The sequence below is a fragment of the Bifidobacterium eulemuris genome (assembly GCF_014898155.1).
GTDB classification, from domain to species: Bacteria; Actinomycetota; Actinomycetes; order Actinomycetales; family Bifidobacteriaceae; genus Bifidobacterium; species Bifidobacterium eulemuris.
In genome coordinates this window covers 865,074-1,787,819 of record NZ_CP062938.1, presented here as the reverse complement: position 1 = coordinate 1,787,819, position 922,746 = coordinate 865,074, and the positions used below count along the sequence as shown (strand labels likewise).

The 922,746-nt window shown below is 62.9% G+C and carries 748 protein-coding genes, 24 tRNA genes and 13 pseudogenes (2 of these 785 running past the window's edge); 518 read left to right on the top strand and 267 right to left on the bottom strand.

The annotated features are described in order from the left end of the window. A protein-coding gene (locus BE0216_RS07685) for a CCA tRNA nucleotidyltransferase (RefSeq protein WP_094637487.1) crosses the window boundary here: on the bottom strand, positions 1 to 465 show its 5' end (the start). 954 nt of this gene lie to the left of the window's left edge; 465 of the gene's 1,419 nt are visible here — the first part of the coding sequence; the start codon lies at positions 463 to 465; its stop codon lies beyond the left edge, outside the window. Positions 466 to 550: 85 nt separating this feature from the next. On the opposite strand from BE0216_RS07685, the gene BE0216_RS07680 reads away from it, so the two are divergent. The 3 genes from BE0216_RS07680 to BE0216_RS07670 are packed head-to-tail and all read left to right on the top strand — an operon-like array spanning position 551 to position 7,400. Next, positions 551 to 1,282 carry an NUDIX hydrolase gene (locus tag BE0216_RS07680; protein WP_094637488.1) on the top strand — a complete coding sequence of 244 codons (732 nt, stop codon included), beginning with the start codon at positions 551 to 553 and terminating at the stop codon, positions 1,280 to 1,282. A 56-nt stretch (positions 1,283 to 1,338) separates the two neighbouring features. Beyond that, the gene (locus tag BE0216_RS07675; protein ID WP_404801828.1) at positions 1,339 to 3,501 is read left to right on the top strand and encodes a DUF6049 family protein; all 2,163 of its coding nucleotides are present in this window, start codon (positions 1,339 to 1,341) and stop codon (positions 3,499 to 3,501) included. Further along, the gene (locus BE0216_RS07670; RefSeq protein WP_094637489.1) at positions 3,498 to 7,400 is read left to right on the top strand and encodes a murein biosynthesis integral membrane protein MurJ; all 3,903 of its coding nucleotides are present in this window, start codon (positions 3,498 to 3,500) and stop codon (positions 7,398 to 7,400) included. Before BE0216_RS07675 ends, BE0216_RS07670 begins: the two co-directional genes overlap by 4 nt. A gap of 238 nt (positions 7,401 to 7,638) precedes the next feature. Here BE0216_RS07670 and BE0216_RS07665 read toward each other — a convergent pair whose 3' ends face one another. The 8 genes from BE0216_RS07665 to rpmH form a co-directional block, all read right to left on the bottom strand. Beyond that, the gene (locus BE0216_RS07665) at positions 7,639 to 9,027 is read right to left on the bottom strand and encodes a ParB/RepB/Spo0J family partition protein (protein WP_094637490.1); all 1,389 of its coding nucleotides are present in this window, start codon (positions 9,025 to 9,027) and stop codon (positions 7,639 to 7,641) included. Continuing rightward, a complete protein-coding gene (locus tag BE0216_RS07660) occupies positions 9,024 to 9,968 on the bottom strand; it encodes a ParA family protein (RefSeq protein WP_169714295.1) in 945 nt (314 codons plus the stop codon). Before BE0216_RS07660 ends, BE0216_RS07665 begins: the two co-directional genes overlap by 4 nt. Positions 9,969 to 10,236: 268 nt before the next feature. Next, the gene (rsmG, locus tag BE0216_RS07655) at positions 10,237 to 10,902 is read right to left on the bottom strand and encodes a 16S rRNA (guanine(527)-N(7))-methyltransferase RsmG (protein WP_094637492.1); all 666 of its coding nucleotides are present in this window, start codon (positions 10,900 to 10,902) and stop codon (positions 10,237 to 10,239) included. A gap of 67 nt (positions 10,903 to 10,969) precedes the next feature. After that, positions 10,970 to 11,527 (bottom strand): Jag family protein, encoded by a 558-nt coding sequence (locus BE0216_RS07650; protein WP_094637493.1) that lies wholly within the window; start codon positions 11,525 to 11,527, stop codon positions 10,970 to 10,972. A gap of 171 nt (positions 11,528 to 11,698) precedes the next feature. After that, positions 11,699 to 12,703 carry a membrane protein insertase YidC gene (yidC, locus tag BE0216_RS07645; RefSeq protein WP_094637494.1) on the bottom strand — a complete coding sequence of 335 codons (1,005 nt, stop codon included), beginning with the start codon at positions 12,701 to 12,703 and terminating at the stop codon, positions 11,699 to 11,701. A gap of 11 nt (positions 12,704 to 12,714) precedes the next feature. Further along, the gene (yidD, locus tag BE0216_RS07640) at positions 12,715 to 12,996 is read right to left on the bottom strand and encodes a membrane protein insertion efficiency factor YidD (protein ID WP_404801827.1); all 282 of its coding nucleotides are present in this window, start codon (positions 12,994 to 12,996) and stop codon (positions 12,715 to 12,717) included. A 17-nt stretch (positions 12,997 to 13,013) separates the two neighbouring features. Then, complete coding sequence (rnpA, locus tag BE0216_RS07635; protein WP_094637496.1) at positions 13,014 to 13,364, bottom strand: ribonuclease P protein component; 351 nt, start codon at positions 13,362 to 13,364, stop codon at positions 13,014 to 13,016. Between the two features lie 23 nt (positions 13,365 to 13,387). Next, positions 13,388 to 13,522, bottom strand: a complete 135-nt coding sequence (gene rpmH, locus BE0216_RS07630) for a 50S ribosomal protein L34 (RefSeq protein ID WP_007054596.1) — start codon at positions 13,520 to 13,522, stop codon at positions 13,388 to 13,390. 328 nt (positions 13,523 to 13,850) lie between these two features. On the opposite strand from rpmH, the gene dnaA reads away from it, so the two are divergent. From dnaA to BE0216_RS07595, 7 genes are all read left to right on the top strand, one after another. Next, positions 13,851 to 15,341: a chromosomal replication initiator protein DnaA gene (dnaA, locus tag BE0216_RS07625; RefSeq protein ID WP_094637497.1), complete on the top strand. Its 1,491-nt coding sequence runs from the start codon at positions 13,851 to 13,853 to the stop codon at positions 15,339 to 15,341. A 695-nt stretch (positions 15,342 to 16,036) separates the two neighbouring features. Then, complete coding sequence (gene dnaN, locus BE0216_RS07620; RefSeq protein ID WP_094637498.1) at positions 16,037 to 17,161, top strand: DNA polymerase III subunit beta; 1,125 nt, start codon at positions 16,037 to 16,039, stop codon at positions 17,159 to 17,161. 5 nt (positions 17,162 to 17,166) lie between these two features. Then, complete coding sequence (recF, locus tag BE0216_RS07615; protein ID WP_094637499.1) at positions 17,167 to 18,429, top strand: DNA replication/repair protein RecF; 1,263 nt, start codon at positions 17,167 to 17,169, stop codon at positions 18,427 to 18,429. After that, entirely contained in the window at positions 18,426 to 18,893 is a 468-nt protein-coding gene (locus tag BE0216_RS07610; protein WP_094637500.1) for a DUF721 domain-containing protein, read from the top strand. Before recF ends, BE0216_RS07610 begins: the two co-directional genes overlap by 4 nt. Before the next feature lie 313 nt (positions 18,894 to 19,206). After that, entirely contained in the window at positions 19,207 to 21,237 is a 2,031-nt protein-coding gene (gyrB, locus tag BE0216_RS07605) for a DNA topoisomerase (ATP-hydrolyzing) subunit B (RefSeq protein ID WP_094637536.1), read from the top strand. 236 nt (positions 21,238 to 21,473) lie between these two features. Continuing rightward, complete coding sequence (gyrA, locus tag BE0216_RS07600) at positions 21,474 to 24,179, top strand: DNA gyrase subunit A (protein ID WP_094637501.1); 2,706 nt, start codon at positions 21,474 to 21,476, stop codon at positions 24,177 to 24,179. 66 nt (positions 24,180 to 24,245) lie between these two features. Next, positions 24,246 to 24,833 carry a DUF3566 domain-containing protein gene (locus BE0216_RS07595; RefSeq protein ID WP_169714294.1) on the top strand — a complete coding sequence of 196 codons (588 nt, stop codon included), beginning with the start codon at positions 24,246 to 24,248 and terminating at the stop codon, positions 24,831 to 24,833. 295 nt (positions 24,834 to 25,128) lie between these two features. Here the strand turns inward: BE0216_RS07595 and BE0216_RS07590 are convergent, their stop codons facing one another. After that, positions 25,129 to 26,778 carry an RNA-binding domain-containing protein gene (locus BE0216_RS07590; RefSeq protein ID WP_094637502.1) on the bottom strand — a complete coding sequence of 550 codons (1,650 nt, stop codon included), beginning with the start codon at positions 26,776 to 26,778 and terminating at the stop codon, positions 25,129 to 25,131. 127 nt (positions 26,779 to 26,905) lie between these two features. On the opposite strand from BE0216_RS07590, the gene BE0216_RS11970 reads away from it, so the two are divergent. The 6 genes from BE0216_RS11970 (at position 26,906) to BE0216_RS07560 (ending at position 32,203) form a co-directional block, all read left to right on the top strand. Next, a complete protein-coding gene (locus tag BE0216_RS11970) occupies positions 26,906 to 27,127 on the top strand; it encodes a hypothetical protein (protein ID WP_226805737.1) in 222 nt (73 codons plus the stop codon). Positions 27,128 to 27,261: 134 nt separating this feature from the next. After that, positions 27,262 to 27,750 carry a MarR family winged helix-turn-helix transcriptional regulator gene (locus BE0216_RS07580; RefSeq protein WP_094637503.1) on the top strand — a complete coding sequence of 163 codons (489 nt, stop codon included), beginning with the start codon at positions 27,262 to 27,264 and terminating at the stop codon, positions 27,748 to 27,750. Positions 27,751 to 27,825: 75 nt separating this feature from the next. Further along, positions 27,826 to 29,610: an ABC transporter ATP-binding protein gene (locus BE0216_RS07575; protein WP_094637504.1), complete on the top strand. Its 1,785-nt coding sequence runs from the start codon at positions 27,826 to 27,828 to the stop codon at positions 29,608 to 29,610. After that, a complete protein-coding gene (locus tag BE0216_RS07570; protein WP_094637505.1) occupies positions 29,607 to 31,463 on the top strand; it encodes an ABC transporter ATP-binding protein in 1,857 nt (618 codons plus the stop codon). Before BE0216_RS07575 ends, BE0216_RS07570 begins: the two co-directional genes overlap by 4 nt. A gap of 141 nt (positions 31,464 to 31,604) precedes the next feature. Next, complete coding sequence (locus BE0216_RS07565; protein WP_072724418.1) at positions 31,605 to 31,868, top strand: AbrB/MazE/SpoVT family DNA-binding domain-containing protein; 264 nt, start codon at positions 31,605 to 31,607, stop codon at positions 31,866 to 31,868. Then, positions 31,865 to 32,203: a type II toxin-antitoxin system PemK/MazF family toxin gene (locus BE0216_RS07560; protein ID WP_094637506.1), complete on the top strand. Its 339-nt coding sequence runs from the start codon at positions 31,865 to 31,867 to the stop codon at positions 32,201 to 32,203. Before BE0216_RS07565 ends, BE0216_RS07560 begins: the two co-directional genes overlap by 4 nt. Positions 32,204 to 32,569: 366 nt before the next feature. Here BE0216_RS07560 and gdhA read toward each other — a convergent pair whose 3' ends face one another. Beyond that, positions 32,570 to 33,916 carry an NADP-specific glutamate dehydrogenase gene (gene gdhA, locus BE0216_RS07555; RefSeq protein WP_072724414.1) on the bottom strand — a complete coding sequence of 449 codons (1,347 nt, stop codon included), beginning with the start codon at positions 33,914 to 33,916 and terminating at the stop codon, positions 32,570 to 32,572. A 148-nt stretch (positions 33,917 to 34,064) separates the two neighbouring features. Between gdhA and BE0216_RS07550 the strand changes: the two genes are divergently transcribed. The 6 genes from BE0216_RS07550 (at position 34,065) to BE0216_RS07525 (ending at position 43,178) form a co-directional block, all read left to right on the top strand. After that, the gene (locus BE0216_RS07550) at positions 34,065 to 34,781 is read left to right on the top strand and encodes a LytR/AlgR family response regulator transcription factor (protein ID WP_094637507.1); all 717 of its coding nucleotides are present in this window, start codon (positions 34,065 to 34,067) and stop codon (positions 34,779 to 34,781) included. Between the two features lie 11 nt (positions 34,782 to 34,792). Then, on the top strand, positions 34,793 to 36,115 hold the full coding sequence (locus tag BE0216_RS07545; RefSeq protein ID WP_226805736.1) for a sensor histidine kinase: 1,323 nt from the start codon (positions 34,793 to 34,795) through the stop codon (positions 36,113 to 36,115). Between the two features lie 183 nt (positions 36,116 to 36,298). After that, positions 36,299 to 39,442 (top strand): glycoside hydrolase family 3 protein, encoded by a 3,144-nt coding sequence (locus BE0216_RS07540; RefSeq protein WP_094637508.1) that lies wholly within the window; start codon positions 36,299 to 36,301, stop codon positions 39,440 to 39,442. Between the two features lie 10 nt (positions 39,443 to 39,452). Then, positions 39,453 to 39,926 carry a hypothetical protein gene (locus BE0216_RS07535; RefSeq protein ID WP_094637509.1) on the top strand — a complete coding sequence of 158 codons (474 nt, stop codon included), beginning with the start codon at positions 39,453 to 39,455 and terminating at the stop codon, positions 39,924 to 39,926. Positions 39,927 to 40,092: 166 nt separating this feature from the next. Next, on the top strand, positions 40,093 to 42,546 hold the full coding sequence (locus BE0216_RS07530; protein ID WP_094637510.1) for a glycoside hydrolase family 2 TIM barrel-domain containing protein: 2,454 nt from the start codon (positions 40,093 to 40,095) through the stop codon (positions 42,544 to 42,546). A 14-nt stretch (positions 42,547 to 42,560) separates the two neighbouring features. Next, entirely contained in the window at positions 42,561 to 43,178 is a 618-nt protein-coding gene (locus BE0216_RS07525; RefSeq protein ID WP_094637511.1) for a hypothetical protein, read from the top strand. A gap of 231 nt (positions 43,179 to 43,409) precedes the next feature. On the opposite strand, the gene BE0216_RS07520 is transcribed toward BE0216_RS07525, so the two are convergent. After that, positions 43,410 to 46,328, bottom strand: a complete 2,919-nt coding sequence (locus tag BE0216_RS07520; RefSeq protein WP_094637512.1) for a glycoside hydrolase family 3 C-terminal domain-containing protein — start codon at positions 46,326 to 46,328, stop codon at positions 43,410 to 43,412. 204 nt (positions 46,329 to 46,532) lie between these two features. On the opposite strand from BE0216_RS07520, the gene BE0216_RS07515 reads away from it, so the two are divergent. The 4 genes from BE0216_RS07515 to BE0216_RS07500 all read left to right on the top strand — a co-directional run bounded on the left by BE0216_RS07515 (position 46,533) and on the right by BE0216_RS07500 (position 50,528). Continuing rightward, the gene (locus BE0216_RS07515) at positions 46,533 to 47,255 is read left to right on the top strand and encodes a LytR/AlgR family response regulator transcription factor (RefSeq protein ID WP_226805735.1); all 723 of its coding nucleotides are present in this window, start codon (positions 46,533 to 46,535) and stop codon (positions 47,253 to 47,255) included. After that, on the top strand, positions 47,252 to 48,652 hold the full coding sequence (locus BE0216_RS07510; protein WP_094637514.1) for an ATP-binding protein: 1,401 nt from the start codon (positions 47,252 to 47,254) through the stop codon (positions 48,650 to 48,652). Before BE0216_RS07515 ends, BE0216_RS07510 begins: the two co-directional genes overlap by 4 nt. Positions 48,653 to 48,936: 284 nt before the next feature. Beyond that, a complete protein-coding gene (locus BE0216_RS07505; RefSeq protein WP_094637515.1) occupies positions 48,937 to 49,278 on the top strand; it encodes a helix-turn-helix transcriptional regulator in 342 nt (113 codons plus the stop codon). Then, the gene (locus tag BE0216_RS07500) at positions 49,275 to 50,528 is read left to right on the top strand and encodes a type II toxin-antitoxin system HipA family toxin (RefSeq protein WP_094637516.1); all 1,254 of its coding nucleotides are present in this window, start codon (positions 49,275 to 49,277) and stop codon (positions 50,526 to 50,528) included. The genes BE0216_RS07505 and BE0216_RS07500 overlap by 4 nt, the downstream gene beginning before the upstream one ends. Before the next feature lie 115 nt (positions 50,529 to 50,643). Here BE0216_RS07500 and BE0216_RS07495 read toward each other — a convergent pair whose 3' ends face one another. Further along, complete coding sequence (locus tag BE0216_RS07495; protein WP_094637517.1) at positions 50,644 to 53,568, bottom strand: glycoside hydrolase family 3 C-terminal domain-containing protein; 2,925 nt, start codon at positions 53,566 to 53,568, stop codon at positions 50,644 to 50,646. A gap of 201 nt (positions 53,569 to 53,769) precedes the next feature. Here BE0216_RS07495 and BE0216_RS07490 point away from each other — a divergent pair, with 201 nt between their 5' ends. Beyond that, on the top strand, positions 53,770 to 54,492 hold the full coding sequence (locus BE0216_RS07490; RefSeq protein ID WP_226805734.1) for a LytR/AlgR family response regulator transcription factor: 723 nt from the start codon (positions 53,770 to 53,772) through the stop codon (positions 54,490 to 54,492). Next, a complete protein-coding gene (locus BE0216_RS07485) occupies positions 54,489 to 55,889 on the top strand; it encodes a GHKL domain-containing protein (RefSeq protein ID WP_094637518.1) in 1,401 nt (466 codons plus the stop codon). Before BE0216_RS07490 ends, BE0216_RS07485 begins: the two co-directional genes overlap by 4 nt. A gap of 223 nt (positions 55,890 to 56,112) precedes the next feature. Here BE0216_RS07485 and BE0216_RS07480 read toward each other — a convergent pair whose 3' ends face one another. Beyond that, positions 56,113 to 57,303 (bottom strand): ATP-binding protein, encoded by a 1,191-nt coding sequence (locus tag BE0216_RS07480; protein ID WP_226805733.1) that lies wholly within the window; start codon positions 57,301 to 57,303, stop codon positions 56,113 to 56,115. Positions 57,304 to 57,602: 299 nt separating this feature from the next. On the opposite strand from BE0216_RS07480, the gene BE0216_RS07475 reads away from it, so the two are divergent. From BE0216_RS07475 to BE0216_RS07450, 6 genes are all read left to right on the top strand, one after another. Beyond that, on the top strand, positions 57,603 to 58,322 hold the full coding sequence (locus BE0216_RS07475; RefSeq protein WP_094637520.1) for a LytR/AlgR family response regulator transcription factor: 720 nt from the start codon (positions 57,603 to 57,605) through the stop codon (positions 58,320 to 58,322). After that, positions 58,312 to 59,706: an ATP-binding protein gene (locus BE0216_RS07470; protein ID WP_094637521.1), complete on the top strand. Its 1,395-nt coding sequence runs from the start codon at positions 58,312 to 58,314 to the stop codon at positions 59,704 to 59,706. Before BE0216_RS07475 ends, BE0216_RS07470 begins: the two co-directional genes overlap by 11 nt. A 215-nt stretch (positions 59,707 to 59,921) precedes the next feature. Continuing rightward, a complete protein-coding gene (locus BE0216_RS07465) occupies positions 59,922 to 63,041 on the top strand; it encodes a glycoside hydrolase family 3 N-terminal domain-containing protein (RefSeq protein ID WP_094637522.1) in 3,120 nt (1,039 codons plus the stop codon). Positions 63,042 to 63,377: 336 nt separating this feature from the next. After that, a complete protein-coding gene (locus BE0216_RS07460; RefSeq protein WP_094637523.1) occupies positions 63,378 to 64,085 on the top strand; it encodes a LytR/AlgR family response regulator transcription factor in 708 nt (235 codons plus the stop codon). Continuing rightward, positions 64,082 to 65,365, top strand: a complete 1,284-nt coding sequence (locus tag BE0216_RS07455; RefSeq protein ID WP_158217243.1) for an ATP-binding protein — start codon at positions 64,082 to 64,084, stop codon at positions 65,363 to 65,365. Before BE0216_RS07460 ends, BE0216_RS07455 begins: the two co-directional genes overlap by 4 nt. A gap of 206 nt (positions 65,366 to 65,571) precedes the next feature. Continuing rightward, positions 65,572 to 68,502, top strand: a complete 2,931-nt coding sequence (locus tag BE0216_RS07450) for a glycoside hydrolase family 3 C-terminal domain-containing protein (RefSeq protein ID WP_226805732.1) — start codon at positions 65,572 to 65,574, stop codon at positions 68,500 to 68,502. A gap of 435 nt (positions 68,503 to 68,937) precedes the next feature. Here BE0216_RS07450 and BE0216_RS07445 read toward each other — a convergent pair whose 3' ends face one another. Both BE0216_RS07445 and BE0216_RS07440 read right to left on the bottom strand, forming a co-directional pair. Further along, complete coding sequence (locus BE0216_RS07445) at positions 68,938 to 69,912, bottom strand: DUF5692 family protein (protein ID WP_072724383.1); 975 nt, start codon at positions 69,910 to 69,912, stop codon at positions 68,938 to 68,940. A gap of 171 nt (positions 69,913 to 70,083) precedes the next feature. After that, complete coding sequence (locus BE0216_RS07440; protein WP_094637526.1) at positions 70,084 to 71,013, bottom strand: AraC family transcriptional regulator; 930 nt, start codon at positions 71,011 to 71,013, stop codon at positions 70,084 to 70,086. 280 nt (positions 71,014 to 71,293) lie between these two features. Between BE0216_RS07440 and BE0216_RS07435 the strand changes: the two genes are divergently transcribed. From BE0216_RS07435 to mscL, 3 genes are all read left to right on the top strand, one after another. Further along, the gene (locus tag BE0216_RS07435) at positions 71,294 to 72,769 is read left to right on the top strand and encodes a sugar porter family MFS transporter (RefSeq protein WP_094637527.1); all 1,476 of its coding nucleotides are present in this window, start codon (positions 71,294 to 71,296) and stop codon (positions 72,767 to 72,769) included. 8 nt (positions 72,770 to 72,777) lie between these two features. After that, a complete protein-coding gene (locus BE0216_RS07430) occupies positions 72,778 to 73,893 on the top strand; it encodes an alpha/beta hydrolase (RefSeq protein ID WP_226805731.1) in 1,116 nt (371 codons plus the stop codon). A gap of 194 nt (positions 73,894 to 74,087) precedes the next feature. Next, positions 74,088 to 74,531 (top strand): large conductance mechanosensitive channel protein MscL, encoded by a 444-nt coding sequence (gene mscL, locus BE0216_RS07425; protein WP_094637529.1) that lies wholly within the window; start codon positions 74,088 to 74,090, stop codon positions 74,529 to 74,531. A gap of 423 nt (positions 74,532 to 74,954) precedes the next feature. Here the strand turns inward: mscL and BE0216_RS07420 are convergent. Both BE0216_RS07420 and BE0216_RS07415 read right to left on the bottom strand, forming a co-directional pair. Then, positions 74,955 to 75,027, bottom strand: a tRNA-Ala gene (locus tag BE0216_RS07420). 68 nt (positions 75,028 to 75,095) lie between these two features. After that, positions 75,096 to 75,169 (bottom strand) — tRNA-Ile (locus tag BE0216_RS07415). A gap of 115 nt (positions 75,170 to 75,284) precedes the next feature. On the opposite strand from BE0216_RS07415, the gene BE0216_RS07410 reads away from it, so the two are divergent. Further along, on the top strand, positions 75,285 to 75,968 hold the full coding sequence (locus tag BE0216_RS07410; RefSeq protein WP_226805820.1) for a YgjP family zinc-dependent metalloprotease: 684 nt from the start codon (positions 75,285 to 75,287) through the stop codon (positions 75,966 to 75,968). 493 nt (positions 75,969 to 76,461) lie between these two features. Here BE0216_RS07410 and BE0216_RS07405 read toward each other — a convergent pair whose 3' ends face one another. From BE0216_RS07405 to BE0216_RS07375, 7 genes are all read right to left on the bottom strand, one after another. Beyond that, positions 76,462 to 76,941 (bottom strand): Dps family protein, encoded by a 480-nt coding sequence (locus tag BE0216_RS07405; RefSeq protein WP_094637530.1) that lies wholly within the window; start codon positions 76,939 to 76,941, stop codon positions 76,462 to 76,464. Positions 76,942 to 77,037: 96 nt separating this feature from the next. Next, complete coding sequence (locus BE0216_RS07400; protein WP_094637531.1) at positions 77,038 to 78,342, bottom strand: hemolysin family protein; 1,305 nt, start codon at positions 78,340 to 78,342, stop codon at positions 77,038 to 77,040. 455 nt (positions 78,343 to 78,797) lie between these two features. Further along, entirely contained in the window at positions 78,798 to 79,490 is a 693-nt protein-coding gene (locus BE0216_RS07395) for a carbonic anhydrase (RefSeq protein WP_226805730.1), read from the bottom strand. A gap of 172 nt (positions 79,491 to 79,662) precedes the next feature. Continuing rightward, positions 79,663 to 80,199 (bottom strand): 3'-5' exonuclease, encoded by a 537-nt coding sequence (locus BE0216_RS07390; protein WP_094637532.1) that lies wholly within the window; start codon positions 80,197 to 80,199, stop codon positions 79,663 to 79,665. Positions 80,200 to 80,402: 203 nt separating this feature from the next. Beyond that, positions 80,403 to 82,196, bottom strand: a complete 1,794-nt coding sequence (locus BE0216_RS07385; protein ID WP_193042846.1) for an AIPR family protein — start codon at positions 82,194 to 82,196, stop codon at positions 80,403 to 80,405. Positions 82,197 to 82,457: 261 nt separating this feature from the next. Next, positions 82,458 to 83,747, bottom strand: a complete 1,290-nt coding sequence (dcm, locus tag BE0216_RS07380; RefSeq protein ID WP_094635773.1) for a DNA (cytosine-5-)-methyltransferase — start codon at positions 83,745 to 83,747, stop codon at positions 82,458 to 82,460. A gap of 93 nt (positions 83,748 to 83,840) precedes the next feature. Then, positions 83,841 to 85,826 (bottom strand): Sau3AI family type II restriction endonuclease, encoded by a 1,986-nt coding sequence (locus BE0216_RS07375; RefSeq protein ID WP_094635774.1) that lies wholly within the window; start codon positions 85,824 to 85,826, stop codon positions 83,841 to 83,843. Positions 85,827 to 86,199: 373 nt separating this feature from the next. Here BE0216_RS07375 and BE0216_RS07370 point away from each other — a divergent pair, with 373 nt between their 5' ends. Further along, the gene (locus BE0216_RS07370) at positions 86,200 to 86,811 is read left to right on the top strand and encodes a sugar O-acetyltransferase (protein ID WP_094635775.1); all 612 of its coding nucleotides are present in this window, start codon (positions 86,200 to 86,202) and stop codon (positions 86,809 to 86,811) included. A gap of 433 nt (positions 86,812 to 87,244) precedes the next feature. Here BE0216_RS07370 and BE0216_RS07365 read toward each other — a convergent pair whose 3' ends face one another. Further along, entirely contained in the window at positions 87,245 to 89,980 is a 2,736-nt protein-coding gene (locus BE0216_RS07365; protein WP_094635776.1) for a phosphoenolpyruvate carboxylase, read from the bottom strand. 436 nt (positions 89,981 to 90,416) lie between these two features. Between BE0216_RS07365 and BE0216_RS07360 the strand changes: the two genes are divergently transcribed. The 5 genes from BE0216_RS07360 (at position 90,417) to BE0216_RS07340 (ending at position 99,585) form a co-directional block, all read left to right on the top strand. After that, positions 90,417 to 91,988, top strand: coding sequence for a threonine/serine exporter family protein (locus BE0216_RS07360; protein WP_169714224.1), 1,572 nt, complete (start codon positions 90,417 to 90,419; stop codon positions 91,986 to 91,988). Between the two features lie 207 nt (positions 91,989 to 92,195). Beyond that, the gene (locus BE0216_RS07355; protein ID WP_226805729.1) at positions 92,196 to 92,918 is read left to right on the top strand and encodes a LytR/AlgR family response regulator transcription factor; all 723 of its coding nucleotides are present in this window, start codon (positions 92,196 to 92,198) and stop codon (positions 92,916 to 92,918) included. Then, on the top strand, positions 92,911 to 94,278 hold the full coding sequence (locus BE0216_RS07350) for a sensor histidine kinase (RefSeq protein ID WP_158217158.1): 1,368 nt from the start codon (positions 92,911 to 92,913) through the stop codon (positions 94,276 to 94,278). Before BE0216_RS07355 ends, BE0216_RS07350 begins: the two co-directional genes overlap by 8 nt. A 218-nt stretch (positions 94,279 to 94,496) precedes the next feature. Next, complete coding sequence (locus tag BE0216_RS07345) at positions 94,497 to 97,778, top strand: glycoside hydrolase family 3 C-terminal domain-containing protein (RefSeq protein WP_193042845.1); 3,282 nt, start codon at positions 94,497 to 94,499, stop codon at positions 97,776 to 97,778. Positions 97,779 to 98,034: 256 nt separating this feature from the next. Next, complete coding sequence (locus BE0216_RS07340; RefSeq protein WP_094635781.1) at positions 98,035 to 99,585, top strand: hypothetical protein; 1,551 nt, start codon at positions 98,035 to 98,037, stop codon at positions 99,583 to 99,585. A 448-nt stretch (positions 99,586 to 100,033) separates the two neighbouring features. Here BE0216_RS07340 and BE0216_RS07335 read toward each other — a convergent pair whose 3' ends face one another. From BE0216_RS07335 to trpS, 3 genes are all read right to left on the bottom strand, one after another. After that, positions 100,034 to 100,210, bottom strand: coding sequence for a hypothetical protein (locus tag BE0216_RS07335; protein ID WP_158217159.1), 177 nt, complete (start codon positions 100,208 to 100,210; stop codon positions 100,034 to 100,036). A gap of 224 nt (positions 100,211 to 100,434) precedes the next feature. Then, a complete protein-coding gene (locus BE0216_RS07330) occupies positions 100,435 to 101,547 on the bottom strand; it encodes a hypothetical protein (RefSeq protein WP_193042844.1) in 1,113 nt (370 codons plus the stop codon). A 314-nt stretch (positions 101,548 to 101,861) separates the two neighbouring features. After that, positions 101,862 to 102,962 (bottom strand): tryptophan--tRNA ligase, encoded by a 1,101-nt coding sequence (gene trpS, locus BE0216_RS07325; RefSeq protein ID WP_094635782.1) that lies wholly within the window; start codon positions 102,960 to 102,962, stop codon positions 101,862 to 101,864. Between the two features lie 147 nt (positions 102,963 to 103,109). Between trpS and BE0216_RS07320 the strand changes: the two genes are divergently transcribed. Next, positions 103,110 to 103,490, top strand: coding sequence for a DUF3073 domain-containing protein (locus tag BE0216_RS07320; RefSeq protein ID WP_094635783.1), 381 nt, complete (start codon positions 103,110 to 103,112; stop codon positions 103,488 to 103,490). Between the two features lie 96 nt (positions 103,491 to 103,586). Here BE0216_RS07320 and BE0216_RS07315 read toward each other — a convergent pair whose 3' ends face one another. The 3 genes from BE0216_RS07315 to BE0216_RS07305 form a co-directional block, all read right to left on the bottom strand. Then, on the bottom strand, positions 103,587 to 104,012 hold the full coding sequence (locus tag BE0216_RS07315) for a sterol carrier family protein (protein WP_094635842.1): 426 nt from the start codon (positions 104,010 to 104,012) through the stop codon (positions 103,587 to 103,589). A 144-nt stretch (positions 104,013 to 104,156) separates the two neighbouring features. Continuing rightward, positions 104,157 to 105,005 carry a zeta toxin family protein gene (locus BE0216_RS07310; RefSeq protein WP_094635784.1) on the bottom strand — a complete coding sequence of 283 codons (849 nt, stop codon included), beginning with the start codon at positions 105,003 to 105,005 and terminating at the stop codon, positions 104,157 to 104,159. Continuing rightward, on the bottom strand, positions 105,002 to 105,334 hold the full coding sequence (locus BE0216_RS07305) for a hypothetical protein (protein WP_143249249.1): 333 nt from the start codon (positions 105,332 to 105,334) through the stop codon (positions 105,002 to 105,004). The genes BE0216_RS07310 and BE0216_RS07305 overlap by 4 nt, the downstream gene beginning before the upstream one ends. A gap of 580 nt (positions 105,335 to 105,914) precedes the next feature. Between BE0216_RS07305 and BE0216_RS07300 the strand changes: the two genes are divergently transcribed. The 6 genes from BE0216_RS07300 to BE0216_RS07275 all read left to right on the top strand — a co-directional run bounded on the left by BE0216_RS07300 (position 105,915) and on the right by BE0216_RS07275 (position 119,955). Further along, complete coding sequence (locus BE0216_RS07300) at positions 105,915 to 108,359, top strand: glycogen/starch/alpha-glucan phosphorylase (RefSeq protein WP_094635786.1); 2,445 nt, start codon at positions 105,915 to 105,917, stop codon at positions 108,357 to 108,359. Positions 108,360 to 108,825: 466 nt separating this feature from the next. Continuing rightward, complete coding sequence (locus BE0216_RS07295) at positions 108,826 to 110,400, top strand: class C sortase (protein WP_094635787.1); 1,575 nt, start codon at positions 108,826 to 108,828, stop codon at positions 110,398 to 110,400. Between the two features lie 208 nt (positions 110,401 to 110,608). Continuing rightward, complete coding sequence (locus BE0216_RS07290; protein ID WP_094635788.1) at positions 110,609 to 112,615, top strand: SpaA isopeptide-forming pilin-related protein; 2,007 nt, start codon at positions 110,609 to 110,611, stop codon at positions 112,613 to 112,615. A gap of 839 nt (positions 112,616 to 113,454) precedes the next feature. Beyond that, positions 113,455 to 117,924, top strand: a complete 4,470-nt coding sequence (locus BE0216_RS07285) for a hypothetical protein (RefSeq protein ID WP_193042843.1) — start codon at positions 113,455 to 113,457, stop codon at positions 117,922 to 117,924. A 180-nt stretch (positions 117,925 to 118,104) separates the two neighbouring features. Beyond that, positions 118,105 to 118,656, top strand: a complete 552-nt coding sequence (locus BE0216_RS07280) for an HTH domain-containing protein (protein WP_193042842.1) — start codon at positions 118,105 to 118,107, stop codon at positions 118,654 to 118,656. A gap of 435 nt (positions 118,657 to 119,091) precedes the next feature. Next, positions 119,092 to 119,955: a tyrosine-type recombinase/integrase gene (locus BE0216_RS07275; RefSeq protein WP_072727083.1), complete on the top strand. Its 864-nt coding sequence runs from the start codon at positions 119,092 to 119,094 to the stop codon at positions 119,953 to 119,955. A 16-nt stretch (positions 119,956 to 119,971) separates the two neighbouring features. On the opposite strand, the gene BE0216_RS07270 is transcribed toward BE0216_RS07275, so the two are convergent. From BE0216_RS07270 to BE0216_RS07255, 4 genes are all read right to left on the bottom strand, one after another. Continuing rightward, positions 119,972 to 120,382, bottom strand: a complete 411-nt coding sequence (locus tag BE0216_RS07270) for a hypothetical protein (protein ID WP_072727084.1) — start codon at positions 120,380 to 120,382, stop codon at positions 119,972 to 119,974. An 18-nt stretch (positions 120,383 to 120,400) separates the two neighbouring features. Further along, positions 120,401 to 120,820, bottom strand: coding sequence for a helix-turn-helix domain-containing protein (locus BE0216_RS07265; RefSeq protein ID WP_072727085.1), 420 nt, complete (start codon positions 120,818 to 120,820; stop codon positions 120,401 to 120,403). A gap of 102 nt (positions 120,821 to 120,922) precedes the next feature. Then, positions 120,923 to 121,891, bottom strand: coding sequence for a hypothetical protein (locus BE0216_RS07260; protein WP_072727086.1), 969 nt, complete (start codon positions 121,889 to 121,891; stop codon positions 120,923 to 120,925). Between the two features lie 2 nt (positions 121,892 to 121,893). After that, on the bottom strand, positions 121,894 to 122,265 hold the full coding sequence (locus BE0216_RS07255) for a hypothetical protein (RefSeq protein ID WP_143148022.1): 372 nt from the start codon (positions 122,263 to 122,265) through the stop codon (positions 121,894 to 121,896). 358 nt (positions 122,266 to 122,623) lie between these two features. Between BE0216_RS07255 and mobC the strand changes: the two genes are divergently transcribed. The 7 genes from mobC to BE0216_RS07220 are packed head-to-tail and all read left to right on the top strand — an operon-like array spanning position 122,624 to position 129,687. Further along, entirely contained in the window at positions 122,624 to 122,998 is a 375-nt protein-coding gene (gene mobC, locus BE0216_RS07250; protein WP_072727088.1) for a plasmid mobilization relaxosome protein MobC, read from the top strand. Next, positions 122,998 to 124,476 (top strand): relaxase/mobilization nuclease domain-containing protein, encoded by a 1,479-nt coding sequence (locus tag BE0216_RS07245; protein WP_072727089.1) that lies wholly within the window; start codon positions 122,998 to 123,000, stop codon positions 124,474 to 124,476. The genes mobC and BE0216_RS07245 overlap by 1 nt, the downstream gene beginning before the upstream one ends. 28 nt (positions 124,477 to 124,504) lie before the next feature. Further along, positions 124,505 to 125,218, top strand: coding sequence for a PcfB family protein (locus BE0216_RS07240; protein ID WP_072727090.1), 714 nt, complete (start codon positions 124,505 to 124,507; stop codon positions 125,216 to 125,218). A gap of 11 nt (positions 125,219 to 125,229) precedes the next feature. Continuing rightward, complete coding sequence (locus tag BE0216_RS07235; protein WP_072727091.1) at positions 125,230 to 127,164, top strand: hypothetical protein; 1,935 nt, start codon at positions 125,230 to 125,232, stop codon at positions 127,162 to 127,164. An 8-nt stretch (positions 127,165 to 127,172) separates the two neighbouring features. Continuing rightward, complete coding sequence (locus BE0216_RS07230) at positions 127,173 to 127,457, top strand: hypothetical protein (protein WP_072727092.1); 285 nt, start codon at positions 127,173 to 127,175, stop codon at positions 127,455 to 127,457. Continuing rightward, the gene (locus tag BE0216_RS07225) at positions 127,454 to 127,921 is read left to right on the top strand and encodes a hypothetical protein (protein WP_072727093.1); all 468 of its coding nucleotides are present in this window, start codon (positions 127,454 to 127,456) and stop codon (positions 127,919 to 127,921) included. The genes BE0216_RS07230 and BE0216_RS07225 overlap by 4 nt, the downstream gene beginning before the upstream one ends. Beyond that, positions 127,915 to 129,687, top strand: a complete 1,773-nt coding sequence (locus tag BE0216_RS07220; protein ID WP_072727094.1) for a VirD4-like conjugal transfer protein, CD1115 family — start codon at positions 127,915 to 127,917, stop codon at positions 129,685 to 129,687. The genes BE0216_RS07225 and BE0216_RS07220 overlap by 7 nt, the downstream gene beginning before the upstream one ends. 32 nt (positions 129,688 to 129,719) lie before the next feature. Here BE0216_RS07220 and BE0216_RS07215 read toward each other — a convergent pair whose 3' ends face one another. The 22 genes from BE0216_RS07215 to BE0216_RS07115 all read right to left on the bottom strand — a co-directional run bounded on the left by BE0216_RS07215 (position 129,720) and on the right by BE0216_RS07115 (position 149,942). Further along, positions 129,720 to 130,778: a HipA domain-containing protein gene (locus BE0216_RS07215; protein ID WP_072727095.1), complete on the bottom strand. Its 1,059-nt coding sequence runs from the start codon at positions 130,776 to 130,778 to the stop codon at positions 129,720 to 129,722. Next, positions 130,771 to 130,992 (bottom strand): hypothetical protein, encoded by a 222-nt coding sequence (locus BE0216_RS07210; protein ID WP_072727096.1) that lies wholly within the window; start codon positions 130,990 to 130,992, stop codon positions 130,771 to 130,773. Before BE0216_RS07210 ends, BE0216_RS07215 begins: the two co-directional genes overlap by 8 nt. Positions 130,993 to 131,080: 88 nt before the next feature. Continuing rightward, positions 131,081 to 132,256: a hypothetical protein gene (locus BE0216_RS07205; RefSeq protein WP_072727097.1), complete on the bottom strand. Its 1,176-nt coding sequence runs from the start codon at positions 132,254 to 132,256 to the stop codon at positions 131,081 to 131,083. Positions 132,257 to 132,299: 43 nt separating this feature from the next. Beyond that, positions 132,300 to 132,833, bottom strand: a complete 534-nt coding sequence (locus tag BE0216_RS07200) for a hypothetical protein (protein ID WP_072727098.1) — start codon at positions 132,831 to 132,833, stop codon at positions 132,300 to 132,302. 11 nt (positions 132,834 to 132,844) lie between these two features. Beyond that, positions 132,845 to 134,551 (bottom strand): lytic transglycosylase domain-containing protein, encoded by a 1,707-nt coding sequence (locus BE0216_RS07195; protein WP_083570385.1) that lies wholly within the window; start codon positions 134,549 to 134,551, stop codon positions 132,845 to 132,847. Positions 134,552 to 134,553: 2 nt separating this feature from the next. Continuing rightward, positions 134,554 to 136,899, bottom strand: a complete 2,346-nt coding sequence (locus BE0216_RS07190; RefSeq protein ID WP_072727099.1) for a VirB4-like conjugal transfer ATPase, CD1110 family — start codon at positions 136,897 to 136,899, stop codon at positions 134,554 to 134,556. Further along, complete coding sequence (locus BE0216_RS07185; RefSeq protein WP_072727100.1) at positions 136,896 to 137,252, bottom strand: PrgI family protein; 357 nt, start codon at positions 137,250 to 137,252, stop codon at positions 136,896 to 136,898. Before BE0216_RS07185 ends, BE0216_RS07190 begins: the two co-directional genes overlap by 4 nt. A gap of 14 nt (positions 137,253 to 137,266) precedes the next feature. Continuing rightward, positions 137,267 to 138,112, bottom strand: coding sequence for a type IV secretion system protein (locus BE0216_RS07180; protein WP_072727101.1), 846 nt, complete (start codon positions 138,110 to 138,112; stop codon positions 137,267 to 137,269). A gap of 12 nt (positions 138,113 to 138,124) precedes the next feature. Continuing rightward, positions 138,125 to 138,334 (bottom strand): hypothetical protein, encoded by a 210-nt coding sequence (locus tag BE0216_RS07175; protein WP_072727102.1) that lies wholly within the window; start codon positions 138,332 to 138,334, stop codon positions 138,125 to 138,127. A 231-nt stretch (positions 138,335 to 138,565) separates the two neighbouring features. Continuing rightward, entirely contained in the window at positions 138,566 to 143,917 is a 5,352-nt protein-coding gene (locus BE0216_RS07170) for an LPXTG cell wall anchor domain-containing protein (protein WP_094635790.1), read from the bottom strand. Between the two features lie 189 nt (positions 143,918 to 144,106). Beyond that, on the bottom strand, positions 144,107 to 145,084 hold the full coding sequence (locus tag BE0216_RS07165; RefSeq protein ID WP_094635791.1) for a hypothetical protein: 978 nt from the start codon (positions 145,082 to 145,084) through the stop codon (positions 144,107 to 144,109). A gap of 107 nt (positions 145,085 to 145,191) precedes the next feature. Beyond that, positions 145,192 to 145,461 carry a hypothetical protein gene (locus BE0216_RS07160; protein WP_072727103.1) on the bottom strand — a complete coding sequence of 90 codons (270 nt, stop codon included), beginning with the start codon at positions 145,459 to 145,461 and terminating at the stop codon, positions 145,192 to 145,194. Between the two features lie 55 nt (positions 145,462 to 145,516). Next, entirely contained in the window at positions 145,517 to 145,729 is a 213-nt protein-coding gene (locus BE0216_RS07155) for a hypothetical protein (protein ID WP_072727104.1), read from the bottom strand. Continuing rightward, the gene (locus BE0216_RS07150) at positions 145,726 to 146,340 is read right to left on the bottom strand and encodes a ParA family protein (protein WP_072727105.1); all 615 of its coding nucleotides are present in this window, start codon (positions 146,338 to 146,340) and stop codon (positions 145,726 to 145,728) included. The genes BE0216_RS07155 and BE0216_RS07150 overlap by 4 nt, the downstream gene beginning before the upstream one ends. Positions 146,341 to 146,395: 55 nt before the next feature. Next, a complete protein-coding gene (locus BE0216_RS07145; RefSeq protein ID WP_072727106.1) occupies positions 146,396 to 146,734 on the bottom strand; it encodes a hypothetical protein in 339 nt (112 codons plus the stop codon). Between the two features lie 9 nt (positions 146,735 to 146,743). Next, positions 146,744 to 147,175: a WhiB family transcriptional regulator gene (locus BE0216_RS07140; RefSeq protein ID WP_072727107.1), complete on the bottom strand. Its 432-nt coding sequence runs from the start codon at positions 147,173 to 147,175 to the stop codon at positions 146,744 to 146,746. Next, positions 147,172 to 148,518 carry a helix-turn-helix domain-containing protein gene (locus BE0216_RS07135; protein WP_072727108.1) on the bottom strand — a complete coding sequence of 449 codons (1,347 nt, stop codon included), beginning with the start codon at positions 148,516 to 148,518 and terminating at the stop codon, positions 147,172 to 147,174. Before BE0216_RS07135 ends, BE0216_RS07140 begins: the two co-directional genes overlap by 4 nt. Beyond that, the gene (locus BE0216_RS07130; protein WP_072727109.1) at positions 148,515 to 148,838 is read right to left on the bottom strand and encodes a hypothetical protein; all 324 of its coding nucleotides are present in this window, start codon (positions 148,836 to 148,838) and stop codon (positions 148,515 to 148,517) included. The genes BE0216_RS07135 and BE0216_RS07130 overlap by 4 nt, the downstream gene beginning before the upstream one ends. After that, entirely contained in the window at positions 148,828 to 148,962 is a 135-nt protein-coding gene (locus BE0216_RS12090; protein WP_264298334.1) for a hypothetical protein, read from the bottom strand. The genes BE0216_RS07130 and BE0216_RS12090 overlap by 11 nt, the downstream gene beginning before the upstream one ends. Continuing rightward, complete coding sequence (locus tag BE0216_RS07125; protein ID WP_143148024.1) at positions 148,959 to 149,258, bottom strand: hypothetical protein; 300 nt, start codon at positions 149,256 to 149,258, stop codon at positions 148,959 to 148,961. The genes BE0216_RS12090 and BE0216_RS07125 overlap by 4 nt, the downstream gene beginning before the upstream one ends. Then, a complete protein-coding gene (locus BE0216_RS07120) occupies positions 149,255 to 149,602 on the bottom strand; it encodes a hypothetical protein (RefSeq protein WP_143148025.1) in 348 nt (115 codons plus the stop codon). The genes BE0216_RS07125 and BE0216_RS07120 overlap by 4 nt, the downstream gene beginning before the upstream one ends. A 130-nt stretch (positions 149,603 to 149,732) precedes the next feature. Beyond that, positions 149,733 to 149,942, bottom strand: coding sequence for a hypothetical protein (locus tag BE0216_RS07115; protein ID WP_083570382.1), 210 nt, complete (start codon positions 149,940 to 149,942; stop codon positions 149,733 to 149,735). Positions 149,943 to 150,062: 120 nt separating this feature from the next. Here BE0216_RS07115 and BE0216_RS07110 point away from each other — a divergent pair, with 120 nt between their 5' ends. Then, positions 150,063 to 150,512, top strand: coding sequence for a hypothetical protein (locus BE0216_RS07110; RefSeq protein ID WP_143249251.1), 450 nt, complete (start codon positions 150,063 to 150,065; stop codon positions 150,510 to 150,512). Positions 150,513 to 150,677: 165 nt separating this feature from the next. Here the strand turns inward: BE0216_RS07110 and BE0216_RS07105 are convergent, their stop codons facing one another. Further along, positions 150,678 to 150,896: a hypothetical protein gene (locus tag BE0216_RS07105; protein WP_094635793.1), complete on the bottom strand. Its 219-nt coding sequence runs from the start codon at positions 150,894 to 150,896 to the stop codon at positions 150,678 to 150,680. Between the two features lie 279 nt (positions 150,897 to 151,175). Between BE0216_RS07105 and BE0216_RS07100 the strand changes: the two genes are divergently transcribed. After that, on the top strand, positions 151,176 to 151,922 hold the full coding sequence (locus BE0216_RS07100) for a rhomboid family intramembrane serine protease (protein ID WP_094635794.1): 747 nt from the start codon (positions 151,176 to 151,178) through the stop codon (positions 151,920 to 151,922). 913 nt (positions 151,923 to 152,835) lie between these two features. On the opposite strand, the gene BE0216_RS07095 is transcribed toward BE0216_RS07100, so the two are convergent. From BE0216_RS07095 to crgA, 3 genes are all read right to left on the bottom strand, one after another. Further along, on the bottom strand, positions 152,836 to 153,816 hold the full coding sequence (locus BE0216_RS07095) for an ROK family protein (RefSeq protein ID WP_158217160.1): 981 nt from the start codon (positions 153,814 to 153,816) through the stop codon (positions 152,836 to 152,838). 77 nt (positions 153,817 to 153,893) lie between these two features. Then, positions 153,894 to 155,000: an ROK family protein gene (locus BE0216_RS07090; RefSeq protein ID WP_094635796.1), complete on the bottom strand. Its 1,107-nt coding sequence runs from the start codon at positions 154,998 to 155,000 to the stop codon at positions 153,894 to 153,896. Between the two features lie 640 nt (positions 155,001 to 155,640). After that, a complete protein-coding gene (gene crgA / locus BE0216_RS07085; protein WP_169714223.1) occupies positions 155,641 to 156,237 on the bottom strand; it encodes a cell division protein CrgA in 597 nt (198 codons plus the stop codon). Positions 156,238 to 156,319: 82 nt separating this feature from the next. Between crgA and BE0216_RS07080 the strand changes: the two genes are divergently transcribed. The 3 genes from BE0216_RS07080 (at position 156,320) to BE0216_RS07070 (ending at position 159,079) form a co-directional block, all read left to right on the top strand. Then, positions 156,320 to 157,078: a DUF881 domain-containing protein gene (locus BE0216_RS07080; RefSeq protein WP_094635797.1), complete on the top strand. Its 759-nt coding sequence runs from the start codon at positions 156,320 to 156,322 to the stop codon at positions 157,076 to 157,078. Positions 157,079 to 157,082: 4 nt separating this feature from the next. Further along, positions 157,083 to 158,198 (top strand): class E sortase, encoded by a 1,116-nt coding sequence (locus BE0216_RS07075; RefSeq protein WP_094635798.1) that lies wholly within the window; start codon positions 157,083 to 157,085, stop codon positions 158,196 to 158,198. 236 nt (positions 158,199 to 158,434) lie between these two features. Further along, on the top strand, positions 158,435 to 159,079 hold the full coding sequence (locus BE0216_RS07070) for an anthranilate synthase component II (RefSeq protein ID WP_094635799.1): 645 nt from the start codon (positions 158,435 to 158,437) through the stop codon (positions 159,077 to 159,079). Between the two features lie 293 nt (positions 159,080 to 159,372). On the opposite strand, the gene pknB is transcribed toward BE0216_RS07070, so the two are convergent. The 7 genes from pknB to BE0216_RS07035 are packed head-to-tail and all read right to left on the bottom strand — an operon-like array spanning position 159,373 to position 168,132. Then, on the bottom strand, positions 159,373 to 161,421 hold the full coding sequence (gene pknB / locus BE0216_RS07065) for a Stk1 family PASTA domain-containing Ser/Thr kinase (RefSeq protein WP_420835643.1): 2,049 nt from the start codon (positions 161,419 to 161,421) through the stop codon (positions 159,373 to 159,375). Further along, positions 161,418 to 162,380, bottom strand: coding sequence for a serine/threonine-protein kinase (locus BE0216_RS07060; RefSeq protein WP_094635800.1), 963 nt, complete (start codon positions 162,378 to 162,380; stop codon positions 161,418 to 161,420). The genes pknB and BE0216_RS07060 overlap by 4 nt, the downstream gene beginning before the upstream one ends. Further along, entirely contained in the window at positions 162,377 to 163,843 is a 1,467-nt protein-coding gene (locus tag BE0216_RS07055) for a peptidoglycan D,D-transpeptidase FtsI family protein (protein WP_094635801.1), read from the bottom strand. The genes BE0216_RS07060 and BE0216_RS07055 overlap by 4 nt, the downstream gene beginning before the upstream one ends. Continuing rightward, positions 163,840 to 165,267, bottom strand: a complete 1,428-nt coding sequence (locus BE0216_RS07050; RefSeq protein WP_094635802.1) for an FtsW/RodA/SpoVE family cell cycle protein — start codon at positions 165,265 to 165,267, stop codon at positions 163,840 to 163,842. The genes BE0216_RS07055 and BE0216_RS07050 overlap by 4 nt, the downstream gene beginning before the upstream one ends. Then, positions 165,267 to 166,892: a BofC C-terminal domain-containing protein gene (locus BE0216_RS07045; RefSeq protein WP_094635803.1), complete on the bottom strand. Its 1,626-nt coding sequence runs from the start codon at positions 166,890 to 166,892 to the stop codon at positions 165,267 to 165,269. Before BE0216_RS07045 ends, BE0216_RS07050 begins: the two co-directional genes overlap by 1 nt. Before the next feature lie 4 nt (positions 166,893 to 166,896). After that, positions 166,897 to 167,418 carry an FHA domain-containing protein FhaB/FipA gene (locus tag BE0216_RS07040; RefSeq protein WP_094635804.1) on the bottom strand — a complete coding sequence of 174 codons (522 nt, stop codon included), beginning with the start codon at positions 167,416 to 167,418 and terminating at the stop codon, positions 166,897 to 166,899. Between the two features lie 12 nt (positions 167,419 to 167,430). Further along, positions 167,431 to 168,132, bottom strand: coding sequence for an FhaA domain-containing protein (locus tag BE0216_RS07035; RefSeq protein ID WP_094635805.1), 702 nt, complete (start codon positions 168,130 to 168,132; stop codon positions 167,431 to 167,433). Positions 168,133 to 168,808: 676 nt separating this feature from the next. On the opposite strand from BE0216_RS07035, the gene BE0216_RS07030 reads away from it, so the two are divergent. Further along, positions 168,809 to 169,918, top strand: a complete 1,110-nt coding sequence (locus BE0216_RS07030; RefSeq protein WP_094635807.1) for an alpha/beta fold hydrolase — start codon at positions 168,809 to 168,811, stop codon at positions 169,916 to 169,918. A 147-nt stretch (positions 169,919 to 170,065) separates the two neighbouring features. Next, complete coding sequence (locus BE0216_RS07025; protein ID WP_169714225.1) at positions 170,066 to 170,974, top strand: DMT family transporter; 909 nt, start codon at positions 170,066 to 170,068, stop codon at positions 170,972 to 170,974. A gap of 90 nt (positions 170,975 to 171,064) precedes the next feature. Here BE0216_RS07025 and BE0216_RS07020 read toward each other — a convergent pair whose 3' ends face one another. The 11 genes from BE0216_RS07020 to tgt all read right to left on the bottom strand — a co-directional run bounded on the left by BE0216_RS07020 (position 171,065) and on the right by tgt (position 182,362). Then, positions 171,065 to 171,793: a nitronate monooxygenase family protein gene (locus BE0216_RS07020; RefSeq protein WP_404801826.1), complete on the bottom strand. Its 729-nt coding sequence runs from the start codon at positions 171,791 to 171,793 to the stop codon at positions 171,065 to 171,067. Between the two features lie 83 nt (positions 171,794 to 171,876). Further along, on the bottom strand, positions 171,877 to 172,641 hold the full coding sequence (locus BE0216_RS07015) for a MarR family winged helix-turn-helix transcriptional regulator (RefSeq protein ID WP_094635808.1): 765 nt from the start codon (positions 172,639 to 172,641) through the stop codon (positions 171,877 to 171,879). Between the two features lie 133 nt (positions 172,642 to 172,774). Beyond that, positions 172,775 to 173,623, bottom strand: coding sequence for an ABC transporter ATP-binding protein (locus tag BE0216_RS07010; RefSeq protein ID WP_211279888.1), 849 nt, complete (start codon positions 173,621 to 173,623; stop codon positions 172,775 to 172,777). Positions 173,624 to 173,667: 44 nt separating this feature from the next. Then, positions 173,668 to 174,768 carry a taurine ABC transporter substrate-binding protein gene (locus tag BE0216_RS07005; RefSeq protein WP_211279889.1) on the bottom strand — a complete coding sequence of 367 codons (1,101 nt, stop codon included), beginning with the start codon at positions 174,766 to 174,768 and terminating at the stop codon, positions 173,668 to 173,670. A 62-nt stretch (positions 174,769 to 174,830) separates the two neighbouring features. Further along, a complete protein-coding gene (locus tag BE0216_RS07000; RefSeq protein WP_094635809.1) occupies positions 174,831 to 175,658 on the bottom strand; it encodes an ABC transporter permease in 828 nt (275 codons plus the stop codon). Between the two features lie 45 nt (positions 175,659 to 175,703). Continuing rightward, positions 175,704 to 176,831 (bottom strand): iron-containing alcohol dehydrogenase family protein, encoded by a 1,128-nt coding sequence (locus BE0216_RS06995; protein WP_094635810.1) that lies wholly within the window; start codon positions 176,829 to 176,831, stop codon positions 175,704 to 175,706. A gap of 12 nt (positions 176,832 to 176,843) precedes the next feature. After that, a complete protein-coding gene (locus BE0216_RS06990; protein WP_094635811.1) occupies positions 176,844 to 178,187 on the bottom strand; it encodes an aminotransferase class III-fold pyridoxal phosphate-dependent enzyme in 1,344 nt (447 codons plus the stop codon). A 241-nt stretch (positions 178,188 to 178,428) separates the two neighbouring features. Beyond that, entirely contained in the window at positions 178,429 to 179,655 is a 1,227-nt protein-coding gene (locus BE0216_RS06985; protein ID WP_094635812.1) for a PucR family transcriptional regulator, read from the bottom strand. 22 nt (positions 179,656 to 179,677) lie between these two features. Further along, on the bottom strand, positions 179,678 to 180,397 hold the full coding sequence (locus BE0216_RS06980) for a sulfite exporter TauE/SafE family protein (RefSeq protein ID WP_094635813.1): 720 nt from the start codon (positions 180,395 to 180,397) through the stop codon (positions 179,678 to 179,680). A gap of 212 nt (positions 180,398 to 180,609) precedes the next feature. After that, positions 180,610 to 180,692 (bottom strand) — tRNA-Leu (locus BE0216_RS06975). 380 nt (positions 180,693 to 181,072) lie between these two features. Beyond that, positions 181,073 to 182,362, bottom strand: coding sequence for a tRNA guanosine(34) transglycosylase Tgt (gene tgt, locus BE0216_RS06970; protein ID WP_094635814.1), 1,290 nt, complete (start codon positions 182,360 to 182,362; stop codon positions 181,073 to 181,075). Positions 182,363 to 182,712: 350 nt separating this feature from the next. On the opposite strand from tgt, the gene BE0216_RS06965 reads away from it, so the two are divergent. The 4 genes from BE0216_RS06965 (at position 182,713) to htpX (ending at position 190,184) form a co-directional block, all read left to right on the top strand. Further along, positions 182,713 to 184,587, top strand: a complete 1,875-nt coding sequence (locus tag BE0216_RS06965) for a S1C family serine protease (RefSeq protein ID WP_094635815.1) — start codon at positions 182,713 to 182,715, stop codon at positions 184,585 to 184,587. 289 nt (positions 184,588 to 184,876) lie between these two features. Continuing rightward, positions 184,877 to 187,294 carry an HAD-IC family P-type ATPase gene (locus BE0216_RS06960; protein WP_094635816.1) on the top strand — a complete coding sequence of 806 codons (2,418 nt, stop codon included), beginning with the start codon at positions 184,877 to 184,879 and terminating at the stop codon, positions 187,292 to 187,294. A gap of 270 nt (positions 187,295 to 187,564) precedes the next feature. Further along, positions 187,565 to 189,010, top strand: coding sequence for an FAD-dependent oxidoreductase (locus BE0216_RS06955; protein ID WP_072724280.1), 1,446 nt, complete (start codon positions 187,565 to 187,567; stop codon positions 189,008 to 189,010). Positions 189,011 to 189,245: 235 nt separating this feature from the next. Continuing rightward, complete coding sequence (gene htpX / locus BE0216_RS06950; protein ID WP_094635817.1) at positions 189,246 to 190,184, top strand: zinc metalloprotease HtpX; 939 nt, start codon at positions 189,246 to 189,248, stop codon at positions 190,182 to 190,184. Positions 190,185 to 190,511: 327 nt separating this feature from the next. Here htpX and BE0216_RS06945 read toward each other — a convergent pair whose 3' ends face one another. Further along, the gene (locus BE0216_RS06945; RefSeq protein ID WP_094635818.1) at positions 190,512 to 191,525 is read right to left on the bottom strand and encodes an aldo/keto reductase; all 1,014 of its coding nucleotides are present in this window, start codon (positions 191,523 to 191,525) and stop codon (positions 190,512 to 190,514) included. Between the two features lie 639 nt (positions 191,526 to 192,164). Here BE0216_RS06945 and BE0216_RS06940 point away from each other — a divergent pair. Continuing rightward, positions 192,165 to 192,238 (top strand) — tRNA-Gly (locus BE0216_RS06940). Between the two features lie 242 nt (positions 192,239 to 192,480). Here the strand turns inward: BE0216_RS06940 and BE0216_RS06935 are convergent. From BE0216_RS06935 to BE0216_RS12220, 3 genes and pseudogenes are all read right to left on the bottom strand, one after another. Next, the gene (locus BE0216_RS06935) at positions 192,481 to 192,894 is read right to left on the bottom strand and encodes a helix-turn-helix domain-containing protein (RefSeq protein ID WP_094635819.1); all 414 of its coding nucleotides are present in this window, start codon (positions 192,892 to 192,894) and stop codon (positions 192,481 to 192,483) included. 152 nt (positions 192,895 to 193,046) lie between these two features. After that, positions 193,047 to 193,319, bottom strand: a complete 273-nt coding sequence (gene brnA, locus BE0216_RS06930; protein WP_094635820.1) for a type II toxin-antitoxin system BrnA family antitoxin — start codon at positions 193,317 to 193,319, stop codon at positions 193,047 to 193,049. Further along, positions 193,303 to 193,416 (bottom strand): annotated as a pseudogene (locus tag BE0216_RS12220) (BrnT family toxin); the annotation flags it as partial. The gene brnA and the pseudogene BE0216_RS12220, both read right to left, overlap by 17 nt. Before the next feature lie 177 nt (positions 193,417 to 193,593). Here BE0216_RS12220 and BE0216_RS06920 point away from each other — a divergent pair. The 12 genes from BE0216_RS06920 to BE0216_RS06865 all read left to right on the top strand — a co-directional run bounded on the left by BE0216_RS06920 (position 193,594) and on the right by BE0216_RS06865 (position 210,952). Continuing rightward, complete coding sequence (locus BE0216_RS06920; RefSeq protein WP_094635849.1) at positions 193,594 to 194,595, top strand: drug/metabolite transporter permease; 1,002 nt, start codon at positions 193,594 to 193,596, stop codon at positions 194,593 to 194,595. A gap of 719 nt (positions 194,596 to 195,314) precedes the next feature. Next, positions 195,315 to 196,988 carry a potassium-transporting ATPase subunit KdpA gene (gene kdpA / locus BE0216_RS06915; protein ID WP_094635822.1) on the top strand — a complete coding sequence of 558 codons (1,674 nt, stop codon included), beginning with the start codon at positions 195,315 to 195,317 and terminating at the stop codon, positions 196,986 to 196,988. Beyond that, positions 196,988 to 199,102: a potassium-transporting ATPase subunit KdpB gene (kdpB, locus tag BE0216_RS06910; protein WP_094635823.1), complete on the top strand. Its 2,115-nt coding sequence runs from the start codon at positions 196,988 to 196,990 to the stop codon at positions 199,100 to 199,102. The genes kdpA and kdpB overlap by 1 nt, the downstream gene beginning before the upstream one ends. 29 nt (positions 199,103 to 199,131) lie before the next feature. Further along, on the top strand, positions 199,132 to 199,740 hold the full coding sequence (kdpC, locus tag BE0216_RS06905) for a K(+)-transporting ATPase subunit C (protein WP_094635824.1): 609 nt from the start codon (positions 199,132 to 199,134) through the stop codon (positions 199,738 to 199,740). 346 nt (positions 199,741 to 200,086) lie between these two features. After that, complete coding sequence (locus tag BE0216_RS06900) at positions 200,087 to 203,149, top strand: ATP-binding protein (RefSeq protein ID WP_094635825.1); 3,063 nt, start codon at positions 200,087 to 200,089, stop codon at positions 203,147 to 203,149. Next, positions 203,146 to 204,102 (top strand): response regulator transcription factor, encoded by a 957-nt coding sequence (locus tag BE0216_RS06895; RefSeq protein ID WP_094635826.1) that lies wholly within the window; start codon positions 203,146 to 203,148, stop codon positions 204,100 to 204,102. The genes BE0216_RS06900 and BE0216_RS06895 overlap by 4 nt, the downstream gene beginning before the upstream one ends. 484 nt (positions 204,103 to 204,586) lie before the next feature. Next, positions 204,587 to 205,675, top strand: coding sequence for a class II fructose-bisphosphate aldolase (fbaA, locus tag BE0216_RS06890; protein WP_094635827.1), 1,089 nt, complete (start codon positions 204,587 to 204,589; stop codon positions 205,673 to 205,675). Between the two features lie 95 nt (positions 205,676 to 205,770). After that, a complete protein-coding gene (locus BE0216_RS06885; protein WP_094635828.1) occupies positions 205,771 to 207,057 on the top strand; it encodes an adenylosuccinate synthase in 1,287 nt (428 codons plus the stop codon). Positions 207,058 to 207,234: 177 nt separating this feature from the next. Continuing rightward, positions 207,235 to 208,179 (top strand): fluoride efflux transporter FluC, encoded by a 945-nt coding sequence (locus tag BE0216_RS06880; protein WP_143249252.1) that lies wholly within the window; start codon positions 207,235 to 207,237, stop codon positions 208,177 to 208,179. Next, positions 208,176 to 208,547 (top strand): fluoride efflux transporter FluC, encoded by a 372-nt coding sequence (locus tag BE0216_RS06875; protein ID WP_094635829.1) that lies wholly within the window; start codon positions 208,176 to 208,178, stop codon positions 208,545 to 208,547. Before BE0216_RS06880 ends, BE0216_RS06875 begins: the two co-directional genes overlap by 4 nt. 129 nt (positions 208,548 to 208,676) lie before the next feature. Beyond that, on the top strand, positions 208,677 to 210,191 hold the full coding sequence (gene gtfA / locus BE0216_RS06870) for a sucrose phosphorylase (RefSeq protein ID WP_094635830.1): 1,515 nt from the start codon (positions 208,677 to 208,679) through the stop codon (positions 210,189 to 210,191). A gap of 104 nt (positions 210,192 to 210,295) precedes the next feature. Next, positions 210,296 to 210,952, top strand: coding sequence for a YesL family protein (locus BE0216_RS06865; RefSeq protein WP_094635831.1), 657 nt, complete (start codon positions 210,296 to 210,298; stop codon positions 210,950 to 210,952). A 38-nt stretch (positions 210,953 to 210,990) separates the two neighbouring features. Here the strand turns inward: BE0216_RS06865 and BE0216_RS06860 are convergent, their stop codons facing one another. Continuing rightward, positions 210,991 to 212,544, bottom strand: a complete 1,554-nt coding sequence (locus tag BE0216_RS06860) for an alpha-amylase family glycosyl hydrolase (RefSeq protein ID WP_094635832.1) — start codon at positions 212,542 to 212,544, stop codon at positions 210,991 to 210,993. 287 nt (positions 212,545 to 212,831) lie between these two features. On the opposite strand from BE0216_RS06860, the gene BE0216_RS06855 reads away from it, so the two are divergent. From BE0216_RS06855 to ilvC, 8 genes are all read left to right on the top strand, one after another. After that, positions 212,832 to 214,106, top strand: coding sequence for an ABC transporter substrate-binding protein (locus tag BE0216_RS06855; RefSeq protein WP_094635833.1), 1,275 nt, complete (start codon positions 212,832 to 212,834; stop codon positions 214,104 to 214,106). A gap of 85 nt (positions 214,107 to 214,191) precedes the next feature. After that, a complete protein-coding gene (locus BE0216_RS06850; RefSeq protein ID WP_094635834.1) occupies positions 214,192 to 215,070 on the top strand; it encodes a carbohydrate ABC transporter permease in 879 nt (292 codons plus the stop codon). Continuing rightward, positions 215,067 to 215,951 carry a carbohydrate ABC transporter permease gene (locus BE0216_RS06845; protein ID WP_226805727.1) on the top strand — a complete coding sequence of 295 codons (885 nt, stop codon included), beginning with the start codon at positions 215,067 to 215,069 and terminating at the stop codon, positions 215,949 to 215,951. The genes BE0216_RS06850 and BE0216_RS06845 overlap by 4 nt, the downstream gene beginning before the upstream one ends. 158 nt (positions 215,952 to 216,109) lie before the next feature. Further along, positions 216,110 to 217,126: a LacI family DNA-binding transcriptional regulator gene (locus BE0216_RS06840; RefSeq protein WP_094635836.1), complete on the top strand. Its 1,017-nt coding sequence runs from the start codon at positions 216,110 to 216,112 to the stop codon at positions 217,124 to 217,126. A 132-nt stretch (positions 217,127 to 217,258) separates the two neighbouring features. Next, on the top strand, positions 217,259 to 218,875 hold the full coding sequence (locus tag BE0216_RS06835; protein ID WP_094635837.1) for an MFS transporter: 1,617 nt from the start codon (positions 217,259 to 217,261) through the stop codon (positions 218,873 to 218,875). A gap of 85 nt (positions 218,876 to 218,960) precedes the next feature. Continuing rightward, positions 218,961 to 219,998, top strand: a complete 1,038-nt coding sequence (locus BE0216_RS06830; RefSeq protein ID WP_094635838.1) for a LacI family DNA-binding transcriptional regulator — start codon at positions 218,961 to 218,963, stop codon at positions 219,996 to 219,998. A gap of 507 nt (positions 219,999 to 220,505) precedes the next feature. Continuing rightward, positions 220,506 to 221,858, top strand: a complete 1,353-nt coding sequence (locus BE0216_RS06825) for an MFS transporter (RefSeq protein WP_094635839.1) — start codon at positions 220,506 to 220,508, stop codon at positions 221,856 to 221,858. 397 nt (positions 221,859 to 222,255) lie between these two features. Beyond that, a complete protein-coding gene (gene ilvC, locus BE0216_RS06820; RefSeq protein ID WP_094635840.1) occupies positions 222,256 to 223,308 on the top strand; it encodes a ketol-acid reductoisomerase in 1,053 nt (350 codons plus the stop codon). Positions 223,309 to 223,522: 214 nt separating this feature from the next. Here the strand turns inward: ilvC and BE0216_RS06815 are convergent, their stop codons facing one another. The 5 genes and pseudogenes from BE0216_RS06815 to BE0216_RS06795 all read right to left on the bottom strand — a co-directional run bounded on the left by BE0216_RS06815 (position 223,523) and on the right by BE0216_RS06795 (position 231,517). Continuing rightward, positions 223,523 to 227,140, bottom strand: coding sequence for a glycoside hydrolase family 2 TIM barrel-domain containing protein (locus BE0216_RS06815; RefSeq protein ID WP_094635841.1), 3,618 nt, complete (start codon positions 227,138 to 227,140; stop codon positions 223,523 to 223,525). Positions 227,141 to 227,827: 687 nt separating this feature from the next. After that, positions 227,828 to 228,607 (bottom strand): annotated as a pseudogene (locus tag BE0216_RS06810) (amino acid permease); the annotation flags it as partial. 79 nt (positions 228,608 to 228,686) lie between these two features. Next, entirely contained in the window at positions 228,687 to 229,961 is a 1,275-nt protein-coding gene (locus BE0216_RS06805) for an integrase catalytic domain-containing protein (RefSeq protein ID WP_226805655.1), read from the bottom strand. Positions 229,962 to 230,084: 123 nt separating this feature from the next. Continuing rightward, positions 230,085 to 230,837 (bottom strand): annotated as a pseudogene (locus BE0216_RS06800) (amino acid permease); the annotation flags it as partial. Between the two features lie 107 nt (positions 230,838 to 230,944). Next, positions 230,945 to 231,517: a TetR/AcrR family transcriptional regulator gene (locus BE0216_RS06795; RefSeq protein WP_094635900.1), complete on the bottom strand. Its 573-nt coding sequence runs from the start codon at positions 231,515 to 231,517 to the stop codon at positions 230,945 to 230,947. 219 nt (positions 231,518 to 231,736) lie between these two features. Between BE0216_RS06795 and BE0216_RS06790 the strand changes: the two genes are divergently transcribed. After that, complete coding sequence (locus tag BE0216_RS06790; RefSeq protein WP_094635901.1) at positions 231,737 to 232,438, top strand: ABC transporter ATP-binding protein; 702 nt, start codon at positions 231,737 to 231,739, stop codon at positions 232,436 to 232,438. Between the two features lie 195 nt (positions 232,439 to 232,633). Next, a complete protein-coding gene (locus BE0216_RS06785) occupies positions 232,634 to 236,146 on the top strand; it encodes an FtsX-like permease family protein (RefSeq protein WP_094635902.1) in 3,513 nt (1,170 codons plus the stop codon). Between the two features lie 12 nt (positions 236,147 to 236,158). Here BE0216_RS06785 and BE0216_RS06780 read toward each other — a convergent pair whose 3' ends face one another. After that, positions 236,159 to 237,382 (bottom strand): cation:proton antiporter, encoded by a 1,224-nt coding sequence (locus BE0216_RS06780; RefSeq protein WP_094635903.1) that lies wholly within the window; start codon positions 237,380 to 237,382, stop codon positions 236,159 to 236,161. Positions 237,383 to 237,613: 231 nt separating this feature from the next. On the opposite strand from BE0216_RS06780, the gene BE0216_RS06775 reads away from it, so the two are divergent. From BE0216_RS06775 to BE0216_RS06760, 4 genes are all read left to right on the top strand, one after another. After that, entirely contained in the window at positions 237,614 to 239,131 is a 1,518-nt protein-coding gene (locus tag BE0216_RS06775; RefSeq protein ID WP_094635904.1) for an amino acid permease, read from the top strand. Positions 239,132 to 239,286: 155 nt separating this feature from the next. After that, the gene (locus tag BE0216_RS06770; protein WP_094635905.1) at positions 239,287 to 239,778 is read left to right on the top strand and encodes a MarR family winged helix-turn-helix transcriptional regulator; all 492 of its coding nucleotides are present in this window, start codon (positions 239,287 to 239,289) and stop codon (positions 239,776 to 239,778) included. A gap of 116 nt (positions 239,779 to 239,894) precedes the next feature. Beyond that, complete coding sequence (locus tag BE0216_RS06765; protein ID WP_094635906.1) at positions 239,895 to 241,727, top strand: ABC transporter ATP-binding protein; 1,833 nt, start codon at positions 239,895 to 239,897, stop codon at positions 241,725 to 241,727. Between the two features lie 71 nt (positions 241,728 to 241,798). Then, entirely contained in the window at positions 241,799 to 243,625 is a 1,827-nt protein-coding gene (locus BE0216_RS06760) for an ABC transporter ATP-binding protein (RefSeq protein ID WP_094635968.1), read from the top strand. A gap of 497 nt (positions 243,626 to 244,122) precedes the next feature. Here the strand turns inward: BE0216_RS06760 and BE0216_RS06755 are convergent, their stop codons facing one another. Further along, positions 244,123 to 245,148 carry an FAD:protein FMN transferase gene (locus BE0216_RS06755; RefSeq protein WP_094635969.1) on the bottom strand — a complete coding sequence of 342 codons (1,026 nt, stop codon included), beginning with the start codon at positions 245,146 to 245,148 and terminating at the stop codon, positions 244,123 to 244,125. Between the two features lie 77 nt (positions 245,149 to 245,225). On the opposite strand from BE0216_RS06755, the gene BE0216_RS06750 reads away from it, so the two are divergent. Both BE0216_RS06750 and BE0216_RS06745 read left to right on the top strand, forming a co-directional pair. Then, positions 245,226 to 246,614, top strand: coding sequence for an MFS transporter (locus tag BE0216_RS06750; protein WP_226805819.1), 1,389 nt, complete (start codon positions 245,226 to 245,228; stop codon positions 246,612 to 246,614). A gap of 635 nt (positions 246,615 to 247,249) precedes the next feature. Then, positions 247,250 to 248,752, top strand: coding sequence for an ATP-binding protein (locus BE0216_RS06745; protein ID WP_094635908.1), 1,503 nt, complete (start codon positions 247,250 to 247,252; stop codon positions 248,750 to 248,752). A gap of 262 nt (positions 248,753 to 249,014) precedes the next feature. On the opposite strand, the gene BE0216_RS06740 is transcribed toward BE0216_RS06745, so the two are convergent. Together BE0216_RS06740 and BE0216_RS06735 are read right to left on the bottom strand one after the other, a co-directional pair. Then, positions 249,015 to 249,102 (bottom strand) — tRNA-Ser (locus BE0216_RS06740). Positions 249,103 to 249,275: 173 nt separating this feature from the next. Continuing rightward, positions 249,276 to 249,941 carry a YesL family protein gene (locus BE0216_RS06735; RefSeq protein ID WP_094635909.1) on the bottom strand — a complete coding sequence of 222 codons (666 nt, stop codon included), beginning with the start codon at positions 249,939 to 249,941 and terminating at the stop codon, positions 249,276 to 249,278. A gap of 195 nt (positions 249,942 to 250,136) precedes the next feature. Here BE0216_RS06735 and BE0216_RS06730 point away from each other — a divergent pair, with 195 nt between their 5' ends. From BE0216_RS06730 to BE0216_RS06675, 12 genes are all read left to right on the top strand, one after another. Further along, positions 250,137 to 251,177, top strand: coding sequence for an ABC transporter permease (locus BE0216_RS06730; RefSeq protein WP_226805726.1), 1,041 nt, complete (start codon positions 250,137 to 250,139; stop codon positions 251,175 to 251,177). A 27-nt stretch (positions 251,178 to 251,204) separates the two neighbouring features. After that, a complete protein-coding gene (locus tag BE0216_RS06725) occupies positions 251,205 to 252,137 on the top strand; it encodes a carbohydrate ABC transporter permease (protein WP_094635911.1) in 933 nt (310 codons plus the stop codon). A gap of 74 nt (positions 252,138 to 252,211) precedes the next feature. Further along, entirely contained in the window at positions 252,212 to 253,969 is a 1,758-nt protein-coding gene (locus BE0216_RS06720) for an ABC transporter substrate-binding protein (protein WP_094635912.1), read from the top strand. Positions 253,970 to 254,137: 168 nt separating this feature from the next. Continuing rightward, positions 254,138 to 254,815 carry an SGNH/GDSL hydrolase family protein gene (locus tag BE0216_RS06715; protein ID WP_094635913.1) on the top strand — a complete coding sequence of 226 codons (678 nt, stop codon included), beginning with the start codon at positions 254,138 to 254,140 and terminating at the stop codon, positions 254,813 to 254,815. Further along, entirely contained in the window at positions 254,808 to 256,277 is a 1,470-nt protein-coding gene (locus BE0216_RS06710) for an alpha-L-fucosidase (RefSeq protein ID WP_094635914.1), read from the top strand. The genes BE0216_RS06715 and BE0216_RS06710 overlap by 8 nt, the downstream gene beginning before the upstream one ends. Before the next feature lie 93 nt (positions 256,278 to 256,370). After that, positions 256,371 to 258,512, top strand: a complete 2,142-nt coding sequence (locus BE0216_RS06705) for a beta-glucosidase family protein (protein WP_094635915.1) — start codon at positions 256,371 to 256,373, stop codon at positions 258,510 to 258,512. A gap of 80 nt (positions 258,513 to 258,592) precedes the next feature. Continuing rightward, positions 258,593 to 260,632, top strand: a complete 2,040-nt coding sequence (gene yicI, locus BE0216_RS06700) for an alpha-xylosidase (protein ID WP_094635916.1) — start codon at positions 258,593 to 258,595, stop codon at positions 260,630 to 260,632. Between the two features lie 128 nt (positions 260,633 to 260,760). Next, complete coding sequence (locus BE0216_RS06695; protein ID WP_094635917.1) at positions 260,761 to 262,296, top strand: glycoside hydrolase family 43 protein; 1,536 nt, start codon at positions 260,761 to 260,763, stop codon at positions 262,294 to 262,296. A gap of 53 nt (positions 262,297 to 262,349) precedes the next feature. Next, complete coding sequence (locus BE0216_RS06690) at positions 262,350 to 264,410, top strand: beta-galactosidase (protein ID WP_094635918.1); 2,061 nt, start codon at positions 262,350 to 262,352, stop codon at positions 264,408 to 264,410. Then, positions 264,398 to 265,432 (top strand): LacI family DNA-binding transcriptional regulator, encoded by a 1,035-nt coding sequence (locus BE0216_RS06685; protein ID WP_094635919.1) that lies wholly within the window; start codon positions 264,398 to 264,400, stop codon positions 265,430 to 265,432. Before BE0216_RS06690 ends, BE0216_RS06685 begins: the two co-directional genes overlap by 13 nt. Positions 265,433 to 265,606: 174 nt before the next feature. Next, positions 265,607 to 267,367 carry an extracellular solute-binding protein gene (locus BE0216_RS06680; protein ID WP_094635920.1) on the top strand — a complete coding sequence of 587 codons (1,761 nt, stop codon included), beginning with the start codon at positions 265,607 to 265,609 and terminating at the stop codon, positions 267,365 to 267,367. A 150-nt stretch (positions 267,368 to 267,517) separates the two neighbouring features. Further along, positions 267,518 to 268,420: an ROK family protein gene (locus BE0216_RS06675; RefSeq protein ID WP_094635921.1), complete on the top strand. Its 903-nt coding sequence runs from the start codon at positions 267,518 to 267,520 to the stop codon at positions 268,418 to 268,420. Here the strand turns inward: BE0216_RS06675 and BE0216_RS06670 are convergent. Genes BE0216_RS06670 through BE0216_RS06660 form a run of 3 tightly spaced genes read right to left on the bottom strand, consistent with a single transcriptional unit; the run spans position 268,398 to position 272,611 of the window. Further along, complete coding sequence (locus BE0216_RS06670) at positions 268,398 to 269,192, bottom strand: TetR/AcrR family transcriptional regulator (protein ID WP_094635922.1); 795 nt, start codon at positions 269,190 to 269,192, stop codon at positions 268,398 to 268,400. The two genes, BE0216_RS06675 and BE0216_RS06670, sit on opposite strands and share 23 nt — an antisense overlap. Positions 269,193 to 269,225: 33 nt before the next feature. Next, complete coding sequence (locus tag BE0216_RS06665; RefSeq protein ID WP_094635923.1) at positions 269,226 to 270,056, bottom strand: alpha/beta hydrolase; 831 nt, start codon at positions 270,054 to 270,056, stop codon at positions 269,226 to 269,228. A 47-nt stretch (positions 270,057 to 270,103) separates the two neighbouring features. Beyond that, a complete protein-coding gene (locus tag BE0216_RS06660) occupies positions 270,104 to 272,611 on the bottom strand; it encodes a GH36-type glycosyl hydrolase domain-containing protein (RefSeq protein WP_094635924.1) in 2,508 nt (835 codons plus the stop codon). Between the two features lie 330 nt (positions 272,612 to 272,941). Here BE0216_RS06660 and rsmI point away from each other — a divergent pair, with 330 nt between their 5' ends. Next, complete coding sequence (gene rsmI, locus BE0216_RS06655; protein WP_226805725.1) at positions 272,942 to 273,856, top strand: 16S rRNA (cytidine(1402)-2'-O)-methyltransferase; 915 nt, start codon at positions 272,942 to 272,944, stop codon at positions 273,854 to 273,856. Between the two features lie 20 nt (positions 273,857 to 273,876). Here the strand turns inward: rsmI and BE0216_RS06650 are convergent, their stop codons facing one another. Together BE0216_RS06650 and BE0216_RS06645 are read right to left on the bottom strand one after the other, a co-directional pair. After that, positions 273,877 to 274,242, bottom strand: coding sequence for a variant leucine-rich repeat-containing protein (locus BE0216_RS06650; protein ID WP_193042841.1), 366 nt, complete (start codon positions 274,240 to 274,242; stop codon positions 273,877 to 273,879). Beyond that, complete coding sequence (locus BE0216_RS06645; RefSeq protein WP_226805724.1) at positions 274,239 to 275,039, bottom strand: hypothetical protein; 801 nt, start codon at positions 275,037 to 275,039, stop codon at positions 274,239 to 274,241. The genes BE0216_RS06650 and BE0216_RS06645 overlap by 4 nt, the downstream gene beginning before the upstream one ends. 292 nt (positions 275,040 to 275,331) lie before the next feature. Between BE0216_RS06645 and metG the strand changes: the two genes are divergently transcribed. Next, positions 275,332 to 277,191 (top strand): methionine--tRNA ligase, encoded by a 1,860-nt coding sequence (gene metG / locus BE0216_RS06640; protein ID WP_094635926.1) that lies wholly within the window; start codon positions 275,332 to 275,334, stop codon positions 277,189 to 277,191. A 386-nt stretch (positions 277,192 to 277,577) separates the two neighbouring features. Further along, complete coding sequence (locus BE0216_RS06635) at positions 277,578 to 279,764, top strand: right-handed parallel beta-helix repeat-containing protein (RefSeq protein WP_211279891.1); 2,187 nt, start codon at positions 277,578 to 277,580, stop codon at positions 279,762 to 279,764. Positions 279,765 to 279,865: 101 nt separating this feature from the next. On the opposite strand, the gene BE0216_RS06630 is transcribed toward BE0216_RS06635, so the two are convergent. Beyond that, positions 279,866 to 280,933, bottom strand: a complete 1,068-nt coding sequence (locus tag BE0216_RS06630) for a LacI family DNA-binding transcriptional regulator (RefSeq protein WP_094635927.1) — start codon at positions 280,931 to 280,933, stop codon at positions 279,866 to 279,868. A 55-nt stretch (positions 280,934 to 280,988) separates the two neighbouring features. Between BE0216_RS06630 and BE0216_RS06625 the strand changes: the two genes are divergently transcribed. The 4 genes from BE0216_RS06625 (at position 280,989) to BE0216_RS06610 (ending at position 286,397) form a co-directional block, all read left to right on the top strand. After that, complete coding sequence (locus BE0216_RS06625) at positions 280,989 to 281,948, top strand: TatD family hydrolase (protein WP_094635928.1); 960 nt, start codon at positions 280,989 to 280,991, stop codon at positions 281,946 to 281,948. Between the two features lie 314 nt (positions 281,949 to 282,262). Further along, positions 282,263 to 284,560, top strand: coding sequence for a KUP/HAK/KT family potassium transporter (locus BE0216_RS06620; RefSeq protein ID WP_094635929.1), 2,298 nt, complete (start codon positions 282,263 to 282,265; stop codon positions 284,558 to 284,560). A gap of 232 nt (positions 284,561 to 284,792) precedes the next feature. After that, positions 284,793 to 285,662 (top strand): class II glutamine amidotransferase, encoded by an 870-nt coding sequence (locus BE0216_RS06615; protein WP_094635930.1) that lies wholly within the window; start codon positions 284,793 to 284,795, stop codon positions 285,660 to 285,662. Between the two features lie 30 nt (positions 285,663 to 285,692). Beyond that, entirely contained in the window at positions 285,693 to 286,397 is a 705-nt protein-coding gene (locus BE0216_RS06610; protein ID WP_094635931.1) for an HD domain-containing protein, read from the top strand. Positions 286,398 to 286,480: 83 nt separating this feature from the next. On the opposite strand, the gene BE0216_RS06605 is transcribed toward BE0216_RS06610, so the two are convergent. Further along, positions 286,481 to 287,824 carry an ATP-binding cassette domain-containing protein gene (locus tag BE0216_RS06605; protein ID WP_226805723.1) on the bottom strand — a complete coding sequence of 448 codons (1,344 nt, stop codon included), beginning with the start codon at positions 287,822 to 287,824 and terminating at the stop codon, positions 286,481 to 286,483. Then, positions 287,821 to 289,203, bottom strand: a complete 1,383-nt coding sequence (locus BE0216_RS06600) for an ABC transporter permease (protein ID WP_094635932.1) — start codon at positions 289,201 to 289,203, stop codon at positions 287,821 to 287,823. Before BE0216_RS06600 ends, BE0216_RS06605 begins: the two co-directional genes overlap by 4 nt. Positions 289,204 to 289,847: 644 nt before the next feature. Between BE0216_RS06600 and BE0216_RS06595 the strand changes: the two genes are divergently transcribed. The 7 genes from BE0216_RS06595 (at position 289,848) to BE0216_RS06565 (ending at position 297,854) form a co-directional block, all read left to right on the top strand. Beyond that, entirely contained in the window at positions 289,848 to 291,584 is a 1,737-nt protein-coding gene (locus BE0216_RS06595; protein ID WP_404801825.1) for an FTR1 family iron permease, read from the top strand. A 53-nt stretch (positions 291,585 to 291,637) separates the two neighbouring features. Then, positions 291,638 to 292,273, top strand: coding sequence for an iron transporter (locus BE0216_RS06590; protein WP_094635934.1), 636 nt, complete (start codon positions 291,638 to 291,640; stop codon positions 292,271 to 292,273). A gap of 272 nt (positions 292,274 to 292,545) precedes the next feature. Beyond that, positions 292,546 to 293,817, top strand: coding sequence for a Fe-S-containing protein (locus BE0216_RS06585; RefSeq protein ID WP_094635935.1), 1,272 nt, complete (start codon positions 292,546 to 292,548; stop codon positions 293,815 to 293,817). Positions 293,818 to 293,826: 9 nt separating this feature from the next. After that, positions 293,827 to 295,125: an ABC transporter permease gene (locus BE0216_RS06580; RefSeq protein ID WP_094635936.1), complete on the top strand. Its 1,299-nt coding sequence runs from the start codon at positions 293,827 to 293,829 to the stop codon at positions 295,123 to 295,125. A 98-nt stretch (positions 295,126 to 295,223) separates the two neighbouring features. Next, on the top strand, positions 295,224 to 296,480 hold the full coding sequence (locus BE0216_RS06575; protein ID WP_094635937.1) for an ABC transporter permease: 1,257 nt from the start codon (positions 295,224 to 295,226) through the stop codon (positions 296,478 to 296,480). 2 nt (positions 296,481 to 296,482) lie between these two features. Then, entirely contained in the window at positions 296,483 to 297,283 is an 801-nt protein-coding gene (locus tag BE0216_RS06570) for an ABC transporter ATP-binding protein (RefSeq protein WP_094635938.1), read from the top strand. A gap of 10 nt (positions 297,284 to 297,293) precedes the next feature. After that, the gene (locus BE0216_RS06565) at positions 297,294 to 297,854 is read left to right on the top strand and encodes an FMN-binding protein (RefSeq protein ID WP_094635939.1); all 561 of its coding nucleotides are present in this window, start codon (positions 297,294 to 297,296) and stop codon (positions 297,852 to 297,854) included. 162 nt (positions 297,855 to 298,016) lie between these two features. On the opposite strand, the gene BE0216_RS06560 is transcribed toward BE0216_RS06565, so the two are convergent. From BE0216_RS06560 to BE0216_RS06550, 3 genes are all read right to left on the bottom strand, one after another. Further along, a complete protein-coding gene (locus BE0216_RS06560) occupies positions 298,017 to 298,610 on the bottom strand; it encodes a TetR/AcrR family transcriptional regulator (protein WP_094635940.1) in 594 nt (197 codons plus the stop codon). A gap of 67 nt (positions 298,611 to 298,677) precedes the next feature. Continuing rightward, a complete protein-coding gene (locus BE0216_RS06555; RefSeq protein WP_094635941.1) occupies positions 298,678 to 300,840 on the bottom strand; it encodes a YhgE/Pip domain-containing protein in 2,163 nt (720 codons plus the stop codon). Further along, on the bottom strand, positions 300,837 to 303,590 hold the full coding sequence (locus BE0216_RS06550) for a YhgE/Pip domain-containing protein (RefSeq protein ID WP_094635942.1): 2,754 nt from the start codon (positions 303,588 to 303,590) through the stop codon (positions 300,837 to 300,839). The genes BE0216_RS06555 and BE0216_RS06550 overlap by 4 nt, the downstream gene beginning before the upstream one ends. A 255-nt stretch (positions 303,591 to 303,845) precedes the next feature. On the opposite strand from BE0216_RS06550, the gene BE0216_RS06545 reads away from it, so the two are divergent. The 7 genes from BE0216_RS06545 (at position 303,846) to BE0216_RS06515 (ending at position 314,390) form a co-directional block, all read left to right on the top strand. After that, a complete protein-coding gene (locus tag BE0216_RS06545; RefSeq protein WP_094635943.1) occupies positions 303,846 to 304,568 on the top strand; it encodes a LytR/AlgR family response regulator transcription factor in 723 nt (240 codons plus the stop codon). After that, a complete protein-coding gene (locus BE0216_RS06540; protein WP_094635944.1) occupies positions 304,565 to 305,950 on the top strand; it encodes a GHKL domain-containing protein in 1,386 nt (461 codons plus the stop codon). Before BE0216_RS06545 ends, BE0216_RS06540 begins: the two co-directional genes overlap by 4 nt. Before the next feature lie 157 nt (positions 305,951 to 306,107). Next, positions 306,108 to 307,652, top strand: coding sequence for a family 43 glycosylhydrolase (locus BE0216_RS06535; RefSeq protein ID WP_094635945.1), 1,545 nt, complete (start codon positions 306,108 to 306,110; stop codon positions 307,650 to 307,652). Continuing rightward, a complete protein-coding gene (locus BE0216_RS06530) occupies positions 307,649 to 308,347 on the top strand; it encodes a hypothetical protein (RefSeq protein ID WP_226805722.1) in 699 nt (232 codons plus the stop codon). Before BE0216_RS06535 ends, BE0216_RS06530 begins: the two co-directional genes overlap by 4 nt. Positions 308,348 to 308,393: 46 nt before the next feature. Next, the gene (locus BE0216_RS06525; RefSeq protein WP_094635946.1) at positions 308,394 to 311,288 is read left to right on the top strand and encodes a glycoside hydrolase family 3 protein; all 2,895 of its coding nucleotides are present in this window, start codon (positions 308,394 to 308,396) and stop codon (positions 311,286 to 311,288) included. A 489-nt stretch (positions 311,289 to 311,777) separates the two neighbouring features. Continuing rightward, on the top strand, positions 311,778 to 312,701 hold the full coding sequence (locus BE0216_RS06520; protein WP_094635947.1) for an alpha/beta hydrolase: 924 nt from the start codon (positions 311,778 to 311,780) through the stop codon (positions 312,699 to 312,701). 378 nt (positions 312,702 to 313,079) lie between these two features. Then, the gene (locus BE0216_RS06515; RefSeq protein ID WP_094635948.1) at positions 313,080 to 314,390 is read left to right on the top strand and encodes an ATP-binding protein; all 1,311 of its coding nucleotides are present in this window, start codon (positions 313,080 to 313,082) and stop codon (positions 314,388 to 314,390) included. Positions 314,391 to 314,798: 408 nt separating this feature from the next. Here BE0216_RS06515 and BE0216_RS06510 read toward each other — a convergent pair whose 3' ends face one another. Next, the gene (locus BE0216_RS06510; RefSeq protein WP_094635949.1) at positions 314,799 to 315,425 is read right to left on the bottom strand and encodes a hypothetical protein; all 627 of its coding nucleotides are present in this window, start codon (positions 315,423 to 315,425) and stop codon (positions 314,799 to 314,801) included. Positions 315,426 to 315,626: 201 nt separating this feature from the next. Next, positions 315,627 to 317,279: an adhesin gene (locus tag BE0216_RS06505; protein ID WP_226805721.1), complete on the bottom strand. Its 1,653-nt coding sequence runs from the start codon at positions 317,277 to 317,279 to the stop codon at positions 315,627 to 315,629. Positions 317,280 to 317,650: 371 nt separating this feature from the next. On the opposite strand from BE0216_RS06505, the gene BE0216_RS06500 reads away from it, so the two are divergent. The 4 genes from BE0216_RS06500 (at position 317,651) to BE0216_RS06485 (ending at position 320,576) form a co-directional block, all read left to right on the top strand. After that, a complete protein-coding gene (locus tag BE0216_RS06500) occupies positions 317,651 to 318,088 on the top strand; it encodes a hypothetical protein (protein WP_094635950.1) in 438 nt (145 codons plus the stop codon). A gap of 377 nt (positions 318,089 to 318,465) precedes the next feature. Continuing rightward, a complete protein-coding gene (locus tag BE0216_RS06495; protein WP_094635951.1) occupies positions 318,466 to 319,689 on the top strand; it encodes a putative ABC transporter permease in 1,224 nt (407 codons plus the stop codon). Positions 319,690 to 320,043: 354 nt separating this feature from the next. Beyond that, complete coding sequence (locus BE0216_RS06490) at positions 320,044 to 320,322, top strand: Lrp/AsnC family transcriptional regulator (protein ID WP_094635952.1); 279 nt, start codon at positions 320,044 to 320,046, stop codon at positions 320,320 to 320,322. Between the two features lie 181 nt (positions 320,323 to 320,503). After that, positions 320,504 to 320,576 (top strand) — tRNA-Lys (locus BE0216_RS06485). Between the two features lie 339 nt (positions 320,577 to 320,915). On the opposite strand, the gene BE0216_RS11965 is transcribed toward BE0216_RS06485, so the two are convergent. The 5 genes from BE0216_RS11965 to BE0216_RS06460 form a co-directional block, all read right to left on the bottom strand. After that, positions 320,916 to 321,179, bottom strand: coding sequence for a toxin (locus BE0216_RS11965; protein ID WP_094635953.1), 264 nt, complete (start codon positions 321,177 to 321,179; stop codon positions 320,916 to 320,918). Positions 321,180 to 321,181: 2 nt separating this feature from the next. Then, positions 321,182 to 322,132, bottom strand: coding sequence for a hypothetical protein (locus BE0216_RS06475; protein WP_226805720.1), 951 nt, complete (start codon positions 322,130 to 322,132; stop codon positions 321,182 to 321,184). A 15-nt stretch (positions 322,133 to 322,147) separates the two neighbouring features. Further along, entirely contained in the window at positions 322,148 to 322,738 is a 591-nt protein-coding gene (locus BE0216_RS06470; protein ID WP_143249254.1) for a hypothetical protein, read from the bottom strand. Between the two features lie 535 nt (positions 322,739 to 323,273). Continuing rightward, entirely contained in the window at positions 323,274 to 324,308 is a 1,035-nt protein-coding gene (locus BE0216_RS06465; RefSeq protein WP_094635955.1) for a glycosyltransferase family 2 protein, read from the bottom strand. Positions 324,309 to 324,497: 189 nt separating this feature from the next. Continuing rightward, entirely contained in the window at positions 324,498 to 325,286 is a 789-nt protein-coding gene (locus BE0216_RS06460; protein ID WP_169714232.1) for a TetR/AcrR family transcriptional regulator, read from the bottom strand. 61 nt (positions 325,287 to 325,347) lie between these two features. Between BE0216_RS06460 and ftsY the strand changes: the two genes are divergently transcribed. The 4 genes from ftsY to BE0216_RS06440 all read left to right on the top strand — a co-directional run bounded on the left by ftsY (position 325,348) and on the right by BE0216_RS06440 (position 330,973). Continuing rightward, positions 325,348 to 326,655, top strand: coding sequence for a signal recognition particle-docking protein FtsY (gene ftsY / locus BE0216_RS06455; protein ID WP_169714233.1), 1,308 nt, complete (start codon positions 325,348 to 325,350; stop codon positions 326,653 to 326,655). A gap of 317 nt (positions 326,656 to 326,972) precedes the next feature. Further along, on the top strand, positions 326,973 to 328,262 hold the full coding sequence (locus BE0216_RS06450) for an ammonium transporter (RefSeq protein WP_072727118.1): 1,290 nt from the start codon (positions 326,973 to 326,975) through the stop codon (positions 328,260 to 328,262). Between the two features lies 1 nt (position 328,263). Beyond that, positions 328,264 to 328,602: a P-II family nitrogen regulator gene (locus tag BE0216_RS06445; protein ID WP_072727117.1), complete on the top strand. Its 339-nt coding sequence runs from the start codon at positions 328,264 to 328,266 to the stop codon at positions 328,600 to 328,602. A 397-nt stretch (positions 328,603 to 328,999) separates the two neighbouring features. Beyond that, complete coding sequence (locus BE0216_RS06440) at positions 329,000 to 330,973, top strand: [protein-PII] uridylyltransferase family protein (RefSeq protein WP_226805719.1); 1,974 nt, start codon at positions 329,000 to 329,002, stop codon at positions 330,971 to 330,973. A 292-nt stretch (positions 330,974 to 331,265) separates the two neighbouring features. Here the strand turns inward: BE0216_RS06440 and BE0216_RS06430 are convergent, their stop codons facing one another. Continuing rightward, complete coding sequence (locus BE0216_RS06430) at positions 331,266 to 332,654, bottom strand: MATE family efflux transporter (RefSeq protein WP_094635957.1); 1,389 nt, start codon at positions 332,652 to 332,654, stop codon at positions 331,266 to 331,268. A 585-nt stretch (positions 332,655 to 333,239) separates the two neighbouring features. Between BE0216_RS06430 and dnaB the strand changes: the two genes are divergently transcribed. The 5 genes from dnaB to BE0216_RS06405 all read left to right on the top strand — a co-directional run bounded on the left by dnaB (position 333,240) and on the right by BE0216_RS06405 (position 341,171). Beyond that, positions 333,240 to 334,601, top strand: coding sequence for a replicative DNA helicase (gene dnaB, locus BE0216_RS06425; RefSeq protein WP_094635958.1), 1,362 nt, complete (start codon positions 333,240 to 333,242; stop codon positions 334,599 to 334,601). A 3-nt stretch (positions 334,602 to 334,604) separates the two neighbouring features. Next, on the top strand, positions 334,605 to 336,008 hold the full coding sequence (locus BE0216_RS06420; RefSeq protein ID WP_094635959.1) for a Mur ligase family protein: 1,404 nt from the start codon (positions 334,605 to 334,607) through the stop codon (positions 336,006 to 336,008). Between the two features lie 5 nt (positions 336,009 to 336,013). Then, complete coding sequence (locus BE0216_RS06415; RefSeq protein ID WP_094635960.1) at positions 336,014 to 336,763, top strand: type 1 glutamine amidotransferase; 750 nt, start codon at positions 336,014 to 336,016, stop codon at positions 336,761 to 336,763. 302 nt (positions 336,764 to 337,065) lie between these two features. Beyond that, a complete protein-coding gene (locus BE0216_RS06410) occupies positions 337,066 to 337,911 on the top strand; it encodes a transporter substrate-binding domain-containing protein (protein WP_094635961.1) in 846 nt (281 codons plus the stop codon). Between the two features lie 35 nt (positions 337,912 to 337,946). Further along, a complete protein-coding gene (locus tag BE0216_RS06405; protein WP_211279894.1) occupies positions 337,947 to 341,171 on the top strand; it encodes a mechanosensitive ion channel domain-containing protein in 3,225 nt (1,074 codons plus the stop codon). 86 nt (positions 341,172 to 341,257) lie between these two features. On the opposite strand, the gene BE0216_RS06400 is transcribed toward BE0216_RS06405, so the two are convergent. Continuing rightward, positions 341,258 to 342,499 carry an AGE family epimerase/isomerase gene (locus BE0216_RS06400; RefSeq protein ID WP_094635962.1) on the bottom strand — a complete coding sequence of 414 codons (1,242 nt, stop codon included), beginning with the start codon at positions 342,497 to 342,499 and terminating at the stop codon, positions 341,258 to 341,260. Between the two features lie 133 nt (positions 342,500 to 342,632). Further along, positions 342,633 to 343,859, bottom strand: coding sequence for an ROK family transcriptional regulator (locus BE0216_RS06395; RefSeq protein WP_158217164.1), 1,227 nt, complete (start codon positions 343,857 to 343,859; stop codon positions 342,633 to 342,635). A 161-nt stretch (positions 343,860 to 344,020) separates the two neighbouring features. Here BE0216_RS06395 and BE0216_RS06390 point away from each other — a divergent pair, with 161 nt between their 5' ends. The 6 genes from BE0216_RS06390 to BE0216_RS06365 all read left to right on the top strand — a co-directional run bounded on the left by BE0216_RS06390 (position 344,021) and on the right by BE0216_RS06365 (position 351,002). Further along, positions 344,021 to 344,272 carry a phasin family protein gene (locus BE0216_RS06390; protein WP_094635964.1) on the top strand — a complete coding sequence of 84 codons (252 nt, stop codon included), beginning with the start codon at positions 344,021 to 344,023 and terminating at the stop codon, positions 344,270 to 344,272. After that, positions 344,269 to 346,029, top strand: a complete 1,761-nt coding sequence (locus BE0216_RS06385; protein WP_169714234.1) for an ABC1 kinase family protein — start codon at positions 344,269 to 344,271, stop codon at positions 346,027 to 346,029. The genes BE0216_RS06390 and BE0216_RS06385 overlap by 4 nt, the downstream gene beginning before the upstream one ends. Positions 346,030 to 346,627: 598 nt before the next feature. Next, a complete protein-coding gene (locus BE0216_RS06380; RefSeq protein ID WP_094635965.1) occupies positions 346,628 to 347,443 on the top strand; it encodes a YggS family pyridoxal phosphate-dependent enzyme in 816 nt (271 codons plus the stop codon). Positions 347,444 to 347,518: 75 nt separating this feature from the next. Further along, on the top strand, positions 347,519 to 348,667 hold the full coding sequence (locus BE0216_RS06375; RefSeq protein ID WP_404801810.1) for a class C sortase: 1,149 nt from the start codon (positions 347,519 to 347,521) through the stop codon (positions 348,665 to 348,667). A gap of 276 nt (positions 348,668 to 348,943) precedes the next feature. After that, positions 348,944 to 350,221 carry a hypothetical protein gene (locus tag BE0216_RS06370; RefSeq protein WP_193042840.1) on the top strand — a complete coding sequence of 426 codons (1,278 nt, stop codon included), beginning with the start codon at positions 348,944 to 348,946 and terminating at the stop codon, positions 350,219 to 350,221. Next, positions 350,199 to 351,002, top strand: a complete 804-nt coding sequence (locus tag BE0216_RS06365) for a DUF5979 domain-containing protein (RefSeq protein WP_143249255.1) — start codon at positions 350,199 to 350,201, stop codon at positions 351,000 to 351,002. The genes BE0216_RS06370 and BE0216_RS06365 overlap by 23 nt, the downstream gene beginning before the upstream one ends. A 28-nt stretch (positions 351,003 to 351,030) precedes the next feature. Here the strand turns inward: BE0216_RS06365 and BE0216_RS06360 are convergent, their stop codons facing one another. After that, entirely contained in the window at positions 351,031 to 352,305 is a 1,275-nt protein-coding gene (locus tag BE0216_RS06360; protein WP_226805655.1) for an integrase catalytic domain-containing protein, read from the bottom strand. Positions 352,306 to 352,440: 135 nt separating this feature from the next. Here BE0216_RS06360 and BE0216_RS06355 point away from each other — a divergent pair, with 135 nt between their 5' ends. The 8 genes and pseudogenes from BE0216_RS06355 (at position 352,441) to BE0216_RS06320 (ending at position 362,223) form a co-directional block, all read left to right on the top strand. Next, positions 352,441 to 353,397 carry a Spy0128 family protein gene (locus BE0216_RS06355; RefSeq protein ID WP_094635894.1) on the top strand — a complete coding sequence of 319 codons (957 nt, stop codon included), beginning with the start codon at positions 352,441 to 352,443 and terminating at the stop codon, positions 353,395 to 353,397. Positions 353,398 to 353,556: 159 nt separating this feature from the next. Beyond that, entirely contained in the window at positions 353,557 to 355,188 is a 1,632-nt protein-coding gene (locus tag BE0216_RS06350; RefSeq protein WP_094635893.1) for a SpaH/EbpB family LPXTG-anchored major pilin, read from the top strand. 157 nt (positions 355,189 to 355,345) lie between these two features. Beyond that, positions 355,346 to 355,583 (top strand): annotated as a pseudogene (locus tag BE0216_RS12215) (HTH domain-containing protein); the annotation flags it as partial. Between the two features lie 238 nt (positions 355,584 to 355,821). Beyond that, on the top strand, positions 355,822 to 356,001 hold the full coding sequence (locus BE0216_RS06340) for a hypothetical protein (RefSeq protein ID WP_193042839.1): 180 nt from the start codon (positions 355,822 to 355,824) through the stop codon (positions 355,999 to 356,001). Positions 356,002 to 356,064: 63 nt separating this feature from the next. Then, entirely contained in the window at positions 356,065 to 356,886 is an 822-nt protein-coding gene (locus tag BE0216_RS06335) for a fumarylacetoacetate hydrolase family protein (protein WP_094635892.1), read from the top strand. A 150-nt stretch (positions 356,887 to 357,036) separates the two neighbouring features. Continuing rightward, positions 357,037 to 359,718 (top strand): ATP-dependent chaperone ClpB, encoded by a 2,682-nt coding sequence (gene clpB, locus BE0216_RS06330; protein ID WP_094635891.1) that lies wholly within the window; start codon positions 357,037 to 357,039, stop codon positions 359,716 to 359,718. Positions 359,719 to 359,971: 253 nt separating this feature from the next. Then, positions 359,972 to 361,129 (top strand): glutamyl-Q tRNA(Asp) synthetase, encoded by a 1,158-nt coding sequence (locus tag BE0216_RS06325; protein WP_094635890.1) that lies wholly within the window; start codon positions 359,972 to 359,974, stop codon positions 361,127 to 361,129. 47 nt (positions 361,130 to 361,176) lie between these two features. Next, positions 361,177 to 362,223, top strand: a complete 1,047-nt coding sequence (locus BE0216_RS06320; RefSeq protein ID WP_094635889.1) for a glycerophosphodiester phosphodiesterase family protein — start codon at positions 361,177 to 361,179, stop codon at positions 362,221 to 362,223. Positions 362,224 to 362,394: 171 nt separating this feature from the next. Here BE0216_RS06320 and rlmH read toward each other — a convergent pair whose 3' ends face one another. The 13 genes from rlmH to BE0216_RS06255 all read right to left on the bottom strand — a co-directional run bounded on the left by rlmH (position 362,395) and on the right by BE0216_RS06255 (position 378,687). After that, complete coding sequence (gene rlmH / locus BE0216_RS06315; RefSeq protein ID WP_094635888.1) at positions 362,395 to 362,874, bottom strand: 23S rRNA (pseudouridine(1915)-N(3))-methyltransferase RlmH; 480 nt, start codon at positions 362,872 to 362,874, stop codon at positions 362,395 to 362,397. After that, positions 362,874 to 363,515 (bottom strand): uracil phosphoribosyltransferase, encoded by a 642-nt coding sequence (upp, locus tag BE0216_RS06310; RefSeq protein ID WP_094635899.1) that lies wholly within the window; start codon positions 363,513 to 363,515, stop codon positions 362,874 to 362,876. The genes rlmH and upp overlap by 1 nt, the downstream gene beginning before the upstream one ends. Before the next feature lie 64 nt (positions 363,516 to 363,579). Then, the gene (locus BE0216_RS06305; protein ID WP_094635887.1) at positions 363,580 to 364,641 is read right to left on the bottom strand and encodes a LacI family DNA-binding transcriptional regulator; all 1,062 of its coding nucleotides are present in this window, start codon (positions 364,639 to 364,641) and stop codon (positions 363,580 to 363,582) included. A 138-nt stretch (positions 364,642 to 364,779) separates the two neighbouring features. Next, positions 364,780 to 366,843, bottom strand: a complete 2,064-nt coding sequence (locus tag BE0216_RS06300; RefSeq protein ID WP_094635886.1) for a glycoside hydrolase family 31 protein — start codon at positions 366,841 to 366,843, stop codon at positions 364,780 to 364,782. 375 nt (positions 366,844 to 367,218) lie between these two features. Continuing rightward, positions 367,219 to 367,377, bottom strand: coding sequence for a hypothetical protein (locus BE0216_RS06295; protein ID WP_169714230.1), 159 nt, complete (start codon positions 367,375 to 367,377; stop codon positions 367,219 to 367,221). A gap of 604 nt (positions 367,378 to 367,981) precedes the next feature. Next, positions 367,982 to 370,054 carry a glycoside hydrolase family 31 protein gene (locus BE0216_RS06290; RefSeq protein ID WP_094635885.1) on the bottom strand — a complete coding sequence of 691 codons (2,073 nt, stop codon included), beginning with the start codon at positions 370,052 to 370,054 and terminating at the stop codon, positions 367,982 to 367,984. 86 nt (positions 370,055 to 370,140) lie between these two features. Further along, positions 370,141 to 370,956, bottom strand: coding sequence for a carbohydrate ABC transporter permease (locus BE0216_RS06285; RefSeq protein ID WP_094635884.1), 816 nt, complete (start codon positions 370,954 to 370,956; stop codon positions 370,141 to 370,143). Between the two features lies 1 nt (position 370,957). Further along, positions 370,958 to 371,881: a carbohydrate ABC transporter permease gene (locus tag BE0216_RS06280; RefSeq protein ID WP_094635883.1), complete on the bottom strand. Its 924-nt coding sequence runs from the start codon at positions 371,879 to 371,881 to the stop codon at positions 370,958 to 370,960. Between the two features lie 143 nt (positions 371,882 to 372,024). Then, positions 372,025 to 373,200: an ABC transporter substrate-binding protein gene (locus BE0216_RS06275; RefSeq protein ID WP_094635882.1), complete on the bottom strand. Its 1,176-nt coding sequence runs from the start codon at positions 373,198 to 373,200 to the stop codon at positions 372,025 to 372,027. A gap of 183 nt (positions 373,201 to 373,383) precedes the next feature. Beyond that, positions 373,384 to 374,379: a LacI family DNA-binding transcriptional regulator gene (locus tag BE0216_RS06270; RefSeq protein WP_094635881.1), complete on the bottom strand. Its 996-nt coding sequence runs from the start codon at positions 374,377 to 374,379 to the stop codon at positions 373,384 to 373,386. Positions 374,380 to 374,496: 117 nt separating this feature from the next. Beyond that, complete coding sequence (locus BE0216_RS06265; RefSeq protein WP_094635898.1) at positions 374,497 to 375,171, bottom strand: hypothetical protein; 675 nt, start codon at positions 375,169 to 375,171, stop codon at positions 374,497 to 374,499. A 67-nt stretch (positions 375,172 to 375,238) separates the two neighbouring features. Beyond that, a complete protein-coding gene (locus BE0216_RS06260) occupies positions 375,239 to 376,291 on the bottom strand; it encodes an NUDIX hydrolase (RefSeq protein WP_094635880.1) in 1,053 nt (350 codons plus the stop codon). A gap of 158 nt (positions 376,292 to 376,449) precedes the next feature. Next, positions 376,450 to 378,687 (bottom strand): RNA degradosome polyphosphate kinase, encoded by a 2,238-nt coding sequence (locus BE0216_RS06255; RefSeq protein WP_094635879.1) that lies wholly within the window; start codon positions 378,685 to 378,687, stop codon positions 376,450 to 376,452. 627 nt (positions 378,688 to 379,314) lie between these two features. Here BE0216_RS06255 and BE0216_RS06250 point away from each other — a divergent pair. Then, positions 379,315 to 380,745, top strand: coding sequence for an MATE family efflux transporter (locus BE0216_RS06250; RefSeq protein ID WP_094635878.1), 1,431 nt, complete (start codon positions 379,315 to 379,317; stop codon positions 380,743 to 380,745). 57 nt (positions 380,746 to 380,802) lie between these two features. Here BE0216_RS06250 and BE0216_RS06245 read toward each other — a convergent pair whose 3' ends face one another. Both BE0216_RS06245 and BE0216_RS06240 read right to left on the bottom strand, forming a co-directional pair. Next, complete coding sequence (locus BE0216_RS06245; protein WP_094635877.1) at positions 380,803 to 381,666, bottom strand: ABC transporter substrate-binding protein; 864 nt, start codon at positions 381,664 to 381,666, stop codon at positions 380,803 to 380,805. Between the two features lie 341 nt (positions 381,667 to 382,007). After that, positions 382,008 to 383,021, bottom strand: a complete 1,014-nt coding sequence (locus BE0216_RS06240; protein ID WP_094635876.1) for a ribose-phosphate diphosphokinase — start codon at positions 383,019 to 383,021, stop codon at positions 382,008 to 382,010. Positions 383,022 to 383,259: 238 nt separating this feature from the next. On the opposite strand from BE0216_RS06240, the gene rpsF reads away from it, so the two are divergent. From rpsF to BE0216_RS06185, 11 genes are all read left to right on the top strand, one after another. Further along, a complete protein-coding gene (gene rpsF / locus BE0216_RS06235) occupies positions 383,260 to 383,553 on the top strand; it encodes a 30S ribosomal protein S6 (RefSeq protein WP_072724607.1) in 294 nt (97 codons plus the stop codon). A 55-nt stretch (positions 383,554 to 383,608) separates the two neighbouring features. Further along, complete coding sequence (locus BE0216_RS06230) at positions 383,609 to 384,229, top strand: single-stranded DNA-binding protein (RefSeq protein WP_094635875.1); 621 nt, start codon at positions 383,609 to 383,611, stop codon at positions 384,227 to 384,229. A 54-nt stretch (positions 384,230 to 384,283) separates the two neighbouring features. Beyond that, positions 384,284 to 384,532 (top strand): 30S ribosomal protein S18, encoded by a 249-nt coding sequence (gene rpsR, locus BE0216_RS06225; RefSeq protein ID WP_072724610.1) that lies wholly within the window; start codon positions 384,284 to 384,286, stop codon positions 384,530 to 384,532. Between the two features lie 18 nt (positions 384,533 to 384,550). Further along, positions 384,551 to 384,997: a 50S ribosomal protein L9 gene (rplI, locus tag BE0216_RS06220; RefSeq protein WP_094635874.1), complete on the top strand. Its 447-nt coding sequence runs from the start codon at positions 384,551 to 384,553 to the stop codon at positions 384,995 to 384,997. A 359-nt stretch (positions 384,998 to 385,356) separates the two neighbouring features. Then, a tRNA-Lys gene (locus BE0216_RS06215) sits at positions 385,357 to 385,433 on the top strand. Positions 385,434 to 386,304: 871 nt separating this feature from the next. Continuing rightward, positions 386,305 to 387,036, top strand: coding sequence for an MIP/aquaporin family protein (locus tag BE0216_RS06210; RefSeq protein WP_094635873.1), 732 nt, complete (start codon positions 386,305 to 386,307; stop codon positions 387,034 to 387,036). A 211-nt stretch (positions 387,037 to 387,247) separates the two neighbouring features. Then, on the top strand, positions 387,248 to 388,096 hold the full coding sequence (locus tag BE0216_RS06205; protein ID WP_158217163.1) for a DUF3152 domain-containing protein: 849 nt from the start codon (positions 387,248 to 387,250) through the stop codon (positions 388,094 to 388,096). 206 nt (positions 388,097 to 388,302) lie between these two features. Continuing rightward, positions 388,303 to 389,343 (top strand): LacI family DNA-binding transcriptional regulator, encoded by a 1,041-nt coding sequence (locus tag BE0216_RS06200; protein ID WP_094635871.1) that lies wholly within the window; start codon positions 388,303 to 388,305, stop codon positions 389,341 to 389,343. 234 nt (positions 389,344 to 389,577) lie between these two features. Next, the gene (locus BE0216_RS06195) at positions 389,578 to 390,534 is read left to right on the top strand and encodes a nucleoside hydrolase (protein ID WP_094635870.1); all 957 of its coding nucleotides are present in this window, start codon (positions 389,578 to 389,580) and stop codon (positions 390,532 to 390,534) included. Between the two features lie 86 nt (positions 390,535 to 390,620). Beyond that, the gene (locus BE0216_RS06190; protein WP_094635869.1) at positions 390,621 to 392,030 is read left to right on the top strand and encodes an MFS transporter; all 1,410 of its coding nucleotides are present in this window, start codon (positions 390,621 to 390,623) and stop codon (positions 392,028 to 392,030) included. 174 nt (positions 392,031 to 392,204) lie between these two features. After that, complete coding sequence (locus BE0216_RS06185; protein ID WP_094635868.1) at positions 392,205 to 393,176, top strand: ribokinase; 972 nt, start codon at positions 392,205 to 392,207, stop codon at positions 393,174 to 393,176. A 213-nt stretch (positions 393,177 to 393,389) separates the two neighbouring features. On the opposite strand, the gene BE0216_RS12210 is transcribed toward BE0216_RS06185, so the two are convergent. Beyond that, complete coding sequence (locus BE0216_RS12210) at positions 393,390 to 396,491, bottom strand: HAD-IC family P-type ATPase (protein ID WP_226805717.1); 3,102 nt, start codon at positions 396,489 to 396,491, stop codon at positions 393,390 to 393,392. Positions 396,492 to 396,658: 167 nt separating this feature from the next. On the opposite strand from BE0216_RS12210, the gene rmuC reads away from it, so the two are divergent. The 5 genes and pseudogenes from rmuC to BE0216_RS06155 all read left to right on the top strand — a co-directional run bounded on the left by rmuC (position 396,659) and on the right by BE0216_RS06155 (position 402,040). Further along, on the top strand, positions 396,659 to 398,050 hold the full coding sequence (gene rmuC / locus BE0216_RS06170) for a DNA recombination protein RmuC (RefSeq protein WP_169714228.1): 1,392 nt from the start codon (positions 396,659 to 396,661) through the stop codon (positions 398,048 to 398,050). A gap of 49 nt (positions 398,051 to 398,099) precedes the next feature. After that, a complete protein-coding gene (locus BE0216_RS06165) occupies positions 398,100 to 398,795 on the top strand; it encodes a type I phosphoribosyltransferase (protein WP_169714227.1) in 696 nt (231 codons plus the stop codon). 155 nt (positions 398,796 to 398,950) lie between these two features. Then, a pseudogene (locus BE0216_RS12205) lies at positions 398,951 to 399,461 on the top strand (TrmH family RNA methyltransferase); the annotation flags it as partial. Positions 399,462 to 399,520: 59 nt separating this feature from the next. Beyond that, positions 399,521 to 399,802, top strand: a pseudogene (locus BE0216_RS12200) (TrmH family RNA methyltransferase); the annotation flags it as partial. 372 nt (positions 399,803 to 400,174) lie between these two features. After that, positions 400,175 to 402,040 carry a YDG domain-containing protein gene (locus tag BE0216_RS06155; protein ID WP_094635865.1) on the top strand — a complete coding sequence of 622 codons (1,866 nt, stop codon included), beginning with the start codon at positions 400,175 to 400,177 and terminating at the stop codon, positions 402,038 to 402,040. 283 nt (positions 402,041 to 402,323) lie between these two features. On the opposite strand, the gene BE0216_RS06150 is transcribed toward BE0216_RS06155, so the two are convergent. Further along, positions 402,324 to 403,598, bottom strand: a complete 1,275-nt coding sequence (locus tag BE0216_RS06150; protein WP_094635864.1) for an ATP-binding protein — start codon at positions 403,596 to 403,598, stop codon at positions 402,324 to 402,326. Between the two features lie 551 nt (positions 403,599 to 404,149). Between BE0216_RS06150 and BE0216_RS06145 the strand changes: the two genes are divergently transcribed. The 5 genes from BE0216_RS06145 to gatB are packed head-to-tail and all read left to right on the top strand — an operon-like array spanning position 404,150 to position 409,671. Continuing rightward, a complete protein-coding gene (locus BE0216_RS06145) occupies positions 404,150 to 405,271 on the top strand; it encodes an ATP-binding cassette domain-containing protein (RefSeq protein WP_094635863.1) in 1,122 nt (373 codons plus the stop codon). A 59-nt stretch (positions 405,272 to 405,330) separates the two neighbouring features. Further along, positions 405,331 to 406,254 carry an ABC transporter permease gene (locus tag BE0216_RS06140; protein WP_226805716.1) on the top strand — a complete coding sequence of 308 codons (924 nt, stop codon included), beginning with the start codon at positions 405,331 to 405,333 and terminating at the stop codon, positions 406,252 to 406,254. 54 nt (positions 406,255 to 406,308) lie between these two features. After that, the gene (gene gatC / locus BE0216_RS06135; protein ID WP_094635862.1) at positions 406,309 to 406,605 is read left to right on the top strand and encodes an Asp-tRNA(Asn)/Glu-tRNA(Gln) amidotransferase subunit GatC; all 297 of its coding nucleotides are present in this window, start codon (positions 406,309 to 406,311) and stop codon (positions 406,603 to 406,605) included. Between the two features lies 1 nt (position 406,606). Further along, complete coding sequence (gatA, locus tag BE0216_RS06130; RefSeq protein ID WP_094635861.1) at positions 406,607 to 408,139, top strand: Asp-tRNA(Asn)/Glu-tRNA(Gln) amidotransferase subunit GatA; 1,533 nt, start codon at positions 406,607 to 406,609, stop codon at positions 408,137 to 408,139. Positions 408,140 to 408,174: 35 nt separating this feature from the next. Next, positions 408,175 to 409,671 (top strand): Asp-tRNA(Asn)/Glu-tRNA(Gln) amidotransferase subunit GatB, encoded by a 1,497-nt coding sequence (gene gatB, locus BE0216_RS06125; protein WP_072724635.1) that lies wholly within the window; start codon positions 408,175 to 408,177, stop codon positions 409,669 to 409,671. Between the two features lie 315 nt (positions 409,672 to 409,986). On the opposite strand, the gene BE0216_RS06120 is transcribed toward gatB, so the two are convergent. Beyond that, the gene (locus BE0216_RS06120; protein WP_169714226.1) at positions 409,987 to 410,145 is read right to left on the bottom strand and encodes a hypothetical protein; all 159 of its coding nucleotides are present in this window, start codon (positions 410,143 to 410,145) and stop codon (positions 409,987 to 409,989) included. Positions 410,146 to 410,981: 836 nt separating this feature from the next. Between BE0216_RS06120 and BE0216_RS06115 the strand changes: the two genes are divergently transcribed. From BE0216_RS06115 to rho, 8 genes are all read left to right on the top strand, one after another. Beyond that, positions 410,982 to 412,337 (top strand): class C sortase, encoded by a 1,356-nt coding sequence (locus BE0216_RS06115; RefSeq protein WP_094635860.1) that lies wholly within the window; start codon positions 410,982 to 410,984, stop codon positions 412,335 to 412,337. A 417-nt stretch (positions 412,338 to 412,754) separates the two neighbouring features. Next, positions 412,755 to 414,764, top strand: coding sequence for a SpaA isopeptide-forming pilin-related protein (locus BE0216_RS06110; RefSeq protein WP_094635859.1), 2,010 nt, complete (start codon positions 412,755 to 412,757; stop codon positions 414,762 to 414,764). An 874-nt stretch (positions 414,765 to 415,638) separates the two neighbouring features. Beyond that, entirely contained in the window at positions 415,639 to 420,339 is a 4,701-nt protein-coding gene (locus tag BE0216_RS06105) for a hypothetical protein (RefSeq protein ID WP_193042838.1), read from the top strand. Between the two features lie 154 nt (positions 420,340 to 420,493). Further along, a complete protein-coding gene (locus BE0216_RS06100) occupies positions 420,494 to 420,982 on the top strand; it encodes an HTH domain-containing protein (RefSeq protein ID WP_193042837.1) in 489 nt (162 codons plus the stop codon). A 204-nt stretch (positions 420,983 to 421,186) separates the two neighbouring features. Further along, positions 421,187 to 422,251, top strand: a complete 1,065-nt coding sequence (locus BE0216_RS06095) for a GNAT family N-acetyltransferase (protein ID WP_094635857.1) — start codon at positions 421,187 to 421,189, stop codon at positions 422,249 to 422,251. 11 nt (positions 422,252 to 422,262) lie between these two features. Then, on the top strand, positions 422,263 to 422,577 hold the full coding sequence (locus tag BE0216_RS06090; RefSeq protein ID WP_003828150.1) for a DUF2469 domain-containing protein: 315 nt from the start codon (positions 422,263 to 422,265) through the stop codon (positions 422,575 to 422,577). Positions 422,578 to 422,746: 169 nt separating this feature from the next. Next, the gene (locus BE0216_RS06085; RefSeq protein ID WP_094635856.1) at positions 422,747 to 424,357 is read left to right on the top strand and encodes an NAD(P)/FAD-dependent oxidoreductase; all 1,611 of its coding nucleotides are present in this window, start codon (positions 422,747 to 422,749) and stop codon (positions 424,355 to 424,357) included. Positions 424,358 to 424,734: 377 nt separating this feature from the next. Further along, positions 424,735 to 426,810 (top strand): transcription termination factor Rho, encoded by a 2,076-nt coding sequence (gene rho / locus BE0216_RS06080; RefSeq protein WP_094635855.1) that lies wholly within the window; start codon positions 424,735 to 424,737, stop codon positions 426,808 to 426,810. Positions 426,811 to 427,185: 375 nt separating this feature from the next. On the opposite strand, the gene BE0216_RS06075 is transcribed toward rho, so the two are convergent. Together BE0216_RS06075 and BE0216_RS06070 are read right to left on the bottom strand one after the other, a co-directional pair. Beyond that, positions 427,186 to 427,494, bottom strand: coding sequence for a helix-turn-helix domain-containing protein (locus BE0216_RS06075; RefSeq protein ID WP_072724643.1), 309 nt, complete (start codon positions 427,492 to 427,494; stop codon positions 427,186 to 427,188). A gap of 1 nt (position 427,495) precedes the next feature. Further along, the gene (locus tag BE0216_RS06070) at positions 427,496 to 427,843 is read right to left on the bottom strand and encodes a type II toxin-antitoxin system RelE/ParE family toxin (RefSeq protein WP_226805715.1); all 348 of its coding nucleotides are present in this window, start codon (positions 427,841 to 427,843) and stop codon (positions 427,496 to 427,498) included. Between the two features lie 623 nt (positions 427,844 to 428,466). Here BE0216_RS06070 and BE0216_RS06065 point away from each other — a divergent pair. The 9 genes from BE0216_RS06065 to BE0216_RS06025 all read left to right on the top strand — a co-directional run bounded on the left by BE0216_RS06065 (position 428,467) and on the right by BE0216_RS06025 (position 440,616). After that, positions 428,467 to 428,856 (top strand): chorismate mutase, encoded by a 390-nt coding sequence (locus tag BE0216_RS06065; protein WP_094635853.1) that lies wholly within the window; start codon positions 428,467 to 428,469, stop codon positions 428,854 to 428,856. Positions 428,857 to 429,197: 341 nt separating this feature from the next. Next, positions 429,198 to 429,443: a hypothetical protein gene (locus BE0216_RS06060; protein WP_094635852.1), complete on the top strand. Its 246-nt coding sequence runs from the start codon at positions 429,198 to 429,200 to the stop codon at positions 429,441 to 429,443. 443 nt (positions 429,444 to 429,886) lie between these two features. After that, entirely contained in the window at positions 429,887 to 430,579 is a 693-nt protein-coding gene (locus BE0216_RS06055) for a hypothetical protein (protein ID WP_094635851.1), read from the top strand. Between the two features lie 107 nt (positions 430,580 to 430,686). Next, complete coding sequence (locus tag BE0216_RS06050) at positions 430,687 to 431,961, top strand: integrase catalytic domain-containing protein (RefSeq protein WP_226805655.1); 1,275 nt, start codon at positions 430,687 to 430,689, stop codon at positions 431,959 to 431,961. Positions 431,962 to 432,143: 182 nt separating this feature from the next. Beyond that, positions 432,144 to 435,647 carry a SpaA isopeptide-forming pilin-related protein gene (locus BE0216_RS06045; RefSeq protein WP_094637420.1) on the top strand — a complete coding sequence of 1,168 codons (3,504 nt, stop codon included), beginning with the start codon at positions 432,144 to 432,146 and terminating at the stop codon, positions 435,645 to 435,647. 172 nt (positions 435,648 to 435,819) lie between these two features. After that, positions 435,820 to 437,541 (top strand): SpaA isopeptide-forming pilin-related protein, encoded by a 1,722-nt coding sequence (locus tag BE0216_RS06040; protein ID WP_094637419.1) that lies wholly within the window; start codon positions 435,820 to 435,822, stop codon positions 437,539 to 437,541. A gap of 88 nt (positions 437,542 to 437,629) precedes the next feature. Continuing rightward, positions 437,630 to 438,097: an HTH domain-containing protein gene (locus tag BE0216_RS06035; RefSeq protein WP_094637418.1), complete on the top strand. Its 468-nt coding sequence runs from the start codon at positions 437,630 to 437,632 to the stop codon at positions 438,095 to 438,097. Then, entirely contained in the window at positions 438,094 to 439,059 is a 966-nt protein-coding gene (locus BE0216_RS06030) for a class C sortase (protein ID WP_094637417.1), read from the top strand. Before BE0216_RS06035 ends, BE0216_RS06030 begins: the two co-directional genes overlap by 4 nt. Before the next feature lie 243 nt (positions 439,060 to 439,302). Beyond that, on the top strand, positions 439,303 to 440,616 hold the full coding sequence (locus tag BE0216_RS06025; protein ID WP_094637416.1) for an ATP-binding protein: 1,314 nt from the start codon (positions 439,303 to 439,305) through the stop codon (positions 440,614 to 440,616). 402 nt (positions 440,617 to 441,018) lie between these two features. Here BE0216_RS06025 and valS read toward each other — a convergent pair whose 3' ends face one another. The 4 genes from valS to BE0216_RS06005 all read right to left on the bottom strand — a co-directional run bounded on the left by valS (position 441,019) and on the right by BE0216_RS06005 (position 447,104). Then, positions 441,019 to 443,787 (bottom strand): valine--tRNA ligase, encoded by a 2,769-nt coding sequence (valS, locus tag BE0216_RS06020; RefSeq protein ID WP_094637415.1) that lies wholly within the window; start codon positions 443,785 to 443,787, stop codon positions 441,019 to 441,021. 62 nt (positions 443,788 to 443,849) lie between these two features. Further along, positions 443,850 to 445,382: an ABC transporter substrate-binding protein gene (locus BE0216_RS06015; RefSeq protein WP_094637414.1), complete on the bottom strand. Its 1,533-nt coding sequence runs from the start codon at positions 445,380 to 445,382 to the stop codon at positions 443,850 to 443,852. Between the two features lie 129 nt (positions 445,383 to 445,511). After that, a complete protein-coding gene (gene nth, locus BE0216_RS06010) occupies positions 445,512 to 446,135 on the bottom strand; it encodes an endonuclease III (RefSeq protein ID WP_094637436.1) in 624 nt (207 codons plus the stop codon). Positions 446,136 to 446,369: 234 nt separating this feature from the next. Next, complete coding sequence (locus BE0216_RS06005) at positions 446,370 to 447,104, bottom strand: winged helix-turn-helix transcriptional regulator (RefSeq protein ID WP_169714291.1); 735 nt, start codon at positions 447,102 to 447,104, stop codon at positions 446,370 to 446,372. Positions 447,105 to 447,401: 297 nt separating this feature from the next. On the opposite strand from BE0216_RS06005, the gene BE0216_RS06000 reads away from it, so the two are divergent. Beyond that, positions 447,402 to 448,118 (top strand): hypothetical protein, encoded by a 717-nt coding sequence (locus tag BE0216_RS06000; RefSeq protein WP_094637413.1) that lies wholly within the window; start codon positions 447,402 to 447,404, stop codon positions 448,116 to 448,118. 50 nt (positions 448,119 to 448,168) lie between these two features. Here BE0216_RS06000 and BE0216_RS05995 read toward each other — a convergent pair whose 3' ends face one another. From BE0216_RS05995 to BE0216_RS05985, 3 genes are all read right to left on the bottom strand, one after another. Continuing rightward, positions 448,169 to 448,735: a manganese efflux pump MntP gene (locus BE0216_RS05995; RefSeq protein WP_094637412.1), complete on the bottom strand. Its 567-nt coding sequence runs from the start codon at positions 448,733 to 448,735 to the stop codon at positions 448,169 to 448,171. 242 nt (positions 448,736 to 448,977) lie between these two features. Further along, positions 448,978 to 449,472, bottom strand: coding sequence for an inorganic diphosphatase (locus BE0216_RS05990; protein WP_094637411.1), 495 nt, complete (start codon positions 449,470 to 449,472; stop codon positions 448,978 to 448,980). 712 nt (positions 449,473 to 450,184) lie between these two features. Then, entirely contained in the window at positions 450,185 to 452,428 is a 2,244-nt protein-coding gene (locus tag BE0216_RS05985; protein ID WP_094637410.1) for an alpha-1,4-glucan--maltose-1-phosphate maltosyltransferase, read from the bottom strand. 269 nt (positions 452,429 to 452,697) lie between these two features. Here BE0216_RS05985 and BE0216_RS05980 point away from each other — a divergent pair, with 269 nt between their 5' ends. From BE0216_RS05980 to BE0216_RS05970, 3 genes are all read left to right on the top strand, one after another. Continuing rightward, positions 452,698 to 454,674 (top strand): cell surface protein, encoded by a 1,977-nt coding sequence (locus BE0216_RS05980; RefSeq protein ID WP_143249330.1) that lies wholly within the window; start codon positions 452,698 to 452,700, stop codon positions 454,672 to 454,674. 142 nt (positions 454,675 to 454,816) lie between these two features. Then, positions 454,817 to 461,938: an SdrD B-like domain-containing protein gene (locus BE0216_RS05975; RefSeq protein WP_143249329.1), complete on the top strand. Its 7,122-nt coding sequence runs from the start codon at positions 454,817 to 454,819 to the stop codon at positions 461,936 to 461,938. Continuing rightward, a complete protein-coding gene (locus BE0216_RS05970) occupies positions 461,938 to 463,149 on the top strand; it encodes a sortase (protein WP_094637408.1) in 1,212 nt (403 codons plus the stop codon). The genes BE0216_RS05975 and BE0216_RS05970 overlap by 1 nt, the downstream gene beginning before the upstream one ends. Before the next feature lie 108 nt (positions 463,150 to 463,257). On the opposite strand, the gene BE0216_RS05965 is transcribed toward BE0216_RS05970, so the two are convergent. Further along, a tRNA-Met gene (locus BE0216_RS05965) sits at positions 463,258 to 463,334 on the bottom strand. A 131-nt stretch (positions 463,335 to 463,465) separates the two neighbouring features. Between BE0216_RS05965 and BE0216_RS05960 the strand changes: the two genes are divergently transcribed. The 10 genes from BE0216_RS05960 to nucS all read left to right on the top strand — a co-directional run bounded on the left by BE0216_RS05960 (position 463,466) and on the right by nucS (position 472,925). Further along, positions 463,466 to 464,509 (top strand): homoserine O-succinyltransferase, encoded by a 1,044-nt coding sequence (locus BE0216_RS05960; protein WP_094637407.1) that lies wholly within the window; start codon positions 463,466 to 463,468, stop codon positions 464,507 to 464,509. Between the two features lie 561 nt (positions 464,510 to 465,070). Next, positions 465,071 to 465,880, top strand: coding sequence for a F0F1 ATP synthase subunit A (atpB, locus tag BE0216_RS05955; protein WP_094637406.1), 810 nt, complete (start codon positions 465,071 to 465,073; stop codon positions 465,878 to 465,880). A gap of 70 nt (positions 465,881 to 465,950) precedes the next feature. Beyond that, positions 465,951 to 466,181: an ATP synthase F0 subunit C gene (gene atpE, locus BE0216_RS05950; protein ID WP_072724687.1), complete on the top strand. Its 231-nt coding sequence runs from the start codon at positions 465,951 to 465,953 to the stop codon at positions 466,179 to 466,181. 89 nt (positions 466,182 to 466,270) lie between these two features. After that, on the top strand, positions 466,271 to 466,789 hold the full coding sequence (locus BE0216_RS05945; protein WP_094637405.1) for a F0F1 ATP synthase subunit B: 519 nt from the start codon (positions 466,271 to 466,273) through the stop codon (positions 466,787 to 466,789). Between the two features lie 41 nt (positions 466,790 to 466,830). Further along, positions 466,831 to 467,652, top strand: coding sequence for a F0F1 ATP synthase subunit delta (locus BE0216_RS05940; protein WP_094637404.1), 822 nt, complete (start codon positions 466,831 to 466,833; stop codon positions 467,650 to 467,652). 48 nt (positions 467,653 to 467,700) lie between these two features. Then, positions 467,701 to 469,329 carry a F0F1 ATP synthase subunit alpha gene (gene atpA, locus BE0216_RS05935; RefSeq protein ID WP_094637403.1) on the top strand — a complete coding sequence of 543 codons (1,629 nt, stop codon included), beginning with the start codon at positions 467,701 to 467,703 and terminating at the stop codon, positions 469,327 to 469,329. A gap of 3 nt (positions 469,330 to 469,332) precedes the next feature. Next, a complete protein-coding gene (locus BE0216_RS05930) occupies positions 469,333 to 470,253 on the top strand; it encodes a F0F1 ATP synthase subunit gamma (protein ID WP_072724692.1) in 921 nt (306 codons plus the stop codon). Positions 470,254 to 470,261: 8 nt separating this feature from the next. Then, entirely contained in the window at positions 470,262 to 471,743 is a 1,482-nt protein-coding gene (gene atpD, locus BE0216_RS05925; RefSeq protein WP_094637402.1) for a F0F1 ATP synthase subunit beta, read from the top strand. After that, a complete protein-coding gene (locus tag BE0216_RS05920) occupies positions 471,743 to 472,054 on the top strand; it encodes a F0F1 ATP synthase subunit epsilon (protein WP_072724695.1) in 312 nt (103 codons plus the stop codon). Before atpD ends, BE0216_RS05920 begins: the two co-directional genes overlap by 1 nt. Positions 472,055 to 472,220: 166 nt before the next feature. Beyond that, positions 472,221 to 472,925 carry an endonuclease NucS gene (gene nucS / locus BE0216_RS05915; protein WP_094637434.1) on the top strand — a complete coding sequence of 235 codons (705 nt, stop codon included), beginning with the start codon at positions 472,221 to 472,223 and terminating at the stop codon, positions 472,923 to 472,925. A gap of 100 nt (positions 472,926 to 473,025) precedes the next feature. Here the strand turns inward: nucS and BE0216_RS05910 are convergent, their stop codons facing one another. After that, positions 473,026 to 473,985, bottom strand: coding sequence for an FKBP-type peptidyl-prolyl cis-trans isomerase (locus BE0216_RS05910; RefSeq protein ID WP_094637401.1), 960 nt, complete (start codon positions 473,983 to 473,985; stop codon positions 473,026 to 473,028). Between the two features lie 80 nt (positions 473,986 to 474,065). On the opposite strand from BE0216_RS05910, the gene BE0216_RS05905 reads away from it, so the two are divergent. The 3 genes from BE0216_RS05905 (at position 474,066) to BE0216_RS05895 (ending at position 477,370) form a co-directional block, all read left to right on the top strand. Then, the gene (locus BE0216_RS05905; protein WP_226805714.1) at positions 474,066 to 475,319 is read left to right on the top strand and encodes a hypothetical protein; all 1,254 of its coding nucleotides are present in this window, start codon (positions 474,066 to 474,068) and stop codon (positions 475,317 to 475,319) included. Between the two features lie 50 nt (positions 475,320 to 475,369). Then, on the top strand, positions 475,370 to 476,323 hold the full coding sequence (locus BE0216_RS05900; protein ID WP_094637433.1) for a hypothetical protein: 954 nt from the start codon (positions 475,370 to 475,372) through the stop codon (positions 476,321 to 476,323). A 75-nt stretch (positions 476,324 to 476,398) separates the two neighbouring features. After that, entirely contained in the window at positions 476,399 to 477,370 is a 972-nt protein-coding gene (locus BE0216_RS05895) for a tetratricopeptide repeat protein (RefSeq protein WP_094637400.1), read from the top strand. 17 nt (positions 477,371 to 477,387) lie between these two features. Here the strand turns inward: BE0216_RS05895 and BE0216_RS05890 are convergent, their stop codons facing one another. Then, a complete protein-coding gene (locus tag BE0216_RS05890; protein WP_094637399.1) occupies positions 477,388 to 478,014 on the bottom strand; it encodes a CYTH domain-containing protein in 627 nt (208 codons plus the stop codon). 242 nt (positions 478,015 to 478,256) lie between these two features. Here BE0216_RS05890 and BE0216_RS05885 point away from each other — a divergent pair. The 12 genes from BE0216_RS05885 to BE0216_RS05830 all read left to right on the top strand — a co-directional run bounded on the left by BE0216_RS05885 (position 478,257) and on the right by BE0216_RS05830 (position 490,172). Continuing rightward, positions 478,257 to 478,332: transfer RNA gene (locus tag BE0216_RS05885), tRNA-Arg, on the top strand. A 218-nt stretch (positions 478,333 to 478,550) separates the two neighbouring features. Beyond that, positions 478,551 to 478,985 (top strand): hypothetical protein, encoded by a 435-nt coding sequence (locus tag BE0216_RS05880; protein WP_143249328.1) that lies wholly within the window; start codon positions 478,551 to 478,553, stop codon positions 478,983 to 478,985. A 418-nt stretch (positions 478,986 to 479,403) separates the two neighbouring features. Then, positions 479,404 to 480,072 carry an ECF transporter S component gene (locus BE0216_RS05875; protein WP_094637397.1) on the top strand — a complete coding sequence of 223 codons (669 nt, stop codon included), beginning with the start codon at positions 479,404 to 479,406 and terminating at the stop codon, positions 480,070 to 480,072. A gap of 113 nt (positions 480,073 to 480,185) precedes the next feature. Continuing rightward, on the top strand, positions 480,186 to 480,575 hold the full coding sequence (locus BE0216_RS05870; RefSeq protein WP_072724702.1) for a Rid family detoxifying hydrolase: 390 nt from the start codon (positions 480,186 to 480,188) through the stop codon (positions 480,573 to 480,575). A gap of 155 nt (positions 480,576 to 480,730) precedes the next feature. Then, positions 480,731 to 481,612 (top strand): lysophospholipid acyltransferase family protein, encoded by an 882-nt coding sequence (locus tag BE0216_RS05865; RefSeq protein ID WP_094637396.1) that lies wholly within the window; start codon positions 480,731 to 480,733, stop codon positions 481,610 to 481,612. Between the two features lie 301 nt (positions 481,613 to 481,913). Continuing rightward, complete coding sequence (locus BE0216_RS05860; protein WP_094637395.1) at positions 481,914 to 482,912, top strand: NAD(P)H-dependent glycerol-3-phosphate dehydrogenase; 999 nt, start codon at positions 481,914 to 481,916, stop codon at positions 482,910 to 482,912. Between the two features lie 329 nt (positions 482,913 to 483,241). Beyond that, entirely contained in the window at positions 483,242 to 484,330 is a 1,089-nt protein-coding gene (locus tag BE0216_RS05855; protein WP_094637394.1) for a D-alanine--D-alanine ligase family protein, read from the top strand. A 309-nt stretch (positions 484,331 to 484,639) separates the two neighbouring features. Further along, positions 484,640 to 485,782 (top strand): ABC transporter substrate-binding protein, encoded by a 1,143-nt coding sequence (locus BE0216_RS05850; RefSeq protein WP_094637393.1) that lies wholly within the window; start codon positions 484,640 to 484,642, stop codon positions 485,780 to 485,782. A 185-nt stretch (positions 485,783 to 485,967) separates the two neighbouring features. Further along, a complete protein-coding gene (locus BE0216_RS05845; protein WP_094637392.1) occupies positions 485,968 to 486,909 on the top strand; it encodes an ABC transporter permease in 942 nt (313 codons plus the stop codon). A gap of 26 nt (positions 486,910 to 486,935) precedes the next feature. After that, positions 486,936 to 487,790: an ABC transporter permease gene (locus BE0216_RS05840; protein ID WP_094637432.1), complete on the top strand. Its 855-nt coding sequence runs from the start codon at positions 486,936 to 486,938 to the stop codon at positions 487,788 to 487,790. Positions 487,791 to 487,807: 17 nt separating this feature from the next. Next, positions 487,808 to 488,977, top strand: coding sequence for an ABC transporter ATP-binding protein (locus tag BE0216_RS05835; RefSeq protein WP_094637391.1), 1,170 nt, complete (start codon positions 487,808 to 487,810; stop codon positions 488,975 to 488,977). A 190-nt stretch (positions 488,978 to 489,167) separates the two neighbouring features. Next, complete coding sequence (locus tag BE0216_RS05830) at positions 489,168 to 490,172, top strand: CPBP family intramembrane glutamic endopeptidase (protein WP_094637390.1); 1,005 nt, start codon at positions 489,168 to 489,170, stop codon at positions 490,170 to 490,172. A gap of 16 nt (positions 490,173 to 490,188) precedes the next feature. On the opposite strand, the gene BE0216_RS05825 is transcribed toward BE0216_RS05830, so the two are convergent. The 4 genes from BE0216_RS05825 to BE0216_RS05810 all read right to left on the bottom strand — a co-directional run bounded on the left by BE0216_RS05825 (position 490,189) and on the right by BE0216_RS05810 (position 493,952). After that, positions 490,189 to 490,962 carry a mechanosensitive ion channel family protein gene (locus BE0216_RS05825; RefSeq protein WP_226805712.1) on the bottom strand — a complete coding sequence of 258 codons (774 nt, stop codon included), beginning with the start codon at positions 490,960 to 490,962 and terminating at the stop codon, positions 490,189 to 490,191. Between the two features lie 31 nt (positions 490,963 to 490,993). Continuing rightward, on the bottom strand, positions 490,994 to 491,668 hold the full coding sequence (locus BE0216_RS05820; protein ID WP_094637389.1) for a TetR/AcrR family transcriptional regulator: 675 nt from the start codon (positions 491,666 to 491,668) through the stop codon (positions 490,994 to 490,996). 92 nt (positions 491,669 to 491,760) lie between these two features. Further along, positions 491,761 to 492,966, bottom strand: coding sequence for a DUF2974 domain-containing protein (locus BE0216_RS05815; protein ID WP_094637388.1), 1,206 nt, complete (start codon positions 492,964 to 492,966; stop codon positions 491,761 to 491,763). A gap of 260 nt (positions 492,967 to 493,226) precedes the next feature. Beyond that, on the bottom strand, positions 493,227 to 493,952 hold the full coding sequence (locus BE0216_RS05810) for an NADPH-dependent F420 reductase (protein ID WP_094637387.1): 726 nt from the start codon (positions 493,950 to 493,952) through the stop codon (positions 493,227 to 493,229). A 68-nt stretch (positions 493,953 to 494,020) separates the two neighbouring features. Between BE0216_RS05810 and BE0216_RS05805 the strand changes: the two genes are divergently transcribed. Next, positions 494,021 to 494,545, top strand: a complete 525-nt coding sequence (locus BE0216_RS05805; RefSeq protein ID WP_094637386.1) for a PadR family transcriptional regulator — start codon at positions 494,021 to 494,023, stop codon at positions 494,543 to 494,545. Between the two features lie 143 nt (positions 494,546 to 494,688). Here BE0216_RS05805 and BE0216_RS05800 read toward each other — a convergent pair whose 3' ends face one another. Then, positions 494,689 to 496,128 carry a DHA2 family efflux MFS transporter permease subunit gene (locus BE0216_RS05800; protein WP_226805711.1) on the bottom strand — a complete coding sequence of 480 codons (1,440 nt, stop codon included), beginning with the start codon at positions 496,126 to 496,128 and terminating at the stop codon, positions 494,689 to 494,691. Between the two features lie 639 nt (positions 496,129 to 496,767). Between BE0216_RS05800 and BE0216_RS05795 the strand changes: the two genes are divergently transcribed. Beyond that, positions 496,768 to 498,303 carry an MFS transporter gene (locus BE0216_RS05795; RefSeq protein ID WP_094637429.1) on the top strand — a complete coding sequence of 512 codons (1,536 nt, stop codon included), beginning with the start codon at positions 496,768 to 496,770 and terminating at the stop codon, positions 498,301 to 498,303. A gap of 45 nt (positions 498,304 to 498,348) precedes the next feature. Here the strand turns inward: BE0216_RS05795 and BE0216_RS05790 are convergent, their stop codons facing one another. Next, positions 498,349 to 499,713, bottom strand: coding sequence for an MFS transporter (locus tag BE0216_RS05790; protein WP_404801824.1), 1,365 nt, complete (start codon positions 499,711 to 499,713; stop codon positions 498,349 to 498,351). A gap of 161 nt (positions 499,714 to 499,874) precedes the next feature. Then, positions 499,875 to 501,197 carry a PfkB family carbohydrate kinase gene (locus tag BE0216_RS05785; RefSeq protein WP_226805709.1) on the bottom strand — a complete coding sequence of 441 codons (1,323 nt, stop codon included), beginning with the start codon at positions 501,195 to 501,197 and terminating at the stop codon, positions 499,875 to 499,877. 444 nt (positions 501,198 to 501,641) lie between these two features. Here BE0216_RS05785 and rpmB point away from each other — a divergent pair, with 444 nt between their 5' ends. From rpmB to rsmD, 4 genes and pseudogenes are all read left to right on the top strand, one after another. Beyond that, positions 501,642 to 501,836: a 50S ribosomal protein L28 gene (gene rpmB, locus BE0216_RS05780; RefSeq protein WP_072724715.1), complete on the top strand. Its 195-nt coding sequence runs from the start codon at positions 501,642 to 501,644 to the stop codon at positions 501,834 to 501,836. Between the two features lie 92 nt (positions 501,837 to 501,928). After that, positions 501,929 to 502,388 (top strand): annotated as a pseudogene (locus tag BE0216_RS12195) (ATP-dependent DNA helicase RecG); the annotation flags it as partial. A 98-nt stretch (positions 502,389 to 502,486) separates the two neighbouring features. Beyond that, positions 502,487 to 504,661: pseudogene (locus BE0216_RS05775) on the top strand (ATP-dependent DNA helicase RecG); the annotation flags it as partial. 196 nt (positions 504,662 to 504,857) lie between these two features. Next, complete coding sequence (gene rsmD / locus BE0216_RS05770) at positions 504,858 to 505,433, top strand: 16S rRNA (guanine(966)-N(2))-methyltransferase RsmD (protein ID WP_094637384.1); 576 nt, start codon at positions 504,858 to 504,860, stop codon at positions 505,431 to 505,433. 103 nt (positions 505,434 to 505,536) lie between these two features. Here rsmD and trmD read toward each other — a convergent pair whose 3' ends face one another. Then, positions 505,537 to 506,487: a tRNA (guanosine(37)-N1)-methyltransferase TrmD gene (gene trmD / locus BE0216_RS05765; protein ID WP_094637383.1), complete on the bottom strand. Its 951-nt coding sequence runs from the start codon at positions 506,485 to 506,487 to the stop codon at positions 505,537 to 505,539. 67 nt (positions 506,488 to 506,554) lie between these two features. Between trmD and BE0216_RS05760 the strand changes: the two genes are divergently transcribed. The 6 genes from BE0216_RS05760 (at position 506,555) to BE0216_RS05735 (ending at position 514,012) form a co-directional block, all read left to right on the top strand. Next, positions 506,555 to 508,168: a peptidase U32 family protein gene (locus tag BE0216_RS05760; RefSeq protein WP_169714287.1), complete on the top strand. Its 1,614-nt coding sequence runs from the start codon at positions 506,555 to 506,557 to the stop codon at positions 508,166 to 508,168. A gap of 18 nt (positions 508,169 to 508,186) precedes the next feature. Beyond that, positions 508,187 to 509,170 (top strand): polyphenol oxidase family protein, encoded by a 984-nt coding sequence (locus BE0216_RS05755; RefSeq protein ID WP_094637382.1) that lies wholly within the window; start codon positions 508,187 to 508,189, stop codon positions 509,168 to 509,170. Positions 509,171 to 509,239: 69 nt separating this feature from the next. Then, entirely contained in the window at positions 509,240 to 510,109 is an 870-nt protein-coding gene (locus BE0216_RS05750; protein ID WP_094637381.1) for an IspD/TarI family cytidylyltransferase, read from the top strand. Positions 510,110 to 510,145: 36 nt separating this feature from the next. Beyond that, complete coding sequence (locus BE0216_RS05745; protein WP_094637380.1) at positions 510,146 to 510,820, top strand: pyroglutamyl-peptidase I; 675 nt, start codon at positions 510,146 to 510,148, stop codon at positions 510,818 to 510,820. A 152-nt stretch (positions 510,821 to 510,972) separates the two neighbouring features. Next, positions 510,973 to 512,427 (top strand): cell division protein, encoded by a 1,455-nt coding sequence (locus BE0216_RS05740; protein WP_094637379.1) that lies wholly within the window; start codon positions 510,973 to 510,975, stop codon positions 512,425 to 512,427. A gap of 247 nt (positions 512,428 to 512,674) precedes the next feature. After that, entirely contained in the window at positions 512,675 to 514,012 is a 1,338-nt protein-coding gene (locus BE0216_RS05735; RefSeq protein ID WP_094637378.1) for a C1 family peptidase, read from the top strand. Between the two features lie 180 nt (positions 514,013 to 514,192). Here BE0216_RS05735 and fucO (BE0216_RS05730) read toward each other — a convergent pair whose 3' ends face one another. Further along, positions 514,193 to 515,344 (bottom strand): lactaldehyde reductase, encoded by a 1,152-nt coding sequence (gene fucO, locus BE0216_RS05730; protein WP_094637377.1) that lies wholly within the window; start codon positions 515,342 to 515,344, stop codon positions 514,193 to 514,195. 105 nt (positions 515,345 to 515,449) lie between these two features. Continuing rightward, positions 515,450 to 516,463, bottom strand: a complete 1,014-nt coding sequence (locus BE0216_RS05725; RefSeq protein WP_094637376.1) for a LacI family DNA-binding transcriptional regulator — start codon at positions 516,461 to 516,463, stop codon at positions 515,450 to 515,452. Positions 516,464 to 516,739: 276 nt separating this feature from the next. On the opposite strand from BE0216_RS05725, the gene BE0216_RS05720 reads away from it, so the two are divergent. The 12 genes from BE0216_RS05720 (at position 516,740) to mtnN (ending at position 528,690) form a co-directional block, all read left to right on the top strand. After that, on the top strand, positions 516,740 to 517,762 hold the full coding sequence (locus tag BE0216_RS05720; protein WP_094637375.1) for an L-rhamnose/proton symporter RhaT: 1,023 nt from the start codon (positions 516,740 to 516,742) through the stop codon (positions 517,760 to 517,762). 61 nt (positions 517,763 to 517,823) lie between these two features. Further along, positions 517,824 to 518,921 carry a Gfo/Idh/MocA family protein gene (locus tag BE0216_RS05715; protein WP_094637374.1) on the top strand — a complete coding sequence of 366 codons (1,098 nt, stop codon included), beginning with the start codon at positions 517,824 to 517,826 and terminating at the stop codon, positions 518,919 to 518,921. Positions 518,922 to 518,951: 30 nt separating this feature from the next. Continuing rightward, positions 518,952 to 519,833, top strand: coding sequence for an amidohydrolase family protein (locus tag BE0216_RS05710; protein WP_094637373.1), 882 nt, complete (start codon positions 518,952 to 518,954; stop codon positions 519,831 to 519,833). Positions 519,834 to 519,892: 59 nt separating this feature from the next. Further along, a complete protein-coding gene (locus BE0216_RS05705; protein ID WP_094637372.1) occupies positions 519,893 to 520,225 on the top strand; it encodes an L-rhamnose mutarotase in 333 nt (110 codons plus the stop codon). A 55-nt stretch (positions 520,226 to 520,280) separates the two neighbouring features. Further along, on the top strand, positions 520,281 to 521,153 hold the full coding sequence (locus tag BE0216_RS05700) for a dihydrodipicolinate synthase family protein (RefSeq protein ID WP_094637371.1): 873 nt from the start codon (positions 520,281 to 520,283) through the stop codon (positions 521,151 to 521,153). Between the two features lie 88 nt (positions 521,154 to 521,241). Next, positions 521,242 to 522,381 (top strand): extracellular solute-binding protein, encoded by a 1,140-nt coding sequence (locus BE0216_RS05695; RefSeq protein ID WP_094637370.1) that lies wholly within the window; start codon positions 521,242 to 521,244, stop codon positions 522,379 to 522,381. 9 nt (positions 522,382 to 522,390) lie between these two features. After that, a complete protein-coding gene (locus BE0216_RS05690; RefSeq protein ID WP_094637369.1) occupies positions 522,391 to 523,563 on the top strand; it encodes a CaiB/BaiF CoA transferase family protein in 1,173 nt (390 codons plus the stop codon). Then, positions 523,560 to 524,687, top strand: coding sequence for a CaiB/BaiF CoA transferase family protein (locus tag BE0216_RS05685; protein ID WP_094637368.1), 1,128 nt, complete (start codon positions 523,560 to 523,562; stop codon positions 524,685 to 524,687). The genes BE0216_RS05690 and BE0216_RS05685 overlap by 4 nt, the downstream gene beginning before the upstream one ends. A 114-nt stretch (positions 524,688 to 524,801) precedes the next feature. Then, positions 524,802 to 525,251: a MaoC/PaaZ C-terminal domain-containing protein gene (locus BE0216_RS05680; protein WP_094637367.1), complete on the top strand. Its 450-nt coding sequence runs from the start codon at positions 524,802 to 524,804 to the stop codon at positions 525,249 to 525,251. A 180-nt stretch (positions 525,252 to 525,431) separates the two neighbouring features. Beyond that, positions 525,432 to 526,562 (top strand): 3-deoxy-7-phosphoheptulonate synthase, encoded by a 1,131-nt coding sequence (locus BE0216_RS05675; protein ID WP_094637366.1) that lies wholly within the window; start codon positions 525,432 to 525,434, stop codon positions 526,560 to 526,562. A 196-nt stretch (positions 526,563 to 526,758) separates the two neighbouring features. Beyond that, the gene (locus BE0216_RS05670) at positions 526,759 to 527,952 is read left to right on the top strand and encodes a 3-deoxy-7-phosphoheptulonate synthase (RefSeq protein WP_094637365.1); all 1,194 of its coding nucleotides are present in this window, start codon (positions 526,759 to 526,761) and stop codon (positions 527,950 to 527,952) included. 30 nt (positions 527,953 to 527,982) lie between these two features. Then, on the top strand, positions 527,983 to 528,690 hold the full coding sequence (gene mtnN, locus BE0216_RS05665; RefSeq protein WP_094637364.1) for a 5'-methylthioadenosine/S-adenosylhomocysteine nucleosidase: 708 nt from the start codon (positions 527,983 to 527,985) through the stop codon (positions 528,688 to 528,690). Between the two features lie 510 nt (positions 528,691 to 529,200). Here the strand turns inward: mtnN and BE0216_RS05660 are convergent. Genes BE0216_RS05660 through BE0216_RS05650 form a run of 3 tightly spaced genes read right to left on the bottom strand, consistent with a single transcriptional unit; the run spans position 529,201 to position 531,833 of the window. Further along, positions 529,201 to 529,821, bottom strand: a complete 621-nt coding sequence (locus BE0216_RS05660; protein WP_094637363.1) for a response regulator transcription factor — start codon at positions 529,819 to 529,821, stop codon at positions 529,201 to 529,203. Positions 529,822 to 529,823: 2 nt separating this feature from the next. Beyond that, positions 529,824 to 531,059, bottom strand: a complete 1,236-nt coding sequence (locus tag BE0216_RS05655; RefSeq protein ID WP_094637362.1) for a sensor histidine kinase — start codon at positions 531,057 to 531,059, stop codon at positions 529,824 to 529,826. Between the two features lie 39 nt (positions 531,060 to 531,098). Continuing rightward, positions 531,099 to 531,833, bottom strand: coding sequence for a hypothetical protein (locus BE0216_RS05650; RefSeq protein WP_143249327.1), 735 nt, complete (start codon positions 531,831 to 531,833; stop codon positions 531,099 to 531,101). Here BE0216_RS05650 and BE0216_RS05645 point away from each other — a divergent pair. The 6 genes from BE0216_RS05645 (at position 531,812) to pstB (ending at position 538,121) form a co-directional block, all read left to right on the top strand. Next, positions 531,812 to 533,281, top strand: a complete 1,470-nt coding sequence (locus BE0216_RS05645) for a sensor histidine kinase (protein WP_094637360.1) — start codon at positions 531,812 to 531,814, stop codon at positions 533,279 to 533,281. The two genes, BE0216_RS05650 and BE0216_RS05645, sit on opposite strands and share 22 nt — an antisense overlap. Then, the gene (locus tag BE0216_RS05640; RefSeq protein ID WP_094637359.1) at positions 533,278 to 533,991 is read left to right on the top strand and encodes a response regulator transcription factor; all 714 of its coding nucleotides are present in this window, start codon (positions 533,278 to 533,280) and stop codon (positions 533,989 to 533,991) included. Before BE0216_RS05645 ends, BE0216_RS05640 begins: the two co-directional genes overlap by 4 nt. Before the next feature lie 102 nt (positions 533,992 to 534,093). Next, positions 534,094 to 535,215 carry a phosphate ABC transporter substrate-binding protein PstS gene (pstS, locus tag BE0216_RS05635; protein WP_094637358.1) on the top strand — a complete coding sequence of 374 codons (1,122 nt, stop codon included), beginning with the start codon at positions 534,094 to 534,096 and terminating at the stop codon, positions 535,213 to 535,215. A 150-nt stretch (positions 535,216 to 535,365) separates the two neighbouring features. After that, positions 535,366 to 536,319 carry a phosphate ABC transporter permease subunit PstC gene (pstC, locus tag BE0216_RS05630; RefSeq protein ID WP_094637357.1) on the top strand — a complete coding sequence of 318 codons (954 nt, stop codon included), beginning with the start codon at positions 535,366 to 535,368 and terminating at the stop codon, positions 536,317 to 536,319. After that, a complete protein-coding gene (gene pstA, locus BE0216_RS05625; RefSeq protein ID WP_072724752.1) occupies positions 536,319 to 537,308 on the top strand; it encodes a phosphate ABC transporter permease PstA in 990 nt (329 codons plus the stop codon). The genes pstC and pstA overlap by 1 nt, the downstream gene beginning before the upstream one ends. Before the next feature lie 33 nt (positions 537,309 to 537,341). Continuing rightward, the gene (gene pstB, locus BE0216_RS05620; protein WP_072724754.1) at positions 537,342 to 538,121 is read left to right on the top strand and encodes a phosphate ABC transporter ATP-binding protein PstB; all 780 of its coding nucleotides are present in this window, start codon (positions 537,342 to 537,344) and stop codon (positions 538,119 to 538,121) included. 732 nt (positions 538,122 to 538,853) lie between these two features. On the opposite strand, the pseudogene BE0216_RS05615 reads toward pstB, so the two are convergent. Next, positions 538,854 to 540,235, bottom strand: a pseudogene (locus tag BE0216_RS05615) (NCS2 family permease). A 234-nt stretch (positions 540,236 to 540,469) separates the two neighbouring features. Here BE0216_RS05615 and BE0216_RS05610 point away from each other — a divergent pair. Beyond that, a complete protein-coding gene (locus BE0216_RS05610; protein WP_094637356.1) occupies positions 540,470 to 541,438 on the top strand; it encodes an aldo/keto reductase in 969 nt (322 codons plus the stop codon). Between the two features lie 15 nt (positions 541,439 to 541,453). On the opposite strand, the gene BE0216_RS05605 is transcribed toward BE0216_RS05610, so the two are convergent. Further along, positions 541,454 to 542,698 (bottom strand): ATP-binding protein, encoded by a 1,245-nt coding sequence (locus BE0216_RS05605; protein WP_094637355.1) that lies wholly within the window; start codon positions 542,696 to 542,698, stop codon positions 541,454 to 541,456. A 292-nt stretch (positions 542,699 to 542,990) separates the two neighbouring features. Continuing rightward, positions 542,991 to 544,574 carry a family 43 glycosylhydrolase gene (locus BE0216_RS05600; protein ID WP_094637354.1) on the bottom strand — a complete coding sequence of 528 codons (1,584 nt, stop codon included), beginning with the start codon at positions 544,572 to 544,574 and terminating at the stop codon, positions 542,991 to 542,993. 218 nt (positions 544,575 to 544,792) lie between these two features. Here BE0216_RS05600 and BE0216_RS05595 point away from each other — a divergent pair, with 218 nt between their 5' ends. The 6 genes from BE0216_RS05595 (at position 544,793) to BE0216_RS05570 (ending at position 553,524) form a co-directional block, all read left to right on the top strand. After that, positions 544,793 to 545,953, top strand: coding sequence for a glycoside hydrolase family 43 protein (locus BE0216_RS05595; protein WP_094637353.1), 1,161 nt, complete (start codon positions 544,793 to 544,795; stop codon positions 545,951 to 545,953). Between the two features lie 161 nt (positions 545,954 to 546,114). Further along, positions 546,115 to 547,134 (top strand): LacI family DNA-binding transcriptional regulator, encoded by a 1,020-nt coding sequence (locus BE0216_RS05590; RefSeq protein WP_094637352.1) that lies wholly within the window; start codon positions 546,115 to 546,117, stop codon positions 547,132 to 547,134. Positions 547,135 to 547,339: 205 nt separating this feature from the next. After that, positions 547,340 to 548,935 (top strand): type 2 periplasmic-binding domain-containing protein, encoded by a 1,596-nt coding sequence (locus BE0216_RS05585; RefSeq protein WP_158217240.1) that lies wholly within the window; start codon positions 547,340 to 547,342, stop codon positions 548,933 to 548,935. A gap of 208 nt (positions 548,936 to 549,143) precedes the next feature. After that, positions 549,144 to 550,136 (top strand): ABC transporter permease, encoded by a 993-nt coding sequence (locus tag BE0216_RS05580; RefSeq protein ID WP_226805708.1) that lies wholly within the window; start codon positions 549,144 to 549,146, stop codon positions 550,134 to 550,136. A 49-nt stretch (positions 550,137 to 550,185) separates the two neighbouring features. Further along, the gene (locus BE0216_RS05575; protein ID WP_094637350.1) at positions 550,186 to 551,148 is read left to right on the top strand and encodes a carbohydrate ABC transporter permease; all 963 of its coding nucleotides are present in this window, start codon (positions 550,186 to 550,188) and stop codon (positions 551,146 to 551,148) included. 3 nt (positions 551,149 to 551,151) lie between these two features. Next, positions 551,152 to 553,524: an alpha-L-arabinofuranosidase C-terminal domain-containing protein gene (locus BE0216_RS05570; protein ID WP_094637349.1), complete on the top strand. Its 2,373-nt coding sequence runs from the start codon at positions 551,152 to 551,154 to the stop codon at positions 553,522 to 553,524. 297 nt (positions 553,525 to 553,821) lie between these two features. Here BE0216_RS05570 and BE0216_RS05565 read toward each other — a convergent pair whose 3' ends face one another. Genes BE0216_RS05565 through BE0216_RS05555 form a run of 3 tightly spaced genes read right to left on the bottom strand, consistent with a single transcriptional unit; the run spans position 553,822 to position 554,752 of the window. Further along, positions 553,822 to 554,079 carry a hypothetical protein gene (locus tag BE0216_RS05565; RefSeq protein ID WP_094637348.1) on the bottom strand — a complete coding sequence of 86 codons (258 nt, stop codon included), beginning with the start codon at positions 554,077 to 554,079 and terminating at the stop codon, positions 553,822 to 553,824. Beyond that, positions 554,076 to 554,459, bottom strand: a complete 384-nt coding sequence (locus BE0216_RS05560; protein WP_211279949.1) for an addiction module antidote protein — start codon at positions 554,457 to 554,459, stop codon at positions 554,076 to 554,078. The genes BE0216_RS05565 and BE0216_RS05560 overlap by 4 nt, the downstream gene beginning before the upstream one ends. Next, on the bottom strand, positions 554,459 to 554,752 hold the full coding sequence (locus tag BE0216_RS05555; protein ID WP_158217239.1) for a type II toxin-antitoxin system RelE/ParE family toxin: 294 nt from the start codon (positions 554,750 to 554,752) through the stop codon (positions 554,459 to 554,461). The genes BE0216_RS05560 and BE0216_RS05555 overlap by 1 nt, the downstream gene beginning before the upstream one ends. Positions 554,753 to 555,233: 481 nt before the next feature. Between BE0216_RS05555 and rplJ the strand changes: the two genes are divergently transcribed. The 5 genes from rplJ to BE0216_RS05530 all read left to right on the top strand — a co-directional run bounded on the left by rplJ (position 555,234) and on the right by BE0216_RS05530 (position 561,816). After that, positions 555,234 to 555,755, top strand: coding sequence for a 50S ribosomal protein L10 (rplJ, locus tag BE0216_RS05550; RefSeq protein ID WP_072724771.1), 522 nt, complete (start codon positions 555,234 to 555,236; stop codon positions 555,753 to 555,755). A gap of 111 nt (positions 555,756 to 555,866) precedes the next feature. Continuing rightward, complete coding sequence (gene rplL / locus BE0216_RS05545; RefSeq protein ID WP_072724773.1) at positions 555,867 to 556,250, top strand: 50S ribosomal protein L7/L12; 384 nt, start codon at positions 555,867 to 555,869, stop codon at positions 556,248 to 556,250. 177 nt (positions 556,251 to 556,427) lie between these two features. After that, on the top strand, positions 556,428 to 557,978 hold the full coding sequence (locus BE0216_RS05540; RefSeq protein WP_094637345.1) for an FHA domain-containing protein: 1,551 nt from the start codon (positions 556,428 to 556,430) through the stop codon (positions 557,976 to 557,978). Positions 557,979 to 557,986: 8 nt separating this feature from the next. Beyond that, positions 557,987 to 561,601 carry a helicase gene (locus tag BE0216_RS05535; protein WP_404801809.1) on the top strand — a complete coding sequence of 1,205 codons (3,615 nt, stop codon included), beginning with the start codon at positions 557,987 to 557,989 and terminating at the stop codon, positions 561,599 to 561,601. 2 nt (positions 561,602 to 561,603) lie between these two features. Next, complete coding sequence (locus tag BE0216_RS05530) at positions 561,604 to 561,816, top strand: hypothetical protein (protein WP_094637343.1); 213 nt, start codon at positions 561,604 to 561,606, stop codon at positions 561,814 to 561,816. Positions 561,817 to 561,900: 84 nt separating this feature from the next. On the opposite strand, the gene BE0216_RS05525 is transcribed toward BE0216_RS05530, so the two are convergent. From BE0216_RS05525 to BE0216_RS05515, 3 genes are all read right to left on the bottom strand, one after another. Continuing rightward, positions 561,901 to 562,500, bottom strand: coding sequence for an SAF domain-containing protein (locus tag BE0216_RS05525; RefSeq protein ID WP_158217238.1), 600 nt, complete (start codon positions 562,498 to 562,500; stop codon positions 561,901 to 561,903). A 287-nt stretch (positions 562,501 to 562,787) separates the two neighbouring features. After that, positions 562,788 to 562,985 (bottom strand): FmdB family zinc ribbon protein, encoded by a 198-nt coding sequence (locus BE0216_RS05520; RefSeq protein WP_094637341.1) that lies wholly within the window; start codon positions 562,983 to 562,985, stop codon positions 562,788 to 562,790. A 49-nt stretch (positions 562,986 to 563,034) separates the two neighbouring features. Beyond that, a complete protein-coding gene (locus BE0216_RS05515) occupies positions 563,035 to 563,778 on the bottom strand; it encodes a 5-formyltetrahydrofolate cyclo-ligase (RefSeq protein ID WP_094637340.1) in 744 nt (247 codons plus the stop codon). Between the two features lie 72 nt (positions 563,779 to 563,850). Between BE0216_RS05515 and BE0216_RS05510 the strand changes: the two genes are divergently transcribed. The 5 genes from BE0216_RS05510 to BE0216_RS05490 all read left to right on the top strand — a co-directional run bounded on the left by BE0216_RS05510 (position 563,851) and on the right by BE0216_RS05490 (position 572,005). Next, positions 563,851 to 564,525: a GNAT family N-acetyltransferase gene (locus BE0216_RS05510; RefSeq protein ID WP_169714286.1), complete on the top strand. Its 675-nt coding sequence runs from the start codon at positions 563,851 to 563,853 to the stop codon at positions 564,523 to 564,525. Positions 564,526 to 564,617: 92 nt separating this feature from the next. Further along, positions 564,618 to 565,790: a hypothetical protein gene (locus BE0216_RS05505; protein WP_094637338.1), complete on the top strand. Its 1,173-nt coding sequence runs from the start codon at positions 564,618 to 564,620 to the stop codon at positions 565,788 to 565,790. Positions 565,791 to 565,976: 186 nt separating this feature from the next. Continuing rightward, on the top strand, positions 565,977 to 566,270 hold the full coding sequence (groES, locus tag BE0216_RS05500) for a co-chaperone GroES (protein ID WP_072724791.1): 294 nt from the start codon (positions 565,977 to 565,979) through the stop codon (positions 566,268 to 566,270). 173 nt (positions 566,271 to 566,443) lie between these two features. Next, positions 566,444 to 567,403: an AAA family ATPase gene (locus BE0216_RS05495; protein WP_094637337.1), complete on the top strand. Its 960-nt coding sequence runs from the start codon at positions 566,444 to 566,446 to the stop codon at positions 567,401 to 567,403. 141 nt (positions 567,404 to 567,544) lie between these two features. Beyond that, positions 567,545 to 572,005: a transglutaminaseTgpA domain-containing protein gene (locus tag BE0216_RS05490; RefSeq protein WP_158217237.1), complete on the top strand. Its 4,461-nt coding sequence runs from the start codon at positions 567,545 to 567,547 to the stop codon at positions 572,003 to 572,005. 87 nt (positions 572,006 to 572,092) lie between these two features. Here the strand turns inward: BE0216_RS05490 and BE0216_RS05485 are convergent, their stop codons facing one another. Further along, positions 572,093 to 573,346, bottom strand: coding sequence for a trans-sulfuration enzyme family protein (locus BE0216_RS05485; protein WP_094637423.1), 1,254 nt, complete (start codon positions 573,344 to 573,346; stop codon positions 572,093 to 572,095). A gap of 116 nt (positions 573,347 to 573,462) precedes the next feature. Here BE0216_RS05485 and BE0216_RS05480 point away from each other — a divergent pair, with 116 nt between their 5' ends. From BE0216_RS05480 to dapC, 9 genes are all read left to right on the top strand, one after another. Continuing rightward, positions 573,463 to 574,542 (top strand): histidinol-phosphate transaminase, encoded by a 1,080-nt coding sequence (locus BE0216_RS05480; RefSeq protein WP_094637335.1) that lies wholly within the window; start codon positions 573,463 to 573,465, stop codon positions 574,540 to 574,542. Between the two features lie 101 nt (positions 574,543 to 574,643). Continuing rightward, positions 574,644 to 574,725, top strand: a tRNA-Tyr gene (locus BE0216_RS05475). Between the two features lies 1 nt (position 574,726). Next, positions 574,727 to 574,798, top strand: a tRNA-Thr gene (locus BE0216_RS05470). 4 nt (positions 574,799 to 574,802) lie between these two features. Next, a tRNA-Met gene (locus tag BE0216_RS05465) sits at positions 574,803 to 574,876 on the top strand. A gap of 52 nt (positions 574,877 to 574,928) precedes the next feature. Next, positions 574,929 to 575,096 carry a 50S ribosomal protein L33 gene (gene rpmG, locus BE0216_RS05460; protein ID WP_072724800.1) on the top strand — a complete coding sequence of 56 codons (168 nt, stop codon included), beginning with the start codon at positions 574,929 to 574,931 and terminating at the stop codon, positions 575,094 to 575,096. A gap of 225 nt (positions 575,097 to 575,321) precedes the next feature. Beyond that, entirely contained in the window at positions 575,322 to 576,566 is a 1,245-nt protein-coding gene (locus BE0216_RS05455) for a UDP-N-acetylmuramate dehydrogenase (RefSeq protein ID WP_094637334.1), read from the top strand. A 37-nt stretch (positions 576,567 to 576,603) separates the two neighbouring features. Beyond that, complete coding sequence (locus BE0216_RS05450; RefSeq protein ID WP_094637333.1) at positions 576,604 to 578,106, top strand: amino acid permease; 1,503 nt, start codon at positions 576,604 to 576,606, stop codon at positions 578,104 to 578,106. 18 nt (positions 578,107 to 578,124) lie between these two features. Continuing rightward, entirely contained in the window at positions 578,125 to 578,445 is a 321-nt protein-coding gene (gene fdxA / locus BE0216_RS05445; protein ID WP_072724806.1) for a ferredoxin, read from the top strand. 3 nt (positions 578,446 to 578,448) lie between these two features. Continuing rightward, a complete protein-coding gene (gene dapC / locus BE0216_RS05440) occupies positions 578,449 to 579,573 on the top strand; it encodes a succinyldiaminopimelate transaminase (protein WP_094637332.1) in 1,125 nt (374 codons plus the stop codon). A 52-nt stretch (positions 579,574 to 579,625) separates the two neighbouring features. Here dapC and dinB read toward each other — a convergent pair whose 3' ends face one another. Further along, positions 579,626 to 580,900: a DNA polymerase IV gene (dinB, locus tag BE0216_RS05435; RefSeq protein ID WP_094637331.1), complete on the bottom strand. Its 1,275-nt coding sequence runs from the start codon at positions 580,898 to 580,900 to the stop codon at positions 579,626 to 579,628. Positions 580,901 to 581,053: 153 nt separating this feature from the next. Between dinB and BE0216_RS05430 the strand changes: the two genes are divergently transcribed. Further along, positions 581,054 to 581,992, top strand: a complete 939-nt coding sequence (locus tag BE0216_RS05430) for an EamA family transporter (RefSeq protein ID WP_094637330.1) — start codon at positions 581,054 to 581,056, stop codon at positions 581,990 to 581,992. A gap of 278 nt (positions 581,993 to 582,270) precedes the next feature. On the opposite strand, the gene BE0216_RS05425 is transcribed toward BE0216_RS05430, so the two are convergent. Next, a tRNA-Ser gene (locus BE0216_RS05425) sits at positions 582,271 to 582,358 on the bottom strand. Between the two features lie 490 nt (positions 582,359 to 582,848). Between BE0216_RS05425 and BE0216_RS05420 the strand changes: the two genes are divergently transcribed. From BE0216_RS05420 to rpsI, 7 genes are all read left to right on the top strand, one after another. Continuing rightward, on the top strand, positions 582,849 to 584,207 hold the full coding sequence (locus BE0216_RS05420) for a CapA family protein (protein ID WP_094637329.1): 1,359 nt from the start codon (positions 582,849 to 582,851) through the stop codon (positions 584,205 to 584,207). A gap of 42 nt (positions 584,208 to 584,249) precedes the next feature. Further along, positions 584,250 to 585,272 (top strand): NAD(P)-dependent oxidoreductase, encoded by a 1,023-nt coding sequence (locus tag BE0216_RS05415; protein ID WP_094637328.1) that lies wholly within the window; start codon positions 584,250 to 584,252, stop codon positions 585,270 to 585,272. Beyond that, positions 585,272 to 585,946, top strand: coding sequence for an IMPACT family protein (locus tag BE0216_RS05410; RefSeq protein WP_094637327.1), 675 nt, complete (start codon positions 585,272 to 585,274; stop codon positions 585,944 to 585,946). The genes BE0216_RS05415 and BE0216_RS05410 overlap by 1 nt, the downstream gene beginning before the upstream one ends. Positions 585,947 to 586,227: 281 nt before the next feature. After that, entirely contained in the window at positions 586,228 to 586,848 is a 621-nt protein-coding gene (locus BE0216_RS05405) for an AbrB family transcriptional regulator (protein ID WP_094637326.1), read from the top strand. A gap of 201 nt (positions 586,849 to 587,049) precedes the next feature. Then, the gene (malQ, locus tag BE0216_RS05400) at positions 587,050 to 589,215 is read left to right on the top strand and encodes a 4-alpha-glucanotransferase (protein ID WP_094637325.1); all 2,166 of its coding nucleotides are present in this window, start codon (positions 587,050 to 587,052) and stop codon (positions 589,213 to 589,215) included. 215 nt (positions 589,216 to 589,430) lie between these two features. After that, complete coding sequence (rplM, locus tag BE0216_RS05395; protein ID WP_094637324.1) at positions 589,431 to 589,880, top strand: 50S ribosomal protein L13; 450 nt, start codon at positions 589,431 to 589,433, stop codon at positions 589,878 to 589,880. Between the two features lie 22 nt (positions 589,881 to 589,902). Then, positions 589,903 to 590,391: a 30S ribosomal protein S9 gene (gene rpsI / locus BE0216_RS05390; RefSeq protein ID WP_094637323.1), complete on the top strand. Its 489-nt coding sequence runs from the start codon at positions 589,903 to 589,905 to the stop codon at positions 590,389 to 590,391. 620 nt (positions 590,392 to 591,011) lie between these two features. On the opposite strand, the pseudogene glgX reads toward rpsI, so the two are convergent. Continuing rightward, a pseudogene (gene glgX / locus BE0216_RS05385) lies at positions 591,012 to 593,246 on the bottom strand (glycogen debranching protein GlgX); the annotation flags it as partial. Positions 593,247 to 593,410: 164 nt separating this feature from the next. Here glgX and BE0216_RS05380 point away from each other — a divergent pair. The 3 genes from BE0216_RS05380 (at position 593,411) to BE0216_RS05370 (ending at position 595,890) form a co-directional block, all read left to right on the top strand. Next, the gene (locus tag BE0216_RS05380) at positions 593,411 to 594,415 is read left to right on the top strand and encodes a zinc-dependent alcohol dehydrogenase family protein (protein ID WP_094637321.1); all 1,005 of its coding nucleotides are present in this window, start codon (positions 593,411 to 593,413) and stop codon (positions 594,413 to 594,415) included. Between the two features lie 92 nt (positions 594,416 to 594,507). After that, the gene (locus BE0216_RS05375) at positions 594,508 to 595,359 is read left to right on the top strand and encodes a hypothetical protein (RefSeq protein ID WP_211279945.1); all 852 of its coding nucleotides are present in this window, start codon (positions 594,508 to 594,510) and stop codon (positions 595,357 to 595,359) included. Positions 595,360 to 595,491: 132 nt separating this feature from the next. Beyond that, complete coding sequence (locus tag BE0216_RS05370) at positions 595,492 to 595,890, top strand: VOC family protein (RefSeq protein ID WP_094637421.1); 399 nt, start codon at positions 595,492 to 595,494, stop codon at positions 595,888 to 595,890. 268 nt (positions 595,891 to 596,158) lie between these two features. Here BE0216_RS05370 and BE0216_RS05365 read toward each other — a convergent pair whose 3' ends face one another. Further along, the gene (locus BE0216_RS05365; protein WP_094637320.1) at positions 596,159 to 597,169 is read right to left on the bottom strand and encodes a LacI family DNA-binding transcriptional regulator; all 1,011 of its coding nucleotides are present in this window, start codon (positions 597,167 to 597,169) and stop codon (positions 596,159 to 596,161) included. A 170-nt stretch (positions 597,170 to 597,339) separates the two neighbouring features. Here BE0216_RS05365 and BE0216_RS05360 point away from each other — a divergent pair, with 170 nt between their 5' ends. The 5 genes from BE0216_RS05360 (at position 597,340) to BE0216_RS05340 (ending at position 605,357) form a co-directional block, all read left to right on the top strand. After that, positions 597,340 to 598,977 (top strand): type 2 periplasmic-binding domain-containing protein, encoded by a 1,638-nt coding sequence (locus tag BE0216_RS05360; protein WP_094637319.1) that lies wholly within the window; start codon positions 597,340 to 597,342, stop codon positions 598,975 to 598,977. 85 nt (positions 598,978 to 599,062) lie between these two features. Then, positions 599,063 to 600,886, top strand: coding sequence for a glycoside hydrolase family 13 protein (locus BE0216_RS05355; RefSeq protein ID WP_094637318.1), 1,824 nt, complete (start codon positions 599,063 to 599,065; stop codon positions 600,884 to 600,886). Positions 600,887 to 600,896: 10 nt separating this feature from the next. Beyond that, positions 600,897 to 601,859, top strand: coding sequence for an ABC transporter permease (locus BE0216_RS05350; protein WP_094637317.1), 963 nt, complete (start codon positions 600,897 to 600,899; stop codon positions 601,857 to 601,859). A gap of 13 nt (positions 601,860 to 601,872) precedes the next feature. Further along, a complete protein-coding gene (locus BE0216_RS05345) occupies positions 601,873 to 602,817 on the top strand; it encodes a carbohydrate ABC transporter permease (RefSeq protein ID WP_094637316.1) in 945 nt (314 codons plus the stop codon). Positions 602,818 to 602,846: 29 nt separating this feature from the next. After that, a complete protein-coding gene (locus BE0216_RS05340; RefSeq protein WP_094637315.1) occupies positions 602,847 to 605,357 on the top strand; it encodes a glycoside hydrolase family 31 protein in 2,511 nt (836 codons plus the stop codon). Here BE0216_RS05340 and BE0216_RS05335 read toward each other — a convergent pair. Then, the gene (locus BE0216_RS05335; protein ID WP_094637314.1) at positions 605,330 to 606,460 is read right to left on the bottom strand and encodes an ROK family transcriptional regulator; all 1,131 of its coding nucleotides are present in this window, start codon (positions 606,458 to 606,460) and stop codon (positions 605,330 to 605,332) included. The two genes, BE0216_RS05340 and BE0216_RS05335, sit on opposite strands and share 28 nt — an antisense overlap. 488 nt (positions 606,461 to 606,948) lie before the next feature. On the opposite strand from BE0216_RS05335, the gene adhE reads away from it, so the two are divergent. The 34 genes from adhE (at position 606,949) to BE0216_RS05165 (ending at position 629,488) form a co-directional block, all read left to right on the top strand. Next, on the top strand, positions 606,949 to 609,678 hold the full coding sequence (adhE, locus tag BE0216_RS05330; protein WP_094637313.1) for a bifunctional acetaldehyde-CoA/alcohol dehydrogenase: 2,730 nt from the start codon (positions 606,949 to 606,951) through the stop codon (positions 609,676 to 609,678). A gap of 461 nt (positions 609,679 to 610,139) precedes the next feature. Then, positions 610,140 to 610,448, top strand: coding sequence for a 30S ribosomal protein S10 (gene rpsJ, locus BE0216_RS05325; protein ID WP_003827292.1), 309 nt, complete (start codon positions 610,140 to 610,142; stop codon positions 610,446 to 610,448). Positions 610,449 to 610,465: 17 nt separating this feature from the next. Next, the gene (rplC, locus tag BE0216_RS05320; protein WP_072724839.1) at positions 610,466 to 611,116 is read left to right on the top strand and encodes a 50S ribosomal protein L3; all 651 of its coding nucleotides are present in this window, start codon (positions 610,466 to 610,468) and stop codon (positions 611,114 to 611,116) included. A 6-nt stretch (positions 611,117 to 611,122) separates the two neighbouring features. Further along, on the top strand, positions 611,123 to 611,779 hold the full coding sequence (gene rplD, locus BE0216_RS05315) for a 50S ribosomal protein L4 (protein ID WP_072724841.1): 657 nt from the start codon (positions 611,123 to 611,125) through the stop codon (positions 611,777 to 611,779). A gap of 5 nt (positions 611,780 to 611,784) precedes the next feature. Continuing rightward, the gene (gene rplW / locus BE0216_RS05310) at positions 611,785 to 612,081 is read left to right on the top strand and encodes a 50S ribosomal protein L23 (protein WP_094637312.1); all 297 of its coding nucleotides are present in this window, start codon (positions 611,785 to 611,787) and stop codon (positions 612,079 to 612,081) included. A 35-nt stretch (positions 612,082 to 612,116) separates the two neighbouring features. Continuing rightward, positions 612,117 to 612,947 (top strand): 50S ribosomal protein L2, encoded by an 831-nt coding sequence (gene rplB / locus BE0216_RS05305; RefSeq protein WP_094637311.1) that lies wholly within the window; start codon positions 612,117 to 612,119, stop codon positions 612,945 to 612,947. A 15-nt stretch (positions 612,948 to 612,962) separates the two neighbouring features. After that, positions 612,963 to 613,241: a 30S ribosomal protein S19 gene (rpsS, locus tag BE0216_RS05300; RefSeq protein ID WP_072724847.1), complete on the top strand. Its 279-nt coding sequence runs from the start codon at positions 612,963 to 612,965 to the stop codon at positions 613,239 to 613,241. A gap of 15 nt (positions 613,242 to 613,256) precedes the next feature. Beyond that, positions 613,257 to 613,616 carry a 50S ribosomal protein L22 gene (gene rplV / locus BE0216_RS05295; RefSeq protein ID WP_072724849.1) on the top strand — a complete coding sequence of 120 codons (360 nt, stop codon included), beginning with the start codon at positions 613,257 to 613,259 and terminating at the stop codon, positions 613,614 to 613,616. 2 nt (positions 613,617 to 613,618) lie between these two features. After that, on the top strand, positions 613,619 to 614,425 hold the full coding sequence (gene rpsC, locus BE0216_RS05290; RefSeq protein WP_094637310.1) for a 30S ribosomal protein S3: 807 nt from the start codon (positions 613,619 to 613,621) through the stop codon (positions 614,423 to 614,425). 6 nt (positions 614,426 to 614,431) lie between these two features. Further along, positions 614,432 to 614,851, top strand: coding sequence for a 50S ribosomal protein L16 (rplP, locus tag BE0216_RS05285; protein ID WP_072724853.1), 420 nt, complete (start codon positions 614,432 to 614,434; stop codon positions 614,849 to 614,851). Next, positions 614,851 to 615,102 (top strand): 50S ribosomal protein L29, encoded by a 252-nt coding sequence (rpmC, locus tag BE0216_RS05280; protein ID WP_072724855.1) that lies wholly within the window; start codon positions 614,851 to 614,853, stop codon positions 615,100 to 615,102. Before rplP ends, rpmC begins: the two co-directional genes overlap by 1 nt. 2 nt (positions 615,103 to 615,104) lie before the next feature. Further along, positions 615,105 to 615,365: a 30S ribosomal protein S17 gene (rpsQ, locus tag BE0216_RS05275; protein ID WP_072724857.1), complete on the top strand. Its 261-nt coding sequence runs from the start codon at positions 615,105 to 615,107 to the stop codon at positions 615,363 to 615,365. A gap of 101 nt (positions 615,366 to 615,466) precedes the next feature. Beyond that, complete coding sequence (gene rplN, locus BE0216_RS05270; protein WP_072724859.1) at positions 615,467 to 615,835, top strand: 50S ribosomal protein L14; 369 nt, start codon at positions 615,467 to 615,469, stop codon at positions 615,833 to 615,835. A 1-nt stretch (position 615,836) separates the two neighbouring features. Continuing rightward, positions 615,837 to 616,172, top strand: coding sequence for a 50S ribosomal protein L24 (gene rplX / locus BE0216_RS05265; protein ID WP_072724861.1), 336 nt, complete (start codon positions 615,837 to 615,839; stop codon positions 616,170 to 616,172). Next, entirely contained in the window at positions 616,169 to 616,744 is a 576-nt protein-coding gene (gene rplE / locus BE0216_RS05260) for a 50S ribosomal protein L5 (RefSeq protein ID WP_094637309.1), read from the top strand. Before rplX ends, rplE begins: the two co-directional genes overlap by 4 nt. A gap of 1 nt (position 616,745) precedes the next feature. Beyond that, the gene (locus BE0216_RS05255) at positions 616,746 to 616,931 is read left to right on the top strand and encodes a type Z 30S ribosomal protein S14 (RefSeq protein WP_094637308.1); all 186 of its coding nucleotides are present in this window, start codon (positions 616,746 to 616,748) and stop codon (positions 616,929 to 616,931) included. A gap of 85 nt (positions 616,932 to 617,016) precedes the next feature. Next, on the top strand, positions 617,017 to 617,415 hold the full coding sequence (gene rpsH / locus BE0216_RS05250) for a 30S ribosomal protein S8 (protein ID WP_072724867.1): 399 nt from the start codon (positions 617,017 to 617,019) through the stop codon (positions 617,413 to 617,415). A 17-nt stretch (positions 617,416 to 617,432) separates the two neighbouring features. Next, a complete protein-coding gene (gene rplF, locus BE0216_RS05245) occupies positions 617,433 to 617,972 on the top strand; it encodes a 50S ribosomal protein L6 (RefSeq protein ID WP_094637307.1) in 540 nt (179 codons plus the stop codon). Between the two features lies 1 nt (position 617,973). Next, a complete protein-coding gene (rplR, locus tag BE0216_RS05240; protein WP_072724871.1) occupies positions 617,974 to 618,345 on the top strand; it encodes a 50S ribosomal protein L18 in 372 nt (123 codons plus the stop codon). Continuing rightward, the gene (rpsE, locus tag BE0216_RS05235; protein ID WP_094637306.1) at positions 618,342 to 619,076 is read left to right on the top strand and encodes a 30S ribosomal protein S5; all 735 of its coding nucleotides are present in this window, start codon (positions 618,342 to 618,344) and stop codon (positions 619,074 to 619,076) included. The genes rplR and rpsE overlap by 4 nt, the downstream gene beginning before the upstream one ends. 2 nt (positions 619,077 to 619,078) lie before the next feature. Further along, positions 619,079 to 619,261, top strand: a complete 183-nt coding sequence (rpmD, locus tag BE0216_RS05230; RefSeq protein ID WP_072724875.1) for a 50S ribosomal protein L30 — start codon at positions 619,079 to 619,081, stop codon at positions 619,259 to 619,261. Positions 619,262 to 619,263: 2 nt separating this feature from the next. Beyond that, positions 619,264 to 619,716 (top strand): 50S ribosomal protein L15, encoded by a 453-nt coding sequence (gene rplO / locus BE0216_RS05225; RefSeq protein ID WP_094637305.1) that lies wholly within the window; start codon positions 619,264 to 619,266, stop codon positions 619,714 to 619,716. A gap of 191 nt (positions 619,717 to 619,907) precedes the next feature. Further along, the gene (gene secY / locus BE0216_RS05220; RefSeq protein ID WP_094637304.1) at positions 619,908 to 621,242 is read left to right on the top strand and encodes a preprotein translocase subunit SecY; all 1,335 of its coding nucleotides are present in this window, start codon (positions 619,908 to 619,910) and stop codon (positions 621,240 to 621,242) included. An 84-nt stretch (positions 621,243 to 621,326) separates the two neighbouring features. Next, positions 621,327 to 621,899 carry an adenylate kinase gene (locus BE0216_RS05215; protein ID WP_094637303.1) on the top strand — a complete coding sequence of 191 codons (573 nt, stop codon included), beginning with the start codon at positions 621,327 to 621,329 and terminating at the stop codon, positions 621,897 to 621,899. Between the two features lie 137 nt (positions 621,900 to 622,036). Further along, complete coding sequence (infA, locus tag BE0216_RS05210) at positions 622,037 to 622,255, top strand: translation initiation factor IF-1 (protein WP_003808114.1); 219 nt, start codon at positions 622,037 to 622,039, stop codon at positions 622,253 to 622,255. Positions 622,256 to 622,276: 21 nt separating this feature from the next. Next, positions 622,277 to 622,390 carry a 50S ribosomal protein L36 gene (rpmJ, locus tag BE0216_RS05205; RefSeq protein WP_003842636.1) on the top strand — a complete coding sequence of 38 codons (114 nt, stop codon included), beginning with the start codon at positions 622,277 to 622,279 and terminating at the stop codon, positions 622,388 to 622,390. 133 nt (positions 622,391 to 622,523) lie between these two features. Then, positions 622,524 to 622,901, top strand: coding sequence for a 30S ribosomal protein S13 (rpsM, locus tag BE0216_RS05200; protein WP_014484255.1), 378 nt, complete (start codon positions 622,524 to 622,526; stop codon positions 622,899 to 622,901). A gap of 86 nt (positions 622,902 to 622,987) precedes the next feature. After that, positions 622,988 to 623,386: a 30S ribosomal protein S11 gene (gene rpsK / locus BE0216_RS05195; protein ID WP_072724886.1), complete on the top strand. Its 399-nt coding sequence runs from the start codon at positions 622,988 to 622,990 to the stop codon at positions 623,384 to 623,386. 77 nt (positions 623,387 to 623,463) lie between these two features. Next, positions 623,464 to 624,459, top strand: a complete 996-nt coding sequence (locus BE0216_RS05190) for a DNA-directed RNA polymerase subunit alpha (RefSeq protein ID WP_072724889.1) — start codon at positions 623,464 to 623,466, stop codon at positions 624,457 to 624,459. Positions 624,460 to 624,554: 95 nt separating this feature from the next. Next, positions 624,555 to 625,085 (top strand): 50S ribosomal protein L17, encoded by a 531-nt coding sequence (gene rplQ, locus BE0216_RS05185; RefSeq protein ID WP_094637302.1) that lies wholly within the window; start codon positions 624,555 to 624,557, stop codon positions 625,083 to 625,085. Between the two features lie 104 nt (positions 625,086 to 625,189). After that, positions 625,190 to 626,101 carry a tRNA pseudouridine synthase A gene (locus BE0216_RS05180; RefSeq protein ID WP_094637301.1) on the top strand — a complete coding sequence of 304 codons (912 nt, stop codon included), beginning with the start codon at positions 625,190 to 625,192 and terminating at the stop codon, positions 626,099 to 626,101. Positions 626,102 to 626,265: 164 nt separating this feature from the next. Beyond that, complete coding sequence (locus tag BE0216_RS05175) at positions 626,266 to 628,452, top strand: circularly permuted type 2 ATP-grasp protein (protein ID WP_094637300.1); 2,187 nt, start codon at positions 626,266 to 626,268, stop codon at positions 628,450 to 628,452. Between the two features lie 62 nt (positions 628,453 to 628,514). Beyond that, complete coding sequence (locus tag BE0216_RS05170) at positions 628,515 to 629,315, top strand: transglutaminase family protein (protein WP_094637299.1); 801 nt, start codon at positions 628,515 to 628,517, stop codon at positions 629,313 to 629,315. Between the two features lie 84 nt (positions 629,316 to 629,399). Continuing rightward, positions 629,400 to 629,488: transfer RNA gene (locus BE0216_RS05165), tRNA-Ser, on the top strand. A 279-nt stretch (positions 629,489 to 629,767) separates the two neighbouring features. Here BE0216_RS05165 and BE0216_RS05160 read toward each other — a convergent pair. Next, complete coding sequence (locus BE0216_RS05160; protein ID WP_094637298.1) at positions 629,768 to 630,877, bottom strand: ATP-binding protein; 1,110 nt, start codon at positions 630,875 to 630,877, stop codon at positions 629,768 to 629,770. 617 nt (positions 630,878 to 631,494) lie between these two features. On the opposite strand from BE0216_RS05160, the pseudogene BE0216_RS12190 reads away from it, so the two are divergent. From BE0216_RS12190 to BE0216_RS05145, 3 genes and pseudogenes are all read left to right on the top strand, one after another. Continuing rightward, positions 631,495 to 633,246: pseudogene (locus BE0216_RS12190) on the top strand (hypothetical protein); the annotation flags it as partial. Between the two features lie 174 nt (positions 633,247 to 633,420). Next, positions 633,421 to 640,431, top strand: a complete 7,011-nt coding sequence (locus tag BE0216_RS05150; protein ID WP_193042835.1) for a YDG domain-containing protein — start codon at positions 633,421 to 633,423, stop codon at positions 640,429 to 640,431. A gap of 165 nt (positions 640,432 to 640,596) precedes the next feature. Then, positions 640,597 to 647,226 carry a YDG domain-containing protein gene (locus BE0216_RS05145; RefSeq protein WP_193042834.1) on the top strand — a complete coding sequence of 2,210 codons (6,630 nt, stop codon included), beginning with the start codon at positions 640,597 to 640,599 and terminating at the stop codon, positions 647,224 to 647,226. A 182-nt stretch (positions 647,227 to 647,408) separates the two neighbouring features. On the opposite strand, the gene BE0216_RS05140 is transcribed toward BE0216_RS05145, so the two are convergent. Continuing rightward, on the bottom strand, positions 647,409 to 648,260 hold the full coding sequence (locus tag BE0216_RS05140; RefSeq protein WP_226805707.1) for a hypothetical protein: 852 nt from the start codon (positions 648,258 to 648,260) through the stop codon (positions 647,409 to 647,411). A gap of 76 nt (positions 648,261 to 648,336) precedes the next feature. Between BE0216_RS05140 and nusA the strand changes: the two genes are divergently transcribed. From nusA to ribF, 5 genes are all read left to right on the top strand, one after another. Beyond that, entirely contained in the window at positions 648,337 to 649,383 is a 1,047-nt protein-coding gene (gene nusA / locus BE0216_RS05135) for a transcription termination factor NusA (protein WP_094636637.1), read from the top strand. A 229-nt stretch (positions 649,384 to 649,612) separates the two neighbouring features. Continuing rightward, positions 649,613 to 652,492, top strand: coding sequence for a translation initiation factor IF-2 (infB, locus tag BE0216_RS05130; protein ID WP_094636638.1), 2,880 nt, complete (start codon positions 649,613 to 649,615; stop codon positions 652,490 to 652,492). Positions 652,493 to 652,708: 216 nt separating this feature from the next. Further along, positions 652,709 to 653,308 (top strand): 30S ribosome-binding factor RbfA, encoded by a 600-nt coding sequence (gene rbfA, locus BE0216_RS05125; RefSeq protein WP_094636639.1) that lies wholly within the window; start codon positions 652,709 to 652,711, stop codon positions 653,306 to 653,308. A gap of 5 nt (positions 653,309 to 653,313) precedes the next feature. Next, positions 653,314 to 654,387, top strand: coding sequence for a tRNA pseudouridine(55) synthase TruB (gene truB / locus BE0216_RS05120; RefSeq protein WP_094636640.1), 1,074 nt, complete (start codon positions 653,314 to 653,316; stop codon positions 654,385 to 654,387). Positions 654,388 to 654,464: 77 nt separating this feature from the next. Next, entirely contained in the window at positions 654,465 to 655,589 is a 1,125-nt protein-coding gene (gene ribF, locus BE0216_RS05115) for a bifunctional riboflavin kinase/FMN adenylyltransferase (protein WP_094636641.1), read from the top strand. A gap of 143 nt (positions 655,590 to 655,732) precedes the next feature. On the opposite strand, the gene BE0216_RS05110 is transcribed toward ribF, so the two are convergent. The 6 genes from BE0216_RS05110 to radA all read right to left on the bottom strand — a co-directional run bounded on the left by BE0216_RS05110 (position 655,733) and on the right by radA (position 662,631). After that, positions 655,733 to 656,518: an amino acid ABC transporter ATP-binding protein gene (locus BE0216_RS05110; protein WP_094636921.1), complete on the bottom strand. Its 786-nt coding sequence runs from the start codon at positions 656,516 to 656,518 to the stop codon at positions 655,733 to 655,735. Between the two features lie 17 nt (positions 656,519 to 656,535). Then, positions 656,536 to 657,426 (bottom strand): amino acid ABC transporter permease, encoded by an 891-nt coding sequence (locus BE0216_RS05105; RefSeq protein WP_226805706.1) that lies wholly within the window; start codon positions 657,424 to 657,426, stop codon positions 656,536 to 656,538. Between the two features lie 237 nt (positions 657,427 to 657,663). Further along, positions 657,664 to 658,161: a cupin domain-containing protein gene (locus BE0216_RS05100; RefSeq protein WP_094636643.1), complete on the bottom strand. Its 498-nt coding sequence runs from the start codon at positions 658,159 to 658,161 to the stop codon at positions 657,664 to 657,666. A gap of 22 nt (positions 658,162 to 658,183) precedes the next feature. Continuing rightward, on the bottom strand, positions 658,184 to 659,572 hold the full coding sequence (locus tag BE0216_RS05095) for an amidohydrolase family protein (protein WP_094636644.1): 1,389 nt from the start codon (positions 659,570 to 659,572) through the stop codon (positions 658,184 to 658,186). Then, the gene (locus BE0216_RS05090; protein WP_094636645.1) at positions 659,569 to 660,990 is read right to left on the bottom strand and encodes an adenosylhomocysteinase; all 1,422 of its coding nucleotides are present in this window, start codon (positions 660,988 to 660,990) and stop codon (positions 659,569 to 659,571) included. Before BE0216_RS05090 ends, BE0216_RS05095 begins: the two co-directional genes overlap by 4 nt. 213 nt (positions 660,991 to 661,203) lie before the next feature. Beyond that, positions 661,204 to 662,631, bottom strand: a complete 1,428-nt coding sequence (gene radA / locus BE0216_RS05085) for a DNA repair protein RadA (protein ID WP_094636922.1) — start codon at positions 662,629 to 662,631, stop codon at positions 661,204 to 661,206. A 296-nt stretch (positions 662,632 to 662,927) separates the two neighbouring features. Here radA and BE0216_RS05080 point away from each other — a divergent pair, with 296 nt between their 5' ends. Continuing rightward, the gene (locus tag BE0216_RS05080; protein ID WP_094636646.1) at positions 662,928 to 663,536 is read left to right on the top strand and encodes a hypothetical protein; all 609 of its coding nucleotides are present in this window, start codon (positions 662,928 to 662,930) and stop codon (positions 663,534 to 663,536) included. Positions 663,537 to 663,743: 207 nt separating this feature from the next. Then, positions 663,744 to 663,833 (top strand): 30S ribosomal protein bS22, encoded by a 90-nt coding sequence (locus BE0216_RS05075; RefSeq protein WP_004268639.1) that lies wholly within the window; start codon positions 663,744 to 663,746, stop codon positions 663,831 to 663,833. A gap of 256 nt (positions 663,834 to 664,089) precedes the next feature. Here BE0216_RS05075 and rpiA read toward each other — a convergent pair whose 3' ends face one another. The 3 genes from rpiA to BE0216_RS05060 form a co-directional block, all read right to left on the bottom strand. Next, complete coding sequence (gene rpiA / locus BE0216_RS05070) at positions 664,090 to 664,788, bottom strand: ribose-5-phosphate isomerase RpiA (RefSeq protein WP_094636647.1); 699 nt, start codon at positions 664,786 to 664,788, stop codon at positions 664,090 to 664,092. A gap of 181 nt (positions 664,789 to 664,969) precedes the next feature. Further along, positions 664,970 to 665,986, bottom strand: coding sequence for a ribonuclease H family protein (locus tag BE0216_RS05065; protein WP_094636648.1), 1,017 nt, complete (start codon positions 665,984 to 665,986; stop codon positions 664,970 to 664,972). Between the two features lie 59 nt (positions 665,987 to 666,045). Next, the gene (locus BE0216_RS05060) at positions 666,046 to 667,065 is read right to left on the bottom strand and encodes a LacI family DNA-binding transcriptional regulator (protein ID WP_094636649.1); all 1,020 of its coding nucleotides are present in this window, start codon (positions 667,063 to 667,065) and stop codon (positions 666,046 to 666,048) included. A gap of 113 nt (positions 667,066 to 667,178) precedes the next feature. Between BE0216_RS05060 and BE0216_RS05055 the strand changes: the two genes are divergently transcribed. From BE0216_RS05055 to uxaC, 5 genes are all read left to right on the top strand, one after another. Further along, on the top strand, positions 667,179 to 668,819 hold the full coding sequence (locus tag BE0216_RS05055) for a mannitol dehydrogenase family protein (protein ID WP_094636650.1): 1,641 nt from the start codon (positions 667,179 to 667,181) through the stop codon (positions 668,817 to 668,819). A 39-nt stretch (positions 668,820 to 668,858) separates the two neighbouring features. Then, positions 668,859 to 669,995, top strand: a complete 1,137-nt coding sequence (gene uxuA, locus BE0216_RS05050; protein ID WP_094636651.1) for a mannonate dehydratase — start codon at positions 668,859 to 668,861, stop codon at positions 669,993 to 669,995. After that, a complete protein-coding gene (locus BE0216_RS05045; RefSeq protein WP_094636652.1) occupies positions 669,992 to 670,972 on the top strand; it encodes a sugar kinase in 981 nt (326 codons plus the stop codon). The genes uxuA and BE0216_RS05045 overlap by 4 nt, the downstream gene beginning before the upstream one ends. Before the next feature lie 133 nt (positions 670,973 to 671,105). Next, the gene (gene eda / locus BE0216_RS05040; protein WP_094636653.1) at positions 671,106 to 671,771 is read left to right on the top strand and encodes a bifunctional 4-hydroxy-2-oxoglutarate aldolase/2-dehydro-3-deoxy-phosphogluconate aldolase; all 666 of its coding nucleotides are present in this window, start codon (positions 671,106 to 671,108) and stop codon (positions 671,769 to 671,771) included. 109 nt (positions 671,772 to 671,880) lie between these two features. Beyond that, positions 671,881 to 673,290, top strand: a complete 1,410-nt coding sequence (uxaC, locus tag BE0216_RS05035; RefSeq protein WP_094636654.1) for a glucuronate isomerase — start codon at positions 671,881 to 671,883, stop codon at positions 673,288 to 673,290. Between the two features lie 117 nt (positions 673,291 to 673,407). Here the strand turns inward: uxaC and pgm are convergent, their stop codons facing one another. Both pgm and BE0216_RS05025 read right to left on the bottom strand, forming a co-directional pair. Then, positions 673,408 to 675,084 (bottom strand): phosphoglucomutase (alpha-D-glucose-1,6-bisphosphate-dependent), encoded by a 1,677-nt coding sequence (gene pgm, locus BE0216_RS05030; RefSeq protein WP_094636655.1) that lies wholly within the window; start codon positions 675,082 to 675,084, stop codon positions 673,408 to 673,410. Positions 675,085 to 675,201: 117 nt separating this feature from the next. After that, complete coding sequence (locus BE0216_RS05025) at positions 675,202 to 676,380, bottom strand: diacylglycerol/lipid kinase family protein (protein WP_094636656.1); 1,179 nt, start codon at positions 676,378 to 676,380, stop codon at positions 675,202 to 675,204. A 417-nt stretch (positions 676,381 to 676,797) separates the two neighbouring features. Between BE0216_RS05025 and BE0216_RS05020 the strand changes: the two genes are divergently transcribed. The 13 genes from BE0216_RS05020 to galE (BE0216_RS04960) all read left to right on the top strand — a co-directional run bounded on the left by BE0216_RS05020 (position 676,798) and on the right by galE (BE0216_RS04960) (position 693,554). Then, on the top strand, positions 676,798 to 678,180 hold the full coding sequence (locus BE0216_RS05020) for a sugar porter family MFS transporter (protein WP_226805705.1): 1,383 nt from the start codon (positions 676,798 to 676,800) through the stop codon (positions 678,178 to 678,180). A gap of 86 nt (positions 678,181 to 678,266) precedes the next feature. Further along, positions 678,267 to 680,453, top strand: a complete 2,187-nt coding sequence (locus BE0216_RS05015) for a glucose PTS transporter subunit IIA (protein WP_094636658.1) — start codon at positions 678,267 to 678,269, stop codon at positions 680,451 to 680,453. Positions 680,454 to 680,477: 24 nt separating this feature from the next. Continuing rightward, positions 680,478 to 681,341 carry a PRD domain-containing protein gene (locus BE0216_RS05010; protein ID WP_094636659.1) on the top strand — a complete coding sequence of 288 codons (864 nt, stop codon included), beginning with the start codon at positions 680,478 to 680,480 and terminating at the stop codon, positions 681,339 to 681,341. 11 nt (positions 681,342 to 681,352) lie between these two features. After that, positions 681,353 to 682,639 (top strand): serine--tRNA ligase, encoded by a 1,287-nt coding sequence (serS, locus tag BE0216_RS05005; protein WP_094636660.1) that lies wholly within the window; start codon positions 681,353 to 681,355, stop codon positions 682,637 to 682,639. A 147-nt stretch (positions 682,640 to 682,786) separates the two neighbouring features. Beyond that, a tRNA-Ser gene (locus BE0216_RS05000) sits at positions 682,787 to 682,871 on the top strand. Positions 682,872 to 683,076: 205 nt separating this feature from the next. Further along, entirely contained in the window at positions 683,077 to 683,706 is a 630-nt protein-coding gene (locus BE0216_RS04995) for an HAD family hydrolase (protein ID WP_094636661.1), read from the top strand. A gap of 160 nt (positions 683,707 to 683,866) precedes the next feature. Next, complete coding sequence (locus tag BE0216_RS04990; protein WP_094636662.1) at positions 683,867 to 685,186, top strand: ABC transporter substrate-binding protein; 1,320 nt, start codon at positions 683,867 to 683,869, stop codon at positions 685,184 to 685,186. A gap of 152 nt (positions 685,187 to 685,338) precedes the next feature. Continuing rightward, positions 685,339 to 686,310, top strand: a complete 972-nt coding sequence (locus tag BE0216_RS04985; RefSeq protein ID WP_094636663.1) for a carbohydrate ABC transporter permease — start codon at positions 685,339 to 685,341, stop codon at positions 686,308 to 686,310. Then, positions 686,307 to 687,245: a carbohydrate ABC transporter permease gene (locus BE0216_RS04980; RefSeq protein WP_094636664.1), complete on the top strand. Its 939-nt coding sequence runs from the start codon at positions 686,307 to 686,309 to the stop codon at positions 687,243 to 687,245. Before BE0216_RS04985 ends, BE0216_RS04980 begins: the two co-directional genes overlap by 4 nt. Before the next feature lie 126 nt (positions 687,246 to 687,371). Further along, complete coding sequence (gene gnpA / locus BE0216_RS04975) at positions 687,372 to 689,621, top strand: 1,3-beta-galactosyl-N-acetylhexosamine phosphorylase (RefSeq protein ID WP_094636665.1); 2,250 nt, start codon at positions 687,372 to 687,374, stop codon at positions 689,619 to 689,621. A 150-nt stretch (positions 689,622 to 689,771) separates the two neighbouring features. Continuing rightward, entirely contained in the window at positions 689,772 to 690,851 is a 1,080-nt protein-coding gene (locus BE0216_RS04970; RefSeq protein ID WP_094636666.1) for a phosphotransferase enzyme family protein, read from the top strand. A 1-nt stretch (position 690,852) separates the two neighbouring features. Then, entirely contained in the window at positions 690,853 to 692,340 is a 1,488-nt protein-coding gene (locus tag BE0216_RS04965; RefSeq protein ID WP_094636667.1) for a UDP-glucose--hexose-1-phosphate uridylyltransferase, read from the top strand. Positions 692,341 to 692,534: 194 nt separating this feature from the next. Next, positions 692,535 to 693,554: a UDP-glucose 4-epimerase GalE gene (gene galE, locus BE0216_RS04960; RefSeq protein ID WP_072724968.1), complete on the top strand. Its 1,020-nt coding sequence runs from the start codon at positions 692,535 to 692,537 to the stop codon at positions 693,552 to 693,554. Between the two features lie 202 nt (positions 693,555 to 693,756). On the opposite strand, the gene BE0216_RS04955 is transcribed toward galE (BE0216_RS04960), so the two are convergent. Together BE0216_RS04955 and BE0216_RS04950 are read right to left on the bottom strand one after the other, a co-directional pair. Further along, positions 693,757 to 694,419 carry a LuxR C-terminal-related transcriptional regulator gene (locus BE0216_RS04955; RefSeq protein ID WP_094636923.1) on the bottom strand — a complete coding sequence of 221 codons (663 nt, stop codon included), beginning with the start codon at positions 694,417 to 694,419 and terminating at the stop codon, positions 693,757 to 693,759. A gap of 132 nt (positions 694,420 to 694,551) precedes the next feature. After that, the gene (locus tag BE0216_RS04950) at positions 694,552 to 695,910 is read right to left on the bottom strand and encodes an ATP-binding protein (RefSeq protein WP_226805815.1); all 1,359 of its coding nucleotides are present in this window, start codon (positions 695,908 to 695,910) and stop codon (positions 694,552 to 694,554) included. 317 nt (positions 695,911 to 696,227) lie between these two features. On the opposite strand from BE0216_RS04950, the gene BE0216_RS04945 reads away from it, so the two are divergent. Beyond that, positions 696,228 to 698,117 (top strand): PspC domain-containing protein, encoded by a 1,890-nt coding sequence (locus tag BE0216_RS04945; protein WP_094636669.1) that lies wholly within the window; start codon positions 696,228 to 696,230, stop codon positions 698,115 to 698,117. A gap of 2 nt (positions 698,118 to 698,119) precedes the next feature. Continuing rightward, positions 698,120 to 698,749, top strand: coding sequence for a DUF308 domain-containing protein (locus BE0216_RS04940; RefSeq protein WP_094636670.1), 630 nt, complete (start codon positions 698,120 to 698,122; stop codon positions 698,747 to 698,749). Positions 698,750 to 698,752: 3 nt separating this feature from the next. Here BE0216_RS04940 and BE0216_RS04935 read toward each other — a convergent pair whose 3' ends face one another. The 4 genes from BE0216_RS04935 to BE0216_RS04920 all read right to left on the bottom strand — a co-directional run bounded on the left by BE0216_RS04935 (position 698,753) and on the right by BE0216_RS04920 (position 703,114). Then, complete coding sequence (locus tag BE0216_RS04935) at positions 698,753 to 699,358, bottom strand: DUF4125 family protein (RefSeq protein ID WP_094636671.1); 606 nt, start codon at positions 699,356 to 699,358, stop codon at positions 698,753 to 698,755. Positions 699,359 to 699,508: 150 nt separating this feature from the next. Further along, the gene (locus BE0216_RS04930) at positions 699,509 to 701,665 is read right to left on the bottom strand and encodes a DUF4037 domain-containing protein (RefSeq protein WP_094636672.1); all 2,157 of its coding nucleotides are present in this window, start codon (positions 701,663 to 701,665) and stop codon (positions 699,509 to 699,511) included. A 95-nt stretch (positions 701,666 to 701,760) separates the two neighbouring features. Continuing rightward, the gene (locus tag BE0216_RS04925) at positions 701,761 to 702,948 is read right to left on the bottom strand and encodes an MFS transporter (RefSeq protein ID WP_094636673.1); all 1,188 of its coding nucleotides are present in this window, start codon (positions 702,946 to 702,948) and stop codon (positions 701,761 to 701,763) included. Positions 702,949 to 703,040: 92 nt separating this feature from the next. Then, positions 703,041 to 703,114 (bottom strand) — tRNA-Pro (locus BE0216_RS04920). A 118-nt stretch (positions 703,115 to 703,232) separates the two neighbouring features. Between BE0216_RS04920 and lysS the strand changes: the two genes are divergently transcribed. The 4 genes from lysS to BE0216_RS04900 all read left to right on the top strand — a co-directional run bounded on the left by lysS (position 703,233) and on the right by BE0216_RS04900 (position 708,453). After that, positions 703,233 to 704,945, top strand: coding sequence for a lysine--tRNA ligase (gene lysS, locus BE0216_RS04915; protein WP_094636674.1), 1,713 nt, complete (start codon positions 703,233 to 703,235; stop codon positions 704,943 to 704,945). A gap of 104 nt (positions 704,946 to 705,049) precedes the next feature. Further along, on the top strand, positions 705,050 to 706,171 hold the full coding sequence (locus BE0216_RS04910) for a hypothetical protein (RefSeq protein WP_094636675.1): 1,122 nt from the start codon (positions 705,050 to 705,052) through the stop codon (positions 706,169 to 706,171). A gap of 352 nt (positions 706,172 to 706,523) precedes the next feature. Further along, on the top strand, positions 706,524 to 707,639 hold the full coding sequence (gene menA, locus BE0216_RS04905) for a 1,4-dihydroxy-2-naphthoate octaprenyltransferase (RefSeq protein WP_094636676.1): 1,116 nt from the start codon (positions 706,524 to 706,526) through the stop codon (positions 707,637 to 707,639). Positions 707,640 to 707,712: 73 nt separating this feature from the next. Further along, positions 707,713 to 708,453 carry a phosphoglyceromutase gene (locus BE0216_RS04900; protein ID WP_072724996.1) on the top strand — a complete coding sequence of 247 codons (741 nt, stop codon included), beginning with the start codon at positions 707,713 to 707,715 and terminating at the stop codon, positions 708,451 to 708,453. Positions 708,454 to 708,533: 80 nt separating this feature from the next. On the opposite strand, the gene phoU is transcribed toward BE0216_RS04900, so the two are convergent. Further along, positions 708,534 to 709,214 carry a phosphate signaling complex protein PhoU gene (gene phoU / locus BE0216_RS04895; protein WP_094636677.1) on the bottom strand — a complete coding sequence of 227 codons (681 nt, stop codon included), beginning with the start codon at positions 709,212 to 709,214 and terminating at the stop codon, positions 708,534 to 708,536. 377 nt (positions 709,215 to 709,591) lie between these two features. Between phoU and BE0216_RS04890 the strand changes: the two genes are divergently transcribed. Continuing rightward, positions 709,592 to 710,704: a sensor histidine kinase gene (locus BE0216_RS04890; RefSeq protein ID WP_226805814.1), complete on the top strand. Its 1,113-nt coding sequence runs from the start codon at positions 709,592 to 709,594 to the stop codon at positions 710,702 to 710,704. An 88-nt stretch (positions 710,705 to 710,792) separates the two neighbouring features. Here the strand turns inward: BE0216_RS04890 and BE0216_RS04885 are convergent, their stop codons facing one another. After that, on the bottom strand, positions 710,793 to 711,047 hold the full coding sequence (locus BE0216_RS04885; protein WP_094636679.1) for a DUF2530 domain-containing protein: 255 nt from the start codon (positions 711,045 to 711,047) through the stop codon (positions 710,793 to 710,795). 40 nt (positions 711,048 to 711,087) lie between these two features. After that, the gene (serC, locus tag BE0216_RS04880) at positions 711,088 to 712,233 is read right to left on the bottom strand and encodes a phosphoserine transaminase (RefSeq protein WP_094636680.1); all 1,146 of its coding nucleotides are present in this window, start codon (positions 712,231 to 712,233) and stop codon (positions 711,088 to 711,090) included. A 202-nt stretch (positions 712,234 to 712,435) separates the two neighbouring features. On the opposite strand from serC, the gene BE0216_RS04875 reads away from it, so the two are divergent. The 4 genes from BE0216_RS04875 (at position 712,436) to BE0216_RS04860 (ending at position 716,276) form a co-directional block, all read left to right on the top strand. Next, on the top strand, positions 712,436 to 713,386 hold the full coding sequence (locus BE0216_RS04875; RefSeq protein WP_094636681.1) for a CHAP domain-containing protein: 951 nt from the start codon (positions 712,436 to 712,438) through the stop codon (positions 713,384 to 713,386). Positions 713,387 to 713,511: 125 nt separating this feature from the next. Further along, positions 713,512 to 714,258, top strand: a complete 747-nt coding sequence (locus tag BE0216_RS04870) for an NlpC/P60 family protein (protein WP_094636682.1) — start codon at positions 713,512 to 713,514, stop codon at positions 714,256 to 714,258. A gap of 85 nt (positions 714,259 to 714,343) precedes the next feature. After that, entirely contained in the window at positions 714,344 to 715,066 is a 723-nt protein-coding gene (locus BE0216_RS04865; protein WP_226805704.1) for a C40 family peptidase, read from the top strand. A gap of 169 nt (positions 715,067 to 715,235) precedes the next feature. Next, entirely contained in the window at positions 715,236 to 716,276 is a 1,041-nt protein-coding gene (locus tag BE0216_RS04860) for a universal stress protein (protein ID WP_094636684.1), read from the top strand. 191 nt (positions 716,277 to 716,467) lie between these two features. On the opposite strand, the gene BE0216_RS04855 is transcribed toward BE0216_RS04860, so the two are convergent. Further along, positions 716,468 to 716,881 (bottom strand): OsmC family protein, encoded by a 414-nt coding sequence (locus BE0216_RS04855; protein ID WP_072725009.1) that lies wholly within the window; start codon positions 716,879 to 716,881, stop codon positions 716,468 to 716,470. 287 nt (positions 716,882 to 717,168) lie between these two features. Here BE0216_RS04855 and BE0216_RS04850 point away from each other — a divergent pair, with 287 nt between their 5' ends. The 13 genes from BE0216_RS04850 to BE0216_RS04790 all read left to right on the top strand — a co-directional run bounded on the left by BE0216_RS04850 (position 717,169) and on the right by BE0216_RS04790 (position 734,945). Further along, entirely contained in the window at positions 717,169 to 717,969 is an 801-nt protein-coding gene (locus BE0216_RS04850; protein ID WP_193042872.1) for a thymidylate synthase, read from the top strand. A gap of 72 nt (positions 717,970 to 718,041) precedes the next feature. Next, positions 718,042 to 718,701 (top strand): dihydrofolate reductase, encoded by a 660-nt coding sequence (locus tag BE0216_RS04845; RefSeq protein ID WP_094636686.1) that lies wholly within the window; start codon positions 718,042 to 718,044, stop codon positions 718,699 to 718,701. An 85-nt stretch (positions 718,702 to 718,786) separates the two neighbouring features. Beyond that, complete coding sequence (locus tag BE0216_RS04840) at positions 718,787 to 719,311, top strand: low molecular weight protein-tyrosine-phosphatase (protein ID WP_094636687.1); 525 nt, start codon at positions 718,787 to 718,789, stop codon at positions 719,309 to 719,311. A 412-nt stretch (positions 719,312 to 719,723) separates the two neighbouring features. Next, positions 719,724 to 720,995, top strand: a complete 1,272-nt coding sequence (locus tag BE0216_RS04835) for an ABC transporter substrate-binding protein (protein WP_094636688.1) — start codon at positions 719,724 to 719,726, stop codon at positions 720,993 to 720,995. Position 720,996: 1 nt separating this feature from the next. Continuing rightward, a complete protein-coding gene (locus tag BE0216_RS04830) occupies positions 720,997 to 722,001 on the top strand; it encodes a carbohydrate ABC transporter permease (RefSeq protein ID WP_094636689.1) in 1,005 nt (334 codons plus the stop codon). Further along, positions 721,994 to 722,821, top strand: a complete 828-nt coding sequence (locus BE0216_RS04825) for a carbohydrate ABC transporter permease (protein ID WP_094636690.1) — start codon at positions 721,994 to 721,996, stop codon at positions 722,819 to 722,821. The genes BE0216_RS04830 and BE0216_RS04825 overlap by 8 nt, the downstream gene beginning before the upstream one ends. Positions 722,822 to 722,836: 15 nt before the next feature. Then, a complete protein-coding gene (locus BE0216_RS04820) occupies positions 722,837 to 724,132 on the top strand; it encodes a glycoside hydrolase 5 family protein (RefSeq protein WP_094636691.1) in 1,296 nt (431 codons plus the stop codon). Between the two features lie 299 nt (positions 724,133 to 724,431). Continuing rightward, entirely contained in the window at positions 724,432 to 725,526 is a 1,095-nt protein-coding gene (locus tag BE0216_RS04815; protein ID WP_094636692.1) for a LacI family DNA-binding transcriptional regulator, read from the top strand. A 224-nt stretch (positions 725,527 to 725,750) separates the two neighbouring features. Next, on the top strand, positions 725,751 to 728,885 hold the full coding sequence (locus BE0216_RS04810) for an alpha-mannosidase (RefSeq protein ID WP_094636693.1): 3,135 nt from the start codon (positions 725,751 to 725,753) through the stop codon (positions 728,883 to 728,885). A 159-nt stretch (positions 728,886 to 729,044) separates the two neighbouring features. Beyond that, positions 729,045 to 732,200: an alpha-mannosidase gene (locus tag BE0216_RS04805; RefSeq protein ID WP_094636694.1), complete on the top strand. Its 3,156-nt coding sequence runs from the start codon at positions 729,045 to 729,047 to the stop codon at positions 732,198 to 732,200. A 10-nt stretch (positions 732,201 to 732,210) separates the two neighbouring features. Further along, on the top strand, positions 732,211 to 733,509 hold the full coding sequence (locus BE0216_RS04800) for a glycoside hydrolase family 125 protein (RefSeq protein WP_094636695.1): 1,299 nt from the start codon (positions 732,211 to 732,213) through the stop codon (positions 733,507 to 733,509). A 402-nt stretch (positions 733,510 to 733,911) separates the two neighbouring features. Next, positions 733,912 to 734,283 carry a PadR family transcriptional regulator gene (locus BE0216_RS04795; RefSeq protein ID WP_211279918.1) on the top strand — a complete coding sequence of 124 codons (372 nt, stop codon included), beginning with the start codon at positions 733,912 to 733,914 and terminating at the stop codon, positions 734,281 to 734,283. 119 nt (positions 734,284 to 734,402) lie between these two features. Beyond that, complete coding sequence (locus BE0216_RS04790; RefSeq protein ID WP_143249287.1) at positions 734,403 to 734,945, top strand: hypothetical protein; 543 nt, start codon at positions 734,403 to 734,405, stop codon at positions 734,943 to 734,945. Positions 734,946 to 736,288: 1,343 nt separating this feature from the next. On the opposite strand, the gene BE0216_RS04785 is transcribed toward BE0216_RS04790, so the two are convergent. The 4 genes from BE0216_RS04785 to galE (BE0216_RS04770) all read right to left on the bottom strand — a co-directional run bounded on the left by BE0216_RS04785 (position 736,289) and on the right by galE (BE0216_RS04770) (position 738,763). After that, a tRNA-Phe gene (locus tag BE0216_RS04785) sits at positions 736,289 to 736,364 on the bottom strand. 46 nt (positions 736,365 to 736,410) lie between these two features. Then, positions 736,411 to 736,484 (bottom strand) — tRNA-Asp (locus BE0216_RS04780). A 152-nt stretch (positions 736,485 to 736,636) separates the two neighbouring features. Beyond that, entirely contained in the window at positions 736,637 to 737,365 is a 729-nt protein-coding gene (locus BE0216_RS04775; protein ID WP_226805703.1) for a DUF4190 domain-containing protein, read from the bottom strand. Positions 737,366 to 737,752: 387 nt separating this feature from the next. After that, positions 737,753 to 738,763, bottom strand: coding sequence for a UDP-glucose 4-epimerase GalE (gene galE / locus BE0216_RS04770; protein ID WP_094636697.1), 1,011 nt, complete (start codon positions 738,761 to 738,763; stop codon positions 737,753 to 737,755). A 251-nt stretch (positions 738,764 to 739,014) separates the two neighbouring features. Here galE (BE0216_RS04770) and trmB point away from each other — a divergent pair, with 251 nt between their 5' ends. The 17 genes and pseudogenes from trmB (at position 739,015) to BE0216_RS04690 (ending at position 757,832) form a co-directional block, all read left to right on the top strand. After that, positions 739,015 to 739,872 carry a tRNA (guanosine(46)-N7)-methyltransferase TrmB gene (gene trmB / locus BE0216_RS04765; protein ID WP_094636698.1) on the top strand — a complete coding sequence of 286 codons (858 nt, stop codon included), beginning with the start codon at positions 739,015 to 739,017 and terminating at the stop codon, positions 739,870 to 739,872. Positions 739,873 to 739,931: 59 nt separating this feature from the next. Continuing rightward, positions 739,932 to 740,006, top strand: a tRNA-Glu gene (locus BE0216_RS04760). Between the two features lie 668 nt (positions 740,007 to 740,674). Continuing rightward, a complete protein-coding gene (gene fucO, locus BE0216_RS04755) occupies positions 740,675 to 741,826 on the top strand; it encodes a lactaldehyde reductase (RefSeq protein ID WP_094636699.1) in 1,152 nt (383 codons plus the stop codon). Positions 741,827 to 742,277: 451 nt separating this feature from the next. Beyond that, entirely contained in the window at positions 742,278 to 743,663 is a 1,386-nt protein-coding gene (gene glmM / locus BE0216_RS04750) for a phosphoglucosamine mutase (protein ID WP_094636700.1), read from the top strand. Positions 743,664 to 743,733: 70 nt separating this feature from the next. After that, positions 743,734 to 744,390, top strand: a complete 657-nt coding sequence (locus tag BE0216_RS04745; protein WP_094636701.1) for a peptide deformylase — start codon at positions 743,734 to 743,736, stop codon at positions 744,388 to 744,390. 176 nt (positions 744,391 to 744,566) lie between these two features. Continuing rightward, entirely contained in the window at positions 744,567 to 746,024 is a 1,458-nt protein-coding gene (locus BE0216_RS04740) for a 3'-5' exonuclease family protein (RefSeq protein ID WP_226805702.1), read from the top strand. A gap of 32 nt (positions 746,025 to 746,056) precedes the next feature. After that, positions 746,057 to 746,188, top strand: coding sequence for a hypothetical protein (locus tag BE0216_RS12080; RefSeq protein WP_264299045.1), 132 nt, complete (start codon positions 746,057 to 746,059; stop codon positions 746,186 to 746,188). 176 nt (positions 746,189 to 746,364) lie between these two features. Beyond that, entirely contained in the window at positions 746,365 to 747,483 is a 1,119-nt protein-coding gene (gene prfB, locus BE0216_RS04735) for a peptide chain release factor 2 (protein WP_094636702.1), read from the top strand. Between the two features lie 48 nt (positions 747,484 to 747,531). Continuing rightward, positions 747,532 to 748,818: a cell division ATP-binding protein FtsE gene (gene ftsE, locus BE0216_RS04730; RefSeq protein WP_094636703.1), complete on the top strand. Its 1,287-nt coding sequence runs from the start codon at positions 747,532 to 747,534 to the stop codon at positions 748,816 to 748,818. Then, positions 748,815 to 749,738, top strand: a complete 924-nt coding sequence (gene ftsX / locus BE0216_RS04725; RefSeq protein WP_094636704.1) for a permease-like cell division protein FtsX — start codon at positions 748,815 to 748,817, stop codon at positions 749,736 to 749,738. Before ftsE ends, ftsX begins: the two co-directional genes overlap by 4 nt. A 63-nt stretch (positions 749,739 to 749,801) precedes the next feature. Beyond that, complete coding sequence (locus tag BE0216_RS04720; RefSeq protein WP_143249307.1) at positions 749,802 to 751,205, top strand: CHAP domain-containing protein; 1,404 nt, start codon at positions 749,802 to 749,804, stop codon at positions 751,203 to 751,205. 118 nt (positions 751,206 to 751,323) lie between these two features. Further along, positions 751,324 to 751,803, top strand: coding sequence for an SsrA-binding protein SmpB (smpB, locus tag BE0216_RS04715; protein ID WP_072725048.1), 480 nt, complete (start codon positions 751,324 to 751,326; stop codon positions 751,801 to 751,803). A 190-nt stretch (positions 751,804 to 751,993) separates the two neighbouring features. Continuing rightward, complete coding sequence (locus BE0216_RS04710; protein ID WP_094636927.1) at positions 751,994 to 752,926, top strand: ABC transporter substrate-binding protein; 933 nt, start codon at positions 751,994 to 751,996, stop codon at positions 752,924 to 752,926. 62 nt (positions 752,927 to 752,988) lie between these two features. Then, positions 752,989 to 753,973 (top strand): annotated as a pseudogene (locus BE0216_RS04705) (amino acid ABC transporter permease). 7 nt (positions 753,974 to 753,980) lie between these two features. Then, positions 753,981 to 754,763: an amino acid ABC transporter ATP-binding protein gene (locus BE0216_RS04700; protein ID WP_094636705.1), complete on the top strand. Its 783-nt coding sequence runs from the start codon at positions 753,981 to 753,983 to the stop codon at positions 754,761 to 754,763. 71 nt (positions 754,764 to 754,834) lie between these two features. Then, complete coding sequence (gene glmS / locus BE0216_RS04695; protein ID WP_094636706.1) at positions 754,835 to 756,727, top strand: glutamine--fructose-6-phosphate transaminase (isomerizing); 1,893 nt, start codon at positions 754,835 to 754,837, stop codon at positions 756,725 to 756,727. A gap of 232 nt (positions 756,728 to 756,959) precedes the next feature. After that, positions 756,960 to 757,832, top strand: coding sequence for a pseudouridine synthase (locus BE0216_RS04690; protein ID WP_193042832.1), 873 nt, complete (start codon positions 756,960 to 756,962; stop codon positions 757,830 to 757,832). 115 nt (positions 757,833 to 757,947) lie between these two features. Here BE0216_RS04690 and BE0216_RS04685 read toward each other — a convergent pair whose 3' ends face one another. Then, entirely contained in the window at positions 757,948 to 758,961 is a 1,014-nt protein-coding gene (locus tag BE0216_RS04685; RefSeq protein WP_094636708.1) for a LacI family DNA-binding transcriptional regulator, read from the bottom strand. Positions 758,962 to 759,178: 217 nt separating this feature from the next. Between BE0216_RS04685 and BE0216_RS04680 the strand changes: the two genes are divergently transcribed. The 5 genes from BE0216_RS04680 to BE0216_RS04660 all read left to right on the top strand — a co-directional run bounded on the left by BE0216_RS04680 (position 759,179) and on the right by BE0216_RS04660 (position 767,525). Next, the gene (locus tag BE0216_RS04680) at positions 759,179 to 761,254 is read left to right on the top strand and encodes a beta-galactosidase (protein WP_094636709.1); all 2,076 of its coding nucleotides are present in this window, start codon (positions 759,179 to 759,181) and stop codon (positions 761,252 to 761,254) included. 240 nt (positions 761,255 to 761,494) lie between these two features. Further along, positions 761,495 to 762,688, top strand: a complete 1,194-nt coding sequence (locus BE0216_RS04675; RefSeq protein ID WP_094636710.1) for a glycoside hydrolase family 88 protein — start codon at positions 761,495 to 761,497, stop codon at positions 762,686 to 762,688. 294 nt (positions 762,689 to 762,982) lie between these two features. Beyond that, a complete protein-coding gene (locus BE0216_RS04670; RefSeq protein WP_094636711.1) occupies positions 762,983 to 764,344 on the top strand; it encodes an ATP-binding protein in 1,362 nt (453 codons plus the stop codon). A gap of 335 nt (positions 764,345 to 764,679) precedes the next feature. Further along, positions 764,680 to 766,104: an ABC transporter substrate-binding protein gene (locus BE0216_RS04665; RefSeq protein ID WP_094636712.1), complete on the top strand. Its 1,425-nt coding sequence runs from the start codon at positions 764,680 to 764,682 to the stop codon at positions 766,102 to 766,104. A 248-nt stretch (positions 766,105 to 766,352) separates the two neighbouring features. Continuing rightward, positions 766,353 to 767,525 carry an ATP-binding protein gene (locus BE0216_RS04660; protein ID WP_094636928.1) on the top strand — a complete coding sequence of 391 codons (1,173 nt, stop codon included), beginning with the start codon at positions 766,353 to 766,355 and terminating at the stop codon, positions 767,523 to 767,525. Positions 767,526 to 767,546: 21 nt separating this feature from the next. Here the strand turns inward: BE0216_RS04660 and BE0216_RS04655 are convergent, their stop codons facing one another. After that, entirely contained in the window at positions 767,547 to 768,311 is a 765-nt protein-coding gene (locus BE0216_RS04655; protein ID WP_094636713.1) for a type III pantothenate kinase, read from the bottom strand. Positions 768,312 to 768,613: 302 nt separating this feature from the next. Here BE0216_RS04655 and BE0216_RS04650 point away from each other — a divergent pair, with 302 nt between their 5' ends. The 10 genes from BE0216_RS04650 (at position 768,614) to BE0216_RS04605 (ending at position 779,429) form a co-directional block, all read left to right on the top strand. After that, entirely contained in the window at positions 768,614 to 770,263 is a 1,650-nt protein-coding gene (locus BE0216_RS04650) for an ABC transporter substrate-binding protein (protein ID WP_094636714.1), read from the top strand. Positions 770,264 to 770,545: 282 nt separating this feature from the next. Beyond that, a complete protein-coding gene (locus tag BE0216_RS04645; RefSeq protein ID WP_094636715.1) occupies positions 770,546 to 771,520 on the top strand; it encodes an ABC transporter permease in 975 nt (324 codons plus the stop codon). A gap of 104 nt (positions 771,521 to 771,624) precedes the next feature. Continuing rightward, positions 771,625 to 772,488, top strand: a complete 864-nt coding sequence (locus BE0216_RS04640; RefSeq protein ID WP_404801808.1) for an ABC transporter permease — start codon at positions 771,625 to 771,627, stop codon at positions 772,486 to 772,488. Further along, the gene (locus tag BE0216_RS04635; RefSeq protein WP_094636717.1) at positions 772,478 to 773,302 is read left to right on the top strand and encodes an ATP-binding cassette domain-containing protein; all 825 of its coding nucleotides are present in this window, start codon (positions 772,478 to 772,480) and stop codon (positions 773,300 to 773,302) included. Before BE0216_RS04640 ends, BE0216_RS04635 begins: the two co-directional genes overlap by 11 nt. Next, positions 773,299 to 774,174 carry an ABC transporter ATP-binding protein gene (locus tag BE0216_RS04630; protein WP_404801823.1) on the top strand — a complete coding sequence of 292 codons (876 nt, stop codon included), beginning with the start codon at positions 773,299 to 773,301 and terminating at the stop codon, positions 774,172 to 774,174. Before BE0216_RS04635 ends, BE0216_RS04630 begins: the two co-directional genes overlap by 4 nt. Before the next feature lie 362 nt (positions 774,175 to 774,536). Then, positions 774,537 to 774,908 carry a GntR family transcriptional regulator gene (locus BE0216_RS04625; protein WP_094636929.1) on the top strand — a complete coding sequence of 124 codons (372 nt, stop codon included), beginning with the start codon at positions 774,537 to 774,539 and terminating at the stop codon, positions 774,906 to 774,908. Positions 774,909 to 774,921: 13 nt separating this feature from the next. Continuing rightward, positions 774,922 to 775,824 (top strand): ATP-binding cassette domain-containing protein, encoded by a 903-nt coding sequence (locus tag BE0216_RS04620; RefSeq protein ID WP_094636719.1) that lies wholly within the window; start codon positions 774,922 to 774,924, stop codon positions 775,822 to 775,824. Position 775,825: 1 nt separating this feature from the next. After that, positions 775,826 to 776,740, top strand: coding sequence for a hypothetical protein (locus tag BE0216_RS04615; RefSeq protein ID WP_143249288.1), 915 nt, complete (start codon positions 775,826 to 775,828; stop codon positions 776,738 to 776,740). A gap of 404 nt (positions 776,741 to 777,144) precedes the next feature. Next, positions 777,145 to 778,161: a pyridoxal-phosphate dependent enzyme gene (locus BE0216_RS04610; protein ID WP_094636721.1), complete on the top strand. Its 1,017-nt coding sequence runs from the start codon at positions 777,145 to 777,147 to the stop codon at positions 778,159 to 778,161. An 83-nt stretch (positions 778,162 to 778,244) separates the two neighbouring features. Then, positions 778,245 to 779,429: a cystathionine gamma-synthase gene (locus BE0216_RS04605; RefSeq protein ID WP_094636722.1), complete on the top strand. Its 1,185-nt coding sequence runs from the start codon at positions 778,245 to 778,247 to the stop codon at positions 779,427 to 779,429. Between the two features lie 218 nt (positions 779,430 to 779,647). Here the strand turns inward: BE0216_RS04605 and BE0216_RS04600 are convergent, their stop codons facing one another. From BE0216_RS04600 to BE0216_RS04590, 3 genes are read right to left on the bottom strand one after another with little or no spacing between them, the layout of a single operon-like run. Further along, the gene (locus BE0216_RS04600) at positions 779,648 to 781,207 is read right to left on the bottom strand and encodes an ABC transporter permease subunit (protein ID WP_094636723.1); all 1,560 of its coding nucleotides are present in this window, start codon (positions 781,205 to 781,207) and stop codon (positions 779,648 to 779,650) included. 39 nt (positions 781,208 to 781,246) lie between these two features. Beyond that, positions 781,247 to 782,248 carry an ABC transporter ATP-binding protein gene (locus BE0216_RS04595; RefSeq protein ID WP_094636724.1) on the bottom strand — a complete coding sequence of 334 codons (1,002 nt, stop codon included), beginning with the start codon at positions 782,246 to 782,248 and terminating at the stop codon, positions 781,247 to 781,249. Further along, positions 782,232 to 783,173 carry an ABC transporter ATP-binding protein gene (locus tag BE0216_RS04590; protein WP_072726619.1) on the bottom strand — a complete coding sequence of 314 codons (942 nt, stop codon included), beginning with the start codon at positions 783,171 to 783,173 and terminating at the stop codon, positions 782,232 to 782,234. Before BE0216_RS04590 ends, BE0216_RS04595 begins: the two co-directional genes overlap by 17 nt. Before the next feature lie 187 nt (positions 783,174 to 783,360). On the opposite strand from BE0216_RS04590, the gene BE0216_RS04585 reads away from it, so the two are divergent. From BE0216_RS04585 to BE0216_RS04540, 10 genes are all read left to right on the top strand, one after another. After that, positions 783,361 to 784,032, top strand: a complete 672-nt coding sequence (locus tag BE0216_RS04585) for a TetR/AcrR family transcriptional regulator C-terminal domain-containing protein (protein ID WP_094636725.1) — start codon at positions 783,361 to 783,363, stop codon at positions 784,030 to 784,032. Beyond that, positions 784,029 to 785,189, top strand: coding sequence for a LacI family DNA-binding transcriptional regulator (locus tag BE0216_RS04580; RefSeq protein ID WP_226805701.1), 1,161 nt, complete (start codon positions 784,029 to 784,031; stop codon positions 785,187 to 785,189). Before BE0216_RS04585 ends, BE0216_RS04580 begins: the two co-directional genes overlap by 4 nt. A 388-nt stretch (positions 785,190 to 785,577) precedes the next feature. Beyond that, complete coding sequence (locus BE0216_RS04575; protein ID WP_094636727.1) at positions 785,578 to 786,903, top strand: gluconate:proton symporter; 1,326 nt, start codon at positions 785,578 to 785,580, stop codon at positions 786,901 to 786,903. Between the two features lie 108 nt (positions 786,904 to 787,011). Continuing rightward, positions 787,012 to 787,755 (top strand): sugar phosphate isomerase/epimerase family protein, encoded by a 744-nt coding sequence (locus tag BE0216_RS04570; protein ID WP_094636728.1) that lies wholly within the window; start codon positions 787,012 to 787,014, stop codon positions 787,753 to 787,755. Between the two features lie 123 nt (positions 787,756 to 787,878). After that, positions 787,879 to 788,847: a sugar kinase gene (locus tag BE0216_RS04565; protein WP_094636930.1), complete on the top strand. Its 969-nt coding sequence runs from the start codon at positions 787,879 to 787,881 to the stop codon at positions 788,845 to 788,847. After that, positions 788,844 to 789,455, top strand: coding sequence for an orotidine 5'-phosphate decarboxylase / HUMPS family protein (locus tag BE0216_RS04560; protein WP_094636729.1), 612 nt, complete (start codon positions 788,844 to 788,846; stop codon positions 789,453 to 789,455). The genes BE0216_RS04565 and BE0216_RS04560 overlap by 4 nt, the downstream gene beginning before the upstream one ends. After that, positions 789,452 to 790,015 (top strand): 6-phospho-3-hexuloisomerase, encoded by a 564-nt coding sequence (hxlB, locus tag BE0216_RS04555; RefSeq protein WP_094636730.1) that lies wholly within the window; start codon positions 789,452 to 789,454, stop codon positions 790,013 to 790,015. Before BE0216_RS04560 ends, hxlB begins: the two co-directional genes overlap by 4 nt. Positions 790,016 to 790,051: 36 nt before the next feature. Further along, a complete protein-coding gene (gene recQ / locus BE0216_RS04550; protein ID WP_094636931.1) occupies positions 790,052 to 792,022 on the top strand; it encodes a DNA helicase RecQ in 1,971 nt (656 codons plus the stop codon). A 138-nt stretch (positions 792,023 to 792,160) separates the two neighbouring features. After that, positions 792,161 to 792,649 (top strand): S-ribosylhomocysteine lyase, encoded by a 489-nt coding sequence (locus BE0216_RS04545; protein WP_094636731.1) that lies wholly within the window; start codon positions 792,161 to 792,163, stop codon positions 792,647 to 792,649. Positions 792,650 to 792,769: 120 nt separating this feature from the next. Next, positions 792,770 to 793,273, top strand: coding sequence for a GNAT family N-acetyltransferase (locus BE0216_RS04540; RefSeq protein ID WP_226805812.1), 504 nt, complete (start codon positions 792,770 to 792,772; stop codon positions 793,271 to 793,273). A gap of 202 nt (positions 793,274 to 793,475) precedes the next feature. Here BE0216_RS04540 and BE0216_RS04535 read toward each other — a convergent pair whose 3' ends face one another. Then, entirely contained in the window at positions 793,476 to 794,186 is a 711-nt protein-coding gene (locus BE0216_RS04535; RefSeq protein WP_094636932.1) for a FadR/GntR family transcriptional regulator, read from the bottom strand. Between the two features lie 167 nt (positions 794,187 to 794,353). On the opposite strand from BE0216_RS04535, the gene BE0216_RS04530 reads away from it, so the two are divergent. The 3 genes from BE0216_RS04530 (at position 794,354) to gnd (ending at position 797,364) form a co-directional block, all read left to right on the top strand. Next, positions 794,354 to 794,893 (top strand): gluconokinase, encoded by a 540-nt coding sequence (locus BE0216_RS04530; RefSeq protein ID WP_094636733.1) that lies wholly within the window; start codon positions 794,354 to 794,356, stop codon positions 794,891 to 794,893. A 111-nt stretch (positions 794,894 to 795,004) separates the two neighbouring features. Beyond that, entirely contained in the window at positions 795,005 to 796,273 is a 1,269-nt protein-coding gene (locus BE0216_RS04525; protein ID WP_226805700.1) for a GntP family permease, read from the top strand. 197 nt (positions 796,274 to 796,470) lie between these two features. Further along, entirely contained in the window at positions 796,471 to 797,364 is an 894-nt protein-coding gene (gene gnd, locus BE0216_RS04520; protein ID WP_072726606.1) for a phosphogluconate dehydrogenase (NAD(+)-dependent, decarboxylating), read from the top strand. Between the two features lie 108 nt (positions 797,365 to 797,472). Here gnd and BE0216_RS04515 read toward each other — a convergent pair whose 3' ends face one another. Beyond that, complete coding sequence (locus BE0216_RS04515; protein WP_094636734.1) at positions 797,473 to 798,483, bottom strand: LacI family DNA-binding transcriptional regulator; 1,011 nt, start codon at positions 798,481 to 798,483, stop codon at positions 797,473 to 797,475. A gap of 257 nt (positions 798,484 to 798,740) precedes the next feature. On the opposite strand from BE0216_RS04515, the gene BE0216_RS04510 reads away from it, so the two are divergent. Next, the gene (locus BE0216_RS04510; RefSeq protein WP_094636735.1) at positions 798,741 to 799,514 is read left to right on the top strand and encodes an SDR family oxidoreductase; all 774 of its coding nucleotides are present in this window, start codon (positions 798,741 to 798,743) and stop codon (positions 799,512 to 799,514) included. A gap of 30 nt (positions 799,515 to 799,544) precedes the next feature. Then, complete coding sequence (locus tag BE0216_RS04505; RefSeq protein WP_094636736.1) at positions 799,545 to 800,879, top strand: gluconate:H+ symporter; 1,335 nt, start codon at positions 799,545 to 799,547, stop codon at positions 800,877 to 800,879. Between the two features lie 72 nt (positions 800,880 to 800,951). On the opposite strand, the pseudogene BE0216_RS04500 reads toward BE0216_RS04505, so the two are convergent. Beyond that, positions 800,952 to 802,370 (bottom strand): annotated as a pseudogene (locus BE0216_RS04500) (amino acid permease). 227 nt (positions 802,371 to 802,597) lie between these two features. Between BE0216_RS04500 and alr the strand changes: the two are divergent. Next, positions 802,598 to 803,956 carry an alanine racemase gene (gene alr, locus BE0216_RS04495; RefSeq protein ID WP_094636737.1) on the top strand — a complete coding sequence of 453 codons (1,359 nt, stop codon included), beginning with the start codon at positions 802,598 to 802,600 and terminating at the stop codon, positions 803,954 to 803,956. 52 nt (positions 803,957 to 804,008) lie between these two features. Here alr and BE0216_RS04490 read toward each other — a convergent pair whose 3' ends face one another. After that, a complete protein-coding gene (locus BE0216_RS04490) occupies positions 804,009 to 805,094 on the bottom strand; it encodes a LacI family DNA-binding transcriptional regulator (protein WP_094636738.1) in 1,086 nt (361 codons plus the stop codon). A 338-nt stretch (positions 805,095 to 805,432) separates the two neighbouring features. Between BE0216_RS04490 and BE0216_RS04485 the strand changes: the two genes are divergently transcribed. The 7 genes from BE0216_RS04485 (at position 805,433) to BE0216_RS04455 (ending at position 812,193) form a co-directional block, all read left to right on the top strand. Beyond that, positions 805,433 to 807,031, top strand: a complete 1,599-nt coding sequence (locus BE0216_RS04485) for a type 2 periplasmic-binding domain-containing protein (protein ID WP_158217195.1) — start codon at positions 805,433 to 805,435, stop codon at positions 807,029 to 807,031. Positions 807,032 to 807,122: 91 nt separating this feature from the next. Then, positions 807,123 to 808,112, top strand: coding sequence for an ABC transporter permease (locus BE0216_RS04480; RefSeq protein WP_094636740.1), 990 nt, complete (start codon positions 807,123 to 807,125; stop codon positions 808,110 to 808,112). A gap of 10 nt (positions 808,113 to 808,122) precedes the next feature. After that, positions 808,123 to 809,082, top strand: a complete 960-nt coding sequence (locus tag BE0216_RS04475; protein ID WP_094636741.1) for a carbohydrate ABC transporter permease — start codon at positions 808,123 to 808,125, stop codon at positions 809,080 to 809,082. 102 nt (positions 809,083 to 809,184) lie between these two features. Beyond that, positions 809,185 to 810,273 carry a glycoside hydrolase family 43 protein gene (locus tag BE0216_RS04470; protein WP_094636742.1) on the top strand — a complete coding sequence of 363 codons (1,089 nt, stop codon included), beginning with the start codon at positions 809,185 to 809,187 and terminating at the stop codon, positions 810,271 to 810,273. Positions 810,274 to 810,343: 70 nt separating this feature from the next. Then, on the top strand, positions 810,344 to 811,021 hold the full coding sequence (locus BE0216_RS04465; protein WP_143249289.1) for a glycoside hydrolase family 43 protein: 678 nt from the start codon (positions 810,344 to 810,346) through the stop codon (positions 811,019 to 811,021). Next, positions 810,993 to 811,499 carry a glycoside hydrolase family protein gene (locus BE0216_RS04460; protein ID WP_094636744.1) on the top strand — a complete coding sequence of 169 codons (507 nt, stop codon included), beginning with the start codon at positions 810,993 to 810,995 and terminating at the stop codon, positions 811,497 to 811,499. The genes BE0216_RS04465 and BE0216_RS04460 overlap by 29 nt, the downstream gene beginning before the upstream one ends. Before the next feature lie 19 nt (positions 811,500 to 811,518). Next, the gene (locus tag BE0216_RS04455; protein WP_094636745.1) at positions 811,519 to 812,193 is read left to right on the top strand and encodes a YesL family protein; all 675 of its coding nucleotides are present in this window, start codon (positions 811,519 to 811,521) and stop codon (positions 812,191 to 812,193) included. A 283-nt stretch (positions 812,194 to 812,476) separates the two neighbouring features. On the opposite strand, the gene BE0216_RS04450 is transcribed toward BE0216_RS04455, so the two are convergent. From BE0216_RS04450 to BE0216_RS04435, 4 genes are all read right to left on the bottom strand, one after another. Next, entirely contained in the window at positions 812,477 to 812,872 is a 396-nt protein-coding gene (locus BE0216_RS04450) for a putative toxin-antitoxin system toxin component, PIN family (protein WP_158217196.1), read from the bottom strand. After that, positions 812,865 to 813,236, bottom strand: a complete 372-nt coding sequence (locus BE0216_RS04445; RefSeq protein ID WP_143249290.1) for a hypothetical protein — start codon at positions 813,234 to 813,236, stop codon at positions 812,865 to 812,867. Before BE0216_RS04445 ends, BE0216_RS04450 begins: the two co-directional genes overlap by 8 nt. Positions 813,237 to 813,426: 190 nt before the next feature. After that, positions 813,427 to 813,900, bottom strand: coding sequence for a DUF2178 domain-containing protein (locus BE0216_RS04440; protein WP_094636748.1), 474 nt, complete (start codon positions 813,898 to 813,900; stop codon positions 813,427 to 813,429). Between the two features lie 4 nt (positions 813,901 to 813,904). Further along, the gene (locus tag BE0216_RS04435; protein WP_094636749.1) at positions 813,905 to 814,129 is read right to left on the bottom strand and encodes a helix-turn-helix transcriptional regulator; all 225 of its coding nucleotides are present in this window, start codon (positions 814,127 to 814,129) and stop codon (positions 813,905 to 813,907) included. Positions 814,130 to 814,439: 310 nt separating this feature from the next. Here BE0216_RS04435 and BE0216_RS04430 point away from each other — a divergent pair, with 310 nt between their 5' ends. The 10 genes from BE0216_RS04430 (at position 814,440) to dnaG (ending at position 828,091) form a co-directional block, all read left to right on the top strand. Further along, positions 814,440 to 815,849 carry an ATP-binding protein gene (locus tag BE0216_RS04430; RefSeq protein ID WP_226805699.1) on the top strand — a complete coding sequence of 470 codons (1,410 nt, stop codon included), beginning with the start codon at positions 814,440 to 814,442 and terminating at the stop codon, positions 815,847 to 815,849. Between the two features lie 125 nt (positions 815,850 to 815,974). Beyond that, complete coding sequence (locus BE0216_RS04425; protein ID WP_094636750.1) at positions 815,975 to 818,176, top strand: glycoside hydrolase family 127 protein; 2,202 nt, start codon at positions 815,975 to 815,977, stop codon at positions 818,174 to 818,176. A 272-nt stretch (positions 818,177 to 818,448) separates the two neighbouring features. Next, on the top strand, positions 818,449 to 819,420 hold the full coding sequence (locus BE0216_RS04420; protein WP_094636751.1) for an AraC family transcriptional regulator: 972 nt from the start codon (positions 818,449 to 818,451) through the stop codon (positions 819,418 to 819,420). A 242-nt stretch (positions 819,421 to 819,662) separates the two neighbouring features. Next, positions 819,663 to 820,370 carry a GntR family transcriptional regulator gene (locus BE0216_RS04415; RefSeq protein WP_158217197.1) on the top strand — a complete coding sequence of 236 codons (708 nt, stop codon included), beginning with the start codon at positions 819,663 to 819,665 and terminating at the stop codon, positions 820,368 to 820,370. After that, positions 820,370 to 821,401 (top strand): ADP-ribosylglycohydrolase family protein, encoded by a 1,032-nt coding sequence (locus tag BE0216_RS04410; RefSeq protein ID WP_094636753.1) that lies wholly within the window; start codon positions 820,370 to 820,372, stop codon positions 821,399 to 821,401. The genes BE0216_RS04415 and BE0216_RS04410 overlap by 1 nt, the downstream gene beginning before the upstream one ends. After that, positions 821,401 to 822,387 (top strand): PfkB family carbohydrate kinase, encoded by a 987-nt coding sequence (locus BE0216_RS04405; protein WP_094636754.1) that lies wholly within the window; start codon positions 821,401 to 821,403, stop codon positions 822,385 to 822,387. The genes BE0216_RS04410 and BE0216_RS04405 overlap by 1 nt, the downstream gene beginning before the upstream one ends. A gap of 73 nt (positions 822,388 to 822,460) precedes the next feature. Further along, entirely contained in the window at positions 822,461 to 823,927 is a 1,467-nt protein-coding gene (locus BE0216_RS04400; protein ID WP_094636755.1) for a purine-cytosine permease family protein, read from the top strand. A gap of 53 nt (positions 823,928 to 823,980) precedes the next feature. Then, positions 823,981 to 824,541, top strand: coding sequence for a cysteine hydrolase (locus BE0216_RS04395; RefSeq protein WP_094636756.1), 561 nt, complete (start codon positions 823,981 to 823,983; stop codon positions 824,539 to 824,541). A 140-nt stretch (positions 824,542 to 824,681) separates the two neighbouring features. Further along, positions 824,682 to 825,953: a deoxyguanosinetriphosphate triphosphohydrolase gene (locus BE0216_RS04390; protein ID WP_193042831.1), complete on the top strand. Its 1,272-nt coding sequence runs from the start codon at positions 824,682 to 824,684 to the stop codon at positions 825,951 to 825,953. Between the two features lie 17 nt (positions 825,954 to 825,970). Continuing rightward, positions 825,971 to 828,091: a DNA primase gene (gene dnaG, locus BE0216_RS04385; protein WP_094636758.1), complete on the top strand. Its 2,121-nt coding sequence runs from the start codon at positions 825,971 to 825,973 to the stop codon at positions 828,089 to 828,091. 172 nt (positions 828,092 to 828,263) lie between these two features. Here dnaG and phnX read toward each other — a convergent pair whose 3' ends face one another. The 5 genes from phnX to BE0216_RS04360 form a co-directional block, all read right to left on the bottom strand. After that, positions 828,264 to 829,049, bottom strand: a complete 786-nt coding sequence (gene phnX, locus BE0216_RS04380) for a phosphonoacetaldehyde hydrolase (RefSeq protein WP_094636759.1) — start codon at positions 829,047 to 829,049, stop codon at positions 828,264 to 828,266. Positions 829,050 to 829,105: 56 nt separating this feature from the next. Continuing rightward, complete coding sequence (gene phnW, locus BE0216_RS04375; RefSeq protein WP_094636760.1) at positions 829,106 to 830,311, bottom strand: 2-aminoethylphosphonate--pyruvate transaminase; 1,206 nt, start codon at positions 830,309 to 830,311, stop codon at positions 829,106 to 829,108. Positions 830,312 to 830,397: 86 nt separating this feature from the next. Then, complete coding sequence (locus tag BE0216_RS04370; protein WP_169714261.1) at positions 830,398 to 833,211, bottom strand: extracellular solute-binding protein; 2,814 nt, start codon at positions 833,209 to 833,211, stop codon at positions 830,398 to 830,400. 1 nt (position 833,212) lies between these two features. Further along, positions 833,213 to 833,995, bottom strand: a complete 783-nt coding sequence (locus tag BE0216_RS04365; RefSeq protein ID WP_094636761.1) for an ABC transporter ATP-binding protein — start codon at positions 833,993 to 833,995, stop codon at positions 833,213 to 833,215. A gap of 256 nt (positions 833,996 to 834,251) precedes the next feature. Beyond that, positions 834,252 to 835,121, bottom strand: a complete 870-nt coding sequence (locus BE0216_RS04360; RefSeq protein ID WP_094636762.1) for a MurR/RpiR family transcriptional regulator — start codon at positions 835,119 to 835,121, stop codon at positions 834,252 to 834,254. 168 nt (positions 835,122 to 835,289) lie between these two features. Between BE0216_RS04360 and BE0216_RS04355 the strand changes: the two genes are divergently transcribed. The 5 genes from BE0216_RS04355 to BE0216_RS04335 all read left to right on the top strand — a co-directional run bounded on the left by BE0216_RS04355 (position 835,290) and on the right by BE0216_RS04335 (position 841,077). Next, positions 835,290 to 837,716 carry an alpha-L-arabinofuranosidase C-terminal domain-containing protein gene (locus BE0216_RS04355; RefSeq protein ID WP_094636763.1) on the top strand — a complete coding sequence of 809 codons (2,427 nt, stop codon included), beginning with the start codon at positions 835,290 to 835,292 and terminating at the stop codon, positions 837,714 to 837,716. 157 nt (positions 837,717 to 837,873) lie between these two features. Continuing rightward, positions 837,874 to 839,067: an SLC13 family permease gene (locus BE0216_RS04350; RefSeq protein ID WP_094636764.1), complete on the top strand. Its 1,194-nt coding sequence runs from the start codon at positions 837,874 to 837,876 to the stop codon at positions 839,065 to 839,067. 99 nt (positions 839,068 to 839,166) lie between these two features. Beyond that, entirely contained in the window at positions 839,167 to 839,553 is a 387-nt protein-coding gene (locus BE0216_RS04345) for a hypothetical protein (RefSeq protein WP_094636765.1), read from the top strand. Beyond that, positions 839,526 to 840,293: a LytR/AlgR family response regulator transcription factor gene (locus BE0216_RS04340; RefSeq protein ID WP_226805811.1), complete on the top strand. Its 768-nt coding sequence runs from the start codon at positions 839,526 to 839,528 to the stop codon at positions 840,291 to 840,293. The genes BE0216_RS04345 and BE0216_RS04340 overlap by 28 nt, the downstream gene beginning before the upstream one ends. 238 nt (positions 840,294 to 840,531) lie before the next feature. After that, the gene (locus tag BE0216_RS04335; RefSeq protein WP_094636767.1) at positions 840,532 to 841,077 is read left to right on the top strand and encodes a DUF805 domain-containing protein; all 546 of its coding nucleotides are present in this window, start codon (positions 840,532 to 840,534) and stop codon (positions 841,075 to 841,077) included. 35 nt (positions 841,078 to 841,112) lie between these two features. Here BE0216_RS04335 and BE0216_RS04330 read toward each other — a convergent pair whose 3' ends face one another. Further along, positions 841,113 to 841,823: a hypothetical protein gene (locus tag BE0216_RS04330; RefSeq protein WP_094636768.1), complete on the bottom strand. Its 711-nt coding sequence runs from the start codon at positions 841,821 to 841,823 to the stop codon at positions 841,113 to 841,115. 166 nt (positions 841,824 to 841,989) lie between these two features. Here BE0216_RS04330 and BE0216_RS04325 point away from each other — a divergent pair, with 166 nt between their 5' ends. Together BE0216_RS04325 and BE0216_RS04320 are read left to right on the top strand one after the other, a co-directional pair. Further along, positions 841,990 to 842,889, top strand: a complete 900-nt coding sequence (locus BE0216_RS04325) for an N-acyl homoserine lactonase family protein (protein ID WP_226805698.1) — start codon at positions 841,990 to 841,992, stop codon at positions 842,887 to 842,889. 76 nt (positions 842,890 to 842,965) lie between these two features. Continuing rightward, positions 842,966 to 843,754 carry an SDR family NAD(P)-dependent oxidoreductase gene (locus BE0216_RS04320; protein ID WP_094636769.1) on the top strand — a complete coding sequence of 263 codons (789 nt, stop codon included), beginning with the start codon at positions 842,966 to 842,968 and terminating at the stop codon, positions 843,752 to 843,754. A 65-nt stretch (positions 843,755 to 843,819) separates the two neighbouring features. Here the strand turns inward: BE0216_RS04320 and BE0216_RS04315 are convergent. The 4 genes from BE0216_RS04315 to BE0216_RS04300 form a co-directional block, all read right to left on the bottom strand. Continuing rightward, positions 843,820 to 843,893 (bottom strand) — tRNA-Arg (locus tag BE0216_RS04315). A 117-nt stretch (positions 843,894 to 844,010) separates the two neighbouring features. Next, a complete protein-coding gene (locus tag BE0216_RS04310) occupies positions 844,011 to 844,973 on the bottom strand; it encodes an SIR2 family NAD-dependent protein deacylase (RefSeq protein ID WP_094636770.1) in 963 nt (320 codons plus the stop codon). Then, positions 844,954 to 845,757 carry a protein-ADP-ribose hydrolase gene (locus tag BE0216_RS04305; protein WP_094636771.1) on the bottom strand — a complete coding sequence of 268 codons (804 nt, stop codon included), beginning with the start codon at positions 845,755 to 845,757 and terminating at the stop codon, positions 844,954 to 844,956. The genes BE0216_RS04310 and BE0216_RS04305 overlap by 20 nt, the downstream gene beginning before the upstream one ends. A gap of 295 nt (positions 845,758 to 846,052) precedes the next feature. After that, a complete protein-coding gene (locus BE0216_RS04300) occupies positions 846,053 to 846,679 on the bottom strand; it encodes an SDR family oxidoreductase (RefSeq protein ID WP_072726567.1) in 627 nt (208 codons plus the stop codon). A gap of 143 nt (positions 846,680 to 846,822) precedes the next feature. Between BE0216_RS04300 and BE0216_RS04295 the strand changes: the two genes are divergently transcribed. From BE0216_RS04295 to BE0216_RS04280, 4 genes are all read left to right on the top strand, one after another. After that, entirely contained in the window at positions 846,823 to 847,155 is a 333-nt protein-coding gene (locus BE0216_RS04295) for a winged helix-turn-helix transcriptional regulator (RefSeq protein ID WP_094636772.1), read from the top strand. Positions 847,156 to 847,309: 154 nt separating this feature from the next. Further along, positions 847,310 to 848,116 carry an ABC transporter ATP-binding protein gene (locus tag BE0216_RS04290; RefSeq protein WP_226805697.1) on the top strand — a complete coding sequence of 269 codons (807 nt, stop codon included), beginning with the start codon at positions 847,310 to 847,312 and terminating at the stop codon, positions 848,114 to 848,116. Positions 848,117 to 848,173: 57 nt separating this feature from the next. Further along, the gene (locus tag BE0216_RS04285; protein ID WP_226805696.1) at positions 848,174 to 849,451 is read left to right on the top strand and encodes a COG1361 S-layer family protein; all 1,278 of its coding nucleotides are present in this window, start codon (positions 848,174 to 848,176) and stop codon (positions 849,449 to 849,451) included. A 1-nt stretch (position 849,452) separates the two neighbouring features. Then, positions 849,453 to 850,901, top strand: a complete 1,449-nt coding sequence (locus BE0216_RS04280) for an ABC transporter permease (RefSeq protein ID WP_094636773.1) — start codon at positions 849,453 to 849,455, stop codon at positions 850,899 to 850,901. A 16-nt stretch (positions 850,902 to 850,917) separates the two neighbouring features. On the opposite strand, the gene BE0216_RS04275 is transcribed toward BE0216_RS04280, so the two are convergent. Beyond that, on the bottom strand, positions 850,918 to 852,876 hold the full coding sequence (locus BE0216_RS04275; protein WP_169714262.1) for a 1-deoxy-D-xylulose-5-phosphate synthase: 1,959 nt from the start codon (positions 852,874 to 852,876) through the stop codon (positions 850,918 to 850,920). Positions 852,877 to 853,213: 337 nt separating this feature from the next. Between BE0216_RS04275 and BE0216_RS04270 the strand changes: the two genes are divergently transcribed. The 9 genes from BE0216_RS04270 to BE0216_RS04230 all read left to right on the top strand — a co-directional run bounded on the left by BE0216_RS04270 (position 853,214) and on the right by BE0216_RS04230 (position 865,750). Beyond that, the gene (locus BE0216_RS04270) at positions 853,214 to 854,209 is read left to right on the top strand and encodes a zinc-binding dehydrogenase (RefSeq protein WP_094636775.1); all 996 of its coding nucleotides are present in this window, start codon (positions 853,214 to 853,216) and stop codon (positions 854,207 to 854,209) included. Positions 854,210 to 854,323: 114 nt separating this feature from the next. Then, positions 854,324 to 854,827: a 5-(carboxyamino)imidazole ribonucleotide mutase gene (gene purE, locus BE0216_RS04265; protein WP_169714263.1), complete on the top strand. Its 504-nt coding sequence runs from the start codon at positions 854,324 to 854,326 to the stop codon at positions 854,825 to 854,827. Then, positions 854,811 to 855,968: a 5-(carboxyamino)imidazole ribonucleotide synthase gene (gene purK / locus BE0216_RS04260; RefSeq protein ID WP_094636777.1), complete on the top strand. Its 1,158-nt coding sequence runs from the start codon at positions 854,811 to 854,813 to the stop codon at positions 855,966 to 855,968. The genes purE and purK overlap by 17 nt, the downstream gene beginning before the upstream one ends. Before the next feature lie 65 nt (positions 855,969 to 856,033). After that, on the top strand, positions 856,034 to 856,420 hold the full coding sequence (locus tag BE0216_RS04255) for a Fur family transcriptional regulator (RefSeq protein WP_094636938.1): 387 nt from the start codon (positions 856,034 to 856,036) through the stop codon (positions 856,418 to 856,420). Between the two features lie 164 nt (positions 856,421 to 856,584). Then, complete coding sequence (locus BE0216_RS04250) at positions 856,585 to 857,490, top strand: metal ABC transporter solute-binding protein, Zn/Mn family (protein ID WP_094636778.1); 906 nt, start codon at positions 856,585 to 856,587, stop codon at positions 857,488 to 857,490. Between the two features lie 88 nt (positions 857,491 to 857,578). Next, positions 857,579 to 860,926, top strand: a complete 3,348-nt coding sequence (locus BE0216_RS04245; RefSeq protein ID WP_094636779.1) for an immunoglobulin-like domain-containing protein — start codon at positions 857,579 to 857,581, stop codon at positions 860,924 to 860,926. A gap of 142 nt (positions 860,927 to 861,068) precedes the next feature. Next, positions 861,069 to 863,300, top strand: coding sequence for an LTA synthase family protein (locus BE0216_RS04240; protein WP_226805695.1), 2,232 nt, complete (start codon positions 861,069 to 861,071; stop codon positions 863,298 to 863,300). 183 nt (positions 863,301 to 863,483) lie between these two features. Continuing rightward, positions 863,484 to 864,335: an SDR family NAD(P)-dependent oxidoreductase gene (locus tag BE0216_RS04235; RefSeq protein WP_094636780.1), complete on the top strand. Its 852-nt coding sequence runs from the start codon at positions 863,484 to 863,486 to the stop codon at positions 864,333 to 864,335. 35 nt (positions 864,336 to 864,370) lie between these two features. Continuing rightward, complete coding sequence (locus BE0216_RS04230) at positions 864,371 to 865,750, top strand: aldehyde dehydrogenase family protein (protein WP_094636781.1); 1,380 nt, start codon at positions 864,371 to 864,373, stop codon at positions 865,748 to 865,750. Positions 865,751 to 865,946: 196 nt separating this feature from the next. Here BE0216_RS04230 and purD read toward each other — a convergent pair whose 3' ends face one another. From purD to purF, 3 genes are read right to left on the bottom strand one after another with little or no spacing between them, the layout of a single operon-like run. Next, entirely contained in the window at positions 865,947 to 867,209 is a 1,263-nt protein-coding gene (gene purD, locus BE0216_RS04225) for a phosphoribosylamine--glycine ligase (RefSeq protein WP_094636782.1), read from the bottom strand. A gap of 25 nt (positions 867,210 to 867,234) precedes the next feature. After that, complete coding sequence (gene purM / locus BE0216_RS04220; protein ID WP_094636783.1) at positions 867,235 to 868,269, bottom strand: phosphoribosylformylglycinamidine cyclo-ligase; 1,035 nt, start codon at positions 868,267 to 868,269, stop codon at positions 867,235 to 867,237. Between the two features lie 54 nt (positions 868,270 to 868,323). Further along, entirely contained in the window at positions 868,324 to 869,856 is a 1,533-nt protein-coding gene (gene purF, locus BE0216_RS04215; protein WP_094636784.1) for an amidophosphoribosyltransferase, read from the bottom strand. A gap of 235 nt (positions 869,857 to 870,091) precedes the next feature. Here purF and BE0216_RS04210 point away from each other — a divergent pair, with 235 nt between their 5' ends. Together BE0216_RS04210 and BE0216_RS04205 are read left to right on the top strand one after the other, a co-directional pair. Then, positions 870,092 to 871,846, top strand: coding sequence for a Y-family DNA polymerase (locus BE0216_RS04210; protein ID WP_094636940.1), 1,755 nt, complete (start codon positions 870,092 to 870,094; stop codon positions 871,844 to 871,846). Continuing rightward, positions 871,843 to 872,061: a hypothetical protein gene (locus BE0216_RS04205; protein WP_094636785.1), complete on the top strand. Its 219-nt coding sequence runs from the start codon at positions 871,843 to 871,845 to the stop codon at positions 872,059 to 872,061. Before BE0216_RS04210 ends, BE0216_RS04205 begins: the two co-directional genes overlap by 4 nt. A 3-nt stretch (positions 872,062 to 872,064) precedes the next feature. Here the strand turns inward: BE0216_RS04205 and BE0216_RS04200 are convergent, their stop codons facing one another. The 5 genes from BE0216_RS04200 to purC form a co-directional block, all read right to left on the bottom strand. After that, positions 872,065 to 873,300: an ATP-binding protein gene (locus BE0216_RS04200; RefSeq protein WP_094636786.1), complete on the bottom strand. Its 1,236-nt coding sequence runs from the start codon at positions 873,298 to 873,300 to the stop codon at positions 872,065 to 872,067. 235 nt (positions 873,301 to 873,535) lie between these two features. Further along, complete coding sequence (locus BE0216_RS04195; protein WP_094636787.1) at positions 873,536 to 873,976, bottom strand: type II toxin-antitoxin system VapC family toxin; 441 nt, start codon at positions 873,974 to 873,976, stop codon at positions 873,536 to 873,538. Then, a complete protein-coding gene (locus BE0216_RS04190; RefSeq protein WP_094636788.1) occupies positions 873,973 to 874,245 on the bottom strand; it encodes a FitA-like ribbon-helix-helix domain-containing protein in 273 nt (90 codons plus the stop codon). Before BE0216_RS04190 ends, BE0216_RS04195 begins: the two co-directional genes overlap by 4 nt. Positions 874,246 to 874,482: 237 nt before the next feature. Continuing rightward, complete coding sequence (locus BE0216_RS04185; RefSeq protein WP_094636789.1) at positions 874,483 to 878,220, bottom strand: phosphoribosylformylglycinamidine synthase; 3,738 nt, start codon at positions 878,218 to 878,220, stop codon at positions 874,483 to 874,485. 105 nt (positions 878,221 to 878,325) lie between these two features. Beyond that, entirely contained in the window at positions 878,326 to 879,078 is a 753-nt protein-coding gene (gene purC / locus BE0216_RS04180) for a phosphoribosylaminoimidazolesuccinocarboxamide synthase (protein ID WP_094636790.1), read from the bottom strand. Between the two features lie 153 nt (positions 879,079 to 879,231). Here purC and zwf point away from each other — a divergent pair, with 153 nt between their 5' ends. From zwf to pgl, 3 genes are read left to right on the top strand one after another with little or no spacing between them, the layout of a single operon-like run. Further along, entirely contained in the window at positions 879,232 to 880,794 is a 1,563-nt protein-coding gene (zwf, locus tag BE0216_RS04175) for a glucose-6-phosphate dehydrogenase (protein ID WP_094636791.1), read from the top strand. After that, positions 880,791 to 881,852 carry a glucose-6-phosphate dehydrogenase assembly protein OpcA gene (locus BE0216_RS04170; protein ID WP_094636792.1) on the top strand — a complete coding sequence of 354 codons (1,062 nt, stop codon included), beginning with the start codon at positions 880,791 to 880,793 and terminating at the stop codon, positions 881,850 to 881,852. Before zwf ends, BE0216_RS04170 begins: the two co-directional genes overlap by 4 nt. Before the next feature lie 19 nt (positions 881,853 to 881,871). Then, positions 881,872 to 882,666: a 6-phosphogluconolactonase gene (pgl, locus tag BE0216_RS04165; RefSeq protein ID WP_094636793.1), complete on the top strand. Its 795-nt coding sequence runs from the start codon at positions 881,872 to 881,874 to the stop codon at positions 882,664 to 882,666. Between the two features lie 156 nt (positions 882,667 to 882,822). On the opposite strand, the gene BE0216_RS04160 is transcribed toward pgl, so the two are convergent. The 8 genes from BE0216_RS04160 to purT form a co-directional block, all read right to left on the bottom strand. Then, the gene (locus BE0216_RS04160; protein WP_143249292.1) at positions 882,823 to 883,365 is read right to left on the bottom strand and encodes a hypothetical protein; all 543 of its coding nucleotides are present in this window, start codon (positions 883,363 to 883,365) and stop codon (positions 882,823 to 882,825) included. A 44-nt stretch (positions 883,366 to 883,409) separates the two neighbouring features. Beyond that, positions 883,410 to 884,594 carry an ABC transporter permease gene (locus tag BE0216_RS04155; RefSeq protein ID WP_094636795.1) on the bottom strand — a complete coding sequence of 395 codons (1,185 nt, stop codon included), beginning with the start codon at positions 884,592 to 884,594 and terminating at the stop codon, positions 883,410 to 883,412. Beyond that, complete coding sequence (locus BE0216_RS04150; protein WP_158217198.1) at positions 884,588 to 885,265, bottom strand: ABC transporter ATP-binding protein; 678 nt, start codon at positions 885,263 to 885,265, stop codon at positions 884,588 to 884,590. Before BE0216_RS04150 ends, BE0216_RS04155 begins: the two co-directional genes overlap by 7 nt. An 18-nt stretch (positions 885,266 to 885,283) precedes the next feature. Then, a complete protein-coding gene (locus BE0216_RS04145; protein ID WP_143249294.1) occupies positions 885,284 to 886,453 on the bottom strand; it encodes a hypothetical protein in 1,170 nt (389 codons plus the stop codon). Positions 886,454 to 886,670: 217 nt separating this feature from the next. Beyond that, positions 886,671 to 887,879 carry a sensor histidine kinase gene (locus BE0216_RS04140; protein WP_226805693.1) on the bottom strand — a complete coding sequence of 403 codons (1,209 nt, stop codon included), beginning with the start codon at positions 887,877 to 887,879 and terminating at the stop codon, positions 886,671 to 886,673. Further along, positions 887,869 to 888,528 (bottom strand): response regulator transcription factor, encoded by a 660-nt coding sequence (locus BE0216_RS04135; RefSeq protein WP_094636799.1) that lies wholly within the window; start codon positions 888,526 to 888,528, stop codon positions 887,869 to 887,871. The genes BE0216_RS04140 and BE0216_RS04135 overlap by 11 nt, the downstream gene beginning before the upstream one ends. A 293-nt stretch (positions 888,529 to 888,821) precedes the next feature. Further along, positions 888,822 to 890,270, bottom strand: a complete 1,449-nt coding sequence (gene gndA, locus BE0216_RS04130; protein WP_094636800.1) for an NADP-dependent phosphogluconate dehydrogenase — start codon at positions 890,268 to 890,270, stop codon at positions 888,822 to 888,824. A gap of 288 nt (positions 890,271 to 890,558) precedes the next feature. Continuing rightward, on the bottom strand, positions 890,559 to 891,812 hold the full coding sequence (gene purT, locus BE0216_RS04125; RefSeq protein ID WP_094636801.1) for a formate-dependent phosphoribosylglycinamide formyltransferase: 1,254 nt from the start codon (positions 891,810 to 891,812) through the stop codon (positions 890,559 to 890,561). 196 nt (positions 891,813 to 892,008) lie between these two features. Between purT and BE0216_RS04120 the strand changes: the two genes are divergently transcribed. Continuing rightward, a tRNA-His gene (locus tag BE0216_RS04120) sits at positions 892,009 to 892,084 on the top strand. Positions 892,085 to 892,256: 172 nt separating this feature from the next. On the opposite strand, the gene BE0216_RS04115 is transcribed toward BE0216_RS04120, so the two are convergent. The 4 genes from BE0216_RS04115 to BE0216_RS04100 form a co-directional block, all read right to left on the bottom strand. Beyond that, the gene (locus BE0216_RS04115) at positions 892,257 to 892,763 is read right to left on the bottom strand and encodes a hypothetical protein (RefSeq protein WP_094636802.1); all 507 of its coding nucleotides are present in this window, start codon (positions 892,761 to 892,763) and stop codon (positions 892,257 to 892,259) included. Then, complete coding sequence (locus tag BE0216_RS04110) at positions 892,760 to 892,942, bottom strand: hypothetical protein (protein ID WP_094636803.1); 183 nt, start codon at positions 892,940 to 892,942, stop codon at positions 892,760 to 892,762. Before BE0216_RS04110 ends, BE0216_RS04115 begins: the two co-directional genes overlap by 4 nt. 62 nt (positions 892,943 to 893,004) lie before the next feature. Next, complete coding sequence (locus BE0216_RS04105) at positions 893,005 to 893,355, bottom strand: ImmA/IrrE family metallo-endopeptidase (protein WP_143249296.1); 351 nt, start codon at positions 893,353 to 893,355, stop codon at positions 893,005 to 893,007. 30 nt (positions 893,356 to 893,385) lie between these two features. After that, complete coding sequence (locus tag BE0216_RS04100; RefSeq protein ID WP_094636805.1) at positions 893,386 to 893,853, bottom strand: helix-turn-helix domain-containing protein; 468 nt, start codon at positions 893,851 to 893,853, stop codon at positions 893,386 to 893,388. 151 nt (positions 893,854 to 894,004) lie between these two features. On the opposite strand from BE0216_RS04100, the gene BE0216_RS04095 reads away from it, so the two are divergent. From BE0216_RS04095 to BE0216_RS03905, 39 genes are all read left to right on the top strand, one after another. Then, positions 894,005 to 894,268: a hypothetical protein gene (locus BE0216_RS04095; RefSeq protein WP_094636806.1), complete on the top strand. Its 264-nt coding sequence runs from the start codon at positions 894,005 to 894,007 to the stop codon at positions 894,266 to 894,268. Continuing rightward, the gene (locus tag BE0216_RS04090) at positions 894,265 to 894,726 is read left to right on the top strand and encodes a hypothetical protein (RefSeq protein ID WP_094636807.1); all 462 of its coding nucleotides are present in this window, start codon (positions 894,265 to 894,267) and stop codon (positions 894,724 to 894,726) included. Before BE0216_RS04095 ends, BE0216_RS04090 begins: the two co-directional genes overlap by 4 nt. Further along, on the top strand, positions 894,723 to 895,520 hold the full coding sequence (locus BE0216_RS04085; protein ID WP_158217200.1) for a phage antirepressor KilAC domain-containing protein: 798 nt from the start codon (positions 894,723 to 894,725) through the stop codon (positions 895,518 to 895,520). The genes BE0216_RS04090 and BE0216_RS04085 overlap by 4 nt, the downstream gene beginning before the upstream one ends. Before the next feature lie 463 nt (positions 895,521 to 895,983). Further along, on the top strand, positions 895,984 to 896,382 hold the full coding sequence (locus tag BE0216_RS04080; protein ID WP_094636808.1) for a hypothetical protein: 399 nt from the start codon (positions 895,984 to 895,986) through the stop codon (positions 896,380 to 896,382). Then, a complete protein-coding gene (locus BE0216_RS04075; protein ID WP_094636809.1) occupies positions 896,379 to 896,594 on the top strand; it encodes a hypothetical protein in 216 nt (71 codons plus the stop codon). Before BE0216_RS04080 ends, BE0216_RS04075 begins: the two co-directional genes overlap by 4 nt. A gap of 20 nt (positions 896,595 to 896,614) precedes the next feature. Beyond that, positions 896,615 to 897,010, top strand: coding sequence for a hypothetical protein (locus BE0216_RS04070; protein ID WP_094636810.1), 396 nt, complete (start codon positions 896,615 to 896,617; stop codon positions 897,008 to 897,010). Then, positions 896,988 to 897,128 (top strand): hypothetical protein, encoded by a 141-nt coding sequence (locus BE0216_RS04065; RefSeq protein ID WP_158217201.1) that lies wholly within the window; start codon positions 896,988 to 896,990, stop codon positions 897,126 to 897,128. The genes BE0216_RS04070 and BE0216_RS04065 overlap by 23 nt, the downstream gene beginning before the upstream one ends. A 150-nt stretch (positions 897,129 to 897,278) precedes the next feature. Then, a complete protein-coding gene (locus BE0216_RS04060) occupies positions 897,279 to 897,812 on the top strand; it encodes a hypothetical protein (protein ID WP_094636811.1) in 534 nt (177 codons plus the stop codon). Further along, positions 897,812 to 898,459, top strand: a complete 648-nt coding sequence (locus tag BE0216_RS04055) for an ERF family protein (RefSeq protein WP_094636812.1) — start codon at positions 897,812 to 897,814, stop codon at positions 898,457 to 898,459. Before BE0216_RS04060 ends, BE0216_RS04055 begins: the two co-directional genes overlap by 1 nt. Further along, the gene (locus tag BE0216_RS04050) at positions 898,443 to 899,162 is read left to right on the top strand and encodes a hypothetical protein (protein WP_143249297.1); all 720 of its coding nucleotides are present in this window, start codon (positions 898,443 to 898,445) and stop codon (positions 899,160 to 899,162) included. The genes BE0216_RS04055 and BE0216_RS04050 overlap by 17 nt, the downstream gene beginning before the upstream one ends. A gap of 160 nt (positions 899,163 to 899,322) precedes the next feature. Next, a complete protein-coding gene (locus tag BE0216_RS04045; protein WP_094636814.1) occupies positions 899,323 to 899,907 on the top strand; it encodes a hypothetical protein in 585 nt (194 codons plus the stop codon). Between the two features lie 14 nt (positions 899,908 to 899,921). Continuing rightward, a complete protein-coding gene (locus BE0216_RS04040) occupies positions 899,922 to 900,557 on the top strand; it encodes a single-stranded DNA-binding protein (RefSeq protein ID WP_094636815.1) in 636 nt (211 codons plus the stop codon). Positions 900,558 to 900,570: 13 nt separating this feature from the next. Beyond that, positions 900,571 to 900,732 carry a ferredoxin gene (locus BE0216_RS04035; RefSeq protein ID WP_143249298.1) on the top strand — a complete coding sequence of 54 codons (162 nt, stop codon included), beginning with the start codon at positions 900,571 to 900,573 and terminating at the stop codon, positions 900,730 to 900,732. Continuing rightward, a complete protein-coding gene (locus BE0216_RS04030) occupies positions 900,732 to 900,974 on the top strand; it encodes a hypothetical protein (RefSeq protein ID WP_094636816.1) in 243 nt (80 codons plus the stop codon). Before BE0216_RS04035 ends, BE0216_RS04030 begins: the two co-directional genes overlap by 1 nt. Beyond that, the gene (locus BE0216_RS04025; RefSeq protein ID WP_094636817.1) at positions 900,971 to 901,471 is read left to right on the top strand and encodes a hypothetical protein; all 501 of its coding nucleotides are present in this window, start codon (positions 900,971 to 900,973) and stop codon (positions 901,469 to 901,471) included. The genes BE0216_RS04030 and BE0216_RS04025 overlap by 4 nt, the downstream gene beginning before the upstream one ends. After that, positions 901,468 to 901,812, top strand: coding sequence for a hypothetical protein (locus tag BE0216_RS04020; protein ID WP_094636818.1), 345 nt, complete (start codon positions 901,468 to 901,470; stop codon positions 901,810 to 901,812). Before BE0216_RS04025 ends, BE0216_RS04020 begins: the two co-directional genes overlap by 4 nt. A 67-nt stretch (positions 901,813 to 901,879) precedes the next feature. Continuing rightward, positions 901,880 to 902,089: a hypothetical protein gene (locus tag BE0216_RS04015; protein ID WP_094636819.1), complete on the top strand. Its 210-nt coding sequence runs from the start codon at positions 901,880 to 901,882 to the stop codon at positions 902,087 to 902,089. An 11-nt stretch (positions 902,090 to 902,100) separates the two neighbouring features. Further along, complete coding sequence (locus tag BE0216_RS04010; protein WP_158217202.1) at positions 902,101 to 902,415, top strand: hypothetical protein; 315 nt, start codon at positions 902,101 to 902,103, stop codon at positions 902,413 to 902,415. Beyond that, positions 902,298 to 902,990, top strand: coding sequence for an HNH endonuclease (locus tag BE0216_RS04005; protein ID WP_319020626.1), 693 nt, complete (start codon positions 902,298 to 902,300; stop codon positions 902,988 to 902,990). Before BE0216_RS04010 ends, BE0216_RS04005 begins: the two co-directional genes overlap by 118 nt. 7 nt (positions 902,991 to 902,997) lie before the next feature. Then, the gene (locus tag BE0216_RS04000; RefSeq protein ID WP_094636821.1) at positions 902,998 to 903,942 is read left to right on the top strand and encodes a hypothetical protein; all 945 of its coding nucleotides are present in this window, start codon (positions 902,998 to 903,000) and stop codon (positions 903,940 to 903,942) included. Then, positions 903,926 to 904,438 (top strand): hypothetical protein, encoded by a 513-nt coding sequence (locus tag BE0216_RS03995; RefSeq protein ID WP_158217204.1) that lies wholly within the window; start codon positions 903,926 to 903,928, stop codon positions 904,436 to 904,438. The genes BE0216_RS04000 and BE0216_RS03995 overlap by 17 nt, the downstream gene beginning before the upstream one ends. Then, complete coding sequence (locus BE0216_RS03990; RefSeq protein ID WP_158217205.1) at positions 904,435 to 904,737, top strand: hypothetical protein; 303 nt, start codon at positions 904,435 to 904,437, stop codon at positions 904,735 to 904,737. Before BE0216_RS03995 ends, BE0216_RS03990 begins: the two co-directional genes overlap by 4 nt. Positions 904,738 to 904,853: 116 nt before the next feature. Further along, entirely contained in the window at positions 904,854 to 905,117 is a 264-nt protein-coding gene (locus BE0216_RS03985; RefSeq protein ID WP_158217206.1) for a WhiB family transcriptional regulator, read from the top strand. Then, the gene (locus BE0216_RS03980) at positions 905,110 to 905,373 is read left to right on the top strand and encodes a hypothetical protein (RefSeq protein WP_094636822.1); all 264 of its coding nucleotides are present in this window, start codon (positions 905,110 to 905,112) and stop codon (positions 905,371 to 905,373) included. Before BE0216_RS03985 ends, BE0216_RS03980 begins: the two co-directional genes overlap by 8 nt. Next, positions 905,370 to 905,519: a hypothetical protein gene (locus BE0216_RS03975; protein ID WP_158217207.1), complete on the top strand. Its 150-nt coding sequence runs from the start codon at positions 905,370 to 905,372 to the stop codon at positions 905,517 to 905,519. The genes BE0216_RS03980 and BE0216_RS03975 overlap by 4 nt, the downstream gene beginning before the upstream one ends. Next, positions 905,516 to 905,884, top strand: a complete 369-nt coding sequence (locus BE0216_RS03970) for a hypothetical protein (RefSeq protein WP_094636823.1) — start codon at positions 905,516 to 905,518, stop codon at positions 905,882 to 905,884. The genes BE0216_RS03975 and BE0216_RS03970 overlap by 4 nt, the downstream gene beginning before the upstream one ends. Further along, positions 905,881 to 906,099, top strand: coding sequence for a hypothetical protein (locus tag BE0216_RS03965; RefSeq protein ID WP_094636824.1), 219 nt, complete (start codon positions 905,881 to 905,883; stop codon positions 906,097 to 906,099). Before BE0216_RS03970 ends, BE0216_RS03965 begins: the two co-directional genes overlap by 4 nt. Beyond that, on the top strand, positions 906,096 to 906,371 hold the full coding sequence (locus tag BE0216_RS03960; RefSeq protein ID WP_094636825.1) for a hypothetical protein: 276 nt from the start codon (positions 906,096 to 906,098) through the stop codon (positions 906,369 to 906,371). Before BE0216_RS03965 ends, BE0216_RS03960 begins: the two co-directional genes overlap by 4 nt. Then, positions 906,368 to 906,736 (top strand): DUF3310 domain-containing protein, encoded by a 369-nt coding sequence (locus BE0216_RS03955; RefSeq protein WP_211279922.1) that lies wholly within the window; start codon positions 906,368 to 906,370, stop codon positions 906,734 to 906,736. The genes BE0216_RS03960 and BE0216_RS03955 overlap by 4 nt, the downstream gene beginning before the upstream one ends. Further along, positions 906,733 to 907,098, top strand: coding sequence for a hypothetical protein (locus BE0216_RS03950; protein WP_094636827.1), 366 nt, complete (start codon positions 906,733 to 906,735; stop codon positions 907,096 to 907,098). The genes BE0216_RS03955 and BE0216_RS03950 overlap by 4 nt, the downstream gene beginning before the upstream one ends. Continuing rightward, the gene (locus BE0216_RS03945) at positions 907,095 to 907,403 is read left to right on the top strand and encodes a hypothetical protein (protein WP_094636828.1); all 309 of its coding nucleotides are present in this window, start codon (positions 907,095 to 907,097) and stop codon (positions 907,401 to 907,403) included. The genes BE0216_RS03950 and BE0216_RS03945 overlap by 4 nt, the downstream gene beginning before the upstream one ends. Then, entirely contained in the window at positions 907,400 to 907,642 is a 243-nt protein-coding gene (locus BE0216_RS03940) for a hypothetical protein (RefSeq protein WP_094636829.1), read from the top strand. Before BE0216_RS03945 ends, BE0216_RS03940 begins: the two co-directional genes overlap by 4 nt. After that, on the top strand, positions 907,639 to 908,001 hold the full coding sequence (locus tag BE0216_RS03935; protein WP_143249299.1) for a hypothetical protein: 363 nt from the start codon (positions 907,639 to 907,641) through the stop codon (positions 907,999 to 908,001). Before BE0216_RS03940 ends, BE0216_RS03935 begins: the two co-directional genes overlap by 4 nt. Before the next feature lie 2 nt (positions 908,002 to 908,003). Next, positions 908,004 to 908,567: a 3'-5' exonuclease family protein gene (locus BE0216_RS03930; protein ID WP_094636831.1), complete on the top strand. Its 564-nt coding sequence runs from the start codon at positions 908,004 to 908,006 to the stop codon at positions 908,565 to 908,567. Positions 908,568 to 908,682: 115 nt separating this feature from the next. Beyond that, entirely contained in the window at positions 908,683 to 909,618 is a 936-nt protein-coding gene (locus BE0216_RS03925; RefSeq protein ID WP_094636832.1) for an MJ0042-type zinc finger domain-containing protein, read from the top strand. Continuing rightward, the gene (locus BE0216_RS03920; protein ID WP_094636833.1) at positions 909,590 to 910,222 is read left to right on the top strand and encodes a hypothetical protein; all 633 of its coding nucleotides are present in this window, start codon (positions 909,590 to 909,592) and stop codon (positions 910,220 to 910,222) included. The genes BE0216_RS03925 and BE0216_RS03920 overlap by 29 nt, the downstream gene beginning before the upstream one ends. Then, a complete protein-coding gene (locus BE0216_RS03915) occupies positions 910,219 to 910,881 on the top strand; it encodes a hypothetical protein (protein ID WP_094636834.1) in 663 nt (220 codons plus the stop codon). The genes BE0216_RS03920 and BE0216_RS03915 overlap by 4 nt, the downstream gene beginning before the upstream one ends. Beyond that, positions 910,878 to 911,387 carry a hypothetical protein gene (locus BE0216_RS03910; protein WP_094636835.1) on the top strand — a complete coding sequence of 170 codons (510 nt, stop codon included), beginning with the start codon at positions 910,878 to 910,880 and terminating at the stop codon, positions 911,385 to 911,387. The genes BE0216_RS03915 and BE0216_RS03910 overlap by 4 nt, the downstream gene beginning before the upstream one ends. Before the next feature lie 68 nt (positions 911,388 to 911,455). Beyond that, a complete protein-coding gene (locus BE0216_RS03905; protein ID WP_143249301.1) occupies positions 911,456 to 911,737 on the top strand; it encodes a hypothetical protein in 282 nt (93 codons plus the stop codon). Positions 911,738 to 911,818: 81 nt separating this feature from the next. Here the strand turns inward: BE0216_RS03905 and BE0216_RS03900 are convergent, their stop codons facing one another. The 21 genes from BE0216_RS03900 to BE0216_RS03805 form a co-directional block, all read right to left on the bottom strand. Beyond that, a complete protein-coding gene (locus BE0216_RS03900) occupies positions 911,819 to 912,010 on the bottom strand; it encodes a hypothetical protein (protein ID WP_143249302.1) in 192 nt (63 codons plus the stop codon). Between the two features lie 79 nt (positions 912,011 to 912,089). Next, positions 912,090 to 912,671, bottom strand: coding sequence for a hypothetical protein (locus BE0216_RS03895; RefSeq protein ID WP_094636837.1), 582 nt, complete (start codon positions 912,669 to 912,671; stop codon positions 912,090 to 912,092). Positions 912,672 to 913,392: 721 nt separating this feature from the next. After that, on the bottom strand, positions 913,393 to 913,707 hold the full coding sequence (locus BE0216_RS03890; protein WP_094636838.1) for a hypothetical protein: 315 nt from the start codon (positions 913,705 to 913,707) through the stop codon (positions 913,393 to 913,395). Positions 913,708 to 913,719: 12 nt separating this feature from the next. Then, entirely contained in the window at positions 913,720 to 914,052 is a 333-nt protein-coding gene (locus BE0216_RS03885) for a hypothetical protein (protein ID WP_143249303.1), read from the bottom strand. Continuing rightward, positions 914,030 to 914,395, bottom strand: a complete 366-nt coding sequence (locus BE0216_RS03880) for a hypothetical protein (protein ID WP_094636839.1) — start codon at positions 914,393 to 914,395, stop codon at positions 914,030 to 914,032. Before BE0216_RS03880 ends, BE0216_RS03885 begins: the two co-directional genes overlap by 23 nt. 173 nt (positions 914,396 to 914,568) lie before the next feature. After that, entirely contained in the window at positions 914,569 to 914,967 is a 399-nt protein-coding gene (locus tag BE0216_RS03875; RefSeq protein WP_094636840.1) for a hypothetical protein, read from the bottom strand. A gap of 348 nt (positions 914,968 to 915,315) precedes the next feature. Beyond that, a complete protein-coding gene (locus tag BE0216_RS03870; RefSeq protein ID WP_158217208.1) occupies positions 915,316 to 915,489 on the bottom strand; it encodes a hypothetical protein in 174 nt (57 codons plus the stop codon). An 8-nt stretch (positions 915,490 to 915,497) separates the two neighbouring features. After that, positions 915,498 to 915,818, bottom strand: a complete 321-nt coding sequence (locus tag BE0216_RS03865) for a hypothetical protein (protein WP_094636841.1) — start codon at positions 915,816 to 915,818, stop codon at positions 915,498 to 915,500. Between the two features lie 20 nt (positions 915,819 to 915,838). Next, positions 915,839 to 916,069, bottom strand: a complete 231-nt coding sequence (locus BE0216_RS03860; protein ID WP_094636842.1) for a hypothetical protein — start codon at positions 916,067 to 916,069, stop codon at positions 915,839 to 915,841. A 243-nt stretch (positions 916,070 to 916,312) separates the two neighbouring features. Beyond that, positions 916,313 to 916,633 carry a hypothetical protein gene (locus tag BE0216_RS03855; protein ID WP_094636843.1) on the bottom strand — a complete coding sequence of 107 codons (321 nt, stop codon included), beginning with the start codon at positions 916,631 to 916,633 and terminating at the stop codon, positions 916,313 to 916,315. Positions 916,634 to 916,646: 13 nt separating this feature from the next. Continuing rightward, positions 916,647 to 916,832 (bottom strand): hypothetical protein, encoded by a 186-nt coding sequence (locus BE0216_RS03850; protein ID WP_094636844.1) that lies wholly within the window; start codon positions 916,830 to 916,832, stop codon positions 916,647 to 916,649. Between the two features lie 2 nt (positions 916,833 to 916,834). After that, positions 916,835 to 917,200 carry a hypothetical protein gene (locus BE0216_RS03845; protein WP_143249304.1) on the bottom strand — a complete coding sequence of 122 codons (366 nt, stop codon included), beginning with the start codon at positions 917,198 to 917,200 and terminating at the stop codon, positions 916,835 to 916,837. 3 nt (positions 917,201 to 917,203) lie between these two features. After that, on the bottom strand, positions 917,204 to 917,965 hold the full coding sequence (locus BE0216_RS03840; protein WP_094636846.1) for a hypothetical protein: 762 nt from the start codon (positions 917,963 to 917,965) through the stop codon (positions 917,204 to 917,206). Further along, positions 917,965 to 918,282 (bottom strand): hypothetical protein, encoded by a 318-nt coding sequence (locus BE0216_RS03835; RefSeq protein WP_226805692.1) that lies wholly within the window; start codon positions 918,280 to 918,282, stop codon positions 917,965 to 917,967. The genes BE0216_RS03840 and BE0216_RS03835 overlap by 1 nt, the downstream gene beginning before the upstream one ends. Positions 918,283 to 918,324: 42 nt before the next feature. Beyond that, the gene (locus tag BE0216_RS12075; protein ID WP_264299044.1) at positions 918,325 to 918,459 is read right to left on the bottom strand and encodes a hypothetical protein; all 135 of its coding nucleotides are present in this window, start codon (positions 918,457 to 918,459) and stop codon (positions 918,325 to 918,327) included. Next, positions 918,456 to 918,737 (bottom strand): hypothetical protein, encoded by a 282-nt coding sequence (locus BE0216_RS03830; protein ID WP_094636848.1) that lies wholly within the window; start codon positions 918,735 to 918,737, stop codon positions 918,456 to 918,458. The genes BE0216_RS12075 and BE0216_RS03830 overlap by 4 nt, the downstream gene beginning before the upstream one ends. Next, positions 918,724 to 919,050 carry a hypothetical protein gene (locus BE0216_RS03825; protein ID WP_094636849.1) on the bottom strand — a complete coding sequence of 109 codons (327 nt, stop codon included), beginning with the start codon at positions 919,048 to 919,050 and terminating at the stop codon, positions 918,724 to 918,726. Before BE0216_RS03825 ends, BE0216_RS03830 begins: the two co-directional genes overlap by 14 nt. A gap of 1 nt (position 919,051) precedes the next feature. Continuing rightward, a complete protein-coding gene (locus tag BE0216_RS03820) occupies positions 919,052 to 919,228 on the bottom strand; it encodes a hypothetical protein (protein ID WP_158217209.1) in 177 nt (58 codons plus the stop codon). A gap of 2 nt (positions 919,229 to 919,230) precedes the next feature. Continuing rightward, positions 919,231 to 919,821 (bottom strand): hypothetical protein, encoded by a 591-nt coding sequence (locus BE0216_RS12185; protein WP_094636851.1) that lies wholly within the window; start codon positions 919,819 to 919,821, stop codon positions 919,231 to 919,233. A 107-nt stretch (positions 919,822 to 919,928) separates the two neighbouring features. Next, the gene (locus tag BE0216_RS03810) at positions 919,929 to 920,093 is read right to left on the bottom strand and encodes a hypothetical protein (protein ID WP_158217210.1); all 165 of its coding nucleotides are present in this window, start codon (positions 920,091 to 920,093) and stop codon (positions 919,929 to 919,931) included. A gap of 184 nt (positions 920,094 to 920,277) precedes the next feature. Further along, positions 920,278 to 920,508, bottom strand: coding sequence for a helix-turn-helix transcriptional regulator (locus tag BE0216_RS03805; protein WP_094636852.1), 231 nt, complete (start codon positions 920,506 to 920,508; stop codon positions 920,278 to 920,280). 1,097 nt (positions 920,509 to 921,605) lie between these two features. On the opposite strand from BE0216_RS03805, the gene BE0216_RS03800 reads away from it, so the two are divergent. The 4 genes from BE0216_RS03800 to BE0216_RS03785 all read left to right on the top strand — a co-directional run bounded on the left by BE0216_RS03800 (position 921,606) and on the right by BE0216_RS03785 (position 922,449). Continuing rightward, positions 921,606 to 921,676, top strand: a tRNA-Gly gene (locus BE0216_RS03800). Positions 921,677 to 921,793: 117 nt separating this feature from the next. Then, positions 921,794 to 921,864 (top strand) — tRNA-Trp (locus BE0216_RS03795). 5 nt (positions 921,865 to 921,869) lie between these two features. Beyond that, positions 921,870 to 921,954 (top strand) — tRNA-Ser (locus BE0216_RS03790). Positions 921,955 to 922,116: 162 nt separating this feature from the next. After that, positions 922,117 to 922,449, top strand: coding sequence for an HNH endonuclease (locus tag BE0216_RS03785; protein WP_094636853.1), 333 nt, complete (start codon positions 922,117 to 922,119; stop codon positions 922,447 to 922,449). A 127-nt stretch (positions 922,450 to 922,576) separates the two neighbouring features. Here the strand turns inward: BE0216_RS03785 and BE0216_RS03780 are convergent, their stop codons facing one another. Further along, positions 922,577 to 922,746, bottom strand: the 3' portion of a protein-coding gene (locus BE0216_RS03780) for a hypothetical protein (RefSeq protein ID WP_094636854.1). The gene runs 19 nt beyond the window's last position; 170 of the gene's 189 nt are visible here — the last part of the coding sequence; its start codon lies beyond the right edge, outside the window — the gene reads right to left on this strand; it ends in the stop codon at positions 922,577 to 922,579.

Here is a 922,746-nt window from a genome sequence, read left to right as displayed (position 1 = left end):
CGGCGTGCGCAACACGCCCTTGGCCAGATCGCCGGCGCCTCCAAAGGGATCGACGAATTCCAAGTCGGGCACGCGCAGCGCCATCGCGTTGACGGTGAAGTCGCGACGCGACAGGTCGCCTTCGAGCGTGTCGCCGTAATTGACCTCGGGTTTGCGCGAGTCGGGATCGTAGGTGTCGGATCGGTAGGTGGTGACCTCCACCTGCACTTCGGTGCCGTCGGCGCGTCGGCGCATGGCGCCCAGCGTGCCGAATTTGCGGCCCATATCCCAAAAGCCGTCATGGCCCCAACGGCGCAGGATCGGTTCGAATTCCTCGGGTTTGGCCGAGGTGCAGAAATCCAGATCATGGCTGGGGCGGCGCAGCAGCACATCACGCACCGGCCCGCCGACCAACGCCAGCTCATACCCCTGTTCAGCGAACAGTCGACCAAGTTCGATGGCTTCGGGCCATACTTCGAAATCCAATTGGCACCCTTCCTGGCTGTCTTTTTTCTGCCCTACCAGCATACCGTTACCCCACCTGCACACACAGTTGAGTAAGGTGGGTAGCATGATTACGCCCGCCGACCTCGCCCGCATGCTCGCACATGCCGCCGATGCCGCGGACAACTATACCCAAGATCGCCTGCTGTACACCTCGCAATCCGCGGATGGGACGACGTTCGCCGCCTCCATCACCGTGCGTGGGTCCGGCGACACTCCGGACGCGACGCAAGCCGCGCAAGACGAGACGCAGGCCTCCAGCTCGACGCCCACGCCATCCGGTCCCACACCGAAGATGATGCCGCGCCGCCGATCGTCGGACGGCCCCACCACCTTCGCCTCGTTGGATGCGCAGGAACTGCCGGTGGTCCGCGAATACTCCGCCGGCGGGCTGGTGTTCGACGATCAGGGCCGCGTGGCGATCATCGCCAGGCATTCGCGCAGCGGGCATCTCGAATGGTGCCTGCCGAAAGGTCATATCGAAAAGGGCGAGACGCCCCAGCAGACCGCCGTGCGCGAAGTGCATGAGGAGACGGGGATCCTCGGCGAGGTGATCGACTCCATCGCCACCATCGACTACTGGTTCACCGGCACCACGCAACGCGTGCACAAACTCGTGCACCATTTCGCGCTCAAACGCATCGGCGGCGAACTCACCGTCGAAGGCGATCCGGACCATGAGGCCGAGGATGCGATCTGGGTGGATTTCAAGGATCTGGACGACGTGCTGAGCTACCCCAACGAGCGCCGCATCGCGTGGCTGTACGCACGCAAAATGAACAGGCAGGCTGACGAGTGACCCTACCAGCTTTCCCCACGCACGGACGAAACCGCAACGCGTCACGATTCCACCGGCTGGGTGCCGCCGCATGCGCGTTCGTCTGCGCCGCCATGCTGTCCATCGGCATGCTCGGCGCCCCGCCCGCATACGGCGATGAAGGCGAAACCTCGCAGGCGGAATCCACGCAGACCACGCAGACCACGCAAACCGATGTCGCCGATGCCAGCACCATCACCATCGACCAGTCCACCGCCGTGGTCAGCTCGACATCCGGCTACCATCTCGTCGCCACCGTCACCAACCGTACGGAACAGGACCTGCCGGCGGGCACGCTCACCGTCTCCACCAACGCGGCGTACACCTTCGTTTCGCGCACGGATATTCAGGATTGGGCGGACGGACAGGCGAACATCCCCACCCCCAACGAGTTGGGCACGGTTCAGGTCCCGACCCTCGCGATCGGAGAGTCCGCCACGGTGAGTCTCGACGTGGACAGCGCGCAGACCGCGCTCAGCTCCATCGCCACCTGGGGACCCAAGCCCTTGCGCATCACCTATCAGACGCAGGAGTCGACCGAGTTCCTCCACACCTTTCTGACGCGTTCGTCGGACGGACTGTCCATGCAGCAGACGCCCGCCATGGGACTGACCGTGGCCATGCCGCTGACCAGCGACCAATGGCAGACCGACGACGAAGCGATCGACGATCTCATCTCCGGCGATATCGACGGCGCGGATGACGAGGAGACGGCGTCCGCCGCGCGTGACAAGGCCGCGCAGGCCGTCGTGACGCTCGGCACCGAAGACAGCAAAGCCGTCAAAGCCCGCGAACAGGCCTTCGCCAATCATCCGATGCTGCAGATCGTCGCCGACCCGTCGTATCTCAACGCGGTGCAGATGCCGCCGCAGGTCGCGGGCATCACCCAACCCGGCACATTCGACATCACCGACTACGCCGCCTACGACGACGCCGACGCCTACACGCAGGCGGGCGTCTCCACCGATCAGTGGAACGCGCAGGCGGCGCAGGCCCTCTACCGAACGGCTTTGGGCGATGAGAACGCCTCGGCCGCCACCTACGCCTGGCAAGGCGAACGCGACTGGAGCGCGCAGGCGCTCAACCAGGCGGCGCAGCAGGGATACGACACGGTGATCGCCACGGCCTCCTTCGACCAGGACGAAACCGACACCGTGCACACCGGCACCTATACGGTGCACACCAACGCCGGCGACGTGACCGTGCTCAGCGAACAGCGCGAACTGGGCAAACTGGCCAAGGGACAGGCCCTCAGCGAGACGACCACGGCCGAGACCACCGACGCCGGCCTGCTCGCGCGGTTCATGGCGCAAAGCGCGTTCTACCAGATGGAGCAGCCCTACACGTCGCGCAACCTGCTGGTCACCTTGGACGCCGACGCCGACGCCGAATGGATCAACCAGCTGATGAGCGCCGTGGAGCAGGCCTCATGGCTGTCCCTCACCGATCTGAGCACGATGGCGGCCGCCGAAGCGTATGACGAGTTGGATATGGATCAGGTCGGCAATAGCGATCAAAGCGCCACGGACGCGCTGGCCGGCACACTGGCCACGCTGGGGGCGACGCGCAGCGACATCACCCGCCTGCGCACGGCCATTCTGGACGACGCCGACACCACCGACGGCAACGATTCAGGCTCGCGGTCCAGGGAGTCGACCAGCGCCGACGAATGGATCGCCATGCTGTTAAGCGCGCATGACATCATGGCCCTGCACGCGCTGGGCGCCGCGGACGGCAGCGCCGCGCGCACGCAGATGACCGAAGGGCTGCAGCTGCTGTCGAACACACTGTACGATTCGGTGACCATCACACCCTCCGAATCGGTGACCGTGGTGAGCGAATCCGCGCAGATGCCGGTGACCGTCAGCAACACGCTGCCGTACGCCGTGCGCGTGCGCGTCTCGTCCCTGACCGATTCCATGCAGATCGTCACCTCACGCATCGCGGACGTCACCGTGCCTGCGAAGGGCGAGGAGCAGGTCACCTTCACCATCCGCGTCTCCACCTCCGGATCCGCCACCGCGACCATCGCCTTGCAGGACCGCGATGGCAACGCCTTCGGTGCCACCCAGAACACGCCCATCACCAGCGTGCTGCGCATCAGCGACATGAGCGGATTCGTGATCATCGGTTTCGCCGTGCTGCTGGGCGCGCTCGGACTGTGGCGCCAATTTCATCGCAAGAAGGATGCGAACGCATGAGTTCTTCCGTCGGACGTAATTCGCTGATCATGGCCAGCGGCACCGCGGCCTCGCGCGTGACCGGGCAGATCCGCACGATTCTGCTGGCGGCGGCCATGGGCACCACCGGCCTCGCCGCCAACGCCTACCAGGCCGGCACCATGATCCCCCAAGCGGTGTTCACGCTGATCTCCGGCGGCATCTTCAACGCCGTGCTGGTGCCGCAGATCGTGCGCACCTTGAAGGAGCGCGACGCCGAGGAACGGCTGAACAAGCTCATCACCCTGGCCATCACCCTGCTGTTGGGCATCACGCTGCTGATGGCCGCCGCCACCCCGCTGCTGACCAGACTGTACGTCAGCGGCGGCGAGGATATGCTGGCGCTGACGACCGCCTTCACCCTGTGGTGCATGCCGCAGATCTTCTTCTACGGCCTCTATACGGTGCTGGGCCAGATTCTGGCCGCAAAGAACCATTTCGCCACCTATGCGTGGAGTTCGGTGGGCGCCAATGTGATCAGCTGCGCCGGATTCACCGCCTTCATCCTGCTGTTCGGCAAAGCCAACGAACAGCCCCTGGATTTCTGGACCGCCGACAAGGTGACGATGACCGCGGGCGTATGGACGCTGGGCGTGGCTTTTCAGGCGCTGATACTCTTCATCCCCCTGCGTCGCGTCGGCATCCGGTACCGACCCAGCTGGGGCGTCCATGGCATCGGTCTGCGTGCGATGGGACCGGTTGCGGTGTGGAGCTGCGCCATCGTGGTCGTCGACCAGATCACCACGATGGTGAACACGCGTATCATGTCCAGCGCGCCGGCCGCGGCCCATGAGGCCACCGGCATTTCGCTGTACGACGTGGCCGGCAACGCCACCTATCAGAACGCCTTCACCATCTACGTCCTGCCATATTCGCTGATCGCCGTTTCGGTGGGCACGGCCGTGTTTCCGAAGATCTCGGCAGCCATCGCCGAACGCCGTCTGGATTTGGCACGCAACGATCTGAGTTATTCGCTGCGCACCGTGGGCGTGCTGATGCTGTTCTTCACCACGGCCTTCGCGGTGATGCCGGCGCCGATCACGCTGGTGCTGCTGCCCTCCATCAGCGTCAAGGAGGCGCTGCTGATCGCCTCGCCGTTGATGACGCTGGGATTCGCGTTGCCCATCACCGGCGCGTTCATCATCATCCAGCGCACGTTCTACGCCTTTGAGGACGGACGCTCGCCATTCCTGTTCCAGACGTTGTATTCCGTCATTCAGCTGACGATCATCCTGCTCGCCACGGTTTTCGTCGATCCCACCCGCTGGGTGTGGTGCTTCGCCCTTTCCGCGGTCATCGCCTATCTGGTGTCCTTCCCACTGCTGGTGATCCGTTTGCGGAAGCGCTTCGAGGGAACCATGGATGGCAGGCGCATCGCCACAACCTATGGCAAGGCGATACTCGCGGCGGCCGCCGCGATCGCCGCCGGACGTCTGCTCAGCGGCCCCGCGCAATCGCTGCTGGGCATCAGTCTCGACGCGGACGACGGCACCATGAACTGGTTCCAGGCCGTGGGCCTGTGCGTGCTGCTCACCATCGTGATCACCGTGGTGTATGTGGGCGTGCTCTGGCTGACGCGTTCCGAGGAGCTGCTGGGCATCGTCGATATGGTGATGGGCAAGCTGGGCCTGCGCGCGTCGGGCACCCGCGGGGCCGATGACGGCGACATTACCCCTGACGAGTCACATTCCGGCGATTTTCCGCCCCAAACGGCCAGTCCCATGGATAGAATGACACCAGCGATGCCGCACGAACCGGCAGACCATCATGTAACGGAGTCGAAGGGTACTATGAAACCGCAGCTGGGAGATACCATCATCAGCCGCTACACCTTGGTGTCGCTGTTGCGCGACGAGCCTGGTGTGCAGGCCTGGCGAGCCAATGACCGTATGCTGGCTCAGGATTGCCAGCTGTTCATCATCACCGACGGCACATCGCTGCAGACCGTCAACAGCATCGCCTCGACCATGGCTCTGACGCCGCAACGCCAGCATGTGCAGGTGCTGCAGCTGCACCAGAACGATGAGACCTCGCTGATCGTCACCAAACTGGACGAAGGCATCTCGCTGAGCGAATATATGAGGCTGGGGCACCAGCCGCTCGGCAACGCCGCGATCCGTTCCATTCTGGGCGAGGTGCTGCAGGTCGCGCGCACGCTGATCGACGCCGGCGTGCCTGCGGTGCGTCTGACCACCGATACGATTCGTCTCACCTCTTCGGGTATTCAGCTGGCCGACGCTCCGCTGGGACCGATGATTGTGAATCCTTCCGTCACGCTGGTACCGGCCGCCGAAACCGACCGGCAGGGTGCCGACGTGCCCAGCACCACGGCCATCCGCCAGATCGCGGCGCTGTTGCTGGCGTTGCTGACGCGCACGCCCAGCGACCAGTGCACCGCCGAGATGGCGCGGGACCTCTCCGATGACATCCCCGGCGAATTCCGTCTGATCGTGCGCCGTGGTCTGGCCGTGCGGGATGCCGACGGGGGCGAATTGGCGATGGAATCCTTCGCCGAGCTGGATGCGCTGCTGGGCGAATGGACCGCGTTGCGCGAGCTGGGTGACCAGGATATCGTGCTGCCGCTGAGCGATGGCGGATGCTCCATCCAACAGGTGCCGCTGATGCCCGTTGACCCCGGTTCCGTCCATGAGCTGCCGGCTTCCATGATCAGCGCGGAGCATATGCCCGATCTCTCAATTGACACTTCGTCAAATTCTGTCACCATGCCTAGGGGCACCGAATCCAGGCCCGACGTTCTGGCCAAGCCAGGCGCTTTCGCCCAGAACCATAACTTCAGATCATGGGATTTCACCCTCGGAGGTGGCGACGCCGCCGACGACTGGTATCCCGCCTTCGATGAGGGGACCTCGCCCGCCACCGCCACGGACGGCGCGCAATTGACCGTGCCGATCTCCGTCGGATCGCTGGACGACACCGCGTTGATCACGCCGCAATCCGAAATCGAAGCCACCAGCCGCATTCCGGTGATCGGCGAGGATGGACAGCCGAAGCCGATGGTGCCGATGTCCACGGCTCAGCTGGAATTGGAGGAGGAACAGCGCCGAAGCCAAGCGGCGATCACCCCCGCTCCCCCGAGTTTCACCCCGACCCAGCAGCCGGAACAGAACGACGACGCGCCGGATGACGAGCCACTTGCCGACGAGCGTCTGTTCGGACGTCTCACCACCAAATTGGTGGTGGTGATCGTGGCCGCGGTGATCACCGTCCTCGCAGCCGTTCTGGCCGTGTACGCCTTGCGGCCGAATTCGAACACCGATGGCATCGTCGACGACACGTCGAACAGCACCTCCAACTGGCCGCAGATGGATCTTGAGAAGGTTCCGTTCGGCAATAGCGACACCACGCAGGATTCGAGCGATTCGAGCGATTCGACGTCGAACGGCGAGACGGACGGTGATGGCTCCGATAGCGCCAACACCGATACGGATACCGACGGGGGTGAGGGAGCTGATGACTCCACCGGCTCCGATACCGAGCCGATCACCGCCGACCGCGAGGTGAGCGCCGTGCCGGAACCGCGACATGAGAACGATACGGCCTTCACCATCGTCAGCCAGAACTTCCTGACGAACCCCGCCGGACAGCAGGGCTACGCCTTCCATATGCGACTCGACCAGCCGCAGGACACCTATCGTATGACGATCACCATCCGTTCCTCGGGCGGTAGGGGCTACATCATCGCCAACAGCGATTCGGATCCCACCCAAGGCGAACAGGTGGCCGATTTCACCTTCGCGGAGGGCGGCACCACCGAAGTGCGTTTCACCCGTGTGGTGAACACGCAGGATCTGCTGCTCTGGGTGCCGATCGACAGCCTGCCGAATAACCAGCTCTACATCGAGCGCGTGGAGGTGTTCTAAACCCGTATACGGGGAGGTGTTTCCAACGCCTCCCTATAGATCCCTCTCCTGTTGTTCCATGAGGCGAGTTTTCCGTATCTCTTAGGCGAAGCATATCTTGCTGTCATCCTGAGCGGAACGCAGTGGAGTCAAAAGATCTCCGATTGACGAGATTGGAGATCCTTCGACTTCGTTCGCTTCGCTCAGGATGACGGAAAAGGCGCGTTTAACCGACAGGAACGGGCGTGGTCCGTAAAGACTACACCCACTGGGATTCGGTGGAGACGGTGGCTTCACTTCCGGGGACAAGAAGCGAGAGGATGCGGTCCATATCCTCCGGAGAGGAGAACACAATTTCGATGCGACCATGCTTGGCGGTGCCTTTGATGGCCACCTTGGTGTCGAAATGGTTCTCCAGGCTCTGTTGGATCGCCGAGCCGACCCACGGATTGGTTTTGCTGGTTTTGACCTTCTTGGGCTGCTCCCCCGCGGCGACCTTCATCGCCACGATCTCTTCGGTGCTCCGCACCGACAGTCCTTCGGCGATGATGCGCGTTGCCAGCTTATCCATCTCGTCGACGTCGGTCAGGCCGAGCAACGCGCGTGCGTGGCCCGCGCTGAGCACGCCCGCGGCGACTTTTTTCTGCACCAATGCCGGCAGATTCAGCAGACGTAGCGTGTTGGCGATCTGCGGACGGGATTTGGACACCGATTTCGACAACTGCGCCTGCGTCAGACCGAACTCCTCGATCATCTGCTGATAGGCCGCGGCCTCTTCCAAAGGGTTCAGCGCCACGCGATGCAGATTCTCCAGCAACGCGTCACGGAGCATATCGTCATCGGATGTGGTTTTCACAATGGCCGGGATGGTCTCCAAACCCGCCAGCTGCGAAGCCCTCCAACGACGCTCGCCCATAATCAGCTCGTATGGACTGTCCATCGCGCCGACGGAATGGTTGCCGGATTCGGCCTGAGCGCCGGACTGTTGCGCGGCGGCGATTTGCTCGGCGGGACGCCGGCGCACCACAATGGGCTGGAGCACACCGACTTCGGTGATCGAGGCGGCCAGCTCGTTCAGATCGTCCTCATCGAATACCGTTCGCGGCTGATGTGCATTGGGGCCGATCTCGTTGAGGCTTAATTCCGCCAGATAGCCCCCCTCAACGGGATTGAGCTCAGGTTCGGCCGCGTTATCGGCTGTATCCTGCTTCAATGTTTCACGTGAAACATCCTTCTCCGTTGTTTTCGCCGCGCTATCGGCGGTCGTTTTTGTCGATCGCTTGGAGGTTTTCGAGCCGATTGAAGACGTCGACGCTGTGGGTTTCCCATCATCGGAGGCCGTATCGGACGCCGTCGCGACATCGGCGCCACCAAAGAACAGATCGCTGGGATGGGTTATCTCATCGAGTGCCGGCATCGAGGCGCGCTTGGAACGCGCGGATTTGGCGGAGACTGATTCCTTCGCCGAGTTGTTCGCGGTGGAATCCGCTGTTTTGTTCCGCACTTTCGCCGTCGTACTCGTCATAGGCGCAGGCTGTTGCGTGACGGGCTGTTCGGTAGGCGTCGCTGTGGCCTCCACCGGATTTTCTCCGGGCAATGCCGGGAACAGCGCGCCCAATCCTTTGCCAAGTCGGGATTTCGAAGTCATGCGTTATTCCTCCTCGCATCAATCGCTTCCAACACGCTCGGGGAACGACGTGCAATTTCCAATGCCGCCTCGCCGTAGGCGATGGCGCCCATGCCTTTGGGATCGTAGGTCACCACGCTTTGGGAAAAGCTCGGCGCCTCGGATATCTTCACCGTCCGCGGTATCGTCGCGTCGAGCACGATGTTGGGGTAATGTCCCTTCACCTCGCCGAACACCTCACGGCTGAGCAAGGTTCGTTTATCGAACATCGTGATCAGCATGGTGGATACCAACAGCACGGGATTGAAATGCTGCTGCACCAAACCGATGGTGTTGATCAGCTGCCCCAATCCTTCCAAGGCATAATATTCCGCCTGAATGGGGATCATCATCTCGGTGACCGCGCACATCGCGTTGATCACCAGAAGTCCCAGACTGGGTGGGCAATCGATGAACACATAATCGTAATGGATGTCGGGATCGTCAAGGTAGACATCCAACGCCTCTTTAAGCAGCGTATTGCGATTCGGCAGTTCAGCCACTTCCAATTCCGCGCCACTGAGGTCGATGGAGGCGGGCACCACATCCAAAGTGGGTAGCTGCGGGCATGTGGACACCACCTCCGCCATAGGGAGTCGTCCTTCCAGAACCTCATATACCGACGGTTTACCCGACGTATGGTCGATTCCCAATGCGGTGGAGGCGTTGCCCTGCGGATCCATATCGATCACCAACACATGGGCTCCGTTATCGGCAAGTGCGGCGGCGACATTCACCGTGGATGTGGTTTTGCCGACACCGCCTTTCTGATTGGCGACGGCGATGCGGCGGGTACGGGCCGGACGCGGGAACCGGGCATGTTTCAATGCGTCATAACGCGAGGACTCCTCCGCCATCTGCATCCCCACCGACGACGAGTCGCTGTCAAAGATACGCTGCAACGTATCCGACGCTGATTCCATCGGCTGCGACGTATCATGCGAGCCAGTCATCGTACCTCCTTGACCATGGGACTTGTTCCAAGTGTTCCTATGCGTATGGACATGGCGAACCACTATCCACAGTTATCCACATAAATGTGGATAACTGTGGATAACTGTGGATTCACGCACGGAAATTCCGAACACCCCTTCTTGTAATCGTTGATATTGCAATGTTTTCTAGATCGTGGACAACGCTGTGCAATATTGTGGATAACTTTTTGAACTCGACAAAATGTGGATAACTCGGCTACCGCTTATCCACCAGCACCACGTGGGTGGGTTCCAGCCCATCCCCCACAGGCGCCTCCACAACCCGCGGACGCTGACCACCATATCGTGCGATCTCCTGTGACGCCTTGGTGAGCTCCGCCTGAGCGGAACGTCCTTTCAACGCCACCAGTCGGCCATGCGGTTTCAGCAATGGCAACGTCCATCCGGAGAGTTTCGTCATCGGTGCCACGGCGCGACAGGTCACCACATCAAACGGTCGAACGCGGTGTTTACGGATATCGGCGATCACTTCCTCCGAACGGGCACGCACCACGGTCACATTGCGCAGTCCGCATTCCTCCACACATTCCTTCAGCCATTCCACACGGCGTTCCATTGGTTCGACCAACGTGAATCGACATTCCGGCAGACAGGACGCAGCGACGATACCGGGAAATCCACCACCGCTGCCGATATCAGCCACAGTGGCATTGGCTCGGTCACCGATCGACTCTCGTATGAACGGCACGATAGCGGCGGAATTGAGAATATGCCGCTCCCAGAGAATATCGACATCCCGCGGACCGATCAATCCTCGTGGCTCACCTTCATTGGTGAGTTTCACGTGAAACATCGTCATCGCAGGCAATGCGTCACCCAGCACATCGACAAGTATGGATGAGCCATCAAGCTGATCGGTCATAGATCCCCTTCCGACGTTCAGCAAAAGAGGGAGTCATTGACTCCCTCGATGTTTCACGTGAAACCTCTTACTCGTCGATGGCATCCTCAATGGAATCATCAACGATTTCGTCGATCATCTCAGCGGATTCAGCAGAGTTCTTGAGATACACCGTGACGTAACGACGCGGTTCCTCACCATGGGAGCGGGACTTCAATCCCTCCTCACGCACCACATCATGTACGACCTTGCGCTCAAAGGAGTTCATCGGCTTCAGGTCGACCGGCTCACCGGTCTCCTTCACATCGTCGATGGCATCCAAAGCGATATCGCGCAGACGCTGGCGCTTGCGCTTCAGGAATCCGTCGACATCCACGATCAGATGCGAACGCTCACCGGTTTTCTGCTGCACGGCAAGTCGGGTGAGCTGCTGCAGAGCGTCGACCACTTCACCATTGCTACCGATCAGATGCTTGATATCGGTATCGTCATCCGCGACGATCTGCACCATCGGACGACCGTTGCGCACACCCATCTCGATGTCGCCTTCATAATCGGCGATATCAAGCAAACCCTCCAGATAATCCGCGGCGATATCAGCTTCATCGTTGAGCTGATCCATCGTCCTCTCGTCGTCTTGAGCCATATCAATACTCCTTTATGCGGCGGTCAAGTCCATAGCTTTTCAGTCTAGTCGTGTTCCGGTTCGACGATGCCGACGGTTATGGAACACTTGGTGTTTCACGTGAAACACCATCACGATCGATGTTCAGTTATAGAGTCATGGCCGCCGAAGAACTCGGCGGCCATATCACGGTCATTTCTTCTTGCGCTTACGCTGGGGCTGCTGGCGCTGATAGCCCTGGACCTGCTTGCGCTCCGCCTCTTCCTTGGCCTTGATCAGCGCCTCCTCTTCAAGGGAGGGCTCTCCGGCACGGGCGCGCTTCTCGTTCTCATGCTTGTGGTCGCGAATCTTCTTCGCCTCCGCAGCGGGCGAGCCGGGAGTCGGGAAAGCGTAGACCTGCCACATGGAACGCAGCAAATTGCAGATGTTGTTGGTCAGCCAGTAGACCAACACGGCGAACGGCATGACAACGCCGGAGAAGATGTACATCACCGGGAACACCCACAGCATCATCTTCTGCATGGTCTCGGCCTGCTTGTTGCCGGCGTTCGGCGCCATATTGCGCTTCATGTTGTTGTACTGCATGAACCACATGCAGGCGCACATCAGGAACACGAAGATACCGATGATGATTTTGCCGTGCGTGGCGGAGCTGTTGAAGGTGTCGGTGACGTTCACGCCGAACACCGTGGTCTGGGAGAATTGCTGGGCGGTCTCGACATCGAAGGCGCCCAACGCGTCGCGCTTGCCCTCGGCGATGTAGGGAATGGCCGAAAGCGTGTAGAACATGCACATGAACACAGGGCCCTGCACCAACATCGGCAGGCAGGAGCCGGCCGGATTGGCGTTGTTGTCCTGGTACAGCTTCATCATCTCACGGCTCATGGCCTCTTTACTGGCCTGGTCCGTCTTGCCTTTGTACTTGTTCTGAATGCGCTGCATCTTCGGCTGGATCGCCTGCATATTGCGCATCGACAACATCTGCTTGTAATAGATGGGGAAGATGCACGCATGCACCACCAGCACCAGGAAGATGATCGACAGCACCCACGAGAAGCCGATCGGATTCATACCGATGGCGACCAGCAGATTATGGAAGATATCCATGATCTGGGTCATCAGCCACTCGACCGGCGTCAAAATCTTGTACAGCCAGCCCCAAAAGCCGCTATCCAGAAGGAATTGATCTGTATTCATGATGGAATCCTCTACTTGTCAACCGGTAACGGCGTCAATCGTGGCTCTTCGTGGGCTTTCGACCAACGGAACCGGTACAGCACGGAATACCGTTGGGGAACATCGTCGATGCCGCCTCGGCTCCACGGCCTGCATCGCAGCAAACGCAGCACCGCCAACACGCCACCCCGCCATGCGCCGTAACGCCGCAAGGCTTCGATCGCGTAGTTGGAGCAGCTGGGGTAATAGCGACAGCACGGCACGGCACGGTTGACCGACCAGTGGCGCTGATACCAACGCACCGCCCGGATCATTCCTCGTGCCGCCATACTCATCGCGCATCCACCGTCTTCCTGGCGATGGCGCCAAACGAGGAGCGAACCTGCTCATCCAACGATTGGAAGGAGGCGGTGGCGGCTGAAGGCTTGGCCCTCATCACCACATCGCATCGTTCAGGCAGCTCATCTTCGTATTGGCGGGCCAATACGCGGAACCGACGTTTCACCGCATTGCGGGCGACCGCATTGCCAACCGATTTGGACACCGCAAGTCCCAAACGACGCTCCCGCAACGAACTGGAATCGTCGCGCACCACAAAGTGCACGACGATATCGTTCCGGGATACTTTACGACGCCGTTTCAGTACGGTGACAAAGTCACGATGGCTTTTCAGCCGCTCCACTTGCGTGTGCCGAGCCGAATGGATCAGGCGGAGAGGGACTTGCGGCCCTTGGCGCGACGACGGTTGATCACAGCGCGGCCGGAGCGGGTGCGCATGCGCAGGCGGAAGCCGTGCTTCATGTGACGACGACGGTTGTTCGGCTGGAAGGTCCTCTTCATGGTTCTTAGTCTCCTAGGTCATTCAGCCACGCTTACGCGCGGCTCTCACGTGAGTCAAGCTCTACCAAGGTACTCTTACCCCTGCCCCGAAGTCAAAATCCCAGACGGGTCGTTCACATTTCCTCAGGGGCCCCTAAAAGGGTATAGGGCGTGGTTTCGTTGGAAAATAGCCCCAACAGGCTCGAAAGTTATCCACAAATTACACGAATGTTATTCACATTTGGGCTATTCCAACACGCGCGCCGGTGGATAACTCGACGAAAAAAGAGTAAACATAGCCTACTGTATTACTTCGTGTGTTAGTTCTGCTTCGAGAGGAAGGGCCACTATGGCAGATCAGCCGAATGACCCCGCCATCGAAGCGGCGCGAATATGGTCGGATGTTCTGGCAATTATGAAAGCCAAGCCTTCGCTTACCCCCCGCCATCGTGGATGGTTGGAGGGGGTGGTGGCCGAAGGCGTGTTCGGACCGACCATCGTGTTGTGCGTGGAGAACAACGCCACATTATCCGCGTTGCAGGGCGAATTGAACGATCCTCTGCTCAGCGCGTTGAAGCTGGCCACCGGACAGGATATGTTCCCCGCCTTCAAAGTGGCGCCGCCCAAAGTGGAGCATGAGCCCCGGCTCGACACGCCTTTCCCCGTCAGCGCCCCGCCCTCCATCGACGATATGGGCCACGATCCCTTCGGATCGGCGCAACCCCTGCCCGAGCCGACCGCCGCGCCCGAGCCGCAACCGCGGTATTCGGTGGGGCATAAGGTGGAGCGTGATCCGGAAACCCACCTCAATAAGAACTTCACCTTCGATTCCTTCGTGCCGGGCGATTCCAACCGCTTCGCAAGAACCGTGGCGTTGGCGGTGGCCGAGGGATCGGGGCAGGATTTCAATCCTTTGTGTATCTATGGCGGATCCGGATTGGGCAAAACCCATCTGTTGAACGCCATCGGCAACTACGCGCTAGTCAAGGACCCCTCGTTGAAGGTGAGATACGTCACCAGCGAGGAGTTCACCAACGAATTCATCGAAGCGTTGCAGGATCCCAGCAAGAACCAGGGCCAGATCAACGAATTCAATCGTCGGTATCGCCAGGTCGACGTGCTGCTGATCGACGACATCCAGTTCCTGGGCAATAAGGAAGCCACGCTCGACCAGTTCTTCCACACTTTCAACGCGCTTCATCAGGCGAACAAACGCATCGTGATTGCCTCCGACGTGGCGCCGAAGAATCTTAAGGGTTTCGAGGCCCGCCTGATCTCGCGCTTCGAATCCGGCTTGACCGTGGACGTCAAGCCGCCGGATCTGGAGACGCGTATCGCGATTCTGCGTATGATCGCCTCGATCAACGGGTCGAAAATCCCCAGCGACGTGCTCGATCTGATCGCGGAACGCTTCACCGAGAACATCCGCGAACTCGAGGGCGCGCTCACCCGCGTCACCGCGGTCGCCTCCTTAAGCAACCAGCCCGTCACCCGGCCATTGGCCGAGCAGACGCTGCAGGATTTCTTCACCACCGATGTGGAAATCAAGCCGGCAGACATCATCGGCCAGGTCGCCAAATACTTCCACCTCACCTTCGACGATCTGGTCGGGCGCGCGCGTACGAAGAATGTGGCGCTGGCCAGACAGATCGCCATGTATCTCTCCCGCGAGATGACCAGCATGAGCCTGTTCGATATCGGCCAGGTGTTCGGCGGCAAGGACCACACCACGGTGATGCACGCCTATAACCGCATCAGCACGGATATGCAGGAGAAACCCGAGGTCTATAACTACGTTATGGAGCTCACCATGCGCTTGAAGCAGCATTCCGGCGAATAGTCGTTTTCTTTTCTGATCAAAACCCGGTAGAGCAATATTCACGAAACTCAGAGGGATTGTTGTCTTTTGAGATCCTTCGACTCCACTTCGTTCCGCTCAGGATGACGAAGAAAGTCACGTTCCGCTCAGGATGACGAAAATGGTCGCTCAGAGCGACGGAGAAATTCGTTCGGACACGAAATCTCTTAGAATCCGTTTCACAGACGAAAAACGGGCTTTTTTCGTTTCCTGGATCGATTGTGCTCGACAAGGGCCTTTCGGGCTCCCCGTTTTCGACGCAACACGCCGATGATCCGCCCCTTTATAGGCCTAAGTTATCCACATACTTATTCACAAATGTGGGTAAACTCGGCGGATAACTCGTGGGATAACCCCTAAATTTCGGTGGATAACTCGTGTATTACTGCATTCCGATTGTGGATAACTTCAAATCCGAAAATCCCCGGTGGATAACTCGGCGACTTATCCACATTCTATACAGGGGTTATCCACATTGCCGAGCCTCTTCTGAGCCCTTGCAAACAGCCGCCGGCACCCACTTATTCACATTATCCACAGCCCTTATTGTTGTGACTACTTACTGTTCTTCTGAATTCATCATCATCGTCACAATAGGGCCCGCCTATCGCACGTTCCTGACTTGCCCAACCCATGGCTAGAATGTTCACAGCACCATCGAAGCGAAACGAGGCATCATGAAAGTCGAAATCGATTCCGCGGCACTGGCCGAAGCCGTAGCCTGGACCACCCGCGTCATCGACTCCCGTCCGTCGAACCCGATTCTCGCGGGCATCCGCATCGAGGCCGCCGATGGCACTCTGCGCCTGAACGCCTTCAACTACGAGATCTCCGCACGCGACCATATCGAGGCCGGTATCGATGAGGCCGGTTCCGTGCTCGTCCAGGGCAAACTGCTCGCGGATATCACCAAGGCGCTGGCCGGCGAGAAAACCTATCTCGAAACCTCCGACGCCACGATGACCATCAGCTCCGGCAAGTCGACGTTCACGCTGCAGCTGATGCCCGACTCGGAATACCCCGATCTGCCGGCCGTGCCGGACAAGCTCGGCCAGGTCGACGCCCCCACCTTCGTGCAGGCCATCGCCCAGGCGTCCGTCGCCGTCTCACGTGAGGAGAACCGCCCGGTGCTCACCGGCGTGCGTGTGGAATTCCAGGGCGACAAAGTCGTGATGACCTCCACCGACCGCTTCCGCCTGTCCCGCGCCAGCTTCTCGTGGACCCCGCAGAACATCGACACGACCACCACCACGCTGGTGCGCGGCTCGCTGCTGCGCGACGTGGCCCGTTCGCTCAACGAACACCAGAACGTGGTCATCGATTTCAACACGGAGAATCCGTCGCTGCTCGGTTTCGAGAACGCCGGCCGCGTCTCGACCTCGCAGCTGATCGATGGCGAATTCCCGGCCGTCGACCGCCTGTTCGCCGACGAATACCCGATTCACGCCATCATCGACAAGCAGTCGCTGATCGGCGCGATCAAGCGTGTGGCCCTGGTGGCCGAGCGCAACGCCCCGATCCGCATGGTCTTCTCCGGTCAGGAGCTCACCCTGTCGGCCGGCGCGGTCGATGAGGCGCAGGCCACCGAAACGCTGGACATCGATATGGACGGCGAGGACATCACCGTGGCGTTCAACCCCTCCTATCTGATCGAAGGTCTGAACGCGATCACCGAACCCTTCGTGCGCATGAAGATGACCACCGCGGTCAAGCCCGTCGAATTCAACGGCCAGCAGGAGGCCGATTCCGAGGAATCCATGGACTACCGCTACCTGCTGGTGCCGATGCGCTTCAACAACTAGTCCCCATGCATGTCTCCCGTCTCGCCCTTGACCGCTTCCGCTCCTGGCACCAGTGCGTGCTGGATCTGAACCCCGGAGTGAACGTGCTGCAAGGGCGGAACGGATTGGGAAAAACGAATATCGTCGAAGCGGTGGAAGTGCTGTCCACAGGCGGCAGCCACCGCGCCTCGTCCTCGCTGCCGCTGATCGAACGGGGGCAGACCAGCGCGGTGATCCGCGCGAACGTCGAGGATGGGGATCGCACCACCACCTATGAGGTGACCATCGCCTCGCGCGGTGCGAACCGCGGACGCGTCAACGGTGGTGCCAGCGTGTATATGCGCGATATCGTCGGCCGCGTGCCATGCGTCACCTTCACCCCGGAGGACCAACGCATGGTGGCGGGGGATCCGGCCACACGACGTGGCTTTCTCGACCAGGCGGGCGTCTTGCTGACGCCGGGATACGCGGCCTTGACGCAGAATTTCGCGAAAATCGGCCGCCAGCGGGCCGCCCTGCTCAAGCAGTTGGGCGACCGCGGCGCGAACGGGGCTTCCGGCGCGGTCGCCAGCATGAACGACGCCGTGCTGTCCGGATTGGAGATCTGGACCGGGCAGTTCATCGAAGCCGGCGTGGAACTGACGAAACGGCGTCATGCGGTGGTGGAGCAACTGGCCGAACCGTTCGCGCGCATCTACGCCGAACTGGCCGGCGAAACCGAACAGGTCGAACTGCGTTACGCCCCCTCCTTCGACGAGGTGATGGCCTTCGACGATCCGGCCCCCCATATATCCCAGCATTTCCAACGCATCTACCCCGGTGAGGTGGCGCGCGGCGTGAACCTCATCGGCCCCCAGCGCGACGATCTGGCGCTGGAGCTCAACGGCATGGCCGCGCGCGAATACGCCTCCAACGGGGAGATGTGGACCATGGCGTTGGCGCTGAAAATGGCGCTGTTCGAAACCGTGGCGCGGGTCACCGACGTCACGCCGATCGTCATCCTCGACGATGTGTTCGCCCAGCTCGACGAGCATCGGCGCAACCAGATCATGGCATTCGCCGCAGGGCAGCCGCAGGTGCTGATCACCGTCGCCGCGGCTAGCGATATGCCCGAGCTGCCCGGAGCCAAAGTGATCGATGTGGCGTCGCTGGTCGGTGGCGATGCGGATGAGACGGCGGTCGTGGAGGATCCCGGTCGGGTCGCTGATGACGCCGATGCCCGCGCCCGCGAAGTTCGGTCCGCCGAGGCTGGAATCGAACGGACAGTCGATGGGCAGGCCGCGCGATGAAACCGCCGGTGGCGAAAAGCCTGCATCTCGACGAACGCAAACTCCCCGCGCAGGTGTTCGAACGGCTGGTCAAACGCGGCGAACTGCTGCGCGACCGCCAACGCAGACGCGAGGAGGCCTGGGAGAATTTCGGCAAGGCTGGGCGCGATCCCAAAGGCTTGGGCGACGTGCTCACGCAGATCTCGGGCGACCCCACCTGGAATACGAATCTGATGGTCGCCAAACTGCGCAACCATTGGGATCAGGTGGTCGGCGAGAATATCGCCCGTCATTCGCAGGTCGCCAGTTTCGTCGACGGCGTGCTCGTCATCCGCGCCGAAACCGGCGTATGGGCCACCCAACTGACCTATCTCATCCCACAGCTCACCGATGTGGTGCGCGAACGTCTCGCCGGACTCGAAGTGCGCGAGATCAGGGTCACCGGGCCTGCCAGCGCACAGTTCAAGCGGCGGTGGGTGCGTTAAGCCTCCGGCGGATTTCCGCCGCGTCTTCCCGCGCCATCATGCGATCGGAGGGCGCCACGAATCGGCCGAAAAGGCTTTGTATACCGGGCTTACGATGAAAACGGGCCTGTAATGGCAACGTCCCCACGGACGAGTAGAATATCGCACAGTATGGGTAAAACGCTCTGAGGGCCGATTTTGTGCGTTCTGGGGCGAGATGCCTTGGCGATAACCCTTCGTACGAAGGCAGGAAGGACAACCTGTGGCGGATTCGCAGGAACAAGCGGCAAGCAAAGAAGACGAACTGAACGCTGCCACCGAACACATCAACACCATGGAACTCAAAGAGGGGGAACTCGACGAGTCCATGACTCCCGAACACTACGACGCCTCCGATCTGCGCGTGCTCGAAGGTCTTGAGGCCGTGCGCATCCGTCCGGGCATGTATATCGGCTCCACCGGCCCGCGCGGCCTGCACCATCTGGTGTACGAGATCGTCGACAACTCCGTCGACGAGGCGCTGGCCGGATACGCCAGCCATATCGAGGTGTCGATTCTGCCCGACAACGGCATCCGCGTGGTCGACGACGGCCGCGGCATCCCCGTCGACGAGGTGCCCGGCGAAGGCATCTCCGGCGTGGAGACCGTGATGACGAAGCTGCACGCCGGCGGCAAGTTCGGCGGCGGCGGATACGCGGTGTCCGGCGGCCTGCACGGCGTGGGCATCTCCGTGGTGAACGCCCTCTCCACCCGCGTGGACATCGAGGTGCGCCGCCAAGGCTTCCACTGGACGCAGACCTATATCGACCAGAAGCCCACCGCCCGCCTGAAGAAGGGCGAGCCGATGGCCGAGGGCGAGTCCACCGGCACCACCGTGACCTTCTGGGCCGATCCGAAGATCTTCGAAACCACCGTCTACGATTTCGAGACGCTGCGTTCGCGCTTCCAGCAGATGGCCTTCCTCAACAAGGGGCTGAAGCTCAGCCTCACCGATGAGCGCCAGGCCGACCAGGCCGGAGACGAGGTAACCGGCGACGGCGAGAACGTCATCGAGGAACTGCACCAGTCCGTGACCTACCAGTACATGAACGGCATCCAGGATTATGTGGACTATCTGGTCAAGTCGCGCAAATCCAATCCGGTGGAGGCCGAGGTCATCAGCTTCGAGGCTGAGGACCTGAAGCTCGGCATCTCCGCCGAGATCGCCATGCAGTGGACCACCGCCTACTCCGAGGCCGTGCACACCTTCGCGAACACCATCTCCACCACCGAAGGCGGCACCCACGAGGAGGGCTTCCGCGCGGCGCTCACCTCGCTGGTCAACCGCTACGCCCGTGAGAAGGGCATCTTGAAGGAGAAGGACGAGAACCTCTCCGGCGACGACGTGCGCGAAGGCCTGACCGCCGTGGTGTCCGTCAAGCTCACCACCCCGCAGTTCGAAGGCCAGACCAAGACGAAACTCGGCAACTCCGAGGCGAAGACCTTCGTGCAGCGCGTGATGACCGACAAGCTCGGCGATTGGTTCGACGCCCACCCCGGCGAGGCGAAGAACATCATCCAGAAGGCCATCGAGGCTTCCCGCGCTCGACTGGCCGCCAAGAAGGCTCGCGAGAACACGCGCCGCAAGTCGATTTTCGAATCCGCCGGCATGCCCGACAAGCTCAAGGACTGCCAGTCGAGCAATCCGGAGGAGTGCGAGCTGTTCATCGTGGAGGGTGATTCCGCAGGCGGCTCCGCCATCCAGGGCCGCAACCCGATCACCCAGGCCATCCTGCCGCTTCGAGGCAAGATCCTCAACACCGAGCGCGCGAGCCTGGACCGCATGATGAAGTCCGACACCATCGAATCGCTGATCACCGCGGTCGGCGGCGGCTATGGCGAGGATTTCGACATCTCCAAGGTGCGCTACCACAAGGTCATCATCATGGCTGATGCCGACGTGGACGGCGCCCATATCGCCACGCTGAACCTGACCCTGTTCTTCCGCTACATGCGGCCGATGATCACCGCCGGCTATGTGTATGTGGCCATGCCGCCGCTCTACCGCCTCAAATGGACCAAGGGCGCGCACGATTTCGTCTACACCGACAAGGAGCGCGACCGCGTGCTCGCCGAAGGCAAGGCCGCCGGCCGCCAGCTGCCCAAGGGCGAAGGCATCCAGCGCTACAAGGGTCTGGGCGAGATGAGCTACCAGGAGCTGTGGGAGACGACCATGGATCCCGAACGCCGCATCCTGAAGCAGATCCACATCGAGGACGCCGCCGCGGCCGACGAGACCTTCTCCATGCTGATGGGCGACGAAGTGGAGCCGCGCCGCCTGTTCATCCAGCGCAACGCCCACGACGCAAGGTTCATTGACGCATGATCGCAATCTTTCCTTCGGAAAGATATAAGCGATCACGCGCGAGTCGGCCGAAGAGGGAGTCCAGTGGACTCCCGTGCCGACGGAGCCAGCCTTATAACAAAACGCAACCACCCGCAGCCCAACCCGTCATCCTGAGCGGAACGCAGTGGAGCCGAAGGATCCCTCGACTTCGCTCGGGATGACGAGAAGAGGCTCGGGATGACGAGCGCGAATAACCACTTGAGTAAGGAATGACTTTGGCAGACGAAAACATGAACAATGAGGCCGCCGAACAGCCCGTGCCGGACGGTTCGCTGGAACCGCTGAGCCCGCAGGAGGCGGACGATACCGACTACGGTCTGATGAGCGGTGAGCGCATCCAGCCCACCGACCTGCAGAAGGAGATGCGCGAATCCTATCTGGCATACGCGCTTTCCGTCATCGTCGAACGCGCCCTGCCGGACGTGCGCGACGGTATGAAGCCCGTGCACCGGCGCGTGGTGTACGCGATGTACGACGGCGGCTACCGTCCCGACCGCGGCTACAACAAGTGCTCGCGCGTCGTGGGCGACGTGATGGGCAAGTACCATCCGCACGGCGACTCCGCCATCTACGACACCCTGGTGCGTATGGCCCAAAGCTGGTCGATGCGCAACATGCTGGTCGACGGCCAGGGCAACTTCGGCTCCCCCGGCGACGACCCGGCCGCCGCCATGCGATACACGGAATGCCGTATGGCGCCGCTGTCCATGGAGATGGTACGCGACATCGACAAGGACACCGTCGACTTCGTGCCCAACTACGACGGCAAAACGCAGGAGCCGACCGTGCTGCCCGCACGCTTCCCGAACCTGCTGGTCAACGGCTCGTCCGGCATCGCCGTCGGCATGGCCACCAACATCCCGCCGCACAACATGCGCGAGGTGGCGGACGGCGTGCATTGGGCGCTCGACCATCCGGAAGCCTCCCGTGAGGAGCTGCTCGAGGCGCTGATCGCCCGCATCAAGGGACCGGACTTCCCCACCGGCGCGACCATCCTGGGCCATAAGGGCATCGAACAGGCCTACCGCACCGGTCGCGGCCTGATCACCATGCGCGCCGTGGTCAATACGGAGGAGATCAAGGGCCGCATGTGCCTGGTGGTCACCGAACTGCCCTACCAGGTGAACCCCGACCGACTGGTCGTCTCCATCCGCGAGGCCGTGCGCGACGGCAAGATCCAAGGCATCGCCGACATGCGCGACGAGACCTCCGGCCGCACCGGCCAGCGCCTCGTGCTCGTGCTCAAGCGCGACGCCGTGCCGAAGGTCGTGCTCAACAACCTGTACAAGCATTCCCAGCTGCAGCAGACCTTCGGCGCGAATATGCTCGCGCTTGTCGACGGCGTGCCGCGCACCCTGAGTTTGGACGCGTTCATCCGCCACTGGGTGAACCACCAACTCGACGTGATCGCCCGCCGTACCGCGTATCTGAAGCGCGAGGCCGAGGAGCGCGACCATATTCTGCAGGGCTACCTGAAGGCCCTCGACATGATCGAAGAGGTCATCGCGCTGATCCGCGCCTCCAAGGATGTGGAGACCGCACGCACCGGCCTGATGGAGCTGCTCGGCGTGGACGAGATCCAGGCCGACGCGATTCTGTCCATGCAGCTGCGCCGCCTCGCCGCGCTCGAACGCGAGAAGATCGAGGACGAGCACAACGAGCTGATGCGCAAAATCGCCGACTATATCGACATCCTCGCCAAGCCGGAACGCCAGCGCAAGATCATCGGCGACGAGCTCGACGAGATCGTGGCCAAGTATTCCGACGAGCGCCGCACCAAGATCCTGCCGTTCAGCGGCGAGATGAACGTCGAGGATCTGATCGCCGAGGAGAACGTGGTGGTCACCGTCACGCACTCCGGCTTCATCAAGCGCACCAAGGCCGACGAATACCGCGCCCAGCATCGCGGCGGCAAGGGCATCAAGGGCACGCGCCTGCGCGAGGACGATGTGGTGGACCACTTCTTCCTCACCTCCACGCACAACTGGCTGCTGTTCTTCACCAACAAGGGCCGCGTGTACCGCATCAAGGCGTACGAGCTGCCCGAGGGATCGCGCGACTCCAAGGGCCAGCATGTGGCGAATCTGCTGCAGTTCGCCTCTGACGAGACGATCCAGACCGTGCTGTCCATCCCGGATTACGAGGTGACGAAGTATCTGGTGCTCGCCACCCGCAGCGGCAAGATCAAGAAGACCGCGTTGGCCGAATACGATTCGCCGCGTCAGGGCGGTCTGATCGCCGTGCGTCTGATGGCCGACGAGAACGGCGAGAACGCCGACGAGCTGATCGGCGCCCGGCTGTGCAACGCCGAGGATGACATCATCCTCGTCTCCAAGCTCGGCATGAGCCTCAAATTCCGCGCCGACGACGACCAGCTGCGCCCGATGGGCCGCCAGACCGCCGGCGTGCAGGGCATGAAGTTCCGCGAAGGCGACGAGCTGCTGGCCATGGATGTGGTCTGGGGCGACACCGACAAGGATCTGCTTGTGGTGACGAACGAGGGCTTCGCCAAGCGTTCGGCCATCAGCGAGTATCGTCTGCAGGGCCGCAACGGCTTCGGCGTCAAGGCCGTGCAGCTGGCCGAGGGGCGCGGCTCCCTGGTCGGCGCGCTGGTCGTCTCCGAGGACGATCAGGTGATGGCCATCATGAAGTCCGGCAAGGTGATCCGCTCCGATGTGGCCGAGGTCAAGCGCACCGGCCGCAACACCCAGGGCGTGACGCTGGCCAAGCCCGACAAGGGCGACGAGATCATCTCCATCGCGCTGAACGCGGAGAAGGACGATGAGGACGAGGCCAAGGACGCCGCCGATGCGACGGCAGCGGACGCGCAGTCGGCGGAATCCGCCGCACCTGCCGCTTCCGAGCCGAGCGAGTCTGCTGAGTCTGCTGAGAATGTGAACAACCCGGAAAGCGCCGAATAATCGTCGCGAAACACTGGTAGCCTCGGCTTGAGGAGCTTCAGGTACAGCGCGAGAAGGAGTCCGACGATGAGCGAGAACATCGTAGACAACGAGTCCGAGATCGAGCATCCGTTCATGGACGATCAGAACGATCAGGAAGGTCACGGAGAGCACGGCGACCATGGCGAGCGTGAGCGGGCCGGCGCGGACGAGAAGCACGAGCCCGTCGCCCGTGTCGCCCGGTCGGCCTCCAAAAGCGCGTCCGCGTCCCCGTCCGCCAGCCGTCCGCGTCCGGTGCGTCGCGGCACTCCGCGAGCCCGCCGCATGAACCTGTCGCTGACCCGCCTCGACGCGTGGTCGGTGGCCAAGGTCACGTTCATGATGTCGATCGCGGGCGGCATCATCCAGGTCGTCGCCACGGCGATCATCTGGCTGATGCTGAACGTCGTGGGCGTGTTCGACCAGATCACGCAGATGGTGTCGTCCACCGGTCTGGACGCCGGCGGACTCGATCTGGAGAACGTGTTCACCCTGAGCACCGTGCTCAGCGCGGTGACGATCTTCTCGATTATCGAAGTCGTGGTGATCACTTTGCTGATGAGCATCGTCGCGCTGATCTACAACGTGGTCAGCTCTTTGGTCGGCGGCATCCACGTCACCCTCGGCGACGACTGATCCGACGACTAAGCATTGTGATGTTGTGATATAGGGCTCCTTCCCAAGGAAGGGGCCCTTCGCATACTGCCGGGCGCGATGGTTGGTTCGCGCGGAGGAGTCTCATACGGCAGGTCGAACACGTCAGGTTGCGACGCCGTCGTTGAGATATTCGCCGATGCGGGATGGCAAAGGCCACCTATCATTCAATCTTGCGTCAATCTATCTTTCAATCTTTCATTTGATAGATTGAAAGATAGATTGACATGTGCCTATTCGTCTGTGACGATTGTGGTTAGGGGGCCGTCACTATGGTTCAGGCATGCAACAGGAACCTCGAATATCGTCCTTTGCCATCGTGGGTGAGTATCCCATCGTCCTGCAGGTTTTTGAGTAGGCGATATGCAGTGAGATAGTTGATGTCGAACAGTTCCATCACCTGCCGTGTGGTGATGATGCCGTTATTGGATTTTGCCAATGAGAGGATTTGGTTCCGGTCCCGATCGGTAGAGGGACTGGCGTTGTTGCTTGTGACGACGATGTCGACTGCCGTATCTGGGCTGTCTGCCAAAGAGTATAGGTCGGCGTCGCATGTCACGGTGCCATCGGCGACCAGCGCTTCGAGCGCGGCGGTGATACGACCTAAATCCAGTGTGGTCGCCTGTCGTATTTCAGTGATGTTGATTTGCCCAGTGGCGCGTATCGCCGCCATGACAAGGAAATCCTCGGTGTTGAGACGGGTGCCTCGCCGTTGTTGAGCTTGATCGAGCATGTCCATGAATCGCGCATCTGGTGTACTCTTGCGCAGGAAGACCACTACGCGCTCATTGGTGGATTGTGAATAATCGGGGAACGGACGTCCTGTTGCTGCGGATCCCGCATAGATTCTGTCCACTCCTCGCCCGGTGCGTTCGACATATCCGCAACGCTTCAATGCATCGGTGAGGGCTCGATTGCGGGGGGTGGGCGTCACGGTTAACAGATTGCTCGCGTCGATGCCGCGCATGAACCCGCCGGGACTTGAGATGGTAAGCCCTATTTCGTCAAGTTGAATATGCACAGGTGCGAGCATAGAGTAATCGCGGTGGCATAGGGCGTTAAGCATCGCTTCCCGCAACGCGTCGCGGTTGTAATCCATGATGTCTTGCTGGGTCATGCCTACCATGCGCTCAGTGGCGTGATTCCATGGTTGCATCAGCTCGTTGAGGCGTGGGATGGCCCGTGTCAGCGGCAGTTGAAGCGTTTCGTCCACGGCGGGTGCGCCGTCCCGCATTACTTGGAATACGACGGTTGCGGTTGGTATGCAACGTTTCAGCGCTTGTTGTTCGCCAATCATCAATAAGCCGGTTATGGTGGGTGTGCTTTCGCCGGTTTGCGAATTGTTGGTGCGGAACCCCAGTGCGCCGTCGAATGTCGCGTCATCCAGTTCAAGCAAGCTTGTGTCGGCGCCCGATGAAAGGATTTGCTCGCGAAGTGCATCCCGGGCGTATGCGTCGAGGTCGTCCAGTCGGGCGCCCGGCGCTGGTTGCGCACTGTAATCGTACTGCCCGATTGATGACAGCCGCGATACGAACTCATATGGATACATGGTCACGACTTCGGGAGTACCGTCCATCTTGATGACGCGATGTGTGACCCTGCCTGCGTTGGAGCATATCAGTTGGGTGCTAGCATCCACGCTGATTCGTACGATGGTCTTGTCATCCGCTTGGATTAGCGAAGGGCGTACCTGTATGGGCGGAACGGTGTGGTTGAACAAGTATGCCGCCAATTGGTCGATGTTGCGATGTTGGTGTGCGACTCCTGTGGGTGTTCCGTCATCCTCGATGCCGAGAAACAAATCGCCGCCGTCCGTGTTTGATAGCGCCACTACGTTATCCACAATTTCGGTGTTAGAGATTGCTCGGGAGGTTTCGCTTTTGAATTCGATGGTCAGGCTTTCCTGTGTTGGTAGCGACATGTTCATCCGATCTGCGGTTGGTTGCCTAATCTATCTTTATTCTATCATTCAATCTATCATATAGGGGGTGGAATGATAGATTGAAAGATAGATTGTGGTGAACGCTGCATTCGGGAAGCGTGGGCGCTTCGTTATGTCAAATCGTTGCGGATGGGCGGCGCGCTACAGTGGGAGGGTGATCGCATATCTGGGTCTGTTCTCCACCTCGTTCATCATCGCCATGGTGTTGTGGCCGTTCGCGGCGGCTGTGCTGGCGCTGCCGATTCTCGCGGGACTGTACCACCGTCATCATCGCCTGCGGCTCACCGCCGATTCCTTCGGCGGAGCCGGTGGGAATCCGGAAACGGGCGAGTGAGCCTCCAATTCGAGTCCGAACCGGGTTCGGTGTGTCGGATGTCGGTTCCGGTTGCATTTGTCTGAAATCGGACTATGATGGCGGTTTGTCCGAGTTCGGACAAATGGATGTCGCATATGGACGGGAGGCGAGATATGGCGGGCGATACGTCGGCTCAACCGGAGCATGATAGGTCGGTTGTGCCGGAACGCGGCATACCGGCGTTGCTGGAGCGGTTCAACCAGATGTGGAAGGAGATCGACCACGCCTATCATGAGGCCGCCCGGCGGTCGGGTCTGTCCGACTGCGGATTCTGCGTGATGTACGGACTGATGTGCTCCGCCGCGCCGATGCCGCAGAAGGAGCTGTCAAGCGATTGGCAGTACAGCAAGCAGACCGTCACCTCAGCGGTACAGCAACTGGAGCGTCGTGGACTGATCATGATCCGTCTGGCCGACGGCAGCCGACGCGACAAGGTGCTCGAACTAACCGAGGACGGACGAAGCTTCGTCGAACGCAATGTGCGGCCCATCGCCGTGGCCGAGCAGACGGCCTTGGAGGAGATCGGCGAAGACAACGCCGAATTGCTCATCGACCTGATGCGGCGGTACACGTCGCTGCTCGACCAGACCATCCGTCAGTAGACGGCAACCACCAGCCGCCATGGGGCGGCGTCAACCATGTATCGAATGCGGATACGAAAAGGAGTGAATACCCGCATGAGAGTACTGTTCCGATTTCTGAAACCCTATAAGGGCCTGATCGCCGCGACGTTGTTCGCGCTGCTGCTCGACGTGGCGGGCGCGCTGCTCGTGCCCACGATTCTGGCCGAGATGATCAATGTCGGTGCGGACGGAGGCACCGAACACATCCTGCCCATGGGCGTGGCCATGCTCGCCATCACCGTGGTCTCCGGCGCCGGGGCGCTGGGCGGCAGCTACCTGTGCGCCAAACTGTGCGCCAACGTCGGCCGCGATATGCGCGACGCGATCTACGATTCGACGCTGCGGTTCTCCGACGGCGACTTCAAGCGCTTCGGCACCGGTTCGATGATCACGCGCACGCTGAACGACATCAACGTGGTGCAGCAGACCCTGATGATGAGCTTCCAGATGCTCATCCCCGTGCCCATCATGTGCGTGATGGGCATCGCGTTGTCGTTCTCGATCGATGCGATGATGGGATGGGTGCTGCTCGTCGTGGTGCTGGTGGTCGTGGCGCTCACCGCCGCGGCCGTGCTCAAGGCGGCGCCGATTTTCGAGCGTCTGCAGCGCTTCATCGACCGCATGAACACCGTGCTGCGCGAGAACATCACCGGCGTGCGCGTGATCCGCGCCTTCGGCCGCGACCGCCACGAACGCCAGCGGCTCGATACGGCGTTCTCCGACTATGCGACCAGCGCGATCCGGGTGAACACCCTGTTCGCCGGACTCGACAGCTTCTCGTTCTTCCTGATCAATATCGTGATCGTCGCGGTGATGTGGCTCGGCGGCGACCGTGTGGGTGCGCATGCCATGCAGATCGGCGACATCACGGCGTTGATCGAATACGCGGTGCTGATTCTGTTCTACGTCATGATGGCGGGATTCGTGATGTTCATGGTGCCGCGCGCCTTCGTGTGTCTGAATCGCGCCCGCGAGGTCATCGACACCACGCCCGATATCACCGACCCGGAAACCTCCCGCCAGGAGCGGAATGCCGCCGTCGATCCCGCCGTCGAAGCCAAGTCGGACCTTGACCTGGCGCATCCCAAGGTGGCGTGCTTCGACCACCTCACCTTCCGTTTCGCAGACGGTGCCGAAGACACCCTACAGGACCTCACCTTCTCCTGCCGGCGCGGCCAGACCACCGCGATCATCGGCCCCACCGGCTCCGGCAAGTCGACCATCGCCCGCCTGATGTTGCGTCTGATCGACGCGACCGACGGCCGGGTGCTGATCGGCGGACGCGACGTGCGCGACGTGACCCAGCGCGAGCTGCGCGACCGCATCGCCTACGTGCCGCAGAAGGCGTGGCTGTTCTCCGGTACCATCGCCGACAATCTGCGCTACGGCGACGCGAACGCCACCGACGAGGAGCTGTGGCATGCGCTTGATGTGGCGCAGGCCGGATTCGTGCGCGAACTGCCGGACGGGCTGAACACCCGCGTGGCGCAAGGCGGCACGAACTTCTCCGGCGGCCAGCGCCAGCGTCTCGCCATCGCCCGCGCCCTGACCAAAAAAGCCGACCTGACCATCTTCGACGATTCGTTCTCCGCGTTGGACTTCGCCACCGACGCCGCCCTGCGCAAGGCCTTGGCGAGCGAGATGGACGATGCGGCCATGCTGATCATCGCCCAACGTGTGAGCACCATCGTGCACGCCGACCAGATCGTCGTATTGGAGGACGGCAAGGTGCAGGGTCGCGGCACCCACGAGGAACTGATGCGCGACTGCCCGACATACCGCGAAATCGCCTATTCGCAGATGCGTGTCGCCGAGGCGGGAAAGGAGACGGACCGATGAGCCAGACGCAACAGCAGGATATGACGCAGGAATCGCAGATCAACGCCGTCGCGGGCGCCGCGGACGATGAGGAGCTGGAGGTTCCTCGCGACATCAAAGCCACCATCGTCCGCCTGTGGGATGTGGCCAAGGAACAGCATTGGCGCATCTTCGTCGTCTCCGCGTCCATCGTGTGCTATGTGGTGGCCGCGCTGGCCGGACCGATGTACACCGCCTATCTGCTCGACCTGCTGTGGGAGAAGATCCAGGCGGCGTTCACACGCGGCGAAAACTTCCGTATCGGTTGGCACGACGGCGGTATGCAGATCGCCATACTGCTGCTGATCTACACGCTGGAATGGGCGTTCTACTCCACGCAGACCCTCATTATGGCCAGCTTCGCCGAACGCATCAACCTGAAGCTGCGCAACGCCGTGGGCGACAAGCTCACCCGACTGCCGCTGCGCTACTATGACGCGAACCAGCCCGGACGCATCATCAGCCGCGTGACCAACGATCTCGACAAGATGAGCGAGGTCATGCAGACCGGTCTGCTGCGCCTGCTGGTGGCCGTCGGGCAGGTGACCGGCGCCGTGGTGATGATGGTGGTCATCAATGTGTGGCTGGCGTTGGTGTTCGTGGTGTTTGCCGCGTTCTCGATGCTGGTGACGCGTCTGGTCTCGCGCAAGACGCTGGTGCTGGCCGCCGAACGTCAGCGCGCGGTGGGAGTGCTCACCGGCCATGTCGAGGAGGCCTACAGCGGTCGTGCCATCATCCGCTCCTTCAACCAGGAGGGATCGAGCGCCGCGCGCATCCACGAGGCGACGCGCGACGTGGCCGACGCGACGCGACGGGCCGACTTCATGACCAACGCGATCAGCCCCGCCATCCGCCTGATCGTGCGCCTCTCGCAGGTGGCCATCGCGGTGATGGCCGGTCTGATGCTGGCCGCCGGGCAGCTCACCGTGGGTGTGTTCCAGGCGTTCTTCCAATACATCAACCAGGCGAGCGAGCCGCTCACGCAGATGTCGTTCACCATCAACAGCCTGCAATCCGCGCTGGCTTCGGTGGAGCGTGTGTTCGACATCCTCGACGCCGACGAGATCGAGCCTGAGCCGGACGAGCCGGAGACGGTGAGCGAGCCGGTGAGCGGCCGCGTGGACTTCGAGCACGTGCGCTTCGGCTATGACGCGGACCGCCCGCTGATGAAGGACGTGACCTTCACCGCCGAACCCGGCCATCGCACGGCCATCGTGGGCGCGACCGGCGCCGGCAAAACCACGCTGATCAACCTGCTCATGCGCTTCTACGAGATCGACGGCGGGCACATCCGCCTTGACGGTGCGGACACGCACCGCATGAACCGCGCCGACCTGCGTGCCAACTTCGGCATGGTGCTGCAGGACGCGTGGCTGTTCGACGGCACCATCGCCGAGAACATCGCCTACGGGCGGCCCGAGGCGACGCGCGAGGAGATCGTCGCCGCCGCGAAGATGGCGCGCGTGGACTACTTCGTGCGCACGCTGCCCGAGGGCTATGACACCCGCCTGGCGAATGACGCGGAGAACATCAGCCAAGGCCAACGCCAGCTGCTCACCATCGCGCGCGTGATCCTATGCGATCCGAAGATCCTGATCCTCGATGAGGCGACCTCGTCGGTGGACACGCACACCGAGCAGGAGATCGGCAAGGCGATGGACGCGCTGATGCACGGGCGCACGAGCTTCGTGATCGCGCACCGCCTGTCGACCATCGTGGACGCGGACCTGATTCTGGTGATGGACCACGGCACCATCATCGAACAGGGCACGCACCGCGAGCTGTTGGCCGCCGACGGCGCCTACGCCCGCCTCTACAACAGCCAGTTCGCGTAGCGGAAAACGGTTGATAACGACACTTTTTCGCATTTATGGTGCGCGACGCTGTTAGATGTGGAAGAGTCCTTCGCCGTTCTTGACCGTTTGCCCCTCGGAGGTATATCCTTAAGTAGATACATTCGGAAAGGTGGTGGGGATATGGCGACCATTGCGAAGTGGGGCAATAGCGAGGCGATTCGCATTCCTAAAGAGATCCGCGACCAGACCGGATTGCGCGAAGGCAGTGAGGTCACCATCGAAGCCGACGGAGGCAATATCGTCATCAAACCTAAAACCGTCCGTATCACGCGGATTGGCCGATATGCGGTGCCGAATCTCGCAGATCTGTTTGCTGATTACCACGGTGGTTACCAGGCGAAGGAAGACGGATTCGGCGACCCTGTCGGAGCGGAGACGATATGAACGGCTTTCGCAGAGGCGACGTGGTCGCGGCCGATCTTGATCCGTCGTCCGGTCATGAGCAACGCAAACGACGGTATCTGCTCGTGGTGAGCAATGAAAGCTACAATCGAGTATGCAACCTCACCATGGTCTGTCCGATCACTTCAACGGATAATGGATATCCGCTGCATGCGGAAGTCCATCCGATTTCTCCGGATTTGCAGATTGAGGGCTTTGCTCAAGCCGAGCAGTTGAAGGCTCTTGATTTGAAATCCCGTAACGCGCAACTGGTTGGCTATGTGCCGCAGGATGAGTTGGACGTCGTGCTGGAACTGGTGATGGCTTGCTTGGTGTGATTGCCCTGCAGGTTTGGCCTGTCGAACTTCGGAATCGACAACGGCATCCGCTCCATCCCCCTCTATGCGGCCTTCTGCATCCAACCCTGATAGGCATTACGAGCTTCCTCCTGGATTTCATGGATGGTTTGTCTGGTCCTGCGGTGACGGGGGTATAAAATCCGAATCCAAAATGGTGTAAAATCCGAATTGAAAAAGGTGTAAAAACACAAATGGAGACAGTATCGCGGCTGCTGTGCGCGCAATTACAGGCGTGACAGACGATAGATAAACGATGGTGGGGGCAACGGAATGAGTCCGTTGCCCCCACCATCGTTGAGGCGTTATGCGCCAGAGTCCTATGCGTCTGGCGGCAGGATACGTCGATCAGAGCACGCCCTGGGCGACCATCGCGTTGGCGACCTTGACGAAGCCTGCGATGTTGGCGCCAGCCATCAGGTCGCCCTCTTCGCCGTACTCCTTGGCGGCGGCCAGCGACTCGGCCACGATGGACTCCATAATGCCCTTGAGCTTGGCGTCGGTCTCTTCGAAGGTCCAGCTCAGTCGGTAGCTGTTCTGGCTCATCTCCAGACCGGAGACGGCCACGCCGCCGGCGTTCGCGGCCTTGGCCGGGCCATACAGCACGCCGTTCTTCTGATAGACGGCGATGGCCTCCGGAGTGGAGGGCATGTTCGCGCCCTCACACACCACGGTGCAGCCGTTGGCGACCAGCGCCTCGGCGGAGGCCTCATCGATCTCGTTCTGGGTGGCGCAGGGCAGGGCGATGTCACACTTGACGGTCCACACGCCGGCGCAGCCCTCGTGGTACTCGGAGCCGGGCACGCGGTCGGCGTACTCCTTGATGCGGCCGCGGTGGCCAAGCTTGATGTCCTTGACCACATCGAGCTGGATGCCGTTCGGATCGTAGATGTAGCCGTTGGAATCGGAGGCGGTCACGACCTTCGCGCCGAGCTCGGTGGCCTTCTCGGTGGCGAAGATGGCCACGTTGCCGGAGCCGGAGATGGCCACGGTCTTGCCCTCGAAGGAGTCGTTCTTCAGAACGCGCAGGGCCTCCTGCGTGTAATAGCACAGGCCGTAACCGGTGGCTTCGGTGCGGGCGAGCGAGCCGCCGAACTCCAGGCCCTTGCCGGTGAGCACGCCGGAGTACTCGTCGCGGATGCGCTTGTACTGGCCGAAGAGGTAGCCGATCTCGCGGGCGCCCACGTTGATGTCGCCGGCCGGCACGTCGGTGAACTGGCCGATGTGGCGCTGCAGCTCGGTCATGAAGGCCTGGCAGAAGCGCATGACCTCGGCGTCGGACTTACCCTTCGGGTCGAAGTCGGAGCCGCCCTTGCCGCCGCCCATCGGCAGTGTGGTCAGGGAGTTCTTGAGGATCTGCTCGAAACCGAGGAACTTGATGACGCCCTCGTTCACGGTCGGATGGAAGCGCAGGCCGCCCTTGTACGGGCCGATCGCGGAGTTGAACTGCACGCGGTAGCCGCGGTTCACCTGCACCTTGCCGGAGTCGTCGACCCAGGCCACGCGGAACTTCACCACGCGCTCGGGCTCCACGATGCGCTCCAGCACGCCGTTCGCCTCGTACTCCGGATGCTTCTCGATCACGGGCTGCAAGGTGTCCAACACCTCGTACACGGCCTGCAGGAATTCGGGCTGATCGCCGTCGCGCTTGGTGACCTGGTCATACACGCGCTTGACGTACTCGTTGGTAAGCATGCTTGCTCCCTTGGGTTCGGGTTATCAATAAGACGGTTCCGATTGTAAGCGCGCGTGTTCCGCCCGACAAGACCCCGCCCAAATTACGGTATGAGCCTCGCCTTCGGGCCGTGTACAGTGGTCAGCGAGACGGATAAGGAGTTCATCGATGCTGACTGTCGCCATTGTCGAAGATGATGATGCCGCCGCGGACAAGCTGCGCGCCTGCCTCGATATGTTCGCGCAACGCACCGGCAACACATTCGATGTGCGCCGTTTCGTCGAGCCCACTTCGTTCCTGGAAGGCTACAAACCCAGCTGGGACATCGTGTTCATGGACATCGAAATGCCCAATATGGACGGACTGGTCGCCGCCCACCGGCTGCGCGAATTGGACGGCGGGACGGTGCTGATCTTCGTGACGAATATGGCCCAGTTCGCGGCCAAAGGCTATGAGGTGGACGCGCTCGACTACATCATCAAGCCCTTCTCCTATGCCGATTTCGAACGTAAGATCGCCCGCGCGGTCAAATTATGCGACAGCGAATCCGACGATTCGGTCATCATCTCCCAGCGCGGCGGCTCGCAGCGCATCCGCCTGCGCGACGTGTCGTACGTCGAGGTGCGCGGGCACAGCCTGGAATTCCATACGGAGAACGGCGTGGTCGCCGGCACCGGGTCTTTGCAGGAGGCGGAAGCGAAGCTGAAACCCCACGGCTTCCTGCGCTGCGGCAAGCCGTATCTGGTCAACCAGCGCCATATCGACGCCATCAAAGGCAACGAGGTGCGCCTTTCGGACGGCGGATCGCTGCCCATCGGCCGCGCCTTCCGCAAATCCTTCCTGCAGGATCTCGCCGACAACCTCGGCGATGATCGGTGGATGTGAGGCAGGACGCGATGATGCATGATACGGCCGCGCTGTTCGGCACCGGAGATGTGTGGGCACCGCTTGTGGGATTCTTCAACACCGTCGGATTCCTGTTGGAGCTCGTCACGGCGTTGGTGATGTTCGTCTGGCCGCTCGAGCGCCGCCCGCGGTTCGTCTGGCGTGCGGCCGCCGCAATGCTGGTCATGATGGCGGTGTGCATGGTGTGGGATTCCCTAGCGTCCGAAGGCACATGGTGGCTGATTGCACGGTGCTTCCTCATCTACGCGATGTGCTGTGCCGCCTCGCGCGTCTGCTGGCGCGTCAGTTTCACGCAGGCGCTGTTCTATATGGCCGCCGCGGCCGCGCTGCAGCATGCGGTGTACCGTGGCGCGCGCGTGCTCTCCACCAGACTGCACATGGTGTGGGAGGATGCGGCCTGGATCGACACCATCGTGTATGCGGCGCTGGTGGTGCCGTTGTTCGCGCTGGGGTATTGGCTGTTCGCGCGCCCGCTGGTCGGCAAATCCATCGAAGGCGTGGCGAGCGGCCGTATGCTGCTGTTGTTCACCGGCATGGCGATCTGTCTGAACATCTTCACCAACCTGTATCACCATTACGGATCCGGAAGCGTGGCGTTCACGATTTTCTCGCTGTTCGACCTGCTGACATGCGTGTTCATGCTGATGTTGCTGCGCGAAATCGTGGAACATGAGAACGCCGAACGGGACGGCGCGATGCTGCGTCAGCTGATGAACCAGCAGAAGGCGAAACTCGACAGCGACAAGGCGACCATCGACCTGATCAACGTCAAAACGCATGACCTGAAAAGGCAACTCAACCTGCTGGAGAACCGCATTCCGCAGGAGGAGATCGACGATCTGAAATCGCTGGCCGGCATCTACGACGCCACGGTGCGCACCGGCAACGAGACGCTGGATGTGCTGCTGTCGAACCGTTCGCTTGTATGCGAGCAGCGCGGCATCCAATTCGACCGCATCATCGACGGCGAACGATTGGAATTCATGAAGCCCGGCGACATCTATTCGCTGTTCGGCAACGCCGTCGACAACGCGATGGAGGCGGTGGAGCATATCGCCGATGACGGCCGTCGGTGGATCCGCATGACGGTCCGCGCCAACAAGGGCATGGTGGTGATGCATATCGAGAACCCTTATGACGGCGCCTTGACCTTTCGGGACGGATTGCCACAGACGGTCAAAGCCGACAGGCACTACCACGGTTTCGGGCTCAAATCGATGCGCATGGTCGCCGAACAATACGGCGGCGCGCTTTCGGTCAAGGCCGATGAGGGAATCTTCGCGGTGAACGTGGTGCTGCCGATTGAACGATGACATGCGATCGGTGCCGTAAGGCCGGTGGCGTTCGGATCCGACGCATTCTCGATGCAGTTCGTGACTCGAAAAACGTCGGTTGCGCATCGGGCGTTGAGCATGGGGCCGGACTCGGAGAATCTAAGACTACGGCGTGTTTTCGCAGAGGAAAGCACCGTCGCAACGAGATTCAAGGAGGATGAGATGTTCAAACGAACGAACCTATGGCGCGGTCTGACCGCCATCGGTGCGTTGCTTCTCGCGATCGCCATCATGGCGGGATCGATTATGGAGACCTACCGTGTGTCGCTGGACGCGTTCGTCGGCACCCGCAGCCAGCGCACCGTCACCGACCAGTCCGCTGACGAGGGCGACAGCTGGACCTACCAGTCCGAGTTCACCTCGGCCGAGGAGGCTTACAACGGTTGGCGCGACTTCGCTATCGAGGAATCGCAGGAGACGATGGCGCTGCTCAAGAACAGCGACGACGCGCTGCCGATCGCCTCGGACGCGAAGATCACCATGTTCGGCGTGCGCAGCTACGCGCCTGTCTACGGCGGATCCGGCGGTTCCGTCACCGACGGCAACTCCACCGTCGAGATCACGCAGGCCTTCCAGGAGCGCGGCTTCCAGATCAACCCCTCCATGCTGCAGGCCTATGAGACGTATTTCGCGGACAAGGAGTGGACCACCCCGCAGTTCGGTGGCGGCGTCCTGCCGGAATACGCGGAGATCACCAAATACGACGATCCCAGTGAACTCAGCCTGGACGAACTCGCCCAACTGAACCCCGACTACAACTCGCAGTACGGCGAATACAACGACGCCGCCATCGTGGTCGTCGGCCGCCCCGCCGGCGAGAACGGCGACGGCTACTATCCGGGCGAGGAGGGACTCGCGGAGGGCGTGAACACCGTGACCGGCAACATCCTGTCGCTGTCCGACGAGGAGATGGCGCTGGTCGACGAGGCCAAGGCCAACTTCGACAAGGTCATCGTGCTCGTCAACTCCACCAATCCGATGGAGATCGCCAACCTCGAGGACGACCCCGACATCGACGCGATCATGTGGATCGGCTTCCCCGGCGCGTACGGCTTCTACGGCGTGGCCGACATCCTCAACGGCACCGTCTCCCCCTCGGCCCATCTGGGCGACGTGATGGCCAAGAACACGGCCCTCGCGCCGGCGATGGCGAACTACGGCGACATCGCCTGGTCGAACGCCTCCGACTTCTCCGAAGACGCCGCCGTGAACTCCTACCTCATCGAATCCGAAGGCATCTACACCGGCTACCGCTATTACGAAACCCGCTATGCGGATATCGTGATGGGCAACGGCGGCGAGGAGGCCTCGGCGGGCACCTACGCGAACGCGGACGGCACCGTCTCCACCACGGATGGCACGTGGGAGTACGGCAACGAAGTGGTGTACTCCTTCGGACACGGCCTGAGCTACACCACCTTCGAGCAGACGCTCGATTCGGTGGAGATCGCGGGCGATAAGAAGACCGCCACCGTGACCGTGACCGTCGCCAACACCGGCGACGTGGCCGGCAAGTCCGTCGCGCAGGTCTACGCCTCTGTGCCGTACACCGACTACGACAAGGAGAACGGCGTGGAGAAGTCCGCGATCCAGCTTATGGATTTCGAGAAGACCGAAACCCTTGAGCCGGGCGAATCGCAGACGATCACCATGGAGGTGGACCTCGCCAACCTCGCCAGCTACGACGCCTATGGCGCCGAAACCTACATCGTCGATCCGGGCGACTACTACTTCGCCCTCGGCGACGACGCCCACGACGCCCTCAACAACGTGCTTGCTGCCCAGGGCTACACCGAATCCGACGGCATGACCGCCGCGGGCGACGAGTCCAAAACCTACCAGTGGACGTGGGACGGCGACGTCGACGCCGACACCTTCTCGGTGTCCGACAACGGCACGGCCATCACCAACCAGCTCACCGAGGGCGACTACGCGATGGACTACAACGCTTTCGAGGAGGGCATCGTCACCTACCTGACCCGTTCCGACTGGGACGGCACCTTCCCGACCACGTACTCCGGCCTGACTGCCAACGAGCAGGTCTCCGAGCTGCTCAACAACGACTTCATCGAACTGAAGTCCGGCGACGACGTCTCCGACATCACCGTGGGCGACACGTCCAGCGAGCTGACCCTCAACGATATGAAGGGGGCCGACTTCGACGACGAGCGTTGGGACGAACTGGTGGGCAAGGTCTCCGTCGAGGAGTTCATGAGCTTCGCCGAGAACGCCTTCCATGCCATCGGCGCCATCCCCTCCGTCGGCCTGCAGGACATGCTTTCCGACGACGGTCCCGGCGGCTCCGACTCGCACTACCTCAACGAAGGCCAGTATCAGGGCGAGGCGTTCGCGGACGCCAATGACGAGGCCTACGCCGACAAGAGCTCCCGTGTGGCGCCCTCCCCCGTCAACCTCGCCTACAGCTGGAACAAGGAACTCTCCTACCGCAACGGCGAGCTGATCATCGGCGAATCCAGCCTCGTGTTCAACCTGCCGATCATCATCGGACCGGGCATGAACCTGCATCGCCACGCCTACAACACCCGCGGCCACGAGTACTACTCCGAAGATCCGGTGCTTTCCGGCTATGTCGGTTCGGCCGTGGTGCAGGGCGCCCAGTCCAAGGGCACGCTGGTGAACGTCAAGCACGCCGCGTTCAACGACCAGGAGATCAACAGGTCCGGCGTGGCCGTGTTCATGAGCGAGCAGAAGGCCCGCGAGATGGAGCTGCGCAACCTGCAGCAGGCGTTCGAAGCCAAGGGCAAGCCCGCCTCCTTCGAAGCGGACGAGTCCAAGGCCGACACCTACACGCAGGGCGCGCTCGGCGTGATGACCTCCTACAACCGCATCGGCGCGGTCGCGTCCAGTGCGAACGCCGCCGTGATGGTGAACATCATGCGTGGCGAGTGGGGCTTCACCGGCTACAACGTCACCGACTTCACCTCCGTCTCGCCGCATGCCGCCCCCAAGGAGTCGATCCTGGCCGGAACCACCGCGTTCTGCGGCTTCGGCAACCAGGGCGTGAGCTATTGGGACGCCGAAACGCTCAGCGGCGACCGCGATGTGCTGCTCGCCATCCAGCAGGATGTGAAGTACGCCCTGTGGGCGCTGGCCAACTCGAACGCCATGAACGGCGTGAACTCCACCACCCACACCGAAAACGTCATGACCTGGTGGCGCGCGGCCTATATCGCCGCAATCGCCGTGACCGGCGTCGTGACCGCCGCAGGTGTCATCGGCTACACGGTCGTGCGCGTCCGTGGCGCCAAGTCCGTCGCCGCTCCCGCCGGCGCCTCATCCAAGTGAAGGAACTGATATGGCAAAGTCAATCGCATCCCGTGTTCCCGAACTCATCGCGGCTGTCGCGGCGGTGGTCGGACTGGTCGTCTACCTCATCACCTCAACCACCGGCTATCTGGCCGGCAAGGAGATGAACGTGCTGCCCATCGTGTGCACCGTGCTCGCCGTGGTGGCGCTGCTCGCCATGGTCGCGGCCGGCCCCCGCCTGGGTGAGCTGGCCAACGACGCGCTGCTCATCGCCTCCGAGGTGCTGCTGGTCGTCTCGTTCGCGCTGTTCACGCTGGACCGTGTGAGTCTGGCGGCGGATATCTACTTCATCCCCGTCAACTATCCGGCCAGCGAGCAGAGCGCGCTGAACATCTCGCTTGTGGGCGTGGTGGCGTATCTGGTGGCGATCGTGCTGCTGATCGTCAAGGCGTTCACCGCCAAGACCGCGCGCGGCACGGCCTCGATCACCATCGAAGACGGCACGGCGCCTGCCGTGGCCTGACGCGAACACATAACCGAATAGCACGGAGATTCCTCGACTCCGCTTCGCTCCGCTCGGAATGACGAAAGTTGTCCCGAGCGGGCCTTCCTCCTGTCATCCTGAGCGGAGGCGGAGCCGGAGTCGAAGGATCTCCCGTCCCGTCCCTCACTACGAAAGACATACGACCATGAAGCATCTTGATTTCAACGCCGACTGGGCCTGGCGGCATCTCGACACCGACGAGCCGCTTGCTCCGGTCACGCTGCCGCATGACGCGATGATCGGCGAAAAGCGGCACGAACTCGCCCCCAGCGGCCTGAATTCGGGCTGGTTCGAGGGACGCGACTACGAATACGTCAAACGGTTCACGCCCGACGCGAGCCTCGCGGGCCAGACGATAATCCTCGAATTCGAGGGCGTCTACCATAACGCCGAAGTGTGGGTGAACGGCGAACAGGCCATGTTCCGCCCCTACGGCTATACGAACTTCCATGTCGACCTGACCGACCGCGTGCGCGTCGGTGAGGAGAACGAAATCCGCGTCATCGCACGCAATAGCGACCAACCCAACAGCCGCTGGTATTCCGGCGCGGGCATCTACCGCCCGGTCGTGCTGTGGACCGCCCCGCGCGAGCATATCGCCCTGGACGGCGTGAGCGTGCGCACCCTATCCATCGACCCCAAAAACGATTCCGCACGCATCGAAATCACCGTGGAGACCACCGCGCCCGGCGAGGTGCGTGTTCACTGCCAGCCGTTGGGCGAGTCCGATGCGGCCGCCGGCTGCGCAGCGGAGTCGACCTGCGTCACGCGGGAATGCCGCATGACGTTGGACGTGCCCCAAGCGCGCCTGTGGTCGCCCGAACATCCGAACCTGTACGCCGCGCACGTGAGCTATACCGCCGATTCGGGCGCGGCCGACGAACTGGGCGTGACCTTCGGCATCCGCACGGTCGAGTGGGGGGCGAACGGCTTCCTCATCAACGGCGAGCGGGTGATCCTCCAGGGCGCGTGCGTGCACCACGACAACGGCGTGATCGGCGCGTGCTGCTATGCGGACGCCGAGGAGCGCAAGGTGGCGCTGATGAAGGCGCAAGGCTACAACGCCCTGCGATCGGCCCACAACCCCTGCTCCAAGGCCATGCTCGACGCGTGCGACCGGCAGGGCATGCTGATGATGGACGAATACATCGACCACTGGTACATCCACAAAACCCAGCACGACTATGTGGAACATTTCGACCAGTGGTGGCGGCGGGATCTCGCGGACATGGTGACGAAGGACCGCAACCATCCCAGCGTCATCATGTACTCCACCGGCAACGAGGTGTCGGAGACCGCGCAGAAACGCGGCATCGCGCTCACCCAGGCGATGACCGACCATCTGCATGAGCTCGACCCCACGCGCCCCGTGACCTGCGGTGTGAACATCTTCTTCAATTTCCTGAGCTCCGTGGGTTTCGGCCAGTATTCCGACAAGAAGGCCGCCAAGGAGGCCGAGGCCGCAGAAAAGCAGCTCGCCGCAGGTGTCGCGCCCAAGAAGCACAAGGCGGTCGGCTCCGAATTCTTCAACAATATGGCCGGACTGTTCGGCGCGGACTTCATGAAAACCGGCGCGACCCTGCCGTTCTGCGACTGGGTGACGCGCGACGCCTACGCCGCCATGGACGTGGCCGGCTACAACTACGGCATCAAGCGTTACCGTCACGATTTGAAGAAGTATCCCGAACGGCTGATCCTCGGTTCGGAAACCTTCTGCTCGGACGCCTACCGGTTCCGTGAGATGGCGAAGCGCAACCCGCGCCTCGTCGGCGATTTCGTGTGGGCCGGCATGGACTATATGGGCGAAACCGGCGTCGGCGCGTGGGAATACGAGGATTACGCGACGCTCGACATCGGATTCGGCTGGCTCACCGCCGGATCGGGGCGTGTGGATCTGACCGGCAAGCCGCTGGGCGAGGCGCTGTACACGCGCGTGGCGTTGGAGGCCGAGCCTGGGCCGTATCTGGCCGTCTGCCCCGTGAACCACACAGGCGACAAGCATTCCCCTAGCGCGTGGAAGATGAGTAACGCCACCGATTCGTGGAGCTGGAACGGGTGCGAAGGCCGTGCCGCGAACGTCGAAGTGTATGCGCGCGCCGCCTCGGTGGCGCTGGTGCTCAACGGGCGTGAAGTTGGGCGCAAGGCTTTGCGGGACGATTGCGTGGCCCGCTTCTCGTGCACGTACGAGCCCGGCACGCTCGAAGCGGTGAGCTATGACGCCTCCGGGCGCGAGATCGGCCGTCGCGCGCTGACCAGTGCCTCGGCCGCCACCGAACTGCGCGCCGATGTCGAATACGCGGGGCGCGAGCTGACCTTCGTGCGTGTGAGGTATACCGACGAGCACGGCATCGTCAAGCCGCTCGAACGCGGCACCCTGCGCGCCAGCGTCGCCGGAGGCGAACTGCTCGGCTTCGGTTGCGCGGCGCCGTTCAATAAGGGCAGCTTCGTCACCGGAGAAACCGGCACCTACTACGGCGAGGCGCTGGCCGTGGTGCGCGCGGACCATGCCGACCGTGCCGGAGAGGCGGCCGGAGCACCCGCCGTCCTCACCATCACCGACGGCACCCACACCGCCGAACTCACCATCGCAGGCGAATAACGAAAGGACCCATCATGTCGGTGCATGAATCGACCGATTCCCAGCAGAGCGTCGCCACGCGGCCGACCAATCCACTCGCCGCATGGTGGGAGCGGTTCGGCGCGAAACACAAGCTCGTCGCGCAGTTCGTGATGTTCTACGCGTTCTCGATGTTCGTCACCGTGCTGCAATACGTGATGCTCACATTCCTGCCCGACCTGTTCTACCGGTTCACCGACTGGTGCGAGATTCCCGCGCAGCTCATTCACTTGCAGCTCGGACCGGTTGACACGTATGTGTTCGACTATCCGGTGACCGGCGACGCGACCGGCGGCATGGGGTATTTCGCGGCGTTCGCGATCACGCTGTTCGTCGCGCAATGCGTGAACTTCCCGATGCAGCGCAACATCACTTTCAAATCGAAGGGCAATGTGTGGTATCAGATCGCCTGGTATGTGGTGGCGTTCGTGCTCATCACCATCGTGTGCAGCTTCCTGATGGGGCTGTATGTGCCGCTGTGCAAGCAGTTCTTCCCGCCCGCCGTCTACAACATCCTCATCACCGTGATCAACGGCGGCGTGCAGATGGTCATCTACTTCCCCATCTACAAAATCATCTTCCCCGAAGGCGATGCGAAAGGCGAGGCGAAATAACGCTGGATTCTCGACTCATCCGCGCGCCATTCGACCCGGTTTCGAGTTTGGTGTGGCGGGGTGTTGGGCCGGGCTTGAGTAGAACGATTGATTTTTGAGTTTGGTGTGCGAAATCGGCATTGCCTGGCGAATCCGACACACCAAACTCGATTTCGCTCTGTTGAAGACGGGATTGAATGAGAAAGGGACGCCCCTTCTGGGGCGTCCCTGATTGCAATGAGAGAGAAGGAGTTACTGTTTGTCGGCGTAGTCGTCTGACTGTACGGTGACCACCGCCTGCTTGCGGCGACGCAGTATGCTGATCGTGGCGGCAGCGCACAAGGCCACCACGCCGATCGTCACCACGCCGTCAAGCGCGTACACGCCCCAGCGCCACAACGGAGTCACCTTGACGATTGTGGAGTTGGCAGACAAGCCGTTCATCGCGTTCGAGCGAGACAGCGCGTAGCTGATGTTCTTCGCAGCGTGCTGCATGTTGGCCACCACGCCGTCGGTCATCTCCGCGTCCGACAGCTTCCACAGCTCGTTGTCGGTGTTGAGCCACAGATCCGTGCCGGCCTCCAGACCTTCGCGCAGATCTTCATAGGCGAACACTGAATACGAGGCCTGGTCGGTGACCACGAAGCCCTTGAAGCCCCACTCGTCACGCAGTGTGTTGGTCAGCAGGCCCTTATGGCCGCCGGTCCAACGTGAGCCGATGCGGTTCATCGAAGCCATCATCGCAGAAGCACCACCGTTGCGGACGGACATCTCAAACGGCTTCAGATACAGCTGGCGCACAGTCTGCTCGTTGGCGAACACCGCCAGTCCCATACGGTTGATTTCCTGGTCGTTGAGTGCGAAATGCTTCACCGTGGAGACCACGCCCTTCGAAGCCGCCCCGGCCACGACCTGCGCGCACAGGTCGCCTGAAAGGAACGAATCCTCGGAGAAGTACTCGAACGCTCGTCCGCCGTAGGGGGAACGGTGGATGTTGCAGGCCGGGCCATACCACACAGCCACGTTGAGGGCGATGCTGTCCTCGCCGATCGCGGCACCGAATCGTTCGGCCAAGTCGGCGTTCCAAGTCGCGGCGATCACCACTTCGGGCGGATATCCCATGCCGTTTTCGCCGCCGACCAGCGTGGAGGAGATGCCGGCGGGGCCGTCCTTGTCCACTGTGGCCGGGAGCTGGGTGGAATCCACAGACTTGGTGGCGTAGCCACCGACGCGCACCAGCTCGTCGAGCTCGTCGACGCTCATCTGCTCGATCAGTGCGTTCCAAGCATCGTCGTCATAGTCGGTGTCCATCAGCATGGACACGTTGAGTTCTCCGTACGAAGAATTCTCCGCGTCGGTGACAGGCTCGGATTCCGGTTCGGTGGTGGTTGTGTCGACGGCCAGTGCGTTCACGAACTCCTGCGGCGCCTGCCAAGTGCCGTCGGCATAGGTTTCGGGCCAAGTGCCGGTCCAATCGGAACGGCTCAAATAGGTGAAGGAGTCGTCGTAGGCGGTGAGGTCCACATCTTCAAACTGGTTGGTAATCGCATTGCCTGTGGCCGCGGAGGTGGCGTAGGTGGTGTTGTCCTGCGTGCGCACGGTGGTCGAGGCGGCGAACGAGGCATCGCCTTCGGCATCCATGCCATCTTCGGTGTCGAAGCCCTTGGCCGCCAGAATGTTGTTCAGCGCCTCATGCACGTCGCTGCCGGCCGCGAAGTAGTAGTCGCCCGCATCGACGATGTAGGTGCCTTCGCCTTCGGCGTCGTAGACCTTCATCGACTCCTTGTCGACATGCACGGTGACGGTTTCGCTTTCACCGGGCTCGATTTCACCAGTTTTGGCGTAGCCGACCAGTTCGGCCGAGGCTTTCTCGATGCCGTTGGACTTGTCGTAATCGGTGTAGGGCGACTGCATATAGACCTGCACCACATCCTTGCCGGCCACGTCACCGGTGTTCGTGACCGTCACGGATATATCGAAGCCATCATCGGTTTCGCTCATCTTGTAGTCGCTCCACTCGAAATCGGTATAGCTCAGGCCGTAGCCGAATGGATACGCCACCTGCGTGGTGTAGTCATAGTTCGCGGCATCCTCGTTGCCGAGCACCACATCCTCATAGCGGGTCTCGTAGTACCGGTAGCCCACGTAGATGCTTTCGGCATAGGTCATGTAGTTGGTGGAGAAAGCTTCGGAGCTGTTGGCGATGGTATACGATCCGGAGTTCGCCATAGACGGCGCGGATGCCAGATCGGTCGCGTAGGTGTCGGGCAGATGTCCGGAGGGATTCACGGTGCCGTTGAGCACCTCGCCCACCGCAGTGGCACCGGTCTGGCCGAGCGCGCCGATCCACAGCACCGCGTCGACATCGTCGCTTTCCAGCGCCTCCAGTTCCATCGGGTTGGACGTGTTCAACAGCACCACCACGGTGTCAAAATGGTCAGCAGCCATCTCAAGCATCGCGCGCTCGTCGTCGTCCAACTGCAGGTAGGTGTAGCCCGACGTCAACGGCTCGGAAGGCAGATCCTGGCTTTCGCTGCCGGAACGGCCGATCACCACCACGGCGGCATCGTTGTAGGAGGCGAAGGAATCGAGCACCTCATCCGTATACACGTCGACCGGCACCTCGTTCACCGCAAACTCGCCCTCGCCATACGAATTGGTGGCGGTTTTGCGGTAGTCCTTGCCCGCACCATTCTCGTAGAAATCAGCCAACGTCTGGTTCACATCGAAACCGGCATCCTCGAAGGACTGCAACAACGTACCTGCCTTGGAAGCATCGATGGAACCGGCACCGCCGCCTCCGTACACCGGATCGACGGAATTCTGCCCCAGGACGGAGATCTTCGCGCCATTGGCCAGCGGTAGCGCGTCGTTCTCGTTCTTCAGCAGCGTCGCGCCCTCGCGTGTGATATCCGTGCCGATTTCACCCAACGCAGCCTCGCGCTCCTCGTCGGAGGCGTAATCGGACGTGAAATGCTCGGTGGTCTCATCCTCCGCCGACACCACTTTGGAGGTCGGCTGGTTGAAATATACCGAAATCAGATCTGAGTATTTGTTGGCGTACACATTGCCGATGGCCGTCGCTACCGCCAGAATGACCGCGATGACGATCATGCTTATGGAAACCGGCAACGGCAGTGGCTTCCTGCTTTTATGCTGCGAATCGTTCATGATTCACTCCTTGCTCTCATAGCGGCTTCCTTCATTGGAAGCGGACGATGTCATCGTAAAAACAAGCGCGGCAAGTAATGTCCGCCTTGTCGCGAACAACCGTTTTTGGGCGTGAACACCCTATCTGGAGCATGATTCGCACAGCTGGCAGCCGCTACGATGGTTGGTGTTGACATTGACTCATGCCAAAGGAGGTGGGAGACGGTGCCGGAGAGCATGCGCGTCGCCATTGCGGACGATGAGGAACGGATGCGGGAGACTCTGCGCGACTATTGCGCGCGTTATGCGGATGAGCACGCCCTGCGACTGGAAGTCGACGATTTTTCCAGCGGCGACGCGCTGCTGCTCGACTACCAGCGCGGGCGGTACGACATGCTGCTGTTGGACGTGGAGATGCCGGGGGCCGACGGACTGGACACCGCGCGTCGAATCCGCATGCAGGACGGGGATGTGACCATCGTGTTCGTCACCAACATGGCGCAGTATGCGATCAACGGCTATGAGGTGGCGGCCGCGGACTATGTGCTCAAGCCGCTGTCGTACTACGATTTTGCGCTGAAATTCACCAAAGCGAGGCGTTTGTCGCAAGGCAGGGCCGATACGGTGATCGCCATCGATACCGTCGACGGCATGCGTTCGGTTTCGGTGGGCGATATTCATTACGTCGAAGTGTTGGGGCATTACCTGCTGTTCCATACGGCCGAAGGCGTGCATAAGGCGCGGGGCGTGATCACCGGCCAGACGGAGACACTGACACCCTACGGTTTCTATCGCATCCACAAAAGCTTTCTTGTGAATCTGCGGCATATCGATACCCTCACCGCCTCGACCGTCACATGCGCGGGAGCGACGCTTCCGGTCGGCAGAACCTATAAAGCCGGACTGATGCAGGCCTATCTCACGGTGATGAGCGGCAGGTCGCTATGAGTGATTTGTCCGTTTTGAATCTGGACACTGTATGCACGTTCTTCAGTTCGTTCCGCTTCGTGTTCACCGTACTGATCGCAGGATGGATTTTCGTGCGAGATATACCGAAACGTCGCTGGTACTGGTGGCGTTTGGCGGCCTGTGTGATGCCGGGAGTCGCCTTATCCATGATTCATCCGATTGGATTGGTCTACACTTCCGCTGACGGTTGGACAGGCATCAGTCCATTCTTGTTCGCGCGTCTGTGGATATTCCTGACTTTCCTGTGGGCGTTGCTGACCATCGTGTGCTGCCGTGACATCTCTTGGACGAATGCGATGTCACGTTGGCTGCTTGGCGTGTGTGTGGAGCGTTTCGTCACCGCATTTGTGCATAACTGGCTGTTCGTGGTGCTGTTGCCGCAGTTCAGCGACCAGCATCCGCTGGCCTATATGGCGATTTGCGTAGTTATCTACGCGCTGTTCTTCGCATTGGCCAGCCGGTTCGTCGCACCGGTTTTCAATCGCGATATCGTTCCCTCTGGGCAGGAGGATTGGCGCCTGTGCGTGCTGTATGTGGTGAACTACACCATACTCAGCGCCATATCCGGCATTTCCATGAGCGTCAACGAGCGGCATGTGCCGAATCTGCTCGCACGAATCGGTTCCGATGAGGGATTGGCTGTCATCCAGCGGTTCAGCGCCACTACAGCCGGTGTGATCGCCATTGTGATCCTCGTGTTCCAGTACACGATCTATCACATTACGGAATTGCAACAGGAAAGCGCCATGCTCAATCTGCTGGCCGAACAAAAGACGAAGCAATATCGCACGCTTAGCGAGAACATCGATTTCATCAACCACAAAACGCATGACCTCAAACACCAAGTGGCAGCATTGGAATTCGCCGGCGATGAGCGACGCACGCAGATGGTGCGCGAGGTGCAACAGGCGTTGAATCTTTATGATTCGATTGCTAATACGGGTAGCGAGGCGTTGGATGCGTTGGTCACCGAGCGGAACTTTTTCTGCACACAGCACGACGTTCGACTTTCCTGCATGCTTGGTGGCTGCGATTGGGATGCTGTCGATGTGGTGGATCTGTACACCATCATCGGCAACGCACTTGATAACGCCATCGATTATGTGATGCGGTTCGACGATGCCGACAAGCGTGTGGTGTCCGCCAGCGCGCGGCAGCGTGGCGATCTTATCGTCATATCCGTCGACAACCACTTCGAGGGAACTGTCGAGATGCGGGACGGTCTGCCCGTAACCACCAAGGCCGATGCCGCTTCGCATGGCCTCGGTCTCAAAAGCATCCGCCATATCGCCCGGCGTTACGGCGGTGACATCCTGGTTGCCGCCGAACCGCCGGTGTTCACTGTGCAGATTTCTCTTGTTGCCTCGCGATCGTGATTCCGCCGTTGCGGACTGGGTTGTTCGGCTTCGTTCGTGCTGATGGGGGCGTTTTGGGAGCGGATTTCGAGTTTGGTGTGTCGGGGTGTTGGGCCGGGCTTGGGTAGAACGATTGATTTTTGAGTTTGGTGTGCGAAATTGGCCTTGTCTGGCGAATCCGACACACCAAACTCGATTTCGCCTTCTTTGAGGCGACGTGAAACCGTAGTTTATGGGGTGCTTCGTCTCACAACGGCGATGTCACTTTAAATATACATTCTAAAATGTAATGTTAAACTTACATTATGGATATCGGGACAGCACGTAATGCCGGTGAGGCGCTGAAACAAGCTCGTTTGGCGGCCGCGATGACGCAGGCCGAACTTGCCGAGCGCATTCATGTCTCCCGTAAATGGGTTATCGACGTCGAGTCCGGTGCGAATACGTCTTTCCATTTCGACATGTATCTCAAAGCCATCCAAGTTCTGGGCGGCTCTATGACAATCGGTGGCGCAAGCGAGTCGACGGATGGCCAGAGGCGGTCCGCTGCAGGCGATGATGATCGAGACGCCGCCATCGCGGATTACTTCAATCGCCTAAGAAATCGTGAATCCCGTTACGAATCAGTGCTGGGTGGTGTGCGATGACCATGTCGTATTTGAACGTATATGTGGAGAACGAATACGCGGGGCGTCTGACTCAAGACGCGTCAGGGCGGAGAACATTCGCATACGATGCGAGTTATGCCGGTTCGCCTGTATCGCTGTCGATGCCTTTGCGCAACGATGCCTACCGTCAGAGAATCGTCGATTCCTTTCTATGGGGCTTGCTTCCCGACAGTGAAGAGGTGCGCAATGATATGGGTCGGCGATGGGGTGTAAGCGGTGCCAATCCGTTCGCGCTTTTGGAACATATGGGGCTCGATTGTCCTGGAGCGGTGCAGTTCGCCGCTCCAGGAGGTGACGCGATGACCATGCCGGAGCATTTGGTGCCGGTGAGCCGTGCGGATATTGCGACCAAACTCAAGGCGCTGCGCACACGAATCTCAAGGGACTGGGGCAGTGGTCGGGAACATTGGAGCCTTGGCGGGCAGCAATCCAAGTTCGCATTACGTAAGCAAGATGACCGGTGGTTTATTTGCGAGGGAGCCGCGGCGACCACTCATCTGCTGAAACCAGGAATCCCCGATCTGCGATTGCAGGCGTTGAATGAATTCGCATGCCTTTGCGTGGCGCGTGTCTTGCAGTTGGATGCCGCACATGTGGAATACGAGGAGTTCGAGGGCGAACCGGCCATTGTGGTTGAGCGGTATGATCGGCTGATTGATGCGCATGGTCGGGTGCTGCGAGTCCATCAGGAGGATTTGTGCCAAGCCTTGGGCATTCCGCCCTATAAGAAATATCAGAGCGAAGGCGGTCCCACGGCTGTTGACGTCATCTCGTTGTTCAGACGAATCGGTGGAGCTGATGTTGGGTATAACATCACGCAGTTTTTGCTTCTGCTGTTCTTCAACTATCTGATGGGCGCGCCTGACGCGCATGCGAAAAACTATTCCGTACTGCTGCATGACGGCGAGGTGCTTTTGGCTCCCGCATATGACATCGCATCAGGGCTGATGTATGGCGAGGATTATCGTTTCGCCATGAGCATTGGTGGCGAAAACCGTTTTGGATGGGTGGGTAGACGAGAGTTGCTCAAATTCGCGCAGCAGGCCGATGTTGATTCTGATGCATGTCTGCTGCTCATGCGGGATTTGGGCGAGAGGATTCCTGATGCGATGAGCGATGTGTTTCGTGCGCATCGGGACATCCCGGGTATGGATGAATTGCGGCAAGCGTTGGAACCAAAAGTCGTCGCCTTGTGCGAGTTGACGCTAGCCAATCTCTCGTACCGATAGGTGTCGGAGATCCTTGCGCCGCCGCTCAGGACGACGAAGCAGGCGGCTCTTGAAGTAACACAAAAAGGGACGCCCTTGGTGGGGCGTCCCTGGTGCAATGAGAGGAGAAGGATGGTTACTGCTTGTCGGCGGAGTCGGCGTCGTCTGACTGGACGGTGAGCGTCGCCTGCTTGCGGCGGCGCAGGATGCTGATCGTGGCGGCGGCGCACAGGGCCACCACGCCGATCGTCACCACGCCGTCAAGCGCGTACACGCCCCAGCGCCACAGCGGCGTCACCTTGACGATGGTGGAGTTGGCGGACAAGCCGTTCATCGCGTTCGAGCGGGACAGCGCGTAGCTGATATTCTTCGCGGCGCGCTGCATGTTGGCCACCACGCCGTCGGTCATCTCCGCGTCCGACAGCTTCCACAGCTCGTTGTCGGTGTTGAGCCACAGATCAGTGCCTGCCTCCAGGCCTTCGCGCAGATCCTCGTAGGCGAACACGGAATACGAGGCCTGGTCGGTGACCACGAAGCCCTTGAATCCCCACTCGTCGCGCAGCGTGTTGGTCAGCAGGCCCTTATGGCCGCCGGTCCAGCGCGAGCCGATGCGGTTCATCGAGGCCATCATCGCGGAGGCGCCGCCCTCGCGCACCGACATCTCGAACGGCTTCAGGTACAGCTGGCGCACGGTCTGCTCGTTGGCGAACACCGCCAGTCCCATACGGTTGGTCTCCTGGTCGTTGAGCGCGAAATGCTTCACCGTGGAGACCACGCCCTTCGAGGCCGCTCCGGCCACGACCTGCGCGCACAGGTCGCCTGAAAGGAACGAATCCTCGGAGAAGTACTCGAACGCTCGTCCGCCGTAGGGGGAACGGTGGATGTTGCAGGCCGGACCGTACCACACGGCCACGCCGAGGGCGATGCTGTCCTCGCCGATCGCGGCACCGAAGCGTTCGGCCAGATCGGCGTTCCAAGTCGCGGCGATCACCACTTCAGGCGGGTATCCCATGCCGTTTTCACCGCCGACCAGTGTGGAGGAGATGCCGGCGGGGCCGTCCTTATCCACCGTGGCCGGAAGCTGGGTGGAGTCCACCGACTTGGTGGCGTAGCCGCCGACGCGCACCAGCTCGTCGAGCTCGTCGACGCTCATCTGCTCGATCAGCGCGTCCCAGGCCTCGTCGTCATAGTCGGTGTCCATCAGCATGGACACGTTGAGCTCCCCGTAGGAGGAATTCTGCGTATCGGTGACCGGCGTGGACTCCGGTTCGGTGGTGGTCGTGTCGACGGCCAGCGCGTCCACGAACTCCTGCGGCGCGGTCCAGGTGCCGTCGGCGTAGGTGTCGGGCCAGGTGCCGGTCCAGTCGGAACGGCTCAGGTAGGTGAAGGAGTCGTCGTAGGTGGTCAGATCCACGTCCTCGAACTGGTTGGTGATCTCGTTGCCACTGGCCGCGGAGGTGGCGTACGTGCGGTTGTCCTGCGTATGCACTGTGGTTTTCGCCGCGAACGAGGCGTCGCCTTCGGCGTCCATGCCGTCGTCCACGCCATAGCCCTTGGCCGCCAGAATGTTGTTCAGCGCCTCGTGCACGTCGCTGCCGGCCGCGAAGTAGTAGTCGCCCGCGTCGACGATGTAGGTGCCTTCGCCCTCGGCGTCGTAGACCTTCATCGACTCCTTGTCGACATGCACGGTGACGGTTTCGCTTTCGCCGGGCTCGATCTCGCCGGTTTTGGCGTAGCCGACCAGCTCGGCCGAAGCCTTCTCGATGCCGTTGTCCTTGTCGTAGTCGGTGTAGGGCGACTGCATGTAGACCTGCACCACATCCTTGCCCGCCACGTCGCCGGTGTTCGCGACCGTCACAGACACGTCGAAGCCGTCGCTGGTTTCGTTCATCTCATAGTCGCTCCACTCGAAGTCGGTGTAGCTCAGGCCGTATCCGAACGGGTACGCCACCTGCGTGGTGTAGTCGTAGTTCGCGGCGTCCTCGTTGCCGAGCACCACATCCTCATAGCGGGTCTCGTAGTAGCGGTAGCCCACGTAGATGCTTTCGGCGTAGGCCATGTAGTTGGTGGAGAAGGCCTCCGTGCTGTTGGTGATGGTATAGGATCCGGAATTCGCCATGGACGGCGCCGACGCCAGGTCGGTCGCGTAGGTGTCGGGCAGATGTCCGGAGGGATTCACGGTGCCGTTGAGCACCTCGCCCACCGCCGTGGCGCCGGTCTGGCCGAGCGCGCCGATCCACAGCACCGCGTCGACGTCGTCGCTTTCCAGGGCCTCCAGCTCCATCGGGTTCTGCGTGTTCAACAGCACCACCACGGTGTCGAAATGCTCGGCGGCCATCTCAAGCATCGCGCGCTCGTCATCATCCAACTGCAGATAGGTGTAGCCCGACGCCAGCGGTTCGGAGGGCAGATCCTGGCTTTCGCTGCCGGAGCGGCCGATCACCACCACGGCGGCGTCATCATACGACGAGAAGGAGTCCAGCACCTCATCCGTATACACGTCGACCGGCACCTCGTTCACCGCGAACTCGCCCTCGCCATACGAATTGGTGGCGGTTTTGCGATAGTCCTTGCCCGCGCCGTTCTCGTAGAAATCGACCAGCGTCTGGTTCACATCGAAACCGGCGTCCTCGAAGGACTGCAGCAGTGTTCCCGCCTGGGAGGCATCGATGGAGCCGGCACCGCCGCCTCCGTACACCGTGTCGACGGAGTTCTGTCCCAGAACGGAGATCCTCGCGCCGGTGGCCAGCGGCAGCGCGTCGTTTTCGTTCTTCAGCAGCGTCGCGCCCTCACGCGTGATATCCGTGCCGATCTCTCCCAGCGCGGCCTCGCGCTCCTCGTCGGAGGCGTAATCCGATGTGAAATGTTCGGTGGTCTCATTCTCCGCCGACACCACTTTGGAGGTCGGCTGGTTGAAATACACCGAGATCAGATCCGAGTATTTGTTGGCGTACACGTTGCCGATGGCCGTGGCCACCGCCAGAATGACCGCGATGACGATCATGCCTATGGAAACCGGCAACGGCAGCGGTTTCTTGCCTGTGCGCTGCGAATCGTTCATGATTCACTCCTTGCTCTCATAGCGTCTTCCTTCATTGGAAGCGGGTGGTGCCATCGTAAAAAATCCGGACGCGGGCGAACGCCGCTTTGTCGCGAACAACCGATTTTGGACGTGAACACCCCGTGCGGGCCAGCGCATGCGGGGAACGGACGCTACCATGGTGGGTGGTGGCATAGGCCACGCCAAAGGAGGTGAGCGGGCATGCGGGAGGCCATGCGCATCGCCATCGCGGACGATGAGACGCGGATGCGCGAGACCCTGCGCGACTATTGCCGGCGGTATGCGCACGAGCATACGCTGGAACTGGATGTCGACGATTTTCCCAGCGGGGACGCGCTGCTGCTCGACTACGAACGCGGGCGCTACGACATGCTGCTGTTGGATGTGGAGATGCCCGGCGCCGACGGATTGGACACCGCCCGTCGGATCCGCGCTCTGGACGAGGATGTGACCATCGTGTTCGTCACCAATATGGCGCAGTACTCGATCAACGGATATGAGGTGGCGGCCGCGGACTATGTGCTCAAACCGCTGTCGTACTACGATTTCGCGCTGAAATTCACCAAGGCGAGGCGTCTGGCTCACGGCCGCGCCGACGCCGTGGTCGCCATCGACACCGTCGACGGCATGCGTTCGGTGTCGGTGGGCGACATCCATTACGTCGAGGTGCTCGACCACTATCTGCTGTTCCATACGGTCGAAGGCGTGCACAAGGCGCGCGGCAGCATCAACGGGCAGGCGGAGGCGTTGGCGCCGCACGGCTTCTACCGCATCCACAAAAGCTTCCTCGTCAATCTGCGGCATATCGACACCCTCGCCGCATCGACCGTCACCTGCGCCGGCGCGACGCTTCCGGTCGGCAGAACCTACAAGGCCGGACTGATGCAGGCCTATCTCACGGCGATGAGCGGCAGGCCGCTATGAGTGGTCTGTTCCCCTGGAATCTGAGCACCGTGTGCACGTTCTTCAGCGCGTTCCGCTTCGTGTTCACCGTATTGGCCGCCGTGTGGATCTTCTCGCGCGGCGCGCCGAAACGGCGCTGGTATCGGGGCCGCCTGGCCGTCTGTCTGCTGCTGGGCGTCGGGCTGTCCGTGATCCAGCCGATCGGGTTGGTCGCCACCTCCGGCGGAGGCTGGGGCGGCGTCAGTCCGTTCCTGTTCGCGCGCGTCTGGATCTTCCTGACGTTCCTGTGGGCGCTGCTCGTCGTGGTCTGCTGCCGCGACATCTCCTGGACGAATGCGATGTCGCGTTGGCTGCTGGGCGTATGCGTGGAACGGTTCGTCACCGCCTTCGTGCACAACTGGCTGTTCGTGGTGCTGCTGCCGCAGTTCAGCGACCGGCATCCGTTGGCCTATATGGCGATCTGCGTGGTCATCTACGCGCTGTTCCTCGCATTGGCCGCCCGGTTCATCGCACCGGTGTTCGATCGCGACATCATCCCCTCCGGTCAGGAGGATTGGCGTCTGTGCGCGCTGTATGTGGTGAACTACACCATACTCAGCGCCATCTCCGGCATATCGATGAGCATCAACGAACGGCATGTGCCGAATCTGCTCGCGCGCATCGGCCCCGACGAGGGATTGGACGTCATCCAGCGGTTCAGCGCCACCACCGCCGGCGTGATCGCCATCGTCATCCTCGTGTTCCAATACACGATCTACCGCACCGCCACACTGCAGCAGGAAAGCGCCATGCTCAATCTGCTGGCCGAACAGAAGACGAGGCAGTACCGCACGCTCACCGAGAACATCGACTTCATCAACCACAAAACGCACGACCTCAAACATCAGGTGGCGGCGCTGGAATTCGCCGGCGACGAGCGGCGCAGACAGATGGTGCGCGAGGTGCAGCAGGCGTTGAATCTGTACGATTCGATCGCCAATACCGGCAACGAGGCGTTGGACACGCTGATCACCGAACGGAATTTCTTCTGCACGCAGCACGGGGTGCGTCTCTCCTGCATGCTCGGCGGCTGCGATTGGGATGCGATCGACGTGGTGGATCTGTACACCATGCTCGGCAACGCGTTGGATAACGCCATCGACTATGTGATGCGGTTCGACGATCCCGACAAGCGCGTGGTGTCGGCCAGCGCGCGCCAGCACGGCGATCTTATCGTCATCTCCGTCGACAACCATTTCGAGGGGGCGGTCGAGATGAGAGGCGGTCTGCCGGTCACCACCAAGGCCGATGCCGCCTCGCATGGTCTCGGCCTCAAAAGCATCCGCCATATCGCCCGTCGATACGGCGGCGACATCCTGGTCACCGCCGAACCGCCGGTGTTCACCGTCCAGATTTCCCTCGTCGCCTCGCGGTCGTGAATCCACCGTTGCGGACTGGGTTGTGCGGCTTCGTTTGTGATGATGAGGGGCATACAGGCCGGGTTCTCGAGTTTGGTGTGGCGGGGTGTCGAGCCGGATTCGGGTAGAACGATTGATTCTCGAGTTTGGTGTGGAAAATTGGCTTCGTCTGGCAAATCCGACACACCAAACTCAATCTCGTTTGGTGACTGGATCGTCTGCAAGGTGCCCGCATTTATGGTTGCTACGCCTCCAAAAGCCAATCCACGGCGTTGACGATGCGAATGCCTTGTTCGGTCGTTCCGGCGCTGAATCTGTCTAGAGTGAGCACCATGCGGGGGTACGCGTCGGACAGCCCAAGCAGCGGCCGCAGTTCGCGCGCGCGGGTCGATTCCTCGAGCATGCTGAGCGTGACCTGTATGTAGATGCGCTCGTCGGCCCGTTGCGCGACGAAGTCGATTTCGCCATCCGATGTTTTGCCGATGCTGACGTCATAGCCGCGGCGCTTCAGTTCCATGAACACGATGCCCTCAAGCTGGGCGCCGTGGTCGGAATCGGCGAAATGATTGACGAGGTTCCGCAGTCCGTTGTCCACCGGGTAGAACTTGCGCTGGGGGCGGAGCAGCGCCTTGCCTCTGACCGCGGTTTGCTCGGCGTCGTAGATGGCGAACGCGTTTTTCAAAGCCTCGATCTGGTTTTCCATGGTGGTGAACGTCGTGCTCACACCGGAGGATTTGAGCGCGTTGTACACATTCCATGATGAGAACAGATTGCCGGATGTGGAGAACAGATAGCGCGCGATTTTCCTCACGGTGGCGGCGTCCCGGAAACCGTATCGCTGGATGACGTCCTTGTTGACGATGGACTCGTAGACGTCGTTGAGGGCGCTGATGATGCGCGGCTGATCCTGGATGTCGTCGTTCACGAACACGGGCATGCCGCCATATCTCATATAGCGCTGGAACAGGTCGTCGTCGGTCGTGCCCCACCCGGTTTCGCGAAACTCCTTGAACGATAGTGGGTATACATGGATCTGCACATACCGTCCGGTCAGATGGGTCGCCAGTTCGCCGGAAAGCAGCGTCGAATTCGAGCCGGTGATGTAGATGTCCGTGTTGGGGCGTGCCTGCAGTTTTCTGACCACGAGTTCCCAGCGGGGGATCTCCTGCACCTCGTCGAGCAACACGTAGAACGGTCGGCTGTCATCGCTGGCGGTGATGGCCTTGCGCGCCTCATCCAACAGGGTTTCGGCGTCATAGTCGATGGGCAGCCAGATATCGTCGAGTTTTCTGGAGAAGATGTTGTGTTGCGGAACGCCGTCGTCGAGAAGGGTTTGTTCCAGCATGGCGAGCAATGTGGATTTGCCGCATCGCCGCACGCCTGCCAGTATTTTGACGAAACTGGTGTCCCGATACGACAACACTTGCCGGAGCAAGTCGTTCCTTGCGATGCGCATGGTCCTCGTACCTCCTCCATACTGGAGTTTTCGCTACTTTCAGCTCAATAACTTCAGTATACTGTAGTTTCTTATAAAGATACAGCCCAAACTTTAGTATGCTGAAGTTTTGATTTGTCTCCAGAAGCGGCAAACGTGGAGATGCGCGCCACGGTGGTCTACTACAGGACAGACGGCGCGTGGAAGGTATGAAGCCAGTCTCACGGAGGCGATCGCCATCTTGGGCGCGGTATTGTGGAGGGAGGGCGAACGACGCGTGCGAGGGAGCGGAGGCCGGGATGTTCAGAGTCGCTGTGGTCGAGGATGAGGATGATGCCGCCGACAAGCTGCTTGCCTGCCTGCGCCGGTACGCCGACGAGCATGACGGAATCGCGTTCGATACGGCGGTGTTCGAGGATCCGGTCGGGTTTCTGAAAACGTTGAGGGCCGGCGAGTGGGACGTTGTGTTCATGGATATCGAGATGCCGCATATGGATGGTATGGAAGCGGCCCACCGTTTTCGTGAGATCGACCATGACGCGGTGCTGATCTTCGTGACGAATATGGCCCAGTTCGCGGCCCAAGGCTATGAGGTGGATGCGTTGAGCTACATCCTCAAACCCTTCTCCGCGGCTGAAGTGGACCGTAGGATTGAGCGCGCCGTCCAGCTGCGCAACCGTGATGCGGAGTCGGTTCTTGTGGCGCACCGCGGCGGCACGCAGCGCCTGCTGCTGCGCGACATCACGTATGTGGAGGTGCATGGCAGAAGTCTGGCGTACCACACATCCGCCGGTGTGGTCACGGTGAACGGCAGTATGAAATCAGTGGAGGGCGAGCTTGGCGGGCGCGGATTCCTGCGGTGCGCCAACCCGTATCTGGTCAACCAGCGGCATATCGCCTCGGTGGGCGCCTCCGCAGTCACGCTCGCCGACGGCACGGAACTGCCGATCGGTCGCTCCTTCCGTCAGACGTTCCTGGAAGCGCTGGCCAAGGGTTATGGGAGGGGCCATGCTTCCTGACGCGCTGGCTGCGGTGACTGACATCGGATTGAACGTGGTGATGCCGTTCCTCAACGGCTTCATTTTCGAGTTGCTGCTGTGTGCCGGACTGTTCGTGTGGAAGTCCCAGAAGCGTCCGGGATTCGCGCTGCGGGCATGTGCGATGGTATCGGCGACCGTCGCGGTGGCGGCGGGCACGTACGTGTGGTTCCATTTCCCCTCCTATATGCAGTTGTATCGGGCCGCCGCGTCGTTGCCTGCGGCGGCTTCGGATATGTCCGCGTCGCATCGGTACGCATCCGTGATGCTGCCCATCGTGCGTTTCATCGTGCTGTATGCGCTGTGCTATCTGACGATTCGCATGTGTTTCGTCATCGGCAGGAGACTGGCGGTTTTCTATACCGCGGCCGCCGTGGCGATGCAGCATTTCGTGTACTGCCTGGCGTTGATCGTTGCTCGGATGCTGCCCGATCCATGGTCGGATGCGCAGCAATGGCAGGGTAAAGTCGCGTTCTTCGTATTGTCTATGATGACGACGTTCTTGGGATACCGGGTGTTCGTCCGTCCTTTGGAGCGGCTTCCCGAGCAGATGGCTGGTCACGGCGTGCTATTGCTGTTCGTGGGATTGCTGCTGTGCGTCAATGTGTTCTCCTGTCTGTTCGCCACATTCCAAGGACTCCCCGACGGGGTGACCACGCTGATCATGCTCACCCGATTGGTGACCTGCGCGTTCGTGCTGGCGCTGCTGGCCGTAATCGCCGGGCGGGAATCGGCCGAACGCGACGGCGCGGTGCTGCGCAGTCTGCTCAGCCAACAGCAATCGCAGCTCGCCGCCGACAAGGAGACCATCGACCTGATCAACATCAAAACGCATGACCTCAAAAAACAGCTCACCATGTTGGGCGGGCGAATCTCCCAAGAGGAGATCGACGAACTGAACGGGCTGGTCGGCATCTATGATTCCGCGGTGCGCACCGGCAACGAGGCTCTGGACGTGCTGCTGGCCAATAGGTCGCGGATCTGCGAACAGCGCGGCATCCGGTTCGAGCGTATGATCGACGGCTCCCGAATCGGCTTTATGAAGCCCGCCGATATCTACGCGCTGTTCGGCAACGCTCTCGACAACGCCATGGAGGCCGTCAGCGCGATCGACGACCCGGACCGCCGGTATATCGACATGTCCGTATGCGAGCAGAAGGGCATGCTGCTGATCCATGTCGAGAATCCGTATGAGGCCGACCTGCTGTTCGACGACGGCCTGCCGCGAACCACCAAATCGGACCATCGCTACCACGGGTTCGGCATGCGTTCGATGCGGATGATCGCCCAACAGTATGATGGCGTGCTGACGGTTGACGCCGCCGATGGGGTGTTCTCCGTGGACATACTGCTTCCGCTGCAATAGGAGGTCGACGCTGCCCCGCCGGGTGTCTCTGCGTCATCCATAACGCGAAATCTACAGGTTATTCGAAAACCGCTTCCGCCTGTTTTCACGCTCGCACAATGGAGTCATCAGCCTGATGCGAGGTGGCATGCGGATTCTCCGACGAATGGTACGTCGCCGAACGCGGGCGTTTCCGGCCGAAGTTGGTCGGAAGACCATGAGACAAGGAGACGAACATGAACGGGAAAACGCTCGCTCTGGTCGGCCGCATCGTCAAAACCGTGGTAAGCGTGCTTTTGGCGGTGGTGCTGGCCATAGCCATGATGCTGGTGAATTCGCTGGTGCCGCAGTACAGCAAGATGGGCAACTCATTCATCGGAGGCATCAACCAGCATTTCGACAACTCCGCCGTGGATACGACGAACGTCGATCTGGACTACAACAAGGCCGACTACGACAGCGAGTCCATCAAAGCCGCCGAAGACGAGATGGCCGAGCAGATCGCCGGCGAAGGCACCGTGCTGCTGAAGAACGACGACCAGACGCTGCCGATCGAACGCAGCCGCACGCTCAGCTTCTTCGGCGCCAGCAGCGCGGGCGGTCCCAGCACGATGTCCAGCGCGGGCTTCGGTGGAGGCGCCACGGTGACCTCCGTGTTCTCTGAAGATGGGTTCTCCGTCAACCAGACGTTGGCGGACTATTACGAAAACGGCAACGGCAAGGACTACGGCCTCGCCTCAGGTTCCATCAGCTTCGGCGACGACGAGGACTTCAGCATCAACGAGGCGCCGCTGTCCGCGCTGGAAAGCGAAGCCGGCCTGCTCGACTCCGCCGAGGGCACCCTGCCCGTTTTCGTGTTCAGCCGCGTCGCCGGCGAGGGCCGCGACATGCCGCGTTCCATGGTCAACCATGCCGACAATCCGGAGGATCAGGCGAAAACCTATCTGGAACCCGACTCCACCGAGCTGGAACTGCTGGACTATCTCAACTCCAACTTCGACGAGGTGGTGCTGCTGGTCAAATCCAACGCCACGCTGGATCTGGACTGGGTGGCGGACTATCCGAACATCAAAGCCATCGTCTATTCGCAGGAATTCACCACCGCGCTGCCGAAGATCTTCGCCGGCGACATCAACCCCTCCGGTCGCACCGTCGATACCTACGCCACGGACGCGCTCGCCTCACCGGCCGCACAGAATTTCGGCGACTACCAGTACGTCGATGAGAACGGCGAGCTGACCAAGTACAACTATGTGACCTACGAAGAGGGCATCTACGTGGGCTACAAATACTATGAGACCCGTTACGAGGACGCGGTGCTGGGCCAAGGCAACGCAGGCGACTACGACTATGCCACTGAGGTGCTCTACCCCTTCGGATACGGCCTGAGCTACACCGAATTCGAGTGGAGCGACTATGAGCTGACCCGCGACGGCGACGAGTTCACCGCCGAAGTCACCGTGACCAACACGGGCGACGTGGCCGGCAAAGACGTGGTGGAACTCTACACGCAAAGCCCGTACACGGGCTACGACAAGGCGAACAAGGTGGAGAAGCCCTCGGTCGCGCTGGTCGGCTACGGCAAGACGGACGAGCTCGCCCCCGGCGAAAGCCAGACGGTCACCGTCACCTTCGATAAGGAGCAGCTCAAGTCCTACGACTACACCACGGCGAAAACCTACATCTTCGACGCGGGCGACTACCGCATCACCGCCGCCTCCGACGCGCATGCGGCCATCAACAACATCCTGGCCGACAAGGGCATGACCGCGGCGGACGGCGTGGTCGGCGAGGTCGGCGATCCCGCTTTCGTGGAGACCTACACCGCCGAGAACACCGATGTGGACGTGACCACCTACGCGAACGATTCCGACACTGACGCCGAAGTGACGAACCTCTTCGACGACGCCGCGGGCGACGCCACGTACCTCACGCGCAACGACTGGGTCGGCACCTTCCCCACCCACGACGGCGAAGCATCCGACGTGGTGAGCACGTGGGGCAACGAGGTCAACGGCGAGAACGCCGACGGCACGCCCGCGTCATACCTGTGGGTGAAAACCGCCAGCGACGAGCTTCTCGCCCAATTGGACGGCACCGACTCCGGCACGCCCATCGACCGCGATTCCATCACCGACACCCCCGTGTACGGCGAAGAGAACGGTCTGAGCCTGATCGACATGCGTGGACTCGACTTCGACGACGCGCAATGGGACGATCTGCTGGATCAGCTGAGCGAAGAGGATTACGAATCGCTGCTGCTGGACGCGGGCTACGGCGTCAACGCCATCGAATCCGTGGGCAAGCCGTTCAACATCGACGCCGACAGCGCGGCGGGTCTGGTGTACGGAGGCACCGGCAAAACCTTCCCCGTCGTCATGATGCTTGCGCAGACCTGGAACCAGGAGCTGGCCGAGGACTACGGCGAGATGATCGGCAATGAGGCGCTGCTGGGCGGCGCGGACGGCTGGTACGCGCCCTCCATGAACATCCACCGCACCCCGTTCTCCGGGCGCAACGGCGAGTACTACTCGGAGGACGCGTTCCTCTCCGGCACCGTCGCTTCGCGCGAGGTCTACGGCGCCGCGACCAAGGGTGTGTACGCCTATATCAAGCACTACGCGCTCAACGACCAGGAGAACCACCGCGGCGACCGCGAAGGGCAGTACGGCCTGGCCACCTGGTCCAACGAGCAGGCGATCCGCGAGATCTACTTGAAGCCCTTCGAAATGTGCATGAAGGTCGATGACGTCGAGCTCAATTATGTTCAGCGCAACGCGGACGGCACCTATGAGAACGCCACCCGCACCACCCCCGCCAGCAAGGCCGTGATGTCGGCGTTCAACCGCATCGGCGCCACCTGGACGGGCGGCTCCTACTCGCTGATCGGCGGCGTGCTGCGCAACGAATGGGGATTCCAGGGCATGGTGATCACCGACAACGCGAACACCGGCGTGTTCATGAACGGTTACCAGATGTGGGAGGCGGGTGCCGACACCAAGCTCACCCAGCAGGTGATCGACCCCACGGGATACGAGCCCGACTGGACCGATTCGGCCACCTACAAGTACGCCCGTGACGCCGCGCACCGCGTGCTGTACACCGTCGCGAACTCCAAGGCGATGAACGGCGCCATGCCGGGCAGCGAACTCAAGCAAGGCATGTACACGATCACCGTGGTCCAGATTGTGATCAACGTGGTGCTGGCGCTGCTGATCGCCCTGCTGCTCTTCTTCTCCGTGTGGCGTTGGCTGCCGAAGACGATTGCCCGCAAGGCCGCGCGCAAGCAGGCCCGCCGCGACCGCAAGGCCGCGAAGAAGGCCGCGCGTCTCGCCAAGGCGGAGGCCGCGCAGTAAGTAAACGTACCTTTCCGTTTCTCTCCGCAAGGGGCGGGGCGCCCACAAGGAACCCGCCTCTTGCGCATCATATTCAGTGGGTAGATTCCCCATCCCGGATGGAACCTATCCTGTCATTCCGAGCGGAGTCGAGGAATCTCTTGTTCATGGAGATCCTTCGACTCCGCTCCGCTTCGCTCAGGATGACGAGTGGAGGGAGGCTTTGCTTCACTGGAGATGACGGGCGGGAAGGAGGCTTTGCTTCGCTGAAGATGGCGAAGGAAACCTCCCAATCGCCGCATATAATGCGAACATGCCGACAATCGTGGGTCGGCGGCGGAGCGGAGAGGAGCGCCTGTGGTCACTATCGCGATCGTGGATGACGAGGCCGCCGACGCCGCGCAGACCACGGAACTCGTGGACCGGTACTACGAGCGTGACTCCTCGCGCTACGCCATCACGCGTTACGCCGACGGCGAGTCCTTCCTCAACCAATATTCCGCGCAATTCGACGTGATCTTCCTGGACGTCGACATGCCCGGCATGGACGGCATGGAGGTCGCGACGCGCCTGCGCGAGCTCGACGCGCATGTGGTGCTGGTCTTCACCACAAAAGTGGTGCGCTACGCCGCCACCGGCTATGACGTGGACGCCATCGGCTACCTGCTCAAACCGTTGAAATACTTCCCCTTCGCGCTCAAAATGCGCAAAATCGAGGAACTGGTCGCCCAACGACGGAACGTGACCGTCACCCTCTCCATCGAAGGCGAGACGCACTTCCTCTCGTCGCACGATATTCAGTACGTGGAGGTTATGCGCCATGAGGTGACCTACCACACGGCCGACGGCGCATGGAAGGTGTGGAGTAGCCTCAAGGAGGCGACGGAATCGCTCGCCGAGGCGAACTTCGCACCCTGCAACCGCTACTGCCTGGTCAACCTCGAATGGGTCAAAGCCGTGGTCGGCGACGAGGTGATCGTCGGCGGGAACAGACTGCCTATCAGCCGCGCGAAGAAGAAGCCCCTCATGCAGGCGCTCGCCGACTATTACGGAGGGCGGGGATGATGTGGAATTCTTTCGTCATTGAGTTACTTTGCGCCACTGCCGTGTTCTCCGGCGGAATCGGCTGGCGCAGGTCTTGGCGGCTGCTTGCGATTCCCATGGCGGCTGTGGCGTGCGCGGCGTCGATGCCGCTGTTTCTCACTCCATCGGAGGGCTTCTATGCGTGGAATCCTGACCGTGTGGTGACATATCACATATTGTGCGCGATTGTGGTTGTCGTGCTTATTCGCTGTTGCGCGCGTGCAACTTGGCTGGAATCGATAATTGTGGTGGTGCTGGGCTATGCGGTGCAGCACATCGTTTCCGATGTGGTGATGGTGGCGTGTTTCGCCGCAGGCTGGAGCGTTGAAGAAAGTTACTCCTGGGGTTGGGGAGTTCCCAGACTGCTGGTGTTCGCTTTCGCGTATGCGCTGGCGTATATGTTTATCGGGCGGCGGTTCCGCGTCAGTCATGACAGAATCCGCGACGGCAAAGTGTGGGTTTTGGCGAGCGTTTTGGTGCTGCTGCTGATCATTGTTCTGAATCAAGTGTTGATTCAATCGTTGCCCGCGTCGGTATCCGCCGCAATGTTCTTCTATGATCTGCTGTGCTCTCTGCTGAGTTTGCTGGTGCTGCTGCTGGTGTCGGCCAACGATCGTCTGCAAGCCGACCTGCTGTTGCTGCGTCAGATGGATAGGCTGAAGCGAGAGCACTACGAACTTTCCAAAGAAACCATCGATCTGATTAACGTCAAATGCCACGATTTTCGTAAATCAGTGGCTTCGTTGTACGCGCGCGATGGTGTGCCTCCTTCTGCGGCGGCGGTGCGTAAGGCGGAGGATAGCCTGCGCGTGTATGATGCGATCTTCCAGACGGGTAACGAGGCGTTGGATGTGATTCTCACTGAAAAAAGTCTGTACTGTTCCGCACATGGCATCACATTGAGTTGCATGGCGGATGGCCGTGCTTTAGGATTCCTTGACGACTCGGACCAGTACTCCTTGTTCGGCAATATTCTCGACAATGCCATCGAAGCGGTGGAACATCTGGATGATGTCGATCAACGAGTTGTTGATATAACGGTGAAAACCGCGGGTGGAATGTTATCGATTGAGGAACGGAATTTCTATCAAGGAGAGCTGTCGTTCGAAGACGGTCTTCCGGTCACCACCAAAGGCGACCGACGCTACCACGGTTTTGGCATGCGTTCCATTGCCGACCAGGTGCGACGCCATCAAGGTCAGATGACGGTGCGCGCGCAAGACGGGGTGTTCGAGTTGTCGATTGTTCTGCCCTTGCCGTAGACGTTGTATGCGCGGCGAGCAGTCCGTGCGTGATTGCCTGCAGTTCGTGCGTTCTTCCAAGAGTCGCCCTGCTTATGGCCCATACAGTAAAGCTGTGTCGAAACACAGGACGGAATCTTGCGATTCGACTTCCATATCAGCGATGAGGCCGATTCATGAGCAGAAGGAGATCGATTGTGGCGGCGTCGAAAACAATGAGGAAGAAAATGTCGAACAAGGTGTTCCTCGCCTTGTGGATTCCACTGGTGGTGGTGCTTACCGTATTCACATTGGTGGCCAACATCGTCATCGGTACATTCCACAGCACTCTTGAGAACTATGCGGGTTCCGGTGCGTATGTCCCCCAAAGCACAAGCGAGAAGGACGATTGGGACACCACATACTACGAGCGGAAATATGACACCATTGAGGAGGCTATGGCGGCCTCCACGGGCGTGATCAATGAGATCTCCGATGAAGGTATGGTGCTGTTGAAGAACGACGGCACATTGCCGTTGAATTCAGGCAAAGTCACGCTACTGGGCCGTGGCGCCGCAGATCCGATTTATGGTGGCACAGGTTCCGGTCATACGGAAACGGACGAGGTCATCGATATTAAAACGGGCCTGGAAAATGCGGGATATGAGGTGAATCCGGTTCCTTACGACGAGCTTTACGCGTATGCGCAGGAGCATTCCACCGAAAACGGCGGCCGTATCTCCATCTCCTTCCTGTCCGGACAGGACGAGTCCACGTACTATATCGGCGAGATGCCGGTGGACCAGTATTCGCAGGAGTCGCTGAATTCCTTCGAGGAATACTCCGACGCGGGCATTGTGGTGATCGGACGTGTGGGCGGCGAAGGCGGCGATCTGCCCCGCGATATGGAAGGCTGGGACGAGAACTACGTCGAAGGACAGCATATTCTCGAACTCAACCAAGACGAGAAGGATCAGATCGCCCTTGCCAAGCAGCATTTCGACAAGGTGATCGTGCTGGTGAACGCCTCCACGTCGCTGGAACTCGGCGAATTGGAGGATGATCCGGAGATCAACGCGATCGTGCAGACCGGTGCCCCGGGTGCCACCGGTTTCAGCGCCATCGGCAAAATCCTGTCCGGCGAGGTGAATCCGTCCGGCCACACCGTCGACCTGTTCGCCGCGGACTTCACGCAGGATCCGACATTCGTGAACTTCGGCAATAACGAGTACACGAACGATTCCGAGGATTCCGAAGGGTATTTCGTGAATTACGAGGAAGGAATCTACTACGGCTACCGCTATTACGAAACGGCCGCAGAAGAAGGGTTCATCGACTATGACACGGCCGTCGTGTACCCGTTCGGATACGGCCTGAGCTACACCACCTTCGACTGGGAAGTGGTGGGCCAGGAGCTCGGTGACGTGGACGGTGACATCGAATTGCAAGTCAAAGTGACCAATACCGGCGATGTCGCAGGCAAAGATGTGGTGCAGATGTATTACACCGCGCCCTACACCGTTGGCGGAATCGAAAAAGCGCATGTGGTGCTCGCGGATTTCGTCAAGACGGACGAATTGGAACCGGACGAGTCTGAAACCGTGGAATTGTCGATGCCGGTCGAGCAGATGGCCTCCTATGACTATCGTGATGCGCGATCCTATGTGCTCGAAGCCGGTGCCTATCAAATCAAGCTGCAAACCGACTCCCACCATCTCAAGGATGGCGTTCCGGCAATCGATTACACGGTTGAGCAGACCGTGGTTTATGGGGAAGGCAATGCGCGCGGCAGCGATGAAACGGCGGCCGTCAACCTGTTCGACGATGTGTCCGAACCTTTTCTGGAGGGAAGCAAGACCGTGCTTTCCCGCGCCGACTTCGCCGGAACGTTCCCGCAGTTTCCCGATGAGGCGGATATGACCGCCTCTGAGGAGACGCTTGCCGCATTGCAAGGCTACGATGCCATCAGCGTCAACGCCGAATCGAGTGCGGAAATGCCCACCACAGGTGCCGACAACGATGTGCAGTTGTCTTCGCTGAGAGGCAAGGATTACGACGACGAGTTATGGGATCAGCTTCTGGACCAGCTCACGGTCGATGAGATGAAGGATGTGATTCTTGACGGAGCATATCGTACGGGCGGCGTCACCAGCGTCGGCAAACCGGGAGCCGTCGATTTCGATGGGCCTGCGGGTTTCAGCTCATTCATCAACCCGGACAGACACGGCAGTGCATTTCCGACGGCCGCGCTGATCGGTCAGACATGGAACACCCAGATTGCCCATAAGCTCGGCCAGGCCGCAGGAGACGAGGCTCTGACGTTGGGAATCAACGGATGGTATGCGCCGGCTGTGAATCTCCATCGTTCGCCTTTCGCGGGGCGTAATTTCGAGTACTACTCAGAGGATCCGGTTTTGTCTGGCGTGCTTGCCACGGAAGTGACCAATGGCGCTGGGGAAAAGGGACTGTACACGTATACCAAGCATTTTGCGCTTAACGATCAGGAGACCAATCGTGACCGAAACGGCATCCTGACTTGGGCGGATGAGCAAACCATTCGTGAAATCTATCTCAAGCCGTTTGAAATCGTGGTCAAAAACGCGGAGGTTTCGGTGCCTTATCTCACCGAAAGCGGCCAGCGTGAGACCGCCACCATGGGCACGCTCGGCATCATGAGTTCGTTCAACCGAATCGGCAATACGTGGACCGGTGGTTCGCATGCGTTGTGTACCGACGTATTGCGCGGCGAATGGGGCTTCGCGGGCACCGTTATCACTGATTTCTCGTTGAGCGATTACATGTCTCCCGATCAGGCCATAGCGAGCGGTACGGATCTGCAGCTGACTTGGAAGGCTCTGAAGCCTATGTCCGACACCACCAGCGCGGCCTCAGTGCGGAATATGCGCAATGCCATGCACAACATCCTGTACACCACCGTGAATTCCAATGCGATGAACGGAATCGCTCCTGGCGATTCGTTGAAATATGAGCCGGCTTTGTGGGAGTGGCTCGTCTGGATCGTGACGGGCGTGCTGGTGCTGCTTATCGCAGCCTCGATTGCATGGATGGTGATCCGCGTGCGTCGCAATCGCAAGCCCAAAGCGGTGCTGAGCGTGACATCCGCCGGGGCGGGCGAATCGCTCGGTGTGTCGGATGCTCCGAACCAATCGGCCGAATAAGGAGGTGCCTGTCATCTAATCAAACGTTTCTCTCGCATTGCATAACGAGAAGCGGGGATGCCTTGCCGGCATCCCCGCTTCTTCAATACGAGCGATGCGTTCCGCCATTCTTGGACTGACGGCGCATCGCAATCAAACGCGGCTACTCGGCTACTCGGCTACTCGGCGCGGGCGATCGCCTGCTCGTAGTCGCGCGTGCTGCGCAGTAAGTAAACGTGTTCTCCCGTTTCTCTGTAGGGGGCGTCCACAAGGTGACCGCCCCTTTTCGTTATCCATCAGTGGGGGCTTCTGTCTTTTACCGCCAATGGCGGTAAAAAGTGGCGGTAAAACATTCGCGTTGAGACGCGTGTGGGGGCTTCCGTCATTCCTGACGAAAGCCCCCACCCATGAATCATGTGGCGCGGCGATCCACCGCAATCAAATGCGACTACTTGGCTACTCGGCGCGGGCGATGGCCTGCTCGTAGTCGCGCGTGCCCTTGAAGACCTCCTTGAGCCAGGGGTTGACGCCCTGCTTCTTGGCGCGCACCAGAATGTAGGTGAGCGCGGCGATGTTGGCGACCAGCGCGACGATCGAAACCGCGAGGTTCACGTTCGGGTCGTTCACGGACTGGGTGGAGAACACGGAGTAATCCTGGAACATCGGGAACACCTGCGCGAACATGCACCACATGGCGAGCGTGTTGGCGCGGTTCTGGATCCATCCACCCTTGTTCCACAGCGCGTTCGCCACGGTGGGCGCGAGCAGTAGCGCCAGGCCGCAATACCAGGCGTGGGTGGGCAGGCAGTTGTAGGTGTAGCAGAAGTTCCACAGATCGTAGGCGACGATGAACACCCAGGTCATGTCGGGCCAGAGCATATCCTGCTTCTTCTTGCTCACGTAGATGCCGAACCAGCCGGTCATGCAGGCGATGTTGATGAGGCCTGCGACGCCGTTGAACACGTTGTGCCAGCCGCCCATCAGGGTCACGCCTTCGGTGGAGACCCAGGTGGTGCCCCATGCGCGGATGGCGGACTCGAAGTCGGAGACGACGGCGATGAGGATGTTGATGGCCACGATCACGAACGGGAAGCATTTGAACCATTCGGACTTGCCGATGCTGCCCCACTTGTATTTGAGGGCCATGAAGCCGATGCAGCCGGCGGTGGCCGCGTAGAGCTTGGCGTAGTGGAACCAGCTGGTCATATGCACGTAGGTCGGGTTGGTCAGCGCCCACTCGGCGCCGGCCGCGGCGGCCACATAGATAGTGATGAAGTATACGGTGAGGATCGCCGGAATCACCACGAAGGCGACGATACCGCCGGTTTTGGTGCGGCGGGCCAGTTCGTTGGCGCCGAGCAGACAGCAGAACACGAGGATCCAGCCGATCCATTGGAACACGGCGTTGTCGCCGTAGACCTGGAACAACATAGCGTTGACCTTTCTTCAATCTCTTGGGTTCCCGCCCATCGTCGGGCGGGGCGTTGGCAGTTCCGTCGGCAACACGCTGTTGACAGACTGTCAATTCCTAACGCACAGCAGTATATCCCCGTATTGACGAACTGTCAAAAACAGTGCGGCAAGGCATTGATGACGCTCCTGCTATGCCTCCCCCTGCCAGGCGTGACGTCGGTATTCGGCAGGACCACAGTGGAACTCATCCATAAACGCGTTGCGGAAGCTCTGCGCGTTTGCAAACCCGGACCGCTTGCGGATGTTCGAAACGCTGCTCTCGGTGTTGACCAGCAGATCGCACGCCACATGCAGGCGCACCTGGGTCAGGTAATCCTTGAACGTCGTGTTGGAATACCGTTTGAACATGCGGGAGAAATGCTCACGCGAATAGCCGAACTGCTCCGCCACCATGGCCACGGTGAGATGCTCCTGATAGTGGGTTCTCGCGTATTTCCAGATTTTATGAATCACGCGCGCGTCCGACAGCTCCCGCACGGCCTCGGCATCGCCGGTAGGCGCACCCGGAGTCTCGCCCGGAGTCTCGCTCGGAGTCCCGCCCGGCGCCCCGCCTGCCCCAGTTGAGGATTCGAAGATGCGGGCCAGCAGCGAAAAGAACAACGCGTTGGCGGTGAGGTAGCGTTCCGGTCCTCCGCCGGTGATGGCGAGATAGATTCGGTCGCAATACTCGGCGATGGCCCCGCCGCTCTCCCGCTCGATCGCCACGTAATCAAGCGCGTCCTGCATCCGGTTCACAAACGGCATGATCGCGATCAGCTCCTCCGGGGCGAGCGTGACGGACAGCGCCTGCGGCGCCACGTCCGGTCGCGCCGGGTCTTCGAGCAGCTCCACCTCGTGCAGGCAACGCGGCGGAATGAGTTTGACCTCCCCTTGCCGCACCAGATGTCGGCGGTGGTTGAGGGTGAGACTGGCGCGTCCGCGTCGTGCGTAGATGATCTCGAAACCGTCGTGCCAGTGCAATCTGGCTTTGTCGAACCCCTGATGCGCGAGCACTCGCGCCGGAAACTGCGGCGAAGCGAGCATCAGTTCATGGCGGGTCTCGTCGTCGATGTACTTCATGGCCGTCTCCTTCGACGCGCGCCCGTATGCCGTTCGCAAGTCCGTTCGGCAAGCGTCGGCGGTCGGGCCGTCGCATCGCCCGTCCTTGTAGCCAAGGGTAGACGCTGCGGCGTGAAGGTTCGGTCCGCAAAGGGCAGCCGGTCACAAAAGCGACTTTTCTCCTCACAAAGTCGCCCGTTCGCCGCTGTCCGATTCATTGCCGCTCTCTTACGATGATGAGCGTCGCGGCCGAGCCGGTAAAGACGCCGGTGGCGCGGACCGCGCATGTTAGGAGGACACCATGGGTGAATCTCGTGCGAACATCGCACGTCCAAACGAATCGTCCGGACCGGTCGAACCGGCCCCGCGCTCGCCGCAGAACCGGGTGCCGGGCAAATTGGTTGCGGTGTGCGCCATCGGCGCCGTCGGAGGATTCCTCTTCGGCTACGACACTTCGGTGATCAACGGCGCGGTCGACGCCATCGCGAGCCCGGATTCCGGATTCGCGCTGACCAGCGTGATGAGCGGCCTGTCGGTTTCCACCGCGCTGCTCGGCTGCGTGTTCGGGGCCTGGTTCGCCGGCGCGGTCGCGGATCGCCTCGGCCGCATCCGCGTGCTGGAACTCGCCGCCCTGCTCTTCGTCGTCTCGTCCCTGGTGGTGGGATTGACCTCGAGTTTCCCCGTATTCGTGCTGTTCCGCATCGTCGGCGGCCTCGGTGTGGGATTCACCTCCGCCATAGGCCCCGCGTACATCGCCGAAATCTCACCGGCCGCCAAACGCGGCTTCTTCACCAGCTTCCAGCAGATGGCGATCGCGCTGGGCATCATCGCCTCGCTGATCGTCAACGACGCCTACGCCATCTCATCAGGCGGTGCCGCCCAGCCCTTCTGGCTCGGTCTGGATGCATGGCGTTGGATGCTGATCACCACGGCGGTGCCGGGCGTCATCATGTTCTTCCTGTGCCTTACCCTGCCGGAGACGCCGCGCTATCTGGTGATGAAAGGCCGGATCGACGAAGCACGGAAGATTTTGACCGACGTGTGCGGCGACCAGGACGCAGACGCCACCATCACCAAAATCGACTCCTCCTTCCAAGGCGCGGACAACGCTGGCTTCGGCGAGCTGCGCGGCAAGACCTTCGGTCTGAAAAAAGTCATGTGGATCGCCATCGTTTTCGTGCTGCTGGCCCAAGCCAACGGACAGAACATCATCATGCTGTACGATTCCAGCCTGTGGCGCATGCTCGGCTTCTCCGAACAAGCGTCGCTGAGCATCGCGGTCATCCGCGCCGTGCTGGCGGCCGTCGCCACGGCCGTGGGCATGCTGCTCATCGACCGCGTGGGCCGACGCGCGCTGATGAAATACGGCACCATCGGCATGACGGCGTTCCTGGCTATCGTGGCGGTCGGCTTCTCGCAAGGCCAACTCATGCCCGACGGCACTCTGACGCTGCCCGTCTCGTGGGCGTGGATCTCCATCATATGCACGTACGCGTTCTTCCTGGTGTGCTGCGCCACCACCAACGTGGCGGTGTGGGTCATCATCAGCGAAATCTTCCCCAACCGCATCCGTGCGAAAGGCGAGGCTGTGGCCACCGCCGCGAACTGGATGTTCAACTTCGCCATCACCACCATGTACCCGCCGATGCGCGACGGCATCGGACTGGGCGCAACCTACGGCTTCTACGCGCTGATGGCGCTGCTGGGCGTGGTGTTCGTCATCAAGTTCCTCCCCGAAACCGGCGGCGTCGAGCTCGAAGACATGAAGGCGGAATAATGGAGACCATGATGAACAACGCTATCGGGCGCGGTCCGGCCGACCTGTACGAGAAAGCCCCCGGCGGAGGCCTGACGGACGCGCAGGAACGCTTGGCGCGAACGTGGACGTTTCTGGATGAGGATCTGCCGGACGACTCCTCGCCAATGTACGAGCGGCATCCGGAGTACATCGACTACATCCGCGAGCATCGGCTGAGCTATGCGGGCGGCGATGTGCGCCGGTATGATCTGCGCCAACAGCTGCCGAACGACGTCGTGGCCTTCACCGACATCCCCTACATCGGCGACGGCGCGCGGGCGCACCTGCTGGACGTGTACCTTCCCAAGGAGGCGTACCTGCGCGGCGACGCGGACATCCCCACGATATTCGACATTCACGGCGGAGCGTTCTTCTACAGCTTCAAAGAGATTATGAGCGTGTATGTGGCGCAGCTCGCCAGCCGTGGATTCGCGGTGGTTTGCCCGAACTACACGCTTGCGCCAGGCGGCGATTTTCTCGACATGCTGGCCGACGTGTCGGCGGCGCTGAGCTGGGTGGGGGAGCATGAAGGCGAATACCAGCTGAACCGCTCCCAACTGTTCCTGTCGTGCGATTCGGCCGGCGCGCTGCTCGGGCTGTTCCTGCTGGCCACGCAAGGAGACGAGGAGCTCGCGCGGCTGCTGGGGCTGGATCGGCGGAGTGCGCCCATGGCCTTCCGTTCCGCGGGATTCTGTTCCGGCATGTTGAATTACGACCATCTGTTCGACACGGCCGTGCCGGACAGCAAAGGACTGTTCGACAGTCTGTTGCCCATGTTCGACCGACTGAGGGAACGGCTCGACGGCACCGCGTTCGAGCGGACCGAGAATCTGCTGGAGACGCTCGACAGGGTGCCGCCCATGTGGTTGTGCACCAGCACGGACGACTTCCTTGAAGAGGACAGTCTGCGCATGGCTATCACGCTGCGGCGGTTGGGGGTTGACCACCAGCTGGTCGATCTGCGCTCGAGCAACGGGCGACGGCTGCCGCACGACTATCCGCTGATGACATGGGATGACGGCGCCGCGCCCTGCATGGATTCCATACTGACGTTCTTCCGGGAACACATGTCTCCTCGGATCGACATCGGCGACAGCATGTAGCGGGACGTTCGGCGGGGCCTCATCGAGTATGTGGCCCCGCCGTGGTTGTGAGCTGTGGGGCTGTCCGTCGCCGCACCGTGTTCTAGGATCGGTTCCGTCGACGGTGCTTATTCGGTCATGCCGATAGTGTGGCTGGTGCGGCTCGGACATACCGGTGAATCGCCGGAGGGCGGCCGCCATTTCAAGGAGCAATCATGATCGAAGGTTTTAAGAAATTCATCGCCCGCGGCAATATGATCGACATGGCGGTCGGCGTGGTCATGGGCGGCGCGGTGACCACCGTGGTCAACAGCATCGTCAACAATCTGATCAACCCGCTGATCGCCATGATCTTCGGCAAACCCAATATGGACGGCCTGCTGGCCTTCACCTTCAACAACGCCACCATCTCGTTCGGCGCGGTGCTGGGCGCGGCGCTCAACTTCCTGATCATCGCCGTGGCCGTCTACTTCTTCGTGCTCGTGCCGATCAATAAGATCCGCGACATGTCCGCGGCGATGCTCGCCTCCAAGAAGGCCGCCGGCGACAGCGAAGCGGCTGAGGAGCAGCAGAAGACGCTGAGCCCCGAAGAACAGACCGTGATCCTGCTTGAGCAGATTCGCGACCAGCTGGCCGCCGCCCAAAAACCGCAGAGGTGACGTTGAGGGCTGGGGCTGAAGCTGAGGACGCGGAGTCTGGTTGAATTGCGTCTAACTGCGTTACGGGTAGTGGATTTAGGCCTCTGCAAAACTCAATCTGCGTTAGCGGTAGTGGCCTTATGGCCTACCGCCGAGTATGCGTGGCGGAATATCAACGACGATAGCGGCTATGACGCTGATATGGCACTACCGGTAACGCAGATAGATGTTCGCAGGAGCCTGAATCCACTACCGGTAACGCAGATATCTCTCTGCCTGATCACTTGGGGAGGCGTTGGACCGGAAACCATGGCTCAGTCATGTCTACAGATGTCTACTGAATGCACGTCAAGGCATTCCGGCCTTTACCGAGACATTCGTGTGGGAAAACGGAAAACCCGCAGAATCGTTGAGATTCTGCGGGTTTGCACTGTGTGCTGCGAGTGGAGCTAGCCGGGTTCGAACCGGCGACCCTCTGCTTGCAAAGCAGATGCGCTACCAGCTGCGCTATAGCCCCGTATATTGGCCGGAGCCGCAGCACATAGAGAAAAAAAGAGCGGCCGAAAAGCCGCTGCAGTTTTTCTGTGGGCCCGGGAGGACTTGAACCTCCGACCTCATCCTTATCAGGGATGCGCTCTAACCACCTGAGCTACGGGCCCGTTTTCGCGCACTTCAAAAGCGCACAAGAAGCTAGGATACCAGCCGAGGCGGATATGTCAAACGCGTCGTGTCGTGCCGTGTCGCGGCGTGTTCGACCTGGCGGAGAATAGGAGTATGAGATTGAACGTGGATGGGCTGGAAATTGAAGTGACCAGGAAATCCATCAAAAACATGTATGTGCGGGTCCGCCCGCCGGATGGGCGCGTGACCATATCCGCGCCATACCGCATGCCGCAGCGGCAGATCGAGGATTTCATTCGGCAGCATCGCCTGTGGGTCGATCGCCAGCGGCGAAAGATCATCGACGCGCATAGGGAGGGGTTGGCTCGGATCGGCGCGGTGCCGGAAGCTTCTCGCGACCCGGCGGCAGGCAAATCCGCAATGTCTGGGGGAGCTGGCGCTCCATATCATTCGCAATCCGTCGAGGACGGCGAACGCCCCACCGACCCGGCCCTGATATGGACCGAACAAAGACGGCGTGAAGCTGCGGCCGTCATCGAATCGGCGTTGCCCGCGTTGCTTGGCTACTGGGGGCCGATTATCGGACGTACCCCCACCCATGTCACGCTGCGTCTGATGACGTCGCGATGGGGGTCATGCACGCCGAGCACTGGGCGCATCCGCCTCAACCTGCAGTTGGGACTGATGGAGCCGCGGTTTTTGGAGTATGTGCTGGTGCATGAGATGACGCATCTGTGGGCGCGCGGGCATGGCGCGGAGTTTCAACGGAGGATGGATGAATATCTGCCCAACTGGCGGCGGACCCGGCGTGAGCTCAACCGCCAGGCGATCGTCTGACCTGCACCGAGTTGGCACTTGGGGCCTCCAGTTGGCACCCGCCTTGCGCATCCGGCAGATAGAATCGTTGATATTCCAACGACTCTCTTCCATCGTGTTTGCAGACGGGTGCCAACTGGAGGCCCCAAGTGCCAACTCGTTGCAGACCGGTTACTAGCTGAGTGGGAGTTGCCTGTCATCCTGAACGGAAGTAGGTTTTCCTGCCATCCCGCGGAGATGCTTCGACTCCGCTCCGCTTCGCTCAGCATGACGAGGAAAATCACCGTTATCCTGAACAGGATGGCGCGTTTCTTTCACCGTCATCCTGAGCGGAGCGCAGCGGAGTCGAAGGATCGCATATCGCCAGTTGGTCAAGGGATCCCTCGGTTCCGCCTCTCGGGGCTTCGCTCGGGATGACGGGAAAGGAAAGGCCTCCCATCCAAGTTCACACGAGGAGGGGAGGCCTTGGTGTCCGCGATGTCCGCGACGTTCGCGATGTCCGCGAATCGCCCGCTTACGCGAGGTGCGAACGCATGAACCACTGGAACTTCTCAAGCTCCTGCACGTGGTCCTGGATGATGTTGGAGGAGACGAGATCCAGCTCGTCGAGCTCGGCGATGGCCTTGCGGTCGTCGGCGATGAAGGCGTCGTAGTAGTCGATCAGCGCCTTGAGATAATCCTCGGTGGAATTGCGGCCGTCGAGATCGAAGGCCTTCCACGTGCGGTTGCGGGTGATGGCATCGGCGCGGCCGTCCGGCGTGCCGCCCATCGTGGCGATACGCTCGGCGGTCTCGTCGGCCTGAGCCAGCACGGCCTCCACTTCGGGGTCGAGCATCTCATGCACGGCGATGAAGTTCGGTCCGGTCACGTTCCAGTGGGCGTGCTTCAGGACGAGCGCGGCCTCCTGCTCCTGGCTGAGCCTGTTCTGCAGGATGGCGATGGCCTTTTCCGAAGCGGCCTCATCGAGCCCGGGAACCACGAATGCAAGTGTCATGATGACTTCCTTTCTTTCCTCGTGGGAAATGGGTAGTACCGATTCTACGGCCATTGGACCGCCGATGTGTGGACCGGAGGCGAAATGAGAGAAAAGTCACTCGCCGTGTTCGTCGCGCTTGCGCACCTCGATGGTTTCGATGCGGCGGCCGTCCACCTTGGTCACCACCATGTCGTAGCCGTCGTCGGAGTGCAGCACATCGCCCTCCTCGCCCATCTTGCCGGTGTGCGCGAGCATATAGCCCGCCACCGTCTCGTACGGTCCGTCCTCCAGCTCGATGCCGGTGAGGTCCTCGAAATCCTCCAACGTGGTGCCGCCCTCGATGGTGGCCACGCCGTCGACGAAGGCCTTGCTGCTGCGGCGCTCGCCACCCTTCTCGTCGGGCAGGTCGTATTCGTCGCGGATATCGCCCACCAGCTCCTCGGTCATATCCTCCAGCGTGACGATGCCGTCGGTGCCGCCGTATTCGTCGATGACGACGGCCAGATGGATGCCGCGCTTGCGCAGCAGCTCCAGGCTGGGCAGCAGGCGGGATGTGCCGGGCAGGGAGATGCCTTCGCGGGTCACGTCGCGCACCAGCGCGGCGTTCGGGTCGCGCACATCGAGCAGGTCGCGCACGTGCACGAAGCCGACCACATCATCGAAATCCTTACCGGTGACCGGATAGCGCGAATACGGCTGGTCTCGCACGAACGCGGCGGCCTGCTCGATCGGCTGGTCGGCCTCAATGAACACCACGTCGGCGCGCGGGCGCATCACCTCGGCCACGATGGTTTCGGACGCGTCGAACACGTCGTCGAGGATCGTGCGTTCGTCTTTGCTCAGCGAGCTGTTCGAGTTGACAAGCACGCGCAGCTCCTCGTCGGAGACTTCGGATTCGGTTTCGTTCGGGTCGAAGCCCAGCAGGCGCACGATGCCGTTGGTGTTCTTGCCGATCAGCCAGATGATGGGCTTGCATACGGTGGCGAACGCGTCGATCGCCGGCACCACGGCGCGGGAGATCGACTCAGCCTTCTGCATGGCGATGCGCTTGGGCACCATCTCGGAGATGACGATGGAGCAGTACGAGATCACCAGCGTGAGCACCACGGTGACCAAGGGGCTCGCGACCGCGCTCGGCACGCCCCAGCCGGTGAGGACCGGCACGATGAACGGCGCGATCGACGAGGCGCCGAACGAGGCGGACAGGAAGCCGGACAGCGTCACGCCGATCTGCACGGTGGACAGGAAGGTGTTCGGATCGCGGGCGATTTTCGCCACGCGCGCGCCGCGGGCGTCCTCTTGCTCCATCTGCTCGATCTGCGAGCCTCGCAGGGAGACCAGCGCCAGCTCAGTACCGGCGAACACGGCGCCAATCAGGAGGAAAACGAATATCAGTACGATGTTCAATCCAAGTGACATGTCTCCACACTAGGGCGTGGGCACGTCATTGCGCTGCGGGCCTCAAAACAAGTTAATGTAACGCAATCACACGGAGGGCTAGGTATAGGGCAGTTTTCGAGAGGTCATAGAGGCCATATGCGTCCAGTGAATTGGACGGGATTGTGGGAATTGCGAATCCGTCCAGTTTGTTGGACGGAATCGCTGAAAATGTGAATTCGTCCAGTTTATTGGACGGATTTGCAATTTCTGCGGGTTCTTCCAGTTATTTGGACGCGATAAGGCGGTGGGTGGTGGGTTGAGGCAGTCTAGCGACAATGAGTTGGCACTTGGCCCCTCGAGTTGGCACCCAGCCTTGTCGGGAATGCCCAGCGCTTGGCGTCATTTCGCCAATCCGCGCAACGAACTTATGAAGCCGGGTGCCAACTCGAGGGGCCAAGTGCCAACTCGATGATTCATGCGTTTGCCGGATCGGATCAGAAGCTCAGCACTTCGACCTTGCCGGTGGTGAGCAGGTAGCGTGCGCCGGCGATCATCAGCCGCCCTTCGCCCAAGGCGCGCTGGATCACTTCGGAACGCTCGACCAGCAGTTCGATGGTGCGGGCCACATGAGCGCGCTCGAAATCCTCCGCCGTTTCCAGGTCGGCCTGCTGCGCCTCGAACACCGACTGGCCCACCTCGCGGATAATGGGCGAATCCTGGGCGGCGAGCATGGCTTCCAAATGGAGGATATGGGACTCCGGGTCGGCGTGTGCGGCGGCATCGGCGGCGTGGAAGCAGTCGCAATCGTCGAATTCGCGGGCCATCGCGTCGACGCCGTCGATGGCGGCCTTCACCGCGCCGCAACCCTCATGCCCGAGCACCACCAGCAGGCTCACATGCAGCTGCTCTATGGCGAACTCCAGCGAGGCGATCACCGCATCGTCCAGCACCTCGCCTGCGGTGCGCACGGTGAACAGGTCGCCGAGGCCTTGGTCGAAGATGATCTCCGGAGGCACGCGCGAGTCGGCGCAGGCGATGACGGCCGCGTCGGGATGCTGGCCATGGATGAGGCTGTCGCGCGTGACGCGATCCTGCCATGGGTGCTCCGGATTGCCCTCCGCGAAACGGCGGTTGCCCTGCAGCATGCGGCTCCAAGTTGCGCTGGCGGTCGATTCCTTGTCTTCCATGGCGTCCTCCTGTGGTGCGTTCGCGCACGGGCGGGTTTGAGAGCGATGCCCGTGCGACTTTTCCGAACATGGATGATGTTCGGTTAGTGCTCGACTTTCTTGAGTTTTCAACGTTTTTGGCGCTGTGAAGCGAACATGGTCATGTTCGAAAAGGTCGCACGTCGACGTCGCGTCAGCAGCCGCGTGCGAACCGCTTCATATATTCATAGCACTGCGCGGTCTGAATCGCGTCGGAAAGACCACGGTGTTCCTCCACGTCGGCGATGTCGAAACGCCGGATCAGCGCCTCCAGCTTATGCGTGCGCTCCTGCGGGAACAGTTTACGGCTCAGGCGCATGGTGTCCATATAGTCGTTGGGCAGAGGATGGCCCACCACCAGTTGCGCGTTATGGTTCAGAAAGCCAAGGTCGAAGCTGATGTTGTGGCCGAGCAGCACGTTGGAGCCGAGGCGGTCGAGGAACTCGGGCAGCACGGTTTCGATGGACGGCTGGCCGTCGAGCATCTCGTTGGTGATGCCGGTCAGCTGCGTGATGCGTCGCGAGACGGGACGGTCGGGGTTGATGAGCTGGGAGAATTCCTCAACCACCCGGCCTTCGACGATGCGCGCCGCGCCGATATCGATGATCGCATCGCGTGCAGCCGAGAATCCGGTCGTCTCCAGATCCAGCACCACGTACTCGTCCAGCCAGCAATCCAAATATCTGCCCATATCGCTCCGCTCTTTCGTCTATTGTTGTATCATGCGAATTATATATTTAGTGGTGTCTGAATCCGGAATTTTCGGAATCCAGACACCACTTGGTGCGATTCAGATGCAGATGCATTTAGTACTCTGCCAGACGTGTGCAACCCGTTGATTTAGGCTCACATATCGCATGTATACTTGCTTTGGTTTATGAGGCTGAAATAGAACTATTGTTCGGCTAGTTCATTATCAGCTTGCCATGATATATCGATAGTTTCTAAATCTTCGTTTAACATTTGGTTTTTGTAATAATTATCGAAATCAAATCGTATACGTTCATTTTCCGTTTTTGTGTGCTTTGTAAGCACACTATCTTCAAATTCAGACCAATGACTTAGCACCATGTCGCAAACTGCTTCCGCTTTTTCTGCGGTATTCTCTGGAGGTAGGTTGAAAGGATAAAATTGGTCGCAGACCTTGACGACTGCGTATTTACCGTAGCGCACAGCGTTCCCATAAGTCTCTTCATTTTTATTCTTTTTTGAAAGATTTTTCATTCTTTGTAAGACAAAATATCCAAACATGTATCGTCGGCAGTTTTGTCTTAATGTTTCTTCAGACGCATTTTGTTCATTTTCGAAGAATCTCTGGGAAAATAATTTGCTATTAGCAGTGGATCTTGTTGAGGCCACATCACCGTTTATCGCAATTGATAATTTCAGAAAATCTGTCCGATTAATTTTCTGGCTGTTGTCCACAAACTTATGCTTCAATCCTTCGTGAAATTCGCCAATTTTGTGTTCATAGAGTAATCCATAATCGGCGAAAATCTGGCGTTTGAAGAATTCTTGAAGCGGATCGTTAGCATGTCGATCTTCTTCTTTAACAGGCGTTTGTCCGTTGGTTGCCTTAGACAGCTCCCGAATGACCCTGTCATAATTATCGTTATGTCCATCAAACGTGATGATGCGTACGAGCACTTCTTTATCTTCGAGCTTGCTCTTTTCTTCGCTGTTATAGATTTCAGCTAATGTTGCAGCGGTCTGACCGCCATTGATGATTTGAGGATTGACTAAAGTCAATGTCGCCTGATCGACGACACCATAATTCTCATGGAAGTCAGATTGTGATGTCACGATTGTGATACCGTTGTTGTAAAGAGCGAACTCGTTCGTGCTACTGTTAATAATAGTTTGTTTAATTGCAGTATTAATTGATTTGTTACGTAACCCTAAGAAAGAGCGCGGGTTGTATTTTAATAATGCATTTTTGTATTGATGCATCATTTTTGCGATTTCAAGTGTGGAAACAAACAAAATCGACATTCGGCAATTTCCGGCAGAAGTTTTAATTCTATTTGTTGCTTGAGGTCGATGGTCTTTGTCTTCTAGGGATAATGGGACTTGTATTTCGCTGGGTCTTGAGCAAGTTCCCATGATTGAAGGAAGCAAAAGTTCGTCATATGTTTTTTTGTAATCGATTATTTCATAGTCGAAGTTTTGTAGTAGTCGTCCGATGACTTCTTTGCTCTTGTTGGAATGAGATTCTTTCAAATTCGCCAATATGATTACCTTGTATTCATATAGTTGTGGATTTTTGATTAATGAAAGAGCCGACTGCATTTTCTGAATTTTCCCATTAAATTTGGGCCCATCGGACTTTGGGGCAATGATTTCGCGAATGCTCATGGATGCAAGGTCTTCGTAAGAGATGTCCTTTCCTCCATCGAAATTCTTTTCTGTATTGCGAAATTTTGATTGAATCAGATAAATTACACGTTCTTCATGACTAATGTAGTAAGCGTCAATGCCTCCGTCCTGCGTTCCGTCTGTGATGCACTTTTCTCGGTCCTCAAATGTTTGGATGCCGAAACGAGCCTTAAGCAGTAAATGTATGTAGGCAAGGCTTCGTGCCTTTGGGTATTCTTCCGGTTTGCATGGATGGTATTTTTTATTCTCTGACGGAGCTTGATCGCACAAGTCATCAAGGACGCTTAAAAGGATTTCGTATTTGCTTTTCATAAAGTACCTTTTGTGAAGTTGTGGGTTTGTGTTCTTTTCGCCGAGGCACTATAGACCGCTTGCTTGTCTCATCTGCGAGAAGACACTCAAGAATAATTATAAACTTCACTTTGTCTGAGAGACTATTCTTATCTGTAAGTTGGACTCTCTTCTCGCGTGAAGAGACAGGTCAGCGGTTCTGCCAGATATTGCGTATCTGTTCTGAGTTGCCAATCGTGTGTCAATATCTGTGACGTAAGGTTGATGATGCGTGAATAGACCTTATTGTTTGGGGCAGTCCCTTATGCCGAGGTCGTCGGCGGCAATGACTTTGCCGATGCGATGGGGGATATCGGTAACCAGCGCATTGCCCATGCAGAAGGCCCGGTGGCCATCGGTCATGCCGTCTGCAGTCCAGCCTTTGGGGAACATCTGCAGTTGATCGAGCTCGTCGGGGACGAGACGACGCAGGCGGCCATCTTGTTCGACGACATGTTTGGTGCGGCTGGCTCCGGCTCCGCCTTCGCCGGTCAGGATAGTGCGGCTTGGGAGTTCGGGATTGTCGGGGAACGCGACTGGGCCTTCTGAATAGGTGTACTGGAATCCGTTGGATGCGGTGCGTAGTTCTTTCTTGCCGCCTTTAAGATAACGCCATGATTCCATCTTGGTGTCGTCAATCCAATACTGCGGCGGTACTTCAGAAGAGGGAACAAGCACCTCTCCTAAGGTTCGTTGGGGGCCGCTATACACTGAATCCACCCGGGCTGTGAGGATTTCGCCGTTGATCATTACGCCAGCGTTGGCGAAGACGCTGACTTTATCGCCTTTGCCAAACGTCTGAGTGATTTCATAAGGATCAGCGCCAATTTCAAAGTATCGGTGCGCGCGATTCCGTTCAGAGATTTGAATGGGGAATGCTCTCGCCAATACCCCGTTCTCAAACAAGCGGGAGTCGAGCTCTCCCCAATCGCTGTTGTATTCGGCGTAGATGTATACACGGCGGCGGCGTTGGGGCATGCCGTAATCGGCTGCATTCACCACATGCCACTCCACGTTGTATCCCAGTCGATTCAGACAGCATAGGATGATGGCGAAATCACGGCCGCGCTGGCTTGCCGGAGATTTCAACAGTCGGTCGACGTTTTCCAGCAACACATATTTGGGTTGGCGCATCTCCAATAAACGGTTGATGCTCCACCAGAGCACGCCTTTGTGTCCTTCAATGCCAGCGGATAGAGCCAGAGGCTTCGCCACGCTGTAATCTTGGCAGGGGAAGCCTCCGACCAGCATGTCGAAGTCTGGAATGGTCATTTCGCCGGCGTCGACTTTGTCTAGAGCCTTGGCGATATCCTCGTTGACGCAAGATCCCTCGCCGAATCGTTTCTCGTAGCAACGCCAAGCGAACTGCTTGCTTTCCTGCCCCATAGGCTCCCATTGATTGGCCCATACCGTCATAAAAGGACCCGCAGGTTCTTTGTAGAACTCTTCTCCCGGTTTGCCGTAGCCGTCTAGGCCAAGACGAAAACCTCCGACGCCGGCGAATAGCTCAGCGACCTTTATCGTCTTGGACATGGCAATCCTTTCGATCCGAACATACGTTCTACTTCAACTGTCAAATTATATGCGTTTCTCGCCCAAAGATCAACATGCGCGAGTCGGCTGAGATTACAGCAATTCTTGAATCTGCTGGAACATATAGTCCATGTTGAGCCACCAAGCTTGCTTTGTCATATAGTCATCAGCATATAGATGAAGTTTATCTAAGGGTCGATTCGTCCATTTTGCCGGTACGGGGAGCTGCCTGGCGTTATTCATGGTCACATGTTTTGTTTTGCCGTCTTTCATTTCGGTTGTTCGGTAAGGCGCGCAATATTGTGATTTGCCGGCATCAGGACGAAGATGAAGAATTCTTCCGCTGGATGCTTTGACAAAATTGTTGTGAACACGTTTGCCGCGGTATTCCAATTCGACGCCGTTACGGATTTTATTGACATCCTCTTCCCATACGGATTTGATGTCACCATCTAAATCGGCGGCGGGAACGCTCCAGAACTTTGCTCCTAAAAACCGCATCCCCATCGGGTTTTTGTCGTCCTTATCGGCGTTTTCGTTATCAAACACGAGCAATAAGAATCGCTGCGACTCAAGGTGCTCATATAATCTCGAATCCTCCCAGTCTTCAGCTGCCAATTCCTTGAAGGAAGGGATTGCTTGTACTTTGAAATTTTCCTGAGGTTTGCCGTGGAACAATGTAATGGTCTTGACGCGCACCTGCCCGTTGCCGAGTTCTTCCGCGTTCAGGTTGGTGTAGTCGTCGTCACTGCCAGATCCGATATCTGCTCCATTGAGGTTAAGCATGCGTCGAACCAGCATGTACGCAAGATTCTTCGGCGCTTTATTGGATTGCCAAACGAGGTCAAAATGTTCGGCAATCCGTTGCATGGTCTGATGTTCGTACGGGCGAAAATAGTCAAGAATGATATCTTCGACAGAGCGATTGCTCAGCATCCCCGCGTCGCGAATCAGACTTTGCGATTGCTCCTTTTTGAGTATGTACTCCTGAAGAATCGTTGTCATGAAGCCTTGCTTGAAGCAAAAGGCGCGGCTTTTTGCGTGAGCGCCATTGGCCTGCGTTGTGTAACGATAGTCGGAAGTGCCTTTAGTGCATGTTCCGAGGGTCGTGGTTAGTGACTCAGTCAGTTCATGTGCTCTGTTTTCCGCGATGAGAGTATGGATTGTATTCCAATCCTGCCGAATGCGCGCCATATGCGTATCGGAAAACTGAACAAGCCCTTCCTCAGGGAAGTCTGGTTCGTCGAGATCGTCGAGGGCGAAGAGATTAGCGTATTTGATCTGATATTTGCGACGGTCTTCCTCAAGGCCTTTCTGAGTAATATTCCTTCGCAGGTAGTGAATGACTTCGAGAAAGCGGTTTTTGTTCCAGAAAGAGCTTTCCTCAAACGAGACATTATGTTCGTCTCGGTAGTTGATGATGTTGAGCACAAGACGTTCCCCGGCCTTGTACTCCATGTGGTCTTCGGCCTGTTTGTAATCGATGGGCGTCACTTTGAGCTCGACGCCGGCCTCCGGGAAATCGGGGGCGGAGATATTGTCTGCAGGATGCTCGAACCAAACCTGTTCGACGACGTTTCCGGGATAGCCTTTGTTGTTGGGGTTCTTTGTGTTGTCCGCATCGATTTCGCCGAGCCTCATACCCACGGCATCGAGCGCATGGTTATGCACGGCTTTCTTGGTCTTGTAGATGCTTTTCCCGAACGTTGGAAACGTGACTTTGTCTATGGCTTTCTGATCGTGTGGATCCCCTTGGTATTGGGCCATTTCGCTGGTGTTGAGCCATGCCAGGGCTCGTCCGTCCTGCAATGTTTCACCGTGTTTGTCCGGGTAACACAGGAATGAGTCGATGACGTATTTCTGCCCGTCGTGTCGGCATTCAGTGCGGCAGAGTTTTGAGCCGACCGCTAACTCTTTATCGAAGAACCCCGTCAGCAGTCGTTCAAGCGCGTCGTAATCGCTTTCGTCGTCACGCCGTTCTGTTCCGGGGAAGGCGCATATTTGTCCATTGCGCTTTGGGTTGAGACAGAGAAAGGTCCCGTCCTCCCCCATGCAGATGGCTTTAACGATTCGTATCATTACCTGACTCCTTACGTGTGCTAGATGCAATAGTATCGCTGAAATGCCAACGTTTAGAGAGGACCATGTAACAAATAGAGCTGGTTTCGGGGGTGAATTGTCACATTACAGATTCGTTTTGGAAGGTGGCTTGTCACGTTATAGAGCCCGATTGGCGATCGATTTGTCACAATGAGGCCTGCGCACGGGGTGGTGGCTGAGAGTGGGGCGTGCGACTTTTCCGAACATGGGCCATGTTTGATTTTCGTGGTGTTTCGTTGAAATTCCAACGTTTGTGGGATGGTTATAGTGAACATGAGATGTTTGAAAAGGTCGCACGGATGAGTTGCGCAACGGTGCCCGTGCGACCCCGACCCGCAAAGGAGTTTCGACGATGACCGTCCCGCAAGAGATCCTGGACATTATGCGCACGCCGGGCGTGTATTCCTGCGATTACCCCGGCATGGCCGAGGCGCAGCGCGAGCAGCTGCAGCTGCTGTACGATTTCAACAACTCGCGGCCGGACGATCCCGAACGCCGTCAGGCGCTGATGAAAGCCTTGTTCGCCGAAATCGGCGACGACACCTACCTCGAACCGCCCGTCCACGCCAACTGGGGTTGCGGCACGCATTGGGGTAATTACTGCTACGCGAACTTCAACCTCACGCTGGTCGACGACGCCGACATCACCATCGGCGACCACACGATGATAGGCCCCAACGTCACGCTGGTGACCACCGGCCATCCGATCCGCCCCGATCTGCGCGAAAAGCTGGGGCAGTATTCCGAGCCCGTCGTCATCGGCCGCAACGTATGGATCGGCGCGGGAGTGACCGTACTGCCCGGCGTGACCATCGGCGACAACAGTGTGATCGGCGCGCACAGTCTGGTCACCAAGGACATCCCCGCGAATGTGGTCGCGTATGGGAGTCCCTGCGAGGTGGTGCGCCCGATCGGCGAGCGGGATTATGAGTTCTATTGGCGTGACCGGCGGTATGGTGCGTAGGGTGGACGTTACGGACAGGAGCGCTGTCGCACGGGTGGGCTGGGGATTGGCGTCCGTGCGAGGATTCCGAACAGGAAAGATGTTCGATTTCGTGGGTGGTTTCGTTGGAATTTCAGCGTTTTGTGGGTGGTGATGGTGAACATAAAATGTTCGGAAAGGTCGCACGGGTGGGAGAGGTGGGAGCGGTCGTGCGTTGACGAAGAGGGAATCTGGCGGGAGTGTTTGACGTGACAAGGGTTTGGCGGGTGGCGCGCTGCGCGCGGCGGGAAATGGAATGGCCGCGCGATGTGCGCGGCCATGCTGTGCTGCGAGGGTGATGCGCGGGAGCTTTGCTCCCCTTAAGCGCATCACCCTCGCTACGTTTGCGGCTGGGAAGCCCACTGGGCTTCCCAGCGGGTGAATCGCGCGCAGGCGCGATTCACCTACGCAAACGTCACCCCGTATTCTGCAGGCCGGCGGCCACACCCGAAACGGTGCACAGGATCAGATAGATGAACCCGGCCTGCTGGCTCTGGCTCAGCTCCTCCTTGTCCACCTTCTTACGCAGCGACTTCAAGGCCAGCACCTGCGTGACGGACAGCGCGTCGACGTACGGCGAGCGGATGCGAATCGCCTGGCCCAGCACATGGCGGTGCTGCAGCGGCCACTCGTCGCCCACGATCTTCAGCACCCACTGGCGGGTGAGCTTCATCTCATGCAGCACCTTGTCGCGCAGATCGTCGCGGTCGCCCAGCGCGAGGTACATCTTGGCGATGCGCTCGTCCGTCTTGGCGATCGACATCTCGATATTGTCGATGAACGTCGAGAACAGCGGCCACTCCTTGTACGCCTGACGCAGCGTCTCCAGATCGCCGAACTGCTCGCACGCCGAACCCAGGCCGTACCAGGCGGCCAGGTTCACGCGGGCCTGCGCCCACGCGAAGATCCATGGGATCGTGCGCAGATCGTCCAGCGACTTGGCTCCCAGACCGCGCTTCGCCGGACGCGAGCCGATCGGCAACAGGCCGATTTCGGTCAGCGGCGTGACCGTGGAGAACCACGGCGCGAAATCCTCGGTGTTGAGCAGGTCGAGATAGCGCTCATGCGAGACCTCGTCGAGCGCCGCGGCCATATCCGCGTACTTCTCGGTCATCTCGGTGTTCGTCTTCTCCACGCTCGGCGCGGACTGCAGCAGCGTGGCCGCCGCGACCGACTCGACGTGGCGTATGGCCAGCACCGGGTTGCCGTAGCGCGCGAAGATGACCTCGCCCTGTTCGGTGAGCTTGAAACGGCACTTGACCGAGCCGACCGGCTGCGCGAGCACCGCGCGGTTGGCCGGACCGCCGCCGCGGCCGACGGCACCGCCGCGTCCGTGGAACAGCGTCAGGTCGATGTCGTGCGATTCGGCCCAGCGGGCGATGCGTTCCTGCGCGGAGTGCAGGGCCAGCGTGGCGGAGGTGGGGCCGGCGTCCTTCGAGGAGTCGGAGTAGCCGAGCATGACCTCCATCTTGCCGCCGGTGACCTTCAGTCGGTTCTGCACCTCGGGGATCTTGATCATTTCCTCAAGCACATTCACCGAGTTCTCGAGATCCTCCAGCTGCTCGAACAGCGGGATCACGTCAAGGGTCGGCACATCCTGCGGGTTCGCGAAGGCGAGACGGTTGAGCTCGTACACGTCGCGCACATTCTGCGCGCTTTTGGTGAACGAGATGATGTAGCGGCGCGCGGCCTTCATGCCGTTGCGCTTCTGGATCGCGCCCAGCGCGCGGAAGGTGTCGAGCACCTCGTGCGTCATCGGCTGCAGTTCGCCGCGTTCGCCGTGCAGGCCGTGCTCGCGGATGTCGTCGAGCGCGCGGGCGTGCACCACGGAATGCTGGCGGAACTCCATCTCCACCATGTGGAAGCCGAAGGTCTCAGCCTGCCAGATGAGGTCCTGCAGCGGGCCGTAGGCGGAGCGCTTCGCGTTGGCCTCGGCCAGCGAACGCTGCACGACGCGCAGATCGGAGAGGAACTCGTCGCAGGAGTGGTACATGAGGTCCGCGTCGCGTTCGATGGTGTAGTGCAGGCGGTCGGCCATCACCAGCATCACCGCGCGGTGCGTCTCCTTGGTGGAGATCACCGACGCGCGCGAGGTCAGGCGTTCGCTCATCTCGCGCTGGCGGCTCCACAGGTTCTTGAGCTCCTGGCTGGCCGGCGTGGTCTCGGACTCCATGGTGAGGTTCTTGCCGACGGTGCGCGTGGCCTCCTCAAGCGCGCCGATCACGTGGTCGGAGAACTTGCGGGCCACCTGGCGGCTCACCTTGGCGGTGACGTTCGGGTTGCCGTCGCGGTCGGAGCCGATCCAGCTGCCGGGGCGGAAGAACGCGGGGCATGCGGGCGGCACGAGGCCGGCCTTGTCGCCCAGCATCCAGTCGTCGAAACGGCGGTAGACCTGCGGAATCGTGTGGAACAGCGTGTTGTCGAAGATGTCGAGGATGGTGTCGGCCTCCTCGACGGGCGTCGGCTTCTTCAGCGCGATCGGCGAGGTGCGGAACAGCGCGTCGATCTCGTTGAACAGGCGGCGGTAGTTCTCCTTCTTATCGGAGCCGCCGAGCAGCTTGTGCACCTCGAGCAGCTGGGCGATGCGGCGGATCTTGCCCTCCACGGCCTTGCGTCGCGCCTCGGTGGGGTGGGCGGTGAACACCGGATGGAACTCCAGATTGTCCAGCAGCTCCTTGGCCTTCGCCGGGCCGAGCTCGCCGATCAGCTGATGGTAGGCGAGGGTCATCTCGTTGACCGGATCGACCGCCTGGCTGTCGTTGACCTCGGCCTCGCGCTGGTGCAGCACGGAGACGCGGTAGTTCTCCTCGCTCAGGTTGGCCAGATGGAAGTAGGTGGCGAACGCGCGCGCCAACAGCTGGGCGTCGTGCAGGTTCATATTGTCGATGACCTCGACCGCCTTGGCCAGGCCGTCCTCATCCGGGTGCGGATCGGTCATGCCGCCGAAATGTTCGGCGCTGGCCTCAACGGCGTATTCGCGCACCTGATCGAAGGTGGCGAGCAGCTGCGGATCGTATTCGCCGAGCACCTCGCGAAGGATGCTCAGGCACAGCTCCATATCGTTGCCGAGGGATTCGGGAAGCTGCTGCTCATCGTGGGGCGTCGCGGCCGACGCCTCGGTGAGCGCGGATTGTTCTTGTGATTGTGACATATACTCTCCTTTGCCGAACCTCCGGTTGCTCGGTCTGGCGGTCGTCCGTGGCTCCTCCACGGTTGTTGAGGCCGCCCGTTGCGAGCCCACAGCCTTCGATTCAGCGTGGTTGCTATGTGCGGAACATTGTAGGCCCGCATAATCGCCATTTAGGTTACGAAGTCCACAATGTGCACTTTTCTTCCTTCCGCGTCATCCTGAGCGGAGCGTAGCGGAGTCGAAGGATCCCACCGTGCATAGCATGGGGATGAGATGCTTCGACTACGCTCAGCATGACGGGAGAAACGAATGCTCGGCATGACCGTCGGGCAGGGCGTGCGGTACACCTAGAAGTGTGACGAACGGGCATGAACATCAGCATGCGCATCAAGCGGAACCGGGCGCGACCGGCGCCTCCGCCGTGCGCAAATTCCACACGCACTCCATCCCCCTGGATATGGAGGATATCGAACGCGACTGGGACAAACCCGTCACCGAAGCCGGCATCGCAGCCAAAGCCAGCGTGATCGTGCGCGTCGGCATGCTCGACCTGAGCGCCGGCACCGGCAGCTTCCGCGTGCGCGAGATGATGCACCGCATCGCCTACCCGCTGGGCGTGCACGTGCGCGCCGACGTGAACCTCACCGACATCGAGGCCGCCTGCACCGACGGACGCGACCGCATCACCGAAGTCGTGGACCTGCCCACCACCGGCGTCAACACCGAACGCATCTGGCTGCTCGAGCATTTCGCCGACTGGTTCAACGTGAACCTCGGCACCGGCTCCATGTACCACGCCAAGCCGGACATCTCCGAAGAACTCGTCGAACACCTCGACTCCCCCGACGCGCGCCAATCCATCATGCGGGCCGTGGAAAAGGACCGCGAAGCCAAACGGGCCCAAGCGGAGCGCCTCGCCAAAGAGGCCGCCGACGCCGCCGCGGAATCCACCAAACACGGACACAAGCCCCCCAAAGGCGAATACGCCGAACATTTCGACTACGTCTCGTCCCCGCATGACGAAACGAGCGCAAGCCACGGCATCACCGTGAGGCAGGCGCACGAACGACTCGACCTCATCGAACGACGCAAGCCGCTCTACGCGCCCTGGTTCTCCGGACTCGCCTCCGCGCTCGCCTGCGCGGCCTTCGTGTTCCTGCTCGGCGGCGGCATCTACGACATGGTTGGCGCGTTCATCGGCGCGGGACTCGGCCAATGGCTGCGCCGCCGACTCTTCGCCCACCATCTCAACCAATTCTTCGTCACCTTCGTGTGCGTGGCCGTGGCGGCGCTCGCCTGCACCGGCGTATTGCGCGCCATCGGCTGGTTCGTCGACCCGGTCGCGCTCGAACACGACACCGCCTACATCGGCGCCATGCTGTTCGTCATCCCCGGCTTTCCGCTGATCACCGGCGGACTCGACATGGCCAAAATCGACTTCCCCTCTGGCATACAGCGCATCTGCTATGTGCTGTGCATCATCCTGATGGCCACGCTCGCCGGCTGGGCCGTGGCTCTGATCGTGCACCTCAATCCGGAAGGATTCGAGCCGCTCGGCCTCGACCCCGCGGTGAACTGCCTGCTGCGGTTCGTCGCCGCGTTCGTCGGCGTGTGGGGATTCTCTGTACTGTTCAACTCCCCGCAGCGCATGTGCTTCGTCGCCGCGTTCATCGGCGCCATCACCGACACCTTCCGGCTGGAAATCGTCGATATGGGCATGCCCGCCGAAGGAGGCGCCTTCCTCGGCGCGCTATTGGCCGGCCTTCTCGCCTCCGCATGGCGATCCTCCGTGCGCCGCGGCTGGCTTCCGCCGCATCTCGGCTACCCGCGCATCTGCCTGACCGTGCCCTCCATCGTCATCATGGTGCCCGGCATGTATATGTACCAGGCCATGTTCCACCTCGGCCAATTCGACACCCAACTCGCCCTCGACTGGGCCTTCCGCGCCTTCATGGTGATCGTCTGCCTGCCCATCGGCCTGGCGATGGCGCGCGTCATCACCGACAAATCCTGGCGCTACGACATTTAATTGCCGCGCGTACGGAGCGCCTCCCGCGTTGCTCCTCAGTCGCGGTACCCACTGTACCGCTTCCTTCGGTGCGCCTTGGAGTCGCACGCGTACGCGCGCCAATTCGACGAGGGGGCGCGGCTTTTCCACGGGCTGGGCATAATGGAAGGGTGAGTCTGCCCGGCTTGAGCAGTGTTGCCAGAAGACTGAACCATGGAGAGCGAAGCAGTGATTCGAATTGCCGTCGTTGAAGACGATCCGGGGTATGTGTCCGTCGTGGAGCGGTATCTCGCCCAATTCGAGCAGGAACGTGGCGAAAGCATCAGCCATGTGGTGTTCGATGACGGCGCGAAGATCGCCGCCGACTACCAGCCGGTGTTCGACATCGTGCTGATGGACATCGAAATGCCCGGAATGGACGGCATTTCGGCGGCGCGCGAGATTCGCTTGGTCGACCGGGACGTCATCATCATCTTCATCACCAGCATGGCCCAGTACGCGATCGAGGGCTACACGGTGCGGGCGCGCTCCTACGTGCTCAAACCCATCAACTACTACGGCTTCGCCATGGAGCTGCAAAGCGCCATCGACGACATCGCGCGGCGCGAGAACCGCGGCAAGTCGCTGATCTTCACCTCCAAGGACGGCATGCACAAGGTGCGCGTCAGCGACATCCTCTACGTGGAGAGCAAACGCCACGACATGTTCATCCACACGGTCGACGGCGTGATCCGCATCCGCGAATCGATGAAGAACCTGGAGGAGACGCTGCAACCGCACCATTTCGCGCGCTGCAGCGTCAGCTATCTGGTCAATCTGGCGCATGTGACCGGCATCGAGGAGGGCCGCGACGCCATCGTCGGCGGGGAGCGGCTGCCGGTCAGCCGGCAGAAGGGCAAGGAATTCATCGCGGCGATGGCCGCGTATGTGGGAGGAGGCGACCATGAGTGAGCTCGTCAACGCGGCGCTGACGAACCCCGTGCTGTACACGCTGTGCTGCGGCCTCGTCGTGGCATGCGCGCTGGCCCCGATGTCGGCGCGGACGGATTCACGCCCGCTGCGGGCGCGGAGGATCGCTTGGTCGGTGGTACTGGCCGTGGGCGTCACGATAGTCGATATCGTTTTCGTGGACGTCGAAACCGCCTGGACCGCCGTGGAGACGCCGATGTGTCTGGCGGCGCTGCTGGCGTTCACCGTCGCCGTCATGCGCATGGGCGTCACGACCGGAACGTACGTGGCGGTTTGGTCGCTGTCGTTGGCATCGCCTGTTTCGGAGATCGCCAGCCTGCTGACGCTGCGCTTCGACGGTTGGGTGCTGTGGTGCGTGCGGGTGGGCGCGTTGGTGGTGATGATGGCGGTGCTGTACGTCTGCTGCCGGCGGTGGCTGGCACCGCAGCTGCAGATGTCGGGACGGTATCTGATGAGCCGCCGCAAGGCGCTGTTCGCGCTGGTGCTTGTGGTGGTGTTCATGACGGCCGCCGACTATCAGGTGATCTTCTGGCTGATCGGCAGTTCCGAACCGTCCAATATGGTGCCGGCGTTCCGCGTGCTGGTGGAGGCGCTGTGCTGCATCGTGCTGTACCTGCAGAACGACATCGAACGCCGCCAGAAGGCGCAGCTCGAGCTCAATATGGTGCAGGAGCTGTGGCGGCACCAGCGGCACCAGTACCAGGTGTCCAAAGAGACGATCGACGTGATCAACCGCAAATGCCATGACCTCAAATACCAGGTCGCGGCGTTCCGCGCGACGCACGGCAATGCGGACATCGACCGTCAGCTGGGCGAGATCGAGCATTCGGTCGATGTCTACGATTCGGTGGTGAGAACCGGCAATCCGGTGCTCGACGTGGTGCTCACCGAGAAAAGCCTGTACTGCGAGGCGCAGCTCATCACCATGACCTGCATGGCGGACGCCTCGCGGCTGGACTTCATCGAACAGAGCGACCTGTACGCGCTGTTCGGCAACGCGATCGACAACGCGATCGAAAGCGTGATGAAACAGTCCGATCCCGACAAGCGGGTGATCCAGGTCTCCGTGCGTCCCGAAAACGACTTCCTGCTGATTCAGGTGCGCAATTATTGCGACGAGCCGATCGAGCTGGTCGACGGACTGCCGCTCACCTCGAAAACCTCCGAGCCCGGATACCACGGGTACGGCCTGCGCGGCATCCGCTACACGGCGGAACGCTACGGCGGCACGATGGGCATCCGCACGGACGGCAAGGCCTTCACCCTGCAGGTGCTGCTTCCGCTGCCGGTGCGTCAGCCGCGGCGGGATGAGGATCGCGAGCCGCAGGACGACAACCGCTAGCCGCCGGCCGCCAGCCAACGACCGCTAATCGCCACCGTAAGCCGTTGGCCGCGAGTCGCCGGCCGGTCGTCGGCGATCCGGCGACGGAAGTTGCCGCCATCGATACCAATCGTGCCATCCGGCACGCCTCCCACCTGAACGCTTCCTAAATTGGGTTGCACGTGGGCCCACCGGCCCCGCATCCACCCCAAGAGCAAAGAAGCAAAGGAGGGAAGAGCATGTCCGACAAGCGCAAGCATCTCGTGAAGAACGGCGTCATCGCCACGGCATGGCTGGTTATCGTCATGCTGGTGTTCAACACGATGCTCACCACATTCGGCAGCACCCTGATCAACTACATGGGCATCGGCACCGTCACGGCCGGCGGCGACGCCGAGGTGATGACCGAGGAGGAGACCCTGGCCGAGGGCCGTGAGGTCAACACCGAGCTGGAAAGCGAAGGCGCGGTGCTGCTGCGCAACGAGAACAACGCCCTGCCGCTCGAAAAGGGCAGCAAGGTCACGATTCTCGGCGCGATGTCCTACAACTACGTCAACGGCGGCACCGGTTCGGCCGGCGGCAAGTACGACGAGTACACCTACACCATGAAAGAGGCCTTCGACGGCAGCAAAACCGAAGGCGAGGGCGTGAGCACCGAGCAGTACCTCGATGTGAACGAGAAGGCGTGGAACTGGCTTGAGGAGGCCGTCGGCGGCGAACGCAACGCGGACACCACCGGCGAGTACGTGGGCCACACCGGCACCGGCGAGGAGACCACGTTCACCGGCTCCGACTACGCCGAGAACAAGGACGCCTACGGCGACGGCGATTGGGGCGGATACAAGCGCGTCAACGAGTTCTCCAAAAGCGTGTACGAGAACCATAAGGACGACTTCATGGCCGACGGATACAACGACACCGTCATCGTGACCTTCGGCCGCTCCGGCGCCGAGGGTACCTCCCCCGTCATGGATTACGACGGCGACGGCAAGGCGTCCACCGGCACCACCTACCTGCAGCTGAGCGAGGACGAGAAGGACCTGCTCAAGTTCTGCGCCGAGAACTACTCCAAGACGATCGTGCTGATCAACTCCTCCGCCGCGATGGAGCTGGGCGAGATCGAGCAGGAGGAGTACGGCGTGGACGCCTGCCTGTGGATCGGCCACCCCGGTGAGGCCGGCCTCGTCGGCGTCGCCCAGATCCTGACCGGCGAGGTGAACCCGTCCGGCCACCTCGTGGACACCTACGCCTACGACATGTCCACGATGCCGTCCTTCTACAACAACGACGACAACAAGTACACCAACGTCGAATCCATCACCACCGGCTTCGACAAGTCCAGCAACTTCGGCTACTACCAGTACGAGGAGGGCATCTACGTCGGATACCGCTTCTACGAGACCGCCGATGCGGAGGGGTATTTCGACTCCGAGGCGTTCACCAGCCATGAGTGGAAGAACGGCACGGCCTCCGGCTACGACGAAGTGGTGCAGTATCCCTTCGGCTACGGCCTGAGCTACACCACCTTCTCGCAGGAGGTGACCGATTCGGACGTCTCGCTTGAGGCGCACGGCACGAACAGCATCAGCGTCAAGGTCACCAACACCGGCGACGTGGCGGGCAAGCAGGTCGTGCAGCTCAACATGGAGGCGCCCTACGACCAGGACGACTCCCTGGGCATCAAGGGCACGGGCCTTCAGAAGTCCGCGAAGGTGCTGATGGGCTTCCAGAAGACCGGCCTGATCGAGCCCGGCGAATCCGAAACCGTCACCATCGAATTCGACACCGACGACCTCGCCTCCTTCGACACCTACGGCACCGGCGTGTACGTGCTGGAGAAGGGCGACTACAAGTTCCACATCGGCGAGAACGCGCATGAGGACGCCACCGATCCGGTGGAGACCTCCCTGGCCGACACCATCGTCTACGACGAGGACGGCGTCGGCGCGCGCGACAGCGACGAGCAGGTCGCCAGGACCTCGCTGGGCGACGTGGACGCCGGCGACGGCAACATGCTCGACGGCTACCTCAACCGCAGCGACTTCGCGGGCGGCATGGAGACCATCATGCAGCACGAATCCAGCTGCAAGGAGGAGGCGCTGAGCGACAACGCCGTGGCCGCGCTGGCCGTGCCCGCCAAGGGCTCGACCGACTACACCTACGAGACGTACGAGAACGGCGAGAAGGTGACCAAAACCGTCAAGAAGTACGTGGGCGGCGCCAGCTACCTCGCCTACTCCGACGAGGAGAACTGGGAGGGCCTGACCCAGGACGACGAACGCTACCTCTACGACGACGCGAACGAGGACCATGCCATCGAATACGGCAAGACCTACTACGTCGTGGTGGACGACGACGGCAACGCGGTCCAGGATGAGGACGGCAACTACCAGGTGACCGAGGAGGAGACCTCGATGCGTCTCGACATCGACGCGCCGATCCTCGCCGACCTCGACTACGACAACGAGGTCTGGGCCTATCTGCTGGACCAGACCACGCTCGAGGAGCAGATCGCCGTCGCCGGCGGACTCGGCTGGCAGACCCCCGCCGTCGAATCCGTGAACAAGGAGCAGGAGGCCGTGGTCGACGGCCCCGGCGAGTCCGGCAACGGCAACAACAGCTACGGCACCAACACCTGGTGGAGCTCCGCCGTGGTGAACGCCTCCACCTGGAATCCGTACCTGATGGAGAAGCTGGGCGAGGCATACGCCCACCAGTCCATCAAGAACGGCCTGTCGGGCGCCTACGCGCCGGCCATGAACACCCATCGCACGCCGTTCGGCGGCCGTAACTTCGAGTACTTCTCCGAAGACGGCTTCATCGGCGGCAAGATGGGCGCGGCCGAGGTCACCGGCCTGCAGTCCAGCGGCGTGTCCGTCTACATCAAGCACATGGCGATGAACGACAACGACACCAACCGAGACGGCAACATCACCTGGTTCTCCGAACAGGCGGCCCGCGAGATCTACCTCAAGGACTACGAGATCTGCGTCAAGGAGCTGTTCGTGGTCGACGAGGCCAACGAAACCGGCACCTTCGTCGACGGCGAGAACGTGCTCGGCATTATGGGCTCGCTCAACCGCGACGGCATCTCGATGTTCCACCAGGGCCTCTACCAGACGATCCTGCGCGGCGAATGGGGCTTCAACGGCCTGGTCATCACCGACGGCGTCGGCCCGTACCCGTGGGTCATGACCCCCGGCGCAGGCCTGTTCGGCGGCGTGGAAGGCCAGCTCGGCGGCTCCGCCGTCACCGCCTACTACGACCAGGAAGGCGACGCGACCTCCACCAACTACGGCAAGTACCTGCTGCGCAACTGCACCAAGCACATGCTGTACCAGAACGCGCGTTCCGCCACCTCGGCCGCCAGCACCGACAACAGCGCCTGGAAGACCTGGATGGTCGCGGGCGATGTGGCCTTCGGCGTGGCGATCGTCGCGGTCGTGGCCACCTGCATCGCGATCCCCGTGGTCCGCAGCCGCAAGGACGCGCGCGCCAAGGTGACCATCTCCGGCGAGTGATCCCCCACGAGGACGCATAACCCCGCATGCACATGCGCATGAACATGCGCAATCCCAACGGGGCGCGTCCTCCGACCGGGCGGCGGCGCAAGCCCAAGCCTCACGCGGCCAAGCCCCGCGAGGTCAGGTCCCTCGCGAAGCCAGGTCCCTCGCGAAGCCAAGCCCAATGGGCCGGCCTCGCGAGGAACGGCCCGGCGCAGCCCGCGCCGCCGCCCGGTTCCAACACATCGAGAGAATTATCAAGAGGAGCATTATCATGACGGACGCAACCGTCGGCACCGCAACGCACGCGGACGCCTCCCCCAAACAACCGGGCAAGCTGAGCCTTGCCTTGAACAAGCGATTCCACTTCCTTGACCGCGGCTCGAACCTGCGCACCGAAATCGGCGCCGGCTTCGGCTCGTTCAGCATCGCCGTCTGCGCGCTGCTGCTCAACACGCAGGTGATCGGCGCCTCCTACGGCAACTACGCCGGCCCGTACCTCGCGCTGGCCGTGGTCTCCTTCCTCGGCACGGTCCTGCTGGGCGTGCTGTGCAACCTGCCGCTCGTGCAGTCGGCGAACATGGGCCTGAGCACCGTGCTCATCTCCATGATCACCGCGAACGAGGGGCTCACCTACTCCAACGTGCTGGCCATCACCTTCGTGGCCGCGGTCATCTACTTGGCGATCGCCGCGACCCCGGCCCGCCGCCTGTTCACCGACCTGCTGCCGGAGAGCGTGCGCAAGGCGCTGCCGGTCGGCATCGGCATCTACATCATGATGACGGCGCTGCGCAGCTCCGGCATGATCACCGACGAAGGCCAGCTCACCGACACCACCACGCTGGGCTCGCTGCAGACCTACTACCTGTGGCTGATGGCCGCCGGCGTGCTCGTCTACGTGCTGTACCTGTCGTTCCGCCACCACTGCGCCCTCACCAAAACCTACTGGCTGCTCATCGCCGCGATGTGGGTCGGAGGCATCCTGTTCTTCCTGGACTCGTTCATCGGCGGACAGACCGCCACGACGCTCGTCTACGAGCGTGTGAACACGGTGGTCGCCACCGACGGCGCCTCCCCGTACAACATCGTCACGGGCATCCAGTCGATCGACCTCGGCGCGCTGTTCACCAGCGGCTTCGACTTCAGCGGCTTCACGGCCAAGGGCGGCAACGTGCCGCTGGTGTTCATCCAGGGCGTGCTCAGCTTCCTGCTGATCGGCATGTACACGAATATGGGCACCACGTCCGCCGCGGCGCAGGCCGGCGGCTTCGAGATCGACGAGCGCGTCTCCTCCCGCGTGCATCTCATCGGCGCCGCGCTCAACGTCGTCGCTCCGGTGCTGGGCGCCTCCCCCACCTCGGTGGGCGCGGAATCCTCCGTGGGATCGCGTGACGGCGCCAAGTCCGGCCTGAGCTCCCTGGTGGCCGCGCTGGGCTACTTCGTGTCGATGTTCGCCTGGGTGTTTGTGCTGCTCACCGCCACGAAGACCAACGGCGTGGGCATGTGGATCTCGGAGACCGAGACCAAGCTCGCCGCCTACGTGCAGGACGGCTTCGTCTTCGCCGACTTCATCATGGTGCTGGTGGGCGTCTCGATGCTCAAGGGCGTGCGTGATGTCGCGGCCTCCAAGCTCGAGGAGAGCCTGCCGTTCCTGGTGGCCGTCGCGGGCATCGCGGTGGCCGGCAATATCGCGCTGGGCGTCGCCTTCGGCGTCGTATCGCACATCATCGCCATGCTGGTGTGCAAGCGCGGCAAGGAGCTCACCCCGGCCACGCTCGGCCTCGGCGCTCTGCTGCTGGTCTACGGCGTGTTCGCGCTGATCTGAGACTTACCCCTCCCTCCTCCTCCAATAACACGGCGGGGCCGTTCCAGTGTTCGGAACGGCCTCGCCGTTTTCGCGTCGCCGCCGCGCAACACCGCGTCATATCTCGTCATATCTCGCATATCTCGTCAAGCCTCGTCACACCTCGTCAAGCCTCGTCACACCTCGTCAAGCCTCGTCAGGCCTCGTCAAACGAACTTCGTCTTATCTCGTCATACCGCGTCAAATCTCGTCAGGCGAACCTCGTCAAATCTCGTCATACCTTGTCAGGCGAATCTCGTCATACCGCGTCAAATCTCTTCAAATCTCGGCAAGCGAATCTCGTCAAATCTCGTCATACCGCGTTAAATCTCGTCATACCGCGCAATACCTCGTCACGCCTCGTCAGGCGAACCGCGCCGATAACTCCTCGGTGCGGTCCTTGCATGAAAATAACGAGAATGGGTGTTCTTCACGGTCTCCAAGGAATCGGATCCAATGCGACGATCTCCCAATCGGTGCCGATTTTACCCATATCCCGTTTGAATCCGGGATCATTGCAGACATCGCAGTATCCTTCTGGTCCTCCGTACACTTTCACCACCCGATCGCCGTCGCGACGGTTGCAGCGGATGAGAGCTCCTACCATGCGCCACTTCCTCCTTCGATTCAATCTGCGTTAGCGGTAGTGGAAATGAGGGGCTGCAAAGGTCGATCTGCGTTAGCGGTAGTGGGGGGTTTGGCGTTATCCCGTGTATGGTTGTTGGAATACCGGGCCAGATACATGGCGTATCGCCCAACCCCCACTACCGCTAACGCAGATCGACCTTTGCAAGACCCCAAATCCACTACCGCTAACGCAGATAGGCTTGTTTACGCGATATCATCGATGTCGTCGTGGCTGCTGCGGGCTCCGTAGTCATTGTGGCCGGCATGGTCGTCAAAGTCGCTCCGTGCGCCAAGGTCATCTTCCAGGCCATCTTCCGGTTCATCCCCCGTACCCAATTTCGTGTTCTGACCAAGCGCCGCCAAGAGTTCCTCCTCCATCCCCAGCCTTTCCCATAGCGGCCGCATACGCATGCGTCGTCCGTCGCATAGCTGCCGTATGGATTGGCGTTCGGTCACAGGAACAACCACCCCCGTCTGCCGTTCGATGCTCTTCGCAACGCGTTGCGCCAGTTTTTCTTCGGCTTCGTCGTCGCCAAGGTTGAGCTTGGTGATCTGCGAATAATCCCACCCTTCGTCTTCGATGAGCTGCTGTCTGGTTACGTCGGCCAGCCACTGCTCGGCGTGGTGCGCGCCCTCGTATTCGAGAGCCACGCGAAATTCCGGATAGGCCATGTCGATGAACAGGGTTTTCCCGTTCTTCGGGTTGCGTATGGGATGGTTGAATTCCGGGTGATCGAACCCGTATCTCATTAGCGCGATGCTTGACCGGGATTCCTGCGACGAGTCCGACCCCTCGCGCATGAGCCGCAACGCTCGCCGGCAGTTGCGCATGCCGCGAAAACCGCGTCTGCCCGCATTTTCCGGCTGCTCTAGCCATTCGTCCACGCTGTCGAGATACGAGATGAAGTCTGAGATAGACGCGCGCCGCAGCCTTCTGTCCCGCCGCATCATCGCATCGCCCAGCACGATGAGCTCCTCCAAGGTGATGATGGTTGACATCATGGCCCATGTGCACGCTGGTGAGGTGCATGTGAATTTGCGTTCGACGGTGGTGGTATCCAGCGGCCAGGGCCACGTCACGAACGATAGGTTGGCCGCCCGGAATCTGGTGTTGTGCGCCCGCGCCACGACGTAAAGTCTGTCGGCGCGTTGCACGCCCCGCGGCATCAGGGGTTTCTCCACGGCGAGTAGTTCCAGCGCGGTCGTCAGTGCGTAGACATACTGGGCCGATACGCGTTCCTGTGTGTCTGCGCAGGCTTGCATGCGCTGATGCTTGAGTTCCGTCAGGCCGGTGAGCGACAGTGATCGTTGGTTCATGCCACGACCCTATGGCAGGCCGCGCCCCCGCGTCCACTGCCTCTACGAAAATTGTGGATAAGTGGATAACTTCGGGGTGGAGCGTCGCGCGATAGGACCCCTACCGCCAGTCATCCTGGTTCGCTCAGCTCGTTGTGCCCGTGGCCATCCCGATCGGAACGCGTTCCTCACATCATTGCGAGCGGAGTGAACGAGGCAAACATCCTGCATCCTGTGAACCGTGTTTTGCGAACCGTGTTCCGTCATGCCTGCCTCGCATTCCGTTGAACCAACTGCCCGCGCTCGAGTCCATGCCCGAGCGCGAGAGCGGTGCGTCAGTACTTCATGCCCATGGCTTCGCGCACCTCGTCGAGCGTGGCTTCGGCCACCTCGTTGGCGCGCTTGTTGCCGTTCGCGAGCACGTCGCGGATGTAGTCCATGTCCTTGGCGAGCTCGGCGCGGCGCTCGCGATGCGGGGCGAGGAACTCGTTCACGGATTCGGTCACGTACGCCTTGAGCGCGCCAGCGCCCGCCGCGCCGATCTCGTCGGCGATCTCCTTGGGGTCGCGGCCGGTGACCAGTCCCGCCGTGGTGAGCAGGGCGGAGACCTGCGGACGGCCCGTCGGATCGAAGGTGATGGTGCGCTCGGAATCGGTGGGGCTCTTCTTGATGAGCTTGGCCGTCTCTTCGGCGGTGGCGCCCAGCATGATGGAGTTGCCGTAGGATTTGCTCATCTTGCGTCCGTCAAGGCCGGGGATTTCCGGCGCTTCGGACAGAATCGCCGCCGGCTCCGGGAACACGGGGTTCTTCTTCGCGTAGCGCTCGTTGAAACGGCGGGCGATGGTGCGCGTGATTTCGATATGCGGCAGATTGTCTTTGCCGATCGGCACCACGTTCGCCTTGCAGAAGAGGATGTCGCACGCCTGATGCACCGGATAGGTGAGCAGCAGGCCGGTCAGCGCATGGCCGGAGGCCTCCATCTCGGCCTTCACGGTCGGATTGCGGTGCAGTTCGGATTCGGTGACCAGCGAAAGGAACGGCAGCATGAGCTGGTTCTCGGCCGGCACGGCGGAGTGCGCGTAGATCATGGTCTGCTTGGGGTCGATGCCGGCGGCCATGTAGTCGAGCACCAGATTGAGCACGTTGTCTTGGATGTGTTCGGTGGTGTCGCGGTCGGTGATCACCTGGTAGTCCGCGATGATGATGTTGGAGTGCACGCCCTTGTTCTGCATGGCCACGCGCTGCTGGATGGAGCCGAAATAGTGGCCGAGGTGCAGGCGTCCGGTCGGGCGGTCGCCGGTGAGCATGGTGAATTTGCCGGGTTCGGCCTCCAGCTTGGCCAGCGTGGCGTCGGAACGCTTCTTCGCCGCCAGGAAGCTGGCGCTCATCTCGTTGCCTGCGGCGGTCAGCTGGATGTCCTGAGTCTCGTCCGTCATGGGTTCTTCCTTGTCGCCAAAATGTGTCAAAACCGTGCAAAATACGCTTTTAAGAGTAAATATGCGAGCCGACAAGCGAACGGAACACGACAAGTGGTACGCTTCTGTGTGATGAATTGATAGCAAGCATTACTCGCAGGGGGTCAGATGGGCCGCGGACGTCAGAAAGCCAAGCAACAGAAGATTGCTCGTAAGCTCAAGTATCTGACTACCGACACTGATTACGACGAGCTTGCCAAGGAGCTGAGCGAACAGGAGCCGGGCGTCGGCTCCACCGATCCGTTCGCCGATATCGACGATCAGTATGCCGACGTCGCGGTGGATGAGTCCGCCGACGCCGAGCCGGTCGAGGATGCTCCTGAGGCACCGGTTGCCGTCGGGGATGATCTTGACGAATACGCCAAGTGGGCCGCCGAAGCCGCCGCCAAGGCGACCAGCGGCGAAATGCCCGAGGTGAAGGCGAAGGCCGTTCCCAAGCCGCGCCCGATCCCGATGCCCATGCCCAGCGCCCTCAAAGCCAAGAAGTAAGGCCCGCGCAAGACGCAAGTTTTCCGGCCCTGCACGCGTAGGCTCGGCCAGTCCGGTATGCGGTTCGGCCGCCGGTTAGGTTATATAGCCGGTTTGTTATAGGGGGAGCAGGTCGCTGAGGTCGTCGCGCTCGCCGACCGCGCTGATATGGCCGGCCTGTTTCTCCTCGCTCCAGGTGGTGATGCCGGCGGCCAGTCGCAGCCACACGTCCGGATCCAGTTCGATGACGTCCGGCGGTGTGAGGTTGTGCGGGTCGGAGGCCGGGCCGTCCAGGATTTTGATCGCGCCCCATGGGGCCACGCGAACTTCCACGCCGGGCCCGGGCGCTTTGCGTTCCAGCAGATGCAGGGTGTATCGCACCGCCATCGCCATAATCGGCCGCGGCAATGCCGGCGTCACGCCCAGCCGCCCAGCCCGCGCCTGTTCTCCGGATATCCCGCCAATTACCGCTTCAGCCGCCTCGCGCCACGCGTGCCATGCGTCGCGTCCTTTGCCGAGATCTTGTTCGCGTATCACTGCCATGCTCCCATTGTCCCTTGGGCCGCGACCACCCTTCCGCTGCTGGTTGTCGTCGCGCGTGAAGTGCGCGACCTCACTTGGAATGATGAGAAGGAACGCATCGGCCTCCGCTCGAGACACCATGGGCGATGTCCGCTTGAGATTGCGTCAATTCCTTACGTTGAGAAACAACGTCTCCGCTCGGCGTGTCAGGTCAACAACGTTGTGATCGGGATGTTCCAACGTGGTCAGGTATTGGGCAATGTCCGTCAGTGACTGCTTCCCAAGCTCACGCTGTTCTTCGGTTATGGAGCCGGCCGCCAGCTTGCTCTCGGCTAGTCGGCGCAATTCCGTTGCATTCCTTGTTGCGTCCGTCGGATTGAGGTGCTTGTGAGCGACATCTGCCCCGCTGCGATCGACGACCTTCACTTCATCCAACAAACCGGAGGCAATCAAACATTCCAAGGTGTCGGGAATCTGCTGAGCGACCTGATCGTGGTAGGCGGGATCGCTCCATCGCCCGATGCCATAATCGCGCAACTGCTGCACGTATCGCTCTAAAATTCCGAGCAGAGACACCGGTGCCGGAACGGCCACAAAAACAAGGATCGCGTGGTAGCCGGCCTGGTGAAATGAGCGCAAAGTGTCCATATTGGCTTTCGGGTGGGCGAAAGTCGTTTCCACCACCACGCTGACACGGCGATCGCGCAAATGCTCAAGGCTCATCCGCACCCATGCGCTGGACGCCTGTGAGGTCAATTCCGGCATGCGCAGCGGTGCCTCGTCGAGTATGCGTGAATAGTCGGGATGGTATACACGAAGATCATCCCCATTCACTTCGACTACGCCGGGATGGCTTTTGCAAATCCGTTGTATGGCGCGGGTTTTGCCGGCTCCTGGCTGGGCTCCGACCATGTATAACGTTGGAGAGTCCGAAGGCTCAACTGGGTATGACGGCAGAATGAGCTCGTGAAAGATGGCGCGAATTCGGTCATCGCCCAACAAGGTCTCGGTCACAGCATTTGCTCCTGTGATTGCTTTGCGGGCCGGGCCATGGCGCTGGTGGCCATGTGATCACGCGCCATCTGCGCGCCGTTGATGCGGAAGTTTCGCATGTTGGCCGCGCGGGAGGCGAACTCCGCCGTCTTCGCCTCCACGTCTTTGCGACTATCGGCGTCGGTCATCGTCACTTCTTGGCGTACTCCTCGGATGGCGTCGAGCAGGGCGTTGCGCATTACCATGTCGTCGGTGCGGTTCGCCAAATATGTGTATTCGCCGACCAGGCGATTTGCGCTTTCGCGCATCGCGTCATAAATCATCGGATTGTAGTTTTCTGGTTGAGCCATCGCGCACCTCCTAGGCTCAAGTATCCTCCATCCTTCAAACAAAGTCTAGGTAAGCGCTTTCGAGATCCGGGGCCGATGTCGCTTACTCTTGTTGCGCTTGGTTGCGCTATGCGTTTCTTTCGTTATGCTCCGCTCAGAGTAGAGAGTGGGAAGGTGATTGATTTGGTTCGACAAGGCACGGAGACACTACCTCTTGGCGTACCCCGGATGGCACTGGGGCTGCTGGGTCGTGTCCAAGTTGTGGACTGTCTGCGTGTTGCGTTGTGAGACGGCTGCCGTGTGGGGTCCGGCTTTGCCGTGGGTGTCTGGAACCGCGTGATATCGCCATTGTGAGCGCCAACATCACCGCTGCAAACCATATGGTAACGAGTGCATCGCCATCATCGCTAGAAAACGCTGGATTGAAGCTCGCCAATCACGGGCTACAATAGACGATTGTTGACAACGTATGCATAAAGCAAAACGAATGTATACGGCCAAAACATGAAAAGTTCACGCCGGCGTGGATGCGGGTAAGCCAGCCCTCGTCATACTATTGACGGGGAACACACACCGGACGAACCGGAAGGAAAGTCAGAATATGACCGAGATCACCGCACCGAAATCTCCCGTGTCGGCGGAGCAGTTCGCCGATGAGATTCGCGAACAGCTCAAGTATGGTCAGGGCGTCACCGTTGAGCAGGCCACCCCGGCTGATGTCTACGTCGCGGCCTCGCAGGCCGTGCGCCGCCATCTGATGGATTCGTGGATGCAGACCCAGGCCGATATGGTCAACGGCAGCACCAAGGCCGTCGGCTACCTGTCCGCCGAATTCCTGATGGGCAAGCAGCTGCGCAACGCGCTGCTCAACGCGGGCCTCACCGAGCAGTTCGACACCGCCGTCGAATCGCTGGGATTCAATTACCAAGACGTGATCGACGCCGAGCACGAGCCCGGCCTGGGCAACGGCGGCCTCGGCCGTCTCGCCGCCTGCTTCATCGACTCGCTCGCCTCGCTGGGCGTGCCCGCCTTCGGCTACGGCATCCAGTACAAGTACGGCATCTTCGAGCAGGCCTTCGATAAGGACGGCAAGCAGATCGAGAAGCCGGACTACTGGCTGACCAACGAGGAGCCGTGGGGCCACATCGACTACAACCGCTCGCAGAAGGTCTCCTTCGGTGGCGAGGTCGTCGAAGAGGGCGGCAAGAAGGTGTGGAAGCCGGCCTGGTCCGTGCGCGCCGTGCCGGTCGATTACATGGTGCCGGGCTATGCTTCGGGCCGCGTGAACACGCTGCGTCTGTGGAGCGCGAAGTCCTACGATGAGTTCGATCTGCTCACCTTCAACCGCAGCGAGTACCTCGACGCCGTCCGCCCGCAGGTCGCCGCCGAGAACATCTCCAAGATCCTCTACCCGGAGGATTCCACCCCGCAGGGCAAGGCGCTGCGTCTCGAGCAGCAGTACTTCTTCGTGGCCGCGTCCATCCACGACGCGATCCGCGTGTTCTACCCCGGCCAGGAGAACCCCGACCTGACCACCTTCCCGAGCAAGATCTGCTTCCAGCTCAACGACACCCATCCGGTGATCGGCATCCCCGAGCTGATGCGCGTGCTGATCGACGAGTACGGCTACGACTGGGATACCGCCTGGGACATCACCACCCGCACGTTCAACTACACCTGCCACACGCTGCTGCCCGAGGCGCTGGAAGTCTGGCCCGCCAGCCTGATCGGCGAGCTGCTGCCGCGTCATCTCGAGATCATCAAGAAGATCAGCGAGCAGTTCACGGCCGAACTCACCTCCAAGCATGTGGACGCCGACACCATCAAGGAGATGGAGATCTACACCGGCGACTCCGTGCGCATGGCCTACCTCGCCACGTACGGCGGCTCGCACGTCAACGGCGTGGCCGAGCTGCACTCGCAGCTGCTCAAGGACGTCACGCTGAAGAACTTCTCCGACGTCTACCCGGACAAGTTCACCAACGTGACCAACGGCGTGACCCCGCGTCGCTTCATCAAGCTCGCCAACCCGCGCCTGTCCGACCTGATCACCGAGGGCCTCGGCACCGACAAGTGGCTGAGCGACCTTGAGCTGCTCAAGGGACTGGCTCCGCTGGCCGACGACGAAGAGTTCGTCAAGAAGTTCGCCGCCGTCAAGCAGGCCAACAAGGTCGACTTCTCCAACTACGCCAAGCGCGAGTACGGTTTCGACATCGACCCGAACACCATGATCAACACCATGGTCAAGCGTCTGCACGAGTACAAGCGCCAGGCTCTGAAGATCCTCGCCCTGATCGCGCGCTATGCGGACATCAAGAACGGCAACATGTCCGCCGACGAGGTGATGCCGCGCACCGTGGTCTTCGGCGCGAAGGCCGCCCCGGGCTACTATCTGGCCAAGATGACCATCCAGCTCATCAACAACGTGGCGCGCGTGGTCAACAACGATCCGGACGTCAAGGGCAAGCTGAACGTGTACTTCCCGTGGAACTACAACGTGCGCCTCGCCCAGCACCTGATCCCCGCCACCGACCTCGATGAGCAGATCTCGCAGGCCGGCAAGGAGGCCTCGGGCACCGGCAACATGAAGTTCGCCCTCAACGGCGCGCTCACCGTCGGCACGCTCGACGGCGCGAACGTGGAGATCCGCGAACGCGTCGGCGCTGAGAACTTCTTCCTCTTCGGCATGACGGTCGACGAGGTGGACGCCCTCTACGCCTCCGGCTACAGCCCCGCCGCCTTCTACGAGGCCGATCCGCGCCTCAAGCAGGCCATCGACATGATCTCCGGCGGTGCCTTCTCCAACGGCGACCGCAACACCTTCGCGCCGCTGGTTGCCGACTGGCTGACCAAGGACTGGTTCATGACCCTGGCGGACTTCCACGCCTACACCGAGATCCAGGCCGATATCGAAGCCCTGTACGCACAGCCGCTCGAATGGCACCGCCAGGCCATCCTCAACGTCGCCAACTCCGGCTACTTCAGCTCGGATCGCTCGATGGAGGACTACCTGGAGCGAATCTGGGAAACCGGTCCACTCAAGTGATGACGGAGCGTCCTCGTCGTTGCGGAGGGTTCGACGTATGTCAATACGCCTTCACCCTCCGCGCCTAGAGGCCGCACGCGTCATCACTTTCGCTCCGCTCGCCTGACCTTTACCGGGCGGCTGATGCCATAGTTCCGTAAAAAGTATTGCTGACGAATTGTCAGTGATACTTTTTACGCGGCGAAAAGGGGACTTCCGTAATTTGTTTCACTGACGAAAGCTCAGTGAAACAAATTACGGAAGTCCCCTTTTCGTTCGGCTCCGTTCATCCGGGCGGCGCGAAAGCGCGCCCGCCCATGCCGCCCGCCTTCCCTCCCACATCCGTCATCCGCCCGGTTCGTTCACCCGTCTCGCCCGGCCTATGCCCGCGGCGAGGCGTTTTTCGTTTTATGCGCTACACTTGCGCGGTGTGGGATTGACAGAGCCTTGATGCTTGCGTGTTTCGTATGGTCAAGGTGGTGTTGTCATGCTGTTCTTCGGTCGCAAAGACCGCGGCTCCACGCACCGTTCCGTTGAGGGCGGTGCGCCGGGCGTAGATGCCATGCCGGATGAGTCCCCCGTCACGGAGACCGTTGCTCCGGTTCGTTCCGCTGATTCCGTGCCGTCCGTCGTGCCTGTGGAGCCCGTCGCCCCCGCTGAGGCTGAGGAGCGGGAGGCGGAGCTTTCAGATTTTGATGAGTCGGTCGAGGATTCCGCCGAATCCGTTGGGACCGATGGGTCTGATGAGTCTGATAGGCCGTTGGTGAATTTGGCGGTGGTATTGGGCAAGAAGGCCGCCGAGGCGCGGGCTGCGGAGTTGGCCGCGAGGCGGGCCGCCGCCGAGGCCGATGGCATCGCCGGAGGGGACTCCGCTGCCGCTGTCGATGCCGCTGAAGCCGTCGATTCCGGTTCCGTCGGTGTCGGTTCCATTGAGGACGCCGCTGCCGCCGGGAATCCCGTCAACCCCGCGAAGCCCGTCAAGCCTCTCTCGCCGCGTGCCCGTCGTCGTTTGCCCGTCGTGGCCGCCGTGTTGCCGCATGCTCCGTTGGTGTGGTCGTGGTCCGATTGGTTGGCCGTGTGTGGGGAGGACCGTCGCCGCGCCGGCCGCGCGCAAAAACGCAGCGCCGCGTGGCTTGTGATCGCTCTGATTCTGATTTCCGCTTCCCTGTTCATCGGCCTGCGCCCCTTTGCCCTTCAGGCCTATAACACTTTGGATTCGGCGTATGTCGCCCGCGCGTTCGACGAGGAGGTGGCCCAGTGGCCTTCCGAGGAGCAGAAGGCCGCGTTGGAGGCCGCGGAGGCGTATAACGCCGAGTTGGCCGCGTCCCCGCAGACCGAGTTGGGCGAGGGCGCGGATCCGTTCGGTGACGATCCGGACGTGAGCCGCTCCCAGAGCGACGAACGCTACCAGAGCCTGCTGTCCCTCAATGGTTCGGGCGCGATGGCGACGATCGAGATTCCGAGCATCTCCGTGTACCTGACGATCGCGCACGGCACGTCGGACGAGGTGCTTACCAGCCGGGCCGGCCACTTGTACGGCACGAGTCTGCCCGTGGGCGGCGAGAATACGAATTCGGTGATCGCCGCGCATCGTGGTCTGCCGGATAAGCTGATGTTCACGCGTGTGGATGAGTTGCGTTCGGGTGATGTGATGTATATCCACGTGTTGGGTGAGACGTTGGGTTATAAGGTTTTCGACGTGCAGATCACGGATCCCGACGATACGACCTATCTGAGGGTGGAGGAGGGCCGTGACTTGTTGACGCTGTTCACGTGCACGCCGTATGGGGTGAATACGCAGCGTCTGATCATCCGTGCGGAGCGCGCGGTGATTCCGGATATGATTCCGGACTCGTCTGATGCGCCGGGTGATCCGGTATTGGTTGGATTGTTGGTGTTTTTCATGCTGGTGGTGCCCGCGTTGGTTGTTCTGCGTGTGTGGCGATGGTTCCGCGAACGGCATTTGCGCCCGTATCCGCATCCGCATCATGCGTCCGAATTGTGGTTCGGCACCCGTCGCCCCTCCGTTAAGGGGAGGATGGCTGGTCGGGGGAATCCTTGATGCTCTATGTGCTCGTAAGGAGGGCATAAAGGGTGTTGACGATGGGGGTGCGTTTCGTCAAGCATGGTTACAAAACGCACCCGAACTGCCGATTTCTGACCACCCTATTTGTTTCGATTTGCATTTTGACGGGGGGGGGGGTGACAATCATCGGGTGGCTTTGTCATCCCACTGGCAAATGCACCGTTAAGAAGATTGGAGAACATCTATGAAAGCGAATGCTTTGAAGCGTGTGGCGGGCGCGTTGTCCGCCGCCGCTGTGCTGGTCGCCGGTATGGCGCTCGGCACGGGTACCGCCAATGCGGCCGCGGCCGTGCCGCAGGACGGTGTCCCGTATATCCATATGTCGGGTCTGACCGAGGCGAACTCGGACAGCTCGACGTGGAGTCTGTACAAGATCGGCGATTACGTGTCGGTGGACGCGAAATACGCCGACGTCACGACGGTCGCCAATGATGACGTCAAGACCTTGCTGCGCGAGGCCATCGAGGCGGGCGATCCGACCGGTTACAAGTCCGACATCTACGACAAAGCCTCTGCGACGCAGCAGACGTACTATGACAATCCGGTGGCGTACATCTCCCAGCATATGGGCGACCCCGGCTATGCCGAGAAGCTGCGTAAGATCGCCGACGCGCTGGCCGATACCACCGTCGGCACCGGCCTGCTGAAGAACACTGGCATCGGTGCCACCGCGAAGTACCAGCCGACGGCAGGGAATATCGCTGACGGCGATGTGTATCTGACCCCGAAGCAAGGTGGCTCGACGGCTTACGCCTTGGGTGATTTCAGCCAGGGCGTGTATGTGATCACCAGCAACAAGACCATGAAGGACGAAAACCAAAAAGACGTGAACGCGGTGTCCACGATGATCGTTCCGTCCACCTACTGCTCGGATGCAAGCAGCACGGTCAAGGTGTTGCAGGGCCAGCAGTTGGGCGAGGTCGCGTTGAAGTCGTCCGACGGCAACACCCCGGACAAGAAGCCCGATCCCGTCGAGCCGGACAAGGATCCCTTCGAGTCGACCAAGAAGGGCGAGGTCGTGTGGAGCGACGCGAACGGCACGCTGGTGAAGTTCACGCTGTCGTCCTCGATCCCGTCGAACTGGAGCGCCAACGACGCGAACCACAACATGAAGATCTACGACGCCCCGCGCGCCGGCGTGACGGTCCTCAAGACCATCGCGGGCGTGAAGGACATCGTCGACAACAATTTCTCGTCCTCCCTGACATTCGACACTGGCAACAACGACATCAAGAAGGACGCCACCACGCTGGCCACGGCCGAGGACCTGACCCTCAAGGTCGGCAACACCACCCTGTCGACGACCGGCGCCACGGGCTACTCCTACTCACTGACGTACGAGAACACCGTCGTCGGTACCGACGACGATAACAAGTTCGTGGGCCAGGCCAAGGGCACCGGTGGTGAGGTCGTCAGCGGCATCCTCGAGGGCGACAAGTACTTCGTCGCGAACGTCGACCAGGTCATGAAGATCCCCGGCGTGACGGCCTCGGCCGATGTCGTGATGACGTACTACGCGTTCATCGAGTCCACCCAGTCCGGCGCGGTGAACGACTACCTGTTCAAGTTCGACGGAACCGAAGCCGGCAAGGATGAGGAACAGCGGAACACGACCGTCGACTACACGCTGTACAACGTCGGCCCGAAGAACAACTACATCGGCGTCAAGGACGCGACCTACCGCATCTACAAGGTCACGGTCACGCCCACCAACCGTGCCGCCACCCTCACCTACGCCAAGGGCAATCTGGCCGGCGAGGTGACGTCCGCCGCCGATGGTTCGGTGAAGTTCCCGAACCTGACCTCGGGCTACTACATCGTCGAGGAGACCAAGGTCGCCACCGGCTACCTGCAGTCGTTCGCCCCGACCTACACCATCCAGGTCACCGGCAAGACCGGCACCGGCGTGAGCGCCCAGTATGGCAAGCTGGCCGTCGCGGCCGTGGCGAAGGCCGATGCCGAGCAGATGGGCAATGAATTCTACAAGGATCTGGGTGGGTTGCTCGACCTGAACAACCAGTCCCAGACCCCCAATGGTCGGGATTACGTGCACAACGTCACGAGCCTGACCCAGCTGCCGATGACCGGTGGCGCGGGTATCGCTTTGAGCGTGGTCGTGGCTTTGGTGCTGGGTGGTTTCGGTCTGGCGTCCTATCGTCGTTCCCGTAAGGCCGCTTCGGTCGTCGCCTGACGCCGGGTGGCTCCCTTAAGGTTTTCCGGTCGTCGCTTTGGGTGACGGCCGGGATGCCTGTCCTGGTTGTGTGGCGGCCCATTTCCTTCTCTGCGGGCCGTCACGCTTTTCTCCTTCTTTTTCGTCGTCCCGGGCGGGACGGGGATTGTGGGGTTTCGTGTTCCTCGGTGTCGATGGTTCCGGGATCCTTCGACTCCGCCCTCACGGGCTCCGCTCAGGATGACGAAAAAGAAACACCCTTCGTCCCCGCCCGGGATGACGAAAGGAAACCCCTCCGTCCTCACGCGGGATGACGGGAAAGATAACGAGAGGAAGCGGCCCCGGCTTCGATGGGGCGGTCCCGGCCGGTGATCGGCTGGATGGTCCCCGACCCGAATGGTCGGGATGCGCTCGACCCGACTGGTTGGGATGGTTCCCGACCTGAATGGTGGGATAGGCCCGACCTGAATGATCGGGAAGGTTCCCAACCTGAACGGTTGGGATGTTCTCGACCCGACTGGGTTGGGATAGGCCCCGGCCCCAATGGTCGGGATGGTTCCCGACCTGAACGGTGGGATAAGGCCCGGCCTGATTGGTTGGGATAGACCCCAGCCTGAGTGGCTGGATGGACCCCGATCCGAATGGTTGGGATGGTTCCTGCCGTGAGTGGCGGGACAGGACCTGGCCCGGTTGGGTTGGGTGGCTCCTGCTTGTGGCGGGGGTGTGTGATGACGTTTCGCCTGGTTTGGTCCGGGTGGTTGTGGTTGTTGTTCGTCGGTCCGCCGTGAGGCGGGCTGTCCGGTCCGGCGGCTCGCATGGGGTCGTGGGATTGGTTTGGTTGATTGATTGAGGTGCCGTTCATGATGGATGCTCGTTGGTTGGAGGCTGTCGGTAGGGCGACGTGCGCTGTGGCGCGTAGGGCGTTGCCGTCCTTGTGCGCGTTGGCGATGTTGGCGGGTGTGGCCACGAGCGCCACGAACGCGTACGCCGAGGAGGCGTCCGGCGCCGCCACGGCCCAGACCACCACCGACACGACCGGTACCGCCGGCACCGACACGTCCGATACGACCGGCCTCACCGGTGATTCGACCGGCACCGCCGGTGATTCGTCCGGCACCGCCGGTGATCCGACCGGTTCGACCGGTTCGTCCGCTGATTCGTCCGACGCGTCCGATGCGACCGGTGCGGGCGACGCCGCCCCTCAGGGTGATTCGGCCAGCGACGCGTCCGGCACGTCGGACGCGACAGGCGCGTCGGATGAGCCGTCCGTCGTATCGGATGACACCGGCGACAATACTGGTGTGTCGACGGATGAGGATGTGTCCGCGGTGAACGATGACGGCACGGACGCCCAGGCGGCGAACTCCACGACGTGGGATCCCGCGACCGCGAAGGCGTACACGGAGTATGAGACCTCGCAGGTGAGCAACGTAATGTCGGACGTGTATCTGACGATGAACGGCCAGGCCACGACCTCGACGAAGACTGGCGCGGTCAAGAAGAACTATCGGTTCGTAATCGCGGATCAGACGAGTGAGGAAGGGCGCAATGCCGTCATCCGCACCACATTCAATTGCGGCAGTTTGGATGGCATGACGTTGCCCAGGAACTCCACGGAGCTGCGCACCCTCGCCAGAGCCTTGTCTCAGAATCAATCCCTGACCGATGACCAGTCCTTTGACTTCCTGATCAACAACTGCTTCGCGGGTACTCTCTATCGCGAGGACACGAACAACAGCGTCGTGCAGGGCTATAATCTGACAAATGTGGAGCTGCCGAGTGGCCAGGGGTACACGTACGACGGCGTGTGGCTGCAGTACGAGGGCCAGTTGCGTATGCGTCTGGCGTGGATGGGCACGATCACCGACAAGACGACCGGCAGTGCAAAGCGGTACGTGCTGGCCTACGACGAGGACAAGACGTACAACCAGCAGTGCACGCCGTGGACCACCACCAGGACGATCATCAACGAAACAAACTATACAACCTCGACGCAAACAGACACCGAGGCGACCAAGTGCATGCTGACGCAGGTGCCGACGGGCGCGAAGGTGGTGGTGTCGTTCGTGAACACGGGCAGCATCCGCGTGGGCTACCGCGCGTTGGATTTCGAGAACACGGGCACGGAGTTGAGCACGTCGGAGACTCCGACCGTGGTGTCGGGCGACGCGAGCACGCACGAGAGTGGTTCGATCTCGTTCCAGGTGACCAAGCAGTACGCGGGCAGCGTGCTGAAGCTGTATCTGCATGAGGGGTATTCCAGCGGCGGCACTTGTGATACAAGTTCGGACGCTGTGGTGTACGACAGTTCGGGCGGTAACGTCGACAAGAACAAGGTCACGGTCATGGCGTCGGGGGCGTTGAGCACGAGCACGAACGCGCAGTCGTTCACGTTGGACGCGACGGACGGGACGTTGGGCGCGACGTTTCCCGTGAATGACCAGAGCGTGAACACGCGTGGTTTCCTGTTGTGCGCGGAGGAGAGCATCACCGCGAGTGGCGGCGATCTTGGTAGCGTGACCGGCGACGGGGGCGTCAAAACTCATACGGTGCGGGTGACGTCGAGGGCCGACGGCCTGTCCGATAGCCAGGCGGGTATCTCTACCATGCGGGGCGCGGGACAGCAGTACATCGCCGCGCGGACGGCGCGCATCAGTGGTTCGAATGATACCACCGTTACGGCTGAGAACATGGTGCGTAACGCGCTCAACGTATCCGGTTTTGGCAATTCCGCAATGGAAAGGAACAACGATAATGAGATAACCGCTAGATTCCAGAACGCCGCGACTAATAAGAGCAGCTCTCTCCTCGGAGGGAACTCGTATAATTATACCACTAAGACTATTAGTAATTATGTCACGGATGCGAATTTCGAGTCGTCCTACGCATATTCGGTGCATAACGGTGGGACCATGCTGTTGATGGCGCATAACAGCGTGCGCTACGAGCAGTCGTCGACGAACGCGCCGGCGAATACGGGTTGGTCGCAGTTGCTGTCCAGCGTGGTCGTGTGCTCGAGGAACTCCGCCTCGACGTCGGCGTCGTGCGATGACCCAAGCACGATGCAGCGCGCGAATGTGCCCACCTATCAGGGAAAGAGCGGCGGCAGCTCTCCTACGGGCAAGGATCCGGACTTTTCCTCGTCGACCATGTGCGCGACTTCGACGTTGTCGGCCGGCGCGCTCAACGGCATCAGGGTCATGGTGTGCGAGCTCCCCTCGTATGTGCGCGGGACGGGCGCGGACCGTCATCGGTCGTTGATGTCGATGCATCCGTACTTCATCGTGCTCGAGGGCGTGACGACGGATGTGAGCGTGAAGCTGGTGTGGACGGCCGCGAACCAGCGCGTGATCAACATGGGCGAGTCCACCGGCGTCACGAGCATCGAGGCGCGCGTCGCGGAATATGACGGTGCCAACGGAGTGGAATGGAAGCGCGACAGCGCGGAATGGGAGTCGATCCACAAGTGGGACGACAAGCAGTTGCGGTTCAAATGGGACTCGTGGCCGAACGAGATCGCGGCCAGCAAACCGAAGGACAACGACAACCAGGAGGTTACAGGAGCCGATTACAGGGCCGGATACGGCGCGTTGTTCAGACTCAAGCTCGCGTTGGGATACACCAATTACACGATCACGGTCAGCAACACGACGGGGGATGAGATCGATCTGAAGTTGTCGGGCTCCATGCCCAACGCGGCTCCTCCGGGACTCAACGCCACCGCCGAAGCCAAAGCCAACCACAGCAGTTTCTGGGCGTTCGGGAGCACCCATCAGAACAATTGCTATTACGACAGTAGTGAGTCGGCCACCTCCGCCGACCGGTATGTGTACTGCTACGTGTACACGGTGAAGTACAAGTCGTCGACCAATCCGTACACGTTGAACGTGTCGGCCACGCCGATCGTGTACCAGGCGTTCTTCGACGCGGGCGAGAAGGTGACCGAGGGCAAAAACGATGGCCAGGTCGACTCGGATTCGATGCCGGTGAACGTGTCGTACAACCTCGCCGGCATGAACCCGTCGAAGGTGAGCCTCGAGGTACAGAACGTGACCCCCACGCGTGCGGGTGATCAGAACGGCACGAAATACTATTTCAAGGGTTGGGACGTCTATTGGTGCAATGCCGTTGCCGATGGCAAATGCACCACGGTCGGCGTGGAAATCACCGAGCTGGAATCGTTGGTGTCGAAGGTCGGTGGGTACCTGCAGCCGGGCATGACGATCCCGATCGGGGGGATCTCGATCCCGTCCAGCGCGGTCGGCGTGGTCCTGCGGGCCGCGTGGGACACGGACAACACGGTGCGCACGGTCACGAGCACGTTCGGCAAGGCGTACTACTACATGTCGGCAGATATGGGCAACGGCATCGTATCCAGATGGCAGCCGATCACCAACTGGGTCGGTACCGCTCCGTCGTTCGCGACCGAGAAGGTGTCGTTCATCATGCCGGTGCCGGACGACTATGAGAACAGCAAGCTGGCGACCACGTACAAGTATTCCACGACGGATTCCTACAAGCCGCCCACGACGGCGACCGCCGATGTCAATAGAGATTCGATCAACACGGCGAGGCTCACGGTGTCGTTGGTGTCGGACAAGTCGTGCAAGGATCTGCTGGGCGTTGATGTCTCCGATGCGCAGAAGGCCTTGTACTGCGATACTTTGGGCAACGACATCGCGAATGTGGACACGAGCAGGAAATACACGCCGAATCCGACCTCGACGTCCGACAATAAGTCGGGCACGTTGATGGTTGCGGTGTACCGCGTGGAGCAGCGGGTCGTCTATTCGGACAACATCTCGATGCTGCATGACGACTCGTTCAAGCCGACGCTGTGCTGGGACCTCAAGGAACATGGCTGTCGTTCTGTAGGGGACGATTCTGGTGAAGCCACTTCGATCGCGACGAAGTTGACGAATTATCCGGCGTACACGGGCCGTTACCTGTTCGACAGCTACTACCTGCCCCAGGCGGCCGCGTCCGACGATTCGACGGCGTTGACCGGCACGGAGCCGTTGCAGTGGGTGGTCCAGAACAACGCGAACCGTACGGTGACGTTCAACGGCTGGTCCACCCAGGCCTCGAACGGCAAGCTCGTGACGCCGGACACCACGGTGCGCAAAGTGTCCTACAACGCGGCCGCGGACAGGGTCGACTGGTACGGCCAGTGGACGGCGAGCCTTCCCCCGGTGAGCCAACTGCCATTGACGGGTACGAAGCCGTGGTGGATGCAGGTGATCGTGCCGGCGGTGCTGGTCGCCCTGCTCGGCTTGGCCGCGTGGCTGCGCTGGCGCAAGGGCTCGCAACTGTGGAGCAATCATGCCTAGCGTCGCCCTCCACCCGCTCCTGCCGGCTCCTGACGGTGCCGGCAGGAGCGTGGGCCGTTTTTCTGCTCCGCTTCGGTCGGTTCTAGCGGGCCTCCTGCGTTCTCGGGTACGGCCCGCACTGTATCTGCGGAGCGTTGCATCCGCCGCATGGATGGAAAGTTGAGTTAGGAGGTTGCGAATATGGCGCGTGTGCCTTTCTCTCGCGAGGAGCGTGCGTATCTGATCACGTTGCCTGCGGTGGTGGACGTCAGCGAATATCGGATCCAATATTCGACGCGGTTTCGCAACGAATTCCTACGCCGATACCGCAACGGCGAATCGGCGGTGCGCTTGTTTCGCGAAGCCGGGCTGGATCCGAAGATCATCGGCCGCAAACGCATCGAACGATGCACAAACCGGTGGATGGCGCTTCCCATCGAAGAACTGGGCGACGACGATCAGAACGACGACGGCCAGGGCTCGGGGGTGTCTTTGGCGCCCCGCGAAAGTGACGAGTCGAACCTCGCGCTCACGCGGTCCCTCACATTGATGCAGTCGCGCCGCATCACCGAACTCGAAATCCGCATAGCCTCTTTGGAACGCAAACTCGCCCGCTTGGCCGGCGACGAACTCGACGACGATTCCGACGCGGAGTCGGCCCCCGCCTCCGAAGAATCCAGCACCCCGGTCTCCGTCGCCGCCACCCGTGCCGGGCGCATCCGCCAGTTCTCCCACAGCATGGGCCGCCGCTAATCGCCCCCCGTGCCCTGCCCCTCTCCGTTTCGGGCCGGTGCGCCCATCCCCAACGGGTGCGTCCGCCCGGCCTCATCAGCCTGAGCGGAATATGGCTCTTCGTGGATCTTCGCATATTGCGTGTATGAATAGAGCGGATAGAATATCTTTTGATAAAGCTGGGCAGTGTCCAGTTCGTAAAAACCGTCTCTCTGTGAGGCGGTTTTTACGCATCTAGGGGAAGGGCCCAAGCTGTGGCCGGATAAACGTTTGATCCACGACTTTGTGGATGGAATGAGCCAATGGCTTTTCGCGCCTCAAGTTTTCTTTTTAATTCTGTTGCTCCAGTGCCGCACTCAACAGCTATCCATCGACGATGATTGTGCTCTGTGAGATGGACTCATAGCGTCGGCCCGACTATCGGACCGACGTTTCCTTATTTGGAGGGCGCAGCAAATGGAATTTCCCACGCACCGCCAGCCACCGGAAGAATGGGTGGACTGGCTCGATGGATGGGTCAAGGATCTCCGCGCGCAGGGGGCAACGGAGAGAACGATCGAGAATTGGTGGTATCTCGTCAGTCATTTCGGAATCAGCAGCGGTGTCGCACCAGGTGATGCATCCAGCAAGGATCTCATTGTATGGCTTTCTCGCGGCGTGACCGCAGCAGCCATGCGTTCGGACTGGAGTGCGGCAGCGTCGTTCTTTCGCTGGGCACAAAAGACACAGCTCCGAACCGACGACCCGATGGCATCAGTGCCTATGGCCAAGCGCGAAAAACGCATCCAACGCCCGGCACCGGACGAAGCCGTGAGAAAAGGCCTCCAATCCTCCAACCCTCGCGTGCGATTGATTGTCTCCCTTTTCGTGGACGCGGGACTCCGCCGATCTGAAGTCTGCCTGACCCACACACGGGATGTCGTCGATGACCTGCTCGGCAAGAGTCTTATTGTGCATGGCAAAGGTAACAAAGATCGCATTGTGCCGCTCAGCAGCGATCTCACGCGACAGATCGAAAACATTCCTCCAGGCTGGTTTTTCCCAGGTGAAGCAGGTGGGCACATTTGCCCCGACACTGTGTATCGCCTGACGGTCTCCGCGACCGGATGCACGCCTCATGCGTTCCGTCGTAAATTCGCAACCGATATGTGGAAAGCAACACGGGACGTTGTGCAAATCAAAGAGCTACTAGGTCACGAGTCTTTAACCACCACGCAGCAATACATCTTCAGCACCGCTGACGACTTGAGAGACGCGGTAACGCAGCTGCATGAGTTTCGGCAAAGACAAGCCATACAGTACTCGTTTGCGCAGTTCTAGTTCGAACTGACCGTGGTCAGCGATTCATCCAGCTGTCAGCATCGTCAGCGTTCGACAGTTGACGATGCTGCTGCCATTTTCTGAATTCTACTTGCTGCTGCTCCCATTGGCGTCGTTGTTCGGCCTCCGCCTCCATGGCTTTGCGCTCGGCGCGTGTGGGGCGTTCGATGAACCATTGGGTGACGATGCCGACGATGATGCAGCAGACGATGATGGCAATGACGTCCCAGCCCGGCGGTGTCTGTTCGGCAAACCAGAAGTACACCGCCAGAAGCGTGAGGATCACGCCGATGCAACCGGCGATCTTCTGCAGGATCAGAGCCAATGTGCGTAGAGGAGCGATGAGGAAGTTGAGAATGAGTCCCACGGCGGCGAACAGCAGCGTCAGCCCGATGGAAATCACCATGAAAATCAGCGCGACGGGCATGTGTCCTCCTCCCGCGACTCAGCTTTGGTAGCGGACAGTGTACCCCAGACCTTCAAGGTACAAGCCGATGAACAGTTGCGCCATGTTGAAGGTCTTCCAGTGTTCGATTGCGGTCGGTTCATCGGCGACGGCAAATTCTTGCTCGCTTTGATACCGGGGCAACGTCCATACGATGTTGGGGTCGGGACGGTTGCCTTCGCCGCGCTGCTCGCGTTCGAATGACATGGCCAAGTGCAGGTCATCCAACATGTCGGCACGGATTTCCGCCAGCGCGCCCATCAGCGTCCGCGTTGATTCCGATTCCGTTGACTGCTGCTCCAGTCGAGTGACCTCCGCTGGCGTCATGCCGACGAGTTGGGCGAGATCGTCGGTGGTGAGTCCTACGGATTCTCGGTAGGCTTGCAGTGTTTTATCGTTTGCAGTAGTTGTCGTGCTCATTTCTGCTCCTTTGTCGTGTGGTTGTTGATTTTTAAGTTAGCGAGACGATCGCCGCGCCGAAAGTCCAAGAGTGATGTGTGGACTCATCGCATGCGGTGGATACTACTGACGCGTCGATTTGCGCGGGGACCGATTCGGAGGCGACGGAGATGTCTTGGCGCTGTCATGGTCCGGCGTCCGCTCCTCAAGCAAGGCGAGCACATCAGCCGTCGTCTTTTTCTGATTGACCGCGTCCGCGCCCCGAGATTCCTGCTCGATGTCGCTCAGCATTTTTTCGTACTGCTGTTTCCAGAATTCATAGAGCCTGATGATGGTTTCGGGATCCTGGGTTTTCTTTTTTTGGAGGACATATCTCTTCTTATTGGACTCCTTTCGCCGCGCCTGGTATTCGGGATCATCTTTATGCCGCTCACGGTAACGTTGCGCCGCTTTGATTTTGCTCGCTCTGTATTCGGGATCGCTCTTTCTTTTCTGGTGGCGCTCCCTCCAGTATCCAAGCCGTCGTTCCCGGTATTCGGGATCGTTCGCCATGCGTTCACGGTAACGTTCGCGCGCGCGTTCTTTTCTGCGGTTTTCCCGTTCCTCGATTTGAGCCGCATCCAGTATTTCAGGCTGGGGACGCTGTTTGGCTGCCGCTTTCTCCTCGGCTGTCTTTTTCTTGACTGCTGCCTTTTTCTTTTCTGGTGGCGCTTTCTTCCTAGCTGCACTCTTCTCGGCTGTAGTCTTCTTCTCGGTTAAGGCAGGAGTGGAGGATGTTTTGCGGTGCCGCTCGTTGTAGCGGGCATGGTTGGCTCTTTGGCGTTCCCGATATTCGGGATCGTTCGCCATGCGCTCGTGGTATCGCTCGCGTTGGCGGCGGCGGATCTCGTCGCGGTGTTCGGCTTCATAGCGACGATAGGCTTCTCTCCGCTTGAGCCGTTGTTCCTCTCGTTGGCGGCGTTCGTCCCTTAGCTGTTCGGCAAGTTCGCTCTCGCTCGCAAATTCACGTCCGGTGCGCCCGGGCCGACGGTAGAAGGTGATGAAGTCGCTCCACTCGCCGAGGTCGATTTCGCTTTCGTTTTCGTCAGCCATGGTCACCACTCGTGTCCGCTGTCGCTCTCAGGAGTGGTCGAGGACGCGGCGGCATTTTCTCCGCCGTTTTCACCTATTTCGGGGTTGTTGGTTTTGTCGGCATCTGATTCCGTCTGGGGTTGACCGCTCGGCAGGATAAGCGCGCATGCGGTATCGCGCGCGATGCGCAGTTCCTGGTTGCTCATTCCAAGCGTGTCCGCCATCGTCCTGGTCGAGAATCCGAGGTCGGAAAGTTGCTTCGTCGCCGCGCGCAGCCGTTCAGCGGCGGTGCGAAGTTCTACGAGAGCGGCGGCCTCTTCCTTGATCGCGGTCTCCTTGCGCTTGAGCAATTCGCGGTCATGTTGCAGGACCTGCTCCGCGAGCTGCTTCACCATGCTTTTCCTCATCGCCATTGTTCTCCTCCTACGCAATGCGATTTTCCGTTTTCCCCGCCTCGATTTTGCGAAACGGGCTGATGATTGCCTCATCAGATTTCAACGTAATCGCGATCCGAAAAGTCGAGGAGGGGAAAATGCAGAAAACCGGAAAAACCCGCATGGTCTCGGGACATGGTTGCCTCCGACCCGAGGCATCGGGTTCGGAGGTAGCAAGCGACGCATTTGTACGTACAAATGCTGCCGGACCGTGCCGGTCCTCGCTTGCCGGGAGACCCGAACCCCATAGTCGGCGGAGCCTCCGAAGAGCGCCAACGGCGACTCGAACACAGCGAACGCAGAGCGGAACGAACCTCTGATGGGATGGGTCAGCGGCCGTCATCGGGGCGTGCGGAAGACCATCACGTTCAGCGATGAGGAGTGGGCTCAGCTACAGGAGACGTATGCCTTGGTCAAGGCTGATGCGCCGTATATGGACTTCGGCAGGTTCGCTCGTTCGTTGCTGTTGGATGGGCATGTCACCACGATCAAGGTCGCGACGGATCCGGCGAAAATCAATCGGGAGATCCGTCGTATCGGGCAGAACATCAATCAGATCGCGCATCAGGCGAACGTCTCGAAGAGCGTCACGCGGGAGCAGTTGCGCGCGGTCGAGGACGAGATGCGCACGCTCAACGACATGTTCTATCGGCTGGTCGAGCAGTATGCCGACGCGGTGTTGGAGGGGCAGTGATGGCCGTGGTGACGATGGGGAGGAAGGTCAAGACGCGATACACGTCGGCGACGCCGTTGGCCGACGCGATCAGCTATGTCATCGACCGGACGAAGACCGAGGACGGCGCGCTGGTCAGCTCCAGCTACAGCACCGAACGACATGACGGAGAGCGTCTCGCGCGTCCTATGGAAGCCGATTTGAGAGCCGCTCCGCAGGGCATCCGCCGGGACACCGTGTGGGCTATCCACCTTAAGCATTCGTTCGCGCCGGATGATCCGGTGACGGCGGAGCAAGTGCACGAGTTGGGTGTCAGGCTGGCCGAGGAGATCACCGGAGGTGATTTCAAATTCGTGGTCGCCACGCACACGAACCGGCCGCATCTACATAACCACCTCATCATCTGCGCCGCGCAGCAGATGGAGCCGCATCTGCATATGCGCCTGCCGAAAGACATCATCGACCAGTGGCGGCAGATCAGTGACAGGCTCTGTCTTGACGCGAATCTCAGCGTCATCGACCATCCCGAAACGGTCCAGGATAGGCGTGGCATGAGCTTCGCGGAGATCTACGAGCAGGCCAAAGGCAAGGGTGTCAAGGCCGCGATGCGCACCACCATAGATCTCGCCGCAGCCAACTCGCATAGCTTCGACGAGTTCCGTGGACTGCTCGAAGCGGCCGGGGTCAAGGTCGAGGCCCGTGGCGCACATCTGACCTACACGCTGCTGGAGTCGGGTTTCAAGGTGCGCGACAACCGGCTCGGCGAAGCATATTCCATGGGCAATGTCATGGCCCGTATGGCGAGGACCGCCGTGGTGCCAATCAGCTTCAACAGCTCACTGATTGAGCACAAAGATGGGGACCGGGTTACGGTGTGGCTGCCAGGAGCTAAACGGCAAAAGAAGATCACCATCCCGATGGATCGAATCGTGCGCGCCGGCAGTACCTGGCGCGCGTATCTGAGCGATGAGGCCACGCAGATCGTGACCGACCGTCGTGGCATATACGAGCAATCCTTGCCTGCCAGAGGCTTATACCAGTGGTTCGGACGCCCTACGGAGAGTCTTGGCAAGTCAGCCGAAACGAAGTTGGACGTCAGAGCCGGTGTCAGCGACGCCCAACGCCGCTACTACGTGGCACAGGGATATCGCATCGACCGGTTGCGTGAGGCGGCCAAGGCGTTGGACGCGGCCACACGATGGACCCGCGAAGCAGGCGGAGACGCCGACAAGGGCATCGAAATCCTGCGCGAAAGACTGCGCGACGAGCACGCGATGCTCCAGGCAAGCGTGATAGCCCTGGCCGACGCGATCGACAACGGCACGACCGAAGCGCAGGTCGAAGCCCGCGAGGAGATGACGTTGAGGGAGACGAGAGTCGCCCAATTGGAGGACGACCTTGGCTCCATCGAACGCCACGCCGCGCGCACGCGCGACATGGAATCAGAGGAACGGAAGCGGGAACGCGACCGGACCGTCAAACGCGGCCATCGCCTGTGACGGCCGATAAACAGAAAGGAACATCATCATGGCAATCGAGGAAATGGTTGAAAGCCAGGTCAAGGACATCGGCATCAGAATCATCGAATCCGGAGCGAGTCTCATCGTCCGGGTCGGCGCGGACAGCGCCAAAGGCTTTGCCGCAGCGGGCTGGAGGATCGTCACCGGAGGTGCCGGAATGATCACGGACGCCATCAGACACCAGATGGAGACGGGCAAGGTCAGCGAGGCGCGTCTGCAATCCATGGGCAAGGACGTGCACGACATCCTGCTGCCTGATGAAAGCCTCAAAGAGGTGACGAAATCACTACGCAAGGCCGGCATCACCTATTCGGTCGAAACTACCGGACAGGGATCCTACTATCTGCACTTTCAAGGCAAAGACCAAGATCATCTGCTGCACGCGGTCAACCGCGCTTTCGAACAAGTGGGGTTGACCCTCACCACGGAGATGACGACACCCGACCGAAGCATCACGGCCACGGCACCGTCCGAAACCACCGCACCGGAACGTGGGCTCCCCGAAAAACAGGTGGACAAGCAATCATCCGAACCAGAGCATCGGGCCGAAAGCCAACCGACCGGACGGCAGTCCGAGTCACGTCCAGATAAGTCCAAGCTGGGCAAGAAGACGCGGGCCGATGCGCTCAAGCTGCTGGACGAACGTGCGGCGGCCCATCTCGAAGCCGCGAAGCAACAACCCGCACGCACCCTCAAACCGGCCAAAAAGCATAACCGATAGGAGCCGTCATCATGGACATGGACAACACATCGATCGAGCGCGAAACACTGCTGCGCCGGACCGCGATCATACAGGACACAATCAACGGCATCACCAATCCCACGCCATGGCCCACACGTTGGTGGGCGATGTCCGGCGACCTGTTATGGACCGCCGGCATCGCCAACGCGAGCGGGGTCGACGCCATCGGCGTGGCCTACGAGCCCGGAGACATCGTCGTGCACCAACACACCATCCAAGGCGACTCGACACGATTGACGATGGGATTCGGCATCATGCAGCCAGGGGATACGGACCCATCCCGTCAGATTGCCAATGGCATCGCCCAATGGGCAAACGGGGCCAAACCAGACGTGAGAACAGTCGAGCAGCCGGGAGCCATCACGTTCCGCATCGACGGTAAGGCATTGCCGATGGGATGGGCCGAAGCACTTGCGCGCGCGGAGTCAAAGCCCGATGCCGGCCCCGACGCGGTTCGGCTCGCGCTGCTGCAAGCCGGACTGGAGCGAGGCATAGGTGAGCCGTCCTCCTGGTATCTTGAGGACAGTGGGGATGACCTGATTTCCATTGACTGGCATGTCAACGGCCAAGGCCTGGTCGACTCCTACGGGTTGCGCCATCTGCAATACAGTGACGACATGGGACCGCGATTGGAGACCATCGCCCACAGCGTGGCCCCAGCTCCCATCAGCCCGCCGCAAAGACTCGACGACAGCGAGTTGATGGCGCGCGGCCGGCAAATCTACAACCGTTACCAGACCAGCCGCAACCATAACGGAGGGCCGGACGCGTGGGACATCACGCATCATGTGGCGCGCGGAGGCATTATCAGGAGGGGAGAGCGGCCATTGCTCGACCGTCCGAACGACGGCAAGTTGGAGGATTGGGACACACTCATCGACCGCACGGCCTGTCAACTGCTCACCGATGGCCACGCGCGGACGCGCGAGCCGGGAGCCCGCGCCGCAACGTCTCCGACACCCAACGGACGGAAGGGATGGCCGAACGCATGGGTCGATAATGACGCCGCACGCCCGTACACTTTACATGCCCGAGACGGGCGCGAGTGGGACAAGATGATCATCCGCCTGCCCGCCGGCACAGTCATCGACGGACGCCGTTTGGACGGGTGGGCGTTCGACCTGTTCGCCTCCGACGCCATTAAACGGCAGAAGTCCGAAGGCAGGGACGTCAATGTCCGTTTGCGTCCGGGACGCGGCGTCGAACTGTTCCAAGGACGCGGCGAGAAGCGCCGCAGCGTCACCATCGACGATCCCGCGAAGCTGTGCGCCGCGATAGCCGAAGCGAGGAAAGCCGCCAAACGCAAGACGCCAGACATGCAGGCCAAACAGCCGCCCGCAGTCGACACGGCAACTCCGTTGAGCGAGGAGATGCGGAGTGAGGTCATACGGCTACGCGAGCAGAAAGACGATCACACAGCGGCGTTCGGACTCGCCAGATACGCGGTCGGCAATGCCTGGGAAAGCGTCGACCGGCTCCAGAACCAATTGATCGCGTATATGGACGCGGGCAAATACGATGCCGGACTCGCATTGAAAGCGACCAAGAGGGCCATCGATCGTGTGGCGGTCCAGCACGCACAACAGCATGACGTCCCGCAGGCGCGCAGCGTCGCCGATACCCGTTTCTCGGCCGAGGACCGGCGCGCGGCCGCGCTGCTGCTGCTCGACACCCTTGTCGGCGACCATAACGACCAAGACATCACCGACCGCCGGAACCCCATAAGGGAACGCGCGAAGGATGAGACGGAACGCAAGGAGACCGCGATCAAGGAAGAAGCCGCAGCCACGCAGGCCGAACCCGACGGAAAGACGGACAAAGGCGACCGCAGGTCCCTGCTGTCGATGCTGAGGGACAAAGCCGCAGAGGCATTGTCCGGCCAGAGGCACCGCAGCCAGGAGCACAAGCAAAAGCACAGTAGATAGGAGCTGCCGTGAACGAGCAGATTGTCTGGCTTGAGGGCACATTGGCCCAAAAACCAAGACGCATCGGAGACGAGACGATCCTTAAAATCAACGTCCGCTCCAGCGACGGAGTCCATCAGGTCACCGCCCTCGCCGTCGGCGACGCGCATCGCCGGAATCTCCAGGAGAGCCGTGCCGACACCGGCAGCGCGATCATACTCAAAGGACGATTGCCGGAAGCCGAAGACGGATGCGACCTCATCGTGGAAACGCTCGGTCTCACGCCCAGCCACGAGGGAGAGAACGAATCATGATCCCACGACTCAACATCGCGGTCGGCATCGGAAACGATCTGACTGATCTGACGGTCATGGCGACCCGGATGGGATGGACCATCACACATCACGCGGCTGACGACCTTGAGACGGCGCTGCTGGCCCACATGGCTTCGGCAGCCGATGCGGTGATCGCGCGGGACCAGAATCTCGCAATCTGCATGCCTCTGCCGTCATCCCCAACCGACGGTTCGGCCACCGGCTCGACCGGACCAGCCACAGACCGGCAAGAGCCCGGCCACAGTGGTCCGAAGGAACAGACAACGGACCGCCAAGAGAAGGATTCTCGAACCGCACCCACTGGCCTCAATGTCGGAACCAGGCGCGACGTTTTGGCCGAACTCGCCCGTCTGGAACGGCAGATCATGTCGTTCGGCAAACAGTCCGGCAGACAGCAGATAAGACAGCAGACCGGCACCAGAAAGGAGCAACAACCATGTTGAGGAAATCCTTGCCCATCATCCTGACCATGCTGCTCGGATTCTGGGCGGCCGACCTGATGGCCATGCAGATCCGCTCGGACATCGCCGCAGGCTCCGACGCATCCGCCATGATGGATCATCTCGCTATGGCGTTCCGCGCGCCGTTGCGCTTGAGTCTGGATCGCGTGGATCTGCTCTGGGGTTTGGGCGGCGCATGCGCGGTCGGCCTATACCACCTGTACCGGTGGAGCATGCGACGCACCTACCGCGATGGCGAGGAGTACGGTTCGGCCCGATGGGCGACAAGCGACGAGATGGCCCCGTACACTGACCGCAATCCATCGCAGAATCTGCAGATGACCGCGACCGAGGGCTTGAGCCTTGACACGGTCGGCACGAAACGCAATCTGAACGTGCTGATGCTCGGCAGTTCGGGCGCACGCAAGACCAGCGCCTACGTCATCCCAAACATCCTCAAGCGAACCATGCACTATGCGTGCACCGACCCCAAAGGAGAGCTGTGGGACTCCACCGCCGCGACGCTGCGCGACGCCGGCTATGACACCCGATGTCTGGACCTGATCGACCTAACGTGCGATACGATGTTCAATCCGCTCAAATATATCGACCCGATGAAGCCTGATGTGTCGATTATGCGGCTGGTGTCCAATCTGCTCGCCAACACCGACAGCAGCGAGGCCGAGAAACATTCCGGCGACGATTTTTGGGTGAAGTCCGAACGTGCGCTGCTCACGTCTCTTATCGCGATGGTCTACTACACCAAGGTCGATGAAAAGGCCGGTGAATGCAACCTGAACTCGGTCGTGGATCTCGCCGCCAAACTGCGCGCCAGCGAGGAGGACGAGAACATGATCAGCGAGGTCGACGCCAAGATGCTGGGCGCGGAGGAGGTGTGGAAGATCTTCGCGGCCGACGAGGACGCTTGGGACGAGCAGGCGGCCAGGACCGTCAGAGGATTGAGGTTCGCCGCCGACCAATACAGGCCTTTCACCCAGGGGGCCGGAGAGACGAAGAAGAGCATCATCATCTCGCTCGGCGTGCGTCTCGCCCCTCTCCAGGTGCACGAGGTGCGCGAAATCGTCAAGGACGACAACATCGGCATCGACCTCATCGGGGCGGATAAGTCCAAGCGCATGGCCATCTATCTGAAAATCCCCGACGAGGACACGACCTTCAATTTTTTGGCCGCGATTTTTTATCAGTGTTTGTTCGATAGTGTGTTCCGCCGGACCAGGAATATGCCGGACAAACGTTTGCCCGTCCCGCTGCATTGCTTTTTGGACGAATTCGCGAACGTCGGCCGAATCCCGCATTTCGAGCGTCTTATCAGCACCATGCGGTCACGCAATGTCGGAGCGAGCATCATCCTCCAGACGCTCGGACAGCTCAAAAGCATGTATCCGAAGGATTGGGAGACCATCACCGGCAACTGCGACTCGACTCTCTTCTACGGCGGCGGGGAGGAATCGACGACGGAATGGGTATCGAAACGGCTCGGCAAGCAGACCATCGACACCAGGGAGACCAGCGAAAGCCGGGGCGTGAACGGCAGTTGGTCCATCAGCCACCGACGCACCGGCCGTGAGCTGATGCTGGCGGACGAGCTCAGCAAGATGGATGACGACCTATGCATCTTCATGTTGCGCGGCCTGCATCCATTCCAGAGCCGCAAACTGGGATTCGACCAGCACCCCACCAAGCCCAGGTCTCGACTCAGGCATTCGAAAGACTGGCGGCCGATCGAGACAAGGCTGCCCTCCGACTGACGATAGAGGCCCGGCAATGCCGGGCCTCTGCTCTATCGTGTATGACGCTGTCTCCTGGCGTCTTCTCCCGCATCAGGCTGACGCTGTTGAGCGGTTTTCTTGGCCAGCAGGTCGAGCACGGCCGACCGGTCTCCCTTCGCGGGAGGCTGTTGGATTTCGTCGGACACCGTCAGACTGGGGTTCTCCTTCAACGCGAGATCCAACGCGGGCTTGATGATGCACTCACGTCTGACGTCGAGGGTCGCCCGGTAGAAGTCGCGGTGGAGATCATCGATGCCAGGCACGGCATCCACCACCCGATCGGTCGACTCCTTGCCCAAGCGCGGCCACAGTTCCGGCAAAGCACTACGAAACTCCCGCGCATAGTCGGAGAGCATGAAGTATGAGTATTTGCGTCGTTTGCCATGCACGTTCATCGCGATGGCCGGGGATTCGAGGTTGGCGTCGCGCATGAGCCGGGGATCGGCCAGACGTGCCATCATCTCATCATGGGACAGGTGTGGGGCCAGGGACGAGCCGCAATCATACACGGGTGCCGTGTCGATGATGTTCGCTTGGCCGTCGGCAATGAAACCCCAGTTGTTGGAGTGCCGGTCGTAGTTGCCGATCAGCGCGTCCACGCAGACGATCCGCTTGAATCGCTCCCACGCCCGCTCGCGGATTGCGGCGAGGTCGGGACTGTCATCGAGCACATGCCTGACGAAATCCCAGTCGGGGCGTGCCTTCGACCTGCCGCTCTCCCCCGGCATACTGATTTCCAACTGCTTGAAATGCACCAGACGCCAGGACGGGTCCATATCCTCCATGAAGTCGCGGCACGCGATGACGGACTGTCCCTTATACATGCCAAGCGACACCTCCTGGGTGGGGATGTCGGCCACGGCGAAGACGTTGGAACCGATGAACTCGTTGACGGGCACGTTGACGTAGCTGGTCCGCTCGGACTCTCGCTTGTCCGAATCAAGCACGTAGCCGAACTTCAACATATACCGGTGGCCATTCCAGTGCATGGTGCGCTTCTCGGCGGCACCGTCGTAGACGCTGACCTTCAGGTCGGCATCGGAGAAATCATGCAGCGTCGTATCAATCACGCGCCCACTCCTCACGCAGGTAATAGTTGCGCACCAAGGTCTCCTGGTCAAGGTTGTCCATCTCGCGCGTGGCCCCATCCAAATCATCCAGATAACGGCCAATCCAACGCTCGCCGCGCTCCATGGCTGCGATCAGGTCATCGATAGCCTCGGCCGTGATTTCAGGGATTTCAAACGGCCAGTCGGTCGGCTTTCGAATGATGGAAACGTCCATCGCAGCTCCTTTCCGCCAGTTCCGCATGTGATTCTCCTCATTATGTCACTTTCGCGGCCGTCGCGTCGTGAGATGCGCGGAACGCGCATCAGTTGATGTAATCGGGGAAGGGGTCTGGCTCCGATGGGGCCGGCACCTCCCAACCATCGTTTCCTCCGCCGGTGCCGGAGGTGCCTCCGTTGGAGCCGCTGCTGCCGCCAGTCCCAGAGCCGCCGGAGTATGAGGGCGTGTAAGACTGCTGCTGGTAGTACTGCTGCACCTGCGACTGGACTTGCGCTTCGGCCTCGGCTTGAGCCTGAGCAGCGGCAGCCTCGGCCTCTTCACGGGCCTTACGGTCGGCCTCCTCCTTCGCCTTCACGCTGCTATTCACGCTCTTGACCGCGCTAGCGATCGCGTCCGCATCCCGTTCCTCAATCGCTTTGGCCAACGCCTCGCGCGTGGCATTGTCGGAGACCTTGCCATCCGAGGCCGCCAGCAGTGCCTCGGCGTCGGCGATGGTCTTGTCCAGCACGCTTTCTTCGACCGCGTCCGCCGCCGCTTGGAGACTCTTCATATGATCCTCGTACCACTTGGCCGCCTCGCCCAAGCTCGCAGTGGTCTCGTCAAGACCCTGTTCGGTCTCCGCGTCGCACGCGGAGATTTCCGGCATATCCTGCGATATGGCGTCATTGAGCTCGGTCATCGTCGACACGTCTTTAAGCGTGGTTTCGTCGGTGTTGGCGACGGTCTTAGCGGCGGCGAGGGCATCGTAATAGGCCTCGGCGGCGGTTTGCGTCCCTTCGTTGGCTTCCGCGCATGTAGCGCGGGCACGGGTTAGACCGGCTTCGGTGCGACTCCTATCCCAGTGTCGCCACGCGACGCACCCACTGAACGCCGCCGCCGCGACGAAGAGCGCGATGAGGCCAATGGCAATGATCGGTCTCCATGAGAGGCCGGTCTTGACCGTGGCCGTGAAATCGGTCAGGTCGCCCGGTTCATCGAATTCATCGAAGACGTCTCCTACCGTCTCCGTGCGTGCCGGCACGGCAGTGTTTTCGCCGGTCGGGTCTTGCGGGAGCGGTGGCACCGGCGTGGGAGTGCCGATGATTCTGTCGATAAGCGCCCGGACGCCTTGCGGACGTGCGTCTTCCGGGCGTGGTGCGCCGCCGGCGGTGTCGAATCCTTCGGCCGCCGCCGTCAGCCCCCACATGCGGAGGGCTTCGTAGGAGTGCGGATGGTTGATAATGTCGTCGATCCATGGACGCCAGTCGGGGTCATTAGACATGGTCCATAGCTGCCATGAGGTCAAACGGGGACTGAGAAAAGGCTTATTGCTCATCGTGTGAATCTCCCGTAGAGGGGTTGCCGGACGTCTCCCCCGGCTGCATGATGACGTTGGCCAGCCATCCGTCATCCGTGCGCGTCAGTCCGACGGTCCAGGGCAGGTCACCGCCGGCGTACACGCTGCATACCGCAGTGTCTTCGCCGCCGGACAAGAGACCGGCCCTCCAATCGGACCGGGGAAGATCCGGCATCGTCTCAGGTTCGCCAAGGTCGAGGATTGCCGAGTGGACGAATGTCTCGGCGAGCAGCGCGTCTCCATCCTCCGATTGGTCGGTCCATGCTTGGAGGGCTGCGGGAGCGACCTGCATGCACGCCTCGGCAGCGGTCATGGCCCTCCCGTCGTCACCATCAATGTCGCCGCCCGCATCGGGGTGGACTATGGACGATTCGATTTCTGCAGAACTGGTCACGTCATTGTATGACTTGCCGGATAGGACAGCCGATGCGAGCAGCAGCAGGATTGCGAGGATGGATGCGCAGACAAGTAGAATGATGCGGATTTTGGATTGCTTGTGCATTGGCCGTCCAATCAGTGGATGAATTGTATGCCCGTGCCGGCGGCGGCGAGCTGGGAGGCGGTGATGGTGCGGGTGGAGACCACGCCGACGCCGCGCGCGTTGGCCTCGCTGATCAGGATCGACCCGTCATCGTAGACGGCCTCGACGATGCCGATGTGCCCGTAGGTGGCGTCGGCTCCGAGCACGCCGCGGTGGAAGCAGATCGCGTCTCCTGGACGTGGGGAGCTGCCGACCGAATATCCCAAAGCGATCGCTTTGCTGCCCCAGTCGCCGCCGTTGCCCATGTACGGGTCGACCGCCTTGCCTATCTGGGCACGGCGAATCGCAGCCCACCAGGTGCATTGTCCCCAAGCGTAGGTGGATCCAGGACTCAGATCGATGCCGGCGGTGCTGACATAGCCGGCCGCGCTGACCGTCAGCGACGGGGAGAGCTGGCCAGTCTGCCCAGATGAATCATCGAAGGTGGCGTCGCCTTGGTATTTGCTAATCAGTCCGGTGATTTTGGACACATAGTTCCGGGTCTCCGTGTAGGGAGGGATGCCGCCATGCTGGACAACCGCGCCCAGACCCGCATTATAGGCGGCAAGAGCGAGGGACAACGTGTCGCCCGACACCGCGCCGGTCCGTTTCAGCCCCTCAACCTGGGTGACGATGGAGCACATGTAGTTGCCTTGGCTCCATATCGCGTCGTGTGGATTCCATACGTCGGCCGTGCCGTCCCCATCGCCGTCCAGACCGTGCGCCGCCCATGTGGATGGCATGAACTGGGCGATGCCCTGAGCTCCAGCGGGGCTTTGCGCCTGGGGATCCCAACCGGATTCGGCCTCGATCTGCGCGGCGATGGCCGCTGGGGTAATCGCGGCGCAGATGCTGCCGGCGCGCTGGACATCCGAGACATATTCCGAAGGCACGTTTTTGACGCCCGCTTGGCCGGTGCCTGCGAACAGTCCGGCGACGCTGACGACAAGCATCACGACGGCGAGCACGCTCGCCGCTATGGGGATGAGCGGCATGCTGATCGACGCGGCGGCTGAGGCGATCGCGGACACGGTGCGAACAGCGACACCTCTAACGAAGTTGGCCGCTGCGACGGCGGCCCTGGCACCTGCTCGCGCAACGTCAGCTCCCGCCCGCGCCGCTCGCACGGGCGCTTTGCGGTGCCGCCACATGCTTTTGACGCTTGACGTGGCTTTGCCCGACGCGCGATATGCGGCGGATCGCGTCGCGGTGGCGATGCGTGACGCGTCGTCGGTATCCGCCTGCATGAGGCGGGTGTCCAGGTCTTTGAGCCGTGCGGATCCGGCACGCCCGACCCGGCCGACGCCGCCTGCCAGGGTTTTGCCCGTCGAACGCAGGGCGGCGATTTTGCCGCTTGCTCCGCCCTTGGCGGCACGTGCGGCGATACGGTCGCTGGCATTGGCCTCGATGATCTTCGTCGGCCGGCCGGAGTTCAATCGTCGCCGTGCGTGCGCGGCCGCTGCTCCGACGCCGTGGCGTAGCGTATTGGCGGTTTTCGACCCCGCACCGGCCGTCACGGAGGCGGTATCGTGGCCGATAATGTCCGCCGTGTCGGTCCGGTCGGCCGCGCCGGCCCATACGGAGGATGTGACGCCCGTCGCGCCATGCGATAGCTTGGCGCTCACCCGCGCGCCGGCACGCGCGCCCGCACGGACGGCGTGGACGGCTTTCGATGCCGGCGCACCCGCGTTGCCCCTCACCGTCACTCCCCGTCTTCAAACTTGGTGTCGTAGAGCGCGTAGAGCAAGCTGTCCTCGTTGATGCGCCCGTCGAACGGCACGTACGCGTTGCCGATCTTCATCAGCCCCTGCCCCGGCAGCACCGTCGTGAAATACTGACGCTGCTCATCCGACAGCTTCAGCAAGTCGCACAGGGCGTCCGCGTCGGTGTCGTTCTGACTCAGCAGCATAAGGAAGTCGGAGTTGGACAGCATGAGTCTGGCCCCGTCATCGATCAGCAGCTCCTCGATGTTCTGGGTAATGCCGGTGATGCCGAGCCCATACTTGCGCGCTCTTTTATAGAGGTCCTTGAATCGGCCGGCCGAGTAGTCGTTGCCGAAGAAGCGGTGGAATTCGTCAACAAACAACCAGGTGCGCCGTCCCTGGGCACGGTTGCGGACGACGCGGTTCCAGGTCTGGTCGATGACCGTCATCATACCGAAGGTGCGCAGCTCCCCCGATAGACCGGACACGTCGAACACCGTGAACCTGGAACGCAGGTCGATATCGGTCTGGCCATTGAAGCCGGACAGGGAGCCGCTGGTGTACGCGTCAAGCGCCAAGGCCAGCAGATGTCCCGCCTCCTCACCCGTGGCTTCCAGCGCGTCACGCAGGTCGGACAATGTGGGCTGGTCGCCGCCGCCACGCTCGCGGTAGGCGACGTACAATCCCATCACGCAGCGGTCCACCAGGCTCTTCTCCACCGCCGACAGGCCGGACTGTCCACCGATGAGGCTGCCGATCAGAGCGACGACCGAATTGGTCTTGTCCTTGACCGGATCGACGTCACCGGCGTCGTCCAGCACGATGTCCAGCGGATTGATGCACCGGTCCGCGCCGGCGCTGATGGGGATGACCTCACCACCGAACGCGTCGGCCAGAGGCACATACTCCTTTTCGGGGTCGATGATAATGACCTCATCATCACGGTTGAGATAGATCGAGCCAATCTCCTGCTTGACGGTGAAGCTTTTTCCGCCGCCCGATGTGCCCAGGATGAAGCCGTTGGAGTTCAGATGGGCGCGCCGGTCCGCGACGATCGGATTACCACTTCTGGCATTGGACCCGTAGAACACACCTCCCGCCTCATAGACTTCCTGTGTGGTGAAGGGGATCAAGATCGCGGCCGAATTGGTGGTCAGCGTGCGGCGCATAGGCAGTGGATTATTGCCTAACGGCAACTCCGCCACCAAGCCCTCCATCTGCATGTATCGCAGCGATTCAGCCTTGCACGACTGGCTGTTGACCCTCGCCTTGACGCTCTTGCAGGCCAGGTCGAGCGCTTCGAGGCTGTCGGCGCTCACACCGATCACGATGAGCGCGTTGACCAAACGCTGGTTGGTTTTCGACAGCTCCTCGCGCATCTCCGCTATCTGGTCGCGCTGGTCGGCCAAGTCATCGGGCAGATCGTCGGGGTCGAGCCCTTGCTTGCGGTTCTTGCGCCGCTGCTCGATGATCTGCATTTTGATCTCGGCGTTTTTGCGGCGCACCTGGGTCAGGCTCTCGCCACGGTCATAGGGGCGCAAGTGGATAGCCACATTGATGCGGGCGCGGATGGATGCCAGCTCGTTGACGAGCTGGTCGGAGAGCTCCGGCGGATAGTCCGAGATCCACAATGTGCGATGGAAATAGCCGGTGTCCGAATACGAGATCTCAAGATCAGCGGAACGCCTGGCATCGATCGCCCAAGGGCAGACCACGTCCTTTATGTCCTCATGTTTTTTGGCGTCATGCCGGGATTCACTAAACCTGAAATGGTCGCCCGGCCGAAGGATCTCCGCCATGAGGCGCAGCCGCTGCTCACGGTCGAGCCGTGTGGCGCGGCATTCGTCGATGCCGCGCATCTGCGCGATCACACTGTTGCATAACGCGTTGAGCGTGCCGACGGCGGTCTCTCTGTCGTGCTCCTCGATCGTGAGGGTGAGCAGTTTGACCGTGTCCGTGTCGCGGCTGGCCATCTCCAAGCGGCGCGTGACGATGCGATTGTAGTCGTCGCGGTATTGGTCCAGTCCGTCGCCGTGGGCATCCATGCGGATGTCGCGCAGGATCGCGTCGATGCCGCGCGTGCGCGTGATCGCGCTGATCTGCACGCATTGTCCGGCGTCGAACATGTTCAGGAGTTTCGCCCACCGGTCGATGATCTCCATCTGATGCGCTTCGGGGCTGAGCTGGTAGTTGATGTCTGCGAACACGATCGATACGCTCCACCGGTCATTGCCAAGATAGGCGATGCCGTTGCGTAGCATCGAGTCGAATCCGATCAGCTCCTTGACGCTATTCGGCACGCGCGCGGACGTTTTGGCGCGGCCCTTGCCTCCATGATTGATCATCGTGTGCGCTCCTTAATCGAGGGACGGGCTGATGTGCGATAGTCCTGGGCCCGGCCGCCCAACAGATACAGGTTGTTTCCCAGGTAATGCCTGACGACATACCCCAGATACTTTTCCGGCAGCAATCCCTTGGGACGCCACCAACCCCACGCCGCTATCGGAACCCCCGGCACGAACACGATGTACATGCACAGGTTGTCCGGCAGACCGACGACCACCCACAGCATGAAATACAGGCCACCACACACCACCGTCAGCAGGACGATGGCGCACAATTGCCGCCAGCTATGACCCATGAACACTTTCGATTCAATCGCGCTGATCTCACGGTAGACAGGCATCTGCAAAGCCATATCAACACCTCTTTCTATTCGCCGCCGAACAGCTTCTTGGCAACGCCATTGCTGACCATCACTATGCCGATCAAAAGCACCGACGACAGCAATAGATTGACGAAGTTATCCATAATCCAACCGGCCAGACTGTCGCCATCCTGGAATGATTCGACCGACATCACCTTGCCCACGAACGCCCGATACAGGATCACCGCGAGATACAAGGTCGCACATTGGAACACCAACGACGCGTACTGCTTGAAATAGTTGACACCCCACTGTCGGGTCTCATCGCATGCCACGAACGCAAGTGGCAGCGGGTTGAACGCAGTGAGCATGTAAATCTGCACGAAACGCAGCAGGACTACGACCGTGAACACGATCACCGCCGCCTTCGACGCAAGATAGGGAATGATCAACAACACCAGGCATGCTATCTGGCCGATGGTGCCCGCCGCGTCGATGGCGTCGCGCATCTGGTCGCCCAGTCCAAGCGAAGATTCATCCCCGCCGGTCGGAGCGGCCGCGGTGAACCCGTCCATGATGCTCTGCCCGATCTGATCGATCGCGGCAAGCAGCAAATCGCTGTGCTGCGCGGCGGTGAACACCAACGCGATCTTCAACATCGCGGCCGCAATCATCTTCACGCCGAGCTCGCGGTCACCATCCACTTTCGTGGACACCCGCGCAAGCTCCAACGTGAACACAATCGCTAGGACGATCGACGCGATCGGTTTGACGGCGGTGGACGCGATGGACAGGCTCAGCCTGTACATCTCAATGCTGTACTCGGCCGGCGTCTGCAAAAGCTGGTCAACGACCGACTGAGATACACCACTGCCGATCGAGTTCAGCAAACCCACCAAAAAATCGACCATGCCAACCCCATGCTACAGTGCGATGGTTTGGAACAACGCGGCGGCAGCAATAATAAGGCCTCCACCGACGACCTGCCAGACACCCGACTGGATCTGCGGACCGTTCTGGTCCTTGAGACCACCGGCGAGACTGATTACGCCCCACACCGCCCAAAGAGCGCCGCCGATAATCGCAAACTGGGCAAAGAGATCCAACGCGGATGTGACGATATTCTCGTTCATGACAATCCTTTCTGATTTTTACCACCACCACTATCGCCCCGTTTTGCAAAATCGAGGCGGGGAAAAAGCGCAAACTGTAGCTCCACCGCTTTACCGATTTCGGTAAATACCGAAAGACCGCTGAGCGGCAGGCCGAATATGCGAATGCGCGGATATGCATGGCATATCCGCGCATTCATTGGTCATGGCCGGCCACGGACGGGAATCATCCCGTGGCCGGTCGTGGTGTCGTCAGGCCGAATGGCGCGCCTGGCTGCCGGTGTCCCTGCGGCGGACGGCCAGCAGGCCGAGGCCTGCGCCGGCGATCAGGATCGCGGCGACGACCACGCCGCCAATCGCGAGGCCGGTGTCCGCCAGAGGCGGCTTGACCTTGGCGCTCCAATCGTCCGTGTTGCTGGTCACGCTCGTGTCGGCGCACATGAGCCGGCCCTCGATCTCGACTGTCTCAGCGGCGTCGGCGTCGGACGTGGCGTCGTCCGAGTCGGGGTCGAGCGGGTCGGTGGTGGCGGGGCACTCGAACAGCGGGACGCCGGTGACTTGGGCGCGGTCGGTGTGCTTGTCGGTCACGCCCTTGAGGGTGCCCTTGACGTCGACCGAGTCGCCCGGCTTGAGCACACGGGTGGACCAGTCGTCGGGGTATTCGAGGTCGACGACCTCGCCGTCGCCCGCGACGGTCTCGTCGGTCAGGTCGAGGTCCTTGGCGAGGTACCATGCTCCGTCGCCCGTGTCCGGATCGACGGCCGACGTGTTCGTGATGCGGAACACGATCGTCTTCTCCTCGTCCTTCGATCCGAGTTCGAGTGCGTCCTTGGTGTCGTCGCGGTCGCCGTCGGGCCAGCCGGATTCCTCGTCGAACTTCTCGATGTGGATGCTCGGCGCGGTGTCGGGCGTGTTGGTGCGCACGACGTTCGACGGACGCTCGACCCCGTTGATTGTCTCGACGAAATCGTTCTCGATGTCGGTGCCGAGCGCGATACGGCGCATGAGCGGGAAGGCGTACCATGCGGCCTCGTGCTCGGTGTCGGCGCTCACGAGCGACTTGTAGAGGTCGGTCGCGCTGACGGTGAACGTGCCGGTCTCCTCGTCCCAGACGGCCTCGAACAGGTCGCCGCCGAACTTCGTGGAGTCGAAGCCGGTGCCGGCAACCTTCTCGCCCGCCTTGGCGATCACCTCGCCGTCCTTGTACAGGTCACGGGCGAGATAGGCCGCCCATGCGCCCTGGTACTCGTCATGCTCGACGTCGAACGGATCGGTGATGCTCCAGTCCGTGACCTCGGGATAGGCGCGGTCCACGGGCAGGACGCTCGAATCGAGACGGTAGAGGAAGAGGCGGTCGAGCCAGATCGAGTGTCCATCAACTGAGTCGCCGTCCACCGACACGACCACGTCCTTGGACGGGTTGATCGGCCTCAAGGGGTTGCTCACCTGGTTGGTGGTCTTGCGCTGGTCGTTGAGGACCTGGGTGGCCTCGTTGACCACGGTGTAGCCGTCATCGACCTTGCTGACCACGAAAGGCAGCACGACCTGGTAGGTCTGGCCCAAGAGCGTCTGGTCGATGGACGGGTCCGCAAGCGGGTCGTAGGAGTCCGATTCGGCGTAGGCCTTCAGATCGGTCGGCTGGGGATCGCCCGGAACGGTCTCGCCCGTGGCCGGAATCGGGGTGTCCACCGTGCGCGCGAAGACGTAGGCCACGCCGTCGATGATCGCGACGTTGAACTTGTCGGTGACGTCCTCGCCCGAAGCGGAGAGCACCTCGATGTCCTGCTCGTTGACAGTGACGTACTCTTGGTCGTAGTCGTCGACGATGCCGGCCTTCCACACCTTGTAGGCGGTGTCCTTTTGGGTGAGATCCAGGGTGACGACGTAGTTGCCCGCGTTGGTCAGCAGCATGGTCTTGCCGTCGATCGACACGCTCGGGTCGCCCTGCTCGTCGGACTGGGTGTCGTCCTTGCTGGGATCGAAGTCCGGGGGCAGGTTGGTGACCTTGTTGGACGGGGTGACGCTGTTGTTGACCGTCAGCTCCCACCGGTTGTCGATGGTCTTGTCGGCAGGGGCGTCCTCGGAGACGACGAACTCGAACTTGAGGCGAAGACGCGGGTTGCCGGCCTTGCGCCATTGTCCGATCAGCTCCTGGTCCGTGACCGTGAGCGTGAAGCTGTGAGCCTCGTCGTCCCATTCGATCTGGTAGCGGTCGGCGTCGATCACGTCGCCCGTGTTCAGGTCCCACATCTCCAGGGTCTGCTTGCTCGGGGTGCCGTATTCGCTCATCTGGTCATGGAAGCTCACGCTTTCGACCTCGGTGCTCAGATCGGACGGCAGCTTGGGCTGCAAGTCGAGCTGGTACTCCACGCGTTCGCCCGGATAGACGACCTTGCCGTCGATGTCCTCCTGCTTGCCGCCCTGGCTCTTCTCCGCGACGACCTTCTTCTTCACCGGCGGGATGTAACCGCAAATGTGCGGCTCGTTCGTCCCGACGGTCTCGTTGTTCACGGTCTGGGAGCCGGAGTTCGTCAGCTTGACGCCGTCGGCGTCGTCGCAGAAGGTCAGCTCGTCGCCGGCCTGCTTGCCGTGGTCCTCGAGGACCTGGCTCGCGCCAGCGCCGTCCGCGAAGTTGACCACGCCGGGTACGAAGAGGGTGATCTGCTTCGGCTGGGCGAGTTCGACCTGTTCGGCCATGTAGTCCGCGTTCGCGGTGGCGGTGATCCTGGTGCCGTCCACACGGATCGTGAACCTATCGGTCACGTCGGTGCCGGTGTTGATGATGTCGGCCACGCTGGACCCCGTGTCGGTGGAGGCCGTGGCCTCGTAGACGCGGATCCGGGAGACGTCGCCCGTGGCGTCGAAGATGTAGTCGGCGTCCGCGTAGTCGTCGGCCAGCTCGATCTTCTCGACCTTGGCGAGGTTCGCCGCCAGGACGCCGTTGACCACGGACCCGACCTGGTCACCATCAAGGAATTTGAGGGTGTCCGCGCCGGTCTTGTTGGTCTCGTCCGGGTCGATCACGGCGTGCCACTGGCCGCCGCTGTAGCGGATCCACGACTTGTCCGGGTTCGGGCTCCATTCCTTGACCTCGGGTGTGTTCGAGGGCACGGTCTGGTCGTTCCACTTCTCCCAACCAGAGTTGGGCACGGTGACGGTCTGGCCCGGCTCGACCACGTCGGCGCGGAACGCGCCCGAGATGGTCAGACGAACCTCGCGGTCGGCGGCCTTGTTATAGGTGTCGGCCAGCAGGTCGGCCTTGGCGGTGACCCACACGCGGCTGTTGTCGCGATGCACGTCGAACAGGCTGGTGGAGTCCTGGCCGTCGATCGTGACCTTCACGCTCGCCTGGTCCAAGTCGATGTACTTCACAGAGCTCGAGAAGTCGTCGCCCAGCTCGTAGGAGGACATGTTCTTCGCGAGGTTCTTCGGCAGAGTGCCGTTGACCGTGACCGCGAAGGTGTCCTGCTGGACGAACGTCTTGCCGTCCGCGCTCACGCTGTTGCTCCAGTCGGGGTCGGACACCTGGCCGGCGACGCCTTGGTCCACGGACCACGCCTTGTCGGGCTTGGGGTTGCGCACGAACACCGGCGGCTCGTTCGTCGGCGTGGTCTCGTTGTTCCACGTCTCGGAGCCCGCGTTGGTCAGCTGCTTCTCGTCGGCCGCATAGTCCGCGTTCGGCGCGGACTTGACGTAGCCGCCGAGGTAGAGCTTGACCTTGCTGGCCGAGGTCTTCAACGCCGTGCCCAGCAGGAACGTGGCCTTGGCCTTGGCAGTCGTGGTGTGGGCCTTGGTATCCACCGTGATGTCGAACTGGTCGGTGCGATCCTTGCCGTCGACGTAGACGCGCACCTGGTCCTGATGGTCCCAGTCGATCCAATCGGCGCTGGCGCTCCAATCATCCGTGATGCTGTAGGACGTCAGCGGGTTGAGGAGGTGGGCGGGGATCTCGCCGTTGACCACCGAGCCGATCGCGTCGCCCGTCACGAACGTGCGGTTATCAGAACCCTGATCGTTGGTGTGGTTCGGATCCTCCGCATGCAGCGCGCCGTCCGCGTCCAGGACCCAGACCTTGTCCGGGCTGGGCGTGACCTTGCCGACCTCGCGGCTGTCACCGGTCTGGCAGGTCTGGTCGTCGCCCGTATAGCACGCCTTGGAATCATCCGGAATCGTATAGTCCGAACCGGTGGGCTTCGCACTCTGAGGCACGTTCAGCGTGTACCAGCGGCTCGCCGCGTTCTTCACATAGGCCTTGACGATGCGCTTGCCCGACTGGGAGTCGTCGACGCTGATGTCGGCGGCGACGGTCGCGCCGGTCTCGTCGGTCACGCTCACCTGCGACACATCGTCCGCGTCCGTGCCGCCGATCACGACCTGCTGGCTGGACACGTCGATGATGTCATAGAGCCAGAAATGCTGGGAGCCGCTGGAGTGCGCCTTGATATGAGCGGTGTACAGGCTTCCGGAGGCGATCTGGTTGTTCGCGTCCGTCACCTGGTCGCCGGCCGCGTTCGTCAGGGTCTTCACCGGCGTGGGAATCGTCGGAGCGTTCCACTTCTCGGCCGGATCGTTCTGACCCCAATGATCCACGGCGGCGGCCATCTTGCCCTGCTTGTCCGCGTGAGTGTCAAAATAATAATCGCCCGACGGCCACGACGTCCACGACGCATCAAGATCGCGATACGAGAACTTCGTCTGCGTGCTCGAGTTGTTCGCCGAGGTCCAGGTCTTCGTCACGCTCTTGGTCGTACCGTCCACACCACGCCAATGCAGCGTGCTCGTGCCGCTCACGTTCTCCACAATCGAGCTACCGTTATTCGACAAGGTGATTGTGTCCGACACTTCGCCGGTGTCACCGGCCTTCGTCGTCGTGCCAGACGCCTGGGTCGAAATGCTCAGGTCATAGTTCGGCTGGGCCGGCTGGTACTTATCCAAGACGATCACCACGATGGAGGCCGTGGAGGAGATGTTGTCCTCCATGATCGAATCCACCGATTTGCTCGCATCCTCCTCGAACGGGTAGGAAGTCTTATATTCGAAAGTTCCAGCGTAGTGATATGTGTTCGGCGCGACGTACTTGTTCCAATTGTCACGCCAGGTCTGCACGTCGTAGATGCCGGAGCCATTCCACACATCCGTCGCAGTGCCACCAGCGCCAGCCACGGCACCCACGGCCACGACGCGGCACTGGGCGTCGGCCTCGCCCGGATGGTTCTTCGCGAAGTTCGCCTCGCATTCGGCGCGCGCGTCGTCCAACGCGCCCTGCGCCTTCTCCCAGCCGTTGTACTGTCCGTCGCTATCGATGATGCTCACGCCCGCGGCGGCCATGGCCTTCGCGACCGACTGCACGTCCGTCGCCGGACCCCATGATCCGGTCTCGTCGTCCTTGTACTGCCAGAACTGCGCGGCAGCGCCTCCGCCACCTCCAGTGCCCGGACGGTTGCCGCCACCGCCATCTGCCAACGCGGTCTGGGCGGTCAGGCCTCCCGCAGCGAGCGTCGCCAACGCGGCCAGCACCGCCAGCGCCTTACGCCCGCCCTTCCTCACACATCCGCCGTCGAGGCCATGACCCCCCGAACGACGATCGAAAAGATCGAAACTCATTCGATTTTCCTTCCTCTAATTACCTAGGTCGACATCCATTCCTCTGGATGCCACCCCACTATCACCCCATTTCGCAAAACCCAAGCGGGGAAAAACACATTTTCCTAAATCGGTATTTACCGGAATACCGAAATACCGAAACGCGCATAGAAAAAGCCCCGCACAAGGCGGGGCTATGAGCGCAGCTGCTTAGTGAATAATCACGCCGTAATCAGGAAGAGTGCCGCAGTCGGTGGTGCATCCGTGTCCGCCGCTGACCGGACCGCCGCTCGACCCTCCTGAGCTGGAACCGGACGATCCACCACCCGAGTAGGTGGGCGTGTAGCTGTAGGAGGGCGTGTAGGACTGCTGGTAGTACTGCTGCGCCTGCTGCTGGGCCTGCGCGGCGGCCTCGGCCTCGGCCTGTGCCTGGGCGGCTGCCGCCTCGGCCTCCTCCTGGGCCTTGCGGTCGGCCTCCTCCTTCGCCTTGATGGAGTCGTTCACGCCTTTCACGGCCTTGGCGATCGCGTCCGCGTCCCGCTCCCCGATAGCGGTCTTCAAGGCCTCGCGGGTGGCGTTGTCCGTCACTTTGCCGTCCGTGGAGTCCAACAGCGTCCGGGCGTCGGAGACGGTCTTGTCCAACACGCTCGCATTGACCGCGTCCACCGCCGTCTGGAGGCTCTTCGTGTGCGACTCGTACCATCCGGACGCGTCGGCCAGGCTCGCCGTGGCCTCGTCCAATCCGATCTTGTCCGTGGCGGTGCAGCCCGCGTACTCGGGGGCCTCGGCGTCGATCGCGTCGGCCAGGTCCGACAACACCGCCGCATCCGCCACGGCATCCTCGGATGTCTCGACGGCATCCGCCGCGTCACCATTGAGCAGGGCGTTGTACTTGTTCATCGCGACTCGCACGGTGTCGGACGCTTCGGCGCAGACGCTTTTCGCCTCGGAGAGCTGGGCGTGATGCCACGCGGCCCATCCACCGATTCCCGCCGCCGCAACGACGACGACGCAAGCGGCGGCGATCGCGAGAATCAGCCACTTCGGACGCTTGGGATCGGGCGCGCTTCCCGTCTCCGCCGTTCCGGCTTTCGCGCCGTCGGCTAGGCCATGGGCCACGAAACCGGCGGCCACATCCTCGACCACGCTCGGAGTCTCCTCGGGCTCCATGTTCTTCTCGTTGGTCATTGTTCTTCCTTTCTTATTGTGTTGATTTTATTCCAGCCCTTCACTCCACGCGAGCTGCACGATATCCGGCACATGAACAGCCATCAGAAACTCCCTCCGGACAAACGTCATAGCGCTCCCGCGAGGATCCACAGATCGCCCGAGACCAAGCCGATCGCCAAGCCCGCCAGTAGGTTCACACAGCCCAGGACAAACATGAGATCGTCTAGGTCGTCCTTCAGGCCGTCGTCCTCGAACTCGCCCCTGACGCGCAGACGGGGATAACCGTGGCGTCCAATCCGACGCCGTCCGAACTCGTTCACCAGTTTGCTGAATACCGCTTCGATGAAGCACGCCGCCGCGACGACGAAAAGGGAAAACATCACATTGAACGACATCCGGCATTCCTTTCTTTTACCGATTTCGGTATTTCGGCGATTCGGTATTTCGGTTTCATTGCAAGTAGGCTTCGAGGGCGGCATCGATCACGTCCTGGAGTCGTTCGTTGCGGTCGGCGGCCCAGACCTTGAGCCGGCGCTTCATGCCGCGCCGCATGCTGACCGAGGTCTTGACCCATTCGTCGTCGCCCGCGTCGGCGCGCATCACATCCGCGGTGATCTTGCGCTGAGCACGCGGCTGGTAGGCGTGCGGCGTCAGGTTTTTCATCGTTCGTCTCCTTCCATGGCGTCCAGGAGCTCGGCGAGCACGTCCGTGTATTCGTGGAGTCTGGTGGGGCGGTGTCCCATGCTCTTTTTGATCTCCTGGCGTTTGCGCACGATGGTGTCGAAGCGGGGAGTGCCGGCTGCGTCTAACGCGGCGAGGGTGTCCGCGCAGGCCGTGGTGCTGGCCTCGGCCCTGACGACCAGCACGGCAGCCGGGATCGAAGCGGGAATGGAGGCCATGGTCGCCCATGCCTGCTGCAAATCGAGCGGAGAGTCAGATGTCGGTACGATGACAAAGTCTGCCACGCGCAGCGCTTCCTCCAGCAGCTTGCCTTGGGGCGGGGCATCCACGATGGCCAGACCCGGCCGGTCGGAGAGGCGGTCGCGCAGCCTGCGCAGCGTCGAGAGGTTGGCCGGCTCGACTGTCACCGCCTCCCAGATTTCGCCAGCCTCCGACGCCATCAGTGCCCATTCGCTCGCCGACGACTGGGGATCGGCGTCCAGGACCACGACAGGCATGTCGGGACGGCGCAATGCGTGGGCGTGGGCGAGATACAGGGCGGACGTGGTCTTGGCGACGCCTCCCTTGGCGTTGGCTATGGTGATGATCCTCATGATGGTTGCTCCTTACGATGGTTTTACCGACTTCGGTATTTCGGTGGTTCGGTGTTTACCGACGTGCCGTCGCGGCGAGGTGCCGTGCGGCGAGGGCGACCGCCTGGCCGATGGTGTCCGGGGACGCGACGACCCGCAGCTCGCCGGCCGCGCCCTGGGCGCGGACCTCCAACCCCGGTTCGCTGCGATGGTCCGTGTCACCGGTGATCTCGACCGTGACCGGGGTGACGGTGATCTCGCCGGTGGTGAGGTGGACGCTGATCTCGGTCAGGGCCTTGGCCCATCCCTGCCGCGTGCGCACGGACCGGCGGACACGACCGAACCTCGCGGCCGGGTCCAGCCGTCTGGCCTCCGATTCGATGGCGGAGGCGGCGTGTTTATTGATGGTCCTCATTGCCCGTCCTTAGAAGAGGGTGCCTTGCGCAGAGACCGGCTCTCTCCGCTGCTTTTTCTGACGCCACATCTGATGGCGCGCATCTTTGGCACAGATAATGATTTCTGGATGACCGGCGAGCCAATCACGCACAGCGGGCTGCGAGAGTTTGTGGATCCGTCGCGACGCAGTATCAAACGCTTTAGCTACACGTCGCGCGAGGATTGTGCGCTCCTCATAGCTGAGACCACCGATGATCGTGTTGTCACGGACCGGTGAGACCAAGGCGCGCGACAGGCAATCAACACGGAGGGGACACTGATCGCACAATTGCCGCCCCATGGCTCTCGCGGGACGGTCGAGCGAGTATTCGCCATCCTCACCTAAGACCATGCCCCACATACGGTCGGCGCGTTCGGGATCCTTGGCCGCGATCTGAGCGCACACTCCGATGCCGCTCATGACGCCACCTCCAAGGATTCTCGTGCGCCGGCGAACATGCGTCCGCCGTTCGCCGCGCGTTGGCGGGCGAGCTCGGCCATGTCCCGCTCACGCCGTCCGCGCTCTTCGCGCAGCAGGTCGGCGAGACGGGCCGCGATCGACGCGTTGTCGTCGCCTGCTTCCAGCCATGCGAGGACCTGGTCGGCGTGGGCGCGGCGGCGGGTCGGGTCGGGGTTGGCGTCGACGGCGCGACCGCAGTCGAGCAGACGGCGCACATGCGTGCAGCCGGCCGTGTGGACGTGCCGTGCGTCCGGATGCTCGACAGGTCTGACCGATGTGTGGCGTGCGACGGCGCGCTGCTCGATGGCCCGGTCGTCCTCGATCTCGTCCCACAGGCGGGCGAGCTGGCGGCCGGTGCGGATTCGTTTGGCCCACCAGTCGCGGTTGATGGCCCATCGCAGCGTCACGACGATCAGGTCGAAGGCGCTCAATGGGGCGTGCAGGGCCTGCAAGCGGCGATGCAGGGCGCGGATGGCCTTGCGGTCGCGGCCGGTCGGCTCGGGCGTGGTCAGTCCAGCGCCGGAGCGGATGTCGTGCAGTCGGCGCAGCAGCTCGTCGGCGACAGCATCGGATTCGGAGAGACCGTCGGTCGGGTCCGGCGCGGCCTCGACCTCGGCGAGGTATTCCACCCACTCGCCGTCCGCCCCTTCGTCCTCGGAGGCCTCCCCGCCGGGGAGATGTCCCGAAGGGACAGAGGGGGTATTTGTTGTTGGATTTGTTATATATAGGTCAGCCCTGTCACTGGTGACTAGTCTGGCGCTGTCACTGGTGACAGAGCTGGGGGTGTCGACCGGTTGGGGATCGTTTTCCGGCCCAGTCATTTTGATCGGGCTGGGTTTTGGCTTGTTTCCACCGTTTTCCAGCTCTATCATTTTGATAGGGCTGGATTTTTCGGATACTGATGTGGGCTCCTGCGATGGGGTTTTCCCGGCTTCGGCGCGGCGGCGCGCACGCTCCTCGCGGGCCTGGCGTCCGGGCTTCTCGGACACCTGCTCCAGGGCGACGCCCATGCAGCACTCCCACACGATGGGACGGTACTGCGCCTGGACCGGATTGCCACGCTCGTCCCATCGCGACAACTCCTGGTTACCCCGGCGGATCACGCCCGCCTTTTCAAGGTCCCTCAACGCGCGGCGCACGGATGCCTCGGAGGTGTGAGCCTCCAGCATCAGGGTCTTGATCGAGGGCCACGCGCTGCGCCCGTCGGGCTGGCAACGGTCGGCCAGGGCGATCAGCACCAGACGCGAGGTCGCGGTCGGACACGGGGCCTCACGCAGGGCCCAGCTCGTGCACTGCCAGCTCATGACGATCTCACCTCCATATGTTCGACATCGGCCGCGAGCGAGTCGAGACCGATGCTGGCGAGGATCGACCGCGCAGTGTCCGCGAGCTCGGGACTGCGACGCCAGCGAGCCATGCAGTGGTCGATGCGCTTATAGCCGATCAGCTCGGGAGGCAGGCCCGCGTGACGGAAGATGGACACCGGCCCCTCGCCCATGGCATCGAGCAGAAGGACCTGGATTTTGAAGTCCTCGGTGTAGGTGATGCGGTCCTCGGTCACACGACCGACGGCCGGCAAAGCATTGAGATAGCGAATCTGCGCGCGGGTGAACTTAGCCCTCATGCCATCCGCCTCCCGACTCATGGTCGGCGGCATCGGCTGCGTGGGCGGCGCGGCACATGGCCAGCACCCACAGCATCAGACCGGCCCACAAGAGCACGCCGAGCAGAATCGCGACGACCATCATCGCGCCACCTCCGATCCGGCGGGATGCAGACACATCGACACGTTGGCGCGTTCGCAATCCGTGACGGCTCCGACGATCCCGGCACCGATCTTCACGCCAAGTGAGAATTCGTTCGGCTCCATCGAGTCGCAGACCGCCGAGGACAGGCCCTCCGACACATCGCGCACCTCCGACGCGAGATCACGACGGCCGGCCAGGTACGCCAGCGCCACAATCTCGCGGACCGTCATATCACCGGTCACACGCGCCGCCAGCACGTCGATCGATCCCGCGTACATCGTCATCGCGTCGCTCATGCGCGCACCTCCGATCGAGTCGGCGCGGCAAGCGTCCATTCCAGCAGCGTCATGGCCGCATCAACCTCATTGGCGGCGTGTAACGCGGACAAAGCACAACCGACCGCTGCAGCAAGTAGCAATCCGGCTACGACTACGAGGCCAAGGAAACCCGCCGCTATTGAGCCGGATGCCGCGATGGCGGCAAGACGCTCCAGCCTGCGACCGCGCGCGCTGTAATGGCCCACCTGCGATAGCCAATAATGAGATTCCTCGGAATTTCCCACTTGAAAAACATTGTTTTCCCCGCCTCGATTTTCAGCAGCGGCATTAGGCTTACAAAAAGACTTGGTAAAGTCGTGCATTGTGATCACTCCAATCAATGCATGAGCAACAAGGTCGAATCCTGCAAGAAACGGACCTTGAAACTCGGATGATGATTACACCGCCGGTTTCTGGTGCGCCAACATCAGAAACCGGCATTTACTTAGACGATTAAGACAACACCTCCGATTCCTTGCGAGTGGACTCGATGACGAAATCAGACGTCAAGCCGTGCGCGCGAAACCATGCCAAATCCGGCTCCTGCCACCACACTTTCCCGTTCATCTTCTGCGTTACGGAAGCTTTGGACTGCCTAGTCTCATTAGCGATTGCCTGATAGGACCAGCCATGATCTTTCGCCCATTGCTTCAGCGGATTCATCACCACTCCTTTGTTAATATTAACTGTCAGTTAGCACTATAGCGGATAGTTTGACTAACCGCAAATCGAAGGACTAGAATCGTAAGTAATTCACGCTTAATAGTGCAACAAGAGGTTAAGATGACAGCAACAGATGCCGCACAAATCATCCGCGATGATGCTTTCGACGCTGATTATGCCGACAAAATCCTGCGCTTCAATCTACGCATACTCATGGGAGCATCAGGCGAAGGAAAGAATCAGTCCTACTTTGCGAAACTGTTCGGCATCACAACTGCCGGCATGAGCCAGAAACTCAGCAAGCCCGGCCGCCTGACCTATCAAGAAGTATTAATCATTGCGCACGAGCTACATACCACCGTTGCCGCGCTTTCAGATGACACCCTGTATCGCCAAACGCAAGCGATGTACGCACAAATCGAAGGATTGTCCGACGACATCCAAAGAATGACCAGCTCAAAAATCGCCGAATGGAAAGGCGAGAAACAAAAAGCCTCCGGAACCGAAGCTCCGGAGGCGATGGTACCCCCCGTGGGATTCGAACCCACAACCCACGAGTTTGGCGTGTGAATTGGCCTATCTCGCCAATCGGATGTCAGAACCCGTCATTGACAGATCAAACGGATGGTTCAGGCGCGCATTGGGCGCCATTGTGACAAACAAACGGGGGCCTCTGCGCGCAGAGAATGAACGAACTGCGCGCAGAGACCCCCGTCCTAACGGAATTGTGAAGTATCAGGCGGCTTCCGGAGCGGCGACCTCATCGGCCTCCGCCTCGTCCTCGGCCTTATCCAGACCCAGATCCACCGGCGAGGAGCTGTTCTCCCACGGCTCCTCCCACGGATCGTAATCCGGATTCTGCTGCTTGTAGATATACAGACCCACGGCAGCGGCGAGCAGCGCGCCGAACAGCAGCGCGAAGAACTTCCAACCGTTAGAAGACTTATTCTCCATGACGGCTCCTTTCCCTGAGGATGTTGGCCAGTCTGCCCATTCAGGCCGACCCTGCTCTCCATCTTAATCCCGCTGTTGTGACGATTGGGTGAGATTGCCGCAAGGAATAGCGCTTGTTGTGTCGGGCGGCGGCGGGTCGAATTCGAGCGCCCCCATATGCCGCCCATCCACCTGATATCCCTATCGATGGGCTTGCGCCGCCCCGCGTCTCCGGCCGCCTCGAAGCCCCCGACGGAACGCCTGAGGCGAAAGCGCGGGCCAGCCGATACCATGGAGCTCATGACACGATTCAGCATGTTCCCCCAGTCCCCCGTGCCCAGTCTGAACAAGAAAGCCATCGCCTACGAATGGAAGAACGGCGGGCCCGTGATCACATGGGCGATTATCGCCATCTGCGTGGCGGTGTGGCTGGTGGAGGTGCTGACGCGGCTGCTCATGCCGCAAGTCTTCTCCGCATTGGTCTCCGCCGGCATGGTGATGCCCGCCACGATGGTGCTCCGCCCGTGGACGTGGCTTACCTCGATGTTCCTGCACGCGCCCAGCATGCTGCATATTCTGTTCAATATGCTGGCCCTATATTCCGTAGGGCCGATTCTGGAGCGCATGATGGGCCACTGGCGTTATCTCGCGCTCTACCTGATCTCCGGATTCGGCGGCAGCGTGGGGCTGCTCGTATGGGCGCGGCTGACCGGCGACTGGTTCACCGCGGCCTATGGCGCGTCCGGCGCGCTGTTCGGCCTGTTCGCCGCGCTGCTGGTGGTGTATCGCCGCATCGGTGTGGATATTCGGTCGATGCTGATCTGGATGGGCATCAACTTTCTGATGCCGTTGGTGGTCGGCAATATCGCGTGGCAGGCGCATGTGGGCGGATTCGTGGTGGGCGGCGCGCTCACCTGGCTGCTGGTGTCCGGCGTGCCCGCGCTGCGCCGGCGTTCGTTCACCCAGCGCATGTGGATCTACGGTACGGCCATGGTGGTGCTGTTGCTGATCGTGGTCGTGGTCTGCACGCCGTATCTGTGGATGTGAGTCCGCGGATGTGACGCTGCCCCCCCGCCCGGCTGCAGCCCGCAAGAGTCATTCGAGGCGCGAAGTCTGGTGAAGCACGCATGCGGGGCGGTGTCGTGTCGATGTCCGGAGCGGTGCATCTGCGTTAGCGGTAGTGGATTTTCAGGCTTGCAGAGGTCGATCTGCGTTAGCGGTAGTGTGCTTTGGGCGATACATGAAGTATCCGCTCCGCCATTTCAACGGTTGTACTCGCGATAACGCCAAAAGGGCACTACCGCTAACGCAGATCGACCTTTGCGCTCTCTTGTTTCCACTACCGCTAACGCAGATAGTCCGAACCGGATAATCGACGCGGGTCGTTTGAGCCTCGCATCCGGACCGGAGCGGTGCCTCTGATGCATCATCCCAAGTGCAACGCAGTCTTCACTTCCGCCGGTGAATTACACGCGTGTAGTTTTCCACATCATGTGGAAAACAATGTGGATAAACCACGTAAGTTATCCACAGTTATCCCCACAGGTGAGTTGTGCACAAGTTATCCACCGAGCCAATGTGGATAATAAATCGTTGAAATTCCGCTGAAATTAGACTGTGGATAACTTAATGTGGATAACTTTTTCAACAGTGCATAACTGTGGATAACGCTTTCCACATCATGTGCGTAAGTGGATAACTCAACTCCGCGCACGGTGGATAACTGCCTTGCCCCCTGGTGGATAACCAACCTTGCCCGCAATCGACCATCATGTTTTACGGCACAATCCGACGGGGATAACAGAAGATCCCGTGAAACATGGGTAATCATCGTGTTTCACGGGATCTTCTGACTGTTTGCAATGCGTATGAGGGATGTGTCGTATTCGTGCCGTATGTGGCCATCGCAGCGCTATGCCATACAGTGTTTACGGTGCTACGATGCCACAGCATCACGGTGCTACAGCAGCAGTCGCGCGGAGGCGGCGGCGCCTCGGGCCACGGTGTCGTCGCCGTCATCGGCGTGGGTGATCGCCACCTCACGCGCGATGGGCACGGGGTAGGCGGCGATGCCGCGGCGGATCGCGGGCTCCAACAGATCCCACGATTTGGCCACGCTGCCGCCGATCACCACCTCGTCGATATCAAGCAGCGACTGGCAGATGGCCACGGCCTTGGCCACGCTGTCGCCGGCCTGGCTCCACAATGCCTGCGCGCGCTCGTCGCCGGAACGGGCCAAGTCGCCGATGGCGCGGGTGTCCTCGTCGCCTCCGGTGGCCTCATGCCACAGGCGGGCGATGCCGCGTCCGCCGGCCAGCGCCTCCAAATGTCCGCGCGCCCCACAGGTGCAGGGTACGTCGTCGAATCCGGGAATATGGCCGATCTCTCCGGCGGAATACCCTGTGCCGCGGAAGATGCCGCCGTTGAGCCACATCGCGCCGCCGACGCCGGTGCCGAGCATCAGCCCCAGCACGCTGCGCCGCTGCTCATCCTGCGGGCGGTTGGCCATCTGCGCGATCAGGAAGGCGTTCACATCGTTCTCCATCGCCACCGGCACGTCGCACCAGCGCTGCAGCGCGGTGCGGGCGTTATAGCCCGCCCACCCGTGGAAGGAGTCAGAGGCCGCGGTCACAACGCCATGCTCCGAATCGATCAGCCCTGCGGCGCCCACGCCGATCGCGGCGATGGTGGCCGGCTCTCCGGCGTTGGCCGTGGCCCACGCGCGCCCCGCTTCGGTGAGGGTGTCGGCCTGCCCCGCGCCCAAGTCGGCGAGCAGAGTGTCGGCCATCGCGCACGCCGAAGCGATCATCGCGTCACCGCCTTCGCTGGCGGGGGTCGGCGCGCAGGTGGAGGCGAGCAGCGCCAGGTCGGCGTCATACAGGCACACCATGATTTTGGTGCCTCCTATATCGATGCCGAGCAGCAGAGATGATGTCATCATTGGTCCTTTCTGATGAGCCGTGTCACCGCGTCGGCGCAGATCGTGGCACGTATGTTTCGGTGGTCGCACGGCGGGTCTCATAGTCGCCCCACGCGCGCTTGCATCACTGCGACCGCCTGCCCCAACAGCACGATATCGTCGCCCTGCTCGCATCGGCGGACGCGTGTGGGGGTGTGGAATTGGGATGAGGTGAGACGGTTGACGGTTTGTTCGGCCGCGCTGAGGAAAGTCTCGCCGACGATGTCCGCGGGGCCGTAGATGGCCACGTCCGACAGGTCGAGCAGGCTCGCCGGCACGGACAGCGCGGTGCCGAGCCGCTCGCCCGCGAGGGTGAGGATTTCCTGGCGCTGGTCGGGGTTGTTGATCAGCTGTGCATGGAGCACGGGTGCCGAGATCAGCGTTTCCAGGCAGCCGCGCTTGCCGCAGGGGCATTCGGGACCGTCCGGGTCGACGACGACGTGGCCGATTTCGCCGGCCGCGTGGCCGATGCCGTACACCAGTTTGTCGTCGACCAGCACGGCGGCGCCGATGCCGCTGGTGATCTGGATGAACAGGGTGTCGGGGCCGCCGTCGCCGAGGAAGCGCTCGGCGAGCAGCGCGGTGTTGGCGTCGTTGCATACGCGCGTGTGCACGCCGAACTCGCCTTCGACGAGGTCGCGCAGTTCGAGGTTCGCCCAACCGAGGTTGGCGGACAGCAGGACGCGGCCTTCGGTGGTCACGACGCCGGGGATGGAGATGCCGATGCCGAGCACGTGGTCGTCGGCGCGGTCGATGAGTTCGCGGATGGTGTCGATGACGTCGTCAAGGCTGACGGTGTTGGCGGCTTCCAGCGGAATCTCCATGCGGTGCACGATGCGGCCCTGCAGGTTGACCAGCGCGCCGCGCATGACGTACGGCTGCGAAAGGTCGATGGAGACGATGCGCCAGACGTCGGGGTCGATGGTGAGTAGGCGACCGCGTTTGCCGCGGCCTTCGCGCTCGTCGGTGCCGCTTTCGCGCAGAATGGCCTTGTCGAGCATGTCTGACGCGGCTTCGGAGGCGGCCACGCGGGAAAGTCCCGTTTGGCGGCCGAGCTCGGCTCGGGACATGCGGTTCTGCGGGAACAGCAGGTCGAACATGAGCAGACGGTTGATGACGCGGATATCAGAGGGGTCGGCCTTGGAGGCAGCGCGGGGTGCGTTCATGGGAACCTCCTTGATGGTGGGCGTGCGGGGGCATGGCATCTTTGCGAATGGCCGTTACAGTGTATCACAAAAGTAAGGAACTTAACAAATACGGTCTGTTGAAATACGAACGATTCGATAAGTGGGGCCGTGATGCCAATGCGCTGTCTTTCTGAATAAACGCTGAGGTTTCGGCCACTTGGACCTTAAATGTTCAGAAAAGAGCCCTTGATGATTTCGTGCTATTTGTAAATTTTCTTAACTGAAGGGAGCGAGTCGCGGCGTGTCGGCCCGTCGCAAACGCGCGGCGATCTCGCGCCGGTGGCGGCTGGAATCGCGGGTCGCGGCGGGACGTGCCCGCAAGCGATCGGGGGATGCGGCCGCAGCGATCGGGAGATGCGGCGGGCGGCGGACGGCGGGCGTGACTATGGGACGCGGCCATGGGACGCGGCCATGGGACGCGGCCATGGGACGCGGCCATGGGACGCGGCCATGGGATATGGCGGCGGGCGCGGCCGCAAGACTACCTTGCGGAACGTGGCCACGGGTACGTCCCGCGAAACGACGAAGGGGCCGACCCTATACGGAGTCGGCCCCTTCGCCGTGAACAGTCTTTGGAACGTCGCGCGCGGGAATCGCCGGTGGTCCGGCTGGCACGCGGCTAGCGCCACCACATGGTCATCAGGAATCCGACCATAATGATCGCGAACGCGATGGCCAGGTTCCACGCGCCGATATTCGGAATCGGCCAGGAGCCGGACGGCGACAGGTAATAGACCACGGCCCAGATCAGGCCGATGATCATCAGCGTGCAGAACAGCGGCACGAACCAGCGCGGATTCGACTTGGTGCCCTTGATGGACTCCTCCACGCGCTTGGTGTTCTCCGCCTGACGGGTCATCATGCGGCGCATCTGCGGGGTCAGGGTCGTCTTGTCGGCGGTGGCGTTGAGCACCGCCTGCACCTGCTCCATATCGATGCCGAGCGCCTCCATATCGGGGTCGGAGGTGTCCTCCTCCGCCTTGTCGTCGGCCTCGTCGGCGTCAGCGGCCTCGGCGGCCTCAGCCTCAGCCTCAGCATCAGCGGCCTCGGCGGTTTCGGCGTCGTCAGCCTTGGCCTCGGCGTCGTCCTCAGCCGTTTCGACAGCCTCGGCCGGGGCCTCGACGGCCTCGCTCTGTGCCTCGTTCTGGACTTCGCTCTGCCAGTCCTTCTGGTCGTTCGAGTCGGTTTCGTGCAGCTCTTGGTCAGCCATCAGCATAGTCTCCATTCAATAGGCTAAAAGTCATAATAGTGGCTACACTCGAAACTAGCGAACAACGCTCACAATAAGCGGGGAATTCATGGCAAAACATACCGGCAGGCACAGCGCGAAGCGCTCCTGGGTGGGGGGCATCGCCGTATTCGTCGTGGTGGCGCTAAGCGGGTATCTGCTGATGACGAATGTGCGCGTCAACCGCACGGCGGTGGTCACCTCCGACACCGCCGATCTGGTGGAGCAGGGTGTCGACGAGGTCAACCAGCTGCAGCAGGACATCACCGACCTGAGCTCCCAGATCGACACACTCACCGAAGTGATCGGCTCGAACACCGACGACGAGACGTCCAGTGACGGCGAGGACTCCAGTCTGGTGCTCCCGGCCGTCGAAGGCGAGGGCGTGACGGTTACCCTGAACGATTCGCCCCTGTGGGAGAACGCCATCAACAACTCCGGTTCGGCCGACAATATCAACGACTATGTGATCCACCAGCAGGATGTGGAATCGGTGGTGAACGCGCTGTGGGCCGGCGGCGCCACGGCGATGATGATCATGGACCAGCGCGTGCTGTTCAACTCCGCGGTGATCTGCTCCGGCAATGTGCTCTCGTTGCACGGCAAGAAGTACTCCCCGCCGTTCACGATCTCCGCCATCGGCGACCCCGAACAGCTGCGTGAGGCGCTGGAGGACTCCGAAGCCATCTCAATCCTGCAGGAATACGTGACCGCGTTCGGCATCGGCTATGACGTGAAGAATGAGGACAATCTGCAATTCCCGGAATCGGCAGCTCTACTGCAACCGCTAAAGTATGCCACGGTGAAAACTGAGGAAGATGAGGAATAGACGAATGAAACACGCCTCTTACAAAAAAGTCGCCGTGCAGGGTGAGCAGCGGCGGGGAATCGGCTGGCAGATCATCGGCATCGTGGCGGAAATCCTGCTCACCTTGGCGGTGATCTGCGCGCTGTATGTCGCATGGCAGATGTGGTGGACGGGCGTCGAAGCCGAACATGAGCAGGCGCAGACGCTGGAATCCGTCTCATGGAGCGAACCGGGCGAGGACGGCGAAGAGGTGACCATCGCGCAGGCGCAGGAGGGCGACCCGCCCCTGCAGCCGGAAAGCGCCGAGGAAGGCGACCTCATCGCCCAAGTGTATATTCCGCGCTTCGGCAGCAGCTGGCAGCGCAATCTGGTGGAAGGCACCACCCTCGAACAGCTCAACCGGCACGGACTCGGCCACTACACCACCTCGCAGATGCCCGGACAGGTGGGCAACTTCGCGATCGCCGGCCACCGCAACGGCTACGGCCAGCCGCTGGGCGACGTGGACAAACTCGAAGAGGGCGACAAGATCATCATCCGCACCGAGGATTACTGGTACGTCTACACATACACGAGCTATGAGATCGTGCTGCCCACGGACGTGTACGTGATTTCGCCGAACCCGGAGAACCCCAGCGAGGCGCCCACCAAACGCATGATCACCCTGACGACCTGCGAACCGAAATACACCACGCCCACCCACCGTTGGATTGTGTACGGCGAGCTGGAGTATTGGGCCAAAGTCTCCGACGGCGTTCCCGCCGAACTCGCCACCACGGACGAGCAGGGCGCGGTGAAATTCACCAGCACGAGCACGCAGTCGGCCGTGTCGCGTATCGACTCGCTGCAGCCGTTCATCCTCGGCGCGCTGGCGGTGTGGGCCGTGCTGTTCATCGCCGCCGCCATCGCCTGGCGTTGGCCGGTGCTGCGCCAGATCCGCTCCGGCGAACGCCGCCGCCCCGACGCCAGCATCTACGGTTGGCTGCTGCGCATCCATCCGGGTGTGCTGCCGGTGCGGCTGATCATGTTGGCGCTGCTGATTTTCGCGGCCGCGGCAGCCCTGTTCCAGTGGGGATTCCCGTGGGCCGCGGCCAACATCCCCGTCCTGCAGGAGATGTCGAACTTCACCGCCATCGACTAGTTGGCTGCGTGCGGTCGGCCTGCACGGTCGGCCTGTGCGGTCGGCCTGTGCGGTCGGCTGCGTGCGCCGGTCATGCGGTCATGTGTCCATGTGGCCATGCGGTCATCAGGCGTGTGATCATCAGGCATGTGGTCATACGGCCATCCGCCATACGGCCATCCGCCATACGGCGTATCCGGGCAGCGGGCGGCGCGTGGGCTTAGGATAGTGGACAGTACGGTTTTCAAGGAGCGATTATGACTGATTCGGCCCGCATCCTCGTGGTGGACAACTACGATTCCTTCGTCTACACCATCGTCGGCTATCTCAAAACCTTGGGCGCCACGGTGGATGTGGTGCGCAACGACGCCATCGACCCCACACAACCGGGTCTGCTCGACGAATACGACGGCGTGCTGATCTCACCCGGCCCGGGCGCTCCGGCCGAATCCGGTGCCAGCGAGGACGTGATCCGCCTGTGCGCGGCCACCCGCAAGCCCATGTTCGGCGTGTGCCTGGGATTGCAGGCGCTGGCCGAAGTGTACGGCTGCACGGTGGGCCACGCGCCCACCATCATGCATGGCAAAACAAGCCCGGTGGAGCATATCGACGATGAGATTTTCGAGGGCGTGGCCAATCCGATGACCGCGACCCGCTACCATTCGCTGGCCGTGGAACCGTCCAGCGTGCCTGAGGAGCTGGTGGTGACCGCGTGGACGCAGGGCGACCACATCATCCAGGGCGTCAAGCATCGCGATCTGCCGATGTATGCGGTGCAGTTCCATCCCGAATCCGTGATGACGCAGGACGGCTACCGTCTGCTGGCCAACTGGCTGGCGGTGTGCGGCCAGAGCGACGCCGTGGCCCGTTCCGCCGGCCTGCAGCCCAAAGTCGCCCGGTAGCCCATCCCACCCCCCTCCGCCATCCCGAGCGCAGCGTCTCGGTGGCGACGTACCAAGGATTGGAGATGTACGCCCCCTCTGTCATCCCGAGCGGAGCGTGCCTCCCCCCCCCACTCGTCATCCCGAGCGCAGCGTAGCGGAGTCGAGGGATCTCACTGCTGTTTACGCAATCTGAGATCCTTCGACTCCGCACTTCGTGCTCCGCTCAGGATGACGAGAAGGGGGGAGGCAGTTCAGTCGTTTGGCCGTCGGGCTTCGTTATTTGGCGTCGGCTACGGTCGGCCGCCGCCGAGCTACTGGTTCGTAGTGGTGTTGCCGGAGGTGTCGTCTGGGTCGGTGGTGGCAGGGGCCCGGGTGGTCAGCGTGATGGTCGCGCCCGCGTCGGTTGTGCCGGTGACGTCCTGCGCGGTCACCACGGCGGTGTCGCTGGACGAGCTGCCCGTGGCGACCTCCACGGTGAAGCCCTGCGCCTGCAAGGTGCTTCTCGCGCTCGCCAAGGTCTGCCCGACCACGCTGGGCACGCTCACCTGCTCCTTGCCCGTGGACACCCAGATGGTGATGTTGCCGCGCAATTCGATCGCGGTGCCCGCGCCCGGCTCCATACGGGTGACCGAACCGGCCGCCACCGAATCGGAGGTTTCATTCTGCACCACGACGCTGAAATGACGTTCGGTCTGCAGCAGTTGGAGCGCCTGTTCCTGCGTCTGCCCGGTGACGTCGGGCACCGTGGTCATACCGGTGGAGACGTACAGCGTGATGGAGGTGCCCTGCGGTTGCGTGGTGCCGGCCACCGGATCGGTGCGGGTCACATTGCCCTGTTCGATGGTGTCGCTGTCTTCCTGGCGCACCGAGGAATTCACCGTGAATCCGGCCTCCTCCAAGGCGTCGCGTGCGTCGTCCTGGCTGTAGTCCGTCACATCGGGCACCGACACGGACGAGGGGCCTGCGGAGAATTCGACGGTCACCGTCGAGCCGACCTCGACCTGCTCGCCGCCGGCGGGGGACTGGTCGATGAACGTGCCCTCCGGTTCCGTGGATTCGACGTCCTTGATCTCCGCCACGAGCCCCACCGCCTCAAGCTCCGATTGGGCGCGGGTTTTGGTGGTGGTGGAGTTGAACGTGGGCACGGTGACGGTTTCGGCGGTGTCATCGCCGCCGCCGTTCATAAAGAACACCACGCCGACGATGACGGCGATCAGCACGAGCACACCGACGATCGAACCGATGACGATCTGCTTCTTGCGCTTCGCCTTGGCCGCGGCCGCACGCTGTTCGGCGCGCGTTTTCACCGCGGTGTCGGCCGCGCCCGGAGCGATTGAGGACGGCACGCGCTCGAACTGGCCGGTGACGGGATTAAAGGCCTGCGTGGCGGCGGTTTCGGTCGGGGCCATCGCCTGGGTGGCGGCGTCCTGTTCGGCCTGCTTGCGCGCCTTCATATTCGCCATATCGGTCAGCGGATTGAACGCGGCCGCCACCGGCACGCCGCCGTTCATGTAGGTGAGCACATCGTTCTTGAACTCGGCGGCCGTGGCGTAACGGTTCTGACGGTCCTTGGCCATCGCCTTCGCGCAGATCGAATCCCACATCTTCGGCAGGCCCGGCACCACCGCGCTCGGCGGGGTGGCCACTTCGGAGACGTGCTGGTAGGCGATCGCCACGGCGGAGTCGCCGGTGAACGGCGGGCGTCCGGTGAGCATCTCATAGAGCACGCAACCCGCGGAATACAGGTCGGAGCGCATGTCGACGGTTTCGCCGCGCGCCTGCTCGGGGGAGAGGTATTGCGCGGTGCCCACCACGCCCTGCGACTGGGTCATGGTGGCGGCGGAATCGTCAAGCGCGCGGGCGATGCCGAAATCCATCACCTTGACCATGCCCTGCTCGGAGATCATGATGTTGCCCGGCTTGATGTCGCGGTGGATGATGCCCATGCGATGCGAGTATTCGAGCGCGCTGAGCACGCCCATCATCACCTGTTCGGCGTCGCGCTGGCTCAGCGGGCCGTTCACCTTGATCACATCGCGCAGGGTCTGGCCCTTGACGTATTCCATCACGATATACGGCAGATGTTCGGTGCGGCCGTTGTCGTCGACCACCGCCTCCTCGCCGGAGTCGTAGATGTTGACGATGTTCGGGTTGTTCATCTGCGCGACCGCATGCGCCTCGCGGCGGAATCGGCTCAGGAAGATCTCGTCGTTGGCGAGATCCGCGCGCATGATCTTCACGGCCACGGTGCGTCCGAGGCGCGTATCAAGGGCGACCCGGACCTCAGCCATGCCTCCGCGGCCGATGAGCTGTCCCAGCTGGTAACGGCCGTTGGCCAATGCGCTTGGCATGTTGCTCATTGCTGTTCCCTCCAAATCATCTGGTTCGTGCTCAGAAGAGTCGCCGCCGGTCGCGGCGCGCTGGTCACCCTGCGCGGAACCCGCGCGCCGGGGGTGACCATGGTGGTGTTGTCGTTCATTTCGGTCTGCTGGTCGAGCAGGCGACGTTCGATGCGTGCGAGCGTGCGCGAGACGACCAACGCGTCCTTTGGCCGGTCGAGCGGGTCTTTGGACAGCATCGACATCACGAATTGAGCCAGCTGCAGATCCGTCGAATCCGGCAGCGGCGGCACGGGATCGTTCACATGCGCGGCGGCGATATCGACCGGGGTGGCGCCGGTGAACGGACGATGGCCCGTGAGCCCCTCGTAGGCCACAACCCCCAGCGAATAGATGTCGGATTGCGGCGAGGCCTGCAGGCCCTGCGCCTGTTCGGGGGAGATGTACTGCGCGGTGCCCACCACCATGCCGTCCTGTGTGATCTGCGCTTGGTTGGTGGAGTAGCTCACGCCGAAGTCGGTGATCTTCACCTCGCCGGTATCGGAGACCATGATGTTGGCCGGCTTGATATCGCGGTGGATCACGCCATGGCTGTGCGCGATGAACAGGCCGCGGGCGGTCTGGATGAGGATCGGCAGCAGCTCGGTCGGCTCCATCGGGCCTTCCAACGCGTGGAAACGGTCCGCCAGGGACTTCGAGGGCACGTATTCCATAACGAGGAACCCGATGCCGTCATGCTCGTAGTATTCGAACAGCGCGGCGATGTTGGGATGCGCCAGATTGGCGGAATTATGCGCCTCGGCACGCAGACGATGCAGTTTGGCCTCGGCGTTGGTCACATCCGAGCGCAGCGCCTTGATGGCCACCTCGCGCCCGAGCTGAATATCGTAGCCCTTCCACACTTCGCCCATGCCGCCTTGCGCGAGGCGCGCGTCGAGGCGGTAGCGGCGGTGGATCAGCTGTCCTTCGATGAGTTTCATTGCTGTAGCGCCTCCTGCATCAGTGCACGCATAATTGGTCCGGCCGCGAGCGAACCAGTCACATCCACATTATGCACGACCACGGCGATGGCGATTTGCGGATCGTCGGCGGGGGCGAATCCGATCACCCAACCGTCGATGGAATCGTTGCCTTCGCCGGTCTGGGCGGTGCCGGTTTTGGCCGCCACGGCCACGCCGTCGATGCTGAGATTCTGGTTCGCCTTGGTGACCACCGATTCCATCATCTGCGTGAGGGTGTCGGCGGTGCTGGCGCTGAACGCCTCGCTCATCACCTGCGCGCTGGTCTCCGACAGCACGGTCAGATCGCTGGATCGCACGCGGTCCACCAAAGTGGGGCGCATCAGCGTGCCGTCGTTGGCGATGGCCGAGGCCACCATCGCCATCTGCAACGGCGTGGCGGTGGTGTCGCCCTGCCCGATGGAGGCCAGGGCGAGACGGTCGTCGGTCAGGTTCTGCGGGAACTGGGAGGCGGTGGCCGTCATCGGCGAGCCGGTCGAATCGGTGCCGTCGACCACGATCGAGCTGTTGAAACCGAGCTTTTCTGCCATCTCGTTGACCGTATCCGCGCCCAAAGCCACGCCCAGTTGGGCGAAGGCCGTGTTGGACGAATAGGCGAGGGCGTCCTCCAGCGAGATCGTGCCGTTCGTGCCCGCGCCTGCGGTGCTGGAGTTCGGCAGCTCGGTGGAGGTGCCCGGCAGCGTGTAGGTCGCGCCCGCGGGAATCTGCGTATCCGCCTGATAATCGCCGGTTTCCAGCGCTGCCGCCGCCACGATGGTTTTGAACGTGGATCCCGGCGGGTACAGCTCGGAGATGGCGCGGTTGAGCATGGGGTTGCTTTCGGAATTGATCAATTCCTGATAGGCGCTGTCGGCGGCCGTTGTGTCATGGCTCGCCAGCGTGTTCGGATCGTAGCTGGGCGTGCTCACCATGGCGAGGATGCGTCCGGTTTTCGGCTCGATGGCCACCACGGCGCCGTCGTTGGAGCCGAGCTGGTCGTAGGCGAGCTGCTGCAGCGTCGGGTCGATGGAGGTTTCGATGGAGGCGCCCTGGTTCTCGCTGCCGGTCAGCGCGGCCTTCAGCCGCTGCCAGAACAGGCTGTCGGATTCGCCGTTGAGCAGCTGGCCGCGCGAGGCCTCGATGCCGCGGTCCGCGCCCTGGCTGATGGAGAAGTAGCCGGTCACCGGCGCGTACACGTCGCCGTTGCTGTAGGTGCGCTGGTATTTGAACGCGTCGTTCACCGCCTCGGACGAGGCGATCACCGTGCCGTCCGAAGCGAGGATCGCGCCGCGCGAGACACCGAACTCATGGTAGAGGTTGCGGCTGTTGCGCGGATCCGCGTTCAGCTCGTTGGCGCGTATCGCCATGATGACGGTGGTCGACAGTCCCAGGACGACGAACAGCGCCACCACCGCGGTGAACAGTTGGCGCAGGTACTTGTTCATTGCGCGCCTCCCGTCACCGTGCGGGGCATGGGGATCGCCTCGGTGGCTCGCGTGCGCTCCTTGAGCTCGCGTTCGCGCAGGGCGGCCAGCGCCTCGTATTGGAAGGTGTCGCTGTTCAGCTCCGGTTCGGGTTTGTTGGCCTGGTTCGAGATCACCAGCAGCAGAGCCGCGAGGATGGAATTCGCCACCAGGCTGGAACCGCCGGCCGCCATATACGGCAGGGTCATGCCGGTGAGCGGGATGACCAGCGTGATGCCGCCGACCACGGTGAACACCTGGAAGGCCATGGTGAACACCAGACCGGAGGCGAGCAGCTTGCCGAAGCCGTCCTTGATCTTCATGGCGGTGATCAGGCCCGAGGCGATGATGAGCAGATACAGCATCAGCACGGCCATCAGGCCGGTCAGACCCAGCTCCTCGCCCACGGAGGCGTAGATGTAGTCGGAGTTGGCGAACGGGGTGAGCGAGGGATGCCCCTGGCCGAGGCCGGTGCCGAGCATGCCGCCGGAAGCCAGGCCGAAAATGCCGGTGACGATCTGGTAGGAGCCGCCGTACGCCTTGTTGTACTGCTCGTTGCTGAACGGATGCAGCCAGGCGTCGACGCGCGATCCCACATGGCTGAAAATGCTCGCGGCGAGCACCGCGCCCGCGGCGAAGGCGATGAAGCCGATGACGATCCAGCTTTTGCGGCCGGTGGCCACATACAGCATCGAAACGAACATGGCGAAGAACATCAGCGAGGTGCCGAGATCATGCTGCAGCACCAGCACGCCCATCGAGGCGATCCACACCACGATGATCGGGCCCATGTCCTTGATGCGCGGCAATTGCAGGCCCATCACCTTTTTGCCGCCGACGGCCAGCTGGTCGCGGTGGTCGAACAGGTACGCGGCGAAGAAGAACGCGAGGAAGAGCTTGGCGAATTCGCCCGGCTGCACGGTGCCCAGGCCGAACACGTTCAGCCAGATGCGCGCGCCGTTCGTCTCCACACCAATCACCGGCAGCATCGGGGAGAGCAGCAGCACCAGGCCCACCACCATGCTCACGTAGGAGAATCGGCGCAGCACGCGGTAATCCTGGAGGAACACGATGATCAGCGCCATCAGGACCAGCGCCAGACACAGCCAGATCAGCTGGCGGAAGGCCACGTCGGTGCCGTTCTGCTGGTCGATGCGCGCGATCATCACCGTGCCGATGGCCGTCAGCACCAGCACGCACGGCAGAATCGACTGGCTGGCATACGGCTGGAAGCGGATGCACAGTCCCCACACCAGCAGATACAGCACGCCGACCAGCGTCAGCATCGCGACGTACCTGGAGGGGAACCCGCCGGTGGTGCGCTGGAACATCTGGAAAAACGCGAGCACGCTGATCAGCATGGCGAACAGCAGCAGGGAGAACTGGCGCAAACGTAGGGCGATCATCAGGCATCATCCCCCTGCGAGGAAGTGCCGGAGTCCGAACTGTTCGAGCCGGCGTTGGAGGACGAGTCGGAATCGTTTGAGCCGCTGTCGGAACCGTCGTCCTGCTTGGCGGTGGCGTCGGGCGCGGCACCCATCTCGCCGGTCGCGGCCGCGTCGTCGTTCTCCTGCTGCAGTTTGGTCATCTCGTCGCGGATGATCTCCACATGGTTCTCCGCCTCGGTCAGACTGCCCACCACAATGCCCTGCTCAAGCTGGCTGATCCACGTCTGCGGCAGATCCTCAGTGTCGATGGAGGTGCGCTCCACCTCATGCGAGAGCTCGAAGCCGAACACATCCGTGGGCACGCCCTGGTAGATCGCGACCTTGCCGTCCGCATTGCCGACGTAATAGCGCGTCTGGCTCCACCAATAGGCGAGCCCGCCGGCCGCGGCCAACGCGATCACCGTCAGCAGGGCGATACCGGCCGCAATCAGACGGCGTCGGACCCTTTTCGTATGCGAGGCCTGCTTCTGCAGACTCTGCTCATGGCGGATGGCCTTGGCCACCTCGGGATCGTTGGGATCGGCCGTGATGCGCCCGTCAGGCGTCTGCACCACGGGAATCTCGCCGGTGTCGGGATTGTCGCGCTCGCCGCTCTCCTCGCGCACGGTGGACGGCTGGACCACGCGGGTCGTCGCCGCGGCGGCCTCGTCCTCGCCGGAGCGGGTTTGCATCAGCGCGGCGGCGCGCTGCGCGGGGGAATTGCCGTCACGCAGCGCGGGCGCCGAGGCGACAGGCTCGTTGACGATGTCGGCGATGGGCTCCAAACTGCGGCTGGCCGCGCCGCCGACCAGCGGCGTCTGATGCGGCAGATCGAAGGCGTCGGCGTCCAACGCCAGCGTCGCGTCCGCGATCACCGCGGTCACATTGTCGGTGCTGCCGGCCTTCAGCGCCATGGACACCAGCCGCTGCGCGCACTCGCCTTGGTCGGTGATCGTCGCCATCGCCTCTTCGATGGTGGAATCCTCCAGCACGCCGCACAGGCCGTCGGAGCACAGCAGCCAGCGATCGGCCGGATGCGCTTTGCGGATGGCGATGTCGGGGCGCGGATCGATGTCGAAATCACCCAGCACACGCATCACCACATTGCGCTGCGGATGGTTCTTCGCCTCGCCGGGCGTGATGCGGCCCGTGTCGATGAGATGCTGCACGTAGCTGTGGTCGCAGGTCAGGCGCTGCAGCCTGCCGTCACGCAGCAGGTAGGCGCGCGAATCGCCGATATGGGCGACCACCCAATAGCCCGCGACCAAAGCCACGGCGGTGACCGTGGTGCCCATGCCGGCGAGCTTGCGCTCGCGCTTCGCCTTGCCGACGATGGCGTCATGCGCGGCCAGAACGGACGCCTCCACCATGCGGGTGACGGTTTCGACGTCGCCGCCGGTGTCGTCCTGTTCGATATGGGCGAGCGAGCGGATCGCGATCGTCGAAGCGGTGTCGCCGCCCGCGTGGCCGCCCATGCCGTCGCATACGGCGATGAGATGCTCGCCCGCGAACGACGAATCCTGGTTGTTCGAACGCACCGTGCCCACGTCGGACACCGTGGTGGAATACAGGAACAATGGTTGGGAGGCTGCGGAAGTGGGCATGCGACTACCTCAGTTCAAAGGTGGTGGCGCCGATGCGCACCGGAACGCGCGCGGGCAGAATCGTCGGCGTGGTCAGACGCTGCTGGTTGACGACCGTGCCATTGGTGGACTGCAGATCCTCGATGGCCCACTGGCCGGAGGTGGGATCCACGTACACGCGCGCGTGATGCGAGGAGACGAACTCATCGTCCAACACCACGGTGTTGGTGGCGGAACGGCCCAGCGTGATCACCTCGCCGGTCAGCGGCACGGATGTGCCCGCCAGCGGTCCGTCGATCACGACGAGCAGGGTCGGCTCGGCGTTGGTGGAGGGCATATCGTGCGTGGGCGGCATGGTCACCCGGGGCGCGGGCGGCGTTTCCGTGACGGCCTTGCGCGCGCGACGCTCACGGCGACGGCGGGCACGCGACGGGCGCGGGCTGAAGGACTCGATGTCCTTGTGCAACGAGCGCACAGCCAGCCACAGGAAAACCCATAGCAGGATCAGAAACCCGTATTTCAGTAAAGCGAAAGTCAGTTCGGTCATAACGCTGGCTGACTACGCCTGCTCCTGCGCGGAAGCCCAATACAGGATGCGGGTGCGGCCGATGGTGATGGTGTTGCCGTCGAGCAGCGTGGCGGCGGGCACCTGATGGCCCTCCACATACGTGCCGTTGGTGGAACCCAGGTCGCGTGCGATCACGCCGTTCTCGGTCACGTCGATCTCGAGATGGCGGCGGGAGATGCCCGGGTCGTCGATCACGATGTCGCAGCCGGAGCCGCGGCCGATCACCGTCTGCTCCTTGGTGATGAGGTACTGGTTGCCGTTCACCTCGAGCACGGGATTGTCCTCGCTCTGGCTGTCGGTGGTCACCGGCACGGCGTTGCCCTGCACGGACTCGGAGGAAAGATTGAAGTTGCCCTTGGCCAGGTCGAGATCCTCTTCGAAGATCACCACCACCGGGCCCACGAAGGCGTAGTGCTGGCTTTTGGCGTATTCGGTGAGGTTGTCCGCCAGCTCGTTGGCGAGGGTCTCGCTGCCCCACGATTCGATGCGGTCGAAATCCGGAGTGCTCAGCTTGAAGCGGTATTCGTTCGGGGCCACCGTGCGGTCGCGGCCCACCGGCATGGCTTCGGCGTCGATTTCGCGCTCCAGCGCGCTGGAGAGGTCGACGGGCTGCAGGTCCTTGGAGCCGAATTTGGCGAATACTCCGTTGACCGCACCTTCCACGCTTTTCTCAAAACGGTCGAGAACGCTCATAGTCATCCCTTTCTATTCTCTGCATATCCTACGCGGCGTGTGGAACAGAGCGCAAAAACCGTCCGGATAATTGCAAAAGCTTCATTGCGCGCCGGCTCCGTCACGTCTGCGCCCTCCCTCATCACTCCGCGTCGCCCTCCCTCACCGCTTCGCGTTGCCCTCCCTCATCACTCCGCTTCGCCCTCCCTCGCCACTCCGCGTCGCCGCCCGTCTTCGGCCGGCCCTCGTGGCCGGCTTCGACCGATTCCGTCTCAGTGATCGGGTCTTGACGGGTCGGCTGTGGCCTCCGGCCGGCCTTACGCTGTGTCCGTGAGGCGCGCATCAGCCGACAACACATCGACATCCAAGCTCACGCGCTTGCGCCATGTCCGTGGGCGCGCATGCTGACATGATGGTGCCCGGATTGGCCTATCTGCGTTAGCGGTAGTGGATTTGGGACCTTGCAAAGGTCGATCTGCGTTAGCGGTAGTGGGCTTTACGCGATACACCGAGTATCCGGCCCATTATTTCAACGGTCATACTTGGGATAACGTCAAACGGACACCACCGCTAACGCAGATCGATATCCGCAACACCCGGAATCCACTACCGCTAACGCAGATAGGTCGGCAAGGCGCTACACGGATTGATGTTGTCACAGTGTCAATTTGGGTTGCGGGCGGCCTACAATAAATCCATGCAGTTCGCCCTGATTGATGAAAGCCGCTATGCGGAGGAAATGTCTCAGACGGTGATGCCAGCGCTCGCCGCCTGCTGCGACGAGGGATGGTTCGACCCCTCGGACGCCGAGCGCGAAGCCGGCTTGACGCCGCTGGCTCCGGGCGCGGATCCCTTCGCCTCATCGGCAGATGGATCCGCGGCCCACGACGGCAAGTTGCATTATCTGTGCTATGACGTGACCAAGTTCGCGAACCTGCGCGAGCCCGGCGCCACCGCCGCTTTCCGCGGGGCCGTCGTGCTCAGCCACGGGTTCACGGAGTTCGCGGAGAAATACAGCGAGATGATCTGGTATTTCCTGCTGAACGGATATTCGGTGTGCGCGCTGGACCATCGCGGCCACGGCAAATCGGCGCGCGACATGGACAATCCGAGTCTGGTGTGGATCGACGACTGGCGACGCTACGTCGCCGATCTGGCCGGTTTCGCCCAGACGCTCGGTCGCTCGTACGCCGACGGCCAGCCGTTGCATCTGTACTGCCATTCGATGGGCGGCGGCATCGGCGCGGCCGTGTTGGAACGCTACCCCGATCTGTTCGACAAGGCGGTGCTGTCGTGTCCGATGATCGCGCCCGCCACCGGCATGCCGAACTGGTTGGCCCGCACGCTATCCGAAACGATGTGCGCGCTCGGCATGGGACGCAGCCGCGTATTCGGCCAGACGGATTTCGACGGCACGCTCGACTTGGGGTCGCATCCGTACTCCAGCCATGCGCGCGAACGTTGGTATCACCAGATGCGCTGCGCCCACGCGGAATACCAGACCTACAGCGCCGCGTTCGAATGGGTGCGCCAGTCGTTGCGGCTGAGCCGGGCCGTGCTGGATCGCGAATCCTGCGCCGCCATCGAAACGCCGTTGACGTTGTTCCAGGCGGGGCATGACGTGTGGGTGCTGAACGAGCCCCAGAACCGCTTCGTCGAGCGGGTGCAGGCAGGCGGCGGATCGGCGCGGCTGGTGCGCATCGACGATTCCGAGCATGAGATCTTCTCGATGCCGAACGCGGTGCTGGGCCCGTATCTCGACCAGATACTGGAGTTCTTCGCGGAGCCGATTTCCGAGTCGGTCTAGTTTCGGCGGCTACGCCTTTGTGGGACGCGGCGCGCATCATCCTTTTGCGGCGCGGCCGCGGTCGGCAAAAAGTGACGGGTCCCAGTGCCATACTGGGGCATCGTGAGCGAGAAGAGCGAGAAAAGCGAAAAGAACGAAAAGGGCGCTGTGGGCAGGCGCGTGACCTTCGAGCACGCGCCGCGCGATCTGGCGGTCGGGGCCGCGCTGACGTTGGCCGGCGGCACGTTGTGGGGCGTCAACGCCACCGTCTCCAAAATCCTCATGGACCACTATCAGGCCGACCCGTTGTGGATCGCCTGCATGCGCGAGCTCTTTACAGGCGCGCTGTTCCTCGCCTGCGCCGGCGTCACGACGCCGCGGCTGCTTACCGGTGCCCTGCGTGACCGCAAATCGTATCCAAGATTCGTGGGCACGGCCATCGTCTGCGTGCTGCTCTCCCAAATCGCCTATCTCAACTCGATCGATTGGACCAACGCCGGCACCGCCACCGTGCTGCAGACCCTGAACCTGCTGTTCGTGCTGGCGTGGGTGTGCCTGCGCGGCCGCAGACTGCCGGGGCGGCGCGAAAGCGTCGGCGTGGCGCTCGCCTTCGTCGGCACGGTGCTGATCGCCACGGGCGGCGATCTGACCACGCTGACCCTGCCGCCGATGGGGCTGGCTTGGGGCCTTGCGAACGCGCTCGCGACGGCGTCGCTGTCGATTCTGCCCGCCTCGCTGATCGCCCGATGGGGCAATTTCACGGTCAACGGCATCATGTTTTTGATCTCCGGCATACTGCTATGCCCGATCGTGCGCCCGTGGGCCACCGCCCCGGCTGGGCTGGACGCGCTGGGTGTGGGGCTGATGGTGTTCACCGTGGTGGGCGGCACGTTCGGCGCGTACTGGCTGTTCCTGACCGGTGTGATGCGCATCGGTTCGATGCGCGCCACCATGCTCGGCACCGTGGAGCCGGTGACCGCGACGCTTTCCGCCGTGCTGCTCACCGGCGCCGTGTTCACGCCGACCGACCTCGCCGGCTTCGCGATGATCATCGCCATGGTGTTTCTGGTGCGCTGAACGCACGCTGAACATCGTCGGGCGAAGTGGCCGTTGCGTTGGTCGCATCGCCGCCGGTCTGGTCTGTGGAGTGTATGCGGCTTGGTCGGATCAGCTCTCCCCGCGGTAGCGCGCCATCATCTGGGATTGCAGCTGCTGGGCGCTGGGCGGCGTCCAAGTGACCGCATCCGCGCCGGCCTCGATGGTGGCGATGATGCTCTCGTCGCTCGCCCCGCCCGAGGCGAGGATCGGCGTCTCCGGATGGTGCGCGCGGATGCTCGCCACGACGGCCGCCGTGTTGTGCCCGGCGGCCACGTTGATGATGGCCGCTCCGGCGAGGATCTTCTCTTCCGTGACCTCGTCGTCCGTGGTGACCGTGGCGATGACGGGGATGTCGATGGCGCTCATCGCGGCCTCCACGGTGGCGGCCGGCGCGGGCGCGTTGATCACCACGCCGGCCGCGCCTTGCATTTCGGCCACCATGGCGAGTTCGATCACGCGGTTGCCGGTGGTCGTGCCGCCTCCGACGCCCACGAACAGCGGCTGCTGGGCCACGGTGAGCAGGGCCTGCGTGATGATGGGCTCGCCGGTGAACGGGTAGACGGCGAGGATCGCGCTGGCGTTCGTATTGCGGATCACCGCCGCGTCGGTGGTGTAGGCGAAGGTTTTGAGCGTGTGGCCTTTGACGGTGATGCCGCCGCAGCGCGCGGTGGATTCGGGCACGCGGGCCACGGGCGAGGTGAGCCGCCCCTCCACGGTGGCGTTGCCTGCCACCGTGCGTGTGACGGACGGCAGGGTTGTGTGCCGCTCCATGGCGACGCCCTCGCTGGGGGAGAACATGCTGGTGCGCGGCGAGGGGCTTGGTGTCGCCGGGTTCGATATCGTGTCCGGCGTCATGCGGATGGTCGAAACGCTGCGTTCGCTCATGCGTCCTCCTGAATATCGTCTTCGGGCAGGCGGCTGGCGTTGCGGAATTCCGCCATGGCTTTGCGCATCAGGCGGCGGCGTTCGATGAGGTCGTCCTGGGGGAAGCGGCTTTCGGCATGGGTGATGATGCGGTCCAGATAGCCGCTGAGCGTGTCGAGTTCGTCATCGGTCAGGCAATCGAGCAGGTCGGTGCTGATATGCGTGCGGCGGCGCAGATGGTCGGCGGCGGCGTGGCCCTCGTCGGTCAGATGCACCATCATCACGCGGCGGTCCTGCGTGGCGGGGCGGCGCGTGATATAGCCCTTCTGCTCGAGTTTGGACAGCAGTTCGCCGACGGCCTGGCGGCTCATGCCGAGGATGGTGGTGAGGTCGCGCTGGCTGATCTGGTCTTTGAGCGTGAGCATGGTGAGCACACGCCCCTGCCCGTGGAGGGTGGATCCGTCGCCGGGGGTATCCGGGGGTATGAAGGTTGTGTCCGGGGCGACGGTGCCTGTGGGCTTGGATGCGTCGTTTGTGTCGTTTGTGTCGTTTGTGCCGTCTGCGGATTCGCTGCGGACGGCGTTCGTCGCAGGGGCGTCTTCAGGATTGTGGGAGATGCGGGTTTCGCTCGGCTGCGGGGCGCGGTCGCTTCTGCGGACGACGGGCCGTATCGTGGCGCCGTCGTCGCGTCTGGTGCGGCCGACTTGGAAATGCGATCGGGCGATGATGACGCCGAGGTCGCGCAGCTGTTCGGTGATGCGGGTTTTCGTTTGCTCCGACATGGTGATCGCCGGCCTTTCCGCTTGCGGGGCTCAAGTTCCGCAAGGATTTGTAAAGTACTTGACAATCGCAACGCTACAATACGGTATCGCAACTGTCAAGTACTTGACAATATAATTCCGCGCCGGCTGCGCGTCACTCGTCCTGGTCGTCCTGCTCGTAGATGGCCGCGGTGATCATGTCGCGCAATTCGGCGAAGCGAGGATCGGCCCGAACCTTGTCCATATTGTCGGGATCTGCCGGGTCGCGGGGGATGGAGATCGGGATATCCATTTTTACGGTGCCGGGATGCGCGCTCATCACAATGACGCGGGTTGCGAGGAAGATCGCCTCGTCGACGCTGTGCGTGATGAAGAACACGGTTTTCCTCTTCTCGAACCAGATGCGCAGCAACTCGTTCTGCAGCCGCTCCCGGGTCAATGCGTCAAGGGCGCCGTACGGTTCGTCCATAAGGATCAGATCCGGGTCGCACGCCAGCACGCGGGCGATCTGCGCGCGCTGCTGCATACCGCCCGACAGCTCGTATGGGCGGCGGTCGCCCGCGTCCTTGAGTCCGACCATCTCCAGATAGCGCTCGGCGATTTCCTTGCGCTCCCGGGATGCGACGCCCTGCATGCGCATGCCGAATTCGACGTTGCCGCGCACGGTGAGCCATGGGTACAGCGGCGGTTTCTGGAACACCACCCCGCGTCGCGGACTTGGGCCGTCGATGACGCGCCCGTCGGCCACCACCTCGCCGTCGGAGGGTTTTTCGAAACCCGACAGCATGTTGAGCAGTGTCGTTTTGCCGCAGCCGGACCGTCCAACCACGCAGATGAAATCGTGTTTGTTGATGGTCAGATTGATGTCATGCAAAGCGGTGACCTCGTTGCCCTCCAATGTGGTGAACCGCTTGTTGACGCCGCGGATGTCAACCGCCACGCCTCTGGCGTCCATGGACTGCTTCTCGACCTGCTCGTCCCAGGTCATGTCGTGCTTGGCCATCGTAGGCTCCTTCATAAGCTGATTATGCGGATGTATGGATGTGCTTATTCCCCGGCGACCGCGTCTATCGCGTCGGTGTACAGAGCGTCGGCGTAATCGTCGTTCACCGCGTCGAGGCTGTTCTGCGTTTTAAGGAACTCCGCGGTGTCTTTGAGCGTGCCCGGCAGGTCTCCATGGAACAGCTCGCTTTGCTCGGCGGCACGGGGATAGGTGTAGCCTTCAAGCTGCGCCGCGACATCGTCGGGATCGTTGCCCAACTGCGACGAAATCATCTCGGCCGAGCCGTCGGGATCCTCGGAGATCAGGCCCGCCGCGTAATCCTCCACGGCCGTCCAAATCCTCATCACGTCGGGGTTATCCGTAATGAACTCCTCGGACGCGACCTCCATATCGTAGGTGGCGGCACCCGTCAGGGCGGTTTGGGCTGAGGACGTGACGATATGCCCACCGTCGGCGCGCAGCGTGGAGAGCACCGGATCCCATACCCATGCCGCGTCTATTTCGCCGCGCGTCCAAGCGGCGGCCATCTTATCGGGATCGAGGTTGATGAGATGCACGTCCGTTTCCGACAAACCCGCGTCGGCCAATGCGGACAATAGGCTGAAATGCGAGGTCGAGCCGAACGGCACCGCAATGTTCGCGCCTTTCAGATCGGCGACCTGCGTGATCGAGTCGTCGTTGGCGACCAGCGATTCGGCGTCGCCGATGATGTCATGTATCCATACGATGGCGACCGGCAGGTCCAGTGGCGCGCTCACCGAGCGTACGGCCGGGCTGGAGCCCATCAGACCGATGTCGATCGAGCGCGAGCCGAACGCCTGCACGACATCGCCTCCCGAATTGAACTGGTTCCATTCGATGGTGGCCTGCGGCAGGCACGCCTCCAGCAGCCCCATGTCCTTGACGATGAGGTCCGCGTTCGGAATCGCCTGCCAGGCGATGCGGATCGTGCCGGTGAAGTCGTTGTCGGCATCGACCGGGCAGCCGACGTCTGCGGTGCCGTTGGGATCGACTCCGGCGAGCTCGTAGGCGGTGGGCATGGATCCGCAGGCGGCCAGTGCGGTGAGCATCGCGCCGCCGGCCAGAGCTGCCGAGGCGCGGCGTATGCGTCGGATCGAAGCGGTGGTGTGGAATGCAAGTCGCATGATGTTCCTCTCTGTTCTGCGTCGTGCGTCGTATGTCGTGCGTCGTGCGGAGCGATATGCCGTCAGTCCTGCCCCACCCAGGGGGTGACGAGTCTGGTGATGAGTTGGATCAGTCCGTCCAGCAGCAATGCGGCGATGCCGATGACGAAGATGCAGGCGATGGTCAGCGGTGTGTTGAGTTCGGTGCCGGATAGGTAGGCCAGCGCTCCGATGCCGGGAATGCCGTTGTTGAGTTCGGCCGCGACCACGGTGGTCCACGCGAACCCGACCGCCAGCCGGATGCCGTTCATGATCGAAGGCAGCGCGCTGGGAAACACCACGAATATAAAGGTTTGGAATGTGCCTGCGCCCAATGCCCGCGCCGAGTTGACGCGGTCCCTGCTCACACCGTTGATGCCGTCGAGTGTGGCGAGAACGATCGGCGGGAACGCGGCTAGGAACAGCAGCCAGATTTTTGTGGTGTCGCCGATGCCGAACCACACGATGAGCAGGCCGATGTAGCCCAGCGGCGGCAGTGCGCGTACGAAATTGATGTATGGCAGAAAGATGCGGCTGATCCATTCGACCTCGGCGAGCACGAATCCGATGAGCATGCCCGCGACGATCGCCAAAGCCATGCCGATGCCGATGCGCTGCAGGCTCACCAACAGATGTTGCCATAGGAAATACTGCTGTTCGCCGCATATGATGCGGTCCGAATCCGTCGACATCGGCCGGCAGATATTCGCTTCGACGAAGGCGTTCCATACTTCGCCGGGCCCCGGCAGATACAGCGGATTGACCAGCCCTGCGGCCGTGGCCGCCCACCAGACGAGCAGGAGCAGCGCCAGCGAGGCCAGCGCCTGCAAGGCGTGCGGGGTGTTCTTGATTTTGAGTCGTAACGTGCCCATGGTCGGTTCCTCTCTGTGGAATGGGTGAGGTGCGGGCGGTCCGGGTCAGGCGATGGCCGCCAGGTGCCGGTACATGTCCTCGAGCATGCCGTCGGTGACGTCCACCGGATTGTTGTACAGATTCGGATGGCGGCTGATGCGCACCAGATCGGCTATCTGCCCGTCGTTCAGATGCAGGTCGGCCAATCCCGTGCGCATGCCGATGCGCGTTTTAAGATCGTGGATCGCGTCGGCCATCGCGTCGGCGTCGGCGAAACCCAGTGTGCGGGCGAAATGCTGCACGCGGCCGCTCTGTGCGTTTTTGTTCACGCGGACGAACCAGTCAAGCGTCAGCCCGCAGGCCTCGCCGTGGGGGATGCCGTGGATGTTGGTCAGGGGGAAGGAGCAGGCGTGTGAGGATGTGGTCTTCGGCAGCGTGAACGCCAACCCGGCGATCAGCGACGCCTCGCACATCTTCTCGCGCGCTTGCAGGTCGGAACCGTCGGCGACGGCGCGCGGCAGATAGTCGAACACCAGTCCGGCGGCATGCACGGCGCAGGCGTCGCAGATCGGCTGATGGCCCTTGCTCCAGTATCCCTCGATCGCCTGGCTGAGCACATCCATGCCGCAGGAGGCGGTGACTTTCGGCGGTACGGAAACGGTCAACTCCGGGTCGACGATCGCCACGGACGGGAAGAATCCGGATGAGACGATCGGCGCCTTTCTGCCGAGCTTGCGGTTGGTGAGCACCGCCACGCAGGTGACCTCGCTGCCGGTCCCGGCGGTGGTCGGCACCGCGATCAGCGGTAGGTGGTCGACCGGCATCGCTTTGCCGGTGCCGTGATAGTCGGCGATGGAGTCGTCGGTTAAGGCGATGCTCGCCGCGGCCTTCGCCAGATCCATGGCGCTGCCGCCGCCCATCGCCACCACGAAGCCGTGGCCGCGCGCGCGGATGACGGCGGCGCAGTCATCCACCTCAGCGACGTCCGGATTGGGGGAGAAGTCGCTGAACGCGGCCGTCAGCCGACCGTTGGAGGCTTCGATGAGACGGTCCGTCGTGCCGTCGCGCACGAAATGCTCGGAGGAGACGATCAAACCGTTCTCCCATCCGTGGGACTCCGCCACGTCAGCGATCTCGGTGACCCGTCCGCAGCCGAAACGGATGGTCACGGGCTGCTCATAATCCCATAGCATGTTCGGCTCCCGTCAGTCGCACAGGTTCTCGTCAACCCAGGTGAGCGTCTCGTCGAGCTTGGGAAGCTCCTGCCTGAGCTGCTCGGCGGTGATGGTCAGCGGCGGGCAGATGTTCACATTGGTTTCGCGGCCGAATGTGGCGAACCCCTGCTTCATCAGTCTGCCCATGATCTGCGGCATGACGCTGTTGGAGGCGTGGTACGGCGCCATGAGCTCGCGCGTCTTCTTGTTGCGTACGATGGTCAGGGCGGCGAACAGTCCGATGCAGCGGGCCTCGCCCACGCACTTGTGCTTGGACGCCATGTCGTCGAGGAAGGGCTTGAGGATGCCCTCCATCCGCTTGACGTGCGCGGCGATGTCATGGTCGAGGTAGTAGTTGACGGCGGCCACGCCGGCGGCGCATGCGAGCGTATGTCCCGAGTAGGTCAGTCCGCATTGCAGCACATGGTCGGTGAAATAGTCGGAGACCGCCTTGGAGACGACGACGCCGCCCAGGGGCACGTAGCCGCAGGTCACGCCTTTGGCGAAGGTGAAGATGTCGGGCTTCAGGTCGAAATTCTGCCAGGCGAACATCTTGCCGGTGCGGCAGAAGCCGGCCATCACCTCGTCGCATATCATGAGGATGCCGTACTTGTCGCATAGGGCCCTCACGCCCTCCATATAGCCTTCGGGCGGCAGGATCACGCCATTCGCGCCTACGATGGACTCCATAAGGATCGCGGCCACGGTATCGGGGCCCTCATATTGCAGCTGCTCGTCGAGCCGATGCAGATACTCCTTGGTGACGGCCTCGTCGTCCACGCCACGCGTGTAGCCGTCTTCGTACATGTTCGGATTCATGAAATGCACGAAGCCCGGCGCGGTGCCGCCCATCTCGGCGGCGAAGCGACGCCAGTCCCCCGAGGCGTTCGATGATCCGATGGTCGAACCGTGGTATGAGCGGTAGCAGGAGAAGATCTTCGGCCTGCCGGTGACCATGCGAGCCATCTTGATGGCGTTCTCGTTGGAGTCCGTGCCGCCGTTGGTGAAGAACACGCGCTGGTAGAAGTCGGGGCCGGCGAGATCGACGAGCATCTTGGCCAGCCGGGATTTCGGCTCGGAGGCGTAGGCGGGCGACATGAAGCACATCGTGTCGGCCTGCTTTTTGATCGCATCCACGATTTCGGGCAGCTCATGTCCGAGATTGGAGCATACGAGCAGGGAACTCATATCGGCGTAACGGTTGCCGTCGTAGTCCCAGAAATAGATGCCTTCGGCCCGCTTGATCGGCATGACGGCCTCGCCCTGCTTGTGCCAGGACTGCATGACGTGATCGCGATGCAGGGCGGCGACTTCCTCGCCCGTCAGCTCTTCCATAATCGTTCCTTCCGTGATGGGGTGCCGGAATATGCGCTATGCATAGAATTCGGCTTGTTGTGATGTCCCCGGTGTGGTTCTGCTCGTTCAAGGAAATGCTTGATTTTCTTGACCTGATTTGCAGTCTAGGAAGGACGGGGAGTGGCGACAACGATTCAGCGCCTAAGGTTGTTTGTGCTGCAGCACAACAATAGGATGGTTTCGGAGTGGCGGCCGCTGGGCCGGACGGGCGGATCGGCCGCTATCCGGCCGTGCCGCGTGAGGCGCCGTCCATACCTTCCGCAGGCACGCAGTCAAGCAGCTCCTTGACCCGAAATCCAATCGACATCTCCTCGCGCGTGCGGAAGTCCGACAGATTCACGCCGAGCAGATCCTGTATTTTGCCCAACTTGTAGCTCACCGTATTGCGATGCACGAACATGCGCTCGCTGGTCTCCTTGATGCTCCCCGAAAAAGCGAGATAATTGCGCAGCGTCTCCACGAGATCCCCGCCGTTGAGCTGGTCGTGTTTGGCCAGTGGGCCGATTGTGGTGTCGTAATAGTCGGCGAGGATCTCCGGATCGTTGACGGAGAGCAGCAGCTTGTCGGAGCCGGCATCGTCATACAGGAACGGTTCGCCATCCGTGCCATGCAGCCATTGCAGGCGTTCCAGAGCCAGCGCCTGACGGTAGCTTTTGCCGATGCATCGGGCGGATCTCGTCACCTTGCCCACTCCGACGAATACGCGGGTGCCTTCCCCCAAGAACTCGGCGCATGTGGCCGTCGCCGCTTGGGTCATATCGCTTACCGCGCCGATGTCGTATCGTGTGAACACCAGCGCGATACGGTGGCCGATGGTCAGTTGCACCGCATGCCATTGGCGGCTGGTCAGCAGTGTTTCGATGCGGGCGGCGCAGGAATCCATCCGCGCGTCCGGGACCGGTTCTCCGTCCTCGGCACATACTTCGAACACGGCGACGCAGTAATTCCAATCCTTGCCGAATCCGCTGCGCTCCATGGTCTCGAGATACAGATCCTCGCGCGTCGGCATGAAAATCGCGTTCTCCAAAGCGGCGGCCAGCTCCATGTTGTGTTTCTCGCTCATGGTGATGGACAGGCTGAACAAGTGCATGATCTGCGCCATATGCTCGCTCCATGGAACGCGGAACATCGGGAAGTCGCGTTCGTTGCAGAAGCGCACCGCTTCGGGGCTGATCTGGTGGATGAAGGGGCCGACGTTCACCACGATGCCGCTGGCTCCGGAATCGTATGCGCTGTGCGTCAAGCCCACGAGATCCTCCTGCGATTCGAGGCCGATGCCTGTGGTGAAGGCGATCTCCTGCCCCTCCAGAAAGCCCGCGATCTCCTCGTTCTCCACCATATGCACCCAGCGCACGGCATGGTCGAGTCCACCCGCGCCGGCGACCAGCGCGATATCGTGGCCCTGGCCTCTGGCCTGGTCGACCAATTCCTTCAGTCGGACGGACATGTGGGTTCCTTTCTTGGGCTTTTCAGAACAGGATCGATATCCCGGAGACGACGAGGAGTGCGTAGGTCAGTGTCAGGAACGCCTGCTGGCTGATGCGCCGTTGCAGGTGGTTGCCGATGAGCACGGCCAATGCCAGCATGGGCAGGCCTATGACGGTGATCGCCACGGCGTGCGGCGTCCACTCGCCGGCCGCGACCTGCTGCGCTCCCATCACCGTATTCAGAACCACCCAGACGCAAGCGACGGTGGCGCGGAATTCGTCCTTGTCCTTCAGCCGCGCGGCCGCATACACCACCAGCAGTGCGCCGCCCGAGACGAATAGGCCATGAATCACCCCCGAAGCCAGCAGAATCACCGTCATCAGCCAAGGGCGAGGCTCGCGCGTGGAGGGAAACAGCAGGTTCTTGAGGGCGACGGCGATGATGAACAGGCCGTACGCCCGCTGCAGCGGGGCGAGGGGCAGCGCGCGATACAGCAGCATGCCGGCGACCATGCCGATCATCATGAGCCCAACCATGCGGATGAGTTCTCGCCAGCGAATATGCCGGCGATGCTGCATGCCCAGCCAGAGACAGGAGACAAGGGCCATGGCGTTGAGCACCACCCGCGCCTCGTCCGCGCCGATAAGCATCATCGAGGCCGGCATGGCCAGAACGGTGCCTGCGAATCCTGTGATCGCCTGAATCATATTGGAGACGAACAGCACGAGCAGAAACAGGATGTCGCGGGTGATTTCGGCCATGGTGTCTCCTTCCCGCGCGCCGGCGAACAAGCGGTGCCAAGCGTCCGTATGGCACGTTGTGGACACGATAGCGTGGCTATGTAAAGACTCTGCGTCTCGTCCGCCGCGCGGGTCCAATGCCGCGGCCGGTGGCGGATCGCAATGGGCGAGAGCATAAGCGAAAACCCCTCGAACCGTTGATATCTCAACTGTTCGAGGGGTTTTCATCCTCGTGCGAGTGGGGGGACTTGAACCCCCACGAGCATACACTCACTGCCACCTGAAGACAGCGCGTCTACCATTCCGCCACACTCGCAGACAAGGGGACAATTTACCACCAATAAATATATGAAGCAACTTGGCGTGTCGCGCGCCGATTTTCCGAAGGAAAATCACAAGCGCGCGACGCGAGGAGGAGAAGAGCCCTGTGGGCTCTTTGACGACGGAGCCATCCTTTGCGCGCCGATTTTCCGAAGGAAAATCACAAGCGCGCGACGCGAGGAGGAGAAGAGCCCTGTGGGCTCTTTGACGACGGAGCCATCCTTCGCGCGCCGATTTTCCAAAGGAAAATCACGAGCGCGCGACGCGAGCCGGCCGTAGAGAAAGCCCTGTGGGCTTTCGTGCCGGCGGAGCCATCCTTGAATTCGCCGATTTCCTTCGGAAATCACAAGCGCGCGACGCGAGCCGGCCGACCCGCTACTCCCCGTAAAAATGCGCCAACGATTCGTCGCGGAACTCCTCGAAATAGCCGCCGTCGATCGAGGCGCGAATATCGTCGAGCAGTTTGATGAAGAAATACTCGTTGTGGATCGTCGCCAACGTGAACCCGTTGAATTCGCGGGCGCGCAGCAGATGGTCCACATACGCCTTCGAATAATTCCGGCACGTATAGCATTCGCAGCCGTCCTCCAACGGCCCGAAATCCGTTTTGAATTCGGCGCGTTTGACGTTATATCGTCCGTGCCGCGTGAAAATCGCGCCGTTGCGGCCGCATCGCGCCGGCGCCACGCAGTCGAAGGTGTCGCCGCCGTTCTCCACGCAGGCGAAGATATCGTCCACCGAGGCGATGCCGAGCACGTGGCGCGGCCGGTTTTCGGGCATCGAGTCGCAGATCCACGCGCAGATGTCGCCGATGATGCGCTTCTCCAGCGCGCCGCCGATGCCCACGCCGTCGAAGTCGAGCGAGGCGATCTGCCCGGCCGCCCGCCGGCGCAGGTCCTCGTAGTTCGCGCCCTGCACCACGCCGTACAGCGCCTGGTACGGCTTGCCCAGACGTTCGGCGGTGAGCCGCTCGTGCTCGGCCACGCAGCGCTTCGCCCAGCGGTAGGTGCGTTCCACCGACTCCTCCTGGTAGCCGCGCGTGTTCATCAGCGTGGTCAGCTCATCGAAGGCGAACATGATGTCCGCGCCGATTTTGTGCTGGATGCCCATCGAGATCTCGGCGGAGAAGCGATGCCTGTCGCCGTTTAAAGGTGATTTGAACGTGACGCCGTCCTCGTCCACGAAGGCGAGGCGCTCCTTGCCGGCGGCGATCACATCGTCCGACTTCATGCCGGTCACGTCCATCGCCAGCGTTTTTTTGAAGCCCGAACCGAGCGACAGCACCTGGAAGCCGCCCGAATCGGTGAAGGTGGGGCCGCTCCAGTTCATAAAGCGCCCCAAGCCGCCGGCCGCGTCGAGCACGTCCTCGCCCGGTCTTTCGAACAGGTGGAAGGCGTTGGACAGCAGGCATTGCGCGCCGAGTTGGCGCATGGTTTCGGGCAGCACCGCCTTCATGGCCGCCTGCGTCGCCACCGGCACGAAGGCGGGGGTGCGGATGTCGCCATGGGGGGTGTGGATGATGCCGGTGCGTCCGTAGCGCGCGCCGCCGCGCCCCTTGCCTTCGGGGGCGTCGGGCAGGCGGGTGATGGTTTCGAAGGAGAATGCGGCCCGGTCTCCCGGCTGGCCGGCCGCGGCTCCGATGGGATGGTTCAGGAAGTCGGTCATAGGCTTCACTTTAAGCGAACGTGTCGTACGAAAAGCTGCGTTCCGCTGTGTTATGCGTGTGATATGTGTGTGATGTGTGATGATGGCGGCCGGTGTGGCCGAGCTCACAATAGGCCTGAGGTTGGGCGGAAAACCGCATGATATCAAGCTTTTTGATTGGGCTGGATGTGGCGTCGCACGGCTTTCGCAGGCTTGCTCATAATGCTTGATGACGTTTCGGTTTCTTCTCCCAATGAACATTCAGGAAACTTCCAGAGCGGCTATCTTAACTCTTAATTAGCAAATCGAAAGCCGGCGGCGCCGATTGCTGAATGAAGGAAACTTTGCCGCCGACGAATGAAGGAGCACATATGGCTGAAGAGAACGAGCGCTGGAACGCCGGCGCGGGCGCGTCAGATGGCCAGCAGACGCCGAATGAGAACGCCGCGCCGCAGAACGAACAGCACGAACAGCACGAAGCGACCGTGTCGATCGACCCCGTGGAGAACACCGTCCCCATGGGCACACCGGTCGCCGCGGATCAGACGCAGGACACGACGGTGGCGTCCGACACGCCGGATTACGCCGCCGCGGCGGGCGAACAGACCGTCGTGTCCTCCGCGCCGACAACCAATACCGCCGCGCAGGGCGCTTCCGCCCAGCAGCAGTACCGGCCCGCGCCCGAGTACGGCGCGTACGGTCCGACGCCCACGCAGTCGGCCGCGACCGGCCAGCAGGGCGCACCGGCCAACGGCCAGGCCCAGCAGAACGGCGCCCCGACCTCGATCTTCGGGTTCGGTCAGCCCCAGCAGAACGGCGCGCAAGGCAACCGCAACCCGTACACCAACGCCGGCAACGGCAATCCCTTCTTCAATCCGCAAGCCCAGCAGAGCGCCACGCCGGCCGGCGGAGCGGTGCCGCCGCAGCAGGGGATGCCGCAGAACGCGGCCCAGCCGGGCGGCTCCCGTCCGCACGCCTCCAGCGGCACGGTGAAAAGCGTGACGATCGCGGTGATCTCCGCGCTGCTCGCCGCCGCGCTGTGCCTGGGACTCGGCTTCGCGGCCATCACCAACGGCTGGGTGACCGTGCCGACGTCCAATTCCCTGTCGAACGTCAGCTCGAATAAGTCCGGATCCGGCTCCGCCACGGCGAAAACCGGCGAGGCGACCGATTGGAAGGCCGTGGCCAGCGAGGTCTCCGACTCCGTGGTCGCCATCCAGGTCGCTACGGAAAACGGCAGCGCGCAGGGTTCCGGCGCAATCCTTGACTCCGAAGGCAATATCGTGACCAACAACCACGTGGTCTCCGGCGCGCAGCAGATTCAGGTGACGCTGGCGAGCGGCGCGATCTACTCCGCCACATTGGTCGGCTCCGACACCACCACCGATCTGGCGGTGATCAAGCTCGACAATCCGCCGAGCGATCTGAAGGGCGTGGAATTCGCCGACTCCGACCAGCTCGCGGTGGGCGAGGACGTGATGGCCATCGGCAATCCGCTGGGCTATGACGACACCGCCACCACCGGCATCGTCTCCGCGCTGAACCGCCCGGTGAGCGTGATGGACGACGAGACCAACTCCCAGATCGTGACCAACGCGGTGCAGCTCGACGCGGCCATCAACCCCGGCAACTCCGGCGGCCCGACCTTCAACGCGGCCGGCCAGGTGATCGGCATCAACTCGTCGATCGCGACGGCCAGCTCGTCCAGCTCGTCCGCGGGTTCGATCGGCATCGGCTTCGCGATTCCGTCCAATCTGGTCAAGCGCGTGACCGAGGAGATCCTCGAAACCGGTTCGGTCACGCACGTGGCCCTGGGCGTGACCATCGCCTCGTCCACGGTCGAGGCCGACGGCGTGACCCGCGGATGCGCGCTGATCAAATCCTCCACGGGTAGGTCGGCGGTCGTCTCCGGCGGCCCCGCCGACCAGGCCGGCCTGCAGGAGGGCGACGCCATCGTCGCCTACAACGGCAACGCGGTGAACAATATGTACTCGCTGCTCGGATACGTTCGCGCCGCCGCCATGGGCGACGAGGTGACGCTCACCATCGTGCGCAACGGCAACACCATGGACGTGAACGTGACGCTCGACCAGGAGGAGGACACCGTGACCGGATCCAACAGGTCCGAATCCGACAGCCAGAGCAACCAGAACGATCAGGACAGCCAGGACGGCCAGAGCGACGGCAACAGCGACAGCGACGGCTACGGTTACGACGGCCTGACCGATCCGTTCGGCCTGTGGTAAACCCGACGCTTCGGCGCCTCTAGACACGCGAAAGGCGGTCGGTGACATTCAGTCGCCGGCCGCCTTTTCGCATGTTCGTCGCTCTGCCGGACCGGGGCAAAGCGACCGCCCGCGGAACTTGCGCCGCCGGCGGACTGCTGGTAGCGTTGGCTCGGCATAAATAAATTCTTACGCCGTGTATCGTGAGCATCCGCGTTTTCCGTGGAGTCGCGATGGGTTTAACAAGGCGTGCACATGCGGGGTCGACGCATGGCACGCGAACGACCCCAAAACGACGTAAGGAGACCTGATGCGCAAGGCATTTGAGATAGCCAAAAACGTTCCGCTGCTTCCCATCACGATTCTGGCGGCGATTCCTCTTCTGTTGCTGTGGGACTACCGTCCGTGGGGCGGATCCGTGCCCTTCCTTGGAATCCTCCCCGTAAACCCCTCGCTGGGGCAGTGGGTGGTGATCGCGTTGGTCGCCTACACCGTGGTGACCACGGTGATCGGCATGGTGGACGACCTGCGGCACGGCATCGTCGGCGTCGACGTGCTCGCCGTCATCGCCATCCTCTCCACCGTCGCCGTGCAGGAATACTGGGCCAGCTGGGCCGTGGTGCTGATGATCTCCTCCGGCGAGGCCATCGAGGAATACGCCCAGTCCAAAGCCGAAAGCAACCTGACCGCGCTGATGGCGGCCGCGCCGGTCACCGCGCATGTCTCCACATTGCCCGGCGTGGGCGTGAGTGCGGGTGCGGGAACGGGTGCCAAACCGGCCCGCAACATCGGTACGCGGCATGACGGATTCCGCCCCGTCGCCCCCGTAGTCCCCGGCGGCGAAACCTGCGCGATCACCGACCGTGACGCGCAGGCCTGCGAAACCGCCGTCGCCGACGCTCTCAAGACGGATGCGCGCAGACGGGGAGGGGAACGTGCGGAATCGAAATCCACAGGCTCCGAAACTCCGGCGCGCGACGCGCATTTTCGCACGGTGCCGGTCGACGAGGTGGCGCTTGGCGATGTGGTGATCGTGCTGCCGGGCGAAACCGTGCCCGTGGACGGCGAGCTGCTGTCCGGATCCGCCACGCTCGACCTGAGCAATATCAACGGCGAACCCGTGCCGCGTGAGATCTTCGCGGGCGCGCGCGTGATGTCGGGCGCGGTGAACGGTTCGACCACGCTCACCATGCGCGCCACGCAGGTGGCCGGAGACTCGCAATACCAGCGGATCATGTCGCTGGTCGCCTCCGCCCAGGAATCACGGCCCGCCGTGGTGAAAACCGCCGACCGTCTCGCCGTGCCGTTCACCGTGCTCGCGCTGGTCATCGCCGGCGTGGCATGGGCGATGGCCGGCGACCCCACACGATTCGCCCAAGTGCTGGTGCTCGCCACCCCGTGCCCGCTGCTGATCGCCGCACCGGTGGCCTATGTGGCCGGCACGGGCCGCCTCGCCAAAGCCGGAGTGCTGATCAAAACACAGGACGTTCTGGAGACGCTCGGCCGCGTGGGGCATGTGTTCTTCGACAAAACTGGCACGCTGACCGTCAAGCAGCCGCAGGTGGTGCGCGTGGAGATGCTGCCGGGCGTGGACACGCGCCTCAATCAGGACCATGTGCTGATGATGGCCGGCGTGGTGGAGAACTACTCCGTGCATATTCTCGCCAAGGGCATCGCCAAAGCCGGTTTGGAGGCGTTGGCGCGTCTCGACCAGCGTTTCGCCGACGGGCAGCGCAGCTGTCCGGAACGCGACTTTCCCGGCCATGGCCGCGAGCATCCGGTGGTCAACAACATCGTGGAGGACGCCGGCAAAGGCGTGAGCGGCGAGGTCAACGGGCATCGGGTGCGTGTGGGGCGGCTGGCTTTCGCCAACGAATCCCAGGACGGGTTCCAGCCCGTGACGCATGACGATCAGTCGGCGCGGCCGAACGTTGCGGTCGGATCCATATCGGGCGATGCGGCGGGCGTCGACATGTCGGCGAATTCCACGGCGGTCACCTCGGCGGATATGCCGTCGGACGTCAGTGCGGAAGCGGGCCGTGTGGCGCGGTCTGAACTCCACGAGATGCCGTCCGCATCCATACGTGCGCGCTTCGGTGCGCTCGCTCCCGACGAGATGGCCACCTACGTGTCCGTCGACGGGCAGCTGGTCGCGCGCATCGTGTTGCGTGACGTGCCGCGCGCCAACGCGAGCCGGGCGTTGGCGCAGCTGCGCGAGCTGGGCGTGGGCGCGCTCACCATGCTCACCGGCGACAAGGCCGCTTCGGCGCGCATCATCGCCGACGAGGTGGGCATCGACGATGTGCAAGCCGAACTCTTCCCCGAAGATAAGGTCAACGCGGTGCGCAAGGCTACGGCGATGACGGAGCCCGGTTCGCGGCATACGGTGACGATGATGGTGGGCGATGGCGTCAATGACGCTCCCGTGCTCGCCGCCGCCGATATCGGCATGGCCATCACCGACGGCACGTCGACCGCCGCCTCCGAATCCGCCCAGGTCGTGATTATGAACGACGATATCGCCTCCGTGCCGCGGGCCATCGCCATCGCCCGCCGTACCCGCCGCGTGATGCTGCAAGCCGTGCTGCTCGGGCTTGGTCTGGCGCTGGTCGGTATGATCGCCGCCGCGTTCAACCTGATTCCGGTGGTGCTTGGCGCGTTCCTGCAGGAGGCCATCGATGTGGTGAGCATTCTATGGGCGTTGACCGTGCTCATCGACCGCGACTGACCGGTTGCGGCGGAGGCAGTTTCTGACGAGTTGGCACTTGGGGCCTCCAGTTGGCACTGCGTTGTGAAGCCAGTGTTCGCGCAACGGCGGAATGACGTTGCCGGCCTCCGCCGACGCCCCGAATCGGGTGCCAACTGGAAGGGCCAAGTGCCAACTCGTCGTGACCGATGCCGCAGATGAACGTTTGACGGCCGCGAGGCGTGGCGATTTCTTGTGGGAAGTGCGGTTCCCCTCTGTTCAGCGGGGCCGGCTTGCGTTAGTCTGTAACGCGTGACTGAAAATACTGAACTTCGCATTGCCGTTATCGGCGCCGGCCCCGCCGGCGTCTACTCCTCCGATATCTTCCTGCGCCAGCTGGGCAAGCTTGGCGAGGAACTGGGCCTGGGCACCAAGGCGCGCATCGACCTGTTCGAGAAGCTGCCCGTGCCGTTCGGTCTGGTCCGCTACGGTGTGGCTCCCGACCACCCGTCCATCAAATTCATCGCCGACGCGCTCGAGAAGACGCTCGACAACCCCGACATTCACCTGTACTGCGACGTGGAGTTCGGCAAGGACGTGACGCTGGACGAGCTGCTCGCCCGCTATGACGCCGTGCTGTTCGCCACCGGCGCGATCAAGGACAAGCCGCTGAACCTGCCGGGCGCCGACCTCGACGGCGTGTACGGCGCGGCCAAGTTCGTCGAATGGTACGACGGCTACCCCATGGGCGCGCGCGAATGGCCGCTGACCGCCGAGCAGGTCGCCGTGATCGGCGGCGGCAACGTGGCCATGGACGTGGCCCGCGAACTCGTGCGCAACGCCGACGACCTCAAAGCCAAAACCGATATTCCCGACAACGTCTACGAGGGCATCGGCAAGAACCAGGCCAAGGAGCTGCATCTGTTCATCCGCCGCGGCGTGGCCCAGGCCAAGTTCAGCGTGCAGGAGCTGCGCGAGATGGAGAAGCTGCCCGGCGTGCAGCTCATCATCGACGAGGACGATTTCGACCTCGACGAGGAGACCATCGAGGTGGCCGGCAAGGACAAGCTCACCCGCCAGATGGTCGAGGAGCTGTTCACCATCCGCGAGATGGCTTTGGATATGGAGGACGACGGCGACGTCGACTTCGAAGGCAACCCCGCCGACCGCAAATACTACGTGCACTTCAACTCCGCCCCCACCGAGGTGCTGGGCGAGGACGGCAAGGTGGTCGCAATCCGCGTGGAACGCACCGAAACCAGCGCCGACGGCAAGATGAGCCGCACCGGCGAATTCACCGACTATCCGGTGCAGGCCGTGTACCACGCCATCGGCTACCAGCCCGCCGAAGCGCCCGGCATCGCCTACGACGGCAAGGGCGCGCATCTGGCCAACGCCAACGGCGACGGCCGCATCACCACCGAAGCAGCCGGCGGCGAGGTGCGCGAGCGTCTGTACGCCACCGGTTGGGCCAAGCGCGGTCCGGTGGGCCTGATCGGCTCGACCAAATCCGACGCGCTCGCCATCGTGACCAATATGCTCGAGGACCTGGCCAAGGCCGCCGAGGGTGGCCGCGTGGCCGAGGACCGCGATCCCGAATCCATCGACCGCCTGCTGGAGGGCCGCGGCGTCAAGCCGATCGACTTCGCCGGCTGGAAGAAGGTCGACGCCTACGAGCGTGCCGAGGGCGCGAAGGAAGGCCGCGAGCATAAGAAGGTCATCGACCCCGACCAGATGCGCGAATTGGCCCACGCCTGATTCGGATGCCTCCATTCCCCTCCGTCATCCTGAGCGTAGCGTAGCGCAGCCGAAGGATCTCACTGCCGTCCAGGCGATCCTAGATTCTTCGACTCCGGGCTGCGCCCTCCGCTCAGGATGACAAGGGGTGGCGGCCAACGCTTCGCTTCGGATGACGGGGCCCTCCGGAAACGGCTCTTCCCGCTGTGGGCTGATATTCAGATAACTTCCAGCCGCGCTCTTTACTCTGAGCCCTATGAATGGGAAAATGCAGGTGCACGGCCACTACAACGGCCTGAAAACAACGCTGTTGTTCGCGTTGATGTGGGGCGTTATCATGCTGATTTGGTGGGCCACCGGCGGCCAGCGCAGCACGTTGAGCATCTACATCGTCATCGGATTGATCACCACATTCGGCTCGTACTGGTTTTCGGACAAGCTCGCCATCGCCTCGATGGGGGCGCGCGAGGTGTCCGAGCAGGAGGCCCCCGAAATCTACGCCATCGTGCGCGAACTGAGCGCCACCGCCGGCAAGCCGATGCCGCGCATCTACATCGCTCCCACGGCCAGCCCCAACGCCTTCGCCACCGGACGCAACGAGCGCCATGCCGCCGTCTGCTGCACGCAGGGCATCCTGCAGATCCTCAACCGGCGCGAGCTGCGCGGCGTGCTGGGACATGAGCTCATGCACGTCTACAACCACGACATCCTCACCTCGGCCATCGCCTCCGCCATGGCCACGGTGATCACCTATCTGGGCTATTCGCTGATGTATTTCGGCGGCGGCTCACGCGACCGCGACAACAATTCGGGCGCGTTCGGACTGATCGGCGTGCTGCTCAGCGCGATCCTCGCGCCGATCGGCGCCTCGCTCATCCAGATGGCGATCTCGCGCACCCGCGAATTCGACGCCGACGAGGACGGCAGCCGACTCACCGGCGATCCGGAGGCCCTCGCCTCCGCGCTCAACAAAATCTCCTACGGAGCGCAGACCACGCCGATGCGCAAAACCGCCGCCACGCAGTCGGTCTCCTCGATGATGATCGCGAACCCCTTCTCCGCGCAGGGATTCTCCAAACTGTTCTCCACCCACCCGCCGACCGAAGAGCGCATCGCGCGCCTAATGCAGATGGCGCAGGAGATGCGCGGCATGCCCGTGCAATCGTCGGAATACTCCACCCAGGTCGGCTACTAGACTGCTGGGCCGCTAGGCGGCCTGCGGATTACCGTCGGAGATTCCTCGACTACGCTGCGCTCCGCTCGGAATGACGCAAACGTTCTGCTCGGAATAACGGGTGGGGCGCGCTCTGCTCGGAATGGCGGTGGAGTCGCGTTTCGCTCGGAATGACGCAAACGGTTCGCTCGGAATGACGTTGATGATGCGGCGTCATCCCGGGCGGAATGTTTGCGTCATCCCGCACGGAACGTTCGCGCCATTTCCGCCGAAATGTTTGCGTCATTCCGAGCGAAGTCGAGGAATCCCGATTTCCTATACTTAGGCGGCCTGCGAGATCTCGTATACTTAGGCGGCCTGCGAGATCTCGTCGATCAGGCGCAGCTCCTCGTCGGTGAACGTCGTGTTGCTCAGCGCTCCGATATTGTCGAGAATCTGCTCGGGTTTCGACGCGCCGGCCAGCACCGAGGTGACGATGCCATCGTGCAGCAGCCAGGCGAGCGACATCTCGGCCAGCGTCTGCCCGCGCTGCGCGGCCAGATCGTTGAGCGCGCGGATCGCGGCCAGTTTCGACTCGCTCAGCGCGTCGGCCTGCAGGAATCGTCCGTCCGTCTTGATGCGTGAATCGGTGGGAATGCCGTTCAAGTAGCGGTTGGTGAGCATACCCTGCGCCAACGGGCAGAACGTGATGATGCCCTTGCCCAGCCGCGCGGCGGTGTCCTTCAATCCATTGCGCTCCACCGTGCGGTCGAAGATGTTGTAGCAGTTCTGGTTGATGACGAACGGCACGCGCAGGTCGGCGAGGATCGCCGCCGCCTGTTCCAGCCGCTCGCCGTCGTAGTTCGACAGGCCCACGTACAGCGCCTTGCCGCTGGTCACGGCGCTCGCCAGCGCGCCCATCGTCTCCTCGAGCGGGGTTTCGGGGTCGGGGCGGTGGTGGTAGAAGATGTCCACATAGTCGAGCCCGAGGCGGGTCAGACTCTGGTCGAGCGAGGCGAGCAGATACTTGCGCGAGCCCAAATCGCCGTAAGGGCCGGCCCACATCTCGTAGCCCGCCTTGGTGCTGATGATGAGCTCGTCGCGGTACGGCTTGAAATACTCGCGGATCAGGCGGCCCACGTTCTTCTCGGCGCTGCCCGGCTCCGGACCGTAGTTGTTGGCCAGATCGAAGTGGGTGATGCCGTGGTCGAAGGCGGTGAACGTGAGCTCCTTCATGCGCTCGTATGGCGTGATGTCGCCGAAGTTGTGCCAGCACCCGAGCGAGATGGCCGGCAGTTTGAGGCCGGATTCGCCGCAGCGGTTGTAGGTCATGCCGTCGTAGCGGCCAGGGTTGGGATGGTATTCGTTGGTGGGTTCGAACATCGTCGTCGCTCCTCGAAAGTCGTATGTCGTTCAGCGTGTTTGGGTCGTTTCGCGCCGTTCGCCACGGTCCGGCGTCACGCGCCGTTCATCTCTTGCTGTTTGTTGCTTGTTGACTGTTGTCGTCCTCCATTGTGACCCCTACCCACGTCGAATCCCCGCTCGACGCGCGGGATTGTCCGTGGTGTCGCTTCGCTGACGTGGTGGTGGCGTTTCGCTGGTGTGGTGGCGTCGCTTCGCTGACGTGGCGGTGCCCGCGCTCCGATGGCCGTGGCGGTGCCCGCGCTCCGATGGCCGTGGTGGTGCCCGCGCTCCGACGCCCATGGTGCGGGCGGTGGCGAGTCGGTTATGTCGTACTTGTCGATTCACGGGCCGACGGTGCCCGTGGCGTGGGTGGCCGCGAGTCGGATATGGCGTGCTTGTCGATCTGCGGGCTGACGATGCTCGTGGTGCGGGCCGATGCCCGTGGCGTGGCGGCCGCGAGGGTTGCTGGGAATCCATGCGTCATGTGCAGGCTCGGGGCTTCCTTGATATGGCCCGTTTTAGCCTCCTCCGACATACTTCGGGCGGATATGCCATGCCTCGCCAACTCGTGGTAGACTATCTGCTTGTGCGCGGCCGCACTTGTGGCTGGCGACATCTGCGGATGTAGTTCATCGGTAGAACGAAAGCTTCCCAAGCTTTAAAGGCGGGTTCGACTCCCGTCATCCGCTCCACTCTTTTTCGTTGGAATATCAACGATCTCAAGGCTTTTAAGTCGCTTATTGGCATGCAAAAGGTATCAAAAAGATACCAAGCGAATAATCAGCACGGTAATTATGAAGGCAGACTGAGCGGCGAGCACCGTAGCTATTGGTGACGGCATTCCTTCCGTTCCAGTGGTTCAAGGGTGGATGGAGGGATGAATACGTTGGTGTTCAACAGTGCGACTGGCTTGGTCATGATTTCCGACTTTCTGTCAGTCGAACTGTGCGACGTAGGAGGCCAGCTCGTCGTCGCCCATCGCGATCTCCTGTGAGGCCTGCCGCATTGCGGACAGGGATGCCTGCATGCGTTCGCGCTCCTGGCGCTGATAGTCCATGACATCAACCACATCGACCATGCGCCGTCCGGCTTCACCGTTGCGGGTGAAGGGCAGGCGGCCGGAGTCGAGGATTCGAGCGACGGTGCGGGGTGAACAGTCCAGAAGTTTCGCCGCTTGGCCGGTGGTGACCATCCGGTGGCGTCCCATGACGCCCATTGCCGCATTCAGCGCGGCTTCGAAAGCCTCGCCGCTCAGCTCTGTCACCTCGCCGTCGGCGGCGACCAAGGCGCGGCTCCCCATGGTGACCGTGGTGCCTTTGGCGCGAGGATGTTCCAATACTGCGCTCATGATTGCCTCCAAAGTCGACAATTGCTTCCCCTCCATCGTAACGAAAGCTGACAAAATTGACAATATAATGTTTTGTCAGGTTTTACGGCTTACTCCGAGGTCTTGAAGTGGGTTTCCTTGTCATCTCCGGGCAAGCTCGGCGAACGCATGCGTCAGGCGGCGACGGGTTCGCGTCGCTGCGTTGCGCGTAGCCGTTCTGCGATCCACGTGTTGACCACGGCATTGCGGCTGATGGCCAGATCGTCCGCCTCCGCGTCCAGCCCTTCAATCATCCATGCGGGCATGGTCAGGGTGACGCGCTTCTGCAGCGGAGGATGATGCTTCACGATGGGGTGCTCCAGGTCAAGGTAGTCGAGGATGTCCTCCCCGTCGTCGAGCTTGCGGTCGAGTTCCTCGCCGCTGATGGTCTTAGCGGTGCTGCTCATAGATGACCTCCTCATTCTTCCGTGACCTTCGCACCGATATGATGCGAATTCTGTCGCCGCGTCTGGTGGTGATCGCGGGCCAATACTTGCCATCGATCATGCCGAGCGTAGCTGACGTGGCTGCCACGTAGGCGTCGTGGCGATTGTCTAGCGTGCGTATAGGCAATTGTGAGGACGCGACGAAGAGGGCGGCATGGGCAAGGTGGATGAGCTGGGCAAGGTGAACGAGTCGGCCAAAATGGATGAGTCGGCCAAGACGGACAAGTCAGGCAAGATGGAGGAGTCAGAGTCACTGGGCGAGCTGGCGAACGGCCGCGGTCATGTGATCTCCTCGCGGGCGACCGCGGTCGGGCTGCTGGCGATTCTGCTGTGGAGCCTGATGGTCGCGCTGGTGCGCATCGTGACTGACGCCTTCGGCGCCACGCTCGGCACGGCGATGGTGTATACCACCGGCGTGGTGCTGCTCATGATCTTCCACCGCCCTGCTCCGCTCAAGGCCTATCCCAAGCGCTATCTGCTCGTCGGCGGCGCGCTGTTCGTGTTCTACGAGACGGCGATCTCCCTGTCCATCGGCCTGGCCTCCACCGCCACGCAATCCGTGGAGGTGAGCCTCGTCAACTATCTGTGGCCCACGATGATGGTGCTGCTCGCCGCCGCGCTCGCCAAACCCCGCGGTCAGGGCGAAAACCAGGATAACGGCGAACGCAAAGGTGATCACGGCAGTGAGCGCGCCACCAAACACGCGGTGTGGCGCGTGCTGCCGGGCGCGATCGTCGCCACCTGCGGCGTGGTGCTGTCCGTCGGCGGCAACAGCGGCCTCGATTGGCAGGTTGCTGCCGCCAACATCGCCTCGAATCCTCTGCCCTATCTGCTCGCCTTCGCGGGCGCGCTCGCCTGGGCCGTCTACGCCGTGATCACGCCCGCGCTGTCCGCGGGCCAGGACGGCACCTCCGTGTTCTTCCCCTGCGTGGCCGTGGTGCTGTGGGTCATCCACTTCGCCTCGGGCGAGGGGCTGCCCGCCGCCATGCCGCAGGTCGGCTCCTGGCTGGCGGTGCCGGCGGCGGCCGCCGTGATCGCCGGCGGATACGCCTGCTGGGGATACGGCATTCTGCACGGTAGCCTGAGCAAACTCGCCGTGGCATCATACGCCACGCCGCTGCTTTCCGTGGCCGCCAGCGCCCTGCTGCTGGGATTGTCGCTTTCCGTGCCGTTCTGGTGCGGTGCCGTGCTGGTGGTGGCCGGCTCGTTGCTCAACTGGCGCGCCAACCGCGGCTGACGCGGTCGCCGCACTGTGTTGGTTGAGAACGTTCGTGTTGGCGATGCCGTCCCCTCTCCGGGAGTGGCCTATCTGCGTTAGCGGTAGTGGAAATGATGGTCTGCAAAGGTCGATCTGCGTTAGCGGTAGTGTCCGTTTGACGTTATCCCAAGTATGACCGTTGAAATAACGGGCCGGATACTCGGTGTATCGCGTAAAAGCCCACTACCGCTAACGCAGATCGACCTTTGCAAGGTCCCAAATCCACTACCGCTAACGCAGATGGACTGGTCGAGCCGCCGTAGTGGCTAGTGGTCTTTCTCCACCTGTCCGCCATCTGCCCGTCACCTGGCCGCCGTCTGTCCTCCGCCTGCCCGTCGCGCGTCTCGCGCCGTCCCGTCCACCCCGCCGTTAGCAAACCGTTAGGGTTGCCTCCGCACCCGTATGGGTTCCGTTAGTTTCGCTCCCCGTCCCGCGTTCCGCGCCTAGGCTGAAGGACGCAAACGCCCGATAGTCGGGCGCTCGACGGAATGGAGAGAACAATGCCATGGTGGCTTGATGTGGCCTATGTGGTGGGCGCGATTGCGCTGTTCGTCGTATTGGACGTGTTAGGCAAGGCGGTGGACCGGCTATGATCCTCACCGTATTCACCGCCGTGGGTGTGGTCGGGGGCGTGCTGGGTATCGCCTACATGCTCTACGCCCTGTGCCGCCCGGAGCGGTTCTGAAAGCGTGTCGACCATGATGCTCGTGTACGCTCTGCTCGCCCTCGCGCTGGTCGTGGCGATTCTCGCCGCGCTCGTCAACCCGCTGGGCGACTATATCTTCCATGTCTTCACCGACGAGCGGGATCTGCGCCCCGAACGCGCGATCTACCACATCATCGGCGTCGACCCCAAGAAAAGCCAAAGCTGGAAGGCCTACCTGCGCGCCATCCTCGCATTCTCGCTGTTGGGTCTGCTCGCGCTTTACGCCCTGCAACGCGTGCAGGCCTGGCTGCCGTATTCGCTCGGCAACGGCAACGTGCCCGCGCCGCTCGCGTTCAACACGGCCGTCTCCTTCGTGACCAACACGAACTGGCAGGCCTACTCGCCCGAGGCCACGTTGGGCTATGCGGTACAGATAGCCGGCCTGACCGCCCAAAACCTCGTCTCCGCCGCGGTCGGCATTTGCGTGGCCGTCGCCCTGATGCGCGGTTTCGCGTGGCGCAAGGCCGCGACCATCGGCAACTTCTGGGTGGACCTGACCCGCTGCATGACGCGCGTGCTGCTGCCGATCTGCGTGGTGATGGGCACGATCCTCATCGCGCTCGGCGTGGTGCAGAATCTCGCAGGATTCGTCGAAACCTCCACCGTCTCCGGCTCGACCCAGACGATTATGCAGGGCCCGGTCGCCAGCCAGGAGGTCATCAAGGAGCTCGGCACCAACGGCGGCGGATTCTTCAACGCAAACGCCGCCCACCCGTATGAGAACCCGAATATGTGGACCAATCTGGTCGAGATCCTGCTCATGCTCGCGATTCCGGTCGCGCTGACCCGCACCTTCGGCCGCATGGTGGGCGACGTGCGCCAAGGAACCGCTCTGCTGTGCGCGATGGCGGCCCTGTTCGCCGCGTCCCTGCTGGCGCTGGTGTGCTTCGAATCCTTCTCGGCCGACCCGCTCACGTTGCTGGCGGGCGGGTCGATGGAGGGCAAGGAGACCCGCTTCGGCGTGGTATGGTCCAGCCTGTTCTCCACCGTCTCGACCTCCACCTCCACGGGCGCGGTCAACGCCATGCACGACTCGTACACGGCGCTCGGCGGCATGATGCTGCTGTTCAATATGATGCTCGGCGAAGTGAGTCCCGGCGGCGTGGGCTCGGGCCTGTACGGCCTGCTGATGATGGCCGTCGTGGCCGTGTTCATCGCCGGCCTGATGGTGGGCCGCACGCCGGAATACCTCGGCAAGAAGATCGGCCCGCGTGAGATGAAGATGGCCTCGCTGTACTTCCTCGTCATGCCGGTGCTGGTGGTGACGGGCGTGGCCCTAAGCTTCGCCGTCCCCGCCGTGCGCGAGTCGGTCGCCGGCTCTCTGGGCAACTCCGGCAACCACGGCTTCACCGAAGTGGTCTACGCCTTCACCTCCGCGGCCAACAACAACGGTTCCGCCTTCGCCGGCCTCGCCGCCGACACCCTCTGGTTCGACACCGCGCTGGGTGTGGTGATGCTGCTCGGCAGATTCGTGCCGATCGTGCTGGTGGTCGCCTTGGCGGGTTCGCTCGCCCGTCAGGAGATCGTGCCGCGCACTGCAGGCACGATGCGCACCGACAACGCTCTGTTCGTATTCCTCCTCGTGTTTGTGATTGTGATCGTTTCCGCGCTGACGTTCCTGCCCACGCTTGCGTTGGGCCCGTTGGCGGAAGGTTTGGTGATGTGATGACATCCGCATATTCGAAGTTCGGCGCCATGTTGGCGGCCGCCTTGCCGGGCGCGCTGCGCAAATTCGACCCGCGCGCCATGTGGCGCAATCCCGTGATGTTCATCGTCTGGGTGGGGGCCGCGTTCCTCACACTGGTCGGCATCGCGCAGATATTCGACGTGGAGATGCGCCAGGGCGAGCCGATCTACTTCACTTGGCTGGTCGCGGCCTGCTTGTGGGCGACCGTCCTGTTCGCCAACCTCGCCGAATCCGTGGCCGAAGGCCGCGGCAAAGCGCAGGCCGATGCGCTGCGCAAAACCCGCACCACCACGCCGGCCCGCCGCGTCGTCGGCTACGACGAGACGGCCGATCCCGACGCGCGCGGCCCCGAACACGGCGAAGGCCCGTCATACATCGAGGAGATTCCGTCCTCCGACCTGCGGCTGGGCGACGTGGTCGTCGTCGCCGAAGGAGATCTGATTCCCGGCGACGGCGACATCATCTCCGGCATCGCCTCGGTGGACGAATCCGCCATCACCGGCGAATCCGCGCCCGTGATCCGCGAGTCGGGCGGCGACCGTTCGGCCGTCACCGGCGGCACGCGCGTGCTTTCCGACCGCATCGTCGTGCGCATCACCCAAAAACCCGGCGAATCCTTCGTCGACAAGATGATCGCGCTGGTCGAGGGCGCGAACCGGCAGAAAACACCCAACGAGATCGCGCTCAACGTGCTGCTCAGCTCGCTGACCATCATCTTCCTCGTCGTGGTGCTCAGCCTCAACGCGCAGGCCGGAGCGGTGGGCGCGTCCGTCAGCCTGACCGTGCTGCTCGCCTTGCTGGTATGCCTGATCCCGACCACCATCGGCGCGCTGTTGAGCGCCATCGGTATCGCCGGCATGGACCGGCTGGTGCAGCGCAACGTGCTCGCCACCTCCGGCCGCGCCATTGAGGCCGCCGGCGATGTGACCACCCTACTGCTCGACAAAACCGGCACCATCACCTACGGCAACCGCCAGGCCTCGGCCTTCCATCCGCTGCCGGGCGTGGAACAGGACGCTCTCGTGCGTGCGGCCGCGTTGAGCTCGCTGGCCGACTCCACGCCCGAAGGCCAGTCCATCGTGGCGCTCGCCGAACGCATGGGCGTGCGCATCGGCGAGGCACCCGGCGCGCAGCCGGTGGCGTTCACGGCCGAAACCCGCATGTCCGGACTGGATCTGCCGGGCGGGGAGCGCATCCGCAAGGGCGCGACCTCCGCCATCGAGGCGTGGATCGCGGCCGAGGGCGCGGCGGTCGAACAGGGCGTGATCGACGCGATGCGAGACCGGGTCGACGCGGTCTCCAGTCAGGGCGGCACCCCGCTGGTCGTGGCCGAACAGGCCGCCGACCGTGCGGTGCGCGTGCTCGGCGTCGTGCAGCTCAAGGACGTGGTCAAAGAGGGGCTGCGCGAACGGTTCGACGACCTGCGCGCCATGGGCATCCGCACGGTGATGGTCACCGGCGACAACCCGCTGACCGCGAAGGCCATCGCTAACGAGGCCGGGGTCGACGATTTCATCGCCGAAGCCAAGCCGGAGGACAAACTCGCCTATATCAAGGCGGAGCAGGCCAAGGGGCAGCTGGTGGCGATGACCGGCGACGGCACCAACGACGCGCCCGCGCTCGCCCAATCCGACGTGGGCGTGGCGATGAACTCCGGCACCTCCGCCGCGAAGGAGGCCGGCAATATGGTCGATCTCGACTCCGACCCGACCAAGCTCATCGATATCGTGCGCATCGGCAAGCAGCTGCTCATCACGCGCGGCGCGCTGACCACTTTCTCCATCGCCAACGACATCGCGAAATACTTCGCGATTATCCCGGCCATGTTCATGGACCGGTTCCCGGGACTGTCGGCGTTGAACGTCATGGGTCTGCATTCGTCGCTGTCCGCTGTGCTGTCCGCGGTGATCTTCAACGCGGTCATCATCGTGGCGCTCATCCCGCTCGCGCTCAAAGGCGTGGACTATCGCGCCGAAAGCGGCGAGCGGCTGCTGGGGCGCAACCTCAAGGTCTATGGGTTGGGCGGCATTATCGCGCCATTCGTCGGCATCTGGGCCATCGATCTGTTCGTTCGTCTGATCCCCGGTCTGTGAGCCCGGCGTTTTGGAAAGGAAACACTGATATGAAGAACGCGCTGGCGCTGCGTATGCGCACCTGTTGGGCGGGATTCAAGGCGGTGGTCGTGTTCACCGCGATCGCGATCGCCTACACGCTGCTGATGGTCGGCATCGGCCAGCTGGGATTCCCCTCCCAGGCCAACGGCTCGATGCTCACCAACGGCGAGGGCGAGGTGGTCGGCTCATCGCTGATCGGCCAGTCTTTCACCGATGCGAACGGCCGCGCGCTGCCCCAATACTTCCAGTCGCGCCCCTCCGCGGCCGGCGACGGCTACGACGCGTCCGCCTCCGGCGCGACCAATAAGGGGCATCAGGACGAGGAGCTTATCTCCTCCGTCGAGGAGCGGAGGGCCGCCATCGCCGAACGTGAGGGCGTGGACGTCGACGACGTGCCGGCCGACGCCGTCACCGCTTCGGCCTCTGGGCTCGACCCGCATATCAGCCCCGAATACGCGGCCATCCAGGTGGAGCGTGTGGCCGAGGCGCGCGGGCTGAGCGTGGACCAGGTGGAGGAATTGGTGCGGCTGAACACCACCGGCCGCGGATTGGGATTCATCGGCGAGCCGGTGGTGAACGTGGTCACCCTCAACCTCGCGCTCGACGAGCTGGCGTAGCGGGCCGCGAGCCCATGGTGTCGTGGTCGTACAGCGTGTGGTGTCGGGCATAAGCGGTAGGCCATCGTGCGGTTCATCTTGCGGTCCATCGCGCGGTGGTGCCCATGGTGTTGTGCTTTCCATGGTGCGGTGCCTCGAAAACGTTGCAATTCCACCCCACCGCACCATGTGGGCGCCGCACGATGGGCAACACCGCACCATGTGCCGCGCGATGTGCTGCACGATGGCGCGGTGTTGCGCGAGGAGTTGCACAGTGGCCGTGCGATAGGGCGGTGCCGTGCGGAATACCGCGCCGTGCGATGCGGTACAGTCGGGGAAGATATGAACGAGTGAGGCGGACGGGACGATGGCGAACACACGGGGATCGTTGCGGGTGCTGCTGGGCGCGGCTCCCGGCGTGGGTAAAACCTACGCGATGCTGCAGGAGGGGCGGCGGCTGCGCGACGAAGGCAAGGACGTGGTCATCGCCCTGTTGGAAACCCACGGGCGGCGGGCCACCGCGCAGGCCGCCGAGGGACTCGAGCAGGTGCCGCGCCGACGCGTGCGATACCGCGGCATGTGGCTCGACGAGATGGACCTGTTCAAAGTCGTCGAACGCGACCCCCAAGTGGCGCTGGTCGACGAATTCGCCCACAGCAACGCGCCCGGCTCCGTGCACGCCAAACGCTGGCAGGACGTGGAGGATCTGCTCGACGCGGGCATCGACGTGATCACCACCATCAACGTGCAGCATATCGAATCGCTGAACGACGTGGTGCGCGGCATCACAGGCAGCGAGCAGCGTGAGACGGTGCCCGACAAGGTGTTGCGCGCCGCCACGCAGATTGAGCTGGTGGATCTGCCGCCGGAGGGTCTGCGCGAGCGGCTTTCCGCCGGATTGGTGTATCAGCCGGACCGGGTGGACGCCGCCTTGTCCAACTATTTCCGCCTCGGCAATCTCACGGCCCTGCGCGAACTGGCGCTGCTGTGGCTGGCCGGGCGCGTGGACGAGGCGCTCAAAGCCTACCGCAGCGAGCATCACATCAGCGCCAAATGGGAGACGCGCGAACGCGTGGTCGTCGCCTTGTCGGGCGGCCCCGAGGGGGAGCAGCTGCTGCGTCGTGGCGCGCGCGTGGCCCGGGCATCCGGCGGCGGCGACCTTATGGCCGTGCATGTGACCAGCGAGGACGGGCTGCGTGGCTCCGACCCCGTTCTGCTGGAGCAACAGCGCGACCTGGTGGAGCAGCTGGGCGGCTCCTACCACCAGATCACCGGCGAAAGCATCGCCGACTCGCTGCTGCAGTTCGCGCGCGCCAACAACGCCACGCAGATCATCGTCGGCGTCTCGCGCCGCTCCGCGATCTCCCGTTGGCTGGGACGCCCCTCCTCGACCAACGAGATCATCTCCAAATCAGGCGATATCGATGTGCATGTGGTCACCCACGCCTTCGCGCACCGGCGGATGCTGTCTCGTCTGCGCCTGCCGCGCCGCCGCCGCACGATGACCACGCCGCGCATCGCGTTGGGATTCCTGTTCGCCTGCCTTGCCGTGCCGGTAGTGGCTGGGCTGCTGGCGCTGGCTTCCGATCCTCTGTTCGCCGCGCGAGACGCGCTGGTGTTGCAGCTGATCGTGGTCGCGTCCGCGCTGATCGGCGGCGTCGCGCCCGCAACCATGGCCGCCGTGCTCTCCGGACTGGCGCTCGACTACCTGTACGTCGCGCCGACCGGCAGCCTGCATATGCCGCACTGGCAGGATTGGCTGACCATGCTGCTGTACGTGGCGGTGGGCGTGATCGTCTCGTTCGTCGTGGACCGTGCCGGCGAACGGGCGCGGCAGGCGCAGCGCGCCTCCGCCGAATCGGAGATGCTGGCCGCCATCTCCGGTGCTGTACTGCGCAGCGGCGACCCGCTGGAGGCGATTGTGTCGCGCACGCGCGAGGCGTTCGGATTCACTTGCGTGCGTGTGGTGAAAGGCGGCGAGGTGCTGGCATCGGACGGCGATGAATCGGACGGTGGCGTATCGGGCGCCACTCCGGGCACCATCGCCATCGGCGATGACGGTGTGACGCTGGAACTGTACGGTCGCGCCATCGAAGCCTCCGACCAACGGCTGCTCATGGCGGTCGCCTCGCAGATCCTCACGGTGCTCGAACACAACGTGCTGGCCCAAAAAGCGCAGGAGGTCGAGCCTCTGGCCGCGGCGGAGAAGATGCGTACGGCCCTGCTCAACGCGGTGAGCCACGACCTGCGCCGTCCGCTGGCCTCGGCCACCGCGGCGGTGTCCGGACTGCGGCGCATGGGCGACACGATGAGCGGGGAGGATCGCGACGAGCTGCTGGCGGTGGCGGACGAATCGTTGGGACAACTGACCAAACTGGTCACGGATCTGCTGGACGTCTCACGCATCCGCGAAGGCGCGCTGCCGCTGTCGCTGGTCGCCTCCGACGTGGGCGCGGCCATTGTGCCCGTACTCGACGAGCAGCGTATCGGGCCAGGCAAAGTCGACCTCGAGCTCGACGCGCAACTGCCGCTGGTAATGGCCGACCCACCGCTGCTGCGGCGTGCGCTGGCCAATGTGGTGACGAATGCGATGCGGTTTTCGCCGGAGGGCGCACGCATCCGCATTTCGGCGTCCGCGTTCAACGGCATGGTGGAGATCCGCGTGGCTGACCGCGGGCCGGGCGTGCCCGACGAGCGCAAGGCCGACATTTTCGTGCCTTTCCATCGCCTAGGCGACACCGACAACACCACTGGGCTGGGGTTGGGGATGGCGCTGTCGAAGGGTTTCATCGAATCGATGGGCGGTTCGATCGAGGCGGAGGACACTCCGGGCGGCGGACTGACCATGGTGATCGGCCTGCATGCGGCCGATCCCGCGCTGCGGCTGGGGCAGCCCATCCCGCCGGCCGACATCCCGGCCTCGGCGGAGCGGGTCGAGGCTGCGACTATGGCCGTGTCGGGCATGGTGTCCGACGTGATGCTGCCGTTGCGCGGCGAGGCTTCGGCCGACGTGCTCGAGGGGCTGATGGGACGTGCGCTGAATGGGTCGGGCGGCGGTCCGGACGGGTTGGGCGGCGGTCCGGGCGTTATGGGCGGTCGTCCGGATAGGTTGGGCGGTCGTAAGGACGTTATGGGCGGTGGGCCAGACGTGTCGGACGGTCGTCCGGATGGGTCGGATGACCGCCCGGAAACTACGGGCGGTCATGAGGATGTTACGGGCGGTCACACGGACGTCGTGAAGAGTGCGGGGCGTGCGAACCTCTCGGGCCACGAGAATAAGCAAAACGGCACGAATCGTGTGGGCGGTGTGAATATCGTGGGTGTCGAGGGTCGCACAGACGGAACGGACGATGCTGATTGTGCGAACCCCACCAACAGCTACACGACTATCGTGGGGACGAGTCGGGACGACCCGAAGGAGGCAAGATGAAAATCCTAGTGGCCGACGACGATCCGCAGTTCCTCAAAGCACTGCGGATCACCCTGCGCTCGCAGGGGTATCAGATCGTCACGGCGGCGGACGGCGTGCAATGCATCCAGGTCGCGGTCGAGGAGCATCCCGACCTGTTCGTACTCGACCTCGGCATGCCGAAAATGGACGGCATGGGCGTGATCCAAGGCGTGCGCGGCTGGACCGACGCGCCGATTCTCGTGGTGTCCGGCCGCACCGACGCGCGCGAGAAGGTCGCCGCGCTCGACGCGGGGGCCGATGATTACGTGACCAAGCCCGTCTCCATCGACGAACTGCTCGCCCGCATCCGCGCGCTGGGGCGGCGCATCCCGCAGGAGTCGGAAGGTTCGCAGGAAGCCCAGTCCCCGCAGGTTGTGCTGGGCGATGTGACCGTGGATCTGGCCGCGCACGCCGTGTTCCGCAGCATGGGTGGGGCTGTCGCTGGCTCGGATGGCGGGTTGGACGGCCACCCGGCTGACGGTTCGGGCGGTGGGCCGGACGGTCATCTGAGTGATGGTTCGGATGGTCGTCTTGCCGATGGCTCGGGCGGTCGTTTGGCTGACGGACCGGATGTCGGGATGGGCGGTCGTTTGGTCGACGGTCCCGACGGCGGGCCAGATGGTCGTCCGCGCGCTGGGGTGGATGGCCGCCCGACTGACGGACTGGCCAGCCGTCAGGTGCGTGTGCGGCTGACCCCCACCGAATGGAAGGTGCTGGAGATGCTGGTGCGCAACGCCGGCCGTCTGGTCACGCGACAGGATTTGCTCACCGAGATCTGGGGTTCCGAGCACGTCAGCGACTCCGGATACCTGCGCCTCTACATCTCCCAGCTGCGCCGCAAAATCGAACCCGACCCCGCCCACCCGCGGTACCTCCACACCGACCCCGGCATGGGCTACCGTCTCGACCTTCCCCCCGTCTCGTCATCCTGAGCGGAGGCGGAGCTGGAGTCGAAGGATCTCGTGGTGCTTGCCGTTACGAGATCCTTCGACTCCACTACGTTCCGCTCAGGATGACACGAGTGGGCGGCTCGCCTTCTCTCGGGATGATGCGCGGCATACGCTCCACCTGAGCCAACCCAACTGTTCCGCGGAAGTCCTGTTCCCTCCATTTCTCGGGGTCTCCGCGGATTTTCTATTGCTCGCGCAATATGGATTCGTCGGCAGGGCGGCCCCAACTACGGTCGATGCCCCTCTCCGATACACGCCACATCGAGTTTGGTGTGTCGGATTCGACAGAGACGGCCAATTTTCCACACCAAACTCGAGAATCAATCGTTTTACCTGAGCAAGGCTTTCCAGCCCGACACACCAAACTCGCAAACCGCCTCAATATGAATGTGAATTCGCGCACAAACGGGCGGATCGGCGGGCGGTTCCATCGCGACCATCGCCTCGCGGGAGGATAATGGGAGTCATGACGATCGCAACTTCCGAACGCTATGCCGAAATGCTCGACGCCGCCCGACGCGGCGGCTATGCGTATCCCGCCATCAATGTGACCAGCACGCAGACGCTGAACGCCGCGCTGCAGGGCTTCGCCGAAGCGGAATCCGACGGCATCATCCAAGTGTCGGTGGGCGGTTCCGCCTATCTTTCCGGCCAGTCGGTGAACGACCGCGTGGTCGGCTCGCTGGCGTTCGCGGCGTTCGCGCACGAGGTCGCGGCGCATTATCCGCACATCACGGTCGCCCTGCACACCGACCACTGCGCCAAGCAGTACCTCGACGAATGGGTGCGGCCGCTGCTCGCGCATGAGGCGGCCGAGGTGGCGCGCGGCAAGGAGCCCACCTTCCAATCGCATATGTGGGACGGTTCCACCGTGCCGCTGGAGGAGAACCTCGACATCGCGGCCGAACTGCTGGAGAAGTCGGTGAAGGCGCACACCGTGCTGGAGATCGAAATCGGCGCGGTCGGCGGCGAGGAGGACGGCCATTCCGCGGAGATCAACGAAAAGCTGTACTCCACCCCGGCCGACGGTTTGCGTGTGGCCGAGCGGCTGGGCGTGGGCGAGCACGGCCGCTACATGGCGGCCTTCACCTTCGGCAACGTGCACGGCGCGTACAAGCCGGGCGTGGTCAAACTGCGTCCCGAGTTGCTGGGCGAGATCCAGCGCGAGGTGTGGGACGCCATGCACGACGGGCGTCTGGGCAGTTTCGCCGCCTCCGCCGTCTCGTCGTGCGCGCTGCCGGATATGCCCGAAGGCAAGCCGTTCTCGTTGGTGTTCCACGGCGGCTCCGGCTCCAGCCCGGAAGAGATCGCCGAGGCGGTGGGGCACGGCGTGGTGAAGATGAACATCGACACCGACACCCAATATGCATTCTCGCGCGCCGTGGCCGGGCATATGTTCGCCAATTACGATTCCGTGCTCAAAATCGACGGCGAAGTGGGCGATAAGAAGCTTTACGACCCGCGTTCGTGGGGGCGCGAGGCGGAATCCGCGATGGCTGCCCGCGTGGTCGAGGCGTGCAGGCAGCTCGGCTCCGCAGGCCGCGCGCTCAAGTAGTTCCGGGGCGTCCCGGTTTAGGGCTCAAGGTAGGGTATTGGCGGCGGGAGATGTGAGGTTTTCCGCCGTTCGACTGCACAAGGCGGAGGTGCGAGATGCCTGGAATCATCCTGATCGGTGCCCAGTGGGGCGACGAAGGCAAAGGCAAGGCGACCGATCTGATCGGCACGAAGGTCGATTACGTCGCCCGCTTCAACGGCGGCAACAACGCGGGCCACACGGTGGTGGTCGGCGACGAGTCGTACGCGCTGCACCTGCTGCCCTCCGGCATCATCAACAGCAATGTGACCCCCGTGATCGGCAACGGCGTGGTCGTCGACATCGAAGTGCTGTTCGAGGAGATCGACGGACTCGAAGCCCGCGGCGTGGACTGCTCGCGCCTGCTGGTGAGCGAGGGCGCGCACATCATCGCGCCGTACCACCGCACCATCGACAAGGTGACCGAGCGCTTCCTCGGCAAGCGCAAGATCGGCACCACCGGCCGCGGCATCGGCCCGGCCTACGCCGACAAGATCAACCGCGTGGGCATCCGCGTGCATGACCTGTTCAACGCCGAGCATCTGCGCGACAAGGTGGAGGCCAGCCTGCACCAGAAGAACCAGATGCTGCTCAAGCTCTACAACCGCCGCGCCATCGACGTGGACGCCGTCACCGACGAGCTGCTCGCGCTCGGCGAACGCCTCAAGCCGTACGTCGCCAACACCTCGCTGGTGCTCAACAAGGCGCTCGACGAAGGCAAAACCGTGCTGTTCGAGGGCGGTCAGGCCACTATGCTCGACGTGGACCACGGCACCTACCCCTTCGTCACCTCGTCCAACCCGACCGCGGGCGGCGCCTGCACCGGCACGGGCGTGGGCCCCACCAAAATCAACCGCGTGATCGGCGTCTCCAAGGCGTATGTGACCCGCGTGGGCGAGGGGCCGTTCCCCACCGAGCTGTTCGACGAATCCGGCGAATGGCTGCGCGCGCAGGGACACGAGTTCGGTGTGACCACCGGCCGTCCGCGCCGCTGCGGCTGGTTCGACGCGGTCGTGAACCGTTACGCCACCCAGGTCAACGGCCTGACCGACATCGTGCTCACCAAGCTCGACGTGCTCACCGGCCTCGAGGAGATCCCGATCTGCGTGGCCTACGACGTGGACGGCACTCGCCACGACGATATGCCGACCGACCAGGCCGCGTTCGCCGCCGCCAAGCCGATCTACGAGACGATGCCCGGCTGGAGCGAGGACATCTCCACCTGCCATGAGTTCGACGAGCTGCCCGCCACCTGCCAGGCGTATGTGAAGCGTCTGGAGGAGCTCAGCGGCTGCCGTATTTCCGCGATCGGCGTCGGCCCGCAGCGCGACCACATCATCGCCGTGCATTCGCTGATCGACTAGGGCGAAGCCTTACGGCCCGCTTGTCACGATAGTTGTTCCTTATGCGACACGGTGATTCCCCGCTTCAAGTCCCCGAACTACCCCCCCGTGGATCTTGCTGATCCGTCGGATGGGGCGGATTCCGCGGTCCGTCCGACGGTTTCGTCTTCGTTTTTCGGCGTCGGGGAGCCTTCTGGCGTGACCGACGGCGAATCCGCCCATGAATCCGCCGCCTCGCCGGCCGTCGATCCGGCGCCCAGCACCATGGAGATCTCCGCCGCGCATGTGAATCCCCGTCCGACCGGTGCCGCCGCCGCGCCCACGCCGCCGCAGATTCCGCTGGCGCCGATCAAGCGCGTGCAGGCGCGGTTCAATCCGCTTGCCGACGGCATGATCTATCTGGTGGTGTTCCTCGGCGGATGCGTCGGCACGGCCATGCGTTACGGATTGGGGCTCGCCATGCCCGGCGCAGCCTCCGAAAATGGTTTCTGGAGCGCCTTCCATCCCGCCACTTTTCTGGCCAATATGATTGCCTGCTTCGTCTTCGCGCTGCTGACCTCGTATGTCTCGCAGGCCACGTGGATTCGCAAGCGCGCGCGTCAGCTCACCTCGCGCGGCGTGGGCATGGGCATGTGCGGCGGGTTCTCCACTCTGTCCGCGATGGCCGTCGAGGGGCTGCTCGCCTTGCAGGATGGCCATTACGCGGGTTTCGCGTTCTATTGGGCCGCCAGTTTCGTGGGCGGTTTGGTGGTGTCGTGGATCGGCGCGGTGTTGGGATTGCGGATGTCGTCGCGACGCGCGGCGAGGGCCGTGGCCGAGACGCTGGCCAAGCATCAGAGCCAAAGCGCCCGTCACGCGGCTGCTTCGCCGGGCGGCGATGGGCAGCCCATCGACGTGTCCGCAGGCACGGTGATCATCCATTCCCATCGGGTCGAGGTGGTCGAGCAGCTGCCGGTTTCCGGCCCTCCGACCGGCGACTACGGTCAGCCTTTGGTGTCGCCGCAGGATGAGGCCGCCGCCGTGGCCTCCCAAGACGTCGCTTCCGCTGCTGCTTTCGCCGTTCCGCCCGCATATGAGCCGGACCCCATCACCGATGAGATTCCGTTGACCGGCGATCCGACCACGGGGGAGGTGCGAGGATGACCTTTCTGCTGGTGTGTCTGTGCGGCGGTCTTGGCGCCGTGACGCGGTTCGTATGCAACACGTCGATCCAACGCTGGTGGGATCGCGCGTTCCCCTTGGCGACGTTCGTGATCAACGCGATCGCCACATTCTGCGCGGGATTGGCCGCCGCGACCTGGGTGAACCAGGCCGTGCCCGAATCGACCTATCTGCTGTTCGTGACCGGCTTTCTCGGCGGATTCTCCACATTCTCCACCGCCATCAATGAGATGGTGTCGTTGGCGCGTCGCGAACGCTTCGCGACCGCCGGCCTGTATCTGCTGGTCACCGTGGTCGTGCCGATCGTCTGCGTGGCCTGTGGCTGGTGGGTCGGCGAAGCCTGCGCCTGATTCGATAACGCGTCGCAACCTATGGTGAATTGGACGTTGGGAGCGAAAGGCGCTAGTATCGAACCGGTTTGATACAGGTGGCGGCAGCGCTGCTCGCCGCCGCCGTTTCGTCAATAAAGGAGGATCACGTTGAAAAACAAGGTGCAACTCATCACCTACGCCGACCGCCTCGGCGACGGCACCCTCGCATCGATGACCGACATCCTGCGCACCCGCTTCGACGGCGTGTACGACGGCGTGCACATCCTGCCGTTCTTCACCCCGTTCGACGGCGCGGACGCCGGCTTCGACCCCATCGACCACACCAAAGTCGACCCGCGCCTCGGCGGATGGGACGACGTGGCCGAGCTCTCCACCACCCACGACATCATGGTCGACGCGATCGTCAACCACATGAGCTGGGAGTCCGAGCAGTTCCAGGACGTGCTCGCCAACGGCGAGGACTCCGAGTACTACCCGATGTTCCTGACCATGAGCTCCGTCTTCCCGAACGGCGCCACCGAAGAGGATCTCGCCGGCATCTACCGCCCGCGTCCGGGCCTGCCGTTCACGCACTACAAGTTCGCCGGCAAAACCCGTCTCGTGTGGGTGAGTTTCACCCCGCAGCAGGTCGACATCGACACCGACTCCGACAAGGGTTGGGAATACCTCATGTCGATTTTCGACCAGATGGCCGCCAGCCATGTGAGCTACATCCGCCTCGACGCCGTGGGCTACGGCGCCAAGGAGGCCGGCACCAGCTGCTTCATGACGCCCAAAACCTTCCAGCTCATCTCCCGCCTGCGCGAGGAGGGCGTCAAGCGCGGCCTTGAGATCCTCATCGAAGTGCACTCCTACTACAAGAAGCAGGTGGAGATCGCCTCCAAGGTGGACCGCGTCTACGACTTCGCCCTGCCTCCGCTGCTGCTGCACAGCCTGTTCACCGGCCATGTGGCGCCCGTCGCCCGCTGGACCGAGATCCGCCCGAACAACGCCGTCACCGTGCTCGACACGCACGACGGCATCGGCGTGATCGACATCGGCTCCGACCAGCTCGACCGCTCCCTGAAGGGCCTCGTGCCCGACGAGGACGTCGACAACCTGGTCAACACCATCCACGCCAACACCCACGGCGAATCGCAGTCCGCCACCGGCGCGGCCGCCAGCAACCTCGACCTGTATCAGGTCAACTCCACCTACTATTCGGCCCTCGGCCGCAACGACCAGCACTATCTGGCCGCCCGCGCCGTGCAGTTCTTCCTGCCGGGCGTGCCGCAGGTCTACTATGTGGGCGCGCTCGCCGGCGTGAACGACATGGAGCTGCTGCGCCGCACCAACAACGGCCGCGACATCAACCGCCACTACTATTCGACCGCCGAAATCGACGAGCAGCTCGCCCGCCCTGTGGTCAAGGCCCTGAGCACGCTGGCCAAGTTCCGCAACGAACTCGACGCCTTCGACGGCGAGTTCAGCTACGCGGCCGACGGTGACGAGTCGATCACCTTCACGTGGAAGGGCGCGTCCACCGCCGCCTCGCTCACCTTCGAGCCCAAGCGCGGCCTCGGCGTCGACAACACGACCCCGGTCGCCTCGCTCGTCTGGACCGACGCCGCCGGTGAGCATGCCACCGACGATCTGCTGAACAACCCGCCGGTCGTGGCCTGAGAGGGCCGACGGCGCGACGACGCCGGCTGCGGGCGGGAGAGTGGCCTCGGCCCTCCCGCCCATCGCCGCCGCAATCACACCCGCAGGCATTAGGATGGTGGACCATGGGCAAGCTATTCGACCAGAACAATCCGTTCTTCAGAATCATGAACGTCCTGTTCGATCTGATCGTGCTGAACGTGCTGACGCTGCTGTGCAGCATCCCCATCGTGACGGCCGGCGCCTCGTTCACGGCGATGCATTCGGTGCTGTGGCGCATGGTGCGTCGCGAGGAGAACTACATCTCCCGCCAGTTCTTCGAAGCGTTCAAACGCAATTTCAAGCAGGCGACGGCGTTCTGGCTGGTGGTGCTGGCATTGCTCGCCATCGGCTTGGGGGATGTGTGGATTCTTTCGGGCATGGACGGCCCGGTGCGCGTTCTGCTGGAGGGCGCGCTGGCCATCACCGCCTGCCTGGTGCTTGTGGTGGGCCAATACTATTTCGTGATGCTGTCGCGTTATGAGAACAGCGTGATGGGGCATGTGCGGAACGCGGCGAAGCTGGCGTTCGGCTTCTTTCCCCGCACGCTGGGGATGCTGGTGATTATGGTGGCGTTCGCGCTCGCGTACCTGCAATATCTGGGCTATGTGGTGCCGCTGATCCTGCTGTTGGGCGTCACGCTGCCGCAGTACTGCTGCGCGTGGCTGTACGATCCGATTTTCCGCAGGCTCGACAACGATGTGGACGCGGACGGCAAGCTCGTCAAATCGACGTTTGTGTGACCGCCCGCGCCCCTGCTTCCCAGCTGGCGAGGCCCGCGTCAGCGGACGAACAGCGTGACGCCGCCCGCGGGCGCGTCGAGCGTGCCGTCCTTCCAGACGGCCGCCTCGCCGATCGTATGCAGCACGGCACCGGGATCGTCGGTCAGCGGACAGGAGACGGCGTCGGCCGACGGGTTGATCGCCACGGTAATCGTCTCGCCCTCGCCCACGCGCCGGTAGACCAGCGGACAGGCATGGTCGGGCACGTGGAGGAATTCGATCGGAGCGCCGGCGTACAGGCAGTCGTGGTCGTGCCGCAGGGCGATCAGGTCGCGCACCGCGGTCCACAATGAGGCGTCGTCGCCCCGCTGCGCGCTCACCGTAGGGCGGTCTTCGGCCGCGTCAAGCGGAAGATACAGGTCTTCGGCGGGCGCCGCGGAGAATCCGGCGTTGGTGTCGCCGCTCCACTGCATGGGCGTGCGCGAGCCGGTGCGCTCGTAGCCGCCCTCTTTGGATTTGAGCCCGTGCACATACCGCATGCCGATCTCGTCGCCGTAATAGACGAACGGACAGCCGGGCATGGTCATCAGGAACGCGAAGGCCAGCTTCATCTCGTCCGGGGTGAGGGTGTCGCGCATGCGGATCATGTCGTGGTTGCCGGAGGGGATGCAGATAAGCCCCCGCCCCTGCACGCCGTCGGCCATGGCCTGATAGGTGCTGACGAAGGCGCTGACGTCGCCGTCGCCGCCCGCGCGGAACCAGGGATTCTCGCGGAAGAGATCCAGATAGTGCGAGGGGCCGAAATGCAGCAGGAAGTCCATGTCGAAGCCGGCGTTGAGCGCTTCGGCCGGGTTGCCCCATTCGGAGACGAGCACCGCATCGGGGAAGCGCTCGTCGAGGAAGGTACGCACCTTGCGCCACAGCAGCGAGGTCCAGCGGTGGTCGGGATCCTCCTTGACCAGACTGGCCGCCATATCGACGCGGAATCCGTCGCAGCCGAGCCCCAGCCAGAACGCCATGATGTCTTGGATGAGCAGGCGGCCCGCCTCGGCCTCGGGGGAGTCGGCGGCGAACTGCCAGTCCTCGGTCACGGTGCCGAAGCCGTAGTTCAGGCACACCTGTGTGGAGAAGCAGTTGACGGCGGCGCGGTCGGGGCGTTCGGAGATGCCGCCGAGGAAGCCTTTGATCGAGTCGTAGCGCGAGTTGAGATCGGGCGCCTGGTTCATCGGCGCCCAGATGTAGCGGTCGGTCCATGCGTTGCGTTCGTCGCGGCAGGATTCCTGGAACCAGGGGCTGTCGATGGCGGTGTGCCCGGGGACGAGGTCGAGCAGCACCCTGATGCCGCGCCGGTGGGCCTCGTCGAACAGGCGCTTGAGATCCTCGTTGGTGCCGTAGCGTTCGGCGGTGCGGTAGTAGTCGCGCACGTCGTAGCCGGCGTCGTAGAACGAGGAGTCGAAACAGGGGTTGATCCATACGGCGTTGCAGCCGAGCTCGCGGATGTAGTCGAGGCGGGAGACGATGCCGGCGAAGTCGCCGATGCCATCGCCGTCGCAGTCCTGGAACGACTGTGGGTAGATCTCGTAGAACACCGCGTCGTCAAGCCAATGGGCCATGGGAACCTCCTTGTCGTAAGCCCTGCGCGTGGGATGTGCGGCCGTGCGGAACCGGTGGCGGCGGATGCCCTCCGATGGGCGGGGACACGCCGACGTCGTTTGCCCGGTTGACGTCGAACCGGTTCGACTTTATCATCGAACATGTCGGTTATCAAACCGGTTCGATGTAAGAGCCGGAGATGTCCACAAGGAAGGGCGACGTCCATCACATGGCTGTTCGGACGTTGGTCTTCACGCCAGAAGGAAGCAAGGTAGCCTCCTACAACTGGAATAGAAAGGGAAAGCACATGAAGTCATGGAAGAGGATCGGCTCCACTATTCTCGCGTCCGTCGTGGCGCTCGGCATGCTGACGGCTTGCGGTGGGGGCGGCTCTGCCAGCAGCGGCACCAAGATCACGCTGTTCAACTCCAAAGTTGAGATTGAAACCCAGCTTGAGGAGATGGCTGAGAAGTACAGCGAGGAAAAGGGCGTCGATCTCGAAGTCATCTACAGCGGCGACGTGGTGGCCGCCCACCTCGCCACCAAGTACGCCTCCAACGACCCCTACACCATCTCGATGGTTGATGCCAAGGACGTTTACTCCCTGGCCGAGGAGCACGCCGTCGACCTGTCCGACGAATCCTGGGTGTCCGACACCGACTACGCGGTGAGCGTGAACGGCAAGGTCTACGGCTTCCCGCTGTGCGTCGAAGGCCGCGGCATCATCTATAACGCCGACGCCATCGAAAACATCACCGGCGAGGAATTCGATCCCGCCGACTACAAGACCCTTGAGGCGTTCGAGGGCCTTATCGACGAGCTCAAGGATGGCGGCATGGAATCCCCGGTCGGCATCATGAAGGAAGACTGGTCGCTTGCCGCCCACTTCCTGAGCGAGGTCGTCGAGCAGCAGCCTGACGCTGATGCCTTCGTCGAGCAGTTGCAGGCCGGCACCGCGGACGTGGCCAACAATGAGAAGTTCAACCAGCTCTTCGACGCCTTCGACGTGCTCAAGGACAACAACTACGCGAAGAACAACGCCATCTCCGCTGAGCGCGAGGTGACCGAGCAGAAGCTGGCCGAAGGTGAGATCGCCTTCATGTTCGGCGGCAACTGGGATTGGTCCGTCATCAACGCCTACGACTACACCGAGAACATGGGCATCATGCCGATTCCGGAAGACACCGAGGACGGCACCAACGAGAAGCTTCTCGGCGGCGGCGCCAAGATGCTGTTCATCGACAATTCCGACGCCACCACCGACGAGCAGCGTGAGGCCGCCAAGGAGTTCCTGAAGTGGCTGGCCGAGGATGACGAAGGCAAGTCCTTCATCGTGGAAACCGCCAACCTCGTCTCCCCGTTCAAATCCAACACCCTCGAGGTCTCCGACCCGCTCGGCAAGTCCATCAAGGAATACGCCGATAGCGGCAATCTGATCCCGAACTACGACTACAACCCGGATGACTACATCACCGTGATGGGCGCCGAAATGCAGAAGTACCTCGCCGGCGAGGAGGATCGCGCCGCGTTCGCCACGGCTTACGAGGACTACTGGAAGACCGCCACCCTCTCGGGCAAGTGATCCGAGCCTGAAACGCAATAATGTCGATGGTTGTGGATGCCTCGTTTTGAGGCATCCACAACCCCGGACATGAGGTGGGGAAACCATGAAAACAAACAAGCTCTCCTATAAGATGGGGCAGTTCCTGATGTTCGCCGGTCCGGCTGGCATCTTGTTCTGCGCCGTTGTGATCGTGCCGTTCTTCTACGGTCTGTATCTCACCTTTACCAGCTGGGACGGCGTTTCGCTTGAAAAACCGTTCGTCGGACTGGACAACTACGCCGCGGCGTTCGCGGATACCGCCTACTGGTCCTCGCTCGGGCGCACTGTGGTGTACTCGGTGATCTCGGTGATTCTCGTCAATGTCGTCGCGTTCTTCCTCGCCTATTTGGTGACCAGCGGCATCAAAGGGCAGAACTTCTTCCGTGCCGGCTTCTTCATTCCGAATCTGATCGGCGGCATCGTCCTGGGTTATGTGTGGAAGTTCGTCTTCAACCGCGCGTTCGTCTCCATTGGAGAGGCGCTTTCCGGCACCGCGCCGGGATCCCTGCTCTCCACCACCAACGGTGCCATGTTCTGTCTGATCCTGGTATCGGTCTGGCAATACGCGGGATATATGATGCTGATCTACGTCGCCGGTTTCATGGGCGTCGACAACAGTCTCAAGGAAGCCGCCCTGATTGACGGGTGCAACTCCACGCGTGCGATGTGGCACGTGGTGATCCCGCTGATGCGCGCCTCCTTCGTACAGTGCATCTTCCTGAGCACCACCCGCTGCTTCATGGTCTACGATCTGAACCTCTCGTTGACGAACGGCGAACCGTTCAGCTCGTCGGTGATGGCCGCCATGCACGTGTACAACCAGGCGTTCGTCTACAAGAACTATGGCATGGGCCAGACCGAAGCGTTGGTCCTGTTCGTGATCTGCGCGGTCATCGGCGCGCTGCAGGTCTACTTCGGCAAGAAGGGTGAGGTGGCAGCATGACGAAGTCTCAGGCAATGGCGGCGCCCAAAGCGCCCACCAGCACCGGAACCAAAATCGCGCATGGCGTCACCATCGCCGTGCTGATTGTTCTGCTGCTGCTGTTCATCGCCCCGTTCATCCTGGTGCTGATCAATGTGTTCAAAACCAAGGGTGATATCAACTCCGACCCGCTGGCCCTGATCGGCGAGCATGGGTTCACGTTGGACAACTTCCCCAACGCGATGGACAAGATGAATTTCTGGACCGTGTTCGGAAATTCCCTGATCGTGACCGTCTCGGCCACGCTGTTGACCGTGGTGTTCTCCGCGATGGCTGCGTATGTGATCGTGCGCAATCCGGGGTGGAAGGTCGGCAGCCTGTTGTTCGCCGCGATGGTCGCCTCCATGGTCATCCCGTTCCAGGTGCTCATGGTGCCGCTGGTTTCCGTCTACGGTGGCATTCTTGACGTGCTCAACAGTCGTGTCACGTTGATTCTGATGCATGTCGGCTTCTCCGTGTCGCTGACCACCTTCATGTACCACGGCGCGATCAAAACGAACGTCCCCGCCGAACTGGAGGAGGCCGCGTCCATCGACGGCTGCACCAAGTGGCGCACGTTCTGGCAGATCGTGTTCCCGCTGCTCAAGCCGACCACGGCCACCGTCGCCATCATCAACGCGATGGCGTTCTGGAACGACTACCTGCTCCCCTCGCTGGTGCTGGGTCGCAGGGAACTCTACACAATCCCGATCGCCACGCGTGTGTTCTACGGAACCTATTCCACGGATATCGGTCTGGTCATGGCGGCGCTGCTTCTGGCGATGCTGCCGATCCTGATCCTGTACCTGTTCCTGCAGCGTTACGTCGTCGCCGGCGTGACCTCGGGCGCGGTCAAGGGCTGATGGCCGTATGCACGCATCGCTTGCATGAATAACCGCCCGGAACATGGAATGCCATGATGCCATGTTCCGGGCATTTCCATGCCGCCCTTCCCCGCCGCGGCCGGTCCATGACGGGCCACGCCGGGGCAGGGCGGCCGAACCCAAACGGAGGTGAGCCCATGGTCGGTATGCGCGATGTGGCGAAGAAGGCGGGCGTGTCCCTGAGCACGGTGTCTCTGGTGGCCAACGGCACCGGGTACGTGTCCGACGCGATGCGCGCCCGGGTCACCGATGCGATGCGCTCGCTGGACTACATTCCCAACGAGCTGGCCCGCAACCTGTACCGCAACCGGACGAATATCATCGGCATTATCGTGCCCACCGTCCGCCACCCGTTCTTCTCGTCCTTCGTCTCCGCGCTGCAGCGGTCGTTCGCGGCCCGCGGCATGCACGCCATGCTGTGCTCGACCTCGGGAGCGGAGAAAACCGAAAAGGAATACATCGACATGGTGCAGCGGCGCATGATGGACGGCATCGTCATGGCCGCGCACACGCAATGGCAGGAGGACTTCTGGGTTTCGATCGGCCGGCCGGTGGTTTCGCTCGACCGCTATCTCGGCCTCGGCATCCCCTCGGTGTGCTCGAACCACGAGCAGGGCGGCCGCCTGATCGCCGAGCATCTCATCGCCACCGGCGCGCGCCACGTGGTCAGCGTCGGCGGCCCGCGCTCGCAGTTCGAGGATCTGCCGGCCGGCATCGAGAACCGCACCACCTTCCCCTCGGTGCGCTACCACATGATGCTGGAGCGGATGATGGGGGAGCAGGGCATCCCGTGCGACTATGTGGAGGCCGGCGAGGTGTCGTCGCTCGGCGACCATGCGCAGGCCGCGCACGAGGTGTTCGAGCGTTTCCCCGACGTGGACGCCGTGGTGGGGTCGGATCTGGTGGCCGCGTACTGCGTGCAGGAGGCCCGTCATCGCGGGTTGCGCGTGCCCGAGGATCTGCAGGTCATCGCCTACGACGGCACCTTCATGGCCGACGCCGCGGGCCTGCGACTGACCTGCGTGCGGCAGGATATGGACGGACTGGCCGAACGGGTCGTCATCCGTATGATGCAGCTTATCGAAGAGACCCCGGTGGACGATGAGCTCGACGTGGTGCCGGTGCGGTTCGTTCCCGGAGACACCACGCGATGATTGTGCCGGGTTCGGCGTAGCCTAGAGGCAAGGATGAGAGGCCGCCTGCGATGCGTGGATGCACGTGCGTCGCGGGCGGCCTCTCACGTATATGAAGTATGAATCTGAATTTGCGATGCGTGAGGAGCCACCATGAGCGATGAGCAGCATAGCCAACCCACCCCGCCGCCTCTGCCGGGCGCGGTGTTCGTCCGTCCCGGCATCGACGACCGGCCGGATTACGAGAAGGTGTTGACCCCGGCGGAAAAGGAGGCGTTGGCGCGGCTTGCCATCCGCGACCGGCGTCGGGCGCCCGAGGCCTCATCCGTGCAGGCCGAGGCGCAGGCCTCGCAGCTGGCCGCCGCGGGATCCCCCGCCTCGGCCGCCGCCTCCGTCGACGCGGCCGTGCCCGATCTGACCTCGGCCTTCCTCGATATGCGCGATCCCATGGTGGCGGCGGATGGCGAGAAACCCACCGCCGCGCAGGTCGCGCGTTTCAAGTGGGGCTTCGCGCTCGCGGCCGTGCTTGCCACGATGCCGTGGGCCGCGCTGACGATGGTGGCCCTGCCCGTTGCGGCCGGCCGTGTGACGGGGCTTAATCCCGCGTTCGACGATGCCGCGCTGGGGCAGGCCGCCGGCCAATCCGTCGCGGTGCCGTTGGGCGTGATCGTCGCTCTCGGCGCGATCGTCTCGCTGATCGCCTCCCCATTCGTGTCCGCGTTCTCCGACCGCACGCGCGTGGGGCTCGGCCGCCGCACGCCGTGGATGGTGGTCGGCGGCGTGCTCAGCGCGCTGCTCACGCTGATTCTTGGCGCGGTGGACGGCATCGTCGCGCTGGGGTTCTTCTGGATGCTGCTCAACATCTCCTATGCCATGCTCACCGTGCCGCTGGTCGCCGCGTTCAGCGAACGGGTGCCCGACAAATTCCGCGTCTCGTTGGTGCGGTGGCGCGGCATCGGCCAGTTGCTCGGCCAACTGCTGGGCGCGTGGCTGGGCGCGGCCGGCATCATCGCCGACGGGTGGGGCGGATATCTGCCGTTCGTCCTGTCCGCGCTGGTGCTCGCCCTGTCCGGCATCGTCGTGGCGCTGGTCTGGCCGCGCGAGCCTTCCAGCGAATCCCTGCCGCGCGAGCGACTGCGTGGCGAAGCGCTGTGGGGCCAGCTACGCCCGCCGCGCAACGCCCCGCGTTTCATCCGCATGTTCTGGGTCCGCCTGCTGATGATGGCCGGCGTGGGATTGACCGGCGTGTTTTTGTGGCTTATCGTGCGCTACTACAACGAGGACGCCGCGTCGCGGCAGGCGGGTGCCTCCGCGCCGATGACCCTCGCCGCCGGCGTGGGTATCGGCGCGCTCGCCCTGGCCACCGCGATCGGCGCGGCGGTCGCCGCCCGCCTGGCCGGGCCGATCAACGAGCGCTACGACGACGCGCGCCGTCCGGCGGCTGCGGCCTGCGCGCTCTACGTGGTGGCGCTCGCCCTGCCGCTGGCGCTGCCGAACCTCATCGGGCTGTGTCTGTTCGCGCTGCTCGCCGGATTCGCCTTCGGCCTGTACGACGCGCTCAGCCAGACGCTGGTGATGGAGTCCCTGCCCGATCCGCGTCGCGCCGGTCGTGATCTGGCCGCGTTCAATGTGTCCAACACGTTGGGGCTGATTGTGGCCGCCGTCGCGGGCGCATGCCTGGTCTCGGCCTTCGGTCTGGCGGTCCTGTTCCCCGCGGCGGTGGTATGCGTGGCGGGCGCGGGCGCGCTGGTCATATCCCTCGCCCGATAATCGCCGTCGCCGCCGCATTTCAGCTACACTGGGAGAAAGTGTTCGATACCTGTTCGATACCGGAAGCCCAGCGGAGGTGACGACTGTGGTAGGCATGCGCGATGTGGCGAAACGGGCCGGCGTTTCGCTGAGCACCGTCTCATTGGTAGTGAATGACACCGGCTATGTCTCCGCCGATATGCGGGCCAAAATCGAGGACGCGATGCGGGCGCTCAACTATATTCCCAACGAGCTAGCCCGCAACCTCTACCATGACCGCACCAACACCATCGGCGTGATCGTGCCGACCATCAGCCATCCGTTCTTCGCCACGCTGATGGCCGCCCTGCAATGCGAGTTCGCCTCGCGCGGCCTGCGCACGCTGCTCTGCTCCACCGCCGACGCGTCCACCGGCGAGGCCGAATACGTCGACATGCTGCGCCGCCATATGATGGACGGCATCGTTATGGCCGCGCACACCGAACACGCGGAGGATTACTGGACGTCGATCGGCCGGCCGGTGGTCGCCTTCGACCGGCGGCTGGGGGCCGGCATCCCCTCCGTCGGCTCGGACCATGAGCAGGGCGGGCGGCTGATCGCCGAGCGTCTCATCGCCGGCGGTATCCGCCATGTGGTGACGGTCGGCGGTCCCCGCAAGCAGTTCGAAGGATCGGGCAACGGCATCACGTTCCCCACGGTGCGCTACCATCTCACGCTTGAACGGTTGGTGGAGCGGCGCGGCATTCGGTGGGATTACGTGGATGCCGGCGTGGTCGCCGATCTGGACTCGCATGCGCGGACGGCCCGTGCGATTCTCGACCGCTTCCCCGACGTGGACGCCGTCGTGGGCTCGGATCTCGTGGCCTCCTATGTGGTGCAGGAGGCGTTGCGTCGGGGTATCCGCGTGCCCGGGGATCTGCAGATCGTCGCCTATGATGGCACGTATATGGCCGACGCGGCCGGCCTGCCTCTGTCGTGCATCAGGCAGGACACGGCGACGCTTGCCCGTCGGGTCGCGCAACTGATGGAGCAGGCCGTCGCGGGAAGCGCGTCGCGTGGCGGCGGCGATGTCGAATCACCTGTTCAAGAAGTCGAAGACACCATCGTGCCCGTGGAATTCGTGCCTGGAAAAACCACACGATAGCGTTGTTTTGAGCATCGCGTGCCCACATAGTGAACCCCTGCTGGAGTTGGCGCGACCGCGCGCTTAAGTTCGTTGCCTAGTTCGGGCGCATGCCCGCTACGACAGACGCGAAAGGAAGGAGGTTCGCCGTGATGATGGAACGTTTTGTGTCCGCACGAATTATTATTCCGTCCTCGCTGGCGGACTGATTTCGAGCATCCAATCACGCCCCGCCAACGAAGGCAGGGTGTGACCGACACAATCGGCGAAGCCCTGCACATGGTGCGGGGCTTTTTCGCGCCTCCCACAAGGAGCAGGGCGAAACGGAAACCAGATCGGATGCGAGGTCCCGCGCCGGCACGCGCCGACGCAGGCGACGTGCGCCGGCGCGACGCCAACAGCGTACGCGACGCCAATCGCGTACGCAACGCGACGCCACGCACTGACCACACTGACCGCACTGACCACTGACCACGCATCCGCGCGCATCGCACGCAACACAGCACACAGACGTTTCAGGAGAACCTCATGACCACAGTCGAACCCACGACTGGAACCACCGCCGGCGGCAACGTTCAAGACATGGCACGCGACTCGGTGAAAACCGTCATCGCCGCCTCCATGGTCGGCACCGCCATCGAATTCTACGACTTCTACGCCTACGGCACCGCCGCGGCCAGCTACTTCCCGACCGTGTTCTTCGGCGGCACCGGCCTGGCCGCCTCCATCGGCGCGCTGCTGACCTTCGCGGTCGCGTTCATCGCCCGCCCGGTCGGCTCGCTCATCTTCGGCCACTTCGGCGACCGCATGGGCCGCAAAACCACGCTGGTCGTCTCACTGCTCACCATGGGCGTCTCGACCTTCCTGATCGGCTGCCTGCCCTCCTATGAGACGATCGGCATCTGGGCGGTCGTCATCCTGTGCCTGTGCCGTTTCGCGCAAGGCATCGGCCTGGGCGGCGAATGGTCCGGCGCGGCGCTGGTCGCCACCGAGAACGCGCCCGAGAACAAGCGCGCGCTGTACGGCTCCTTCCCCGAGCTGGGCGCCCCGATCGGCTTCTTCCTGTCGAACGGCACCTACTTCCTGCTGGAGACCTTTAACGACGACGCCGCGATGCTTTCGTGGGGATGGCGCGTGCCGTTCCTGCTGAGCGCCGTGCTCGTGGTCGTGGGCCTGCTGGTGCGCGTGCATATGGAGGAGACTCCGATCTTCCGTATGGCGCAGGAGCGTCAGGAGGTCGTCAAGGCCCCGCTGGTCGAGGTGTTCCGCAAGAGCTGGAAGCAGGTGCTGCAGGGCACCTTCCTCGTGGCCGTCACCTACACGCTGTTCTACACGCTGGCCACCTGGTCGCTCGCCTGGGGCACCAAGGATGTCGAGAACGGCGGCGGCGGACTCGGCTTCGCCAACCGCGAGTATCTGCTGATGCTGATGGCCGCGGTGTGCGTGTTCGCGCTGTTCATCGTGCTCTCCTGCCTGTACGCCGACAAAATCGGACGCCGCCGCGTGCTGATGTTCTCGTCCGTGGCGCTGGTGGTGTTCGCCTTCGCGTTCCCCTACCTGCTGATGGGCGAGGGCAAGCGCGACTTCGTGGCCGTGATGGTGTTCCTGTGCGTCGGCTTCGCGCTGATGGGCATCGCCTTCGGTCCGATCGGCGCCACCCTGCCCGAGCTGTTCGAGGCGAATGTGCGCTACTCCGGCTCCGGCATCAGCTACAACCTCGCCGCCATCGTGGGCGCGGCCTTCGTGCCGACCATCGCCACGTGGCTGTCCGCCAACTGGGGCGTACGCTCCGTGGGCCTGTATCTCGGTGTGATGGCCGTGTGCTGCCTGATCGCCGTGATCACGTGTAGGGAGACAAAGGACGTGGATTTCACCAAGTGAGGCCTGCATGGACATTGACTGGCGTCAATGGCTGTCTTGTTTCCCTCGTTCGGCTGTCGCCTCTCTCGGGCGTCGGCTACGAACAGTCCACTGGACTGTTCGCTTCACGCACCGGTGGTCATTGACTGGCGTCAATGGCTGTCTTGTTTCCCTCGTTCGGCTGTCGCCTCTCTCGGGCGTCGGCTACGGGCAGTCCACTGGACTGCCCGCTTCACGCCGCCGCGACGCGGTTCACCTTTTGGACGGGATTCGCGTCCATACGGGGCTGAAGGTAGGATAGGCATCGGTTTGAGGGACAAAATCCCTCTATGCTTGTGACCATCGGTTTGTAAAACTGAACTAACATTTGTCGGGCGGCAGATTGCCGTCCACACAACAATTCAAAGGAGTGCCAAGAATGGCAGCAACAATCTGGTACGAGAACGATGGCGATCTGTCCGTGCTCGCCGGCAAGAAGGTCGCGATCGTCGGCTACGGCTCCCAGGGCCACGCCCACGCGCTGAACCTGCGTGACTCCGGCGTCGACGTCGTCGTCGGCCTGCGTCCGACCTCGAAGTCCGTCGAGTTCGCCAAGGAGCAGGGCCTTGAGGTCAAGTCCGTGGCCGAGGCCTCCGCCGAAGCCGACGTGATCATGATCCTGGCTCCCGACCAGTACCAGCGCACCATCTGGGCCAACGACATCGAGCCCAACATCAAGCCGGGCGCCGCTCTGGCCTTCGCTCACGGCTTCAACATCCACTACGGCTACATCAAGCCCACCGAGGATCACCCGGTGTTCATGGTCGCCCCGAAGGGCCCGGGCCACATCGTGCGTCGCGAGTACGCCGCCGGCCGTGGCGTGCCGGTCGTCGTGGCCGTCGAGCAGGATCCCCGCGGTGACGGCTGGGCGCTGACCCTGGCCTACGCGAAGGCCCTGGGCGCCCTGCGCGCCGGCGCCATCAAGACCACCTTCAAGGAGGAGACCGAAACCGATCTCTTCGGCGAGCAGAATGTGCTCCTCGGCGGCGTGAACAAGCTCGTCGAGATGGGCTTCGAGGTGCTGACCGACGCCGGCTACCAGCCGGAGATCGCCTACTTCGAGGTGTGCCACGAGCTGAAGATGATCGTCGACCTGATGAACGAGGGTGGCCTGAACAAGGATCGTTGGTCCTGCTCCGACACCGCCCAGTACGGCGATTACGTCAACACCGTCATCGGCGAGGACTGCCGCAAGCGCATGGAGTACCACCTCAAGCGCATCCAGGACGGCTCCTTCGCCAAGGAGTTCATCGACGATCAGGACGCCGGTGCTCCGAAGTTCAAGGCCCTGCAGGAGGAGTACTCCAACGTGCGCATTGAGACCGTCGGTCCGAAGCTGCGCGCCATGTTCTCCTGGAACAACGAGGCCGCGAAGGATGCCGACGAGGCCAACTCCTTCACCGGCAAGATCGCCCGCGCCCAGGTGCAGTGATTGCGTTCGCTAGCCGCGCGGCTCGACCCGCCCGCTAGCTGAGAATCTACGAAAGGCCGCCGCCCCGATTCGTTCGGAGCGGCGGCCTTTCGTAGATTCAGATATTCGCGTGCCGCGCGTCGAGCGGGCCACCTTGTTGAGCTGCGGGCTGCTCCGTCATGCCGAGCGAAGCGCAGCGTAGTCGAGGGATCCCCACGGGATAAACGTCAGGCGTCTACCGTTCGACGATGGTGGGGCGGAACATCACCGAGAAGGTGAAGCGTTCGTCGTCCATGCGGTACTGTTCGGCGAGTTTGGGGCCGCAACTGTTCGAGCCGATGCCCGACTGCCGGTAGTCCACGCAGACGACGGTGGAGTCGGCGCGCTCCAATTCGGCGTTATGGGCCTTGCACGTCATCTCCTCGGCCGTGTACGGCAGGGCTTGGAAGTCGAAGGTGCTCAAGCCGTCCGCCGCGGTACCGTCCCCGGCCAGCACGGTGAGCGCGCACTCGTCGTCCGCCAGCCGCGCCCAATCGCAGTCGTGATGGTTGCCGTTCTCCTGCGGCTTGATATACGGCTCGAACAGCGAATCCACGGTCCCCTCGAACACGCCGTGCCAGCTGGAACGACGCTTGTCGACGTAGCTTTCGTTCGGTCCCAAGCCGCAGTAGCCCACCTGATCCATCCGTTTTGGCGCGAACAGGCGCACGCCGAAACGCGGCAGGAACGGGAACGCCGTGTTCCGCACCACATCCATCGCCAGTTCGACCGCGCCGGAGGGGTGGATGGTCCACGAGGCGTCGATGTCGGCGATACGCTGCACGATCGGCGCGACCAACGCCATACGCGCCCTGATCACCACCGGTCGGGAGGAGCGCGCGGCCGTCGTGTCCCCGCTCGCGGCGGATTCGGTCGCCGTGCCCCCGGCGGTCGCGAAGGCTTGCGCGGCGGTCTGGTCTGCGGCGCAAGGCGCGGCATCCGAACCGCCGTTGGCTCCGGCTCCAACTCCGCCCTCATCCGCGGCCACCGCCACTTCGTAGGCGCGGGCATAGGCGCGGTCGTATTGCGCGCGCATCCATTCGGCCTTGACGTACTGGTCGTTGTCGGTCGGCGCCCGCCAGACGTCCAGCTCCATCGGGCGGTCCAGCAGCGCGCGGTTGCGGTAGGCCATCGAAGCGAGCAAACCGGTGCGGCGGTCGATCACGTACCGGAAATCCTCGCCCTCGACCACCAGCTCGGCACCGTGCTCACGCACCGTCGGTGTGGCGTGCGCGGCGGCCACGCGGCCCGCGTCGATCGTCCCGTCGCCGAGGTAATCCGCCATCCAATCATCCGCGCGTCCTGCGGCGAGTTCGCGTTCGGCAAGCGCGATCTGATTGCGGTTGTCCTCGGTGGGCACGGCGATCTCGTCGAATCCCAGCTCGAACAGCTCGGGCATCAGCTCGATGCCCTGCGCGCCCACGGCATGCGGCGTGAGGTAGCGCAGCACCACGGTGATGCGGCCCTGGCAGTCATCCGGAATATCCAAACCGCCCAGCGCGACCTTGCCTTCGCCATGCGGGCCGATCGCGTCCAGCTGCGCCTGGTCCTCATCGTCGAACAGATAGTACGAGTCGAGCTCGCCGTCGAAATACAGTTCGACCAGTATGGTCGCCGCCTCGCCCAAGGTGAGGAAATCCAGGTAATTGTGCAGTGTCACGGTTGCGGTGGCGCGGTCGAAATCCACCACGCGCGCCGGACGGTACACGTTGCGGAACTCCGCCAGGCCGGTGTGCGGCGTGCGGTCGGGGTAGACCAAGCCGTCCATGCAGAAGTTGTTGTCGTGCGGATACTCGCCCGAATCGCCGCCGTACGCGTATTCGCGCCGGCCGGACGCGTTGGTGCCGCGGTCGACCGCATGGTCGCACCATTCCCAGATGAAGCCGCCCGCCAGGCCGGGGTAGCGCTGGATGCGGGTGAAATAATCCTCCAGATCGCCCGGCCCGTTGCCCATCGCATGGCAGAATTCGCATAGGATATACGGTTTGACGCCATTGTCGCCGTCGTCGCCGTTCGATCCGTCGCCGCACGGTCCATCCTCGGAGAAGTACTCGTCGATGGATTCCACCGTGGGGTACATGCGCGAATGCATGTCGAGGTTGCTGAAGTCGTATGTCGCGCGGGCGAGTCCCTCATCCGGAATGCCGGTCGGCGCGGAAGCGCTGCCCGACTGCTCTTCCGGGGTAGAAGGCGTGTGCAGTCCGGCGGTGGCTGTGGCGGCCCCGTCCAGCCGCGCGTCGGAGATGTAGCGGGCGGATTCGTAGTGGGTCAGACGGGTCGGGTCGAAGGCCTTCGTCCATGCCAGCGCCGCCTCGAAAGTGCAGCCGTACGCGCATTCGTTGCCCATCGACCAGATGATGATGGACGCGTGGTTCTTGTCGCGCTCCACGCAGCGCCGCGTGCGGTCCACGGTGGGTTCCGTCCAGGCGGGATTGTCCGCGATGAGCCGGTTCCAGCGTTTCAGGTTCGCCGCCTCGCTCATGTCCGGGTCGATGGCCGAGCTGGTGCCGTGGCTTTCATTGTCGGCTTCAGCGCACACGAAGAAGCCGAGTCGGTCGAACAGGTCGTAGAAATGCGGGGCGTTCGGGTAGTGGCTGGTGCGGATCGCGTTGACGTTATGCTGTTTCATCAGCGTCAGATCGGCCAGCATCTGCTTTTCGCCGATCACCGGACCGGTCACGGGGTCGGAATCGTGCCGGTTCACGCCGTGCAGCTTGATCGGGCGGCGGTTCACGGTGATCACCTCATGGCCGTCCGTCAGGGTTTTGCCCACCTCGCGCACGCCGACCAGCGAGGTGATCGTCTCATGCTCGGTTTCCAGCACCAGCGTGTACAGGTATGGGTCCTCCGCGTTCCACAGATGCGGGGCGTCGATCGCGATGGACAGCGTGCGGGCGGATGCGTCCGTTGATTCCGTCTCGTCCGACTCACCTACGCCGACCCCAGCGGCATCCGCCGTGTAACGGGCGGAACCCACCTCACGTCCGTCGGCATCGAACAGACTCGCCGTAACCGCCGTCTCGCCTCCCAGAAACGCGAGCTCAACCGACACGTCGGCGCGAACCGCGGCGGGCGCACCCGGTGCATCCGCCCACGTGATCGGCGTGCGGACGAAATAATCCCAAATCGCACGCTCAGGGCGGGCCAGCAGATACACGTCGCGGAAGATGCCCGACATGCGGAACTTATCCTGATCCTCCAAATAGCTGCCGTCGCACCATTTGAGCGCCAGCACGGCCAGCGTGTTGCCGCCCGGCTCCAGCACGTCGGTCACGTCGAACTCGCTGGTGGAGTGCGAGACCTGCGTGTAGCCCACGAACGTGCCGTTCACCCACACGTAGCAGCAGGAATCCACACCCTCGAAGTTAAGGAAGGCACGCGGCGCGGCCGGGTCGGGCGCCCACTCGAAGTCGGTCAGATACACGCCGCACGGATTGTCCTGCGGCACGAAGGGAGGATCGAGCGGAAACGGATAGTTGATATTCGTGTACTGGTGGGTGTCGAAGCCCTGGGTCTGCCACACACTCGGCACCGGAATCCGGCCGAAGCCGGCCGCCGGGTCCGCGTTGAAGCCTTGGTCGAAGAACGCCGGTTCGCGGCGCTCATGCGCGCGCCTGACCTCCGCGTCAAGATCCCAGACGCTGGAGTAGTAGCGGAAATCCCAGTCGCCGTTGAGCAGGGTGAAGCGGTCGGAGTCGACGCGGCGCTCGCCGACCGTGTCCATGCGCTGCGAGGCCGGCACGTAATACGCGCGGTTCGGCATGGTGCCGACGTGTAGATGGTTGAGATCCTCGTAATATCGTTCGATGAACATCGTTGTCGCCGCTCCTTAGGTTCCCGTGGCGCGCGCATGTCGGCCGCCGCGTTCCATTATGGCAAGGCCTCGGTCGACGTATGCGCAAGGCGCGCCAGCCAAATAGGAATCAAATACCAGTCAAATAAAGAATCGTTGGAAAATAGCCGTTGTATGGATGTGTTTGATATTTTTCCAAGCTGCGAGTCAAATAAGAATTCGCGTATGAATGTGGCAGTTGAGGGGGTGCTGCGCTCAATGTGTCGCTGTTCCGTTTCCGTCATGCCGAGCGGAGTCGAGGTATCTCAGACGCGCCATGTCTGAAATCCTTGCGCCCTGGTCCTGCTGCGCTCCGCTCAGGATACCGCATGTCTGGTCGCATGTCCTGCTCAGCCGCATTGCGATGCGACTGCTGAGTGGCCTCGTCCGGGGCCATGTTGACGACTATCTGCGTTACGGGTAGTGGATTCGGCTGCCCGCGGACATCGATCTGCGTTACGGGTAGTGCCCTTTTGCTGCTATGCCGAGTATGAGTCGCGGAATATCAATGTTGATAGTTCAGGAAGAGCCAGACCGGCACTACCCGTAACGCAGATCGATGTCCGCAAGGCTGAAAATCCACTACCTGTAACGCAGATAGTCCTAGTGCATAGCAATTGCTTGCTGGGTATGCGTTGTCACATCCGTATCCGCGGAGGAGGGCGATCCTTACTTGCGCTTGGCCTGCGTGAGCTGGTAGGCGGTCAGCAGGATGGCCAGCCAGATCACGCCGGCGATGACGGCGATGCGATAGCTCGCCGAGAAGCACATCAGCACCACGACCAGCGCGAGGAACGCGAGCACCACCCACGGGGTCACGTGCGCGAACGGCAGCTTGAAGTGGATGGCGTCCAACGCCTCTTGCCCGGACTTGCCCGCCAGCGCGGAGTCGGTGGGCGAGAGGCCCTCGGCGACCACCTTGCGGAAGCGCATTTCGGTGATCATGATCATCGTCCAGTTGATGATGCCGGCGATGGTGGCGATGGACATGAGATAGTTGAACGCGAACGTGGGCCACAGGAACACCACCACCACGGCCGCCGCGGTGATCGCCGCGGAGGCGAGCACTCCGGCCACCGGCACGCCGCGCTTGTTGAGCCTGCCGAGGAAGGCGGGCGCGTTGCCTTGGCGGGCCAGCGAATACAGCATGCGCGAGTTGGCGTACAAGCCGGAGTTGTAGACGCTCATCACGGCGGTCAGGCACACGAAGTTGAGGATGCCGGCGGCCGCGTGGATGCCCACCGAATCGAAGATCTGCACGAACGGGCTGGTCTGCCCGTCGATGGTGTTCCACGGCACCACGGCCATGATCACGCCGAGCGCGACGATGTAGAACACGAGGATGCGCCAGACGATGCCGTTGGTGGCCTTCGGAATCGTGACGCGCGGATTCTCCGTCTCGCCCGCGGTGATGCCGATCAGCTCGGTGCCGCCGAAGCTGAACATCACCGAGGTTCGTCATTAATAAGTGAGCGCGTAATCGTTGTTCGTTTGTCGTAATGGGTGAGCGCGAAACGGTGCCTGCGATCTATTTGTCGTTTTGTCCGGCGTCGGCGCGCATGCGTTCGATCGCCTTTCCCAAGTATCCCATGTCCAGGCCGGCGCGGCGGGCCATCGCCTCGGTGCGGTCCCGGCTGACGCGTTCGAGTTCGTCCTGGATGACGGCGATCTCGCGGTTGAGGCGGGCGGGGTTGGTGGCGGCGATGATCCCCTCGATGCGGCGGCGGGCGTCGTCGACGACGTATCCGCCGCCCCCGGCGGCGCGGTCGGCGGCGTCGTGCTCCAGCACGCGCGCCCACGGGGTGCGGGGCTCGTCGTACACGGTCTTCCTGCGCCCGTCGCGCCCCTGGTCGACGCGCACGGGCTTGCGGGTGGGCGTGAACAGGTTCAGCAGCACGTAGGTCTTCGCCCACAGCCGGTTGAGCAGCTCGCGCTGCTGCGCGGTGTCGTAGCGCCAGTGGAACGCGTATTTCCTGACGACGTGGTTGTTGCGCGACTCGACGGTGGCCTGGTCGTTCTTCCTGTACGGGCGGCTGCGGGTCTGTTCGATGTCCTGTTCGAGCAGCCAGTCGACGAGCTCGTCGTTGATGAACTCGACGCCGTTGTCGGAGTCGAAGCAGGTGACGGGAAACGGGAAGAGCGGCAGGGCGGTGGCGACCGCTGCCTTGATGTTGGATTTGGCATTGTTGCGGGCGGTGACGTTCACGGTCCAGTTCGTCGCGTAGTCCACCATCGTCAGGGTGCGGGCGAACTCGCCCTTCATGCTGGGCCCGCAGTGGGCCACGGTGTCTGCCTCGGCCAGGCCGGGAACGCGGATTGTCTCGTCGGTGCATTTGCGGATCCTGATCGAGTTGCGCATGTGCTCCGCGGCCGGCCGGGTCAGCGACGCGCCCTTCGGCATGGCGGCCTGTTTGAGCGGTCTGAGCCGCCGGTCGATGGTCGACGGACTCATCGCCAGCACCTGGTCCAGCGCGTCGCCGTCGATGCCGTCGAGCTCGCCGTTCGCCAGGAGCGCGGGAATCCACTGGTCGAACATGGCCTTCATGTACGGGCCGCACGGCATGCCCATGAGCAGCCACAGGCGCTCCAGCAGCCGCTGCGCGCCCGCGTCGTACTTCGGCCGCCTGCCCCGCGCCGCGCCTTTCACGGGTTTCTCCCTCTCCGCCTGCGTGAGCAGCCGCCGGGCGGTGGACCTGCCCATCCCGACGGCCTCGAGGCGGTCGAGGATCTCGCCCTTCTGTTTCTTGTCGCCCTTGGCGTACTCCGCCTTGAACCTGTTCGTCAGCCGTTTTCTCGTGGCCATGTCCAGTCTGCCTTCCATAAGGCAAGCATCCCCGCGAACGACGCGGGCCGCGCGGGATTTCGCGCTCATTATTTATGACGAACGGAATCCAATTTCGCGCTCAAACATTACGACGAACGTCGTCACCACCACCAGCGCCATGAGCAGACCGGTCCACGAGCCGTCGTCCGCGCGCGACATCAGGCCGTTCGGCAGGAATCCCCCGCCCACGGTGAACCAGTTGGCGAACGAGGCGCGCACGCCCGAGGCGGTGGGCAGCGCAAACACCAGCACGGCGAGGCCGCCGATGATCATGGCCACCACGGCCACGATTTTGATGATCGCGAACCAGAACTCGAATTCGCCGAACTTGCTCACGCCCAACAGATTCGCGGCCGTGATGACGACGAGGAACACCGCCGCCGACACCCATTGCGGAATCGCGGGGAACCAGTAGTTCACGAACGACCCGACCACGCTCAGCTCCACCATGGAGACGAGGATGTAGTTGAACCAATAGTTCCAGCCAGACACGAATCCCGCGCGCTTCGACCAGTATTGCGTCGCGTAGTAGCTGAACGCGCCGGCCTTCGGATCCTCCACCGACATCTCGCTCAGCGCGCGCACGATCATGAAGATCGCGATGCCGCCGATCAGATACGCCAGCAGAATCGACGGGCCCGCCAGCGCGATCGATTCGCTGGAGCCGTAGAACAAGCCGGTGCCGATGGCGCCTCCCAAGGCGATGAGCTGGATATGGCGGTTCTTCAGGCTTTTGCGTAGCGTGCCGGGCACCGGCGGTTCGACGTGCGCCGTATTCGTGTGTGCCGCCTGTGCGTCGCCGGCGGGATTGCTGTCGTTCATGGTCACCTTCTTCTCGAACAATGCTCCCGCCATTCTACGGTCGTCTGCCGCTTGCCGCCTCCCATCATTCGCCATGCGTCGGTGTGCGTCGTGAAGCACCGTGCGCCATCATGATTCACGAGACTTTTTGACGTATGGCGCTAGGAAGCGCTCGGCATCGTCATCGTGCAGATGGTCCGGGCGATGGTATCGGCCGGAGCGGCCAGATCGGTGGCCAGCCAGTATTGCAGCAGCCCGATGGATCCGGAGACGGCGAAGCGCATGCGCATCTCCGCCTCGGCCGGATCGTCGCTGTACGGCTGGAGTTGGGAGGCCACATCGCGCCGCGAGTAGATCAGCCCCAGCAGTTGCTGCTGGAAGCCGAGATCGGCCTTGGGGCTCATCAGCACCTGCAGATGGTTGCGGTTGTCGGCGATGTACTGGCAGATGCGCGCGATGATGTGCTCGATGCCCGCCTGGTCGCTCTGGTTGAGCAGTTGGTCGAGCGCGCCGCGCACCCATGCGATGGTGTCGTCCTCGATGTCGTGCAGCAGGTCCTCGAGGCTGTCGTAATGCGCGTAGAAAGTGGAGCGGTTCACATCGGCGCGTTCGCAGAGCTGCTTGACGGAGATCTGTGCGAGCGAGCGGTCGGCTAGCAGCTCCATCAGCGCGTCGCGCATGGCTTGGCGAGTGTATCGCGTGCGGCGGCTTTCGGTGAACGTCTTCGCTGACATCGTGGCTCCATTCGTTCGACGGAGGAAGATCAGGAGGTCCCGTGAAACAGTATGAATCGTTATGTTTCGCGGTACATTCCGACTGGGGTGTCGGACCGGACCGGACGTGCGGCTTCGCTGGCCGACAAACTGCGGAGCGACTGTTGGTTGCGAAACCGACACCGTGTTGTTTTACTGAATCGTAGCAGACACAATGGTGCGATGGGAAGGCGGTGTGCGATGGCCTACATCGAATTCGACCGGGTGGTCAAGGAATATCCCTCCGGCGGCACGACCATCCGCGCGCTCGACGAGGCGAGCTTCACCGCGGACGAAGGCAAACTCACCGTGATCCTTGGACAGTCCGGTGCCGGCAAAACCACCGCGCTGAACATTCTGGGCGGTATGGATACCGCCACCTCGGGCCGGGTGGTCGTCGGCGGCCGCGATATCACCGAACTGAAGAAGCGCGATCTTATCGGCTACCGCCGCACCGATATCGGATTCGTGTTCCAGTTCTACAATCTGGTGCCGAATCTCACCGCGTTGGAGAACGTGGAACTCGCCTCGCAGATCTGCAGCGACCACTTCGATCCGGCCCAGACGCTGGCCAAAGTGGGATTGGGCGACCGTTTGAACAATTTTCCCGCGCAATTGTCGGGCGGCGAGCAGCAGCGTGTGTCCATCGCGCGCGCGATCGCGAAGAAGCCGAAACTGCTGCTGTGCGACGAGCCGACCGGCGCGTTGGATTACGAGACCGGCAGGGATGTGCTGCAGCTGCTGCAGGATATCTGCCGCGACGAGAACATGACCGTGATGATCATCACCCACAATTCGGCGCTGGCACCGATGGCGCATAAGGTGGTCCGTTTCCGCTCCGGCAAGGTGACGGGGCAGGAGGAGCATCCCACGCCGACTCCTATCGCGGATATCGAATGGTAGGTGGTTGCGGTGGCATTCCGGCGCGCGTCAGGCGTGAAACATAGCGTGAAACACATGAGACAGGATGTGGAACATCCTGTGAAACATCATGCTGGGCGCGGTGGTGTTCCCGCTGGCGACAATGGCATGCGCCTGAATAAGGATGGTCGTGCCGGTGGTCGTGCGACCGGTGGCGAAGCATCTCGTGCGGGCGGTATGCCCGGCAGAACGGTCCGCACGGGCGGCATGCCGGGAGGGGCGTTCGCCAAAGACACGGTGCGCTCGTGGCTGCGCGGATGGAAGCGATTCCTCTCCATCGCGGTGATCTCGATGCTGGGTGTGGCCGTGCTCACCGGCATCTACGCCGGTTGCCGCGACATGTTCCATGCCGCCGACCGTCTGTACGACGCGCAGGGCCTGCACGACATCCAAGTGCTGTCCACCTATGGTCTGACCGATGACGATGTGGCCGCCCTCAGGCGGGTTGAGGGCGTCGAGACGGTGCAGGCCGAACGCACGCAAAGCGTGATGACCAAAGTGGCCGGCACGGACAAGAACGTGACGATGACGGAAATCGGCGTCGAAGGCCTCGACCAACCGTATCTGCAGGAAGGCCGCATGCCCGAGAAGGCCGGCGAGGTGGCCGTTACGGAGAAATTCCTCGTCGATTCGGGATACGAGATCGGTGACACCCTCACCGTCACCCCCGCCGATGATGAGGACTCCGCCGGCGGATCCGATTCCTCCGATTCCTCCGATTCCTCCGATGCCGACGCCGATGCCGACGCCGACTCCGACGAGGAGACGGCCCCCTCGTTCCCGACGGAACTCACCATCACCGGCATGGTGCTCGACCCCAAGGATCTGACCAATCCGACCGGCTACAGCACCGCCGCCTTCCGCAGTCCCACCACCGCCGACTACTACTTCTTCACCTCAAGCGAGGGCGTGAGCGGCAACGTGTACACCGCCATCAGCCTGACCGTCGAGGGTGCCGCGGACGAGGACTCCTTCTCCGACTCCTACGAGGAGATCGTGCGGCAGGTGGTCGACCGCATCGAAAACACCGTGCAGGACCAGCGGCAGACCGCCCGCCGACAGCGCATCGTCGACGAGGCGCAATCCCAACTCGACGAGGCCGAACGGGACGCGTTCGCCCAACTGGACGACGCGCAATCCCAGATTGACGAACAGCGCGCGCAACTTGAGGAGAACAAAGCCAGCCTCGCCGAAAGCCGCACGCAACTCGAATCCCAACAGACGCAGATCTCATCCAGCGAAAGCCAGATCGCGCAGGCGCGTTCGCAGATCGCATCCGGCCGTCAACAGATCTCGCAGGGCCGTCAGCAAATCGCGCAGGCGCGTGCGGAACTCGAATCCGGGCAGCAGCAACTCGCCGACGCCCGAGCGCAGCTGGACGCGGCCCAACAAACCCTGACCAGCAATCTCACCCAAGTCAACCAAGGCATCGCGCAAATCGACCAGATGCTGCCGCTGGCGGAACAGGCGCTCACCGTATTGGACCAGCTGCCAGAAGTCAGCGTCGACCAAGCCACCTGGGAACGGATCGCGGATATGCTCAATGCGCTCGGCATCCCCGCCGATCCCACCACGCCGCCGACCGGCGGCACGGACGACCTCAAACAGCAGCTCGCGCAAAGCGTGGAACAGATGCGCACACAGCGCGAGCAGCTCGCCTCCAACCTCGACCAGCTCAACGCGGGGCAGGCGCAGCTTGACGAGCAAAACGCCCAGCTGACCGCCAAAGAGAACGAGGCCGCGGCAGGTGCCTCCGAACTCAACCAACAATCGGCCACCTTGGAATCGCAGTCCGCGCAGCTTGAGACGCAGTCCGCGCAACTCGAAGCCCAAGCCGCGCAGCTCGCCTCCGGCAAACAGCAGTTGGAGGAGGGGCTCAAGCAGCTGGAGGACGGCGAGGAACAGCTCGCGGACGGTGAAACCCAACTCGCCGACGCGCAAAGCGAACTCGACGAGCAGCGCCAACAGGCCGAGGACGAATTCGCCAAGCAACAGCAGACCATTGACGACATCGCCTCCGCCCGCTGGTATGTGCAGACCCGCTCGTCGATCGGCGGATTCAGCGCGCTCGAATCCGACCTCAGCTCCATCCAATCCATCGGATACGCCTTCCCCATCGTGTTCCTACTCGTCGCCGTGCTGATGAGCCTGACCACCATGACCCGCATGGTGGAGGAGGAACGCGGTCTGATCGGCACCTACACCGCCCTCGGCTACGGCAGTTTCGCCATCGCCTCGCGGTATCTGCTGTTCGCCGTACTCGCCTGCCTGGTCGGCGGCGCGTTGGGATTGCTGCTCGGCTTCCTCGGCATCCCCGCCTTCCTTCTGCTGGTGTTGGAGGATATGTACGTCATCCCCGACATCGCGCTCGAATACGACTGGCTGTACGGCTCGGCCGGCATCGCCCTGTTCCTCGTCGGCGTGCTGGTGGCCACCGCCGTGGCATGCGCGGGCGAACTCAAACACACCCCCGCCGAGCTTATGCGGCCCAAGGCACCCAAGGCCGGCGCGCGTGTGCTGCTCGAACGCGTCAAACCGCTGTGGCGGCGGCTCGGATTCCTCAACAAAGTCACCGTGCGCAACCTGTTCCGCTTCAAAAGCCGCCTGGTCATGACCATCGGCGGAGTGGCCGGCTGCACCGCGCTGATCGTGTGCGGACTGGCGATCAACGACACCGTGGACACCCTCGGTCCCAAACAGTACGAGGACATCTACCAGTACGATCTGATGGTGGTGGCCAACGACGACTCCGCCGACGAGCTGCGGTCGCGTGTGGCCGCCGATTCACAGGTAGGCGAGACGCTGAGCCTGCGCGTGGAAAGCGGCGAGCTGCAATCCGACTCAGGCAGCGAAACCATCCAGCTGATGATCGTGCCGGACGGCGACGAGGACGCGCTCGGTGAGATGATCGCCCTGCGTGACGCGGCGAACACCAGCGAGACGCTTGCTTTGGACGACAGCGGCGTGATCGTCTCGCAGTCGGCCGCCAACGCCTTCGACATCCAAGCCGGCGACCGGGTGTCTCTGGTGGATGGCGACATGCGCCACGGCACGGTCACGGTCGCCGCGGTCTCGCGCAATCTCATCGGCTCCGACGTGTACATCAGCGAGGACGCGTATCGGCAGGCCTTCGACGTGGACGCGCCGCTCACCCTCAACGCCATGCTCGCCACACTCGACGGCACGGCCGACGAGAAGATCGCTTACGCCGACGAGCTGAAAACCGACACGGCCGTGCTCTCCGCCGTCAGCTGCGACGATCTGGAACGCAGCTTCACCTTCGATCTCATGGGTGCGGTGGTGGCGCTGATCGTCGCGCTCGCCGGCAGCCTCGCGTTGGTGGTGCTGTTCACGCTGGCGAATACGAACGTCTCCGAACGCGTGCGCGAGATGGCCACGCTGAAAGTGCTCGGTTTCTACGACCGCGAGGTGCATACCTACGTGAACAAGGAGATGATGATTCTGACCATCGGTGGCATCGCGGTGGGGTTGCCGCTCGGCCGGGTGGTCGGCGGCATGCTCACCGCCGTGCTCAACATGCCGAGCATCTACTTCGAGGTGTCGGTGCACTGGTGGAGCTACGCGATCGCGGCCGCCGCGACGTTGGTATTCGCTCTGGCCGTGCAGCTGCTCACCAATCCGGTGCTCGACCGCATCGACCCGGTCAGCTCGCTCAAATCCGTGGAGTAGCGGACTTTCCCGTCATGCTGAGCGGAGCGTGGCGGAGTCGGAGCGTCTCCACGTCGGCGAGCCGGGAACCACTTTGCCGGCCAGGCCGCCGAGCAGCGGCATCAGGAACACGGTGACCGCGCCCGCCATCACCAGCGTGGAGGCGGTGGTCTGCTGCATGGTGCCGGCTTTGACGGCCACCGACGTGACCGCGACGATCACCGGCAGCGCGGTGGTGCAGTACAAGGCCACGGTCAGGCGGTCCTGCGGTTCCAGCGGATTGGCGCGGCGGTCCAATGTCAGCGCCGTGAACACCGGAACCGCCCGCACCAGCACCAGCATCACGATGAACATGATGAGCAGCGCCGGGTTGGCGGCCACCGCACGCACGTCGATCGACGCGCCCGAAGCCACGAAGAACACGGGAATCAGGAACCCGTACGCCACGCCCTCGAGTTTCGTCTCCAGAATCCTGTTGCCGTCGGGGATGACGAACCGCAGGATGAAACCGGCCGCGAACGCGCCCATCACCACATCCAAATCGAACAGACGCGAGATGGTGATCAATCCGACCAGCAGCAGCACGGTCAGACGCATCAGCGTCTGCGACGAGGTGTTGGCGTTCTCGGTCAGGAATCGGTACAGCCAATGGCCCGCGCGGCGCGCCGCCTTGGGAACCAGCGCCGCCAGCGCGCAGATCAGGGTGAACAGTCCCAGAATCAGCATCGTCTGCCATTGGGAGCGGGCCGACAGCAGCACGGCCATCGCCAGCACCGGCCCCAGTTCGCCCCACGTGCCGTAGGCGATCACAGCCTCGCCGACGGGCGTGCCGGTGAGGGAGCGTTCCTTGAGAATCGGCATCAGCGTGCCGAGCGCGGTGGTGGTGAGCGTGATGACCGCGGCGACGCCGTTCATGTCGTGCGCGGCGAAGAACGGCACCAGGAATACGGCCAGCCATGCGATGGCCAGCGTCGCCACCCACGTGAGCAGTCCCACCTTGCCCTGGTGGCCGCCGAGTTTCTTCGGGTCGATTTCGTAGCCGGCCAACAGAAAGAGGAACGCCAGACCGAGTTCGCTGAGCAGATCCACCGCGTCGGTGAGCCAGATTTTGTTCAGCAGATGGGGTCCGAGCGCCATGCCGAACACCAGCAGCAGTACGGTTTGGGGAATCGGCTTGCCGGGGATGCGTTCGGCGAGGATCGGGCAGATCACCGCCACCGCCATGATGATGGTCAACGAAATCAGATCATGGGTCATGCGCACCACATTAGCGAATGGATTCGTCTCGGACGTGCGGTGGGTTGGTTTTCTAACGTTTTCGAGGCACCGCACTATGGAAAGTACGGCACCAAGGGTGGTGTCGCATGATGGCCCGCACGATGGCCCGCACGATGGGTCGCATGGTGGGCGGTGCGATGGGCAGCGAGATGGGCGGTGCGATGGGCCGCGTGTTGGGTTCGTAACATAAGCGCGGTAGGTTGGCTCCTTATGACCGCATCGAAGAACACCACCGGAAACACCACCGGCCAACTCGCGTCCGTCGAGAGCCTGGATGAGAACAACGAGATGAACCGTGGGCTGACGAACCGCCATGTGCAGTTCATCGCCATCGGCGGAACCATCGGCACCGGCCTGTTCTTGGGGCCCGGCAAATCCATCAGCCTGACCGGTCCGAGCATCGTCTTCGTGTATATCGCGGTGGGCGTCATCATGTTCTTCCTGATGCGCGCCATCGGCGAGATGATGTACCGCGATCCGAGCCAGCACACGTTCATCAACTTCATCACGCGCTACTTGGGCAACGGATGGGGGCATTTCGCCGGATGGTCGTATTGGGTGGCGCTGGTGCTGCTCGGCATGACCGAGATCACCGCCGTCTCCACCTATTTCGTCACCTTCTTCGACACCTTCGGCATCGACCTGAGCTCATGGAAGTGGCTGATCGAGCTGGGATTCCTTGTGGTGCTCGTCTCGATCAACCTCATCGCCGTCAAGGTGTTCGGCGAGGTGGAGTTCTGGTTCTCGATGATCAAAATCACGCTGATTGTGGCGATGATCGCCACCGCCGTGGTGATGGTGGTGATCGGCTTCCGATACCCGGCCGTGCAGATCGAAGGCATGGACCACGCGAGCCCCGCCGGCCAGGCGAGCGTCGCCAATCTGATCGACGGCTTCTCCATCGCGCCGAACGGCTGGCTGGCGTTCCTGATGAGCTTCCAGATGGTGTTCTTCGCCTACGAGATGATCGAGTTCGTGGGCGTCACCGTCTCTGAAACACAGAATCCGCGCAAGGTGCTGCCCAAGGCGATCAACGAGATCATCGTGCGTGTGCTCATCTTCTATGTGGGCGCACTGGTGGCCATTATGTGCATCGTGCCGTGGACCTCGTTCCAGCCGAACGACGACGGCTCCTTCGCCTCGCCGTTCATCATGGTGTTCCAGTACGCGGGGCTCAACTGGGCGTCCGCGCTGGTGTTCTTCGTGGTGATCACCGCGGCCTCGTCCGCGTTGAACTCGCTGCTGTACTCCGCGGGCCGCCACCTCTACCAGCTGGCCGCCGAGTCCAATTCGCCGGCGCTGAACAAGCTGGGCGTCGTTTCGAAGCGCAAGGTGCCGGCCCGCGCGATCATCGCGTCGGCCGTGCTGATCCTGCTCTCCCCGGTGGTCAATGCGTTCCCGCAGATCTCCAGCGCGTTCGTGCTGTTCTCGTCCGCCAGTTCGGCCGTGTTCCTGTTCATCTACATCCTGACGATGGTCGCGCACCGGCGCTACCGCCGCAGCGCCGACTTCATCGCCGACGGTTTCGTGATGCCGGCGTGGAAGTGGCTCAACACCATCGCCATCGTGTTCTTCGTGTTCGTGTACGCCACGCTGTTTCTCGCCGACGATACGCGCGGCTCGGCCATCGCCGGATTGGTGTGGCTGGTGGCGTTCGGAGGCTACTGCTGGCTGCGCGAGCGGTATCGCAGCCGTGATCTCAAGGCCGCTTTGCGGCATCGTGACTAAGACGTTGTGGCGCTCGGCGATTCCAAGTACCAACCCGTTGAAAGGCCGCTGGTCGGTGGCGTCGGATACGCCATCTTTTACCCTGTGAACATATCGCATAGGCGAATAGTAAACACCGTAAGATATTATGGTGACCGTTCGTGAAAGGAGCGGTCATGTCGTGGGAATTGGATGCGGTCACCGAGTTGATGGGCAAGATCAAGAGGCTCCGGTCCTCCGCGACCGACCGCCTCGGTCGTGCGGTCAAAGGTGAACCGGCCGTCCTGCATGAGTTGCTGGTCAACGGCACCATGACGCCGTCCCAGCTGGCCGTCGCCTCGCAAAGCAGCTCCGGCCGCATCTCGACCCTGCTGTCGACGCTGGAGAAGAAGGGGTATATCACACGCGAAATCGATCCCAAGGATAGGCGCAATATCCTGGTCAATCTCACCGACGCGGGGCGGGGGAAAGGCGAGGAGTATGTCGAGGAGATGCGCTCGATGATGTGCTGGGTGTTCCAGCAGATGGGGGAACGCCGCACGCGGGAGTTCGTTGACCTGATCGTGGAGTTCATGACCTATTCCTCGTTGTGTGTGCCGGGGGAGCCCCGGCCGACACGCGAGCAGATCGACGCCGCCTTCGCGGCGGACGCCAAGCGAAAGGGCTGAATCGCGGCTGTTCGGATGACGGCGATTCGTCGGCGGACAATACCGCGTTCAGGTCGCTCCAAGGTTTACGATGTCAAATACCTTACACTGTAAGAAATAAATATTGAGAGGAAAACATGCTTCGTATCTGCAAATATCTGTCGAAGACGGAGATCGGCGAAATGCTCGTCGCCCTCGTCTTCATCGTCGCGCAGATCTGGCTTGACCTGGAGCTGCCCGACTACATGTCGGAAATCACCACATTGGTCGAAACCCAAGGCAGCGAGATGAGCGACATCTGGATCGCGGGCGGCAAGATGCTCGCGATCTCCCTCGGTTCCGTGGCCTGCGCGATCATCACCGGATTCTTCGCCGCGCGGGTGGCGGCCTCCTTCAGCCAGCGTCTGCGCAGCCTGGAGTTCGCCAAGGTCGAATCGTTCTCGACGGCCGAACTCAACCGCTTCTCCACCGCCAGTCTGATCACGCGTTCCACCAACGACATCACGCAGATCCAGATGTTCATCACCATGGGCCTGACCATGATCGTCAAAGCGCCGATCATGGCCGTGTGGGCCGTGTGCAAAATCGCCGGCAAAGGCTTCGAATGGACGCTGGCGACGGGCATCGCCGTGGCTATTCTGCTGGTGGGCATCGCCGCGCTGATGGCGCTGGTCATGCCGAAGTTCCGCGCCATGCAGGAGCTCACCGACAACATCAACCTCGTGGCCCGCGAGAACCTCACCGGCCTGCGCGTGGTGCGCGCCTACAACGCCGAGGACTACCAGGAGACGAAGTTCGCCAAGGCCAACAAGGACCTCACCGACACCCAGCTGTTCACCAACCGCGCGATGGCCGTCATGATGCCGCTGATGAACACCATCATGAATGGTCTGATGCTGGCCGTGTATTGGATCGGCGCCTACCTGATCGAGGCGGCCGAGGCCACTGACAAACTCACCCTCTTCTCCAATATGGTGGTGTTCTCCAGCTATTCCGTGCAGGTCATCATGAGCTTCCTGATGCTGAGCATGGTGTTCGTGCTGTGGCCCCGCGCCGACGTGTCCGCCAGGCGCGTGCTCGAAGTGCTCGACACCAAGCCCACCATCGCCGATGGGCCCCGCACGGAAGGTGAACCCGGGGTCGCCGGCGAGGTCGAATTCCGCGACGTGACCTTCACCTATCCCGACTCCCAGTCGCCGATGCTCGAACATGTGAGCTTCACCGTCAAGCCCGGCCAGACCATCGCCTTCATCGGCTCCACAGGCTCCGGCAAATCCACGCTGATCAACCTCGTGCCGCGCTTCTACGACGCCACGGAGGGGCAGGTGCTCGTCGACGGTATGGACGTGCGTGATTACGAGGTCAAGGCCCTGCGCGACAAGATCGGCTATGTGCCGCAGACCTCCGTGCTGTTCAAGGGTACGGTCGAATCCAATGTGAGCTACGGCGACGGGCGGAGGGGAGATGCCTCGACTGCGCTCGGCATGACGAAAGAGGGGGCAGTCGGTGCGGCGACAGAAGGCGTGCTGACGGGCGAGGCGCTTACCGCCTCCGTACGCGAGGCGTGCGGCGTGGCCCAGGCCACGGAATTCGTCGAGAAGATGGACGGCGCCTACCAGGCCCCCATCGCCCAAAGCGGCTCCAACGTGTCCGGCGGGCAGAAGCAGCGCCTGTCCATCGCCCGCGCGGTATGGCGCGACCCGGAGATCCTCATCTTCGACGATTCCTTCTCCGCGCTGGACTTCCGCACCGACCGCGCCGTGCGCGACGCGCTTAAAACCCACGCGCAGGGCGCGACCAAGATGATCGTCGCCCAACGCATCGGCACCATCATGGATGCCGACCAGATCGTCGTGCTCGAACAGGGGCGCATGGTCGGCCACGGCACCCACAAGCAGCTGCTCGACGAATGCGACGTGTACCGGCAGATCGCCGAATCCCAGCTCACCCCGGAAGAACTCGCTTCGTAAGGACGGCAACGAATATGACTGAATCAACCACACGCAGGCGCCCGATGGGTGGGCGCGGCCACGGCCCGGGCATGGGCGGCGTCGTCGAAAAGCCGGCCGACTTCGGCGGCTCGATGGGCAAGCTCATCGATTTCGCACGCAAATACATTCCGGCCGTCATCGTCGCGCTGGTGCTCGGCATGGCCGGCACCGTCTGCCAGATCATCGGTCCCGACAAACTCAAGGACGTCACCAACGAAATCGCCAAAGGCCTGCCCGCCATGGTCGACGGCAAGCCCGTGCTCGGCGCGATCGACCTCGACGCGGTCACGCATATCGCGCTGATCCTCGTGGCGCTGTATGTCGGCTACGCGCTGCTGGGCTACCTGCAGAGCCTGCTCATGGCCACCGTCACCCAACGGGTGGCGCAGAACCTGCGCACGGCCATCAGCGCGAAAATCAACAAACTGCCGCTCAAATACTTCGACAAAGTCAGCTACGGCGACGTGCTCTCCCGCATCACCAACGATGTGGACGCCATCGGCCAGACCCTCGGCCAAAGTTTGGGCAGCCTGATCACCTCGGTCACGCTGTTCGTCGGCTCGCTCGTCATGATGTTCTACAACAGCTGGCAGCTCACCCTATGCGCCATCGGCGCCGCCCTGGTCGGCGTCGTCGTGATGATGGTGATTATGAAGGCCTCGCAGAAGTACTTCACCCGCCAGCAGATCGCGCTGGGCGACGTGAACGGCCATGTCGAGGAGATGTACGCCGGCCATGTGGTCGTCAAGGCCTATTCCGGCGAGGCGAAGTCGATCGAGCAGTTCGAACAGTACAACGCCGACCTGTACGACTCCGGCTGGAAGTCGCAGTTCCTCTCCGGCCTGATGATGCCGCTGATGAACTTCGTCTCCAACTTCGGCTATGTGGTGGTGTGCGTGGTGGGCGCGGCGCTCGCCATGAACGGCACCATCACCTTCGGCGTGATCGTGGCGTTCATGATGTACATCCGCCTGTTCACCCAGCCGCTCAGCCAGTTCGCGCAGGCCTTCCAGAACCTGCAGCGCACGGCCGCCGCCTCCGAGCGCGTGTTCGGATTCCTCGACGAGCCCGAGATGGCCGACGAGTCCGACCTCAAGCCGATGCTCGGCTACGGCCGTGACACGAACGGCAAGCCGACGCGCGTGCGCGGCGACGTGGAGTTCAGTCACGTGAGCTTCGGCTACTCGCCCGAGCGCACCATCATCCACGACTTCTCCGCCGAGGTGAAGGCCGGGCAGAAGGTCGCCATCGTCGGTCCCACCGGCGCGGGCAAAACCACCATGGTGAACCTGCTGATGCGTTTCTACGAGATCAACGGCGGCACCATCTCCATCGACGGCGTGGATACCAAGTCCGTGCCGCGCTGGAACGTGCACGACCAGTTCTCGATGGTGCTGCAGGACACGTGGGTGTTCCACGGCACCGTGCGCGAGAACATCGTCTATGCCAAGCCGGACGTCACCGACCAGCAGGTCGAGGACGCCTGCCGCGCCGTGGGTCTGCACCGTTTCATCTGCTCGCTGCCGCAGGGTTATGACACCGTGCTCGACGACAAAACCGCGCTTTCCGCGGGACAGAAGCAGCTGCTCACCATCGCCCGAGCCATGGTGCAGGACGCGCCGATCCTCATCCTCGACGAGGCGACCAGCTCGGTGGATACGCGCACCGAGGAGCTGATCCAAAAGGCGATGGACCAGCTGACGGTGGGTCGCACGAGCTTCGTGATCGCGCACCGCCTGTCCACCATCCGCGACGCCGACATGATCCTCGTGATGCGCGACGGCGACATCGTCGAGCGCGGCACGCATGAGGAACTGCTCGAAGCGGACGGCTTCTACGCCGGACTGTACAACTCGCAGTTCGCCCTCACTGACTGACGATGCCCGTGTGTTCCGTTCCTGTCATCCTGAGCGGAGCGCAGCGGAGTCGAAGGATCTCAGCTCGCCTGGTGGCAAAGGCTTGATATCCTTCGACTCCGGCCTTCGCTCAGGATGACGGAGAGAAAGGTCGTTGCGTCATCTCAGGAAATCGGAAAGACACCGCAGTTTGCTCGGGATGGCGGGAAAGGGGTCGCGGCTTCCTCAGGACGATGAGGGAGAGGTCGCGCGCGAGCCTGGTGTATGAAACACCCCGTGGGTGAGCGCGGCGGTGAAATGCACGCAGCACATTCCCTGCGCTTCGGCTTGTCTATCGCATCCGGCGACGGAGCAGACATGTCCCCCCATGATCATCTGCCTTTCCTCACTGTGGAACGCCACTGTCCTGCAAACGACTGTTGTTTGCTACTAGACATCCTATCTAGTTTGTGGCAGGAAATGCGGAAATTCGGCGAAATCGCGCGGTTTTCCTTCTAGATCGCGCGTTGCGCCGCGTGTTACTGGGCAGAATCGTCCGAAATATCCGTATTGTGCGTGAGCGGACTCCGCGCGCGTGGGTCGCACGCGAACAGCCGGCCTGGGAATCGCGGGCTAACCGCCGCTGTGCGGTCGGAGCGCACGAGGGCGCAGTCGAAGGCGAAGCGCGCGCGCAATCGGTCGGCGCGTGAGACGAACAACGCCGTGGCCAGGCCGTCGGCCAGCGCGGTGGTCGGTTCTGTGGACTTGCGTGCCGGCACCGCGACCCAGGCTGCGGTCACATCGTCCACCGGCTGTCCGTCGATGGCGTTGATCAGATGGTGAAGCCGCTGTCCGGCGGCCTGACCCCATTGGCGACGGCTCGGCGCGCTCGCGCAGAACGCTCCGCCCGACATCGCCGCCACGCCGACGGCGTTATCGGAATCCCAAGGATCCTCAAGCGCGATGGTGACCGGCTCTTCGGGCGAGCGGATCAGCAGATCGCCCCCGGCGTCGATCAGCAGCGAGTCGTGATCGCCGTCGATCGCCGCCGACTCGCCGATCAACGTGGCGATGAGGTCCACGAGATACCCTTTGCCGCACGCCCCGAAATCCAGTGATATCGGGCGTTTGGTGACGAGCGTGGCGCCATGCCGCACCACATCGCCGCGCCAGGTCGGCCGCCCGCGAAGGCTGCCCAGATGTCCGGCGGCATCCGGCTCCATGACGAAGCGCAGGTCGGCGCCATAGCCGAGCCGGGTCAGGTCCTCGCCCACACAGGGGTCGATCGCCCCATCGGTCGCGTCGACCAGCCGGTCGTACAGATCGAACAGCGGCGCCGCCCACTCGGGAAAATCGAAGACACCGCCGTGTTCGGCCTCGCGCATCGCCCCGACCAGCGAATCGGGGCGGAATCGCGACAATAGGCGTTCGTATTCGGCGGCGAACGCGCGGATTCGCGCCTGCGTCGCGTCGTCGAGAGGGGCCGCCGAGCGGATGATCATCCCCGTGCCCAGCGCGCGCGGAAGCGCCATGATGTGGGGCATGCGTTCGGCGAGTCGACTCATGATGTCCATTGTAGGGAGAGGATTGCGTTAACATAGTGTCAACTTCGCAATGGGGGAGGTTAACCATGAACGATGCAATGATGCCAACGGCCGGCGGTACACGCGCGGTCAAAGACTTGCCCACCGCCAAAGTGTGGGCGTTCGCCGTCGGACAGTTCGGCTGGGCCCTGCTGTCCGGCATCATCTCGAACTGGCTGGTCTACTTCTACCAGCCCGACCAAGAGACCATCGACCAAGGGCAGACCGTGTTCGTGCCGCAAGGGTTGGTGGTATTGGGCGTGGTGACCGTGGTGGGCGGCATCACCGCGTTCGCGCGCTTCTTCGACGCCTTCGTCGACCCGGCGGTGGCGAGCCTGTCCGACCGCTGCAAGTCCAAGGCGGGCCGGCGCATCCCCTTCCTGAAATTCGCCGCGCTGCCGCTGGCCGTGGTCACCGTGCTTGTGTTCTGGAGCCCGGTGAACGGCACCAGCTGGGTGAACGCCGCGTTCCTGTTCGTCACCGTGATCGGCTACTACATCGCGCTCACCTTCTACTGCACGCCCTACAACGCGCTGATCGCCGAACTCGGGCACGACTCCAAACAGCAGCTCAACATCTCCACCGCCATCTCGTTCACGTGGGTGTTCGGCACCGCCATCGCCTACGTGGCACCTGTGATCTGGGGCGCGATGACGCCGGGACTCGACCGGGTCACCGCCATCCGCGTGACCTTCACCATCATGGCGGCGGTCGCGTTCGTGTGCATGCTGGTTCCCGTGTTCGCCATCGACGAGAAGGAATACGTCAAATCCCAGCCGACCAGCGAATCCACGCTCGCCTCGCTTAAGGAGACCTTCCGCGACGGCGAGTTCCGCAAATTCGTCGGCTCCGACGTGGTCTATTGGGTGGCGATCACCACCTTCCAGACCGGCCTGCCGTTCTTCGTGACCAGCCTGCTGAAACTGCCCGAAACTACCTCGACCGTGTATTTCGTGCTGATGACCGCCGTGTCCGTGCTGTTCTATCTGCCGGTCAACCTGTTCGCCAACCGCGTGGGCAAGAAGAGACTACTGCTGGGCGCGTTCGTGCTGTTCACCATCGCGTTCGCCTTCGCCGGCATGCTGGGCTCGGGCCTGTTGGGTGCGATTCCGCCGATGGTTCAGGGTTTGATCCTGTCGGTGGTGGGTGCGATTCCGATGGCCGCGTTCGGCATCCTGCCGCAGGCGATCGTCGCGAATATCGCTGACGCCAGTTCGAAAACCACCGGTCAGGACCGTCAGGGCATGTTCTACGCGGCCCGCACTTTCGCGATGAAGATGGGGCAGAGCGTGGCCATGCTGCTGTTCACCGGCGTCTCGACCATCGGTATGGCCTCCGGAACCGGCTACCGTATCGCCGCGATCTGCGCCGCGGTGCTGTGCGGCATCGGCGGAGTGGTGTTCGCCTTCTACAACGAGAAGAAGGTGCTTTCCGTACTGGAGGATTGAGCCGGGCCGATCGATGGGCTGCCCGGTGGGGCGAAAGGTGATAGGTGGTCCGTCGGTTGACCGGCAGTCCGATGGTCGGCTCGAAAGGGGAGGGCGGTCGCGTTCAAACCACAACAGCGACCGCTTAGGCAGCAGTCCCTTCGCGGGTGAGCCTTCCCCCAAACGACTACGCTACCCTCCACGATGGCTCTAATCAAGGACTCTGCCTCAAACGTGCAGCTACATGCGCAAACGTGTGCCGACACCCCGTGTTTCGGCGTGTCGAACCGGTCCGTTACTCCGCCGCGGTCGGATACCATCCGTCTTGATCGGATGTCGCTCGCCCGGAATCGATGGCCGTTGACAGGAATCGGAACCGTTCGGCATGGGAATGGGGTCGCCCATCGTCAAGAGCCTGTCGTCCAATCCCGATCATGACGTGTCTTCGCGTGTGGCAAGCCGGATGCGCGCCGGAACGTAAGTTCGGGAACTCAGGAAGTTCTACTTAGGAACCTAGGAAGATTACTTTGGAACCTAGGAACTTTACCTAGGAACCTAGGAAGTCTACTTAGGAACCTAGGAACTTTACTTAGGAACCTAGGAAGTTGTGTTATGCTAAGTTCCTAGTTGGCTTTCTTGATTTAAGGCAGGCTCTCATGTTCTCAAAAATCTCCAACGACAGGGATTTGGCGAATGCGATTGATTTGATGCGTGAAGCCGGCACGGATTTGGCTGATTACGAAATCAAAGAAGCTGGGGGTGGATTTCCTTCCTCGGTCGTGGAGTCAATGGTGGCGTTCGCCAACACTTCTGGTGGCGTCATAGTGCTGGGCATTTCCGAAAAAACGTTCCGAGCGGTTGATGTCGATGTGAAACTGCTGCAGTCGAGGCTGGCCCAGACAGCTCGTGAGCATATTGTTCCAGCTGTTCACGCTGATATTCTTGTGCTGCGTTATGACGGCAAGCCGGTTGTTGTGGCCAATGTTCCTGAATTGTCGGCGGCGCAGAAGCCCTGTTATGTCAAAAAACACGGCAGGGTGCAAGGCTCGTACTTGAGGACGGGGGACGGCGACTACCGCCTGACGATGTACGAGATCGATCGTTTTGTGGAAAACCAGCATCGTGTGGCTCGCAATGACGTTGATATGGTGTTTGACGCCACTGTTGATGATCTTGATAAGGAATTGCTGGATGGTTGGTTGAGGATTCAACGCGGGGGATCGTTTGGCGGCACCTCTTCGATGAGCGATGAGCAGCTGATGGTGAATCGCCGGATCGTGGCCTATGATTCTCAAGGCGCACTGCGTCCTACAATCGCGGGATTGTTGGCGCTTGGCTCGTTTCCCCAAAAGTTTTTCCCTCGCTTGAATGTCGTTTTTTCGGCTTTTCCGACTTCGGTCAAGGGGGATGTCGCTACGGGCGGGCATCGTTTCGTGGATTCAGAGAACATCGATGGTTCGATTCCCGTCATGCTGCTGACGGCTTTGCGGGCGGTGTCGCGCAATACTAGGCATGGGGCTGTGGTCCAAGGCGCCTTGCGCGAGGATGTGCCGGAGTATCCGCTTGCCGCCGTTCGCGAGGCGGTCGCGAATGCGCTTATGCATAGGGACTATTCGTTGGATGCGCAGGGATCTCCGGTGCGTGTGGAACTGTATCCGGATCGGCTTGAAATCATTAATCCAGGTGGCCTGTTTGGTCCTTTGACAGTCGAAGAACTTGGTGAAAAAGGCGGGACGCAGTCTAGAAATCAGTTTCTTTCGAGAATTCTTGAGGATGTTCCCTATGCCGACATCGATGGCAAGGTTGGTCGTGTGGTTGAGAACCGCGGAACCGGATATGCGATCATCAAAGGATCTCTCGCCGAGGCTCTGATGGCCCCTCCTATTTCGGTAAGCACGTTGAGTGAGTTTCGTATTCTGTTCCGACATCGCAAGATGACCGAGCAAGAGGGCGTTTCGTATTCGCGTGGCAACATAGAGCAAGCCATCTTGACGTATTTGACTGAACGGCAAAGCGCCAGCACATCTGAGTTGGCGAATGCCGCGGGATTGTCCACGAAAACCATCCGCGATTATATTTCTCGCATGATGGCTGAAGGCGTGGTCGAAGGCATCGGTTCCAAGTACAGCCCCAAGCGCCGATATCGTCTTGTGCGCTAGACGGAAGTTGGGTTAAGTGACAAACCAGAATGGCCCTTACTCACCACAATGCGAAGAGCCAGTTTGCCGGGGCTAAGGATTTCCAAGCGGTACGGCACCGGCATCGACTGGAACGAATTCCACACCCATACCCGATACCCCGACGCCACCGAATAACAGGAGTCGCCAGACACACAATTTGGCCTATGACCTCTGAAAAGCGTTGGAATGTCCGTTGCTTTGAAAACGAAAAAGGGTTTTGAAATCTCTTTCAAAACCCTGTTGGCGGAGGATACGAGATTCGAACTCGTGAGGCTGTTACACCAACACGCTTTCCAAGCGTGCGCCATAGACCACTAGGCGAATCCTCCAGTGCGTTTGCACGCAACTCGAAATAAGATACCACGTCTTGCGGATAAGCAAAACCTCCGCGTGGCGCGTGGCGTGTGCGATGTGCGTGGCGTGGCGTGTGTGGCCATAGTGCGTGTGGCGCGTGGCGTGGTGCGTGTGGCGTGTGGCGTGTGGCGCGCCACACGGCCGCTGTCTATTGGATCGAGGCGGTGGGGAGGGAGTAGTCGGGCTGGTCGTCGCGCGTTTGGGTGGGGTCGCCGCTGACGCGGGCGAAGATGCGCAGATAGACCAGGGCCTTGGCATAGGCGAGCCAGGCACAGCCGAGCAGCACGAACAGCACGCGGAAGAATCCGGTGAAGCTGAACAGCGCGGCGGCGGCGACATCGATGGCGATGATGGCCAGAATCTGGCGGAACGCGGCCCAGGGAATGCGCACGGCGTTGAGCAGCGTGGCCCGGAAGGTGTTGTCGTATCGCGCCTGCAGGGGGAAATAGCATTCGAAGGTGAGGAAGACGACCGCCGCGGCGATGATCAGCAGCGGGAGCGTGAGATAGGCGAGATCGGTGTCGAGCGCGTTCCAGAACACGATGCCGAAGATGATCAGCGCCGCCAGCACGACGAAGATCAGCGAAGCGCCGATGCCGCGCACGAACTCCTTTTTGAACCGCTTCAGATATTCGCGGCACAGGGGGATGTCCTCATTGTCGATATAGGCGAACACCGTGCTGTAGAGCGCGGCGCGCGCCGGGCCGATGGTCACCACCGGAACCAGCGTGACGAGGAACAGGAGATTGAGCGCGAAATACCGCACGCACAGCGTGACGAACTGCCAGAATGGTCCTTCGAGATTGAACTTCATTGTTGTCCTTCCGTTTCTTCGGAACCACCATACTCGTTTCCTCGTGTCGCGGCCGGTTTGACAGGTTTGCAAAACAAGTATATATTCTTATTTATAACCTAATAAATAAGCGATTTCAAGTTCGGCGGCAATGAAGCGCCTCCCAATGACTTGGGATCATCAGTTAGGAATACACACCGTACCAAAGGAGGAAAGGTGCCCACTTCAGAAGGAGCCGGAGTCGCCGCGTCAACTTCGGGCGACTTGACGGCGGCGAACGGTGCAAACGGACTCGCGTCCCGTCGCGAGCGCCGCGTGCGCCGCAAGGCCGAGAAGCAGCTCAGGAACAACAACAGCGCCAAGCGTCACAGCATCAACCTGTGGCTGCTGATCGTGCCGTTCCTGATTCTGTCCCTGCTGTTCAGCTACCTGCCGTTGTTCGGCTGGCTGTACGCGTTCTATGACTACAAGCCGCCGATCCCGCTGTCCGAAAGCGAGTTCGTCGGTCTGCAGTGGTTCGAGATGATGGTGCAGAACCCGGCCCAGCTCAGGGCCATCGGCCAGGTGCTGATCAACACCTTCGCCATGAGCGGTCTGAACATCCTCACCTCGTTCCTGCCGCTGATCTTCGCGATCATGCTCAACGAAGTGCGCGCCAAGTGGTTCAGGAACCTGGTGCAGACGCTCACCACGCTGCCGAACTTCATCTCCTGGGTTCTGGTGTACTCCGTGGCGTTCGCGATGTTCTCCTCCACCGGCATGATCAACGAGCTGCTGGAGAACCTGCATCTGATCACCGAGCCGATCAAGTTCCTCGACTCCGACGACCACACCTGGCTCAAGATGCTGCTGTGGAACCTGTGGAAGGGCGTCGGCTGGGGCTCGATCCTCTACCTCGCGGGCATCTCCGGCATCGACCAGGAACTGTACGAGGCTGCCCAGGTCGACGGCGCGAACCGTTTCCAGCAGATCCTGCACGTCACCGTCCCGCAGCTGCTGCCCACCTACTTCGTGCTGCTCATGCTGTCGGTCTCCAACTTCCTGAACAACGGCATGGACCAGTACTACGTCTTCCAGAACGCGTTCAACACCGAGCATATCCAGGTGCTTGATCTGTACGTCTACAACATCGGTATGGGACAGAACTCCCTGTCTCTGGCGACGGCCATCTCGATGCTGAAGTCCCTGGTGAGCGTGGGCCTGCTGATTCTGGTGAATTGGCTGTCCAAGCGCACGCGTGGCGAGTCGATCGTGTGAGAAAGCGAAAAGGGTAAAGGAACCATCATGAGTCGTAAGATCAAGCAGGGCGTCGCGCCGGCACTGCGCCGCACCAAGGGCGAAGAGGTGTTCAATGTCTTCAACATCATCTTCTGCATCGTCTTCGCGTTCGTCTGCGTGTACCCGTTCTACTATCTGATCATCAATTCGATCTCCGACAACGCGGCCTCGGCCGCGGGCGATGTGAACTGGCTGCCGCAGGGCATCCATTGGGAGAACTACAAGCAGGTGTTCGCCCTCGACGGCCTGTCCACCGCCGCCTTCGTCTCCCTGGCCCGTACGGTGATCGGCACCGTGCTCACCGTGGCCGCCAGCGCCTTCCTCGGCTTCATGTTCACGCAGAAGAAGATGTGGCACCGCCAGCTGTGGTACCGCGTGATCGTCATCACGATGTACTTCAACGCCGGTCTGATCCCGATGTTCATCACGATGAAGAACCTGGGACTGACCAACAACTTCTGGGTGTACATCCTGCCCGCCATCGTGCAGCCGTTCAACATCATCCTGGTGAAGACCTTCGTCGAGTCGATCCCCGCCTCGCTGCAGGAGGCCGCCGAAATGGACGGCGCCGGCACGCTGACGGTGTTCTGGAAGATCGTGCTGCCGATGATGACACCGATCCTGGCCACCGTGGGCATCTTCTCCGCCGTCGGCCAGTGGAACTCCTTCCAGGACACGCTGGTCTACATGACCGATTCGAAGCTGTACTCGCTGCAGTACCTGCTGTACACCTACATCAACCAGGCGAGCTCCCTGGCCGCCTCGGTGCGCGCCTCCGGCGGCACGGCGATCAACGTCGCCGCCCTGGCCACGCAGCAGACCCCGACCTCGATCCGCATGACCGTCTCCGTGATCGTCGTGCTGCCGATCCTGTTCGTCTATCCGTTCTTCCAGCGCTTCTTCGTCAAGGGCATGATGCTCGGCGCGGTGAAGGGCTGATCCAACCAATCCCATCCCATCCAACCCAATAACAACCCCAATAACAACAAAGAAGAAACAAGGAGGTCTCTTTGATGAAAAGAGGGAAACTGACCGCCGTTGTGGCGTTCACCGTATCGGCCATGCTGGCGCTTTCCGGCTGTGGCGGCAGCGACACGGCCACCGACGCCGTGGACAACGGCGAGGAGATCACGCTGGACGTCTATGACGACTTCGCCAACTACGCGGGCGAGCAGAAAGGCTGGTTCGCGCAGGTCATCAAGGACAAGTTCAACATCAAGCTGAACATCATCGCGCCGAACGTCTCCGGCGGCGGCTCGACCCTGTTCGACACGCGTTCCGCGGCCGGCGACCTGGGCGACATCGTGCTCTACAACGCGAACAACCACAGCACGGCCGATCTGATCAAGGCCGGTCTGATCGCCGACATGACGCCCTACCTCGACGATGCCGAGTACATCAAGCAGTACAGCAGCGCGACGGACTCCATCAACGAGGTCGCGGGCCAGGAGAGCGGCGTGTGGGGCATCCCCGGCAGCGTGTCCGCCCAGTCGCCGGAGACCTCCTCCGAGGGCAACGAGCCGACCTTCGGCCCGTACATCCGCTGGGACTACTACGCCGAGATCGGCTATCCGGAGATCAAGGATATGGACGATCTGCTCGACGTGCTCGAGCAGATGCAGGAGCAGGCCCGCGCCGACACCGGCAGCACCGACGTGTACGCCCTGTCCTTGTTCAAGGATTGGGACGACAACATGATGAACAACGCCAAGCAGCCCACCTGCTTCTACGGCTTCGATGAGATGGGCTTCGTGCTGGCCAAGGCCGACGGCTCCGACTACGAGGACGTCTCCGAAGAGGGCGGCATCTACGAGCAGACCCTGGAGTTCTTCAACCAGGCCTACCAGAGGGGCCTGGTCGATCCCGAGTCCTCCACGCAGAGCTACGACACCATGTACGCCAAGTACCAGGAGGGCAACGTGCTGTTCTCCTTCTGGCCGTGGCTGGGTCAGGCGGCGTACAACACCACCGAGAACAAGGCCGCAGGCAAGGGCTTCATGCTCGCTCCGCTTGAGGACATGCAGATCTTCTCCTACGGCGCCACCCCCAACGGCGGCACCTACGTCATCGCGCTGGGCGCGAAGGCCGAGTACAAGCAGCGCTGCGTCGACTTCATCAACTGGCTGTACTCGCCTGAAGGCATCTACGCCTCCGGCGGCCAGACCAGCGGCTCCTCCGCCGGCGTGGAGGGCCTGACCTGGGAGCTGAACGACGACGGCGAGCCCGTGCTCACCGACTTCGGATACCAGGTGAAGTACGGCTCCGGCGGCACCGTACCGGACGAATACGGCGGCGGCAACTACACCGACGGCGTGTCCGCGCTGAACTTCGTCACCGTGCTCGCCTCCGACATCGATCCGGAGACCGGCTACGCGTACGACGCCTCGCTGTGGCCTTCCGTCATCGAAAGCCAGTTCAGCACCGCTCTGGACAACGACTGGTCGGAGCATATGGGCGGCGCGAAGACGGCGATGGAATACCTCGAGGCCAACGACAAGATCCTCGTCGCCCCGGGTGCCAGCTTCGTCAAGCCCGAGGACGACTCCCAGATCTCGACGCTGCGCGGCCAGCTCAAGACCACCGTGGTGAACGCCTCCTGGCAGGCCGTGTTCGCCTCGAGCGACAGCGAGTTCCAGTCCATTCTGGACGGCATGCGCACCGATCTGGAGGGCTTGGGCTATGACCAGGTTCTGGAGGTGGACATGAAGAACGCCCAGGACCAGGACGCGGCCCGCAAGCAGATCGTCGAGGACTACCAGTCCGAGAACTGATCGAGGCCGGGGCCTTCGGATCGATGCCGCAGGCCCCGTCCGTCCGGCCGGTCCATTCCGGCCAATGAAAGCAACCCATGACGCGGGGCGCCGAACCGCATAGCCGGAATCGGCGCCCCGTGCCGTATTTCCACAATTCTTTTCCAGGGGCAATCCCCAAGGAGCGGCATGTTTCTTTTCCCCAAATCCTCACGCATCGTGTTCGTCGGCGACTCCATCACCGACGCTGACCGCGACCGGACCGCCACCCCCGGCGGCTGGGGCTACGGCAACGGCTACGTCAACACGCTGCACAATCTGCTGACCGCGGTCTATCCCGACCGCGCGCTGTGCACCATCAACTCCGGCATCAGCGGCGACGACATCGTGCTGATGGCCGAGCGGTGGCAGCGGGACGTCATCGACCTCAATCCCGACTATGTGTCCGTGATGATCGGCGTCAACGACGCATGGCGCCACTTCGACGGCCCGCTGTGGCAGGCCCGCCTCAACACCGTCGAGGAGTACGAGCGCATCTACGACGAGCTGCTGGAGCGCACCAAGGCCGAGGCGCCGAACCTCAAAGGTCTGATCGTGATGCGTCCGTTCATGTTCGAGCCGAACCCGCACGACCAGATGCGCGCGAAGGTCGAGGAATACGCGGCCGCCGCCAAGCGCGTGGCCGAACGCCACGACGCCGTCTTCGTGGACACGCAGGCGGCCGTGGACCACTGGCTCACCCAACTGCACGGCTGCCTCGCCAGCCCGGACCGCGTGCACCCCTTCGAGCGCGGCGCGATGATCATCGCCCGCTCGTGGTGCCAGGCCGTCGGTTTCGATTGGAACAGGAGCACCTTCGATGATTGATCTCAAGCATGTCGACGCGGTGATCGCCGCCGGCCCGTACGAGCCGACCTGGGAGTCGCTGTCCCGCGTCACGGTGCCCGACTGGTTCCCCGACGCCAAATTCGGCATCTTCACCCACTGGGGACTGTACACCGTGCCCGAATTCCGCAACGAATGGTATTCGCGCAATATGTACATCCAGGGATATCCGGAATTCGAGCACCATGTGGCCACCTATGGTCCGCAGAAGGAGTTCGGCTACAAGGACTTCATCCCGATGTTCACCGCCGAGGCCTTCGATGCGGACGAATGGCTGGACGTGTTCCAGGCCTCCGGCGCGAAATACTACTTCCCGGTGGCCGAGCATCATGACGGCTTCCAGATGTACGCCAGCGAGCTTTCGCACTGGAACGCCGCCGAGATGGGGCCCAAGCGCGACATCATCGGCGAGCTGCGCGAGGCCACGCTGCGCCACGGCATGCACTTCGCCACTTCGAACCACCGCGCCGAGCACTGGTGGTTCATGGGGCATGGGCAGGAGTTCGACTCCGACGTGAAGGAGCCGATGAAGCGTGGCGACTTCTACTGGCCGGCCCACCCCGAGCCCGACAACCAGGATCTGTTCAGCCTGCCGCGCCCCGACGAGGAGTATCTCGACGACTGGCTGCTGCGCGTGTGCGAGCTGGTCGACAAGTACCGCCCGGAGATGGTCTACTTCGACTGGTGGATCCAGCACGAGTCCTTCAAGCCGTATATCAAGCGCTTCGCCGCCTACTATTACAACCGCGGCGTCGAATGGGGCGTGCCGGTGATCGTGTGCTACAAGGACGACTGCATGGCCTTCGGCGCCGGTCTGGCCGATGTGGAGCGCGGCGGCTACGCGGCGCCGACGCCGTTCGTCTGGCAGACCGACACCGCCATCGCCCGCAATTCGTGGTGCTACACCAACAGCCTCGAATACAAGGGCCTGGCGGAACTGATCGTCACGTTGGTGGACACGGTGAGCAAGAACGGCAACCTGCTGCTCAACGTCGGCCCGCGCGCCGACGGTTCGATCGCCGCCCACGACCGCGAACTGCTTGAGGGCATCGGCACCTGGCTCGCCGACAACGGCGAGGGCATCTACGGCGCCCGGCCGTGGCGTGTGAGCGGCGAGGGGCCGACCCAGGCGGGATCCGGCTCGTTCGCCGACCAGGAGGCGACCGAATGGACGGCGGCCGACTGGCGGTTCACCGCCCGCAACGGCGACATCTACGCCTTCTGCCTCAATCCGGCCGGGGCGCGCGAGCTGGCCATCACCAGCTTCTTCGCCTACCACGACGGCAAGCGCGCGCAGTTCCACGGCATCGTCACCGATGTGGAGCAATTGGGCGCGGGCAAGGTGCCGTGGGAGCGCACGAACGAGGCGCTGGTCGTCACGCCTGCCGAACGCGCCGGCGTGGACGCCCAAGTGCCGGTGGGCTTCCGTATCTCGATCGCATAACCACGCCGGCGGCGGGCTTTCGCTCGCCGCCGCGTTCCGTTTCGCACGGCACGACGGAACGAAACCAATAACGAAGGAGGGGACGGGGACGCCATGACCGTCATCACCGAAGCCAATAAGACGAAGGCGAGCGAGCTGCTCGCGCAACTCACGCTGGACGAGAAGATCGGCATGATCCACGCCGCGGGACTGTTCCGCACGGAAGGGGTGCCCCGCCTGGGGATCCCCTCGCTCAAGATGGACGACGGTCCGATGGGTGTGCGCGCCGAACTGCACAACGACAATTGGATGCCGCTGTACAACACGCGCGACTACGTGACCTATCTGCCGTCCGGCTCCGCCCTCGCCTCCACCTGGAGCTCGCGCCTCGCCCGTCTCGTCGGCGAGGTGCTCGGCGAGGAGGCGCGCGGCCGCGGCAAGGACGTGATCCTCGGCCCCTCCATCAACATCAAACGCAGTCCATTGTGCGGCCGCAACTTCGAGTACATGAGCGAGGATCCGCAGCTCACCGCGGATATGGGCGTCGCCTACATCCAGGGCGTGCAGGAATCCGACGTGGCGGCCTGCGCCAAGCACTACGCGGCCAACAGCCAGGAAACCGACCGGCTCGACGTCGACGAGACGATCGGCGAACGTGCCCTGCGCGAGATCTACCTGCCGGCCTTCGAGGCGGCGGTGAACGACGGCGGCGCGCTGTCGCTGATGGGTGCGTACAACCTGGTCAACGGCACGCAATGCTGCGAATCCAAAGAGCTGCTCGACGATATTCTGCGAGGCGAATGGGGTTTCGACGGCTTCGTGGTCTCCGACTGGAGCGCGGTCAAACGCACCAAGGCCAGCGCCGAGGTGGGGCTTGACGTGGAGATGTCGGTGACGGCGGATTTCGACGAATACTTCTTCGCCAACCCGCTGAAGGCGGCCATCGAATCCGGCGAGGTGAGCGAGGCCGACGTGGACAGGAAGGTGTGGCGCGTGCTGTGCGTGATGGACGCGCTGCATATGCTGGGCGACGCCCGCGCCGACCGCGCCGCCGGATCCTACGCCACCGTCGAGCACACGCGCGCGGCGCTGGATGTGGCCCGCGAATCCGTCGTGCTGCTCAAGAACGAGGCCGGACTGCTGCCGCTGGACGCGCGCGCCATGCGCCGCCTGCTCGTCGTCGGAGCCAACGCCGACCGCATCCACTCCAACGGCGGCGGTTCGGCCGTCATCAAGGCGCTGCACGAGGTCTCGCCGCTGCTCGGTCTCAACGGCCAGCTGGGCGGCAACGTCGAGATCACCTACGCGCCGGGATACGACGCCAAGCAGGTGACGCAGGACGCCTCCTGGCAGGAGGAAAGCCTGGAGAACTCCGTCGACGAGCGCGTGGACGACGCCGAGCGCGCGCGCGAGCTTCGCGATGAGGCCGTGGCCCTGGCCCGCGAATTCGCGGCGGCCGGCGATCCGGTGCTGTTCGTCGGCGGACTCGACCACGAGCACGATCTGGAGGGGCGCGACCGTGAGGATCTGCGCCTGCCGTACGGGCAGGACGCGCTGATCGAGGCGCTGCTCGACGCCGCGCCGAACACGATCCTCGCCTTCGTCGCCGGCTCGCCGGTCGCGATGCCGTGGGCGGAGCGCGCCACGACCATCGTCTGGAGCTGGTACAACGGTTGCGAAGGCGGCACGGCGCTCGCCGAAACGCTGCTCGGCCGCGTGAACCCGTCCGGCCATCTGCCCGAGACCTTCCCGCTCGCGCTGGAGGACTGCCCGGCGCATGCGATCGGCACCTTCGGCCCCGGGCTGCACGTCGACTACGCCGAGGATGTGTACGTCGGCTACCGTCATTACGAGACCCGCGGCGTTCCGGTGCTGTTCCCCTTCGGGCACGGCCTGTCGTACACGGATTTCGAATACCGCGACCTCGACGTGCGGCGCGTGCGTGACGACATCCGCGTGAGTTTCACCGTGGCGAACGTGGGCGCGCGCGAGGGCAAGGCCGTGCCGCAGGTGTATCTCGGATTGGAGGGCACCGGCGAGGACCGGCCCGTCAAGGAGCTCAGGGGCTTCGCCAAGGTGGCGCTCGCCGCCGGCGAGTCCCGTCAGATCAGCATTATGCTGGATGCGGACAGGGCGCTGCGGTACTGGTCGAACGTGTCCGGCGGGTATGCGACCGCGCCCGAGGCCGCGGTGCATGTGGGCGAATCCGCGCATGATATTCGACTTTTTGGGCGTGTCGCCCAAGCTTATTTATAAACTTATAAATAAGTCAAATGACGACCGGGCCGTGTTCCGTCGACGGAGCGCGGCCCCGCACTGCAAAGGAGCAAGGCTTTATGAAGTTCCTCAACGGCGGCTGGCTGATCCGCGACGGCTACGACGTCAAGTACGCGGCCAACATCTACACGGCCAACGTCGAGCCCAAGAAGCTCACGTTGTTCTGCCCGTTCGGTGTGCCGATCCACCACCCCGGCCAGACGCTCGGCGGCGGCATCCTCACCATCGAGGTCACCTCGCCGCGTCCCGACATCATCACCACGTGTCTGATCAACCTGCGCAAGGACCGCTCGAACTGCCCCAAGTTCCAGCTCAACGAAACCGATCCGGACGTCGAGATCACGGAAAACGACGAGGCGTGGGAATTCACCTCCGGCCGTCTGACCCTGAGGATCGCCAAGGGCGAGACCATCGACTTCCAGTACCTCTACGACGGCAAGGAGATTGCGCACTCCGGCTGGCGCGCCAAGGCGCTGGTCACCGATCCGGACGGCCAGTTGCACGTCTCCGAGCAGCTCGACCTCGGCGTGGGCGAGAAGATCTACGGCCTGGGCGAGCGCTTCACCAACTTCATCAAGAACGGCCAGAGCGTCGAGATCTGGAACGAGGACGGCGGCACCGGCACCGAGCAAGCGTACAAGAACATCCCGTTCTATCTGAGCAACAAGAACTACGGCCTGTTCGTGGACACCCCCGGCAAGGTCAGCTTCGAAATCGGCTCCGAGAAGGTCTCCCGCGTGCAGTTCTCCCTGCCCGGCGAGGAGATGAGCTACTCGGTGATCGGCGGCGAGAACCTCAAGGGCATCCTCAACACCTACACCGACCTGACCGGCAAGCCGCCGCTGGTGCCCGAATGGAGCTACGGCCTGTGGCTGTCCACCTCGTTCACCACCGACTACGACGAGAACACCGTGATGGAGTTCGTCGACGGCATGGCCGAGCGCGACATCCCGCTGAGCGTGTTCCACTTCGACTGCCGTTGGATGAAGGAGCTCGAGTGGTGCAACTTCGAATGGGACGAGTCCAAGTTCCCCGATCCCGAGGGCATGCTGGCCAAACTGCATGAGCGCGGCCTGAAGGTGTGCGCCTGGATCAACTCCTATGTGGGCCAGAAGTCCCCGCTGTTCGCGGAAGGCGCGGCCAAGGGCTACTTCATCAAGAACGCCGACGGCTCCGTGTGGCAGTGGGATCTGTGGCAGGCCGGCATGGCCATCGTCGACTTCACCAACCCCGAGGCCACCGCGTGGTACCAGAACCACCTCAGGCGTCTGATGGCCCAGGGCGTCGACTGCTTCAAGACGGACTTCGGCGAGCGCATCCCCACCAAGGACGTGCGCTACTTCGACGGCTCCGACCCCGAACTGATGCACAACTACTACACCTACCTGTACAACAAGGCGGTGTACGACGTGATCGCCGAGGTCAAGGGCGCGGATGAGGCCATCCTCTTCGCCCGTTCGGCCACCGTCGGCGGCCAGCAGTTCCCCGTGCACTGGGGCGGCGACTGCTCGTCGAACTATCCGTCGATGGCGGAGTCCCTGCGCGCGGGCCTGAGCTTCGGCATGTCCGGCTTCGGCTACTGGAGCCACGACATCGCCGGTTTCGAGGACAAGCCCACCCCCGATCTGTTCAAGCGCTGGACCCAGTTCGGCCTGCTCAGCTCGCATTCGCGCTACCACGGCTCCACCGAATACAAGGTGCCGTGGCTGTACGGCGACGAGGCGGTGGACGTCTCCCGCGAGTTCACCAAGCTCAAGCTGCGTCTCAAGCCCTATCTGCTTGAGCAGGCGAAGGTCACGCATGAAACCGGCGTGCCGATGATGCGCGCCATGGTTCTCGAATTCCCGGATGATCCCTCCTGCGAGGACATCGACACGCAGTACATGCTGGGCGATGATCTGCTGGTGGCGCCGGTGTTCAGCGAGGACGGCACCGCGCGCTTCTATGTGCCGGATGCCGGCGGCGACCATGCGGGCGAGCCGTGGGTCAACCTGATCACGGGCGAAAGCCACGAGCCGGGCCGTTGGTACACCAAGACCTACGACTACCACACCCTGCCGGTGCTGGTGCGTCCGGGAGCCGACCCGCTGAACGTCTAGTCGGCAATCGCATATCCAAGCGCCCGACCGGGCCCGGCGTCGACCGGCACGCGCCGAGGGCGTCCGTAGACAAACGCGAGGGAGAGGCAGCCGTGTCTCTCCCTCGTTCGTTGCAAAGGAGCAGCAGTATGACCTTATTCAACGTCAAGCCGGCGCGGCGCATCGCCTCCGGCTTCCACCCCGATCCCACCATCTGCGTCAGACCCGAGGGCGGCTATCTGATGGTGAACAGCTCGTTCGAGTATTTCCCCGGACTGCCGGTGTTCGAAAGCGAGGACGGCGAGCATTGGACGAAAATCGGCGACGCGATGGACCGCGCCAGCCAATTCCCCTACGAGGCGATGGGCAACAACCAGGGCATCTACGCGCCCACGCTGCGCTGGCATGACGGCACGTACTATCTCATCGTCACCAATGTGAACACCGGCAATATGATCCTCACCTCAACTGATCCGCGCGCCGGCTGGTCGGAGCCGATCTGGGTGGAGGGGTGGCCCGGCATCGACCCCAGCCTGTTCTTCGACGACGACGGCAAAGCCTATATCTGCGGCAACGAGGGCGGCGGCGAGGACGAGCCCGCCGGCATCTACCTGTCCGAAATCGACGCGGCGAACGGCACCGTGCTCACCGAGCGCCGCCGCATCTGCGCGGGCATCACCGGATCCAACCCCGAGGGGCCGCATCTGTACAAGCGCGGCGGCACCTACTATCTGATGTGGGCCGAGGGCGGCACCGAATCGGGACATATGGAGAACATCGCCCGCGCCGACGATCCTTACGGGCCGTACGAGATGTATCCGGGCAATCCGTTGATCACCAACCGCAGCACGCATCTGACGCTGCAGGCTATCGGCCATTGCGATTGCGCCCACTTCGAGGCCGACCGCACGCTGATGGTGTTCCACGGCACCCGCAACAACGACGAATATCCCGCCCAGGGCTGGGTGGGCCGCGAACCCTACGCCGTCTGGTTCGACTGGAAGGACGGCTGGCCGGATCTCGCCGACCAATCCTACGACTGCGCGCTCGTCGGCGACGGCGGCTCGCTGGAGCAGGCGGTCGCGTGGGTGACGCCCGCCATCGACGCCGAACATCGCTATCTGGTCGAATCGTCGAACGCGACGGACGGCTCGGCGACGATCGCGGTGCGGGCCCGGGAGCAGGATTTCGGCCTTACGCACGGTGCTCCGCTGATCGGCACGCGCCAGACCGATGTGCGCTTCGCCTTCCAGGCCACGCTGGCCAATCCGAAAAGCCTGGAGACCGGGCAGACCGGTGTGGTGGTGTACGCCAATTCGGCCCACTATCTCACCGTCGCCGCCCACGCGGCGAACGACGGCGTCGTCACCGTGGAGGCCCGCGTGCATAACGCCGGATTGTCCACGACGGTGGGCATGACCAGCCTGCCTGCGGCGCCGATGCTGACGCTGATCGTGCGCGGCGACGAGCGCGGCTACCATTTCGAGGCGCGCTCCGCCGACTGCGATACGTCCGTGCCGCTGGGGTTCGCGCCCGGCAAGGTGCTGTCGTTCTCCAACGCGGGCGGATTCACCGGCGTGCTGCTCGGCGTGTACGCGCACGGCGGCGGCGAGGTGGTCTTCCACGACGTGACGTACCGCGCGGGCGCGTCTGATCCGTCTGACCCGTCTGCCCCATCCCGCTGAGCCGATCCCGCGCCCATACCCGTTCATACCCACCATCATTAAGGAGACCCGCGATGCAACCCCTGTTCGACAGCTTCCTGTTCGGCGGCGACTGGAACCCCGAGCAATGGCCCGAGGAGACCTGGGAGCGTGATATCGAGATGCTCGAGCACGCGCATATCAACGAAGCCACCATCAACGTGTTCTCGTGGACGCTGCTGCAGCCCGACGAAGGCGAATACGACTTCGCCACGCTGGACAGGATCGTGGCCCTGCTGGTGCGCCACAAGTTCAACATCGTGCTCGCCACCTCCACCGCCGCGCTGCCGGCCTGGCTGGTGCGCACCCATCCCGAGGTCATCCGCACCGAATCGAACGGCCGCCGCCACGTGTTCGGCGGACGCCACAACTTCTGCCCGAACTCCGCCGTGTTCCGCGGGCTGTCCGGCGAACTCGCCTCGCGCATCGCCGAACGCTACGCGGGCACCCCGGGCCTGAAGGCCTGGCATATCGGCAACGAGTACGGCGGCGGTGGCGGCATGTGCTACTGCGAGACGTGCGCCGAGGCCTTCCGCGAATGGCTACGGGGCAAATACGGCACGTTGGAGGCGCTGAACCGGGCGTGGTGCGCGAACTTCTGGAGCCATACGATCGTCGACTGGGCCGACGTGGTGCCGCCGGTGGAATACGGCGACGGCATCGGCACCGAGAAGGCGGTGGTCTCCGGCCTGCTGATGGACTACCGCCGCTTCCAGAACGAGTCGCAGCTCGCCTGCTACGTCAACGAGCGGGATGCGGTGCGCCGCCATGACGCCGCCACCCCGATCACCACGAATCTCATGGGCACGTTCAAGGACCTCGACTACTTCGCCTGGGGCCGCGAGCTGGACGTGGTCAGCTGGGACAACTATCCCGGCATGGATATGCCCTCCAGCTACACGGCCATGTGCCACGACCTGATGCGCGGGGTGGGCGGCGGCAAGCCGTTCATGCTGATGGAGCAGACGCCGAACCAGCAGAACTGGTTCCCCTTCTGCAAGGTCAAGCGCCCCGGCGAGGTGCGCGCGCTGAGCTGGCAGGCGGTGGCCCATGGCGCCGACACGGTGCAGTTCTTCCAGATGCGCCAGTCGATCGGCGGCTGCGAGCGCTTCCACGGCGCGGTGATCGCCCACGACGGCACCGAGGACTCCCGCGTGTTCCGCGAGACCGCGGCGCTCGGCGAGGAGCTGGAGCGTGTGGGTGCCCGGCTGATGGGGTCCCACACGCGCGCCCGCGTGGCCGTGATGTTCGATTGGGAGAGCTACTGGTCGCTGGAGGGCTGTGTGGGTCCGACCAAGGGATTCCAGTATCCGCAGGAGGTGCACCGCTTCTACCGCGCGCTGCACCGGCGCAATGTGGAGGTCGATGTCATCGCCAGCACCACGCCGGCCGCGGAACTCAAGCGGTATGCGCTGGTGGTCGCGCCCGCGCTGATTATGGTCAAGCCCGGCGTGGCCGAGGCCCTCGAGGAGTATGTGCGCGAGGGCGGGCGCTTCGTGACCGGCTATATGGCCGGCATCCATGACGAGCATGATCTGGTGGTGCCCGGCGGCTACCCCGGCGCGTTGCGTGAGGTGTGCGGCGTGTGGGTCGAGGAGATCGACGCGCTCGCGCCGGACGAGACGGTCGCGGTGCGTTTGGGCGGCGAGCTGGGCGGCGGCCAGGCCCGCGGCGAGATCGTCGCCAGCATCATGCATCTCGAGGGCGCCCGCGCGTTGGCCGAATACGACGGGGACGACTTCTACGCCGATACCGCCGCGCTCAGCGTCAACGAGTTCGGCCAAGGCCGGGCGTACTACGTCGGCACCCCGCTGGACGAGGACGGCATGGACGCGTTCCTCGGCGCGCTTGTCGCCGAACTGGGCGTCTTCGCCTTCGAAACGCCGGAGGGCGTGGAGGTGGCGACGCGCCATGGCGACGACGACACGGATTTCGTGTTCGTGCTGAATATGACCGGCCAGGCGCGGCGCGTGCTGGTGCCGGTGGACGCCGACAGCGCGGATGTGCTGGTGGGCGATGCGTCGGCCGCGGCGGGCGTCGAGCATGAGCTGGCCCCCTACGGAGTGGAAGTGCTCGCCGTGCGATGCCGGGGATAAAGGAGGTCGCGGCCCGCGCCGGCGTCTCGGTCAGCACCGTCTCGTATGTGATGAGCGGCAAGCGCTCCGTCAGCGGCGAGACGAAACTGAAGGTGATGCGGGCCGCGCGTGAGCTCGGCTACCATTCGCGCGGCGAGACGCATGCCGTGCGGGGCGCCCGCGCCGGCGTGATCGCGATGAGCTCTCCGATCGACGAATCCACCGACTATATGTACTGGGCGCCGTTCTGCTTCGCCATAGCCAAGCAGGCCCGCAGGCGCGGCTACGACGTGCTGGTGATGACCGAGGAGGCCGGCAGCACGGATATCATGCGCATGGCGGACTCCGGCGCGGTGGACGGCGTGGTGCTGCTGGACGTCTCGCTGGAGGATCCGCGCGCCGCCGAGGCGCGGGTCTCGCGCGTGCCGGTGGTGTCGATCGGATGCCCCCGTAAGGTCGAGGGGCTGGTGGCCATCGACCTCGATTTCGAGAGAATGGGGCGCAAGGCGGTCGATGTGCTGCGCTGCTTCGGCCATCGGCATGTGCTGTTCGTCGGCTCGCCGGTGGCCGCCTATCTTTCGCAGGTGAATTTTCTGGTGCGCACCAGGGACGCCATTATGGCGCGGGCCCGGTCGGTGGGCGTTTCGGTGACGTTCGTGGCCATGCGCGACGGCGGCACCGAGGACGTCTCGCGCATCGCGGCGAGCGCGTTCGAGCAGGATCCGCTGATCACCGCGGTGATCGGGCAATGCGATGTGACCGCTCTGTCGAATCTCGCCGCCGTGCTGCAATCCCAAGGCAAGGACGTGCCCCGCGACATCTCCATGCTGATGCTGGGCTCGTTCGGCCATGCGTCCGCCATGGGCGAGCGGATCGACGAGATTCCGATGCAGCCGTACAGCACCTGCAACCGCGCCGTGGACGTGCTGGTGGATCTGATCGAGGGCAGGCGCCGCCGAGGCGCGGATGGGGACGTCGAATTGATGCCGGTGTCGTATCTGCGGCGGGGCAGCGTGGCGCAGGCTCGGGAAATCGACGCCTGATCGCCGGCGTGGCGACGGCCCCTCGCATCGGCGGGGCTTTTTGTCGAAAATCGTCGAAATAGTTCGTTCGCGACGACGGGTCGGCCATAGCCTGAATACCAAGTCGTATCGCATCGCTCCCAGTGTCAATGAGGATGGGAAGGTGCGTGCGTTCGATGAAGAAAGCGAGGAAGCATGAAGCATCTATGCAGGAAAGTGGTGGCCGGAATCGGAATCATGGCCATGTGCGCGTCGATGGCGGCCTGCGGCGGAGACACCGCCGCCGACGGCGTCGACGACGGCTCGGAGATGACGGTCGAGGTCTTCGACTCGCTCGCCAACTATCAGGGCGAGCAGAAGGGCTGGTTCGCCAAGCTCGTCAAAGACAAGTTCAACATCACGCTCAACATCGTGGCCCCGAACGTGGCCGGCGGCGGCAGCACGCTGTTCGACACCCGCTCCGCGGCGGGCAATCTGGGCGACATCATCATCATGGGCAGCGGCAACGGCCAGGCCGAGGACGTGGTGAAGGCCGGACTGGTGGCCGATATCAGCGAGTACATCGACGATACGGAGTATCTCAAGCAGTACCAGAGCGCGATCGACGAGCTCACCGCCACCGCCAACCAGGAAAGCGGCGTGTGGGGCATCCCGACCTCGGTTTCGTCGCTGGCGCCCACGGAATCCAGCGAGGGCGTGGAGCCGACCTTCGGCCCGTTCGTGCGTTGGGACTACTACAAGGCGATCGGCTACCCCGAAGTGGGGACGCTGGAGGACTTGCTGCCGGTGCTCAAGCAGATGCAGGACGCGGCCCGCGAGGCCGAGGGCACCGACGACATCTACGCGCTGTCGCTGTTCAAGGATTGGGACGGCGAGGCCATGCAGAACGGCTACCAGTTCCCCGCGTTCTACGGCTACGCCGAAGGCATCGGCTATGTGCTGTCCAACGCCGCGGGAGACGACTACCAGTCGCTGATCGACGAGGACGGCCAGTACGTGCGCGCGCTGAAGTTCTTCAACAAGGCCTACCAGATGGGATTGGTGGATCCGGAATCCACCACGCAGAACTACGACACCATGTACTCCAAGTACAAGGAAGGCAAGGTGCTGTTCTCCTTCTGGCCGTGGCTGGGACAGGCGGCGTACAACACCACCGACCATAAGGAGGCCGGCCAGGGCTTCATGATGCTGGACATCGACGATATGACCATCGCCTCGAAGGGCGCCCAGCCCAACGGCACCAGCACCTTCATCGCCATCGGCGCCAACGCGAAGAACAAGGAGCGTCTGGTCAAGTTCGTCGACTGGCTGTATTCGCCCGAAGGCATCCAGGCCTCCGGTTCGCAGACCAACGGCGCGGCCGGACTGCAGGGTCTGACGTGGGACGTGGACGAGGACGGCCAGCCGTATCTGACCGACTTCGGCGTCAAGGCCGTCTCCGGCGAAAGCGTGACCGTGCCGGACGAGTACGGCGGCGGCGACTACACCACCGGCGCCTCGCAGCTCAACGTCAGCACCGTGCTCAACAAGGACATCGATCCGAACACCGGCGTGGCCTACAACTACCAGATGTGGGATTCCGAGCTGGCCAAGCGCGACACCGCGCTCGACGTGGATTGGCAGGAGCATATGGGCGGGGCGCGCACCACCATGGAGTATCTCGAATCCAACGACAAGCTGGCGGTGATTCCGGGCGCCACCTACAGCGCGCCCGACGAGGATTCCAAGATCTCCGCGGTACGCGGACAGGTCAAGACCTCGGTGGTGAACGCGTGCTGGCAGGCGGTGTTCACGTCCAGCGACGCGGAGTTCGACCAGGTGTGGGCCGACGCCGTGGCGAACATCGAGTCGCTCGGCTACGACGAGGTGTACCAGGTCGATCTGGCCAACAGCAAGGAGATGACCGCCGCGCGTCAGGAGGTCAAGGAGCAGTACGAGAGCCAGAGCCAGGAGTAGGAGCTGGCGGGTGCCTCCTCGCCGGAGCCGAAGGATTCCATGCCGATGGCGTGGGGTCCTTCGGCTCCGCCGCGTTCGGGCTTGTCCGAACGCGGCGGCCGGGGCCTTATTGAGTTATAGTTAAATAACTCGATAAGGAAGAGAGGGGCGATGGTCGAGACGTCACGCGTGCTTGCGTTTGATGTGGGACTGCATTTCATCCGGTATTCGCTGTTCGAGGATGGGAAGCAGGGGCTGCCCGGCACCATCCCCACGCCGGTGGACAGCACGGAATCCTTCTACCGTGCCCTGGCCGACGTGGTGAAATCGCAGGACGGGCCGATCGACGGCGTGGCCGTCAGCTTCCCCGGATTCGTCGACACCGCCCGTCAGCGCGCCGTCACCGCCGGACCGCTGCCGCTGCTGTACCGGCACGCCATCGGCGACGAACTCAACAACTATCTGGATGAACCGTTGCCCGTATGGCTGGAGAACGACGCGAACTGCGCGGCCATCGCGGAGAAAAGAAGCGGCAACGCGAAGAAACTGCAGGATTTCGTGCTGATCGCCATCGACACCGGCATCGGCGGGGCCATGTTCGTCGACGGGCGCATCCATCGCGGACGCGACTGGCGCGCCGGCGAATTCGGCATGATGATGATCAACTACGATACCGGCGGTTTCAGCAATCTGCACGACTACGCGTCGATGTCCAAACTCAAGCAGATGTACGCCGACGAATTCGACGTGCCCGAGGAGTCGGTGGTGCCCAGTTCCCTGTTCCGCCGTCTGGACGAGCCCGACGTGCGCGCGGTGGTGGAACGGTGGGCGGATTATCTCGCGGTCGGCATTTTCAATATCGTGGCCGCGACCGATCCCGAATGCGTGTTGTTGGGCGGCGCGATCAGCCGCGAGGTGACGCTGCTCCCTCTGGTGCGGGAGGCCTTGGGGCGCATCCCCAACTGGAAGGACTTCCGCACGCCGGTCAAACGCTGCCGCCACTCGGGCAACGCCGGTCTGATCGGCGCCTACCACGCGTTCATGGACGAGGTCACGAACGCGAACGAAGCGTAAACGGCAGAAGGCAGCGGCCTGAATCGGCGTCGTATTCGTCCGGATCGCGCAGTCCCTCCCATTCGCGTGGAGGGAACAGCTCGTCGGAGAAGTGAATCCACTCCTCGAGCAGATCGAAGGCGTTGTCCGCCAGCCAGCGGTATTGCAGGCCGTCCATCGCCGACATGGCGAGCGTGTGCATATGGTAGAAGCGTTCCAGATCGAAACTGTCCGGCAGCGCCCAATCCATCGAACGCACCAGCTCCCAGTTGCGCTGGTGGCGGCCGACGAAGAACTCATGGGCGGGATGATCGGGCGTCAGACCCTCGCCGTTCAGCGTGGAGAACAGGCGCACCAATTCCGGACGCTGCACGTTGTAGAGCACGATGTTCAGGCAGTAGCGCGGGTAGAACATGACGCGATGCCCGTCGCAGTCGGTGAGCGTGGCCGACGAGGCGTTGAACTCGTCCGCGTCCGGAGTGTCGTAGCCCTCGGCGAGCACCATGCGCAGCAGATCGTCCTTGGATCGGATGTAATGGTACAGCGCCGCCTCGGTGATGCCGATCTCGTCGGCGATATCCTGCAGGGCCATGCCCCAGAAGCCCTTTTCGGCGATGACCTTCGTCGCGGCCTCGAGGATCTGCAGATGCCGCTCCTCGGGGGTCATGCGCTTGCGCTTCTCGAAGGTTTTGCCCGCGGAGACGTCGCGCGCCACCGTGTTGACGGCGGTGCGCGACGCCGACGGACGATTCGTTCCCTCGTCGAGGAATCCGTTCCAAGCGGCGACGACCATTGCCAACTCCTTGTGAATAGGTGAGGGATGATGCTATCTGGCGGCCCCGTCGAAGGTGCGCGCCAACCAGTCCGCCGCCAGGGTGGGCCACACCTGGACGCAGGGGAAGACGTTGCCCTGGCCTCCCCACGCGGTCTCCTCGGTGCCCAGCGCCAGACCATGCCCGCCTTCGGGGAACAGATGCGCCTCGACGCTCACGCCCGCGGCCTTGCACGCCTGGATCAGCAGCAGCGTGTTCTCCACCGGCACCGTGTCGTCGGTCATCGTATGCCAGACGAACACCGGCGGCGTCTTCGCATCGATATGCTTCTCGATGGACAGCGCCTCCAGCGCGGCCGGATCGTTCTGGCGCTCGCCGAGCACCATTTCGAAGCTGCCGCGATGGGCGAACGGGCCGGAGGTGACCACCGGATAGGCGAGCATCAGCGCGTTCGGACGGACGGCGTCCGGATCATAGCCCTGCGCGCGCAGGTCGTCGTCTCCGGCGGTGGTGGCGAGATTGGCGGCGAGGTGGCCGCCGGCGGAGAAGCCGATCACCGCCACCTTGCCCGGATCCACATGCCATTCATCCGCGTTCGCGCGGATCAGACGCATCGCCTCGGCGGCCTCGACCAGCGCCGTGGGATAGAGGCTGGGCGCCACCGAATAGCGCAGGACGAACGCGTTGCATCCGGCGGCGACGAACTTGAGCGCGATCGGCTCGGCCTCGCGGTCGGAGGTCATCGCATAGCCGCCTCCGGGAACGACCAGCACCGACGGGCGTCGGCGGTTCGGATCCACCTCCGGGCTGTTGTCGATGCAGTAGCCGACGAGCAGCGCCTCGCTGCCGTCGATGCCGGTGATGGCGCGTTCGAAATATCGCATGATCTATGGCTCCTCGTTGATATGCCGCTGGTCCGGCCGTATTAGAACTAGAACGTGACCTGAACGTCCACGATACTACCGTTCGCGTTGGTCTGCGCCGGAATGACCGAACCGTCGATCCGGTGGCCGTCCACGCTCAGCGTGCGCTCGCCGGTGCGGCGCATGGCGATGCGGTAGGTGGCGCCGCGGTAGGTGCGCGTGACGGTGAGCTTATCGAACTCCTGCGGCAGATGCGGCTCGACGACGAGACCGTCAAGCGTGGGCCGCACGCCGAGCAGATACTGCGAAACGTCCACGAAGGTCCATGCGGCGGTGCCGGTCAGCCAGGAGTTCTTGCCTTCGCCCGGCGTCGGAGACTCGGGGCCCGCGACCATCTGGCAGTAGACATACGGCTCCACGCGGCGGATTTCGGACTTGTCCTCCAGCCAGGCCGGGCAGTTACGCGTGTAGACGGCGAAGGCCTCCTCGTCGTTGCCGGCGAGCGCGTTGGCGATGGAGATCCACGGGTTGTTGTGGCAGAAGATGCCGCCGTTCTCCTTGTATCCGCGCGGATAGGTGCTGATCTCGCCCAGCTCGATGCGGTAGGTGGAGTAGGCGGGGGCGAGGATCGCGGTGCCCCAGTCGCAGGTGAGGCGGTCCTTGACGGAGGCCAGCGCCTTCTGCGCCTTGCCGTTGTCGAGGCCGATGCCGGCCATCACGCACATGCCCTGCGGCTCGATGTAGATCTGGCCCTCGGTGTCGGCATGGGTGCCCACGGGGCGCGAGTAGGCGTCCCAGGCGCGCAGGAACCACTCGCCGTCCCAGCCGGAGGATTCCACGGCGGCGGTCATGTCGGCGACGGCGGCGCGGATGGATTCGGCTTCGGCGGCGGCTTCGGCCTCGCCCATGCCGGCCTGGACGCCGTGGCGTTCGAGGATGTCGGCGTACTGGCCGCCGTAGAGCACGAACATGCCGCCGATGAACACGGATTCGGCGATGCCGGTGTCGTTGTTCTCCACCGTTTGGAAGCTTTCGCCCGGCGTGGATGAGAAGCAGTTGAGGTTCAGGCAGTCGTTCCAGTCCGCGCGTCCGATCAGCGGCAGGCCGTGGGGGCCGAGGTGGTCGATCGTGTAGTTCACGGAGCGGCGCAGGTGCTCCAGCAGCGGCTTCTCGGAGCCTTCGACGTTGTTGAACGGCACCGGTTCGGCGAGGATGCCGGCGTCGCCGGTTTCGGCGATGTACGCGTACACGCCGGCGACCAGCCACAGCGGGTCGTCGTTGAAGCCGCCGCCGATGTCGGCGTTGCCCTTTTTGGTCAGAGGCTGGTACTGGTGCCATGCCGAGCCGTCCTCCATCTGGGTGGAGGCGATGTCGATGATGCGTTCGCGCGCGCGTTGCGGCACCAGATGCACGAAGCCGAGCAGATCCTGGTTGGAATCGCGGAAGCCCATGCCGCGGCCCATGCCGGATTCGTAGTACGAGGCGGAGCGGGACATGTTGAAGGTGACCATGCACTGGTATTGGTGCCAGATATTGACCATGCGGTCGAGCTTGTCGTTGCCGGACTCCACGTTGTAGATGCCGAGCAGATCGTTCCAGTAGGCGTTGAGCTCCGCCAGCGCGGCATCCACGAGTTCGGTGGTGGCCAGTCGGGAGAACAGCTCGTGCGCGGGGGTTTTGTTGATGATGCCGACCTTGGCGGGATCGGTGGGATCCTCCCACTTGTTCTCGTTCGGCACCTCGATGTAGCCGAGGGTGAACACCAGCGTCTCGCTGGCGCCGGGGGCGAGCGTGACGCGCACGCGGTTCGCGGCAATCGGATACCAGCCATGCGCCACGGAATCATACGCCTTGCCCTGCGCGATCACCTGCGGGCTGTCCCATCCGTTGAACTGGCCCAGGAACTCGTCGCGGCTGGTGTCGAATCCGATGGTCGGGCGGTTCACGGCGAAGAAGGCGTAATGGTTGCGACGCTCCTTGAACTCGGTTTTGTGGTAGAGCAGGGTCGAGTCGGCGCGACGTTCCACCTCGACCTCGCCGGTCGAGAGGTTGCGCTGGAAATTCGTCGAATCGTCGACCGCGTTCCACAGGCACCATTCCACCGCGCCCGTCACGTCGATGACGCGGGTCTCGTCGGTGGTGTTGGTCAGGGTGAGTTTGTTGACCTCCGCGGAAGTGCGCAGCGGCACGAACGCGGTGAGGGAGGATTCGATGCCGTTCCGGCTCGCCTCGAACACGGTGTATCCGATGCCCTGGCGGCAGCGGTAGGAGTCGAGCGGGGTTTTGGTCGGAAGGAAGGTGGGCGACCAGGTGTCGAGCGGCGCGGGCTCGTCGCCGTCGCCGCCCATCAGCGTCAGATAATAGGAGCGCGCGCCGGTGTCCGAGGGCACGTTGTTGTAGCGGTAACGGGTGATGCGGCGGAGTTTGGCGTCTTTGTAGAACGAGTAGCCGCCGCCGGTGTTCGAGATCAGCGAGAAGAAGTCCTCGTTGCCGAGATAGTTGATCCAGGGGAGCGGGGTGGCTGGGGTTTCGATCACGTATTCGCGCGCTGCGTCGTCAAAGTGGCCGTACTGCATCGTCGTCCTTTCAGGCTGCTTCATTGCGTCTGTTATGTGTGGATATATTCAGTATAACACATCTATTTATAAAGTTATAAATAAGAGGCGTGACGCGTGGGGTCCGGGTGTTCGCCCGGGGTGGGCGAACGCACGAATGAGGTGGGCCGCACCGTCCGTGCGACCCTTTTGTAAGGCCAAAACGAACACGACAATCGAAGGAATGGCGCAAAGTCGCCAAAACGCGCGATGTTCGATTGTTGCATACCTGTTCGGAAAAGTCGCACGACGCCCGCTTTGGGAAAGGTCCGTGCGAAGCCGGTTGTGCCGGGCATGGGGGATACTGGGCGTATGACGATGGAACACGACGACCAAACGACCACCATCCCCCAAGGAACCGTGGTGCTTGCGGCCACGCCGATCGGCAACTCGTCCGACGCCTCCGAGCGGCTCAAAGCCCTGCTGGAACGCGCGGATATCATCGCGGCGGAGGACACCCGCCGTCTTTTCGACCTTGCGAACCGGCTCGGCGTGCATGTGAACGGCCATGTCGTCGCCTACCACGACCACAACGAGCGCGACAAATCCGACGGGCTGCTCGACCAAGTGGAGTCGGGCGCGACCGTTCTGGTCGTCTCCGACGCGGGCATGCCCACCATCAACGATCCGGGGCTTGCAATCGTGCGCCGCGCCATCGAACGCGGCCTGCCCGTCACCTGCGCGCCCGGCCCCTCCGCGGTGCTCGACGCGCTCGCCCTGTCCGGACTGCCGACCGACCGCTTCTGTTACGAGGGCTTTCTGCCGCGCAAGCATGCCGAACGCATGCAGCATCTGCGCGCTTTGCAAGGCGAGCGCCGCACCATCGTCTTCTATGAGACGCCCCACCGCATCGCCGACGCGATGGACGATCTGTTGGAGGGCTTCGGTCCGGACCGCCCGATGGCGCTGTGCCGCGAGCTGACCAAGGAATACGAGGAGGTGCGCCGCGGCTCCGTCGCGCAGATCCGCGACACCGTGATCGCCGATCCGCCGCGCGGCGAGATGGTGCTGGTGGTCGGCGGCGCGTCCGATGAGGAGGCTCAGGCCGCCGCTCCCGCCTCGCTATCCGTTGAGGATATGGCCGTGCTGGCCATCGACCGCGCGCTGGAGGACGGCTTGCGCATCAAAGAGGCGATCACGCAGGTCGTCGAGGAGCATCCCAACCCGGGCGGCAGCCTCGCCAACCGCAAGCAGGTGTATGCGGCGGTGCTGAAACTCAAAGGCTGAGGCGGTTGGCCGGCCAGTGCCTACCCATCGTCAAGCGAGCGCAGCAGCACCTCCAAGGCCCGACGCACGCCCGGCCCGCCCTGCTGGGAGACGAACTCCAATAATTCGGCGTCGGCCCGAGGATTGGCCACCAGCCAACGGCGCAGTTCCGGCGCCTCGCGGGCGATATGCCACAGCACTTGCGCATCGGTCGACGGATCGCACGCCACCAGCGGCGTCAGCATGATCGGAGGTTCGGGCGGTCCGATCGCCGCGTCGCCCCGTGCGGCGTCATGCGGGGAATCAGGCGATGGTGCGTCGTCCTGGCCGAGGACGCGCCGCAGCCGATGCGCGTGACGCAGCTGGCTGAGCCGGCGCGCTCGGCGTGTCCGTCGCCGCGGCGTCATGCCGTGATCACCATCGACTGCGGGCGCAGCGTCGGAACCGCCGAACGGATGGAGGCCGCGGCGCAGGAGGGGCCGAGTCCCACATCGAACGGCTTGTCGCGCGGCCCGGCGAACGCCGCGTCGGGCGGTTCGCTGACCAGATCGCGTTGCATGGACTCGAAGAACATGCGGGCGCGGGCGGCGAATTTGTGATAGCGGTGCTGACGTATGATCTTCAGACAGTCCGAGGGGTTGAATCGGTAGGCCGACATCAGCGCGTTGACGGTTTCGTGCGTTTCGAAGGGGTCGGGAAGGTCCTCCGGCATCATCACCAGATCGCAGGCCGTGCGTTGCGGCGTGGTAAGCGACAGGTTGGCGATGCACATCACCTGGTCGTCCGTCGTGCGGCGCTTGAACACGCGGATACGACGGCCCACGCTGACGGAGCGGAAATGCGATTTGGAGATCACGTCAAGCGTGCGCGGGAAGGCGCCGCCCAGCCACACCCATGCGGCGGTCGACGAGCAGGCGACGGTCGAATAGGGCGTCACGGTGGCGATAATCGTCGCGCGTCCGTACAAGGTGTCGCCGTGTTCGCTCCAATAGCCGGCGGTTTCGTCGAGCTTGCGCAGCGTGCCGAATTCGGACAGTCGGTTGAGGCTCAGCGGTCCCGGCAGATCCTTGGTATAGAGGATGGGCGGCACCACGGGCTCGCTTTGGGCGTCCTGGGAGGGCGGCGTTGGCGGTGTGGCTTGCGTCTGGTCGCCGTCTTCGGGCAGGTTGGATGGTGCGGTGGCGATGGCGGGTGAATCGTTCATGAGGGCGACCATAAGCATACGCGCGCGGGTCCCGCCACCGCCTTGCGCGAAATGGTGGATAAGTGGACAACTTTTCTCTCGCGCGCCGGTTATGTGGATATGTCGGTGGATTGCCTGCCCGCGTATGGGAAGCGCATGGTGGTGATCCGGCGAGTTGCTTGCCCGCGCGTGGAGTGCGTCCGTGATGAAAGGACGGGCCGATGGGGCCGGACTGACCGCCTTCGCACTCGCGCGGGGCTCGCCGGATGCCGGGAATGCCGCCTGTCCCCGCCGCGCCTGATAATCGTGCACTATGAGTCATGTTTTGGTGAATGTTGCCTGGCCGTACGCGAACGGCCCCCGCCATATCGGACATGTGGCCGGTTTCGGCGTGCCCTCCGATGTCTACGCGCGCTACGAGCGCATGAAGGGCAATGACGTGCTGATGGTGTCCGGCACCGACGAGCACGGCACCCCGATCCTCGTCGAGGCGGAGAAGGAAGGACTGAGCGCGCAGGAGCTGGCGAACCGCTACAACCGCGTGATCGCCAAGGACCTCGCCGATCTGGGCCTGAGCTACGACCTGTTCACCCGCACCACCACCGGCAACCACGAGCATGTGGTCCAGGAGCTGTTCAAGCAGTGCCTCGACAACGGCTATATCTATAAGGGCACCCAGCAGGTGGCGATCTCCCCGTCCACCGGCCGCACCCTGCCCGACCGCTATATCGAAGGCGAGTGCCCGATCTGCCACACCGAGGGCGCGCGCGGCGACCAGTGCGACGCCTGCGGCAACGAGCTCGACCCGGACGAGCTGATCAACCCCGTCTCCAAAATCAACGGCGAAACCCCGCGTTTCGAAGAGACGGAACATTACTTCCTCGACCTGCCGGCGCTCGCCGAAGCCAACAAGGCGTGGCTTGAGACCCGCAAGGGCTGGCGCACCAACGTCATCAACTTCTCGCTCGGCCTGTTCGCCGAGGTCAAGCCGCGCGCCATCACCCGCGACATCGACTGGGGCATCCCCGTGCCGGTGGAGGGGTGGATCGACAATCCGAACAAGAAGCTGTACGTGTGGTTCGACGCGGTGATCGGCTACCTGTCGGCCTCCATCGAATGGGCCCGCCGCAAGGGCGACCCGGAGGCGTGGCGCGCCTGGTGGAACGATCCGGCGACCCCGGGCTACTACTTCATGGGCAAGGACAACATCACCTTCCATTCGCAGATCTGGCCCTCCGAGATGCTCGCCTACAACGGCGACGGCTCCAAGGGCGGCGAAACCGGCGAATACGGCCCGCTCAATATGCCCGAACAGGTTGTGGCGAGCGAGTTCATGACCATGGAGGGCAAGAAGTTCTCGTCCTCGCGCGGCATCGTCATCTACGTGAAGGACATCCTCGCGCGCTACCCCGTGGACGCCGTGCGCTACTACATCTCCGTGGCCGGGCCGGAATCCTCCGACTCCGACTTCACGTGGGCCGAGTTCGTGCGCCACAACAACGAGGAGCTGGCCGCCTCCTGGGGCAATCTGGTCAACCGCGTGGCCAACCTGATCCACAAGAACTTCGGCCAGATCCCCGCGCTCGACGAGGATTCCATGACCGAAATGGACCGGGGTCTTCTGGAGGAGACGGCGGCCGCGTTCGAAGTGGTCGGCTCGTCCGTCGAATCGCACCGCCAGAAGAACGCGCTGGGCGAGGCCATGCGTGTGGTCGGCGACATCAACAAGTACATCTCCGCCACGGAACCGTGGAAGATCAAGGATGACGAGGCGCGACTGGCCACGGTGCTGCATGTCGCCGCGCAGGCCGTCTCCGACGCGAACCACCTGCTCGCCCCGTTCCTGCCGCACGCCGCGCAGAAGGTGTGGGAGGCGCTCGGCGGCACCGGCGTGTTCTCGCCGCTGCCCGAGCTGCGCGAGGTCGAGGATCTCGACAAGCCGGGCTTCACCTATCCGATCATCACCGGCGACTACGAGCTGGGTGTGAACGTGCATCCGTGGAGGAGCGAGCCGATCGAGGTCGGCGCGCCCGTCGCCAAGCCGGAGCCGATTTTCGCGAAGATTCCGAAGGAGGCCGTCGAGGAGGAGTTGGCGCGATTCGACGCCGAGCTCGCCGCGCGCCGTGAGGCCGAAGCGCAGCGTCTGGCCGCCGAGCAGGCCAAGCTCGTCTGATCGCGGTCGGTGGCGCGGGCATCACAAACCCGTCACAAACCGCCAAGTCAATTCACAGGAACACGCATCGTACCGCCAAGGAAAGGGCGGTTATATAGAACATGTCAGCGGTTGAACCTGCTGGCGAGGTTCCTCGGAACCCCATAACTGAACCCTTCTTCTCTCTTCTCTCTCACCCGGCGGCTCCCTCCGCCGGGTTTCTCTTTGTTCGGGGCCGGTGCTTGGGTCTCGTGCATGCTCCAGTGCGGAATCCTTTTGCGTGTGCCTTACGCGGCATGCTTGCGGAATCTTTGATATTTGGTCGTTCAAACGTTTGAATATAGAATGGTCGCCAACGAGTCGGAAAGAAGACCGGCTTGCGCGAACCGCAAACGGAAGGAAGCTCAATGACGATCTACCATGTTGCCCAGCGATCCGATACCCATGGCGAAGGCAGCGAAAGCAAGCCATTCGCCACCATCAACGAGGCGGCGGCCATCGCGCTTGCCGGCGATGAGATCGTGGTGCATGAGGGCGTGTACCGCGAATCCGTGAACCCCGCGCACGGCGGCGCAAGCGACGACATGCGTGTCGTCTACCGCGTGGCCGATGGGGAGCACGTGACCATCACCGGCGCCGAACGCGTCACCGGTTGGGTTCGGGACGTCCTCAATCCGAATGTGTGGACGGTCACGGTGCCCAACACCCTGTTCGGCGCCTTCAACCCCTTCGCGCGCACGGTGTTCGGCGACTGGGTGGTCGATCCAAGCTCGCATGCGGCCACGTTGCGCAGAACGGCGCAGGGCGACGCCAGGCTGGCCGAGGCCGAAGCCGAGGCCAGAACCCAGGCTGACGATGACGCCGGCGCCTCCACGGTGGATGCCGGAATAGCGGCCGGCATTCTTGCCGGCTACCCCGCCTCTCCCGCATGCCATCTGGGCGACGTGTATCTCGACGGCAAATCCTTGTATGAGGTCTTCTCCCCGATCGAGGTGCTCGATCCCAGTCCGCGCGTCACCTCCCACGACCACGGTTCGGGGCTGGACGCGCCGATCGCGGACCGCGAAGGCAGCACACACGTGTGGTACGCCGAGGTCGACGGTGATGCCGACACCGGCAGCACCACCATTTGGGCCAACTTCCAAGGTGCGGATCCCAATGAGCGTCTCGCCGAAATCAGCGTGCGCGAAACCGTGTTCTACCCGACCCGTCCGCAAATCAACTACATCACCGTGCGAGGCTTCGAACTCGCGCAGGCCGCGACGCCCTGGGCCCCGCCCACGGCCGACCAGATCGGCCTGATCGGCGCGCATTGGTCGCGGGGCTGGATCATCGAAAACAACGACATCCACGACGCGAAATGCTCCGCCGTCTCCCTCGGCAAGGAGGGCTCCACCGGCGACAACGACTGCACCGTGACCAGGCGCAAATCCGGCTACCAGTACCAGATGGAGGCCGTGTTCAAAGCGCTGCGATTCGGCTGGCGCAAAGGCGTGGTCGGCGGGCATGTCGTGCGCAGCAACACCATCCACGATTGCGGGCAGAACGGCGTGGTGGGCCATATGGGCTGCGCGTTCAGCGTCATCGAGCGCAACCACATCTACAACATCGCCACCAAGCATGAGTTCTGGGGCCATGAGATCGGCGGCATCAAACTGCACGCCGCCGTCGACACGGTGATCCGCGCCAACAACATCCACGACTGCACGCTGGGCACATGGCTCGACTGGCAGACGCAGGGCACGCATATCGACCGCAACGTCTACTGGAACAACACGCGCGATCTCATGGTCGAGGTGAGCCATGGCCCCTACACCGTATCCAACAACGTGTTCGCCTCCCCGCTCGCGCTCGACGTGTTCTCCGATGGCGGCGCGTACGTGAACAATCTCATCGCCGGCCAAACGCGGCTTATCCAGGTGCTGGACCGCTCCACCCCCTACCATTTCCCGCACACCACCGAAGTGGCCGGGTCGATGTTCGTCTACGGGGGCGACGACCGTTTTCTCAACAACCTGTTCGTCCGCCCCGCGGGCGCGCCGCCCGAAAACGACGACCAGCACGACTGGTGCTTCGTGGGCCACGGCACGCGCGTCTACAACGTGCGCGCGCTGAACTGCGGGATGCGCGGCGTGGGCGAACAGGGCGAGATCCCCTCGACCTTGGAGGAGTACGAGCGGTTGGCCTCGCGTACGGTGACGGGCGACGAGGAGCAGTTCCGCGAGGTGCCGCAGCCGGTGTACGCCCGCGACAACACCTATCTCGGCGGCGCGCGTGCGCTGCTGGGGGAGCGCGGTGCGTTGGCGTCGGAGGCCGAAGTCGCGGTGACGGTGCGCGGCGACGGCGATGCGGTGAGCCTGGCGGTCGGCACGTCCGACGCGGGGGCCGACGGTGTGACGTTCGGCTCCGGCTCGATCGTGCGGACCGCGGACCTCGGCACGCCGCGCGTGGTCGAGGCTCGATTCGAGAACCCGGATGGCTCCCCGTTCTCGTTCGATGCCGATATCGTCGGCGACCCACGTGGCGAACGCTCCTCGCGTGGCCCTGTGGCCGCGCTGGAACCCGGGCGGCCCGTGGTGGTCTGGCGTCGGTGAGCTGAGGCATAGAGGCCGATGGGCCGATATCGTTCCACACCATCGGACTTGGGCGGGTTGGTTGCGATCGCGGCCGGCCCGCCCGGTCGTATGACGTGCTCCTACCGCCGTGCCGTGGACTCCCGCCGCATCAATGTGAAATCGGCGACCAGTCGGCGTGGGGCGTCGCGTTCGGCACTGTCGGTTGCGCCCACGGCACCTGCCGCCGCCGGATGGTCGATGCGCTCGACCAGCAGATCCAACGCCTTGCGCGCGTAGTCGTCGTAATCGATGGCGATGGTGCTGATGGACGGCACCGTATAGGCGGTTTCCGCAATGCCGTCGAACCCGATGATCGCCACATCCTCGGGGACGCGGATGCCGCGGTCGGCGAAACCGCGCACAGCGCCCATCGCCACGGCGTCGTTCATGCAGAACAGGCCGTCGATGGCCGTATCAAGCCTCGCATCCGCCAACCGCCTTGCGGCAAGACGGGCGGCTTCGTAATCCCATGGGCACGGGATGATCGAGGTGGAAGGCAGAGAGAATCCAGCCTCGGCCAAAGCGCTCCCGCAACCGGCCAGACGTCGGTCGCAGAACGCGGTGTTGCCCGAATCGGCGAGGCCGGACTTCGGCGGATTCGCGCCAAGCACGGCGATGCGGCGGCATCCCACATCCAGCAGATGCCGCACGGCGACTTGCGCCCCCTCGAAACTGGGCGTCACCACGGCGTCGAACAGCGGCTCGGCGGCGAAATCCTCGCACCACACCATCGGTTTGGTGCCCACATGCGCTTTGATCTCGGCGGGGGAGACGCTGCTGGGGCTGAAAATCAGCCCATCGCAGAACTGGCTGGTCACCTGCTCCAACGAACGCAGCTCCCCCTCGCGTGAATTGACGGTCTGCTGCACGATGGTGTTCAACCCCCGCTCGCCGGCCTCGCGGGTCAGAGCGGCCGCCAAACGCATCGGCTGGCAGATGGACAGTCCGTATACGGCCACGCCGATCACGCCGTTGCGCCCGGCTTTGAGAATGCGCGCGGAAAGATTGGCCGCATAGCCGAGCTCCTCGGCCGCGCGCCGCACACGGGCGACGGTATCGGGCTGGAAGCGGGCGTCGCCGCGCAGCACGTAGGACACGGTGGACGCAGATACGCCGGCCCGCGTCGCCACATCACGCAAAGTAACCATAACCCCACCCTATATGCCCAACAAGAGAACCCGCCTGCGGTGTACGGTAGAACCCATGAGCAAGAACAAGCACCGCGACCGCAGCTGGGCACCGGCACCCGAAGCGTTGCCGGAAGACGCCTGCGTCATCGACAACCACACCCATCTGGCCTCCGTCGTGCCCTTCTCCAAAGCCGTCAGCCACGAGGCCGAAGCCAAAGGATTGCCCGCGGTTCCCGTCTACGATGTGGACGAACTGCTCGCCCAGGCGCAATCCGTTGGCGTTGAGGGTATTATCGAGTGCGGTTGCGAGCTGCCGCACCTGATGACCGCCGTGCAGATGGCGCTTGATCATCCAGGTATCGTGCACGCGGCGCTCGCAATACACCCCAACGAATCCGTGCGCCACGGCCACCGCGCCGTGCCCGGGCCCGACGGGCTGCCGCTCACCTACAAGGACTACCACGACGTGAGCTTCGAGGACGCGCTCGGCGAAGTGCACCGCCTCGCCGTCGCCTATCCCGACCAGGTTCTGGCCATCGGCGAGACCGGCATGGACCTGTTCCGCACCGGCGAAGGCGCGATGGAACTGCAGCGCGAGGCCTTCCGCGCGCATATCTCCCTCGCCAAGGAACTCGGCTTGCCCCTGCAGATCCACGACCGCGACGCGCACCGCGAGGTCATCGACACGCTGCTCAGGGACGGCGCGCCCGCGTACACCGTATTTCATTCCTACTCCGGCGACCGCGAGATGGCGCAGATCGCCAGCGAACACGGCTGGTACCTGAGCTTCTCCGGCACGGTGGGGTACAAGGGCAACGACGGCATCCGCGAGGCGGCCCGCGAAGTGGGGTTGGAGCACATCATGGTGGAGACCGACGCGCCCTATCTCACCCCCATGCCCTACCGCGGGCACACCAATGCGCCGTATATGATCCCCTACACGCTGCGCGCGCTCGCCGAGGCGATGGATGTGTCCGTGGTCGAGGTGGCGCGGGCCACCCGTGAGGTCGTCACCACCGTTTATGGCCTGTGAGGGTCGGGATCCCTCGACTCCGCTTCGCTCCGCTCGGGATGACGGGAAGTGCTTCGCTTCGCTCGGGATGACGGTGGAAAAGGCCGTGACCCGCTCGGGATGACGTCATTCTCGTCATTCCGAGCGAAGTCGAGGAATCCCACGCGATGCGGCTGGAACGGGAATGCTCTTTGGTCCGGTTTGCCTGCGGGGCGCGACAGGCTTATACTGGCGGCTTGTTTGTGAGAAGTTCGTCGGGATACTAACGTATTCCATAAGGGTTCACATCGAACCGTTCATGAGCGGAGTGGATCTCCGTCAATGGAGGATGCGGCATGGCGGAGTCAACGCATAATAATAAGTCGCGCGCAACAACCCGTGATGAGGAGGCCCTGCTCAGGGCCGACACCTTCACCAACGCGCCCAAAGTCTCCCGGCGCACGCTGACCCGGGAGGAGCGGGAGGAGCTCGCCAAGCAGCAGGAAGCCGAAAGCAAGGAGGCCGCGCGTCTCGCCAAAAGCCATACCCGCGGGCCTTTGGGCCGCTGGTGGGCCCGCCTGCAGTCCGGCCCCGACCGGTTCAGCTGGGGCATGGCCATCGTCGCGCTCGGCGTGGTCTACGGCGATATCGGCACCTCGCCGCTCTACACCGCGCAGACCTTCCTCTCCGGACAGGGCGGCATCGCGAACGCCGACCGTGAGGCCGTGCTCGGCATGCTGTCGCTGGTGTTCTGGTCGATCACGCTGATCACCACCGTCAAATACGTGCTGATCGCCATGCGCATCGACAACAACGGCGAAGGCGGCATCTTCGCGCTGTATTCGCTGATCCGCCGCCGCGGCGCGTGGCTGGTGATCCCCGCCATGCTGGGCGGCGCGGCCTTCCTCGCCGATTCGGTGCCCACCCCGGCCGTGTCGATCAGCTCCGCCGTCGAAGGCCTGGAGACGATTCCTCTGTTCGAGCCGCTGTTCGAGGAGAACACGTCGCTGACGCTGATGATCACCGTGGTCATCATCCTGCTGCTGTTCTCCATGCAGTCGCGCGGCACCGAACGCATCGGCAAGGTGTTCGGTTCCGTGGTGCTCGTATGGTTCTCCTTCCTCGCCATCGTCGGCCTGGTGAACCTGTCCAACGACTGGAGCGTGTTCGAGGCGCTCAACCCGGTGTACGGCGTCAAATTCCTGTTCAGCCCGCACAACGCCGCCGGCATCGCCCTGATGGGCACCGTGTTCCTCTCCACCACCGGCGCCGAGGCCCTCTACTCCGATATGGGACATGTGGGGCGCGGCAACATCTACTTCACCTGGCCGTTCATCAAGGTGGCGCTGGTGCTGTGCTACTTCGGCCAGGGCGCGTGGATCCTCAAGAACCAGAACAATCCGGCCTTCGCCGACACGCAGACGCTTAACCCGTTCTTCCAGATGATGAGCCCGAATGTGCGCTATCTGGCCGTCGTGCTGTCGGTCGCGGCCGGCGTCATCGCCAGCCAGGCGCTGATCACCGGCGCGTTCACCATGGTCTCCGAGGCCACGCGCCTCAACTGGATGCCGCATCTGCAGGTGCGCTATCCGGCCCGCACCCGCGGCCAGCTGTATATCCCCGTCGTCAACATCGTGCTGTGCGTGGCCACGTTGGCGGTGCTCGCCATCTTCAAGGATTCCGAGCATATCTCCGCCGCCTACGGTCTGGCGCTGACGATCACGATGATCACCACCACCGTGCTGCTGGGCGTCTACCTGTGGTATCAGGGCAAGCGCGTGTGGGCCGTGGTGTTCACCGTGGTGTTCCTGGCCATCCAGATGCTGTTCTTCGTGGCGTCCATGGCGAAGTTCCTGCACGGCGGCTGGTTCACCATCCTGCTCACGCTGGCGATCCTGTTCATCATGTACACGTGGAACGAGGGCACCAAGCTCGAGCGCGCCCAGCGCCGCCACATGCAGCCGAAGGACTTCCTGCCCGCGCTCGACAAGCTGCACGGCGATTTCCGCGTGCCCTACTTCGCGGACAATATCGTCTACCTGACCTCCGATTGCGAAATGAAGCGGCTCGACACCGACATCTTCTTCTCGATTTTCGCCGACCATCCCAAGCGCGCCCGCGCCTGGTGGGCGGTGAGCGTGGAGACCTCGGACGAACCGTTCACTCGCGAATACTCGGTGGAGGATTTCGGCACCAACTACGTGTTCCGCGTGCGCATCCGTCTGGGATTCAAGGTGTCGCAGTCGATTCCGGCCTACCTGCACCAGATCATGCACGACCTGTCGAAAACCGGCGAACTGCCCAAGCAGAAGTCCGTGTATCCGAAGGTGGACGCCGATCCGGGCATCGGCACGATTCGCTATGTGCTGATTCACAAGGCGCTGATGCCGGAATCGAAGGTCTCGCAGCGTGGCGCCCTGTCGCTGTCCGCGAAGTACGCGATCCGCCATGTGGCCGGCTCCCCGGTCAAATGGTTCGGCTTGGCGCCCTACAATCCGCTGGTGGAGGTGCAGCCGCTGTTCGTGAGCACGCGCAGGCCTCCGCGCCTCAAGCGCACCGATGTGGCGCATCCGGCGCCCACCCCGTCGGTCGACAAGGTCAGCGAGGCCGCGGCGGCCGCCGCCAAGAGCGGCGCGGACAAGCCGGCCGCATAGCGTTCGACACCCCCGGTATCGGGCTTCTTCAGTCCGATGCCGAGTTTGGTGTGTGGCTTTGCGGAGAGGCGCTCATGTAAAACGTTTGATTCGAAAGTTTGGTGTGCGAAATTCGCCCTGTTCGACGAACCCGGCACACCAAACTCGAATTCCGTTCTGTATGAGGCGGTTATAGGCAACGGTTATAACCGTTGCCGCACGTCGTAACCTAGGTGCGTTATGGTGAGCTGTTATGTGCAGATTACTGGGATACGCGACGGCCGGCGAGAACGCCAGTCTTTGCGATATCCTGGGCGACCGGCTCGTCTCGGACTTCCGCGAGCTTTCCGAAATCCATAACGACGGATGGGGTGTGGCGCAGGTCGTCAGCCCCGCCGAACGCGCCGACGCCGCCGATGGCGGCGCGCCCACGCCCGAAACGAACACCAAACTGTACAAATCGACCGTCCCCGCGCGCCACGACAGCACGTTCGCGACCCTGTCCGGCGAGCCCGCGCGCGGCGCTTTATGGCATCTGCGGCTCGCCAGCTCGAATCTGCCTCTGATTATGGAGAACCAGCAGCCGTTCTTCGCCAACGGACTGAGCTTCATCCACAACGGCGACATCTCCGACTCGCACGGCCGCAACATCACCACCAACCGCACGTATCCGGTGAGCCAACCCGTGTTCCTCTCCACCGGCGGGCGCAGCGACTCCGCGATTTTCTTCGCCGTGATCCTCGAATACATCGGCTTCGGCTTCGCCCTCGACGAGGCCGTTTCGCAGGCGGTGCGCGAACTGCGGCAGGCGTACCCGCGCTCCAGCTACAACTGCATGATCCAAAGCAACGACCAGTTCATCGCCTTGTGCGCGGCCGGTCGCGAACGCACCAGCGCGCGTATCGTGGAGGTCTACGAGGAGTACGGCCGCGGCGAGCAGGCGCACGACTACCGCGTGATGCGCTATCGCGCGTTGCGCGACGAGCGGGGGCGTGGAACCGGCGTGGTGGTGACGTCGTCCGGATACGAGCAGCCGGCCGAAGAGGGCTGGAATGTGTTGGAGAACGATCAGATGATCGTGGCCTCCAACCGCGACGGCACCTTCCACCTGCGTTCCATCTGATTCGCGCGGCAGACGGCCTACAATGTGGGCATGGATGGATTCGTGCCTACATTGGAGCAAGTCGACGAGCTGCATAGGAAGATCGCGCCTTCCGAGGCGGCCTATGAGCTGGTGCATACCCACTGCGTGATCGTGGCCCGAATCGCCTGCCAGCTGGCGCGCCGGCGCAACGCGCTGTTCGTGCGCCAATGCACGCTGCCCCAAGGCGAGGCGGTGCCGCCGACCGACGGCGTGACGGGCGGCACGACGCCGCCGCGTCTGTTGGACGAGCGTCTGACGATGATCGGCGGCCTGCTGCATGACATCGGCACCTATCGCGTGTTGAAGCACGACGGCACGGACGGCGAGGAGCTTAAGTTCAGCAAAAAACGCTATATCCTGCACGGTCTGCTGGGCTACGAATACCTGATCGGCGAGGGCGTGAGCGAGGAGATCGCCCAGTTCGCGCGCAACCACACGGGTGTGGGACTCACGCGCGAGGATGTGGAACGCCAGGGCCTGCCGCTGCCGCCCGATGACTACGTGCCGATGAACCTCGAGCAGGAGGCGGTGATGGTGGCCGACAAATACCACAGCAAGTCGGTGCCGCCCAAATTCCTTTCCGTGGACGCCTACACGGACCGCGCCGCGCGTTTCGGCGAGGAGAACAAACGCCGCTGGCTTGACGCCGTCGAACAATACGGCGTGCCGGATATTCCCGCGCTGGCCGCCGAATACGGCATGCGCATGATCTGAAGTCCGCCCGTCGGATATGCGAACGCCCGGTCCGTGATGTCGGGCCGGGCGTTCGATGGTATGGGATGGCCGCTGGCGCGCCGTCAGACGCGGATGATCTGGTCGGCGGTGTCGGCGACCTCCTGGTCGGTGGTGACGATGATCACGCAATGCTTCGGATCGCCACTGTGCGCCAGTTTGGCCAGCGCCTTCAGCACCGTCACGGCTTCGTCATCATTCAGTCCGCGGGTCGGTTCGTCGAGGATCAGCACCTGCGCTTCGGTGCTGATGGCGCGGGCGATGGCGACCAGACGCTGCTGCACCGTCGGCAGCGTGCCGACAGCCACGCCGGTGACGGCTTCGTCGAAGCCGACCAGATCCAGCAGCTCGCGGGCGATCACCGGCTTGGGCTTGAGGAAGTTGCGGTTCGAGGCCTCCATCGCGTACAGCACGTTGCGTTCGGCGTCGAGATCCGGGCGCACGGCGTAGCGTTGCGGCACCAGACCGAGGCGGTGGCCGCGCAATTCGATGGGCTCCAGCTCCTGCAGGTTCGCGCTTTTGTTCATCACCATGCCGGATGTCGGCAGCGTCATGCCGCTCATCAGCCCCATCAGCGCGACGCGCTTGGCGTCGGTGGGGATATCCATATCCTCGTCGCCGACCGGCATGAGGGCGTAGGTATGGCCCGCATGGCAGGCGAAATCCAACTCGCTGAAGATGTCGACCTTGCCTTTGGCGCCGGCCAGCGTCACCTTGTTGAAGGAGAAGGTGGGGTACGACTTGAGCAGGATCGCGTTCTCGTTGTTGCTGATGATCTCGCGGTCGATGCGTGAGGCGAGCGAGGTGGCCGGTTCGGCGGCCGCGGCATGGTCGACGGGATGGCCGTCGACGGTTTCCTCGGCGGCGTCGGCGTCCTGTTGCGCCAGCTTCAGCGTCTCGTCGACATGGCGGGCGTTGCCTGCGGTGATCTCCGCCGAGGAGCTGCGCGGCACGGCGAAATCCTCATCGGTCGCGGTGTCGTCGGCATCCGCCTCCCCATCGGCGTCCGCCTCCGCTTCCGCGGCGATATCGGCCGGGATGGAGAAGTCGTCGGTGAGGCCAAGCGCGTCAAGACCGTCGGTGGGTTCCGGCTCGTCGAAGGCGACGAGGTCCTCGTCCGCATCCTCGTCGAACACGATGCTGAACTCGACCGACGCGGGCTCCTCGGCGGGTTCGTCGTCGCCGCTTTCGTCGCCGGCGGTCGCCTCGGATTCGTCCGTGGCGTTGCCATCCTCGGAATCCTCGCCTGTTGCGGCGGGCTCGTTGACGGATTCGTCCACGGCCTCGCCGCTGGTGTCCGTTTCCGCGGCCTCAACGGCTTGGGACGTCGCGGTGTCTTCGGCTTCGGTCTCGCTCTTCAGGGTCTCGTCCATCGCGTTCTCCTCGTTCATCGCGTCGTTCTCGCTCATGCCTGGGCCTCCGTATCGGCATCGTTGTCATGGGTGGTGGAATCGGTGGCGGCGGGGGTTTCCGCGGCGAACAACTGCGGCGTCGTGAACGCCACGGTGCGCAGCGCGGTCACGATGGCGATCGCCAGAACGGCGCCCAACCCGATCCACACGGAATGCCAGACCAGGCTGGAGTCGACCGGCGTCTCATACGACACCAGGGCGGAGCCGACCGGCTTGGCGAGGAATCCGCCTGCCAGTATGCCGACGGCCAGCGCGGGCAATGCGGTGATGAACACCTCAAGCATGAACTGCCATCCCAGCCGTCCGCGGGTCACGCCGGAGGCCAGGGCCATGCCGATCTCATCGCGGCGGGAGCGGGCGCACACACCCGCCAGCGCCAATGCCAGCACAACCACGCCACCGGCCACAGCCAGAACGATGCCCACCACGCGGGCGGTGGAGGCGGCGCTCGACAGCGGGGCGATCGAAGCGTCGTAAGCCTCCAGCGAAGGCGAGGACACCTCGTAGCCGTCCAGCTCGCCGGAGTCCTGCACCGCGGTGACGAAGGAATCGTACGAATCGGCGGTGCCGGGGTTGAACAGCACGTCGAGGTCGGGGACGGCCCAGCCGCTCACATCGTCGCTGGAGGTCGGATCCAGGCCGGCGTTGGAGAAGGCAGGGTAGTTCGTGTAGATCGCGTTCTCGCGGTTGCGCGCTGCGGTCACCGGATTGTCGACGTCGGAGTCGGCCACGTATTCGTAGATGCCGCGCACGGTGAGCTCATAGGTGGTCTCGGCGTCGGTCGCGGTGGCCACTTCGAAGGTGTCGCCGACCTCCAGACCGTTCTCGTCGGCGAAGGCCTGCGAGATCAGCGCGCCGGTGACGTCCGTGGTGCTGGTGCTGTAGTTCAGGTGCTTGCCTTCGATCACCTTGTAGCGGCCCATGTCGTTGGCGTGCGCCGCGTCCAGCGTGTAGAACGCGCGCCAGATCAGCGCGCCGCCGGTGGTGTCGTCGTCCTCGCCGTCGATGCTGCCGCCGGACAGGGCGGTGATGCCCTCCGTGGCGCGCACCGGAACGGTTTCGGTGACGGTGAAGTCGTAGCTGAGCCCCGCGTTCTGGGCCGCGGTGGCGTAGGTGGTGTAGTCGCTCCAGGTCAGATACTGTTCCGTGGACGAGGAATCGGTCGGGGAGACCTTCTTCCACGTGGCCGCGGTCGGGCGGATGGAGGCGTTGGCGGTCTGCTCGGCGCGGGTGGAACCGGTGGCTTCGGTGTTCGCCTGCACGATTGCGGCTGCCGTCATGGTGCCGAAAACGACCACCAGAACAATGGCTACGGTCACGGCGGAGCGCCCTTTATGGCGCATCAACGCCGACCAGGCGTTGCTGAGGACGAACATGCGATACTTCTCCAGTTCTCGTGCGGCGGCGACTCCGCCGCCAGCGGTCAGGACTACGCCACCACTATGGTCGCGCTTTGTGTGCGTTTTCTTGTTCGTTACTGTTATACCTCTCAGCAAAACCTGAACGCTTCCTGAAAGCCGGGGTCGTATGGGGCAAGACGCGGCCGTGCTGAGCCGTGTCTTGACCGTGACTCCGGCCGTGACTCGGCCGTGGCGTGGCCATGGGGCCGGGCAGCCATGGAGCCGGGCGGCCCGCGTAAATCCGATCGCTGAGATCAAGTCAGTGGCGCAAATTACGGAACTCCGCCGTTTGCCGCGTAAATGACGTCGCTGACTGCCGATCAGTGGCGCATATTACGGAGGTCGGCCGGATTTCGCGTAATTTCGCTCGCCGGCTCTGTCCACAATGCGGAACATCGCTCGGGTGTGACCACAATAAGAGACGTTTCGCCGGCGGCCACCGGCGGCCCGGTGGCGTCGAAGGCGCGATACTGTGCTTTTTCGCAGTCGAAAACGGCGTCTTATACACCAAGAACATCGGAAAAACAAGACTGTTGTTCGAGAATTTTTTTCTCTATCGTGATGCTTTGGATTTCCCAAAGACGCACCCTGATGAGAGAGGAACAGGCATGTCTGCACGCATGGCGACGGCATCCCGCGGCACCGGCCGCGCGACGGCGAAGCTGGGCGCATGGTTGGCGCTGCTCGTGGCGGCGCTGATGATGGCCGCGATGATGGCACCGGTTACGGCCCATGCGGATGAGGACGATGCCGACTACGATTCGTGGAGCGCCATCGCCGACGCGATCGACGAGCGTCTGGCCGAAGGCGCGCAGACCTATCAGGACGGCGACCGCGCCGGAGCGGCGGCCGACTTCAGCGCCGCGCTCAACGCCATCTACGTCGCCTCCAATTTCGCGACCGTGACCAACGACACCATCGGCGCGGAGACCTACCAATCGCAGACCCAGCAGTTCAGATCCATCCAGCAGCTGGCCTACAAGCAGGGCTCCGAAGCCGAGATCGAGACGCAGACCGCCGCGCTGAGCGCCGAACTCGACGCCACCGCCGCCACACTCGACGCCAACGCCGACCTCGCCGCCCCGCGCGACTACGCCAAGGCTCGCGAGGAGAAGACCAAGGCCGAGCGTGAGGTGCTCGACGCCAACAAGGTGAACAAGAACACCGGCCGCGGCGACCGCTCGTGGAGCGATGTGGCCGCCGAAATGGTCGAAATCCTCGACCAGGCGCTCGAGGACTCCAAAACCGACGGCACCAAGGGTTCGGACGGCGTGAACAACGCCTACTACCAGTACTACGAGAAGCTCGGCTTCGAGAAGAACGTGATGAACGCCATCGGCGGCGACCGCGTCTCCAAGGTGGAAAGCACCTTCAAGAACGCGCGCAAGGCCATGGTCAAGGGCGAGGACGCCACCCAATACATCGAAGAGCTCAGCGCCATGCTCGTCGAGGACGGCGCCGAACTCGACGGCGGCGCGGGCGATAACGTGAGCGGCTTCACCAAGTGGGTCACCAGCTCCATCGGACAGGCCTTCCTGATCCTCGTGCGCGAGGGACTCGAGGCGCTGCTCGTCGTGGCCGCCATCATCGCCTATCTGGTGAAATCCGGCAACAAGCGCTTCACCAAGTGGATCTACCTCGGCGTGGTCGTGGGTCTGATCGGCTCGGGCATCGTCGCCGTGGTCTTCATGCTGCTGTTCGGCGGCTCCGGTCCGGTGCAGGAGACCATGGAGGGCGTGTGCGCGCTTATCGCCATGTGCATGCTGCTGTGGACCAGCAACTGGATGCTCAACAAGTCCAGCGTCGAGGCATGGAACCGGTACATCCGCACCAAAACCGAATCCGCGGTCGCCGCGGCGAACACCACCGTGGGCGCCGCCGAGAAGACCACGCTGGGCACGGTGGTCTCGCTCGCCATGCTGAGCTTCCTCGCCGTGTTCCGCGAGGGCGCCGAAACCGTGATCTTCTACCAGTCGATCTATTCGATGACCCAGGATTCGCAGGGCATGTGGATCGGCGGCATCGCCGCGGCCGTGGTGCTGGTGATCGTGTTCGTGATCATCCGCTTCACCTCCGTGAGGATTCCGATCGGCCCGTTCTTCCTCGTCACCAGCATCCTGATGTCCATTCTGGTCGTCATCTTCGCCGGCGGCGGCGTGCATTCGCTGATCGAAGGCGATGTGCTGAGCGGCATCTACCTCGAAGGCGTGCCCACCAACGATTGGCTCGGCTTCTACCCGTACGTCGAAACCCTGGTGGCCCAGGCGCTGGCGGCCGTCGCCGTGATCGCCCTGTTCGTGGTCGGATTCGTCAAACAGCGCAGGGCCAAGGCCGCGCTGGACAAGACCGCCGCGTAGCCCCAAAAAAGTTTTTCCCTAGTCAAACCACAGGAAAAGAAAAGAGAAACATCATGTTGAAGAACAAGAAGCTCGCCGCTCTGCTCGGCGTTCTGCTCGCCGGTTCGATGGCCTTCTCGCTGTCCGCCTGCGGCAACACCGACACCACGTCGGACGCCACCGCCGACGCCGACACCTCCGCCACCACGGAGGACACCACGGATACGGCCGACGACGCCGGCTTCGAGGAGATCCCGATCGGCACCGATCAGGAGGTCGGCGTGCTGAACGTGGCCGCCGTGTACTTCCAGCCGGTGGATATGGAACCGGCCGGCATGGGTCTGTCCGCCGCCGAGTCCAACCTGCATCTCGAGGCCGACATCCACGCCCTGGCCGACAACAACCTGGGCTACGGCGAAGGCGACTTCATCCCGAAGCTCACCGTGGACTACACCATCGCCAACAAGTCCGACGGTTCCGTGGTGCAGGAAGGCACCTTCATGGAGATGAACGCCTCCGACGGCCCGCACTACGGCGCGAACATCGCGCTCGACCAGGACGGCGAGTACACGCTGACCTTCACCATCCACTCCCCGGAGGAGAACGGCTGGCTGCTGCACGTCGACAAGGAGACCGGCGTGACCGGCAGCTTCTGGACCGAGCCGCTCGAAGCCACCTTCGACTGGGATTACACGGTTCATCAGTGGTGAGACAGTCCAGTGGACTGTCTCAAGCAGCGAGCAGCGGTAGCGTTGCGAGCGTCGCAGGGTCGTTTGAAATCCGAATAATAGAGAGCCCAGTGGGCTCTCTATCGGATTTCAAGCGCGCCACAATTTCGGCGCGCAACAATTCTCAGATAATGAGAAAGCTACGGATAGTGGAAAGTGAGTAACCTTCCACATAGGGCACTTCACGTCCGAATGCGTGAAGTGCCCATCACCGTACTTAAGGGTTATCCACGATAGCCGACCGAAGGAGACAAATGCTGGGGCAATATGTGCAGGCGCTGCCGGGAATGCTCGGCCCGTGTCTGCTGGTGATGTGCATGAGCGTGCTCCTCACCGTGGGCGAGGGGCGTGACAGGCCCGTCAGCGCGCATTGGCGTCTGGCCGGCCTGCTGGTCGGTCTGACGGGCGCGATCATATTCGCCGCGCTACGTGCGACGGCCGTGGTCGACCGCCGCTCCACGGTGAACCTGCCGACGCTGATCGGCTGCGTCATCCTCGACGTGCTGATGATCGCCGTCGTGCTCTCCGCCCGCAAACTCACCCGTGATTGGCACCGCCACGCGTTCGCCCTGCACGCGGCCAATGCCGTGGCGGGCTTGGGCATCGCGTTCACCACGTTCTACATCACGCCTGATGTGATCCTGCAGCTGACCAACTTCGTGGAGCCGGACGAATCGCCCTTCACCTCCGAAATGTTGCTGCGCGCGCTCGGCTTCGCGCTCGGCATCGGCACCGCCGTCGTCACGGCGGCGATCTTCCGCACCATGCGGTCCACCGCCGTGCGCTGGTCCTTCACCCTCGCGGCCCTGCTGGTGGTGGTGCTGAACCTGATCCACCATCTGACCGAGCTGTTCGCGCTGATGATGAACATGCTCATCCTCGTGCTGCACGGCCCCGCCTTCCGCACGCTGATCCTGTTCCACAACCACACCACGCAGCTGACCATCGCACAGGCGCTGGTGTTCCTCATCCCCGCCGCGGCCTCCGTGGTGGCGGGCTTCCGCATGCCGAAAACGGGCGCGAACGAGGCCATCGCCCGCTCGCATATCGCCTTCAAACGCCGTGCCAAGGCGGCGGCCGCATGGAGTCTGGTCGCGATGGTCGCCGTCACCGTCTCGCTCACCTGGGGCGTGTACGAGAACAACAAGGAGCCCGAACTCTCCGAACCGGAGCCTTATTCGCTTCAAGACGGCGTGGCCACCATCACCTTCGACCAGGTGAGCGACGGCCATCTGCACCGCTTCGAATACACGGCCGAAGACGGCACCGTGATGCGCTTCATCATCATCAAGAAGAACGGCGGCGCGTACGGCATCGGCCTCGACGCCTGCGAAACCTGCGGCGACGCGGGCTACTACGAGCAGGACGGCAAAATCATCTGCAAGCGCTGCGACGTGGCCATCAACCTCGCGACCATCGGATTCAAGGGCGGCTGCAACCCGGTGCCCTTCGACTACACGGTGGGCGACGGGGAAATCACCATCCAAACCGCCGACCTCGACGCCCTGTCGGCGCATTTCCAGTAAGGAGCCGCGATGTTCTTCCTGAGAATGATATTCCGCTCCTTCAGCAGGCAGCTGCGCCGCCGTCTGCTCATCGCCGTGACCGTGTGCCTGTCGGCCACCGTCTCCGTGGCGATGCTCGGCGTGGTGTTCGACGTGGGCGACAAGCTCAACGCCGAACTGTCCACCTACGGTTCGAACATCACCGTGCAGCCCAAATCCGACGCGGTGATCTCCGACCTGTACTCCACCGAATCCGGCCAAAGCGAGGCCGACCCGACCTCCTTCCTCAACGAGTCGGACGCGGTGAAGATCAAAACCATCTTCTGGGCGTTCAACATCACCAACTTCGCGCCGCAGCTCAACATCCACGCCTCGATCGGCGAGACCAGCGTGCCCGTCGTCGGCACATGGTTCAACAAAAGCCTGCAATTGGAAACCGGCGAAACCACCGTGGCGGGCGTCGAAGGCATGCGCTCGTGGTGGACCGTCGAAGGCGAATGGCCCGAAGACGACACCGCGCAGGCCATGATGGGCAAGGAACTCGCCGAACAGCTGGGCGTGGGCGTGGGCGATACGATCACCCTGACCAAGCAGACCTCCTCCGGGAACACCCGCACGCAGGAGCTTGAGATCGTCGGCGTCTACGATTCCGGCGACGAGGAGAACGGTTCGCTGTACATGGCCTCCTCGGTGGCGCAGGTGCTCGCCGACCTGCCCGATAAGGTCGATATGATCGAGGTCAAGGCCCTGACCACGCCCGAGAACGATCTGGCCCGCCGTGCCGCGAAGAATCCGGCCGCGCTCAGCCAGGAGGATTGGGAGACGTGGTATTGCACCGCCTACGCCTCGTCCATCGCCTACCAGATCGAAGAGGTGATTCCGGGCGCCGTGGCCAAGCAGGTGCGCCAGGTCGCCTCCCTGCAGGGCGACGTGCTCACCAAAACGCGTGCGGTGATGATCGTGATGACCGCGCTGAGCCTGCTCGCCGCCGCCATCGCCGTCGCGAACCTCATGGCCGCCTCGATCGGCGAACGTTCGGCCGAACTGGCGCTGCTCAAGGCCATCGGCGCGACCGACGGCGCGGTGATCCGCCTGATGCTGATGGAGACCGCCGTGATTTCACTGGCCGGCGCATTGGTCGGCGCGGGATTGGGATCGGCCGTCGCGCAGCTGATCGGGCAGGTGGTGTTCGGCTCGGGCATCACCATGCGGCCGATGGTGTTCGTGCTCGTGTTCGTACTGCTCACGTTGACGATTCTGCTCGCGTCGGTTTCGTCGATGCGAGCGATATTGAGGGTGCGTCCTGCAGAGGTGTTGCATGGACGTTAAGACCCGTTCGTTAATCTCGACCGCGGCTGCGGTCTCGGTCACGAACAGTCCACTGGACTGTTCGTCCGTCGAAGTATTGCATGGTAGGTGAGTTTGGTATGCAAGTCTCGACTGATTTTTCCAATCGCAGGATGTTCTTCACGATGCTGTTCGGCGCGGTGTTCCGCCGCCGTTCGCGCGCGTTGATGGCGGTGGTCGCCTCGCTGGTGGGCGCGGCGACCCTGTTCTGCCTGGCGGCGATCTGCCTGACCGTGCCGCAGCAGATGAGCGAGGAGATGCGCTCGTATGGCGCGAACCTCATCGTCACCTCGCAGTCCGGTCTGGACGACGAGACCGTGCAGGCCATCGAGAACGACGTGAATGATGTCGCCGAAGCACGCGCCGCCACCTACCGTTACGAGACGGTGCGCATCAACTCCGCACCCTACGTGCTCGCCGGCATCGATGTGAGCGAGGTGCAGGCGCTGAACCGCCACTGGAACGTGGACGGCTCATGGCCCACCGAAGGCAATGTGCTGGTCGGCACCGACATCGCCGAGGCGATGGGCTTGGAGATCGGCTCCACCATCACCATCGGCTACCGCGACACTGACAACACCGACAATTCCGCCAGCTCCGACAGCGCGACGGACGGCGACGCGGATTCCGACGCCTCGTCCGACTCGGTCTCCGGGCAGATGCGCGACGGCCGCGTCTCCACCGACATCCTCGAAACCGACGGCGTGGACTACCGCGTCGCCGGCATCCTCGACACCGGCGGCAGCGAGGACGAGATCGTCTACGCCGTCGCCTCGGATGTCGCCGCGCTCGCCGGCGAACGTGGACCGGATGTGATCGAATTCTCGTCCAGCGCCAGCGACGATCAGTTGGGCGCGCTGGTCTCCGCGTTGAACGACGATGCCGAACTCGGCGTCTCCGCGCAGCAGGTCACCAAAATGACCGCCTCCAACCAGCGCATCATCGCCATGCTGCAAACCCTGTTCTGGATCGTCTCGCTGGTGGTGCTGGTGCTCACCCTCGTCGGCGTCTCCACCACCATGTCGTCCATCGTCTCGCAGCGGCGCAATGAGATCGGCCTGCGCAAAGCGCTCGGCGCCTCGTCGGCGTCGGTGGCCACGGAGTTCTTCGTGGAATCCGCGCTGTACGGTTTGATCGGCGGCCTGATCGGCATGGGATTGGGCTACGCGCTCGCCCGCGTGCTGTGCGAGAACGTTTTCGAACGCACGCTGGCGTTCAACGGCCTGCTCGGCGTGGCCTCGGTGCTGCTGAGCATGCTGCTCGCCATCGTCGCCTCCATCTTCCCGGTGCGCCGCGCCACCCGCATCGACCCCGCCGTCGTCCTAAGAGAGGAATAATCATGCTGCTTGAACTGGATCATATTTCGAAGATCTACGGCGACCTGCACGCGGTCGACGACCTGACGCTCACCGTGCCCGCCGGCCAGTGGCTCGCCATCGTCGGCTCGTCGGGCTCCGGCAAAACCACGCTGATGAACATGATCGGCTGCATGGACACTCCCTCCAAGGGCTCCGTAAGCCTCGAAGGCCGCAGGCTGGAGGATCTCAACGCCGCCCAGCTGGCCGACGTGCGCAAGAACATGATTGGCTTGGTGTTCCAGAAGTTCTATCTCGTGCCGCATCTGACGGCCGTGGAGAACGTGATGGTCGCGCAGTACTACCATTCCGTCGTCAACCAACAGCAGGCGCTGGAGGCGTTGGACCGTGTGGGGTTGAAGGACCGCGCGCATCACCTGCCCGGCCAGCTCTCCGGCGGCGAGCAGCAGCGCGTGTGCATCGCCCGCGCGCTGATCAACTGCCCCAAGCTCATCCTCGCCGACGAGCCCACCGGCAACCTCGACGAGAAGAACGAGCGGATCGTGCTCGACCTGTTCCGCCAGCTGCACGAGCAGGGCACCACGATTATCGTGGTGACGCATGACGCGCTGGTCGCCAGCTGCGCCGACCGTGAGATCATGCTCAACCACGGCGTGCTTGTGGGCGAACAGTGGAACAACGAGGCCGCTCGTGAGGCCTACGAGGCTGCCGGCGGCAAGCCCGCCTTTACCGGTTCGACCGCCGAAGGCGCGCAGCGCGACGGCGATGCCCCGGTCGCCTTCGCGAATCCCACCAAGGCGGCGAAGACGGGCGATCTGGAATAAGGTGGAAGCTATGAACGACGAGAAGGAACTGAATCCGAAATCCACCGTGCGCGCGGCGACGTTCGCCGCCGCCTCGCTGGTGGTGGCCGGCGCGCTGCTGGCCGGCTGCGGCGAGCCGACGGCCACGCCGATGGACGACGAGTATGCGGGCAATTCCGGAGAGACCGCCGAATCCCAGGCTCAGGAATCGAACGGTTCGTCGGACTCGGATTCAGACTCGAGTGACGCGGACGGCTCCGACTCCTCGTCCGAGGAGAAGCAGGACACCGGCGTCTACGCCGACGGCACCTATTCGGTCAACGGCCAGTACGGCCCGATCGGCGAGGACACCATCGACGTGCACGTCACCATCACGGACGGCGCCATCGACAATGTGGAGATCGTCGGCCACCCGTTCACCACCATCTCCCAGAACCATCAGGATGCCTTCGCCGAGGCCATCAACGGCGTGGTGGACGGCAAGCCGCTCAAAGACCTCGAGGTCGACACGGTGGCCGGCGCCAGCTGGACCACCGACGCCTTCAACGAGGCGCTGAAGGTCGTGCGTCAGGAGGCGTCGGTCAGCCAGTAGCGGCGGATTCCGGCGGAATCCCGGACCGCGGGTGCGCCCGCGAGAGTCCCGGTGCGTCCGCGAGGGCCCCGGTGCGCTCGTGAAGGTTACGGTGTACTCGCGAAGGCCCGGGTGCATTCGCGAAGGTCTTGGCACGCCCGTGAAGGCCGGCGGCCCGTCGGTCTACGCTGCGATGCTGGGCCAGACGAGCGCGCTGATATTGGCGCCCCAGGCGTCGTCGACCTTGCCGTGCAGGGTTTCGCAGGCGATCATCGAGCCCACGATCGTGCCGAACAGAAAATCCACATCGATGCCGTGCCGCAACGCGCCCTCCTGCTCGCCCCGGCGCACATACTCGCTCAACCGCGCCTTGGCCGGCATCACCACCTGGTCGAGGATGCCCTGGAAGAACTCGCCGTCGCTGGAAAGCACGATACCGACGGCCTTGATGCCGATGCCGGAATCGAAGCGGCGCACCACCTGACTCATCATCCGTGCGAAATCGGCCTGCGTCGCCTTGAACTCGCCCGGATCCTGCAGTCCGTCGAGCTGCCAGGAGCGCACCTGGCCGAGCAGATCGTCGGCGTTGCGGTAACGGCGGTAGATGGTGGTTTTCGCAACGCCGCTCACGCGCGCCACCTCCTCGATGGTCACGCCGCCGATGCCTTTCGATGTGGCGATCTGCAGCGTGGCCTGCACGATTTTGCGGTCGGTGGCCTCGCGCGTGCGTTCGCAACGCGGCGAAGGCGGCGCCGGTGTGGGGTGCGTTGTGGTCATTTTCTCTTCTCTCCTTGCGTATGCTTTGCGCGGCCGCGTCTCGCCGTCGAGACGCGAGCAGCCGGCGCTATCCGATGAGCTTGGTGCGTTCCAACTGTTCGGAGATCCAACGGTTCAGCCCAGTGAGCGGCTTGCGCAGCACCAGTCCGAGCAGCAGGAACGGCAGCGAGAACGCCAGCAGGATGCCGATCTCAACCCAGAAGTCGTTCTGGTAGATGCCCGCGATCGCCGCGCGCATGGCGCGTATGGCATGCGTGATGGGCAGGAACGGGCTGATCACCTGCATGAAGTCGGGCAGCACCTGGATGGGGTAGGATCCGGCCGAACCGGACACCTGGAACACCAGCAGCAGCATGCCGATCGCCTTGCCGATATTGCCGAAGCTCACCACCAGCGTGTACATGATGAACGCGAACAGCAGTCCGCCCACCCAGCCGGAGAGCATGAACAGCAGCGGATGCACGGCCTGCACGCGCAGGAACAGCAGGCTGCCCGCGCAGCTGACCGTGCTCTGCAGCAGCGAGATGACGGCGAACACGCCGAAACGCCCCAGGAACAGCTGGTTGGGGCTCGGGTCTCCCAACTCTTCGCGGCGGCGGCGCGAGACGGTGGTTTTGACGGAGAGCAGAATAAGGATGGAGGCCGTCCACAACGGGATGAAGGTGTAGTACGGCGTCATCGACGAGCCGAAGTTCTCCACCGGATACACGGCCTTGCGTGTGAGCGTGACCGGCGCCGCCAGCGAGGCGGCCAGCGTCTCCGTGTCGTCGCCGAGCACTTCGCGTACCTGGCTCATATCGCCGCTGTTCAGCGCCTGCGACAGGTTCGTGTTGAAATCCGCCAGTTTGCCGCCGGCCGTACGCAGTTGGGAGGCGGTGCTGTCGAGGATTTCACGCATGTCGGCCAGTTGGCTTTCCGCGGACGAGGCGGTGTCGTCGAGCTGCTCCAGGGTTTGCGTGAGCTGGGAGGCGTCGTCGGCGAGCAGCGACGAGGCGTCGGATACCGTGGTGGACAGTTGGCTGATCTGCGGGGCGATGCTGTCGTTGAAATCCTGCTTGGCCGATCCGATGGAGTCGGTGGCTTGGGTGATGAGCTGTTGGACCTGTTCGCGCTGGGCCGCCGTGTCCGAGGCGCTGGACTCGACCTGGTCCGCCGCGCCATCCAAGGCGGTGCTCAGGGAGTTGAGCTGATCGATGGCGCGCGTGATGGCCTGCGCGGCGGTGGAATCCGCGTATCCGGCGTTCTGCAGCGCGGTGAGGATGGACTGGTAGGACTGGGCCTGCGTGGCGACGGTATCGGCCTGCGAGCGCAGGGCCTGCGCTGCGGTGGAGGCGTTGTCGGCCGCGTCGTCGAACAGCGCGTCGATGCTGTTGGAGACGGAGTTTAGGCTGTCGGCGCTGGCTTCGAGCGAGGATGTGACGGTGCTGGCGCTGCCGTCGAGCGCGTCGGCCACGCTGGTGATGCCTTGTTTGGCGTCGGACAGTTGCTCGTGCGTGTCGGTGGCGGCCTGGGAGGTCTGTTCGAGCAGTGTGGCGGAGCTGTCCAGCAAATCGTCCGCGGAGTCGACCAGCGTGCCGATGGTGTCGAGGGTGTCGGCCGCGCCGGTTAGTTGGGTGGCGAAATCGGAGATGTTGGTGTTGAACCGTGCGAGCATGGTCTGCGCGTCGGGGTCGCTGAGCTGGTCGGCGAGCGACGAGATGATGTCCAGCGCGGTGCTGGTCATGGTCTGCGCGAAGGTCGTGTTGATCTCGTTGGCCACCTCGTCGGCGCCCTGCCCGGTGATGTTCGCCGACAGCGCGCTTTTCTTCTCGTTGCGCAGGTAGGTGAGTTGCGCGTGCTCGACATCGTCGGAGAAGAAGGTCATCATATCGGCGCTGAAGGTTTTCGGAATGATGATGGCCGCGTAGTATTCGCCGGATTTGGTGCCTTCGATGGCCTCGCTTTTCGTGGTGAAGGTCCAGTCGAGCTGGCTGTTGGCGCGCAGGGCGTTGACCACTTGGTCGCCGACGGAGATTTTGACGGGGATGAGGTCGGATTGGTAGCCTTCGTCGGTGTTGGCCACGGCGAATTTCATATTCTTCACGTTGTCGAAGGGATCCCAGCTGGCCGCGATGTTGAACCAGGCGAACAGGCTGGGGATGGCCACCAGTCCGATCACGATGATGACGGAGACGACGTTGCTGGTGATGCGCCTGACGTCGCCGACGAAAAGCCTCCACATCGCCTTCATGCGTCACTCCTTTCGGTACGTTCGGTGTATTGTTCCTGTTTGTCTTCGGCCCCATCCTGGGCGGAACGGGCCTCTTTTTCCTCGTCATCCTGAGCGGAGGCGAAGCCGGAGTCGAAGGATCTCTCCTGCGAGGATTCCTCGACTCCGCCCTCCGGGCTCCGCTCGGAATGACGGGTGGTGGAGTCGTGTTGCGCGCCTCGCATGGAGCGCGCGGCGGCCGCACGTCGGCTGGTCCGTGTGCTGCGTCGCCGTTGCGCGAGGGTGGCGCGGATCTCGTCGTCGCTTAGGTTTCCGAGGGCCACCTGCCGCCGCATGCTGTCGTGCATGAATTCGATGATCATGAGGAACAGGATGATGATCAGCACCCATACCGCCCAGGTGCCCAACACCACCAGTTTCGCACCGGTGGTCAGGGAGAAGGTGATGGCCAGGATGCCGGGGACCACGAATCCCACGATCAGCGCGCCGTGCTTGAGCCGGGGATACAGGGTGGTGAACCGGGCCGCCCGCGCCTCGATGGCCGTGCGGTACTCGTCATGGTCGGCCAGGGCCTGCACGATCTGCGAGATGCGGTACTCGTGGCCTTTAAGCAGCGTCGGTTCGCCGTTGAGGATGTCGCTTTCGGCGATCTCGCGCGCGAACAGACGGTTGAGGTTCGCCAGCAGCGGCCGCACGTACAGTCCCACGGCGAACGCGAGCACCGCGAACAGCAGCAGCTTCGCTAAGCTGGCCACCCATGTGGCACCGTAGAATCCGGCGATGGTTTCACGGAACGCGTCGATCGCGTAGGTGAAGGGGAAGAAGGGATGCAGGTTGCGGAAGAAGTCGGGCATCATCTCGATGGGGTACATGCCGCCCGCGCCGGGGATCTGCACGATGATCATCACCATGATCAGCGCCTTGCCCACGTGCTGGAATGTTGCGGCGAGCATGTAGGCGACGGAGATGTACACCAGCGAGGCGATGACGCCGGTGAGGATGAAGGCGGCGGCGTTCACCGTCTGCACGCCGATGATCAGGTCGCCCACGGTGGCGATCACCCCCTGAGCGGCGGCGACGATCGCCAGCAGCGCCCATCGGCCCATATACGCCTGCGTGACGGTCAGGTCCTCGATGCCGTCGTCGTCGCTTTCCAGCCGGATCAGCGCCACCAGCATGAACGCGCCGGCCCACAAGGCCAGATTGGTGAACAGCGGCGCCATGCCGGAGCCGTAGGAATTCACCGGATAGACGGTTTTGGTGTCGAGCACGGTGGGGGAGAGCATGAAATCGGCGATGGCGTTGACGTCCAAATCGCCGTCGCCTCCGAAGAGTTCGGACAGCAGGCTGGAGGTGGACAGCGCGCTGATGTCGGTGATGGTGGTGCTCAGCCGCGTTTCGAGCCCGGCGATCGAGGAATCGGCGTCGGCCAGCGCCTCACGTGCGTTGGCCACGGCCTCGTCCACCTGGTCGAGGATGAGGTCGGCCTGATCGAGCAGCGTCGATTGACTGGCGATCTGCCCGCTGAGCGTGCCGGCGGTGCCGCCGAGCGTGGTCAGTCCGGTGCTGAGCTGCGGCAGCGCGCCGTCCATGAGGGTGCGGCGCGCGGTCTGCGCGTTGGATAGGACGGTTTGCGTGGACGAATTGAGATTGGTCGCCAGGTCGCCGGTGTCGGTGGCGGTCTGCTCGAGCGACGCGTTCAGCGCGGAAAGCGAGTCGATGGCCTCGCCGGTGCGCGTGTTCGCCTCGCGCAGCTGGTTCGTCACGTCGGAATTTTCGGGCAGTAGCGTCTCCAGATCGTCGATGGTCTGGTCGAGACGGTCGTTGATGTCTTGCAGGGTGGCCAGAGCTCCGCCCACATGCCCGTTGGCGGTGGTGATATTGCCGGCGAGCGTGGACACCGCGCCCGTGGTCTGCGTGGTGGCTTGCGAGAGCAGGCTGTTGCCTTGGTCGAGCGCCGACGAGGACGAGGAGATGAATCCGTTGAGCGAGGTTTGCGTCGAGGCGATGAGTCCGGAGACGGTGTTCAGGCTTTGGCTGGCGTCGCTGCCGAGCTGGCGTGCGGATTGCAGCGCCTGTTTGGCGTTTTGGATGTCGTCGGGAGTGTCGCTGGCCTGTTCGTCGAATGTGGCGATGGAATCGCGCACCTTGCCGAGATTGTCCAGCACCGTGCGCAGCGTGGACACCGTGTTCGAACTGGCCTCGTCGGCCGAGGCGGAGGCCTGGTCGCTGGCGTCGTTCAGCGCTTGGGTGACGACCTCGCTGACGGTGGAGACGAACGCGGAGTTCACCTGTTGGTCCACGGTGTTGGCTGCGGAATCGGTGACTTTGGGGGCGATGGGGCTGGTTTTCTCGTTGACGTAGTATTCGAGTTCCGGCCGTTCGCCGTCCCCGCTGAACAGCGAGGCCAGACGTTCGCTGAAATCCTCGGGGATGATGATGGCGGCGTAGCTGTCGCCGGAGCGCACGTCGTCCATGGCCTGATCGGCGTTGGTGAACCGCCAGCCGATGTCGTGGTTCTCTTTCAGCTGGTCGACGATCTGGCTGCCGAGGTCGACTTCGCCAAGGGTTTCGGTGGTTGATCCTTGGTCGTTGTTGGCCACCGAGATCTGCAGACTGGCGGTGTTGCCGTATGGATCCCAGAATCCGATGATGTTGACCCACGCGTAGAACGACGGCAGCACGGACAGGCCGAGGATGATCACCCACGCGGTGGGCACCTTGAGCAGGCGCAGGATATCGCGTTTGAGTATGGCGAGGATATTGCCCACGGATTCCCCCTGATCGACGTGTTCGCTACGATATGCGTAGCGATACGTTTGCCGTAGCGCTACGCCTCCAGTAGCGTACACCACCCCGCCGCCATTTGCATTCTTCAAGGTTCGCCATTTGCTTTTTTCAAGGTCTGGTATGGTTTTCCTTGATTTTCCAAGGAAAACTGGCGTCTTCGCATGTGGTCGCGGAGTGGCTACCTTGAAGCCGTCAGTTATGATGGGCTCGGGGCGTCGAGGCTCCGCCAGGAGGTGATGGAAGCGGTGATACAGGTCGCCATCGTCGAAGACGAAACGGAATACGCGCGCACGCTTGAGAACTACCTTACGCGATACGGCGAGGAGATCGGCGAACGTTTCGTCATTACCCGCTTCCCCGACGGCGAGGACATCGTCGCGAACTACCGCACCGCCTACGACATCATCCTTATGGATATCGAAATGGCTTCGATGGACGGCATGACCGCCGCCGAACGCATCCGCGAGATCGACCGCGAAGTCGTCATCATGTTCATCACCAACATGGCCCAATACGCGATCCAAGGCTACAAAGTGGACGCGCTCGACTACGTGCTCAAACCCATCTCCTACTTCGCGTTCACCCAACGGCTTGGCCGCGCGATCTCCCGCATGCGCCGCCGCGAGGAGACCTACGTGACCATCACAGCCAAAAACAGCACCAGCCGCGTGCCCGTCTCGTCGATTCTGTGGATCGAAAGCAGCGGCCACCGTCTCGCCTACCACACCAAGGAGGGCGTGTTCGAATCCACCACCGCGTCCATGAAGGAGGTGGAGGAGCGGCTGCGCGACGAAGGCTTCTTCCGCTGCAACAAAGGCTATCTCGTCAACCTCGCCCACGTGAGGGGCGTCGAAGACGGCTATGCGAAGGTCGGCGGCGACCTGGTGATGGTCAGCCGCGCCAAACAGCGCGAACTGCTCGACGCGCTCGCCAACTATCTGGGCGCGGTCGCCAAATGAACAGCGTCGGCGTCATCCCCGATATTCCGAAAATCTACACGGCGCTCGCCGAATGGCTGTCGTGCATGGTGATCATCGGCCTATGCGTGCGCAAGCTGCCCCGCCCGCGCGATGTGGCGGTGGCGGCGGTCTCGCTCGCGGCGTTGGTTCTGGTGCAGATCGGCATCGGCATTGTGCCGGTGGCCCTGTGGCTGCCGGGTATGGCGATCGCGTTGGGCATCATGCTGCTGACGATATGGGCGTGCTGCCGCTTCACCGCCGTCACCGCCGTCTACTGGCTGATGCGCGCGTTCCTGCTCGCCGAATTCGCCGCGTCCATCGAATGGCAGCTGTACTTCCATATGGTGTCGCGGTACGGCTGGAGCCAGGCCGTTTGGGTGCAGGCGCTGATGCTGCTGGTGGTGTACGGCGCCGTGTTCGGCGCGGTGGTGCTGCTGGAGCGGCGGCCCGACCTCGCCGCGCCCGACGTCACCGGACATGAGCTGCTCACGGCGGTGATCATCGCGGACACCACATTCGCGTTGAGCAATCTGAGCTATGTGTCCACCGCCACCCCGTTCACCAGCACCATCGGTACCGAAGTGTTCAACATCCGCACACTGGTAGGGTTCGGCGGCGTGGCCTTCATGTACGCCTTCCATATCCAATTGTGCGAGAACCACGCGCGCAAAGAGCTGGACTCGATCCGCAACCTGCTCGACATGCAATACGCGCAATACCAGCAGTCGAAGGAAAGCGTGGCCGTCATCAACCACAAATACCACGATCTCAAACACCAGATCGCGGTGTTGCGGCGCGAAAGCGACCCGGACCGGCGCGAACGCTACCTCGACGACATCGAACGGGGCATCAAAACATACGAGGCACAATACAAAACCGGCAATGCGGTGCTTGACACCATGCTCACCGCCAAAGGACTGGTGTGCGCGAAGGACGGCATCGAGCTGACCTGCGTGGCCGACGGCGCATTGCTCGCGCGCGTGAACGAGATGGATATCTGCACGATATTCGGCAATGCGCTCGACAACGCCATCGAATACGAACGGCGTATCGCCGACCCCGCCAAGCGACTGATCCACGTCTCGGTCTCCGAGGCGAACGGTTTCGCGCTCGTGCGCGTGGAAAACTACCTGATGGACGCGGATACCGGCGCGCTTGGCGGTGTCGGTGCGGGGCGTGGCGCCGACGGAGGTGCCGGCACCACGCGTGCCTTGCCGGCGTCGGCGAACGATGATCTGCCCGCCACCACCAAACGCGACAAGCGCTACCACGGCTTCGGCCTCAAAAGCGTGCGCCACACCGTCGCCCAATACGGCGGCACCCTCACCGTCGGCCCCAAAGACCACTGGTTCGAACTCACCGTGCTCCTGCCCCTGCGATAGCTTTACGCCGCCGTCATTCCGAGCGGAGTCGAGGAATCTCACCACTTCGTTCGTGCAATAAACTTTCCGTTTGTGCAACGGTCGCCTATGCCGCGCCCGGCTTTGCGAATATGGTTCCAACATCAATGTGGAGTTTTCGACGACGAAGGAACCTAACGTGAGCAACCAAGCGTTCAACCCCTATCTGCCGGCCGGCGAGTACATTCCCGACGCCGAACCGTACGTGTTCGGCGACCGGGTCTACATCTACGGCTCGCACGACCGCTTCGGCGCTCCGATGTTCTGCGTGAACGACTACGTCACCTGGTCCGCTCCGGTAGACGACCTGAGTGACTGGCGCTACGAGGGCGTGATCTACCGCAAAAACCAGGATCCGAAGAACCGACTCGGCCTGCGACTGCTGTTCGCGCCCGATGTGACCGTCGGTCCGGACGGCCGCTACTACCTGTATTACGCCTTCGATTTCATGGGATTGATGGGCGTGGCCGTGGCCGACCATCCGGCCGGACCGTTCGAATTCCACGGCCACGTGCATTACCCCGACGGCACCCTGTGGGGTCGGCGCAAGGGTGATTCCTTCCCCTTCGACCCCGGCGTGCTGGTGGACGACGACAACCGCGTCTACCTGTACTCCGGCTTCTACACGCCCGTGCCGGCCATCGCGACCGGTGGCCGCAAACTCGGCTTCGACGGCGGGTACGTGCTCGAACTCGAAGACGACATGGTCACCATCAAAACGCCGGAGAAGCTGCTGTTCCCCAAGTCGGGGCCGGGCTCCTTCGCCGGGCATGAGTTCTTCGAAGCCAGCTCGATGCGCAAATACGACGGCCGCTACTACTTCGTGTACTCGTCCCGACTCAACCACGAGCTGTGCTATGCGGTCTCCGATCGGCCGACCGAAGGCTTCGAGTTCGGTGGCACGCTGGTCAGCATCGGCGACGTGGGACTTAAGGGATACGTGGACGAGAAGACCGCCTCGAACTACACGGGCAACACCCACGGCGGCATGCTGCGCATCGGCGACGACTTCTACACCTTCTACCATCGTCAGACCAACCGCAGCTCCTACGCGCGCCAAGCCTGCGCGGAGAAGCTGGAGGCCACGCGCGACGAGCGGGGCGTCTGGCGGTTCGCCCAGGCCGAAGTCACCAGCTGCGGACTCAACGGCGGACCATTGCGCGGCAAGGGGATTTACGAGGCGCGCATCGCCTGCAACCTGTGGAGTGCGGACGGGGCGGGCCGATACGACGGGTCGAATCCGAAGAAGCGGCTGGCCGCGCATCCCTACTTCACGCAAGACAGGCGCGACGTGAACCCGGCCGCGGTCGGCGCGACGCCGGTCGCGAGGCAATACATCGCCAATATGCACGACGGCGCGGTCGCCGGATTCAAATACTTCGACGGACTCGACCAAGTCTCGTCGATCGCGGTCACCATGCGTGCCCACAAGGGAGACGGCGCTCGCGGGCCGGCGCAAGGCGTGATGCGCGTCAGTTTCGACCCGGACGGCGGGCGCGTCATCGCCGAAATCCCCGTGCAAACGGGCGAATCCGCGGCGGGGGCGGCGTGGGGCGCGTACAGCGCTCCGGCCGAACCGCCTGCCGTCGGCGACCGGCCGGCCGCCCTGTACTTCACGTACCGGGGCGAGGGATCCATGGATTTCCAATCGTTCGAACTCAACTCAAAGGAGGTGAAACAATGACGCAGAACACAGTCGGAATCAACGTTGAGGCCAGCGTCGGAGCCAACGTCAACGGCGAAGTCGGCGGCGAATCCGGCGCGGGCGGTGGCGTCGCCATGCAGGGCAACGCCGTCGTGCGCGCGGTCAAAGGCTGGTGGGCGGCGTTCGACGCCAAGCATCACGGACTGGCCGAGTTCATCATGTTCTTCATCGTGTGCAACGCGGTGACCGTGCTGCAACTGGTGCTGATGCCGGTGCTCAAATGGGCGTTCGGCTTCACCGCGCTGGTCGACACCACGTTCCAGGTGCTCCCCGTCGGGCAGAACATCGATGGCAGCGCCTACTACGTGTTCGACTACGCGGCCGGTTCGATCGCGTCCGGCGGTGGCGGCGGACTCGCGTACTTCCTCGCCGTGGAGATCGCGATGGCCGTGGCGCAGGTGATCAACTTCATCACCCAACGCAACGTGACCTTCAAATCCACCGGCAACGTGTGGAAGGCCGCGGCCTGGTACGTGCTCGCCTACGCGATCATCACGATCGGCGCGGCCGCGCTGCAGGGCCTGTACAAAGCGCCGCTCTACGGCTGGTGCATCGGCGTGATGGGCTCCGGCACCGGTGCCACGGTCGCCGACCTGGTGACCATGCTCATCAACTGCGCGATCTCGTTCTGGGTCTTCTACCCCATCATGAAGATCATCTTCAAACAAAAGTAACTGTTCAACAAACAACACAAGAGAAGAAATCCAAAGGAGGATTGACATGATTGCGGCATCACCTGAGATGTTCATCAATTATTGCATCGCGCTCGTAATTGTTTTAGCAATCGTCATCGTGGCATCAGCCATTGCACTGACCATACATATGCGACGAAAGAAGCAAGTTGGAGTGGTGGTTGCAAAGCATGTTGTCGCTGGGAACGCGCTGCTGGGGACTGTGGCTGTCGTCGTCGTTGGCGCGACCGTGGCTTTGAATCTGCTGACATCGACATACTCGGCGAATATCGATAGTGTGTTCACTAAAACCGATCAGGGAAGTGTGGAAGTCGCTACTGATAAAGACGACTGGTATGACCTGATTGATCGCATCGGCGGCGAGGGTATGACGTTGATGCGTAACGATAATGGCGCGTTGCCTCTGCAATCGCAGCAAGTGAATCTATTGGGCTCTGCCGCATACAATCCGGTGTATAGCGGTTCCGGTTCGGGTAGCGTCTCCGCAGGCGACTCTATTTCCATCATCGGCTCGCTGAACAGCGCCGGTATCGAGACCAACAGCGCTCCGGTTGATGAAGCCGTATATTCTGTCTCCGAGCCCACCGGCGAGGATCTGGGATATCAAGCGGTGAGTCTGTCTAATGATGAGGTGCCGGTTGATTCCTTTACCGGTACAGCGTCATTCGAAGCGATGCGGGAATACTCCGATACTGCGATTATGGTGCTGGGGCGTTCCGGCGGTGAAGGTGACGACCTGACCATGTATGGCACCGTGGATGGTGCGGATTATCTGCAGCTCAGCCCCAACGAGCGCGACATCCTCCAGCGGGCGAGCGAGACGTTCGACACGCTGATTGTTGTGGTGAACAGCGCCAACGCTTTGGAAATGGGATTTCTGGACGAGTATGGGGTGGATGCTTGTGTGTGGGCCGGCTTGCCTGGGCCTTATGGCTTCAGCGCGCTTGGCAAAATCCTTACCGGCGAAGTCAATCCGTCTGGCAAGCTGCCCGACACCTGGCTGTATGACAATTACAGTAACCCGGTGAGTGAAAACTTTGGCGAGCAAGAAGCCTCAAACCGTGAGGGCAGCCACTATGTCGACTACGTCGAAGGTATCTATTTGGGGTACAAGTGGTTTGAGACCGCCTACGCCGAAGAAGCAGTGATCACCAATACCAAGACGCAGAGGACCTATGACTACGGACGGGACTACGACAGCATAGTGGCGTTCCCGTTCGGATATGGCTTGTCATACACGACTTTTGAGCAGCATATCGTAGGTGGTCTGCAGGATGGTTCCGCCATCGAATCGGACGGTACCGTCAGTGTCGATGTCGAAGTGACGAACACCGGCGCTGTGGCCGGCAAGGAAGTGGTGCAGCTGTATGTGACGGCTCCCTACACGGATTACGATCGCCAACACGGAGTCGAAAAGGCGGCGGTCTCGCTGGTCGGCTATGCCAAAACCGACGAGCTGCAGCCTGGCGAATCTCAGACGTTGACGGTGGAAGTCTCTGTGGAGGATCTCGCTTCGTATGATTCCACGTATGAAAACGCGGATGGAACGACCGGCGCGTATATGCTGGACGCAGGCGAATATGTGTTCTCGGTCCGCGCCAATGCGCATGAATCGTATGGACAGGTGTCCGGACACATGCAGGAACAGTATTTCTTCTCCGGAGACAACAAACGTTCCACGGACGATCAGCAGGCGTACAACCAATTCGATGATGCCGCACGTGGCATCTATCTGTCCCGTCAGAACGGTTTCGCCAATTACGCGGATGCAATGAATTCCGTGAGCTCTGAACTCAAGTCCACTGCGTTTGAGGATGACCCCAACGCCTACGATGAGTCGTACGACACAATGGTGACGCAAACTATGCAGGAAGGCGTCGACTATGCCGTCGACGGTGATCTGACTTTGGCGGATATGGCCGATGTCGACTATGACGATGAACAATGGCAGGAGCTCATCTCGCAGTTGACCTTGGATGAGCTGCAGGCGCTGGTCGAGGATTCCGCATACTCATCTCCGGAAATCAAGTCGATTGACAAGCCGGAAACGACGGACGCCGACGGGCCGCTGGGCATCGCGTGGATGTTCGGCTCCGACCTGAAGGGCGTTGCCTATCCAAGCATTCCATTGCTGGCGGCCACGTTCAATACGGAGCTGGCGCAGGAATTCGGCGCTCAGATGTCTGATCAGTGTCATTCGCTCGGTCTGACGGGATGGAACGCACCTGCTATGAACATGCATCGTTGGGCCTTCTCTGGAAGGAACTATGAATACTATTCCGAGGACTCCTATCTCTCCGGACGTATGGCTGCTGACGTGGTGGAGGTCACTCGAGAGAACGGTCTGAACACCTATATCAAGCATTTCGCATTGAATGATCAGGAGACGGAACGTTCCGGTCGACTCCACACCTACAGCAACGAACAGGCCATTCGAGAAATCTATCTCAAGCCGTTTGAGATGGCGGTGAAAGATGGCGGCACCACCGCGCTGATGAACAGTATGAATTTCATCGGTGACGACTGGGTTGGCACTTCCGAAGCGCTGATGACTGAGGTGTTGCGCGATGAATGGGGCTTCCGTGGGAAGACAGTCACCGATATGCCTGAAGATGAACTGGTGCGTGGCTCTGCGGATGCGGCGTTGCGTGCGGGCACTGATGCATGGTTGCTGATCGGTGGAGGTGTGGATGTCCGATGCGAAACGGATGCGGATATCTACTACTTGCAGCAGGCCGCACACCATATTCTGTATATGGATTCGCGCGCTCAGTTGATCGGTTCCCGTACGCTGGATTGGCATCGGTATGTGATCATAACCAGCGTGGAATTGGTGATGATCGCCGTGCTGTGCATCGCGGCTCTGATACTGTGCAACCGCAAGCTCAAGACTGTGGTGAAGGAGGTGCCTGCCGCCGAGTGACGGCTCTCCAATAGCTTTTCTTCCTTTCTCTCCTGTTGCGATCAGGCGGTTGACGTGCTTACGTCGACCGCCTTTCTTTATCCTCCTGAGCAGAGGAGGGTTCGTGGCGGCAACCGGTGGTCTGGACAGTCCTATCTACGTTAGCGGTAGTGGATTTTCGTGTCCGCGGAAGTCGATCTGCGTTAGCGGCGGTGGTCTTTAGGGCATACGCCCCGTATCAGGCTTGGTATTTCAGCGAGTATAGACGAGATGGCGGCAAAGGAGCACTACCGCTAACGCAGATCGACTTCCGCGGACACGAAAATCCACTACCGCTAATGCAGGTAAGTGCAATTGGGCGGTTTGTACGTCGAATCGCGGCATGAACATGCCCCGCTCGGGGTGGTGACAAAGGGGTGGGGGCGAGACGATGAGGTGTACTTTGGCCGCCCTTTCAGCTGTGCGGGTCTATGGTGGGGTGCATGGGATAGTCGGCGAAAGGCGGCGGATATGGAACTCGATAGGCTTGGTCGCAAACTGCTGCTGGACGCACTGCGGCTGAAGGACGCGGGGGAGGTGTGGGCTCGGGTGCGGGCCTACGGGCATGTCTACGATCGGCTCGAAACACATCTCGATCTACCGTATCTTGCCGACGGCATCCGTGCTCATCGGCTGGATGTGTACGGCGATACGCAAGGGGCCGCGGGGCCGGTGCTGGTGGTGATTCACGGCGGCGGATGGGTGGCCGGCTCCAAGGCGACCAACGAATCGCAGGCGAAGTATTTCGCATCGCGCGGCTTCCGTGTGGTCAATATCAACTACAGGCTGCAGCCCGAAACCGACTTCGCCGGGCAGCTGGCGGATATCTTCGCGGCGCTCGACTGGGTGGCCGCGCACGCGCGGGACTACGGCTTCGACATGGATCGGCTGTTCGTCACCGGCGACAGCGCCGGCGGGCATCTGACCCTGCTGACGGCGTTGACGGCAAGCTCGCCGGCCTTGCGGGAATACTACGGCGTGCGCGCGGACGAATGGCGGATCCGCGCGGTGGCCGTGTCGTGCCCGGCATCGGATCTGCGCGGCGACTGGAGTCAAGCCGAGACGTCGTTCAGGCTGCTCGGTTCCCTGCTGTTCGACGAGCCGCGCAAAGACGCAGAATACGCGCGTATGGCCTCCATCGAATATGTGCTCCCCATGGGTGAGCTGCCGCCGACGTTCATCCTGACCACGCCCGACGACGCCTTGCTATACGCGCACACGCGACGGCTCCACGAAGTGTTGGATAAACGCGGCGTCGCCCACCGCTATCGGGAATACCACGCGCAAAACCGCGCCAAACTCCAGCACGTCTTCAACGTCACCAACCCCGAATGGCCGGAAAGCCGCCGCGCCAACACAGACATCCTCACCTTCTTCAATGAACTCCAGCCATAGCGGCCGTCATTTCGAGCAGAGCCATGTATTTCCACCTCCATTCGGAACGACGGCGTGATGGCTGCATCGTCATGCCGAGCGGAGTCGAGGCATCTCTGGCGAGTGGGAGGGTGGAGATCCTTCGACTCCGGCCTTACGGCCTCCGCTCAGGATGACAAGGAGCGGGCGGCTTTCGTTCAGGATGACGTTGATGATGGCTGCATCGTCATGCCGAGCGGAGTCGAGGCATCTCACTCCAGTGATGACATAGATGTAACGATTCGGATTTTGGTAGTTAGAGAATTCGGATTATTGTAGTTGGAAGATTCGGATTTTGGTGGTTGAGAAGTTCGGATTTTTGTCGTTGGTGGATGTCCGATGGGTAAGAAAGGGCGGAATATGGCCGAACAGAGAGCATCCCAAGTCAAACCCGAAGGCTATCGCCCGCGCATCGTTGACGAACAGATCGAACGCTACATGCGCATATTCGGCGCGGTGGAGATCGCCGGAACCAAATGGTGCGGCAAGACATGGTCCGCGCGTCAGCATGCGGAAAGCATCACCTATGTGGACCGCGACAACAATCTCGCGCTCGCGGCTGCGGATCCTTCCCTGATGTTGCTCGGCGAGCGGCCGCACGTCATCGACGAATGGCAACTGGCGCCCGCCGTGTGGGACGAGGTCCGTCATCAGGTCGACGACGAACCCGGCAGCAAGGGGCAATGGATTCTGACGGGATCCTCCACGCCGCGTGACGACCAGCGGCCGCAGCATACCGGTTCCGGTCGCATCGGGCGCATCCGCATGAGTCCGATGACCCTGTCCGAAACCGGCGACTCCACGGGGGAGGTCAGTCTTGCCGGCCTGTTCGCAGGCGAGTTCGCCCCCACGAAAGCCGAAAGCAGCACAACCAAACTGTTGGACATGGTCTGCCGCGGCGGTTGGCCGGAAGCGCAATCCATGCCTGTGTCCGACGCCCAGGTGCTGATTCGCGAATACGTGCGTCTCACACTGTCCGAAGGCGTGCCCCGGCAAGGTAAAGACTCCGAATCCGCGCGAAGGCTGCTCAACTCTCTGGCGCGCAATGTCGGTCAATCCGTGACCTTCGCAACCTTGCGCAAAGATATGTACGGCGCGGAAGAGAATCTTGACGACTTTATCTCCGCCCGAACGGTTTCCGAATACGTGGCGATGTTCGAGCGGATGTTCGTGATCGATCCCGTGCCAGGATGGGTGCCACCCGCGCGTTCACCCAAACGGTTGCAGACCAAGGCGCGTCGGTATTTCGCCGATCCCTCCATCGCGGCCGCGGTGCTCGGCATGGGGCCGGCGGCGCTGTTGGCGGATTGGCAGACGTTCGGGTTGATGTTCGAAAACCTGTGCATGCGCGATCTGCTGGTGTACGCGCGCGCCTTGCCGGACATCGGCGTGGAACCGGTGCGGTACTACCACGACGATTCCGGCTTGGAATGCGACGCGATCATCGAGCTCGCGGACGGACGTTGGGCGGGCATCGAAATCAAAGCTAGCCAAGACAAGGTGGATGAGGCGGCGGCCAACCTGAACCGGCTGAACGCCAAACTGACGGAAAGCACGGGCGCGCGTACGCGGCCTCCGGAATTCCTGGCCGTGCTTATCGGCGTGGGCGACTTCGCCTATCGCCGCAATGACGGCATCTACGTCATCCCCATCACCGCACTCGGCAGATAAAAAGGTTTCGCGTTGCCAAGCCGTCTATCTTGGCGGGTGTCTACTGGTATCACGCCCGGCAGGATAGACGGGCGCTCGCTGCACTTACACTGCTGGCGACTTGCCCGTGGCGTGTGGCGCGCGCCTAGCAGGTAGGCGGGGCATTCACTATCCAATATTCGTGTGCACGATTATGCGCGCACCGTTCGCCATCTGAAATGCACGCCGAAAACATCGTTTTTGAGTTTGGTGTGTGGGCTTGTCGAGCCTCGCGTGGGTAAAACGATTGATTTGAAAGTTTGGTGTGCGAAATCGGCCTTGCTTGGAGAATCCGGCACACCAAACTCGTTCCCACCTCTTTTCGGGGGCGGTTTCGAATCCGGTTGGGGCGTCGTTGGGGCGTGTTTGGCAACGCCCCAACCGATTGGTCTAGATGGTCATAGAGGAATCGCCGAAGGCGTTGGTGCCAGCGTCGCTATCGCTGCTGGAGTTATTGCTGCCGGTGCTGCCGCTGCCAGTGTCAGCGCTGTCTCCGCCGGATTGGCCGCTATCGGAGGAACCGCCTTGCGACATGCCGTCGGGTGCGCTTTGGCCGTCGCCGGATTGGCCGCCGAATCCGCCCATGCCTCCCATATCGCCCATGTCGCTATCCATATCGCCCGGCATTTGCATTTCCATCTGTGTGCTCGAGGTCTGCCCGACCAGCGCGTTGACCGCGAGCGCGCCGCCCGCGCCGCCGACCAGTCCGCAGGCCAGCGCAATGCCGACGATCATGGCGATGGTTTTTCCTCCCAGCGTGGACTTGGCGTTTTTCGCCTGCGCGCCCGCGTTCACCCCCGCGCCTGCGGATGCCGACGGATACGGCGTATAGCCGCCGTATGGGGTGCCGCCATATGGCGCGTCCGCATAAGCACCGCCGTACTGGGGTGTTCCGTACTGAGATGTTCCGTACTGAGCCGTGCCATACGGGTAGGTGTTCTGTTGTGTGCCTCCCGCAGATGTGTTGGTAGCGATGTTCGGCTGTTCGTTGGAGATGGAAGTGGTGTTGTCGGTCATGGGATGTCCTTTCGTATGGCCGCGAATAAAACGCGGCCGAATGATGGGATGGTCGTGTGGTCGTTGGGTTATGTGGCTGTGTGATTGTGTGATGTGTGGTTATGTGGCCGTGCAGTCACGTGACCGTGCGGTTATATGACCGTGCGTGCGACCGCGCAGGGTCGGGAGCGGGCCTCAGCCCTGTGCGGTGACGCCGCCGCGCTACGTCATGCTCCACGAGGTGGAGGTGCCGAACTGTTCGTCGAAGTCGCTGCGGTCGATGAGGTCCTCGCTGAGTTCGGTGTATTCGCCGGTCTGCTCCTCGCCGACGGTGGTGCCGTACTCGCCGGTGACGGTCACGGTCACGTCGCTGGTGCCGGAGACGATGGTTTCGCCGCCCGCCACGATGCTCACCGTGCGTCCGTCCTCGTCCACCACACTGCCGCCGTCGGCCACGTTCAGCGCGGATACCGTCGTGTCTTCGGTCACCACCCAGGTCGAGGTGCCGTCCACGTTCACGGTGATGGGCGCGTCGGTGGTGGCTTCGTCCGTGGCACTCGCGTTCTCGGTGATTTCGGCCGCGCCCGTCCAAGTCGAGCCCTCCAACAGGTTGAGCGTGACCGACGAGATTGTGTCGGCGGCCACCGTGCCGGCGAGCGTCTGGTTTCGGCCGGTGAAGGTCACGGTCGCGCCGTTCGAGCCCGCCTGTCCCCAGTTGTTCGCATCGTTGCCGGCCGCGGTGATCAGGGCCGCCTTGTCGGTGTCGAAGTCGAGCGCGGTGTTCGAGAGCACCACGTCGGCGGTGGTGTTGGTGAAGTAGAACATCGAACCGGATTCGATGGCCGATTTCAACGTGGAGTCCTTCACCTGGAAGGTGGCGTGCTCGCCGGTCGAGGTTTCCGCGTCGCCTGAGGTCGACTGGTAGATGATCACGGCGTTGGCGACCGGATCGCTGGCGGTTTTCTCGGTGATGGTGCTTTCCAGCGTGGAGTCGTTGATCAGTATGGTGTTGTATCCCTCCATGCCGGCGATCTGCGATCCGCTCGCCGTGCCCGTCACGCCGGTCACCTGCACGTCGCCGGTGGAATACAGCAGCGGCGAGCCCGATCCGGCCGTGCTCAGGTCGGCCGTGTTCAGCGAGATCGATCCGCCGCCGCGGTCGGTGGCCACGGTGGCGCTATGGTCTCCGGCCGTATCGGCGGTGATCGACGCGGCGAGGATCGTGCCGCCGTAGGTCGCGTCGAGTCCGCGCGAGTTGTCGGCGGAGGTGGTGATGGTGGTGTTGTTGACGAGCGCGGTGCCCGAGTCGGTGGCGAACACGCCGTTCGACCCGTCCGAGTCGGCGGTGAGCGTGGAGTCGCTGATGATGGTTCGCGACCCCTCGCCGACGGTCAGCGCGATTGAGTTCGTGCCGTAGAAATTGCAGTTGTCGGCGTTATCGGAATCGCCGCTTTTGTTCAGGGTCGCGTCGCTGAGCGTGAGCGTGCCGCCGTTTTCGGCCAGGGCCACGTTCTGGTCGGTTTCGCTGGCGGCGGTGGTTTCTCCGTCCGATTCGACGCTTTCCCCGTCGGCGGTGAGCGCGGCGGAGTAGGTGCCGGAATAGTCGAAGGTCATGGTGTCGGCACCGCCGCCCATGCCGCCGGGTTGGCCGGTCATGACGCCGGGGGCGCTCGTGTTCGCCGCGTTCGCGCGGATGAGCGCCATGCCCGCGGCTCCGGTGCCGAATCCGACGACCAGCGCGCTGGCGGCGGTGATCGCGGCGAGCCTACCGGTGTGGGCCGTGCGTGCGCGGACCGTACGCGTGCGGCTCTGCGACGGCCGATGGTGGGGGTCGTCGCCGGAGGTGCGACTGTGGTCGGTGGTGAAGCCATTCATTCTGGGACTCCTTTCGTGAATGCTGCGGCATGCGTGCCGCCGTGGTCGACGAAGTCGGTATGGGTGGCGGGCGGTTTCGTTCCGATCTGTGAGTGAGATAGGTGAGCGGGATAGGTGGGCTAGGTGTTCTAGTGGGATAGGTGTTCTGCATACGAGTGAACCGCATTGGCCCGGTTGTCCGCTGTGGCTGGGCGGGGCATGCTCTGCGAGCTTCGCCGATGATTTCCGGATGTTTGCTGAACGTTTGCTGGATATGATGAGCCCGCGCCGTAGCCCTCCGCTTGGGGTGATGAGGCCGCGCGAAGGTCGCTGCCGGCGAATCGCCGGGGTCGGGGCTAGACTGTGAGGGACGTACTCACAAAGGACATATCATGGCGAATGCGATGAAGCATGACAACAACTATCTGCGCCAGCAGAGGGCGGCCGCCGTCGCCTTTCAAAAACGCACGCCGGAACGCGCGCTGATCTGGGCCGGCTCCCTCTATCTTGCGGGCATGGCCGTGGTGCTGGTGCTGGGCAGTATGGGGGTGATCCCCTCCGCGGACGGCACGCTGGTCGGCGGCGGGCAGGTCGGCTATGTGGCGATGTACGCCGTCGCTTCCATCGCCGTCGCCGCGGTGAGCGCGTTCGTGGCCTTCAAATACATCGTTCCGGGGCATCCGAACCGCAAAGTGGTGTATTGGCTGGTGTTCGTGCTGGTGTTCTCGCTGGTCACCTTCGATACGTTGGCGTTGATCGTGTTCGCCGTCGCGCTCGGCTTCTACGCCACTCGCGACCGCAGGCCGAAAGACGGCACCGCCAAGCGGTAGCGGCTGAGCCAGGCCAAAATCCAACGGTTGCCGGGTGTGCCGCCGGTTGTGCCGTCGGGCGTACCGCCGGGCGCGCTGTCGGTTGTGTCGTCGGGTGTGCCGCAGGTTGTGTTGTCGGGCGGACTGTCGGTTATGCCGCCGATTGCGTCGCCGGGTGTACTTCCGGTTGTGTTGTCAGACGTGCTGTTGGGCGGACTGTCGGACGTGCCGCTGGGCATGCCGCCGAGCGGCTGTCGGGTACGCTGTCGGGCGTGCCGCTTGGCTCCGTCGTGCCCGCGCGGCCCCCGCCGATAATCTCCGTTTCCTCCGTTTTCTCTGTCGTTCCCGTCATCTCCGCCGTCTGCGGTATCGCGGGCGGCCTGATAGCCTAGGGAGCTATGAGTGAAGTGACGAACCGGGGGATTGCCGAAGCCGATGTGAACGGCGACGGCGTGATCGACATCGACGACAAGCGACTGCCGCTGGTAGCCCGCATCTACGGCGCGCTGGTGCTGCTCAACGGCATCATGACGGCGCCCGCCATCGTGCTGTCCAGCGCGCACGCGACGCGCGAGGTGATCGCCGGCCGTATGAACGTGGACTTCATGGACCTGACGTTCATGCTGACCGCGGCGGACACCGTGCTGCTGGTGGTGAACGCGACCTGTCTGGTCGTCTTCGGCGCGTTGCTGCTGCGCAACAAGCGCAAGCACGCTGCCCGCTGGGCCTATACGCTGATCCCGCTCACCATCGCCGAGGCGATGTTCTCGCTCGCGTTGCAGGGCATCGGCGGCAATCTGATCATGCCCGCGATCCAGCTGGTGATCCTCGTGACCATCTCGATCGTGGCGGATCCGGCTCTGCATGAGGAACGCCGCCTGCACCGCACCCTCAGGCGCATGGACGAGCGCGACAACTATTGGGACGCCGTGCGCAAAGGCATGCTCGGCCGCGACCAGACCGGCAAAGGCTACATCTCGCTGGACTTCTTCAACGTGTTCTGGCTGTTCCTGATCGGCTGCGTGTTCGGCCTGGTGGTCGAGACGATCTACCACTACATTCTGTTCGGCGAATACGAGGACCGCGCCGGCCTACTGTGGGGGCCGTTCTCGCCGATCTACGGCTTCGGCGCGGTGATTCTGACCGCCTGCCTCAACCGCCTGTGGCGCGCGAATCCGGTGGCGATATTCCTCGCCTCCGCGGTGATCGGCGGCGCGTTCGAATGGTTCGTCAGCTGGTTCATGGAGGTGGCGTTCGGCATCACCGCGTGGGACTACACCGGCCAATGGCTGTCGATCGGCGGGCGCACCTCCGGCAAATACATGCTGTTCTGGGGTGTGCTGGGCCTGCTGTGGATCAAGCTGATTCTGCCGTGGCTGCTGTGGCTGATCAACAAGATCCCATGGAAGGTGCGCTACTCGCTCACCACGGTCTGCTTCGCGCTGATGGTGGTCGACTGCGTGATGACGCTGATGGCGCTCGACTGCTGGTTCACGCGCGTTTCCGGCGAACTGCCCGACTCGCCCATCACCCAGTTCTTCGCCGATAATTTCGGCAACGACTTCATGGCCGACCGTTTCCAGACGATGAGCATCGACCCCACCAAGTCCGGCCGCGCGTAAGCGTTTCCCGGCAATATGCAACCGTCCACCGGCAAGGTCGACCAAGTCCGGCCGTGCGTAGGCGTTTTGCCGAACGGTCGGTGCGTGCGGTCCTCATTCTGATCGGGGCCGTTCGTGCGCGGGCGCGGCGGGCGTTGCCGGGTTGGTGCGAGGGGTGTCCGGGGCGCATACGGAAACACGCAACGCGTGGGAAGCCTTGTCGTCATTACTGAAGGGCGTCCGCGGGCACATGCGGAAACACGCGTCGCGTCGGCCGCCGCGTAGCGCACGAAGGCGTCCGTGCGCATACGGAAACGCAGCGCGTCCGCCTATAATGAGTGCTGGCGGAACGAATAGCGAAACAAAGGAGTTGTTATGACGAACGCAATCGTGCTGATTGATGTGGCCAGCGGCAAGGTGAACGAGGTCGCGCAGGCGATCGCGGACATCCCCGGCGTGCGTGAGGTGTATTCGGTGGCCGGCGATATCGACCTGGTCGCGGTCGTCTCCGCCGCGGACCATGACGCGCTCACCGACGTGATTCCCGGCGGCATCGCCAAGGTCGACGGCGTGACCCGCACCCGCACGCTGATGGCGTTCAAAACCTACTCCGGCAAGGAGATGGCCGCCGCCTACGAACTCGGTCTCGACTGAGTCCGGCGAGGCCGCGCCTTAGCCCTGTCCTCATGAGCCCTGCGAATGGTATGGGATGCCTACCGTGTTGCGGGGTCTTGGTCTGGTCCGCATGGGGTCGGCATGATTGCGACGCGGCTTCGGTTGAGTTTGGCGTGTCTCACGATTCGTTGTACAATATCCCACTGGTGCTACGCACCGTGCCCCTCTAGCTCAACGGTTAGAGCAGCGTCCTTTTAAGTCGTGGGTTGTGGGTTCGAATCCCACGGGGGGTACTGTCGCCTCTGGGGCTTCGGCTCCAGAGGTTTTTTGCGTTTCTTGCATCATGTCCAGTCCTTTGTCGATAAGTTCGCGGACCGCCTCGCTTCTGGTGATTCGCCGCTTCTTTCTGTAGTCTTCGATCCGCTTGTCGCGTTCGTCATCCAGTCGCACGCGTATGACGTTCGACGCGCGGGAGGCTCCGACGGATAGCGGTCTGCCGACCGGTCTGGCGGCGGCCGCTGCCAGTTGCCGGTCCGAATAGCCTCGTTGCGCTTCCTTGGAGGCTTCGTGGAGCATTCTCGCTTCGTCCGCGTCAAAGTCATCGGCTGAAAGCAGCCGGTATTTCTTGTCGCTCACCGTCCTCCTCCTTCCGGAAGTCTGACGTATTTGGTGCGCATGCGCATGGCGTGGATAACCGCGTCCCCTCGCGAGGTGCGTATGGTGACGACCTCCAGAGGGATGCCTTCGGGCGAGATGCCGAGATGCAGAATCTTGAGCGGTTCCTCCTCCATGACAAGCGACATAATCGGATGTTCGGTGACGTATAAGGCGTCGTTTGGATTCACCCCATGTTTGAGGGCGGATCGCAATACGATTTCCGGAATATTGTACCGCATAATTACCCTCCCAAGGGTGCGTCCCCGGAAGCGACCGTCTGTCCGTCCGTTCGCTGCTGTTCGAGGAAGGCAAGACGAAGTTGGGTGACGAATGTGCTCCATTTGGCTTCGTCGTTCATGGTCTCCGCGTTGGCGGTGAAGTTCCGCCAATTGATCGCCGTCAGAGCGGTCCGTCGCTCCTCGTCGCTTTCCCATTGCTCGGCGTGATGCCGTCCCGAATACTCGATGCCGATGCGCAACTCGGGTATCGCCATATCCAGATAGACGGTTTTGCTTTCGCTGATCGCCACTGGATGATTGACGACAAGTCCCTGCAGTTCGGGCATCTTGGTGTTGATCAGTTTGATGCGCATTCGCGACTCCATGGAGGAATCGGTGTTCTCCCGCATATACAGAAGCGCTTTTTCGCAAGTCTCGCGCCGACGGAACTTCTGGGGCAGCGCATCCAATAGATCGGCGAAATCCTGGATGCCGTAACGGTATTGCACCGCGTTGCGCCGCATCAGTGAGTCCGCCAAAACGATGAGCTCGCCTCCGTTGAGGTATGCCGCCATTTGCGCCCATGTGAGCAGCGGATGGGTCATGGTGATATCCGGACAGATTTTGATCGGTGCATAGGCGTCTCTGCGTTTGTCGCTCATCGACGCGGTGCTGATTTGTTGGAACGAATGATACTGGGCGTCCTTGCTCTGGGAGCGATTGCCCTTGGTCGGTACGGCGAGGTGAAGTCGCTGGTCGTCGAGGCGAGGATGGTGGTTCGGTTCGACGGTGTTGATCAGGATGGGGACTTCAATCATCGCTATGCGCAACGCGGTGGTCAGGCAGCATTCGGTCGCGCTTCTCCGCCGCTCATGGAAGCGTCTTAGCCGGTCTTCTTCGCGCATACTTAGTTCGATGAGTCGTCGATTGGCGAAGGATGTCGTTGGAGTGCTCATTGCGTCAATGTAAGCCAACCTGTTTTGCTGCCGCTACCGGCGTTGAAAACCGGTGGACGGTGGTGCATAAATCCGCATAATCCACCGAAAACTGGTGAATGTGGATAACGGAATCACACTGCTCGCGTAAGGTCGGTCGACCGCCGTAATGTCGCTCGGTTTGGCGGCGACGGGCGTGGTGGTGACTGGTGCGATGGCGGGTGTGATGGTGACGGGTTTGCCGGTGACGGGTTTGCCGGTGACGGGTGCGCAGATGACGGGTTTGCCGGTGGTGGGTGTGGCTATGACGGGTTTGCCGGTGGTGGGTGTGGCAATGACAGGTTGATGGTGGCAGGTTGATGGTGTCGGGTTTGAAGGTGCCCGGTTCAGCGGTGCGATGACGGCTTGAGGGTGGTTCGTCCGACAATGTTGAGATGCGAAGAAGCTGCCGTTGCGATCGGTTGATGTTGCACGTCGTGGCGTAATGATGCGACTTTGTTGCGATGACGGCGTCGGGTCGATTGCCGTTGTGTGCCGCGACGTGCCGGCGTGGCTTTGTTGCGAAGATGGTGCTGTCGAGGTCTCCGTTGTTTGAGGCGGATCAGGATCTTCGCTATTGGCCCATCCCTCTTGGGCGGCTCCCATTCCCCTTGGGCGGTTCCATTTCTCCTCGGGCGGTTCCCGTCCTTTTTTTGGGCGGTTTCAATCTCCTTCGGGCGGCTGGCCTTTCACGCAATCATGGGACGCAACAAATATCGGGTTGGATAAAACGTTGGAAAATCAACGTTTTTAAAACTTTCTTCCATCGGGCAAGTCACTCATCGCCCGAAGGGCGACCGCCCGAGACGGATTGAAACCGCCCGAAGGGAGAGAAAACCGCCCAAGGGGAATGGGAACCGCCCGAGACGGATCAGAACCGCCCGAGGGGAATCGGAACCGCCCAGAAGGCATCCAGCGCGCCCGTCGTCCCATTGGCGCCGTCGATCCCTGAAGTTTTAACGAGCGACAATGACGCCGCGATGACGGCGACGAATGGGGGCTCACTCCGGGTGGGATGGGAATCAGTACAGCTGGTCGAGATTGTCGGGCTGGCAGTGGCCCCACTCCGGGCGGGACGGAAATCAGTGCCCGCCACAGGCCGCCATCGAATGGAACCAGCTCCACCCCAAGCGGACGACGGTCAGTTGAAGCCGACGACGCGCTCGGCGACGCGGTATCCCCAGCGGATGATGAAACGTCCTACCGAGCCGGGCAGGTTGAGTGCGCGCGAGGTGATCTTGCGGCGCACGTCACGGCCGATGGTCGGCGAATACTCGCGCATATCGGCCCACAGCTGGTCCTTCTTCGCGTAGTTCTCCTTGTCGCGCGAGAGAATCAGGAACACGCTGGTCACCGAACTCTGAATCGCCAGGAAGTGGATCATATAGCGGTACAGGCCGTCCGGCACGGTGCCGCGCTCCGGGGTCGCCTCCGTCATGATGCGGTTGATCAGCCGCAGCTGGTCGACGCGGCGGATCATCACGTCGGTCTGCACGCTCTGCCCGTCGCGCCCGATGAAATAGTGGTAGAACGGCGTGTCCACGTACATCAGCGTCTTGACCCACGGGAACGGCTGGTAGGCGTAGATGAAGTCCACATAGAACGTATGCTCCGGCAGCTGCATGCCCGAGGCGCGCACCACATCGGTGCGGTAGATCAGCGCGTGCATCAGAATGTACTCGGCCAGACCGAAATGCCCCAGATCGTCCCAGCTGAGCACCGCGCCGGACTTCATCGCATGGCGGAAGTTCACCACATGCTTGCGCCGTTTGCCCACCTTGTCGTAGACGTAGTTCACCACGACCATGTCGACGGGCGATTCGGACGTGGCCTGCGCGCGCAGCACCTCCATCACCTGCTCCAGCGATTCGGGCCCCACCCAGTCGTCCGCGTCCACGACCTTCACGTACATGCCGCTCGCCTCGGCGATGCCGTGGTTCACCGCGCCGCCGTGGCCGCGGTTGTTCTGGTGGATGGCGCGCACGATGCCCGGCATGCGCTGTTCGAAGGCGTCCGCCATGGCGGCGGTGCCGTCCGAGGAGCCGTCGTCGACGATCAGCACCTCGATGTCGTCGATGCGGTCGGCGGCGGTCAGTGAATGGACGCAGCGCTCCAGATACGTCTCCATGTTGTACGCGGGCACCACGAAGGTAAGCGTCTTTGCTGGGGTCTGCATGCGGCCTTTCCTCACAAACAGTCGATGATGGTCAACTTGACTATTTTCTCTTTCCGACACCATAGGGTACACCTCAGGCGGTACCCCGAACAGGAAATCGCACAATCTGCTTCCCTGAATTCACATTCGGTATCCCTGATTGTTCCCTGAGTGTCGTTTGGGGTCAGCGGGACCGCTATGGGATGCGGATCACTCGTTGGAGTGGGCGCCGCTTGATGCCTCAGCGCCTGCGTCGTCCGCATTCGTTGCGTCATCCACATTCGTTGCGCCGTCCGCGTCCGTCCCATCCATACCGTCGCGCTCGGATTCGCGAACGGGGATCCCACTTGCGTCAGAATCATTCGCGCCCGCCCTGTCCGCCGCACGCTTCGCCTTGGCGCCCTCGAACCGCAGCTGCGGCTTGGAATCCAGTCGGGACAGGCCATGCCAGGCGAGATCGACGATATAGGCGGCGAGCTGCTCCTTATTCACCTTCGGCCGGTCGGCCCAATACTGCCCGGTGAACACGGTCATGCCCACCAGCATCTGCGCGTAATACGGTACGCCCTTGGGTGAGAGTTTCTGCCGTTTGAACGACGCGGTGAGCAGATCCTCGACCCGCACGCTGATGTCGCCCAGCAGCGAGCTGAACGAACCGGCCGGATCGGTGCTCGGCGAATCGCGCGACAGCACCTTGAATCCTTCCGCGTTCTCCTCGATATAGGTGAGCAACGCCAGCGCCGTGCGCTCCACGATCTGCCGCGGATGCGCCGTCGTGTCGCTCAACGCGGCGGTGAGCGTGCCGGTCAGCGCCTGCATCTCACGGTCCACCACCACCGCGTACAGGCCCTCCTTGCCGCCGAAATGCTCGTAGACGATGGGCTTGGACACTTTGGCGTGCGAGGCGATCTCCTCGACGCTCACCGCTTCGAAGCCTTTGTCCGCGAAAAGCGCGCGGCCGATGCGGATCAGTTGTTCACGCCGCTGCAGCGAAGTCATACGGGAAGCATTTGCCATGCGCCCAAGTGTAGTCGGCACCGTGCCGCGTAGACTGGAGGGCATGGATACTATGAATATTCTCGCCATTGTCGGCGTGATTGTTGTCGCGGTCGTATTGATCGGATTGTGCGTGTGGTTCAGCGGTTCGCGCAAGCGCGCGCTCGCCAAAGCCCGTCAGGAGGCCGAGGTCCGCACCGAACAGGCCAAGGCGAAGGCCGATGAGCTGATCGCGCGGGAGCGTGAGGCCGAGGCTCAGGCTCAGACGAAGACTTCCGGTGATGTCGGTGGCCAGCCAGCCGCCGGGGATGCCAAGCAGGCGGATGACGCCGCTTCAGCCGGCGCGGATACCGCAGGCACCTCCGGTACCACAAGCCACGCCGCTGCCTCCGCTGCGGAAACGGCCGGATTCGCAACCCCCGCCAAGCCGCAAACGGAAACCCCTGAATCCGTGGGTTCGCGCCTGACCCGACTGAAGGCCAAGCTTGCGCAATCCTCCAACCCCTTCGGCAAGGCGCTGTTCTCCATCCTCACCAAAGACAATCTTTCCGAAGCCGATTGGGAGGATGTCGAGGACACGCTGCTGCTCGCCGACGTGGGCGCCGAAGCCAGCGGCCAGTTGGTCGACGGGCTGCGGGCGGACGCGCGCATCACCGGCAAGGCCGACCCGGCCGAAGTGCGCGCGACCCTGCGCGAGAAACTCCTCGACATCGTGGGCCGCGACACGGACCGTCGCCTCAACGCGAACAAGCCCGACGCGAACAAACCGTCCGTCATCATCATGGTGGGCGTGAACGGCACCGGCAAAACCACCACCGCCGGCAAACTCGCCCGCCTGTTCGTGGCCGACGGCAAGCGGGTGATGATGGGCGCGGCCGATACCTTCCGCGCGGCCGCGGCCGACCAGCTCGAGACGTGGGGCGCGCGCGTCAACGTGCCCGTGGTGCGTTCCGACAAGGACGGCGCCGACCCGGCGTCCGTGGCCTTCGAGGCCAGCGCGCGGGCCAAGGAGGAAGGTGCCGACGTGCTCATCATCGACACGGCCGGCCGCCTGCAGAACAAGGCCAACCTCATGGACGAGCTGGGCAAGATCCGCCGCGTCACCGAAAAGAACCTGCCTGTGGACGAGGTGCTGCTGGTGCTTGACGCCACCACCGGCCAGAACGGCATGGCTCAGGCCAAGGTGTTCGCCGAGGCGATCGGCATCACCGGCGTGGTGCTGTCCAAGCTCGACGGTTCCGCCAAGGGAGGCATCGTCGTCTCCGTGCAGAAGGAGCTCGGCGTGCCGGTCAAGCTCGTCGGCCTCGGCGAAGGCCCGGACGATCTGGCACCCTTCGACCCCGAAGGCTTCGTCGATGGCATCCTCGCCTGACCGACCTTCCGTCCCCGTCTGTGTTTCATCAGATGGAATGCGACAAATCTCGACAAAACGCCCCGAATCATATTCGAAACATGATTCGGGGCGTTTTTGCGTTCCTTGGAATTCCGCCGTTTTTCATATTGCGGTCCCTTGCGAAAGGCCCGTAACAAGCCGCAAACGCTTAACACTCGCGTAACTTGTCGTAACGAAATCAAAACGCGTCGGGCGTTCACTGCCAACTGTTAGCCCGCAAGAGCTGCAGAATGAATAACCCAAGACGTCCGACCGGGCAGCCAGCCGGGCGCGAACTTTAAGAGAGGGAGGTAGACATGCTGGATTCCGGAAACACCGCTTGGATATTGACTTCCGCATCCCTGGTTTTCCTCATGACGCCTGGTGTGGCGTTCTTCTACGGCGGCATGGTGCGCGCCAAGGCCGTGCTGAACATGCTGATGCTTGAGGCGGCCGCGCTGTCGGTCACCATGATCATCTGGACCCTGTGGGGCTGGTCCATCGCCTACGCCGGCTCCGACATCGCCGGCATCTTCGGCGATCCCGCGGCCGGCTTCCTGCTGCGCGACTCCATGGTCGCCGAGGACGGCGTCTTCACCGCCACCGGTCTGAACGGCAACAACTATCCGGTGAGCGTGGACGTGGCCTTCCAGGTCGCCTTCGCGATGATCACCGTCGGCCTGATCTGCGGTGCCATCGCCGAGCGCGTCAAGTACAGCACCTGGATGATCTTCGTGGCGCTGTGGGTCACCTTCGACTACGCCCCCATGGCCCACATGGTCTGGAACGGCGGCCTGCTCTCCGCCGACGGCGCGATCTCCCAGGCCATCGGCGCCGCGGCCCATGACTTCGCAGGCGGCACCGTCGTGCACATCAACGCCGCTGTGGCCGCGCTGATCATCGTGCTGATCATCGGCAAGCGCAAGGGCTTCGGCACGCAGCCGTTCCGCCCGCATAACGTGCCCTTCGTGATGCTCGGCGCCTTCCTGCTGTGGTTCGGCTGGTTCGGCTTCAACGCCGGTTCCGCCTTCGCCGCCAACGGCACCGCCGGCTACGCTTGGGTGTCCACCTCCGCCGCCACCGCGGCCGCCATGCTCGCCTGGGGCTTCACCGAGAAGATCCGCTCCGGCCACTACACCGCCATGGGCGCCGCCTCCGGTATGGTCGCGGGCCTGGTCGCCATCACTCCGGCCGCCGATGTGGTCTCCCCGCTGTGGGCCATGGTGATGGGTGCCATCGCCGGCGTGCTCACCTGCCTCGCCTGCGGACTCAAGTTCAAGTTCGGCTATGACGATTCGCTCGACGTGGTCGGCGTGCACGGCGTCGGCGGTCTGACCGGCACCGTCCTCATCGGCTTCTTCGGCGAGGGCACCGGCCTGCTGGCCGGCGGCGACTGGCGTCAGCTGGCCGTCCAGGTGATCATCGCCGTGGTCGCCATCCTCTACTCCGCCGTGGTCACCGCGATCATCGCCTTCGCTCTGGAGAAGACGATCGGTTGGCGTGTCACCGAAGCCCAGGAGATCGGCGGCGTCGATCTTGCCGACCAGGGCGAACGCGCTTACGATTTTGCTGGTACCGCCAGCTCCGTCCTCAAGGAGGTGAAGTGAGATGAAGCTCATCACAGCCATCATCCAGCCCCATAAACTCGACGACGTCAAGGAGGCCCTCGCGGCCGCCGGCGTGCACGGTCTGACCGTGTCCGAGGCAAACGGCTACGGCCGCCAGCGCGGCCACACCGAGGTCTACCGCGGTGCCGAATACACCGTCGACCTGATTCCGAAGATTCGCGTGGAGGTGCTGGCCGACGACGCCGACGCCGAAACCCTGGTCGGTGTGATCGTCAAGGCCTCCGGCACCGGCACCATCGGCGATGGCAAGGTGTGGGTCGCTCCGCTCGACTCCGTGACCCGCGTGCGCACCGGCGAGACCGGCTCCGCCGCGATCTGATAAGACGTCCGGATTCCTGAGGGATTCGGGCCATCAATAAGACACTATCCCCGCGCGCCGCCAAGCGTCACGCGGGGATTGCCTTATGCGGGACCAGCGAATCGGCTTTGCGCGCCGCCACTGCGGCGGAGCGCCGGTTTCGGATGGCCTATCTGCGTTAGCGGTAGTGGAAAACCAAAGTTGCAGATATCGATCTGCGTTAGCGGTAGTGCATCTAGGGCTTTACTCCACATACGAGGCCCCATTTTTCAACGGCCAAAGACGGAATAAGGGCAAAGGGGCACTACCGCTAACGCAGATTGACGTTTGCGGACACCGAAATCCACTACCGCTAACGCAGATAGCTGGAATGAAGGGCCAAGGACGGCCAAACAAGGCGAAGAAACGGAAGTGATCGATGTCGGCTGTGGATGGGTTGAAGCGGCGGTTCATGGAGATAAGCCAGCCGGATGACGACGGCGTGTACCGCGACGGCGCCGCGAAACGCCAAGCGCGTACCACGCTGGCGATGGACGCTCTGCGCGAGCTGTGGCGCGAGGCCTGTGGGTCCGTCTCCTTCGCCGTCCCTGACTCCGGCGTGGGACTCGCCGCGGTCGGCTCGCTCGCCCGCGGCCAGGTCGGACCCAGCTCCGACCTCGACCTGGTGCTGATTTACGAGCCCCACGCGCTGAACGACACCCAAATCAACGAGCTGGCCAACAAACTGTGGTATCCGCTGTGGGACAGCGGACTCGACCTCGACCATGCGGTGCGCACACGCGCGCAATGCGAATCGGTCACCGACCACGACCTGCCCGCCGCCATGGGCTGGCTCGACGTGCGCGCCGTCGCCGGCGACGCGGCCCTGATCGAAACCACCGCTGCCTCGATACTCGAACGATGGCGCAAAGCCGCGCGCAAACGTCTGCCCGAACTGCTGGATTCCGCCGCAGCCCGCCTGAACGAATTCGGCCGACTGCCCTATATCAACCAACCCGATATCAAAGAGGCACGCGGCGGCCTGCGCGATACGGTGCTGGTCTCCGCGCTTGCCGCCTCGTGGCTGGCCGACCGTCCGCACGGCGTCTACGACGAGGCCGTGGAACGTCTGCTTGATGTGCGCGACTGCATCCATCTGGTCGCGGGCAAGGATACGAATTTGCTGCTCGCTCCCTATCAGGCGCGGGTCGCCGCCATGCTCGGCCTGGCCGATCCCACCTGGCCAGAGGCCGAACGCGCCGCCTATGCGATTGACGATCTGCAGACGCTGCTGGCGCGCATCGGCCGCCGCATCGCGTTCTCGCTCGATTCCACCGCCTCCCGCGCCGAGCATTCGCTGGTGCATGAGAAGCCCAGATTCTCGTTCTTCCAGATCATGTCGCCGCGCGGCGGAGGCCGGCGCGAGGCCCCGCAGTTCGAATTGGTCGCGCCCGGCGTGGCCAAGCATGAGGGCGAGCTGGTGCTGGCACCCGGCGTCGAGCCGTCGCTCGATGCCACACTGGCGTTGCGCGTGGCCGTCGCGTCCGGTGAGACCGGATTGCCGATCAATCCCGCCACCTTGGCGAATCTCAAACGCTGTCCGATTCGAGACAGCCAGTGGACGCAGGAGTCGCGCGCGCTGTTCCTGCGTCTGCTGGCCTGTGGGCCGGAGCTGATGCGCGTGTGGGAGGAGATCGACTTCGTGGATTTGCCTGGCCGATGGATCCCCGAATGGCTGGGCGTGCGCAACCGCCCGAGCGCGTCGGCCGCGCACCGCTATACCATCGACCGCCACAGCGTCGAGGTCGTGTCCCGCCTGGCCCGGTCCCACGAGGGAGCGGCTGCGGGGCGGGATGCGCCATCGGCCTTTGGAGGGACGCCGCCGACCATCGCCGGTTTGGGCGCCGACGGGACGACGCTGGATTCTCACGGCGGGCGCAAAGGAAACTTGTCTGTCGAAGCAACGCGAGAGGGGCCGCGCGGGGCGTATGACGACCGCCATTACGCCGCGCTGCTACTGGCCGGTCTGCTGCACGATGTGGGCAAGCGCGCGTTCGTGCGCGACCACGCGGCCGAGGGAGCGCGCCATGTGCCGGTGATTCTGCGGCGCATGGGGTTCGACGAGGATATCGTGGGCTGGGCCACGCTGTTGACGCGCGAGCATCTCACCTTGTCTGATTTCGCCACCGGCCGCAATCCCAACGATCCCGCGGTGGGGGAGGAGCTCGCCGCGCGGCTCGACCATGACCCCGTATTGCTGGATATGCTATTCGACCTGACCCGCGCCGACGGTTCGTCGCTGGGGGCGACCGCGGGCGAGTCCATCACCAAGCAGTACGGTTGGAGCGCCTGGCGCGAAAAACTGGTGATCGCCATGTACTCGTCAGCGAGGCGAAGTCTCCGCTTGGAATAACGGAAACCCGCCCCTTCAGCTGGGCGCGGAGAGTTTGGTGTGTGCGGCTTTCCGGAGGTGGCCGTGTAAAACGATTGATTCGCGAGTTTGGTGTGGAACAATGGCCTTGTCTCGAGAAATCGACACACCAAACTCATCATCGCCCTTGATTCGGCGGTTCGGAACGTGTGTTTCCGCGTTGTTGCACGCGGGAATGTTGTCCTGTCATCATCCTGAGCGAAGCCCGAGGGCGTAGTCGAAGGATCTCCGTCGGCGAACCGGATGCCTCGGCTCCGCTCGGCATGACGAATGGTCACATCCAGCGGTCGGTGCGGGCACGGGCGCCGTTGAACACCGCGCGCAGGCCGATGAAGATCACGTTGATCAGGGACCATACGGTGATGGTGCGCAGCATGTCGATGGTGAGCGGCGTGCCGTCGAGCAGCGAGGTCGAGGCGATCCACGTGTCCAACGCGCTGGCACCGAACAGACATGGCAGATACACGGCCGCGGTGATCAGACAGGTCGCGGCCAGATACCGGTAGTCGCCCGCGCCGATCAGAATGCCGTCCAGCGCCCACATCCAACCGCCCAGCGGCAGGAACACGGCCAGAGTTACCATGCCGGTGACGATCAGCTGCTGGATATCCGGATTCGCGCTGAACAGCGGCGCGGCCAATACGCCGAGGAAGGCCAAAGCGAGGCCGATGATCACGCCGCCGACCAATCCTGCGCGCGCGGCCGCCGAAGTCATCCGCCGCGCCTCGCCCCGCCGCCCCGCGCCCAATTCGGTGGCGACCAGCGCCTGTCCCGCGATGCCGATGGCGTCGAGCATATTGATGACGAAATTCCAGCTGGAATTCACCGCCTGATAAGCGGCCAGCACCTGCTCGCCCATGCGCGCGGCGAGCATCACCGTGGCGACCATGCAAGCGCGCAGGGCCAGCGTGCGCAGAAACAGAGGCGCGCCGTCGCCCGCGCTGCGCAGAATGCCGCCGAGCCGCGGCCGAACGCTCGCGCCGTCCGCCCGCGACCACAGAATCGCCGGCACCACCAGAAACACGCCCATGAACCATTGCGCGATCAGTGTCGCCACACCGGAGCCGACGATACCCCATCCGAAACCGAACACGAACAGCAGGTCAAGCACGGTGTTCACGATGGCGCCGGCCACGGCGGCGATTAGGGTGATGCGCGCCTTCTGCAGGCCGCGGAAGATGCCGTTGGCCGCGTAGACGAGCAGCATGCCGGGCAGTCCGAACACGACGGCGCGCAGATATCCGACCGCGTTGGCGAGCACCTCGCCGCGCGCGCCCATCGCCCAGCACAGCGGTTCGGCCGCCGCAAACAGGGCGATTGACACCACAACGCCGATGCCGAGCGCCAGCCATAGGCCGTCGATGCCCGCCTCGAGCCCTTCGCGGCGGCGGCCCGCGCCGATGAGTTTGGCGACCTGGCTGGTGGTGCCGTAGGCGAGGAACACGCACAGTCCCACGGTGGTGAGGATGATGGTCGAGCCGATGGAGAGCCCCGCCAGCGCGGAATCTCCGACATGCCCGACGATGGCCGTGTCGATCAGGATGAACGCGGGTTCGGCGATGAGCTGCCCGAACGTCGGCAGGGCCAGTGCGAGAATGCGGCGGTTGATATTCACGCTCACGAGCCTAGCCCATGCGGCGCGTGCGAAGGAGTTGCCGGTCATTCTGTGGGTTGGGGATGCGGGGGCCGGCGTGATGTGCCTGCGCGTCGTTTGCGTGATGCGTTTGCGGTGATATTGTGCCGATGATGCGAGGGGTGTATGTCGGGGATGCGATGCCCGCAAATACCACGAGTGTATAGGTGATGCAAGTACCCTTTGGGAACGCACGATGTTATCCCCAAGTTATGCACCAAGTTATCCCCATAATGTGGATAACCCTATGAACTATCCACACTCTTATCCCCATAATGTGGATAACTCACTTTTCTATCCACATGTATTCCCGCGCGTGTCGTTTCTTTCCACGGGGATTGTACGGGCGGTGGTCATTCAAACGGCTCCCCGTCGGTACCGGCCCTGTGCCTCCGTGCTTGTCTGCCCATGCACTCGCTCCACGCCGTGCGCCTGTGTTGAGCCCCTATCCGCGCCTTGTGCCCCGCCTAATGCTGGCCCTGCCACCCGCTTCCGGCATACCCTGCCGCCCGCACCCCGGCATGCGCCTGTGCTCCGGTGTCCTCGTGCTTCGGCGTCCTCGCGCTCCGCCCGCATCGCCCGCGTCCGGCCGCCCATCTTCTATACTGGGTGCCTATGGCTGAAGGAAACGAACGAGACGCGATGTTCGATCGCGTGCCCCCGCATGACGACGATGCGGAGATGGCGGTGCTGGGCGGCATGCTGATGAGCAAGGACGCCGTCGGCGAGGTCTCGCAGATGATCGACGTCACCGACTTCTACCAGCCGAAGCATCAGACGATCTACGAGGCGATCATCGACCTGTTCGCCGCCAGCCAGCCCGTCGACGTGGTGCTGGTGGCCAACGAGCTGCTCAAGGCCGGCAATCTCGAGAAGGTGGGCGGCGCCGACTATCTGCACAGTCTGGTCGCCTCCGTGCCCACAGCCGCGAACGCCACCTATTACGCGGAGATCGTGCACCAACGCGCCATCCTGCGCAATGTGATCGCCGCCGGCACCAAAATCGCGCAGCTCGGCTATTCGGCCGAAGGGTCGCAGGCCGAGGATGTGGTGAACCTCGCGCAAAGCGAGATCTACGAGATGAGCATGGGCAAAGTGCGCCAGGATTACGTGTCCATCGGCAACGCGGTGCATGACACGCTCGACCAGCTCGACAAAATGCAGAACGGCGAGATCGCCAAGGGTGTACCGACCGGCTTCCGCGACATCGACGATCTGACCCAGGGCCTGCAGCCCGGCCAGATGGTGGTGGTCGCGGGCCGCCCGGCCATGGGCAAGTCCACGCTGGGCGTCGATTTCGCGCGTTCGGCCGCGCTGCACCACAATATGGCCGCCGTGATCTTCAGCCTCGAGATGAACAAGGTGGAGCTCGCCAAGCGCATCATCTCCGCCGAAACGAACATTCCGCTGGGCGCGCTGGGCCGTGCCGAGGAGATCACCCCGGAGCGTTGGAACACGCTGAACACCTTCTGGAGCAAAATGCAGGAGGCGCCGCTGTTCATCGACGACAGCCCGAATATGAGCCTGATGGAGATCCGTGCGAAATGCCGCCGACTCAAGCAGACCAACGACCTCAAACTCGTGGTGATCGACTACCTGCAGCTGATGACCTCCGGCAAGCAGGTGGAAAGCCGCCAGCAGGAGGTGTCGGAATTCTCCCGTGCGTTGAAGCTCCTCGCCAAGGAGATCGAGGTGCCGGTGATCGCCCTGTCGCAGCTCAACCGAGGCCCCGAGATGCGCAACGACAAGCTGCCGCAGCTTTCCGACCTGCGTGAGTCCGGTTCGATCGAGCAGGATGCCGACGTGGTGTTCCTGGTGCATCGTCCCGACTACTACAACCATGAGGACCGCCCGGGCGAGGCCGACGTGATTATGGCGAAGCACCGTAACGGCCCCACCGAAACCTTCCATCTGGCCTTCCTCGGCGCGACCTCGAAGTTCAAGGACATGCCGCAGGATTACAACCAGGGGGTGTGAGCCATGGCCGTGTTCTCGTTCGCCACGCCTCTGATCGGCAAAACGGTGCGCTCGCTCGCCCGCCTCACCCGCCACGGCGGCAGCGCCTTTCCCGGCAAGGTCGCCGAGCGGCTCGATCCAGGCTTTCTGGCGCGCACGCTGGCGCAGCTGCCTTACGGCGTGGTGCTCGTCTCCGGCACGAACGGCAAAACCACCACTACCCGCATGGTGGCCATGATGTTGGAAGATCTGGGATTCAAGGTGTTCACCAACCCCACCGGCTCCAACTTCACGCGCGGCGTCGTCTCCGCGCTGCTGCAGGAGGTGAGTCTGGGCGGCCGCCTCGACGCGGATATCGCCGTGCTGGAGCTCGACGAGGCCTACGCCGTGCATTTCGTGCGTCAGGTCAAGCCCCGCTACGCGCTGCTGCTCAATGTGATGCGCGACCAGCTCGACCGTTTCGGCGAAATCGACAACACCGCCCGTCTGCTGGGCCATGTGGCCGAAGCGACCACGGGCACGGTGGTGCTCAACCGCGAGGATCCGCGCGTCGCCAAGCTCGCCGAGCTGGTGCCGAACGGCACCGAGGTGCGTTATTTCGGCCTTGCGGACGATCTCACGCGGTTCTTCCCCTCCGATGATGAGATGGCCACCACCGTCGCGGCCTCTGAAGCCGCGACTCCGACCGTGTCCTCCGCAGGCCACGACCTGACCGCCGACGTGACGCTGATGCGTGTGGCCGACCATGCCGCCACGTTCGCGATGGACGGCGAAACCTACGAGACCTCCGTCAAACTCGAGGGCGTATACAACTTATATAACGCCGCCGCCGCGCTGGCCATCGTCAGAAGCGTGGTCCGCGATGCCGGCCGATCCTCCGCCGTTCCGCAGTCCGCCGCAGCCCGACGGTCCAGTCATGCCGACCAATCCGCCCCCGCCCAATCCGCCGCCGACAACTCCCGTCTGGTGCGCGCCGTCGCCCAGGTGACCCCCGCGTTCGGACGCGGCGAGGTGATCGATGTGAACGGTTCGCCGGTGGAACTGCTGCTCGTGAAAAACCCGATGGGATTCCGCCTGTCGCTCGCCTCCTTCGCGCCCGAAGGCTGCGACACCATGATCGCCATCAACGACGAATACGCCGACGGCCGCGACATGAGCTGGCTGTGGGATGTGGACTTTTCCAGCCTGCGCGGCGACGGTGTGAGCATGGTCTCCGGCGTGCGCGCGTGGGATATGGCGCTGCGTCTCGGCTACGACGAGGTGCCGGTCGCGCAGGTGGAGCCCGATGTGGAGGCCGCTGTGGTCGCGTTCGTGAACGCGAATCCCGGTAAGCCGAAACACATGTATTGCACATACACCGCGATGCTCGCCGCGCGCGCCGCCCTGGGCCGCGTCGCCAAGGTCAGCGACGCCGGAGTGGGAAGGTGACGGGAATGGCCAACGTGATCGACATCGTATCCCTCTACCCCAAAGATATGAACATCTACGGGGATTCCGGCAATGTGCTCACCATCAAACGCCGGCTGGAACTGTACGGTTACGAGCCGCGCGTCCACGCCTACAATCAGGGCGACGACTGGCCCGAGCGGGTCGATATGATCCTCGGCGGCGGCGGGCAGGACACCGGACAGAAGAAGATCATCAGCGATTTCTACGCCAGGGCCGACCTGCTGCGCGGCTTGGCGGCCGACGGCGTGCCCATGCTGATGATCTGCGGGCTCTACCAGCTGTTCGGCGAGTATTTCGAAACGATCGACGGCACCAGACTCGACGGCATCGGCGTGTTCGGCGCGTATACGATCGGCCGTGACGTGCGCATGATCGGCAACCTCGTGGAACACAGCGAGGACTTCGGCCAGATCGTCGGCTATGAGAACCATTCCGGCCAGACCTTCCTGCGCGAGGGCACTCAGTCGCTGGGGCGCGTCGAACAGGAGGGACGCGGCAACAACGGCGAGGACCATACCGAAGGCGCGCGCGTGGACAACGTGATCGGCACCTACATGCACGGCTCGCTTCTGCCCAAAAACCCCGCGATCTCCGACTTTCTGATCCGCGCCGCCGCCGAGCGCCGCTATGGCGGTTTCGCTCCGCAGTCCACCGCCGAACAGCAGACGGAGCTGGCGCGCCTCGACCAGTTCGCCCAAGAAGCCCGCCGCGTCGCCATAACCCGCCCCCGCTGATCATCGAAAACAAAGGCGCTCCTCAGGATGTGAGGAGCGCCTTTAGGATGGCGGTACGCGGCGAAAGACCCGGGACCGGTTGGCGTCTATATGCCTAAAAGGGCAGTCCTTCATATACCCCATAAGGGCAGAAAACACCCCCGTGCGTGCGTTCCCTCAGATTTCCGCGAAATCATAAGAAACAGTGCGCTGAACGGCAGGGTCGCCCATATCCGAATCTTGCGGCATCCCGCGATGCATATGTGATGGCCGATCCGCATACGTGCATACACAGGAAAGAACGAAGAGAACGGAGAAGGACCATGAGGCATGGCTCCGGCAATACGATACGGCGCTCGCGCCGGTGGGCGCTGGCCGTCGTCGCCTTGCTCGCGGCGGCCGCGCTGACGCTGCTCGGCGGCTGCACGTCGGGCATCGCCGGCGACAAAGGCACCCTGAAGGTGGGCGTGCGCGCCGACATCATCGGCTTCGGCTATCTCAATGAGAAAACCGGCAAATACTACGGTCTTGAAATCGACATCGCCACCGAGATGGCGAGCCGGATGGGCTACGGCGACGTCGAGTTCGTCACCGTCACGCCCGACGACCGCAAGGAGATGCTGTCGGAAGGCAAGGTCGACGCGTTGGTCGCCTGCTATTCGATCGCCGACTCACGCAAGAAGAACTTCGACTTCTCCCCGGCCTACTACAACAACTCGGTGGTGATGGTCGTGCAGAACAGCTCGCTGATCGACCAGCTCTCCGGACTCAAGGGCGGCACCATCGGCACGATGGCGGGCGCGAACACCGCTCCGATGCTGGCACAGAAGATGGCCGACGAAGGCTTCTCCGACGGCGTGGTGCGCTCCGCCAACGAAGACAACACCGACGTGCGGTTCGACAACTACCACCTGCTGCAGTACGCGTCTTACCAGGAGCTTTCCGACGCGCTGGAGGAGGGGCTGGTCGACGGCATGGCCCTGGACGGCGCCATCGCCAAAACCTATATGAACGATGAGCGCCACACGTTGGACGACTTCAGCATCGACCCGCAGGAATACGGCGTCGCCACCCAGAAGGACTCCGACTTAAGCGAGCCGGTGGCCACGGCGATCCAAAGCATGCTCGATGACGGCACCATCGACCAGCTCATCGACAAGTGGGACTGAGAAGGACTGAGAAGGAACGAGAAGGAACGACGAATATGGCGACCACCGAACCCATGTCCAAACGACTGAAAATCAAAATCGCCGCCCTGCTGGCCGTGGTGCTGGCAAGCGTGGCGGTCACCGGCCTGCTGCTGGCCGGCGTGCAGACCCAGCTGTCGCTGTCGGGATACACCGACGAGATGCGCCAGCAGAACGAACAGCTCAAGGAGGCGCTGGAACAGGCCGACCTCGAAACGCAGGAGAGCACGGAAAGCTTCGACGAGACCTTCCGCTCGAAGGCCGAGTCCATCGCCTATATGGCCAACAACAACGCCGGCTTCGAAGCCACCGACGTCAAGATGAGCGAGCTCAAAACGCTGCTCGCCGTCGACAACGTGCTGGTGGTCACCGAGAACGGCGATGTGGTCGCCGAGGCGCAGGACACCCAGGCGGACTTCCACCACGCGCGATTCAACCAGCTGCGCACGGTATTCGAGACTGGCGAACCTTCCGAAGCCGTGGAGGTGAGCCTGCCCGACAAGGACTGGAACTACCGCTACTACGCGGCCAAAATCGACGACGGCACCATGGCCGTGGTGGAGGCCAGTCCCGAGCGTCTGGACGACATCATCGACTCCAGCAGCTCGCTGACCGCCACGCTCAAGGACATCACCGTCGGCCAGCAGGGCTACATGATGGCCGTGTCCGCGCAGGACTACACCGTGCAATACCATCCGAACGCGGATCTGATCGGCACGGACGCCCTGTCGAACGGTCTGGACGTCGACGACCTTGAGGACGGCAGGTTCTTCCATATGGACTTCGACGGCACCAGCCTGTACAGCGGCGTGACCAAAATCGGCGACACCTACTACATCAGCTCCGTGCCCGAGCATACGCTGTCCGCCTCGCGCAACGTCACCGTGGGGGTGATCCTGTTCGCGTTCGTCGTGGTGATGGCCGCCGTGGTGCTGTACGGCGTGTTCGTGCTGCGCGACGACGAGAGCCGCGGACACCGTGACGAGGATCTGCTCGCGTTCGGCCCGCTGCGCTACAACCGCAAGGTCGGCGGCAAGGCGGCCGTGCTCTCCGTGGTGGGGCTCGTGGTGGTCATCGTGGTGTCCTTCTACATGCAGACGCTGTTCGCGCTCTCCAGCGAATCGCTGGTCAACGCCGACCGCGCCTCCTCCATCGCCCAGACCATGGCGAACACCACCAAGCGTGCGGACGCCCTCAAGCAGGAATACGACACCCGCTACCTCAACAAGGTCAAGGTCGCGGCGTATGTGCTCGACCAGAACCCCGATCTGGAGACCAAGACGGATCTGACCCAACTGGCCGATGCGTTGGGCGTCGACATGATCAGCGTGTTCGACGAGGACGGCGTGCGCACCGCCTCCACCGAGCCGGACCGTTCGTTCACGCTCAGTGAGAATCCCGAGGACCAGTCCTACGCCTTCCGCCAGCTGCTGCAGGGGGTCGAATCGCTGGTGCAGGATCCGACCGAGGACGACAGCACCGGCGCGATGCGCCAGTACATCGGCGTGCCCACCTACGATGATGAGGGTCTGATCGACGGTCTGGTGCAGATCGCCGTCCATCCGCAGATGCTCGAGGAGCTGCTCGCCAGCGTGGAGATCGACAACGTGCTCGACGGCGTGCAGGTCGGCAAGGACGGTTTCGCCTTCGCGGTGAGCAAGAGCAACGGCAAGCTGGTCTACTTCCCCGACAGTCTCGTCCAGGGTAAGAAGGCCACCGACGTCGGTATGACCGACGCCCAGCTCAAGGGCGGTTACTCCGACTACCTCACGATCGACGGCACGACCTACTACGCCTCGTCCGTGGAGACCTCCGACTACTACCTGTACGTCACGGGCGGTGATTCCGAGCTGATGGCCGAGCGTCTGCCGCTGACGCTCGCCACCGCCGGCATCGCGCTGGTGTGTCTGCTGCTGGTGTTTCTGATCCTCGCTTTCGAGCGTGACCCCAAGGCCCGTGCGAAGAAGGCCGCGTCTGCCGCCGGGGACGCCGCCGCTGGGGCTGATGCCGGTACCGACGGCGAGTCCGGTGCGATTGGTGCGGCTGATGCGGCTGCCGCAACCGGCGCAGCCGCCGCGTCCGGATCCGAAGGCGACGTGAGTGTGCTCGACGCTCACGTGTTCGAGGTACGGGTACCCGGCACCGAGCGCAGGATGAAAACCCAATCCGCCGCCAGCCGCTGGCTCAACCAGTCCTTCGACTGGGACGAGAAGACCCCGGAGGGCAAGCTGGGCACGGTGATGCGCTGGTTCTTCGGCCTGTTCGTCGTGATCGTGTTCATCGGCGTGATGTTCAAGGACGAGATCTTCGGCAGTCAGTCCGTATTCTCCTATGTACTCGGCGGCGGCTGGAACAAGGGTCTGAACATCTTCGCCGTCACGGCGGCGCTGATGTCCGCCTGCGTGATCATCACCGTGGCCACCGTGCTGCAGGAGCTGCTGCGCCTGCTCACCGGCGTGCTTGGCGCGCGCGGCGAGACCATGGTGCGTTTGCTGTGCAGCGTCATCAAGTACGGCTCCATCATCGGCATCCTGTACTACTGCATGGCCCTGCTCGGCGTGGATACCGCCACACTGCTCGCATCCGCCGGTCTGCTCACGCTGGCCATCGGCTTCGGTGCCCAGCAGCTGGTCTCCGACATCCTCTCCGGCCTGTTCATCATCTTCGAAGGCGAGTTCCGCGTCGGCGACGTGATTCAGGTCGGCTCCATGGGTGGCACCGTGATCGAGATCGGCGTGCGTACCACGAAGATCGACGACGGTTCCGGCAACATCCTGGTGCTGCGCAACAGCGAGATCAGCAACGTGATGAACAAGACGAAGCTCGACTCCTACGCTTCGGTGGACGTGACGCTCGAATACGGCGAATCGTTGCCGCGCGTCGAGAACATCCTCGAACGCGAGCTGCCGAACATCAAGAAGCGCCTGCCCGCCATTCTGGACGGTCCGTTCTACAAGGGCGTCGCCGCGCTCAATCCGGACGGCACCGCGGTGATCCGCATCGTTGCGCGCTGCGTCGAAGGCAACCGTGGTCAATTGGAACGTGACCTGAAGCGCGAGATGAAGCTGCTTATCTCCAAGCACGGCATCCTTACGCCGTTCCAGCAGGTCGTGGTCCACGAGCCTGCCGAGGCGGCCAAGCCGTCGCTGTACGAGATGCGTGAGGCCGACCGCTTCAACGAGGAGCAGAAGGAATCCTCCAAGCTGATCGGCAACGAAGAGGACGACGACGAAAAGGAGTGATTCCGATTCCGTCCGCCTCTGAATACGAATGATGCCGGTGTCCTCCTCTAATTGGGAGGGCACCGGCATCACTCGTAGGGATTTCCTTATCGCGCCGCCCGGGCCGCCTTTAGGGCCGGGGCGATGGAAACCGCCGGGTCGAGCAGCGGAATCAGCGTGCACTGGGTGGCGTGGTACAGGTCGGATTTGCCCGGCCAGACCGTGCCGATCACATGGTTGTCCTTGTCGAGCTGGTGGAACCAGGAGCCGTGCTCGTGGTCGATGAGATACTCGTCGATGTACTGCCAGAACGTGGCGTACCAATCCTTGAACACCTGCTTGCCGGTGACGCGCGCCAGCACCGCTGCCGTGTTCACGCCCTCGGCGAGCGTCCAGTGCATGCGGTCGGTGACCACCGGCTCGCCCGCCCAATCGGTGGTGTAGGCCAGGCCGATGGTGCCGTCGCGGTTCCAGCCATCCTCGAGCGCGCGCAGGAACAGCCGTTCGGCGGCGTCGAGATAGCGGTCCACCTCATCCTGCGGTTTGCCGGAGCTTAAGGCGTACTGGGTGATGAGTCGCGCCCATTCGATGCCGTGGCCGGGGGTCGCGCCGTACGGCTTGAACTGGTCGTCGGGCTTGTCCTGGTTGCATTCGAGGTCCAGCGACCAGTCGGCGTGGAAGTGCTCGGGGATACGCCAGTCGTTATGCGAGGCCCAGTCGATGACATGGTCGGCGATGCGCCCGGCCCGCGTGCGGTAGGTTTCGTCGCCGGTGACGTCGGCGACCGCGAGGAAGGCCTCGACGGTGTGCATATTGGCGTTGACGCCGCGGTACGGGTCGAGCGTGGTGAAGGCGGTGTCCCAGGTGTCGACCGCGAGTCCCGTCTCCTCGTCCCAGAAGCGCTGGTCGAAGGTCGCCAGCGCCTCGTCGAGCAGCTCGCGTGCGCCGGGGCGTCCGATCAGCGTGGCCGACGCGGCGGCCAGGATCACGAAGGCGTGCGTGTAGCAGATCTTGCCTTCTGCGGGAACGCCTTCGATGGAGACCTCCGGATACCAGCCGCCGTTGGCGTCGTCGTGAAGCTGGCCGCGCAGGCCGTCGAGGGCCTGGTCCACCAGTTCTTCCGCGCCGTCCATGCCGTTGAGCGCGCCCAGCGTGTAGACGTGGGCCATGCGGCAGGTGATCCAGGTTTGGATGCCGTGGCTCGGATCGGGGTTGCCGAGGCTGTCCAGCCAGCAGGCGCCGCCGTTGGGGGCGGGGAAGTTGCGTCCGAACTCCAGCAGTTCGGCGGTTTCGCGCTCGAGCAGCGCCTTGTTGGTGGCGGTGCCGTACTCGTATGATGCGTTGGTCATGATGGCGGCGGTCTCCTTCGACGGTTGCGGCCGACCTCGGTGAACGGCCGCACATTTATAAGTACCGTGTATATATTAGCAGCTCTTATGAATGACGTCGCGAGTATGTCGAAGATGATTCGCTCCGCCGACTTCAGCGCGGCAGCAACGCGGTGGGATTTCCAAGCGCATGCTCGATGGCCAGTGCGACCGCGCCGTTAAGCACCTCATCGCCGCCCATGGTGTTGAGACTCAGGCGCACCCGGGCCCGCAGCGCCGGCGCCACGCGCTCGTCCACCACGGACTGCGCGGCGGCCAGCAGCGGTTCGCCGGCCTCGGCCATCAGATCGCCCAACACGATGATCTCGGGATCGTAGGCGTTGATCACCGTGACGCAGCCATAGCCCACATAGCGCCCCAACTCGCGCACATGGCCGAGCGCGTCCGCATCCCCGGCGGCGGCCAGCGCGAACAGCGCGCGGCATGCCGCGATGGGGGAGAGCCGCTCCGCATCCTCCACCAGCGCCGGCGTGCGCGCGATCAGGCGCTCGCGCACCGCCTCCGCCGAGCAGTACCGCTCCAGACAGCCGTGGTTGCCGCATTTGCAGACCGGACCGTTGACATCGATGGAGATATGGCCGATCTCCCCGGCCCCGCCATGCGCGCCGGTCAGCAGCCGCCCTTGGTCGATCACGCCCAGGCCCGTTCCCTCGCCGAGCAGCAGATAGGCGAGGGATTCCGCCATGCGGCATTGCGGATTGAGCAGTTGCTGGGCCAGCGCGCCGGCACCGGCATCGTGCGCGAGCACCACCGGCACCGCGAACGCGTCGACGAAGGATTTGCGGAAATTCACCGATTCCCAATCGTTGGTCTGCGTGACCACCGCGATGCGGCCGTCCTGCGGAAGATACGGGCCGGGGATGGTGATGCCGACGGCGACGATGGCATGGTCGGCCTCCAGTCGCCTCCGAATCCAATCCTGGGCGCGTGCGACCACATCCCTGGCATGTTCGCCCGCGCCGATGGAGAGTTCGGCGCGCGAGCCAGCCCCGTCGAGCGGATTGCCTTCCAGCGTGAACACGCCGGCCGTGATGGTGCTGCGTTCGAAGGTCACGCCGATCACGCGCAGGCCGGTGCCGTTGAGCGCGATGCCGATGGAGCGGCGGCCGGCGCGTCCGGGCATATCGCCCACTTCGGTGATCGCGCCGAGCGCGATGAGGTCGCCGGTGATTTTGGTGATGGCGGTGGGGGTGAGCCCCGTCTCGCGGGCGATATCCGCGCGCGAGCATACGCCGCGCCGGTAGAGGGCGCGCACCACACGCGAACGGTTGTATTCCGTCAGTGCGGTGAGATTGCCGATGATGGGCTGCGGCTGGCTCATGGTTCTCGCGATTCCTTCGTGCGGGTGGACTGCTCCCATACTAATGCGTCGGGGCTGCGACTAAGCGGCGGTGCTCGCGGCGATATTCGCGTGGGGCTGCGTTTTTCGCGGTGCCTTCTGGGGTACAGTAGAAACCACGCAACAACCAAAGGAGGCGTATCATGGCTGATTTCGATTTGGGCGATGGCCTGCGCAAGGTGTTTCTCGCGGGCGTCGGCGCCCTGGCGACCACCTACGAGAAGGGCGCGGAAATCGTCAACGAACTGGTGGAGAAGGGCGAGCTCACCGTTGAGCAGGGCAAGGCTTTGAACACCGAACTCAAGCGCAAGGTGACCGAGGCGGTGGACGACGCCAAGAAGTCCGCGGCCGAAGCCGGCGACAAGCCCGCCGAAGAGCAGGGCGACGCCGAGTGACCTCTGGGACCACGGAACCGTCGTCGGCCCCGCTGCACAGCAGGGTCGACGCGGTTCTCAATCCTTCCGCGACGCAGGCGGGGTCCGAAACCCCCCGCCCCGCGGATGAGACGATCGGTCTGTTCACCGGTCGCAAAGACACGTTTTCCGAGCGGTACCATCTGACCCGGCGCGGCAAGCTCAAGCGTCTGGCGCAGATCACGCGCATCGTCGAGCAGTTCGACATCCTGCATGGTCTGACGCCGGTGAAGATGCGTCTGATGTTCGAGGCGTTGGGCCCCACCTTCGTCAAGGTCGGGCAGATCTTGTCGATGCGCTCCGAGATGCTGCCGCAAAGCTTCTGCGACGAACTGGCGAAGCTGCGCGCCGACGCCGATCCCATGCCGTACGCCACGGTGCTGGAGGTGCTCGCCACCGAATACGGCCGCCCCGTCGAGGAGATTTTCGCCAACATCGACGCCAAGCCGTTGGGTTCCGCGTCGCTCGCGCAGGTGCACCGCGCCACGCTGACCACCGGTGAGGACGTGGCGGTGAAGGTGCAGCGCCCCGGCGTGCGCGAGACCATGGCGCAGGACGTCTCCATCATGCGTTCGATCGCCAAAACCGCCACCAAAGTGGTGCGTTCGGCGCAGATCGTCGACCTCAAAGGCGTGGTCGAGGAGCTGTGGGAGACGTTCCAATCGGAAACCGACTTTCTGGTGGAGGCCCGCAACCTCGCTGAATTCAAACGTTTTTCGGAGCGGTTCCGCTATATGGACTGCCCCAAGCCCTACACCGACCTGTGCACGCAGCATGTGGTGGTGATGGACTATGTCGACGGCATCTCCGTCTCGCATCCTGGCGAACTGATCGAGGCCGGGTACGACCTGAAGGAGATCGGCACCAAACTCGTCGACAACTACGCCACGCAGATCCTCGACGACGGCTTCTTCCACGCGGACCCGCATCCGGGCAATATCATCATCCGCGAGGGGCAGATCGTGCTCATCGACTTGGGCATGACCGGCCGTCTCGACCAGCGCACCCGTTCGGTGCTCAAGGAGATGATCTTCGCGGTCGCCAAGCAGGATTCGCCCGCACTGGCCGACGGTCTGCTGCGTTTCGCGGGCACCGAGGCCGATCCGGCGGATTATCCGGCGTTGCTCGCCGATCTCGATGTGATCGTCACGGAGTTCGGCACCGTGGATCTGGCCGAACTCGACATCGCGGCCTTCCTCACCTCGCTCACCCAGCTGGCCTCGCGCCACGGCATCGAGGTTCCGAGCACGGTGACCACGGTCGGCCGCGCGCTCGTCACCCTGGAAGGATTGTTGGACGAGTTCATTCCCGATGTGAATATGATCGAGATCATCTCCGACCATATCGCCACGTCGAAGTCCATAAGCCAGGCCGCGCGGGACGAGCTCAAATCGCTCGGCATCGAAGGGCACCAGGCCCTGCATGGCACGCTGGCCACGTTGGCCGAACTCAAGGTGGCCTCGCGTATGCTCACCCGCGGGCAGCTGCGCGTCAATATGGAGCTGGTGGGCGCCGAGGAGCCGATGCGCAAGCTCAGCGATATGGTCAACCGCATCACCATGGCGCTGATCGTGGTCGGCCTGTTCGTCGGTTCGTCGATTGTGTATTACGCCGGCATGAAGCCGATCATCTTCGGCATCCCCGTCGTGGGCTTCATGGGCTACGTCGTCGCGTTCGTGCTGTCCGTGTGGATCGTGTTCGACATCAACTTCAAAGGTCGCAAGCCCAAACGCCGCTAGCCCACGGGCTCTCCTGCGCCCTCTCCCCGTCGTCTTGGGTGAGACGCGTCTTTCCCTTCCTATCATCCTGGGCGAGACTCGTCTTTCCCCTTCCCGTCATCCTGGGCGGGACGCGTCTTTCCTCTCTCCGTCATCCTGAGCGGAGGCGTAGCCGGAGTCGAAGGATCTCATCTCCTTCATCATCACGGACGCTCATTCGAAAAACCCAGTCTGATTCATTCGAAAAATCGAGTGTGAACCATTCGAAAAATCGAGTCTGATTCATTCGAAAAATCTAGTATGGCCCTTCTGGGGTGCATTCTCCTTGTCCGATGAGGTTCGAATGCGCCTCGGAAGTGGCCATATCGAGTTTGGTGTGTCGGGGTGCCGAGACCATGTTCTGCTAAAGCGCTTGATCGTTGAGTTTGGTGTGGGAAATCGTCTGTTTCTGGCGAATCCGGCACACCAAACTTGAATGCTCTCAGAAAGGCGGTCCATACGAGGGATTGCGCGACCTGCGTGGGCGCTGCGTGTGCCGTATGGCCGTTCTTCATATGGGGCTACTACGATGGGGTGAGGTCAATGAGCGAGCCCCGTGCGGGCGCGGCAGGGGAGTGTCATGACGGCATATATGGAGCATAAGAACCTCGCCAACGAGGTGGTCGACGAATCGCGGGCCCGTCAGATCGCGGATAACGTGCGTCGCGCGCTGGACCGCGTCGCCACCGCCGAGGCCGAGGCCGGCCGCGAGATGGGGTCGGTGCGTTTGCTGGCCGCCACCAAAACCCGCGATGTGGGCGAGATCCTCGCCGCCATCGACGCGGGCGTGCGCATGATCGGCGAGAACCGCCCGCAGGAGATCGTGGCCAAAGCGCCGGGATTGGCCAAACGTCTGGCCGAACGTGGATTCGCGTTGGGGGCGGATTCGTCCGTGGCTGAGCCGGTCGAGCATATTCCGTTCCATCTCATCGGCCAGTTGCAGTCGAATAAGATCGGTAAGGTGCTGCCTTCGGTCGATGCGATCGAATCGGTGGATTCCATCGAATTGGCGGAGAAAATCGCCCGCCGTGCGGTGGCGCGCGGCATCACGGTCGGCATGCTGTTGGAGGTCAACGAATCCGGGGAGGACTCCAAATCCGGCTGCCCGCCCAGCCATGCCATCGACTTGGCGCAGCGCATCGGTGCCATGGGCGGACTTGAGCTGCAGGGCCTGATGACCATCGGCGCGCATGTGGATGACGAGCGCGTGATCCGCTCCGGCTTCGCGCATCTGCGCCGCACCCGTGATCTGATTCTCGACTCCGGAGCCGAGGGCACCGGGCATTGTGTGGAACTGTCGATGGGGATGAGTCAGGATATGGAACTCGCCATCGCCGAAGGGGCCACCATCGTGCGGGTCGGCACCGCCATTTTCGGCGCACGCGACTTCATCTGACCTATTCTCGCCGACGACGGGGGTGCGGGGGCATCCATCCTCGGCGAAGACGTCGTACGCTACCACCAGCGCGGGGTGGCCCGCAGGGCGTACGGCGAAAGGGGCGGTGTGAGGTCCACGGACAAAGCGATTCGCGCGGGCGCGAAGCATGCCGCACAACCCGCAGACGCGGCCGCCGGTCAGGCCCCGCACACCGAAACCGCTCCGGGCGTCGAAGCCGGAAAATCCAACGATTCCAACGATTTTAACCATTCCAGCGATTTCAACGCCGTAGTCGACATCTCCGACATCGTCCGCCGCCAACGGTCGCTGCGTCTCAAACTGTGGGCGATGCGCGTGGTCATCGTACTGCTGGTCCTCGCCGCGGTCGGCGTGGGAGGATTCCCCCTCGCCCTGCAATACCGTTCCGCCCGCGATCTCGCCAACACGTCGACAAGCGCCGCCGAGCGCGTGGCGGGCTGGCCGTACCCTCAGGCGGAAACCGCGCTTGAAGAGGCGAGGGCATATAACACGCGTCTCGCCGAATCAGGGCAGGCGATTCTGGGCGAGGCCGCCGATCCTTTCTCCGCCATCCAAGACGCCGCCAACGGCGAGACCGACGGCGAAACCGAATCCGCATCGCAGCAGGACGAGGAATACCAGTCGCTGCTCGACAGCGGCGGCGGCGTGATGGGCACCATCCGCATCCCGAAAATCTCCGTGGAACTGCCGATCTACCACGGCACCTCCGAAACCGCGCTCGCCTCGGGCGCGGGGCATCTCTACGGCACCAGCCTGCCGGTCGGCGGCGAGAACACCCACAGCGTGATCACCGGGCATCGCGGCCTGGTGGAGGCGGCGATGTTCACGCGCCTCGACGAGATGGAGGTGGGCGACTACTTCTATATCGAGGTGATGGGCGAGACGCTGGGGTATCAGGTGGACCGCATCACCGTGATCGAACCGGACGACACCTCGCAGCTGAAAATCGTTTCCGGCGAGGACCGCGTGACCCTGATGACCTGCACGCCCTACGGTGTGAACACGCACCGTCTGCTGGTTTCGGCCGTGCGTTCGTCGATTCCGGACGTGATCCCCGCCGAGGAGGACGCGGCGGTGGACGCCCGCTCCATCGCCATCGGCGTCGGACTGGGCGTACTGGTGTTCGGACTGCTGTTGGTGGGATGTCGGCGCTCGCCATGGCACATCCGCCGTCATGCCGACTGGTGGCCCAAGCGGGGTTGAATTCTGCGGAACCCCCTCGTCAGGGTCAGTAGATGGACGTTCTGTGCGTGTGTCGGTGGAGGTACGAGGGGATACGCGGCCTCGCTTGAGGCGCTCTGATTGCTTGTTTTCTATGACTTACGAGGGGGTAAGTATTGCCTCGTTCAGGGTGTACGCGCCGGCTGGGGAAGCGAATTAGGTTGGCGCAGTGTATGGGCGTCCCATGCGATGGGCGCGCTTGAACGTATTTGGACAGCGACAAGTTGTGGGTCGCCATCCGAGAGGAACGGACAAGATATGAGAAGATTTCGCGAACTGCTTGCCAGGCTTGCCGGAGCGGGATTAAGTAAGACCGTGGCGCTAGTCGCCGCGCTCGCCATGCTGGTCAGTGTTGTCGGTGCCGGAACCGCCGTCGCAGAGGAGTCTGATACGACTCTGACGACCCAGTCGGGACAGACTTCCCAGACGACCGAACAGAATGATTCCACGTCGCAGAGCGGTGAAACGCAAAACACTGAAACGACGGACGGTACCGGCGAAACCGGCGAGGCCGACGACACCGGTGCCACCGGCGGCACCGACAAAACCGCGGATGAGGTTCCGGCCCCCACGTCGGTCGACGGCGATCAGAGCGGACAAAGCGAGTCCGATCAGACTCCTGAGGATGATGAATACCAGAACGAGACGATGGATATCGGCGAAACCAGAGCGGTGCAATCGATTACTCCGGAATGCTGGATTACCAATCAGCACCTTGAGCATTATTGCTCGGGCAGCATTTCAGCGGGAACGTCAGAAGTGAACAGCACTGAGGGTGTTTTGCTTTCGTCTTTGGCGAATTCCACGATTAGTACGGGTACTGCGAGCAGTGAGAAGACCTACACCTTCTGGAAGGCCAGTCTGAAAGGTACTGACGGAGAAACCGAGTATGGACCCAAGCAAACCGGCGGTAATAACGCTAATGAGACTGCAACCGGAAAGACCGTAACGCGCGTTCGCTATCAGGATGGCACGCTGCAATTCATGAGTGATGGCGATTGGTTCAGAATATACGACAGTAGTGGTTTGCAGCTGGTATTCTATTACCTGCAGGATAAGGAAGTAGGCACTTACGTCACTTTCCACATGTCCGATTGGTATGCTTCGAGCTATAACGCGAACAACTGGAACCAGAATGAAGCCACAAATACTTACAAAGCAGTGGTCGTCAAGGTGGTGGACGCGGACTCTAACGACCTGCTAGCCCATAGTGACACGATGTATTATCACCTCTCGCATGATGGTGTTTCTACGATAACGGTTTCGGAAAAAGATCTTGGCGATTACGAAATCGTTGGAATATCCAAACATAAGGCGGCGAATCAGAACCATTTTAAAGCCTGGAATTCTGATGAAACGGATACAGTAGGCGATCCGTTGGCTGAATACAAGGTCAGCGATATGACCACTGGCATGAGCACTTCCTGGAATCCGGGATCAGTTGATGATGAGAACGGTAAGTATGATCCCCCCCCATGTGATTTTCACGGTGCGTGTGCGCAGAACTGCGCAGGTGAAGCTGAAGAAGCTGGTTGAAGGCACTGACGCGAGTGAATATGCGGGCCAAAAGTTCACGTTTTCCGCGACGGTGACATTGCCGGAAGATTCCACGTCCACCCTGCGTGATTCGTACCCCGCTGAGGGATTGGCTGAGGGCTATAGCGTGCAGATGGTGGTGTCGCAGGATGGCAAGAGCGGCACGATTACAGGCATCCAAGCGATACCTAAGAAAGAGGTGACCATTAAGGGCCTGCCCAAAGGCGCAACCGTAATATTCACCGAAACCGGAACGCCTGGTGATAAGCGTGATCCTTCCGTGTTCTCCACCACGTACTTGAATAATGTGACCAAGGCGAGGGATGGCTCGGCTGAGGCGAAGCCGGCGAGCGACGGTAGCGTACAAACCGTGACGGTCACCAACAGAGTGAGCAGCGGCAACGGCAAATTGACCGTGACCAAGACGTTCACGAATTTGGATTCGGAGAATATCAGCGACCAGGATCGATATAATTTGGCGCGTTCGTTCCAGATTGTGTCTTCGGATGGGACGGTTCCTACCCTGACTTTGGACAATGCATCCCAGGTCGAGCCCGAAGGCGGCGTGAGCGCCGACAATGCGAGCACGGTGACCTACACCTGGACGATGGAAAAGCTGACAGCGGGTGAGGATCCAGTGACGCTGACGGAGCGAGGCTATGCGGTGAGTGGTGTGACCGTGACCGCGGAAACCGCTGTCTCTGGCAATGTGACGTTCGGTCCGAGTGCGCGAGGTTCGTCATTAATAAGTGAGCGCGTAATCGTTGTTCGTTTGTCGTAATGGGTGAGCGCGAAACGGTGCCTGCGATCTATTTGTCGTTTTGTCCGGCGTCGGCGCGCATGCGTTCGATCGCCTTTCCCAAGTATCCCATGTCCAGGCCGGCGCGGCGGGCCATCGCCTCGGTGCGGTCCCGGCTGACGCGTTCGAGTTCGTCCTGGATGACGGCGATCTCGCGGTTGAGGCGGGCGGGGTTGGTGGCGGCGATGATCCCCTCGATGCGGCGGCGGGCGTCGTCGACGACGTATCCGCCGCCCCCGGCGGCGCGGTCGGCGGCGTCGTGCTCCAGCACGCGCGCCCACGGGGTGCGGGGCTCGTCGTACACGGTCTTCCTGCGCCCGTCGCGCCCCTGGTCGACGCGCACGGGCTTGCGGGTGGGCGTGAACAGGTTCAGCAGCACGTAGGTCTTCGCCCACAGCCGGTTGAGCAGCTCGCGCTGCTGCGCGGTGTCGTAGCGCCAGTGGAACGCGTATTTCCTGACGACGTGGTTGTTGCGCGACTCGACGGTGGCCTGGTCGTTCTTCCTGTACGGGCGGCTGCGGGTCTGTTCGATGTCCTGTTCGAGCAGCCAGTCGACGAGCTCGTCGTTGATGAACTCGACGCCGTTGTCGGAGTCGAAGCAGGTGACGGGAAACGGGAAGAGCGGCAGGGCGGTGGCGACCGCTGCCTTGATGTTGGATTTGGCATTGTTGCGGGCGGTGACGTTCACGGTCCAGTTCGTCGCGTAGTCCACCATCGTCAGGGTGCGGGCGAACTCGCCCTTCATGCTGGGCCCGCAGTGGGCCACGGTGTCTGCCTCGGCCAGGCCGGGAACGCGGATTGTCTCGTCGGTGCATTTGCGGATCCTGATCGAGTTGCGCATGTGCTCCGCGGCCGGCCGGGTCAGCGACGCGCCCTTCGGCATGGCGGCCTGTTTGAGCGGTCTGAGCCGCCGGTCGATGGTCGACGGACTCATCGCCAGCACCTGGTCCAGCGCGTCGCCGTCGATGCCGTCGAGCTCGCCGTTCGCCAGGAGCGCGGGAATCCACTGGTCGAACATGGCCTTCATGTACGGGCCGCACGGCATGCCCATGAGCAGCCACAGGCGCTCCAGCAGCCGCTGCGCGCCCGCGTCGTACTTCGGCCGCCTGCCCCGCGCCGCGCCTTTCACGGGTTTCTCCCTCTCCGCCTGCGTGAGCAGCCGCCGGGCGGTGGACCTGCCCATCCCGACGGCCTCGAGGCGGTCGAGGATCTCGCCCTTCTGTTTCTTGTCGCCCTTGGCGTACTCCGCCTTGAACCTGTTCGTCAGCCGTTTTCTCGTGGCCATGTCCAGTCTGCCTTCCATAAGGCAAGCATCCCCGCGAACGACGCGGGCCGCGCGGGATTTCGCGCTCATTATTTATGACGAACGGAATCCAATTTCGCGCTCAAACATTACGACGAACGTCGTGCGGAGATTACCGTGACGGATAATACGGATAATGATGTCCCCTATGTTGCTTTCACCAATGACTACGATACGAAGCCCATTGATGTGGTGGTCAATAAGCAATGGGAAGGCGTTTCGAAGGATGAGCAGGTCCCTGTCATCGTGCAACTGGAGTGGACCGGTGGGGAAAACGGGCACGGTGTGCAGGCGACCTTTGAGCTGAACGCAGACAATAATTGGACGACCACGATATCGGGTCTGCCTTCCGCCACCACAACGCATGGGCGGATTACCTACACGGTCGTGGAGACAAAAGTAAAAGTCGGCAGCAGCTATAAGACTCTAGATGAGAGCGGCTTTGAAGCTAAATATGCCTATTCCGAAAAAGCGGGCACGTACACATATACGGTGACCAATAGCAAGAAGTACGTTGAGCTTGATGCCAGCACGATTACGGTGAAGAAGACGGTGGTCGGCAAGGCCGCTCAATCCGACTTCAAGTTCACCTTGACCGCGAGTGGAAACAATAAGGACTCCGTGATATGGCCGGAAGACAGCGGTCAGTCGCTGACGGCGACCGTCTCCAAAGACGCACTGTCGAATTTGACCGAGGGCCAAGCTTCTGCGAACACCACATTCTTAGGTACGCTGCGCTTCCCTGCCAGCGACGGCGTCTACACCTTCGATGTGAAGGAAAACAGTGGTGACGCACTGACGGGCTGGGTATACGACACGGACACTGTGATCGTCACTGTGACTGTCACGAAGGGCGAGGCGGCTGTGAGCTATGGCTATGCAGATGGCGATGCGGATTCCGCTACGAGGGATGCCGCGGCGTTCACCAACCGCTACGTAGCGGTGTCGTCGCTGCCGTTGACCGGTGGACCGTCGGAGCGCGACTGGCTAATCGGCGGCGCGGGGCTGGGACTGCTTGCCTTGCTGCTGATCGGTGGTGCCGGCATCTGGCGCGGCAAGCAACGTTTGCTCTGATTCCCAGTCATTTTTCATCCAATCCCGTGGCGGCTGTCGTAGCCTCGCTGTTTCAACCGCCGCGGGTCTGAACAATTTCAAAAATTTGCGGATCGCGGAGCCCGGAGGTGGGCCCCGGCTTCCGCGAAGGCAAAAAATACAGAAGAAAGGACTCCTCTCATGAAGATGAGGAAACTATTCGCCGGAATCGCCGCGGCAGCGACGATGCTGGCCGGCCTCGCCCTCGGCGCGGCCACCGCGAGCGCGGATGAAGGCGCCGTTGTGAAGCGATCCGTTGAGTTTACGTTCACTGCGGATGATGCTGCCCAACTGACTGATCGTTCAATTACAGTGTATAAGATTGGCGATTACGTGGCCTATGGAACCGATCAGAATGTTGCTTACGGTGTGAAGACCAGCGGCGGTGTGAAGAATGATGCGGTGCGCTCAGCGTTGACTAGTGCTGGAGTGGAGAACATTCCGGAAAATGTTGACGCGCTGACATGGGCAATGGGTACTGACGGCACTCTGGACCAGTCCGCTACCCGTCCGTGGAACAATCCGAGTGTTACTCGTGCCTTCGCTAATGCGCTTGCTGCAGGTGCTGCTACGAATTTGACTGCGGTCAATCCGACTCCAACATTCACTGTGGATGAGACAGCGAAGACGATGACCGTGAGGCTTCCTGCCGGTGTGTACCTGTTTGTGGACAACACCGTCGACAACGCTGCCTCTGCCGTTACCAAGGCCGTTCCGATGCTTGTGGCTGCGGGAACCACCACAAACGGTGTGCTGAACCCGTTCGCAACCGGTGAAGGTGTGAATACCGTGAACTTCAAGAACACGAAGAACACCAGCAAGACCAAGACCGTCGAAGAGACGTCCGCGTCAATCGGTGATACCTTGCACTACACACTGACTGGTACTATCGCCAACCCGGCCCCGACGGAGTTCAAGTTCACTGATAAGCCTGGTACGGGTCTGACCATCAACAGCAACTCCTTCGAGTTCTATACCGTCACCACGGACGATGAAGGTGACGAGATTGAAACTGAAGTGACGGATGCCACAAAGTTCACCGTGCCGGATACTGACGTTACTGGTGGTGATAAGGTGTCATTCGAAGTTGTCGTGAATGATCCTACAGAGTTCGCGGGCCAGACCATTCGTGTCAAGTTCACCGCCACGGTGAACGATGACGCCGATACGACGGACGGCGTGGTCAATAAGCTCGACAACTATGGCAAGACTGTGGAGGCTAAGACCCAGTTGCACGGTTTCAACTTCCAGAAGATCAATGCGGACAAAGCTGGCGTCAATGGTGCCACATTTAAGGTGTACGAGGGCACAACCGTTGGTGATCAGTCGGTCGCGATCAAGTTCCTCGGTTCTAACGGTTCTTATAAGAAAGCGGCTAATCAGAACAACGAAACCGCTACAGACGAACTGAAGACTGCTACAGTCGAGAGCACTGCCGGCAAGTTGGTTGTCAAGGGTCTCAAGGCTGGTACATATACGGTGGTTGAGACTAAGGTCGCTTCCGGCTATCAGGATTTTAAGGCATCCTTTACGGTAACCATTAACGATAAAGGCGGGGTTACTTTCGCTAAGGCCGAGGACGCCTTTGGCTTGGTGACTCTGAGCGACGATAGTCACTCTGTGACTGTTCTCAACATCAAGTCCATCACCCAGCTGCCGCTGACCGGTGCGGCCGGCACGGCGCTGTTCTCCGCGATCGCGCTGCTGCTCGTGGGCGCGGCCTTCACGGTCTACGCCAAGAGCCGCAACACCAAGCGCGCGCTGAACGCGTGATCTGACTGAAAGAGAGCGGAAAGAGGGGCTGCTGTTCACGGCCCCTCTTTTCCGATATGTGTATCCAACCAAACGCTCGGCATCGACGCCGGCCCGTATATCCAGAGACAGCCCAGCTGGCTGTCGTATGATACGGGGACGACAATAGGGGGAAATAATGGCTACTGGCGGAGGTATGTTCAGTGCCGAGGAAGTGCGGTATCTCAGAAAGCTGCCGGCTGTGGCGAATGTCACGCGCAGCCGCATCATGTATTCGGAGGCGTTCAAGAGGTCCTGCCTGCGCAGGTACTTCGCTGGCGAGTCGCCGGTGAGAATGTTCCGCGAGGCCGGGCTCGATCCGTCGCTTGTCGGCTACAAGCGCATCGAACGATGCTTCGCGCGCTGGAAGGCGCAAGCGAAGAAAGAAGGCATGGAGCAGTATCTCGCCGGTGCCGATGGATCTGATGCGGCTGATTTCTCGGCTACGTTGTTCGCAGCCAACGAAAGCATGCCTTCTCGCGAAAAGAAACGGGGGGGGGGGGGGGCGTTATTGGCGCTTCTCGCGCGTCGCGCGATTCTTGGGACGAAACTCGCGATCTGATCATCGCCCAACAGGCCCGGCGCATCGACCAGTTGGAGCATGAGCTTGCTCGTGTGGTACAGCACAGCGACGGACTGCCCGAAGAACTCGCCTCCATTCCTGATTTCGTTTTGCGGCAAGAGTTTAATGATGCCGCCGAGGATTCGCCGGCCCCAGAGGATGCCGCGGAAGCGCCCGATACTCCGGATGCCGACGCGGCCCCCAACACGGACCCGACTCCGCAGGCCGAGTAGAAGCATCATCCTGAGTGGAGGCGGGGCTGCGCGTTGTGCCCCGCCCTGCCTACACTGGTGGCTATGAGAATCGCACGTTTTTCCTTCAATGAATCGCCCCGCTACGCCTTCGTCCAGACCGACGAATCCGATGGCAAGGACTACCTCGTCGAACTCGACGGCCATCCGTTGCTCGGCGGCGAGGTCAAGCCCACCGGCAACCGCTACCCGGTCGACGGCGACGGCATCCGCCTGCTCGCGCCGGTCATCCCCTCCAAAATCTACGGTCTTGGCAAGAACTATGAGGCGCACGCCCAATTCATGCACGAGGCGGGCCATTCCGAAATCGCCCACGCGCCCGAAGATATGGTCATCTTCGCCAAGCCTTCCACCTCGGTGATCGGCCCGGACGATCCGATCGTGATCCCGTCGTATTCGAACGATATGAACTACGAGCCCGAGGTGGCCGTGGTGATAGGCCGCATCGCCAAGAATGTGCCGGTCGAACGCGCCATGGACTATGTGCTCGGCTTCACCTGCACCAACGACGTGACCTTGCGCGACCTGCAGGGCCTCGACCCGATGTGGACGCGCGCCAAGGGCTTCGACACCGCCTGCCCGCTGGGCCCCTGGATCGTGAGCCGCGATGAGCTCGACTGGCGCGATGCGAAGATCTCGTTCACGCTCAACGGTGAGGATGTGCCCCAAGCCAACGGCACCACCGCCAATCTGATCCACGGCATCCCCGAGCAGATCGCCGCCATCTCGTCCTTCGCCACGCTGCTGCCGGGCGACGTGATCCTCACCGGCACGCCGCACGCCTCCGGCCAGCTCAATCCCGGCGACGAGGCCATCGTCAACGTCGAAGGCATCGGCTCCCTGCGTAACATCGTCGTGCGCGGTTAGTCATATCGCAAACTTGAGTCGAGGGCGCTCAAGTTTTGGGAATAGAATCGTTCCTTCCTTGGTTGAGCATGTCAGGACATGACGAATGCGCCGCGGCGGCTCCGCAAAACCTGCGGAAACCGCCCGGCGCACAACAATGGAGGAACAGACATGGAACAAAAGCTCACCACCATGGCCCAGGAGGCCATTGGCGACGCCATTCAAAGCGCTTCGGCCGCAGGCAACGCGCAAATCGACACCCTGCATGTGCTGGACGCGCTGCTGCGCCAAGAGAACGGCCCGGTCCGCTCGCTGATCGAAGCGGCGGGCGGCGACCCGCAGGCCATCGGCGCGGCCGTGCGCAACGCGCTGGTCGCCCTGCCGAGCGCCAGCGGCTCGACCACCTCGCAGCCGCAGGCCAGTCGCCAACTCACCGCGGCGATCGCGCAGGCCGAACAGGAGATGCGCGACATGGGCGACGAATACGTCTCCACCGAGCATCTGCTCATCGGCATCGCCGCCAGCACGCCCAACCAGGCCGCCGACATCCTCAAATCCAACGGCGTCACCCCCGAGTCCCTGCGCAAGGCCGTGCCCGGCGTGCGCGGCGGCGCGAAGGTCACCAGCCCCGACGCGGAAGGCAACTACAAGGCGTTGGAGAAATACTCCACCGACCTGACCGCCGCCGCGAGGGACGGCAAGCTCGACCCCGTGATCGGGCGCGACCAGGAGATCCGCCGTGTGATCCAGATCCTGAGCCGCCGCACCAAGAACAACCCGGTACTGATCGGCGAGCCCGGCGTCGGCAAAACCGCCGTCGTCGAAGGACTGGCCCAGCGCATCGTGGCCGGCGACGTGCCCAGCACCCTGCAGGGCAAGAAGCTCATCAGCCTCGACCTGGGCTCCATGGTGGCCGGCTCCAAGTACCGCGGCGAATTCGAGGAACGTCTGAAGTCCGTGCTGGAGGAGATCAAGAACGCCGACGGGCGGATCATCACCTTCATCGACGAGATCCACACCATCGTCGGCGCGGGCGCGGCCGAGGGCTCCATGGACGCGGGCAATATGCTCAAGCCCATGCTGGCCCGCGGCGAACTGCGCCTCATCGGCGCCACCACGCTCGACGAGTACCGCGAGAACGTTGAAAAGGACCCGGCGCTCGAACGCCGCTTCCAGCAGGTGTTCGTCGGCGAGCCGAGCGTGGAAGACACCATCGCCATCCTGCGCGGTCTCAAGCAGCGCTATGAGGCCCACCACAAGGTGACGATCGGCGACGATGCGCTGGTGGCCGCCGCCACCCTCTCCAACCGTTACATCTCCGGCCGCCAGCTGCCGGACAAGGCCATCGACCTGGTCGACGAGGCCGCCGCGCACCTGCGCATGGAGCTCGACTCCTCCCCGGAGGAGATCGACGAGCTGCAGCGCAGGGTCACGCGACTGGAAATGGAGGAGATGCAGCTCAAGAAAGCCGAGGATCCCGCCTCCAAGGACCGTCTGGGCAAACTGCAGGCCGAACTCGCCGACACGCGCGAGAAGCTCGCCGGGCTCAAAGCCCGCTGGGACGCCGAACAGGCCGGCCATAACAAGGTCGGCGACCTGCGCGCCAAGCTCGACGACCTGCGCGTGCAGGCCGACAAGTTCACCCGCGAAGGCGATCTGGAACAGGCGTCGCGCATTCTGTACGGCGAAATCCCTGCCATCCAGAAGGAGCTCGCCGCAGCCGAACAGGCCGCGGACGCCGAATCCCAGGCCGAAGCGGCCAGCGGCGGCATGGAATCCGAGCCGATGGTGCCCGACCGCGTGGACGCCGACTCGGTGGCCGAAATCGTCTCCGACTGGACCGGCATTCCCGTTGGCCGCCTCATGCAGGGCGAGAACGAGAAGCTGCTGAGCATGGAGGACTACCTCGGCAGGCGCGTCATCGGGCAGAAGGAAGCCATCGCGGCCGTCTCGGACGCGGTGCGCCGCTCGCGCGCCGGCATCTCCGACCCGAACCGCCCCACCGGCTCCTTCCTGTTCCTCGGCCCCACCGGCGTGGGCAAAACCGAGCTGGCGAAGGCGCTCGCCGACTTCCTCTTCGACGACGAGCGTGCCATGGTGCGCATCGATATGTCGGAATATATGGAGAAGTCGAGCGTCAGCCGCCTGATCGGCGCCGCACCCGGCTACATCGGCTACGAGCAGGGCGGCCAGCTCACCGAGGCCGTGCGTCGCCGCCCGTATTCGGTGGTGCTGTTCGACGAGGTGGAGAAGGCCAATCCGGAGATCTTCGACGTGCTGCTGCAGGTGCTCGACGACGGCCGGCTGACCGACGGACAGGGCAGGACCGTGGACTTCAAGAACACGATTTTGATCATGACCTCGAACCTCGGCTCGCAGTTCCTCGTGAACGAGGATATGGACGCGGACGCCAAGCGCAAGGCCGTGATGGATACCGTGCATATGAACTTCAAGCCGGAGTTCCTGAACCGCTTGGACGACACCGTGATGTTCCAGCCGCTCACCCGCGAGGAGCTCGGCGGCATCGTGGACATCCAGGTCAACGCCGTGGCCGCGCGCCTGACCGAACGCCGCATCACGCTCGACGTGACCGATTCGGCCCGCGAATGGCTCGCCAACGTCGGCTACGATCCGGCGTACGGCGCGCGTCCGCTGCGCCGTCTGGTGCAGACCGAGGTCGGCGACCAGCTGGCCCGCATGCTGCTCGCCGGCAGGGTGCATGACGGCGACACCGTGCTCGTGGACCAGACCGGCGGCGAGCACTTGGAACTCACCGCCTGGGCCTCCGACCAGCTCGTCGGCGACGATCCGGCCCTTACGGACGGTTCGGCGCATCCCACTGTTGAGCGCTGACGGATAAAGTCGAGGGCTGTCTTCTGGCACATCCGAAGACAGCCCTCTCGTCATTCCGAGCGGAGTCGCAGCCGTAGTCGAGGAATCCCTGTTGAGATGCCTCGACTACGCTCGGCATGACGCGGGCGTGGGCCAGCATGACGAGAGTTCTGAACACCATCGTCTAGTACGATTGCGGTAAACGGATGCCGCGTTGATACGCGCTGTGGGATATATGCAATCACCCTGCGTCAACCGATCACATGGGAGGGATATGACCGGACGATTCGCGCCGACCCCATCGGGGCGCATGCATATCGGCAACGCGTATGCGATGCTCGCCGCATGGCTGGACGCGCGCTCGCGCGGCGAACGCATGCTGTTGCGCATCGAGGATATCGACACCCCGCGCGTGCTGCCCGACGCCGACCGTCTGATGATGGACGACCTGATTTGGCTCGGCCTCGACTGGGACGGCGATCCCGTCTACCAGTCCTCGCCCGAGCGCCACGCCCGATATGAGGAGGCGCTGGCATGTCTGGCCAACGCCGGCCTGGTCTATCCCTGCTTCTGTTCGCGGGCCGACCTGCGCGCCGCCTCCGCTCCCAATGAGGGTGACGGCTTCATGATCTATCCCGGCACCTGCCGGCGGCTGTTGGAGGAGCGGCCGGACGAGGTCAAGGCGCGTCTGGCTCGGGGCGACCGCCATTCGCTGCGCATCGTGATGCCCGGTGGCTGGGCCGCGCCGCATGAGACCGCCGCCGACGCCTACTCGGGATTCATTGATGAGGTGTTCGGCCCGCAACTGTTCAACCTGCCGCGCATGGTCGGCGATTCCGTGGTCCGCCGTGCCGATGGGCTGTTCGCCTACCAGCTGGTCGTCGTCGTCGACGATCTCGACATGGGCGTCGACCGCGTCGTGCGCGGCCGCGACCTGTTGCGCTCCACCGCCCTGCAGCGTTGGATCCGCGCGAGTCTGCTGGGCGCGGGCTTCACGCCCCAAGCGCATGCGGACTCGCCAACGTCGTTCTTCGGCGAAGCGGCGAACGGCGGGCCGACGGCGATGCCCGTGGAATCCCACGCGGACGGCGGCGGTTCGCTTGCCGGTGCCTCAGGCGAACGGAGGAACACCGCTTCCTCCCCGGAACATCCGGTCTACGCGCATCTGCCGCTGATCGACAACGCAGCCGGCAAGCGTCTTGCCAAACGCGAACGTTCGCTCGATATGGGAGCGTTGCGCGCCCGCGGAGTGACGCCCGAGCAGGTCGTCGGCTACTGCGCGTATCTGCTGAACCTTCGCCCCGACGCCGAACCATGCTCCGCCGCCGAACTGGTGTCGGACTTCTCATGGGAGCCGTTGCGCGCCGAACATGACGACCGTGCCGTCGACCCTTCGGATCCGTCATGCCCCGTCTGGCTTCGTGAGGCTTGACCCGTGTTGGGGCTACCCTTGAGACAAGCCAAATGGAAGGAAACGAAATGTCGAAATTCCTCAGGAACGTTCTGGTCGGCGGCGCGGTCGCCACAGGTGCCGCCGCTTGGGCCCTGGCTCCGCGCGCGTTCGGCGACAAGCGCCGCAATTATGTGCCGGCGGTTCCCGACGTGTGGTACGCCCACCGTGGTCTGCATGACGCCGGTTCCGGCTTGACCGCGCAATACGCCGTGGGCAGTGGCGATTATGTGGCCCTCGCCCGGCGCATGGCGATGAAGGCGGGCTATGCCACGCCGAACGAGACCGGTCCGATCGCTCCGGAGAATTCCCTCGCCTCCTTCGCCGCCGCCTGCGAGGCCGGCTACGGCATCGAACTCGACGTGCAGCTGACGCTGGACGGCCAAGTGGTGGTCGTGCACGACGAAGATCTGCTGCGTGTGGCGGGCGACCCGCGCCGCATCGAGGATCTGACCTACGACGAGCTGACCCGCATCCCGCTGTTCCCCGGTGCCAAGCCGGGAGACGCCGTGGCCAAGCCGCTTCCCGGCGCCGAGCAGCGCCCGCCGCTGGTCACCACGCCTTCCGCCGCGCCCGACGGTTACTACCAGCATGTGCCGCTGTTCGCCGACGTGCTCAAGGTTGTGGCCGGACGCGTGCCACTGGTTGTGGAATACAAATTCGACTGCGACGCCCGTTGGGACGAGCGCTGCGATCTGCTGATGGAGCGGGGCGATGCGCTGCTGCAAGGCTATGAGGGCGCGTACGTCGTCGAGTCGTTCCATCCCCAGGCCATGCGCTGGTATAAGGAGCACCGTCCGGAGGTGTGCCGTGGCCAGTTGGCCGAAGCGGCGTCGATGGGCGGGTCCGGAGCCTCGGCTTGGGCCGCCGGTCTGCTGGCGTTCGACTGGCTGTCCCGCCCCGACTTCGTGGCCTATGACTGGCGCGGCGGCAATACTCCGCAGGTGCGCGCCGCCCGTTCGATGGGCGCGACCACCGTCTCGTGGACGGTGCGCAGCCAGGACGAGGTCGCCGAATGCGACGCCTGGTTCGACCGCCACATCTTCGAATCCTTCGTGCCTTCCGCGCGTCAATAAGCGCTCCCGCGTCATCCTGAGCGGAACACATTCTTTCTCTCGTCATTCTGAGCGGAGCGCGTAGCGCGGAGTCGAAGAATCTCACATCGGTAAGGTGAGGAGATCCTTCGACTCCGCTTCGCTTCGCTCAGGATGACGGGAGGGGTCCGCTCGGAAGGCGGTTGGGTCGCGTTACTTGTGATAGGGCTCGTGCGCGTTGATTTTGTAGGCCCGATACACCTGTTCGAGCAGGATCACGCGCATGAGCTGGTGCGGAAACGTCATCTTCGAGAAGCTGAGTTTCATATCCGCGCGGCGAAGCACGGCATCGTCAAGGCCGATGGAACCGCCGATCACGAATTGGATATGACTGACGCCCCGCAACCCCCATTGCGCGAGATTCGCCGCCAGATTCTCCGAGGAGAGCATTTTGCCGTCGATGGCCAAGGCGACGACGAACGCGTCGGATTTGAGATGTTTGGCGATGCGCTCGCCCTCTTTGGCGCGAATCTGACGTTCCACGCCTTCGCTGGCGCGGTCCGGCGTCTTCTCGTCCGCGACCTCGAGAATGGAGAGCCTGCAGTAGCGGGAGAGCCGCTTGGCATACTCATCGATGGCGTCGGCAAGATAGCGTTCTTTGATCCTGCCGACGCATACGATGTCGATCTGCATCAGTCGATCACGCCGTAGAGGCGGTCGCCGGCGTCGCCGAGGCCCGGCACGATATAGCACTTCTCGTTGAGCTTCTCATCGACGCCGCACACCACGACCTTGAAGTCGATGGTCGGGTCGATGTTCTCCTCGACGAATTTGATGCCTTCGGGCGCGGCGATGATGTTGATCGCGGTGACGTCCTTCGCGCCGCGTTCGGCCAGATAGTGCGTGGCTGCGACCAGCGTGCCGCCGGTGGCGAGCATCGGGTCGATGAGGAAGCACTGGCGGCCGGAGAGGTCGTCGGGCAGACGGTTCGCGTAGGTGATCTGCTGGGTGGGATGCTCCTCGTCGCGCTTCATACCCAGGAATCCGACCTCGGCGGTCGGAATCATCTTGGTCATGCCGTCGAGCATGCCGAGGCCCGCGCGCAGCACCGGCACGATAATCGGCGCGGGGGTGGCGATATGCTTGCCGACCATCGGCGCGACCGGCGTTTCGATGGGCTTGTCCACAACGGCGAGCCCGCGGGTGGCCTCGTAGGCCTCCAGCATCACCAGTTCGGTGACGAGTTCGCGGAAGGTGGAGGAGGGGGTGTTCTTGTTGCGCAGCACGGTGAGCTTATGCTCGACCAGCGGATGGTCCAAAACATGAAGATCAATACTCATACGTCCAAGATTAACGCGCCCGCCGCCCGGCCGCGACCACGCCGCGCGAGAGGCGTCTCTAGAGCGCGGGTTTCCGTTCGGCGCTGCCCCGCCGCGCGAGGGTGAATCCGACGGTGCGGATTTGCGGCGCATACGCGTCGGTCGCGTCGGTTGCGCCGCTCCCCGCGCTTCTGCCGTCAAGACGCGCGATCAACAGATCCAGGCATGCGGCGGCGACCTCGCCGGCGTCCACGCACACACTGGTCAGGCCGGGCGTGGTGTAGCGGCCGTCCTCCACACCGTCGAATCCCACGATGGCGACCTCGTGGGGCACGCTGACGCCGGCGTCGGTCAGCGCCTTCAACGCGCCGATGGCAAGCGGATCGTTCAGACAGCATACGCCGTCGAAATCGCGCCGTTCCGCCAGAATCCGCGTCATCAGCTCGTAGCCGCCCTGGCGGCTCCACAGGCATGCGTAGACGTTTTCCGCGCGATATTCCAATCCCGACTCCCGCAGCCCGCGCATGGCGCCGAGCAGACGCCGCCGGCCGGAGGTGTTCGCCGTGGCGAGCTCCTCGGGCGGCGCGTAGGCGTCGCCGATCACCAGCACGTTGCGGCAGCCCTGCTGGGCCAAATGCCGCGCGGCCGCCCGCATGCCCTCGACGCATGGGGTGAACACGCAATCGGCCTGATCCTCCAATCCGAAGCCGTCGAAGAACACCAGCGGCTGCGTGCGGCCGAAGGCCAGGATGTCGGCGGCGTCGGAGCTGGGCCAGCATACGATCGTGCCGTCGCAGACCTGCGTGGCCGGGCTGGCCAGAACCCGCTGCTCGAAGTCGCGCGAGAAGCGGGTCTGCTGCACGATCGCCTGATAGCCGCGTTCCTGCGCCAGATCGGAGACGCTGGCGGCGAGGTCCGCGGGGAAGATGAGGTCGAAGTCGGTCATGGTCAGGCCGATGACATGCGTGCGTCCGGAACTGAGCTGGCGCGCCGCGATATTCGGACGGTAGCCGAGCGCTTCGGCGGCCGCGAGCACGCGCCGCGCGGTTTCGGCCTTGACGACCGTTTTGCCTCGCAGCGCGTTCGATGCGGTCATCCGCGATACTCCGGCGCGCGCCGCCACATCGTCGAGCGTGACCATGGCACCCTCCTTCCAACCTCGTGTTGCGTGTCTTCATGCTACAGCGTGCGGGAGCCGCGTCCGCATCGTGCCCGCAGTCCCGCGTGGGCCCACGCACGGACCCACGATCGTACGATTCCCGCACGCCCTGTATCCGACCTAGATCATCCCCGCGAGCCCGTGGTCGGCGCCGTCGCGGGCGAACAGCGGCAGCACGTCGAGCGGGGCCTCGACGGCGACGGTCCGGCCGCCGGCATACTGCGTGCCGTCGTGCAGATTCGTCCATGTGGTCGACTCGTCGCCGGGCAGGTACACCTCGCGCGAGCGCGCGCCGAATTCGGTGACCGGCGCGACCAGCAGATCCGGGCCGAAGAGGTATTCGTCGGCCACGTTGGCTGCCGCCTCATCGTCGGGGAACTCGTGGAACAGGCCGCGCACCAGCGGCTGGCCGTCGGTGTGGGCGGCGTCGAACAGTTCGCGCGTGTACGGGCGCAGGGTTTCGCGGATGCGGATGTATTTGAGCATCAGCTCCTCGATGGCCTCCCCGTAGCTCCACGGCTCGTTGTCGGCGCCGGTGTGGATGTGGTCGATGGGGTTGCCCTTGCGGTCGAAGACGGGTTTGCCGGGCACGCGGGTTCCGGGCAGGCGGTCGCCGTGGTTGCGCATCACGGGGGAGAAGCAGGAGAACTGGCACCAGCGCGCGTACAGTTCGCGGAATTCCTCGCTCTCCGGGTCTCCCATCGCGAATCCGCCCATGTCGGTGGTGAACCACGGGATGCCGGCGACGCCCATATGGATGGCGCAGGTGATCTGCGCTTTGAGGTCGTCGAAGGTGGAGTGCACGTCGCCCGACCAGACCAGCGAGCCGTAGCGCTGCGAGCCGGCCCAGGCGGCGCGGGTGAGGTTCACGATGTCGTCTTGCCGGCCGATGGCGAGCTGGCCGTCGTAGAAGGTTTTGTTGTAGAGCTGCGGGTACACGTTGCCGACTTTGTTCACCGGGCCGAGATGGTACAGGTAGTGGTCGTAGTCGTAGTCGCCGCCCCATTCCGGTTCGGCCTCGTCGAGCCAGAACGCGTCGACGCCGAGGTCGGTGTAGTTCTTTTTGGACAGCGCCCACACGAACGCGCGCGCCTCGGGGTTGGTGGCGTCGAAGAACTGGTTGTCGCGCGGCCACCACATGCCCACGTCCTTGCCTTGGCGGGTTTTGGCCAGGTAGTTGCGCCGGCGCATTTCGTCGTAGTTCTCCGACTCGAGGTCGATCTGCGGCCAGACGGAGACCATGAGTTTGATGCCCATCTCGTGCAGTTCGTCGGCCATGGCCTTGGGGTCGGGCCAGAACTCCTCGTCGAAGCGGAAGTCGCCCATCAGCGGCCAGTGGAAGAAGTCGATGACGATCAGGTCGATGGGGATTTCACGGCGTTTGAATTCGCGCGCCACCTCGAGCAGCTGCTCCTGGTTCCAGTAGCGCAGTTTGCACTGCCAGAAGCCCAGTCCCCATTCGGGCATGACGGGCGCGTGGCCGGTCGCGTCGGCGTATTGGCGTTCGATTTGGGCGGGGTTCGCGCCCGTGGTGATCCAGTAGTCGATCTGGTCGCAGACGGCGGCCTGCCACTGGGTGGTGTTGCGGGCGAAGGTGGCGCGTCCGACGGCCGGATTGTGCCATAGGAGGCCGTATCCGGCCGAGGAGAGCACGAAGGGCACGGAGACCTGGGAGTTGCGGTGCGCGAGTTCCAGCGTGCTGCCTTTGAGATCCATCACCGGCTGTTGGTATTCGCCCATGCCGTAGAGATGTTCGGCGTCGTTCGCGTCGAAGGTCACGGTGGCGCGTGTGCCGCCGCCGGGCAGTGATTCGTATTTGCGGGCGCGCAGACGCAGCGCGCCGCCGTCGCCGCTTTCGCGCAGCAATACGGTGCCGTCGGCTTTGGTGAAGGTGAGACGGCAGGCGCTGCCTTCCGCGTTGGCTTCGGCGGTGGCGACGATGTCGCCGTTGGTCAGGGTGGCGGTGGTTCCGCCGTCGGCGTTCGCCTCGATGGTGATGGTGGGCGCGACGGTTGCTTCGGGTTCGAGCAGGGCCCAATCGGCGGGGATGATGGGTTCCATCAGGCGGGCGCGCACGCGCACGCTGTTCGCTCCCCAGGCCTCGATGCGCAGATACTCGCCGTCTCCGGTCCATTCGAGGGCGTTGCCCAGGGCGCGGAATGTGTGGGTGGTGTTGGTGGTCATGGCAGCTCCTGTGCTGGTCGGCGTTGTCTCGGCGCCGTCGGCGGCGTCGGTGCGGATGCGGTGTGCGTGGCGTCTGGCAAGGAGGTCCGACGCCACGCTCCGATATGATTGTAGCGCTAAAATTGTAGCGCTACAACAAAGACGCGCAACGGCGTTTCGTTCACCCCGGCAAAATGGACGCATCTGTTCAAATGCAAATAACTCGCGCGACTTTTATGCACTAATGCAAAAAAGTCACGCGACTTTTTGGTAACTGCTGCATAAAACTCGCGCGACTTTTTGGCATCGGCTCGTATAAACTTCTTTGTTCCCAAGCATCCTTGATATGGATTGGATGGCCCGCCACAGGTCGCCCCGTGGCGGGCTGAGTCGCCGTTACTGGCGGCTGCTTCCGGCTCGTATCGCGTACATGGTCAATGCCAGTATCGCGACGTCGGCCGCAGTGGAGTCCACCTTGGCCGCCAAGGCGATGGCCAGCACCGCCATGAGCCAGATTATCGAACCGCCGCGCGGCTCCTCATTGGGATTATGCATGATTATGCACTTTCGATGTCGAGCCGCGCCGCGTGGGACGCGGCAACGTCATCCGGCGGTCGCCGGACGGTCTTCTCCGACCCTCGCTAGAAGGTCTTCGTCGACGAAGTTAATGGTATCGAGTATGATGGATGATGCCGGCGAAGCATCGCTAGCTTCCTCCAAATCAAGGCGGGTATACACGACTTCAGGAGGATGGCCGAACCGGCGGGTGTCGGATTAGCACCCACTTTCGATGTGCGTTAGCCGGTGTCTTCGGACACCGGCTTTTCGCTTTCTCCTCGCATGAGGAGGCAATGGCGAAAGATAGCGGGTAGGATTCGGGCGGGGGCTGCGAGGGGCAAGAAAAGGAAATGCGCCGAGCCGTGAAAGCGCCTGTCGGCGCAAGGGCCGCTCGCGGCGGCAAAAAATGGAGCCCGGGGCTTAAGCACGGCCCGACGCGGATATCAGTATAAGGCACGCGCGGCCAAGGGCGCGCGCGGATGACGCGTTCCGCCAAAAAATGCCGTGCCCCATCCACGAATACTCGTCGATGGGGCACGGGGGCGGTTCGGTCCCGCGGCTGTGGCGGCCTATGCGGCTCGCCTCGCCGGGTCGCGGGCGATCACAGCGCGCCTGCCAGACCGTGGTCGCGGCCGTCGCGGGCGAACACCGGAATCACGTCGAGCGGGGCGTCGGTCTGAATCGTGGTGCCTCCCTGATGCACGCTGCCGTCATGCAGGCAGGTCCAGCTGACGCCGGCATCGCCGGGCAGGTAGACCTCGCGCGAGCGCGCGCCTTCTTCCATGACCGGGGCGACCAGCAGATCGGCGCCCAGCATGTACTCGTCCGCGATATCCGCGGCGGTGGCGTCGTCGGGGAACTCGAAGAACAGTCCGCGCATCAGCGGGTGTCCCGTGCGATGGGCCTCGTCGAACAGCTCGCGCATGTACTCGCGCATCCTCTCGCGGATGCCGATGTACTTGGTGAACACCGCTTCGATGGTCTCGCCGTAGCTCCACGGCTCGTTGTCCGCGCCGGAGGGCGAACGATGCTCGCCGGCGGCGTTGGTGATGGTCTGCTTCATCGTGCCGTCCGGCTGCAGGGCGCTGCGGTCGCCGTGGTTGCGCATCACGGGGGAGAAGCAGGAGAACTGGCACCAGCGGGCGAGCACCTCGCGGAAGTACTCGGAGTTGATGTCTCCGTCGTGGAATCCGCCCATATCGGTGGTGAACCACGGAATGCCGGCCATGCCCATGTGGATGGCGCAGGTCACCTGCGCTTTGAGGTCGTCGAAGGTGGATCCCACGTCGCCGCTCCACACCAGCGCGCCGTAGCGCTGCGAGCCGGCCCAGGCGCATCGGGTGAGGTTCACGATCTCGTTCTCGCGGCCCATGGCCAGCTGGCCCTCGTAGAAGCCGCGGTTGTATTCGCGCGGGTACAGGTTGGCGATCTGCTGGTTGGGGCCGGCGAAATAGCGGTAGTTCTCGAAGTCGTAGGTGCCGTATTCCGGCTCGGCCTCGTCGAGCCAGAACGCGTCGGCGCCCAGATCGGCGTAGTTGGCGCGGCATTTGCCCCACACGTAGGCGCGCGCCTTGGGGTTGGTGGCGTCGAAGAACTGGCTCGGGCCCTCGAACATCATGCCGATGTCCTCGCCCGCGTCCGCCTTGACCAGCAGATTGCGCGACTTCATCTCGGCGTAGTTCTCGGAGGCGACGGCCACCTGCGGCCAGACGGAGACCATGAGTTTGATGCCCATCTCGTGCAGTTCGTCGGCCATGGCCTTGGGATCGGGCCAGAACTCCTCCTCGAAGCGGAAATCTCCCATGTGGGGCCAGTGGAAGAAGTCGATGACGATCAGATCGATGGGGATCTGGCGGCGTTTGAATTCGCGGGCCACCTCGAGCAGCTGCTCCTGGTTCCAGTAGCGCAGTTTGCACTGCCAGAAGCCCAGGCCCCATTCGGGCATGACGGGCGCGTGGCCGGTCGCGTCGGCGTAATGCTCCATGATGGCGGCGGGGGTGCCGCCCGCGCAGATCCAATAATCGATCTGGCTGGTCGCGTCGGCCTTCCATTCGGTGCGGTTCTTGCCGAAGGTCACCGAACCGATGGCCGGATTGTTCCACAGGAAGCCGTATCCGGCCGAGGAGACCACGAACGGCACCGACGCCTGGGAGTTGCGGTGCGCGAGTTCCAGCGTGCAGCCCTTGAGATCCATGACGTTCTGCTGGTATTCGCCCATGCCGTAGAGGCGCTCGTCCGCGGGGGCTTCGAAGGAGACGGTGACTTTGCACTCCCCGCCGGTGATCGGCTGGAAGCGGCGGGCATGCAGGTTCAACGATCCGCCGCGAGGCGATTCGCGCAGCAGCACCTTGCCGTCGGCGGTGAGGAAGGTCAGCGCGCAGCGGGGCTCCTCGTATCCCGATCCGCTGTACACGCCGTCGGTGGCCACGGCTTTGACCACGATGTTGCCGTTGCGCAGTTGGGCGGTGTTGGATTGTTCGTCGATGTCGACGCGCGCGTCGGGGCTGGGGGCGGCCGGTTCGGGCAGCAGCGCCCAGTCGGGATTCGCCACTTCGTGCATGCGGGCGGAGCGGACGCGGACGGAATCCGCTCCCCACGGCTCGATGCGCAGATATTCGCCGTCGCCGGTCCAGGTCAGTGCGTTGCCTTCCGCTGCGAAGGTTACTACGGTCATGATGGGTTCCTTTGTTGGTTGGAGTTGCGTGGGGCGGCCGTCGCCGGCGCTCCCCACGCAACGGATTGCTGAGGGATGGGTGGCGGTCAGTCCTTGACCGCGCCCGCGGTCACGCCCGCGGCCACGTACTTCTGCGCGACGATCAGCATCAGCGCGGTGGGGATGGACGCCAGCACGGCGGTGGCCATCATCGGACCCCATTCCTGGTTCTGCGCGCCGATGTAGTCGTACAGGCCCATGGTGATGGGGCGCAGCTTGCCGCCGCCCGCGTCGAGGGTGGAGGCGAACATGAAGTCGCTCCACGCCCACAGGAAGCTGAACAGCGAGGTGGTCACAATCGAATTGCGCGACAGCGGTACCACGATTTTGGTGAACACGGTCCACTGGTTCGCGCCGTCGATCTGGGCGGCTTCGATCAGCGAATGGGGCATGCCCATCATGAACGAGCTCAGCAGCATCACGGCGAAGGGCACGGCCACCGTGGAATCGGCGATGATCAGGCCCGGGATGGTGTCGAGCAGGCCGATCTCGTTGAAGATCTGGTAGAAGCCGAGGGCCATGACCACGGCCGGGATCATCTGCGCGACGATCAGCAGGAAGTTGGTGATCTTACGGCCTTTGTGCAGCAGGAACGCGATGGCGTACGAGGAGGGCATCGCGATGATCAGCGTGAAGATCACGCATCCGATGGCGATCAGCAGCGAGGTGCCGAGGTAGGGCAGCTGGTCGGAGAAGGCCCGCTGGAAGTTCTCCAGCGTGAAGCTCTTGGGGTACAGATCGCCGGAACGGATGGCCGAGCGGTCGGTGAACGCGATGTTGATCATCCAATAGATGGGGAACAGCATGATGAGGGTGAGGACCACGCCGATCGCGGTCTTCCACCAGGTGGAGCGGTGCTGCATCTTACTTTCCTTCCTCTTCGTTGCGCTGCGCCCACAGGTAGACGAACGCGAAGATCAGTGCGATGACGATAAGAATGGTGCCGATGACGGAGGCTTCGGAGTATTGGATGGTGGCCGAGGTTCCCTTGCCGAAGGCCATCTCATAGGCCCAGGTGGCGAGGGTTCGGGAGGATCCCGTGCCCTTCGTCATAATCCAGATGATGTCCACGGTTTTCAGCGTGTAGACGAAGCCCAGCAGCAAGGTGATCATGGTGACCGGCTTGAGCAGCGGGAAGGTGATCTTCCAGAAGCGCTGCCACGCGTTGCAGCCGTCGAGCGAGGCCGCCTCGTACAGGTCCACGCTGATGTTCTGCAGACCGGAGTAGAGGATCACCAGATTGAAGGGGATGCCCAGCCAGATGTTGGCGATGATCACGGCCCACAGCGAACGGTCGGCCTGCAGCCACCAGACCGGATCCATGCCGAACAGTCCGATGAACTTGTTGATGATGCCGTTGTCGGCGTCCATCATCCACTGCCAGATGGTGCCGGAGATCATCGGCGGCAGCAGCCACGGCACCAGGAAGGCGCCGCGCAGCAGGCCGGAAAGCTTGAAATGTTGGTTGAAGAACACGGCCAAAGCCAGGCCGATCGCGTACTGGAAGACGATGGACATCGCCACGAAGATCAGCGTCTGCCTGAGGGTGGTCCAGAACTCGGGGTCGGAAAGCACCTCTTGGTAGACCTCGAGTCCCGACCAGGGGGCGTCTCCGGTGATGAAGGTTCTGCGGGTGAAGCGGTGCAGGCTCATGGAGATGTTCTGGATGAGCGGGGCCACGTAGAAGATCAGCATGTATATGGCCAGCGGCGCGGCGAAGCCGATCGCCGCCAGCGTGGTGGGCTTGACGCGACGTCGCGTCTGCGCCTGGGGAGCGGAATGGGACATGATGCACCTTTTTTCGAATGGAACGATGAAGCGTGATGCGCGAGGACGGCGCAGCGTGCGAAGGCATGGAAAAGGGTACGGCCCGGTAGGCGCTGGGCCGTACCCGTATCAGAAAGGAAGGGGAATCGCGGGGTGTGGTCGGATCAGCTGTTGAGCGCGGCCTGGAGATCTTCGGAGAGCTGGGCGGAGATGGTCTCGTATTCGAGTCCGACCTCGGTGGTGCGGCCCTCGGCGTTCTCCACGGCGTCGACCCACGGGGCCCAGACGTCGTTCTCCGCGACCTGCTGCTCGCGCACGTCGCTCTTGGCGGCGAGATAGACCATCTCGTCGTTGGTGGCCTTGAGGTTCTCATCCGTGCCGATCAGGCATTCGATGACGTCGACGGTGGCCTGCAGCTTCTCGTCGCTGATGTCCTCCTGGGTGGGGATGGTGATGAACTCGCCGCCGGTGGGCACGGGGGCCACGCCGCCGTCCTTGGCGGGGATGGAGATCATCTCGAAGCCCTGCTCCTTGGCCGACTCGGCCTGCCAGGATCCGTTCTCGGAGAAGCCGTATTCGCCGGTGAGGAAGAGATCCCATGCGGCGGACTGGTTGTCGGTGGCCACGGACTTGGGGGCCCAGCCGTTCTTGACCCAGCCGGAGACCAGATCAAGCGCGTCCTGCTCGGCCTGCGAGCCCGCGGCGTCGGTCAGATCGCCGCCCGCGCCCCAGAACCACGGCAGGAACTGGAAGGTGCCCTCCTCGCCGGAGATGCCGGCGAAGGTGATGCCCTTGGCGCCGGATTCGACGACCTTCTCGATGGCGGCGTTCAGGGAATCCCAGTCGGTGATGGAGGCCGGGTCGACGCCCGCCTTCTCCAGCACTTCGGGATTGTAGTAGAGGCCGAGCGCGTTGGAGCCGTAGGAGACGCCGTACTGCACGCCGTCGATGATGCCGGGGCCTTCGATGTTCTCGTCGTAGTCGGAGACGTCCACGCCGGCGGCCTCGATGTCGGTGACCAGGCCGGCGTCCACGGCGGTCGGCATCTTCGGATTGTCGATCAGGGCGATCTGCGGGGCGTTGCCGGCCTTGACGGCCGTGGTCAGGTTGTTGAGCAGATCGGATTGGGCGTAGCCGACGCGCTTGACCGTGTAGCCCTCGGGGGCGCAGTCCTTGACGAAGGCCTCCCAGGTGCTGTCGGCGGTTTTCTGGGGGTACGGATCCCAGAATTCGATGGTGGTGGCGTCCTGCGCGGAGGATGAGCCGCATCCGGCGAGGCTGATGGCGGTGGCGCAGGCCGCGATTGAGGCGAGGACGCGGCGGGCGGTGGAGGTGTTCATCTCGGTTCCTTTCGGCTTTTTGTGGGTGGAGGGCTTCGGTGCCGTTCCTTGGTGGCCTGGTCGTGAACAGCGCTGATAGACGACTGGCCTGTGGTTATTTAACCGGTTCAACGAGATAAATATAACACCGTTGCCGAGGGATCGCAAATCGAATTTAGGACCGGATGCTCCGGATCCTTGCGGTCACTGGTATTTCAGCGACATAGGAAAGTCGAAAGCCTGCCTGACCATCGGCGCGTTGGGGTTGGAGATGCGCGAAAGCAGCAGCATGATGGCCGTCTCCACCAAGGCGGCGACGTCGATGTCGATGGAGACGAAGGGGATTCGCATCGAAGTGAACAACTGTTTGGGGAACAGCGTCACCACGCGCAGATCATCGGGCACATGCACCCCCAAATCGGCGAAGGTCTGCGGCGCGACGATGGTGGCCGACTCGTTGTGCAGCACCATGGCGGTGGCGTTCGGATAGTCGCGCAGCGAGGCGGCGATCGTCACGGAGGGATCGGATTCGTCGTCCTCGGGAAAGACGATATGGGCGGTGATGCCGTGGATTTTGGCCTGTTCGAGGATGGTGTCGCGGAATCGCAGCGCGAATCCCATCTTTCTGCGGAAGATGCTGCGCGACCACAGCAGCAGGATGATCTCGGTGTGCCCCTCCTGCGCGAGGTATTCGATGGTGTGTTGGGCCGCCTTCGGAAAATCGCTGTCGACGCTGTCGAGTCCGTAGGAATCCAACGGGGAGCCGAACGCCACTGTCGGCGCGCCCAGGGACGCCGCCATGGACAGGCGCGGATCGTCGTCGCTGACATCCATAAGGATGAATCCGTCGACCTTCCTCGAGGCCCACGCCTTGTTGAGCGCCTGGTCGCCGGAGTCGCTGCAGATGGAGAGGGTGTCGTATCCGAATTTCGCCGCCTGCTCCGACAGCAGATACATGTGCAGGCCGAACAGCGCCGACAGATACGAGCCGTGGTATGCGGGCGAGATGATGCCCAATGTCATGGTTTTCTTCACCGACAGCGCGCGGGCGGCATGGTTGACCGTATAACCCAGGTCCTCGACCGCCTTGCGCACTTTGGCGGCCGTCTGCTCCGTGATGCGCGGATCGTTGGACAGCACGTACGAGACGGTGGCCTTGGAGACCCCGGCGGCGCGCGCCACATCGGAGATGTTGACCATGACTCCTCCTCCCGCCATCGGCGAATCGCATACGCGACCTGACTTCAACCATACCCCGTCATGCGTCCAGGGGCAGGCGTCCGTCTTGCCGATCGGGGCGTTCGGGTACCCGGCCGGCTATTCGAGACGTCCCCGACGCCACAGATTCGCGCCGTGCTGGAAGTCCTTGGCGGTGGCGAACAGGTTGCCGGCGGTATGCATCAGACGAGCGGCCTTGGTGCGCAGCGCGTCCTCGTCGGTTACGTCCGATTCGGCGGCAGCGCCGTTGTTCGCGGAGACGACCAGCCTGTGGGCCTCGATACGCAATCCGGTGGCCACCACATCGGTGAACGCCGAGGCGCGTTCGAGCGCCACGGCGAAATCGCCGGTGAATGCGCCGGAGAGGATCGAATCCGCCAGTCGGGCGATGTCATCCTCCGTGGGCGCCTGGTCCACGCCGGCGATGGCGGAGGCGGACGTCGCCACCGGCTCGCCCACGCGCCACAGCCGCGCGATCGAATCGCGATGCCGGCGCATCCACGTGCGCAGCATGTACAGCCTCCACAGAATGCCGGGCAACGAATCCGGTTCGGAGGAACTCCACAATTCGGCGATCACATCCACACCCTCGCGGTCGACCAGCGTGAGCACGCGCTCCACCACGGCCGGATCCTCGCTGTGATGCACGCGGTCGAGCAACGCGGCCGCGGAGACATGCGCCAATTCGCTGATCGCCTGGGGGTCCATGCCTCCGGCCATCTGCTCAAGCAGTCCGGGTGCGAGCTGGCCCGGCCGCGACGGGCGCGCGCCCATGCCGGACGGGGCGAATCCCGCGCCGGCCGCGCGCACCGATCCGTTGCCCGGACCGAAATGCGAGGGATTAATAGACAAGCGGTGCCACCTTTTGAATATCGATAATCGTGGGTCCGTCGGCGCCTGCCACCACGAACAGGGCGACGGCGGTGCCGGTCTGCATATACGGCGATTTGGAGATCAAGCGTTTCTCCAGCATCGTCGACGCGCACATCGTGCGCAGATATTTGAACATACCACCGATCACCGGCCGATGCATGCAGATCGCGTCGGTCTGCCCGCTGGCGAGCGTCAGTTCGATCTCCGCGCGCAACGCGTCCCACGCGGCCCGCGGGTTCTCGGCGTAGGCGTCCTCGGTGAGCGCGTCGAGATGGACCATCGGCCGTCCGGTCTGCCATGACAGTCCCTGCAGGGTCTGCTGGCAGCGCAGCCAGGGCGAGGTGGCGAGGCGCACCGGGTTGTAGCAGGCGAGCTCGCGGTTGAGCGCGTAGGCCGCGGCCGCGCCGCGCGGGGTGATCGGGCGGTTCGCATCGGTGCCGCGCCAGGTTTTGCGGGCCTCTGCCTTGCCGTGCCGCACCAGCAGCACCGGGGTGGCATGAGCCGCGCCCTCCTCGATGCGGTCGACGAACAGGGCGAGCACGTCGCGGTCGGTGGAGTGGGTGAGCATCTTGCGCGCCTTCGTCACCGACACCCACACGATGCCGTCGATCTCGCCGACGTCCGCGCGTTGCACGGGGCCCAACGCGTCCAGCAGATGCTCGGAGTCCTCGTCGGTGATGGGGGACGCCATCCAGTAGAGGATATGCTTGGTGTCCACCGTGCGGTCCTTGGAACGGCGGGATTTGCGCCCCTCCTGGTCCAGCGGGTATTCGACCTCGCCCAGATACGGTCCCAACGCCACCGGAATGCCGGTCTCCTCGCTGATCTCGCGCACGGCGGCATGGCGGTGCGATTCGTTGATCTCCAGCTTGCCCTTCGGCCAGCTCCAATCGTCGTATTTCGGCCGGTGCACCACGCACACCTCGATGTGCTCGAGGATATGCTTGGCGTCCTCAGCCGGGGAGGGCGCGGGACGCAGCCGGTACAGGATGCCGCCGGCCGCCTCCACGATCTGTCTCATCTTGGTTCCCATAGTTGTATTGTATGCGGCGATGGCGCGGCCTGTGATGCTGTGATCGTTATTACGCGAAATGTCGGGCACTTCCCACGAGGGATGACGAAAGACGCCCCTCTGCTCGGAGTGACGAGAGAGGGGCGTCCAACTGGGTCAGCACTGGGTCAGTTGTTGGTGCGCGGGCGGCGCTGGTGCCGCTTGATCAGGTATTCCTGGCTGTCGACCAGCGGGCGGCCTTCGTCGTCCTTGGCATGGCGCACGTAGGTGCCGTCGGGCTGCATATGCCAGCTGACGGTGGAGTCGGCCATCTGCAGGTCGATGTAGCGGATCAGCTCGTCGATCTGCTCGGCGTCGGTCACGCGCACCAGCGCCTCGACGCGGCGGTCGAGGTTGCGGTGCATCAGATCGGCCGAACCGATCCACACCTCCGGGCCGGAGACCGGACCTTCGCCGATCTGCGGGCCGTCGGCGTTGCAGAAGGCGTAGATGCGGCTGTGCTCGAGCAGTCGGCCGAGGATCGAACGCACGCGGATGTTCTCGCTAAGCCCCGGAACGCCGGGCTTAAGCGAGCAGATGCCGCGCTCGACGATGTCGATTTTCACGCCGGCCTGGCTGGCGCGGTACAGCGCGTCGATGGTTTTCTCATCCACGATCGAGTTGGCCTTGATCTTGATCCACGCCTCCTTGCCGGCGCGGGCGGCGTCCTCCTCGCGGCGGATGCGCTGGATCAGACCGGTGCGCACGGTGCGCGGCGCGACCAGCAGACGGTGGAAGCTCGACTTGGGCGCGTATCCGCTCAGCTGGTTGAACAGGCGGGTCATATCCTGGCCGACCACCGGATCGCAGGTGAGCAGACCCAGATCGGTGTAGACGCGGGCGGTTTTCGGGTTGTAGTTGCCGGTGCCCACATGGCAGTAGCGCTTGAGACCGTCGGCCTCCTGGCGGATCACCTCGATGAGCTTGCAGTGGGTTTTCAGACCCACGATGCCGTACACCACATGCACGCCCGCGCGTTCGAGCTTGCGGGCCCAGGCGATGTTGGCGTCCTCGTCGAAGCGCGCCTTGATCTCGACCAGCGCCAGCACCTGCTTGCCGGCGTGCGCGGCGTCCACCAGCGCGTCGATGATCGGCGAGTTCGAGCTGGTGCGATACAGCGTCTGCTTGATGGCCAGCACCTTCGGATCGGCGGCCGCCTGCGCGAGGAAGGCCTGCACGGAGGTGGAGAAGGAGTCGTAGGGGTGGTGCAGCAGGATGTCGTGCTCGCGGATGGCGGCGAAGATGTCCTGCGCACGGCTCGACTCGACCTCGGCGATCTGCCGGTTGGTGGTCGGGATGAACGGGCGGTACTTCAGATCCGGACGGTCGATGCCGCCGAGCTCGAACAGCACGGTCGCGTCGAGCGGGGCAGGCAGACGGTACACCTCGTCGGCGCTGACGCCGAGCTGGTCGGCGAGCAGTTGGGAGAGGAAGGGGCTGGTCTCGTCGGAGATCTCCAAACGGATCGGCGGTCCGAAACGGCGACGCAGCAGCTCCTTCTCCATCGCGTTGAGCAGGTTTTCGGCGTCGTCCTCCTCCACGTCGATATCCTCGTTACGAGTGACGCGGAAGGAGCGGGCCTCCTTGATGATCATGCCCGGGAACAGCGACTCCAGATGCGCGATGATGAGGTTCTCCATCGTGATGAAGCCATAGCGCTCGTCGGTCGACTCCTCGTCGGTCATATCGTCGACCGGCACCAGTCGGTTGAGGTTGCCGGGAATCTTCACGCGGGCGAAATGCGATTTGCCCGAGGTCGGGTTCTCCACGATCACGGCGAGGTTGATCGACCCGCCGGAGATGTAGGGGAAGGGGTGGGCCGGGTCGACGGCCAGCGGGGTGAGCACGGGGAACACCTGCTGGCGGTAGTAGCGCGACAGGCGCTCCTGCTCGGCGGTGGTGAGCTTGTCCCAACCCAGCAGCACGATGCGTTCGTTGGCCAGCGCGGGCAGGATCGTGTCGATCACGTAATGCGCGTGCTCGTCCTGCAGATGATGCGCCTGCTCGCTGATCGAACGCAGCTGCTGGCGGGGGCTCAGACCCGCGGACGAGGGGACGGCGATGCCGGAGTCGATGCGGCGCTTCAGGCCCGCCACACGGACCATGAAGAACTCGTCGAGGTTGTTGGCGAAGATCGCCGCGAAGCTGGCGCGTTCCAGCAGCGGCAGGTCCTCGTCCTGGGCGAGCTCGAGCACGCGCTTGTTGAACTTGAGCCAGCTCAGTTCACGGTCGAAGAAGCGGTCCGCAGGCAGCGGCGCCTCGCCTTCCCTTTCGACGCGTCGGTCGTTCTTATCGGTTTCCGCGATATGCTCAGCGATCTGGCTGCGCAGAATCGCTTTCGAGGGTGCGTCAAATATCTGTGCCATACGCATATCCTATGCGTTGGCGTGGTCCGCCACCTAGCGGAACGCGCCTATATGAGACGGAATTTCAGCATTTGTTCATGTGGTGCGTTCACGGTTGGCGACACGCCGCGAGATGTTCGCAAACGGCGGGAAACGAACATCGATCCCGTTCGAAACGCACAGTAACGTCCGCCACGAAGAGTCTCGGGAACAGATACGAACACTTGGGATAAAAACCGCACATCGCAAGGGCGCGACTTGCGCATGGGCGGACGGGTGAATACATTATGAGGTACAAGAACAGAACAGAGCAGAGCCCACAAAAAGTGTATGGTCAAGAGGACTGTTACGTTGGACGGGCATTGGAAAGACTTACCGTTACAACGATGATGTTGTGCAGAGATTCTGCTCCAGTTGTTCTTGTTGGGAAGGCCCCGCTTCGGCGGGGCTTTTCTCATGTTCGGGGGCTTCTCTCATATTCGGCGCATGTCGTCCCATCTGTGTCGTCCCAACCGTGTCGTCCGCGGCCGTCGAGGGAAGGGCCTTCGCTAAGATGCGTTCGCGGGCCGGGCATGGTTCCGACCCATGGAAAGCCGCTTGGGCGTGGAAGGCCGCTTGGGGCGGGAGCATACGGGACGGAAGAAACCCATGGATAACACGTTGTTCGAGCACGCGCCGGTTCCGCGCGCATACTTCTCATTGGCGCTGCCGGTGGTGTGCAGCATGCTGGTCACGTTGGTGTACAACGCCGTCGACACCTACTTCATCGCGCATACCGGCAACACCGACATGGTGGCCGGGGTTTCGCTCGCCGCGCCGGTGTTCACCGCGATGATCGCCTTGGGCGACCTGTTCGGCCTCGGCGGCAGCTCGGTGATCTCCCGCCTGTTCGGCCAAGGCCGCCATATGGAGGCGAAGCGGTTGAGCGTGTTCACGTTCTACGCCGCGATCCTCACCGGCCTGCTGGTGATCGCGCTGGGCTTCGCCTTCGAGGGGCCCATCCTCACCATGCTCGGCGCGGACGCCTCGACGATGCCGCACGCCTCGGCCTACTACCGGTGGATCATCGCGGCCGCGCCGTTCATCATCCTTTCGATGGGACCGGGCAACACCTTGCGCGCGGCCGGTCTGCCCCTGCCCTCCATGCTGGGCACGGTGATCGGCACGGTGGTGAACATCGCGCTCAACCCCCTGTTCATCCATGTGTTCGGATGGGGTGCCGCCGGTTCCGCCGGGGCGACCTTCGTGGCGAATATCGTCGGCGACGTCTACTTCATATGGGTGCTGGTCCGCCGCTGCGACAGCCTGTCCATCGATCCGCGCCTGTTGTGGCGGCGCGACGACGGCGTTCAAAACGCGGACGCCGGTGCGGCCCGAGCCATCGCCTCCGCCGCGCCACGACGCGCGCGTTTCGCCGTGCCGGGCAATCTGATCGGCCAGGTGGTCGCCATCGGCGTGCCCGCCTCGCTGACCAACATCACGCAAAGCATCGGCGTGATCCTGGTCAACCTGTTCCTGCTGCCGTATGGCAACGACGCGGTGGCGGCCATGGGCATCGCGCTCAAAATCGTGATGATCGCGGTGCTGATCCTCGTCGGCTTCGCATTCGGCGCGCAGCCGCTGATCGGCTACGCCTACGGCGGCTCCCACATGCGCCGTCTGGCGGATATTCTGCGCTTCGCATACGGATTCCAATGCGCGCTGGCGCTGGCCATGACCGCGGTGCTCTGGTTGGGCGCCCGTCCGCTGATGGGATTCTTCATCGACGACCCCACCATCATCGACCTCGGCACCGGCATGCTGCGCGTGCAGCTGCTCAGCACGGTATGCGTGGCCGTGGTGCTGGTCACCACCGCCACCTTCCAATCCGCGGGCAAGGCCGTGGGCGCGCTGATTCTGGCGGTGAGCCGTCAGGGCGTGATGCTGCTGGCCACGCTGGCCATCGGCGAGCGGGTGGCCGGATACCAGGGTGTGATCGCCGCGCAGGCCTTCGCCGATCTGGCCACGGCCGTGCTCGCCGTGGCGCTGTTCGCCGTGCTGCTGCGCCCGCTGCTCGGCATATGGAAACGCCCCGCCTGAGCGCCAAGGGCGCGTCAAACGGGGCGTGCGTTTTACGTCTCGACGGTTGGACCGGCGTTACTCCAACGTGGGGATGTCGGTGGTGTATTCGGCCAGCCACTGCTCCTGCAGCGACGCCAGCGTGCCGTCCTCGATCAGCGCGTTCACCGCGTCGGTGACGGCGTCGGTCAGCGCCGAATCCTTCGGCAGCACGATGCCCATGCCCTGCGGATCCTCGGAGTCGGGGATCTGACCGATGACCACGCTGTTCTCCACCTGGCCGGAGTCCACGATGTACACCGCGGTGGGGGTGTCGACCACCAGCGCGTCGATCTGGTTGGCGGCCAGCGCCTGGGCCAGCATGGCGTTGTCGTTGAAGGTCTGGATGTCGTCCTTGATGGCTTCCTTGGCGAAGTCGTAGCTGGTGGTGCCCACCATGGCGCCGATCGTGGCGTCCTTCAGGTCGTCGATCGACGTGGCGGAGGCGTACTGCGAATCCTGACGCACCACCACGGCCTGCGTCGGGTTGTAGTAGCTCGGGGAGAAGTCGACCGCCTGCTTGCGCTCATCGGTGATGGAGAACTGCTGGATGTTGAGATCCCAATCCTTGGCGCCCGGCGCGATGGCGGAGTCGAAGGTGGTGCGCGCCCACTGCACGTCGTCCTCGCTGAAGCCGAGCTGCTCGGCCACGGCGTAGGCGACGGCCGCCTCATAGCCCTCGCCGGATTCGGGATCGTCGTTGAGCACCCACGGCGAGTAGGCGGGGTCGCCGGTGGCGATGGTCAGCGTGCCGGGGGTGACGGTCTGCTGGGTGATGTCGCTGGAATCGACGCTGGCGTCGTTGGCGGCGTCATTGGACGTGCCGCAGGCGGCGGGCAGCAGCAGGGCCGCGGCCGCGACGGCGGCGGTGGCGGCACGCAGAACTCGGGTTTTGACGGACATGGCCGTATCCTCTCTCTTCAAGCATGGCGGGCGGTGCCATGCGATGGCTCGTTCTGGAAATTTTCCGACAAACAACGAGACTAACGCGCGCATGTAACGAACACGTCGCGCGCGTTATCGCATGTGGTGATAACGCGCGACAAATCGGCGTGATGACGGCCGCGGACGCAACTGCCGGAGTGGTGTCCGGGATGCGTGCCGGGACTTATGAAAAGCGGGGCCGGGGTTTGAAAGCGGACCGGAGTGCGGGCGCGGGCCGGAATGCGACGCGGGACGGAGTGCGGTGCGGGTCTCGCGGGATTCCGCGGTTCGGGCGACCGAAGCGGTTCGGGCGGTTCCCCTTACGCGTAGATGTTGCGCGGGCGCATATCCTCCGGCAGCCCCTCGAGCAGCGTCGCCACCGAGCCTTCCTCGAACACGGAACGGATGCCGGCGGCCAGCAGCGGCGCCACCGACAGCACGGTCATATTGGGCAGACGCTTCTCTTCGGTGATCGGCACGGTGTCCATGAACACGATCTCGCGCGCGCCGCACTGCGACAGGCGTTCGATCGCCGGTCCGGACAGCAGACCGTGGGTGGCCACCAGCGTCACCGACTTGGCACCGGAGTCCTTCAGCGTGCGCACCGCCTCGCAGATGGTGCCGGCGGTGTCGATCATATCGTCGACCACCACGCAGTCGCGGCCGTCCACCTCGCCGATGATGCCATGCGCCTCGGCATGGTTCGGGCGGGTGATGTCGCGCTGCTTGTGGATGAAGGCCAACGGCAGATTGCCGAGCTTGCGGGCCCACTGTTCGCTCACCTTGATGCGGCCGGCGTCCGGGGAGACGATCGTGGTGTTCTCCAGCGGCAAAGCGTCGCGCACATAGTCGATGAGCACGGGGGTTGCGGTCAGATGGTCCACCGGGCCGTCGAAGAAGCCCTGCTCCTGCGTGGCGTGCAGATCGACCGTCATGATGCGGTCCGCGCCGGCCGTCTTGAACAGGTCGAAAATCAGACGGGCGGTGATGGGCTCGCGGCCCTGATGCTTCTTGTCCTGGCGCGAATAGCCAAGGAACGGCGCGACCACGGTGATCGAGCGGGCGGAGGCGCGCTTGAGCGAATCGATCATGATGAGCTGCTCCATGATCCACTTGTTGAGGTCGCCCGCATGGCACTGCAGCACGAACACGTCCGCGCCGCGCACCGGTTCGGAGAACCGCACGTACATCTCGCCGTTCGCGAAGTCGTAGGCGGTGGTCTCCAGAATGTCGACGCCGAGGTACGATGCGACCTCGTTCGCGAGCTCCGGGTATGCCCGCCCCGTGACCAAAGCGAGTCGCTTATCCGGCGTGCCTTCAAGAATGGTCGACATGTCCTATCCCTCTACATGGTTGGATCGATGGTTGGTCTGCTTGCGCCGTAGTCCAGTGTACAAGCACCTCCGTCTTGGGCCGCGCCGAGCGTCGCCCTACGCCGTCGCGGGGGTGACATATAGTAGGCAAGTTGCCCATAGGGAGCGGCGCGTTCATGCGCCGTGACGTATGGAGCTGCATGCAAACACACTCCTGCCGCGGAACGTCCGTGGCCGATTAGTCCGAAGGAGGTGGGTGATGTCTGCACACAAGTACGAACTGATGTTCATTGCCGATCCTGAACTGGATGAGCGCGGTCTGAAGAAGCTGACCGAGCAGTATATGGAAATCGTCACCAACGAAGGCGGTTCCGTCGACGAACCCGATTATTGGGGACGCCGCAAGCTCGCCTACGAGATCGCCGGCAAGACCGAAGGCAACTATGTCGTGGTGACCTACACCGCCGAGCCCGCCACCAGCGATGAGCTCGACCGTGTGCTCAACCTCAACGAATCCGTGATCCGTACGAAGATCCTTCGTAAGGACGCCTGAACCCTAGCGTTAAGCAGCTGCAACCAGCTGGTGTAAAGACAAGAAGGTAACCGTCATGGCAGGCGAGACCACCATCACCATCGTGGGCAATCTCACGTCGGATCCCGAGCTGCGCACCATCGGCTCCGGGGCGACTGTGGCGAGCTTCACCATCGCTTCGACGCCGCGCACGTTCAACCGTCAGACGAATTCGTGGGATGACGGGCAGGCGCTGTTCATGCGCTGCTCCGCCTGGCGCGATCTGGCGGATCACTGCGCGCAAAGCCTGACCAAGGGCATGCGCGTGATCGCGACCGGTCGTCTGCAGCAGCGTTCCTATCAGGCGAACGACGGTTCCAACCGCACCGTAATGGAGATGCAGATCGATGAGATCGGCCCCTCCCTGCGGTATGCCACTGCGCAGGTGACCCGCCAGTCGTCCGGTCAGGGCGGCTTCCAGGGCCGCGGTGCCCAGGGCGGCCAAGGCTTCGGCGGCAACGCCGGCACCGGCTTCTCCGGTGGCAACGGTGGCTATCAGGGCGGTGCCGGATACTCCGGCGGCGCCTCCGCCATGCCCTCCAACCCCGCCGCCGCGCCCGCCGCGGATCCGTGGGGCAATGCGGGCGGCGCGGGCGGCTTCTCCACATTCGGCGGTTCGGCCGATTTCGGTGGGGAGAGCGACGAGCCCGAGTTCTAGTCGTCCCAGCTTACGCAGCGAATAGAAATACATAGTTTGTAAAAGGAGAACATCATGTCACGCAAGAGGCCGCAACCGCCGGTCAAGCCGTTCAAGAAGAAGCCGAACCCGCTGAAGGCGGCGAAGGTCACCGAGATCGATTACAAGGACGTCGCGCTGCTGCGCAAGTTCATCTCCGATCGCGGCAAGATCCGTTCCCGTCGTATCACCGGTGTGTCCGTGCAGGAGCAGCGCAAGATCTCGAAGGCGATCAAGAACGCCCGCGAGATGGCCCTGCTGCCGTACGCCACCTCGGGCCGCTGAGTTCAGGAGGATTAGAACATGGCTGTTACCAAGGTTATTCTCACCAAGACCGTCTCCAACCTCGGTCATTCCGGCGACGTCGTCGAGGTCAAGCTCGGCTACGCCCGCAACTACCTGATCCCGCAGGGCCTCGCCTTCGCGTGGACCAAGGGTGCCGAGGCTCAGATCGCCGCCATGAAGCGCGCCCGCCTGGCCAAGGCCGTCGCCACCCGCGAGGATGCCGTCGCCGCCAAGGCCGCCATCGAGGGCTCCACCGTGACGATCGCCGCCAAGGTCTCCGAGTCCGGCAAGCTGTTCGGTGGCATCTCCGCCGACGCGATCGCCAAGGCTCTGGCTCCCAAGGCCGCCGTCGATCCGAAGGCCATCGAGGTCGAGAACATCAAGACCACCGGCGACTTCGCCGCCAAGGTGGCCCTGCACCCGGAGATCACCGCGTCCTTCACCGTGAAGGTCGTGGCCGAGTGACGTTGGGCCTGACGGCCTGACCCCATCAGACTGCGAAAAGTCTGAGCTTAAGCATCGAAAGCCTCCCCAGGTCCGCCCGGGGAGGCTTTCGCATATTTCCATCATGATCCCTGTGAAGCCCTGTGACGGTGCCCATGGTGCGGTGGTGCCCATGGTGTTGTGCTTTCCATGGTGCGGTGGTTTAAAACGTTGGAATTCCAACCTAGTGCTATGGTCATCGCACGATGGGCACCACCGCATCATGTGCCGCACATATGGGGCATGCCGTGCGGGTGTTGTTGGGGTGGTGTCGCGACACGCCGACTTGCATATCTATCGAGCCTGAGTAAACTGTTCACTCGGCTCAAGAAATGACCAACGCCCCTTTAGCTCAGTTGGTTAGAGCAGCTGACTCTTAATCAGCGTGTCCAGGGTTCGAGTCCCTGAGGGGGCACCACGAGAAACCTCGGTCGATATTCGACCGAGGTTCTTTTGTTTTGCGGCGCTTCACGCATCTTTCTGGCCGGCCTTGAAAGCCGCCCGCCCCACATCAAAAGGCCTCAAACCCTTGCGGCACAAGACCCTGCAGGCCATTTTGGACACACATTTTGGCCGTTAACCCCACATTTTGGCCGTTAAGCCGGTTCGTTTGCGGGGTTGTGGGGTTATAGGAACTGAGCGTGGATGAATGGTTAGTGTCTGTCAATTCGTCCACGATGAGGGACATGCCAGCGTGGACGGGATGCCACATACTGCCGATTCATCCACGCTGAGCACGCCAAGCGTGGATGAGCCGTCAGTGTCTATCGATCCGTCCACACTGACGGTGCCGTCACCGTGGATGAAACGCTACTATCTGTCAATCCGTCCACGGTGAGCATGCCAAGCGTGGATGAACGGCTAGTAGCTGTTGACCCGTCCACGTTGGCGGATGCGTCACCGTGGATGGATGGTTACTAACTGTCGATTCCTCCATGCTGAGGTATGTGCCACCGTGGAAGGATTGTTAGTGTCTGCCACCCCCATCTACGCTGTCGGAGGCATTGCCGTGGACGAATCGTCAATTACTGTCATCTCGTCCACGCTAAAGTATGTTGTATGGCTCGTGCCGGTGGCTTGCAAACATTGCCGTAATGATTCCTTTTCGATGAAATGATCTTCTAGGGCGGACCGGCGGCTGGCAGGGATGCCACGTATGGCGCGGAAACGTCGGCATCGACGGTAAAATCTTGTGGTGTTCGGTGCGGTGGAATGCCGCGCATGCTTCCAACTTGCGGAGAGTCTCCCCACAGGCTCGGAGGCGAAAGTCAGAGAGAAAGAGAATGACTGTGGAATACTCCATGTTCACCATTTTGGCTGCGGAATTCGTGGGCACGGCCGTGCTGATGATCTTCGGCAACGGCGCCGTGGCCAACGTCGAACTGAAAGGCACCAAAGGCCATGCCTCCGGCTGGCTGACCATCGCCATGGGCTACGGTTTCGGCGTGATGTTCCCCGTGCTGATGTTCGGCGCCATCTCCGGTGCGCATATCAACCCGGCCATGACCATCGCCCAGGCCGTCAACGGCATGTTCGACTGGGCTCTGGTGCTGCCGTACATCATCGCGCAGCTGCTGGGTGCCGTTGTGGGCCAGCTCGTCGTCTACGCGACCTATTATCCGCACTATCAGGCCACCGAGGACGAGGGCGCGATCCTCGGTACCTTCTGTACCACCGACGCCTCCGGCTCCAAGGTGAACTACTTCGTCAACGAGTTCTTCGGCACGCTGATGCTGGTGCTGGGCGCGCTGTGCTGCCTGACCTCGCCGTGGGGTGAGGAGACGCCGGCCGCCGCCGCGATCGTCGTCGGCTTCATCGTGTGGGGTCTGGTGACCTCCATGGGCGGCCCGACCGGTCCCGGTCTCAACCCCGCCCGCGATCTGATGCCGCGTCTGCTGCACGCCGTCCTGCCGATCGCCCACAAGGGCTCCTCGCGCTGGTCGGAGGCTTGGATTCCGGTGGTCGCGCCGATTCTGGGCGCTATCGTGGGTGCCTTCCTTTACCAGACGCTGTTCGCGTAACGGGGACGATAAACGGTTACGTCACACCCGCGAGTCTAGAATTGGCGTTGTTATGAGTAGCGACAATCCATTTCTCAGATTCGCGGGTGTCGTCGTATCGGCGCTCAAGCCGCACGCGACAAGCCAGGGCGATGGTGGGGCGTCGCCTGCGGGGGATGGAAATTCGTCTGCGAGGGCGGACGCCGGGCGGCGGGAGCTGCATCGAATCTACATGATCCGTCGCATCGTGGTGTTCGGAACGTTGGGTGTGCTGCTGGTTGCGGCGCTGGCCGTGATCCTCACGATATGGCATTCAGGCAAAGCGGCGGACGATGCCGCGGGAGGCGACGCCGCCACGCGGTCATCCCAAACGTCGTCGACTTCGCCGACGCAGGGCGGGGAGGCATCAGACGATGGTGACGGCGGAGCCGACGGAGCCGACAACAGCAACGATGCCGAAAACACGGACGAAAACGCGCAGTCATCTGAGAATGCGTCTGATGATGGGACGGGCGAAAGCGCCCCGTTAAGCGCCGACCAGCGTGCCGAGCTGCTGGCCCAAGCCGAGCAGACGGCGAACGCGAGCGGTCAGGCCACGACCCGATATCGGTATTGCGTGGCCACCAATGGCGAGGTGGGGGACGCGGCCGTTTTCTCCGACACGGTGTTCTCCACGCTGAACAGCCCCGAGGGATGGCCGCGCGCGGGCGTGACGTTCGAGGAAAGCGCGGACGGGCAATGCGATATGACGCTGATCCTCTCGGAAGCGCAGTATATGAGCTCGTATTCCGAAGGCTGCTCCGAATCCTATAGCTGTCGGGTCGGCGACAGCGTGATCATCAACGTCGACCGTTGGAATTCCGCGACCGAGGATTGGCTCGCCAACGGCGGCACGTTGGCGAGATACCGCAGGATGGTGATCAACCATGAGGTGGGGCATCGTCTGGGGCATACCGACAACGAGACGACATGCGGCGGCGCGGGACAGGCGGCGCCCTTGATGCAACAGCAGTCCATGGACCTGCGCGGCTGTTCCCCCAATGAGTGGCCGCTCGATTCGGAATTGTGGGTCGCGCAGTAGGATTCTCCCCGCGGCCCTCCCGCCGTTCTCCCGTCGTCATCCCGCCGTCATCCTGGGTGGGCTGTTCCTTTCCTTTTCGTCATCCTGAGCGGAGGCCGTAGGCCGGAGTCGAAGGATCTCGGTTGGGTGGACGGCAATGGGGCATCGACGGGCGGCATAATGACGTATCGTGGTTGTGTCGGGTTATTGAAGGGAGTGTGGTGGCGATGGGGCGTAGGGTCACCCTGAAGGACGTCGCGGCCGAGGCCGGCGTCTCGATGACGGCGGTGTCGCAGGCGCTGAACGGCCGGCCTGCGCGGATGACCGAGGCGACGCGCGAACGCATCATCGAGGTCGCGACGCGCATGAACTACGTGCCCAACCAGATGGCGCGCGGTCTGGTGACCAGCCAATCCATGCTGTTGGCCCTGCTGATCCCCGATATCGAAAACCTGTTCTTCGCCTCGCTGGCCAAGGCGATTGAGGATGTCTGCGGTTCCGACGGATATTCGCTGATCGTGGCGAATTCGGACGATTCGCGCGAAACCGAGCGGGGATTGCTGCGCACGCTGGAGGCGAGAGGGGTCGACGGCATTCTGCTGATTCCCGCGCGCGAGTCGATGGAGGACTGCACGCAGTTGCGCGAGGATGTGGAGCGGCTGAACTGCCCGGTGGTGCTGGCCGACCGTCTGACCGGCGACCAGTGGTGCGACGCGGTGGGGGCCGACCACTATCAGGGCGGGCGCATGGCCGCCAGATTGCTGGTGGAGGCGGGGCATCGTCGTGTGGCGTGCGTCGCCGGCGACGAGCGCCCCGGGGATGTGAAGGTGCGCTTCGCCGGGTTCGTCGACGAGCTCGCCGAACATGGCATCACGTTGGAGCCGGAGCTGAACGTCAGCGGGCGGTACCGTTTCCTCGGTGGGTATGACGCCGCGGACGGCATCATCGACGCCGGTGCCACGGCGGTGTTCTGCTGCAACGACCTGATGGCCATGGGATTCCTCAGCCGGATGCGTGAGCGCGGATTGCGCGCGCCCGACGACTGCTCGGTGGTCGGCTATGACAATATCGCCGGACGGTTCGGCATGCCCGAGCTGACCACGGTGGACCAGAACGTGCCGGCCCTGGCTGAGGCATGCCATGCCGCCATCGTGTCGAGGATCGGCGCGGGCGGGCGCAAGGGCAAGCCGTGGCTTGAGTCTCCGAAGCGCGAGTTGGTGACGCCCCGACTGGTGGAGGGCGGCACGGTGGGTGCGCTCGCCTTGTGATTGCCTTGATTTTTCCGGCGTTTCGCGGGATTTGACTTCGTTGATTTAACGTTTTATCATGGAACTCACCAAGGATGCTAAAACGTTAAATCAACATGATATGCAACGGCAAGGCATTCACCCGCGCATAACTCAACCACCGGCATGGCGACGCCGCCCCCACCGACGCGATCACGGCAGATCGATCCACGGCGATGGGTCACAACGAATACCGGATATCAGGAAGGCCCTATTATGACGAAGCTTATTCTCGACCTCGACACCGGCATCGACGACGCGCTGGCGATCGCCTACGCGTTGGGCAGCCCGGAGGTCGAGCTCATCGGCATCACCGGCACCTACGGCAACGTGCTGCTCGACCAGGGTGTGCGCAACGCGCTGGCCATCACCGACCTGCTCGGCCGCCCCGACGTCAAGGTCTACAAGGGCCTGCCGCACTCCAGCACCACCGACTCCTTCGAAGTGCTCGACATCTCCGCGTTCATCCACGGCAAGAACGGCATCGGCGACGTCGAGATCCCCGACTCCCCGCGCGAGGCGGAAAGCGAATCCGCCGTCGACTTCATCATCGACGCCGTCAAAACCTACGGCAAGGACCTCGTCTACGTGCCCACCGGCCCGATGACCAACATCGCCGCCGCGCTTGATAAAGCGCCGGAGATCAAGGACGAAATCGGCCGCATCGTGCTGATGGGCGGCGCGCTCACCGTGGGAGGCAACGTGAACGCCTGGACCGAAGCCAACATCTCGCAGGATCCGGAGGCCGCCGACCACCTGTTCCGCTCGGGCGCGCCGGCCACCATGATCGGCCTCGACGTGACCCTGCAGACCCTGCTCACCTACAGGGAGACCCAGCGCTGGCGCGACCTGGGTACCACCGCCGGAGCCTTCCTCGCCGACATGACCGACTTCTACATCAAGGCCTATGAGACCACCTCGCCGCATCTGGGCGGCTGCGGTCTGCACGATCCGCTGGCCGTCGGCGTGGCCGTGGATCCCACGCTGGTCAGCACGCTGGCCATCAACATGCAGGTGGATGTCGAAGGCGCCACCCGCGGCCGCACCATCGGCGACAACGAACGCCTCAACGACCCGAACAAGACCATGGAGGTGGCCGTCGGCGTCGACGTGCCGCGCTTCCTCGACGAGTTCATGACCCGCATCACCTCCCTGGCGAAGAACGCCGGCTGACGCGGCCGACATGAAGAACGGCGCCCTCCGCCGCCAAAGGCGGGGGCGCCCTTCGAGAGCACAGAAGATTTCAGAAAGGAACAACCATGTCCGACAACAACGCCGTTGCCCAGGCCGTCCCGGCCGATGTGGACGACGCCACCAACAAGATGGCCATTCGCGCGCTGATACCGCTGCTGATCACCTTCATCCTCGGCACCCTGTGCCTGCAGGGCTTCAACCTCGTGTTCCAGCAGGTCGGCGCCGACGTGGGCGCGCCCGCCCAGGCTTCGCTGATCACCGCGTTCCCGAGCATCGTGCTCGGCATCGTCTGCTTCATCTACGGTTCTCTGGGTGATTTCGTCTCCCTGAAGAAGCTCGTCGTCGTGGGACTGGTCACCCTGCTGGTCGGTTCGATCTTCGGCTTTGTGGCCAACTATCTGTTCGAGCCGAACCTGTGGACCGTGATCATCGCCCGCGTGCTGCAGACCGCCGGTGAGCAGGTGGCCGGCTCAGCCTATCTGGTGGTGGCCACCAAGTATCTGAAGAACTCGCTGAAGGTGATCTTCTTCGGCCTGTTCACCGCCGGCTACCAGCTCTCCGCGTCGATCGGCGTGTTCGCCGCCGGCCTGCTCAGCTCCATCGCATGGCAGTTCCTGTTCCTCATCCCGGCCGTGACCATCGTGTTCCTGCCGCTGCTGCTCAAGAACCTGCCCGACCAGAACGGCAACGGCGAGAAGGTCGACGGCCTCGGCTTCGCGATCTTCGGCGTCGCCACCATGTTCCTCACCCTGTTCTTCTCGTACATGAACTGGTGGCTGCTGCTTGTGGCCGCCGTGCTGTTCATCGGCTTCGGCGTCTACATCACCAAGGCCAAGAACCCGTTCATCACCCCGGCGTTCTTCAAGAACACCCGCTGGCTGATGGCCATCTCGCTGATCGCCGTGTTCTACTTCGTGAACTACTGCATCTCCCCGATCTTCAACGCGATCGGCCGTGACCTGTACGGCATGGAGACCTCCACCGTGTCCACCTACCTGGTGTGGGCCTTCATCTGCGCCGCCGTGTTCGGCACCACCTCCGGTCTGATCGTCGGCAAAATCGGCACCCAGGCCGCGGTGATCACCGCCGCCTGCCTGATGATGTGCGGCTTCCTGGGCGCGGCCATCTTCATCAACGCCGGCTTCCTGGCGCTTACGCTGTGCGCCTGCCTGTTCTACGCCGGCGTCGGCCTCCTGTACTCGCCGGTGGTCTCCACCGTGCTCGGCACCCTGCCGACCGAGGAATCCGGCCGCGGCGTGGGCATGAACGATCTGGTGATGAACGTGACCGCCTCCATCGGCATCTCGATCATCGGCGGTCTGATCGGCGCCACCTCCCTGCAGAGCGGCAGCATCGTCGGCGCCACCGGAGCGGCCGCGGGCTATTCGAACCTGCTGCTCATCTGCGGCGCGGTCATCCTGCTCGGCCTGATCGTCTACTTGGTCTTCCGTAAGAAGATCTACGCCGCCAAGTAAGCCCTTCGCCGGCCGGTAACCGCCTTGCGTGGGTGCCGGCCGGCCCACACTTCCCGTCTTATATCGCCCGTATCGTCCGTATACCCGTATCGTTTCGGATCACCCGTATCGTTCGGGTCACTCCTCTGCCCGCCCTCGCCTCGCACCTCCCGCCGCCTTTTGAAAGGACCCCTCATGGCCAACAGCCCTCTCGCCCTGCTCGACGACATCCATGGCGTGATCAGCGTCATCGGGTCGATGAATGCGGATTACACCGTCACCACCGAACGGCTGCCCGGCCCGGGCGAAACTGTCAACGGCGGTCCTCTGCAGATCCTGCCCGGCGGCAAGTCCGGCAACCAGGCCGCCGCGGCCGCCCGCATCGGCGCCACCGTGCGCATGTTCGGCGCGGTCGGCTCCGACACGAACGCTGACTTTCTGCTCAGCCAACTGGCCGACGCGGGCGTGGACGTGTCGCATGTGCGCCGCGTGCTCGGCCCCAGCGGCACCACGGTGATTACGGTGGATTCGTCCGGCGAGAACACCATCGTGTATTCGCCGGGCTCCAACGCGCAGGTCACGGTGGATTACGCCGAGTCGATGCGCGATGCGCTGACCTCGTCGAGCGTGCTGGGCTTGTGCTTGGAAAGCCCGATCGATACGGTCACCGCGGCCGCGCGCATGTGCCATGATGCGGGCGTGAAGGTGCTGTTGAACAATTCGCCGTTCACGCCGACGATTCCCGCCGAGTTGATCGCCGTGTCGGATGTGCTGCTCGTCAACGAGCATGAGATGGTGCAGTTGCTTGGCGTGGACGAGCCGGAAGACGATGATTGGAACGGATTCGACTGGGCTTATGCGTTGGAGCGCATGCGCGAATATGGTTTCGAGCAGGCGATCATCACGTTGGGCGGCGACGGGTCGGTGGTGTTGGACGCCACGGCGGCCGAGCCGGTGACGCGCATCGCCCCGGTCAGAGTCGACGCGGTGGACACCACCGGCTGCGGCGATTCGTTCATGGGCACCGTGCTCGCCGGCCTCGCCTCCGGATTCTCGTTGCATGACGCGGCCCGCCTGGCCTCCTATGTTTCGGCCTATGCCGCCACCGGATACGGCGCCCAAGCCTCCTACGGCACCTCCGCCCAAATCCGCACCGCCTTCGCCTAAGACCAAGAACAGAGCGCCCCTCCACATCGTCCGATGGGAGGGGCGCTTCGCGTTGCTTTAGAGGGCTGTTGGTCTACTTGTCATTCTGGGCGGAGGGCGTGAGTCCGAGGGCGCAAGGGCGAGATGCAAGGATCTCAACGCCGCAAACGCGGCGGGATTCCTCGACTCCGCTTCGCTCCGCTCGGAATGACGAGAGGTGGCGGGAAGCTCGTCCTACTCCAGGAACATTTCGGGCGCTTTGGCGAAGTTGACGGCGCAACGCTCGCCGCAGAAATAATAGGTTTCGCCGTCGTGCTCGCGCGTGATGGCTTCGCTATTCACGGCGACGGTCATGCCGCACACCGGATCGATGGCGGTTTCGGCGGCGTTCGGATCGGCCGCGTGCATGTGCATATCCATATGGTTCTCCTTGTTTGTTGCGGTGGGTGCGAGCGTGCTCCGCTCGTCGATGATGACCCGTGGAGCGCTTTCAAAACCCGTATTTCGAGTTTGGTGTGTCGAAATCTCGGTTTGTGCTCGAGAGTCGTTATTGACGCTGTGTGAAAACGTTGATTTTCCGCCAATCTTCACTTTGTGTAAGCGGTTTGCGTTAAGTACCAGACACACCGAACTCAACGCCATGGCCAAACCGGCGATCATCGGGCTGAGCAGCCAGCCGGTGATCGGGTACAGCACGCCGGCCGCAAGCGGAATGCCGATGAGATTGTAGCCAAACGCCCAACCCAGATTCTCCCGAATATTGCGCATTGTGGCTTTGGACAGCTCGATGGTGGTGAGCACGCCGCGCAGATCGCCGCTCATCAGCGTCACATCGGCGGACTGCATCGCCACATCCGTGCCCGTGCCGATGGCGATGCCCAAATCGGCCTGCGCCAACGCCGGCGCGTCATTGATGCCGTCACCCACCATCGCGATAAGCCGGGGTCGGCGGGTCTGCGTTCCGTGTGCGCGTGCGGAGCGCTCTTCCGTCATGCCAGACTGTGCGTCGTGCGTTCCGTGTGTGCATGCGGCGCGCTCTTTCGTCATGTCGGGCTGTGCGTCATGTACGCCGTGCGCGCGTGTGGCGGGCTCTTTCGTCATGCCGGACTGTGCGCAGTGCGTGTCGTGTGCGCGTGCGGAGCGCTCTTTCGTCATGCCGGACTGTGCGCAGTGCGTGTCGTGCGTGCGTGCGGAACACTCTTTCGTCATGCCGAGCGAAGTCGAGGCATCTCGCGCCCCTTCGTTGCCTGGATTGGACGCTTCGGCCTCGCCTGCCGCGCCAACTTCGCCGGCTGCGCCAACCGTCTCGAATGCGTTGGCCTTGCCATCGCGCTCATTCTGCAATTGTCGAATCCAATAGGCTTTGCCGTCCGGCCTGACCTGCGCGATCACCGTGTCGATGCCGACCTCGCGTGCGATGCGCTCTGCCACTTCGGCCTTGTCTCCGGACAGCATCACCGTGCGGATGCCGGCCGCGCGCAAAGCGGCCACCGCCTCACGCGAGCCGTCCTTGATCGGATCGAACTCGTAGCTCGGCCTATCCCACGACGAGGTCTCATCGGTGATGCCGCGCGTGATGGTGCCGGTTTTGTCGAACACCACCGTGCCGATATCGCGCGCCTGCTCCAAAGCCTTCGCGCTGGTGACCAGCACGCCATGCAGCGCGCCCAGGCCGGTCGCCGCCGTCACCGACAGCGGCGTGGCCAGTCCCAGCGCGCACGGGCAGGCGATGATCAGCACGCTCACCGCGGTGACCAGCGCGTGCGCCAACGCCGGGTCGGGGCCGAACGCGAACCAGATGGCGAAGGTCCACACGGCGACCACCATCACCGCGGGCACGAACACCCGCGCGATACGGTCGGCCAGGCGCTGCACCGGCGCCTTGGTCGCCTGCGCGCGGGCCACCATCGCGATGATCTGGGAGAGCACGGTGTCGCCGCCCACGCGTGTGACGCGCATCAGCACATGGCCCGACAGCAGCACTGTAGCGCCGGTCAGCGTCGGCGCACGCTCGGCCGACTTGGTCACCGCCTCGGATTCGCCGGTGATCATTGATTCGTCCACGCGCGCCTCGCCTGCGACGATCACGCCGTCGGTCGGCACGCGCTCGCCGGCGCGCACCACGATCAGATCGCCGGCGCGCACCTCGTCGATGTCGATATCCGTGGTATTGGCGGGGTTCATCCATGGGGCGTGGCCCGCGGGAGCGTTCGATGGGGAGGTTACAGAACCGGCGGCGTCGACGTTTGCCGCATCGGTTGTGGCGGTGGCGTTAGTGGCGGCGGTTGCGTCGAACGCGCTACTGAAGTCGGCGGTGGTGGCGGTCGTGTCGAACATGCGGCCGGAATCGGCGGCGGCGTCGGTTCCGTCAGCGCCGAACGAATCCGTATCGAGCCGGTGCGCCACGCGCGGACGCAGCGTGATCAGACTTTGCACGGCCTTGCCGGTGCCTTCGCGCGCCTTGGTCTCCATCAGACGGCCGAGCAACACCAGGGTGATCACCACACCCACCGATTCGAAATACGGCTCGCGCGAGCCCTCGGGCAGGACTCCCGGTGCCACGCACACCACCAGACTGTACAGGTACGCGGCCGAGGTGCCCAGCGAGACCAGCGAATTCATATCCGGCGAGCGGTGCGCCAGCGCGGGGAACCCCACGCGGTGGATCGGCATGCCGCAGTAGAACATCACCGGAGTGATGAACACGGCCTGCCACCAGGGGTTCATCAGCCATTGTGGCACCCACATGTGGTTTACCATATGCAGCATCATCACCACGAACACGGGCGCGGTGAGCACGGCACCCACGATCACCAATGCGGTCAGATGCGAGATCTCCTTGCGGCGTTCCTCGGCTTCGCGCCGTTCCGCTTCGACGTAGTCGGCGGAGGCCGGGGCGGGCGCGGCGTCATGCGATTCGCCCGGCGCGTCCGTTTCAGCTGGGGCGTCGCCCTCGACGCGCAGCAGTCCGTGCACCATATTCATGCCGCATGCGAAGGGGTATTCGCCCGACGCCAGCGCGGGCAGCCGCACTTCGGTGACGGCGTTGCCGGGCAGCATCGCGTCCAATCCCAGATCGGCGAACACCACATGGGACGTGCATTCGCCGGTCTCCTGCCGGTCGAAGCGCAGTGTGGTGGGCACTCCCGCCCGCATGGTCACCACGGCGGGGGAGTAGCCGCCCTTCACGGTGATCGTCGCGCTCTGACTGCCGCCATCGTCGGCGAGTTCGCCGGCTGTGCCCCGCTGTTTCGCGAAGAAGAACCACAGGATGCCCGCGGTGAAGGCCGCCGCGACCAACAGAATGATCGCGGATGCCATTGGATTGCCTTCCATAGCGTTGCCTGCCTTCCTCGATGTTCGTCACGTGGGTGCCGACTCTCCTGACGACCATTATCGCCCCCGCAAGGCGTTCGCGCGTTCGCTGTGGGCGTTGGAGCGGCGAAAGGCGCGAGATAGGTAAAAAAGTACCGCTGTTCGCAAGGGCTGGTTTACTGGAACGTATGGATACTGTTGCTGTGGTGATGATCGTTGTGGCGCTGCTCGTCGGTGCCGCGTTGGGGTTGCTGTCCGGATTCCTGTATGGGCGGGGCAAAGGGCAGGAGCTGGCGCGCGCCGTCCGTGGCGCGGAGGTCGACGAGCTGAAGGCCTCACTCGAGTCCGCCCGCGCGGACATCGTGGAGCATGAGACGCGTGAGGCGGGATTGCGCGCGCAGCTGGAGGGCATGAACCAACAGCTCGCCTTCGTCAAATCGCAGTTGGCCCAGGCCCAGCAGGCCGAGCAGATCCGCATCGAGCGTGAGCGTGAGCGCGACGCCGCGCAGGAACGGGCCAAACGTGAGGAGGCCGCCAAAGCCGCCGAAGAACGTCGTCTCGCCCAGGCCAAGTCGATGGCCGAGCAGAGCAAAGTGCTGGAGGCGCTCGCTCCCGTGGCCAAGAATCTCGACGCCCTGCAAAGCAAGGTCGCGCAGATCGAAGAGGGACGCAAGCGCGAGATGGGCGCGTTGGGCGAGCAGCTCAAAGGGCTCGGCGAACAGCAGGCTCGGCTCGACAAGGAGACCAGCTCACTGTCGGCGGCGCTGCGCGACAACAAGGTGCGCGGCGCGTGGGGCGAGGCCCAGCTGCGCAATATCGTGGAATCCGCGGGGCTGTTGGAGCACGTCGACTTCGACACCCAGGTGGTGGTCACCGGCGCGGACGGCCGCGTCCAGCGTCCGGATATGATCGTGCATCTGCCCGGCGGCAAAACCATTCCGATCGACGCCAAGGTGCCGTACGCCGACTACCAGCGGGCCTGCGAGATTCCGGAAACCGCCAGCGCCGAGGATCTCGACCGTCGCGCCGACCTGTTGCGCGCCCATGCGAAGGCCTTGCGCGAGCATGTGCGCGCGTTGGGGGAGCGCGCGTATTGGAACGCGTTCCCCACGGCGCCGGATTTCGTGGTGGCGTTCATTCCCAACGAGGCGCTATTGCAGGCCGCGTTGGAGTCCGACCCCACGCTGATGGACGACGCCTTCGCCAAAAAGGTGGCGCTGACCTCGCCGGTCACATTGTGGGCGGTGCTGAAGTCGGTGGCCTACGCATGGCAGCAGCAGAGCCTGACGGACGACGCCAAGATGCTGTTCGACCTGTCCCGCGAGCTCTATGATCGTTTCGCCGTGCTGGGCGATCGCGCCATCAAACTGGGCGGCCAGATCACCAAAACCGTGAACGCCTACAACCAGTTCGCCGCCAGTCTGGAGAAGCGCGTGCTTCCCACGGCCCGCAAACTGCAGAAACTTGACGCCTCCAAGGTGATCGGTGAGGTGCCTCTGCTTGATTCGGAGAAAAGCAATATCAACGAGCTCGCCGCGCCGGAGGTCACCGAATCCCCTTCGGATGGTGAATCCGACTGATGGTGCCGAGCTGCCAAGCCCGACCATATCTGACGCTAAGGTGGGCGCTATGACCGAGAAGCAGACCACAGGATTCCGTACCACCGGCACGCCCGACGTGCGTGACGCTCGCGCCGCCGTTGATTTCGCCAAGCTCGACCCGCGCGAACAATTGCGCGTGATGCTGCGCGACCATGTGGTCGGCAAGCCGTTCAGCGAATTGAACGCCGTCACCTTCGACCATCGCGCCGCCGCCGTGATGGGCCATGTGATGCTTGACGCGTTGGAGGACGCCGGATATTCGGTGGATGACTTCGACGCCGTCGGCGCGCTCACCGCCGCCGCCGTGCCGCTGGTGTCCGCCATGATCCATGCGGCCGCCTCCCGCGGCGAGGATCTCGACGGCTTCGTGATGGATTTCGTCTATCCCTCCATCAAAGGCCCGTCGATTAAGAATCGCCGCGTGGTGCTGGTGGACGCCTGGCTGTCCGAGAAATCCTATGTGCAGACCAGTTCGTTGGTCACGCTGCGCAACGGCAACGAACTCAGCCTTGATTTCGGCGTGGTCGAAGCCCAGGGCGCCGAAGTGGTGGCCATCACCTCGTTGGTCGGCGGTGTGGGCGATGCCGGAGAATCGGCGGGATCTGCGGGTTCGGCGGGTTCGGCCGGAGGCAATGCCGTGATCGAAGTGATCAATCCAGTCGCCGACGAACAGCGCTCCCTGCCGTTCGTGCCCGTGTTCGACGAATCCGAACTCAACGCATAGCCAACGCATGATGCCAACGCATGACGGCGACGCATCGCGAGCGGCGTAGCCTCGTCCCATCAGCCATTCGACCATTCCGACCATTCCGACCATCGCGATGACTTATCGCCAACACTCGCTCGATACTCCGCATCCGGGAAGAACACCACGCGCCTATGCACACTCCTAACGCCATCTCAGCAGCAGCCAAAGCCTCCGGTGAACCGACCTTCCGCGAGGTGGGCCTCGGCCCATGGGAGGAAACCCACCCCGGCGAGCCGCGCCCCGACGATCCCACGTCTCAGGCGTTCGACGCGCGCTATGACACGGCCCTGCTCGACGAGGGCGACCGTCGCAACGTGCTCGACCGCTACCGATACTGGAGCGTGTCCGCCATCAAAGCCGACCTCGACGCGCGCGGCCGCCATGATTTCGAAGTCGCGGTGGAGAACTGGACGCACGATTTCAACATCGGCTCCATGGTGCGCACCGCCAACGCCTTCCAGGCGCGACGCGTGCATATTGTCGGGCCGCATAAATGGAACCGCAAAGGCGCGCTGATGACCGAGCTATACCAGCATGTCGAGCATCATCCATCCATCGCCGAACTCGTGGAATGCTGGCGCAACCGCATCGCCGGCGAAATCGCCTTCGCGCGCTCGCAGGCCGCCGCCGCGGCATTGCACGCGCACGACATCGCCTCCGGTTCGTATGCGGATGATTCGGTCGCGCGGCTCGACGACCTCACCGCGCGGATCTCCGAGCTGGACGCGCGTATCCGCGAGCTGGAGGCGGCCCGCGTCATCGCCATGGACATCATCCCCGGCGCGGTGCCATTGGAGACCTACCGCTTCCCCAAGCGTTGCCTGCTGCTGTTCGGCGCGGAAGGCCCGGGCCTGAGCGACAAGGCGCTCGACCTGGCCGACGATGTGGTGTATATATCCCAATTCGGTTCGGTGCGTTCCATCAACGCGGGTGCCGCCGCCGCCGTCGCCATGCACAGCTGGATCGCCCAACACGCCGTCTAGCTGTCCCATTGCATTTTCTTTACGGTGCCATGAGTGGAGGTCTGTGCGTTCTTTCGTCATCTTGAGCAGGGTAAACGCGGTCGAAGAATCTTATAGGGGTAGACTGAAGTCACATGCAACGGCGCATGATGACGTAAGGAACGAATATGCAACACTCAACGAGTAACTCAGATAGCCGCACACCCTCGCGATCATCGCGAAACTGGATAATGTTCGCATGCTCACTGCTAGCTTTGCTATGCGGACTCTGTTTCGGGGGGGGGGGCGTCGAATACCGCGCATGCGGCTGATTTGTCTATAATCGGTCTGCCTTCGACGGTGACGTATGGTGCCACATTCACATTGCGCACGTCGGGCGGGCCAGGCGGTGCCGTGACGTGGAACGCCACCGGTTCGGCAAGCGTGAACGCATCCACCGGTGCGGTCACCGTTGAGGACGTCGGCACCGGATCCGTCACTGCAACCGTAACGGCAAGTGGCAACCCTAACGCGAGCGTCTCCGCAACCGTCACCTTCGACGCGTCACCCAAAAAACTGTATTTTGGCATGATGTCACCGTTTGTGAAGGCGTCGAAAACCTATGACGGTACCACAGTGCTGTCGGATGACCTTGTCTCTTCGTTGAACTACACCGGCGTGATCAACGATGACGACGTAATCATGCGCGTACATGCGGAGCTGGAAGATGCCGAGCCGGGTATCAACAACAAAACCTATACGGTGACATACCTGTTATCCGGCGCGGACGCGAGCAAATACGTGGTAGGAGAGTCTGGATACACCAGAAACAATGGCACCGTATACAAACGAAACGTGCTCATCGAACCCGCTCCGCAGACCATCACCTACGGCGATCCGGTGAACAGTGGACCGCAATGGGTGCAGGTCGCCACAGGAAGCAACTACGACTCACTACTCGACGGCGATGTGATCGCCACCGCCACCGTGAGCAGCACAGACACCAATGCCGGCAACATGAGGATGATCACGGCTTCCGGCGTGACCATCACCCGCAACGGTGTGAATGTGACCGATGCGTATTACACCGTGGATGCGTCGACCACGAACAACAATCTGACGATCCTCAGACGCCAGCTGGGTGCGGAGGGAACCGCGGTCGCGTCGAAAGTCTATGACGGCACCATCAGTGCAAGCGTGTCGGGCTACAAGCTGACGAATGTGGCACCGCGCGATGAGGGCAAGATCACGTTGACCGCCAGCGCGGCCTTCGCGGATGCGAACGTAGGAACCGGCAAAGAGGTCACTGTGACCTACGCTCTGCAATTCGGTGCCGGAGTTCGCGCCTTGAACTATACGGTAGCGGGAACCTCGCAAATATTGTCTGCCGACATCACACCGCGTCCAATCACCGTGACCGTCGCCGACCAGAATCTGGTATATGGTGATGCCGTCGCCGGAGGAATGGACAAGATAACCGTCACCGGGAACGGCTTGATCGAAGGCGACTTGGTGCAGACGGTGACGTTCGATCCCACTGAGGGAACGATGCTCGATGCCGGCACTTACGAGCTGAACGTGGCGGATCTACGTATAGTTCGCGATGGGATTGACGTGACCGCGAATTACGCTGTGACGCCCGTTGCCGGCGTACTGTTTGTGGACAAGGCTTCGCAGAATGCTCCCGATGCCGTGGCCGCGACGGCGGAAACGCAGTACGGGAAGTCCGACGGGTCCATCACCGGTGTAAGCGATGCCATGGAGTACCGTCTCGTCGGCGGTGATGTCTGGAGCTCGGTTGCGGCCGATGCTGAAGCTGTGGGCGGTCTGGCTCCTGGCGTGTATGAGGTCCGCGTGGCGGGCGACGCGAACCACTATCCCAGCGACAGTGTGACGGTGGTGGTCGCACAGGGCGTCGAACCCGCAAAACCCACTTCGCCGGACGATGACCACACGCCTGGTGGTGATGCGCCCGATACTGGCGGTGATGCATCTGACGCTGGTGACGACACGACCGACACTGGTGGTGATGTGCCTGATGTCGGCGGTGATGCGTCCGACGCTGGCAGCGACACGTCCGTTGGTGCTGGTGGCGACATGTCCGTCGATACTGGCGGCGACACGGCCGCCGATACCAAGGGAACTGCCACAGGTGCTGATGTCGGGGGCAAGGCCACGATATCCCGTACGGGCGCCGATATCTCGATGTGGGGATTGGTCTGCATCTTGCTGATAGTGGCAGCTGGTGCGATGCTCAGTATTCGACGCAGAAACCTGTAGCGCTTCCGTATGGAGGTCAGGGCGGTCGCAGATTGATATTGCGGCCGCCCTGACCATGCACAGCTGGATCGCCCAACATCATTGTTGACAACGATTTAGCCATAGGGGGTATGGCGTCGACGAGATTAGGCCGATTTTGGGGCTTTGGTGGTTAAATCGTTGTAAGTGACGCTATGTCAACTACAACGATTTAACCACCTAAGCTCACAAACCGTTGAAACACCGTTGGCACCATACCCCCCTATGGCTAAATCGTTGTCAACTGTGTCCATATGACAACGTGTCATGCGCCTAGGGCGCAGATGGGCACCACCCAGACGCCATCCTCCCGAGCGTAAGCGAAATCACCGGTTCCGGTGAGCACCATCAGGAACGAGGGGGCGCGCATTTTGGTCGTGTCGATTTTCTGGGCGAGTGCCTGCAAGGTGGACGCGCCCTGAGCGATCAGGCTCTCTCCACCCAGTTTGATTTCGATCAGTCCGTATCGGCCGTTGCGTAGATGCACGACGGCGTCGCATTCCAAGCCCAGCTTGTCACGGTAATGGAAAACCGTTCCGTCCAACGCGTCGGCGTATACGCGCAGGTCGCGGACGCACATGCTTTCGAACAGAAGCCCGAACGTCTCGAGATCATCCACCAGTTCGTCGGGACCGGTCTCCAGAGCGGCGGCGGCGATCGAGGGGTCGCACAGATGCCGCGTCGGTGAAGTGCGGATAGCGACTTTCGAACGAAGATTGGGATTCCATGCCGAAAGATCTTCGATGACGAAGAGTTTGCGCAGTGCCTCCGTATATTCCAAAAACGTTGATTCGGACATCTCAATTCCCGCCGAACGTAAATCCATCTGCATGGCGGCAAGCGTCCCCTGTGATGAAATCATGCGCGCGTAGGAGCGCAGCAGCATCCGCACATGGGCTGGGTTCCTACGCACGCCGTCCACACGGGAAATGTCGATTTCGCACACCGCATCGAGATAATCCACCACCTGACGTAGCGCGACTTTCTCCGAAGTGCCAACCGCCCTTGGCCAGCCGCCTCTGCATAGCAGGAAAGCCAGTTCGCGTATATCCGTCCGCCGCCCCTGCGCTGTTGTTTGTTCGCCTTGAAACAGCGCGGAAAGCGACGCTTCGCCGGTCGAATCGCCCGATTCGGCCAGCGACATCGTGCGCATTTTCATGCGGGCGATACGGCCTGTACCCGTGTGATGCAGCGCGTTGAGATCGGCGGGGACGCTGGAGCCGGTCAGAATGAATTGGCCGAAATCATCACGGTGATCGACTTCGAAACGCACCGCGTCCCACAGATTGGGCGCATCCTGCCACTCGTCGATCAGCCGTGGGACGCTCCCCTGCAACAGTCGGGCGGGATCCATTTCGGCCATGCGCAGGTTTTGGGTGCGTGAGCTGGGATCCTGCAGATATATGGCGCTGGATGCGATTTGCTCCGCCGTGGATGTCTTGCCGCACCATTTCGGTCCCTCGACGAGTACCGCGCCTTTGGCTTCCAGGCGCTCTTTGAGCACCTGATCATAAATGCGCTTCATATAACGTCGTGTCATAACCACTCATTCCTTGGAATTTCAAGCTTTATTGAGGCTTACTACGGTAGTTGGCTATATTTTACTACGGTAGTTGGCTGTTTTTCACTACGGTAGTTGGCCATTTTTTATCAGTGCAGTTGGCCATTTTTTACTACGGTAGTTGGCTTGCGCCCGTGAGGTTAAGACGTTTAGGCCGGCTGACAACGCTACGCACGATCAGGCAAGGAAAAACCCGGAGGCTGGAGGGCCTCCGGGCTGGAGAAAGAAGAAGAGGAGAAGGGTTCAGTTATCAGAAGCCTGTTGGGGCTTCCGGCTTATTGCAGCTGATATCAGTAAACAGCGCCATCCTTCCGGTCATGATGGTGTTTCATGGTATCTTCCTGTGATTTTCAACCCATCCACCTGATAACGGCCGATTCGATTTTGCATCGGTACACGTGTGACAACTGTGATAACCGGCGAATTGGACGTGAATGTCAACCAGATGATCCTCTCGTGCCGGTACACATGTGATGACCGGGGGTGCCGAAAAGATGTGCGGTCGAACGAAAGTCGGCTAGGTTGGAGCCATGATTGAGATAACAGGGCTTTCCAAACGCTTCGGTGCCAAGCAGGCGCTGAACGACGTGAGTTTCACCGCCGAAGACGGCGTCGTCACCGGATTCCTCGGGCCCAACGGCGCGGGCAAATCTACCACCATGCGCGCCGCGCTCGGACTGATCACGCCAGACTCGGGCAAAGCGCTGATCGACGGCCGTCCGTTCGCCAAATCGCCCGCGCCCCTGCGTGAGGTCGGCGCGGTGCTCGACGCCAAATCCGCCCACCGTTCGCGCTCCGCCTACGACCATCTGCGCGCGCTCGCCGCGACCAACGGCATCCCCAAGCGCCGCGTCGACGAGGTGATCGACATGACCGGCATCACCGCCGTGAAAAAGCGTAAGGCCGGGCAGTTTTCGCTGGGTATGAGTCAGCGGCTGTCCATCGCGGCCGCGCTGCTCGGCGACCCGAAGAACCTCGTGCTCGACGAGCCGATCAACGGCCTCGACCCCGAAGGCGTCAAATGGGTGCGCGACCTGTGCCGCTATTACGCCGCCGAAGGCCGCGCCGTGCTGCTCAGCTCGCATCTGATGAGCGAAGTGGCGCTTACGGCCGACAATCTGGTGATCATCGGCCAGGGCCGCATTCTGGAGACCACTACGGTGGCGCGTTTCGTGGCCGAACATTCGCGCCGGGCCATCCGCGTGTGCACGCCCGACCCGGCCAGACTGCACGCCATCTTCGCGCAGGCGCCTGAAGTGCGGCTTATGCCCGTCGCCCGCGTCTCCGCCGATCCCGAGGATGGCGAGGTGTTCCGCATCGTCGGCGCCGATCTGAAAGCCGCGGCACGCACCTTCGCGCAGGCGCAGCTGGTGACCTACGAACTGGTCGAGGAGCGCGCGTCATTGGAGGATGCCTATATGGCGCTGACCCACAGGCACGCGGAATATCTCGCCGCGGATGTGCCCGGCTTCGCAGGTGGTCCAGTCGGTGCCGTCAGTGCCGCCGGTCCGCAAGATGGTCCGCAAGGTGTTTCACAAGCTGTTTCACGCGGTGTTTCACAGGATGTTTCACGGACTGTTCCGCAAGAATCCACACAGGGCCCCGACCCCGCGACCCCAATAACCGCAACGGATTCGGAGGCCGCACGATGAACGTGATGAACACCATGAACACCATGAACACGACGAGCCCAATGAACACGACAAGCCCAATGAACACGCCAAGCACGATGAATCCTCGCAACACCTACGCCGCCAGCCGCAGCGTGAACCGCCACGCCCGCCTCACCTTCGGCGGCAGCCTCAAAGCCGAACTGATCAAACTCTGGTCGTTGAACTCCACCAAATGGCTGCTCGGCATCACCATCGCGGTCACGGTGTCGATGGCCGCGCTGAGCGTGTGGGCCGTGACCCTGCTCGCCTCCATAGACCCCTCCACCGGCGAATTCTCGTCCGACCCCCAGCCGCTCGCCGCCTCCAACATGTGGTCGATGCTCGCCTCGTCCGGCTCCGCGTCCGCACTGGTCGTCGCCATCTTCGGCGTGATGGCCATCACCAGCGAATACACCACCTCCAGCGTGCAGTCGTCGCTGGCGGCCAATCCGCGCCGCGGCATGTTCTACTCCTCCAAATCGCTGGCCGTGGCGCTGTTCACCCTGCTTGCCTCCGTGGCGGGCATTCTGCTCGCCTGGGGTGTGATGGCGGCGATGACCGGCGGATACGAGGTCACCGCGCTCACCGCCGATGAACGCCGCATCGTGCCGGTTGTGCTGGTCGGATTCCCCGTGGCGATGATGTTGGTCGCCCTGCTGGCCCAAGGCCTCGGCGGACTGACCCGCTCCACCGTGGGCGGCGTGTGCGCGGTGGTGGGATTGCTGATGATCCTCTCCTCCGTGGTCTCCATCGTTTCGCTGGCCTCCAGCCGCTTCTCCTGGCTCGGCTCGGTGGCCTACTGTCTGCCCGATTCGGCGCTGAACAACTTTCTGACCGCCGGCATCCGGGATTCGGTGAGCGCCGCCATTCCGCAGGACTATTGGATTCCGCAATGGTGGCAGTCCGGTCTGATCCTGCTCGCCTGGACCGTGGTCGCCTGGGTCGCCGGGCTGCTCGTCGTCAGGCGCGTGGACGTCAAGTAAGCGGAAGCGGGTGTTCTCTCGCGCGTGTCACAAACCGCACGTATAGTAGGGCGCATGCCTACATTCACACGTGAAGAAATCGAGCACTTGGGCGATCTCGCCCGCATCGCGCTCACTGACGAGGAGATCACCCGTCTGCAAGGCGAGCTGAACGTCATCGCCGACTCCATCAACAAGGTGCAGGAGGTCGCGTCCGCGGACGTGGCTCCCACCGCGAACCCCGTGCCGCTCGAGGCCTATCTGCGTCCCGACGTGCCTGAGACCCCGCTCACGCAGGAGGAGGCCACCGCCGGCGGCCCGAAGACCGAGGCCGGCATGTTCGTCGCACCGCGCATTCTGGGGGAGGAGTGAGATGACCGTGAACACCAACGACATCGTCAAACTGTCCGCCGTCGAGATGGCCGCCAAGGTCAAGTCCGGCGAAGTGTCCAGCCGCGAGCTGGTCGACGCCCATCTCGAGGTGATCGAGGCCGCCGAACCGAGCGTCAACGCCTTCCTCAAGGTCTCCGCCGACGTGGCCCGCGAGCAGGCCGACGCCTTCGACACGAAATCCGCCGACGAGAAGGCCGCGCTGCCCGAGCTGGCTGGCGTGCCGATCGCAATCAAAGACATGATCGTCACCAAGGGCATCGAGACCACCGCCGCCTCGAAGATCCTCGAAGGCTGGGTGCCGCCGTACGACGCCACCGTGATCGAGAAGCTCAAGGCCGCCGGCATGCCGATCCTGGGCAAAACCAACCTCGACGAGTTCGCGCAGGGCTCGTCCACCGAGCATTCCGCCTATGGCCCCACCCACAATCCGTGGGATACCGAGCGCGTGCCCGGCGGCTCCGGCGGCGGCTCGGCCTCCGCTGTGGCCGCGTTCGAGGCGCCGCTGGCCCTCGGCACCGACACCGGCGGCTCGATCCGCCAGCCCGGCGCCCTGACCGGCACTGTCGGCGTCAAGCCCACCTACGGCGGCGTGAGCCGTTTCGGCGCGATCGCCATGGCCTCCTCGCTCGACCAGATCGGCCCCGTCACCCGCACGGTGCTGGATTCCGCGCTGCTGCAGGAGATCATCGGCGGCCATGACAAGCGCGACTCCACCTCCATCCCCGAAGGCCCGCGTCCGATGGCCGCGGCCGCCCGCGAGGGCATGAAGCGCGACCTGAAGGGCCTCAAGGTCGGCCTGGTCAAGGAGCTCGGCGGCGAGGGCTTCCAGCCCGGCGTCGAAGCCCGCTTCAACGAGGCCGTCGCCCTGCTCGAGTCCATGGGCGCTCAGGTCACCGAGGTGAGCTGCCCGCACTTCCCGTACGCGCTGGGCGCCTACTACATCATCATGCCGTCGGAGGTGAGCTCGAACCTCGCCCGCTACGACGGCATGCGCTACGGCCTGCGCGTGATGCCGCCGGCCGGCGTGCCCTCCACCGCCGCCAACATGATGGCCTACACCCGTGAGGCCGGCTTCGGCGACGAGGTCAAGCGCCGCATCATCCTGGGCACCTACGCGCTCTCCGCCGGCTACTACGACGCCTGGTACGGCTCGGCCCAGAAGGTGCGCACGCTGATCATCGACGACTTCAACAAGGCCTTCGAGCAGTGCGACGTGCTCGTCTCCCCGACGAGCCCCTCCACCGCGTTCAAGTTCGGCGAGAAGATGGACGATCCGCTGGCCATGTATATGAACGACATCGCCACCATCCCCGCGAACCTCGCCGGCATGCCCGCCATGTCGATCCCCGCGGGCCTGTCCGACGACGGCCTGCCGGTCGGCTTCCAGCTCATCGCGCCCCAGCAGCGCGACGAGGTGATGTACAAGCCGGCCGCGGCGCTTGAGGCCGCGCTGGAAGAACAGTGGGGCGGCCCGATCTGGCAGTCCCTCAACACCCCCTGGCTGGGCGAGTGAGACGCGCGGAATCGGAAAGGAACTAAGGAAGCATCATGGCTGACAAACTGATGAAGTACTCCGAGGCCGTCAAGCAATTCGACCCGGTCCTCGGTCTGGAAACCCACGTGGAGCTCAGCACCACCACTAAGCTGTTCTGCCCGGCGGAGGTCGCCTTCGGCGGCGAGCCGAACAGCCAGCTCACCCCGGTCTCGCTCGGCCTGCCCGGCTCGCTGCCGGTGCTGAACGCCACCGCCGTGGACTACGCGATCAAGCTGGGCCTGGCTCTGCACTGCGAAATCGCCGAATGGAGCCAGTTCTCCCGCAAGAACTACTTCTACCCGGATATGCCGCGCGACTACCAGATCTCGCAGTACGACAAGCCCACCAACGGCAACGGCTATCTGGACGTGGAGTTGGAGGACGGCACCGTCTTCCGCGTGCCGATCGAACGCGCCCACATCGAGGACGACGCCGGCAAGAACACCCACGTGGGCGGTTCCGACGGCCGCATCGAAGGCGCCGACCATTCGCTGGTCGACTACAACCGTGCCGGCGTGCCGCTGATCGAGATCGTCACCAAGCCCATCGAGGGCGCGGGCGAACGCGCGCCGGAGATCGCTGCCGCGTACATGCGCGCCATCCGCGACATCGTGCGTGCGCTGAACATCAGCCACGCCCGCATGGAGCAGGGCAATATGCGCGCCGATGTGAACGTGTCGCTGCGCCGTTCGGCCTCCGACCCCTTCGGCACCCGTTCCGAGACGAAGAACGTGAACTCGTTCCGCGCCATCGAGAAGACCGTGCAGTACGAGATCCGCCGCCAGGCACAGATCCTCTCCGAAGGCGGCGAGATTCTGCAGGAGACCCGCCATTGGGACGAGTCCTCGCAGTCCACCGCCGGCGGCCGCGTCAAGTCCGACGCCGACGATTACCGTTATTTCCCTGACCCCGATCTGGTGATGCTGCACATCACCAAGGAGCATATCGCCCGCATCGAGGCCGAGATGCCGGAGATGCCGCGTGAGCGCCGCAACCGGCTCAAGGCCGAATGGGGCCTGAGCGACCTGCAGATGCGCGACGTGCTCAACGCGGACGCGCTCGACCTGATCGAGGCCACCGTCGCCGCCGGCGCCACCGCGGCCGGCGCGCGCAAGTGGTGGCTGGGCGAGCTCAGCCGCGAGGCCAACGCCAAGGGCGTCTCGCTGGAGGAGCTGCCGATCACCGCGGCCGACGTGGCCGAGGTGGAGAAGCTCATCGCCGAGGGCAAGCTCAACGACAAACTCGCCAAGCAGACCGTCGTCGGCGTGCTCGCCGGCGAGGGCACGCCCGCCGAGGTCGTTGAGAAGCACGGCTACAAGATCGTCTCCGACGACGGCCTGATCGACAAGGCCGTGGACGAGGCGCTCGCCGCCAACCCGGATGTCGCCGAGAAGCTCAAGAGCGGCAACATGAAGCCGATGGGCGTGATCATCGGCGCCGTGATGAAGGCCACGCGCGGCCAGGCCGACGCGAAGGCCGTCACCAAGGTTGTGATGGGCAAGATCAAGTAGCCTTTCTGCAGCCTTTCTCCGGCATGGATGGGCCTCTTTCGCTGCTATGCGCGCGGAAGAGGCCTTTCATTTTGCCGCTCATCTGAGGCGTCTTTGCGCGCCTCTTTGCGGTAGCTCTTGACGTCTGATGCCAGGAGATGCCGTGAAACATGCTAAATCGTGTTGTTTCTCGATCCCTATTGTGGTGCGTCCGTCAGGAGGTGCCGTGCGGATGGATGTGCCGTCCTTGTCCGGATTGGTCGGATGCGGGATCGGGTGTATCCTCGAGGATGACCCGCCACGGGCCGTGTGACTCGTGGCGGGCTGAGTGTGCCGTTACTGGCGGCTGTTTCCGGCTCTGATCGCGTACGTGGTCAGAGCCAGTATCGCGATGTTGGCCGCGGTGGAGTCCACCTTGGCCGACAGGGCGATGACGAGCACCGCCATGAGCCAGATTACCGAGCCGCCGCGCGGCTCCTCATTTGGATTTTTCATAATCCAATCCTTTGAAAGGCCGCGCCGCGTTGGACGCGGCAGCGTCGTCCGGCGGTTGCCGGACGGTCTTCGTCGACCCATTGCAGAAGGTCTTCGTCGACAAAGACAATGGTATCGGTTATGATGGATGTTGCCGGTGAGGCATTGCTAGCTTCCTCCGAAAAATCAGGGCGGGTAATGCACATGACTTCAGGAGGTTGGCCGAGCCGGTGGATATTGGATTATATCCATCCTTTGAAAAGCGCATTAGCCGGTGTCTTCGGACACCGGCTTTTCGCTTTGCATGGGGTCGTGCGCTATCGGTTATGATGGATGTTGCCGGTGAGGCATTGCTAGCTTCCTCCGAAAAATCAGGGCGCGTAATGCACATGACTTTAGGAGGTTGGCCGAGCCGGTGGGTGTCGGTTAGCACCCACCTTTAATATCCGGTTAGCCGGTGTCTTCGGACACCGGCTTTCTCGTTGTGTGGGTCGGTTATGATGGATGTTGCCGGCGAGGCACCGCTAGCTTCCTCCGAAAAATCAGCGCGGGTAATGCCTGATTTCAGGAGGTTGACCGAGCCGGTGGGTATTGGATTATCACCCATCTTCCAGTCAAGCGTTTAGCCGGTGTCTTCGGACACCGGCTTTCGTTTTGCGCGCGTACGTGCGTGCGTCGTCTTGTGTGGCGGCGTTTCTCTCTTTCTGCTCGTCATCCTGAGCGGAGGCCGTAGGCCGTAGTCGAAGGATCCCGTGGGGCGGTTTTGCGTTTTATGCGCTACACTTGCGCGGTAGTGGGATTGGCGAAGCCCTGAAATCTGCGTGTATGTGTATTCGTATGGTCAGGGTGGTGTTGTCATGCTGTTCTTCGGTCGAGGCAAAGACCGTGGCTGCGCCGAGTCCGCCTCCGCGTCGGACGCGGATGCCGTATCGCTCGGGTCCGTTGGGGATGACGGAGCCGAGGATGGCGTGGAGTTGTCTGATTTTGATGAGTCCGTTGATGGTTCCGTCGATGGGTCTGATAGGCCGTTGGTGAATTTGGCGGTGGTATTGGGGAAGAAGGCCGCCGAGGCTCGGGCTGCGGAGTTGGCCGCGAAGCCCGTCAAGAATCCCGTCACCCCCGCGAAGCCCGTCAAGCCTCTTTCCGCGCGTGCCCGTCGTCGTCTTCCCGTTGTGGCGGCCGCGCTTCCGCATGCTCCGTTGGTGTGGTCGTGGGATGATTGGCGTGCCGTGTGCGGTGAGGACCGTCGCCGCGCGCGTCGCGCCCACGCCCGCAGCGGGGTGTGGCTTGTGGTCGCCCTGGTCCTGATCTGCTCCTCCCTGTTCATCGGTCTGCGCCCCTTCGCTTTGCAGGCGTATAACACGTTGGATTCCGCGTATGGCGCCCGCGCGTTCGACGAGGAGGTGGCGCAGTGGCCTTCCGAGGAGCAGAAGGCCGCGTTGGAGGCGGCGGAGGCGTATAACGCCGAGTTGGCCGCCTCTCCGCAGACGGAGTTGGGCGAGGGGGCGGATCCGTTCGGCGATGATCCGGACGTGAGCCGCTCCCAGAGCGACGAACGCTACCAAAGCCTCCTCTCCCTGAACGGTTCGGGTGCGATGGCGACGATCGAGATTCCGAGCATCTCCGTGTACCTGACGATTGCGCACGGCACGTCGGACGAGGTGCTTACCAGCCGGGCCGGCCACCTGTACGGCACGAGTCTGCCTGTGGGTGGCGAGTCCACGAATTCGGTGATCGCCGCGCATCGTGGTCTGCCGGATAAGCTGATGTTCACGCGTGTGGATGAGTTGCGTTCGGGTGATGTGATGTATATCCACGTGTTGGGCGAGACGTTGGGTTATAAGGTGTTCGACGTGCAGATCACGGATCCGGATGATACGACGTATCTGACGGTGGAACCGGGTCGGGATCTGCTCACGCTGTTCACATGCACGCCGTACGGGGTGAACACGCAGCGTCTGATCATCCGTGCGGAGCGCGCGGTCATCCCGACGATGGTCCCCGACGCGGCCGACGCGCCCGGCGACCCGGTGCTGGTGGGACTGCTGGTGTTCCTCCTCCTCGCCCTGCCCCTGTTGGTGTTGTTGCGTGTGTGGTCGTGGCTGCGCGAACGCCACCTACGCCCGTACCCACACCCACACCACGCAGCTGAATTGTGGTTCGACCGGCGAGGCCCGCGACGCCCGCGCGGCCCGCGCCCGACTCCCTCCTAGAAGCGGCGTCCGCCTTTCCGCGCGTGGCGCGTCCATGTTCGCTGTTCTCCGATTTGGTATGGGGAAGCGCCGCCGGTCCTTTTCGTGTGCGTGTGGACGGCCGGGTTTGGTTGGGAGACCGTGGTCCGGATGTCCCTTTTCGCGCATATGTGGGGTGGCCCCTTTCTGTGCCGGTTCGCATGCGTGAGCGCAAATGCTGCCCTAAAGGCCGATTTTGATGCTTCGGGTGCAGTTAGAGGGTTGAAGTAGGGGGTCGCGTTTGCCTGCCTCAAGGCTGATATGCCCCCGAATCGCGCGGTTCGCTACCCCCTTTTCATTGCTGATTTGCGTTCATCGCGGGGGGGGGGGGGCAGACTAAGCCCTGTGGCTTTGTCATCCCACTGGCAAATGCACCGTTAAGAAGATTGGAGAACATCTATGAAAGCGAATGCTTTGAAGCGTGTGGCGGGCGCGTTGTCCGCCGCCGCTGTGCTGGTCGCCGGTATGGCGCTCGGCACGGGTACCGCCAGCGCGGCCGCGGCCGTGCCGCAGGACGGTGTCCCGTATATCCATATGTCGGGTCTGACCGCGGAGAACTCGGAGAGCTCGACGTGGCGTCTGTACAAGATCGGCGATTACGTGTCGGTGGACGCGAACAACGCCGACGTCACGACGGTCGCCGACGCTCAGGTCAAGACTCTGCTGCGCGAGGCCATCGAGGCGGGCGATCCGGACGGTTACAAGTCCGACATCTACGACAAAGACTCTACGACGCAGCAGACGTACTACGACAATCCGGTGGCATACATCTCCCAGCATATGGGCGACCCCGGCTATGCCGAGAAGCTGCGCAAGATCGCCGACGCGCTGGCCGACACCACCGCCGGCACCGGCCTGCTGAAGAACACGACCATCGCCGCCACCGCGCAGTACGAGCCGAGTGTAGAGAACTACGGCACCAATCACGATGTGTATCTGACCAGCAAGGCTTACGGCACGGCATACGCCGCCGGTGATTTCAGCCAGGGCGTGTATGTGATCACCAGCAACAAGACCATCACGAAAGATACCGCCACCGTGAACGCGGTGTCCACGATGATCGTTCCGTCCACGTACTGCCCGGATGCAGACAACACGGTCAAGGTGTTGAAGGGCCAGCAGTTGGGCGAGGTCGCGTTGAAGTCGTCCGACGGCAACACCCCGGACAAGAAGCCCGATCCCGTCGATCCGGACAAGCCGGACTATGAGTCGACCAAGAAGGGCGAGGTCGTGTGGAGCGACGCGAACGGCACGCTGGTGAAGTTCACGCTGTCGTCCTCGATCCCGTCGAACTGGAGCGCCAACGACGCGAACCACAACATGAAGATCTACGACGCCCCGCGCGCCGGCGTGACGGTCCTCAAGACCATCGCGGGCGTGAAGAGCATCGTCGACAACAAGTTCTCCTCCCTGACGTTCGACGATAACGACAACGGCATCAAGAAGGACGCCACCACGCTGGCCACGGCCGAGGCCCTGACCCTCAAGGTCGGCAACACCACCCTGTCGACGGCCGGCGGCACGGACTACACCTACACGCTGACGTACAAGAACACCGCCTCCGGCGACGACGATAACAAGTTCGTGGGCCAGGACAAGAGCACCGGTGGTGAGGTCGCCAGCGGCATCCTCGAGAACGACAAGTACTTCCTCGCGGACGTCAACCAGGTCATGAAGATCCCCGGCGTGGCGGCCTCGGCCGATGTCGTGATGACGTACTACGCGTTCATCGAGTCCACCCAGTCCGGCGCGGTGAACGACTACCTGTTCAAGTTCGACGGAACCGAAGCCGGCAAGGATCAGGAACCGCAGAACACGACCGTCGACTACACGCTGTACAACGTCGGCCCGAAGAACAACTACGAAGGCGTCGCGGACGCGACCTACCGCATCTACAAGGTCAATGTCTCGGGCGACCGTGACTCCCTCAGCTACGCCAAGGGCAATCTGGCCGGCGAGGTGAAGTCCGCCGCCACCACCGGCGCGGTGAAGTTCCCGAACCTGACCTCGGGCTACTACATCGTCGAGGAGGCCACCGTGGCTACCGGCTACCTGCAGTCGTTCGCCCCGACCTACACCATCCAGGTCACCGGCAAGACCGGCACCGGCTCGGGCGCCACTTATAACTCGCTGACCGCCAAGGCCCTGACGAAGACCGAAGCCGAGAAGATGGGCGGCGATGCCTTCTACAAGGATCTGGGCCAGCTGCTCGACCTCAACAAGGCGAAGGTGGACGGTCCCCCTACCATCAACGCGGGTGACTACGTGCACAACATCACGAGCCTGACCCAGCTGCCCATGACCGGTGGCGCGGGCATCGCTCTGAGCGTGGTCGTGGCTCTGGTGCTGGGTGGTTTCGGTCTGGCGTCCTATCGTCGTTCCCGTAAGGCCGCTTCGGTCGTCGCCTGACGCCGGGTGGCTCCCCTAAGGTTTTCCGGTCCGTCGCTTTGTGTGGCGGCCGGGATGCCTGTCCTGGTTGTGTGGCGGCCCATTTCCTTCTCTGCGGGCCGTCACGCTTTTCTTCCTTCTTTTTCGTCGTCCCGGGCGGGACGGGTTTGTGGGGTTTCGTGTTCCTCGGTGCCGACGGTTCCGGGATCCTTCGACTCCGCCCTCACGGGCTCCGCTCAGGATGACGAAAAAGAAAACCTCCTTTCCGTCCCCGCCCGGGATGACGAAAACCCTTTCGTCCCCACGTGGGATGACGGAAACCCTTTCGTCCCCACGTGGGATGACGGAAAAGAAAACGAGAGGGAAGCGGCCCCGGCTTCGATGGGGCGGTCCCGGCCCGCGAGCGGGCTGGATGGTTCCCGACCTGAACGGTCGGGATGCGCTCGACCGGAATGGTTGAGACGGTTCCCGACCTGAACGGTTGGGATAGGCCCCGACCTGAATGATCGGGAAGGTTCCCAACCTGAACGGTTGGGATGTTCTCGACCCGAATGGGTTGGGATAGGCCCCGACCCGAATGATCGGGAAGGTTCCCAACCTGAACGGTGGGATAAGGCCCGGCCTGATTGGTTGGGATAGACCCCAGCCTGAGTGGCTGGATGGACCCCGACCCGACTGGTCGGGATGGTTCCCGACCTGAATGGCGGGATGGTTCCCGCCGTGAGTGGTGGGATAGGGCTCCTGCTTGTGGCGGGGGTGTGTGATGACGTTTCGCCTGGTTTGGTCCGGGTGGTTGTGGTTGTTGTTCGTCGGTCCGCCGTGAGGCGGGCTGTCCGGTCCGGCGCCTCGCATGGGGTCGTGGGATTGGTTTGGTTGATTGATTGAGGTGCCGTTCATGATGGATGCTCGTTGGTTGGAGGCTGTCGGTAGGGCGACGTGCGCTGTGGCGCGTAGGGCGTTGCCGTCCTTGTGCGCGTTGGCGATGTTGGCGGGTGTGGCCACGAGCGCCACGAACGCGTACGCCGAGGAGGCGTCCGGCACCGACACGGCCCAGACCACCACCGACACGACCGGTACCGCCGGCACCGACACGTCCGATACGACCGGCACCACCACTGATTCGACCGGCACCGCCGGCTCGTCCGAGGACACGTCCGGTACCGCCGGCGGTTCGACCGATACGTCCGATTCGACCGGTGCGACCGGTGACTCGTCCGCTGATTCGACCGGTTCGTCCGCTGATTCGTCCGACGCGTCCGATGCGACCGGTGCGGGCGATGCCGACGTGCAGGGTGATTCGGCCGGCGACGCGTCCGGCACGTCGGACGTGGCGGACGCGTCGGATGAGCCGTCCGTCGTTTCGGATGATTCATCCGGCGACAATACTGGTGTGTCGGCGGATGAGGGTGTGTTCGCGGCGAACGATGACGGCACGGACGCCCAGGCGGTGAACTCCACGACGTGGGATCCGAAGAACGCGAAGGCGTACACGGATTACACGGTGGGTGATTTGAAAACCAATGTGCCGAAGGTCGGTTTGACGTTGAATGGCCAGGCCACCACAGCGTCGTCAAACAATAGGTATGACAACTATGCCTTGGGGTTCGTCAAAGTGGATCCCACGAATAAGGCCAGTGTCGATGCCGAGATCTACACGACGTACAACTGTGGCGCGCATATGACGTTGGCCAAGGACGAGGACGAACTGATTACGATTCTTAAGACGCATTTCCCCAATGAAGGCATCACTGATGGTACATCGGCTTTCGCTTTTCTCGTGAGTAAGTGCTTCCGAAGTGAGTACATTCAGCGCGTCGACGGCAAACCCGCCGTACTTGGTAGCAGTAACTATTATCTGAGCTCCATTGGTTTGCCGAACGGCCAGGGCTACAAGTACGACGGCGTGTGGCTGAAGTACCAAGGCCAGTTGCGTATGCGCCTGGCGTGGATGGGCACGATCAACAATGAGACGTACGTGCTGGCGTACGATGAGAGCGGCGGCAAGACGGCCACCAACCAGTGCACGCCGTGGGTCGATGGGAACCTCGAGAGCGGTACCGGCTCCAAGGTGAACAAGTGCATGTTGACGAAGCTGCCGGATGGCGCGCAGGTCGTGGTGTCGTTCGTGAACACGGGTAGCATCCGCGTGGGGTATCGTTCGTTGGGCGTCGACAGTTCGGGTACGGGCCTGAGCGGGACGGTTGTGACAGAGGCGACGGGCGACGCGAGCACGCATGAGACGGGTTGGATTTCGTTCCAGGTGCAGAAGACGTATGCGGGCAGCCAGTTGATGATGTATCTCAAAGAGGGCTACACCGCCGACGAGAACGAGAAGTGCAGTGAGTCCACGAACTCGAAAGTGTATGACAGTCTGAACAGTGCCAGCGCTGATACACGCAGGGTTACCGTTGCTGCCGTGGGTGAGTTGAACCCCTCGACGAACATGCAGTCATTCACGTTGAAGGCCACGAGTGGAACCCTGGGAAGTACGTTCCAGGAACCCGCTAGCGGCAGTAGTAGCAGTAGGGGGTTCCTGCTGTGCGTCAAGGAGTCCATCAGCGCGAGCGTTAACGGTAGTAGTACAATCGCTGGCACTACCGTGAGGACGACGGGCAGCAGCCATAACGTGAGCGTGACGTCGATCTCCGGGCGCACGACCGAGTACGAGAACAATACGGGAGGTATGAGTCCCGCGGGCCAGCAGACCATCGGTATGGTCACCACGGTCAGGAACCAGTCGCTCAACCCCGGCTTCGAGACCATGAAGGTTCAGATCAACAAGGCTTTGGGCGGCCAATACACTGGAGGGACTGACGACGGCTCGGAGTTGCGTGGCAAGATTAAGAGTGCCGCTCAAACAGGAGTTTTCACTAGTATCTTTGGTACATCGGCAATGTACGGTATGCTCTCCAATAGTTGGGACACGAAAACCCAGAATGGTTTGGGAGCCAACGATGAGGTATACACGGATGCTCAGTACACGGATTTGTCCGTGGACGGCCTTTCGGTGTATAACGGCGGCAGCGTGGCTATTTTGGCGTTGAACGACATCCGTTACCAGCAGGACAACATGACTTCGCAGTCCGATAAGACCCTTGGGTGGACGCAGTTCCTGTCAGCCATCACGATCTGCGCGACGAGCACCGACACTGCGGCGAACAAGAAGGGATGTGCGTACGAGAAGACGTTGGAGCGCGCGTCGGTGCCGACCTATATGGGCAAGACCGGCGACCTGCAAGGCGGTAATGCGGAGCCGACGGATGCCACCAGCATGCCGTGCGCGTATACGACCTTGTCCGGTGGGGCGCTGAACGGGGTCAAGGTGGCGGTGTGCGAGGGAATCCAATTGTACCGCCCGTCGGGGAGCATGGTGACCTCCACCACCGATTCCAACCTTTCTAATGCGCAGCAGAATATGATGTCGATCCACCCGTACTTCATTTTCCTTGAGGGTGTGACCACGGATGTGAGCGTGAAGCTGACCTGGACCAAGTCGATCAACCGCGAGTTGTTCATCGGCAACACGACCGGTGTGAGCGATCTGCAGATGTACAGGGCGTACTACGGCAAGTTCAACGAAAACGGAGTCGAAGTGGAGGGTTGGGAGCACTCCGGCACAATCAAGTCTGGCAACTATGAGACGAAGATGACCTGGGCATCGAATCCGCGTCAGGAGTGGGCGGCGTGGACGACCCAGCTCGAGGCCTTGAAGCCAGGCGACGAAGTTCAGCAGATAAAATACGGTTCTGACCGCTACTACAAGCACAACGACTATCGGGCCGGGCGTGGTATGCTGTTCCGGTTCAAACGCGAGTTGGGTTACACGAACTATCAGGTGAAGGTGACCAAATACGACGGAAAGACGACGATAGACCTGCCTATCGATCCCACGCCGCAGGAGCATGTCGCCGTCGGCACTGGGAATATCGGATTCCAGAGCACGTTCTGGAGTCCGGGTTCGGCCCATTCCAACCGCTGTTTCTTCGAAAAGACGGAAGGAAACGGCTCGCCCTCCCAGTGGATATACTGCCTTGTGTACGATAAGACGCCCAAGTATTCGACGCAGCCGTACACGCTGTCGATCAGCGCGACGGCGGTCACGTACCAGGCGACCTTCCACGTGGGTGATTCTACGGTGCAAGCTGGCACGAAAGAGGGGCAGGTGGATCAGAATTCGATGCCGGTGGACGTGTCGTACAATCTGGCCGGCCGGGATCCGTCGACCGCGCAGGTCGAGGTGCAGAACGTGGTGCCCACGCGCACGGCGTCCAATGGCAAGACCTGGTATTTCGAGGGGTGGAAGGCGTACTGGTGTACGGACGAGAAGTGCGCTGCGAAGGGCGATGAGATTACGACCGTCGTGGGCGACAACACGGTGCCATTGCCGAACGTGCAGCCGGGCAATCTCATCACTATCGGCTTGTTCGCGATCCCCGACGACGCGAAGGGCGTGTATCTCGAGGCGCAATGGAGTCAGAACGATACGGTGCGCACGGTGGAGAGCGTGTTCGGCAAGACGTACCAGTATTATGTGGGTACCGTGGTGACCGGTGTCCCTTACGATGGGTGGTCCGCGTTCAACCAGAACGATTTTAAGAAAGACGGAATCCCCGCGTTCCAGACGAGTACGGTGCGGTTCATCATGCCGGTGCCGGAGAAATACTCGAATAATATGTTGGCGACCACGTACCGGTACGACCAGGATCCCGATTACATGCCTCCGGCAACGTTGACCGCCAAGGCGAGGGTGAAGCCAGAGAGTGGGACCACCGACGACTACGTCAATCTGTCGTTGGTGTCGGGACAGACATGCGACCAGCTGCTGCGGGATAAGGGCGTCACCATTCCAAGCCAGCGGGATCTGTACTGCACGACGGGGGATGTGGCGTTGTCCGGTGGTCTGAAGGTTCAAGGTCTGGGCAACGACATCGCGAATACGAGCTGGAAGTACACGCCGAACCCCACCTCGGAGTCCGGGCCGACCGCGACGAACCCGGGGCTGTCGGGCACGTTGATGGTGGCGGTGTACCGCGTGGAGCAGAAGGTCTCGTACGCGGACAACATCTCGATGCTGCATGACAGCTCGTTCAAGCCGTCATTGTGCTGGCTGCTCATGGATGGCATGCCCTGTTATCCTATGGGGGATGGTTCTGCTGAAAGACCTTCGATCGCGTCGATGTTGGCGAATTATCCGGCGTATACGGGCCGTTACCTGTTCGACCGCTATTACCTGCCCACGGTGAACTTGGGCGAGAAGCAGTCGGATTTCCAAGGCAAGCAGGGGCCGTTGAACTGGAAGGTCGAGAACAATAATTCGCGTACGGTGACGTTCAACGGCTGGTCCGTCGATGAGGGCAAGAACGTCGTGGACCCGGCGGCGCAGACGACCACGCAGCGGATCACCGACTACAACACGGCCGTGACGTGGAAGGGCCAATGGACGGCGAGCCTGCCCCCGGTGAGCCAACTGCCATTGACGGGTACGAAGCCGTGGTGGATGCAGGTGATCGTGCCGGCGGTGCTGGTCGCCCTGCTTGGTCTGGCCGCGTGGCTGCGCTGGCGTAAGGGCTCACAACTGTGGAGCAACCACGCGTAGGAAAAACAGGATTTCGCCCGGTCCGGCGTTCCACGGAGGAACGTCTGGCCGGGCGGACTCGTTGGTTGGTCCAGCCGGCCCGGCCGGACCAACCAACGGGGCGGGGTTCGCTATGGGGCGGGCCGTGTCGTAGTTGTTGGTTTGGAGGTGTGCGATGGGTCGTACGGCGTTCACGCGTGAGGAGCGGGCGTATCTGCTCACGTTGCCGGCGGTGGCGGATGTGAGCGAGTATCGGATTCATTACTCGCCGGAGTTCCGCAAACAGTTCCTGCGCCGGTATCGGGCGGGCGAGTCTCCGGTGGCCCTGTTCCGTGAGGCGGGGCTGGACCCGAAGATCATCGGGCGCAAGCGCATCGAGCGGTGCACGAACCGGTGGGCGTCGATGCCGTTGGACGCGCAGGGCGACGACGACACCCGGGATGTGGACATGTCGGTGCCGTCGGGCGGCTCGTTGGAGGTTTTGACGCGTTCGCTCACGTTGATGCAGGCGCGTCGGATCTCGGAGTTGGAGGAGCGTGTGGCGCGTCTCGAGGAGCGCATTGCGCGCGAGCCGGTGCCGCTGCCCGGAATAAGCGTGGGCGTAACCCGTTCGGACCGCGTGCAACGCTACCAGGCATCGCGCCATAGCCTCGGACGCGGCTGAGAACGGTGGGCGGCCGTCCCATTCCACCATGCTCCTACTACTCCTATGGATCCTGAACGAAACACGGATCCTGAACGAAAACACGCCGTGCCGCATGGTGGGGTGTGGGGCATATCACGCTCGATTTTCTTCCAGCGTTCATACAGCCGAGTAAGATATGTTCGGCATTGATTGTTGACCAATCATGAGGAAATGTTAGGAACCATGATCGAGAACACCGCTCAGAAAACAGGGGAGTCGTCCCGCGAGCTGCCTGCACGTATCGTCATTCCGCCGATTCGTGGCGAGATGGTGCATCTGAGGCCCGCCACCGTGGAGGATCTTCCCAGGCTCGACGAGCTGGACGCCTTCTACGGCGCGTCCAAAATCACCGGCAAGGACGCGGCCGCCGAGCGCGCGCTGGTGCACGCATGGGTCCGACGTTCCGTGGCATGGACGAACGGGCAGCAGCCGGCGGAATCCGGCGTGGGCGATCCCGAATCCCGCCGCACCGTGGCCTGGGCCATCCTCACCGACGCCGACCATGACGACGACGGCGAGTTCGACGCCCCCACGCCCAACAAGGTGATCGGCATGATCTTCCTGATCGATGTGGACGGCTGGTCGCGTTCCGCGCGCATCCAGGTGATTCTGGGACGCGACTACCGCGGCCGCGGCTATTCGCGAGACGCGATGCCGCGCGTGATGACCTTCGGATTCGCGCCGCAGCCCGCTGGCCTGGGCATGCACCGCATCTGGGTGGGCGTGCCCGAGAAGAACTCCCGTTCGAACTCCGTCTACCGTTCGCTGGGCTTCGTGCCCTCCGGCGTCTCGCGCGACGCCCTGTGGGATACGGAGAACAACAAATACCAGGATCTGATCGTGATGGACACGTTGGTCGACGAATACGACCCGATCCGTTCCCTCGACGCCTTCGGCATGCACGTGTTCGAGGACAATCCCGGCGTCAAGGAGGCGTTGAGCGCGCGCGAGCACTCCCTCGCCATCCGGCAGACGGTCGATTTGGGCGATGGCGAAACCGCCGTGGGCGAATCCGAACACTCCGGCGAGACGCCTGCGGGCGAGCCGAAACGCGAGGATCATATGAACGAGGCCGAACCGGCGGCCGGAGAATCCACCGGCAGGCCGCATCCGGCCAATGCCGGCGCTTCGGGCGAATCGGAACCGGAAAGCAACTGGCCCTACGGGCAGTCCGAACGCAAAACGTCGAAGGACGCATGGTGGCGCACGTTGGGCCGCGGCCGCAAGCGCGACACGGAAGGTAAGTGAGCGAACGACATATGAGTGCCGAGGATCTCGACAACTACGAAACCGACGCCGAACTCGCCCTGTATCGGGAGTATCGTGACGTCATCAAACTGTTCACCTACGTGGTGGAGACCGAACGCCGGTTCTATCTGGCGAATAAGGTCGATTTCAACGTGCGTTCCGCCGGGCAGGACGTCTATTTCGACGTGCAGCTCACCGACGCATGGGTGTGGGACGTCTACCGTTCCAGCCGCTTCGTCAAATCCGTGCGCATCGTGACCTTCAAGGACGTGAACGTCGAGGAAGTGCAGAAAACCGATATCGACATTCCCGACGATATCCACTGATTGGCGCCTCAGCCCGCCCCCTTTTCGCTGGTGTGAACGATAACAGGCGAAATGGCGGGCTTTTGCGGGCTATGCTGGGAATGATTCTGTGTGCATTCGCACATGAAGAGCGTGCGTTCGCCGCGGGGTCGGGTAGACTGTCCCTGATTTTGATGAGCAAGGAGACATCGTGACCGAAAAACAATCTGTGGTGATTATCGGCGGCGGCCCCGCCGGTCTGACCGCCGCATGGGAACTGATCAAGGACGGCGGCGCAGAAGCGTACGACGTGACCGTGCTTGAGGAGACCCGTGAGTTCGGCGGCATCTCACGTACCGTGCGCCATAACGGCAACCGTATGGATATCGGCGGCCACCGCTTCTTCTCGAAGGACGAACGCATCATGCAGTGGTGGAAGGACACGCTTCCGCTGCAGGGCGCGCCCTCATACGACGACCGCAAGCTCGGCCGCGAACACGATATGGAGCCGGGCGGCCCCGATCCCGAGGTCGAAGACAAGGTGATGCTCAAGCGCCACCGTGTCTCCCGCATCTTCTGGAACCGCCGGTTCTTCGACTATCCGATCTCGCTGAGCGCCAACACCTTCCGGGCGATGGGCTTCAAACTGACCATGCAGGCCGGCTTCTCCTACCTCGCCTCCATGGTGCACAAGCTGCCCGAGGACAATCTGGAGAACTTCTACATCAACCGCTTCGGCCGCAAGCTCTACTCCATGTTCTTCGAGGGCTACACCGAGAAGCTGTGGGGCCGCCATCCCTCGCAGATCTCCGCCGACTGGGGCGCGCAGCGCGTCAAGGGACTGAGCATCATGGGCGTGCTGAAGAACGCCTTCGCCAAACTCAGCCCCAAGAAGCGCGACAGCTCCGAGGTCGAGACCTCGCTGATCGAGGAGTTCTGGTACCCCAAGTACGGCCCCGGCCAGCTGTGGGAGACCGTCGAGGAGAACTGCGCCGCCGCCGGCGTCAAGGTGCTCACCGACGCCAAGGTGGTGGAGCTCAAGCAGGTGGACGGCGCGATCGCCGCCGTGGTGTACGAGGATTCCGAAGGCAACCGCACCGAACTCGCGGCCGACCAGTTCATCTCCTCGATGCCGGTGAAGGACCTGGTCAACGCGATCAACGCGCCGGCCGCCGCCGGTGAGGCCGGCGCCAAGCCCGCGCCCGCCGACATGGTGGAGGTGGCCAACGGCCTGCCCTACCGCGACTTCGTGACCGTGGGCCTGCTGGTCAAGCATCTGCGCCTGAAGAACACCACCGACATCCCCACCCTCGGCAACCCGCCGATCGTGCCCGACTGCTGGATCTACGTGCAGGATCCGGGCTACAAGCTGGGGCGTCTGCAGATCTTCAACAACTGGAGCCCGTATCTGGTCAACGACGTGGACGACACCGTGTGGGTCGGCCTCGAATACTTCTGCGAGGAGGGCGACTCCTTCTGGTCCATGAGCGAGGAGGACGTCGTCAAGTTCGCCGTCTCCGAACTCACCCGCATGCGCGTGATCAACGGCCCGCAGGACGTGATCGACTCCCACCGCGAGCGCGTCAAGAAGGCGTACCCCGCCTACTTCGACACCTACGACCGCATGCCCGAACTGGTCGAATACCTCGACGGCTTCGGCAACCTCTACTGCGTGGGCCGCAACGGACAGCACCGCTACAACAACATGGACCACTCCATGGCCACCGCCATTGAGGCCGTCGGCAACATCAAGTCCGGCAAAACCTCGAAGCGCAACGTGTGGAGCGTGAACACCGACAAGTCCTACCACGAGCAGAAGTAGCGTTCCTCCTCCGCCGCCGCAGCCGGGCTTGGCGCTCGGGCGGTGAGTGGAGCGCGGCGCATCGCGTCATAAAGGCCGATCCTCCCCAATCGGAGGGTCGGCCTTTCGCGTTGGCTTGACGGCAAGGTTGATGTGTCGTCATGCCGAGCGGAGTCGAGGCATCTCCTCAGGATGGCGGTGGGAAGGACGCCTCGCTTGAGGGAGGGCGACGAACGGCGGGAGTCGTCGGGCGTTTTGCTTTGGTCGTGCGGGCGTTGTAAGGTTAGGGTCAGTTCGCGAGCACGGTTTTGCCGCGAACGTTCGACAGCGGACTAACCGCAATCATTCTTATGAGCCCTGTTCGGTTGCGCCGATTGGGCCAAGGAAAGGCACTACCAGTGGCAACAAGCCAGAATCTTGAAGATATGAAGCTCTCCGAGCTCAAGGAGCTCGCCAAGCAGATGGGTCTTCGTGGCACTTCCACCATGCGCAAGCCCGATCTGCTTGCCACCCTGCAGGCCGCCCGTTCCGGTGGCGAAGCCCCGGCCGGTGTGACCGTGCGCGCGCCCAAAGCCGCCTCTCCGGCCGCCTCTCCGGCTGCCTCGCAGGTCGCTGAGCCGGTCGCTCCGGCGGCCGCCGAATCGGCCTCCGCGCAGGCTCCGCAGGCCGCCGCTCCTGAAACGAAGCCGGACGCTGACGACCGGCCGAAGAAATCGGCGAAAGACGGCGCCGCCCGCCGTAGCTCCGGCCGTACCAGCCGTACCGCCACCCGCGCCAAAGGCGCTCATCCGGACGTGCCGGCCGACGCCGCCAACCTGTTCGACGAATTGGGCATCGACGCGCCCATCGCCCAGAACGAGCCGCGCGGCGCTCGCGACGCCAAGAAGCGCGATCGCGCGCCGCAGCTTGACGAGAACGGCGATGAGGTGATCGTGGCCAATGTGCGCCGTCGCCGCCGTCCCGAACCCGTCCTCGCGCCCGAACCCGAAGAGGGCGTGCGCGATCTCGACGACATCCTCGCCACTCTGCCCACGCAGAAGCACGAATCCCGCGACGAAGCCGAGCCCGAGCGTCCGCGCCGCGCGCGTCGCGACCGCAACGCCGATGACCACGGTGATCGTGCCGAACGCGGCGAGCGCAACGACCGTGCCGAGCGTAACGAACGTGGCGATCGCAATGACCGTAACGATCGCAACGATCGCAATGTCGAACGTGGCGTCGACCGCCGTGGACGTCGCCTGCGCGGCCGCGACCGCGACATGGAGGACCAGCGCGGCGAGGAGCGCGTGGCGCGCGAGGATCGCCGCCGCGAAGAGCCGGCCGAAGACATGGTTCCCGTGGCCGGCATCGTCGACGTGCTCGACTCCTATGCCTTCGTGCGCACCTCCGGATACCTGCCCGGCCCCAACGACGTGTACGTCTCCATGGGCCAGGTCAAGAAATACGGCCTGCGCAAGGGCGACGCCGTGCACGGCACGATCCGCGCCCCGCGTGAGGGCGACCGTCGCAACCAGCGCCAGAAGTTCGTGCCGTTGCAGGCCATCGACTCGATCAACGGCATGAGCGTCGAAGAGGCGGCGAACCGTCCGCAGTTCGCCAAGCTCACCCCGCTCTACCCGCAGGAGCGTCTCAAGCAGGAGACCACGGCCAACAAGCTCACCGGCCGCATCATGGACATCGTCTCGCCGATCGGCAAGGGCCAGCGCGGTCTGATCGTCTCCCCGCCGAAGGCCGGCAAGACGATCACCCTGCAGAACATCGCCAACGCGATCACCGCCAACAACCCCGAAGTGCACCTGATGGTGGTGCTGGTGGACGAACGCCCCGAAGAGGTCACCGACATGGAGCGCACCGTGGCCGGCGAGGTCATCTCGTCGACCTTCGACCGCCCCGCCTCCGACCATACCACGGTCGCCGAACTCGCCATCGAGCGCGCGAAGCGACTGGTGGAGCTTGGCCAGGACGTGGTGGTGCTGCTCGACTCGATGACCCGTCTGGCCCGCGCCTACAACATCGCGGCCCCGGCTTCCGGACGCATCCTGTCCGGCGGTGTGGACGCGCAGGCGCTGTATCCGCCGAAGAAGTTCTTCGGCGCGGCCCGCAACATCGAAAACGGCGGCTCGCTGACCATCATCTCGTCCGCGCTGGTGGAGACCGGCTCGAAGATGGACGAGGTGATCTTCGAGGAGTTCAAGGGCACCGGCAACATGGAGCTGCGTCTGAGCCGCGAACTGGCCGACAAGCGCTTGTTCCCGGCCATCGACATCAACGCCTCCGGCACCCGCCGCGAGGAGCTGATCACCGCGCCGGACGAGCTGCCGGTCGTCTACCGTCTTCGTCGCCTGATGGGCGGTATGGAGCCGGAGCAGGCCTACCAGACTCTGGTGCCGCGCCTGAAGAAGACCGCCAGCAACCGCGACTTCCTCGCCGCCATCGTGCAGCAGCAGGGCGGCGGCGCCGTCAACGGCAACTGATTGACAAACGGTGCTCTCGACTATTGGTCAGGGTGTGAACGAGCCCTGATTAGCCCGGTGGGGCACCGAGTTGGCACCTGAGGTCTCCAGTTGGCACTGTCTGAAGGAGACCGCTATTACGGCCGGTTGGGAAAACCTTGGAAACACGGGGTTCTCTCAACCGGCCGTTTCCGTATGTGTTCAGATCGGATGCCAACTGGAAGCATCAAGTGCCAACTGCTTGTATGGGAGATGTCTCGAATACGCTCGGCATGACGGGGATATGGTATGCGCTCGGCGCGATGGGGATGCATGGGCGTGGCCGGCGCGATGAGGATGGGGCATATGGTCATGTGTGTTGCGTTGTCGGAGGGCATTCCGGCAGCGCAACACACATCACGCCAATTCTAGGGTTTCGCCGCTGGGAAGTTTGGCGGTGATGCTCAGTGAACCGCCGATGCCGTTGAGATACTTCTTCAGTGTGCTGACCATAACGTGATCCACATCACCGGATTCGATGATGCTGACGCGCTTCTGGCTCACGCCCATCTGCTTTGCGAGCTGCTTCTGCGTCAGCGCCTGCGCTTTGCGAGCCTCTTTGAGTTCGTATATGCGCATCTCTTCAAGCATCCGTGCTTTTGCGGCCTCTACTTTAGTGGGGTCGGTGTTGTGGTCTCGAGCGAAATCCTCGATGGTGTAGGTCATGTCAGTTCTCCTTGCTGTATTGTTCTTCAAGCCACGCCAGATAACGTGCCTCAGCCTGCTCGATGGCTGTTTTGTACCATTTGTTCCATCTGCGTTGTTTGTCGCCGCCGACCAGCATGATTGCCTGTCGTTTGGGGTCGAAGACGAATAGAATGCGTATCTCGCTCCGACCTACAGAGCCGGGACGTAATTCTTTCATTGATTTGACGATGCGCGAACCCTCAATCTTGCCGACTAGTGGGCGCTTGAGATTCGGCCCTTGGTCGCGAAGTATTTCAAGCGCGGCTTGCACTTGTTCCGCGGATTCGGTATCTAGAGTGTCCAGCCAGTCTTTGATTGGGTCCAACACTATGTTCCACATATCAACGAGTATACCAATATTGGTATTTATGGAGAGTCGCGTGTCATTGTGTTTGGATTTAGGTGAGCGCCTTGCCTCTTCGGGTGGTTTCTTTGTCCCCTCGGGCGGTTGATTGTGGGCATGGGCGGTTGTCGTGGGCTTTGGGCGGTTAATTTTGGCTTCGGGCGGTTACCGGATCGGGCATTCCTCCCGCCTAGCACTTTCAACGAAATCAAGAATGGCGGAATTTCAACGTTTTTAATCAAGGGGAAGACGTTTTGACGGCATCCGGTCTTAGACGCCAGCCGCCCGAAGCCAAAATTAACCGCCCGAGAGGTTTGCCAGCCGCCCGTAGCTCAAGTCAACCGCCCGAAGGGGTAGACAGCCGCCCAAAAGCCAAATCAGCCGCCCGAGAAATGTGTCGGTTGTCCGGGGCCATGTATCGGTGTCCCGAGATTGTGTGTTGGTGTCCTGAGGTTGTGTGTTGGTGTCTTGAGGTCGTGTGCCAACCGTTCCAAGCTGTATGACGGTCGCCCTCGGTTCATGGCCGGCACTGGTGCTTCACGTAATCCAGCTTAGGAGTCTTCATCCGTTCTCGGTTCGTGGGGCCGGCAGGTAGTAGGCTGGTGGGCATGAGCGAAACGAGCAGCGACTGGCAGAACTCCACCATCGACGAGACGCAGGCGGCGGAGCATCCCGAAACCGCGACGGCCGTGGCGGCGATCACCGCGTTGCGGCAGACCATCGATAATGTGGATTCCGCGATCATCTCGCTGCTGGCGGAGCGTTTCAAGGCCACGTCGCGTGTGGGTGTGCTCAAGGCGCAGGCGGGATTCGCCCCCGAGGATATGAAGCGCGAGGATTATCAGATCGAACGTCTGCACCGCATCGCCGTCGATGCGGGATTGGACCCGGATATCGCGGAGATGTATCGCGAATTCGTGGTCACCGAAGCCAAAAAACGCCATGCGCGCATCGCCGCCGCCGGTGGCGACCCCGGCGTGCTCGACGTCTTCGCCTGATCGAGCCGTCATCGTCGCGTGCCGACCGTGACGCCGCATGGCGCAAACCGCCATACGGCGACTCTTGCCGCGTAGTTGTTGAAAAACGGTACGGCGATCAACTGCAATTCCGGTACCCCATGCGAGCCGGCACCCACCGTGAAGTTTTGAAAAACGTTACGACGGTCAAGCCCAATCTCAGGAAAAACGTTACAAACAACACTATTTTTTTGAGAAAAACGTTACAGAATAACCCTCCATTCACGCGAAAAACGTTACAGAATGACCCTTCAATCACGCGAAAAACGTTACAGAGAGTACTTCCGGTATAAGAAAAACGTTACGGGGAGATTGACTTTGTTGTGCAGTCGGGGGGTGAGGTGCTGCCAATCGAGGTGAAATCCGGTAACGATTGGACTTCGCATAAGGCGTTGAACAACGTGCTTGCCGTGCCGGAATGGGGGATCGGCCAAGCGTATGTGCTCAGCAAAAGCAATGTCAGGCAGGATGGTGCCATCATCTATTTGCCGCTGTACATGAGCATGTTCATCCAACCGCCGGCCTTGCCGCAGGCTATGACCTATGAGGTGGATCTCAGCGCCCTGTGACGTGATCGTTGATGAGTGACGCGATCGTTGGTGATGTGATGATGTTGCCGTCCGCGACGGGGGGGGGGGGGCGTGATTGGGCAAATTCTGAAAATCGCCGCTTCGGGCGGGTTTGGAATTTCGAAAAAGCGCTGCATCGAATGTCTATGCGACTGCGATGAGACGCCTCATCGAGAAAACACCCGCTGAACGGGGGAATGCGCTCTTCGGGGGAATTGCAGCGGAGGGTACGTGTTTTTGCGCATATTTCGGGGGCTGTGGATGCGTTGTAGGGTGGCCGAAGTCTGAGGGTCAAGGGGTAGTATGGGGGTGTTTGTTGATATGAGGCTGTAAGACAGGGGAAGCGCAATGAAGCACGGAAAGTCGACGGATTCCTGCAAACACAGCAGCGCCTGGCTTGGGATGAAATTCAATAGGGGGGGGGGTATCGTCTTGCGGCATCGTTGACGGCGGCTGCGCTCGCCGTCGCACTGTGCTCGGGAGCGGCCATCGCCGTGGCCAACCCTGGCGATGAGAATAGCGGTGAACAGACTCAAACCGTAATCACACCGACCGATCAGACCAACCAGTCCGATCAGACCAACCAGTCCGACCAGACCGACCAGACCGATCAGACCGCCAACGGTCAGGCCGATGCAACCGATACGACTGACACGAGTGGCTCGACTGACTCAACTGACACGACCGAATCGGCCGGAACGACTGACACGACCGACCAGAACCAGGATTCCCAACCGGGCCAAACCACCGATACTACGCCTGACGGAGACACGTCCACCGGAGACGCCGGCGATGATGCCGGCAATGCAGACGAATCCGAAGGCTCTGATGGTGACGATGGCACCTCGGGCGATGGTTCTGGCGCGGCGGATGAGTCTAACACGGATGATTCCGATTTGTCGAACGACAGTGGCTCTGATGCGAACGCCATCGACCAGCAGGATGATGCGACCATCGTGGCTGACACTCAGCTGACGGATAGTGATTTTGATGAGTTCCTTGTCAAAGACACGGTGTCTCCCGCAGGCACGACGATTAACCTATTCGACTATTGGACTGCGGCGAATCAGCGGTCAGACAATTCCTATGATAAGTACATCAACAAAGATCATGCGCTGAAGCGACGTTCGTCGTAATGTTTGAGCGCGAAATTGGATTCCGTTCGTCATAAATAATGAGCGCGAAATCCCGCGCGGCCCGCGTCGTTCGCGGGGATGCTTGCCTTATGGAAGGCAGACTGGACATGGCCACGAGAAAACGGCTGACGAACAGGTTCAAGGCGGAGTACGCCAAGGGCGACAAGAAACAGAAGGGCGAGATCCTCGACCGCCTCGAGGCCGTCGGGATGGGCAGGTCCACCGCCCGGCGGCTGCTCACGCAGGCGGAGAGGGAGAAACCCGTGAAAGGCGCGGCGCGGGGCAGGCGGCCGAAGTACGACGCGGGCGCGCAGCGGCTGCTGGAGCGCCTGTGGCTGCTCATGGGCATGCCGTGCGGCCCGTACATGAAGGCCATGTTCGACCAGTGGATTCCCGCGCTCCTGGCGAACGGCGAGCTCGACGGCATCGACGGCGACGCGCTGGACCAGGTGCTGGCGATGAGTCCGTCGACCATCGACCGGCGGCTCAGACCGCTCAAACAGGCCGCCATGCCGAAGGGCGCGTCGCTGACCCGGCCGGCCGCGGAGCACATGCGCAACTCGATCAGGATCCGCAAATGCACCGACGAGACAATCCGCGTTCCCGGCCTGGCCGAGGCAGACACCGTGGCCCACTGCGGGCCCAGCATGAAGGGCGAGTTCGCCCGCACCCTGACGATGGTGGACTACGCGACGAACTGGACCGTGAACGTCACCGCCCGCAACAATGCCAAATCCAACATCAAGGCAGCGGTCGCCACCGCCCTGCCGCTCTTCCCGTTTCCCGTCACCTGCTTCGACTCCGACAACGGCGTCGAGTTCATCAACGACGAGCTCGTCGACTGGCTGCTCGAACAGGACATCGAACAGACCCGCAGCCGCCCGTACAGGAAGAACGACCAGGCCACCGTCGAGTCGCGCAACAACCACGTCGTCAGGAAATACGCGTTCCACTGGCGCTACGACACCGCGCAGCAGCGCGAGCTGCTCAACCGGCTGTGGGCGAAGACCTACGTGCTGCTGAACCTGTTCACGCCCACCCGCAAGCCCGTGCGCGTCGACCAGGGGCGCGACGGGCGCAGGAAGACCGTGTACGACGAGCCCCGCACCCCGTGGGCGCGCGTGCTGGAGCACGACGCCGCCGACCGCGCCGCCGGGGGCGGCGGATACGTCGTCGACGACGCCCGCCGCCGCATCGAGGGGATCATCGCCGCCACCAACCCCGCCCGCCTCAACCGCGAGATCGCCGTCATCCAGGACGAACTCGAACGCGTCAGCCGGGACCGCACCGAGGCGATGGCCCGCCGCGCCGGCCTGGACATGGGATACTTGGGAAAGGCGATCGAACGCATGCGCGCCGACGCCGGACAAAACGACAAATAGATCGCAGGCACCGTTTCGCGCTCACCCATTACGACAAACGAACAACGATTACGCGCTCACTTATTAATGACGAACCTCGGAAGTTTTCGACCAACTCCAACCCTAAAGATCATTTTTACTGCACGGAAAACAAAAAAGACGAGAGTGGCAACGTCATAAAGGTTCCGGTTGAGTGCACGGGCGTGCCGGACTATGGCTATGCGAATTTCTGGACGGGAAACAGTACGCGTGAGAATCTCGATGACCCTCCGTATATCAATGGCGAGTCAGACAAGCAGGGGCAGAACGCTGATAGCTGGAAATATGAGAGAGGCGGCCCTCGCAAAGGTATCGTTTCGAGCACACTCAATGATGAGGGCTATCCTAATCTGACCGGTATCGCCAACAACAAGACAAGTGAAACAACGGGCATCGATGATTACGTGATGTTCCGCGACAAGGCCGAGAAGAATTGGTTGTCTGGCGAGGTGAGCTCTTCAACGGAGTCGTTGCAGTATCTGTTTGATACATCGAGGACCACGACGGATGAGGATGGAATGAAGGCCTACGGGAATGTGGGTAACTTGTTGCAGGTTGATAGTCAAGGCTATTACTACTACGACAGCAAGAAGAACTTCGCGTCCTACAACGAAGAGACCAACAAGTTCGATTTGTACACGGAAGGTGCCATCACCAGTGGCGGCACCGGCGTGATGAGCGGTACCCAGTTCTTCCCCTTCAATACCGCCAGTCAAGTATTCGATATCGATGAAAATGGGGAATTGGTCCAAAAAACGAATCTCGCCTTGTCCAATAGCTCTACATGGAACCATCATTTCGGTTTGACGATGTCCACGCGGTTCATTCAGCCGACCGGTGGCACAGTGGGCGGCAATAACATGACCTACGAGTTCGCCGGCGACGATGACGTATGGATTTACATCGACGGCGTGCTGGTAGCCGACCTAGGTGGTATCCATGATCCTGTTGGCGTCACGATCGATTTCAAAACCGGAACGATCACTTACGGCAATGCCTTGAACAAAGACGGTTCATTCAAGGAGGGGCGGAAGACGGTCGAATTCCTTGATGAGGCGTTTGGAGTCGGTTCTTCCACGGATGATTGGCAAGAAGTGGGAGGTAGCAGTAGCCATTACACGTTCGCCGATGGCACATACCATACGCTTAAGGTCTTTTATCTGGAACGTGGTGCGCAAGACTCCAATCTAGCATTGAAATTCAATCTGGTCACGGTTCCACAGAGCAAAATCACCAAGGTCGATCAGTCCGGCAACGCCATCTCTGGCGTGGGATTTGAGCTATATGGTGTCGATGCCAATAATGAACGTCATGAAGTCGCCTCTGGCGAAACGGATTCCAATGGCGAGCTGTTGTTGATGGATCCAAATAAACCGAATAGACCACTCTCATTTGATGGGATATATCAAGATACCAGCTATACGAACTACGTGTTGAAGGAAATAAAAATTCCGGACGGCTATCGTGCCGTGGGAGAGATGCAGCTGAACTATCATCCTCCCGAGGAAGGTAGTCAATTCGGCGGTTATATCACTTCCGAAACAGCGGACTACAACATCTGGAAAACCGGTGCCTATGCGAATGCGGGTGTTTTGGTGACTGCGCCGGATGTCATATACAAGATAGGCAATAGCTCCACAGAAGCCGGTGGTAAAATCGATTCTTCCGCCATCGCCCAAGGCACTTTGTTTGCGGTGGTCCTCAAGTACACTGGAGACGGCGTAGATGGACTGACTCAGTCCGATAACTGGAGTGTGATATCAGGTACTGCCTTAGATGGTTATCAGACCACTCCAATTAAAGGCATAGGGGACGTGGCCAACGCAGCGAAAAATGGTGCCGCGTATAAGTTCACTGTGTCTTCGATGGGCGCGTATCAGGCCAATATTACTGAATTGCCCGGCGATATCAAAAAATACTACAGCCTGCTTGCCGATAGTGAGCGGGGCAATACTGAGTACACCGTCGCCTACTACTTCACTAGCGCAAAACAGCTTGAGGATGCCGATGCAACGAACACCTCGCGTTTGTACATCGAGAGCAAAAAGGATGGCGAAAAGTGGGTCAGACAGTTCTCTCTGAACTTGAATGTGCCAAACGTCAAAAACCGCTTGTTCGTACAGAAGACCGACGAGAACTGGGATCCTCTCACCAATCTCGGTGAGAGCCTAACTGCCACATTCAATCTGTACAAAGAGGATGACGTCGAAAACCCCTATTCGGATAATCCTACAATTAAGGCTGGCGCTCAGCCCTATGACACCGCGACTACAACCTCGGATTTGAGAGTCAGTGACTTGAATGGCGCTGATTCTTCCAAGGTGCTTTTGCATAGTGCCGCGGTGTTCCCCTCCACCTCCAGCGGCATACTGGAGAATGGTACATACTATTTGCAAGAGTCCACTGATCTAGACGACTCATATAAGTGGACTAAGAGACTCGTCAAAGTCATTGTGACCAATCAAGGTGTGTATGCAGATGCTCGCGACGAAAATGATGAGTTTCGTGTGAGAAAAGGTGTGGGTTCACTGATTCGGACCTTGGTGGAATATGCGGCTCCTAATCAAATTGATCGCACGCTGACTGACATCACGGCCACGCTGCAGACATTGCCGAGCTCGGAGACGCCGTCTGATAGTACGGACTGGACGAAGTCGGAAACTAGTCAGGATCTTCGTCTTAATTTGACTTATGATGCTGAACCTGGGCACGCGGTGCTTCAGTATAGACCGATTGGCGAATCGGTGACAGGTGATCTCGATTTCAAGTCCGTCACATTGGAGAATGATATAGGTTGGTCGAATCTCATGATTCGGCAGCTTTATCAAAATGACGATCTCGGTGTGAGTGGCGCAAACAAGCAAGACCTGAACGATACGGTACTGGATAACTTGTTCTCTGGGACCACAACTGTGATGGTGAAAAATGAACCGAAACCCGACCGAAATACGGCCACTTCATTGGACGTAAAGAAGATTGTATCCGGCGAATCTGGCTGGGAGGAAGGTGAGTTTGTCTTTGAGATTACGGCTACGGGTGTGACGGCGACATCTAGTGATAATAAAACCTATGATTTCTCCGACAGAGTTCTGTTGTTGCCTGAAGGGGACAATGTGTCCTGTGATCGCAGCAAACGCACTTGTCGGGTCACTGTGACCAAACCGGAAACAGGAAACTCGAACATTGCGTCATTCGGTGAATTCAAGTTTTCATACGGTGCGTTCAAGATTAACAATGCGTGGTATAACCAGATGGACTTCACATATACGATACGTGAGATTCATCCGGCCGATGAAGACTCAATCAAGGGTATGACCTATTCGCAGGCGGAATATACCTATACAGTGCGCGCTGAACGTTACCAGAAGAATGGGTGGCACGTAAGTGCTACTCCATCGTTAGTTCGTACCGTGAATGACGCGGGCGTAGCTGTGAACGAACCAGTTGATCCCGAGACCCGGACGGACGGGGATCAGGAAATCTCCGTGCACGTTGCTGCATTCACGAACTCTTTTGAGCAGGCGTCCTTGTCTTTGCCGTTTACGGGCGGGACTACTGGACGCCAGTGGCTGCTGTGGGGTCTTGCCTTGGTCGGCGCTTCGGTGCTGGTGTGGTTGGCCTATCGCGCGTGGTGCCGCCGCAACAGTTGGTCGAATCTCACCGTGTGAGGCGTTCGGCCTCTGGCTAGCGAAGACGAATAACTGAATACAGAGTTTGAAGATTTGCGGCGGTAAAGGTGCGCGGATGTGTTGTTTTCCCGCGTTCTGGAGTTTGCCGATGGTGTTGTGTGGGCTCCCACCGCTGTTTATAAGAAGAAAAATATAGGAAGAGAGGGTTCTCATGAAGATGAGAAAACTATTCGCCGGCATCGCCGCCGCAGCAACGATGCTCGCCGGTCTAACGATCGGCGCAACCACCGCCAATGCGGCGGATCCCTGCACGGTGACGTTGCCGACCGCATCCACGATCACGATTAATGCGGAAAATGCGGCTCAGCTGACATCGCATACCTTCAAGTATGCGAAAATCGGCGATTACACCGCCGACAATGGTGTCGCCGGTGTGAAAACCACTACTGGTGTCGCCGCTGCATCGATTAAGAGCGCCTTGATCGCCGCAGGCGTCGAAGAGGGCACTCTGCCGACTTCCGGTGATCTACTGTCGTGGGCCGTTCAGGAAGGCGATCTGCTTGACCAGACCGGCACAAAGGATACGTGGGGTTTGGGATCCTCCCGTGCCTTCGCCGATTCGCTGAAAAAAAGTCTAACCCTGAGCGACGTTCTTTCCGATAACATCACTATTAGTGATAAGACCGCCAAACTCACAATGACCTCCCCAGGCTTGTATCTGATTGTGGACAACGCAGCGGTTACAAATGGCAGCACCAGCTCTTCGAAGAGTCTCGCAATGCTTGTAGGTACCGAGTGGCTCGCGGCCCAGTCCTGCACCGCCAACGACCTGTCCACCGGCACAATCAACATGAAGAACTCCGTGGACACGATCAACAAGACAATCGCCGACGAAACCGTCGCGGTGAACAAGGATGCGTCGTACACGCTTACGACCAAGATTCCTACTTACGCGGGCGGCTTGGCACGCACGTTCCAGTTCAAGGTAGGCGATCAGTTCGACTCCCAGTATGCTCCGAGCATGATCTCCTATAAGAGTGGCTCCGTTGTGGTCAAGGTGAATAACGCAGAGCTTGCTGGCACTGACTACACGCTGACCTACTACGATGCGAATGGTGATCCGACGACGGACCTCGACAACGCTGCTGTGAAGTTTGACATCGATTTGTCCTCGTATGTGCGGAAGAACGGCTATGACCAGACCAAAGACACAGCCAACGACGGCAAATTCAACGTCTTCACGCTGCAGGGTGCCGAAGTGGTCGTCACCTATCTGGCTACCGTGCACGCCCAGCTGCCGTTGGATGGTGTGAAGAACAGCCCGTATATCCAGATTCCGAATGATCCGTACGACAACAGCACGCTCACCACGATCCCCGGCCCGGGCAAGAAGGTATTCAACTTCCCGCTGGTGTTGAAGAAGACCGACAAGACCACTGGCGGTACGCTTGACGGTGCCGAGTTCGCCCTCAAGGACTCCGACGGTACCACCGTCGCCACCGCGACCTCCAAGAATGGCGGTTTGGTGACGTTCGAAGGTCTGGACGCTGACGAGAGCGGTACCACCTACACGGTCGAGGAGACCAAGGCCCCTACGGACCATATCCTCAATCCGTTGGACAAGGATCTCGAGGTCATCATCACGCCGACCTTTGACGGCGTGAACGAGGCTCGGGAAGTCACTCAGGTCGTGTATGAGCTGACCGACAATATGGGAGGGCTTGCCTCGCTGACCAGCAGCACGATCACCGAATATCCGGGCCAGTCCCCGGTTGTGAACATTACCGTAGCCAACGTCAAGAACCTGACCGAGCTGCCGTTGACCGGCGGTGCCGGAGTCGCCTTGTTCTCCGTGATCGGACTGCTGCTGGTGGGCGCTGCCGCCACGGTGTACGTCAAGATGCGCGGCACCAAGAAGGCTCTGCGCGCCTGACGGACGATTCGGATTCGACGACATGTGCGGGATGGGTGGTGCGCATTCATCCCGCGCGTGCGTAGGCGGCAAACAGAAAGGATGTGTCATGTCTCGCAACCGCCGCATGTTCACCCCGGAAGAAATGGCATACCTCAGTGTGCTACCGGTGGTGAGCCATGTCACCAGCACCCGTATCAGCTACACCCACGATTTCAAAGTCGACTGCCTGCGCGCCTATCTGTCCGGGGAATCGCCGTCGGCCATCTTCCGCCAGGTCGGTCTCGATCCGTCGCTGGTGGGGCCCAAACGCATCGAACGATGTCTTGCGCGCTGGAAGCGGTCGCCGGACCTCATCGACGAGGCGCAACTGAGAATCAACAGCAACACGAGCCCGACGTACTCAAGCATCGTCGAGAACGTGTCGCCGTACGATGTCACTCGAGTCGCCCTGCCGAATTCGGGCGGCAAAAAAGTCGATCTGCGAGACCTGATCATCTATCAGCAGTCGTTGCACATCCATGAGTTGGAGCAGGAGCTCTCCCGGTTGCGTCTTGTCCGCGAGCCGATGGCATGACTTTTGAAGAGGCCCTGGATATCACCGATATCGTAGCGCGGCGGCGGCGACTGCGACGGCAGGTGGCGGCGATGCGCGCCATCATCGCCGCGCTGTTGGCCGCGGCCGTCGTGGTGACAGGATATCCGCTCGTATTGCAGTGGAGTTCGGCCCGCGCGTCGGCCACCACGTCGGCGCGGGCCTCCCAGCAGGTGGAGGGCTGGCCGTACCCCCAAGCCGAGGAGACGCTGGCCGCGGCGCGCGACTACAACGCGCGTCTGGTGGAGCGTGGCCAGTCGGTATTGGGGGAGGCGGGCGACCCTTTCAGCTCGCAGACCGGTGGGTCGGCGGCTTCCGGCGAGGATGATTCCGCGGCCTCCCGAGATGAGGACTACCAGTCGCAGCTGGATGCCGGCGATGGGGTGATGGGGACGATTCGCATTCCGAAGGTTTCCATCGAGCTGCCGATCTACCACGGCACCAGCGAAAGCGTGTTGGCCCGTGGTGCGGGGCATTTGTATGGCACGTCGCTGCCTGTGGGCGGCGAGTCGACGCATAGTGTGGTCACCGGGCATCGTGGCTTGGTGGAGGCGTTGATGTTCACGCGTATCGATGAGCTGGTGGTGGGAGATTTCTTCTATGTCGAGGTGATGGGGGAGACGCTCGGCTATGAGGTGGATCGCGTCAGTGTGATCGAGCCGGATGACGATTCGCTGCTGACCATCGTTCCGGGGGAGGATCGGGTGACGTTGATGACGTGCACGCCGTATGGTGTGAACACGCACCGGCTGTTGGTTTCCGGCCATCGGGTGAGCATTCCGGATCCCGCGCCCGACCCGACCGATCTGTATGACGCGCGCACCATCGCCTTGTGGATCGCCGTGGCCGTGCTCGCCGTCGGATGGACCGCCATTCGCATCGCGGGGTACGCGCGCCGATCCAAGCGCAATGCCATCGGCGCATGCTGGCATCTGGCCGATTGACATGGCCGCGAATGGGCCTTTCGAATGGCCTTTCGTGGGCCTTTTGGTTCGGAATCGGTTGGTGGCGTTGAACGATGTGGTTGACGCGCTCGCCTGCCATCTGCCGTCGGCAATACTGAAATTCCGAAAAGTGTCGTTTTGAGTGGTGTTGAAATTTCGAAAAGTGTCAAAAACAGGGTGATCAAAATTCTGACTTTTGTTATATCTTAATAGGAAGGCAATGTTTTCGGGAAAGAAGGCGGTATGCTGCGACGTAAAGCTATGGAGCGTTTCCGCTTCTGGAAAGAGCACAAAACCAAACAGGCGTTGTTGGTGACAGGCGCTCGGCAGGTCGGCAAATCCACATTGATTCGTGCCTTTGCTGAGGAATCTTACGACCATGTGGTGATGTTCGATCTTGTGGAGAACATGCGTGCGCGGGATTCCTTCGCACAGGCGCAAAGCGCGCAAGATCTTGAACTACGCATGTCGGTGATGTCGGATGTCGATATGATTCCCGGGAATACGGTAGTCATTGTTGACGAGGTGCAGGAGTGCCCTCAAATCGTCACATTCATCAAATATCTGGTGGATAAAGGCGACTATGACTTCATCCTCTCGGGTTCGATGCTCGGTGTCGCTTTGGATAACATTCGTTCCATCCCCGTGGGATATCTCACGGAAGTGCGCATGTTTTCGCTGGACTTTGAGGAGTTCTGTTGGGCCAACGGCGTGCCCGCGACGGCATTCGACATGTTGCGACAATGTGTATCTCAATGTGAACCCATACCTGACTATCTGCATAATCGATTCACCGACGTGTTCAAACGATATCTGCTCGTGGGTGGCATGCCTGATGCCGTGAACGCGTTCCTTGGTTCCAACGATATCGGTCAGGTGCGGGTGATCCAGAACGACCTGCGTCGCTATTATCGCGAAGACATCAGCAAATACGCGCCGAAAGATCGCCGTCTGGTGATTCAGAATATTTATGATCTGGTGCCGAGTGAGCTATTGCATTCCAGCCGACGGTTTCATTTGAGGTCTATCGAAGGTGTGAAGCGATTCACGCAAGTGCAGGACGAGTTCCTCTGGCTCACCAATGCCGGAGTGGCGCTAGCCCAATACAATATCGCAGAACTGGCGCCCCCATTCCTGTTATCGGAGAATCGCAACAAAATCAAACTGTTTTATTCCGACGTGGGACTTTTGACTGGCGCCTATTCCAAGGAGTTGAGCCGAGACATTCTTGATGACCAGCCAAGTGTGAATCTCGGCAGCACCTATGAGAACTTCGTTGTGCAGGAACTTGCGGCGCACGGGTTCCAAACGCATTACTATCAGTCGAAAGCCATAGGTGAAATCGATGCGGCGATTGAACGGGCGGACGGTACCGTTACGGTATTCGAAGTGAAATCCGGCAAAGGCTACAGAAGCCATGCCGCGTTGGACAATGCGCTCGCCTCCTCGAACTGCCAGGTTGACGAGGCATACGTGCTGTATAACGGCAACATCGAAATTGCGGAGAGCGTCACGTACCTACCTGTCTACTCCGCAGGGCTCTTCTCTGCGGAGTAGATACGTCACATCGGATATCCCGTCGGCAAACAGCAGCGGCATGAATCGGCACCGATTCTCTTATCGGAGAGGTTTTAGGGCTATCTGCGTTAGCGGTAGTGGATTTCGGAGGTTGCGGAGGTCCATCTGCGTTAGCGGTAGTGGGGTATCTGCGTTATTCCCACCGTAGAATGGCCAAATACCGTGTCCCTTGGCGATGTTTCAAATGAAAGGGCACTACCGCTAACGCAGATGGACCTCCGCACGGGCCGAAATCCACTACCGCTAACGCAGATAGGCCGTCCGGAACCGTTGCATGCCTTGCGGAAGACCGCCAAGACACACCATCGGTAGGCGGCGGAACACCAAAACAAGAAGTGGGGCTCCGCGAAGGAGCCCCACTGTAGATGATCAACGCCGCGCTCAGGCCTTGGGCTTCTTGGCCGGCGGCTCGCCCAGTTCGCTGGATTCGATGGCGACCAGCGCTTCGGCGGCGGAACCGGCGGCATCCGCATCGGTGGTCGCGGCGGCGTCGGCGGCGGCCGCCTCTTCGGCGTGCTTCTCCACCAGATCGAACCTGCCGATGACGCGGCCGGCCTGCGCGATATCGCCCATCGAGGACTTGATCGCATCCACACCCTCGCGGGCGGCGGACAGCGCCACGGAGAGGATCGGGGTCTTCATGGAGACCTTCGCCTCGGACTTGATCTTACGCAGCTGCTCCACGGCCCTGCCCGCCCACGCGAGCACTTCGGGGGAGACGCCGGTGGCGGCCTGCGCGTACGGTTCGGCGGTCGGCCAGGCGGCGCGGTGCACGGAGCCCTCGCCCTCATGCATCCAGCTCCACACCTCTTCGGAGGCGTACGGCAGGTACGGGGCGAGCAGACGCGCGAAGGCGTCCAGTCCCAGCCCCAGCGCGGTGCGCGCGGACTTCACGGCCGTCTCGGAGGGCGCGTTGCCCTGCTCGTCGGCGGTGCCGTAGGCGCGGTTCTTCACCAGTTCGATGTAATCGTCGCAGAACTGCCAGAAGAAGCTTTCGATCACCTCAAGCGCCTTGGAATGCTCATAGGCGTTCAGCGCTTCGGTGGCCTGCGTGACCACCAGCGCCAGCTTGGCCATCGCGGCGCGGTCCAGCGGCTCGGTCACATCGGCCGGATTCCACGAGGCCACGGCCGCCTCGCCCACATGATGGTTCTCGTCCTCGCGGCCGATCGCCAGCGCGAACTTGGTGGCGTTGAGCAGCTTGATCGCCAAACGGCGGCCGATCTTCATCTGGCCCTCGTCGTAGGTGGCGTCGAGGCCGAGGCGCGCGTTGGCGGACCAGTAGCGCACGGCATCCGCGCCGAACTTCTCGATCGGCTCGTTCGGCACCACGACGTTGCCCTTGGACTTCGACATCTTCTTATGGTCGGGGTCCAGGATCCAGCCCGACAGCGCGGCGTGCGCCCACGGCAGGCAGCCGTTCTCCAGATGCGCGCGGTCCACGGTCGAGAACAGCCAGGTGCGGATGATGTCCTGCCCTTGCGGACGCAGATCCATCGGGAAGGTGGCGTTGAACAGCGCCCGCGACTCCTCATCCGGCTCGGCCCAATGGGTCACGATCTGCGGGGTGAGCGAGGAGGTGGCCCACGTGTCCATGATGTCGTTCTCGGCGGTGAAGCCGCCGGGCACGTCGCGCTGGTCGGCGGTGTAGCCGGCCGGCACGTCGATGGTCGGGTCGATGGGCAGCAGATCCTCGGCAGGGACGATCGGGTTCGCGTAATCCGGCTCGCCCGCCTCGTCCAGCGGATACCACAGCGGGAACGGCACGCCGAAGAAGCGCTGGCGCGAGATCAGCCAGTCGCCGTTGAGGCCGTTCACCCAGTTCTCGTAGCGCACGCGCATGAAGTCGGGGTGGAACTCCAGCTCCTTGCCGCGCTCGATCAGCTCGGCGTTCAGGGCCTTGTCGGTGCCGCCGTTCTTCAGATACCACTGGCGCGAGGTGACGATCTCGAGCGGCTTGTCGCCCTTCTCGTAGAAGTTCGTCATACGCTTGGTGGGCGTCGGCTCGCCGTCCAGATCGCCGGATTCGCGCAGCTTGTCGACGATGAGCTTACGCGCGGAGAACGTGGTCTTGCCGGCGGTTTCGGCGAACACGGCGCGTCCGGCCTCGTCGTCGATCCATTCCGGGGTGTCCATCACGATGCGGCCGTTGCGCTGGATGATGGAGCGGGTGGGCAGTTTGAGCTCGCGCCACCACTGCACGTCGGTCACGTCGCCGAAGGTGCAGCACATGGCGATGCCGGCGCCCTTGTCCATTTCGGCGGCCGGATGCGCGAGGATCGGCACTTTCACATGGAACAGCGGCGAGTAGACCTCCTGGCCGAAGTACGGCTTGTAGCGCTCGTCGTCCGGATGGGCGATCAGCGAGGTGCAGGCCGCGAGCAGTTCGGGACGGGTGGTTTCGATGTAGATCGGCGTGCCGTCCTCGAAACGGAAGGCCACCTTGTGGTAGAAGCCGGGGTATTCGCGGCTTTCGAGCTCGGCCTGGGCCACGGCGGTCTGGAAGGTCACGTCCCACAGGCCCGGAGCGTCCTGCTGGTAGGCCTCGCCGCGCGCGAGATTGCGCAGGAACGCCTTCTGGGCCACGCGGCGCGGATGCTCGCCGATGGTGTGGTAGGTCTGCGACCAGTCGACCGACAGGCCCAGACGGCGCCACAGCGCTTCGAACAGCTTCTCGTCCTGCGCGGTGAGCTTCTCGCACAGTTCGATGAAGTTCTGGCGGCTCACCGGCACCTGGTCCTTGGCGTCGATCTTCTTGCCGTCCGTGCCCTCGAACGGCGGCTTGAAATCGGGATCGTAGGGCATGGAGGTGTCCACGCGCACGCCGTAGTAGTTCTGCACGCGGCGTTCGGTGGGCAGGCCGTTGTCGTCCCAACCCATCGGGTAGAACACGTCATAGCCCTGCATGCGCTTGAAACGGGCGATCACGTCCGTGTGCGTGTAGCTGAACACATGGCCCACATGCAGCGAACCGGAGACGGTGGGCGGCGGGGTGTCGATCGAATAGACGGCCTTGCGGTCGCGGGTGTTGCGGAACTGGTAGGTGCCGTCCTCGTCCCAGACGGCGCGCCACTTATCCTCAAGCCCGTCCACGCCGACCTTGTCGGGCAGGGGGGTGAGGTGCGCGTTGATAGTAGTGCCTTCAGTCATAGGCTTGAGTTTATGCGCGTTGCATGACATAGGCGCGCGGCCGGGGCCGTGCCGTCGCCGCGCTATTGCTTCGTCACCGAGGCGAGCGGCAGACGCTGGTCGACCATGGCGGTCGGATAGCCGGAGACCGTGGATTTCGCGACCACCGTGCACTGGCGCGCGTACAGCCATCCGCTGGCCGCATCCTCGCCGAGCACGCGGGCGTAGGCCCGCATCCGTTCCTGGAAATCGGCGTCGTTCGTGGCGGCCATCGCCTGCGCGTATGCCTGCTGCGCGTCATCGTCCTCGTAAAAGTAGGGGGATTGCGAGCTGGAGAACCCGCGCGCGTTGTCGCCTCCGGCGGTTTCGATGATGACCATGTCGTAGTCGTCGGCGGCGATGCGGTCGCTCACCTCGCCGTCGGCCAGCACCTCCAGCCGCACGTCGAATCCGCCCGCCTGCAGCTGTTGGACGATGGTGTCCGCCAGCTCCTGATAGTCGTGCGACGCCACCAGATGGACCGTGCCCAGGTATCCGTAGGCGAAATACGAGAGCATGGATTGCGTTTGCGTCGGATCGTAGGGGTAGAGTCCGGTCAGATCCTCATAGCCGGGCTCCAGAGGGGTGAGCGGGCCTCCCAAGGCCTGGGCCGCGTCGGGCTGCGATTCGACGATGGCGTCGAGGTCGAGCGCGTGACGGGCGGCCTTGCGCACCTGCTCGTCCGAGGTGATCGCGTCGGGGCCGTTGTTGAACGCCAGCACCACCGACGAGGTGCTGGCCCCCGTGGCGATGGTGATGGTGGGATCCGAGCTCACCGAGTCGGCGGCGGAGGCTTCGGACGGAATCGCAAGCTCGATGGTGTCGTTCTGCAGCGCGGTGAGCATCGAGGCGTCGTCATCGTAATAGGTGAGCGTCACCGAAGCCGGTATGGAGGCGTCCCCCCAATAGTCGTCGTTGCGTTCGAGCGTGATGGATTCGCCTTCGCGGAAACGGCCGACGGTGAACGGTCCGGAGCCGACCGCCTCATCCGCGTAGTCGATGGACGCCTGCTCGTCGAACACTACACCCAGTCTGCCGGACAGCACGCGCGGCAGCGTGGGATTGGGCGAGGACAGGGTGATGACGACGGTGGAGGAGTCGGGGGCTTCGACCGAGGCGAGCGAACCCAGCTGGTCCACGTCGCTGGCACCGCTGTCGACCGCCTGCCGCAGCGAATAGACGACGTCCGAGGCGTCCAGCGTGTGGCCGTTCGAGAATTCCACACCGGAACGGATGTCGAAAGTGTAGGTCAGGCCGTCATCCGAGACGGTCCAGTCGCTGGCCAGTCCGGCTTGCAGCTCGTTGTTCTGGTCGCGCGTCACCAGCGTCTCGTACACGTTGCCGATCAACGCGCGTCCGGCCGCCTCTGCCGTGTCGGAGTCCTCGTCGAACAGGTCCAGCGAGGTCGGTGCGTCGCGCAGCCCCACGGAAATCGACGTGTCCGAGCGGATGGATCCGCCGCCCGCGTAATGATGGGTGACCAGCGACCAGCCGATCCACAGCAGCGCGAACAATCCGACGGCGACGCCTACGAAAATCCCCCAACGTGTCAACGCGTTGTCTCGTTGTGTATGCATGGGATCCCAGTCTAGCCATGGCCATCGTCGGAGCCCCCCCGCGCGGTGCGTGCTGCGTCTGGCTGCATGGTATCCGTCTGACTGCTGCCGTCCGTCATCCGTCCGTCATCCGCCAGTCATTCACGCGTCTCAGGGCGCGCTGGGACAGGTGTCGTTCAGCGGACAGTCGGCGCAGTCGGGGCGGCGCGCGTGGCAGGTGGCGCGGCCGAACAGAATCAGCCTATGGCTCAGGTCCGTCCACTCGGACGGGTCGAAGCAGGCGGTGATCTCCCGCTCGACCTTCACCGGATCGGGGTGCGCCTGCCGCCAGTCGGCGCGCCAGCGCAGGCGGCCGGTCACCCGCAGCACATGCGTGTCCACGGGAAAGCCGGGCACGCCGAACGCGTTGCCCAGCACGACATTCGCGGTTTTACGGCCCACGCCCGGCAGACTGGTCAGCTCCTCCATCGTGCGCGGCACCTCTCCGCCGAAACGCTCATCCAACGCGGCGGCCAATCCCAGCAGATGCTTGGTTTTCGCGCGGTAGAAACCCAACGGGTGGATGATGTCCTCCACCTCCTGCGGATTCGCGGCGGCCAGCGCGGCGGCGGTGGGGTAGGCGGCGAACAGGGCCGGAGTGACGGTGTTGACGCGTTTGTCGGTGGTCTGCGCACTGAGCACCGTGGCGATAAGCAGCTGCAACGGAGTGCGGAAATCCAACGCGCAGCGCGGCTCGGGAATCACCTCGCACAGCACGGCGTACTCCTCGTGCATGCGGGCGCGTCGGGCGGCGGCGCTTTCGCGGCCGACGGGACGCGCGGTGTGACTGGTACGGTGGGCGGATGCCTGCGTGCGGGTCGAAGACGGCATGACGGCGTCCGTATCGGTTTGGGTGTTGGGATGCGCGGATGCTGCCTCACCCTGCCGGGATTCCCTGGTATCCATGCCCACCTCGCCGTCGTTCATGATGGTTGCGGTATGGCCGCATCGGCGACGCGGCCGCCGCCGCTACTTGCTGTGCGCGGCCGCCGCCTTCGCGGCGTCGTCCTCCTGCTCGTCCTCGGGCGGGTCGAAACGGTAGCCCACATTGCGCACGGTGCCGATAAGATGCTCGTATTCGCCGCCGAGTTTGGCGCGCAGCCGGCGGATATGCACGTCGACCGTGCGGGTGCCGCCGTAATAGTCGTAGCCCCACACCTCCTGCAGCAGTTGGGCGCGCGTGAACACGCGGCCGGGATGCTGCACCAGGTATTTGAGCAGTTCGAATTCCTTATAGGCCAGATCGATGGGCCGGCCGTGCAGCGAGGCGGTGTATCCGTTGGTGTCCACGATCAGATCGCCGGAACGCAGCTGACCGTCCTCGACGGTCGTGTTGGGTTCTCCGATTCCGCCCGCCATCGCGCCGGCGGGCGCGTTGCCCCGCTCCGACACCAACCGCAAACGCCCCTCGACCTCGGCCGGGGAGGCGGTGGACACCACCACGTCGGCGATGCCCCACTGGGAGTTGACCACGGTGAAGCCGCCCTCGGTCAGCACTAGCACAATCGGCGTGGACAGGCCGGAGGCGTGGATCAGGCGGCACAGGGTTTTGGCGGTGGCCAGATCGTCGCGCGCATCCAGAAACAGAATCGTGCTCTCCGGCATTTTGATCAGGCTGTCCGCGTCCATGGGCAGCACGCGCACGCGGTGGGAGAGCAGCGCCAACGACGGCAGTACGGTGGCGGGATCGCTGGCGAACGTCATCAGCGTCAGATCCGTCACGATGACTCCCTCCACTTGTTGTGCTCGTTCCATGCCGTCGCGCCTGCGGGAATCTCGTGTGACATGGCCGCGGGCACGGGTTTAAGCCGTCTTGCGCGGCTGTTCACATTGTACGCGCCCGTCATGGACACTATCGCGCCCCGTCCGTTCACACGTCGTTAACGTGCGCGACATGGTGGAAGCGGGTGAAATCCGTTATTTCCCCGCTTCGTCGGTGCGGTTTTCCCAAGGCGGGTCGTAGGATGGTGACGAGAATGTTTCGGCAGGCAGGAGGCAAAAATGACCCGCACCCCCGAGGAGAGCACGCGCGGCAAGGTCGCACCCATGCTGCTGGTGCAGGCCGCCGCATACCTATTGCTGGTGCTGGCCGCCGTGGTGTCGGTCGCGGCCGGTTGGGCTGACGGCGCGGCATCGGGCGTGTGGGGCCAAGTGCCGAGCCTTGTCGCCATCGCCGTGGTGTTGGCGTCGTTCACCGTGTGCTGGCCGTTGCGTGCCACATTCGCCGACCGTGTGGCCTCCGTGGTGTTCGCGGCGGCGTCCGTGGTATTCGCCGTCACGCCTTTGGTGTGGACGGTGGGCTTGCTGGAGCGCTCGCCGAAATTCGCGCAATGCGACGCGTGGGCGTTGGGTGCGGGCGGACTGCTGGTGCTGCTGGTGGTCTTCGCCTTCGGCCGGCAGATGGCGCGTGAGGAGCGCTCGCATCTGATCCGCTCGCTTTCGCATTCCGTGACCTCAGGCACCGCGGCCATATCGGTGGGCGGATGGGCCTTCCTGCCCACGCTGCTGGCCGCCGTTCCCGAAAGTACGGAGGCGGTCGTCGCGCTTGTGGTGATCGTGGCGTTCGCCATCGCGCTCGCCGTCGCCTCCGTGTATTGGCTGCGCGAGGCGGATCCCGATCCTGCCGCCCGCCATCCGTGGGTCGGCATCGGCATGCTGCCGGTGATGCTGATGGGCGTGACCGTCGCGCTCGCCACGCTGGTGCTGATGCGGCTGTAGTTCTACGGCGGTTCCCCGGGTTCACCGGGGTCACCGGGGTCACCGGGTGGCTACAGGGCGAGTATGCCCATATGCTCCAGCAGTACTTTGAAGCCGATCGCGATCAGCACGACGCCGCCGGCGATCTGCGCGGGCTTCTGCCAGCGGGCGCCGAACAAGCGGCCGATGCACAATCCGCCGGCTGAGAACAGGCCGGTGGTCACGCCGATGAGGGCGACGGACAGCCAGATGTTCACCTCCATGAAGGCGAAACTCACCCCCACGGCGAAGGCGTCGATCGAGGTGGCCACGGCCAACGGCAGCATATGACGCCAGTCGAAATCGGGGGTCTCACCTTCGTTTTCCTCATCCTCACCGAAGGCCTCGCGCACCATATTGCCGCCGATCAGCAGCAGCAGCGCGAAGATGATCCAATGATCGAAGGCCTCCACATACGAACTGAACGTGGAGGCGGCGAAAAAGCCCAGAATCGGAAACAGCGCCTGGAATCCGCCGAACCACAGCGCGGTTTTCAGCGCGTCTTGGGCGCGGAGCCTGCGCACGGTCAGGCCTTTGCCGACGGCGACGGCGAATGCGTCCATGGAAACGGAAATAGCGATAATCAGTGTCTGTAACATGTCGGTTCAAGGGTTCATCCCGACGAGAAGCTCCCCTCGGGATGGGCCTCGACGGGTGCCCTTAACCACCCGCCTACGCCTCGGGGAGCGTCGACATTCAAACTGCCGGGTTGCACGGCTTTGAATCCAGTTGAATGCTGTTCGAGCAGCCAACGCGAATAACGGTTGACCATTATATGCGAACGCCGCCCCGCAAACAACAGGGTGGCGTTCATTCGAGAGACTGTCCTAGAAGGATCTCGTCACTTGCCTTCGTTGGCGAGTCGCTCCTTGGCGGCGACGATCTCCTTCTCCGCCGCCGCAGCGTTGGTCCAGTAGTCGCCGGGCATGACTTCCTTGCCGGGCTCCAGAGCCTTGTACTGCTCGAAGAAGTGCTTGATCTCGGCCTTGTGGAACTCGGAGACGTCGTCGATGTCCTTGATGTTATCGAAACGCACGTCGGCGGGCACGCACAGCACCTTGTCGTCTCCGCCGGCCTCGTCGACCATGTGGTACAGGCCCACGGCGCGGCATTCCACGATGCAGCCCGGGAACACGGAGTTCGGCAGCATGATCAGGGCGTCCAGCGGATCGCCGTCCTCGCCCAGGGTGCCGTCGATGTAGCCGTAGTCGTCCGGATATCCCATCGAGGTGAACAGCGTGCGGTCCAGGAACACGCGGCCGGTCTCATGGTCCACTTCGTACTTGTTCTTGGAACCGCGCGGAATCTCCACCACGACGTTGAAGGTTTCTGCCATGTTTTCTCCTTGAAGGTCGACAGTTGCGTTGTCGAACACCACAATACCGCGTTTGCGAGGGGTCGGTGCCACGGCGCGGCACCGTTCCTCCATCTCGCGGCGGTTCGCTCTTTTGATTTTAAAAGCAAAAGAGAAGCAAATGGCAGGCAAAAGAACTTTTCGTTGGAATCAAGCCGTTTTGAAGGGATTATGCCGGACGAAAACGCTTGCGAGGCAAAAGAAAACATCCCGTGAGGCAAATGGCGGTCAAAAGAAAACGTGGGTCATGGCGGAGGGCAATGTTAGGCCCAACTGGGCAGGTATCGTACATATCGCTTGCCCGCTTCAGGAGCGGCCGGCCAATGCGGTGATGAGGGCGATAAGATCCTCTGGCATGATTCCTCCTCGACGATGATGTCATCATAGGTTCTTTTGATTTTAAAAGCAAAAGAGAAGCAAATGGCGGGCAAAAGAACTTTTCGTTGGAATTAAGCCGTTTTGCGAGGCTTGCGGGCTTGAAAACCGCTTGCGAGGCAAAAGAAAACATCCCGTGAGGCAAATGGCGGTCAAAAGAAACCAAGGCGCTGATGTAGTCGTTCGGGGCGATGCCGTTGGTGGTGGCGCCCGAGTGTCCAAACGCCAGTGGGGCGTGCGGATTTCCATATCCGCGCGCCCCACTGCATGGACGATGCCTGATGAGGGTGCTCTCGAGCGCGCCGAGAGCACCAACCGGTCAGTTATGCACGACGTGGAAGATGTGCGCCACGTCGGCCCACGGGGCCAGCGAGACGAAGTTGTCCCAGCTCCACGCGAAGTCGCGTCCGGTCAGCTCGTCGCGCATATGCGCGCCCCACTGCGGATCGACCTCGAACTCGGGCATCTCGAAATGCACCATGGCCTGATGCGCGTTGTGGCCGTCGAGGTTGACCACCACGACCAGCGTCTCCGGCTTGCCGGTCGAGGTGAGCGCGGCGGGCGTGTGACGGGCGAAGGCGAGGATGTTCGGATCGCTCGTCTCCAGCAGCCGCACGTTGTGATAGCCGAACGCCTCCGCATGCTCGCGGCGGATGCGGTTAAGCGAGCCGAGCAGCGCGCCGATGCCGAAATCGTCGGCGCGGTTCCAATCGCGGATCTTGACCTCGTACTTCTCGTTGTCGATCTGCTCCTCGAAGCCGGGGCGCTGGCGGTTCTCGATCAGCTCGTAACCGTTGTAGATGCCCCAGCTGGGCGAGCCCATCGCGGCGAGCACCGCGCGCACCGCGTGGCCGGCGATGCCGTTGTCGCGCACGTAGGCGGTGAGGATGTCAGGCGTGGTGGGCCAGAAGGTGTTGTGCTGGTAGTAGCCGGCGTCGCCGTTGGTGGTGAGCAGGTACTCCTCCAGCTCCTCCTTGGTGTTGCGCCACGGGAAGTAGCAGTGCGACTGGGTGAATCCCACATAGCTCAGCGCGCGCATCATGCCCGGGCGGGTGAACGCCTCGGCCAGGAACAGCACCTCGGGGTGTTTCTTGGTGACGGCGGCGATCACGTCCTGCCAGAAGCGCACCGGCTTGGTGTGGGGGTTGTCGATGCGGAAGATCGTCACGCCCGCCTCGATCCACAGGTTGAGGATGCGTTCGACCTCCTTCTCGATGCCGGGCATGTCGGCGTTGAAATCGATCGGGTAGATGTCCTGATACTTCTTCGGCGGGTTCTCCGCGAAGGCGATGGTGCCGTCCGCCTTGTGCTTGAACCATTCCGGATGCTGCTTGACCCACGGATGGTCGGGGGAGCACTGCAGCGCGAAGTCGAGCGCGATCTCCAGTCCCAGCTCGTGGGCGCGGGCGGTGAGCGCCTTGAAATCGTCCATATCGCCCAGCAGCGGATCGACCGTGTCATGGCCGCCCAGCTCGGAGCCGATGCCGAAGGGCGAGCCCGGATCGTCGGGGCCGGCGACCAGCGCGTTGTTGCGGCCCTTGCGGTTGGTCACGCCGATGGGGAAGATCGGCGGCAGATAGACGATATCGAATCCCTGCGCGGCCGCGCGTTCCAGGCCAGTCACCGAGGTTTTCAGCGTGCCCTGCACGATCTTGCCGGTTTCGGCATCCCAGTAGGCACCCTCCGAACGCGGGAAGAACTGGTACCATGCGGCGAAGCTCGACTTCGGACGCTCCACCTTGAACCGCTGCGGGCGTGAAGGGGAGACGCCGTCGCGCAGCGGATTCGTGGCGTGCAGCTCGGCGATGTCGGCGTTGTCGGCGGCGGCCAGACGCTGTTCAGGAGCGAGCGAGGCGTCGGCGATGACGGCGGCGGCCTGCGTGAGCGTCTTGCGGTCGCGGGCGGCCAGTTTGGCGTCGGCGCTTGCGGCCCAGCGTTCCAGCAGCGCGGCGCCGGCGGCGAGCGCGTTCTCCACGTCGTCGCCCACCTGCACCTTGATGCGTGCGTCATGCAGCCAGGAGACGTAGGCGTCCTCCCAACCTTCGATCACGACGGTCCACTCGCCCAGCTGGCGCTTGACGGCGGCGTATTCCTTCTCCCACGGCTTGGCGTCGCTGTGCTCGCCGCACATGAGGGAGACGGTCCAACGATCCAGACCGGCGTTGACGCAGGTCATGGGCGCGCGCAGGGTCTCCTTGCCGCGCGGGTTGCGCACCACCGCGGTGGCGCCCACTTTGGTGCGGCCTTCGATGAACACCTGGGCGGTGACCTCGAAGGGTTCGCCGAGCTCCACGCGGGCGGGGTAGATGCCCTGCTCCTCGTTGGGGGTGATGTCCATCACGTTGACGCGGCCGAACTCGTACGGCTCGTTGATCGCGATGGACGGGGCCGGGGCATCGCCTGCGATGCTCCGGGCAGGGGCGGCGACGCGGGATGCCGCGGCACGCTTCGCCGTGGTCGTGGTCTTGCGGGCGGCCGGCTTCTTTGCCGTCTTGCCCGCTTTCGACGCGGTGGATTTCTTTGTTTCGTTATTGCGCGGTGCCGCGCTCTCTTCTACTGCCATAAGGCCCTATTGTACGAGGGCTTCGTGGCGCAACGCCGATGTGCCCACTAGGCGGGACGGTGGATAACTTGGCGCGCGACCTGCCGAAAACCCCGGAATGTGGATAACTTCGCCGCGCAGTTATCCACAACTCGCCGACGGGTATGGGGCTGGAACCACATAGGCCGAAAACCATGAGGTCCGCGGCGCGATTATGCGATGCTCATGCCAATCGCGTGATGAGGCGCGAACCGTTGGCTTATTCGAACTTATTGAGGAAGGACGGCACGATGACAACCGTATGGCAACGAAGGGCGGCGAGCGTGCTATCGGCGCTTGTGGGACTGGCGATGATCGTCGGCGCGGCACCGGCGGCGTGGGCGGCCGATATGCTCAATCGCGCGCCGGAAGACACCTACTATCTCATCGATGTCGCCGAGGGGCAGCGCGCGGTGGGCGTCGCGGCCGTGGACGACGCGGGCAACAAATTCTACTGCATACAGGCCGGCATCCTCGCCGACTATGTGGTGGGGCCGACGACGCCGGTGGAGGACAGCGCCACGGCGCGCAGACTCGCCTGGCTGCTCGACCGATACCGCGACGCCGACACGCAGACGCATGCGGCGCTCAGCATCATCACGCAGAACAACTTCGGCACGATGCCGGATGATTGGCGGCGGCATCTGGCGGCCGCGAAGGCGCAGTTTCCCGGGGCGGTGGCCAGAGCCGAAGCGTTGTGGGCCGAATCCGCCGCCCATACGCCGGCCTCGATGCGGGTCGAGCGTACCGACGCCGTGGCGTTGCGCTCCGGCAAGGTGAAGGTGCGCGTCGCCAACGCGGCCGGACAGGCCATCGCGGGAGTGCCGTACACCGTGACGTTGGAGGGGCCGGCCCGCTTCCTAGGCGGCGGCAGAACCATGAAAGGGACCTCCGCCGCACGCGACGTCACCTATGCGTGGCAGGCCACGGGAGAAGGTCCCGTGTCGGTGCGCACCTCCTATGAGCGCCACACGCTCACCCACATGGACAGCAAGCAGGACTTCATCACCTACGGTTCGGCCGGCGAGACGCGCGGCGAGGCGGTGACGTTCACGGTGCGCAAGGATTTCACGCCCGCGTTGTCCACGGTCACATCGCGCAAAGTGGTGGACGTCGGCGAGGAGGTGGTCGACCGGGTGACCTCCGCGGTCAGCGGGGAGAACAGCGTATGGGTTCCCGGACTGGAGCTGCGGGCGCGGGGCTATTATTTCGCGGGCCTGTCGGGCGCGTATCTCGGCGTGCGCTTCGAGCCCAAGGCGGGCGAGGGCACGGCGGCGTTCCTCTCCCGTTTGGCTGAGAACGGTCTGAAGCCCGTGGCGTACGGCACCGCCGTGTTCACCGATTCCGGCCAGATCGTCGAGGCGCGGGCCGTCACCGAACCGGGAGGGAAAGAGCCGTATCTGACCGATGGGTCGGGCGGTTTCGGCACGTGGGTGTGGGCGTTCGAGCGTGGGGACCAAAGTCTGGAGGCCCAGGAGTACGTGCTCAAGGATTGGACCAGCGCCTTCGGGGACGCTTCGGAGACGAACGCCAACCGCGTCAAAGTCGCCGTCGACTCCACCGTGACCGAACATTCGGCGGACGTGGGCGCGGCGTTGAGCGACATCATCACCGTCAGCGGCTTTCCCGACGACCATGGCATGTTCGCCGGCAACGAGGAGTTCGGACTGGGCGCGGACCGCCAATACGCGCGGGTGAGCGTGTGGTGGTCGGGCGATATGGACGATCCGTCGAAGGACGACGACTACCGCCCATCCTCGAAGGAGCCTCCCGCCGAGGACGAGCATCACCGGCTGATCGGCACATGGGAGTACCGGGCCGTCAACGGCACGTTCAAAGTCGGCGCGGGCGCGCCGGACGCCCACGGCGAGCCGGTGCATATCACCGCGGAAAGCCACGGCTGGTACGTGTTCGTCTGGAGTTTCGACGGCGACGACCGGGTGATGCCCGCCTCCAGCCGCTATGACGACGCCTGGGAGACGGTTCGGGTCGGCGAGCCATGGGTGCCGGAGGAGCCGCAGGAGCCTGAGGAGCCGGAGACGCCTGAGGAACCTGAAACGCCCGAAGAACCACAGGAGCCGGAAACGCCCGAGACGCCCGAAGAGCCTGAGGAACGACTGCCCATCACCGGCATGGGCGAGACGCTCGCCGTCGCCGTCTGTGTGACGGCCGCCGCGGCCGCGGTGGGGATGGCGATGTTCGCCATCATCAAACGACGCAGCCTGTAGCGCGGCTCGTATGGGATGGCGTGCCCGTCCGCTCGCGCCCGCGATCGGCGCTTCGCCACAAGGGGCGCGGGGTGTGGTCGGAGACGAAGCGTCGCAACGGCATGGCGAAAACAGGTACGGCAAGAAACGAAGGACTACGACGATGATACGGAACATAATCGGCGATGGCGTCAGAGCGCTGGTCGCGATCGTGCTGGCCCTGCTGGCTGCGCTGGCCACGCTGGGCGTGCTGGCCGCCATGGCGTGCGTGACGCCGGTCATGGCTCAGGAACCGGCCGCCGCGGAACCGTATGCGAGCGTCTCCGTCGAGAAACTGGCGGACGGCACCGGCCACGGCACGGCCGCGCAGACCTTCGTCAACTCGGCCAACGGATTCTCCCCCGGCGATGAGTCCGCCGACGACGGCGTGGTCGCCTCCGGGGACACCGTGACCTATCTGCTGCGTCTGCGGTTCACCGCGGCGGGCCGGCGGGACGTCCGCGTGGCCTGGGATCTGCCGGAGCGGTTGTCCGCCCAAGACATCGGCTGTTATGCGGGCCGTGTGGTCACCGCCACGGCCGACGGCGGATCGGCATGCCTGTACCATGTGCCGGCCGGAGCCGTCGAGTCCTTGGAACGCGTCGTCACTTTGACCGCAGGGGACACCGCGGGCGTGGCGGTCGGCGGCGTGCGTCCGTCGGTCACCTTCTCCCGGCCGGGCGGGCGCGTCTACACCGTGCGGGCCGAGGCGTTGACCATCGTCAGCGCGCCCCGCGCCGATCTGGTGGTCGACAACGGCGGCCTCGGCGACGAGGGCGACAAAGCGGAACGCGTCAGCGCATGGGCGGACTCCGGCCGGGTGAGCGGCTGGTTCGACCTGCGCATCCGCCATCTGACCTACCCGGGGCATACGACCACCCATGGCGCCAGCGGCGCAGGCGAATGGAACGCCACCGTCGACGTCTCCGCGTTCCCCGCCTCCACCGCATGGACGGTGGGCGGCGAGCCGGTCGAGGCATCGGGCGGTAGGCTGCGCATCGAACACGCGCAGGGCGAGAAGCGTCTCGAATGGTCGATTCCCGCCATCGATCCGACGATCCGAGGCATGGACGAAGGCGGCGTCATCAGTCTGGATATTCACGTCGCGCCCGACGAGGGCAGCTTCCAAGCGCAAGGCGGGACGGCCCTGGCCAACAACGGCGACGGCGGCCAGCCGGGGGACGGCATGGCGCGCGACGCCTCCACACGCGACGCGCGCACCGGAGCGATCGCCGGCTATCCGTACGCCAACAACGATCACAGCCGCGCGATCATCGAACGTCCCGCCAGTTGGCAAAGCGAAGGCGACCATATATTCGGCCGATACCATCCGCTGGCACCGGCGATACCCTCCGGAGCGACGCGATTCGATCGCGAAGGGCGCGAATTCGCCGCATCCGGCGCCACGCGCGCCATCGACGAGCATGGCGTGGCGCGCGATACGCAGGTGCTGCACCGTCTGATGCTCTGGCCCGGCAATATGCCCGATTGCGGTCGGGACTGCGACGTGCGGCTCGCCTACCAGTGGGACGCCGCGCAGGAACGCTACGACGGCGACCTGCGGGTGCTGCTCGACGGGCGGCCGTTGGACAGTCGTCTGTGGAGGGTGGAATGGAGCGCGGATGCGATGGCTGACGCGTCCGGCGGCGACGGCGTATGGCATACGGGAACCCCGGGCGTCACGGCCCGGGCCATACGCCTGCGGTTGCGCGACGACATCGGATACGGCGTCGCGTCGGATGGCGGCACGCTGGAGATGCGTTTCGTCAGCCGCGCCGTCGCCGATCCATCCCGCGGCAACGTGCGGGTGGAAGGCGAGACGCGGATGCGCATGGCCGGCCGCCTGACAACCAAGCCCCTCGCATCCAGCTATTGGGTGGTGGCGGCGGGCGACCCGGAAGCGACGCTGACGGCGGACGCGCGGGCTTCATCCAGTGACGGACTGGCCGCCGACCCGCTCGACCTGCGCCCGTCGGACGTCGTCACCTACACCATCGAGCCGCATATCGCCAATATCGCCGACTCGTCGACCACGCTCGACGCCACCGTGACGGCAGGCCTGCCCGAAGGTCTGAGCGCCGTGGAGAACCTGACGCCGCAATGGACGATGCGCCGCGACGGCCGCACGCTGACCTTCACCCTCGCCGGACACGCACCCACATATGACGCGGACGGTGCCGCCTCCCTGCCCGTCATCCGATGGAGCGCCACCGTCTCCAACCTCGCGCAGGGCACGCTCGCCTCGGCCTGCGGCATGCGGGCGCTCGCCGCCGGCACCGTCGCCATCTCGAACACCGCCACCACGCAGGTGGCCGTCACACAGGCGGATATGCATGCCGCGCGCGTGACCGCCCTCAACGAACGTGTGGAGGCGGGGGACGCGTTGCGCTGGCGTTTCGACATCGTCGACCGCGGCATTGCACGCGAGGGGACGGTCACCACGGTGCTGCGTCTGCCCTCCAATCAGGACTCCGCCATGACCGGCGCGGGCAACACCGGCCTCGATGGCACGTGGGAGGAATACACGCTCGGCTCATCGGCCTTCCACGGCCGTCTCGCCCTCGCCGAACCCGTGGAGCTGGACGGGGAGAACACCAGCGAAGGCACCGTGGCGACCTATGCGACCGACGAACGATACTCCGACGATCCCGACGACTACCAGTGGCGCGCCTGGGACACGCTCTCCCCAACCGAACGGGCGCGCGTCACCGCCATCCGCATCGTCTCGCCGTTCACCCGCACCTCCACGCGCATGGCCTGCGCGCAAGGAGAGATCACGCTATCCGCCGACGGCAACCAGACAGACGACCGCTACCATCTGTGGATCGGCCGCAGCCGTTTCAGCGCCGGCGCCACGGTCGCCACCATGCCCTGGCCCGCCCGCATCCTCGTATCCGACGCCTCGATCGCAGGCCGTCTGTGGTGGGACGAGAACGGCGACGGGCGGATAGGCGCGGCGGAATCCGGCATCGCCTCCGTCAGCGTCGGCCTATGGCGGACGGACGAGCAAGGAGCGGCCGTCGGCACCGCGCTCGCCACCACCCGCACCGCGGCCGACGGCAGCTATCGTTTCGACCGGCTGCGGCACGGCGACTACCTCGTGCGCGTCACCCGCGACGGCGAACACGGCGTGCCCCGCCAGCGCGACGATTACTACGGGCGGACGCATACGGTGCGCAACACCGCCACATGGAACGCGCGCGTCGGCACGCGGGCCACGGACTCCAGCGACCGCATCGCGCTGGACGTCGGCGAGACGCTGGCGGATGTGAACTTCGGATACGACGCGCCGGACCCGAAAATCACCGTCGACAAAACCCAGACCAGACTCGAATGCCCCGACGATACGGCCAAGGCATGCACGGTCGCCTGGGATGTGGTCGTCGACAATGCGGGAGACCTCACCATCGACGCCGAGGGCATGCTGACGGACCGCACCAGCGGCGACGTCACCGCGCTCGCCGCCACGGCCGGCACCCTCGCCCACACGCCCGACAGCGAGGTCACGTTCGCCTCCGTGCATTCCGGCGGCACCTTCGCCTACGCCATCGACGTTCAAGGACGATTGTGGAGCTGGGGGCGCAACGACTACGGACAATTGGGGCTCGGCGACACCACGGACCGCCACGTGCCCACCAGGGTGCCCACCGACCGCACCTTCACGGCGGTCGAAACGGCCACCAACGGCATGCTCGCCCTCGACTCGCAAGGCCACCTGTGGGCGGCGGGGCAGAACCAGCGCAATGTGTTGGGCGACACCGGCAGCGCCGCCAACTACGCCTGGAACGACAAAACCGGCTTCTCCACCCTGCATGCGGTGATGCCGGAGCGCACATGGGCGAGCATCAGCGTGTCCAGCGAACTGACCCTCGCCATCGACCCGCAAGGCAGACTGTGGAGTTGGGGCGTGCTCAGCGACGGCCTCGGCGTGGGACGGCCCGCCACCTCATCCCTGGCGTCCGCATGGGTCGAACCCACCCGTCTGGACTTGGAACAAACCTTCTCCGTGGTGCAGGCCGGCACCGGCGCGGCGTTCGCCATCGACACCCAAGGGCATCTGTGGAGCTGGGGAGACAACTGCCGGTTCTCATCGCAAGGCAGCTGTCTCGCATTGGGCGACGGCACCACCGGCGGACGCACCTCTCCCGCCAAGGTGATGACCAACCGCACATGGCGCGACGTCGTCACCTCCGGCAACCTCACCAACTGCACCGTGCTCGCCCTGGACGCCTCCGGCAAACTCTGGGTATGGGGGCGCAACGCATCCCAACGAACGCAATGGACCCTCGGCATCGACGCCCAATCCGAGGCCACACCCACCGCGCTTATGCCGACGCGGACATGGACCTCCATCGCCGGAGGCATAGTGAAGGCCGCGATCGACACGCAAGGGCATGTCTGGATGTGGGGACCGAACACCTCCGGCGTCTTCGGCGACGGCACCGCCACCGCAAGCGTCACACCCCGACTGGTGCGCGACGATCACACGCATATCGCGATGGCGAATGGCGCGGCCACCTTCGCGTTGGACGCGGACGGCCGTATCCGAAGCACCGGTTCCGGCAAACGCGGGGCCCTCGGTCTCGGGCCGAGCGTCGCCACCGTGGCCGTGCCCACGCTGATCGACATGCGCGAAGCCGGCGATCTTTCGGATGGCACCGCCGTGCCGGTCACGCCAGTCAGCGTGAGCCGGACGGGAGACCTTGTCGAACGCTCCTACCGCATCCCGGCCGCCATCGCGCCCGGCGCGCGGGTGGTGTTCCACTTCAGCGGCACGGTGATGCGATCCGACCAACGCCGGCCCATCGTCAACCAGGCGTGGTTCGACTCCCCGAACACGCCGTATGCGGGCGTTCCCCACGCGCGTGCGGCCGGCGTCGGCAAACCCGCGGCCCCCGATGCCGCGCGTCTGCACACCGCCACCCACGACATCGTCGGCAACGCTACCTGCCGCAGCGGTGGCGACTACGCGTCGGCCGAACTCGAACATTCCTTCGCCGCGGGCAACGAGGACTCCTGCGACCAAGTGGGCGCGATGATCCCCGCCGACTCCGACGCGCCCGTGCTGGGGTCGATCGGCGGCCTCGCCTGGCTGGACGGCAACGCGAACGGATTGCGCGACGCCGGCGAACGCCTGATCGACGGGTCGGTGACCGTGGCCCTGTGGTCGGTGGACGATTCCGGCGGCGAAACCAAAATCGACGAAACCGTCACCGACGAGAACGGACGATACGTTTTCGACAGGCTCGCCATGGGCGCTTACCGTATCTGGTTCGCCTTGGGCGACGCGCGACATGGCTTCACCCTCCCCGGGCAAGGCAATGGCGTCAATGATTCCGACGCCAGCGACCGTGCCATCGACTACGGCAGCGCCGGTGTGCTGACGCTCAGCTCCGTCGCTCCCTCCCACGGCCACGTCGATGCCGGCGTGGTCGTCACCAGCCCGACCATCGGCCTGCTGCCCTTCGCGGGCGGCCACGCCGCGGCCGTGCCTCTTCTGTTCCTCGCGCTGATCGGCGGTCTTGCCGTCGTCGGCGCGAGGCGCACCCCAACCACCATCATCGGAAAGGACACCATCATGACCCGCACCTCCACCATCGCCTCCCTTGCCGCGGCGGCGGCCATCGCGCTGCTCGCCGTCGCGGGCGTCGCTCCCGGCGCGCTCGCCGCCGACTCCGCCGTGAATCTCTCCGTCAAGGAGAGCATCGCCATCAGCTCCGCCGACTCCCTTGACGGGCATCGGCTCACCGCCGCGAATCTGGCCGAATACATTGCCGCCCAAACCGACGGCAGCGTGCTTACCGGCGTGGATATGAGCACCAACGGCAAGCTCATGCAGGCCATCGCATCCGCGTTGGATCAGATCGATACCGACGCCGCCAAGGACGGCGTGCAGAAACCCTCCTATGATGCGAAGAATCCCATGAAATGGGTGTCGACGAATCTGCGTGAGAACGCTTCTCCGCAATGGTCCGGCCAGCTGCGTGAATTGGCCGGTCTGCTCGCGCGGGACGCCACGGTCTCGTCGTCGGCGACGATCAATGCGACGGTGAACGACGTCACGGCCACATTCTCGGGGCTCACGCCCGGGGTGTATCTCATCCTCGACTCCACCGCCGCGGGCACGCCGGCGTCGCTGCCGATGATCGTGAGCACCAAGGCCGGAGGGAAAAGCTTCGCGACAATGGCGTTGGGTGTGGCGCAGATCAAGCTCTCCTCGGTCGCGCCTCCGGTGAAGGCAATCGTCGAATCCGATGGAGGGGCCTCCAAAACCGTCGACGCGACGCACGCCGCCATCGGCGAATCCATCACCTACCGTATCACCCAGCAGGTGCCGAACTGGACCGGCTACGACGGCTACCGACTGCATGTGGTGGACACCTTGGGCGAAGGGCTGACCTATGGCGAGTTGATCGGCATCGAAGTGAACGGCAAGGCGTTGCAGTCGGAACAGTTCACGGAAACGGTTTCGGAGCGTACCGTCACCTGGACGATGGGCGGCGCGGGCGACGACATCCTCGCCACCGAAGCGTTGCGCACGCTGTTCGCGCCGGGGGTGAACATCCGGATCGACTACCGCGCGAGCATCAACACGCAGGGCGTGATCGCGGGAGCGGGCAATCCGAACACCGTCAGACTCGACCACACCGCCGACCAGCGAAACAAGGGCGTGATGCGCCAGGTGCCGGGCAATACCGTCACGGCATACACCGGATCGTTCAGTCTGAACAAAATCGACGGGCAGGGTGCCGCCATCGACGCCGCATTGGGCGCCCGCTTCCACATATATAAGGTGGAGGGCGGCCTGCGATCCGGGGACGCGCTCAGGTTCTCGAACACCGGTACGGGCACGTACACACTGGCGGACAACCAGCAGGGTGCCGGACTGGTCGGCGACATTCCCGCCGGCAAGGCCGTATTGAACGGCATGGACGGGGAATACGAGATCGTCGAAGTCTCGACGCCGCAGGGATACCTGTCCGTGTTCAAGCCGACGTTCCGTGTGTCGGTGGCCACCGACGCGAAAGGCACCACGCTGAGCATGACCAAGCAGGACGGTGACGGTCTCGCCTCCATCGACACCGTGAACGCGCGGCAGGTCAATATCGTGAACCTCACCTCGATGACCCAACTGCCGATGACGGGCAGCACCATGCGCACCATTATGTCGGTTGTCGCGGTTTCGCTGATCGCGGGCGGCGGGGCTCTGGCGCTGCGCGCGTCACGTAGGATCGGCGGCCGGTGATGGACGGGCGGTCCGCATGGAACGGTCTCTTCGCAGGCGAAGTCGCTGGCCGCGACGCGACTGACGGTGGCCATGCGGCCGACTTGGTGTTCCGTAGACGTCTGCGCGCGCGTATGTCGCGCGCGTGGGCGGCGCGGCTTCTGGGTGTGACGGCTGTGCTGATAGGACTGTTGGCGGTCGCCGTCCCGCTGATGTGGCGGGCCGAAGAGGACGCGCGTCTGCAGTCGGTGGCGCAGACGACGGACGCGGATATCGATATGCGCGGCGACGCCTTGGTGCGCGAGCAGATCATACTGGCGCAAGCGTACAACCGATCGGTGGAGACCTTCGGCACGGTGATGCGCGCCGAAGCGGTCGATCCCATGGGTGGCGACGATAGCGCGCGCAGCGTCTCGGACCGCACCTACCGAAACGCGCTTGATATGGACGGCACCGGGTATATCGGGTCGATCGCCATCGAGGCGATCGGCGTGCGGCTGCCCATCTATCACGGCACGGGCGCGGCCACCCTGCTGCGTGGCGCCGGCCACCTGTACGGCTCCAGTCTGCCGGTCGAATCCGCATGCGTCGCGGATGGCATGGAGGGCGTGGACGGCGCGGAAAACGCGGCGGGCGTGGATGGCGCGATGGGTGTGGGCGGCGCGGCGGATGCGGAAGGCATGGCGGGCGCGAATGACGTGGGCGGCGTGGGTGACGTGGATGTCGTGACGGACGCGGATGGCGCGTGCGTGGGCAGTCATGTGGTGCTCAGCGCGCACACCGGTTTGGCCGACGCGACGATGTTCTCCCGTCTGGACACGCTGACCTTTGGGCAGGAATTCTCCCTGCATGTGGCGGGCACGACCATGCGCTACCGCATCGACGGCATCGCGGTGGTCGAGCCGAACCGCACCGATCTGTTCGGATTGGAATCCGGCGAAGACCGCGTCAGTCTGCTCACCTGCGTGGGATTGGGCAATACGAAACGCCTGGTGGTTTCCGGCGTGCGCGCGCCGCCGTCCGACGCCGACGAAACATCGAGCGGCGAGAGCGTTTCGGCGTCGGGCGAGGTGCCGCGTCTCGGCGGCATCGTCTTCATGGCGCTCGGCGGCGTATCCTGGCTGGCGCTCTGCGGCGCGATGGTCGCCGTCAGTCTCGAGGAGCACCGGCTGCTCCGCGCGCTCTCCGCCCGTCATACGCGTATCCGTCCACCGTGTCCGGAGAGGGCGTGACGGCAGGCGGCGAAAGTCGCGTTGTCCAGATTTTGTCCGGAATGCGCTGCCCGGCACAATCGGAGAAAACGAAAAAAGCTAGGAATCGTTGTGATTCCTAGCTTTCGTTGGTAGCGGGGCACGGATTTGAACCATGGACCTCTGGGTTATGAGCCCAGCGAGCTACCGAGCTGCTCCACCCCGCGTCGGCTTGCCATCAGGCAGCTCTATCTACAATACTCAGCTTTTCCGATCCGTCAATCCGGCGTGTCGCATTCGCGCGCCGCCGTCGCGCGGCGGAATCGCGAATATCCCACGCCTTGCCATAATGGGAGGCATGCCTATCAAAATCCCCAGTGGTCTGCCGGCCCGAGACATCCTCGATTCGGAGCGCATCTTCGCGCTTGAGAAGCCCGAGGCGGAGCGTCAGCGCGTCCGCCCGCTCAAGTTGGTGATTTTGAATCTCATGCCCAAGAAGATCGAAACCGAGACGCAGCTGCTGCGTCTGATCTCCAAATCGCCGCTGCAGGTCGAGATCGACTTCATGAAAACCTCCACGCATGAGGGCACGCATGTCTCCGCCGACCATCTCGTCACCTTCTACGAGACGTTGGATCGGTTCCAGAATAACTACTACGACGGTTTCGTGGTCACCGGAGCGCCGGTGGAGCATCTCGCCTTCGAAGAGGTGGACTACTGGCGCGAATTCGAGACGATTCTCGATTGGGCGTCGACCCATGTGTTCTCCACCATGTATCTGTGCTGGGGCGCGATGGGCGCGCTGCATTACCGCTATCACGTGGGCAAGGTCGATCTGCCGCAGAAACTGTTCGGCGTGTTCCCGCAGTATCTGCAGGACGAGTACTGCTTCCTGACCAACGGCTTCGACGAGATCGCGCTGCAGCCGCATTCGCGTCTCGCCGGCGTGAACGAGGACGACATCGCCGCCCATCCCGACCTGCAGGTGCTCACCTGGGGGCCGGAATCCGGCCCGGGACTCGTCGCCGCGCGCGACTTCTCCGAGGTGTTCGCGTTGGGGCATTGGGAATACGGCAAAAGCACGCTCGCCGAGGAATACGAGCGCGATATGGCCAAAGGCATGACCAACGTGCCCTTCCCCAAAAACTACTTCCCGCACGACGATCCCTCGCTGGAACCGCTGTTCTCGTGGCGCGCGCACGGCAATCTGCTGTGGCGCAACTGGCTGAACTGGGTCTACCAGACCACGCCGTACGATCTGACCGAAGTGCCGGGCCTGCGCGCCGAAAAGCGTTTGGGCACCGACCGTTCCATCCGCCATGAGCCGGGAAGTCCCAGAAAGGACGGCTTCACGCCCTTCCTGCGCGACGGCTACGGCGTGGTCGCGGATTCGCGGGCATAGCCGGCCCTCCCCGCCTCACGTTATCTCCCGTATCCTCCCATGCCCACATATCCGTATGGCATATGGGATGCGATGGGACGCGCCGAGCGGTCCGCATCGCAAGCGAGACGGGTTCCACATATCGAGACATGGAAAGGACAAGCGGGCATAGGCCATGCGCGAACCCGGGACGCGGCTTGTGCCGCGCCGGATTAATCCGTATTCTATGGTTTGTGCGGTCCGTCCCTCATCGGTGAGCGACGCGTGCCGGACGCAAACCATACACAACGAAGCGTATGTGACCAATAACGAAGAATGGCGACGAATGGCGTGAACCCGAGGCGAAACGCCGTGCGGGCCGCTTGGCAGTAAGGAGGCGGGCGATGGTGCGAACGATGTCGAGAGACGGGACAACAATAACACCGCAGTCATTCGCCGGTGGGACGCAAGTGGGGACTTCGGCCCTCGCCGAGTGGCACCGGAACATGGGCTCACCGAAGTGGATGGTTTGTAACCAAAGGGTCACATACGCGTCATGAAGTGGGCTAAACTGACATCGGTTGTGAAGTAGGAGGCGTGAGCATGATCGAAACCTTGGGGTCCGGGGTCACTCTGGCCGCGGAGGAGATGGAGCTTCCCGGCATCGGCGATTTCCTGCTGCCGGAGATTCTGTTCGAGGGCACACCGTTCGCCATGGACCGCATCATCATGGTGCGCGTCATCGCCACCGTGCTGCTGCTGGTGGTGCTCGGCATCACCGCGTCGCGGGTCAAGCTCATCCCCGGCCGCTGGCAGGCCGCCGTCGAGTGGGTGCTGGACTTCGTGCGCTACAACATCGTCTACCAGGTGATGGGCGAGGAACGTGGCAAGCGCTATGTGCCGATGATCACCGCCATGTTCCTCTCGATTCTCGTGTTCAACCTGTGCGGCATCATCCCCGGCGCGAATATCGCCGCCACCGCCACCATCACCATGCCGCTGGTGTTCGCCGGCTGGTGCTTCGTGCAGTACTGGATCGCCGCCGCCCGTGAGAAGGGCCTGCTGCACTTCCTGCGCGACGAGATGTTCCCCAAGGGCGTTCCCGCGCCGATCTACGTGCTGCTCGCCCCGATCCAGCTGCTCGAGCTGCTGATCATCCGTCCGTTCTCTCTGACCATCCGACTGTTCGCGAACATGGTTTCCGGCCACATCATCGTGGCGCTGTGTCTCGCGGCGACCCAGTGGTTCCTGATTGAATCGCCCGACAAGGCGCTCGCCTTCCTCGGCGTCGGCACCTTCGCGGCGGGCTTCGCGATGACCCTCTTCGAGATGCTGGTCGCCGCCCTGCAGGCCTTCATCTTCTCGATGCTGACCACCGCCTACATCAATATGAGCTTCCCCGAAGACGAGTAACGCCTCGCGGGACCGACAACACCCATCAAGATTTCCTTCGTAACAGAAGAAAAACCAGAAAGGACAAACCATGGATATCATCACCCTCGCGGAGGTCGCTGGTAACATCAACGTCATCGGCTACGGTCTGGCCACTCTTGGCCCCGGCATCGGCCTTGGCATCCTCATCGGCAAGACCATCGAGAGCACCGCCCGTCAGCCCGAGGTCGGCGGCCGTCTGCAGACGCTGATGTTCCTCGGCCTCGCCTTCGTCGAGGTGCTGGCCCTGCTCGGTCTGGTCGCTGGCTTCATCTTCCAGTGAGACTTCCGCCGCGTGCGTGAATCCCCACACGCTGTGGGCGGCATGCGGCGCACTCAGGGAAGATTCCAAGCCAACGAAAGGAGAACGACATGACTATTGCGGAAGAGAGCGGCATCGCGCTGTTCATCCCCAAGGTCTACGACATCGTGTGGTCGCTGATCATTCTGGTGATCATCGCGGTGTTCTTCTACAAGTTCTTCATGCCGAAGTTCCAGGCCGTGTTCGATGAGCGCGCCGAGAAGATCCAAGGCGGCATCGAGAAGGCCGAACAGGCCCAGCTCGAAGCCAACGCCGCCAAGGAGCAGTACGAGAACAAGCTGAGCACCGCCCGCGTCGAAGCCTCGAAGATCCGCGACGACGCCCGCGCCGAAGCCTCGCACATCATCGCCGACGCCCGCGCCCGCGCCGAAACCGACGCGGCGCAGATCATGGCCAACGCCCAGCGCTCCATCGAATCGCAGCAGCAGCAGGCCCTGGTCTCGCTCAAAGGCGAGGTCGGCGTGCTGGCCACGGCTCTGGCCGGCAAGATCCTCGGTGCCAAGCTGGAGGACGAGGCCGTGCAGAGCTCGATGATCGACTCGATGATCGACGGCATGAGCAAGAAGTGACAGTGGCTCGCAAGTCAAACGCAAAGAAAGGGAGGTGAGACATGCGAGGAGAGGCATCACGTATCGCCGATCGCGAGTCGCGTGACTCGCTGGCCCCGCGTCTTCGCGACACCCGTGAAGAGGCGTGGCGCATTGGCAACGAGCTCTTCACCATCACGAACGTGCTGGACCATGACATCCATCTCGAACGCGCGCTCACCGATCCGTCCCGACCGGTCGCCGACAAGGAGGCCGTGCTCAGGACGATTCTGGGCGATCAGGCGCACGAGATGACGATGACGATCATGAACGATCTGGTCGCCCGCAAGTGGAGCCGCGTCTCCGACATCGCCAACGCGGTGGAGGATTTCGCCGTGGACGGCATGATGTACTACGCCGACGCCACCGACGCCACCCTGCAGGTGTCGATCGAGTTGGCGCAGCTGCATTCGGCGCTGCTCAACCTGCCCGTGGTGCGTTCCAAGCTCTATGACGCGAACGTGCCCGCCGAAGCGCGCATCAAGCTGCTGTTCTCCCTGATCGGCGATCAGGGATTCAGCAAGATCACGATGCGTCTGGCCGAGCATGCCACCTGCAATCTGCGCAACCGTCGCTATCTGGAGACGATCCAGTGGCTGATCAACAAGTTCTCGCGCCATATGGGCGAATCCATGGTCACCGTGACCACGGCCGTCGCCCTGAGCGAGGAGCAGATCCAGCGGCTGACCGACGTCTACTCCGAGAAAACCGGCCATCCGGTGCATATCAACTCGGTGGTGGATCCCACGGTGATCGGCGGCATGCGTGTCCAGGTGGGCGACGAGGTCACGGACAACACCGTGGTCGCGCAGCTGCAGCACCTGCACAGGGCCGTGGCGGCCTGACCGGCACTGAAGACTTATTTACGAAACAATCAATCAGAAGGAGTGATCATGGCAGAACTGACCATCGATCCCGCCTCGATACGCAAGGCGCTCGACGAGTTCGTCGAGTCGTACAAGCCGAGCGACACCCCCACCCAGGAGGTGGGCTATGTCGCCACGGCCGGCGACGGCATTGCGCACGTGACGGGTCTGCCTGGTTGCATGGCCAACGAGCTGCTGACCTTCGAGGACGGCACGCTTGGTCTGGCGTTCAACCTGGACGCTCGTGAGATCGGCGTGGTTATCCTCGGCGATTACGCGGGCATCGAAGAGGGCCAGGAAGTGCGCCGCACCGGCGAAGTGCTTTCCGTGCCCGTCGGCGACGGCTATCTGGGCCGCGTCGTGGACCCGCTGGGCAACCCGATCGACGGATTGGGCGAGATCAAAAGCGAGGGACGCCGCATCCTCGAGGCCCAGGCCCCGGACGTGATGCACCGCCATCCGGTGGACGAGCCGCTGTCGACCGGCCTGAAGGCCATCGACGCGATGACCCCGATCGGCCGCGGACAGCGCCAGCTCATCATCGGCGACCGCCAGACCGGCAAAACCGCCATCGCGATCGACACCATTATCAACCAGAAGGCCAACTGGGAGTCCGGCGACCCGAAGAAGCAGGTGCGCTGCATCTACGTGGCGGTCGGCCAGAAGGGCTCCACCATCGCCTCGGTCAAGCAGAGCCTGATCGACTCCGGCGCCATGGAATACACCACGATCGTGGCTTCCCCGGCCTCCGATTCCGCCGGCTTCAAGTACATCGCCCCCTACACCGGTTCGGCCATCGGCCAGCACTGGATGTACAACGGCAAGCACGTGCTCATCGTCTTCGACGATCTGTCGAAGCAGGCCGAGGCCTACCGTTCGATCTCGCTGCTGCTGCGCCGCCCGCCGGGGCGCGAGGCCTACCCGGGCGACGTGTTCTACCTGCACTCCCGTCTTCTCGAACGCTGCGCGAAGGTCTCCGACGATCTCGGCGGCGGTTCGATGACCGGTCTGCCGATCGTCGAGACCAAGGCGAACGACGTATCCGCGTACATTCCGACCAACGTGATCTCCATCACCGACGGCCAGATCTTCCTGCAGTCCGACCTGTTCAACGCGAACCAGCGTCCGGCCGTGGACGTGGGCATCTCCGTGTCCCGAGTCGGCGGCGCCGCGCAGACCAAGGCGCTTAAGAAGGTCTCCGGCACGCTGAAGATCTCGCTGGCGCAGTACCGCTCGCTGGAATCCTTCGCCATGTTCGCCTCCGATCTGGACGCGGCCTCGAAGGCCCAGCTGACCCGTGGCGCGCATCTGACCGAGCTGCTCAAGCAGCCGCAGTTCAGCCCGTACTCCATGGAGCAGGAAGTGGTTTCGGTGTGGACCGGCACGAACGGCAAGCTCGACGACCTTGATCTGGCCGACGTGCTGCCCTTCGAGCAGGGACTGCTCGACTATCTGGAGCACAACACCGACATCCTCAAGACCATCCGCGAAACCGAGGCCTTCACCGCGGAGACCGAAGCGGCGCTCGACAAGGCCGTGGACGCCTACCGCGAGACCTTCGTCTCCACCGCCGGCAAGCCGCTGGTGGACAAGAAGCCCGAGGTCAGGCAGGACACTCCGGTCGACCAGGAGACGATCGTGGCGGGGGAGAAGTAACCTATGGGCTCGCAACTCGCATTGAAATCCCGCATTGCCTCCACATCGTCGTTGGAGAAGATCTTCAACGCGCAGGAGATGATCGCGTCTTCGCATATCGCCCGCGCCCGCGACGTGGCGCTGAACGCGAAGCCGTACACCGATGCGATTTTCGATGCCGTGCAGGCTCTGGTGGCCCACACCCATGTGTCGCATCCGATCGTGAAGAAGGAGGAGGACAACCCCCGGGTCGCCGTCCTCGCCCTCACCTCGGATCGCGGCATGGCCGGCCCGTACACCTCCTCGATCATCCGTGAGACGGAATCGCTGCTTGCCCGCCTTGACGAGCAGGGCAAGCAGCCGGAGCTGTACGTGTACGGTCGCCGCGGATCGACGTACTACAAGTACCGCAACCGCGCGATCGCCGACACGTGGGAGGGCAACACCGACCAGCCCGGCGTGGAAATCGCCGAGACGATCTCCAAAGCGCTGATGGAAGCGTATATGAAGCCGGCGAGTCAGGGCGGAGTTTCCGAACTCTACATCGTCTACACCGAGTTCATCAATATGGTGGTGCAGAAGGTGCGCGTGCTGCGCATGCTGCCGGTGGAGCTGATCCGTCCCGACCAGCCGGACAACGGCCCCATGACCGAGGACGACGCCGAGAACGCCTCGCCGCTGTACGCCTTCGAGCCGAGCATCGACGAGGTGCTGGATGCGATTCTGCCGAAGTACATCCAGTCGCGCATCCACGAATGTCTGCTCACCGCGGCCGCATCCGAAACCGCGAGCCGGCAGAACGCCATGCATACGGCCACGGAGAACGCCCGCAATCTGATCGACGATCTGACCCGCAAGCTCAACGCCTCGCGTCAGGCCTCGATCACCCAGGAACTTACCGAAATCATCGGCAGCGCTGACGCGCTGAACACAAAGGAAGAGTAGGAACGCATATGGCTGAGAATCTCACCACTGCGCCTCAGGAGAACGAAGTCGCCATCGCCGGCCGCGTGACCCGCGTCCAGGGCTCGGTGATCGACGTCGAGTTCCCCGTGGGCCATCTGCCCGACATCTACAACGCTCTGACGGTGGAACTCGGCGATACCGGCGTTCGCGAGGAGGGCGAGGCGCCCACGCGCATCACCCTTGAGGTCGAGCAGCACCTCGGCGACTCCACCGTGCGCGCCGTCGCCCTGAAGCCCACCGACGGTCTGGTGCGCGGCGCGGTCGTCACCGACACCGGCGGCCCGATCCAGGTGCCGGTCGGCGACGTGACCAAGGGCCACGTGTTCGACGTGGCGGGCAACATCCTCAACAAGAAGGACGGCGAAACCGTCACCGTCACCGAGCGTTGGTCCATCCACCGCAACCCGCCGGCCTTCGACCAGCTGGAATCCAAAACCCAGATGTTCGAAACCGGCATCAAGGTGATCGATTTGTTGACCCCGTACGTGCAGGGCGGCAAGATCGGCCTGTTCGGCGGCGCGGGCGTCGGCAAAACCGTGCTGATCCAGGAGATGATCCAGCGCGTGGCCCAGAACCACGGCGGCGTCTCCGTGTTCGCCGGCGTGGGCGAGCGCACCCGTGAGGGCAACGATCTGATCGGCGAGATGGAGGAGGCCGGCGTTCTGGAGAAGACCGCCTTGGTCTTCGGCCAGATGGACGAGCAGCCGGGCACCCGTCTGCGCGTGCCGCTGACCGCCCTGACCATGGCCGAGTACTTCCGCGACGTGCAGAACCAGGACGTGCTGTTGTTCATCGACAACATCTTCCGCTTCACGCAGGCCGGTTCCGAGGTCTCCACGCTGCTGGGCCGCATGCCCTCCGCCGTGGGCTACCAGCCGACCCTGGCCGACGAGATGGGCGCCCTGCAGGAGCGCATCACCTCGACCCGCGGCCACTCGATCACCTCGCTGCAGGCCATCTACGTGCCCGCCGACGATTACACCGATCCGGCCCCGGCCACGACCTTCGCCCACCTCGACGCCACCACCGAGCTGTCCCGCGACATCGCGTCCAAGGGCATCTACCCGGCCGTGGACCCGCTGAGCTCCACCTCGCGAATCCTTGATCCGCGCTACGTGGGCCAGGCGCACTACGACTGCGCGAACCGCGTCAAGGCGATTCTGCAGCGCAACAAGGAGCTGCAGGACATCATCGCCCTGATCGGCATCGACGAGCTGAGCGAGGAGGACAAGACCACCGTCGCCCGCGCCCGACGCATCGAGCAGTTCCTCGGCCAGAACTTCTACGTGGCCGAGAAGTTCACCGGCCGCCCGGGCTCCTACGTGCCGGCCGACGAGACCATCGAGGCCTTCACGCGCATCTGCGACGGCGTGTACGACGACGTTCCGGAGCAGGCGTTCTCCGGCATCGGCGGCATCGAGGATCTCGAGCGCAAGTGGCATGACATGCAGAAGGAACTGGGTGCGTGATGACGGGTTCGGATCAGAGCGCAGGCAAGACCACGATGCGGGTGAACATCGTCGCCGCCGACCATCCCGTGTGGTGCGGCGAGGCGGTGAGCGTGACCATTCCCGCCTCCGAAGGCGGCATGGGCATCCTGCCGAACCACGAGCCGATACTGACGCTGATCAAGCAGGGACGGGTCACCGTGGTCGAGCCCGATGACGACCTGCATATGTTCGACGTGAACGACGGATTCATCTCCTTCGACTCGAACAAACTCACCGTGGCCGTCGAGCGCGGACACGATGTGGTGTACACCACCACCGAGCAGCAGTAGCGCGCCTTCTCATCTCCCAAGCGGGGTCTCACTCCATACCGAGCGAGACCCCGCTTTTGCATTTCCCCGTCCATTCGTCATCCTGAGCGGAAGTGAGCGCGGCGAGGCGCAAGGATCTTTGACGCCTTTCTGTTGAACGGCAGGGGATGCGCTACAGTGGTTGGCCGTGCGAATACTTGTTGCTGACTGCCGTGCGGAATACACCGGACGATTGAACGCCTCGCTGCCTTTGGCGCGCCGCGTGCTGCTGATCAAGGCCGACAACAGCCTGTTGATCTTCTCGGAACTGGGCTCCTACAAGCCGCTTAACTGGATGAGCGCGCCCTGCACCCTGAAGGACATCACGCCGGACAATGCCGACGCGGATGTGGACACGCCCGCACCCGAGAAGGTGCTGCGCGTCTGCGCCGACAAATCCAGCGATGTGCTCGAGGTGACGCTGCAGCACATCTACTCCGACGAGACCTACGACTTGGGCGAGGATCCGGGGCTGATCAAGGACGGCGTCGAGGACCATCTGCAGCGCTATCTGGCCGAGCAGATCGAACGCATCGGCGAAGGCGCGCGACTGGTGCGCCGTGAATATCCCACCGCGATCGGCCCGGTCGACATCATGGCCATCGACGCGAACGGCGAGCATGTGGCCATCGAGATCAAACGCAACGGCGGCATCGACGGCGTGGAGCAGCTCACCCGCTACTGCGAGCTGCTCAACCGCGATCCGCTGCTGGCACCCGTGCGCGGCATCTTCGCCGCGCAGACCATCACCCCGCAGGCGCAGGTGCTGGCCAAAGACCGCGGCTTCACCTGCCTGCTGCTCGACTACGACGAGATGAAAGGCACCGAGGACGACTCCCTGCGCCTGTTCTGAGTTCAAGTTGAACGGACACGATTTATGACGAAGGCCCGGGCATCGGCGGTTCATCACCGCTCGATGGCCGGGCCTTCGTATGTGAGATGCGACGGAGGGATCAGTACGCCGCGACGATATCGACCACGAACACGATCGTGGCGCCGCCGGGGATGGTGTCGCCGCTGCCGCTGTCGCCGTACGCCAGATCGGCGGGGATGACCAGCAGCACCTGCGAACCGACGGTCTGGCCGATCAGACCATCCTTCCAACCCTGGATGATCGAGCCGGAGGAGGAGAGGTCGGCGTCGAAGGTGGTGCCGCGATCCCAGGAGGAATCGAACTGCGTGCCGTCCGTCAGCCAGCCGGTGTATTTGACCACGGCCGTGCTGGAGTCGGTGAGGGTTTCGCCGTCGCCCTTGATCAGCGTCTGCGCGATAAGCTCGTCGACCGCGCCCTGGCCGTTCATATCGATGGAGGGCTTGCCGTCCTCGTCGCGCGTCACCTTCGGCAGATCTGCGGGCACGTCGGTGACCTCCTCGCCGGTGGCCTTCTCGAGGTCGCGCGACTTGGAGACCAGCGTCAGCGCCATGATGTACGAGGAGACGGTGGAGCTCGAGGAGCTGGAGGAGTTCTCGTTGATGCCGAACGCCACGGTGGTGTTGATCGGCTGCCCCTTGAGCACGTCGTAGTAGGTGGAGGAGAGGTAGTCGGAATCGACGAGGATCGAGCAGTCGGGGGTGTCGTCCTCCCAGGTGCTCATCAGTTCGGAGCCATCCTCGACGTTGATGGCCACACCCTGGGCGCAGACGCGGTCGCCGTCCTCGACGGTTTCGCCATCGCCTTCCTGCAGTATGGAGTATGCCCCGTCCTCCACGGACATCGGGGTGTGCAGTTTGATGGTCGGCTTCTCGCCGAGCTCGCCGGTGGCGGTGATGCCCGCGATCTGGTTCGCGTCCGACGATGAGGCGGAATCGTCGGAGTCCGAGCTGTCGGAGCATGCGGACATGGTCAGGCACAAGGCCAAGGATGCAATGGCGGCCGTCATCTTGGCCGCGACACGGAATACAGAATTGCGCATAACCCACCACAGTAGCCGTAAACCCTGATTTTTCCCGCGTCTAGGTAATCAACAGGTGAAGATTGTAGAATGGTGCCGTTATGAGTGTTGAAGAACAAGAAAACGCGGACGCCAAGCGTCCCACGCGTCATGCCATGTTCATGCGAGGTGTGGTGACGCCCATCTTCGGCCTGCTTGCGGTAGCGGCCGTGGTATTGGGCGTGATGAACGCCACCGTATGGAAGCCAAGCGCCCAGATCGAGGCCTCCACGCGGGTTTCGGGCACCCGATACATCATCACCGATCCGGGGGTGCTGCCGCTGGTGGATTCCGACGTGCGGGTGAACGTCGAAGCGTCGGACTCCTCACAGGAGGTATGCGTGGCGCTGGGCTCCGCCAAGGACGTCGTCGGATGGCTGTCCGGCAATGATTACACGCGGGTGACCGGGCTGACCGACTGGACCGAGCTGTCGACGCAGGAGACCGGGGCCCAGGGGGACGCCGCCGACGAATCCGACTCCTCCGTCGCGTTCGAAGACTCGGATATGTGGACCGATGTCTCATGCGATACGGGTTCGGTGAGCGTGCGTGCGCGTGACGCCGGCGAGACGCAGGTTGCGATCATCGATTTGGGTGAGGAATCCGGCGCGACGGTATCGCTGGATTGGACCCGACAGAATGTGCCTGATTTCGCCATGCCGTTCTATTTTGTGGGCGGTCTGTGCGTGATCTTCGCCGTGCTCTCCGCCTCGGTGTTCGCGATGGATCCGAGCAAGCGTCGCAAGAGCGCGAAGAAGGCCGCCGAGGCCGCTGCCTCCGGTGCTTCCGGTGTCTCCGGTGCCGCGGAAGGCGTCGGCGTCGCCGCTGCGGCCGCTTCGGCGACGGCTGAAGAGGTGACCATCGGCGCGGCGGTCGCCGGAACCCTCTCCACATCCGCCGCGTCGGTATCGAAGATGTTCAGCGGCAAGAAAAGCCGCCGTCGCCACGCCCGCCATGGCGGCGGCGCCACCGTGGCGAGCGAATCGCCGGCCGCGCCGGCCACGCCGACCATCGTCGACCCCACGGCCCGCAATCTGGTTGCGGACCAGCAGAACGGCGCCGTGCCGCCGTCCGATGGCGCGATCCTGCCCGACTCCAACAGCGAAAGCCTTCCCGCGGATGCCGCCGCCACGTCGGTGATCAGCACGGACGAGCTGCAGGCGTATTTCGCGCGTCTCGCCCAAGAGGTGGGCGGCGTCGAGGAATCGGCCGCGCCGGCCGGTGGCTCCGCTGGAACCGGGGACGCGCCCGATCCAAGCGGCACCGAAAGCGACCAGTCCGAGCCGAGCGGCACCGAAACCCAGGAGGAACAGTGAACGCGACACGATTGAGTAAGGTGTGCGCCGCGGCGGCGATCGTCGTGGCCATGACGGCGTCGTTATGCGCGTGCGAGGGCCGTGTGCCCACGGTCAGCGCCCCGTCCTCCGACAGCGTCTCTCCGGACCTGACCGAATCGCAGGAACAGGAGATCCGCACGAGGATTCTCGAGACGTTGGACGCGGCCAATGAGGCGAGAAGCACCGACGGGCTCGACCAGATCCTCTCCGGACCGGAACTGCAGATCCGCACCAGCGAGATCCTCGTCGCGCAGACGACCGGCAGCCTGCGCGATGAGGCCACCATCCCCACGGATATCTCCCAGACCGTGATCCCCACGAACGACGGCTGGCCGCGTTCCGTGTTCACCATCACCACCACCACCGAGGACCAGCAATCCATGCGTCTGCTGGTGCTGACCCAGAACTCCGCGCGGGAGAACTACAAGCTCACCGCGGTGGCGCGACTGTTCTCCGGCGCGCAGCTGCCGAAATTCGCCATCGCCGAAATCGGTTCGCAGATGGGCGACCCGGAGGACGAGAATCTGGTGGCCACGCCCACCGAAGCGGTGGAGCGTTACGCCGACGTGCTGCAGAACGGCTCCAGCAGCGAATACGCCTCCGAATTCGCGGACGACTACTTCCGCGAGCAGCTCGCCCAGCTGACGACCACCGTGCAGGAGGGCATGGAACGCAACAACGGCACCCAGACGCAGACCTTCACCGCCGATCCGCAGCAGATGTGGATCATGCGCTCCACCGAGGGCGGCGATCTGGTGGTGGCGACCATCGCCTCCGAATGGACGCGGCAGGCGGGCGAGGGGCGCGAATCCCAGCCGGCCTCCGACGAGGAGCGCGCGCTGTTCGGCGACGGTACGGCCACCAGCACCATGAAGGTGACGTATGTGAACGTCGTGGCGCTGTACGTGCCGAGCGAGGATTCCGGCCAGCAGATCACCGCGGTGGGCGCCGAACGCTACCCCGTGAAGGTCGAGGCGCTGTAGTCATACGCTTAACGCTCAATACGATGCTGGAACTATGATGGTTCCAGCATCGTTTTTGTATGGAAGGTGAGTGGTATGGCGGGTCAGCCGGGATTCAATCCGGGAGTGTCGTTGGCTGGGGCGGTCGATTTGGAGGCGCTCAAACATCAGGTCAAAGCCGAGCCGGGGCAGGCGGGCGGCGCGCCCGCGGCCGGCGGTTACGTGATCGACACCAACGAGAACACCTTCCAGGCGATGGTGACCACCTCGGCCACCTTTCCCATCCTGCTGCTGCTGTGGGTGCCGACCGACGACCGGCTGTTCGACATGGCCTGCGCGCTCGGCGACGCGGTGAACGCGCAGAACGGTCTGATCCAGCTGTCCCGCATCGATATCGCCGCCAATCCCTCCATCGCGCAGGCCCTGCAGGTGCAGGGCGCGCCCGCCCTGTTCGCGCTGATCGGCGGCCGGCCCATGCCGTTGCTGCAGGGGCTGCCGAGCGCCGACGAACTCACGCAGCTGTGCGAGCAGGTGGTGCCGCAAATCATCCAGGTGGCGCACCAGTCCGGTGTGGACGGCACCGCGCCGTACTCCGGCGATCCCGACGCGGGTGCTGATGGCGTTGCGGGGGCCGATGAAGCTGCGGACGCCGCCGTGCCGCCCGAGCATATGGAGGCCTACCGTCTGGCCTGCGAGGGCGACTATGCCGGCGCGGCCGACGCCTACGCCCGCGTGCTGGAGGCCGACCCGAAGGACTCGCTGGCCGCGCGCGAACGTGCGAAGGCGCTGCTGCTGTCACGCTCCGGCTCGGCGAACGTGCGTGAGGTGCGCGCCGCCGGCGCCGCCGCTCCCGACGATGTCGAGGCGCAGCTGGCCGTCGCCGACGTCGATATGATCGGCGGGCAGATCCAGGACGCCTTCGATCGTTTGCTGGACTTTCTTGCCGACGGGCATAAGGCCGACATCGAGCCGGTGCGTCAGCGTCTGCTGGAGTATTTCGCCATCCCCGAACCCACCGATCCGCGTCTTGCCGCGGCTCGCCGCCGTCTCGCCACGCTGATGTACTAACGCCGGCGGTCCGACGGCTACTCCATGCGGTTTTTGCCGAAGAGTTGCTGGAACTGCGGGCCGTTCTGTGCGAGCTCCGCCTCGAATTCGCTTTCCCAAAGGGAGAACGGGCGCGCGGCCAAACCGTCGTTGCTGAAGCGCGCCTGATCGGTGATTTCGGTGGTGCAGAACTTCGGGATGGTCAGGTTGGTGACCGGGCCGGAACGCTCCGCCTCCGCGATGATCAGCGGCGCGTTGGCCCCGCCGAACACGTCCACACTCCAGCCGTCCTCCGCGATCCAAACGGAGAAACGGTTCTTGACGATCACCTCGCCGCCGCGTTTGATGAGTTCCGCGGCGATGCGGGTGTCGATCTCGCGTTCGGCCTCGTAGCGGGTGCCGCCCACGGACGGGCCCTTGACGGTGACGAACGCCTCGGAGAAACGGTTCTGATATTGGTCGACGACGGCCGTCGGATCAAGGTCGGGCGTCATGTCGAGGCGTGGGCCGTGCGCCTGAAGCCGCACGCGCAGGGCGTAATTGCCGTCGTGTACGTAATAGCTTTGCACGATCAGCGTGGGCGCGTCCCCGTCGTCCATCTCGTCGGGGAACTCGCGGCAGTAGAAGCGGCGTTCGTATTCGAAATCGTTGACTGGGTCGGACATAGCCCTAGTCTACTGCCGGAGCGGGTTCGCACGAAGCGCCATCCCACGTTTTGCCGTGCGACTTTTCCGAACATGAAAGTGACAATCGCACATTCTCCATATTCGCGTCATATCAAGGAAACCATAGGAATCCTGTTCGTTTCGGCGTTGAAAAAGGGTCGCACGGATCGTATCGGATTTCGTGACGTGCGCCGCCGATGGGCACGTCTTGACCGTCGCGTGGTGTACAGTGATGAAGTCTCGGGCTTGTAGCTCAGTGGATAGAGCGTTTGCCTCCGGAGCAAAAGGCCGTGGGTTCGAATCCCATCAAGCCCACCAATGGCTGGAATCTTAATGATTCCGGCCTTTTTTGTTTCCCCGGGTCGCGGCCCGCTCGCCGCACGCCGGTATCGGCAGGTGGTTTTGTTATGGAGACTCACGAATATGGACGCGATTATGAGACGATTTGCGTTTATCCGGCTTTCCGATAGGATGACCTGCGGCCTATGCGATGCCGTCCGAAGAAGGTGCGGCATGAAAAGAAACAGGAGTATGTCATGGCTGAAGAGAAGAAGACCAATAATAAGTGGCTGGTTCCGGTGATCGCGATCGTCGTCGTGGTGGTGCTGGCGGTGGCCGGCGTGTTCGTCTGGCGCGCGATGTCCGGCGGTTCGGTCGAAAGCGCCAAGGCCGCCTGCATGGAGGCCTCCGACGCGACCCGTGTGGCGACGAACAAGTACAACGGCCTGGTGAACGGCGATGCCTCCACCGCCTCCGAATACACCGAAGAGGACGTGACCGACGCCTCCACGCTGGATGCCCTTAACGAGGCGCTCGCCGCCGAAACCCCCACGTACGTGAGCTGCGCCGCCGACGATGCCGCCGGCTATGAGGCCGTGACCGAGACTCTGAACGAGGCGACCGCTTGGTACGAGTCCCATCTGGACAGCCTGCAGGAGGCCATCGATGCGGTGAACGCCTCGCTGAAGTAAGGCGCGACCCACATCGCGTGATTTTCCAGTCCGTCGACATCCCACGATGCCGGCGGACTTTTCGTATGTGGGCGAGATTCCTAAGTCCTGCGCGTGGGCATGGCGGATACGTACCGTTTGTCTGATTCCAGGTCGGGCAGTCTAAGTCCTCTGTGTGGGTGGGGCGGATTTGCCGCCGACCTCGTCCATGCTCATGCCGGCGCTAAGTCCTCTGTGTGGGTGGGGCGGATGGGGATTGTCCGGTATCGTCGAGACATTCCGACTAAGTCCTATGCGTGGGCAAAGCGGATGGAGCCCGTGCGCAACTGCTAAAGTGCATAACGGCGTTTCCGCCCGAACTGCGCAGGTCAAGGAACGCCCGTGTCGCCTGCGGCATGTCCGACACTGTGCGCAGTCCGAACGGGATAAGGAGCTTCCCATGGGCAACCATGCCTCAAATCAGGTCAATCAGACCAATCCGACCAATCAGTCCGACAATCTTTCGCAATCCGCGCGCATCTTGCGCTGGACCCCGGCCGACATCGCCGTCGCCGCCGCTCTCGGTGTCGCCTGCGGCATCGTATTCTGGGGCTTTAATTTCGCCTATGCGGCCGTATCTCCGTTCCTGGGTGCGATCCTGCCCGGCGTCGCCAGCCTGCTGCACGCCTTCTGGTATTTCTCCGGTCCGCTGGGCCTACTGATCATCCGCAAGCCCGGCGCGGCGATGTTCGTCAATGTGGTCGGTTCCGCGGCCGAGATGCTGATCGGCAACCAGTTCTCGATGGGATTCGTATTCGCTTCGGCCCTTCTGCAGGGGCTGTTCGCGGAGATTCCGTTCGCGGTGACGCGCTACCGTGTGTTCAACCTGCCCATCTCGTTGCTCTCCGGCCTGCTGGTGGCGGTCGAATACGGCTTCTATCTGCTGTTCTTCCGCTATCAGGGCGTGGCAATCATCAGCCCGCGCGGCATCACGCATCTCATCTGCGAGATGATCGGCGGCGTGGTGATCGCCGGCGCGATGAGCTGGTTCCTGTACCTCGCCATCGCCCGCACCGGCGCGCTCGACCGTTTCGCCTCCGGACGCGCGGTTCGCGGCATGCGCGACTGACCGCAATGCGGGCGGTGATTGGGCGGGCGCGGCGCGCGTTCACTATCATCGCCTGTAATCGGCGCGTTCGCGCGCGGCAAACCGACGAATCGGCGGAAGATAAGGAGCGATCAATGAGCGAGAAGATGGAAGCGGTGGCTACCTCCGAGGCCCCGGCGGCGCTGGGCGCGTACAGCCAGGCGGTTAAGGCGAACGGCTTCGTGTTCGTGTCCGGCCAGCTGGGCATCGACCCGGCCACCGGCGAACTGGCGGGCGAAACCGCGGGCGAGCAGGCCGCGCAGGCTCTGAAGAACATCAAGCATATTCTCGACGCGGCTGGCACCGGTATCGAGCATGTATGCCGCGCCACCATCTACTTGAAGAACGTGGAGGACTTCAAGGAGGTGGACGCCCGCTACGCCGAGGTGTTCATCGGCTCCGTGAAGCCGGCCCGCTGCGCCTTCGGCGGCAACGACATTCCCAAGGGCGCGCTGGTGGAGATCGACGCCATCGCCGTGCTGTAAACGAAGCGAACCGCGACTTGCGCGCCGTGGCCACACTACCGGTATGGCCACGGCGCGGTCGTTTGCGCGGCATACGGATCGGCCATGCGCGCCACGCCAGCCACATTGCGGCGGGAACGCGTCGCTTGGCGGTGGGATAGGGCACAATGGAGGGCATGGTATCGAAAGGAAAACCGTCGCCGCGCTCGGCCGTGAAGCCGCTTTCCGACGCTCAGGTCGCCAAGCTCGCCGCCCGCCACCGTCTGGTGGATCCCACCGCGTACTATCCGACCGGACCGCGCACGCCCAACGAGGCGGAGATCAACGCGCAGAACCCGAAGGCCACCAAACGCCTGTTGGCGGGCGTTTCCGTGGTGTTCCGCGCGAGCTGCAAAACCAAGGCCTGGGGTCTGGAACATGTGCCCGAAACCGGCACGTTCATCACCGCCGCCACACATGTGACCATGTTCGACGTGTTCGTGCCGATGATGAGCCTGTTCCACCAGGGGCGACGACCCCGCTATATGGCCAAGGCCGAGATGGCGAAGTGGCCGCTGATCGGCAAATGGTTCCAGCTTGTGGGCATGCAGCCGGTGCAGCGGCGCAGCGGCAAGGCCAAGGATATCGTCGACACTTCGATCGACATCGTCACTTCGGGCCGTCCGTTGACGGTATGGCCCGAGGGCACGGTGACGAGGGATCCGCAAAAATGGCCGATGAGCATGAAGAACGGCGTGGGCATGATCGCGCTCGAATCGTCGCGTCGGCTGGGGTATCAGGTGCCGTTGTTCTGCGCGGTGACGTGGGGTGCGGCCAGCATCAACCATTGGTGGCCGTGGCCTCGCAAGAACGTGGTGATGTGCTATGACGCGGCGCTTGACTACGCCGACCTGCTGGAGGGCATGGACGGCTGGGGCGAGGAGCCGCCGGTCGAGCTCGCCGATGAACTCACGCGCCGCATCCGCGTGCGCATGACCGAGATCATGGCCGAGATCCGCGGTGAGCAGGCTCCCGACGGCGTCTGGGACTACCGCACGATGAGCCGAATCAAGGAGTAGGAAGCGCGTTTTGACATGACGGGCGACGGAGATCCTTCGACTGCGCCCTGCGGGCTCCGCTCAGGATGATGGATGGCGGAGTGGCGTTCTCTCCGTCATGCTGAGCGAAGTCGAAGCATCTCAGCATCATTGACAGTCGAAGTCTTATGAAGGAGCGATGAGGCAATATGAAGATTACGGTATTAGGCGCCGGGGCATGGGCGGCGCCGTTGGGCGGACAGCCCGGTGGGCTGTTCGTAGGCGACGCTGAGCGGCGGCAGTCGCGAGGTAATGTGGCAGTACCCCATGCGGAGGTGGCGCGATGAGCAAGATTACGGTATTGGGTGCCGGAGCATGGGGTACCGCCTTCGGCCAGGTGCTGGCCGACGCCGGCAATGACGTGACCATGTGGGCCATCGAGCCCGACATCGTGGAGGATATCCGCGACCGCCGCCGCAACGAGGCTCGTCTGCCCGTCGTCGAGCAGCTGCCCGCCAATATGACCGCCACCGGCGACCGCGCCGAAGCCGTGGCCGACGCGCAAATCATCATCGTCGCCATCGCCGCCCAGTTCGCGCGCGTGGCGTTGGCCGAATTCAAGGGACTCATCCCCGCCGACGCCATCGTCGTCAGCCTGATGAAAGGCATCGAACGCGGCACCAACAAGCGCATGGACGAGGTCGTACGCGAGACGCTCGACCTGCCGGCCGACCGTTTCGCCGCCGTCTCCGGTCCGAACCTGAGCAAGGAGATCGCGCAGCGTCACCCCGCCGCCACCGTCGTGGCCTGCGAAAGCATCGACAATGCGAGGAAGATCGCCGAGGCCTGCACCACCGATTATTTCAAAGCCTTCGTCACCACCGATGTGATCGGTTTGGAGATGTGCGGATCCCTGAAGAACGTGGTCGCGCTCGCCGTCGGCATGGCGCGCGGCGCGGGCTACGGCGAGAACACCGCCGCGATGATCGAGACGCGAGGGCTCGCCGAACTGACCGCTTTGGGCCAGGCCGCCGGCGCCGATCCGAAAACCTTCGCGGGACTGGCCGGCGTGGGCGATCTCATCGCCACTTGCGGCTCCCCGCTCAGCCGCAACTACACCTTCGGCGCGAACCTCGGCAAGGGGCTGAGCGTTCAGGAGGCGACCGAAGCCAGCAACGGCGTGGCCGAGGGCGTGCCCACCACGGACGCGGTCGTCGCCTTGGGCAAGGAGCTCGGCGTGCCCACACCGCTCGCCTACGCGATGAGCCGCGTGCTAAGCGAGGGCATCTCCTGCTCCGAGATGCTCACCCAACTGTTCGGGCGCGACATCACCGAGGAATAACCACCCGCGCATGCGTCGCCATCCGCCCCGACCCACGGCGATCAGCCCGGGCCGGGGCGGTCGCGTATGGATTGGTCCAAAGGTGGGGGAGAATCTGAGCGGCCTGGGCCGGGGCGGTCGCATATGGGCGGAACCGTCGCGCCGGATCGCCGCGCGGGAAGGATCCGGCTGGGTGGACGATGCCTGCGATGACGATGTGCCGCGAACCGCCGCGTGAGGAAGACTCTGGCGGTTTTTCTGTGCGCATCCCCGCGCGGGAAATCCCGTGGACATGACGATGTGCATAATAAAGACTGGTTGACAACTCCGGCAGAAACGAGGGAAACGATATGGCCAAGAAGCGCGTGATGGTGTTGTACGGCGGCAGGTCCGACGAGCACTCGATCTCCTGCATCTCCGCTGCCGGAGTGCTGAAGGCGATCGACACCGAGCGTTTCGAGCCGATCGCGGTGGGCATCACCAAGTCCGGACAGTGGATCGTCGGCGGCGAGGATCCCCGCGGCTGGGACCTGAGCGGCGGCGTCTTGCCGACCGTTGAGGTGACACCCGACTGCCAGCCGGTGACGCTTGATGTGGCGCGTGGCCGGGATGGTTTCGCGCCGATCGGCCACGTCGATGTCGTGTTCCCCGTGCTGCACGGCCCGTATGGCGAGGATGGCACGCTGCAGGGCCTGTTGGAGATGATGGACGTGCCGTATGTGGGTTGCGGCGTGTTCGCGTCGGCCGCCTGCATGGACAAGCATTACACCAAGATTCTGCTCGCCGCGGCCGGCATTCCCGTCGCGCCCGGCATCACTGTGGACGCCCGCGCCTATGGTGAATCCAACGCCGGCGATCTGCTCGCGCGCGTCGAGGAGGCCGGGCTGCGCTATCCGGTGTTCGTCAAGCCGTCCCGCGCGGGCTCGAGTTTCGGGGTGACCAAGGTGGAGTCGCCGGATGCCAAGGCGATGGCGGATGCCGTGGCCGAGGCGGGCCGGCACGACTGGAAGGTGCTGGTGGAGCAGGGCATCGACGCGCGTGAGATCGAATGCGCGGTGCTGTGCCCCAAGCCGGGCGACGAACCGATGACCTCCTGGCCGGGCGAGATCGTGCTCGACCGTGAGGGAAGCGACCAATTCTACGATTTCGATTCCAAATACATGGACAACACCGCAAGCCATGTCGAAGTGCCGGCCAATCTGCCCGAGGATATGCTGCGGCGGGTGCGCGAGGTGGCGGCCAAGGCGTTCCTCGCCGTCGACGCCGCGGGCCTGAGCCGTGTGGACACCTTCGTGACCCCCGATGGCGAGGTGATGGTCAACGAAATCAACACGCTGCCCGGATTCACGCCGATCTCGCTGTATCCCAAGGCATGGGAGGCGAACGGTCTGAAGTACGCCGATTTGATCACCACGCTGATTGAGGGCGTGGCGCGTTAACGCACGGAGCTGCCGGGTCCGGCCCTCCGTGCGACTTTTCCGCACATGAACCGCACATCCGCACATTAGGCGGATTGGCGGAATGACGGTCGTTTACGTGTTTTCATGTGCGTTTCGCGCCGATTCGGCACGATTTGAGGGTTGCACGGATGGATTTCGGGCCGTTGCCCGTGCGATTGGAGTTCCATCAAAATCCGTCCCCCATTCACCATGACGCCATCATGGCGTTAACCTGCGCCCCTAGTCTCTATCGCGGACCGTGACGGCAAACCGCCGCCGCGCCCCGAACAGATAGAGATAGGAATAGCAATGAATTCCCTGCGTAAGATCGCCGCCGGCTCCCTCGCCGCCATGCTCGCCATCGCCATGGGCGCCTGCGGATCGGCTTCCTCCGCCGGCGAAGCCGCGGACGTGAACGAACAGTACGCCTCCGCCACCTCCCTCGCCGACTTCGGCACGATGGAGGACCTCGAGAAGGCCGCCGAAGAGGAGGGCGCGCTCAACGTCATCGCCCTGCCTCACGACTGGGCCAACTACGGCAACATCATCGAGAACTTCAAGAAGAAGTATCCGAACATCACCGTCACCGAACTCAACCCGAACGCCTCCTCCAAGGAGGAGATCGACGCCGCCACCACCAACAAGGGCACCGACGCCGCCCCCGACGTGTTCGACCTCGGCCAGTCCGTCGCCGCCACCAGCACCGACAACTTCGCCGCCTACAAGGTGCAGGCGTGGGATTCGATCCCCGACTCCGCCAAAGACGCCGACGGCCTGTACTACGCCGACTACACCGGCATCATGTCGATCGGATGGAACAAAGACAAGTACGGCGACATCGACAGCCTCGACGACCTGCTCGACCCGAAGTTCGCCGGCACCGTGGCCCTCAACGGCAAGCCCGCCGAGGCCGGCGCCGCGTTCAACGGCTTCCTGATGGTCAACGCCCTCTCCGGCGGCGACCTTGACGACACCCAGCCCGGTCTCGACTTCTTCAAGAAGCTTAAGGACGCCGGCAACCTCACCCAGGTGGACGTGACCAACGGCACCATCGACTCCGGCCAGACCGGCGTCGTCTTCGACTGGACCTACAACCAGGCCTCCTACCAGTCCGACCTCAAGGAGAAGGGCGTGACCTGGGAGTACAAGACCTTCCCCGAAGCCCAGGTCGTGAGCTACTACAACCAGGCCATCAACAAGGACGCGCCGCATCCGGCCGCCGCCCGCCTGTGGATGGAGTACCTGTACACCGCCGAAGCCCAGAACGAGTGGCTCGCCGGCGGTGCCAGCCCGATCCTGATCGACATGATGGAGCAGGACGGCACGGTCGACCAGGACGCGCTCGCCTCCTCCACCACCGTCGAGGGTGACCCGATCTCCTACACCAACGATCAGGCCTCCACCATCACCGAGTGGCTGCAGAACAACTGGGATTCCACCATCGGCAACTGAGCCGGGCAGCCCCAAGCGGCCCGACGTTCGCCGTAAGACGGGGCCGGAGCGGGAACGCTCGGCCCCGCCCGCGAATCGGCGGACGCCCGCCCATCCGGTGGAGCGGCGGACGATCCGTCCTGTCTGATGACGGACGGTCCGGTTCGCTGAAAAACCGCTTGACGGAACCCAACGATAGGACAGATATGAGCAGTAGCAACGCATTTTCCACACAGGGCGCGGCCGTCGCGCGCCGCACGCCCATCCCACCACCGTCGGCCCTGACCGCCGTGGTGTCGCGCCACCGCAAGGAGCTCGGCACCCTGGGTGTGACGGTCCCGTTCTTCGCCTATACGGCGTGCTTCCTCCTCGCGCCCACGCTGATCGTCGTGTTCGGCGCGTTCTCGTCCGCGGACGGCGGCTTCACGCTCGCCAACTTCCGCCGGCTGGCCGAAGCCAACACCATCGCCGCATTCGGCACTTCGATTCTCGTCTCCATGATCTCCGCCCTGATCGGCTCGGTGGTGGGCGCGCTCGCCTCCTACGCGCTGGTGATCGGCTCGCGGCCGAACGGACTGGCGCGTCGGCTGATCGGCGCGATCTCGTCCGTGCTCGCGCAGTTCGGCGGCGTGATGCTCGCCTTCGCGTTCATCGCCACCCTCGGCATCAACGGCGTGGGCACCATGCTGCTGCAGCAGCTGTTCGGCGTGACGGTGAACCCCAACTGGTTGAGCACGATGCCGGGATTGGTGATGATCTACAGCTACTTCCAGATTCCACTGATGATCATCATCTTCCTGCCGGCCGTCGATTCGATGCTGCCCCAGTGGCGCGAGGCGGCCGAATCGCTGGGCGGCAGCACCTGGCAGTATTGGACGCGCGTGGCCGGGCCGATTCTGGCACCCCGCTTCATCTCCGCCCTTCTGCTGCTGTTCGCCAACGCGTTCTCCGCCTACGCCACCGCCGCGGCCCTGTTCTCGCAGCGTTCGATTCTTGTGCCGCTGATGATCCAAGGTGCGATGCGCAATGAGATGGACGTGAACCAGCAGGGTTTCGCCCAGGTGCTGGCGTTCGCGATGGTTGTGGTCGTGGCCCTCGCGATGCTGCTCAGCCACGCCGTGGAAAAGAGGGCCGGACGATGGCAGTGACGCACGCATCATCCGCATCATCCGCGATGCCCGCCGCGACCGCCGCGCCGAAACCGCCGCAGCTGCGTGCCGCGCGCATCCGCCGGCAGAACATCATCAAAACGGTGGTCCTCACCCTGACCATGCTGTTCCTATTCGCCCCGCTGCTCGCCATGTTCCTGTTCACCGTGCGCCACCCGCTCTCCGGGCGGTGGAGTCTCGACGCATGGCGCGCGATCTTCACCGGCGACGGCTCCTCGCTCGGCGCGGACCTGACCGTGCTATGGCAGGGACTCGGCTCCTCGCTGGGACTGTGCGTCGTGACCGTGGCGCTTATGCTGGCGCTGATGGTGCCGACGATGGTTATCGTGCATATCCGCTCGCGCCGGCTGGAACGCGCCATCGAATGGGTCGCCACCCTGCCGCTGACCATTCCCGCCATCGTGCTGGTCGTCGGACTCGGCCCCATCTATCGATGGCTGTCCGCGGATGTGCTGAGCACCAAGCCGATCTGGCTGTGTTTCGCCTACGTGATTCTGGTCATGCCGTTCGCCTTCCGCGCGCTCGCCGTGGGACTCAACTCCATCGATGTGAAAACGCTGGTCGAAGCCTCCCGCTCGCTCGGTGCCTCATGGCCGCGCGTGTTCCTGCGCGTGCTGATCCCGAACCTGTGGCAGTCCATCCTCTCCGCCTCGTTCATCTCCATCGCCGTCGTGCTGGGCGAATACACCGTCGCCTCGCTGCTCGGCCGCATGAATCTGCAGGTCGCGCTCTACCAGCTCGGCCAATCCAATTCGCAGATCTCCACCGCCATGTCGCTGCTCGCCCTGGTGTTCGGCGTGATCCTGCTCGTGGCGCTCGACCTCATCTCCGCGGCGATGCGCCGCTCCAAAGAACAGTGAACAGTGAAGGTAATCCCATGTCTCTTGCAGAACAGAAAGCCGTCGTCGCGCATACCGCCGACGTATTCGAGCCCGCCGTGGCCGACGGCGACATCGTGACCAAAGCCGCCAAAGCCGTACTCAAGGAGTCCAGCGAACGCGGCGGCGGCATCCAGATGATGAATGTCGACAAAATCTATCCGGGATCCCCGGACAAGGCGCTTGACGACTTCAACCTCGATATCAAACCCGGCGAGATGGTCGTGCTGCTCGGCGGGTCCGGCTGCGGCAAATCCACCGCGCTGCGCTCGCTGGCCGGACTCGAGGATATCCAGGCCGGGCGCATCCTGGTCGGCGGGCAGGACGTGACGGCCACGCCGGTGAACAAGCGCGAGATGGCCATGGTGTTCCAGTCCTACTCGCTGTTCCCCCATATGACCGCCCTGCAGAACGTCGAGTTCGGGCTCGAGGTGCGCGGCGTGTCCAAGGCGGAGCGTCGGCGCATCGCCGGCGAGAAGCTGGAACTGGTGGGCCTGTCGGATCAGGCGAACAAATACACGCAGCAGATGTCCGGCGGCCAGCAGCAGCGTGTGGCGCTGGCCCGCGCGCTCGCCGTCCATCCGCGCGTGCTGCTGCTCGACGAGCCGCTGAGCGCGCTGGACGCGAAGGTGCGCGTGCAGCTGCGCGACGAGATCCGCCGCATCCAACTCGAAACCGGCACCACCACCGTGTTCGTGACCCACGACCAGGAGGAGGCGTTGGCCGTGGCCGACCGCATCGGCGTGATGAACCATGGGCGCATCGAGCAGATCGCCGCGCCCAAGACGCTGTACCAGCGCCCGGAAACTGAATATGTGGCCACGTTCATCGGCCTGACCAACCGTTTGCCCGGCGTGTCGAACGGTGACGAGGCGGTGGTGTTCGGGCAGCGCGTGCCGTTGATCGACGGTTCGCGCGCGGGTGGCAACGTCACCGTGCTCGTGCGCCCCGAGTCGTTGACGCTGAGCGGCCAGTCGCATGTGGGGGAGCCGGGCCGTGTGGAGGCGGTGCATTTCCTCGGCGCGCTGGCCCGTGTCGATGTGGCGGTCGCCTTGGGCGAGCGTCTGCGCGTCACCGTGCAGCTGCCGGCCAACGAGCTGCCCGCGGGATTGGCCGTCGGATCCGACGTGGTGGTCGCGCCGCGGCCGGTGGCGGCGTTGGCCGTCTGAAGGGCGGCCTCGCACGGAGCTCGCCCCCGCATCCGTCCGTGCGACTTTTCCGCACACGAACGCACAAACCGCACATAACGACAAGCGTTGGAATCGCAACGTTTTCGACGGATCCGTGTGCGATTGGGGGAGAAAAAAGGGTCGCACGGACGGGTGGGGAAGGGCCGTTCGTGCGACGGCACACATTACAATGGGCCCCATGAGTCAATATCAGCCACAGCAAACGTCAGTCAACCCGTGGTTCGTCGCGCACAAGCGTTTCTCCACGGTGGGCGTCGCGTTAAGTGTGATGCTCGCCTTCTACGTCGGTCTCAATATCGTCTGTCTGGGGATTCTGTGGTCGATGTTTCCCGACGGCTATCCGTCCTGGGCTGGGATGCTGGCCTCATCCGGCCCGCTGTACGCGGTCGCGATGCCGTTGTGCGTGCTGGCCATGGGCAATGTGCCGGTTTTGCGGACCAAGCGCTTCGACCTTGGTGCGAAACGCTTCGTCACGCTGCTGCTCATCTGTTTTCCGGTGATGTATCTGGGCAATATCATCGGCACAGTGCTGTCCAGCCTGATCTCCGGCGGGCAATCCACCAACCAGGTGGCCGAGGCGATTCTGGACAGCGATCCCGTGAGCTTGTTCGTGTTCGCCGTGGTGCTGGCGCCGATTTTCGAGGAATGGCTGTTCCGCAAGCAGATCATCGACCGCACGCGCCGCTACGGCGAGAAAACCGCCATCCTGCTGTCCGCGCTGACCTTCGCGCTGTTCCACCTGAACCTCTACCAGTTCTTCTACGCCTTCGGTCTGGGACTGGTGTTCGGGTACGTCTACATGCGCACCAGCCGCGTGCGCTACTCGATGATTATGCATGCGATCGTCAATTTCTGCGGCTCGATGCTGCCCCGGTGGGTGTTCTCCCTGGTGGATCCGAGCCTGCTGACCGGTGAGCTGAGCGAATCCGAGCTGATGCGCATGGCCGTCGATCCGCCGGCCGGACTGTTCATCGTCGGCCTGTATGGCATGGCGCTGATCGTTCTGGTGATCGTCGGCGTGGTGCTGATGATCACCAACCGCAGAAAGCTTGAGTTCTATACGACCCCCGAGCAGCTTCCCGACGGGTTGGGCGCGCGCACGGCGTTCGGCAATCCCGGCATGGTCGTTTTCATCATCTTCGCTTTGTCGCTCACCGTCTGGCAGATGATATAGGACTTAGGACCGTCCGTCAGAAGGCCGTCGCCATCCAGTCCGCGCCGGCCAGCGCGCGTGTGGCGCGGTCGGCCACGGTGGAGGGCGGCGTGTCCGCGTCGGCGAAGAGCAGCGCCTCGCCGGAGATGCCGTATGGCGAGAATCCGGAGAATTTGACCAGCGGTGGATTGTCGGGGCTGGTGCAGTCGTCGACGACGCCCTGCAGTCGCGCGAGGATGTCGCGCTCCACCTCGGCGATGTCCGCATCGGCTTTGGCGGTGAACGGCACACGCGCGACGCTTTCGTTGGATACGGTCAGACGTTCCAATTGCGCGGTGTTGAGCACGGAGTTCGGAATCACCATCTCGTTGCCGCCACGCTCCGCGATCACGGTCTGACGCCAGGTGATGTCCTTGACCGTGCCGGTGGTGCCGGAGATGGAGACCAGATCGCCCGGTTGGATCACCTTGCCGAACATCAGCCCGAATCCGCCGATGATGTTCGCGATGGTGTCCTTCAGACCGAGCGAGAGCGCCACGCCGCCGACGCCAAGCGCGGTGACGATGGTGGTGGGGTTGATGCCGAACACCGGTTGCAGCACCATGGCGGCGGCGAGAACCCAGATGAGCACGCGCATGAGGTTGATGAAAATCGATGCGCTGGGAATGTCGGTTTTGTCGAGCGCATGACGCATCAGACGGCTGAGGATTCTGGTGGCTATGACCGCGGCCGCCACCACGATCGCCAGCCAGATCAGCTTTCCGGCGTTGCTCGCGAACCAGCGGCCTACGGCGGCCATCACATCGTTCATGACGCTCCTTATGTCGGTTGTTCGGGTGGGGCTATCGTACCTCGTTCGAATCGGCGGCATCCGGAGGCTGGGCGAGCACGGTGTTGGAGAACACCTGGTTCCAGTAGTCGAGCATATCCGCCTTCGACATGCTCAGGTACATGCCCATGGCCAGCACGGCGATGTCCTCGTTGAGCAGATCCTCGACGGCGATGGTCTCGCTCAGCGTGGGCCAGCGGCGTAGCACGGAGAGCAGGCCCCCGACGGCGAAATCGAGCATCAGGTCGGTTTTGAGGTCGAGATGCTCGGTGTCGAGCTGCAGCATGGAGCTGATCGTCATCCGGCCGAAATCGCATAGCGAATCCAAGAGTTCCGGCGAGCTGTGCGATCCCGCGACCAGGGCCAGCCGGTCGAGGCGCTGGCGCTGCTCGGGAGCGCTGATCAGCTCTTTGGCGCGGGCTCCCCACTGGTGTTTGAGATTCTCCTGATCGGGCGCGGGGACCTCGACGAGCGGCGTGCGCTCCACCTCGTGCAGGATCGCGGCGTCGGCCAGCTCGGGCAGGCCCGAATAGTGGTAGTAGAAGGAGTTGCGGTTCACGCCGGCCTCGCGCACGATGTCGGTGACGGTGATCCGGCGGTATTCCTGGGCGCGCAGCAGCTCCCAGAAGGCGTTTTCCATACGCGTCGTGGCCGGCAGGATCTCGGAATCTCGTCGTGGTCGTGACATGCGGCCTCCTTGATATGGCTCCGGCTGGAACGAATTGTGGCCAGTGTACAATAAAATATTGGGCAAACTGACCAATAAAAAGACCGTTTCGCTTAACGCGTGACGGCGGTGTTGCGCGCCATGGCGGCCGTGACCAGCATCTTCACCGCCTCGTGGATATGCTTGCGCTCATCCGGCGTGAGCCCCACAATCGTGCCGATCATGCCCGGCAACGCCAGCGGCATGGCCGACAGCAGTCCGGAGAATGTGGTCGACCCGCTCGCGTGCAGCACCTGGAACAGCGCGTCCACCGCATGCTGCCGTTCCTCGGGCGTCAGACCGGTCATCCACTGGTTGAACGACTCGTTGAAGGTGTGCGAGCTGGCGGCCATATCGTCGACTTCGACGAAACGGTCACCCTCCACCTGCCAGGAGAAGGCGAAATGCTGCATCACGCCCTCCACGTCCGACTTGACCACCGTGCACGGCTCCGGCGTCTCCAGCACCATGCCGATAATCGACGAGTCGGGCACGATTTTGCGGATTTTGCCCATAATGCTCGCATAGGCGTCGCCTTGGACGACATCCCTCGGAAAGCCGGGGCCGTCCAGCGAATACACCGCGGTGATGCGGCTCTGGATGTTCGCGGGCGCGTTCATCGCCGCGTACACCGCCACATTGCCGCCCTTCGAATGCCCCGCAAGGATGATCGGGCCCTTCCACATGCCCGCCACCACCAGCAGATACTCGGCCGCGGCCTCCTGCGCCGGCACCGGGTATTGGAAGGCCATATTGAAGTCCTCCTTCCACCCGACCAGCGAATCGTCGGTGCCGCGGAACGTCAGCACCAGCGTGCCGTCGGGCAGACGGAAGGTCACGGCCGCGAACTGCGTCTGCTCGCGGCGGTCGAACTGTTCGGCGAAGGCGCCCATCGGCAGGCTTGAGAAACGGGGGTTCGCGGCCGTGGCGCGTACGAATTCATGCACCTGCTTGGTGTCCGCGATGCCGGTCAGATGCACCGGATGCGTGCAGACGTCGTCGACGTCGCCATGCAGCACCGTGTTCACCTGCTCGAGCGTGACCGGCGAGAACGGCGCCTGCGCCAGCGAGCGGATGGATTGCACGGGATTACGCCAGGAGAATCGGCGCGCCCGCCGTGCGAATGTGCCGAAGCATTCGACCTCGTCGATCAGCCGCGGCACCAGCGGAGGGATGCTTTCGTACGAAAGCTGCGCCAGTACAAGCGCGTCCACCGCGTTGAACGGCAGCTCGTCGAATCCGCGCGTCTCGTCGCGCACGTAGTCGCAGATATTGCCCATCGCGCGCCTCCCGTCGGTCGCCTATCGAATTCGGGCCGTTGCGTGAGGTGGCGGCCTCGCCACCATCCTAGTCGCGGCGGGTAAATTCCGTGGGTTGCGTGCGCGCGCGGCGGAATTTTCGATCGGACGGATGCGCCGGCCGTGTCGCCGGCCCTCGTGCGGAACGCGAAAGCCGCGCCCCCACGTTTCGCGATGGAATGTGGGGGCGCGGCTTTCAGGTCAACGTGCGAACCAGGCACCTGGCTTCGGTTCGGGCGGGACTACTTGACGATTTTGAAACCGCCGGTCCACGGGGTGGCCTCGGTGACGGCGAGGATGATCTGCAGCGAGCCCATCGCCTCAAGCTCCTTGGCTCGTTTGAGTCCGCCGAGCACGTTCACGCCGCGCAGTCCGGCCGCGTTCACCAGATTGATGACGGCCTGGTTGGCGGCGTCGTGGTCGCCGGCGACCAGCACGGTGGTCGGCGCGCCATCGGTCTGTCCGGAGGCGAGCACCGCGGCGAAGTCGGTGTTGAAGGCCTTGACGACCTGCGCTCCGGGAACCTTGGCGGCGAACTCGGCCGCGCCGGAGGCGTATTCGGCCGGCACCACGGAATCGAAGGTGGAGAAGTCGATTGGGTTGGACGGGTCGACCACAACCTTGCCGTCGAGCTGGTCGGCGTAGCGTTCCGCCACGTCGGCGAGCGCGGGGTAGGGCAGGGCGAGCACGACGATGTCGCCGGTGATGGGTTCGCCGTAGGCGGCGACGGTGGCGCCGTCCGGGGCGGCCGCCCGGGCCTTCTCGAGGTCGCGGTTGATGATCTGCACGGCGGCGCCCGCCTTGGCGGCGATGCCCGCGACGGCGGATCCGATATTGCCTGCTCCGATGATGGTGACGTTGGTCATGGTGACTTCCTTTGTGTTATGCGGCCGCGCTGTTTGCGGCGGCCGTTCGTCGGTGTTGTCTTCGCGCGTGTTCGCGGTTGCTTGGCGCGTGATGGCTTTCACTGTATCCCTCGAATCGTTATATGTCGAATCGAGGCGTGTCGAATCGAGGGGTGGGGTATGCTGAAACCATGATTGAGCTGATGATTCTGGGCTTTCTGGCCGATGGGCCCCTCTGTGGCTACGAGCTGCGCAAGAAGATGGAACGGCTGCAGGGCTACGCGCGCAATATCAGCGACGGCACGATCTATCCGGCGTGCAAACGCATGATCGCCGCCGGGCTGGTGCGCGAGCGGATCGACGTGGGGGAGAGCGGGCGGCAGCGTCGCACGATGATCCTCGAACAGGCCGGGCGTGAACGGCTGACCGAGATACTACGCGAGGCGCGCGGCGTCGACATCACCAGCCCCGTCAATTGGTTCGTGGTGCTCGCCTTCCTGCGGCATCTGCCCGACAAGGGCGAGCGCGACGCGGTGCTGCGCCGGCGCTACGACTACCTCGCCGCGGGCCGTATCGGATTCTTCGAACAGGGCGAGCATGTGCTCACCTCCAGGGAGATCGACGACCCCTATCGCCGGGGCGTCATGGTCTCCGCCAAAGCCACGCGCGAGACCGAACTCGCCTGGCTGCGCGACATGCTCGGACTTGAGGACTAGACGCCCCTCCCAGATGGCTCATACGGATGACGCCGCCGACATTCCGTCGGCGGCGTCATCCGATATAAGCCGTCCTGCCGCCAAGCGTTTCGGCCGCGGGCGGAAAACCGGCGGCCGAAATCATCCATGGCGGAGGGAACGGGCTAGTTTTTGCGTTCGCGCAGGAAGAACGACATAACCAGCACGATCACAACCAGCACAAGACCGAACACATAGCCGTAACGCGAGCCGTCCACAAAGCCCTGCGCGGCGTTGGTGCCGCCGGCGGCCGTGTAATTGGACTCGCCCAGGCCGAGCAGGCAGGTGGCGACGGCGGTGCCGATGGCGGCCACGACCTGCTGCATCGTGTTGAGAATCGCGCTGCCGTCGGTGGCCAACTCGCGCGGCAGGCCCTTGAGCGCGGCGGACTGGGCGGGCTGCTGCATCAGCGGGATGCCGATCATCAGCACCACATGGGCCAGCACGAAGAACGCGGTCGAAGTGCCTACACCCATCGCCAGCAGCAGGGCGTCGCCGATGATCGCGACCACCGCGCCGACGCGCACCAGCATGGACGCGCCCTTACGGTCGTAGAGGCGGCCTGCCAGCAGCGAGCAGGCGGCGTTGACGATGCCGCCGGGCAGCATCAGCAGACCCGCGACCGTGGAGCTCAGGCCCAGACCGCGCTGCAGCTCCTGCGGCACCAGATACATCAGCGCCAGCGTGCAGGTGAACGACAGCGTGACCATAATGGCCGGCGTGCGGAACGCGGCGATGCCCAGCGCGCGCAGGTCGAGGATCGGGGATTCCATATGCAGCTGACGCCAGACGTAGAACGCGAGCACGACGACGCCGACGACCAGCAGCACGATCACCGTGGGGGAGAACCCCATATCGCTGATCATGGAGACGCCGGCGACCAGGCCGCCGAAGCCGATCACGGAGGCGAAGACGGACGGCAGATCGATCTTCGGGCGGGTCACCTCGATCGGATTGGTGAGCGTCGCGGCGGCGCAGACCAGCGCGACCGCGGCGACGATGGCGAACATGGCGAAAATCGCGCGCCATGAGAACGCGCCGATCAGCATGCCGGCGACGGTCGGGCCGATCACCGGGGCGAACATGATGACCAGACCGGCCACGCCGTTCGCGGCGCCGATCTGGCTCATCGGGAACACGCGCATGATCACGGCGTACATGGTCGGCAGGGCGATGCCCGTGCACACGCCTTGGATGATGCGGCCGGTGAGCAGCATCGGGAAGTTCACGGCGAAGGTGGAGACCAGCGCGCCCACGAAGAAGCAGGCGAGCGCAAATATCGCCAGCGTGCGGGTGTTGACCCATTTGAGCATCAGGCCGACGAACGGCAGCACGATGCCGATGGCGAGCATATAGCCCACGACCATCCACTGCACGGTGCCGGCGGAGACGCCGAAGGAATCCATCAGGTCGGGCAGGGCGATGTTCATGGACGTTTCGGACAGCATGCCGAGGAACGCGCCGATGTACAGGCCCAGCATCACGCGGTGCGGATGCTTCGGATAGGCGGCGGTGTCGGTGCCGTTGACGGCATGGTTGGTTGACGTGGTTTCAGACGAAGTCACGTTGTGATACCTCTCTCAATATTTGTGTTGCGGGAGCCCTTCTCCCGATTCGTTACCTCACACTTGTGCCCGCGAGACGAAATGCGCGGCATATGACCGCTGCGCGGGGCAAAGAAAAACCGCATGACCTGCTTCCCAAAGGGATACGACTAAGTCATGCGGTTTTCGAAACAGCGTTCACCGTACACGGTTTTTCGCGTCTTCGTAAGTCGGCGTGCCGCGTTGCGGGAAAAGGGCGCGGGGCGTAGGGCGTATGGCGCGGGTGTATGGTCCATGTGCGCGGTCCGTGTGCGTGGGCCGTGTGGATCGGTCTGATGGGTTGGTCGGGCGGACTGCTGTGTGGTCCGTGCGCATGGGCCGTGTGTGTGTATGGCGGGCGCGATTGGGTGCGCGCCTGTCTGGCATCCGACCTACCATGGCCCAGTGCGGATGCCTGTTTCCGCACGATTCACCGCGCACACGACCCGAAGGGGATTCGGGTCGATTCTCGTATGCCGCGCGGATCCGAACAGGACACGGAAAGGTATTGCCGGGGACGGCGCATTATGGGTAATGTCACATACTCTCACCACGAAAGAGCAACTCGTATCTTCTGATAACGCCGCGCGCACCATGGCCGACGTGGCCGACGCGCGCACCATGGCTGAAGCAACCAATGCGGCCGTGGCCGCCGGAACGTCCGGCGGATTCTCCCGGCCCGAAACCATCACGCCGAGACTGATCGGCTCCATCATCGCCACAGGACTGCTCACCTTCATCGGCATCCTCACCGAAACGGTGATGAACGTGCTGTTCCCCGAACTCATGGCGGAATTCCACGTCGGCACCAGCACCGTGCAGTGGCTCACCACCGGCTATCTGCTGATGGTGGCGCTCACCGTGCCGCTGTCCTCGTATCTCAAACGCAAATGCACGCTGCGCTCGCAGTTCGTCGCCGCGTCCGTGCTGTGCATCGCCGGCGCGGCGGTGGCCCTGCTCGCCGTGAACTTCCCGATGCTGCTCGGCGCGCGCCTGCTGCAGGGCATCGGCACCGGCGTGGCCATGCCGCTGATGATCAACATCATCGTCGAACAGTCCCCGCGCGCCCGCGTCGGCGTGCTGATGGGCGTGGGCAATGTGCTGATCGGCACCGCTCCGGCCCTGGGCCCCACATTCGGCGGATTCGTCAGCACCTTCCTGTCATGGCGTTATGTGTTCGTCATCGTGTTGCCGCTGCTGGCGCTTTCGCTGATCGTCGGATTGCTCAGCATCCGCCAGTCCGCGCCATTGGAGGACGCGCATCTCAATCCGCTGCATATGCTGTGCGTCGTGGTCGGTTTCGTTTCGCTGATCATCGCGCTCGACCGGGGCGGAGCGGCCGTCACGGCGCTCGCGTCCGGTTCGGGCGGTTCGGATGGCGCGGATGGCTCGGGCGCGGCCGGTTCGCTGGCGCTCGCCATCGTGCTGGTGGTTGTGGGTGTGGCGGCGCTGGTGGCGTTCGCGCTGATGTCGCGCCGTTCGTTCTCGCCGATGATCCGGCTCGGCGTGCTGCGCAGCGTCTCGTTCCGCTGGCATCTGCTCGCCTATATGCTGTTCCAGGGCACTACCATCAGCTTCGGTTATCTGCTGCCGAATCTGGCGCAGCTTGGTTTCGGCTCCACGGTGATGGCCGCCGGCTTGGTGATTCTGCCCGGCGCGCTGATCGGCGCGCTTCTCGCTCCGGTCGGCGGTGCCATGCTCGACCGCTTCGGCCCCGCGCGGCCGATCTGCGTTGCGACCGCGGTGGCGTTGCTTGGCGTGGCGCTGATGGCGATGTTGGTCGACGGATCGTCCAGCCTGCCGCAGCTCGCCGTGTTCTATGTGGTGTATATGCTGGGCTTCCCGATGGCGTTCTCCAACATCATGACCAGTGGCCTGAGCGATCTGCCCGACGAGCTCACCGCCGACGGCAACGCGCTGTTCAGCACGTTCCAGCAGCTCGCCGGCGCCGCCGGAACCACCACGATGTCCGTGATCCTGGCCATCGCGCAGTCGGGGTCGGGCGTCGGCGAGATCGGCTCGGCCGGCTATCGCGCCGCGACGGTCGAAGGCGCGCACCACGCGTTCCTCGTATTGCTCGCCGTGGTCGTGATTGTCGCCTGCTCGCTGGTGCGCGCATTCCTCTACCGTCGCGGCCACCGTCTCGTGCGGCGCTAAAGGTAATGGCCGCCGTGGCCCAGCACGGAAAGAAGACCCGGCCGGTCAGCGCCGCGTCGGATCCTTCTGCAGCAGCAGGAACACGAGCGCGAGCACCAGCAGAATGGCGATGGAGAGCACACCGATCGAGGCGTTGCCGGTCAGTGTCGTGGTGGTGGCCACCAGGAACGTGCCGATAATCGAGGCCGTCTTGCCGAAAATGTCGTAGAAACCGTAGTATTCGTTCGCGTGGTCCTTCGGAATCAGCTTGCCGTAGTAGGAACGCGACAGCGCCTGGATGCCGCCCTGGAACATGCCGACGAGAATCGCCAGAATCCAGAACTGCACTTCGGAACGCAGGAAGAACGCGGCGAAGAACACGATGCACATATACGCCACCACCGCGATCAGAATCATCACCTTCGCGCCGAAACGCCCGGCCAGACGGCCGTACGCAATCGCGCAGGGGAAGGCGACGAACTGCGTGACCAGCAGCGCGATCACCAACTGCGTGGAATCGAGCCCCAGCTGTGTGCCATACGAGGTGCTCATCGTGATCACCGTGTTCACCGCGTCGATATAGAAGAAGAACGCGATCATGAACATCCACAACGGTTTGTTGCGTACGATTTTGCCGAAGGTGGCACCCAGCTCGCGGAAGGTGCCGCGCACCGCCGAGCCGAGCTGGTCGCGCGTCGCACGGTAATGCTTCTGACGGTAGCTGGTGAGCAGCGGGATCGTGAACACCGCCCACCAGACGGCCGTGATCAGGAACGACATGCGCGTGCAGAACGCGGTGTCCAGGCCGAGCAGCGCGGGTCCACCGAAAATCAGCGCGATGCACACCAGGAACGGCACCGTCGAGCCGATATAGCCCCAGCCGTAGCCGTGCGAGGAGACGCGGTCCATACGCTCATTCGTGGTGGTGTCGATCAGCATGGAATCGTAGAAGGTGAGCGAACCGTTCAATCCGATGGTCGCCAGCACATACACCACCAGGAACGGCAACCAGCTCAACGGCAGCGCCATCGCGCAGCACATCACCACGCCCGTGCCGAAGAAGCCGCAGAAGAACTTGACCTTCATGCCCTGCACGTCGGCGATGGAGCCGAGCAGCGGCATCAGCACCGCGATCACCAGCGAGGCGATCGTCTGCGCGTAACCCCATGTGGAGACGATATTGTCTTGACCGGCGGCCTCAAGCAGCGAGTTCGCGTAGATCGGCACCACTGCGGTGGAGAGCAGTACGAACGCGGAATTGCCCACATCGTAGACGATCCAGCGCTTCTCCTGAGCGGTCAGCTTCGCGCCTGCCTGAGTGGGGGATGCGGCGGTCGCCGTGGTTGCCGTGGTCGTCGTGCCAGCGGTGTGTGAAACGGAATCGGTGCGCTCGCCATGGGCGGCGGGCATGACGCTTTCGGCGTCGTTCATCTGTTCGGCCATCGAATACTCCTGCCTGATATATCCCTCCCATCGTAGAAGATGCTCGGGAATGTTGCGAGCGTGGCAGATGAATAGCCGGTGAACAAGCGCGAACCGGTATGTGGGCCGCGTCGGCCCGCGCGGCTGGACGGTGCGGTGGGGCAGTGGGACTATTCGGCGGGCGAGCCCGTCTGCCCGGCGACGTTCCCGTTCCCGCTCGCGTCATTCCCGTCGGCCAACGCGATCGCCTCATCGTAGCTTGGGGCCACGGGCACGCCGTCGACGTTGTTCTGGATGGCGAGGGAGGCGGCCGCGTTGGCGATGCGGGTTGCGTCGCACAGTCCCCATCCTTTGACCAGCATGGCGCACATCACGCCGGTATGGCATCCGCCCGCCGAACGCGTGTGTACGGCTTTGGTGGGGAATCCTTCGATATGGCATGTCTGGCCGCCGGGTTCGCGCACCCATGCGCCGCGCGATCCGGCACGCACCACCAGCGGGGCGCGCAAGGCCTCGCCGAGCGCCTCGCACAGTGCCTGCATCGACTTGTCGAATCCGCCGCCCACGGTCAATGTGGCGGAATCGTCCACGAACACGCCGAGCCGGTCGGCCAAGGTCTGCGCCTCCTGACGGTTGCACGACCAGATGGGGCGGGCGAGCACGAGGTCCTCCAACAGATGGTCATTGACCAGACTCAGCGTTTTGGTCGGGTTGATCACCAGCCGGTATTGGCGCTGCTTCGGGTCGGTGCCGGCGCGATGGACGAATTCGTCGATGCCGGCGGCGGTGTGATCGAGCAGCGTGTTGCCGCTGATATGCACCACATCGCCTTCAAGCGGGTCGAGCGCGGCGAAGGTCGCCTCATTGCCCTGCGCCTCCGCACCGTAGCGGGCGACGAAGGTTTTGCGGTCCGTGCCATCGTGGAACACGAGGCGGAATCCGGAATCGGCGTCGAGACGGTCCGGTCCGATGTGGCGGATATCGGCCTCGTCGAAGGCTCGCCGCACGGTTGTGGCCCAGATTCCGCTGCCGATGATGCCGGCGTGCGCGGCGGGAACGCCCATCGCGCCGACCGCCTGCAGCACGCGGTAGCTGCCGCCGACCGTGGGCGTGGTGTCGCCGGCGACGGTGAATCCGCCGGAGGTCGGCAGCGTGTCGATATCCATCATGATGTCGACCCAGACCTGCCCGAGCGAGATCACGGAAGGGGTGTGGGGCGCGCCGTCGGCGGTTGGGCCATGCGCTCCGGCCGTATCGTTCGTTTCGCTTGCGGCGCTTGCCGATTCCGTACCGGCCGCCGGTCGCGCGCCGGCGCCGGTCTTGCTGATGTCGGTTTTGGCGATGCCCGACGTCCCCGCGTCGGTCGCGTTCGCCGGAGCGACGCCCGTCGTCGTTGCCTCCTGTGCGGCGTCCGTTGCGTCCGCGTCCTTCCTGCGGCGTTTCGTCAGAAGCCTGCTGAGCCGGGTGGTTTGCGGGATATTCAATCCAAGCATGCTGTGTCCTCCTTGACGTACATCCCTTCGTTGTAATCTTACCGCGAGTTTATGAACGTCAGCTGGGAGCCGCAATAGTCATTGGGAATGATTGTGTCGCTCTCGGGCCGGTACGCTGGCGGCGAACATGCCGCGGTCCTGCGCGGCCGCAAGACCATCTGACTGGCTCTGCCGATTCGGCGTGATGGTCGGCCGTGTGATGGGTATCGCATGGTCGGGTGCGGATGACACGATTGGCATGCTTGCCGCGTTTGTGTGGCCGGGTCGGCGCAGGACGGCCGGTTTTCGGTGATTTGCCGCCGAAAACCTCCGAAGTGGACGGCTATGATACACGCTGATGTTGCATATGTCGGCATTTCGCGGTATATTCGGGAAGTTGTGTGTTCAGGACAGTGCCCTGGATACAGGAAGACTTGAAAACACAAAGGTTTAAGGGAGTTCATCATGGCAGCTCGTTGCGCAGTGTGCGGCAAGGGACCGCAGACCGGTTTCACCGTTTCCCATTCGCATCGTCGTACCAAGCGTACCTTCCGCCCGAACCTGCAGCCTGTGCGCACCACGATCGACGGCGAGAACACCCGCGTTCGCGTGTGCGGCAAGTGCCTCAAGGCCGGCAAGGTTCAGCGCGTGGTCGCCTGAGTCGCGAATAACGCTTCGCAATGCCCCACCGAGTCCGCTCGGCGGGGCATTGTTGTTTTTGCCCTCCTCCGCACGCCATACAATGGTTCGTTATGAGCATCACCTTGGACACCGCGCTTTCGTCGCTGCTGACGAATAAGCGCCGCGTGTCCGCGCTCAAAACGTTAGGCGTGGTCACCGTGGGCGACGCGTTGACCTACTATCCGTTCCGCGTCACCGAACCCGTGCCCCAACGCGCCATCCGCGAAGCCGCGCCCGGCCAGACGATGGCCTGCGCCGTTATGGTGCGCTCGCTGCGTGTGGTGCCGATGAACACGCGTCGAGGCTACCGTTTGGAGGCGCTGGTCGACGATTCCGACTTCGCCCGCACTCGCCACGTCGGCGGATCGGTGGCCCGGCTCACCTTCTTCTCCTATAGGAAATCCTATGTGGATTGGCTGGGCATGCGGCTGCGCGCTGGGGAGTCGGTTGTGATCGCCGGCACGCCGACCGAATACATGGGGCAGGCGCAATTCACCCATCCTGAAATCCTCACCGTCGCTCCCCCGACGACCCCGGCAGCCTTTGACGCAGGGGCCATGCCGCCCGCCGGCGATGGGATTCCGACGTCGACCGCCGGCGACGCGTTCTCCGCGCCGCTTCCCCCGGCATCACCCTCCGCCTTGCAATACGACGCGGCCACGGTCGCCGAGGCGATGCGCCGTTTGACCCGCCCGAGGCCCGTCTACCATGCCAGCTCGCGCATCTCCTCCGAACATATCCACGAGACGATTCTGGGACTGCTGCGCATGCTGGCCGAGTCAGGCGACGCCGCGAACGCCGCAGCCGCGGGCCTGGATACCGTTGATGCTGCGGACTCGAGGGGAGGCGTCGAATCGGCCGGCTCCATCGAATCCGGTGGCGTGGACGGAGCAGCCGATCCGGCCGGGGCGAATGGATTCGCGGATCCGTCTGAGACGCAGCCGGGCATCTCCCCCGACCGTCTCGCCGCCGCCGTTCCCGACATCCTGCCCGACGCGATCCGCGTCGAACGCGGGCTGCTGCATCGGGCCGAAGCCTTCCTCGCCATCCACAACCCCGACTCCACCAAAGCCTTCCGCGCCGGCATCGACACGCTGCGGTACGAAGAGGCCTTCGTCGCGCAGACCTCGCTGCTGCAGGCGCGCGCCCACGCCCGCAAATCGGCCGCGCATCCCTGCCCACTGGCTCCGGGAGGCGCGGCGGCCCCGCAAAGCGCGCAATCCCCGTCGAAAGTCATCGCCATGGACAGTGCGGCAGACGACTATGCGGACGATCGCGCAAACGGCACGTCGTCATCACAATCGCATGCCGCGCGCAAGGCCACGGATACGGAAGTCCCGTTACGCGACCGCTTCATCGCCTCGCTGCCGTTCACGCTCACCGGCGGGCAACGACAGGTGATCGACGATATCGCGGAAGACATGGCCCACGACTGGCCCATGCAACGGCTGCTGCAAGGCGAGGTGGGCTCCGGCAAAACCGTGGTGGCGCTCGCCGCCATGCTGCAGGCCGTCGGTGCCGGCTATCAGGCGGTGTTGGTCGCGCCCACACAGGTGCTGGCCGAACAGCATGCCGACTCCATCACACGCATGGTGGACGGGCTTGGTGTGCCGGTGACCCTGCTCACCGGCGGAATGAAACTCGCCGCGCGGCGCAAGGCGCTCGCCCAGGCGGCCAGCGGCGAGCCGTGCATCGTGGTGGCCACACACGCCGCGTTCTCCAAAACCTTCCAAGCGCCGAATCTGGCTCTGGTGGTGATCGACGAGCAGCATCGCTTCGGCGTGGAGCAGCGCGAAAGCCTGAACGCCAAAGCCGATTTGGCGCCGCATCTGCTGGTGATGACGGCCACGCCGATTCCGCGCACCGCGGCGATGACTTGGTTCGGCGACCTCGACATCTCATGGCTCACCGAACTGCCCGGAGGGCGCAAGCCGATTCGCACCGTTGTGGTCAACGAGGCGGACGCGAACACCATGGGCCGCATGTTCGCGCATATCCGGGCGCGGCTTGACGCAGGGGAACGGGCCTATATCGTTTGCGCGCGCATCGACGACAATGGGGAGGATGACGATCCGGGCGCGATCGGAGCGGATTCCGCGACAGGCGGCACTCGTGCGCAACGGCAGGCGTTCGCGGAAATCGATCCCTATGACGTTCCCGATGCGCAAGCCGAAGATACGCCCGTCCGGCCGCCGTTGCATACGGTGGCCGAAATCGCCGACCGTTTGTCGAAACTGCCGCAATTCCAGGGAATCGCCTTCGCCACGCTCACCGGGCGCGACAAAGACGAGACCAAAACCCAGGTGATGAGCCAATTCGCGGGCGGTGAGACGCCGGTGCTGGTGGCCACCACGGTGATTGAAGTGGGCGTGGACGTGAAGCAGGCCAGCTGCATCGTGATCTTCGACGCCGACCGGTACGGCTTGTCCCAGCTGCACCAGCTGCGAGGCCGTGTGGGGCGTGGCGGCACACCGAGTTGGGCGTTCCTGATCTCACGCGCCGAAGCCGGCTCGCCTGCCGAGCAACGGCTTGAAGTGGTTCATGGAACATTGGATGGCGCTGAAATCGCGCAGGCCGATCTGGAATTCCGCGGTGCCGGCGACGTGTTGGGTGACGCGCAATCCGGCGGCAAATCCGGATTGAAGCTGCTGCGTGTGGTCAAGGATGTGGATCTGATCACCGACGCGCGCGCCCGTGCCGAACGGCTGCTCGCCGAAGATCCGGAACTGGCCGGCGAGGTGCAGTTGGCCGGCGCGGTGCTTGATTTCACCCGCGGCAACGAGACCTTCCTGACCAGTTCGTAAACGAGTTGGCACTTGACCCCTCCAGTTGGCACCCAGATCTGGCCGTCTACCGATATCGCTATTTCAAAAACGTTGGAAAATCAGTGGTTTGTGGTGTTCCGTCGGGGCTGGTGCCAGAAACGGGGTGCCAACTGGAGCGACCAAGTGCCAACTGGATGAAGCGCGTTAGGCGGCGCATGGCCTACAGTGGGTCGATATGCGCGTGATTTCAGGACGATTCAAAGGCGCGGCGCTGGCCACGCCGAAGCCGGGCACCAGACCGACCACCGACCGCACCAAAGAGGCGATATTCTCCCGCCTTGACGCGTGGGGTGTGCTCGACGACGCCCGCGTACTCGACCTGTTCGCCGGAACCGGCGCGCTGGGCATTGAAGCGCTCAGCCGTGGCGCGCGGGAATTGGTGGCGGTCGAAGCCGCCGCGCCCGCGGCCGCGCTGATCGCCAAAACCTTGGGCGAATTGAAACGCAACCGTTCATGGGACGCCGGCATGGCCGCCAAAGTGGTCAAGGCCAAAGCGGAGCGATATGCCGCCGTCCCAACCGCCGCGCCGTTCGATGTGATTATGATCGATCCGCCGTACGCCTTCGCCACCGAAGACTGCGACCGCTTGCTGGCCGATTTGGCGACGAACGGCTTCGCCGCCGACGGCGCGCTGATTATGCTTGAACGCTCCACCCGCTCCGAGGAACCTACGGCACCCGAAGGCTGGGAAGTCACCGAACGTCGTGATTATGGCGAAACCGCGGTGTTTTATATCGAGCGGGTTGGCTGACAACACGTCAGTTGCAACGCTTTAACCACCAAGCGCATCGCGCCACCGTCATTTCGCCGTTTGTCGTCCGAACATGGCCGCAAGTGGTTAAAGCGTTGTACGCCTATGCCAAGCGACGCGGACGCTCGCCGGAAACCTCCCAGCCGAGCGCCATCAACGTTTTGCGGTCGGCCTTGCTCAACGCCGAGCAATCCAGCGCCTCGACGAGATCCGGTCGGATCTCGCTGGTGCGCGCCAGCGCCTCGTCGCGGCGGAACCGGTCGACTTTGGCGTGGTCTCCCGACAACAACACGTCGGGAACCGCCATGCCGCGCCACACCGCCGGCTTGGTGTACTGCCGATGCTCCAACAACGCGTCCTGTCCGGTATACGACTCCGTCACGATGGATTGCGGATTGCCCATGAACCCGGGCAGCAGACGGGTGATCGCCTCCAGCATCACCGACACCGCCACCTCGCCGCCGTTGAGCACATAGTCGCCGATCGAATACTCGCGCACATCCACGCCCCGCCCGCGATAATAGGCGGGAATGCGCGCGTCATAGCCCTCGTATCGTCCGCAGCCGAACAGCAGATGCCCCGCATGGCTCAGCTCGGTCGCGTCGCGTTGGGTGAACAGGGGAGCGGAGGGATTCGGTAGGATCAGCACCGGGCGGCAGTCGTCGGCTTGGCTGATCCGGTCGGTCTGACCATCTTGATTGGCCTGATTGGTCGGGCCATTCTGAGCGAGCAGGTCGTTCGGGGCGAGTCGTCCGCCTTGTTCGGACCATCCGACGGAATCGGCCCCGTCCGCCGCATCCGCCGGATCGCACTGTGATGGGGGCGCGAACCCCAACAGTTCGTCCAGGCATTCGGCCCACACCTCGGGCTTCATCACCATGCCGGCGCCGCCGCCGACCGGGGTGTCGTCCACGGAGTGGTGCACGTCATGGGTCCAGTCGCGCAGGTTGTGCGCCGTGACCTCCACCAGCCCTTTGGCCTGCGCCTTGCCCAGCAGACTCAGGTTCAGCACCTCGAAGTATTCGGGGAACACGCTCACGATATCGATCTTCATAAGGCACTACAGTAGCGGGACCACTGCCACCGATACACTGTTGGGCGTGATGAATTCGACGGTCAACATGCATATGAGACGCAAGCCCGAAGTGCTCGCCCCCGCGGGCAATCTCAGAGGATTGAAAACCGCGGTGGACTACGGCGCGGACGCCGTCTACTGCGGCGGCAAGGCCTTCGGCATGCGGTCCGCCCCGAAGAACCTCAGCCTCGCGGATTTCGAGGAGGGCGCGCGTTACGCCCATGAGCGCGGCTCGCGCGTGTATGTGACCTGCAATGTGCTGCCGCGCAACGACGAGGTCGAGGCCCTGCGCGCCTATCTCGGCCAGTTGAAGGACACCGGCGTGGACGCGCTGATCGTCTCCGATATCGGCGTGCTGATGATGGCCCGTCAGATCGCGCCGAATCTGGAGCTTCACGTCTCCACCCAGGCCGGCGTGACGAATTACCAGGCCGCCAACGCCCTGTACGAGCTGGGCGCGCGCCGCGTGGTGCTCGCCCGCGAGATGGACCTGCAGGCCGTGCGCGACATCCGCGCGCGCATCCCCGACGACATGGATGTGGAATGCTTCGTGCATGGCGCGATGTGCATGGCGTTCTCCGGCCGGTGCCTGTTCTCCAACTATCTGACCGGCCGCGACGGCAACCACGGCGAATGCGCGCAGCCTTGCCGTTGGAAGTATTCGATCGTCGAGGAGAAGCGCCCTGGCCGCTATTATCCGATCGAACAGACCGAGGAGGGCGCGTACCTGTTCAATTCGCAGGATATGAACATGCTTGCGCATATCGACGCGCTGATCGATTCGGGCGCGACCAGCCTGAAAATCGAGGGTCGCTCCAAAAGCGCGTATTACATCGCCGCGATGACCAACGCCTACAAAACCGCCGTCAACGAGTACATGCGCCAGCGGGGTTTCGAGGATGCGAGCGGCACTGTGCTCAAGCCTTTCCACGACCGTGTGATCCGCCCCGACGCGCCGATGCCCGATTGGCTGGCCGACGAGGGCGTGGATGAGCGCGGATTCGCCGCGATGCTCGCCGAGCCGGACGCGATTATGGCCCAGTCGGACGCCGCGTTCGCCGGTGTGCCCGACGCCGCCGCCCGTTGCGATGGCGATGGCACCGGCTCCTGCTCCTGTTCCGCCGACTCCGCCGCGCGCAGCACCCGCCGCAAGGCCAACGCCGCATCGGCCGACGCGCGTGAGGTCGCCGGCCTGTCCGAAGCGGCCGACGGCTGGCGACACGCCCTGGCCGCGCCCGCCCCGCCGGTGGTTCTGCCCGACTGGCTGCTCGACGAGCCGGACAAGGTGGCCCATCGCGACTATTCGACCGGCTTCTATTACCCCGACCAGAAGGTCACCCAGAACACCGACCGTTCCGCATACTTCCGCGCATGGCTGGTCGTCGGCGAAGTGCTGTCGTGGAGCGCGAGCGAAGGCGGGCGCGTGACCATTATGAGCCGCAACAAAATCGAACCCGGCCAGCTGGTGGAATTCGTGCTGCCCGGCGCTCCGCCGCTGGCCTACACCGTGCCCGAAAGCGGCCTGCGCGACGAGAACGGCGATCCCGTGCCGGCCATCAACAATCCGGCCCACGTGTTCTCGCTGCCCTGCCCGCACGAGGTGCCGGTGAACGCCGCCATCCGTTCGCGCACCAAAAAGCCCACGCTCAAAGCCGCCTGACCCACTACACTGGGTGCCATGGTGAAATACGACGACGCGATTCTCGACAGCACTGCCCTCAGTCCCGTGGACAAGCAGGGCCAACCCATCCCCGTGACCATTCCGGTGGCCCTCGCCCCCGGCGTCACGGCCGTGTACACCACCCGTCTCGGCGGCGTCAGCACGGACGGGTTCGGCAACTGCAATCTCGGCGGCAAATCCGAGGACTCCCCGGCCCATGTGCTCGCCAACCGCGTGGCGCTCGCCGAATCGCTCGGCGCACGCCTTTCCTTGGTCAACCAGGTGCATTCCGGTCGCGCGGTCGATCTTGACGAGATATTCGCCGACAACGCGCCGTTCGGTTTCGACGCTTCGGGCACGCGCGGCGCCGACCTGCATCCCACGGTGATCGAAGCCGACGCGCAGGTGACCAGCCGCACCGGCATCGCCCTGGGTGTGTTCGCCGCCGACTGTCTGCCGGTGCTGCTCGCGGACCCGGTGGCCGGCCTGATCGGCGCCGCCCATTGCGGCCGCCGCGGATTGCAGCAGGGCGTGATCGGCGCGACCGTCGACCTGATGCGGGCCAAAGGCGCCGACCCCGGCCGTATCGTCGCCACACTCGGCCCCGCCATCTGCGGCGATTGCTATGAGGTGGGCGATGAGGCGGCCGACGAATTCGACGCGCAATTCCCCGGCACCTTCACGCTCAGCCGCTTCGGCAAGCCCGGCATCGACATCAACGCCGCCGCGTTGGCCGAACTGGAGAAGGCCGGTGTGCCGCGCGACGGCGTGATCGCCTCCCGTCCACGCGTGGCCGCCGCGACCCAATACCTGTCCGAGGATGCGGAACTGGCCGCGTTGTGCGCGGGCGACGGCGAGGGCGACGATCTGCCCGCCCGAGTGCAGAGCATCCGCCACAGCATGTGCACGTTGGAGAATCCGCTGTGGTATTCGCACCGCCGCGCCACGTTGGCGAACAAACGCCACGAGGGGCGCATGCTCGCGCTGATCGTGCAGGAGTGAGCGGCGATTCCGTGCAAATGCGCGCGTTCGCGGCCGTGCGGCGCGCGCCACGACCTACGGTGGGGAGCTATGAGCGAGAACGATGAGAACCATAACGCGCCGGTGACGCCGGCGCAGTCATCCGTGCAGGAGCCGGCGCATGAGCCGCAGCCGCCGGTGGTGGCGGTGGTGCTGGCGGCGGGCTTCGGCACCCGTTTCGACCCGGCCAATCCCAAACAACTGGTGTCGGTCGGCGGCAAGCCGATCATCTGCTGGAGCATCGAGGCCTTCGACCGCAACCGCAGGGTCAGCGACATCATCGTGGTGGTCAATCCGCAGGTGCGTTCCACCGTGGAGCAGCTGATCGGGCGGTCCGGCTACGGCAAGGTGCGTATGGTGATCGACGGCGGCGCCGAACGCGCGGACAGCACCGCCGCCGCCCTGGACACGTTGGCGCGGGCCGGCATCCCCGGTGAGGCGAAGATCCTCATCCATGACGCGGTGCGTCCGTTCGTGGAGCAGTCCGCCATCGACGGTTCGATCGACGCGCTCGACCGCTTCTCGGCCGCCACCGTGGCCATCCCCTCCACGGACACCGTGCTGCTCACCGTCGACCGCGACGGGCGCAAGGTGGTGCGCAACGTGCCCGACCGTCCCGACACGTTCCGCGCGCAGACCCCGCAATCCTTCCGCTACGCGACCATCCGCCGCGCCTACGAACTGGCGGCCGCAGACCCGGATTTCCACCCCACCGACGACACGCGCGTGGTGGTCGACTATCTGCCCGACGAGCCGGTGGCCATCGTTGCGGGTGCCGAAACCAATCTCAAAATCACCACGTTGGCCGATATGCCCACGGCGGAGCGGATCGCCGAACAGGCGGCCGCCGACCCCAAGGAGCAGGCGCACGCCCGTATGCGTCGGATGCTCGCCGACGCGCTGCTGCCCGACCAGCGATGAGCGGCACCGCCGGCGCGACGGTTAGACTGGAGGATTATGAAGCAGCTGAATGTCGTGATTTCCGGATTCGACCACTACGACGACGTGAGCGTCAACCCCTCCTATGAGGTGCCCAAGGCGTTGGCCGACCAAGGCCTGGGTGACATCGGCGCATTGGGTGACGTCAATGTGGCGATCCACACGGTGAGTCTGCCGGTGAGTTTCGCCAACGCCTGGCCGCTGCTGCTGGAATCCATCGAGGCCGTGCATGCGGACATCATCATCGCCACCGGCTTGAAGCACGCCGCCCGCGGGGTGATGCTCGAACGCTGCGCCACCAATCTGATGGATGCCGCCCGGCCCGACATCGACAATATGACGCCCAGCCGCGAACCCATCGACCCGGAAGGTCCGGCCGCGTACTGGACGCGTCTGCCGCTGCGTTCGATTATGCGCGACTTCACCCGCGACGGCATCCCCTCCACCTTGAGTTCGGACGCGGGCACTTTCGTATGCAATTCGCTGTTCTACAACCTGCTCAACTGGACCAGCAGGCAGGAACGTGTGCTCAGCGGCTTCGTCAGCTTCCCGCAGGTGAGCGCGACCAGCGTCGCCGGCGTGGGTCGGCACGGACTGCCGTTGGAGCGCCAGATCGACGCCTGCCGCGACGTGGTGCGCGAGACGATCGGCTACTATCTCAAGCCGTCCTCGTCGGATATTCTCATCGACTAGCCGCGCGTCCGCACCCGCGTGTCCTCTTTGGGGCAGCGCCTTTTGCATGCATGGTGAGGATTCGCGGCTCGTTGGGCGTGTGCCGATTTCCATGCGCTACAGTGCATTGCGGTGGCACCGGTAGACGTGGTGCGTGTGCGAAAGGACGAATAATGGTGGATCGCTTTCCGGTTGTGTTGAGGGGATACGACAAGGACAAGGTCGACGACGCTTTTGATGTGATGCAGGGATCCATCAAGCAGGCCCAGCAGACGCTGGCCCGCATGCGCGAGCAGATCAAGGCCGGGGACGACCGCATTCTGCAGTTGCAGGCGCAACTGCAGGAGGAGAAGAACCGCAAACCGCAGGGCGGCTCCTTCACCTCCCTGGGCGCCAACGCCCAGAAGATGCTCGCCTCCGCGGAACAGACCAGCGCTGAACTGCTCGAACGCGCCAAACAGGACGCCTCCGCCACACGCACCGCAGCCCAGGCCCAGGCCGAGACGCTGATCAACAACGCCCGCCTCGACGCCCAGCACATCCTCGAAGACGCGAACGCCAAGGCCGCGACCGTGCTCGATTCCGCGCAAAGCGAGGCGGAGACGGTCACCTCCAATGTGCGTGAGGAGATGGAGCAGCTGCGTTCGGAAACCAACAAGAACGTCACCGAACAGCGTCAGACCATCGAACTGGAGCTGAGCAATCTGCGCGAGGAGCACGACAAGCGTCTGGCCTCCGAACGCGCCGCGCAGGAGCGTGAACTTTCGGATATGCGCGCCGAGGCCACACAGCAGGTGGCGGATCAGCGCAAAACCGCGAACCAGGAGATCGCCGATTTGAAAAGCGAGGCGAACGATCAGATCGAGGCCGCGCTCGCGGAGGCGAACAAGCGTCTCGCCGACGTGCGTGAGCAGGTCGCGAAGATGACCACCGACGCCCAGCGCAAGGCCGCCGAGATCGTGGACGCCGCCAGCGCCAAGGCCCAGGAGATCCTCGACGAGGCCGAGGTGAGCCGCACGTCCACGATGAGCCAGGTGAGCGCCGAGGTCGAGCAGATCCGCAGCGACATCGCCTCCCAGCAGGATGAGGCCACGCGGAAGGTCAACGAGCTGCTGACGAGTCTTGAGGAGCGCCGCGAGGCCGCCAAGCGTGAGGCCGACGAGCTGATCTCGCAGGCCAAAACCGTGCGTGAGGAGGCCGACTCCTATGCGGCCGAGAGGCGTCAGACCGCGGACGAGCAGGCCGCGAGCATCGTCAAGAAGGCCGGTGAGGACGCCGACCAGCAGATCGAAGAGCGCCGTCAGGCCGCGCAGAGCGAGTTGGATGGCCTGAGCAGCCATATCGCCGACCTGCAGCAGCGTGAGGCCGCCATCACCCAGCGCGTGTCCGAACTGCGCGCCATGTTCGCCAACGCGTTCAGCGGTTTCGCGTTCGGTGGTGAGGGCGGGGAGTCGCCCGCCGCCGATCTGCCGGTGATGAATGTGGTGGACGAGACGTCCGATTCCGCCGAAGACGGGCCGTCCGAGCAGTCGGATGGCGAGTCGGGCGAAGCGGGTGAGTTGAGCGAAGTGTCACCCGAACAGTCGGATGGCGGATCGAACGAGTATTCGAACGAATCCGAAGAATAATATTCACTGCGGGAAACAGTCCGCCCACGCTGATCGTCTGGTTGAAGTGGTCTGATTTGTTCTGCTTGCATGGCGAGGCGGAACGAATCAGACCATTTCGGTATTACTAGGGCTGTGAGGCGGTCGACCGGCGGGCGGAAGTGTACTAGACTTGCTCAACGGTGAACGCGCGGCATCTGGATGAAGCCATCCAGATGCCGTCCGTATGTTTGCGCCACAAGCGCACGAAAACAACAAAGGAGTAGATATGAGCGAATTGACGCCATTGACCGGTGAGGCGTTGGACGCGCTGCGCGACGAGTTCAAGGCTGACGGCACGAACCGTCTGGCGATGAACGCCGTCACCGCCGCCGGCATCGACAAGGTGGCCCGCAACTATGACCGCGCCCGCCTGCTGCAGCGTCGCTTCTCGACCACGGTGGACAACGGCGAGGCCACCCATCAGGACCGTTCCGGCCGCTGCTGGCTGTTCAGCTCGCTGAATGTGGCCCGCTTTGTGGCCAAGAAGAACATGGGGCTCAAGGAGTTCGAGTTCTCGCAGAATTACGCGATGTACTACGACAAGCTCGAGCGCGTCAACTACTTCCTGCAGGATGTGGCCGCCCTCGTGCGCGCCGGCGAGCCCGCCGACTCCCGCCTGATCCAGCATCTGCTCGCCGACGTGATGGGCGACGGCGGCCAGTGGACCATGGCCATGAACATCTACAAGAAGTACGGTGCCGTGCCGAAGGATCTCTACCCGGAGACCGCTTCGTCGATCAATACCGGTGAGATGAACACGCAGTTGCGTCGTCTGCTGCACACCGCCGTGGCCCATATGTACGCGGATCAGGATGCGATCGACGAGACGATCGCCGACGCCCGCGCCGCCGGCCACCGCATCCTCACCATCCACCTGGGTGAGCCGCCCGTCTCCTTCGACTGGGAGTGGACCGACAAGGACGGCGAATTCCACCGTGACGGCGAGATCGCGCCGGTCGAGTTCTGGAACAAGTATGTGGGTTCCGCCGGCCTTGAGGATTATGTGTGCCTGGTGGACGATCCGCGTGCCGAGCACGCCAAGGGCAAGAAGATCGGCATTGAGCATCTGGGCAATGTGGCCGGCGGCGATGCGACCGAATACCTCAACGTGCCCAACCAGTTCATGAAGGACTGCGTGCGCAGGATCCTTGTGGAGCAGGGCATTCCGGTGTGGTTCGGCGCCGACTGCCACCCGTTCATGGATCGCGAGAACGGCGCGTGGGCCACCGACCTGTTCGAATACGGCAAGGTCTACGATGTGGACTTCGATCTGGACAAGGAGCAGCGCGTGCGCTTCGCCGACTCCGCCATGAACCACGCGATGGCCTTCGCCGGCGTGGATGTGGCCGAGGACGGCACCACCACCCGCCGTTGGCGCGTGGAGAACTCCTGGGGTGCGAAGATCGCCGACAAAGGCTACTTCACCATGGGCGACGACTGGTTCACCGAATACGTCTACGAGGTGGCCGTCCCCAAGTCCATGCTCCCCGCCGAATATCAGGCCGCCCTCGACGAGCCCGCGACCATGCTCCCGGCTTGGGATCCAATGGGCGCGCTGGCGTGATTTTGCGCTTTCGCGCAAAATCACAAAACCAGCGCGGAGGCGGCTGCATGGAATCGGCCCTGTGGGCCGATTCCATGCAGCTCCATATAGCCCAACCGAGTCCCCAATCGGAGGCTCGGTTTTTCTTTTCCCGTCATCCCGAGCGGAGGCCGTCAGGCCGTAGTCGAGGGATCTCTTCGGTTACATGAGGCTGGTGTAGATGGCGAGGATGTCCGCTTCGGTGGCGGGGCGGGGGTTGCCGGGGGTGCACACGTCGTTGAACGCGTCGTGGGCGAGGCCGGCGAGGTCGGCCTGGGTGGCGCCGACCTCGCTGATGGTGGTCGGGTTGCCGAGCTTGACGGTCAGGTCGCGCACCGCGTCGACCGCGGCCTTGCGGGCCTGGTCGAGCGGCATGTCGTACGCGCCGGCGACGCCGAACGCGTCGGCGATGTCGCGGTACTTCTCGCCGGTATAGGCCTTGTTGTAGTCCATGACCGGGGCGAGCAGGATCCCGTTGGCCACGCCGTGGGCCACGTTCAATCGTCCGCCGAGCGGGTGGGCCATGCCGTGCACGAGCCCGAGCCCGACGTTGGAGTACGCCATGCCGGTGATGTAGCTGGCGTAGGCCATCTGCTCGCCGGCGGGCACGTCGCCGTCCGCGCTCTTGGCGAGGTTCTGGGCGATCATGCGGATGGTCTGCATGCTCAGGCAGTCGGACAGGCTCCACGCGCCCGGCGTGATATACCCCTCGATCGCGTGGGTGAGGGCGTCCAGGCCGGTGGCGACCTTCAGGCCGCGCGGCATCGAGTCGGTCAGGTCGGGGTCCACGAACGCGACCAGGGGGATGTCGTGCGGGTCGACCGCCACGAACTTGCGCCTGTTGGCGGTGTCGGTGACCACGTAGTTGATCGTGGTCTCGGAGGCGGTGCCGGCGGTGGTGGGCACGCCGAAGATCGGCACGGAAGGATGCTTGGTGTCGGCCACGCCCTCCAGGGAGAGCACGTCGGAGAACTCGGGGTTCGCGGCCACGATCCCGATGCCCTTGCACGTGTCCTGCGGACTGCCGCCGCCCAGACCGATCAGGAAATCCGCGCCCGAGGCCGTGAACTTCTCCACGCCGTCCTTGATGCACTCGACCGGCGGATTCGGCTTCACGTTGTCGAACACCTCGTACGGCACGCCCGCCCCGTCGAGCACGTCCGTGACCTTCCCCACGGTGCCGGTCTCGACCAGCACCGGATCGGTCACGATGAAAGCCTTCGTGAAGCCGTGCGACCTGGCCACGCCCGGGATCTCCCGGATCGCGCCGCGACCGAAATACGCCGACTGGTTGAAAATCATACGGTAGACCATACTTGCTCTCCTTCGAAGCTGATGTTGTGACTACGGCTTATGCCGCTAGCTTCAAGCATAGCGCATGTATGGAAAATTGAAGAAAAAATATAGAAAATATCTTCTTCACTGTAAAGGAGCCATAGTGCTTTCGCGGTGAACGATCTGCGTGGGAAGGATGATGTAGCGGTCCTCGAGCGCGTTGTCGCGGGCTTCGCAGACCATCTTCAGCGCCTTGCGGGCGATCAGGTCGAAAGGCTGTCGCACGGTGGTCAATGCCGGGGAGAGGTATGGGGAGGGGTAGGTGTCGTCGAAGCCGATGACGGAGAGGTCGTTGGGAATCGAGAAGCCGCGCTCCTGCGCGGCCTTATACAGACTCACCGCCATCAGGTCGTCGAAACAGAACACGGCCGTGGGCGGCTCGTCGAGTTCGAGCAACTGAATGGCCGCGTGATAGCTGGTCTGCGAGGTGTAGTCGCCCTCCACCACCAGCCGTCGGTCCACCGGCAGTCCGGCCTTGCCCAGCGCGGCCTCGTAGCCCGACAGTCGCGCGGTGGAGGACTGTCGGTCGGCCGGTCCGGTGATGGCCGCGATGCGGGTGTGTCCCAGGTCGATGAGGTGCTGCGTGGCGTCGAACCCTCCTCGCCAGTTGTCGATGTCGATGCCCAGCAGTTCGTCGTTGATTTGCCCGTAGGAGTTGATGGTCACATAAGGGATGTTGCGTGATTCCAGCAGTTTCGCTCCCTCCTGCGGCATGGTGGACAGCAGTGTGACCACGCCCATGGGGTTGCGGTCGATGATGTCGCGGAAGCACTCGTCCACGTCGAAGCTTCCCTCGAGGCGGGTGACGGTGATGCCCACATGGAACTCGCGCGCCTGATAGACCAGTTCTTTGGCCAATTCGAAGGATCCGTTGTTTTCCAGCGAGGCGATGACGAATTCGATGGAACGTGAGGTTTTGGTGCTGGCGAGGGATTTGGAATAGCCGTATTTGTCCAGCAGCTTCTCGATGGTTTTCCGCGTTTGCTCGGCGACGCCGCTTCTGCCGTTGACCACCTTGGAGACGGTGGAGAGCGAGACATCGGCCTCTTCGGCGATCTGCGCCAGTTTGGCTTTGCGCGTGCTGGTATCGGTGCTCATGTCCTCGTCCTCTTCTCGTCTGCCGGTGCCGCACTCGGAGACTTGCGGGTCATGATGGGGCGGATGCGGTGCCGTGTGGTTCCCTGTGAGTCTAGGTGATGCTCACAGCATACCTGAGATTTGCGACACGCGCTTGAAAGTTTCTAAAATCATGTATAAAGTTTAGCTGTGACCTGGCTCACACTTGGGCGGCAAGGAAGCTACGCCTCTAAAGCAAGAAAAGAGGAGCCAGGGCCAAGCGATAACTGAGTATCACACTTACACAAGGAGAAAGCAATGGTAGCTGTCGGTTTTCTTGTGCTTCTGATTGCAACGGTGTTCCAAGGAAGCTTCGGAATCTGTTTCAAGAAGTACCAGCCGTTCTCATGGGAAGCCTTCTGGGCGCTGTTCTCGATTATCGGCGTGCTGCTGATGCCGCATATCTGGTGCGCCATTCTCGTGCCCGACTACTTCTCGTACCTGGCCTCGACCCCGATGTCCACTCTGGTCACCGGAGCGGCCTGCGGCTTCTTCTGGGGCATCAGCTCCATCTGGTACAGCCTGGCCATCAACTATATCGGCGTCTCGCTGGTCACCGGCATCAACCTGGGCCTGTCCAACCTGCTGGGATCGCTGATTCCGATGTTCGTGCTGGGCACGTTCCCCTCCACTTCCTCGCTGATCCTGCTGCTGGTCGGCCAGGCCATCCTGCTGGGCGGCGTCGCCGTGCTGTCCAAGGCCGGCTTCATGAAGAACGACACCGTCAAGGTCGAAGACAAGCAGGACTCGAATGCAAAGACGAAGTCGCTGTTCATGGTCGGCTTCATCATGGCGCTCGCCTCAGGCGCCGGCTCCGCGGCCATCAACATCGGCGGCTCCTTCTCGAATTATCCGGTCAACCTCGCCACCGAGGCGGGCGTGACCCCGATGTACGCCAACCTGCTGCAGTGGCCCGTCGTGTTCTTCGGCGGATTCCTCGCCAACTTCGGCTACGCCGTCTACAAGCTCATCAAGAACAAGACCTACACCGACTACACCAAGCCCGGCTGCCTCAAGGCATACGGCAAGGTGCTGCTTACCTCCTTCGTCTGGTTCGCCGCCCTCGGCGTCTACGCGATGGCCACCGCCCTGCTCGGCGACTTCGGACCTGTGGTCGGCTGGGTCGCGTTCAACGGCCTCGCCCTGATCATCGCCAACCTCTGGGGCTTCAAGGACGGCGAATGGAAGGGCCATCCGAAGGCGCGCAACGTGGCGCTGATCGGCAACGCGATCATCATCGTCTCCCTGTTCGTCGTGGGCATCGCCAACGGCATGGCCTAAGCGCCGCGGCGACGCACCATCCAAACGCATACAACGCAGTATCCAAGAAAGGACCATCCACATGGCAGTCGATAACGTCTCCACCCTCGAAGAACTCAACTACGTTCCCGAAATGCCCGCCCACCCGCGCCCGATCGTATCCATCGCCACCGGCGGCATCGTCACCGGCTCGCATTACCCGGCCTACAAGCTCGCGGGATATCCGGTGATCGGCACCTACGACGTCAACAAGGAGGCCGCCGTCAAGGCCGCCGAGATCGCGGGCGCCGACTTCGTGGCCGACACGCTGGAGGAGATCATCGAATACGGTGAGAAGCACGACGCGGTTTACGACATCGCCGTTCCCGCCAACGCCACCGCCGACATCCTCGAGAAGCTGCCCGACGGCGCGGGCGTGCTCATGCAGAAACCGATGGGCGAAAGCATCGAGGAGGCCCGGCGCATCCTCGAGATCTGCCGTCGCAAGAACCTCACCGCCGGCGTCAACTTCCAGCTGCGGCAGGCCCCCTACATGCTGGCGGCGCGCAAGCTGGTCAACGACGGCGTGATCGGCGAAATCGTCGACGTCGACCACCGTCTGGTCGGCACGCAGCCGTGGAACCTGTGGCCCTTCCTCTTCCCGAAGGACCGCGTCGAAATCAACTACCATTCGATCCACTACATCGACAACATCCGCAGCTTCGTGGGCGATCCGACCACCGTGTACTGCAAAACCATGCAGCACCCCAAGATGCGCGACCTCGCGCAGACCCGCACGTCGATCATCATGGACTACGGCCCGGATCTGCGCGTCAACCTGCATATCAACTTCAACCACGACTACGGCAAGAAGTACCAGGAGTCGATTCTCAAACTTGAAGGCACCAAGGGCGCGATCCGCATCAAGCTCGGCCTGATGTACGACTATCCGGACGGCGAGCCCGACAAGGTGGAGCTGTACACCTACGAGACGGGCGAGTGGCAGGACGTTCCGGTGCGCGGCAGCTGGTTCAACGAGGCCTTCATCGGCACGATGGGCGGCCTGATGAAGAAGCTCGACGATCCGTCGTACGAGTACATGAACTCCGTCGAGGACGCCTACCACACCATGTGCGTGGTCGAGGCGGCCTACCGGTCCAGCGCCGACGGCGGAGTGGCCGTGGCCGACTACGAAATCTGAACCCCTCCACACCCGCGAAAGGCACATGACATGCGTATCGTCGACACCCACGTCCACATCTGGAACACCGAGGAGTACCGGCTGCCCTGGCTCGACGGCGAAGGACCGACGCTGAACCGCGTCTGGTCGGCCGCCGACTACCAGGCCGAGCAGCGGGGCCAAGGCGACTATTCCATCGACAAGGCCGTCTACATCGAGGTCGATATGGCCGCCGACGAGAGGCCGCGCGAGAACGCCCTCGCCGTGGAGCTCGTCGACGATCCCGTCACACCTTTCGCGGGTGCCTGCATCAGCGGGGATCTGAGCGATCCTGGATTCGCGGACTATATCCGTCCGTGGGCCGAACATCCGCAGATCAAAGGCGTGCGACAGGTGCTGCATGTGCCCTCCGCGGCGCCGGGCACCTGTCTGGGGGAGACGTTCGCCGACAACGTGCGTCTGCTCGGCGAGCTGGGATTGGTGTTCGAAGGATGTGTGCGCAATCCCGAACTCGCCGATCTGGCCACGCTGGCCCGTCGCTGCCCGCAGACCACGGTGATCGTGGACCATATGGGCATCGTCGATGCCGACATCGCCGGACTCGAACATCCCCAAGGCGGCGACGCGGCGTATATGGACGCCTGGAAGCGCAATATGGACGATCTGGGCGGACTGGACAACACGGTGTGCAAGGTGTCGGGATTGAACCCGGCGCGGCCGTGGAACGTCGAAACGCTCGGCCGGGCCGTGAACGTGGCGTTCGCGTCCTTCCCATCGGACCGTCTCATATTCGCCTCCAACTTCCCCGTGCTGAACGTGGCGCTCACACTCGATGAGTGGATCCGCGCCATGCTGGACATCACCGCCGATCTGGAACCGGGCGCGCGCGAGGCGTTCTTCGCGTCCAACGCCGAGCGCGTCTACCGCCTGTAGGCACCGCCATCCCTTCGCACCCATTCATCCATCACGACAACATCCACAAGGAGAATCCCATGAGCGACAACACCATCCAACGATTCGGCAGCGTGTCCCGAGCCGACGGCCCCGAAGGATACGCCAAATACAAGGCCTTTCACGCCAACCCCTTCGCGGGCGTCAATGAGATGATCAAGGCCTGCAATCTGCGGAACTACTCCATCTACCACTACGACGGCCTGCTGTTCTCCTATTACGAGTACGTCGGCGACGACTACGAGGCCGATATGGCCAAAATGGCGGCCGACCCCACCACGCAGGAATGGTGGGCGGCCGTGGTGCCATGCATGAAGCCGTTCACCGAAGACGGGCCCTGGGTCGATATGGAGCAGGTGTACCACCTCGACTAGGTCCGCGGGCGGCGGAAGGCATCATCGCACAACACGCAAGAAAGGAGCGCACGACATGGAAGGGCTGTATGTGGCGGCCATCGTGCCATACGACGACAACGGCGCCATCGACGACGAACTCATCCGTCGGCTGGTGGAAAGGAATCTCGATGAGGGGGCGGCGGGCTTCTTCGTGGAGGGATCAAGCGGAGAATGCTTCCTGCTGACCCCCGAGGAGCGGCTGCACCTGTTCGAGGTGTTCGCCGAATACAAGGACCGGTGCACACTGTTCGCCCATGTCGGCTCCTGCGGCACCGACGAAGCCGTGCGGTACGCGACCGCCGCCAAGCAGATGGGCTACCAGCGCGTGGCCGCGACCCCGCCGATCTATTTCGGCTACTCGCCGGCCGCCGTCGCCTCGTACTACGACGACATCGCGTCGGCCATCGGCGAAGGCGTCTACTACTACAACATTCCGATGAACACCCACCGCACGTTGGACTTCTACGACGCGGACACCCGCGCGATGTTCGCCAGCGGATCGATCGCCGGATTCAAGCACACCAACCTCGACCTGTATGAGATGGACCGCCTGCGCGCCATCAACCCGGATCTGAAGATCTTCGGCGGATTCGAGAACCTTATGGTCGCGTTCCTGGCCATGGGCTGCGACGGATTCGTCGGATCGACCTTCAACTTCACGTTGCCGCACTTCACCGCCATCATGCGGGCCTTCGAATCCGGTGACCTCGACACCGCGCGCGACCTGCAGATCAAAGCCAACAATCTCATGGAGGTCATCATGCGCGAGGGATTGTTCCCCTCGATCAAGCACGCGATGACGGCGCGTGGATTCGACGTGGGCGAAGTGCGCAAACCGTTCCTGCCGCTCGGCGCCGAAGCCGCCGCCCGAGTGGACCGCGCGATCGCCGACAACCTCATCGGCTGATCCACGGCCGCCATCCGCCATCCGCGCCGGCGGGGCCTGGCTCCGTCGGCATCCGACCAACCAACAGACATCCAAGAAGAGAGGCGATATGTCTGTGCAACTCAAAGGCATCACATGGGGCCACAGCCGTGGCTTCACCTCCATCGTGGGCGTCACCCAGCGCTACGCCGAACTGCATCCCGGATTCGACATCACCTGGCACAAACGTTCCCTGACGGAATTCGAAAGCAAACCCATCGACCAGTTGGCCGCCGAATACGACCTGCTGATCATCGACCATCCGTGGGCGGGATTCGCCGCGGCCCACAACGTGCTGCTTCCGCTCGACGAATGGCTTGACGCCGACTATATGGCCGACCAACGCGCCAACTCGGTCGGCCAGTCGTGCGCCAGCTACGACTTCGACGGATTCCAAAGCGCGCTCGCCATCGACGCCGCCTCGCCGGTGGCCGTATGGCGACCCGACCGGCTGTCGGCCGACGCCGTTCCGTCGACCTTCGACGAGGTGCTTGAGCTTGCGAAGCAGGGCGTTGTGGCCTTCGCGGGCACCCCGCAATACCTGCTGATGGATTTCATCGGATTGTGCAACACCGCCGGCGGCCGCCTGTTCGCGCCGGGAGAGGAACATGTCGTGGACCGCGCCACCGGCGTTCGTGTGCTCGAGGATATGCGCCGCCTGGCCAGGCTATGCGATCCGGCCGTATTCGAGTGGAGCACCATCGAACTGCACGAGCGACTCGCCAAGTCGGACACGCTCAGCTACTGCCCGTGGGTGTACGGCTATGTGAACTATTCGCGCCGCGGTTACGCCGAGCATGCGCTCAAAGCGGGCAATGTGCCGGCATACGCCGGCAGACTGGTCACCGGCGTGCTTGGCGGCACCGGGTTGGCCATCTCCGCCGGCACCCGGCATCCGCGCGAGGCCGCCGACTTCGTCGCATACGCGGCTTCCGGCGAGGTGCAGCGCACCCTGTTCGCCGACAACGGCGGCCAGCCCGGGCACCGCGCCGCATGGCTGGACGAGGAGTGCAACCGCACGACGCTCGATTTCTTCGCGGACACGCTGGAAACCTTGGACGCGAGCTACATGCGTCCACGCTACAGTGGATATCTCACCTTCCAGGACAACGCGGGCGGGTTCATCCAGGACTTCGTGCGCGGCGACGGCGCCGCCGAGGCCGTGCTCGACCAGTTGGATGCCCTGTATGTGCGTTCGCGCGAGCAGTAAGGAGCAACGATGAAACCGCTTGAGGGCATGGTGGTCCTCGACTTCTGCCAGTATCTCGCCGGCCCGTCCGCCGCGATGCGCCTGGCCGACCTCGGCGCGCGCGTGATCAAAATCGAACGCCCCGGAGTGGGCGATGGATCCCGGCGTCTGGCGTTGGAGGGACTGTGGTCGGATGGCGACGCGGTCAACTTCCACGCGATCAACCGCAATAAGGAAAGCGTCGCGCTGAACACGAAGGATCCGGACGACCTCGCCAAAGTGAAGCGTCTGATCGCGCAGGCGGATGTGCTGATCGAAGCCTTCCGCCCCGGTGTGATGGAGAAGATGGGACTGGGCTACGACGATGTCAAGACGTTGAACCCGCGTCTCGTCTACGGTTCGGTCAGTGGCTACGGCACGGTGGGTCCTTGGGTGGGCAAGCCCGGCCAGGATCTGCTGGTGCAGTCGCTGTCCGGCCTCGCATGGCTGAACGGCGACGACGGACAGCCGCCCATGCCCTTCGCCCTGTCCCTCGCCGACTCCTACACCGGCGTGCATCTGGTCGAAGGCATCCTCTCCTGTCTGATCCGCCGTGAGACCACAGGCGAGGGCGGCCACGTGGAGGTCAGCCTGCTGTCATCGATTCTCGACATGCAGTTCGAAGTGCTCACCACCTACCTCAACGACGGACGCCGCGCTCCCCAACGCAGCGCCTACCACAACGCGCACGCCTATCTGGCCGCCCCATACGGCATCTACGAGACGGCGGACGGTTATCTGGCGCTCGCCATGGGGTCGGTAAGCCGCATCGGCGAGCTTATCGGCTCTTCCGCGGTGGCCGCCCGCACCGACGAGGCCGAATGGTTCACCAAACGCGATGAGATCAAACGCGAGATCGGCGAGGCGCTGCTGGGCGGCACCACCGACCATTGGCTGTCGCTGCTGGAGCCGGCCGGCGTCTGGTGCTCCGACGTGTACACCTGGGAACGGCTGGTCGCCTCCGAAGCGTTCAAAGCGCTCGACTTCATCCAAGACGTCGCGCGCGAAGGCGACCCTTCGCTGTTCACCACACGTTGCCCGATACGTTTTCTTGGGGAGGACCGTCCGGCCTCGAAGCCGGCCCCGCGGTTGGGCGCCGACACCGACCGCATCGTCGCCGAGTTCGGACTCGACGCGAATGCGAGGGAAGGAGCGAAGCGATGAAACCGTTGCAAGGCATCAAAGTGCTGGATCTGAGCCAGTTCCTCTCCGCGCCTTCGGCCACCTTGCGGCTGGCCGACCTCGGTGCCGAAGTGTTGAAAGTCGAACGGCCCGGAGGCGGCGACATCTGCCGTTCGCTGTATATATCCGACTGCGTGATCGACGGCGACAGTTCGCTGTTCCATGCGATCAACCGCAACAAGAAGGCCATCGCGCTCGATCTGAAGGATCCGGGCAGCCGGACCGTGTTGGAGAGGCTGGTACGCGAGGCTGACGTGATGGTCGTCAACTACCGTCCGGGCGTGGCCGACCGCATCGGCGTGGGATACGACGCCATGACCGCCATCAATCCGCGTCTGGTGTACGGCGAGGTGAGCGGCTACGGCGAAAGCGGACCGTGGTCCGGCAAACCCGGGCAGGATCTGCTGGCCCAGGCGCTGTCGGGAATCTGCTGGCTGAACGGCGACGCCGGCCAGCCGCCGACCCCGATGGGGTTGTCGGTGGCCGACCTGTTCGCGGGACAGCTGCTCGTCCAAGGCGTGATGGCGGGCCTGCTGCGCGCCAAACGCACCGGCGTCGGCGCGCACGTGCACGTCAGCCTGTTGGAGGCGTTGCTGGACATGCAGTTCGAGGTGCTCACCACCTACCTCAACGACGGGCACAAACCGCCGCAACGCAGCGCCGTCAACAACGCCAACGCCTACATCAGCGCCCCGTACGGCATCTACGCCACGGCGGACGGCTATCTGGCGCTCGCCATGATCCCCATTCCCCGGCTCGGCGAGCTGATCGGATGCGAGAAACTGCTCGGCTACACGGATCCGGACGACTGGCATCGCAGGCGCGACGAGATCAAGCGTGTGCTGGTCGATCACCTCGCGGGCGAAACCACCGCCCACTGGCTGTCGATTCTCGAACCTGCGGATGTCTGGTGCGCGGACGTGTACACCTGGGACACGCTGATGGACACGGAGGCGTTCCAAGCGCTGGACATGGTGCAGGAGGTGCGCCGTCCCAACGGCGTCTCCATCGCCACCACCTGCTGTCCGATTCGTATCGACGGTGAGCGGTACAAGGGCGGCCCGGCGGCTCCGACCGTCGGACAGGACAACGCGCAATACCTGTGAGGGCGGCTGTGGCGGCCGCGTGGCACCCATAGCGCTCAAACGGAGCATTCCCAAGCACACATCACGTTCACCACGTTTATCCATCACGTTCATCACGTTCAGAAAGGAACCACAATGGCCGAACAGACACTGTATTTCGAGGATTACGAACTGGGCAGCACGCGCGTGACCGGCGCCCGCACCATCACGGAAGCGGATTTCGTGATCCATGCCGGGCAGACCGGCGACTTCTTCCCCCACCATATGGATGCCGAATTCGCCAAAACCACCGAATTCGGCCAGCGCATCGCCCACGGCACGCTCACCTTCAGCGTGGGCGTCGGCCTGACCGCGTCGTTCGTCAATCCGGTGGCCTTCTCCTACGGCTACGACCATCTGCGCTTCATCAAGCCGGTGTTCATCGGCGACACCATCCACACGGAGGTGACCATCCATGAGAAGAAGGACTCGCCCAAGCATGCGGACCAAGGCGTCGTGACCGAGCGTCTCGCCATCATCAACCAGCGCGGGGAGACCGTGATGGTGGCCGACCATCTGCTGATGTGCCAGAAGAAAACTTCCTGACGCCGCGTTCTGCATGGCGTAGTTCCATGTGACGCAAGCCGGATGGCCACCATGCGGGGGTTGTTCCACGTAACGGTCATCCGGTTTCGCGTATCGCACCCCATCCGTTAAGGTGGGGTGTTCGTATACGCCCGTGTATATTCATACATTCGCACGCATCACGCAGAGAGGAGAGTCGGCATGGCAGCATTGCGCGGTCCGGACAGTTCCGAAGACGATCGTCGCTTGGGGGAGCAGGCCGTCTTTCCGGAGACGGTCGACGTCAACATCCGCCAGCTCGACCCGATTCCCGCGCCCCGCGCGTTTCTGAAGGAGCTGCCGCTCACCGACGAGATGAGCGAGCTGGTGCTGCATTCGCGCCAGGAGATCCGCGACGTGCTGCACGGTCGCGACGACCGTCTGCTGGTGATCGTCGGCCCCTGTTCGATCCACGACCCCAAGGCGGCGCACGAATACGCCGAGAAGCTCGCCGCCGTCAAACGCGAGCTCGAGGACCGTCTGGTCATCGTGATGCGCGTGTATTTCGAGAAGCCGCGCACCACCATCGGCTGGAAGGGCCTGATCAACGATCCCGACCTCGACGGCCGTTTCAACATCCGCAAAGGCATGTGGATGGCGCGCAAGGTGCTCACCGACGTGCTCAGCCTGGGACTTCCCACCGCCACCGAATGGCTCGACCCGATCACCCCGCAGTACATCTGCGATCTGATCAGCTGGGGAGCGATCGGCGCGCGCAACACCGAAAGCCAGGTGCACCGCGAGCTCGCCTCCGGTCTGTCGATGCCGGTGGGCTTCAAGAACTCCACCGACGGCTCCATCAAAGCGGCCGCCGACTCCTGCTTCGCCGCCGCGTTCGAGCACCATTTCCTGTCGATCAACCTCGACGGCCGTGTGATCTCCGCCGAAACCAAGGGCAATCCCGACTGCCATCTGGTGCTGCGCGGATCCAGCCACGGCCCCAACTACGACGCCGCGTCCGTGGCGGAGGCGTTGGAGTCGCTCAAGGCTTCGAAGGCTTCCGGCCCCAGCGAGCACGGTCTGGTGATCGACGCCGCGCACGGCAACTGCGGCAAGGACGAGGTGCGTGAGGCCGAGGTGGTCGAGGAGATCGCCGAACGCGTCGCCGCCGGTGAGCTGGGCATTCTCGGCGTGATGATGGAAAGCTTCCTGGTCGCCGGCAATCAGAAGCCCGCGCCGCTCGACCAACTGGTGTACGGCCAGTCCGTCACCGATTCCTGCGTGCCGTGGGACCGCACGGCCGAACTGCTGCATAAGCTGGCCGACGCCGTCGACGCCCGCCGCGCCCGCTGATTGTGATGGCGCGCGGGCTCTCCGCCGGAAGCGCCCCGACCCATCCACCGCGCCTTATACCGCGTCTTATGTTGTGCCTTATGCCGGCCTGCGGATGGTGATCCGCGGCCCGGCGTGAACGCTTCGGACCGACCTCGTTTCCCGCGCGGAACGGGGTCGGTTATTCTTGGGGTGAGAACCAAGGAGAGTGCAGACTATGCAGCCGAACGACAAGCCCCGCGACATCGCCGAGGACCTTCGCGTCATCAAGCAGGCGATGGACGAGGGCAAGAATCCGTTGGTCGCCACCGACGTGCCCCGCTGGGAGGATATGGTAGGCGTCAACCGCATCATCAACCGCCGCGTCATCGAACTCGAGCCGCTGCCCACGCCCGCGCAGGTGCTCACCGACATGCCGCTTGACGAGCACGCGCAGCAGATCGTCTCGTATTCGCGCGACGAGATCCGCGCCTGCCTGACCGGCATGGACGACCGTCTGCTGGTGATCGTCGGCCCTTGCTCCGTGCACGATCCGGCCGCCGCGCTCGATTACGCCCGCCGTCTGGCCAAACTCAAAGACGAACTCGATGAGCATCTGCTCATCGTCATGCGCGTGTATTTCGAGAAGCCGCGCACCACGGTCGGCTGGAAGGGGCTGATCAACGATCCCGACATCGACGGCAGCCACAACATCCGCAAAGGCCTGCTCTTGGCCCGGCGCATCCTGCTCGACGTGCTCGGCTGTGGACTGGCGGCCGCCACGGAATTCCTCGAACCCACCTCGCCGCAGTTCATCGCCGACGCGGTCAGCTGGGGCGCGATCGGCGCGCGCAACACGGAAAGCCAGATCCACCGCCAGCTCGCCTCCGGCCTGTCCATGCCGGTGGGATTCAAAAACGCGACCGACGGTTCGGTCAAGGCCGCGGTCAACGGCTGCTATTCCGCCGCGCAACGGCACGCGTTCTTCGGCATTGACCATAAGGGGCGCGCCTGCTCGATCCAGACGCTCGGCAACCCCGACTGCCATGTGGTGCTGCGCGGCTCCATCCACGGGCCCAACTACGACGCCGCGTCCGTGGCCGCCGCGATGGATGACATCCGCGCGATGATGCCGGCCGATTGCGCCGCCTCGCATGGCGTGATCGTGGACTGCTCGCACGGTAACTCCGGCAAGGACGAGCATCGTCAGGCCGAGGTGGTGCGCGACATCGCAGGCCGCATCGCAGGCGGGGAGCGCGGCATCACCGGCATTATGATGGAAAGCTTCCTCGAGGGCGGCAACCAGCCCGCCGCGCCATTGAAGGAGCTGGTGTACGGCAAGTCGATCACCGACAAATGCATCAGCTGGCCCGACACGGCCAGCCTGCTGCGCGAACTCGCCGAAGCCGTCGCCACCCGCCGCTGGAGCTGATTTACACAATTACATAGAAGGAGCACACAAATGAAGACGATCGCGATCATCGGCGCGATGGATGAGGAAGTGGCGCTGATCGCCGGCGCGCTGGATAACGTCGAAGTCGATAAGGCCGCGAGCCTGGCCGTCTCCCGCGGCACCATCACCACGAACGCGGGCGAAGCCGTCGCCGTGGCGGCCACCGTCGGCGGCATGGGCCTGGTGAACGCGGCCGCCACCACACAGCATCTCATCGACGTCTACCGTCCGGACGCGCTGATCTTCACCGGCATCGCCGGCAACCTCAACCGCGACCTGCACATCAACGACGTGGTGCTCGGTGGCACCCTGCGCTACCTCGACACCGACATGCGTCTGGTCGGCCAGTGGAAGCCTGGCACCGCCACCGAGCCGGTCGAGGAATTCCACTCCGACGAGCGGCTGCTGCGCGTGGCCGACGAGGCGCTCACCGCCGCCGGCACCACGCATATCACCGGCATCATCGCCTCCGGCAACTATTTCGTCGACAGCCCCGCCAAGGTGATGGAGGTGGTGAACGCCACCGGCGCCGACGCCGTGGAGATGGAGGGCGCGGCCGTGGCCCACGTCGCTGCGCGCAACGACGTTCCCGCGCTGGTGATCCGCGCCATGAGCGACAACGCCGACACCGACTACGAGGTGTTCAAGGAGTTCGACATCTCCGAATACGCCGACACCGCCGCCCGCCTCGCCGTCGACATCGTCAAGCGCCTGTAGCGGGCGCGGACGGCATGGGTTGGTTATATGCCGTGATGGCCGATCGCGCTGCTCCCTCTGTTTCTGGTCAAAGAGAATAAGGACAACGACCACACGTTGTGACATCAACGAGCTTGTTGGCCCCGCGTTATGATCCGATAACGGTCATGGCGCGGGGCTATCTGCGTTACGGGTAGTGGATTTTCGTATCTGCAGACATCGATCTGCGTTACGGGTAGTGTCCTTTTGGCGTTACTCCCACTACCATGCCCCATATTTCAACGAACGTAAGTGGCGTGCGGTCTCTAGGGCACTACCGGTAACGCAGATCGATATCCGCAGGAGGCCGAATCCACTACCGGTAACGCAGATAGGCTGAAGCGAATGGCTTCGATGCGTTATGGGCGGGCTTTCGAAACAGGTGCCAAGCCGCACGCCATGCGAAGCCCTCTTCCGATAGTCGACACTGCCGCCCGCTAGCTGTCCATCGTCAAACGTCTGTGGTCTCTATCCGGCTTGAGCGAGGCCCTCCTACACGATATGTTCGCGCACGCACACGCGTATCGCTTCGGCTCGGCTATGTACGCCGAGCTTTTTGTAAGCGTTATTCATATGCGTTTTTACGGTTCCCTCGCTCATATGCATGGTATGCGCTACTGCGATGGTGGTCCGGCCTTTCAGATATTCCCTCAATACTGAGATTTCCGTGTCGGTAAGCAGTAGCCGTTGGAATGCCAATGATTGCTGTTGCCAAGTGATGAGCGAGGTTTTGCCGGTGGCGTGTCCGATGGTATGCACATAGTCTTGTATGGCCGCCTCTTTGAATAACACGGCATGTATCCCTGCCTCGCGCAATTCCTCATCGGTGTTCTCGACGGGGAAGGCTGTGATACCGATGACGGTGATCTGCGGGTACTTTCGGGTGATGTGCGTCGCCAGCTGTTTGCCGTCCATTCCAGGCATTCGTAGATCCGTGAGCACGACGTTCGGCTGTGTGGTGGTGTACTCGCACAAGGCCAGCGCATCGTGACCATTGCGAACATTCCATAATACGTGCAGCGGTGAGGGTTGATCGTCGAACATCGATACAAGCGCCTGAGAGACCAGTGGGTCATTGTCCACAATACCTACGGTTAACGATTCGGTGCACATGGTTATGCCTCGCTTCCGTTATCGGAGGAATTAAAGGACTCGGAGGGGACTGGAGGATGCGAGCCAGAGGGAATCGAAATGAAGATGGTCCATTCCCCGGACTCCTGACTGGTTGAAACCGTTCCTCCGGCGCGACTGATCTCCTCGGTGATTAAACGGAGGCCGGTGCTGGTTCCAGCGTCGATATCAGTGAATTTCGAACTTTGTTCATGTGGGTGTGGCGTAGAACAACGATTTGACGAGAGTATGGATATGGTCTGTTCATCCGTGTCGATAGCCAAAGCATACGGCCCAGGCATGCCGTACTTGATGATGTTGCCGCCGACCTCCCGCACGCAATGCGATATCAGCTCAATCCGTGAAGGAGTGAGATGCTCAACCTGTCCGATGACTTGTGGCATTCCGATAAAACCTTGTTCGTGAAGACGATGTGCGGCGCTTTGTATCGTTTGAAGTAGCGTATGCTCCGTGGACTCCGGAGTTGGACCGGGGCTTTGAACAGATGAAATCGGTCGGGCATCGGTGAGATCGAGTTTGCGCCGAGTTGGTATGATGACTTGTTGGCGCAACTCGTGCAGGCTGAGCGCCAGAACATCCGCTATCTCCCCAACGTCTTTCAGATTATTGCCGGCTGGCGTATTCGACTGAAAAGAACGTAGCCGAGCCAGAGCGTACACCAGATTATTGGCCACGGAATCATGCAATACGTGGAGCATCTCAAGTTGGTGCGCCCGCTGTTGATTTTGAATTTCGGCAGCGGCTCGTTCTCGCTCGTTGCGTGTCATCTGACCTATAAGCGCGCCGATGCCCCAAGCGACGATAACAGGTTGCATGGTGGCGGCAAAACTTGAAACCCACCATAACTGCGTGGCTGAGCCAACGATGATGAGCGATTGAAACAGAACGAATGCGCATGAGGGAATAATGACATTGGCGATATGCTTGCCGAGCACCGCAGATGCCAGCCAAACAGGAGATGCCTGCAACCAGTAGACTCCGGCCGACGGGAATGGCGCAAATGCGAGAACAAAACAAACGACTACGATGATCGAAGCGAAGATGACCGGACGCAGCGGTAGAAACAGAAGCAGCATTACCACAATGAGATTCTCTGCATGGAGCAGCGGAGTGGCTCCCAGCGTGTTTGCCCAGTCGGCAATGATTCCTATGGCGAAAAGCCACGAGATTGCGCAATATAGAGTACGTTCCTTGAACAGGATGCTGTTTCTCACAGCCATAACTGTACCCTGACCACGTTGTGCCTCTTCATTTCCACCTCATTGTAAAAATTCGTAGCAGTAAAATTGCTGGTTGTTGTCGCTGATGATCAGCAGTATTCCATTATGGTTGTAGATTCTTTTTGCTTGATAGTGATGATTAGAATCCATATTCAAAGAAGGAATTTGGAGCTCTTTCTCCACCGAATTGATGGTATCGAAATCCTCTTCCGAGGGAGCAGAGTAATCATCGGTATCTAAAACAGTGTTCTCAACATTGGAAAACCGCAGTATTGTGATGGTGGTGAAGCGTGTTCCGTCGCCTTGGAATCCGATGTCTTCTTTGTGGAAAGTAACATACGCTCCATGAGGGAACGTAACGTTCCAGTTGCGGGACATGTTGGAAATCGGGGAGAAAAACACATTCCCCGCAGCATATAACGCCAACATCGCTATCAGGACGACGGAAAAACCCACTATATAGATTCTGTGTTTTGCTGAATGACGGCTCCTTCCCATTATGTGTCCTTTCTTCAGGGAAACGAATGAACGATTGACATGTTCATTGTCCATCGATGAGGTATTCCGCATGTCGATGGAACTCATACGAACGGACAGAACTTCGTGAGGGTCCGTCGCTTGGAAGAGCCGGCCCATTGGCCCTTGCGTATCCGCCGCCAAAGTGAATTCCAGTTGAACTTCTGCGGTCCAATGGCCATGTTTTGGGTGACCGGCGATAGTCTGGGAAGGCGAATGGACGAAAGGACCGCATGATGCAATGGTGGCAGATCGCATTGCCGGCGCTGGTCGCCGTGGCCGTGCTGGCGGTGGCGGTCGCGCTCGCCTATATGCGCGGTCGTGACGTGGGCGAACGCGACGCCCGCTCCCGATACGCCGGCGGGGGAACGGCCGGCTTGATTAGGCCGACTGGCTCGACCGGTGCCGGCTTGCCGCAGAACGCCGACGCATCGCTGTTTGGGTCCGACCTGCCCGTGCGCGCCGCCGAAGAGGGCTTCATCCAGGTGATGACGGACGCCGTGATCATCGCGGACGCCCACGGCTTCGTCCACTACGCCAGCGCCGACGCGATGCCGCTCGGCCTGGTCGAGGCGTCCCGTCTCGTCTCGCCGGAGGTGGGGGACATCCTCGCCCAAGTCGTGAGCGACGGCGAAACCCGCGAACGCGAGGTGCGCATGCCCATCGACCATGCCGCCGTCGAATCCGCCGAACCCAGCAGCGGACGCGGCGTGAAGGCCGGACAATCCGCCCCCTCGCATACGCGCTATCTCAACGTGCGCGTGGGTGCGATCGCCCCCGCGCGCTATGCGATCCTCTTAAGTGACATGAGCGAACAGCGGCGCTTCGAGGCGATGCGCCGCGACTTCGTCACCAACGTCTCGCACGAGCTGAAAACCCCGGCGGGCGCGATCGCCCTGCTCGCCGAAACCATCGCCGACGCGGCCGACGATCCGGACGCCGTGCGCTACTTCTCCGGCCGTGTCTCCAAGGAATCCGAACGGCTCACCGAACTGGTGCACCGACTGATCGACCTGCAGAAAGCGCAGGACGACACCGCCCTGCCCGCCGCTCAACGGCTGTCGGTGCTCGCCGTGGCTCGCGAGGCTATCGCCGAGAACCGCGTGCAGGCCGCCGCCAAGCATATCGACGTGCGGCTCTCCTGCGCGGGCAAGCCGGTATCCACGGACGCTGGAATCGCCGGCGAAAACCTGCGGAGCGCGGAACCTACAGATGCCGCGGAACCCACGGATGACGCGGAACTCGCAGATATCGCGCGCGATTCCACAGACTTCACGCAAGGCATGGCGGCTTCCGACGCGTCGCAGGACGTGCTGGTGAACGCGGACGAGGAATCCCTCACCACCGCGGTCAAAAACCTCATCGAAAACGCGATTCGCTACTCGCCCGAACGCACCACCGTCAACGTGGCGGTCAGCGAACGAGACGGCACGGCGACCATCCGCGTCATCGACCAGGGCATCGGCATCCCGCAGGCCTCGCTCGGCCGCATTTTCGAACGTTTCTACCGCGTGGATCCGGCGCGCTCGCGGGCCACCGGCGGCACCGGACTGGGCCTGGCGATCGTCAAGCATTGCGTTCAGGACTGCGGCGGCACCATCACCGTGTGGTCGCGCGAAGGCGAAGGCTCCACATTCACCATCGAACTGCCATCCGCCGAAAGGCAGGGGCATACCACCCAAGACACTCAAGAAAGGGCGAAATGACACGCATTCTGATCGTCGAGGATGAGGAATCCTACCGCGAGCCGCTGGTCTACCAGCTCACCCGCGAGGGCTACGACGTCTCCGCCGCGGCCAGTGGCGAGGAGGGATTGGAGCTGTTCACCCAAGGTGGCATCGACCTGGTGCTGCTCGACCTGATGCTGCCCGGCATCGACGGCACCTCGCTGTGCCGGCGCATCCGCGAGCAAAGCCGCGTGCCGATCATCATGCTCACCGCCAAAAGCGCGGAGATCGACAAGGTCGTCGGATTGGAGATCGGGGCGGATGATTACGTGACCAAGCCGTACTCCTTCCGCGAGCTGCTCGCGCGCATCCGGGCCGTGATGCGCCGCAACCAGGACGTCGCGCAGGTCTCGGGCGGCGCGGACGCCGACCTGCCGCTCGTATGCGGCGATATCGCCATGCAGATCGGGCAGCATGAGGTCACCGTGCGCGGCGAGAACGTGTTCTTCCCGCTCAAGGAGTTCGAACTGCTCGAATATCTGATGCAGCACAAGGGGCGCGTGCTCACCCGGCACCAGCTCATCGACCGCATCTGGGGCTCGGACTATGTGGGCGACACCAAAACCCTCGACGTGCACGTCAAACGCGTACGCGCCAAAATCGAGGAGGATCCCGCGCATCCGCAGTATCTGACCACCGTGCGCGGTTTGGGATATAAGATTGATGATTGTTCATCTTCCGTTCACTGATTTCGGCGCGGGACCCCGCCGAAATCCCATAGGCTGGTATGTGTCAAGCAATGACACGGCGGCCCAGGCCGCGAAAAACATTGATAGAGGGAAATAAGAATCATGCGTAAGAATGCTCTCGTGCGCTCCCTTGCCGCGCTGTCCGGCATCGCCATGCTCGCCTCCGTCGCCGCCTGCGGCGACAACGTCGCCATCGACGACGGCTCGAATTCCAGCTCCTCCACCCTGTCCGGCGAATTCGCCGGCGCCGGCGCCTCCTCCCAGCAGGCCGCCGTGGACGCGTGGATCTCCGGCTTCACCTCCGCCCACTCCGGCGTGACCGTCGCCTACAATCCGACCGGATCCGGCGCCGGCGTGAGCTCCTTCCTGACCGGCGCGATCGCCTGGGCCGGCTCCGACAAGGCCCTCTCCGACGACGAGGTCGAGCAGTCCAAGGACGCGGCCTGCGCCGACGGCACCACCGCCTTCGACGTGCCCGTCTACATCTCCCCGATCGCCGTGGTGTTCAACTTGAAGGGCGTCTCCGACGAGGGCGAGCACATCAATATGGACGCCTCCACCATCGCCAAGATCTTCGACGGCAAGATCACCAGCTGGAACGATCCGGCCATCGCCGACCAGAACCCCGACCTCGACCTGCCCGACACCGCGATTACCGTGGTGCATCGCTCCGACAAGTCCGGCACCACGCAGAACTTCGTGAGCTACTTCAAGGACGTGGCCCCGGACGACTGGACCTACGACCTGTCCGAGAACTGGCCTAACGAGGTCGGCCAGGGCGCCAAGGGCACCTCCGGCGTGATCTCCACCGTCAAGCAGGCCGACGGCACCATCGGCTACGCCGACTTCTCCCAGGTGGGCGACCTCGGCACCGTGGCCGTCAAGGTGGGCGACCAGTACACCGAGATCTCCGCCGACGCCGGCTCCAAGGTGGTCGAGGATTCCGAGATCGACGAAACCGTCACCGGTGAGAACCGCGTGGTCGTCAAGCTCAACCACAACACCGAGGCCGACGGCGCCTACCCGATCGTGCTGGTCTCCTACGACATCGCCTGCCCGGTCTACGCCGACGCCTCCACCGCCGAATTCGTCAAGGAATGGCTCACCTACGTGACCTCCGACGAAGGCCAGCAGGCCGCGCAGAACGCCGCTGGCACCGCTCCGCTGCCGAGCAGCCTGAGCGAGAAGGTCGCCGCGTCCATCGAGGCAATCCAGACCAAGTAGTGTTCCAAGTGGTGACCCACCATCCATCGGACGAACCCGGGCGACGGGCATAGGCGCTGCAGGCACGGGCCGGAATCATCCCCCGTGCCTGTGGCGCGCCCGCCGTTTGGGTTACGATGGTTGCATCAGATTCGCAATGAAGGAGAACCTGTGAGTTCGCAACGCACAACGGCCGAACAGGCGGCCGGCGGCAAAACCGCGGATAAGGTGTTCAAAGGCGTGGCCTACGCCTGCGGCATCCTGATCCTCGCGGTGCTCGCCGCGGTGTTCCTGTTCCTGTTCTTCCGCGCCTGGCCGCTGATCGGCGGTGACCAGCAGGCCAACAGCGAGACCATCGCCAGCTTCACCGGCGGCAAGGCCTCCAACTTCTGGCAGTACGTCGGGCCCCTGCTGTTCGGCACGGTGCTCGTCTCCCTGCTGGCGCTGGTGATCGCATTCTTCATCTCCATCGGCATCGCGCTGTTCATCTCGCATTACGCGCCGAAGAAGCTCGCCGCCGCGTTGAGCTATGTGGTCGACCTGCTCGCCGCCATCCCGTCGGTGATCTACGGCCTGTGGGGCGGCCTGATTCTGGTGCCGGCCATCTATCCGTTCTGGAATTGGGTGGGCACCTACCTCGGCTGGATTCCGCTGTTCGAAGGCCCCGCCGCCAATCCGTCGCGCACCGTGGCCACCGTGGCCGTGGTGCTCGCCGTGATGATCCTGCCGATCATCACCTCGCTGTCGCGCGACATCTTCCTGCAGACCCCGCGCCTGCACGAGGAGGCCGCGCTGGCCCTGGGCGCCACCAAATGGGAGATGATCAAGCTCGCCGTGCTGCCGTTCGGCAAATCCGGCATCGTGTCCGCCTCCATGCTGGCCTTGGGTCGCGCGCTGGGTGAGACGATGGCCGTGCTGATGATCCTCTCGCCGGGACTCAACTACTCCATCAAACTGCTGCAGGCCTCGCAGAATCAGACGATCGCCGCGAACATCGCCGCGCAGTATCCCGAAGCCAACGATCTGGGCGTCTCCACGCTGATCGGAACCGGTCTGATCCTGTTCCTCATCACCTTCGTGGTCAACTTCATCGCCCGTAAGATCACCGAGAAAGCGAGTGCGTGATGAGTGCCGCCGAAAAATCCCCGATGAGCGGCGCGCCCGTCATCGACTTCGACAAATTCAAGCCCACCCGTTCCTCCGAGCAGGCGCGTAAGACCAAGGACATCGCCATGCGGGTCATCATCGCGCTGGCCTTCGTGGTGGCGCTTGTGCCGCTGGTCTCCGTGCTGTGGACCACCATCTCCAACGGCGTCAAGCGGCTCAACCTCAACTTCCTGAGCTACAACATGACCAACGTGATCGGCGGCAACCAGACGCCGTCCGGCGGCTACGGCGGCGTGCAGCACGCCATCATCGGCACGTTGGAGATCACCGCGGGCGCGATGCTCATCTCCATCCCCATCGGCCTGATGTGCGCCGTGTATCTGGTGGAGTACTCCAACCGGGGCAAGCTCGCCAAGGTGATCTCGCTGCTGGTCGACGTGATGAGCGGCATCCCCTCCATCGTGGCCGGCCTGTTCGCCTTCTCGATGTTCACGATTCTGCTCGGCCCCGGCACCATCAACGGTTTCGAGGGATCCGTGGCTTTGTCGCTGCTGATGATCCCCACCGTGGTCAAGTCCTGCGAGGAGATGCTCAAAATCGTGCCGAACGATCTGCGCGAGGCCTCCTACGCGTTGGGCGTCACCAAGCAGCGCACCATCACCAAAATCGTGCTGCGCACCGCACTGCCGGGCATCGTCTCCGGCGCGATCCTCGCCATCGCGCGAGTGATCGGCGAAACCGCGCCGCTGCTGATGACCGCGGGCTACATCTCCTCGACGAACTTCAACCTGTTCTCCGGGCAGATGACCACCCTGCCGGTGTACGTCTACCAGGAGTATTCGAAGCTGAACGCCAACTGTCCAGCGGGCGCCGACGCCACCTGCGTGACCACCATCCCGATGGAGCGCGCCTGGGCCGCCGCCCTTGTGCTCATCATCATCGTGCTGCTGCTCAACCTGATCGGCCGCGTCGTGGCGAAGATCTTCGCCGTCAAGTCGGAACGCTAGAACGCCAGACCCTAGGAATCAGAAGGAACCAACATGGGACAACGCATTGACGTCATCCACGAGAACATCTACTACGGCAACTTCCTGGCCGTGGAGGACGTGAACATCAACATCGAGCCGAACAAGGTCACCGCGTTCATCGGCCCCTCCGGCTGCGGCAAGTCGACTGTGCTGCGCACGCTCGACCGCATGCACGAGATCATCCCCGGCGCCCGCGTCGAGGGCGAGGTGCTGCTTGAAGGCAAGAACCTGTACGCCAAGGACATCGACCCCGTGGCCGTGCGCCGCGACGTGGGCATGGTGTTCCAGCGTCCGAACCCGTTCCCTACCATGTCGATCCGTGAGAACGTGCTCGCCGGCGTGCGTCTGAACAACAAGCGCCTCGCCAAGTCCGACGCGGACGATCTGGTCGAGTGGGCCCTGCGCGGCGCGAACCTGTGGGAGGAGGTCAAGGACCGTCTCGACAATCCCGGCATCGGCCTGTCCGGCGGCCAGCAGCAGCGTCTGTGCATCGCCCGCGCCGTGGCCGTGCACCCGCAGGTGCTGTTGATGGACGAGCCCTGCTCCGCGCTTGACCCGATCTCCACGCTCGCCGTCGAGGATCTGATCAACGAGCTGAAAAGCGACTACACCATCGTGATCGTGACCCACAACATGCAGCAGGCCGCCCGCATCGCCGACTACACGGCGTTCTTCAATCTGAAGGCCGTGGGACAGCCGGGCCATCTGGAGTATTTCGCGGACACCACCACGATGTTCAACAACCCGCAAAACGCCGAAGCCGAACGGTATATCTCTGGACGTTTCGGCTGATCCATCAGCCGAAACGTGGCGGCAGCCCGGTGGGCTGTCGCGATCGAGCTTCAGCTCGACAGGAACTTGAGCCCCGCTTTGGCGGGGCTGCTTTGTTTAGGTCGGCTGATCCATCAGCCGAAACGTGGCGGCAGCCCGGTGGGTTGTCGCAATCGAGCTTCAGCTCGACAGGAACTTGGGCCCCGTCCAAGCGGGGCTTCTTTGTTTGGTCCGGTTGATCGACCTGAGGCCGGCTCTTGCTGTTTGGCCGGTCCAAGGTCCCATCAGCGTGGATGATTTGCCACTAACTGTACGGTCGTCCACGCTGGGGAATGTCCAGGCGTGGATGATCCGTCACCAGCCGTCGATTTGTCCACGTTGAGGGGTGTCTTAGCGTGGATGGATTGATGGTGGCTGGCAATTCATCCACGTTTCGAATCCTGAGCGTGGATGAACGGTCATCAACTGTGTGGTTGTCCACGTTGAGGGGTGTTTTAGCGTGGATGGATCGACGGTAACAGGCAATCCATCCACGTTCCGAACAGTCAGCGTGGATGATTCGCCATTAACCATACGGCCATCCACGCTGAGAGACGCCTAAACGTGGATGATTCGCCGCCAACCAGCAGACCGTCCACGCTGATACCGTGTCCTGACGGCGCGAGGTCGAAAAGACCCCGCCCATGCGTGTATGGACGGGGTCTCATATCAATTGGAAGCCTCCCGCGGTGAAACGCCGCGTTCGGCTACGTGTCACAGCACGGCCATGAGCACGAAGTCGAGGATGAACAGCGCCGACACGGTCCAGATGATCGGATGGACGTTCTTGGCCTTGCCCTTGCAGGTCATCACGATGCAGTAGGTGATGAAGCCGCCGGCGATGCCGTAGGAGATGGAGTAGGAGAACGCCATGAACACCGCGGCGAAGAACGCGGGAATCGCCTCGGTGATATCGGCCCAGTCGACCTCCTTGAGGGAGGCCGCCATCATGCAGCCGACGATGACCAGCACGCCGGCGGTCGCGGCGGAGGGAACGGCGGAGATGACCGGAGCGAGGAACGCCGACAGCGCGAAGCAGACGGCCACGACCACGGAGGTCAGGCCGGTGCGGCCGCCCGCGGCGATGCCTGCGGAGGACTCCACGTACGTGGTGGTGTTCGAGGTGCCGCAGATCGCGCCGATCGAGGTGGCGACGGAATCGGCGAACAGCGCCTTGTCCATCTTGGAGGAGAAGCCATGGCCGTTCTCCAGGGCCTTCTCATCCTCGGCGGAGAAGATGCCGGTGCGACGGCCGGTACCGATGAAGGTGCCGAGCGTGTCGAAGGTGTCGGACATGGAGAACGCGAAGATCGTCACAATCACCAGCGGCAGTTTGGACACGTCGGAGAACAGCGCGGGGAAGCCCTCGGCGGTGAAGATCGCGCCGAACGTGGTCGGCAGCTCGGAGAAGGTCTGGGCGATGGACTGCGAGTCGGACCAGGTGGTCACGCCGAACGGAATACCGACGATCGTGGTGATGGCGATGGCGAGCAGCATGCCGCCCCTGACCTTGAGCACGGTGAAGGCGATGGCGAGTGCCAATCCGATGAGGAACACCCACAGCACCGGATTGTCGAACGTGGCCAGACCGGGGGTGGCGCCGGTCGCGGCCGTGGTCTCCTCGTCCGGGGTGAAGGTGATGAGGTCGACGTTGAGCATGCCGACATATGCCACGAACAGGCCGATGCCGCCGCCGATGGCCTGCTGCAGCGACTCCGGGATGGCCATGATGATCATCTTGCGGATTTTGGTGACGGTGATGATGATGTTGATCACGCCGCACAGGAACACCATGCACATCGTCTGCTGCCAGGTGAAGCCCAGGCCGAAGCACACGGTGTAGGTGAAGAACGCGTTAAGACCCATGCCGGCGGCCTGGCGTACGGCACGTTGGCGAACAGGCCCATGATAAGCGTGCCGATGATGGCCGCGATGATGGTGGCGAGGAATACGCCGCCCCATGGCATGCCGGTTTGCGAAAGGATCTGCGGGTTGACGACGATGATGTACGCCATGGCGAAGAACGTGGTCAGGCCGGCCAACACTTCGGTTGACACGGTGGTCCCGTTCTCCTTGAGATGGAAGAACTTCTCCATAGTCTCTTCTTTCCTGGGTTGTGCGGGGTTACGATCCCCGGCGAGAATTGCGACTCGCCCCGCCAGCGTCGCCAGATGCGGCATGGCCGGCCAGAACACACGCGATTATATCGCGCGCAGGTTAAGTCGCGGCGGGACGCGGCGGGACCACGCGGCAACCACGGCGAATCACGGGAAATCACGGAAACGGGACTATGGTGTGAGATAGCCAATCGCAGTGAAGGAGCGTCGCCAATGAAGACCATCGAAATCGGAACGTCGGGAGTGCATGCGTCGCAGGTGGCGCTGGGTGTGATGCGTATGGACGCGCTGGATCCGGGGGCGGCGGCCACAACGGTACGCGCCGCGGTCGAGCTGGGGGTGAACTTCTTCGACACGGCGGATATCTACGGATTCACGGCCGGTGCCGCCCACGCCAGCTCCCGTACGTTCGGCCGCGCGTGGCGTGACGCCGGCGTTAAGCGCGAGGACATCCTCATCCAAACCAAATTCGGCATCGTCATCGACTACGACGATCCGCAGGGCGTGCGTGCGCTGCGGTATGATTTCTCGGCCGCCCATCTCGTCGAGGCGCTCGAGCGCGAGCTTGAGGCGTTGGGGACCGATTATGTGGACTTCGCGCTGCTGCACCGTCCCGATACGCTGATGGAGCCCGATGAGGTGGCCGAGGCCTTCGATATTCTGCAATCCAGCGGCAAAGTGCGTCATTTCGGCGTGAGCAATATGGGTCCGTGGCAGGTCGAGCTGCTGCAGGCGTCGCTGGGGCAGAAACTGGAGGCGAACCAGCTGCAGTTCGGTCTGATGCACGCGCGGATGGTCAGCGACGAGATGATGGTCAACTCCACGGCCGAAGGAATGGCTCCGGCGAACCATTCCGACGGACTGCTTTCGTATTCGCGCCTGCGCAGGATGACGATCCAGGCATGGAGTCCGTTCCAGTCGGGCACCGAATTCGGTCCGTTCGTCGGCAATCCGCATTTCGCCGAACTCAACGCCGCATTGGACGCCAAGGCCGCCAAGTATGGAGTGAGCGCCAACGCCATCGCCACCGCGTGGATTCTGCGGCACCCCGCGAACATCCAAGCCGTGCTCGGCTCGATGAGCCTGACCCGCCTGGGCGAGATGCTCGACGGCGCCGACATCACGCTCGACCGGCAGGACTGGTGGGATCTCTACGTCGCCGCCGGCAACCTCATTCCGTAGCCTCCCGTCGCGCGGCTACTTGTCCAACAACCAATCCACCACGTTGATGATGCGAATGCCGTCCTCGGTGATGCCGGTTCGGTATCGGTCCAAAGTGAGCAGGGTTTTCGGGAAGGCATCGTGCAATTCCTGGAACGCGGCGAGTTCTCGCTTGCGGGTGGTCTCGTCGAGTATGGTTTCGGTGACTTGGATGTATTCGCGCTCGTCGAGTTTGGTGGCGATGAAGTCGATCTCCTTGCCTGAGCGCAGTGTGCCGACCGAAACGCGCCACCCGCGGCGCAACAGTTCGTTGTACACCACATTTTCCAGCTGAAAGCCCAAATCGTTGGTGGAAAACCCCGTCGACATGTTGCGCAGACCGGTGTCCACGGCGTAGAACTTCCTTAAGGGATTGAGGGTCTGCTTGCCCTGCAGTCCGAATTGCGGCGCCTCGTGCAGGATATACGCCTGCCGTAGTGCTTCGATGTAGCTTTCGACCGTTTCCGAAGTGGTGCGTCGTCCGGAGCTGACCAGCGCTCCGACGACTTTGCGAGTGGAGAACAGGTTGCCCGAGGTGGAGAACAGATAGGCGACCAGTCTGTTCAACAGGGCGATATCGCGTATTCCCAATCGTTCCGCCACGTCCTTGAGAATGACGGTGTTATAGATCGAGCTGAGTTCTCTCGTGATGCCGTCCTCATCCATGGAACGTAGCGAAAACAGGCTGGGCATACCGCCGAATCGAAGGTAATCGGCGAACAACTCATCGTTGGAGCGCGTCTGGCTGGGGTCGCGTTGCGCGGTGAATTCTCGGTATTCGGCGAATGACAGTGGGTAGATGTCGAATGCGATGGTGCGCCCGGCGAGCAGAGTGGCAAGATCGCTGGAGAGAAAATGGGCGTTCGATCCGGTGATATATACGTCGATGCCCTGGGTCGTGTGCAATCCGCGTACCACGGTTTCCCAATCTTCGACTTCCTGGATTTCATCCAGAAACACGTAGCGGTTGACATCCGGGTCGCTGGCGGCGAATGCGGCTGTGAGATCCTCGGTGAGATGCTGCGCTGTGATGTGCTGGGGAAGGCCGAATTCGTCGAATCGACGATGGATAATGTTGCGCTGGGGTATGCCGCGTTCCAGCAGGGTCGTGCGCAGCATGTCGAGGATCGTCGATTTGCCGCAGCGCCGAACGCCTTGCAGGACTTTCACCTGTTCGGTGTCGATGTAGGGTTCCAGCTGTCGGAGATAGGCGGGGCGGAGAACACGGTATTTGGTATTCATGGGTATCCCAATCTCTCGGATGCGTCGACTATACCCTACATTATATCGTGTTCAAGGTTAATTTGTCGAGTATAGTCGACACTTTGGGGATTATATTGGCAATGTGTCGGCCATATTCGACATTTTGCCGATGTGGGCTGATCCGTGATCAGCAGCAGTCGGTCGTGGCACGTCAGTCCTGCGATGGACTCTCATCTGTGGACCGCATTCTCAGGGATTAGCCGTGATTCTGCGGCTGATATCGACAGGCCGGGCCGGGCCTTTGCTGTGATGGTCCGGTGAATCTGCGGTGCTACCGGACGCCGGCAAGACAGCCTATATATCCTCCAGCGCTTTCAGTACTCAGGAATGCTGCGTCAGCGTATGCGAACGACGAGTCAGGAATGTCCAGACCGCCGTTGATCACAGGCCATCCTCCTGCTGCGACGGATTCCACGGCAGCCGCGCCTTTGCCCACAAGGAGTGGGTGTTCCGTGTTCGGGATGCAATTTGGCGCTGGGACTTGCGCAAAACGGACGCTTCGCCCGACGAGTCGAACGGAATACCATTCATCATGATGCAAAGCAGTGCGGCCGATCTCTTGAACGGTACCTTTGTTCGATATGCAAGCGACCACAGACGAGCTGTCGCTATCGGTCGTAATAGAAGCGAACACGTCTCGGTTTTGCTGAATCCGCGCCTCATGCATCAGTGTGGGATTGAACAGTACTTCGTAATCGAAATCATCGACTCGGGTCCAGATCCATTGAGGTTGAGTGGGAAGCATCAGATAGTCGTTCGGATTTATCTGCTCGATATGGCGATCCCTGTCGGTTTCGTTCTTGCCTTCTTGCGAAGCTATGTCGCCCAGCTGATACCCGTGGCGGGTGTTTTCTTGTCCCCTGATGATTCGACGTCGCAGCAAGGCGTCGCCCGGCGTGAAAACTGGCCACCCGTCTTCCCAAACTATTGGGAAGACGAAAGGTTCGCGCCCCATGAAACTATATCCTTCCACAACGCGCGATCCTAGGCACACGCCCCACCAGTCGCCGTTGTCATCGCGCAGCATATCGCTGTGTCCGACATTTTGTACGGGGAATCCCTCTCCTAAGGTGCGGTGCGTGAGGATGGGATTACGTGAATTGTTCTCGTAGTAGCATGCGTTCAGAGAATCGGAACGTGCCACCGACTGTGCGTGGCGGCGTTCGGTACCCGCTTCGGCGGCCAGCAAATAGTATGTGCCGTCCTTCAGGAAGATATGCGGCGATTCCGCCCATGTAGCTCCCTCCACCGCGCCATGCCAGATGATGCGTTCAGGGCCTTCGAGACGCCATCGTTCGGTGTCGAGCTTGCGCATCCAAATATCGGATTGAAATGGCCAACGCGGTGAGCTGGAGGGGCGACTTGCCGTCCACCATGTGGTGCCATCGGCGTCTATGAAGAAGTCCGGGTCATTGCCGACGGCTCCTTTAATCCAGTGTGGCCCTTCCCAAGTGAGACCATCGTCGCGCGAAACCAAGGCGAAATTTCCGTTCGCTGCTCGCAAGCGGTTGATCTCATCCGGATCTGCTCCATCCGCCAACGCCTTGTCCACCATGACTTCCATCACAGTGCTGACGATGATGATCGCATCTCCAAATTCTCGGATGGTGGGGGCGAATATGCCGTGATTGTCGGTACGGATATATTTAAGGAACAATCGACGTGCCATCTCTTCGTCGATCGCCGAACAGCGACGTTGCCAATGGGATAGATCTCGGGACGTATGGATAGGTAGGCCTGGCACCTGGCCGAAAGACGATGTCACCAGCCAAGCTTCATTGTTATGCCACATCCATGAGGGGTCGGGGAAGACTCCCTGCAGGACGGGATTGGTGATGGTGACGTCCCTTTTCATCGATGCTCCTTATTGTGTGTAGCGCAGATGTCCACGACATCCGTCTCATATCGTTATGAATATCATAACGATATGAGACGGATGGGGCAAGCGAATGCGTGTTTGGTTGCGACTTATGTGCGTTTTTGCTTGGCGGGGAGGCGTGCGAGCTGCACAGAATTCATATCGTTATGATATGATCGACGTGCGCTCTATCGCTGATGAGAAAGGACTTTCTGATGACGGACGCTGTCTCCGCTTGCAATATTCCTCAACCCCAGCCTCCTGCCGATCCTTATGGATATCTTCTGGTTCATTTTCTGGAGGATGACAAGGGCTACGCCGAACGCATCTATCTTGACGTCTCACAAGGAGACAACCCGGAGCGTTGGCATCCTTTGAACGGAGGTGCTCCCATTCTCACGTCTAATCTCGGCACGACCGGTGTGCGGGACCCGTATCTTGTACGCGATCCGGAAACGGGTACCGTGTATATCATCGCCACAGATTTACGTGTGTTCGGTGGCGACGATATCGTCCTTGAACAAGATCTTCAGGGGTGCGACCCCGACGAACAGGACTGGGAGTCGTATTGGAGCATCAAGTGGACGCATTGGAGCCATCATGGTAGCACCAAACTTATTGTTTGGAAATCCGAAGATCTGGTGCACTGGAGTGAGCCTTGGGAACTTGATGTGTCACGCCGCCCTGATGGCGGAAAAGAGGAGTTGGGTATGGCCTGGGCTCCGGAATGCCTGTGGGTGCCGGATTACCATCCTCAAGGGCATGTAGGCGGACGCGGCGCGTTTGTTGTGTACTGGTCCAGCAGATTGTTCGATTCCTCTGACCCGGACCATTCCGATGCTTCGGCGTATGATCGCGTGATGTGGGGAGCCACTCGCGATTTCACCAACGAGACTTTTGAATTCGGGGGCACGTTCATTGACCGTGGGCATAACACCATCGACACCACGATGTTGCAGCGAAGGCTGCCCGATGGAAAGATCCGCACCTATCGTGCGACCAAAGACAACGGTCCGAGGCCCGGTATCTGGTTGGATGCCACTGACGCGCGTCGCTGGTGGGAGGACGACGCGGAGTGGACCGTACTCCAGGAGAACATAGGCGTAGAGTATGTGCCCGATAGGGATCCCTCCGGAGTGGAAGGTCCGGCCTTATTCGCATCCCATAGCGACGATAAGGTGTATCTGTATGTCGATGTGATTCCCTCCATCGGGTACCGGCCGATGGTTGCCGTCGATCCGGACAAAGGCTTTGAATATCTTGAGACTCCGGACTTTGTGATGGCGCCGCATACCAAGCATGGCGGGGTTCTTTCGTTGACGAAGGCCGAATACGACCGTTTGCGTGACAACGATGGTCGTATCGGCGTGGAGTGATGTCCTTGCGTTTTGTAAAGGAGCTCCTCCCGATATATCTATGTCTCTGACGTAGAATGGGTGCAAGAAGGCGCTCTGCTGGGGCTCGGCTGCGATGATGGCACACTGCCAGCGAGCGTGACGTGGCATCTGATGGATAATCAAGGGAATAAGGCATCAACATGGTGGTAACACTTAAAGATGTGGCGAAGGAAGCCGATGTGTCGCCGGCTACGGTTTCGTATGCCTTGCGTGGCGGGCAGTATGTGTCTCAAGACACGATGGAAAAGGTGCAGAGAGCTGTAAAAAAACTCGGTTACACCACGAACCAGACCGCCCGCAATCTCCGTAACGGGCGCACCGGCGTGCTTGAGGTCGGCGTGCACGAGCTTGACATCCCATACTTTTATTCGCGAATGGCTGAGGCCATGGTTCAGAGAATCGAGAAATCGGGATACAAGGCTTTGGTGGTGCAGACTGGAGCCAACGTCAAGACGGTGCGTGAGGCTGTGAGTAGATTGGCCGATCAACCGTGCGACGGACTGATCACCAATGCCGGCGGTATGAACTCGGCTGAACTGAAACGGTTGGGAATGGGCAAGCATGTGGTGCTTGTCGATGATTTTTCACAACGTTTGGTGCTGGACACGGTGATTATTTCCGGAGAGGAAGGGCTTCGTCTGAGCACGAAGCATCTGATCGAACGAGGCTGCACGAATATCGCCTATGTTGGAGGTGCCTACGCGCCGCTCGCGGAGCTGGATCCAACAAACAGCGGGGATCTTCGTAAGAGAGGATATGCTACTGCCTTGTCCGAAGGCGGCCTGGAATATCGCGTTGAGAATATGTATGACGCGGCTTGGACCGTTGAACCCGGACGTGAGGCCGCTTGGCGAATCCTCAAGGACGGGATGCCATACGATGGCATCGTGTGCGCGGCGGATTCCTTGGCATTGGGATTGATCAGGGGTTTCGCGGACAAAGGCATTCGTGTGCCTGATGCGGTGAAGGTTTCGGCGTTCGACGGCATTTCTGTTGGCAATTATATGGTGCCTAGCCTGACCACGGTTTCCGTGGATATCGAGGATATGGCCGCCAAAGCCGTGGATATGCTCAAGTCCAGAGTTGAGGGGAGCTATGACGGTCCTCCCCGCCGTGAAGAGGCAAGGCTTGAGTTACTGGTGCGTGAGTCTTCTCGCTGAGGTGAGCGGTCCGTGATCCTGTGGAAGGTGGTTATCTACGCCTTCTTTGGATGTTTCCCGTTTCCTGATTGCATCAAACCTTTCTCATAACGATTTGACAAATATCTTGCCGTGTCATATCGTTATGATTATCATAACGATATGACACGGCAAAGGGATGCGGTGGTCGTTGTGCGAGGCATTGAAGCCGGAAAGGAAGAACGCGATGAGCACTTCGCTGAAGCGTAGGGTTAATTCGATACTTGCTGCGGGTGTGGCCGTTGCAATGCTGGTGGGCGTCACAGCGTGCGGCGGCAGCGATGCCGCGGTTGATGACAGTGGCAAGCCAATCGTGACCATCATGTCGACGAAAAACTCTCTGACAAAGATCGATCCCGCCGAGACTCAATGGTTCAAAGAACTTGAGGCGGCATGCGACTGCACCATCCAGTGGGACACTGTCTCAGTCGACGCGTGGCAGCAGCAGAAGGCCGCCGTGCTAACTTCTGGAGAGGTGGCGGACATCAGCATTGCGCTGTTCGGACAGTCCGATTTGGCCGGATATCCTTACTTCGAAGACCTCTCCGATGATCTGGACCAGCTTCCGTCGGTCAAGAAGTTCTTCGAAGACCGTGACTACGCGCGCAAGTCCGCCACTACGATGGACGGCAACATCTACCAGATCCCTAATGATGTGGTGTCCCAAGGCGAAAGCAACTATACCGGTCAGACTTTCCTGATCAACAAGACGTGGCTCGACAAGCTAGGGTTGGATATTCCTCGGACTTGGGATGAGTTGACCGAAGTGCTAAGGGCGTTCAAGACCCAGGATCCGAATGGCAATGGCGAGGCCGACGAGATTCCGTGGAATATCCGCGCGATGGAGACCTCCGGCTTCGGTTGGTATTCACCATTCCAGCTCATCAACTCCACGGGTATCTCCACCGCCATGACCATGTCTCCCGCTGGTCCTGAAGGGATCTACGCTAAGGATGGCAAGGTCGGCAACTTCTTGCAGACCGAGAATTTCCGTCAGGTGGTCGAATATCTCAGTGAACTGACCAGCGAAGGGCTGATCCCTCAAGCGGGCTGGACCAAGGACGATTCGAAGTGGAACTCCGAGCTCCAGTCCGATGGCGAGACCGCCATCACCGGCATGGCCATCACTTGGGACACCACATCGTTCGGTGGTCTCTCGGATCAGTATGTGTCCATTCCGGTGCCGTCCTCCAGCGACGATCCTGCCGATGCCACGGCCGAACAGGCGCAGTTGGCCTCGTATGATGGCATAGCTATCAAAGCTGACGCTCCCAACAAGGAGGCTATCTTCAAAGTCGTTGAAAAGATGATGGACACGGATGTGTCGGTAGCTCAGTTTTTCGGTGATCTTGGTGAGTATGTCACAAAACTCGGTGACAAGAGCTATGAGATTCCTCAGGAGCAGTACGATGCCGTGTCCGCCGGCGAATACGGCATGGGCAACCGCGGATACTCGTACTTCCCAGAGGGCATTACGATTGAAAACAATCCGGTGGAGCATTTCGATGAGACGACGCGCATCTACCGCGACCAAGCTCCTGGGCTTGATAGCGACGACTATTGGCCGGGGTATGTCATCCCGAACGATGAGGATGCAAAAACACTTTCCGATAACCGCACCCAGCTGCTCAACTATGTGGTGACTCAAGTCTCCCAATGGGTAAGTAACGGGGGCCTTGACGATGCCTCATGGGACGAGTTCCAAGACAGGATCAAGGCCTTGGGCGTTGAAGACAACATTGCGCTTTGGCAGAAGTGGTATGACGAATATGCCAAACTGTGATTGCTCTGGATAGGACTGGGGCTGAGATTTGAGTCTGAGTCGTATCTGAATCAACGAGGGCGGGGTGTGGAATCTGCGTGGACTCCACACCCCGCCCTCTTCGCGTTGGTCCAACTTGCTTTCTCATAACGTTGTGATATCATAACGTTATGAGAACGATGTGTTCGTTCTGTCAAGTGCAGTGAGGCCTTGGACGAAAGGAAAGAGAATGAGTGCGAGAGTGGATGAGGTGGTTCGCCCGGCGGCGGCGTGGGGTCGTCATGAGGGTGGCGGCTCGTTACTGCACGGGCAATCGTTGCCGGCGCGAATTGGATCATGGTTGGATTCGAAGGTGGGGCCGAAATGGCGGCTGTGGGTGCTGACGTTCCCCTGTCTGCTTTTCGTGGCGGTGTTCGCTTATGCCCCGATGTATGGCCTCCGTCTGGCCTTCTTCGACTTTGATCCCCGAGAAGGCATCTCCGGGGGTGAGTTCGTGGGGCTGAAGTATTTCAGCAAATTCATCATGTCACCGATGTTCGGACAGATTATGGTCAACACTATTCGCATCTCCTTGTGGACCTTGGTGATGAGCTTCATCTGCCCGATCGTCCTTGCGCTGCTGATCAACCAGATTGGCAACTCCAAAATCAAGGGATTCGTGCAGACGATTACCTACATGCCCCATTTCATCTCCACGGTGGTCATCGTCGCCATGATTAATATCTTCCTGGATCCGACCGCTGGCATCCTTGGTCGTTTCGCAGGAGACACCAGTCTGATGGCCATCCCAGGCATGTTCTCTGTCATCTATTGGGTCAGTGAAATCTGGCAGCATGTCGGCTGGGACTGCATTATCTATCTTGCCGCTCTTTCCTCCGTGGATCTTAGCTTGTATGAGGCGGCGAAAATCGATGGAGCGGGACGCCTCCAGCTTATTCGATATGTCGATTTGCCGACGATCATGCCGACCATCGGCGTCATGCTCATTCTCAAGATGGGATCGGTGCTGTCGGTCGGATTCGAAAAGGTCTTCCTCATGCAAAACGCGCTGAACCTGTCATCCTCCGAGGTCATTTCAACGTATGTCTATCGCATCGGCATCCTTGGCAACCAGTTCAGCTATTCCACGGCCATTGGCCTGTTCAACACGCTCATCAATTTCATCTTCGTTGTCGCGGCGAACACGATTTCGAAGAAGGTCTCAGATACCAGCATCTACTGATGTGAGAAGTGGTATGAGGCAAACCCGTCAGAAAAGGTCAGGTATCCCAATGACAAGCGCACTCGCAGGCGATTCTCCAACCTCTAAATTGACTTCCGCCGATATTCCATGGAATCCGAAGGTCCGGCCTCATAAAACGATGGGCGACTGGGTCGCCGACATCATCATCGTTGTGATGCTGGCGTCAATCGTATTCGCCATCATCTATCCGTTGTGGTTTGTCATCATCGCCTCGTTCTCAAATCAAGGCATGGTATCCCAAGGGCAGATCCTGTTCTTGCCGAAAGGCATCAATTTCGGAGGCTATGAGAAGCTTTTCGCCGATAGTCGCATTTGGCAGGGATACGCGAACACCATCTTGTATTCGGTGGTTGGAACCGCACTCAACATGATCGTCACGCTGCCTGCGGCGTTCGCCTTGTCGCGACGTGAATGGAAATCCCGTCGCGTGCTGCTGTTTTTGCTAACTTTCACGATGTTTTTCGTCGGTGGTCTGATTCCGAACTACTTGCTGTTCAAGAATCTCGGCATCCTCAACACCATGTGGGTGTTCATTCTGCCCTCCGCCGTCAATGTGTATAACCTCATCATCGCGCGCTCGTTCTTCGAGACGTCGATTCCCGATGAGCTCTATGATGCGGCGCAGATCGATGGGCTGACCTATTTCGGACACTTCTTCAAAATCGTCCTGCCATTGTCGAGTGCGATTATCGCGGTCGTCGGTCTCTATTATTTTGTCGGCCATTGGAATGACTTCTTCACTGGTCTGGTGTACATCCGTGACTCCGCGAAGTATCCGTTGCAGAATGTGCTGCGCGATATCCTACTGGCCAATCAGACCAACGCGCAGCAGGGCAATGTGAACATGGCGAACGCCGCCGAACAACAACAGTTGGCCGACCAAATCAAATACGGAGTGATTATCGTCTCCACGCTGCCGTTGCTCGTTCTATATCCGTTCCTGCAAAAGTATTTCAATAAGGGCGTCATGATCGGCGCGGTCAAGGGGTGACCTATGAGAGACATCGAAACCATCCATGTGCGACGGTCCGCTTCTTCCCATCGTGTCAGCGACGATTTGTGGGGAATCTTTTTCGAGGATATCAATGCCTGTGCGGACGGTGGTATCGCCAGCGAACTCGTGCAGAACGGTGCATTCGAATACTGCCGTTCGAGCTCGGAGCATTGGAGCAACTACTCATTCTGGACCAAGTCCGTGCCTGAAGACTCGTTCGCGGCGTTCTCTCTTGGCATCGACTCTCCAGTGGCTGAAGAGAATCCGCACTATGCCATCGTCGAAATCGGCAAGGCTCCGGCGAGTCTGACCAATGAAGGCTTTGACGGTATGGTGTTTCGTAAAAAGGAGTCCTATGACTTGAGTCTGTGGTGCCGCACCGAATCGGGACGCCCCCAGCGGGTGCGTGCTGAGCTGTTGGGCGATGATGGTCAGGTACTGGCCGAGGGGCTGCTGGTCTGTGATTCCGTTGGATGGAAAAAGCTGACCCTTGAGCTCGTCTCGCAGGGTGAGGCTTCTAACGGCGCTTTCCGTCTGACCTTTCTGAGCGAAGGCGTGTTCGAACTTGATTTCGTCAGTCTTGAACCCCGTGCCGCCTATAAAGGGTTGAAGCATTGCCGTCCTGATCTGGTAAGGGTCCTGGACGAGCTCCATCCGCGGTTCATGCGCTTCCCCGGAGGATGCATTGCCCATGGCTATGGCTATTACAACATGTACCGGTGGAAGGACACCATTGGTCCGGTGGAGCATCGTCCGCACAACTTCAACTGTTGGGGATACCACCAATCCTTCCGCATCGGATACTATGAGTACTTTCTTCTATGCGAAACCATCGGAGCCAAGCCACTGCCTATACTCCCAGCGGGGGTGGGCTGTCAAAACACGGATTCCGGACCGGTTCCCATCGCGCTGAAGGACATGCCTGCATATATTCAGGAAGTACTCGACCTGATTGATTTCTGCAATGCCGATCCTGCGGACAATGAGTGGGCGGCCAAGCGTGCGGAAATGGGGCATCCCGATCCGTTCGGCTTGGAATATCTCGGCATTGGCAATGAGGACCGCATTGATGCGGTGTTCGAGGATCGGTTCACCCGTATCTATGAGGCCGTCAGGGCCGCTCATCCCGAGATCACAGTCATCGGCACCGTCGGTCCCGACCCGGAAGGACGCGATTATGACGAAGGCTGGCGTATCGCGAGCAAACTTGGCGTTCCTATCGTCGATGAGCATTCTTACCGTTCTCCCAGCTGGTGGTTCCGTCATCTCGACCATTGGGATGGCGTTAATCGTCAAGGGCCAAAGGTGTATTTAGGAGAATACGGCTCATGGGGCACCGGACTCATTAACGGATTGGCGGAATCCGCAATCATGGGACGCATGGAAGCCAACGGAGACGCCGTGGTCATGGCCTCTTACGCGCCGTTATTCTGCAAAAATGGACATGCCGGTTGGAACCCGAATCTCATCTACTTTGACAACGAGCATGTGCACCGCACCTACAGCTATTGGGTGCAGCAGATGTATGCCGATACGATCGCCGACACAGCTGTTCCTCTTGAAATCGAAGGGGTCGTGGGAAGCGTGCGTGAACTTTCCGACCGGGTGCGGCTACGCTTCACCCATGATCAGGTGTGGGGAGGCGATCTCAAGCTCTCTATCACCGAATTCGAGATTCGTATGAGCGACGGCGAGATACGTCGCCTGCCGGACATGACTTATTTCACCGGTCTGGAGCAATGCCCCGACATTGACCTTCATGCTGATGACTATGAGATTCGCTTACATCTGGAATACCTCGCTGGGAAGTCCGATTTCTTCTTTGATTTCGGCGACATCGATGCAGGTGTGTACGACCAGATTCGTCTGAGTCGTAATATGTCGCGTATCACCGCATATTCCGAAAGCGGTGGTTTTGATATCGCCGCCGTGTCTACCGTGGGTCAGCGGACGGAGGGACAGCCCCAGCCCGGTGATGGTTGGCGGCTTCGGATTCTAGTGTCCGACCGTGGGCGGAAAGTCCGTGTGCTCGTGGATGGAAGCGAGCTGATGAGCGGCGTCGAAAGAGGAGAGGAGATCCGCAGAACGGTGGCTTTAGCCCACAACAGTGGGAAACGAACCAGTTATCTGCGCATCACCAATGCCATGGGATCACCTGTGGCGGTTGATGTGAAGGAGGCGCTGGGGCGTTCCGATCTTCCGGTTTCGTCGATACGCACGCTCACCGGAGATGATCCGTTGGCCGGCGTGCGGTATGAGGCCTCCCCGACTGCTCCCGTAGACGACATAGTGGATCTGAGCGTGTCTTCGATGGTCACCGTTCCCGCTTGGTCATTCACCGTTTTGTCCATTCCGGACGGCGAGCAGGGCTGAATGCCCGCCATGAGGTTCCTGGGCTGTTCTCTGGGAGCCGCGTGGACATTGCCATATGAAAGGAATCGCCCATGCCGTCTCATTATTGCTGTGTTTATTTCGGCTCACCGGCTTCGAAGCCAGCGGACGACCGGGCTGTTAGGTTCGCTGTATCTGATGCTGGCCTGCATTTCACCGATCTGAACGGCAATCGTCCGATACGACGGATCATGATGTATGGAGAGCGGGCAATGACCGAACTCGATGACGGGCGAGATGCGCGCCTCGCTTCGATTCGTGGCGATCGGATGACGTCGGTCAGCCGCGTTTTGAACCCTGTCTGCTGATGCCGCCTTTGTGGCCGGTGGCTTTGAACGGCATCGTGCCTTTGCCTAGTGATTTGCCGCCGTCTTTGCCTTTGATTCCCTGCGCTCGCGGATTGACCGCGAAAGGATTGCGTGATTGACGTTCCTTATGCGGCCACGCTCGGGTGGTGGCTGTTTGGGCGGCGGGCTTCTGTGACTTCTGCGGGTCCTTCGGCGTTCGGTGGGATGCTGGTTCTGTGGTTTGGCTCATGTCAGGCTTCCTGTTGCGGTGGTGGGGATGGTCGTTTGCTTGGCGGCATGCTGTTTCACTTCTTCGATGGCGTTATGCACCGCCTCCATGTCGATGTCTTTGGGAAGGAAGTACAGCTGCGCTCCCAAGGCGTCGGCCACGCGCATGATGGTATCGAACGAAGGTTTAGAATCGGGGCGCAGCGCCTTGTACAGCGATTCGCGGCCCAATCCGGACGCCCGGGCGACGCCCGTCATCCCTCGGGCGCGCGCGACCACGCCGAGCATATCCTGCAGCGAGGCCGGGTCGCGCTCTTCAAGCGCTGCGTTGAGATATCCGATGGCATCCTCGTCGGATCGGATGTCATCCTCGATATGCCAAGTGGAAAATGTGGTGTCCATCATCGTTCCTTTCGTCGCTGAGCTAGAAGTTGCCTAGCCGCAAAGATATCTCGGCTTTGGCTGCCTTTGTCCCCTCCGGCGAGCAGTAGGAGCAACTCGTCTTTTTCGAGTGCCGCGTAGACTCGGTAGCCAGGGCCGAAGTCGAATCGGAATTCGATGATGCCATCGAAGATCTTCCAGTCTCCCAGAAGTCGTCCTTCGCGCTCCATGCGGCGCAGCGAAGAACCGATCCTTTTCTTTGCGCGGGCATCCTCGAGTTTCCGCCACCATTTGTCGTAGTGGCTCGACTGCATAATCGTCCATTTCGAAGTGTATCCGATTGGATACGGAAAGTCAATAGGCATAATAGTCTCCCGTCTCGCACGCGATAGTTCGATGGTGGGCGGAAGGAGGCGAGGATGTCCAGTCGAACAGTCTTGTGTGGTTCGAGCCTTTGAGTTATCCACAAAGGCGATGCGCGTCCGGTGCGTTCCTCCGACAGCGGCGTCGCGGCCAAAGCGCATCGTCGCTGCCAAGCGCGACACGCCCGGATTGGGTGTGGGTCCGCTCGGGTCGGTATAGTTGTCGACTTGTAAACCACAGACCGTTGGTTGGAGTGTGCAAGCACTCCCGAAGTTTGGTTCGCCAAGCCAGCGCAGGTTGAGAGATATAAGCCCGTCAAGGGTACGCAGGTTCGCTTGCGAGATTATGTTGCTCTGCCTGTGCGCAGGGCTTTTTATTGCCCGGCGGGACGATCCGTCCTTCAAGTCAACGGCCGACTTAGGAAGGAACGCCATGAAGAGGCCCGAAAAGGAAGTGGTGGTCGCCCAGCTTACGGAGCAGTTCCGTAACGCTGACGCCGTCTACCTGACCGAGTACCGCGGGCTTACCGTTCCGCAGATCTCCGATCTGCGTGAAAAGCTAGGCCGCGATACTTCCTACACTGTGGCTAAGAACACGCTGGCACGCATCGCCGCCAAGGAAGCGGGCATCGAAGGTCTCGACGAGATCCTCTCCGGCCCGACCGCCGTCACGTTCGTGAAGGGCGACTTCATCGAGGTGGCGAAGATCCTGCGTGACTTTGCCAAGGAGAACAAGGCTCTGGTTGTCAAGGGTGCCGCCGCTGACGGCATCGTGTACGACGCCGAAGCCGCCCAGAAGCTGGCAGACCTCAAGTCTCGTCCGCAGCTGCTCGCCGAGTTCGCCGGCGACGTCAAGGCTACGATGGCCAAGGCCGCGTACCTGTTCAACGCCCTGCCGACCAAGGCCGTGCGTACGATCGACGCCCTGCGCGAGAAGCAGGAGAAGGCTGCCTGATTCGCCTGCGGCTCGCCGCGTGAATCATGAAGCTTCATAACTGAAAACAAACAAGGTTTATTCGGTTGCGGAATCCACTTCATCCGCGACCAAGATGGAAAGGAAGCCATTATGGCTAAGTACACCAACGAAGAGCTGCTGGAAGCCTTTGGTGAGATGACCCTCGTCGAGCTCTCCGAGTTCGTCAAGGCCTTCGAGGAGAAGTTCGATGTCGAGGCCGCCGCTCCGGCCGCCGTCGCCGTCGCCGCCGCTCCGGGCGCTGCTGCCGCCGCCGAGGAAGAGAAGGACGAGTTCGACGTCGTCCTCGCCGCCGTTGGCGACAAGAAGATCCAGGTGATCAAGGCCGTGCGCGCCATCACCAACCTCGGCCTGGCCGAGGCCAAGGCTCTCGTGGACGGCGCTCCGAAGCCGGTCCTGGAGAAGGCCAAGAAGGAAGACGCCGAGAAGGCCAAGGCTCAGCTGGAAGAGGCTGGCGCCACCGTCGAGCTCAAGTAATACGCGCGGGTGTGAAACCCGCCTATTGCGACGCTTGGAAGAACCCCGCAGTTCCGTATGGACTGCGGGGTTCTCCGCATAGTCGGGCGTGGACCGGAGGGTTCACAACGGGGGGAAATCGGCGGAAGTTGTTAATCCTTGAGGACAATCCGCGAATTCTCAAGGAAGCATGACACAATGGCTCGTAGTGTGTTTTTGCGTGAAAGGAAGGCTGGCACGGTGCAGTGGACGGTGAGAATCAATGGGATCGACCATGTCAGCGTCAAACCGGGCGAGCGCGTTGAGATCGGCCGTAAGCCGCTGCGTCCGCTGGCGGATGACGGCAATACGCGCGTCGATGTGATCGACGGCACCAAGTCGATGTCGAAACGGCATGCGGTGTTCGAAGTGCAGCAGTCCGGCGGCGCGGTCATCTGCGATCTGAACTCGACCAACGGCACCTATGTGGTGCGGGACAACGGCGACCTGCTGCGGTTGCCGGCGGGCGTCGACTTTCTGCTGCCCACCTCGCCGATGCGCATGCAGTTCGGCGATGTGCCGGTGGATCTGATCCGCCTCGAGCAGCCGGTCGAGGCGGAACCGGAGGATACGCCCGTGCCCGACCTGTTCGGTTTCGCGGTCGAACCCGCCAAACAGGAGCCGGACGCCGCCGATATGTCGGTGGACGATATTCTCGATCTGCGGGCCGGCGAGCCCACCAGTATGTTCGACGCGGCCAGTGTGAAGCGCAGGGTGAGCGAGCTCGATCTCTCCAATCCACTGACCCAGCTCGACCGTGAACCTGAGCAGCCCCGCGATCTGTTCGCCGACGCGGTGGCCACCACGGCCGGGGAGTCCCAGACGCAGGCCGCGCCGCAGCTGGTGCCGCTGGCCGCCGACGAGGTCGCCATGCAGCCGGCGTCGGTCGATCCGTTCGCGACGGTGGCCGCCGTGGCCGAGACTCCGACCGATGCCGCGCCGGTTGATGCCGACAAGCCGGAGGCGATGCCCGAAGCGCAGACCGAGGCATCCGCCGACGCGCTGTCGTTCGCGGCGTCCGGATCATTTGAGGCTGCGGAAGCCGCGCAATCCGCGGAACAGTCCGTGTTCGTCGCGCAGTCCGTGTTCGCTGCGCAGTCCGAGCCCGTCGACCAGCCGGCAGCGTCCGACCGGATCGCGCCGGTCGACGAGACGGCCTCCGATTCGTACGCGGCCGTCGAACCCGAAGCTCAGGGCGAAGGCGATACGCCGATGGCGCAGACGACCGAGCCGCAAGTGATCGAGTCGCAGACGGCCGAGCCGCAGCGGATCGTGTTCGCTCCCATGGAGGATGCTTCCCCGACTCCGACCACGACCGTGGCATCCGCCGCGACGCCCACCGCCACGGCGGCGAACGCTTCGATGACGTTCACCGCGATGGAATCCGGCAATGATATGGCCGCCGACGCCTACACTCCTGCGTTCGAGCCCGGTTCCGTGTTCGAGCGCGTCTCCAAGGGGGAATTCGACGCCCAGGAGCAGGTGGTGCAGGTTGACGGACTGAACTCCGACGATGCCCGTCGCACCGAGGATTTTGCCATGCAGTTCGAAATGGCGCGGCATCCGGAACTGCTGCCGTTCCTCGCGATGAACCCCTCGCTGTACGACGACCTCTATGCGTGGCTGGCCGCGCAGGGAAACCGCGATATCGACGAGGCGCTCGCCCGCAATCAGGGATATCAGGACTACCGTGAGGCAGTTGGAAAGTGAGTCGAAGTATGACCGAAAACACCAATAGCCGTCTCGACACGATCCGTCAGTGGCGTGAGCAGTACCGTGCGGCGCTGCCGCCATCGCCGTTGGAGGATATCAAGCAGCTGTCCGCGCAGCTCGACATGACGCATGCCCATCCCTCCGGCATCGCCCAGCTGTTCGCCAGCGGACACGCGAATCTCGCCGCGTTGTTCCGCGACAGCGGCATGCTCAAAGCGTCGGGCCGCCATATCTCGCGCGTGATCGACGACCGCAACGCCAAACAACGCGTCAGCGGCGTGGCCGAACTTTCGCTGGCGGTCGGCGTCGCCACCTGGCACGGCAACGCCCTGCCGGTGCTGCTGTATCCGGTGGATGTCACGCTGCCCCAGGTGGGCGAGTCGGAGGGCAACACCACGATCCGCTTCACCGGGCATGTGGCGCTTAACGACGTGTTCGTCTCCGTGATGCACAGCCAGGGCGTCATGCTGGACGAGGCCGCGCTGTTCGACGGCGCGAACTATGAAAGCGGCACTCCGGAGACCTCCGCCATGTTCGCGAAGATCGCCGCCGAGGCGGAGGCCCGAATCGCCGATTTCACCATCGAACGACGCATCGTGCTCGGCTGCTTCATGGAGCCCTCCGCGTTGACGCTGAGCGAAAGCCAGCGACTGATCGACCAGCTTGAGGACGGGCCGACCGGCAACGTGCTGCTGGACGCTCTGGCGGGCAACGAGGCCGCCATGGCCACGCTGTCCGACGCCGACCTGCCGCAGTTCAGCCCCTTCGACGCCGACCCCCATGGCGAGTACGAGGTTGGCGATGTGGACAACACCGTACGCTATGCCGCCAATGTCGCCGCCTCCGGGCGCAGCATCGTCGTCGACGGCGATGTGGCCAAAGACACCGCGGGGCAGGCGGTCGCCATCGCCACACGCTGCGTGATGAGCGGGCGCTCCGTGCTGTACGTGCCCGGCGTGGCCGAGCAGAAGCGCCGTTTCGCGCAGGCCATGAACACCAACGAACTCGGCGGACTGATGCTTGACGTGGCCGACGACGGCATGAACGCCTCCATCGACCGTCAGCTCATCACCGCGGTCGGCTTCCAGCCCGGCGTCGCCACCCAGCGCTTCGACCAGCTGGCCGACGAATTGGTCGGCGTGCGCTCGCGTCTGACCCGTTATCTCGGCGACCTGCACGGCCTCAACGAACAGTGGGGCGTCTCCGCCTACCAGACCATCCAGAATCTGGCCCGCATCGCGGTGCTGCCCACGCATCCCGCCACGCGCGTGCGTCTGAGCCGGGAATGCGCGCAAAGCATCGGCGGGCAGATGGACGAGTGGATCGGCAAGCTCGAACGCGCCGGCGAGCTCGGCGAATTCGTGATCGGCCCCGACGACACCGCATGGTTCGGCGCGTCCATCACCACCGAGGACGAGGCCGTCGACGTCTATCAGCGGGTGTCCGATCTGCTGGGCAAGCTGCTGCCCGCCACCCGCGAACAGGTGACCCGCACTGTGGAGACCTGTGGATTCCCCGTGCCTCCCACCGCCCGCGAGTGGGGCCGCCAGGTCACCGTGCTGAAGAATCTGCGCCGCGTGCTTGACGTGTTCCAGCCGGAGATCTTCGAACGCGATATCGACGCGATGATCGAGGCGACCAAACCCAAGGCGCAGCGCAAGGCCGAAGGCACGTCGATGGGGTTCTGGGAACGCCGACGCCATGTCAAGGAGGCCCGTGGACTGCTGCGTGCCGGCGCGCAGGTCGAGAACCTGCACGAGGCGCTGAAGGTGGTGTCCAAGCAGGCCGACCAGTGGCACCAGTTCGTGCCGCACGGCGGCTGGCCCGTGCTGCCGAGCAAACTCGATGAGATCATCGCCACGCAGGAGGCGGTGTCGCAGCATATGACCGCGCTGGACGCGGTGCTGTCCACCACTCCGCAGGGCGGCAATTTCGAAACCTCGGATTTCAACGATGCCGAACAGCGGCTGACCATGCTGTTCGACGACCATATCGCCTTGGACACCCTGCCGGAGCGCTGCCGTCTGGAGCAGGAGTTCGCCTCCTGCGGCCTTGGTGAATTCGTCGAGGATCTGCGCGCGCGCCGCGTGGACGGCGACGCCGTGCGCGGCGAACTGCAGTTGGCATGGTGGACCACGGTGTTCGAGGATATCGTGCGCTCCTCCGCCATCATCTCCAATCAGGATGGATCCGCCCTGCAAACCGTCTCCGACCGGTTCGCCCAGGTGGACGTCGAGCATGTGCGCTCGGTCGGCCCCATGGTCGCGCAGGAGTCGATGCGTCGTCTGTGCGATATGCTGTTCTCCCGCACGCAGGAGGCGAACCAGCTGCATACGGTGCTCGCCGGGCGGGCCAACGTGCCGTTGAGCCGCATTCGCCGCGACCATCCCGAAATCCTCGCCGCCGCCAAGCCGGTGCTGGTGGCCACCCCGGGCACGCTCGCCGCGCTCACCGATCCGGGGGTGATCGCCGACGTGGCGATTCTCGATGCATGCGCGCATATTCCGGCCGTCCAGATGCTCTCCATCGTCAGCCGCGCCCGCCAGATCGTCGTGCTCGCCCATGGTGCCACGGTGACCTGCTCCAGCCTGAAGCTGCTGATGGATATGCTGCCGCATATCGAAGTGACCTCCCATCCGATGCGTCGCGACCCGCGCCTGACCGCGTTCCTCGAATCCGAAGGCTATGGCGTGGTGCGTCACGACACCGCCACCGAAGCCATGTGCGGCAAGGTGCGCCTGCATGCGCTCGAGGCGACCGGCGTGCCGGTGATGCTGTCCGGTCTGGTGGAATCCAGCCAGCGCGAGATCGATGAGGTGGTGCGCATCATCACCGAACGCGCCGCGAGCTTCACCATCGTGCCGGCCGGATACATGCTGTCCGTCGTGACGCTTACCGAGGTGTTCCGCACCCGTCTCGGCTCCGAACTGAAGTCGCTGGCCGCGAAGAACAAGTCGATGGGCCGTTTCCTGCGCCATGTGCGTCTGGTCTCCTTGCGTGAGGTGGCCGGTTCCCATGCCACCGACGTGATCGTGTCGCTGTGCTATGCGAAGACCTCGCATGGTCGTCTGCTGCAGCAGTTCGGCGTGCTGGAGGATGAGGGCGGCCGCGGCATGCTGTTGGACGCCTTGGCCTTGGCCGACCGTCATCTGGATATCGTCAGCGCGTTCACCGCCGATGATCTCGACGACGAGCGTCTGCACCAGCCCGGACCCAAACTGCTCAAGTCCATGCTGGCATGGGCCCAGCGGCTCGACGAACAGGCAACGCCTCCCCGCACACAGGATTCCGGCGACAACGTGCTGTTCGCCGATCTCGCCGACCGCATCCGCGCCCGCGGACTCGACGCCACGGTGGGGTACGGCTACGAGCGAGGCATGGCGATCCCGCTGGTCGTCGGACTCAAGGGCAAGCCGTACGCGTTGGCCGTGCTGACCGACGACGCGGGGTTCATGGGCATCCAATCCACCAGGGAACGCCATCGTCTGCTGATGCAGAATCTGAACACGCTTGGCTGGAACGTGATGGTCGTGTGGAGCGTGGCCGCGTTCGTCAACCCCGACAAGGAGGTCGACCGCATCGTGGCGCGCATCGCCGAAATCTACCGGGAGGTCAAGTAGCCATGGCCGATGAGCGCGAACCGTATTCGGCCGAACGGCGGACCGCGCGCAAGCATAGGCGCGTGGTCCGGCAAGGCACCGAACTCTTCGACGCGGACGGCGTCAAACTCGAACCGGGCGATATGGTCACCGACCGCCAGCGCGCCGCCGATGACGACCAGCGCATCCTCGGCGAACTGCCGCCGCACTGGGCCGTGTTCAACGACAAGCGTTGACGGCTCGCGTCAGCGCGGTTCTCGTCAGCGCGTGATGGCTCGCGTTAGCCTGTGACGGCTTGCGTCATCCTGTGACGATACGTATCAGCGTGTGACGGCCACGATGGCGCCGGCCTCCTGCGAGGCCATCACCCGCAGCGCGTCGCGCGGCGGCATGGCGAACGGCACCACCGATCCCGCGGAGGCCGAGGCCTCATCGGCATGGGAGCGGTCCATCGCCAAAGCCGATCGCGCCAGCACGCAGGCACCATCCAATAAACCGGCATCCTCGCCTACCTTCCCGTTCACATCCCTGTCGGCATCCGCGCCGGCATCCGCGCCGGCCTCGGCACCGGACCCCGATACGGCTTCCGGGGCGTCCCCAACGGCCGCGTCGCAGCCCATGGCCGACACCAACGAAACCGTATCGCCGGCGATAAGCCGTTCCGCGTCGCTGGACAGGCGCACCTCGATCACCGTGTGCCCCGCCGGCGTGACCGGGGAATCCCGCGCCATATGCGTGGTGAAAGGCTGTCCGACGTCGATGTCGACCTGCGCCACACGCCCCACCACCAATGCGGTGGAGTCGACCAGCAGACGGCTGGTCGGCGATACGGGCATATCCGCCCATGCCACATCGGTCTGCTCGATCGTCTCCCCGCGCCGGATCGCCGTCCGCGCCACCACCACCGGTGTGGTCGTCACCAGGGATGACACCGCGGACATCACGGCGCACACGGCCACCGCGGCGCAGCATGCCGCAAGCCACCGCCGCAGCCGCGTCGTCGCACGACGACGGGCCAGAGATCCCCGTTGGGGAACACGCTTATGAAAAAAGGTCACCATGCTTGCATGATGACCTGTGGAAGAATGCGACCGCAAGCCGGAACGGCCTATGTGGTTCCAGCCTCGGGTTATCCACCGAAAAAACTTGGTGCGACTTACCAAAACCTCCCGGTCGTATGCCCGGAACGCCCCTCGCGCGCCTCGCCTTACTTCGTGGAGCCGCCGGACGCGCCGTCCGTGCGGTAGAAACCGCTGCCCTTGAACGTGACCGGCACGGCGGAGAAGACCTTACGCACCTGCGCCTCATGGCATTCGGGGCATACGGTGATCGGGTCGTCGTCGAACGACTGGTGTTCGGTGAAGTCATAGCCGCAGTTCTTGCAGCGATAATGATACGTGGGCATGAAATCCTCCGCTACGACGTCTGTCTCAAGTGTTGCAACCGTTCATATCCTAGTCATGGGGCCGACAGTCGGCATCGCGCCGGGCGAACATGACGACGCCGTCCACGCTGAGCGCCGCATCCACCGGCACGTCATGCGCCTCATGGGGCAGCGGGCCATCGACGATCTCCCACGGCCACACCACGGCGACCACCGGAGCATCGGCGCGACGATGCTCCAGCGCACGGTCGTACCATCCGCCTCCACGCCCCAAACGCACGCCCCCGCGGTCCACGGCCAAAGCGGGCACCACGATCAAATCGGCCTGGGCCAACGCTTCGGGCGGCAGCACCTCGCCATCCGGCTCCTGCGGGCGGCGAGGATTGCTCGGCTGGGACCGCGATGCGGACGATGCAGCCGATGCGGACGATGCGGACGATTCAGACGATTCAGACGATTCAGCCCGCGCATCACCCGCATCACCCTCGCCCATAAGCCGGGCGATAGGAACGCCAGCGGAATCCACATCCCGCAATGCCCCAATCGCGGGCAGAACGCTCCATCCGATCCGCAGTCCCGACCCCAACCGCGGCACCAGCACGCGCACGCCCGCGTCAAGCCACGCCCGCAGCGCGGGTTCCATCGGAATCTCACTGCCCATCGACACATACGCCGCCACCGTCGCCGCGGCCGGCAATTCGCCGATCCGGGACGCCAACGCGACGCCCGCTCGCTCGCGTTCCCCGACGGGCACGGTTTTGCGCCGGGCGAGCGCGGCCGTACGCAACGCCGATTTGGTCCGCAGGTCTTCCATACCGGCCGTTCTACCATGCCGGTCGGTCTTTGGCGCGGCGGCGGTTGTCGTCGTCGGTGACACAATAGGGGCGTGTCCGTTTTTCAAACCCTTCGCGACGCGTTCGCGCCAGTCTCGCCCAACGCCATCCGCATGCCGTACCAGCTGCACGCGCCCGCCGGCGGCGTGCCGGTTACGCTGCGTCCGTTGACGGCGGATGACGCCGACGAGTGGAACGACGTGCGCTGGGCCAATGACGACTGGCTCAAACCGTGGGAATCCGGCGATCCGCTGCACGGGCCCGGCCTGACCTACAACCAGTGGATGCAACGGCTGCGACGCAACGAACAGCAAGGCGTGGGCGCGGTGTTCGCCATCGAATACCAGACCCGCATCGTCGGGCAGGTTTCGCTGGGCGCCATCTGCTACGGGGCGATGCGCACCGGCGTGGTCGGCTACTGGGTCGACCAACGGCATGCGGGACGGGGCATCGCGCCGATGGCCGTCGGTCTTCTGGCGGATTGGGCGCTCACCGATTTCACCGGTCCCGCGCTGCACCGTCTGGAAATCGCCATTCTGCCGGAGAACGAGCGTTCCCAAAGCGTGGCGCGCAAAGTGGGGGCGCGCCACGAAGGCGTGCGCGAGCGGTATATGTATGTCAACGGCCAATGGCGGGACCATGAGACCTACGCGCTTTTGACGGAGGACGCCGGAGACGAGGGGTTCGCGGCACGTCTTGCGCGACGGGGTGCGAACGTGCCCCAGTAGGGGCCATATCAGCCGATTTTCAGGTGCTTTCAGCCCGACACGCCCAGAAGCATGCGCACAGATGGTTACGGTATCTCCTATTCTTGGAGCTTATGGGTTACGAGTCGCTGAGTACGGTTGTCGTGCTGGTGGTCGTCGTGATTCTCATCGCCGTCTGGCTGCCCGCCCGGACAGCCAACGGTATGAAGCGAGTGGCGGAACATCGGCAGGACCGATTCTCCCCCTCCCTGCATCTGGTGGATGCCGAGAGCGGGACGCGGTTCACGGATGAGCCACCTCAATGGGCGAAAGGGACGACCGTGCAGGCAGAAACATCGCAGGCCAGACTAAGCGACGAGCATATCGCCCGTATACGTGGGCTGCGTCGTGCGGCCGCGCGTCGCCGTCGCATTCTGGTGCTGTCGTTGGCCGCCGTCACCGTGCTGGTGCTGGTGCTGGCGGTGGTGTTGCGTTTCAGCCCGCTATTCGCGCTGATTCCCGCGGCGCTGCTCGTCATCGTGCTGGCGTTGGGCGTCAACGCGGCGAAGCAGGCCCGCGCGTGGGAGCGGAAGGTGAGTCTCGCCAAGCGCTCGCAGGCGCGGGGCGCGCAGGCCGTCAAGGCTCCGGAACAGCCGGTGCCGGGGGATGCTCCCGCCGATGAGGTGGTGGTCGCGGTCGGCGAGGCCGATACCGATGTGATGGAACAGCGTGAGATCCGCCGCGCGTTGCGTGACGCCGAAATCGCCAAAGCCCAGGCGATGGCGCTGCGTGAGGCCGCCGCGGCCGATGGCGCATCCGCCGACGGCCTATCCTCCGATGGTATGGATGGACATCCGTCCGAGTCCGCCGAATCCGCGCGGCAGGCGGAGGAGTCGGTTCCGCAGGCATCGCAGGACCAACCGACGGCGCAGGTCCAGCCGGATCAGCAGGACGACCACACCACGCAGCTCGACCGGATCCGCCCATCGCAGGCTCTGGACGCGTTCGAGATGGCCGTCTCGCAGGATCTCATCTCCTTCTCGTTGGGGGCGCCGCGCAATATCGTCGAGGAGCGCGCCGACGAGCCGCAGAGCCTGGAGATCAAGTCGATGCGCCAGGTCGCCAAAGCCGAACCGGTGGGCGAGGAGACGGCCGAGCTGATCTCCGAACAGGCCCGCAAGGTCGCCGAGCAGGACGCCGCCTCCTTCCACGACCGCGAGGAGCGTACGGATATCGATCCGCCGGCCGCCACGTCGGATTCCCTGGGTGTGGGTCTCGAATCCATCCTCTCCCGTCGCGCCGCCTGACGCGGACTTTGCCCGGTCGCGGGCGTCCCGACTTTTCTCTCTCAGCGTTAGCACTCAAGTTGGCAGAGTGCTAACAACCGCGCTACGATGGTCCCTAGTGCAAGGACGGCGCAAGTGATCGTCAGCCTCTTGAGTCCGGTCCTGGCGCGGTAACTATCGGTATCGAACAGTAAGAGGTGACCCACAGTGGCGATCAAGCTCACACCGTTGGAAGACAAGATCATCGTCAAGCAGGCTGAGGCCGAAACCCAGACCGCTTCCGGCCTGTACATTCCGGACAACGCCAAGGAGAAGCCGCAGCAGGGCGAGGTTCTGGCCGTCGGACCGGGCCGTCGCGACGACAAGGGCGAGCGCATCCCCGTCGACGTCAAGGTCGGCGACAAGGTGCTGTACTCCAAGTACGGCGGCACCGAGGTGCACTACGAGGGCGAGGACTACCTGATCATCGCCTCCCGCGATGTGCTCGCCATCCTCGGCTGATAGCCTTCGCGAAAAACGTTACGTTGCGAACCCCGCTTCCCGCCTCGGCAGGAGCGGGGTTCTTCCATGCGCGGCGGGTATGGGGAATCCTTCAATCCGCGTATTGGAAGGACGGCCGCCATGCGCGTAGACTGATGGCGAGGGGAAGCGGGGCCACCTGAAACGAGGTCGTGATGACATCCACTCCAGAAACCGCCGTGTTGGGCAGTCTCACCGAGGCGCTGGCCTCCGTGCTGTCATGCTCCCGCGAGGTGATCGAACTCGCCGTGTGCACGATGGTCGCGGGCGGGCATCTGCTGCTTGAGGACGTGCCCGGCGTGGGCAAAACCACGTTGGCCCGGGCGATGGCGCGCGGTGTGGGCGGCACGTCGAAACGCATCCAGTTCACGCCCGACATGCTGCCCGGCGACCTGACCGGTGTGAGCGTGTACCAGCAGGCCACCGGCCAATTCGAATTCCATCCGGGTCCGCTGTTTGCCAACATCGTCATCGCCGACGAGATCAACCGCGCGAATCCCAAAACCCAGTCGGCCATGCTGGAGGCCATGGCCGAAGGGCAGATCAGCGTGGACGGCGGCACCTACCCGCTGCCGGATCCCTATATGGTGATCGCCACGCAGAACCCCATCGAACTGGAGGGCACGTACGCCCTGCCCGAGGCGCAGCTCGACCGTTTCATGACCTGCGCGAGCTTCGGATACCCCACCGCGGAGGCCGAATCGGCCATGGTGGCGAACGACCACACGGACTCCCCGCTGGCGCATCTGGATCAGGTGTGTTCCGCCGAGGATATCGCGCGTCTGCGCGCGCGGGCTGGCCAAGTGCGTATCGCGCGGCCGATCGCGGACTATATCGTCGCGTTGGTCGCCGCCACACGCCGTTGGGAGGGCGTGCGTTACGGCGCCTCGCCGCGAGGCAGTCTGGGGTTGGGCGCGATGGCGCGCGCCCGCGCGATGATGCTTGGACGCGATTTCGTGCTCGTCGATGACGTGCAGGCGGTGGCCGCTCCCGTGCTGGCGCACCGTCTGGTGTTGGACCATGGCGGATACGGCACGAGTGTGATGGCCCGTTCGCGCGCGCTGGTCGCCGATATCGTCGCCGCGACGGCCGCGCCTCGGGTCGCCAACGCGTAATCGCTGGTTGACGGGCGGCAGATCGATATGGCGGCAGACGCGGGTGGACGACGGCACGGCGGCGGCGCTCGGGATTTGCGCGGGCCGCGGCTGCGGCATGCGGATCGGAGTATGCGCCCCCGCGGCTGGCACGCCCACGGCATGATGCGTCCGACGTTCGCGGGTCTGCTGGTGCTGTTGTTCGGCGCGTTGGCCTGCTATGGCGGATTGCTATTGGACGACCGCGCGCTGATGGGGGTGTTCGTGGCCGTCGCGCTGACGGTGGCGGTGTCGCTTATCGTGGCCGTGGCCCAGTTCGTCATCGTGCCGCTGCGTCACACCGGCGACGCTTCCGTGCGATCGCCGCGCTGGTTCTTCCGACTGGTTGAACTGTTGGCACCGCGGGATATGACCGTGCGCGGCCAATACGAGCAGTGCGACGCCGACGGCGTGGTGATCGGCCGATTCGTGGGCGCGCCGCCTCGCAGACGCGGACTGTACCGGCTGTCCTCCACCTCGCTTGCCTGGCGTGACCTGTTCGGACTGATCGCCATGCGACGCGTGGTCCGTTCCGAAACGCGGATCGCCGTCCTGCCCGACGTCGAAACCGAAGACGACGCGCGCCGGCTGACGGCGGATCTGCGAATGCAGGGGCGCAACAGCGACGAGAACGCGGGAAGCGTGCGCGGCTACATGCCGGGCGATCCGCCCAAAACCATCTCCTGGCGGCACAGCGCGCACCGCGGCGCGCTGATGACGCGCGAAACCGATCGTGAATCCCACACCAACACCGCGATCGTCGTGGACACGGACTGCGCGCCGGATGCGCTCGACGCGGCCGCCGCGCAGGTCGCGGCCATCGCACGCGCGGCCCGTGACACGAATATGCGGCTCACCGTCATCGCCGGCACGCATATCGCCGACGACTACGAATCCATACTCACACTGCTCGCCGCCATACAAGCGGATGGCGAGCGCGAGCCGAAGGCCGCATCCAAGCCTTCGCCGGGCTCCGCCAACGCCCCATCACCGCAGGAGGGTGTTTCGGCGAAAGCGTGCGAGACGACCGTGGAACGCTGGTTTGCCGCGCGTCGCCACGAATCGGCGCATGTGACGCTGTATTCCGCCGATCCGCGTGGCCCCCTCGCCACGGCGTTGCATACCGTCGTGCCCGCAGGGTGTCTGCACGTCCGCTCCATCGCGCCTCTGCCAGACGATTCCGCACTCACCGCCGTGGCCTTCGGATCCCAGCCGGTCCGGTCCGAACCGCGAGGCTCCTCCCCGGCGGCTGACATCATCGGGCGGATCGCCACCGCGGCGACGCTGCTGGTGTTCTTCGGCGTGACCGTCCACGCGCTTACGGGACTGGCCTCCGCCGATGATGTCTACTGGCCGTGGTTCGCGGCCGGGGCGTTGGGATGCGTCGCCATCGAATCGCAGATCCCCTCGAAAACCGCCCTGCGCGCCGCCTGGCGCACGGCCGGTATGGCGCTGGCCGTGCTCGTCGCCACCGTGCCGCTGGTCATCCTGCGGGTGCATGACATCGCCGGCGTATGGCTGCACGAGCTGGTGGGTGGTCAAAGCGAATCCGTCAGCATCGTCACCTCCGACGGCGACGTGCCGCTGACGGAGACGTACACGGCCGGCTTTTGGCAGACGCTTGCCGACAGCGTGGGCGCCGGCTTCGACCAACTCAACCTGCAACTGCCGCCGTTGAACGTCGACGCGGCCGGAGACCTGTTCCTCATTCTGATCATCGCGCTCGCCGCCGTCATCCTGCGCTGCCTTCTGTTCGAACGCTCCTGCGCGCCCGCGCTTATCATCCTGCCGGCCGCCGCGCTCGCCGCCGACTACGCTTTCGTCGGACGTCTCGCGCCCTGGTGGGAGCTCAGCCTGCTTATCGCGGCCTTCCCCTTGAGCCTATGGGCCGCGCATCCGAGACGCATCGCCCCGGCCGTGCCCGTCGCCGCCACCGCCGCCGTCACCGCGATCGCGTTGGCGCTCACCCCGGCCGCCACCGCCTGGGCCTACCGCGTGCCTTTGTCCATCGGCGACAACGCGGGACTGTTCTCCGCGAACACCATCAATCCGATGATCGACCTCAAACGCACGCTGCAGACCGGCTCCGAATCGACCGTGCTCAGCTATCAGGCCGAGCAACGGCTGTATCTGCGCATGGCCACCCTCGACGACTTCGACGGCGATACGTGGAATTTCGACCAGTCGCTCGCCATCGACGGCGGCTTCTACGGCTCCGGCATCCGTCTCGGCGCCAACGAGGAGGATGAGCTGGACTGGTGGCAGCGCATCAGCCTCAGCCCCTTAAGCGCCTATCTCGACATACTGGGATACAGCGACTATCTGGGATACGACGCCTACGGCATGTCGGAGGCCGAACGCAATACGATGAGCCGCCTGCAGGCCGGGGCCCAAGTGAACATCACCACTCTGAGCTCGCGGTTCCTGCCGGTGATCGGCGACGCCTCATCGGTGACGGGCGTGAACAGCAACTGGGTGCAGTACGAGGATGGAACGGTGTACAACCGCACGGGCGGCACCGATGAGAATACGAACTATCGGGTGTACGGCTCGTACATCACGCCCATCTCCACCGACGCCGGCTTCTCCCAGATCGACGGCGTGCTCGCCCTGGGCCAGCTTGTGCGCGGCGAGACAGGCGAGAACGGCGAGACGGACATGGATATGACGCAGCGTCTCGCGGCCCGCACGCAGGCCGTCGCCGAAGGGTATGCGGAGCGCGTCGGCGGTGTCATCCTCGCGCATTTCACCCTCGATCGGGAATCGGGCGCGTTGGTGGACGCGCAAGGCGAGGTGGTGGCCACGGTCGCGAACGGCGCCGGCATCGTCCAAGGGGCCGACGACGGGTCCGGAACCGGCGGCGTCGCCGTATCCGGATTCCCCTTCGACTACACCTTCACCGACGCGCTGAAGGAGCGGCTGGGAATCGCCGACGACGACATCAAGGGGCTGGCGTTCTCCGGTGATGACCAGGTGACGCTCGCCCTGTTGGCGGTCGACGTGAGCGATCTGCAGGTGGCGCAGGACGAGCAGGGCGAGGAGGCGATCGTCGACGGCGCCACCGGTGAGATCCTATGCCGGCAGGAATCCCTGAACGGAACATGGCGGCTCAGCACGATCGAGCGGCAGGAGGGGCAGGAAGGACTGGCCCAAACGCTGCTGTGGGCCGTGGTGGAGCAAGGAGGCTACGCCGAATACGGATCGGCGTTCGGCAGCGACACGCAGAGCGGCCGCATTATGGCCGAGCGGTACCAACAGCTGTTCGACGCCCTCGACGAGAGGGAAAGCGAAATCCACGAACGGTATGCGGGCCTGCCCGACGACCTGTCCGAGCAGGTGAACGTGGTGGTCGAACAGGCGCGGGCGGACGGCGTGGCCACCGACGGCGAGGGCTACGACCAGCAGGTCGCCGCGATGCGTTGGCTGGTGGACTACTTCACCGATCCGGCGAACGGCTTCACCTACACGCTGGACGCGCCCGACGGCGACGGCCGCAACAATATGGAGACGCTTGACGACTTCCTCGATCCCGACGGCGGCCACGCCGGCTACTGCGCGCACTACGCCAGCGCCTTGGCTGTGCTGGGCCGCGCGATGGGCGTGCCCACGCGTATGGTGCTCGGCTACAACGCCGGCGTGGGCGAGCGCGATTCGACCGGCCGATACAACGTGATGGCGCGGCAACTGCACGCCTGGGTCGAAGCGTATATCGACAGCGTGGGTTGGGTGCCCTTCGACGTGACGCCCGCCACCAGCGAGAACGGCAGCGCGGCCTCGGAGACGGGGGCGACGGATGGGGCGGATTCGGCCGACGCCGATGACTCGGCGGACACCGGCGCTTCCGTCGATATCGGCACGGATGACGGTGCCGCCGACGATACGGCCGTGGATGACGACGTTTCGGATGATGACGCTTCAGACGCCGACGCCTCGGACGAGTCCGCCGCCGACGATGCCGTTTCCGATACGGCTGATGACGTCGGCGCGGGCGGGTCGTTCTGGTCGACGCTGCCGTCATGGGCCCGGGTGGCGCTGATTGTGGCCGGCGTCATGGTCTGCGCGATCGCGCTCGCATCGCTTCCCGCCGGGGCGCGTGCCTTGCGCCGCCGCCGTCGCTTCGCCATTGTCGAGGACGCGTGCCGCAGCATCGATGCGGGTGTCGACGTGGGTGATGGAGCGGGTGCTGGCGCGGGTGCCGCCGGCGGAGAAACCGGTGCGCTCGACGTCACCGTTGGAGCGTCCGCGCAAGGCGACGAGCGGTGGGCTCGGGCTTGGCGGGCCGCGTGGTCCGAATTGCGCGACAGCGCGTGGGATGCCGGCGTGCGGTGGGAATCCTCCGACAGCGACGCCGTCATCGCCGGGCGGATTATCGCCTATTTGACGGCGGAGACTCCCGCCCTCAATGCCGCGGCGATCGTGCGTCAGGTCGCCGATCAGGCCATGCTCGCCGCGTTCGGTACCGACGGACCGGCCCACGACGCGGGACTGGCGGCGGATCTCGCCGTCGCCGTCCGCGCCCTCGCGTCCAGAAACGGGAACATCCTGCGCCGCGTCTTCCCCGCCTCGCTTATCCCATCATCCTAATCGGGTGCCCCTTTGGCCAGCTTCCCTCAGGCGGAGGGGACGTCGCCAGTCGAGCAGGGGGATGTCGGTGCCGATGCCCAGCTTCCCTCAGGCGGAGGGGACGTCGAAACCTGCCTCGGCCAAGGCATGGTCGATATCGCGGATCAGATCGTCCGTATCCTCCAAGCCGACCGCCAGACGGAAGAACCCACGGTGGAAGTCGCCCGGATACAGGTATTGCCGCTCATCGTCCTCGCCGAGGAACACGATCAGGCTTTCGTCGTGGCCGAGCGAAACGGCCGAGGTGATCACGTTGAGTTTCGAGACGAAACGGTTGTGCCCCTCATGGTCGGTGTCCAAGCCGAATGAGAGCACACCGCCGAAACCGGAATCCGCGCGGGCCAGCTGCGAGGCGGCCACCGCATGGCCCGGATGGCTTTCCAAACCCGGATACGCCACGAAGCGCACGGCCGGAATCGACTGCAGATGCCGGGCGATCGCCAGCGCCGAGGCGTTGTGCTGGCGGACGCGCAGCGGCAACGTCACCGAACCGCGGTTGATCAGCCAGGCGTTGAACGGCGAGATGATGCCGCCGTAGTTCACCTGCGCGGTGAAACGGATCTCGTCGGTGCGCGCCTTGGTGGTGGCGATCAGGCCTCCCAGCGCGTCGCCGTGCCCGTTGATGTACTTGGTCAGGCTTTCGATCACGATATCCGCGCCCAAATCGAGCGGGCGCACGTTGTACGGCGTGTTGAAGGTGTTGTCCACGCTGACGAGCACCTCATGGCCGGCCGCGGCCCCATGCTCGTGCGCGATGCGCGCGATGGCCTCGATATTCGACACCTTCAGCGTCGGGTTCGCCGGCGTCTCGATATGCACGAGCTTGGTGTTGCCTTTGAGCGCCGCCCGCACGTTCTCGGGGTCGGAGGTGTCGACGATCGAGGTCTCGATGCCGTACTTCTCCGGCAGGATCTCGTTGAGCAGACGATAGGCCGCGATATACGTCGTGTCCGAGAAAATCGCATGGTCGCCCCGGCCCAGGAACGTGGTGAACGTCGCCGACAGCGCCGCCACGCCGGAGGCCACCGCCACCGCGTCCTCGGCACCCTCCAGCCGGGCCAGCTTCTCCTCGAGGTAACGCTGGTTCGGATGCCCGTTGCGCGTGTACAGGTTCACGTCGGAACTCGACCAGTTGATGTCGGAGGGATCGTACGGCAGCGCGTACGCGTTGGCGAGCGTGATCGGCCTGCGGATCGCGCCCGTCTCGGCGTCCACGCCGTTGCCCAAATGGACGCTGAGCGTGCCGAATCCCAGCGGCTGGTCGTCGAAAGATTGCCCATGATGTACCAGTTGTGAAGTCATGCTGCCCAGCATGCCAGCGCCGCCCATCGCGCGCAAGTGGGGCAAAAGAGGCGAAAACCGCTCCACAATGCGGTTTTTGAACACGATATAACAAGAACCGGTATAGGATATGGGGCATGACTTTCCAACATCGCGCCATTATCGACACCATCCCCGGCTACAAGCAGGGCAAGCCCGCGCCTCAGGTCGCCGGCCAACGCTCCTACAAGATCTCCAGCAACGAGAACGCCTTCGACCCGCTGCCCAGCGTCGTCGACGCCATCAACGCCAATGCGCTCACCCGTCTCAACCGCTATCCCGACATGCGCGGCTGGGCGGTGGTCGAGCGTCTGGCTGCCAAATACGGCGTGGAACCGGAAAACATCGTGCTCGGCTGCGGCTCCACCGAGGTCATCACCATGCTGGTGGGCCTGGTGGCCGGCCCCGGCGACGAGATCGTCTACCCGTGGCGCAGCTTCGAAGCCTATCCGATCATCGTCACCGGCGCGGGCGCCACCAGCGTGCAGGTGCCGAATCTGCCCGACGGCGGCCACGACGTCGACGCGCTGATCGCCGCCGTCAACGAGCGCACCCGCTTGGTCATCGTCAACAATCCGAACAATCCCACCGCAACCTCCATCTCGGATGCCGACGCGCGCCGCATCATGCAGGCCGTCCCCTCCGACGTGCTCGTGCTGTTCGACGAGGCATACATCCAGTTCAACACCGCCGAAGGCACCAGCGTGGCGATGGATCTGTTCCGCGAATACCCCAACGTGGTCGTCGCCCACACCTTCTCCAAAGCCTACGGACTCGCGGGCCTGCGCATCGGCTACGCAATCGCCCCGGAAGACGTGATCGACGGCATGCGCAAGGTCGCTCTGCCCTTCGGTGTGACCGATGTGGCCCAATCCGCCGCGCTCGCCAGTCTGGACGCCGAGGACGAGCTTGAGGCCCGCGTCAGGTCGATTGTGGCCGAACGCGACCGCGTGGTCGCCGCGCTCCAAGCCCAGGGATGGGATTTTCCCCAGCCGTATGCGAACTTCTTCTGGCTTCCGCTGGGGGAGCGCACCGAAGCCGCCGCGGCCGAATTCCTCAAGGCAGGCCTTTCCACACGCGTGTTCCCCGGCGAAGGCATCCGCATCTCCATCGGGGAGCCCGAGGCGAATACGGCGGTGATCGAGGTGTGCGAACGGCTGAAAACCGCTGGTTTCTAACGCGACACACGGTGGCGCGACACGCGACTTGCGATTGTCTCAAAGCCGTGGCATACTAACCAAGTTGCCTGACGGGCCCCACGGTCCGGAGGGAAACGGCTGGCGGATTTCCCAAGCGGTCAAAGGGACCTGACTGTAAATCAGGCGCTTCGTGCTTCAGTGGTTCGAATCCACTATCCGCCACGCCCCGATAGCTCAGTGGTAGAGCACTTCCTTGGTAAGGAAGAGGTCGTGAGTCCGATTCTCACTCGGGGCTCTCTGGCGGGGTAGCTCAGCTGGCTAGAGCGTACGACTCATAATCGTAAGGTCAAGAGTTCGAGCCTCTTCCTCGCTACAAATCGCGCCTGTCAACCGGCAGGCGCTTATTACGACTAGAGGTGAATGAAATGGCTAAGAGCGCCGACATCCGTCCCGGCATCACGCTGGCATGCACCGAGTGCAAGGAGCGTAACTACATCACGACGAAGAATCGTCGCAATACGCCCGACCGTCTCGAACTGAACAAGTTCTGCCCGCGTTGCGGCAAGCAGACCGCGCATCGCGAGACCCGCTAAGCATCAAGCTTCAGAAAAGCCCGACCAGCCCGGTCGGGCTTTTGCGTATTCCGGACGGCCTCAACGGAGCCTCGCGTAAAAACGTCCGCTGAGTCGCACTCAGCGTCAGTTTTACGGAAAATGCGGCGTCTTCCGCGTAATTTGCGCCGCTGAGTCGGCGTCAGCGGCGGTTTTTTTACGGAAGTGTGCCGTCCGTCGTGGGAGCCGTGGAGTAAGGTGACAGGAATGACGAGTTTTGCAGACATCACCACCATCGGTGTGGGCGGCGAGATCGCCCGTTTCGTCGAACCCACCTCCCGCGTCGGCGTAATCGAAGCCATCGAGGACGCCGACGAGCGAGGACTGCCCCTATGCGTGATCGGAGGGGGCTCCAATCTGCTGGTCGCCGATGAGGCGTTCGAAGGCATCGTCGTGCGCGACGCGCGCCGTCAGATCACCGTGCCCGACGAGGCCGCGCCGGTCGAAGGCGACGACACCACCGTGCATGTGAACGCCGAAGCCGGCTGCAACTGGGACGATTTCGTCGCGTTCACCGTGGAGCTCGGTCTTGAAGGCGTCGAAGGCCTGTCGGGCATTCCGGGAACCGTGGGCGCCAGCGTGGTGCAGAACATCGGCGCATACGGCCAGGAGGTCGCCGGCGCGGTCGAATCCGTCGAAGTGTGGGACCGTCAGGACAAGCAGTCCAAAGAACTGACCGCCGCCGAACTCGGCTTCGGCTACCGTATGAGCGCGCTGAAGGCCAGCATGTACGCCGCTCCGGCCGTCCCGAATCCGGAGTTCTTCCCCACACCGCGCTATGTGGTGCTTTCCGTCACCTTCGCGCTGCGGCATTCCGCCACCGGTGTGGTGGGCTACGGGCAGCTCGCCAAAGCGCTCGGCGTCGAGGTGGGCGACCGTATGGACACGCAAGCCATCCGCGACGCCGTGCTCACAGTGCGCGCCGCCAAAGGCATGCTGGAGGACGCCACCCGATATCTCACGCCCGCGATGGCCGAGACCAAACGCGATGAGCAGATCGGACTGGCGCTCGCCGGGCAGGCCAAGTCCGCACGATCCGCACAAGATGAACAGTCCGTGCAAGATACCGCCGGAGCCGCGTTGCCGGCCCCTGATTTCGACCGTCACAGCTGCGGCAGCTTCTTTATGAACCCGATACTCTCCGTCGACCAGGCGGCGCGCCTGCCCGAGGACGCCCCGCGTTTCGACGCGACGCTGCCCGACGGCACACCCGGCGTGAAAACGTCGGCCGCCTGGCTGATCGACCACGCCGGTCTGCACAAAGGCCATAAGCTCGACCCTCAGGCCAAGGCGGGCCTGTCCACGCTGCACACGCTCGCCCTGACCAACCGCGGCGGCGCGACGGCCTCCGACATCGCCGCGCTGGCCAAAGCCGTGCAGGATCAGGTCGAAGCGAGCTTCGGCATCCGCCTGGTCCCGGAACCGGTGGTCGTCGGAATCGACTTACGGTAGACGGTGAGAGGCCGGCCTCGCAGGAGAGAAGAGTGATATGAACGTTTTGCGCACCAAATCCGTCGAACAGACGCTGGCCGAAACCGGCGAGGAAGGGCGCTCCCTCAAGCGCAACCTCAAATGGTGGGATCTTGCCGTAATGGGCGTGGCCGTCGCCGTGGGCGCGGGCATCTTCTCGGTGGGCGCGCAGGCCGCCGCCTTCCATGCGGGCCCTGCCGTCATCATCAGCTTCCTCATCGCGGGTCTGGTGTGCGGCGCGGCCGTGATGTGCTATGCGGAATTCGCGTCGATGATGCCCGTGGCCGGTTCCGCCTACACCTTCACCTACACCACGGTGGGTGAGATCGTGGCGTGGATCATCGGATGGGACCTCATCCTCGAGATGATGATGGCCGGGTCGGTCATCTCCAAATACTGGGGCGTCTACCTCAACGACTTCATGCACCTGATGGGATGGGATATCGACACCACCGTCGCCGTCGGACCGCTTGACGTCGACGTCGCGCCCATCCTCATCGTCGCGTTCTTCACCACCCTGCTCGTGTTCGGCACGAAAATCGGCGCGCGCGTCGACGGCGCGATGACCGTGTTGAAAATCGCCATTGTGTTCTTCGTCATCATCGTCGGATTCTTCTATGTGAAAGCCTCCAACTTCACGCCGTTCATCCCGCCGAGCGAGCCGTCCGCCGCCACCGGAGGCGAGGCGTTGACGACCCAGCCGCTGTGGCAGTGGGCCACCGGCATGACGCCCAGCATCTACGGCATCCCCGGCATTCTCTCCGGCGCGGCGCTGGTGTTCTTCGCGTTCCTCGGCTTCGATGTGGTGGCCACCACCTCCGAGGAGGTGGAGAATCCGAAACGGAACGTGCCGCTGGGCATCTGCTCGGGACTGGCGCTGATCATCGTGATGTACATACTCGTCGCCATCGTCGCCATCGTCACCACCGGCATGGTCTCCTACAAGGAACTTGCCCAGGTCGACAGTCCCTCGCTCGCCACCGCGTTCGAGGCGGTGGGCGCCACTTGGGCCGCGAAAATCATCAGCTTCGGCATCGTGCTGGGTTTGGCCACGGTGGTGATGGTGCTGCTGCTTGGTCTGACGCGCGTGGTGTTCGCCATGAGCCGCGACGGTCTGCTGCCGCGAGGCCTGTCCTCGACCGGACGGCACGGCACGCCGGCCAAGCTGCAGATAGCAGCCGGCGTGGCGGTGGCCGTGGTCGCCGCATGCTTCCCGATCGACGTGCTGGGCGATATGGTGAACATCGGCACACTATCCGCGTTCACGCTGGTGGCCATCTCCGTGCCCATCATGCGCAGGAAGCGCCCCGAACTGCCACGCACCTTCACAGTGCCGGGCAATCCCTGGCTGCCCATCCTCATCGCCGTGGCCAACCTATGGCTGATGCTGAACCTGTCCGTGCTCACCTGGATCCGCTTCGTGGTCTGGTTGGCCATCGGCTTCGCCATCTACTTCGCCTACGGATACCGCCACGCGCTGCTCGGCAAGAAGACGGAGCCAGTAGTACCCTTAGAGCAGTAACGCATCAAAGGAGGAACCATGCCATACGTTGTCGCCCAGCCGTGCGTGGACGTGCGGGACAAGGCCTGCGTGGACGAGTGCCCGGTCGACTGCATCTACGAGGGCTCCCGTTCGCTGTACATCAACCCCAACGAGTGCGTCGACTGCGGCGCCTGCGAGCCCGTGTGCCCCACCGAGGCCATCTTCTATGAGGACGACCTGCCCGAGGCATGGGCGTGGTACAAGGACGCGGCCGTGAGCTTCTTCGCCGAAGTCGGCGACCTCGGCGGCGCCTCCGCCAACGGCCCCATCGGCAAGGATCCCGAGCAGGTGGCCGCTCTGCCTCCGCAGGGCAACTGATCCATGGGTTTCCACGCCTACGAATCCCCCTACGATTGGGGGCGTATCGCCGCATACAAAACGACCGCGAAAGCCGCGCCCGGCGGCATGGTCGACCTCTCCGTCGGCTCTCCCGCCGATCCGGTGCCGGCCAGCGTGCGTCAGGCGCTCGCCGACGCGGCCGATGCGCCGAACGCGTACGGATACCCCGCCACCGCGGGAACCGCGGATTTGCGTCGGGCCATCGACGAATGGTTCCGCGACCAGCGCGGCGTGGATCTGAAGTCGGTGAACGCGGGCGTGACGCCCACGGTCGGATCCAAAGAGGCGGTCGCCCTGATGGCGAGCCTGCTGCATCTGGGACCGGGGGATGTGGTCGTGCAGCCGCGGGTGTCGTATCCCACCTATGAGATCGGCACGCAGCTGGCCGGGGCGAGCGTGCTTAAGGTCGACGACGTGGCCGACGTCGAATCGTGGGCGAACGTGCCGAACGTCAAAGCGGTGTGGGTGAATTCGCCCTGCAATCCCACCGGAGCAGTGATCTCCGCCGACTGGCTGGCCGACATCGTGGCCGCCGCCCGCCGTGTCGGTGCCGTGGTGCTCTCCGACGAATGCTATGCACTGATGGATTGGCGTTCCGGTGCCAGCTGCGCCCCATGCGCGTTGAACGCCCAAGTGTGCGAGGGGAGCGCCAGCAATGTGCTGGTGCTGTATTCGTTGAGCAAGCAGAGCAATATGGCCGGCTACCGCACCGCGTTCATCGCCGGCGACTACCAGCTCGTGGGCGAGATGGCCGAATACCGCAAACAGATCGGGCAGATCATCCCCGGCCCCGTGCAGGCCGCCATGGCCGCGGGCCTGCGCGACGCGGATGCGGTGCGCGCGCAGCGGCAACGGTATGCCGCCCGTCTGAGGATGCTGACGGAGGCGTTGCGTTCGCGCGGATACGACGCCGCCATGCCTCAGGGCGCGCTGTACGTGTGGGTGAAGGCCTTGTCCGGCGATTGCTGGGCCGATATGGCCGCCCTGGCCGAATTGGGGATCGTCGCCAGTCCCGGCGAGTTCTACGGAGCGCCGGAACACCTGCGGTTCTCCGCCACCGCCACCGATGAGGCCATCGCCGACGCCTGTGCGCGCCTAACCCGCTGATCATCTCCCTATAACCTGGCCCCCACCATAATCCCATGGTGCGGTTGCTGGTCTATGCGCCGAAACTGGCCGAGCGTCTGCCGAATTTGCGGCGGACCTCGTCGAGCGCGGCCTCCGCGTCGCGCAACCGTGCGGCCGAGGTTCGCTCGGTCGGACTGGCGGATTCCTCCAGCATGTCGTCCAACGAAGGTTGCACGGCGGTGCCTCCGGCCTCGGTGAGCCCCGAGGCGGACACTCCGGCCAAACGGATCAGTTTGGGCAGGGGAGTGTCGGGGCCGGCCGATTGCGGCATCTCCAGCATGGCCTTCAGTTGGGCCACGCTATGCGGGTACAGCGTGCTCGCCGCGTCCGTGGGACTGTCCATCGTGTGCGATCGGGTGCGGTAGCTCAGGTCGGCGAACCGCAGCTTCACCGTCAGCGTGCGCGCCACCAGTCCGCGACGGCGCAATGTGCTGGCCACGTCATCGCATGCCACGCGCAGCAGGTCGCACACCACACGCATATCGGTGGTGTCGCGTTCCAGCGTATTCTCTGAGCCGATGGATTTCTCCGGCGTATACGGCGTGACCTTCCGCTCGTCGAGACCATGCGAGGCCATCCATAGCCCGTGCGCTGCCGCCGGCGATCCCGTGGCGTGGGCGAGCGCGTCCTCGTCGAGCGCCGCCAGATCCCTCACGGAATGCACGCCCCACGAGTTCAACCGCTGTTCCAGCGATGGGCCGATGCCGGGAATGCCGCGCAACGGCATCATCTGCACGAATTCGGCGGAACGCGCGGTGGGGATGAGCAGCATGCCGTTCGGTTTGGCGTTGGTCGAAGCCATCTTCGCCACCAGCTTGTTGGCCGCGATGCCTACGGAACAGGTCACATGGAAGCGGCGCTCCACCTCCTGGCGGATCCATGCGCCGATCGCGCTGGGCGAGCCCCATCGCAACAAAGCGGCGGAGACGTCCATATAACCCTCGTCAACCGAAACCTGCTCCACTTGGGGTGTGACCGCGTGGAACACGTCGGTCATAATGGCGTGCGAAACACGGCGGTAATAGGCCATATCCACCGGCAGGAAAATACCGTTCGGGCAGAGCTGGCGCGCTCGGGCGGTCGCCATCGCGGAATTCACGCCGTATTCGCGCGCCTCATAGCTTGCGGCGGACACCACCGAACGCACACCGGTGCCGATGATCACCGGCTTGCCTTTGAGCTCCGGCCGTCGGGCGATCTCCAGCGACGCGTAGAAGGCGTCCATATCGATATGCAGCACCGTGCAACCCGTCTCGTCATGGCCCCAGTCGCGTTTGGCGGCCTCAAGTCTCGGTGCGGTGCTCATAGCCCCTCAGTATAGTACAGATGTTCGAACCGTGGGCCCGGCATGAGGGACGCCAAGCCCGACGTCATCCTGAGCGGAGTCCGAATGGCGGAGTCGAAGGATCTCCCACGCCACATGCTCGCCGTTCGGGTGGTTGGGGTAGCCTAGTCCTCCGTGAAGAAGGCTGTGCTTGATGTGTTGAACCGTGTGCCGGTGGTCTGTATCGTGATCGGACAGGCGTTGATCATCTACGTGGCCACGGCCATCGCCAAACTCGCGTTCACGCAGCTCGATCCCTTGTATGCGGTGTGGTACCGCGTCGGTTTCATGGCGGTGCTGCTGATGGCGTGGCGCAGGCCATGGTCCAAAGCCAAACGGGAGGCGATGTTCCACCGCACGCCGCGAGGCTGGGCGCTGGTCGCGTTGCTTGGCTGCTCGATCATGCTGATGAACACCATGTTCTATGTGGCGATCAGCAATATGGACATGGGCATCGCCGTGGCCATCGAGTTCCTTGGTCCGCTTGCGGTGGCGGTGATCACCGGCAACGGCTGGCGCGAGCGCATCGGCATCGGCATCGCCGCGCTCGGCGTGGTGCTGCTGGCCGGCATCTCGCTGACGGGGTCGTCGGACGGCAATTTCGCGGTCGGATTGGTCGCGATTCTCATCGGCGGCACGATGTGGGGCGTATATATCGTCACCGGGCGCAAAGTGGCTTCGCGCGGCAGTTCCTTGGACAACCTCGCCGTCGGCATCGCCATCGGATGGCTGGTGCAGTCGCTGTTCCTCGCCGTGCCGGCGGTCTCCCACGTCGTCCACCCCAAGCCGGACGCCACGTGGGCGTTGGAGCCCGGCGGCTCGTGGATGCTGCTCGGACTGCTGTTTCTGATCTCGCTGTTCGCCTCGTTCATCCCTTATATGGTGGAGCAGGTGACCATGCGCCGCACCACGTCGGGCACGTTCTCGGTGATGCAGTCGATCAACCCCGCCGTCGCGGTGGCCGTCGGCCTTGCGTTCGGTGAAATCCCCAGTCTCGGGGAACTCGGCGGCGTCGCCTTGGTGATTCTGGCCGTCGTCATCACCTTTTCCGGCGATTCCGCCGCGTCCCGCTAAGCATCGTTTCGGATGTTCTCTGACCAATGTGGGATTCGGCCTATGGCGCGCCATGCCGTGCGCTTAACCCCCGTTTGGCGCTTTTCGTGAGTCAATTAAAAGTACATTAACCGCGCTTTTTCGTGTCATATTATGCAGTATCGCGCTGTTTCGCCGGATTTTGGGCGGACACTGCGCAACCTTGCGCGGCAGCTCGCAAACCCTTGGAATCACTGGGTTTTCAGGGGGTGAAGGCATACGAAAAAGGACGGTACCGCGTACCGTCCTTTCGCTCCTCGCGGAGTCAGAGGGATTCGAACCCTCGAGCCGCTATAAACGACTAACACCTTAGCAGGGTGCCCCTATCGGCCACTCAGGCATGACTCCGGCGCTGCATTCATACATGCTCATATGAGCGCAACAGCATATTACATTACCACTGGGTGTGGATGCGACTCGCCCGCCGCGGCGGGAAAGTCGCATCGAAAAACCGAGCGGGTTCCGCGGCGCGCCCGCCCGACGCCCGAGTATCCGAGCGTATCCGAATGATGGGGCCGTCTTGGCCATGCCAATGGCGGCGTAGCCAAAGGCGATCGCAACAAAACGCGTTCCAAAGGCCGAGCGTGAGAAACAGGCGGTCATCTCGCGGACACGTCTCGTCGTCGAACGCGGGCGATGGCTCCGGCCGTGCGGTGGGAATCCGATAGGTGGAGCGGAGGTACGCCATTGTCCGTCCGTCTCCACATGACATCCTAGCCCTTTACGTCTATTGGTGGCGGGCGCGGCGCGTCCTGCCCCGTCGGACGTGCGATTTTCCAATACCTGCAATGGACAGTAGTCTGATAAGGGAGTATGTGAGAAGAGCTGGGAGTCCGATATGAAACATGCGAGCGGCTACGGCCATTACGGTGCGATGCGTGATCGCGTCGGCACCGCGTGGGTGGTTCCCTTAAGCATCGTGGTCGCCATCCTCGTGGTGATCGCGGTATGGTTCGCCACAAGGGGAACCGACGCGCCCGGCACCACGTCCGCCGACGGTTCCAACGCCAGCGTGCGGGCCGATTTGGAGAAAACCGAGGCGACGCCGACTCCGGTGGTCGAACACCACGGCAACTCGCCGGACTGCCCCGACACCGACTGCATCGCCATGCTCGTCAACGGCGACCTGTTGTTCCACGAAGGCCTGTGGAGTCAGTTCGCCGGCGCGGACACCTCCGCCACCGATGGCACGGCATTCAACTTCGACCCGCTGTTCGAGCCGATGCGCAAATACATCCAAGCCTCCGACATCGCCGTCTGCGAATTCGAGACGCCCATCGCCCAGCGCGGCGGCCCCTACTCGGCGTACCCGATCTTCAACATCCCCGCCGAAGTGGCCGATGCGGCCAAAAACGCGGGCTATACCGCCTGCACGCACGCCACCAACCATTCATGGGACCAAGGCGCCGACGGCATCGCCCGCCTATGGGACACGCTGGAGGCGAACGGCATCGCCCAGACCGGCTCCTACAAAACCGAGGCGGATTCCACCAAACCGCTCGTCATCGATTCGCCGACCGGCGGCGGCAAGCTGGGCCTGGTCACCGGCACGGTGTCCCTCAACGGCATGAGTGCCGACTATGACTGGCAGGTGGACCGCCTGCGCGAATCCGGCGATCCGAACCACCAGTCGGATATCGACAAGGCGGTGGCCAAAGCCGAGGCCGCGCGCGAGCAAGGCGCCGACGTGGTGGCCATGGCCATGCATTCCGTGCAGGAGTACATCGACTACGCCGATTCCTGGCAGATCTCCGAAGCCCACGCGCTCGCCGACACGGGCGCCTTCGATGTGATCTATGGTGCCGGATGCCATTGCGCGCAGCCGATCGAGAACTACAACGGCACGTGGATCGTCTACGGTCTGGGCAATGCGGTCACCGAATCCGCCAACACCGCGGCGACCATCGTCAACAACCAGGGCGTCACCGCCCGCATCCAGTTCGCCGGCAAGAAAGGCGTCGCCGGCTCATGGCGCGTCAACCGCATCGACTGGATCCCCACCGCGAATGTGCGCCAAGGCGGCTACCAATGGTGTTCGATCGCCGCGGACAAGCCGGATGGCCCATGTTGGGGAGACGACCAGGACGCCCAGGTGCGGCAACGCATATGGGACGTCATCTATTCGATGGGTGCCGACCAGAACGTGGTGCGCGAATGGAACATCACCGAAGAGCAGGCGCAGCAGACCGCGCAATAGCATCTGCCATCTTTTTCGGCTGGTGTGCCTAAGGTGTTGCCCATGACGCAAGTATTCGAAACCCAATCCGACCGCGCCGACCTGCCGCTTGTGGTGATGCCCGCGGTGCTCGATGCGATGGTCGAACCGATCAAGGCCCAGTTCCCGCAATTGCATGACATCGCCCGCGTGCGCATGTTCGAGGAGTTCACCTCCGACGAAGGCACGCTCGCCGACCGCGCGCAAGGCGCGGATGTGCTGCTGATCGGCGGCTACCACATCAGCGACGCGCTGCTGCGCCGTCTTGCCGACGGCGGCGTCAAATGCCTGGTGTTCTGCGGCACCGGCGTGGCCAGCTACGTCAACCTCGAATTGGCCGAGACGTTGAACCTGCGTGTGTGCAACGCCGAGCACTACGGCGACAACGCGGTGGCCGAACTCACCTTCGCGTTGCTGTTCGAACTGATCCGCCGCACCGGCGAGCTCGACGCGGCCACCAAACGCGGCGACTGGTCGTGGGCCGGTGGCGACGGCCTGCAGTTGGCCGGCAAACGTCTGGGCATCATCGGACTCGGCGGCATCGGCGCCACCGTGGCCCGCATCGCCCGCGCCTTCGGCATGCGGGTGAGCGCTTGGAGCGCGCATGTTCCCGAGAAGATGTTCGCCGACTGCGGCGCGGCCCCGGTGGCCGATCTAGGCGACCTGATCGAGGATTCGGATGTCGTCTCCGTGCATATGCCGCTGCTGGAAGGCGAGCATGGCACGCGCGGCATCATCACCGCCGAGCATTTGGAACGCCTGCGCCCGGGCACGCTGTTCGTCAACACGGCCCGCGCCGAGGTGATCGAGCCGGGCGCGCTGCTCGCCCGACTGCAACGAGGCGACATCCCCGCCGCGCTCGACGTGTATGACCATGAGCCGCTGGCCGCGGACGATCCGTTGTGCCAAATCCCCGGCATCGTGCTCACGCCGCATGTGGGATGGCGCACCGACGGCGCGTTCGTGGAGCTCACCCGCCAGATGGTCGCCTGCGCGGCCGCCTTTCTGCAAGGCGAACGGCTGAACGTCGTGGTGTCGGAACGCTGATGCGCACGATTCTGAATCCTGCCGACCAGCCGGCGCACGCCTCGCTGGTGGAGAAGAAATCCGAATTCATCGGCGACGCCGCCCATATCGACTCGCTTGAGGAGGCGCTCGCGTTCGTGGAGACGATCCGCGAACAGCATCCCAAAGCCCGGCATGTGGCGTATGCGGCGGTGACGGGTGGCGCGGATGGCCGGCTGAGCGAGCGTATGAGCGATGACGGCGAACCTTCCGGCACCGCGGGCAAGCCGATCCTCGACGTGCTGCGCCAAAGCGGCTCCACGGATTGCGTGGTGGCTGTCACCCGGTATTTCGGCGGTATTCTGCTGGGTTCGGGCGGTTTGGTGCGCGCGTATTCGTCGGCCGCTTCGTTGGCGATGAAGGCCGCGACCGCGGCGAGCATCGTGCCCTGCCAGCGGTATCGGCTGAGGTTGGAGTATCCGCAGTTGGCCCGATTGCAGCAGTTGCTGGCGCAAAGCGACGGCACTCAGGATCAGGAGACTTACACCGATAGGGTAGAGCTGGTGGTGGCCGTGCCCGTCGAGAATGCGGCGCGTTTCGAGGATCGGGTGCGTGAGGCGTTCAACGCCGCGTTGACGCCGGAGCCGTTGGATTGCGTGAACCGCGCCGTGCCGGATGCGGGTTCGGGCGCGGATGCCGGTCAGGTCGGCGTCTGAGACGGTTCGTCCACGCTGGGCGATGCCTAGGCGTGGATGATTCGTTAGTAGCTGCCGGTTCGTCCACGATGAGAGGTGTCTCAGCGTGGACGATTTTGTAGTAGCTGTTGTTTTATCCACGCTCGGGCCTGTCAGCGTGGATGGTTCGTTAGTGTGTGCCGGTTCGTCCACGGTGGGCGATGCGTAGGCGTGGATGATTCGTCGGTAGCTGCCGGTTCGTCCACGCCGAGCCGTGCGACGCGGCGAGGCGACGTCGCGGACCCTGAACTAAGCTGGTCGGTATGACCGACGAGAACAGCAATGAGACCACATCCGCTTCGCAGGGCTTCGAACCGTTGACGGAGACTTACGAACGTCTGCGCCATTCCACCGATTCCGCGGAACTCAGCGAATTCGCACGCCGGCCGTTGCCCGACCGCGCCGACCAGGCCTCGTTCTCACGAGCCACGGCATTGCTGGAGGCCGTGGCAGGCAATCCCCACACGCCAGTCGAGGACCGTCTGTTCCTCGCCCAAACCATGCCGTTCCCGAATGTGCTGATCAAATTGTCGGTCGATGCCGAGCCCGCGGTGCGCCAAGCCGTCGCCGCCAACGAGGACAGCAAGAACTGGCTGCTTGGCCGCCTGACCAAGGATCCGATTCCTGAAGTGCGCGACACCGCGCTCACCAACAAGCACACGTCATGGAAGATGCGTCTGGAGGGGGCGCAGAATCCCGAAACGGATACCCAGACCTTGGATTATCTTGGGGTTCTCGGCACGGAACTCGAATCAGGGGCCTCGCCGATCCTCTCGTCCATGGTGCGCCGCGCCGTGGCGTTGAATCCCAACACCAGCGCGGAAATGCGCGAAAAACTGGCGACGGATCCGTCCGAAGAGGTGCGCCGCGCCGCAGGCCGGTAGTTTTCGCGCGTGTCATGATTGATCGTTTCCCGAGGTGCGGGGGAGAGGTCGGGGGAATGGGCGCGTGGCTTCAACCGGTCCGTTTGCCCGTAACATGGAGGATCGGACCGTGTCCGTTGCCCCCGTCTTTTTTCTGACAACGATTGCAGAAACCGTAAAACAGCCGCGTGGCGCGGTTTTTCGATGGTTACACTAAACACTATGACAGAGAACTTTGAGAGTGAAGAACGTCTGGCACGTCCGCTGATTCGTTTGGCTCGATTGGTCGGAATCGCCACAAGTTACACTGGCATGAGCCATGACTGGCACGAGATCGACGATGATGTCCTGGTCGAAGTGCTGGCGGCGCTTGGCGTCGACGCCCGTGACGAATCCATCGCGCTCGACTCCATCCGCGGGATCCTGCGCGAACGACATGGCCGTCTGGTCGCGCCCACCGTGCTGCATATCGCCGGCCGTGAAGATCACGCGTTGGTGAACACCGGAATCCTGGAGGTCCCCTCGGGCACGATCACTCTGGAGAACGGCGAGGAATACGAGGGCACGCTGGTTCCCGGCCCTGGGGATGGCTCGAAGGCCTACGAGGTGGACGGCAAATTCGTGTCCACCGCCTCGCTCGCCATTCCCGCGGATCTGCCGATCGGCTACCACACCCTGCATGTCACGGTCGCCGGCCGCACGGAGGACGCCACGCTGATCAGCGTTCCCGAGCGGGTGGAATTGCTGGACGAGATGAAGTCCGGCAGCCTGTGGGGGTGGATGGCGCAGCTGTACTCCATCCGCTCCGCCGGATCGTGGGGCGTGGGTGACTACGAGGACCTCAAAACCCTGCTGGTGGAGTCCAAGCAGCGCACGGGCGCCGATTTCATGCTGATCAATCCGATGCATGCGGCCGAGCCGGTCTCCCCGCTGACCCCGTCGCCGTATCTGCCGGTGTCGCGCAGTCTGGTGAACTTCACCTACATCCGCCCCGAACGCGTCGCCGAATACGCGCAGCTGGACGAGGCCACGCGCGCCCAGATCGACGCGCTTCACGCCGAAACCGATCCGCTGAACGGCGATTCGCAGGTTATCGACCGCGACACCATGTGGGGCGCGAAGATGCGCGCGCTGTGGCTGATCTTCAAAGCCGGGCGCAGCGCGGAACGTCAGGCGCGGTTCGACGCGTTCAAGGCGGAGCAGGGCGATGATTTGGAGGCCTACGCCACATGGTGCCTGTGCTATGACAAGTGGGGCGCGCCCGATGGCGGCGAGGAGAACTGGGAACGTACGCTCACCAAGGATTCCGAACAGGTCGTCGCGCTGAGGGATCGGTTCCCCGACACGCTTGATTTCTACCGTTGGCTGGAATGGGTCGCCGTGGAGCAGTTCAACGCGGCGCAGCAGGCCGCGCGCGATGCGGGCATGGCCATCGGCGTGATGGCCGATATGGCCGTCGGCGTGCATCCCAACGGTTCCGAAGTGTGGTGGAATCCCGAGCGCTTCGCCAAAGGCGCGACCGTGGGCGCCCCGCCGGACATGTTCAACCAGCAGGGCCAGAATTGGAGCCAGCCGCCGTTGAACCCGCTCGATCTGGAGCGTACCGGCTACGCCGCCTACCGCCAGATGGTTCATAGCATGTTCGCGCGCGCCGGCGCGGTGCGTATCGACCATATCCTCGGCCTGTTCCGCCTGTGGTGGATTCCCGAGGGACGCAGCGCGACGGATGGCGCCTATGTGCACTACGACGCCGATGTCATGCTGGGCATCCTCGCGCTGGAGGCCTCGCGCGCCGGCGGTGTCGTCGTCGGCGAGGACTTGGGCGTGGTGCCCGATTACGTGGCCGACTCGCTGTCCGCGCATGGTCTGTTGGGCTGCGCGGTCGAATGGTTCGAACAGCGCGACGGTGTGTTCCGCACGCCGAAGCAGTGGCGCGAATACGCGCTCGCCTCGGTGAACACGCATGATCTGCCGCCGGCGGCCGGCTATCTCGAGTATGAGCATGTGCAGATCCGCGAACGTCTGGGACTGCTGTCGTGCCCGGTCGAGGAGTTCCAGGCCAGCGCCCAGGCCGAGCAGGATGCGATGATCGCGATGCTGGTCGACAACGGCTATCTCGACGCGCAGGCCGCCGCGGACCGTGTGGCCAACGAGAAGACGATCGTGGAGGCCCTGTACCGCGCGCTCACCGATTCGCCGTGCAAACTGCTCGCCGCCTCGATCACCGACGCGGTGGGCGAGAAGCGCGCGCAGAACCAGCCGGGCACCAATAACGAGTATCCGAACTGGCGTATTCCGCTGGGTGACGAGCACGGCAACGTGGTTCCGGTCGAGGGATTGTTCGACCGCGAGTCCGTGCAGCGCATCGCCGCGATCATGCGGGGCTGAGACGCAACCCGCTGGTTGCCTAAAGTCAAGGCCGGCGATATACTAGTGGATTGTTGTGTTTCCCTAAGGGGTCCTTCAAAGCGCTTTCCCACTCGCCATCGAGGACTTTCAGGGAGCCCACGGATAATGAGGCTTGAAAAGCCGGGCTTTGCGCCGCTTCAACGCATGCCCGGATTTGGACGGCCCGGAACACAATGAATAGAAAAGGTACCCTAGTGAAAACTTTCACTCCGAAGCCAGCTGATCTGACTCATGACTGGTATGTTGTCGACGCCACCGACGTGGTGCTCGGTCGTCTCGCCTCCCAGGTCGCAACCCTGCTGCGTGGCAAGAACAAGCCGACCTATGCGCCCCACGCCGATTCCGGCAACCATGTGATCATCATCAACGCCGACAAGATTGCTCTGACCGGCAACAAGATGGGCAAGGAACTCTACATGCACTCCGGCCGTCCGGGCGGTCTGCGTCGCGATTCCTACGCCGAGCTGCTCGAGAAGAACCCCGAGCGCATCATCCGCGCCGCCGTCAAGGGCATGCTGCCGAAGAACCGTCTGGCCAAGGTGCAGCTTGATCGTCTGCGCATCTTCCGTGGCGCCGAGCACCCGCACGTCGCCCAGAAGCCGCAGGCTTTCGAGATCGCCCAGGTCTCGCAACAGGCCAAGTGAACCGTAGGAGGAGATAAGAATCATGGCTGAAAACACCAACGACTCCCAGGTTCAGGAAACCGAAGAGCTCACCAGCTACACCACCGAGACCAACGAGGGCGCCGGCACCGGCACCTCCGCGATCGAGCCGGGCTACGGCACCGGTCGCCGCAAGGAGGCAGTCGCCCGCGTGCGTCTGATTCCGGGCTCCGGCAAGTGGACCATCAACGGCCGCACCCTGGAGGAGTACTTCCCCTCCAAGCTGCTGCAGCGTGAGGTCAACTCCCCGATCGTGCTGCTCAAGCTCGAAGGCAAGTTCGACGCGATCGTCCTCGTTGACGGCGGCGGCACCACCGGCCAGGCCGGCGCCATCCGCCTCGGCGTGGCCCGCGCGCTCAACGCCATCGACCGCGATGCCAACCGCGCCACCCTGAAGAAGGCTGGCTTCCTGACCCGCGACTCCCGTGTCGTGGAGCGCAAGAAGGCCGGTCTGCACAAGGCTCGCCGCGCACCGCAGTTCTCCAAGCGTTAAGTTTGGCGCGATACGCGTTATACGAAAGGCTCTCGGATTTTTCCGGGAGCCTTTCTCGTTTCCATGGCGGATATTGTCATTCCGTGGAGATGCTTGCGCCTCGTCGCACTGCGCTCAGCGTGACGAATAACCGTTATCATCGTCATCCCGAGCGGAGTCGAGGGATCTCCTGGCGAAGAGAGATCCCTCGACTCCGCTCGGGATGACGATGTTGCGGGTGGCTGCTATCCCACCTGCTTCATCAGGCTGATGCTTAAGGCGGGGGCCGTCCAGACATTGTCGTCGGGCTGTTCCGCCACGGCCGGCTGCTCCGCCGGGGATTGCGACTGTGTTTGGGCCTGTGATTGGGCCTTGCCCTTGACGGCCGATGCATCGCGTGCGTCATCGCGTGCGCTGGTGCCATATACGCTGCCATCGTGCGCACCACCATCGCGCGCGTCGTCGTCGCGCGCCGCCGGCATCGCCAAGGTGCTGGATTCGTTCTCCGTTTCGACCATCGACACCAGATGGATCGCGTCGTCGGCCGCCATCCGCTCCTGCATCCGCTTGATCAGATAGTGTACGGAGCTGTCGGGCGGCACGTTCCTCGTCCAGGTGGACTGCGAATCCTCAGTGGGCAGATCCTCCACCGCCAGCCCGTGTCCGGGCCTCTGTCCGGTCGATTCCGCCGAGCTCCACACCGGCGTCCATTCGCTGTCGGAGGGCAGGCGGAAGGCGGTGTCCTCGTTCACACCGTTGACGAGCAGCAGCACGTCCACCTCATTGTTGGAGAGCAGCCGCATGGTGAAGCTGCGCATCCCCAGATCGAACCAGTCGCGTTCCATGGGCGTCGTGCCGTTGGGCAGGAACCACTGCACGCGGCTGGAGGGCTTGAGCAATCCCAGCTGGCTCAATCGCGTGAAGAAATCCTCATGATGGAACATGTCCAGCGAGCGCCGCAGCGACAGCAGCCGCGAGACGGTGTCCAGACGGTTCATCTGGGGCGTCTTCTCCGGCGCGTACAGCCAGTCCCACGTCAGCCAGGTGATGTCGTTGTCCTGGCTGTAGGGGTTGTTGTTGCCGTGCTGCGAGTTGCCGAACTCGTCTCCGGCGAGCATCATCGGGGTGCCGAGGCTGAGCAGCAGCGTGCCCAGCATGTTCATCGCGGCCCGCTCGCGTTTGAGTGTGATCGCGGGGTCGTCACTCGGCCCTTCCACGCCGAAGTTGGCGGAATGGTTCACATTCGAGCCGTCGTTGTTGTTCTCGCCGTTGACCTCGTTGTGTTTGACCGCGTATTGCGTCAGATCGGTGAGGGTGAAGCCGTCGTGGCAGGCGACGTAGTTGATCGACGATGAGGCGCCTCGCCCTGGATCGGTGGCGAACAGGTCCGCCGATCCGCACAGGCGCGTGGCCATCTCCTGCATGCCGACGCGGCCCGATCCGTGGCCGGCCTCCACGTCGGTGAGCCAGAAGGTGCGGGTCGTGTCGCGGAAGCGGTCGTTCCACTCGCCGAAGGGGCTGCCGAACTGGCCGGTGCGCCAGCCGAGGTTACCCAGATCCCACGGTTCCATAATGAGTTTGAGATTGCCGAGCAGCAGGTCGGAGCGCAGGGCGTACAGGAAAGGATGGTGGCGGGTGAATTCGCCGTCGAGCCGGGCGAGCGAGGCCGCCAGGTCGAAGCGGAATCCGTCGATGCCGATGCGTTTGGCCCAGTAGCGCAGCGAATCGATGGCGAATGTGATGACGTGCGTGTTCGTGAAGTCGAGGCTGTTGCCGCAGCCGGTGGTGTCTTCGAGCCGTCCGACGTTGTCTTTCTGGTGGCGGTAGTAGGAGATGGAGTCGAGGCCTCGCCAGCAGGTGGTCGGCCCTTCCACGCCGCCCTCGCAGGTGTGGTTGTAGACCACGTCCATAATGACCTCGAAGCCCGCCTCGTGCAGGGCGCGCACCATGTCGATGACCTCCTGGCGCACCGCGCCGGCGCCGCGTTCGCGCGCGGCCTTGGTGGCGTAGGAGGGTTCGGGGGAGAAGTAGTTCAGGGTCGAATATCCCCAATAGTTGCTGCGGCCGTGCTCTTGGAGGAACAGTTCGTCCTGCTTGGCTTGGATGGGCAGCAGCTCGAGGGAGGTGACGCCGAGGTTCTGCAGGTAGCTCAAGGTGATGGGGTGCGCGAGGCCCGCGTAGGTGCCGCGCAGTTCCTCGGGCAGCCATGGCGCGTTGGCGGTGAAGCCTTTGACGTGCAGCTCGTAGATCACCGTTTTGCTCCACGGCACGTGGGGGTGGTCCGGGTCTCCTTCGTGTTTTTTGGAGTCGCGGTCGTCGATCGCCACGGATATGGGCATGTGCCCGAGCGAGTCGATGGTGTTCATGGGGCCGAACGCGGAGCCTTTCACCTTGCCGTCCACCACGTCGCAGTCGTAGGAGAAGGCGGCGGGGCAGAGCTCCATGGAGCCGTCGATGCCTTTGCCGTAGGGGTCGAGCAGCAGTTTGTACGGGTTGAAGCGCACGCCGTGTTTCGGATCCCACGCCCCATCCACGCGGTAGCCGTAGCGCATGCCGTCCCACGCTTTGGGCAGATGCACATACCACAGTCCGTAGTTCGGTCCCTGCATGCGGAACAGCGTCTCGCGCACATACAGCGATTCGATGACTCGCGAGCAGACGGCGAATTCCTGGATCTGGCGCACGAAGGGCACGTTGGGGGTGTCGAACAGGCGGACGGATTCGCCGAAGAACGCGCTGGGCTGGTCGATGGGCTCCAGCACGGACAGCCAGACCTGATCGGCGGTTTCCGAGCGCACGACGGCGTCGGCGCCGCCATCGTCGGTGAAGTACAGACCGGGCCTCGTCGCATACCGGTGAAGTTTCGGATTCCTCATAGCTGTATTCTACCGACACGCCGTGCAAAGTAGTTTTAGAAAACGAATTTGCAAAACAGAATTAAATAAGATATGCTCATTGTCAACACCGCACCGCAGACGGAGCGGCGGCAAACACAAATCATCGTGGATCACACACTTTCGCAGTGGAAAGGACAATCATTATGAAGGCTCTCGTGCTCACCGGCGTCAAGGAATTCGAAATCCAGGAACTGCCGACCCCGGCCATCGCGCCGAATGAGGTGCTTATCAACACCGCTTATGCGGGCGTGTGCGGCACCGACCACGACCTGTACGCCGGCCGTCCCGGCTCCGCCGCCGCCGTGCCGCCGATCGTGCTCGGCCATGAGAACTCCGGCGTGGTCGCCGCCGTCGGCGCGGAAGTGACCAACGTGGTCGTCGGCGACCGCGTGGCCGTCGACCCGAACATCTACTGCGGCCAGTGCGAGTTCTGCCTCACGCAGCGCCCCGAACTGTGCGACCATCTCTCCGCCGTGGGCGTGACCCGCGACGGCGGCCTCGCCGAACAGTTCACCGCCCCGGCCACCGTGGTCTACAAGCTGCCCGACAACGTCTCCCTGCGCGACGCCGCCGCCATCGAGCCCGTCTCCTGCGGCGTGCACGGCCTCGACCTGCTCGATCTGCATCCTTATCAGAAGGCGCTGGTCATCGGCGACGGCTTCATGGGGCAGATTTTCGCCCAGCTGCTGCAGGCCTATGGCGTGCATCAGGTCGACCTCGCCGGCATCTTCGACGAGAAGCTCAAGCGCAACCAGGAGGAGTTCGGCGTCGCCAATATCTACAACACCACCCGCGAGGCCATCCCGGCCGACTCCTACGACGTGGTGATCGAGGCCGTCGGTCTGCCCGCCACCCAGGCGCAGGCCGTGGCCGCCACCAAGAAGGGCGCGCAGGTGCTGATGTTCGGCGTCGGCCCGCAGGAGGCGCATTTCGAGATGAACACCTACGACATCTACAAGAAGCAGCTGACCATCCAAGGCTCCTTCATCAACCCGCTCACCTTCCGCGACGCGATCTCGCTGGTGTCGGCCGGCAAGATGAACATCGGCGGCCTGATCAGCCACGAGCTGGAACTCGAGCAGGTGCAGGACTTCCTCGACGGCAAGATCGCCGGCGTCTCCAAGGCCGTCGTCAAGCTCGGCGAGTAAGGCCCCCGCGCCGTCCGCACGCGCCTGCCGGGACGAGAACGCCGGCAGGCGCGCATCTCTCCGCCCACCCCGTTTAAGGAAATGAGTCAACGATGACCACCATGGATTTCGCAACGTCTTCATCCTCTCCGTCGTCCGTCTCCTCGTCTGCGAGGGCCGGTCGCACGGCGTCCCGCGGCACCACCATCGCCCTGTTCGCGCTGTCCCTGCCGCTCAACGCGTTGGGCAACGTGCTTACCGCCGTCTCGAGCAACCGCGTCGCCGGCGAAGGCGCGCAGGCCTCCTATCTCGGCGCGGCGTTCTGGACCGCGGCCGAATACAATTTCGCCGATGTGCTGCCTGCGTGGCTGAACGTCGGCGGCGTCTTCAACCTGCAGTTCTGGTCGTTCTTTTTGGTCGGTCTGGCGGTGATCGTCGTCAACCAGCTGCTGGTTGGACGTGTGAACTGGGCGCGCATCCTCGGCAATGTGATCTTCCTCGTGCCGTTCTCGCTGCTGGTGGGCGTGTTCACCGACTTCTTCCTCGGCCGCTACACGCCCGGCTGGGACGGTCTGCCCTATGCGGGCTCCAGTATCGTCATGCACGTGGCGTACGTGCTGGTGAACTTCGTCGGCGTCGCCTGCATCGCCATCGCCATCTCGATCTACCAGCGCGCGAACATCGCGTTGCATCCGGCGGACGACCTGATGCAGATCCTGCGGTTCAAATACTGCAAGGGGAACGCCGCGGTGGCCATGTGGCTGTCGTATGTGCCGCCGGCGCTGGTGGCCGTCGTCTCGATCGCGCTGCTGTCGGTGGCCAACGGCGGTTTGACGGTGAACTTCTTCGGTCTGGGCACCGTATTCGCCTTCCTGTTCCAGGGCGGTATCACCGGCTGGGCCGACACGCACGTGTTCCCTTCGTTCAAGCACCAGGCGCTCGACGTGGGTGCCGTGGCCGCATAATGCGGCGACGCGCGCGGGCCGGGTCCGGGCGGCGGGTCCGGCCGACGGCGATATGCGCGGCGTTGCGTTGATGAAACGTTTGGCCCGCGGACTTACCCTAGAAAACAAACCCCAATCCAAAGGAGGACCATGATGACCACACCTATGACCGCGTTCACCACTGACCTGCAGCATTCCGGCATGCCGGCCAAGGATCTGGACGAGACCATTGAGTTCTACACCACCAAGCTCGGCTTCGAACTGGCCGGCCTGTTCAAGAACGGCGAGAACCGCTGCGCCTTCCTGCGCTACGGGCATCTGACCATCGAAACCTGGGAGGGCGATCCCGCGCCGATGACCACGGGCGCGATCAACCACTGGGCCTTCGATACGCCGGATATCGAAGCCGCGTTCGAGAACGCGAAGGCGCTGGGATTGGACTTCAAAGACACCGAGATCCAGTCCATCCCCACGTTCTGGGATAACGGCATCCGCTATTTCAACGTCTACGGCCCCAACGGCGAGACCATCGAATTCTGTCAGATCGTGTGAGGCAGGAGATCCCTCGACTGCGCTCCGCTCTGCTCCGCTCGGGATGACGAGGGATCGTAGCGTTCGATTTGAGGGCTAAAAAGGCTTGGCTCTGATATGGAGCCAAGCCTTTTTCGTTGCAGTCCATCATTGTTTCATCCGATTGGAGATGGGGCTGCGACGATGATTGGCGCAGGCGTGGTGATGAGTCCGACGGTGCATCAAATATATTGGACGCCGGCGGACATGGTACGGGTCTGTTGGTTATGTAAGATAAGTGCAAATCTTCCTATTTTTTGCAAATTGCGGTTGAGTCGCGGACAATGAGTTCTGGTTGGTGTGAAATGGTCTCGTGCCGGGCGGAAAGCATTTTGTCCTGCATCATCGCGAACAGGCTTCGGACCATAGACTGGCATATGGCGGATACGGGTTGACGAACGGTGGTGAGCGCGGGGGAGGTCTGTGCGGCGAGTAACGAATCGTCGAATCCCGTTACTGAAATATCTTTGGGCACCTGCAACCCCATGTCCTTTGCCGCTTGTATGGCTCCCAGCGCCAGTTGATCGCTGGCGCACGCAATGGCTGTGGCTCCTTGGTCGATGAGCTGACGGGCTTTTTCCTTGCCTGATTCCACACCGTAGGTGGTCCATGCGGTGAGGTCTTCGCTGTGGGGGATTTCATGTTGGAGGAAAAAACGCTCAGACGCTTGGTACATGGCGATGGTGGGGTAGTGATTATGATCGCCGAGAAGCACGCCTATGTTGGTATGACCTAGATTGATCAGGTGCTTTAACGCCATGGTCATCGCTGAGGTATGGTCGGTCTCCACGTAGAAGCCGTTGATGTCATGGGCTGATTCGTTGAGGAAGACTAGGGGGATTCCTCGGTCTACCAAAGACTGGTAGATGCTGTGGTCGCTGGAGTTGGTGTCAAAATTTCCGGCAAGCAGAATCGCCCCTTGGATGGGCTGCGTTTGCAACATATTGATGAGTGAGGCTTCGGACGTGCCGGAAAAAGCGTAAGTGCAGAGAATCGGTAATGCCCGTTGCTGCGTCAGCAGGGTGCTGAGTGTGTTGACGAACTGCGGAAAAATCGGATTTGATAAATCCGGGGTTATGAGGGCGATGAGTTGAGTGCTGTCGTGCCGGGCGGTGTTGGTCGGCACTCCAAGCAATTCTGCCAGTTTCAGGATAGCCTCCCTTGTTTCGTTTGAAACTCCGGGTTTTCCGTTCATTACGCGAGAGACTGTCGCTTGGCTGACTCCGGCTTTTTGTGCGATATCTGCGAGGGTGGCGGGCATGGTTTCCTCCTATTACGTTTGTAAGTATCTGATAATTTCAACAATTATGCAAATTTTGATAGAAAGGGAAACGCAAGATTTGCGTAAATAATTCATCAATGTTACGCTATGGATGTCGATGTGGAACATCTCATCGACGGAGAATGACGGAATCAAAGGAGATGGAAGCGATGAGCGAGAAGCGATCGATAGTCACGGTCAGTGCCATTATCTGTGCTACGGCGATGCTTTTGTCTGGATGCGGTGCCGGTAATCAGAACACCGCTTCTGATGGCAAGCCAATCGTTGTTGTGCAGGTGGTCAAGGACGCCCGTGCCAAGAAGATGGCGGATATGGAGTGGACGCAGGATCTGGAAGCGGCGTGCGATTGCCATATCACTTGGCAGGAAACCGTCAGTTCATCATGGGACCAGCAGAAAAAAGCTGCTCTGGCGGCGGAAGAAGTCGCCGATGTGACTATTAGCGGCTTTGGTGCCGGTGACATGGCCGAGTACGGCAGCCTATTCCTGGACCTGACCGATGAGTTGGACAATATGCCCAATCTTAAGAAATTGTTTGAGGCTGAGCCCTACGCGCAAGCCGTGTCCACCACGGCTGATGGGAAGATCCTCGGCACTCCGGCAGTGGGGCGCAGCATCACCGCGCGTACCAGCAATCATATGTTCATCAACAAGCAGTGGCTTGATACGCTGGGACTGCAGGTGCCTACCACATGGGACGAGCTGGAGGAGGTGCTTGTAGCGTTCAAGACGCAGGATCCCAATGGCAATGGGCAGGCGGACGAGATTCCGCTGGACTTCAATTCTCCGGGCACTGGCGGATTCGGTCTGTTCCAGCCCAACGTGCTGTTGGCCAGCATGGGCATTGTCGTAGGTAACGGTCCTCTTGGAATGTACGTCGAGGATGGCATCGTCAAAAATTACCTGACCGATGACCGGTATAAGGACCTTATTGTATATCTGAACCGTTTGTGGGAGGACGGTGTCATCTCCTCTGAGGCGTTCACCCATGATTGGTCAAAATACACTTCCACAGCCAAGGGCGAGGAAGGTACGGCTAAAGTAGGGGTGACCTGGATGTGGACCCCATCGGATATCTTCGGCACGGAGCTTGCCGACCAGTACATTACGATTCCCTCATTGAAGGCCGAAGATGGACAGAGCGAGACTCCAGTATGGTCCTACAATGGCGATGATCTGGCGTATCAGGCGGATCGCGCGGTGGTATCCGCCAAAGTGTCCAACAAAGAAGCCGCGTTGAAGGTCGTCGATGCGTTCTATAGTCCGGATATTTCCATTCAGGCACGTTACGGATCCTTCGATACCTGCGTGAAGAAGAACGGGGCGGCTGACTATACGGTGCTGGATCCGGCCGATTCCACTAAGAATGCCTCAGATTGGCAGTTCACCAATTCTTTGGCGGATGGTGCCCCTGGATGGATTGGTGGTGATATGAAGCTTGAATTGCCGGAGCAGCTTACGGAGTACCGTGCCGCCGATGCGACATATGATGGCGATTTTGAGAATGTCGACTTCAATAACGATGTGTTCTATGCCAATATGCCGATGACCATGGATCAGTCCCGTACCGTCAGCGCGAACAACACGGGCATCACGCAAGGCGCGATGAGCAAGTTCGCGCAATGGGTCACCAAAGGCGGCGTGGATGACGAATGGGACGAATACGTTGCGAGCCTGCAGAAGAATAACCTCGACGAGAATATCGAGGTGTACCAGCAGGTGTACGACTCCTTCAAGAAGACGATGGCCGGCACCGGCGTCGATTTAAACAGTCTTAATAACGAGTGAATCAACGGTCGTCGCTTATGGCGGATGCGCGGGGAGGAACCGGTTTCGCGCATCCGTCATGAGCGCTGTATTCCAAGGAATTATTATGACCTCTCAACAACGTATGCTTATTCCCGACGACATTCATACCAATGGCGCGACGCCGAATCCGTGGTGGTCGAACGCGGTGGTGTATCAGATCTATCCGCGTTCGTTCCAGGACACGAACGGCGACGGCTTCGGCGATCTGAAGGGCATCACCTCCCGTCTGGACTATCTGGCCGATCTGGGTGTGGATGTGCTGTGGCTTTCCCCGGTGTACAAGTCCCCGCAGGATGACAACGGCTATGACATCTCCGACTATCAGGACATCGACCCGCTGTTCGGCACGCTCGAGGATATGGACGAGCTGCTTGCCGAGGCGCACAAGCGGGGGCTCAAGATCGTGATGGATCTGGTGGTGAACCACACCTCCGACGAGCACGCATGGTTCGAGGCGTCCAAAGACAAGAACGATCCGCATGCCGACTGGTATTGGTGGCGTCCGGCCAAGCCCGGCCACGAGCCCGGCACGCCGGGGGCGGAGCCGAACGAGTGGGGAGGCACGTTTGGCGGTTCGGCGTGGGAGTATAGCCCCGAGCGCGGCGAATACTATCTGCATACTTTTTCGAAGAAGCAGCCCGATCTCAATTGGGAGAATCCGGCCGTGCGCCGCGCCGTGTACGACATGATGAACTGGTGGATGGATCGCGGCGTCGACGGCTTCCGCATGGATGTGATCACCTTGATCTCCAAGCATGTGGACGCGAACGGTGAACTGCCGGGCGTTGCAGGCTCCCTGTCTGACGATCTGCCGGTGGGCGAGGAGGGCTATTCCAGTCCTTGGCCGTTCAGTATGGATGGTCCGCGTCTGGATGAGTTCCTGGCTGAGATGCGCCGCGAGGTGTTCGAGGGGCGCGAGGGCTTCCTGACTGTGGGCGAGGCGCAAGGAGTGACTCCTGAACGCAACGAGCACATCACCGATCCGGACAACGGCGAGTTGGACATGCTGTTTCTGTTCGATCATATCGGTATCGATCAGCCAGCGGGTAAATGGGATATGACGGAACTTGAGTTGCATAAACTCAAGCGGTCAATGGTCCAACAGCAGAAATCCGTGGCACAGCGCGGCTGGTCCAGTCTGTTTTTTAACAATCATGACCAGCCTCGCTCGGTCTCCCGATGGGGTGACGACTCCAACGAGGAAATGCGTGTCGCTTCAGCCAAGGCGTTGGCCATGTTGCTGCATTTACATCGTGGCACCCCGTATATCTATCAAGGTGAAGAGTTGGGGATGACGAATGCGCATTTCGCATCACTCGACCAATATCGGGATTTGGAATCTTTGAACGCGTTCGACCAGCGTGTGAATAAAGCGAAAATCCAAGATGCTGCTTCGATGATGTGTGCCCTCGCCAAGGCCAGCCGGGATAACTCCCGCACTCCCATGCAGTGGGACGCATCCGAATACGCGGGATTCACCATGCCCGATGCGGCGGTGGAGCCGTGGATCAGTGTGAATCCAAACCATGCCGAAATCAATGCGGCCGCCGAATTCGACGATCCGGATTCCGTGTACGGCTTCTACAAGAAGCTTATCGCCATGAGACATAACGATTCGGTGGTGGCGGCGGGTTCCTTCCACCTTCTTGATGAAGAGGATGCGTATGTCTACTCCTTTACCCGAACGTTGGACGCCACCACACTGCTCGTGGTGATAAACGTGTCATCTCGGATGTCGTGCATCCCGAGCCAGACCGCTGCCGCTTTAGACAAAGTCTCAGCTGAAGATATCGTGCTGACTGGCACGAATGCCGAAGCCATCATCCGCCAAATCCAATCCGGAACGCTGATGCCGTGGTCGGCGTTCGCTGTCGAATTCGCATCCTAAGGAGGATGTCATGTCTGCAACCATGAAAACAGGAGAAGCCGTTCATCACCACCATGAATCTCGCGCTCGGTCCAAGTCCATCCTCAGAGGGCTTGCCGAACATATCCGCCTGTATTGGCAGCTGTGGGCCATGGTTCTGCCGGCCATTGTTTTCGTAGTGATTTTCGCCTATGTGCCAATGTATGGCATTCAGTTGGCTTTTCGCGAATATGAAATCGGCAAGGGACTTACCGGCGGGGAATTCGTCGGCCTGAAGTATTTCATCCGTTTCTTCCAGGATCCGCTGTTCACGGAAATCATCATCAATACGTTCCGCATCAGTCTGTGGACGCTGGCCACCGGGTTCGTGGCACCCATCATCCTCGCCTTATTGATTAATCAAATCGGTAATGCGAAAATCAAGGGCTTCGTGCAAACCATCACCTACATGCCTCATTTCATCTCCACAGTGGTCATGGTATCGATGATCAACATTTTTCTGGCTCCCGGCAATGGTTTGCTTGGCCGCTTCTTCGGTGACACCTCGCTTATGGGTGAGACTGGTGCGTTTACTCCCATCTACTGGATTTCTGAGGTCTGGCAACATATGGGGTGGAACTGCATTATCTATCTGGCGGCGCTTTCCTCTGTGGATTTGGCGCTTTACGAGGCTGCGAAAATCGACGGTGCCGGTCGGCTGCAGCTCATTCGATATGTGGATATCCCTACGATTATGCCGACGGTTGGTGTGCTGCTGATCATGAACATGGGATCGGTGCTGGGTGTTGGCTTCGAAAAAGTGTGGCTTATGCAAAATACGCTGAATATCACCGCTTCCGAGGTCATCTCCACATACACCTATCGCATCGGTATTCTCGACAATCAATTCTCCTATTCCACGGCCATTGGCCTATTCAATTCCGTGGTGAATTTCTTCTTCCTGATCATTGCCAACATGATCGCCAAGAAGACCAGCGACACTAGCATCTTCTGAAAGGATGAACACCATGAGTTCACAAGCCTCCGTGCAAGATCGTCCTCGTTCCGAAAGCATTCCTTTTAACCCTCGCGTGCGTCAAAAGAAAACAATGTCCGACTGGATTGTCGACGGCGTTATCGCGGTGATCGTCGTCGCCATCGTACTGGTGATTATCTATCCTCTCTGGTTTATCGTCATCGCATCGTTCTCCGATCCGACTGATGTGGCGACCGGAAATGTCACATTACTGCCTAAAGGCTTCAGCTTCGATGCCTATGCGACGATACTTGCCGACAGTCGAATCTGGACGGGATACGCCAACACCATCCTGTACACCGTGGTCGGCACGGTTGTGAACCTCCTGGTCACTATCCCGGCGGCGTTTGCATGTGCCCGCAAGGAATTCAAACCAAGACGCGTGCTGATGCTCCTGTTCACCTTCACCATGTTCTTCGGCGGAGGCTTGGTGCCGAGCTATCTGTTGATGAAACAGCTGAACCTTTTGGATTCGATGTGGGTGTTCATCCTGCCGGGTGCTTTCGGCGTATACAACATGATCATCGCACGTTCCTTCTTCGAAAGCTCCATCCCGGAGGAACTTCGTGATGCCGCCCGTGTGGATGGCGTCAGCTATTTTGGGTTCTTCGTGAAGATAGTGCTGCCGTTGTCAAGCGCCATTATCGCGGTTATCGGCTTGTACTGTTTCGTAGGTCACTGGAATGATTATTTCACCGGTTTGATTTATATTCGCACGCAAGACAAGCAGCCGTTGCAGGTGGTGTTGCAGAATATTCTGCTCGCCAATCAGACGGACCAAGGGGCGGCGGGCATGTCCGCGGCGCAATCGCAGAATCTGGGCGATCAGATCAAGTTTGGTATCATTCTGGTCTCCACTTTGCCGCTGCTTATCATCTACCCGTTCCTGCAAAAATATTTCAATAAGGGCGTTATGATCGGCGCTGTCAAGGGCTGACAGCTGGCCATTCGAATAGGAGCAAACACATGGTTGATGCACGACAGTTTTCGCTGCGCTCGCAAGGTATTCAGCCCCATATGGATACGCGAGCGGTTATCCAAGGGGAACATTGGCGTATTGGTCTGATCACCGACGCGCTGGTGCGATTCGAATGGTCGGACAGCGGCGTGTTTGTGGATGACGCCACGCAGATGACAATGGTGCGAGATTTCAACGAAGTGCCGCAATATACGGTGCAGGATCGCGACGGATGGTTGGAGATTGACACCGCATCCGTGCATATCTCGTACAATCGCGGTCCTTTCAGCAAAGAGGGCCTGTATGCCACGGTCAAACAGGTGCCCTCTGGTAACAACACTTGGCATTACGGTGATGAGCAGCGGGGAAATCTTGGCGGAACCGCTCGCACATTGGACAACGCCAACGGGCGTATTCCTCTAGAAGTGGGCGTCAACAGTCGGGATGGCTGGGCCATTATCGATGACTCTGACGCGAATCTCATTCGCGAGGTGCCAGCCGTCCACGGTGCACCCAACCCATTCGGCACTTGGGTGGTTCCCAAAGATACACATACGACGGATATCTATCTGTTCGCCTATGGGCATCGTTACCGTGAAGCGGTTCGTGATTTTATGCGATTAACGGGTGCAACGCCGCTACTGCCTCGTTTCGCATTCGGCAATTGGTGGAGTCGTTTTCACCGGTATACCGAGAGCGAATATTGCGCTTTGATCGAGCGATTTGAGAGTGAACGGATTCCATTTACCACAGCCGTAATCGATATGGATTGGCATCTGGTCGACGATGTGGATCGGCAATACGGAACCGGTTGGACCGGATACACGTGGAACCGGAACTTCTTCCCTAATCCGCGGCGTTTCCTTGCTTGGTTGCATGAGCATGGAATGCGCGTCACATTGAACATACATCCGAAAGACGGTATCAGAGCGTATGAGGATCAGTATGAGACCATGGCCCAAGCCATGGGCATTGATCCATCCACAGGAGAAGCGGTCCAATTCGATCTGACGAGTCCACGCTTCATGGAAGCCTATTTCGACAGACTCCATCATCCGTTGGAAGACGAGGGTGTCGATTTTTGGTGGATTGATTGGCAGCAAGGTGGTGTGACCCGTCAGCCGGGACTCGATCCGTTGTGGGGCTTGAACCACCTGCACTATCTGGAGTCGGCAAGACAGGACGGCTCATCCTATGCGGAACGAAACCGTCGACCTCTCACTTTTTCCCGCTATGCGGGGCCTGGATCGCATCGCTATCCAATTGGTTTCTCTGGCGACACCCATATGACTTGGGAATCATTGCGCTTCCAGCCGGAATTCACAGCCACCGCTGCGAATATTGGGTATGGATGGTGGAGTCATGATATCGGCGGTCATATGCTCGGTTATCGAGATGAGGAGCTTGAGGCTCGCTGGTATCAGCTGGGGACATTCAGCCCCATCAATCGTCTACACTCGACGGATTCGCCATTCTCAGGCAAGGAGCCTTGGAACTTCCGTCTCGAAACAGAGTCGGCGATGGTGCATGCGTTGCGTCTTCGTCATGCGTTGATTCCATATCTGTACACTATGAATTGGCGTTCCGCCCGGGATTCGGAACCATTGGTGCAGCCGCTGTATTGGCATTATCCTCAGCTGGATGAAGCCTACCAGTTCCCGGACGAGTTCCTGTTTGGCAGCGAGTTGTTGGTCGCACCTATCGTTACGCCGGGTGAACGGTGCGTGCAAATGGGCAAGGCCGATGTGTGGCTGCCGCAGGGCATGTGGTTCGACTTCTTCACCGGTCGTCATTATGTGTCTGAACCTGTCTCTGGTAGAAGGATGGAGGTTTGGCGTCCACTCGATGGCATGCCGGTATTCGTCCATGCTGGCGCGATCGTGCCGTTGCAAACGGAATCCGAGCCGTTGAATTCGGTGATGAACCCGCAATCGCTGCAAATCATGTTGTTTCCCGGAGCCGATGGGTCGTTCACCATGATTGAGGATGATGGTGCCGAAGAAAAAGTTGCGATTACGGCCTGTACCACCTTCACTTTCGATGAGAGGCGATCCGAACTCGTCATCGGTGCGGTGAAGACGGAGAAACCACAGGTCGTCCCCCAAACAAGGCAATGGACCGTAACCGTTCGTGGCGTGGCCGATTGTTTGGATGAAGATTCAGTGACTGTGCGTATGGACGGTGGAGAACCTTTCGCAGTTGAGGCTTCGTACGATCCAGCGACGTTGGCCATAACGATTGCATTGCCAGAGCTTCCTGTCGATAGAGCCATCACCGTGGAGTTTCCAGGCAGACTCGGTATTGCGCAAAATCCGACTGAACGGGACATCTACACGATATTCCGCGATGCGCAGATTTCTGATGATGCGAAGCGAAAGTCCTATGGCATGGTGTGTGAATTGGGCGTGAACGCACACGCGGCGTTGAACACCATTAATCCGCCTTTGCCTACGCCGGTTATTCATGCTGTGGATGAGGTACTTGCGCGAGGCTACTCGCCGCAGATCTCGTCGATATAGGTTTGGACGAAGCGTAGGGCTGCGCCGATGATGTTCTGGTCATCGGCGCAGCTGCTTTTGCGCAGCTCGAAACGCTCCGAGGCGAAGGGGCTGAGCGCGTCCACGCGGCGTTTGAGGTCGATGATGTCCGCGTCGTCAAGATACTGCGCCGCCTCGCCGCCGATGATGATGTCGCCGGCGAGCACGGCGCGGATATTCGCCACCGCCTGCGCCACATTGCCCAGCCATTCGTCGAAGCGCTCGCGATGATCGCGTTCGCCCTGTTCCAGCACGCTGAAGAAGCCCGGCAGGCTTTCGCCGTCCTCCATCAGCGTCTCCGGCGAGCAGTAGACGTCCATGCATCCGCGCTGCCCGCAATAGCATTCCTCGCCGCCGGGCACGAGGCGCATATGTTCGATGGTGCCGTTGCATTGGTTCGGCCCCTGGTAGAGTTGCCCGCCCACGATCACCGCGCCGCCCGGCCGGCGTTCCAGATACACGCAGACCGCGTCGGTGATGGTGGAATCGAACCATAGCTCGGCCATGGCGGAGGCGTCCGAGTCGTGGATCATCAGCGCGGGATAGTCCACTCCCTGCGCCAGCGTTTCCAGCGTCAGTCCGGTGTTTCCCACGATATTGCCGAAGGTGATGGTCCGTCCGTCGGGTGAGACGATGCCTTGGATGGAGAAGGCGACGCCGAGAATGGCGCTGCCCTGTTTGGACACGGCGTCGGCGAATTCGGTGACCATCGCGCCGAGTTTGCGATAGTAGGCGTCGCTGTCGCGGTATTGGGTGGTTTTGTGTCTGCGGGCGATGACGTTGCCGCGCAGGTCCACGGCGCACATGGTGATGCCTCCGGCGCAGGCGGCCACGCCGATGGCGGCGTGGGATGTGGGGGAGAACTCGTAGGTCTGCGCCTTGCGTCCGCCGGTGGATTCCTGCGGTGTGCCGCGAACGATCAGCCCCTCCTGCTCCAAGGCCCGCAGGTTGGCGGTGATGGTCGGCAGACTGAGTTCCAGCTCGCGTTCCAGCGTCTGCTTGGTGACGTCGTGGTGCCGGTAGAGGTAGTCGGTGATGGCGCGGCGGTTCTGTTCCTTCAGCGCGGCGACGGATGCTGTCTTCATTGTCGGCTCCTTGATCCCATGCCTATGCCGTATTTCGACGATATCTGGCATCACTTTATCAAAAGTGTTTGCCAAATGTGCTGATGAAACGGCGAATGCCGCTGTTTGGCTGACTGTGGTGGTGATATAAGAAACGGCGTGATGGCAACGGTTTTGCGGGGTGTAGCGCCTGACTTTTATAAAATGACTTCAAAGAATTATTTTGTGTGGAAAAACTTATGGAAAATAAATTTCAAGAAGTTTGTCCGAAGTGATGTTCGATTTCGCACATAAAAGCGGACAAAATCACTCAAATGGTAGAAAATAGTCGATTAAATCGCAAAAAAGAACAAAAGAAGAACATAAATAGCACAGAAAATACCGTGAAGTGTGCAACACGGCAAATGTGCAAAAGCGGCTGCTCTCCGGTAACCTGTGACTTGGGTCACAGATAGGTTCTGCGACAACACACCACCCTTTGCGACATCCTAGATCGAGGAGGACCGAAAGTGGCAGAAGCAAAGAAGAACATCGAGGCTACCAAGCCGAGCCCCGAAGAGAAGCAGGCCGCGGCCGAGGCCGAGGTCGACGCTCTCGTCAAGAAGGGCCTGAAGGCCCTTGAGGAGTTCGAGAAGCTGGATCAGGAGCAGGTCGACCGCATCGTCGCCAAGGCTTCGATCGCCGCTTTGAACAAGCATCTCGTGCTGGCGAAGATGGCCGTCGACGAGACCGGCCGCGGTCTTGTGGAAGACAAGGCCACCAAGAACATCTTCGCGTGCGAGCACGTCACCAACTACCTGGCCGGGCAGAAGACCGTCGGCATCATCCGCGAAGACGACGTCATGGGCATCGACGAGATCGCCGAGCCCGTGGGCGTGGTCGCGGGCGTGACCCCGGTCACCAACCCGACCTCCACCGCGATCTTCAAGTCGCTGATCGCCCTGAAGACCCGCTGTCCGATCGTGTTCGGCTTCCACCCCTTCGCCCAGAAGTGCTCCTCCGAGGCCGCGCGCATCGTGCGTGACGCGGCCGTCGAGGCCGGCGCTCCCGCGGACTGCATCCAGTGGATCGAGCATCCCTCCATCGAAGCGACCGGCGCGCTGATGAAGCACCCCGGCATCGCCACCATCCTGGCCACCGGCGGCCCGGGCATGGTCAAGGCCGCGTACTCCTCCGGCAAGCCCGCCCTCGGCGTGGGCGCCGGCAACGCCCCGGCCTACGTCGACGCGGACGTGGACATCGTGCGCGCCGCGAACGACCTGATCCTCTCCAAGCATTTCGACTACGGCATGATCTGCGCCACCGAGCAGGCCATCATCGCCCACAAGGACGTCTACGCGCCGCTGGTCAAGGAACTCAAGCGCCGTAAGGCCTACTTCGTGAACGACGAGGAGAAGGCCAAGCTCGAGCAGTTCATGTTCGGCTGCACCGCCTTCTCCGGCAACAAGCCGGTCCTCAACTCCAAGGTGCCGGGCAAGTCCCCGCAGTGGATCGCCCGCCAGTCCGGCTTCGAGATCCCGGCCGACGCGACCATTCTGGCCGCCGAATGCAAGGAAGTCGGCGAGAACGAGCCCCTGACCATGGAGAAGCTCGGCCCCGTGCAGGCCGTGCTCAAGGCCAAGGACAAGGACGAGGCCTTCGTGATGTGCGAGCAGATGCTCGTGCACGGCGCCGGCCACACCGCCGCCATCCACACCAACAACCAGGATCTGGTGCGTGAGTATGGCCTCAGGATGCACGCCTGCCGCATCATCTGGAACTCCCCGAGCTCCCTGGGTGGCGTGGGCGACATCTACAACGCGGTCGCCCCGTCCCTGACCCTGGGCTGCGGCTCCTACGGCGGCAACAGCGTGTCCGGCAACGTGCAGGCCGTGAATCTCATCAACGTCAAGCGCATCGCTCGGAGGAACAACAACATGCAGTGGTTCAAGATCCCGCCGAAGACCTACTTCGAGCCGAACTCCGTCAAGTACCTGCGCGACATGTACGGCATCGAGAAGGCCGTCATCGTGTGCGACAAGGTGATGGAGCAGCTCGGTATCGTCGATAAGATCATCGACCAGCTGCGCGCCCGCGCCAACCGCGTCACCTTCCGCATCATCGACTACGTCGAGCCGGAGCCCTCGGTCGAGACCGTCGAGAAGGGCGCCGAGATGATGCGCGAGGAGTTCGAGCCCGACACGATCATCGCGGTCGGCGGCGGCTCCCCGATGGACGCGGCCAAGATCATGTGGCTGCTCTACGAGCACCCGGAAATCTCCTTCTCCGACGTGCGCGAGAAGTTCTTCGACATCCGCAAGCGCGCGTTCAAGATCCCGCCGCTGGGCAAGAAGGCCAAGCTCGTGTGCATCCCGACCTCGTCGGGCACCGGCTCCGAGGTGACCCCGTTCGCCGTGATCTCCGACCACAAGACCGGCTACAAGTACCCGATCACCGATTACGCGCTGACCCCGTCGGTCGCCATCGTCGATCCGGTGCTGGCCCGCACCCAGCCGCGCCGCCTCGCCTCCGACGCCGGCTTCGACGCCCTGACCCACTCGATGGAAGCCTACGTGTCCGTGTACGCGAACGACTTCACCGATGGCATGGCGCTGCACGCGGCCAAGCTCATCTGGGACAACCTGGCCGAATCCGTCAACGGCGAGCCCGGTGAGGACAAGACCCGCGCCCAGGAGAAGATGCACAACGCCGCCACCATGGCCGGTATGGCCTTCGGCTCCGCGTTCCTCGGCATGTGCCACGGCATGAGCCACACCATCGGCGCGCTGTGCCACATCGCCCACGGCCGCACCAACTCCATCCTGCTGCCGTACGTGATCCGTTACAACGGATCCGTTCCGGAGGAGCCCACCTCCTGGCCGAAGTACAACAAGTACATCGCCCCGGAGCGCTACCAGGACATCGCCCGCAACCTCGGCATCGACCCGGGCAAGACCCCGGCCGAAGCCGTCGAGAACCTGGCGAAGGCCGTCGAGGACTACCGCGACAACAAGCTCGGCATGAACAAGAGCTTCCAGGACTGCGGTGTGGACGAGGACTACTTCTGGAGCGTGCTCGACCAGATCGGCATGCGCGCCTACGAGGACCAGTGCGCCCCCGCGAACCCGCGCATCCCGCAGATCGAGGACATGAAGGACATCGCCATCGCCGCCTACTACGGCGTCAGCCAGGCCGAAGGCCACAAGCTGCGCGTCGAGCGCGAAGGCGAAGCCGCCACGGAGGAAGCCTCCGAGCGGTGATGACGCCTTGGCGTTGAACTGATATAAGGACCCGGCTCCGTATGGAGTCGGGTCCTTTTGCGTATGCATATATATAGGTATGGGCAGCATTGCGTGATGAGGTGGAACAGTTTTGTTATAAGGATGGCTCCGGCGGGTGAAAAGCCCACTGGGCTTTTCACTGATCCGCCTCGCGTCGCCGCGATATGCATTCCCCGAAGGGGAATGCGCGCGGCGACACGCCCATATCCCTTAATCCGTACCTGATGCTTTAATTGAGAAGTTGCCTGTTTTGGGCTCGCATATTGGAATCAAAAAAGCGAGCGCGGACCAAGAATAACCACCAGTGGTTCTTGGAGGCCGCGCACTGATGACGGATGACCGCCAGTGGACGTATGTCCAAAGGAGGCCATGCGCGCCGGTGCCCTTAACGAAGCAGGATTGGTAAACAGTACACGAATCGCTAGAAAGGGCGGACGGCAATGGCGGGACAGAAAATCCGCATCAGGCTTAAGTCCTATGACCACGAGGTCATCGACCAATCGGCGAAGAAGATCGTCGAAACGGTGACGAACGCGGGCGCAACTGTTGTTGGCCCCGTTCCGCTGCCGACCGAGAAGAACGTTTTCTGTGTTATCCGTTCTCCTCACAAGTACAAGGATTCTCGCGAGCATTTCGAGATGCGCACGCACAAGCGCCTCATCGACATCGTGGACCCGACCCCCAAGGCCGTGGATTCCCTGATGCACATTGATCTGCCCGCGGATGTCAACATCGAGATCAAGCTGTAAGGGGAGGAGGAACCGCTATGTCGCAACGAGCAGATCGTAAGGCGCTGCTGGGCAAGAAGCTCGGCATGTCCCAGGTGTGGGATGAGAACGGCTTCTTCGTTCCCGTCACCCTGATCGACGTGTCCACCAACGTGGTCACCGCCATCAAGACCGATGAGACCGACGGTTACACCGCGGTGCAGATCGGCTATGGCGCGATCGACCCGACCAAGGTGACCAAGCCGCTGGCTGGCCACTTCGCCAAGGCTGGCGTCACCCCGCGCCGTCACCTCGTTGAGGTGCGCGAGGACAACGCCACCGAGTATGAGGTGGGCCAGGAGCTGACCGCCGAAGTGTTCGACGAGGGCACCGAGGTCGATATCACCGGCACCACCAAGGGCAAGGGCTTCGCCGGCACCATCAAGCGCTGGGGCTTCAAGTCCTACCGCCGTACCCACGGTTCGCACAAGAACGAACGTCGTCCCGGCTCCGTCGGCGCCTGCGCCACCCCGGGTCGCATTCTCAAGGGCAAGAAGATGGCCGGCCGTATGGGCCACGTCACCTCCACCGTGCAGAACCTCACCATCGTTTCCGCGGATGTTGAGAACGGTGTTATCGCTGTCAAGGGCGCCGTTCCCGGCCCCAAGGGCGGTATCGTTCTCGTCCGTTCGGCAGTGAAGGGAGCCTGATAGATCATGGCAAACGTTACTCTGAACGTCACCGACGCCAAGGGCAAGGCCTCCGGCACCGTTGAGGCGCCGGCCGAGCTGTTCGGCATCTCCGCCGAGGACATCCAGTCCCACGTGCCGCTGGTGCACCAGGTCGTCGTGGCCCAGCTGGCCGCGGCCCGTCAGGGCACCCACTCCACCAAGACCCGCGCCAATGTTTCCGGCGGCGGCAAGAAGCCGTGGAAGCAGAAGGGCACCGGTCGCGCCCGTCAGGGTTCGACCCGCGCTCCGCAGTGGTACCACGGTGGCGTCGTGTTCGGCCCGCACCCGCGCAAGTACGACCAGCGCACCCCGAAGAAGATGAAGGCCGCGGCCCTGCGCTACGTCCTCTCCGATCGCGCCAACGCCGGTCGCATCGCCGTCGTGGACTTCGGCATCACCGAGCCGTCCACCAAGGCCGCCGTCGCCGCGCTGACCCCGATCACCGAGAACAAGTTCACCACGGTGGTCTTCACTCGTGACAACATCAACGAGTGGCTGTCCGTGCGCAACATCCCGACCGTTCACCCGATTTTCGTTGATCAGCTCAATACGTACGACGTGGTCACCGCGCAGTACGTGGTCTTCACGAAGGAAGCCCTCGAGGCTTTCGTCGCCGCCAAGACCGAGCCGAAGGAGGCCTGATTTAGATGGTCGCTATTCACAAGCCCGCGTACGACGTGATTCTTAAGCCCGTCGTCTCCGAGAAGAGCTACGCCGCTTCCGACCAGGGACAGTACACCTTCGTGGTGGCCCCGGACGCGAACAAGGTGCAGATCAAGCAGGCAATCGAAGAGATCTTCAAGGTCAAGGTGACGAAGGTCAACACCCTCAACCGCGCCGGCAAGCGTCAGCGCACCCGCACCGGTTTCGGCCAGCGCGCTTCCCAGAAGCGTGCGATCGTGACCGTCGCCGAGGGCCAGACCATCGACATCTTTGGTAACTGAAGGCTAGCCGAGAAAGTCAAAGGAAGAACTACATTATGGCTATCCGCGTTTATAAGCCGACGACTGCAGGCCGCCGCAACGCGTCCGTCTCGGATTTCTCCGAGCTCACGCGTTCCACGCCTGAGAAGTCGCTGGTTCGCAAGCTGTCCAAGACCGGCGGTCGCAACTCCTACGGCCGTATGACCTCCCGCCATCGCGGCGGCGGTCACAAGCGCCAGTACCGTCTCATCGACTTCAAGCGTTGGGACAAGGACGGCGTGCCCGCCAAGGTCGCCGAGATCGAATACGATCCGAACCGCTCCGCCCGTATCGCCCTCCTGCACTACGCCGATGGCGAGAAGCGCTACATCATCGCGCCGAAGGGCATCAAGCAGGGCGACGTCATCGAGACCGGCGCCCAGGCCGACATCAAGCCGGGCAACAACCTGCCGCTGCGCAACATCCCGACCGGTACCGTCGTGCACGCGATCGAGCTCCGCCCGCTGGGTGGCGCCAAGATCGCCCGCTCCGCCGGCACCTCCGTGCAGCTCGTCGCCAAGGACGGAAACCTCGCCCAGCTGCGTATGCCGTCCGGCGAAATCCGCAACGTCGACGCGCGCTGCCGCGCCACCGTCGGTGAGGTCGGCAACGAAGAGCACGCCAACGTGCAGCTCGGCAAGGCCGGTCGCGCCCGTTGGATGGGCAAGCGCCCGATCACCCGTGGTGAGTCCATGAACCCGGTCGACCACCCGCACGGCGGTCGTACCCGCGGCGGCAAGCCGCCGGTCTCCCCGTGGGGCAAGGGCGAAGTCCGCACTCGTCGTCCGAAGAAGGCTTCGAACAAGATGATTGTTCGTCGTCGTCCGAATGGCAAGAACCGCAAGTAAGGGAGTATCGAGAAGATGACTCGTAGCATCAAGAAGGGCCCCTTCGTCGACGCCCACTTGCAGAAGAAAGTCGACGATCAGAACGAGAAGGGCACGCACAACGTCATCAAGACGTGGTCGCGCCGTTCGATGATCACCCCGGACTTCATCGGACACACCTTCGCTGTTCATGACGGCCGCAAGCATGTTCCGGTGTTCGTCACCGAATCCATGGTTGGCCACAAGCTCGGTGAGTTCGCCCCCACGAAGACCTTCAAGGGTCACGTGAAGGACGACAAGAAGTCCCGCCGCTAAAGGAGAGAATGACACATGGAAGCTAAAGCAATTGCTCGTCACGTCCGCGTGACGCCGCGCAAGGCTCGCCGCATGGTCGACCTCATCCGAGGCAAGCAGGCGACCGAAGCCGTTACCATCCTCAAGTTCGCCCCCCAGTCCGCGGCCCTGCCGGTCCGCAAGGTTCTGGAGAGCGCCATCGCCAACGCCCGCGTCAAGGCCGAAAGGGCCGGCGAGCCGTTCCGCGAGAACGATCTGGTCATCAAGGAGACCTACGTCGATGAGGGCGTGACCATGAAGCGCTTCCGCGCTCGCGCCCAGGGCCGTGCCGCTCGTATCAACAAGCGCACCTCCCACATCACGGTCGTCGTCGCTAACAAGGAAGGAGCCCGCTAAAGATGGGTCAGAAGATCAATCCGTTTGGCTACCGTCTGGGCATCACCGAAAACCACCGCTCCAAGTGGTTCTCTGACTCCAACAAGGTCGGCGAGCGTTATCGCGACTTCGTCCTTGAGGACGATCAGATCCGCAAGGAGATGAGCAAGGATCTCGAGCGTGCGGGCGTGTCCCGTATCGTCATCGAGCGCACCCGTGACCGCGTCCGCGTCGACATTCACACCGCCCGTCCGGGCATCGTGATCGGCCGTCGTGGCGCCGAGGCCGAGCGCGTCCGCGCGAAGCTGGAGAAGATCACCGGCAAGCAGGTCCAGCTCAACATCTTCGAGGTGAAGAACGCCGCTCTCGACGCCCAGCTTGTCGCTCAGGGCATCGCCGAGCAGCTGACCAACCGCGTGACCTTCCGTCGCGCCATGCGCAAGGCCCAGCAGGATGCCATGCACGCCGGCGCCAAGGGTATCCGCATCAAGCTCTCCGGCCGTCTCGGCGGCGCGGAAATGAGCCGTTCCGAGTTCTATCGCGAAGGCCGCGTTCCGCTGCAGACCCTCCGCGCCCTGATCGACTATGGCTTCTTCGAGGCCAAGACCACCTACGGCCGTATCGGCGTGAAGGTGTGGATCTACAAGGGCGATATGACCGAGGCTGAGTTCGAGGAGCAGCAGGCCCAGCAGAACAACCGTCCCGGCCGTCGCGGCGATCGCCGTCCGCGCCGTGGCAACCGTCCCGCCGCCCAGCAGCAGGCCGCCGCCGAAGCCCCCAAGGCCGAAGCCGCCGCCGAGGCTCCCCAGGCAGCAGAAACGAAGGAGTGAGCAAGAATGCTTATCCCAAAGAGGACTAAGTACCGCAAGCAGCATCGCCCCACCCGTTTTGGCATGTCCAAGGGTGGCAACGAGATCAATTTCGGTGATTTCGGTATCCAGGCGCTCGCCCCGGCCTACGTGACGAACCGCCAGATCGAGGCCGCTCGTATCGCCATGACCCGCTACATCAAGCGTGGTGGCCGCGTGTGGATCACGGTCTTCCCGGATCGTCCGTTGACCAAGAAGCCGCTCGGCACCCGAATGGGTTCCGGTAAGGGCACGCCCGAATTCTGGATCGCCAACGTCCGTCCCGGTCGCGTCATGTTCGAGATCGGCGGCGTGTCCGAGGAAGTCGCTCGCGAGGCCCTGCGCCGCGCCATCGACAAGCTCCCCATGAAGTGCCGTGTTATTGCGCGTGAAGGTGGTGACATCTGATGGCAGTCGGAACCGCTGAATACTCCATCAAGAATCTCAACGAGAAGACCAACGAGGAGATCGAGGGCTTCCTGAAGAAGTCCAAGGAAGAGCTGTTCAACCTGCGCTTCCAGCATGCGACCGGTCAGCTCGAGAACACCGCTCGTCTCAAGGCCGTCAAGCACGACATCGCCCGCATGTACACCGTGCTGCGCGAACGCGAGCTTGGCATCAGCCAGGAGCCGGCCGCAACGGAAACTAAGGAGAAGTGATCATGGCGCAAGAGCGTAACTTCCGCAAGGTTCGTCGCGGCTACGTCGTGTCCGACGCTATGGACAAGACGATCGCTGTCGAGCTCGAAAAGCGTTCGACCCACCCGCTGTACGGCAAGGTCGTCCGCACCACCAAGAAGGTCAAGGTCCATGATGAACACAACGAGGCGAAAATTGGCGACCTCGTGAGTATTATGGAGACTCGGCCTCTGAGCAAGACCAAGCGCTGGCGTCTCGAAAGCATCATCGAGCGCGCCAAGTAACATAAGTTCGGCAAGGCTCCGCGCACACCGGGCACGGTGGTTCCCTTACGGGATCGCCGTTCCCGGTGTGCGGGGAGAACCAGCTCGGCTAAGGAGAATCAATGATTCAGCAGGAAACGCGGCTTCATGTCGCCGACAACACGGGTGCCAAGGAAATCCTGGCCATCCGAGTGCTCGGCGGATCGAAGCGACGCTATGCCGGCATCGGCGACATCATCGTCGCCTCCGTCAAGGACGCCATTCCTGGCGGGTCGGTCAAGAAGGGCGACGTGGTTAAGGCCGTCGTCGTCCGTACCGTTAAGGAGCACCGTCGTGCCGACGGCTCCTACATCAAGTTCGACGAGAACGCCGCCGTCATTCTCGGCTCCGGCCGTGAACCGAAGGGCACTCGTATCTTCGGACCGGTTGGTCGTGAACTGCGCGACAAGCGCTTCATGAAGATCGTGTCCCTCGCCCCGGAGGTGATCTGACATGGTAGCCAAGATCAAGAGCGGCGACCTGGTGAAGGTCATCCGCGGTAAGGACCGCGGCAAGGAAGGCACCGTGACCCGTGTGCTCTCCAACGACCGACTGATCGTCGAAGGCGTGCAGATCGTCAAGAAGCACGTGCGCGCCACCCAGCAGGGCCAGCAGTCCGGCATCGTCTCCACCGAGGCGCCGATCCATCGCTCCAACGTGATGGTCATCGACCCGGAGACCAAGCAGCCGACCCGCGTGGGCGTGAACGTTAAGGAAGAGGCGCGTGACGGCAAGGTCAAGACCGTGCGCGTGCGCGTCGCCAAGAAGTCCGGAAAGGAGCTGGCATGACCGATACCACCGCTATCGAAGCGCCGGCAACTCCGCGCTTGAAGGTGCAGTACAAGGAAGAGATCGCCCCCGCGCTCACCAAGGAGTTCAACCACTCCAACCCGATGCAGGTGGCTCGTGTCGAGAAGGTCGTCGTCTCCATGGGCGTCGGCGCCGCGGCTCGTGACTCCAAGCTCATCGAGGGCGCCGTCAAGGATCTCACCCTGATCACCGGCCAGAAGCCGAAGATCACCAAGGCCAAGAAGTCCGTCGCGCAGTTCCATCTGCGTGAGGGCCAGGCCATCGGCGCGTACGTCACCCTGCGTGGCGACCGCATGTGGGAGTTCCTCGACCGTCTGCTGACCCTCGCGCTGCCCCGCATCCGCGACTTCCGCGGCATCAACGGTCACCAGTTCGATGGCCAGGGCAACTACAACTTTGGTCTCACCGAGCAGTCCATGTTCCACGAGATCGATCCCGATTCGATCGATCACCAGCGCGGTATGGACATCACCGTGGTGACCTCCACCAAGGACGACAAGGAAGCTTACTCGCTGCTGAAGCACCTTGGCTTCCCCTTCAAGGAGAACTGATATGGCAAAAACCGCTCTGAAGAACAAGGCGTCCGCTAAGCCGAAGTTCGCTGTGCGCGCCTACACGCGCTGCCAGGTCTGCGGTCGTCCCCACTCCGTCTACCGCAAGTTCGGCCTGTGCCGCATCTGCCTTCGCGAGAAGGCCCATCGCGGCGAGCTGCCCGGAGTTACGAAGTCCAGTTGGTAAACATCGACGCTGAAGGTCCGTGGCCCGGCTCTCACACGAGGGCGGGGCGGCGGAAACCACGGCGAGAAAGGGCGTGAAGCCCACAATGACAATGACAGATCCGATTGCAGACATGCTTACGCGTCTGCGTAACGCGAGCGCGGCAAAGCACGAGACCGTGGATATGCCGTACTCCAAGTTCAAGGCGAACATCGCTGAGATCCTCAAGCGCGAAGGCTTCATCAAGGACTTCGCCGCCAAGGAGGCGAAGGTCGGCCAGACTCTTGAGGTCACCCTCAAGTACGGTCCGAACGGCGAGCGTTCCATCCAGGGCATCAAGCGCATCTCGAAGCCGGGCCTCCGCCGCTACGCGAAGTCCGACTCCCTGCCGATGCCGCTCGGTGGCCTCGGCATCGCCATCATCTCGACTTCCTCGGGATTGCTGACTCAGAAGGAATGCCTCGACCGGGGCATTGGCGGCGAAATCGTCGCCTACGTGTGGTGAGAAAGGAGAGCTAGATCATGGCATCGCATATTGGTAAGCTCCCCGTCGCCATCCCGGCCGGCGTGGAAGTCAAGATCGACGGTCAGAACTTCGAGGCCAAGGGCCCGAAGGGCACCGCCACCTACGAGGTTCCCGAAGGCATCACCGCCTCCGTCGAAGGCACCGACATCGTGCTGACCCCCGCCGATGACCTGCGCCCGACCCGTGCCAAGCACGGTCTGGCCCGTTCCATCATGGCCGGCATGGTCAAGGGCGTGCACGAAGGCTACGCCAAGACCCTCGACATCGTCGGCACCGGTTACCGCGCCGTCGTCAAGGGCAAGGGCATCGAGTTCTTCCTCGGCTACTCCCACACCATCACGGTGAATCCGCCGGAAGGCATCGAGTTCGAAGTGCCGAACCCCAACCAGGTGATCGTCAAGGGCACCGACAAGCAGGCCGTTGGCCAGGTGGCTGCGAACATCCGCAAGCTGCGCGCTCCCGAACCCTACAAGGGCAAGGGCGTCAAGTACGCCGACGAGCGTATCCTGCGCAAGGCTGGAAAGGCTGGTAAGTGATATGAGCGTCACGATTTTCGGAAAAGGCAAGAAGGTTGCGCGTCTGCGCCGCCACGCCCGCATCAGGAAGCACATCACCGGCACCCCGGAACGTCCGCGCCTGGTGGTCACCCGCTCCAACCGTCATATGGTCGCCCAGGTCGTCGACGACACCAAGGGCATCACTCTGGTGAGCGCCTCCACTCTGACCGCCGACTTCCAGGGCTTCGAAGGCACCAAGGTCGAGGCCGCCAAGAAGGTCGGCGAGCTCATCGCTGACAAGGCCAAGGCCGCCGGCATCACCGAGGTCGTCTTCGATCGCGGTGGCAACAAGTACACCGGTCGCGTCGCAGCTGTCGCTGAAGGCGCCCGCGAGGGAGGTCTGGCACTGTGAGCGACATCGAAACCCAGAAGGAAACCCAAGTGGCTGAAGAAACTCAGAACACTGCGGCTCCCGAGGCCAACAACGCGGACCGCAAGTCCCGTCGCGGCCAGCGTGGCGAGGGCCGTCGCGGCGAGCGTCGCAACCGTCGCGAGGAGAACCGCGGCGACGAGCTGCTCGATCGCGTGGTGACCATCAACCGTGTGGCCAAGACCCACAAGGGTGGCCGTACCTTCAGCTTCGCCGCCCTCGTGGTGGTGGGCGACGGCAACGGCACCGTGGGCGTCGGCTACGGCAAGTCCCGCGAGGTCCCCGCGGCCATCGCCAAGGGCCAGCTGGACGCCAAGAAGCACATGTTCACCGTCCCGCGCATCCGCGGCACCGTCACCCACCCGGTGATCGGTCACGACGCCGCCGGCACCGTCCTGCTGCGTCCGGCTGCCCCCGGTACCGGCGTTATCGCCGGTGGCCCGGTGCGCGCCGTCATGGAGTGCGCCGGCATCACCGACGTGCTGACCAAGTCGATGGGTTCGCCCACCGCCGTGAACATGGTCCGCGCGACCGTCGCCGCCCTCAAGCAGCTCGAAGAGCCCGAGGAGATCGCCGCCCGTCGTGGCCTCTCCCTCGAGGAGGTCGCTCCCGACGCCCTGCTGCGCGCCCGCGCCACCGGCATCGCCGAGGCCCGCAAGGCTCGCGAAGAGGCTCAGGCCAAGGCCGCCCAGGCTGAAAAGGATGGTGAGTGAGCATGGCTAACCTGAAGATTACGCTGCATCACGGTCTCGTGAACCGCACGCCCAAGCAGCGCGCCACTGCGCACACGCTGGGCCTGCGCAAGATCGGCCAGACCGTGGTCCGCCCGGACACCCCGGCCAACCGTGGCCTGGTGAACGTGGTTCGCCACCTGGTTACCGTCGAGGAGGTTGACTGATTATGGCAGATAACGAAATCCTGCAGATGCACGACCTCAAGCCCGCCCCGGGCGCCAAGAAGGCTCGCACCCGCGTGGGTCGAGGCGAAGGCTCCAAGGGTAAGACCTCCGGTCGTGGCTTCAAGGGCCAGACGAAGCGCACCCATGTGCGTCCCGGCTTCGAAGGCGGACAGCTGCCGCTGTACATGCGCCTGCCGAAGCTGCGCGGCTTCAAGAGCCCGTTCAAGACCGAGTACCAGGTCGTCAACATCTCCAAGCTTGCCGAGCTGTACCCGGCCGGCGGCGAGGTGACCGCCGAGGATCTGGTCGCCAAGGGCGCCGTGCGCGGCGGCTATCCGGTCAAGGTCCTGGGCGACGGCGAGACCACCGTGGCATTCACCCTTAAGGGGGTTAAGGCCTCGGCTTCCGCCAAGTCCAAGATCGAAGCCGCCGGCGGCTCCATCTCCGAGAAGTAATCCTCGAAGAACCGCCAAAAACGGCTGTATCGTATGAGATGACCCTCTCCGCCAAAGCCGCGGCGAGGGTCATTTCGTATAGGGGGTAGACCTGCCCAGCAGGCGCACAGGTAGATGCTCTAGGTTACACTCGTGCGTTAGAGTTTGTTTTTTATGCATGCCCACATGGCATGCGTTAGGGAGGAATCCAGGTGAGGACGCTAATCCAGGCCCTGAAGACCAAGGAGTTGAGGAAGAAGATCCTCTTCGTCCTGTTCATCATCATCATCTACCGCATCGGCTCCTTCATCCCGACGCCGGGTGTGGATTACGGTGTGGTGCAGGAATGCGTGGGGGATATGAGCACAACCTCCGAGAACTTCATCGGACTGGTGAATCTGTTCTCCGGCGGCGCCATGCTTCAGCTGTCCATCTTCGCGTTGGGCGTGATGCCGTACATCACCGCCTCCATCGTGGTGCAGCTGCTGCGCGTGGTCATCCCGCGCTTCGAAGCGCTGCATAAGGAAGGCCAGTCGGGCGAGGCCAAGCTCACCCAGTACACCCGATACCTCACCATCGGCCTGGCCGTGCTGCAGTCCACCACCATTCTGGTGACCGCCCGCTCCGGCGCGCTGTTCAACTACCAGTGCTCGCAGGTCATCCCCGACGGCTCCGTGTGGAACCTCGTCGTGATGGTGCTCATCATGACCGGCGGCACCGGCCTGATCATGTGGATGGCCGAGCTCGTCACCGAAAAGGGCATCGGACAGGGCATGTCCGTGCTTATCTTCATGTCCATCTGCTCCGGCTTCCTGCCGCAGCTGTGGGAGATCGGCTGGGGCACCGACGGCACCGACGGCGATTGGACCAAGTTCGCCATCGTCGTGGCCGTGCTGCTCGTCATCCTCATCTTCGTCGACTACGTGGAGCTGTGCCAGCGCCGCATCCCGGTGCAGTACACCCGTCGTATGATCGGCCGCAAGATGTACGGCGGCTCCTCCACCTACCTGCCTCTGAAGGTGAATATGTCCGGCGTCATCCCGCCGATCTTCGCCTCCTCCATTCTTGCGATCCCGACCCTGATCGCGCAGTTCGACTCCGACGCCGACTGGGCCGAGTGGATCAACAACAACCTCGCCGACACCACCTCCGTGTGGTACATCGCGCTGTACGCGGTGATGATCGTGTTCTTCTGCTTCTTCTACACCTCGATCACGTTCAACCCGGACGAGACCGCGGACAACATGAAGCAGTACGGCGGCTTCATCCCCGGCATCCGCGCCGGCAACGCCACCAGCCGCTACCTGAGCTATGTGATGAACCGACTCAACACCGTCGGCGCCATCTACCTGCTCTTCGTGGCGCTGATTCCGACCGTGCTCATCATGGCGCTGGGACTCAACACCCAGCTGCCCTTCGGCGGCACCACCATCCTGATCATCGCGGGCGTCGGCCTCGACACCCTGCGCCAGGCCAAGGCACAGACCGAACAGTACCAGTACACCGGCTTCCTGTTCGAGAACACCGACAAAGTAGAGGGCAAGTAGCCTTTCATAGCGGTGCCGCTTTCTTCACCGAGAAAGCGGCACCGTCGTTCATCCACAACACACTTCACAATCAAAGGAACCAACATGCGTCTGCTGATCATGGGCCCGCAGGGTGTGGGCAAAGGCACCCAGGCCGCGAAGCTCGCCGAGCATTACGGCATCCCCGCCATCTCCACCGGCGACATCTTCCGCTACAACATCAAGAACAAGACCGAGCTGGGTCTTGAGGCCATGAGCTACACCGACAAGGGCGAGCTGGTGCCGGACGAGCTGACCAACAAGATCGTCAAGGACCGTCTGGCCATGGACGACACCAAGAACGGCTGGATCCTCGACGGCTATCCGCGCAACGCCTCCCAGGTCGAGGCGCTGGACGCCATGCTGGCCGATCTCGGCACGCCGCTCGACGCCGTGGTGGCGCTCGACGCCGACAGGGACGTGCTGATGGAGCGTATGGCCAAGCGCGCCGCCGAGCAGGGCCGCACCGACGACACCCCCGAGGTGATCGCCAAGCGTCTTGAGACCTACGCACAGGAGACCGCCCCGCTGCTGGACACCTACGGTGAGCGCGGCCTGCTGGTCGCCATCGACGGCGTGGGTGAGATCGACGCCATCCAGGCCGATATCGTGGCCGCGTTGGACGCCAAGGTCGCCTGATTCTTACCATCCTCACCCCAAAAGGCTAGGAAACGACACGCTACGGCGTGTCGTTTTTCTATTTCGGCTAATCTTGCAATTTGGTGTGTCTTCGGATGCGCCGTAGTAATCATCCAAAGGACAGGAACTGCAGACACATGGCAAAAGACGGTGTGATTGAAGTCGAAGGACAGGTGGTGGAAGCGCTGCCGAACGCGATGTTCCGCGTCGAACTCGAGAACAAGCACATCGTGCTCGCCACGATCTCCGGCAAAATGCGCAAGAACTATATCCGCATCCTGCCGCAGGATCGTGTCGTGCTTGAGATGAGCCCGTACGACCTGAACCGCGGACGTATTACGTACCGCTACAAGTAAAGGTACAAGTAAAGGAAAACCATGAAGGTCAGCCCTAGTGTGAAGAGGATCTGCGAGAACTGCCGCGTGATCCGTCGTCACGGCCGCGTCATGGTGATCTGCATCAACCCGCGCCACAAGCAGCGTCAGGGCTGAGAGCAGATTCCAGCGGCATAAGAGAATAAGGCACTGAATCACAGTCCTTCGGGACTGAACCCCGGGTACGCAGGCCCGGGCCGGGAATCCGGGCGATTTGGTGCAAGACCTGCGGAGCACAGAAGGAATCGCAATGGCACGTCTTGCCGGAGTCGACATCCCCAATGAGAAGCGCATCGAGATCGCCCTCACCTACATTTTCGGTGTGGGCCGCACTCGTGCCAAGGAAACGCTTGCCGCGACCGGTATCAATCCGGATATCCGCGTCAAGGATCTTACCGATGAGCAGCTGATCACGCTGCGTGACTACCTCGAGGCCAACTACAAGATCGAGGGCGATCTGCGTCGTGAAATCGACGCGGACATCCGTCGTAAGATTCAGATCAACTGCTACCAAGGCCAGCGTCACCGTAAGGGACTTCCCGTGCGCGGTCAGCGCACCAAGACCAACGCCCGCACCCGCAAGGGCCCGAAGCGCACGGTCGCCGGAAAGAAGAAGGCCACCAAGTAGTCGGTGGCACGCTCCAGGCCACGGGATGAACCCATCCCATCGCCTGGACATCATCAAATAAGTTCGTTACTAGGAAACGAGGGTCAATGGCAGCTCCCAAGCAGGCCGCGCGCAAGCCTCGTCGTCGGGACCGCAAGTCGGTGCCGGTCGGGCAGGCGCATATCAAGTCCACTTTCAACAACACGATCATTTCGATCACCGATCCGTCCGGCGCTGTGGTGTCCTGGGCGTCCGGTGGCGATGTCGGATTCAAGGGCTCCCGTAAGTCCACGCCGTTCGCCGCTGGTCTGGCCGCCGAGTCCGCCGCCCGCAAGGCGATGGAGCACGGCGTCAAGAAGGTCGACGTGTTCGTCAAGGGCCCGGGTTCCGGTCGTGAAACCGCCATCCGCTCCCTGCAGTCCGCGGGTCTCGAGGTCGGTTCCATCACCGACGTGACCCCGCAAGCACACAACGGCGTTCGTCCTCCGAAGCGCCGCCGCGTCTGAGCACTCAGAATATCAATCCATCCAACCCGCTTTGACCGGTGAGTGCACCGCCGACCAAAAGCTGAAAGGATACCATAGTGCTTATTGCACAGCGTCCGACACTGACCGAGGAGTCCCTGAACCCGCAGCGTTCGCGTTTCATCATCGAGCCGCTCGAGCCTGGCTTCGGCTACACGCTCGGCAACTCGCTTCGTCGTACGCTCCTGAGCTCCATTCCGGGTGCCGCGGTGACCTCTGTGCGCGTTTCCGGCGCACTGCACGAGTTCACCACGCTGCCTGGCGTGCAGGAGGATGTGACCGAGATTCTGCTCAACATCAAGGGCATCGTGCTCACCAGCGAATACGATGAGCCGGTGGTCATGTATCTGCGCAAGAGCGGCAAGGGCGAGGCCACCGCGGGGGACATCACCCCTCCGGCCGGCGTGACCATCGCCAACCCCGATCTGCACATCGCCACCCTCGCCGAGGACGGCGAACTCGAGATCGAGTTCACCGTCGAGCGCGGCCGCGGCTATGTGCCGGCTCAGATGAACAAGCAGGACAGCGATGAGATCGGCCGCATCCCGGTCGACTCCATCTACTCCCCGGTGCTCAAGGTGAGCTACAAGGTCGAGGCCACCCGTGTGGAACAGCGCACGGACTTCGACAAGCTCATTCTGGACGTGGAGACCAAGCCCGCCATCTCCCCGCGTGACGCGGTGGCTTCCGCCGGTTCGACCCTGGTGGAGCTCTTCGGCCTGTGCCGCGAGCTCAACATCCAGGCCGAGGGCGTCGAGGTCGGTCCGGCTCCCGTGGCCGAAGAGACCAACCCCGAGATGGCCGTGCCGATCGAGGATCTCAACCTCACCCAGCGCAGCTACAACTGCCTCAAGCGTGAGGGCATCCACACCATCGGCGAGCTCGTCTCCCACACCGAGCAGGACCTGCTCGACATCCGCAATTTCGGTATGAAGTCCATCGATGAGGTCAAGGACAAGCTGCAGACCCTGGGTCTGGCGCTGAAGACCTCGCCGATTGCCTTCGACACCACCAACCTCGAAGGCGGCACCTTCTTCTCCCCGGAAGACGAGTGAGAACAGCCGCTTTTGCATAACCGTTCGGAAAACGGGTCGCGGACGCTCGGGCATATGCCCACCTGCGACCCGGCCGGACAATAAGGAGAAAACCCATGCCTACACCGAAGAAGGGCCCGCGCCTGGCGTCCAGCCCCGCGCATGAGCGCCTCATGCTGGCGAACATGGCCACCAGCCTGTTCCAGAACGGCCGCATCGTCACCACGCTGCCGAAGGCCAAGCGCCTTCGTCCGCTGGCCGAGCGCCTGATCACCTTCGCCAAGCGCGGTGATCTGCACTCCCGCCGTCGCGTGATGCGCGTCATCCGCAACAAGTCCGTGGTGCACATCCTGTTCACCCAGATCGCCGAGCAGATGGAGCAGCGCGAAGGCGGCTACACCCGCATCGTGAAGATCGCCCCGCGCGTCGGCGACAACGCCCCCGCCGCGATCATCGAGCTCGTCACCGAGCCGGTGAGCCCGAAGCAGGCCGTGGTCAAGGAAGCCGAAGCCGCCGTCAAGGTCGCCGAGGAAGCCCCGGTCGAGGTCGAGGAGACCAAGATCGAAGCCGAGGCCGTCGAGGCTGAGGCCGCTGAGGTGGAGAACACCGAGGCCGCCGCTGAGGCCGAGGCCGAGAAGGCCGAGTGAGCTAGCTTCACAACGCATTGACAAGGGTCGGAAATCCGCAAAGGGTTTCCGACCCTTTGTCGTTTTACAGCGTCATACGGGCGCGTCGGCGGCGTGGCCGTAGTATGGAAGCCATGACACGACTTCGCATTGATTTGGCGTACGACGGCGGCGGATTCTACGGTTGGGCGACACAGCCGACGCTGCGCACCGTGCAGGGCACCATCGAATCCGCGCTGCATACCGTGCTGCGCGTCCCGCAGGACGATCCCGACCAGCGGTTGCGTCTGACCGTGGCGGGCCGCACCGACACCGGCGTGCACGCCAGCCATCAGGTGTGCCATATCGACTTGGACGAGGCGCTGCTGGAGCGCGCGGTCGGCCATATGAACGTCTCCGGCATCGAAGCGTTGCGGCGCCGTCTCTCCCGCATGCTGCCCGACGACATCACCCTCCACCGCGTCAGCCGCGCCCCCAGCGGCTTCGACGCGCGCTTCTCCGCGCTGGAACGCACCTACGTCTACCGCATCGCCGACCGGGGGAGCGAGGCGGACCCCCGGATGCGCGGCTTTGTGCTGCGGATCGACGACCGGCTCGATCTGGATGCCATGAACGAGGCCGCGGCGACGACCATCGGTCTGCATGATTTCGGATCCTTCGCCACACCGAATCCGGGCGGCACCACCATCCGCGAGGTGAAATACGCGCGGTGGGAGCGCGTGCCCGTCCGTCCCCTGATCGACGCGACCGGTCTGGCCTACGAAACCCCCGCTGTGGAGTCCGGCCTGGTGTGCTTCACCATCGTGGCCGACGCCTTCGCGCGCAATATGGTGCGCTCCCTGGTCAACGGCTGCGTGCAGGTGGGTCTCGGCAAACGCGACCTCGACTGGTTCGCCGGCAAAATGGCCGTGCCTCTGCGCGAGGGATCCACCGGCCCCATCGCCCCCCAAGGGCTCACGCTGGAACATATCGCCTATCCGGCCGACGACCAGCTCGCCGCCCGCGCCGAAGCCATCCGCGCCGTGCGCACGCTGTAACAGGCTGTGGACTCCCGCCCGCCCAAGCTATTTTCGCGCCCGTAACACAAACGCACGCTGTCGGAAACCGCACCGTCCTAGTCTGGCGGCATCGGAACCGCGCGCCGCACGGCACGCGTGAACGCGATGAACCAATCCACAGGTACCCTAAGGGAGCGGAGACGATGATCGAACGGGCGGCGCGCACACTCGCGAACGAGCTGATCAACCGACGCGAGGACATCAACCGGGAACTCAGCCGCAACGGCGTGCGTTTCGGCGTCTACAGCGACGGCGAATACCACGACCGGCTGTTCCCCTACGATCCGATTCCGCGCATCATCGAATCCGACGAATACGACCGGCTGGAGGCGGGCCTGAAGCAGCGCGTCAACGCGTTGAACGCCTACCTCGCCGACATCTACTCCGACAAGCGCATCATCCATGACGGCGTGATCCCCGAGGAATTCGTCTACACCTCCGCAGGCTATTTTCCGCAGGTCAACGGCGTGACGCCGCCGGGAGGCGTGTTCGCGCATATCGCGGGCGAGGATCTGGTGCAGGGCGAGGACGGCCGCTGGTGGGTGCTGGAGGACAATCTGCGCATCCCCTCCGGTGCCAGCTACCCGCTGTTCGCGCGCGATATCGAACGGCGCATCAACCCCAAACTGTTCCGCGAGGTACGCGTGCGCGACAACCGCGATTATCCGCGGCTGCTGCGCAAAGCCATGGATTTCGTCTCCACCGAGGGCATCGCCGTGGTGCTCACGCCCGGCCGCTACAACTCGGCGTTCTTCGAACACGCCTATCTGGCGGAGAAAACCGGCGCGACGCTCGCCTTCCCCGAAGACCTCGAGGTGATGAACAACCAACTGTTCTTCCTTGACTACGCGGGCAACCGGCATCGCGTGGGCGTGGTCTACCGCAGGCTTTCCGACGAATACCTCGACCCCTTCGCCTTCAACCCCGATTCGGTGATCGGCGTGCCGGGGCTGCTCTCCGCCTACCGCGCCGGCAATGTGGCGATCGTCAACGCGCCGGGCAACGGTGCCGCCGACGACAAGGCGATCTACTATTTCGTGCCGCAGATGGTCCGGTACTACCTCGGCGAGGAGCCGCTGCTCAACAACGCCCCCACCTATATGCCGATGTTCGAGGCCGACCGCGCCGTCGTGCTCGACAGGCTCGGCGAGCTCGTGATCAAGGACGTGGCCGAGGCGGGCGGCTACGGCGTGGTGTTCGGCCGCGACCTCGACCGCGCGGCCCGCGCCGAGCTGGCCGAGCGCATCGCCGCCGAGCCGCGCCGCTTCATCGCCCAAGAGGTGATCCAGTTCAAAGACCTCGACGTGGTCGATCCTCTCACCGGCGCGGAAACCCCGCGTAAAGCCGACCTGCGCGCGTTCGTCGTCACCGGGCAGAACACGCACGTGTGGTATTCGGGACTCACCCGCTACTCGTCGGTGCCGGGGCAGATGATCGTCAACTCGTCGCAGGGCGGCGGATTCAAAGACACGTGGGTGCTCGCGCCCGACGACCCCAACCACAAACCCATCCGCCGCGACGAGCATATCGAATCGGTGAGTCTTATGCCGCATTCGCGCTCGCATGCGCTGGCTCTGGTCACCGCTTCGAAGGCCGACAACCTGTTCTGGCTGGGCCGGTACACCGAACGCGCGTTCACCACGTTGGTCCAGTTCCTGCCCTTCTACGACCGTGTGATGGACACGGATGTGGACGCGTTCCGCCCCTTCGCCCGGGCGCTCGACCTGCCGCAGGATTTCGAGGATTTCGACGCGTTCATCCGCAGCTTCCTGTACGACGGCGATCAGCCCGATTCGGTGCGCAGCGCCATCGTCGCCGCGTTCAACAACGCGGTGATCCTGCGGCCGGAGCTCAGCTCGCGTCTGCTGCAATACATCGAACTGGCGGTGACGAACATCACCGACGCGGCCAGCCGCTTCGCCAACGCGGACGACATCTACAAGCAGCGCGACATCGCCGACAACATACTCGCCTTCTGGGGAGGCGTCGAGAACTCGACGGTCGATCCCAGCCTCAAGGCCTTCATCTTCATCGGCAAATACGTCGAACGCATCGACCTGTACACGCGGCTGAATCTGCCGGCCGGCGAGATGGCGGCGCCGATGAGCAAACTCGAAACCTACTCGCGCACGTTGGACGGCATGCCGCTGCCGCAATGCTTCGCGGACGGCGTGCGCTGGCTGCTCGCCCAGCTTCCCGAACGCGGATACCCCGAACTGGTGGAGCGGTTGCGGACGTTCCTCGACGACTTCGGCGGGCGGTCCATCGCGCCCGAAGCCAAGGACATGGGGCAGCTCAACGCGATGAACATGGATGCGGAGCGTCCCTGAGGTGAGCGGAGCTGGTAAGGTGGACGGGACGTTTCGCGCATCCTTTGAGGAGTTCGATACCCATGAAGAAACTGGTGTTTGACTATGAGATGAGGCTCAGCTTCAGCTCGCCGGTCACCGACCACCGTTTCCAGCTGCGTTGTGTTCCCGCGACGGGCCCGCGACAGCAGATCGTGGACGTGCAGATCACGATGGAACCCGATGTGGAGTTGGAGACCACCGTCGATTCGTTCGGTTCGGTGGTCAACACGGGGTATATTCCGCAGGAGCACACGGTGTTCAACTACCGGGTGACGGGCATCGCCTTCGTGGACAACGCCCATATCAAGCCGGAGATCGACAAGCCGCTGTACCGTTTCGATTCCGCGCTGACCATCCCCGGCCCCGCCGTCACGGCGCTGATCGAGGTATGCCGCGCGCGCGTGGAGGCGCTGCCGCCCGACGCGACGCCGATCGACCGGGCCCGCGAGGTGATGGACGAGGTGTACCGCGCCTTCGTCTACACGCCCGGCGCCACCACCATCCGCACCACGGCCGAGGAGGCGTTTACGCAGCGCAAAGGCGTCTGCCAGGACTACGCCCACGTCATGCTCGCCGTCTGCCGGCATCTGGGATTGGGCGCGAGGTATATCGCCGGACTGCTCGGCGGCGAGGGCGCCACCCACGCATGGGTCGAGATCTACCACGACCGGCGTTGGATCGGGCTCGACCCCACGCACAACCGTATGGTCGACGACAACTACATCACCATCGCCCACGGACGCGACTACCGCGATTGCATGCTCGACATCGGCATCTTCTCCGGCGACGACGTGCGCCAGACCCAGTGGGTGAACGCCTCCGTGCACGAACAGGAGTTGTGATCGCGCGGGCGGCCCGGCGCGGCACGCCGGTTGCACGGGCGAAAAAATGTGGCATAATGGACAAGTTGCTTTTCGAAGCAGCATGGATGAGTGTCCGAGCGGTCTAAGGAGCACGCCTCGAAAGCGTGTGAGGGCGAACCCCTCCGCGAGTTCGAATCTCGCCTCATCCGCCATCAAGGGTTTTGGGATTCTCCCAAAACCCTTTTTTCATGCCAAAATTCCGGTGCTTTGGCCTAACCTATGGCCCCTGAAAAGCAAAAGGCCCAGCACTACCAATACCAGGCCTTCTGTGTGGTTGTCGGCTTACGCCCCCAATCACTAAGGTTACGAGATGAATCGTATCACGATGTACAGAAGCCTGAGCGTGAACGGGCGCAACGTGATCGTCCATGTGGGCGGCGGCGGGGCGCTCGCCACGGTTGACGGGACGCGCTCTGTGATGTGGTCTCCGTTTAGGATGATGCGAGTTGTGTTCTGAGGTATTCGCGCAGGTATGGGATGGCGAAGTCCACTTTGCCTCGTTCCGGCGCGTTGATGATTTTTTTCTCGATGAGTTTGGCTCGGTATTGGTTGGCGTAGTCCATGGTTTCGTTCATACGTTCGGCGACCTGCGCGGTGGATGAGGGGTCGTCGTCCTCGGCCATGGCCTTGAGATAATCGACGGCCCGTTCGGGAAGATTATCGATTACTGGCGCGCATACCCCCTCCCCGAGGCGGGCCCTGGCTTGGATGATGCCTTCCCGCACGTCGCGCATAGTGATTTCGTCGGCGGTGTTCGACTGGCGGCGTCGGGACGCCCTCCACATGTGGTAGCCGACGAGTTGGATCATGTACGGATATCCTTCCGTGGCCTGAGTGGCCTCGTCCAACGCGGCGTCATCGATGGCGACGTTCCTGCCGCGTATGGTGCTGGCGAACGATTCGCGTACGTCGTCCAGAGGTACGTCCCCGAGCTTTTTCAGGGACGCTCGGCGCAGGAACGTGACCACATTGGCGTTGAGCAGGTCGGAGATGACCTGGGGCAGCCCAGCGAATACGAATGCGACGTTCGCATTCTCCCGGAACATGTGCTGCGCGGCTGTCGCGATGGCTGTGATATCAGAGGGGTCGGCGTCTTGGATCTCGTCAATGGTGACCAGTAGCCCCTTGTTCTTTCCCAGTGTTTTTAGCCTGGCGTTCATGGCATCTCGCAGTGTGGAGGGGCGCAATGCTGGTGCTGTTGACACTTCGCCAAGACTCGCACCCATGAGGGAGGGCTTGATTGTGGCTCCGGCGAAGATGCCGGGGTCCGGGGCGATTTGCGTGATCAGCCGGTCGCATAGGCCTTCGCTGGCCGTTTCGTCAACGACATGCCAGTGCCTTTGCTCAGCAATTGTGCGCAGCTCGATCAGCATCACCGTTTTGCCGCTGCCGCGGGGTCCTGAAATCAGCATCAGCCGGTCGGGCGCTCCGGGGCCGTCGTCCAATCCCTCGGAGAAATCCTCGCATATCATGTCGCGGCCGATGAGCACAGGCGGCATGACTCCTGCCGTGGGTTTGAAAGGATTAGCGGGGAATGTCATACGAGATCCTTTCACGGCGCTGATTCGCATCATTATAGAATAAATAGAATGAAATAGAAAATCTTTAGAAGATTTTCAGTAGATGCGTATGAGTGCTACAAATGGCGGTTTTGCAATGCTTTTAGGGTATCAGTCAGCGATTTATAGAATAAATAGAGTAAATAGAAAAACTGGAATCGTGATTTCTTTGACTATCCATGTTCCGCCCATGCCGTTCAGGATGTAGACGGTGAGTTTCGTTCCGCCTTGGTTGCTTCTGGCAGGCGCAGCTCGCTCGTTTCCAGACATGCGTTCTGGCTGCCAGCCACCGACTCGTGATTGCGAAGAGCCCTTCTTTTCTCGTCATCCTGAGCGGAGGGCGGGGCCCGTAGGGCGCAAGGATCCCGCCCCGCCTGTGACCAAAGCTCCCGCAAAGCCAAAGCCGCCAGTCCTCACGCCCCGGTCCATTGGGTCCGTTATGAAGGGGGTGTCTGCTGGTGGGGTGACGGCCCTTGATTCCTGCCCATTTTTCCTTTCGGCGCGCCGGTGAACCCTGTTCTGGGGGGGGGGGGGATTGTTACGTTGGAAGTTGGATTGTGCCGCATGACGCCGTGCGTGCCGGAGAGAACAGGGGTTTGATGATGGTGGAAGCATTGCGTAGGTCCGCTCCGAAGGCCGTGTTGTTCACGTTGTTGATGATGTTCGCCACCCTCGCCGTGGCGTTCGTTTTGGGTATGTTCCCGGCCCAGGCCCAAGCGGCGGAGCAGCTCGTGGTCAAGGGCGCGTTCACGCTGTCCACCACCGACGAAAGCGGTTTGATCGAGGACGCCGATTACCGGTACGAGGGCACCACGCTGACCATCACCACCGAGAAGCCCGTGACGGTGGGCATGTCCGATGCGGCGAAGGACGAGTTCACCTACACGGATGCCGATGGCAAGGAACATACGGTTACCGGCACCAAGACGAGCAATATCATCGTGGCCGCGGACGGAACGGCGCATGTCATTTTCGATGGAGTGAAAATCTCTCGGAGCGGCGATGGCAGTCCGGCCGCCGTGCGGGTGAGCTCGGGTTCACTAGAGCTTACGCTTAAGGGGATCAGCGTTCTCCAGAGTCCTAATGCCGGCGCTGGTTTGGAAAATGGTTCACACCCACTCGTGATATCCGGTGATGGCACACTCAACGCGTTTGGCGGATTCCATGGTGCCGGTATCGGCGGTGGATATAACAGTTCTGGGCGGTATATTAAAATTGTTAGTGGCACCATCTATGCAAGAAGTGGCGGTGCCGCTGCCGGTATTGGCGGTGGATTTTATGGTGGTGCCAATGTGGAGATTCAAGGCGGTACTGTTACTGCGGTAACTCCGCATGGTAGCAACGCTATTGGTGGCAATGGATATTCCGGCATGAATATCAGAATTTCAGGTGGTCGTATTACAGCAAGTGCTGGAGACAGACCAGCAATTGGTGGCGGTAAGATTACTGGTGGCGTGTTCGCTGATACGTCAGCTGACGCTGTACTCAAGAACCAGGTGTACGGTTTGACTCCTGACGAGGGATATGGTGTCGTCGAGAATACGGATGAAACGACTAAGGACAAATATCCTCTCAAGGTGGTGAGCCGCGCTGGAGATTTCCATGTTGCTGGTGGCGCTTTTGGGAGTGATTACCTATACGAGAACAACGTGTTGACCATCAAATCGGCGAAGTCTATGACGGTGACCATGTCTGCTCAAGCGGATGATGTGGTCTTATATAAGGACACGAATGGCGAAGACCAGAAGACCGCAGGCACTGTCACGGATAGTATCGTCGTGGATGCGGGCAACGATACGGTTGCACATGTCACTCTTGACAATGTAGCTGTTGACCGGAGTGTTGACGGAGTTGCCTTGTGCGTGGAAAGTGGTTCGCTGGAACTTGCTCTTAAAGGGACGAGTATCCTCAAAAGCGGAGAAGGCTCAGCGGGGCTGCAGAGTGGCGCGTATCCGCTCACTATTAAATCCGGAGATGGAACGATTGTCGCGGTGGGTGGAGCTCAGGCTGCTGGCATCGGAAGCGGAGAACAGCATGACTCTGGCGCAATCTCCATTGAAAGTGGCAACATCATGGCGATTGGCGGTGAACATGGCGCAGGAATTGGCGGAGGAGCTGGGGGCACAGCTTCGAGCGTCACGATTACTGGTGGTGTGGTCAACGCGGAGGGTGGTAGCGAAGCTGCTGGCGTCGGAGGTGGGGCTGAGGGGACAGCTTCGAGCGTCACGATTACTGGTGGTGTGGTCAACGCAGAGGGTGGTTCCGATGGAGCTGGTATTGGTGGTGGGCGCCTTGGTGCTGCTGCGAAGATTACGATTAATGGGGGTACCGTCATTGCGGTGGGGCGTGGTGGTGCTGCTGGTATTGGTGGTGGTGCTAGTGGGTTGGCCTCTGACATCGCGATTATAGATGGTCGGATCAGGGTTGAGGGAGGTGCTGGTTCGGAAATCATAGGCAATGGTGCTCACTCATCCGGCTCGTCCTCTGTTTCCATCGTTGGTGGCGTTTTCGCGGATGGCAGCGTTGTGGATAATCGGGTGTATGGTGTGGCTCCTGCCGATGGGTGTTATGTTGCTCGCAATGGTGATTCGGCGACATCTGGCGAGTATCCTTTCGAGGTACTGCATGTCACCGGTGATTTCGTGGTTTCCGGTGGCGCGTTGGGTAAGGATTACACGTTCGTCGATCATGTGTTGACCATTGTGTCCGACGAGCCGTTGTCGGTGTCCATGTTCGTCACCGCGGATGACGGGTTCGAGTATCGGGACGCTGATGGCAAGGCGCGGAGCGTGGTTGGCACGCAGCTCGATCGCGTCGTCGTGGACTCGGGGGATCGGATCGCGCGCGTGACGTTCGATGGCGTGGCGATTGACCGAAGCGGCGACCAAAGCCAGAGCGACAGTGCTGCCGCCGTGTTGGTGCGTTCGGGTTCGTTGGATCTCACGCTTAAGAACGTGAGCGTGCTCAAGAGCGGTAATCGTTGTGCCGGTCTGCAGAATGGCGGTCGTGCGTTGTCCGTTTCCGGTGGTGGGTCTTTGAACGCCACTGGCGGCCAATATGGTGCTGGTATCGGTGGTGGATACGGTGAGTCGGGTTCGGATATCGCGATTTCGGGCGGCACGATCACAGCGACGGGCGGCGATATGGCTGCTGGTATCGGCGGCGGAATGGAGGGTTCAGGTTCTTATATCTCTGTTTCGGGCGGCACGATCACAGCGACGGGCGGTGATATGGCTGCTGGTATCGGCGGCGGGTTCCGTGGTTCCGGCTCTCGCATCAGTATTTCCAATGGTACGGTCACTGCGACGGGCAACCGTTTCGGCGGTGCTGGTATCGGTGGTGGAGGAATGGAGGGTTCTGGCTCGAACATCTCTATTTCAGGTGGCACGGTTACTGCGACAGGAGGCTCCTACGCCGCAGGAATTGGCGGCGGAGATGGGGGAACTGGTTCGGATATCAGTATTTCGAGTGGGTATCTCACGATTCAAGGAGGATATGAAGCCGATGCCATAGGTGATGGTGCCTTCGGTTCTGGTTCCGCTACCGTTTCGATCACGGGTGGTTTCTTCGCGGATACGTCGGGTGATCCCGCGTCGAAGACCGAGGTGTATGGTGTGGCTCCGGCTGACGGGTATGTGGTCAAGGCGAATGATGACGCGGCGACTGTGGGTGCCTATCCGGTCAGGGTGGTGAGCCGGACGGGTGATTTCCATGTGTCGGGCGGCGAGTATGACACGGATTACACGTATGACGGCACCGGTCATGTGTTGACCATCCAGACGGATAAGGCGTTGACGGTGAGCATGTCGTCCCAAGCGAAGGCAACGATTGGCTACACGGATGACAAGGGCGTCTCCAAGTCGGTCCCCAACGGCACCACGACGGACAGAATCGTTGTGAACCCGGGCGATGACAAGACCGCGAACGTGACTTTCGATGGCGTGGCGATCGACCGAAGTAACAACACCAGGGTAGCCGCCGTGTTGGTGCAGTCGGGTTCGTTGAACCTCACGCTCAAGGGCGATAGCGTGCTCAAGAGTGGGCACAATTGTGCCGGTTTGCAGACTGAAGGGCAGTCGTTGTCCATTGCCGGTGATGGTTTCCTCAGTGCGACGGGCGGCGACTGGGCTGCCGGTGTTGGCGGCGGCGATACTGCTTCTACTCCGGTCAATATTGTGATTTCGGGTGGTACGGTCGTCGCGACGGGTGGTGAGGCTGCTGCCGGTGTTGGCGGCGGAGCCGGTGCTCGCGTTCCGGTCAGTGTTGTGATTTCAGGTGGTACGGTCGTCGCGGCCGGTGGTAACATCCAGAGTTCATACGGTGCTGGTGCTGGTGTTGGCGGCGGCGCTGAAACTTCCGGTTCGGTCAGTGTTGTGATTTCAGGTGGTACGGTCGTCGCGGCCGGTGGCAATGGTAGGTATAATATAGGGGCTGCTGGTATCGGCGGCGGAAATTTTCCTTACGGTCCAGTCGATATCGAGGTGTCTGGTGGTGTGGTCACCGCGAAGGGCAGCCCGGGCGCTGCTGGTGTTGGCGGCGGAAACAGAGCCTGGGATTCGAGTTCGACGAGTGTCGTGGTGTCTGGTGGTGTGGTCGATGCAGTTGGCGGCGAGGGTGCTGCCGGTGTTGGCGGCGGAAAGCGGGCTTCCGGTTCGGTCGATGTCAAGATTTCGGGCGGCAGGATCACGGCTCAGGCTGGTTCCGGTGGCGATGCCGCTATAGGCGACGGTGCCGAGAGACAGGATGGTACTCCGACAGCTGTGGTTTGCATCACTGGTGGTGTGTTCGCGGATAAGACGACGGATGATCCTTCGTCGGCGACGGAGGTGTATCGACAGGCGCCCGCTGATGGTCATGTGGTGTATGCGAATGATGACGAGGAATCGAGTTCGGCGTATCCGTTGGCTGTCGGTCGTGATCCGTTGTCGGTCAAGAGCGATGTGTCGAAGGTGTATGACGGTTCGCCGCTGTCCGTTTCTGATGTGATCGATATGTCGGAGGGCGCCGAGGCTGATGGTGTCGAGGTGTCGCTCCGATATCGTCCCGCCGCTGTAGTCGAGGGCGATTGGGATGATGAGGCTCCGTCGGACGCGGGTTCGTATGTGGTCGAGGCGTCGGTCAAGAGCGCGGCGTATTCCGCCGGTCCGGATGGGGCGCGTTGGGCGGCCGTGACGAAGACGGGCATGTTCACCATCAAGCAGAAGGCGCTGACGGTGACGGCCAAGAGTTTCGATGTGGCGTATCGTGCTGATGCTCCCATATATTCGGCCGAGGCGTCCGGTTGGGTCGATGGCGAGGCGGATTCGTTGTCCGCCACGTTGTTCGAGGAGTTGGCCTATGACTGCGAATACGCGAAGGGTTCGCCCGTCAGGGACGGCGGTTACGAGGTCGCGCTGAAGTGGACGACGGACGCTCCCAAGGAGTTGGCGAACTATGCGGTGGAGCTCAAGTCGGGCAAGGTGACGGTGGTGAAGTCCGCCAGTACGGTGACGGCCGACTCGTATAAGGGCGATGACAAACAAGCCTCGTTCACGTATGGCGACACGATCACGGTGAGGGCGACGGTGACGGCGACGGGCAATGAGCCGGGTGCTGTGGTGTTCGCCGCTCCGCGTGGTCTGTCGGATGGTTCGGGGTTCGGCTTGTCCGGTTTGTCGGATGGTTCGGGCTCGTCCAGTTTGTCGGATGGTTCGGGTTCGTCCGCGCCGGGCACGGCGGCCCTGTATCTGGGAGATAAGGAGCTGCCCGGTGACATGACGGTCACGGACAACAAGGACGGCTCGTATTCGTTCGAGTTGGAGTATGACACGTCGAGGAAGGGCGTTCCCATCGAGGACGGCCAGTCGTTGACGGTGCGGTTCTCCGGCAACGCCAATGTCGCGGATTGCGAGAAGACCGTGACGGTCGATCTGACGGCGAGGACCGTGGGCGTGGACGTGTCGGGTAATGCGTCCAAAACGTATGACGGCTCGGCCACGGTGCCTGAGGGCCATTCGTTGAAGGTCGGCGTGGTGTCCGGTGTGCTCGACGCGGATGAGGCGAAGGTGTCGGCCACGGCGAAGTATGCGTTCGAGTCCGCCAACGCGGGCTCCAAGACGGTCACGGTGTCGGATGTCAGGTTGTCTGGTGATTCATCCGGCTGGTACGCGCTGCCGTCCAAGTTGCCGTCGTCGCATGAGGTGACCGGCATCACGCCCGCCAAGCTGGACGCTTCCATGCTGTCGTTGCCTTCCGAGTCTCTGACGTATGACGGCGAGGGACAGGAGCCCGTGGTGTCGGGTGAGGGCGTCGATAAGAAGGCGCTGGTCAAGGGCACGGATTTCACCGTCGAGTATGGGAACAACACGAACGCGGGCGAGAAGACCGCCGTCGCGAAGGTGACGGGCAAAGGCAACTACCAGGATGCGGTCGAATTGCAGTTCTCCATCGCCAAGCGTGTGCTGACGGCTTCCGTGACGGTGTCGGGGAAGACATATGACAGCACCGCTGACGCGCCGGTCGATGCGGTGTCGTTTAAGAATCTGGTTTCGGGCGAGAGTCTGAAGCGGGGTGAGGATTTCACGGTCTCGGCCGTGTTCGACAAGGCCGACGCGGGCGAGCGGACCGCCCATGCGACGGTCGTGCTGAAGGACACCGCCACGGCGTCGAACTACACGTTCGCCGACGGTTCCAAGGTCACGGTCGATGCGGGCAAGGCGACGGTCGCGCCCGCCAGGCTGGTTGTGACGGCCGAGGATATTGAGGTGGCGTACGGGTCGGTTGATCCCGTGTATTCGGCCACGGTGTCTGGTTGGGTCAATGGTGAGGGTTCCTCGTTGTCCGACGTGTTGTCGGCTGCGTTGGCCTACGCGAGCGAATACAAGAAGGGTTCGCCCGTCAGTGAGCGGGGCTATACGGTCACGCCGAAGTGGAAGACGGACGCTCCCAAGGAGTTGTCGAACTACGCGGTGGAGTTCGTGTCGGGCAAGGTGACGGTGGTCCGTTCCGCCGGTGTGGTGGAGGATGGCGATGTCGACGTCTATAACGGCGGCGAGCAGTCCTCGTCGTTCACGTATGGGGACACGATCACGGTGAGGGCCACGGTGACGGCGACGGGGGAGGAGCCCGCTTCGGGCGCGATGTCCCTGTTGTCGCGCTTGTCGGGTCTGGTGGGCCTGTCGGACGATCCGGCGTCGGGCACGGCGGCCCTGTACTACGGCGGGACGAGACTGACCGATGATGCGAAGGCGGAGGACAATGGCGACGGCACGTATTCGGTCGAGTTGCCGTACGACACGGCGCTCAGGCGCGTGCCCGCCGGCACCCGGGTGTTGACGGTGCGGTTCTCCCAGGACGGCAACCTGTCGGATGTGGAGGCTTCCGTGGAGGTCACGCTCGCGAAGCGCGTGTTGAAGGCGAGCGTTGAGGGTGACGCGTCCAAGACGTACGACGGGACGACCGCGGTGCCTGAGAAGCATTCGTTGGGGATTGGCCTGTCCGACGATGTGCTTACGGGCGATAAGGTGTCGGCGTCTGCGGCGGAGTATACGTTCGCGGAAGCGAGGGCGGACACCAAGGAGGTCAAGGCCTCCGGGGTTGCCTTGTCGGATGGTTGGTCCGATTGGTATGCGTTGGAGTCCACGGAGCTGACCGGCGCGGTCGCGTCCGGTATCGGCAAGGCCGGGTTGGATGCCCTTAACCTGTCCGTGTCCTCGGATGGTCTGGCCTATACCGGTGTCGGGTTGGAGCCTGCGGTGACGGGTGTGGGCGCGGACGGCAGGGCGCTGGTCAAGGACAAGGACTTCACCGTCGAGTATGAGAACAACACGAACGCGGGCGAGAAGACCGCGGTCGCGAGGGTGACGGGCATGGGCAACTACACGGGCGAGGTCGAACTGCAGTTCTCGATCGCCAAGGCCCAGGGCGTGTTGACCTTGACGCCAGACGCCGGCCAGTCCGCGGTCTATGGCGACGCGGGCTTCAAGCTGACGGCCGTGTCGAACAGCGGTGGCGCGGTGTCGTTCTCGTCGAGCGATACGGGCGTGGCGACGGTGGACGCGCAGGGCAAGGTGTCGATCGTGGGCGCGGGCGAGGCGACGATCACCGCCACGTTGGCCGGGACGGCGAACCATACGGGCGCGTCCGCGTCGGTGTCGCTTACCGTCTCCAAGAGCGGTGACGCGTTCCGGTTGGATACGGTGGCCATGGGCGCGGTCTATGGCGATTCGGACTTCGTGTTGGCGCCGTTCGCGTCCATCGGCGCGGGAACGATCAGCTACGCGTCCTCCGACGAGGCCGTGGCGACGGTCGACGCGGCGGGCCGCGTGAGCGTCGTGGGCGCGGGCAAGACGACCCTGACCGTGAGCTCTGCGGAGAGCGACGATTTCGAGGCGAAGAGCGTCGAGGTCGTGTTGGGCGTGCTTCCGCGTCCCGTGAGCGTCGTGTGGAACGCCGAAGCCACGTCCGCGACCGCGTCCGATGGCGTGTCCGCGGATTCGTCCGTGTTCGAGTACGCATACGACGGCGCGGCGCACGCGCCCACGGCGTCGGTGTCGAACCTGGTGGCCGGCGACGAGTGCGCGTTGACGGTCTCGGGCGCGCAGAGCGACGCGGGCTCGTATACCGCGACGGTGACGGGCGTGTCCAACACGAACTACACGGTGGAGGGCGGCTCGAACCTGAGCCGGGGCTTCTCGATCACGCCCGCCGCGTTCTCGTACACGGTCGCCGATCAGAGCGTGAAGGCGGGCTTGACCATCGCCGATCTGGGCGTGGCCGCTTCGGGTGTGGGCGTGACCTTGCCGGATGGCACGGTCGAGGCGGTGCCGGGCGTGCTCGCCTGGTACGCGGACGCCGAACATACGACGCCGTTGGACGCCACGCACGCGTTGCGGTCCGCTGATGGTTCGCCGGTGTCCCTGTGGTGGACGTTCGCTCCGAGCGCGGACGCCGCGAACTATACGGGCGTGGCGACCGGCGTGGCGACGGTCGCGGTCGAGTCCGTGTCGACGGACGCCGGTGTGGTCGTGAATCCGGACGGTTCGGCGAGTCTGCCCGATGATAAGGGCACGGTCGCGCCCGGCGGCGATAAGCCCGTCGTGGTGAACCCCGACGGTTCGGTCACCCTGCCTGAGGGCGGAACGTTCACCCCGAATCCCGATATCGCCGGCGGGGAGAGCGGTGTGGAGGTCGTGGTGCCCGCGGGCGGCATCATCCGTCCGGACGGGACCGTGGTCGACAAGGACGGCGGTACCGTGTGGACTCCCGTCATCGAGGAACCGGAGAACCCCGAGAACCCGGACAATCCGGGCGATAATCCGGACAACCCGGGCGAGAATCCGGGTGATTCGGGCGAAAAGCCGGACGGCGAACCCGGCAACCCGGAGAACCCCGGCGGCGATAACGCCGGTTCGGACGGCAATCAGAACGGCGGCTCGGACGACAAGAAGTCAGAGGAACTGTCCGAGAGCGGCATCGACGTGGCCGCGCCCCTTATGGCCGTGGGCGTTCTGATGGTTCTCGGTCTGGCTGGAGCCGTTCTGCGGCGCAAGGCCTGACGGGCATACGCGAACCGGGAGGTCGTCACGTGGAATGAGACCATGTGATGCCCCCCGGTTCGCGTATATCTTCGTGGGGAGGGGGCTTGTTACGTTGGGAATTGGATTGTGCTGCATGCCGTTGTTCATGCAGGGAAGAGCAGAGGTTTAATGATGGTGGAAGCGTTGCGAAGGTCCGCTGAGAAGGCCGCGTTGTTCGCGTTATTGATGGTGTTCACCACCCTTGCCGTGGTGTTCGCCTTGGGCATGTTCCCGGCTCAGGCCCAAGCGCAGGAGCAGCCTGTGGTCGTGGGTGCGTTTACGCTGTCCACCACCGACGAGGGGGGTTTGGTTGAAGACACCGACTACACATACAAAGACGGCACACTGACCATCACCACCGAGAAGCCTGTGACGGTGGGCATGTCCGATGCGGCGAAGGAGACGATCGAGTACACGGACGACAAGGGCAAGTCCCAGTCGGTCTTCAACGGCACCACGACGGACACGATCGTCGTGGCTGCGGACGCGGACAAGACCGCGAACGTGACCTTCGACAACGTGGCAATCGATCGGAGCGCTATCGAAGGGTCGGCCGCCGTGCGGGTGTCTTCGGGGTCGTTGAACCTCACGCTTAAGAACGTGAACGTACTCAAGAGCGGGCTGTATTGCGCAGGTCTGCAGAGCGAGGGGCGGTTGCTGTCCATCTCCGGCGAAGAGGATGGTTTCCTCAGCGCGACGGGCGGCCGTCTTGCTGCTGGTGTTGGAGGTGGCAGTACTGACGCTCCGGTCAGTGTTGTGATTTCGGGCGGTACGGTCGTCGCGACGGGCGGTGTTTATGGTGGTGCCGGTGTTGGTGGCGGATACGGTGCTCGTGCTCAGGTCGATGTCGAGATTTCAGGTGGCGTGGTCATCGCAACGGGCGGTGAGAATGGTGCTGGTGTTGGCGGCGGATATGGTTCTCGAGATTCGGTCGGTGTCGAGATTTCGGGCGGTACGGTCGTTGCGACGGGCGGCGGCTATGCTGCTGGTATTGGCGGCGGATCATGGTCTAACGATTCGATTGATGTTAGGATTTCTGGCGGTTGGACCACGGCGAAGGCGGGAGGTTACGCTACCGCTATAGGCGACGGCTCCAGTTGCAAGGTTCATGCCACTATTACTATCACGGGTGGTCTCTTCGCGGATACGTCGGGTGTTCCCGCGTCGATGACTAAGGTGTATGGTGTGGCTCCGGCCGACGGGTATGTGGTCAAGGCGAATGATGATGCAGCGACTGCGGGTGCCTATCCCGTCAAGGTGGTGAGCCGGACGGGTGATTTCCATGTATCAGGCGGCAAGTATGGCACGGATTACACGTATAGCGACGCCGGTCATGTGTTGACCATCAAGACGGCTGCGGCGTTGACGGTGAGCATGTCGTCCCAGGCAGATGATCAGGTCTCGTATAAGAATCCCACCGACGAGGCCAATCCCGATGCGGAGCTTACAATTCCCAACGGCACCAAGCAGGATCGCATCGTCGTGAACATGGATGATGCATCCGCCATCGCGAACGTGACCTTTGATGGCGTGGCGATTGACCGGCGCGACGATTATAGCGGCGGAGACAGTGCGGCCGCCGTGCGGGCGCAGTCGGGTTCGTTGGATCTCACACTCAAGGGCGATAGCGTGCTTAAGAGCGGCACGAATTGCGCCGGTTTGCAGACTGAGGGACGGTCGTTGTCCATTTCCGGTGATGGCTTCCTCAGCGTGACGGGTGGCTCGGGTGCTGCTGGTGTTGGCGGTGGAAACCATACTTCCGCTGCGGTCAGTGTTGTGATTTCGGGTGGTACGGTCGTCGCGACGGGCGGCGGCTATGCTGCTGGTGTTGGCGGTGGCTGGCAAGCTTCTGCTGCGGTCAGTGTTGTGATTTCGGGTGGTACGGTCGTCGCGAAGGGCGACAGCTATGCTGCTGGCATTGGTGGCGGCGACCATACTTCCGATTCTGGTTCGGTCGATGTTGTGGTTTCGGGTGGTACGGTCGTCGCGAGGGGTGACCATGCGGGTGCCGGTATCGGCGGCGGATTCTGTGCTTCTGGTTCGGTCGATGTTGTGGTTTCGGGTGGTACGGTCACCTCGACGGGCGGCTGGGGTGCTGCTGGTGTTGGCGGCGGATACTATGCTCGCGGTTCGGTCAGTGTTGAGATTCCAGGTGGTCAAATCACGGCTCAGGCGGGTTCGGCTGATGCTGCCGCTATAGGTGACGGCGCCGATAGGCAGTCGGGCGTTCCTGACGCTGAGGTGTCCATCACGGGTGGTGTGTTCGCGGATAGGACGTCGGATGATCCTTCGTCGGCGACGATGGTGTATCGACAGGTGCCCGCTGATGGTTATCTGGTGTATGCGAATGATGACGAGGATTCGAGTTCGGCGTATCCGTTGGCGGTGGGTCGTGATCCGGTGTTGACGTTCGGGTCTGTTGAGTCGAAGGTGTATGACGGTTCGGCGGTGTCCGTTTCGGCGTCCGTGTTGCAGGATGCGGCCGCTGATGGTGTGGTGGTGTCGTTGCGCTATCGTTCTGCCGATGCGGGTGCGGGTGAGAGCGCGTGGACGGGTGAGGCTCCGTCTTATGCGGGTTCGTATGTGGTCGAGGCGTCGGTTAAGAGCGCGGAGTATAAGGACGGTCCGAAGGGCGCGCGTTGGGCGGCCTCGGTGGTGACGGAGAAGTTCACTATCGATTGCAAGCCGTTGTCGTATCGGGATGTGAGTGTGTCGGGCAAGGTGTATGACGGTACCGTGGACGCTTCGGGGTCGGCCACGCTTGATGATGGCGTGGTGGCGTCCGATGAGGGCAAGGTGTCGTTGGTCGTGTCCGCGGCGTTCGGGGACGCTTCGGCGGGCGAGGGCAAGCCCGTGACGGTTTCGTTGGCTCTTGCGGGCGGCAGGTCTTCCAATTACACGTTGGGTTCAAACGCTACTTATCAGTCCGAGGCGTCGATCTCGAGGCGTCCGGTCGCGGTGGTCGGCGGCAGTGATTCGCTGGTGTATACGGGTGGCGTGTTGTCGGTCGGCTCGTACACGGTCTCCGAGCCGGATGCTGGTACTGGTTTGTTGGACGGTCATGTGTTGTCGGTGTCGTATGAGGCGTCCGGTACGGCCGTTGGCGAGCATGAGGGTAAGTTCGGCGAGCCGTCGGTCACGGCCGGCGGTGAGGATGTCACGTCGAACTATGCGGTGGAGCTCAAGTCGGGCAAGGTGACGGTGGTGCAGTCCTCTGGCACGGTGACGGCCGACTCGTATAAGGGCGATGACAAACAAGCCTCGTTCACGTATGGGGACACGATCACGGTGAGGGCGACGGTGACGGCCACGGGCAATAAGCCGGGTGCTGTGGTGTTCGCCGCTCCGCGTGGTCTGTCGGATGGTTCGGGGTTCGGCTTGTCCGGTTTGTCGGATGGTTCGGGCTCGTCCAGTTTGTCGGATGGTTCGGGTTCGTCCGCGCCGGGCACGGCGGCCCTGTATCTGGGAGATAAGGAGCTGCCCGGTGACGTGGAGGTCACGGACAACCAGGACGGCTCGTATTCGGTCGTGCTCTCCTATGACACGTCGGGCAAGGTGATCTCCGTCGGGAAGGGCCAGTCGTTGACGGTGCGGTTCTCCGGCAACGCCAATGTCGCGGATTGCGAGAAGGCCGTGACGGTCGATCTGAAGGCGAAGCCCGTGGACGTGGCCGTGTCGGGCGACGCGTCCAAGACGTATGACGGTTCGGCCGACGTGTCTGAGGGCCATTCGTTGAAGGTCGACGTGGTGTCCGGTGTGCTCGCCGCGGATGAGGCAAAGGTGTCGGCCACGGCGAAGTATGCGTTCGAGTCCACGAACGCGGGCTCCAAGACGGTCACGGTGTCGGATATCAGGTTGTCCGGTGATTCGTCCGGCTGGTACGCGCTGCCGTCCAAGTTGCCGTCGTCGTATGAGGTGACCGGCATCTCGCCCGCCAAGCTGGTTGTGACGGCCAAGGACGTCGAGGTGTCGTACGGGTCGGATGCCGTGTATTCAGCCACGGCGTCCGGTTGGCTCACCGAACAGGAAGGTGCGGATTTGTCCGGCGCGCTGTTCGACGCGTTGTCCTACATGAGTGATTACAAGAAGGGTTCGCCCGTCACCGAGCAGGGTTACGTGGTCACGCCGAAGTGGGCTTCCGGCAATGCTCCCAAGGAGTTGTCGAACTATGCGGTGGAGTTCGTGTCGGGTAAGGTGACGGTGGTCCGTTCCGCCGGTGTTGTGGAGGATGGCGATATCGACGTCTATGACGGTTCTGAGCAGTCCTCGTCGTTCGCGTATGGCGACACGGTCATAGTGAGGGCCAAGCTTCGTCCCGCGGATGAGACCTCTGGGTCGTCGTTGCCGTCGCGCATGTCGGCCCTGTTGTCGCGCATGTCGGGTCTGGTGGGCTTGTCGGACGATCCCGCGCCTGGCACGGCGGCCCTGTACTACGGCGGGACGAAGCTGACCGATGATAAGAATCCGAAGGACAACGGCGACGGTACGTATTTGGTCGAGTTGCCGTACGACACGGCGCGCAGGCTCGTGCCCACCGGTGTTCAGACGTTGACGGTGCGCTTCTCCCAGGATGGCAACCTGTCTGACGTGAAGGCTTCCGTGTCGATCACGCTCGAGAAGCTCACGTTGACTGCCAAGGTATCGGGCGACGCGTCCAAATCGTATGACGGGACGACCGCCGTGCCCGCGGAGCATACGCTGGGAATCAGCTTGTCTGGCGTGCTTGAGGGTGACGACGTGTCGGCTTCGGCGGCGGAGTTCGCGTTCCAATCCGCTACCGCGGGCGTCAGGACGGTGAAGGCGTCCGGGGTCGCCTTGTCAGGGAAGGACGCCGGCTGGTATGCGTTGGAGTCCACGGAGCTGACCGGTACGGTCGAGTCCGGCATCGGCGCGGCCGAATTGACCGAATCCATGCTCACCGTGGACTCGAATGGCCTGGGCTATACCGGAGCCGAGTTGAAGCCCGCGGTGACGGGTGTGGGCGCGGACGGCAAGGCGCTGGTCGAGGGCGTGGACTTCACGGTCTCGTATAAGAACAATACGAACGCGGGCGAGAAGACCGCGGTCGCGAGGGTGACGGGCATGGGCAACTACACGGGCGAGGTCGAACTGCGGTTCTCGATCGCCAAGGCCCAGGGCGTGTTGACCTTGACGCCAGACGCCGGCCAGTCCGCGACCTATGGCGACGCCGGGTTCACGCTGACGGCCAAGTCAAACAGCGGCGGCGTGGTGTCGTTCTCGTCGAGCGATACGGGCGTGGCGGCGGTGGATGCGGACGGTAACGTGTCGATTGTGGGCGCGGGTTCGGCGACGATCACCGCCAGTCTGGCCGCGACTCAGAACTATACGGGCGCGTCCGCGTCGGTGTCGGTGACGGTGGCCAAGAGCGGTGACGCGTTCACGCTCGACCAGGTGGCGTTCTCCAAGATGTACGGCGACGGGGAGTTCACGCTTGCGCCGTTCGCGTCCATCGGCGCGGGCGCGATCAGCTACGCGTCTTCTAATGAGGCCGTGGCGACGGTCGACGAGACGGGCCGCGTGAGCGTCACAGGCGCGGGCGAGGCGGTCCTGACCGTTAGTTCCGAGGCAAGCACGAATTTCGAGGCGAAGAGCGTCGAGGTCGCGTTGAGCGTGCTTCCGCGTCCCGTGAGCGTCTTGTGGGATGCCGTGACTTCGTTCGCATACGATGGGACGGCCCATGTTCCTGCGGCGTCGGTGTCGAATCTCGTGGAGGGCGACGACTGCGTGCTGACGGTCACGGGCGCGCAGACCGAAGTCGGTTCGTACACCGCGACGGTGACCGGCGCGTCCAATGCGAACTACACGGTGGAGGGCGTGGCGAACCTGAGCCAGGGCTTCTCAATCACGCCGGCGTCAATCTCGTATACGGTCGAGGACCGGACCGTGAAGGCGGGGGCGACTCTCGCCGATCTGGGCGTGGCCGCTTCGGGTGTGGGCGTGACCTTGCCGGACGGCACGGTCGAAGCGGTGCCGGGTACGCTCGCCTGGTACGCGGACGCCGAGCACACGATTCCGCTCGACACCACGCACGCGCTGCGTTCCATGGACGGCGCTCCGATCTCGTTGTGGTGGACGTTCACCCCGAGCGCGGATGTTTCGAACTATACGGGTGAGACGTCTGGCGTGGTGACGGTTTCGGTCGAGTCTGTGTCGACGGATGCCGGTGTGGTTGTGAATCCGGACGGTTCGGCGAGTCTGCCCGATGATAAGGGCGTGGTCGCGCCGGGCGGCGATGAGCCGGTCGTGGTGAACCCGGATGGTTCCATCACGCTGCCTGAGGGTGGAACGTTCACTCCGAAGCCTGATATCGCCGGTGGGGAGAGCGGTGTGGAGGTCGTGGTGCCCGCGGGTGGCATCATCCGTCCGGATGGGACCGTGGTTGACAAGGACGGCGGTACCGTGTGGACTCCCGCCATCGAGGAACCGGAGAACCCCGAGAATCCGGACAATCCGGGCGATAATCCGGAGGATCCAGGCGACGATTCGGGTGATTCGGACGAAAAGCCGGACGGCGACCCCGATAATCCGGACAACTCGGGCGGCGGTGACAACGCCGGTTCGGACGGCGATCAGAACGACGGTTCGGACGACAAGAAGGACGATGGCTCGGACGGCAAGAAGAACGGCGGTTCGGACGACAAGAAGTCGGAGGAACTGTCCGAGAGCGGGATCGGCCTGGCCGCGCCCCTGATGGCCGTGGGCGTTCTGATGGTTCTCGGTCTGGCTGGGGCCGTTCTGCGGCGGAGGGTTTGAGATCCCTCGACTCCGGCTGCGCCTCCGCTCGGGATGACGTAGTGGGAAAGGCTGCGCCTCCGCTCGGGATGACGACAATATGTCATGCTGAGCGGAGTGGAACGGAGTCGAAGCATCTCAGAAGGACGCAGTGACAGGGGCGGCGCTCACTGCGTTTGCTCCGTCCAGAATGACAGGAGATGCTATTCAAAGAGGGCGAAGTCGCCGGTGGGGTAGCCGAGCTGGAAGGCCTGATAGGCGTGCTGGGCCACCAGATCCGCCAGTATGGCCGCGCTTTCGGCGTCCGTGCCCGACCAGGCCGCGGCTTCGGTGCGCGCGCAATCCATTTCGACCGCGGCCACCACCGGGACCTCCAATCCGGTGGCGGAATCCGTCACGGTGCCGGAATCGCCGATCAGCGCGTCGATGGCATACGCCTTTTGCCGGGGATCGGCGTCGGAATTCGGCTCCACACCTGCCAAAGACACCAGCTGCTGCGCCGTGGTCTTATGGTTGTCGCTGGTGGCGAGGTCCGCATCCGATATGCCCCGCGCGGCAAGCACCTCCACGGCGAATCCGGCGCGATCCTCCGCCTGCGCCATGGTGAGCAGCGCCTGCGCATCCACAGCCAGGGAATCCACACCGTCGAGACGGGCGATCCGTGTCTGCTGCGAATCATCCTGCCCCAACTTCGCAGCCAGAGACGTCTGAACCAGTTCGGCACGTGCGCTGAACATCGCACCCTCGCCGAATCGCTCCGGGCATTGCGCGGCCACCTCAAGCCAAGCGGAGGGGAGGGTAAGCGAGGCGATATAGCGCGCCAGCAAAGGCTCGCCGCCATCCCCATCCACCGTCGAGGCGAGCGAAGACGCGTCCACATACGCGCTTTCGCACGCGCTCATCTCCTGCTCCGCTTCGGCGCGGCCCGCAAGACGCGGCGCATCGCATGCGGTAAGCGACGCCGTCAACCCCACGGCCGCCAGCAGTGCGACGGCACGCGTGGCCCACGGCGCGTAAGGGGGGTGGGCATGCTGGAACCGGTGACGTGTCTGCATACGAAACTACACTAATAGTTGACTGTGACCATATGGGCCAAGCGCTCGGATAATAACTTCATAGGAGGTCGGACCGATGGAACTTGATCTGACAGGAATGCACAAACTCGCCGCCGAGCAGGGAATCGAACCCGAGACGCTGGATGACGCACTGGCCGAGGCCTTGCGCCTCGCCTATCTGAAAACCCCACACGCCGCCAAGCACGCCCGCGTCGAGCTGGACGAGCGTTCGGGCAGCTTCACCGTATGGGCCGTGGACGAGATCCGTCAGGAGCCCACCGAGGACGATCCGCACCCCGCGCCCACGTTCAGCGAGGAATATGACGACACTCCGCGCGATTTCGGCCGTCTCGCCGCCGCCACCGCGCGCCAGGTCATCAGCCAGCTGTTCCGCAAGGCCGAGGACGACAAGGTGTTCGGCGCGTTCTCCGGCCAGAAGGGCAAGCTCATCACCGGCGTCATCCAGCAGGACGTCTCCGATCCGACGAACGTGCATGTGGCCATCGGCGATGTGGAGGCCATTCTGCCCCGCCGCGAGCAGGTGCCGGGCGAGCGTTACCGCCATGGCGAGCGTCTGCGCGTGTACGTGGTGAACGTGGCCCGCGGACTGAAGGGCCCGGAGATCGTGGTCTCCCGCTCCCACCCCGAACTGGTGCGTAGGCTGTTCGAGCGCGAGGTGCCGGAGCTGGTGTCGGGCGCGGTGTCGATTATGGCCATCGCCCGCGAGGCCGGCGCGCGCACGAAGCTCGCGGTGAAGGCCAACACCGAAGGCGTGAACCCCAAGGGCGCGCTGATCGGCCCCGGCGGCGCGCGCGTGCGTGCCGTGATGGAGAATCTGGGACCGGAGAAGATCGACATCGTCGACTGGTCCGAGGATCCCGCCAAGTTCGTGGCCGCCGCGCTCAGCCCGGCCGTGGCCACCGGCGTGCAGGTGATCAGCGAGAAGAACAAAACCGCCATCGCGTTCATCCACGACGACCAGCTGTCGCTGGCCATCGGCAAGGAGGGGCAGAACGCGCGTCTGGCCGCCAAGCTCACCGGCTGGAAGATCGGCATCGAATCCGCCGAAGCCCACGCGCAAAAGGCCGCGGAGAACACCGAAAACGCGCCGAGCGCGGAATAACCCATACCTGAACATCGTGCCGTTGGATGGCATGCGGCTCGCTTCGAGCGGCGACATCCAGCGGCACGAGTATGCTTGACTTTCGATGCGGGCAGGCGCACGACGCGCCGTCATGCCCCGCGAAGAGACGAGGTAACACGATCATGGTCGCACGATGAGACAGGGTAGGCTTGCCATCATCACAGACTGACCACGCCCAATCACGCGTGGTCTCAGATAGGAGTAATTAGTGGCGAAACCACGCGTATACGAATTGGCCAAGGATTTGAACGTCGACAGCAAGGCCGTTCTCGAAAAGCTCAAGGACATGGGCGAGTTCGTGAAATCCGCTTCCTCGACGGTGGAGCCCCCGGTGGCCCGCCGTCTTAAGGCCGCATTCGCCAAGTCCGAATCCGGCGAGGCCCAGTCCGCGCCGAAGGCCCAGGCCTCCGCCCCGGCCAGCAAGCCGGTGGCGAAGCCTGCCGCGAAGCCGGCGACACCCGCTCCGGCGGCTCCCAAGCCCGCCGCGGCCACGACCGCGACTCCGGCTCCGGCCCAGGCAACCCCGGCTCCGGCAGCCCCGGCTCCGGCTCAGACGCCGACGCCGGCCGCTCCGGCCAAGCCGGCCGCCAAGCCGCAACAGGATTCCAATCAGCAGCGCACCGCGCGTCCGGGACAGTCCCGCAACGGCGGTGCCTCCAATGGCGGCGCCCGTCCGCAGGCTCCCAACGCCCGACCCGCCGCGCCCACGCCCAACGGCGGCGCCTCCGGTGCGTCCGGCTCCGGCGCGCGTCCCCACACCCCCGGTCCCCGTCCGGGCAATAATCCGTTCAGCCGTAAGCAGGGCATGCGCACGCCGACCCCCGGCGATATCCCGCGCCCGCATCCGATGGCCCGTCCGAATGTCGAAGGTGGCCGTGGCGGACGTCCCGGTCGTCCCGGTCAGGGCGGCCAGCAGGGCGGCGGCGCTCGCGGAGGCTTCCGCGGCGGTCGTCCCGGTCAGGGCGGCGCGCAGGGCGCGCGTCCGGGCCAGTGGGGACACAGCCGTCCCGGTCAGGGCGGCCAGCAGGGTGGTGCCCAGGGCGGCTTCCGTCAGGGGCGTCCCGGTCAGGGCGGCGGCCAGCAGGGCGGCAACAACTTCCAGGGCGGCGGCGCGCCGAGCAACGGTCCCGCACGTGGCGGCGGCCGCGGTCGCGGCGGCGCGGCCGGCGCATTCGGCCGTCAGGGCGGCAAGTCCTCGAAGGCGCGTAAGAACCGTCTGGCGAAGCGTCAGGAGTTCGAGGAGCTGAAAGCACCGACCATCGGCGGTGTGCGCATCCCCAACGGCGGCGGCCAGACCGTGCGCCTGCGTCAGGGTGCCACGTTGGCCGATCTGGCGGAGAAGATCAACGTCAATCAGGCCGCGCTGGTGACCGTGCTCTTCCACTTGGGCGAGATGGCCACGGCCACGCAGTCCCTCGACGAGGCGACCTTCCAGATTCTGGGCGACGAGATCGGCTGGAACATCAAACTCGTCTCCGCCGAGGAAGAAGACAAGGAGCTGCTTCAGCAGTTCGACATCAACCTCGACGAGGAAGAACTGCAGGACGACGAGGATCTTCAGCCGCGTCCGCCGGTCGTCACCGTTATGGGCCATGTCGACCACGGTAAGACCCGACTGCTCGACACCATCCGCCGCACCAACGTCATCGCACGCGAGGCCGGCGGCATCACCCAGCGCATCGGCGCCTACCAGGTGACGGTGGAGCTGGAGGGCGAGCCGCGCAAGATCACCTTCCTCGATACCCCGGGCCACGAGGCGTTCACCGCCATGCGTGCCCGCGGTGCCGAACTCACCGACGTCGCGATCCTCGTGGTCGCCGCCGACGATGGTGTGATGCCCCAGACCGTGGAAGCCATCAACCACGCGCAGGCGGCCCATGTGCCGATCGTCGTGGCGGTCAACAAAATCGATGTGTCGGGCGCCAACCCCGACAAGGTGCGCGGTCAGCTCACCGAATTCGGCCTCGTGCCGGAGGAGTACGGCGGCGACACCATGTTCGTCGACATCTCCGCCAAGCAGGGGCTGAACGTCGACAAGCTGCTCGAAGCGGTGCTGCTCACCGCCGACGCCGAACTCGACCTGAGGGCCAACCCGGATATGGACGCCCGCGGTGCCACCGTGGAAGCCCGACTCGACAAGGGCCGCGGTGCCGTGGCCACCGTGCTCGTGCAGTCCGGTACGCTCCACGTGGGCGACGCCATCGTGGCCGGCACCTCGTACGGCCGCGTGCGCGCCATGCTCGACGAGAACGGCAACCCGATGAAGGAGGCCGTGCCCTCCAGCCCGGTGCAGGTGCTCGGTCTGACCTCCGTGCCGACCGCAGGCGACCTGTTCCTCGTGGCTTCGGACGACCGCGCCGCCCGCCAGATCGCCGAGAAGCGTCAGGCCACCGAGCGCGCCGCCCAGCTGGCCAAGCGCCGCAAGGTCGTCTCGCTCGAGGACTTCAAGAAGAAGCTCGCCGAGTCCGAGGTCGATATGCTCAACATCGTCATCAAGGGCGATTCCTCCGGCTCCGTCGAGGCGCTCGAGGACTCCCTGATGAAGATCGAGGTGTCCGACGAGGTCGGCATCCAGGTCATCCACCGCGGCGTCGGCGCGATCACCCAGAACGACGTCAACCTCGCCACGGTCGACAAGGCCGTCATCATCGGCTTCAACGTGCGTCCGAACCGTCAGGTCGCCGACCTGGCCGAGCGCGAGGGCGTGGAGATCAAGTACTACTCGATCATCTACAAGGCCATCGAAGACATCGAGGCCTCCCTCAAGGGCATGCTCAAGCCGGAATACGAAGAGGTCACCACTTCGCACTCCGAGATCCGCGAGATCTTCCGCTCCTCCAAGTTCGGCAACATCGCCGGCGTGCTGGTGCAGGACGGCGAGGTCAAGCGCGGAACGAAGTGCCGCATCCTGCGCAACGGCGTGGCCACGGTCAACGACCTGGAGATCTCTTCGCTGCGCCGCTTCAAGGACGACGTCACCTCCGTCAAGGAAGGCTACGAGGCCGGTATCAACCTCGGCTCCTTCAACGACATCGAGATCGGCGACATCATCGAGACCTTCGAGATGCGCGAGGTCGAACGCAAGTAGCGCGACCAACCAGTGGGATATGACGGCAACGCCCGCCCCCGGCTTTCGGAGGCGGGCGTTCCCGCGTCTATGGCACAATAACGGATAGCAACGGATAGTGAAGCGGATGCTTCCCCACGGAACGGGCCGACGCACGCGAACCGCCGCGATACGGCGGCGGACATGCGGCGCTCCGGGAACACTCCGCGACACGAACAAGACCCAAGGAATGGACTTATGGCAGGAACGAACCCCCGCGCGGCGCGTATCGCCGCCCTGATTCAGCGCGTGATCGCCTCGTCGATGGAGGCGCAGCTGCATGACAAGCGTCTGGCGAACGTCACCATAACCGAAGTGCGCGTCACCAACGATCTGCAGATCGCCAAAGTGTATTGGACCCAGCTCGGCCATGCCGGCAAAGAGGAGGGCGAGCGCAAACGCGCCCAGCAGGCCCTCAACCAGGCCAGCGGCCGTCTGCGCTCGCTGGTCGGCGTCAAGGCAGGCCTGCGTCTGACCCCGCAACTGCAGTTCGTCTACGACGAGGTGCCTGGCGAGGCGCATGAGATCGAGGACATTCTCGCCATCGCGCGCAAACGCGACGAGGAGCTCGCCAAGGCGCGCGCCACCGCCCAGTACGCCGGCGACGCCGATCCGTACAAGCATGCGGATGAGGATGCCGACGATGTCGACGACGAATACGACGACGATGACGATGACGATGACGATTGGGACGACGAGGAGGATTTCGAGGTCGAGGACTTCGATGCGGACGACTCCGCCGACACGGACGACTCCGGCGACTCCGATGACGTCGCCGACGCCGACCGTACCGAGTGACGTCGATGACATCGAATGGCTCCACTGCGGCCGGCGGTCTGCTGATCATCGACAAGCCGCAAGGCGTGACCAGCTTCGATGCGGTCGCCGCCGTGCGCGCCGCATTGCATACCAAGAAGGTCGGCCATGCGGGCACGCTGGATCCGATGGCCACCGGCATGCTCGTCATCGGATTCGGCAATGCCACCAGACTGCTGACCGCGATCGTCGAACACGATAAAAGCTATGAGGCCACGATCCGCCTCGGTCAGCGCACCACCACCGACGACGCCGAAGGCGAACTCATCGAACCGGAAGGCGGCGCGGTGGGCACGGCCGACGTGGCGAACCGAGTGGACGCTCTAAGCCGTGAGCTGATCGAAGAGACCATCCGCGAACATTTCACCGGTGACATCGAACAGGTGCCCAACAGTTTCTCCGCCATCAAGATCAACGGCCAACGCGCCTATGATCTGGCCCGCGAAGGCAAGACTGTCGAGCTTAAAGCCCGACCCGTCACCATCGGTGAATTCACTGTGCTCGGTATGCGTTCCGATACCGCCGTCGATGGAGGTTCCGACGCTTCGATGCCCGTGGTCGATGTGGACGTGCGCGTGAGCTGCTCGTCCGGCACCTATATCCGCGCGTTGGCCCGCGACCTCGGGGAACGGCTCGGCGTGGGCGGCCATCTGACCCGGCTTCGGCGCACCCGCGTCGGGCGTTTCGACTTCGCCGATGAGGCCGTCGCACGACGCGCCATCGGCGCGCATGCCGAATCGTACAGCTTCACCAACCGCGAAGGCGAAACCGTCACGCGTAACAAATGCATGCTCGATACGCCCGAGCTCGCCGGCGACCAACGCCGCGAATGGCTGCTGAGCCGCGCGTTGAACATGGCCGAAGCGGTGCGCGGTGCCATGCCGGTGATGGAGATCACCGCCGAAGAGGCCGCCGAACTACGGTTCGGCCGGCGCATCCACCGCCATCTCGAGACGGACCAGGCCGCCGCCGTGGTGGCCGACACCCAGGACGTGGTCGCGCTGATCGCCCCGGCCAACAGCACCCAGGTCAAACCCGTCACCGTATTCGCCGCCGCCTAGGCCGCCGTGCGCGGCTGCTGCTACAGTGGACGGCGGTTTTGTGAGACGGTAGAACACGCACAACACGAGGAAACGCTATGGATATCACCAGATTGACGCCGGATGAGCAAGGTATGGTCGAATGGCCCACCCTAAGCGAGGACCGCAAGGCCGTGGTCAGCGTCGGCGTGTTCGACGGCTTCCATCTCGGCCATCGCGCCGTCATCTCGCGCGTGGTGGAACTGGCCCGGCAGAACGACGCCTTCGCCGTGGTGGTGATGTTCGACCCGCGCCCCGGCCTGGTGCACCGCTACGCCAAAACCCATAACGGCGAGGACCCCGCCGCCGACGTTCCCGACACCGAAGCGCTGACCGATGCGGACGAGCGTCTGCGTTTCATGGAGGAGCTCGGCGTCGACCATGTGATGGTCGTGCGCTACACGTTGGCTTTCGCCGCGAAATCCTATCGCTTCTTCCTCGGCCAGATGGTCGGCAAGCTCGGCATGCGCGCGCTGGTACTCGGCTCCGATGCCGCCATGGGCAACAATCGCGAAGGCGATGTGCGTGCGATCGCGAATCTCGCGGCCGCCACCGGAGTGTTCGAACTGGAGGTGGTGGACGACCGCGGCCCGGGCGAGACCCGCGTGCCGCCGAACGCCCAGCCGATTGCCCCCGAAGGCTGGGGGGAACCCGCCGATCCGTTCGAGTCCATGAGCAAGGCCGAACGCCGCGCGTGGAGTAAAAAACACCAGGCCAAGGCCGTGCGCGTATGGAGTTCCACCAACGTGCGCTATCTGCTTTCGCAAGGGCGCGTCAAGGACGCCAATGCGATTCTGGGGCATGCGCACGCCATCGAAGGTACCGTGGTGCATGGCGAGGAACGCGGGCGCTCCATCGGATTCCCCACCGCGAATCTGGGCGACGACGTGACCGGCTATCTGCCGGTGGACGGCGTGTACGCCGGCTGGCTGGCGGATGGCGACCGACGTTGGCCCGCCGCCATCTCCATCGGCACCAAGCCCACCTTCAGCGAGAAAACCGGATTGCAGGAGCGCGTGGTCGAAGCCTATGCGCTCGCCGACGAGTGGCTGGACCTCTACGGGCACCATGTGCGCGTGGAATTCGTGGGATTCCTGCGCCCGCAGGTCAAATTCGACGGGCCGGACGAGCTGGCCGCCGAACTGAAGCGCAACGTCGAGGAGACGAAGCGCCTCACCGCTTGATTGCGGCGGCGAGTGAGATCCCTCGACTGCGCTGCGCTCCGCTCGGGATGACGAGGGATCTCAGCTCGGGATGCGTATTGTCGTCATGCTGAGCGAAGCGCAGCGGAGTCGAAGCATCTCTGCCTCGCATGCCGGGTAGGATATCAGTGGCGGAAGTGGGAGAAGAACTCCTTGGTCTGCGGATCCTGCGATTCGTCCATCACCTCGCGCGGAGTTCCGTTTTCGGCGATGACGCCGCCGCGCAGCAGCACCACCCTGTCGGCCGCGTCATGGGCGAAGCTCATCTCGTGCGTGGCCATCAGAATCGTGGTGCCCTGGCTTTTGAGCTCGGCCACCATGGTGAGCACCTCGCCCACCAGCATCGGGTCGAGCGCGGAGGTGATCTCGTCAAGCAGCAGCAATTCGGGATCGGTCATCAGAGCGCGGGCGATGGCCACGCGCTGCTGCTGGCCTCCGGAGAGCTGGTCGGGATAGGCGCCCGCCTTGGCGCGCATGCCGATGCGGTCGAGCAGTTCCAGCGCGCGGGCCTCGGCACGGTCCTTATCCCAATGGTGCACTTTGCGCGCGGCCAGCGTCACGTTTTTGATCACCGACATATGCGGGAACAGGTTGAACTGCTGGAACACCACGCCGATGCGCGCGCGCAGCTTGTCCTGATCGGCGCGTGGATCGGTGATGTCGGTGTCGCCCAGCCAGATCTGACCGTCGTCGACGCGCTCAAGCAGGTTCACGCATTTCATCAGCGTGGATTTGCCCGAACCTGAAGGGCCGAGCAGCGCCACGACCTCATGGCGTCGCACCTCGAAGGAGATGCCTTTGAGCACCTGCGTGGAGCCGAAGGACTTGCGGATGCCATCCAAACGCAGCACCGCGGGCGCGTCGGCTTGCGCGGGCGCGTTCTCGGTGGTGGCGGGGATTCCGGTCGCCATGGGATTCATCGTCTCGCTCATACCGTGCCTCCGCTCAGCTCACGTTTGCGCAGTCGCGCCGCATACCAGTCATTAAGCAGAATGAATGGCACGCTCATCAGAATGAACAGCAGGCTGGCCACCACATACGGGGTGAAGTTGTAGCTGCTGGCCACCTCGATCTGGGCGGCGCGCACCGCATCCACCGCGCCGAGCACGGAGATGAGGCCGACATCCTTCTGCATGGAGATGAAGTCGTTCATCAGCGCGGGCGCGACCTTGCGCAGCGCCTGTGGGATGACGATCATACGCGTGGTCTGCCCGGCGGTCAGGCCCAGGGAACGCGCGGAGGCGCGCTGCGAGGGGTGCACGTCGTTGAATCCGGCGCGCAACACCTCGGCCACATAGGCGGAATAGCCCATAACCACGGCGATGGTGCCGAGAATCGACGGGTCGATGCGCCCGAACAGGCCGAGTCCGGGAATGCCGAAGCCGATGAGGTAGAGGATCACGATCATCGGGATGCCGCGCATCACGGTGGTGTAGACGGCGGCCAGCGCGCGCAGCGGGAACAGCACCGGATTGGTGCTGGTGCGCACCAGCGCGATCAGTGTGGCGAAGATGGCCACGCCGATCACCGCGACGACCAGCACCCTGATGTTGAGCCACAGGCCGTCGAGGATTTCGGGGAACGACGAGGCGAAGTATTCGGCGGAGAAGAACGTCTGCTTGACGCGCGGCCAGCCGGGCGAGAGCTTCAATCCTACGATGACGATGGCCGCCAGCACGATGGTGCTGACGAGGCTGGTGGCCACCGACTTGAGCTGCTGCTTGCGGCGCCAGTCGCGGCGGAAACGTTCGACCTCGCTTACGGCCGCGGGGTCGTGGGCGGGGTCTCCGGGAGTGCTGATGGTTGGTTGATCGTTCATGGTCATCGGTGGGTCAGGCGAGTTCGTTCGGGTCTGCGGCATGTTCGGCCGGTGTGCGCGGCAGGGAGTGGTGCTGGGTCATATCTCCTCTTCCTGGGTCGGGTGCGTGAGGCGTGTGGTCGGCTGACACGGGTGATTATATCGCTGCGGTATTGTCGATGCGTCACGTTGCCCGCCGTCGCGGTCAAGAGTCCGGATGGGAGCGCGGATTCGGCCCGTTCTGCCGGATTATTCGGATTATTCGAGGGTGAATCCCTCGAAGGTGAAGCCGGGGCTGACCACGCAGGAGACCAGTGCGTCGCCCGGGCCCGGCACGGTGCGCTGCCAGACGCCGGCGGGCACCACCGCATGCCCCACGACGGGGGTTTCGGAATCGGCCTCGTCGGCATCCGCGACGCCCGAGCCCAACGTGAAACGCGTGCGTTTGGCCTCATCTGGTTCGGGAGCGTCGCCGTCGCCGCCGAATTCCAACGTCACCGGCGCGGGGCCGTGCCACAGCCAGATTTCGTCCGCATCCACCTTATGCCAGGCGCTCGCGTCGCCCTGCGGCAGCAGAAAGTAGATCAGCGAGGCCAACGGGCGGCCGTTCAGGCCGTCTTCCGGGTCGTTGGCGCGGTAGGGGAGCGGCGACTGCCAGTCGCGCGTGTACCAACCGCCTTCGGGATGCGCCTCGAGACCCAGCCGCTCCACGACGGAACGGGCGTAGGAGCTCATATTCTCCAATGCGATGCTCATATTGATTCCTTTCGATTCTCAATCAGAACGCGCCGTCGTTGTAGACCACGCGGCCGGAGATCACCGTGGCCCGGTTCGTGCCGGCACCGTGGCGCACCAACGTCTCCAACGTGTCTTCGATGCCGCGCGGCGTAGCCACATACACCGGCACGTCGAAGAACGCGAGGTCGGCGGTCGCGCCCGCGTTGATCTGTCCGATGCGGCCCGCGCCCACATGCATGCCTAGCACTTCGGCGCCGCCGATCGTCATCATGCGGATCAGCCGGTGGGTCAGGTCGTCGCCCGCATATCCCTGCTCGCGCGCCAGATCGTAGAGCATGGCCACATCCTCCAGCACGTCGAGGCTGGGGGAGCTGGACAGCGAGTCGGTGCCCACGGCCAGAAGGTTGCCCTCCTCGAGATATTCGCGGATCGGCGCGTCGCGGCCGGTCACCGTGATGCGGTTCGACCGCGGACACAACGCCACGCCCACGCCGCGCTGGCGCAGGATACGACGGTCCTCCTTATCGGCCCACACGCCGTGCGCGATATGCACGTCGGGGCCGAGCGAGCCGAGCTGGTCGAGGAACTGGATGGCCGACGCGCCCTTGCCCGCCTCCTTGAGCTCCTGATAGCTCGTCCAATCCTGATCGCGCCATTCGGCCGCCGAATATGTGGACAGGATCGTCTCGCGCCTGCCGGCCTCCATCGGCGTCTCCGCCAGATGGATGTGCAGGCGCATGTCGAGCTGGCGGGCGATGTCGGGCAGATCGACGAAGGGCGCGGTCTCCAAGGTGTAGGGCGCGTGCGGGCTGATGCCGATGCTGGGCAGCCCCTCTTGGCGCATACGCCCCAGATGGGTCACCAGTTCGGCGATGCCCTCGGTTTTCCAATCGCTGTTGCGCCAGTTCATCACCTCCCAATAGGCCACACCGTGCATGCCCTGCGAGGCGAGCGCGCCGACCGCCTCCGGATCGGTGACGATGTCGGCGGCGGCCGTGGTGCCGTTGCGCACCAGCATGCGCGCGCCCTCCTCGGCGGAGTCCCTCCACGAGCCCGTCTCGCACAGACGCTCGTACACGGGATCGAAGGCGCGCTCCCACGATTGGAAGCTGTCGTAGCTGCCGCGACCCACCTCGGCCATATTCGTGTACTGCAGATGCGTGTGCGCGTCGATCAGACCGGGGGTGATCACGCCATGCCAGTGGCGTTCCTCGAATCGCGCGCCGGCGGCCATATCCTGTTTGAGCGCCTCCAGCACCCAACGTCGGGTGCCGGCGTGCACCACGCGGCTACCGCTGACCGCCACGGCGCCGTCAAGCAGCACCGGTCCGGTGACGGGGATGATCAACGGCGCGCTGTACAGCGTCACCTCATTTAAAGGCGCGGGATGCGCGGCCGCGTACAGTTGGTCGAACGAGTCGGTGGTCATCGCGCCTCCTTGAATCGGGTGAGCGTCCAATCGTAGCCATTGTCGGCCACGGCATGACTGGCCTGATATCCGCGTGTCTCGAGCGCCACGGCGGCGATGCGCCGGTCGGTCGCCTCGTCCAGCCGGTGCAGGCCGGGGGCGAGCGCACCGCGGTGGGTTAACAGGTGTGCCACCGCGCTCGCCTGTACGGCGAAGCTCAAGTCCATGATTTCGATTGGGTTGCCGCCGCCGGCCGTGTAGTTCACGCCGTCGCCCTCCGAAAGCAGGATGAGCGTGGGGCCACCCGGCACGTCGAGTTCGCGTCGGGCGAGTCCGGTTTCGGCGCGGAAGCCGGGGATATGATCGAGGGCGATTTCGTTGGCGATGCCGCCGATCACCGCCAACACGGCTCTCTCGCGCATGCGGCGCATATGCTCCACGGTGATGGTGTGGCGCACGCCGGTGGCGGAGACGACCATATCGGCGTGCGCCACCGCCTCGTCGATGTCACGGGCGGCGAATCCGTCGAACACCGCCTGCAGCGCGGCCACCGGATTCACGTCGCATACCTTGACCCGCGCGCCCAACGCCCGCACGCGCAACGCGAAGCCTTTGCCGACCGGGCCGTAACCGACCACGGCGACCCGCGCGCCGTCGAAGGCGTGGCTGCCGAGCAGCTCCTGCATGGTCGTCACGCAGCTTTCGCCGGTGCCGTGGGCGTTGTCGAAGCCGGTTTTGAGGATGCTGTCGTTCACGGCGATGACGGGGAAATCCAACGCGCCGGCGCTCTGCATGGCCTGGAAGGCGCGCACGCCACTTGTGGTCTCCTCGGCCACGCCAATCAGGTCGGCCATGAGTTCGGGGCGTTCCGCGGCGGCCAGTCGGGCGAAGCTCGCGCCGTCGTCGATGATGATCTGCGGGCGGATCTCGTCCAGCAACCGCAGCGCGCCCTGATGTGTCTGTTCGGGAGTCCACGTCACGTCGGCTTCGACGACGACGCCTTCGGAGGCGAGCTGGTCGGCCACACGCTGGTCGGTGTCGGCGGGTTCGGCGAACACGCCCACGACGGCACCGGCCGCTTTGAGCTCGCGCAGCAGCACCGCGGTTTTCGGCTCCAGAATCAGACATACGGCGATCCGCACGCCGGTGAAATCCACGCCGTCGGCGATGATGCGACGCATCAGCTCGCGCAGCACCGGCATATGGCGGTGCGCATGCTCCATCGCCTCCAATCCGGTCAGTTTGCGCGCGTCGGGAATCTCCCACGACATGGGCTCGCCTTCGGCGTCCAGCACGATGCCCCATTGCCGCGCCTGCGTGAGCGACTCGGGGTCGGCGTCCGCTGGCGGCATGAAACGCGCGCCCGCCAACGAACGGTTGGTGCGCTGCGAATACGCGCGGGCCCACGCGGCGAAATCATCAGTCTGCTGCTCGGTCATACGCCCCATCATAAGCCGTGCGTGTCAATCCATGGCGTCAAGCCTTCCGTCATGCTGAGCGCAGGCGGAGCCGGAGTCGAAGCATCTCATTCGCGGTATTGAGATCCCTCGACTTCGCTCGGGATGACGAGAAGGAATGCTCGGGATGACGAGAAGGGACGTTCGGGATGACGAGAAGGGATGCTCGGGATGACGTTGGCAACGCTTGGGGGATCAGCGACGCGACAGGCCTAGGGCGGTGAGGGCTTCGGCTAGGGACCTCACCTCAATCAGGGTCAGGCCGGGGACGTCGATCGGCTTGCGGGGCGTGGGCACCACGGCCGTGGTGAATCCCAATCGCGCGGCCTCGCGCAGACGGTGTTCCAGTCGTGGGGCGGGACGCACCTGGCCGGTCAGGGAGATCTCGCCGATGGCGCAGGTGGCGCGCGCGATCGGCGTGCGGTGCGCGGCGCTCGCCAGCGCGGCCACAATGGCCAGATCGCAGGCCGGCTCCTTGGCCAGGCCGCCCGCGATGGTGGAGATATACAGGTCGTTGGCCAGCAGATTGATATGGCCGTGGCGGTAGAGCACCGCGGTGAGCATGGCGATGCGGTTCGAGTCCACGCCGTTCACCGCGCGCCTGGGCGTGGGCAGCACGGAATTGGTGACCAGCGCCTGCACCTCGATGGGCAGGCTGCGGTGCCCGTCCAGAGTGAAGGTCACGCAGGTGCCCTCCACCGGCGCCTCCTGCGCGTCGCCCGCGGACAGGAACAGGCCGGCCGGGTCACGCACCTCCTCGATGCCTTCGCCGCTCATGTCGAAGCAACCCACTTCGTCGGTCGGGCCGAAACGGTTCTTCACCGCGCGCAGCATGCGCAGCGCGGTTTCGCTGTCGCCCTCGAACTGGCAGACCACGTCGACCAGATGCTCCAACGTGCGCGGGCCCGCGATCGAACCGTCCTTGGTCACATGCCCCACCAGCAGCACCGGAATATCCAAGGTTTTCGCCGTGTCGATCAGCGCGCTCGCCACCTCGCGCACCTGCGTGGATCCGCCGGAGATGCCATCGACCTCCTGCGAGACGATGGTCTGCGCGGAATCGACGATGGCCAGCGTGGGCCGCTCCTGTTCGATCAGGCCCAGTACAGTGGCCAGATCGGTGGTGGAGGCCAGCAGCAGATTCGGCTCCACCGCGTTGATGCGGGTGGCGCGAAGACGCACCTGCGCCTGCGATTCCTCGCCGGAGACATACAGCACCGATCCGCCGCCGGCATGGCTGCGGGCGATATTGCCCGCGGTCTCCAGCAGAAGGGTGGATTTACCCACGCCGGGCTCGCCGGCGATCAGCACCACGGAGCCGGGGACGATGCCGCCGCCGAGCACGCGGTCGAATTCGCCGAAGCCGGTGGGCACGCGGGCGATCTGCTCCGTGCCGACCTGGGTGATGGGCGTGGCCGCGCCTTTGCCTCCCGCGGGGGAGGGCGTGGCCGGTTGGGTGCGTGAGGTGCGTCCGGGCGCGGCGGTACGGGTTCCGGCGGCCGCACGGGTCTCATGGAACTCCCCGACGGTGCCCCACTGCCCGCATTCGGGGCATTTTCCGAACCATTTCGCGCCATTCCAGCCGCATTCGGAACACACATATTGCACGGACGACTTAGCCATGATGCCGACGCTATCGGTGTTCGCCGACAAGATGTGGGGCGGGTGAGATCCCTCGACTTCGCTCGGGATGACGGAGAGGCGGTCGTGATGACGAGAGGGGGGGCGGGATGGCGAGCGAGGCGGTCGGTTCCTTTTCGTCATGCTGAGCGGAGTGCAACGAAGTCGAAGCATCTCCATGGGATGACGAGAGCGGTGGTCGGTCCCTTTTTCGTCATGCCGAGCGGAGTCGAGGCATCTCGGAACGCCCGGAAGCCGGAGGGGCGTGAGGCGTCGGGTTGGTGTGAGAGAATCGGGGCATGCCGAATACTCAACAGACATCCTCTTCGCATGGCAAACTTATCGCCGTGGTGGTCGCCGCCGCGCTTGTGATTATTCTGGCGGTGCTGTCCGCCTTCGTCTGGCCCGGTTGGGCGATCAAAAGCGCCGACGAGCCGGCGCAGTCCGAACAGCAGACGGAGGAGCCCACCACGCCCAGCATCGACGCGGTCGCGCTTCCCGAAGACGCCACCGAACTGCTCAAGGCGATGCCCGACAGTGTGCTCAACTACGCGCGCGTCAACGCCGAGGCCTCCACGAACTGGAGCTCGGCCTCGCCGCTGGAGGAATACACCGTGACCTATGCGGTGTCCGAAGACTCCCAGGATCTGACGATGATCACCGCTCAGTGGTCGTCCGCCGATTCCGCGAAGACGCAGTACGACGCTCTCGCCGCCACGCTGACCGGCGAGGAGCTGGCCTCCGGCAATGTGAAGGTCTCCGGCGACACCACCGGTAGCTATGTGGTGAAAACCGACGCGTCGGATGAGACCAAGGCCGTGGCCCTATGGCAGAACGACACCGTGGTGTTCCAGGTCACCGGATCCAAGGACGCCGTGATGCGCTTCTACCAGGAGTTCCCGCTGTAAACCCAAGCCGACACCGGCTGCCGGGCGGAAACGCAAGGATGAACGTGTGCGTGGAGTTCCCGCTGTAAACCCTCGGGAACCCTTGGAAAACAGCGCATGACGTGGGGTGCGACCCGCAGAACGGGTGGCATGGTGTCGTCAGTCGCCCAATGCGTGTACTATTGGGCAAGTTGCAACTTTCACGATTAATCGGAATGGAGGCTTCAGATGGGTTCCGTCATCAAGAAGCGCCGCAAGCGGATGAGCAAGAAGAAGCACCGCAAACTGCTGCGTAAGACCCGCCACCAGCGCAAGTAGTCTTACCTGCAATCAAGGCATGAAGAAACCCCGGTCAGCGAAACTGGCCGGGGTTTTGCTATACGCTCTCCGTCATTGTGAGCGGAGCGTGACTCCACCTCGTCATTCCGAGCGGAGCGTAAGCGGAGTCGAGGAATCTCGTTGCCGCCAGGGCGGAGATTCCTCGACTGCGCTCGGAATGACGAGAGAGCATCGCTCGGAATCACGAGGTGTTGCTCGGAATGACGGATGCCCTCGGTGCGCCGAGGGCCAACAATCACTTGTTGGAATTGGTCATTACGCGCGGGCCGTTCGGGTCGCCCACGATCACCGTGTCGACCATGTTGAGGAACAGGCCGTGCTCCACCACGCCCACAGTGGTGATGAGATCCTCGGCCAGCGCCTGCGGATGCTCGATCCTCTCCAAATGCAGATCCACCACGTAGTTGTTCTCGTCGGTGCGCACCGGCTGGCCTTCGGCGTCAAGGCGCAGCACGGGCTTGTATCCGCGCGCCTCGAACTTCTTGACGACCTGGCCCGCGCCGAAGGGGATCACCTCAACCGGCAGCGGGAACTTGCCGATGGTGTCGACCACCTTGGACTCGTCCACGATCCACACGATCCGGTCGGAGTTGGTCGCCACGATTTTCTCCCACAGCAGGGCGGCGCCGCCGCCTTTGATGCCGTCGAAGTTCTTGTCCACCTCGTCCGCGCCGTCGATAGTCACGTCGATATGGTCCACCTCGTCGACGTCCACGATGGTGATGCCGTAGCTTTCGGCCTGCTCCTGCGTGCGGCGGGAGGTGGTCACGCCGGTGAACTTCAGTCCCTCCTCCTGCACGCGACGGCCGAGCTCGTCGACGAGGAAGCGGACGGTCGAGCCGGTTCCGAGGCCCGCGACCATGCCGTCTTCGATCAGCTTGGCGGCTTCGATGCCTGCCGCCTTCTTCAAAGCGTCCTGTTGCGCCTTATCCATGGGTTCTCTCCTTGTTCTGTTCCCGAAGGAACGCGTATTGCCAATGGTTGGAGACCTCTCCTATCCTAACGCGTATCCCAACGCGATTGCGCGGTGGGGCGACGTCGTGTCCGTCGCGTGCGGAAGCGTGCGTTTGCGCACGCACACATGGCTCGCGATTCATGCCTCCCTGTCTTGCGACTTACGCCGCTCCGCCCGGATTCTCGCGCAGGAAAGGCGCGTTGGTGATGACGAGATTGCCGTCGCCGTCCACCAGTCCTTCGATTTCGATCACGCCGCGCACCGGCAGCGGCCGGCCGGTGAAGAAGGGGCTGGTTTTGGGCGCGGGTGAGAAGCGGAGGGCGCCCGACACCGTCAGTCCGGTCGGCAGGAACCGTGGGCCTGTCGGTGCCTCTGCCGTGGCGGGCTCCTCTGCCGTGGCGAGTTCCTCGGACTCGTCGTTCTCCGTGTCGTCCTCGTCCCCCTTCGACCGTCCGTAATCCGGCAGATCCGGCACGCCTTCGGGCTCCGGCTCGAGGATTGCGCGGGGATGGCGTTCGGCGGATTCGCCGCCGTTCGAGGAATCGCTTTCGCTCGGGGAGTCGCCTCCGCGGCCCAGATGATAGTCCTCGTGCGTGATCGCGCCGTCGAGCAGCATCCGCGCGTCGGAGGGGACATCCAAGCCTTTGGAGTATTCCGAGGCGATCAGCGACTGCCATCCCTCGCGCGGCAGATAGCCGTCGCGCACGCCGGAACGGCAGTCCTCGGCGAAAGTGCGCGCCAATTCGTCGACCTTCTCATTGCCGGCGTTGCCCGTGTGCCCCTTCACCCACACGAAGCGCACCGATCCCTCGCGCGCGCCGATCTCCTCGTCGATGGCCTTGATGATCGCCGCGTTCTTCACCGGCTTCTTCTGCGAGTTCTTCCAACCGTTCTTCTTCCAGCCTTTGACCCAAGTGGTCGAGCAGTTGATCGCGTACTGCGAATCCGTTTCGATCACCAGAGGCTCCGAACCCGGATGCGCGCGCAGCGCCTCCAGCACCGCGCACAATTCGCCGATCTGGTTCGTGCCGTTGGTGGCACCGCCCGCGTCGCAATCGCCCGGATGCTCGTGCCCGGGCGTGCCGCCGGCGTGTGGAGTGTGGTCGGCCCACGCCCATCCCATCGGGCCGTTGGGATTCGCAAGCGCCGATCCGTCTGTGGAAACCGTGATAGTCATGCGCTCCAGACTACGGGCGGGGTGCGAAATCGGATGGAGCGCGTTCCGGGGAATCGCCGTTACGGATGCGCCGGTCCGATGCTGGCACGTTCGACGAATGAGGAGGGCAGCATCACCGGTTCGAAATTCGGATGGGACTCGGTGTGGTGCAGCCGTCCGATCAGCGCGTCCACGGCCTGCCGCCCCAGCTGCCTGCGGGGAAGCCGCACGGAGCTGAGGCGCGGTTCGACCAGCATGCTTACGGGCAGATCGTCGACGCCGATCACCGAAACGTCGCCGGGCACGCTGTACCCCCGTGCCCGCAAGGCGGCCATGAAGCCGATGGCGGCGATGTCGTTGTAGGCGATGACGGCGGTGGTCGGATTGTCGAGGAACGTAGGCGCGATGCCATATCCGCCGGCGTAGGTGGGAGCCGTGCCGGGCACGCGTCTGAGCGTGATGCGATGTCGCGCGCACGACGCGCTGATCGTCCGCCAGCGCATGCCGTCCTGCCATGAGGCCTCCGGGCCGGAAAGATACGTCAGCGAATCATGCCCCAGATCGACCAGCCGTCCGATCGCGGCTTCCAGACCGGGCGCGGGGTCCCCGCTGATGGACTGCAATCCGCGCACCGGGCGGTTGATGGTCACCGCGGGCTTGATCTCGGCGATTTTGCGGATCGTGACGTCCGAAGCGCGGGAGGATGCGAGGATGAAACCGTCCACATGCGCGTGGGCCAATCGCAGCGCGTTGCGTTCGATGGCGCCGGTCTCCTCCGCGTCGATGACCATCAGCCCGAATCCTTTGCTCATGCATTGATGCTGGGCGCTTTTCACATAGTCGGCGAACACCGGATTGGCGATATCCGCCACGCTGATCGCCAGAATGCCGTGCAGCCGCCTGTCGTCGGCGGGGGTGGGGGTGTCGACGGCCCGCGCGCGGTATCCCAGCGCGTCGGCCGCGGCGAACACGCGTTTGGCTGTGCTCGCGCTCACTCTGCCGGGACGTGCGAAGGCTCTGGACACCGTGGATATGGAAACGCCGGCGGCTTGGGCCACGTCGCGGATGGTGGCTCGGTTCTCGGTGTCGGGCTCGCTCATACCGCCTAGCCTACACCGGTGCGGGCGCAAGGAAAACCATGGCAAAACCACACGCCGGCCATCGCGGCACCCACATAATAAAAGGCATCACACGTTCTTGAAAGAAGGATCCAATGGTGCATCTCAACGATGATTTCAAGCTTCACGCGGATCAATGGCAGCGGGCCGGAATCACGGTTCCCTCCTTCGATGTCGACGCCATGCGCGAGACGACCGCCTCCCACCCCTACTGGCTGCATTTCGGCGCGGGCAACCTGTTCCGCGCGGTGCACGCGCCGATCGCCCAGGCGCTGATCGAGGCGGGGGAGCGCGAATCCGGCGTGCTCGCGGCCGAAACCTTCGATCCCGACATCATCGACAAGGCGTATCGCCCCTTCGCCGACCGCTGCCTGCAGGTGGTGCTGAAGGCCGACGGCTCCGTGGAATCCACGGTGATCGCCTCGGTGGCCGGATCCTTCGGCGTGCGCGCGCATGACGAGCAATGGCAGGCCCTGGAGCGGGTGTTCACGCATCCCGAACTGCAGTTCGTCACCGTCACCATCACGGAGAAGGGCTATGCCGTCGAAGGCGCGGACGGTGCCCCCCTGCCGTGGATCGCGCCGGAGGTCGAGAACGGTCCCGATTCGGCGGTGAGCGCGATGGGCGCGATGACCGCGCTGCTGTTCGCCCGATTCAACGCGGGCGGCACGCCGATCGCGATGGTGAGCACGGACAACTTCTCGCAGAACGGCGACCGTTTCGCCGCCGCCATCCGCCGCTTCGCCGAGCTGTGGCGCGAGCGCGGATTCGTCGGCCAGGACTTCGTCGACTGGCTGGCCGACCCCACCAAGGTGAGCTTCCCGCTGTCCATGATCGACCGCATCACCCCCAATCCGGCCGCGTCGGTGGCCGCGATGCTTCAGGAGCGCGGCTTCGAGGACACGCAGCTGATCCGCGGCGAACGCGGCACGAATATCGCGCCCTTCGCCAACGCGGAGGAGACCTGGTATCTGGTTGTGGAGGACGCGTTCCCGAACGGACGCCCCGCGCTGGAGAAGGCGGGCGTGTACGTGGCCGACCGCGACACGGTGAACCTGGCCGACGAGATGAAGGTGACCACCTGCCTGAACCCCCTGCATACCGCGGTGGCGACCTTCGGCATGCTGCTGGGCTATGAGTCCATGTCCCAGGCGATCGCCGACCCCTCGCTCAAAGCCCTGGCGGAGCGTCTCGGCTATGACGAGGGACTGCCGGTGGTGGCCGATCCGGGCATTTTCTCGCCGCGTGAGTTCCTGCGCCAAGTGGTCGAGGTGCGCATCCCGAATCCGAACATCCCCGACACCCCGGCGCGCATCAGCACCGACACCTCGCAGAAGATCCCGGTCCGCTACGGCGAGACCATCAAAAAATACCTCGCCGATTCCGAACGCGACGTGGCCGATCTGGTCGCGATTCCGCTGGCCATCGCCGGCTGGCTGCGCCTGCTCATCGGTGCCGACGGCCAGGGCACGCGCGACGACGGCACCCCGGTGACGATCAGTCCCGACCCGCGTCTGGGCGAACTGCAGCGCGACTTGGCCGGGCTGAGCGTGGGCGGGCGGCACAGCCAGGCTCAGGTCGCCGAGGCGATCGCCCCCATCCTCGCGGACGCGAGCCTATTCGGCGCCGATCTGACCGAAACCGCTCTGGCCGACGCGATCACGGACTATCTGGTCCGGTTCGCGGCCGGCACCGGCACCGTCCACACCGTCGTCAACGAAGCATTGGGACTCTAAGAGCCCCGGACCCGACTTCCAACAGAAAGGAACCCACCCATGCATATGTCATTCCGCTGGTACGGCGAGGGCAACGACACCGTCTCGCTGAACGATATCCGCCAGATTCCGGGCGTGGAGACCATCGTATGGTCCCTGCACCACAAGCAGGCCGGCGAATTGTGGACGCCGGAGGAGATCGAGCGCGAGATGGCGCTGATCACCGGCCTGTCCGAGGACGAACGCAAGGCCGGCGTGACCAAAACCTTCAACGCGGACGTGGTCGAATCCGTCAACGTGCACGAGTCCATCAAAACCGGCACCACCCTGCTGGGCATGAGCCGCGACGAGGCGCTCGACAACTACATCAAGACGATCGAGAACCTCGGCCGCGCCGGTGTGAAGGTCGTGACCTACAACTTCATGCCCGTGTTCGACTGGCTGCGCACGGAGATGTTCCACCCCTGCCCGGACGGCTCCACCGCCCTGTACTACGACGCGAACGTGGTGGCCCAGCTCACCGATCCGCAGGCTCTGGTCGACGAGACGCTGAACGGCGCCGGCGACCTGACCATGCCCGGCTGGGAGCCCGAACGTCTCGTCCACCTGCCCGAATTCATCGAGGCGTACCAGGGCATGACCCATGACGCGTACTACGAGAACTACAAGGTCTTCCTCGACGCGGTGATCCCCACCTGCGAGAAGTACGACGTCAAGCTCGCCGTGCATCCCGACGATCCGGCCTTCGACCTGTTCGGCTGGCCCCGCGTGGTCAGCTCCAAGGAAGGCATCCAGCGCGTGCTCGACCTGAACCCCAGCCCCTACAACGGCCTGTGCCTGTGCCTGGGATCCTTCTCCTCGCGCCGCGGCAACGATCCGGTCGACGCCGTGAAAACCTTCATGGACCGCATCCACTTCTCGCATGTGCGCAACATCAAATTCCTCGACGCGGCGGGCTCGTTCAGCGAGGTCGGCCACCGCGCCTCGGAGGGCGACGTGGACACCGTGGGCATTATGAAGGCCTACGCCGAAGCCGGCTATGAGGGCTACATCCGCCCCGACCACGGCCGCCACCTGTGGAGCGAGAACACCGAAGAGGGACGCCCCCGCCCCGGATACGGCCTGTACGACCGTGCGCTGGGCATCCAGTACCTGCTCGGCGTGTGGGATTCCTTCACCTACGGAGACGAACGATGAGCTGGCTGGTGAACGACATCCGTCCGGGCAAGGTGCTGCTCGTCGGCGAGGCGATGGGATTGTTCACCGCCGGCGAGGAGGGCCCGTGCAGCCAGGTGGGCGCGTTCGGCGCTTCCGTGGCCGGTGCCGAGCTGAACGTGGCGATCGGTTTGCGACGCTTGGGGCAGGATCCGCTGTATATGACCAAAATCGGCGACGATCCGCTGGGCGAACGCATCCGCCTGTTCATGGAGGCCAACCAGTTGGACACCTCGCTGGTCGAGCTGAACCGCGAACGCCACACCGGCTTCATGATGAAGACGAAGGAAAGCGTGGGAGATCCGAAAACCTACTATTTCCGCAAAAACTCCGCGGCCTCGACCATCGGCGCCGGCGATGTGCGCGCCCTGGATCTGAGCGGCGTGAGCGTGCTGCATCTGACCGGCATCCTGCCGCCGCTGTCGGAATCCTGCCTGGCGGCGAGCAAGGAACTGCTGTGCGCGGCCCGCGCGAACCACATGTTCATCTCCTTCGACCCGAACCTGCGCCCCGTCCTGTGGCGTGACGCCGAAACGATGCGCTCCACCCTGCGCTCCCTCGCCTCGCACGCCGACCTCGTGCTGCCCGGCATCGGCGAAGGCGTCGAACTGTTCGGCGTGGAACGCGTGGAGGATATCGCCCAAGCCTTCCTCGACAACGGATCGCGCGTCGTGGTCGTCAAGGACGGCCCGCGCGGCGCCTATGTCAGCGACGGCAAGCGGAGCGCGTACGTGCCGGGCTTCGTGGTCGACCATGTGGTCGACACCGTCGGCTGCGGCGACGGCTTCGCGGCCGGCGTGCTGTCCGGCCTGCTCGAAGGGCTGACCGTCGAGGCCGCCGTGGAGCGCGGCTGCGCGTTGGGTGCCATCCAAACGCAGCATGTTTCGGACAACGAAGGGCTGCCGACCCCGCAGGAACTCGCCGAATTCACCGCCTCCCACACGCGGGTCGCCCTGTAGGCCGGCCCTCGCGGATCGGGCGACGGCCGGCCGATGCCGACAACCGCACGGCAAGCGCATAACCATCCATACGACAATCCCATCTCACGACAATCCTCATAACAGTCCCCAGACGGGGAAGGAAAGAACACCGATGAGCACAACAGACAACACCGAAATCATCGCTCAACTGGAGAGGCTGGGCATCGTCCCGCTGGTGACCCTGAACACCGTGGACGAGGCCGTTCCGCTGGCCGAGGCCTTGGAGCGCGGCGGCGTGCCGGTGGCCGAGGTCACCTTCCGTTCGGAATGCGCCATCGAAGGCATGAAGCGCATCCGCGACCACGTGCCCGGCGTGACGCTGGTCGCCGGCACCGTGCACACCGTGGACCAGGCGAAGGCCGCGGTCGATGCCGGCTGCGTGGGATTGGTGACGCCCAGCTTCGACGAGCCCGTGGTCGACTGGGCGCTGGAGCACGACGTGCTGATCCTTCCCGGCACCGCCGTGCCCTCAGATGTGGAGAAGGCCTACGATCGCGGCCTGCGCCACGCGAAGTTCTTCCCCGCCGAAGCCTATGGCGGCGTGAAAACGCTTAAAGCCCTCGCCGGCCCCTTCGCCGAGATGAGCTTCCTGCCCACCGGCGGCGTGAGCCTGAAGAACGCGCAGGAATACATCGCGTTGAAGAACGTGTTCGCCATCGGCGGCTCGTTCCCCGTGCCAGCGGCCGCGCAGGCCGCCGGCGACTGGGAGGCGGTCGCCCAAGCCTGCCGCGACAGCCGCGCGCTGGTCGACCCCATCATCGCGAGCAAAACCAACTGATTCCCGACGTGCGTCGGGCCGGCCGCCGATCGTGCCGTCGACGGCCGACCCGACCACCTCACCACCGGTGGCTCGCCCACCCATCCGAACGAGTCGAAGAGGACCCATCATGCAGACCCTGAACCCCGACCGCCTGTTCCCAGCCGAGCCGACGCAGCGGCGCATCGCGCGCGACCTGTACGACTCGGTGAAGGATATGCCGATCATCTCACCCCACGGGCATGTCCCCGTCGAATGGTTCGCCACGGACCATCACTTCAACAACCCGACCGAACTGTTCATCACCCCGGACCATTACGTCACGCGTCTGATGCACGCGCATGGCGTGGAACTCGCCGATCTGGGCGTGAACCAGTGCGACTTCAGCGACAACCAGGCCCGCGAGGCCTTCCTGACCTTCGGACGCTGCTGGCGGCACTACGCCGGCACGCCGATGCGCTACTGGTTCGAGGACTCGCTGGAGCGCGTGTTCTCCATCACCGAGCCTTTCGGCCCGGACAGCGCCGGCCGCATCTACGACCAGATCAACGAGATGCTCGCCTCGCCGGAATTCTCCACCAGAGCGTTGGTGCGCCGCTTCAACATCGAATCCATCTCCACCACGGACGATCCCGTGGACGACCTGCATCTGCACGACCAGGTGATCGCCGATCCCGACTTCGACGCCCTGCTCGCCCCGGCCTTCCGCCCCGACCGCTATCTGGAGCCGGCCGCGCCCGAATGGGCCTCGCTGGTCGACGCGCTCGGGCAAGCCGCCGGCGTGGACGCCTCCGGCTACGAGGGCTTCCATGAGGCGATGCGCCGTCGCCGCCGCTTCTTCAAGGAGCATGGCGCGGTGCTTTCCGACCATTCGCATATGGATGTGTCTTGCGAGCGTCTCGTCGACGACGAGGCCTCCCGCCTGTTCGCCCTCGCGTATGCGGGGAGCATCACGGCGGCCGACGCCGCCCGTCTGCGCGCGCACCTGTTCAACGACCAGGCGCGGCTGGCCCAGGAGGACGGGCTGATCATGACGCTGCACCCCGCCGTGCACCGCAGCTACGACCAATACGGCCTGGAGACCTACGGGCGCGACATCGGCGCGGACATCCCCGCCCGGTCGGAGTTCACCCGCGCGCTCAAGCCCATCCTGAACGCCTACGGCAACGATCCCACGTTCCGTCTGGTGCTGTTCACCATGGATGAGACGGTGTTCTCGCGCTCGCTGGCGCCGCTGGCCGGCTACTATCCGTCCGTGTTCGTGGGCGCGCCGTGGTGGTTCCTCGACCAGCCGGAGGCGATGCTGCGCTACTTCGAAGACACGGTGCCGATCTGCGGTTTCGGCAAACTGTCCGGCTTCATCGACGACACGCGCGCGCTGTGCTCGATTCCCTCACGGCATGACACCAACCGCCGTGTCACGGCGCGTTATGTGGCTTCCCTGGTGGCCGACCACCGTCTGTCTTTGGACGAGGGATACGAGGTGATGCGCGGCATGATCCAAACGCAGCCGCGCGAGGTGTTCCGCCTCAATCCCTGACGGGTTCCACTACTCTTTGCTGGTTATTATGGTTCAACGGCGAGGGGCGGATGACTTGGATTTCCAAGCCATCCGCCCCTTGTCTTATCGTGCGTCGCGTGTCGCGTCAGCCGCGCGTCAGACGCCCAAGGCCTTGTCGACGACGACCGTGGCCTCGTCGAGCACCTTGTCCAGCGCCTCGGGGGAGACGAAGGATTCGGCGTACACCTTGTAGATGTTCTCGGTGCCGGAGGGGCGCGCCGCGAACCAGTTGTTCTCGGTGGTGACCTTCAGTCCGCCGATCTTCGCGCCGTTGCCCGGCGCCTCGGTGAGCTTGGCGGTGATGTCCTCGCCGGCCAGCGTGGCGGCGGTCACATCCTCGCCGGAGAGGGCGGCGAACTTCTGCTTCTGCTCCAGCGTGGTGGGGGTGTCGACGCGCTTGTACCAGCTTTCGCCGAAGCGCTCCACCTGCTCGACATGCAGCTGGGCCGGGTTCTTGCCCGTCTTGGCGGTGATCTCGGCGGCGAGCAGGTCGGGGATCAGACCGTCCTTGTCGGTGGTCCACACGCGGCCGTCCTTGCGCAGGAAGCTCATACCGGAGCTCTCCTCGCCACCGAAGGCCACCTCGCCCTTGAACAGCGGGTCGACGAACCACTTGAAGCCCACCGGCACCTCGATCAGCTTGGCGCCGATGGAGGCGGCCACACGGTCGATCAGCGAGGAGCTCACCAGCGTCTTGCCGATGCCCGCGCCGGCCGGCCAGTCGGGACGCGCGCCGCCGAACAGATACTCCACGCACACGGCGATGTAGTGGTTCGGGTTCATCACGCCCCAGTTCGGGCACACGATACCGTGGCGGTCGGCGTCCGGATCGGTGCCGCCCACCAGATCGTACTTGTCCCACGCGCCGGCGTTGAGCTGGTCCACCAGACCCTTCATCGCATGCGGCGAGCTCGGATCCATGCGGATCTTGCCGTCGTGGTCGAGGGTCATGAAACGCCAGGTCGGATCGACTTCGGGGCGCACCACGCCGATGTCGGTGCCGTACTTCTCGTTCATCAGCGGCCAGTAGTTCACCGAAGCGCCGCCGAGCGGGTCGATGCCCAGACGCACGCCGGAGGAGCGGATCAGGTCGAAGTCGATCACATTGGCCAGATCGGACACATAGTGGTCGCGGAAGTCGAAGCCCTCCACGAACTCGGACTTGATGGCCTGCTCGTAGGGCACGCGCTTGATGGACTTGTAGTCGCCGAGCAGTTCGTTGGCGCGCGCGGCGATGGCGTTCGTCACCTCGGAAGGAGCCGGACCGCCGGTGACCGGATCGTACTTGAAGCCGCCGTCGGTGGGCGGATTGTGGCTCGGGGTGACCACGATGCCGTCGGCCAGGCCTTCGCCTTCGAAGCGCTGGGTGCCGTCGGCGGCGCGGTTGTGGGTCAGAATCGCCTGGGAGACGACCGGCGTGGGCACGAAGTCGCCGCGGGAGTCGACGCGCACATGCACGCCGTTGGCGACCAGCACCTCGATGGCGGTTTTCTCGGCCGGCTCGCTCAGCGCGTGCGTGTCGCGGCCGATGTACAGCGGGCCGGTCACGCCCGCGGCCTTGCGGTATTCCGCGATGGCCTGGGTGATGGCGACGATATGGGCCTCGTTGAACGAGGTCTTCAGGGACGATCCGCGATGGCCGGAGGTGCCGAAGATGACACGCTGCTCGGGAACCGCGGGGTCGGGGACGACGTCGTAGTACTTGCCAATGACCTCGTCGACATTGATCAGATCTGCTGGGGTGGCGGGCATGCCCGCATTGTTTGCTACCATACCCAACGATTGTACGCGAGAATGCGCGGTTGGAAGCCCGTGTGCTCGCGCAGTGTCGCGTCCGCCGTCTCTGCCCGTCTCCGGTTCAACCAGGCCTGGTCCCGGATTGGTCCCGGACTAGTCCTGGATGGGTCTGATCGTGCCGGTCATCTCCGCGAACGAGGCGGTGGCGTTCGCCTGCGCGTTCTGCGCGGTTTTATCCGCCGTCGCGGTGGATTCGGGCACGCGCACGATCAGCGCCTGATGTTCCACGGAGAATCGGATATGCGCGGTCTCGCCGAGCATATCGCCGTCCACCTGAGCCAGCGCCGGCTTCTCCAACACGACCTCGGCGCTTATGCCCTGGATCTGGTCGACCGTGGAGTTGGTCGACAGTGGATTCTGTTCGGCACGGCCGGTGAGCGTCTGGTGCAGCACGTCGCCGAACAGATTCGCCCATCCGAGGATGCCGCCCGTGGTGTCGATGAGTTCGAAATCCAGCAGGCCGTCGTCGAAGGAGGCGTTCGGCATCAGCGAGAAGACGGGGATCTGCCCGCAGTTGCCCGCCATCAGGGTGCGGAAGGTGAGCTCGCGCGTCGTATGGCTGGAGCCGTCGGCGCGGGTGATGGTCACGCTGCCGCGGTATTTCGGCGCGAACAGGTTCTTCACGCCGCCCACGAAGTAGGCGAGCCAGCTGATGTTCTTCTTCAGCTCCGGATCGGTGTCGTCGATCATCGCGGCGTCGAAACCCAGTCCCGCGATGATGAGGAAGGCGTGGCCGTGGTCCTCGTCGGGACGGTCCAGGATCATGGCGCGTCCCATATCCACCAGACGCGAGCCATGCGAGGTGGCCACGGTGAGGGCCGCGTCGATGTCGTCGATCGGAATGCCCATATTGCGGGCGAAGAGATTGCCCGTGCCGATCGGCACGATGCCCAGCGCGTGCCCGGTGCCCGAAACGGCGCTCGCCACCGTGCGCACGGTGCCGTCCCCGCCGACGGCCACCACCACGTCGGCGCCGTTGTCCAGCGCCTCCAACGCGCAGGCGCGGCCGTCCTTGTCGAGCTGCGTTTCGATGAACTGCACCTGCGTCAGACCCTTCGCCTGGCAGAACCGTTCGATATGCTCGCGGCGGGCCTCGGCCTGGGGCTTCGACGGGTTGATGATGAACGCGTAGTGCACCTCGTCGTCGCGGCGCTTGTCCAGGGAGGCCGCGAGGGCGCGCTTGCGGTGCAGCCGCACGCCGACGACGCCGACGGCGGCGATGACGATGCAGACGGCGATGACGACGAGTGTGATGTGCAGTGCGGAAGGCATGCTGTCCATTCTTGCCCGTGCGGGACGTCCGGCCATGCGAGGCGCGTCGAATTCCTCCAATTCTGCACGAAGCCTGAACGTATGATCGGGAGGTGCGGGAGGGGACAGACGGCCGCGATGCGCCGCCCGCGCGCCTCGTATGCGCATGCGCGCACCTTTGACGGATATTTGCCGCCGCATATCGGCGTGTCTTAAGTCCGGCATCGCTTACACTATCCGCTAGTTACTTGATTAGCAGGGTTGCTACTCGACAACGAGGCAAGACCTGAGACCTGGCGAAAGCCATGTCTCAGGTCTTTTTTGTTGTTCGGGGAAGGGCGTCGCCCAGCGGCCCGGCGTCAGGAAACGAACGAAGACGAGAATCCCGACGCCTGGCACAACGGGTGCCCGGCGGCCACACGAGACAAAGGAGTACCGGTGCGATTCCCCCTGAACAACACGTTCATCTTCCTCTTCGGCGCGCTTGGCGGCATGCTGTTCGGCTTCGACACGGGCATCATCTCCGGCGCGTCGCCGTTGATCGAAAGCGACTTCCAGCTCAACGCCGCGCAGACCGGATTCATCACCTCGTCGGTGCTGATCGGTTCGATGATCGGCGCACTCACCATCGGCGGCCTGTCCGATAAATACGGGCGCAAGAAGCTGCTGATCGTGTCATCCCTGCTCTTCCTGGTGGGGTCCGCGTTATCCGCCACCGCCACGGGCTTCGTGTGGATGGTCGCGGCCCGCATCCTGCTCGGCCTCGCCGTCGGCGCCGCCTCCGCGCTCACCCCGGCCTATCTGGCGGAACTGGCGCCCAAGGAGCGCCGCGGCTCACTGTCCACGCTGTTCCAGCTTATGGTGACACTCGGCATTCTGCTGGCGTACCTGTCCAATCTCGGATTCCTCGACCGCGATCTGCTGGGTTGGGACGACTGGCGGTGGATGCTGGCCTCCGCGCTGATCCCGTCCGCGCTGCTGCTCCTCGGCGGCCTGCTGCTGCCCGAATCGCCGCGCTATCTGGTCAAGCAGGGCGATATGCGCAACGCGTTCAAGGTGCTGCAGCTGATCCGCAAGGATATGGACGCCGCCGAAGTCACGGCCGAACTCGACGAGATCGAGCGCGTCGCCTCATCCGAGCGCGCGCAGCGCCAGGGCGGCGTCAAGGAGCTGTTCACCACCGCGCGTCCGGCCATCATCGCGGCCGTCGGCATCATGCTGTTCCAGCAGCTTGTGGGTATCAACTCGGTGATCTACTTCCTGCCGCAGGTGTTCATCAAGGGCTTCGGATTCCCCGAAAGCCAGGCGATCTGGGTGTCCGTCGGCATCGGCGTGGTCAACTTCCTCTCCACCATCGTCGCCACGCTGTTCATGGACCGTTTCAACCGCAAAACCGTGCTGGTGTTCGGTTCCGTGGTGATGGCCGTCTCGCTGGTCGCGCTCGCGCTGCTGAACTTCCTTGGCGACGTGAGCAATGCCGCCGTGCCCACCATGGTGCTGATCGCCGTGTATATCCTCGGCTTCGCCGTCTCGTGGGGTCCGCTGGCCTGGGTGATGATCGGCGAGATCTTCCCGCTGTCGGTGCGCGGCATCGGCACGTCGATCGGTTCGGCGGCCAACTGGATCGGAAACTTCGTCGTATCCCAGTTCTTCCTGATGCTGCTGGCCGCGTTCGGCAACAACGTGGGCGGTCCGTTCGCGATCTTCGCGGTGTTCGCGGTGCTGTCCATCCCGTTCGTGCTCAGGTTCGTCCCCGAGACCAAAGGCAAGTCGCTGGAGCAGATCGAGGCGGAATTGGTGGGGCGCGGCGCGTCGAAGTGACGCGGGTCCGATCGGATACCACGCCTGGGCTTGCGCGGGCGGTGTTCGTCGGACACTATGGAACCAACCCAAGGGAAGGAGCGCGGATGTCCGCAAACGGCGAGGTCGCCGCCGCCATCATCGCAGCCGTGGGCGGCGGGGCGAATGTGCGCGGACTGTCGCACTGCGCCATGCGGCTGCGTTTCGAACTCAATGACGGCGGCAAAGTCGACCTGGCCGGGCTTGAGTCCATCAAGCAGGTGCTGGTCGCCCTTCCCCAAAGCGGCAACCGTTGCCAGGTGGTGGTCGGCGGCGGCGTGGAGGCTCTGTACGAGGCCTGTCTGGCATTGCCGGATATGCGCGGCGTGCGCGCCCACGACGCCGCCGACGCCATCGCGGACGCCACGCACGCCGCCCGACGCGGCAAGACGGATGCCGGGGCGGGCGGTTCCTCTCCGGAGTCCAAGTCGGCGACGCGTGTGAACATCGCCTGGCTGGACGCCTTTTTCGACTATCTGGCCGACTCGTTCCGTCCGATTCTGGGCGTGCTGCTGGCGGCCTCGATCCTCATCGCCGCCGTCAACCTGCTGATCTCGCTGGGACTTGTCGCGGATGACGAGGCGAGCGCGGGACTGATGTTCGTCAAGGCGCTGTGGGAGGGCGTGTTCTACTTCATGCCGATTATGGTGGCCTACAACGCCGCCAGAAAACTCGCCGTGGACCCATGGGTGGGCGGTGCGATCATGGCGGCGTTGATGACCCCGCAGTTCGCGTCGCTCGCCGACTCCTCGCGCTGGGGCGATGCCGTGACCTGTGTGGACAACTCGGCGTTGGGCACCGCGTCCTGCTCCGTGAGCGTGTTCGGACTGCCCATGCAGCTGAACGACTACTCCGGCAATGTGTGCGTGCCGCTGATGATGGCCGCCGTGCTGGGACTGGTCTACCGCGGTCTGCGGCGCGTGGTGCCGCCCTCGATGCGGCTGGTGTTCGTGCCGTTTCTCTCGCTGATCGTCGTGGGCGCGCTGACGGCGTTCGTCATCGGCCCCTTGGGCGTATGGATCGGCAACGGTCTGGGCGTGGCGTTCGCCTGGCTGAACGGCCACGCGCCGTTCGTCTTCGCGCTGCTGGTGCCGATGCTGTACCCGTTCCTGGTGCCGCTTGGCCTGCATTGGCCCGTGAACGCCCTGATACTGATGAACATCCAATCGCTGGGCTACGACTTCATCCAAGGGCCGATGGGCGTGTGGAATTTCGCCTGCTTCGGCGCCACCGCCGGCGTTCTGGTGCTTGCGTTGCGCGAACACGACACGCAGATGCGCCAGACATGCGTGAGCGCGCTTGCGGCCGGACTGCTCGGCGGCGTGTCCGAACCAAGCCTGTACGGCATCCATCTGCGGTACAGGCGCATCTACCCGCGTATGCTCGCCGGCTGCGCCGTGGGCGGCGTCACCATCGCCGTGCTGGGATGGCTGTTCCCTTCCGCCGTCTCCGGTGGATCCGTGCCCGGGGTCACCACCACGGCGTTCGCCTTCACCTCGCTGCTGACCATTCCGGCGTTCCAGCGCATGTGGGTGTACGGCGTATCCATTGCGGTGGCGTTCGTTCTGCCCATGGTGCTGATTGTCATGCTCGACTATCGCGAGCCGGAGACGGGTGGGAGACGCGATGTCGACGGGGAGCGGGCGACTCCGTCGCGTGACGGCTCCCTGACGGCGCTTGCGTCGATATTCCATCCCTATGGTGGGGCGGGAGTTTTAGGCGAGGCGGAAGACTTAGATGGTGCGGGAGTCTCGTGCGAGGCGGGAGCCTCAGGCGAGGCGGCCGCCGCCGGCCCGCAGTCGACCGAGTCCGTGCTCGCGCCGGTCGCGGGCCATGTGATCGCCCTCGACGACGCCGGCGACAAGGTGTTCGCATCCCGGGCGCTCGGCGAAGGCGTGGGGGTGGAACCCACCGACCCGCACGTGGTGGCGCCGGTCGACGGCGTGCTCACCACCGTGGCCGCGACCGGTCATGTGTTCGGCATCAAAACGGATGACGGCGTCGAGGTGCTGGTGCATGTCGGCCTTGACACCGTGCGGATGGGCGGGGAGGGATTCGTCGTGGCCGTGGTCAAAAAACAGCGCGTCCACGCCGGCGACCTGCTCGTCACGGTCGATGGCGACCGGATCCGCGCGGCCGGGCATGCCACCACCGTTATGATGACGGTGATCAACACCGCGAAATTCGCCGCCGTCGTGCCACGCGTGGGCATCGACGTGCGGGCCGGCGAGCCGGTGATCGACGTGCGGCGCTAAAGTGTGGCCGACGAAAGGAACTCCATGAAAATCCTGCGCGTGTTCAACAACAACGTGGTGTTGGCCCAGGGGCGCGACGGCGAGGTGATCCTCACCGGTCGGGGCATCGGATTCCAAGCCAGGCCCGGCATGCGCGTCGATGAGAGCAAAGTGGTGCGCACCTTCGTGCCGGCGGACGGACGCGACCCCGATCATATGGCGCAATTGCTGTCCGATATCCGGCCGGAGACGATCCGCGCGGTCTGCGAGGCGATGGGGGAGGCCGGACTGGGCGCCGACATGCAGGGCAGCGCCACGCTGGTGATGGCGGTCGCCGACCATGTGGACAACGCGCTGTTGCGGCTGGAGCGAGGCATCGAGGTCGACTATCCGCTGGTAGGGGAGGTGTCCAACCTCTATCCGAAGGAATACGAACAAGGGCGTCTGCTGGTGCGGGCGTTGAACCGGAGGCTGGACCGCGCGCTGCCGCAAGGGGAGGCCATCGCCCTGGCCCTGCATCTGGTGAACGCCGGATTCTCCACGGGAGACCTGACCTACACCTATCAGATGACCGGCGTGATCCAGCAGATCATCACCATCATCGAAGAGACATACGAGGTCGAGCTGGACCGTTCGTCGGTGAACGTGGGGCGTTTCATCACGCATCTGCGCTACCTGTTCGTGCGCATCAACCAGCATCGGCAGCTCGTCGACGAACCCGAATCGATCGTCGGCGCGATCCGCGATTCCTACGCGCAGGCGGTGCGCTGCGCCTCGTATATCGCGACGGTGCTGGAGCTGCGCTTCGACGCGGACATCACCGAGGACGAGATCGCCTATCTGGCGTTGCACGTCGCCCGCGTCGCGGATAACGGACGACACGGCCGGAGTGTCGGCTTGCGGGACTAGGCTTATGGCTCATGCTTGATATTCAATTCATTCGCGAACACACCGACATCGTCAAGGAATCCCAGCGCAAGCGCGGGGAATCCGTGGAGCTGGTGGACGAGGTGCTTTCCTCCGACGAGACGCGCCGTGAATCCCTCAAGGAATTCGAGGCCGCCCGCGCCCAGCAGAAGGAGATCGGCAAGAAGGTCGCCGCCGCCCCCGCCGACGAGAAGGCCGCGCTGATCGCGCAGACCAAGGAGCTGTCCAACAAGGTGGCCGAGTTCAAGGCCGCCGCCGACGCCGCCTCCGAGGCGTACACCACCGCGATGTGGAAGCTGTCGAACATCGTCGAGGACGAGGCCCCCGCCGGTGGCGAGGACGATTACGTCGTCGTCAAGAAGGTCGGCCAGATCCGCGACTTCGCGGCCGAGGGTTTCGAACCGAAGGACCATATGACCCTGGGCACCGGCGTGGCCGGCATCGACACGCGCCGCGGCGCGAAGGTCGGCGGCTCCCGCTTCTACTTCTTGCGCGGCGCCGTGGCCCGCATGCAGATCGCGATGCTCACCATGGCCGTCGACCAGGCCGAGGCGAACGGCTTCACGCTCGCCATCACCCCCACGCTGGTGCGTCCCGAGGTCATGCGCGGCACCGGCTTCCTCAACTCCCACGCCGACGAGATCTACCGTCTGCGCGAACCCGACGACCAGTACCTCGTCGGCACCTCCGAAGTGGCGCTCGCCGGCATGCACGAGGACGAGATCCTCGACCTGTCGGGCGGTCCGCTGCGCTATTGCGGCTGGTCCTCCTGCTACCGCCGCGAGGCCGGCGCCGCCGGCAAGGACACCTCCGGCATCATCCGCGTGCACCAGTTCGACAAGGTGGAGATGTTCGTCTACGCCCAGCAGGAGAACGCCCGCGATGAGCACAAGCATCTGCTCGCCATGGAGGAGGAGATGCTCGGCAAGGTCGAACTGCCGTACCGTGTGATCGACACGGCCGCCGGCGATCTGGGATCCTCGGCCGCCCGCAAGTTCGACTGCGAGGCGTGGGTGCCGACCCAGGGCAAGTACCGCGAGCTGACCTCCACCTCGAACTGCACCGAATACCAGGCGCGCCGTCTGAACATCCGCGAACGCATGGAGGGCGGCGGCACCCGTCCGGTCTCCACGTTGAACGGTACGCTGGCCACCACCCGCTGGCTGGTCGCGATCCTCGAGAACCATCAGCAGGCCGACGGCTCCATCGTCATCCCCAAGGCCATGCGTCCGTATATGGGCGGCAAGGAAGTGATCGAGCCCACCGCGTGGGAGGCATGATCGGGTTGACGGTTACAACGCTTTAACCATAGGGGGTGCGCCACTTGGCCGGAATCGGCGCAATGGCGTCATCGCGATAATCGATGTGGTTAAAGCGTTGTGACGGCGCACGCTAATCGAGGGGTGCGATTAGCATGGTGACCCCGAGGACAGATGTCTGAGCGGTCTAAAGAGACGGTCTTGAAAACCGTTGAGGGGCAACCCTCCGCGAGTTCGAATCTCGCTCTGTCCGCAGGCCAGACCCGGCGGCCGTTGGAAATCCAGCGTCCGCCGGGTTTTTGTTTGCGTGCCCACGGACGTGTGCGTCGCATTCGCCATGCGCCATTGCGGATACGTGCGGTTGTCGGCCACCCGGCGATAGTCTTGGATGGTCTTGGGTAGGGTGGCGCTGTGCGTTCGGCGGTCGCGGAACGCGGCGCAGCGACGAAGGAGGGGATATGGGGCGATCCGCCATCACCGACGTGATATTCGATTTCGGCGGCGTGCTGGTCGATTTCCAGCCGAGGCTCGCGTTGGAGGGGCAGTATCCGCCCGGCGTGGTCGATATGTTCTTCGATCCGGCGGATCGTTTCGGCTATCACTACTACGAGCGGAAAGCCAACCTGGGGTGGAGCGAGAGCCAGGTGCTCGCCGATTATGAGACGCAGCACGGTCCCGCGGTCGCGTGGGTGTTCCGCGTGCTGCTCGAGCGGCAGAGGATGGCGCTCGCCGGCATGATGCCCGGCATGGGGGAGTTGTTGCGTGATCTGGACGCGGCGGGGATCCGCATGTGGGGGCTGACGAATTTCACGACCGACTATGTCGAGGCCGCCCGCGAGCGGTTCCCGGAGCTGCGGCTGCTCTCCGATGTGGTGGTGTCGTCCGAGGAAGGGATGATCAAGCCGGATCCGCGGATCTTCCGGCGCGCCATCGAGAGATTCGGCGTGGATCCCGCAGCCACGGCGTTCGTGGACGACAAGCGGCGCAACGCCGACGTGGCCGGGCTGGAGGGGCTGCTGGGCATCTGCTTCACCGATGCCGAACAGCTGCGGCAAGAGCTTGGTGACAAAGGGGTGTTAACAAAATAGAGAAATGGCGAAAATCCAAGAAAAACAAAGGGTTTTCAGGCTTTTTCTCTAAGAGACACGCTTTATTGTTAGCGAAGTTGACATTTATTCTCTGGCACCGTATATTGATACTCAGCTATCACAGAGGAGTGATGGTGAATATTCACAAGGAGTTAGAGATATGGTTTCGCACAACAAACGCTTCATAGCCGCTCTGGCCTCCGTCGCCGCGATGGGCATCGCCCTGTCCGGCTGCGGCAGCGCCGGTGGCGACACCGCCAGCGACGGCGGCTCGACCTCAGGCGAACCCGTTGAGATCACCTACATGCACCGTCTGCCTGATAGCGAGGGCATGACGCTGGTGAACGACATCGTCAAGAAGTGGAACGACGAGCATCCGGACATCCAGGTCACCGCCACCAAGTTCGACGGCGGCGCCTCCGACATGATCAAGAAGCTCGAAACCGACGTCAAGTCCGGCGAGGCGCCCGACCTGGCCCAGATCGGTTATTCGGAGCTGCCCGAGGTCTTCACCAAGGGCATGCTGGAGGACGTCACCGAAGAGGCCGCCAAGTATCAGGACCACTTCGCAGAGGGCCCCTTCAAGCTGATGCAGGTCGGCGGCAAGACCTACGGCCTGCCGCAGGACACCGGCCCGCTGGTCTACTACTACAACGCCACCGCCTTCGAGGAGCTGGGCCTGAGCGTGCCCACCACGCAGGATGAGCTCATCGAATCCGCCAAGAAGGCCGCTGAGCAGGGCAAGTACATCCTGTCCTACCAGGCCGATGAGGCCGGCAACATGTTCCCCGGTCTGGCCGGCGCCTCCGAGTCCTGGTACACCGTTGAGAACGACGCCTGGGTCGTCAACACCGAAACCGCCGGCTCCAGCGCCGTGGCCTCCGTGTTCCAGGAGCTGATCGACAGCAGCGCCGTGGCCACCAGCCCGCGCTGGGATCCCTCCTTCGACGCCTCCCTGCAGGACGGCTCCCTGATCGGCACCATCGGCGCCGGCTGGGAAGCCCCGCTGCTCATGGACTCCATCGGTGATGCCCAGAAGGGCCAGTGGCGCGTCGCCCAGCTCGGCGACTGGTTCGAGAACGGCGGCAAGTCCGGCCCCGACGGTGGCTCCGGCGTGGCCGTGATGAAGGGCTCCGAGCACCCGGCCGAGGCCATGGAGTTCCTCGACTGGTTCAACACCCAGGTCGCCGATCTGGTCTCCCAGGGCCTGGTCGTGGCCGCCAGCACCGAAGCCGCTGAGACCCCGGCCGATTGGTCCGAGTTCTACGGTGGCCAGGACGTGATGGCCGAGCTCGCCACCGCCAACGACAACATGGGCGAGTTCACCTACATGCCTGGCTACTCCGCGGTGGGCGCCGCGATGAAGGAAACCGCCGCCAAGGCGGTGGACGGTTCCGGTAAGGTCGCGGATGTCTTCTCCACGGCCCAGACCACCTCCATCGAGACCCTCAAGAACCTCGGCCTGTCCGTGGCCGAGTAGCGGATCGAACGGATCGCCAAGCCGCCGGGGCCTTTCCCGGTGACGTGATCCGTCCCACCCTCACAACCGAAAGGCCGGAGCTTCAAACCCTCCGGCCTTTTGTTGTCCAGGGCAATGATGTCCTCATTTTCCTTGAAAGACAAGGTAGTGCAATGACTGCAACCACACAATCCGCGAAGGCGGGCGGCGCGCGCCGCGCGGCCAAGCCGAAGCGGTCGAACGCCGCGAAGCGCGAGAACCGCACCGGCTGGGCGTTTATGGCGCCGTTCGGAATCCTGTTCGCCCTCGTGTTCATCCTGCCCATCATCTGGGCCGTCTATTCCAGCTTCTTCCGCCAGGTATCCGAAGGCGGCGGCGCGTACGGCGGCGGCGAACTCGTCAACCAGTTCGTCGGCTTCGAGAACTTCCAGTACGTGCTCACCTCATCCAACTTCTGGGGCGGCATCGGCCGCGTGCTTATCTACACCCTCATCCAGGTGCCCATCATGATCATCGCCGCCCTCGCGCTGGCCATGCTCATCGATTCCTTCGTCGTCAAGCACATCACCGGCTTCCGCCTGGGCTACTTCCTGCCCTACGCCATCCCCGGCGTGGTCGCCTCCATCATCTGGGTGTACCTCTACAACGGCCAGATCTCCCCGATCGTCAAAGGTCTGGCGGCCCTGGGCATCAACGTCGACTTCTTCGCCGACAACATCGTGCTCGCCTCGATGGCCAACATCACCACTTGGACCTTCACCGGCTACAACATGCTGATCTTCCTGGCCGCGTTGCAGGCCATTCCGCACGAGCTGTACGAGGCCGCGCGCATCGACGGCGCGAACGGCTTCCAGATCGCGATGAAGATCAAGCTGCCGAACGTGCGCTCCGCCGCCCTGCTCGCCATGCTGCTGTCCATCGTCGGCACCATCCAGCTGTTCAACGAGCCGCAGATCATGCAAACCGCCGACCCCGGCATCTCCAAATCGTATACGCCGATGATGATGGCCATGAACACCTCGCAAGGCACCCTCACCCCCGGCGGTGACGGCCCGGCCTCGGCCATCGCCATCGTGATGGCGCTGATCGCGGGCGTGCTCGCCATGGCCTACGCCCTCGTCGAAAGGAAGGTGAACGCGGAATGATCGCCATGTCCTCACAGGCGCGCGCCCGCAGAAAAGCCGAGAAGCTCCAGGCGAAGGCGGCCAACGACCTGCCCCGCTCGATGCGCCCGTCCCCGGTCGTCAAGGTCATCACCATCGTGGTGCTGGTCGCGGCCCTGATCTACTTCCTCTTCCCGATCTACTGGGCGATCGTCGCCTCGACGAAGAACCCCTCGCAGATGACCGGCAGCAACGGACTGTGGTTCGCCGTCGGCATCGACCAACTGCCCGACGCCATCGCCACCAACTACTCCAAGCTGCTGGGATGGACCCGCGGCCAGTTCTGGCGCTGGGTGCTCAACTCGCTGATCTACTCGGGCGTCTCCGCCGCCGTCGGCACCATCGTGGCCGTGATGGCCGGCTACGCCACCGCGAAGTTCAACTTCCGCGGCAAGAACGCCGCCATCGGCGTCATCATGGGCTGCATGCTCATGCCCGCCGCCCTGCTGACCATCCCGCAGTACTCGATCTTCCACGCGGTGCACCTGACCAACACCATGCTCGCCGTGATCATCCCCTGCTCGGTCTCGCCCTTCGGATTCTTCCTGGGCCGCGTGTACGCGCAGAGCTCCGTGCCGAACGAACTGCTCGAGGCCGCCCGCATCGACGGCGCCGGCGAAGCCCGCATCTTCTTCACGATCGTGCTGAGGATCCTCGCCCCCGCCATGGTGACGATCTTCCTCTTCCTGTTCGTGGCCACCTGGAACAACTTCCTGCTGCCGTTGATGATGCTCTCGTCCGATTCGCTCAAGCCGGTCACGCTCGGCCTGTACGGCATGGTCTCGCTGGCCACGTTCAACGATCGAGGAGCGTTGATGATGGGCGCGCTGCTCGGCGTGCTTCCGGTGATCGTGCTCTTCCTCGGCCTGCAGCGCTACTGGCAGGCCGGCCTCGCCGCCGGCGCGGTCAAGGGCTGATCCTTCCAAATCCCACCACAACTTGTCGTGCCGGGCGCCGCATCGGTGTCTTGTGCAGTCAGGGAGGCCGACGCGCCGCCCGGCATGGCATCGCATTTCCCTCCCACATCCCAAGGAGACACAACCATGACCACTACTGGTCGTTTCACCCTTCCCAGCGAAGAGAACTTCGCCGAGAAAACCAAGGAACTCGCCGAACTGTGGGGCGCCGACGCCATCCGCAACTCCGACGGCACCCATCTGGACGAGGCCGTGCTCGCCCTCGGCAAGAAGGTGTACAGCGCCTACTTCCCGACCCGCGCGCACAACGAGTGGATCACCCTGCATATGGACGAGACCCCGCAGGTCTTCCTGCTCACCGGCCGCGTGCTGGCCCAGGACTCCACGGTGGACGTGCCGCTGATGGACAGCTTCTACGAGGAGCAGCTCCAGCCGAACCGCGACGCCGACCCGCACAAGTACTGGGAGGTCATCGACCGCACCACCGGCCAGGTCGTGGACGCCTCCGATTGGACGCTCGACGCCGAGACGGACACGGTGCATATCGCGAACGCGACGCCGATGCACGAGTACACGGTCACCTTCCTCGCCTACATCATCTGGGACCCGGTCGAGATGTACAACCATCTGACCAACGACTGGGGCGACAAGGAACACGAGATCCCCTTCGACATCTACCATGACGCCACCCGCGGCTTCGTGCTCGACACCTTCCGCGACTGGCTCAAAGACAACCCGCAGGTCGACGTGGTGCGCTTCACCACCTTCTTCTACCAGTTCACGCTGCTCTTCGACGAGAAGCACCGCGAGAAGATCGTCGACTGGTTCGGCTGCTCCTGCACCGTGAGCCCCAAGGCCCTCGACGACTTCGAGGCCGAATACGGCTACCGCCAGCGCCCCGAGGACTTCGTGGACGGCGGCGCCTACAATTCCGCCTGGCGCGTGCCCCGCAAGGCCCAGCGCGATTGGATCGACTTCCTCTCCGGCTTCGTGCGCCGCAACGTCAAGGAACTCGTCGACATGACCCACGCCGCCGGCAAAGAGGCCATGATGTTCCTCGGCGACCAGTGGATCGGCACCGAGCCCTACAAGGAGGGCTTCGAGGAGCTCGGCCTCGACGCGGTGGTCGGCTCCATCGGCGACGGCACCACCACCCGCATGATCGCGGACATCCCTGGCGTCAAGTACACCGAGGGCCGCTTCCTGCCGTACTTCTTCCCCGACACCTTCTACGAGGGCAACGATCCGAGCGTCGAAGGCCTCGACAACTGGCGCAAGGCCCGCCGCGCCATCATGCGCAGCCCCATCTCGCGCATGGGCTACGGCGGCTACCTGAGCCTGGCGGCCAAATTCCCCAAGTTCGTCGACACCGTGACCCACATCGCCGACGAATTCCGCGATCTGCACGAGCGCACCGGGGGAGTCGCCGCCGAAGGCGAGCTCAACGTGGCGATCCTCAACAGCTGGGGCAAGATGCGCTCCTGGATGGCCTACACCGTGGCGCACGCGCTGCCCAACAAGCAGACCTACTCCTATTACGGCATCCTCGAAGCCCTCTCCGGCATGCGCGTCAACGTGCGCTTCATCAGCTTCGACGACGTGGTCTCGGGCGGTGTGGACGACGACATCGACGTGATCATCACCGGCGGCCCGGTCGACACCGCCTATTCCGGCGGCGACGCGTGGACCGATCCGAAGCTGGTCGAAACCCTGCGCGCCTGGGTGCGCGGCGGCGGCGCGTTGGTGGGCGTGGGCGAGCCGAGCTCGCTGGCCCGTTTCCAGGCCGGACGCTTCTTCCAGCTGGCCGACGTGTTCGGCGTGGACGAGGAGCGCTACCAGACGCTGTCCGTCGACAAGTACTTCCCGCCGGTCGTCGAGCGCCACTTCATCACCGAGGATGTGGCGCTGGCCGACGGCGTGATCGAGGCGGCCAACGCGGCCCGCGCGATCCCGCTGTCCGGCTGCGGCGGCGGTCAGGGCGGCGTCGTGGGCGGCATCGACTTCGGCGAGCCCATCCCCAACACCTATCCCATCAACGAGGACGTGACGCTGATCCGCGCCGACAACGGCCAGGTCCAGCTCGCGGTCAACGAATACGGCGAGGGACGCGGCGTCTACCTGTCCGGCCTGCCGTACTCCGCGGCCAACGCCCGACTGCTGGAACGCATCCTCTTCTACGCCAGCCGCAACGAGGACAAGTACGACGCGTGGAGCTCGACCAACCCCGAGTGCGAGGTCGCGTACTTCCCCCAGTCGCATGTCTACTGCGTGATCAACAACACCGACCAGCCGCAGACCACCGAGGTCCGTCTCGGCGACGGCACGTCGGAACGCTTCGAACTCGCCTCCAGCGCCATCGCCTGGCGCGAGGTGTGACACACGGGACCAGGGCTGCGTCTTTCCTCCTCCGGACGCAGCCCGCTCGGTCCATTGCCAACAACGCCACCGGAGGAGCAATCCATATCGCTTCGACGGCGGACGGCCAGCCTTCCGCCCGCCCGAGGGGCCCGAAGAAAGAAGAGTCCCATGGCTCAGCATGACGCCCACCTCGACGCGGTCGTCGAGAACTTCCCCCTCGAGGGAACCGTCGAAAGCATCGCTCCCTACGGCGACGGCCACATCAACACCACCTACCTGGTCACAACCGGCACCCGCCGGTACATCCTGCAGAGGATGAACACCGACATCTTCCCCGACACGGCGAATCTGATGCGCAACATCGAGCTCGTCACCGACTTCCTGCGCTCGCAGGGCCAGGAGACGCTGGATATCATCCGCACCAACGACGGCGCCTCCTACTATGAGGCCTCCGACGGCCCGTACCGCGTGTTCGTGTTCATCGAGAACACCATCTCGTACAACCTCGTGCCCGACGCGGACGTGTTCCGCGACGCCGGCGCGGCGTTCGGCCAGTTCCAGAACCAGCTGGCGCGCTTCGACGCCTCGCAGCTGACCGAAACCATCGCCAACTTCCACAACACCCCGAGCCGTTTCCGCGACTTCCAGGCCGCGGTGGAGGCGGACGCGATGGGACGTGCCGCAGGCTGCCGCGACGAGATCGACTTCTTCATGAACCACGCCGACGAATACTCGGTGATCATGGACGGTCTGGCGGACGGCTCGATCCCGCTGCGTGTGACGCATAACGACACCAAGCTCAACAACATCCTGATGGACGCGGACACGCACAAGGCGCGCGCCATCATCGACCTCGACACCGTGATGCCGGGCTCCATGCTGTTCGACTTCGGCGACTCCATCCGCTTCGGCGCCTCCACGGCGCTTGAGGACGAGAAGGACCTCGACAAGGTGCATTTCAGCACCGAGCTGTTCCGCGCGTACGCGCAGGGATTCGTGGGCGAGCTGCGCGACAGCATCACCGCGCGCGAGGCCGAGCTGCTGCCGATGGGCGGCAAGATGATGACCATGGAATGCGGCATGCGCTTCCTGGCCGACTATCTCGTGGGCGACACCTATTTCGCCACCAAGTATCCCGAGCACAATCTGGTCCGCGCCCGCACGCAGATCAAACTCGTGCAGGAGATGGAGCAGAAGGTCGGCGAAACCGACGCCATCGTCGACGAGATCATGAACGAGGCGCGCTGACATGGCCGAACAGGACAAGCTGGAACCGGTGTACGCCGGCGTCGACGCGCTGGTGGACTACGCCTGCGACCGCCTCGCGTTGGACCGGCGCGATGCCGACTGGACGCGCAACCGCATTTTCGAGCTCTTCGACCTCAGCTCGTACGCGCCGACCGGCGCCGTGGCCGACGGTCGATCCGCGGACGAGCTGCTGGGCGAATTCCGCGCGGCCGCGGTCGAAGCCGGCCTGTTCGAGGCCGAGGAGGGGCCCGTCTGGGCCGATATCGTGATGGGCATCCTCTCCGCGAATCCCTCCGCGCTGCAGGACCGGTTCCTCGAAGTGGAACGCGACTGGGGCGGCATGGCAGCCATGCGCTGGCTGTACGACTACTGCGTGGCCAACACCTACGTCAAGCGCGCGCAGCTCGACGCCAATCCGCGCTTCGACTCGCACGGTCTGGTCGTGACCATCAACCTCGCCAAACCCGAATTCAAGGATATGAAGAAGGCGGCGGCCGGCAACGCCGTGGCCGGAGGATATCCGCAATGCACCATCTGCCATGAGAACGAGGGCTTCGCCGGACGCAACAAGCGCACGCTGCGGACCCTGCCGGTCGAACTCGGCGACGAGTCGTGGTTCTGGCAGTTCTCTCCCTACGGCTACTTCGACCAGCACGGCATCTGCGTGAACACCACGCACACGCCGATGCACGTCGACCGCGACACCTTCGGCATGCTACTCGACTTCGTGGACCGCTTCCCCGGATACTTCCTCGGATGCAACGCCGCCCTGCCCCGCATCGGCGGATCCGTGCTCGCCCACGATCACTTCCAGGGCGGCGGCGAACTGCTGCCGATGCACACCGCTCCCGTGCTGCGCGAACTGCGCTTGGACGCGTTCCCCGACGTGGCCGTGGAGATGCTCGACTGGCCCGGCAGCGCCGTGCGCGTCGTCTCCAAATCGCGCCAAAGCCTGATCGACGTATGCGATCTGATCCGCGAAGGCTGGGTGACCTATTCGAATCCCGAGCTCGACATCGTGTGCGAGGGCGAGGACGGCAGGCGTTCGGCCCTCTCGCCCAGCGCGATCGTCACCGAACGCGGCTACGAGATGAGCCTGATCTTCCGCAACAACGGCGTCAGCGAGGAATATCCGGACGGCATCTTCCACGCGCATCCGGAGTTCTACCCGGTCAAGCAGGAGCCGATCGGTCTGATCGAGGCGCAGGGTCTGTTCATCCTGCCCGGCCGTCTGGTCGAGCAGCTGGGGCATATCGAGGACGCGCTGGCGGCGGGCGAGGGCCTGCCCGAAGCGGAACGCGAGTTCACCCTGGAATGGGACGAACTGACGAAACAGCTCGACGGCTCGCGCGACCGCGACGATATCCGGGCCGCCATCCAGGACGAGCTCGGCAGCGTCTGCTACCGCATCCTGCGCAATACGGCCGTGTTCAAAACCCCCGAACTCATGTTCGGCTTCCTCGCTTCGCTCGGACTGCACGCCGCATAACGGGCGCCCCGCGCGTCGTGGCGTACGGGCCCGACGCGCGGAGCTCCGACCACACAGATACGTACCCCGTGCGAAACCAAGCGGACCGTGGCGGTGGAGGGCGATCGTCGCTGATCGTTCACTCCACCGTTACGGTTCGCGCTTCCCTTCCGCGATGAGGAAGAGGATAATACAGACTGGAAAAGGAGAATATCATGACCACAATTTTGGTGACCGGCGGCGCCGGCTACATCGCCACCCATACCGACATCGAACTGCTCAACAAGGGCTATGACGTGGTGTCGGTCGACAACTACGGCAATTCCTCGCCCGAGGCGCTGCGCCGCGTCGAGGAGATCACCGGCAAAACGGTGAAGCGCTACGACGGCGACGTGCGCGACGAGGCGCTGATGAACCGCATCTTCGACGAGAACCCGATCGATTGGGTGATCCACTTCGCAGGCCTTAAGGCCGTGGGCGAATCCGTGGCCAAGCCGATCGAATACTACGACAACAACCTCTATTCGACGCTGGTGCTGCTCAAGGTGATGCGCGCCCACAACGTGAAGAAGCTCATCTTCTCGTCCTCCGCCACCGTGTACGGCGATCCGGCGGAGCTGCCGATTCTGGAGACCACCCCCACCGGCGGCACCACGAACCCCTACGGTACCTCCAAGCTCTTCCAGGAGCAGATTCTGCGCGACGTGGTCGTCTCCGACCCGGAATGGACCATGGTGCTGCTGCGCTACTTCAACCCGGTGGGCGCGCACGAGTCCGGCCTGCTGGGCGAGGACCCCAAGGGCATCCCCGCGAATCTCACGCCGTATGTGGCCAAGGTTGCGGTCGGCGAGCTCGCCGCCGTGCAGGTGTACGGCACCGACTACAACACTCCGGACGGCACCGGCGTGCGCGACTACATCCACGTGGTCGATCTGGCCAAGGGCCATGTGGCCGTCGTGGACCACATCGACGAGCCGGGCGTGCACGTGTACAATCTCGGCACCGGCCACGGCTACTCCGTGCTGGAGGTCATCAAGGCCTACGAGCAGGCCGCCGGCCACCCGATTCCCTACGAGCTCAAGGACCGCCGCCCCGGCGACATCGACGCCTGCTACGCCGACGCCTCCAAGGCCGCCAAGGAGCTGGAGTGGAAGGCCGAGCTGACCATGGAGGATATGGCCTCCTCGTCGCTCAACTGGCAGACCAAGAACCCCAACGGATTCCGCACCGCCTGATCGCGGCTGGCCGCGCCCAACTCAACCATCGTCCTAGGACGGGAAGGCCATCTTTTCGCCGTCATCCTGAGCGGAAGGTCCCATCCTCTCCACGTCATCCTGAGCGGAGGCCGTAAGGCCGGAGTCGAAGGATCTCCTGACCATAACGGTCCTGAGATCCTTCGACTCCGCACTTCGTGCTCCGCTCAGGATGACGTAGCGGTTATACGATGCGGCGGTCGGCGGCCCATCGGGTCAGTTCGGTGCGGTTCGACAGCTGGAGCTTGCGCAGCACCGAACTGACGTGCGTCTCCACGGTTTTGATGGAGATGAACAGTTCGGCCGCCACCTCCTTATAGGTGTATCCGCGGGCGATCAGCCGCATCACCTCCTGTTCGCGCGCCGAGAGCCGATCCAATTCCTCGTCTCGCGCGGGCGCTCCCGTATCCTCGGCCAACGGCGCACCCTGGAAGGCGGAGAGCACGAATCCCGCCAGTTTGGGCGAGAACACCGCATAGCCCTCGTTGACCTGTTTGATCGAGGAGATCAGATCCTCTCCGGTGATCGTTTTGGTCACATAGCCCCGCGCGCCGGCGCGGATCACCGAACCCACATCCTGCGGGGAGTCGGAGACGGAGAGCGCGAGGAACACCGACGCGGGGGCCAGAGCGCGCGACCTCATCAGAATCTCCGCGCCGCCGCCTCCCTCGCCGCCGGGCACATGCACGTCAAGCAGCACCACATCGGGTTGGGTGTCGGCGATCATCGCCACCGAGCCCTCCACATCGGCCGCCTGGCCGACGATACGGAAATGCGGCTGCAGGGTGGCGATCACTCCCGCGCGGAACATCTCGTGGTCGTCGACGACCGCCACGCGGATCGGCATGCCCGCATGTCCAGGCGAGGGTTGCGGAACGGCGTCGGTGTGCGGTTCAGGCTTCGTCGTGGTCATAATGCGTTCCTTCTCATCTTAAAAGCGGCGGCGGGCCGCTGTTCGTCTTCTGCGTTCCTCTTCATGTCAAGCGGCGGCGGGATCGCTTTGCCGCTGGCCGGCGTTCGGGTTCGAGGCGGCTGTGGTGTGCGGCGTATCGCCGGTGATCGGAATGCGCATACGGACTTCGGTGCCCCAGTCGGGCCTCGACACCACCTCCACTGTACCGCCGCGGCGGCGGACGCGGCCGATGATCGACTCGCGGATACCCAATCGGTCCGCGGGCACCGCGTCCATATCGAATCCGTCGCCGTGGTCGCGCACGAACACCTCCACCTGGGTCTCGCCCGCCTCGCAGTAGACGGAGACGGGCTCGCCGCCGTGCGTGACCGCGTTCACCAACGCCTGGCGCGTCGCGTCGAGCAACGCGTCCGTCTGCGCGCTGGGCCGCGCGTCACCCACGGTGACCACGTCGATCGGCTTGCCATGCTCGTCTTCGATGGCGGCGGCGATCTGCTTCAATCCGGCGTTCACCGAACGGTCCGAGGTGGAACGCGTCTGATACAGCCATTCGCGCAGCTCGCGCTCCTGCCCGCGGGCCAGGGTGAACACCGTATCCGGCTCCTTGGCGTGCAGCTGGATCAGTGCGAGCGTCTGCAGCACGCCGTCGTGCAGATGCGCGGTCATATCGGCGCGCTCCTCCTCACGCTCCTTCATCGCGCGTTCGGCGGCGAGCGAGCGGATCATCGCATTGGCCCACGGCACGATCGCCAATCCCACGCCGATGAGCATCGCCAATCCGGCGGCGATCAGGCTCAACGGGTCGGAACCCCAATCGGAATACATGACGTTGATCACATAGGCCGCATAGGCGAGGAAGATCAGCGCGATGCCGCCGACCATCGTCGGCATCTGCCCCTCCCTGGCGTCGTAGCGCGCCCACGCCACCAGCAATCCGGATATGCCGAACAGCAGCGGCAGAATCAACTCCTCGTGATGCGCGTACGACATCACCACCGCCAACATCAGCAGAACCATGCCAGCCGAGGCCACCAGAGCGGGCTTGGGGGCGCGGCGCAACGCGTCGACCACGGTCTCCTGCGCGCCGGCGTCGGGGGAGCGGGCGTTATCCTCGTCTGCGGTATCGGCGTCGTCTGGCGCATGCGCGGGGCCGGTGGGGAACGCCGCATTGCCGCGCGAAAGCGGCGCTTCCGCCGTCGCGTCATGCGCTTGGCGGCGCGCGGCCTCGACCGGATCGCCCACCGGAGTGAAAATCCATAAAAACAGATAGGCGACCACGCCGGTGCCCCACAGGCAGGCGGCCACAAGGAACGCCAGACGCACCCAGACGACCGAAACGCCCAGATGCAGACTGACGCCTTTGCAGACACCGGTCAGCCAGCGTCCCTGCTTGGGGCGCATCAGCGGCAGTTTGGCCGGCGCCATCGCAGTGGGAGCGTATGGGGCGTGATACTGCCGGCCATCAGCGGTGGCGGCGGTGGAGGCGGCATACGGAGGCGTACCAAGCGATGCCGTCCCAGGCACCGTCGCTTCGGGTGCCGCATACGACTGGCCGGCGTATCGGGGCGCATGGTCTGTGCGGTTGGTGCGCGCGCCGAATCGTCGCATGGGGTTCGCAGGTCGAGTCATGGTTCCATTGTGCCGCCTTGCGGGGATGGAATCGGGGCTTTTCCCCAAGGTTCAGGGAACAATCAGGGTGTTCCCCGACGCTTTTTCGCACGCCGGCTTGGTGTAATGGAAGCATGAACGATATGTATGGCGGCCCGCAGCCCGGGCCTTATCACTCTTCCGAAACGAACGGCCAAGGCGGGAGTCCCAGCCAATCCCAATACGCGCAAGGCGGCCAGACCGGCCAATCCAACCACGCCGGACAGGCTGGCTACACCGGCCAATACGCCCAGTACGGCCCGAACCAGTCGGGCCAACACCGACCGCGCGTGGACGAACGCTTCTTCGTATGGGTGCGTTCCAGCGCCATCACGCGCGGCGACGACCGCTGGATCGGCGGCGTGTGCAGCGGACTGGCCCGACGCCTGGGCTGGAGCCCGACCCTCGTGCGCGCCCTGGTACTCGCCTCCGTGCTGCTCTTCGGCTTCGGCGCGGCGCTGTACGCCATTGGCTGGATGCTGATGCCCGACGATCGCGACGGACGCATCCTGGCTGAGGAACTCATCGCCGGACGTTGGGATTGGAGCTGCGCTGGCGCGTTCGCCTGCCTGGCGCTCGCGATCTGCATTCCTGGCGCGGGATGGCTGGCCATCGCTCTGGCAGTGCTGGCCTTGTGGATCCTCGCCCAAGGCGGCATCCGCCAGCAGGAGGGATACGGCTTCGCCCACCACGGTCCCGCACCGCAGACGGGCGCTCCCGGTACCTCCGCGCCATCAGCGGCGGCCGCTTCCGGTATGGGCGCTCCATCTGGCGCAGCCGGAACCGCATCGCAATTCACGCCTCCCGCTGCCCAAGGGACCGCCTATGCCGCTTCCGGCAGTCCTTCGACGATGGGCTATGGTCCCGCCGAGCCTGCGACGCGACCTATGCCGGCGCAATCGAATCACTATGAGCCGCCGGTTCAATCCGACTCACCGGCGCAGCCGCAGGGCGGGGCTGCGTACCGGAACCAACCGCAGACGGCTCCACGCCCCGCGGCCGCGGCCTATGCGCCGGCTCAGGCGACTTATGCCGTGCCGCTCTCTGTCTCGCCACGTCCGGTCAAACCGCGCGTCGCCCGCCGCAAGCCGGCCGGACCCATTGTGGTGCTGGCCTCGCTCGGATTGATCCTCATCTCCGCAGCCCTGCTGGTGGGAGGATTCCTCGGACCCGTCGGAGTCGACGGTCTGGAACAGCTGGTCCGCTATGGCACCATCTGGAGCGGCGCGGTGTGCGCGCTGCTGGGCGTGGTGATCGTCGCGCTCGGCCTGATCGGACGGCGCACCGGAGGCCTGCACCCATTCGTGTGGATCGCCGCGTTCCTCGCCTTCTGCATGGTGTGCCTCTCCGCCGCCTACTCGTACGTCTACGACGACCTGCGCCTGTTGTGGGCGAGGGACGGCTATGAGGTCGTGAACCTCGGCGACGACGTCTACGGCTTCGACTCCAGCGAACGGCAGATGCAAACGCTTAACGACGGCGTGGTGTTCCGCGGCATGGACTATGACCGCAGCATCGCGAACATCGACCTGACCGACTGGGAGGAGCGCTACGGCACGCATGATCTGACGACGCAGCGGTTGGACGGCGAAAGCCAAACCGTGGAGTCGGGATGTCCGGCGGGACAGCTGAACATCAGCGCCACCAAGGCGCAGGTGCAGGTGACGATCCCCGACGGATGCACCTGGGCCTGGGGGGAGAGCGGCGATAGCTTCATCCACGGCTTCTCGGCGCTCGGCGGCAAATACGCCGCCATGACCGACAGCGGCATGGGCGCGTCCATCGGATTCTCCTCCGGCGGATACTGGGTCGACAGCTATGGCTCCGAGTACCAGTGGCTGAGAGACGACGATGAAATCGTGAACGGGGTCGATTTGTACATCAATGTGGAGAACGTGACCGAAGCGCAGGTGCGCGTCGTCTACGAATCCGACAGCACGCTGGCCAGCGCCGCGTCGACGTCGGCCCTTACGAAGGAGAACTGATTATGAGCGACGAAACCGAAACCACAGTCATGCCGACGCCTGCGGATGACGAGCGTACGCAAACCATCGACGCCGTGCCCGCCGATATGGTTGACGAATCTCAGACGGTCGAGGAATCTGCTGAGGTGGACGATCTTGATATGACGAAGCCGCTTGACGAGTTGGTTCAGGAGCGGGCCGAACAGGATGCTCAGAACACCCAGACGGTTCCGCAGGTGCCGTTGTACGCCACCCAGCCGCCGTCCGGCGGTTCGGCGGCGCGCGGCGGATCCGTGCCGCAGGGCGGTAATCCATGGGCACAACCCGGCCCTCAGCCCTTCGTGCAGGTGCCGCCGCAGCCGGTGACGGAACGTCCGGTGATCCATAAAACCGGGCCGAGCGTCGCTACCATCGTGTTGGGCGTGTTGCTCGCGATAATGGGCGTGATCGCCATCGTATTCGGTATGGAGACGCCGATTCTGAGTCTGGATTTCGTCGCCGATTCACGCATGATGGTCGGTGCCATATTCGGCGTCGTCGGCGGCGGATTGGTGCTGGTCGCCATCATTTGGGGATTGGTGGGGCTGGTCCGATCCAAGCGTCAGAGCGCAGAAGACGGCGAAGACTCCGACAGTCCGGCGACGGGCGAGTAGCCGCTACTGAGCCGCTTCGGCCTCGTCGAGGCCGGCGAAACCGCCGAGCCGCACGGTATTGAGGATGGTCTCCTCGGTCAGGTTGCGGCCGGCGGTTTTGTATTCATTGACCATCCGTTCGTAGAGTTCCAACGTGCGTTCGGAATACGTGCCGAGTTCGCCGCGCAGATACGTTTCGAACGACGTGATCTCAGGTGTGTCCTCGGCGGTGGTGAGTACGCGCATGGCCTGTCCCAGTTTGGGGTAGCGTTCGCGGAAATCGGCCGCCCACGCCACCTGCGTGGCGATGATCCTCTCCTGTGTGGCCACGCGGGCTTCAGACAGGCGCGGAATATACGGTTCGATGCGTTCCCGGTATTCCGCGGGCACGGTCGAGGCCATCATGCGGCCGTATTTCTCGGTGATGAGATTGCGTCCCGTGCGGTCGGCCTCCAACAGGTCGTCGCGGTAGCTTTCCAGCAACGGCGGTTCCCACGTGAGGAACTGGCTGGCGCGCATCTGGCGGAACGTCGGCCAGTTGCCTTGGCAGGCGGCGCGTCCGCCCTCGTTGTTGGTGCGTTGGAACTGCTCCCACTCCAGCCGGATAATGGTGTTGATAATTTCCTTCAACCTTCCTCCTTGGCCGTCGATTATCGATTTGCTGAGTATTCGCCGAAGCGAGGGCGATTCACGTTTTATGTTGGACCTTTCCTTCGGCTGATCCTGTCGTCCGGGAACTGGCCGGACGACATTGGCAAGCCGGCACGGGCTGCGGTCCGTTTATAAGCTATGCAGACAAGGATTTGAATCGGCGATATGCTCCTCGACGTAGGGGCGTTGCCATTCCAGAAAGGTCTCATCGCTGTTGGTGAGTCCTTCGCGACGCAGTTGCGTGACGATCTGCCCGCAGATGTGTTCGACAGTGGCGTTGGCGGTCTCGACGGCCGGAGTCGCGCCTTTGCCTCCTTCGCCGAATCCCGCGCCGCCGAAACAGGCGGCGGAGGAAAGCCGCAGCAGCGATTCCAACTGTTCGCACACATCAGACAATCGTGTCGCCATACGGGAGGAAAGCCGCCGCAATGCGGCGAACCGCCATTTGTAATACGGCATATAGCCCGCCGAAACCGGCTCATTAATCAGAAACACCAGCGATCCTGCGGCTGTGACGAACTCCTGGATCGACAGCCATGCCGCCGCGCCATCGCCACGTTTGAGGCTGCGAGGCAGATTGTATTGCCCCGCCTGCGCGATCATGCCAAGCCGTTTGGAGATCAACGCCAGCCGCACGTCCTCGGGCATGAGCTTGAACCCCTGACGGGTTTTTGAGAATTCGCCCAGCGGGTCCGCGAACACCTGTCCGTTGGTGGCCGCGGCCAGCGTCGCCTCGTCCAACATCAGCCATTCATGTGGGGCGTTGGCGGGCGGCGCCTGACGGTATCCGGTGATCGACTCGAAGAAATCGCCGATACGGAACACGCCGTCACGGCGGCCCGCTCCTTGCGCGCGAGACGTGGATTCGCGCGGGCCATAGCCCAAGACCTCCTGTGGAAGCGCGTCGTAATCGGCCTGCAGGCGCTCGCCGATGGCGGCGTAATCCTCGTCGGTGAGCCATAGGCAGAAGCGTGGCCCGAAATCATGGTCTTGGGAGAGCTCGTCGTCGAAGCCGTAACATTCCGAACCGTGGCCCACAAGTCCTGCGGCGATGCGACCTTGGTATTCGGGGTAGCGTTCGGCGATCAACGGCTTGCCGTAGGCCAGCCAGTATCGACGGGCGAGCTCGAGGCCGCGGATGTGTGTTCCGCCGCCATCGTGGTTGCGTGTTTCTCCTTCGCCGTGGCTGCGTCTCCCCTCGTCACCGTGGATGTGTGTTCCGCCGTCATCGTGGTTGCGTCTCCCCTCGTCATCCCGAGCGAAGTCGAGGGATCTCTGAGATGCTTCGACTCCGCTCAGCATGACGGAGGAGGAGTCACTTGGAACGGCGGAGGCGGCCTCGGCACGTTCGCGGGCCAGATTCTCGGTGTGGCGCAGGTTGGATTCGGTGATGCGGTAGTAGTCGGTGTCTGTGCCGTAGCATTCCTCGATCACCGCCAACGCCTTGCGGTAGTGGTCCGCCGCGTCGCCATAGCGTTCGCGCGCGCAGGCGACCTGCGCGTATCCGGCCAACGCCGAAGCGTAATGCGCGGAATGTTCCAGATGCCCGTCGCGGTAGATGCGCAATGCCGTTGCGGCATGATCCTCCGCTTCGTCCAATGCCTCGCCGGCTTGCGGCATGGCGAGCAGTGCGAGTGCGAGGTTCGTGTGGGTGGAGGCCACGTCGATATCCTCGTTTGGGTTCACGCTGGAGGATTCGAGGATATGCAGCGCCGTTTCCAATTCGCGTCGCGCTTCGGGCGCGCGCCCGGTTTCGCTATACAGCATCGACAGATTGTTATGCAGGGCGGCGAGCCGGCGGTCGGTGGGAGAGAACGCGGTTTCGGCTGATTGCAGCGCCATTCGATAGAGTTCCTCGGACTGGAGGTATTCTCCGGCGGCGCGCATCGTCGTGGCGCAGTTGATCAGCGTGGTGGACCAGGCCTCGGGATTGTCGGCCGGCAGTCCCATGCGCGCGGCGAGCTCCATCGTGCGCTGCACGATCCATTGGTTCTCCCGATGCCTGCCTTGCGAGCGGTAGAATCCCATCGTCTCGTTGAGCACGGTGAATAGTCCGGCCTCGTCGCCCGCGTTCTCCGCATCGATCATCGCCTGTTCCAAGTATGGACCGGCCTTGGTGGAGGCCTCATGCGCGTCGAAAATCGCATCCAACCCGTTCAGGAAGACTTGGGTGCCTTGCCATGCGGTGTTCGCGGCGGCGGCGAGGGGATCGGTGTCGTCCGCGTCATCCGGACCGTGCGCGAAACTCGCGGCGAACCGGGCCAGCAGCGTCTCCTCATCAGCCATAACACAACCTCCTCGTCGAACTTCCACCAGTCTATTGGTTTCGTTCGGCGAGGAGGCGACGATACTCTGTGAGCTTGCTCTCAGTGTGGAGCGGATCAGACGTGGATCTCACGCATGCGGTGGATGGCGTCGGTATCCGTCTCGCAACGCAGCGAGTAGAAGGCGAGCAACGCCACGGCCGCGGCGGCGAACGGCATGCCGGCCAGGCCCGTGGAGTGGTAGTCCATGGCGGACATGGTCAGCGCCATGCCGCCGACGGCCGAACCGACCGCGTTGCCCGCGTTGAACGCCACCTGCACGGCCGCGCCGGCGATCAGCTCGCCGCCGCCCTGGCCGGCCTCCACCATAAGCAACTGCTGCGGGGAGGAGATGAAGAACAGTCCGAACGCGATCCAGAACGTCAGAATAAATGTGGAGACATGGTTGCCGGGCAGCAGGAACACCAGCAGCAGGCCGATGCAGGAGAAGAACTGTCCAAGGGCGGCGGTGCCGGCGGAACGCCAACGGTCGCAGATGCGGCCGCCGATCAGTCCACCCAACACCATGCCGAATCCGGCGAGCATCATCAGCGCGGGCACCAGATCGGAACCCCATCCGCCGGTCTGCTGCAGCCAGGGGGCGACATAGCTCCACCAGCAGAACACGCCGGTGTTGCCCACGAACACGGCAGCGAGGATCACCCACGGACCACGGCGTTTCAGGAAGCGGAACTGACCGGCCAGACCGACGTCCTTCACCGGCGGCACATTCGGCACCCACGCCAGCACGAGACCGATGGTCATCGCGGCCCATGCGGCGAGCACGCCGAACGCCAGACGCCAGCTGAGATGCTCGGCCATCAGCGTGCCCGCGGGAACGCCGAGCATATTCGCCACGGTCTGTCCGGTCACCATCAACGAGACTGCCTGCGCCTCCTTGCCCTTGTCGGCGACCGTTTTGGCGATCAGCGTGGCAGTGCCGAAGAACGCGCCATGCGGCAGGCCCGAGATCAGACGGGCGGCCAGCAGCATCGGCGAATTCACCGCCACGGTGCTCAGCAGATTGCCGGTGAGCGCCAGCAGCATGAACAGGATCACCAGACGCTTCGGCGGCACCTTGCGGCCGAACACGAGCATCAGCGTGCCGATGCACACGCCGATCGCGTACGCGGAGATGTAGTTGCCGGCGGTGGGGATGTCGACGTTCATCGTGGCGGCCGTCTGGGGCAGGATGCCCATCATCACGAATTCGGCGGCACCGAGGATGAACGCGCCGGAAGCGAGCGCGAGCAGGCTTTTCTTCATGGCTTTTCCTATATGGGTGGGATTGTGGATATGCGGCGAAGCGGGATAAGAAAAGGGCCAGACCTTTGCTAGGCAAGGATCTGACCCAGTTGTCGGGCTGGCGGGATTTGAACCCGCGGCCTCTTCGTCCCGAACGAAGCGCGCTACCAAGCTGCGCTACAGCCCGTTAGACAACGTCGTAGATAATACAACGAACCCGAAGACAAACACAAATCGGCGCGCCGCGCCGCCGTGGTCCGTCGTCGGGCGGCTTCGGTCACCCTGAAGCCGTACACTGTCGTTCTATGTCTGAACTTGTCGAAAACACTGAAAACACCGAAAACACAGAAGGCGTCGAGGGGCTGGAGAGCGTCGAGAACGAATCCGCCGCGCCCCGGATGACCACCGTCGAACGCGCCGAAATGCTGCTGGCGCAGGATGCCGCCATTCGCGCGCGCATCGACGACGGTGCCACCTTGGATGAGGCCATCGATCCGGGCAATAAGGAATTCGGCCCGCTGGCGCATCCCGAGCAGGTGCAGATGCGCGTGGCCAAGCGCGCCCTCATGATGAAGGAAGGCCTCAACCCCTATCCGGTGGAGCTGGACGTCACCACCACCATCGAGGATCTGCGCGCCCAATACGACGGCACGTTGGAAGCCGGCGCCGAAACCGAGGATGTGGTGGGCGTCGCCGGCCGCGTGCTTTTCATCCGCAACGCGGGCGGCCTGAACTTCGTGCAGCTCGCCGCCGGCGACGGCACCACGATCCAGGGCATGATCTCCAAGAAGGAGGTCGGCGCCGACTCGCTCAAGCGGTTCAAGCAGCTCGTCGACCTTGGCGACCATCTGTATCTCAAGGGGCGCGTCATCGCCTCCAAGACGGGCGAGCTGAGCGTGTTCGCCACCGAGTGGGCCATCGCCGCCAAGGCGCTGCAGCCGCTGCCCGCCCTGCATAAGGAGCTGAACGAGGACACCCGCACGCGCAAGCCGTACATCGGCATGATCGCGGACAGCAACATCCGTAACATGGTGCGCAACCGTTCCAAGGCCGTGGCTTCGCTGCGCCGCACCTTCGACGACCACGACTTCATCGAGGTGGAGACCCCGATGCTGCAGACCGTGCACGGCGGTGCCGCGGCACGTCCGTTCACCACGCATATGAACGCCTTCGACCTGGACCTGTATCTGCGCATCGCGCCGGAACTGTTTTTGAAGCGCTGCCTGGTCGGCGGCATCGACCGCGTGTTCGAAATCAACCGCGACTTCCGTAACGAGGGCGTCGACGCCACGCACGCCCCCGAATTCACCATGGTCGAGGCCTATCAGGCGTACGGCAACTACAACACCATCGGCGCGCTCGTCAAGGAGCTCGTGCAGAAGACGGCCATGGACGTGTTCGGCTCGTATACGGTGACCCTGCTCGACGGCACCGAATACGACTTCGGCGGCGAATGGAAGTCCATGAGCATGTACGATTCGCTGTCCGAAGCGCTGGGCGAGGAGATCATCCCCAACGGCGGACCCGACGCGCCCGGCACCTCGGTGGAGCGTCTGGGCCAGATCGCCGACAAGCTCGGCGTGGAGCGCGACGACGTGGAGAACCATGGCAAGCTCGTCGAGCATCTGTGGGAGCACTTCTACGAGGACAAGCTCTATGAGCCGACCTTCGTGCGCGACTTCCCCGTGGAGACCTCGCCGCTGGTCAAGGGCCACCGCTCCAAGCCCGGCGTGGTGGAGAAGTGGGATCTCTACGTGCGCGGCTTCGAACTGGCCACCGGCTACTCCGAGCTCAACGACCCGATCGTGCAGCGCGAACGTTTCGTGGATCAAGCCAAGGCCGCGCTCGCCGGCGACGAAGAGGCCTGCGATATCGACGAGGACTTCCTGGAGGCGCTCGGCGTGGGCATGCCTCCGGCCGGCGGCACCGGCATGGGCATCGACCGTCTGCTCATCGCGCTCACCGGCGCGACGATCCGCGAAACGATCACATTCCCATTGGTGAAGCCGCTGAACTAGCGCTGTCAGCTTTCTGTGACCTTTCTGGGAAAGCCCGGTTCCGCCGGGCTTTCGTCGTAGGATGGGGGCAGCGAACGAATACCCCGATCCAGGAGCGTCACGACATGAATCCCAACCAGACTCCGAACCCGAACGTCAATCCCGCACCCAATCCATTCTCACCGACCGGTCCGAACCAGACCGGTCCGAACGCCGCCGGAGCGTCCAAAACAACCGCAGCCGACTTCATGCGCAAGGTGGAGGCCTCCGAGGTGACCATCGCCGGCCGTTCGTATGGCGTCTCGGCCATCGTCGCGTTCGTCGGATGCGTGCTGACGATTCTCGCCTGCTTCTTCCCGGCCGCGTCCCTGCGAATGAACGGCCTCTCCGCCAGCCTCACCCTCACCGACAATGGCGATGGCTGGGTGCTTATCGTGCTTGCGTTACTGGTGGCCGTGCTGGTGGTGTTCAAGAAGTATCTGGCCGCGATGCTGTTCGGCGTCGTCGTATTCGTGGCCAGTGTCTATGCGGCCGCTGTGGTGACGGAATGGGTTTCCGAACTTGGAATCGGTCATGTCGGCGGTGGCATCTACCTGCTGGTGATCGGCGCGATCGCTGTGTTTGCCGGCACTGTGGTGGCCTTTGTCATCGATTATCGGCGTAAGAAGAAGGCCCAGCCCCAGCCTATGCCCATGGCGTCCATGCCGTACGGCCAGCCGATGCCCGGACAGGCGTACGCTCCGCAGCAGGGCCAGCCCTATGCGCAGCCGCAATACGGACAGCCGCAGTACAACCAGCCGTATGGTCAGCAGTATCCCGCTCAGCCGATGGGCGTCCAGCAGCCGTATGCTCAGCCGATGACCGGACAGCAGGCATACCTCGCGCAGTCGTATGGTCAGCCGGTGCCCGCGCAGCCGCAATATGCCCAGTCCGATCAGCCATTCACCCAGACTATGCCCGCGCAGCCTCAGCCCGCCCAGCCGGCGGACGCCCAGCCTGCGCCCGAATCGGCTCAGCAGACCGAGCAGTCTGAATCCGTGAGTGCCCAGCAGGGCGAACTGGTGGATGCCCAATCCGCGCCCGAGTCGGTTCAACAGCCCCAGCCGGTGAGCGCTCAGTCTGCGGATGACCAACCTGAGGACGTTCAGACCGCGGATGATCGGCCTGCAGACGATCAGCCCGCGGCGGAGCCGACGAATGACCGGCCCGAATCCGATCAACCCTCCGACGAACGCCCCACTGCCTAGACGGCTCAATAGGCAGCACTCAAGAGTTTGGTGTGTCGGGTCTGACGGCATTGCTCACATATAACGATTGATTCGCGAGTTTGGTGTGAGGAATTAGCCTTGTCAGGCAAATCCGACACACCAAACTCTTTTCATATTCCAACGGAACGCGTTTATGCGGGTGATTGGACGCGAACGCGGTCACGGCGTACTGCCAACCATCATGACAGACGCGGATGCGGGCGCGGATGGAATTCAATCCCCCCCCCCCCCCCCCTAAGTACACTGGGAATAGGCTGGATGCGTCAATGAAGTCGGCTTCCGACCTGTGGTGAAGTATATGATGGCTTCGATGCAACAAGGGGAAGAAGAGATGGCCGTTTCGATATGGATTCGCGGCATGCGGCCGCGCACGTTGCCGGCGTCGATCGCGCCGGTGCTGGTGGGCGCGGCGGCGGCTTGGTCGGGCTCGGTGGAACAGCGGTGGTATTGCGATGTGGTGGGGCTGTCCGCCGTCGAGGTCGCCGGTGGTTGCGATACGGCCGCAGTGACCGACGGTGCTCCTTCGGCATGGTTTTGGATAGCCTTCGCCGCATGTCTGATTGTGGCTTTGGCGTTGCAGATCGCGGTGAATTTCGCGAACGACTATTCCGACGGCATCCGCGGCACGGATGCGGGGCGCGGCGGAATCGATGGGAATGGTCGAAACGGCGGCAAAGGTGTCAATAACGAGAGCTCCCGGAACGACGCGAACGGTCGTGGCGACGCCACCAATCGCAACGGCGGGAACGCCTCGGCTGTCGGTCCCGCCCGTCTTGTGGCGTCGGGTGTGAATCCCAAACATGTGTTGGCGGCCGCCGGCATCGCCGCCGCCGTGGCCTGCGTGGCCGGGCTGGCGGTCATCATCGCGGGCCAACGCTGGTGGCTGCTGGCGGTGGGCGTCGCCGCCTTGGCCGCCGGCTGGTTCTACACCGGCGGCAAACACCCCTACGGATATGCCGGATGGGGAGAGGCTTTCGTGTTCGTGTTCTTCGGCTTGGTCGCCACGGTGGGCACCTGCTACGCCATTACGGGCTCGATCGTCGCCGACCATCTCTGGACCGGTGCCATCGTCGCGGGACTGAACGCGGTGGCGCTGCTGATGATCAATAATATCCGCGACATCCCCACCGACCGTGCCGCCGGCAAACGTACCTACGCCGCGCGAGTCGGCTTGGGCAAGGCGACGACGTCGTTGTATATGGTGCTGGCGCTGTCCGTTCTGCTCAGTCTGCTGGCGTTCAACTCGATGCGGATGCGGTGGGGTGACGTGACGATGTCCGGTGTGTGGCTGACGGTGCCGCTGGCGTATGCCGTGTATGTCGGCATGTGCGTGCGCAGGTCCGACTATCGCAGGGCATTGGGCGCGGCCGGGATGTACGCGCTGCTGTCCTCCTTGTGCTGGGTGGTGGTGTTCATCGGATACGCGCAATTCCTTGCGTCGTGGTGAGCCCAGAGGATGCGTTGCGCCACAGGGCGGAATTCTGTTGCGTTTCGTCTCCGAGGTCGCCTAGACTAAAGCCATGTCTTACAAACTAGTACTGCTCCGTCACGGACAGAGCGCATGGAATAAAACCAATCAGTTCACCGGCTGGGTCGACGTCCCGCTGACCGAGCAGGGTGTTGAGGAAGCCAAGAACGGCGGCCGTCTGCTCAAGGAGAAGAACGTCCTTCCCGATATCGTCTTCACCTCGATGCTGCGTCGCGCCATCAACACCGCCAACGTCGCGCTGGATGAGGCCGATCGCCTGTGGATCCCCGTCAAGCGCAACTGGCGTCTCAACGAGCGTCACTACGGCGCTCTGCAGGGCAAGAACAAGACCGAGATCCGCGAGGAGTACGGCGACGAGAAGTTCATGCTGTGGCGTCGCTCCTACGCGACCCCGCCGCCGGAGATCGATCCGAACGACCAGTACTCCCAGAACGGCGATCCGCGCTACGCGGGCGATCCGGTTCCGGAGACCGAGTGCCTGGCCGACGTGGTCGAGCGCGTGAAGCCGTACTTCGAGTCCGACATCATCCCGGAGCTCAAGGCCGGCAAGACCGTGCTGATCGCCGCCCACGGCAACAGCCTGCGCGCCATCGTGAAGATGCTCGACGACCTCACCGAAGAGGAGATCGCCAAGGTCAACATCCCGACCGCGATGCCGCTGCTGTACGAGCTGGACGAGAACTTCAAGCCGATCAAGCCGCGTGGCGAGTATCTGGATCCGGAGGCCGCCGCCGCCGGTGCCGCCGCCGTCGCCGCCCAGGGCCAGAAGTGATCTGAATCCGACAGCGTGTAAAACGTATAAGAGGGACGATCCCAATCGGGATCGTCCCTCTTTCGTATGCCGTAAAGCGGTCAGTCGATGTCGGTGCCTTCGTCGCGGGTCGGCTCCTTGCTCGGATCGAAACCGGAGACGATGAACACCACGCGACGCGCGGCGGAGACGGCATGATCGCCGAGACGCTCCATGAAGCGGCCGAGCAGAATCACATCGATCACCTGCTGGCGGGACATCGGCGTGTTCTCATCCGAAGCCAGCGCGAAGGTCTGGCGGTGCAGCACGTCGAGCTGATCGTCGTCCATAATGACCTGCTCGGCGGTTTTGGTGTCGCGGTCGGAAAGCATGGTCACCATACGGTCGGCGGTGACGTTCAGGAAGTCCTGCATCTGGGCGAACAGATCCTGCGCCTCGGCGGGCAGCGGGGAGGCCGGATAAGTGCGTCGTGCGGCCTCGGCCAGATGGCGGGCCAGATCGCCCATACGCTCGAAGGTGGCGGCCAGGCGCAGCGTGGAGACCACCACGCGCAGATCGGTGGCGACCGGGTTCTGCTTGGCGAGCAGCTTCACGCACTGGTCGATCACGCTGGATTCCAGCGCGTCGATTTCGATATCGCCGTCGATGACGGCCTGCGCGGCCTCGACATCCTGATTGAGCAGCGCTTCGCCGGCGCCGTTGATCGCGCTGCGCACGCGCTGCGCCATGCGATCGAGGTCGTCCGCGACCTGCTTCATCTCCTCGTTGAAAATAACGCGCATTTCTTTTGTGCCTTTCCTGCTGTGAAAAATATGCAACCTGTACCAGTGTATTATTCGCTCGCCCCACACGGCAAAGCGAAGGCGAAAATACCACCGCAAGTTATCGCAATATTCACCGGGAAGTTCACCCGGCATTCACTTTGGACCGTCGCGTGTCGGCATAATGCGCGTCCGTGCGCGCATACGGGGGCTCGAAGTGTGGGAGAATGGAGGCCATGCCCGATCAGTCGCTTTCGTCCATCGTGATCTTCGCCGTGTTCGCGCTGTTCGCATTGGCGGTGTTCGCCATCGTCGTGCTGAAACTGTGGGAGCTTATCGGCCCGCTGGTGGACCGTACGCTCCAAGGCGCCTCCGTCGCGGAATACGCCAGCCAACGCATGCGCAGGTTCAAGGCGCAGCGCAGGCAGGACGACGAAGACAGTCTGGAGGATCTTCCCGACGATACGGCGACGCTGCTGTCCATGCTGACGGTGACCTCGATTGTGGTCGACGCGCAGGATGAAGTGGTGCGTTCCAGTCCGGACGCCTACCGTCTGGGAGTGGTGCAGGACGACGCCATCGCCAGCGAGGAGGTGATGCGCGCCGTCCATGAGGTGCGGGCCGCGGGCGGTCGCCGCATGTTCGATCTGACCACCAGCACGCCGGAACGGTTCGTCCGTATGCCCAGCGAGGCAGCCGCCTCAGCGGGCGTGGTGGAAACCGCCTCGGTGCGTCGGCCGAATTGGCTGAAGGTCACGGTGGGGCGCATCAACGAGCGTTTCGTGGTGGTGCTGATCGACGATGTGAGCGACGCGGTGCGCTTCGGCCAGGTTCGCGACTCTTTCATCACCAACGTGTCCGAACAGCTGCTGGGACCCACCGAGGCGTTGGCGGTGCTGGCCGACGATCTGGAACGCGGGGGAGCGGACGAGGAACGTATCGCGCGCGACGCCCGCCAGGTGCGCGACTCCTGCGACAAGCTCAACCATATGGTCGCCGACCTGCTGCTGCTGATCAAAGCGCAGGAGCCGGTCACCCCCTCGTCGGCGAACCGTCTCGATCTGCTCGAACAGGCCCGGTATGTGGCCGACCGACTGCGGCCCCAGGCCGTGGCCGCGGATGTGGTCCTGCATGTCGATGGGGATGAGGGTGTGATCGTCAACGGCGAGAGCGACCAGATCCGCACCGCCATCACCAAACTCGTGGAGAACGCCATCGGCTACTCGCCCCGGGGAGGGTCGGTGTCCGTGGCGGTTTCGCGTGCCAAAACCGGCGATCATGCGATGGTGCGTGTGCTCGACCAAGGCCGCGGAATCGCCAAGGAGGATCAGTCGCGCGTGTTCGAACGGTTCTATCGGGGCGCCGAACAGACCGGCCGCACGAAGAACGGCGTGGGATTGGGGCTGGCGATCGTCAAGCATGTGGCGCTCACCCATCACGGCGACGTATCGGTGTGGAGCGTGCCCGGCAGCGGCAGCACCTTCACCCTCAGTCTGCCTTTGGCCCGGTAGGCGCACCGGCCGGTCCTCCGGAAACGCAGAGGCCCGCGCCTCTCCCGAAACGGGTGAGGACGCGGGCCTTGACGTATAGGCCGACTGCCTATTTGCCCAAGCGGCGGTAATCCCAGCGGTCGAAGAATTCCCAGACCAGCAGAAGGATGCCGATCACCACGCCCGCCTCGCACACGTAGACGAGGTCATGCGTGTCGATGCCGAGCGCGCGCAGCAGCAGACAGATCAGCAGCGCCAGTATCCACAGTCCGGTGCCGACGCCGAAGGCCTTGCGCAAGTCCACGCGCACCGGCTTGGGCGCGGGTTTGCGCGCCGCCGGGTCGATAATAGGGGCGAATTTCATACGGCCAGCTTATCTCGCAGGGGCAGACGAGTCGCGCGGATCAGACGAGCCGTTCGACGATGTAGTCGATGCAATGCGTCAACGCGTCCACATCCGAGGGCTCCACGGAGGGGAACACGCCGATGCGCAGCTGGTTGCGGCCCAACTTGCGGTATCCGGAGGTGTCCACGATGCCGTTGTCACGCAGCAGTCCCACCACTTGGTTCGCGTCGATGGCGTCGTCGAGGTCGATGGTCACCACGGCGTTGGAGCGCGCCTCGGGATCGGCCACGAAGGGCCGGGCGTATTCGCTCCGCTCCGCCCACGAGTACAGCAAAGAAGCCGACTTCGCGCAGCGGGTGGTGGACCAGTCCATGCCGCCGTTGCCGTTCATCCAACGAATCTGGTTCTCCATCATCACCAATGTGGCCACGGCGGGCGTGTTCAGCGTCTGATCCTTGCGGGAATTCTCCAACGCCTGGGTGAGCGAGAGGAAAGGCGGCACCCATCGGCGGGAGCCTTCCGTCTTGGCGCTTTGCTCCACATCGGCCGCGCGTTCGATGGCGGCGGGGGAGAGCAGCGCCACCCACAGGCCGCCGTCGGAGCCGAACGCCTTCTGCGGGGAGAAGTAGTAGACGTCGAATTCGTTCGCGTCGACGCGCAGCGCGCCCGCGGCGCTGGTGCCGTCGATCACGGTGATCGCGCCCTGCTCACGGCTGCCGGGCACGCGGGTTACGGGGGCGGCCACGCCGGTGGAGGTCTCATTGTGGGCCCAGCAGTAAGTGTCCGCCCCATCGGTGAGTTCGGGCAGACGGTAGGTGCCGGGCTCGCCCGTGTAGACGGCCGGCTTCTCCAGGAACGGCGCCAAAGCCGCGGACTTGGCGAATTTCGAACTGAACGAGCCGTAGGTGCCGAACGCGGCCTTGCGGGTGATCAGCGAGGCGCAGGCCACCTCCCAGAACGCGCTGGCACCGCCGTTGCCCAACGCGATCTCATAGCCGTCGGGCAATTGGAAGAACTCCTGCAATCCCTCACGGATCGAAGCGACGACACGCCTTACCGGCGCTTGGCGATGCGAGGTGCCCAGCAGTGTGACGGCGCCGTCTTTGAGCGCCTCCACCTGGTCGAGGCGGATCTTGCTGGGGCCCGCGCCGAAGCGGCCGTCCTCGGGGAGCATGGACTGGGGAATATTCACTGTTATAGGCATATGGTCAAGGGTAGCCGCGACGGCGGGAGGAGCGCGGCCGATGCCCGATAGGCGGAAAAGATGCGGGGCCTTGCCACGCGGTGCATGCAAGCCGTTCGGTGGACGAATGACAAGCGGTCGTTGTACAGTACGTAGATGTGAGCGTTCGGTGATGCCCCAGTCATGTGCGTCCCGAGCCGGAATCCCAAGGAGTGATTGATCTATGAAGCATGCCGCGCATAAGGCAACGGCAGGTTCCCGCCAGCAGTTCAGCTTCGCGAAGGCGCTGTTCTCTTCTGGCAAGGGATCCCATTGCGCGCGCAAGGTGCGCGCCATGCAGGTGGCCAACGGCGGCGTGGTGCTGGGCCTTGATCCCGCCGTGGCGGAGAAGCTCAATGAGGTGGCTCCACTGACCCGTCGTTCCATTCGCGAGGCGGCCCGCGCCGCCGAACGCCGCAATATCATGCTGTCCTCCGCCTCTCTGGCGGCTTTGGTGGGCACGGCGGCGACCGCGATGGCATTCGCCAACCCGGACGAGTCCCCTGTGCTGGCCGACGCTTCGACCACCACCACGCAGATGAACCGCGTCACCGGTGCATCGTCCACCGTCTCCCGTTCCGAGGCCCGCGAATCACTGTCCTCCGATACCTCGGCCACCCAGCAGACCTCGAACGAGGGCGATTGGCAGCTGGGTGACACCTCTTCTCTTGACACAAGCCTGATGTCCCGCTCGCTGGCGAACAACCCGGTCGTCGCCGCGCTGATGGACGAGGACTACGGTCTGCTTCCCGACGGCTTCGACCCGAACCATGCGGTCGGCACGGAAAGCAACCAGTATCCGTGGGGCCAGTGCACTTGGTATGTCTACCAGCGACGCGCCGAGCTCGGCCTGCCCACCAGCGGCACCTTCGGCAATGCCGGCAGCTGGGGCGTCTCCGCCTCCGCGCTGGGCTACTGGGTCGACGGCACCGCCCGCCACACCGGCGACGTCGTGGTGTTCGCCCCGGGGCAGGAGAGCGCCGATTCCTACTACGGCCATGTGGCCGTGGTGGAGAAGGTGAACGCGGACGGTTCCATTGAGATCAGCGAATCGAACGCCGAGGGCTTGGGCGTGGTCTCCACCCGCACCTTCACCGCCGAGCAGGCCGCCCAGTTCACCTATATCCACTACTGATCCGCCATCGGCCCGTCCGCTGCGCCGTCGCGATGCGACACGCCGGACAAAACGGGAGCGGCTGGCTGTTCCCATATCCCAAGGCTGGATTTTTGCGCGGCATGTCATGCTACAGTGACGATTCTATGAAGGCTTCTGCGATTTCCTCCTCCGTCGTCGCGTGCGTCGCGGCTGGCTTCCTGTTCGCATGCGCGCCGACGGCCGTCGCCGCCGAAGACACGGTCACCTCCACGCGTTCCTTCCCCTCCGTCACGCTGGTGCGCAAGGATCTGACGGTGGAAAGCACCTCCACGCAGGTTGAGGAGGATTCCGATTGGGGTTCCATCGAATCCCTCGACGTGCCTCAGACCCAATCCCAGGCCGAGAAGGAAGCCGAAGAGCAACAGGCCGAAGCGGAAGCCGCGGCGGAGGCCACTGACCAGGCCGCCGAGCAGGAGGCCGCCCAATCGCAGGCGGCCAGCCGCAACAATTCCCGTGACACGCTGTCCTCGTCGTCGTGGACCGATGCCGGCAGCAGCAGCTCATCCGGTGCCGCCGCGGCTGTCGACCGCGCGTATTCGCTGATCGGTTCGAATATGGATTGCACCGAGCTGGTGACCGCGGCCCTCGCCGCACGTGGCATCAGCTTCCATGGCTGGCCCGAGGACTACCTCAATGTGCCCGGAGGCTCCGTGGTCACCGACGGCAGCCTGCAGGTCGGCGACATTCTCATCTACGCCTACACCGGCGGATGGAACGGCGGCGCCCACTACGACCATGTGGCGCTGTATGTGGGCAACGGACAGGCTATCCATGGCGGATGGAACGGTTCCACCGTGGCGTTGGCCGGCGCGATGACCGACCAACTCACCGCCGTCGTCCGCATTCCGTAGGCCTCGGCGTGTCGCCAATGGCGACACCCCTTATCGCCCCCGACCTATTCGGCGTGTATTCCGCCAGTGATAGGGTCGTGCCCTGATGAAGTGTAAACAAGCTGTAGTGATGTGCGCCGCTGTTGCGATGTGCGGCGTCTCCCTCGCCTTCGTGGCTCCCAGTGCGACGGCCGATGACTCGGATGCCGTCACCTCCGCCCGTTCCTTCCCGAAGGCCACCGCGGTGAAGAAGAACCTGTACGCCGAGTCCGTTTCCACCACTGTGGAGGAGGATTCCGATTGGGGTTCCATCGAATCCCTCGACGTGCCGCAGACCCAGTCCCAGGCCGAGAAGGATGCCGAGGCCCAGGCTCAAGCCGAAGAAGAGGCCGCCGCCGAAGCCCAGGCCCAAGCCGCCGACCGTTCCCAGCAGCGTGAGACCCTGTCCACGACCACGGTCACCACGCCGTCCGTGCCCGCCAGCGCCGATGCCTCCGCGCTGGCCTCCTACGCCACGCAGTTCGCCGGATATCCGTATGTGTACGGCGGCAACACGCCCTCCGGCTGGGACTGCTCCGGCTTCACTCAGTACGTGTTCGCCCAGTTCGGCAAGGATATCGGACGCACCACGTCCGCCCAGGTCAACGCCGGCACCCATGTGTCCGATCCGCAGCCCGGCGACCTGATGATCTCCACCGACCTGTCCCATGCCGGCATCTATCTCGGCAATGGTCTGATGATCCACGCGATGAACGCCTCGATGGGCACCGGAATCTCCTCGGTCGCCTCCGTGACCCCGAGCAGCTACTACTACATCCGCGTGCTGTAATACCCACGCTGATATCCGCGGATTCGCGGCATATTCGTCGACGAGCGCCTTCGAAAGAGGGCGCTCGTTATTTTTTCAGCGCAACATGCGTTTCTTCTCCACGAATCGGCGGTATTGTTGTTGTCTAAGGGGACGGCATTCTCGCCGTCGATAATTGAAGGAGGTCGTCATGATCAACGACAAGGCCATTCTCGTCGGCGTGGACGGGTCGCATGCCAGCTATAAGGCCACGTGGTGGGCCGCGAACTATGCCAAGCATGCGGGGCTGACGCTGCAGATCGTGTGCGCGTATTCGTTGCCGAGCTACGCCGCCGTGTCGTTCGATGCGACGTATACCGCCATGGGGGACGATAACGCCGCGCATTCCGACGCGCAGGAGATCCTGTCGAAGGCCAAGGCCATCGCCGATGAGCAGGGCGTCGAGGCCGCCACATTGATCGTCACCGGAGACCCCGCCTCCGTGTTCGTGGAACTGAGCCGCAACTACAACCTCATCGTGATCGGCAACCGCGGCAAGGGCGGTCTGGCCGAACGTCTGCTGGGCACCACCTCGTCGTCGCTGCCCGCCTACGCGTACTGCCCGATCGTGGTCGTTCCCTACACCGACGACGACGGCAACCTGATGCATCTGAACAACACCATCACCAAGGTGGCGGTGGGCTCCGACGAATCCAAGTGGGGTCTGAAGGCTCTTGAGATCGCCGCGGACTTCGCCGACGTGTGGGGCGCCGAACTCGACGTGCTCTCCGCCGTGCCGAATCTGAAAGGCGTCGAAGGCGAGGAAGGCGTGATGGACTCCTATATGGAGGATCTGTCCGTGCGGTTGAAGCCGTTGCAGGAGTCGCACCCCAATCTGACCATCAACAAGCAGATCGTGTCCGGTCCGGCCGTGAACGCGCTGACCAAGGCCAGCTACGACCATGACGTGGTCGTCGTCGGTTCGCGCGGTCGCGGCGGCTTCACGGGCCTGCTGCTCGGCTCCACCAGCCAGGGACTGCTGCAGCATGCGGTCGGCCCGGTGTATGTGGTGCCGCGCAAGTACGTCGAGGCGGCGGAATCGCGTCTCGACACCGTGCCGAGCTCGCCCGCCGAAGTGCCCACGATGGCTCTGGAGGATATCTCCGGCGTCGAGGAGGTGCCGGTGGCCAAAGCCGACGCGGCGACCGTCGCCGAAATCGAGACCACCATCGACCCCGAACGTCAGGGCTGAGCCTGTACGATACGCATACGAAAGGGCTTGCCGAACTGCTTGGTTCGGCAAGCCCTTTTCGTCATCCCTCACCCGTCATCCTGAGCGGAGCGCAGCGGAGTCGAAGGATCTCCAACCCATCGGCCATGAGATGCCTCGACTTCGCTCGGCATGACGATGGTCACGTCGAGCGGGATGCGGGGAGCGTCCAGCTAGCGGCGAACCGTCACGTCCATGCGCACGGGGGTCTCCTGCACGTAGGTGTGCTTCACCGTGCAGCCCTTATCCACATGGCGGGTGATGCGTTCGGCCAGCTTGGCGGCGTCCTCGTCGCTCAGATCGGCGTCGGTGGCGTCGACCACCAGCTGCTCGTTGAAGTTGATGTAGGCGTCATGGTCGGCGTCGTAGGTGCCGTCCACGACGATTTTTGCGCCCTTGCCCTCGCCCAGCGTGTGTTCGATGGCGAACTGGCTGGACAGCGCCGCGCAGCCCGCCAGCGCGATCTTCATCAGATCGCCCGGCGTGAACTGGCCGCGGTCCTTGCCGAATTTGATATGCGCGCCGTCGTCACTGAACGCGTCCCAGCTGCCGTCCTTATTGCGCTCGACCCACAGTCGCTTGCCCATAATGCCTCCTTGGTGTGTGGCGTGTGTGGCGCGTATGCGCGCCGCTTCTCCCAATCTAACCGCATCCGCGCGAAGAATCGTCGTATTCCGCCCTGCGGTGAGATGCGGGACGGGCGGAATACGCCGAATTCGGGCATATCCGTCGGTTCCGCCGCGCGCGGATTCGCGGGGCGGTGGGATGGCGGCACTCGCGGGTCTGCTCTAGACTGGAGCGCATGGCTTTGACACAAGAACAGCTCGACGATATCCGTTCCCGCATCCCCGCGCGGCCCGACACCGATATTCCGATGCCCTACGAGGATCTGGTGCGCAGGATTCTGACCGAAGGCACGCTCAAATCCGACCGCACCGGCACCGGCACGATCTCGCTGTTCGGCCAGCAGATGCGTTTCGACCTGTCCGAATCCTTCCCCCTGCTCACCACCAAAACCGTGTTCTTCAAAGGATTGGCCTACGAGCTGCTGTGGTTCCTCAAAGGCTCCACGAACATCCAATACCTGACCGACCACAACGTGCACATCTGGGACGAGTGGGCGGATGAGAACGGCGATCTCGGCCCCGTCTACGGCGCGCAGTGGCGTTCCTGGCCCGCGCCCACGCCCGAGGATCCGAACCGCACCATCGACCAGATCGCCAACGTGGTCGACCTGGTCAAGCACAACCCCGACTCGCGCCGCATGGTCGTCTCCGCATGGAATCCGGCCGAGGTGGAGCATATGGCCCTGCCGCCATGCCACGCGCTGTTCCAGTTCTACGTGGCCGACGGTCGCCTGAGCTGCCAGCTGTACCAGCGTTCGTGCGACATGTTCCTCGGCGTGCCGTTCAACATTGCCTCCTATTCGCTGCTCACGCTGATGCTCGCGCAGCAGGCCGGATTGGAGCCGGGGGAGTTCGTGTGGACGGGCGGCGACTGCCATGTGTACGACAACCACATCGAGCAGGTGCTCGAACAGTTGGGCCGCGAACCGTACCCGTATCCGCGGATGCGCATCCGCAAGGCCGACTCCCTGTTTGATTACGACTATGAGGATTTCGAGATCGTCGACTACCGGCACCATCCCACCATCAAGGCGCCGGTGGCGGTCTGATCGGCTTTCCGAGAGGTCTGCGCCGCCTAATACACTGAAACGCAGTCCGTACACGCCCAAGGAGTGAATGAAATGGAGCATGACAGTAGCCGCAGTGGCTATCACGAACCCGAGCCCGGATCTGCCGGGCTTGACGAAACCGAGGACTGGGGCGACGACTTCCCCAAAACCTTCTCGGTGAACCTCATCTGGGCCGAGGCCCGCGACAAGGATGATCGCGCCGGCGCCATCGGCTTCTCAGGCGGCATGCCTTGGCATCTGGCCGAGGACATGAAGCATTTCAAGGAACTGACCGTATCCCATCCGGTGATTATGGGGCGGCGCACATGGGAGTCGCTGGGGGTCAAATACCGCCCGCTGCCCAACCGCGACAATATCGTGGTCTCCCATAATCCGCAGTATCACGCGCCCGGAGCGACGGTTGTCCCCAGCCTTGAGGACGCGTTGGATCTGGCGCGGCAGGAAGCCATTCCGGACGACGGTCTTGACCGCAGCGAGATCTGGATCATCGGCGGCTCGCAGCTGTTCGCCGAAGCCCTGCCGTTCGCCGACAAGGCGTATGTCACGAAAATCCGCGCCCAGGTCGAGGCCGATACCTACGCGCCCGACGTGGCCGCGCTGGTCGAGGACGGCGCGTGGCGCGTGGTCGAAGAATCGCTGTGGCTGGAACCGAAGAACCCCGAGAACGGCATCAGCGAGTACAAATTCGCCATCTTCGCGAAGAACCGCTGACATCCATCGCAACGCTCCCCATCGTCTCGCCGACGACAAGGGGAGCGTCTCGCATTGAGCAACGAAACGAGAGGCTTGACCAACCATGAGCGAAACCAGTCCCTATACCGTGATGACCGTGTGCACCGGCAATATCTGCCGTTCCCCCATGGGCGAGATCATCCTGCGCCATTTCTTCGCCGAGCGCGGCCTGTCCGACCGCGTGGTCGTGGAATCGAGCGGCGTGAGCGACGAGGAATGGAGCCACCCGATCGACCCGCGCGCCGTGCGTGTGCTCAAGCAGCGTGGCTACGGCGACGAGATCCCGCGCGATCATTTCGCGCACCGCATCACCGCCGACGAAATCGAACGCACCGACCTGTTCCTGCCGATGACCGCCTCGCATATGCGCTCGCTGCTGCGCCAGCTGCCCGCCGACAAGCGCGATGGCGTGCATATGTACCGCAGCTTCGATCCGAACCTGCCCACGCCCAAGCCTGGCCGCGAGGACTCCATCGATCTGGTGGATCCCTGGTACGGCGGCATGCGCGAGTTCGAGGTGGCCATCGACCAGATCGAGGCCGTTGCGCCCCATATCGTCGACTGGGTCGCCGAACAGCTGGGGGAGTGACGCCTTAAGGCAGCCATCTTATGAGGAAGCGCGCATGCCACATGCGCGCTTTTGCTGTGGGGGAGGGGCATTCTTATGCGGGTTGTTCTGCGGAATCGTTCTGCGGGTTGCTTATCTGAGAAAGATAAAGCAGTTTAGTTTTAGCGGTTGAAAGCATCGCGTCTTATAGGGGGATATGGTGGCGTGAAAGCGATATCGGTGTTGTGACGCGCCGATGAAAATGCTTTAAATCGTTGGAATGTAGCCATTGCTCTCTGTCGATTGGACAAGTGTGGATTGGCGCGCTAATATGCAACTAAAGCGATTTAGTTCGAATCGCCAAACCCGTCAAAGACGAGGGACACATGGAACGAAAGTTCCAAACAGGGCGGCATCGAAGCTGTCGATGATGACGCCTAAGGAAAGGAAAAATATGAACACTGCGAAGAAGGCGCTCGCGTTGACCGGCGCAGTCGCCATGATTGCTTCGTTCGCCGCCTGTGGTTCCAGCGGCACCGCCGGCGATGGCACCAAGGAGATCACATTCCAGACCTGGAATCTCAAAAACGACACATATACCCCTTATTTCGAAAACCTGATCGCGGCTTTCGAAAAGGATAATCCCGGAACGAGTGTCAAGTGGATCGACCAGCCCGCCGACGGCTATACCGATAAAATCAATGCCGATGCCGCGGCCGGCACCTTGCCTGATGTGGTCGATATGAGCCCGAACGGCGCATATAGTCTCGCCAAGGCCGGCGTCATCGCCAATCTGTCGAAGGATGATGCGCAGGCCGAAGACCAGTTCACCTCGTCTTCTTGGGATGCCGTGACCTTCAAAGGCGAGAACATCGAAACCGGTGCCTATGCCTATCCGTGGTGCCTCAACTCCGGTGTGCAGTACTATAACAAGGCCATCTTCGACCAGTGCGGCGTTTCCGAGCTGCCGGAGACCATGGATGCGTGGTTCGACGCCGCGAGCACCATTGGAGAGAACTGCCCCGGCACCAACATGGTCGCCGCCGTTCCCACCCTCGAATCCTTGGGACAGTACGGTTCCCAGCTGATGAACGAGGATCAGACCGCATTCACGTTCAACGATAAGAAGGGCGTTGAGCTTGTTCAGCACTATATCGATATGTATAACGAGAAATCGCTGTCGGCCGACGCGTTGAACAACCAGTGGACCGGCGAGGGAGACGCCTTCAAGCAGGGCAACGTCGCTTCATTGGCGGGGTCGGCCTATTCCGTGGCGGATTTCCAAGAGAACGCTCCCAAGGTATATGAGAATCTCGCCATCGTCGAGCGTCTGCTCGGTGAAGGCGGTAAGCAGAATGTGGCCATGGAGACGCTGGTCGTCAGCGAAACCGCGAAGAACAAGGATCTGGCGATGAAATTCGCGCGTTTCGTCACGAACAAGGAGAACCAGACCGAATTCTGCACCAAGTCCCACACCTTCCCCTCCGTCGATGGTGCCATCGACGACGCCGCGTTCTCTCCGACTGGGGACACCCTGCAGGACCAAGCCATCGCACTCGCTTCGAAGGCCGTGAAGGACGACAATTGGTTCGCCTCTCCCGCTCCGTTCTCGGAGAACGCGAAGACCGCCCTGCGCGAGCAGATCGCTTTGGCCATCCAAGGCGAGCAAACCGCCCAGCAGGCGTTGGATAAGGTCGTCGAGATCGCGAACGAGGATCTCAAGTAATATGTTCCGCCGCACCGTTTCCAACGGCGCCGTCAAACGCACCGCGCACACCAGTTCCGTTGCTGTGCGCGGTGCGCGCACCTCGCGCGTCGAAGCTTCTGATTACGTTGATGAACAGCATCGTATCCGCGAAGGCAGAGGCCTTTCCGGATGGCTGTTCGTCCTTCCCGCCATCACGGTGGCGCTGATTTTCGTCATTGCCCCGTTCATCAACACGGTTCGCCTGTCGTTCACCGACGCGACGTTCTCCAATCCCGGCAAGTTCGTCGGCCTGGAGCAGTACCAGCGCATGCTTGAGGATGAATCCGTGCGCACGGGCCTGATCAATTCATCGCTATACGTGGTGTGCGTGGTGCCGTGCATGGTTATCCTGCCGCTCATTCTCGCTTCGTTGGTGTCCGGAAATTCCAAGATCCTCGCGTTCTTCCGAGCCTCGTTCTATTTGCCGGTCGTGGTTTCCAGCGTCATCGTCGGTCTGGTGTGGACCAACCTGTTGAGCACCCGCGGACTGGTGAACTCCGTCTTGCAGACTTTCGGCTGGGTCAAAGAAGCCGTGCCGTTCCTCACGGATCGCTGGCTGCTGCTGTTCAGCGCGATGGCCATCACCATCTGGACGGGTCTCGGCTACTACATGATCATCTATTTGTCTGCGTTGGCCAATATCGACCAGTCGCTCTATGAAGCCGCCGCGCTTGATGGAGCCGGCGTGATTCGTCGGTTCCTCCATGTCACCGTGCCCGGATGCCGTTCCACGATGGTGCTCATCATGCTGCTGTCCTCCGCCGCCGCGTTCCGTGTGTTCAACGAGATCTATGTGCTGACCGGCGGCACCGGTGGCGTGGGCGGCAAAGATGTCACGATGACGATGCTGATCAAGAACTACGGCACCGGTCTTAACGCCAAATACGGTTATGCCGGAGCGATCAGCATGTTGGTGTTCCTGATTGTCGGCAGCCTGATCGCCATCGAATTCTTCGTCCAGCGGAAGGTGGAGCGTGATGCGTAACAAAACCGCGAGCAAAGTGCTGCAGTACCTGCTGCTGGCGCTGTTCTTCATCATTCTCATAGGCCCGTTGCTCTGGCAGCTGACGCTCGCCTTCAAAGGTAAAGGTGACGATATCTACGCGGTACCGCCGTATGTGTTCCCGAAAGATCCAACGTTCGACAATTTCATCGAGGCGTTCACCCGTATTCCGGTGCTCAAGTATTTCGGCAATTCGCTGATCGTCGCCGCCATCTCCGTGTGTGGCAATGTCATCGGCTCCACATTGGCTGGATATGCGTTGGCCCGTCTCAAATTCTGGGGCAAGCGTCTGGTCATCGTGCTGATTTTCAGCGCGATGCTGATTCCGGGCGAAACCTTGCTGATCTCTCAGTTCATCATCGTGAAGAACTTCGGCTTGCAGAATACGTTGCTGGGCGCTGCCTTACCGGGGCTATGCGCTGCTATGAACGTGCTGTTGATGATGAACGCGTTCTCCGGCATCCCCATGGAACTTGAGGAGGCTGCGAAGGTCGACGGCGCGAACGTGTGGCAGCGGTTCTTCAACGTATGTCTGCCGCAGGTCAAGGGCACGATGACGGTCGTTGTCATCTTCGCATTCGTCGGTGCCTGGAACGACTTCCTGTGGCCGCTGATCATTCTGGGAGATGATTCCGTATACACCCTTACGGTGGGATTGAACCGATTGAAGAACCAGTTCGTGTCCGATCCACGTCTGATCGCAGCCGGCACGGTGATCGCGCTGGTCCCAATCGTCATATTCTTCCTGATCTTCCAGCGTCACTTCTTTAAAGGCGTGGAATCAGGTGGAATCAAGGGATAGTGAGGAATCTGTCTTATGCGTTTCGGAGTCAACTACACCCCATCGGATGGCTGGTTCCATTTCTGGCTCGACCCCCATTGGGATTCGGTGGAGCGCGATCTCGCGCAGATCGCCGATCTTGGCATGGACCACATCAGGATTTTCCCGCTGTGGCCCGTGCTGCAGCCCAACCGTACCTGGATCAACCGCGCGGGGCTCGAAGACGTGCGCCATATGGTCGCGATCGCCGCGAACCATGGTCTTGACGCCTACGTCGACGTGATCCAAGGGCATCTGTCCAGCTTCGACTTCGTGCCGTCCTGGCTGGTCTCCTGGCATGAGACCAGCATGTTCGCCGACGCCGACGCCGTCAAGGCGCAGGCGGAACTGGTCGAGGCGCTGTACGACGCGCTTGCCGACGAACCCAATTTCAAGGGGCTCACGTTGGGCAACGAATGCAACCAGTTCGCCGACCGTTCGCATCCGCGCCGTATGCCGGCCACGACGGGCGAGATCGAAAACTGGCTGACCTCGCTGATGGCCCCGGTCGAACGCAAGGCGCACGATCGCGGCCGTATTCTCATCCACAGCGAGAACGATGCCGTATGGTACGCCGACGGTCATGTTTTCATGCCCCGTCAGGCGGCGAACATCGGCGACGTGAGCGCCATCCATTCGTGGGTGTTCAATGGCACCGCCCAGCATTACGGCGGCATGTCCGAACAGAGCGTGCGTCACGGCCAGTATCTGCTCGAGCTGGCCAAGGCGTTCGCCGACGATCCGAACCGTCCCGTCTGGCTTCAGGAGATCGGCGCCCCCGGCAACGTCATCGACGAACGGGACACCGTGGCTTTCTGCACCCGTTCCGTCGAATCCGCGTTGGAATGCCCCGGCCTGTACGGCGTCACCTGGTGGTGCTCGCATGACGTGAACCATGCGATGTCCGATTTTCCGCCCTTCGAACACGATCTTGGACTATTCGACGAGAACGGCGAGATCAAGCCGATCGGACGTGAGTTCGGGCGTCTGGCGCGGGAGCATCGCCATGACGAGGCCAAGCGTGAGGACGGCATCGCGGTGGTCATCCCCGTCGACGACGAAGGCGAACCGATCCTCAGAAGTGCATGTTCGCCGGGCGGGTCATTGTTCGAAGCATGGATGGACCTCGCCATCCGGGGGTTGAGACCCGCATTCGTCACCTCGGCCACGGCCGCCGATCCCGAGGCGTTGCGCGCGCGTGGAATCTCACGGACGGTGACGCCGGAACTGCAGGCCGGCCACGCCTACAGCGCGGTGTCCGACCCCTCTCTTGAGGCCGCCATGGCCCAATAGGCTGTTATGGTATCGGTGGTATGGGCAGGGCCGCGTCTGTGTTTGGACGCGGCCTGCATCAATCGGGCCGAACGTGGCATACTGGAACTGGGCGCCACGCGAATCAGTGGCGTCGGCCGGAAGTCGACAGCGGATATGGGCCAAGGAGGGCTGGGATTTCGTGTTCACACCGAGTGATGCGCCGCTCCCGGTTCCGATCGTTCTCAAGGAGACACTTCGCCGGCCGATAGTCGCCGGGGTTATGGAGGATATCGGCGGATGTCGAAGCATAGTCGGGAACGCAGGAAAGGAACATACGCATGAACGCGCAAGGCAAGCCGGCCTCACGGCACGGAGCCGTCAGTCTTAAGGACATCGCCGACGAACTGGGCATCTCCCAGACGGCTGTGTCGTTCGCCATCAACGACAAGCCCGGCGTCTCCGAAGAGACCAAACGCAACGTGCGCGAAGCCGCCGCCAGACTGGGGTGGACCCCCACCTATGCCGCGCGGGCGTTGGGGTCGAATAAGACGATGACGATCGGTTTCGCGCCGTCGAGGTCCAGCGAGGGGTACCAGACCGAAACGTTCATGCTGCATTTCATGGCGGGGATCCATGAGTCGCTGAGCCGTCAGGGCTACGGTCTGTTGTTCCGGCCATGCAAGTCGACGCGCGAGGAGATGTCCGTATACCGCGACTGGGCGCGCAGCAAGCGTGTGGACGGGGTGATCCTCGTGGATCTGCGGGCCGATGATCCCAGGCCGAAACTGTTGCGCGACCTGGGTCTGCCGGCGGTGCTGGCCGGCGGTCCCGACCCCGACGATATCGTGCCGTCCCTGTCCATCGACGATTCCCGGACCATGGAGACGATTCTGACGCATCTGACCCTGTTGGGGCATCGCCGCATCGCCTATCTGTCGGGCGATTCGCATCTCGACTACTGCATGGAGCGCACGAAGGCGTTCGAACGGTTCACGTCCAGCCGTGGATTGGGGCCCTTGTGGATCGAATTCACCGATTTCGACATGGACAAGGCCCTGATCGCTACACAGCGCCTGCTGGCGGAGGACGAGCCGCCGACGGCCTTCATCTTCGAAAGCGAAACCCTGGCCGCCGCGAGCATACGCGTCATCACCGAGGTCAAGGTCCGGCAATCCTACACGGCGGAACGCGGCAGCGGGGGCGTGTATCCGTACAATATGCCGGCCACGGTGAGTTTTGAGGACAGTTTCATCTGCGAGAGCGCCTATCCGTCGATTACCGCGGTCCATCGTGACGCCGGCGAATACGGCGTCAAAATCGCGAATCTGTTGTTGAAATTGTTGGCGGGGGAGCCTGTCTCCGGCAACCGGAAGATTCTGTCTCCGCAGCTGGTGGTGCGCGAAAGCACCCGTTTGCCGATGATCCAGACCTGATGCGGTTGTCGCGAAACCGCAGAGTCCTTTGGTGTCTGACCGCCTGTCGCGATGTCGGCCGCCGCGCCATGCCCCTATCCGGCCGATCTGCGGCGAGTTGCGTTTCGGGATGAAGTAGACTGCAACTAAAGCGGTTTAGTAAATTCTGGTCACGAAGCCGGACGGAGCGGTTCGCGGGGCTTGTGACCGGAAGCCGTGCCAAGCAATGAACGCAAAGGAAACGTATGTTTCTGAACATCGACCAACAGCTGGAGCGTTGCGCGCGAGTCATCAGGCAGCGGGTGCGTCCCCACGTCCATCCGGTCATCGAATCCCTATCCATCGAAGCTTTCGACATCCCCGGCGAGCCGATTCCGGCGGATGAGTTCTTCGCCAGACTGGACTGTGGCGAGATACCGTTCGAACCCTTCGAGGCGGGCTCGCCGTGGGGCACCACGTGGGGCACCGTCTGGTTCAAACTCACCGGCCGCGTGCCGCAGAGCTATCCGCAGGGCCGTCCGCTCGAACTGATCCTCGACCTGGGCTGGTACGACCATTCCGTCGGCGGACACATCGAAGGCATGGTCTACCGGCCGGACGGCACGGTGATCAAAGCCGTGCATCCGCGCAACTACTGGGTGCCCTTCGTCGACGCCGACGGCACGCGCCACACCGACCTCGACGAGGACGGCGGCTTCACCGTGTATCTCGAGGCCGCCTGCAATCCGCTGCTGCTCGGCGTGACCCCGTTCATCGAAACGGAGCTCGGCGACCACGCCACCGGCAAACCCGAGGAGCAGTACGTCTTCCGCTCGGCGTCGTTAACCGAATACGACGCCCGCTTCGAGGACTACTGGCTGGACTTGGACGCCGTTTCCGGTCTGATGGCCGAGCTGCCCGACAAGCGGTCCGCCCGCTACTTCCAGCTGGGCAAGGCGCTGCAGCGCTCGCTGAACGCCTTCGACGAACAGCGGCTCGATTCCGTCGAGCAGGCGCGCGCCGAACTCGCGGACGTGCTGGCCCGGCCCGCCAACGCCTCGGCGATGCGCGTCAGCGCGGTCGGACATGCGCATATCGACTCGGCGTGGCTGTGGCCGGTGCGCGAGACGCGCCGCAAGGTGGCCCGCACCGTCTCCAACGCCCTCGCGCTGATGGATGAGTCGCCGGACTTCAAATACGCGATGAGCTCCGCCCAGCAGTACGCCTGGCTTGAGCAGGACCGCCCCGACCTGTTCGCCCGTATGAAACGGCGTATCGAGGAGGGGCGGTTCATCCCCGTGGGCGGCATGTGGGTCGAATCCGACGGCAATCTGCCGGACGGCGAGTCGCTGATCCGTCAGATCTCCTTCGGCCGCCGCTATTTCAAAGAGCATCTGGGCGTCGAGCCGCGCGGCATCTGGCTGCCGGACAGCTTCGGGTACACCGGCGCCTGGCCGCAGATCGCCCGCCGTGCCGGCTACGACTGGTTCCTCACGCAGAAGATCTCCTGGAACGACACCACCAAGTTCCCGCATCACTCCTTCCTGTGGGAGGGACTCGACGGCACGCGCATCTTCACGCACTTCCCGCCCTCCGACACCTATGCGGCATGGGTCACGGCCAAGGAGATGGTCTACACCGAACACAACTTCCAAGACAAGGACCTCTCGACCCGCGCGCTGATGCTCTTCGGTTACGGCGATGGCGGCGGCGGTCCCACGCGCGAGATGATCGGCAGCCTGCACCGCTTCCGCGATCTCGAAGGCCTGCCGAAAGTCGAGATCGAAGCCCCGGACGAGTTCTTCGACGCCGCGCGTGCGCAGCTGGAAGGCAACGCCGGCGAGGAGACGCCGGTGTACAAAGGCGAACTGTATCTGGAACTGCACCGCGGCACGCTGACGGCCCAGCAGGAGATGAAGCGCGGCTGCCGCGAGGAGGAGTCGCTGTTGCGCGCCGTCGAATACCTGTGCGCCGCCGCGACGCTGGCCGACGGACAAGGATACGCCTACCCGCGTGAGGAGCTGGACCGCATCTGGACGACGCTGTTGCTCAACCAATTCCACGACATCCTGCCCGGCTCGTCGATTCCATGGGTGCACCGCGAGGCCCGCGCCGACTACGCCCGTGATCTCAAGCGTTTGGCCGAGATCGCGCAGGAGGCCTGCGCCGCCCTGCGTGCCTCGAACCCGACCGCCGATCTGCTTGACGAGGCGAGGATCGCGCAATACCGCGTCGACGGCGGCTCGTGGACACCGGCCGCCGCCACCCGGAGCGCCGACGATTCCGAATCCGTCGCCATCAATCGGTGCGACGGCCGCGTGGTGATGGACAACGGACTGCTCGCCGCGACCATCGAAGCGGACGGCACCGTCTCATCGCTGGTCGACAAGCGGCGCGACCGCGAACTCGTGCCGGCGGGCATGCGGCTCGGCGTCTACGAACTCCTGCACGATGAGCCCTCCGTATGGGATGCGTGGGATATCGAGCGCGACGCCTTCCTGAATCGCGACGTCATCGGAGGCGGTCGCATCGTCGATGTCTCCCTTGACGCGTGTGGCACGGCATGTGTGACGGCGCGCGTCGAATTCTCCGACAGTGTCATCGACACGACAATCTCGCTCGCCGTCGGCGCGGGACGGCTGGACTTCTCCGCCACGGTGGACTGGCGCGAGCGCGAACGCTTCCTCAAAGTGGATTTCCCAATCGCCGTGGCCGCCACGCAGGCCCAATACGACTGCCAGTACGGTCTGGTCGAGCGGCCCATCGCGAAGAACAGTCGCGGCGACGAAGCCAAATACGAAAGCTGCACCCGCAGGTTCGTGCGCGTCAACGAGCCCGGCTATTCGGTGGCCGTCGTCAACGGATCGGTATACGGCTCCGACGTCGCCCCGATCGCCGCCGACGCGGCCGCCGAGCGCACGCCCGGCACGATGTTCCGCCTGTCGCTGTTGAGCGCGCCGGTGTTCCCCGACCCGCGCGCCGACATCGGCACGCACGGGTTCCGCTGGTCCGTTCTGGCCGACGCGACCATCGAACGCACATTGCAGACGGCCGCGGAACTCAACGCGCCGCTGCTACACGACGTGCCCGCGATCGCGCCGCTCGCCTGTCTCGACACCCAGGAGGGCGTGCCGGTGATCGACTGGATCAAGCTGGCCGACGACGGCTCCGGCGACCTCATCGTGCGCCTGTATGAGGCGGCCGGCGGACGCGCCAAAGCCGCGCTGCGCGTTTCGGAGGTCTTCGCCGGCGGCACGGTACGCGAAACCACCGTGACGGAAGCCGACGATCTCGCCGCCGACCTGCCGGTATGCCTTGAGACGCGCGGATCCACGCCCGCCCAAGGCGCGCGGATCCATCTCGCCCCCTTCCAACTGGCCACGCTGCGCATCAGCCGATAGGCCACCGGACCAAGCCGTCGCGGTCATCGGACGCCGCCCGCGACGGCCTGGTCCGATGCCGCCCCGCAGTGCGATCCGCCATCCCGCAGTGCGATCCAACGAACCGATACCGTAACCACCACCCACCAACGAACGTGATCCAAACAAGGAGTCGTCGATATGTTTCTGTTACCCGACCAGCAGTTGGCGCGATGCGACCGCGTCATGCAGCAGCGCGTCGAACCCCACATCCACTCCACGCTCGCGCATTGCGCGTTGCGCGCCGCGGACAATCCCGGCGAACCCGAACCCTCGGCGGACTTCCTCGCCCGCGCGCGTGCGGGACAGGTCGAGTGGCGCGACTTCGCCGTCCCCGGCACCTGGGGCACCACCTGGGGCACGACCTGGTTCGAAGTCACCGGCCGTGTGGATCTGGCCGTAGCCAAAGGGAGGCGCGTCGAACTGTCCGTCGATCTGGGATGGATGGCGCACCGCGGACCGGGCTTCCAATCCGAAGGCCTGTTCTACCGGGCCGACGGCACCGCCATCAAATCCGCGAACCCACGCAACAGTTGGATCCCTCTGGTCGCCGCCGACGGCACCCCCAACGTGGAATTGGACGCAGACGGCAACTTCACCGTATACGTCGAAGCCGCGGCCAACCCCTTCGTCGAAGGGCCGACGCCCTTCTCCCCAACCGAACTGGGGGAGCGCGCTGACGGCAATCCGAGCGGCTACACGCTCAGCCGCATGGACGTGTGCGCCTTCAACGAGGACATGTTCGACTATTACATAGATCTGGAAACCGTCTCGTCGCTGATCCGCGAGCTCAACGGCGACGATCCGCGCCACTGGCAGCTCGCCAAGGCGTTGCAGCGCTCGCTGAACGTCTACGACGAGCGCAAACCGCAAACCGTTGCCGCCGCGCGCGGTGAGCTCGCCGGTGTGCTGGCCGAACACGCCTCGTCCAGCGCGATCAACCATATCGCCATCGGACATGCGCATATCGACTCGGCGTGGCTGTGGCCGGTGCGCGAGACGCGCCGCAAGGTGGCCCGCACCGTCTCCAATGTGCTTGCGCTGATGGACGAGGATCCCGACTTCACCTACGCGATGAGCTCCGCCCAACAGTACGCCTGGCTTGAAGACGAGCATCCGGACCTGTTCGCCCGTATGAAACGGCGCATCGAGGAGGGGCGGTTCATCCCCGTGGGCGGCATGTGGGTCGAATCCGACAATATGGTGCCCGCCGGCGAATCGCTGATCCGTCAGATCACCTTCGGTCGCCGCTATTTCAAAGAGCATCTGGGCGTCGAGCCGCGCGGCATCTGGCTGCCGGACAGCTTCGGCTATTCGGGCGCCTGGCCGCAGATCGCCCGCCGCGCCGGATTCGACTGGTTCCTCACGCAGAAGATCTCCTGGAACGACACCACCAAGTTCCCGCACCACTCCTTCGAGTGGGAAGGCATCGACGGCACCGCGATCCTCACGCATTTCCCGCCGTCCGACACCTACTGTTCGTCCATGAGCATGCATGAGGTGCAGTATTCGCAGCGCAACTTCCTCGACAAGGACCTGTCGCGCAACGCCATCCTGCTCTACGGTTGGGGCGATGGCGGCGGCGGTCCCACGCGTGAGATGACCGCACGCGTGCGTCGCGACCGTGACCTGGCGGGTTGCCCCAAGGTGGATTTCGGCACGCCGGACGAACTGTTCGACCGTGTGCGCCGCGACATCGTGGACGACGCGCGCGGCGAAACCCCGGTGTTCAAGGGCGAGCTGTACCTCGAACTACATCGCGGCACGTTGACGGCCCAGCAGGATATGAAGCGCGGCTGCCGCGATGAGGAGTCGATGCTGCGCGCCGCCGAATACCTGTGCGCCGCCGCCTCGCTGAAAAACGCCGGCTACGTCTATCCGCGCGAGGAATTGGATTCCATTTGGAAGACGCTGCTGCTCAACCAGTTCCACGACATCCTGCCCGGCTCGGCCATCGCATGGGTGCACCGCCAGGCGCGTGAGGAATACGCGCGCGACATCGAACGCCTGCGTGCCATCGCCCAGGACGCCGCCCAAGCCATCGCCGCCGCCGATCCCGCCGCCGAGCGGGTGGAACATGCGGTTATCACGCCGTATGCCGGCGATGCCGAGGCCGCATGGACCGTGCGTGAGGCCTCATCCGTCATGGGGCATGCCGGAGCGCAAGATGTGAGGGTGGACCATGTGGGCGACTCCGTCATACTCGACAACGGTCTGCTTCGCGTCACCATCCTGCCCAGCGGCGTCGTCTCCTCGATGGTCGATCTCGCGTCCGCGCGCGAACTGGTGCCCGCCGGCACCGGCATCGGACGTTACGAGCTGCTGCGCGACGAGCCGTTCCACTGGGACGCTTGGGATATCCAACGTGACGCCTTCCTGTGCGCCGCCGGCATGGACGACGCGACGGTCGACGGCGTGGAGCGGAACGCCGACGGCTCGGCCGTTGTGAAGGTGACCACCAAGGCCGAAGGCGTGGTCATCGCCACGAGCATCACATTGCGTCCCGGTGCCAAAAGCCTCGATTTCGCCGCCGATGTGGATTGGCGCGCCCAAGAGCGCTTCCTCAAAGTGGACGTGCCCGTGGCCGTGCAGGCGCTTAACGCCCAATACGAATGCCAGTATGGTCTGGTCGAACGGCCGATCCAGAAGAACACGCGCAGTGACGAGGCCAAATTCGAAAGCTGCACGCACCGTTTCGTGCGCGTGGCCGACGCCTCCTACGCGGCCGCCGTCGTCAACGCCAGCACCTACGGCTCCGATGTCAGCGAACTGCACGCCGAACGCGGCACGATGATCCGCCTGTCGTTGCTGAGCGCGCCGCTGTATCCCGATCCGCGCACCGACCAAGGCCTGCATTCCTTCGCGTGGAGTGTGGTGGCCAATGCCGACATGCCCGCCGTGCTCGCCGATGCCACGCGGCTCACCACCCCCGATGTGGGCGCGGTGCCCGCGTTCGGGCCCTTGGTGCGTCTTGAGAAGGTTCAGGGCGTGCCCGTGTTGGACTGGATCAAAACGGCCGACGACGGATCCGGTGATATCATCGCACGCGTGTACGAGGCCGCGGGCGGTGTGGCCAAGGCGAGTTTTGCCATGTGCGACGAGCTGGCCGACGCCATCGTACGTGAGGTCGCCGTCACGGAAACCGACGCATTGGACGACGGACTGCCCCGTGCCTTCGATGCCGATGGAGTCCGTCCGGCGCAAGGCGCGGCGATCTCGCTGGCACCCTTCCAGCTTGCCACGCTACGCTTCAGCCGGCGGCCGATCGACGGCGTCGAACCAGTAGGGAATAAGTAAAGGAGACTCCATGCGATACGACAGCATTCCCGCATCCGTCCAACGTTTCATGGACCATATCACCGAGTTGTGCGGATCGGAGCACGAGGCATGGGCGCGCAATTTCAACGCCTGCTTCGCCAACACGCTGCTGACCACGGTCCGACGCCATGACGACGGCACCACATTCGTGCTCACCGGCGACATCCCGGCGATGTGGCTGCGCGACTCCACCGCGCAGGTGCGTCCCTATCTGGCGATCGCCGGCCAAGACGCCGACCTCGCCGATATGATCGCGGGACTGGTGCGGATGCAGTTTCGATACATCGGCATCGACCCATACGCGAACGCGTTCAACGAGGAGCCCAACGGCAACACGTGGGACCCGAACGACCAGACCGATGTGTCGAGCCCATGGTTCTGGGAACGCAAATACGAACTCGACTCGCTGTGCTATCCGATCCAACTGGCCTGGCTGCTCCACGCCAACACCGGGCGTTGCGATCATTTCGACGAGACCTTCATCGCCGGCATCAGGCGTGTGCTCGACGTGATCGAAACGGAGCAGGACCATGCCGCGCGCTCGCCGTACTTCTTTGTGCGGGATTGCGACATTCCCACCGAGTCGCTGGCTCGCGACGGTCGGGGCACGCCGGTGGCGGACACCGGCATGTCATGGTCGGGCTTCCGCCCCAGCGACGACGCCTGCACCTACCATTATCTGGTTCCTTCGAATATGTTCGCCGTGGTGGTGCTGGGCTATGTGGAGCGCATCTTCACCGACATCATTCCGGACGAGGATATCGCACGACGGGCCGGCTGGCTTTCCGCGCGGATTCGCGACGGCATCGAAACGCATGCGCGCGTGAGCAATGCCGCCGGCGAGACGATCTACGCCTACGAGGTCGACGGCCTGGGACATGCGGTCGTTATGGACGACGCGAACGTGCCCAGCCTGCTCGCCGCACCGTATCTCGGGTATTGCGCCGCCGACGATCCGACCTATCTGGCCACCCGCCGCACGTTGCTCGGTGAGGAGAATCCGTACTATTACGCCGGTCCGTACACGCGCGGCATCGGCTCGCCCCACACGCCCGAACGGTATGTGTGGCCGATCGCGCGCAGCATCGAAGGGCTGACCTGTGAGGACCGGGAGGCCAAGGCCGCGATTCTCGACAATCTGGTCGCCATCGACGCCGGTACGAACCTCATGCATGAGGGCGTGTGCGTGGACGATCCGACGAAATACACGCGCGAATGGTTCTCCTGGTCCAATATGATGTTCTGCGAACTCGTCATGGACTATTTCGGAATCCGCGTCAAGCGTTGAGCTTGAACGGGTCTTTTCGAGTTTGGTGTGTCCGGCTGTTCAACTGAGTTTTGCTAAAACGTTTGATTCTCGAGTTCGGTGTGTGAGATCGGCGTTGGCAGACGAACCGGACACACCAAACTCGTTTTCTTTCGTTATGAATGGGTTTTGGGCTTTCGGAGCCGGGTGTGGCGGGCGTATATAGGCCGGCGGATGGGGATCCAGCTGCTGTGAATCTGGGGTATGAGGACAGAATAGCGGCGAAGTGGCGAGATCCGACCAGGACTGCGTTCTTCCGATTGTCTTGGCGGCGGTTCGCGGTTGATGGAATTCCGGTCACCCACTAGCTTGTTTTGCAAAATAGTAGTATCTTGTCTTACAAGATACTACTTGGTGTGAATGAGGCAGGGTAAGGGGGTGAATATGGGCGAGGCAATGGTGCCGACACAGATGCTGAAAGGCGTTATCGAAGGTTGCGTCCTCGCGGTGATCGCACGCGAGGAGACCTATGGGTACGCCATCTCCCAGCAGCTGTCGGACTATGGCTTCGGCGCAATAGCGGAGGGGACCATCTATCCGGTGCTGTTGAGGCTGGAACGAAACGGTTGCATCGCCTCTCAATACCGACAATCGGTGTTGGGGCCCAAACGCAAGTACTACACCCTCACCACACAGGGCGAAGCCGCGTTGAGGGAATTCCACATGCAGTTCAACACGCTTGCCGGCGCGGTGGACTCCCTATTCGCGGATGCCGTGCCGCTGAAATCCCCAACAGTCCAGGAGATCGAATCATGAGCAGGAGCAGCCGCAGACTTCGCAGGGCCAACAACGAGCTCGTACGTCAGGTCGGGCCCATCGATTGGGATGCGCTTACCAATATCACGTGGTATCTGCGATCCTCGAAATTGACGAATATGCAGCAGGAGCTTGTGCGTCGTGACATCATCACCATGGTGATCGACGGTGAGCGACGCGGGCAGACCGCCAAAAACGTATTGGGCGAGGATTATCAGGCTTTCTGCGATGAGATCATCGCCGCCGTGCCGCATGCGTCGCTCAAGCGGCGTTTCCTCGGGCATCTGGGCGTGCTGTTCGCCGTGCTGGCGTTTGAATGTGGATGCCTGCTGCTGGCGGGGCTTATTCGTGGGGGCGTCGACTCGACGTTGCCGATGCTGGTCTTTTCTCTAGGCACCATTATTCAATACGCGATATTCATCACGCTGGTGATTGTTCTGGTGCGGCAGCTCACTCGCCATGTTTTCGATATGTTCGGGCGGGGGCGTTGGTCCCGTCGCAAAATCGTCACATGGGTCGGCTATGGGGTAGGCCTGATGATCGCCAGCGGCTTTTCCCTGTTCTTTCGCGAACCGGTGATTCGCATACATGTGTTGATCGGTGTGATTATCTTCGTGGGAGTCGTCGTCATCGCGCTGGCCATCGATTTTCTGGAGGATTGATTCTTCCGGACGGTTCGGGGTTATAGGCCAAAATGTGTGTCTGAAATGGCCCGTGGGGCGTTGTGCCCGTTGGGTTCCGGGGTGTTGAAATGTGGCGGGGCGCGGTTTTGAGGCCGGCCAGAATGTGTGTCCGGAAACGCGCTTGGGGCGTTGTCCCGGTTGTCGCGCGTGGGGTTCGAAAGTGGTTTCCTGAACGGCGTGAGGATTTTCATTGTGTCCGGCGTGCGGCGGCGGGACGAAGGGGAACGGCGGAACCTCGATGGAGGGGATCCGCTGGCGGTGTGGGGATCCGGAGCGCGGCTCGTCGTCGGCCATCCTGTGCCCCGTCGCGTTCTGGGGCCGAAGGTCTGGTTCCGGGTAATCACCGTAACGCCGGAGGGCGTCGGCGTGGATGGATGGTCAGCAACTGCCGGTCCGTCCACGCTGAGGGGTGTGACACCGTGGATGGATGGTCGGTGACTGTCGATTCGTCCACACTGAGGGGCGCGTCACCGTGGATGAGTGGTCAGCAACCGCCAGTCCGTCCACGTTGAGTGGGCCTGGCGTGGGCGAACCGTCAGCAACTGTCAGTCCATCCACGTTGAGGGGTGTGCCACCATGGATGAATGGTCAGTAACTGCCAGTCCATCCACGCTGAGCGCGACTAGCGTGGACGAACCGTCAGTAACCGCTAATCCATCCACGTTGGGAGGTGTGTCATCGTGGACGAATGGTCAGTAACTGTTGAACTGTCCACGCTGAGCGCGCTTGGCGTGGATGAATGGTCAGTAACTGCCAGTCCGTCCACGTTGAGGGGAGTGTCATCGTGGATGGATGGTCGGTAACTGCCGATCCGTCCACGTTGACGGGGCTGTCGCAGTGGTTGGTCGGTGGTTGTCGATCCGGCCACTCCGGCAAAGAGCGTCCTCGGGATCGCGGGGCGTGCCGTGCTGGCGCGTTCTTCCCGCGCCGATGGGATCGTTCCTCCGCGTCAGACTGTGGCGGGCCGGAAGCAAAGGATTCCTTGTTCCTTGAACGGGCGCGTTCGGCAGGGTCTCATCCCGCCACCGCAAGGCTCCGCGGACGATTGCGGAAGCGCGTCCCGGCCGGCCCTGAAGATCGCCCTCGGCCACATTCAAAAGCTCTCAAACCCTTGCATCACACGACCTCAGAGACTATTCCAGACACACATTTGGCCGTTGACCTACGGCACCGGCATCGACTGGAACGAATTCCACACCCACACCCGATACCCCGACGCCACCGAATAACAAGAACCACTAGACACACAATTTGGCCTATAACCCCCACGGGCCACCATGCGGGGAGGAAAACAAAAAACCTCGCATTGCTGCGAGGTTTGGTGGTGGCTCCGAGCGGGATCGATCCGCTGACCTAACGATTTTCAGTCGTTCGCTCTACCAACTGAGCTACAGAGCCATGAACAGTTAAAAAAACCCGGCGAACCGGGTTCCTACTATCCAAGCGACCCCGACCGGACTTGAACCGGCGACCTCCGCCGTGACAGGGCGGCGCTCTAACCAACTGAGCTACGGGGCCTTGGTGTTTCCTCTCGTTTCCGCGAGGCAACGAGTAGATATATTACCGATAATCAGGCTTCATGCAAACCTCGGCGTGTCGTAAGGGGCACAGGTAATGAAAAAGGCTTCCGAATCACTCCGGAAGCCTTGCGAAATCAGGGATTTTGCCTATCAGGTTGTGGGCAGTGACGAGGTGTAACCGTCGAGCATGCGCTCCAGTTCCTCGTAGGACATGCCATAGTCGCCGTTTTCGAAGTAGCAATTGCCGCTGGAGTCGCAGGACATGCTGTAGTCGCCCATATGATCGACCGAGTATCCGACGAGCCATATGACGAGCGCGAACAGCACAACGGCCAGCACCGTGCCCAGCGCGCCGATGATGATGCCTGCGATGGCCATGCCTTTGCTTTTCTCATGGCTTTTGTTGATCTGCACCAGCGCGACGATCGACAGGATCAGACCGACCGGGGAGATCAGGAACGACAGGACGAATCCGGCGATGGACAGCGCGTTCCAGCGTTCGGTCGGTACAGGCTGCCCGTAGTAGTAGGCACCCTGCGGCGGGTACTGCTGGCCGGGAACGCCTTGGGGCGGATACGTGTATCCGGCGTTGTTCTGCTGGGCGTATTGGCCGTATGCGGGTGCGGCGTATTGGCCGTACTCGGGCATGGGGGTCTGGTCGCCGGTCTGGGCCGCCTGCTGGGCGTACGGCTGCGCATAAGGCTGTGTGTAGGGGTCGGATTGCGCGGCGGGCTGTTCGTAGCCGTAGGCGGACTGCGTGGGCTGCTGCGCGGCCGTGGAATCCGTTGCGGAGCCGGCCGGCGTTGCGGCGGGGGAGAAGGAATCGGTTTGGGGATTATTCGACGGCTGCGGCGTCGGTGAGGTGTTGGTATCGCTCATGCACTCCAAGTATAGACTGCGGCGTCATCGTTCGCCGGTTTCGTGGACGGTTGATGACAGGAGGCGCGCTGGGCGATAGGAGTGTTCCAATCGGGGCCGGGGATGCGTGCCGGTGGTGCTCGAACGATTCCCGCTGTCTGTTCGCCTGATGGTATCGGTGAAACTTCGGTTGCGGTGGGATGCGGATCGTATGCGCCCGCATGAATGGTGAGGCCCCGGTCGCGCGAGGGACGACGTATGTTTTCGGCCGGTTGGTCGTCGGCTGGCCCGCATAAATAGTGAAACCCGGTAGCGGAGGTTCCGTGCTACCGGGTTGGGGCGTATTTCGATGGGAGAAGTCTCCGTCGAATGCGGACCGTGGTGTATGGACCGTGGTCCGTGGGGCCGCTAGTCGGCCTGCTTCCAGCTCTCGACGTCGATGTGATGCTCCGGATTGGCCTGCCAGGCCTCCCACGCGGACTTCACGATGTCCTCCACGTTGTACTTGGCGTGCCAGCCCATCTCCTCGTTGATGCGCTTGGGGGAGCCGATCAGGTGCGGCGGGTCGCCGGCGCGGCGGGGCATGACCGCCTCGGTGAACGGCAGTCCGGTGACCTTCTTGACCTCGTCGACGATCTGGCGCACGGAGGTGCCTTCGCCGGTGCCCACGTTGAAGGCGTCGTACTTGCGTTCGTCGCGGTCGAGGTACTTCAGGGCGGCGATATGCGCGTCGGCCAGATCGGAGACGTGGATGTAGTCGCGCACGCAGGTGCCGTCCGGGGTGGGGTAGTCGTCGCCGAAGATGGCGGGCGCCTTGCCGCGCTGCAGACGGTCGAACAGCATGGGGATGAGGTTCAGGATCGCCGGATCCTCGAGTTCGACCGGTCCGCAGCCGGCCACGTTGAAGTAGCGCAGGCCGCAGAAGCGGATGCCGTAGGGCTCCTCACAGGCGCGGGCCATCCACTCGCCGAACAGTTTGGTCTGGCCGTAGGGGTTGATCGGCAGCATCGGCACCACGTCCTCGGGCACCACGTCGACCGGCGGCACGCCGTAGGTGGCGGCGGAGGAAGAGAACACGAGCTTCTTCGCGCCGGACTCCTTCATGCCGATGAGCACGTTGAGCATGCCGTTGATGTTCTGCTGGTAGTACCACAGCGGCTTTTCGACGGATTCGCCCACCTGCTTGCGGGCGGCGAAGTGGATGACGGAGTCCACGTCCTCCGCCTTCATGATTTCGGCGAGGCGGTTGCCCGCGTCGGGGGAGGCGATATCCATGCCGTAGAGGCGCGCGCCTTCGATGCGGGTGGGTTTGCCGTAGCTCAGATCGTCGACCACGACGACCTTCTCGCCGGCCTGATGGAGCGCGTGGACGACGTGGGCGCCGATATATCCGCATCCGCCTGTGACGAGTACTGTCATGTGCTGGCCTTTCGTTTCGTCGGTGTGCAAAAGCGAGTGGGGTTGGAATGTAATTGCTGTTCACTTTTGCTCTAGTTTGTTATCTTTTGGAACAATTTCAGTGTATCACATGAACATAATCGAACACGCGGTGGCGTGCTGGGACGCGGCGAAAAAGTGCCGGCGGATGGCATGGTCCTGCCAATCGGTAGGGCATGGTGGATAATGGGACGGCATCTGCGGAACGAAAACGCCTACGGAAGTGAGTTGTGATGACCGAGCGAGCGACAGGCTCCCCAGAAACCAACGAGAACGACGCCCTCGCGGCGGGTGGGAGCCCGTCGGGGCATCCGCTGCACAAGGTGCTGTCGTTCGTGCGTCGATCCGGCCGGTTGGACGCGCGTCTGCAACGTGCGTGGGACGCGTTCGCCGAGCGGTATATGCTGGACGTCAACGCCGGCGAAGGATCGCTGGATGTGCGCCCCGGATTCGTGTTCGACCAGGCGTACGTGCGGGAGATCTGGGGCAACGGCAATCCGTTGGTGGTGGAGATCGGCAGCGGGCAGGGTGAGAACGTGGTTGCCGCCGCGGCAGCTCATCCCGAAACGAACTTCCTCGCGTTGGAGGTGTACGACCCCGGCGTGGCCCACACGCTGCTTTTGGCCGGCAAGCAGGAGCTGTCCAATATCCGCGTGGCCCAGGTCAACGCGCCCGAACTGTTCAAGGTCATGGCCGATGGCGTGGCCGCCGAGGTGTGGACCTTCTTCCCCGACCCGTGGCCCAAGAAGAAGCACCACAAGCGCCGCATCGTGCAGGAGGGGCTGGCCGGCGAGATCCGCCGCGCGCTGGCCGATGGGGGAGCGTGGCGCATCGCCACCGACATCGAGGACTACGCGCTGCACGTGCACGAGGTGATGGACGGGCTCGAGGGCTGGCGCAACGAAGGCGGCCTGACCGCGAGCCTACCCACCGGCCACGTCGGCAAGGGCAACGCCGAACTCGCCGCCGAGATGCCGCACGCCGACTTCGAGGAATCCGAGCGCTTCGACGGCCGTGTGCTCACCAACTTCGAAAAGAAGGGCCTGGCCGCCGGCCGAATCATCCACGACTTCACCTATCGCAAGGTGTGAGCCCGACACGCCGTGTTTGCGCACGCGGGAGCCGCTGTGTAATATAGCACGAGTTGTCTGCCCCCATCGTCTAACGGTTAGGACACCAGACTTTCAATCTGACAACGAGAGTTCGACTCTCTCTGGGGGTACCAAGGGCGCAAGCCCGTCAAAGTCCGAAATCTCAAGGGTTTCGGACTTTTTCATTTCCACCGCCGGCCCGTTTTGGTACCCGTTTGGTACTCGCCGATTTTCTCCTGCCCATGCATCCCGTGACAGTGGAAGTACGAAACACCAGGAAAGTCAACCATCCCGCCCGATCAACACCCCACGCGTTAAAACCCCCGCGACACGCGTTGCGCGACAACACCCCACACCGGATTTAAGACCCACATTTTGTCACTTAACCTGCAAGGCTCGGAAAGGCCGGGTCCCAAACCTTATGTCCGCGATGTGGGCGTCGTCTAGGATTCGTCGGTCTCGTCGATTACAACGCTTTAACCATAGGGGATGTGGTGCCGACGACATTAGGCCGATTTTAAGAGGTGAATGGTTAAAGCGTTGTAAGTGACGGTATGTCAACTACAACGATTTAACCACTGGGCCCCTCAAACCGTTGAAACGCCGTCGATGCCACACCCCCTATGGTTAAAGCGTTGTAAACCGGTCCGAGGACGTTTCGAACGAAAAGGCGGCGCACGACACGTTCAGCGTGTTTTCAGTGAACGCTCACAGGCGGGATTACACTGATGAATCAGTGAATTGTTCAGAGGATGAACAATTCGCCACCAACAGAACGCACCAGCTTCAAAGGAGAGCAAGTATGGTCTATCGTATGATTTTCAACCAGTCGGCGTATTTCGGTCGCGGCGCGATCCAGGAGATTCCGGGTGTGGCCAAGTCGCACGGCTTCACGAAGGCGTTCATCGTGACCGATCCGGTGCTGGTCGAGACCGGCACCGTGGGGAAGGTCACCGACGTGCTCGACGCGGCGGGCATGCCCTACGAGATCTTCGACAACGTGAAGCCGAACCCGCCGGTCGAGTGCATCAAGGACGGCGTGGAGAAGTTCGCCGCCTCGGGCGCGGATTTCCTGATCGGTCTGGGCGGCGGCAGTCCGCAGGACACGTGCAAGGGCATCGGGATCGTGGCCGCGAACCCCGAGTTCTCCGACGTGCTCTCCCTGGAGGGCGTGGCCGACACCAAGCATCCTTCCGTGCCGATCTTCGGCGTGCCCACCACCGCCGGCACCGCCTCCGAGACCACCATCAACTACGTGGTCACCGACACCGCCAACAGGCGCAAGTTCGTGGCGGTCGACCCGCACGACATCCCCCTGGTCGCGTTCGTGGACCCCGACCTGACCGACTCGATGCCGCGCGGCCTGAAGGTCGCCACCGGCCTGGACGCCCTCACCCACGCGATCGAGGGCTACGTCACCCCGGGCGCGTGGAGCCTGTCCGACTGCCTGAGCATGCAGACCATCCGCATGATCGCGGCCAATCTCGCCAAGAGCGCGGACGGCGACGTGCCCGCCGGCGAGCAGATGGCCTACGCCAGCTACATCACCGGCATGGCCTACTCCAACGTGGGGCTCGGGCTCGTGCACGGCATGGCCCACCCGCTCGGCGGACGTTTGAACGTGGCCCACGGCGTGGCCAACGGCATCCTGCTCGCCCCGGTCATGGACTACAACAAGGACTATACCGGCGAGAAGTACCGCGACATCGCCGACGCGTTCGGCGTCGCCGGCGCGTACGACATGCCCCTCGACCAGGCCCGCCAGGCCGCGGTCGACGCGGTGCGCGACCTGACCGTCAAACTCGGCAACCCGACCACCATCAGCGAGGTCGGCGCCACCCAGGACGACCTGGCCGGCCTGGCCCACGACGCGTTCAACGACGTGTGCACCCCCGGCAACCCCCGCCCCGCCACCGAAGCGGACATCCTCGCCATCTACACCAGCCTCATGTAACCGAAGAGATCCCTCGACTACGCGCCACGCGCTCCGCTCGGGATGACGAAGAAAGGGGGCGGCCCACGCCTCCCCGTCTCGTCATCCCGAGCGGGGTGCGTCTCCTTTATTTCGTCATCCCGAGCGCAGTCGAGGGATCCCTCGACTCCGGCCCGAAGGCCTCCGCTCGGGATGACGAAGAAGGAAAGCCGCGGCGGACGAACATCCGCCGCGGCTTTCGCATATTCGGCGCGCCGAGGAGTTTGAAGAAAAGGGCAACATCCCGCGATTTATAAGCGTTTATTTACATACGCCGGTTACGATGGTGCGCTGTACAGATAGGAAACTGTAAAGCCATGGAACTGTAAAACCAGAAAACCATAGAAACGAATGACCGGTGAGGATTCGTTCGTCGGGCGGCCGTCGGTCGCCGTCTGATGAATCCAAGCGAAGGATAGGCGGGGCGGATAATATGCCGAAGATGTTTGGAACCGATGGCGTGCGCGGACTGGCGAATCGCGATCTGACGGCGCAGCTGGCGCTGGATCTGGGCGACGCGGCGGTGCGCGTGCTGGGTGATTCGGGCACGAAGGACGACCAGCCCGAAGGCCGCCGTCGCGCTCTGGTCGGCCGCGACACCCGCGTCTCCGGCGACTTTCTGGCCGCCGCCCTGTCCGCCGGCATGAGCGCCGGCGGTTTCGACGTGATCGACGCGGGCATCATCCCCACGCCCGGCGTGGCGTATCTGACCTCCGTGCTGAACGTAGAGATGGGCGCGGTGATCTCCGCATCCCACAACGCCATGCCGGACAACGGCATCAAGTTCTTCGCGCGCGGCGGTTTCAAACTGCCCGACAGCAAGGAGGAGCAGATCGAGGCGGTGCTCGGCCAGGACTGGGAACGCCCGACCGGTGCCGGCGTGGGCCGTGTGAGCCATGACACCGTAACCGCCACCAACCTGTACATCGACCATCTGGTCTCCACCATCGCCCCGGTGCAACCCGATAAAAGCCAGCCGACGCCGCTGAAAGGGCTGAAAATCGTCGCCGACTGCGCGAACGGCGCCACCTCGGTGGTCGCTCCCGAAGCGTTGCGCCGCGCGGGCGCGGAAGTGGTGGTGATCAACGCCTCGCCGGACGGCTACAACATCAACAAGAACGCCGGATCGACGCATCCCGAGCAGCTGCAGGCCATGGTCAAGGCCTCGGACGCGATGATGGGCGTGGCCTTCGACGGCGACGCCGACCGTTGCCTCGCGGTGGACGAGGACGGCAATATGGTCAATGGCGACCAGATCATGGGCATCCTCGCCCGCTCCAAGAAGAACGAGGGCACGCTCGCGCACGACACGCTGGTCATCACCGTGATGAGCAACCTCGGTCTCAAACTCGCGCTCAACGACATGGGCATCAAGACGGTGGAGACCGGCGTGGGCGATCGTTACGTGCTGGAAGAGATGCTGCGCGGCGGCTACACGCTCGGCGGCGAACAGTCCGGCCATGTGATCAACCGCGAGTTCGCCACCACCGGTGACGGCACGCTGACCGCGCTGATGCTGTGCAACGAGGTGATGAGGTCGGGCAAGAGCCTCAAAGCCCTCGCCGCCGACTTCCCCCAGCTGCCGCAGACGCTGGTGAACGTGCCGAACGTCGACAAGGCCGCCGCGGACACGAACGCCTCCGTGCAGGCCGCGGTCGCGCGCGAGGAGGAGTTGTTGGGCGGCACCGGACGCGTGCTGCTGCGCCCCTCCGGCACCGAGCCGCTGGTGCGCGTGATGGCCGAGGCCGCCACGCAGGAGATGGCCGACGAGGTGTGCGCCCGCCTGGCGCAGGTGGTCGCCGACGAACTCGCGCTGTAAGCGTGTCGGTCGTGCGTGTGCTAGACAATAATGTTTGCCCTGTACGTATAAGGACATAAAGGAATCCCACATGTTTGGTAGGAACAGCAAAGTCGACCTCGCTCTCAACCGCGATGTGGAACAGCTCATCAGAGCCGGCGGCAAGGATCAGATCCTGCCCATCGTGCAAGCCGGCGAGCCTGTGCTGCGCCAAGCCACCGTGCCGTATACGGGCCAGTTGAGCAAACGCACGTTGGCCAAGCTGATCGAAACGATGCGCGTCACCATGCTGGAGGCGCCCGGTGTGGGGTTGGCCGCCACGCAGATCGGTCTGGGACTGTCACTCGCCGTGATCGAGGACCACGTGCGCGAGGAGGATGAGGGCGATCCGCGCGAAACCGCCGAATTCCCCTTCCGCGTGCTTATCAATCCGTCGTATACGCCGATCGGCACGGAGACCCGCAGCTTCTATGAGGGCTGCCTGAGCTTCGACGGGTATCAGGCCGTACGCAGGCGCTGGCTCGATATCACCGCGGAATGGGACGACGAGGAGGGCCAGCACCATACGGAGCACCTGCACGGCTGGCCGGCGCGCATCTTCCAGCACGAAACCGACCATCTCAGCGGCGAACTCTACATCGACAAGGCCGAGATTCGATCCCTGACCACTTACGAGAACCTCGAAGACTATTGGTGCCACGATCCCGTCCCCACCGAGGCGGCCGCGGAACTCGGCTTCGAACTGTAGACCGCGTTAACCCGTAGCGTCGTCGACTTCGCACGTGCATGGATGGTGTGCGAAATCGACGACGTTTTCTTATCGGGAAACGTCATGTCCTTCGCACACCGTCCGTGCAAGTGCGAAAGGCACGACGTTTCCGCGATGCGCTCCTGCGTCCGGACCGGTGGGTTACGATATCGTGCATGATGCAGACAGCGGATGGGCGGCGGAACCAGGCGGTATCGGAATGGCTGGAACAGGCCAAGGCGGATATCGACCAGTGGGCGTTGGTCTGCCCCAAGGACGCCGACGGACGGCCGGTCGACTGGCAGTGGGTGCGCTCGCTTGATCTGGTGGGCGGCATCGGTGTGGGATTGGACGCCGTGGACAACCCTCAGCAGAACGCCCACGCCCTGCTGAAACGCGATTACGCGGTGCGTGACCGTGTGGAGGCGATTCTCGCGCAGACGAGCACCTCGTTCATGACCGACTTCGATCGGCTGGTCGCCTCGTACCGTCTGCCGCGCGCGCTCGCCTACGCGAACCGCCGCCTGAACGATGAGATCGATCTGCTGCTCGACCGCGGTGTGGCCGACGGATTGTGGCAGGTGCGTTACGAGCGGCAGGGGCGCGCCACCGTACCGGTGCTGAAAGCGCCTGCCGAACGGCCGTCCAATGCGGCTGATGCCGGGGAATCCTCCGATGGGGAAGACTCCGTCGGCTTGGAGGAGATTCAGGACCGCACCGCCCAGATCCTCAACGCGCGCGCCGAGCGCCGCAAAGCGCAGCGGATCCAACGCGAGTCCGGCGCGGCAGGCATGACTCGGGCCAACCTGTCCGGCGCGGCATCGCCGGGCGGCGCGTTCGCATCCCCGCCTGTGCCCGGGAACGCAGCCTCGCCCGCCGCCAAGTCCAGCGACTGGCGCGACGTCTACCTGCCCGGCCGTGACGTGGACACGGTGATGGGCGTCGACATCGAAACCACCGGCACCGATCCGGCGCGCGCGTACATCATCGACGTCGGTTTCGAATTCATGAACATGGCCTCGCCGCGCCCGGCCGACGCTACGACGGCCCATATCTACGAGCAGCCGTACTACGATGCCGGCGACGCCTACGGGCAGGCGCGGCTGAGCTTCGGCGTGACGAAGGCCAACGCGCGGCACGGCAATGCGCTGATCCGAGACCTGACCGGCATCGACGTGCGTGAACGCGGCACGGGGGAGTACCGGCTGTTCGACGAATGGCCCGAAGCACAGACCGGCCTGCTCGCCCGCCTGACCCAACAGCCGTACGTGGCGCACAACGCCACCTTCGAGCACAACTTCTTCATGCTCAACGTGGCCGGATACGCGGAGGCCTACCGCGCCGGACGCGTCACCATCATCGACACGCTGCCGATGAGCCGGCAATGGGATCCCGGATCCACGCCCGACGAGAATCATCCATACGGCGACAACACGCTCGAAGCCTACGCCAAACGCCAAGGATCGCTCGATCCGGCGCGAGCCGAGCGGCATTTGGGATTGGAGGACGCGCATATTATGCTCGTGGCGATGAAGCGCCACCTCGCCGACCTCAAGCGCGAGGGCAAAGGCCCATGGGGCGCGGGCGGCAGGCCCGGTGTCGGCGGTAAAGCCTGCGGCCGCCGCCGCTGGTAGCGCTGGGACGGGGTGTGGTTACACTGGTGCCCGTGAGTGAATACCAGAGCCAGCGAGAGCAGCGCGACCGGCGCCGCCGCACCGTCGTGCGCGCGGTGTGCATCGTCATAGCCGCGGCCATGCTGGTGTCTTTGGTGATTCCGGCGATTTACGCGAGCCTTTGACGTCTCGCGCGTCCTTCGCATATCCTGCGGGACCTCTCCACCGGAAACCAAGCGGCGGGTTCGCGGCCGCGCCGGCCAAGGAGCATGGAGCGTTCCCATCGGAGCGATATGTGTGGAATCTGAGGTGGACGACGTAATCCCAACTTTTCATAAGTGATATAGGTAAGGTAAGAACGATGGCAGAATTTGATTTTTCCCAGGCGGTCGCCGACGCGCGCGCCAAGTACGAATCCATCGCCAAGGCGTTGGACTTGGACCGGCTGACGGCCGAGATCAAGGATCTCGAGGCGCAGGCCGCAGCCCCCGGACTGTGGGACAACCCCGAGAACGCGCAGAAGGTGACCAGCAAGCTCTCCGCCGCCGAATCGCAGCTTAAGCGGCTCAATTCGGCCGTGCAGCGTATCGACGATGTGGAGACGCTCGTCGAACTCGGACGTGAGGAGTCCGACGCCGACACGCTCGCCGAAGCGCAGGAGGAGATCGGCCGCATCCAGGCGGATCTCGACTCCATGGAGATCCAGACGCTGCTCGACGGCGAATACGACGAGCGTTCCGCGGTGGTGACCATCCGCTCCGGCGCCGGTGGTGTGGACGCCGCCGACTTCGCGCAGATGCTGCTGCGCATGTACCTGCGCTGGTGCGAGCGCAACGGCTTCAAAGCCAAGGTGATGGACACCTCGTACGCCGAGGAGGCCGGCATCAAGTCCGCCACCTTCCAGGTGGACGCGCCCTACGCCTACGGCCGCCTGAGCGTGGAGGGCGGCACCCACCGCCTGGTGCGCATCTCGCCCTTCGACAACCAGGGCCGCCGCCAGACCAGCTTCGCCGCCGTCGAAGTGGTACCGCTCGTCGAGGCGACCGACCATATCGAGATCCCCGACACCGAGATCCGCGTGGACACCTACTGCGCCTCCGGTCCCGGCGGCCAGGGCGTGAACACGACCTACTCGGCCGTGCGCATCACCCACCTTCCCACCGGCATCGTCGTGACCATGCAGGACGAGCGCTCGCAGATCCAGAACCGCGCCGCCGCCATGGCCGTGCTGCAGTCGCGACTGCTGGTGCTGCGCCATGAGGAGGAGGCGAAGAAGAAGAAGGAGCTCGCCGGCGATATCAAGGCCAGCTGGGGCGACCAGATGCGTTCCTATGTGCTGCACCCCTACCAGATGGTCAAGGATCTGCGCACCGGCCACGAAACCAGTCAGACCCAGGCCGTGTTCGACGGCGATATCGACGCGTTCATCGAGGCTGGCATCCGCTGGCGTCACGAACAGCGCCGCGCCGCCGAGGACTAAACCCAAGGCATGCCCGCGGCTCCCGAAGGAGCGCACGGAAGGAGAACCATGGCACTCATCTCGCTGAATCAGGTGAGCAAGATCTATCCCAAGGGCACCCGCCCCGCGCTCGATACCATCGACTTGGATATCGAACGCGGGGACTTCGTGTTCCTGGTCGGTGCCTCAGGCTCCGGCAAAACCACGCTGTTGAGCCTGCTGTTGCGCGAGGAGGAGGCCACCGACGGCGAGATCCGCGTGGCGGGCAACGACCTGCGCCGCATCTCCGACCGTCAGGTGCCGCAGTACCGCCGTTCCATCGGCTTCGTGTTCCAGGACTACAAGCTGCTCAACAACAAAACCGTGTGGCAGAACGTGGCGTTCGCGCTGGAGGTGCTCGGCACCCGACGTTCCGCCGTCAAATCGCTGGTGCCGAAGGTGCTGGCCACGGTGGGACTGACCGGCAAGGAGAGCAGCTATCCGCACGAGCTGTCCGGCGGAGAGCAGCAGCGCGTGGCCATCGCCCGCGCGTATGTGAACCATCCGCAGATCCTGCTGGCCGACGAGCCCACCGGCAACCTCGACCCGACCACCTCGTTGGGCATTATGGAGGTGCTGGACGCGATCAACCGCACCGGCACCACCATTGTGATGGCCACGCATAACGAGGAGATCGTCAATTCGATGCGCAAACGCGTGGTGGAGCTGCATGGCGGCAAGATCGTGCGCGACGAGGCCCATGGCTCATACGATTCCGCGCTGTTCTTCCCCGATTCCCAAGTGGAGGCCAACGCCGTCAAGGTGATGGAATCCGAACGAGCCGCGGCGGTCGAAACCGCACCTGCGGCCGCCGTCATCGAAGGCGATGCGGCGATGGTCGCGCAGCCGGGCCACGAGCGCGACGAGGGCATCGCCCGTCTGGCCAACTCCATGCATTCCGGCCGTACAGGACGTTACGGCGAGGCGTTCGCGCCGCTGGAGGACACCCTGACCTGGGGCAAGGGACTGAAGCTCGACGAATACCAGAACACGCAGGAGGGCGGTTCCGGATTCCCGTCGGCGGCTGAAACTCCTGCGGTTGAAACTCCTGCGGTCGAACCGGCGTCGGTCGAACCGCCCGCGGATGAAGCGCTTGCGTCCGAAACACCTGCGGCCGACGGGATCGGCCTGTCGGTGCCCGACGTGGCCGTGCCTGAAATAGCCGTGCCTGAGATGGCCATGTCTGAGATGTCCGTGTCCGAACCGCCCGCGCCGGCCGCACCCGCCGCGGCGCCTCTTCCTCCCGCGCCGCCGGCCCCGCCGATGCCGCCGTCCGCCGCCACCCGTAGCGCACAGAACGAGGAGCAGCAGTCATGAGAATGCGTTTTATCCTGTCGGAGACCTGGACCAGCCTGAAGCGCAATGTTCCGATGATCCTGTCGGTGATGCTGGTCACCTTCATCTCCTTTGTGTTCATCGGCGCGGCCGTGCTCACGCAGGCGCAGATCGTCAAAGCGAAGGGCGACTGGTACGACAAGGTCGAGGTCGTGGTCTGGCTGTGCCCGGACGGCACCAGCCAGTCGGCGAACTGCGCGTCGGGAGTCTCTCCGACGGCCTCCGAGATCAACGAACTGCAGCAGACCATCCGCGACGAGCTTTCGGACGTGGTCGAGGACATCACCTATGTGAGCAAGCAGGAATTCTACGACGACACCTTCACCCAGCAGTACCCGAACGGCGAATACCAGGGACGCACGCTCACCGCGGACGATATGCAGGATTCGCTGTGGCTCAAACTCAGCGACCCCGAGAAATACCAGATCGTCTCCGAGGTGCTGTCCAGCCGGGACGGCGTTGAGGAGGTGACCGACCAGCGACAGATCTTCGAACCGGTGTTCGCCGTGCTCAACCGCGCCACCGCCGTCACCATCGGTTTGGCCGCAGTGATGGTGCTGGTCGCCATCATGCTCACCGGCACGACGATCCGCATGTCCGCCGCCTCGCGCCGGACCGAAACGGAGATCATGCGCCTGGTCGGCGCCTCGAACTGGACGATCCGCATGCCTTTCGTGTTGGAGGGCGTGCTGGCCTCGCTGGTGGGATCCGTACTCTCCTGCCTGATGCTGTCGGTGATCGTGCGCGTGTTCGTCGAGGGATGGCTGGCGGAATCCATCAGCTGGATTCCCTACGTGAACCAGATGACCGTGCTGATGATCTCGCCGTTCCTGATCCTCGGCGCGATCCTGCTGTCGATCATCGCTTCGACGGTCTCGCTACGCCGCTATCTCAAGACCTGATCCAGGCTCCCAGAAAAGCATGATATGGTGATGCCCGTCGTCGAGGAAAGGAAAACCGTGCCGATGAACAGCTGGTCCCGCGTGACTCGTTCGGCCGCCGCCGTCATAGCCACCGCCGGTTTATGCATGGCCGGACTGTTGATGTCTCCGGCGCCTGAAGCGCAGGCCGACACCTACAGCGATCTGGTCAACGCGCAGAACCAGCATGCCTCCAGCGCCCAGCGCGAGGCCGAACTGCGCGAACAGCTCGCCGGCGTGAACGAGGAACTCGCGGAGAAGATCATCCAACTGGACAATCTGACCAACACGCAGATCCCCGCCGCGCAGGAGAAGGTCACCCAGGCGAACGAGGACGCCGCCTCCGCCCAATCCGAGGCCGATGCCGCCGCCGAGCGTCTCGCCGCCGCCCAGAAGGATAAGGAAGAGCTCGAGGCGCAGATCGAGCAGACCGGCGAGGACTACGATGACGCGCATGCGGCCGTGGCCCAGCTGGCCCGCGAGGACATGCACGGATCCGACGCCTCGGATCTGATGAGCGTGGTCACCGGCTCCACCAGCACCGAGGAGTTCATCAACTCGATGCAGTCGCGCGACGCGCTCTCGCGCAATGAGGCGAACGCCGCCTCATCCGCAGCGGAGACGTTGAATACGTCGATGAACCGCAGCGAACGCCTTGCCGCCATCGAAAAGCAGATCAGCGAACTGAAGACCAAGGCCGACGAGAAGGCCGCGACCGCGCAGACTGCCGCCACCACGGCCCAGCAGGAGCGCGACGAACTGGACGCGCTGCGCCAGCAGGGCGAGGAACAGCGCGCCGAACTGGAAAGCATGCAGGACCAGCTGGACAGCGAAGCGGCCCAGCAGGCCGCGCAAACCGTGCTGCTGCAGTCGCAGATCGACTCCTACAACCGCCAGTGGCAGCAGGAGCAGGCTGCGGCGTCCGGCACGGTCAATGGCGGCACCCAAGGCACCACCAGCGGTGGCAATACCAGTGGCAGCACTGGCGGCAGCACCGGCGGCAATGCGACAAGCGGCACAGGAAGCAGCAGCTCCGGCAGCTCCAGCGGCAGCGCCAGCAGCGGCTCCGCCGGCACCAGCAGCAGTGGCCAGGGCACCAGCAATGGCGATTACGGCAACGCCTACTATGCCGGCCAGTGCACATACTGGGCGTACGAACGCCGCCGCCAGATGGGCATCGGCACGCCCTCCTATTTGGGCAACGGCGGCGAATGGTATAGAACCGCGCCGAGCTACGGCCTGCGAGTGGACCACAATCCCCAAGTAGGCGCCGCGCTCTCCTTCTTGCCCGGACAGGACGGCGCCGACGGCGTTTTTGGCCATGTGGCCGTGGTGGAGGCCGTGTACAGCGACGGCACTTTCCTGATCTCCGAAATGAACTGGGGCGGCCCCTGGATCATGCACTACCGCACTCTGACCAACAACGGCCAGTACTGGTTCGTGCACTGACCCGAAGCCTGGCTCTTGCGAACCGTTCGCTCAACGCGCTGCCCGATATCCGGGCGGCGCGTTTTGTGATAGTGTCGTTCGATGCCAGTGGGAGCGGCATGGGCGAAAGGAGGACCCGATGGCGAAGGAACAAGGCGTGAAGCCGATTGCGCAGAACAAGAAGGCGCGGCACGACTACGCCATCGAGGACCGTTACGAGGCCGGTCTGGTGCTCACCGGCACCGAAGTCAAATCGTTGCGTGAGGGACGCGCCTCGTTGGCCGAGGCGTTCATCACCATCGACCGCCGCGGGGAGATCTGGATGGAAGGCGCCAACATCCCCGAATACTTCAACGGCACGTGGAACAACCACGCGCCCAAGCGCAAGCGCAAGCTGCTGCTGCACGCCCAGCAGATCGCCAAACTCGCGCGCCAATCCGAGGCCAAAGGTTACACGATCGTGCCGTTGAGCCTGTACTTCAAAGACGGTCGCGCCAAGGTCGAGATCGCACTGGCGCGAGGCAAGCGCGAATTCGACAAGCGCCAGGCCCTGCGCGAGGAGCAGGACAAGCGCGAGGCCCTGCGCGCCATGCGCTACGCCAACAAGCGCTCGCGCTGAACTTGTGAATGGGGATCCTTCGACTCCGGCTCCGCCTCCGCTCAGGATGACGGGGGAGTGTTGCGCTTCGCTCAGGATGCCGGGTGGGGTGCAAGTCGGCATAGGATGAATTAACGGATTCGTAGCACGGAGCCCGTATCGTGCTGTCCGTATGCCCAATGGTCCGACTGGGCGAGAATGAGAGAGAATGATGCGAACCATGAAGAACCTGAAATCGCTGGCGGCGTTGGTCGCCGGCACCGCCATGCTGCTGTCCGTCGTCGCATGCGGCACCACCGATGAGTCGGCTGCCGACGCCGATGGGTCGTCCGCCACAATCGAAAGCTTCGACGTGTCGTCCATCGAGAAGGACGACGATATCGCCGCCCTGCTGCCCGAATCGGTGACCTCCGACGGCAAGCTCACCTTCGGTATGGAGACCTCGTACGCGCCGGCTGAATTCCTGGCCGAGGACGGCAGGACTCCGGTCGGCTACGATGTGGACCTGAGCCGCGCCTTGGGCATGGTGCTCGGCATGGAGGTGGAGGATGTCATCTCCACCTTCGACACGATCATCCCTTCGGTCGGCTCCAAAGTGGACGTCGGCATGAGCTCCTTCACCATCACCCCCGAGCGCATGGAAGCCGTGGATTTCGTGAGCTACTACAAAGCCGGATCGACCTGGGTCGTTCCCGCCGGCAATCCCAAGGACTTCGACTCCGCCAATCTGTGCGGGCTGAAAATCGCCGTGCAGACCGGCACCACGCAGGAGGAGGAAATCAACGCGGCCAACGAACAGTGCCCGGCCGACTCCAAAATCGAGATCCTCTCCTCCAAACAACAGACCGATGTGACCACGAACGTCGTCACCGGCAAGGCGGTCGCCTTCTATGCCGATTCCCCGATCGCCGGCTATGCGATCTCGCAGACCGACGGCCAGCTCGAGGCGCTGGGCGAAGACGTCGGCGTCATCAAGCAGGGCATCGCCATCGCCAAAGGCGATACCGCCACCGCCGAAGCTATGCAGAAAGCCATGCAGAAACTGATGGACGACGGCGTGTACGCCCAGATTCTCGACCACTGGGGCGTGAGCTCCGGCGCCATCGACAAAGCCGAGATCAATCCCACGGATATCGAGCAGTAAGTAATTCAATATCCGTTCGCAATCGCGGCGATCTACCCGTGTGAGACACGCAAAGGAGAGCTATGACAAAGCCGCAATCCGACGGTGAGGAGCTGAACATCCCCAACCGCATCCAAGCGTTGCCCGTGCGTCGTCCCGGTCCGCTGGTGGCGGGGGGTGATCGTGGCGCTGCTCGCCGCGATGCTCATCCATGGACTGATCACCAATCCGCGGCTCGACTGGCCGACGGTGTGGAAGTACCTGTTCAACGAGAACGTGCTCACAGGCATCGGATACACGCTTTGGCTCACTGTGCTCTCCATGGTGGCGGCCGTGGTGCTTTCGGTGATCCTCGCCGTCATGCGCAAATCGCTCAATCCGGTGCTGCGCGGAGTAAGTTGGTTCTTCATCTGGTTCTTCCGCGGCACCCCGGTCTACACGCAGCTGGTCTTCTGGGGACTGTTCTCCGTGCTCGTGCCCAAACTCAGCCTTGGCATCCCCTTCACCTCGGTTGAATTCTGGAGTATCGACTCCTCGGTGGTGGTCACCGCGTTCAACGCCGCCTGGATCGGACTGGCGCTCAACGAAGCTGCCTATCTTTCCGAAATCGTGCGAGCCGGTATCGATGCCATCGACCCCGGCCAAACCGAGGCCGCGAAAGCGTTGGGCATGAACCGCACTTTGATCATGCGGCGCGTGGTGCTGCCGCAGGCCATGCGCATCATCATCCCGCCCACCGGCAACGAGACGATCGGCATGCTCAAAACCACCTCGCTGGTGCTGGCCGTGCCGTTCACGCTGGAATTGCAATTCGCCACCAACGCCATAGCCAACCGCATCTACAAGCCGATTCCGCTGCTCATCGTGGCCTGCATCTGGTATCTGCTCATCACCTCGATTCTGATGATCATCCAGGCCCAGCTCGAAAAGCACTTCGGCAAGGGCTTCAACGCACGGGCCATGGGTGCCAAAGGCAAGCGCACGCCGCTGCCCGGCAAAACGGACGGCGAGCCGAAGGATGACGTCAGCAAGATCAACCAGGCCACCATGGTCGGATTGAACGCGTAAGGAGACCATGATGAGCGCAACAACACCCGCCATCGTCGCCAAGCAGGTGCATAAGGCCTTCGGCTCGACCCACGTGCTCAAAGGCGTGGACCTGACCGTGATGCCCGGCACCGTCACCGTGATCCTCGGACCGTCGGGTTCTGGCAAATCCACCTTCCTGCGCCTGATCAACCAGTTGGAAACACTCACCGGCGGCACCATTGAGGTGGAAGGCGAACTGATCGGCTACGCGTGGGTCGAACGCGGCGGCCGGCGTGTGCTGCAGACGCTGGACGACAAGCAGGTCGCCGCCCAACGCGCCAAACTCGGCATGGTGTTCCAGAAATTCAATCTCTTCCCGCATATGACCGCGTTGGAGAACGTGATGGAAGCGCCGGTGCATGTGCGGCATATGAACAAATCCGAGGCCCGCGCCCTCGCGCTCGCCGAACTCGAACGGGTCGGACTGGCCGACCGCGCCGACTACTATCCGATGGAGCTCTCCGGCGGGCAGCAGCAGCGTGTGGCCATTGCGCGTGCGCTGGCCATGAAGCCCGACATCATGCTGTTCGACGAACCTACCTCGGCGCTGGATCCCGAACTGGTGGGCGAGGTGCTGGCCGTGATGCAGTCGCTCGCCAAAGACGGTATGACGATGGTGTGCGTGACGCACGAGATCGGTTTCGCCCGCGAGGTCGCCGACCAGGTCGTGTTCATGGCCGACGGCGTGGTGGTGGAGCAGGGCGGTCCCGAAATCATCGACGCGCCCCGCGAACCCCGTTTCAAGGACTTCCTTCAGCACGTTCTGTGACGCGTAAGGGATGTGCGCAGAAGCGGGTCGGTAACGGAGCGTGACATCACCATCGGTTAGGCTGAAGAGCTATGTGTGGAATCGTTGGATATGCAGGAAATCTGGAAACCGCGTGCGACAAGCCGCTTGAGGTGTGCCTCCAGGGACTGGCCCGATTGGAATACCGCGGATACGACTCGGCCGGCGTGGCGCTGACCGCCCCCGGCATGGACCATGTCGAAGTGCGCAAGAAGGCCGGACGGCTGGCCAATCTCACCGAAGACATCGAACGCCGCCCGATGCCGCAGGCCACCGTGGCGATCGGCCACACGCGTTGGGCCACCAACGGCGTGCCCTCCGACGTGAACGCGCATCCGCACACCAGCCGCGACGGCAAAGTCGCGATCATCCACAACGGCATCATCGAAAACGCCTCGCAACTGCGACTCGATCTGCAGGCCGAAGGCTACCGCTTCGCCTCCAAAACCGACACCGAAGTGGCCGCCAAACTGCTCGGCAAAATCGTGGATGCGATCATCGCCGAAGAAGGCAAGCCCGACCTGTTCAAGGCGGTGCGCCGCATGGCCCGCATGCTCGAAGGCGCGTTCACCATTCTGGCGACCGACTGCCGTCAGCCCGGCATCGTCGTGGGCGCTCGCCACGATTCGCCGCTGGTGGTGGGCCTGGGCGAAGGCGAGAACTTCCTCGGCTCCGATGTGGCCGCGTTCGTCGCCTACACCAAACACGCGCTCGAAGTGGGACAGGACCAGTGCGTGTGCGTGTCTGCCGAGAACGTGGTGGTGAACGACTTCTACGGCAACGTGATCGAGAATCCCGCCACCTACACCGTGGATTGGGACGCCTCGGCCGCCGAGAAGGGCGGTTGGGACTCGTTCATGGACAAGGAGATCCATGAGGATCCGGCCGCCGTGCAGCGCACGCTGTTGGGACGCTTCGACGAGCGCGGCGACATCACCCTCGACGAGGTGCGCATCGACGACCACGACTTCAAATCCATCGACAAGATCATCGTCATCGCCTGCGGCACCGCCGCCTACGCCGGGCAGGTGGCCAAATACGCCATCGAGCATTGGGTGCGCGTGCCCGTGGAGGTGGAGCTCGCCCACGAATTCCGCTACCGCGATCCGATCCTGACCCCGCGCACGCTGGTGGTGGCGATCTCGCAGTCCGGCGAGACGATGGATACGCTGATGGCCCTGCGCCACGCCCGCGAACAAGGCTCCAAAGTGCTGGCCATCTGCAATACGCAGGGCGCTTCGATCCCGCGCGAATCCGACGCGGTGCTCTACACGCACGCCGGTCCCGAAGTGGCCGTCGCCTCCACGAAGGCCTTCGTCGCGCAGGTCACCGCCTCCTATCTGCTGGGACTGTATCTCGCGCAGGTCAAAGGCGCGATGTTCCGCGACGAGATCCGTCAGATCCTCGACGCGCTCAAGGACATGCCCGCCAAAATCCAGTGGATCCTCGACACGCAGATGACCGCCGTGCACGAGGCCGCCGCCGATATGGTCGACGCGCATTCCTTCCTGTTCCTCGGCCGCCATGTAGGCTATCCCGTGGCGATGGAGGGCGCGCTCAAACTCAAGGAGATCGCCTACACCTTCACCGAAGGATTCGCCGCCGGAGAGCTCAAGCACGGGCCGATCGCCCTGGTGGACGAAGGCGAGCCCGTGGTGTTCATCGTGCCGCCCTCGCACGGCCGCGACGTGCTGCATGCCAAAGTGCTGTCCGGCATCGAAGAGGTCAAGGCCCGCGGCGCCTACATCATCGCCGTGGCGGAGCGTGGCGACAAGGATGTGGAGCGCTATGCGGACGTGGTGTTCTGGCGTCCCGAATGCCCGACTCTCCTGAGCCCCTTGGTGGATGTGGTGCCGTTGCAGATCTTCGCCATGGATATGGCCAAGCTCAAGGGCTACGACGTGGACAAGCCGCGCAACCTCGCCAAGTCCGTCACAGTCGAGTAATCCGTGGATTGCCGCTGTTTGCAGTGTTCGTCCGTATAGTGTCTGACAGTGCGGTGTCCGCAGACGTCCGGCATATTCCATTCGCGGGATCGCTCCAGGCCGCTTGGGCCAAGCCTTACACCCGTGAACGGAATATGCCGGACGTCTGCTCGTTAGGTGAAGAGTCTTACGGAGATTGGCGGCGTTAGGCGCTTGGTGCCCGCTCGTTTCGCTGAGACGAATGGGTGATGTGATGGTTGGGAAACGACATCGGTATGTGGTTGAGGAGCCTCGGATTCCGTTTGAATGCGAGGTGTTGTACGAGGATGAGCGGATCATCGTCGTGGACAAGCCGCATTTTCTGGCGACGACTCCGCGCGGCATGTGGTATCGCGAGACGGCGCTGATTCGGTTGCGCGAGCGGTATGACGAGCCGGATATCGTTCCGGCGCATCGGTTGGACCGGCTCACGGCCGGCGTGGTGGTGTTTGTGCGCGATCCCGCGGCGCGCGGCGCGTATCAGATGCTGTTCCAGAACCGGCAGGCGGTCAAAACCTATGAATGTCTGGCGGCATGCCGTCCGGTGGCGACGCCGCGCTTCGGCACGGTGACGCGGCTTGAGCCGCCCCGGCCGTTCCCGCTGCTGCGCCGCTCGCATATCACCAAGGATCGCGGCATCCTGCAGGCATATGAGGAGCCGGGCGTCGTGAACGCGGAGACCCTGATCGAACGCGACGGCATGGCGTTCGTGCGTCGTTCAGACGCGTCGGGGGAGTGCGACGGAGACGGCCGTTCCGATAGAGGCGTCGGTTCCGGTGTCGCTGGCATGGTTGGCGGCGTTGGCATAAGACGCTGTATGCCGGCGGAAAATCACGCACCGGTCTGCCGGTATGTGCTGCATCCTCGCACAGGCAAAACGCATCAGCTGCGCGTGCATATGAACTCGCTGGGACTGCCGATTCTCGGCGATGACTTCTACCCACGTATCATCGAGCGCGCCTACGATGACTTCAGCCAGCCGCTGGAACTGGTGGCCCGCCGCTTGGAATTCACCGACCCCATCACCGGCGAGCCGCGTGACTTCGTCTCGCGCGTCCCGCTAGCGGCGTGTTCTTCGTCATCCTGAGCGGAGGCCGGTGGCCGGAGTCGAAGGATCTGGTGAGGTGACGTTGGAGATCCTTCGACTCCACTTCGTTCCGCTCCGGATGACGGTAGGGTGGCGTTCCACTCGGGACGGTGGACTAGGCGCTGATGTCGCGTACGGATCCGCGTTCGACGAGTTCGGGCGGAATCACCGTTTTGACGCCGACGGGCACCTTCTCGCCTTCGCATTGGCGGCGGATCATGGCGAAAGCCTCACTGCCGATACGGTCGAAGCGCATGCGCATGGTGGTGAGATTGAGGCGGGGCACCATGCCGACCAGCGAATCGTCGACGCCGATCACACTCACATCCTCCGGCACGCGTTTGCCGGCGGCCTCCAATCCGCAGATCACCCCGTAGGCCATCTGATCGTTGGCGGCGTAGACCGCCGTGCATTCGGGATCATGGGCCAGGGCGAGGCCGGCCTGGTATCCGCTGTCGGCCTCCCAATCGCCCACATACATCGACGGCACACGCGCTCCGACCTGTTCGAGCGCGTCACTCCAGCCTTTGAGGCGGCTTTCGGCCGCGCGTGAGGATGAGGGGCCGCAGATGTGGTAGACCGTGCGGTGGCCTTTGCTCAGCAGGAAATCGACGATCGCGGTGGAGCAGCCATACTGGTCGGCATCGATGGTTGGGCAGTTGTCGGACGGGCCCTCGGTGACCAGCACGACCGGCAGTTCCTTGGGAGGTGTGAAGGTGGTGAAATCGATGATCATCTCCTCCAGCACCACGATCACGCCATCCACCGGCTGCTGCTTCATGCGTTCGATGGCTGTTTTGAGCGTGCGCTCCGGTCCGTGCTTCATGGTCTGCACGGTGACCGAATAGTCGTTGTCGTCGGCGGTGGTGGCGATGCCGTTGAGAATACGAGCGTTGCCATAGGAGGTCAGGTCAAACAGTACGACTCCGATGTCGTTGAAACGCCCATGTTTGAGTGCGCGGGCGGCATAGTTGGGGCGGTACCCCAGTTTCTTCATGGCCATCTGCACGCGTTGTCGGGTCTGGGGGCGCACCGCGTCGCTGCCGTTGGCCACGCGGGACACGGTCTGCGCGGAGACTCCGGCCTCTTTGGCGACATCCTGCAGTGAGGCCTGTGATGTACGTTCCATAGTGTCTGCTCCACGAATCAGCGTTGGTGTTTTCGTTACCATTGTAGAAGATTTGTTTGACTCTGCGACGGTGGTTTATGCGCATGTATTGTCCATCATGATGCTATTATGATAACGCAAACATTTTGAACAGGTGATGGGGCCATCGCATGATCGGTTCCCATATGCCGCCCGCATCCAACGAGGTTGTGCGGGAGACATCACGCAAAGGACAGCTATGGCAGAACGCACACGATTCCAATGGCCTCAGCCGCTTGAAGGGCAGCAGCCCCGCATCTGGTACGGCGGCGACTACAACCCCGACCAGTGGCCGGAGGAGGTCTGGGACGAGGACATCGAGCTGATGCGTCGGGCCGGGGTCAATTTCGTCTCCGTCGGCATTTTCTCGTGGGCCAAACTCGAACCGGAAGAAGGCGTCTACGACTTCGACTGGCTCGACCGTGTGATCGACAAGCTCGGCAAGGCGGGCGTCGCCGTCGACCTCGCCTCGGGCACCGCCTCGCCGCCGATGTGGCTCACCCAGGCCCATCCGGAGGTGCTGTGGGTCAACGACCGCGGCGAAGTCTGCCAGCCGGGTGCGCGCCAGCATTACCGCCCCACCAGCCCGGTGTACCGCGAGTACGCGCTGCGCCTATGCCGCGCCATGGCCGAACATTACAAGGACAATCCTTATGTGGTGGCCTGGCATATCAACAACGAATACGGCTGCCACAACCGGTTCGACTACTCCGAGGACGCCGAGCGCGCCTTCCGTGAGTGGTGCGAGAAGCGCTACGGCACCATCGACGCGGTGAACGACGCCTGGGGCACCGCGTTCTGGGCGCAGCGCATGAACGATTTCTCCGAAATCATCCCGCCGCGCTACATCGGCGACGGCAACTTCATGAACCCCGGCAAACTGCTCGATTGGAAGCGTTTCAGCTCCGACGCGCTGCTCGACCTGTACCGCGCCGAACGTGACGCGGTGCAGGAAATCGCACCCCGCCCGCAGACCACGAACTTCATGGTCTCCGCGGGCGGCACCGGCCTTGACTACGACAAGTGGGGCTACGACGTCGACTTCGTCTCCAACGACCACTACTTCTCTCCCGGCGAGGCGCATCTCGACGAGCTGGCGTACTCCGCCTCCCTATGCGACGGCATCGCCCGCAAGCAGCCGTGGTTCCTGATGGAGCACTCCACCTCCGCGGTGAACTGGCGGCCGATCAACTACCGTTGCGAACCCGGCGAGCTGGTGCGCGACTCTCTGGCGCATCTGGCCATGGGCGCGGACGCGATCTGCTACTTCCAGTGGCGGCAGTCCAAGGCGGGCGCGGAGAAGTGGCATTCCTCGATGGTGCCGCACGCCGGTGCCGACTCGCAGGTGTTCCGCGACGTGTGCGAATTGGGCGCCGACCTGAACCTGCTTGCCGACCAGGGTCTGCTTGGCACCGCATTGGTCAAATCCAAGGTCGCGCTGGTGTTCGACTACGAATCGCAGTGGGGCACCGAACACACCGCCACCCCCAGCCAGCAGGTGCGTCACTGGACCGAGCCGCTCGACTGGTTCCGCGCGCTGGCCGACAACGGCCTGACCGCCGACGTGGTGCCGGTGCGGGGCGATTGGGACCAGTATGAGGCCGTGGTGCTGCCCAGCCTGTACATCCTCTCCGAGGGGACCTCGCGTCGTGTGCGCGACTATGTGGCCAACGGCGGCAAGCTGTTCGTGACCTATTACACCGGTTTGGCTGACGAGAAGGACCACATCTGGCTGGGCGGGTATCCCGGTTCCATCCGCGATGTGGTCGGCGTGCGCGTCGAGGAGTTCGTGCCGTTGGGCACGGACCAGCCGGGCGCGATGGCAAGCCTGAGGCTGAGCAATGGCACCGAAGCGCATGATTTCGCCGATGTGATCGCGTCTGTGGACGGGTCGACGCGTGTGCTCGCCACCTTCCAGGCCGATTCGTGGACCGGTATGAACGGCGCTCCCGCGATCACCGTCAACGCGTGCGGCGACGGCAAGGCCGTGTACGTCGGTGCCCGCCTGGGCCGTGAGGGCCTGGCCAAAACCCTGCCGACGCTGCTGGAAGAGCTGGGCATCGCCGCCGACGGTCCCGACTGCGGCAAGGTGTTGCGCGTGGAGCGAGCGGACGAAAGCGGCGAGCGTCGCTTCGTCTTCCTGTTCAACCGCACCCACGAGACGGTGAAGGTCGATGTCGAAGGCGAGCCGATGGTCGCCTCTCTGGCGCAAGTCGACGAAGCCTCCGGCACCGCCGAGATCTCACCCAACGGCGTGCTGGTGCTCAAGCGCTGACGCGTCGCCTTCCTCCACGGATCCCCGCGCAAACCGACGCAGGATGATGTCCCACACGGGCAGCTCCCGCGTCGGTTTGCGCGGGCGTATGCTCCGAAGCTCGTGATTTCGTGCGACGCCGAGGTGGAATACGCCGAAACGTAGAGCGTATGCTCGGGTTGTACCGCGATGAAACCGCGAGTCGATCCGAACGAGGTCCAATATCGCCATATCATCACGCCGTCATCAGGGAGGATCGGCATGACCTGCGAACACATCACATCCACGAATCGGCACGCCGCCGCGAACATCAGCGACCTCATCGGCGGCGACGACCGTGCGTGGGCCGAGGCGCAACTGCCCAAACTCGCTGCGAAATTCGCCGCCGAACGCGACCGCGTCGGCGACAGAATCCCCTATATCGCGCAGGATGGGCTATACCGCGAATTCGAGGACGAGACCTTCATTCGATGGTGGACGAACGGCTTTTGGCCGGGGATCCTCTGGCAGATGCGCCACGCCACCGGCGACGAGGCGTACACCGCGCCGGCGCGAGGCGTGGAGGCCAAGCTCGACCGCGTGTTCGACGACAACGACACCGACCACGACGCCGGCTTCATATGGCTGCTCTCGGCCGTGGCCGACTGGCGCGCCACCGGCGACGAGCGGTCCCGCACCCGCGGCCTGCATGCCGCCGGCCTCTTGGCCGGCCGCTTCAACCCGGTCGGTCGCTTCCTGCGCGCGTGGAACGAGCGGGGGCGCGAGGGGTGGGCCATCATCGACTCGATGATGAACATCCCGCTACTGTTCTGGGCCACGCGCGAGACCGACGACCCCCGCTACGCGCAGGTGGCGACCATGCACGCGGACACCCTGTTGGAGCATGTGGTGCGCCCCGACGGCTCCTGCAGCCACATCGTGTGCTTCGACCCGCTGACCGGCGAGTTCGAAGACAACCCCGGCGGCCAGGGCTACGAGTCCGGATCGGCTTGGACGCGCGGGCAGGCGTGGGCGATCTACGGATTCGCGCTCGCCGCCCGCAACAGCGGCGAGGGCCGGTATCTGGACGCCGCCAAGCGTGTGGCGCACTATTTCTGCGCCAATGTGGCGCTGAGCGGCGACCTGACGCCCATCGACTTCCGCCAGCCCGCCGAACCGGAGTATCGGGACGCGTTGGCGGCGGTGATCGCCGCCTGCGGTTTGATGGAGGTCGCCGAGCAGGTGCCGGAGTTGGAGAGCGCGCTGTACGCGCGCTGGGCCGTGCGCATCCTCAAGGCCGTGGAAGCCGAATGGTGTGACTGGGATCCCGCGCATGACGGCTTGGTGCGGTGCTGCTCCGGCTCGTACCACAGCGAACCGGACCGCGAGGTGCCCATGGTGTATGGCGACTACTATTACGTCGAAGCCGTGCTGCGCCTGGCCGGCAAAGCCATGCGCCTGTGGGACGCCGACTAGCCTCCCGTCCGACTGTTCCCCTTGTTATCCCGAGCGGAGTCGAGGGATCTCACGTGCTGTTGAGATTCCTCGACTCCGCTTCGCTTCGCTCGGAATGACATGCGCGGTTCTTGCTTTTGGGAATGTGTGATTCACGTCGTTGATGTCGCCTTGTGTGCTGAAGTTCGGGATATCGTGTGAAATCCGGATGTCAAAGTTCTGCATTTCGTGCGAAAAACGTCTACTGAAGTTCTGCATTTCGTGTATCCTTAGAGGTGTAAAGTTCTGCATTTCGTGTTGGTGGTGAGGTGGGGCATGCTGGAACGTAAGGCGTATCAACGGTTGGTGGAGTGGAAAAACACCAGTCATGGCAAAACAGCTCTGATGGTGGAGGGGGCGCGTCGTGTGGGCAAGAGCACGTTGGTCGCCCAATTCGGCAAACAGGAATACCGTTCGTGCCTATTCATCGATTTCTTCCAGGCCACCGAGGAGGTGCGTCAGTATTTCCGCGACTATCGCACGGATTTGGACACGCTGTTCCTTTACCTGTCGACATACTATGGCGTCGAATTGTATGAGCGGGACACGTTGGTGGTGTTCGACGAAGTGCAGATGTTCCCCGAAGCGCGTGGGTTGATCAAATATCTGGTTGCGGATGGTCGTTTCGATTACATCGAAACCGGCTCGCTGCTATCCATCAGGCAGAACGTCCAAGATATCGTCATTCCTTCGGAAGAGGAGTCCATGGATCTGAATCCGATGGACTTTGAGGAATTCCTGTGGGCGATGGGGCAACGACAGCTCGCAGACCTTATTCGTCGCCAGTTCGCGGCGTCGCAACCGCTGCCTGACGGATTGCATCGACGTGCGATGGGGCTGCTGCGAGAATACATGCTGGTCGGAGGCATGCCGGATCCCGTGAGCATCTACGTCGAACAGCGGAAGTTCGCCCCTGTGGATGCCAGCAAACGGCGCATTCTCGAGCTCTACCGCAACGATGTGGCAAGGTTCGCGCGTGGATATGAATTCAAAGTCGCCTCCGTGCTCGACGGGATTCCGGGGCAACTCTCCAAGCATGAGAAGCGGTTCTCGTTAAGCTCGTTGGGCAAAAGCGCTCGCATGCGTGATTACGAGGAATCCTTCTTCTGGTTGGCCGATGCCCGTATCGCCAACCTCTGTTTCGCCTGCGCCGATCCCTCTGTGGGGCTGTCGCTCAGTATGGAACAGACATCGCTCAAATGCTATATGGCGGACACCGGACTGTTGGTGTCCTTGGCGTTCGCCGACGGCGCGACAACCGACGAAAATGTGTATCGTGCCGTGCTTCGCGGTGACATCGGGCTGAATGAGGGCATGCTCACGGAGAACATTGTGGCTCAGATGCTGCGGGCCAACGGGCACAAGTTGTTCTTCTACACCCAATCGGGGCAAAAGGGGAACGAGGAACGCATGGAAATCGACTTCCTAATCATCCGTCCGTATGCCGACGCCGCGATGAAACCGCGCGTCAGTCCGGTTGAGGTCAAATCCCCGCGCCAGTACGGCACCACGTCATTGGATCGATTCGGTGCGAAATTCGGCAAACGCGTCGGCGTGCAATATGTGGTCCACCCCAAGCAGATGGACGTCAAAGACGGGCGCGTGTATCTGCCGCTGTATATGGCCTTCTGTCTGTAGGTAGCGGCTTTTGGCTGATGAGATGCGTCTCACTGTTGCGAAATCAGCTTCGTGAAATCCGGTCTGCTGGGCGATTTCGACTTTCGCTGTGGAATGTCTTTTGTTGAACTTTTATATCAAGGTCCAGAAAAGTGTGGGATGGATGGAGTTCAAGGCTCATAAAAGTGTGCGATTCGTCCTCATCAAGGCTCATAAAAATGTAAAAAACAGTGGGTCCAAGGCTCATAAAGTGTGTGCCGAAGGTAATCGAGGCGTTCGGATGCCGTATGTGCGGGTTGAGGCGAAACGGATCGGAGGGCAGAGGCCGGCCCGGGGCACCGGGTAGACTCGAGGGCATGCGCATTATCGGACGGAGACTCAAACGACTGGCCACGACGCTCGCCGCCGTCACGCTCGCCGTCTGCCTTGCGGGCTGCGGGGCCGCGTCCGCGGTCGACAACCGCACCGTGATCAACGTGTGGTCGTGGGAGCCGAGCATGGCGGCCGTGGTCGAACAGTTCGAAGCGGCGAATCCCGACATCCGCGTGGAACTCACCGACATCAGCGGCTACGACAACCTCAACACGGCCATCCAGGACGGCTACGGCACCCCCGACGTGGTGCAGCTCGAATACTTCGCCCTGCAGCAGTACGCGGTCTCCGGCCAGCTGCTCGACATCACCGACCGTGTGACCTCCGGATACTCCGAGTTCTTCACCCCGGGCACCTGGTCGTCCGTGCAGCTCGCCGACCGCGTGTACGGACTGCCGATGGACTCCGGCCCCATGGCGTTCTTCTACAACAAAGACGTGTTCGACCAGGCCGGCGTGGACGCCGAGCAGATCAAAACCTGGGATGACTACTATGAGGCCGCCAAAAAACTCAAAGCGATCGGCGTATACATCGCCGCCGACGCAGGCGACGCCAGCTTCTACGACGCGATGGTCTGGTTGGCGGGCGGCCAGCCCTTCCATACCTCCACGGACGGCAAAACCGTGACCATTGATCTGGAGAACGATCCGGGCGTGCAGGCGTTCACCGAATTCTGGCAGAAAATGATCGACGAGGACCTGATCGACACGCGCTCGCAGACCTGGTCCGACGACTGGCAGGAAGGCATCGGCGACGGCACCATCGCCTCCGTGTTCTCCGGCGCGTGGATGCCCTCGCTGCTGCTCGCCGACGTGCCCGGCACCGCGGGCCTATGGCGTGTGACCCAAATGCCCACACCGGACGGCCAACCCGCCAATGCCGAGAACGGCGGTTCCGCGCTGGCCGTGCTGCAGCTGACCCGCAAACCCGATGCGGCGTTCCGTTTCGTGGAATTCGTCACCCACAGCACCGAAGGCATCTCCACGCGCGTGGACGGCGGCGCCTTCCCCGCGGACAACGCCACCCTGAACAGCCGTGACTTTTTGAGCAGAACCACCATCCGCGATTCGCGCGGCGTCGACGTGGCCTACTTCGGCGGACAACGGTTCAACGAGGTGCTGGCGCAGGCGGCGGAGAACGTCTCCACCGACTACCAGTATCTGCCGTTCGAGGTGTACGCGCGCAGCGACTTCAGATCCACCGTGGGGCGGGCCTACCGCTGGTCGAGCTCCTATCACGCGTATCAGGCGCGCGAAAACGCCATCGAGCAGGGCCGGACGGACAGTCATGGCGATCCGCTGGAATCGTTGGAGCACCCGGGTGAGAAGATCAGCCTCGCCGACGGCATCGCCCTTTGGCAGAAGGACTTGGAGGAATACGGCTTCAATCAGGGCTTCACCATCCAGTGACTATAAGGCGGATTCGTCTTGCCTGATTTGTCGATACTCACGGTACGGGCGTTCGGGAGACGGGGCAATTCGATTGATGCGGCGGGCTGACTCGAGTTGGGGCGGTCGAACTGGCTTCACATCCCAAAAACGTTGAAATTACTGATGAATCTCAATGCTATTTGCAGATTATGGTGGTTTTTACTTATTAATTATGGTGATTTCTATTTATCAATTATGGTATTGTCTACTTACAGATTATGGGCACAATGGCTGGATGGGCGATGATACCTCGAATATTGGCTGATTGCGCGAAACAGCTTTCTGAATGGTTCCCTGTGGTTTCGGTCACAGGCCCCAGACAGAGCGGAAAATCCACGCTGGTCAGAAGCGTGTTCAAGGATTACGAATACCTCAATCTCGAGGATCCCCAGTTGCGCACCGCCGCCTTGGAAGATCCAGTGGGGTTCATCCGGAATCGTTCTGGAAAGCTCATCCTCGATGAGGTCCAGCATGTTCCCGATTTGTTTTCGATGATTCAAGTGGTGTCCGATGAACGTGGTGCGGTAGGGCAATATGTGCTGTCTGGCTCGCAGAATTTCCTGCTGCTCAACAGCATCACCCAATCGCTCGCCGGGCGTGTGGGACTGTTGAAGTTGTTGCCGTTGTCGTATGAGGAGGCTCTGCGGGATTCGCCGTCGCTTTCCTCCGACGACTTTATGCTGCGTGGCGGCTATCCGCGGTTGTACGACACGGGAATGCCATATGACGTGTTCTTCGGCAACTACATCAACACCTACATCGAGCGTGATGTCGGAGAGTATCTGGACGTGCGTAATCTTACGGCTTTTCGCCGTTTTCTTGGTTTGTGCGCGTTGAATGCCGGCAATCTTGTCAATTACTCGAAATTGGCGAATGAACTTGAGGTCGCTGCGGCGACCATTCGTTCATGGACGTCTGTTTTGGAATCTAGCTACATCACTTTCTCTTTGATGCCGTATGCGGCCAATATCCGTAAAAGGCTGACCAAGACCCCCAAATTGTATTTCTATGACACCGGATTGCTCTGCCATCTGCTGGGATATGATGCTCTTGAGGATTTGTTGGTGTCCCCGCATCTGGGCATGGTGTTCGAGAATCTGATCATTGCCGAAACCATGAAGCGGTATTTCAACCAGGGCCGGGAACCTCGACTCATGTTCTATCGAGACGACAGCAAAGTCGAAGTGGATCTTCTCGACTATACGGATATGCGTCACCCGCGGATGGTCGAAATCAAGTCTGGTCAGACCTACCATGACCGTTTCGCGAAAAGCCTTGGTACTGTGGTCGCGCAACTCGGCATCCCGGAAGACGAACGGTATGTGGTGGCACGTGTCGCCGACAGTTTCCAGTCGAAGGGTGTTCACGTGGTGAGCGCCGCCGATTGGCTGACACGATGATCGACGGCGGTGAAGCGCAAGCTAGGCGTTGCGGTCGTGGATGTGCTTCATGCCCTTGAAGATCAGGTCGGGATCGTACACGTCGATCATATCCGTATCGTTGTTGAACATACGCCCCAGGCCGCCGGTGGCGATCACCTGGAACGGTTCGTCAATCTCCTCGCGGAACTGGGCGATGATGCGTTCGATGCCGCCAAGCGTGCTGTAATACAGGCCGGCCTGCATGCAGTCGCGCGTGTTGGTGCCGAGGATGGAGGACGGACGGGTGATCTCCACTTCGGGAAGCTGCGCGGTCTGCCCCCACAGCGCGGCGGCGGCGGATCGCACGCCGGTGGTGATGACGCCGCTGGTGATCGTGCCCTTGCCGTCCACGTAGATTAGTGTGGTCGCGGTGCCGAAATCCGCCACCAGGGCGGGGCCGCCGTAGGTGAAGTACGCGCCGGCGCATCCCGCCAGAATGTCCGCGCCCAGCGACTTGGGATCGTCGACGCGCACGTTGATGCCGGTTTTGACGCCGGGGCCGACGATCATCGGTTCGATTTCGAGGAATTTGACGATGCTCGCGCGGAAGGAGTACATCACCTTGGGTACCACCGAGCAGATGATCACATCGTCCACATCGTGTGGAGCGTAGCCGCTCATCGCGAGGAATTCCGTAAGCATCAGACCGTACTCGTCCGACGTGTGGTCGGCTTTGGTGGTGATGCGGTAGGTGCCGACGATCTCATCGCGATCCAGGAATCCGAGCACGATGTTGGTGTTGCCGATATCGACTGCGACGAGCATGATTTGCCTCCCTTGTTGGATGCGATTATACGGGAGGGTTCGCACGGAACGCCGTGAGATCTGCGGCCGTGCGACTTTCCCGAACATGTTGCGAACAATCGCACATCGCCCGATTTGGCGAAATCACGGCGATTTCATCGAAAACGTGTTCGTTTGAGACCCACGAAAGGGTCGCACGGGCGGGAACGGGCATGCCGTCCGTGCGCTGCCTATGGTGAGCGTTATACTCATCCCTTGGTGGACGACCCGATCCGGGCGGCCAACCATGATACGAAACGCACATAATTGCATAAGGGAGATCCATGTCTCACGATCATGGTGCGTACGGCGACGCCGACGCAACCGAAGAGCAGAAGACAACCCCGGCCGCCGGGGCCAGCACCGACGCGACCCTGGAAGGGCGCGCGAAATCACCGAACCAGCACCACGGGCCCAAAGCGTGGGTGTGGGCGCTGGTCGCCGCCATCGCCGTCGTGGCGATCGTCATCGGCGCAACCGTATTCGGCAGGAAATCCGACGATGGGGCGTCCGGCTCCGGGCAGACCGCGGACACCGTGACCATCGGGCTGAAACTCGCCCCCACCAATCTCGACATCCGCAACCAGTCCGGCTCCGCGCTCGACCAGCTGCTCATCGGCAACGTGTACGAAGGGCTGGTGGGCCGCGACTCGGACAACCAGGTCGTGCCCGCCATCGCGAAAAGCTGGAAAGTCTCCGACGACGGCCTGACCTACACCTTCGCCCTGAACGAGAACATGAGCTTCTCCAACGGCGACGCGCTCACAGCCGAGGATGTGGCCTGGTCGATCAACGAGCTCATCGACCAGCAGTACCATGACGCCGACGCGCTCGACGGCGTGACCTCCGTGACCGCCGACGGCGAGAACACCGTGGTCATCACGCTGGAGGCACCGAATTCGAACCTGCTGTGGACCCTCACCGGGCGCCCCGGCCTTGTGTTCGACAAGGATGCCGACTATGACGCCAAAACCGAAGCGGTCGGCTCCGGCCCGTACACGGTGTCGAAATTCGTGGCCAACGATTCCGTCACGCTGACGGCCAACGAGAACTATTGGGGCGAGCACACGGCCAAAACCCCGACCGTGGTCGTCAAATACTACAACGACGACAACGCGGCCGTGAACGCGCTCAAATCCGGCGACGTGCAGGTGCTCGCGCCGATCACCGAGAACCTGGCCGAGCCCTTCGCCTCCGATTCCGAGCACTACACCGTGCAGGCCGGCGACGGCACCGACAAGTACGTGCTCGCCTTCAATTCGAAAGGCGAGAAGACCTCCGACCAGCGCGTGCGTCAGGCCATCCGCTACGCCATCGACCACGACGAGCTCATCGCCTCGCGCGGCGGCGCCGACACGGCGCTCGGCGGGCCGATCCCCAGCCTCGACCCCGGTTACGAGGACCTGACCGACCTGTACCCGCATGATGTGGACAAAGCCAAGGAGCTGCTCGCCGAAGCCGGATACTCCACCGATCATCCGCTGGAGCTCACCCTCACCTACGCGAACACCTACGGCACCGAACTGGGCGACCAGCTGCGCTCGCAGCTCAAAGAGGTCGGCATCGAACTGACGGTGAACGTGGTGGAATTCTCCACCTGGCTGCAGGACGTGTACACCAACCACGACTACGACCTGTCGCTGGTGGACCACAACGAAAGCCACGACTTCTACCAGTGGGCCGACCCGGACTACTACTACGGCTACGACAACGCCGAAGTGCAGCGCTTGTACGCCGAGGGCGTGGCCGCCACCTCGGACGAGGAGCGTGACGCCAAATTCGCTCAGGCCGCGGCGCTCGTCTCCCAGGACGCGCCCGCCGACTGGCTGTTCAACTACCGCATCACCACCGCCATGGTCAACGGCGTGGAGGGATTCCCGTTCAATATGAACCAGACCTTGCTGCCCCTGTACGACGTGACCTACACCGAATAGCGGTGGTGGGGATCCTTCGACTCCGGGCCGTGCCCTCCGCTCAGGATGACGGAGATATGCACGGGCTGCTTCCATTCAGGATATGAGGAAGCGGCCGTTCATCACGCTGGATGGATGGGTGTCCTCCTCCTGCCATCCTGAGCGGAGCCCAAAGGGCGGAGTCGAAGGATCCCCGCGGATGGGATGCTTCGACTGCGTTACGCTCCGCTCAGCATGACGAGGGCGGGGCGATGGTTCGCCTGATATGACAAGAGAACGGTAATCACGTAAGGAGAAGCCGATATGAGGTTCGTTCTTCGCCGTCTGCTGCTGTTCGCGGCGGCCCTGTTCGGCATCTCCGTGTTGGTGTTCGCCGCGCTGCGCATCCTGCCGGGCGATGTAGCCTCCATTATGGCGGGCGTCAACTCCTCACCCGAACGAGTGGAGGCGCTGCGTGAGCAGCTCGGTCTGAACAAGCCGCTCGCCGCCCAATATCTCGACTGGGCGGGAGCGCTGCTGCACGGCGACTTCGGCACGTCGATCCTGACCGGCCGCTCGATCACCTCGTTGGTCGGCACGCGCGCCTCGATCACCTTTCCGCTGATCATCCTCGGACTGCTGGTGGCGTTGGCCATCGGACTGCCGCTCGGATGCGCGGCCGTGCTGGCGCGCTCGCCCCGCACGCGCTCGGCGTTGCGCGTCGTGGCCGTCATCGGCGGCGCGATTCCGGCCCTGTGGGGCGGACTTCTGCTTATCCTGCTGTTCTCGCGCGGCTCCGGACTGTTGGGGATCTTCCCCTCGCAGGGCTTCCCCCAGGAGGGGTGGGGTTCCCCCGGCGAGGCGATCTGGTCGCTGATCCTGCCTGCCCTGTCGGTGGGCGTCATCGTGGGGGCGAGCATCATGCGCTACACGCGTTCCACCTTGGAATCGTTGGCCTCATCCGGCTACGTCGATATGGCCCGCGCCTGCGGCATGACCCGCACCCAGGCGGTGCTGCGCGTCGGGCTGCGGCTCGCGACCCCGCAGCTCGTGTCGGTGGTCGGACTGACGTTCGCCTCCATGATCACCGGCGTGATGGTGATCGAGAACCTGTTCGCGCTGCCCGGCATCGGCAGCGGACTGGTCACCGACGTGGGCAACCGCGATCTCATCGCCGTGCAAAGCGAACTGTTCCTGCTCGCCGCGTTCTTCCTGGGTGTCGGCCTGATCGTCGACTTGGCCCACCGTCTGCTCGACCCCCGCCTCAAATCCGCCGACGCTTCGGAGGTGAGTCAATGAACCGCAGCTCCTTATCATCCTCAACGCAGCGCCTGTCACCCTCGTCGCCCCAAACGGAGCGTTCGTCTCCGTCATCCTCCCAGACGCGGGGCGGGATCGGGGAAGTGACCGTCTCCCTTCTGCGTGCCGTCTGGCGCAAACCCGAAGGCCGGTTCTCACTGGTCGTCCTCGCGCTGTGGATTCTCGTCGCCCTCGTCTCCTTGTTCTGGACTCCGCAATCCCTATGGACGACCGACGGCTACAACGTGTGGGCAAAACCCTCCGCCGCTCACTGGCTCGGCACCGACGGCACCGGCGCGGACGTGTTCAGCTGGCTGATGGCCGGCTCGCGCACGAATCTGCTCATCGTCATCCTCACCGTCGCGTTCTCGGGCGTATTCGGACTGCTGATGGTCACGCTAATGGTGTCGCGCAATTCCGCGCTCGCCAACACCTCCGTGGTGGTGGTCGACGCGCTCATCTCCATTCCCACCGTGCTGATCGCGCTGATTCTGGCCGTGCCGCTGGGCGCGTCCATTACGGTGATCGTGGTGGCCTGCGGATTCGGATATGGTCTGAACCTCGCGCGCGTGGTGCGGCCCGCGGCGTTGCTGGCCGCGCGGTCGAGCTATGTAGAGTCCGCGCTGGCCAACGGCGCCTCCGGTATACGCGTGCTCACGACCCATATCGTTCCCAATATCCTCCCCGTGCTGCTGGTGCAGTTGTCGCTGTCCGCGGGCACGGCGGTGCTGGCCGAAAGCGGGCTGACCTACCTCGGCATAGGCGTGCCCTCGGGCGTGCCGAGCTGGGGGCATTCGCTGGCCACGTCGGTCAAATTCATCAATGTGTATCCGCTGACCGTGCTGTGGCCGGGCCTGATCGTCACGGTGGTGGTCATCGCCTTGAACGTGTTCGGCGACGCGCTGCGCGACGCGTTGGAGGAGCGGTACGTCACGGCCGCGCAGGAGGAGGCGGAATATGGGCGTTGAGATTCGCGGTTTGAATATCGCCATCCAGGGCGCGCCGATCGTGCGCGACGTGGATCTGCGCATCGGCGACGGCGAACGGGTCGGCCTGGTCGGATCGTCGGGGTCGGGCAAATCGATGATCTCCAAGGCGATGCTGGGGCTGCTGCCGCCGCGCGCGCAGGCGTCCGGCCTGATCCGGATGGGGGATGCGGTCGTATGCGAGGGGGATCGGTTCGCCGACGAGCGCGCGCTCGCGGACCTGCGTGGACGTTATGTGGGTACGGTGTTCCAGAATCCGGCCGCCTCCCTTAATCCGGTGATGACCGTCGCGCAGCAGGTGGAGCTGCCGCTCGCGTTGCATTACGACCTGAGCCGCGCCGAACGCCGGGACCGTGCGATGGCGATGCTCGCCAAAGTCGGGCTCGACGCCGATTCGGCGCGCAAATTCCCCCACGAGCTCTCCGGCGGCCAGCAGCAGCGCGTGGGGCTCGCCACCGCGCTGGTCACCTCGCCGCGTCTGATCATCGCCGACGAGCCGACCACCGCGCTGGACTCCATCACCCAGCGTCAGATCGTCGACCTGCTGGTGTCGTTGGTCGACGACGCGGGTGCGTCCATGCTGTTCATCACCCATGATTTCTCGGTGTTGGCGCGCGCCACCACACGCTGCTATGTGCTCGACGAGGGGCGCGTCGCGGAATCCGGCGCGACCGCCGACCTGTTGGCCTCGCCGCACACCGACGAGGCGCGGCGGCTGGTCGACGCGGCGCGACGGCTCACATTATCCGGGAATCCGCGGCTGGGCCAGCCCGCGGCGGCGAGTGGGGAGGCCTGATGGACGGGAGCAAGGCGATACTGCAAGGGCGGGGATTGAGCAAATCCTTCGGTCGCGGTGACGCGCGCGAACAGGTGCTGTTCGACGTGGATATCGACGTGCGCGAGGGGGAGTGCCTCGCCATCATCGGAGGGTCGGGGTCCGGCAAATCCACATTGACGCGTATTCTGCTCGGCCTGGAGACCGCGGACGCGGGCGTGGTGCGCTATGACGGGCTTGCGGTCAATGCCTCCCAATCGGTGGCCGATGCCACGGTCGTGGGTGCGAATGTGGATTCCGGTGCAGCACGCGTCAAGCCGTCGTCGTTGTCGGCTATGCGCAAATTGCCAGGATTCCAAGCGTTGCGGCGGGAGTCCGGATTGGTGTTCCAGGATCCGTTTGGCTCGCTCGACCCGCATTGGAGCGTATGGCGTTCGGTGGCCGAACCGGTGATGCTGCGGCATAAGGACATGCCCCGCGAGGCGGTGTTGGAACGGGTGGATCAGGCGTTGCACACCGTGGGGCTTGATCCGGCGGTGTTCGCGCGGCGGCATCCGGCGAATCTCTCCGGCGGGCAGGCGCAGCGCGTCGCCATCGCCCGCGCCATCGTCAACGAGCCTCGTGTGATCCTCGCGGACGAGCCGATGAGCGCCATCGACGTGGCGGCCCGCGTCCAGATTCTCGAGGCATTCCGCGCGATCCGTCAGGCCAGGCCCGGCACCGCGCTGATTGTGGTGTCTCATGATCTGGGTGTGGTGCAGCATCTGGCCGACCGCATCGTCGTGCTGCATGACGGTCGTGTCGAAGAGGTCGGCGAAACCGACGCCATGCTTGCCGATTCGCGGAACGCGTACACGCGCCAGCTGATTGACGCAGCCTCGATGCGTTGGTGATAAGGGTATCTGCGTTACCGGTAGTGTTTCTGCGGCATTGCAAACATCGATCTGCGTTACCGGTAGTGCCAGTTCGCCGTTATCTCGCCTATGGGCCTTGAAATGACGCCAAACATAGTGAGGTTCGCCGCGTTTGCACACTACCGGTAACGCAGATCGATGTTTGCAACACCGATTATCCACTACCGGTAACGCAGATACGATGTGAGCCGTCCGCTGCGTATGCGTGTTGTCCCTTGATTTGGTTGATGTTCCCAAGTCCTTTGCGCTTGTGCGCGTATTGGTACGTTGACAGCCGCGTATTTGAGTTATATGGTTAGCTACATAAGTAATTAACCAAAGAACTTGCCGGGGAGGTGGTCGTGCGATTCGACGACACCAGCGGCGAACCGCTGTTCAAACAGGTGGCGAACCAGCTTAACGAGGCCATCGTCGCCGGAACCTACCGGGAGGGCGAACAGGTGCCCAGCACCACCGAGATCTCCGCCGCCTATCGCATCAATCCGGCCACCGTTCTCAAAGGCATGAACCTGTTGGTCGACCAAGGATTGTTGGAGAAACGGCGGGGATTGGGAATGTTCGTCGCCACCGGAGCCAGGGAAAAAGCCCGGACGGCCATGCGTGAGGAGTTCCTTACGAAACGCGTCACCCAGCTGGTGGCCGAGGCCAAGCGGCTCGGCATCGGGCCGGGTGAGCTGTCCGAACTGATCGAGAAGGGATACCGTCAATCATGAAAGAGGGCGCAGCATGAGCCTCGTCATCACCAATCTGAGCAAAACATTCGACGGCGTGCCGGCGCTCGACCGCGTGAGCCTGGTGCTCAACGACGGCGTGATCTACGGGCTGTTCGGCCGCAACGGCGCGGGCAAATCCACGCTGATGGCCGCCATCGCCAACCGGATCGTGCCCAGCGGCGGCAGCATCACCCTGGATGGCGCCAACGCGCTGGACAACGAGCGTGCGCAGGAGCGCATCTATCTGGTCAATGAGACGTTGCCGTTCCTCATGGCCCATTCGCTCAACGGCTTCTTCCGTGACGAGGAGCGGTTCTACGGTGGGTTCGACTGGGCTCTGGCCGCGCGCATGCTCGCCGCGTTCGACATCGACCCCGTCGCGAAATACGGTAGCCTTTCGCTTGGGTCGCGCATGATCGCGCGTCTGATCGCCGCGCTGTGCGTGCCCGTCGACGTGCTGCTGCTCGACGAGCCGGTGCTCGGCCTCGACGCGGTCAACCGCGAGCTGTTCTACCGGTTCCTGCTGGAGGCGTACGCCGAACGTCCGCGCACCATCGTCATCTCCACGCATATCATCGACGAGATCGCGCATGTCATCGAACATGCGATCATTCTTGAAGAAGGTCAAGTGTTCGACGATTTCGCCGTGGACCGTGTGGCGAGGCGCGCCGCCGAACTCACCGGCCCCGCCGATGTGGTGGAGGAGTACGCGGCCGGCAGGTGGATGCCGGTGATGCAACGGCATTCTCTGGGGGCGATGGTCGAACTGACGGTCAGGGGTGAGGTGGACGCCGCCGACCTGCCGGAGGGGGTTACGGCACGTCCGCTCGGATTGCAGGAGTATTGCGTCCGCCTCACCTCCTCCTATGCCCAGGCGTCCGCTGAATGGAGCCGTCGTGATGGAATCGAGGTCTGATATGGTGCGTAAAACTCGGATGTTCAGTCGTCAATGGCGCGCGACCTTGCGCAAACATGGCCTGTTCGCGCTGGTGTTCGCCGCGGGCCTGCTGGCGGTGGTCGCCTTCGACGCGGTCGCATGGTGGCATCGGCTGTCTTGGGACGAAACCTGGAGTACCGACGTGTTGGAGACGCAAGTCCGGATCGCCTTGCTCCTGGCGTCCGCGGCATGGGCGGTGTTGGGCGTCGACCCGCTGCTCTGCCATGGCGTGTCCCGACGGACGATCGTTTGGGAGCAAAGCGTTGTGAACGCCGCGTCGGCGTTGTGCGCCACGGTCGTGGTCTATGTGCCGTGGGCGGTCACGCGCGCGTTGCGCACGCCCTTGCGGTTGACTTTGGGTTCCGAGCGGTTCCTCTACACGTATTCGCTGGCCATCGTGGAATCCCCGACTTCGGATGGTGGATTTCAAGGTGTCTCCGGTGAGGAGATGGTCGCGGGCGCGATTCCGCCGACCGGTCTGCCTGACGAATATGTGCCTCGTGTGCTGCCGCTCGGCATGCTGTTCGTGTTCCTCGCGGTGTTCGTTCTGATGCTGGGCGTCGCGATGGCGGGACAGCTGGCCGGCGTCGTATTGGCGAAGGCCAAATCCCACGGCATCGTGTGGTTCGCGGTGGTCGTGTCCGCGATCGTCGCGGTCGCAGGGGGATTCCGGGAATCCCTCATTCCGTCGGGTCGGCCGCAGTGGCTGTGGGACGCTCTCAAAGGCGGCGTCGGACTGTCGCCGGACGGCGACGCCTCGGTGTATGTGGACAAGCCGGTCGTATGGATTCCGTTGGGCCTGTCCGTGGTGTTCGCTGCACTGGTCGTATGGGTCACGTGGATGCTCACCAAACGGCGTGAGGTCATGCCGGTTCCGAAAGGCGCGGTCGTCTGAGACGGTCCGGCATGTCCATTATGCGGAAAGGGGCGGCGCGCCGACGCCGCCTCTTGTGCTATGGTCATGAACCATGCAGTTCTTCTCATGTTGTTGTCGCTGACCGACGCCCCTAGGCGAGCGGTTGACGACGCATAACTTGAGATAGAACCTTCTTCGCGGCGATCAGGCCGCGGTCCTCGTTTTCCCTCTCTTCTCGGAAAATTCGACGCATTGCTTCGCGAGGAACATCATCAACGAATACGCGTGAGTTCGTGGCATATGCGCGAACGCGAACGCGGATACCGCAACGGTTCTTCTCAACGGTTCAACTGCCGAGCACTGTTCACCTGGAGACGTCGGTCACACACCGGAACACCAGTCACCATCCCGAACAGTCAGCCCAGCAGAAGGAACCCCCAGCCATGACCATCGCCGACTCCACCGCCGACCTGATCGGCAATACCCCGCTCGTCAAGCTTCGCCACCTGCCCCAAGCGGCCGGCGTCAAAGCCACCATCGCCGTCAAACTCGAATACATGAACCCGGGCGGATCCTCGAAGGACCGCATCGCCGAACGCATCATCGACGCGGCCGAACGCTCCGGGCAACTCAAGCCCGGCGGCGTGATCGTCGAACCCACCTCGGGCAACACCGGCGTGGGGCTGGCCATGGTGGCCCAGCAGCGCGGCTACCGCGCGATCTTCGTCGTGCAGGACAAAGTCAGCGAATCCAAACGCGCCGTGCTGCGCGCCTACGGGGCCGAGGTCGTCGTGGCCCCCACCGACGTGGAACCGGATGATCCGCGCTCCTACTACCGCGTTTCCGACCGTCTCGCCGCCGCCATCCCCGGCGCGTTCAAACCCAACCAGTACGACAATCCCAACGGTCCCGCCAGCCACTACGCCACCACCGGTCCGGAGATCTGGCAGGCCAGCGAAGGCAGGATCACGCATTTCGTGGCCGGCATCGGCACCGGCGGCACCATCTCCGGCACCGGCCGCTACCTCAAGGAGGCGTCGGACGGCGCGGTGAAGGTGATCGGCGCCGATCCGGAAGGCTCCATCTACTCCAACCCCGACGATGTGCACCAGTACAAAATCGAAGGCGTGGGCGAGGATTTCTACCCCAAGGCCTTCGACCGCACCATCACCGACAGCATCGTGCAGATCGGCGACGCCGAGGCCTTCGAGACGACCCGGCGTCTCGCCGCCGAGGAGGGACTGCTGGTCGGCGGATCGTCCGGCATGGCCGTGGCCGCCGCCATCAAGTACGCACGCGACAACGACCTCGACGAGAGCCAGACCGTCGTGGTGCTCGCGCCCGACTCCGGCCGCAGCTACCTCGATAAGATCTTCAACGACGAATGGATGCGCGCCAACGGCTTCGCCGACGTGGTGGAACGCACCGCCCGCCCCTCGCTCGCCGAACGGTACCTGTGAATTCCGGACGACCATCCGCCCGCCATACCAGTCGACCCGACAGCAACCAGCAACTGATACATCTTCGAAAGGAAACCCGAACCATGACCACCGCAACCTTCGACTTCGCCGATTCCGCCGCCTTCGCCACCGCCACGCGCGCCATTCACGCCGGTCAGGAGCCCGATCCGGCCACCGGTGCCGTGGTGACGCCGATCTATATGACCTCCACCTACAAGCAGGATGGGGTCGGCGCGCCGCGCAACGGATACGACTACAGCCGTTCCGTGAATCCGACCCGCGACTCCTTCGACGCGCAGCTCGCCGCCGTGGAGGGCGCGCGCTACGCGTTGAGCTTCTCGTCCGGACTGGCCGCCATCGACGTGTTGCTGCGCTCCACATTGCGCCCCGGCGACAACATCCTGCTCGGCAACGACGTGTACGGAGGCACCTACCGTCTGCTCGCCAAAGTGTTCGTGCCGTGGGGGATCGGCCTCGACGTGGTGGACGTGACCGACACGGCCGCGGTGACCGCCGCGATGGAGGTCAAGGAGTACCGCTACCTGTGGGTGGAGACGCCGAGCAATCCTCTGCTCAATATCACCGACATCGCCGCGGTCTCCGCCGTCGCGCACGAGTATGGCGTCAAGGTCGCGGTCGACAACACCTTCGCCTCGCCCGCCCTGCAGCATCCGCTTGAGGACGGCGCCGACGTGGTGGTGTATTCGACCACCAAATACATCGGCGGCCACTCCGACGTGGTCGGCGGCGCGGTGGCGCTCAACGACGAGGAGACGCGCGATAGGATCGCCTTCCTGCAGAACGCCGCCGGCGCGGTGCCCTCGCCCTTCGACTCCTGGCTCGACATCCGCGGACTCAAAACCCTCGACCTGCGCGTGCGGCGGCATAGCGAGAACGCGTTGACGATCGCGCGATGGCTGGAGGGACGGCCTGAGATCGAACGCGTCTGGTATCCAGGCTTGGAATCGCATCCGGGGCATGAGGTCGCCGCACGTCAGATGCACGGCGGATTCGGCGGCATGATTTCCGTGCAGGTCAAAGGCGGACTTGAGTCGGCGAAACGCTTCGCCGAAGCCACAGGGATCTTCACGCTGGCCGAATCATTGGGAGGCGTGGAAAGCCTGATCGAGCATCCGGGCGCCATGACCCACGCCTCGGTGTCCGGCACCACGCTCGAGGTGCCGGAGAATCTGGTGCGCCTGTCCGTCGGCATCGAAGGCGTCGACGACCTCATCGCCGATCTGGAGCAGGCGTTGCGCGTGTTGTGAGGCGCGCATATGAATGCCGCCCGCCGACAGGGAATCGGCGGGCGGCATATGCGGTTGCGGAGGGTGGCTTCGCGGTCGCCGGTCGGGGCGGCGCGGCCGTGCCCTCGTGAGGCACTGTGATTCCGCTGTGCGTGGGGGAGCGCGGTGACGGAATCACGGTAAGGGTCAGTGGAATCACAGCGGTATCACTGTGACATCACTGTGACATCACTGTGGCATCACAGCGGCAGATCCTTCTTGCAGAAGATCGCGCAGCCGGCGGCGTACAGCGTCACGGCGATGCCAGCCAGCGCGCACAGTCCCGGAGCGAAGTTGTCCATCGCCACGATTTTCTCCGTATCGAACAGGGTGTTGATCGTGAAGTACTTGAGGTTCTCCAGCGACTCACCCATCTGCGTGATCACCTCGATCAGGAAGAAGGCGAACGGCAGGCCGCCGCCCAACGCCATCGCCGTCTTCGAACGGTTGAACACGCAGCTGGCGAAGAAGCCGATGGCCGAGATCGCCAGCAACAGCAGGAAACAACCGAAGTTCAGCCAGGCGTAGGCCTCGTTGTCGAAGCTGATGCCGTTGTCCTCGGACAAGGCGGCGCTGGCCATCGACTGGTTGACGAGTTCGGTGAGCTGTTCGGCGGGCACGCCGGTCGCGGCGCTGGCCGCATCCAGGGCCTTCTGCTCCTTCATCAGGATCAGATTGTCGCTGAGGGTGGCGGTGTCGGTGTCGAGCGCCTCCGCGGAGGCCATCATCGCCACCTGCATGATGTCGGACGGGTCGGTCAGGGTGAGCGTCGTCGCGTCGGCGAGGGCCGCGGCTTCGGCGTCGGTCGCGGCGACGGTCCCATCATCGGACGTGGAGGAATCGGCTTCGGCGGTGCTGCCGGCCGTGGCTTCGGCGTCGGCCGTCTCGCCTTCGGACGCGTTCTGCTCGTCGACGATCTGCTGGATGTAGTCGCGGTATTCGATCAGCGTCATGCCCTTCGGCTCCGCGCCCGCCTTCAACGCGTCGTCGTCATCGAGCATCAGCGAGGGATCGGCCTCCAGTTCCTCCTTGGTGATCTCGATCTCGTCGTTGTCCGGGCGGTCGTCGCCGGTCACGTCCTCGTACTGGTCGAAGCGGTTCTTGGTGAGCTCCTTGGCGGCGGCCTTATAGGCGTTGTCGTCCATCTTCATATCGAGGTACGCCAGATAGGAGTCCTCGTCCAGGTCGCGCGCGTCGGCACCCACCGACAGCGCCTCGGCGTCGTCCTTGATGACGTACAGATGCGTGCGCACGTAATCCGCATCCTTGTTCATGGATTTGGCGGCCACGGACACGTCGTCAGTGATTGCGGTGTCGGACACGGCGCCCCAACGCAGCTCCGTGATGGCGTAACCCGAACCGGCGATCACGCCCATCATCAGCGCGAGCGAGACGATGAGATACGTCATTTTGGTGATGACCACGCTGCTGCGGCGGATCGGCGTGGACAGCGTGTAGGCCATCGAGCCGGAGTCCACCTCCTCCACGACCAGGCTGTTGGAGGTGAGGTAGACGAACACGAGGCCGAGCAGCACGGCGACCATCGAATAGTACGTCTCCAGCGTGCCGAGCAGCGATCCGAGGTTCTCGGTCACGCCGGACAGCGCGGTGCCCTCGGCGGCGCTGGCGATGGCCGAGAACGCGGTCGGGTCGAAGGTGCAGATGATCAGCGCCAGGAACGCCACGGCCGCGGCGGTGAATACCGCCCACATCTTGCCGTTGCTTTTCAGGCATTGTTTGAGGATCGACTTGTTGATCATGATGGGATTGGTCTCCTTGAACTATGGGTGGAAGATGGGTTACCGGAGCGTGTCGGTCGTGCCGGTCATGTCGGCCGTATCAGTCGTGCCGGTCGTGCCGGTCGTGCCGGTCGTGCCGGTCATGTCGGTGTCGTCGGTCTTGCTGGCCTCCTCGGCCTCGAACACGGTGAGGACGTATTCCTCCAGCGAATGCTTGATCTCCTTGAACCAGAGCACGTCGAACTCCATCAGCGCATTCAGCAGCAGGGCGATGTCGCCGTCGTCGACGCCGAAGGTGATCTGCAGCCGTTCGGGGCGATCCTCGGCCAGCTCGAATCCAAGGGCGCGGGCCCTTTCGTATTCCTCGCGCGTGGCGAATTCGACGCGGAACTCCTTGTGGTGGTTGTGGCGGATTTCGTTGACGTCCTTCACGTCGGCGATATGGCCGTCCTTGATCAGCGCCACGCGGTCGCAGCTGCGTTCCATCTCGCCGAAGATATGGCTGGACATGAACACCGTGCAGCCCGCCTTGAGCCGCTCGTCGAGCAGTTCGAGGAAGCGGTCGCGCATCAGCGGGTCGAGTCCGGTGGTGGGCTCGTCCATGATGAGGATATCCGGCTTGGCCATGAACGCGGCGGCCAGCGCGGTTTTCTGCTTCATGCCTTTGCTCATCGCCTTGAGTCCGGCCGTGGGGTCGAGCTGCAGGGCGTCACACACGTAGTCGCGGTAGGCACGGTCGTGCGTGCGGGCGCGCTCCATCTGCAGATCGAGGAAGTCGTTGCCGGTGCCCACGGCGGGGAAGGCGATCTCGCCGGGAACGTAGCCGACCGACCGTTTGATCTCGCATGCGTCGCGCCAGCAGTCGCGTCCGCGGATGGCCGTCGTGCCGGAGTCGGGCTTCAAAAAGCCCATGAGATGGCGGATGGTGGTGGTTTTGCCCGCGCCGTTGATGCCGGCGAAGCCGAAGCATTCGCCGTCTTGCACGTCCAGCGACACGTCGAAGACGCCGCGGCCCGCGCCGTAGTCGTGGGTGAGGTTTCGGATCTCAATGCACGAGGCCATGAGCCATGCCCTCCTTTCCTTCCTCGACGGATTTCTTACGGTCGTAGAACGCCATGAAATAGTCCTCCAGTGTGAATTTGACCTCGGTGAGGAACACGAGTTGGCGGCGGCCCATCTGGGCGAAGAACTCGCGATCGCGGTCATCGGTGAAGCGCACGCGCACCTGCCGGCGTTCGGGGCGCGCGGAATCGACGGTGAGGGTCGTCTCGGCGAGGAAGCGCTCGTATTCCTCGTCGGTGGTGAACTCCGCCTCGAACACCTTCTCGTCGTTGTGCCGCAGCTCGTCGGCCACCACGGTGGAGACCAGATGGCCGTCCTTGATGATGGCGATGCGGTCGCAGGTGGCGTCGACCTCGGAGAAGATGTGGCTGGAGAGCAGGATGGTTTTGCCCCGGCGCTTCTCGTCGGCCACGAATTCGATGAACCGCTCCTGCATGATCGGGTCGAGTCCGCTGGTGGGCTCGTCGAGCACCAGCACGTCCGGGTCGTGCATAAAGGCCGCGACGATGGCGAGCTTGCGCTTCTGGCCCAGGCTCATGCGTGCGATCTCGCCGTTCGGGTTCACCCGGAAGCGTTCGATGAGCTCGTCGGTGCGCGCGCGGTCGGGCACATGGCGCAACTCGGCCATATAGTCGATGAACTGCGTGCCGGTCATGCCCGAGGGGAACTCCAGCTCGCCCGGCAGATAGCCGAGCGAACGTTTGATGGTCGCCGCCTCGCGCCAGCTGTCTCGTCCCTGCACCCGGATGGTGCCCTCCTGCGGTTTCGAGAAGCCCATGATATGCCGGATGGTGGTGGTTTTGCCCGCGCCGTTGGGGCCGAGGAATCCGAACACCTCGCCCTGTTCGACGGCGAACGAGACGTCGAACACGCCACGGTTGAACCCGTAGTCCTTGGTGAGATGACTCACTTCGATGATGTCCACGAAACGCTTGCCTCCTTTTGTCTAGTTGACGACGATTGATTGATAATCGACGTAAGATTGATAATCAACACTTGTCGATGAACGAGAGTACAAATGAAGGCATGAGGACTGCAATACGCAACATGCGTCAGTTGTGGACTAAACGACATAGCAAGAAAACTGTCGAGAAACCGACGAAGGAGCGAGTATGACCGTGGCGAAAAGCGAAACCCGCGACCGCAGGGCGCGGCGCACGCGCAAGGCGATCGACGAGGCGTTCCTCTCGTTGATGCGGCAGAAGGGGTTCGAGCGCATCACGGTGGGCGAAGTGGCCGAACGCGCGGACATCAACCGCGCCACCTTCTACCTGCATTACGTGGACAAATACGATTGGATGAACGCCTACGTGGACGGGCTGTTCGAGGAGCTGGCCGAGGAGATGGGCCGGCCCGACGTGCCGATCGACGAATTGCGGCAGTCGCAGACGCTGGAGCGGCTGTTCGCCCATCTGGACCGGCGTTTCGACACCTACGCGCTGCTGCTGTCGAACGGCGGCGGCGACCTGCTGCAAAGGCGGCTCAAACCGATGATCATGACGCTGATGCGCGAGATGCCGGCCACCGACCAATTGCAGGCGTCCCCATTGGAGACGGAGTTCATGGCGCAGCTCATCGCGTCTTCTGCGGCGGGGCTGATCGTGTGGTGGGTGCAGAACAACCGGCCCATCTCCGCCCATCAGGTGGCCGGCGCGCTGATGAAGGTGCATCGCTTCGTCACCACGATGAAACCGGATGGCGACGGCGACGCGTCTATCATGGGAATCGAACACATTGAACACACCGACGAACCGACATCGCAGGCAGGGGGAGCGACGCAATGAAACGAGACTCTGGACGCAAGCCGAGCATGGGGGATGTGGCGGCCGCGGTCGGAGTGTCGAAAACCACGATCTCGCGCTATCTGCATGGCGAGTACGGGTATATGTCCGACGAGACGAAAGCCAGGATCGAGGCGGCCATCAAGGAGCTTGGCTATCGGCCGAACCGGATGGCGCAGGGGCTGAAATCCACCGTGAGCAATATGGTGGGCGTGACGATCGCCGACATCGGCAATCCGTTCAGCTCGCAGATGCTCAAGGGCATCCAGCAGGAGCTGCGCGCGCGCGACATCCAGCTGCTGGTCAGCGATTCGAACAACGACCCGGCGATTGAACGCGCGAATATCGAGGCGCTGCTCGACGCGCAGGTGGACGGGCTGATCGTGAACACGGTGGGTGGCAACGACGCGTACCTCACGGCCTACTGCACCGGCGGCGAACCCAAGCCGATGGTGATGCTCGACCGTTTCGTGCGGCCGCTGGTATGCGATTGCGTGGCGACCAACAACCATGAGGCCACGGTCGAGATGCTCGACCATGTGGCCGCGCAGGGCTTCTCCCATGTGGTGTTCGTGACCCGTTCCGACCGGGGCGTCAGCACCCGTTCCATCCGTCGCGAGGCGGTGGAGCGCTATCTGGCCGGGCGTGGCACGTCGGGTGGTGGTGCGTCTGCGGATGGTGTGCTGGGCGATGGCACGTCGGGTGATGTCTCGCTGGACGAAGGTGCGCTGAGCGGCGAGGTGCTGGTGTACGACGGCGGGGTCGACGACCTGCGCGCGCGTCTGGCCGCCGTGGTGGGGGAGCGCGGGGTCGGGCGCGTCTGCCTGTTCGCCAACAACGAGGAGAGCATGCGCGATGTGATGGAGGCGATGTCCGAGCTCGATGGCGAGCGGGGGCATGTCGGTGTGTGCGCCTTCGCCGACGAGCGATGGGCCCGTTACAGCGGCGAGGGCATCACCTGTCTCGACCAGCAGCCGGTGCTGATGGGTCGGACCGTTGCCAAGGCGTTGCTGGCGCGAACCTATGACGGCGGCGATGACGAGGCTTCCGTCGCCGAAGCGATCGCCGTGGACGGCGTCGTCGTGGCCGCGCGGAACGACGGCCATCTCCTATGTGAAGTGCCCGCGCAACTTCATATCCACGCCTCCACCAGGCTGTAGGCCTTCGCCTGCGTCGCGGCGGACTCTTTCTCTAGCCCAGGCGGGTTTTCTTTTCTTCGTCATCCTGAGCGGAGCGTAGCTAGGCGCAAGGATCCCATTCGTGGTGTGGCCAATGGGTCGGGAGATTCTTCGACTCCGCCCTTCGGGCTCCGCTCAGAATGACGGAGGAATGGTTTCGTTTCCGTTTGGGGTGGTGAGAGGCGAATGATTTCTTCTGTTGCCGTTGTTGGCGACACGCCGTGAATTCCATATTTTCCGCTTCGATGTATCCTTTGTTTATCGGTTTACGAAACCGATAAACTAAATCGGTCAACACGAACGGTCAACACAAGCCGACCGGTCGGCACTGGAAAATAGAGTCACCACCTGCTCAAGGAGGAGCGAGAACATGATTATGTGGATCATGGGCATCCTGCTCATTGCTTCCTTCGCCTGCTTCGTGATCTACGCGATGCGCGGCGGCAACCTCACCGTCGGATTCTTCATCCTGACCATCGTCTGGACGCTGATCTACTTCCTGGGCGTGCCGTTCGGCGTGGGCGAACCCTTCGACGTGATCGAGGAGACCTTCGCCCAACCCGCCCTGACCTACGGCCCGACCATCATCCAGATCATCTGCGGCGCCTGGTTCGGCCGCGTGCTCGTGGACACGGGCATCGCCGCCTCCATCTCCTACCGCACCGCCAAGGTCGGCGAGAAGAGCCCGCTGCTCGCCACCATCGCCGTGGCCCTCGTCACCTGCCTGATCTTCACCAGCGCCTACGGCGTCGGCTCCGCCATCGCCATCGGCGTGATCCTCTTCCCGATCCTCGGCCGCCTCGGCGTCCCCAAGCGCGTCTCCGTGCCCGTGTTCACCCTCTCCATCGGCGCGGCCATGTGGATCAACAACGTGATGTTCGTGCAGTTCGCCGCCTTCTACCAGGGCTACGAATCCCCGGACGGCCAGGTCATCGAGTGGGGCAACCACTACCTGAGCTTCGGCATCCCCGCCATGATCGTGCAGATGACCGCCGTCATCATCTTCATCCTGCTCAACGCCAAGGCCATCAAGAACGGCACCCCGTACGAGGTGGGCGACCCCGCCGACCGCCCCACCGACATCCCCGACGTTCCGGTGTGGACCTACGTGCTGCCCGTCGTGCCCGTCGCGCTGAGCATCCTCTTCCAGTGGGATTCCGTGCCCGCGCTGTTCCTCGCCTCCATCATCGCCTTCCTCGGCACCGGCCATATGAAGACCTACAAGGGCTTCGTGAACATCCTCAACTCCACCGCCAAAACCGCCATCGGCGACATCGGCAGCCTGATCATCATGCTTCTCGTGCTGCGCTTCTTCCAGCAGACCGCCGTCACCGTCATGGCCGACTTCGGCCCGGCCCTGACCTCCATCGTGCCCAACAACGAGTTCATCCTCGCGCTCGCCGTGTGCATCCTCGCCCCGCTGGCCCTGTTCCGCGGTCCTCTGGAACTCTACGGCGCGGGCTCCGCGGTGATCGGCATCCTCATGGGCATGGGCATCTTCAACGCCTGGTTCCTCTTCGCGATGCTCGTGGTCCCCTCGATGACCTGCATCTCCGCCTGCGTCACCCAGTCCTGGAACATGTGGGCCGTCAACTACAACGAGCTCGAACCGAAGACCTTCCTCAAGAACGGCGTGCCGGTCTACTGGCTGTGCACCTTCCCGATCATGGGACTCGCCGGCCTGCTGCTGTTCTGATCCGCCGACCCGGCGGGCGGCCGACATCCTCCGCCGCCCGCCCGCCGGCCCCGCCTTCCCACCACACCCCACACCCCACACACCCGCACACAAACCAAGGAGCCCACCATGACCACCATCGGCATCAACACCCTCGTCTACATGAGCGAACTGAACGACGGCACCCCGCAGTCCGCCATCCTGCCCGTCATCGCCGCCCACGGCGTCACGCTCGCCGAAGTCCGCCGCGAATACATCACCGAGGACGGCGAATTCGACGCCATCGCCGCCGCCGCGAAGAAGCACGGCCTCGACCTGTTCTACTCCGTGCCGGAATCCATCACCATCGACGGCGCCGCCCACCCGAACTTCACCGGCTTCCTCGACGAGGCGAAGCGCATGGGCGTCAAGAACGTGAAATTCAACCAAGGCGACGTCAAAGACGTGGATGCCTCCGTGATCGCCGGCCTCGACGCCGAAGCCGCCGCGCATGGCGTGACCCTGACCATCGAGAACGATCAGACCCCGCAAAACGGCACCTTCGCCTGCACCGAGGCGTCGCTCGCCCACATCGCCGAAGTCGGCGGGCGAATCGGCTACACCTTCGACTTGGGCAACTGGTTCTGGCGTGGCGAGAACGCCGACGAGGCCTTCGCCAAGCTGCGCGAGAAGATCACCGTGTTCCATCTGAAGAACGTGAACGGCGCGGCCAGCCGCGAGGAGTTGAGCACCACCATGCTGGAGGACGGCGTCATCGACTGGCGTGCGATGCTTCCGCAGCTCGACCCCGAAGTGCCGGTGTTCCTCGAATTCCCCATCGAAGCCGACCACGTCGGCGAGCAGGTGGCCACACTGCGCTCCGCCGTCGCCTGACGTCCCTCTTTCTTCCACTTGGCCGGCCTCCGCACAGCCCCTCAGGCCGGCCGATGAGCCCCTTCCTTCTTTCCCCTCCCACAACCCACCCCACCCACCGCGACTCAAGAAAGCAGCATGATCATGAGCGAAGTAATGACAATCGGCGAACCGATGGTGAACCTCATCGCAGATTCCGACGAAACCTATATGGAGGCCCGCACCCTGCCCCGCCAGATGGCCGGCGCGGAATTCAACGTGGCCATCGGCGTGAACCGCCAAGGCCATTCGATCAGCTACGTCACCCAGTTGGGCGACGACTGGCAGGGCGACCTGATCATCGACTACATGAACGAATCCGGCATCGACACCACGAACATCCGCCGCGTCTCCGGCGCCGCCACCGGCTTCCAGCTCAAACTGCCCTCGGAGACCGACACCAAGGTGATCTACTTCCGCGCCGGATCCGCGGCCTCGCAGACCACCCCCGACATCGTGGACGGCATCGACTTCGCAGGACTCAAGATCCTGCATGTCACCGGCATCTTCTCCGCCCTGACCCCCAAGACCTACGACACGGTGGCCGCCCTCGTCGACGCGGCCCGCGCGCACGGCGTGCTGGTCACCTTCGACCCGAACCCGCGTCCCACCCTGTGGCCCAGCCAGGAGGCCATGATCGAGGCGACCAACCGCCTTGCCGCCAAATGCGACGTGTTCATGCCGGGCCTGTCCGAGGGCCAGATGTTCGCCGGCCTCGACGATCCGCGTGACATCGCCGACTTCTACCTCGACATGGGAGTGAAGAAGGTTATCATCAAGCTGGGCGACAACGGATCGGCGTCCTTCGAACGCGACGGGGACGGCAAGCGCGTCGAAACCGTGGTGCCGAGCTTCGAGGTCGAGGTGGTCGACACGGTCGGCGCCGGCGACGGCTTCGCCTCCGGCGTGATCACCGCGCTGCTCGAAGGCTTGGACGACGAACGTCTGTTGGAACGCGCCAACGCCGTCGGCGCCATCCAGGTCACCAGCGTCTCCGACTCCGAAGGCCTGCCCACCGCCGAGGCGCTGAAGGAATTCATCGCCACCACCGCCCGTAAGGAGGTCTCGCTGTGAAACTGCAAGTCGCCATCGACCGCGTGGATCTGGAACGCGCGCGGGAACTCGTCGAGCGGATCGCCGGCGAGGCCGACATCATCGAGATCGGCACCTCGCTCACCAAGGAGTTCGGCGTGCGCGCCCTCGAGCCGCTCACCCGCAAGGCCACATTGCTGGGCGACATCAAAACCTGCGACGAAGGCAAATACGAATTCGACCTTGGGTTCGCATGCGGCTTCAAGTATCTGACCGTTATGGGCTCGTCGTCGATGGGCACGCTCGAGGCATGCGCCGCCTCCGCGGCCGAACATGACGGCGTGATGATGATCGACCTGCTCGAATGCGACGAGGCGCGCATCGAGAAGATCGCCGTGTTCCCCGACGCCGTCTACTGCCTGCACACCTCGGTCGACTCCGGCGCCACCAAGGATCCCGTCGCCCAGGTGCGGGCGTTCAAACAGCGCTTCCCGCAGATCGCGCGCATCGCCATCGCCGGAGGCATCAAACAGAACCAACTTTCCGCGCTCGCCGCGGAAGGCCTTGACATCGTCATCATGGGGTCGGCCATCACCAAAGCCGACGACATTCAAGCAGCATGCCGCGCATGCAAGGAGGAAATGCAATGACCAACACCAACGCCAACGAGCCGCGCATCCTCGACCAGATCGTCGAGGAGATCCAGGGAGTCGTCGCCAAAATGGACGAAGGCGACCTCAAAGCCGCGACCGACGTCATCACCAGGAACAGCCGCGTCTACGCCGCCGGCGAGGGCCGTTCCGGCTTCCAGGCGCGTAGCTTCGCCATGCGTCTGATGCATATCGGCTACACCAGCTACATGATGGGCGAAACCATCTGCCCCTCCATGCATGAGGGCGACGTGTTACTAGCCATCTCCGGCTCCGGCACCACCCGCCGTACGGTCGAGGACGCCGAAGCCGCGAAGAAGCTGGGTGTGAAGGTCATCGCGGTCACCTCCAAGCCCGCCTCGCCGCTGGGTGAGGTCGCCGACGCGGTCATCGTGGTGCCCGGCCGCGTCAAGGGCGAGGCCGGCGGCTCCATCCAGCTGCTGAGCTCCCTGTTCGACCAGAGCGTGCATATCGCGCTCGACGCGCTGTGCCTGATGCTGTCGCGCCGTGACAACGTCTCCGACGCCGACGCCGAAGCCCAGCACGCCAACGTGGAGTAGCGTGGTCGGCCCGACGCCGCATTAGACTTGTCGGGTATGACTGACAACACGGCGGCGCTTGGCGCGCTGAAACGCTATTTCGGATACGATTCGTTCCGCCCGGGACAGGCGGGCATCGTGGATACGCTGCTCGCCGGCCGGGACGTATTGGGCGTGATGCCCACCGGTGCCGGCAAATCCGTGTGTTATCAGATTCCCGCGATGCTGATGCCCGGCATCACCATCGTGATCTCGCCGTTGATCTCGCTGATGCGCGACCAAGTCGACGGCCTGAACGACGCCGGTATCCCCGCGGCCTTCGTCAACGGCACGCAGAGTCCCGACGAACAGGGCATGGTGCTCGCGCAGGCCGCCGCCGGCCAGATCAAACTGCTGTATGTGGCACCGGAACGTTTGGAGACCACACGATTCCGTGATTTCGCCGTGCGGGTGCCCATTTCGTTGATCGCCGTCGACGAGGCGCATTGCGTTTCGCAATGGGGACAGGATTTCCGTTCGTCCTATCTGGGCATCGGCGAGTTCATCGCCGCGCTGCCCGCGCGTCCGGTCGTCGGCGCGTTCACCGCCACCGCCACCGAACGCGTGCGCCGCGACGTCGTGGGCCTGCTGGGATTGAGGAATCCGGCGGTGACCGTGACCGGCTTCGACCGGCCGAATCTGTATTTCGACGTACTCAACATGGAATCCAAACACAAGGCCGCATGGGTGTCGAACTATGTGGCCGAGCATGCGGAGGAATCCGGCATCATCTACTGCGCCACCCGCAAGGACACCGAGACGCTCGCCGCCACGCTCAACCAAAGCGTGCCGCAGCTGCGGGCGGCCAAAGGCGCGCACACGGCCGCGGGCCTTATCGCCGTGGCCTACCACGGCGGCATGCTGGCCGACGAGCGCAATCGGGCGCAGATCGACTTCGTCGCCGACCGCGTGCCCGTGGTCGTGGCCACCAACGCCTTCGGCATGGGCATCGACAAGTCGAATGTGCGCTACGTGATCCACCACAATATGCCCGAAAGCATCGAGGCCTATTATCAGGAGGCGGGCCGCGCTGGACGCGACGGCGAGCCCAGCCGGTGCACGCTGCTGTGGAACGAATCCGATATCGTCACACGCCGTCGTCTGCTCGACAGCGACTACGAGAACGAGCGGCTCAGCCCTGAGGAGCAGGAGATCGTACGCGTGGCCAAACGTCGTCTGCTCGATGGCATGATCGGCTACTGCCGCACCACCGACTGTCTGCACCGGTATATGACGCGGTATTTCGGACAGGCGGGGGATGACGGCTCCCAATGCGCCGCCTGTTCGAATTGCGGAAAAACCTTCGAGACCATCGACGTGACGGCCATCGCGCGGGCGATCAGCCAATGCGTGCATGATGTGGACCAGCGGGTCGGCTCCGGCAAAATCGTCAAAATCCTGCGCGGCTCCAAAGCGCAGGATCTCGCATGGCTCAATCCCGAGGCCATGCCCACCTTCGGCATGCTTAAGGATGTGAACGAGGCGCGCATCCGCGATGTGCTCAGCCAGATGGCCACCGACGGCTTCCTGTTCATCGCGGAGGGACGCATGCCGATCGTGAAGTTCGGCGCGCGGGCGGGCGAGACCATCGCCCCTGATTTCCACTATGAGATCAAGCGGGTGGAGCGGCCGTCCGCGGCCACCGGCGGAACGTCTTCCGGCAGGGGAGCGGGGGCCGGGAGCGCTGCGGTTCGTGGTTCGGCGGGTACCGTCATGCCCAGCGATGAGGATGAGGCGCTGTTCGAACGTTTGCGCGCGCTGCGCCGCGAAATCGCGCAGGAGATCGGCAAACCGCCCTATATCGTGTTCTCCGACAAGACCCTGCGCGATATGGCCGCCATCCGCCCACTCACCAACGCGCAGTTCCTTGCGGTGAACGGCGTGGGCGAGAACAAACTCAACCAATACGGCAAGCGTTTCATGGAGGCCGTGGCCGCGTTCCAAGCCGAGTCGAACAATTCGAAGGGCTCCGGGGCGTCGCGGCCGTGATGCCGGATGGGCGCGGCGTCACGGTCCATCGCGGCGCATTGTGAACTGGTTATCGAAAACACGCATAGGTGTGGGGTTGACGCGGGGGCGCGCATCGGCGACAGTGGTATGCGGATGTTTTCGTTGAAAGGATGAGATATGACGCAGCAGGACAAGCCGGTCGTTGAGAGTTTCCAGTTGGACCATACCAAGGTTAAAGCGCCGTATGTGCGCTACATCGACACCGAAACCGGCCCGCACGGCGACGTGATCTCGAATTACGACGTGCGTTTGACCCAGCCGAACGAAACCGCGATTCCCACCGGAGGCCTGCACACCATCGAGCACACCATCGCCGTGCTGCTGCGCGAGCGTATCGACGGCTATATCGACTGCTCGCCGTTCGGCTGCCGTACGGGCTTCCATCTGCTCACCTGGGGCGAGCACAGCACTGAGGATGTGGCGCGCGCGGTGAAGGAATCGCTGGAATTCATCGCCAACGAGGCCACGTGGGAGGACGTGCCCGCCACCACCGTGGAAAGCTGCGGCAACTACCGTGACCATAGCCTGTTCACCGCCAAGGAGTGGTGCAAGGATATCCTCGCCAAGGGCATCAGTTCCGACCCATTCGAACGCAAGGTCGTCTGAGGCTGGTTTGTGCGGAGCGCATGGTAGCTTTGCCGTCAGTTGATTGAGAGAGGACGGCTGAGCATGTCGGATGAGGTGAATGCCAACGTGAGTGTCAATAGCAGTGCCGCCGGCGCGCGGATGTTCCGTCATGCCACGCCGCAGGATCTGCCTCGGATGTTGGAGATCTACGCGTATGCCCGTGAGCTGATGGCCGCCGGCGGCAATCCCACGCAATGGGGCACCGAGTTTCCCCGCGAGTCGGTGGTGCGCGACGATATCGCCGCGCAGCGCACTATGCTGCTGGTCGATCATCTGGATGGCGAGGAGCGCATTCTCGCGCAGTTCGCCCTTTGTCCCGGCGAGGATCCGACCTATCGGACCATCGAGGGCGCGTGGTTGGACGACGACCCGTATGTGACGATCCATCGCATCGCCGCGTCCGGGTTGGCGAAGCATGCGGCGCGCGACTGCATCAATTGGACGTTGCAGCATTACGGCAATGTGCGCGCGGACACCCATCCGAATAACAAGGCCATGCAGCATGTGCTGGAGACCTCCGGCTTCGCCCGCTGCGGCCTGATCCAGCTTGTCGACCGCCCAACCGACACCACCCGCATCGCATATCAACGCCATGAATGGTGACTTGCCTGCAATTCTGAAAGAATTGCATATGCAAGTCACGCGCGATCCGCCGTAATTCCGTAGGAATTACACAAGCGGATCGTGCGAGCCGGCCGTAGAGGAAGCCCAGTGGGCTTCCGTGCCGGCGGAGCCATCCTTATAACCCAACTGTCGCACATCCCACCCGCACTGTTATCAGCCGCAACTATTCGACGGCGATTTCCTAATTCGAGCTCCCCCCAGTAATCGCCGTCTCCACTTCGTCGACGATATCGTGCATCGCCTGCCGGGCCGCCTGCCCGTCTCCCTTCCAGATCGCTTCGGCCACGGCTTCATGCGCGTCGAGCGCCGAGGCTTCCGGGCGTTGCGGATACATGTCGATTTCCACGCGGCCGCGCAGGATCACGGCGACGATGTCGGCCAGGGCGGCGAATATCTCATTGCCGCTGCTGCGTAGGAGCAGGCTGTGGAATTGAATGTCCAGCTCGTGGAAGGTTTCGAGGTCGCCGCTTTCGCCGTGTTTGCGCAGTTCCATCGCCAGTACGGGGAATTTGGCTTTCACGTCGATTGAGGCGTGCCGTGCGGCGCCGTCGGCCGCGGCCGGTTCGATGGCCAGACGCAGTTCGGTCAGGGAGAGCAGTTCCTGTGTGCGATGGTCGGAGCGCAGTTTCCATTGGATGACCTGTGGGCTGAGGGCCGACCATTGGTCGGGGGATTGGGCGATCAGTCCGACTCTGCGTCGGATGGCGACCGCGTTCACCGCTTCGAGGCTGCGGGCCGCCTCGCGGGCCACAGTGCGGGAGATGCCGAATTCCTCTTGGATGCTTTCGAGGGTTTTGCTGCTTCCGGGCGTCCAATCGCCGTTGAGGATCGCGATGGCCAGGCTGTCGGTGACCGGCAGATGCATAAGCGGGGATTCGGTGCTGTTATTCATATGCTGATTATCGCTGTTGGAGATGACGAAAGAAATATAAGCGCGACACGCCATCAATAAAGTACTCTTTTTAATTTGACAAAGAATCAGATATTGATTTATCGTATTCCTCAACAGGAGACGTTGAGGTCTTGTCATCCTGGCAACGAAGCAACAAGGAGCACGTTATGAACATTCATGTGGTGGTGATGGGTGTCGCGGGATGCGGCAAGTCCACCGTGGCCGAGGCGATTCGCGACCGTCTGGGATTCGAGCTCGCCGAAGGCGACGATTTCCACCCGCAGGCCAACATCGACAAGATGTCCGCCGGCATCCCGCTCACCGACGAGGACCGTTGGCCGTGGCTGCGCGTCATCAACACATGGATGATCGCCCGCGACTCGCTCGGCCAGTCCACCGTGGTCTCCAGCTCCGCGCTCAAGCGCGCCTACCGCGACGTGCTGCGCGAGAACGTGCCCGTGTTCTTCGTGCATCTCGTCGGTACGCAGGAGATGATCTCCGAGCGCCTCGCCGCCCGCAAAGGCCACTTCATGCCCCCGGCGCTGCTGCCCAGCCAGTTCGCCATCCTCGAACCCCTCCAGGAGGACGAGCCCGGCATCGAAATCTCCATCGAAGGTTCGGTCGACGATATGGTCGAACGCGCCCTCGAGGCGGTCAAGGAACACGCCGCCAAAGAAGAGGCCGCTCTGACGGCCGCCGTCGCCTAAGCGGATCCCTTTCACGATATTCACGTCGAAGGCTTCCGGGCGGGAAATTCCCGCAGCAAGGAAGCCCGGCATCACCGCCACACGAGATCATCCAGAATCGAGGAGGATTCCATGAATCTCATCATCGCCGCCATCGTCGGTATTCTGGCGATCGTCATCCTGATCGCCGTCGTCAAACTGCATCCCTTCCTGTCCCTGCTGCTCGGCTCGTTCGTCATGGCCGTATGCGCGGGCGTGCCCTACGACGAAGCCATCGACAGCTTCACCTCGGGCGCCGGCTCCACATTCTCCGGCGTCGGCCTGCTCATCGCGTTCGGCGCGATCATCGGCACCATCCTGTTCTCATCGGGCGGCGCCGACGTGATTGTCGACACCATCATGGACAAAACCCCGCTGCAGCGCCTGCCGTGGGCGATGGCCCTGATCGCCTTCATCGTCGGCATCCCCATGTTCTTCGAAGTCGGCGTCGTGATCCTCATCCCGGTCGTGCTGTTCGCCGCCCGCCGCGCCAAAGCGCCGGTTATGCTCATCGCCATCCCCGCGCTCGCCGGCCTGTCCACGCTGCACGCCTTCGTGCCGCCGCATCCCGGTCCTCTCGCCGCCATCGACGCGATCGGCGCGAACCTCGGCGTCACCTTGGGGCTCGGTCTGCTTGTCGCCATCCCCACCGTCATCATCTCCGGCCCGCTGCTCGGCAGGCTGATGGCCCGTTGGGTGCCGATTATGGCACCGGAGAACCAGGCCGAACAGGACGCGCCACAATCCAAGGAGAACCGTCCCAGCTTTGCCCAGGCCATCTGCGTGATCCTCTTCCCCGTGGTGCTGATGCTCGCCGCCTCCATAGTGGACCTGACCGGCCTGAACGACACCACCCAGTGGGGACGCGCGCTCGCGTTCATCGGCGAGCCTCTGACCGCGCTGTTCCTCACCGCCGTGCTCGCGATGATCGTGCTTGGCTTCATGCAGCACGCCACCCGCGACGCCGTCAACGGCATGGTGGGCAAGTCCTTCGGCACGGTCGCCGGCATCATCCTCATCGTCGCGGCCGGCGGCGGCTTCAAGCAGACGCTTGTCGACTCCGGCATCAGCGACGTGATCGCCCAGTCGATCACCGAATCCGCGCTTAACCCGCTGTTCGCCGGTTGGCTGGTGGCCGTGCTCATCCGTCTGGCCACCGGCTCCGCCACCGTCGCCACCGTCACCGCGGCCGGCATTATGGTGCCGCTGACCACCGGCATGGATCCGGCGCACCTGTCGCTGCTCGTGCTCGCCATCGGCGCCGGCTCCGTGTTCTTCTCGCATCTCAACGACGCCGGCTTCTGGCTGGTCAAGGAGTACTTTGGCATGACGGTGGGCAGACGCTCAAAACCTGGTCGGTGATGGAGACCGTGCTCTCCGTTGTGGGCCTCGGTTTCACGATGCTGCTTTCGCTGATCGTCTAGCGCGGGCGGGCCGCACGCCGCCCGCCCGACGTCGGTGGCGGCTATCTATCGGCTATCGACAGTCAGCAATCCACAGTCGGCAATCAACAATCAAACCAACATATATCGCAAACCCTCAAGAGAAAGAAGCACATCATGCAAATGGGAATGATCGGACTGGGCCGTATGGGCGGCAACATGGTCAAGCGCCTGCGCGACGGCGGCCACACCGTGGTCGGATTCGACATGAATCCCGACTCGGCCCGCGACGTGGACAGCCTCGAGGCGTTGGTCGCCGCGTTGGACGCGCCGCGCGTCGTGTGGGTGATGGTGCCGGCCGGCGCCGCCACCGACTCCACCGTCGAGACGTTGGCCGGCCTGCTCGACGCCGGCGACATCGTGATCGACGGCGGCAATTCCCGCTACACCGACGACGAACGTCATGCCGAACTGCTCGCCGCCAAGGGCGTCAAGTTCCTCGACTGCGGCGTCTCCGGCGGCGTGTGGGGCGCGGAACGCGGCTATGCGTTGATGGTCGGCGGCGAGAAGGAGACCTTCGAGGCGGTGCGTCCGCTGTTGGAGACGCTCAAACCCGAAGGCGAGTACGGTCTGGTGCTCGCCGGACCGGTCGGCGGCGGACACTTCGCCAAAATGGTGCACAACGGCATCGAATACGGCATGATGCAGGCCTTCGGCGAAGGCTTCGCCACGATGATGCGCAGCGAGTATGTGGACGATCCGGCCGCGACGATGGTCTCGTGGAGGTCCGGCTCGGTGGTGGCCTCCTGGCTACTCGACCTGTTCGAGAACGCCACCAAGGACGATCCGGAACTCAAGAACATGCCGCCGGTGGCCAACGAATCCGGCGAGGCCAAGTGGATGGTGGAGGCGGCGCTCGGCCTGGGCGTGCCGACCCCCGCCACCGCGGCCGCCCTGTACGCCCGCCAGACCTCGCGCGGCGGCGCCGACGACATCCTGCGCGTGGTGACCGCGATGCGCGCCCAGTTCGGCGGCCACATCACCAAGATCGACGAAATCGCCACCCACTGATTCCGCCGTATGCTCGGCCGTCAGGGCCGATGCATGGGGAAGTCTCCCGCCCGTCGCCTTGCGCATCGCGTAAGGCGACGGGCGTTTGCGTATGTCCGCCCGGTCGCTTCAGATCGATGGGGCGGGGATTTCGGCGACGGGCAGGGTGGTCTGCTTGGCGAAGGCGTAGGGATCCGCGTCGGCGTTCATCTGCTCGAGCAGATTGGCCGCGGCCTCCTGCCCCATGCGTTGGGGATCCTGTTCCAGCAGATGGATGCCTTGCCTTACGTACTGCGACCATCGCCAATCATCGAAACTCACCACACCCACGTCCTCGGGGAAACGCAATCCCAGCTCGCGCAATGCCTCCAGCGTGTCGAACAGCATGGGGCCCATCAGCGAGACCAGCGCGGTCCGGCCGGCCAGCCGCCCGGTGAGCGCGCGCAGTTCCTGGGTGAGCCATTGCGTGTCATGGCCGTTGGCCTCCACGGGAATCATCAGCATGCCGTGCTCGTCGCAGCCTGCCCTAAGTCCTTCAAGACGCGGCATCTGCGCGGAGATCTCGCTGCGGATGTTGCTCAGCGCCACCACGTTCTCGTAGCCGTGTTCGGCCAGCAACCCGGCCAGCGCGCGGCAGGATCCGTGGTTGTCGACGGTCACTTTGGCGATGTCGCCGGGCTGGTCGTCGGGTTCGCGGTCCACCATCACCAGTGGGATCGTGGCCGAGACGATGGGGGAGTATGCGGAGAACCGCTTGCAGTCCGGCTGGATGATAAGGCCGTCGACCTCCTGTGAGAGCAACCGGCTGATCTCGTCGCGCTCCTCGTCGACGGAATTGTTGGAGTTCATCAGCATCACGTCGTAGCCGGCCGGTTGCAGCTGCGTGTAGATGCCTTTGAACAGCAGCGAGGAGAATACGTTGGAGATGTCGCCGACGATGACGCCCACCACATGGGTGCGCTGTTGGCGCATGCGTCTCGCGGACGCGCTGGGGCGGTAGTCGAGGCGGGCCACCGTCTGTTCGATGCGCTGGCGCGTTTCGGGGCGCATTTTGCCGAAGTTGCCGTTGATGAAACGCGACACCGTGGTGACCGAGACTCCCGCCTCGCGTGCGATGTCGGCGATCGTCGCTTTGGCCATGCTCCACCTCCGGGAAAAATCGTTCGCGACACCATCTTCGCGACACGCGTTGACAAGCGCGGGCAAAAAGAGTACTTTTTAATGGTATCGATACACCAATTTTGAATATAATTCAGAAAACAAAGTTGTGTCAGATTGGGAAATCGATACACCAACAAAATAGACTGAGACCAACGGACGCCAACGAAGTGCGTCCATATCCGGCGCGACGCCACCCATTGTCGGGGCGCACCCGGCAAACACCCAAAGGAGAGATTATGGAACAGTTCTCGATCGCCAGCTTCGACCTGACCGACAAAGTGGTGCTGATCACCGGCGGCGCCAGCGGACTGGGGCAGTACTACACGCAGGCGGTGAGCAAGGTCGGCGCCGACGTGTTCATCGTCTCCTACGACCGGCAGGGCTGGGACGAGACCCGCGCGGCGGTCGAGGCCAACGGACGCAAGGCCGTGTTCATGCTACAGGACATCACCGAACCCGGTGCCGCCAAGAAGATCACGGAACGGGCGATGACGGAATTCGGGCGCATCGACGTGCTCATCAACAACGCCGGCATGCAGCGCCGCCACGAGCTGGTGGACTTTCCCGACTCCGACTGGCAGGCCGTCATCGAACTGAACCTCAACGCGCTGTACTACCTCTCGCACGAGGTGGCCAAGGTCATGATCGAGCAGGGCAGCGGCAAAATCGTCAATATCGGCTCCATGCAGTCCTACCGCGCCGGCAAGTTCATCTTCCCGTACGCGGCGAGCAAGCATGCGGTGATGGGCCTGACCCGCGCCTACGCCGACGCGCTGGCGCCCCATAACATCCAGGTCAACGCGCTGGCACCCGGCTATATCAACACGCCCATGACCAAGGCGTTGCAGGAGGATCCGGTGCGCAGCGTGGAGATCCGCGAGCACATCCCCGCCGGCCATTGGGGAGAGCCCCACGAGCTGATGGGCGCGATGGTGTTCCTGTGCTCGTCGGCCTCCGACTATATCAACGGCGTGATGCTGCCGGTCGACGGCGGCTATCTGCTGCGCTAGACCGTCGTTCGGATCGAAAGAGGTCACATCATGCCATTGGTTATCGTCGCCTGCGCCGTCGCGGTGCTGATCTTCCTCATCGTCAAACTCAAGCTCAACACCTTCGTCGCGCTGATCATCACGTCGATTCTGGCCGCGTTGGCGCTGGGCATCCCCACCACCGACATCCCCACCGTCATCGAGACGGGCATCGGCGGCCAGCTGGGTCATCTCGCCGTGATCTTCGGATTCGGCTCCATGCTCGGCAAACTCGTCGCCGACTGCGGCGGCGGCCACCGCATCGCCACCACACTGATCCGCAAATTCGGCCGCACCCGCATCCAGATCGCCGTGGTGCTCGCCTCGTTCATCGTCGGACTGGCGCTGTTCTTCGAAGTCGGTCTGGTCGTGCTGCTGCCGATCATCTTCGTCATCGCCCGCGAGCTGGATATGCCGCTGATGTATCTGGGCATTCCGATGGCCGCCACGCTCAACGTCACCCACGCGTTCCTGCCGCCGCATCCCGCGCCCACCGCCATCACCGAAACGCTGGGCGCGAGCATGGGGCAGGTGCTGATCTACGGCGTCATCGTATCCATTCCGACGGTGATCGTGTGCGGTCCGCTGTTCAACATGGTGCTGCACCGCATCAGGCCGAGCCTGTACCGCAAGGACATCGACGTGGCCGTGCTCGGCGATGTCAAGGAATTCAACGACGACGAGACGCCGGGCTTCGGCATCAGCGTGCTGACCTCGATGATGCCGGTCATCCTCATCGCCCTCGCCACGGTGTTCTCGTTCGTGCTGCCCGAGGGGAGCCTGGTCAACGAGGCCATCCAGTTCGTCGGCGCTCCGGACATCGCCATGCTGATCTCGCTGATCGTGGCCGTGTTCACCATGGGTGTGTGCCGCAAGCTGAGCATGGCGCAAATCGGCGACTCCATGGTCGAATCGGTCAAACAGGTGGCCATGATGCTGCTGATCATCGGCGGTGGCGGCGCCTTCAAGCAGGTGCTCACCGAGGGCGGCATCGCCGACTTCATCTCCACGCTGTTCACCAATATCAACATGCCCCCGCTGTTGGCCGCCTGGCTGGTCGCCGCCGTACTGCGCGTGTGCCTCGGCTCGGCCACGGTCTCCGCGCTCACCGCGGCCGGACTGGTCGCCCCGCTGGTCGCCGCCACCGGCGTCAACCCGGCGCTGATGGTGCTTGCCGTGGGTGCGGGCTCCGTATTCGCCGACCATGTGAACGACGCCGGATTCTGGATGGTCAAGGAGTATTTCGGTCTGTCGCTTAAGGAGACGCTGATGTCGTGGACCACGCTCACCTCGGTGCTCTCGTTGACCGGCTTGGCCTCCGTACTCGCCCTGTCGATGGTGGTGTGACCGCCCGTCGGCGCATACGAAAGCCGCCCGTCTCTTGGTGGAGCGGGCGGCTTCTTCGTGGAATGGGTCGGGCTATTGCTTATTGAGCTTGGAGCGCTTGCGGCTGTAGGCGAAATACACCACCAAACCCAGCGCGAACCATACGGCGAAACGCACCCAGGTCTCCCAATTGAGTCCGGCGATCAGAATGAGGCAGAACACAATCGAGACGATCGGCGTGAACGGCACGCCCGGTGCCTTGAAGCCGCGGTGCGCGTCCGGCTGGGTGCGGCGCATCCACAGAACGCCCGCCGAGACGATGATGAACGCGCTCAGCGTGCCGATGTTCACCAGCTCGAACAGGATGTTGATGTTGATGAAGCCGCCCGCGAACGCGGTGAGCAGTCCGAAGAACCACGTGCCCTTGAAGGGCGTGCGGTGCTTGGGATGCACCTCGCCGAAAAGCTTGGGGAACAGGCCGTCGCGGCTCATCGCATAGCAGATGCGGCTCTGGCCGTACAGCTGCACGAGCATCACCGTGGTCATGCCCACCAGCGCGCCGAGGTTCACGATGAACGCCAGCCAGTTGAGGCCGGTGGCGAGGATCACGCCGGCGACCGGCGCGTCGATGAAGTTCGCGAACTCCTGGTAGGGCACGATGCCGGTCATGATCAGCGTCATGATCACATACAGCACGGTGGACACGGCCAGCGAGAGCAGGATGCCGCGCGGCAGCGTCTTGTTCGGGTTGACGGTCTCCTCGGCGGAGGAGCTGACCGCGTCGAAGCCGATGAAGCTGAAGAACACGATCGAGGCGGCCGGCACGATGCCCATCGGCTGGGTGGAGCCGGGCTGGAAGGTGTAGATGCCGTAGGGGGAGAAGGGCTTCCAATTGTCGGGATTCACATACCAGACGGTGCACACGATGAACAGCACGATGATCGCGAGCTTGATCAGCACCATGACGTCGTTGGTGCGTTTCGTCTGGTTGATGCCGATGGACAGCACCCAGGTGATGACCAGCACGATCACGAAGCCCGGCAGGTTGAAGTAGGTGGTCACGCCCTCCGTGGTGCCGTATGCGGCGGTTAATTCGACCGGCAGATGCAGGCCGAATCCCTCCAACAGTTTGTTGAAGTATCCCGACCAGCCGGCGGAGACGGTGGCCGCCTGCAGGGCTTATTCCAGGATCAGGTCCCAGCCGATCATAAAGGCGATGAGTTCGCCGAACGCCAGATAGGCGTAGGAGTAGGCCGAGCCGGAGACGGGTGCCATCGAGGCGAATTCGGCGTAGCACAGGCCGGCGAAGCCGCAGCAGACTGCCGCCAGCAGGAACGACACCGACAGCGCCGGGCCCGCGGTGAGCGCGCCCTTGCCGGTGAGCACGAAGATGCCGGTGCCGATGATCGCGCCGATGCCCAGCATCGTCAGGTCGAATGTGCGCATGGTGCGCTTGAGCGGCGTGGATTCCGCCGTCAGTTGGTCCACGGTTTTCTTACGAAACAGGTCCATGATCTTCTCTCATTTGGATTCATGCGGATTCGGATGCGAACTGCGTGAAGCAGCGACCGAGGCACCATGATAAAAGGTGGGGTGACATGACCGTATTTTTGCCCACAACATGATACGGTGCTCTATCCGCGCTCCGTTCGGTCTGACGGCGTGGGAACGCGCCCCGTTGGGGAAACGCCGGTGGGTTCTCCGACGATTCGTCACATGCGCGAGACACAATGGCGGGTATGAGTTTGAACGCGGCACCTGAAATCTCGTTCTCGTCCGAGCAGGGCAAGGCCAATTACGAGGCGGCCAAACGTCGGTATCCGGCGCAGGCCATCGTCGATTTGGCCGCCCTACGCGACAATATGCGCCATTTGGTGGATGTCGTCGGCGGAACGCATTCGGGCACCGCGGTGATGGGTGTGGTGAAAGCCGACGCCTACGGGCACGGCCTGCTGCCCACCGCTCTGGCGGCCTTGGCCGGCGGCGCCACCTGGTTGGGCACCGCGCAGGCGCATGAGGCACTGACGCTGCGCAAACTGGGCATCGGCCCCGACCGTTGCCGCATGCTCACTTGGATGTACAACGGCGCGCAGGTGCCTTTCGACGAGCTCATCGCCAACGACATCGACGTGTCGGTCGGCTCGCTGGCCGGTCTCGACCGGCTGTCCTGCGCCGCTCGCCAAGTCGGCAAACCGGCCCGCGTGCATGTGAAGGTCGACTCCGGGTTCGGGCGTAACGGCTTCACCGAGGAGAATTTCGACGAAGCGCTCGCCCGTCTGGCGCCGCTCGCGCATGAAGGCGCGCTCGATATCGTGGGCCAGTGGAGCCACTTGGCCGTGGCCGACGCGCCCGACGTGCCCGAATTCGTGGAATCCACCGAGCGGCAGATCGAGCGGTTCAACGATTTCACCCGGCGTATGGAAGCCGCCGGACTCGCGCCTCGGATCCGCCATCTGGCGAATACCGCCGCCACGCTCAGCCGCCCGGAGATCCATTTCGAGCTCGTGCGTCCCGGCATCGGACTGTACGGCTATGAGCCCGACCCGGCCATGGGCACGCCCGCCAAATACGCGCTGCGTCCCGCGATGAGCCTGCAGGCGCAGCTCGGCACCGTCAAAGACGTGGCCGCCGGGCATGGCATCTCCTACGGGCGCACCTACCTGACGGACGAACGCACGTCCACCGCCATCGTCCCCTTGGGATATGCCGACGGTATCCATCGTTCCGCCTCCGGATTCGATATGGCCGGCGCGAAGCATACAGACAAGCCGGGCGGCCCGGTGCGGGTGATGACCGCGGACGGGCCCAGGCTGTTCCGCGTCTCGGGGCGCGTGTGCATGGACCAGTTCATCCTCGACCTGCGCGGATCCGCCGCCGAACTCGGTGTGCATGAGGGCGACACGGTCGAACTATTCGGGCCGGGGCGCGGCGAGGCCTTCGCCGAACCGACGGCCGACGATTGGGCGCGCGCCGCCGACACCATCAGCTACGAGATCTTCACCTGCCTACGCAGCCGCATCCCTCGCCTGTATCTTCACGCCTCCGACGTGTTCGGCCCCGCCGACCTCGCCCGACTCAACCCAGCCACCCTGCTGTAATCCCGCGCACGGTGCGGTCGCCAGACGATGTCTGGACGATCGGATGGGGCTCTTACGACGCGATGGCCGTGGAACCTCGTTTGCGCAGGTTGAATCCGACGGTGGTTCTGGATGGTGTGATCTGCTCGTTCGGATGCTCGATCTGTTCGATGAGCTGGCCGACCAGCAGCTTCGCCATCTGTTCCATATCGACGGCGATGGTGGAGAGCGAGGGAACGGTGAATTCGCCCATGCGCACGCCGTCGAAGCCCATCACCTTGACGTCCTTCGGCACGCTGATGCCCCGGTCGGCGAGACCTCGGATCAGGCCGATGGCGGAGGAATCGTTCATGCAGGCGATGCCGTCGAAGCGAAGGCCTTCGTTCGCGAGACGGTGGGCCGCCTCGATGGCTTGTTCCTCACCCAAGCCGTCGATGGGAATCACGTTGTCGGCGGTGAACTCCATGCCGTTCTCCAGGAAGGCGGCGCGGGCGCCACGCATGCGCGGTGGCGCGACACCGATGTGACTGTTCATGAGTTCGGTCGGGGTCATGAATGGCAGTCGGCTGAGCAGCCCGATGCGCGTGCACCCCTGATCGATGAGATGCTGCACGCTGGCGCGCATACCTTCCTCGTTCGGACAGTTCACGCTGGAAGTGACGAGCTGGGGCGTGCAGGAATCCACCAGCATGGTCGGGCGTCGTCGGCTCATCTCTCGGATCTGGTCGAAATCGGAGCCGGAGGCGTGGATGATGTCTCCGTCCGACATGCTGTCGGCCAGAAAGTTATTGTCGAGGGATTCCTGAAGCGTGATCGGGGAGTAGTGGGTTTTCTGCACGAAAGGGATGTAGCCCTTCTCGCTGATCTCCGTGGTGATGATTTCCAGAAACTTGGAGTAGAACGGCACGTCGAATTCATTGACGATGACACGAATGATGCCGGTTTTGCCGGATTTGAGCGCACTGGCGGAGATGTTGCCTCGATAGCCGAGTTTGTTGGCCGCCGCCAGGATTCTGTTGCGCGTGGATGTTTTGACCCCCGGCTGGTTGCGCAATGCTTTGGACACCGTCATGGTGGCGACGCCGGCCTCCTGCGCGACGTCCTTGAGCGTGACGGTTCGTCCGGTGGCTTCGATGTCCATGATGCCCCCTGTGCTCATTGGGATATCCGTTCTGTACCTCACAATAGAGGTACGTATGGATATCGTTAAACATATAGATATCGTTAACTATAGCAATCAATGCGATGTGTTGCATCGTTTGATATGGCTGAAATATAGGAAAACGCAGAAATGGAGCCATTTCGAGGTCTTCTCTCGCTGGAGACACGCCGGATTGACGTATGGTTATCGTTAGTTGTATAACTATCTCAACGCACAAAAGATATCGATAACCAAGCGTTGCTGCAACATCAAAACAGACAATTGAAAGTCGGTTTTCCCGCAAAGTAGTGGATGTGCAGTCGGTTGTCGCCCTTGTTTGGAAAGGAATGAAGAACATGGCACGACGTGGTGTGGCAAAACGGGCGGCGGCGGCTTTGGCGGCGGTCGGTGCGATGTCGATGGTACTGGCCGGTTGCGGCGCTGATGACACCGCCGTCGACGAGAACGGCAAGCCAGTCGTCAGCATTCTGGTGCAGACCTCGCAGCAGCAGGACATGAGCACGATGACCGATCTGACCGAGTTCCTCGAGGCGGAGTGCGACTGCTCCATCGAGTGGAACCAGGTGGATGACACCCAGTGGGCCCAGCAGAAGTCCGCCACCCTCTCATCCGGTTCGGTGGATGATCTGTCCATCCGCGCCTATCATCCGGCGGACGCGCAGAAGTACCAGTACTTCGCGGACTTCAAAGAAGAACTCGACAAGCTGCCGAACGTCGAGGCGTTCCTCGAAGAGCAGCCCGACGCCGAAGGCATGGTCACCACGCCCGACGGCAAGATGTACACGTTGCCGCGTTACTTCGGCCAGGAGTACAAGGCGTCCGGTCAGCACCTGTTCATCAACAAGACCTGGCTCGACAAGCTTGGGCTGCAGGTGCCGACCACTTGGGACGAGCTGTTCGATGTGATGGAGGCCTTCAAAACCCAGGATCCGAACGGCAACGGCCAGGCCGATGAGATTCCGTACGCCATGCGCAACCTCGATATGACCGGCATGGGTTGGTGGAGCCCCTTCCTGTTCCTCAACTCCACCGGCATCACCACCCAGTTCAACAACAGCCCCTCCCGTTATGGCCAGTACGTCAAGGATGGCAAGATCGGCAACTACATGGTCGAGGACGAGTACCGCGAGGTCATCGAGTTCCTGCACACCATAATCGAGAAGGGGTATTCCCCGAAGGACTCCCTGACTCAGGAATCCTCCAAGTACTACGCCTCTCTGCAGGGTGACAACGGCGTAGCCACCGTGGGCCTGGCCATCACCAACACCACGGACGCCTTCGGCACCGGTGACTCCGCGGTCGCCGCCCAGTATGAGGCCATCCCGTGGCCCGCTTCCTCCGAGGGTGTGACCGCGGTGGCCGACTACTCGCAGGATGCCGGTGCGTTCGAAGACTACGGCGTGGCAATGTCCGCCGAGGTGAAGAACAAGGACGCCGCGCTGAAGATCATCGATGCCATGTATTCCGAAGAGGGTTCCATCCTCGCCAAGTACGGCAACTCCGATTGGATCACCAAGGACGGCGACCACACCTACACGATCAATCCGGACTACTTCACTCAGGACGCCAATGCCAAGACCCCGTATCTGGCCGACCGCTTCGCCGGCTGGATCTCCGATGAGGTGACCCTTAACGGCGACACCGGCGCCGAGAAGCTCAAGAACACCGATGCCGTGTACGCCGATCAGCTCGCGGCCGTGGGCGACAACTACCTGCCGATCACCATCGTTCCGAGCGACGAGGATTCCACCACCATCTCCAACAACGTGGCCAACATCATGAGCGCCGCTCTGACCCAGTCCGCAAGCTGGATTCAGGATGGCGGCCTCGACGACGCCAGCTGGAACGCCTTCGTCGAGAACCTCAAGGGCCTCGGTGTCGATGAGAACAACGAGTTGTACCAGAAGTGGTATGACGAGGCTCTGAAGAAGTGATCCCGACCTCAGGTGCCGTTGGGCGGCGGTCTTCCCTCCGCCGCCCCGGCGCCTCATATCGCACACAGCACATCGTACAAAGAAGGACAAGATGACAAGCGCAAACACCGTGGGGGCGAGCTCCACATACGACGACGCCGCGGATGCGGCGGTGGTGGACAACATCGCCTTGCGCAAAAACCAGCCGCTGCCTGTGAAGATAGTGGAGCATTTCAAGCGATATTGGCAGCTGTGGACCTTCGTGGCCCCCGCCATGGTGTTCGTTCTTATCTTCGCCTACGTGCCGATGTACGGCTTGCAGCTGGCGTTCCGCGACTTCAACCCCACAGCCGGTCTGACCGGCGGCAAATTCGTCGGACTCAAATACTTCGAGCAGTTCTTCCGCAGCCCGCAGGCGTTGCAGGTCATCGGCAACACGGTGAACATCGCCCTGCAGACCGCCGTGGTCGGCTTCTTCGCCCCGATCGCCCTGGCTCTGCTCATCAACCAGCTGCACAACACGAAGCTCAAAAGCTTCGTACAGACCATCACCTACATGCCGCACTTCATCTCCGTGGTGGTCGTGATTTCGATGGTCAACATCTTCCTCTCCCCGGACTCCGGCATCATCGGCCGCTTCCTTGGCGAGCAGAGCCTGCTCGGCAAGCCCCAGTGGTTCGCCGCCATCTACTGGATCTCCGAAGTCTGGCAGCACTGCGGCTGGGACTGCATCATCTACCTCGCGGCGCTTTCCGCAGTGGACACCGCCCTGTACGAGGCGGCCAAAATCGACGGCGCCGGCCGTCTCCAGCTCATCCGATACGTGGATATCCCCACCATCCTGCCGACCTGCACCATCATGCTGATCCTCAAGATGGGCGGCATCCTCGGCGTAGGCTTCGAGAAGACCTACCTGATGCAGAACGCGCTGAACCTCACCAGTTCCGAGGTTCTTTCCACCTACGTGTACAAGATGGGCATCATCAACGGTCAGATCTCGCTGTCCACTGCGATCGGCCTGTTCAACACCCTCGTCAATTTCGGCTTCCTGGTGCTGACCAACTTCATCACCAAGAAGATCAACGACACGAGCATCTTCTAAGGAGCGAGACATGGCACAAGCAACAGTTCAACCCCAAGGTGTCTCCCCGAAACTCTCCGCCGACGACATCCCCTTCAACCCGCATATGAAGCAGCAACGCACGGTGTCCGACTGGATCGTCGACATCATGATCGGTGTGCTCACCGCGCTGATTCTGTTCGTGGTCATCTACCCGATCTGGTTCATCGTCATGGCTTCCTTCTCCGATCCGGCCGCCGTGGCCAAGGGGCAGGTGACCCTGCTGCCCGTCGGGTTCAACCTCGAGGGGTATGCCATGGTGTTCGCCAACGAGGGCGTGTGGACCGGCTACCGCAACACCTTCATCTACTCGTTCCTCGGCACCGCGCTGAATGTGGCCGTGACCATCCCGGCGGCCTTCGCGCTGTCCCGTCGCGAGTTCAAGCCACGCCGCGTGCTGCTGTTCCTGTTCACCTTCACGATGTTCTTCGCCGGCGGCATCATCCCGAACTACCTGCTGTACAAGGACCTGAACCTGCTCGACAGCATGTGGGTGTTCATTCTGCCGTCCGCGGTCAATGTGTTCAACCTCATCATCGCACGCTCCTTCTTCGAGACCTCGATCCCCGAGGAGCTGCATGAGGCGTCCGAGCTGGATGGTCTGAACTACTACGGCTACTTTTTCCGCATCGTCATCCCTCTGTCCGGTGCCATCATCGCCGTGATCACGCTGTACTACTTCGTGCAGCACTGGAACGACTTCTTCACCGGCTTGGTCTACCTGCGCGATTGGGACAAGCAGCCGCTGCAGAACTGGTTGCAGCGCATCCTGCTCGGAACCCAGGCGGCCGCGAACTCCTCCGGCTCGATGAATTTGGGGCAGATGCAGCTGTTCGCCGACCAGATCAAGTACGGCATCATCCTCATCTCCACCATCCCGCTGCTGATCCTCTACCCCTTCATCCAGAAGTACTTCAACAAGGGTGTGATGATCGGCGCGGTCAAGGGCTGATCTCCGGTCCATTCCGAACGAAGGGTCCGCACGGGTTTTCTCTCCTTTCCTTCCCAGAGTGCGGGCCCTTACCTTATCCATTACCGTTTCCCGGAGCATGCAATGACTGACTATTCCATTCCGGCCGCGCCTTACGGCTATTTGCTCGTCCACTTCATCGAGGATCCCAAAAGCTATGCGGAACGCATTTATCTCGACCTGTCCGACGGCGACAATCCGGAGCATTGGAATCCATTGAACCACGGCAAACCGGTGCTGACCTCGCCATTCGGCACCAAGGGCGTGCGCGACCCCTATCTGGTGCGCAACCCCGAGACCGGCCGCGTGTACATCCTGGCCACCGATCTGCAGGTATTCACCTCAGGGCATGGCTCGGAATCCGGCTCCGGCTGGTACGAATGGTCCCATCACGGCAGCACCAACCTCATCATCTGGGAATCGGATGATCTGGTGCATTGGAGCGAACCGCGCACCTTGGACGTGTCGCGCAAGGCCGACGGCACGCATGCCGAACTTGGTATGGCGTGGGCGCCCGAAGCGCTGTGGGTGCCGGATTATTATCCGCAAGGCCGTGAAGGCGGCCGAGGTGCGTTCGTGCTGTACTGGTCGAGCAAGCTGTTCGCCGACGACGATCCCAGGCATGAGAATCCCGATGTCTACGACCGTGTGCTCTGGGGCGCCACCGCGGACTTCACCAACGATACCTACGAATACGGCGGCGTGTTCATCGACGAGGGATACCCCACCATCGACACCACCATGCTGGCGCGTGGAGGGCGCGTGTATCGCGCCACCAAACATCAGAACGAGCGCGGCATCGTGCTGGAATCCACCGACGGCGATCGTTGGTGGGAGCCCCAGGCGCAATGGAGCGTCATCCAGGACGCCATCGGTGCCGACTGGACCGAGAACGGCGATCCGCGAGGCGTCGAAGGTCCGGCGTTGTTCGCCTCCCACTCGAACGACGAAGTGTATCTGTACGTCGACGTCATCCCCTCCATCGGATATCGCCCGATGGTCACCACCGACATCGACCACGGCTTCGAGTATTTGAAGTCGGATGAGTTCGATATGGCACCGCACACCAAGCATGGCGGTGTGCTGAGTCTGACCCGCGCCGAATACGAGCGTGTGCTCGAAGCGGACCGTGCGGGTGCGTACATCGAGGACAAACAGGTTCTGCAGGCCTGACCATACATCGTTATACTGGACGCACGTGGGCCGATCTGCTTGTCGGCATGGCGGGAGGTTGGGAATCATCATGACGTTCGACGAGTCATGTAAACCGTACGAGGCGTATGCATGGGCCTATTTCACCGGGGACGGCGTGGGCGGGGAGCGTATCTGTCTGGCCGTGTCCGAAGGCAATGACGCGCTGCGCTGGCGCGTATTGAACGGTGGCATGCCATTGTTCTCGTCGCGGTATGGCACGAAGGGACTGCGCGACCCGTTCATTCTGCGTAAGCGTGACGGCGGCTTCGTGATGATGGCCACGGACCTCAACGTCGCGTCGCTCGGCGGCGACTTCGGCAGGTCGCAGCGTATGGGCTCGCGATATCTGGAAATCTGGGAATCCCCTGACCTGGTCCACTGGTCGGATCAGCGCCATGTGTTGGTTTCGCCGCCTGAGGCAGGCAACACCTGGGCGCCCGAGGCGCTGTGGCTGGATGAGATCGGCCTGTACGCGGTGTACTGGGCGTCGAATCTGTACGAAGACGGGGATCCTCGTGAGCGCAGCACCTACAACCGCATGATGGTTGCCGCCACCGCGGACTTCCGGGAGTTCACGTCGGCGCAGGTGTGGGTCGACGTGTGCGGCGGCAATGGGCACGACGGATTCGGCACCATCGATGTCACCGCGACGCGAGTGGGGGGAGTGGTACCACCGGTTCATCAAGGACGAGCGCACCATGACCATCCGGCAGGAGCGCAGTCGTGATTTTCTGAACGTGGTCTCCGGAGAGCTCGCCGGTGTCGTATCGAATGCGGGAGATGGTGATGTCTCCGACGGCGACGGCTTGCCTACCTGCGTGGGATGGCAGCTGGTCGCAGAGAAGGTCGGCGTCGGCATGCCCAATGGCGAGGTCGACGAGCAAGGCGCGTCCAAGGTGTTCACCCGCGGCGAGGGGCCGACGATCTTCCCCGCGAATCCGGGCGACGTCAACGGCTACGCCTGGTATCTGTTCATCGATCAACCCCGATACCATGATGGTCCCGGTCATTACGTCGGATTCGCCACGCGTGACGCCTCATTGAACGGCGGGTGGGAACCGGTCGGCGGCAAACTTCGAGAGTGTCTGCCGACCAGTCCCGATGGCGGCAAGCCACGTCATGGCATGGTGATCCCGATCACGGCGGCCGAACGGGGCCGATTAGTCACGGCATATGGCGATGCGGACAGCGTAATCGCTGGATAACAAGCTAAGGTGAGGTGCCATGAAGCGTTTTGCAGCCGGATATGAGTTCCTGTGCCGCATCATCATGATGATTGTGGTGGTGCATGTTGCGTTTATCGTCCACACGGTGCTGGGATTGGTGGTGGCTGGCCTGTTCCCATCGATCGCCGCCAGCGCCTCCACCTATCGTGCATGGCTGTTGGATGTGGATGACCGTTCCTGGACCGTCAAGCGTACGTGGCTCACCTTCCATCGCGCATGGCGGCAGGAGCTGGCCGGTGCCAATATGTTCGGCTGGCCGCAGTTCCTGGTGTGGGGGCTTTTGATGTGGGAATACTGGCTGGTGCAGAACAACGATATGGGGGTGCTCGGCGTCGCCGTCTCCGGTGTGCTGCTCCTGCTCAATCTGATCTACGGCCTGTTCGTGTTCCTGAGCTGGGCGATCCGCTCCCACTACGACGAAGGGCCGGTATGGACGCTGCGCACCTCGCTGTCGATGGTGATCGCCCGACCGTTGTGTTCGCTGATGGTGTTGGTGCTGTTCGTCATCACCATGTGGGCGTATTCCACCTGGCCGGGGCTGATTATGGCGTTCGGTGCGGCGCTACCGATGTTCGCCGTCATGATGGCCGTGTATTCATGGGGTCGTCTGCCGGGGTTGGACGTGCGCGAATTGGAGCCCACCGAGGCGGGCCGGCGTAAGCGGAATCAGTAGGAGAGGTAAAGACTTCGCCTCCGCCAGCCTGGGCCTGCCGGCCGTTGCAGGCTGCATGCCGATGACAGACGAGCTCTGAATCATATGGGTCGTACAACCCTTGGGAAAGAGACGACTGAGGCAAGGGGTCGTGCCGATATGTGCGCTGATTCGAAAACCAGCGCGGACAGGAGTCGTATAGCCGGCGAGGTGGCGTGCGGATACGCGGGCTTCGTCTTCCTCGATGGTTCCGTCACTTTGCTGTGAAGACCATGTATAGTGCGATGTGGGTTATGCGCGGCGGCTAGGCGTCGCAGAGCTCGTCGTGGAACTGACGCGGCGTGCGCACGCGCTGATCGTCGGGAAAATGCTTGATATTGCCCGTGACCACGGATGCGTCGGCGGTGACGGCAAGATCCCAAAACACCTTGTCGCTCATGTCGGTGAATCGCTCCGGCTGCGGACTTGGCGTGACGTACCGGCCGTTTCTGCGCAGTTTCGCCAGTATCAGATTGATTTCGAGCTCGGTGATGGGGAACTTGGGTCGTCGCAGCACCTCCTTGTACTCATGCATGGTCGCGGTACACAGGATGGGTCGATACTTGCGTTGCGATGAGGCGTCCACAATCGCGGCGGGTATTCCGTTGGGATTGAGCACAGCGGACACCACGACGTTGGTGTCGAGAACGGCGTTACGCATCGTAATCACCCTGTCCGATTTCCAATCGCGCAAGACGGATCTCTTCGTTGATCTCATCCAGGGTCATGGCGTTGGCGCCGAGCGAGACCGCTCGCTCCTGCGCGCGCCGAAGCGCCCATGTGCCCAGCGCGTCGGTGAAATAATCCACAACCTCGTCGATCGGAGCATCCTCGATATTGAACATCAGGCATTGCGGCTTGCCGTTGTTGGTGATGATCACCGGCTCGTTCTCGTTGCAGATTTTCTTGGTGGAGCGACTAAGTTCCGCCATGGTATAGGTTTTCATGTTGTGCTCCTGAGCAATCAGATAATTATATGGATTATTATCTGATTTTAATACAGGAATAATATGCGCCATTGTCATAATCGCTCCTTCGCGTGTACGTGGACATACTCTGCGTGGGGGCCATGATGCGGTATGGGCGACCGGTCGCGCAAGCCGAACCGGCCTATGTGGTTCCAGCCTCCACTTATCCACATCGCATCGTCATGCAGGCGTGACCACGAACATGATTGAAGTATCCAAGCGCATGGTGACGAATGGGCATGGCGCGTTACATGGTGCGATTGTAATGCGCTGACAGCGCGGCACACAGTAGCATCGTGGCGCACATGGTGATCAGGCAGGTGCTGCTGATGATTGCAAGCGCGCCTGAAATGTTGGCAAGTACGGCCGAGCCGTCATAGTTGGCGAGAATTCCGCAAACCAAGCCGACGAGGGCAAGTGTGAATTCCATGATACGTGTGGCCGTTGCGTAGGTTTTCATCACGATGAGCCGGTCGCGCTCGTCTTCGGCGAGGTCGGGGTTCGCGGAGATGGCCGTTATCGGTGAGCGCGATGCGGCGAGCATGAGGACGCTCGTCACAGCGTATGCCATCATGGGAAAGATGTTTCGCCATGACATGGGGTCGTGCCCCAAGGTGATCGACAGCGCATCCTGAAGAGCGAGGATGAGGAACACGATGCCGAAGACGCGGTTCTGCCGTTGGCTCTGGAGTAGTTTGTTGTCGTTGCCGTTGTCGTTCATGGTGTCACTTCCCTTCGCCGTCTTCGATGAGACGGTTCTCCTCAAGTTGGCAAAGATCTTCGACGCTGACGCCGAACAGCCGCGCCATGCGGTAGGCGAGCATCAGCGAGGGGCTGTACTGCTCGCGTTCGATGGAGATGATGGTGCGCGACGACACCCCGACGAGCCGCGCCAGCTCCTGCTGGGTCATGCCCACCGCGTTGCGGTATTCGCGAACCTTCGTCTTCATCGCATATCTACTTTCATATTGCCTTCCGCCATCACTATAACATGAAGTTCGCTTCATGTGAAGCTAGCTTCATGATGGGTGGGTCTTCGCTGTGCTCGCGGGGCGTGACTGGTAGGTGTCATGAGGTGATGATTGTTGAACGCCTGAAATATGTGTTTCGAATCATATTTCAACACCTGAAACATGTGTCAATATGTCGATTTGAACGCCTGAAAAGTGTATTATTCCAGTTTCTGGAACGCCTGAAAAGTGTGTTACTCTGGTTTCTGGAACACCTGAAAAGTGTGTTGCTGCTGGAAGCAGCATCGGTGTGGAGGTGGCGGTGAAGGAATTTCGAAGAGATGTACAGTCGGCGTTGCTGCGGTGGAGCACCAGCCCATCGAGGCGGCCGTTGGTGCTTCGTGGTGCGCGTCAGGTGGGCAAAACCCATGTGCTGCGCATGCTGGGGCAGGGGCATTATCGTTCGTGCGCATATGTGAATCTCTTTGACGTCTCGGCGAAGTCGGCTTTGTCGGGCGCTGGCTCGGCTCAGATACTTCTGGATTCCGTGGAGGCATACACGGGCGTGCGGGTTCGCGAGGATGAGACGCTGCTGATTATCGATGAAATACAAGAGATACCCGCGCTGCTGACCATGCTGAAATCATTCAAAGAACAGTTGCCCCGCATTCATATTGCAGCTGCAGGGTCATATCTGGGCCTTGCCCAGCATGAAGGCACGTCGTTCCCCGTGGGGGCTGTGGAGACCATGGTGATGCGTCCGATGTCGTTTCTTGAGTTTCTTGATGCGACGGGTGATGACGTGTTGGCCCGGCATATCGAAGATCTGGATTTCGGTTTTCTTGAGGGGTTTGCCGATCGTTTGGATCGGAGGGTGAGGCAGTACTGCTATGTCGGAGGGATGCCTGCCGCCGTCGACGCGTTTTTGAATGACGGCTACCAAGCCGCACGAGACATTCAGACGGGACTGTTATCCGACTATGATATGGATTTCTCCAAGCATCCGCAGGCGGGGGGTGATGTGGAGCGCGTGCGTCTGGCCTTTGCTTCGATACCGACGCATTTGGCGCGGGAAAACCATAAGTTCGTTTTCGGACATATCGCCAAAGGCGCGCGAAGCGTCCAATACGAGTCAGCCATACAGAAAATCGTGGATTCGGGATTGGCCACGAGGGTGTTCAAAGTTACGAAACCCGCCCTGCCTCTGCGGGCATATCAAGATCTTTCGGCCTTCAAGTTGTATATGCATGATGTGGGTCTTCTTGCGGCGGCCATGGCGGTTGAGCCGGCTGATCTCATTCTTGCGGATACCGCCCTGACGGAGTTCCGTGGGGCTTTGACCGAACAATACGTGTGCCAGCAATTGGTGTCGGAGGGAGTGGATCCCAGCTATTGGGCAACGGATAACAGCTCCGGTGGGGTGGATTTCATATTCCGTCATGGGGGCGCGGTGATTCCTTTGGAGGTGAAGGCCGGCGTCGAGCGACAGGCGAAAAGCTTGAGATGGCTGTGCGGCAAATTCGGTCTGCGTGGATACCGGACGTCCTTAAGAGGCTATCGTGAGCAGGATTGGATGACGAATGTGCCGTTGTGGGCCGTAGGCGCGTTTTTCCGCAGCCGGCCGCAGGACGGTCGCGAACTTTCCGGTGACGATCTTGCTCCTTTGGGCCAAGCCGGGGGCAGAGTGGACGAATCCGAGTCTGAGGTGAAATCCACTTGAGCAACGAAAAGTCCACCTGTGTGGGCGCGGAGCGTCTCCTAAGCTGAGGCTGCAGGAGCGCGGCATTCCCAACCGAGGGAATCCGGCGCCATCCACCGGCAACCCGTATTCCGAAGGAGACAAGGATGTCCGTCACACCGCAACACAGCACGCCATTGAACGTCGCCGACGTCACCGTCGACGATCCCTTCTGGTCCGCCGAACAGCAGCTCGCCCGCACCGCCGTGATCCCCTACCAGTGGGAGGCTCTGAACGACCGCGTGCCCGGCGCGGACCCGAGCTACTGCATGCACAACTTCAAGGCCGCCGCCGCGCAGAACGCCAGCAAACGCACCGCCGAAAGCTCCGGCAAGCGGTTCGTGCCGCCCACCTACACCGACCGCGGCTTCAACGCGTTGCCCGAAGACCCCGCCAATCCAGATGCGGACAAATTCTACGGCTTCGTGTTCCAAGACACCGACTTCTCCAAGTGGATCGAAGCCGTGGGTTACACGCTGGCCACCCATCCCGACCCCGAACTCGAGCGCACCGCCGACGAGGCCATCGACATCGTCTGCGCCGCCCAACTCGACAACGGCTATCTCGACACCTACTACATCCTCAACGGCATGGACCGCCACTTCACCAACTTAAAGGACCACCATGAGCTGTACTGCCTGGGGCACCTTATCGAAGGCGCGGTCGCCTACTATCAGGGCACCGGCAAAGACAAGCTGCTCAAGGCCGCCGCCCGCTTCGCCGACTACGTGGCCTCCCGCTTCGGCACTGAAGAGGGCAAGCTGCGCGGATACCCCGGCCATGAGATCGCCGAAATGGCGCTGATCCGACTGGCTGAGGCCACGGGCGAGCGCAGATACGCCGATCTGGCCGAATATTTCGTGCGCGAGCGCGGCGCGTCCCCGCTGTACTTCGAGCAGGAAGACCGGGCGCGCGCCGCCCATGACGGCAATGCGTACCAGCCGAACGAGGATATGCCGCTGCCGTACGCCTACTATCAGGCGCACCAGCCGGTGTCCGACCAGCATGAGGCCGTCGGCCATGCCGTTCGCGCCACCTACTTCTATTCCGGCGTGGCCGATGTGGCGCGTCTGACCGACGCGAGCGACCTGACCGACGCGGTCGACAAGCTCTGGCGCAACATCGTCGACAAGAAGCTCTATATCACCGGCGGCATCGGCGGCACCCGCCACGGCGAGGCCTTCTCCTACGACTACGACCTGCCCAACGATCTAGCCTATTCGGAGACCTGCGCCGCGATCGCGCTGGCCTTCTTCGCGCGCCGCATGCTGCAGATCCGCGCCAAAGGCGAGTATGCGGACGTGATGGAGCGCGCGCTGTACAACACCGTGCTGGCCGGCATGGCCCTCGACGGCAAAAGCTTCTTCTACGTGAACCCGCTGGAGGTGCGCCCCGAGGCCGCGCTTAACCGCGACCGCAACTTCGAACACGTCAAGCCGGTGCGCCAGAAGTGGTTCGGCTGCGCCTGCTGCCCGCCGAACATCACCCGTATCGTCAGCTCGATCCAGCAGTACGCCTACACGTTGGGCGAGGACGGCGCCACGCTGTACACACACTTGTACATGGGCGGCCGCGCGCGGTTCGACTTCGCCGGCGCGGCGATGGAACTGGACGTCGAAGCCGCGATGCCGTGGAGCGGCGAGGGCAAGGCGACCGTCCATCTTGATCGCGCGGCGAGCGGCACGTTGGCCTTCCGTCTGCCCGCATGGGCCGGCGACGAGGCCGCCGGGGCCGCCGTGGTGACGGCGAGTGGCGAGAATGATGGACGCGTCAAGCGCGAGATTCGAGACGGATACCTCTATCTGACCGGCGAATGGCATGACGGCGATGTGGTCGCCTTCGCGTTCCCTATGCCGGTGGTGCCGGTGGCCGCCAACCCGCGCGTGGGCGAGAACATCGGCAAAGTCGCCTTCGTGCGCGGGCCGATCACCTTCTGCGCAGAAGGCGTCGATAACGGCGAAGGGCTGGGCCGTCTGCATGTGGACATGTCCCGTTTGGGCGAGGCCGTGGCCGAGACGTTCACGATGCATGCCGGATTCGACGAAAGCCGCACCGACGGCAGCGAGCGTACGGGTGTGGTGGATCCGGTGGATTGGGATATGGTCAGACTGACCGTTCCCGGCTGGCGCGAGCCCGTCGAGCCCGACGTCGCGGACGATGCGCCCGTTGACGCGCCGCGCACGCCCCTGTACCGCCGTTTCGACCCGACCTGTGCGTCGGATCGCCAGCCGGCCGACATCACGCTGATTCCGTATTTCGCGTGGGCCAACCGCGGCCTGACCGAAATGCGCGTCTGGCTGAATCTGTAAGATTTCACGGCCATCCCGAGTGGAGTTTGTCATTCCGGGCGGAGTGCCACCCGCCCGTCATCCCGAGCGAAGTCGAGGGATCTCTTATGCATGGGCTGGAGATCCCTCGACTTCGCTGCGCTCCGCTCGGGATGACGGGTGGGTTGGGATGGTCCCGTTGGAATGACGGGTGGGTTGGGATGGTTCCGTCGGGATGACGGGTGGGGTGGGATGTTCCGTTGGAATGACGGGGTGGATGCTCCTCTCGGGATGGCGAACGCTACCATGGAGGCATGGAATTCGTAACCGCACGCGTCGACTCACCGGTGCAATTTCTGTCGATAGGACATTTTGTGTCGGGGCCGGGATGGCGGCATATGCGGCGCACGATGGACAGCTTCGAGCTGATCGTCGTGCGCCGGGGCGTATTACCGATCCGGGTGGGGGAGTCCGGCCTGCTGATTCGCGAAGGTGAGATGGCGCTGATTCCCGCCGGCGTGGAGCATGCCGGCACCGAGTCCATCACCGCGCCTCTTGAATTCGTGTGGATGCATTTCCGTTTCGCCGATGGTGCCGATGAGGACGCCGGCGTTTGGTCGCTCGCCTCCAAGCCGTCGCCTGACGACCGGTGCGTGTCATTGCCGCTATATAGCGCGGTGGGTGATGCGGGGCGTCTTGCCGTGATGTCCAACCAGCTGCTCGACCTGTTCTCACAGGCGGACTCCCGCCCCAACGCCTACTGCTCGTATTGCGCCACCGGCCTGCTGTTGGAGATCACCATGCAGATGCGCCAACGTTGCGCGATTACGCAGGGCGGTGGCTTACAGGCCGCCGAGCCCGTCGAAGATAGTGGTGACGGTGGTGAAAACGTTGCCGTTGCGGCGGCGGAGAGCGTTGCGTCCGCGGAATCCCGCGAACGGCGTGTGCGCGGGTCGTTGCGGTCGGTGCATTCATGGATTCGTGCCAACGCTTTTGAAGACATCTCCGTGGCCGACGTGGCCGCGCGCTTCCATTATTCGCCGAGCTATCTGACGTCGCTATACCATCAGGCCTTTGGCATCGGCATCGTGGAGCAGATTGTGGAATATCGGGTCGATCGCGCCCGCGAACTGCTCTCCACCACCTCGTCGCCGGTCGCCGCCATCGCCGCCGAAGTGGGGTACGAGGATCCCAAGTATTTCATGCGGGTGTTCAAACGCCGCACCGGCCTGACCCCGACGCAATACCGCGCCGCCTTCCCCGCGCGGCTTTACAACACCGTGTAGTACGGTGGTTGCAACGATTTAACCACTTTGGAGTCGAGGGCGACGGTAATTCGCCGTTTTGGTGTCGCAGCATGGGCGGAATGGTTAAATCGTTGTTTTTGACGGTCTCTCGTCTCAATCGAAACGTTGTGGATGTTGGCTTTGACTCGTTGACGTGCGCCGATTTGTGTTAACTTGTATATACAGGTATGATGTGTTTGTATCCAATGAGGGATGAGCAAGACACGCACAAGGAGGTGGCCATGTCGAGTTATACGCGGACCGAGCAATTGGAACGCGAAATCGCTTCGCAGATCGCGGACGGCACCCTTAAACCGGGCGAAAAGATCATGTCGGAAACCGAACTGGCGGAACGGTTCAACGTTTCGAGAGGCACTGTGCGGCGCGCGTTGGAAATGCTCAAACAACGGCGACTGATCGAGACGAGGGCTGGTTCGGGCAGTTATGTGGCCTTCCACGGGCGCGATCTCGAAGACGGCGACGGGTGGACCAGCGCGTCCGTGTCATCCGGCGTGCCTACCTCGACGAAGGTGCTGTCCATCGCATTGGTCGAACGTCCCGTCGAACTCGCCGACGAACCTGCCGAGTCCGACATGTTCTACAAAGTCGAACGCTGCCGCATGTTCCATTCGATGCCGATCTCGCATGAGACGTCGTATCTGCCCGCCACCCGCGCCATGCGCGAGGTGATGGACGGCGGACTGGTAGAGGGATCCGTCTCGCGTACGATGCGTGCCGCGGGCATGTCGCCGTTCAGCGGCAGTGTGGATGTCTCGGCGGAACGTCTTGGCGAGGAGGTCGGCGAGGCGATGGGGCAGTCGCCGCAGACCGTGTTTCTGATGTCGGAACGCAAAAGCTATGGGGCGGGCGGCACTCTGGTCGAATACGTGCGTTCCTATCTCGACCCCGGACATTTCACCATGCACATATCGATTGGAGGAAAGCAATAATGGCCGACAACACCAGGTCTTGCGACCTTATCGACCGAGCGCGCGGCGCACTCAGCGGACTGGCGATCGGAGATGCCTTGGGCATGCCCACGCAAAGCATGTCCGCGCAGGACATCGCGCAGGCCTACGGCGGACCGGTCGTCGATTTTCTTGATTCGGTGGACTGGCAGCCCATCGCCCCGAGCATGCGCGCCGGCTCCGTCACCGACGACACCGAACAGGCGTTTTTGCTGGCGGAGCGTCTGATCGCCGACGGGGGAGAGCTCGACGTGCTCGCCTACGCGCGCGACCTGCTGCGTTGGGAGGAGGGCATGAAAGCCAAAGGCTCCTTCGACCTGCTCGGTCCCTCCACCAAAGCCGCTCTGGAAGCGTTGGGACGTGGCGTGCCGCCCGAGGAAACCGGGCGGACGGGCACCACCAACGGAGGCGCGATGCGCGCCGCTCCGGTCGGCATCGCCTTCGCGCCTTCGACCTCGCTGGCCGAAGCGGCGCGCCGTTCCTGCATCGTGACGCATAACACCGTACAAGGCATCGATGCCACGACGTTGGTCGCCGCGGCCGTCAGCTACGGCATGGAAGGTGCCGGCGTGCGCAAGGCGTTGCATACGGCCGTCGACTTCACCTCACGGCAGGAACGCGTCGGCTGCTGGTCGGCCAAAGCCTCGGTGTTGGAACGCACACGCTATGTGCTGGATTGGGCCGAACATGCGGGTGCCGGGCTTGATGACGAGGATTTCATGGAGACGCTGCGCGCGTTGAACGGCACCAGCGTCGAAGCCAATGAATCGGTGCCCGCCGCGTTCGCCATCACATGCCGTTACGCCGATGCCCCGTTCGCGGCGCTGTGCGCGTCCGTATCCATCGGAGGAGACACCGACACCATCGCGGCGATGTCCGGCGCGATACTTGGCGCATGCCTGGGACCCGATGCGTTCGGCGAATCACGCCGAACCTTGGTCGAGCGGGTCAACGCGTTGCCTACCGACGCCGTGGCCGCCGGTCTTGTGTCGTTGCGTGAAAGGGGTGCGTGATGAGCGATCCCACCGTGATTTCCCTCGGGCAGATCATCGTCGATATGACGATGCGGGTCGAGCAGGTGCCGCGGGCCGGCGAGGACGTGTTCGCGCAGGATGTGTCCACCCAAGTCGGAGCCAGCTACAACATGCTGCATGCGGTGAGACAGATGGGTGTTTCCGCGTGTCACGGCGCGGTGCTGGGCACCGGGGCGTGGAGCGATCTGATCGCGCGGACGCTGCATGCGGACGGCATTGACCATATCGGCGTGCGCGTGGAGGACGAGGATTGCGGATTCTGCATCGCGCTCACCGACGCGCAGGCCGAACGCACATTCGTCTCCACAAGGGGAGCCGAAGCGCACGCGCCCCTTGACGCGTTCGACGGCATCGAACCGAACGACGGCGATGTCGTGTATATCAGCGGATACACGCTGGTCCATCGCACCGCCCAGGCGTTGCTGCGATTCCTCACCCGTACGAGATCGCACCGTTTCACCGCCATCTTCGACGTGTCTCCGATGCTCGAGCAAGTCGATGACGTGCTGCTCGACGCGCTGGTGGGCTACCGGCCAATCTGGTCATGCAACGAACGCGAGGCCGATATCGTCGTGCGCCGTCTGCGTCTGCCCGACTCCCTACCGGACAGACGGGAACGGTACGCCTCGCTGGCGGACGCGCTCGACGCGATCGTGATCGTGCGTACCGGCGCCGAAGGCGCGTGGGTGTGCCGGCCGGACGGCGAGTGCGAACTGGTGGACGGATTCCCCGTCACTCCGGTGGACACCAACGGCGCGGGCGACTGCCACACCGGCGTGCTGTGCGCGCAGCTGGCGCAAGGCGAGCCCCTATCCCATGCCGTGCGCATCGCCAACGCGGCCGCCTCCATCGCGGTCACACGGCGCGGCCCAGCCACTTGCCCGACGCGCGACGAGACAGAACAACTCATGCGTTCGCCATACGACAAGGCGAACACGTCCGGACATACGAAAGGCGTTCAATAACATCCGTCAACCGACGGATATCGCGATCAATACCCTCGATTAATCCATATACCGATGAAGTAAGGAGGCCATTGTGGCCAAGGAAACAGAGAAAAGCTCGGCCCTCGCCGTTGAGGAGCAGGGCATCGACATCATCGCCGAATCCGAACGCAAAGGCAAACCATCAAGCCTCTTCTGGCCATGGTTCGCGGCGAATATCTCCGTGCTGGCGATGTCGTACGGCGCATGGGCGCTCGGTTTCGGCATCTCCTTCTGGCAGGCGGGCATCGCCGCCTGCGTCGGCGTGGTCGCCTCGTTCCTGCTGGTCGGCATCATTTCGATCGCCGGCAAGCGTGGCAACGCGCCCACCATGGTCATCACCCGTGCCATCTTCGGCGTCGAAGGCGCCAAAGTGCCCGCGGCCATGTCATGGATCGCCACGCTCGGCTGGGAGATCTCGTTGACCACCACCGCCGTGCTGGCGATGTCGTCGACCATCGAGGCGATCGGCCTGGGATCGGGCGCCGCGCCGAAGATCGTCTCGACGATCATCGTCGTCGGACTGGTCGTCGTCGCCGGCGTGTTCGGCTACGATCTCATCATGCGCTGCCAGCAGGTCATCACCATCGTCACCGGCATCGTCACCGTCGGCTTCTTCATCCTGGCATGGGGCAACATCGATTTCTCCGCCATCGGATCGGCGCCCGCCGGCAATCTGCCGGCCGTGCTCGGATGCTGCTTCTTCGTGATGACCGGATTCGGCCTCGGCTGGGTGAACATCGCCGCCGACTATTCGCGCTACCTTCCGCGCAAATCCTCCAACGGCGGCATCGTGTTCTGGACCACCTTCGGCGCCTCCATCGCCAACGTGTTCCTCATCTCCTACGGCCTGCTGCTCGCCATCTCGAACTCCGACCTCTCCGAGAAGGTCGGCCTCGACCCCGTGGGCGCCATGGCCTCCATCCTGCCGACCTGGTACCTCGTGCCGTTCACGCTGGTCGCCGTGCTGGGACTGATGTCCGGCGCCATCATGGACAACTACTCCAACGGCCTGGCCCTGCTGAGCTTCGGCGTCAAGCTGCCGCGCACCGCGGCCGCCGCACTGACCGCCGTGCTCACCGTGATCGGCGTGGTGTACGTGACCTTCTTCTCCGACACGTTCATCGGACCGTTCCAAGGCTTCCTCATCACCCTTGGCGTGCCCATGGCCGTCTGGGCCGGCATGTTCGTGGGCGACGTGCTCATGCGCAAGCGCGACTACGCTTCCGACGACCTCTACAACCCCTCGGGCCGCTATGGCACTTGGAACGTCAAGGCGCTCGCCATCCTCGCGGTCGGCACCATCATCGGCTGGGGACTTGTGGTGAACACCGCCGCCAGCTGGCTGACTTGGCAGGGATACTTCCTGGCCCTGTTCGGCGGCAAGGACGGCGTGTGGGCCTCGGCCAACCTCGGCGTGATCGTGGCGCTGCTGATCGGCCTGCTAGGAGCGCTGATTCTTCAGCGTGGCGATGTGGCCAAGCAGGAGTCCCTCGACTCCGACGCCACCGCCGAAATCTGAGCGACGACGCCCTCACAGCAATCCGCATACGGATAAACCGACAAGGAGTGGAAATGGTCGACAATGACGAATGGCTGGTGGTCATCGACCGCCAGAAGGTGTTCGCGCAAAGCGAATGGTCCACTTGGGCCTGCGCGGACGGCACCTACTACGACACCGACGAGGCCTTTGTCAAACTGGCCGAAGCCTACGGCGAACGTGTGGTCTACACGCGGTACGTGGCTCCGGACGAGCCTCGGGACGCTTGGGTGGAGTATTTCAAGGATTGGCCGCAGTTCCTCGTGCCGCCCGACGATCCGATGTACGACTTCACCGACGAGACGGACCTTCTGGCCAAAGGCCACCCGGTGGTGACGAAAACGACCTTCGGCAAGTGGGGAGAGGAACTCGCCCAAGCGATCGGCGGTGCCAAGAAGATCGCGTTGTGCGGCGTGGCCACCGACTGCTGTGTGATGCTCACGGCCCTGGCCGCCGCGGACGACGGCGTTGCCGTGCGTCTGGTGGCCGACGCCTGCGCCGGCAGCACGCCGGATAACCAGCGGCTGGCCCTTGAGGCGATGGGCCTGTTCTCCCCGCTGATCACCGTGACCGATTCGGCCGCGATTCTCGGCTGATCGCCCAAACGACCGCGGCGCCATGCCACCGCTCCTCGGACCGTACCCTACGGGACGGGGAAACCGGTGGCATGACGCCGCGGTCGTGGGCGCACGCCGTCGGATGATAGGCTGAACACAGCGAAAGGGGAGTGATGGACATGACTTCCGACGCTGGAACCATACGAGGGTATACCGAGGCCGACGAGGAACGGTGGGCCTATGAGCCGCCGAAATCCAAAAGCCGCACCGCGTTCGAACGCGACCGCGCCCGACTCATCCACTCATCCGCATTGCGCCGGTTGGGCGCGAAAAGCCAGGTATTGGTCGCCGGGACCGACGACTTCGCCCGCACACGCCTGACCCACACGTTGGAGGTCGCCCAAATCGGTCGACAGATCGGCGCGATGCTCGGCTGCGACCCGGACGTGGTCGACACCGCCTGCCTGGCGCACGACCTTGGCCACCCGCCCTTCGGACACAACGGCGAGAAGGCGCTCGCCGGCATCGCCCGCGATATCGGCGGCTTCGAAGGCAACGCGCAGACCTTACGCATCCTGACCCGGCTGGAACCCAAAGTCTGTCATGAGGACGGCCGCTCCGCCGGCGTGAACCTCACCCGAGCGTCGCTCGACGCCGCCGTCAAATATCCATGGACCTACGCCGAAGCCATGCGGGACAATCCCGGCGGGCGAAGCGTGAAGTTCTGCGTCTATCCGGACGACGAGCCCGTGTTCCGCTGGCTGAAAACCGGCGCCCTGCCGCGCGTCAAACCTATGGAATGCCAGGTGATGGACCTGGCCGACGACATCGCCTATTCGGTGCACGACGTGGAGGACGCCATCGCCACCGGCGCCTTCAACCCGATCGTGCTGGCCGACCCGCGCGTGCTGGACCGCATCATCGAGGAGACCCGCCAATGGTACGGCGAGAAGTGGGATGCCGACGAACTGGTCGCGGCTTTCGAACGTCTGCAAAAGGAGCGCATGTTCCCGGCGCATTTCAACGGTTCTCGATCCGCCCTGGCCCAACTGAAGAACATCACCAGCGATTTGATCGGACGTTTCTGCCACTCGGTGGAGGAGACCACCCGCGAGGTCTACGGCGCGGGTCCGCTCACCCGCTATTCGGCGCATGTGGTGATCCCCGAGCGGACCAGCTACGAGATCATGGCGCTTAAAGGCGTCGCCGTGCATTTCGTGATGGCGCCGCGCGAACAGGAGCCCTTCCACCAGCGCGAGCTCGCCATCGTGGAGGATCTGGTCGACGTGCTGATGAACGACGCCCCGCGGGCCTCCGACGTGTTGGAAAGCCAATTCCTCGCCGACTGGAACGAGGCGACCAACGACGGCGAACGACTGCGTGTCGCCGTGGATCAGGTGGCTTCGTTGACCGACAGCTCCGCCCTCGCGCTCCATTCGATTCTGTGCTGACGGTAGTCTGGATGACTATGGCCGGAATGATTCTGAAAGAGGATGTGGAGAAGGTGCGCGCGACCGCGGACCTCTACGACATCGTATCCGCATCCGTTACGCTACGGCCTTCCGGCACCGGCACCTATGTGGGCCTATGCCCCTTCCACGACGAGAAAACCGGCAGCTTCAACGTGCGCCCCAACCTCGGGGTATGGCATTGCTTCGGCTGCGGACTCGGCGGCGACGTGTTCAAATACGTCGAGAGGCAGGAGAACATCGACTTCCGTGGCGCGGTCGAGCTGCTCGCCGACCGCTACCATATCGAACTGCACTACGAGCAGAACGGTCCCGCCCGACCCGAGCACGCCGGTTCGAAGCGCACGCGTCTGCTGGAGGCGAACGAGGAGGCGCAGCGCTTCTTCGTCTCGCAGATCATGAGCAAGGAGGCGCTCACCGCGCGCAAGCTCCTTGGCGGGCGCAACTTCACCCAGGCCGACTGCGAGCGTTTCGGCTGCGGCTACGCCCCCCAAGGCTGGGACAATCTCGTGCGCCATCTGGCCGGCAAGGGCTTCACCCAACAGGAGATGCTCGACGCGGGACTCGCGCGCCAAGGCCAGCGGGGCATCTACGACTACTTCCGAGGCCGCGTGACCTGGCCGATCCGCGACTCCACCGGACGCACGCTCGGCTTCGGCGCGCGCAAACTGTATGACGACGACCAGATTGCCGCGAAATACATCAACACCCCCGACACGCAGCTCTACCGCAAAACGCAGGTGCTGTACGGCATCGACCTGGCCAAGGCCGCGATCGTGAAAAAACGCCAGGTGGTGATCGTCGAAGGCTACACCGATGTGATGGCCATGCATCTGGCCGGCATCGACACCGCCGTCGCCACCTGCGGCACCGCGTTCGGCATGGAGCATGCGAAAATCGTGCGCCGCTTGATCGCCGACGACTCGTTGGGCGGCATCCAGCTCATCGGCCCGCTGAAAGTGGAGGGGCAGGCCCTCAGCTCGCGCATCGTATTCACCTTCGACGGCGACGCCGCCGGACAGAAGGCCGCCCTGCACGCCTTCGGCCTCGATTCGGCGTTTCTCTCACAGACTTTCGTGGCCGTGGCCGACGACAACCTCGACCCGTGCGATCTGCGTATCGAACGCGGCAACGAGGCGGTGCGCTCGCTGATCGCCCACGCCAAGCCCCTGTTCGACTTCGTGATCGACGCGGCGATCAATCGTTTCGACACCACCTACGCCACCGGGCAGATGGGCGCGGTGAAGGCCGCGGCCCCGCTGATCGCGCAGATCCGCGACCGTTCGCTGGTGGACCTCTACACCCGCAAGGCCACGCGGCGCATCGGCGTGGACCTCGACATCATGCGCCGGGAGGTGAACGCCGCACGCGCCCAGCTCAGCGTGCGCGATGACGACGCCTACGCCCCCAAACGGCGTTTCGGCGCTTCGGGCGGCGCGAACGGCGCGGGCAACGGCATGGCCGCCGCGGACGGGGCGCATCGCGGCGAGCAAGGACGCAACCCCTACGACGATCCGGCGCGACGCCGGGCGCTGGAACATCGTGACGCCTCCGAACAGACGTATTTCCGCATCGACGACGCGGTGTTCATCGCCGAACAGCAATTCATGGCCATGCTGATCCAAGTGCCGCGCGCCATCGACCGGGAGATGTTCGCCTGTCTTACGCTCGCCAACTTCATGACTCCGGTGTTCCGCACGCTGTTCCAGGCGATCGCCGCGGCCGGTGACCTGCCCAGCGACGACACCCCGCAGGGCTTGTGGATGCATAATCTCACCAAGGCCGGCGGTCCGATGCTGGAATCGACGATCAACGAGCTGGCCGTCATGCCGCTGCCCCTGCCGGAATCCGACAGGCAGGGCGAGCCGCCGGCAGGCACCCAGCCGGGCGGTGCCGCCGCCGCGCAGCTCAAGCCCGCCAGCAAAGAGGAGAGGCGTTACGCCGCCGAGCTCATCGCCAAACTGCTCGACATGGGGCTGATGCGGCGGATTGGCGCGGCCAAACGGAAGATGGCCGCGCTGCCCGACGGCGAGGAGAAAATCGCCCTGCTCGGCGAAATCACCCGCATGGAAACCGACCGCAAGGACCTGCAATCGCAGATCTATAACAGCGGCGTCTGAAATCCTTCGACTGCGCCTTCCGCCTGGTCTGATCAACGTCGTTCCAGTCGGGGATGCCTGCGCCTCGCTGCGATTCGCTGCGCTACGTTCAGCATGACGTTGATGCGTGATCGATGTCATCCCGAGCGTAGTCGAGGGATCTCCAAACAGGGTCGCTCCGCCGCTCTACCGCTCAGCCGAGCTGGGAGAGCAGAACGGGAAGCTCCGCCATTGTGTCGATGACGGCGTCGGCGCCTGCGGTGAGGAACGCGTCACGGGCCGCGTCACGGGCGGACTGACGATCGGCGGGGGAGAGCGCTTCGAATTCGGCCTCGCTCAATCCCATCTGGGAACTGCCCTCGGTCACGGCTATGGTGAAGCATCCGGCGGCCTTGCCTTCCCTGACGTCGGAGATTGTGTCGCCCACTTTGGCCACGCGGCGCATATCGGGCAGCCGCAGCGCGCGCATGTTCGCGAACACCATATACGGGTAGGGGCGGCCGAATCCGTCGGTGGAATCCGGCGTGATCCAACAGTCGGGCGCATAGCCCTGCTCGGCGGCCTTCGGTGCCACGATGGCCATCATCGAGTCGGTGAAGCCGGTGGTCGAGCCGATGCGCAGCCCCTGCTCCCGCAGCGACGCGACCGCGTCGAGCACGCCCGGCTTGGGGTCGGCGTAGTGGTCGAGGATGGACAGCAGCTTCGGCTCGTACACCGCGTACATGGCGTCCACATCCGCGTCGGTGGGAGCGGAACCGGCATGCGCCGCCTTCCACTGGCCCGACAGACGTTCGCCGGCGAGCATGGTTTTGATATGGTCCCATTTGAGCATGCCCATCGGGGCGCGCGTCTCATCCATGGTGGGATCCATGCCGAATTCGCGGAAGGTCTCCTGGAACGCGGCGACGGGGGCGAAACAGCCGTAGTCCACGGTGGTGCCCGCCCAATCGAAGATCACGGCGTCGAAACGGGAAATCATAGTGAGGTGGCTCCTTGTCTATCGAATGAAAATGAATGATGCGGCCGTGCGGCGCGTCAGGCGGCGAGCTTGACGTTGTCGGGGGCCTCGGCCTTGATGTCGGCACCGGCGGCGTCCATGCGGGCCAACGCCTCGGCGAGGTCGGCGGCACCGCAGGCCGCCTCGAGCAGGCCGCGCGCGTCCATGTATTCGGCGAACAGCGTGGTGACCCGTTCGATGTCGTCGACGTAGATCTCGCCGATATTGCCCAGTCGGAACGTCTCCTCGTCGGTGAGCTTGCCGGGGTAGATCGCGTAGCCGCGTTCCTTGATGAACGCGTACATGTCGGCGAAGTCGAAATCCGCGCCTTCGGGGTAGAGGAAGGTGGTGATGATCGGCCCCTGATGATCCATCAGGTACGTGGAGAATCCGAGCTTCGCCATACGGGCGATAATCAGACGGTTGTTGAGCGCGTAGCGGGCGGCGCGCGCCGGCAGTCCGCCTTTGGCGCGCATCTCGTCCAAGGCCTTGGCGAAGGCGAGCACCACATGCGTCGGCGAGGTGTAGCGCCACTTGCCCTGGCCGTCCTCAAGACCGCGCCACTGGTCGTACAGGTCGAGCGACAGGCTGCGGGCCTTGCCCCGAGAGGCCTCGAGCGCGTCGCGGTTGGCGATGATGAAGCTGAATCCCGGCACGCCTTGGATGCATTTGTTCGCGGAGCTGACCAGAAAATCAATGCCCCACTCCTCGACGGGGATGTCCACGCCGCCGAACGAGCTCATCGCGTCCACGATGACGGTCCGGGCGCGCGATTTGGCCACGCGGGCCACGTCTTCGATGTCATTGAGCAGGCCGGAGGTGGTCTCCGAATGAATCATCGACACGTGGGTGATGGTGGGGTCGGCGTCCAGCAGTTCGGCCACGCGTGCCGCGCTGGGGATACAGTCGTAAGGTTCCGCGTAGCGCACGTACCGCACTCCCGCGTGCTCGCAGATCTTCACCTGACGGTCGCCGTACGCGCCGTTGGTGCACAGCAGCACTTTCTCGTCCTTGCCGACCACCGAGGTGATCACGCTTTCCACACCGAAGGTGCCGGAGCCCTGCATCAGCACGGCGGTGTAATGCGAGGGGTCGCAGTGGGCGAGTTCGACCAGTTCCGCGCGGATGCGCTGGGTGATGGCCTTGTAGTCGTCGTCCCACGTGCAATGGTCGAACAGCATCTGCTCCTTGACCGTGCGGGTGGTGGTCAGCGGTCCGGGGGTGAGCAGTTTGTAGTCGTTCATGGGGGTTCTCCTTATGGTTGGTTCAGAGGTGGATTGATGGGTTGAGAGGTTGATGGATGCGTGGATCGGCGGAAGCGACGGTTCGTCTATTGTTCGGCGGCGCGTTTGCATGCGGCCGAGAAGTCCTGGTGCCGTTGCAGCAGGTCGACGCTCAATGCCTCGGGGAAGGTCTTCGGATTGGGCGATCCGCCGGCCGGCGCCTGTTCGCCCACGTACAGCGGCGTCGGATACGTCTCCAACAGTTCGCCGCGCGCTTGGTCGACCATGACCGCGGCCATGGCCTGCGCTTTGGGATTGGTGTCGTCGCCTTTGTCGAGCACCGCCACCGATTCGGTGATCGTGTAGTTGCCCTCGCTGGGATCGACCACCTCGATCGGCAATCCGTCGCGCTGGTCGGCCACAGCCTGATGGCGCAGTCCGAAGCCGATGACCGCCTCGCCGGCGCGCACGGATTTCAACGGGCCGGATCCCGATTGTTCCAGATGAGGGCCCGCGTTGCGGTAGATCGCGGCGAGGATGCGCTTGCCCTCGTCGCCGGTGCCGTAGGCGTCGGCGATCGCCTGCACCATCAGCCAGCCGGTTGAGGATCCTTCCATATCGGGCACGGCGATCAGTCCCTCGTATTGCGGATCGGCCAGATCGGCCAGGCTGGTCGGCGCGTCGACTCCGGCTTCCGCCAACGCGGTGGTGTTGATGAAGATCGCTCCCTCCTGCGCGGTGACCGGACGCCGCCAATCAGGGGCCTTCGAATTCTCGCTGTCGCCGAGCGGCTTGCTGGTGACCTCGGTCAGGTCGGCGAACATGTGGTTGCGTTCCTGCGCCGAATCGATGTAGTAGGAGCTCATCGTGACCACATCGGCCTCCAGCGCCCTGCCTTCGGCCAGCATCTTGCCGCCGAGTTCGGAGGTGCCGAAGGACTGGATGATGTACTGGTCCTTATAGCCGTTGCCATCCAACGCATGCTGGAAGGCTTCCACCGCCTCGTCGTCGGCGTTCGTGTAGATCACCACCTGACCGTCCGCGGTGGCCGTGCCGGAGAAGGCGCCGCATCCGAACGCGACGAGCAGCACGGCGAGCGTGCCCGCCAACGCTCCGGTGGCGCCGCGGCGGATGCGGCCGCCGGTCGCCGCCAGCCATGTTCGCAATCCCGCCGACATGTCAGCGCGGGCCGCCGATGCGACCGTGATCGCGGACGCGGCCGTGACGCGGCGTTTGCGGGTGAGCAGCGCGACCAGGCCTTTGACGGCCAGATTGGTGGCGAGGATGAGCAGCGACAGCGTGAAGATCTCATCGAACTGCGCCAGATGCTGCAAGGCGGAGATCTTCGTGGTGATGACCTGCGTATGCGCGCCGGTCAGGAACACGACCGCGGAGATCGTGACCATCGCGTTGACGAAGTAGTAACCGAACGCCTGCAGAATCGTCGGCGCCGCGTTCGGCGTGACCACGCGTACGATCGTCTTGGCCCAGTTGTCGCCCATCAGACGGGCGGTGGTCTCCCATGAGCCGTTCATTTTGGACAGGGAATCCTTGATCATCTGATAGGGCGTGGCGAAGTAGTGCACCACATTCGCGATGATGAGGATCCAGAACGTGTTCTGCAGTCCGGTGCCGGAGAAGGCGAACAGGAACGCGATGCCGAGCACCATGCCGGGCAAGGTGTTGACCACCGCCGAGACGGAGTCCACGGCGCGTTTCGCCCAGACGGGCAGTTTCGAACGCGAGGAGACCAAGGCGGCCGCGTAGGCGAACAGGCATCCGATAAGCGCGGTCATAACCGCGACATACAGCGAGTTGACGAACACCTGCGTGAGTTCGGAGTCCCCGAACAACGCGGTGATACGGCCAAGCGTGAACCCGGTGTCGAAGGGCCATTCGTTGACGAAGGGGATAAGCGCGATCACGACGAACAGGCTCAGCATGGCGGCCAGCGTCGCCACCGAGGCCAGGGCGCACGCCCAGTCACGACGGCGGCCTTTGGGAGGATCGACCGGTGAGACCTTCGTATAGCGGATCGAGAAACGTTCGAGCACGGTCATCAACGTGACGGAGATGATCGAGGGGACGAGCATGAACACGGCGATGACCGCGCCGCGGTTGAAGTTCGGGATGGAGCCGAGCATCTGGTTGAACAGGGTCATGGCGAGCACGTCATAGGTGCCTCCGAGCGAGGTGGGGATGCCGTAGTCGGTGAAGCTCAGGAAGAACGCCTGGATGAACGCGGTCGCCAGCGTGCCGATCAGCGGACGCACGATGGTGTTCAGGAACGTCGTTACGGGAGGGTCGCCCATGATATGCGAGACGATGACGAACTTCTTGTCCACGAATCGGAAACCGTTGTGGATGAGCAGGAAGCAGGTCGGCAGCGTGTAGACCACATAGCCGATCAGCAGTCCGTTGAATCCGTAGATGTCGAATGGCTGCCATCCCAGAAGCCGGGTGATGAGGCCCTGCTTGCCGAACGAGTAGATGATGGCGAAGCCGTAGGTGATGGTCGGCAGCAGCATCGGCACCTGCGTGAGCAGCGTGATGGCCCGTTTGAGCCAGCCGGGCACGTTGGTGCAGTTGACCGTGTAGGCCAGCAGGAACGCGAGCAGCACGGCCAGTGCGGCCGATGCGGCGGACACCTTCAGCGAGTTGAGCGTCGACGCGGCGAATTCGGGTTGGGAGACCACCGACGTCCAATTCGCCAACGTGGCCGCTCCCTCGCCGTTTTGGAACGAGGTGATGGCGACCAGCGCCATCGGCGCGATGAGGAAGCAGCCGAAGGCGACGGCGACGACCGCGAACAGCGTCCACAGCTCGGTCTGTTTGGGCGCGCGGGGGCGGCGTTCGTAATTGACGACGTCGGGGCGGATGTTGGGCAGCTGCCTGCCGGCCCGGATGGATTCGACGGACATCTCACGCCTCCTGTGCCGCGGCGTCAAGAGGCCGCGCGCCGTCGTCGCTGAACAGCGAGTAGATGTTGTTGCGTTTGACCTCCAGCTGGCGCAGGATGAACGAGCGGACGAAATCGCTCGCCGGATGTTCGAGGATGTTCTCCGGGGTGTCATATTGCGCGATGTGGCCTCCGTTGAGGATGAGCACGCGGTCGCTCATCGTGCACGCCTCCTCCGGATCGTGCGTGACCATGATCGTCGTGAGCCGGTATTGCTCGACGATCTGCGCGATTTTGGCTTTGATCGACTCCTTGATCACGCCGTCGAGGGCGGCGAGCGGCTCGTCGAGCAGCAGCAGCCGGGGCTTCATCACCAGCGTGCGGGCCAACGCCACGCGCTGCTTCTGTCCGCCCGATAATTCGTCGATCCGCTTGTCCAGATGCTCTTCGAGACCGAGCAGTCCGATCAGTTCGCGGATCTCATCCGCGGTCGAGACGCCCGGATGGTTGCGCAGACCGTAGGTGATGTTCTCATAGGCGTTGAGGTTGGGAAACAGCGCGTAGTCCTGGAACACGATGTTGAAGCCGCGCTTCTCCATCGGCACGTCGGTCAGATCCTCGCCGTCGAGCAGGAGACGGCCGGAGGTCGCGTCGGTGATGCCGAGCACGATGTTGAGCAGGGTGGTTTTGCCGCCGCCCGAGGGGCCGAGGATCGACATGATCTGGCCGTCATCCAGCGTCAGGCTGATGTCGTCGAGCACGCGTGCGTCCCCAAACGACTTGGAGATGTTCTTCAGTTCGAGCATGGTTCTCATTTCTTGACGATGCGCCACGTCTTCCCGACGTGGAGGACAGGTGTCGCCGGACGATCCGGCGTGGGCGTCGGCCCGATACCATCGTCGCCCCGCGGACTGGCGTATGGTGCCGGATTGGGGGAAAGCCATGGGAAATGAATGTGAACAGCAAGCGAAACTACGTCGCTTTTATGAAGTTTTGTAGTTCTCTCTCGTCGAACGCATCCATCGGGCCGGCGGATGCGTTCGACGATTCCGGATGCGCTGCCTAGAGGCTGACCGCGCGGTCGCGGATCATGCGGCCCGACTCATCGAGCGCGGTGGAGAAACGGCCGTAGTCGCTGAGCAGCACGCCCATGTACAGCATGTCGACCAAAGCCACATCGGCCACGCGCGAGAAGATCGCGTTGCCATGGATCGTATGTTCGTTGGTGCCGGTGAGCAGCGTGATGTCGGCCGTCGCCGCAAGCGGGGAGGAAGGGGTGTTCGTCACGGCGATGGTTTTCGCTCCCGCCGACTTCGCCAGACGCAGCGCCGCGACCGTGTCCGCCGAGGTTCCCGAATGCGAGATCGCGACCGCCACCGCGTCCTGTGGCAGATGCCCCGCGCCGATATGCTGCAAGTAGGCGTCCGTGTTGAGACGGCAGGGCAATCCCAGATAGGACAGTTTGGTGAACAGGTCGGTGGCGGGCACCAGCGAATTCTCCACCGCATATACGTCGATGAGACTGGTCGTCCGCAACGCGGCGCATGTTTTGCGAAAGGCCGTGATGTCAAGCGCCCGGCGCAGCTCGTCGATCACGGCGGAGATGCCGACCATGGCCTTGGCCGGCACCTCGTCGGGGCTGTCCCATGGATTGATGTCGAACCCCGACAGCGGGTCGAAGGTCACGCGATGCTCGGCCTCCGGATGGCGCAGCGCGTAGCGCAGCTCACGGTATCCTCCGAATCCGAGTTTGCGGGCGAACCGGATCACCGTCGGCTGGCTCACATGCGCGGCGTCGGCCAGCTGTCCCACCGTCAGTTCCGCCGCCTGCGCGATATGGTTCCGCACGTAGGAGGCGGCCGCCCGTTCCGCAGGACGCAGATTCGGGTACACATGGTCGATGCGTTCACGAATGCCCGTCAGGGTGTGCATGATGCCGACTCCTCATCCACGATCTATGAACGGACGGCCTTATCCGCGCCGTTGTGCCCACCAGCGTAGAGTCCTCAGGTATGCGCGGGAAGGATGATGGGCGACGTGCGGGTGACACGCACATGAACGCCTCGTGAATTTGCCTCCCGTCGTCCCTACAATGGGCGCATGGTGAGGATTTGTGTGGGTGATGCGACGCATCCGGTCAGCGATCGACTCTATGGCGTGTTCTTCGAGGACATCAACCTGTCCGCGGATGGCGGACTCAACGCCAATATGGTGAACAACTACAGTTTCGACGGCGTGTATCTCGACCATCACACGCTGCGTCTGGCCGGAGGCGAGCGTTGGCGCACCCAGGCCGATCCCTTGCGGTTCTGGCGGTTCGAAGGCTGCGCGGCGACCAGCTGCGGCAGTGAGATCCGCGGCGAGCATGGCCAGCGCGTGCCCACCGACTGCCCGGCGCCGCCCCTGCACCGCCACAGCCGGTACGCGCGGGTGAGCGTGCCCGCCGGTGCCAACGCGGCGACGGCCGCCCGCATCGAAAACCTCGGATACAACGGCGGCGGCGCGTATGCCGGGCGCTGCGCGATGGCGGTTCAGCCCGGCCGGCTCTATGAATTCGCGGCATGGGTGCGCCCCGTGACGGGAGAAGCGACGCTGCGCGTATGCGTGGTCGACCGGTACGGGCTGCCGCTGACGGACGTGGGGGACATCCGTTGCGACGCGGGATCCGGACGGGATGCGGATGCGCGTGTGGACGCGCGTGTGGACGCGAGTTCCGTGGCCGACGCCCGCGTGACGAAAGGCACCGGCGGCTGGCGGCATGTGCGGTTCACGTTGCGCGGAGTGGGCGGCGATTACGGCAAGCTGCGCATCGATATCGTGAACGGTGCGGCCTGCGAGTTCGATCTCGACTGCGTCGAACTGATGGACGCGGAGTATTGGGGCGCGGGCGACCCCAAATGGCGTCACGGCAAGCTCAGGCGCGATATGGTCGAATCGATCGCCGCGCTGAAGCCGGCATTCCTGCGCTTCCCCGGAGGATGCATCGTCGAAGGCGTGACCCCGGGCAACGAATACCGATGGAAGGACACCGTGGGCGCATTGGCCGCCCGCCGCCAGCAATACTCCATCTGGGCGTTCAAAACGCCGGACGGCTCCAGCTATTCGCAAAGCTATCAGATTGGTTTTTACGAATACTTCTGCCTCTGCGAGGACCTGGGCGCCAAGCCATTGCCCACCCTGTTCGCCGGCATCGCCTGCCAGTCGCCCGGCCGCGACCCCAGACACATGCCCACCGACGCGCGGGCCTTCCGGAGCAACGTGGTACAGGACTACCTCGACCTGATCGAATTCGCCAACGGCGATCCCGACACCAGCGCATGGGCTGCGGTAAGGCGCGATATGGGGCATCCCGAACCGTTCGGCCTGGATATGGTGGGCGTGGGCAACGAGAACTTCGGCCCGGACTATCTGGAGAAATTCGACATCATCTCGCGGGCCATCCACGAACGGTACCCCGATATGCTGTGCGTGATGAGCGCTGGCCTGTTCCCCTTCAAGCCCACGATGCGACGCAGCTGGGAGCACGCGCGGCGGATCGCCGACCAGCCGACCGGCCCCGCGGCGAGCGGTTCGGCCCGGATCGCGACTGCGCAAGAGGGGCTCGCCGACGACGTCGCCCCGCGCGACGGACACCGGGGATGCGACGGCGGCCTGCTCCCCGCCATCGGCTCGGCCACCGGCGACGCGGTGATCGTGGACGAGCACTCCTACCATTCCCCCGAATGGTTCATCGCCCAGGCCACGCGCTTCGACGGGTATCCGCGCGACGGCGCGGGCGTCTACTTCGGCGAATACTCGGCCAACGGCTACTTCGCCGGGCAGCCGCAGAAGCCCGAAACGGCGAACACCTGGCGGACCGCGCTCGCCGAAGCCGCCTTCCTCACCGGTTGCGAACGCAATTCGGATGTGGTGCGCATGACCTCCTACGCGCCGTTGTTCGCCCACGCCACCGCCAAAGGCTGGGAGCAGAATCTCATCGAATTCAACGCGTCGCACATGATGCCATCCGTGAACTACGAGATGGCGCGTCTGTTCGCCGGGCGCTTGGGCGCGACCGCCTATGCGTGCGAGGTCGGCGACGTCGTCGGCGGGGGAGACGAGCGCCCGTCCGGTCCGGTGGACATGCGGCCGCAGCGCGACCTGTTCGTCTCGGCCACCGGCGACGATCCCTCGGCGCGGGAGGGCACGACGTTCGTGCGGTATATCAAAATGGTGAACACTGGCGCGCGGAGCATCAACGCGACTTTGGACGTGTCCCGCGGACTGCGCGCGTTGGGCGCGAAGCCCGCGACGGCGGAGGGCGACGATGCGGAACGGAACGCGGCCACTGGACCGACGCGCGGAACCCTGCTGGAGATCGATGTGCTTCACGCCGATCCGGGCGATCGCAACACCTTGGGGTACGAGGGCGAAGGGCACGGCCTGCTGTCCCACACGCATCATGAGTCGCGTCTGGCGGCGAACGCCGGGAAACTCGCGGTGAGCCTGCGCCCGTATAGCGTCACCGTCGTCACATTGCGCGGTTGAGACGACGCCGTCCGGTCGGTGTCGGAAAGCAACGGGCAGTAGGGGTGAGGCGGTGTCCTTCAGCGGAGTCGTCGGAAAACAGCACGCCGAAACTACGTAGCTTGGCGTATGGGCTCGTAAGATATGGAGTGCTTTACCGACACTCCATGGAGGGTTGATGCGCCAGCTGCTGCTCAAGGTGGTCAAGAACGAGACCATCCTCATTATCGCCGCCATCCTCGCGTTGATCTCATGCTTCATCGTGCCGCCGGACGCCGAATACGCGGACTACGTGCACGCCAGCACCATCCTGCAGCTCGTCTGCCTGATGCTGGTGGTGTGCGGTCTGCAGCGCATCGGCGTGTTCCGCTTCATCGGATCGCGCCTGCTGCACAGGGTCAGCACCGCCCGCGGGCTGATCATCACGCTGGTTTCGCTCACCTTCTTCTCCGCGATGCTGATCACCAACGACGTGGCGTTGGTCACGTTCATCCCCTTCGCCATCGCCGTGCTCACCATGGCCGACATGGAGGACCGCGTGGTTCTTGTGGCCACGCTGATGACCATCGGCGCGAACGTGGGCAGCATGCTCACCCCGATCGGCAACGCGCACAACCTGTATTTGAAGGCCCTCACCGGCATGCCCTCGCTGGAGATGATCGGCATCATGGCTCCGTATTCCGCCACCGCGGCGGCGCTGCTGCTCGTCGTGATCTTCTTCGCCTTCGGCCGCCAGCCGGTCGACGAGTTCCGATCCCTCGACGGCGCGGGCATCGAGCAGGGCGTGCTCGCCCCCGAACCCGACAAGCCCCAGCCCGATGAGATCCGCATCACCGGCTACGGTGCGGGCTACGGCGGTTGGCGCACCATCGTCTACGCGGCGCTGTTCCTCGTCTGTCTGCTGGCCGTCAGCGACATCATCCCGCTGTGGGTGATGTGCGTGATCGTAATCGCCACCTTCCTGTTCACCGACCGCCGCGCCTTCCGCCATGTCGACTGGGGACTGCCGCTCACCTTCGTCATGTTCTTCATCTTCATCGGCAATATGAAGCGTGTGCCGGAGTTCTATACGCTCGCCGCCTCCCTGGTCAACGACCATCCGCTCGAGGTGGCCGTCGGCAGTAGCCAGATCATCAGCAACGTGCCGACCACGCTGCTGCTCTCCGGCTTCTGCGACCAGTGGCGCGAGCTCATCATCGGCACGAACCTCGGCGGCATGGGCACGCTGATCGCGTCCATGGCCTCCCTGGTCTCCTACAAGAACGTCACCAAGAAGTATCCGGACCGCAAAGGCCGGTATCTCGCCGTGTATTCGGCGGTGAACGTGCTGTTCCTCGTGGTGCTCGTGGGCTTGAGCTGGATCATCGAATAGATGTGATTTGCGTCACGGCCGCGTGCCGTGCCCCGGATTCCCAGATCGCATCCACATATGATGGTGCCGAGTTGGAGGAGTCGTTGTGGGCGGTGCGTTATGGAACATCAGCTGAATGATCAGCTGGAACATATACGAACCGGCGATTCGTCCCCACCTCGTTGCGAAGGCGCCTCCGACTCCGCTGCCGCCGACGCGGGCGTGGACGCGGACGACCCCCTTCTCGATGTCGAGAAGATGACCCGACGGGTGATGCACGATTATCACCTGCGCGGCGACTGCACCTTCTGGGACTCACTGCTGTGCCCGCAAACCGTCTGGCTGGGATCCGGCGCGTCGATGATGTTCGGCGGAGATTCCATCAGAAACCATTTTCGTGAATTCGTCCACATCGCCAAGGCCGATATTCTGATCGAGAGGAATACCATACGCTGCGCCACGGCGGGGAGTCCGCGTTGGTGTTCGGCAACCTCATCACCCGTCTGAAGGAGGGGAGTCGCGCCGGCCGCAGTTTCCGTACCATGTTCTCCATCACCTATGGCGCGGTGGAAGGCGCGGCGAAAATCCTCATGCAGCACTATTCGTTCGAATGGCAGGGCGAGGGATTGGGCGAAGCCGCAGCCATGATGGGTTTCGAGCGGGTGACCAATCGGACGCATGCCGGGCCTTCGGGCGGAGTCGGGAACTCTGCGTCCGGCGGCGAATGTGACGATTCCGATGCGTACGATTGTATGGAGGACCGCGTGCCTATGCGGGATTTTGTCCCGTGGTCCGGCGGCGAGTGTGGCCCGGAGTCCTTCGCGGGCTCCCGGAGACGCAAACTGATATGGCAGTCTCCACAGATGCGGGCGGCCGCGTTTCTTATCGCGCGCAATCTCTCGGTGGGGGACGCGGACTCGCGGCGTGTGGGCATATCCAGCAACGGGCGGATGCTGTATATCGACCCGCGCACTCTGATGTATGTGGAAAGCCGCAATCACGGTTGTGAGGTGGTGACGCTGACCAAAGCGTTCTTCTGCAACATCTCGCTTGTCGAACTCTCGCAACGGTTGCCGGAGTATTGCTGCCGCGTGCACCGCGGCTATCTGGTCAACGCGCATTACGTCACTACCATCCGACGCAGCGAATTGGAATTGGCCTCCGGTGTGGTGGTGCCGATTCCCGTGTCGAAGTATGTGCGGACCCGTCGGATGCTGAACGACATCATCGAACGCTATCATCGTTGAACCCAACGGTCACGGCGGGAGTTCCCGGTCGAACGCGGCTTGTCGTGTCTCGGAGCGTCCCGTTCGCTGGACGCGTGGGAGCCGCGGATCGCGAATAATGCCCTTTTTGGGGTAGCCGACGCGTGATTTGCCGGGCATTCGAAGGCCTTGGGAGGCGTGCTGGGCGGGCGTGTGCTGACATAATGGCCACAGGCCGCTCCCGTCGGCCTCCGCATAATGAGCAAGAAAGAAGGGTTCCATGACCGCGCCTGAATATTCGACTCCTCCCACCGCCGCCCCCGTGACGACGTCGGGCGAGCCCGCGTTGAACAAGCCGTATTACGGCATCGGCTTCGGCGGTGCCGTGGTGCGTTACTTCAAGAAGTACGCCACGTTCTCCGGCCGCGCCTCCCGTAGCGAATATTGGTGGGCGTACCTGTTCTGCGTTCTCGTCAACAGTGCCCTCAACATGCTGGGTCAGGTGCTTTCCGTGGCCATGGTGGTCGGCGTGGTGAGCGTGGTGTGGACGCTGGGCACGATCATCCCCAGCCTGTCCGTGGCCGTGCGCCGTCTGCATGATAGGAACCTCTCCGGCTGGTTCGTGCTGCTGCCGTCCGTGTTCGGCTACGTCGGCCAGGCGCTGAGCCTCAACGCACTGAGCCGGTATGGCGCCTCGTCCCTCGGCGACGATGCCGCCTTCGGACTCGTTGTGGGAGGCATCGTGCTGATTCTGGTGGGATTCGTCCTCGCCCTCGCGCTGTACGCGGGTGCCAGCAAACCCGAAGGCGCCCGCTTCGACAAGTAATCTGATCGGCGATCCGATTGGACCGGGGTCGCGCGTCACCAGATATCGTCGATGTCGACGATCAGACGCGCGACCAGCCCATCGATTTCGGCCGGCTCCACCTGATCGGGGTGGGCCAGCCAGAATGTGAAGGCGGCGACGACGGCGCTGGCGATCATCTCCAACATAAGCGCCCTGTTCAGTGTGGCGGGGCCGCGCCGTCGGCGAGCGAACCTCGCATCGCCGGAATCGCCGATCTGCCCGACGTCGGTATCGGCGTCGGCGTCGCGGGAAATCCCGACGGCTCCGGCCTCGTCATTGGCCGGAGCGAACAGCCTGCGCCAGAAATGATGGGATATCGCCTTTTTCCATTTATCGACGAACCGAGGGTCGGGCACATCAAGCAGCAGTGTGCGGAACACCGGCTCCCGTTCGCGGATCAGCGCGAACACGTTGGCGCAGGAGACCACGGCCGATTCCGGACCGGCCTTGAGGTCGACCATGGACGCGCTGCGATCGAGGATGTCGCGCACCAGACGGTTCTCGATGGTCTCCAACGCCTCATCGACATTGCGATAGTTCGCGTAGAACGTGCTTCGCGCCACGAACGCACGCCGGCAGATCTCGGTGACGGATGCGGCCGCCGCGGGTTTGCCGGTGTCGCGCATATAGGCGAGTATCGCGGACTCTATGGATTCGCGGGCGGGGGTCGTCTCCGGCACGGGATAATCGTCCGCCGTCGCCGCATAGGGGTGGATGGCGCTCATGCCGCCTAAGCATAGTGGACACTTCGCGCGTTTGTGTAGCGCTGGAATCGGCCTTTCGCCGTATCTCGACGTGTTCAATGGAATCCATGGCGTGGATACCGGCGATTTCCGACGTTCCGGTCTCCATGCGACAGTGACACAGGCGACCTACGGAAGGAGCGGGATCATGACTTATACGACTGATGGCGCATGCCGCGACAGCGACATGCATACGGGATTTTCGGTGCGGGTGTTCCAATGCGGGCGTGTGCGGGTCTCGCCGAATCTGCCGTTCGGCGGCGACCATTGCGGCATCGTCAAAGGCTCCGGCGTGTTCGTGCCGCCAAGCAAACGTCTGTGGCTGCCCGTATGCGCGTTCCTCATCACCACGCCCAAAGGCCGTGTGCTTGTGGACACCGGCTGGCATCGCGATATGAGCCCCGACGGCGTGTACGACAGGCGAGCTCAGATCACGTCGCTCGGCTCATGGGCGCTGTACAAGGTCAACCAAGGCGAAGTGGCCGCGGGCCAGACCATCGACGAACAGCTCGCCGCCGAAGGACTGCGCCCAAGCGACCTTGATTATGTGGTCGTCTCCCACCTCGACTGCGACCATGCGAACGGGCTGAAGCTCGTCGCCGACGCCAAACGCATCATGATCGCACGCGATGAAATGGACGGCGCGAACGAGCCGGGACTCGTCAACCGGATCCGCTTCTGCTCCAAGTGGTGGTCGGGATTGGGCAACATCGACCTGTATGACTGGAACGACGACCAAGGGCCATGCCGGCGCTCGTTCGACCTGTTCGGCGACAACAGCGTGCAGTTGGTGAACATCCCCGGCCATACCCGTGGTCAGGTGGCCGTGAAAATCACCAATCCGAGCGGCAAATACGTGCTGCTGTTCGCAGACGGCGGCTACGCCACCCGGTCATGGCGGGATATGATCACCTCCGGCATCTCGCTTGACAAATCCGAGCAGCGGCGCTCCCTCGCCTGGATCCGCGAGCAGAGCATGAGCCTCGACTGCATCGCGTCCATGGCCTGTCACGATCCGGACAACACGCCGCGCGTCATCGAATTCTAACGAGGGCGTCCGTGCGCAAGGCGCGGACGAATCGGCGAAAAATAAGCGAATATCAAAGATGAAGGAGATAACGGCTATGGGATATGCGTTGGTCACCGGCGCGTCGAGCGGCATCGGCCGCGAACTCGCGGTGCTGTTCGCCGCGGACGGATACGATCTGATCCTCGCGGCGCGCGACGAGGCGCGGCTGAACCAGGTCCGTTCGGTGGTGGAGTCGCGCTATGGCGTTCGCGTCGTGGTGTTTCCAGTCGATTTAAGCGAGGCCGATGCGCCCCGAAGGCTGCACGACTTCACGAACTCGCATGGTTTGACGGTCGAAGCGTTGGTCAACAACGCGGGATTCGCGGACTGGGCCGGCTTTCTCGACGCCGATTGGAACCGTCAGCATGCGATGATGGAACTGAATATGGTCGCGCTCGCGGATCTCACCTACCGGTATGGGCGTGATATGCGCGAGGCCGGGCGTGGGCGCATCCTCAATATCTCATCAATCTCCTCGATGATGGCGGGCCCTTGGATGGCGATGTATTTCGCTTCCAAAGCGTTCGTGTGTTCCTTTTCGGAGGCGGTGGCCCACGAACTGCGCGGCACCGGCGTGAGCGTGACCTGCGTGTGTCCCGGCCCGACCTCGACCGGGTTCGCCAAGGCGGCCTCGATGGGCGGCCGCAACTTCTTCACGGTAGGCCGGCCAGCCAACGCCCGTCGAGTCGCCGAATACGCCTATCGTCGGATGATGCGCGGCGATGTCCTTGTCTATCACGGCCATCTCACCAAAGCCGGAGCGGTCGCCGAACGTCTTCTGCCGCGCGCCGTCACCCGACGTCTCGCGGCCGTTGCGAACGGTGGCGATCCCTTGCACCGGTAGCGTCCGCCGACATGTGCGAAACGGAAGCATGGAAGCCGGAAATCATTGAGATTCCAGTGTTTTCGTGACCCCGGCCGGGCTCGAACCGGCGACCTTGAGATTAGAAGTCACATGCTCTATCCAGCTGAGCTACGGGGCCAAACAACAGTCACCCACTGTAGCAACACCGGTACCCTTCCGGCGACACCTGGATTCGGCCAAGCCTGCCGGCCTGTCGCCTTGATGAAGGTGACAGGCCGGCAGGGGGTTGTGCCGACTACAGGAGTTTGGGCAGCACGGCGGCGATGTCGTCCTGGATTTCGAAGCCTTGGCTCACATCCGCAGTGTCGATGCGGGCGTCGTCATAGTTGATGCGGATCAGTGGAATGTCGAGCATCGCGGCGATCGCCTCGAACGGGAAGCGGATGATGCTGGGCGTATTCCAGCCCACGCCGAGCTCAAGCAGCACGGTCGGCACATCAGGACGCTCCTGCAGCTGTTGGATGAAACGGTTGTAGCGACGCTGCGCCTCATACCACGCCTCGTCCTGCACGAAATACTGGTCGCAGCGCAAATGCACCATCATCTGCCCGCCGCATACCGGGCAGTGCGGCACCAGGTCGCTGGGAACCGCGCAGTCCACGGTGCTCTCGAGCATCCGCGGCACCAGATCGTCCAGCGGATAGATACGCTGGTGGCAGCCTCGCATGCACTGCATGAAGCCGTAGTCGCCCTGCGTGGCGAAGATCTGGAACGGGTCGAAGCCCGCCTTGGCGAACTGCGCGTCCACATTCGTGGTGAGCACGAAATAGTCCTTGTCATGCACGCCGTCCAACAGCTGGCGGTACAGCGGCATCGCCGGCGGCTCGTAGCGGCTCAGATCCACATGCTTCGCCCAATACGCCCACCGTTCCTCGTCGGTGGGGTAGGGGTAGAACGATGAGGAGTACAGGTCGGATATACCGTACTTGGCGATCCACGGGCCGAAATTGCGGGTGAAACGTTCGCCGGAATACGTCAATCCCGCCGCCGTGGACAGGCCCGAGCCCGCGCCGATGAGCACACGTTCGCTGCCCATGATCAACTCGCGAGCCTCGGCGAGGATGTCGTCCGCGTTGGGCTCGCCGAAGGAGGAATCGTCGCGGCCGGTCTCCGAAGACTCCGACACGGCCAGCGGATCCGCCGCGACGAGGGTCTCGCCGGACTGCGCGGACTGCTTCCTATGCGTCCAGAAGGGCATGGTAGATCCTTTCGTCCTTGTCACCGAACACGTTGAACACCACATGGGTGACGCCCGCGTCGGCATGCTCGTCGAGCCATGCGCGCGTCTCGCGCACGGCGATGGCGGCGGCCTCGCGTTGCGGGAAGCCGAACACGCCGGTGCTGATGCAGCAGAAGGCGAGGCTCGCGCAACCCAGCCGCGCCGCCTCATCCAAACAATGATGGTACGAGGATGCGAGCTGCGCGCGATGCTCGTCGGTGGGGGCACCGTTCGCGATCGGGCCCACGGTGTGGATGACGTGCTTCGCCGGCAGATTGTATGCGGCGGTGGATTTCGCGAGCCCCGTGGGTTCCGAATGGCCTTGGGATTCCATCAGCCGCGCGCATTCCAGACGCAGCTGCACGCCGGCAAAGGTGTGGATCGCATTGTCGATGCAATGGTGGTTCGGCGACCAGCAGCCGGTCATGCCGGCATTGGCCGCGTTTACGATGGCGTCCGCGCGCAAGGTCGTGATGTCGCCGCGCCAGACGGACAGGCGCGCGTCGGCTTTGGTACGGGGAAGCTCGTCGGCTTCGGTGACGCCGGCGCGCGCGATGAGCTCGCGCAGCACCCGATCCTGCGGTTCCAGAAACGCGGGAGACGACTCCATCGGCGCGCGGGTGTTCGCCAACGCGCGGAAAGTGGGCCACAACTGGTCGAAATCCCGCTCGTCCAAAGCGTGGTCGGCCGCCGTCATGCCGCACTCCTGGAGCATAAGGCGGATGAGACCGCGCAAGGCCTCGTTGAGTTCGGAATCGGTCATGACTGCTCCTTGCTGCACGCTTCCGGATGGAGGGCTGTCAAAATTATCCGTCATTCTGGGTGGAAGGGCCTCCGCTGCGTCATCCCGAGCGGAGCGCGCTACGTCACCGTCTCGTTCATCGTCTGGAACGTGCGTCATCCCGAGCGGAGCGCGAAGCGCGTAGTCGAGGGATCTCGTTGGTGTAGCGCCAGGAGATCCCTCGACTACGCTCCGCTCCGCTCAGGATGACGGGAAGGCGGAAGGTGCTCCGCCTTGGATGACGGGAAGGGAGATCGATCTCCGCTTGAGGGGCGGATTAGTAGCGCACGGAGATGCGCTCGCGCACATGGCCGCCGTTGACGGCGAGGTCCACCATGGCGACGGCGTAGTCCGCGTAGCTCAGCGCGCTCACGCCGTTGGCGTCGGCGGTGTACTCCTCGCCGGCGAGCACATACTCGCCCTTGCGCTCGCCCTCGGCCTGGAAATCGGCGGCCGGGCTCACATAGGTCCAGTTCACGTCATCGCGCTTGCGCAGCTCGACGAGCTGGTTGCCCATCGCGTTGGCGAGCGGCTTGAAGACCTCCGGGAAGGATTCGAGATCCTGGACCTGGGCGGTGTGGGTGGCGTCGAGGAAGAGGCTGCCGGCGCCGCCGACCACCAGCAGGCGGGTGTCGGTGCCGGAGAGGATGTCGGCCAGATGCATCAGCGAGGTGGTGTGCTGCGGCAGGGTCTCCGGGGTCCAGGCGCCGAAGGCGTCCACGACCACGTCGAAGCCGGCGAGGTCGGCGGCGGTCAGGTCGAACAGGTCCTTGACCAGCACGTTCTCGGCCACGGTTTTGTTCTCGCCGCGCACCACCGCGGTGACGTCGAGGCCGCGATCCACGGCCTCCTTGACGATAAGCTGGCCGGCCTTGCCATTCGCTGCGACGACTGCGATCTTCATAGGTTGCTCCTTGATGTGAAGTGTTTTCGTTGACAATGATTACTTTAGATGATGTACGGATATTTTGGGAAGTAGGCACTCTAAAGTGCTATACTTACCAAAAGGGAAGCATTGTGAGTTTCCAACGAAAAAAGAGGTGACAAATGACCCAAGAAAGCAATCTGCCGGCGTGTCCTGTGGAGACGACCCTGATGTTGATCAGCGATCGGTGGAAGGTGCTGATCCTGCGTGATCTGATGGACGGCGCGAAGCGTTTCGGCGAACTGCAGCGTTCCGTCGGCAAAATCTCGCAGAAGGTGTTGACCTCGAATCTGCGCGCCATGGAACAGGACGGTTTGGTGAAGCGCAAGGTGTATGCCGAGGTGCCGCCGCGCGTCGAATACTCGCTGACCGCGACCGGCAAAAGCCTGCAGCCCATCGTCGACGCGATGAAGGCGTGGGGCGAGCAGTATCAGAAAGACCACGGCGCGCGCTGAGCGATGAGGCGTGGGGCAGGTGCGGCCAGACGCCGTCGAATCTTGTCGACGTATGGCTACATGCCCATCAGGGAAAGCCCCTAAGGGATGCGCCGCCACGCGAGGTTGCCTATACTGACGCGTAGCGGGTAGGAGAGAGTGAGAAAGGCCTCATATGGCGACGGTTGAGCATATGCGCGGCGATGCGGGCGGCGTCGCGCGGGCGGCGGATGCGGTGAAGATCGCGGGCACCGCAGGTACCGCCCTCCATCCGATTATCGAAGTCAAGAATCTGCGCAAGGAATATCCTGTGGACGACGAGACCGTCGTTGCGCTGGACCGCATCAACCTGAGCATCCCGCGCGGCCAGATCTGCTGCATCTTCGGCGAGTCGGGCTCGGGCAAATCCACATTGCTCAACCAGCTGGCCGGCATGGAGAAACCCACGCGCGGCGGCGTGCGCATCGGCGGCGTGGTCGTCTCCAATCTCGACGAACGCGAGCTGGCCGCCTTCCGCCAGCGGCATCTCGGCTTCGTGTTCCAGTCCTACAATCTGCTGCCCAATCTCACCGCCGTCGAGAACGTGGCCATGCCGCTGATGTTCCGGGGCATGCCCAAAGCCAAACGTGAGGCGATCGCCCGCGGCGCGCTCAAACGCGTCGGACTGGGCCATCGGCTCGGCCACTATCCCAAGCAGATGTCCGGCGGCCAGCAGCAGCGCGTCGGCATCGCACGCGCCTTCGTGGCCCGGCCTGAAGTGGTGTTCGCCGACGAACCCACCGGCAATCTCGATTCCAAAACCAAAAACGACGTGATGGAGATGATCTGCTCCTTCGCCCGCGACTTCAACCAAACCATCGTGCTGGTCACGCATGACGCGCAGATGGCCGACTATGCCGACCGCATCGTCACCATCCTCGACGGGCGCATCGTCGGCGATCGGATGAACGGCGATCGCCCGGCCGCGCCGCCGAACCGCTGAACACAACCTCGACGCCGGTCTTCAAGAGAACCACCACAAGAAGAAGGAACAACCGCTATGCCGAATATCCGACACCGCAAGGCGATCGCGCCGCTGTGCGCGCTGCTGGCTTTGCTGCTGATGATGGTCGTCTGCCTCGCCGCGCCCGCCGCCGCGTTCGCCGAAGCCGGTTCCGACGCCTCCGAACGCGCTGGCGCCGCCATACTGGACTCCGCCATAGGCACCGTCGTTCCCGTGGTGGATGGGATCGACGGCTCCGTCTCCGACGGTTCGGATTCGGATTCCATCGCGGGACCGGTGCCGAACGTCATCATCACCAACTTCTCCTACGGCGACGGCTCGGTGCCCGTCGGCGGCTCATTCACGCTCGGATTCACCTTCCAGAACATGGGACAGGTGGCCGTTTCCAACATGGTGGTGACCGTGGACGGCGGCGAAAGCTTCGCCATCGCCGGCGGCACGAACACCTTCTACGTCGACTCGCTGTGGGCCGGATACACGATGACGCAAAGCCTGCCGATGCAGGCCGTCTCCAGCGCGCAAAGCGGCGCCCAGCCCATCACCGTGAGTTTCCGCTACGAGTATGTGGACGCCGGCATGCGCTCCTCGAACTCCTCCGATATCAAGATCTCCGTGCCGGTGAGCCAACCCGACCGTTTCCAAATCAACGATCCGGTGGTGCCGGATGTCGTCAACGCCGGCGAGGAGACCACCGTCACGATGGAATATGTGAACAAGGGCAAAGGCGACATCTCCAACGTCGAGGCCGCCATCGAGGGTGACGGCGTCGACGCGGCGGTGCGCACCCAGTATCTCGGCAATGTGGCCTCCGGTGCCACCGGCCAGATCGGATTCGCCTTCACACCGCTGGCCGCCGGGAGCACGGAGGTGAAGCTGCGCGTCTCCTACGAGGATTCCGACGGGCAGTCCCAGACCAAGGAGTTCCCGCTCACGCTCGACGTGCAGGAATCCATGCCCATCGACGATGGCATGATCGACGACGGCGTGATCGACGAGCCGCAGCAGGGCGTCGCCTGGTGGGTGTGGGCGATCGCCGCCGTTGCGGTGGCCGCTGCGGTCGTGTTGGTGGTGGTGTTGGTGCGTCGCAGGAAGCGCAAGGCCGGCAAGCATGCCGACATCGACGAGGAGTGGGATGACTGGGCGAGCGGCGACGCGTCCGCCGGTTCCGCAGTCCCCGTGGGAACCGTGGGCGCTGCGGGTGCCGCCGGCGAGCCGGGTGCGTCGGGCAATGCGGATGGGACGACGACACAGGTCCTCGCCGACCTGCCCTCCGAGGTCGCCCCACCCTCCGCCGGCGAGTCGGACCGGAGCTGACATGCGGTTCGGCGACATCCTGCGCCTGTGCCGGCAGAATCTCTTCCGCCGCAAATCGCGCACCATCCTCACCGTGCTCGGCGTGGTCGTCGGCTGCTGTTCGATCGTGCTGATGGTCTCCATCGGCCAAGGCATCAACGAGCAGAACGAGCGGATGCTCGAATCCATGGGCGACCTGAGCATCATCACCGTATACGCCGGCGGCGGCTCGTCAGGCGGTTCATCCGATTCGGGCGGGACGGGGGAGTCCGCCAAACTCGACGATGAGGCCGTGGAGTCCTTCCGATCCATCGCCGGCGTCTCCGGCGCGACGCCGATGGCGGACTTCTTCTACAGCGCCAGCGCCTCCGCCGGCGCGGGCGGACGCTATACGCAGCAGTACATCTCCGTGATGGGCATCGACACCACCCAGCTCGACCAGATGGGCTACGAACTGCTCGACGGGCGCGCGCCGCTGAAATCCGGAGAAGTGCTGGTGGGCGAATACACCGCCTACGATTTCATCGACCGCTTCGCCTCCGAAATGAACAACATGCGCAGCCGTCCGGGCGAATACATATGCGACGAGAACGGCTGCCAGGAGAACGAGGGCGACGACCCCTTCTTCGACCCGCTGACGACCACACTCCAGCTCACCACCGGCGTGGACTACGACGGCGGCATGAGCGGCACTATGAACGGTATGGGCGGCGGCGCGACGGGCGGCTCATCCGGCGCATCGGCCACGCAAACCGTCGAATACACTCCGGTGGGCGTGCTCAAGGAGGATTACAACAAGGGATACACCACCTCGTCCGGCATCATCATGAGTCTCGACGATCTCAAAAAACTGACGGCCAAGATCGACCCGTCGAGCGCGGAGAAATCCACGACTTACAACCAGGTGCTGGTCAAAACCGCCGACCTGTCCGACGTGCCCGAAGTGGAGGCGCAGATCAAGGCGATGGGTTTCAACACCTCATCATACGAGGAGATACGCAAAAGCATCGAGGAGCAGTCGCGCGGCATCCAGTTGGCGCTGGGCGGCATCGGCGCGGTGGCGTTTTTCGTGGCCGCGATCGGCATCGCGAACACGATGATCATGTCGGTGGCCGAACGCACGCGTGAGATCGGCATCATGAAGGCGCTCGGCTGCTATGTGCGCGACATCCGCGTGATGTTCCTCGGCGAGGCCGGCGCGATCGGCTTGTTCGGAGGCCTGGTCGGCTGCGTGATCTCCGGACTGGTCTCATGGGGTATCAACATCTTCGCATTGGGCGGGCCGACTCCCGACAATCTGTGGCATGCGATCGTCGGCGGCGAGGATGTGACCCGCGTGTCGGTGATCCCATGGTGGCTGTTCCTCGCGGCGGTGCTGTTCTCGATGCTGGTCGGTGTGATCGCGGGATTCGGCCCGGCCAACAAGGCCGTGCGCATCCCAGCATTGGATGCCATCAAAAACAGCGAGTGACGCGCGGTCGCACCCTTCAGAGCGCGGCGAGCACGGCCGCGACGATATTGTCTTCGGTCAGACCATAGCGGGCGTCGAGCTCCGCCAGCGGCACGCGGTCGGTGAACTCCTTGGCCGCGCCGAAGTTGAGCACACGCATCGCGGTAACATCTCCGGCGCGTGTGGGCGTGCGCGAGTCCGCATTCGCGTAATAGGCGGTGATCTTCTCACCCCAACCGCCCTCAAGCTGACCGTCCTCCAACGTGACGACCAACCGATGGGCATCGCGCAGGCCTTCCAGCGTGCGCGTGTCCAGCGTCGAGCACTGCCGCGGGTTGACCACCGTCGCGTCGATGCCGTGCCTCTCCCGCAGCGCGGCCGCGACCTGCTCGGCCAGCGGATACGTGTTGCCCAAGCCCAGAATCGCGACGTCGCCGCCGGCATGCGTGATTCGATAGCCGGTGTAATCGTCCGCGGCGGACGTGTCGGTTTCGGCCGCGAACAGTGGATAGTAACCCGCCCGTTCGGCCGCGAGAATCGGCTCGCCGGGAACGCGGATCACCACCGGGCCGGTGCTCGCCGGACCGGTGGACCATGCGAGCATGTCGAGGAACTCCCGCTCGCTGGTGGGTGCCAGACAGGTCAATCCCGGGATGTTGGCGAACATGGCGATGTCGAACGCTCCGGAATGCGTGTTGTCGGAACCGGACAGTCCGCCGAGGAAGTCCAGCAGCGTCACGCGCGTGCCGTTCAACGCCAGCTCCTGCTGCAGCTGATCGTAGGCGCGCTGGAAGAACGACGCCGTGGTGGCCAATACCGGAACGCCGCCCGCTTTGGCGATGCCGGAGGCGAACGCCACCGCATGGCTTTCGGTGATGCCCGTGTCCACGTAATGCCGGCCCGCGCGCTCGCGGAACGCGTGGGTGATGCCGTTCGAGCCCGGGGTGGCGGGGGAGATGACCACCAGTCCCGGCTCGCGTTCGAAACGTGCCTCCAGCACGGCCATGGCGAGTTTGCCGTAATGCTTGCGGGGATCGTCCGGGCGGTCCGCCGCGGCGTCCGGCGACTGCCAGTGCGAGGCCTCGCACTGGCCCGCGTGCAGGTCGCGGTCGGACAGATCGCACAGGTCGGAATGCCAGGGCGCGTCTTCGCGAGACGACGTCGAAGGTTGGGGGGCGGCGGTATCCCCGGTGGGCGCGGGATTCAATCCCAGTCCCTTCAACGTATGGATATGCAGCACGATGGGATGGTCGATATCCCTGACCCCCTCGAAGGCGTCGACCAGCGCGGCCACGTCGTTGCCGTCCTCGACGTAACGGTAGTCCAAGCCGAACGCTTGGAAGATGTTGGGTTGGGCGGTGCCTCCCGAAGCGCGCAGACGCGCCAGCGGTCCGTACATGCCGCCGAAATCGCCCGCGATGGACATCTCGTTGTCGTTGACGATGATGATCAGATTGCCGCCCTGCTCGGCCGCGTTGTTCAATCCCTCGAAGGCGATGCCGGAGCTGAGCGAACCGTCGCCGATCACGGCGATCACATTGCCGATCGGGGGGAGTCCGTTCCCTCCTGCGGCGGCCGATGCCGTCTGCTCCGCCATATCACGCGTTTTCGCCAGACCGCAGGCCAGCGAGATGGAGGTGCCGGTGTGTCCCAGCACGAAATGGTCATGCTCGCTTTCGAGCGGATTGGTGAATCCCGTCACCTCGTCGTAACGCTCCGTGTCGAGGTAGGCGGCGGCGCGTCCGGTGAGCATCTTATGCACATAGCTTTGGTGCGACACGTCGAAGACGATGCGGTCGCGGGGCGAGTCGAACACGCGGTGCAGGGCGACCGTCGCCTCGACCATGCCGAGATTCGAACCGATATGCCCGCCGTGCGCCTTGCCATAGTCAAGCAACGTCCGGCGGATTTCCGCACATAATTGGGGCAGCTGGTCGGCCGAAAGCGCCTTCACGTCGGCTGGGCTGGTGATGGTCCCCAATAATGCGCCACTCATACCCTCGGCTCCTTTCCGTTCGCTGTGCCGAAAGTGCATGATATGACCGTGGGTGGTCGAAAAGAGGCGTTTTGGGCGAATGCCCCCAACATCTCCTAATGTCCCGTCGCACGAACCGCCGGTCCGATCGCGTCCGTGCGACCCTCCCGCGCTTCGAAAACGCACATGAAACCGTCGGAAATCCTGGAATTCCGCCATAATGGGTGATGTTCGATTGTTCGAATCATGTGCGAGAAAGTCGCACGGGCGTCTGGGTGATGGAACCTCGTGCGACCCCGGTCGTAATATGGTCAGACGGACGGCCATGGGGGCCGGCCCGGATCGCAAGGAGCGCACAATGAAGGCCGTATACGCGTCAGGAGTCGACTACGACAACCCGCTGGACATGCTCGAAGTGGGCGAGCAGCCCGAACCCGAACCCCGCCCGTACTGGTCCACCATCTCCGTCAAGGCGGCCACCGTCAACCATCACGACGTATGGAGTCTCAAAGGTGTGGGCCTTGCCGCCGCACAGACGCCGATGATCCTCGGCACCGATGCGGCCGGCGTCCTTGACGAGGACATCCCCGTGCGCAAAGGCCTCAAAGCCGGCGATGAGGTCGTGCTCTACACCTTCGTGGGCAACGACGGCAACGGCGTGCTACCTGGCGAACGCCGCACCATCCTGTCCGAATGCTATCCCGGCACCATAGCCGAAAAAACCTCGGTGCCCAGCGCCAACGTATTCGCCAAGCCGAAGAACCTGAGCATGGTCGAGGCCGCCGCGCTCGGCACCAGCTGGCTGACCGCCTATTCGCTGGTGTTCACCGCCGCGAACGTGAAGCCCGGCGACACGATCCTCGTCCAAGGCGCGGGCGGCGGCGTCTCCACCGCCGCCATCCAACTCGCCCATGCGGCCGGACTCGAGGTGCTTGTCACCTCGCGCGACGAGGCCAAGCGCGCCAAAGCGCTGGAGCTCGGCGCGGATGCCGTGTTCGAGGCCGGCGCGCGGCTGCCGAAAAAGGTCGACGCGGTGATCGAATCGGTGGGCGCGGCCACCTGGAGCCATTCCGTCAAATCGGTGCGTCCCGGCGGCACCATCGCCATCTGCGGCGCCACCACCGGCGACCAGCCCGGCGCGGAACTCACCCGCGTGTTCTTCCAGGACATCCGCGTGCAGGGCAACACCATGGGCTCTCGTGAGGATTTCGCCCGCCTGCTGCGTTTCGTCGAGCATGCTGACCTGCATCCCGTGATCGATTCGACCTATGCGCTCGCCGACGCGCCCGCCGCGTTCAGGAAGGTCATCGACGGCGACGTGTTCGGCAAGGTCGCCATCGCGATCGCGGACTGATTGGCTCTCGCACTGTCGGTGCCAACTGGATGCGGGAACCGCGGAAGGGCTATGATTCTTCGCCCTCGCGGCGTACAGTGGAGTCGGATTCTCAATAACCGGAGGTAAATGATAATGGCGGACAATGCAACCACACCCGAAGTGGCGGTGATCATGGGCTCGTCCAGCGACTGGGAGACCATGAAACGCGCCTGCGACGTGCTCGACCAGTTCGAGGTTCCCTATCACAAGCAGGTCATCTCCGCGCACCGCACGCCTGAACTGATGGGGCAGTTCGCGCATGAGGCCCGCGCCAAGGGATTCAAGGTCATCATCGCCGGTGCCGGCGGGGCCGCCCATCTGCCCGGCATGGTCGCCGCGCAGACCACGCTGCCGGTGATCGGCGTTCCGGTGCGCTCCCACGCGCTTTCCGGCTGGGACTCGCTGCTGTCCATCGTGCAGATGCCGGGCGGCATCCCCGTGGCCACCACCGCGGTCGGCAATTCGGGCGCGACCAACGCCGGCCTGCTGGCGGTGAGCATCCTGTCGACCACCGACGAGCGTCTGGCCAAGGCCTTGCAGGAATACCGCGACGGATTGAAGGACAAGGTGGAGGAATCCAATGCCCAGCTTGTCTGAGGAAACCAAAGGGCGCGTGTCCGCGTTGATGCCCGGCTCCACCATCGGCATCGTCGGTGGCGGCCAACTTGGCCGCATGATGGCCCTAAGCGCCCGCTATATGGGATTCAAGGTTGGCGTGCTCGACCCCACGGAGAACTGCCCGACCGCGCAGGTTGCCGATTTCCAGGTGACCGCCGCCTACGACGACACAGCCGCCATTCGCGAACTGGCGGAACGCTGCGACGTGCTCACCTACGAATTCGAGAACGTGAACGCGGACGCCATCGATGAGGTGCGCCATCTGGCCGCCGCGCCGCAGGGCACCGACCTGCTGCGCGTGACGCAGGACCGCGTCAACGAAAAACAGTTCATCAACGACCACGGCACCGACACCGCGCCTTGGCGTGCGGTGAACTCCATCGGCGAGCTCGAATCGGCGCTCGGCGAGATCGGCTATCCGGCGGTGCTCAAAACCCGCTCTGGCGGCTACGACGGCCATGGGCAGACCGTGCTGCGTTCGACGGCCGATCTGGATGAGGTACGCGGTTTTGAGGATTTCGCGCCGAGCATCCTCGAGGGTTTTGTCGATTTCGCGTTCGAGGCGAGCATCCTTGTGGCCGGCAACGGCAAGGATTTCGTCACATTCCCCATCGTGCGCAACGAACATCGCAACAACATTCTGCATATGACCATCGCTCCAGCCGAAGTGAGTGAGGATGTGGCCCAGGCCGCCCATGAACTGGCCCTGCGATTGGCGGATGGCTTCGCGCTCGCAGGCACGCTCGCCATCGAGCTGTTCGTGACCGAAGACGGCCGTGTGATCGTCAACGAGCTCGCCCCGCGCCCCCACAATTCGGGGCATTACACGATTGAGGCGTGCTCCATCGACCAGTTCGACGCGCATGTGCGCGGCATCGCCGGCTGGCCCATGCCGCAGCCGAAGCTGCTGAGCCCGGCCGTGATGGTCAACGTGCTCGGCCAGCACGTCGAACCGACCCGTGCGCTGATCTGCGAACATCCGGAGTGGAACGTGCATGATTACGGCAAGGCGGAAAGCCGCCACGACCGCAAGATGGGCCATATCACCGTGCTCGCCGACGACACCGCCGCGGCCGTGGCGGCCCTTGAGGCCACCGGCTGCTGGGACGATCTGCGATAACGAGGATGGCGGGCGCCGGGCCGGTCGCGCCCGGCCGCCCGCCGACGAACAAGGACCGAGGTTTCATGGTCGAGCGTATGGAACGCAATACCAAGCAGAAGGACGCCATCCACGCGGCGTTGCAGGAATGCGACGAGTTCATGTCGGCGCAGGAGCTGCACCGCAAGCTGGAGGATGGGGGACTGAAGGTCGGACTCGCCACCGTATACCGCCAACTCAACGCCTTGGCGGATGCAGGCGTGGCCGACACCGTTCGGTTGGATGGCCAACAGTTGTTCCGCTTATGCGGTGATGACGGACATCACCACCATCTGGTGTGCAAGAAGTGCGGCAAAACCGTGGAGGTTGAGCCGCCCAGCGAAAGTTGGCTGCGCAAAGTGGCCTCAACCCATGGGTTCACCGTGGAGTCGCACACCCTGGAGGTGTTCGGGCTCTGCCCGGACTGTCAGTGACCAGGTCGCTGCGGACCCGTTCTCACGAATGACGACGATTCGTGCCCGCAGTCCGTATGGATGTGAGAAAGCCGCCCGTGACACGCGGGCGGCTTTCTCGTATCCGGGGATACTGTATGGTTGTTAATGAAAATGAATCTCATTAACAAATGGAGAGGTTGAAGATGATGCGCGAGAACCTGTGGAAGCGGACGCTGGCGGGCGTGACGGCGATTTCGATGATGGCGGCATTGGCGGCCTGCGGCTCGGACGAAGGCGGCTCGACGAGCGCCGACGGTGATGGAATCGCCGTGGTGGCCTCCATCAACCAGTGGGGTTCGGTGGCGAGCGAACTCGGCGGCGATCTGGTCGATGTGACCACCATCATGAGCAACACCGGCGTGGAGGCGCACGACTACGAGCCGACCAGTCAGGACGTGGGGCGGTTCGCTTCGGCGCAGGTCGCCGTGGTCAACGGCGCCGACTACGACGCCTGGGCCGTCAAGGCAGCCGAATCCACACAGGCCACGCTGGTGGATGCCGCCGAGGCCGCCGGCAAAACCTCCGGCGACAACCCGCATGTGTGGTTCTCCGCGGACGCCCGTTCCGCCACGGCGGACGCGATAACCGCGGCCTACATCGAAGCCGACCCCGAAAACCAGGCCACGTTCGAACGACTCAACGAAGCTTGGCATGAGCGTGAGGCCGATCTGGAATCGGCGATCGAAACGGCCGCCGCCACGACGGACGGTCTGAACTACGCCGCCACCGAATCCGTCGCCGCGTATCTGGCTGACGACCTGCAACTCAACGACGCCACTCCCACCGGGTACGCGCAGGCCACGGCCAACGACAGCGAACCCACCCCATCCGACCTCAAGGAGTTCATCGACGCGTTCAGCGGTGGCGACATCGCCATGCTGGTGGTGAACACGCAGGAATCGAACGCCACCACCGACCAGATCGTCCAGTCCGCCGAACAGGCTGACGTGCCGATCGTCGAGATCACCGAACAGATGCCGGCCGAATACGATGACCTCATCGCATGGATGGAGGCGCTGGTGGAAGAATTCGCGCAGGCGGTCAAATAAGAGGCGCGACGCGGGGTGACGTCGGTTTTCTTGGGTGCGATGTTACGCTTAGGGCTTTTCGCCCATATGACGAACACAAGGAGACCGCATGCGCGCGAAAGTCATGGCCGCAATCGTAACGGCGGCGATGCTGGCTTCCACGTACACTCCCGCGGCGGCCGCAGCCGACACAGCCGACATCCAGCAGTGGGATGAGCGGCAGGCGCCCGTCCTTTACGGAGCCAAAGAACTGGTACTGAAGGTAGGCGACCCGTACGCGCCGAACGAGGCCGCCTACCGCGTATACGCCAAAGACATCGAGGATGGCGATCTGACGCGCGCCGTCGAAACCACCGGCGACGAGATCCCGCTCACGGACGGCGCGGTGGATGCGGCGGCGGTCGGCAATACGTACACGCTGACCTCGTCCGCGACGGATTCGGATGGCAACACCGCCACCATGACGACCACGGTGCGCGTGCTGCCCGCCGATTCGACCGAGCGCCGTTCCATCGTGCGCAAGGTCTACAACAACGCGAGCGCCTGGAACACGCAGCTGCAGGGCATTCTGCGTATGGATGCCCACGATCGTCAGGCCGTCGGACTGAGCGTGCCCGCAGGCGGCAGCGTCGAAGTGGAGGTCCTCACCGGCGGCACCGACGTCAAATTCACCTGGCCGACGAACGACACGCACACCGACGGCGGCACCGTCACCGTGAAGTCGGGGCAGAGCGCGACCCTGACCGGCTCGACCGCCGGCGCGTCCCCGCTGACCGTATACACGCCCATGAACTCGCGCGACGAAGGCTCCGCCGATAAAGACATCACCGTGCGCTTCACCTACGGCGACGACGCCCATCTGACGCCCTACTACTATCTGGGCGACGACCAAAGCGAATTCTTCTCCCAATGGGACGCGACATACGATGCATACGGCGACCCGTACGCGCTGGTCGAAAGCGGCCGGTCGATGACGCTGATGCGCAACGACATCGACAAAGCCGATCTGTTCCACCTGTTCCCGACGTTTGACAAGGCGCTCACCTATTTCGACGACATCATCCAGCGGGACGACGAGCTCATCGGACTCGACGCCCGCGCCACCGATCCCCTCGACCAGCAGGTGCGCAGCAAGGAGTTCTTCCGCGCCAATATCCACGGCGCCGGCGGCGCCTACTACAGCGGCGACCACGTCGGCGTGAACGCGAAGTATGTGTGGTCCCTCTTCGACAAAGGCTGGGGACTGCTGCACGAGATCGCGCACGGCTACCAGGGAACGCTGGGGCGCAACAGCGGCAGCTTCGACGGCGGCGAGACGAGCAACAACGTGCTGGCCTATTATGTTCAGCACAATACCGACATCCTCGATGTGAACGCCGTCGGATGGAGCTACTGGTGGGATCGTCAAAGTGGGGAACTCGCAGTGAACCGCGACTACCGACTGACGCCGGACGCGCCGAACTTCGAATGGAACCGTCCGCTGCTCAACGCCTATATCAGCATGCTGGACGCCGTGGGCCAGTCGGCCTACCGAGACCAGTCCGCCAAAGACGCCAACGGCCGCGAGCCGCTCGGCGTGGTCAACCACTGGTACCGCGCCTACCTGAACGCCGGCGGGTCGATCACCAACGAATCCGCGTGGCTGCTGGCGCTTGCGGACAATTACGGCGTGGATTTCGCGCCGTTCCTCGACGCATGGGGCGTCGAGATTCCGTCCGACACCCGTCGCCAGTTGCAGGAGCGCCCCGATCTTGATCGGATGACAATTCTCGCGGATGCGATCGGCGTCGACAAGAACGGCGTCAGTGCGGATCCGGAGTTGGAATCCGCGGTGATGGCCTCATTGGGCACGACATACCGGTTCCAGGTCGTCAAAAGCAGTCTGCTCGCCCAAAGTCTGAGCGAGGCGGGAGCGAATCCCACCGGCACCGTGGAGGTTTCCATCTCCGGTGCCGATCTGGACGGGCGCAACATCCATGTCGTCAACAACGGAACGACCGTCGCCGTGCTACCGATCACAAACGGCAAGGCGAGCGGGACGCTGCCGACCGGCTCCTACCAGCTGCAGGTGCCGTTGGTCGACGGATATTCGCAGCCGATTCTCTCCGACATCACGGTTCTTCCGGGAACGACCGAGCAGGCGACCGCGCGCTACCAATCCGACGGTCTGCTCGCCGGCGGCGGATTCCGGCTGTCCGGCCAATGGTATGGCACACTCGCCTTCCAAGCGACGCTGGACGCCAACGACCATATGCTGAAAGTCACGTTGGGGCAGAGCGATACCGGATGCGGCAGTTACACGGGCGGGGGCGACTGTGCGGCCATCACCGTCACCGACAGCGTGGGCACCACCAAAACCACCGCGTCGGGCAACGCCGCGCAATGGGTGCTGCCTAGCGGAACGAAGCATTTCTCCGATATCAGCGGCGGCGACAACAACCCGAACGTGCCGCTCGCCATCGGCGACAGAATCGTTATCCGTTGGCATTTGTGGAGCCGCAACAACCGCACTGAATTCACCGACGAGAACGGCGCCGAGCAGACCGCCAACCGTATGACGGCCATGGAGGAGACCTATGAGGTGACGGCGGCCGGACTCGTTCGCGCCAGCATGGACGACGCCGAACGTGACGCGATGGTCTCCGCCATGGCGAAGCAGCGGCTGGACGAGGCGCGCTACGACTGGGATGAGTCCCGGCTGGCCAATCGCCGGTACGACGTCGGTCGCCGAGCCAGCGTCGCTTCGTGGTACGCTTTGCTGCCCGAAAGCGAGCGGAACGAGTACGCGCAGTTCATGGATATGGTACTGCACGGTTCCAAGCCGGTGGTCCAGCTGACGGCTACCGAGGTGACCGTCCGCGAAGACGACGCATTCGATCCAAACGAATATCTGGCCTCCGCCACCGATGTGGAGGATGGTGACATCGCCGGTCAGGTGACGACGAATGTGCTGTACGATATCGGCAAGGTCGGCGAGCATACCGTCACCTACACGGTGACCGACAGCGACGGCAATGCCACCGCGGTTCAGCTGAACGTTACTGTGGAGGCCGGGGAGGATCCTGATCCGGAGCCGACGCCTGATCCGGAGCCGACACCTGACCCGGAGCCGACACCTGACCCGGAGCCGACACCCGATCCCGAGCCGACACCTGATCCCGAGCCGACACCCGATCCGGATCCAACGCCTGACCCGGAGCCTGCTCCCGACACGGATCCAACGCCGGACTCTGATCCGGAACCAGGGCCCGAAACCCCGGACGACGGGAATAGCGGTTCCGTTGACGACGGGAATGACGGACAAGATGATGAGAATGCTGGGCAGGACGACGCGGGTCAAGACAAGGACCGCGCTCTGGCCAGCAGCGGCGTCTCCGTGTGGTGGCCGACCGTCATCGCATTGATGGCGGGACTATGCGCCGCGACGCTGGCGGCGCTGCGCCTGAGGCGACGGTAAGGGGAAAGACAGGGAACGTTCAGGGAAAGTCAGGGAAGCGTCGAGCATATCGTGCGGATAGGCTGGCAATCGTCAGAGAAGCGTGACGATACACGAATACTCATTGCGTTTGTCAGCGATGGCGGCGAGAATGAAGATTTGTATGTCTGAACAGAACGAACGAACCAACCAACGAAACGCGAGCCGTGAAGTGCAGGCCATGAACAACGAGAACACCTCCGAACAGACGCAGCAACCGGACGACATCGAGGAGCTGACCATCGCCCGAGCCGGCGGTACCGGCAAGGGATCACGCCCCCGAACGTCGGGTGTGTTCGGGAGATTCGGCAAAGGCCGTGCCGGGCGCGACCGGTCCGGCCGTGGCGAAACCGCGCGCAAGCCCTTCCCGGGATGGCTGTACGCCGTGCTGTTCCTCGTGTTCGACGCCGTCGGCGTGGCCGCGCTGGAGATCGGCGTGAGCCAGACCTCGGCGCGCGTCCAACTGTCGAACAACATGAACGTCACTGGCTGGGGCTTTGTGACCAAGATGTGGACCGACCTCAACTTCGTGGCCGTGCTCAACCTCATCCTGGCCGGCGTCATCTACCTCATTCTGCTGATGCTGTTCAACCGATTCTGGATCGCCACCCCGGTGTTCCTCGCGTTGGCGATCATCGTCGCGGTTATCGAGTATTTCAAGATCTCGATCCGCTACGAGGCGATCCTGCCCTCCGACCTGAGCTTCCTCGGGTCCAACACCGGCAATCTCATGAGCTTCATGCCCTCCGGCGCACATGTGACCGTCCTCATCGCGATCGGCGTGTTCGCCGTCTTCGTGGCGCTGTGCGTCGCGCTCAACCGCATCGACGGACGCCATGGCCGCCTGTTCCGCGGAACGGATGCGAAAAGCCGCTCGTTCAACGCCGTCGCCCGTCTGCTGCTTATCCTCGTGCCGGGGCTGTTCTTCGGTTTGTACGCCATGCAGGTGGGTACGGTCGGCTCGTGGGCCAAGAACTTCTCCTCGGCGATGGGCGACAAACCCTCGATGTGGGATTCCGTCTACGACGCGCAGCGCAACGGCCCGCTGGTCGCCTTCGTCCGCCAACTCAATCCCAAGGTGATGGAGGAGCCGGAGGAGTATTCCGAGGAGACCATGCAGGAGGTGCTCGCGCGCTACACGCAGGCCGCCGAGGAGATCAACGAGACCCGCTCCGCGAATATGACCGACAGCACCGTGGTCTACATCCTCTCCGAATCCTTCTCCGACCCCGAGCGCGTGCCCGGGCTGAAGGTGAACAAGGACTCGATGCCGAACATCCGTGAGATCAAGGCGAACACCACCTCCGGCCTGATGCTCTCCTCCGGCTATGGCGGCGGCACCGCGAACCTCGAATACATGGGGTTGACCGGCCTGTCGATGGCGAATTTCGACTCGTCGCTGACCAGCCCGTACCAGCAGCTCGTGCCGACCCAGCATTGGACGCCGACCATCAACCAGATGTGGGGCGCGCCCGCCAACTCGTTGGGATTCCATCCGTACGAGTCGTCCATGTACTCGCGCGCCACGAACTATGAGAAGTTCGGCTTCTCGCATTTCTACACGCTGACCGGCGACGACCAGATCAAGTATCAGGATACGATCGACGATTCGCCGTACGTCTCCGACGAGGCGACCTACAAAAGCGCGCTGGAGAAGATCGCCGAGAACGACGGCGACCAGTTCATCCAGATCATCACCATGCAGAACCACATGCCCTACCACAATTGGTATGCGGACAACGAGTTCACGGCCGAATCCACCGACCCGTCGCAGCCGTTGGACGAGGATGAGCAGGAGTCCATCGAGACGTACCAGAAGGGCGCGTCGATCACCGACGAGGCCACGCAGGAGTTCCTCGACCAGCTTGACGAGCTCGACAAGCCGGTGACCGTCGTGTTCTACGGCGACCATTTGCCGGGCATCTACTCCACGGCCAGCGAGGACGAGAACAATTCGCTCGCCCTGCATCTGACCGACTACTTCATCTGGTCCAACAAGGCCTCCGGCACGCAAGGCAACGATATCGACAACGACGAGTACTCGTCGCCGAACTACTTCGTGGCGCAGGCCGCCGAGCATATGGACGCAAAGGTCTCGCCTTATCTGGCGTTCCTGACGCTCATGCACGAAAAGATCTCCGCGATGGAGCCTCCGGTGGTCAACAGCATTCAAGGCTGGGACCGCATCCCCGAAGGCCAGAACATCTATCTGGACGCCGACGGCAATCCGATGGCGGAAAGCGACTTCGACGAGGAGACGCAGCAGTTGCTGGAGGATTACCGACTCATCCAATACGACATCACCGCCGGCGCCGGCTATCTGGAGGACACCGATTTCATGACGCTGCCCAGATAACGCGGCATGATCGCGACGAATATGGCGGGGCCTGCGGCCGGAATGGTTCGCAGGTCCCGCCATATGCGTCGCAGGTGTTCCGTACCGTACGCTGCACATCGATATGGTTGACGAAGCGAACACACCCGTCAATATTCTCGTGTGGCGGCATTACACTGGAACGCACGGCGAAAGGAGCGTTCCATGTCCACGCATCAGTATTACGAAGGCGCAAGTGTGGTGGTCACCGGTGCCGGTTCGGGCATCGGCCGTCTGATGGCGCTGAAAATCGTTCAGGAGGGTGGTCGCGTCGCGGTGTGGGATATCAACGCCGCAGCGGCCGAGGAGACCGCGCGTTTGGCGGAAGAGCGGGCGATGGCCGTCATCGGCTCGAAAACCGGTGCATGGCCGCGCGCCGCGGCGTTCACCGTGGACGTCACCGATCCGGCGGCCGTGCGGCGAGCCGCCGCCGCGACCATCGATACGCTCGGCAAGGTGAACGTGCTGATCAACAACGCCGGCATCGTGTCCGGCGCGCCGTTCGAGGAGCTTTCCGAAGCGCAGGTCCGCCGCACCTTCGAGGTCAACACGCTGAGCCTGTTCTGGACCACTAAGGCCCTCCTTCCCGAGCTCAAACGGCACCGCCGCGCCGCGGTCGTCACCGTGGCCTCCGCCGCCGGCATCGTCGCGGTGGCGAAGCAGACCGACTACGCGGCCAGCAAATTCGCCGCGGTCGGCTTCACCAACTCGCTGCGCAGCGAACTGAAAAAAGCCGGTTCGCATATCAAAACGCTTACCGTCTGCCCGTATTACATCGACACCGGCATGTTCGACGGCGTGACCACCAAATTCCCGCTGCTGCTGCCGATCCTCAAGGAACAGGCGGTGGCCGACCGCATCGTCGAGGCCGTGGCCAAGGGACGCGAGCGCCTCATCATGCCGCCGTTCGCCGCCGTGGCCGGCGTGGTGGCCGCACTGCCGCCGAAGATCGCCGATCCGATCTATGGCTTCTTCGGACTCAACGAAGGCATGGACCACTTCACCGGCCGTCGTTAGAACGCACACAATCGGCCAGCCAGCAAAGGAGCATCATGACCCACGACATCTTCTCCCGCCTCCAGCGCACGTTCCGGTCCGGCCGCACCAAGCCGTTGTCGTGGCGGCGGTCCCAGCTCGACGCGATGCGCCGCATGCTCGCCGAGAACAAGCCGGAGATCATCGAGGCGGTGCGTGCCGACCTCGGCAAACCGGCGTCCGAAACGCTGCTGATGGAGATCGATCTGGTGATGGATGAGGCGCGTTTCGTGCGCCGCCGCATGGGCATGTGGTCCTCCCGCCATCCCAAGCCCATACACTGGCTGCTGCAGCCGGCGTTCGGTTGGACGCTCGCCGAACCGAAAGGCGTGGCGCTGGTCATCTCCCCGTGGAACTATCCGGTGCTGTTAAGCCTGGAGCCGATGGTCGACGCGATCGCGGCCGGCAACGCCGTCTGTCTCAAGCCTTCGGAGCTATCGCCCACGATCTCGCATCTGCTGGCGGAACTGGTCGCCCGCTATCTTGATCCCGACGCCTTCGCCGTGGTGGAGGGCGGTCCTGAGGAGACGACCGCGCTGCTGGAGAAGCCCTTCGACCATATCTTCTATACCGGCGGCGGCCGCGTCGGCAAAATCGTCATGGAGGCCGCGGCGAAGCATCTGACGCCGGTCACACTGGAATTGGGCGGCAAGTCGCCGTGTTTCGTGGACCATACGGTGAATCTCAACACCGCCGCGCGCCGCATCGCCTGGGGCAAGTTCACCAATGCGGGCCAGACCTGCGTGGCCCCGGACTATGTGCTGGCCACGCCGGACATCGCCCAGATGCTCGCCGACCGCATCGCCCTCGCCGTCACGGAGTTCTACGGCGACGACCCGCGCCAATCCTCGGATTTCGCGCGTATCGTCAACGAGCGTCATTTCGACCGTCTAACCGGACTGCTGGCGGATGGCGGGAGGTTGGTCTGCGGAGGCCAGACCGACCGTGCCGACCGGTATATCGCGCCCACGGTGCTGTTTGGCACCTCGCCCGATGCGCCGGTGATGCGTGAGGAGATTTTCGGTCCGATTCTGCCGATTCTTGTGGTGCGCGACGCCGACGCCGCCATCGATTTCATCAACGAGCGCAGCCGTCCTCTGGCGGCCTACGTGTTCTCCCGCGACGTCGAGACCCGGAAGCGGTTCGAACGCGACACCAGTTCGGGCGCGTTGGGATATGCGATTCCGCTCGGCCACCTCATCTCCAGCCGGCTGCCCTTCGGCGGCGTGGGTGGCTCCGGCATAGGCGCCTACCACGGCAAGGAGGGATTCAAGGTGTTCAGCCATGTCAAAACCGTGGTCGACAAGCCGCAGTTCCCCGACACCCTGCAGGTGGTCTATCCGCCGTTCACCACGCTGCGTCAGGCGCTGATCCGCATCGTCGCCAAGCTCAGCTAGCGGCCGGTCCTCTCCGCCGACGCGTTCGGACCATACCTGGGAACCAACCGCTGCGGCCGTCACGACCGTCGTGACTGTGATGCACGGCGAGGATGGGGGAGTGAGGGGAGGGAAAACCGTCGGCATTGATAATCCCCCTTTGTTCGCACGCGCGCACGCTTGCGGACAAAGGGGGATAGGACTGGTAGAGGAGCGGTCAGGCGTTCAGCGCTTTGGCACCGATATCATGGCGGTAGAACATGCCGTCGGTGACCAGCGGATCGATAATCGCGTAGACCTTGTCCTGCGCCGCCTTGATGTTATCGGCGGTGGTCTCCACCAGCAGCACGCGGCCGGAGGAGGCGATCAGGCCGTCCGGGCTGTTGGCCACGCCCGCGTAATACACGTGGGAATCCTCGTCCACGGTGATTTCGGGGATGGGCGCGCCCTTGACCACATTCACCGGATACCCCTCGGCAGCGAGCACCACGCCCAGCGTCGCGCGCTGGTCGTCCCACGTGAATTCGGGAGCGCCTCCGTTCAGCAGCGTCCAGATGCCTTCGCCCAGATCGGAGGTGAGCTTCGGCAGCACGACCTCGGTTTCGGGGTCGCCGAAGCGGGCGTTGAACTCGATCACCTTCGGGCCGTCGGCGGTGGCGATCAGACCGGCGTAGAGAATGCCGGTGAACGGCGTGCCCTCGTCGGCCATGGCCTGGACGGTGGGGCGCACGATGGTCTCGATCGCGGCGTCGACCACATCCTGGCCGATCTGCGGCACCGGGCTGTACGCGCCCATGCCGCCCGTGTTCGGGCCCTCGTCGTTGTCGTAGGCGCGCTTGTGATCCTGCGAAATCGGCATGGGCCAGAAGTCGGTGCCGTTCACAAAGCTCATCAGTGAGAATTCCTGACCCTCCAGGAACTCCTCGATCACTACCTTCGCGCCGGCGGCACCGAAGCGGTGGTCCACGAAGATATCCTCCAACGCGGCGTTCGCGGTGTCGATATCCATGGCCACGGTCACGCCCTTGCCGGCGGCCAGGCCATCGGCCTTGATCACAATCGGCGCGCCCTGCTCGGCCACGTAGCGCTTGGCGGGCTCCAGCTCGTCGAAGGTGCGGTACTGCGCGGTCGGAATGTCGTGGCGGGCCATCAGCTTCTTGGCGAAGTCCTTCGACCCCTCGATCTGGGCGGCGGCCTTGCTCGGGCCGAACGCCTTGATGCCGGCCTCGGCGAAGGCATCGACGATGCCCTCGATCAGCGGCACCTCAGGGCCGACGAACACCCAGTCGTAGTCGTTCTTCTGCACGAAGTCGATCAGCGCCGCATGGTTGGAGGCGTTCAGCGAGGTGGTGTTGATGCCGTCGAGCTCCATGCCCGGATTGCCGGGAGCGACGGTCACCTCGTCGACGGAGCCACCGCGCAGCAGCGCATGGGCGATGGCGTGCTCGCGCGCGCCGGAACCAATGACCAGAACCTTCATAGCTGTGTTTCCTTTCAAGGGGATGTCAGACGAGTTCCACGTCGTCGTTGGCTTTGGCGACGATCTCGCCGATCCTATAGGCCGCCTCGCCGTTGGCCTCAAGCAGGGCGAGCGTCTCGTCGGCGCGGGCCGCGTCCACGGCCAGCACCATGCCCACACCCATATTGAAGATGTTGAACATCTCCATATGGTCGATTTCGCCGGCCTGCTCCAGTACGTCGAAAATCGGCAGCACGGGCCACGAGCCGAGCTGGATGCGCGCGGCGAGACCGTCGGGGATCATACGCGGGATGTTCTCGATGAAGCCGCCGCCGGTGATATGCGCGACGCCCTTGACCACGCCTGCGGCGAACAGGGGCTTCAACGCCTTGACGTAGATCGTGGTGGGGGTGAGCAGCACGTCGCCGAGTTTGGCGCCGCCCAGCGCGTCCAGCTCGGTGTCCACGGTGTAGCCGGCCTGCTCGAACAGGGCCTTGCGCACCAAGGAGAAGCCGTTGGAATGCACGCCGGAGGAGGGCAGTCCGATCAGCACGTCGCCCTGGGCGATGATCGATCCGTCCACGATGGCGGACTTCTCGGCCACGCCGACCGCGAAGCCGGCCAGATCGTATTCGTCCTCGTCGTACATGCCCGGCATTTCGGCGGTTTCGCCGCCGATCAGACCGGAGCCGGCCTGAACGCAGCCGTCGGCCACACCGGCCACCACCTGCTCCAGCAGTGCCGGATCGTTCTTGCCGCAAGCGATGTAATCAAGGAAGAACAACGGTTCTGCGCCCTGTGCGGCGATGTCGTTGACGCACATGGCCACGCAGTCGATGCCAATGGTGTTGTGCTTGCCGGCCATCTTGGCCACCATCAGCTTGGTGCCCACGCCGTCGGTGCCGGAGATCAGCACCGGTTCCTTATAGCCGAGCGAGGCGAGATCGAACAGGCCTCCGAAGCCGCCGATGCCGCCCACCACGCCCGGGCGGTCGGTGCGGGCCACATGCGACTTGATTCGTTTGACGACTTCATAGCCGGCTTCGACGCTGACTCCAGCGTTCTCATATGCTTTGGGCATTGGCAGACCTTTCTTGGTGCTTCTTCATATGGATTTGGACGGATGTGATGTCGGTTAGAGTTTCGGCTGCCATTCGCCGGGCTTGAGACCCTTCTGGCAGGAGTATTCGTTGCCCTCGTACTCGCTGTCGTCGAGCGCGAAGCGGGGTAGGCGCACGCGGTCCTCCGGGGTGACCGACGCGAGGAAATCCTGTTCGTAGTCGTCCAGCGCGGTGGGGTAGTCGCCGTTGAAGTAGGCGACGCACAATCCGCCGTAGGGCGCGGCCGCGTTCAGTCCGATTGATTCGACCAGTCCGTCGAGCGAAAGGAAGGCGAGCGAGTCGGCGCCGATGAAGTCGCGGATCTCCTCCACGCTCTGCTTGCTGGCGATCAGCTCCTTGGTGGTGGAGATGTCGATGCCGTAGAAGCAGGGGTATTTGAGCGGCGGGGAGCTGATGCGCATATGCACCTCGGCCGCGCCCGCCTCTTTGAGCAGCTGCACGATGCGGCGTGAGGTGGTGCCGCGCACGATGGAATCGTCGATCACGATCACGCGCTTGCCTTTGACCACGCCGCGCACGGCGGAGAGCTTCATGCGCACGCCCTGCTCGCGCAGCTCCTGCGTGGGCTGGATGAAGGTGCGGGCCACATACTGGTTTTTGATCAGGCCCATCTCGTTGGGCAGGCCGGACGCCTCCGAATAGCCGGATGCGGCGGAGAGGGAGGAGTTCGGCACGCCGACCACCATATCGGCCTCGACCGGCGACTCGGCGGCGAGACGGGCACCCATGCGCTTGCGTGCGGAATGTACGTTGACGCCGTAGATATTCGAATCGGGGCGGGCGAAGTAGATGAACTCCATCGAGCAGATCGCCAGCTGGGTCTCGTTCGTGTACTGCACGATTTTGTAGCCGTGCTCGTTGACCACCACGATCTCGCCGGGACGGATGTCGCGCACGAGTTCGGCGCCGACCACGTCGAGCGCGCAGGTCTCGGAGGCGAGTACGTAGGCGCCGTTCTTCATCTTGCCCAGGCTCAACGGGCGGAAGCCGTTCGGGTCGAGCGCGCCGATCATCGCGTCGTTGGTCATCAGCAGGTAGGCGAAGCCGCCGTGCACGGTGTTGAGCGCCTCCTTGAGCTTGTCCATGAAGGTCGGCTTGTCGGAGCGGCGGATGAGATGCATCAGCACTTCGGTGTCGGAATTCGAGTGGAAGATCGCGCCCTCGTCCTCCAGCTTGCGGCGCAGCGACGGGCAGTTGGTGAGGTTGCCGTTGTGGCACAGGGCCACATCGCCGTCATGGAAGCGGAAGATGAACGGCTGGATGTTATCGGTGGTGCCGGAACCGGCGGTGGCGTAGCGCACATGGCCGATGGCCTTGTCGCCCTTGAGGCGCTGGATCTGGCGTTCGTCGGCGAACACCTGGGTCAGCAGTCCCAGGCCGCGGTGGCCGATCAGCGTGCCGTTGTCGTTGGAGACGATGCCCGCGCCCTCCTGGCCGCGGTGCTGCAGCGCGTGCAGGCCGAAATAGGTGAGACGGGACGCGTCCGGGTGCCCCCAGACGCCGAAAATGCCGCATTCCTCGTGGATATCTTCGAGCTCAGCAGACATGCCCAGCGACTTCCTTCCGTGTGGTGAAAGTTGTAAGAAGTACCGCCTGTTCGATACCCCATCACCTTACCAATCGGGGCTAACAACACGGGGTGCGCAGGTCGATGGGCGTGCGTGCGGCCGCATGTTTTCGTTGGGAGGCTCGCCTGGAATGCGACCGTCGAACAAATGTTCGACTGCTGTGGTATGGTGTTGGGCACCGGATACGAAGAAGCGGGGTGAAAGGAGGTGGATGATGTGCGGCGCGGGCGATGCTGGAAGTGTTGTTGGCGGTGGGACGCTCACTAAAGACGCGCGTGCGTATATCGCCATCGATCTCAAATCCTTCTATGCCTCTGTGGAATGCCAGGATCTTGGGCGCGACCCGCTGACCACACATCTGGTGGTGGCGGACCGGGAGCGTACGTCGAAAACCATCTGTTTGGCGGTTTCCCCGTCGCTGAAGGAGTATGGTCTGCCGGGGCGCGCGCGGCTGTTCGAAGTCGAACAGAGGATCCGCGAGGTCAACGCGGAGCGTCGGTTGCGCGCGCCGGGGCGTCGCTTTGTGGGCTCGTCCACCGATGCCGGCGAGCTGGCTTCGCATCCCGAACTCGCGGTGGACTTCATCGCCGCCAAGCCGCGTATGTCGCGTTATCTCGACCACAGCGCGCGTATCTACGGTGTGTATCTCAAATACGCGGCGCCCGAACATATCCATGTGTATTCGATCGACGAGGTGTTCGTCGACGCGACGCCGTATCTACGCGCGTTGAAGATGACCCCGCATGAGCTCGCCACCGTGATCGTGCGCGACATCGCCGAAACCACCGGCATCACCGCCACCGCGGGCATCGGCACGAACCTGTATTTGGCGAAGGTCGCCATGGATATCGTGGCCAAGCATGTGGCGGCCGACGAGCAGGGCGTGCGCGTGGCCGAACTCGACGAGATGTCGTACCGGCGGCTGTTGTGGGAGCATCGCCCGATCACCGACTTTTGGCGGGTTGGGCGAGGATACGCGAAAAAACTCGCCGCGCACGGACTCGACACCATGGGCGATATCGCCCGTTGCTCGCTCGGCCGCGCCTCCGACTATCACAACGAGGATCTGCTGTATCGACTGTTCGGCGTGAACGCGGAGCTGCTGATCGACCACGCGTGGGGCTGGGAGTCGTGCACGATGGCCGATATCAAGGCATACAAGCCTGAAGGGCATTCCATCAGCTCCGGACAGGTGCTGCAAGGTCCGGCGGATTTCGATACGGCACGGCTGATTGTGCGCGAGATGGCTGACGCGGTCTCGCTGGATCTGGTCGGCAAAGGATTGGTGGCCCGGAATTTAGGACTGATGGTGGGATACGACATCAGCAGTCTCGACCCGGCCAAAGCCGAATGCGGGCCGGTCAAACCGAAAACGCCGGCCAGTGAATATCGAGGTCCCGTCGCTGTGGACCATTACGGGCGGCGCGTGCCCAAGCCGGCGAACAGCTCGTGTGATCTGGGAGGGCACACCGCCTCGTCCACGCGTATCCGCGAGGCGATGATGGCGCTCTACGACCGCATCGTCGACCCGTCGCTGCTGGTGCGGCGTGTCACCGTGGTGGCCGCCGGATTGGCGACGCGGTCCGAGGCGGATGCGGCCGCCGCGACATCCTACGAGCAGCCGGATCTCTTCGATGCGAGTGATGATGCGGCTGCGAATTTCGACCATGGGCGCACGGCGGGCGGTATGGTATCCGATGGCGTCGCATCGGAGTTGGGGCTGGAACCGGAGCTGGAGTCAAGGCGGCGTATGGTGCATGCGGGAAACGGTTCGTCGCGCCGGATATCGGACTGCGGCAACGCGTATGACGCGACCGAGCGCAATGAAGCAGCCGAAACGGAGGTGCAGCGCGCCATCGTCGACATCACGCACAAATTCGGACGCGGCTCCGTCATCAAAGGCATGAATCTCGAGCCCGGCGCGACCGGACTGCAACGCAACCGCCAGATCGGAGGCCATGCCGCATGAGTCTCAAGGAAACCCACCGCTACGACGACATCATCGATTTGCCGCACCACGTCTCGCCGAGGCGCCCGCAGATGCCACGCGCCAACCGCGCCGCCCAATTCATGCCCTTCGCCGCGCTCGCCGGCTATGAGGACGTCATCGCCGAAGCCGACCGCCGCAACGCCGAAGCCATCGCCCAAGCCAACGCCCCCACGCCTCTCATCGACGGAGCATGAGTTTTATCGCAGAAGCCAGTCGATGGCATTGACGATTTCGATGCCATCGACTTCACCCAAGCCGATGCGGTCGAACGTGACGATGACACGTTGTATATGCTCGTTCGTGGCTTTGACCGCGAGGCGGCGTAATGGCTCAAATTCCCGGTCGCGTGTTTTGGTATCGGTGAGGCTGGCGGTGACTTGGATGGCGAGTTTTTCGGTGCCGCGTGAGGCGAGGAAATCGACCTCGAGCGAGTCCAGTCTGCCGACCCGTACGCTGAATCCACGGGTGAGCAGATCGTTACACGCGATGTTCTCCAAAGCGAAGCCGAAATCGGTCGCGGGGAAGTCGAGCAGCATATTGCGAATGCCGGGGTCGGCGGGATAGTACTTTTCGCCGCCTTGCAGATAGCCGCTGCCTTTGATGTCGTATCGTCTGGCTCGTGTGAACAGGAACGCGTCGACCAGCCCCTGCACGTATCGTTCCACGGTGGGGCCTGAGGTTTTCCGGTGGGCGCTGGTCAGGCGGTTTTCGATTTTTGAGACGGATACGTTCGACCCAGTGGTGTCTGCCAGGAATCGCGCCACGTCGTTGAATGCCGCCATGTTGCGTATCTGCACATGTTGGGACACGTCTTTGACGACGACGGTGTTGTAGATGCCAGACAGCATGGTTCGTGCGAGTTGATCATCCGTGCCTTGGTCGACGACCGGTGGAAGGCCGCCGTATCGCATGTAGCGTTCGAATGCGGCGTCACGGTCGTTTTCCTGCGTGTATTCGATGAACTCCTTGAACGAAAGCGGATGGATGTTGATTTCCTCATACCGACCTGACAGCAACGTGCCGAGTTGGCTGGAGAGCATGAAGGCGTTCGAACCGGTCAGGTAGATGTCGGCATCCGTGTCGACGTGGAGCGCGTTGACGGCTTTCTCCCAATGCTCGATGCCTTGCGGCTCGTCGAGCAGCACATAGTAATGCTCGTCGTCATGCGGCATGCGCTCGCGGACCCACGTGTGCAGATCCCGATAATCGGCGATATCGAAGAATTCGGAGGACTCGAAATTGGCGCTGATGATATGGTCGGCGTCGACTCCGGTGTTGAGTAGATGTTGCGCGAGCAGTGCCAACAACGAGGATTTGCCGCATCGGCGCATCCCCGTCAGCACTTTGATCACGCCGTTGTCGATGGTTTTGGTCAGAAGATCCATGTACAGCGGGCGTTCTTTCAGTGGTGTCGAAAAAATCGTGTTGCTCATGAAGCCTCCTCGAAATCAGTTCCTACTTTCTAAGTATACTTTGAAAACTTAGCCTGAGCTACAACTTTTCTAAGCATACTTAGAAAAGTTAATTATCTTGGTGGGCTGATGCGATACTGCATTGTTGTGTAACGCTTCATATGGGGGAAAGTCATTTGAGTATAGTTCGGCCGCGGGAGCCGGGCTGATTGTTGGGTGAATGTGGTGATGTCGGATTCGCCCAGTGAACTCGCTGCTATGCGGCGGTCTCCCATGGGTTGACGAGGGGGACGCCGGTGTGCTGGAAATCCTTGGTGTTGCGCGTGGCTATGGTGCAGTCGTTGGCTTGGGCGATGGCGGCGATCTGCGCATCGGCCAATCCGACAGGATGTCCGTGTGCGTCCAGGTCGGCTCGGATAAGAGAGCATCGTATGCCGGCGTCAAGGTCGAACGGCAGCATACGCCGCTCATAGCTGCGTAAGGTGCGGGTGATTGCGTTGGACAGCAGAGTGCGTCGCTTTCCCGCCGGCATGCGCCACATGCCGTACATGAGCTCCATGATGGTGATGGAACTGATGAAGGTGTCGTCAAGGTCGATGCTTTCGCACCAGTCGACCATTGCTTGATCTGGCTGTGATTTGTAGAGTTCCGAGACCACGTTGGTGTCGAGCAGGATGCGGTGGGGCTTGCCGTTCATTCGAAATCCACCGGCCTTGGTTGTTCGTTTTTGTCTCGGGGCATGGGCTGGAACTCGTCCTCGTCGATACCTCCCTCAAGAACTTCCTCCCGTATTCTCGTGAAGAAGTCGTACATGCTTTCCTTCGGCTGTTCCACCCATGAGGCGGCGAACTCCTCGAGTACGGAGCGTGCCTGCGCCTCGGTGGAGCGGCCGTTGGCTTTTGCCGCCTTGGCCAGGGTCTCTTTGACGTCTTCGGGAAGCTTGCGAATCAACAGTGATGTGGTCATAATGCCCCTCCTTAGGTTTGATATCACAATGATATCAAAAGGTGGGATTCTTCGACATCAACGTCATTCTGAGCGGAGGCGAAGCCGGAGTCGAAGAATCTCGGACTTGAGATGCCTCGACTACGCTCGGCATGACAGGTGGGGCGCTCGGCATGCCGAATAAGCAACGACGAATATGAAAGTGTCCGGCATCATAGGTGATGCCGGACACTCGATATAGTCGGTTGACGCGACGCGTCAGGCGGTGAAGTACTCCACGCCGGCCTCGAACAGCGGCTGGTACTTGTTTCCGGGCACGTTCACGTACAGGCCGTTGCCGGAACGCTCCGAATGACCCATCTTGCCGAACACGCGGCCGTCGGGGCTGGTGATGCCCTCGATGGCGAGCAACGAGCCGTTCGGATTCACGTCGAGATCCATGCCGGGCACACCTGCCTCGTCCACGTACTGCGTGGCGATCTGGCCGTTGGCCTTCAGGTCGGCAAGCACAGCGTCGGAGGCCACGAAACGGCCCTCGCCGTGGGAGATCGCCACCGTGTGCACATCGCCCACAGCGGTTTTCGCCAGCCATGGCGACAGGTTCGACGCCACGCGGGTGCGCACCAGACGGGACTGATGGCGGCCGATGGTGTTGAACGTCAGCGTCGGGCATTCGGCGGTCATCGGCACGATGTCGCCATACGGCACGAGACCCAGCTTGATCAGCGCTTGGAAGCCGTTGCAGATGCCGAGCATCAGACCGTCGCGGTTTTGCAGAAGATCGCGCACGGCCTCGGTCACCTCGGGGGCGCGGAAGAACGCGGTGATGAACTTCGCGGAGCCGTCCGGCTCGTCACCGCCGGAGAATCCGCCGGGGATCATGACGATTTGGCTGGAGCGGATCGCCTCGGCCAGCGCATGCGTGGACTCGACGACATCGTTGGGGGAGAGGTTGTTGATCACCAGCGTGCTCGTCTCGGCACCCGCGCGTTCGAACGCGGCCGCGGTGTCGTATTCGCAGTTGTTGCCGGGGAACACGGGGATGATCACGCGCGGCTTGGCCACGCCCGCCCCCGTGTACACGGTTTTCTTCTCCGCCTCGAACGAGACGGCCTCCACCACGGCGCCCTTGTCCGCGCCATGCGAACGGTAGGGGAACACGGATTCGATGCCGGACTCCCACGCCTCCTGCACTTGGGCCAAGTCAAGCGTCTCGCCGGCGGCAGCGAACTCGTAGGCCTCGGTCGTCACGCCGACCTCGCCGATCTCGACGAGATTTGAGGCGGCCGGCACCTTCGCGTCGTCGGCCAGCTCCACGAAGAACGAACCGTACGCCGGGGCGAACAAATCATCCACGGTCACGGACGGGACAAGCGCGACGCCGATCTGGTTGCCGAGCGTCATCTTGAACAGCGCTTCGGCCGCGGCGCCATATCCGCAGGTGGACACGGCCAGCGCGTCGCCGAAGTCGGTGAGCTCCTCGACCACGGAGAACGCCTCGAGCAGACCATCCTTGTCCGGAGTGAGTCCATCGGCCCCGTACCGCGGCGCGATACGTACCACGCGATGGCCGGCACCCTTGAATTCTGGGGAGGTGGCGCGCTTCATATTGCCCACGGCCACGGCGAAGGAGACCAGCGTCGGCGGCACATCGAGGTCTTCGAACGAGCCGGACATGGAATCCTTTCCGCCGATTGCGCCCGCGCCGAGGTCGACCTGCGCCATCAGCGCGCCGAGCACGGCGGCCATCGGCTTGCCCCAACGGGTTGGTTCGTCGCGCAGCTTCTCGAAATACTCCTGGAAGCTCAGATACGCCTTCTCATGCTCGAAACCGGCCGCGACCAGCTTGGAGAGCGACTCGACCACCGACAGATACGCGCCGGTGAACTGGTTCCTCTCCATGATGTACGGGTTGAAGCCCCACGCCATGGCCGAGGCGGTGGTGGTTTCGCCGAACACCGGCAGCTTGGCCACCATGGCCATATTCGGGGTGAGCTGCTTGCGCCCGCCGAAGGGCATAAGCACGGTGCCCGCGCCGATGGTGGAATCGAAACGCTCGGACAGGCCCTTGTTGGATGCCACGTTGATGTCGGTGACCATGGCGTTCATACGCTCGGCCAGCGAGCCGGCGGTCCACGGCGTCTCATACGTGCCCTGCGCCTCGACGTGCGCGGCCTGCGTCTTCGGCGCGCCGTTGGAGGCGAGGAACTCGCGGGTGAGGTTCACGATCTCGTCGCCGTCCCACGTCATCACCATGCGCGGATCCTCGGTGACGGTGCCCACCACCACGGCCTCGAGATTCTCCTCGCGGGCGTAGGCGAGGAACTCGTCCACATCCTCGGCGGCCACGTCCACGGCCATGCGTTCCTGCGATTCGGAGATCGCCAGTTCGGTGCCGTCCAGGCCCTCGTACTTCTTGGGCACGGTGTTCAGGTCGATGGTCAGACCGTCGGCGATCTCGCCGCACGCCACGGACACGCCGCCCGCGCCGAAGTCGTTGCAGCGCTTGATCAGACGGCAGGCGTCGCCGCGGCGGAACAGACGCTGCAGCTTGCGCTCCACGGGCGCGTTGCCCTTCTGCACTTCCGCGCCGTCGAGTTCCAGCGATTCCACGTTATGCGCCTTGGACGAGCCGGTGGCGCCGCCGATGCCGTCGCGACCGGTGCGTCCGCCCAGCAGGATGAGCTTGTCGCCGGGGGTCGGGGTTTCGCGGCGCACATGGTCGGCCGGGGTGGCGGCCACGACCGCGCCCACCTCCATACGCTTGGCCACATAGCCCGGATGGTAGATCTCGTCGACCTGACCGGTCGCCAGACCGATCTGGTTGCCGTAGGAGCTGTAGCCCGCGGCCGCGGTGGTGACGAGCTTGCGCTGGGGGAGCTTGCCCTTAAGGGTTTCGCTCACCGGCACGGTCGGGTCGCCGGCACCGGTCACGCGCATCGCCTGATACACGTAGGAGCGGCCCGACAGGGGGTCGCGGATGCAGCCGCCGATGCAGGTGGCCGCGCCGCCGAAGGGTTCGATTTCGGTGGGATGGTTGTGGGTTTCGTTCTTGAAGAGGAACAGCCAGTCCTCATCCTCGCCGTTGACGTCCACCCTCACCTTGACGGTGCAGGCGTTGATCTCCTCGGATTCGTCGAGGTTGGTCAGAATGCCGTGCTTCTTCAGCCACTTGGCGCCGATGGTGCCCATATCCATCAGACACACGGGCTTGCCGTCGCGGCCCAGCTCGTGGCGCATGGCCAGATACTTCTCGAACGCGGCCTTGACGGCGGGTTCGTCGATTTCGATGTCGGTCAGCTCGGTGCCGAAGGTGGTGTGGCGGCAGTGGTCGGACCAGTAGGTGTCGATCACCTTGATCTCGGTGATCGTGGGGTCGCGCCGCTGCTCGGTGAAGTATCGCTGGCAGAACTTGAGGTCGGCCAGATCCATGGCCAGGCCGCGCGAGGCGATGAACTGGGCGGCTGCGGCCTCGTCCATCTCGCGGAAGCCCTCGATGACCTCCACCTTGGACGGCGTGGGCACGGCGGTGCGCAGCGTTTCCTTGGTTTCGAGCCCGGCCTCACGCGCTTCGACGGGGTTGATCACATAGCGCTTGATGGCGGCCACATCCTCGTCGGTCAGGTTCGCGCCGGCCAGCGCATACACTTTGGCGGAACGCACGGTGGGGCGCTCGCCCTGCGAGATGAGCTGGATGCATTCGGAGGCGGAGTCGGCGCGCTGGTCGAACTGGCCGGGCAGGAACTCCGTGGCGAACACCTTGGCGTCGCCGAAGTCCGGCATGTCGGTCGAGGCGTTGTCCACCGGCGGCTCGCTGAACACGATCGGCACGGTCTGCTCGAACAGTTCGGCGGAGATGCCCTCCACGTCGTAACGGTTGACGATGCGCACGCCTTCAAGCGCCTCGATGCCGAGAATCGTCTTCAATTCGGTGCCGAGCTGCTGCGCTTCGACGTCAAAGCCCGGCTTCTTCTCCACATATACGCGATAGACCACTGATTGCTCCTGTAGTTCCAAGTGAGTGGTGGTGTTGTGTTTTATGATCTCCCGCAAGGGGAGGAAAAGCCCGCATCCGATCTTCGGGTGCGGGCTGGGTACGGATCAGTCGTCGACTGCGATGCCTTCGGATTCGGCCAGGGACTTGAGGCGGCCGTAGATCTCCTCGTAGGCGGGGATGATGTTGCCCAGGTCGCGGCGGAACAGATCCTTGTCGAGATGCTCGATCTTGCCGGACTCGTCCTTGGTGTCCCACAGGCGGCAGGTGTCGGGGGTGATCTCGTCGGCGAGCAGAATCGCGCCGTCGGAGGTCTTGCCCTCCTCGATCTTGAAGTCCACAAGCTTGACGTCGATCTTCGAGAAGATGTCGAGCAGGGCGGCGTTCACCGCGCGCGCCTGCTTGGAGATTTCGGCCATCTCCTCCTCGGAGGCCAGGCCCAGCGCCACCACGCCGTCCTCGGTGATGAACGGGTCTCCCAGCGCGTCGGACTTCACGCAGAATTCGAGGATCGGCTTCTTGAGCGGGGTGCCTTCCTCAACGCCGTAACGCTTGGCGAAGGAGCCGGCGGCCGTGTTGCGCATGATGATCTCAAGCGGGAACATGTCCATCTTCTTGACCAGCTGCTCGGTGTCGGAGAGTTTCTCGACGAAGTGGGAGTCCACGCCGCGGGCCTTGAGCAGGTCGAAGATCACGGAGGTGATGTGGTTGTTCAGGCTGCCCTTGCCTTCGATCTGGGCCTTCTTCTCGCCGTTTCCGGCGGTGGCCTGGTTCATGTAGTCGACCCACAGAATGTCCGGGTCGTCCGTCGCGTACAGTTTCTTGGCCTTGCCCTCGTAGAGCTTCTCCAACTTCTCCATGATCCGCCTTCCTGATGCGTCAAATAGGAGTGGAAATACGGTGAACTAACGGAGAACAGGTTAGCAAGCGCCGGCTACATTGATGATGCGATGAACGGCAACATCGTGCAACGATTAGGCTGTGGGATGATTGCGGCGGTTTAGACTGGAATCATGAGTCAATCCACAACCAATACGGCCGCGATGGCCGAAGAGTGGTCCAATCCGTTGCGTGATCCGCGAGATCTGCGCCTGCCTCGCATCGCGGGCCCCTGCGGCATCGTGATCTTCGGCGTGACCGGCGATCTGTCGCGCAAGAAGCTGTTGCCGGCCATCTACGATCTGGCCAACCGTGGTCTTCTGCCGCCGAGCTTCGGTCTGACAGGCTTCGCCCGTCGCGACTGGAGCGAGGACGAGTTCCGCGCCTTCGTGCGTGAGAACGTCGAATCGCATTGCCGCACGCCGTTCCGCGAAAGCACGTGGAAGCAGCTGGCCGCGGGCATCCGCTTCGTGCAGGGCACCTTCGACGATCCGGAGGCGTTCGCGCGCCTGTCCGACACCGTCTCCCAGCTCGACCGCGAACGCGGCACGCGCGGCAACCACGCCTTCTACATGTCGGTGCCGCCGCGCGCCTTCCCCATCGTCTCCCGCCAGCTGGCCGACTGCGGTCTGGCGAAATCCGAAGACGACGCGTGGCGTCGCGTGATCATCGAAAAACCCTTCGGCCATGACCTCGACAGCGCGCGCGAGCTCGACCGCGTCGTCTCCGAGGTGTTCGACCCCTCCAGCGTGTTCCGCATCGACCATTATCTAGGCAAGGAGACCGTGCAGAACCTGCTGGCCCTGCGTTTCGCCAACGCGATGTACGAGCCGATCTGGAACGCCAACTATGTGGACCATGTGCAGATCACCATGGCCGAGGACATCGGCGTGGCCGGCCGCGCGGGCTATTACGATGGCATCGGCGCCGCCCGCGACGTGATCCAGAACCATCTGCTGCAGCTGCTCGCGCTCACCGCCATGGAGGAGCCGGTGAGCTTCTCCGCCGCCGACCTGACCGCGGAGAAAACCAAGGTGCTGTCCGCCGTCAAACTCCCCAAGGATCTGGCGGCCCACACGGCCCGCGGCCAGTACGCCGCCGGATGGCAGGGCTCGCATGAGGTGGCGGGCTATCTCGACGAGAAGGGCATCGACCCGAACTCCACCACCGAAACCTATGCGGCGATCCGTCTCGACGTCGACACCCGACGCTGGGCCGGCGTGCCGTTCTACCTGCGCTGCGGCAAACGCTTGGGCAAGCGCGTGACCGAAATCGCGGTGGTGTTCAAACGTGCCCCGCATCTGCCGTTCGAATCGACCGCCACGCGCGAACTGGGCAAGAACGCGATTGTGATCCGCGTGCAGCCCGACGAGGGCGTGACCATCCGCTTCGGCGCGAAGGTGCCCGGCGGCACCTCGATGGAGGTGCGCGACGTGTCGATGGACTTCAGCTACGGCCGTTCCTTCACCGAAAGCTCGCCCGAAGCCTATGAGAGGCTGATCCTCGACGTGCTGCTCGGCGATCCGCCTTTGTTCCCGACCACCCGCGAGGTGGAACTCTCTTGGGAGATCCTCGACCCGATTGAGGAGTTCTGGTCCACACTCGGCCAGCCGCAACCCTACCGTTCCGGAACATGGGGACCGGCCGAAGCCGATGAGATGCTCGCCCGCGACGGACGCCAGTGGAGGATGCCATGATTATCGAACTCAACAACACCCGCACGCGCGAGATCGCGGCGAAAATCGACGAACTGCACGAGGAGCGTGGCGAAGCGGCGTTGGGCCGCGTGCTCACCCTGCTCATTGCCACCGACGAGGGCGAGCTGGAGCACGCGCTCGAGCTCGCGAACAACGCCAGCCGCGAGCATCCCTGCCGTGTGATCGCCGTGGTGCCGCATGCCGGCAAAGCCCGTGCGGCGGCGAAACCCGAACCCGAGGCCGTCGCCGACGGGCGGGCCGCGCAAGGCGGACGGACGGGCAAAACCCAGGTTTTCGTCGACACGCAGGGTGGTATGGCGGTCGACGCGGCCAGCGAGTCCGGGCGGTCGAATCTGGACGCGGAGATCCGTTTCGGCGCGGATGCCGGTGCGGGCGAGATCATCGTGCTGCGACCGCGCGGCGGGCTTGTGCACCATCCGGACACATTGGTGATTCCGCTGCTGGTCCCCGACGCGCCCGTGGTGGCCTGGTGGCCGACCGAAGCGCCGGCCAATCCGAAAACCGACCTGCTCGGCGCGATGGCCCGCCGCCGCATCACCGACGCCAAACGTTCCAGCAATCCGGCCCGCACCATCGAGGATCTGCGCCGCAACTGGTCGAGCCAGAACATCGACATGTCGTGGACCCGGCTGACCGTATGGCGCGCGATGATCGCCACCATGCTGGACCAGCCGCCGCATCTGCCGATCATCTCGGCGAAGGTGAGCGGACCGAAGGACTTCATCTCGATGACCATGCTCGCCGCATGGCTGCGGCTGAAACTCGGCGTGTCCGTCACCATCGAGGACGTGCCCGGCTCCGACGCGGTCACCGGCGTGTATCTGACCCGCGCGGACGGCGTGCTCAGTCTGGAGCGCCCCTCAGTGGAGGAGGGCGTGGCCACGATCAGCACACCCGGTCAGGCGCCGCAGACCATCTCCGTGCCGGCCCGCACCTTGGAGGAATGTCTGAGCGAGGAGCTGCGCCGTCTCGACCCCGACGAGGTCTACGCCGAAGTGCTCACCCGCGGCTGGGACCTCATCCACCCGCAGCGATAAGCAACGAAAGGAAGCGCAAATGAGCGTTCGACAGACCATCGTCTATCCGGATCCGGAAACGCTGGCGCAAGCCGTGGCCGCGCGCACGCTGCTCACCATCACCGACCTGCTGGCCGAACCGGGCCGCACACGCGTCGACATCGGCGTGACCGGCGGCACGGACGGCATCTACGTGCTCAAAGTGATGGGGGAGAGCCCCCTCGCCGCGGCCGTCGACTGGTCCCGCGTGCATATCTGGTGGGGCGACGAGCGTTTCGTGGCCGCCGACAGTAGCGATCGCAACGCCAAGCAGGCGCGGGAGGCGCTGTTCGATGCGCTGGTGGAATCGGGCCGCCTGCCTGAAGCGAATATCCATGAGATGCCGGCGGACGTGCGTTCGGCGGATGAGATCGCCGCCGCCGACGAGGAGCGGACCGATGCCGTGCTGGCCCAGGCCGCGGCCGCCTACCAGCGAGAACTGATTGAGGAATTGGGAGAGGATCCGCAGCTGGATATTCTGATGTTCGGCGTCGGACCGGACGCGCATTTCGCCTCGCTGTTCCCAGGCAAGCAAGAGGTGCTGATCGACGATCCGCACACGCTGGTCGCCGGCGTGCGCGATTCGCCCAAGCCGCCGCCGCTGCGCGTCACGCTCACCGTGCCGATGATTGCCAGGGCGCACCGCACCTGGGTGTTCACCTCCGAAACCCGCAAGGCCGAAGCTGTGGCCAAAGCGTTCGCCGCGCCGCGCAATCCGGCGGCTCCCAGCTCCTACGCCGACGCCGCCGACGAACTGCTTTGGTTGATCGACACCGCCGCGGCCAGTCTGCTGTAGCTGTGGCGTTCCGTCAGAATGTGCCGTGAAACATTCCAATCGGTGCTGTTTCACGGTACATTCTGACGTTGGTCCGTCGGTTTGTACCGTGAAACACGAACGTCCGCCATGTTTCACGGCGCCTCCTGACGCCCGATTGACGTGGGAGAGGAATCGCTACTGCGCCGAGCAGTTCAGATCCACATCCTGCTGTATGCCGGAGGGGTCCGACATGGCCGCCTTATCAAGCCTGCTCTGCAGCATGTCGCGGGTCGGCTCGTCGACCCGGTCCGACTGCATGAACGGCATGTCTTTGGCCTTGTTCAACTGCTGCAAAGCAGAGCTCGCCTCCTGCTCGTTGGTGGCGTAGCTGTTCAGCCAATCCTCCTCCCACGCGCACATCCATATGAACGAGGCCGAGGATTCTCCGGAACCCTGTTCGAATTGGGTCGCGCCTGAAGTGTCCATCTTGTCCGGCGGAGTATAGCCGTCGGGGAATTCAAGATTTTCCAGCGTCGAAGCGTATTCCTTCTGTATGCCGTCCGCATCGAGGAACTTCGATGTCGAGCCATCTGCCGAGCCGTCCTCGGTGGTCTGCTGGTCCGCTGTCGAGGCGTTGCTGTTCGTCTGCCCGCCGATCGTGCATCCGGCGAGGCCAAGGGCCATGCAGAGAGCGATTGCTGTGGCCGCGATACCGTGCGTGCGTGATATGCGCATCATATTCTCCTTAGGTTGAATTGGTTATTACGACAGATAACGCGCTGCTAGCGCAATGCCATCGCGGGTTCGAGACGCGCGGCCTTGACTGCGGGAACGGCGCTGCCGAGCAGTGCGGTGACTACGGCGCCGGCAAGGGCATAGCCTGCGGCGTCATACGGATATGAGGGATGCGGTATGGGACTGTCCGCCGGCAATATCGAAGGAATGAACGCGACGAACGCCATGGACAACGTGATCGCCACCGCCGCGACGATAAGGGACAGAATGACGCTTGAGCCGGAAACCAGCAGCATCACATGCGTTCGGGACGCTCCCAAAGCCCGGCGGATCAGCAGCTCGTGGCTGCGTTGCTCGATATCGGACAAGCCGATGTTCAGCAATCCCAGCGCCGCCATGGCCAACAACAGCGCGGCACACGCCGCGAACGCGGTTTGCAGGTAGCTCAGCACTTCGGTATACGAATCGCTGTTGTCGATGCGCTGCACTCCGGTCGCGGATCCCGAGAACGAGTCATACGCGATGTCCGACACCAGCGACGAGATGTCGTTGGCCGTGCTGCCGGAGGATTGCGGATGCGCATACACGTCGACGGATTGCGGCTCCCATAATTGGGTTTCGAACATGGCGAACGAGGTGGCGTTGATGTAGACGCGAGGGGAGTCGTCGGCGTCGTTGATGACTCCGGTCACCGTGGCGGAGGTCACGGTTTGAGTGCCCTGCGAGGTGAGGGAGAGCGTGCTGCCGACTCCGCCATACCGATTCTGCCCGGCCTCGTTGACGACGATCTGCAATCCCGCGGCGTCGGATTCCGCCGAGAACCATTGCCCTGAGACAAGAGGAAGCAGGTAGACGTCGCGGTACCTCGACGTGGTGAGCACGGTTTCGGACACGGTGCTGGGAATGATGGTTCCTCCGCCGTCTGAGGGGACGATGGTCAGACCTTCCGACAATGTGACCACCGGTGCCATCGCCACGCCATCCGCATCGGCCAGCGCCGTGGCGAATGCCTGCATCTGGTCGGCATCCAGTCCTTTCGGAGCTTCGACCGACACCAGGTAGGAGGCCGGTCGTCCCGCTATCTGAGCGTTCGTCGCCTCAAGGAATGTGCTGCCTATGGTGCCCACCAGCGACGCGCCGACGACCGCGAGCACGCCGATGAGCATGCTGACGGCGGTCAGCGCCGTGCGGATAGGGGCCAGACGCAGGTCCCGCAGCATCATGATCAGCATGGTGTGATTATCCCCCGGTCCATGCGCAGCTGATGCTGGCAAAGCTTGGCGATATCGGTGTCGTGGGTCACCATGACCAGCGTGCGCCCTTCCGTCCGTACCAGCCTCATCAGCAACTCCATCACGGCGTCCCCCGTATCCTTGTCCAGCGCTCCGGTCGGTTCGTCGCAGATCAGCAGGTCGGGAGCGCATACCATCGCCCGCGCGATGGCCACACGCTGCTGTTCGCCTCCCGACAGCGTGCGGGGCCGATCCGCGGCGCGGGCATCCAATCCCACCTGTCGCAAGCAATCCAAGGCGCGGTGTTTGCGGCGTGAGGATGATCCTTTGCGCGCGTACTGCATGGGGAGCGCGACGTTCTGCCACACATTGAGCTGGGGAATCAGGGAATAGTTCTGAAATACGAATCCGATGCGTGTGGAGCGGACCACGGCGCGTTCACGGTCCGGTATGGAGCGCATATTCTTGCCGTCGAACATGAGATCGCCGGAATAGCGCGCGTTCAGCAGGCCGAGAATCGAAATCAGCGAGGTCTTGCCTGAACCGGATTTGCCCACGATCGCATAGGATTCGCCTCGTTGGATGTCGAGCGACACGTCGTTCACAATGCGCAGCGTGTGTTTGCCCGTCGACGCGACATGCGCGGTGAGATGGCGCGCGGAAATCAGCATATCATTCATGTCGGTTGGCTACTGGGTTTGTTTGACGGTCAGATTCGGTGCGGTGGCGAGCACCGTGTCGCCTTCCGACAAGCCGGAGGTGATGACGATGCGCGCGCCGTCGCTGGCACCCAATTCGACGGATACCTGCTCTTGGCCGTCGTCGGTGACTTTGGTCACGGTGCCTTTTCCGCTGCGTCCCGCCACTGCGGACACAGGCAGCAGGAGCGACGGTTGGGTCGCGGATGCGGTGAGCACCAACGTGCCGCTTTCCCCTTCGCGCACGTCGATGTCTTTGCCGACCAGACAGGCCATGGTGGTGGATGATGACGGCGCTGCGGAGGCGGATCCGTTGGAGCTATTGCCCCCGTCTGTTGATGAGTTGGCGTTTCCGGATGATGCGGTGCCGCTGCCGGAGCCCGTGCCGCCTGCGGAGGCGGGATCGCCACTGGCGGCAGCGTCGTTATCGGAGGCCGAATCACCGTTCGAGGATGCTTCGCCGCCATCGTCGGTTCCGCCGGATGCGCTCGCGTCATCCGGGTCTTTGACATACGCGGAGATGGGAATGACGCGCGACGGTTCCGCCGTCGGACTATAGGCGATGCTGCCGGCCGTCGATTGATCGCCGCTGCCGTCTGTGGAGTTGCCGTCTGCGGTGCCGCTGCTTGAGTCCGTTGAGGATTCCGCCGCCTGCTGTGAGGGGACGACGGCCGCGCAGGAGGTCGGTCCCTCGCCGTTGGTGATTTGGAATTTGCCGCTGAGATTGTCGGATGAATCCGTCATGCGCAGCAGACGGGTCGCGTCGGTTTGCAATGCGAACCCGCTGTATGTCAGTGTGACGACGGGATAGTTGCGCGGAACCGTCACGCCGGATCCCGCGACCGAGACGATGGTGCCCTCGACCGGTGACGTGATGGGGGTCGAATCCACCCAACCCAGCACCTGCTGGGCTTTGACGACGTCTCCGACCTTCGCCGAGGCTTGGAACACACCTTGCGCCGAGGCCGTGAGCGTGAACGCCGTATTCGATATGACGGTGGCCTGCGCGGAGATTGTGGGTGCCAGTGTGCCGCTGGTCACCGTCACCGTATTCGTCGAATCGGAATTCACCGTTGGGTCTGTGACCTGGTCGGAGTCCGAAGTGGGATTTCCGCAGGCCGCGCATCCCGACAGCAGCAACGCGGACAACGCTGCAGCCACTAACTTGTTGCCATTCTTCATAATTCTGCGGTTCTGGGTGGCGATGCGATCGCCAACGGGGATGTCCTCGGTCAATCGGACCGCTGCGGACTACGTGCGGTCGCGCCGATCGAGGACGATGGTCGTCCGTCACACGATAGATGGGTATGACGCGGAGAATGAAATGCCTGTAGTGAAATCTCTGTAGGGTAAACACACCACAGAGATTGGTGAGCCCTTATCGCTGTTGTGCCGTGTGTTCTAGCGCCGTTGACTCCGACGGATGACCATCGATGGGGAAGACGGCATGCAACGTCCATGTGTTGTCTTCCGTTTGCGTGGTCAACGAACCGCCTAATGCCTGAATGATTTCACGATGCAGTGCCAGCCCGTGGCCGCGGGAAAGTGGGTGTGCTGTTGGGGAAACGGTATTCATCTGAATGAGTTCCACCATGAGTGGTCGGCAGCGAAGGATGAAAAGGAATTCCTTATGAACGGTGTCAGCATGCTTGGATACGTTTTTGAAAATCTCGCCGATGAGTTGCGCCATCTCATGGCGAATCTCTTCGGTGAGAATGTTCTCGTCGAACTGATCCACTTCATAGTATCCATGGATGTCAAGTTGTTCCAGCTCCGCACGTTGTTGTTGGATCAGCGAATGAATGGTTCCCTGAAATAGTGCTGGCTTGGCGTTGGTATCATGCAATAGTCGGATAACCTCATGCGTGGTGTCGAATGATTCATTGGCTTTTGTGGAAATATTTCTCCACATCGGCCCTTCCTGTGCGTCGGCTATGGAGATGATGTAACTGAGATTGTTCGTAACCGTATCGTGCAGATTTCGAGCTAAACGTAGGTTGCGCTGGTATATGTGCAGTTGAGCATGCAGCTCGGCTTCCTTTTTGGCGTTCTGCTCTCTAGCCAATGAGATTTCCCGGTTAAGCTTGCAAGTGTATCCAACGACAATGGCAATAAGATAAATTGGAACTGTTACTAATGCGGCAGATAATGTTTTTTCGTAATATATTTCTGAAAAGAACAGGATCGCAGCTGTTAGCGCAGAAATGATTCCCACGGCAAGAATTGACATGGTATATGCGAATATGCCAAATGTAATGATGATGCCAGCAAACATGTACTGGTTATCGCCAAGATCAGGGAATAGACAAAGTACTGATAACAGCAAGATTATTGCACTGCTGGAAAAACGAGGAAATTTCGAAAGTAATGAGCAAAGCAACATGTATATGCAAAACCAGCACCAATCCTCTGTGTTGATAGGCCGAGTCAATCTTGCGATAATGATGACATACCCGTCGAAGACCATTGCCAATATTGAGAAAAATAGCATGTAAGAGTGTTCAACGTGAGGGAGCGATATGACAGGAATAAACCTGCTTAAGTTTTTTCGAATCGATATCAGAGAAAGTTTATTTTTAATTGCCATAATGATGCTGCCGTTCGAGCCATAGGACGACTAGATGCGTGCGGTTGCGCGCTTCGGTTTTTTCCAATGCGCGTTGCAGATGCGTATTGACCGTGGCGACGGCTTTGCCGAGCGTGTGGGCGATTTCGACGGAGGTCATTCCTTGGGCGCATAATTCCACGATTCTCGATTCCATGGGGGAGAGTGTTTCGATGCCTGTGGGCTGGCTTGCCGACGCAATGTCAAACGCTTGTTGCGCTGTCGGGAAGACGATTTCGCCAACGGGTTCGCCTACTCCGCCTTGTCCTACGGATAACACCGCCTCCGCGATTTTTTGAGGGTACTGTTTGCTGACCAGCGCCTGGCCTCCGGCTTGTGCAACGGCGTGGGCGTACTGTTCCATCGGAAAGGCGGTTATGGCAACGACGCCGAGATGGGAGTTTTGCTGGCGAATCCGGTGGATAAGTTCAATGCCTGATACGTTTCCCATTGAGATGTCGGTCAGCAGAACGTTCGGACGTTGCCCATCGTGCAGTTTTTGCAGCGCGCTATCGGCATCGGTCGCCGTCCATATGATGTCGAGCTGCGGAAACCGTGCGCTGAAGAAAGACATCAGACCGGACAGCACCCATACGTCGTTATCCACAATGGCCAACGTGTTCGCCCGCATGCATTCCCCCTTCACATGTCCGCGGATGATTATAGCCGTGCGTCCACGGAGCAAAAAGCGATGTGGTCATTTTTCATGACAGGCGTTTGGGCCGGTGGGTGGCGTCAGAAGGTGCCGTGAAACATGCTTACAAACGATGTTTCACGGCACCTTCTGACGTTGGCTCGTCGGTTTGTACCGTGAAACACGAACGTCCACCATGTTTCACGGCACCTTCTGACGTCGGGTGTCAGAAGGTGCCGTGAAACATGGCGGACGATGGCGGCGAAACTATCCGATGACGAGGCCGGTATTTAGGCCTCGATCTCCTCGCGGTCCTCGGTGGCCCACAGCGTGTGGAACACGCCGGGGGCGTCGATGCGGCCATAGGTGTGCGCGCCGAAGAAGTCGCGCTGGCCCTGGATCAGAGCCGCGGGCAGGCGCTTGGAACGCAGGCCGTCGAAGTAGGAGAGCGACGAGGCGAACACCGGGGTCGGCACGCCGTATTCGGCGGCGCGGGCCACCACACGGCGCCATGCGGCCTGCGCGTTCTCGATGGCCTCCTTGAAGTAGGGGGCGAACAGCAGAGACACATTCGCCTCGCCCGACTCGAAGGCGTCGGAGATGCGGTTGAGGAACTTCGCGCGGATGATGCAGCCGCCGCGCCAGATGCGCGCCACCGCGGCCAGATCGATATCCCAATCATGTTCCTTCGCGGCAGCCGTGATCTCGTTGAAGCCCTGCGCGTAGGCGACGATCTTGGAGGCGTACAGCGCTTGACGGATGTCGTCGATGAACGCCTGACGATCGGCCTCGGCCACGTTCAGCGAACCGTCGGGGCCGGCGAATCCACGCTTGACGGCCTCATCGCGCAGCTCGGTCTGCGAGGAGAGGCCACGGGCGAACACGGCCTCGCCGATGCCGGTGACCGGCACGGCCAGATCCAGCGCGGACTGCACGGTCCACGTGCCGGTGCCCTTCATGCCCGCATGGTCCACAATCACATCGACCAGCGGCTTGCCGGTCTTCTTGTCGACCTGATGCAGCACCTCGGCGGTGATCTCGATCAGATAGGAGTCCAGTTCGGTGGCGTTCCACTGTTCGAACACGTCGCCGATCTCGGCCGGTTCCAACCCCAAGCCGCGGCGCATGAGGTCGTAGCTTTCGGCAATCAGCTGCATATCGGAGTATTCGATGCCGTTGTGCACCATCTTGACGAAGTGGCCGGCACCGTCCGCGCCGATATGCGTCACGCAGGGCTCGCCTTCCGCCTTGGCGGCGATGGATTCGAAAATCGGCTTCAGCGTGGTCCAGGACTCCTCGGTGCCGCCGGGCATCATGGAGGGGCCACGCAACGCGCCCTCTTCGCCGCCGGACACGCCGCAGCCCACGAAATGCAGTCCGCGGGCGCGGATCGCCTTCTCGCGGCGAATCGTATCGGGGAAGTACGCGTTGCCGGCGTCGACGATGATGTCGCCCGGCTCCATCAGATCGGCCAGAGCGTCGATCATCCGATCGGTCGGCTCGCCGGCCTTCACCATGATGATCGCGGTGCGCGGCTTGGTGAGGCTGGCGACGAACTCCTCCAACGTTTCGGCGGGGCGGAACTCGCCTTCGGAGCCGTGCTCGGCGATGAGCTTCTCCGTACGGCCGTAGGAGCGGTTGTACACCGCCACGGTGTTGCCGTGATGGGCGAGATTGCGCGCGAGACTGCCGCCCATGGCGGCCAGACCGACTACTCCGACGTTTGCTTCAGCGGTCATGCTGAATCCTTCCGTGTCAAAAAGAGTACTTTTCGATATCCAGTCTATAACCCGCCCCGACCTCACGGCCGACGGCGTACACAGTGCGGACATCGACTGCGGACATCGACATCGTGCGTGCGAATCAATCAATCCGGTCGAAGCAGAAGGGCCGCCGGTCGGAAAGTATCGGCTGATTGGTTTGGAGGTCGGAAGCGGCTATTGCGAGACGGCCGGCATTGATGCGTAAGCAATCCAGACGCCCGACGGGCCGGTCGAAGTCCGTCGGACGGCTTGGGGCAAGGCCTCTTACTCCACGGTGATGGTCAGCGCGTCGGCCACACGGCCGGCCTTGGCGCGGGCGTCCGTCTCATCGGTGCCGACCGCCAACGCCACCGCCATACGGCGATGTCCATGCACTTCGGGCTTGGCGAAAATACGCAAGTCCGTCCCCGGCTCGGCCAACGCCTGCGCCACATCGCCGAACACCGCCTCGCCGTCGCCCGCTACCACGATCGCATGGCTCGCGGCCACCGCGCCCTCCGGCATCGCCAACGCCACATGCCCCTCGGTCACAGGCAATCCCAGAATCGCACGGGCGTGCAAGGCGAACTCGCTCAAACGCTGCGAAGCCATCGTCACCATGCCGGTGTCGTGCGGACGCGGCGACACCTCATTGAACAGCACCGAACCATCGGTGAGCACGAACAACTCCACGCCGAACACACCCCACCCGGTCTCGCCGGAAGCCTTGGCCTTGGCCACCAAACCCTCCACGGCGGCTCGGGCGATACGCCGAGCCTCGTCCAACACGGCGCCGGGCGTAGAGGCCGGCTGCCAGGACTCGCGGTAATCCCCGCTTTCCTGACGCTGACCGATCGGCACGCAGGCCGCGATGCCAGCGCTGGAACTCACCGTCAGAACCGTCAGCTCATAGTCGAGCGGCGCCAACGCCTCCACAATCACACGCGACACATCGCCCTCGCCGGCGGCACGGCGGCCCTCCTGCGCCTCGGTCCACGCGGCGTCGATCGCATCGGCCCCGCGCACAATGGATTGGCCGTGGCCGGAGGAACTCATCACCGGCTTGACCACGCACGGATAGCCCACGGCCAGCGCCCCCTCGCGCAACTCATCGAGCGAACCCGCGAAACGGTACGGCGTCGTCGGCAATCCCAACTCCTCATGCGCCAGCACGCGCAGGCGCTCGCGGTCCATGCAGATCCCCGCGATCTCGGCGCTCGGCACCACCTGCGCGCCGCGGGCCGCCGCGCTCGTCAACACCTCGGTGGCGATGGCCTCCACCTCGGGCACGATGATATCCGGACGAACCTCGTCGAACAGCGCCTGCAGCGCATGGGCGTTCGCCATATCCAGCACACGGGACTCGTGGGCCACCTGCTGCGCGGGCGCGCCCGCATAGGAGTCGGCCGCGCACACCCATGCGCCAAGCCGCATCAGCTCGATGGTGACCTCCTTGCCCAGCTCGCCGGAGCCGAGGAACAGGATGCGGGTCGGACGGGAACCAAGGGGAGTGCCCAGCGGGCGGTCGATTTCACTCATACGCAATATTGTGCCATGCGCCCTGTGCAGGCCGCGCTTGGGAATCGTATGCGGCGGGGTATGGTATGAGGGCGATCGGAGGCGGAAACGGCGTGAAGCGACACGCTGTACACGCCGTGGTAGTGCCCGTCCGAGAAATCATGTATAGTATCCATCTGTTGTGTGGATTTCGGTTCACCGAAATAACTCAATAATGGTGGATATAGCTCAGTCGGTAGAGCATCTGATTGTGGTTCAGAAGGTCGCGCGTTCGAGCCGCGTTATCCACCCCACTAGGAAACCCAGTGTTTCCAACGATTAAGCCCCTCTTGGACGATATTCCGAGAGGGGCTTTTTCGTATCCGTGTTTGACAAACGCATGACAAATGACGCGGGAGTGCGGCGCGACACGCCCGGACATGCGAGAAAGGCCCCGCCGAAGCGGGGCCGGGTGAATCTGGCTCATCAGTAGTTCTCGAAGAACCATTCAGTGCATTTCGATGGGTCTCCGCCGACCATCTCTTGCCGGAGGCATCTGCCGTAACTGTCGCTCACCTGCTCCTCGTGGCGCTTCTGCGCGACCGTCGAACCGATCGTTACCGCCAGTGCGATGAACACGATGATGCCGAGTGTGGCGAGGGCCATCGTCAGCTGTTTCCTGTTCTTTCGCGTCTGTGCCGCGGTCGGGGACGCCTCCACCGCACGTATGATGCCGTCGAACACGATGGGCGCTATGGTCGGGTCGTTGATCGTGACCACGCAGTCGTCGCCGTTCGGGAATATGGACGCGGTGAAGCTCCTGCCGTTGATGGTGGCCGACAGTTCCATCGTCACGTCGCTGGCGGACGGGTTCTCCGTATGTTGTTCCGCCCATTGTTTGAGCGCTTGGAACACGGCTTGGGCCGGGCGCGTGTAGTATTTCTGCGCTGGCTGCTGGGGAGTGGGTGCCGGTTGCTGCGTCGGCTCGGTCATTTCTTCTCACCTTTGTTTGCGGCGGGCGGTGCCATGCGTTCGAGCGCGTCGGCGGCGCGGCGCATGTCCTTCGCGAGTCCGCTTTCCCTGATCGAGTCCATGACCGCCTGCTTGACGATGACGAACATGACGCCCAACGCCACGACGGCCACGATCAACGCGATTACGAGTGTCTCCATGTCGGCTCCTTCTCTCTGATATGGGAATGCCCCGCGCGGTGGCGGGGCGCTTGCTGGATATTTTATATGAGGATGCTGAGTTGTTGCCGGTAGTCCTCCAAGACTTGCACGGTGACGCCGAGTTCGCCGGCCATGTGCCATACGTCGGCCTCGTACATTTGTTCGACGGTGGCATAGTCGGCCTGGCTTATAAGCCGTAGGGCTGTCTCCTTGCGGGTGAGGCGTTCCTCCCTCAACGTGCCCACCTGCATGCCTCGTCGGTGGTGTTCGGCGTGGATGATCTCGTGCTGCAGCGCGCAGAGTCTTTGGTTCGGGCTGAGTCCGTCGTGCAGGTAGATGACGCCGTGCCGTGAATCATATAGGCCGTTGCCTCGCGCAAGGGGCTGTTCGATGATGAGCAACCCCATTCGCATGGCCTTCTTCTCCAATTCCCCCTGTCTCAATCAGCCCTCCGTCGGTGTCTCCGATTCGATGTCCCTGTTCTCGTCGATGTTAGCGGCGATTCCGTAGGTTGGAAAATCTTTACCGTCGATGGTGGTCGGGTCCACCTCCATGTCGGGCTCGACGTGGATGGTCTCGCTGTCGAACGAGCTGCTGTAGTCGCCTTGCGAATGGTAGTCGTTGATGCGTCGGGCCATTTCGTTGATCAGCTCGTCGTTCGTCGCGTTTCGTAGGGCGCTTGTCATGGCGGACATGTTGCGTTCCGATTCCTCTAGGTATCCGAAGGCGATCAGTCCATCAACGGGGTCAGCGCCGAAGGCGCGGGCGATTTTAATGACGTTCTCGGCTGAGAAGTTCAGGTCATCATTCCACTGACGCCAAGCGGTCGATCGGGTGATGCCGGTTTTGGCGGCTATCACGTTGGCATTGTCTGCATGTGTTACGGCTTCAAGCCATGTTTTTTTACTCATGTGTTTCATTATGAATGATTTATTGATTCTTGTCAAGACACGCCGGCGTGTGATTTATCTTGACACAAAACGTTTCATGGTGGTACATTCTGTTGCAGAACGAATCACGAAATGATTCACTCTAAGACTACCGCACAAGGAAAGGGGTGTTATGGCAGAAGCAAAGCTCATGTTCAATGACGGTTTTCTCGACCGTGCCCAGAAGATGAGCGGCCTACGGACAGTCGAGGCGTTCGCCGGCGCTATAGGCGTAAGCGAAAGCGTTCTCAACAATGCTCGAAAAACGAACGTGGCTACTCCGGCGATGATCGTCGGCCTGTACAAGGCGTTCGGTTTCCAGCCGGGCGAGGTGTGCAAGGTTCGACCGACCACGCTCGCCAACGCCAGCCAGATGGAAACGGAAGTGGCCGCATGAACGCCGCGAATACCGTAGCCGTCTCCAATCGAACTGGCATCATCAAACGCATTCAAGGCTTCATGGAAGGCGTTGAATACAGGTCTTTGCGGTTCCGTCCACTGGCTAACTCCAAGGAGAACATGCGCGTCTACCGCAACGGGGTTGACATGGTTGCCGACTCGCTGGTTGGAATCAAGAAGACGCTTAACAACGGGGAGTTGGACAAGCTGCTGCCGCTCGTGAGGTCTTTCGGGATTCTATCGACGGTCTGCCTTGAAATGCGCCTTATGGCCGTGGCGGCGAACAACCGCGTTCCGAAGCGGCTTCATTCGGACTACTGCACCAACGCCGATTGCGAAATGAAGAAACTCGACAGGCGGTTCAATCAGGCGCTGGACGATCTTACCGAAACGCTTGCGGTCCACGAGGACATTCTGACCATCGAACAATACGCGAATGGAAAGGAGATTCGATGAGCAGCGAACTGACTCTCACGTTCGAGGGCGTGGATATCACCGCCCTTGAAGTGGACACCGACGAACCGCTGTTCGTGGCAGGCCCCATCGCCAAGAAACTCGGCTATGAATCCGCGAAGGATATGCTCCGTAATTTAGATGCCGATGAAAAGGGTAGGCACATTGTGCCCACCCTTGGCGGACCGCAGGAAGCCAGCGTAATCACGCTCCCCGGATTGAACCACGCTCTCAACAACCGTCGATCCGGCGCGATCAAAGACGAGGCCACGCGCAATATGGTGGTTCGTTTCCAACGCTGGGTGAACCACGAGGTGCTGCCGAGCATCCAGAGGCATGGTGCTTACGCGACGCCGGCGACCATCGAGAACGTGCTGAACGATCCCGAGTTCGGCATCAGGCTGCTGACTGCGTTAAAAGAAGAACGCGACGAGAACCGCACGCTCACGGCACGTAACCGTGAGTTGGAGCCGAAGGCCGCGTTGGGCGACGTGTTCCTCTCCACGGACGGCACATTGAGCATCACCGAGGCCGCGAGGCATTTCCGCACGCTCGACAAGGACATGACCCGGGACAAGGTGTATGGCCTGCTGCAAGGCAGCGGATACATCGTCATGAAGGGCAGGGCTCCGACAGTGAAGGCCATCGAGCCCGGATATCTGGTGCAGCGCCAGTTCGTCCGCAGGGACGGGAGGAAGTGCGCGCCTTACGCGAGGTTCACCCCCAAGGGCATCGACTGGTTCATCCGCCGTTTCATCTACGGCACAAGCCAAGGCGAATTGGATGTGGCGGCATGATTCCGAACATCATCGAACATATCGGCGATAACGGCATTCCAGCCCTCATATGAGGGCCTTGCCCGGAACCGGCGTCACAGCCGGTACGTGGACGCGCCCAGAACGTCGCGCCACCTCTCAACAGGTGTCACTCCTAACTCCGCCGCCATCCCGAACCTTGTCCGGATGGCGGGCATTGCCAATAACCGGAAACGGTGCGGCGAGGGCGCTCGCGGTTCGAATCCGCGTCCGGGCACTCCCGTGAGGGAACCCATAACTGAATATCTTGCCGCCATGCGGTGGCGGGCGGGAAGCATGGCTAGCCGCCGTCCGGCAGCGTTCCGGTTTGGGACTGTCGGCCGGCACACCGTTCGAATCGGTGCCCGTCCACGCTCGAATACAAGTGAACCCCGTGCCAGCGGGGTTCGGTATCCACTTGAAAGGAGATTGAAAGTGAACAGCCCCATTCTACAGGAATACGACGATGAGTAGCCAGCCGTCGTTCGATGAGATAGCGCACGCACGTGCGGGTGATCCCGAGACCTCGTTCATCGCGGCGGAATCGGTGGACGTGAAGGCCAACAGGAGGCTTGTGGTCCTCGCTCTTCATTCGCTGTTGCAGTCCAGCGGGGAACCGCAGATAGCGCCCGACATATCAAAGAAGGCCGAAGAGCTAGGCAACGCCGAGCATCCGAACAAGAAGATTCGTTACGGGGACAGCACCATGCGAAGCCGACTGCCTGAACTGAAACGCAAGGGCTATGTGGAGGTCGTTGACCGTGACGGGCGGGTGAAGGACAGCAGCAGGCCATTCAGCCGCTACCGGCTCACCCAGCAGGGCGTCAGACTCGCGGAACAACTACGCAGAAAGGACATGGAATGAGCGACGAGCCAATAGCGTTCGAAGCGTTGAACGAAAGCGAAGCCGCGAAACGATGCGGCATGAGCCTCAAATCGTTCAAGAAAGTGTATGGCGACCTATGCCGCACGCCGGTGGATCTCGACGGAAGAGAGCTTCGCATGAAGCAGTATTCCAGCGTTCAACTCGCGCAACGGTTCAACGCTTTCAAGTACGCCGAACCGGGAACCTATTAGACATTTAAGGAGAAACGATTATGAATCCGAACGAAACCGCGCACGTGGACGTGACCGCATTGCAGGCGGGCGACCTGTACGAGCGCATGGACGGCGAGGATACCGTCGTGCTCGGCAAGGTCCTAGACCGTGTGGTCGAAGGCTCCGGGCGAATTATCGTGACCGTGATCGAGGCCCGCCAGACGCAGGACGACCTGCATCTGTATACGGAACGCCGCCTTCTGTCCGCGATGGATATGACCGAGGTCGTGCCGGTGAATCTGCAGCAGGCGCTGCAGTTGGCATACCAGTGGCGCGAACCGGTCGAGCACGCCATCGAATTTTTGGAACGTCGGAGCATGGCCGCTCAGGGCATGCTGGCCGAACTGGTGTCGATGACCAAGGAGTGGCCTGATGTTGCGCCGCCAATGGGATGAGGACATGGAGCAGTTGGAACGCATGGTCAACACCCACGCGGCGCAGCGTGAAACGGTCGTCCTGCCGGTGGAGCGGGTCATGGCGCTCGCCGAAACCGTCGGGAGCCACGCGTTGTGAGACCGCGTAGGCCGGACGTGTTCACGCGCATTCTCTGGCATTTCACGTTCGACAAGGACTTCAGGTACGCGCTCAGGCTTTCGGATCCGGTCATGTACCAGCGGCTCGAAGAACACAAACTCACCACAGTAAGGAAAGGCAGAAACGACAATGAATGAGACATATCCGGACAACGTCCGGGTCATCGACCTGACCGGCCCCGAGGACACGCGCAGCCGAAGCGAGATCCTGGCGGAACTCGCGGCCGGCACCGCCATCGAACGACGGGCCAAGGAACTCAACAAGGCCAACAAGGAGAAGCTGGCCGACATGCTGGATCCCGGCGAGACCGTGAACGCGATGATCGGCAATAAGGTCGGCGCTAAGGTCACGCTCACGCGCGGCTCCGCCGGCGGCGGCTACAAGGTCAAGGACGAGATGGCCTACGGCGTGTGGCTCGCCAATCATGGTCGCGAGAACGACGTGTACGCGGTGCCCATGCCGACCGAACCGGCCAAGAAGAAAGGCTACATCGACTCCCTCGTACAGGAGAACGGCGGCGAACTGCCCGACGGCGTGGAACTCTACACGGGTTCCCTGCCGACGGTCAAGGTCACGATGGACAAGCAGGTCGAGGCCGAGATGTGGGAGCGCAGCGAACTGCCCGAGGCGAACGTGCTGCTCACCGCGGGAGGCGAACTCTGATGGCCGCGCCGATCGTAGAGAAATCACAGACCGCGAACGCGGGCAAATACCAGTACAAGTACGCGTCCCTCGCGGACACGCTGCGCGTCGCCGACGAACAGTACCACGTGCGCGTCGATAACGACATGCAGATGATGGACTGGATGGACCTGCAAGGCGTCATCCGCCGAATGCCGGTCATGATGACCCGCTACAGGGAACGCGACAAGCCCGACGCGGAATGGTCCGAATGGAGCGGCCACGTACCCGTGATGCCGACGGGCGGCTCGAACCCGATGCAGGCGTGGGGCGTGGCCATGAGCTACGCGAAACGATACAGCATCCAACTCGCCCTCGGCATGGCATCCGAAGACTCCGACAGCCAGCCAGCACCGAAACCCCGCCAGCCGAAACCCAGCACCGAACAACAAACCCAAACCATCAACGCCCTCCTGAAAACCGTCGGCATCACCGACGTGCAAGGCGCGCACGACGCCTACCTGAACGCGCTCGCGGGCCAACAGGTGCATAAGGCGAGCGATCTGAACGACATGCAGGCCGAGCAGGTCATCGCGTATCTGAACGCGATGATGCAGCGGATGGCGCAGCAGAACGCGCAGAGGACCATCGAACAAGCGAAGGAGAACAGCAATGAGCAATCGGGTTGATTTTAGGTGTGCGAAGCGTGGCATGTGGGCCGAGTTCGACCATGACGGCGAGCATTGCGCCGGCACCATCGAACTGTTCAATGGTCCGAACGGCGTGTGCCAGTGCGCCGCATGCCAAGTGGCGTACGAGGATAACGTGCACACGTACGGCGTGGTGACGCGTGACGCCGATGGGCTGGCCGACGAGTTCGTCGTACTGTTCGCGAATACCACCGGTTTCGCGACGACCGCCGAACACCTCACCAAGGACGTGCAGAACCTCGTGGTGTGGGATGCGAAGCCCGAGCCGGACGAACCTGCCGTCGAACCCGAAGAGCCTGAGATGGAGCGCATCGAGGACTGGGAGCAGGTGCGGGAAGGCGACATCGTGCACTTCTTCCGTGACAGCGAACCGCTCGCCAAGCTCAGCGGCCCTATGGAAAGACCGCTTTTCGAAGAGCATTGGTGCAACATCGGTGGACAGCATGTCAGCAAACACTGGGTGTTCGATTATGCGCTGCGTCCGAAAACGACCGAACCCGATACGCCTGCGATGCCAACCGAACCGGGCTTGTACAAGGACAAGGACGGCGACGTTTGGATTCTGGACCAAGCCAAAGACTGGTATTTGCTGGGGGGCGCAGGCGGATGGGCGAGCTTAGACAATCGGCGACATCATGTGCCCATTTTCTTTGCCCCGTTCACGCGGATCGAGGTGGACTAGTGGCCTTCAACGACAAGCGTAACGGATGCAGCTGCATCAACTGCCTTCCTCCCGGCGTGACTCCATTGTGTCCGGACTGCGGGCGCATGGATTGCGCGAAACGGTGGGGTCATTGGCTCAGCTGCCAGCACAAGGACGAAGCGAAACAAGGGAGGCGATCATGAGCGAGAACACCGGTGTGAGGAACGGCAACGCCGTGCTGAACCACCGTCAAGGAAAGGCCCTGCTGAAACTGTTGAAGGCCGGCAATCTTTGCAAGCTGTTAAACATCTGGCATATCGGCGGGAAGGCGTATGCGTCGAACCGTTTCGTATGCATCCGCTGGGATCTCAAAGGCGTGCCCGAATTGCCGGATGGCGCGTACATTCCGCTCGACATGGACGGCTCCTGCCGGTTCATGGACTGGCTGCACGGCGAATCCAAAGAGCCGTTCCCATTGTACGACGCGGCCTACTGGCATGAGCCGGACGAGCATCACACGGGATGGCGCGACATGGGCAACGGGCGGACGATGGCCGACCTGTTCAAGAAAGACAAGACGATCAAACGGTTCGAACACGTCGCGTTCGAACCGGAGTTCCTACATCTGATCGACAAGATCATCAACCCGTTCAGGAATCAGGGCGTGTTGAGGCTTTCCCCGACGAAGAAGGGGCTCAAGACGACCAAGGCGCACTGCGTGTGGCATGTGGGCGGCCAACTGGATTCGGTGGACGCGGTCATAGTGCCTTTGCGCGGCAACTAGGAAAGGAGACAATCATGGCTAACGAGACGATTCTCACGATCATCGGCAATCTGACCGGCGATCCCGAGGTCAGGCAGGCGGGACAGTCGCAGGTCGCGAACTTCAGCATCGCTTCGACCCCGAGGGCGTTCAACCGGCAGACGAACTCTTGGGAGGACGGGCAGGCGTTGTTCATGCGCTGCAGCGCGTGGAACGACATGGCGTCCCATTGCGCGCAATCCCTGCGCAAGGGTATGCGCGTCATCGCGCAGGGCCGGTTGCAGCAGCGTTCCTATCAGGCGAACGACGGAAGCAACCGCACCGTGATGGAGTTGCAGGTGGACGAGATCGGCCCGTCCCTCAGGTATGCGACCGCCCAAGTGCAACGCCAACAGGCGGGCAACAACGGTCAGGGCTATTCGGGCGGTGCGGGCTTCGGCGGTAATCCGGGATTCTCGAACAACAGTCCGTTCGGTGGCGCTCAGCCCGCGCAAGGCCAGCAGACGCTGCCGAACACGCCACAGGATCCGTTCAGCCAACAGGCCGCGATGGCCGAGGCGTCACGTCCCGCCGCGTCGGACCCGTGGGGCCAGCAGTCTGGCGGGTTCAGCACGTTCGGCGGAGCCGCGGACTTCGGCGCGCCGGCCGGCAGCGAAGAACCGGAATTTTAGGACGGTGGGAGCAATGAGCCGACCGTTTGAACCGCCGTTGGACGAGCCGGATGTGTGCCCGAAGCACGGATGCGGCCTGTATCCGTTCCGTTCGCAGCCGTGCCCGGAATGCGAAGAGGAAGCACTCGAATACCATGCGTCGTTCAACGACGCGCACGACCTAGGAGGCTGGTGATGGCGCGGACCACATTGGAAAGACCGAAACTCGAACCCGGATTCTACCAAGACGAGGACGGCGACTACTGGCTCAAAACAACCGAAGGCATATGGCTGTACGCGGACATGCTGTGGGGCGACCAGTGGACGGTCGCGACCAGCGACAAAATCCACGTCAACCCGGAAGAGACCCATCTGGAACGCATCAACCCCGCCGAGTTGGACTGTCTCATCTCAGACAAGGAAAGGGACGCTCAATGAGCAAGTCGAAAAAGAAGGGCACCGCGTGGGAATCGGCCGTGGTCGAATACCTTCAATGGGCATTGGACGACAGGCAGATCCAACGCATGGTGCTGTCAGGCAACAAAGACAAAGGCGACCTGACCAACGTGTGGCATCACGGCCAGCGTGTGTGCGTCGAATGCAAGGACACTCAGGAGCTTGCAGTCGATAAGCAATGGTCCGAAGCGGTGGACGAGGCCGGCAACCTCGATGCCACGCTCGCCGTGCTCATCAAACACCGCGAGGGATTCGGCGTCAAGAAGATGGGATCCCAATACGCGATTATGCAGGACATCATGCTCGACCGGTTCCTCGAGCGCAGCGAACCGTCGTTCGCGACGCTCGCGCGCACCGTAAGCCAGCCGTTGAAGTCGTCCAAGCTCGGCCTTGTGTGGATACCGCTGCGCGTGTTCGCGGTCATCCTCAACGACGGATTGCCGTTGGGGCCGGAAGAGGAAACCAAGGAGGAATCATGAACGACAATCGCAAACCTTGGATGAAGGCCATGGACGCTTTCGACCGCGGCTTCAGCTGGGTGCGCCGGCATTACGTGTTGGAGTTCGCGTGGACGCTGCTCGCGCTGACAGGACTCGTGGTCAAAACCATCAACGGCGATACGGGCATGGCCGTGTTCTACATGTTCGTGCTCTGCTGGTTCCTCACCGCCCTCGGCATCGAAGCGTTCTTGGACCATGTGATGCCCGACCTGATCCGCGAAGCGCGGGAAGAGGCGTGGGCCGAGGGCTTTTACGCGGGCGGACGCCACATGTTCAGCATGAGTTCGGCCGTCAACCCGTACACGGAGGCGGAGGAATGATGCAGACCGTCATAGCCGTGCTATTGGTCGGCCTGACCGTGCTCATCGCATGGATTGGAGGCCGATCATGAGCTTGGGTGAAATCATTGCGCCCATACTCGCGGCACTGACCACGCTGATCCTGCTCGCTGGTGGTCTGGCGCTCATATTCATGGCCGCATTGGGCTGCTTCGAGAACACCGCCGGCGCGTTCGATTTGGCTATGGCGTTCGGGTTCCTGATGATCCTGGGCGCGTTCTTCCTCACCATATGCGTCGCCACCTTCCTCACATGCTGAAAGGAACTCGTATGAGACTGCTCCCATGCCCCTACTGCGGGCAGATGCCGAAGCTCGCCTATCAGAAGCGCTGTCTGCCATTCATCGTAGGCGGAATGGTCTGGCATCTTCCTTCGTCCCAGTACTTCTACAACTGGACGTGGATGCGCCGCGACGATCGTCTGCGGGGCATGCGCATCGGCACCTACGGATGGTATCTGCACTGTCCATGCGGCGAATCCGACTGGGCCACGGGATTCCAGAAGTCAAGCCGCAAGGCGTTGGGCCTATACAACCGGTGGGCCGCATACCACTACCGGCACGACGACGATCCAGACATTTTCTAAGGAGAACAAGAATGGCTGTTTCCAAAAGATTGAGATTCGAAATCCTTCGACGTGACAACTACACGTGCAAGTACTGCCATAGGAGCGATGTGGAACTGACCATCGACCACGTGGTGCCACAAGCGCTCGGAGGGCTGGACGAGGCTGAGAACCTTGTGGCGTGCTGCATGGAATGTAATTCAGGCAAATCGTCCATCAACCCGGACGAGCCGCTGGTGTCCGATGTGTCGGAAAGCGCGTTGAAATTCAGGGACTTGCTGAGAATGACGCGCTCATGGGTGGAGGCGGACATTGAGAACGAGGGTGATTACGTCTCGATGGTGTTGGACATGTGGCAATCGATCACCGCCGTGGATGACACGCATTGCTTCGTTCTGCCTGATAACTGGAAAAGCACTGCGCGCTACTGGTTCAAGATCGATGTTCCCGAATCGTACATCGAATACGCGTTCCAGATAGCCAGGGAGAAAAGCGACAACGGTCGATTGCCGCGATACAAGGTGTTCAGGTATGCGGCCGGGGTTGTCGGCAACCGTATGGATGAGGCCATGCGTCTTGCGCAGGAAAGAATGTGAGCGAACCATGAGAATACGAACCATCCGCCCTGAGTTCTACGAGAGCGAAAGCATGGGCAACGTGTCGTGGGATGCGAGATTCGTGTTCGAATGCCTGTGGAGCTATGTGCAGGACAACGGCGTGAACCGTGACAACGCGCGTCTCATCAGAGGCGCGTGCATGCCCTACGACGGCAACGAGGCGCTGCCGCGAATCGAGGCCGCGTTGGACGAATTGGAGCGTGTGGGATGCATCGTCCGATACGAGTATGCGGGGAAGCGGCTGTTGTGGATACCGACGTTCCGCGAGTATCAGAAGATATCGAATCCGAGCGCGTGCCCGCTCAAGTCACCCCCGGAACTGGGGATCGAACCAAGCCGATTCTGTGAGGAACGCGCAGACACTGTGAGTTCCTCACAGACACTCACAGACCCTGACACAAATCCCTACAGCGAAAACGGCGGAATTTCAACGACTGTGAGTTCCTCACAGACACTCACAGACCCTGACACAAATCCGTCTAGTAGTAGTAAAGGGAGTAGTAGTGATAGTGGGAGTGGTAATAACCCTTCCTACGCGCGTGCGCGCGATGTCATTCCCCGCGATCCCGACTTCGAGAAGTTCTGGGCGGTGTATCCGAACCACGACTACGAGGACGCGGCCCGCCGCGAGTTCCACAAGGTCATCCACCGCACGGAGGACCGTCCGTCGATAGCGGCGCTCATCGCGGGCGCTCAGCTCGCCGCCCAATTGGACAATCCGCCGCAGGCCCGCTGGTGGCTGCACGACGGCGGGTGGAAGAACAAGCCCAAACCGGCGCGCAAACCCACCGGCGGCGGCTATGTGCCGAAGGCGCAGCGGGCGCAGGCGGAATGGGACGAGGACCGGCGCATCCGCGAACAACTCGTCCAGCAGGAACAACAACAGCTACAGAACCAGATCGGAGGTGGTTTCGATGCTCTCACAGGTTGACGCGTGGGACCTGATGACCGCGATCAAGCATTTGGACCATCGCAACGCGACCCTTGAGGACGCGGTGCTGTTCGCGCAGGTCGTCAACGGCAAGCTGCCGGACGTGACGAAGGCGGAATGTTTGGACGCGGTGGCGGACTGGTACGGCACGCCGCATGAGTTCGGCATGGTCAGGCCGGGCGATTTGGTGGAGCTGATCGTCAAACGCCGTCCCGCGTCGAAGCTGTCGGACTATGACGTGCAGCGGGCGCTGGAGCGTGCCGGCGCGACCCCTGACCAGTCATGGCCGGGCGCGGCACCGAAATTGGTGCGCGAGGCGGTCAACAGGGGAGTGCCGTTCGAGCGGGCGGTGCGCGAGGCGGTGGAGCGCACGCGAGGTTTCAGTCTCGAATCGGCCCCGCCGAAACCGAAGCCCAAGCGTATCGGCCCGGGCTTCGCGGGCGCGGCCCGCAGCAATGGTTTGTCCCTGTCGGATGTGTTGGGAGGCGAAGCATGAGCGGGTTGACGGAGTTGTGCATGGCGCAGACCGAGCTGATCGAGCGGATGCGCGCGGGCGAATACGAGTACAAGCCGGCCGGCCGGGTCGTGCCGGCCGTGGCGGACCCGAGTCTGATGGTCGGCCAGTTGGATCCCGATACGCGCGAGCTGGTGGCGGTGTTCCCGTCGGCGAACGCGGCGGCGAGGGCGTTCGGACGCGAGGGGCGCGACGCGGGCGCTTCCATCCGCGAGGCGATCTGCACCCGCGGCCTGCGCTACGGCTACCGGTGGATTCGCGGAGTGGAGGACATCATATGAACGCGAATCCTATGGGCGGCCCTCTGAACGGCGTTTACGACCCGACCCTAGCAAGGAGTCGTGTTCGACGGGAACGGCGAACGACACGCATAAAGAATCACGAAACGGGGCATGTGGTGGCCGACCGTGGAAACGGAAACTCGGATTGGTGGACGCGGGCCGCGTGCCTGGGCATGGACACCGACCTGTTCTTCCCCGAACTGGGCGACACCATGGGCGGCGTTCGCGCCGCGTTGGACACGTGCAAAGACTGTCCCGTGAGCGTGGAATGCGGACGCTACGCCGATATGACGCGCGCCTGCGGCTATGCCACGTGCGGCGTGTGGGGCGGACGGCTCAGAAAACAGATACCGGACAAACGAAAGGAAACCGATGGGTGAGAACTGGACGATAGCGGCCAAGGTCGCGGTCGTGGTCGTGTTCATACAGGCGCTCGTGCTGAGCGTCGTGGGCGGCTACCTGCTGGCCGAGGCGAGCGTGCGACCCGCGCAGACGATGGGCGTGCATTCCACGGTCGTGGACGGTGTGGAATACACGTGCCTGACCGTCGAGGAGCCGAATTTCAAATGGCAGGACAACAGCGTCGCGGCGATGAGCTGCACGCCCGACGGGATTCTGGAAGGAGACGAACGATGAGCGGCTATGACGCGAAGATCTTCACGCGCGCGCAGCTCAGCAAGGCGATATCGCGCGCGTTGGACGACGGGATCTACGAGGCGGACTCGCTGGCCGACGCGGTGTACGACGGCGAACTCGGCACCTACACGGAGGTGCTGGAATGAGCATCGACCTGTACGTGCATAGGCCCGACCTGCCCGACGACACGGTGTCCACCCTCTGCAAGGAGGAGGATTACGGCGAATGGTCGGACGCCCGCCAGTTCGGCCGGCGCATCACCGTCAGCATCAACGACTACAGGCCGTGGGCCGACCACGGCTTGGACATCAAGGACTTGGACGGATTGACCGGCCAGCAGGCCGTGAACCGGATCCGTCCCGTGTTGGACGCGTGGCCCGCCACCAGCGTGCCCATCGCATTGCCGCGCGAAACGGCATGGTATCGGGACCATCATTCGCGTTCCGTGCTGGCCGAAATCGAAGCGGTGTGCCGGACGAATCCCGACTGGATCATCTTGGAGGAATCATGAACATCACGGAAAACGAGTTCGACGCGATCATGCAGCGTCTCCACGACGAAATGACCGAAAACGACGATGCGCAGATGAACGCCTGGCTGCGCATGGGCTTCTACATCTGTGAATACCGCGGTTACCCCGAAGAGACGTGGAACGACTGCGAGGACGAGCTGCGCGCGTCCATGCGCCGCATCCTCGACATGGAAGACGTGAAGGAGGAAGTGTGAGCGACGTGCTGTATCTCGACGCGATGAACTCCCGCGGCGTGTACGCGGACCTGAGGCGGCTCGGATTCCGCAAATCGCCGACGGGCGGTGTCATCTGGTATCTGCATCAACGGTTCTTCGGCATACCGGTGCGCCTCATCGCATGGGCGTACGTCTACGAAGACGGCAAATACGTCAGGATCACGAACGAGATGACCAGAGAACACAGAATCTTCTATCCGAGCGAACTCGAAGCGATCGACCATATCGAAATCAGGAAAGGCGGCGAATGATGGGCGACCCGGTCAACCATCCCGAACACTACGAACTGGGCCCGTTCGAATGCATCGAACTGTCCGGACTGTACGACTTCTGCCTAGGCAACGCGGTCAAATACGTGTGGCGGCACCGCCACAAGGGCCAGCCCATGCAGGACCTGAACAAGGCGTTGTGGTATCTGCGCCGGGAACGCATGCACGCCGGCCCGAACCTTCTCGCCTACATGCCGGAGGGCGGCTGCTCCGAAATGGCCGACAAGTTCGACATGTTGCGCGAATCCCATTGGGCCGGAGCCGACCGCTTCTGGACCGCGTTGGAGAACGACGACCTCGAAGCCTGCATCCAAGCGGTCGAACAGCTCATCAAGGAGGAATCATGACCAGTCCGATCGAAACGCTCGCCGAACAGGTCGCGGAGGAGCGCTATCCGGCGCAATACTGGCTGGGCCGTGAGCCGTCCGGCGACCGTCCGGGCAGGCTCCGCTACCTCGAGGGCGTCACCAGCGAGGACATGCGGGAGGCGTTCGTCCAAGGAGCCGTCTGGTGGGCGCGGCACGAGCCGACCAGTGAGGAGTTGGACGTCGCCGCGCTGGCGTTGTTCGTCGGAAACAACATCGGATTCGACGAGGACGACGGCAGGGGACTGTTCGAGCGGTTGCCTCTCTGGCGCGAAGGCTACCGCGTGCAAGCCGGACGCATCCTGCGGGCGGCGCGAAACACGCTTCTCAAGGAGGAATCATGAGACACCGTTACCGTCGCATCAGCCGCTGCCCCGACTGCGGGCGCAAACCCAAGGCCATGCTCAGAACCGTGTCCGTGGACACGATGGACATCCCGCCACGTGTGGAAAACGCATGGTGCTGGCGCATCGAATGCAGGTGCGGATTCAAAAAATGGATGCTCGTGACCCTCCTGCTGGCGAACTATGGCTTCGCGGAGATGATGGCCCGTTCCGAAGCGATGCGCGACAAAGCGATCCGCTACTGGAACATCTGGGTCACCGACGGAACGGGCGGCGCATTGCGCAGATGGAAGGAGTGGGCATGACCAGCATCTCGCAAACCGAAGCTAAAGAATACGTCAGTGGCTTGGAGGAATACTACGGCGACCTTGAGATCGCCTCGATGCAGGAGGCCTACGAGGCCGGCCGTCTCTCCGACCCGACCGACACTGAGGTGGAAGCCGCCGCCGAGGCGATGCACGATGCCACGGAATCGCTGACATGGCACGACTGCCGCGACCTCGCGCGCATAGCCCTCGCCGCCGCGCGAAAGGCGGTGGTGTGATGCAGGTGACCAGTGACGAAATCGATGTCGCGTTGAAGGAGCAGGCCGCGCACGCTTGGATGCACAGCGAGGACGGGCGTGCGTGGCGATGCGAGTGCGGGTGGACGTGCGAAAGCCGATTCAACGCGCACGAACTCCAGGAACGGCATCGGATGACGAAAATCCTCGAAGCCGTGAAGGACGTGGCGTGCGGGCCGGAATGCTCGGGCAGGGACGAACCGCACGAACTCATGCCATCCCTTGGCCCGTGGTGCGGCTGCTGCGGCACCATCGTCGAACCATGCGACCCGATCGACGGTTCGCCGGCTTGGGAATGCGAGACATGCCAGCAGGTCTGGCTCGAACAGGAGGAAGGATAATCATGAACGAACGGGACAAGCCGGAACGACTGCTCTGGCTGGATGTGGAGACCAGCGGACTCAACCCCGCCAAGCACCAGCTGCTGGAGGTCGGCATGACCGTCACCGACATGCAAGGCAACCGCGTCGAACACAAGGCCGACTATCGGGCCGTGCTCAACATTCCCAAATGGAAGGTCGGACTCGACGGCGACAACTTCTCATTGTGGGCGTTGCGCGCGCACATGGGCAACGGGCTGATCGACGAAAGCCTCGAACAGGGGAAGACGTTGGTCTCCGTGGCGAGCGACGCGCGCATGTGGCTTTCCGGCCATGCGGGGGAGACGCTGCATCCGGCGGGCACGAACGTGCAGTTCGACCTCGACTGGCTCAAACCCACCGGCATCCTCGACAACGTGAAACTGTCGCACCGCCGTTTGGACGTGACCGCGTTCCGCCTGGCCGACATCGCGCTCGAACGGGATCCGTACAATGACGCGCACCACACGACCCACCGCGTATCCGACTGCATCGAACGCGACCTGCGCGACTACAGGCATTATCTGGAAGCCCTCGGCGAACGATAACGCACGACCCGTTGCAGGACGCGTTGCGGATGGTATAGTGGTGGCCGAGATATTCAGCCATGGTCCCATTGCGGGGAGAGTCAAACACGCTCCAAACCGCGAAAGGACCCGTCTCTTGGCCACCACCTGCCCCAACTGCCATCGCGACAAACCCGACGAACACCGCGTCTGCGAACGATGCGAAACCAAGTTCACCGACGACCTCAAATGGCTGCAAGAGCATCTGCCGGACCTCGAATACCGGCTCAACAAGGCCAACAAGGACGAAGGCAAAGGTTCGGGCGGCGCAAGCCGCGCCAACGCGCCCTCCCCGGTACGCGAGAACATCTGGACGTACCTGTACGGCGTGGACGACAAAGGCAACGACGGCGTGGAGACCACACTGCGCGTCATCCTCCGCTGCCTCGGCAACCCCATGCATGACCGTATGGAACTCACCGACATGGTGCAGCTGATCGCCCAAGCGGCATGCGGATACGACTTCAGAGGCGGCGTGTTGGTGATCCTGCCGCCTAATATCACGCCGGCCATCCTCACCAGTCCCGCGTTCCCCGCGCACGTCGATGAGATCCACCGTCTTCGCGTCACCGGCCACCGGCTGCTCGACACGCGCGACGAGGAACACGTCATCCTCGGCCCCTGCGCCAACAGCGAATGCGGCATCCAACTCAGCGCCCCCATCGACGAACGTGAGGTCAAATGCCCCCGCTGCGGCAACGTGTGGACCGTAGGATACCTCACCCATCTGCGCGAACAACGCATCCTCAACAGCGGCATCACCGCCGGCCAGGCCCGCCTCATCGAACTATTGGCCGAAGTCGCCGGCCTCGCCGTCAACAAAAGCACCATGCGCAGCTGGGTCCACCGCAACCAGCTCAAACAGGCGGGGGAGGACGAATTCAGCAAGCCCGTCTACCGGCTCGCCGACGCGTACCAGCTCGCCACCAAGGATCGCAAGGAAAACGCGGGGGAGGAGAACACGAACCTCTGGAACCTCGTCAACGCCGAATGGAGGAATCACAATGAGAGGACCTCTACCGTCGAGGGATGACATCGAATCAGACGCATACAAGCCGCTGGGCCACGTCAACGACCTCATCGAGGAAGTGATGGAACTATATCCAAACACCATGCGCCTGCTCGCCCACGACGACGGCCCATACCTCCCGGAACCGCACGGTCCGAACCCGCACGTCATCCACGGATTCAAATACTCCGCGAACTGCGAGGTCACGTATCAACGCTGGCATGCGATCCGCATGAAAGGCACGATCAACGAGGGCGACGAAATCATATACCGCATCGACTATCCGGACGTGAACCGGCTTGATCCACGAGACCTTGAATGGCGACGCGGCATCCTCCACGCAAGCTACGAATACAGCTGCGACTGCTGCGACGACGACGTGCTGTTCACCGGCTGGTGGCTCGAAAGCCACGCCCCGCACTATTCGCAGTACATCCAAGACGCGATACTCCCGAATAACCGCATACGCCCGCTCGACGGACCCTTGCGCGTGGCCGCGATCATCCACCCGCCCGAAACCGGCTGGTGTTGCACGCCGGACGGGCCGAGGGAAACCGTCGGCTTCGAAATCACGGAAGTCAATCACGAACTCATACGCGAACTCTACGGAAAGGACAACGACCGATGACGGACGGCCACTACAGCGTCATCACGAACTTCGGATGCCATTGGAAATGCCCCTACTGCGTGGTCAAAACCACCGGCATCGACGTGCCCGAAACCGACATGAACGAGACGACACGAACCATCGAACGCCTCCTGCCGAACATGCGGTTCCTCAGCTTCAGCGGCGGCGGCGACCCGTTGTGGCGCATCGACGACGAACGGCGCGCATGGTACCGGCGAATCACCGAACAATGCAAACAGAAAGGCGTGGCAACCGAAATGCACACCAGCATGATCGCGGCCCCGCACCTCCTGCACGCTGGCACGCCGGACGAACCCATGTTCGACCGCATCGTCTACCACATCCGCCACGAACGCCTCATACCCCGCATCCAACGCATCCAAGGCACGGCCAACCGTGTGGTGTTCGTCGTCGCACCAGATTTCACACCCGACCGCATCGACCGCATCGACCGCATGTGCTCGGGCGTTCAGAACGTGGACGAACTCAGCTTCAGACAGATGATAAACCCCGACTACAGCATCGATCGCACCTGCGAGGACCATCTGCTCGAAGGACATGGGAAACGCTGGCATTACATCACACAAGGCGACTACAACACGTACATTCTCAACGACCAGACAGCCGACACCTACGAATCACTCAGGAGAACCGCATGAACGTCAGCAAACCCAGCAAGCACCGGTGGCAGCCACAGATCATGCCGCACATGAACACGATCCTCGACGGCGACTTCGCCATCCGCGACGGTAAGGTCACGTGCACGAACCCGCGCGCCCTCAGCGTCGAAACCGACGATCCACGATGGTGGGTCAAAGAAACGGCCGAACTCATCTGCCGAGAATACTACGAATCCGCACGAGCCGCCGGATCCCATCGGCGCTGGAAGCAAGCGGTGGAACGCGAATCCGCGCTCCGCATGCGACTGGCCAAACTCGAGAAGCATCCCCTCGGCACCAGTCCCGTCGAACTCGAAATAGACCGTCATGCCGTCATAGGCACCAGTTTCCCCGGCTTCCACGGCATCAACGCCGGAATCACCGAAACCCTCACCGGCACCATCCACTATCTAAACCCCAACGGCATAGATTACGAACCCGACACCACCATCACCATTCCGATCAAATCCATAATCATCCGAAACCACGAAATCGAGGACTACTGATGGCGGGCATCTTCGCGAACTATTGGCGTAGCGTCCTCGGCTTGCCGTTCGACCCGGAAGGAGCAAGCATGAACGGCACCATCGAAGCCGAAAACATCCTCGACCTGAGCGAACCGCCGAAAAACACCATGTCATACCATCTCAACAGGCTCGGCTTCGAGCCTGACCAGAGGCTCGGCTGGTGGGAGATGCGCCGCGGAATCCTCAACAGGATACAAGCCGAAGCGCACGTCGAATGCAGTGCGTGGACGGCGTCCGACATCGTGAAAATCTTCAACCTGCGCAACGGCGTGACCGCGATCCTCACTCTCGAACAACTCGCCGAAATCGACTCGATCAAACTCGCCTGAGTATGACAACGCCACGATAGAACGCCACGCCACCGGCCTCTATTGTTCCTTTTTGACGTTTTGGAACAATAGAGGCCGTTTTCAACGGTTCAAACGCTCTCGCAAATGGTCGAAGAACAACGGGTCGCCCAACTGTTCGACCGTGGGCGCGACACCGCTCAGTTCGATCAACTCCGTCGCATCCTCAGGCCACACACGCCCATCAGGCAACACGCCCTCGGACACGCGCACGTCGAACGGATCCACCACGCCCTCGATAATCCCATCACACATGGGATCGAATGATACTAGACAAGAGAGCCGCCCATAAGGACGGCTCTCCGATTGTTCCCACAAACCAATTAACAACCAATCACTTTTCGGCCGTTTCGGCCAGCAACGCGTCGATCTCCGCGACACGCTCCAACAACCTTGCGCGCTCGGCACGCAACGCCGTCACGTCGGGCGCGTTCGACACCAGCTCATACAAGCCAGTGTCCACGCCCTCCAACACGCTCGCGGGCAGACCACGCGCCTCCAACACGATACCCTCCGTATCGCCGACGCTGGGATTCTTCGCGGAGCCGCCGCTATCCCCGAACCGGCCCTCGACCACGACCACACCCACGGCGAAATGAACCGGCCTGTCACGATCCGTGCGCCACACCAACCGCCTGTCGCCGACACGGATCTCACCCGCATGATAGAAATCCTCGGCCTTGAACCGCACATCAACCAACTCACCCTCACCGGCCGCGCCGGAGGAGGGCGTGTATCCGAAATACTTCGCCGCGATCCGCTCCACACGTTCCATGTCGCGCTTGTCGAACGCCCACGCGCGCCGGCCCGAATCCCATTTCCCGCCCATCTGGCGGCAGTCCTTCACACACTCCGCGTCGTACGGACTGTACAGCAGCACCTTGTCGCCGTCGGCGACCACATTCACATCGACCATGACCCACTCCAATCAGTCAAGCCCGCGGCCATCACCGGCCACGGGCGGCGGAAAGAACAAAACCCACGATGGGCGACCCGCGCGAACGGCGGAAGCCCACGACTAAGAAACGGGCGGAGCCCGAAGACCCCGCCCGACAATGCCACGACCATTCACCATAGCACTCATATAGTTTCGATCCACGCCCGCCTTACGGCGGGCGACACGCGCCCAAGGCTCACGCCCCGAACGTCGCAGATGCACCGCTACATGTACTTGGCATCCTATTTCGATCCACTCGCAAGGAAAGTCGCCCCTCCTTGCGAGACAGCCGGGCGGAGTCCGAGGACCCCGACCGGCGGCGATAAACATATCGTCTATCAGCATGCCTCACGTATGTTTTCGATCCACTCGCAGGAAAGTCACCCCTCCCTGCGAGACAACCAGTCGGAATCCGAGAATCCCATCCGGCATGACACACGCTTCCGCAATGTATAATCCTTAATTTCGATCCGCTCACAGGGGAGTCGCCTCCCCTATGAGACATTCGGTCAAAACCGAATCGGCAACACCGGTGGCGTCGCTTTTTCCATTTCGATCCGCACACGGCCGAAACCGTGAGACATTGGACGGCCGAAACCATCCAAACCACACTATAGCACACGTTGCAACAAACGTTGCGCAAGCATGCGAGACACCAGACAACGGCCTAGACCCTGCTGCAGCCCGACAGTCCAACGCTCTAACAGCGGCTCCTCCAATTGCCTCGACCGGCACGCCAGCCATTGCTCAAATCATCCATGACCGCCTCGGTCTTCGTGTCGAACATGCCTCCATACCGGTAACTGAACCGCTGCTCACCGATGCCATACTTCACGCCGTCATCCGAATTCACGAACCACACGCGGCGGAACTTAATGTCATCACCGCCATCCTCATACGGGCCAAGACGGGGAACTCTTTCAATCAGATCGAAGCGCTCCGCCATATTCCACGCGCTGCGAACATCATCCACCGACACACCGCACTCGTTGGCAATCTCCACAAACGACAACATTTCGTAACCCTTTCATTTATTCGCACGCCTCAATGCGCGCTCCAACTTCGCGTGAGCCTCGCACAGGCCACGCGACTTCACCGGCCTGTCGCAGCCGCGCTCGCGGCACGTCACATTATGCTTCGCATACCAGGCGGACGGGGCGATGCCGTGATGATGCCTCATATGGTTCGACAGGTTGCCCAACCGTTCGCCGCAGATCGGACACGGCCACCCATCCGGAACGTCGCCCGGAACACGGTACATCGACTGGCCGTAATGGCGGTTGCAGTAGTCGCCGCACTCCCTAGGACGGATGCAGCCGGACACCGCGCACATGCCGCTAACAGGCGCTGTACGAGCCATCGTCGCACCCCTTGCACAGCCAGCAGGGCAACCCGCTCATATCATGCGCCTGATGGGCACCGTGGCGGCCGCACGAATCGCAGCGATGCCCCTTACGGCGGGTGGGATAGCGGCGGCGTTCCTCCCGCTTGGGATAGCCGAACACGTATTCGACGCCATCCCTGCCGGTGAACGGCTTGCTGTATCCGGTGACCTCCACGATCTGCGTGTCGCCGTTGGCCTTTTGGACGGTGAATTCGCTTTCGCCCGCCTCCTCATAGTTGTCCCGCATCCGACGCGGAATGCGGATGATCCAGTCGCCGTCGCGCCCTTTGGCCCATGTGCAACGCGAATCGTTTCCCATGAGAGACTCCTTTCCTTTGTTTCCTCAATGAAGTGCCATGCGCGTCAAGGCATGGCAAGCCCCGTAAAACCGTCCGTCGCACCATTCAAGCCGTGCCAGCGAAGTCCCCGGACAAAGGAAAGGCGGACACGATACTATCGCATCCGCCCCGAAGAAAGCAAACCAACGCCACGTCACAAGCGGCGCAAATCCTCCTCATCCTGCTCTTCCAATTCGCGCAGCACCTGCCGCTCGGCATCCCAATCGTCCGCGTCACGCACATGCTTGGCCTTCCAACGATTGTTCAACGTCTTTTTCACACCCTGATCCAAATGGGACAGCTGTAACTGCAACGTGCCGCGCGTCTGACGATACTCGACGCCCAACGGCGTCTCCACACGCTTGAACTCGCCCTCACCGGCCCTGTTCGTCGTGACCGACACGACATGACCCCACGGGTCAGTGGCCGTCACGGTCGGATACGCCACACGATTGTCGTACGGCTCATTCAACTCCGACAAATCGTATTCCAGCTTCGGCAACGCCTCCACACGACGCATCTCGAAACCGTTGTCATCAAGAATCACGAACATAAGAAACACCTCCATAGTGCAAGCCGTCCGACACGCAAACACGCGTCGAACGGCAATCAGCAATCACAAACCCCACAAGCGTGGGGAACACTATGCGACCCGAAGAATCGACACACATCTTCAAGGGGTCATCCCCGCGTGAGCGGGGAACACATGTATTCCTACATCATATCGGGGTCATCCCCGCCAAGGCGGGGAGCACCATGTAACCCAACATGTTCAGGGGTTCATCCCCACAAGTGCGGGGAACACCACGTAATCCCAATTTTTCAATGGGTCATCCCCACTCGCGTGGGGAACAGGTACCAGCAACGCTACCACCAGGCGCGAGGACACGCCAAACCGGCATCACAACAGACGATACGACGTATCCGCCACGCCCAGATACCGGTCGGCCTGCTCCTCCCACTCGTCGCGATGATCGTCCAACCATTCCTCGACAAGCTCGGCGGGCATGTCGGGAACGTCAAGCACGGCCACGCCCTCCAGCCGCTGCTCATACCACACTTTGACACGCATCACCGCACCTCCTAATCGTTCATGTTCAACTGCAAGCTCATTTCGGTGAGCTGCATGCACACGCCCAGCTCGGTCATCAGATTGACCGCGCCGGACCAATTACCCGCATCCCACCTATGCCGAAACAGATCGGCTCGCTCGACGGCATCCGAGACGCCCTGCCCGGCCAGCCAGTCCGCCAACGGGAACTTGGCGCACCCGCATGCACTCGGCACCGGCATCACCGCATAATCCTCGCCGTCAGCCGACCAGAACCTCAGCTGGGCATCGCAGCTCCACCCGTCCGCCAGCAACCCCAGCAGACAATCCGCATCACCATGCACATCAGCCATTTTCGACCACTCTTCCTTTCCTAAACGATCTCAACATCGACGGGCAGCATGTCCGCCGGCAGCACGTCGCCACGCCACCTGACCATGACATACATCCAGCTCGCGAAACCAAGCCGCGCATGATTCGCGTCGCGCACGACATCACGCAGCCAGTCCAACCACAAGCGGGGGAGACGTACGCGCCGCCACCGTTCACGATTGTTCATAACATCGAACCCGACGTAACGGTAAAATCTTTCACGCCTTAACATCAGCGAACCTCCTTTCGCGCGCAATCCACACACCGGAACACACCCAACGAATCCATCTCACTGCATTCAACGCACAGGAACCGCTTGCATTCCACGCATTCGCAACAGCCGTTCCACTCCAATCCGTCATCCTCGCGAACGACTCGGGAACACCGGTCACACGCCAAACACTCCATAAGACACTCCTTAACCAATGAGGGCCACGCCCACGCGCGACCCTCGAACCAATAAACAACGAAACGGTCAACGTTTCACCAGATGGCAGTCATCCACCCAATCAGGCCAATCAGGCAAATCAAGCGCCGCAGATGACGCGATATCATCCACGGTCAACTCGCCGGCCTCATACTCGGCGGCCAACACCGGCGGCACCAACACCTCAGCGCCCGTCACCCCGTTCACCAGCCAATACCGTTCCTCACCCACGTATTCGCCCTTGAACCAGTGCGCGAAAACGCTCTCGCCCCTGCCGCACACGGCGCAATAGAAATTGCCAACCAAACCACACTCGACACGCGCGGGAACATCCCCGCACATTTCCGTCTCGACAGCTATCTCAGACATAGCCAAAATCCTTTCAGAACAACGCCTCGGCGACGGCCTTGCACGGCAAATCCACCGAAGCCACCAGCGAATCCAACAACGCCGCCGTGGTGGACGGCAACGCCTTGCGAATCCGCCGCACGTTCGACTCGGTGGTCGCGAATCCCGCCCGCTCCAAAGCGTTCACGATGCTCACATCCGTAACGACAATGTTCGCCATGGTCACACCCTCGCCTTCAGCTCACGCGCCCGCCTCTCGGCAAGCATGTCCACATGCTCAAGCCACAACGACAGGCGACACAACACGTCACGCTCACAAGCGCGTTTCCGCGGCTCGGCAAGCACCCGCCACCAACGGTAGGCATCCAACACGGCACGCCACGACGAACGACAGAACGCAAGCAGATGATCGCAATTGAGGACCGAATAGCCACCACGCCCATCCCTGAGCACGAGGACACCATTCAATTCGTCACCGAACACGCAGACGCGCTCCACGTCGTACTCATTGCAGAAACCGCACCTGCCATAGGTCAGCTCTTCGCAACCATCACCGCACACGCGGCAATACAGCATATCGTCTTCCATCTTTCACGCTCCCAACTCGAAACCAATGGAACGAACGTAATCGGCCACGCGGGCCTCTAATTCAGCGTCGCCGCCCGTGTACGTCTCACGCCACGCGACAACACACCTGCCATCGTCATGCGCGACATACACCAGCTTGCGGCCCCTCGCGTCCCGGAAATGCTTCGGACGTTTCAGCCCCGCAAGCTGAGGCAGCTCTTTGGCCGGAATCATGGCCGGCACCGTGCAACGAACAGCCGCCCTACCGTTAACCGTGGGCGGCACTTCGGGAATCTCAGCCGTCACCGGCTCAGGCTCAACAACAACGGCAGCATCAGGCGCGCCACGCAACCGGCCAACGTCGCTGATGTCGCCAACGACATCGTTCACGTCGATCACCCACCGCGCCGGCACCTCATACGCCACCGTATCCGCGCTGGGCTGCACAATCTCAGCCGCAAGATACGTCCAGCCGCCGCTCTCACACGTGGAACCCGACAACAACGCGTCGGGAAACGGCAGCTTGGGTAACGCCTGGAACTGCTTGCTGAACCCGTCGGGCTGCTGCACGCACGACCATCCTTGTGAACGCAGCACCGCAAGATAACCGGCGAACCCATATTCCTTCAGCTCATTCGTGAGCGCGCCGCGCACGTCCCGCCACTCATAGCTATCGAAATTGTCGAACAGTTCCCAAAGCTCAGAACGCTTGTCGGAACCGTTGTCACGCGCCCACAACACGCGCGTATTGCCGGGATTAACCCAAAAACCGGTCTTGACAACCATCAGCAACTCCCATCATCATTGGCCGTCGTGTAAAACACGCAATCGGGGTCCTCACGTATGAACGAGTCGGTCAGACGACGGTCCAAAGCGTCCACGCCGCCCGTGTTGTACAGCCGGCACCACTCGCCGGCCTCATCGGGACGATTCCCGTCCAGCATGTACACCGTCGCAGCCCACTCGGGCTCAGGCTCGAAAGCGGCCAGATAATCATCCTCACGGACATAGCCCCAGTCCCCAAGACGGTAGATGCCCTCGCACGGCTCGAAACCGCCACGCCGCGCCAACGGATACAGCCGGGCGTCAACACGCCCAACCATCTCCTCCACCATTTGTTCCGTCAAAACCATGACCGCTCCCTCTCATTTAATCGACACGCGCCATTTCGCGCGCCCATACCGTTCCACGCCCACCGTGTGGCCGTGCGCCTCAGCGTATGAGGCGTAGGCCACGGCCACAGGCAAACCCGACACCACAACCGACTCAGGCAGCATCACGCATACCCCCTATCGTCGGCCTCGGTGCCGAACGCGCCGGTCTCCGACAAGTACGTCGCCTCAGCCCACTCAGGCTCACCGGCGAACGCCCCATCCCACTCGGCCTCGGTCACATACCCGCCGAAAAACCCGCCAATCCGATACACCCACTCGCACGGTTCGAAACCACCGAACCGCGACACCGGCATCAGACGCGAGTCCACACGCTCCACCATCGCCTGAACCACTTCGGGCGCGACAGCCTCGCAACCATCATCGTCAAGCTCAGAAGCCGACATAAGCCATCTCCTCCTCACGCATGGCACGCCACGCGGCCACAAGCTCACCATCCCCGTAATGACGGCCACCGACATCCCACCCCTCATACAGGGCGCGATTATGGAAATTCAAATCAGACCGCATGAGCGGCAGCACGAACCCGCGCGACTCGGCCGAACGATGCCAATTCTGGTCGAACCGGTCAGCGTCCACCCAAGCGTCACGCTCTTGTTTGGAATCGAACACGCGCACGCTGCACACCGGCGAGTTATCCTCGCTGTGGCGCACGCCCACACCAAACGGCCAATACGCCGCATACCAACACCTGGCCATCTCACACCTCGTTTTCCTCGTAGTAGGCCCGACATTGGGCCACCGTCGTAAAAGGACTGCTGCCGTCCGCTACGGACGCCTCGCAATAATCGGCCGCGCCGACAACACCCGACGCGGCGAGAACAAGAAAGGCGACGGCCATCACAGCCGCCGCCACCAACGTCTGACGATCGGACACGCTCACCACGCCCAACCGTCCACCGGCACACCGTCCACAAGCACATAGGACGCGCCCGCACCGTTGCCCATCGTCAAACCATCCCAATAGCACACCGGCATATAATCGCCGGTGGCCGGGTCTGAACCATCCTCGAACACGCACGCCGGAATCCCCGCAGCCGAAGGCGACGACGCCACCGGCTCAGGCTCAGGCGCGGGTTCCGGAACCGCCGGCTCAACGACGACGGGCGCGGCAACCGGCGCGGACCCCACCACCGGCGCGGGTGCGGGCATCAGCGAATCCACCAACGCCTGAACCTCGTCGTACCGGTCCCCAAGCGCGTCCCTACGCGCCTGACCATTCCCGTACTCGCCGCGAATCACAGCCGCCGCCAATTCCTCAACGGACGGCACCGGCGCGGGTTCCGGCTCCGGCGCGGGCGCGGGCTCCGACACCGGTTCAGGTTCAGGTTCCGGCGCGGGTTCCGGCTCGGGTGCGGGAGCCGCCACCACCGGTTCAGACACCACCGGCCCCGACGCGTCAGCCTCGCCGCACGCGGCAACCGACACCACCAACGACAGCGCCACAACAGCGCCAACGAATCTACGCATGATTACACTACCCCCTAGCAGATAGACGGATTGATCAGAATGTTTGTTTGGAATAACGCCCGAACGGGCAAAGCGGGGTGCGAAGCGCCCCGCGACGCTACAGACGGTCAGTCGTCAGATTCCTGACCGAAATACCGGTAGCCGGATACGGCGTACAGCACGTCACACATGGTGTCCTCGCTGAAGCCGTTGATATCCGTCACCACTTGCAAAGTCTGCTCAGACACGCCGTACCGTTCGCGCAGTGCGTCCCACATGTCCTCTTTGGTCATGATTACCTCACTTCCTTGTGAGGCGTGATAGAATCTACCACGCCTCAAAACTTGTATTCGCATTCAGTTTTCAGGGCAAACACAACGCGGCTAGAGGTACCAGCTCTAGCCGCGTTATTCATTCACCCCACAGTGCGCCCCACGTCCCATAAAGAGACCCGAAGCGCCAAAGGGCACACACAACCTACTCAGTAGGCTTGTTTTCTTTTGGACTCTCCATAGAGTCCTCAACAAGTTTGCGCGGATTACTGACCCGCAAGGCGTCGCAAATCTTAAGCGACGTGCCTAACGTCATATTCTCAGCCGGAATCGCACCAATCTCGTAGGCGCTAATGCGTCCGCGAGTGGTGCCGACACGTTCGGCTAGCTGCTGTTGGGTCAGTCCGCGTTTCTCTCGCAATTCCCTAAGTCCCATATCATTCCCACCTCACTATGTCAGGTGGGAACAATCATACCCAGTATCAAACTCATTCACGCGCGGGCCAATTCCATGGCGGAAACCGCGCAACCTTAACCACTCAGCAAGCGTTCAACGTCCCGACCGGTGAGGATGCCGGCCGACACCGAAGCAGTCGCTTGCGTCTCTGTGATATCCACTGTTCAGTTCTCAAGCTTTGGGACCGTCTGCCTCCGACTCTCTCACCGTCTGAGGTGTCCCGTTCCGTTTGGCTGTCTGCCTTGCGGTAATTACGACTATACACGCTACAGTACTGTAGCGCAAGCTGAGACTGAGAAACGTTGCAAACACTGGCATCTATCGGCGTGTCGCAACACAAAAACGCGACGCGAGACAGACGGATAGGGCGACGTGGATAGGCGAGACAGATAGCCAGGGCGACGATCACGGCAGACGGCACACAGACACGCATAGACGGCGCATAGACGCGCTTACAGAGACTGACACGCACACAGAGGCAGACAGAGGCGCAAGCACGCTCACAGAGGCGCACGCGAGGGCGTATAGAGAGATAACGATAACCAATATCGGTAAGAACAGCCACGATAAAGAGAATCGTTATCAATAACGGGGTGGGGGAGGCTCCCCCCGGGTGTTCGGACCGAGGCCGCTGTGCCTCTGGTTCTGACGCTGAATGCGTTCCCCAGACTTTTTGAGCTATCCGTCACATGTCAAAAACCGGGCGTTCGGCGATCTATTCCATGCAACGTAACTCGCCTATATTGTGCAACGTTTGCGGCAACACGGTTCCTGAGTACGCTTACGCTTGTCGGATGTTGATGGGATGGCGTAGCGGTCGTATCAATGTTCTTCGGCTTGGTAGCTCAGATGGCTAGAGCATTCCCCTCGTAAGGGTTGTGTCGCGGGTTCGAGTCCCGCCCTTGCCTCGATAGGCGTGTATCTGCTCGTCGCGGGAACGGCGGGCGGACGCGTCGAGTGCCGGCCTTGCCCTGTCGAAGGGGCGTGGGTTTCCTAAAGTTGACAGCCTTGGTGCAACTGGCGCGTAATACGGGGCGGGCCTTCCGGTCGGCGCGACACAATAAGTGGGCCGGAATGCACTGGTGGCGTAATGGTAGCGTCTCAGCCTTCCAAGCTGATGGTGCGGGTTCGATTCCCGCTCGGTGCTCTGCCCGTCTGCCTAGTTGCAGAACTGGGTCTCCTGGGTCGCCGCGGCGATCCTTGCATTAGCTCATCCACGGGTTGTGGAGGGAGTCTCTGGCATCGTCTTTTGGGCGGTGCCTGTATGCCGGTGGTCCAGTGGTAGGATGGCGGTCTCCAAAACCGCAAGCGGGAGTTCGATTCTCTCTCGGTGTGCTCTTGGATGGTTGGCAGAGTGGTTTAATGCGGCATCTTGCTAAGGTGCTGACGCTTCGGTGTCCGCGAGTTCAAATCTCGCACCGTCCGCTTGGGATTGGCCGGTGAATCAACAACGGAATAACGTGTGGTTCGTCAGCGGCCGGCCGGTCCTGTTTATGTGCGCGCCCTTGTGCCCATGTCTCTCGATATCCCATTGTTCCATTTCTGTTGACGGTGGAGCCGGGCGCGCATGTTCTTAAAGGGGTGGTTATGGCGTGGTCGAGCAGTCGTCGTAAGGAGCGGTTCGACCCGTCGTGGCCGCGCACCCGTCAGATGATCTTGGAACGGGATGGCTGGCGGTGCCAGTGGCCCGTCAAGGATGAGTTCGGGGTGGAGAGCAAATGCTTGGCCCCGTCGAATGAGGTGGACCACAAGGAGCGTGCCGAGAACGGTATGCCTGATGATGATTCGCCTGAGAACCTGTGGGCGTTGTGCCACTGGCATCATTCGTATAAGACGGAGTTGGAGTCGGCCGACGCGCGCGCTAAGTATCGTGAGCGTCGGAAGGAGAAGCGATGGTATTCTCACCCGGCCTTCCTCTGATGTGCGGTGTCGCCGGTTGCGGCGGTCCGGTGTGTTCCAAAGGCTTGTGCAGGCGTCACTACGATATGGCGCGCAGGAACGGCGCGCCTGTTGAGTTGTCTCGCCAGCGGTTGTGCGCCGCCTGTCATCAGTGGTTCGAGCCGAAGCGTTCCGACCAGTTGTATTGCTCGCATCGTTGCAGGCAGCGGTATTTGCGGTTGAACAGGATGGATGCGGAACGGTATCCGAAGAATCCTCGCACGAAGCTGTTCGTCGCGCCTGTGAGCGCCGCGAGCGTGGATGGCGCGCCGGTGGTGG

What these genes read in the sequence shown, in the direction of transcription:
- BE0216_RS06720 (WP_094635912.1), top strand. Translation starts at nt 252,212, where the DNA reads ATGAAAAGAGGGAAACTGACCGCCGTTGTGGCGTTCACCGTATCGGCC.
- BE0216_RS07440 (WP_094637526.1), bottom strand. Translation starts at nt 71,013, where the DNA reads ATGAAGTACATCGACGACGAGACCCGCCATGAACTGATGCTCGCTTCG.
- BE0216_RS05140 (WP_226805707.1), bottom strand. Translation starts at nt 648,260, where the DNA reads ATGCAGACACGTCACCGGTTCCAGCATGCCCACCCCCCTTACGCGCCG.
- BE0216_RS07565 (WP_072724418.1), top strand. Translation starts at nt 31,605, where the DNA reads ATGGCGACCATTGCGAAGTGGGGCAATAGCGAGGCGATTCGCATTCCT.
- BE0216_RS07045 (WP_094635803.1), bottom strand. Translation starts at nt 166,892, where the DNA reads ATGCCCACTTCCGCAGCCTCCCAACCATTGTTCCTGTATTCCACCACG.
- BE0216_RS04845 (WP_094636686.1), top strand. Translation starts at nt 718,042, where the DNA reads ATGGAGCATGACAGTAGCCGCAGTGGCTATCACGAACCCGAGCCCGGA.
- BE0216_RS04585 (WP_094636725.1), top strand. Translation starts at nt 783,361, where the DNA reads ATGACCGTGGCGAAAAGCGAAACCCGCGACCGCAGGGCGCGGCGCACG.
- BE0216_RS04665 (WP_094636712.1), top strand. Translation starts at nt 764,680, where the DNA reads ATGCGCATTATCGGACGGAGACTCAAACGACTGGCCACGACGCTCGCC.
- BE0216_RS05710 (WP_094637373.1), top strand. Translation starts at nt 518,952, where the DNA reads ATGCGTATCGTCGACACCCACGTCCACATCTGGAACACCGAGGAGTAC.
- BE0216_RS03930 (WP_094636831.1), top strand. Translation starts at nt 908,004, where the DNA reads ATGAACGAACGGGACAAGCCGGAACGACTGCTCTGGCTGGATGTGGAG.
- rplI (WP_094635874.1), top strand. Translation starts at nt 384,551, where the DNA reads ATGGCTGTTACCAAGGTTATTCTCACCAAGACCGTCTCCAACCTCGGT.
- BE0216_RS05960 (WP_094637407.1), top strand. Translation starts at nt 463,466, where the DNA reads ATGCCTATCAAAATCCCCAGTGGTCTGCCGGCCCGAGACATCCTCGAT.
- phoU (WP_094636677.1), bottom strand. Translation starts at nt 709,214, where the DNA reads ATGCGCGTTATTTTCAACGAGGAGATGAAGCAGGTCGCGGACGACCTC.
- ftsE (WP_094636703.1), top strand. Translation starts at nt 747,532, where the DNA reads ATGGCACTCATCTCGCTGAATCAGGTGAGCAAGATCTATCCCAAGGGC.
- BE0216_RS06875 (WP_094635829.1), top strand. Translation starts at nt 208,176, where the DNA reads ATGACCTTTCTGCTGGTGTGTCTGTGCGGCGGTCTTGGCGCCGTGACG.
- BE0216_RS07255 (WP_143148022.1), bottom strand. Translation starts at nt 122,265, where the DNA reads ATGGTGAAGCAGCTCGCGGAGCAGGTCCTGCAACATGACCGCGAATTG.
- BE0216_RS06360 (WP_226805655.1), bottom strand. Translation starts at nt 352,305, where the DNA reads ATGGCCACGAGAAAACGGCTGACGAACAGGTTCAAGGCGGAGTACGCC.
- fbaA (WP_094635827.1), top strand. Translation starts at nt 204,587, where the DNA reads ATGACGATCGCAACTTCCGAACGCTATGCCGAAATGCTCGACGCCGCC.
- brnA (WP_094635820.1), bottom strand. Translation starts at nt 193,319, where the DNA reads ATGAGCAGCACCGCTAAGACCATCAGCGGCGAGGAACTCGACCGCAAG.
- BE0216_RS05920 (WP_072724695.1), top strand. Translation starts at nt 471,743, where the DNA reads ATGACGGGTTCGGATCAGAGCGCAGGCAAGACCACGATGCGGGTGAAC.
- BE0216_RS03975 (WP_158217207.1), top strand. Translation starts at nt 905,370, where the DNA reads ATGAGCGGCTATGACGCGAAGATCTTCACGCGCGCGCAGCTCAGCAAG.
- BE0216_RS06980 (WP_094635813.1), bottom strand. Translation starts at nt 180,397, where the DNA reads ATGGCCGAAATCACCCGCGACATCCTGTTTCTGCTCGTGCTGTTCGTC.
- BE0216_RS06760 (WP_094635968.1), top strand. Translation starts at nt 241,799, where the DNA reads ATGGGCGGCGTCGTCGAAAAGCCGGCCGACTTCGGCGGCTCGATGGGC.
- rplR (WP_072724871.1), top strand. Translation starts at nt 617,974, where the DNA reads ATGAGCGTCACGATTTTCGGAAAAGGCAAGAAGGTTGCGCGTCTGCGC.
- BE0216_RS06145 (WP_094635863.1), top strand. Translation starts at nt 404,150, where the DNA reads ATGATTGAGATAACAGGGCTTTCCAAACGCTTCGGTGCCAAGCAGGCG.
- BE0216_RS07295 (WP_094635787.1), top strand. Translation starts at nt 108,826, where the DNA reads ATGCTGTTCTTCGGTCGCAAAGACCGCGGCTCCACGCACCGTTCCGTT.
- BE0216_RS07270 (WP_072727084.1), bottom strand. Translation starts at nt 120,382, where the DNA reads ATGCCCGTCGCGCTGATTTTCATGGTGATTTCCATCGGGCTGACGCTG.
- BE0216_RS07370 (WP_094635775.1), top strand. Translation starts at nt 86,200, where the DNA reads ATGACCGTCCCGCAAGAGATCCTGGACATTATGCGCACGCCGGGCGTG.
- zwf (WP_094636791.1), top strand. Translation starts at nt 879,232, where the DNA reads ATGAGTCAATCCACAACCAATACGGCCGCGATGGCCGAAGAGTGGTCC.
- BE0216_RS04985 (WP_094636663.1), top strand. Translation starts at nt 685,339, where the DNA reads ATGACTGCAACCACACAATCCGCGAAGGCGGGCGGCGCGCGCCGCGCG.
- BE0216_RS07280 (WP_193042842.1), top strand. Translation starts at nt 118,105, where the DNA reads ATGGCGCGTGTGCCTTTCTCTCGCGAGGAGCGTGCGTATCTGATCACG.
- kdpC (WP_094635824.1), top strand. Translation starts at nt 199,132, where the DNA reads ATGAAGAACGCGCTGGCGCTGCGTATGCGCACCTGTTGGGCGGGATTC.
- BE0216_RS06285 (WP_094635884.1), bottom strand. Translation starts at nt 370,956, where the DNA reads ATGCAGCACCGCTCCACCTGGTGGAAGACCGCGATCGGCGTGGTCCTC.
- trpS (WP_094635782.1), bottom strand. Translation starts at nt 102,962, where the DNA reads ATGACGGACGAGACTCAGGACATCCAGCTGACCGCCGCAGGCAACGAG.
- BE0216_RS04690 (WP_193042832.1), top strand. Translation starts at nt 756,960, where the DNA reads ATGGTTGGGAAACGACATCGGTATGTGGTTGAGGAGCCTCGGATTCCG.
- BE0216_RS06205 (WP_158217163.1), top strand. Translation starts at nt 387,248, where the DNA reads ATGATCCGTCGCATCGTGGTGTTCGGAACGTTGGGTGTGCTGCTGGTT.
- BE0216_RS04810 (WP_094636693.1), top strand. Translation starts at nt 725,751, where the DNA reads ATGTTTCTGAACATCGACCAACAGCTGGAGCGTTGCGCGCGAGTCATC.
- BE0216_RS07235 (WP_072727091.1), top strand. Translation starts at nt 125,230, where the DNA reads ATGGACATGGACAACACATCGATCGAGCGCGAAACACTGCTGCGCCGG.
- BE0216_RS06265 (WP_094635898.1), bottom strand. Translation starts at nt 375,171, where the DNA reads ATGGGCGCGCGCCCGTCGCGGCCGGGCCAGCTCGCACCCGGACTGCTT.
- BE0216_RS05685 (WP_094637368.1), top strand. Translation starts at nt 523,560, where the DNA reads ATGAAACCGTTGCAAGGCATCAAAGTGCTGGATCTGAGCCAGTTCCTC.
- BE0216_RS06520 (WP_094635947.1), top strand. Translation starts at nt 311,778, where the DNA reads ATGGAACTCGATAGGCTTGGTCGCAAACTGCTGCTGGACGCACTGCGG.
- BE0216_RS05355 (WP_094637318.1), top strand. Translation starts at nt 599,063, where the DNA reads ATGACCTCTCAACAACGTATGCTTATTCCCGACGACATTCATACCAAT.
- BE0216_RS06695 (WP_094635917.1), top strand. Translation starts at nt 260,761, where the DNA reads ATGACCTTATTCAACGTCAAGCCGGCGCGGCGCATCGCCTCCGGCTTC.
- infA (WP_003808114.1), top strand. Translation starts at nt 622,037, where the DNA reads ATGGCAAAAGACGGTGTGATTGAAGTCGAAGGACAGGTGGTGGAAGCG.
- clpB (WP_094635891.1), top strand. Translation starts at nt 357,037, where the DNA reads ATGGAACAAAAGCTCACCACCATGGCCCAGGAGGCCATTGGCGACGCC.
- BE0216_RS04280 (WP_094636773.1), top strand. Translation starts at nt 849,453, where the DNA reads ATGCGGTTCGGCGACATCCTGCGCCTGTGCCGGCAGAATCTCTTCCGC.
- rpsC (WP_094637310.1), top strand. Translation starts at nt 613,619, where the DNA reads ATGGGTCAGAAGATCAATCCGTTTGGCTACCGTCTGGGCATCACCGAA.
- BE0216_RS06275 (WP_094635882.1), bottom strand. Translation starts at nt 373,200, where the DNA reads ATGAACACCTCCACCGCCCGCCGCGTCCTCGCCTCAATCGCGGCCTGC.
- BE0216_RS05520 (WP_094637341.1), bottom strand. Translation starts at nt 562,985, where the DNA reads ATGCCCACGTATCATTATCGCTGCAAGAACTGCGGCTATGACTTCACC.
- rplL (WP_072724773.1), top strand. Translation starts at nt 555,867, where the DNA reads ATGGCTAAGTACACCAACGAAGAGCTGCTGGAAGCCTTTGGTGAGATG.
- BE0216_RS06230 (WP_094635875.1), top strand. Translation starts at nt 383,609, where the DNA reads ATGGCAGGCGAGACCACCATCACCATCGTGGGCAATCTCACGTCGGAT.
- BE0216_RS06465 (WP_094635955.1), bottom strand. Translation starts at nt 324,308, where the DNA reads ATGCAGACCCCAGCAAAGACGCTTACCTTCGTGGTGCCCGCGTACAAC.
- BE0216_RS05720 (WP_094637375.1), top strand. Translation starts at nt 516,740, where the DNA reads ATGGTAGCTGTCGGTTTTCTTGTGCTTCTGATTGCAACGGTGTTCCAA.
- BE0216_RS05160 (WP_094637298.1), bottom strand. Translation starts at nt 630,877, where the DNA reads ATGACATTCCCCGCTAATCCTTTCAAACCCACGGCAGGAGTCATGCCG.
- BE0216_RS07470 (WP_094637521.1), top strand. Translation starts at nt 58,312, where the DNA reads ATGCTTCCTGACGCGCTGGCTGCGGTGACTGACATCGGATTGAACGTG.
- BE0216_RS04870 (WP_094636682.1), top strand. Translation starts at nt 713,512, where the DNA reads ATGAAGGCTTCTGCGATTTCCTCCTCCGTCGTCGCGTGCGTCGCGGCT.
- BE0216_RS03915 (WP_094636834.1), top strand. Translation starts at nt 910,219, where the DNA reads ATGACGGACGGCCACTACAGCGTCATCACGAACTTCGGATGCCATTGG.
- rpsM (WP_014484255.1), top strand. Translation starts at nt 622,524, where the DNA reads ATGGCACGTCTTGCCGGAGTCGACATCCCCAATGAGAAGCGCATCGAG.
- BE0216_RS06745 (WP_094635908.1), top strand. Translation starts at nt 247,250, where the DNA reads ATGTTCTCAAAAATCTCCAACGACAGGGATTTGGCGAATGCGATTGAT.
- BE0216_RS07105 (WP_094635793.1), bottom strand. Translation starts at nt 150,896, where the DNA reads ATGGAGAATAAGTCTTCTAACGGTTGGAAGTTCTTCGCGCTGCTGTTC.
- BE0216_RS05715 (WP_094637374.1), top strand. Translation starts at nt 517,824, where the DNA reads ATGGCAGTCGATAACGTCTCCACCCTCGAAGAACTCAACTACGTTCCC.
- BE0216_RS04155 (WP_094636795.1), bottom strand. Translation starts at nt 884,594, where the DNA reads ATGCTGATCATGATGCTGCGGGACCTGCGTCTGGCCCCTATCCGCACG.
- menA (WP_094636676.1), top strand. Translation starts at nt 706,524, where the DNA reads ATGGCCGTTTCGATATGGATTCGCGGCATGCGGCCGCGCACGTTGCCG.
- gnpA (WP_094636665.1), top strand. Translation starts at nt 687,372, where the DNA reads ATGACCACTACTGGTCGTTTCACCCTTCCCAGCGAAGAGAACTTCGCC.
- rsmD (WP_094637384.1), top strand. Translation starts at nt 504,858, where the DNA reads ATGCGCGTGATTTCAGGACGATTCAAAGGCGCGGCGCTGGCCACGCCG.
- BE0216_RS04275 (WP_169714262.1), bottom strand. Translation starts at nt 852,876, where the DNA reads ATGAGTGGCGCATTATTGGGGACCATCACCAGCCCAGCCGACGTGAAG.
- BE0216_RS07610 (WP_094637500.1), top strand. Translation starts at nt 18,426, where the DNA reads ATGAAACCGCCGGTGGCGAAAAGCCTGCATCTCGACGAACGCAAACTC.
- BE0216_RS04860 (WP_094636684.1), top strand. Translation starts at nt 715,236, where the DNA reads ATGATCAACGACAAGGCCATTCTCGTCGGCGTGGACGGGTCGCATGCC.
- BE0216_RS04950 (WP_226805815.1), bottom strand. Translation starts at nt 695,910, where the DNA reads ATGGCGCCGGCCAAACTGCCGCTGATGCGCCCCAAGCAGGGACGCTGG.
- rpsK (WP_072724886.1), top strand. Translation starts at nt 622,988, where the DNA reads ATGGCAGCTCCCAAGCAGGCCGCGCGCAAGCCTCGTCGTCGGGACCGC.
- BE0216_RS05910 (WP_094637401.1), bottom strand. Translation starts at nt 473,985, where the DNA reads ATGCGCAATTCTGTATTCCGTGTCGCGGCCAAGATGACGGCCGCCATT.
- BE0216_RS06920 (WP_094635849.1), top strand. Translation starts at nt 193,594, where the DNA reads ATGGAGGAGTCAGAGTCACTGGGCGAGCTGGCGAACGGCCGCGGTCAT.
- BE0216_RS07345 (WP_193042845.1), top strand. Translation starts at nt 94,497, where the DNA reads ATGTCCGACAAGCGCAAGCATCTCGTGAAGAACGGCGTCATCGCCACG.
- BE0216_RS05680 (WP_094637367.1), top strand. Translation starts at nt 524,802, where the DNA reads ATGGCCGAACAGACACTGTATTTCGAGGATTACGAACTGGGCAGCACG.
- BE0216_RS05360 (WP_094637319.1), top strand. Translation starts at nt 597,340, where the DNA reads ATGAGCGAGAAGCGATCGATAGTCACGGTCAGTGCCATTATCTGTGCT.
- BE0216_RS06995 (WP_094635810.1), bottom strand. Translation starts at nt 176,831, where the DNA reads ATGCTATGGGATTATGAGCAGCCCGTGACCATCCGTTTCGGCTGCGGA.
- BE0216_RS05375 (WP_211279945.1), top strand. Translation starts at nt 594,508, where the DNA reads ATGACCACCATGGATTTCGCAACGTCTTCATCCTCTCCGTCGTCCGTC.
- BE0216_RS05485 (WP_094637423.1), bottom strand. Translation starts at nt 573,346, where the DNA reads ATGACTTCACAACTGGTACATCATGGGCAATCTTTCGACGACCAGCCG.
- BE0216_RS05890 (WP_094637399.1), bottom strand. Translation starts at nt 478,014, where the DNA reads ATGTCCGACCCAGTCAACGATTTCGAATACGAACGCCGCTTCTACTGC.
- BE0216_RS06075 (WP_072724643.1), bottom strand. Translation starts at nt 427,494, where the DNA reads ATGACCTACACCATCGAGGATTTCGCTCGAGACCACAACACCGACCCC.
- BE0216_RS07525 (WP_094637511.1), top strand. Translation starts at nt 42,561, where the DNA reads ATGTCGGTGCATGAATCGACCGATTCCCAGCAGAGCGTCGCCACGCGG.
- BE0216_RS04440 (WP_094636748.1), bottom strand. Translation starts at nt 813,900, where the DNA reads ATGAACGACAACGGCAACGACAACAAACTACTCCAGAGCCAACGGCAG.
- BE0216_RS06005 (WP_169714291.1), bottom strand. Translation starts at nt 447,104, where the DNA reads ATGACGTTCGCCAGCGATCCCGCCACCGTACTGCCGTCGTTGGCGCTG.
- glmM (WP_094636700.1), top strand. Translation starts at nt 742,278, where the DNA reads ATGCCGAAGATGTTTGGAACCGATGGCGTGCGCGGACTGGCGAATCGC.
- yidD (WP_404801827.1), bottom strand. Translation starts at nt 12,996, where the DNA reads ATGATCCGGGCGGTGCGTTGGTATCAGCGCCACTGGTCGGTCAACCGT.
- rpmD (WP_072724875.1), top strand. Translation starts at nt 619,079, where the DNA reads ATGGCTAACCTGAAGATTACGCTGCATCACGGTCTCGTGAACCGCACG.
- BE0216_RS07595 (WP_169714294.1), top strand. Translation starts at nt 24,246, where the DNA reads ATGAGCGAGAACATCGTAGACAACGAGTCCGAGATCGAGCATCCGTTC.
- BE0216_RS04305 (WP_094636771.1), bottom strand. Translation starts at nt 845,757, where the DNA reads ATGACCGATTCCGAACTCAACGAGGCCTTGCGCGGTCTCATCCGCCTT.
- purK (WP_094636777.1), top strand. Translation starts at nt 854,811, where the DNA reads ATGCCCAGCTTGTCTGAGGAAACCAAAGGGCGCGTGTCCGCGTTGATG.
- BE0216_RS04005 (WP_319020626.1), top strand. Translation starts at nt 902,298, where the DNA reads ATGCGGCGAATCCGACTGGGCCACGGGATTCCAGAAGTCAAGCCGCAA.
- BE0216_RS04285 (WP_226805696.1), top strand. Translation starts at nt 848,174, where the DNA reads ATGCCGAATATCCGACACCGCAAGGCGATCGCGCCGCTGTGCGCGCTG.
- BE0216_RS04740 (WP_226805702.1), top strand. Translation starts at nt 744,567, where the DNA reads ATGATGCAGACAGCGGATGGGCGGCGGAACCAGGCGGTATCGGAATGG.
- BE0216_RS05410 (WP_094637327.1), top strand. Translation starts at nt 585,272, where the DNA reads ATGCGCACGATTCTGAATCCTGCCGACCAGCCGGCGCACGCCTCGCTG.
- pstA (WP_072724752.1), top strand. Translation starts at nt 536,319, where the DNA reads ATGAGTGCCGCCGAAAAATCCCCGATGAGCGGCGCGCCCGTCATCGAC.
- BE0216_RS04490 (WP_094636738.1), bottom strand. Translation starts at nt 805,094, where the DNA reads ATGAGCACAGGGGGCATCATGGACATCGAAGCCACCGGACGAACCGTC.
- BE0216_RS07000 (WP_094635809.1), bottom strand. Translation starts at nt 175,658, where the DNA reads ATGGGCACGTTACGACTCAAAATCAAGAACACCCCGCACGCCTTGCAG.
- BE0216_RS03990 (WP_158217205.1), top strand. Translation starts at nt 904,435, where the DNA reads ATGAGCGGGTTGACGGAGTTGTGCATGGCGCAGACCGAGCTGATCGAG.
- BE0216_RS04415 (WP_158217197.1), top strand. Translation starts at nt 819,663, where the DNA reads ATGTCGAGTTATACGCGGACCGAGCAATTGGAACGCGAAATCGCTTCG.
- BE0216_RS06545 (WP_094635943.1), top strand. Translation starts at nt 303,846, where the DNA reads ATGGAAGCGGTGATACAGGTCGCCATCGTCGAAGACGAAACGGAATAC.
- BE0216_RS05670 (WP_094637365.1), top strand. Translation starts at nt 526,759, where the DNA reads ATGCAGCCGAACGACAAGCCCCGCGACATCGCCGAGGACCTTCGCGTC.
- BE0216_RS05860 (WP_094637395.1), top strand. Translation starts at nt 481,914, where the DNA reads ATGAGCAAGATTACGGTATTGGGTGCCGGAGCATGGGGTACCGCCTTC.
- BE0216_RS05105 (WP_226805706.1), bottom strand. Translation starts at nt 657,426, where the DNA reads ATGAACGATCAACCAACCATCAGCACTCCCGGAGACCCCGCCCACGAC.
- BE0216_RS04570 (WP_094636728.1), top strand. Translation starts at nt 787,012, where the DNA reads ATGACCACCATCGGCATCAACACCCTCGTCTACATGAGCGAACTGAAC.
- BE0216_RS04675 (WP_094636710.1), top strand. Translation starts at nt 761,495, where the DNA reads ATGACCTGCGAACACATCACATCCACGAATCGGCACGCCGCCGCGAAC.
- BE0216_RS06840 (WP_094635836.1), top strand. Translation starts at nt 216,110, where the DNA reads ATGGTCGGTATGCGCGATGTGGCGAAGAAGGCGGGCGTGTCCCTGAGC.
- BE0216_RS07160 (WP_072727103.1), bottom strand. Translation starts at nt 145,461, where the DNA reads ATGTCGTTCAATGTGATGTTTTCCCTTTTCGTCGTCGCGGCGGCGTGC.
- rpsQ (WP_072724857.1), top strand. Translation starts at nt 615,105, where the DNA reads ATGGCGCAAGAGCGTAACTTCCGCAAGGTTCGTCGCGGCTACGTCGTG.
- BE0216_RS06505 (WP_226805721.1), bottom strand. Translation starts at nt 317,279, where the DNA reads ATGAATGGCTTCACCACCGACCACAGTCGCACCTCCGGCGACGACCCC.
- BE0216_RS05570 (WP_094637349.1), top strand. Translation starts at nt 551,152, where the DNA reads ATGAGAGACATCGAAACCATCCATGTGCGACGGTCCGCTTCTTCCCAT.
- BE0216_RS04250 (WP_094636778.1), top strand. Translation starts at nt 856,585, where the DNA reads ATGATGCGCGAGAACCTGTGGAAGCGGACGCTGGCGGGCGTGACGGCG.
- BE0216_RS07350 (WP_158217158.1), top strand. Translation starts at nt 92,911, where the DNA reads ATGAGTGAGCTCGTCAACGCGGCGCTGACGAACCCCGTGCTGTACACG.
- BE0216_RS06935 (WP_094635819.1), bottom strand. Translation starts at nt 192,894, where the DNA reads ATGAGCGCAGTATTGGAACATCCTCGCGCCAAAGGCACCACGGTCACC.
- BE0216_RS05655 (WP_094637362.1), bottom strand. Translation starts at nt 531,059, where the DNA reads ATGGCTGTGAGAAACAGCATCCTGTTCAAGGAACGTACTCTATATTGC.
- BE0216_RS04890 (WP_226805814.1), top strand. Translation starts at nt 709,592, where the DNA reads ATGCGCAGGTTCAAGGCGCAGCGCAGGCAGGACGACGAAGACAGTCTG.
- dnaB (WP_094635958.1), top strand. Translation starts at nt 333,240, where the DNA reads ATGGCTGAAGGAAACGAACGAGACGCGATGTTCGATCGCGTGCCCCCG.
- gnd (WP_072726606.1), top strand. Translation starts at nt 796,471, where the DNA reads ATGCAAATGGGAATGATCGGACTGGGCCGTATGGGCGGCAACATGGTC.
- BE0216_RS06785 (WP_094635902.1), top strand. Translation starts at nt 232,634, where the DNA reads ATGCCCGGCAGAACGGTCCGCACGGGCGGCATGCCGGGAGGGGCGTTC.
- BE0216_RS05725 (WP_094637376.1), bottom strand. Translation starts at nt 516,463, where the DNA reads ATGAGCACCGATACCAGCACGCGCAAAGCCAAACTGGCGCAGATCGCC.
- rplX (WP_072724861.1), top strand. Translation starts at nt 615,837, where the DNA reads ATGGTAGCCAAGATCAAGAGCGGCGACCTGGTGAAGGTCATCCGCGGT.
- BE0216_RS06765 (WP_094635906.1), top strand. Translation starts at nt 239,895, where the DNA reads ATGCTTCGTATCTGCAAATATCTGTCGAAGACGGAGATCGGCGAAATG.
- BE0216_RS05340 (WP_094637315.1), top strand. Translation starts at nt 602,847, where the DNA reads ATGGTTGATGCACGACAGTTTTCGCTGCGCTCGCAAGGTATTCAGCCC.
- BE0216_RS05645 (WP_094637360.1), top strand. Translation starts at nt 531,812, where the DNA reads ATGCAATGGTGGCAGATCGCATTGCCGGCGCTGGTCGCCGTGGCCGTG.
- BE0216_RS07305 (WP_143249249.1), bottom strand. Translation starts at nt 105,334, where the DNA reads ATGGCTCAACCAGAAAACTACAATCCGATGATTTATGACGCGATGCGC.
- BE0216_RS06790 (WP_094635901.1), top strand. Translation starts at nt 231,737, where the DNA reads ATGGCCTACATCGAATTCGACCGGGTGGTCAAGGAATATCCCTCCGGC.
- BE0216_RS07090 (WP_094635796.1), bottom strand. Translation starts at nt 155,000, where the DNA reads ATGAACGCACCCCGCGCTGCCTCCAAGGCCGACCCCTCTGATATCCGC.
- BE0216_RS05820 (WP_094637389.1), bottom strand. Translation starts at nt 491,668, where the DNA reads ATGTCACGACCACGACGAGATTCCGAGATCCTGCCGGCCACGACGCGT.
- BE0216_RS04390 (WP_193042831.1), top strand. Translation starts at nt 824,682, where the DNA reads ATGACTTCCGACGCTGGAACCATACGAGGGTATACCGAGGCCGACGAG.
- hxlB (WP_094636730.1), top strand. Translation starts at nt 789,452, where the DNA reads ATGACCAACACCAACGCCAACGAGCCGCGCATCCTCGACCAGATCGTC.
- BE0216_RS04370 (WP_169714261.1), bottom strand. Translation starts at nt 833,211, where the DNA reads ATGTCCGTCGAATCCATCCGGGCCGGCAGGCAGCTGCCCAACATCCGC.
- BE0216_RS04965 (WP_094636667.1), top strand. Translation starts at nt 690,853, where the DNA reads ATGGCCGAACAGGACAAGCTGGAACCGGTGTACGCCGGCGTCGACGCG.
- rpmH (WP_007054596.1), bottom strand. Translation starts at nt 13,522, where the DNA reads ATGAAGAGGACCTTCCAGCCGAACAACCGTCGTCGTCACATGAAGCAC.
- gatB (WP_072724635.1), top strand. Translation starts at nt 408,175, where the DNA reads ATGGCTGACAAACTGATGAAGTACTCCGAGGCCGTCAAGCAATTCGAC.
- BE0216_RS06805 (WP_226805655.1), bottom strand. Translation starts at nt 229,961, where the DNA reads ATGGCCACGAGAAAACGGCTGACGAACAGGTTCAAGGCGGAGTACGCC.
- BE0216_RS04485 (WP_158217195.1), top strand. Translation starts at nt 805,433, where the DNA reads ATGGCACGACGTGGTGTGGCAAAACGGGCGGCGGCGGCTTTGGCGGCG.
- BE0216_RS06960 (WP_094635816.1), top strand. Translation starts at nt 184,877, where the DNA reads ATGCGCAAGGCATTTGAGATAGCCAAAAACGTTCCGCTGCTTCCCATC.
- BE0216_RS07520 (WP_094637512.1), bottom strand. Translation starts at nt 46,328, where the DNA reads ATGAACGATTCGCAGCATAAAAGCAGGAAGCCACTGCCGTTGCCGGTT.
- BE0216_RS05535 (WP_404801809.1), top strand. Translation starts at nt 557,987, where the DNA reads ATGACCGAAAACACCAATAGCCGTCTCGACACGATCCGTCAGTGGCGT.
- BE0216_RS07360 (WP_169714224.1), top strand. Translation starts at nt 90,417, where the DNA reads ATGGAGGATATCGAACGCGACTGGGACAAACCCGTCACCGAAGCCGGC.
- BE0216_RS06585 (WP_094635935.1), top strand. Translation starts at nt 292,546, where the DNA reads ATGCTGGGGCAATATGTGCAGGCGCTGCCGGGAATGCTCGGCCCGTGT.
- BE0216_RS07005 (WP_211279889.1), bottom strand. Translation starts at nt 174,768, where the DNA reads ATGCGACTTGCATTCCACACCACCGCTTCGATCCGACGCATACGCCGC.
- purT (WP_094636801.1), bottom strand. Translation starts at nt 891,812, where the DNA reads ATGAGTGAAATCGACCGCCCGCTGGGCACTCCCCTTGGTTCCCGTCCG.
- BE0216_RS07125 (WP_143148024.1), bottom strand. Translation starts at nt 149,258, where the DNA reads ATGAGCGACGCGATGACGATGTACGCGGGATCGATCGACGTGCTGGCG.
- BE0216_RS05640 (WP_094637359.1), top strand. Translation starts at nt 533,278, where the DNA reads ATGACACGCATTCTGATCGTCGAGGATGAGGAATCCTACCGCGAGCCG.
- BE0216_RS04595 (WP_094636724.1), bottom strand. Translation starts at nt 782,248, where the DNA reads ATGGCCTCGTGCATTGAGATCCGAAACCTCACCCACGACTACGGCGCG.
- BE0216_RS05065 (WP_094636648.1), bottom strand. Translation starts at nt 665,986, where the DNA reads ATGACTATCACGGTTTCCACAGACGGATCGGCGCTTGCGAATCCCAAC.
- BE0216_RS04980 (WP_094636664.1), top strand. Translation starts at nt 686,307, where the DNA reads ATGATCGCCATGTCCTCACAGGCGCGCGCCCGCAGAAAAGCCGAGAAG.
- BE0216_RS04795 (WP_211279918.1), top strand. Translation starts at nt 733,912, where the DNA reads ATGGGCGAGGCAATGGTGCCGACACAGATGCTGAAAGGCGTTATCGAA.
- BE0216_RS06190 (WP_094635869.1), top strand. Translation starts at nt 390,621, where the DNA reads ATGTCCGACAACAACGCCGTTGCCCAGGCCGTCCCGGCCGATGTGGAC.
- BE0216_RS07190 (WP_072727099.1), bottom strand. Translation starts at nt 136,899, where the DNA reads ATGATCAATCATGGAGGCAAGGGCCGCGCCAAAACGTCCGCGCGCGTG.
- BE0216_RS03785 (WP_094636853.1), top strand. Translation starts at nt 922,117, where the DNA reads ATGGCGTGGTCGAGCAGTCGTCGTAAGGAGCGGTTCGACCCGTCGTGG.
- BE0216_RS04450 (WP_158217196.1), bottom strand. Translation starts at nt 812,872, where the DNA reads ATGCGTAACGCCGTTCTCGACACCAACGTCGTGGTGTCCGCTGTGCTC.
- BE0216_RS05585 (WP_158217240.1), top strand. Translation starts at nt 547,340, where the DNA reads ATGAGCACTTCGCTGAAGCGTAGGGTTAATTCGATACTTGCTGCGGGT.
- BE0216_RS07200 (WP_072727098.1), bottom strand. Translation starts at nt 132,833, where the DNA reads ATGCACAAGCAATCCAAAATCCGCATCATTCTACTTGTCTGCGCATCC.
- BE0216_RS07590 (WP_094637502.1), bottom strand. Translation starts at nt 26,778, where the DNA reads ATGAACATGTCGCTACCAACACAGGAAAGCCTGACCATCGAATTCAAA.
- BE0216_RS04435 (WP_094636749.1), bottom strand. Translation starts at nt 814,129, where the DNA reads ATGAAGACGAAGGTTCGCGAATACCGCAACGCGGTGGGCATGACCCAG.
- BE0216_RS04990 (WP_094636662.1), top strand. Translation starts at nt 683,867, where the DNA reads ATGGTTTCGCACAACAAACGCTTCATAGCCGCTCTGGCCTCCGTCGCC.
- rmuC (WP_169714228.1), top strand. Translation starts at nt 396,659, where the DNA reads ATGGATACTGTTGCTGTGGTGATGATCGTTGTGGCGCTGCTCGTCGGT.
- BE0216_RS07060 (WP_094635800.1), bottom strand. Translation starts at nt 162,380, where the DNA reads ATGAAACTCATCGAAGGACAGCTGATCCACCGCCGCTACCGCCTCGAC.
- BE0216_RS04050 (WP_143249297.1), top strand. Translation starts at nt 898,443, where the DNA reads ATGAGCAATCGGGTTGATTTTAGGTGTGCGAAGCGTGGCATGTGGGCC.
- BE0216_RS05980 (WP_143249330.1), top strand. Translation starts at nt 452,698, where the DNA reads ATGACAACCGTATGGCAACGAAGGGCGGCGAGCGTGCTATCGGCGCTT.
- BE0216_RS06440 (WP_226805719.1), top strand. Translation starts at nt 329,000, where the DNA reads ATGTCGGCTGTGGATGGGTTGAAGCGGCGGTTCATGGAGATAAGCCAG.
- BE0216_RS04540 (WP_226805812.1), top strand. Translation starts at nt 792,770, where the DNA reads ATGTTCCGTCATGCCACGCCGCAGGATCTGCCTCGGATGTTGGAGATC.
- BE0216_RS07050 (WP_094635802.1), bottom strand. Translation starts at nt 165,267, where the DNA reads ATGATCGCCCTACGTTTGCGCCAGTTCTCCCTGCTGCTGTTCGCCATG.
- BE0216_RS05785 (WP_226805709.1), bottom strand. Translation starts at nt 501,197, where the DNA reads ATGCTTGGATTGAATATCCCGCAAACCACCCGGCTCAGCAGGCTTCTG.
- BE0216_RS04635 (WP_094636717.1), top strand. Translation starts at nt 772,478, where the DNA reads ATGGGCGTTGAGATTCGCGGTTTGAATATCGCCATCCAGGGCGCGCCG.
- BE0216_RS07285 (WP_193042843.1), top strand. Translation starts at nt 113,455, where the DNA reads ATGATGGATGCTCGTTGGTTGGAGGCTGTCGGTAGGGCGACGTGCGCT.
- rsmI (WP_226805725.1), top strand. Translation starts at nt 272,942, where the DNA reads ATGACGATGGAACACGACGACCAAACGACCACCATCCCCCAAGGAACC.
- BE0216_RS06600 (WP_094635932.1), bottom strand. Translation starts at nt 289,203, where the DNA reads ATGTTCGTCCTCAGCAACGCCTGGTCGGCGTTGATGCGCCATAAAGGG.
- BE0216_RS05740 (WP_094637379.1), top strand. Translation starts at nt 510,973, where the DNA reads ATGGTGGATCGCTTTCCGGTTGTGTTGAGGGGATACGACAAGGACAAG.
- truB (WP_094636640.1), top strand. Translation starts at nt 653,314, where the DNA reads ATGACATCGAATGGCTCCACTGCGGCCGGCGGTCTGCTGATCATCGAC.
- BE0216_RS06470 (WP_143249254.1), bottom strand. Translation starts at nt 322,738, where the DNA reads ATGGGAGCCGCCCAAGAGGGATGGGCCAATAGCGAAGATCCTGATCCG.
- BE0216_RS04200 (WP_094636786.1), bottom strand. Translation starts at nt 873,300, where the DNA reads ATGAGCAACACGATTTTTTCGACACCACTGAAAGAACGCCCGCTGTAC.
- BE0216_RS05940 (WP_094637404.1), top strand. Translation starts at nt 466,831, where the DNA reads ATGCGAGGAGAGGCATCACGTATCGCCGATCGCGAGTCGCGTGACTCG.
- BE0216_RS04395 (WP_094636756.1), top strand. Translation starts at nt 823,981, where the DNA reads ATGGTCGACAATGACGAATGGCTGGTGGTCATCGACCGCCAGAAGGTG.
- BE0216_RS06270 (WP_094635881.1), bottom strand. Translation starts at nt 374,379, where the DNA reads ATGGTCAACATCTCCGATGTGGCGCGCGCCGCCGGGGTCTCCAAGGCC.
- BE0216_RS05830 (WP_094637390.1), top strand. Translation starts at nt 489,168, where the DNA reads ATGGGCCCCATGAGTCAATATCAGCCACAGCAAACGTCAGTCAACCCG.
- BE0216_RS06000 (WP_094637413.1), top strand. Translation starts at nt 447,402, where the DNA reads ATGACCCGCACCCCCGAGGAGAGCACGCGCGGCAAGGTCGCACCCATG.
- rplW (WP_094637312.1), top strand. Translation starts at nt 611,785, where the DNA reads ATGGTCGCTATTCACAAGCCCGCGTACGACGTGATTCTTAAGCCCGTC.
- BE0216_RS06685 (WP_094635919.1), top strand. Translation starts at nt 264,398, where the DNA reads ATGCCGGGGATAAAGGAGGTCGCGGCCCGCGCCGGCGTCTCGGTCAGC.
- BE0216_RS06390 (WP_094635964.1), top strand. Translation starts at nt 344,021, where the DNA reads ATGGCTGATTTCGATTTGGGCGATGGCCTGCGCAAGGTGTTTCTCGCG.
- BE0216_RS05420 (WP_094637329.1), top strand. Translation starts at nt 582,849, where the DNA reads ATGAAACATGCGAGCGGCTACGGCCATTACGGTGCGATGCGTGATCGC.
- BE0216_RS05580 (WP_226805708.1), top strand. Translation starts at nt 549,144, where the DNA reads ATGAGTGCGAGAGTGGATGAGGTGGTTCGCCCGGCGGCGGCGTGGGGT.
- BE0216_RS07510 (WP_094637514.1), top strand. Translation starts at nt 47,252, where the DNA reads ATGAGTGATTTGTCCGTTTTGAATCTGGACACTGTATGCACGTTCTTC.
- tgt (WP_094635814.1), bottom strand. Translation starts at nt 182,362, where the DNA reads ATGACCGACTTCCTGAACCATCCCATCGGAGCCGCGGCCGGCCAGCCG.
- BE0216_RS06560 (WP_094635940.1), bottom strand. Translation starts at nt 298,610, where the DNA reads ATGACCACAACGCACCCCACACCGGCGCCGCCTTCGCCGCGTTGCGAA.
- BE0216_RS12185 (WP_094636851.1), bottom strand. Translation starts at nt 919,821, where the DNA reads ATGCGTAGATTCGTTGGCGCTGTTGTGGCGCTGTCGTTGGTGGTGTCG.
- BE0216_RS05835 (WP_094637391.1), top strand. Translation starts at nt 487,808, where the DNA reads ATGTCTCTTGCAGAACAGAAAGCCGTCGTCGCGCATACCGCCGACGTA.
- BE0216_RS07390 (WP_094637532.1), bottom strand. Translation starts at nt 80,199, where the DNA reads ATGGGCAGATATTTGGATTGCTGGCTGGACGAGTACGTGGTGCTGGAT.
- BE0216_RS04000 (WP_094636821.1), top strand. Translation starts at nt 902,998, where the DNA reads ATGAGAATACGAACCATCCGCCCTGAGTTCTACGAGAGCGAAAGCATG.
- BE0216_RS06320 (WP_094635889.1), top strand. Translation starts at nt 361,177, where the DNA reads ATGTCGAAATTCCTCAGGAACGTTCTGGTCGGCGGCGCGGTCGCCACA.
- BE0216_RS06065 (WP_094635853.1), top strand. Translation starts at nt 428,467, where the DNA reads ATGAGCGAAACGAGCAGCGACTGGCAGAACTCCACCATCGACGAGACG.
- BE0216_RS06990 (WP_094635811.1), bottom strand. Translation starts at nt 178,187, where the DNA reads ATGGAAGAGCTGACGGGCGAGGAAGTCGCCGCCCTGCATCGCGATCAC.
- BE0216_RS05790 (WP_404801824.1), bottom strand. Translation starts at nt 499,713, where the DNA reads ATGAACGACGCCGAAAGCGTCATGCCCGCCGCCCATGGCGAGCGCACC.
- BE0216_RS05455 (WP_094637334.1), top strand. Translation starts at nt 575,322, where the DNA reads ATGACGAGTTTTGCAGACATCACCACCATCGGTGTGGGCGGCGAGATC.
- BE0216_RS04070 (WP_094636810.1), top strand. Translation starts at nt 896,615, where the DNA reads ATGAATCCGAACGAAACCGCGCACGTGGACGTGACCGCATTGCAGGCG.
- BE0216_RS04240 (WP_226805695.1), top strand. Translation starts at nt 861,069, where the DNA reads ATGTCTGAACAGAACGAACGAACCAACCAACGAAACGCGAGCCGTGAA.
- uxuA (WP_094636651.1), top strand. Translation starts at nt 668,859, where the DNA reads ATGCATATGTCATTCCGCTGGTACGGCGAGGGCAACGACACCGTCTCG.
- BE0216_RS06240 (WP_094635876.1), bottom strand. Translation starts at nt 383,021, where the DNA reads ATGTCGACCATTCTTGAAGGCACGCCGGATAAGCGACTCGCTTTGGTC.
- BE0216_RS04525 (WP_226805700.1), top strand. Translation starts at nt 795,005, where the DNA reads ATGAATCTCATCATCGCCGCCATCGTCGGTATTCTGGCGATCGTCATC.
- rpsI (WP_094637323.1), top strand. Translation starts at nt 589,903, where the DNA reads ATGGCTGAAAACACCAACGACTCCCAGGTTCAGGAAACCGAAGAGCTC.
- BE0216_RS04110 (WP_094636803.1), bottom strand. Translation starts at nt 892,942, where the DNA reads ATGGAGACACTCGTAATCGCGTTGATCGTGGCCGTCGTGGCGTTGGGC.
- BE0216_RS06965 (WP_094635815.1), top strand. Translation starts at nt 182,713, where the DNA reads ATGGCTGAAGAGAACGAGCGCTGGAACGCCGGCGCGGGCGCGTCAGAT.
- BE0216_RS06780 (WP_094635903.1), bottom strand. Translation starts at nt 237,382, where the DNA reads ATGACCCATGATCTGATTTCGTTGACCATCATCATGGCGGTGGCGGTG.
- BE0216_RS04015 (WP_094636819.1), top strand. Translation starts at nt 901,880, where the DNA reads ATGAGCTTGGGTGAAATCATTGCGCCCATACTCGCGGCACTGACCACG.
- BE0216_RS04615 (WP_143249288.1), top strand. Translation starts at nt 775,826, where the DNA reads ATGGTGCGTAAAACTCGGATGTTCAGTCGTCAATGGCGCGCGACCTTG.
- BE0216_RS07055 (WP_094635801.1), bottom strand. Translation starts at nt 163,843, where the DNA reads ATGAACAAGTACCTGCGCCAACTGTTCACCGCGGTGGTGGCGCTGTTC.
- BE0216_RS06750 (WP_226805819.1), top strand. Translation starts at nt 245,226, where the DNA reads ATGATGCCAACGGCCGGCGGTACACGCGCGGTCAAAGACTTGCCCACC.
- BE0216_RS06100 (WP_193042837.1), top strand. Translation starts at nt 420,494, where the DNA reads ATGGGTCGTACGGCGTTCACGCGTGAGGAGCGGGCGTATCTGCTCACG.
- BE0216_RS04210 (WP_094636940.1), top strand. Translation starts at nt 870,092, where the DNA reads ATGTGCGGCGCGGGCGATGCTGGAAGTGTTGTTGGCGGTGGGACGCTC.
- BE0216_RS05565 (WP_094637348.1), bottom strand. Translation starts at nt 554,079, where the DNA reads ATGAGCCAAACCACAGAACCAGCATCCCACCGAACGCCGAAGGACCCG.
- BE0216_RS04355 (WP_094636763.1), top strand. Translation starts at nt 835,290, where the DNA reads ATGGTGAGGATTTGTGTGGGTGATGCGACGCATCCGGTCAGCGATCGA.
- BE0216_RS07365 (WP_094635776.1), bottom strand. Translation starts at nt 89,980, where the DNA reads ATGTCACAATCACAAGAACAATCCGCGCTCACCGAGGCGTCGGCCGCG.
- BE0216_RS06090 (WP_003828150.1), top strand. Translation starts at nt 422,263, where the DNA reads ATGAGTGCCGAGGATCTCGACAACTACGAAACCGACGCCGAACTCGCC.
- BE0216_RS07465 (WP_094637522.1), top strand. Translation starts at nt 59,922, where the DNA reads ATGAACGGGAAAACGCTCGCTCTGGTCGGCCGCATCGTCAAAACCGTG.
- BE0216_RS04075 (WP_094636809.1), top strand. Translation starts at nt 896,379, where the DNA reads ATGAGCGACGAGCCAATAGCGTTCGAAGCGTTGAACGAAAGCGAAGCC.
- rplV (WP_072724849.1), top strand. Translation starts at nt 613,257, where the DNA reads ATGGAAGCTAAAGCAATTGCTCGTCACGTCCGCGTGACGCCGCGCAAG.
- BE0216_RS04205 (WP_094636785.1), top strand. Translation starts at nt 871,843, where the DNA reads ATGAGTCTCAAGGAAACCCACCGCTACGACGACATCATCGATTTGCCG.
- BE0216_RS07175 (WP_072727102.1), bottom strand. Translation starts at nt 138,334, where the DNA reads ATGAACGAGAATATCGTCACATCCGCGTTGGATCTCTTTGCCCAGTTT.
- pstB (WP_072724754.1), top strand. Translation starts at nt 537,342, where the DNA reads ATGGGACAACGCATTGACGTCATCCACGAGAACATCTACTACGGCAAC.
- BE0216_RS05480 (WP_094637335.1), top strand. Translation starts at nt 573,463, where the DNA reads ATGACTTTCCAACATCGCGCCATTATCGACACCATCCCCGGCTACAAG.
- atpE (WP_072724687.1), top strand. Translation starts at nt 465,951, where the DNA reads ATGGATATCATCACCCTCGCGGAGGTCGCTGGTAACATCAACGTCATC.
- BE0216_RS04335 (WP_094636767.1), top strand. Translation starts at nt 840,532, where the DNA reads ATGACCGCGCCTGAATATTCGACTCCTCCCACCGCCGCCCCCGTGACG.
- BE0216_RS04535 (WP_094636932.1), bottom strand. Translation starts at nt 794,186, where the DNA reads ATGAATAACAGCACCGAATCCCCGCTTATGCATCTGCCGGTCACCGAC.
- BE0216_RS07340 (WP_094635781.1), top strand. Translation starts at nt 98,035, where the DNA reads ATGACGGACGCAACCGTCGGCACCGCAACGCACGCGGACGCCTCCCCC.
- BE0216_RS04790 (WP_143249287.1), top strand. Translation starts at nt 734,403, where the DNA reads ATGCAGCAGGAGCTTGTGCGTCGTGACATCATCACCATGGTGATCGAC.
- BE0216_RS06140 (WP_226805716.1), top strand. Translation starts at nt 405,331, where the DNA reads ATGAACACGCCAAGCACGATGAATCCTCGCAACACCTACGCCGCCAGC.
- BE0216_RS07030 (WP_094635807.1), top strand. Translation starts at nt 168,809, where the DNA reads ATGCAGTTCGCCCTGATTGATGAAAGCCGCTATGCGGAGGAAATGTCT.
- BE0216_RS06490 (WP_094635952.1), top strand. Translation starts at nt 320,044, where the DNA reads ATGACGAACGCAATCGTGCTGATTGATGTGGCCAGCGGCAAGGTGAAC.
- BE0216_RS06885 (WP_094635828.1), top strand. Translation starts at nt 205,771, where the DNA reads ATGCCTGGAATCATCCTGATCGGTGCCCAGTGGGGCGACGAAGGCAAA.
- BE0216_RS12210 (WP_226805717.1), bottom strand. Translation starts at nt 396,491, where the DNA reads ATGGAAGGCAATCCAATGGCATCCGCGATCATTCTGTTGGTCGCGGCG.
- pknB (WP_420835643.1), bottom strand. Translation starts at nt 161,421, where the DNA reads ATGAGCAACATGCCAAGCGCATTGGCCAACGGCCGTTACCAGCTGGGA.
- BE0216_RS06430 (WP_094635957.1), bottom strand. Translation starts at nt 332,654, where the DNA reads ATGACCGGCAACTCCTTCGCACGCGCCGCATGGGCTAGGCTCGTGAGC.
- dnaG (WP_094636758.1), top strand. Translation starts at nt 825,971, where the DNA reads ATGGCCGGAATGATTCTGAAAGAGGATGTGGAGAAGGTGCGCGCGACC.
- BE0216_RS05495 (WP_094637337.1), top strand. Translation starts at nt 566,444, where the DNA reads ATGACATCCACTCCAGAAACCGCCGTGTTGGGCAGTCTCACCGAGGCG.
- BE0216_RS04025 (WP_094636817.1), top strand. Translation starts at nt 900,971, where the DNA reads ATGAGCAAGTCGAAAAAGAAGGGCACCGCGTGGGAATCGGCCGTGGTC.
- rpmG (WP_072724800.1), top strand. Translation starts at nt 574,929, where the DNA reads ATGGCTAAGAGCGCCGACATCCGTCCCGGCATCACGCTGGCATGCACC.
- BE0216_RS06670 (WP_094635922.1), bottom strand. Translation starts at nt 269,192, where the DNA reads ATGGTCGTCGCCGCTTGGAACGGATTCCTCGACGAGGGAACGAATCGT.
- BE0216_RS07405 (WP_094637530.1), bottom strand. Translation starts at nt 76,941, where the DNA reads ATGACACTTGCATTCGTGGTTCCCGGGCTCGATGAGGCCGCTTCGGAA.
- smpB (WP_072725048.1), top strand. Translation starts at nt 751,324, where the DNA reads ATGGCGAAGGAACAAGGCGTGAAGCCGATTGCGCAGAACAAGAAGGCG.
- prfB (WP_094636702.1), top strand. Translation starts at nt 746,365, where the DNA reads ATGGCAGAATTTGATTTTTCCCAGGCGGTCGCCGACGCGCGCGCCAAG.
- BE0216_RS05660 (WP_094637363.1), bottom strand. Translation starts at nt 529,821, where the DNA reads ATGTGCACCGAATCGTTAACCGTAGGTATTGTGGACAATGACCCACTG.
- BE0216_RS06245 (WP_094635877.1), bottom strand. Translation starts at nt 381,666, where the DNA reads ATGTCCGTCAAAACCCGAGTTCTGCGTGCCGCCACCGCCGCCGTCGCG.
- BE0216_RS04745 (WP_094636701.1), top strand. Translation starts at nt 743,734, where the DNA reads ATGTTTGGTAGGAACAGCAAAGTCGACCTCGCTCTCAACCGCGATGTG.
- BE0216_RS05095 (WP_094636644.1), bottom strand. Translation starts at nt 659,572, where the DNA reads ATGACCACCGACTCGTTCGACCAACTGTACGCGGCCGCGCATCCCGCG.
- BE0216_RS04410 (WP_094636753.1), top strand. Translation starts at nt 820,370, where the DNA reads ATGGCCGACAACACCAGGTCTTGCGACCTTATCGACCGAGCGCGCGGC.
- BE0216_RS06615 (WP_094635930.1), top strand. Translation starts at nt 284,793, where the DNA reads ATGTGCAGATTACTGGGATACGCGACGGCCGGCGAGAACGCCAGTCTT.
- BE0216_RS06845 (WP_226805727.1), top strand. Translation starts at nt 215,067, where the DNA reads ATGACGAAGTCTCAGGCAATGGCGGCGCCCAAAGCGCCCACCAGCACC.
- fdxA (WP_072724806.1), top strand. Translation starts at nt 578,125, where the DNA reads ATGCCATACGTTGTCGCCCAGCCGTGCGTGGACGTGCGGGACAAGGCC.
- BE0216_RS05700 (WP_094637371.1), top strand. Translation starts at nt 520,281, where the DNA reads ATGGAAGGGCTGTATGTGGCGGCCATCGTGCCATACGACGACAACGGC.
- BE0216_RS06250 (WP_094635878.1), top strand. Translation starts at nt 379,315, where the DNA reads ATGGATAACACGTTGTTCGAGCACGCGCCGGTTCCGCGCGCATACTTC.
- yicI (WP_094635916.1), top strand. Translation starts at nt 258,593, where the DNA reads ATGAAGTTCCTCAACGGCGGCTGGCTGATCCGCGACGGCTACGACGTC.
- BE0216_RS06610 (WP_094635931.1), top strand. Translation starts at nt 285,693, where the DNA reads ATGGATGGATTCGTGCCTACATTGGAGCAAGTCGACGAGCTGCATAGG.
- htpX (WP_094635817.1), top strand. Translation starts at nt 189,246, where the DNA reads ATGAATGGGAAAATGCAGGTGCACGGCCACTACAACGGCCTGAAAACA.
- BE0216_RS05555 (WP_158217239.1), bottom strand. Translation starts at nt 554,752, where the DNA reads ATGCAGTCGAGCCACTACGACAAATGGTGGCGGAAACTCGAGGATGCC.
- BE0216_RS04680 (WP_094636709.1), top strand. Translation starts at nt 759,179, where the DNA reads ATGGCAGAACGCACACGATTCCAATGGCCTCAGCCGCTTGAAGGGCAG.
- BE0216_RS05970 (WP_094637408.1), top strand. Translation starts at nt 461,938, where the DNA reads ATGGACGGGCGGTCCGCATGGAACGGTCTCTTCGCAGGCGAAGTCGCT.
- BE0216_RS04660 (WP_094636928.1), top strand. Translation starts at nt 766,353, where the DNA reads ATGGCTGGATGGGCGATGATACCTCGAATATTGGCTGATTGCGCGAAA.
- BE0216_RS03880 (WP_094636839.1), bottom strand. Translation starts at nt 914,395, where the DNA reads ATGGGAAACGATTCGCGTTGCACATGGGCCAAAGGGCGCGACGGCGAC.
- BE0216_RS04080 (WP_094636808.1), top strand. Translation starts at nt 895,984, where the DNA reads ATGAGTAGCCAGCCGTCGTTCGATGAGATAGCGCACGCACGTGCGGGT.
- BE0216_RS07335 (WP_158217159.1), bottom strand. Translation starts at nt 100,210, where the DNA reads ATGGTAGGAGCTCTCATCCGCTGCAACCGTCGCGACGGCGATCGGGTG.
- BE0216_RS05350 (WP_094637317.1), top strand. Translation starts at nt 600,897, where the DNA reads ATGTCTGCAACCATGAAAACAGGAGAAGCCGTTCATCACCACCATGAA.
- BE0216_RS04010 (WP_158217202.1), top strand. Translation starts at nt 902,101, where the DNA reads ATGAGACTGCTCCCATGCCCCTACTGCGGGCAGATGCCGAAGCTCGCC.
- BE0216_RS06650 (WP_193042841.1), bottom strand. Translation starts at nt 274,242, where the DNA reads ATGACGCCGCGGCGACGGACACGCCGAGCGCGCCGGCTCAGCCAGCTG.
- BE0216_RS06605 (WP_226805723.1), bottom strand. Translation starts at nt 287,824, where the DNA reads ATGAGCGAGAACGACGCGATGAACGAGGAGAACGCGATGGACGAGACC.
- BE0216_RS07150 (WP_072727105.1), bottom strand. Translation starts at nt 146,340, where the DNA reads ATGAGGATCATCACCATAGCCAACGCCAAGGGAGGCGTCGCCAAGACC.
- purD (WP_094636782.1), bottom strand. Translation starts at nt 867,209, where the DNA reads ATGAAGGTTCTGGTCATTGGTTCCGGCGCGCGCGAGCACGCCATCGCC.
- BE0216_RS06025 (WP_094637416.1), top strand. Translation starts at nt 439,303, where the DNA reads ATGCTGCGACGTAAAGCTATGGAGCGTTTCCGCTTCTGGAAAGAGCAC.
- rpsR (WP_072724610.1), top strand. Translation starts at nt 384,284, where the DNA reads ATGTCACGCAAGAGGCCGCAACCGCCGGTCAAGCCGTTCAAGAAGAAG.
- rplC (WP_072724839.1), top strand. Translation starts at nt 610,466, where the DNA reads ATGTCGCAACGAGCAGATCGTAAGGCGCTGCTGGGCAAGAAGCTCGGC.
- BE0216_RS04310 (WP_094636770.1), bottom strand. Translation starts at nt 844,973, where the DNA reads ATGCCCTTCTGGACGCATAGGAAGCAGTCCGCGCAGTCCGGCGAGACC.
- atpD (WP_094637402.1), top strand. Translation starts at nt 470,262, where the DNA reads ATGGCTGAGAATCTCACCACTGCGCCTCAGGAGAACGAAGTCGCCATC.
- BE0216_RS07680 (WP_094637488.1), top strand. Translation starts at nt 551, where the DNA reads ATGATTACGCCCGCCGACCTCGCCCGCATGCTCGCACATGCCGCCGAT.
- BE0216_RS04105 (WP_143249296.1), bottom strand. Translation starts at nt 893,355, where the DNA reads ATGCGAATGGGGTTGCTCATCATCGAACAGCCCCTTGCGCGAGGCAAC.
- BE0216_RS04300 (WP_072726567.1), bottom strand. Translation starts at nt 846,679, where the DNA reads ATGAAGATCGCAGTCGTCGCAGCGAATGGCAAGGCCGGCCAGCTTATC.
- BE0216_RS03875 (WP_094636840.1), bottom strand. Translation starts at nt 914,967, where the DNA reads ATGTTCGTGATTCTTGATGACAACGGTTTCGAGATGCGTCGTGTGGAG.
- BE0216_RS06825 (WP_094635839.1), top strand. Translation starts at nt 220,506, where the DNA reads ATGACCACAGTCGAACCCACGACTGGAACCACCGCCGGCGGCAACGTT.
- BE0216_RS07115 (WP_083570382.1), bottom strand. Translation starts at nt 149,942, where the DNA reads ATGAATCCGCTGAAGCAATGGGCGAAAGATCATGGCTGGTCCTATCAG.
- BE0216_RS04345 (WP_094636765.1), top strand. Translation starts at nt 839,167, where the DNA reads ATGGAACATCAGCTGAATGATCAGCTGGAACATATACGAACCGGCGAT.
- BE0216_RS07320 (WP_094635783.1), top strand. Translation starts at nt 103,110, where the DNA reads ATGGGCCGCGGACGTCAGAAAGCCAAGCAACAGAAGATTGCTCGTAAG.
- purE (WP_169714263.1), top strand. Translation starts at nt 854,324, where the DNA reads ATGGCGGACAATGCAACCACACCCGAAGTGGCGGTGATCATGGGCTCG.
- BE0216_RS04150 (WP_158217198.1), bottom strand. Translation starts at nt 885,265, where the DNA reads ATGCTGATTTCCGCGCGCCATCTCACCGCGCATGTCGCGTCGACGGGC.
- BE0216_RS06850 (WP_094635834.1), top strand. Translation starts at nt 214,192, where the DNA reads ATGAAAACAAACAAGCTCTCCTATAAGATGGGGCAGTTCCTGATGTTC.
- ribF (WP_094636641.1), top strand. Translation starts at nt 654,465, where the DNA reads ATGGATATCACCAGATTGACGCCGGATGAGCAAGGTATGGTCGAATGG.
- BE0216_RS04530 (WP_094636733.1), top strand. Translation starts at nt 794,354, where the DNA reads ATGAACATTCATGTGGTGGTGATGGGTGTCGCGGGATGCGGCAAGTCC.
- BE0216_RS05850 (WP_094637393.1), top strand. Translation starts at nt 484,640, where the DNA reads ATGAATTCCCTGCGTAAGATCGCCGCCGGCTCCCTCGCCGCCATGCTC.
- nusA (WP_094636637.1), top strand. Translation starts at nt 648,337, where the DNA reads ATGGAACTTGATCTGACAGGAATGCACAAACTCGCCGCCGAGCAGGGA.
- BE0216_RS07185 (WP_072727100.1), bottom strand. Translation starts at nt 137,252, where the DNA reads ATGGCTTTGCAGATGCCTGTCTACCGTGAGATCAGCGCGATTGAATCG.
- BE0216_RS07660 (WP_169714295.1), bottom strand. Translation starts at nt 9,968, where the DNA reads ATGGAATCAGCGTCGGATACGTTGCAGCGTATCTTTGACAGCGACTCG.
- BE0216_RS06400 (WP_094635962.1), bottom strand. Translation starts at nt 342,499, where the DNA reads ATGACCAACGCATCATACGAGTACGGCACCGCCACCAACAAGGCGCTG.
- BE0216_RS06795 (WP_094635900.1), bottom strand. Translation starts at nt 231,517, where the DNA reads ATGTCAGCGAAGACGTTCACCGAAAGCCGCCGCACGCGATACACTCGC.
- trmB (WP_094636698.1), top strand. Translation starts at nt 739,015, where the DNA reads ATGACCGAGCGAGCGACAGGCTCCCCAGAAACCAACGAGAACGACGCC.
- BE0216_RS05690 (WP_094637369.1), top strand. Translation starts at nt 522,391, where the DNA reads ATGAAACCGCTTGAGGGCATGGTGGTCCTCGACTTCTGCCAGTATCTC.
- BE0216_RS05345 (WP_094637316.1), top strand. Translation starts at nt 601,873, where the DNA reads ATGAGTTCACAAGCCTCCGTGCAAGATCGTCCTCGTTCCGAAAGCATT.
- nth (WP_094637436.1), bottom strand. Translation starts at nt 446,135, where the DNA reads ATGCACGAGGAGTACGCCGTGCTGTGCGAGGTGATTCCCGAGCCGCGC.
- BE0216_RS03980 (WP_094636822.1), top strand. Translation starts at nt 905,110, where the DNA reads ATGGGTGAGAACTGGACGATAGCGGCCAAGGTCGCGGTCGTGGTCGTG.
- BE0216_RS04360 (WP_094636762.1), bottom strand. Translation starts at nt 835,121, where the DNA reads ATGCACACCCTGACGGGCATTCGTGAACGCATCGACCATGTGTACCCG.
- BE0216_RS04650 (WP_094636714.1), top strand. Translation starts at nt 768,614, where the DNA reads ATGTCTCACGATCATGGTGCGTACGGCGACGCCGACGCAACCGAAGAG.
- BE0216_RS05975 (WP_143249329.1), top strand. Translation starts at nt 454,817, where the DNA reads ATGATACGGAACATAATCGGCGATGGCGTCAGAGCGCTGGTCGCGATC.
- BE0216_RS07015 (WP_094635808.1), bottom strand. Translation starts at nt 172,641, where the DNA reads ATGTCGGAGCAAACGAAAACCCGCATCACCGAACAGCTGCGCGACCTC.
- BE0216_RS06120 (WP_169714226.1), bottom strand. Translation starts at nt 410,145, where the DNA reads ATGAAAAATCCAAATGAGGAGCCGCGCGGCGGCTCGGTAATCTGGCTC.
- BE0216_RS04055 (WP_094636812.1), top strand. Translation starts at nt 897,812, where the DNA reads ATGGCCGCGCCGATCGTAGAGAAATCACAGACCGCGAACGCGGGCAAA.
- BE0216_RS05025 (WP_094636656.1), bottom strand. Translation starts at nt 676,380, where the DNA reads ATGCCTTCCGCACTGCACATCACACTCGTCGTCATCGCCGTCTGCATC.
- BE0216_RS04065 (WP_158217201.1), top strand. Translation starts at nt 896,988, where the DNA reads ATGTTGCGCCGCCAATGGGATGAGGACATGGAGCAGTTGGAACGCATG.
- BE0216_RS03895 (WP_094636837.1), bottom strand. Translation starts at nt 912,671, where the DNA reads ATGGTCGATGTGAATGTGGTCGCCGACGGCGACAAGGTGCTGCTGTAC.
- BE0216_RS03940 (WP_094636829.1), top strand. Translation starts at nt 907,400, where the DNA reads ATGACCAGCATCTCGCAAACCGAAGCTAAAGAATACGTCAGTGGCTTG.
- BE0216_RS04425 (WP_094636750.1), top strand. Translation starts at nt 815,975, where the DNA reads ATGTCCGTCACACCGCAACACAGCACGCCATTGAACGTCGCCGACGTC.
- BE0216_RS05750 (WP_094637381.1), top strand. Translation starts at nt 509,240, where the DNA reads ATGAGCGAGAACGATGAGAACCATAACGCGCCGGTGACGCCGGCGCAG.
- BE0216_RS07560 (WP_094637506.1), top strand. Translation starts at nt 31,865, where the DNA reads ATGAACGGCTTTCGCAGAGGCGACGTGGTCGCGGCCGATCTTGATCCG.
- BE0216_RS04930 (WP_094636672.1), bottom strand. Translation starts at nt 701,665, where the DNA reads ATGGCTGATGAGGAGACGCTGCTGGCCCGGTTCGCCGCGAGTTTCGCG.
- BE0216_RS04245 (WP_094636779.1), top strand. Translation starts at nt 857,579, where the DNA reads ATGCGCGCGAAAGTCATGGCCGCAATCGTAACGGCGGCGATGCTGGCT.
- BE0216_RS07395 (WP_226805730.1), bottom strand. Translation starts at nt 79,490, where the DNA reads ATGGAAGACAAGGAATCGACCGCCAGCGCAACTTGGAGCCGCATGCTG.
- BE0216_RS05090 (WP_094636645.1), bottom strand. Translation starts at nt 660,990, where the DNA reads ATGACCGAGCAGCAGACTGATGATTTCGCCGCGTGGGCCCGCGCGTAT.
- BE0216_RS04955 (WP_094636923.1), bottom strand. Translation starts at nt 694,419, where the DNA reads ATGCCGATCCGCGTGGCGGTCGTCGACGACCACGAGATGTTCCGCGCG.
- BE0216_RS06015 (WP_094637414.1), bottom strand. Translation starts at nt 445,382, where the DNA reads ATGCATACACAACGAGACAACGCGTTGACACGTTGGGGGATTTTCGTA.
- BE0216_RS07035 (WP_094635805.1), bottom strand. Translation starts at nt 168,132, where the DNA reads ATGAGCGTTCTCGACCGTTTTGAGAAAAGCGTGGAAGGTGCGGTCAAC.
- BE0216_RS07580 (WP_094637503.1), top strand. Translation starts at nt 27,262, where the DNA reads ATGGCGGGCGATACGTCGGCTCAACCGGAGCATGATAGGTCGGTTGTG.
- BE0216_RS07495 (WP_094637517.1), bottom strand. Translation starts at nt 53,568, where the DNA reads ATGAACGATTCGCAGCGCACAGGCAAGAAACCGCTGCCGTTGCCGGTT.
- BE0216_RS06900 (WP_094635825.1), top strand. Translation starts at nt 200,087, where the DNA reads ATGGCGAACACACGGGGATCGTTGCGGGTGCTGCTGGGCGCGGCTCCC.
- BE0216_RS04925 (WP_094636673.1), bottom strand. Translation starts at nt 702,948, where the DNA reads ATGAAGAAAAGCCTGCTCGCGCTCGCTTCCGGCGCGTTCATCCTCGGT.
- purM (WP_094636783.1), bottom strand. Translation starts at nt 868,269, where the DNA reads ATGCCCAAAGCATATGAGAACGCTGGAGTCAGCGTCGAAGCCGGCTAT.
- BE0216_RS06895 (WP_094635826.1), top strand. Translation starts at nt 203,146, where the DNA reads ATGAAAATCCTAGTGGCCGACGACGATCCGCAGTTCCTCAAAGCACTG.
- BE0216_RS07170 (WP_094635790.1), bottom strand. Translation starts at nt 143,917, where the DNA reads ATGAGTTTCGATCTTTTCGATCGTCGTTCGGGGGGTCATGGCCTCGAC.
- rplE (WP_094637309.1), top strand. Translation starts at nt 616,169, where the DNA reads ATGACCGATACCACCGCTATCGAAGCGCCGGCAACTCCGCGCTTGAAG.
- BE0216_RS07135 (WP_072727108.1), bottom strand. Translation starts at nt 148,518, where the DNA reads ATGAGCTGGCAGTGCACGAGCTGGGCCCTGCGTGAGGCCCCGTGTCCG.
- BE0216_RS06580 (WP_094635936.1), top strand. Translation starts at nt 293,827, where the DNA reads ATGTTCTTCCTGAGAATGATATTCCGCTCCTTCAGCAGGCAGCTGCGC.
- BE0216_RS04085 (WP_158217200.1), top strand. Translation starts at nt 894,723, where the DNA reads ATGAGCAGCGAACTGACTCTCACGTTCGAGGGCGTGGATATCACCGCC.
- BE0216_RS06620 (WP_094635929.1), top strand. Translation starts at nt 282,263, where the DNA reads ATGGCGGAGTCAACGCATAATAATAAGTCGCGCGCAACAACCCGTGAT.
- dnaA (WP_094637497.1), top strand. Translation starts at nt 13,851, where the DNA reads ATGGCAGATCAGCCGAATGACCCCGCCATCGAAGCGGCGCGAATATGG.
- BE0216_RS05650 (WP_143249327.1), bottom strand. Translation starts at nt 531,833, where the DNA reads ATGCGATCTGCCACCATTGCATCATGCGGTCCTTTCGTCCATTCGCCT.
- BE0216_RS04140 (WP_226805693.1), bottom strand. Translation starts at nt 887,879, where the DNA reads ATGGCAATTAAAAATAAACTTTCTCTGATATCGATTCGAAAAAACTTA.
- dapC (WP_094637332.1), top strand. Translation starts at nt 578,449, where the DNA reads ATGGGTTTCCACGCCTACGAATCCCCCTACGATTGGGGGCGTATCGCC.
- BE0216_RS06295 (WP_169714230.1), bottom strand. Translation starts at nt 367,377, where the DNA reads ATGCATAATCCCAATGAGGAGCCGCGCGGCGGTTCGATAATCTGGCTC.
- mobC (WP_072727088.1), top strand. Translation starts at nt 122,624, where the DNA reads ATGGGATGGGTCAGCGGCCGTCATCGGGGCGTGCGGAAGACCATCACG.
- BE0216_RS07130 (WP_072727109.1), bottom strand. Translation starts at nt 148,838, where the DNA reads ATGAGGGCTAAGTTCACCCGCGCGCAGATTCGCTATCTCAATGCTTTG.
- BE0216_RS05110 (WP_094636921.1), bottom strand. Translation starts at nt 656,518, where the DNA reads ATGGCGACCGGAATCCCCGCCACCACCGAGAACGCGCCCGCGCAAGCC.
- BE0216_RS06510 (WP_094635949.1), bottom strand. Translation starts at nt 315,425, where the DNA reads ATGACCGACAACACCACTTCCATCTCCAACGAACAGCCGAACATCGCT.
- BE0216_RS05865 (WP_094637396.1), top strand. Translation starts at nt 480,731, where the DNA reads ATGGTATCGAAAGGAAAACCGTCGCCGCGCTCGGCCGTGAAGCCGCTT.
- BE0216_RS05735 (WP_094637378.1), top strand. Translation starts at nt 512,675, where the DNA reads ATGAGCGAATTGACGCCATTGACCGGTGAGGCGTTGGACGCGCTGCGC.
- BE0216_RS04470 (WP_094636742.1), top strand. Translation starts at nt 809,185, where the DNA reads ATGACTGACTATTCCATTCCGGCCGCGCCTTACGGCTATTTGCTCGTC.
- recF (WP_094637499.1), top strand. Translation starts at nt 17,167, where the DNA reads ATGCATGTCTCCCGTCTCGCCCTTGACCGCTTCCGCTCCTGGCACCAG.
- BE0216_RS06395 (WP_158217164.1), bottom strand. Translation starts at nt 343,859, where the DNA reads ATGAGCCAGCCGCAGCCCATCATCGGCAATCTCACCGCACTGACGGAA.
- BE0216_RS06105 (WP_193042838.1), top strand. Translation starts at nt 415,639, where the DNA reads ATGATGGATGCTCGTTGGTTGGAGGCTGTCGGTAGGGCGACGTGCGCT.
- BE0216_RS05080 (WP_094636646.1), top strand. Translation starts at nt 662,928, where the DNA reads ATGCCGAATACTCAACAGACATCCTCTTCGCATGGCAAACTTATCGCC.
- rbfA (WP_094636639.1), top strand. Translation starts at nt 652,709, where the DNA reads ATGGCAGGAACGAACCCCCGCGCGGCGCGTATCGCCGCCCTGATTCAG.
- BE0216_RS07095 (WP_158217160.1), bottom strand. Translation starts at nt 153,816, where the DNA reads ATGATGACATCATCTCTGCTGCTCGGCATCGATATAGGAGGCACCAAA.
- BE0216_RS06865 (WP_094635831.1), top strand. Translation starts at nt 210,296, where the DNA reads ATGGGCAAGCTATTCGACCAGAACAATCCGTTCTTCAGAATCATGAAC.
- BE0216_RS06410 (WP_094635961.1), top strand. Translation starts at nt 337,066, where the DNA reads ATGAGGCATGGCTCCGGCAATACGATACGGCGCTCGCGCCGGTGGGCG.
- BE0216_RS04460 (WP_094636744.1), top strand. Translation starts at nt 810,993, where the DNA reads ATGACCATCCGGCAGGAGCGCAGTCGTGATTTTCTGAACGTGGTCTCC.
- BE0216_RS07155 (WP_072727104.1), bottom strand. Translation starts at nt 145,729, where the DNA reads ATGAAAAACCTGACGCCGCACGCCTACCAGCCGCGTGCTCAGCGCAAG.
- atpA (WP_094637403.1), top strand. Translation starts at nt 467,701, where the DNA reads ATGGCAGAACTGACCATCGATCCCGCCTCGATACGCAAGGCGCTCGAC.
- BE0216_RS05705 (WP_094637372.1), top strand. Translation starts at nt 519,893, where the DNA reads ATGAGCGACAACACCATCCAACGATTCGGCAGCGTGTCCCGAGCCGAC.
- BE0216_RS07385 (WP_193042846.1), bottom strand. Translation starts at nt 82,196, where the DNA reads ATGAAAAGCAAATACGAAATCCTTTTAAGCGTCCTTGATGACTTGTGC.
- BE0216_RS04045 (WP_094636814.1), top strand. Translation starts at nt 899,323, where the DNA reads ATGAGCGAGAACACCGGTGTGAGGAACGGCAACGCCGTGCTGAACCAC.
- BE0216_RS04100 (WP_094636805.1), bottom strand. Translation starts at nt 893,853, where the DNA reads ATGAGTAAAAAAACATGGCTTGAAGCCGTAACACATGCAGACAATGCC.
- BE0216_RS04855 (WP_072725009.1), bottom strand. Translation starts at nt 716,881, where the DNA reads ATGGGCAAGCGACTGTGGGTCGAGCGCAATAAGGACGGCAGCTGGGAC.
- BE0216_RS04900 (WP_072724996.1), top strand. Translation starts at nt 707,713, where the DNA reads ATGTCTTACAAACTAGTACTGCTCCGTCACGGACAGAGCGCATGGAAT.
- BE0216_RS04325 (WP_226805698.1), top strand. Translation starts at nt 841,990, where the DNA reads ATGACTTATACGACTGATGGCGCATGCCGCGACAGCGACATGCATACG.
- BE0216_RS04885 (WP_094636679.1), bottom strand. Translation starts at nt 711,047, where the DNA reads ATGAAATTCGCCCCTATTATCGACCCGGCGGCGCGCAAACCCGCGCCC.
- BE0216_RS03810 (WP_158217210.1), bottom strand. Translation starts at nt 920,093, where the DNA reads ATGACCAAAGAGGACATGTGGGACGCACTGCGCGAACGGTACGGCGTG.
- BE0216_RS06255 (WP_094635879.1), bottom strand. Translation starts at nt 378,687, where the DNA reads ATGGCACAGATATTTGACGCACCCTCGAAAGCGATTCTGCGCAGCCAG.
- BE0216_RS07410 (WP_226805820.1), top strand. Translation starts at nt 75,285, where the DNA reads ATGAGATTGAACGTGGATGGGCTGGAAATTGAAGTGACCAGGAAATCC.
- BE0216_RS07375 (WP_094635774.1), bottom strand. Translation starts at nt 85,826, where the DNA reads ATGATACGAATCGTTAAAGCCATCTGCATGGGGGAGGACGGGACCTTT.
- BE0216_RS05605 (WP_094637355.1), bottom strand. Translation starts at nt 542,698, where the DNA reads ATGAATACCAAATACCGTGTTCTCCGCCCCGCCTATCTCCGACAGCTG.
- BE0216_RS04710 (WP_094636927.1), top strand. Translation starts at nt 751,994, where the DNA reads ATGCGAACCATGAAGAACCTGAAATCGCTGGCGGCGTTGGTCGCCGGC.
- pgm (WP_094636655.1), bottom strand. Translation starts at nt 675,084, where the DNA reads ATGGTAGCAAACAATGCGGGCATGCCCGCCACCCCAGCAGATCTGATC.
- BE0216_RS03920 (WP_094636833.1), top strand. Translation starts at nt 909,590, where the DNA reads ATGAGAGGACCTCTACCGTCGAGGGATGACATCGAATCAGACGCATAC.
- BE0216_RS06755 (WP_094635969.1), bottom strand. Translation starts at nt 245,148, where the DNA reads ATGAGTCGACTCGCCGAACGCATGCCCCACATCATGGCGCTTCCGCGC.
- BE0216_RS05610 (WP_094637356.1), top strand. Translation starts at nt 540,470, where the DNA reads ATGAAGACCATCGAAATCGGAACGTCGGGAGTGCATGCGTCGCAGGTG.
- BE0216_RS07140 (WP_072727107.1), bottom strand. Translation starts at nt 147,175, where the DNA reads ATGAGCGGCATCGGAGTGTGCGCTCAGATCGCGGCCAAGGATCCCGAA.
- BE0216_RS07540 (WP_094637508.1), top strand. Translation starts at nt 36,299, where the DNA reads ATGTTCAAACGAACGAACCTATGGCGCGGTCTGACCGCCATCGGTGCG.
- rpsF (WP_072724607.1), top strand. Translation starts at nt 383,260, where the DNA reads ATGTCTGCACACAAGTACGAACTGATGTTCATTGCCGATCCTGAACTG.
- galE (WP_072724968.1), top strand. Translation starts at nt 692,535, where the DNA reads ATGACCACAATTTTGGTGACCGGCGGCGCCGGCTACATCGCCACCCAT.
- BE0216_RS06565 (WP_094635939.1), top strand. Translation starts at nt 297,294, where the DNA reads ATGAACGACGAGAAGGAACTGAATCCGAAATCCACCGTGCGCGCGGCG.
- BE0216_RS04800 (WP_094636695.1), top strand. Translation starts at nt 732,211, where the DNA reads ATGCGATACGACAGCATTCCCGCATCCGTCCAACGTTTCATGGACCAT.
- BE0216_RS06725 (WP_094635911.1), top strand. Translation starts at nt 251,205, where the DNA reads ATGAGTCGTAAGATCAAGCAGGGCGTCGCGCCGGCACTGCGCCGCACC.
- BE0216_RS11970 (WP_226805737.1), top strand. Translation starts at nt 26,906, where the DNA reads ATGTCAAATCGTTGCGGATGGGCGGCGCGCTACAGTGGGAGGGTGATC.
- BE0216_RS04945 (WP_094636669.1), top strand. Translation starts at nt 696,228, where the DNA reads ATGAACGATATGTATGGCGGCCCGCAGCCCGGGCCTTATCACTCTTCC.
- BE0216_RS04465 (WP_143249289.1), top strand. Translation starts at nt 810,344, where the DNA reads ATGACGTTCGACGAGTCATGTAAACCGTACGAGGCGTATGCATGGGCC.
- BE0216_RS05575 (WP_094637350.1), top strand. Translation starts at nt 550,186, where the DNA reads ATGACAAGCGCACTCGCAGGCGATTCTCCAACCTCTAAATTGACTTCC.
- BE0216_RS07530 (WP_094637510.1), top strand. Translation starts at nt 40,093, where the DNA reads ATGAAGCATCTTGATTTCAACGCCGACTGGGCCTGGCGGCATCTCGAC.
- BE0216_RS05450 (WP_094637333.1), top strand. Translation starts at nt 576,604, where the DNA reads ATGAACGTTTTGCGCACCAAATCCGTCGAACAGACGCTGGCCGAAACC.
- BE0216_RS07330 (WP_193042844.1), bottom strand. Translation starts at nt 101,547, where the DNA reads ATGAACCAACGATCACTGTCGCTCACCGGCCTGACGGAACTCAAGCAT.
- fucO (WP_094636699.1), top strand. Translation starts at nt 740,675, where the DNA reads ATGGTCTATCGTATGATTTTCAACCAGTCGGCGTATTTCGGTCGCGGC.
- BE0216_RS04135 (WP_094636799.1), bottom strand. Translation starts at nt 888,528, where the DNA reads ATGCGGGCGAACACGTTGGCCATTGTGGATAACGACGTATGGGTGCTG.
- BE0216_RS05985 (WP_094637410.1), bottom strand. Translation starts at nt 452,428, where the DNA reads ATGGCAGTAGAAGAGAGCGCGGCACCGCGCAATAACGAAACAAAGAAA.
- BE0216_RS03805 (WP_094636852.1), bottom strand. Translation starts at nt 920,508, where the DNA reads ATGGGACTTAGGGAATTGCGAGAGAAACGCGGACTGACCCAACAGCAG.
- BE0216_RS04030 (WP_094636816.1), top strand. Translation starts at nt 900,732, where the DNA reads ATGGCGCGGACCACATTGGAAAGACCGAAACTCGAACCCGGATTCTAC.
- BE0216_RS07290 (WP_094635788.1), top strand. Translation starts at nt 110,609, where the DNA reads ATGAAAGCGAATGCTTTGAAGCGTGTGGCGGGCGCGTTGTCCGCCGCC.
- BE0216_RS04510 (WP_094636735.1), top strand. Translation starts at nt 798,741, where the DNA reads ATGGAACAGTTCTCGATCGCCAGCTTCGACCTGACCGACAAAGTGGTG.
- BE0216_RS07075 (WP_094635798.1), top strand. Translation starts at nt 157,083, where the DNA reads ATGAAACACGCCTCTTACAAAAAAGTCGCCGTGCAGGGTGAGCAGCGG.
- BE0216_RS05590 (WP_094637352.1), top strand. Translation starts at nt 546,115, where the DNA reads ATGGTGGTAACACTTAAAGATGTGGCGAAGGAAGCCGATGTGTCGCCG.
- BE0216_RS04720 (WP_143249307.1), top strand. Translation starts at nt 749,802, where the DNA reads ATGAACAGCTGGTCCCGCGTGACTCGTTCGGCCGCCGCCGTCATAGCC.
- BE0216_RS06035 (WP_094637418.1), top strand. Translation starts at nt 437,630, where the DNA reads ATGTCTCGCAACCGCCGCATGTTCACCCCGGAAGAAATGGCATACCTC.
- BE0216_RS03830 (WP_094636848.1), bottom strand. Translation starts at nt 918,737, where the DNA reads ATGTCGGCTTCTGAGCTTGACGATGATGGTTGCGAGGCTGTCGCGCCC.
- kdpA (WP_094635822.1), top strand. Translation starts at nt 195,315, where the DNA reads ATGATGCTCGTGTACGCTCTGCTCGCCCTCGCGCTGGTCGTGGCGATT.
- BE0216_RS04255 (WP_094636938.1), top strand. Translation starts at nt 856,034, where the DNA reads ATGGTCGAGCGTATGGAACGCAATACCAAGCAGAAGGACGCCATCCAC.
- BE0216_RS07220 (WP_072727094.1), top strand. Translation starts at nt 127,915, where the DNA reads ATGTTGAGGAAATCCTTGCCCATCATCCTGACCATGCTGCTCGGATTC.
- BE0216_RS05675 (WP_094637366.1), top strand. Translation starts at nt 525,432, where the DNA reads ATGGCAGCATTGCGCGGTCCGGACAGTTCCGAAGACGATCGTCGCTTG.
- BE0216_RS04040 (WP_094636815.1), top strand. Translation starts at nt 899,922, where the DNA reads ATGGCTAACGAGACGATTCTCACGATCATCGGCAATCTGACCGGCGAT.
- BE0216_RS06095 (WP_094635857.1), top strand. Translation starts at nt 421,187, where the DNA reads ATGATCGAGAACACCGCTCAGAAAACAGGGGAGTCGTCCCGCGAGCTG.
- pstS (WP_094637358.1), top strand. Translation starts at nt 534,094, where the DNA reads ATGCGTAAGAATGCTCTCGTGCGCTCCCTTGCCGCGCTGTCCGGCATC.
- BE0216_RS06680 (WP_094635920.1), top strand. Translation starts at nt 265,607, where the DNA reads ATGAAGCATCTATGCAGGAAAGTGGTGGCCGGAATCGGAATCATGGCC.
- BE0216_RS05055 (WP_094636650.1), top strand. Translation starts at nt 667,179, where the DNA reads ATGGTGCATCTCAACGATGATTTCAAGCTTCACGCGGATCAATGGCAG.
- BE0216_RS04670 (WP_094636711.1), top strand. Translation starts at nt 762,983, where the DNA reads ATGCTGGAACGTAAGGCGTATCAACGGTTGGTGGAGTGGAAAAACACC.
- BE0216_RS06815 (WP_094635841.1), bottom strand. Translation starts at nt 227,140, where the DNA reads ATGTTCATCGAACGATATTACGAGGATCTCAACCATCTACACGTCGGC.
- BE0216_RS07535 (WP_094637509.1), top strand. Translation starts at nt 39,453, where the DNA reads ATGGCAAAGTCAATCGCATCCCGTGTTCCCGAACTCATCGCGGCTGTC.
- BE0216_RS03900 (WP_143249302.1), bottom strand. Translation starts at nt 912,010, where the DNA reads ATGTGTGATGGGATTATCGAGGGCGTGGTGGATCCGTTCGACGTGCGC.
- BE0216_RS05825 (WP_226805712.1), bottom strand. Translation starts at nt 490,962, where the DNA reads ATGAACGATGTGATGGCCGCCGTAGGCCGCTGGTTCGCGAGCAACGCC.
- BE0216_RS04840 (WP_094636687.1), top strand. Translation starts at nt 718,787, where the DNA reads ATGAGCGAAACCAGTCCCTATACCGTGATGACCGTGTGCACCGGCAAT.
- BE0216_RS06675 (WP_094635921.1), top strand. Translation starts at nt 267,518, where the DNA reads ATGGTCGAGACGTCACGCGTGCTTGCGTTTGATGTGGGACTGCATTTC.
- BE0216_RS04095 (WP_094636806.1), top strand. Translation starts at nt 894,005, where the DNA reads ATGGCAGAAGCAAAGCTCATGTTCAATGACGGTTTTCTCGACCGTGCC.
- serC (WP_094636680.1), bottom strand. Translation starts at nt 712,233, where the DNA reads ATGCCTATAACAGTGAATATTCCCCAGTCCATGCTCCCCGAGGACGGC.
- BE0216_RS06635 (WP_211279891.1), top strand. Translation starts at nt 277,578, where the DNA reads ATGACGATCTACCATGTTGCCCAGCGATCCGATACCCATGGCGAAGGC.
- BE0216_RS04190 (WP_094636788.1), bottom strand. Translation starts at nt 874,245, where the DNA reads ATGACCACATCACTGTTGATTCGCAAGCTTCCCGAAGACGTCAAAGAG.
- BE0216_RS06630 (WP_094635927.1), bottom strand. Translation starts at nt 280,933, where the DNA reads ATGGTTACTTTGCGTGATGTGGCGACGCGGGCCGGCGTATCTGCGTCC.
- BE0216_RS07490 (WP_226805734.1), top strand. Translation starts at nt 53,770, where the DNA reads ATGCGGGAGGCCATGCGCATCGCCATCGCGGACGATGAGACGCGGATG.
- BE0216_RS06370 (WP_193042840.1), top strand. Translation starts at nt 348,944, where the DNA reads ATGAGAAGATTTCGCGAACTGCTTGCCAGGCTTGCCGGAGCGGGATTA.
- BE0216_RS03850 (WP_094636844.1), bottom strand. Translation starts at nt 916,832, where the DNA reads ATGGCGAACATTGTCGTTACGGATGTGAGCATCGTGAACGCTTTGGAG.
- rplO (WP_094637305.1), top strand. Translation starts at nt 619,264, where the DNA reads ATGGCAGATAACGAAATCCTGCAGATGCACGACCTCAAGCCCGCCCCG.
- BE0216_RS04160 (WP_143249292.1), bottom strand. Translation starts at nt 883,365, where the DNA reads ATGATGCGCATATCACGCACGCACGGTATCGCGGCCACAGCAATCGCT.
- BE0216_RS04320 (WP_094636769.1), top strand. Translation starts at nt 842,966, where the DNA reads ATGGGATATGCGTTGGTCACCGGCGCGTCGAGCGGCATCGGCCGCGAA.
- purF (WP_094636784.1), bottom strand. Translation starts at nt 869,856, where the DNA reads ATGTCTGCTGAGCTCGAAGATATCCACGAGGAATGCGGCATTTTCGGC.
- BE0216_RS06445 (WP_072727117.1), top strand. Translation starts at nt 328,264, where the DNA reads ATGAAGCTCATCACAGCCATCATCCAGCCCCATAAACTCGACGACGTC.
- BE0216_RS06570 (WP_094635938.1), top strand. Translation starts at nt 296,483, where the DNA reads ATGCTGCTTGAACTGGATCATATTTCGAAGATCTACGGCGACCTGCAC.
- ftsX (WP_094636704.1), top strand. Translation starts at nt 748,815, where the DNA reads ATGAGAATGCGTTTTATCCTGTCGGAGACCTGGACCAGCCTGAAGCGC.
- BE0216_RS05875 (WP_094637397.1), top strand. Translation starts at nt 479,404, where the DNA reads ATGGGCAACCATGCCTCAAATCAGGTCAATCAGACCAATCCGACCAAT.
- BE0216_RS06110 (WP_094635859.1), top strand. Translation starts at nt 412,755, where the DNA reads ATGAAAGCGAATGCTTTGAAGCGTGTGGCGGGCGCGTTGTCCGCCGCC.
- BE0216_RS04825 (WP_094636690.1), top strand. Translation starts at nt 721,994, where the DNA reads ATGCGTAACAAAACCGCGAGCAAAGTGCTGCAGTACCTGCTGCTGGCG.
- gyrB (WP_094637536.1), top strand. Translation starts at nt 19,207, where the DNA reads ATGGAACTCAAAGAGGGGGAACTCGACGAGTCCATGACTCCCGAACAC.
- BE0216_RS05370 (WP_094637421.1), top strand. Translation starts at nt 595,492, where the DNA reads ATGACCACACCTATGACCGCGTTCACCACTGACCTGCAGCATTCCGGC.
- BE0216_RS06335 (WP_094635892.1), top strand. Translation starts at nt 356,065, where the DNA reads ATGAGAATCGCACGTTTTTCCTTCAATGAATCGCCCCGCTACGCCTTC.
- BE0216_RS07315 (WP_094635842.1), bottom strand. Translation starts at nt 104,012, where the DNA reads ATGGCAGTGATACGCGAACAAGATCTCGGCAAAGGACGCGACGCATGG.
- serS (WP_094636660.1), top strand. Translation starts at nt 681,353, where the DNA reads ATGCTTGATATTCAATTCATTCGCGAACACACCGACATCGTCAAGGAA.
- BE0216_RS06420 (WP_094635959.1), top strand. Translation starts at nt 334,605, where the DNA reads ATGGCCGTGTTCTCGTTCGCCACGCCTCTGATCGGCAAAACGGTGCGC.
- BE0216_RS06460 (WP_169714232.1), bottom strand. Translation starts at nt 325,286, where the DNA reads ATGACTTCGCTGCAGCGGCGTGAACAACTGATCCGCATCGGCCGCGCG.
- dcm (WP_094635773.1), bottom strand. Translation starts at nt 83,747, where the DNA reads ATGTCCAAGACGATAAAGGTCGCTGAGCTATTCGCCGGCGTCGGAGGT.
- malQ (WP_094637325.1), top strand. Translation starts at nt 587,050, where the DNA reads ATGACAGAGAACTTTGAGAGTGAAGAACGTCTGGCACGTCCGCTGATT.
- BE0216_RS05995 (WP_094637412.1), bottom strand. Translation starts at nt 448,735, where the DNA reads ATGTTACAGACACTGATTATCGCTATTTCCGTTTCCATGGACGCATTC.
- BE0216_RS06050 (WP_226805655.1), top strand. Translation starts at nt 430,687, where the DNA reads ATGGCCACGAGAAAACGGCTGACGAACAGGTTCAAGGCGGAGTACGCC.
- BE0216_RS06945 (WP_094635818.1), bottom strand. Translation starts at nt 191,525, where the DNA reads ATGTTCGAACCCACCAACGAATACCATCCCAACCCTGGCCGCTACGAC.
- BE0216_RS04090 (WP_094636807.1), top strand. Translation starts at nt 894,265, where the DNA reads ATGAACGCCGCGAATACCGTAGCCGTCTCCAATCGAACTGGCATCATC.
- BE0216_RS06525 (WP_094635946.1), top strand. Translation starts at nt 308,394, where the DNA reads ATGATTGCGGCATCACCTGAGATGTTCATCAATTATTGCATCGCGCTC.
- BE0216_RS03860 (WP_094636842.1), bottom strand. Translation starts at nt 916,069, where the DNA reads ATGTTAAGGCGTGAAAGATTTTACCGTTACGTCGGGTTCGATGTTATG.
- BE0216_RS06500 (WP_094635950.1), top strand. Translation starts at nt 317,651, where the DNA reads ATGGCGAATGCGATGAAGCATGACAACAACTATCTGCGCCAGCAGAGG.
- BE0216_RS03825 (WP_094636849.1), bottom strand. Translation starts at nt 919,050, where the DNA reads ATGGCCAGGTGTTGGTATGCGGCGTATTGGCCGTTTGGTGTGGGCGTG.
- BE0216_RS04170 (WP_094636792.1), top strand. Translation starts at nt 880,791, where the DNA reads ATGATTATCGAACTCAACAACACCCGCACGCGCGAGATCGCGGCGAAA.
- BE0216_RS06200 (WP_094635871.1), top strand. Translation starts at nt 388,303, where the DNA reads ATGGGGCGTAGGGTCACCCTGAAGGACGTCGCGGCCGAGGCCGGCGTC.
- BE0216_RS06280 (WP_094635883.1), bottom strand. Translation starts at nt 371,881, where the DNA reads ATGTCCCATTCCGCTCCCCAGGCGCAGACGCGACGTCGCGTCAAGCCC.
- rplP (WP_072724853.1), top strand. Translation starts at nt 614,432, where the DNA reads ATGCTTATCCCAAAGAGGACTAAGTACCGCAAGCAGCATCGCCCCACC.
- BE0216_RS04270 (WP_094636775.1), top strand. Translation starts at nt 853,214, where the DNA reads ATGAAGGCCGTATACGCGTCAGGAGTCGACTACGACAACCCGCTGGAC.
- BE0216_RS06350 (WP_094635893.1), top strand. Translation starts at nt 353,557, where the DNA reads ATGAAGATGAGGAAACTATTCGCCGGAATCGCCGCGGCAGCGACGATG.
- BE0216_RS07040 (WP_094635804.1), bottom strand. Translation starts at nt 167,418, where the DNA reads ATGACCGAACTGACTTTCGCTTTACTGAAATACGGGTTTCTGATCCTG.
- BE0216_RS05505 (WP_094637338.1), top strand. Translation starts at nt 564,618, where the DNA reads ATGGGTTACGAGTCGCTGAGTACGGTTGTCGTGCTGGTGGTCGTCGTG.
- rplF (WP_094637307.1), top strand. Translation starts at nt 617,433, where the DNA reads ATGGCATCGCATATTGGTAAGCTCCCCGTCGCCATCCCGGCCGGCGTG.
- BE0216_RS04545 (WP_094636731.1), top strand. Translation starts at nt 792,161, where the DNA reads ATGACGCAGCAGGACAAGCCGGTCGTTGAGAGTTTCCAGTTGGACCAT.
- BE0216_RS04940 (WP_094636670.1), top strand. Translation starts at nt 698,120, where the DNA reads ATGAGCGACGAAACCGAAACCACAGTCATGCCGACGCCTGCGGATGAC.
- BE0216_RS04865 (WP_226805704.1), top strand. Translation starts at nt 714,344, where the DNA reads ATGAAGTGTAAACAAGCTGTAGTGATGTGCGCCGCTGTTGCGATGTGC.
- BE0216_RS03835 (WP_226805692.1), bottom strand. Translation starts at nt 918,282, where the DNA reads ATGGTTGGGCGTGTTGACGCCCGGCTGTATCCGTTGGCGCGGCGTGGC.
- BE0216_RS07485 (WP_094637518.1), top strand. Translation starts at nt 54,489, where the DNA reads ATGAGTGGTCTGTTCCCCTGGAATCTGAGCACCGTGTGCACGTTCTTC.
- BE0216_RS05870 (WP_072724702.1), top strand. Translation starts at nt 480,186, where the DNA reads ATGAGCGAGAAGATGGAAGCGGTGGCTACCTCCGAGGCCCCGGCGGCG.
- eda (WP_094636653.1), top strand. Translation starts at nt 671,106, where the DNA reads ATGAGCACAACAGACAACACCGAAATCATCGCTCAACTGGAGAGGCTG.
- atpB (WP_094637406.1), top strand. Translation starts at nt 465,071, where the DNA reads ATGATCGAAACCTTGGGGTCCGGGGTCACTCTGGCCGCGGAGGAGATG.
- BE0216_RS06380 (WP_094635965.1), top strand. Translation starts at nt 346,628, where the DNA reads ATGACGGCATATATGGAGCATAAGAACCTCGCCAACGAGGTGGTCGAC.
- BE0216_RS03885 (WP_143249303.1), bottom strand. Translation starts at nt 914,052, where the DNA reads ATGGCTCGTACAGCGCCTGTTAGCGGCATGTGCGCGGTGTCCGGCTGC.
- BE0216_RS07260 (WP_072727086.1), bottom strand. Translation starts at nt 121,891, where the DNA reads ATGGCTGACGAAAACGAAAGCGAAATCGACCTCGGCGAGTGGAGCGAC.
- BE0216_RS04445 (WP_143249290.1), bottom strand. Translation starts at nt 813,236, where the DNA reads ATGACAATGGCGCATATTATTCCTGTATTAAAATCAGATAATAATCCA.
- gatC (WP_094635862.1), top strand. Translation starts at nt 406,309, where the DNA reads ATGCCTACATTCACACGTGAAGAAATCGAGCACTTGGGCGATCTCGCC.
- BE0216_RS07450 (WP_226805732.1), top strand. Translation starts at nt 65,572, where the DNA reads ATGTCGAACAAGGTGTTCCTCGCCTTGTGGATTCCACTGGTGGTGGTG.
- BE0216_RS05060 (WP_094636649.1), bottom strand. Translation starts at nt 667,065, where the DNA reads ATGAGCGAGCCCGACACCGAGAACCGAGCCACCATCCGCGACGTGGCC.
- BE0216_RS05175 (WP_094637300.1), top strand. Translation starts at nt 626,266, where the DNA reads ATGATCGAACGGGCGGCGCGCACACTCGCGAACGAGCTGATCAACCGA.
- BE0216_RS04290 (WP_226805697.1), top strand. Translation starts at nt 847,310, where the DNA reads ATGGCGACGGTTGAGCATATGCGCGGCGATGCGGGCGGCGTCGCGCGG.
- BE0216_RS05335 (WP_094637314.1), bottom strand. Translation starts at nt 606,460, where the DNA reads ATGAAGACAGCATCCGTCGCCGCGCTGAAGGAACAGAACCGCCGCGCC.
- BE0216_RS05180 (WP_094637301.1), top strand. Translation starts at nt 625,190, where the DNA reads ATGGAAGCCATGACACGACTTCGCATTGATTTGGCGTACGACGGCGGC.
- BE0216_RS06515 (WP_094635948.1), top strand. Translation starts at nt 313,080, where the DNA reads ATGGCCGAACAGAGAGCATCCCAAGTCAAACCCGAAGGCTATCGCCCG.
- metG (WP_094635926.1), top strand. Translation starts at nt 275,332, where the DNA reads ATGAGTCATGTTTTGGTGAATGTTGCCTGGCCGTACGCGAACGGCCCC.
- BE0216_RS05560 (WP_211279949.1), bottom strand. Translation starts at nt 554,459, where the DNA reads ATGGACACCACATTTTCCACTTGGCATATCGAGGATGACATCCGATCC.
- BE0216_RS05255 (WP_094637308.1), top strand. Translation starts at nt 616,746, where the DNA reads ATGGCAAAAACCGCTCTGAAGAACAAGGCGTCCGCTAAGCCGAAGTTC.
- BE0216_RS07500 (WP_094637516.1), top strand. Translation starts at nt 49,275, where the DNA reads ATGACCATGTCGTATTTGAACGTATATGTGGAGAACGAATACGCGGGG.
- BE0216_RS05045 (WP_094636652.1), top strand. Translation starts at nt 669,992, where the DNA reads ATGAGCTGGCTGGTGAACGACATCCGTCCGGGCAAGGTGCTGCTCGTC.
- BE0216_RS07430 (WP_226805731.1), top strand. Translation starts at nt 72,778, where the DNA reads ATGATGAACAACGCTATCGGGCGCGGTCCGGCCGACCTGTACGAGAAA.
- BE0216_RS06985 (WP_094635812.1), bottom strand. Translation starts at nt 179,655, where the DNA reads ATGTCCGTCCGACTGAAGGAATTGGTCGACCAGGCCAGAGGCCAGGGC.
- BE0216_RS03995 (WP_158217204.1), top strand. Translation starts at nt 903,926, where the DNA reads ATGCTCTCACAGGTTGACGCGTGGGACCTGATGACCGCGATCAAGCAT.
- BE0216_RS07145 (WP_072727106.1), bottom strand. Translation starts at nt 146,734, where the DNA reads ATGAGGACCATCAATAAACACGCCGCCTCCGCCATCGAATCGGAGGCC.
- BE0216_RS06710 (WP_094635914.1), top strand. Translation starts at nt 254,808, where the DNA reads ATGATTGATCTCAAGCATGTCGACGCGGTGATCGCCGCCGGCCCGTAC.
- BE0216_RS07550 (WP_094637507.1), top strand. Translation starts at nt 34,065, where the DNA reads ATGCTGACTGTCGCCATTGTCGAAGATGATGATGCCGCCGCGGACAAG.
- BE0216_RS05540 (WP_094637345.1), top strand. Translation starts at nt 556,428, where the DNA reads ATGGCTCGTAGTGTGTTTTTGCGTGAAAGGAAGGCTGGCACGGTGCAG.
- rpmC (WP_072724855.1), top strand. Translation starts at nt 614,851, where the DNA reads ATGGCAGTCGGAACCGCTGAATACTCCATCAAGAATCTCAACGAGAAG.
- rlmH (WP_094635888.1), bottom strand. Translation starts at nt 362,874, where the DNA reads ATGCAGATCGACATCGTATGCGTCGGCAGGATCAAAGAACGCTATCTT.
- BE0216_RS07120 (WP_143148025.1), bottom strand. Translation starts at nt 149,602, where the DNA reads ATGCACGACTTTACCAAGTCTTTTTGTAAGCCTAATGCCGCTGCTGAA.
- BE0216_RS06040 (WP_094637419.1), top strand. Translation starts at nt 435,820, where the DNA reads ATGAAGATGAGAAAACTATTCGCCGGCATCGCCGCCGCAGCAACGATG.
- crgA (WP_169714223.1), bottom strand. Translation starts at nt 156,237, where the DNA reads ATGCTGATGGCTGACCAAGAGCTGCACGAAACCGACTCGAACGACCAG.
- BE0216_RS03950 (WP_094636827.1), top strand. Translation starts at nt 906,733, where the DNA reads ATGACCAGTCCGATCGAAACGCTCGCCGAACAGGTCGCGGAGGAGCGC.
- BE0216_RS07180 (WP_072727101.1), bottom strand. Translation starts at nt 138,112, where the DNA reads ATGGTCGATTTTTTGGTGGGTTTGCTGAACTCGATCGGCAGTGGTGTA.
- BE0216_RS06625 (WP_094635928.1), top strand. Translation starts at nt 280,989, where the DNA reads ATGAGCAAGAACAAGCACCGCGACCGCAGCTGGGCACCGGCACCCGAA.
- BE0216_RS05695 (WP_094637370.1), top strand. Translation starts at nt 521,242, where the DNA reads ATGTCTGTGCAACTCAAAGGCATCACATGGGGCCACAGCCGTGGCTTC.
- BE0216_RS06690 (WP_094635918.1), top strand. Translation starts at nt 262,350, where the DNA reads ATGCAACCCCTGTTCGACAGCTTCCTGTTCGGCGGCGACTGGAACCCC.
- BE0216_RS05745 (WP_094637380.1), top strand. Translation starts at nt 510,146, where the DNA reads ATGAAGCAGCTGAATGTCGTGATTTCCGGATTCGACCACTACGACGAC.
- BE0216_RS07070 (WP_094635799.1), top strand. Translation starts at nt 158,435, where the DNA reads ATGACTGATTCGGCCCGCATCCTCGTGGTGGACAACTACGATTCCTTC.
- BE0216_RS05755 (WP_094637382.1), top strand. Translation starts at nt 508,187, where the DNA reads ATGGTGAAATACGACGACGCGATTCTCGACAGCACTGCCCTCAGTCCC.
- valS (WP_094637415.1), bottom strand. Translation starts at nt 443,787, where the DNA reads ATGACTGAAGGCACTACTATCAACGCGCACCTCACCCCCCTGCCCGAC.
- glmS (WP_094636706.1), top strand. Translation starts at nt 754,835, where the DNA reads ATGTGTGGAATCGTTGGATATGCAGGAAATCTGGAAACCGCGTGCGAC.
- rpiA (WP_094636647.1), bottom strand. Translation starts at nt 664,788, where the DNA reads ATGGATAAGGCGCAACAGGACGCTTTGAAGAAGGCGGCAGGCATCGAA.
- BE0216_RS04700 (WP_094636705.1), top strand. Translation starts at nt 753,981, where the DNA reads ATGATGAGCGCAACAACACCCGCCATCGTCGCCAAGCAGGTGCATAAG.
- recQ (WP_094636931.1), top strand. Translation starts at nt 790,052, where the DNA reads ATGACTGACAACACGGCGGCGCTTGGCGCGCTGAAACGCTATTTCGGA.
- BE0216_RS05930 (WP_072724692.1), top strand. Translation starts at nt 469,333, where the DNA reads ATGGGCTCGCAACTCGCATTGAAATCCCGCATTGCCTCCACATCGTCG.
- BE0216_RS06860 (WP_094635832.1), bottom strand. Translation starts at nt 212,544, where the DNA reads ATGGCCCATTGGCTTGACGACGCGGTGTTCTACGAGATCTACCCACAG.
- BE0216_RS07080 (WP_094635797.1), top strand. Translation starts at nt 156,320, where the DNA reads ATGGCAAAACATACCGGCAGGCACAGCGCGAAGCGCTCCTGGGTGGGG.
- BE0216_RS07545 (WP_226805736.1), top strand. Translation starts at nt 34,793, where the DNA reads ATGATGCATGATACGGCCGCGCTGTTCGGCACCGGAGATGTGTGGGCA.
- BE0216_RS07400 (WP_094637531.1), bottom strand. Translation starts at nt 78,342, where the DNA reads ATGTCACTTGGATTGAACATCGTACTGATATTCGTTTTCCTCCTGATT.
- BE0216_RS05600 (WP_094637354.1), bottom strand. Translation starts at nt 544,574, where the DNA reads ATGAAAAGGGACGTCACCATCACCAATCCCGTCCTGCAGGGAGTCTTC.
- gndA (WP_094636800.1), bottom strand. Translation starts at nt 890,270, where the DNA reads ATGACCGCTGAAGCAAACGTCGGAGTAGTCGGTCTGGCCGCCATGGGC.
- BE0216_RS06305 (WP_094635887.1), bottom strand. Translation starts at nt 364,641, where the DNA reads ATGGTCACGCTCGACGATGTGGCGGCGCGCGCCGGAGTATCGCGGATG.
- BE0216_RS06185 (WP_094635868.1), top strand. Translation starts at nt 392,205, where the DNA reads ATGGCCAACAGCCCTCTCGCCCTGCTCGACGACATCCATGGCGTGATC.
- BE0216_RS07265 (WP_072727085.1), bottom strand. Translation starts at nt 120,820, where the DNA reads ATGAGCACGACAACTACTGCAAACGATAAAACACTGCAAGCCTACCGA.
- BE0216_RS07020 (WP_404801826.1), bottom strand. Translation starts at nt 171,793, where the DNA reads ATGTTCTCCCCCAGCGAGGGCGTCGCCATGGAGCGGCACACAACCCTG.
- rpsJ (WP_003827292.1), top strand. Translation starts at nt 610,140, where the DNA reads ATGGCGGGACAGAAAATCCGCATCAGGCTTAAGTCCTATGACCACGAG.
- BE0216_RS05530 (WP_094637343.1), top strand. Translation starts at nt 561,604, where the DNA reads ATGGCCGATGAGCGCGAACCGTATTCGGCCGAACGGCGGACCGCGCGC.
- trmD (WP_094637383.1), bottom strand. Translation starts at nt 506,487, where the DNA reads ATGAAGATCGATATCGTGAGCGTGTTCCCCGAATACTTCGAGGTGCTG.
- BE0216_RS05015 (WP_094636658.1), top strand. Translation starts at nt 678,267, where the DNA reads ATGTCCGCAAACGGCGAGGTCGCCGCCGCCATCATCGCAGCCGTGGGC.
- BE0216_RS07670 (WP_094637489.1), top strand. Translation starts at nt 3,498, where the DNA reads ATGAGTTCTTCCGTCGGACGTAATTCGCTGATCATGGCCAGCGGCACC.
- BE0216_RS04480 (WP_094636740.1), top strand. Translation starts at nt 807,123, where the DNA reads ATGACAAGCGCAAACACCGTGGGGGCGAGCTCCACATACGACGACGCC.
- BE0216_RS04645 (WP_094636715.1), top strand. Translation starts at nt 770,546, where the DNA reads ATGAGGTTCGTTCTTCGCCGTCTGCTGCTGTTCGCGGCGGCCCTGTTC.
- BE0216_RS03905 (WP_143249301.1), top strand. Translation starts at nt 911,456, where the DNA reads ATGAACGGCACCATCGAAGCCGAAAACATCCTCGACCTGAGCGAACCG.
- BE0216_RS04230 (WP_094636781.1), top strand. Translation starts at nt 864,371, where the DNA reads ATGACCCACGACATCTTCTCCCGCCTCCAGCGCACGTTCCGGTCCGGC.
- BE0216_RS07665 (WP_094637490.1), bottom strand. Translation starts at nt 9,027, where the DNA reads ATGACTTCGAAATCCCGACTTGGCAAAGGATTGGGCGCGCTGTTCCCG.
- fucO (WP_094637377.1), bottom strand. Translation starts at nt 515,344, where the DNA reads ATGGTCTACCGTATGATTTTCAACCAGTCGGCGTATTTCGGTCGCGGC.
- BE0216_RS04475 (WP_094636741.1), top strand. Translation starts at nt 808,123, where the DNA reads ATGGCACAAGCAACAGTTCAACCCCAAGGTGTCTCCCCGAAACTCTCC.
- uxaC (WP_094636654.1), top strand. Translation starts at nt 671,881, where the DNA reads ATGCAGACCCTGAACCCCGACCGCCTGTTCCCAGCCGAGCCGACGCAG.
- BE0216_RS04815 (WP_094636692.1), top strand. Translation starts at nt 724,432, where the DNA reads ATGAACGCGCAAGGCAAGCCGGCCTCACGGCACGGAGCCGTCAGTCTT.
- BE0216_RS06165 (WP_169714227.1), top strand. Translation starts at nt 398,100, where the DNA reads ATGACCGAGAAGCAGACCACAGGATTCCGTACCACCGGCACGCCCGAC.
- BE0216_RS05415 (WP_094637328.1), top strand. Translation starts at nt 584,250, where the DNA reads ATGACGCAAGTATTCGAAACCCAATCCGACCGCGCCGACCTGCCGCTT.
- BE0216_RS04295 (WP_094636772.1), top strand. Translation starts at nt 846,823, where the DNA reads ATGACCCAAGAAAGCAATCTGCCGGCGTGTCCTGTGGAGACGACCCTG.
- yidC (WP_094637494.1), bottom strand. Translation starts at nt 12,703, where the DNA reads ATGAATACAGATCAATTCCTTCTGGATAGCGGCTTTTGGGGCTGGCTG.
- BE0216_RS04505 (WP_094636736.1), top strand. Translation starts at nt 799,545, where the DNA reads ATGCCATTGGTTATCGTCGCCTGCGCCGTCGCGGTGCTGATCTTCCTC.
- BE0216_RS06325 (WP_094635890.1), top strand. Translation starts at nt 359,972, where the DNA reads ATGACCGGACGATTCGCGCCGACCCCATCGGGGCGCATGCATATCGGC.
- BE0216_RS06555 (WP_094635941.1), bottom strand. Translation starts at nt 300,840, where the DNA reads ATGAAGGCGATGTGGAGGCTTTTCGTCGGCGACGTCAGGCGCATCACC.
- BE0216_RS06260 (WP_094635880.1), bottom strand. Translation starts at nt 376,291, where the DNA reads ATGAGACAGATCGTGGAGGCGGCCGGCGGCATCCTGTACCGGCTGCGT.
- mscL (WP_094637529.1), top strand. Translation starts at nt 74,088, where the DNA reads ATGATCGAAGGTTTTAAGAAATTCATCGCCCGCGGCAATATGATCGAC.
- phnW (WP_094636760.1), bottom strand. Translation starts at nt 830,311, where the DNA reads ATGAACGACTACAAACTGCTCACCCCCGGACCGCTGACCACCACCCGC.
- BE0216_RS07505 (WP_094637515.1), top strand. Translation starts at nt 48,937, where the DNA reads ATGGATATCGGGACAGCACGTAATGCCGGTGAGGCGCTGAAACAAGCT.
- kdpB (WP_094635823.1), top strand. Translation starts at nt 196,988, where the DNA reads ATGACATCCGCATATTCGAAGTTCGGCGCCATGTTGGCGGCCGCCTTG.
- BE0216_RS06665 (WP_094635923.1), bottom strand. Translation starts at nt 270,056, where the DNA reads ATGCGATATTTCGAACGCGCCATCACCGGCATCGACGGCAGCGAGGCG.
- BE0216_RS07165 (WP_094635791.1), bottom strand. Translation starts at nt 145,084, where the DNA reads ATGACCAACGAGAAGAACATGGAGCCCGAGGAGACTCCGAGCGTGGTC.
- BE0216_RS07010 (WP_211279888.1), bottom strand. Translation starts at nt 173,623, where the DNA reads ATGGCCAAGCACGACATGACCTGGGACGAGCAGGTCGAGAAGCAGTCC.
- BE0216_RS06450 (WP_072727118.1), top strand. Translation starts at nt 326,973, where the DNA reads ATGCTGGATTCCGGAAACACCGCTTGGATATTGACTTCCGCATCCCTG.
- BE0216_RS06195 (WP_094635870.1), top strand. Translation starts at nt 389,578, where the DNA reads ATGACGAAGCTTATTCTCGACCTCGACACCGGCATCGACGACGCGCTG.
- BE0216_RS03955 (WP_211279922.1), top strand. Translation starts at nt 906,368, where the DNA reads ATGATGGGCGACCCGGTCAACCATCCCGAACACTACGAACTGGGCCCG.
- BE0216_RS04620 (WP_094636719.1), top strand. Translation starts at nt 774,922, where the DNA reads ATGAGCCTCGTCATCACCAATCTGAGCAAAACATTCGACGGCGTGCCG.
- BE0216_RS06300 (WP_094635886.1), bottom strand. Translation starts at nt 366,843, where the DNA reads ATGACCACCAACACCACCCACACATTCCGCGCCCTGGGCAACGCCCTC.
- galE (WP_094636697.1), bottom strand. Translation starts at nt 738,763, where the DNA reads ATGACAGTACTCGTCACAGGCGGATGCGGATATATCGGCGCCCACGTC.
- BE0216_RS07300 (WP_094635786.1), top strand. Translation starts at nt 105,915, where the DNA reads ATGACCGAGATCACCGCACCGAAATCTCCCGTGTCGGCGGAGCAGTTC.
- BE0216_RS11965 (WP_094635953.1), bottom strand. Translation starts at nt 321,179, where the DNA reads ATGCGGTACAATATTCCGGAAATCGTATTGCGATCCGCCCTCAAACAT.
- BE0216_RS07100 (WP_094635794.1), top strand. Translation starts at nt 151,176, where the DNA reads ATGACACGATTCAGCATGTTCCCCCAGTCCCCCGTGCCCAGTCTGAAC.
- lysS (WP_094636674.1), top strand. Translation starts at nt 703,233, where the DNA reads ATGTCTGAACTTGTCGAAAACACTGAAAACACCGAAAACACAGAAGGC.
- BE0216_RS05945 (WP_094637405.1), top strand. Translation starts at nt 466,271, where the DNA reads ATGACTATTGCGGAAGAGAGCGGCATCGCGCTGTTCATCCCCAAGGTC.
- BE0216_RS05215 (WP_094637303.1), top strand. Translation starts at nt 621,327, where the DNA reads ATGCGTCTGCTGATCATGGGCCCGCAGGGTGTGGGCAAAGGCACCCAG.
- BE0216_RS04405 (WP_094636754.1), top strand. Translation starts at nt 821,401, where the DNA reads ATGAGCGATCCCACCGTGATTTCCCTCGGGCAGATCATCGTCGATATG.
- BE0216_RS07570 (WP_094637505.1), top strand. Translation starts at nt 29,607, where the DNA reads ATGAGCCAGACGCAACAGCAGGATATGACGCAGGAATCGCAGATCAAC.
- BE0216_RS06415 (WP_094635960.1), top strand. Translation starts at nt 336,014, where the DNA reads ATGGCCAACGTGATCGACATCGTATCCCTCTACCCCAAAGATATGAAC.
- BE0216_RS03855 (WP_094636843.1), bottom strand. Translation starts at nt 916,633, where the DNA reads ATGTCTGAGATAGCTGTCGAGACGGAAATGTGCGGGGATGTTCCCGCG.
- BE0216_RS07475 (WP_094637520.1), top strand. Translation starts at nt 57,603, where the DNA reads ATGTTCAGAGTCGCTGTGGTCGAGGATGAGGATGATGCCGCCGACAAG.
- BE0216_RS06775 (WP_094635904.1), top strand. Translation starts at nt 237,614, where the DNA reads ATGACCGCATCGAAGAACACCACCGGAAACACCACCGGCCAACTCGCG.
- BE0216_RS06645 (WP_226805724.1), bottom strand. Translation starts at nt 275,039, where the DNA reads ATGAACGATTCACCCGCCATCGCCACCGCACCATCCAACCTGCCCGAA.
- BE0216_RS04565 (WP_094636930.1), top strand. Translation starts at nt 787,879, where the DNA reads ATGAGCGAAGTAATGACAATCGGCGAACCGATGGTGAACCTCATCGCA.
- BE0216_RS04035 (WP_143249298.1), top strand. Translation starts at nt 900,571, where the DNA reads ATGAGCCGACCGTTTGAACCGCCGTTGGACGAGCCGGATGTGTGCCCG.
- phnX (WP_094636759.1), bottom strand. Translation starts at nt 829,049, where the DNA reads ATGATTTCCCGTTTCGACGCCGTGATCTTCGATTGGGCGGGCACCACC.
- pgl (WP_094636793.1), top strand. Translation starts at nt 881,872, where the DNA reads ATGAGCGTTCGACAGACCATCGTCTATCCGGATCCGGAAACGCTGGCG.
- gatA (WP_094635861.1), top strand. Translation starts at nt 406,607, where the DNA reads ATGACCGTGAACACCAACGACATCGTCAAACTGTCCGCCGTCGAGATG.
- BE0216_RS05900 (WP_094637433.1), top strand. Translation starts at nt 475,370, where the DNA reads ATGACGGCGTCGTTATGCGCGTGCGAGGGCCGTGTGCCCACGGTCAGC.
- BE0216_RS06495 (WP_094635951.1), top strand. Translation starts at nt 318,466, where the DNA reads ATGAGTGAAGTGACGAACCGGGGGATTGCCGAAGCCGATGTGAACGGC.
- BE0216_RS12090 (WP_264298334.1), bottom strand. Translation starts at nt 148,962, where the DNA reads ATGATGGTCGTCGCGATTCTGCTCGGCGTGCTCTTGTGGGCCGGTCTG.
- BE0216_RS06405 (WP_211279894.1), top strand. Translation starts at nt 337,947, where the DNA reads ATGGCGACCACCGAACCCATGTCCAAACGACTGAAAATCAAAATCGCC.
- BE0216_RS05990 (WP_094637411.1), bottom strand. Translation starts at nt 449,472, where the DNA reads ATGGCAGAAACCTTCAACGTCGTGGTGGAGATTCCGCGCGGTTCCAAG.
- BE0216_RS05380 (WP_094637321.1), top strand. Translation starts at nt 593,411, where the DNA reads ATGAAGGCTCTCGTGCTCACCGGCGTCAAGGAATTCGAAATCCAGGAA.
- dnaN (WP_094637498.1), top strand. Translation starts at nt 16,037, where the DNA reads ATGAAAGTCGAAATCGATTCCGCGGCACTGGCCGAAGCCGTAGCCTGG.
- BE0216_RS03840 (WP_094636846.1), bottom strand. Translation starts at nt 917,965, where the DNA reads ATGGTTGTCAAGACCGGTTTTTGGGTTAATCCCGGCAATACGCGCGTG.
- rplJ (WP_072724771.1), top strand. Translation starts at nt 555,234, where the DNA reads ATGAAGAGGCCCGAAAAGGAAGTGGTGGTCGCCCAGCTTACGGAGCAG.
- BE0216_RS05170 (WP_094637299.1), top strand. Translation starts at nt 628,515, where the DNA reads ATGAAGAAACTGGTGTTTGACTATGAGATGAGGCTCAGCTTCAGCTCG.
- BE0216_RS06715 (WP_094635913.1), top strand. Translation starts at nt 254,138, where the DNA reads ATGTTTCTTTTCCCCAAATCCTCACGCATCGTGTTCGTCGGCGACTCC.
- BE0216_RS06530 (WP_226805722.1), top strand. Translation starts at nt 307,649, where the DNA reads ATGACGCAGAACACAGTCGGAATCAACGTTGAGGCCAGCGTCGGAGCC.
- BE0216_RS04600 (WP_094636723.1), bottom strand. Translation starts at nt 781,207, where the DNA reads ATGATCAACAAGTCGATCCTCAAACAATGCCTGAAAAGCAACGGCAAG.
- BE0216_RS04655 (WP_094636713.1), bottom strand. Translation starts at nt 768,311, where the DNA reads ATGCTCGTCGCAGTCGATATCGGCAACACCAACATCGTGCTCGGATTC.
- BE0216_RS07110 (WP_143249251.1), top strand. Translation starts at nt 150,063, where the DNA reads ATGACAGCAACAGATGCCGCACAAATCATCCGCGATGATGCTTTCGAC.
- BE0216_RS06855 (WP_094635833.1), top strand. Translation starts at nt 212,832, where the DNA reads ATGAAGTCATGGAAGAGGATCGGCTCCACTATTCTCGCGTCCGTCGTG.
- BE0216_RS05815 (WP_094637388.1), bottom strand. Translation starts at nt 492,966, where the DNA reads ATGGGCAATATCTGCGACTACGTGCGCGACGAGACGCGCGGATTCGAC.
- BE0216_RS05075 (WP_004268639.1), top strand. Translation starts at nt 663,744, where the DNA reads ATGGGTTCCGTCATCAAGAAGCGCCGCAAGCGGATGAGCAAGAAGAAG.
- BE0216_RS04060 (WP_094636811.1), top strand. Translation starts at nt 897,279, where the DNA reads ATGAATGAGACATATCCGGACAACGTCCGGGTCATCGACCTGACCGGC.
- BE0216_RS04910 (WP_094636675.1), top strand. Translation starts at nt 705,050, where the DNA reads ATGAATCCCAACCAGACTCCGAACCCGAACGTCAATCCCGCACCCAAT.
- BE0216_RS06575 (WP_094635937.1), top strand. Translation starts at nt 295,224, where the DNA reads ATGCAAGTCTCGACTGATTTTTCCAATCGCAGGATGTTCTTCACGATG.
- radA (WP_094636922.1), bottom strand. Translation starts at nt 662,631, where the DNA reads ATGGCTAAGTCGTCCGTGCAATATGTGTGTTCCGAATGCGGCTGGAAT.
- BE0216_RS06290 (WP_094635885.1), bottom strand. Translation starts at nt 370,054, where the DNA reads ATGACCGTAGTAACCTTCGCAGCGGAAGGCAACGCACTGACCTGGACC.
- rpmB (WP_072724715.1), top strand. Translation starts at nt 501,642, where the DNA reads ATGGCAGCTCGTTGCGCAGTGTGCGGCAAGGGACCGCAGACCGGTTTC.
- BE0216_RS03845 (WP_143249304.1), bottom strand. Translation starts at nt 917,200, where the DNA reads ATGGAAGACGATATGCTGTATTGCCGCGTGTGCGGTGATGGTTGCGAA.
- rplB (WP_094637311.1), top strand. Translation starts at nt 612,117, where the DNA reads ATGGCTATCCGCGTTTATAAGCCGACGACTGCAGGCCGCCGCAACGCG.
- BE0216_RS05100 (WP_094636643.1), bottom strand. Translation starts at nt 658,161, where the DNA reads ATGAGCATCGCATTGGAGAATATGAGCTCCTACGCCCGTTCCGTCGTG.
- BE0216_RS06150 (WP_094635864.1), bottom strand. Translation starts at nt 403,598, where the DNA reads ATGACACGACGTTATATGAAGCGCATTTATGATCAGGTGCTCAAAGAG.
- purC (WP_094636790.1), bottom strand. Translation starts at nt 879,078, where the DNA reads ATGGAGAAGTTGGAGAAGCTCTACGAGGGCAAGGCCAAGAAACTGTAC.
- rpsS (WP_072724847.1), top strand. Translation starts at nt 612,963, where the DNA reads ATGACTCGTAGCATCAAGAAGGGCCCCTTCGTCGACGCCCACTTGCAG.
- BE0216_RS04610 (WP_094636721.1), top strand. Translation starts at nt 777,145, where the DNA reads ATGACCATCGCCGACTCCACCGCCGACCTGATCGGCAATACCCCGCTC.
- BE0216_RS04115 (WP_094636802.1), bottom strand. Translation starts at nt 892,763, where the DNA reads ATGACCGAGCCGACGCAGCAACCGGCACCCACTCCCCAGCAGCCAGCG.
- BE0216_RS06590 (WP_094635934.1), top strand. Translation starts at nt 291,638, where the DNA reads ATGTTGAAGAACAAGAAGCTCGCCGCTCTGCTCGGCGTTCTGCTCGCC.
- BE0216_RS05840 (WP_094637432.1), top strand. Translation starts at nt 486,936, where the DNA reads ATGCCCGCCGCGACCGCCGCGCCGAAACCGCCGCAGCTGCGTGCCGCG.
- BE0216_RS05905 (WP_226805714.1), top strand. Translation starts at nt 474,066, where the DNA reads ATGAGTGTTGAAGAACAAGAAAACGCGGACGCCAAGCGTCCCACGCGT.
- BE0216_RS03910 (WP_094636835.1), top strand. Translation starts at nt 910,878, where the DNA reads ATGAACGTCAGCAAACCCAGCAAGCACCGGTGGCAGCCACAGATCATG.
- BE0216_RS04575 (WP_094636727.1), top strand. Translation starts at nt 785,578, where the DNA reads ATGATTATGTGGATCATGGGCATCCTGCTCATTGCTTCCTTCGCCTGC.
- BE0216_RS04455 (WP_094636745.1), top strand. Translation starts at nt 811,519, where the DNA reads ATGAAGCGTTTTGCAGCCGGATATGAGTTCCTGTGCCGCATCATCATG.
- BE0216_RS05365 (WP_094637320.1), bottom strand. Translation starts at nt 597,169, where the DNA reads ATGCCCGCCACCCTCGCAGATATCGCACAAAAAGCCGGAGTCAGCCAA.
- BE0216_RS03890 (WP_094636838.1), bottom strand. Translation starts at nt 913,707, where the DNA reads ATGTTGTCGTTTGTGGAGATTGCCAACGAGTGCGGTGTGTCGGTGGAT.
- dinB (WP_094637331.1), bottom strand. Translation starts at nt 580,900, where the DNA reads ATGAGCACCGCACCGAGACTTGAGGCCGCCAAACGCGACTGGGGCCAT.
- BE0216_RS07205 (WP_072727097.1), bottom strand. Translation starts at nt 132,256, where the DNA reads ATGTCTAATGACCCCGACTGGCGTCCATGGATCGACGACATTATCAAC.
- BE0216_RS04350 (WP_094636764.1), top strand. Translation starts at nt 837,874, where the DNA reads ATGCGCCAGCTGCTGCTCAAGGTGGTCAAGAACGAGACCATCCTCATT.
- BE0216_RS03865 (WP_094636841.1), bottom strand. Translation starts at nt 915,818, where the DNA reads ATGGCTGATGTGCATGGTGATGCGGATTGTCTGCTGGGGTTGCTGGCG.
- BE0216_RS05895 (WP_094637400.1), top strand. Translation starts at nt 476,399, where the DNA reads ATGGCGGGTCAGCCGGGATTCAATCCGGGAGTGTCGTTGGCTGGGGCG.
- BE0216_RS07650 (WP_094637493.1), bottom strand. Translation starts at nt 11,527, where the DNA reads ATGGCTCAAGACGACGAGAGGACGATGGATCAGCTCAACGATGAAGCT.
- BE0216_RS04775 (WP_226805703.1), bottom strand. Translation starts at nt 737,365, where the DNA reads ATGAGCGATACCAACACCTCACCGACGCCGCAGCCGTCGAATAATCCC.
- BE0216_RS04995 (WP_094636661.1), top strand. Translation starts at nt 683,077, where the DNA reads ATGGGGCGATCCGCCATCACCGACGTGATATTCGATTTCGGCGGCGTG.
- BE0216_RS05760 (WP_169714287.1), top strand. Translation starts at nt 506,555, where the DNA reads ATGCATATGAGACGCAAGCCCGAAGTGCTCGCCCCCGCGGGCAATCTC.
- rpsH (WP_072724867.1), top strand. Translation starts at nt 617,017, where the DNA reads ATGACAATGACAGATCCGATTGCAGACATGCTTACGCGTCTGCGTAAC.
- BE0216_RS05595 (WP_094637353.1), top strand. Translation starts at nt 544,793, where the DNA reads ATGACGGACGCTGTCTCCGCTTGCAATATTCCTCAACCCCAGCCTCCT.
- BE0216_RS04835 (WP_094636688.1), top strand. Translation starts at nt 719,724, where the DNA reads ATGAACACTGCGAAGAAGGCGCTCGCGTTGACCGGCGCAGTCGCCATG.
- BE0216_RS07225 (WP_072727093.1), top strand. Translation starts at nt 127,454, where the DNA reads ATGATCCCACGACTCAACATCGCGGTCGGCATCGGAAACGATCTGACT.
- ilvC (WP_094635840.1), top strand. Translation starts at nt 222,256, where the DNA reads ATGGCAGCAACAATCTGGTACGAGAACGATGGCGATCTGTCCGTGCTC.
- BE0216_RS04515 (WP_094636734.1), bottom strand. Translation starts at nt 798,483, where the DNA reads ATGGCCAAAGCGACGATCGCCGACATCGCACGCGAGGCGGGAGTCTCG.
- BE0216_RS04235 (WP_094636780.1), top strand. Translation starts at nt 863,484, where the DNA reads ATGTCCACGCATCAGTATTACGAAGGCGCAAGTGTGGTGGTCACCGGT.
- mtnN (WP_094637364.1), top strand. Translation starts at nt 527,983, where the DNA reads ATGAAGACGATCGCGATCATCGGCGCGATGGATGAGGAAGTGGCGCTG.
- BE0216_RS06540 (WP_094635944.1), top strand. Translation starts at nt 304,565, where the DNA reads ATGAACAGCGTCGGCGTCATCCCCGATATTCCGAAAATCTACACGGCG.
- BE0216_RS05010 (WP_094636659.1), top strand. Translation starts at nt 680,478, where the DNA reads ATGAAAATCCTGCGCGTGTTCAACAACAACGTGGTGTTGGCCCAGGGG.
- BE0216_RS04970 (WP_094636666.1), top strand. Translation starts at nt 689,772, where the DNA reads ATGGCTCAGCATGACGCCCACCTCGACGCGGTCGTCGAGAACTTCCCC.
- BE0216_RS04875 (WP_094636681.1), top strand. Translation starts at nt 712,436, where the DNA reads ATGAAGCATGCCGCGCATAAGGCAACGGCAGGTTCCCGCCAGCAGTTC.
- BE0216_RS03970 (WP_094636823.1), top strand. Translation starts at nt 905,516, where the DNA reads ATGAGCATCGACCTGTACGTGCATAGGCCCGACCTGCCCGACGACACG.
- BE0216_RS04820 (WP_094636691.1), top strand. Translation starts at nt 722,837, where the DNA reads ATGCGTTTCGGAGTCAACTACACCCCATCGGATGGCTGGTTCCATTTC.
- BE0216_RS05795 (WP_094637429.1), top strand. Translation starts at nt 496,768, where the DNA reads ATGGCTGAAGCAACCAATGCGGCCGTGGCCGCCGGAACGTCCGGCGGA.
- BE0216_RS04685 (WP_094636708.1), bottom strand. Translation starts at nt 758,961, where the DNA reads ATGGAACGTACATCACAGGCCTCACTGCAGGATGTCGCCAAAGAGGCC.
- BE0216_RS04330 (WP_094636768.1), bottom strand. Translation starts at nt 841,823, where the DNA reads ATGAGCGCCATCCACCCCTATGCGGCGACGGCGGACGATTATCCCGTG.
- BE0216_RS07455 (WP_158217243.1), top strand. Translation starts at nt 64,082, where the DNA reads ATGATGTGGAATTCTTTCGTCATTGAGTTACTTTGCGCCACTGCCGTG.
- BE0216_RS04365 (WP_094636761.1), bottom strand. Translation starts at nt 833,995, where the DNA reads ATGCTCGAACTGAAGAACATCTCCAAGTCGTTTGGGGACGCACGCGTG.
- BE0216_RS04850 (WP_193042872.1), top strand. Translation starts at nt 717,169, where the DNA reads ATGCCCTACGAGGATCTGGTGCGCAGGATTCTGACCGAAGGCACGCTC.
- BE0216_RS06735 (WP_094635909.1), bottom strand. Translation starts at nt 249,941, where the DNA reads ATGAAGTTCAATCTCGAAGGACCATTCTGGCAGTTCGTCACGCTGTGC.
- BE0216_RS04805 (WP_094636694.1), top strand. Translation starts at nt 729,045, where the DNA reads ATGTTTCTGTTACCCGACCAGCAGTTGGCGCGATGCGACCGCGTCATG.
- BE0216_RS06835 (WP_094635837.1), top strand. Translation starts at nt 217,259, where the DNA reads ATGAGCGATGAGCAGCATAGCCAACCCACCCCGCCGCCTCTGCCGGGC.
- BE0216_RS03965 (WP_094636824.1), top strand. Translation starts at nt 905,881, where the DNA reads ATGAACATCACGGAAAACGAGTTCGACGCGATCATGCAGCGTCTCCAC.
- BE0216_RS04830 (WP_094636689.1), top strand. Translation starts at nt 720,997, where the DNA reads ATGTTCCGCCGCACCGTTTCCAACGGCGCCGTCAAACGCACCGCGCAC.
- rplQ (WP_094637302.1), top strand. Translation starts at nt 624,555, where the DNA reads ATGCCTACACCGAAGAAGGGCCCGCGCCTGGCGTCCAGCCCCGCGCAT.
- rpmJ (WP_003842636.1), top strand. Translation starts at nt 622,277, where the DNA reads ATGAAGGTCAGCCCTAGTGTGAAGAGGATCTGCGAGAACTGCCGCGTG.
- ftsY (WP_169714233.1), top strand. Translation starts at nt 325,348, where the DNA reads ATGGATACTATGAATATTCTCGCCATTGTCGGCGTGATTGTTGTCGCG.
- BE0216_RS06660 (WP_094635924.1), bottom strand. Translation starts at nt 272,611, where the DNA reads ATGCAGTACGGCCACTTTGACGACGCAGCGCGCGAATACGTGATCGAA.
- BE0216_RS07240 (WP_072727090.1), top strand. Translation starts at nt 124,505, where the DNA reads ATGGCAATCGAGGAAATGGTTGAAAGCCAGGTCAAGGACATCGGCATC.
- BE0216_RS05405 (WP_094637326.1), top strand. Translation starts at nt 586,228, where the DNA reads ATGACCGACGAGAACAGCAATGAGACCACATCCGCTTCGCAGGGCTTC.
- BE0216_RS06705 (WP_094635915.1), top strand. Translation starts at nt 256,371, where the DNA reads ATGACCGTCATCACCGAAGCCAATAAGACGAAGGCGAGCGAGCTGCTC.
- BE0216_RS07275 (WP_072727083.1), top strand. Translation starts at nt 119,092, where the DNA reads ATGGAATTTCCCACGCACCGCCAGCCACCGGAAGAATGGGTGGACTGG.
- BE0216_RS07445 (WP_072724383.1), bottom strand. Translation starts at nt 69,912, where the DNA reads ATGTTGTTCCAGGTCTACGGCGACAACGCCGTGTTCCAATGGATCGGC.
- BE0216_RS04195 (WP_094636787.1), bottom strand. Translation starts at nt 873,976, where the DNA reads ATGAACGGCAAGCCCCACCGCATCCTGCTCGACACCAACGTGGTCTCG.
- alr (WP_094636737.1), top strand. Translation starts at nt 802,598, where the DNA reads ATGAGTTTGAACGCGGCACCTGAAATCTCGTTCTCGTCCGAGCAGGGC.
- rplD (WP_072724841.1), top strand. Translation starts at nt 611,123, where the DNA reads ATGGCAAACGTTACTCTGAACGTCACCGACGCCAAGGGCAAGGCCTCC.
- rplN (WP_072724859.1), top strand. Translation starts at nt 615,467, where the DNA reads ATGATTCAGCAGGAAACGCGGCTTCATGTCGCCGACAACACGGGTGCC.
- rsmG (WP_094637492.1), bottom strand. Translation starts at nt 10,902, where the DNA reads ATGACCGATCAGCTTGATGGCTCATCCATACTTGTCGATGTGCTGGGT.
- BE0216_RS04420 (WP_094636751.1), top strand. Translation starts at nt 818,449, where the DNA reads ATGGAATTCGTAACCGCACGCGTCGACTCACCGGTGCAATTTCTGTCG.
- BE0216_RS04020 (WP_094636818.1), top strand. Translation starts at nt 901,468, where the DNA reads ATGAACGACAATCGCAAACCTTGGATGAAGGCCATGGACGCTTTCGAC.
- BE0216_RS07210 (WP_072727096.1), bottom strand. Translation starts at nt 130,992, where the DNA reads ATGGACGTTTCCATCATTCGAAAGCCGACCGACTGGCCGTTTGAAATC.
- BE0216_RS05515 (WP_094637340.1), bottom strand. Translation starts at nt 563,778, where the DNA reads ATGGAAGACCTGCGGACCAAATCGGCGTTGCGTACGGCCGCGCTCGCC.
- BE0216_RS05855 (WP_094637394.1), top strand. Translation starts at nt 483,242, where the DNA reads ATGGCCAAGAAGCGCGTGATGGTGTTGTACGGCGGCAGGTCCGACGAG.
- BE0216_RS07245 (WP_072727089.1), top strand. Translation starts at nt 122,998, where the DNA reads ATGGCCGTGGTGACGATGGGGAGGAAGGTCAAGACGCGATACACGTCG.
- gdhA (WP_072724414.1), bottom strand. Translation starts at nt 33,916, where the DNA reads ATGCTTACCAACGAGTACGTCAAGCGCGTGTATGACCAGGTCACCAAG.
- BE0216_RS04605 (WP_094636722.1), top strand. Translation starts at nt 778,245, where the DNA reads ATGACCACCGCAACCTTCGACTTCGCCGATTCCGCCGCCTTCGCCACC.
- BE0216_RS05880 (WP_143249328.1), top strand. Translation starts at nt 478,551, where the DNA reads ATGGCTGAAGAGAAGAAGACCAATAATAAGTGGCTGGTTCCGGTGATC.
- BE0216_RS06030 (WP_094637417.1), top strand. Translation starts at nt 438,094, where the DNA reads ATGACTTTTGAAGAGGCCCTGGATATCACCGATATCGTAGCGCGGCGG.
- BE0216_RS06770 (WP_094635905.1), top strand. Translation starts at nt 239,287, where the DNA reads ATGTCGTGGGAATTGGATGCGGTCACCGAGTTGATGGGCAAGATCAAG.
- BE0216_RS07575 (WP_094637504.1), top strand. Translation starts at nt 27,826, where the DNA reads ATGAGAGTACTGTTCCGATTTCTGAAACCCTATAAGGGCCTGATCGCC.
- BE0216_RS03945 (WP_094636828.1), top strand. Translation starts at nt 907,095, where the DNA reads ATGAGACACCGTTACCGTCGCATCAGCCGCTGCCCCGACTGCGGGCGC.
- BE0216_RS05845 (WP_094637392.1), top strand. Translation starts at nt 485,968, where the DNA reads ATGAGCAGTAGCAACGCATTTTCCACACAGGGCGCGGCCGTCGCGCGC.
- BE0216_RS05805 (WP_094637386.1), top strand. Translation starts at nt 494,021, where the DNA reads ATGATTGAGCTGATGATTCTGGGCTTTCTGGCCGATGGGCCCCTCTGT.
- BE0216_RS06115 (WP_094635860.1), top strand. Translation starts at nt 410,982, where the DNA reads ATGCTGTTCTTCGGTCGAGGCAAAGACCGTGGCTGCGCCGAGTCCGCC.
- BE0216_RS07435 (WP_094637527.1), top strand. Translation starts at nt 71,294, where the DNA reads ATGGGTGAATCTCGTGCGAACATCGCACGTCCAAACGAATCGTCCGGA.
- BE0216_RS05490 (WP_158217237.1), top strand. Translation starts at nt 567,545, where the DNA reads ATGATGCGTCCGACGTTCGCGGGTCTGCTGGTGCTGTTGTTCGGCGCG.
- BE0216_RS06595 (WP_404801825.1), top strand. Translation starts at nt 289,848, where the DNA reads ATGGCGACGGCATCCCGCGGCACCGGCCGCGCGACGGCGAAGCTGGGC.
- BE0216_RS04580 (WP_226805701.1), top strand. Translation starts at nt 784,029, where the DNA reads ATGAAACGAGACTCTGGACGCAAGCCGAGCATGGGGGATGTGGCGGCC.